We start from the raw sequence: 902,963 nt of genomic DNA, 5'->3' as shown, positions 1-902,963 counted from the left end.
TCCACGACGATATGGCCGGAGCCACTGCCGCCCTGCCCGGGAAGCGGCGACAGCGTATAGGTGTCCAGCGCCTCGGAAGCGCGTGACAGCGAAGAGAACGCGCCGCAGCCCGACAGCGGAAGCGCGGCGGCAAGGGCAGCGGTCAGGATCAGGGCGCGCATCGTCACCTCCTGTAGGACGGGGTCTGGTTGCCAAGGAAGAACCGGGCCGGATCGCGCGAGATCTGCGCGAGGAGCGAGTTGAAGTTGCCCACCATACGGCGGGTCTCGGTGGCCAGTATCTCGTATTTCGGCAGGCCGTTGTCGGCGAAATTGCGGATGCCGGCCAGCGAGCGCTCGACACTCTCGACCGCCCGGCCGATCTGGTCGACCATCGGCGGCACGTCCTCCCGCACCACGCGGTCGACGCTCTCGAAGGTGTCGCGCGCCGCACTTGCCGCGCCCTTGGCCTCGGTCAGCGTGGTCTCCAGCGTGCCAAGCGCGACCTCGGCCCGGTCGGCAATGCCGTCCAGCCGGCCGGCGAACTCGTTCAGCCGCGCGGTCGCCTCGGTCGTGTCGCGCGTGATCACGGCGAGGTTCTGCATCGAGGCATCGGCGTTGGTCAGGATGCTTGCGACCGCCTCGCGATTCGCCTCGCCGGTGAAGGTCTGGATGTCCTTCAGCAGCCGGATGGCCTCGGCCAGCAGGGTCGGCGCATCCGCTGTCAGCGCCTGCACCGCCGAGCGTTCCGACGGAATGACCGCGACACTTTCCCCCTCCTCCGGTTCGAGCGGCTCCGGTGCCGCCCCTCCCGACAGGGACACGTAGGAGACGCCCGTTACCCCCTGGGAGGCGACCTGAGCCTTGGTGTCGGTCCGCACCGGCGTGGTCGCCGACAGCTGGATGCGCACGCGCACCAGCGCCGGGTTCTCCTCATACACGCCGATGGTCAGGACCTCGCCGACGTCGACGCCGTTGTAGCGCACGGGACTGGCCCGGCCGAGGCCCTCGACGCTCTCGAACAGGATGTCATAAAGGGTATAGGTCCGGTCCAGCTGCACCTTGGCCAGCCACAGAAGGAACCCCAGCGTCGCCACCACGCTCAGAAGCGTGAAGAGGCCGATCAGCACATAGCGCGCCCGCGTCTCCATCCCTCAGCTCTCCGCCGCGAGCAGCGCGGCATGGGCACGCGGCCCGTGGAAATACTCGCGGACCCACGGGTGGTCCACCTCCATCAGTTCGCGGATCGTTCCGGTCACCAGCACTTTCCTCTCGGCCAGGACCGCGATGCGGTCACAGGTTGCATGCAGCGTATCGAGATCATGCGTCACGAGAAAGACCGTAAGCCCGAGCGACTTCTGCAGGTTGCGGATCAGCACGTCGAATTCCGAGGCACCGATCGGATCGAGCCCGGCCGTCGGTTCGTCGAGGAAGACGATGTCGGGGTCGAGCGCCAGCGCGCGGGCGAGCCCTGCCCGCTTGCGCATCCCGCCCGAGAGTTCCGACGGATAGAGCGTGCGTGCCTTGGGCGGCAGGCCCACCATCGCGATCTTCAGATCCGCCAGCGCCTCGCGCGTTGCCGCATCGAGACCCGTCCGCTCGCGCATGGGGGCCTCGACATTCTCGCGCGCGGTCAGCGACGAGAACAGTGCGCCGTCCTGGAACATCACGCCCCAGCGGTTCTCGACCTTCGCCATCTCCTGCTTGGAGGCGGTGCGCACATCGACGCCGAACACCTTGATGCTGCCCGCCTTCGGCTTCTGCAGCCCGACGATCGAGCGCAGCAGCACCGACTTCCCGGTGCCGGAGCCGCCGACGATGCCCAGCACCTCGCCGCGATAGATGTCAAGGTCGAGGTTCTCGTGAATCACGTTCGGGCCGAACTGGTTCTTCAGGCCGCGGACCTCGATCAGAACCTCGGCCATCAGAGCCCCCATACCGCAAAGAAGATCGAGAACAGCGCGTCGATGACGATCACGAGGAAGATCGCCTGCACGACCGAGCGGGAGGTGTGCTGGCCGAGCGATTCGGCATTGCCCGCGACCTGCATGCCCTGGTGGCAGCCGATCACCGCGATGATGACCGCGAAGAACGGCGCCTTCACCAGCCCGATGATGGCGTGGCTGACATCGGTATTGGCCAGAAGCTGCGTGCGGAACATGCCCGGCGTGATGCCGAGGTCGATCCAGGCCATCAGCCCGCCACCCACCAGCCCCGCCATCGAGGCGATGAAACCCAGAGCCGGCAGCAGGATCACGAGCGCCAGCACCCGCGGCAGCACCAGCCGGTCGATCGGGTCAAGGCCGAGGACGCGCATCGCATCGATCTCCTCGCGCATCTTCATCGAGCCGATCGCCGCCGTGAAGGCCGAGGCCGACCGGCCCGCCACGATGATCGCCGTCAGCAGGATGCCCAGTTCGCGCAGGATCGAGATCGCGACAAGGTCCACCACATAGACCTCGGCCCCGAAGGGCTTGAGTTGCGTGGAGCCCTGGAAGGCCAGCACGATCCCGATCAGGAACCCCATCAGCGACACGATGGGCACGGCGTTCCAGCCCGCCTCCTGCATGTGATGGACAAGCGGCGTGAGCCGCAGCCGGGTCGGGTGCAGGACCAGCGCGAAGAGATGCGCCACCACCTCGCCGAGGAACCCCAGCGCGTTCAGCGCCGTGCCCAGCCCCTGCGCCACATCGCGGCCAAGGTGGGCAAGGCCGTCGTCCGGCCGGCCCGGGATGGTGCGGCGGCGCTTCTCCGGCTCGGGCATCGCCCGGGCCACCGTCTCGATCAGCTGGCCCTGCGCCTCTGTCAGGTTGACGAGCTCGAGCCGGCGCCCGGCGGCTTGCACCCGCTTTTGCGCCTGCAGGATGGCCCATGCACCCGCAGTGTCGAACGCCGTGACGGCGGACATGTCGAGCGTTTCCCCATCCTCGAGCAGGCGCAGCCGCCGCTGGGTCTCGGCCATCGTCTCGATGGTCAGCGGACCTTCCAGCCGCTCTGGCGAGGATCTCACGCCGCGTGCCGCCAAGACGGTCCTCGCGCGATTGACCCAGACGGCATGACGATATCCCCGTTCCGCACGCCGCATCCGGCGGTTGCACTTCCGACGCCGGCAAAGGAGACACCTTGTGGTCAGCCCGGCCCGGCGGGCAAAGTCTAGTGCCGGCGGCGCCGTTCTCAAGCCGTTCCGGACGAAATCCGGCCGGCGTGGCCGATACGCCCCGGTTGTGCGCCGCCGGTCGACGGCGCAGCGGGACGGGCCGGCCCCCCGGCTGCCCGCGTAGCGGCGGACGAGCCTGCGCAGGCAGTCCACGCCCGGCCGGGTCGGGCCTCTGCGATGCGTGGACAGCGGGCCGAGAATACCGGCCGAACAGTGGGATCCGTTTCGGAGGATGGTGGGCGGTGAGGGATTCGAACCCCCGACATTCTCGGTGTAAACGAGACGCTCTACCAACTGAGCTAACCGCCCCCGGCACGCCCTCTACCGCAGCGTCACCGACCTTCGCAACCCCCCGAAAGCGAAAACGCGCCGGACCGGGGTCCGACGCGTTTCGTGTCATGGTGGGCGATAACGGATTTGAACCGCTGACATCTTCGATGTGAACGAAGCGCTCTACCGCTGAGCTAATCGCCCGATGGCGCGGGTATTATCGTCACTCGCCGGCGTCTGCAAGAGCCTGCGTGGAATCTTTTTCGCCATCCTTCACGGCAGTGCGCCGCAGCCGCACCATCATGCGGATGCCCGCGCCGATATCGTTCCGGCGCTGAACCTTGAGATGGCCAAGCGGCGGCAGGTTCAACTCGTCCCCACGCTCCAGCGCCTCGCCGAGGGCGACAAGCGTTGCCTCGACCGCCTCGCGCACCTCCTTGCGCTTGACGCCGGTGGCGCCGGCCACCTGCTCGATCAGGTCCTTCTTGCGCAGGACCGCGGCACCGCGCGTCTCGGCCGCATCCGCGGTCTGTCCGGGTTGGATGGGTTCATTCATGGCTCGGGGCCCCCTTGTTGTCTGGATTCATGAAAACTAAGCCGGCCGCGGCCGAACGGGAACCATCCGCGCAGGCGGATGGTCGCGGCGGGCATCATGGGGGAAGGCGCGGCCATGGCCGCGCCTTCCCTCCGTCACCCGTTCCGCCCGTCAGTGTGCGGTCGCGCTCGGTGCGTTCTCACGCTCGAGCCGGCGGGCTGCGGCGGCGGCTTCCTCCGCCTCCTCGTCCCATTCGACCGGCTCGGGCATCCGCACCAGCGCCTCGCGCAGGACTTCCCGGACATGGGCCACCGGGATGATCCGCAGGCCCTCCTTCACGTTGTCCGGGATCTCCGCCAGATCCTTGGCGTTCTCCTCGGGGATCAGCACGGTCTTGATGCCGCCCCTCAGCGCCGCGAGCAGTTTCTCCTTCAGCCCGCCGATCGGCAGCACGTTGCCGCGCAGCGTCACCTCGCCGGTCATCGCCACATCCTTGCGGACCGGAATCCCGGTCAGGACCGACACGATCGAGGTCACCATCGCCACACCGGCCGAAGGCCCGTCCTTGGGCGTCGCACCTTCCGGGACGTGGACGTGGATGTCGACAGCCTCGAACTTCGGCGGCTTCACCCCCAGTTCCGGCGAGATCGACCGCACGAAGCTCGAGGCCGCGTCGATCGATTCCTTCATCACGTCGCCAAGCTTGCCGGTGGTCTTCATCCGGCCCTTGCCCGGCAGGCGCAGCGCCTCGATCGAGAGCAACTCGCCGCCGACCGAAGTCCAGGCCAGACCCGTGACCACGCCGACCTGATCCTCCTTCTCGGCCAGGCCGTAGCGGAAGCGCTTCACGCCGAGGTAGGCTTCTAGCTTCTCGGGCGTGATCTCGACCGCCTTGGTCGTGCCCTTCACGATCTCGGTCACGGCCTTCCGCGCCAGTTTCGCGATCTCGCGTTCGAGGTTCCGCACCCCCGCCTCGCGGGTGTAGGTGCGGATGATCTCGGTCAGCGCCTCGTCGGTGACGCGGAACTCGCCCTTCTTCAGCGCGTGGTTCGTGATCTGCTTCGGGATCAGGTGCTGCTTGGCGATCTCGCGCTTCTCGTCCTCGGTGTAGCCGGCAAGCGGGATGATCTCCATCCGGTCCAGAAGCGGCGACGGCATGTTGTAGCTGTTGGCCGTGGTCAGGAACATCACGTTCGACAGGTCGTATTCCACTTCAAGATAGTGGTCCACGAAGGTCGAGTTCTGTTCCGGATCGAGCACCTCGAGCATCGCCGAGGCCGGGTCGCCGCGGAAGTCCTGCCCCATCTTGTCGATCTCGTCGAGCAGGATGAGCGGGTTCGTCGTCTTGGCCTTCTTCAGCGCCTGGATGATCTTGCCGGGCATCGAGCCGATATAGGTCCGACGATGGCCGCGGATCTCGGATTCGTCGCGCACGCCGCCCAGCGAGATGCGGATGAACTCGCGCCCCGTGGCCTTCGCCACCGACCGCCCCAGCGAGGTCTTGCCGACGCCCGGAGGTCCGACGAGGCAGAGGATCGGCCCCTTGAGTTTCGCCGAGCGCGCCTGCACGGCGAGATATTCGACGATGCGCTCCTTGACCTTCTCGAGCCCGTGGTGGTCGGCGTCGAGAACTTCCTGCGCCTTGCTCAGGTCCTTCTTGGTGCGCGACTTCACGCCCCACGGCACGCCCAGCAGCCAGTCGAGGTAGTTGCGCACCACCGTGGCCTCGGCCGACATGGGCGACATCGACTTCAGCTTCTTGACCTCGGCCTCGGCCTTGTCGCGAGCCTCCTTGGACAGCTCGGTCTTGGCGATCCGCTCTTCGAGTTCCGCGATCTCGTTCTGGCCGTCCTCGCCGTCGCCGAGTTCCTTCTGAATGGCCTTCATCTGCTCATTCAGATAATACTCGCGCTGCGTGCGCTCCATCTGCGACTTGACGCGGGTCTTGATCTTCTTCTCGACCTGCAGGACCGACATCTCGCCCTGCATGTGGCCATAGACCTTCTCCAGCCGCTCGGCCACGTCGAGCGTCTCGAGCAGGGCCTGCTTCTGCGCAACCTCGACGCCGAGGTGACCGGCCACGAGGTCGGCGAGACGCGCGGCGTCCCGGGTTTCCGAGACGGCGGCCAGCGCCTCCTCGGGGATGTTCTTCTTGATCTTGGCGTAGCGCTCGAATTCCTCGGCCACGGCACGCAGCAGCGCCTCGACCGTGGCCTGATCGCCCGGTTCCTCGCTCAGGCGCTCGGCCCGGGCTTCGAAGAACGAGTCGTTGGTCAGGAACTCGGTGATGCGCACGCGGCTCTTGCCCTCGACGAGCACCTTCACCGTGCCGTCGGGCAGCTTGAGGAGTTGCAGCACGTTGGCAAGCACGCCCGCGCGATAGATGCCCTCGGTGGTCGGGTCATCCACGGACGGGTCGATCTGCGAGGACAGCAGGATCTGCCGGTCGTCCGCCATCACCTCTTCGAGTGCCCGGACCGATTTCTCCCGGCCGACGAACAGCGGAACGATCATGTGGGGGAAGACCACGATGTCGCGCAGCGGAAGCACCGGGAAGCTGTTGGGGAGCTGTTCAGTCATGTTCATTCCTTCGATGCAGGAAGGCTCCGGCCCCGGCCATTCGGCAGCACTCGGCCTTCCCCGGACGTTCATCACGATATCTGGTGACAGGGGATCGCGCTGTCAACCTGACCCTCTTGCGGCTTGCCGCAAGTCTGGACCGGCCGGCTTCGGCCAACAAGCGGTCTTTCGGTGCAATCTTGTGCAAGTCGCGGGCCAGCCGCCGCGCCCGGGGCCAGTGCGGCCCGGGACGGGCTGTCGGGGCAGCCGGCCCATCCTGGGCGGGCCGGCTGCCGGAAATGTCACAAGTCGGCAGGTTCGAGCGCCGGATAGTCGGTATAACCTTCGGCACCGCCGCCATAGAGCCCCTCGGTCGGCAGCGGGTTGAGCGGCGCATCGACCGCCAGCCGCTCGGCCAGGTCTGGGTTCGAGATGTAGAGCTTGCCGAAGGCCACGGCCTCGGCCGCGCCGCTCTCGACCGCCTCCACCGCCATCGCGCGGGTGTAGCCGTTGTTGGCGATATAGGCCCCGTCGAAGCGGTCGCGCAGCGTCTCGAGCGCGCCGGCGGGCCAGTCGCGCGGACCGCCTGTCTGGCCCTCGACCATGTGCAGGAAGGCGAGCCTGTGCCGGTTCAGCACATCGACGGCCTTGGAGAAGAGGCCCACGGTGTCGCTGTCGATGCCCACGTCATTGGCGTTCGAGAACGGGCTGAGCCGGATGCCGGTGCGCCCTGCCCCCATTTCCGACACGACGGCGCCGACCACCTCGTCAAGGAAGCGCACGCGGTTCTCCTGGCTGCCGCCATAGCCGTCGGTGCGCCGGTTGGTGGTGTCGCGCAGGAACTGGTCGATCAGGTAGCCGTTCGCGCCGTGAATCTCGACGGCGTCGAAGCCTGCCCGCCGGGCGTTGGCCGCAGCCTTGCGGTAGTCCTCGACGATGCGGGCGATCTCGGCGGTTTCCAGCGCGCGGGGTTCCGAGGTCGCGACGAAGGCGCTGCCGTCGAAGGTGCGCGAGGCCGCCGTCAGCGCCGAGGGCGCAACCGGTGCCTGGCCGTCCAGCAGGCTCGTGTGGCTGATCCGGCCGACGTGCCAGAGCTGGATCGCGATCTTGCCGCCCTTGGCGTGGACGGCATCGGTCACGGCCTTCCATGCCGCGACTTGCGCTTCCGAGTAGATCCCCGGCGTCCAGGCATAGCCCTTGCCCTCGGGCGAGATCTGCGAGCCTTCGGTGACGATCAGCCCCGCACCGGCGCGCTGGCTGTAGTATTCGACGGTCAGCGAGGTCACCGCATGGTCCGCCGGATTGGCGCGGTTCCGCGTCAGCGGCGCCATCACGACGCGGTTCTTCAGGTGAAGGTCGCCGAACGTGGCCGGCGTGAAAAGCTTGGTCATCGGGATATCCCTTGCCTCAGACTGTCGGTCCGAGATATGCGCCCCACGCCGCTCCGCAAGCCTCTGGCCATGCGGCGGGCGCATGGCCGCCATGTCAGAGCGGATCGATGTCCCCCTGTGCGCGGCCGGCATGGAACCCGGCGACGAAGCCGGACAGGCGCCCTTCTTCAATGGCTTCGCGCAGGCCTGCCATCAGTTCCTGATAGTAATGCAGGTTGTGCCAGGTCAGCAGCATCGAGGCGATGATCTCCTGCGCACGGAAGACGTGATGCAGATAGGCGCGCGAGTAGTTGCGGCAGCACGGGCAGGTGCAGGCCTCGTCCAGCGGCCGCGGATCGTCCATGTGGCGCGCGTTCTTGATGTTGACCTGCCCCCTCCGGGTCCAGGCCTGCCCCGTCCGCCCCGAACGCGAGGGCAGCACGCAATCCATCATGTCCACCCCGCGCTCGACCGCGCCCACGATGTCGTCGGGCTTGCCCACGCCCATCAGGTAGCGCGGCCGGTCCTCGGGCAGGAAGCCGGGCGCATAGTCGAGGACGCCGAACATCGCCTCCTGCCCCTCGCCCACGGCAAGCCCGCCTATGGCATAGCCTTCGAAGCCGATCGCCTTCAGCGCCTCGGCGCTTTCCTCGCGCAACTCGCGCGTGACGCCGCCCTGCATGATCCCGAAGAGCGCATGGCCGGGACGGTCACCGAAGGCGTCGCGCGAGCGCTGCGCCCACCGCATCGAGAGGCGCATCGACTTCGCCACCGCCTCATCGGTCGCGGGCAGCGCCGGGCATTCATCGAAGGCCATGACGATGTCGGAGCCCAGAAGCCGCTGGATCTCCATGCTGCGCTCGGGCGAAAGGTGGTGCCTTGATCCGTCGATGTGAGAGCGGAAGGTCACGCCCTCCTCGGTCAGCTTCCTGAGGTCGGCAAGGCTCATCACCTGGAAACCGCCCGAGTCGGTCAGGATCGGCCGCTCCCAGTTCATGAAGCGGTGCAGGCCGCCCAGCCGCGCGATGCGCTCGGCCGTGGGGCGCAGCATCAGGTGGTAGGTGTTGCCCAGCAGGATGTCCGCGCCCGTGGCGCGCACGCTTTCCGGCAACATCGCCTTGACGGTGCCGGCGGTGCCCACCGGCATGAAGGCGGGCGTGCGGATCTCGCCCCGCGGGGTCGAGATCACCCCGGTCCGGGCGCGGCCGTCGGTGGCCTTCAGTTCGAACGAAAATCGCTGGGCCATCGAAGTCTCCCGCCTGCCGCGGGGCCCTTCTGCGCGAAAGGCCCGGAAATGCCAAGGGCGGGCCCGGAGACCCGCCCTGTCCCTGCCGTCTGCCGGCTCAGGCCGAGGCGTCGCGCATGGCCACCATCTCGCGGTGCTCCTTCCACTCGCGGTCGGGCTTGGAGATGAAGGTGTAGAACATCGGCACGACGAACAGCGTGAAGCAGGTGCCGATCAGCAGGCCCGTGAAGATCACGATCCCCATCGCCTGCCGCGCTTCGGCGCCGGCTCCTTTCGCTATGATCAGCGGCACCACCGCCAGCGCCATCGCGGCGGTCGTCATCAGGATCGGCCGCAGCCGCACCTTCGCCGCCGCCACGATCGCCTCGCGCCGCGAGAGCCCGTGGTCCTCGCGCTGCTGGTTGGCGAACTCGACCATCAGGATGCCGTGCTTGGTGATCAGGCCGATCAGCGTGATCAGCCCGACCTGCGTGTAGATGTTCAGCGTCCCGAGCCCGAGGTTCAGCGGCAGGATCGCCCCGAAGATCGAAAGCGGCACCGACATCATGATGATGAAGGGATCGCGGAAGCTTTCGAACTGCGCCGCGAGCACGAGGTAGATCACCAGCACGGCCGCCGCGAAGGCCAGAAGGATGGTGTTGCCCTGCTCGACCTCCAGCCGCGACTGGCCGGAGTAGTCGATGAAGAAGCCCTCGGGGAGTACCTCGTTGGCGATGGCGACAAGCTCCGCAAGCCCGTCCCCGGTCGAAACCCCGATGGAAGGCAGCGCCGAGATCGTGGCCGAGTTGAGCTGGTTGAACTGCTCGATCGAGGCCGCCGAGGCTCCGGTCTCGAGGTTCACCACCGACAGCAGCGGCACCATCTCGCCCGAGGAGGCGCGGACGAAGAACTGTTCCAGCTTCTCGGGGTTGTTGCGCCACTCGCGCGGAACCTGCGGGATGATGTCGTAGCTGTTCGACTCGCGGTCGAACTGCGAGACCGAGGCCCCGCCCACCAGCAGGCCCAGCGTGTTGCCGATGTCGGAGATCGGCACGTTGAGCGAGGCGGCGCGGTCGCGGTCGATGGTAGCGGTGACCTCGGGTGCGTCGAAGGCGAGCGAGTTCTGCACCGCGATGAACCGGCCCGAGGCCTCGGCCCGTTTCCGGATCTCCTCCGAGATCTCGTAGACCCGGTCGGGCGACTGGATCGACTGGATCACCATCGAGATCGGCAGGCCCCCGCCCGTGCCCGGCAGCGTCGGCGGCGAGAACACGAAGCCCTGCACGCCCGGCACCGGGTCGAGACGGGCCTGCACCTCCTGCTGCACCTCGGCCTGGCTGCGGTCGCGTTCGGCCCATTCGTCCAGAACCCAGATGTAGATGCCCTGGTTGTCCTGCCCGCCGAAGCCCGAGATGGAGAACTCCGTGTTCACCTCGGGAATGTCCTTCGTCACCTCCGAGATCCGGTCGGTGTAGAGCTTGGTGTATTCCTTCGTCGCGTAGCGCGGCCCATCCAGGATCGCGAACATCGCACCCTGATCCTCTTCCGGGGCAAGCTCGCTTGTCGTGTTGAGGAACATGAAGCCGGTGACCGAGACCAGCGCCGCCACCATGATCAGCGTGACGGGGCGATAGTCGAGCGAGGAGGACACCCGCCGCTCGTACCAGTTCGCGACCCGTTCCAGCGTGTGGTCGACGATCCGCTGGAACCGGCTGCCCGAGCCCTCCTTCAGCAGGCGCGCCGACATCATCGGCGTGATGGTCAGCGCCACCACCCCGGACAGGATCACCGAGCCTGCCAGCGCGAAGGCGAATTCGGCAAAGAGCGACCCCGTGAGGCCGCCCGAGAACCCCAGCGGCGCGAGCACCGCGGCCAGCGTGATGGTCATGGCGATCACCGGCCCGGTGATCTCGCGCATCCCCTTGATGGCCGCGGCATAGGGTGTCATGCCCTCGTCGATGTGGCGGTGGATGTTCTCGACCACCACGATGGCGTCATCGACCACAAGGCCGATGGCCAGCACCATGGCCAGCAGCGACAGCAGGTTGATCGAATACCCCAGCGCCAGCAGCACCGCGCAGACCCCGATCAGCGACAGCGGGATCGTGACGATGGGCATCAGCACCGACCGGAACGAGCCCAGGAACAGCAGGATCACCACCACCACGATGGCGACGGCCTCGGCCAGCGTCTTGAACACCTCCTCGATCGAGGCGGTGATCGTCTCGGTCGAGTCGTAGACCAGCCGGATCTCCATCCCCTCGGGCAGCGTCTCGTTGATCGCCGGCAGTTCCTCGAGCACCGCCGAGGCCGTGGTCAGCGGGTTTGCGGCGGGCGTCGGGTAGATGCCGATGAAGGTGCCCGCCTCGCCGTTGAAGGTCACGATGCTGTCCGGCTCGGCCGAGGACAGCTCCACATCGGCCACGTCGCGCAGCCGGATCACCTGGTTGCCGTCGGAACGTATCGGCAGCGCGCCGAAGGCCTCGGGCGTCTGCAGCGTGGATTCCAGCGTGATGGAGCGGGCGAAATACTCGCCCTCGGTCTTGCCGGGGGCCGAGAGGAAGTTCGCCGCCTGGATCGCCGTCAGCACCTCGGAGGCGGTGACGTTGCGGGCGGCCAGCTTCATGGGATCGACCCAGACCCGCATGGCATATTCCGCAGCACCGATGATCTCGATCTCGGCCACGCCCTCGATGGTCGACACTCGGGGCCGGATCACCCGCTCGAGATATTCGGTCATCTGCTCGGCGGACATGTTCGGGTTGATCGCCGCGAGATACATCAGCGCGAAGCTGTCGCCGGTGCCCTTGACGATCACCGGATCCTCGGCGTCCTCGGGCAGCTCGCCGCGCACCTGCTGCACCTTGGCCAGCACCTCGGTCAGCGCCACGTCCGAGTTCGCGCCAAGCTTCATCTGCACCGAGACGACGGAGGCGGAAGGTCGGCTCTGGCTGCTGACGTAGTCGATGTTCTCGGTTGTGGCGACCGCGCGGGCGATGGGCGCGGTGATGAAGCCCTGGATCAGTTCGGGCGCGGCGCCGGGATAGGTCGTCGTGATGGTGACGACGGTCTCCTCGACCTCCGGATACTGGCGGACCGGCAGGTTGAAGATCGAGTAGAAGCCGATCAGCAGGATGAAGCTTGCCAGCACCGTCGAGGCGACGGGCCGGCGGATGAAGACCTCTGAAATGCTCATGCGGGCCTCACTGCGCGGCTGACTGGCTGAAGGGCTGGAGCGTGTTGTCCACCGCCACGAGCGAGCCGCCCGACAGGCGGTTCTGGCCGGCGTTCACCACCTCATCTCCCGCCTTCAGGCCCTTGACGATCTCGATCATCTCGCCGTTGCGGCGGCCGATGGTGACGAAGACCTGCTCGACCTTCTTCTGGCCCTCCTCCTCGGCCGGGCGCACGACATAGACCGAGTCGCCGTAGAGGCTGGTCATCAGCGCGGTCTGCGGCAGCGCGATCACGCCCTCCTCTGGCGGAAGCTCCACCCGGACGCGCAGGAACTGGCCCGGGTAGATCTTGCCGGTCTCGTTGCCGACCTCGGCCCGCACCGTCACGAGGCGCGAGTTCGGGTCGACCTTCGGCTCGATGCCGATGATGCGGCCCTTGGCGTTGTAGCTGCCGATCTCGGAAGAGACGGTGACCGGCAGGCCGGGCTTCACCACCGAGATCTGCTGCTCGGGCAGGGCGAAGTCCACCCGCATCGCATCAAGGTCCTGCAGCGTCGCATAGACCTGCCCCACGGTGACGTATTCGCCCACATCGACCTGCGGGATTCCGATCACGCCCGAGAAGGGCGCCACCAGCTCCTTCTGCTGCAGGACCGCCTGGATCTTGGCAACTTGCGCCCGCGCCGAATCCGCCTGGGCCTTCGCCGTGTCGAGGATGTTGACCGCCGAGACCCCGCGCTCCTGCAGGGTGCGGGCGCGGGCAAGCTCGCTCTCGGCCAGTTCCAGCGCGGCCTCTGCCGCGGCAAGATCGGCGCGTTCCTCGCGTTCCGAGATCTGCAGCAGCTTCTGCCCCTTCTCGATCTCGGCATTGGCCGTGAACAGGATCTCGCGGACCGTGCCGCCGGACTCCACCGACAGGTCCACGCCTTGCGCCGCCACGGCCGTGCCGATCGCCTCGACCCCCGGCATCCAGGGGCCCGGCTCCGCGATCGAGGTCGAGACCGTGACCGGCTTGGGCTGCATGGTGGAGAAGAATTCCGCGATCTTGGCGTCGCGGAAGCGGTTGAACCCGACGATGCCGCCGACGATCAGGGCAAGCAGGATCACGGCAATGACAAGACGCTTGACCATCCGTTCCCTCCGGTTTCGCGCGCCGCCTGACGCCGCACCGCGCCGGCAGGGGTTTTCCTTCTTGCAGATTTACTGTACCGTCCGGACGGTAAAGTCAACCCGCGCGGGAGGTAGCGTGGCAGAGTTAGCGCCACAAACGCGGAAGAAAACCGCCAGCGACACGCGAAAGCGCCTTCTGGAGGCGGCCGGGATCCTGAGTCGCAAGATCGGGGCCTCCGGCATGTCGCTCGATGCCGTGGCGGCCACGGCGGGCGTGTCGAAGGGCGGGCTGCTCTACCACTTCCCCAGCAAGCACGCGCTGCTGCGCGCGCTGGTCGAGGATCACGTGGGCGCCTTCGGCGAGGAGATGGCGCATCGCGCGCCGGGCTGGTCGAGCGCCTCGGGGGCGGCGGCGATCGAGGCGGCCCGCGCCTACGTTGCGGTGGTGCGCGATCTGCTGCGCCATACCGAGGGCGCCGCCTCGGGCATCTTCGCCGCCCTGACGGAGGACCCGCTGTTCATGGCGCCGCTCCTTGACCTGCGCTGCGAGGTGCGGGCGCTGTTCGCCCGCTGCCCGCCCGAGGCGATGCTGGTCTTTCACGCCTGCGAGGGGCTTATCCACGACCGCCTGATCGATCCCGATCACTGGGACGCGCCGCGCGTCGAGGCGCAGCTCGACCTGATGGACCGGATGCTCGTGGCCATCGAACGCGGCACGGTCCGGTTTGCGGACTGACCGGCAGGACAGCGGGCCCTTTGACGGCAGCGCGGGCATCTGCGCCCTGCCCGCCCCGGACGGGCTCGCAACCGGCACCGGGTTTCCCGGGCGCGGCGTCCAACCTTCACTTCCCCTGGATTCCGCCGGCCGGTCGAGCTGCCTTGAAAGGCGCGCGACAGGAGCAGTCGTCTCAGCCGCGTCCGGGACGCCGGGTTGGTCCGGCCCGGTGGGCGCCGAAGTGACGGCCTTTAAATCCGCGTCCCTTCCGCACGGACACCGACGCTGACGCTGCCGGCCAGAATTTGAACGGCCTCGCGCGCGCACCGCATTCGGACAGGGACTGCCGGCCGGCCCCGGCATCCGGCTTTGTCCGGCTGCGGTATGGCCATCGGGGGCGCCACTGCCGTGCCAAGGGACCGGCATCCGGGCCTGCGCCCTTGCGGGGTCACGCCGCGTCCTGATTGGCGCAGCGGCTGCGGCCCGCGGCGCCGATCGGGTTGCGGATGCCCCCCATCCTCGTCGTGTCCGGTCATTTGATCAGCCGGCAGCGGATGGTGCTTGACTTCGAGCCGGGTGGCATTGTCGTGATGTTCATTGCGGTGGCCACGGCGTCACTGGTGACGGGTTCCGGGCGGTCTGCCTGCTTCGTGGGGTGCTCATGCTGATGGTGGTCGCGACCTGTTCGCTCACCCTGTTCCTGCTGCCCGCTCCGGGCGGCGGTGCCCCGTGACGGCCCGCCCCCTTGCCGACGGCCGCTTCCCGCGCGGAACGGGCCGCCGCGCTGCGGCGCGCAGCCCTGTCCCGGCAGCCTGTCCGGCGCGGGCCGCATTCGCGCGGCGCGCTGCCCGACGCGGCGGCCCGTGCCGTCCCGAACGATCCGGCGGGAAGGCCGGCAGCGCCGGATGCCGCGCCGGGCACCGACCGGGCTTCCGTTCCCGAACCCCATCGCTTCCCGATGGCGACATCTTCCGAAAGGTCTCACGATGAGCGACGCGATCCATCCCATGGCACCGCACCATCTGCCCTTCTTCATCACCGCGCCCGGCGAGAGCGACATGCTCATGATGGGCATGGTCGTCTTCCTGCTTCTGACGGTGGTGGGCATCGGGCTGGCCTATTTCACGCTGCACGCCATCCCCGAGCAGATGGCGCACCGGCGCAACAAGGCCCAGTTCGAGATCGTCGCCGTTCTGGGGCTGCTCGCGCTCTTCACCCACAATCACCTGTTCTGGATCGCGGCGCTCCTGCTGGCGATGGTGACCCTCCCGGATTTCCAGAGCCCCATGGACCGCGCCGCCGCCGCGCTCGAGCGGCTTGCCGGCACTCGCAACCCGCTTGCGGGACCCGCCCCCGGCACTCCCCTCCCCGTGGCCGAGGACATGCGGCCCGAGACACCACCGCGCGTCGCGGACATGCCGCGCAAGGAGGCCTGATCCGTGCTTGAACTTCTCCTCTGCTCATCGCTGACGCTGCTGCCCGACTTCCTCTACCGGCGCTTCGTGCAGGGCAAGCGCCTCGGGCGCGAGATCACGCTCTACTCCGTCTGGTATGAACTGCGCTACGGCATCGTGGGCTGCCTTCTGCTCACCGTGCTGCTGATCACGACGATCTTCTACTTCCACCCCTCGACCCGCAACGCGATCTCGTACTTCCGGACCATCCCGATCCTTCCCGAGAAGATGGGCCGGGTCGAGGAGGTCTTCGTGGGCCTGAACGAGCGCGTGACGACCGGCCAGAAGCTCTTCACCCTCGACGCCTCGGACGAGGAGGCGGAACTCGAGACCGCGAAGAAGCGCGTGGCCGAGGTCGACGCCGCCATCGTCCTGGCCGGCAAGCAGCTGAAGGTCGCCGAGGCGCAGGTGATCGAGGCCCGCAGCGCCTACCAGCAGGCGGTGGACGAACTTGCGACGCGGACCGAGATCCGGGCCCGCAACGCCGACACTGTCTCGCAGCGCGAGATCGAGCGCCTGCAGAACATCGTCGATGGCCGGCTGGGCGGGGTGGCTGCGGCGGAAGCGTCGGTCGAGGCCGCGCGAGCGCAGATCGACGTGTCCCTGCCCGCGCAGAAGGAGACGGCGCTGGCCTCGCTGAAGCTGGCCGAGGTGGAGCTTCAGAAGATGACGATCAGCGCCAGCATGGACGGCTCGATGGAGCAGTTCACGCTTCGACCCGGCGATTTCGTCAACCCGATGATCCGGCCGGCGGGGCTCCTGATCCCCTCCTCGGCCGGAACGCTGGCGATCCATGCGGGTTTCGGCCAGATCGAATCGCAGGTGATCCGTCCGGGTATGGCGGCCGAGGTCGTCTGCCAGTCGAAGCCCTTCCAGGTCATACCCATGGTCGTGACCGACGTGCAGCACTTCATCGCCAGCGGACAGCTGCGGCCGACCGAGCTTCTGGTCGATCCCTCGCAGAACGTGCCTCCCGGCACGCTGATCGTGATGCTCGAGCCGATGTTCGAGGGCGGCATGGAGGGCATCACGCCCGGCTCGAACTGCATCGCCAACGCCTATACCAGCAACCACGAGCGGCTGCAGGATCCGTCCCTCGGGTCGCTGCAACGCTTCGGACTGCACGCGATCGACACCGTGGGCATGGTCCATGCCATCCTGCTGCGTATCCAGGCGCTTGTCATGCCGATCCAGACGCTTGTGCTGAAGGGTCATTGAGATCCCTGCCGGCCCGGGGTGGGCCGGCGTCCGCCCTCGCCGTGCGGGAGGCCCGGCTTCGCCCTCGGCCCACACCCGGCGCGGCTCAGGCCGGCATCGGGCATCGGCTCCAGCCGATCCACATGGCGGATGGGCCGGCGCGTCACTATCGTCAAGCCGCAAGAAACCGATGCCCGCGCCGTGGTCCGGCGCGGGCATCCTCGTTGGCAGGCAGCCGTCGCGGTCGGACCGCGCTCAGCCGAGCCGGTAGTTCGGGCTCTCGCGCGTGATCTGAACGTCGTGTACGTGGCTTTCCTTCAGCCCCGCGCCGGTGATCCGGACGAACTGGCAGTTCGAGCGCATCGCGGCCACGGTGCGGTTGCCTGTATAGCCCATTGCCGCGCGCAGGCCGCCGACCATCTGGTGGATCACCGCCGAAACCGACCCCTTGTAGGGCACCTGCCCCTCGATGCCCTCGGGAACCAGCTTGTCCGAGGCCGCGTCCTTCTGGAAGTAGCGGTCGGCCGAACCGCGTGCCATCGCGCCCAGCGAGCCCATCCCGCGGTAGCTCTTGAAGCTGCGGCCCTGGTAGAGGATCACCTCGCCCGGGGATTCATCGGTGCCGGCGATGGCCGAGCCCACCATGGCGCAGGAGGCGCCCGCCGCGATCGCCTTGGCGAAGTCGCCGGAATACTTGATCCCGCCGTCGGCGATCACCGGCACGTCGCCGGCCGCCCGGGCCGAATCCATGATCGCCGTCAGCTGCGGCACGCCCACGCCGGCGACGATCCGCGTGGTGCAGATCGAGCCCGGGCCGATGCCCACCTTGACCGCATCCGCCCCGGCCTCGATCAGGGCGCGGGTGGCCTCGGCGGTGGCGACGTTGCCCGCCACCACCTGCACCGAGTTCGAGAACGACTTGATCCGCTCCACCGCCTTCGACACGCCTTCGGAATGGCCGTGTGCGGTGTCGATCACCACCATGTCCACCCCGGCCTCGATCAGCGCCTTCGAGCGCTCGAACCCCGCGTCCCCGACGGTCGAGGCTGCCGCCACCCGCAGCCGGCCCAGCTCGTCCTTGCAGGCATGCGGGTTCAGCACCGACTTCTCGGTGTCCTTGAGCGTCAGGAGACCGGTCAGCTTGCCCTGCCCGTCGGTCACCAGAAGCTTCTCGATCCGGCGCGCCTTCATCAGGCTGATCGCTGTGTCGCGATCGGCCGGCTCCTGCAGGATCGCGAGGTTCTCCGAGGTCATCATCACGCGCACCGGCGTCTTGTCGTCGGTGGCAAAGCGCATGTCGCGGTTGGTCACGATGCCCACCACGCGACCGGTGTCGTCCACCACCGGGAAGCCGGTCACGTTGTAGCGGTCCTGCAGCGCCTTGGCGTCGCCCAGCGTCTGGTCGGCCCGCAGCGTGATCGGGGCATAGACGATGCCGCTCTCGAAGCGCTTCACGCGGCTCACCTCGCGCGCCTGCTCCTCGATCCCGAGGTTGCGGTGCACGACGCCGATGCCGCCAGCCTGCGCCATGGCGATCGCCATGCGGCCCTCGGTCACCGTATCCATGGCCGAGGAGAGCAGCGGGATGTTCATGCGGATCGCCTTCGTGACGAAGGTCGAGGTGTCCGCGTCCGACGGCAGCACGCTGCTGGCCGCGGGAACGAGAAGGACGTCGTCGAAGGTGAGCGCCTCGCGAATCTCCATGGGGATTTCCTTGGATGGGATCGTTTGGCGGTTCCCTGTTTCACGGGCGTCGGCCGAAGGCAAGGGGAAACCCGCGGCCTGCTGGGTCAGTCTGCCGGTGTTCCTCCGCCCGGGCGATCCTGCCGGCCACAGGGCGGCGGTGGCGGGGCGGAGCGCGCGCCGCACGCAGGGTGCCCCAGCCCCGCGAACCGGCGTCGTTCCTCAAGGCATCTCGTCTGCGCCTGGGTCCGGGAACAGGGCCGCCCCGCAGATCCCCTTGACGTCCGCAACTTGCGCCGCACCTCGAAAGCAGCCTATCACGCCTTGCCCGCGCGCTTTCGCGCTTGCCTGCCGGAGGACGCCATGGCCGACGCCCCGCTTTCCCTCGTTGCCGACATCGGCGGAACGAACACCCGGGTGGCGCTGGCCCGCGGCGCCGTGCTGATGCCCGAGACGACGCGGCGCTTCCGCAATGCCGATCACGCAGGTCTCGCCTCGGTTCTGCGCGACTTCCTCGCCGCGTCCGGCAGCCCCGAGATCGACGGCGCCTGCGTGGCCGCGGCGGGGCCGGTGCGGGATGGCGTGGCGACGCTGACCAACCTCGACTGGACGGTGGACGGGGCCGAGTTGCAGGGCGCGACGGGCGCCGCTCGCGTGGCGGTGCTGAACGACCTGCAGGCCCAGGGTCATGCCCTGGGCCGCATCGCGCCCGAAAACCTGCGCGTGCTGGTCGAGGGACCGGCCGTGCGACGGACCGGCCCCATGCTGGTGATCGGGGTGGGCACCGGGTTCAATGCGGCGCCCGTGCACGAGGTCGCCGGGATGCGCCTCGTGGTGGCCTCGGAATGCGGCCATGCCGGGATGCCGGTGCGGAGCGAGCGTGACCTGCGCCTCGCCAGGTTCGTCGAGACCGCGCATGGCTTCGCGGGGGTCGAGGACGTGCTGTCGGGGCGGGGCCTTGAACGGCTCTATGCCTTTGTCGCCAGCGAGGACGGGCGCGAGGATCGCAAGTCCGCCGCCGAGATCATGGCGGCCATCGCCGAGCCCGGCCCCGCGCGCGAGGCGGCGACGCTGTTCGCGCAGATCCTCGGGGCCGAAGCCGGCAATCTTGCCCTGATCCACCTGCCCTTCTCGGGCATCTTCCTGTGTGGCGGCGTCGCGCGCGCCTTTGCCGACCACCTCGGCCCGATGGGCTTTGCCGGACGCTTCCGCGACAAGGGCCGGTTCTCGGCCTTCATGGACGATTTCCCTGTCGCCATCGTCGAGGACGACTATGCCGCGCTGACCGGCTGCGCGAGCTTCCTCGCCTCGGTCCCGGCTGGCTGAACGTTGACGGCCCGTCCGGCCCCGGGCAACCACGCCGGCGGCCCCCCGGAGCGCAGATCTGACCGATCTTCCGGCGGGGCCGGATGAATGTCGCGCCGGAGGACGGGCAGCCCTCCGGCGCAGCGCGGTCGGTCTCAGGCCGTCGCGACGGCGCGCTTCGTCAGCACCTTGATCAGGTTCGCCCGGTAGGCGGGCGTTCCGTGCAGGTCGCCGATCAGGCCCTCGCTGTCCACCGTCAGCCCCTCGACGGCCTCGGGACGGAAATCGGCCGACAGGGCATCCTCGGCTTCGGTCCACCGGAACACGCCATCCTCGCCTGCGCCCGTCACGGCGACGCGCACCCCATCTGCGAACTTCGCCACGAACACCCCCACCAGCGCAAAGCGCGAGGCGGGCTGGGCGAACTTCATGTAGGCGGCCTTCTCCGGGATCGGGAAATTGATCGAGGTGATGATCTCGCCTTCCTCCAGCGCCGTGGTGAACAGGCCCTGGAAGAAGTCGTCGGCCGCGATTTCGCGCCGGTCGGTGACGATGGTCGCGTTCGAGGCGAGCACCGCTGCCGGGTAGCAGGCGGCCGGGTCGTCGTTCGCGACGCTGCCGCCGATGGTGCCGCGCGCCCGCACCGCCGGATCGCCGATCTCACCCGCCAGCCAGGCGAGCGCCGGATAGTGGGCCTTGGCCTCCTTCGCGACGGCCGCATGCGAGGTTGCGCCGCCGATGGCGAGGCCCTGGTCGCCCCGGCATACGCCCTTCATCTCGGCGATGTCGATCAGGCTGACCAGCGTGTCGGGCGCCGCCAGCCGCTGCTTCATTGACGGCAGCAGGGTCTGGCCGCCCGAAAGCGCCTGCGCGCCCTCGGACGCCAGCGCCGCGACGGCCTCGGCGACGGAGGAGGGTTTCACCAGTTCGAAGTCGTGCATGGCTCCCTCCTCAGCCGTTGATCGCCGACCAGACGCGCGAGGGCGTCAGGGGCATGTCGATATGGGTGATGTGGCTATGCCCCGCGCGGTGGAGCGCGTCGATCACCGCATTGACCACCGCGGGCGGCGTGCCGATGGCCCCGGCCTCGCCGCAGCCCTTGGCGCCCAACGGGTTGTGCGTGCAGGGCGTGACGCAGGAATGGTCCACGTCGATGTTCGGCAGATCGTCCGCGCGCGGCATGGCATAGTCCATGTAGGAGCCGGTCAGAAGCTGGCCGTCCTCGTTGTAGACGACCCCTTCGAGCAGCGCCTGCCCGATGCCCTGCGCCACCCCGCCATGCACCTGCCCGGCCACGATCATCGGGTTGATGACGTTGCCGAAATCGTCGGCGCAGGTGAAGCGCACGATGTCCACGCCGCCCGTCTCGGGGTCCACCTCGACCTCGCAGCCATAGGCGCCCGCCGGATAGGTGAAGTTCGCGGGGTCGTAGAAGGCGGTCTCCTCCAGCCCCGGCTCCAGCGTCTCGAGCGGGTAGTTGTGCGGGACGTAGGCGGAAAACGCGATCTCGGCGAAGCTCTTCTGCCGGTCCGTTCCTGCGACCGAGAAGCTGCCGTCGTTGAACTCGATATCGCCTTCCGCCGCCTCCAGCATGTGGGCCGCGATCTTCTTGCCCTTGTCGATGATCTTGTCGGCGGCCTTCATCATCGCCGAGCCGCAGACGGCAAGGGAGCGCGAGCCATAGGTGCCCATCCCGAACGGAATCTTGGACGTATCGCCGTGAACGATCTCCACCGACTTGGCATCGACGCCCAGCTTTTCGGCAATGAGCTGGGCAAAGACCGTCTCGTGCCCCTGCCCGTGGCTGTGCGCCCCGACGAGAACCGAGATGTTGCCGGTGGCGTTCACCCGGATGGTCGCGGCGTCATAGAGGCCGACGCGGCAGCCGAGCACGCCCACGAGATTCGAGGGCGCGATCCCGCAAGCCTCGATCCAGGTGGAAAGCCCGAAGCCGCGCAGCTTGCCGCGCTTGCGGCTCTCCTCGGCCCGCGCCTCGAAGCCCGCCACGTCCGACATCTCGCGCAGCTTGTCCATCGTGGCATGGTAGTTGCCGGTGTCGTAGACGAGGCCGACCGGCGTCGTATAGGGGAAGGCCCCCGGGTCGATGAAGTTCTTGCGCCGGATCTCCCACGGGTCGATGCCGAGCTCGTCCGCGGCCTTGTCGATGACCCGCTCCAGCGAATAAGTCGCCTCGGGCCGCCCTGCGCCGCGGTAGGCATCGACCGGCACGGTGTTCGTAATCACCGCCTTCACGTTCACGTAGACATGCGGCGTCTTGTAGGGGCCGGCCATCAGCGTGCCGTGCAGGAAGGTCGGCGTGCAGGTGGCGAAGTTCGACAGATACGCCCCCATGTTCGCCAGCGTCTCGGTGCGGACGGCGAGGAAGTTCCCCTCCTTGTCCGTCGCGAGTTCGATCTTCGTCACGTGGTCGCGGCCGTGCGCATCGGACAGGAACGCCTCGGAGCGGTCGCAGACCCATTTGACCGGGCGGTTGATCTTCTTCGAGGCAGCGAGCACCGCCGCTTCCTCGCCATAGTGGTAGATCTTCGAGCCGAAGCCGCCGCCCACGTCGGGCGCGATCACGGTCAGCTTGTTCTCGGGGATGCCCATGACGAAGGCCGAGATCAGAAGCCGCGTCAGGTGCGGGTTCTGCGAGGTGGTGTAGAGCTTGTAATCGCCCGTCCCGCTGTCGAAATCGCCGATCGAGGCGCGCGGCTCCATCGCGTTGGGCGACAGACGGTTGTTCACCAGTTCCAGCGTCGTGACATGCGGGGCCGAGGCGAAGGCCGCGTCGACGGCGGCCCGGTTCTCCTCGATCCAGCCCCAGTCGAAGACCACGTTGTTGTCGAATTCCTCGTGCACGCGGTTGGCCGTATCCGCGGCCGCGGCCGCCAGATCCACCAGCGCGGGCAGTTCGGTGATATCGGCCACGATGGCCTCGCAGGCGTCTTTGGCCTGTTCGTAGGTCTCGGCCACGACCATCGCATAGGCGTCGCCCACGTGGCGCACCTTGCCATGCGCCAGCACCGGCCGCTTCGGCTCCTTCATCGTGGCGCCGTCGCGGCTCTGGACCAGCCAGCCGGTCGGGTTGCCGCCCACCTCGGTAAAATCGGCGCCGGTCAGCACGCAGAGAACGCCCGGCATCTCTTCAGCCGCGCTGGTGTCGATGCCGTTGATCCGGCCATGCGCCACTTCCGAGCGCAGGAAGCAGGCGTGCGCCTGCCCGCGCAGGCTGATGTCGGCCGTGTAGCGGCCCTTTCCGGTGAGGAACCGGATATCCTCGCGGCGGAGCGTGCTCTCGCCGATGCCCCCATCCTTAGGCATGTAAAACCTCCCTTCCTGTGTCTGGCCCGCTTATTCGGCGGCGAGCTTCTGGCTGTCGGCGCCCGAGGCGGCCAGGACCGCCTTGACGATGTTGTGATAGCCCGTGCAGCGGCAGATGTTGCCCTTGAGGTAGTGGCGAACCTCCTCCTCGGTCGGATGCGGGTTCTCGTTCAGAAGCGCGGCCGAGGCCATCACCATGCCGGGCGTGCAGAAGCCGCACTGAAGCCCGTGGTGGGTCTGGAACGCCTGCTGAAGGACCGACAGCGAGCCGTCCTTGTTCGCCATGCCCTCGATCGTGGTGACGGACTTGCCGGCCACGTCCTGCGCGAGCACGGTGCAGCTTTTCACCGGCTCTCCGTCGACATGCACCGTGCAGGCCCCGCACTGGGTGGTGTCGCAGCCGACATGCGTGCCGGTCAGCCCGAGTCCCTCGCGCAGGAAGCTGGACAGCAGCGTCCGGCCCTCCGTCTCGGCGGACATGGACTTGCCGTTCACGGTCATCGTGACTTTCATGAAATTCCTCCCTGATACGCTCGTGGGCTCAGCGCTTCATCATGCGCTTGAACCAGCCCTTCTTCGCGGGCGCCTCTCCCTCGGCGCCGACCGCCACGGCCTCGGCTTCGGGGGCGTCATCGTCGGCCGGGCCTTCGACGGCGGACTGGAAACGCTCGAAGAACTGGTCGGCGGTCTTGCGGGCGAAGCCGTCGATGATCCGGCTGCCGAGCTGGGCGAGCTTGCCGCCCACATGCACGTCCACATCCGATGACAGTGCGGTGCCGCCATCGGCAGGCGTCAGCGTCACCTTGGCCGAGCCGCGCGCGAAGCCCGCGGCGCCGCCCTTGCCCTCGCCGGTGATGGTCAGCGACTGGCCGGGCACGATGTCCGAGAGCGTCACATGGCCGGTGAAGCGGGCCTTCACGGGGCCGACCTTCTGCACCACGATGGCCTCGTATCCGGCCTCGGGACTGCCCGAGAGGCTCTCGCATCCCGGGATGCAGACCCGGAGCACCTCCGGGTCCAGGATCGCCGCCCAGACGGTATCCGGATCGGCGCTGATGTTTCTCTGATCGGTAAGCTGCATGGCATTCCCCCTCGTTGGCAGAAGCTTAGGGCGAATTGCGGCGGTGCGGCTATGTGACCTTGGTCGTAGTGTCGCAGAAGCACGGGGAGAGGCCTTGCGCGGCGACCGGCCTCAGCCCCGGCAGGGATCACAGCGCGCCGAGGAATTCCTCGAGCACGCGTGCGTCGATCGGCTTCTGGATCAGGCGGATATCGGCCTCGGCGCAGATCGTCGCGATCTCGGGGCGGCGGGCCGCGGTGACGATGCAGGCCGGCACCCTGCCGTGCCGCGAGCGCATCGTGCGGATGAAGTCCACCCCGGTCATTCCGGCACCGAGCTGCTGATCCACGAGGAAGAAGTCGGGCAGGATACCGATCTCGTCGATCAGCTCCAGCGCCTCCTCGCCGGACGGCGCGTCCAGAACGCTGACGCCCCATTTCTCGAGCAGAAGGCCCATCGCCTGACGCAGGTCGTCGTCGTTCTCGACAAGGAAGGCGATCTTGTCCTGCGCCGCGACCTTGGCATGGGCGCGGATCTCGGATGCGCCCGGCGCCGCCGCCAGCGGCGCGTTCCCGGCCGGCGGCACCTGCACCATGAAGCAGGTGCCGCGCCCGATCTCGGACCGTAGGCCCAGCGGATGGCCCAGAAGCCCGCAGGCGCGCTCCACGATGGCAAGGCCGAGGCCCATGCCTTCCGAGGCCGAGGCCGGCGCGTTCAGGCGGTGGAACTCCTTGAAGATCGCCTCCTGATCGGCCTCGGCAATGCCTGGCCCGGTGTCCCACACCTCGAGCCGGACCATGCCCTGCCGTCGCCGCGCGCCCACCAGCACCCGCCCCTTTGCAGTGTAGCGGATCGCATTGCCGATCAGGTTCTGCAGGATGCGCCGCAGGTAGGTCGGGTCCGAGGCCACCATGGCACTCGACGGCACGACCGAGAGCCGCAGGCCCTTCGCCTGCGCCATGGGCGCGAATTCGTCGCGCAGTTGCGCGATCAGCCGGTCGAGCCGCACCGGCTGCACGCTGACCGCCGCGCGGCCCGACTCGAGCTTCGAGATGTCGAGCAGCGCGCCGAGGATCCCCTGCACCGAGTCGAGCGCGTTCTGCGCCTTCGACAGCGCCTCGCGCGAGGCCGGTTCCACCGCCTCGTCCCCGATGCTCGCGATGAAGAGCTTGGCCGCCGAGAGCGGTTGCAGAAGGTCGTGGCTCGCCGCCGCCACGAAGCGCGAGCGCGAGGCGTTGGCGCGCTCGGCATTCGCCAGTGCGTCCTCCAGCTCCAGTGTGCGCTCCATCACGCGGGCCTCGAGCGTCTCGTTGGCGCGGGACAGCGCCTCGATGGCCGCGCGCTCGGCGGTGACGTCGGTGAAGCTCATCACGAAGCCGCGGTCGGGCATCTCCTGCGCGAAGACGTCGAGGATCAGCTCGTCCCCCCGGCGCAGCTCGAACGACAAGGGCGGGCGGTCGTGGCGGGCCTGCACCCAGGCCTCCAGCGCCGCGGCACTCATGCCGTCGCCGAAGCTGATCTCCTGCGCGAAGCGTTCCAGCAGGTAGCCGAAGCTGACCCCCAGCCGGAAGCGGTTCATCGGGATGGCCAGAAGCGAACCAAGCCGCTGGTTCCAGCCTACCAGCCGCCCCTCGGGGTCGAAGATGCAGACGCCCTGGTTGATGTGGTCGAGCGTGGCGCGGATGACGCGGGCCTGATCGTCCAGCATCTTGCCGCGCTCCAGCCGCTCCAGCCGGATCAGGTCGGTGACGTCGGTCTGCAGGATCACCGTGCCGCCGTCGGCCGTGCGATGCTCGGATACCTGCAGCCAGCGGTCCCAGATCAGCCGCACGTTGAAGATCACGTGCCGGTCGTAGTGGCGGCGCTTGCGGCGGATCGCCCAGTCCTCGGGCGTCTCGGCATCGGGAAGTGCCAGATAGCGCGAGCGGCTGACCCGGTCGATGTAGCCGCCGAAGGTAAGGCCCGGTTTCAGATGCTCCTGCACGTCGAGCATGTGCATCCCGAAGCGCGAGTTGCACAGCACCAGCACGTCGTCGGCATCGAAAAGCGCGAAGCCCTCCTGCACCGTCTCGATGGCATTGGCGAGGTTCTGCCGTGCCTCCTCGGCGGCGCGCGTGGCCTCGGCCAGCCGCTCGTTCGACAGGTTCAGAAGCTTCAGCGTACGTTCCAGATCGGCCGTCCGCTCGCGGACCTGATCCTCGAGCATGGCCGCGCGCTGGAACTGGGCATAGGCCGCCCCGCCGTCGTCGGTCGTGCGCTCCACACGGGCCATCAGGGCGCGCACGATTTCCAGCAGCTTGTCGCGCTGGCGTTCGGGCGGATCGCCGGGGTCGATCAGCGCGAAGGTCATGGCGCCTCCGGCGGGTAGATCGCCACGCCCGTCATCGTCTGGTTGACATGCATGCCGTTGAGCTGCTCGCCATAGGTCGAGAAGCCGACGACCCGGTGCTCGCGCAGGAGCCGCGACACCGCCCCGATGCTCTGCTTGTCGAGCGCCTCCATCCGGCGCAGCACGCAGTCGCAGGCAAGGATCGCCGAGGGCGTCCGCTCGCGGCCGAGCCCCGCCAGTTCCTGCCGCAGGTGGGCCACCAGATCCTGCGGCTCTGCCAGCGTCAGCACCAGCCCCTCGTCGATCGCCGAGAAGAAGATCAGGTCGCCGTTCGGCGCGACTTCCCGGATGGCGCGGACATGGTGCTTGCCGCCGATCCGCACCACGACGGGATGCGCCGCGAAGGTGAAGCTGTCGAGCTGGCCGGGGTCCTTGCCCAGAAGGCGGGCGTATTCCTGCGCCGCGGGCTCGGCGTTGATGCGGCGCACGATGCGGCGGCCGGGATCGGCCTCGGTCACCACCATGCGCCGATCGGTGGGAAGGAAATGGTCGAGGTTGAACACCTGCACCCGGCAGTCGGTGCGGACCAGCGCCAGGACGGCGGCATCGTGCAGCACCTCGGCGCCGTTGAGTACGAAGGTCTCGCGGAAGCGCACGCCATCGGCGGCCGATCCGCCGAACAGAGGCACCGGCCCCAGCCCCGCGGCCAGCGCCGAGGCCAGTTCGTCCTCGCGGATCGACAGGCCGTCGACCATCAGGAAGGCGAATTCGTGGCGCCAGTCGGGGCAGTCGCGGGCCAGCGCGGCACGCTCGCGGATCAGCCGGCCGATCAGCGCCTCGCGGTCGAGCTGGCCCAGATCGCGGACGAGGATCGGACTGACGCGGAACCAGCCCGCCGGCAGGGCCACGGCGACGATCTCGCCCTCTGTGTAGCCATCGGGGCTGATCTCGCCCGCGGTGGTGCAGCCGATGACGGGAAGGCCCGGAAAGGCGGCCTCGGCCGCGCGGGCAAGCGCCACGACATCGGCCTCGGGCGTCACGAACAGGATGACGAGGGCGAAGGGCCCCTCTCCCAGCGCCGCGGCAAGGTGCTTCGCCGGATCGGGCGTGCCTGCAAGGACATGCGCCACGGCGACGAGGGGCGTCGAGGGGCACATGCCCTCTGCCACGGCCGCCTTGCGCAGTTCCGTCATCGCCGTCCTCCCCGGCAAAGCCTATGCGAGCCCGAAGGCGGCTGGCAAGCGCGTCAGCCGTTCTCGGGCATCAGGCTGGCGAAGCTGGCCTCCTGCACCATCAGGACCGCCTGGGTCCGGCTCTGCACGCCCAGCTTGCGCATGATGGCCGTGACATGGGCCTTCACCGTGGTTTCGGCAATGGTCAGGTCATAGGCGATCTGCTTGTTCAGACGTCCCTCGCAGATCAGCTGCAGGATCTTCGCCTGCTGCCGGGTCAGCAGCGCGAGACGGGCGATCGCTTCCTCGCGCTGGCTGGCGGGGGCCGCGGGGTCGGACTGGGGGGTGAAGCCCTCGGGCTGGTAGGTGCGCCCCTCGCGGATCGCGTCGAAGGCGGCGCGGAAGACCTCGCGCCGCGAATGCTTCGGAACGAAGCCCGCGGCCCCCGCCTTCAGCGCGGCCCCGATCACCCGGTTGTCCGCCAGCGACGAGACCACCACCACCGGCACCGTCCCCGCGCTGGCCTTCAGCCGGATCAACCCGTCCAGCCCGTTCACGTCGGGCAGGTTGAGGTCGAGCACCACCACGTCGAAGGGCGGCGCCAGATCAAGCCGCGCCAGCGCCGTTTCCAGCCGGTCCGCGGTCTCGATATGCGCGAGGCCCGCCACCGCCTTCAGCGTCATCGACAACGCATCGCAGAACAGCGGATGGTCGTCGATGATCAGCGCGGACTGCAGCGGGCGGAGGGGTTCGGTCATGGCGAGCCTTCACGTCTTTTCATGAGCCTACCACCGCCTTTTTTGCCCTGTAACCCGGCCAAAGGTCGGATCAGGTGATCACGTCCGGCTCGCGGCGCCCGGTATGGCGTGCGATGCCCGCGATCTCGTGCGCGGCGGCGATCACCGGGGCCAGCGCCTCCTGCGGATCGAGGTCCAGCCCTTCGGGCCCCGGCGCGAAGCGTTCGAGATAGAGCCGGAGTGTCGCCCCCTCGGTTCCCGTTCCCGACAGGCGCAGCACGATCCGGCTGCCGTCCTGGAACAGGATCCTTATGCCCTGCCTGCGGCTGACCGAGCCGTCGACCGGGTCGGTATAGGCGAAGTCGTCCGCTTCGGCGATCCGGAGATGGCCGTTGAAGGCGATGCCGGAAAGGCCCGCCAGCTTCTCGCGCAGCTCGGCCATCATCCGGTCGGCCGCAGCCGTCTCGATCGCCTCGAAGTCGTGCCGCGAATAGTAGTTGCGGCCGAACTGGCGCCAGTGCGCCTCGAGGATCTCGCGCACGCTCTCCTTGCGGACGGCGAGGATGTTCAGCCAGAGCAGCACGGCCCAGAGCCCGTCCTTCTCGCGCACGTGGTCCGACCCGGTGCCGAAGCTTTCCTCGCCGCAGATCGTGGCGCGGCCCGCGTCGAGCAGGTTGCCGAAGAACTTCCAGCCGGTGGGCGTCTCGAACTCCTCGATGCCGAGGAACTCGGCCACCCGGTCGGCCGCGGCCGAGGTCGGCATCGAGCGCGCGACGCCCTTCAGGCCCGCCTTGTAGCCCGGCGCCAGATGCGCGTTCGCCGCCAGCACCGCAAGGCTGTCAGAGGGCGAGACATAGATCCCGCGTCCCACCACCATGTTGCGGTCGCCGTCGCCATCCGAGGCCGCGCCGAAATCCGGCGCACCGGGGCCGAACATCTCGTCCATCAACGCCTTGGCCCAGGTCGGGTTGGGGTCGGGGTGCATGCCGCCGAAGTCCGGCAGGGGCGTGCCGTTCACGACCGTCCCCTTCGCCGCGCCAAGCCGGTTCTCGAGGATCTCGGTCGCATAGGGGCCCGTCACGGCGCACATCGCATCAAACCGCATCCGGAAGCCCGCGGCGAACATCGACCGGATCGCGCCGAAGTCGAAAAGCCTTTCCATCAGCGCGGCATAGTCGGCAACCGGGTCGACCACCTCGACCTGCATGTCGCCCAGCCGCGTCGGGCCGACGGTGGACAGGTCGACGTCCTGCGTCTCGTATATGCGATACTCGGAGATGTTTTTCGTCGCGGCAAAGATCGCCTCGGTCACCGCTTCCGGCGCGGGGCCGCCGTTCGGCGTGTTGAACTTCACCCCGAAGTCCTCGTCGGGGCCGCCGGGGTTGTGGCTGGCCGACATGATGATGCCGCCATCGGTGCCGTTGATCCGGATCAGGTGCGAGGCGGCCGGCGTGGACAGGATGGCGCCCTGCCCGACGATGACCTTCGCCGCGCCGTTGGCGGCGGCCATGCGCAGGATCACCTGTGCCGCCCGGTCGTTGAAATAGCGCCCGTCGCCCCCCAGCACGAAGGTCTTGCCCTGCGCCCCGCCGATGGCGTCGAAGATCGCCTGCACGAAGTTTTCAAGGTAGTGCCGCTGCATGAAGACGGGCGTCTTCTTGCGCAGCCCCGAGGTGCCCGGCTTCTGGTCGGGAAAGGGCGTGGTCGAAACGGTCTTGACGGTCATCCAGGTTCTCCAGTTGGCGCCGGCACGAAGACCAGCACGGATCGCGCAGGGGCTTCAAGCCCCCCGCGGACAGGTTCGTCTCCGGCCTCGGGCCGGGTGGTGTCCAGCACCATTTGCCAGGCCGTCGCGGTGTCGGGCAGCGTGACCGCCACCGCCTCGCCGGCGTTGAACACGGCAAAGACCGGCGACTCGCCCGGATCGAGGCGGTCGGCGTCCAGCCGAAGCTCGACACAGAGGCAGCGGAACTGCGTCGAATGCCAGTCGTGCGGCCCGGGAGGGCTGCCGTCGGGCCGGCGCCAGATCACGTCGGGCAGCCCGTCCCGCGCGCGCGCGCGGCCATGCAGGAAGCCCTTCTGCCGCAGCACCGGCAGGCTTCGGCGCAGCGCCGATAGCCGCGCCACGAAGGCGGCGAGCGCCTCGTCCGCCCCCTCCCAGGTCACCCAGCCGATCGGGCTGTCCTGGCAATAGGCGTTGTTGTTGCCGCCCTGCCCGTTGCCGATCTCGTCGCCGGCCAGCAGCATCGGCGTCCCCTGGCTGAGAAACAGCGTCGCCAGCATGTTCCGCCGCCGGAGCGCGCGCGCGGCCAGGATCGTCGGGTCCGACGTCCGCCCCTCGAGCCCGAGATTGTCCGAGTGGTTGTCGTTGTGGCCGTCGCGATTGTCCTCGCCATTGGCCTCGTTGTGCTTGCGGGCGTGGCTGACCACGTCCAGCAGGGTAAAGCCGTCATGCGCCGTCAGGAAGTTCACCGAGCTGGTCGCAGCGCGCGAGTTGTGGTCGAAGCGTTCGGCCGAGCCGAGCAGGCGGCGCGCCAGATCCCCGGTCATCCCCGCATCGCCGCGCCAGAACCGCCGCACGTCGTCGCGGAACTTGTCGTTCCATTCCAGGAACGGATGCGGGAAGTTGCCCAGCCGGTAACCGCCCGGCCCCAGATCCCAGGGTTCGGCGATCAGCTTCACCCGCGTCAGCACCGGATCCTGCCGGATCGCGTCGAAGAAGGCGCCCGAGCCGTCGAAGCCGTCCTCCTCGCGCCCCAGTGTCGAGGCGAGGTCGAAGCGGAAGCCGTCGACATGCATGACCTCGACCCAGTAGCGCAAGCTGTCCATCACCATGCGCAGCACCATCGGGTGGCTCAGGTCCAGCGTGTTCCCGGTGCCAGTGTGGTTGGCGTAGCGCCGCCCGCCCTCGGTCAGGCGGTAGTAACTGCGGTTGTCGATGCCGCGGAACGAGAGCGTCGGCCCCAGCTCGTCACTTTCGCCCGAGTGGTTGTAGACCACGTCGAGGATCACCTCGATCCCCGCGGCATGGAAGCGGCGCACCATCGCCGCGAACTCCCAGAGCGCCCCCTTGGCCAGATAGCGCGGCTCGGGCGCGAAGAAGCCGATGGTCTGGTAGCCCCAGTAGTTCGACAGCCCCTTCTGGACGAGGAAGCGGTCATCGAGGAAGGCCTGCACCGGCAGCAACTCCACCGCCGTCACGTTGAGGCGCAGCAGATGCTCGATCACCGCATCCGAGGCGAGGCCCAGGAAGGTGCCGCGAAGGCCGGGCTCGACCGCCGGGTGCTGCATCGTCAGGCCGCGGACATGCGCCTCGTAGATCAGCGTCTCGGTCAGCGGCCGCTCGGGCGGGGCATCCGGTCCCCAGTTGAAGCTGTGCCCCACCACGACGGACTTGGGCACCGCGAAGGCGCTGTCGCGGGTGTCGAACGACAGGTCGGCGCGCGGGCTGCCGACCTTGTATCCCATGACCGCATCCGACCAGCGCAGCCTTCCCTCGATCTTGCGGGCATAGGGATCGATCAGCAGCTTGTGCGGGTTGAAGCGATGGCCCTGTTCGGGCTGGTAGGGGCCATGCACGCGGTATCCGTAAAGCTGCCCGGGGAGGAGGCCGTTCACCTTCAGGTGCCAGATGTCGCCGTCGCGCTCGGTCAGGGCGAGACGGGTGATCTCGTGCCGCCCGTCGGCCGAGAACAGGCACAGTTCCACCTGCTCGGCATGAGCCGAGAACAGGGCGAAGTTGACCCCCTCCCCGTCGAAGCTCGCCCCCAGCGGCCAGGGCCGGCCGGGGGCGGTCGCGATCCCCGGCAGCCCGCAGGGCTGCAGCGCGGCTGTCACGCGAGCAGCTCCCGATACAGCGCGGCATAGGCCGCGGCCGAGGTCTCCCAGCCGACGGGATGCTTCATCGCGTTCTTCTGCACCTTTTCCCAGGCATGGTGATCGGCGTGCAGGTGAAGAAGCCGGCGCAGCGCCTCGGCAAGGGCCGGCGGCTCGGTGGGGTAGAAGGTAAGGCCGGTGGCGCAGCCTGCGGCCATCGCCGCCGGATTGGCGTTGATGATCGTGTCGGCAAGGCCCCCGGTCAGCGCCACCACCGGCACGCAGCCATAGCGCAGGCCATACATCTGCGTCAGCCCGCAGGGCTCGAACCGCGAGGGCACCAGCACCGCGTCGCCGCCGGCGAACATCAGATGCGACAGCCCCTCGTCATAGCCGATCCGCACCCCGACCCGTCCGGGGAAGCGCACCTCGAGTTCGCGCATCGCGGTCTCGAGCGGCTCATCGCCGGTGCCGAGGATCGCAAGCCCCCCGCCTGCCGCGATGAAGTCGGGCAGCACCTGCGGGATCAGGTCGATGCCCTTCTGGAAGGTCAGCCGGCTGACGAGGATGGCGAGCGGCCCCGGCACGTCCAGCTTGAAGGCGCCCGAAAGCACGGCACGGTTTTCGGCCTTGGCCTTCAGGTGGCGCGCGTCATAGGGGCGCTCCTCGGCCTCGGGCGACCAGATGTCGGTGTCGACGCCGTTCAGGATGCCGGTCACGCTGCCGGCCCGCGCGGCGATCACCCCCTGCAGGCCCATGCCGAATTCGGGGCGCATCAGCTCGCAGGCATAGGTCGGCGAGACGGTGGTGATATGGTCCGCCGTCACCAGCCCGGCCTTCAGCGACGACAGGCCCCCGTAGTATTCCAGCGCGGCCGGGTGGAATTCATGCGCGGGCAGCCGCAGCTCGCCCAGCAGCGCCGCCGGAGCCCAGCCCTGGAAGGCGATGTTGTGCACCGTCAGGACCGACCGCACGCCGGCATTGCCCCAATAGGCCAGATAGGCCGGGGCAAAGCCCGCCTGCCAGTCATGCGCATGCAGGACGTCGGGCCGCCAGCCGTCGGACAGGCCCTCGCGCGCGATCCGTGCCGCGATCCAGGAGAGGGCTGCGAACCGCTGCGCGTTGTCGCCCCAGTCGCCGAAGGGGCCGGAATAGGGTCCGCCCTCGCGGTCGAAGAGATGCGGCGCATCGAGCAGCAGCATCCGCCGCCCCGCCACCTCGCCCGCCATCACGCGGCCGGGGCCGCCGAACAGGTCGTGCTCGGCGAACACCTCCTCCATCCCATCGAGCCGCCACTTCAGCGGGCGATAGCAGGGCATCAGAACCCGCATCTCCCAGCCCTGCGCGGCCAGCGCCCCCGGAAGCGCGCCCACCACATCGGCAAGGCCGCCCGTCTTGAGCAGCGGCACGCATTCGGACGCTACCGACAACACCCTTCCGCGCGCCGTCTCCATCTGTCGCCTGTCCTTCACGTTGCTTCCATCCATCCGCCGACACGGGGCGCGCGAGGGCCCGCGATCCGCGTCAGCCGAGCGTCCTCGCCCGGGCGTCGAGCATGTCCTGCGTCACCAGCACGACGCCGCCCTCGGACCGGCGGAACCAGCGGGCATCCTCGTCCGGGTCGCGGCCGATCACCAGCCCGTCGGGGATCATCACCCCGCGGTCCAGCACGCAGTTGCGCAGATCCGCATGGCGCCCCACCGTCACCTGCGGCAGCGCCACGACGTGATGCAGGCTGGAATAGCTGTGCGTGCGGCAGCCGGTGAACAGCAGCGAGTTGCGGATCTCGCTGCCCGAGACGATGCAGTCGCCCGAGACCAGCGACGAGATCGCGCTGCCGCGCCGCCCGTCGAGGTCATGCACGAACTTCGCCGGCGGCACGATCTGCGAATAGGTCCAGATCGGCCATTCGCGGTCGTAGAGGTCCAGCTTCGGCACGAAATCGGTCAGGTCGATGTTGGCCTGCCAGAAGGCGTCGATCGTGCCCACGTCGCGCCAGTAGGGCTCGCGCTCCAGCCCGCTCATCACGCAGCTGTCGCTGAAGCGATGCGCCATGGCCTTGCCGTTCTTCACGATGGCCGGGATGATGTCATGGCCGAAGTCGTGGCTGGAATTCGGGTCTTCGGCGTCGCGCACCAGCAGGTCGCGCAGGAAGGCCCAGTCGAAGACATAGATCCCCATCGAGGCGAGTGCGTTGCCCTCGTCGCCCGGAATGCCCGGCGGGTCGGCGGGCTTTTCCAGGAAGTCGGTGATGCGCAGGTTCGCATCGACATGCATCACGCCGAAGGCCGTGGCCTCCATGCGCGGGACCGTCAGGCAGCCGATGGTCACGTCGGCACCGGTCTCGCAATGCTGGCGCAGCATGATCTCGTAATCCATCTTGTAGACGTGATCGCCCGCAAGGATGATCACGTACTTGATGTCGTAGCTGTCCACGATGTCGATGTTCTGCGTCACGGCATCCGCGGTGCCGAGATACCACTTGTGCTCGTCCACCCGCTGGCTGGCCGGCAGGATGTCGAGATATTCGTTGCGCTCCTCGCGGAAGAAGTTCCAGCCGCGCTGGATGTGGCGGATCAGCGAATGCGCCTTGTATTGCGTGGCGATCGCCATCTTGCGGATGCCCGAGTTCAGGGCGTTCGACAGGGCGAAGTCGATGATCCGGCTCTTGCCGCCGAAATAGACGGCGGGCTTGGCGCGGGTGTTGGTCAGCTCCTTCAGGCGGCTGCCGCGCCCGCCGGCCAGCACGAAGGCCATGGCCTGATTGGTCAGCCTCAATGGGGGTTTCGCCGTCATTCCGTCCTCCCGTGTCGCGGGTTGGCCCCGCCTCTGTCACCGCTCCGGCCGCGGGGCGGACTCGGCATCCGAGAGTCAGCCCTGCCTGAAGATCACCGTAGACAGCGGCGGCAGCGTGACAAGGGCCGATTGTTCCTGCCCGTGCCAGCCGATCGCTTCGGTGATGACGCCGCCCATGTTGCCGCGGTTCCCGCCGCCATAGGCCTCCGCGTCGGTATTGAGAACTTCCTGCCACGCGCCCGCCGCGGGGAACCCCAGCCGGATGCGCCGCTCGACCGGGGTCATGTTCAGCGCGGCCACCACCATCGGCTCGTCCACCCGGCCGCGGCGGGCATAGGCGAAGATCGAATGATCGGCGTCATTGGCCTCCAGCCACAGGAAACCCTCCGGCCGCGTGTCGTTGCGATGCAGCGCCGGCGTCTCGCGGTAGAGGCGGTTCAGGTCGCGCACCAGCGCCTGCACGCCCGAATGCAACGGATGGTCGAGCAGGTGCCAGTCTAGCGAGACGTCGTGGTTCCATTCGCGCCCTTGCGCGAACTCGCAGCCCATGAACAAGAGCTTCTTGCCCGGATGCGTCCACATGTAGCCGTAAAAGGCGCGCAGGTTGGCGAACTTGTCCGCCCCCTCGCCCGGCATCTTGCCCAGCATCGAACCCTTGCCGTGCACGACCTCGTCATGGCTGATCGGCAGGATGTAGTTCTCGGACCAGGCGTAGTGGAGTGAGAACGTCATCTGGTGGTGATGGTGCCGCCGGTGCACCGGGTCCTTCGCCATGTAGTCGAGGCTGTCGTTCATCCAGCCCATGTTCCACTTGAAGCCGAAGCCCAGGCCTCCCTGATGCACGGGACGCGAGACGCCCGGAAAGGCCGTGCTCTCCTCGGCCACGGTCATCACGCCCGCATCCTCGGCGTAGACGGTGGAGTTGACGCGGCGCAGCAACTCGATCGCCTCGTAGTTCTCGCGCCCGCCGTCCTTGTTGGGCACCCATTCGCCGGCCTTGCGCGAATAGTCGCGGTAGAGCATCGAGGCCACCGCATCCACCCGCAGCCCGTCGAGGTGGTATTCCTCCAGCCAGTAGAGCGCGTTCGAGGTCAGCCAGTTCGCGACCTCGGTGCGGCCGTAGTTGTAGATCAGGGTGTTCCAGTCCTGATGGAACCCCTCGCGCGGGTCGGCATGTTCGTAAAGCGGCGTGCCGTCGAACTGGCCCAGCCCGTGCGGATCGGTCGGGAAATGCCCCGGCACCCAGTCGATCAGCACGCCGAGGCCCTTGCGATGCGCGGCCTCGACCAGCGCGCGGAACTCGGGCGGCGTGCCGTGGCGGATGGTGGGCGCGAACATGCCCACCGGCTGATAGCCCCACGATCCGTCGAAGGGAAACTCGCTGACCGGCATCAGCTCGATATGGGTGAAGCCCATGTCGGCGGCATAATCGACCAGCTGCCCCGCGGCCTCGAGATAGGACAGCATCCGCCCGCCCTCGGCCCGGCGCCAGCTGCCCAGATGCACCTCATAGATCGAGATCGGCGCGTCCACCGACTGCCGCGCCGCCCGTTCGGCCATCCAGTCGGCATCGCCCCAGTTGGCGCCGCGGATGTCGCGCACCACCGAGGCCGTGCGCGGCGGATGTTCCGAGCCGAAGCCCACCGGGTCGGCCTTCAGCGGCAGGATCTGCCCGCCGGGCGCGCGGATCTCGTATTTGTAGGCCGTGCCCTCGCCCACACCCGGCAGGAAGATCTCCCACACGCCGGTCAGGCCGCGGCGGCGCATCGGGTGGCGCCGGCCGTCCCAGATGTTGAAGTCGCCCACGACCGAGACGCGCTCGGCATTCGGCGCCCAGACGGCAAAGCGCGTGCCGCTGACGCCCTCGTGCTCGACGATATGGGCGCCCAGCGCCTGCCAGAGCCGGCGGTGCGTGCCCTCGCCCAGCAGGTATTCGTCCAGCTCGCCCAGCACCGGGCCGAAGCGATAGGGATCCTCGAATTCCCAGACCGTGCCATGACCTTCGGCGCGCAGCCGGTAGGGCTCGCGCGCCGGCATCTCCGCCGCGAAGAGGCCCGGGAAGCCCTCCTGCGGCACCGCTGCGATCTCGGACGGGCCGAGCACGGTCAGCCGCTCCGCACCCGGAACGAAGGCGGTCAGCACGAAGCCCTGCCCCCGCCTGTGGATCCCGAGGACCGAGAAGGGATCGCCATGCGCCCCTGAGACAATGGCCTGTGCGACGTCCGCGTCGACAAGCTTTTCCGGGGCCTTGGCCATGATTCCTCGTGTTACTGCTGCAGGGCCGACTCGACGCCCCAGATCTCCTTCATGTAACCACGGATCGTCCGGTCGGACGAGAAGAAGCCCGACCTCGCGGTGTTCAGCGCGGCCATCTTCAGCCAGCGTCCGCGGTCGCGATAGGCCGCGTCCACCTCGGCCTGCGCGCGCAGATAGGCGTCGAAATCCGAGGCGACGAGGAAATAGTCGTGGTGCCAGACCCGGTGCACGAGGCCGTGGTAGCGGTCGGGCTGAGAACGGCTGAACACCCCCTCGGCGATGTTCTGCAGCACGTTCTGCAGCGTCTGGCTGGCCTCGATCGCCTTGCGGGCGTGGTCGGGATCCTCGCGGCGCTTCATCACCTGCTCGGCGGTCAGGCCGAACAGGAAGAAGTTGTCCTCGCCCACCTCCTGCAGGATCTCGACGTTGGCGCCGTCGAGCGTGCCGATGGTCGGCGCGCCGTTCATCATGAACTTCATGTTGCCGGTGCCCGAGGCTTCCTTGCCCGCGGTCGAGATCTGTTCGGAAAGGTCCGCCGCCGGCACAAGCCGCTCGGCCATCGAGACGTTGTAGTTGGCGGGATAGATCACCTTCAGCAGGTCGCCCACCGCAGGGTCGTTGTTGATGACCTGGCCGACGTCATTGATCAGGTGGATGATCTCCTTGGCCACCGCATAGCCGGGCGCCGACTTGCCGCCGAAGATCTTCACCCGAGGCACCCAGCCAGCCGAGGGATTGGCCCGGATCGCCTGCCAGCGCGCGATGGTTTCCAGGATGTTCAGCAGCTGCCGCTTGTATTCGTGGATGCGCTTGACCTGCACGTCGAACAGCGCGTCGGGGCTGACCTTCACGCCGCAGTCGTTCGCGATCCAGCCGGCCAGCGCCACCTTGTTCTGCCGCTTGGCGGCGTCGAAGGCCGTCAGGAATCCCGTGTCCGCGACATGCGGCTCAAGCCCCTTCAGCCGGTCGAGGTCGTCTTCCCAGCCCTCGCCGATCGTCTCGGTGACCAGCCGCGACAGCGGCGCATTCGCCATCTTCAGCCAGCGGCGCGGCGTGACGCCATTGGTCTGGTTGATGATGCGGTCGGAATGCAGCCGGTTCAGCTCGGGGAACAGGTTGGCCCTGACGAGGTCGGTGTGCAGCGCCGAAACGCCGTTCACCTTGTGCGCCATGATGAAGGCAAGCTCGCCCATGCGCACCTCGTGGTGCTTGACGATGCCGACGTAATGCGGCCGCGCCGGATAGCTGCGGCGGTGCCAGCCGTCGATGCGCTCCACGATCTGCATGTGGCGCGGCAGCACGTTGCCGAAGGTGAAGGTCGCCCACCGCTCCAGCGCCTCGGGCAGCAGCGTGTGGTTGGTATAGCCGAGGCAGGCCTGCGCTATCTGCAGCGCCTCGTCGAAAGGCATGCCGTGATCGTCCGTCAGAAGCCGGATCAGTTCCGGCCCGGCGATCGCGGGATGGGTGTCGTTCATCTGGATCGCGACATGCTTCGGCAGCGCGCGCAGGTCATGGTTGCCGCCCTTGAAGCGGCGCAGGATGTCCTGCAGCGCGGCCGAGGTCAGGAAGAACTCCTGCTTCAGGCGCAGCTCCTTGCCCTGGTAGGTCGTGTCGTCCGGGTAGAGCACGCGGCTCAGCGTGCGCGCCAGCGTCTCGGGCTCGGCCGCGGCGGTATAGTCGCCGCGGTTGAACCGTTCGAGGTCGAACATCGTCGTGGGCTTGGAGCCCCAGAGCCGCAGCGTGTTGGCCCAGCGGCCGCGCCAGCCCACCACCGGCGTGTCGTGCGCGGTGGCCAGCACCGTCTCGCCCGGCACCCAGACATCCCTGCCGTCGCGGGTCTCGACATGGCCCTTGAAGCCGATGGTGTAGGTCGCCTCGGGCCGGTCGAATTCCCACGGAATGCGCTGGTTCAGCCAGTCCTCGGGCGTCTCGACCTGCTGGCCACCCTCGAAGCGCTGGCGGAACAGGCCGTGCTCGTAGCGGATGCCATAGCCGTAGGCCGGGCAGCCGAGCGTCGCCATCGACTCCATGAAGCAGGCCGCAAGCCGCCCGAGGCCGCCGTTGCCCAGTGCCGCGTCCGGCTCGTCGGCGATGATCGCCTTGAAGTCCTGCCCCAGCTCGGACATCGTCCGCTCGGCCATCTCGTGCAGCCCGAGGTTGATCGTCGCATCCTCCAGGATGCGCCCGATCAGGAACTCCATCGACAGGTAATAGACCCGCTTGCGATCCTGTTCCCAGGTCCTGCGCGTCGAGGCGAACCATGGTTCCATGATCCGGTCGCGGATCGCGTAGGACAGCGCCATGCGCCAGTCGTAAAGGCTTGCATGGGGCGCATCCTTGCCGAGCGTGAACGTCAGGTGACGCAGGACATCTGTTTTCAGGACGTTGGGGGTCAGGCTCTGGTCGTTCACGGGCATGGTCCGTCGCAAGGGGGTGCAGGGATCTTGAGCGCAGCGGCGATCCGGCGTGGTTTGCCGTGTGCTCTCGCATCGGTCAAGCGCGGTGGCAGGCCGGCAGTGACGCATCGGCGCCTTCGCCGTGGCCCGCCCGCACGGGTTCCGGCCCCCGGATCAACAGCCAGGCGCGGGGATTCCTCCGCTTTTCCGCAGCCCGCCCAAAGATTTCGACAAGGTGGCGCTTATTCGCCCGATGGGCAAGTGCTCACACAAATTGGTGCAACTTCGCATAACTTTTTGCGGGGACCCGCCGACCCGGATCCGCCATCGGGCGAAGTTTCTCCGATCGCGAGCTTAAAAATCAGGCAAAACCGGCACCGCGGGGGCCTTGCGGCGGGTTCTCAGGGGCCTGCGACAAATTGCTTGCGCCGAATATCACTTTTCCTCTCCCCTCGGGCTGCCGGGTTCTGGATCATGTGGCAGCCGGGGACCTGATGGGGACCACGGGGATTCGCGGCATTCAAACTGGCAGAAGGCAGCGTCATGCGATTGACCACCCGGACCAACCTGGCCATGCGAACGCTCATGTTCTGCGCGATCAACGAAGGCCGCGTGGTGAGGAAGGCGGAAGTCGCCGCCGCCTGCAACGCCTCGGAGAACCATCTGGCGCAGGTGATCCACGGGCTTGCGCAGAAGGGCTTCCTGCGCACCGTGCGCGGCCGCTGCGGCGGCCTCGCCCTTGGCCGGCCGGCCGAGAAGATCGTGGTGGGCGACGTGTTCCGCACCTTCGAGTCGAACCTGCCCTTCACCGAATGCTTCTCGAAGGTCGAGAACAAGTGCCCGCTCACGCCGTCCTGCCGGCTGAAATGCGCGCTGAACGATGCGCTGGCGGCGTTCTACGGCTCGCTCGACAAGCTCTCGCTGCGCGACATGGTGCAGGAGAACACCGAGCTCGAGGATCTGCTGAAGGTCGCCTGACCTCAGCCGCAGCAGCCCGGCCCCGCCGACAGCCCGGCAAGGATCGGGCAGTCCGGCCGGTCGTCGCCCGCGCAGGCGGTGACCAGATGCGAGAGCGTCGCGCGCATCGCCTGCAGTTCGGCGATCTTCTCCTCGATCCGGTGCAGGTGTTCCTCGGCCAGCTGCTTCACGTCGGCGCTGGCCCGGCCGCGGTCCTCCCACAGCGCGAGCAGCGTCCGGCAATCCTCGATGGAAAAGCCCAGCGACCGTGCCCGTCCGAGGAAGCCCAGCTTGTGCAGGTCGCTGTCGCGGAAGCGGCGATAGCCGTTCGGCCCGCGCAGCGGCCGGACGAGGCCGATCTCCTCGTAATAGCGGATGGTCTTGGCCGGCAGGCCCGACCGCGCGGAGGCATCCTTGATGTTCATGTGCGGGCTCCAGCCGGGGCGGTGCGGCGCAGCCGCAGCGCGTTGGTGAGGACGAAGACGGAGGAAAAGGCCATGGCTCCCGCCGCCAGCATCGGCGAGAGTTGCGGTCCCCCGAAGGGCACCAGCACCCCCGCCGCAACCGGAATGAGCGCCACGTTGTAGCCGAAAGCCCAGGCGAGGTTCTGGCGGATGTTGGCCATGGTGCGCCGGCTGAGCGTCACCGCCGTCGCCACGCCCAGCGGGTCGCCCGACATCAGCACCACATCCGCCGCCTCGATTGCCACGTCGGTGCCGGTGCCGATCGCCACGCCGACCTCGGCCGCCGCGAGTGCCGGCGCATCGTTGATGCCGTCGCCCACGAAGGCCACGCGGCCCATGCGCGCGACCTCGTCGACCTTGCCGCCGGGCAGGATGCCGGCATGGACGTCCGAGATCCCCAGTTCCCGCCCGATCGCCCGCGCCACGCCAGGCGCGTCCCCGGTCACCATGGCCGAGGGCAGCCCGAGGCCCGCCAGACGCTCCACCGCCGCGCGGGCCGTGGGCTTCACCCGGTCGGCCACCGCCAGAAGCCCGGCGATCCGGCCGTCGACGGCCACCCAGACCGGCGTGCGGCCCTGCGCCTCGAATTTCGTCGCGACCTCGGCCAGCGCGCCGGGATCGAGACCCTCCATCATCCGCGCATTGCCGACCCGGACGGCCCGACCCTCCACCCTCGCCTCGGCGCCGTGACCGGGGGTCGAGGCAAAGCCCTCGGCCTCGGGCAGTGCGATCTGGCGTTCTTCGGCCGCGCGCAGGATGGCACCGGCCAGCGGATGCTCTGACCGCGCCTCGACCGCCGCGGCAAGGCGCAGCAGGTCGGCCTCGGACAGATCCGCCACGGGATGCAGGTCGGTGACCTGCGGGCGCCCCTCGGTCAGGGTGCCGGTCTTGTCGAAGGCCACGCCCGCGACCTCGGACAGGCGTTGCAGCGCGTCGCCCTTGCGGAAGAGCACTCCAAGTTCGGCGGCGCGCCCCGTCCCCACCATGATCGAGACCGGCGTGGCCAGCCCCATGGCGCAGGGGCAGGCGATGATGAGGACCGAGACGCCCGCCACAAGCGCCTCGCCCAGCCCCGGGCCGAAGACCAGCCAGACGAGCACCGTCAGCGCCGCCACGCCCATCACCACGGGCACGAACCAGAGCGTGATGCGGTCCACCAGCGCCTGCACCGGCAGCTTGGCGCCCTGCGCCTCCTCGACCATCGCGATGATGCGCGACAGCACCGTGTCCGCGCCGACCCGCGTCGCGCGGATCACCAGCGCGCCGGTCCCGTTCACCGTGCCGCCCACCACCTCGGCGCCTTCGGCCTTGGCGACAGGCAGCGACTCGCCCGTCAGCATGCTCTCGTCCACCGCGCTCTCGCCCGAGATCACCGTGCCGTCGAGCGGGATGCGCTCGCCCGGGCGGATGTGCAGCAGCGTCCCGGGCGTGATGGTCTCGATCGGCACCTCGACCGTCGCGCCGTCGCGCTCGACCCGCGCGGTGCGGGGCTGCAGGCGGATCAGGCTGGCGATGGCGGCCCCTGCCTGCCCGCGCGCCCGCGCCTCCAGCACCCGGCCGATCAGGATCAGGACGACGATGACCGCCGCAGCCTCGAAATAGACCGCGCGCGCCGAGGCGGGCAGCAGCGCCGGCGCGAAGGTCGCGACGCTCGAATAGGCCCAGGCGGCCAGCGTGCCCACTGCGACGAGGCTGTTCATGTCGGGCGCCCCGCGGCGCAGCGCCGGCAGGCCCTTCAGGAAGAAGCGCCGCCCGGGGCCGATGAGGACCAGCGTGGTCAGCACGAACTGGATCATCCACGAGGTCTGGGTGCCGATGGTCCCGGCGATCCAGTGATGCAGCGCCGGCACCAGATGCCCGCCCATCTCGACCAGCACCACCGGAAGCGTCAGAAGCCCCGCGACCCAGGCGTCGCGGCGCAGCCGGCGCGTCTCCTCGGCCCGCCGGTCGGGGGCGTGGTCGTCGAGCGGTGCGGCGGCGAAGCCCGCCTTCGTCACCGCCAGCGCCAGCGCCTGAGCCGTATTCGCCCCCTCCCAAAGCACCACCTGCGCCCGGCGGCTCGCCAAATTCGCGACCGCCGAGACGATGCCCGGCTGCGCCTTCAGCACGCGCTCGACCCGCCCGGTGCAGGAGGCGCAGGTCATCCCCTCGACCGAAAGCGTCAGCCGCTCCTGCCGCGGCGGATAGCCGGCCCGCCCCAGCGCCTCGGCCAGCGCCTCGGCCGTGGCGGGGGCGGCATAGCGGATCTCGGCGCTTTCTTCGGCAAGGCTCACCCGCGCCTCGGTCACGCCGGGCACGGCGGTCAGAACCCGCTCGGCCCGCGCGACGCAGGAGGCGCAGCTCATCCCGTCGAGATGCAGGCGCAGGGGCTTCGGATCGGCGGTCACGGGCTGGTGGACGGTCATGTCGATCTCCTTCCGGATGTGAGGCGCGGCCTTCACCTTCAGCAAGATGGGGCTTCCCACGACTGGAAGGTCAAGGGGCTTCGCCATATTTCGCGCGCCTCGGGCGGGGGCTTGACCTTCCCCTGCTGGAATCCCCTCATCTGGCCGGGAAAGGAGATCCAGATGACCAAGCTTTCCATTCCCGACATGTCCTGCGGCCACTGCCGCGCCTCGATCGAGGGGGCGCTGGCACCGCTGCCCGGCTTCGACTCCATCCGCTTCGACCCCGAAACGCGCACCGCGACCGTCGAGGGCCCGATTTCCGAATCGACCCTGCTCTCGGCGCTGGACGCGATCGGCTTTCCCGCTCAGGTCGTGCGCTGACGCCTGCGGTTGCGGCGCGGCTGCAGGATCGGGCGCGATGTGACAAATGTGACGCAACTTCCGGCAGATCCGGTATTCGGCTGCATACAATGCCCTTGTCCGACTCGGTTGCGAGGCATAGGTAGAGGTGAATGTGTCATCTTGCCGCCATCGCCTCACCGCGACGCGCATGCCGACACAGGACGCTGTCGTAACCCGTAACCTGAACGAGAACCGGAGCAGTCACATGGCCCATCAAGCCCCCGCCCAGCAGCCGCAACAAGGCGTCGTTCCCGCTTCCCCCCAAATGGGCGGCGCCGAGACGGTGACGCAACCGCAGCCCGCCCGTCCCGTCTACAACGACTGGGCCGCGATCTGATCGCAAGGATCGGGTCCGAACTGAAAAAGGCCGGCGGTGACGCCGGCCTTTTCCGTTGGAGTATCGTGCTTCCGGCGAACGCAACGCTGGCCGAGCGCGCGAGGGCGCACCCGGCCGAAGGCTCGCGGCGCTCAGCCGACCAGTTCGAGGCCCGAGAAGAAGAAGGCGATCTCTTCCGCCGCGGTTTCCGGCGCGTCCGAGCCATGGACCGAGTTCTCGCCGACCGACAGGGCGAATTCCTTGCGGATGGTGCCCGCATCGGCGTTGGCGGGGTTGGTCGCGCCCATCACTTCTCGGTTCTTCGCGATGGCGCCCTCGCCTTCCAGCACCTGCACGACCACCGGCTCGGACGCCATGAACTCGGTCAGTTCGCCGAAGAACGGACGGTCCTTGTGGACGCCGTAGAACTTCTGCGCCTGGGCGAGCGACAGGTGGATGCGCTTCTGCGCGACGATGCGCAGGCCCGCTTCCTCGAACTTGGCGTTGATCTTGCCGGTCAGGTTGCGGCGCGTGGCGTCGGGCTTGATGATCGAGAGCGTGCGTTCGATGGCCATGGGGCATCTCCTCGGAGGGTGTAACTTTCGGGGCGCGCTCTAGCACGCGGTCCCCCGCGACAAAAGGGGGCACGAGCCGGGCTGCCGGCGTTGACAGCCGCAACCCGGCGGTCCATCACCCGGCCATGCTGCGCATCTCGGACATCTCCTATTCGGTCGAAGGCCGGCCGCTCTTCCAGGGCGCCTCGGCCACGATTCCCACCGGCCACAAGGTCGGCCTCGTGGGCCGCAACGGCACCGGCAAGACCACGCTGTTCCGGCTGATCCGGGGCGAACTGGCACTGGAAGGCGGCGAGATCGCGCTCCCTGCCCGATCGCGCATCGGCGGCGTGGCGCAGGAGGTGCCCTCGTCCTCGACCTCGCTGCTCGACACCGTCCTCGCGGCCGACACCGAACGCGCCGAGCTTCTCGCCGAGGCCGAGCATGCCCACGATCCGCACCGGATCGCCGAGATCCAGCATCGGCTTGCCGACATCGACGCCTGGTCGGCGGAGGGCCGCGCCTCGGCCATCCTCAAGGGCCTCGGCTTCGACGCCGAAGCGCAGCTTCGCCCCTGCTCGGACTTCTCCGGCGGCTGGCGGATGCGGGTGGCGCTGGCGGGCGTGCTGTTCGCGCAGCCCGACCTGCTGCTGCTGGACGAGCCGACGAACTACCTCGACCTCGAGGGCGCGCTCTGGCTGGAAAGCTACCTGCAGAAGTATCCGCACACCGTGCTCATCATCTCGCACGACCGCGGGCTTCTGAACCGCGCCGTGCAGGGCATCCTGCATCTCGACCAGAAGAAGCTGACCTACTGGACCGGCCCCTACGACCAGTTCGCCCGGCAGATGGCCGAGAAGCGCGCGGTGCAGGCCGCCGAGGCCAAGAAGCAGGAGGCGCGGCGCGCCCATCTGCAAAGCTTCGTGGACCGCTTCAAGGCCAAGGCCTCCAAGGCCGTGCAGGCCCAGAGCCGGGTGAAGATGCTCGAGAAGATGACGCCGATCACGCCCCCCGAAGAGGCGAAGCGGCAGGTCTTCACCTTCCCCAAGCCCGAGGAACTGTCGCCCCCGATCATCACGATGGAGGGCGTCTCGGTCGGCTATGACGGCCCGCCGGTGCTGAAGCGCCTCTCCCTCCGGATCGACCAGGACGACCGGATCGCGCTTCTGGGCCGCAACGGCGAGGGGAAATCGACGCTCTCGAAGCTGCTGGCGGGCAAGCTCGCCGCGCAGGACGGCCGGATGGTCCGGTCCTCGAAGCTGCGCATCGGCTATTTCGCCCAGCATCAGGTCGATGAGCTGCACGTGGAGGAGACGCCGCTGCAGCACGTCATGCGCCTGCGCCCGGACGAGGGCCAGCCGCGGCTCCGCGCGCGTCTTGCCGGCTTCGGTCTGATGGCCGATCAGGCGGAGACGGCGGTCGGCCGGCTCTCGGGCGGGCAGAAGGCCCGGCTTTCGCTGCTGCTGGCCACCATCGACGCGCCGCACCTGCTGATCCTGGACGAGCCCACCAACCACCTCGACATGGAAAGCCGCGAGGCGCTGGTCGAGGCGCTGACGGAATATCCCGGCGCGGTGGTCCTCGTCAGCCACGACATGCACCTTCTCGGGCTGGTTGCCGACCGGCTCTGGCTGGTCAAGGGCGGCGCCGTCGCCCCCTTCACCGAGGACCTCGAGGCCTATCGCCGCCAGCTTCTGGCCGGCGACGAGCCGCCCGAGAAGAAGGAGGCGAAGCCCGCGCCGAAGAAGGCCGGGCGCGACGAGATCCTCGCGCTGCGCGCCGAGGTGCGCAAATGCGAGGAACGGCTCGACAAGCTGAACGAGATGCGCGACCGTCTGGCCACCAAGCTCGCCGATCCCGCGCTCTATGAACCCGAGCGGCTGGGCGAGATGGAGACCTGGCAGAAGAAATACGCCGAGGTGATGGAGGGTCTCGACCGGGCCGAGGCGCTCTGGCTCGCGGCGCAGGAGAAGCTGGAGGCGGCGGGCTGAGGCGATGATGGTCGAGACAGGCTTCCTGATCACGGCCTTCGCCACGCTCTTCGTGGTGGTGGACCCGCCGGGGCTGATCCCCCTCTTCATCGCCCTGACCCCCGGCATGCCGCGCGAGCAGCGCAATGCCATCGGCCTGCGCGCCTGCCTCGTCGCCATCGGCATCCTCACCACCTTCGGCCTTCTGGGCGAGGCGGTGCTGGAGTTCATCGGCATCTCGATGCCCGCCTTCCGTATCGCCGGCGGGATCCTGCTGTTCCTGACCGCGCTCGACATGCTGTTCGAACGCCGCACCCAGCGGCGCGAGGGCCAGACCGCGGCCGAGCCGCACGATCACGACCCCTCGGTCTTTCCGCTCGGCATCCCGCTGATTGCGGGGCCCGGCGCCATCGCCTCGATGATCCTGCTCGTCGGCTCGGCGGACAGCTGGCAGGGCGTTCTGGCGGTGCACCTCGTGATGGTGGTCACGGTCACGGCGGCGTTCCTGCTGTTTCTGGTCGCGAGCCCGCTGGAGCGCATGCTGGGCCGCACCGGCACCATCGTGATCACGCGCCTTCTGGGGATGCTGCTCGCCGCGCTGTCGGTGCAGTTCGTCATCGACGGCATTCGCGGGTCGGGCCTTCTGGACTGACGCCCGGGCGGCCCGCGACCCCTGCCCGCCCCTCCCTCGACCGCCCTTGCCTGCCACGCCCGAGCGGCGCCGATCGGGCCGGTGCAAGGCTGGATTCCCCGCGCATCGCGCCCATATCCGAAGGACAGGACGGGGAGCGGCATGAGCGAGGACCTGATTGCACGGCTGGCCTATCTGGGCCTTCTCCTCATCGCGCTGGGGGCCTGGGTGCTGGTCGAATACCGGGGCCGGCTGGGCGCCGCGCTGCGCGCCGGCATGGCCTGGGCGCTGATCTTCGTGGCGCTGCTGGCCGGCTACGGTCTGTGGCAGGATGTCCGTCAGGAACTGGCGCCGGCGCAGGCGGTCGTGCAGGACGGCCGGATCGAGGTGCCGCGCGCGCGGGACGGCCATTTCTACCTGACGCTCGAGATCGACGGCACGCCGGTGCGCTTCCTTGCGGACACCGGCGCGACCTCGGTCGTGTTGTCGCAGGCCGATGCCCGCAGGCTCGGGATCGAGCCGGAGACCCTGGCCTTCCATGGCGAGGCGATCACGGCGAACGGTCCGGTGCGGACGGCACGGGTCCGGCTGGGTCAGGTCACGCTTGGCCCCTTCACCGAGCCCGGACTGCGCGCGTGGGTCAACGAGGGACCGATGGAGACCTCGTTGCTTGGCATGGATTTTCTGCGCCGGTTCCGCATCGCCATCGCCGACGACCGGATGCTGCTGTCGCGCTGACGCGGTCCCCGGGCGCGACCGCGGGCGGCGCCCCTGCCGTATGCCCGGGGCGCAGGTCTCCGGCACTCGGGTCCTGTGTCCGCGGCGCAACGGCCGAAGAGTCCGCGCCGGCCCCGCCCGTTGCCGCCCGTCCTTGCCGGATGGTAATGAATTCAGACGAAAGAATGGATCAGCCGGCCATGACAGACCGTCCCCCGGGCAAGAGGTCCCGCAGTCTCGCCGCGCGCCTGCGCCGCCTCGTCAGCCAGCCCTTCCGCTCGATGCGATACAAGGCGCTCTTTGCCCTCGAGTCCGGGCGGTTCCTGATGGACCCGGCCGACTTCGCGGACAAGCGGGTGCTGATCATCGGGGCGGCCTCCTGCGTCAGCGAGGAGCTCGACCGCCTCGACCCGGCGGACTGGGACGTCATTGTCCGCATGAACAAGGCCATCGACGTCCCGGTGATCTGGCACGGCAAGCCCTTCGCCCGCTGCGACGTGCTGTTCCACAGCTTCGGCACCGAGGGGATCCGCGCGGCTGGCGAAGTCACCGCCGCCAAGCTGCGCCACACCGGCACGCACACGCTCGTGCACCGCACGACCGGCAAGAGCCTGTTCCTGCGCACGCTCGAGGAGGACCGCCGCCTGCGCGAGGAAGGCTCGCCGGCGCGGATGCGCATCGTTGCACCCGAATTCTACAAGGGGCTGATGCGGGAACTGGGCGGCCACTCGCCGACGACGGGGGCGACCGCGATCTGCTGGTTCCTTGGCTGCAACACGCGCCGGCTGGGCATCGTGGGCTTCACCTTCTACACCACCCGCTACTTCCCGGGCTATCAGGACCATGTGCAAAGCGACGCCGACGCCCCGGCCTACGGCCTGCACAAGGGCATCCACGACCCCGAGGCCGAGCGGAAGATGATCGCGCGCAAGGTCGAGCATGCCCGCGCCGCCGGCAAGTCGGTCGTGCTGGGCCACGAGGTCGAGCGCGTTCTGGCGGCGGGCTGAACGGGTCGCGGCCCCCCCGGCCCGCTGCGCCCGACTGCGGCGTTGCTCAGCCGACCTCGGCCTTCTTCTCCCAGCGGCCGGAGTCCTCGGACCAGTATTGCGCGGGCAGCCCCGCGGCGGTCAGCGCCTTCCACTGGCCGCGCGCCCGCAAGAGCTGCGCCTCGTCCAGCGCGTCGAACAGGATCCACACCCGCTCCAGCGGCCGGGCTTCCTCGGGCGTGGTGTCGGCCCCGTCGAGCAGCATCAGCGCCTGCGCGCCGTTGCCGATGCCGCCGGTGCCCAGAAGGACCGGCTGCACGGCGTCATGCGGGCCACCTTCAAGCCCGTGCGGCAGGAACCCGTCCTCGGGCTCGCGCCAGAGCGCGAGGTCCAGCGCCTCCAGCCGCAGCCGGTCGGTGCCGCGCAGCATCACCCGCCAGCCCTGCGAGAGCGCGCGCGGCAGAAGCAGCCGCAGCGTCTCCTCGGCCGGCGACCGGGTGAGGTGGTAGAACATCACGACGCCCATCGCGTCCCGCCCCTTCGACCTGTCCTCGCCTGCGGCGCGCGCCGGGCCGTCGCGCCGCGGGGCCGGTGGCGGCCGCCGATGGTGGCAGCGGCCGTGGCCGGCATCACTTCTCCAGCATCTCGCGGATCATCCGGTCGAGCGAGAGCACCCCCCAGCCGGTCGCCCCCTTCGGCGCAAGCGGCGTGTCGGACTTGAGCAGCGCCGTCCCCGCGATGTCGAGGTGGATCCACGGCATGTCCGCCTTCACGAACCGCCTGAGGAAATGCGCCGCGGTGATGGACCCAGCCTCGCGCCCGCAGGAGTTGCGCATGTCCGCGATGCGCGACTTCAGCTTCTCGTCATAGGCCTCGCCCATCGGCATCCGCCACGCGCCCTCGCCCTCGGCCTGGGCGGCCTTCAGGAAGGCGTTGCAGAAGCCGTCGTTGTTCGAGAAGACGCCGGTGTTCTCGTGCCCGAGCGCCACGATGATCGCACCCGTCAGCGTGGCGAGGTCGATCATGCCGCGCGGCTGGAACCGCTCCTGCGCATACCAGAGGACGTCGGCCAGCACGAGGCGGCCCTCGGCGTCGGTGTTGATGACCTCGATCGTGTCGCCCTTCATCGAGCGCACCACGTCGCCCGGCCGCTGCGCCTTGCCGTCGGGCATGTTCTCGACGATGCCGACGAGGCCCACGACATTGGCCTTCGCCTTGCGCATGGCGAGCGTGCGCATCACGCCCGCCACCACCGCGGCACCGCCCATGTCCATCGTCATCTCCTCCATGCCGGCCGCCGGCTTGATCGAGATGCCCCCGGTGTCGAACACCACGCCCTTGCCGATCAGCGCGAGCGGCGCCTGATCCGCCGCGCCGCCCTTCCACTGCATCACCACGAGCTTCGAGGGATGCTCGGACCCCTGCCCGACGCCCAGAAGCGCCCGCATCCCGAGCTTTTCCATGTCCTCTTCCTCGAGGATCTCGACCTCGAGGCCAAGTTCGTGCATCGCGGCGAGCCGCGCGGCGAAGTCGAAGGTCGAGAGTACGTTGGCCGGCTCGTTCACCAGATCGCGGGTGAAGAAGATGCCTTCGGCCAGGGCCGCCATCGGCCCGGCTTCGGCGGCCACGGCCTCGGGGTTGGTCACCATCATCGTCACCGGGCCCGGCGCCGGCGCCTCGGCGGTCTTGTGCGCGGTGAAGTCATAGGCCCGGAGCGCCACGCCGAACGAGACCTCGGCCGCGCGCTGGATGCCGTCGGCCAGCACCAGCGTTCCGGCCTTCGACAGCGCCCGCCCGATGGCGCCGCCCGCCTTGCGCGCCGTGGCCACATCCGCGCGGCGGTCGAGCTTCACCAGCTGGATCGCATCCGCAGCCATTCCGGCGGGAAAGGCCAGCTCCATCGCGTCGCCCTGCTTCAGCTTGCCGAAGGCTTCGGAGGCCGCGCAGCGCTCCAGCGCGCCGCGGGTCAGCCGGTTCACGCGCTTCGCAGCCGGTCCCATCGCACCCGCGTCGCCCGCGAAGACGACGATGCGGCCGGGCGTGGTGGCCAGCGTGTCGAGGTCGAGGGCCTGGAACTGGATCGGAACGGGATGGGTCATGGCGAAACTCCGCTGCAACATCGGGCGCCGGGGCGCCGCTTTCGGCGCGAGGCTAGCCCCTGACCCGGGCGAAGGCCAGATACCAGTTTTCCCCGCCTGCGATTTCCGGTAGCGTCCCGCCACCCCGGGGCAGAGGATGGGCGGAGACCGCGTGTCTAAATTCGACAGATACCTGCTGTCGCAACTGGTTGCGCTGTTCGGCTTCTTCTCGCTGGTGCTGGTGCTGGTCTACTGGATCAACCGCGCCGTGGGGCTGTTCGACGACCTGATCTCGGACGGCCAGTCGGCGCTGGTCTTCCTCGAATTCTCGCTGCTGGCGCTGCCGAACGTGATCCGGCTGGTGCTGCCGCTGTCGGCCTTCGCCGCCACCATCTATGTCGTGAACCGCCTGAGCCAGGAGTCGGAACTGGTGGTCATGCAGGCGACCGGCTTCTCGGCCTTCCGTCTCGCCCGACCGGTCGTCTCGTTCGGGCTGATCGTCGCGCTGATGATGCTGGTGCTGATGAACGTCCTCGTCCCCGCCAGCCGCGCCATCCTTGCCGCGCGCTCGGCCGAGATTTCCGAGAACGCCACCGCCCGCTTCCTGCGCGACGGCGAGTTCCTGCACCCTGCGGACGGCGTCACGCTCTACATCCGCGAGATCTCGGACACGGGCGAGTTGATGGACCTGTTCCTTGCCGACGACCGCCATCCGCTGCGCTCGACCGTCTACACCGCGCGGCGTGCCCTGCTGGTGCGGACCGAGACGACCCCGAAGCTGCTGATGCTCGACGGAAGCGCGCAGACCCTCACCCGCGAGGGGCGCAGGCTGGACCTCACGCGGTTCGACGACGTGACCTACGACCTCGGCTCCTTCGTGACGCCCTCGGGCACCGACCGGCGCGGCATCGAGGAACTGTCCACGCGCGAGCTGTTCTCGCCCACCGAGGCGCTGCTGGAGGAGACGCGGTCCACGCGCGCGGCCTTCCTCTATGAGGCGCACAGCCGGATCGCGCAGCCCTTCCTCGGGCTTGCCTCGTCTCTGATCGGCTTCGCGGCGCTGCTTCTGGGCAGCTTCAGCCGCTTCGGCCTGTGGTGGCAGATCCTGTTCGCGGTGGTGCTGCTGATCCTCGTGCAGACCATCAACGTGGCTGCCTCGGGCGCGGGCATCGCGCAGGACGCGCTCTGGCCGCTCGCCTATGCGGCGCCGCTGACCGGCCTTGCCATCGGCATGCTGCTGCTCTGGAACGCGCAGCGTCCGCGGCGGCTCCGGCGCGCCATGCGCGGGATCTTCGCGTCATGATCCTGTCGCGCTACATCGCCCGCCGCTTCGCCCGCATCGTGCTGATCGTCTTCCTGATCTTCTTCTTCCTGATGATGCTGATCGACGTGCTCGACCAGATGCGCCGGTTCGCGGATGCGGGGATCTCGCTGGCACAGGCCGGGCTTCTGTCGCTTCTGCGCGTTCCCGAGACGATCTACACCATCCTGCCGCTGATCGTCATCCTTGCCGCCGTGGCGCTGTTCCTGGGCCTTGCCCGGACGAGCGAGCTGGTCGTGGTGCGCGCCGCGGGCCGGTCGGGCCTGCGCTTCCTCGTCGCGCCGATGGTCGTCGCCCTGCTGATCGGCGCCTTTGCGGTCGCGGTGCTGAACCCCATCGTGGCCGGCACCCAGCGCCAGTACGAGGAGATGGCCGGGCGGCTGGCGCGGGGGGGCGAGCGGGTCCTGTCCGTCTCGAAGGAGGGGCTCTGGCTGCGTCAGGGTGCGGCTTCGGGGCAGACGGTGATCCATGCCGCGCGCTCGAACGCCGACGGCACGCGGCTCTACGCGGTGACCTTCCTGACCTTCGACGCCGAGGGCCTGCCCGCAAGCCGGCTGGAGGCCGAGCAGGCGACGCTGGAGACCGGCTACTGGCAGCTTTCCAACGCCAAGCGCTGGAACCTGACGGTGCCCAACCCCGAGGCCGCCGCCCTTGCCGAGGGCCACGTCCGGGTGCCCTCGGACCTCACGCGAGAGGGGATCCGCGACAGCTTCGGCGATCCCTCGGCCATTCCGATCTGGGAACTGCCCGCCTATGTCGCGGGGCTGGAGCGCGCCGGCTTCTCGGCCCGGCAGCACCGGGTCTGGATGCAGATGGAATTCGCCCTGCCCTTCACGCTGGCCGCCATGGTTCTGGTGGCCGCGGGCTTCACCATGCGCCACGCCCGCTTCGGGGGCACCGGACGGATGGTGCTTTTCGCCCTGATCGCCGGGTTCGGCCTGTTCTTCCTGCGCAGCTTCGCGCAGGTGATGGGCGAGAACGGCCAGATCCCGATCCTTCTCGCCGCCTGGAGCCCGCCGCTGATCGGCGTCATGGGCTCTCTCGGTCTTCTCCTGCATCTCGAGGACGGCTGATGCGCTTGATCCGGAGGCTTCTGCTCTGTGCCAGCTTCCTCGTCCCGCTTCCGGCGGTGGCGCAGGAAAAGGCGACGCTCGTGGCGGACAGCGTGTCCATCGTCAACGAGACGACGCTGGTCGCCGAAGGCCATGTCGAGGTGCTCTACAAGGGCGTGCGGCTGACGGCCTCGCGCGTGCTCTACGACCAGCCGGCGGACCGGCTGACCATCGAGGGGCCGATCGTGCTCGACGACGGCGCGGGGCGGCTGGTGCTGGCCGATCAGGCGGCGCTGTCGGGCGACATGGCCGAGGGCATGCTGACCAGCGCCCGGCTGGTGCTGGACCAGCAGCTGCAGCTGTCCGCCTCGACGCTGGCCCGCGTCGGCGACCGCTACACGGCGCTCGGCAGCACGGTCGCCTCGTCGTGCCAGATCTGCGCCGACAGCCCGACCCCGCTCTGGGAGGTGCGCGCCCGGCGGGTCGTCCATGACGAGCTGGAACGGCAGATCTACTTCGACCATGCCTCGCTTCGCGTGGCGGGCGTGCCGGTGGCCTACATCCCGCGGCTGCGCGTCCCCGATCCGACGCTCGACCGCGCCACGGGCTTCCTGCGCCCCGAGCTGCGCACCACGAGCGACCTCGGCACCGGGCTGAAGCTGCCGTATTTCGTGGCCCTCGGCGACAGCCGCGACGTGACGCTGACGCCCTACGTCACCACCAAGGGCGGCCGCACGCTGGAAATGCGCTACCGCGAGGCGCTGAGCTTCGGCACGATCGAGGCCGAGGGCGCGGTCTCGCGCGACGAGATCCTGCCCGACGAACAGCGCGGCTACCTGTTCGCGCGTGGCACGTTCGATCTGCCGCGCGACTTCGAACTGGCGTTCCAGATCGAGGAGGTGAGCGACCGCGCCTACTATCTGGACTACGGCCTTGGCGACAAGGACCGGCTGGCCAGCGGGTTCGAGATCACCCGGGCGCGCCGCAACGAATACATCTCGGGCCGGCTGCTGAAGTTCCGCTCGCTGCGCGAGGACGAGGACAACGACACGCTGCCCTCGGTCGTGGCCGACGCGGCCTTCCATCGCCGCTTCGGCTTCGGCCCGCTGGGCGGCGAAGGCGGGCTTCGGCTCGAGACCCACAGCCACCGGCGCGATTCCAACGACCCCGAGGACAGCGACCGCGACGGCGATGACATCGCCGACGGGCGCGACATGTCGCGCGCCTCGGTCCGGCTCGACTGGCGGCGCAACTGGACGCTGGGCGGCGGCGTGCTGGGTTCGGCGCTGGCCGAGATCGGCGCGGATGCCTATGACGTCAGCGAGGATGCCGCCTGGGAAGGCTCGGACACCCGCACGAACGGCGCGGCCGCGGTCGAGCTGCGCTGGCCCTGGGTCCGCGCCTCGGCCAGCGGCGCCAGCGACGTGATCCAGCCGGTGCTGCAACTGGTCTGGGCCGATGCCGCCGACAGCGAGGTTCCGAACGAGGATTCGGTTCTGGTCGAGTTCGACGAGGGCAACCTCTTTGCGCTGGACCGCTTCCCCGGCGCGGACGGGGTCGAGGATGGCCGGCGCGCGGCCTTCGGTGTCAACTGGACGCGCTTCGACCCCGCAGGCTGGTCGCTCGGCGCCACCCTCGGCCGGGTCGTCTGGCAGGAGGAGAACCCCGGCTTCTCGGCGGCTTCCGGCCTTGACGAAACACAGTCGGACTGGCTGGCGGCCCTGCAGCTTGCGATGCAGAACGGGCTCACGCTGACGCAGCGCACCATCGTGGACAGCGACTTCGGCGTGACCAAGGCGGAATGGCAGATCGACCTGGAGCGCGACCGCTACGGCTTCAGCTCGCGCTACGTCCGCGTGCGCGAGAGCCTCTACGAGAACCGCCCCGACCCGGTGGCCGAGATCACGCTGGACACGCGCTACCGGCTGACCGACGCCTGGACCGCCAGCGCCGACGGCCGCTACGACTTCGAGGAGGGGCGGACGGCCGAGGCGGGCGTCGGATTCGAGTTCCGCAACGAGTGCCTGTCGGTGGATCTTTCCCTCTCGCGTCGGTTCACGTCCTCGACTAGTGTGTCGCCGAGCACGGATTTCGGCCTGTCGGTCGATCTCATCGGCTTCGGCAGCGGTGCGGCACCCGGCCCGTCGCGCGTGTGCCGCAGGTAGAGGCGGGCGGACCGGGAATGTCGCTGAAACGGCCGGCCACGGGCCGGACCATCGGGACCAAGAGCAGAAAACGGCTGACGGACAGATGAAGACCATCGCTTCCCATTGCCTCGCCCTCGCTGTGGCGACGGCCCTTTCGGTCGCCAGCGTGACGGGAGCGCCGGCGCAAAGCCTGTTCTCGCCGCATCTCGTCGTGAACGACAAGGTCATCACCAATTTCGAGCTGGAGCAGCGCATCCGCTTCCTCACCCTGCTGGGTGCGCCGGGCGATGTGGAAAAGCAGGCGGTCGACGCGCTGATCGACGACAAGCTTCGAATGGACGCGGCCGAAGCCGCGGGCATCGAGGCGACCGAGGAGCAGATCCGCGAAGGCATGGACGAATTTGCCGGCCGGGCCAACCTGACCGGCGAGCAGTTCGTGACCGAGCTGGGCAAGGCGGGCGTCTCGGCCGAGACCTTCCGCGACTTCGTCCACGCCGGCCTCGTCTGGCGCGAGTTGGTGCGGGCGAAGTTCGGCCCCCTCGCGCGGCCGAGCGAGCTGGCCATCGACCGGGCGATCACCAACCAGACCCGGCGCGCCGCGGTGCGGCTGCTTCTGTCCGAGATCATCATCCCCGCCCCGCCCGGCGAAGAGGCCGAAGTCCTTGCGCTGGCGCGCGAGATCAGCGCCGGGGCCCGGGGCGAGGCCGCCTTCGCCGAGGCCGCGCGCGAGTATTCCGCAGCGCCCTCGGCCGAACGCGGCGGGCGCATCGACTGGGTGCCGCTGCAGAACCTGCCGCCGACCCTTGGGCCGGTGCTTCTGACGCTTCAGCCGGGCGAGGTGACCGAGCCGCTGAAGATCCCGAATGCCGTGGCCCTGTTCCAGCTGCGCGGCATCGCGGAGTCCGACGAGCCGGCGCCGGAGGGCATCGAGGTCGAATATTCCGAGCTGTTCCTGCCCGACGACGAGGCCTTGCCGGAACAGCTTGGCCGGATCGCGTCGCGCACTGACAACTGCGACGATCTCTACACGGTGATGAAGGGTGCCCCGCCCGAGCAGCTGCGCCGGCAGAAGAGCGCGCTGGCCGCGGTGCCGCAGGACGTGGCGCTGGAACTCGCGCGGCTCGACGCCGGAGAGATCTCGAGCGGACTGCGCAGCGGCGCCACGCGGCGGGTGCTGATGCTCTGTGCGCGCCGTCCGCTGTCGGAAGAACCGCTCGACCGCGGCCGCATCGGGCAGATGCTGGTGAACCAGACGATGGGGGCCATGGCCGATGGCTACCTCGCTGACCTGCGTGCCAAAGCCATCATCCGCGAGCCGTGATCGCCCCCATAGCCCTCACCTGCGGCGAGCCCGCGGGCATCGGTCCCGAGATCGCCGTCAAGGCGCGCGGCATGCTGGGCGACCGGCTGCCGTTCTTCTGGATCGGTGATCCCGCGCATCTGCCCGAGGGCAGCGCGTGGCAGGGCATCGCCGAGCCTTCCGAGGCGGCGGCCGTGCCGGCCGGCGTGCTGCCCGTTCTGCCCCATGCCTTCCCCGATCCCGCCACGCCGGGGGTTCCCAGCCCTGGCAATGCCGCCGAAGTGGTGGCGGTGATCGCGCGCGCGGTCTCGCTCGTGCAGTCGGGCGCGGCCTCGGCGGTCTGCACTGCGCCGATCCACAAGAAGGCGCTGAAGGATGGCGCGGGCTTCGCCTTCCCGGGCCACACCGAATATCTCGCGGCCCTCGCCGGGGTCGGGCATGTCGTGATGATGCTGGCCTGCCCCGGCCTTCGCGTCGTGCCGGCGACGATCCACATTCCGCTGGCCGAGGTGCCGAAGGCCCTCACCGCAGAGTTGCTGGAGTCGGTCCTGCGCATCACCCATGCGGGGCTGGCCCGCGACTTCGGCCTGCCCGATCCGCGGATCTGGGTCACCGGCCTCAACCCGCATGCCGGCGAAGGCGGGGCAATGGGGCACGAGGATCAGGAGGTGATCGCCCCGCTCCTCGCCCGGCTCCGGGCCGAGGGGATGCGGCTGCAAGGTCCGCTTCCGGCCGACACCATGTTCCATGCGGCAGCGCGGGCGCAGTATGACTGCGCGGTCGCGATGTATCACGATCAGGGGCTGATCCCGATCAAGACCATCGATTTCGCGGGCGGGGTGAACGTGACGCTCGGCCTGCCGTTCATCCGCACCTCGCCGGACCACGGCACCGCATTCGACATCGCGGGGCGCGGCATCGCCGACCCCTCCAGCCTCGTCGCGGCGCTGGAGATGGCGGCGGAGATGGCCGCGGCCCGGCAGTGACCAGCCAGACAGGATGACGAGGATGCGAAACAAGGGGTTGGTCCTTGGCCACGATTGATGGTTTGCCGCCGCTGCGCGAGGTGATCCGCGCGCATGGCCTTACGGCGAAGAAGCAGCTCGGGCAGAACTTCCTGCTGGATCTGAACCTGACGGCGAAGATCGCGCGGCTGGCCGGCGACCTGACGCAGTCGGACGTGCTGGAGATCGGCCCCGGCCCCGGCGGCCTCACGCGCGGGCTGCTGGCGGAGGGCGCGCGGCGGGTGCTGGCGGTCGAGAAGGACGCCCGCTGCCTGCCCGCCTTGGCCGAAATCGCGGCGGCCCATCCGGGCCGGCTCGAGGTGCTGAACGCCGATGCGCTGGAGGTGGATGTCGCCGCGCGTCTGACGCCGCCGATCAGGATCGTGGCGAACCTGCCCTACAACGTCGGGACCGAGCTTCTGACGCGCTGGCTGTCCTCGGACTGGCCGCCGTTCTGGGCCAGCCTCACGCTGATGTTCCAGAAGGAGGTGGCCGAGCGGATCGTGGCAAGGCCGGGCTCGAAGGCTTACGGACGCCTCGCGCTCTTGGCGCAGTGGCGGACCGATCCGAAGATCGTCCTGACGCTGCCGCCCGAGGCCTTCACGCCGCCGCCCTCCATCCATTCCGCCGTGGTGCATTTCACGCGGCTCGACGGTCCACGCTATCCGGCCGATGCGGCCGTGCTGTCCCGCGTGACGGCGGCCGCCTTCAACCAGCGGCGCAAGATGCTTCGGTCGAGCCTCAAGGGGATCGCGCCGGACATCGAGACCGTGCTGCGGGACGCGGGGATCGAGCCCACGATGCGCGCCGAGGAAGTCTCGCTGGAAGGGTTCTGCGCGCTGGCCCGGCGGCTCGCGCGCTGAGGACGGCGGGGCCCTGACGGCCCCGCGTCGGATCACTCGGCCGCTTCGCGCGGGCCGCTGTCATCGGGCGAGCCATCGTCATCGCGCGGCTTCGGCTTGCGCGGGCCGCGCGGACGGCGGGGCCGGTCGGGCTTGGCCTGCTCGGAGGCGGCCTCGGCCGAGGCGCCTTCGGCCGGCGCTGCTTCCTGCGACGTCGCGGCCGGGGCATCGCCCGCGGGCTGCGCATCGGACTGCGGCGCGGCGGTGGTATCGTGGCGGCGGCGCGGCGCAGGGCGGTGCCGGTGGCGCGCCTCCGGCGTCTCGACCAGCCCGGTTTCCTCGTCCGCAGCATCCGACAGGTCGATCACCTCGTGCGAGCTGGCGGGCGCTTCCTGCACAGGCTGGGGCTGCGGCTGCGGCTGGGCCTCGGGACGCGGCTCACGCTCGGCGCGGGGCTGGTCCTGCCGCTCGTCGCGGCGGTCCTCGCGCGGGCGGTCGTTGCGGTGGTTGCCCTGCTGCTGGGGCTGCCCGCCCTGACCCGGCTGATGCTCGGAGCGGCGGTTCTCCTGCTCCAGCGCCATCTCGCGCTGCGCTTCGCCCAGGAGGCGGGTGTAATGCTCGGCATGCTGAAGGAAGTTCTCGGCGGCCACGCGGTCGTTCGACAGCTGGGCGTCACGCGCGAGGAACAGGTATTTCTCTATGATCTGCGCGGGAGTGCCGCGCACCTTGCCTTCGGGGCCGGAGCTGTCGAAGACGCGGTTGACGATATTGCCGAGGCTGCGCGGGCGGTTCGATTTCGAACGCGAGCGGGACTTGGAGGATCTCATCTTGTCCTTGTATCCAGATGAACTGGCCCTGCCGGTATGCCAGCAGCTCCTGCGGAACCGCTCCCGGCGACTGGTCGTCCGCACCGGGGCATATCGTGCATTTCAGGCTTGGCCGCGCGGAGAACGATCCCGATCGTGCGGACCATCCCCTCGGCGCATGTCCGAGTAATCACGGCGTCGCGTGGCTGGCAAGGGAAAAATGGGGCGAAACCCGCGTTTCGGCAAGGGCCGCGACCAATTGACCGCGCATGCCCATGCGTCAGGCAGCCCGCGCCGCCACGACGCGGTCGCGCCCGTCGAAGTCGCGCAGCACCGTCGCCCCGACCAGCCCCGCCTGCCGGAAAAGGTCGCTCACCGCCTCGCCCTGCGTGGGGCCGATCTCCACCAGCAGGCGCCCCTGCGGCGCCAGATGGGCCGGCGCGCCGGCTGCAATCGCACGATAGGCGTCAAGCCCGTCGCCGCCCGGGCTGAGCGCCATGTGCGGCTCCCAGTCGTGCACCTCGGGCGAGAGGCCGGCCATCTCGTCCGCGGCGATGTAGGGCGGGTTCGAGACGATCAGGTCGAACCGGCCGCTGACCTCGGCAAACCAGTCCGACAGGCGGAAGGCCACCCGATGATCGAGGCCGAGCGCCAGCGCATTGCCCCGCGCGACCTCGAGCGCGGCGGGCGACAGGTCGGTCGCGAGGCCCCGCGTGCCCGGCCGCTCGGCCAGCAGCGTGAGCGCGATGCAGCCGCTGCCGGTGCCCAGGTCGAGAAGCGTGGCGAAGGGCTCGGCCAGCGCGGCCGCGATCAGGCATTCCGTCTCGGGGCGAGGATCGAGCACGTCCGGCGTGACGCGGAACGGCCGGCCCCAGAACAGCCGCTCGCCCACGATCTGCGACACCGGCTGGCGCGCCTCGCGCGCGGCGATCGCACGATCCAGCCGCGCCTCGTCCTCGGCCGAGACCGCATCGCCCAGATGCAGCGTCAGCCGCTCGGGCGGGATCTGCATGGCGTGGGCGAGCAGCCGGCGGGCGTCGCGGGCGGCGTCCTCGATCCCGGCGGCGGCGAGGCGCAGGATGGCGGCCCTCAGCGCGGCCTGCGCGGTCATGCCTCCATCTCGGCCAGCCGCGCCGCCTGGTCATGGGCGGTCAGCGCGCCGATCACCTCGCCCAGATCGCCCGCCATGATTTGCGGCAGCGCATAGAGCGTGAGGTTGATGCGGTGGTCGGTCATCCGGCCCTGCGGGAAGTTGTAGGTGCGGATCCGCTCGGACCGGTCACCCGATCCGACCTGCGACTTGCGGTCGGCCGAGCGCGCGTCGGCCAGCCGCTGGCGTTCGAGGTCGAAGAGACGCGCGCGCAGCACCTCCATCGCGATCTCGCGGTTCCGGTGCTGGGATTTCTGCGACGAGGTGACGATGATGCCGGTCGGCAGGTGGGTGATGCGCACCGCCGAGTCGGTGGTGTTGACGTGCTGGCCGCCCGCGCCGGACGAGCGCATCGTGTCGATGCGGATGTCGGCGGCGGGGATGTCGATGTCGACCTCCTCGGCCTCGGGCAGCACCGCGACGGTCGCGGCCGAGGTATGGATGCGGCCCTGCGCCTCGGTCTCGGGCACCCGCTGCACGCGATGCACGCCGGATTCGTATTTCAGCCGGGCGAAGGCGCCCTCGCCCTCGACCCGGGCGGTGACCTCGCGGATGCCGCCAAGCTCGGAGGCGGCAAGGTCGAGGATCTCGAACCGCCAGCCCTGCGTCTCGGCATAGCGCTGATACATGCGCAGGAGGTCGCCGGCGAAGAGTGCCGCCTCCTCGCCGCCGGCGCCGGGGCGGATCTCGAGGATCGCGGGCCGCGCGTCGGCGGCATCCTTCGGCAGGAGGGCTATGCGCAGCGCCTGTTCCATCTCGGGGATGCGGGCGCGCAGCGCGGGGATCTCGTCCTCGGCCAGCGAACGCATCTCGGGATCGGCCAGCATCGCCTCGGCCTCGGCCAGATCGTCCAGCGCGGTGCGATAGGCCACGATCTCGGCCACCACCGGCTTCAGTTCCGAATACTCGCGGCTGAGGGCGGCGATCTCGGCCGGCGCCGCACCCGCAGAGAGCCGCGCCTCGAGGAACTCGAAGCGGCGGACGATCTGAAGGAGGCGATCCATGGGCACCATGCGCGGGATTTGTCCTATGGGCGGGATGGGGTCAAGGGCCGGCCGAGGCAGCCGGCCCGCCGGGCAGACCGAAGGGGATCGGGTCGCCGGGATCAGCGTTGCAGTTGCGCCAGCCAGTCCAGCGCCCGGGCGCGGTTCACGCCAAGGTCGCTTTTCCCGAAGCGCGAGCGGGCGAAAAGCGCGACATCGGTGCCGCCATCCTCGGCCGCGATCAGCCTGACCGAGGTGAAATCGGGGAAGCCCCACCACTTCGTCCGGGTAATCCAGGTCTTGTGAAAGCCCTCGCCCGCCAGCAGTTCCGTGCGCGGCGTGGCCGAGGCGATGGCGTCGAGCCGGGCTGCGACCTGATCGGGCGGCAGCGTCAGGTGCAGGGCCGGCGCATCCCCGCCGGGGGCGGCAAGAAAGCTGTTGTCGGCGCCCCGCTCGGTCACCGTCAGGGGATCGTCATGCCAGTCGCCGGGCAGGTTCGGCGCGAAGCGCACATAGGCCATAAGGCCCCCCACCAGCACGACGAGAACCAGAAGAACATAGGTCATCCGCTTCATTCCTTGCGCCTTCCCCAACCGTAGAGACAGATCAACTCATACGCCACATGCGCCGCCGCGACGGCGGTGATCCCCGCGCTGTCGTAGGGCGGCGAGACCTCGACCACGTCGCCGCCGACGAGGTTCACCCCCGCCAGATCGCGCAGGATCGCCGCCGCCTGCCACGAGGCCAGCCCGCCCCATACCGGCGTTCCGGTGCCGGGGGCGAAGGCGGGATCCAGCGCATCGATGTCGAAGGTGATGTAGGTCGGCCGGTCACCGACGATGCCGCGGACGCGGGTGGCGACGGCTGCCGGTCCCTGTTCGTGCACCGTCCGCGCGTCCAGCACGTTCATGCCCAGCCAGTCGGGCGTCTCGGTGCGGATGCCGACCTGAACCGAACGGACGGGATCGACGAGACCTGCCCTTACCGCCTTGTACATGAAGGTGCCGTGGTCGATCCGGCCCGAGTCGTCATCGGCCCAGAGGTCGGAATGCGCGTCGAACTGGATCACCGACAGCGGCCCGAACCGGTCGGCATAGGCGCGCAGGATCGGCAGGGTGATGAAATGGTCGCCTCCCAGCGTCACCGTCCCCGCCCCGGCGGACAGGATGCCGCCGATATGGTCGCTCAGCCGGGCGGGGAAGTCCGCGACCTTGGCATAGTCGAAGGCAAGATCGCCATAATCCACCACGTTCAGGCTCTCGAGGGGATCGAAACCCCAGCCGAAGGGGCGGTCGTAGGGCTGGAGCGTCGAGGCCTCGCGGATCGCGCGCGGTCCGAAGCGGGCGCCGGCGCGATTGGTCACGGCCTGATCGAAGGGCACGCCGGTCACGGCGAGATCCACCCCCGCCAGATCCTTGGTGTAGCACCGACGCAGGAAGCTCGTGGCGCCGCCGAAGGCGTTCTCGTAGGCGTAGCCGCGCGGATCATGCCGGGTGAAGGCAAGGTCCACCTCGGTCTTCGCATCTTCCAGTGCCATACTGGCTCCCTCGTCCGGTCGTTCCGCGCAGTCTAGCCAAGCCCGCCGCGGGCGCCAGTCCCGTTCACGGGGCTGCGGCGCCGACCGGCCGACGCCCCGGCGGGCTCAGGCCAGCGGCAGGGCGCGCTCCACCAGCCGGGCGAAGAAGCTCGCCCCGATGGGCGCGGCCTCGTCGTTGAAGTCATAGGCCGGATGGTGCAGCCCCGCCCCCGGCCCGGTGCCAAGGAAGAGATAGGCCCCCGGCCGCGCCTCGAGCATGTAGGCGAAGTCCTCGGAGCCCATCTCGCGGTTGGAATTGGCGTCCACGCCGGCCTCGCCCGCGATCTCGGCCGCGACCCCGGCGGCGAAGGCGGCCTTTTCGGGATCGTTCACGGTCGGCGGATAGCCCATCTCGTAGTCGATCTCGACATCGCAGCCATAGGCCGCGGCATGGCCCTGCACGATCTCGTGGAAGCGGCGCTTGACCATGTCGCGCACCTCGGGCGTGAAGGTGCGGATCGTGGCGCAGAACCAGCCGTCCTCGGGGATGATGTTCGAGGCGGTGCCGGTGTGGATCTGCGTGACCGACAGCACCAGATCGTCCAGCGTGTAGAGGTTGCGGCTGATGATGGTCTGCAGCGCCGAGACCATGCCGACGATGGCCACCACCGGGTCCACCGTCTCGTGCGGAGTGGCCCCGTGGCCGCCCCGCCCGATCACCCGGACGGTCGCGGTGTCCACGGCCGCCATCAGCGGCCCCGGCGCCGTCACGAAACGCCCCAGCGGCACGTTCGGCGCGTTGTGGATGCCATAGACCTCGCGGATGCCGAAGCGCTCCATCACGCCTTCCTGCACCATGACCTCGCCGCCGCCGCCATCCTCCTCGGCCGGCTGGAACATCAGCGCCACCCGCCCCGCGAAGCGCCGCGTCTCGGCGAGGTAGCGCGCGGCGCCCAGCAGCATCGTCACGTGGCCGTCATGGCCGCAGGCATGCATCCGACCCGGCACGGTCGAGGCATAGTCGGCCCCGGTCAGCTCCTCGATCGGCAGGGCGTCCATGTCGGCGCGCAGGCCGATGGTCGGTCCGTCCCCATGGCCGCCGATGATCGCGACGAGGCCGGACTGCGCGATGCCCTCGTGGATCTCGTCCACGCCGAACTCGCGCAGGCGGTCGGCGACGTAGGCGGCGGTGTTGTGGCAGTCGAAGCGAAGTTCCGGGTGGCGGTGCAGGTGGCGGCGCCAGCCCCTCATCTCGGCCGCGTAGTCGGCGATGCGGTTGACGACGGGCATGGGGTTCTCCTGCGGGTTCCGGTGGCGACTGCGCACAGAACCGCAAATCCGGCCCGCCCGCAAGGCACCCGGAAGGGCGAACGTCGCGTCAGGGCATGGACCGCGCCAGCCGGGACGGCTATCCCCAAGGCGTCATCCGATGCGGAGGGATCATGTCCGACAGCGCCTTCACCACCGGCCCCGGCCTTTCGCGCCTTCTGGCCATCATGGCGCGGCTGCGCGACCCCGCGCGCGGCTGTCCCTGGGACATCGAGCAAACCTTCGCCACCATCGCGCCCTACACCCTCGAGGAGGCGCACGAGGTCGCCGACGCCATCGAGCGCGAGGACTGGGACGACCTGAAGGGCGAACTGGGCGACCTGCTGCTGCAGACGGTGTTCCACGCCCGCATGGCCGAGGAACTGGGCCTGTTCGACTTCGAGGCGGTGGCCGCCGGCATCGCCGACAAGATGATCGCGCGCCACCCGCACGTGTTCGGCACGGACTCGCGCGACAAGTCGGCCGAGCAGCAGACCGCCGACTGGGAGAAGATCAAGGCGGCCGAACGCGCCGGCCGTGCTCAGGCGGGTGTGCTCGATGGGGTGGCGCTGGGGCTGCCGGCGCTGACGCGGGCGGTCAAGCTGCAGAAGCGCGCCGCGCGCGTGGGCTTCGACTGGCCCTCGACAGCGCAGGTCGTCGACAAGATCGTCGAGGAGGCGCACGAGCTGGTCGAGGCGCGCGACACCCTGACCGAGGCCGAGACCTTCGAGGAGTTCGGCGATCTGCTCTTCGTGATCGCCAACCTCGCCCGGCACCTCAAGGTGGACCCCGAGGCCGCCCTGCGCGCCGCCAACGCCAAGTTCACCCGCCGCTTTGCCCGGATCGAGGCGCTTCTGGCCGAGGAGGGCCGCCGCCCCGAGGACAGCGACCTCGCCGAGATGGACGCGCTCTGGGATCGGGCCAAGGCCGAGGAGCGCGGCCTCGCCGATACCTGAGCATTAAACTCAGCGATTGACGGAATGGTATACCTCACCTACACCTTGGGAAATTCCCGACAAAAGAGGTTAACTATGCGCTCCTCCCTTCCGCTTCTGGCCGCGATGATCGGCTCGACCGCGTTTCCCGCGCTGGCCGCCGAGGTGAATGTCTATTCCCACCGCCAGCCCGAGCTGATCCAGCCGCTGGTGGATGCCTTCACAGCCGAAACCGGGATCGAGGTGAACGTGGCCTTCGTGGACAAGGGCATGGCCGAGCGTCTGGTGGCCGAGGGCGACCGCTCGCCCGCCGATCTGGTGCTGACGGTGGACATCGCGCGGCTGATGCAGGTGGTCGAGGCAGGCGTGACGCAGCCAGTCACGTCCGAGGTGCTGGCCGCCAACATCCCGGCCGAGTTCCGCGACTCCGACGGCCAGTGGTTTGGCCTGACCACCCGCGCCCGCATTGTCTATGCCTCGAAGGAGCGGGTGGCCGATGGCGAGGTCACGACCTACGAGGACCTCGCGTCGGAGAAATGGAAGGGCCGGATCTGCACCCGGTCCGGGACGAACGACTACAACGTGGCGCTGGTGGGCGCGGTGATCGCGCATCACGGCGAGGACGGCGCGAAAGCGTGGCTCGAAGGGCTGAAGGCCAACCTTGCCAAGAAGCCCGAGGGCAACGACCGCGACCAGGTGAAGTCGATCTGGGCCGGCGAATGCGACATCAGCCTCGGCAACACCTATTACATGGGCCAGATGCTTGCGGATGCCGAGCAGAAGGAGTGGGCGGATTCGGTCCGCATCGTCTTTCCGGCCTTCGAGGGCGGCGGCACGCACATGAACATCTCGGGCGTCGCGATGACGAAGGCCGCGCCGAACCGCGAGGCGGCGCTGCAGCTGATGGAATGGCTGTCCTCGGACGAGGCGCAGCGGATCTATGCCGAGACCAACCACGAGTTTCCGGTGAAGCCGGGCGTGGCGCGCTCGGCGCTGGTGCAGGGCTGGGGCGAGTTCACGCCCGACAGCCTGAACCTCGGCGAGGTCGCGGCGCAGCGCGCGGCCGCGCTGAAGCTGGTCGAGACGGTCGATTTCGACGGCTGAGCCGGGAACGCCCGGCCTCCGCCGCGCGGTGCGGGAAAGGCGGGCGGTCGCTGACCGGCTCCCGCGCTCCGCGGCGGATGGACAAGACGGCGAGGCTGGGCTTTCCTCTGGCTCCCAGCAACAGGAGACACGATGACCCCGCCTCGCCGCATCATCATCGACACCGACCCCGGACAGGACGACGCGGTGGCGATCCTGCTCGCCCTCGCCAGCCCGGAACTCGAGGTTCTGGGCATCACGGCGGTGGCCGGGAACGTGCCGCTTCCGCTGACGCAGAAGAACGCGCGGATCGTCTGCGAACTTGCCGGGCGCAGCGACATCCCGGTCTTCGCCGGCTGCGATGCGCCGCTTTCGCGCAAGCTGGTCACGGCCGAGCATGTGCACGGCAAGACCGGCCTTGACGGCCCCGCCCTGCCCGATCCGACAATGCCGCTGCGGGACCAGCACGCGGTCGACTTCCTGATCGAGACGCTCCGGCGAGAGCCGGAGGGCTCGGTCACGCTCTGCCCGCTGGGGCCGCTGACCAACATCGCCACCGCCTTCCGGCACGCGCCCGACATCGTGCCGCGCATCCGCGAGGTGGTGCTGATGGGCGGCGCCTATTTCGAGGTCGGCAACATCACCCCCTCGGCCGAGTTCAACATCTTCGTCGATCCCGAGGCGGCGGCGATCGTCTTCGGCTCGGGCGTGCCGCTGGTGGTGATGCCGCTCGACGTGACGCACAAGGCGCTGACCTCGGCCGAGCGGGTCGGCCGCTTCCGCGCCATGGGGACCCGCGTCGGCACCATGGTCGCCGAATGGACCGACTTCTTCGAGCGCCACGACCGGCAGAAATACGGCTCGGAGGGGGCGCCGCTGCATGATCCCTGCGTCATCGCCTGGCTCCTGAAGCCCGACCTGTTCCTTGGCCGGCACATCAATGTCGAGATCGAGACCGAGGGCCGCTTCACCACCGGCATGACGGTGGCCGATTGGTGGGGCGTCAGCGACCGCGCGCCGAACGCGCTCTTCATGCGCGACGTGGATGCAGCCGGGTTCTTCGATCTTCTGGCCGAACGGATCGGGCGCCTTTGACCCGGCTGCGGCCCCGCAGCCCCGACGCCAGAGCAGGCGCTGGCAGCGGGCGGACAGGCAGGCGCGACAGAGAAGACGGGTTCCGGGGCGGCACCCGCGGCATAACCCTAGTAAGGGACCCGGACCGGGGCGCCCCGCCCGGTCAGCCCGCCGGCAGGGTCACGATGAACCGACTGCCCTTGCCGCGCTCGCTTTCGATGCGGAACCGGCCGCGGTGGCGGTTCACGATGTGCTTCACGATGGCAAGCCCCAGCCCGGTGCCGCCCTTCTCGCGCGAGCGGTGGGTGTCCACCCGGTAGAAGCGCTCGGTCAGCCGCGGCAGGTGAATGGCGTCGATCCCCTCGCCGCGGTCGATCACCTCGATCCGGACCGCCGGACCCAGCCGCGCCAGCCCCTCGGAATCGAGCGCCACATGCACGGTGACGGCCTTGCCCGCCCCGCCGTATTTCACCGCATTCTCGATCAGGTTGTGGAATACCTGCGTCAGCTGGTCGGGATCGCCCGGCAGGACCAGCGTGCCGGTCTCGCCCGTGCGGAGGATCTCGACGCCCGCCGCCTCGGCCATCGGCTTCAGCGCGGCGATGGCCTGACCGATCACTGCACCCACGTCGATCGAGGATGTCGGGCGCACGCGTTCCTCTGCCTCGACCCGGCTCAGCGACAGCAGGTCCTGCACGAGGCGGTTCATCCGGCCCGCCTCGCGCGCCATGATGGTCAGGAAGCGCTCCCTCGCGGCGGGATCGTCCCTGGCCGCCCCCTGCAGCGTCTCGATGAACCCGAGCAGCGCGGTCAGCGGCGTGCGCAACTCGTGGCTGACGTTGGCCACAAAGTCGCGGCGGATCGCGCCCATCTGCTCCTGCTCGGTGATGTCCTCGAAGGCGCAGAGCGCGAAGCGGTTTCCGTCCCAGTCCACCGGGGTGACGGTGACGCGATAGGTGACCTCGCGCGAGGGGCCGGTGATGATGTGGCGCGCCCGGCCGGGACGGCTCAGCCGCAGCGCCCCCTCGACCGCATCGAGCAGCGCCGGCTGTCGCATCGCCATGACGAAATGGCGCGCGACGATGCCCTGGCCGAACAGCCGCAGCGCTGGGGGATTGGCCGCGCGGATGCGCTCGTCCGCGCCGATCAGCACGATCGGCAGGGGAATCCCCTCCATCAGCGATCCGATGGCCTGAGCGTCCATCCCGGTCTCCCCTGCTGTGTTCGACGCCCTTCCTGCCATGCGATGCGGCGCCGCGCCATCCTGCCGGCTGGGATGCGGCCGCAAGGCCCGCGTGGTGCGGCTTGTGCGGCAGGCCCTGCCCGCGTCGCAGGCCGAAATGCCGGGCATCACCGCGTCTGACGCGGAGAACGGCCGCGTGCCGTCCGATTCAGCCGTCAGATGGCAGCCAGCCCCGCCCGGAAGCGCCGTGCATTGGCCTGATACCCCGCGGCCGAGGCCAGCAGGCGCTCGCGCTCCTCCTCGGTCAGTTCGCGCACCACCTTGCCGGGGGCGCCCTTGACCAGCGAGAAGTCCGGGATCTCCTTGCCCTCGGTGATCAGGGCGCAGGCGCCGATCAGGCAGAAGCGGCCGATCTTCGCGCCGTTGAGGATGGTGGCGCCCATGCCGATCAGCGAGGCCTCGCCGATGGTGCAGCCGTGCAGCATGGCCTTGTGGCCGATGGTGCAGTTCGGCCCCACGGTCAGCGGATAGCCCCAGTCGGTGTGCAGGACCGCATTCTCCTGCACGTTGGTGCCGGCGCCGATCACGATCTCTTCGTTGTCGCCGCGCAGCGTGGCGTTGAACCAGACCGAGCTGCCGGCCTCCAACACCACCTTGCCGATCACGTTCGCATCGGGCGCGACCCAGGCATGGGCATCGATATTCGGCGCTATGCCGTCCAGTGCATAGATCATCTCTGCTCGAACTCCCCGTTGAGGCCGCGCACGAAATCCGGCAGGTCGGGCTGGCGATCGCGGCGCAGGCGTTCCGCCGAGAGGATCATCTTCAGCTGTTCCTCGGCAAGCTCCAGTTCGCGGTTCACCAGCACATAGTCGTATTCGGCCCAGTGGCTGATCTCGTCGCGGCTTTTCGCCATTCGGCCGGCGATCACCTCCTCGCTGTCCTGCGCCCGTTCGCGCAGGCGGCGGTCAAGCTCGGCGATCGAGGGCGGCAGCACGAAGACCGACACCACGTCGCGCCCGAGCGAGGAGTTGCGGATCTGCTGTCCGCCCTGCCAGTCGATGTCGAAGAGCGTGTCGCGCCCCTCGCGCATCGCCTGTTCGACCGGCGCCTTGGGCGAGCCGTAGAAGTTGCCGAAGACCTCGGCATGTTCCAGCATCTCGCCCGCCTTCACGGCTTCCAGAAACTCGTTCCGGCTGCGGAAGTAGTAGTCGCGCCCGTCGACCTCTCCCGGGCGCGGCGCGCGGGTGGTGGCCGAGACCGAGAAGCGGATCGTCGGATCCCAGGCCATCAGCCGCTTCGAGAGCGTCGACTTCCCGGCCCCCGAGGGCGAGGAGAGGATGAGGAGAAGTCCGCGCCGCGCCATCGTCTATTCCACGTTCTGGATCTGCTCGCGCATCTGATCGATGACGGTCTTGAGGTCAAGGCCGACCCGCGTCAGCGCCATCGACTGCGCCTTGGAGCAGAGCGTGTTGGCCTCGCGCATGAATTCCTGCACGAGGAAGTCGAGCCGCCGCCCGACCGGCGCCGTCTCGTCGAGCAGCGCGCGGGCGGCGGCGACATGGGCGCCGAGGCGGTCCAGTTCCTCGGTCACATCCTGCTTCACCGCGAGCAGCGCCAGTTCCTGCGCGATCCGCGTCTCGTCCAGCCCCTCGGAGGCCGCCAGAAGCCGGGCCAGATTTTCACGAAGCGCGAGTGGCGCGGCCGTCCGGCGCGCCTCGGCCTCGGTGGCGGCCTCGGCGGTCAGCGCCTCGATCCGGTCCAGCTGCACGCGGATCAGCCGGTCAAGGGCTGCTCCCTCGGATCGGCGCATGGTGTGGAAGTCGGCCAGCAGGCCCGGCAGGTCCGCCAGCAGCGCGGCCCGCAGCGGCGCCGTATCCTCGAGCCCGGCCCCCTGCTCCAGCACCCCGCGCTGCGCCAGCACCTCGGCTGCGGTGGGCGGGGCGAGCGTGAGGCCCGTTCCGCGCGCCGCCGCCTCGACCTCGGACAGGCCGCGCAGCACCGCCTGCAGCGTCGCGATGTTGATCCTCAGTCCTTCCGCACCGCCCTCGGCCGCCACCTTCAGCGACAGGCTCACGCTGCCGCGCTGCAGCGCCTTGCCCAGATCCGAGCGCAGCGCCGGCTCCAGACCCTCGATCCAGTCGGGCACGCGAAGCCGCAGGTCCAGCCCCTTGCCGTTGACCGAGCGGATCTCCCACACCCAGGCATGGCCCTGCGCCTGCCCCTTCCGGGTCGCGAACCCGGTCATCGAACTGATCATGCCTGTCGCTCCCAGCGCCCCATCCGGTCGTTTACCAACCTGTCAGAATTTTCACCCGAAACGACGAAAGGAGGGGTAGATTAACTTTCGAATAACCACGACGGCCCGGCCCCGGGCCGCCGCGGCGCATAACAGAGCGGCGTGCGCGCGGCAACCCGCGCCTCCCGCCAGCATCGGGAGAAGCGGCATGGGCATCGGCATGGGACACCCGGGCGGCGGGCATCCGGGCGGCGGTCGTCCGGGGGTGGGACCGGCGGCGCTGGCGCAGATCCGCAGCTACTGGCACGCGCTGCGGCGGCAGGGCGGGCAGACCCTGCCCCGCCGCTCGGACATCGACCCGCGCGCCATCGAGGACGCGCTGACCTGCGCCTTCCTGGCCGAGCGCATCGCCCCCGGCATGGCGCGGTTCCGGCTGGCGGGGATGCATCTCGCCGACCTCATGGGCGTGGACGTGCGGGGCATGCCGGTCTCGGCGCTGTTCGACCTCGACTCGCGGCCGAGGCTCTCGCTCGTGCTGAACCAGGTCTTCACCGTGCCGGGCATCGGCGAGCTGTGGCTCGAGGCGCCGAAGGGCCTCGGCCGGCCGGCGCTGACCGGGCGCATGATGCTGCTGCCGCTGCGCGGCGAGGACGACGTGCCGCTCACCTTCGGATGCCTTATCACAGACGGCCCGCTGGGCCGTGCGCCGCGCCGGCTGGCGATCAGCCGCGCGGTGGTCGAGACGCTGGACATGGTGCCGGCGGAACGGCCCGCCGCGCACAGGATCCGTCTGCCCGAGTTCGCCGAGGCCCAGACGCCCTTCGTGCCGCCACCGCGGGCCGAACCGGGCCGCGCGCATCTGCGCCTCGTCAAGTCGGACCGGCCGCACGCCTGAATGCAGGAAGCCGCCCCTCGGGGGGCGGCTCCTCGGGTCGCTTCGGACGATGCGTCAGAGCGCCATGCGCCGCGCCGCTTCGCGCATCGAGGTCAGTTCCTCGGCCACCAGGAACGCCAGTTCCAGCGACTGCGAGGCATTGAGGCGCGGGTCGCAGGCGGTGTGGTACCGGCTGGACAGATCCTCGTCCGTCACGGCGCGCAGGCCGCCGGTGCATTCGGTCACGTCCTGCCCGGTCATCTCGAAATGCACGCCGCCGGGAATCGTGCCCTCGGCCTTGTGGATCGCGAAGAACTCCCGCACCTCGCGCAGCACCGAGTCGAACGGCCGGGTCTTGTAGCCCGAGGCCGCCTTGATCGTGTTGCCGTGCATCGGGTCGCAGCACCAGAGGACGCTCGCCCCCTCCTCGCGCACCGCCTTGATGAGGCGCGGCAGATGCTCGCCCACCTTGCCGGCGCCGAAGCGCGCGATCAGCGTGAGCCGGCCCGGTTCGTTCTGAGGGTTCAGCTTGGCCATCAGGATCTTCAGATCCTCGGCCGTGGTGGTCGGCCCGCACTTGAGGCCGATCGGGTTCAGCACGCCGCGGCAGAACTCGACATGCGCGCCATCCACCTGCCGCGTGCGGTCGCCGATCCAGAGCATGTGCCCCGAGCCCGCCACCGGCTGGCCGGTGATCGAATCGATCCGGCACAGCGCCTCTTCGTATTCCAGCAGCAGCGCCTCGTGCGAGGTGTAGAAGTCCACGGTCGCCAGGTTGTGCGAGGTCGAGCCGTTCACCCCCGCCGCCGACATGAAGTCGAGCGCGTCCGAGATCCGGTTCGAGACCTCGCGGTAGCGCTCGGCCTTGTCCTGCTCGGAAAAGCCCAGCGTCCAGGAGTGGACGCGGTGGATGTCGGCATAGCCGCCCGTCGAGAAGGCCCGGAGCAGATTGAGCGAGGCCGCGGCCTGGGTATAGGCCTGCAGCATCCGGCTCGGATCGGCGATGCGCGACTCGGGCGTCGGGTCGAAGCCGTTGATGATGTCGCCGCGGTAGGAGGGCAACTCGATCCCGTTGATAACTTCCGTCGGCGCCGAGCGCGGCTTGGCGAACTGCCCGGCCATGCGGCCGACCTTCACCACAGGCACCTTCGCGCCGTAGGTCAGCACAATGGCCATCTGCAAAAGCACGCGGAACGTGTCGCGGATGTTGTCGGCCGAGAACTCCGAGAAGCTCTCGGCGCAGTCGCCGCCCTGCAGCAGGAAGGCGCGCCCCTCGGCGGCCTGCGCCAGCGCCGACTTCAGCTTCCGCGCCTCGCCGGCGAAGACCAGCGGGGGATATTTGGCAAGCTGCGCCTCGACCGCCTTCACGGCGGCCGCGTCCGGATAGTCGGGCATCTGGATGCGCGGCTTTGCGCGCCAGTCGGATTTTGTCCAGCCCCTGGTCATGGCACTTCCTCCGGGCAGTTTGCGTGTCGCCGGCGGTATACGGAAACCGGCGGCCGATGCAAAGAAGAATTGGTCCAAGTAGCACCTTGAACGCGTCTTCAAATCCTGTTTCACAGGACCATTCACGACGCACAAGGTCGCAACATGACCATTTCTCCCACCAGGGCCGCCCAGCCGGACAAGGCCCTGCGGCCCCGCCGCTTCGTCTTCCTGCTGCTCGACCGCTTCACGATGATCTCCTTCGCCGGTGCGATCGAGCCCTTGCGCATCGCGAACCGCGTGGCGGGCCGCACGCTCTACACCTGGGCGCTGGCCGGCGAGAGCGGGACCGAGGCGGTCTGCTCGAACGGGGCGGCCTTCCGGCTCGACATGGGCCTCGAGGAGATCGAGCGCGAGGACACGCTTCTGGTCTGCGGCGGCATCGACGTGCAGAAGGCGACGACGCGGGGCGTGGTGAACTGGCTCCGGCGCGAGGCGCGGCGGGGGGTGACGATCGGCGGGCTCTGCACCGGCGCCTATGCGCTGGCCAAGGCGGGACTGCTGGACGGCAAGAAGGCCACGATCCACTGGGAGAACCAGGACGGCTTCACCGAGGAGTTCGAGGAGGTGCGCCTGACCAAGTCGGTCTTCGTGATGGATGGCAACCGGCTGACCACCGCGGGCGGCACCGCCTCGATCGACATGATGCTGAAGATCATCGCCAAGGACCTCGGCGACGACATCGCGAACACGGTGGCGGACCAGCTGATCTATTCCTCGATCCGGACCGACCGCGACACGCAGCGCCTGTCGATCCCCACCCGGATCGGCGTCCGGCACCCGAAGCTGTCCGAGGTCATCCGCATGATGGAGGCCAACATCGAGGACCCGATCAGCCCGGCCGATCTGGCCGAGGACGTGGGAATGTCCACCCGCCAGCTCGAGCGGCTGTTCCGGCGCTACCTGAACCGCTCGCCCAAGCGCTACTACATGGAGCTTCGGCTGCAGAAGGCGCGCAACCTGCTGATGCAGACCGACATGAGCGTGATCAACGTGGCGCTGGCCTGCGGCTTTGCCAGCCCGTCGCATTTCTCGAAATGCTACCGCGCGCACTACAACACCACCCCCTACCGCGAGCGCGGGACCCAAGGGGCGCCGACCGCGGCCGCGAGAGTGTCGGAGTGAGAAGGCCGTCAGCCGGTCCAGGGCGCACCGCTGCGCCGCGGACCGGCCCCTGATCCGCCCGGACGCGGGCGAAGGCCCGCACTGCATGACCGGAAAATGCCCGCCGCGCCTGCGGTTCGCGCGCCCTCGGCGGGCATGGGCGGGGCTGTCCGGCGCAGCGCGGACACGCGGCTCGCACGCCTGTGCCGGGGCGATGCGACGACCTGCACCCTTTGGTCCCTTTTCTTTTGATCCGAGGCAAAATAGGGTCTCGGGCAGGATTTCGATCCAACATGGGAGTTTCCAATGAAAAAGCTGCTACTGGCCAGCGTGGCCACGCTGGCCCTTGGCGGGGCCGCGGGTGCCGAAGACATCAAGATCGGCATCATCCTGGGCTTCACCGGCCCGCTCGAATCGATCACCCCGAACATGGCCTCGGGCGCCGAACTGGCCATCAACGAGGTGAACGCCGCGGGCACGCTGCTCGACGGCTCGAAGGTCACCGTGGTGCGGGGCGACTCGACCTGCGTCGATGCCGCCGCCGCGACCGCCGCGGCCGAGCGTCTGGTCACCTCGGACAAGGTCAATGCGATCATGGGCGCCGACTGCTCGGGCGTGACCGGCGCGGTGCTGCAGAACGTGGCGCGCCCGAACGGCGTCGTGATGATCTCGCCCTCGGCCACCTCGCCCGCCCTGTCGGAAGCCGAGGACGACGGCCTGTTCTTCCGGACCGCGCCCTCCGACGCCCGCCAGGGCGAGGTGATCGGCGAGATCCTGAAGGAGCGCGGCATGTCCTCGGTCGCGATCACCTACACCAACAACGACTACGGCAAGGGTCTGGCCGATTCCATCCAGGCCGCCGTCGAGAAGTCGGGCGGCAAGGTGACGATCTCGGCCGCGCATGAGGACGGCAAGGCCGACTACTCGGCCGAGGTGGCGGCGCTGGCCGCGGCCGGCGGCGACATGCTCGTGGTCGCGGGCTACGTGGACCAGGGCGGCAAGGGCGTGATCCAGGGTGCGCTCGACACCGGCGCGTTCGACACCTTCTTCCTGCCCGACGGGATGTATGGCGAGGCGCTGATCGCGGCGATCGGCGACTCGCTCAACGGCTCGTTCGGCACGGTGCCGGGCACCGACAGCGAGGGTGCGACGAAGATTCTCGACATGGCCAAGGCCGCGGGCTTCGACGGCACCTCGTCCTATGTCGGCGAAAGCTATGACGCGGCATCGCTGCTGATGCTGGCGATGCAGGCGGCGGGCTCGGCAGCCCCGGCCGACTACAAGAGCAAGATCGAGGAAGTGGCGAACGCACCGGGAGAAAAGGTCTATCCCGGTGACCTGGCCAAGGCGATCGAGCTGATCAAGGCCGGCACCGACATCGACTATGTCGGCGCCACCAACGTCGAGCTGATCGGACCCGGCGAAAGCGCCGGCAGCTTCCGCGAATATACCGTCAAGGACGGCAAGTTCGTCACAGACCGCTTCCGCTGAGCCAGCGAAGCGGATAAGGGACCGGCGCGGCCCGGGGCGAAAAGGTGCCCCGGGCCGTTGCCTATTAAAAAAGGACCCGGCGACGGCGTGAGGGAGGCGCGGTGCGGCGGGCGAAGGGGAAACCATGATTGCAGTCGAAAACCTGCACAGGCACTTCGGCGGGTTCCGCGCCGTGGATGGCGCGTCGCTGAAGATCGCCACCGGCTCGATCACCGGGCTGATCGGGCCGAACGGGGCGGGCAAGACCACCTTGTTCAACGTGATCGCCGGCCGGCTGAAGCCGACTTCGGGGCGCGTGACGATGGACGGCGAGGACATCACCGGCCTGCCGCCGCACGAGTTGTTCCACAAGGGGTTGCTGCGCACCTTCCAGATCGCCCATGAATTCGGCTCGATGACGGTGCGCGAGAACCTGATGATGGTCCCGGCGCACCAGTCGGGCGAGACGCTGTGGAGCGCCTGGTTCCGCCGCGGCGCGGTGGCGGCCGAGGAACGCCGGCTGCGCGACAAGGCCGACGAGGTGCTGGAGTTCCTGACGATCTCGCACCTCGCCGACGAGAAGGCCGCGAACATCTCGGGCGGACAGAAGAAACTGCTGGAGCTTGGCCGCACCATGATGGTGGACGCCAAGATCGTGTTCCTCGACGAGGTGGGCGCGGGCGTGAACCGGACGCTGCTGAACACCATCGGCGACGCCATCGTGCGGCTGAACGGGGAACGCGGCTACACCTTCTGCGTGATCGAGCACGACATGGATTTCATCGCCCGCCTGTGCAACCCGGTCATCTGCATGGCCGAGGGCAAGGTTCTGGCGGAAGGGACGGTCGAGGAAGTGAAGAACGACGAGCGCGTGATCGAGGCCTACCTCGGCACCGGACTGAAGAACAAGGTGGTGGGCCATGCGTGAAGATCGACGCGCAACCCCTTGCCATGCGGAGGTTCGGCGTGGCTGAGCCCTTCCTCATCGGCGAGAACATGACGGGCGGCTACGGCGCCGCCGACATCCTGCACGGCTGCACGCTGGCGGTGGAACGCGGCCAGATCGCGGTTATCGTCGGCCCCAACGGCGCCGGCAAGTCCACCGCCATGAAGGCGGTGTTCGGCATGCTGCGTCTGCGCGCGGGCCATGTGCGGCTGGAGGGCGAGGACATCACCGCCCTCACCCCGCAGGCCCGTGTGGCCAAGGGCATGGCCTTCGTGCCGCAGACCCACAACATCTTCACCTCGATGACGGTCGAGGAGAACCTGGAGATGGGCGCCTTCCTGCGCCGCGACGACATCCGCGACACGATGGAGCAGGTCTACGGCCTGTTCCCGATCCTGAAGCAGAAGCGCCGCCAGCCGGCGGGCGAGCTTTCGGGCGGCCAGCGCCAGCAGGTCGCCGTGGGCCGCGCGCTGATGACCCAGCCCAAGGTGCTGATGCTGGACGAGCCCACCGCGGGCGTTTCGCCCATCGTGATGGACGAGCTGTTCGACCGGATCATCGAGGTCGCGCGCACCGGCATCTCGATCCTCATGGTCGAGCAGAACGCACGGCAGGCGCTGGAAATCGCCGACCGCGGCTATGTCCTCGTGCAGGGCGCCAACCGCTTCACCGACACGGGGCCCGCGCTGATGGCCGACCCCGAGGTGCGCCGTTCCTTCCTTGGGGGCTGACAGATGGACATCCTGAACGCCCTCGTGGCCTTCCTCAACTTCGTCTTCGTCCCGGGTCTCGCCTATGGTGCGCAGCTCGCGCTCGGCGCGCTTGGCGTCACGCTGATCTACGGGATTCTCAGGTTCTCGAACTTCGCCCACGGCGACACGATGGCCTTCGGGACCATGGTGACGATCCTCGCCACCTGGGCGCTGCAGGCGGCCGGCGTCAGCGCAGGGCCGCTGCCCACCGCGCTCATCGCCCTGCCGCTCGGCATCGTGGTCACCGCGGCGCTGGTGCTGGCGACGGACCGCGCGGTCTACCGCTTCTACCGCAAGCAGAAGGCCGCGCCGACCATCCTCGTCATCGTCTCGCTCGGCGTGATGTTCGTGATGAACGGCATCGTGCGCTTCATCATCGGGGTCGAGGAGATCGGCTTTGCCGATGGCGAGCGCTTCCTGATCACCGCGGGCGATTTCCGCAAGATGACCGGCCTTGACGAAGGTCTGGCGATCAAGACGACGCAGGCGATCACCGTGGTCACCGCGATGATCGTGGTGGTCGCGCTGTTCTGGTTCCTGAACCGCACCCGCACCGGCAAGTCGATGCGCGCCTTCTCGGACAACGAGGATCTGGCGCTGCTCTCGGGCATCAACCCCGAGCGTGTGGTGGCGGTGACCTGGATCCTTGCCGCGGCGCTGGCGACGACGGCGGGCGTGCTCTACGGCCTCGACAAGAGCTTCAAGGCCTTCACCTACTTTCAGCTGCTGCTGCCGATCTTCGCGGCGGCGATCGTCGGCGGCCTCGGCAGCCCGATCGGTGCCATCGCGGGCGGCTTCGTCATCGCCTTCTCCGAGGTCACGGTGACCTATGCCTGGAAGAAGGTCGCGACCTACCTGCTGCCCGAGTCCATGGCACCTGACGGGCTCGTGCAGCTGATGTCCACCGACTACAAGTTCGCGGTCAGCTTCGCGATCCTGATCATCGTCCTGCTGTTCATGCCCACCGGGCTCTTCAAGGGGAAATCGGTATGAACCGCAACCTCCTTCTCTTCGCTCTGGTGGCGGTGCTCTTTGCCGCGACGGGCATGCTGCAAAGCTGGAACTCGGCGCTCGGCATCCTCAACATGGCGCTGATTTCCGCGATCATGGCGCTCGGCGTGAACATCCAGTGGGGCTATGCCGGCCTGTTCAATGTGGGTGTCGTGGGCTTCGTGGCACTCGGCGGGCTTGCCGTGGTCATCACCTCGGCCCAGCCGGTGCCGGGGGCATGGGCCGCGGGCGGCTTCGGCGTGCTGGCGGCGCTGGCGCTGGGGGCGGCCACCATCGCCGCCGCCATCGCGGTCTGGCGGCGCCTGCCGAAGGGCAAGCTGCGCGCGCTGGCCCTGATCGCGGTGCTGGTGGCGGGCTTCTTCGCCTTCCGCGCCCTCTTCGATCCCGCCACCGTGGCGATCGAGGCGATCAACCCGGCGCTCTATGGCAGCATCGGCGGCCTTGGCCTGCCCGTCCTGCTCGCCTGGCCGGCGGGCGGCCTGCTGGCCGCCGGTGCCGCCTGGGCCATCGGCAAGACCGCGCTCGGCCTGCGCTCGGACTACCTGGCCATCGCGACGCTCGGCATTGCCGAGATCATCATCGCCGTGATGAAGAACGAGGACTGGCTGGCGCGCGGGGTGAAGAACACCATCTCGCTGCCGCGCCCGGTGCCCTATGAGGTCGACCTGCAGCAGAGCGCCTCGTTCGTCGCCTGGGCACAGGGCTGGGGCTTCGACCCGATGACCGCCTCGGCCATCGTGGTGAAGCTCTGCTATGCCGGGCTGTTCGTCGCGGTGCTGGTGGCCATCGTCACCCTGTCGGAACTGGCGCTGAAATCGCCCTGGGGCCGGATGATGCGCGCGATCCGCGACAACGAGGTCGCGGCCGAGGCGATGGGCAAGGACGTCACGCGCCGGCACCTGCAGATCTTCGTGCTTGGTGCGGCGGTGATCGGCGTCGCGGGCGCCATGATGACGACGCTCGACAGCCAGCTGACGCCGGGCACCTACAACCCGCTGCGCTTCACCTTCCTCGTCTGGGTGATGGTGATCGTGGGCGGCTCGGGCTCCAACTGGGGCGCGGTGCTGGGCGGCTTCCTGATCTGGTGGCTCTGGGTCATGGTGGAGCCGATCGGGCTTTCGCTGATGGGCGCGGTGACCGCGGGCATGGCCGACGGGTCCTGGCTGAAGGCGCATCTGCAGGACTCTGCGGCCCACATGCGGCTGCTGACCATGGGCCTGATCCTGCTGCTGGTGCTGCGCTTCTCGCCCCGGGGCCTGATCCCCGGACGCTGAGATGGCGGTGCCCGCCCCCGTCGTGATCCTGCTCGCGGCGGGGGCCTCCTCGCGGATGCGGGGGGCGGACAAGCTGCTGGAGCCGGTCGCCGGCGGGCCGCTGATCGCGGTTCAGGCCGGCAAGGCGCTTCGGGCCGGGCTGGAGGTCATCGTGACCCTTGCGCCCGACCGCCCCGCGCGCGAGGCCGCCCTGCGCGGCCTGCCGGTGCGGATCGTGCATGTCGAACGGGCGGCCGAGGGCATCGCGGCCTCGATCCGCGCCGGTGTGGCGGCGGCACCTGAGGGGGCGGCGGTGATGATCCTGCTCGCCGACCTGCCGGACATCGAGGCCTCGGATCTGCGCCATCTCGCGGACCTTCATCGCGCCGATCCCGCGGCGATCCTGCGCGCGACCGCCGAGGGTGGCCGGCCCGGTCATCCCATCCTGTTTCCTGCCGATCTGCGCGGCGACCTCTGCCGGCTTCAGGGGGATGTGGGCGCGCGGGACCTCCTGCGCCGCGAGGGCGGCCGGCTGCGGCTGGTGCCGCTGGCCGGCAGCCGCGCGGTGACCGACCTCGACACCCCCGAGGACTGGGCCCACTGGCGCCGGGACGGAGACAAATAGAAGGGGCTCCCGGCCCGGGAGCCCCTTCGCGCATCGGCATGCCTTGGGGGGGTCGCCGATGTCGTTCCTGTCAGCGGACGAGTTCCTCCGCCTGCGGCCGCGGGACGGGCCGTGCCGGCGCGTAGCCCGCCAGTCCCTCTGGGCTGCGCAGGCCCGGGAACAGCTCGAACAGTTCATTGCGCTGCGCGTTGCCCATGCCCTGCACGATCCGGGCGGTGGGCTGGAAGCTCTCGGTCCAGGCGCCGTTGGCCAGCACGACCTCGTGACGATCGAACATGAAATGGATGTAGGTGACGCCGCCGCTCTCCAGCTCGCGGATGCCGCGGGGGCCCACCAGATGCTTGGCGGCCACCAGCGCCTCGGGCTCGTCGAAATGCAGTTGCGTCCGATCGCGTCCCACCAGCATCCGGTGGTTCGGGCTGACGATCAGGTCACGCTCCGGCAGGCCGCCCCCAAGGCTGCCCTGCCCGATCAGGATCGGCTTGAGGTGCGGGTTCGCGACGAGGATGCCGTGATCGACCTTGCGGCTGCTCGTCCAGCGGATCTGCTGGATGCCGTTGTCGCGGGTGATCACCCGGTCGCCGGCGACAAGCTGCTCGACCGGCACTTCTCCCTTCGGCGTCGCGATCAGCGCGCCCGGCGTGAAACAGGCGACGACGACGCGGTTGCAGGAGTGAAGACGCTCAGGATGCTCCATGGTCGCTCCCCTGCCTCTTGCGGCCCTGCGTCGGCGGGACCTTGAAATGAAAACCCAGGGAGCGCGGATCGATGATGGAGGGCTGACGCTCCGGACGAGATGGCCGGACGGCAGCGAAACAAATGATGAAATACGATCCAGTCAAAACAAACTCCGGCGTGATGCCGCACCTGTAAAATTCCGATCCGCGCCCCCTGGGTCGACGGACATGGCGCCCGCCGCAAGGTCTGTCCCGCCAATGCGGGATAACCAAAAGTTAACGTCACTTCCTTCTTCCGCAAAGGAAAAAAGGCAAAGGTATGGCGGCACTTGCCTTTGGAACGCCCCAATTTGGACAGGTGGGCAAGGCGGGGCTGCAACTTGAGGGCGAAGCCTCGGCTCTGCCTTCGGTGGAGTGTCCACTCTCGTTACGCGCGATGCGGCCTTGCCACGAAAGACTTGGCGACAGGCGATGCAAGGCGATGCCATGGCGGGGGCTGGCATGGCCGAAGGGGGCACAATCGACGATTGAAATATCAAGCCCTGCCCGGATGGGGTGCCCGAACCGGCCAAAAAGGGCCTTCAAGGGCATCCTTGGGGGGTGCAGGGGGCGAATCGCCGTCAGGCCGGGATCTGGTGCGGCTGGTCGGACTCGAACCGACACTCCGTGAGGAAAGGGTTTTTGAGACCCCCGCGTCTACCATTCCGCCACAACCGCATGCGGGAACCCGTTTATCCCGCCCGTCTGCAGCCGTCAATCGGCGCGACGGTCACGCGCCTCGGGCCTTGGCCTCGCGCGGCCGCAGAGCCCGCCTTCAGCCCGGGCGTTCAGAGGTCGCGTGCCGCGAAGCTGTCACAATCTGCGAGGTCGCCCGAGGCATAGCCCCGCTCGAACCAGCGCACCCGCTGCTCGGAGGTGCCGTGGGTGAATGTATGCGGCATGGGCCGCTGCCCGGCGTTGCGCTGCAGCGTGTCGTCGCCGATCTGCCGGGCGGCGTTCATCGCCTCTTCCACGTCGCCCGGCTCGAGGCTGCCGAAGCGCTGTTCGGCTCGGCGCGCCCAGATGCCCGACAGGCAGTCCGCCTGAAGCTCGATCCGGACCGAGACCGCGTTGCTGTCGGCCTCGGACATCCCGGCGCGGAGCGTGTTCGCCTCCTCGAGGATGCCCAGCTCGTTCTGGACATGGTGCCCGATCTCGTGCGCCACGACATAGGCGGCCGCGAAGTCGCCGCTGGCGCCAAGCTGCCGCTCCATCGTCGCGAAGAAGGCGGTGTCGAGATAGGCCTTGCGGTCGAGCGGGCAGTAGAACGGCCCGGTCGCCCCGCTGGCCCCGCCGCAGGGGGAACGGGTCGCCTCGCTGAACAGCACCAGGACCGGCGGCTGGTATTCCGCACCCAGTTGCTCGCGGAAGACCTGGGTCCAGACCTCCTCGGTATCGGCGAGCGTGACCGAGACGAATTCCGCGGCGGCCTGATCCTCGGCCGTCATCTCGCGCGGCTCGGGGCTTCCGCCGCCCTCTTCCAGCAGGGGCGTCACGTCCACCCCGAGGAACCAGCCGATGAGCAGCACGGCCAGAACGCCCGCACCGCCAAGCCCGCCGATGCTGCCGACGCGCGCGCCCCTCCGATCCTCGATGTTGCGGCTGCCCCGCCGTCCGCGCCAGTCCATCCGCCCCTCCCACGCTCTTGCCGTAAACCAAGAGTTTATGCGCTGGCGGGTTCCGCGCCATTCCCCCTTTCGGCTTGACCCGCGTCGTCCCGCGTGGTGCAACCCGCCGGACGGACGAGAGGCGGAGGCTTTCCGATGACGCGCAGGTTCCTGATGCTCGTGGCCGCGGCGGGCTCCGCCGGCCTGCTGATCGGTGCCCTGGGCTTCCAGTATCTGGCCGGCCTGCCACCCTGCCCGCTCTGCATCTGGCAGCGCTGGCCGCATCTTGTGGCGGCGCTGGCAGGGGCCGTGGCGCTGGCCTGGCCGTCGCGGATCGTGGCGCTGGTCGGTGCGGCGGGTGCCGCCACCTCCTCGGCTATCGGCGTCTTCCATGCCGGGGTCGAGCTGAAGTGGTGGGAAGGCCTCGCCTCCTGCTCCACCGGATCGATCGAGGGCATCTCGGCCGGAGACCTTCTGAACCCGGCGGTGGATGTGGGCCGCGTGGTGCGCTGCGACGACATCGCCTGGCAGATGTTCGGCATCTCGATGGCGGGCTGGAACGCGCTGCTGTCCGCCGCGCTGGCCGCTCTGTGGCTTGCCGCGGCGCTGCGGCGCGACTGATCCGCCTCAGATCGCCGTCTGCAGACGGTAGCCGGGCGCGTGGGCCAGCCGGACCGAGGTGACCGGCCGCCCCTCCGCCCGTGTCGTCCGCTCGGTCACGAAGAGGGCCGCGCCGCGCTCGCAGCCGAGGATCGCGGCCTCCTCGGCCGTGGCGTTGACCGCCGAGAAGGCGATGTCGCCGGTCGTCCAGGGGACATGGCCCACCAGCCATTCGTTCGGGCTGATGCGCCGGAAGTCGGGCCGCGGCTCCGGCAGGACGGCCGGATCGAGCCAGCGGTCCTCGTAGAGGAAGGGCCGCCCGTCGGCGAGGTGCAGCCCCCGGAGGCGCAGCAGGACCGCTCCGGCCTCCAGCCCGAAGGCTGAGGCGACCGGCGGCGGCGCCGGCATCTCGCGCTGGTCGAGCAGATGGAAGCCATGGGTCTGGCCGCGCGCCTCCACCTCCAGCCGCGTCACGGGAATGTCGAACCGCGCCTGCCGCGCCGGATGCAGCGCCACGCGCGTCCCGGCCTTGCGCCGGCGTTCCAGCAGCCCCGCCTGCGCCAGATCGCGCAGCGCGCGGTGGACCGTTGCGCGGGCGCAGCCGAACTCCTGCGCCAGCGCTTCCTCGGTCGGGATCAGCGCCCCCGGCGTCCAGTCCCGGGCCTCGATGCGGCGGACGACTTCGGCGCGGATCTCCTCCCAGCCCTGCAGCATCACAGAAGCCCCCGCAGCCGCGCCATGACCTTGCGGTAGCGCCGTTCCACCGGATCGCGCGCGATGTGGCGGCCGCCGGTCACGACGTGACGCCCGGCCGACCAGACCTCCGCGACCATCCGGCTGTCGCCCGCGAAGATCCAGCTGTCGAGCAGCGCGTCACCAGTCCGCCCCTCCAGATCGACATGGGACGTGTCGAGCGCCAGCAGATCGGCCCAGAGGCCGGTCGCGATGGCGCCCGAGGGCCGGCCGGCCGCCTGCGCCCCGCCGCGCGCGGCCTCTTCCAGCAGCACGCGCCCCGTGGAGCGCCTGGGCTCGGCCAGCATGGCCCGGCCCCGATCCCGCAGCCGTTGGGAATATTCGAACTGGCGCAGCTCCTCGGCCAGCGAGATCCGGATCGCGCTGTCCGAACCCACGCCGAACCGCCCGCCCTCGGCGCGAAATCGCAGGCCGTCGAAGATGCCGTCGCCGAGATTGGCCTCGGTCACCGGGCAAAGGCCCGCGATGGCGCCGCTGCGCGCCAGGCGGCGGGTTTCGTCGGGCGTCATCTGGGTGCAGTGGATCAGGCACCAGCGCCCGTCGACCGGATGATGATCCAGAAGCCAGTCCACCGGACGCGCGCCAAGCGCCGCCTCGACCTCCTCGACCTCGGCCACCTGCTCGGCCAGGTGCATGTGGATCGGCCCGGTCGGGTCCAGTGCCCGGACCGCAGCCAACCCCTCGGGGCTGACCGCGCGCACGGAATGGGGAGCCACGCCCAGCCGGGCATCCGGCGGCAAGGCGGTGACGGCCTCGCCCGCCTCCTGCCAGAGCCGGACAAAGCGGTCGGGTGCGTTGCCGAACCGCACCTGACCGGGAGCGAGCGGGCGCCCGTCGCAGCCGCCGTGGCTGTAGAGCACCGGGAGGAGGGTCAGTCCGCAGCCGGTCGTATCGGCCGCGGCGCAGATCCGGCCGGACATCTCGGCCAGATCGTCGTAGGGCGTGCCGTCAGGCTGGTGGTGCAGATAGTGGAACTCGGCCACGGCCGCGAAGCCGGCCTCGAGCGCCTCGACCTGCGCGAAGGCGGCGATCGCCTCGACCTCCTCGGGCGTCAGGCTGTCGAGGAAGCGGAACATGAGCTGCCGCCATGTCCAGAAGCTGTCCCGCCCCGCAGGGTTCCGCCGCTCGGTCAGCCCCGCCATGGCGCGCTGGAAGCTGTGCAGATGCAGGTTCACCGGCGCGGGGATCAGGCATCCGACGCGCAAGCCCTCTCCGCCTTGGCCGACCGAGACGATCCGGCCACTCTCGACCCGCACCGTCACATCCGCTGCCCAGCCGTCGGGCAGAAGGGCCTCGTCCGCATGGATCACCTGCATGCCCAAGTCTCTTGACAGCCTGTCCTTATGTGCAGACAAAATTGTCTCACGCACGGACAAAAGGCAAGCTCGATGATGATTCTGGGCAACCTTCAGGTCGCGACCATGAGCGGCGGCTACGGTCTGGTTCCCCACGCGGCGGTGATGGTGGAACATGGCCGGATCGCCTGGGTCGGACCCGAGGACGACCTGCCCGAGACGGCCTGGCCGCGGCACGACATGGGCGGTCGGCTCTGCACCCCGGCACTGATCGACTGCCACACCCATGCGGTCTTTGCCGGCACCCGAGCGGCCGAGTTCGAGATGCGCCTGCAAGGCGCGACCTATGCCGAGATCGCGGCAATGGGCGGCGGCATCGCCTCGACCGTGGCGGCCACCCGCGCGGCTACCGATCAGGCGTTGCTGGCGGCCACCCTTCCCCGGATCGACGAGATGCTGGCGCAGGGCGTGGGCACGGTGGAGATCAAGTCGGGCTACGGGCTCGATATCGAGACCGAGCTTCGCATGCTGCGCGTCGCCCGCCGGATCGGCGAGCTGCGCAAGGTCCGGGTGCGGACGACCTACCTCGGCGCCCATGCCGTGCCCCCCGAATACCGCGGCCGGCCCGACGCCTATATCGCCGAGGTGGCGCTGCCCGCACTGAAGGTTGCGCAGACCGAGGGGCTGGTCGATGCGGTGGATGGCTTCTGCGAGGGCATCGCCTTTTCACCCGCGCAGATCGCCCATGTCTTCGCGCAGGCCCACAAGCTGCGCCTGCCGGTGAAGCTGCATGCCGAACAGCTGTCAAACTCGGGCGGGGCCGCGCTGGCCGCGCGCCACGACGCGCTGTCGGCCGATCACCTCGAATATCTCGACGCCGAGGGGGTCGCGGCGCTTGCCGCTTCCGGCACAGTGGCGGTGCTGCTGCCGGGCGCGTATTTCACGCTTCGCGAAACGCAGGCCCCGCCCGTCGCGGCACTGCGGGCGGCCGGGGTGCCGATGGCGGTGGCGACCGACCTCAATCCCGGCACCTCGCCGATGGGCTCGATCTGCCTTGCCATGTCGATGGCCTGCACCCTGTTCGGCCTGACGCCCGAGGAGGCGCTGCTTGGCACCACCGCGCACGCCGCCCGCGCGCTGGGGCTGGCCGACCTCGGCCGGATCGCCTCCGGCTTCCGTGCCGACCTTGCGATCTGGGACGCCGAACACCCGGCCGAGCTTGCCTGGCGGCTCGGCCCGACGCCGCTCCACGCCCGGCTTCACGACGGGGAGTTCGTCTGATGGAGGTGCTCGCCCCCGGCCACGCCACGCTCGCCCAACTCGAGGCGATCTGGCGCGAGGGCCGGGCGGCGCGGCTCGACCCCGGCGCCCGTCCCACCGTGGAGGCGGCGGCCGCGCGGATTGCCGAGGCCGCGGCGGGCGAGGCTCCGGTCTATGGCGTCAACACCGGCTTCGGCAAGCTCGCAAGCCTGAAGATCGCCGCCTCCGACACGGCCCGTCTGCAGCGGAACCTGATCCTGTCGCATTGCTGCGGCGTCGGCGAGCCGATGCCCACGGCCACCGCCCGGTTGATGATGGCGCTGAAGCTCCTGTCGCTCGGCCGCGGCGCCTCGGGCGTGCGGTGGGAGATCGTGGCGCTGCTCGAGGCGATGCTGGAGCGCGGCGTGACGCCTGTTGTGCCCGCTCAGGGTTCCGTCGGCGCCAGCGGCGATCTGGCGCCGCTTGCGCATATGGCCGCAGCGATGATCGGCGAAGGCGAGGCCGAGATGGGCGGCCGCGTCCTGCCGGCCTCTGCGGCCCTGGCCGAGGCGGGCCTGACCCCCGTCACCCTCGGCCCGAAGGAGGGGCTGGCGCTGATCAACGGCACCCAGTTCTCGACCGCCTATGCCCTCGCCGGCATCTTCGACGGCTGGCGCGCGGCGCAGGCGGCGCTGGTGATCTCGGCCATGTCCACCGACGCGATCATGGGCTCCACCGCCCCGCTGCGCGCCGAGATCCACGCGCTGCGCGGCCACGCCGGGCAGATCGAGGCAGCCGCCTTCATGCGCGCCCTGCTCGACGGCTCGGAGATCCGCGAGAGTCACCGGCAGGGCGACGTGCGGGTGCAGGACCCCTATTGCATCCGCTGCCAGCCGCAGGTTACGGGCGCCGCGATGGACGTGCTGCGCATGGCGGCTCGCACGCTGAAGATCGAGGCCAATGCCGCGACCGACAATCCGCTGGTGCTGTCGGACGGCATCGTCTCGGGCGGCAACTTCCACGCCGAGCCCGTGGGCTTCGCCGCCGACATGATCGCGCTCGCGCTGTCCGAGATCGGCGCCATCGCGCAGCGGCGGGTGGCGCTGATGGTCGATCCGACGCTCTCCTGCGACCTGCCGCCGTTCCTGACGCCCGAGCCGGGGCTCAACTCCGGCCTGATGATCGCCGAGGTGACGACGGCGGCGCTGATGAGCGAGAACAAGCACATGGCCGCGCCGACGGTCACCGACAGCACGCCGACCTCGGCCAACCAGGAGGACCATGTCAGCATGGCCGCCCACGGCGCGCGGCGGCTCGGCCGGATGACGGAGAACCTCGCCGTGATCCTGGGGGTGGAGGCGGTCTGTGCCGCGCAAGGCATCGACTTCCGGGCGCCGCTGCGAACCTCCGCCCCGCTTCGGCAGGTGCTCGCCACGCTCCGCGCGGAGGTTCCGCGCATCGAGGCCGACCGCATCCTCGCCCCTGACCTTGCCACCGCTGCCCGCCTCGTCGCCTCGGGCGGGCTGGCAGCCGCTGCGGAGCTTGCCCTTCCCACCCTCTGAGGAGCCGCCGATGTCCAGCCGCCACAACCTGCGCGACGTCTTTCCGCCGACCGGCCCCGAGATCAGCGCGAAAAGCTGGCAGACCGAAGCGGCGCTTAGGATGCTGATGAACAACCTGCATCCCGACGTGGCCGAGAATCCGCATGAACTGGTGGTCTACGGGGGCATCGGCCGCGCCGCCCGGACCTGGGAGGATTTCGACCGGATCGTGGCGACGTTGCGGGACCTCGAGGCGGACGAGACGCTGCTGGTGCAGTCGGGGCGCCCTGTGGGCGTGTTCCGCACCCACCCGGACGCGCCGCGGGTGCTGATCGCGAACTCCAACCTCGTGCCGCACTGGGCGACCTGGGAGCATTTCAACGAACTCGATCGCAAGGGGCTGATGATGTACGGCCAGATGACGGCCGGAAGCTGGATCTACATCGGCACGCAAGGCATCGTTCAGGGCACCTACGAGACCTTCGCCGAGGTCGGGCGCCAGCATTACGGCGGGGATCTCGCGGGACGCTGGATCCTGACGGCGGGCCTCGGAGGCATGGGCGGGGCGCAGCCCCTGGCGGCCGTCATGGCAGGCGCCTGCTGCCTTGCGGTGGAGTGCGACGAGAGTCGGATAGATTTCCGCCTTCGGACCAGATACCTGGACGAGAAGGCTCATACGCTGGATGAAGCGCTCGACCTCATCCGTCGCTGGACTTCGGCCGGTGAGGCGAAGTCGGTTGGTCTTCTCGGCAATGCGGCCGAGGTGGTGCCGGACCTTCTCGCCCGGATGATGGCCGGCGGTCCGCGCCCTGATCTGGTGACCGACCAGACCTCGGCGCACGATCCCCTGCACGGCTACCTGCCGCTCGGCTGGACCCTCGCCGAGTGGCGCAGCCGGCAGGAGACCGACCCCGATCAAGTTATCCGCGCCGCCCGGGCCTCGATGCGGCGGCATGTGGAGGCGATGGTGGGTTTTCACAACGCCGGCATCCCGACGCTGGATTACGGCAACAACATCCGGCAAGTCGCAAAGGAAGAAGGACTTTCCACCGCCTTCTCCTTCCCGGGCTTCGTGCCGGCCTGCATTCGGCCGCTGTTCTGCCGCGGCATCGGGCCGTTCCGCTGGGTGGCGCTGTCGGGCGATCCCGAGGACATCCGCAAGACCGATGCGAAGATGAAGGAACTGTTTCCGGACAATCCGCATCTGCACCGCTGGCTGGACATGGCGGCCGAACGCATCTCCTTTCAGGGCCTCCCGGCCCGGATCTGCTGGATCGGGCTGGGCGACCGGCACCGCGCGGGCCTCGCCTTCAACGAGATGGTGCACCGCGGAGAACTGGCGGCGCCCGTCGTCATCGGCCGCGACCACCTCGACAGCGGCTCCGTCGCCTCGCCCAACCGCGAGACCGAGGCGATGCGGGATGGCTCGGATGCGGTCTCGGACTGGCCCTTGCTCAACGCGCTGCTGAATACGGCCTCGGGCGCCACCTGGGTCTCGCTGCACCATGGCGGCGGGGTGGGCATGGGATTCTCGCAGCACGCCGGCATGGTGATCTGCTGCGACGGAAGCGAGGAGGCCGACCGCCGCCTTGCCCGCGTGCTGTGGAACGATCCGGCCACCGGCGTGATGCGCCATGCCGATGCCGGCTATCCCGAGGCGCTGGCCTGCGCACGCGAGCATGACCTGCGGCTGCCCGGCATCCTCGGCAACTGAGCCGGGATCAGAGGTGGATCGGGTTCGACCAGGCCCGGCGACCGGCCGCATCCCGGATCGTGACCCGGACAAAGGGGCTTGCACGGAAGCGGTCGAGCGGGATCCGCGCCCGCGTCATCGACAGGCCATGGACCGCCGTGGCCGCAGTGCCCGCGCCCTGCACCGTCGCGGCCGTCACGGCCGAGCACTCGATCTCGAGCGCCTCGCCGTCGCAGTCGATCCGCCGCAACTCCGGGCCCTGGCTAGAATAGAAGTCGCCCCGCTTCAGCGCCGAAAGCAGCGCCTCGGGGTCGTTCTCCTCGGCCTTGACCATCACCCAGCCGCCGAAATGGTCGGGCTCGGTGAAATGCGCGTCATCAGTGGCGATCAGCGTCAGGCGGCGGCCCTCGGTCAGCAGCAGGTCGGCGATGGCGCTGCCGTCCGGACGCTCGCAGCCCATGGCGCAGCCGTGGTTGTAGATCTCGACCGCATGGGCGGCGCTGATGCTTCGGGCATCGGCCAGCGTCAGCCCGGACCATTGCGGATGGGCGATCGCCACGAAGGCGCCCGCGGCCACCGCGCGCTCGGCGATGGCCGGGCCGGTTTCCTGGGCTGCATCAGCGCGGAAGTCGGGCACAGCGGGAGGCGCGAAGTCTTCCGGCAGACCGACGGCAAGGATATGCCACAGCTCGCCATTCGCCATCGGGCCGGAGTGAAGCTCGGCGCCGAGGATCGTCGTGAAGCTGTTGCTGCGGAAGGGCCGCGTGTCCACGATGGGATAGCCATAGCGGCCGACGAAGTGATCGGTCAGCGCGAGGAAGTCATAGCCCTCGTCGCGATAGCGCCGGCAGACCTCGGCCGGAGCGAGCGCGCCGTCGGACAGGTTCGAATGCGTGTGCAGGTTGCCGCGCCAGAAGCGGCCGCGGGCGGTGAAGGCAGAGGGCGTCATCGACTGGCTCCATGCGGGTTCGCCCGACCCTAGCGCGGTTCCCGGGCGGGGGAAATGACCGGATGGCGGCCTTTCTTCGCAGGCGCAGCGCGCTATGGTGGAAGGGGCTGAGCGAGGAGAAGGCGGCGATGGAAGGCTTTTCGCGATATGCGGTCTACTGGACGCCCGAGCCCGGGCCGCTGGCCGAGTTCGGCGCCGCGTGGCTCGGATGGGATCCCGTTGCCGCCGAGCCTGTGCCGCATCCGCCGATCGGTGGCCTTCCGCGCGACATCGCCCTGATCACCCAGGCGCCCCGCAAGTACGGGCTGCACGGCACGTTCAAATCGCCGTTCCGGCTGGCCGATGGCGTGGATGTGGTGGATCTCCACGCGGCGATGGTGGCGCTCTGCCCCTATCTGGAGCCGGTGACGCTGGCGGGGCTGACCATCTCGCGGATCGGTGGCTTCCTGGCGCTGGTCCCGCGCGCCGAGGACGGCGCGGTGTCCGACCTGGCGGCCCAGGTGGTGCGGGCCTTCGACGGCTTCCGAGCTCCGCTGACCGAGGCCGAGATCGCCCGGCGGCGGCCGGAGCGGCTGACGCCGCGCCAGCGGGGCTACCTCGCCGATTGGGGCTATCCTTACGTGTTCGACGATTTCCGCTTCCATCTGACGCTGACGGGGGAGTTGCCCGAGCCCGAACTGGACGCGGTGGAGGCCGTCCTGGATCGCGTGCTGGAGCCGGTGCTGGCCGGGCCTGTACGGATCGGCAGCCTCTGCCTGTTCGCCGAGGCTACCGACGGTCGTTTCCGGATGCTGGAGCGGCTGCCCCTCGTGCACTCCTAGGTCCAGGCGAGGTGCCGGCCGAGGGGGCGCCAGCGGTCGGCGGCCACGTGGAACAGGAAGGCATAGACCGTGTAGAACACCGCCAGCGCGAGGCTGGTCGCCAGCGCCTCGCGCGGGCTGTGGCCGCCAAGCCAGATCAGCATCGGCAGCGTGATCGACAGGCTGGTGACCTCCTGCGAGACCGCCTGGATCACCCGCAAGCCGATGGGCCGGTGGCCGTCCAGCCGCCGCGTCAGGTGCCAGTCGAACCAGTCGAACAGCACGTGATGCAGCGCGGTCCAGATCATTGCGGTCACCGACACGGCAAGCATGATGGCAAGCGCCTCGCGGCCGGCAAGTCCGAAGGCGAGGCTATAGACCGGAACGACCAGGGCGAGGCCCAGAGCCTCGAAGAACAGCGTCTGGAACAGACGACCGGTGAGCGAGCGAAAATGCATCGAGGAACTCCGAATGGATCATGAAATGGGTTCGGGCAGTAGGACGTAAATGACGCCCTGCCGGCCCCGGAACGGGTCGGCCCGGCCCCCATATCATGTCAGGCGGAAAAAGGATACCGGGCAGGTCCGGTATCGGCGGAAATCAGCGCCCGCCGCGCCGCGTGGCCTGCGCCGCCTTGCGCGCGCGCTTTGCGGCGGCGCGGTCGGCCTTCGCCTGCTGGATCGCGCGGCTCTCGCCCGTGGGCTTCGGGCGCGGCGCGGCCGTGCCGGAGGTGGTCCCGCTGCGCAGGAAGAGGCGCTTCAGCCTCGCGAAGAAGCCGGTCGTCGTCATGATCAATCCTCGAAAAGTTCGCTTTGTCCGGTCACCGGCTCGTCCTCGTCCGGCTGGCGGGCACTGCCCGGCGGCGGGCGGTTGTCCAGCAGGCCCGCGGCGCGCAGTTCCTTGATCCCCGGCAGGTCGCGCGCCGATTCCAGCCCGAAATGGTCCAGGAACTGCTCGGTCACCACGAAGGTCACCGGGCGGCCCGGCGTCATGCGGCGGCGGCCGAAGCGGATCCATTCCAGCTCGATCAGCTGGTCGATAGTGCCCCGGCTGACGGCCACGCCGCGGATCTCCTCGATCTCGGCGCGGGTGACGGGCTGGTGATAGGCGACGATGGCCAGAGTCTCGATCGCGGCGCGCGAGAGCTTCTTCTGCTCCACCGTCTCCTTGCGCATCAGGAACCCGAGGTCGGGCGCGGTGCGGAAGGCCCAGGCGTCGCCCACGCGCACGAGGGTCACCCCGCGCCCCTCGTAGCGGCTGCGCAGATGCATCAGCGCCTCGGCCGGGTCGCAGCCATGAGGCAGGCGGGCGGACAGTTCGGCCACCGTCACCGGATCGGCGGAGGCAAACAGGATCGCCTCGACCATGCGCTCCTGCTCGGCCATCACGGGGGCCGCGAACAGGCTCTTCTCCGGGTGCTCGGTCATCAGCCGTCTCTCCTGCGGATCAGGATGGGCGCGAAGGTGTCGCCCTGCCGCACCTCGATCTGGCCGCGCTTGGTCATCTCGAGGATGGCCGCGAAATGCGCCGCGGTGGCCGAGCGGCGGCGCATCGGGTGGCCGTCCCAGCCCTCGGGCAGGTAGCTCGTCAGTTCGGCCCAGTCGCCGAACCAGTTGAGCATGCCGCGCATGCGCTCGAGCGCCTGCTCCATGGTGAAGACATGGTGGCGGTCCATCACGAAGGGGCGGAACTCGTCCTTGGTGCGGATGCGGGCATAGGCGCGCATCAGGTCGATCAGCGTGGCGGTCCAGGTCACCTTGCGGTGGCGGGTGACATCCTCGGGCAGGCCGCGGGGGAAGAAGTCGCGGCCCTTCTGGTCGCGCGCCATCAGCCGGGCGGCGGCATCGCGCATCGCCTCGAGCCGTTCGAGCTGAAAGGCGAGATGCGCCGCCAGCTCCTCGGCCGAGGGGCCTTCCTCGGACGGGTCGGGGGGCAGCAGCAGGCGGCTCTTCAGATAGGCGAGCCAGGCCGCCATCACCAGATAATCCGCGGCAAGTTCGATGCGCAACTGCTTGGCGCGGTTGACGAAGATCAGGTATTGCTCGGCCAGCTTCAGCACCGAGATCCGCCGCAGGTCCACCTTCTGCGTCCGCGAGAGCGTCAGCAGCAGGTCCAGCGGCCCCTCGTAGCCCTCGACATCGACGATCAGCGCCTCGGCCGCCAGGCGGTCCGCGACGCTGAGGACAGCGGAGGGCTCTTCCCAATCGTCAGCCATGAACGTGCCCGCCCGAGAGGGCGTCATGTTCGGCCTCGAGCGCCGCCCTGTCAATCGGCAGGGGAGTGCGCCGCAGGGCGAGCGCCCTGCGGGCGCGCTCCAGCGTCTTCGGACCCATGTCGCCCGCGGTGGCGGCAACGGCCTCCATCTCGGCCAGGTCGCCGTTGCAGTGCAGGGCGATGTCGCATCCTGCCGCGATGGCCGCGCCCGCGCGCGTGCCGATTCTTCCCGACAGCGCCTGCATCGACAGGTCGTCGCTCATCAGGAGGCCGCCGAAGCCGATATCGGACCGGATCACCTCGATCATCGCGGGCGAGCAGGTGGCCGGGCGCTCGTCCCAGGCCGCGAAGACCACATGCGCCGTCATGGCCAGCGGAAGATCGGCCAGCGGCCGAAATGCCGCGAAATCGCTGGCGGACAGCGTCTCGCGGTCGGCGCTGACCGTGGGAAGGTCGTGGTGGGTGTCGGCCGCGGCGCGTCCGTGGCCGGGAAGGTGCTTGATCACCGGAAGCACGCCGCCCGCCAGATGCGCCTCGGCCACCACCCGGCCAAGCTCGGCCACCGTCGCCGCATCGCCCGACAGGCAGCGGTTGGCAAGGAAGGGATGCGTGGCCGCCGTCAGCACATCAGCCACCGGGGCGCAGTTGCCGTCGATGCCCACGGCGCGCAACTCGGCGGCGATCAGGCGATAGCGCAGCCAGAGCATCCGCGGCGCAAGGTCGCCGGCTGCCTCGACAGCCTGAAGCGGCGGCATCCACTCGCGCCAGTGCGGCGCGCGCAGGCGCTGCACGCGGCCGCCTTCCTGATCGACGAAGATCGGGGCGTCGCGACCGACTGAATCGCGAAGTTCTGCTGCCAAGGCAGAGACTTGCGCCGGATCATGGATGTTCCGCGCGAACAGGATGAAGCCGAAGGGATCGGCCTCGCGGAAGAAGCGACGCTCGGCCTCGGTGGGGCGGGGGCCGGAACAGCCGAAGATGCAGGCCGACCGGCCGGCCTCGCTCATCGAACGGCGACCGGGATGCAGGCGGTATCCTCGGCCAGAAGCGCCGAGCAGAAGCGGCGTGCGTCGGCCTCGTCCGCAAAGCCCGAGGCGCGCAAGCGGTAGAAGGTGCGCCCGCCGCTCTGTGCGCTCTGCACCACGCGGCCCTTGTCGGCGATCAGGCCGCCGAAGCGCGAGACGAGCTTGTCCCATTCCCTCTTCGCGGAGTCGGCATCGTCGAAGGCGCCAAGCTGGACAAGCCGCGTGCCGGAGGCGAGCGTGCCGGGATCGACCTCCTTGACCGGCCCGGTCGCGGCACCGGCGGGGGCCGCGGTTGCCGCAGCGGCCGGCGTCGCCCGCGCGAGGCGGGCCGGACGCGGCGGCGGCACCGGCGAGCGTGTCACCGCACCGGGCGGTGCGGGTTCGGGCAGCGCCTCTTCCGGCTCGGTCGCGACGGGTTCGACCGTGTCGGCAATGGCCTCGGCCAGCGCGAGCCTGGTCGCGTCGGCGTCGATCGCGGGAAGCTCCTCCTCGGCCAGCGCCCCGGACGTTGCGTCATCGGCAGCGGGGGCGGCGGCGGCAACCTCCTCGACGGGCGTGTCCATGCGATCGGGGGTGAGCGTCGGCGCCTCTGTCCCGCCCTCTTGGGCCGCGGCAGGTGCTGCGCCCGGAACCTCGAGGCCCGGCCCGTCATCCAGGGCCAGTTCCACCGGCTTCGGCGCCAGCACCAACCGGTCCGGCGGCGGCGAGGCGGTGCCCACGGCCGCCACGTCATTCACGGCAAGACCCTGATGCGCGGCGATTTCGCCACCCGGGTTCTCGGGGGCGATGCGCATCGGCCCCTCGATCGCCCGGACCACGGGGATGCCGTGCACGTCGCGCACCGCGAGCTTGTAGCCCCAGATCGCCAGCCCCAGGATCAGCGCGATGGACGACACCCCGCCCGCGATGTTGAGGGCGCGCTGCATCTTCGCAGGGCGCTGCGGGGCGTAATAGCCCTCGTAGTCGTCGAAATCCACGTCCGCCATGCTCTGCCCCACTGCGCGCGGGGCACGCCCCGGCGCTGCTTGCCTGTTACGCCCCGGCGGATGCATGTTTTCAGCGCATTTCTTCGACCGGAGTGACGCCCAAGATACTCAAACCGGCGCAAATCACAACGCCCACCGCCCGCGCGAGGGCGATTTTTGCCTGTGAAACCGCCGGATCGTCCTGAAGGAAGCGCAATCCGGGTTCATCGTTGCCGCGGTTCCACAGGCCGTGGAGGTCCGAGGCGAGTTCGTGCAGGTAGAAGGCCACGCGGTGCGGCTCGTTCGTGCGGGCCGCGATCTCGACCAGACGCGGCCATTCCGCGACTTTCGCGATCAGCGCAAGCTCGGCCGGATGGTCGAGCCGGCCCAGATCCGCCGCCGCAAGGCTGGCGTCCGCGACGTCGATCCCCGCCTCGCGCGCCTTGCGCAGGACCGAGTTGATCCGCGCATTGGCATATTGAACGTAGAAGACCGGGTTCTCCTTCGACTGCTCCAGCACCTTGTCGAAGTCGAAGTCGAGCGCCGCGTCGTTCTTGCGCGTCAGCATCACGAAGCGGGTGACGTCGGCACCCACCTGCTCCACCACGTCGCGCAGCGTCACGTAGGTTCCGGCGCGCTTCGACATCTTGAAGGGTTCGCCGTTCTTCCACAGCTTCACCAGCTGGATCAGCTTGATGTCGAGCGGCACGCGCCCCTCGGACAGCGCCGCCACCGCCGCCTTCATCCGCTTGACGTAGCCGCCGTGGTCGGCGCCGAAGATGTCGATCAGCTGGTCAAAGCCGCGGCTGACCTTGTCGTAGTGGTAGGCGATGTCGGGGGCGAAATAGGTCCAGCTGCCGTCCGACTTCTTCACCGGCCGGTCCACGTCGTCGCCATGCGCCGTCGAGCGGAACAGCGTCTGCTCGCGCGGCTCCCAATCCTCGGGCAGCTTGCCCTTCGGCGGCTCCAGCACGCCCTCGTAGATCAGGCCCATGCCCTCCAGCCGGGCCAGCGCCGCCTCGATCTTGCCGGTGCCGTAAAGCGCCTTTTCCGAGGAATAGACGTCCATCTGGACGCCGAGCGCCGCCAGATCCTCGCGGATCATCTGCATCATCATGCCGGTGGCGAAGTCGCGCACGTCGGCGAGCCAGACGCTTTCCGGCTGGTCGAGCAGGCTGGTGCCGTATTTCGCCTTGAGCGCCTCACCCACCGGGATCAGGTAGTCGCCGGGATAGAGGCCCTCGCGGATCTCGGGCTCGAGCCCGTTCGCCTCGCGGTAGCGCTCGAAGGCCGAACGCGCGAGCACGTCGACCTGCGCACCGCCGTCATTGATGTAGTATTCCCGCGTCACGTCCCAGCCCGCGAAGGCCAGAAGCCGGGCGAGCGCATCGCCCACCACCGCGCCGCGGACATGGCCGACATGCATCGGCCCCGTGGGGTTGGCCGAGACGAATTCCACGTTCACCCGCTGGCCCGCACCGATGGAGGAGCGGCCATAGTCCGCACCCTGCCCCAGGACCGAGGCCACCAGCCCCTGCCAGACCCCCGGCTTCAGCCGCAGGTTCAGGAAGCCCGGCCCCGCCACTTCGGCCATCGCGATCCGCGGATCGGCCGCAAGCCGCGCGGCCAGCGTCTCGGCAATGGTGCGCGGCGGCTTGCCGGCGGGCTTGGCCAGCACCATCGCCGCATTGGTCGCCATGTCGCCATGCGCCGGATCGCGCGGCGGCTCCACCGCGACGGCGGCGAAGTCGAGGCCGGCGGGAAGATCCCCCGCCTCGGCCATGGCGCCGAGTTCGGCCGTCACGAGATTGCGGATTTCGGTGAAGAGGTTCATTCGGGGCGTATCCTGACTGTCGCCCCGGCTTTGCCAGAGGCGGGCGCACAGGTCAATGCCGCCCGCCCCGCCGGAGGCTGCGCCTCAGGATCGCTCCTCGCGCCACTCGTCAAGGGCGGGGTTCACGTCGCCCCCCGACTGCGCAGGCCCCGCCGTCACGGGCGGCTGGCGTGCGCGGAAATAGTGTGCCTCGCGTGAGCCGAAGTAGAAGCCGACGATGGCGGCCAGCAGCCACCAGAGCGGATCGGGCACGAGCGCAAGGCCCGACATGCGCCGCCCGAAGCTTTCGGGATCGACCATGGCGAAGACGAAAAGCGCCAGCGTGCCGAAGGCGAGCATCGGACGCGGCAGCCGGTTCAGGCCGTTCACCAGCCGGTCGAACCAGTTCGCGCCGGCGGTGGCATATTCCTCGGAATACTGCCGGAGCGCCTCGCTCTGCGCCAAGGCCGAAAGCTCCATCTCGCGCGTGGCGTTCGGGCGGAAGGCCTCGACCACATCCCGGGCCGCCGCCCCCAGCGCCGCCACGCTGTCGGTGCCCGCGATGAACCGTCCCATCAGGCCCATGATGCAACCCTTTCCCGGTGCTGCGCCTCGGTCAGGCGGTATCGGTCCGACATGAACTCCTCGGCGCGGGTGATCCAGCCGCCCTTGCCGCCATCACGGCGCCGGGCATACTTGCGCGAGGCAGGCCGGCCGTCGGCGAGCGCGTAATACCAGTTGCGCCGCGCGATGGCATAGGCATCGCCCAGATGGCCGGGCGCCGCCTCCCAGGCCGACTGGACCTGCCGGATGGTCTGCGGCCCGATCACCCCGTCGGCCGTGCAGGGAAATCCCATGTCGCTGACAAGGCGCTGCAGGATCTTCACCGCATTGGTGCCCGCGTTGACATACATGTCGAAGACGCTGGCCTGGATGGCCTCGGGCAGGTTGCCGATGCCGGGGCGGCGGAAGTAGTGCTCGACGAAGATGGCCTCGGCCTGGGTCCGGGTCAGGCAGCGCACGTCGTCGATGCCCACCTTCCCGTCTCCCGTGGTATCGAAGCCCAGCCGGCGCAACGTGCCGATGGTGACACCGTATTTCGTGGCGCACCCCGGATCGGAGGGATCGTCCACGAAGCCGCCCTCGCGGGCGACGATCTCTTTCGCAATGTCCTGAACGCTGTGCATCTGACCCCCGCGCAAGTTCGCGGGCCAGACTGCCGAAGACGGCTCAAGGCGTGGTTAATCAGCCGCTCGGTTCCTGATAGACGCCCTGTTCCTTGAGGGTGTCGACCACTTCCTTCGGCATGTAGGTCTCGTCGTGCTTGGCAAGGATCTCGGTCGCGACGAAGGTCCCGTTCACCAGGCGCCCCGTGCCTACCATGCCCGCGTTCTCGGCAAAGAGGTCGGGCAACACGCCCTTGTAGGTGACCGGCACGGTGGCATTGGTGTCGGTGACGCGGAAGGTCACCGTCTCGCCCTGCCCGCGGATCAGACTGCCTTCCTCGACCAGGCCGCCGATGCGGAACACCTCGGTCTCGGGCGGCGGCGCCTCGACCACCTGCGTGGGCGAGCGGAAGAAGTTGATCCCGTCGCGCATGGCATAGCCGATCAGCGCGGTGGATCCGGCCAGTGCCACGAAGGCCAGCGCGATGATCTGGATGCGGCGTTTCTTCTTCAGGCCCTTCATGTGCGTCCTCGCGGCAAACGGCTCTCAGGGGAAGACGGGCGCGAGCATCAGCCCTGCGGCCTCGTCCAGTCCCAGCATCAGGTTCGCATTCTGGATCGCCTGCCCCGACGAGCCCTTGCACAGGTTGTCCAGCACCGCCACCACCATGGCGCGGCCGGGAATGCGGTCCCCGATCACGCCGATATGGACGAAGTTGGAGCCTCGGATGTCGCGTGTCGAGGGGAGCGCGCCAAAAGGCAGCACCTCGATGAACGTTTCCTTCAGATAGCGGTCGAAGAGCGCCTGATGGACCGCCCGCGGATCGCCCTTGACATAGACACTGGCAAGGATGCCGCGGTTCATCGGCGTCAGGTGAGGCGTGAACTGCACCATCACGGGCCTGCCGGCGACCTTCGAGAACTCCTGGTCGAATTCGCCGAGGTGCCGGTGCTTGCCGCCCGCCGAATATGCATGCGTGCCCTCGGAGAGTTCGGCGTGCAGCAGGTTCTCCTTCAGGCTGCGGCCCGCTCCCGAGACGCCGGCCTTGAGGTCGATCAGGATGTCGTCGAGGTCGATCACCCCGGCCTCTATCAGCGGCCGGATGGCATATTGCCCGGTCGCCGCGTTGCAGCCCGTGCCCGCCACCAGGCGGGCCCCGCGGATCTCGTCGCGGTAGAACTCGGTCAGGCCATAGACCGCTTCCTTCTGCAGCCCGGGCGCGGCATGGGGCTTGCCATACCACTTCTCGTATGCGGCCGGATCGCGCAGGCGGAAGTCGGCAGACAGGTCCACGACCTTCAGATCGGCCGGAAGATCGGCGATCACCGCCTGAGACGTCGCATGAGGAAGCGCGCAGAACGCCAGGTCCACGCGCGAGAAATCGATCTCCTCGATCTTCTGCAGCCGCGGCAGGTCAAGGTGGCGCAGGAAGGGGAACACCTCGGCCATTTCCATCCCGGCCTTGCGGTCGCCGGACAGCGCCACGATCCGCATGGCGGGATGCGTGGCGATCAGCCGGACCAGTTCGGCCCCGGTGTAGCCCGAGGCACCGAGAATGGCGATCCTGTATTCCATATCAGTGTCTTCCGTTGGTTTCCTGTCACACGGACTCGAAGCTGATCCGCCGTCTGAGGAACTGCGTCGCCTTGTTCGAGACCGACTTCGGATCGCCCGTGGTCAGGAACTTCGACTCCTGTCCCGAGCCTGCGAACTCCGGCCTGCGTGCCAGATAATCCGCAAGGCTCTCGGCCACAAGATTGGCCTGAGAATAGACGGTGACTTCCGGACCCAGCGCGTCCTGGAACACCTTCTCCATCAGCGGATAGTGGGTGCAGCCAAGGATGGCGGCTTGTGGATGCGGCATCCGCCGCTTCAGCGCCTCGACATGGCTACGCACCAGCGCCTCGGCGAGGATCTCGTCGCCCTGCTCGATCGCGTCGACGACCCCGCCGCAGGGCTGGGCCTCTACGTCCACGCCGATGGCGCGATAGGCCAGTTCGCGCTGGAAGGCGCGGCTGGCCACCGTGGCGGGCGTGGCGAACAGCGCGACATGCTTCACCGCCACCTCGCGCGGGGGGCTGTTGTCGCCCCACTGCCGCTCGGTCAGGGCCTCGATCAGCGGCACGAAGACCCCCAGCACGCGCTTGTCCTTCGGCACCCAGCTTTCCTGCATCCGCTTCAGCGCCGCCGCCGAAGCGGTGTTGCAGGCGAGGATCACAAGATCGCAGCCCTCCGCCCACAGCCGCTCGGTCGCGGCACAGGTCAACTGGAAGATGTCCTCGGCGTCGCGCACGCCATAGGGGGCGTGGGCATTGTCGCCGAAATAGACGAACGGAACCTCCGGCAGCCGCCGCTGCACCGCATCCAGCACCGTGAGGCCACCAAGCCCCGAATCGAACACACCAACCGCCATGCCTGCCCCCGCCCCTCAGGACTTGTCACTGCCGGCAGCATAGGGTCATGCCGCCGGAGACGGAAGCGCATTGGTGGCGCTTGCGACCTATTCCGCAGCCATCGGCAAGGGCGCCCCGCCGGCCCGGATCGCGGCCAGCAACTCCTCGCGGCGTCCTGCGGCCTTTGTGGCATTCGCCTCCTTCACCGGGCCATAGCCCCGGATCGACAGCGGCAGCCGTGCAAGCTCGCGCCCGAGGTCCATGGTCTCCGGCCGCAGCTTCGGCAGGATCTCGGCCATGTCGGCCTCGAACTCGGCGATCAGGCGGCGTTCGAGCCGCCGTTCCGGGTTGCGGCCGAACGGATCGAGGGGCGTGCCGCGCAGCACCTTCATGGTCGCGAGCAGCCGGAAGGCCGGGATCATCCACGCCCCGAACTGGCGCTTCTTCGGGCGCTCGTCGCCTTTCCCGGCAAGGAACGGAGGCGCGAGGTGGAAGGTCGGGTGGAAGTCGCCGTCGAATTCGGCCCGCGCGCGGTCCATCGTGTCGAGGTGAAGCCGCGCCACCTCGTATTCGTCCTTGTAGGCGAGAAGCTGGTAGTAGCCGCGGGCGACGTCCTCGCGGATCTCGGCAGGCGCGCTGTCCACGAGGGCGCGGAACCGCCGCGCCAGCCGGCGCGACTGGTAGCCGGCCAGCCGCTCGGCGCGATAGGCCACCGGGTCCACGGGTTTCGGCGGTTCGGGCTGCAGGATGCGCCCGGCTTCGGCGGGATGCAGCACCGCCCAGCGGCCGAGCGCGAAGGCGCGGGCGTTCTGCTCGACCGCGGCGCCGTTCAGCTCGATCGCGCGGTGGATCGCCTCCTCGCTGAGCGGGATCAGCCCCTTCTGCCAGGCCGCGCCAAAGACCAGCATGTTCGAATAGATCGAGTCGCCCATCAGTACACGCGCCAGTTCCGTGGCGTCGAGGAACGCCACACGATCCTGAAGCCGCGCCTGAAGAGAGACCTGCAACCGGTCGGAAGGAACACGGAAATCCGTGTTGCGCGTGAACTCTCCGGTGACGATGTCGTGGCTGTTCACCACCGCCCCGGTGCGCCCCTTGGCCATCAGGCCCATGGTCTTCGCCCCGGCCGTCACCACGAGATCGCCGCCAATCACCGCATCGGCCTCGCCTACGGCCACGCGGATCGCGCTGATGTCGGATGGCTTCTCGGCGATGCGGCAGTGGATGTGGACGGCGCCGCCCTTCTGGGCGAGGCCCGCCATCTCCATCATGCCCGCGCCCTTGCCATCGACATGCGCGGCCATGGAGAGGATCGCGCCGACGGTGACCACGCCGGTCCCGCCCACGCCGGTCACAAGGATGTTGTGCGTGCCGCGGATCTCAGGAAGCACGGGTGCGGGCAGGTGCGGCAGGTCGATCTCGGCCGTGGCGGCCTTCTTCGGTTTTGCCCCCTCAAGCGTGACGAAGGACGGACAGAATCCGTTGAGGCACGAGAAATCCTTGTTGCAGGACGACTGGTCAATCGCGCGCTTGCGCCCGAGTTCCGTCTCGACCGGCACGATCGACACGCAGTTCGACTGCACGCCGCAGTCGCCGCAGCCCTCGCAGACGTCCGTGTTGATGAAGACCCGGCGGTCGATGTCCGGGAAGGTGCCGCGCTTGCGGCGACGGCGCTTCTCGGCGGCGCAGGTCTGGATGTAGACGATGGCCGAAACGCCCGGAATATCACGGTATTTCCGCTGGACCTCCATCAGCTCGGCGCGCTCGTGGATCTCGATGCCCTTCGGGAAGCGCGTGAGGTCAACCTCCTCCTTCGCGTCATGCACCACGGCGATGTGGCCCACGCCCATCGCCTGGATCTCGCGCACGATGCGATCGGCCGAAAGGTCGCCCTCGTTGTGCTGGCCGCCGGTCATGGCCACGGCATCGTTGAACAGGATCTTGTAGGTGATGTTCGTGCCCGCCGCGAGCGCCGCCCGGATCGCCTGCACGCCCGAGTGGTTGTAGGTGCCGTCGCCCAGATTCTGGAACACGTGCGGGCGCTTCGAGAACGGAGCTTCACCGATCCAGTTTGCTCCCTCGCCGCCCATCTGGGTGAAGCCGACCGTGTCACGGTCCATCCACTGCACCATGTAGTGGCAGCCGATCCCCGCATAGGCGCGGCTGCCCTCGGGAAGCCGGGTCGAGGTGTTGTGCGGGCAGCCCGAGCAGAAATAGGGCAGCCGCGCCGCAAGATCCTGCGCATTGTCGGCCCGGCGTGCCTCGGCCAGCCGCGCGAGACCGGCCTTGACGGCTTCGGTGGCGCGGCCCTCCTCGATCAGGATCTTGCCGATCTTTTCCGCAATTCCAACGGGATCCAGCGCGAACCTCGTGGGGAACAGCTCCTCGCCGCGGTCGTTCTGCCAGCCGAAGATGCGGCGGCCCCGGCGGTCGTTGAAGATCGCCTCCTTGGCCTGCACCTCGATCAGCTTGCGCTTCTCCTCGACGCAGACGATCAGGTCCACGCCCTCGGCCCACTCCTGGAAACCGCGGAAATCGAGCGGCCAGACCTGCCCGACCTTGTAGGTGGTGATCCCCAGCCGTTCGGCCTCGTGCTCGCCGATGCCCAGCAGCGACAGGGCATGCACGAGGTCGAGCCAGCTTTTCCCGGCCGAGACGAAGCCGATCTTTGCGCCCGGCTTGCCCCAGATCCGGCGGTCCATGCGGTTGGCGTGGCTGAAGGCCTCGGCGGCGAAGCGCTTGTAGTCGATCATCCGCGCTTCCTGCGACACCGGAGTATCGGCCAGCCGGATGTTGAGCCCGCCCTGCGGCATCGCGAAATCGGGCAGGACGAGGCGCATCCGGTCGGGGCGACCGTCCACCACCGCCGTGGCCTCCACCGTGTCCTTCATGGTCTTGAGGCCGACCCAGACGCCGGCGAAACGCGACAGCGCCCAGCCGTAAAGCCCGTAGTCCAGGATCTCCTGCACCCCGGCCGGCGACAGGACCGGGATATAGGCATCGACCAGCGCCCAGTCCGACTGGTGCAGCGTGGTCGAGCTTTCGCCGGTGTGGTCGTCGCCCATCGCCATCAGCACGCCGCCGTGCCGCGAGGTGCCGGCCATGTTGGCATGCCGCATCACGTCGCCGGTACGGTCCACCCCCGGCCCCTTGCCATACCAGAGCGCGAAGACGCCGTCGAAGCGCCCTTCGCCTCGCAGCTCGGCCTGCTGCGTGCCCCAGATCGCCGTCGCCGCGAGGTCCTCGTTCAGGCCCGGCTGGAACAGCACGTCGGCCGCGTCCAGATCCTTCTTCGCTCGGCCCATCATCAGGTCCACCGACGACAGCGGCGAGCCGCGGTAGCCCGTGACATAGCCCGCCGTGTTCAGCCCCGCCGCCCGGTCGCGCGCCTTCTGCATCAGCATCAGCCGCACCAGCGCCTGCGTGCCGTTCAACAGCACCGGCGACTTGCCGAGGTCATAGCGGTCGGACAGCTTCACATCCTGCCTGCTCATCGGTCTCCTCCCACAGCCTTTGAACATGAATCCAGTTTAGGTCAAAAAGGTTGACCTACAAAGCGGTTTCGGAGCCATGTTTCCGTTGCAACACGGATATGCGATCCGTTAGGGATCATTGCGCAGAAGCCGCCACCCGCGGCGGGAGAGTTGCGAGATGGATTGGGACAAGCTCAGAATCTTCCACGCGGTGGCCGATGCGGGCAGCCTGACCCACGCCGGCGACACGCTGCACCTGTCCCAGTCGGCGGTCAGCCGGCAGATCCGGGCCCTCGAGGAGAGCCTGAATGTCACGCTTTTCCACCGCCACGCCCGGGGACTGATTCTCACCGAGCAGGGTGAGCTTCTCTTCGAGGCCACGAGCGCGATGGTCAAGCGACTGGACGCCGCAGCCGCCCGCATCCGCGACAGCGAGGACGAGGTCTTCGGCGAGTTGCGCGTCACGACGACGACCGGCTTCGGCACCCTCTGGCTCGCCCCGCGGCTGGGCGGGCTCTACAAGAAGTATCCGGCGCTGAAGATCGACCTGATGCTGGAAGAGCGCGTGCTCGACCTGCCGATGCGCGAGGCCGACGTGGCGATCCGCATGAAGGAGCCGTCGCAGGCCGACCTGATCCGCAAGCGGCTGATGACGATCCGGATGCGGCTCTACGCCTCGGCGCAGTATCTTGCCGAGAATGGCACGCCCGAGAAGACCGAGGACTTCTCGCGCCACCGGTTGATCTGCCAGTTGCCGGGCGCGCCGCAGGTGGCCGCGGGCGCCCTGCTCGTGCAGGAGTTGATGTCGCACGACATTCCGTCGATGCTGACGGTGAACAACTACTTCGGCGTGCTGCAGGCCGTGCTGAACAACCTCGGCATCGGGGTGATGCCGGATTACCTCGCGGTCGCCTTCCCCGACCTCGTGCGGGTGCTGCCCGATGTGGAGTCCGGCGATGTCCCGGTCTTCCTCGCCTACCCCGAGGAGCTGCGCCATTCCAAGCGGGTGGCGGCCTTCCGCGAGTTCGTGATGGAAGAGATTGCGATCTACAGGAAGGCCCAGCAGCTCTGACCGGCCGCGCAACTTAAGTATGAGGCGGGCCGCCCCGGCACCGGTGCGTGTGTGCCATCCGCGTAAATCCCTGATCTGCAAGAAAAAGATGGGTGCGCCGCTAAGGTATGCGCGCAATGCATGGCGGACATGCTGCAGGTGCAGCATGATGGCGCTTGATCGGCGCGAGTCGCGGCCCTAAATCCCCTCTCGAAGCGGGTGATCGAGAGGTTTCTCTTGTCCGCTTCATACCTCCCTGTTGGACTTGGGCCGAGCTTCTGCTCGGCCTTTTTTTTGCTTTCCGGTCAGGATTTCCCGCCTGCCCGCGGGATGGGCCGGAAAATGCCGCAGGTGGCGCGTTTGCGGGCGGATCGCGAACCGTGGGGCGAAATTTCTTGCGACGCTGCCGCTTCCCCCACCTTCCCCTGATGGCCGTTCCGTCCTATGAGGCGGCCAAAGCCATGCCCCGTGGAGAGATGCGCCATGACCGAGCCCGAAATCACCCCCGAGCTGATCGCGGCCCACGGCCTCAAGCCCGACGAATACCAGCGCATCCTGCAGATCATCGGGCGCGAGCCGACCTTCACCGAGCTTGGCATCTTCTCGGCGATGTGGAACGAGCACTGCTCCTACAAGTCGTCGAAGAAGTGGCTGCGCACGCTGCCTACCACCGGCCCGCAGGTGATCTGCGGCCCCGGCGAGAACGCGGGCGTGGTGGATATCGGCGACGGTCAGGCCGTGATCTTCAAGATGGAGAGCCACAACCACCCGTCCTACATCGAGCCCTATCAGGGCGCGGCGACGGGCGTCGGCGGCATCCTGCGCGACGTCTTCACCATGGGGGCGCGCCCCATCGCGGCGATGAACGCGCTTTCGTTCGGCGAGCCGAGCCACCCGAAGACCGCCCACATCGTCAAGGGCGTGGTCGAGGGCATCGGCGGCTATGGCAATGCCTTCGGCGTGCCTACGGTGGGCGGCGAGGTCCGCTTCCACCGCGCCTACAACGGCAACTGCCTCGTGAACGCCTTCGCGGCGGGTCTCGCGGGTGCGGACAAGATCTTCTACTCGGCCGCCTCGGGCGTGGGGATGCCGGTGGTCTATCTCGGTGCCAAGACCGGCCGCGACGGCGTGGGCGGCGCGACCATGGCCTCGGCCGAGTTCGACGACACGATCGAGGAAAAGCGCCCGACCGTGCAGGTCGGCGACCCCTTCACCGAGAAGCGGCTGCTCGAAGCCTGTCTTGAACTCATGGCCTCGGACTCGGTGATCTCGATCCAGGACATGGGTGCTGCGGGCCTCACCTGCTCGGCGGTCGAGATGGGCGACAAGGGCGACCTCGGCATCAAGCTGCAACTCGACGCCGTGCCGCAGCGCGAGGCACACATGACGGCCTACGAGATGATGCTTTCGGAAAGCCAGGAGCGGATGCTCATGGTGCTGAAGCCCGAGAAGGAGGCCGTGGCCCGCGCGATCTTCGAGAAATGGGACCTCGACTTCGCCATCGTCGGCGAGACCATACCCGAGGACCGCTTCCTGATCCTGCACGGCAACGAGGTGAAGGCCGACCTGCCGCTGAAGGCGCTGTCGGGCACCGCGCCGGAATACGACCGGCCGTGGGTGGAGACGCCCGCCGCCGCGCCGATGGCCCCCGTGCCCGAGGTCGATCCGATCGAGGGGCTCAAGGCGCTCATCGGCTCGCCCTCCTACGCGCACAAGGCCTGGGTATGGGAGCAGTATGACAGCCAGGTGATGGCGGATACCGTCCGCGCGCCGGGTCTGGGCGCGGGCGTGGTGCGGGTGCATGGCACGCCGAAGGCGCTGGCCTTCACCTCGGACGTGACGCCGCGCTACGTCAAGGCCAACCCGTTCGAGGGCGGCAAGCAGGCGGTGGCCGAAGCCTATCGCAACCTGACCGCGGTGGGCGCGAAGCCGCTCGCCACCACCGACAACATGAACTTCGGCAACCCGGAAAAGCCCGAGATCATGGGCCAGTTCGTCGGCGCGATCAAGGGCATCGGCGCGGCTGTGGCGGCGCTCGACATGCCGATCGTCTCGGGCAACGTCTCGCTCTACAACGAGACGGACGGCGTGGCGATCCTGCCCACCCCCACCATCGGCGCGGTCGGCATCCTTGCCTCGCTCGACGAGCTGATCGCGGGCCAACCCGCGGAAGGCGACGTGGCGCTGGTGATCGGCGAGACGAAGGGCCATCTGGGCCAGTCCGCCCTTCTGGCCGAACTGCTCGGCCGCGAGGACGGCGACGCGCCGCATGTCGACCTTGCGGCCGAGAAGCGCCATGGCGAGTTCCTGCGCGCGAACCGCAAGCTGGTCTCGGCAGCGACCGACCTGTCCGACGGCGGGCTCGCGCTTGCGGCCTTCGAGATGGCAGAGGGCGCGGGCCTCGGCCTGACGCTGACGGTGCAGGGCACGGGCGCCCTCTTCGGCGAGGATCAGGCGCGCTATCTGGTGGCCTGCCACCCCGACCAGACCAAGGCGCTTCAGGCCGCGGCCGAAGCGGCGGGCGTGACGCTGGCGCAGGTCGGCCAGTTCGGCGGCGAGGAGGTCACGCTCGGCACCGCCTCGGCCCCGCTCGTGGACCTGTCGCGCCTCTACCGCTCGGCCTTCGCCGCGGCCATCGGCTGAGGCGGCGCCCGGCTCGGCCAGTTTCCGACATGGCACCGCAGGTGCCGCGCCCGGAACGCGGGCATCAGGCCGCGCCAATGCGCGCGGAGCAGGCGGAGCGGCAGGCGGCTGCACAAGTCGCGCAGCCGCCGCTTGCGCGCATCCGGCGCGAAGCATACATCTTTCAGACGTAAGATTGCACAGGACGCCTGCAGCATGGCCATGGAAGCCCAGGACATCGAGAACCTCATCCGCGCCAGTTTCCCCAAGGCGAAGATCACCATCACCGACCTTGCCGGCGACGGAAACCACTGGGCCGCCGAGGTGGTCGACGAAAGCTTCCGTGGCCTGAACCGCGTCCAGCAGCAGCGCGCCGTCTATGCCTCGCTCAAGGGCAAGATGGACGGCGCGCATGGCGAGCTTCATGCGCTGGCCCTGACCACCAAGGCGCCCGACTGAGCGCTTCTCCCCTTCCCACGCGCGATGCCGCGGCCAACCACGAGGACGATCCGACATGACCACCACCGTCGAAGAGCAGCTCCGTGACCTTGTCACCACGAACGACGTGGTGCTGTTCATGAAGGGCACCGCATCCATGCCGCAGTGCGGTTTCTCGAGCCGCGTCGCGGGCGTGCTGAACTACATGCAGGTCAGCTACAAGGACGTGAACGTTCTCGAGGACGCGGACATCCGTCAGGGGATCAAGGATTTCTCGGACTGGCCGACCATCCCGCAGCTCTACGTCAAGGGCGAGTTCATCGGCGGCTGCGACATCGTCACCGAGATGACCCTGTCGGGCGAGCTTGACCAGCTGTTCGACGCGAAGGGCGTGGCCTACGACAAGGCGGCGGCGGACAAGATCCGCGAAGCCAACGCCTGAGGCTTGGCGGGCGCGCCATCAGGCGCGCCCCTGTCCCGTCGTGACACTGCAGGTCCGGACGCGACACCTTTTCCTCCTGCAAGCTTTAAGAACGCCGCCCGATGCCCGCGCCTGCATTGGCAGCGCTGCGGGATCGGTCGTTTCAGGAACGGTCGGCTAGCCGAGAGCCGGGGCAGATAGCCCTCCCCGGCAGCCGTGATTCAGGCGCGGGCGCGCTCCTCCACGCGGTCGGCGACGGATTCGGCACGGGCAGCCAGTTCGGCCAGCGCCTCCTTCACCCCCGCCGGGATGACCGGCACCTCGACCCGCTCCGGCTCGGGCGCGGGGCGCGCCTCCAGTTCGGAGACCTGCTCGCGCAGGCGGCGGATTTCCTCGTCCACGCCCACCATGCGGTCCGCGAGCATCAGCCCCGCCATCAACAGCATGCGCGAATCCGTCATGCGGCCCATCTGCTCCACGACGGGGGCCGCCTCGGCGTCCAGAGTGGCGGCCGCGGCGCGCAGGAAATCCTCCTCGCCGGGCTGGCAGGCGACTTCGAAGGTCTTGCCCCCGATGGTAATGGCCAGTTCAGGCATCCGAGCGACCCTCCGAGATCAGCGGTTCCAGCGCGGCAAGGACTTCCTCGACCTCGGCGGCCTCGGTGGCGCGCGCCGCCCGCAGCGCCTCGAGTTCCACCACCATCGAGCGGTTGACCAGATGCGGATCGGCCACGCCGTCGGCGGTGGCCTCGCGCAGCGCGCGCAGCGCCTCGCGCAGCTGGCCGGTGGTCTTCTTCATCCGCTGAAGCTCCAGCCCCTGCACGTCGAGCTGCCGGGTCAGGGCGTCGACCTGCTCCTCGAGCTGGCCGATCTTGGCGCCCTCGCGCTCCTTCACCGCCTTCAGGCGCTCGGCGAGCTGGGCATTGACCATGCGCTCCTCGTCCAGTTCGGCCTGCAAGGGATTTTCCGCGGGCATCACCGGGATCGCGTCGATACCGGCGCCGATCCGTTCCAGCGCCGCCGTAAGCCGGCGCTCGAGTTCCTCCAGTTCCTGCATGTGGTCTGCCTTTCCGTTCCGTTCCTGCCGGGCCGTCCGCATCTGCCCTGCGGCGGCACATTGTCGCGCGAATCGTGTCCGCCCGGCCATTTCCGGGATCTTACCGCAAGGTTCGCCCCCGATGCGCCCCCCTTTGGCATCATATCGGGACCGGCGCGCTTGATCTTGCCGGTCGGGCTGATATGCAGCCCTGAAGCGGTGCGTGCAAGACGCCGCACCGGGAGGACCTCAGTCGGAGAATTGCCGTGGATATATCCAGCCTGCGCGAGCAGCATCCCGATCACTGGAAGAAGGCCTGCGCCATTCGCGCGCTGACGCTCGACGCGGTCGCCGCGGCGAATTCGGGCCACTCCGGCATGCCGATGGGCATGGCCGACGTGGCGACCGTCCTCTACGAGAAGCACATGGTGTTCGATGCGCAGGCGCCGGACTGGCCGAACCGCGACCGCTTCGTCCTCTCGGCGGGCCACGGCTCGATGCTGGTCTATTCGCTGCTGCACCTGACCGGCGACCCGGAATTCCCGATCGAGCAGCTGAAGAACTTCCGCCAGTGGGGCGCGAAGACGGCGGGTCACCCCGAGAACTTCCTCGCCAAGGGGATCGAGACCACGACCGGCCCGCTCGGCCAGGGTCTCGCGATGGCGGTCGGCCTCGCCATGGCGGAAGAGTCGCTCCGCGCCCGCTGGGGGTCGAAGATCATCGACCACTACACCTACTGCATCGCCGGTGACGGCTGCCTGATGGAAGGCGTGAGCCAGGAAGCGATCGGCCTCGCCGGCCGGCACGAACTGTCGCGCCTGATCGTGATGTGGGACAACAACGGCATCACCATCGACGGCAAGGTGTCGCTGTCGGACCGCACCGACCAGAAGGCCCGCTTCGCGGCCGCCGGCTGGGACGTGTTCGAATGCGATGGCCACGATCCGGTCGACATCGACCGCGCGCTGACCGAGGCCAAGGCCTCGAAGGGTCCGGCCTTCATCGCCTGCACCACGCATATCGCGCTCGGCTCCTCGGCTCAGGACACCTCGAAGGGTCACGGCGCGCTGACGGATGCCAAGCTGATTGCCGACACCAAGGCTGTCTATGGCTGGACCGGCGGCGCCTTCGAGATCCCCGCCGACGTGAAGAAGGCTTGGGAGGCCATCGGCTCGCGCGGCGCGGAAGCCCGCAAGGCGTGGGAGGAGCGCATGGCGGCGCTCTCGGACTCCAAGCGCGCGCTCTTCGAGCAGCAGTTCTCCTGCGAGCCGCCGAAGAAGCTGGCGGCCACCATCCGCAACGTGAAGAAGGCCGCGGTCGAGACCCCGCAGAAGGTCGCCACCCGCCGCGCCTCGGAAATCGTGCTTGAATCGGTCAACCCGATCATGACCGAGACCCTCGGCGGCTCGGCCGACCTGACCGGCTCGAACAACACCAAGACCGCCGATCTGGGCGTCTTCGACCCGATCAACCGCAAGGGCCGCTACGTCTATTACGGCATCCGCGAGCACGGCATGGCCGCCGCGATGAACGGCATGGCGCTGCACGGCGGCCTGCGACCCTATGGCGGCACCTTCATGTGCTTTGCCGACTACTGCCGCCCCGCGGTGCGCCTCTCGGCGCTGATGCACATGCCGGTGGTCTATGTCTTCACCCATGACTCGATCGGTCTGGGCGAGGACGGGCCGACCCACCAGCCGGTCGAGCATCTGGCGATGCTGCGCGCGACGCCGAACATGCTGGTGTTCCGGCCCGCCGATCTCGTCGAGACCGCCGAGGCCTGGGAGATCGCGCTGTCCGAGAAGGCCACGCCCTCGGTGCTGGCGCTGTCTCGGCAGAACCTGCCGGCGGTGCGCAAGACCCACACCAACAAGAACCTCGTGGCGCAGGGCGCCTATGTGCTGGAAGAGGCGACCGGCAAGCGTCAGGTCATCCTGATCGCCTCGGGTTCCGAGGTCGAGATCGCGCTGAAGGCCCGCGAGGCGCTCGAGGCCGAAGGCATCGGCACCCGCGTCGTCTCGATGCCCTGCATGGAACTGTTCGCGCAGCAGGACGAGGCCTACCGCCGCAAGGTCCTTCCGCCGGGCGCCGTCCGCATCGCCATCGAGGCGGGCGTGCGCATGGGCTGGGACCGCTGGCTGCTGGGCGAGCGCGGCCGCGAGGGCAAGGACGGCTTCATCGGCATGTCGACCTTCGGCGCCTCGGCCCCGGCCGAGCGGCTCTACAAGGAGTTCGGCATCACCCCGGAAGCGACCGTCGCCAAGGCGAAGGCCCTGCTCGGCTGATCCGGGTCGCAAGGAACAGGAAAGGCCGCGCTTCGGCGCGGCCTTTTGCTTGAACCCTTCAGGTCTGGGACCGCTGCGCGCGCGGCCTCGTCCGGCGTCGACCTCTCAGGGCTGGGACCGCTGCTGGCAGGGCTCGCCCGGCGTCGACCTCTTTCCGTCACTCCGGTCGGGTTTGCCGGCCGCCCGGCGATCGCGCCAGAACCCTCGAGGGCGGCGGGATCGAGGGTCCCCTTCCGGTCGGGTTCGCCGGCTCGCCGCGGATTGCGCCACAGCGGTCGGGGACCGCAGGTCCGAGGGATCACTTCCAGTCGGGTTCGCCGGCCCGCTGGGGGTAGGTGCGCTCCTCGCCCTGATCGGTCAGGGTCGGGAACTCGCCCTGGTTCTCCACCGCCTCGATCGGTTCGCCGTCGGGATCGGTCTCGTCCAGCGGCCGGGTTGTGGCATGCGGGTTCTCCTCGATCGCGAGCAGCTCGCGCGCGCGATCCATGAAGGGAGCCGCACCGCCCTCGGGGCGTCCCGCCCCGTCCCACAGCCGCTCGGCGCGATCGGCGACGCGGCGTTCCCATGCTTCGAATTCCTGGCGGTCCATCGGCAGCTCCCTGATTGCTGCCGGCAGAACCCTCAGCCGCGGGCCGAGGTTCCGGGCTTCAGCCGGGACACCAGCCCCCAGACCGGCGCGACGATCCATTTCGCGACCGGAATGAGCGCGATGCCGAGCAGCAGACCGAAGAGCCCGTCGAGCGCCGCGGTCACCGCCCAGTCGACAAGGCCGGGGGCCTGCGGCACCGCCGCCGCGGCCGCCACGGCGATCTCGTGGATGTGGTGGTAGAGCCAGCCCCAGCCCAGCTGTTCGAGGCCGTGGATCACGATGGCGCCGCCCACCCAGATCATCGCCGCCGTGCCGACCGCCGCCAGCGCCTTGAGGAAGGTCGGCATCCCGTGCACGATCCCGCGGCCGAGCGCGCGCGTCGGTGCGAACCGGCCCCTGAGGCTCATGAACACACCCACGTCGTCGGCCTTCACGATGGCCGCCACGCCGCCATAGACCAGCACCGTGATGCCCACGCCCGCCGCCGCAAGGGCCGCCGCCTTCATGCCGATATGGCCGTCCGGCAGGGCCGCAAGCGCGATGGTCATGATCTCGGCCGACAGGATGAAGTCGGTCTTGATGGCGCCCGCGACCTTCTCCTCCTCGAGATGGGCGGGGTCGCCTTCGGTCGCCTTGTCCTCGTGATGGTGTGGCGCGAAGATGTGATAGACCTTCTCGGCCCCCTCGAAGCAGAGATAGGCGCCTCCCAGCATCAGAAGCGGCGCCACGGCCCAAGGCGCGAAGGCCGACAGCAGCAGCGCCGCCGGCAGCAGGATCACCAGCTTGTTGAACAGCGACCCCTTGGCGATGCGCCACACGATCGGCAACTCGCGCGAGGCGTCGAAGCCGTGGACGTATTTCGGCGTCACCGCCGCATCGTCGATCACCGCCCCCGCGGCCTTGGCCCCGGCCTTCGTCGCCTGGCCGATCACGTCGTCCACCGACGCCGCCGCCACCTTGGCGATCGAGGCCACATCGTCGAGAAGCGCCAGCAAGCCGCTCATGTCCTGATCCCTGCATCTGTTCCTGCCGTCAACCTTCTGGCAGATGGGGCGTTCCCTCGGCAAGCCCATGGGTCGCACCGCAACTTTGCCCGACCCTTGTGCATCGCAGCCGGCCCGGCCGCGCCGCGCCGGAGCGTCCTGCCGGGCGCGCGTCCGACCGGGCTGCCGAAAGCCTCGCCGCGCCTGCGCATGACCGATCGCAGGGCCTTTGGTCCCGACGCCGCGGTCCTTGCGCCGGATCCCTGCCTCGTCGGGGCCACGGGCACGCCGTTACTACTGCGCAAACTGTCGCAGCCTGTGCGATATCCGAGCTTATGGTGCCGAATTCCTCCTTTCTTTGGTTGAATTGCGCGCCGTTCTGGGGTCGTTAGCCTACAGACCGTCCGGGAGCGCGCGACTCGCGCGGCGCCCCCGCCAATCTTGGGAGAGCTCTATGACCGTGAAAGTGGCTATCAACGGCTTCGGCCGGATCGGGCGCAACGTGCTTCGCGCCATCGTCGAATCGGGCCGGACCGATATCGAGGTGGTGGCGATCAACGACCTCGGCCCGGTCGAGACCAACGCGCACCTGCTGCGCTTCGATTCGGTTCACGGCCGCTTCCCCGCCACGGTGACCACCACCGAGAAGACCATCGACGTCGGCCGCGGCCCGATCGAAGTCTCGGCGATCCGCAACCCGGCCGAGCTTCCCTGGGGCCACATCGACATCGTGATGGAATGCACCGGCATCTTCACGGACAAGGACAAGGCCAAGATCCACCTCGAGAACGGTGCCAAGCGCGTGCTGGTCTCGGCGCCCTCGACCGGCGCGGACAAGACCATCGTCTACGGCGTGAACCATGACACGCTGACCGCCGAGGATCTGGTGGTGTCGAACGCCTCCTGCACCACGAACTGCCTGTCGCCGGTGGCGCAGGTGCTGCATCAGGCCGTGGGCATCACCAAGGGCTTCATGACCACGATCCACAGCTACACCGGCGACCAACCGACGCTGGACACGATGCACAAGGATCTCTACCGCGCGCGCGCCGCGGCGCTGAGCATGATCCCGACCTCGACCGGCGCCGCCAAGGCCGTGGGCCTCGTGCTGCCGGAACTGAAGGGCAAGCTGGACGGCGTGGCGATCCGCGTTCCGACGCCGAACGTCTCGGTGGTGGACCTCGTGTTCGAAGCGAGCCGCGCGACCACGGTGGAAGAAGTCAACGCCGCGATCCGCGAGGCCGCCGACGGCCGCCTGAAGGGCATCCTCGGCTATACGGACGCGCCGAACGTCTCGTCGGACTTCAACCACGATCCGCACTCGTCGATCTTCCACATGGACCAGACCAAGGTCATGGAAGGCAACATGGTCCGCATCCTGACCTGGTACGACAACGAGTGGGGCTTCTCGAACCGGATGGCGGATACCGCCGTCGCGATGGGCAAGCTCATCTGAGTTCGGACCCAGCCGGGGATCGAAGGGGCGGCCTGCGGGCCGCCCCTTTCCTTTGCGGCCCTTGCGCATGCTGCATGGCAGCAGGGCGGGCTTGGCGGTTGTTGGCGCCGTCCTCAGGGTGCAATTAGAGCCCGAGGAGGAAAGCGACCAACCAAAGGACCCAAATCATGAAGACCCTGTTCCAGCCGATCCTGACGGCCGCCCGCAATCAGGCGCGCTATCGCACCACCCGGGCCGCGCTTGCCCGCCTGCCGGCCAGCACGCTGGTCGATCTCGACATCCACGACGTCGACGCCACCGCGCGCCGGGCGATCTGGGGCTGATCCTGTCCTCGCGTCTTTGGCCCTGACCAGTTCCGGACAGACAACCCAGGAGTGGTGCCGCCTGCGGTCAGCCCTTCTCTGCAGGGCCTGCGCCGGCCGGGCGCGACCGGTGGCCCCTGCCGGCCGAAGCTAGCGATACTTGGCGATCAATGCGGCGCCGACCTCGGGCGTGACAAAGCTCGAGACGTCGCCGCCGAGCCGGGCGATCTCCTTCACCAGCTTGGAGGCAATGGCCTGACGGCGGGCATCCGCCATCAGGAAGACCGTCTCGATCCCGGCGTCGAGCGCGCGGTTCATGCCAACCATCTGGAACTCGTATTCGAAATCCGCCACCGCCCGCAGGCCGCGCAGGATCACCGTGGCGCCTACGTCGCGCGCGCAGTCGATCAGCAGGTTCTCGAATGGATGCACCACGATCTCGCCCCCGTTGGCGGCGACGATGGCCCGGCATTCGGTCTCGACCATGCGCACACGTTCCTCGAGCGTGAACAGCGGCCCCTTGTCCCGGTTGATCGCGACGCCGATCACCAGACGGTCGACCAGCGCCATGGCGCGCTGGATGATGTCCAGATGCCCGAGGGTCAGCGGATCGAAGGTGCCGGGATAAAGTCCGATGCGCATGATGCCTCCCCCAATTGGTCGAGGGAACGCAAACGCATCGCGTCCCGGGATGCAAGCCCCAAAAAGCGCGTCAGAATCCCTTGATCATGCCTTCCAGCGCGTCCTTCTCCATCGACAGTTCCGACAGCCGCGCCTTCACCACGTCGCCGATCGAGATGAGGCCCACCATCTCGTCCTCGGCCATCACCGGAAGGTGCCGGAACCGGCCCTCGGTCATCATCTGCATCACCGCCTCGGCGTCGTCGGCGCAGGTGCAGGTGACGATCTTCGCCGTCATGATCGTCTCGACCCGGTCCGCGAGGATCGTCAGCCCGCGGCGCCCGAGTTCCCGGACGATGTCGCGTTCCGACACCATCCCCTCGGGCCGCTTGCCATCCCGCGAGACCACGACCGCGCCGATCCGGCGCGCGCCGAGCAGTTCGACCATCTTGCCGACGCTCATGTCCGGTGGAACCGTCACCACACCGTCATCCGACTTCGTCTTCAGGATCTGTTGAACGAGCATTGGCGGGCCTCCTCCCGAATTCTCCATCCGAGAGTCAGTCTAACGCAATTTGCGGGCGAGTCATGCCCTCCAGACGTAGGACCTCGCGGCGAATGCCCTGTGCAAGGGCCTCGGCGAACCGGTTCAGCCGTTCCATCCGCGCATCGTCCTGATGCCGGATCAGCCAGAAGGTCCGCGTCAGACTGAGACTTTCCGTCAGGACCTTCACCAGTTCCGGCGCCGAGGGCATGGCGAAATCGTGCACGATGCCGACGCCCGCCCCGGCGCGCAGCCAATTGAGCTGCACCGACACCGAATTCGAGGCGAAGGGCACCGAGCCGGAGCCGAGGCCGGTCAGGTAGTCGAGTTCCTTGTCGAAGATCATGTCGGGGATGTAGCCGACCAGACGGTGCTGCCGGAGATCGTCGAGCGACCGGATCGGCGGGTGGCGCGCCAGATAGTCCCGGCTGGCGGCCAGATGCAGATGATAGGTAGCCAGCTTCTGCACGCGAAGCCGCCCGGCCTCGGGACGGCTGACCCCGATCGCCATGTCGGCCTCGCGCTTGGACAGGTTGAACACCCGCGGCAGCGCGACGATCTGCATCTCCAGCCCCGGGTTCTCCTCGCAGATCCGGGCCAGCACCTGCGGCAGCAGGTAGTTCGCGCAGCCGTCCGGCGCGCCGATGCGGATCTGGCCGGTGAGGCCGGCCGCGCCCTGCACCTCCTCGGCCGCCGCCACCATCGCGCCTTCCGCCCGTTCCGCATGGGCAAGCACGCGCTGCCCCGCTTCGGTCAGCGCATAGCCCTGCGGGCTCTTGGCAAACAGCCGCGCCCCCAGCGCCTCCTCGAGCCGCGCCACCCGTCGCCCGACCGTCGCCGGGTCGAGCTTCAGCACCTTGCCCGCCCCCGACAGGCTCTCGGCCCGCGCCACTGCAAGGAACACCCGCAGATCATCCCAGTCCATGCCTGCATTTCCGCAAAACGCTTTTGGAGACTTGCCGCTTTATCCGGCAAAAACGCAAGCCTATCCTGCCGCCACACCAAGGGAGGATTCCATGCAAGAGCTGACCCACTGGATCGACGGCAAGCACGTCAAGGGCTCCTCGGGCCGCTTCGCCGAGGTCTTCAACCCGGCCACCGGCGAGGTGCAGGCCCGGGTGCCGCTGGCCTCGAAGGGCGAACTCGACGCCGCCGTGGCCTCGGCCGCCGAGGCGCAGGTGAAATGGGGCGCCACGAACCCGCAGCGCCGCGCCCGCGTGATGATGGAGGTGGTCCGCCTTCTGAACCGTGACATGGACAAGCTGGCCGAGGCGCTGAGCCGCGAGCACGGCAAGACCCTGCCCGACGCCAAGGGGGACGTGCAGCGCGGCCTCGAGGTGATCGAGTTCTGCATCGGCGCGCCGCACCTGCTGAAGGGCGAGTTCACCGACAGCGCAGGCCCCGGCATCGACATGTATTCCATGCGCCAGCCGCTGGGCGTGGCCGCGGGCATCACTCCGTTCAACTTCCCGGCGATGATCCCGCTGTGGAAGATGGGCCCGGCGCTGGCCGCGGGCAACGCCTTCATCCTGAAGCCCTCCGAGCGCGACCCCTCGGTGCCGCTGATGCTGGCCGAGATCTTCCAGGAGGCCGGCCTGCCCGATGGCGTCCTGCAGGTCGTGAACGGCGACAAGGAGGCGGTGGACGCCATCCTCGACAACCACACGATCCAGGCGGTCGGCTTCGTCGGATCCACCCCGATCGCGGAATACATCTATTCCCGCGGCTGTGCGAACGGCAAGCGCGTGCAGTGCTTCGGCGGCGCCAAGAACCACATGATCATCATGCCCGACGCCGATCTGGATCAGGCGGCGGATGCGCTGGTGGGTGCCGGCTACGGCGCTGCGGGCGAACGCTGCATGGCGATCTCGGTCGCGGTGCCGGTGGGTGACGAGACCGCCGACGCGCTGATCGAGCGGCTGATCCCGCGGATCGAGAAGCTGAAGGTCGGGCCCTATACCGGCGGCAACGACGTGGATTACGGCCCGGTGGTGACCGCGGCGGCCAAGGAAAACATCCTGCGCCTGGTCAATTCGGGAATTGAACAGGGTGCGAAGCTGGTGGTCGACGGGCGCAACTTCGCGCTGCAGGGCTACGAGACCGGCTTCTTCGTCGGCCCCCACCTCTTCGACCATGTCCGCCCCGAGATGGACATCTACCGCAAGGAGATCTTCGGCCCGGTGCTCTCGACCGTCCGAGCAGCCTCTTACGAAGAGGCGCTGGGCCTTGCGATGCATCACGAATATGGCAACGGCACGGCAATCTTCACCCGCGACGGCGATGCGGCGCGCGACTTCGCCAACCGGGTGAACGTGGGCATGATCGGGATCAACGTGCCGATCCCGGTGCCGCTTGCCTACCATACCTTCGGCGGCTGGAAGAAATCGGCCTTCGGCGACCTGAACCAGCACGGGCCGGATGCCTTCCGCTTCTACACGCGGACCAAGACCATCACCTCGCGCTGGCCGAGCGGGATCAAGGAAGGCTCGGCCTTCAACTTCAAGGCAATGGACTGAGACAGAGCGGCGGCCGGGGTGCACCCGGCCGCCCTTGCGCCCGAAGGTCGCGGCGCCCGCGGTCTTGACCTCGTGCCGCGCCTGCCAGACATGGAGGTGACCGTTGCAGGAGCCGCCATGACCTGGACCGACGCCCCCGGACTGTCCGACCTCTCCCCCGACGCCCGCAGCCGCCTCGAGGCGCTGCGGCCTGTCGCGGTTCCCCGTGGCACGCTGATGTTCCGCCCCGGCGACGCGGCGCAGGGCTTCGTCGTGGTGCTGCAGGGACGGGTCGAGGTCTTCCTCACCGGCCCCACGGGGCGCGAGATCCTGCTCTATGCCGTCGAACCGGGGCAGAGCTGCGTGCAGACCACGCTGGGCCTGATGGGCGGCGAGCACTACACGGGCGAGGCGATCGCCGCGACCGATGTGACGGCGGTGGTGATCCCCAAGCCGCTGTTCCTGCGGCTGATGGACGACAGCGCCGCCTTCCGCAGCTTCGTCTTCACCGCCTTCGCCATGCGGATGCAGACCATGATGCACGTGCTGGAACGGGTGGCCTTCCAGCGCGTCGAGAGCCGGCTGGCCAGCACGCTCCTGTCCATGGCCGAGGCGGGCGAGGTCACCGCCACTCAGGCCGATCTCGCCACCCGCATCGGCTCGGCGCGCGAGGTCGTGTCCCGACGACTCGACCAGTTCGCGCGCCGCGGCTGGGTCCGGACCGACCGCGGCCGCGTGCGCCTGCTGGACACCGGCGCCTTGCGGCGCATCGCTGCAGCCGACGGCGCCGAGTGACAAGGGTGACGAGGTCACAGACGGCGCCCGGCGCATCCGGTTAACCTCGTGCCATGCCCCGCGCGCCGGGGTGGTTCCAAGGGAAAAGGGTTACGCCATGTTCAAGACCAACGTCGGCGGCATCGACCGCATCCTCCGCATCGTGGTGGGCCTCGCACTGCTTGCGGGCTTCTTCCTGCTGCCCGAGGCCAGCTATCGCATGTTCCTGCTGATCGGCATCGTCCCGCTTCTGACCGGGCTGTTCTCGACCTGCCCGCTCTATTCCATCGTCGGCATCAACACCTGCCCGACGAAGGGCTGACCCCGCCAGAGGCGGACGGACCGGCTCCGGTTCCGTCCGCGGCAGCGCGGCGCGAGGGGGCTCGATGCCCCCGAGCGTCGCACCCTCGGAGCAGGGCCTATTCGGCGGCCAGACGCTTCGGCTTCAGCATGTCGCGCAGATAGCGCCCGGTGTGCGAGGCCTCGACCTTCGCCACCTCCTCCGGCGTGCCTTCGGCCACCACCGCTCCGCCGCCGTCGCCACCCTCCGGCCCGATATCGATGATCCAGTCGGCGGTCTTCACCACGTCGAGGTTGTGCTCGATCACCACCACCGTGTTGCCCTGATCGACAAGCTCGTGCAGCACTTCCAGCAGCTTCTTCACATCCTCGAAATGCAGCCCCGTCGTCGGCTCGTCCAGGATGTAGAGCGTCCGCCCCGTCGCACGGCGGCTCAGCTCCTTCGAGAGCTTCACCCGTTGCGCCTCGCCGCCCGACAGCGTCGTCGCCTGCTGGCCCACCTTGATGTAGCCAAGGCCCACCCGCATCAGCGCGTCCATCTTCTCGCGGATCGAGGGCACCGCCTGGAAGAACTCCTGCGCATCCTCGACCGTCATCTCAAGAACGTCCGCTATGCTCTTGCCCTTGAACCTGATTTCCAAGGTCTCTCGGTTGTAGCGATGGCCCTTGCAGGTCTCGCAGGTCACATAGACGTCGGGCAGGAAGTGCATCTCGATCTTGATGACGCCGTCGCCCTGGCAGGCCTCGCAGCGTCCGCCCTTCACGTTGAACGAGAAGCGCCCCGGCTGGTAGCCGCGCGCCTTGGCCTCGGGCAGGCCCGCGAACCAGTCGCGGATCGGGGTGAAGGCGCCGGTATAGGTGGCCGGGTTCGACCGCGGCGTCCGCCCGATCGGCCGCTGGTCGATGTCGATCACCTTGTCGAGATGCTCGAACCCCTTGATCGTCTCGCAGGGCGCCGGCGTCTCGCGCGCGCCGTTCAGCCGCATCGCGGCAGTCTTGTAGAGCGTCTCGATGGTCAGCGTCGATTTCCCGCCGCCCGAGACACCCGTCACGCAGACGAACCTGCCCAGCGGAAACTCCACCGTCACGTCCCTCAGGTTGTTGCCCGAGGCCTTGACGACGGTCAGCGTCTTGCCGTTGCCCGCCCGCCGCTCGGCCGGGACCGGAATCTCGCGCGTGCCCGACAGATACTGCCCTGTCAGGCTTGCAGGATCGGCCGCGATCTCGGCCGGCGTGCCCTTCGCCACCACCTGCCCGCCGTGCACCCCGGCGCCGGGACCGATGTCGAAGACATAGTCCGCCTCGCGGATCGCATCCTCGTCATGTTCCACCACCAGGACCGAGTTGCCCTGGTCGCGCAGGTTCTTCAGCGTCGTGAGCAATCGGTCGTTGTCGCGCTGGTGCAGCCCGATCGAGGGCTCGTCCAGCACATAGAGCACGCCCGTCAGCCCCGAGCCGATCTGGCTCGCCAGCCGGATCCGCTGGCTCTCGCCGCCCGAAAGCGTGCCCGCCGCGCGGCTCATCGACAGGTAGTCGAGGCCCACATTGACAAGGAATCCAAGCCGCTCGCGGATCTCCTTCAGGATCGCGCGGGCGATCTCGTTCTTCTGCACGGTGAGGGTGCCCGGCACCGTCTCGACCCAGGCGAAGGCCTCCTTGATCGACATCTGCACCACCTGACCGATGTGCAGGCCGCCGATCTTGACCGCCAGCGCCTCGGGCTTCAGCCGGTAGCCGCCGCAGGTGTGGCAGGGCCGGCTGTTCTGGTAGCGCTCGAACTCCTCGCGCACCCAGGCCGAGTCGGTCTCGCGGTAGCGGCGCTCCATGTTCGGGATAACGCCCTCGAAGGTGCGGCTGACGGTATAGATCCGCGCGCCTTCGTCATAGCGGAACGAGATCTCCTCGTCGCCCGAGCCGCGCAGGAACACCTCGCGCACGGTCTCGGGCAGGTCCTTCCACTTCTTCTTCCGGTCGAAGCCGTAGTGCTTGGCCAGCGCCTCGATGGTCTGGCTGTAATAGGGCGACTTCGACTTCGCCCACGGGGCAATGGCGCCCTGTGCCAGTGTCAGCCCCTGATCCGGCACCACCAGACGCTCGTCGAAGAACAGCTCTCCCCCCAGCCCGTCGCAGTCCGGGCAGGCGCCGAACGGCGCGTTGAACGAGAACAGCCGGGGCTCGATCTCGGGGATGGTGAAGCCCGAGACCGGGCAGGCGAACTTTTCCGAGAAGGTGGTGCGCACCGGCTCGCCCTCGCCCTCCGCCGGCGCGGTCTCGAAGATTGCGATGCCGTCGGCGAGGTTCAGCGCCGTGCGGAAGCTGTCGGCAAGGCGGGTCTCGATGCCCCCGCGCACGATGATCCGGTCCACCACCACGTCGATGTCGTGGCGGAACTTCTTGTCCAGCACTGGCGGATCGTCCAGCTCATGGAAGGCGCCGTTCACCTTCACCCGCTGGAAGCCCTGCTTGCGCAGCTCCAGGAATTCCTTGCGATATTCGCCCTTGCGGTCGCGGACGATGGGGGCCAGCAGGTAGCCGCGCGTGCCCTCGGGCATCGCCATGACCGCATCCACCATGTCCTGCACCTGCTGCGCCGCGATGGGCAGCCCGGTCGCCGGCGAATATGGCGTGCCGACCCGGGCCCAGAGCAGGCGCATGTAGTCGTAGATCTCGGTCACCGTGCCCACGGTCGAGCGCGGGTTCTTCGAGGTCGTCTTCTGCTCGATCGAGATGGCCGGCGAGAGGCCCGAGATATGGTCCACGTCCGGCTTGCCCATCATGTCGAGGAACTGCCGGGCATAGGCGCTCAGGCTTTCCACGTAGCGGCGCTGTCCCTCGGCATAGATCGTGTCAAAGGCAAGGCTGGACTTGCCCGACCCCGAGAGGCCCGTGATCACCACCAGCCGGTCGCGGGGGATGTCGATGTCGACGCCCTTGAGATTGTGCTCGCGCGCGCCCCGCACCGAGATGAACTTCTGTTCGGCCATCGCCCATGCCTCTGATTGTCCGGAGGGCAGAGATAGTGGAAGGCGGCCGAGTCTCCAACCGCCGATAGTGAACATAGGATGAACTTCCGCGCGATGGCAGGGAATTTTTCAGGCGTTGGCCCTGCGGCGGGCGGAAAGCCACTGATGCAGCCCGATCCCTGCGGCGGCGGGCAGGATGATGAACAGCACCAGCCCCGGCAGACCCTGCGCGGCGAGAAGCGCCGCCAGCAGCGGTGTCCCGCTGGTGGTGCCGAGGTTTCCCAGCTGCGCCACCGCACCCGCCGCGCGGGTCCGGCCCTCGCGGTCGGGGTTAAGTTGCGGGATCGCCGCAAACGAGGCGCCCTGCACCAGCCCGAGCGCCCCGGCCAGAAGCAGCGCCGCCGCCAGCATGGCCGGCTGGTGCCCCCAGACCGTCCAGAGCAGCAGCATCGCGACAATGGCCCCCGCGAAGCCGCCCTGCACCATCGACACGGCCGTCACCCGCCCCAGCAGCCAGACCCCCAGCGTCATCGACACGGCAATCGAGGTGAGCGGCATTGCCGAGGCGAGGAGGCCCGCATGGTCCGTCATCGGCGGCAGCAGCGTGAGCAGCGCGACGTAGACCAGCGTATAGCAGAAGAAGCCGATGGCGGGGGCCGCGACCCGGGCCGAGGCGTAGATCTCGCCGTGCTGGCGGACGAGCGTGCCGAGCGCCAGTCTCGACGGCCGCTCCGGCGTATCCGCCGGCAGAAGGGCGCGCAGCAGAAGCGCGCAGCCCGCCATGTAGAGCGCATGGATCAGGAACAGCGGCGGAATGCCGAAGGCCGCGACCAGCGGCCGGCCGATCCAGGCGGTGAAGGCGAAGGAGACGGCAAAGAAGCTCGACCACAGCGTCATGGCCAGCCCCTGCCGGGCCGCCGGCGCGGTCTGGGCGATCATCACCGGCGCCGCAACCACGATGGCCAGGTGCGCCACGCCCTCGATGGCCCGCAGCGCCAGCATCACCGGCAGCGGCGGCAGCAGCGCCTGCAGGCAGGACAGGATGGTGCCCGCTGCCATCGCCGTCACCAGCACCCGACGGTATCCCAGGCGCTGCACCAGAAGCCCGGCGGTCGTGCCGAACAGCAGCCCGGCAAAGCCCACGATGGACACGACGAGGCCGAGTGCGACCTCGCCCGCGGCAGGATAGACCCGGGCGATGTGCTCGAAGATCACGCCGACCTTCGAGAACTGCGCGGCGGCGCCCAGGCCCGCCAGCCAGAGCACCACCACCTGCAGCATGGGCGAAGCGCGCATCACGCGCAGCCCGTCCTCAGAAATGCAGCGCCCGTCCGTAGGCGTCGAGGACGGATTCGTGCATCATCTCGGACAGGGTCGGGTGCGGGAAGACCGCCTCCATCAGCTCCGCCTCGGTGGTTTCCAGCGCGCGGCCGACGACATAGCCCTGGATCAGTTCGGTCACCTCGGCGCCGATCATGTGGGCACCCAGCAGTTCGCCGGTCTTCGCGTCGAAGACGGTCTTGACGAAGCCCTCGGCCTCGCCGAGCGCAATGGCCTTGCCGTTGCCGATGAAGGGGAAGCGGCCCACCCTGACCTCGTAGCCCTTTTCCTTCGCCTTCGCCTCGGTCAGGCCGACGCTGGCCACCTGCGGCTGGCAATAGGTGCAGCCGGCGATGGAGCCCGGCTTGATCGGATGCGGATGGCCGCCCGCGATCAGCTCGGCCACCATCACGCCCTCGTGGCTGGCCTTGTGCGCCAGCCAAGGCGCGCCTGCGATGTCGCCGATGGCGAAAAGGCCCTCGACCCCCGTCCGGCAGAACTCGTCGGTCACGACATGGGTGCGGTCCACGGTGACGCCCAGTGCCTCGAGCCCCAGCCCCTCGGTGTTGCCGACGATGCCCACGGCCGAGATCACAGTGTCGAATTCCATCGTCTCGGTCTTGCCGGCCGACTCGACATGGGCCGTGACCTTGCCGGGGGCGCGATCCAGTTTCCGGACAGTGGCTTGCTCGAGGATCTTCATCCCCTGCTTGAGGAAGGCCTTCTTCGCGAAGGCCGAGACCTCGGCATCTTCCACCGGCAGGATGCGCTCCATCACCTCGACCACGGTGGTGTCGGCGCCCAGCGTGTTGAAGAAGCTCGCGAATTCGATCCCGATGGCGCCCGAGCCGATCACCAGCAGCTTCTTCGGCATCCGCTTCGGCTCCAGCGCGTGACGGTAGGTCCAGACGAGGTCGCCGTCGGCCTCCAGCCCCGGCAGTTCGCGGGCCCGCGCGCCGGTCGCGATGACGATGGAGGCAGCCTCCAGATCCTCGGCGCCCTTGTCGGTCTTCACGCTCACGCGGCCGGCGGCGGGGATCGTGGCCTCGCCCATCACCACCGTCACCTTGTTCTTCTTCATCAGGTGCGCCACGCCCGAGGACAGCTGCTTCGCCACCCCGCGCGAGCGTTTGACCACCGCGTCGAGATCGTAGCCCAGGTTCTCCGCCCTCAGCCCGAACTCCTTCGCGCGGTGCATCAGGTGGAACACCTCGGCCGAGCGCAGCATGGCCTTCGTGGGGATGCAGCCCCAGTTCAGGCAGATCCCGCCGAGGCTCTCCCGCTCGACGATGGCGACGTTCAGGCCCAGCTGCGCCGCGCGGATCGCACAGACATAGCCCCCCGGGCCGGCACCGATCACGATCAGATCGAAAGTTCTCGCGGGCATCCTCGCCTCCCTGGAAAATTAGTTTGGCCTTAAACCATCTTTTCCCACCATGCAACGACACCTCATCCGCGCAGCCGGCGCACCTCGGCTGCATAGGCGCCGGCCGACAGGAAATCCTCTTCCTCGGGCGTGGAAGCCCGGCCCAGGGCGGCGTTGCGGAACGGAAAGCGGCCGAAGCGGGCGATGATCGCGGCATGGGCATGGGCATGCAGCAGCCCCTCGGCGCCGGTCTCGGGCATCCGCTCCTCGAACATCCGCACGGCGGTCGCCTGATCCTCGGGGGCTTCCGAATGTTCAAGCGGCAGGTAGAAGAACTGCCGCTCGGGTTCCGGCGCGCCGAGATCCCAGCCGGCCGCGATCGCCTTCCGCGCGGCCTCGCGCGCCAGAGGATCGGTCGCGAAGGCCAGGGCCTCGCCGCGGAACATGTTGCGCGGGAACTGGTCGGTCAGGATCAGGAAGGCGAGGCTTCCGACCGTGCCCTCGCACCAGTGTTCGAGACCGCCATCGCGGGCCGCCTGCCAGAGGTCGCCGAACCTGTCCCGGATCTCCTGATCGACGGCGGCATCGACGGCATACCAGCCCTCGGGGCCGATCTCGCCCAGCCAGAAGTCGAGCACCGCCACCGGATCGTCCGCCATGTCCCGCCTCCTGCTGTCAGGGCTCCCAGCCTGACAGGTCAGGGCAACAGCGGCAAGCCGGTCAGTCGGCGGTCTCCTGTCCCCGCTCCATCACCATGCCCACCGCGATCGACGAGGCGGTGGGCGCGACGCTGGCGAAGGCGCCGGTGTCGGCCACGGCCGGCGCCGCGCGCTGCGTCATGCGCCACCCGGCATAGAGCGCAAGCCCGCCGTAGAGCAGCCCGATGAAGACGAAGAACCCGCCGGGGCCGGCGCGCTCCATGATCCAGCCGGTCACCAGCGGACCACAGATCGCGCCCAGCCCGTTCATGAACAGCATCCCCGCCGAGGCCGCCGCCATGTCCTCCTTGCCGAGGAAGTCGTTGGTATAGGCGATCAGCAGGGAATAGACCGGGTTGGTGATCCCGCCCAGCAGCAGCGCCACGCCTATCAGCCCCCAGAACGGCGGCTGAAGTGCCACGGTCGCCGCCATCAGCAGCCCCGCCACCACGGCCAGCCCGAGGATCAGCTGCCGCCGGTCCATCCGGTCGGAGGCCCAGCCGATCGGATATTGCAGCAGCAGGCCGCCCACGTAGATCGCGCCGATGAAGATCGAGATCTCGCGCACCGAAAGCTCGGCCAGCGTGCCCCAGACCGAGGCCATGCCGAACATCGCCGAGAAGATCGCCCCGGTCAGCAGCATCCCGATGACGCCGAGCGGCGAGATCCGGAACAGTTCCCGGAACGACAGCCGGCGGGTCGTCTCGAAGGTGGGCGTCGGCGTGGCGGTCAGCAGGATCGGCATGAAGGCGAGCGACACGAGGACCGAGGGGATCACGAACAGCGTGAAGCCCGAGGGATCGGCCGCGTTCAGGAGCGCCTGGCTTGCGATGATGCCCAGCATCTGCACCATCATGTAGGCCGACATCGCCTGCCCCCGGGTCTGGTTGGTCGCGGTGTTGTTCAGCCAACTTTCCGCGGTGATGTAGACGCCCGAAAAGCTGAAGCCGATCAGCACCCGAAGCGCGGTCCAGACCATCCAGTCCGGCAGCACGGGATAGACCACGAGAACCGCCGAGATCATCGAGCCGAGCGCAGCAAAGACCCGGACATGGCCGACGCGCCGGATCATGCCCGGCACGATCTGCGAGCCGATCAGGAAGCCCGCGAAATAGGCCGAGGTCACCACCGCAAGCTGCGTGGTGCTGAACCCCTCGATCGCGCCGCGGATGCCCAGCAGCGAGGCCTGCACCCCGTTGCCCACCATCAGCAGCATGACGCCCAGCAGCAGCGGCCAGGTGGAGGCGAGGACCTTGAACATGGGATGGCTCCGTAACTCGGCGGACAGGCTAGCACGCGGTGCCGGTGGGCACCGCCGGAAGGCGACGTTGGCGGTGCCGTTTCAGCCGTCGGGGATCAGCAGGGACGCGTCGCCATAGGAGAAGAAGCGGTAGCCCTCGCGCACGGCGTGGTCGTAGATCCGCCGGATCCGCTCATGGCCCATCAGCGCCGAGACGAGCATCAGCAGCGTGGACTTCGGCAGGTGGAAATTGGTCATCAGCGCATCCGCGACGCGGAATCGGTAGCCCGGATAGATGAAGATGTCGGTCGTGCCGCGCCACGGCCGGATGGTGCCGCCCTGGGCCGCGCTCTCGATCAGCCGCAGCGCCGTGGTGCCGATGGGGATGACGCGGCCGCCCGCGGCCTTCGTCGCGGCGATCTCGGCAGCGGCCGCTTCGGTCACCTCGCCCCATTCGGCATGCATCCGGTGAGTCGTCACATCCTCGACCTTCACCGGCAGGAAGGTGCCGGCGCCGACATGCAGCGTCACTTCGGTGAAGGCCACGCCACGTGCGGCCAGCGCGGCCAGAAGCCCGGCGTCGAAATGCAACGATGCCGTGGGCGCCGCGACCGCGCCGGCGTGACGGGCGAAGACGGTCTGGTAATCCTCGCGGTCCTGCGCGTCGGGTGCGCGCTTCGCCGCGATGTAGGGCGGCAGCGGCATGGCCCCCGCCTCGGCCAGCGCCGCGTCGAACGCATCGCCGTCGAGGTTGAAGACGAGCCGCAGGTCGGTCTCGCCCTTCTCGGCCACCTCGGCCGACAGCGTGTCGGTGAAGCGGATCACCTCGCCTTCCCGCAGCTTGCGCAGCGGCTTGGCCAGTGCGCGCCAGCCGGTCGCGGCGGGTTCCATCAGGGTGATCTCGATGCGTGCCACCGCCTCGCCGCGCGTGCGGCTGCCGGTCAGCCGCGCCGGGATCACCTTCGTGTTGTTCAGCACCAGCCGGTCACCCGGGCGGAAGATCTCCACCAGGTCGCGCACGTGCAGATCGCGGATGCGGTCGCCCTCGGCCAGCAGCAGGCGGGCCGAGGTGCGTGGCTTCGCCGGCCGCGTGGCGATCAGCCCCTCGGGCAGGTCGAAGTCGAAGTCGGAGAGTTTCATGGACGGACTCAGCGGATGACGGGGGCCGGGCGGCGGAAGATCTCGCGGAACATGCCGGGCGTGAGGATCGAGAGCGGGTTGACCGAGACGGCGGGGCGATCCGCGGAGCCGGTGACGGTGTAGTTGAAGCCGAACAGCCCCTCGCCCCTGCGGGTCAGGAAGGCGCCGATGCCGTTCAGCAGATAGATCGGCGAGATCACCCCCTGCAAGTCCAGCCTGCGGTCGCTGGCGCGATAGACACCCGCAAGCGACACCCCCATCGAGGCGCCCACGGCGGCGGCCTGCGTGATCTCGACGGCGCCCGAGCCTATGCGGAAATCGACGTCGCCTTCCCCGAACAGCAGCCCCTCGCCGTTCAGCTGTTCCAGCAGGCCCACCACCGAGATCGCGTTCAGAAGCGCCGCCAGCACCGGCGCATTGGTGACGCGGAAGTTCGACACCTCGGCGCGGCCGCGATACCCTGCCTTGCCCTCGGGCGTCAGGCGCAGGTCCAGCCGCCCGCCCCGCCCGTCGGGAAAGATCCCGGCCGAGGCGATGACCCCGCCGGCATCCTCGGACCGCACGCGCACCGCGCTGCGGCCATTCATCGGCACCACGGTGCCCTCGACCAGCGCCCTGCCGTTGACCCGGCCGCGGAACGTGCCGTTGAAGCCGCCCTGCGTGCCGAAGCGGCCCTCGAACCCGGTCAGGGCGATGGCCTGCGTGACCTGCAGCCGGTCCAGCGCGACCGAGATAGGCATGGGCGCGCCGCCGCCCCGGTCGCCCGAGGTCTGGATCCGCGTCAGATCCACCGTGCCGCCCCGCAGCTGAACCTCGGGCGCACGGCCGGCGCCGCGGCCCGCCAGCGTGACGGGCGCATCGAGCCAGCCGCTCAGCCGCACCCGGTCGAACCGCACCGCCTCGAGCGCGCCATCGGCCCGCAGCGCGACCCGGCCCGAGGCGGAAAGCCCGCCGCCCTCGATCGCCAGCCGCTCGACCGAGACCGGCTTGCCCAGCGTCGCCTCGACGGACAGCTTCCCGGCGCGGCCGGCAGGCTTCTGCCAGCCGATCCCGGGCAGCCCCAGCCCCAGCCCGACGAGGTCCGACTCGAGCGTCAGCTTCGGCACCATGTCCCGGGCCATCTCGACCCTGAACCGTCCCTCGGCCCGGCCGCTGACCGACCCCTTCGGCAGGCCGAGCCGGAATTCCTCGACGGCCGCGGGCGACAGGGTCGCTGTGCCGTCCACGCTCGCGCGGCCCTTCGCCTCGGGGCCGAAGGCCAGCCGATAGACGGCGTCGAAGGGCACTTGGCCGAACGTCCCCGCCCCGGCCAGCGTCAGCCCCTGCGGCACGGCCTCAAGCCGCAGCTTCGGCGCGGCGATGGTGCGGCCCTGCACCAGAACATCCGACCGGAAGTCGCTGATCGTGCCGCGGACGCTGAAATCGACCTCCTTCGGCGTCACATTCCCCTTCAGCGGCAGCGCGAGCACGGTTTCCAGCACCGCGCGGCCCTCGCCCAGTTCGACCGAACGGCCCGCCTTCTGCAGGAAACGGAACGGCGGCTGGTCAAGCAGCGACAGCGCGGCCGTCACGCCGCTGTCGCTGTTGATCGTGATGCGCGCCTGCGCCGGGCGCTGCGTCACGTCGGGCACCTCGAAGACGGATCGCGTGACGCGGATCGGCCCGCCCGCGGGCGGGTTCAGCTGCCCCTCCTCCAGCACCATCAGATAGCGGCGGTCCTCGATCGAGGCATAGCCGGAGCTGTTCTGGATCGGCGGCAGGGTCTTCAGGAAGCGCACGTCGCCATCGCGGAACTCGTAGCCGAGCGACAGGCGCGGCTCGGTGCCCGGCGCCATCCGCAGCCCGGCCTTGACCTCGAACAGCCGCCCTTCCTGCACGTTCTCGGCCAGCCACTTGCGCGTCTTGGGCACCAGCGACAGCGGCCAGAGCGCCAGCAGGTCGGTGTGCGAAATCTCGTTCAGCCCGAGGTCGAAGGCAACGCGCCAGCCGTCGGCCTCGGTCGAGACCCGCCCCCGGCCGAGCAGGCGCCGTCCGCGCTCGACCAGCGCCAGCTGGCCGATCTCGACCCGGAACGGATCGAGCCGCATCCGCAGGTCAAGCGCGCCTTCCGAGAAGTGGATCGGCGTCTCGAACAGGCCCTCGGGGTCGGCGCTGGCATCCTCGAAGCGGATCTGCGCCAGCATCTCCTTCGGCAGACCCTCGGTCGCGCCGGGCAGATAGGCCTGCCCGGTGGCCGAGATCCGGAGCGAGCGCCCCTGCACCGAGAGCCGCGTGAGCTCGATCCGCTCGCGGGCGGGATCGTAGCGGAAGGCAAGGCCCGCGCGGTCGAAGGACAGGGGGCGGGTTGCGGGCGTGGGGCGCAGCGCGCCCTCCTCGCTGTCCAGCTCGGCCTCGAGCCGGGTCAGTCGGCCCTCGCCGTCCAGCGCCGCCGCGAACCGCCCCGAGAGCGCCGCATCCAGCACCCCCAGCCATGCCGCCGGCGCCGTCTGCGCCGCGATATCGGCCGCGGCCACGTGATCGACGGTCGCCGAGATGCGCGCCTCGGGGCTGCCCGGCGTGGTGACGAAGGTCAGGAGCGCCTGCGCCGGCGGCCGGTCGGGCCCGCCATGCAGCGACAGCCCGAGTTCCAGCGCCCGCCGCTCCGGCCCGTTTTCCAGCGACAGCCGCCCGTCGCCCACCTGCCAGATCCGTCCAACGCGACGGTCGTCGAGCGTCAGGGTCATGCCCTCTGCCTCGATCCGGCGCAGGTCGGCCAGCACCGGCAGCGCGAAGATGCGGTCGATGGCGGCGCGCAGTTCCGCATGGCCCGCCACCGGAAGCGAGCCGCCCTGCCCGCCCAGCGAGAAGTCGAACCGGCCATCCGGCAGCCGCCGCAGCGCGAAACGCGCGCCCGACAGCACGATGGTCCGCGGCCGCAGGTCCGCGCGCAGCATCGCGCTGCGGTCGAACGAGATCCGCGCCTCGGGCAGGGTCAGGAAGGCGCGCCCGTCCCGCTGCAGAAGCCGCACGTCGTCGAGCCGCAGGCGCGGCACCCAGTCCGACCCCACGGTGAGCACGGCGCCGCCCAGCGACACGGAGGCCGCCGGATCCAGCGCCCGGTTGATGCGCTGCTCGGCCCCGGTCACGGCCCAGGCCGGCAGCGGGAGCGGCCGCCCCGTCAGCGCCAGCGTCCCGAAGCCCGCCACGACAGCAAGCAGCGCAAGGCTCAGCAGCAGCCAGAGCGAGGCCCGGCCTCGTTTCGGCCGCCCCGCCTGCCCCGGTGTCGCCTGTCCCGGTGTCTCGCGCGCGTCGCCTTCGACCATCGTCTCCGCTTTCTCAAGCCGGGCTTGCCTTTATCGGCTGCCGAAGGCAACTAAAACACGTGTGACCCGTCCCTCAGCAAGGAGCCGCCCATGATCGACGCCGGCCAGACCGCCCCGGAGTTCACCCTGCCGCGCGACGGCGGAGCCACCGTGTCGCTTGCCGCGCTGCGACCGGGCAAGGTGGTGGTCTATTTCTATCCGAAGGACGACACGTCGGGCTGCACGCTCGAGGCGCAGGAATTCACGGCCCTCGCCGATCGCTTCGCCGAGGCCGGCACCACCGTCATCGGCATCTCGAAGGACAGCGTGAAGTCGCACGACCGGTTCTGCGCCAAGCACGGTCTGGGCATCATCCTCGCATCGGACGAGGGGGCGACCACCGCCGAGGACTACGGCGTGTGGAAGGAGAAGAGCATGTATGGCAAGACCTACATGGGAATCGAACGCTCCACCTTCCTGATCGACGGGGAAGGCCGGGTGGCGCGCGTCTGGCGCAAGGTCACGGCCCGCGGCCACGCGGCCGAGGTGCTGTCGGCGGCGCAGGCGCTCTGAGACGACACCGCGCCGGCGGGAATTCGCCGAGATTTCCCGCCCCGCGAGGGAACCGCTGCGCTCTAGGCGAGTTTTCGCCCATTCGGGCAAGGTTTCGCCACCGACATCCTCCGATTGGTCAAATCGGTTGCACGGCTGACGGCCGCTGGCTAGTCAGTTGCCGGGGACAGGAAGGCCGGCCCCGCGCCGGCAAGGGTTCGTCACCGCGCAACAACAGACGGGACCGACCGGTGCTGACGCGACTTCATTATCGGATCAATGCCAGCCTCGAACGCATCCTGCCCGAGCGGCGGCTGTTCCTGAAATCCGATAACGACACGCGATTCATCCGACTCCGACCGATGACGCAGGCTGCGGCGCTGGCCGGCGGCACGCTGCTGGTCAGCTGGACCATCATGGCCACGTCGATCGTCCTGATGGATTCGATCTCGGCCGGGACCGCGCGCGACCAGACCCAGCGCCAGCAGGCGCTCTATGAATCCCGGTTGAACGCGCTTTCGGCCGACCGGGACCGCCGCGCGGACGAGGCGGTGCGGGCGCAGGAACGCTTCAACCTCGCGCTGGCCGAGGTGTCGAAGATGCAGACCGCACTTCTGGCCACCGAGGACCGCCGCAAGGAACTCGAGAAGGGCATCGACGTCATCCAGGACACCCTGCTGCGCACGATCAGGGAGCGCGACACGGCCCGCGCCGAGGCCGAGCGCGTCACCCTCGCGCTGGCCGAGCAGACCGGCTCGGCGCGCACTGATGGCTCACGCACCGCTGATGCCGTGACGACGCTGGAGGAGCTGTCCGCCACCCTCGCCGCCACCGCCCGGCAGCGCGACGACATGGCCCTCGCCGTGCTGGCCGCGAAGGAGGAAACCGAGACGGTGCTTCAGGAGAAGGCCGAGCTGGAAGCGCGCAACGACGCGATCTTCGCCCGGCTCGAGGAGGCCGTCACCGTCTCGATGGAGCCGCTGGACAAGATGTTCCGCGCCGCGGGCCTCTCGACCGACTCGCTGCTGAAGAGGGTGCGCAGCGGCTATTCCGGCCAGGGCGGCCCGCTGACCCTCTCGACCAAGGGCGGCCCGCTGTCCCCCGAGGAAGCGCGCGCGAACGAGATCCTGAACGGCCTCGACCGGATGAACCTCTACCGGCTGGCCGCGACCAAGGCGCCCTTCGCCATGCCGGTGAAAAGCGCGTTCCGCTACACCTCGGGCTTCGGCGGGCGCAGCGATCCGTTCGGCCGGGGCAATCGCCGTCACGAGGGGATCGACATGGCCGGCGCCACCGGCACGCCGATCTATGCCACCGCGGACGGCACGGTGATCGAGGCCGGCTGGGCCAATGGCTACGGGCGGGTGATCAAGATCCGGCACGAGTTCGGGATCCAGACGGTCTATGGCCATCTGTCCCGAATCCGGGTTGATGAAGGACAAAGGGTATCGCGCGGCGACCGGATCGGTGATATGGGCAACACAGGCCGGTCGACCGGCACCCATCTTCACTACGAGGTCCGCGTGGACGGCTCGCCCGTCAACCCGATGACCTTCATCAAGGCGGCGAAAGATGTTTTCTAAGAGCAGAATCAACGAGCCCGGTCCGAAGCAGGGCGAGGGCGACAGGCCGAAGAATCAGGAAGCTCCCGTGCAGAAACCCTCCCCCGACTTCGCGCCCGGCGCGCCGAAACCCAAGCCGTCCGCCTCGGTCCTGTCGTCGGACCTGACGGTGGTCGGCAACCTGCGCACCACGGGCGACATCCAGGTCGAAGGCACGGTCGAGGGCGACATCCGCGCCCATCTGCTGACGGTCGGCGAAAGCGCGACCATCCGCGGCGAGATCGTGGCCGACGACATCGTGGTCAACGGCCGGGTGATCGGTCGCGTCCGCGGCCTGAAGGTGCGGCTGACCTCGACCGCCCGGGTCGAGGGCGACATCATCCACAAGACCATCGCCATCGAATCCGGCGCACATTTCGAGGGTTCGGTGCAGCGTCAGGAAGATCCGCTGCAGAACGGCGTGAAGCCCGCCGCACCGGCGGCTGCCGCGGCCCCGGGGCCGCAGGCCACGAAGCCTGCCGATCTCTGATCCGTCTTCGCCGTCGGACGGCAAGGGGCGCCCCTCGGGGCGCCCTCTTCCGTTTCGTCCGCCGCTGATCTTCGTCGGGCCGGGGCGCCATGACCGGCCGTGCTTTCCGCAAGGGCCGGGCGGGACGACCACGCCCGGCCGCGGCCTTCGCAGCGCCGCGCTCAGTCAAGCGCCAGGCGATAGAGGTGCCACGTCGCGTGGCCAAGCACCGGCAGCGCGATGAACAGCCCCAGGAAGCCCGGCAGCATGGCGAAGAACAGTATGCCGCCGATGGTGATGCCCCAAGACAGCATAAGCACCGGATTAGCCTGAACCACCTGCACGCTGGTGATCATCGCCGTCACGAAGTCGATCTCGCGATCCAGCAGCAACGGCAGGCTGACCACGGTGATCGAGAACAGGATGCTCGCGAAGACGGCGCCCACCAGCATCTCGACCGCCAGCAGGGTCAGCCCGTGCGCCGTCTTGAACATCTCGAACGAGGACGAGATGTTCACGATCGGCTGCGTGCCCATGAACAGCGCGAAGACCATGTGGGACAGGAAGTTCCAGAACAGGAAGAAGATCACCACCACCGCCGCCATCGAAGGGATCTGGCGATCCTTCTGGCGGAAGATCACGCCCAGCACTCCGCCCCAGTCCAAAGGTTCGCCAACCTCCAGCCGGCGGCTGACCTCATAGAGGCCGCAGGCGATGAAGGGGCCGAGGATGGGGAAGCCCGCCGCCGCGGGCAGGATCCACCACCAGTTGCCGCTCGTGGCGAAGGCGGCCAGGATGATCCAGCCGCAGGCCACATAGACGGCGGAAAAGAACAGTCCGAAGGCCGGCGCGCGTCGGAAATCGCGCATTCCGGCAAAAAGCACGTTCCGCAGGTCGTCCGGGGTGAGTATTCGCACCTCCGGAACCACCGCGGCGGGTTCCATGAAACTTTGCGACATGCCGAGACTCCTCCTTCTCGAAGGAGGAAGGGTAAGCGCAGGTGCCCCGCGCCTCCAAGATGATTCTGCACCTCAGCTTTTGGTCTCGGCGGCCTCACCCTTGGTAGGGGTGCCCTCAGTCCTCGGCGTTGGCCTCGGCCCGGCTCTTGCCGGCCACGTCCTGCGCCAGCGTGGCCGCCATGAACTTGTCCAGATCACCGTCCAGAACGCCCTGCGTGTCCGAGGTCTCGACCCCGGTGCGCAGGTCCTTCACCATCTGGTAGGGCTGCAGCACGTAGGAACGGATCTGGTTGCCCCAGCCCGCCTCGCCCTTCGCGGCATGCTGGGCGTTGATCTCGGCGTTCCGCTTGTCCAGTTCCAGCTGGTAGAGCCGCGCCTTCAGCGCGTTCATCGCAGCCTCGCGGTTCTGGTGCTGCGACTTCATCGACGAGGTCACGACGATGTTGGTCGGCAGGTGGGTGATCCGCACCGCCGAGTCGGTGGTGTTCACGTGCTGCCCGCCCGCACCCGAGGAACGGTAGGTGTCGATCCGGATCTCGTTCGCGGGGATCTCGATCTCGATGTTGTCGTCCACCACGGGATAGACCCAGATCGACGAGAACGAGGTGTGCCGTCGCGCCGCCGAATCGTAGGGCGAAATCCGCACCAGCCGGTGCACGCCGCTTTCCGACTTCAGCCAGCCATAGGCGTTGGGCCCGCTGATCTTGTAGGAGGCGGACTTGATCCCGGCCTCCTCGCCCGGGCTTTCGGACTGAAGCTCGACCTTGTAGCCCTTCTTCTCGGCCCAGCGGACATACATCCGCGCCAGCATCGAGGCCCAGTCGCAGCTTTCCGTGCCACCGGCGCCCGCGTTGATCTCGAGGAAGGTGTCGTTGCGGTCGGCCTCGCCGTCCAGCAGCGCCTCGAGTTCCTTGGCGCGCGCGGTTTCCAGCAGGTCGCGGATCGCGGCCTCGGCTTCGGTGACGATCTCCTCGTCGCCCTCGGCCTCGCCCAGCTCGATCAGCTCGACGTTGTCGCGCAGCCCGCTGTCGATCAGCCTGTAGGTGGACAGCTGGTCCATCAGCGCCTGCCGCTCGCGCATCAGCTTCTGCGCGCGCGCCGGATCGTTCCACAGGTTGCCGTCCTCGATCATCGCGTCGAACTCTTCCAGGCGATGCGGCGCGGTCTCCAGATCCATGCGCTGCGCAAGCAGCCCGAGCGTGCGCTTGATGGCGTCGACGTGATACTGGATCTCGGTGCGCATGGTCGGGACGTCCTCGGAACGGTTCAGGCGGGGGTGATAGCGCGAAGGCGCCGGACGGGCAAGGCCACGCCCTGCCCTGCGGCCAAAGCTCAGTAGAGCCCGCCGGAACTCAGCGTGCCGAAATCCGCCTTCTTCGGGATCACCTTGCGCTCGCCGGTCGCCGTTGTGACGGTGGAGCCTCCCGCGCTCTCGTCCTCGCCATAGGCGAAGAGCGGCAGGTTCGACCCCATCGCGAAGCCCCCGTCGACCATCGCGCCCATGCCGAAGACCGTGTCGGACCCCTCGCGGAAGTATTCGGCGACGACGTTCGGGCCGCTGGCATCGTCGGGCAGCCGGGCCCCGGTGAAGCGGTCGATCTTGATGAAATAGCCGCCCGGCGGAACGCGGAACTCGGACCCCCCGTATTTCTTCACCGCCTTCGACATGAAGCTCTGGAACACCGGGCCGCAGAAGCCGCCGCCCGAAACGGTGCCCATGCTGCGCGGCTGGTCATGGCCGATGTAGCAGCCCGCGACCATGTTCGAGGTATAGCCGATGAACCAAACGTCCTTGGCGTCGTTGGTCGTGCCGGTCTTGCCCGCCACCGGCACGGGCAGGTTGATGCCCTTGCCCGTGCCGCGCTGGATCACGCCCTGCATCATCGAGGTCAGCTGATAGGCGGTGATCGCGTCCATCACCCGTTCGCGCTGCGAGGTGATGTGGGGCGAGCGCCCCTCGGGCAGCAGTGGCTGGGCGCATTCCTCGCAGTTGCGCTGGTCGTGGCGATAGACGGTGCGGCCGAAGCGGTCCTGCACCCGGTCCACCAGCGTCGGCTGCACCCGCTCGCCGCCGTTGGCGAACATGGCGTAGGCCGCGACCATCTTGAACAGCGTCGTCTCCTCCGATCCCAGCGCGTTGGCGAGGAACTGGCCCATCCGGTCGTAGACGCCGAACTTCTCGGCATAGGCGGAAACCGTCTCCATGCCGATCTCCTGCGCGATCCGCACGGTCATCAGGTTCCGCGACTGCTCGATCCCGGTCCTGAGCGGCGTCGGGCCGTAGAACTTGCCCGAGGCGTTCTTCGGCGTCCACAGCCCCTGCGCCGTCTGCACCTCGATCGGCGCGTCGATGACGATGGTGGCCGGCGTGAAGCCCGAATCCAGCGCTGCCGCATAGACGAAGGGCTTGAAGCTCGACCCAGGCTGGCGCGTGGCCTGCGTCGCCCGGTTGAAGACGGAATACTGGTAGCTGAACCCGCCCTGCATCGCGAGCACGCGGCCCGAGTTCACGTCCATGGCCATGAAGGCGCCCTGAACCTCGGGCACCTGCCTCAGCGACCAGCGGCGGAAGCTGCCATCCTCGGCCTTAACCTCGCGCACGAGGACGACGTCGCCCTTCGACACCAGATCGCCCACCACCTTCGCCTTGCGGCCGAGCTTGCCGTCGGCCTGCCGCTTCCGCGCCCAGGTCACGTCCTCGGCGGGGATGAAATGGCCGTCCTCGTCCTCCTCGACGCCCTCGATGCCGATGCGCGCTGCGCTCTCGCCGACCTCCAGCACCACCGCCGGGTGCCAGCCCGGCACGTCGCGCGGCACGGGCGTGGCGGCCAGCGCCGCGCGCCAGTCCTTCTCGGTGCCGAGCTTCTCGGCCGGGATCGTCTGCCGCGTGCCGCGCCAGACGCCCTGGCTGCGGTCGAACTTCTCCAGCCCGTCGCGCAGCGCCGCCGCGGCCTCGGTCTGCAACTCGCGGTCGATGGTGGCGCGAATGGTCAGGCCGCCGCCGAAGAATTCCTGCTCGCCGAATTCCGAAGAGAGCTGCCGGCGGATCTCGTCGGTGAAATAGTCGCGCGGTGGCAGCGCCTCGCGGAAGGCGGGGTAGTCGCCGTTCTGCACCGACCGAAGCGGCTCGTTCAGCGAGGCAACCAGCGTCGGCTCGTCGATGTAGCCGTTCTCGAACATCTCGCGCAGGACGTAATTGCGCCGCTCGGTCACCCGCTCCTTCGCGCGCACCGGGTGATACTGGCTCGGCGCCTGGGGCATGGCGGCCAGCGTCGCGGCCTCGGCCGGGGTCAGCTGCGCCAGCGTCTTGTTGAAATAGGTCTGCGCCGCCGCGGCGACGCCATAGCTGTTCTGGCCAAGGAAGATCTCGTTCAGGTAAAGTTCGAGGATCCTTTCCTTCGACAGCGTCTCCTCGATCCGGGTGGCGAGGATGATTTCCTTGATCTTGCGCTCGCCGGTGCGGTCGCCCGACAGCAGGAAGTTCTTCATCACCTGCTGGGTGATGGTGGACGCGCCGCGCACGGTCTTGCCGCGGGTGCGTATTGCCTCGAAGGCCGCCGCGGCGATGCCGCGCGCGTCATAGCCGTGGTGGGTATAGAAGTTCTTGTCCTCGGCCGAGATGAAGGCGTTCTTCACGAGGTCGGGGATCTCCTCGATCGGGGCGAAGATCCGGCGCTCCTGCGCGAATTCGTCGATGATCCGGCCCTCGCCGGAATAGATCCGGCTGATCGTCGGCGGCGTGTATTGCGCAAGGCTTTCGTGGCTCGGCAGGTCGCGCGAATACATCCAGAACACCGCGCCGATGGTCAGGGCCAGCGCCAGCAACCCGAGCGTGAGCGCCGTGAAGATCGCCCCGAAGAATGACCCGATGAACCTCAACAATGGCGATGCCCCCTATGGTTGGGCGTCCTTATACACGCGCGGGCCGGGAAGGGCAAAACCTGCCCGTCCGGCCCTGCTTCGCGTTTTCGCGATCAGCGGCGCAGAAGATCCTTCAACGCCGCATCCTCCCGGGCCCAGGCCTTCAGCCCTTCGACCAGCGCACGCGCCATGCGCGCGCGCCACGCCGGATCGCGCAGGCGGGCAAGGTCCGCGTCGCTCGACATGAAGCCGGTCTCGACCAGGATCGACGGCAGGTCCGGCGACTTCAGCACCGAGAAACCGGCCGCCTGCCGCGGATGGCGGTGCATCGCCAGCCCCTCGGCCTTGATCGCGGCCTCCAGCGCCAGCGCGAGCCGTTCGTTCCGCGGCCCGGTCTCGGCGCGAGCCATGTCCATCAGCACCGTCGCCACCAGATCGTCGTGCCCGGTCAGGTCCACCCCCGACAGAAGATCGTCGCGGTCGTGCCGCTCGGCCAGCGCCCTTGCCGCAGCGTCCGAGGCTTCATCGGCCAGCGTGTAGAGGGTCGCCCCCACCGCCTCGCCCTCGGCGATGGCATCGGCATGCAGCGAGACGAAGACCTGCCCGCCGGCCGCGCGCGCCAGCGTGATGCGGGTCTCGAGTGGGACGAAGACGTCCTCCTCGCGGGTCATCGCCACGCGGAAGGTGCCGTCGCGCAGCAGCGCCTCCTTCACCTCGCGCGCGAAGGTCAGCATCAGGCTGGCCTCGGTGACCGGCGGGCGTTCGGCGCCGGGATCGATCCCGCCATGGCCGGGGTCGAGCACGACCGTCAGCGGGCCCTGGCCCTGCGCCCTCTGCTCGGGCAGGGTCGCCTTCGGCAGCGCCCAGCCCGGCGGCTCGGGGATCGCGGCCCGGGCGGCGAAATCCTCGGGGTCGGCCGCGTCAAGCTCCACGCGGATGCGGGCGCCGTCGCCGGTCTGCATGCCGGCCTCGGCCACCGTGAAGGGACCGTCGAGTTCCAGCACCAGCCGCGACCAGCCGGTGCGGAAGCCGCCGGCGCGCAGCGCGCTTACGTGGTCGCTGGTCTCGGGCATGGAGGAGACCTGGCCGAAATCCACCTCGCGGAAGTCCATGACCAGCCGCGGCGGAGCGTCGAGCACCCGGACGCGCCACGGCACCGGCTGCGACAGCTGCAACTCGACCCCGATCCCGCTCCAGCCGCTGTCCGTGACCGAGGACCGCGCCGGGTCGAGCCGCGCGAGCCCGGTCAACTCCTGCCCGAGCGCCGCCTGGGCCAGACCCAGCCCCGCCAGCGCCACGACCGCCATCGCGCACCCCCGCATCGGCCGGGACCTAGCGCCGGGCCCGGCGCGCCATGAAGGCTTCGAGCCGCCGCAGCCCCTCGACGATATCCGCCGTCGCCCGCGCATAGGAGAAGCGCAGCGTCCGCGCACCGCGGACAGGGTCGAAATCCAGACCCGGCGTCACCGCCACCCCGGCCTCGCGCAGGATCCCGGCCGCGAAGGACAGGCTGTCGTCGGTCAGGTCCGACACGTCGGCATAGACGTAGAACGCGCCGTCAGGGGGGGCGAAGCGGGTGAATCCGGCCTTCGGCAGCCCCTCCAGCATCAGCCGGCGGTTCTCGGCATAGACGGCGCGGTTGGCCTCAAGCTCCTGATGGCAGTCCAGCGCGGCCAGCGCGGCCACCTGGCTGGCGTGGGGCGGGCAGATGAACATGTTCTGCGCCAGCCGCTCGATCAGGCGCACATGCGGCTCGGGCACCACCAGCCAGCCAAGGCGCCAACCGGTCATGCTGAAATACTTCGAGAACGAGTTGATCACATAGACGTCGTCGGAAATCTCCAGCGCCGAGACCGCGCGGGTGCCGTAGTCGAGGCCATGGTAGATCTCGTCCGAAATGAAGGCGATGCCGCGGCTCTGGGCATGGGCGATCAGCGCGGCCAGCGCCTCCTTCGACAGCATCGTGCCCGAGGGGTTGCCGGGCGAGGCGACGATCAGCCCGGCCAGATCTGGTACGCCCTCCAGATCCGCGGGCACCGGCTGCAGGCGGTTCTCAGGGCTGGTCTGGATGCCGACCGGCTCCAGCGACAGGGCGCGGAGGATCTGGCGATAGCTGGGATAGCCCGGCTCTCCCAACGCGACCCGGTCGCCCGCATCGAACAGCGCCGAGAAGGCCAGCAGGAAGCCGGACGAGGACCCGGCCGTCACCACGACCCGCGCCGGATCGAGATCCACGCCATACCAGCGCCGGTAGAGGTCGGCGATGCCCTGCCGCAGCTCCGGCAGGCCGAGCGCGACGGTGTAGCCCAGCGGCCCTTCCTCCATCGCCCGGGCCAGCGCCGCGCGCGCCCCTGCCGGCGCCGGCGTACCCGGCTGGCCCACTTCCATGTGGATGATGGACCGGCCCGCGGCCTCGGCCGCCCGCGCCTGTTCCATCACATCCATCACGATGAAGGGATCGACCGCCCCGCGCCTTGAAACCCGCATCTTCCGCCTCTTAAGCTTCCCGTGCCGTTCCTGAGACACCGGGGCCGGAAGGTCAATGGCGGGACTCGTGTCCGAAGGCTTGCCAAACCGGGCGGAACGGTGTTCCTGAAGCGCAGCCGCGACCCGCGACAACCGGAGCCACTGATGAAACTGATCCCCCTCGGCGCCGCGGCGCTGACCAGCGCCCTGGCCCTTGCCCCTGCCGCGCAGGCCGAGATGACCGCCGCCGAACGCGAGGCCTTCCGTGCCGAGGTGCGCGCCTACCTGCTGGAGAATCCCGAGGTGCTGATGGAGGCGTTCAACGCGCTGGAAGCGCGCCAGCAGGCCGAGCAGGTCAACGCCGACCTTGCCCGGCTCGAGGAACATGCCGACGCGATCTTTTCCGATCCGGCCAGCTGGGTCGGGGGCAATCCCGAAGGCGACATCACGGTGGTCGAGTTCATCGACTATCGCTGCGGCTATTGCCGCAAGGCCAATGCCGAGGTCGAGGAACTGGTGAAGTCCGACGGCAACATCCGCTTCGTGCTGAAGGAATACCCGATCCTCGGCGAGGAGTCGGTGGTGGCCTCGCGCTTCGCCATCGCTGTGCTGCAGACCGCCGGGGCAGAGGCCTACAAGCAGGCGCATGACCGGCTGATCAGCTTCCGCGGCGACATGACCCCCGAGGCGCTGGGCCGGCTGGCGGACGAGATGAAGCTTGACCGCGCCGCGATCCTTGCGCGGATGGACGCCGACGAGGTGACGGCGGTGATCGAGGCCAACCACCAACTGGCCCAGACGCTGGAGATCTCGGGCACGCCGACCTTTGTAATCGACCGCACGATGGTGCGCGGCTATGTCCCGCTCGACGGCATGCGGCAGATCGTGGACGGGCAGCGCAAGGGCTGACCACGCGGTCATTCACGAAGCGCGAAATGCAGAAGGCGCCTCGCGGGGCGCCTTTCGCTTTCCCGGCCGGGCCGGATCACTCGGCCGCTTCGGCCGCCGCAGCCTTTTCGGCCTCGAGTTCGGCGGCCTTGCGCTCGACCATCGCGACGATCTCCTCGACCATCCGCTCGTTGCCCAGCTTGTGGATCTGCTTGCCAGCCGCATAGACCATGCCCGAGCCGTTGCCGCCGCCGGTGAAGCCGATGTCGGTCATCAGCGCCTCGCCGGGGCCGTTCACCACGCAGCCGATGATCGACAGGCTCATCGAGGTGGTGACATGGGCCAGCCGATCCTCGAGCGTCGCCACGGTCTTGATCACGTCGAAGCCCTGCCGCGCGCAGGACGGGCAGGAGATGATGGTGACCCCGCGGTGACGCAGGCCGAGCGACTTCAGGATCTCGTAGCCGACCTTCACTTCCTCGACCGGATCGGCCGAGAGCGAGACGCGCAGCGTGTCGCCGATCCCCGACCAGAGCAGGTTGCCAAGGCCCACGGCCGATTTCACCGTGCCGGCCGTCAACCCGCCCGCCTCGGTGATCCCGAGATGGATCGGCGCATCCGTCGCCTCGGCCAGTGCCTGATAGGCGGCGGCGGCCAGAAAGACGTCCGACGCCTTCACCGAGATCTTGAACTCGTGATAATCGTTGTCCTGCAGGATCTTGATGTGATCCATGCCGGATTCCACCATCGCATCCGGGCAGGGCTCGCCATACTTGTCGAGCAGGTGCTTCTCCAGCGAACCGGCGTTCACCCCGATCCGCATCGAGCAACCGTGATCCTTGGCCGCCCTGATCACCTCGCGCACGCGGCTCGCGTCGCCGATGTTGCCCGGGTTGATCCGAAGGCAGGCGGCGCCGGCCTCGGCGGCTTCGATGGCGCGCTTGTAGTGGAAGTGGATGTCGGCAACGATCGGCACCGGGCTGGCGGCCACGATCTCCTTCAGCGCCGCGGTCGAGGCCTCGTCCGGCACCGACACCCGCACGATGTCGGCCCCGGCCGCGGCGCAGCGCAGCACCTGATCGATGGTGGCGGCCGCGTCGGCGGTGATCGTGTTGGTCATCGTCTGCACCGAGATCGGCGCGTCGCCGCCCACGGCGACCGGCCCCACCATGATCTGCCGCGACTTGCGGCGGTGGATGTTGCGCCAGGGGCGGACGTGATTCAGCGACATGGGGCAAACCTCGGGTGATGGTCGCGCACAACTTAAACCCGGGGCGGCGGGGGCACAACCGCCTGCGCCCAAATGCCCTGCCCCTGCGCTGCGGTCAGTTGGTCTCGTTCTGCGCGACGGTGACGAAACGGGCGAGATCGGCGTCCCCCGTCAGGTCGGCCACGGCATATTTGCCGGTCAGCGCCTCGGGCGACAGCGCCACGTTCTTGACCACCTGCGCGCCTGGAGCCGAGGGGCCATAGGTCTGGCCGTTCACCGCGAAATAGACCGAGCCCGAGTTCCCGGCGCGCAGCACCGGCGGCTGCTCCATCTGCGGAACGGTATAGCGCTCGCCGGAATCGAGGATCTTCTCGAACAGCACCGTGCCGTCGGCCGCCTGCACCCGGACCCAGGACGGGCGGACGGCGAGAAGCTCCACCGTCGGGGGGGCGGCCTCGGCCACCTGCACCGCCGCCTCCTCGACCGCGGCCGGAGCCTCGGTCGCGGGCATGGCCGCGAGGCTGGCCTGCTGCACGACCTCGCTGGCGCGGGGATTGATCGAGGCGATGGGGCCATCGCGCGACACCAGAACCGGCACGTCCAGCGCCTGCGCCCTCGGACGATAGAGCCGGCCCATCAGGTCGGGCTGCTGCGCCGGATCGGCCTCGGCCACGTCGACCGCGGCGGGTTCGGGCGCGCTGCGCACCAGCGGCGCCATGCCGCTGACGTTGCCAAGCGGATCGACCTCGGCCACCACGCGCGGCGCCTGGTCCACGGGGGCGACCTGAACGCGCTGCACCTGCTGCAGGACCGACCAGCCGCCATAGCCGATGCCGCCGATCAGCGCGAGCAGCACCACCACCGAGCCGACGGCGCCGGGTTCGATGTTGGACAGAAGGCTCTCGCCCCGCGGCACGAAAAGCGCATTCGGGTCGGCCAGCGGATCGCGAACCGTGCCCGCGCCCCGCGCCCCCGGCTCGCGCCGGACCGAGGAGACGGCGACGGCCATCCCGTGCATGGTGGTGAAATTGGCTTCCGCGCAGAAGCGCTGGAAGGCCCAGTCCGGATCCATGCCCAGGTAGCGGGCATAGGACCGGACATAGCCCGCGATGAAGCCCTGCGTCTCGAAGGCCGACACATCGGCATTCTCGATGGCGGCGATGTAGGTCGCCTTGATCTTCAGCTCGCGCTGCACGTCGAGCAGCGACTTGCCGAGAGTCGCACGCTCGCCGCGCATGAGGTCGCCCAGCCGCAACTCGAAATCATCGAACCCTTTGGGTTTATCGACTTCGGCCGTCGAAGGTTGAGTCCTCCGCCAGATCATGCCTTTTGCCCGTCCCTGCCCCGATTTTCACCCGGTCGGTTCCTCGCCGACTCACGGGTGCCCTGTCCCGAAAGAAGTAGCACAGGGCAGAGACCTTTGCATCCGCAGAAGCGGTCAGGCAACCACCTCGGCGCGATTCAGCGCACAGTGCTGCCAGAGCACGTCCATCGCCTTCACAAGATCGTCAATCATCGCCGAATCATGCACAGGCGACGGCGTGAAGCGCAGACGCTCGGTCCCGCGCGGCACGGTCGGGAAGTTGATCGGCTGGACATAGATCCCGAAATGCTCGAGCAGCATGTCCGAGATCATCTTGCAGTGCACGGGGTCGCCGACGTGGACCGGCACGATGTGCGAGCCGTGGTCGATGATCGGCAGGCCGAGGCCCTTGAGCCGCATCTTCAGGATCTTGGCCGAGGTCTGGTGCTTCTCGCGCAGTTCCACGTCGCCCTTGAGGTGGCGGACCGAGGCCGCGGCACCGGCCGCCACGACCGGCGGCAGCGAGGTCGAGAAGATGAAGCCCGGCGCATAAGACCGCACGGCGTCACACATTTTCGCGGAAGCTGCGATATAGCCGCCGAACACGCCATAGGCCTTGCCCAGCGTGCCGTTGATGATGTCGATGCGGTCCATCAGGTTGTCGCGCTCGGCCACGCCGGCACCGCGCGGGCCGTACATGCCCACCGCATGGACCTCGTCGATGTATTTCAGCGCGCCGAACTCGTCGGCGATGTCGCAGATTTCCTTGATGCGGCCGAAGTCGCCGTCCATCGAATAGACCGACTCGAAGGCCACCAGCACCGGGCGACCCTTCAGCGAGGTCAGGATGCGGCGCAGGTCATCCAGGTCGTTGTGCTTGAAGATGTGCTTCTCGGTGCCCGAGCGGCGGATGCCCTCGATCATGGAGGCGTGGTTCAGCTTGTCCGAGACGATCACCAGCCCGGGGATCAGCGTCGGCAGCGTCGAAAGCGTGGCATCGTTGGCGATGTAGGCCGAGGAGAAGACCAGCGCGGCTTCCTTGCCGTGCAGATCGGCAAGCTCCGCCTCGAGCCGCTTGTGATAGACCGTGGTGCCCGAGATGTTGCGCGTGCCGCCCGAGCCCGCCCCGGTGGCGTCCAGCGCCTCGTGCATCGCGGCGAGCACCACCGGATGCTGGCCCATGCCGAGATAGTCGTTGCCGCACCAGACGACGATTTCCTTCTCGCTGCCGTCGGGCTTGCGCCACGTGGCTTTCGGGAAGGCACCCTTGCGCCGCTCGATGTCGATGAAGGTCCGATACCGCCCCTCGGTGTGGAGCCGGTTCAGCGCAGTGTCGAGTGCCTGGTTGTAGTCCATCTGTGTCTCCCTGACGCCCGGCTGACGGGCAAGCTGGGTGGTGATGTTGAGGTTTTGGCGGGCCGCGGCCTTGATGCGGATCAAATCCTGTAGGTCAAATCCTAAATCTGGAACCGGCCAATTTGAAACCCGTTCCTTCGTCCCTGCGTCAATCGGCCACCGCGATCGCGCAGTCTTGCGCGCCTTTCCCGGCGGCACAGGCCGCGATGGCGGTCTCGGCAGCCCCCTCGCCCGCGCCGAGGCCCCACCGGCCGGTCGAGGCCGAGATGGCCAGCGCCCGCGCGCCGCGCGTGCCATAGTCCTCGCGCAGGCCCCGGGTCGCATCCGACGACAGGCTCAGTTCGCGGGACGACCAGCCTGCCGGCCGGATCAGGCCCACGATCTCGCACCGCCGCCCGCCCTTCCGCTTCGCATCGCAGGCGGCGAGCGCGGCGGCCGAGGCGGCCTCGGTAGTGTGGTGGTTCGCCGCCGCGACCGTGGCCTCGGAGGCAAGACCCTCGTCGGGTGCGACGGCGATGGCCCCGTAATAGGGCTGTTCGGACACCACCATCCGCAGGATCTTCGCATCGTTGTCGGTCAGGAAGTTTGCGGGCAGGATCTCGACCTCGGCCTTGCCGGGCGCGAAGAGCATCCGCTTCGCCTCCCTGACCGGCACGGGATCGGCCGAGACCATGCCCGCCGCAAGAAGGCCCGCCACGGTCATCATCGCCAGACGCATCGTCGACTCCGGAAGGTTCGGTATTCGCCGGCGTCATAGCGCAGACCGGAGGCTCTGGACAGTCCCCGCATGGCTGCTAGGTTCCGCCTGCCATCACGAGAAGGACAGGACAATGACGCTCGACTCCGTGCTCGACCGGATCGATTCAACCTTGCCCGAGGCGCTGGACCGCCTGATGGCGCTGTTGCGCATCCCCTCCATCTCGACCGATCCGGCGTTCAAGTCCCATTGCGACAGCGCGGCGGACTGCCTCGTGTCGGACCTGACCGGGCTTGGCTTCGAGGCGTCGAAGCGTCCCACGCCCGGGCATCCCATGGTGGTGGCCCATGCGCCCGGCGATGGCCCGCACCTGCTGTTCTACGGGCACTATGACGTGCAGCCGGTCGATCCGCTGGCGCTGTGGGACCGCGACCCCTTTGACCCCGCCATCGAGGACACCGACCGCGGCCGGGTGATCCGCGGCCGTGGCGCCTCCGACGACAAGGGGCAGCTGATGACCTTCCTCGAGGCCTGCCGCGCCTGGAAGGCCGAACATGGCCGCCTGCCCTGCCGGCTGACGATCTTCCTCGAGGGAGAGGAGGAGTCGGGCTCGCCCTCGCTCGTCCCGTTCATGCAACAGAACGCGGCCGAACTGACCGCCGATCTCGCGCTGATCTGCGACACCGGCCTCTTCGAGTCGCGGACGCCCGCCATCGTGACCATGCTGCGCGGCCTGCTGGGCGAGGAGCTGACCATCCGCGGCCCGTCGAAGGACCTGCACTCCGGCATGTATGGCGGGATCGCGATCAACCCGATCCGGGTGCTGTCGAAGGCGCTGGCAGGGCTGCATGATGCCTCGGGCCGCGTCACCCTGCCCGGCTTCTACGACGGCGTGACGGAACTGCCCGAGGCGATCCGTGCCCAGTGGCAGGGACTGGCCTTCGACCATGCCCGCTTCCTTGGCGACGTGGGGCTGTCGCAGCCCGCGGGCGAGCAGGACCGGACGCCGCTGGAGATGATCTGGTCGCGCCCCACGGCCGAGATCAACGGGATCTGGGGCGGCTACACCGGCGAAGGCTTCAAGACGGTGCTGCCGGCCGAGGCGCATGCCAAGGTCAGCTTCCGCCTCGTGGGCGAGCAGGACCCGCATGCCATCCGCGAGGCGTTCCGCGCCCATGTCCGCGCGAATCTGCCCCCGGATTGCACGGTCGAGTTCCACGCCCACGGCAACTCGAAGGCCGGGCACATGCGCATCGACCATCCGGCCTTCGAGCAGGCCCGCGCGGCGCTGACCGAGGAATGGGGCCGGTCGGCGGCTTATGTCGGCTGCGGCGGCTCGATCCCGATCGCGGGCTATTTCCAGACCATCCTCGGGATGGACGCGATGCTGGTGGGCTTCGGCAAGGACGACGACCAGATCCATTCGCCGAACGAGAAATACGACCTCGAAAGCTTCCACAAGGGCATCCGCTCCTGGGCGCGCCTGCTTGCGAAGCTCGCCGCATGATGGCCGGGATCCGGACTGCGGAGGCAGCGGACGAGGCCGCCTTTCGCGCGCTCTGGCAGGATTACCTCGCCTTCTACCGCGTGACGGTCGCGCCCGAGGTGACCGACACGACCTGGGCGCGCATCCTCGACCCCGACTCGCCGCTGACGGCGCGGCTCGTCCTGACCGAGGGGCGCGTGCGGGGCTTTGCGATCCACCACACCCACCTGTCCACCTGGGGCACCCGGCCGGATGTCTATCTCGAGGATCTCTATCTGGAGCCGGCGGCCCGCGGGCTGGGGCTGGGGCGGGCGCTGATCGCGGATCTGATCGCGCTGGGCAAGGCGAAGGGCTGGGGGCGGCTCTACTGGCACACCGACGAGGGCAACGCCACGGCGCGGCGGCTCTATGACGGCTTCACCCGGAGCGACGGCCACGTGAGGTACCGCCTGGCGCTCTGAGCCCGGCGCCAGGTCGGATATCACTGGCCTCCCGGGGCGGACAACCACGGGCAGCAGCCGAAAGTGGTCGGGCCGGCCCGATGGCCTTAGCGATGCGAGGGGAAGGGAGAAGTGGCGCGGTTGACGGGGCTCGAACCCGCGACCCCCGGCGTGACAGGCCGGTACTCTAACCGACTGAGCTACAACCGCGCGATCTTCTTCACGTTCGGGCGGCGGCGGACGGTGGCGCGGTTGACGGGGCTCGAACCCGCGACCCCCGGCGTGACAGGCCGGTACTCTAACCGACTGAGCTACAACCGCGTGCGCCGTCCGGTCGCCGCCGAACGTGGGGGCGTATTACGCAGCCTCTCGGGCGGCGTCAAGCGTCCGCGAGAGGATTTCCGCGAAGTTTGTGACGAAGCGGGTGACGGGGCCGCCGCCACCCCGGAACGGCGGCAGCCCTCCGCCGTCAGTCCGGCGCCGGGATGAACTCGGCGTCATCGCCCGGCGGCAGGCGGAAGCGGCCATGCGCCCAGTCGCCGGCGCGCCAGGCCTCACGGGCGGCGTCGATCCGCTCCTTCGAGGAGGCGACGAAGTTCCACCAGATCCAGCGCGGCCCGTCGGCCACCGCGCCGCCGAGCACCATCACCCGTGCCCCGCGCGGCCCCGCCGTCAGCGTCAGCCGGTCACCCGGCCGCATCACCAGCATCCGCCCGGCCTCGAACTCCTGTCCGCCGACACTGACCGCGCCTTCCACGATATAGGCGCCCAGATCCTCGTGATCCTCGGGCATTGGCAGCCGGCTGCCGGGCGCGAGCACCGCATCGGCATAGACGGCCTCGACCGGCAGATCGAGCGGCGCCCGCTCACCCCAGGCCTGGCCCAGGATCAGCCGCACGCGCTTGCCCTCGCCCTCCAGTTCCGGCAGCGCGCCCGCCCCCGCATGCAGGAACGCGGCCGGATCGTCCTCGCGCGCCTTCGGCAGCGCGAGCCAGGTCTGAAGGCCGAAGAGGCTCTTCGGCGCCTCGGGCTGGTCCGTCCGCTCGGAATGGGTGATCCCCTGCCCGGCCAGCATCCAGTTCACCGCCCCCGGCTCGATCCACTGGTCGGTGCCGAGGCTGTCGCGATGATGCAGCCGGCCGCGCATCAGGTAGGTGACGGTGCCGAGCCCGATATGCGGGTGCGGGCGCACGTCGATGCCGCGCCCGGTCAGGAATTCGGCCGGCCCCATCTGGTCGAAGAAGATGAAGGGACCGACCATCTGCCGCGCCGCCGAGGGCAGCGCGCGGCGCACCTCGAATCCGCCGAGATCGCGGGCGCGGGGCACGATCACCGTCTCGATCGCGTCGACGGCGTCGCCGGTGGGGATGTCGGGGTCGAGGGCGGGGTTCCAGCTCATGGGTGTCTCCTTTCCGCTTGTGCGGGAGACAGGGCCGGGCGCGCCGGCGTCTCCTTCCGCTGTTGCCGAAGATAGGGCCGGTCCGGGCTGGCGGCATCACCTCTCCCCGCGCGTGCCCTGTGCGGCGGCACACAGGTCAGGCGTCGCGCGCGAATCCGGCCCGGCCCCTCTTGCGCTGTGCGGTGCCGCCGCCTATGGGACGCCATGACCCAGCACGATCGCCTCCTCATCATCGATTTCGGGTCGCAGGTGACCCAGCTCATCGCGCGCCGCCTGCGCGAGCTGAACGTCTACTGCGAGATCCACCCCTATCAGAACGTGACCGAAGCCTTCCTGCAGGGCTTCGCACCCAAGGCCGTCATCCTGTCCGGCGGCCCCTCCTCGGTCTTTGCCGAGGGCGCGCCGATGCCGCCCGCCGGTGTCTTCGACCTGGGCGTGCCGATCCTCGGGATCTGCTACGGCCAGCAGGTGATGATGCACTGCCTTGGCGGCAAGGTGGAGCGCGGCCACGGCACCGCGGAATTTGGCCGGGCCTATGTCACGCCGACCGAAAGCCGCCTCGCCATCCTCGACGGCTGGTTCGAGGACGGACGCGAGCAGGTCTGGATGAGCCACGGCGACCACGTCTCGCGGATCGCGCCCGGGTTCCAGGTCTTCGGCACCTCGCCCAACGCGCCCTTCGCCGTCACGGCCGATCCTGCGCGCCAATTCTACGCGGTCCAGTTCCACCCTGAAGTTCACCACACGCCGAAGGGCGCGAAGCTCTACGAGAACTTCGTGAAGCTCGCGGGCTTCAAGGGCGACTGGACCATGGGGGCCTATCGCGAGGAAGCCATTGCGAAGATCCGCGCGCAGGTGGGCGATGCCAAGGTGATCTGCGGCCTGTCGGGCGGGGTCGATTCCTCGGTCGCGGCGGTGCTGATCCATGAGGCGATCGGCGACCAGCTCACTTGCGTCTTCGTGGACCACGGCCTCCTGCGGCAGGGCGAGGCCGAGCAGGTCGTGTCGATGTTCCGCGACCACTACAACATGCCGCTGATCCACGCCGACGAGAGCGAGCTGTTCCTCGGCGCGCTCGAGGGCGTCAGCGACCCCGAGGTCAAGCGCAAGACCATCGGACGGCTCTTCATCGACGTGTTCCAGAAGCACGCGGCGGAAGTGGGCGGCGCCACCTTCCTCGCGCAGGGCACGCTTTATCCCGACGTCATCGAATCGGTCAGCTTCTCGGGCGGGCCGTCGGTCACGATCAAGTCGCACCACAACGTCGGCGGCCTGCCCGAAAAGATGGGCCTGAAGCTGGTGGAACCGCTGCGCGAACTGTTCAAGGACGAGGTCCGCGCGCTGGGCCGCGAGCTTGGCCTGCCCGAGAGCTTCATCGGCCGCCACCCCTTCCCCGGCCCCGGCCTCGCCATCCGCTGCCCGGGCGAGATCACCCGCGAGAAGCTGGAGATCCTTCGCCGCGCCGATGCCGTCTATATCGACCAGATCCGCAAGCACGGGCTTTATGACGAAATCTGGCAGGCCTTCGTGGCGCTGCTGCCGGTCCGCACCGTCGGCGTGATGGGGGATGGCCGCACCTACGACTATGCCTGCGCGCTGCGTGCGGTGACGAGCGTGGACGGCATGACGGCCGACTACTATCCCTTCAGCCACGAGTTCCTGGGCGAGACCGCGACGCGGATCATCAACGAGGTGCAGGGCATCAACCGGGTCACCTACGACATCACCTCGAAGCCGCCGGGCACCATCGAGTGGGAATGACCGGGACGGCCCGCAAGGGCCGCCCCCTTCGCGCAACCGGATGATGCGGGCCCGGCCCGCGTCATCTTCAGCTCCGCAGGTGACGTGCGGCGGCATCGCCCCGCAGGTTGCCCCCTCCCCGACCCGGTTGCGGCACCGCTTCCGCCTTTGGTTGCGGCAGGCTGGACAATCCCCGCCGCGCGGGCAATGGTGACCGGCCCGGACAGCGGACTGCCATGCCCCCCAACCAGCACCCGATCGCCGCCACCCTCTGGATGGCCGGAGCCATCGCCTCCTTCTCGGCCATGGCGGTGGCCGGCCGCATGGTGTCGGGGGTCCACGACACCTTCGAGATCATGGCCTGGCGGTCGCTGGTGGGCCTCGGGATCGTGGGGGTCTGGGCCGTCTTGGCCGGGCGGCTGGCCGAGATCCGCGGCGACCGGCTGGGCCGGCACATGGTGCGCAACCTTTGCCATTTCATCGGGCAGAACCTCTGGTTCTGGGCGCTGGCGGTTATCCCGCTGGCGCAGGTCATCGCGCTGGAGTTCACCTCGCCGATCTGGGTGATCCTGCTCTCGCCGCTTCTGCTTGGCGAACGGATCACGGCGGCGCGAGCGGTCTCGACCGTGCTGGGCTTCGCCGGCATCCTGATCGTCGCCCGGCCCGATTTCGCGCAGGTGGACATGGGCGTGCTGGCGGCCGCGGGTTCGGCGATCTTCTTCGCCGCCTCCATCATCCTGACCAAGACGCTGACGCGGCACGAAAGCGTGGTGTCGATCATGTTCTGGCTCACGCTGATGCAGGCGATCCTCGGGCTGGCCTGCACCTTCGCCGATGGCCGGGCGGTCTGGCCCACGCCCGTCTCGGGTTTCTGGCTGGCGCTGATCGGCCTTTCGGGCCTTGGCGCGCATCTCTGCCTGACGCAGGCGCTCTCGCTTGCCTCGGCCGGATTCGTGGTGACGGTCGACTTCCTGCGCCTGCCGGTCTTCGTCCTTCTCGGGATGATCCTGTTCTCGGAACCGCTCGATGCGCTGGTGATCGTCGGCGGCGGCGTGATCCTGCTGGCGAACTGGATCAGCATCCGCGCGGCAGGTCGGGCATCGCGGCCACAGGACGCAAGGTGAGATTCCGGTTCCCCCGCGTCAGCGATTGACCGCCAGCCTGCCGGTGCCGAATGATGACGCATCATCCGGCAGGGGGAGGTCATGCCAATGAAACTACTCACTTTGGCGCTGGGAGGACTGGCGGTCGGCGCCGGGGCGGCAACGGCCGGCGACATCGAACGCTCGCAGCAGAGCGTCGCGATCCTGTTCGAGCAGGGCCGCTATGCCGAGTTCAGCTTCGGCTACGTGAAGCCGGACGTCAGCGGCAGGGTCGGCCCGGGGATACCCGGCTCCGGCAACATGGCAGGGTCCTTCAACACCTGGTCCTTCGGCTACAAGCAGCCGCTGGGCTCGAACATGGACTTCGCGCTGATCCTCGACCAGCCGATCGGCGCCGATATCGATTACCCGGGCAATACCGGCTATCCGCTCGACGGCACGACCGCAGAGCTGCGGTCCAGCGCCATCACGGCGCTTCTGCGCTACAAGCTGGAAAACAACTTCTCGCTCTATGGCGGCTTGCGGGCGCAGTCGGTGGAAGGCCAGGCGCATATCCTGTCGACATTCCCCAGCCCGATCGACGGCAGCCTGATCACCACCGACTACAATCTGGATACGAACAAGGACTACTCCTTCGGCTATGTCGTGGGCGTCGCCTGGGAAAAGCCCGAGATCGCCGCAAGGGTTGCGCTGACCTACAACTCCGCGATCGACCACACGCTTGAAGCCGACGAGACCGCGACCAACCCGGTTTTCGGCGACGCCGCGGGAGAGAGCGAGTTCGACACCACGGTGCCGCAGTCGGTCAACCTGGAACTCCAGACCGGCGTGGCGCCGGACACCCTGCTGTTCGGCTCGATCCGCTGGGTGGAGTGGAGCGAGTTCCTCATCGATCCGGCGATCTACCAGCGCTATTTCCCCGGCCTGCCGCTGGTGGCCTACGACTCGGATCGCTTCACCTACACGATCGGCCTCGGACGGAAGTTCACCGAGAACTGGTCCGGTGCCATGACGATCGCCTATGAGCCGCAGACCAACGACATCACCGGCAACCTCGGCCCCAATGACGGCTATGCCTCCATCGGGCTCGGCGCGACCTACACGCACGACAACATGAAGATCACCGGCGGCGTACGCTACATCAAGCTCGGCGATGCGATCACGCGCGGCCTGTCGGCCAGGTTCGAGGACAACGACGCCATCGCCGTCGGCATGCGGGTCGGCTTCACCTTCTGAGCGATGGATGATCGCCGCGGAAGGGCTCCTGCCCGGAGCCCTTTCCGCAACTTCCGGGTCGAGGCGGTCCGGCCCTTGTGACAGAACCGCCGCATGACCCGCACATCCCTCTCCCCGCGCTCCTCGGCCGAACTGCTGCTGCTTGGCACGATCTGGGGCGGCTCCTTCCTTGCCAATGGCATCGCCCTCCCCGAGGCGGGCGTTGCCGGCATCGTCGCCTTCCGCGTTGGCGGTGCCGCGCTCTTTCTCTGGATCGCGGTCCGCGCAATGGGCCTTCGGGTGCCGCGCGAGCCGCAGATCTGGGGCGCCTTCCTGATCATGGGGATGCTGAACAACGTCATCCCCTTCACGCTGATCACCTGGGGGCAGCAGTCGATCGCCTCGGGGCTGGCCTCGATCCTGAATGCCGCCACCGCGATCTTCGGCGTCCTCGTGGCGGCTCTGGTGCTGCCGGACGAGCGGCTGACCGCGCGCCGCATGGCGGGCGTGCTGCTCGGCTTCGGCGGCGTCGTCACGGTGATTGGCCCGGATGCGCTGGCGGGGTTCGATCTTCGCTCGGCGGGCCAACTCGCACTGCTGGGTGCCGCGCTTTCCTATGCCTGCGCCGGCGCCTTCGGGCGGCGGGCTCTCGCCGGCCTTGATCCGCGCATGGCAGCGGCGGGCATGCTCACGGCCTCGAGCCTCGTCGTGCTGCCCGCGGCGCTTGCGCTGGGCGGGATGCCGCGGCTCGACCTGTCGCTTCCAACCTGGGGCGCGCTGCTCTACCTGTCCGGCATCGCCTCGGCCTTCGCCTATCTGCTGTTCTACCGCATCCTTGCCGCCGCCGGGGCCGGCAACCTCAGCCTCGTCACGCTGATCATTCCGCCGGTCGCGATCCTGCTCGGCGCGCTGGTGCTGGACGAGCGCCTGCCGCCGCACGCCTTCGCGGGGTTTGCGCTGCTCGGGCTGGGGCTGCTGGTGCTCGACGGTCGCATCCTCCAGATTCCGCGTGAACTGGGTCGTCGCGCGCGCTAACAGGAGCGCGATCCGAGGCAGGGGACACGAGTTATGATCTACGGGAGCGGGGCAGAGTGGCGCGAAGCCACCGCGAAACGGGTGCTGCTGTTCGGCATGTCGGGGCTGGGCAAGACCCATGTCTCCAACCTCCTGCGCGACAGCGGCGACTGGTTCCACTACTCGGTCGATTACCGGATCGGCACCCGCTACATGGGCGAGCACATCGCCGACAACTTCAAGCGCGAGGCGATGAAGGTGCCCTTCCTGCGCGAGCTGCTGCGCACGGACTCGGTCTATATTGCCTCGAACATCACCTTCAACAATCTTGCGCCGCTCTCGACCTATCTCGGCAAGCCGGGCAACCCGGAAAAGGGCGGCCTGCGCTTTGCCGACTATCTGGAACGGCAGGCCCAGCACCGCGAGGCCGAGGTGGCGGCGCTGCACGACACCCAGCGCTTCGTCCGCCGCGCAAGCGAGATCTACGGCTACCAGAACTTCGTCTGCGACTCGGGCGGCTCGATCTGCGAGGTGGTGGACCCGGACAATCCCGACGATCCGGTGATGTCGGATCTGGCCGGCAACCTGCTGATGGTCTGGATCAAGGGATCGGACGCCCACACGGACGAGCTGATCCGCCGCTTCGACAAGGCGCCGAAGCCGATGTATTACCAGCCCGGCTTCCTGCATTCCGCCTGGGCCGAGTATCGCGCCTTGAAGGGCGTGACCGAAGCCGAGGTAGATCCCGACGACTTCGTGCGCTGGACCTACGCCCGGGCGCTGGCCCATCGCCAGCCGCGCTATGCGGCGATGGCGCGCTGGGGCGTCACCGTGACGGCCGAGGAGGTCGCCGCCGTCCGCAGCGCCGCCGAGTTCGTCGAGCTGATCGCGCACACGCTGGACAGCCGCGCCGCCGCTGCCTAACCCTGCTCTCCCGCCAAGGAAGAACCATGCCCATCACCCTGCCCCAGTCCCTGCCCGCCTTCGACGTCCTCACGCACGAGGGCGTCATGGTGATGACGCCGGAACGGGCGGCGCGGCAGGACATCAGGCCGCTGCGGATCGGGCTGCTGAACCTGATGCCGAAGAAGATCCAGACCGAGAACCAGTTCGCCCGGCTGATCGGTGCGACGCCGCTGCAGATCGACTTCCACCTGATCCGGATGACCGAGCATCAGACGAAGAACACCGCGGCCGAGCACATGGCCGCCTTCTACCGCCCCTTCCAGGAGGTGAAGGCCGAGAAGTTCGACGGGCTGATCATCACCGGCGCGCCGATCGAGCATCTGGATTTCACCGAGGTCACCTATTGGGACGAGCTGTGCGAGGTGATGGACTGGACGCAGACCAACGTGCAGTCGACCTTCGGCGTCTGCTGGGGCGGCATGGCGATGATCTACCACTTCCACGGCGTCGGAAAGCACATGCTGCCGGCCAAGGCCTTCGGCTGCTTCCGCCACCGCAACGTGGCGCCGACCTCGCCCTACCTGCGCGGGTTCTCTGACGATTTCGTGATCCCCGTCAGCCGCTGGACCGAGATGCGGCAGGACGAGATCGACACCGCGCCGGGGCTGCGGACGCTGCTTGCCTCGGACGAGGTGGGACCCTGCCTCGTCGAGGATGCAAGCCACCGCGCGCTCTACATCTTCAACCACTTCGAATACGACAGCGACACGCTGAAGCAGGAATACGACCGCGACATCGGCAACGGCAAGCCGATCAACGTGCCGCGCAACTACTATCCCGACGACGATCCGTCAAAACCGCCGCTGAACAGGTGGAGAAGCCACGCGCATCTCCTATATGGAAACTGGATCAACGAGATCTATCAATCCACCCCATATGACATTCAGCAGATTGGCCGTTAGTCTCCTCATCGCCGGATCCCTTGCCCTCGGAGGCTGCGGCGCCGCCGTCTCGCAGCGCGCGGCCGACCGCGAGGCGGTGGCCGAGGCCTCCTATCCGCCGACGGGTCAGCTTCTCGAGGTGGACGGCCATACGGTCCACGCCCATGTCGAGGGGCGCGGGCCGGATCTGGTGCTGATCCATGGCGCCTCGGGCTCGACGCGCGACTTCACCTTCTCGTTCGTGGACCGGGTGAAGGACCGTTATCGGGTCATCGTCTTCGACCGGCCCGGCCTCGGCTGGTCGGATGACATCGGCCCGGCGGGCAACAGCCCGCTGGTGCAGGCGGACCTGCTGCGCAAGGCGGCGGGCCAGCTTGGGGTGCGGCGCCCGATCGTGCTGGGCCATTCCTACGGCGCCGCCGTGGCGCTGGCCTGGGGGCTGCGCGATCCGGGCAACACGGCCGGCATCGTCACCGTCTCGGGTGCGGTCATGCCGTGGCCGGGCGATCTCGGCCCGATCTATGCCCTGACCTCCAGCAGCTTCGGCTCGGCCGCCGTGGTGCCGCTGATCGCCGCCTTCGTCTCGGACCAGCGCGCCGACCGGGTGGTGGAGCAGATCTTCGCCCCGCAGGTGGTGCCCGCCGGCTATCCGGAATATTTCGGCGTCGGCCTTTCGCTGCGCCGCGAGAGCTTCCGGGTCAATGCGCGGCAGGTCACCAACCTGAAGCCCTATCTGAAGCTGATGCAGCCGAACTATCCGAAGCTGCCGGTGCCGGTCGAGATCCTGCACGGCGACGCCGACCGGGTGGTGCCGGCGGAGATCCATGCCGAGCCGCTTGGCAAGCTGATCCCGGGGTCTCGCGTGACCATCCTGAAGGGCATCGGGCACATGCCCCACCATGTCGCCGCCGACGAGGTCGGGGCGGCCATCGACCGCGTCGCCGTCCGCGCCGGATTGCGCTGACCGCGGCCTTGGCCATACTGGCGCCAGACATGGAGGAGCCGATGGACCTGCCGTTCGATGGCGCGATCAGCCGTTTCTTCCGCAAGGAGGCGCCGGAGCAGATCCGCAAGGCCATCGAGGATGCCTCGGAGGAGGAGATCCTCGACCCCGCCTACCCCTACCGCGAGGAGATGAAGAAGAAGGCCTATGCCGAGCGGATGGAGGCGCTGCAGCGCCAGCTTGTCCGGATGCAGGCCGATGTGAAATCCACCGGAAAGCGGATCGTGGTGGTGTTCGAGGGGCGCGACGCCTCGGGCAAGGGCGGCACGATCAAGGCCTTCACCGAAAACCTCAATCCGCGCGTCGCCAATGTCGTGGCGCTTCCCGCGCCCTCCGACCGCGAGGCGGGACAGTGGTATTTCCAGCGCTATGTCGACTGGCTGCCGGCGGCGGGCGAGATCGCGCTGTTCGACCGCAGCTGGTACAACCGGGCCGTGGTCGAGAAGGTCTTCGGCTTCTGCACCGAGCAACAGCGGCAGCACTTCTTCTGCCAGCTGCCGGGCTTCGAGCAGATGCTGGTCGAGGACGGCATCACGCTGGTCAAGTTCTGGCTCGACGTCAGCCAGGCCGAGCAGCTGCGCCGCTTCCTCGCCCGCGAGCAGGACCCGCTGAAGCAGTGGAAGCTCAGCTGGATCGACATCGAGGGGCTGAAGAAGTGGGATGACTACTCCGCTGCCATCCGCGAGACGCTGGACCGCAGCCACCTTCCCGCGGCGCCGTGGACGGTGCTCCGGTCGGACGACAAGCGGCGGGCGCGGATCGCGGCCATCCAGACCGTGCTGCGTGCCGTCGAGTTCGACGGCCGCGACGACGACAGGATCGGCACGCCCGATCCCGCGATCTGCGGCACCCCCGGACCGGCAGGCAACGGTCGCAGCGGGGAATGAGCAAGCGCGGCTACCATCACGGCAACCTCCGCCAGGCGCTGGTCGAGGCGGCGCTGGCACTGATCACCGAGAAGGGGCCGCAGGGCTTCACCCTCTCGGAGACTGCCAAGGCCGCCGAAGTGACGCCGGCTGCGGTTTATCGGCATTTCGCGGGACGGGACGAGCTGATCGCCGAAGCCGCCCGGCAGGGCTACGAGATCTTTGCCGCGCTGATGGACTATGCCTTTGACGAGGGGCGCCCCTCGGCGCTGGCGGCCTTCGAGGCGACGGGACGCGCCTACCTGGCCTTCGCCCGGAAGTATCCCGGTCACTACATGGCGATGTTCGAGAGCGGGATCTCGCTGCAGGCCAATCCCGAACTGGCGGCCGCGGCTCAGAAGGCGCGCGACGTGCTGGAACGCGCCGCCGCCAAGCTGTCGGAGCACATCCCGCCGGAAAAGCGTCCGCCGGCCGCCATGTTCTCGGCCCATGTCTGGGCGCTGAGCCACGGGGTCGTGGAACTTTTCACGCGCGGCGCGCCGGGCTCCAAGTCGCCCTTCCCGCCCGAGGACCTGCTGGAAGCCGGGATCGGCATCTACCTGCGCGGACTGGGCCTGCTGCCGCCGGATGCCTGAACCCCAGGCCCGGGCAGGGTCGCGAGCCCGGGGAGCGACGGTCACCGCCTGCGCCGCGTCGTCGCCGGGGCGGCGCTGCATCCTCCTTCAGGCACTCATGCTGCGCTGCCTGTGCGGGCGTGCATTGCTTTCGGACGCCCGAACGCGCCCGAGGCGGGCGCGGTCAGCGGAACAGCACGATCGCGCCGGGGCTCCACGCGACGCGGGTCCGCGCGCCGATCTCCAGCACCTCGCGGCCGAAGACGTTGCGCATGGAGAGCCGGATCGGCGCCTCGGTGCCGTCCAGACGGATGTCGTAATAGGTCATGTCGCCGTAATAGACGACCTCCTCGATCGTGCCCATGGCCTCGCGTTCGGCCTTCTGGCCCTCGAACAGGATGGTCGCCGTCTCGGGGCGGAAGCCGATCGAGGCGCCCGTGCCCGAGGCCACACCCGGCGCCTGCGAGGCATCGAGCAGCATCCGGCCCAGACCCTGGGCCTCGACCTCGATGCCCTGTGCGGTCTCGGACAGGATGCGCGCCGGCAGGAAGTTCATCGTGCCGATGAAATCCGCCACCTTGCGGGAATTCGGCCGCCGGTAGAGCGTCTCGGGATCGGCCAGCTGCGCGATTTCGCCCTCGAACATCACGGCGATCCGATCCGACATGACCAGCGCCTCCTCCTGGTCGTGGGTGACCAGAATGAAGGTGATGCCCACCTGCCGCTGAAGCTTGATCAGCTCCACCTGCATCTGCTCGCGCATCTTCTTGTCGAGCGCCGACAGAGGCTCGTCCAGCAGCAGCACCTTGGGCTTCAGGATCAGCGCCCGCGCCAGCGCCACCCGCTGCCGCTGGCCGCCCGACAGAGCATGCGCCGCCCGCGCGCCCAGTCCCCGCAGCCCCACCATCTCCAGCGCCTCGGCGACCCGGCGGTTCAGCTCGTCCTTGGGGAGACGCGCCCGGCGCAGCCCGAAGCCCACGTTCTCGGCCACCGTCAGATGCGGAAAGATCGCATAGCTCTGGAACACCATGTTGGTCGGCCGCTTGTTCGCGGGGACCCCCTCGGTATCCTTGCCGTCGATCAGCACCACCCCGGAGGAGATCTCCTCGAACCCGGCGATGGTCCTGAGCAGCGTGGTCTTGCCGCAACCCGACGGCCCGAGCAGCGAGAAGAACTCGCCCGCCCGGATCGTCGCGGTGATGCCGCGCAGGGCGTGGTAGTCGCCGTAGTATTTGTGGACGTCGCGGAACTCGATCATCGTGGGTTTCGCGGCAGCGGTCACAGGAAGCCTCCGGTATCCTTGGCGCCGGAACGGGCAAGGCCACGGCGGCGGAAATATTCGGCACAGGTGAGAAGGACGATCGAACAGGCCACGAGCACCGTGCCGAGCGCCATGATGACGGGCACCGCCTGCGGGAAGCGGAACTGCGAGAAGATGTAGATCGGCAGCGTGGGTTCCGTCCCGGCGAGGAAGAAGGCGATGATGAACTCGTCGAGGCTGATGGTGAAGCTGATCAGCAGCGCGGAGATGATCCCCGGCATGACCAGCGGCAGGATGATCAGCCGGAAGGTCGAGACCGCCGTCTCGCCCAGGTCATAGGCCGCCTCTTCCAGCGAGCGGTCGAGGCTCTGGAAGGCCGAGGTCAGGATCGCGATGGTGAAGGGCGTGCAGATCAGCACATGCCCGAGGATCACCGTCAGGATGGAAAGCTGCACGCCAAGCCCCAGCAGCACCACCAGCAGCGAGACCGCCACGATGATTTCGGGCAGCACCAGCGGCAGCATGATCAGCCCCATGATGCCGCCCTTCGCCGGAAACTCGTACCGGGTCGAGGCGCGCGCCGCGAAGATGCCGAGCGCGGTCGAGATGACCGCGGCCGATCCCGCGATGATCAGGCTGTTCTTCACCGCCTGCAGCAGCGTGGGCTGGGTCGCGGCCTCCAGGAACCACTTCGTCGTGAAGCCTGTCAGCGGAAAGGCGATCACCGTGCCGTCGTTGAATGCGAACAGCGGCAGCAGGAGGATCGGCGCATAGAGGAACAGAAGATACGCCAGCGTGTAGATGCGGAATCCGCCGCCCTTCATTTCGGCCCTCTCAGGAAACGGCGGTTCAGGAACAGGAAGATCAGGCTGACCACGGTGACGATGCTCATGGCCGACACCGCGATGGCCGACCCCAGCGGGTAGTTGTCGAGCTTGAGGTATTGCAGCTGGATCAGGTTGGCCACCATCCGCCCCTCGGGTCCGCCCACCAGTTGCGGCGTGACGTAGTCGCCGATGGTCGGGATGAAGACGATCAGCACCGAGGCGATCACGCCCGGCATCGCCAGCGGCAGCGTGACCCGCCAGAAGGTCATCAGCTTGGATTCCCCCAGATCCTGCCCCGCTTCCAGCAGCGACCGGTCGATCTTCTCGAGCGCGACGAAGATCGGCAGGATCGCGAAGGGCGCATAGGCATGGGCCAGCGTGATGACCACCGCGTTCACGTTGTAGAGGATGAAGGTCAGCGGCTCGTCGATGATCCCGAGGTTGATGAGCCCCGAGTTGATCACCCCGTTGAAGCCGAGGATGACCTTCCACAGGAACACCCGGATCAGGTAGCTGGTCCAGAACGGGATGGTGATCAGGAACAGCCACAGCGACTTGCGCTCGGGCGCCACATGGAACGAGACGAAATAGGCCACCGGGAAGGCGAGCAGCACCGTCACCAGCGTTACTGCCATGGCCACGCCCAGCGAGCGCAGCATGACCGTGCGGTAAAGCTCGTTGGTCCAGGCCTCGTGGTAGTTCGACAGTGTGAAGTCCCGGATGATCTCCAGGTAGCCGTCGGTCAGGAAGCTGTAGATCGTGATGGTGCCGAGCGGCGCCGCCAGCAGCAGGATGGCATAGAGAGCGGGCGGACCCACGAGAAGATAGCCATGAGCCGCTTCAGACCGCCTCAAGCGACTCCAGCGCGTGTCCTGCTCCATTGCGCCCCCATTACGCCAATGCCTCGAACTTCTGGCACAGGTGCGGGCGCAAGGGAAGGCTTTCGGCGCGAAACGCCCTCTGCCTTGCCCTGCGGTTGAGCATTTCCACGGGCACCGTGCCCGAACGCGAGGCCTTGGTGTCAGATCCGGAAAGTCTTTGCGATGCCGTGCCTTGCCCTCTGATCTTGATGAAGCGGATGAGAAACCTGCACGCCGGCCTTGTTTGCAAGTGCCACAACCTCGACCGTCGCCGCCGTTTCGTTGGGCAGCACGCAAAGCCTGCCGCCCTGCGCGCGTCCGCAGCACAGCAACGCGCGCCTTCCCGACCGCGCCGCGGCTTCGTTCAGGGGTTCCGGTCACGGCCCCGTGGCGCGCAATGCCCTGCGGCACGTCCCGGAAACTCGCCTTAGCCGTCGGGCCGTGATCCGATTCGACAGGTCCTCCGGGGCGATCTTCTCACACCGGCAGTTCGGACGGCGGAGAGGCCAGCAGCCGCGACAGCCGGTCCACCGCCGCCTCGAGCCTCGACCGCGCGGCATGGCCCGCGATGGCCAGCCGCACCGCATTGGGCGAGCGGCCATGCACCAGCGCATATTCATCGGCCGAGCGCAGCAGCACGCCCTCGGCCTCGGCCATGCGGGCAAAGGTCGAGGCGCGCCAACCCGATGGCAACCTCAGCCAGACGAAGGGCAGCCCCGCCTGCCAGACCAGATCATGGGCGCCCAGCCCGTTCACGATGGTCTGCAGCCGATCCGCAAAGGCCGCCTGCACTCGGCGGCGCACCTCGGCGGCCTCGCCACTGCCGAACAGTTCGAGGCACAGGTCCGAGACCGGCCGGCCGAGCGCGAAGAAGGCATGCTGCGCGGTCAGGCGCCCCGCCTCGCCCCGCCCCGTCGGACACAGGATGTAGCCGAAGCGCAGGGCCGCCGAGACGGTCTTGGACAGGCTGCCGACATACCATGTCCGCTCGGGCGCCAGCGCGCGCATCGCAGGCAGGGTGCTTTCGGCGACAGTATAGCAGTCGTCCTCTATGATCTGCAGCTCGTAGCGGCGCGCGATGGCGACGATCTCGGCCCGGCGCGCCTCGGGCATCCGGGCGGCGGTCGGATTCTGCGCCTCGGTGGTGACGCAGAGCACCTGCGGGCCGTGGCGCCGGCAGCAGAACTCCAGCGCGTCCGGGCGCAGTCCGTGCTGGTCGAGTTCCACCCCCACCACTTCGGCCCGCGCCAGCCGGGCGGCGTGGCGGAAGCCGGGATAGGCCAGTTCCTCGGTCAGCACCACTGGACGGTCGCCGCGCAGGCAGCAGAGCATGACGAGGCCGATGGCGCTTTGTCCGCCGTGGGTGAGCGCGATGTCCTCGGGCGCGATCGGGCCCAGCACCCGGTCGGCCAGCCACTGGCGCACGGCGTGGCGCAGCGCGGACTCCTCGCGCTGCGTGGGATAGTCGCGCCAGTCCGGCCCGATCCGCCCTGCCACGCGCCGCATCGCCTCGGCGAACAGCGCGGTCTGCCCGACATCCGGAAGCTGCGGCGAGCGCAGGTCCAGAACGCCGTCGTCCTCCTGCGGATCGCGCTCGACGAACAGGGCCTGAGTGGGCCCGAGGCGCGGTTCCGCGGCAGCGACGAAGGTGCCCCGTCCGACGGTCGCGGCAAGCAGCCCCTCCTGCGTGGCCATCTGATAGGCGCGCGAGACCGTCCCCGGCGTCACGCCCAGCCTCCAGGCCAGATCCCGCACCGTGGGAAGCTGCTCACCCGGCGTCAGCGCCCCCTCGCGGATCGCCTCGCGCAGCGCCCGGGTCAGCCCGAGATACTTCGGACCGGGGAACTGCGTCAGGTCGGGATGCCATATTGTGTCAGTCACAATGTTCCTCTGGAGCCGGTTGTTCCCACATTGTATAGTCACATTACTTGATACGGCTGATTGTATCAATACAAAAGGTGCTCCGATGACGCGCGCAATCCCGCAAACTCCGCCTGCCGTCCTCAATCTGAACCGCCCGATGCCGCCGCTGGCGCGTGTGCTGTTCGACCTCGGACTTGTGGTGCTGCGGTGGGAAGAGCGACGCCTGACGCGCCTCGGCCTCTCCCGGCTGGATCCGCATCTGCTGCGCGACATCGGGCTGACCCGCCGCGCGGCCGAGATCGAGGCCTCGAAACCCTTCTGGCGACCCTGATACCGCCACCCTTTCCCCATGACTCGGCCGGGCCCTGCCCGGCCGTTTTTTTATGTCCGGCACAGGGCGCCGGGGCAGTCGGCCAAAATAGCAAAAGGCCCGCTCGGAGAGCGGGCCTTTCCGGCGATCGAACGATCGGATCAGCGCTTCGAGAACTGGAAGCTGCGGCGGGCCTTCGCCTTGCCGTACTTCTTCCGCTCGACCACGCGGCTGTCGCGGGTCAGGAAGCCCGCGGCCTTCAGCGCACCGCGCAGCGAGGGTTCGTAAAGCTGCAGCGCCTTCGAGATGCCGTGCTTCACGGCACCGGCCTGGCCCGAGAGGCCGCCGCCGGCGACGGTCGCCATCACGTCGAACTGGCCTTCGACATTGGCGACCTTGAACGGCTGGCGCAGGATCATCTGCAGCACCGGACGGGCGAAGTATTCGCTCATCGGCTTGCCGTTGACGGTGACCTTGCCCGAGCCCGGCTTGATCCAGACGCGGGCGACCGCGTCCTTGCGCTTGCCGGTCGCATAGGAGCGGCCGAGCGCATCACGCACCGGCTCGCGCGCGATGGTGGCTTCGGCGACCGGGGCGTCGGCCACGACCGATTTCAGATCGTCGAGGGATTTGATGTCGGCCATGACTTACGCGCTCCGGGTGTTCTTCGGGTTCAGCGACTTGATGTCGAGAACGGTGGGCTGCTGCGCTTCGTGCGGATGCTCGGCGCCGGCATAGACGCGGAGGTTGGTCATCTGCTGGCGGCCAAGGCTGTTGCGCGAGATCATGCGCTCGACGGCCTTGATCACCACGCGCTCCGGATGGGCGCCATCGAGCACCTGGGCAGCGGTGCGGAACTTGATGCCGCCCGGATGGCCCGTGTACCAGTAGTAGCGCTTGTCGGCGCGCTTGTTGCCGGTCATCTGCACCTTGTCGGCGTTGATGATGATGACGTTGTCACCCATGTCCATGTGGGGGGTGAAGGTCGGCTTGTTCTTGCCGCGCAGGATGTTGGCGACGATCGTGGCGAGACGGCCCAGAACGACGCCCTCGGCGTCGATGAGGATCCATTTCTTCTCGATATCCGCCGGCGTAGCGGTGAAGGTTTTCATCGGGAATCCCTGGAATGGAGCGGAGGCGCAGCCCCCGCGAATTCGGATGCGGCTGTGTCTTGCATTTTCCGCCACGGGTCAAGGGCCTGACGCAGCAAATAATCCTTGCTCCTCAGCCACTTGCAAAAACGGTATCTTGGTACCCCATCGGCAACCCGCTGCGCAGGGCGGAAAACACCGCCCGACCGAGTCTGCGGCGGCCGGCCTAGCGCAGGATCGGCGGATTGTCCGGGTCCATTCCCGGCGGAACCGGGACATGTTCCTCGCGCAGTTCCGGCGCCGGGGGCGCAGGAAGATCGAACCGCAGTCCCACGCGGGCAATCGCGACGGCCGCGGGCGCGTCCTCGTCAAGGAAAGCCACGTCGAGCGCCCCGGCCTCAACGCCCGAGAAGGTCAGCGCCTCCGACACCGCCCGGGCAAGTGCCGGACGGGCGCCCTCGACTGCGGCGATGAAGGCGAGCATGTGCCCCTCGCGGTCGTCGGCATAGCGCACGGCGGCGAGAAGCGCGTGACCCGCCAGCCCACCTGCCCGCGCCAGCTTGGCGTCAAGCGCCTCGACCAGCGCCTCGGACAGCTGCGGAGGCTGGAAGCTCACCGGGCGGGCTTCCGCCTCGGACGGGGCATGGCCGATCGTCTCGGCCAGCCAGTCCACTGCCTCGGGCGGTAGAAGCATCGCCGAGGGCGCATCGCCGAGATTGACCCCCAGGCCGATCCCCTGCCCGGCCAGAAGACCGGCAATGACCCGCCCCGGCAGCGCCGCATAGGGCGCGGGCATCCCGGTGAAGGCCGACAGCCGCTCCTCGAGGTCGAAGACCAGAACCACCGGGCCATCCTCGAGGTCGAAGACCTGCGGCGTCAGGGTCTCGTCCTCGGGCTCGCGTTCCAGCAGCAGGAACAGCTCGCCATCCGCCAGTCGGCCGTAGAACCGCAGCCGGGCGGCATCGTCGCCGGGCGCGGCATCCATGGCGGCATGCGCCTGATCGAGCGGGGTCATGAGGTTGTCCTTCACACCTGAACGCGGGATGCACCCTCCCTAGTGCCTCGACCCGCAGCGGGCAAGCGCGGCAGGTCGTCGTCATCGCGTGGAGGGGGTGAAGGGGGCGTCCGCAAAGGGGAAGTCGAAGAAGCGAAGGGGCGGCTCGCTCCCGCCGCCCCTTCGACTTCTTGTCATAATGGAATTGGTAAGCGAATGGATACGTTCAAAAGTCTGGGCACTACTCTTAGTGATAATGTGTTTTAACTTCTGTATCCGCCGGGCCGCTGCGTCAATGTTTCCTTCACCCTTTAGCCAAAAGTGCAACCGAGAGCCGGTTGCCGCACAACCACAGCGATACCTGACGCCTCAATCGCACTCGTCGGCGGATTGTCGCGCGTGAAATGGGGGCAAGGCGCCGGGTGCTGTCCCCGAGGCCGCCCGGGCAGCGATTCGACCGGAAACTCGGCGCCGTTTCGCCGATATGAGACAGTCTCGATTGCGCTTGCCCGCCGATGCGATCTTGGACACAGTCTCTGGGCGCCGACTTTAGTCGCATAGCCATGCCGGCACCGGAGCCGGGCGCCCCTTTCGATGGAGAGACTTGACGAATGCGTTTCATTCCCACGACCCTCAAGGACGCCGTCCTGATCGAAGCCGAACCGCGTGACGACCACCGCGGCTGGTTCGAGCGGACCTTCTGCGAGGAGGAGATGGCGAAGGCGGGTCTGGCAACCCGGTTCGTGCAGCACAACAGCTCGTTCAACCATGCAGCCGGAACCCTGCGCGGCATGCATTACCAACGCCATCCGCATGCCGAGGTGAAGGTGATCACCTGCACACGCGGCCGCATCCAGGATGTCATCATCGACCTGCGGCCGGACTCGCCGACCTACATGAAATGGGAAGGCTTCGACCTCAGCGCCGGCGACCATCGCCAGCTCTACATCCCCGAGGGCTTCGCCCACGGCTACCTGACGCTCGAGGCCGGCACGGCCGTGTCCTACCTCGTCTCCACCGCCTACACGCCCGGCGCCGAAGGCGGCGTCCGCTGGGACGATCCCGCCTTCGGCATCCGCTGGGACGGCGAGATCTCGGTGATATCCGAGAAGGACGCCGCCTGGCCCGACTATACCAGGGCGTGATCCTCGACGGGGCGCGAGAGACCGAACTCGCGCTCCATCTCCTCGTAGAGCGCGTCGATCCGGCGGCCTTCCGGCAGGCGCACGTCCCGGAAGGTCAGCGCCCGGTCCTTCGGCACGTCGTGAAGCAGCACGCCACCCTCGGCAAGGCCCATGGGCAGAAGGCGTTCGGCCACGACCGCATCCATGTTGTCGGCCTGGCCGTAGATCGTGAAGCCGCCGATGCCGTCCAGCACCTCGCCCGCCTTCAGGTCGCGCTTGGCCACCGCGACCACCCCCACCTGCGGCGCACCGACCGGCGCAAGTGCTGCGTCGCCGAACAGCACGGCCCGCGCGATGGTCATCGGCACCTCGAAATGGCAGAGGTGATAGGGGGTGTAGAACAGATAATACGGCCCCTCGCCCAGCTTGTAGAGGTTCAGGTAGTGCTTCTGCCGCGGATCGTCATGCGTGCCGATCACGAAGACGCCCGGCCCGGGCCGCGCGCCGACAATGTAATCGACGATGCCCGGCCCCTCGGGATCGAGATGGGGCGCGAACATCTGGACGTACTCCTCCAGCGGCCTGAGCGGCAGCGTCGGGTTCTTGCCGGTCGGGTCGATGCCGATCATCCCGCGCTTCGCCACCCGCATGCCGGTGCCGTTGGCCACGATCGCCTGCTCGTAGGAGATCTTGGTGCCGTCCGCGAAGGAGGTCACCATGTGGACGTTCTGGCCCCATTTCTCGGCAAAGCCGCGCTGCGTCTCGGGCGTGCGGTATTCGTCCTGCAGCGCCTTGATATTGCCGGAAAGGACGGGTTTGACCCCGATCCCCTTCACGAAGCGGATCAGGTTCATCTGCACGCCAGGCTGGTCGCCGTCGCAATTGGTGATCACCACCCCGGCCGCATCGGCCTTCCGCTTCAGCAGCGGCCCGACGGTTCCGTCAAGCTCGGCATTCATCAGGATGACATGCTTGCCCGTGGCGATGGCCGCCTCGACTGCGAGCAGCGCATAGTCCATCGAGCCCGTGACCTCGACGATGGCCTCGATCCCACGGGCCACACCGATCAGGGCGGGATCGTCGGTCACCACCGGCTCGCCCGCCACGATGGCGGCCTCGATCTCGGCCTGGGTGGTGGCGATGCGGACCGCCTCGCCGGTGCGGCTGGCCTCGAAGGCGGCGACCGCCTGCGAGGTGCGCCGGGCGGCAATCGCCACCAGCTGCATCCCCGGCACCGACTTCGCGATCTGGAGCGCGATCCCCGAGCCCATGAAGCCCGCGCCGACCATGCCCACGCGGATCGGGCGCCCCTCGGCCGCCCGCTTCGCGAGCGCGGTGTCGACGATGATCATGCGACCTCCTCGACCACCGGGTTGGCCCAGTAGAGCTTGTCGTCCAGAAGCTTCGAGGCACGCAGGCGCATCAGCATCTTCAGCCGGGTATAGGGCTCCGAGCGGAACTCCTCGGGCGTCATGTCGATGCGCTCGAAAACCTGCCGCATCTGCCGCGCCCCGCGCTCGGCGGTCCATTCGCAGCGGAACTCGGGCAGGACGCGCTGGATCTTGTCGAAGTTGACACGATACGAGCGGTTGTCGGCCGAGGCCTTGCCCACCTCCAGCTCGCAGCCCGGGAAGGTGTCGGCCACGATGCGCGCGATCTCGATGACGCGGTAGTTCTGGTCGTTCGAGCCCACGTTGTAGCACTGGCCGCGGATGGCATCCGCCGGCGCGGTCAGCGAGCGCCACACCGCCTGGCACATGTCGAGCGCGTGGACGAGCGGCCGCCACGGCGAGCCGTCCGACTGCAGGGTGATCTTCTTCGTCGTCCAGGCCAGCCCGCAAAGATCGTTCAGCACGATGTCGAAGCGCTGGCGCGGGCTTGCGCCGTAGGCGGTCGAGTTGCGCAGGAAGCAGGGCTCGAAATCGTCGCCCGCCATCTTCGTCAGGTCCTGCTCGACCTTCACCTTGCACTCGGCATAGGCGGTCTGCGGATTGACCGGGCTCGTCTCGTCAAGGATCTGGTCGGGCTGGCCCACGCCATAGACCGAACAGGACGACATGTAGACGAAGCGCTTCACGCCGGCCTTGCGTGCCGCCTCGGCCAGCTGGACCGAGCCGCCGTGGTTGATCTCGTGCGTGAGGCCCGGCGACTGCTGGCCCAGCGGATCGTTCGAAAGCTCCGCCAGATGCGCCACCGCGTCGAAGCCCTGCAGATCCTCGGCGGTGATCTGGCGAATGTCCTTGGTGATCACCGCCGGCCGCGGCGCCGAGGTCGGATAAAGCCAGCCCTTCCTGTAGAAGCCGGTGTCGAGCCCCACCGCGTCGATGCCCTTTTCCAGCAGATAGGGTCCGAGCAACGCGCCGACATAACCGTCGGCCCCGGTGTAAAGCACTTTCAGAGGCATCAAATTCTCCAATCAATCCGAGCCGGCAGCCGGCTTCTTCTTCAAACGAACCCCGACGGCCCCACTGAGGCGGCAACCGCCATCGGCATCGGGACCGCAGGCCTGCTCCCGCTTATGCCCAGCCGAAATTGCCGGGCACCTCGCCAAGGAGGAGCCGATCCACTCCCGCCCCCGGATAATCGGGAAGCGTCCGCCTCAAGTCAAGCGCAGAGCCCGGAGCGCGGGAGCCGTCCGCCGCCATGGATGGGCACCGCCCGGACGAGCGCCGCGCGGCGCAGGCGTTCCTCGGCGATCAGCCGGTCGAGCAGCGCCTCCTCGCGGGCCAGTTCCTCGCACCCGAGGCTGCGCGCCGAGGGTTTGATCCCCAGCCGCGCCCGGTCCGGAAGGACCGTTGCGGCCACCGGCCGCCCGGGCCGCTTCGAAGCGCCCTGACGGCGCAGAAAGCGCGTCACGGCCCGGGCGTGCAGCCGCGCGCGCCAGTTCAACGCGCGGTCCGGCAGCCGCTCGCTTTCCCGCTCGGCCGGCGCAGCCAGGGGATCGATCAGGTCCTCAAGCTCGCGCATCTTCGCCAGATAGCGCCGCGCCGAGACGCTGGCCGCAGGCTCCGCCGCCGTCAGTGCCGCGGCGGGCGCGAGCCGCCGGGCCAGCGCCTGCAGGCGGCCGATCCAGTCGAGGCCGGTCCGCGCCTCGATCCGCAGCACGAGGCCGGGAAGACCATGCCTCTCCAGTGCCGCCGCCGCGGCATCGGCGTGGCCCCTGCCCTCGGCCGCGATCAGCAACGCCACCTCCTCGCCGCCGTCCGACAGCTCCGCCAGATCGGCGTGGAGGTCGGGCGCCGAGGCATCGTCCAGCGCCATGGCGACCACCCGGGCGGCGCGCGGGATCCGGCGGCAGTTCACCGGGCGGATGCCGAGCAGGCTCACGCCCGGCGGAAGCAGATCGTCGATCAGGAACGGAGCGGCTCGGCTCATGCAGGGTCTCCGGGCGGGAAGGTTGGACTGCGGCGCCAGTGGCTGCAGGGCGCCGGTGACGGTAGGCTCGTCGTCTCCTCCCGTCCCCTGCAGAACGCCCGCCGCAGGACGCGGTTCCGCAGCCGACCGCCGCAGGCCCGGCGAAGCCCTGCCGGGCGCCTCAAGGTCGGGATGCAGCAGGCCGCCCGCGCGGGGCCGGCTGCGCCGTTCACGAGCCATGCGCGCACCATCGGCTCTGCCCTCTCGCGCGTGGTCCTGCGCCAAGGAGATGCGCCGCGACGGCACCGCCTTCGCTCCGCCCCCCGCGCGGGTCCCGCGGCCTCCGATCCGGGCGCCCCGGGGCAACAGACCCGCTGCTTCCTGTCCAAAGGGCAACAGCAGGCTTGCCCCTGTCGCACAGGCTCTTGCCATACGGCGCAGGGTCATGTCTCCTTGAAGCGAAGGCCGCGCCCGGTCGGGCGAGGCACCGCGTCATCCTTTGGTTACGGGGGAAGCAGGGCCCGACGATGCTTGCGACCTTCCCGGCGGGAGCCGGGTGCGGAAGATCCCGGCGCCTGCCAGTCCACGTGCACGCGGCCCTCGCAACCGCACGGCGCAGGGCTGGCTGCGCATCGCATGGGAGGCCGGATGAACATCGTCGACGAGGCCCGCCCCAGGACCATCGCGCGCGAGCGGTTCGACACGATCTACCTGACCCTGCGCGACCGGATCTGCCTGCTCGACTACGAACCGGGAACACGCCTCGGCGAGGAGGAACTGGCGCGCGAGTTCGGCGTCTCGCGCACCCCGCTGCGCCGCGTCCTGTCCCGTCTCGAGGCCGAGGGGCTGGTCGAAAGTCGGCACGGGGTGGGCACCTTCGTCACCACGGTCGACCTCGAGGGCCTGATCGAAACCTACAAGCTCCGCATGGAACTGGCGGAGCTGATCGGCCGGCTCGATCCCCTGCCGCGGTCCGAGGACGACCTTGCTCGGATCCGCGCCCTTGTCGCCCAGTGCGAAGCCCTGCGCCTCTATCCCGACCCGCGGCGCTACGCCCGGCTCAACATGCTGTTCTTCCAGCAGGTCGCGCAGATGATCGGCAACCAGCCGCTGCGCGAGATCACCGAGCGGCTCTATTACCTCACGCACCGGATCTGGCTCACCTCGGTCCCGCACCTGAACCTGTCCGACGAGATCGAGGTCTTCCACCGCGAGATCGTCGACACGCTGGCCGCGCTCGAGCTCGGCGACTTCGAGGCCGTGGGCTACATCCGTCGCAGCCACATCTCGATGAGTGTCCACCGGATGGGCAGGTTCGCGTCGAAATGCTGAGCCTCGGCGCGCTCAGTGTCTTGGCGCTTTGGTTTTGCCGGATGCCGGAGCCACGGAAATTAACCAACCTCGAGGCGCGATGCCTGCCCTCCCGCGCGGACCGGCTTCCGCCATCGGCGGCGCCAGCCATGCCATTGGCGCAGAAGCCATGCATTTCCTGCATGGCCGCCTTTCCCGTCCACAGCCGAACCTCAGATTGTGAAAGCTTCGGGAGCCGTCTACGAAAGTTTCTTGCCGGACCATTCCCTCGGGAGGATTCCGTTCGGCGGAAGCCTTTTTCAGGGAGGGGAGCCCGATGCTCGACGGCGTTCAGAACGACAGGATCCGCCACGGCCGTCTGCGCGAGCGGATCGTCAGCGCCGAGGAAGCGGCGGCGCTCATCGAGGACGGCATGACCGTCGGCATGTCGGGCTTCACCCGCGCGGGCGAGGCGAAGGCCGTGCCGATGGCGCTTGCCGCGCGGGCGCGTCAGCATCCGCTGAAGATCACGCTGATGACCGGCGCCTCGCTCGGCAACGACCTGGACAAGACCCTGGCCGAAGCGCACGTGCTGTCGCGCCGGATCCCGTTCCAGTCCGACCCCGCGCTGCGCAAGGCGATCAACCGCGGCGAGGTGATGTTCATCGACCAGCACCTGTCCGAAACCGTCGAGATGTTGCGCACCCGGCAGTTGCCGCGTGTCGACGTCGCGGTGATCGAGGCGGTGGCGATCACCGAGAATGGCGGCATCGTCCCCACCACCTCGGTCGGCAATTCGGCCTCCTTCGCCATCCTTGCCGAGAAGGTGATCGTCGAGATCAACCTGAACCAGCCCGCCGAGCTGGAGGGATTGCACGACATCTACATCCCGACCTACCGGCCCAACAGGATGCCCATTCCGGTCGTGACGCCCGAAAGCCGCGTGGGTCTGCCCTTCATTCCCATCCCGCCCGAGAAGATCGCCGCCATCGTCGTGACCGAGAAGCTCGACAGTTCCGCCTCGATCCTCGATCCCGATGAAGACACCCGGGCCATCGCCGGCCACCTGACCGATTTCCTCAAGCACGAGGTCCGCGCGGGCCGGCTCGACAATACGCTCCAGCCCCTGCAGGCGGGCATCGGCACCATCGCGAACGCCGTGCTGCACGGCTTCATCGAGACGCCGTTCCACGACCTGAAAATGTATTCCGAAGTTCTGCAGGATTCGACCTTCGACCTGTTCGACGCGGGCAAGCTGCGCTTTGCCTCGGGCTCCTCGATCACGCTGTCGGCGGACAAGTACCAGCAGGTCCTGCCCCGGCTGGCCGAGTACAAGCCGCGGCTGATCCTGCGCCCGCAGGAGATCTCGAACCACCCCGAGGTGGTGCGCCGCCTCGGCCTGATCTGCATCAACACCGCGCTGGAATTCGACATCTACGGCAACGTGAACTCCACCCATGTCATGGGCACGCAGATGATGAACGGCATCGGCGGCTCGGGCGACTTTGCGCGCAATGCCTATCTTTCGGTCTTCGTGACGAAGTCCGTCGCGAAGCATGGCGCGATCTCGTCGGTCGTGCCGATGGTGAGCCACGTCGATCATACCGAGCACGACGTCGACATCCTCGTGACCGAGGTCGGCCTTGCGGATCTGCGGGGGCTGGCCCCGCGCGAACGGGCGGCGACGATCATCGCCAACTGCGTCCATGCCGACTACCAGCCGCTGCTGCGGGATTACTACGCGCGGGCGGCGGCACGCGGCGGCCACACCCCGCATGTGCTGGAGGAGGCGCTGTCCTGGCATGGCCGGCTGGCCGAGACCGGGCGGATGGCCTGAGCCACCGTTGCGACGGGCCGGAGTGTCGGCCCGTTCGGCGCGCCCTGCGCCAGCCGGACGCGCCAGCCCGTCTATGAGGTCGTGATTGGCGGGCTGGAGCTAGACGGGCCGCGTCGGCCCCTCAGCCTTCCTTGCGCCGCGGCGGCCGGCCGGGGGCGCTGCAGTCGTTCAGGCGTGCGGCGATGAAGGTCTCGATCGCCGGCGCCGGAAGCGGACGCGAGAAGAAATAGCCCTGCGCCTCGTCCACGCCCTCGGCGCGGGCACAATCGAGTTGTTCCTGCGTCTCGACGCCTTCGACCGTGGTCCGCATGTTCAGGCTGCGGCCCAGGCCTGCCACGGCCTTGAGGATGGCGAGCGCCTCGCGGGCGTGCGGCAGGTCGCGGATGAACGAGCGATCCACCTTGATCTTGTCGAACGGAAAGCTGCGCAGATAGCCGAGCGAGGAATAGCCGGTGCCGAAATCGTCCATGACGATCTTCACCCCCACCCCACGCAGCTCCTGCAGGATGCCGATATTGCGGTCGGTGGGATCGAGCAGCACGGATTCGGTGATCTCGAGCTGCAGCCGTTCCGGCGGAAGACCCGAGGCGCGCAGCGCCGAGACGACGCTGTCCACCAGTGCGCCGCCATGGAACTGCAGCGGCGAGAGGTTCACTGCGACCGAGACATGCCCGGGCCAGCGCGTGGCCTGTGCGCAGGCCTCGTGCAGCACCCATTCGCCCATCGCGCCGATCAGGCCCGCCTCCTCGGCCACCGGGATGAACTGGTCAGGCGTGACCCAGCCCGCGCCCTTGCGGTGCCAGCGCATCAGCGCCTCGCAGGCGGTGACCTCGCCGTCGCCCAGACCGACGAGCGGCTGGAAGAACACCGAAAGCTCGCCCTTCCCCAGCGCCGTGCGCAGCGCCGCCTTCATCTTCTGCCGGGTCTGGAGGTGGATGTCGGTGGCCTCGTCGAACACCCGGCAGGTGCCGCGGCCGGCCTGCTTGGCGGCATAGAGCGCGACATCGGCCGAGCGCATCACCTCCTCGGCGGTGTCACCCTCGCTGCGGGCGAAGGCGATGCCCACGCTGGCGCCGACTTCCGGCACCGTGCCGTCGAGATCGTAGGGCTTCGAGACCGCCGCGATCAGCCGCCGCGCGAGATCGCAGGCCTCCTTTTCCGAGCGGACCGGGGTCTGGATCACCGCGAACTCGTCGCCGCCCAGCCGGGCCACCGTGTCGGTGCTGCGGACCGAGGTGCGCAGCCGGTCCGCCACCTGGCGCAGCACCTGGTCGCCGACCGGATGGCCGCGCGTGTCGTTCACCGCCTTGAACCCGTCGAGGTCCAGCATCAGCACGGCCACCGACCGTCCCGGCATCAGGTCGGCAACGGCCTCCTGATAGCACTCGCCGAAGTAGTGGCGGTTCGGCAGCCCGGTCAGCATGTCGTGCCGCGACATGTGGAAGACCTGAAGCTGCGCCAGCACGCGGTCATCCTCGGCCTGCCGGCGGGCGCTGATGTCCACGCAGCAGCCGATGTAGCCGATGAAGGTGCCGTCGGCCAGGAAGCGCGGCTGCCCGACGTCGATCACCCAGGACCAGGCGCCGTTGGTCCGGCGCAGCCGGTATTCGTTGGTATAGGACCGCCGCCGTGCCAGCGCGTCGGCGAAGATCGCGCAGGACGGCTCCACGTCGTCGGGATGCACGCAGGCCAGCCAGCCCTCGCCGAGCGCCTCGTCCAGGGTCTGGCCGGTGGCGGTCAGCCAGCCGCGGCTGACGAAGGTGTTCATCCCCTCGACATCGGTCACCCAGATCATCACCGGCGCATCGTCGGCAAAGGCGCGGAACCGCGCCTCGCTCTCGCGCAGGTGGGCGATGGACATGTGACGCTCGTGCACGTCCTCGAGCAGGCCATACCAGCGTTCGATCCGCCCGTCGGCATCCCGCCTCGCGGCGACACGGACCCGGAACCACCGCCACGCGCCGCTCGGCATGCGCAGGCGATGCTCGGCATCGAAGGGGCCGCCGCGACTGGCGGCCTCGGCCCAGAGCGCCATCAGCTCCACCCGGTCGTCGGGGTGCATCACCCCCCACCAGCTGTCGACGTGCCGGGTGTCGGCGGGCAGCCCGGTCAACTCGGCCAGCCGGTCCGAGACATCCGAGAGCGTGCCGTCGGGGCTGAAGCTGAAGGGTATGACCGGATGCAAATCCATGAGCCCGCGCAGATGCGCCTCGCGCTCGCGCAGGACCCGCTCGGTCTGGCGCAGATCGGTGACGTCCACGAAAGTCACGACCAGGAAGTCGCCCGCCGGTCGACGCGAGACGAGAAAGCGCCGGGGTCCGCCCGGCGCCGGCAGTTCCTGCTCGGATGTGCTGGTGCCCTCGTCGCGCGCGGCCCGGTCGAGCGCGTCGATGTCCCCCGGTCGCGCGGAGGGGATCAGCGCGTGTTCCGGCAGCCCCACCAGTTCCGTCCGGCTCTGGCCGAAGACCTCGCAGGCGGCGCGGTTCACGAAGACCAGCCGGGACTGGCGGTCCTTGACCAGCACAGGATGCACCATCCCGTCGAAGAAGCCGACCCAGCACTCTTCGGCCACGGCATCGGGGCGTGCGGCAAGACCTGTGCGAAGCATCGGCATGTCGGTCATGGCTGCGACAGGATCGCGCTCTCGATGTGGCGGGCGGTCCGGCACCTGTCCGGTCCGCCGGTTGCGGATCAGAACAGCATGAATCCCAGGGCGACCCAGAAGCCGCAGCCGCCGATCACGCTTGGCAGGAGCCACCAGCCCGACGGCAGACGACCCTCGGCATCAGGCAGTTCCTCCGCCTCGGCCGGGGCCGGCGCGGCGATGACAAGGCGCGGGGCGCCGATGCTCAGGCTCTCGCTCATTCGGGATCTCTCGGTTTCGGTGACGGCGGGCTTCTTCCACGCCTTGCAGAGTTTAGAACAACCTCGCCTTGTGGCGGTCACGACAGGGGGATGCTGCCTACGACAATTAGTATGGCATTCCCCTTCCAAGGTCTTAACGCGGTCCGGGATGAGCCGGGAAAATTGCACAGCCGTTTCGTCCGGGACGCCGCGGCGGCTAAATCCTGCCGGGCGCCGACCGTTACCAAGCTGACGCAGACCAGCCGGAGGAACCGCCGTGACCGAGAGATTCGCCCCTGCCCGCAGCCCCCTCGAGACGGCGCTTCCCAAGGCGGTGGCACAGCGGATGCTGGCGCTGATCGAGGCGGTCGGCGAATATGACGGACGCGCCGCGGCGCACAGCCTGACCGGCCTGCTTCGGCTGGCGGCGGGCGAGCCGCCGACCCTGGCCGAGAGCACGAGCCTGCAGATCGCGGGCCTCGCGACCATCGAGGACGGCCATCTGGCGCTGACGCCCGAGGGGGGCGAAGTGCTGGCGCGGGAGACAACGCACCGGTCGCAGCCCTCCCTGCCGCCAGCCGTCCCCGAGCCTGTCGTGACCGCCGGCGACGAAAGCCCTGCCCCGCTTGCCCGGCTCAGGATCGGCCCCGCGAGCTACGAGATCGCCAGCTATCCCGGCAGCGATGTGCTGGCCTTCCGCACCGATGCCGACATGGCGTGGCGCGACCTCGAGGCCGACCTCTCGCTCGGCTGGTTCGAGATCGCGGCCGAGATCCTGCAGCGCACGCGCAACGCGCTGGAGGAATATGTCCGGATGCACATGATCCGCCGGCGCGAGGATCCCTGCACCGACGGGCAGAACGGCTTCGACCTCTACGGCCTCGGCTGGGAGGTGCGCGAGACGGGAACCGCGCTTCTGCTGCGGCTCGACGGCGATGCGGACTGGCGCGAGGTCCGGCCCTCGGCGCTCGCCCATGTGACGGGGATGCGCGAGCGCGCCGCCGCCGCCCTCGTCGCCGAGGTCCGCGACCTGCGGGACCGCATCGGGGAGGATGTCCACGCCTGGGCGCGGCGGCTGGCCGCCGGTGCCATGGTCGAGCCGCTCTGATCCTGCGGGAGGTGGCACGGCCGCCTTCGGCTCAGGTTCGGCCATGCGCCCCGCCCTGCCTGCCCCGGACGGGGTGCGGGCGGGCGGGGCGTCGCGGGACCCCGCGCCTTCCGGCGCCGACTCAGTCCTCGCCCTGCATCTCGCCGATGAAGCCGCGCAGCCGCTCGATGGCCGCCTTCTTGATCTGGGACACCCGGCCCGTGGTGACGCCGAGGATCTCTGCCACCTCGTAGACGTTCAGTTCCTCGACGAAGATGAGTTGCAGAAGCAGCGCCTCGCGTTCCGGCATCCGGCCGAGCGCGCGGCGCAACAGGCCGCGCATCTGCGTCAGCTGCAACTGGTCTTCGGCCGAGGGGTCGCTGCCCTGGAAGAGCGTGGACTGGTCGTCATAGACCTCGTCCAGCGAGGCCGTGTGGCTCGAGGCGAATTCCGCCAGCCAGTCCTGGTAGTCCGAGACCGGCATCCCGAGTTCCTCGGCGATCTCGGGCGTCTCGGGCGCGCGCATCAGCCGCCCCTCCAGCCGCTGCACCGCGGCCTTCACCTTCTGCTGCATCACGATGGTCGTTCGGCAGAGCGTCGAGTTCGATCGCAGGAAATCCATGATCGAGCCGCGGATGCGGATCGCGGCATAGGCCGCGAAGCTCACTCCGTCGCGCGGCTCGTAGCGGTGGCTCGCATCGACGAGGCCCATGTAGCCGATCTGGATCATGTCGTCGATCTCGACCTTTCGGCCGATCCGGGCGTGCAGGCTCCAGGCGATGCGGCGCACGAGGTCCATGTGGCCGCGCACCAGACGCTCGGGCGTCTGCGCCTGCTCGGCATAGCCGCGCGAATGGATCATGCCCGGTCCTCCCTCTCATCCGACCCGCGTGCCCAGCCCGCGGCCCAGGCCGCGAGGCGGTCGCGATCCATGCGGCGCAGTGCATCCACCACGCCGGTGCCGCCGCTCTCCCAGCCAAGGCGCAGGCCGGACCGGGCGAGCGCGGCCAGTTCTGCCTCCTCGGGCGTCCAGAGATCCGTCCGCGTCAGGCAGAGCGTCACCCCCGCCGGGGCCGCGGCCAGCCGCAGCGCAAGGCGCGGCGCAAGACCCGCAGGCAGGGCCAGCACCACCTCGGCGCCTGCCTCCATCATCGCCTCGATCCGCTCGGGCGAGGCATCGGGCAGGCAGGACAGGTCCACGATCTCCGGCCGCAGCGGATCGGGTTCCGGCGCAAGGAAGGCGTCGAGATCGGCCAGCCGGGGCCGCTCGACCGGCAGGTCAAGGAGCCGCGCCCAGTGGCGCAGGCGGGCGTCCGGCCCCTCGTGGCCCACGCGCGGGGCCAGGATCACCGGCTCGGCCCCGGGCCGCTCCTCGATCATCAGCGCGGCGAAGCGCAACGCGAGCAGGGTCTTGCCTGCGCCCGGTGGCCCCACGACGACCAGCCGCGCCGGCAGGCGCGGCGGCGTCGCGGGCAGCAGCGTGTCGGCGAGTGTTCCGGACCCGGGTGACAGCGGCCGCGGCGCGGGCGGCACCCAGCCGCGCTCCGCCACGAGGGCGGGGCGCGCGGTTTCGGCCCGGCGCTCTTCCAGAAGCTCGCCGAAGGTGCGGGGGGTGCCGGGCACGGGCGGCAGTTCGCGCGCCGCGCGGATCTCGATCTGCCCGTCCCGCTGGGCAGTGGACAGGATGTAGGCATCCGGCCCGAGGCGGCGGAGGACCTCCTCCATCGCCTGCTGGCTGTCGGGGGCGCGGACGGTGAGGACGCCCATGGCTTACCTCCCCGCCGCCTGCGGCAGCGACGGCGCGCCGCCCACGGTGCCCACGACCTCGACCCGGCGCGCCTCGGGCAGTTCGCCCATGCCGATCACCACCGCGTCGGGCAGATGCGGCCGCACGAAACCCGCGAAGGCCCGGCGCAGCGGCTGCGCCACGATCACCACCGCCTGCTTGCCCTGCCCCGAGGCCAGTTCCAGCCGCTCGGCCAGCGCGCTCAGCAGCGACTGCGCGAGACCGTTGTCCACCAGCAGCATCTCGTCCCCCTGTCGGCGCGAGCGAAGCAGGAGCTGCTCCAGATCCGGCTCCAGCGTGACCAGCGGCAGGGGCTGGCTCACCGGTCCCAGCTGCTGCAGCAGAAGCGGCACCAGCGACGGGCGCAGCGCCTCGGCGAGGTCTGCGGGTCCGAGGTTGCGCCCCGAAAGCTCGGCCAGCCCCTCGAGGATGCGCCGCATGTCCGAAACCGGGATGCGGTCGGCCAGCAGCGCCCGCAGCACTGCCGTCAGCACATGCAGCGGCACGAGCTTTGGCACCACCGACTGCACCAGCGTCGGCGCCGACCGCGCCAGCGTGTCGATCAGCCCCTGCACGTCGTCCTGCCCGATCAAGGCCGAGGCGTGCTTCACGAGGATCTGGCTCAGGTGCGTCGCGATCACCGACTCGGGCTCGACCACCACATGGTCGTCGGCCTCGGCCTCGGCGACCTGATGCGGCAGGATCCAGGCGGCATCGAGGCCGAAGCTCGGGTCCTTCACCGCGATGCCGTTCAGCTTGCGGCGCGAGGCGCCGCCGGGCAGCGCAAGCTTGCGGTCGGGATAGACCACGTCCTCGGCCAGGATCGCCTGCCCCACGCGGATGCGGTACTGGTTCGGCGCGAGGCCGAGGTCGTCGCGGATCCGCACGCCCGGCACCACAAAGCCGAGCGCCTTCGACACGTCGCGCCGGATCGCGGTGATCCGCGCCACCAGCGCGCCCCCGCCATCCCCGGCCAGCGGGATCAGCCCGTAGCCGATCTGCAGCGAGATGGGCGCATAATCGGTGATCTCCTCGGTGGTGATCGCTTCCGGCCCGGGCTTTGCCTCGGCCTCGGCCGCCGCGGCGCCAGCTGCTGCGCCGGGTGCCGCCGCCTTGCCCGGCTCGCGGCCAAGCGTGACCCAGGCCACCGCGGCGGCCGCGCCGCCTCCGATCAGGAACAGCAGGTTCGGCATTCCAGGGATCAGCCCCATGATCAGCATGACGGCCGCCACCGGCACCCACGCCCGGCCGATCCCCATCTGCGCGCCGATCAGCACGCTCATGTCCGTGTTCGACGAGACGCGCGTGACGATGATCGCGGTCGCGATCGACAGCAGAAGCGAAGGTATCTGCGCCACGAGGCCGTCGCCGATCGACAGAAGCACGTAGGTCTCGGCCGCCTGCATCACGCTCAGGCCGTGCTGCGCCACGCCGATGATGATGCCGCCGACGATGTTGATGACAAGGATCAGGATCCCCGCCATCGCGTCGCCCTTCACGAATTTCGACGCGCCGTCCATCGCACCGTAGAAGTCGGCCTCGGCCGCCACGTCCGCCCGGCGCTCGCGCGCCTCGTCGGGGGACAGGAGGCCCGCGTTCAGGTCGGCGTCGATCGCCATCTGCTTGCCGGGCATCGCGTCGAGCGTGAAGCGGGCCGAGACTTCGGACACCCGCCCCGCGCCCTTGGTGATCACCACGAGGTTGATGATGACGAGGATCGCGAAGACGAAGGCGCCAACGACGAAGTTGCCGCCGATCACGAACGAGCCGAAGGCCTCGATCACCTTGCCCGCCGCATCCGCGCCGGTGTGACCGTGGCTGAGCACGATCCGGGTGGAGGCCACGTTCAGCGCGAGGCGCAGCACCGTGGCCACCAGCAGGATGCTGGGAAAGCTCGAGAAATCCAGCGGGCGGTAGGTGTGCAGCGCCACCATCAGGATCAGCAGCGACAGCAGGATGTTGCCGACGAAGAAGATGTCGAGCAGCGCGACCGGCAGCGGCAGCACCATCATCGCGACGATGACGAGGATGCCGACCGGCAGGGTCATCCCGCCCAGCCGCGCTCCCCAGCCTTGCGGGGCGGCGACGGCGCTCATGCACGGGGCTCCGGGAGGCGGCTGGGGGACATGTCGGTCACTCGTTGGGTCGGCGTCGCGGCGGGTGCTGCAAGCCCCGTGCCAGCGGACGGGCGCGGTCTGGCATGGCGCTTGCAGCCCACAGACCGACCGCCCCGCCCAGCCAAGGACGCCGCCCATGCCCCTCCGCCCGCGCCTCGGACGCCTTGCAGTCCTGGCCCTGCCGCTTCTGGCCGCCTGCGCGCCGCCCCCGCCGCGGGCGACGCAGGCCCTGCCCGCGGATGCCGGGCCACGCACCACCCAGCTCGCCCAGCTGAAGGATGCCTACGACCGGCTCGACCCGCCGGCCTCGCGCCGCGGCGCCGCGCCCGCCTCGCTCGGCGCAAGGCCGCTCGTCACCGGCCTCGGCTTCGCGCAGGTTTCCGGCCAGCCCGGCCGCACGCTGAACGAGCGCCGCCTGATGGCGCTGCGGGCGGCGCGGCTCGAGGCGATGCGCGATCTTGCCGAGCAGGTGCACGGGCTGCGGCTCGATTCCCGAACCACCGTTCAGGATGCTGTGGCGGTGAACGACCGGATCGACGCGGCCGTCAGCGGCACGCTGCGCGGCGCCCGGCTGGTGCGGATCACGCCCAAGGGCGAGGACACCTACGAGGTGGAACTCGCGCTCGATGCCGATGCCGTGGCCTATATCGTGAAGGCGGCGCGGCAGCGATGAGGTGGCTTGCCCTTCTCCTTGCGCTGGCGCTGGGGGCACCCGCCACGGCAGAGCAGCCGATCCGGGTCGAGGCGGTGGGCTTCGGCACGCTTACCTCGACTGCCGACCGCGATGCGGCGCGGCGCCGCGCGGTGGCCGACGCGCTGCTGGCGGCGGCGCTTGCCGGCGGGGCCGAGGTCTCGGGCCATACCGCCACGAACCGCGGGATCGTGACCTCGGACGTGGCCGTGGTCCGCACCGTGGGCCGCATCCTCGAGCACCAGATCCTTGCCGAGGACCTGTCGGGGTCGGTCTGGCGGGTGCGGATCAGTGCCGTGGTGGGCGAGGGAACGGGGCCGCTCTGCCCGATCCGCACGCTGATCGTCACGGCCTATGCCCCCGAGGTCCAGGTCGATCCCCATGCACCGGAGTGGTCGGGCGAACTGGCCGGCACCATCGCCCGGCGTCTGGTCGAGGGGCTGGCGCGCCATCCGGCCGTGTCGCTGGCCCGCGTGACCGACCGTGACATGCCCCGCCGGTCGCGCGCGGGCGACGCCTTCGACTATCAGGTGCTGACGCAGGGCACCCTGCGCCTGCCGGGCAACGGCCACGGCTTCACGCCGGTGATCCGCCTCCGCCGCATCGCCGGCCCGAAACTGGAACTGGATCTGGAGCTTCGGCTGGCCGCCAGCGACGGAACGGTGGCGGTCCAGCGTTTCGTCCGCCGGATCCGCCTGCCCGCGCCATCGCTGCTCGGCGGTCTCGCGGTGCTCGCGCAGCCGCAGCGCGAGGCGATGGCGGCGGCGCTGCTCGACGGGGCGGACCGGGCGCTCGCGGAGCTTCTGGACCGAGAGGGCTGCGAGCCGGTCTCGGCCCGCCTCGCGGCGGCGGGTGGCCTGCTGGAGGTGCCGGTGGGGCGCGCGAACGGCCTGACGCCCGGAAGCCTCGCCTTCACCTCCGACAGGCTCGGGTCGACCCGGATCCTCGAGGTGGCGGACCTGCGCAGCGCCTCGGCCCGGCTGCGTCCGCTGGACCCGACCGTCGGCATCGCGCAGCTTGCCGGCCGGCGCGTGCAATTCGTGGAGACCGGAAGGTGAAGGCACTGGTCCTCGCCGGCCTTCTGGCGCTTCCCGCCGCCGCCGCAGAGCACGGGCTGAGCGGGGCCGAGGCCGCCGGGCTGATCGCCTCGGCCATGGCCCGGGCGGGCGTTCCGGGCGAGCCGCCCGCGCCGCTTCGCCCGCTGCCGCCCTGCAGCCACGAGCCGCATGTCGGGCCGCTGAATGGCAGCTGGTCCACCGCCGAGCTGCGCTGCGAGGCACCGGAATGGAAGCGTGCGCTGCGCACGAAGGCGCCGGCGCGGCACGATCCCCGCAAGCACCGCGCCGTCCCCGACGAAGCGACGGCCGTCGTTCTGGCCCGCCCGGTGCCCCGGGGCGCGGCGCTGGCGCCCGCGGATCTTGCGCCGGCCGAGGGCGCGATGCAGGCGCGGACGGAGGCGCTGGTCGGCCGCCGGCTGCGCGTGGCCCTTGCCCCGGGCCAGCCGGTCCTGCCGCGGCATCTGGAGCCCGACCGCCTGGTGACCCGGGGCGAGCCCATGGCCCTGCGCGTCGTGATGGGCGGGATCGAGGTCCTCGCGCCCGGCGAGGCGCTTTCCGACGCGGGCTTCGGAGACCTCGTCGAGGTGCGCAACCTGTCCAGCGGCATCACCGTGAAAGCCACCGTCACCGCGCGAAATATGGCCGAGGTCCGGCCTAACATGCGCTGAAATCCAGTCGTTACGAGGGGCATGAAGGAGGGTAAAATGGTCGAATCCGTCGTCCCCACCCCCGGCCCGAGCCGTCTCGAACGCCTGAAGGACACCCCTGCGCGGGTGGACCGATCCCATGCGGGGGCCATGCCGGGCCTCGCACGGGCCACAGGAGACACGGTCGAACTGAGCGCGACCGCTCTGGCCATGCCGGAGGAGTTGCGTTCGGGCCCGCCCGTGGACCTGCAACTGGTGCAGAAGATCAAGGACGCCATCGCCGACGGGAAATATCCCATCGACCTGGAGCGCATCACCGACGCGCTGTTCTCGGACTACCTGGATCTGAAGCCCTGAGACCTGGAAAACCGGAGCACCGTCTGGAATGAGCCCCCTTCTCGTCCTGTCCCTTGCCCTGTCCGTCGCGGCGGGCGGCGCGCTGTCGCTTGTGCTGCTGCGGCGCCGACGTGCCGCAATGGCCCTTTCGGCAGTCGCCCCATTGCCGCTGGAGGCGCAGCTCGCGGCGCTGGAGCAGCGCCTGTCCGACCGGCTGCATGACATGGACTGGCGGCACGCGACGGCGCTCGACCGCATCAGCGCCACCACCGACAGCCTGCAGGCCGATCTGGACTGGCTGACCGGCGAGCGGATGATCGACCAGGCCATCGCGCTCGCCCGCCGGGGCGAGGAACCGGAGACCATCGCCGCCGAGGTCGGACTGGATCTCGATGAGGCGAAGGCCGTCGCGCGCCTGCGCCGCCACTGACCGGAAGCTGAGCCGCAACGCCCGCCGTGCCTTCACGGCGGGCGTCCGCGCAGGCGCGCAGACCGTCCGCATCCTTCGAAGGTTCCTGCCCCGGGGTGCCGTTGGCGGCAAGGCTCCGCGCGGGACCTTTGGGCAGTCCTTCAGCCCTCTTCGCCGCGGCCGCGCCCCCACCTGCGGCCGACCGGCCCGAACGGCTATCCGTCAGGACGCGCTCGCCTTTCCTGCCGCGACCTCAGCCGGTGGCGGCGCAGGCATCGGCGGGGCGGGTGGCGGTCCTGCACCAGGCCGCAAAGGCCGCAAGGGCCCCGTCCTGCACGCTGAAGCGGTCCCTTTCGGGCACCTGCGCCAGTGCTGCATCGCGCGCGCCTGCGGCCTCCGGCCGACCCAGCGCCGCCGCGATCGAGAGCCATTCATAGGCCCGCCGGGCATCCGGCTCGGGCCGAAGCTGCAGAAGGACGCGCGCAAGGCCGAACATCGCCGCGCTGTCGCCCTCGGCCACGCGGGGCAGAAGCGCGGCCTCGATGCGGGCTGACAATGCCTCCAGTGCCTCAGCGGGCAGGTGCCCCTGAAGCCGCGCCGAGAGCGCCTCGGCAGGCTCCACCCCCTCGAGCTTGGCAAGCCACGCCCAGTAGAGCGCCTCGCGCGGGTTCTGCGGCAGCCCGGCGCCTTCGGCGTAAAGTAGGGCGAGGTTGAACCGCGCCTCGGCATCACCCGCCTCGGCCAGTTGCCGGAACAGGACGGCCGCCCGTCCGGCCTCGCCCTTGCGGAAGGCCGCGACCGCCTCGGCAAAGGGATCGGCCGCCGCGGGGGCCGCCAGCGCGAGACAGAGCAGGACCGCGATCCTCATTTTCCGGCCATCATCACCAGTTGCAGGTAAAGCATGCGCTGGCGCGGGCGCAGTGGCCCCTTCTGCTCGTAGACCACCACGCGGGGCCGCGCGCTGCCCTCGGTCTCGAACACGATGCTGATGGTTTCGGGAAGGAAGACCCCGTGACGCGCCAGAAGGCTGACGGGATCGGCGGCAAACTCGTCGCGGAACAGCGGGTCGATCCAGATCCGCGCCAGCGCCCGGCCGAGGATGTCGGGCAGATAGCGCTCGACCTGCGCCCGGTTCCTCAGGTGTGTCTCGGTCCGCACGAGGTCGAAGGCGTCGGCGGGGCGGTCCTCGCGCGCAGGCCGCGCCGGGACCGGAAGCCGTTCGGCCAGCGGGGCGAGCACCTGCGGCAGGTTCAGTCTCATGCGTCTTTCCTTCCCGTTTCGCCGGCCCGCACCGCGGCGCAACCAGGCTCACGCTTCCTGCAACGGCGGCGGGCCGAGGTTTCTTAGCCGCCGCGCCCCGACTTCCGCATGGCCTCCCCTCCCATCGGGCGGGATGATCGCGAGGGTGGATCGTCTATGATGCGCCCTCAACTCGAGCGAGCCGCATGTCCGCCCCTTCGTCGCTTATCCCCTTCGGCCTGGGCCTGTGCGGCACGCTCGTGCTGTTCGGGCTGGGCCTCGGCCTCGCGCTGCAGGCCCCGTCGCCGCCACCGGAGCCCGCGCCCGAACCCGGCGAGGCCGCGGGTCCGGCCGGACCGCTCACCTACATGCCCCTGCCCGAGCCCATCCTGGCCAGCGTCCGGGACAACCGCCGCCAGCTGACCCTGCGCGTGGTCTTTGCCGTGGACGGGACCGGCCTCGACCTTCCGGCGATGGCGGGGAAGCTTCGCGCGGACATCCCGCTGCTGGTCGCCGAACTGGCCGAGGCGGTGCGCCTGTGCGACGAGACCCAGCCCACCATCGAGGCGTTCCGGCGCGCCCTGCCCGCCGCCCTGCGCGAGGTGGTCAATGCCCGCTACGGCACCGAGGCCGCCCCCGCCCCGGTCTATGAGGCGCTGCTGACCGAGTTCATCGTGCGCTGAACGGCACGGCTCTTGCAGGACCGGCAGGACGTTCGACTGCAGGGAGACCGCCATGCCGACCGATACCGCCGCCATGCCCGACGAGATGCCGCGCGATGCGCTCGACGGCCTCGTCATCGAGACGGTCTTCTTCGACGACCGTGGCGCCGAGGCCCGCCGCCGCACGCGGCCGCTTCGCACGCTGCTGGCGAGAAAGCCGCTGTTTCCCGCGGATTGTGGTCCGGCGGCCCTCTGATCCGCAACCCGTCCACGCCGGTGATCGCGCGGCACCCTGACGGGGCCTTCCGCGCGGCTGCGGGATCGCGGCGCTACGGCCGGGCGCCTTCGCCATAGGCCAGTTGCAGCCTGCGCTTGCGCATCCCCTCGGCGGCCTGGCGGGTGCGTGCGGCCTCGAGCGCCTCCTGCGCCTCGCGCACCGCATCGCGCGCCGCCACCAGCGCCAGAAGCACCTGCCCCCGCGACACGCCGCGCGTCCCCGGCTGCGCCAGGGACTCGGCAAGGCGGCGCAGATCCGCCTCGTGCTCCAGCATCGCCTCGGCATCGCCGCGGGCAATCGCCGCCCGCAGGGCATCCGTGGCCGCAGCAAGCCCCAGGCAAAGCGGCATGCCGCCCGGACCGGTCACGACCGGTCGTCCCGCCGCGGGCCGATCTGCTCCCAGGCGGCAAGGATGGTGCCGATGTGGCCGGCGGCATCGGCCAGCTGCGGCGCAGGCTCTCGCCGGAAGGCGGCGGCAACCTGGGTTCGGCAGTATTCATAGACGGCGAACAGGTTGTCCGCGATCTCGCCGCCCTTCTCGAAGTCGAGGCTGCCCTGCAGGATGTAGATCGCCGTGAAGGCGCGGTTCAGGTGCTGGTCGGGATAGACGGGGCCAGGTGCTGCCGCGGCAAGCGCCTTCAGTGACCGTTCCAGCTCGCGCAGCGTGACGAGGATGATCTGGTGCGGGTCCTCGACCGACTGGAAATCCACGGTCTCGGCACGCCGGTAGCGCGTCCTCGCATCTGCGAAAGTCATCCTCTGTCTCCTTCCGGAAGCGGCTGGGTTACAGAGGATTAAACGGCCGATCCGAAAGAACTTTTAGCGATTTTCGCGGCAGGGGGGACGAAGGGGCGGCGGCGGGGCCGCCCGGTCTCAGGCGGCCTTCGCGCAAGGATAGGAGGGCACGGAGACGACGGCCGCCGCCCGGGCGCGACGGAACAGCGGGCGGACGGTGGCCGAGGCGTCGGTTTCGGCCGCAAGCGCCTGTTCCCGGCGCAGCAGGCGCAGCTCGGACAGGATCGAGCGGATCGTGGCGCGCGTGGCGCGGCGGGGGATGCGCAGGTCGTGGCAGGGCACGAACATTCCGCCCTTCGACCAGTCGAGCAGGATCACCACCAGACGCGGATTGTCGAGCCGCATCAGCGCCACCTGCTGCCACTCGGCCGTCTCGTTCCCGGTGGTCGAGGGCCAGGAGACGACGACGGCATCGGGACGGCGGTGCGCCGGCAGCCGGCGCCCGTCAAGAACGGCAGTCTCGGCCCGGCCGCCCATGGCATGCACGAGGCCGACCAGACCGGGGATGGCGGCATCGCCGATGAAGCCCACGCGCAGGCCGGCAAGCGTGGCCTCGGGAACGGCGACGGCCCTCGTCAGGGGCTTCAGCACCGCCTCGGCATGGTCGAGCGCGCGGCGGTGCGCCTGCGTCAGCGAGGGAATGCGGCCGGTGACCTCGACGGGAAAGAACATGGCGGAACCCCTTGATGTGGCTGACGTTGAACGGAATGTGCCCTTGCCCTGCCCGGCGATCAATCGTCGCGCGGCATTGCGATACGGATGCCCCCAGCCGGCTTTCTTTGGGCAGGGGAGGCTACATCCGAAGGAGTGGGTCAGACGGCCTCCGCCTGGGCGGGCTCGCAGATCCGGTTGGCGGACAGCACCATCCCGACGTCGCCGCCGGCCAGCAATGCCAGCCCCGTGAGATGCGTCAGGCGCGAAAGAACCCCGCGCAGCGGCCTGAGCAGCACCAGTTGCTGCCCCACGAGTTCGTCCACCGGCACCGCGACCGAGCGACCGCCGGTGCAGAGGATGACGAACACCCGGCGCGCCGCGGGCCGGGGCCGGTCGCGGCGACCCTCGGGGGGGTGGCCGCGCAGGCCGTGCACCGCCACGATCTCGTTCTCGCCGATCCGCAGCACACGCTGGCCTCCGGCGGCCGAGATGGTCATCGCGGCCGAGGCTTCGACCTGAAGGATGGTGCGGATCGAATCAACCGGCACGACGTAGCGCACGCCATCGACACCCACGACCATGCCTTCCAGCACCACCATCGACAGCGGAAGCCCGATGTGGAACCGCATCCCCCCGCCCGGCAGCGGCACGGCGCGGAAGCTGCCGTTCATCCGCTTCAACCCCGCGACGAGTTCGGCCAGCGCCGGCGTCTCGGGCTGCGGCGCGCCATCGTCCTGCAGCATCACCATCACGCGCTCCTCGTCGCGGCGCAGCGTGACGTGCAGCGCGGTGGGCGCGGTCTCGGGCCGTTCCAGCCGGATCGCGCAGAGGCCGCGCAGGAGGCCGCGCAACCGCTCGAGCAGCGACAGGTCGAGCGGGAGTTCGTCCCCCGCCGAGGTCAGCCGCGCCTCGCGGCGACTGCGGCGCGCCAGCGTCTCGACGAAGGTCTGCAGCGGGCGCAGCACCGTGCTGGCAGGGCGGGCGCGCAATGTCACCGTTTCTTCCTGAAGGGCGGCGAGTTGCGCGGTCAGCGCGGTCTCGGCCTGCACGATCTCCTGCAGCCGCTCGGCGTGGCGGTCGAGCAGGGCGCGCACCGCGGGCCGTGCCGCCATCCAGTCGCCCCCGGACTGGCGCATCAGCGCGTCGATTTCGTCGGCGAGATCGCTGTCGGCGAGACCCGCCAGCAGGTGATGCACCATCGCCTGGCTTGCCGAGATCTCGCCGATGGTCTCGAGCATCTCGGGCGTGATCGCGGCGCCCTGCGAGAGCGGCGCGTCGCCGGGCACCTCGACCGGCTCCGGCTCGGCCGCCGAGGGGCGCAGCGCCTGCGTCAGCTTCAGCCGCCGCCCCGAGGGGTCCATGCGGACCAGCGCCTCGATGATGTCCGCCTCGTCCAGACGCGACGAGATCAGGAAGTCGAACAGCGTGTCGGTGCCGCGGAACACCGTGACGTTGGTGATCGAGCGAGCCTGATCGCCGCTCAGCCAGTCCAGCAGCGCCTCGGCCGTGCGCTCGTCGCTGTTGATGTCGGTGCGGATGATGTAGAAGCGCTTGCCCTTTTCCAGTTCCTCGGCCGCGGCGCGCACGCTTTCGGGCGAAAGCACGCGGTGGAAGTCCGAGGGCAGGCCCAGCCGGCGTTCGATCGCGCCCGCGGTCATCAGCCCGTCCGAGACGAAGCAGACGTTCGCCGCCTCCTCGAACAGCCGGTCGAGGATCTCCATCGCCGGCGTCTCGCCCTGCTCCAGCGCGTCGAAGGCGACCTCGATGGTCTCGATGAAGCCACGCGCGATATGTACGAGCATCGCATCCGGGGTGGCGCCGTTGGCATGCACCCGGCTGAACAGGTCCACGAGCGACATGGCGAGCTGCGCGGCGGTGTCCAGCGCGTGATGCTCGCAGGCATGGTGGGCCAGCCGCATCAGCCGGTCGAAGCGGCCGAAGTCGGCGTCGCTGCGCGAGGTCCGCAGGGTGTTCAGCACGCCCTCGAGCGTCGAGAGCGTCTCGAAGACATGGTCGGCACACCATGCCCGCAGCATCCGCCGCGGGCTGATCCCGGCCGCGGCGGCGGCCTCCGGCATCACCGCCTCGACCGCGCTCAACTCCTCGTAAAGCTTCAGCTGCGCCTGGCGGAACGCCTCGGCACCGCTGGCCAGAAGAAGCTGGTCGAGCGCCTCGACCACCCGGACGTAGCCCTGCGCGGCGGCGGCGGCGCGGGCCGGGTCAAGCGCGGTCGGAAGTTCGTCGGGCGCGGGGCTTTCGCCGGTGGCAATCCGCACGCCGATGCCGGCAACACGGGTCAGCGGCTCGGCGATCACGTCGAAGAAGGGCCGGTCGCCCGCCGGCCGCGGCGGGGCCGCCGGGGGCGCGTCCATCAGGTCATCCAGGCGCAGGACAAGGGCCGACAGCGTTTCAGGGTCCGCCGTGCCGGACAGGAAGGCCGACAGCGCTTCCTCCCAGTCGTCCAGCCCCATCTGGCGCGCCGCATGGCGAAGACCTTCCGCCTCGTTGCGCGCGGCGGTCGCGGCCGGCTGCGGCTCGGCCCCGAAGCGCGGGATCTGGCTGCGGAACCGGTCCAGCGCACCCTGCGCCATGTCGCGAAAGATCGCCCGGTAGGCCGGATCGTCGGCAAGGCGGGCAATCTGCCGGGCCGGTTGCGGCGCGGCCGGCGCCGCGGCGGCTTCGGCGGAGGGAACGGGCGCTGCGGAGGATGCCGGCGGTTCGACTGCCGCCGGCACCGCAGCAGGGCGCGGTTCCGGTTCGGGCTCGGGAGCGGCCGCCGCGGGCGCGGCAGGCTCGGCCGGGGCGGGTGCGGGTTCCGGTTCAGGGACGGCCGCCGGCGCCACGGACGCCGCACCTCCCCCTGCCCTGCACCGCGCGATCTTGTCGGCCAGCTGGACCATCAGGTCCTCGGAGCCGCCCGGGTCCACGTCGGCCCGCGTCGCCGCGGTTTCTTCCAGCATCGCCCGCAGCACGTCCGAGGCGAAGAGCAGGATCGCGACGATCTCGCCATCCATCGGAACGCCCTCGTCCCGGACCAGACCGATCAGGTCCTCGGACAGGTGCGCCCGGCTTTCGACCGTCGCAAGGCCCAGCACGCGCGAGTTGCCCTTGAAGGTGTGAACCGCGCGGAACAGCGCGCCCACATGGGCGGCGGGATCCTCGCCCGCCTTGATCGCCAGGAGGGAGGCCTCCATCGCGTCGAGCGCCTGCGCGCCGTCATCCGCATAGAGTGCCCAGATCTCGTCCATTTCGTCCGACATGGCGTCACCTCCCTCCGCAGGTCCGCCTCAGGCGGCCATCAGCGTCCGCATGGTGCGGGCCAGCTCGTCACCGGTCTTCTCCTCGAGGTCGTGCGAGACGGTCCCCGAGGGCTTGGCGACGACCCCGTCCGCGCCCAGCTCGCGCGCCCGCGCGGCATGGGGCGAGCCCGAGACCGCCACCGAGGACAGCATGCAGATCTTGGCCCGGGTCTTGAGCTTGGCGTGGCGCAGGAACTCCATCCCGTCCATGACCGGCATCTCGATGTCGAGCAGGATCAGGTCCACGTTCGGCTGGGCGGCAAGCTTGTCCAGCGCCTCCTGCCCGTTGGCGGCCTGGGCCACGACCTTGAAATCCGGCAGGGTCTTGATGAAGCTGGCAATGTAGAGCCGCATCATGGCGGCATCGTCCACGATCATGACGTTGTAGGGCATGGTTTACTCCCGATAGGTTGCGGCGCGCCGGACGGCCCCGGCGCGTCTCGGTCAGAAATCTGCGAAGCCGCGCTCGTCGCGGTCGGCACTGTGGGGCGCGTGGCCATTCGATCCCGCCCGCCCCGGACCGGCGGGTGGAGCGGTGATCGGACGAGCCCCAAGGCCCATCTGTGCGGCCACCATCTGCTGCAGTTGCGCGAGCATCTCGGGCGGCAGCGCCTCAAGGGCGGGCAAGGCGGCCGGTGCCTGAGCCTTGACCTTGCGCAGCTTGAAGCGGCCGATCTCGGTGCGCATCGCCTCGGCGGCCGATTGCATCTGCGTCGCCGACGAGGCGAGTTCGTCCGCCTGCTGGCTGTTCGACAGCGCCGACTTTGCCACATCGCCGATGGCCGAGGAGATCTGCGCCACGCCACGGGTCTGCTCGTCCGAGGCCCGCGCGATGTCGTGCACCAGCATCTTCACCTTCTCGATGTCGTCCACGATCGAGACGAACGAGCGCGAGGTCTCGGTCGCGATGCGCACCCCGGCATGCACCCGGTTGCCCGCATCCTCGATCAGCTCGGACGTCTCGCGGGCGGCCTTGGCGGATCGGCCGGCAAGGTTGCGCACCTCATGCGCCACCACCGCAAAGCCGCGGCCATGCTGGCCCGCGCGGGCCGCCTCGACGGCTGCGTTGAGCGCGAGCAGGTTGGTCTGGAAGGCGATCTCGTCGATCACCTTGATGATCTTCGCGATGCCCTGCGACGAGAGGCGGATGCCCTCCATCGCCTGCACCATCTCGGTCACCTTCTCGCGGCCTTCGGCGGCGACGTTGGCGGCGCCCTCGACCAGCAGGCTCGCCGACCGTGCGGCGGCGGCATTGGCCTTCACCTGGCTGTCGGTCTCCTCGGCCGAGGCCGAGACCTCGTCGACCGACGAAGACTGCATGGCCGAGTTCGAAGCCAGCGACTGCGAGGCCTGGCTGACCTGCATCACCGTCTGCGCCGTCTGCTCCAGCTGCACCGACAGCGAATGGAACACGCCGTTCAGGCTGCCGTAGGTCCGCTCGAAGGACCGCACGATCTCGACGAAGTCGCCCGAGAACTTGGACAGGTCCACCTCGCGGTCCAGCCGGCCCTCGACGATGCTGTCGGACAGCATCGCGACCTCGGCGGTGACCGCCTTCATGTTGGCGCGGAAGCGGTCGATGACGCGGTTCACCATGACCTTCTTGCCCGGCCACTGGCGCATCGGCGCGTCGAAGTTGCCCTCGCCGATCGCCTCGAAGCAGCGAATGGCCTCCTCGATGGACTGGACCTGGCTCTCGACCATCTCGTTCAGCGCCGCCGCGACTTGGCCCAGGTCCTGCGGATAGGCGGCGACGTTCATGCGCACGTCGACATCGCCCGCGACATGGGCCGCCGACATCGCCTTCACCTCGGCCAGAAGCCGATGGATCTGCGCGTCCGCCTCCTCGGCCGACTGGCGTGCCCCGCGCAGGTTCGCACGGACCGCCTCGATCGCGTCATTCGCGGCCGACTTGGCACCGGGGAAGCGGGACACGGGCGCATCGAGATCGCCCGCGCCCATCCTGCGCACGCAGTCGAGCGCCTCGGAGATGGTGGAGATGTGGCTTTGCACCATCTCGTTGACCATGCGCGCGGCGGCGCCAAGCCCCTCGGGATAGGCCGCCGGATCAAGGAAATGCGCGATATCCCCCTTCACATGGGCATTGGCCATGGCGGTCATGTCGGCGACCAGCCGCTCGATGTCGCTCGGGCCGGCGTGGGCGGGCGCTGCAATCGCCGCCGCGGCCTCGCCGGCCGCGGCAGGGGCGGCCTTCCGGGCGGCGCGCGGCTTGGCTGTCGGCCGCGCCGCCTCGGGCTCCGCTGCCGGAGCAGCTTCCGCCGCCGCTGCGGCTTCCGCCGGCGCCTCCAGCCAGTCGAGCGGATCGTTGGTCAGGCGCGGCGCAGAGGCGGCGGCCGGCGCCGCGGCGGCCTTGTTCGGACGGCGAGTCATGCCTTGGTTCCCTTTCGTCTGGCGCGGCGCCCGTCCTGCATCAGCAGGCGGGCAAGCTCCGCATGGTCGGCCGCGCCGGTGCTGCCCGGCGCATGGGTGAAGATCGTCCGGCCGCGTCCCGGCGCCTCGGCCAGCTTGACCGAGGTGCGGATCGCGACGGGCAGGAAGCTCTCGCCGAAACGCTCGGCGAGGCGGGCGCGCACCTCGCGGTGCACGGCAAGGCGGTCGGAAACCCGCGTGGCCAGCAGGCGCAGGCGGCTCCAGTCGAGGCCCGCCGCCTGCATGGTGCGCAACAGACGGTTCAGGCCCTGAAGCCCGAGGAAATCCGGCTCCAGCGGGCAGAGCACCAGATCGGCGCCCTGCATCAGCCGCGCGATGGCGCCCGACCAGTTCGGCGGCGCGTCGATGACCAGCCAGTCGGCGCCGCACATCGCCGGATCGGCACTGCCCTCGGGCATGTCGACCGGCTCGGGGGCGCCGGGCACCAGCCACAGGTCCGCCTCGCCGGGCACGGACGCGGGCCGGCCCGGACGCCCGGCAAGCCAGTCGGCGACGGTCCAGCCACCCTCTGTGCCGGAAAGTCCCAGGCTCGCGGTCAGGTGCATCTGCGGATCGAGGTCCACCAGAAGCACACGGCCCCCGCCGGCGCGGGCCAGCGCCGCCCCGAGATTGGCCGCGGTCGTCGTCTTGCCGACCCCGCCCTTCTGGTTGCAGATCATCACGCGCATGTCTCAGGCCACCATGTCGGCCGGGATCGCCAGATCGTCGTCGCCCACCAGCACCTCGGCATCGAGCAGGATCGTCACCCGCTCGCCCACCCGCGCGAGGCCCATCACCGGGCTTTTCGATCCACGGCCGAACTGTCCCGGCCGGTCGATCTGCGACGGCAGGATGTCGAGAACCTCGCTCACCCCGTCCACGATCAGGCCGACCGGCGCATCCGCCACGTCTAGCACGATGATCACCGTGCGCTCGTCATACAGGCGCTCGGGCATGCCGAAGCGCAGCCGCACGTCGAGCAGCGGGATCACCTTGCCGCGCAGGTTGATCACGCCCTTGATCCAGGCGGGCACGTCCGGCACGCCCATGATGCGCTGCATGCCCACGATCTCGGTGACGCGGCCAATGCCCACGCCGTATTCCTCGGGCCCCAGCGCGAAGGTCAGATACATGTCGTCCACGTTGTCCGTGTCCGAAAGCGGCTGGGCCTCGGCGCGGGCGGTGCTGGTCAGGTCTTCGGCCATGTCGCTGTCTCCTCTCGTGTCACTCATGGGCCGCAGCCCGGCGCGCCGGACTGGCGGCCGCTGCGGCCTGGGCCATGCGGCCCGGGATGTCGTCGAGCGTCAGGATCTCCTCGGCGGCGCCAAGGTCGCGTGCTGCAAGGGGCATGCCGTAGACGACCGAGCTGGCCTCGTCCTGCGCGAAGGTGCGCCCGCCGGCGCGCCGGATCGCCAGCAGCCCCGCCGCGCCGTCGCGGCCCATCCCCGTCAGCAGGGCGGCCGAGCACAGCGGACCCGCGAGCCGCGCCACCGAGTTGAACAGCACATCGACCGAGGGGCGCGAGTAGCAGACCGGCTCGCCCGGCACGAGGCGCACCCGGTATCCGCGGGCCGCGGCCTGAAGCTCCATGTGGCGCGTGCCGCCGGGCGCGATCAGCACGAGGCCGGGCAGCACGAAGTCGCCGTCCACCGCCTCGCGCACCCGCATCTGGCAGATCGCGTCCAGCCGTTGCGCGAAAGGCGCGGTGAAACCCATCGGCATGTGCTGCACGATGACGATGCCGGGCGTCTGCGGCGGGAAGAGCGGCAGGATGCGGCTGAGCGCCTGCACGCCGCCGGTCGAGGCGCCGACCGCGTGGACCCAGCCCTCGGGCGCCACGGGCGAGTGCAGCACCGGCGCGGCTCCGCCGGGCAGGCCCGGCCGCGCCTGCGCGGCGGCCCAGACCCGGGCACAGACGTCGGACATGATCGCGGGCAGCCCCTCGCCCACGCCGAGCGAGGGCTTGGAGACGATATCCACCGCCCCCGCCTCCATCGCGCGCATCACCAGCGCGCCGCTCTCGCGCGTCAGCGACGAGATCACCACCGTGGGGACGGGCGCGGTCGCCATGTAGCTGCGCAGGAAGGTCAGCCCGTCCATGTGCGGCATCTCGAGGTCGAGCGTCACCACGTCGGGGCGAAGCTCCGCCATGCAGTCCCGCGCCGCGGCGGCATGCGAGGCCGTGCCGACCACCTCGAGCCGGGGATCGGCCGACAGCCCGAGCGACAGCACCTTCCGCACCATGGCGGAATCATCGACGATCAGCACGCGGACGCGCGGCTCGCGTCCCTGTGCAGGCTGCGCGAGGGCCCCCGGGACCGGCTGCGCGATCCTCATGGCGCCACCTTCCGGTTCAGCCCGCCGGACAGCGTCCGCCAGCCCACGGCGTGGTCGCGCACGTTCTCGCTGACGCTGGTGACCAGCCAGCCGCCCGGCTCGGTCGCCTGCCACATCGCCTCGAGCGTGGCGGCCTGGTCCTCGCGGTCGAAATAATACAGCACGTTGCGGCAGAAGATGACCTGGAACGGCTTGCGGAACGGATAGGGCCGGGTCTTGAGGTTCATGCGGCGGAAGGTGCAGGCCGCGCCGATCTCGGGCGCGACGCGAAAGGCGCCACCGCCCAGCGGCACGAACCAGCGCCGCAGCATCGCGTCGGGCACGAACTCCAGGTGCCTGCGGCTGTAGACGCCCTTCTCGGCCTGCTCGACCATGGGCGCGCTGATGTCGGTCCCGAGGATCTGGGTCCGCGCCAGCGCCTCGGACCCCAGCGTCTCGGCGATCAGCATGGCGATCGTATAGGCCTCGTCGCCGCTGGAACAGGCCGCGCTCCAGATCCGGATCTCGTCGCGGCCCTCCAGCGCCGGCAGCACCAGCGAGCGGAAGGCGTCGAGCACGTCCGGCTCGCGGCAGAAATAGGTGTGGTTGGTCGAGGCCGCGTGCATCACCGCAAGCTCGAGCTCATGCGCCCCGCTGGCGTTCAGCCGGATCGCGATGTCGGCAAGGCTGGGCAGGTCATAGGCCCGCTTGACCCGCGACAGGCGCTGGCGCAGCAACTCGCCCTTGTGCTCGGGGAAGGTGATCCCGCAGCGCCGGCTCAGCCAGACGCGGATCGCCTCGTATCCCGCTTCCTCGCGCCCGCTCATGCCGCGGCCCCGCCGTGCAAGCGGTTGCAGTCGAGGACCAGCGCCACCTCGCCGGTGCCGAGCAGCGCGCAGCCCCAGCTGGCCCGCACCCGCGCCAGACGGCCGGCGAGCGGCTTCATCACGACCTGCTGGCGGTCGATCACCTCGTCCACCGGCAGGGCGATGGGTCCGTCGGCGGTCGCCACCACGGCCAGCACCATCGCGGGCAGCGGGCGCAGATCGGCCCCGGCCTCGTCGTAGAACCGCTCCAGCCGGCAGACCGGGATCCAGCGGCCGCGCAGGCGCAGCATCTCGGTCCCGCCCGCGGCGCCGATGCCCATGATGTCCGGCGCGGACGGCTGGACGATCTCGGACACGACGTCGATGGGCAGGGCATAGAGGCGTGCGCCCAGGCGCAGGATGATGCAGTCGAGGAAGGCAAGCGAGACCGGGATGTGCAGCGAAACCTCGCTGCCCTGCCCCGCGCGGCTGTCCACGCCGATCCGGCCGCGCAGTGCCGTCATCGTGGCGTTCAACACGTCCATGCCGACGCCACGCCCCGACAGGTTCGTCACCGTCTCGGCCGTCGAGAAACCGGGCTGGAAGATCACCTTCCAGAGCGTCGCGGGGTCGGGTTCCTCGTCGGGGCCGAACAGGCCGCGCTCGCGCGCCCGCTTCAGGATCTTGTCGCGCGAGAGACCCCGGCCGTCATCGGCCACGGTGATGCGCACCTCGCTGCCGATCTGGGCGGCGGAAAGCGTGATCCGCCCGGTTTCGGGCTTGCCGGCGGCGCGCCGCTCGTCGGGCGTCTCGAGCCCGTGGTCGGCCGAGTTCCGCACCACATGCAGGAGCGGGTCGTAGAGCTGATCGGCCACCAGCTTGTCGATGGCGGTATCCTCGCCCTCGAGCACCATCTCGATCGACTTGCCGGTCTGGCGTTCCAGCTCGCGCACCATGCGGCGCAGGCGCTTGAAGACCTCGTCGACCGGCACCAGACGCAGCTCGGTCGCCGCATCCTGCACCTCGCGCACGATCATCGTCAGGCGGTGCACGGCGGCGTCGAAGGCGGCCAACTCCAGCCCTTCCAGATCGGGCGAATGGACGGTCTCGGAGACCGACAGCGACAGTTCCCCCACCAGATCCATCAGGCGACTGATCTTCTGGGACGAAACGCGCATCAGCCCGCCGTCGGGCCCGGTATCGGTCGCCGCGCTCATGGCCCATCACCCCGTGGGGCGCCGGGGTGCGGGGCCTGGGCCCTGCTGCACGGAAGGATGACGGAGACCGGATGGATCATGGCGAATGCCTGTCGCGGGACGCGCGCTCAGGCGGCCTCCTCGTTCCGGTCGAAGTTGAAGATGCAGACGCCGTCAAATCCGGTGGACTTGAACAGGAAGGTCTTCTTCATCGTGTCGAGGAAGCCGCCGTGCTTCTTCTCGAAGTTCTTCAGCTCGCCGATCGCCGGGAAGAAGACGTTGATCGACACGTCGCCTTCCTTGGAGATCAGCACGTTCAGGCCGCTCAGGTTGCAGGTTGGGATGGCGTTCCCGAGCGCCTCGATCACGAACGGGACCGCGATCTGGGCCGCGTCGAGACTCGGGAATTTGAGATGGTACGTTTTTGACAGCATGACGCTCTGGCCCCGCATTCTTCTGTTCCGTCCGACGCAGAACGACCCGAACGGCAGGAATGTGAGCCGTCTGACGGATGGAACCGCCCCAACCTTTCGTATGGGCGCACCCGCAGCGACACAGCCTTCGGCAGGTATCGCCGCGGCGAAAGTCGGGCCGGCGTCCGGGCGGTCATCCACCCCGAGCCGAAAGTGCTGTCGGAAAGCCGTGCAGCCCTCGTGTCCGGGCGGGCCCCGACGGATCTTCGACGCGCATGGGCGGGTGGAGGGCCGCGAGACCCGGTCTGGGATGCTCTATCGACCCGCCCGCGGGCCGTTTTAGCAGGCCCGCAAAATTTTTCGCGGGCACCTGCGCGATCTGGCACGACTCCTGCCTCCTGTCCGGCAAGAGGCAAGAAACGTCGAGGGGCAGCCATGGCCGACATCCAGATCATCGAGACCGAGTTTGCCGCCGCAGCCGCCGTCGCGGGGCTTCTCGCGCGGCGCCGCGTGCGGCTTCAGCCTGTCGGCGCGTCCGCGGCGGGCGTGGCGGTCTTTGTATGCTCGGCCCGGCACGAGGCCGCGCTGGGGGGCACCCCGGCCGTCACCTCGGCGGCCCGTGCCGCGGGCGCGCGCTCGGTCGTGATCGTCGAGGAAGGCGCCGCCACGCTGGCGATCGCGGCCGAGATGGGCGGACGGCTGCTGCGCGTGGCCCTGCCGCCCGCTGCCGGCCAGCCCGCCCATCGCGACGCGGCCCTGCTGACGCTGGCGGACCTTCTGGCTTCGCAGGTCTCGGCGATGGTGGCGGCCGATGCGGCCACCGGCGCGCTGATCGACCTCGCCGCCCGCGTGGCCCGCACCGACGTCACCGTCTTCGTGAACGGCCCGACCGGCTCGGGCAAGGAGGTGCTGGCGCGCAAGGTCCACGAGGCGAGCCGCCGCGCCGGAGCGCCCTTCATCGCGATCAACTGCGCCGCCATCCCCGAGAACATGCTGGAAGCCATGCTGTTCGGCCACGAGAAGGGCGCCTTCACCGGCGCCTCGGGCGCCAACAAGGGCATCATCCGCGCGGCCGAAGGCGGCACGCTGCTGCTGGACGAGGTGTCGGAAATGCCGATGGGCCTGCAGTCGAAGCTCCTGCGCGTGCTGCAGGAGCGTCGCGTGACGCCGCTCGGCAGCCAGACCGAGGTGCCGGTGGACGTGCGCATCATCGCCACCTCGAACCGCCACATGCCCGACGAGGTCCGTGCCCGCCGCTTCCGCGAGGATCTGTGGTATCGCCTGAACGTTTTCCCGCTGGCGACCAAGCCGCTCTGCGAACGCGAGGACGACATCCCGGCGCTGGCCGTGGCGCTTCTGCGCCGGCACTGCCCGGCCGACATCGCCCTGCCCACCATCACCCCCGAGGCCTTCGACACGCTTCTGGCGCATGACTGGCCCGGCAACGTCCGCGAACTGGAGAACGTGATCCAGCGCGCGCTGGTGCTGCACGAGGGCGGCCGCATCACCCCGGCGGACATCGTGATCGACGCGGTCCCGGTGCTGCCGGTGCGCCCGCTGCACCTCGCCGCCGTCTGACGAGGTCCGACCCATGAGCATCAACGGCATCTCCGGCGCCTCGCCGCTGGTGGCGCTGTACGGGCCCACCGCTACCCAGCGCCCCGAGCCCGTCACTTCGACCGAGAAGACACAGGCCCCCGCCTTCAGCGAACGCCTTGGCGGCGCGATCCAGGATCTGGCCAAGGCGCAGGCCGAAGCGGGCGACAAGGCCGCGGCCTTCGAGACCGGCCAGAGCTCGAACCTCGCCGAGGTGATGATCAGCCAGCAGGTCTCGTCGCTCGGGTTCCAGCTGGCGCTGAACGTGCGGAACAAGGCGCTCGGCGCCTACCGCGACATCATGAACATGCCGGTCTGAGCACCGGGGAGACCGACAGATGGCCCTCTCTCCCACCCCTCCGGCGGTTCGCGGCCCGGAAAACGCGCTGGTGGCGCAGGTCCGCGGTGCGCTGACCCAGGTGCAGCGCTTTGCCGACCAGCCGGGCCTGCGCCGCGCCCTGCCCGCCATCGTGATCCTGTCGATCACCGCCATGGCGCTCGCCGGCTGGTTCCTGATGCGCGAGCCCGCCCGGATGACGCTTTATCCCGGCCTGCCCGAGGCCGAGAAGGCGCGCGTGATCGACACGCTGACCGGCGGCGGGATCGACGCGGTGGTCGATGCCCGCACCGGCGACATCGCGGTGCCCAAGGCCGACTATCACCGCGCGCGGATGCTGCTGGCGTCGCAGGGCCTGCCGCAGGGCCTGCCCGATGGCGGGGTCATGCTGGACAACCTGCCGATGGGCACCTCGAAATCGGTCGAGACCGCGCGGCTCCGGCAGGCGCAGGAGCTGGACCTTGCCCGCTCGATCACCGAGATCGCGGCGGTTTCGGCAGCGCGGGTGCATCTGGCGCTGCCGGAGCGGTCGGCCTTCCTGCGCGACAGCCAACCGCCGCGGGCCAGCGTCTTCCTGCAGGTGGCGCCCGGGCGCGCGCTTGACGGCGCGCAGGTCGAGGCGATCGTGAACCTCGTCTCCTCCTCGGTGCCGGGCATGGCGCGGCAGGACGTGACGGTGGTGGACCAGATGGGGCGCCTTCTGTCGCGCGGATCCGACGATCCCGGCGCGCTGGTCAACGACCGCCAGCTCCAGCACCGCGTCCAGATGGAGACGCTCTACCGCAACCGCATCGAAAGCCTGCTGACGCCGATCGCGGGGCCCGGCAACCTCGCCGTGCAGGTGACGATCGACATGGACTTCACCCGGCAGGAGATCCGCGAGGAACAGGTCGACCCCGAGCGTTCGGCGCTGCTGTCGGAACAGAGCCAGGTCGAGGAAAGCGCCGACCCGCAGGCCAAGGGCATCCCCGGCGCGGTGTCGAACACGCCGCCGGCCGAGGCGCAGCTGTCGCCCGAGGCTCCGGCGAAGGCGCCTGAGGCGGCGCAGCCCGCGCTTCGCAGCCGCTCCACCGGATCGACCCGCAACTTCGAGATCAGCCGCAAGGTCGAGACCACCCAGCCCGCCACCGCCCGCATCATGCGCATCAGCGCGGCGGTCCTGGTGCGCGCACAGCCGCAGCCCGCGGCCGAGGACCCTGAGGCCCCGCCGCCCCCGCTTCTGCCCGATGCGCTGAAGGCGGACCTGGAACGGCTGACCCGCTCGGCCATCGGCTTCGACGAGGGCCGCGGCGATGCGGTGACGATCACCGCCCAGCCCTTCCTCGACACGATCGCGACCGAGCCCGCGGGCTGGACCTCGCAGCCCTGGGTCGCGGATGTCGCGCGGCAGGTGTTCCTGCTGGCGGCGCTGGCCGTGGTCGCCCTTGGCGTCGTGCGCCCGATCCTGAACCGCGTGCTGCTGCCGGCGCCGGCCGCCGCCGGCACCCAAGGCCTCACGCCCGACGAAGCCGCGGTCGAGGTTGGCGAAGGCGAAAGCCTCGATGACGTGCGCGCCCGGCTCAAGGCCCGGCAGGGCGCGCTGACCAAGAACATGCTCGACGCCGCCAAAAGCCACGAGGAGCAGATCCTGGTGATCCGCAAGCTGGTCGAGGAGGACGCGGGCCGGATTGCCACGACGTTCCGCCAGATGATCGCCTCGGAACTCGACACCGTGAACTGAGATGAGCAAAGCCGCCGCCTCCAACTTCAAGACGCTGTCGGGCACGCAGAAGGCCGCGATCCTGCTGATGCTGTTCGGCGAGGCCACCGCTGCGCAGATCATGCGCAACCTTTCCCCGCGCGAGGTGCAGCATCTGGGCGCCGCGATGTATACGGTGCGGGGCGTCGATCAGGACACGCTTTCGCTTGTGCTCGAGGATTTCCTCGAAACGCTGCGCCGGCAGACCGGCCTTGGGTTCGGCGCGGCGGGCTATATCCGCAACGTGCTCTCGGCCGCCTTCGGCGAGGACAAGGCCGAGACGGTGATCTCGCGCATCGGCCAGTCATCCAGCGAGCGGCCGCTGGAAATCCTCGATTGGATGGATGCGCCTTCGATCGCCGAGCTTCTGGTGGACGAGCATCCCCAGATCATGGCGCTGACCATCGCCTGCCTCGACCATGCGCTGGCGGCGCAGGTGCTGACGCTTCTGCCCGAGGAGGTGCAGCCCGAGGTAATCCAGCGCATCGCCTCGCTGAACACCGTTCAGCCCGAGGCGCTGGCCGATCTGGAACAGGTCATGCAGCGCAAGTTCAAGGCCTCGACCACCATGCGCGCGAGCCAGATCGGCGGCGTGAAGGCGGCGGCGAAGATCATGAACTTCACCCGCACCGCGACCGAGGCGCGGATCCTGCGCGACATCCGCAAGGACGACAAGGACCTGATGCAGTCGATCCAGGACAACATGTTCGTGTTCGACAACCTCATCAAGTCCGACGACCGCTCGCTTCAGACGCTGCTGCGCTCGGTCGAGAACGACGTGCTGGTGCTGGCGCTGAAGGGCGCGGACGAGTTGCTGCGGGCGAAGATCCTGGGCTGCATGTCCACCCGCGCGGCCGCCAACCTCCGCGACGAGATGGATGCGATGGGTCCGGTGCGGCTGACCGACGTGCAGGCGGCCCAGAAGCAGATCATCGCGGTGGCCCGGCAGCTGTCGGACGAGGGCACGATCGTCCTCGCCGGCCGCGGCGGCGAACAGATGGTGTAAGGCATGAACGCACAAAGCCCCATCGGTCCCGAGGACGTGCTGGCGATGATCCGCGACTCTGCCGCGCGCGGATTCGGCCGCACGCCGCTTTCACTGCCCGACCCGGCCACGCCGTTCCGCGCGACCCCGCTTGCCGGTCTCGTCCGGGGCATCGCATCCGAGGCGGATGCCATCCTGCTGCCGGAGCCGGACCCGGCCGAGGTGCAGGCGCTGCCTCAGGCGCCGGACCCGCAGGCCCTGGAGGCTGCGCGGGCCGAGGGGCACGCGGCGGGCCATGCCGAAGGCTGGCGCGAGGGGCATGCCGCGGGCCTTGCCGAAGGCAACCTGGCCGGACGGGCCGAGGCGCAGGCGGCGCTCGCCACGGCGCGTGCCGCCTTCGAGGCCGCGGTGGCGCGGCTCGCCTCGCCCGCGGCCGCGGACACCGCCCGGCTTGCCGAGGCGATCGACCAGGCGGTGCGCGCGCTTGCCGCCCAGCGGGCGGGGCTTGCCATCGACGACCACCCCGAGACCTTCGTGGCGCGGATCGAGGCGCTGGCCGACCGCGTGTCGCAGGGCCTGCGCCAGGTCGCCCTTCGGCTGAACCCCGACGATCTGGCCGCGATGACGCCGCATCTCGGCACGTCGGAGCTGCTGGCCGCGGCGCGGCTGCAGCCCGATCCGCGCCTCGCCCGCGGGGATGTCGAGATCCGCGCCGAGGGGATCGTTCTCGCCGATCTGCTGGGCGGGTCACGATGAACGCGGTGATCGAGAGCATTGAGCACCATCTTGGCCAGATGCCGCACCGGCAGGCGCCGCAGGTCACCGGCCGCGTCAGCCGCTACGACGGGCTGATCCTTGAATGCGCCGGATTTCCGGCCAGTCCCGGCGCCCTTTGCCGGGTCGAGACCGAGACCGGCCCGGAGGTTCAGGGCGAGGTGATCGGTTTCGCCAAGGGGCGCAACCTGCTGTTCCTCGACCAGATGCGCGCCCCGGTGATCGCGGGGGCCCGCGTGCGCCTGATCCCCGGCGGGCAGATGGCGGCCGTGGGCCCCGCGCTGCTCGGCCGGGTGATCGACGCCGAGGGCGCGCCGCTCGACGGCCTCGCCCCGCCCGACTGCCCCGAGGAATGGCCGCTGGCGGGGCGTCCGATGAACCCGCTCGCCCGTACGCCGGTCAGCCGCCCGCTGGACGTGGGCGTTCGGGCGATCAATGCGGCGCTGACGGTGGGACAGGGCCAGCGGATCGGCATCGTCGCCGGATCGGGCGTCGGCAAGTCGGTGCTGATCGAGATGATGACGCGCTATACCGCCGCCGACGTGATCGTGGTGGGACTGATCGGCGAACGCGCGCGCGAGGTCGGCGCCTTCGCGGCCTCGGTGATGAAGGGCGAAGCGGCCTGCAAGCTCTGCATGGTCGCGGTGCCCGCCGACCGATCGCCGCTGCTGCGCCTGCGCGCCGCCCGCCGCGCAACGGCCATCGCGGAATACTACCGCGCGCAGGGGCGGCAGGTGCTGCTGATCATGGACAGCCTGACGCGCGTCGCGCACGCGCAGCGCGAGGTGGGCCTGGCCCTCGGCGAGCAGCCGACCGCCAAGGGCTATCCGCCCTCGGTCGTCTCGATGATCCCCGGCCTGATCGAGCGCACGGGCCCGGGCCTGCCCGGCGAGGGCGCGATCACCGCGATCTACACCGTCCTTGCCGACGGCGACGACACCACGAACGACCCGGTGGTCGATACCGCGCGGGCGATCCTTGACGGGCATTTCGTGCTTTCACGGCGACAGACCCAGATGGGCCTCTATCCCGCCATCGACATCCCGCATTCGGTCAGCCGCACCATGAACGACGTGGTGGACGAGCGCCACCGCAAGGCCGCGGCCCGGCTGCGCCAGCTGATCTCGCTTTATACCGAGAACCGCGACCTGATGCTGATGGGCGGCTATGCGGCCGGGCAGGACGCCGATCTCGACCAGGCGGTGCAACTCTGGCCGCGGATCCGCGAGCTGATCGGACAGGGACCGCACGAGCCTGCGGATTTCGACGCAAGCCGCGCCGCGCTGCTCGCGCTGACGGGGATGTAGCATGCGGGGTAAATCCCATCTTCTCGGCCTGATGGCCCGGCGCGAGACGGTGCGCCTGATGCAGGCCCAGGGCGCGCTGCGCGAGGCGCGCGACCGCCATGCCGAAGCTGCAGCCCTGGCCGAGCGGCTGACGCAGATGCTGGAGGGGCGCCGGACCGATGGCGGCGGCCCGGTCGCTGCGGCCGATCTGTTCCGCGCCCACCGGCTGAACCTGCAGATCGCCGAGCAGGCCCGGATCAGCGCCGCACGCGCCGCGGATCTGGAACTGGCGCTCGCACAGGCGCAGGCCGAGATGGCGCGACAGGATCATCGCACGCGCCACTTGCAGGACGCCGCCACCACCACCCGCGCCGCCGAGGCCGAGGAGAGGCTGGCGAAGGCCGATGCCCTGCGCCCCGCCCCACGCCGCGGCTGAGACCGGGGCCGGGGCGGCACTGGCACCGAACTTGCAGGATCGGAGGCAGTCAGGAGGCAGGCATGAAGATCTCGGAGGCGCAGGGACAGGACTGGATCGCGGCACCGGGCAGTGCGCCCGCGGTGCCGGCGACGCCTGATCTTTTCGCGATGCTGCTTGCCGCGACCGTCGTGGCCTCGCCGGCGCGCACCTCCACCATGGCGGCCGGGGGCGAGGCGGCTCCGGTGCCCGCTCCCTCCTCGGTCGAGGTTCCGGCGACCGACATGGCCGCTGATGGGCCGCGGCTCGCGGACCCGACGCGGTCGCCGCATGAGGCTCTGCCGGGGCAGCCTGCGCCGCCGTCCGACATGATCCCGACGGGCAGCCTCCGCCTGAGGTCCGCGGGGAACCCGCCGACCGGCGTCCCGACCGCCCTGCGCAGCACCGCCAGATCGGAAGACCTGGTGCCCGCACCGTCCGCGGATCACCCCGCCATGGCTGCGGAACAGGGCGAGTGGGCCGGGGCACGGGGGGAACCGCCTGGCGGCCTCCACCCGAATGCAGCGGAAGGACGCGCCCCTTCATCGCTGCACCCGCGCAAGGCGAGCGAGACCCCGCACGGCCACTCGCCCGCAAAGCCGGAACCGTCGGGCGAGACGCTGCCCGCGGAGGCGCTGCAGGTCGATCTCGCCCCCGGCCTGTCCGTCCCCGCAGCGGACACGGGTGCGGCTGCCCTCGCCGCGCCTGCCGTTGCGGAAGGACCGGCCTCCGCCGCTGCACGGGCGGGGGGTCACCTGCCGGGGCCGTCTGCATCGACAACGCCCCGCTCTGGGCCCGCCATCGGGCCGCAGACGCAGGGCACCGCCCTGCCGCAAGGCGCAGCGCAGGTGCGGGACGACGGCAGTTCCGCCTACCGGGCGGCCGGCCGATCCCCGGCGGCGATGCCGGGGCCGGTTGCGGCAGCCGGCCCGGCAGAGGCGGAGGCCGGTCAGCCCCTCGCGGAACCGCCGGGACCTGAACGTCCCGTCGGGGCGCCCCGGGGAACCCCGCAGGAAGGGCACCCTCCCGCGCCCCGATCCGACCGAGGTGCGACCGCACTGGAAGGCCTGCGGCCGATGTCCTCCGCAATGGACGCGCCCCGCCCGCTGCCGCCACAGGACCCCGCGCCGGTCCGGCAAAGCGCGCTCGACCCCGCCGCCGGCACGCCCGGCCCTGCGGAGCCTTCGGCAGACCGGCCAAACGCAGCCCCGCGGCGAAGCGGCCCCGTCGCAGCCGCGCATGTGCAGGAGACTCCCGTCTCCCCACCGGCGCGCCCCGGACCGGGCGAGACCGGACCCGCCGCGACCGCTGCGGGTGCACCGAGCCCCATCCTGCCGCCGGACCTGCCCTTGGCGGACCGCGCCACCTCCCTACCGGAAACCCGGGACGCGGGATCGGCCGCCGGCGCGGGCAGCGCGGAACCGCTGTCGACCTTCTCACCGGACTGGCCGGCGGCGATCGACGACCGCCTTGCCGCGGCACTCGATGCGGGACTGTCGGAGCTGGAGATCGTCCTCTCGCCCGAGTCGCTGGGACGGCTGAAGATCCGCGTCGAGATGCGCGACGGCGCCGCCTCCGTCAGCTTCACCACCGAGACGCCCGAGGCCGCGCGGCTGCTGGCGGGCCAAGAGGGCCGCCTGTCGGACCTGCTGGAGAAGGGCGGCCTGTCCCTCGCCCGGCACGAGGCGGGCCAGGGCGACACTGGCGCCCGGCAGGACCAGCCCGAACGCGGCCCGCGCCGCGCGGCCTTCCGGCCCGCGCCCCCCGCCCCCGATACCGACGCCCGCGCCGCGGGCCTTGTCAACCTGATCGCCTGAGGACCCGACCCGTGACCGATGCAACCGCCATCATCGACCGCAAACCCCGCCGTGGGCGGGGCCTGCTGAAGGCGCTGGGACTGCTTTTGCTGGGCGCGCTGCTGCTGGGCGCAGGTTTCGGCGCGGGCTTCTTCTACTTCGCCAATCCGCTGTCGCCCAACAAGGACGTGATGCGGCTGATCGAGCATGCCGCGCCCGAGGCGCAGGAACAGCAGGCCGAGACCCCGGACGAGAATGCGCCGCAGAAGGTGCCGCGGCCGACGCCCGATCAGGAGACCTTCGTCACCAGCTATTACGAGTTCAAGGAGCCGCTGACCACCAACCTGCGCGCCTCGCGTCGCTTCCTGCAGGTGGGCATCGGACTTTCGACGCAATACGACCAGAAGGTGATGGACAACGTCGCGCGCAACGAGATCGCGCTGCGCTCGGACGTGCTCGCCGTCGTCGGCTCCTTCTCCGAGGAGGAACTGCAGGACAAGGCGGGCCGCGACCGGCTGGCCATCGCCGTGCGCGATGCGGTGAATGCCCGCCTCGTGACGCTCGAAGGCTTCGGCGGGATCGAAGCCGTCTTCTTCCCCTCGTTCATCCTGCAGTAGATCATGGCCGCCACGCCCCGCAAGCTGTCATCCAAGGAGGTCGCGGCCCTCGTCGGCAACCTCATGGAGGCCAGCGACAGCCTGAGCATGGAGAACGGACTCGAGGTCCGGCCCTATGCCTTCGGCGAGAACGACCTCAACCTGCTCGGCGACTATCACGCGCTGCGCATGATCAACGAACGCTTCTGCCGCACGGCGCGCGACGTGTTCCTGCCCATGCTGCGGCTGCAGCCGCGGATCTCGTCCTTTCCGCCCGAGGTGCGCAGCTTCGACGACTACCGCTCGAGCCAGGACAACTTCGTCTCGATCACCGCCAGCCGCATCGAGGAGTTGCGCGGCAACCAGATGATCGTCATCCCGCCGCCCTTCATCTCGCTTCTGACCGACAGCTACTACGGCGGCCAGATCCGCCACATCAAGAGCGCGCGCACGGAGTTCACCGCGACCGAGCAGCGGGTGATCGAACTGGTGACCGACCGGCTGAACATCGCGCTGCAACTGGCGTGGCGAGACCTGATGGCACTGACCTTCGCCGTCGCCAGCCGCGAGGAGTCCATGCAGTTCGCCTCGTTCGTCGATGGCGACGACATGATCGTGAACTGCTCGTTCATGGTTCAGCTGCCGGGAACCGAGCCGGCGAGCTTCGACGTGCTCTATCCGTTGCAGACGCTGAAGCCGATCTCGTCGCAGCTGCGCTCGCGGATGCAGTCGGATTTCGTGGACGACGACCGGACATGGCGCGAGAAGCTGCAGCGGGCGATCCTCGAGGTCCCGCTGACGCTTTCGGCGCGGCTCTGCGAGCCCGAGGTGCCGCTGCGCCAGCTGATGCAGATCCAGCCGGGCGACGTGCTGCCGGTGCAGCTGTCGGACACGGTGTCGCTGCTGGTCGAGGGCCAGCCGATCTTCGACGCCACCCCCGGCGAGCGTGGCGGACAGACCGCGCTGAACCTGACCCGCCGGCGGACCCGCAGCTGATGCGCCCCGCCGGCTGAAGACGACGCGCGCGGGGCACCCCCCGCCGCAAGGCGAAACGAACCCGGTGCCCCGTGGCCCGGATGAACCGGAACCGAGAATGACCGACACGCCCCGCCCCTCCTCCGACCGCCTCGGCGCCGAGAACCTGCGCCTTCTGGAAAACATCGGCGTTCGCCTGACCGTCGAGGTCGGCCGCACCGAGATGACGATCCGCGACCTCCTGCGGCTGTCGGAAGGCTCGGTGGTCGAACTCGACCGGCTCGCCGGCGACCCGCTCGACGTTCTGGTGAACGGCACCCCCATCGCGAAGGGCGAGGTGGTGATGGTGGGCGAGCGCTTCGGCATCCGTTTCGGCCAGATCATCGAGCCGGAGAAGCGCGCCGAAAGCCTCTGACGCGGCACGGATGTTGCACCCCTTCGGCAACTGCCAGAGGAGTGGCTTCGCTTGGACATCCTGCGCCCCGACCAGATCCTGACACTCGGGCTATTCCTCGGGCTTCTCGGCCTTCTGTGGCTGGTGGTGAAGCTGAAGGCACCCGGTATCCTGAAGACGCCCGGCATTTCGCGCTTCGCGAATGGCGGGCGGATCCGCGTGACCGAGGCCGCTGCTCTGGGTCCCCAGGACCGCGCGCTGATCCTGGCCGTGGACGGGCGCGAGTTCCTCGTGCTGCGCTCGCGCGGGGCGGCGCCGGTGGTGCTGCCGCTGGAGGCCCGCCCGTGATCCCCCTGGCGCTCCTCCTTTCGCTGCTGTCCGGCCCTGCCGCCGCTGCCGGCCTGCCCGCGGTCACCATCACCGAAGGCACCGGCGGCACGAGCTATTCGCTGTCGCTGCAGATCCTCGTGCTGATGACCGCGCTGACGGTGCTGCCCTCGCTGGTGCTGGGCATGTCGGCCTTCACCCGCATCATCATCGTGCTCTCGATCCTGCGGCAGGCGCTCGGAACGCAGCAGACGCCGCCCAACCAGGTGCTGATCGCGCTCGCGCTGTTCCTGACCTTCTTCGTCATGCAACCGACGCTGACCACGGTCTATTCCGAGGCGCTCTCGCCCTTCCTCGACGGCCAGATCGAGGCCGAACCCGCGATCGCGAAGGGCGGCGCGATCATGAAGGAGTTCCTCGTGGCCAACACCCGGGCGAACGACCTGCTGATGTTCTCGGACCTGTCCGGGGCGGGGCCTTACGCCGATCCGAAGGACGTGCCCTTCGCCACGCTCCTGCCGGCCTTCATGACCTCGGAGCTGAAGACGGCCTTCCAGATCGGGTTCCTTCTGTTCCTGCCCTTCCTCGTGATCGACATGGTGATCGCCTCGATCCTGATGGCGCTCGGCATGATGATGCTGTCGCCGATGCTGGTCTCGCTGCCGTTCAAGCTGCTGCTCTTCGTGCTGGTGGACGGCTGGGCGCTGACGGTCGGCTCGCTCGCCGCGACCTATGGGGGACAGTAATGGAATTCGACAGCGGCATCGAGCATCTGCGCATCGCCTACTGGAACATCCTGCTGACAGCCGGTCCCGTGCTCGTCGTGGCGCTGGTGGTGGGCCTGATCATCGGCGTGCTGCAGGCCGCCACCTCGATCAACGAATCCACGCTCAGCTTCGTGCCCAAGCTCGCCATCGTCATGCTGACCATGGCGCTCGCCTCGGGGTTCATGCTGACCCGGATGACCGACTACTTCGCCTTCGTCTTCGAGACGATCGCCTCGATCCACTGATGGATACCCTGCCCGGCCTCGACCTCGTCCGGCTGTCCGACTGGGCGGTGCGATTCCTGTTCGCCATGCTGCGGATCGGCGCCTTCCTGATCGCCTCGCCCGCCTTCGGGGGCCGCTTCGTGTCGCTACCCGTGCGGATCGTGGCCACGGTCGTGCTGACCCTGCCGGTGGTGGACCGCGTGGCGCTGCCGCCGACCGAGGTGCTCGCCTCGCTTCAGGCATTGCCGATGATGGCGCAGGAGATGGCGATCGGCCTCTCGGCGGGCCTCGTGCTGACCATCCTCTTTGCCGGAGCGGCGCTGGCCGGCGACCGCATCGCCTCGACCGCGGGCCTCGGCTTCGCCGCGCAGGTCGATCCCTCGGCGGGCGGGCAGACGCCTGTGGTGGCGCAGATCTTCGGCCTGTCGCTGACCATGGTGTTCCTTGCCCTCGACGGCCACCTTGCGGCGCTGCGGATCGTGCTGGAAAGCTACGAGACCCTGCCGCCGGGCGCGCCGTTCGACGCAGCAGGCTTCGTCGGCGCGGGTGTCGCGGCCGGCGGTCGGATGTTCCTGCTGGGCCTGCGGATCATGATGCCGGTGGTCAGCGCGCTCATCCTGATCAACGTGGCGATCGGCGTCATCACCCGCTCGGCGCCGCAACTCAACGTGTTCTCGTTCGGCTTTCCCGTCACCATGACGGCGACGCTGGTCCTGCTGTTCCTGACCGCGCCCGGCACGATGGGCGCGTTCGAGACGCTGGTCGGCGAAAGCCTCACGCTGCTCTCGGATCTTCTGGCGGGCGCCGATGGCCGAGGGTGACGACGGGCAGGAAAAGACCGAGGAGCCGACCGCGAAGCGCCGCGAGCAGGCGCGCGAGGACGGCTCCATCGTCACCTCGAAGGAGGTCTTCGTCTTCGCCACGCTGGCGGGCGGCACGGGCCTTCTGGTGCTGGCCCAAGGCGCGCTGCCGGGGCTGGTGCGCGGCTGGTCGGGATATTTCGTGCTGAACCCCGGCACGGACCTTGATGCGGCGATGCTTCTCCGGCTCGGGCAGGCCTGGCGCGAGGTGCTGGTCGCGGGTCTGATCGTCGCGGCGCCGCTGCTTGCGCTGGTGCTTCTGGTGCAGTTCGGCATGGGCGGCATCAACGTCTCGACCAAGGCGATGTCGCCGCGCTTCGACCGGGTGAATCCGGCGGCCGGGCTGAAACGCATGGTCTCGACCAAGGCGCTGGTGGAACTGGCGAAGGCGGTGGCCAAGGTCACGCTGCTGATCGGCGTGGCGGTGATGGTGCTGCGCGACGAGCTGGCGCCGCTCGACCGGCTGTGGACGGCCGAGGCGGGCGATGCGGCGCAGGTGATGGGCGCGGGCCTGCTGCATCTGCTGTCGGCGCTGCTGGTCGTGCTTGCGGTGATCGGCGGGCTCGACCTCGCGTGGCAGGCCTGGAGCCTGACGAACTCGATGAAGATGTCGCGGCAGGAGCTGAAGGAGGAATCCAAGGAGTCGAACGGCTCGCCGGAGGTGAAGGGCCGGATGCGCCGGATGCAGATGGAGGCCTCGCGCAACGGCGCGCGGCGCCGGGCCGCGCTTGACGACGTGCCGAGGGCCACCGCCATCGTGACCAACCCGACCCACTTCGCGGTGGCGCTGCGCTACGTGCCGGGCGAGACGCCGGCGCCGGTGATCCTCGCGCTCGGCAAGGGGCCGATGGCGCTCGACATCATCGAGCGCGGAAGGCGGGCGGGTATCGGGACCTTGCGCCTGCCGCTTCTGGCCCGCGCGCTCTACTTCACCGGCGACATCGGGCAGGAGATCCCGGACCCGCTCTACGGCGCTGTGGCGACGGTTCTCGCCCACGTCTACCGCCTCGACCGCGGCGAGGCCGCCGACCTGCCCGAGGTCGAGGTTCCGGTGTCCCTAGCCTTCGACGAATTCGGCCGGCCGCTGGGTGACGGGCCGGATGCCGGCCCCCGTCCGGCGTGACGGGTGGCTGGCATGGATCTTGCCCCATGGATCGCAGTGCAGGAGATGGCGCGATGACCGAAGAGACCGATCCCCTCAGCGACGGCATCGCCCGCGCGCTCAGCGCCGCGAGCGCGGCCAACGACGCCGCGCAGGATCTCGACCAGTTGCAGGCCGAGCACCGGGCTTTCGTCGAGCGGATCACCCTCGGCCAGAGGCGGATGCAGGCGATGTCGCTTGGCATCCTTGCCGGGGCCGGCGTGGCGGTCCTGCTGGGCGGCCTTGTCTATTTCCGCTCGGTCGCGGATCTGCGCGAGGCGGCCGAAGTGCAGGCCGCCGCGGGAGAGCTGATGATCAGCCGCCTGACCGAGCTGGGCGAGGTGATCGGGAAGGTCGAGGCGCTGTCGGGCAAGCTCGAGACGCTGGAGGCAGACCTCAAGGGCAGCATCGACGGCGTGGGCGAACGGATTGCCGGCGATCTGGAGGGTTTCGCACAGCAGGCCGCCGCGGTCGAGCCGCAGTTCGCCAGCGCGATCCAGAACCATGTCGACCAGAGCCTCGCCGGCACGCGCGACGCGCTGCTTGCCGCGCTGGGAGAGGTCGATGGCTCGCTGCGCAAGGCCATCGAGGCCGGCGCGGGGTCAAGCCCCGAACTGCGCTCCCTGATGGAGGAGCTGAAGGCCGGACGCCGGGTCGCCGCCCCCGCCCCGGCCCCGGCGCGGGCCGTCGCACAGCCCGCCCGGCCCGCCCGGAAGCCGGTGGCCCAGCCGGCGCCGAAGCCCGCGGACAACCCGATCCGGTTTCCCTGAACCGCCATGACCGACGCACTCTGCCTAGAACTTGCCTCGCCTTCCCCAGCCGGGGCCGCCCTGCACCTGCGGCCGGGCGACCGGCTTTGCCGCGTCAACGGCCTGCCCTTCACGGGCGCACCGGAGGATTTCGCCGCACGCTTCGCGGCAGCGCCCCGGCTTGCGCTCGGCTTCCGGCGCGGCGAGGCGGACTTCGTCGTGCTGGCCGAAACCGCGGCCCTCGGCGACTGGATTGCCGTTCCCGCCACGGCACTGCCGGACGGCGCAAGGTTGCACCCGGAGGCGCTTTGCAACTGGGAGGTGATGGCGGCACGCGACGGCTGCTATGACATCCAGCCCCTGCCCGCCTCGCGCGCCGCGCTGCTGGCTGCGCCCCTGTGGCTGTTGCAGATGCGGCTCTGGGGGCTGGCGGCGGCGCTGATGGCGGCGGTGGCCCTTGCCTTCGCCGTGGTGCCGTGGCTGGCCGTGCCGGTCTACCTGCTGGCGGCGATCCATGTCGGAAGTGCGGGCCCCGCCTATGTCCGGGCCGACCGCCGCCTGCGCGGGATGCAGCCGGTGGCGGTGCTGGCGGCGCGCAACGAGGCCGGGGCGCATGCGGCGTGGAGGGGACTTGATGGCCGCGCACGGTTCCTGTTCGCCCGCGCCCCGGCGGCCGCTGCCCCGGTGTCGGCCTGAACGGCGCGCGCCGCCGAACGGCCAGAGAGGGGCTCCCGTGGAAGCGGGTCAGAGTGCGCCGGTCACCAGCGCCTGCCTGCGGCGCTGGACCGAGGACGGGATGTTCAGCTGCTCGCGATACTTGGCAACCGTTCGACGGGCCAGCGTCACCCCCTCGTCCGAGATGATCCGGGCGATGGCATCATCGCTCAGCGGGTCGTCGGGGGACTCGGCCTGAACCAGCTTCTGGATGCGGTGCCGGACTGCCGCGGCCGAGCCGGAGGTGTCCCCCTCGCGGCTGGCCAGCGCAGCCGTGAAAAACGACTTCAGGGGAAAGGTGCCCTGCGGCGTGGCGATCATCAGCCCCGAGGTGACGCGGCTCACCGTGCTTTCGTGCACGCCGATGGCATCGGCCACCTCGCGCAGCGTCATCGGCTGCATCTTCGACAGGCCCTCGTCGAGGAAACCCTTCTGGCGCCGCACCACCTCGGCGCCGACCTTCAGCGTGGTCTGGTTGCGGTGCTCGACCGCGCGGGCCAGCCAGCGAGCCACCGAAAGCCGCTCGCCGACATAGGGCGCGGCGCGGCGCGCGAAGCCCTCGGCGGCATCGTCACGCACCACCACGGACGGAAGGGTGGACCGGTTCAGGTCGACGCGCCAGCCCTCGGCGCTGCGGCTGACCACCAGGTCCGGCGGCCGCTGCGGCGACGGCGCGGCATCGAACAGCGCGCCGGGCTTCGGGTTCAGCCCGCGCAGCTGGCGCAGGACGAGCTTCAGTTCCTCCATCCCGCAGCCGCAGGCACGGCAGATGCCGCGCAGATCCGCGGCAGCGAGCAGCGGCAGATGCCCGAGCACGGCCGAGAAGAGCGGCGTGAGCAGCCCCTGATCCTCGGCCTGCAGCCGCAGGCACTCGGCCAGAGACCGCGCGAACAGGCCGCGGGGCTCGATCCCCTGCAGCCGTGCCAGCAGCGCCTCGGCCTCGGCCTCCGACAGCCCCGCGCGCAGTGCCAGCACGTCCAGCGGCTGGCCGAGCCATCCCCAGGGTTCGAGCGCGTCGAGAAAGACCCCGGCGGACGCGGCTTCGGCCGGCGTCAGGCCAAGGCGCGCGATCTCGGCGCCGACATGGACATAGAGCGACGGCCCCGGATCGGCCGCGAGGCCCGCGATCCGGTCCCAGTCGTCGCCCACCGCCGCGGCCGTGCGGGGCAAGGCCACGGACGGCGCGGGCGCCGGAGGCAGGCGCAGCTCGACGAACGGGTTTTCCTCGGCCTGGGCCTCGATGAAGGACGAGAGTTCCGCATTGGGCATCTGAAGCAGGCAGATCGCCTGTTGCAACTGCGCCGTCACCACGAGCGACTGGCGCTGTGCGAAGCTCTGGGCGGTGTAAAGCTGCATCGTCAACGCCTTCCTGCTGTCCTTGCCCCCAAACTGGCCAAAAATTGCCGATCAGGCAAAATTTCCGTTTGACAGGGGTAAAACGACGGAAGCCTGACACGTCTGCGGCGGGCGCGCCGCGCAAGTGCCTGATGCGAAAGCCCTCCGCCCGATGCCGGGCGGAGGGCGCTTGGCCTGCTGTCGGTTTTCCGTCAGCCGCGGAGCAGACTCAGCACGTTCTGCTTGGACGAGTTCGCCTGCGCAAGCATCGCGGTCGCCGCCTGGCTGAGGATCTGGCCGCGGGCGAGCGCCGTCGATTCCGCGGCGAAGTCGGCATCCATCACCTGCGACTTCGCGGCCTGCACGCTGGTCGAGATGTTCGTCAGGTTCGAGATCGTCGAGTCGAGGCGGTTGGAGACGGCACCGAGGTCGGCCCGCGATTCCGAGATCTTCGACAGCGCCACGTCGATCACCTTGATCGCTTCGGCAGCGCCCTCGGAGGTCGTCAGGTCGATCTGCGAGACCGCGCTGAGCTTCGAGCCGAAGTGCTGGGAAGTGGTCATGGTTTCCGAACCACCTTCCGCTGCCGCAGCGGTTCCAAGAAGGGCGCGCGCCTCAAGGCTTCCGTCCGTGTCGAACATCGAGGTGTCGCCGGTGCCGGCCGTCACCGTGTCATAGAGCGTGTCTTCCGTCGGCGTGTCGGTCGAGTCCTCGACCTCGGCCCCGGCGGTGGCAGCCTTGTCGGTCGCGACCGAGAAGGAGTTGGTGGAAGTGAACTCCACGGTGCCCTTGATGTCGACGCTCGTGGTGCCGGAAGAGAGGGTCGCGCTCGCCGCCCCGTCACCGGTCGAGATCTTCATCGAGGACCCGGTGGTCGAGCTGGTGAAATCGTCGATCTCGATGTCGCGGCCGTCATTGGCGGTCAGCGAGATCTCGCCGTCCTTGATGCTCGCGCTCACGCCGGTCTGGCTGGTCTTCTGGTTGATCGCGTCGCGCAGCCCCTCGAGGCGGGTGCTGGCGTTCTCGGTCGTCTCGGCGGCGACGGACACCGCGTCGATCGCGACGCCGTTGATGGTCATCGAGACGGTCGAGGCGACGCCGGTGCCGCCGGCGTTCTTCGGGCCTTCCAGCGTCGCATTGGTCTGCGCCGTCGCGCTGACGCCGGTCGATGCGGTCTTGGCGTTGATCAGGGCTGCGATCTCCTTGGCGGATTCGCCGCCCTTCGTGGTCACCTGCTCCGAGCCGCGGTTGCCCGAGATCGTCAGCGTTTCGGCCGCGAAGTCCGAGGTCGAGGCTTCGGACGTCACCTTGTGCGCCCCGATGTCGCTGGCCTTGGCGCTTTCGACGTCGATGTTCATCGTGGTGCCCGAGTCGGCGCCGATCTGCATCTGCTTGCCCTTGAACGAGCCGTCGAGGATCTTCATGCCGTTGAAGGTGGTCGTTTCGGCGACGCGGTTGATTTCCGAGACAAGCTGGCTGGCTTCCGACATCAGCGAACCGCGGTCCGAGGCGGTGTTGGTGTCGTTCGAGGATTGCACCGCCAGTTCGCGCAGGCGCTGGAGCATCGACGAGACCTCGACGTGCGCGCCTTCGGTGGTGTCCACCAGGTTCTTGCCGTCCTGGGCGTTGCGGATCGCCTGGTTCAGGCCCATGACCTGCGCGGTCATCTTCTCGCCGATCGCCATGCCGGCGGCGTCGTCCTTGGCGGCGTTGATCCGCAGGCCGGTCGAAAGCCGCGTCATCGCGGTGTTGAAGTCGTCGTTCACGCGGGTCATGTTGGCCTGAGCCGCGATGGCACCGATGTTCGTGTTGATCGTCGTCATGGGATGAACCTCCTGATCTCGCCTCGCGCTCGGTGGCGCTCTGCCTCCTAAACGACCCGTTCCGAAAACTTTTAGCCGGCCGTCCCGAAAAGCCCGAAAGGCGGGATGCGGCACGCCTTCAGCCCGCACACCGCGCGCTGCCCGGGGCGGCGTGCCGGTGGTGCAGGATCCGGTCCCGCCGCCCGCGTGGCCGCGCGGCCCCATCGCGCGCGGGCGCTAAACCCGGCGGCCCCCGAGCCGTTACTGACGAAGGAGCGGAAGGAACATCGCCATGGCCGTGGACTATCTGAACGCACTCGGCGCATCCGGGTCAGGGCTGAACATCAGGCAGCTGACGACGAGCCTCGTCGAGGCCGACACCGCCCCGCGGCGCGCGGCGGCCGAGAAGCGGATCGAGGCGGCCGATGTCTCGATCTCGGCGCTCGGCAAGGTGCGGGCGCAGTTCGAGACGCTGTCGGGCGCCATCGGGGTGGTCACGCAATCCTCGGTGCTGAAGGCCACGAGTTCCAGTTCCGCGCTGGCGGTCACCGTCACCGACAAGGCGCTTGTCAGCGACTCCGCGACCTCGATCGAGGTGCTGCAGATGGCGCAGCGTCAGGTGATCGAGTTCTCGGGCTTCACCGCGGCGGATGCGCCCTTGGCCGCCGGACGGATCACGGTCGACTTCGGCGTCTGGTATGCGCCCGAAGGCGAGGAGGTCGCGACGAATTTCGCGGCCAATCCGGACCTTCCGGCCTCCTCCATCGACGTGGGCGACGGGGCGACGCTGCAGGACCTCGCGACCGCGCTTTCCTCGATCCCGGGCGTGACGGCGCGGGTGCTCGACAAGGGCGACGGCACTTTCTCGCTCGGCGTGATTTCAGAGCCCGGCGCCGGCAGCGCCCTGCGCTTCGGCGTGACCGAGACGGTGTCCGGCAGCGGCCTTGCCCGCTTCGACACCACGGCCAGCAATGCCGATGTCGAGATCCAGGCGGCCACCGACGCCGTGCTGACCGTGGACGGGATCACCGTCTCGCGCGGGTCGAACGAGATCGACGACCTGCTGCCGGGTGCCAGCCTGACGATTTCCGGCACCACCTCGGACGCGGCCACGGTCCGCTTCAGCCGCGACACCGAAACCGCCGAGGCCGCGATGACCTATCTGGTCGAGGAACTGAACGCGACCCTGTCGCTTCTGGGACAGCTGACGCTGCGCGCGACCGACGGCAGCGACTCGGGCGATCTTGCCGGTGACAGGATGGTCGAGGGGATGCGGCGGGAACTTGCCGCGCTGATCTCGCGACCGCTGAACGGGCATGGCGAGAAGCCGGTCTATCTCTCGCAACTGGGCGTCTCGACCAACCGCGACGGCTCGTTGCGCTTCGATGCGGATGCGTTCCAGACCGCCTTCGCCGAGCAGCCGGCGCTCTTCGACGCCATCTTCGCCAACAGCTTCACCTCGCCGCAGGCGGGCGTGTCCGTGACGGGCGTCCTGTCGGGCAGCGCGCCCTCGGGCGAGTTCGCTTTCCGGCGCGATGCGGTGACCGGCGAGGCGACGGTGGACGGAGCGGCCACGCTCGCCCTGCCCGCCGAGGACGGCCGGAGCCGCTATCTCGTCCTGTCCGGCCGGCTTTCGGGGCTGCTGGTGACGGTCGAGCCCGAGGTGACCGATGCCACCGTGCGCTTCGGCCGCAGCCTCGCCTCGTCGCTGCAGGGGCTGCTCGAGGGGGCGCTGGCCACCAACGGCGCCATTTCCGAGCGCGAGACGCAGATCAAGGCGGGCGTCGAGGCGCAGAACGCGATCCTCGAGAGCCTCGACACGCGCGAGGGCAAGCTGGAACAGCGCTACCTCGCCCAGTTCACCGCGATGGAACAGGCGGTGAGCCGGATGAAGAGCACCGGCACCTATCTCGAGAACCTGATCGCAGCCTGGCACGCGGACGACTGAGGCGGGCGATTTCCGGGCGCGCGGCGGACCGGGCGCAGGGCCGACGCCGGACGGCCAACCTCTGGCCGTCGCCCGAATGCCGGGTGCCCGCCTGGCGCGGGTCTCGCGGGAAGGCCGCCGTGGGGTGACCTCAGGCCTCGGCGCCGCGCAGGATGCCGAACTTCTTCATCTTCTCGATCAGGGTGGTGCGCCGCAGCCTCAGGGCATCGGCTGCGCGGGTCACGCAACCATCGCGCTGCGCAAGCGCGGCCTCGATCAGCGCCACCTCGATGTCGCGCAGGTAGCCGCGCAGGTCGAGGTCGGACCGGCTGGACAGCGCCTGCTGGAAGTGCTGCGGCTCGGGCAGGCCCTGTGTTGCGGGCGATGGCGGCGGCGGCAGGTTGCCCTCGCCCTCCGGGTCGGGCATGGCCAGTTGCAGAAGGTTCTCGCGCACGTGGCGTGCGGTGACCATCCGGCCGGGAAACAGCACGAAGGCGCGGGCCAGCACGTTGCGCAGCTCGCGCACGTTACCGGGCCAATCATGCGCCGACAGCGCCCGCAGCGCGCCGGCGTCGAAATGCGGCACGTCCGAGGCCGGGTTGCGCGCCTGATGATCGTCGATCATGCGGGCAAGGATCAGCGGAATGTCCGAGGTCCGCTCGCGCAGGTCGGGCAGGGTCAGCGGGAAGACGTTGATCCGGTAGAAGAGGTCGGTGCGGAAGCCGCCGGCGGCCACCTGCCGCGCAAGGTCGCGGTGCGTCGCGGTGACGAGGCGGAAGTCCACCTCGATCTCGGCGCTGCCCCCCACGCGCGAGATGCGCCGGCTTTCCAGAACGCGCAGAAGCTTCGCCTGCAGGGCAAGCGGCATGTCGCCGATCTCGTCGAGGAACAGCGTACCGCCGCTGGCCATCTCGATCCGGCCGATCCGCTGGCGGTCCGCGCCGGTGAAGGCGCCTTTCTCGTGACCGAACAGTTCCGACTCGAGAAGTTCCGCCGGAATCGCCGCGCAGTTGACCGCCACCAGCGGCCCCTGACGCCCCGAGGCGCGATGCAGCGCCTCGGCCGCCAGTTCCTTGCCGGTTCCCGTGGACCCGTGGACGAGGACCGGCGCGTCGCTGACGGCGACCGCCGCGATCAGGGCCTTCACCCGCCGGATCGGCAGGGACTCGCCCGGGATGACACGGTCGATCAGGCCGGCCGGCGGGGGCAACGGGCGGGAAACTGCGCCCTCGGGCGAGAAGTGACTGGTCATCTTGCGCGATCGCCATCCTTCGGAAAACAAGGTTAAAATCGCGTATATGTCGACGTCGCGTAAACAGAGCCATTGGCGCTTTCACCCGACCAAAAAGTCAGTCTTACACAATAGGGAGGCCCGTCCCATCCATTAGGAGAGGTTTCGTTCTCAGGGCTGTTCGGCAAGCACTGCGCGGAAGGACTCGATGCTCGTCCACCGCGCCCGCAGCCGGGGCGGCAGGTCGGCCTCGGCCAGAAGGCCCGTCGCGCCCTGCGGCAGGCGGGCGGGCAGGCGGGACGGGATGGCCGCGGCGGCCTCGGGCAGGCCGAAGGCCGCCATGCCATCCCCCAGCGCCACCATCGGCTGCGGCGCAAGGACCAGAAGCCCCTGCACCCGCGCGGCGGCCATGGTCGCCTCGTCGGGCAGCGGCCCGCCGGCATCGGCCAGCTGGACACCGCCGCGGGCCGCCTCGACCTTGGCAAGATAGGCCGTGCCGCGGCTCCGGTCGGACGAGTGATAGGCCGCGGTCGCCGCCTCCCACGAGCCGAGGCGCTGGCGCAGTTCCACGAGGAAACGCGCGGCATGGCGCGTGTTGCGCAAGGGGTCGATCATCTCTTCGGCCGAGCCGAAGGCTGGCGAATGCCAGCGCCAGTTCAGCTGCATGCAGCCGACATCGATGTTGGTGACGCCCGAAGCCACGACCGAGCGCAGCATCGCCAGCGCCTCGTCCCGGGTCTCGAAATACATCCCCTTTCCGCCCTGGTTCAGCGTCCAGGGCCAGGCGCCGCCGCTGCGGCCCGATTCCACGCGCGCGATCGCGGGCATGAGGCCCTCGGGGATGCCCGCCTCGGCCCCAGCAGCGGCGGCGAGCTGCTCACAGCTTTCCGCGGCGCGCAGCGCGGGCGTGCCCAGCAGGAGAAGGAGAAAAAGCGACAGCACCAGCCTCATGCCCTCCTCCGGGCAAGGCCCGTGCCAGTCGGGTCAGCGCAGGTAGTCGAACAGGCTGCGGTTCGCGATCTTCACATAGGTCTGCTGCGCCGCCTCCTGCGTCAGAAGCAGCGATTGCAGCCGGGTGACCGCCGCGGCCACATCCAGATCCTCGAGCCCGGCCACCGCCTGCGCCATCCGCGTCTGGCGCGCGGTGATGGTTTCCTTCTGCCGGTCCACGGTCGCGGCGAGCGAGCCTGCGCGGGCGCGCTGCTCGGCCATGTGGCTGACGGCATCGTCCAGCGCCACCGTCAGCTTCGAGGCGTGGAACCGCTCGGCCGCCAGCGGCTTCACCGTGCCCGCCGCATCGGTGAACGAGGCCAGCACCGCCGGCGTCTCGTCGCTGCGGCTGAACCCCGAAACCTCGATCCCGCCCCGCGCCGTCAGGAGCAGCGCACCCGTCCCGTCGGCACTGGCGCTGATGCCGGTCAGGCTGGACGCGGCGTTGATCGCATCCTCGACGGAGCCGGGCAGGACCTGCTCGATCCCGGCCGATCCCAGCGGGCCCGACAGCGTGAAGCGCAGCGTGGCCTCGCCCCGCACCGCCGCGATGGACAATGTGGCGCTGTCGTTCGCGCTGGCCGAGACGCTGGCCCGGCTGATCGGCGGCGTCAGGGCCGCGACCAGATCGTCGGCGATGTCGAACAGGCTGCGCACGCCGCCTGCCGTCCTCACCGACATGAAGACCTCGGATCCGCCGAGGCCGGTGGGCAGCCGCATGCTCTCGGACAGCTGCGCGACGGTCTGGCCGTCATTGCCGGCAAAGACGACCTTGCCCCCCTTCTCGACGAAGGCCGCCTCGGTCCCATAGCCCGAGAACAGGCCCTGCCCGAGGCCATCCGTGCGGTTCGCCGCCGACAGCAGCGCGTCGCGCAGCGCCTCGGCCTCGATCCGCAGGCCGGCGCGACCCTCGTCGGTCAGGCTGGCATTGCCCATCTGCAGCACGATGTCCTTCAACTCGCGCGTGTAGGTCGACACGTCCGACAGCGTCAGGTCGGCATGGGCCAGCCGGTCCGCCGCGGTGGTGGCATTGGCCGCGAACCGGTCGAGTGCCGCGCGCTGTTCCACCGCGGCCGACAGGCGGATCGACCGCGCGAGGTCGGTGGACGGCCGCGGGTCCTGCGTGCCGGCCGAAATCCGTTCCTGAAGGCTGCCGATGTCCGACTGCAGCCGGCTGAAGCTGCGGCTGGCGAGTGCGGCGAACAGGGTGTTACCGATGGTCATGGTCGCCTCACAATGCGTTCAGAAGGGTTTCGAACAGGGTCTGCGCCACCGAGAGCACCTGCGAGGACGCCTGGTAGGCCTGCTGCTGCTCGACCAGCCTTGCGGCTTCGGCATCGAGATCCACCGCGCCCGCCTCGGCCGCTGCGCGCTCGGCCACCTCGAGGGCTGCCCCCGTGGCGGAGACGCGGCCGCTCGCGGCACTGGCCTGGCTACCGAGGCGCGCCTGCAGATGCGCATAGTCCGATCCATAGCCGCCCTGCCCCGTGGCCCGGTCGCCCGTGCTGAGGTCGAGCAGCCGCCCGAGGATATCGGCCCCGCCCGCCGTGGTGGAGTTCTGCGTCAGGAAGAACCGGTCGCCGGTGGCGGCCTGACCTTCGAGGCTGATGCGCAGCCCGGCAACGGTGGCCGATCCGTCCGCGCCCAGCGTCCGGGTGCCGATGGAATGGCCGGTGGCCTGGTCGAACACCTCGATCCGGCCGGTCGCGGCATCGGTCACCCGCACCTCGACCGCCGGCGGAATGGCGGACGGGGTGCCGGCCTCGACCGCGCCCGCCAGCCGCAGCGATCCGCCGCCGGTCATCACGACGATCAGATCCTCGTCGGGCAGGTCGGTGAGGCGGAGGCGCTGGCTTGCCAGAGCCTCGGCCCCGGCCGTGAGCGGAAGCGGCGCGCCGTCGGTCGCGGTCAGCACCAGCCCGCCGCCCGTCACCGCCACATGCGCACCCTCGGTCGCCAGACCGGCCGCCCGCGCGCCGGCCTGCGGTGCCACGCGCAGCGCACCGGCAGTGGCCGGGATCTCCAGCACCAGCCGGCCCTCCGCATCCCATGCGGCGCTGCCCGGAAAGCCTGCGGGCAGCGTGATGCCCCCGGCATCGGCGGCAAGGGTCCAGTTCGTGCCGCCGACCGTCACGTCGAACGAGGACGGCAGCCCCGCGGGATCGGCCGGTTCGCCCTGCAGCCGCAGGACGGCGCCATCCGCCGCCGCGATGCCGAAGGCCGCCGCGGCGCCCGACTCGACCACAATGCCCGCCCCGTCGAGCGACCCTGCGGCGCGGACCTGCAACCGGTTCGAGGCGTCGAATCCCGCCGTCAGCAGGCCCGACTCGCCGCCCTCGACGACGAGGCTGCCGCCCGACATGCGCAGGGTGTAGCTCTGCCCCTCGTAGGACAGGGTGACCGAGCGTCCATCCGGCGGCGGGGCGGTCAGGGCCCGCCCGGTGAGGCTGGCCGTCGGCGCGCCCTCGCGCAGAAGCGCCGCCAGTTCCGCGGCGACGCCCGCCCCGTCCGTCACGCCGGCGGCACCCGCATCGAGCGTGACCGAGCGGCTGCCGAGCGTGACCGAGTAGCGCGCCGATGCCGACTGCGCAGCCAGCCCGTCCGCCGAGACGCCCGCGCCGTCGACCGCGGCATCGAACCGGAAGTCGAGCCGCTGGACAGCGCCCGCCCCGCTCTGCGTGCGGGTGATCAGGCCGCCCAGCAGGGGATCGACCTCGGATTCCGTCCGCGTGCCGTCCAGATCGGCGGAAAAGCCCGAGGCCGAGGACAGCCGGACCTGCCCGGTGAAGCGCACGCTGTCGGCGCTGCCCGAAAGCGTGACGGGGCCCCCGACCGCCCGGTGATCGGCATCCACCGCTTGCAGCGTGACCGGAGCGCCCGCCTGATGGGCCACGGAGGTCAGCGAGATGTTCTCGCCCTCGTCCTGCACGAGCAGCAGCCGCATACCGTCCGGCGACAGTTCGGCCCGGATGCCGGTCGCCGCGCTTACCGCATTGACCGCCTGGGCCACGCCATCCATCCGCCCGCCCGCCACCGCCCCGCTGATCGTCAGCGGCGTGGGGTTGCTGCCCGTCAGCCGGAAGGACAGGGCGCCGTCGGCGGGCGCGGCCACAAGGACGGCGGTCCGCGCCGAGGCCTCGACCCCGTCGAGCGCCGCACCGATCGCCGCCGCGGCGCGCCGGGCCGAGGTGCCCCCGGCGATGTCCACGGCAACCGGCAGGCCGGTGCCGGTGTCGAACGACAGACGGCTCGCCTCCGTCCCGATGGGCAGGCTGCCCGAGGTGCCGGTCGCAGGCAGCGCGATCCCCAGCGACAGCGCCTGCCGGCCGGGAACGAGCGCACTGTCCAGCCCCAGCCCGCGGTAGGCGGTGCCGCCGGCCGCGTCGAGAGGGTCGGCGGCGTAGGTATAGACGGCACCTGGCAGGAAGCCGTTCTCTTCGGTCAGGAGCAGCGCGGCCTCGGCGGCCGAGAGCGGGGTGCCGGCGATGTGGCGCCCTTCCCGCGTGATGATCTGGATCGTGCCGCCGGCCGGCTCGGACGCGGTGCGGCTGCCCGCCACGGCCAGCCCCGGCCCGGTGATCTGGGCGCCCGCGTCGAAATCGCCGCTGCCGAGCGTCAGTGTCAGCCGCCCTCCGGTGCCGCTGGCTGTCACGCCAAGGGCGGCCAGCGTCTCGCCCGCGGCGCTGGCCGCCCCTGCATTGAGGGACGCGACAAGGCCTTCCACCGATGTCGCGGCAAGGGGCGCAAGGTCGAACTCGTGAAGCGTCCCCCCCAGCGAGAACGACAGCCGCGTGGCCTGCCCCGCCTCGGCATCGCTCAGCAGGAAATCCTGCGCCGACTGCGTCCCGAGGCTTGCCAGTTCCAGCGACTTCGTGCCCGCGGGGACGTAGCCCACCACGCCGGCGCGGATCAGCGAGACCGCCTCGGCGCCCCCGCCGCCCGCGAGAAGCCCGGCCACCGTTCCCAGCGCCGGCGGCTCCACCGTCACCGGAGTCAATGTGGCCGTCGCGCTGCCCCCGTTCCCGGCCGAGGCCGAGACCAGCGTCGCGGCGGCTGCTGCGATCTGGCGGGTCGTGGTCGGCACGAAGCGCATGTCGATGGCGCGCCCCGTGCGCGGCGTCACGAGCAGCCGGTCGCCGTCCTGCGCAACCCCGGTCATCCGAAGCGTCAACCCGGGCAGCGCCACCGTCTCGGTGCCGCTGCCGATCTCGGTTCCCGCGGCATCGAAGGCGCGCCACAGGGCGGCCGCGCCGTCGCGAACCAGCGTCACCTCCCCGGGCGCCTCGTCCATCACGAAGCTCTCGATGCTGGCCCCCGCGCCGCCGCGGTTGGTGGCCGGCGCCGCGACCTTCCACCCCTCCAGCGCGAAGAGATCGCCGCCCGGCTGCCCGGTCTGGTCCAGACCCTGCCGGTGCACGGCGTTCATCTCGGCGGCGATCTGCTGCGCCAGCGCGTCAAGCTCCGCCGCGGCATTGTCCACCGCCCCCAGCGAGGCCGCCAGCCCCTGCAGGCTGCCCCCCGAGATCTGGCGGCTCTGGCTGGTCGCGCCATTCCGCGTCAGGCTGAGCACCAGGCCGCCGGCCTCGGCCACCCCGACCTCGGTCGCCACGTCGCCCTCGACCAGCAGCGGCCCCCCCGGTGCCGCACCCAGTGTCACGCGCACCCGCCCGATCTGGTCGAAGCTGGCCGAGATGCCCACCGATTGCGACAGGTCCCGAAGCAGCCGGTCACGCTCGTCCAGCAACGGGTTGAGCGCGCCCTGCGACGAGCCCACCATCCGGCCGTTGAGCTGCGCCAGCTGCTCAAGCTGGCTGGACGCCAGCCCGGCCGCCTGCCGGGACAGATCGAGCACCTCGGTCCGAAGGCCGGCGAGGCCGCCGGCCACCTGGTTGAACGCACTCGACAGATCCTCGCCGGCGGCCATCATCACCTGCCGCAGCGCCCCGTCGGAGGGGCTGGCGGATAGCGCGTTCACCGCATCGAAGAAGCCCGACAGCGCCTCGGGCACGCTGCCCGCGCCCGAAAGGAACAGCGTCTCGAGCGCGGCGGCCGTGCTTTCAAGGCTGGTCGCCGAGGCCGAGGCGGATTCGGCGCCGCGCAGGCGGTTGGCCACCAGCCCGTCGAAGGCGCGTCGGACATCCTCGACCCGCACCCCCTGCCCCGAGGTGCCGCCGCTTGTCGCCGTCGTCTGTCCGCCCGGCGCCTGCTGCAGCGAGATCTCGCGCCGCACGTAGCCTTCGGTGTTCACGTTGGCGATGTTCTCGGCCGTAACGGACAGCGCCGAGCGATAGGACAGGATGCCCGAACGCGCGATGTCGAGGATGGACATGTCTTCAGCTTCCCTTCACGAAGGGCGCGAACTGGCGCTCGATGGCATCGGCGATCCCGAAGCCGGTGCGTCCGGCGGAACTGCGGGCAAGCTCCATGTCCAGCATGTCCCGCGCCGTATCGACGCCAGCCGAACCCAGCAGGTCGTCGCCCGGCAGGCCCGCCCGGCCCGCCTTCAGAAGCTCGGTGACGAAGAGCGACTCGAAGCCCTGCGCCGCCTGCCGCAGATCCTCGCGGCCCTGTGGTTCCGGCCGGCTTCCGGCCAGCGACAGCGGCGACAGCGGGTGAAGCTTCACGTCCATCGGGTCCGTCTCCTCACAGGGGCCGGGCGCTGTGCCGGCCCGGCATGACCGGCGATGCAGGTCCCGCGCCGCCGCCGCCTTCCCGCGCCCGGCCATCCGAAAGGGTCGGCCGAACGCGCGCCATCAGATCACCACCAGTTCCGCGCGCAGGGCGCCCGCCTCGCGCAGCGCCTCGAGGATCGCGACGAGATCCGAGGGGCTGGCACCGACGGCATTGATCGCGTCCACCAGCGAACTCAGCGAGACGCCGGGATCGAAGACGAAGGCCTTGGCCGGGTCCTCGGCAACCTGAAGGGTGCTGTCGGGGGTCACGACCGGCTCGCCCGGGGCGACCACCGTCGCATTGTTGCCCACCACCACGCTGGCGCCCTGTGTCACGCGCTGGTCCTCGGTGACGCGGACGGTCAGCGAGCCATGCGTGACGGCTGCCGGCGTCACCTTGACCTGTCCGCCGATCACCACGGTTCCGGTGCGCGAATTCACCACGACCTTCGCCACCGGCGGCGCGGGGTCCACCTCGATGTTTTCCAGCAGGCTCATGAAGCTGACGCGCTGGGCAGGGTCGCTGGGCGCGCGAACGCGGATCGAGGTGCCGTCGAGCGCCACCGCCACCTCGGGGCCGAAGGTCCGGTTCACGCCCTCGGCGACGGCCGCGGCGGTCGAGAAGTCGCCCCGGTTCAGGTTCAGCATCAGGTGGTCGGTCTCGAGGAACGGGGTCTCGACCATCTTCTCGACCGAACCGCCGCGCGGCACACGCCCCACCGTCGGGATGTTGACGGTCAGCGACGAGCCGTCCTGCCCCTCGACCCCCAGCCCGCCCACGATCAGGTTGCCCTGCGCGATGGCGTAGACCTCGCCATCCGCGCCCATCAACGGCGTCATCAGAAGCGTGCCGCCCTTCAGCGACTTGGCCTGCCCGACGGTCGAGACCGTCACGTCGAGGGTCTGGCCGATCTTCAGGAAGGGCGCGAGATCGGCCGTCACCATCACGGCGGCGGCGTTCTTCGCCTTCAGGTCCGAGGCATCGACCGACAGCCCCAGCCGCGAGATCAGCGACTGCATCGACTGCTGCGTCAGCTGCGAGTTGCCGTCGCCGGTGCCGGACAGGCCGACCACGATGCCATAGCCCACCAGCGGGTTCGACCGCACCCCCGCCACCGTCGCCAGATCCTTCAGCCGGTCGGCGAAGGCCGGCGGCGCCAGCGCAAGCAGCAGGCCGAGGAGAAGCCCCACCCTCACAGCGGCGAGACCACGGAAAGGCCGCGGCGCAGCCAGCCGGGCCTGGCTGTATCGGCCGTGTCGCCCGCCCCGATGTACTTGATCTCGGCATGGGCGATCCGGTCCGAGGTCACCACGTTGTCCGGGCCGATGTCCTCGGGGCGCACCACGCCCTTCAGCCGGACGTATTCATTGCCGTTGTTCAGCGTCAGCAGCTTCTGGCCCATGATCTCGAGATTGCCGCCCGGCAGGATGCGCGTGACCGAGACCGACATCCGCCCGCGCAGCGAGTTCGATTGCGAGGCCGCGCCCTTGCCGGCAAAGCTCTGGTCGGTGCTGTTGGTCAGCGCCCCGTCATCAAGGCCCAGCGTGATCGCGTCGGGCAGGTCGATGTCATAGTCGTTCGTCCGCGCCCCCGAGGCCGACTGCGACTTCGAGGCCGAGAACTTCTCGTCGAAATCGACCGTCACGATGTCGCCGACGCGCGCCGCCCGGCGATCCGAGACGAAGAGGCCGCGCGAGGTCTCGGTGTAGATCCCGCCGGTGGGCAGGCTGTCGAGCCGCGCGGGCTCCTCCACCGGATAGACCGGCGCCCAGGCTTCCGAGGCGCGGTCCTCGACATAGGTCGAACAGGCCGAGAGCAGGACGAGGGCGAGGCCGCCGGCCCCGGCGGCGCGGCGGGCGGCGCGTCCCGGCATTGCAGCCGACAAGGGCGCCCCGGCGGACGGAAGGCCCGGAGGGGGCGGAACGCGGAAGTGGGTCGGCGGGGCGCGGCGGGGCATCGGGATCTCAGAGCTTGTTGGCAAGGAACTGCATCATCTCGTCCGAGGCCGAGATGGACTTGGAATTCACCTCGTAGGCGCGCTGGGTCTCGATCATGTCCACGAGTTCCTGCACCACGTTGACGTTCGAGGATTCGAGCGAGCCCTGCACCAGCTTGCCGAAGCCCGGCTCCACCGGGTTGCCGATCACCGCCTCGCCCGAGGCCGCGGTCTCGACCGCGAAGGTCTCGCCCACGGGCTGCAGGCCGCGCGGGTTGGCGAAGGTGGCGATGGTGATCTGGCCCACCTCCTGCGCCTCGGTCTCGTCGGGCATCAGCACCGAGACGATCCCGTCGGCCGAGATGGTCACCGAGACGGCGCCCTCGGGGATCTGGATCTCGGGCTGGACGACATAGCCCGAGGGCGTGGTGATCGTGCCTTCGGCATTCTGCGAGAAGGTGCCGTTGCGGGTATAACCCATGCGGCCGTCGGGCATCAGCACCTCGAAGAAGCCGGGGCCGTCGATGGCGAGGTCGAGCGCGTTATTCGTGTTGGTGAGCGAGCCCTGCGTATAGAGCTTCTCGGTCGAGACCACGCGCACCCCGGTACCGACCGCCGAGGGCGAGGTCATCGCCGTGCCTTCGGACGTCTGCGCGCCGGCCGGTTTCCAGGTCTGGTAGAGCAGGCTCTCGAAATTCGCGCGGTCGCGCTTGAAGCCCGTGGTGTTGACGTTGGCAAGGTTGTTCGAGATCACCTGCATCCGGGTCTGCTGGGCGTTCAGACCGGTCTGGGCGACATGCATCGCGTTGGTGGACATCGGGTGGCTCCTTCAGGCGCTTCGCGCTTCCGGTTGCAAGGCCCGTGCCACCCGGCCCTTACTCCGGCGGGCGCAGAAGCCGCGAACCGCTTTCGTCCAACTCCTTCGCGGTCGAGATCATGCGCAGGTTCAGCTCGAAGGTGCGCTGCAACTCGATCGAGGAGACAAGCTCCTCCATCGTGTTGACGTTCGAAGCCTCCAGCACGCCCTGAAGCACCTTTGCGCCCTGGTTGGGCGGCGGCAGCGGCTTGTCGCCCGCCCGCACCTGGCCGTCGGGCGACTTGCGCAGCGCCAGCCCCGCATCGGGGATGACGGTGGCCAGCACCGGGCCTTCGGTCACCTGCCCCTCGGGCGCGTCCTGCGCCTCGAAGGTGATGCGGCCGACCTCGTCGATGGTGATCGAGCGCACCGGCGGCAGGTCGATGGGTTGCAGCGCCTGATCCAGCATCGCCTCGCCCGCGCCGTTCACCAGCCGGCCCTGGGCGGTCAGCCGCAGGTCGCCGCGCCGCGACAGCGCCGGATCGCCGCCGCCGTCGGGCTGGATGAAGAACCAGCCCTCCTCGGCGATGGCGATATCCATCGGCTCGCCGGTCTGGTTCAGCATTCCGGGCGCGGAGGAGAATTCGTGCGGCCCGCGCTCGGTCTGGAAGGCGCGGCCCGAGGCCGCATCCATCGCCTGCAGGAAGCGCGGGTCGCCCTCGTTCACCAGATCGCGCCGGAAGCCCGGCACGGTCTGGCTGGCAAGGTTCTGCGCCTGGATCACCCGCGTGTCGCGCAGGTTCGCCAGCGAGTTCAGCGCGGTGTGGATCAGGCGGTCCATCGGTCAGCCTCAGCTGCGGATGTTCATGATGGTCTGCATCAGCGAGTTCGAGGTCTCCATCGCCTTGGCCGAGGCCTGGTAGTTGCGCTGCGCGGTGATGAGGTGGACGAGTTCCTCGGTCAGGTCGACGTTCGCGTGTTCCAGCGCCCCCGCCCGGATGATGCCGAAGCCCGAATCCCCGGCCGTGCCCGCGACCGGCTGGCCCGAATCCGCCGTGGCGGCAAAGCCCGAGGCGCCCAGCTGGCGCAGGGCCTGCGGGTTGGCGAAGGTCACCAGCACCACCTGCCCCATGGCGACCGGCGTGCCCGCGCCATAGGCCGCCCAGACCGTGCCGCTCGCGTCCACCTCGAGGCTGGTCAGCGCGGCCGCGCTTTTGCCGTCCTGGTTCACGGTGTTGACCTCGAAGCTGCGGTCGGCCAGCTGCGTGCCGGTCAGGTCGAGCCCATAGGACTTGCCCGTGCCGGCGGTGAAGCTGAGGCTGCCCGATCCCGCGGCGAGCGCGCCGGTGGCATCGAAGGACAGATCCCCCTCGGCCGGGGTCAGCGGCTCGCCTCCCACCACGAGGCGCACCGCCCAGCCGGTCTCGGGCGCGCCGACCGTGGGGTTCGACGTCTTGATGAAATAGGCCGCCGCCTCGACCGCATTGCCGTTCTGGTCGAAGACCGGGATGGCGGTCACCGAGGCATAGGTCGCAGGATCGGCCGGGTCGAAGGCCGCGGCGGGCGGCACGGCCGTCTGCTGGCCCAGCATGGCGTCGTCGGTCGGCAGGTCCACCGACAGCGCCACGCTGCCCGTCGCCACTGGCGAACCCATCGTCAGCGGGATGGTCAGCGGCACCGCCGTTCCCGGCACCTGGCTCAGCGCGTCGCCCTCGACACTGACCGGCCAGGCGAGCAGCTTCTGCCCCGAGGCGTTCACCGCCACGCCGTCGGCGTTGAGGCCGAAGGCACCGGCGCGGGTATAGACCGGCTCGGGCTTGGCCGAGTTCGGCCCCACCGCCGGCTCGCAGGCGAAGAAGCCCTGCCCCTCGATGGCAAGGTCGAGCGTGTTGCCGGTGGCCACCACCGACCCCTGCCCGAACTGCATCGCGGTCCGCAGGGTCTGCACGCCGGAACCCACCGCCGTGCGGGCGATGCTGTAGGGCGAGGCGTTGAACACGTCGGCGAATTCCGCCCGGCTGCCGCGGAAGCCGATGGTGCCGACGTTGGCGATGTTGTGCGACGTGGCAGCGATGTCGTGCTGGGCCGCGGCAAGCCCCGAGAGGGCGGTGTTGATCGACATGGGAAGAAGGCTCCGTGGGGCTTGGTTCAGCGGAAGGAGGTGATGGTCTCGGCAGAAACGGTGCCCTTGTCCTCGACCTCGAGCACGACGCTGCCGTCAGCGGCCGTGCCGACCGAAAGGACGCGGGAATAGACCGAAGGCGCGAGCGGCTGCGAACCCTCCGCCGTCGCGGCGGTCACGCTGACCCGCAAGGGCACGCGCGAACTGACGAGCGAGGCGGGCAGCTCGTCCCAGCCGAAGGCGACCGGGCCGGCCTGCTGCGGCCCGAGCGTCTGGCTGTGCAGCAGCTCTCCGGTCACGCTGTTCGAATAGGTCACGACCACGGCCTCGGCCGGATCGGTCAGGCTTGCCGAGCCACGCGCGGCGCCGTCCGCGTCGGGGCGGACCAGCGTGCCCTCGACCAGCACGCTGCGCCCGATCAGCGAGGCGGCATTGGCCGCCCGGAACTGGCCGAGGCTGGCGCCGATCCCGCTGAGCGTTCCGTTCAGCTGCTCGATCCCCGAGACGGTCGAGAACTGGGCCATCTGCGCGAGGAACTCGCCGTTCTCCATCGGCTGGAACGGGTCCTGGTTCTGCAACTGCGTGGTGAGCAGCTTCAGGAAATCCTCCTGCCCGAGGTTCGAGGTGCCGGTGGATCGCGTCGTGGTCCGAAGGGCCAGCCCGGCAGAGGTGGCGGGGTCGATGGCGGTCATGTCACTGTCCCATGCTGGCGGTGCGCGCCATCAGCGACCGGAGGGTCGAGACGGCCTCGAGCGTGTTCTGATACTGCCGGCTCGCCTCCATCATCTCGACCATCTCCTCGTCGACCGAGACGGCGGCCTCGAAGACATAGCCCTCGGCGTCGGCCTGCGGATGGTCGGGGCGAAAGACCCGCGCCGGTTCGCGGTCAAGGCTCACGACGCCGGCGACGTCGGTGGTGGACAGGCCGGTCTGCCCGGCCGCCTCGGCAAAGGCCGTCTCGAACACCGGGCGCAGCGGGCGATAGGCCGCCTCGGCGCTGCCCGCCACGGTGCCCGCGTTGGCAAGGTTGCTGGCGACGGTGTTCATCCGCACCATCTGCGCCGAGAGCGCCCTTGCGCCTACGTCGAAGACGTTGTCGATCCCGCTCATCATTCCCCCTTGATCGCCGTCATCAGCCCCGAGATGCGGCGGTTCAGCAGCGCGAGGCTGGTCTGGTAGCGCAGCGTGTTCTCGGAGAATTCCATCTGTTCCACGGCCATCTCGACCGTGTTGCCGTCAAGCGAAGGCGTCACCGGATCGCGATAGAGCGCCTCGCCGGACGCAGCTGGCCCGCCCATCGCCAGATGGCGCGAGTCGCTGGTGCGCAGGCTGGCGTTGCCGGCCGCCCGCGCCATCTCGGCCTCGAAATCGAGGTCGCGCGCCTTGTAGTGCGGCGTCGCCGCATTGGCGATGTTCGAGGTCAGCAGGTTGCCCCGCGTCTCGCGCAGGATGAGCGCATCCGCGTGCAGCCCCAGCTGGTCGCGCAAGCCCGAAACCGTCACCTTGCCCTCCGTTCCCCGCCACCCGCGGCGGCATCTGGACCGGGACTTGCAAGGAGGATGCCAAATGCCGGCCTTGCGAGGAGAAACCCATGACCGTCCCGCCGGAGCTTGCCCGCGATCCCCGCATCGACGCGGCCGCCCGCGCCGTTCTCGAGGCCCTTGCTGCAGTCGACCTGCCAACCGCCCTTGCCTGTCTGGAGCGGATGCATTCCGAGGCTGCCGCGGGTGCCGCCCGGCGCGCGATCCTGGCGGCGCGGGTGGCGCTCCTGCGCGGGGCGAAGGTCCTGCCGCCCCTGCCCATCGCGCCGCCCGTGGTCGAGGCCGCGCCAGAGCCGCCGCCGCCCCCGCCTCCTCCGCCGCCGAAGCCGCTGGTGATCCCGACGCTGGATCTTTCCGCGATGATGTCGCTGCTCGATGAGTTCGATGTCCCCGAGGCACCGGCGCCCACGCCCGCCCCCGCCCCTTCGCCCGAACCGGAGCCGGCGGTTCCCGCGGAGGGTGGCTGGACCCGCGTCAGGCTGACCGAGGACGGCCCCCGCGGGCCCGGCCACTTCCCGAAGGGCGCGGCGCTCTCGGTCACGCTCGAGGATGCGGCGCGGCTGCTGATGGCGGGCATCGCCGAGGAACTGGAGCCGGGCGCCGACGGGACCCCGGGGGCCGAAGACGGGCTCGACGCGGGTGATGACGAGGCGCCGCGGCTCCGCGCCAATGGGACATCGCCCGACTTCGGCGTCCCGGATGCGACGGCGGCGGCTGCGAAAGCCCCCTTCGTCGTGACCTTCCCGGACGAGGGCGAGGAGGCCGACGACTGGTTCGCGCAGTCCAGGCCCCCGGCCCCGTCATTCCGGGTGGACTTTCCGCAGGACGATGCGGGACCCTCCGCCGACCCCGCGGGTCCGGCTTCTGCCCGGTCCTTCAAGGTGGTGTTTCCGGATGACGGCGCGGAGCCCGCCGCTGAACCCGCTGCTCCGGCGTCCGCCAAGCCTTTCCGGGTGGTCTTTCCCGAAGGCTTCGGCGAGCCGGCACAGGAAGCCGAAACGGAGGCTGCGGAACCCGTCACCCCCGCGCCGAAGACGCGCAAGCCCCGGACTCGCCGCCCGAAGAAGCCTGCGACGCCCGACGGATCGGGGGTGTGAGGCGGGAACGGCCGGGTGTGGCGGCTCAGGCCGCGTCGGCCTGCAGCGCGGCGGCGGTGCGTTCGAGCGTCTCCGGCAGGCTTTCCAGCGCCGCCCCGGCGGCTTCCGTATCGGCGCTGTCAGTCGCCGTCTCGTAGCCCGACAGGGTGCGGTGCAGCGCGACGAGCCCCACCGCGGCCGCGGCACCCGCCGTCCGATGCGCAACCTTGGCGGCCGCGCCATGCTCGCCCGCCGCGTGCAGCCGGCGCATCTCGGCCAGCGCCGCTCCCGCCTCGTTCATCACGCGGTCGATCATGCCGGCGATGTAGTCATGCCCCAGGTTGCCGATCAGGTCGGCGCGCAGGTCGTGGTCGATCAGCGGCAGACCCTCCGCTGTCGTATCGTCTTCCGCCAGCATTCCGGCCTCCTCGATGTCACCCGTGTGCATCTGGATCGCGCGGAACAGCGCGACCCGGGTAATCGGCTTGACCAGCACATCGTTCATGCCGGCGGCGAGAAACTCCGGCACGCGGTCCGGATCGGCATGGGCGGTCGCGCCGACGATCGGCGTCTGCGCCGACGCCCCGCCCTGCCGGATCATCCGCGTCGCCTCGAGCCCGTCGACGCGCGGCATGCTCACGTCCATCAGGATCAGGTCGAACCGCCGTGCGGTGGCAGCCTCCGCCGCTTCGGCCCCGTCCTCGGCCAGCGTGACCTCGTGGCCCGCCATGGTCAGGATCTCGGCAAGAAGCTGGCGGTTGATGGCATTGTCCTCGGCCACGAGGATCGACCGGGCCTGCGCATTGACCAGCAGGCCGTCCTCGTCCGGCTCGTCCTCGCTGGCCTCCGCGTCATCGGCGACCGGCATGGACACGTGCAGCGTGAAGACCGAGCCGAGGCCGAGCTTGCTCTGCACGGTGATGCGCCCGCCCATCGTCTCGGCCGCGAGCTTCGCGATGCCAAGGCCGAGGCCCGTGCCCTCGCGGATCCGGCCATAGGATGAGTCGAGCGTCTCGAAGTTCCGGAAGATCGTCTCCAGATGCTCTTCGGCGATGCCGATGCCGGTGTCATTCACATGGATGCACAGATCGAGCGTGCCCGGCGCGTCGCCCGGCCGCGACAGCATCTCCACCGAGATCTTGCCGTTGTCGGTGAACTTGATCGCATTGCCGATCAGGTTGTACATGACGCGCAGGAACAGGTGGCGTTGCGCGATCACCCGCGGCAGCGGCTCCTTCGGGGGTGCGAACCAGAGCCGGTTCCCGCGCTTGGCCGCCTGCGGCTGGTTCTGCCGGATCAGCCCCTCGATCACCTCGACCGGCGAGAAGACCGAACGGGAATAGCTCGCCCCGTCGCGGTCCGACAGCCGGGTGAGCTCGAGCACGTTGTTCACCTGATCGAGCGCCGCCGAGCCGCATCCGACCACGATGTCGGTCAGCCAGCGCTGCCGCTCGGTCAGCTCGGTCGAGGTCTGCAGCAGGTCCGAGGCCGCCATCAGCCCGTTCAGAGGGGTGCGCATCTCGTGGCTCATCACGGCAAGGAAGCGCGACTTGGCCTCTTCGCCCTTCAGCGCGTCGTTGCGCGCCTTCTTCAGGCTCTCCTCGCGCTCCAGCCGTTCCGAGATGTCGCGGATGAAGGCGATGAAGAACGGATCCTTCGAGGCGCCCTGCGCCTCGGCGACGCTGACTTCGACCGGAAAGGTCGAGCCGTCGGTGCGCTGCGCCATCATGGTGATGCGCCCATCCGTGCCCGAGGGCACGCTGTCGCCGTCGTCGTCGCGCCGCTGCGGCCGCAGCAGGCCGTCGGCGTCGTCGGTCCGGATGTAGTCCACGAAATTCGCGCCCCGCGCGGCATCGTCCTGCCAGCGGAACATGTCCAGCGCCGACTTGTTGCATTCGACCACGCGACCCATGTGGTCGAGCACCACCACCGCATCGAGCGAGGACTCGATGGTCGCGCGCAGGTTGTGCACGGAGCGTTCCAGCAGCACGCCGCGCCTGCGCCGCGCATTGCTCTGGACGATCACGATGACGATCAGGATCGCCATCAGCGCCAGCAGGCCGAGCGAGGCAAGCGCGAAGGTCTGCAACGAGTTGCGAAGGTTTGCCCGGTGCGAATCCGACATCGTCATGATGTCGCTCAGCGTCTCGACCACGCCGGCCCGCACGACGGCGGTCTCGACGTCCAGCTCGGCGATCAGGCGCGGCAGGGCGGCGCGAAGCTGGTCGTCCGGGCCGTCCATCAGCGGGATCCACCGGTCGAAGAACCCGCGCTTGCGGTCGAATCGCGGCAGCACTTCGGAAGCGAGCTTGGCGATCGTGTCGGGCTCGGAATCGCGGACGATGTCCACCCGGCTGTAGAGGATGTCGAACTTCTGGCGCAGGGCATCGAGTCGCGACGGATCGTCGCCGTGCAGCTGCGCCATCTGCACCGCCGAGGCGAAGTTCAGCACGTCCACCTCGAGCTGGGCGAGCACCCAGGTCCGGTTGTCGAGATGGGCGACCCGGTTCGCCTCGAGCTGGTGGTCGATGTCGGAGAAGATGAAGAAGGCGCCGATCAGCGCCGAGACACCAACCGCCAGGACGAGGATCAGCCGGGTCCAGCGTTCGAATATCCCGCCGGGCGCGTGGTCGCGCGCTTCGGAGAACATGGCCTTGACTTCGGTTTCCCGCTCGGCCTGTCCCGGTTGTCGGGACCCCCTGTTCATTGCGAGACGGTCAGCCTGTCGAGTTGCCAGATGCTTCGCCCGTAGGTGACCTCGGTGCGATACTTCTCGTCCGCATCATAGGGGAAGAGGACCCACAGCGGACCCTTCTCGCGACGGGAAAACTCCTCTCCTTCAATGTGATAGGCGATGATCGGCGCCTCGTCGGTGATCGCGTCGGCCGGGATCTCCACGGCATAGTCGTTGATCGCCTTCGCCGAGACCGACACCCCTTCGGCCGCGCCGAGCCGGTCCAGCAGCGCCTTGAGCGGCACGCCCGTGAACTCCAGCACGCCGTCCGTCCAGACCGTGCTGGTGCGGTAGCTCATCTTCGGCATGTCCTGCAGCATCCGCATGTCGAAGACCGCCTTGCCCGCCACATTCGTCACCTGGATCGGGCCATCCACGGTCAGGACGGGCTGGCCCGAGGGCGGGGAAAGGTCCTGCGCCAGGGCCGGCAGTGCCAGCGCGACCACAAGGCCCGCCGCGGCACCGACGCGACGCCCGACGGTCACGAAACCCTTCGCAATGCCGGACATGTCTGGACTCCCTTCCGACGAACGTCTCGGCTGGAACGAATAGCAGAGCTTCCTGAACGAGACATCAGGGCTTAAGCATGCGCTTACATACTTTCGGATATATCCTCGCCAGACCATCGTCAGGATGGGAGCGCGGGAGGCTGCATCGCTGCTATTCCACTTGTCTCTTCCCAAATTTTTCGGATGTGTGCAACCTAGAGATGCTGGTTCCTCACTTTGGAGGACCTTCCTTCGAATGAATGAACCGCCCCGCAAGCCTGCGAGGAAGCCAGAAGCGAGCCGACCATGACCCAGATGCCTCAGAAGCTCAGCGTTCTCATCGCGGACGATCACGAGATGGTCGTCGAGATGTTCTCGCTCTTTCTGACCGCCTCGTCCGAGATGACCGTCAAGACCGCCAAGAGCCTCGATGAGGCGCTGGAGCGCATCCGGGAGCACGGCCCGTTCGACGTCACCCTGCTCGACCTGAACATGCCGGGCATGAACGGCGTGGCCGGGTTGACACGGGCGATCAAGCTCAGCGCCGGCAAGCCGGTGGCGATCCTGACCTCGAATCCGACCCCGCGCATGGTGGACGAGATCCTTGCCGCCGGCGCCTCGGGCATCGTGCTGAAGACCACGCCGGTGCGCAGCCTCGGCAACGCCATCCGCTTCATGTACGCGGGCGAGCACTACCTGCCGCTCGAACTGGCGCGCGACCGGCGGCAGACCGGCGACACCTCGGGCGGACGCCTGACCGAGAAGGAGATGCTGGTGATGTCCTATCTGGCGGAAGGCCGCCAGAACAAGGAGATCGCGCACGGCCTCAACCTTGCCGAGCCCACGATAAAGATGCACGTCAAGTCGATCTGCAAGAAGCTCGGCGCGACGAACCGCACGCAGGCGGTGGTGACGGCGCGCAATCTCGGCATCATCTGACGGCTCTGGCCCGCTTCTTGCAAGGCTCGCCGCAACGGCGGAGGGAGCGGTGATGGGCTACAGCGCGGTGGAACTCGACAACGGCGCGGCGTGTCTTGCGGGAATGGCGGGCGAAGCGCGCAGGCGCGCGGGAAGCAACTACCTGCTCGACAATCGCTGGTTCCCCCCCACCGCCTATGTGCGCGAGGAGGCGGGCTCGCTCGAGGAAGGCCGCATCCGCGCGGTGATCCTGATGCCGGCCGGAAAGGGCTGGATCGTGGACATCCTGCTCGACGGGGTGGAGACCGAGGCGGTGTTTCCCTCGCTGCCCGCCTTCGTCCGGGACGAGGCCGAGGCGCGCGACAAGGCCTTCATCTGCCTCTGCGCGCTCTACCAGACCATCTTTGCCCGGCGCGTGGCCGAGCACGGCGACGGCGGCCTGCCGACCCGGCCTTTCGACCTGATGGGACACACGCTGCGCGTCACCGGCGGCATGCAGGTGCGGGCGGGCCTTCTGGTGGAGTATTTTGGCGCCACCGACGACGCGACGGCGCCCGCCGCGCTTCTGCGCTCGGCTGCGGAGCCCTTCGTGATCGAGGGCCGCTTCTCCACCGAGCGCTGGCTGGCGGCGAAGTCGGGCGAGCGGGCGCTGGTCTATTTCCACGCCGCGGCCCTTCTGCGCGAGGGGGTGGACGCGATGCCCCTGCCCGACCGCGATCCGATGCCGCGACAGCGCGAGGCACCGGCCTCGCGCGCGTAAAGGCCCGAGCGCTTCTGGCCCACCGCGGGAGCGCCGGGCCGGCCTCGCGTTTAGGGGCCCGCCGACGGCATGCTCCTGTTCAACATGCGGAAAAGCGGCCTCGTGCGCGCAGGGAGCCGCGACACGGCGGCCGCCCGGAACGGCTCCGCCGGTCCGTGCGGCCGGAACGCCTCCGATGCGACTTGCGGCCGCCGTAGGGAAAAGGGCGACCACCCGCAGGCGGCCGCCCTTTTCCAGATCCTGATGAGCCGCCGGCCCGGCCCGGGACTTGCCCGTTTCGGGTCCTTCCGGTTCAGCCCACCCGGTTTTTCGCCGATGTCAGGCGGCCCGGTTCAGCCGGGCTTCCGCCAGTTGCGTCAGCTTCATGTCGGCGGCCTTTTCCTCGGTCAGCGTCTGATCAAGGATCTGCGCCACGTCACTGCGCCCCAGTTCCTTCGACCAGGCGATGAGCGTGCCGTAGCGCGTCATCTCGTAATGCTCCACCGCCTGCGCCGCCGCAGCGAGCGCGGCATCGAGCACATTGGCATCGGCGATGTCGCCAGCCACGTCATTGGCTTCCTGGATGATGCCGTCGATCGCCGGGCAGGTCGCGCCCTTCGGCGTCTGGCCGAGCAGCGAGAACACCTGCTCCAGCCGCTCCACATGGCCGCGGGTCTCGACCAGATGGCTTTCGAACCCCTGCCGGAGCGCGGCATCGCTCGCCTTCGCGATCATCTTCGGCAGAGCCTTCTCGATCTGCATCTCGGCGTAGTAGATGTCCTGCAGCATGTGGGTGTAAAGATCGTCCATCGACTGGATGTCTTTCGAGAACAAGGCCATAGACTGTCTCCTTCATGTTGGCGCGATGTTCGGCCGCTTGCCTGCGACCAAGCCGGGTCCCGAACAGGCACCGCCGGGATTTGTTCCCGCACCGCACGGCCGCGCCCGCAGATCGCGCCTTTCGGAGGGGCCGGATCCGCCGATCTTGCCGCTTTACTCCGCAAGCCGCGCTCGCCTAGGGTCGGCGCATGGATATCGGGCTTGTCATCTTCGACTGCGACGGGGTTCTGGTCGATTCGGAGGTCCTCGCCGTGAGGACGCTGATCGAGGAGCTTCGCCGCGTCGGCGTGGAGGTCGACGAGGACTTCGTCCATGACAGGTTCCTCGGCCGCAGCTTCTCGGTCGTGCAGCAGGTGGTCGAACGCCAGTTCGGCGTGATCCTCCCGGCCGCCTTCGAGGCCGAGGCCCGGACGCGGCTGGTCGAGGTCTTCGACCGCGACCTTCGCGCGATGCCCGGCGCGGCCGAGGCGGTGCGCGGGCTTGGCGTGCCCTGCTGCCTCGCCACCTCCAGCGCGCCCGAGCGCCTTGCCCGGTCCCTCGAGATCACCGGGCTTGCGGGGCTGTTTGCCGGCCGGTGCTTCACCGCGGCCGAGGTGGCGCGCGGCAAGCCCGAGCCCGACCTGTTCCTGCTGGCGGCGAGCACCATGGGCGTCAGACCCGAGCGCTGCCTGGTGATCGAGGACACCGAGGCCGGCGTGATCGCCGCCCGGCGCGCGGGCATGCAGGTCTGGCGCTTCACCGGCGGCAGCCATTTCCGGGGCGCCTTAAGCGCCGAGCCGCCCGAGGCCCGGCCACACCGTCACTTCGACTCCTTTGCCCGGTTCTACGACGGCGCACCCGGATTGCGCCGCACCTGTTGCGGGGTCCAGCCATGATCGACCGTCCGGATTCCGAGCCCACACCGCTCGATGACGCCGCGCGGGCGGGCTGGCTCTATTACGTGGCGGGGCTGACGCAGGACCAGATCGCGCGCGAGCTGGGAACCTCGCGCCAGCGGGCGCAGCGGCTGGTCAGCCGCGCGATATCAGAGCGGCTGATCCATGTGCGACTCGAACACCGGGTGTCGGCCTGCCTTGATCTCGAGGCGGCGCTGATCCGCCGCTTCGGCCTGAAGCTCGCCCGCGTCGCGCCAAGCCTTGGGGCAGAGGTCGATCCCCTGCCATCGATCGCGCCGACCGCCGCCGCCGAGATCGAGCGGGTGCTGCGCTCGGAAAAGCCCACCGTGGTGGCCTTCGGCACCGGCCGCAGCCTGCGCGCCACCGTCGAGGAGATGACCTCGATGGTCTGCGAGCATCACAAGATCGTCTCGCTGAACGGCAACATCTCGGCCGACGGCTCGGCGAGCTATTACGACGTGATCTTCCGGATCGCCGACCGCATCCGCGCGCCGCATTATCCCATGCCTATGCCGGTGATCGCCCAGACCGCCGAGGAGCGCGAGCTGTTCCACTCGCTCAAGCCCGTGCAGTCGGTGCTGCGGCTGGCGCGGAACGCGGGCGTGACCTTCGTGGGCGTGGGCCAGATGGGCGAGGACGCCCCCCTGCTGAAGGACGGGTTCATCACCGAGGCCGAGCTGCGCGAGATGCAGGACCTGGGCGCGGTGGGGGAAGTGGCGGGCTGGGTCTACGACTCGGCCGGGCGCTATCTCGAGACCAGCATCAACCAGCGCGTGGCGGGCGTGCGCGTGAATGTGGCCGACGACCGGGCCGTGATCGCCATTGCCGGCGGGCGCCGCAAGCTGGCCGCCCTTGCCGCCGGGCTGAAGGGCAACCTTTTCAACGGCCTGATTACCGATGAGCTTACGGCGCGGGCACTTCTGGCCTGACCTCGCACAGAACCGCGGCAGAAAATCATTGACACATTGCCGCGCCTCGGTGAGTAATTATTCGCCGCACGAACTATTGCTCACGCGCGCGGCCAGGGAGGACACCGATGACCGACAGATTTCGCGCCCTGATGGGCGCGTGCGCCGTGGCTGCGATCTCGACGGCTGCAGGCGCCGAAACCATCACCGTCGCAACCGTGAACAACGGCGACATGATCCGCATGCAGGGCCTGATGGCCGAGTTCAACGCCAAGAACCCGGACATCCAGGTCGAGTGGGTCACGCTGGAAGAGAACGTGCTGCGCCAGAAGGTGACGACCGACATCGCCACCAAGGGTGGGCAGTTCGACGTGCTGACCATCGGCACCTACGAGGTTCCGATCTGGGGCAAGCAGGGCTGGCTCGTCAGCCTCAACGACCTGCCGGCGGAATATGACGTCGACGACATTCTGCCGGCGATCCGCAACGGTCTGACCGTGGATGGCGAACTTTATGCCGCGCCCTTCTACGGCGAAAGCTCGATGATCATGTATCGCACGGACCTGATGGAGAAGGCCGGGCTGACCATGCCCGACGCCCCCACCTGGGAGTTCGTGAAGGAAGCCGCGGCCAAGATGACCGACAAGGATGCCGAGATCTACGGCATCTGCCTGCGCGGCAAGGCTGGCTGGGGCGAGAATATGGCGTTCCTCTCGGCCATGGCCAACAGCTACGGCGCGAAGTGGTTCGACATGGACTGGAAACCCCAGTTCGACAGCGAGGCCTGGAAGGCCACGCTGACCGACTACCTTGAGATGATGACGAACTACGGCCCGCCCGGCGCGTCGAACAACGGCTTCAACGAGAACCTCGCGCTCTTCCAGCAGGGCAAGTGCGGCATGTGGATCGACGCCACGGTGGCTGCGTCCTTCGTGACCGATCCCAAGGCCTCGACCGTGGCCGACAAGGTGGGCTTCGCGCTTGCCCCGGACACCGGCAAGGGCAAGCGGGCCAACTGGCTCTGGGCCTGGAACCTTGCGGTGCCGGCAGGCTCGCAGAAGATCGAGGCGGCCAAGACCTTCATCGCCTGGGCGACCTCGAAGGAATATGCCGAGCTTGTGGCCTCCAAGGAGGGCTGGGCGAACGTGCCTCCGGGCACCCGCACCTCGCTCTACGAGAACCCGGAATACGCCAAGGTGCCCTTCGCCAAGATGACGCTGGAAAGCATCAACGCCGCCGATCCGACCCGGCCCACGGTGGACGAGGTGCCCTATGTCGGCGTGCAGTTCGTGGCGATCCCCGAATTCCAGGGCATCGGCACGGCCGTCGGCCAGCAGTTCTCGGCCGCTCTTGCGGGTTCCATGTCGGCAGACCAGGCCCTTGCGGCCGCCCAGCAGTTCACGACGCGCGAGATGACGCGCGCCGGCTACATCAAGTGAGCTGACTGCTCACGCGGGCCGGAACCGAACTCCGGCCCGCGTTCTTTTCCTTCCGAACAGCTCCAGCCCCCGAGGCTTCCATGGCGACCGAGCATTCCAGGACTGCGGCGCGTCTGATGATATCCCCGGCGGTCATCCTTCTCTTCCTGTGGATGATCGTCCCGCTGTCGATGACGCTCTATTTCAGCTTCCTTCGCTACAATCTCCTCATGCCGGGGATGGAAAGCTTCGCCGGCTGGGACAATTACTATTACTTCCTGACCGATCCCGCCTTCTTCGCGGCGCTGACCAACACGATCCTGCTGGTCGGGGGGGTGCTGGTGATCACCGTGGTCGGCGGCATCCTTCTGGCGCTGCTGCTGGACCAGCCGATGTGGGGCCAGGGGATCGTGCGGATCCTGGTGATCGCGCCGTTCTTCGTGATGCCGACCGTCTCGGCGCTGGTCTGGAAGAACATGTTCATGAACCCGGTGAACGGCATGTTCGCCCATGTCGCCAAGTCGATGGGACTGCAGCCCTTCGACTTCCTCGCCCATGCGCCTCTGGCGTCGATCATCGGCATCGTGGCCTGGCAGTGGCTGCCCTTCGCGACGCTCATCCTGCTGACCGCGCTGCAGTCGCTGGACCGCGAGCAGATGGAGGCCGCCGAAATGGACGGAGCCTCGGCCTGGTCGCGCTTCGTCTACATCACCCTGCCGCACCTGACGCGGGCGATCACCGTCGTGGTGCTGATCCAGACCATCTTCCTGCTGGGCGTCTTCGCCGAGATCCTCGTGACGACGAACGGCGGGCCCGGCACGGCCTCCACCAACATCACCTATCTCGTCTATGCGCAGTCGCTGCTGAACTACGACGTGGGCGGCGGCTCGGCAGGCGGGATCATCGCGGTCATCCTCGCCAACATCGTTGCCATCTTCCTGATGCGCATGATCGGCAAGAACCTGGACGCCTGACATGTCACGCCGCATCACCACCGGGCGCACCGCCCTCGTCACTGCCGCCGCCTGGACCGTCGGGTTCCTGATCTTCTTCCCGATCCTCTGGACCGTGCTGATGAGCTTCAAGACCGAGGGCGACGCCATCAAGGCGCCGTTCTCCATGCTCGCCTCCGACTGGACCTTCGCGAGTTATCACGAGGTGCAAGAGCGGTCGAACTACGCGCGCCACTTCATGAACTCGGTCATCATCTCGCTGGGCTCGACCCTTGTGGCGCTGCTCATCGCGATCCCGGCCGCCTGGGCCATGGCCTTCGTGCCGGGCAAGCGGACCAAGGACGTGCTGATGTGGATGCTCTCCACCAAGATGATGCCCGCGGTGGGCGTGCTCGTCCCGATGTATCTGCTGTTCCGGGATACCGGGCTGCTCGACACCCGCGTGGGCCTCGTGGGCATCCTCACGCTCATCAACCTGCCGATCGTGATCTGGATGCTCTACACCTACTTCAAGGAGATCCCGGGCGAGATCCTGGAGGCGGCGCGCATGGACGGCGCGACGCTTCGTTCCGAGATCCTCTACATCCTGACGCCCATGGCCGTGCCGGGTATCGCTTCCACGCTGCTTCTGAACGTCATCCTCGCCTGGAACGAGGCGTTCTGGACGCTGCAGCTGACGACGTCGAAGGCCGCCCCCCTCACCCAGTTCATCGCGAGCTATTCGAGTCCGGAGGGCCTGTTCTACGCCAAGCTATCGGCCGCCTCGACCATGGCCATCGCGCCGATCCTGATCCTCGGCTGGTTCAGCCAGAAGCAACTCGTCCGCGGCCTGACCTTCGGTGCAGTGAAGTGAGGGGGCGGCGCGGCAAAATGAGGCTCCCATGGGCAAGATAACCCTGCGCAACGTCCAGAAGCGGTTCGGCGAGGCAATCGTCATCCCCTCGCTCGATCTCGACATCGAGGATGGCGAATTCGTGGTCTTCGTCGGTCCCTCGGGCTGCGGCAAGTCCACGCTACTGCGGCTGATCGCGGGGCTCGAGGATGTCTCGGGCGGCGATATCCTGATCGACGGACGCAACGCGACCGAGATGCCGCCAGCAAGGCGCGGCCTCGCCATGGTGTTCCAGAGCTATGCGCTCTATCCGCACATGACGGTCAGGAAGAACATCGCCTTCCCGCTCAAGATGGCGAAGATGGAGCAGGCCGAGATCGACCGCCGCGTCGACAACGCGGCAAAGATCCTGAACCTGACGAGCTATCTCGACCGGCGACCGGGCCAGCTGTCAGGCGGCCAGCGCCAGCGCGTCGCCATCGGGCGGGCCATCGTGCGCGAACCGGCGGCGTTCCTGTTCGACGAGCCGCTGTCGAACCTCGATGCGGCGCTGCGCGTGAACATGCGGCTCGAGATCACCGAGCTTCACCAGACGCTGAAGACCACGATGATCTACGTGACCCACGACCAGGTCGAGGCCATGACCATGGCCGACAAGATCGTGGTGCTGAATGCGGGCAGGATCGAGCAGGTGGGCAGCCCCCTCACCCTCTACCGCGATCCGGCGAACCTCTTCGTCGCGGGCTTCATCGGCAGCCCGAAGATGAACCTGATCGAGGGGCCGGAGGCGGCGAAGCGCAACGCCACCACCATCGGCGTGCGCCCCGAGCACATCAGCATCTCGCGCGAGGGCGGCGACTGGCCGGGCGAGGTCGGCGTGTCGGAGCATCTGGGCTCGGACACCTTCCTGCATGTCCATGTCGCAGGGATGCCCACGATCACCGTCAGGGCCGGCGGCGAGTTCGGCGTGCACCACGGCGACCGGATCTTCCTGACGCCGCAGCCCGACAAGATCCATCGTTTCGGCCCGGACGGCAGGGCGCTCTGACATGCGCCGGCCCCCCGGGATCGCCCCGTCCCGGGCGCCGCGCGCCGCATTCCTGCCGCCCGGGCACCCATTGCTTCCGACGGACATCGGGCAAGCCGAGGCCCCGCGCCTCGCCAGGTTCCGCATCCGCCCCGCCACTCCCGCCGCACCGGACTGTCCGGTCGGCCCTTCTGCCTGACCGAGGTAATCCATGACCCGCACCGTCGCCCGCCCGGCCTATGACCGCAGCACCCTCGCCCCCGGCATCGTCCACATCGGCGTGGGCAACTTCCACCGCGCGCATCAGGCCGTCTATCTCGACGATCTCTTTGCGCTGGGCCAGTGCCACGACTGGGCCATCCTCGGCGCGGGCGTGCGCCCGACCGATGCCCGGATGCGCGAGGCGCTGGCGGAGCAGGACAACCTGTCCACCGTGATCGAGCTGGACCCCGCCGGCCACCGCGCGCGCCAGATCGGCGCGATGATCGGCTTCCTGCCGGTCGAGCCGGACAATGCCGCGCTGATCGAGGCCATGTCCCATCCCCGCATCCGCATCGTGTCGCTGACGGTGACCGAGGGCGGCTATTACGTCGATGCCACCGGAGAGTTCGACCCGACCCACCCGGACATCGTGGCGGACGCTGCGCATCCCTCGGCTCCGGCGACGGCCTTCGGCGCCATCCTCGCCGCACTGAAGAACCGCCGCGCCGCGGGTGTCGCGCCCTTCACCGTCATGTCCTGCGACAACCTTCCCGGCAACGGCCACGTCACGCGCAACGCAGTCGTGGGGCTGGCCGAACTGTTCGACGCCGATCTTGCCGGCTGGGTGAAGACCCATGTCGCCTTCCCCAACGGCATGGTGGACCGCATCACCCCCGCCACCGGCCCGCACGAGCGCGAGCTGGCGCAGGGCTTCGGCCTGAACGATCCCGTGCCCGTAACCTGCGAGCCGTTCCGGCAGTGGGTGATCGAGGACAACTTCCCCGCCGGGCGCCCCCTGCTCGAGAAGGTGGGCGTGACCTTCACCCCGCATGTCCACGCCTACGAGGCGATGAAGATCCGCATCCTGAACGGCGGCCATGCCGTCATCGCCTATCCCTCGGCGCTGATGGACATCCTGCTGGTGCACGAGGCCATGGCGCATCCGCTGATCGCGGCCTTCCTGCACAAGGTCGAGGTCGAGGAGATCCTGCCCCACGTGCCGCCGGTGCCGGACACCAGCATCCCGGACTACCTCAAGCTGATCGAAAGCCGCTTCTCGAACCCCGAGATCGCCGACACGACGCGCAGGCTCTGCCTCGACGGGTCGAACCGGCAGCCGAAGTTCATCGTGCCCTCGCTGCGGGACAACCTTGCGAAGGGCACGATGCCGAAGGGTCTGGTGCTGCTCTCGGCGCTCTGGTGCCGCTACTGCTATGGCACCACGGATTCGGGCCTCGTGGTCGAGCCCAACGACCCGAACTGGGCCGCCCTGCAGGAGCGTGCACACCGCGCCCGGACCGATCCTGCCGAGTGGCTGGCAATGGCCGAGGTCTATGGCGACCTTGCCGGGAACGAGGCGCTCGTGGCCGAATTCGCCACCGCCCTGCGCGCCGTCTGGGAGGATGGCGCCGAGGCTGTCCTGCGCCGGTTCCTCGCCGCCTGACGCCCTGCCGGCTGCCGCGGGCCTTCCCGGCAGCCGCGCCCGCGGCTTGGGCAACTGCCTTCGCCGCATGCATCGGCCCTCCTCAGGAAAGCGGGCAAAGCCCTTGATCCTTCGCGACTTCCGCGAAATGCAGGGGTCGCTCCGCGCGGGGCCTCCTCAGTTCTGGACAGCGGCGGTTGGCGGTGTAAGCTGCCCGCAGCGCGCGTTCCGCCGGGGGGCGGAAACGCGCCACGTCCATCAAGGGAGGATCAATCAATGGATCGACGTTCATTCATCACCACGGCCGCGGTGGGAGGTGCCGCTGCGGGTGCACTCGCGGCGCCCGCCCTCGCCCAGACCGCGCCGAAGGTGACGTGGCGGCTCACCTCGTCCTTCCCGAAATCGCTCGACACGATCTTCGGCGGCGCGGAAGTGCTGTCGAAGATGGTCTCCGAAGCCTCGGACGGCAACTTCCAGATCCAGGTCTTCTCGGCCGGCGAACTGGTGCCGGGCCTGCAGGCGGCCGACGCCGTGACAGAGGGCACCGTCGAGGCCTGCCACACGGTCGGCTACTACTACTGGGGCAAGGATCCGACCTTCGCGGTGGCGGCGGCGGTGCCCTTCTCGCTTTCGGCGCGCGGGATCAACGCCTGGCACTACCATGGCGGCGGGATCGACCTCTACAACGAGTTCCTCGCGCAGCACAACATCGTGGCTTTCCCCGGCGGCAACACCGGCGTGCAGATGGGCGGCTGGTTCCGGCGCGAGATCAACACCGTGGCCGACATGCAGGGCCTGAAGATGCGGGTCGGCGGCTTTGCCGGCAAGGTGATGGAGCGTCTGGGCGTCGTGCCGCAGCAGATCGCCGGCGGCGACATCTACCCCGCGCTGGAGAAGGGCACCATCGACGCGACCGAGTGGGTCGGCCCCTATGACGACGAGAAGCTCGGCTTCTTCAAGGTCGCGCCCTACTACTACTATCCCGGCTGGTGGGAAGGCGGCCCGACAGTCCACTTCATGTTCAACAAGGCGGCCTACGAGGGCCTGCCCGCCTCGTATCAGGCGCTGCTGCGCACGGCGAGCCAGGCCGCCGATGCCAACATGCTGCAGATGTACGACTGGAAGAACCCGACCGCCATCAAGGCGCTTGTCGCGCAGGGCACCCAGCTTCGGCCGTTCAGCGCCGAGATCCTGAACGCCTGCTTTGACGCGGCCAATGCGGTCTATGCCGAGATGGAAGCCACGAACCCGGCCTTCAAGAAGATCTGGGACTCGATCAAGGCGTTCCGCTCGGACCACTACACCTGGGCGCAGATCGCCGAGTACAACTACGACACCTTCATGATGGTCCAGCAGAACGCCCAGAAGCTCTGAGCCCTGCGCCGATCACGAAAGGAAAGACCCCGGAGCGATGGCTCCGGGGTCTTTTCGTTCCGGGTTCGGGCGAAAGGCGCGCAGAAGCCGCGGGGGCATAGTGGAACGGCGGCACCCGCAGGCGCCGCCGCTGCCTCAGTTCGCAGCTGGCGGGGCCAGGCCCGGCGGCACTCCACCTGGCGCAAGCCCCTGCGGAGCCCCCTCTGGTGCCGGCGCGGGCGCGGCCGGGGTGCCGGGCGCGGTTCCTGCCCCTCCGGGCGCCGGAGGCGCAAGACCGGGCGGGGTGCCGAGGCCACCGGGCGCCGGAGGCGCCAAGCCCGGAGGCGTGCCGGGACCACCGGGAGCCGGAGGCGCAAGGCCCGGAGGCGTGCCCAGCCCGCCCGGAGCGGGAGGCGCGAGGCCCGGAGGCGTGCCGAGACCACCGGGAGCCGGAGGCGCAAGGCCCGGCGGCGTCCCCAGCCCGCCCGCGCCCGGAGCCGGCAGGGCACCCGGACCGCCCAGGCCGCCCCCCAGTCCGCCGCCGAGACCGCCGCCCAGTCCCGGCATCTGCGGCAGGGTGATGGTCACGTTCTTCGTGTCCACCGGCGCGCCCTTGTAGTGCATGACCATCTGCGGGAACAGGATCACCAGCGCCACCATCACGATCTGGATGCAGACGAAGGGAACGGCCCCCCAGTAGATCTGCCCCGTCGTCACCGGCGCCATGCGTGCCTTGGTCACCGGATCGACATAGGAGGACCGCGGCGCCACCGAACGCAGGTAGAACAGCGCGAAGCCGAATGGCGGGTGCATGAACGAGGTCTGCATGTTCACCCCGAGGATGATCCCGAACCAGATCAGGTCGATCCCCAGCGCCTCGGCCGCCGGCGCCAGCAGCGGCACGATGATGAAGGCCAGCTCGAAGAAGTCGAGGAAGAAGGCCAGCAGGAAAACGAGGAGCGAGACCGCGATCAGGAAGCCGTATTCGCCCCCCGGCAGCGAGGTCAGCAGATGCTCGACCCAGATGTGCCCGTTCACGCCGTAGAAGGTCAGCGAGAACACCCGTGCGCCAAGCAGGATGAACATCACGAAGGCCGAGAGCCGCGTGGTCGAGGCCAGCGCCTGCGTGACGACCCCCATGTTCAGCCGGCCCTTCACCGCCGCCAGCAGCAGCGCGCCAACCGCGCCCATCGCGCCGCCCTCGGTCGGGGTGGCGATGCCGAGGAAGATGGTGCCGAGCACGAGGAAGATCAGCGCAAGCGGCGGGATCAGCACGATGATCACCTGCTGCGCCAGCCGCGACATCAGATGGCTGCCGGTGGCCCGGTCGATGATGGCGGCGATGTAGATCGTCACGATCCCCGCCGTCGCCCCCAGCACGTCGGCGTTCTGCGACCCCTGGCTTTCGGACAGCCAGACATGCGCGCCGTAGGCGATGCCCGCAGCGACTGCCAAAGCGACGAAAAGCGACGTGACACCCGAGCCCAGCGTGCGCGCCTCGAGCGGCAGCGCCGGCATCGACTGCGGACGCAGGATCGACATCACCAGCACATAGCCCATGTAGATGCCGGTCAGCACCAGCCCCGGGATCAGCGCCGCCTTGTACATGTCGCCCACCGACCGGCCGAGCTGGTCGGCCAGCACGATCAGCACGAGGCTGGGCGGGATGATCTGCGCCAGCGTCCCCGAGGCCGCGATCACGCCCGAGGCGAGCCTGCGGTCATAGCCGTAGCGCAGCATGATCGGCAGCGAGATCAGCCCCATCGCGATCACCGAGGCCGCGACAACACCCGTGGTGGCCGCGAGCAGCGCGCCCACGATGATCACCGCATATGCCAGGCCGCCCCGGATCGGCCCGAACAGCTGTCCGATCGTGTCGAGAAGATCCTCGGCCATGCCGGATCGCTCCAGCACGATGCCCATGAAGGTGAAGAAGGGGATGGCCAGCAATGTCTCGTTGGACAGCACCCCCCAGAACCGGTCCGGCATGGTGCCAAGCAGGTTCCAGCCCAGCGTGATCGTGCCTTCCGACAGCGGCGCGAGTTCCACGCCGATGAAGAAGAAGAGCAGCCCGTTCGCCGCCAGTGCGAAGGCCACGGGATAGCCCAGCAGCAGGAACACGACGAGCGAGGCGAACATGATCGGCGCCATGTTCACCGCGATGAATTCCATCATTTCTTCACCTCGCCGGCAAGAAGCTCGCCTTCCCGCTCGGCTGCCTCATGGGCCGAGACGAAGGGGGTCGGATCGGGAATGACGCCCCGCATCACCGCGATCTTCTTGATGATTTCGGAAATGCCCTGCAGTGCGAGCAAAAGGAAGCCGATCAGCAGCAGCGCCTTGGCCGGCCAGATCACCAGCCCGCCGGCGTTGGTGGAGACCTCGCCGTTCATGAAGGACCGCCGGACATAGGGGCCGAGGTAGACGATCATCAGCACCACGAAGGGCATCAGGAAGAAGACATGCCCGAACAGGTCGATCCAGTGCTGGACGCGACGCGGGAACAGCCCGTAGACGATGTCGATGCGAATATGCTCGTTCTGCTTCAGCGTGTAGGCGGCGGCGAACAGGAAGGCCGCGCCGAACAGATACCACTGAAGCTCGAGCCACGAGTTCGACGAGGTGTTGAGCACCTTTCTCACCGTGGCATTGCCCGCGCTGATGAAGATGGCGATCAGGATGAGCCACGCCACCCCCCGTCCGATGAACTCGTTCATGCGGTCGATCAACCGCGACAGGCCGAGTAGCCCTCCCATAGTCTTCCCCTCCCGGTATCGTTCTTGGAAAAGTGCCGGCTCCTGCGGGTTACCTATGTCCGAGCGTCCTGCATGCGTCAATGAGCCGACCGGGCCCCGAGGGGCAAAGCGCCCTTCGGAAAGCCGCAATTTCCGCAGGACCCGGCTGCCAGCCGCCGCGACGCCCAGCGGATGGGCAGGCCGCCCGCAGCAGGGCATCCGATTCGCGGCCTGCCGACCCGCGGCACTTTGGCGCAGGGCGTGCGGCGTCCGAACGCGTCATCCTGCACTTGGCGAGAATTTCTGATGCAGATCAAGGCGCCGGCCTGGAACGAATGGTTAATCAGCGGCTGATACAGACGGATGAGACGGCGCCGGGGGCCAAGCCCGGCAGGTTTCTCTCCGCCCGGAAGGAAGCAGACACATGTTCGACCTGATGAACAGCCTCGATCCGCGGGCCTCGCTTGCGCTGCATCTGGGCATCGTCGCCGTCACCGTGGCCGCCATCCTTCTGGTCGCGGGTGTGCTGCGGGAACCCTCCCGGGATGGCGCCGGCACCTACGAGAGCGGGGCCCCCGCTTCTCCGCCACTGCGCGGCAAGGTCGCGACGCAGTATTTCCTGATCGCCGTCTTCTTCATGATCTTCGACGTCGAGGTGGCGGTGCTGTTCGCCTGGGCAGTCTCGGCGCTGGAACTCGGGATGCCCGGGCTGATCGCCGCCACCGTGTTCATCCTTGTCCTGCTCGCGGCCCTCGCGTGGCTGTGGATGGACGGCGCACTGGAAACCGGGCCGGGGAAGGACCGGGCATGAGCTGGAGCCTCGAGCGGCCCGGCGCGGAGGCGCCGGAAGAGCGCATGGCCGCATCGCATCTGTTCACCCGGCTGGACGATCTCGTCGCCTGGTCGCGCAAGCACAGCCTCTGGCCGTTCAACTTCGGCCTCAGCTGCTGCTATGTCGAGATGGCGACGGCGCTGACCCCGGTCTACGACCAGGCCCGCTTCGGCGCCGAGGTGATCCGCTCCACCCCCCGTCAGGCCGACCTGCTGATCGTCTCGGGCACGGTGTTCCGCAAGATGGCGGTGCCGCTCTACCGTCTCTACCAGCAGATGCGCGAGCCGCGCTGGGTGATCTCGATGGGCGCCTGCGCCAATTCCGGCGGAATGTATGACATCTATTCCGTGGTGCAGGGCGTGGACAGCTTCCTGCCCGTCGACGTCTATGTCCCCGGCTGCCCGCCACGCCCCGAGGCGCTTATGGAGGCGCTGGTGCTGCTGCAGGGCAAGATCGCGGCCGAGGCCCGCCCGCTGCAGATCCGGTTGGGCGAGACCCCGCCGGCCCGCCCCTTCGATCCGGTGCCGCGGCGCGATGCGCTGCGCGAGGCCCGCTCCGCCGTTACCCGTCTGGCAGAACCGGGGGCGGAATGAGCCTCGACATCCCCGTTTCCGACGCGCTTCAGGCGCTGCGATCGCGCTTCGGCGCGGGCATCCTTGCCGAACAACCGACGGGAGAGTCCTTCCCCGTCCTCTGGCTTGCGCCGGATGTCTGGCAGGACGCCCACCGCTTCCTGCGACAGGAGATTGCCCGGCCCTTCCCGCTTCTGGCCGATCTCTGGGCCATAGACGAGACCCGTCGCCGCCACCGCGAGGGGCAGCCGGCCTCCGGCGTCACGATCTGCACGCATCTGGTTTCGCTCGAACGCAATGCCGACATCCGGCTGAAGCTCGCCTGCGACGGCGACCGTCCGCAGGCGCCGAGCCTCGCCGCCATATACGCCAACGCCGACTGGTATGAGCGCGAAGCCTTCGACATGTTCGGCCTGGACTTCGGGCGCGAGATGCGGCGGATCCTGATGCCGCCGACATGGGACGGCCATCCGCTGCGCAAGGCGCACTACGCCCGCGCTACCGAAAAGCCGCCCTTCGTGATGACCGACCGGCTGTTTGCGGCCGAGGAACGCGCGACGGTGACCGATCCCGCCCTGCTCGGTCTGCCCGCCTCACGGGACGGCGAAGAGCTGATGGTCCTGAACTTCGGCCCGCATCACCCTTCCACGCATGGCGTTTTCCGGCTGCTGCTCGGGCTTGACGGCGAAGAGGTGGTCTGGGCCTGGCCCGACATCGGCTATCACCACCGCGGCGTCGAGAAGATGGCCGAGCGGCAGACCTGGCACGGCTTCATCCCCTACACCGACCGCGTGGACTACCTCGGCGGCGTGATCTCGGAACTGCCCTATCTTCTGGCGGTGGAACGTCTCTGCGGCATCACCGTGCCGGAAAAGGCGCAGGTGATCCGGGTCATGCTCTGCGAATTCTACCGCATCATGAACCACCTGCTGTTCTACGGCACGATGGCGCAGGACGTGGGCGCCATGTCGCCGGTCTTCTACATGTTCACCGACCGCGAGAAGGGCCACGAGGTTCTGAACGCCATCACCGGCGCGCGGATGCACCCGGCCTTCTTCCGCATCGGCGGCGTGGCGATGGACCTGCCGCCGGGCTGGGACAGCCTCGTGCGCGACTTCCTCGACTGGATGCCCGCCCGGCTCGATGACTACGAGCGCATGGTGCTGCGCTCCGAGCTTTTCCGCGCCCGGACCGTGGGCATCGGCGCCTATGACACCGCGACCGCGCTGACATGGGGCACCACCGGGCCGGGCCTGCGCGCCACCGGCTGCGACTGGGACCTGCGCAAGCGGCGGCCCTATTCCGGCTATCAGAACTTCGCCTTCGACGTGCCGACCGGCCAGCGCGGCGACTGCTTCGACCGCACCCGCGTGCGCGCCGACGAGATGAGGGAGTCGTTGAAGATCATCCGCCAATGCCTTGAGAACATGCCGGAAGGTCCCGTGAAGGCGGATCATCCGCTGACCACGCCGCCCCCCCGCGGTGCGATGCAGAAGGACATCGAGACGCTGATCGCCCATTTCCTGCAATCCAGCTGGGGCACCGTCGTTCCGCGCGGCGAAGCCACGGGCCAGATCGAGGGCCACCGCGGGCTCACGCAATACGCGCTGGTTTCGGACGGCGACACGCAAAGCTACCGGACGCGGATCCGCACCCCATCCTTCGCGCATCTGCAGATGATCCCCGAGATCGTGCCGGGCATGACCGTGGCCGACCTCGTCGCCCACATCGCCAGCATCGATTTCGTCATGTCGGACGTGGACCGATGAGCCTCTCCGCCGATCTCCTCGCCCGCATTCGCGCGGCTTCCGACGACCACGGCGGCCCGCGCCCCGCCATGCTGGAGGCCCTGCGGATGATCCAGCACGAGCACGGCTGGGTCTCGGACGCCCATCTGGCGGAGGCCGCCGCCACGCTCGGCGTGCATCGCGCGGAAATGGAAGCGCTGGCGAGCTTTTACAGCCTGATCTTCCGTCATCCGGTGGGCGAGACGGTGATCCTGCTCTGCGACGGCGCCTCGTGCTGGTTGAACGGCGCCGATGCGGTGCGCGAAGAATTGAAGGCCCGCCTCGGCATCGGCTTCGGCCAGACCACGGCGGACGGCCGCTACACGCTGCTGAACGTGGCCTGCCTCGGCGGCTGCGACCGCGCGCCGGCTGCCGTCGTGGGCCGCGACCGCCGGCTGATCGGCCCGCTCTCGCCCGAGGGCGTCGCGGAACTGCTGGAGGGAGGGCTGTGACCGAACTGCCGCTCACCTCGCGCGCCCGGCCCGACCGGCGACCGCATGCGCTGGGAGAATGGCGCGCACTTGGCGGCTATGCGGCGGTGGAACGCGCACGGGCGATGCCCCCTGCCGAGGTCATCGACATGGTGGAGGCCGCCCATCTGAACGGCCGCGGCGGCGCGGGCTTTCCGGCGGGGCGCAAGTGGCGCTTCATGCCGGAACGCGGCACCTCGCCCGGCGAGGGACCGAACTACCTGATCGTCAACGGCGACGAGATGGAGCCCGGCGCCTTCAAGGACCGCTACCTGCTCGAGGCGCTGCCGCATCAGGTGCTGGAAGGCGCGATCATCACCGCCCATGCCACGCATTGCGACGAAGCGATCATCCTGATCCGCGACGAATACCGCCCCGGCATCGCCGCGGTCGAGCATGCCATTCACGAAGCGCGGGATGCGGGGCTGCTCGGCGGCCTGCATGTCCGGGTGCACCCCTCGGCCGGCCGCTATATCGTCGGCGAGGAGACCGCGCTGATCACCGCGCTCGAAGGCCACCGCGCCGTGCCACGCAAGCGCCCGCCGTTCCCGGCGCAATCGGGCCTCTGGGGGCGGCCGACCACGGTGAACAATGTCGAGACGATCTCGCTCGTGCCGCACATCCTCGACCTCGGCGCCCAGCGGTTCCGCGCGCTGTCGCGGACCGAGGAAGGCGGAACCAAGCTTTACGGAGTCTCGGGCCGGGTGAAACGACCGCAGCTGATCGAGGCGCCCATGGGCACCACCGCGCGCGAGCTGATCGAGCGCGCCGGCGGCATATCGGGCGACGGGAGGCTCCGCGCCTTCCAGCCCGGCGGCGGGGCGAGCGGCTTTCTCGGCCCCGAACATCTCGACCTGCCGCTGGATTTCGGCCATGTCGCGGTCGCCGGCTCGATGTTCGGCACCGGAATGCTGATCGTGCTCGACGGCAGCGCCTGCCCGATCGGGCTTCTGGCGCGGCACATGCGCTTCTATGCCCGCGAAAGCTGCGGCTGGTGCACCCCCTGTCGCGAGGGGCTGCCGCTGGTCTCGAAGATCCTCGACCGCTTCGAGGCCGGTCAGGGGCGGCGCGCGGACCTCGACCTGCTGCACATGACGGCCGACGAGGCCTCGCCCCGTGGCCGCAGCTTCTGCGACCTGATGGGGGGCGCGATGGCGCCGCTCTCCTCCGGCCTGCGGATGTTCGCGGCCGAGTTCGAGGCCCGCCTGGCCGAGGGAGAGCGGCCATGAAGATCACCGTGAACGGCCGGGATCTCGAGGTCGAGGGGGGGCACGACCTGCTGACCACCTGCCTGTCGCAGGGCATCGAGGTGCCGCATTTCTGCTGGCACGGCGATCTTGGCTCCGTCGGGGCCTGCCGGCTTTGCGCGGTCAAGGTCTTTGATGGACCCGAGGACGAGACAGGCCGGCTGGAAATGGCCTGCATGATCCCGGCGAAGGACGGCCAGCGCGTCGAGGTCCACGACCCCGAGGCCGAGCGTTTCCGCGCCCGGATCATCGAATGGCTGATGGTGAACCACCCGCACGATTGTGCCGTCTGCGAGGAAGGCGGCGCCTGCCATCTGCAGGATATGGTGGTGGCCTCGGGCCATACCCGCCGCCGGGCCGAAGTGGCCAAGCGGGTGCATCGCAACACCGACCACGGGCCGCTGCTGACGCAGGAGATGAACCGCTGCATCGGCTGCTACCGCTGCCTGCGCTTCTACCGCGACTACGCTGGCGGCAAGGATTTCGAGGTTCTGGGCGCGCATGACCGGGTGTGGTTCGGCCGCACCGAGGCCGGGCCGCTCGACAGCCCCTTCGCCGGCAACCTTGCCGAGGTTTGTCCCACCGGCGTCTTCGACGACCGCTGGTGGTCGCGCCACTATGCCCGGCCATGGGACATGGCGGCCACGCCCTCGATCTGCGCCAACTGCTCGGTCGGCTGCAACATCACGCTGTTCGAGCTCGCGGGAACCCTGCGCAAGGTGCAGAACCGGACGCATGGCGCGATCAACGGCTCGTTCCTCTGCGACCGCGGCCGGTTCGGCGCGCTTGCGGCCGAGGCGCCCCGGCCGCGCCATCCCCGGCGCAAGGGCCGCGAGATCCTGTGGGACGAGGCGGTGGCCGAGGCGCGGGCGCTGGTCGCGCGGGGGGCGGTGGGGATCGGCTCGCCCCGCGCCTGTCTTGAATCGAATTTCGCGCTGCGCCGGCTGGTGGGCGAGGACCGCTTCTTTGCGGGCGTCCCGGATCCCGAGGCGGCGCTGGTGCGGCGGATGGCCGAAATCCTGCCCGCCGGCCCGGCCGGGATCGCGACGATCCGCGACATCGAGCGCGCCGATGCCGTGCTGGTCCTTGGCGAGGATCTGACCGGCACCGCCCCGCGCGCGGCGCTGGCGCTGCGGCAGGCGGCGCGCGGAGCCGAGCGCAGGCTCGCCGCCGAAAAGGGCGTGCCGGAGTGGATGGATGCCGCCGTGCGGGTCGCGGGCGAGGGCCGCCGCTCGCCGGTGGCGCTGGTGACCGCCCTACCCGATCCGCTCGACGAGGTGGCGCTCTGGCCGGTCCGCCGCGCGCCCTCGGAGGTGGCGGAGTTCGGGTTTGCCGTGGCGGCAGCGGTGGGTGGCGCGACGACCGATCCGCTGGCCATGGCGATCGCCGCAGCCCTCGCGGCGGCCGAGGCGCCGGTGGTGATCGCGGGCGCGGGCCTCGGCCTTGCCGGTCCGGCCGAGGCGGCGGCCGCGGTTGCCGCGGCACTGGGATCCAGGGCGCGGATCGCGCTGTTCCCGCCCGAGGCGGGCAGCATGGGCCTTGCGCTGCTGGGCGGCGCGCGGCTTGACCGCGCGGTCGCGGAACTGGAGGCCGAGCCACGCCCGGTCATCCTGCTGGATGCGACCCTTTCCGACCGGGCACCGGCCGAGACCGTCGAGCGCCTGATGGCCGCCGCGACCGAGGTCATGGTTCTCGACTGGCTGCACGGGCCGCTCTCGGACCGAGCCGAGCTGATGCTGCCGGTCACCGCGCCAGCCGAAAGCGCGGGCACCTTCGTCAACCACGAAGGCCGGGCGCAGCGCTTCTTCGCCGGGCGGCCCTCCGACCTTGTTCCGGCCTGGCGTCTGCTCGGCCCGCTCTGCGGCGCCACCGAGACCCGGCTTGACGAGATGCTCGCGGCGCTGGCGCATGACTGCCCCGATCTTGCGGCGGTCGTCGCGGCCGCCCCGGGTGCCGAGGCGGCGCCCGTCGCGCGCCTTCCTGCCCGCGCCTCCGGCCGGACGGCCTTCGATCTCGCCGGAAGGGTTGCCGAGGGCCAGCCCGCCGCGGATCCCCATTCGGCGCTGGTCTGGTCGATGGAGGGCGCGCAGGGTCTCGACGCGCCGCCCGCGCTGCGCGCCGCCGCCGCGGCGCCCGGCCTGCATTCCGCCAGCAGCGGATGGCTCGGCACCGAAGGCGTCGGCGGCCCGGTGCGCGGCGGCGATCCGGGCGTGGCGCTGATCCGTCCCGGCAGCGGACCCGCCGGCGCCCCGCTTGCGGACGCAACGGGCGAGGGCCTTCGCGTCCTGCCGCTGCACGAACCCTTCGCGGCAAGTTCCGCCGACCGCGCAAGCCCGCCGCTGGCCGAGCGTGCACCGCCGCCGCGGGTGCTGCTCCACCCCGAGGATGCCGCGGCGCTGGGTCTGGCCGAGGGCGCACGGCTGCGCATCGACGGCATCCCCGCGCCCGCACCACTCGCGCTCGACCCGGCGCTTCCGCGCGGCCACCTTGGCCTGAGCGGCGCGCGCGGCCATGCCCGCTTCGTCACGGTGGAGGCGGAGGCATGAACCTGATCCTCGTCGCGATCTTCTCCGTCCTGCTGCTTGTCGCGCTCCTCGCCGCGGCGGGCATCTTCACCTGGGTCGAGCGGCGGCTGCTCGGCTTCCTGCAGGAGCGGCTCGGCCCCAACCGCGTCGGCCCCTTCGGCTTCCTGCAATGGGTGGCCGACACGGTGAAGCTGATCACCAAGGAGGACGCGCCGCCCGCCGGGGCGGATGTCGCCGCCTACCGCCTCGCCCCCGCGCTTGCCGCCGCGCCGATGCTGGCGGGCTTCGGCGTCGTGGCCTTCGGTCCGGGCCTTGCGGTGTCGGATCTCGACATGGGCGTGCTCTTCGTGATGGGGATGCTGGCACTGACGGTCTGGGCGCTGGTGCTGGGCGCCTGGGGCTCGCGCAACCGCTATGCCATGCTGGGCGGCCTGCGCGCCGCGGCGCAGATGCTGGCCTATGAAAGCTTCCTTGGCCTCTCGCTGATGGGCTGCGTGCTGCTCGCCGGCTCGTTCCGCATGGGCGACATCGTGGCCGCGCAGGAGGAGGCGTGGTTCATCCTGCTGCAACCGCTTGGCGCGGCTCTTTTTTTCCTTGCCGGCATTGCCGCGGCGCACCGCCTGCCCTTCGACCTTCAGGAATCCGAACAGGACCTCGTGGCCGGCTTCATGACCGAATACTCCGGCATGAGCTTCGCGCTGTTCTTCCTTGGCGAATACATCGCGGTTCTGCTGGTCGCCTCGCTGTTCACGACGCTGTTCCTCGGCGGCTGGGCGGGTCCGCTGCTGCCCGGGCCGGTCTGGTTCGGTGTGAAGGTCGGAGTGATCTCGGTCGTCTTCATCTGGCTGCGCGCGGCGCTGCCCCGGCCGCGCTACGACCAGCTGATCGGCTTCGCGTGGAAGGTGGCGCTGCCGCTCGCGCTCCTGAACCTTCTTCTGACGGCATGGATCGCGGTGGGGAGGGCGGCGTGAAAGGCATCCTCGACAGTCTCTTCCGCGTTGGCCGGATGGCCTTCGCCCCGACCCGGACGGTCGAATATCCCGAGGTGAAGCAGGTGCTGCCGCCGCGCACCCGCGGCCGGATCGTGCTGACGCGCGACCCCGACGGGCAGGAGCGTTGCGTCGCCTGCAACCTCTGCTCGGCCGTCTGCCCCGTGGACTGCATCGACGTGACCAAGGCCGAGACCGAGGACGGCCGCTGGTATCCCGAGACCTTCCGCATCAACTTCGCCCGCTGCATCTTCTGCGGCTTCTGCGAGGAAGCCTGCCCGACCTCGGCGATCCAGCTGACGCCCGACGTGGAACTGGCCGACTACGCCCGCGGCTCGCTGCAATACGAGAAGCAGGACCTGCTGATCGCAGGCGAGGGCAAGCGCCCCGGCTACCGCTACTGGGACGTGGCCGGCAAGGCCATAGCCGGAAAGGACCAGCAGCCGGTCGATCCGAAGGATCTCTGCCCATGAGCCAGTTCGTCGCCCTCTGGTGCGCCGCCGTGGCGCTCGCCTGCGCGATCCTCGCCGTGACGCGGCCGGCGATCGTCCATGCGCTGATCTGGCTGGTCGCGGCGCTGCTGTCGCTGGCGGCCTGCTTCTTCGCGCTGGGCGCAAGCTTTGCCGGCGCCGTGCAGGTGCTGATCTATGCCGGGGCGATCGTCGCAGTCTTCGTCTTCGTGGTGATGACCGTTGACGCCTCACCCGAGGCGCTGGCGCGCGAGCGTGCGCGGCTGGCCGAGGGGTGGAAACGGCCAGCGGCGGCGGTGGCGATGGTGGCCATGCCGCTGGCGCTGGGGCTGGCGTCCGGCGCGGCTCAGCCCGTGGCGGGGCCGGAGCAGAGCCTCGGCGCCCTGCTCTTCGGTCCCTGGGCGCTGGCGGTCGAGGCGGCCTCGGGCCTGCTGCTCGCAGCCCTGATGGGCGCGCGCCACCTCGGCCGGCGGAGGCGCGACGGATGAGCGCGACCACGCTGAGCCTGCTGCTGATCCTTGCCGGCGGCCTCTTCGTCACGGGCTTCTTCGGGCTGCTCGCGCGGCGGGCGATCCTGTTCCAGCTGATCTCGCTCGAGCTGATGCTGGCCGGGCCGGCACTTGCCTTCCTTGCCGGGGGTGCCTTCCACGGCAGCCAGCAGGGACAGGGGATGTTCGTGCTGATCGTCATCCTCGCGGCGGCCGAGGTCGCGCTGGGGCTTGCGCTCTATCTCGCGCTGGGGCGGGTGGCGGATGTCGAGGACAGCGACACGATCACGAGGCTGAGGCACTGAGATGCTGAGCCCCTATCTCCTGCTGCTGCTCGTGCCGTCGCCGCCGCTGGCGGTCTTCCTGATCCTCGGGCTCGATCCGTTCTTCCTGCGCCGCAAGGCGGTGCAGGCGCTGGCGCTGCTGGGCGGCATCGCGCCGCTTCTGGTCATGCTGCCGCTGCTCGGCATCTGCCTCGGAAGCGAATGCCACGGCGTCGTGCCGATCTTCACGCTGGTCTTCGGACAGGCCGAGGTGGCGCTTGCGCTGCTCCTCGACCCGATGAGCGCGCTTGTGGGCGTGACGGTCGCCGGAGTGGGCGCGATGGTGATGGTCTATGCCATCGACTACATGTCGGATGCCCGCATCGCGGACCTGCGCCGCTTCTTCGCCCTGATGAACCTGTTCCTCGCCGCCATGCTGACGATGGTGCTGGCTGGCGACACCATCACCTTCTTCTTCGGGTGGGAGCTGATGGGGCTCTGCTCGTTCTTCCTGATCGCCTACAACACCAGCCTGCCGCAGGCGGTGGCGGCGGGGCGCAAGGCCTTCATCATCACGCGCTTCGCGGATGCCTTCCTGCTCGCGGGCCTGCTGCTCTTGTTCCTCGAGGCGAACTCGGTCCGGCTCGACGTGCTGATCCCGGCCGGCGCCACGATGACCGAGGAGCGGCATGTGGTGATCGCGCTGCTGATCCTTGGGGGCGCGCTGGGCAAGTCGGCGCAGGTGCCCTTCCACACCTGGCTCCCCTCGGCCATGGCCGGGCCCACGCCGGTCTCGGCGCTGCTGCATTCGGCCACGATGGTGGCGGCGGGCGCCTTCATGCTGGCGCGCTTCTCGCCCATCGTCATGTCCGAACCCGCGGTGCAGATGATCGCCGCGCTGTTCGGGGTGGGCACGGCGGCCTTCGGAGCGCTGTCCGCGGTGTTCCAGTCCGACGTGAAGCGGCTTCTCGCCTATTCCTCGATCAGCCAGATCGGATTCATGGTGCTGGCGGTCGGCGTGGGTGCGCCGGCGGTCGCCATCGGCCATTTCGTCGTCCATGCCATGTTCAAGTCGCTGCTGTTCCTTGCCGCGGGCGACATTACCCACGGCTCGGATCTTGGGACCAGCATGGCGGCGATGCGCGGTGCGGTGCGCCGTCGCCCGGTGGCCTATACCGCCTATGTCGCCGGGGCGGCCTCGCTGGCGGGGGTGCCCTTCATCACCGCCGGCTGGTGGTCGAAGGAGGCGGTGCTGTCCGCCGCCTGGAACAGCGGCGCCTTCGGGATCGCGGTCTGGACGCTGGCGCTGCTGACTGCGGTCTGCACCGCCGTCTATGCCTTCCGCCCGGTGTTCGAGGCCCTGCTGCCCGAGCCCGAGCACGTCAGCCGCGCCCGGCATGGCCATCCGGTCATGCTCGACCTGCATTTCCGCAGCCGCGTGGGCAGCGGCTTCATCGTGATCCCGCTGGTGGTGCTGGCCACCGGCTCGATCCTCGGCGGGGTGCTGGTCGCCCCCATCATCCGCTTCCTGGGCGGAGAGTTTCCCCATGCCGCCCCGCTGCCGGCGCTGCTGGCCGGTCTCGCGCCCTTCGTCGGCCTCGTCGGGGCGGCGCTTCTGACCTTCGTGCCGTCGCTCGCCGCGGCCGTCGCGGGGGCGAGGGACATGCGGCGGCCGACGCGGCTTGACCGCAAGTTCCAGCGCTGGGTGATCGAGCCCTACGTGCGGCTCGTCCGCTGGCTGAGCCGCGACCGCCGCAGCCCCCTGACCGAGGACGAGCGAGACGAGCGCCAGGTGCAGCTGGTTCGCTGGCTCAGCCGGGGCGCACGGATGGACGGGATCTATCAGGCGCTGTTCGTGCGGCCCTTCGTGAACCTCGTGCGCTGGCTGAACGGCCATCGCGGCGGAACGGTGGACCCGGTGGGCAACCTGCCCGTCACCTTCGTCCTGCAGACCGTGCAGGCGATCGTGACGCCACTCGCGCATGACCGGTTCGACCGGTTCTGGATGAGGTTCGCGAACCGGCTCGTTCGGCTGTGGGTGCTCGCGCGCGCGATCCAGACCGGGCGGAGCCGGGATTACGCGCTGGGCGCGGCCTTCGGGACCGCCGCGCTTCTTGTGATTGCATGGGGTACGACATGGAACTGACCGCGCTCATCCTGCTGCCGTTCTTCGGCGGGATCGCCGCGCTTTTCGCGCCGCGCTGGGGCCGGGATGCCGAACGCTGGGTCGCCGTAGCGGCGCTGGCCCTTGCGCTGGTCATCCTGATCCTCGCCTGTCTCACCCCCGAGGAGGGCCGCTGGATCGCCTTCGAGCGCTTCGCCTGGGCGCCATCGATGGGGCTGCAGGTCATCCTGGCGATGGACGGGCTGTCGGCCGCGCTGCTGGTCGTGTCGCTGGCGCTGGGGATCGTGTCGGTCGTCGTGTCCTGGAAGATCACCGAGCATTCCGGACTGCTGAACGCGGCCCTTCTGTGGACGGTCGCGGCGTCGAACGGGGTCTTCCTGTCCTTCGACCTTCTGGTCTTCGCCTTCTTCTGGGAGCTGATGCTGGTCCCCGCCTTCCTGCTGATCTCGGTCTGGGGCCACGGCGACCGCGAGGCAGCGGCGCTGAAGTTCCTGGTGTTCAACGCGGTGGCGGGCCTCGGGCTGCTGGCGGCGGTGTTCTACCTCGGCGCCAGCGGCGAGGTCGTGACCTTCGACGCCTTCGAGATCGCCGGGCGCCAGATCCCGCACGGCGTGCAGGTGATCCTGCTGCTGGGGTTCGCTGGCGCCTTCCTGGTCAAGCTGCCGGTGCCGCCGCTGCATGCCTGGCTGCCCGACGCGCATACCCAGGCGCCGACCGCGGGCTCGATCCTGCTGGCGGGCCTGCTGCTGAAGACCGGGGCCTACGGCCTGTTCCGCTTCCCGCCGATGCTGTTCCCGGAAGGCTTCGCCACGCTGGCGCCCTGGGGCCTTGCCCTCGGCGCCTTCGGCTCGATCTATGGCGCGCTGCTGGCCTGCGGACAGACCGACGCCAAGCGGCTGGTGGCCTATACCTCGGTCGCGCACATGAGCATCGTGCTGATGGGCCTGTGCGGCGGGGTGTATTTCTCGCTGATGGGCGCGGGCGTCGAGATGGTGGCGCATGCCTTCTCGGCCTCGGCGCTGTTCCTGCTGATTGGCGCGCTCTATGACCGCACCGGCACGCGCGACCTGCGCGAGCTGGGCGGGCTGCAGCAGAACGCGCCCCGCTTCGCCGCGGCCTTCGCGGTGTTCTTTTCGGCTGCGCTGGCCATGCCGGGCACGGCGAACTTCCTGGGAGAGGCGCTGGTCATCACCGGCATGTTCCAGGTGAACTGGATCTTCGCCTCGATCACGCTGATCTCGCTGGTCGTTTCGGTCGTCTATGCCACGCGGCTGTTCAAGCGGGTGGTGTTCGGCAAGTCGCGCCGCACCGAGACGCTCGAGGACCTGACCCTGCGCGAGATGGGTCCGATCGTGCTGCTCGCCGTGGCGACGCTGCTGTTCGGGATGCTGCCGCAGCTGCTGATGGGCGCGCTGGAAGGCGCGGTGGGGGCGGCACTCGCACCGGTGGCGATTCCCTGATGCCCGGCCTTCTCCCTCTCCTGCCGCTGATCCTGCTGGGCGGCGGTGCCGTCGCCGCGATGCTGGCCGCACCGCGCGCGCCGGCCCTGTCGCGCGCGCTTGCGGCCCTTGCGCTGGCGGCGGCGGCCGTGGCGTTCGGGCTGCGGCTTCCCGCGCCCGACGCGACCTTCGCCCTGATCGTCGACGACCGGCTGGCGCGGCTGGCGGGGCTCGTGGTCTGCCTGAGCGGGCTTGGCAGTCTCGCCTTCCTGCGGCCCGGGGGCCCCTCGCGCGAGGGGCCGGCGCTTCTGCTGCTTGCGACGATGGGCGGCGCGCTGCTGTCGGGGGCCACCCATGCGGCAAGCCTTCTTCTCGGGCTGGAGCTGGTCACGCTGGCCCTGGTCGCGCTCTTCGTGCTGCCGCTGTCGGCCGTCGCGCTGGAGGCCGGATACAAGTTCCTCATCCTCGGCGCGGCGGGGGCGGCGACGCTGCTGATGGGCCTCGCCCTCGCCCATGCCGCCACCGGCTCGCTCGAGTTCGCGGCACTGTCGCACCGCGGCGCGCTTGTCGCCGCCGCCGCGGCGCTGCTGCTGGCGGGCCTTGCCTTCAAGATGGCGCTGGTGCCGTTCCACATGTGGACGCCGGACGCCTTCACGGGCGCGCCCGGGGCCGCTGCGGCCTTCGCGGGCGCCGCATCGAAGGTCGCGGTCGTCGCGGCAATCGTCCGGCTCGACACGGTCGGGCCGCCCGCCGGCTGGGGGATCGGCCTTGCGCTGTTCGGCGGCGCATCGATCCTGCTCGGCAACCTCGTCGCGCTCAGGCAGGACGGGATGGCGCGGATGCTAGGCTATTCCTCGATCGGCCATGCGGGATATGTGGCGGCGGTGCTCGGTGCCGGCGCAGCGGGGGCGCATGACGCCGCGCTCTTCTACATCGTTGTCTATGCCCCGGCGCTTCTGGCCGCGCTCTGCGTCTCGACCCTCGTCGGGCCGGAGGCGCGGATCGGCGACCTGCGCGGCCTCGTCTGGCAAAGGCCGCTGGCCGGATGGGCGCTGGCGCTGGCGCTGATCTCGCTGGCCGGCCTGCCGGTCTCGGCCGGCTTCTTCGGCAAGTATGTCATCTTCACCGCCCTGATCGAGGCCCGCGCCTGGGTCCTGCTCGGCCTCGCGCTCACCGGCGCCGCGCTGGGGGCCTATTACTACCTGCGCTTCGTGGCCGTGATCTTCCGCCGCCTGCCCGATCCGGCAAGCCCGGCGCTTCCCGGCGCCGAGCGGGTTCTGCTGCTTCTGGCGACGGGTGCCACCCTGCTTCTCGGCATCCGGCCGGACCTGCTTCTCGACGCCCTGCCCTGAGCCCGAGGAACCACGCCCGGTCGGCGGTCATTGGTGCGGCAAGAGCCCGAAGATCGCCGGAGCCATGACCCCACAGCGACCCATCCTTCGCCCCCAGGAAACCTGCTGGCGCCTCGAGCGGGCGGAGCGCATGGCGGTCATCATCGATGCGGCCGACTATTTCGCGCTGGTCAAGCAGGCGATCCTCGGCGCCCGGCACAGCGTCATGCTGATCGCCTGGGATTTCGACGCGCGCATCCGCCTCGACCCGCGCGCGCCCCGCGGCAAGGCGCCCGACCGGCTGGGGCGGTTCCTCAACTGGGTGGTGAGCAGCCGGCCGGACCTCGAGATCCGGGTGCTGAAATGGGACCTTGGCGCGGTGAAGGCGCTCGGGCGCGGGATGACGCCGCTCTTCGTGCTCGACTGGATCACCGACGCCCGGATGCATTTCCGCCTCGACGGGGCGCATCCCATGGCCTCGGTCCACCACCAGAAGGTCGTGGTGATCGACGACGCGCTGGCCTTCTGCGGCGGGATCGACATGACCGCCGACCGCTGGGACACGCGCGACCATCTGGACGAGGACCCGCGCCGGCGCCGGCCGACCACGCGGCGCTCCTATGGCCCGTGGCACGACGTGACGACCGCCGTCAACGGCCCGGCCGCCCGTGCCCTGGGCGACCTCGCGCGCGAGCGTTGGGAGCAGGCCACGGGCGAGCGGCTGGACCCGCCGCCGGCCTGCACCTCGCGCTGGCTCGACGGGCTGGAACCGCTGGTCGAGGATGTCGAGGTCGGCATTTCCCGCACCGTCCCCGACTATGGCGACCGCCCGGGCGTGCACGAGATCGAGGCGCTCTACCTCGAGGCCATCGCCCGGACCGAGCGCTGCCTTTACATCGAAAGCCAGTATTTCGCCTCGCGTCGGCTGGCCGAGGCGATGGCGGACCGCCTGCGCGAGCCGGACGGACCCGAGATCGTGGTGGTGAACCCGCTCACGGCGAACGGCTGGCTGGAGGAGAGCGTGATGGGCGCCTCGCGCGCGAGGCTGCTGGGAATGCTGGCCGAGGCCGACCGCTTCGACCGCTTCCGCATCTACTATCCCGTGACGCTGAAGGGAGAGGCGATCTATGTCCATGCCAAGGTGCTGACCATGGACGACCGGCTGCTGAAGGTGGGCTCGTCGAACCTGAACAACCGCTCGATGGGCTTCGACACCGAATGCGACCTGTCGGTCGAGGCGGGACCGGATGAGACCGGCCTGCAGGAGCGCATCCTTGCGCTGCGCGACGACCTGATCTCCGAGCATCTGGGCGTGCAGCGGTCCGGCTTCCAGCAGACGCTGGCCGCCAAGGGATCGCTGATCGCGGCGATCGAGGCGATGCGCTCGCCCGGCCGGTCGCTGCGCCCGTTCGAGCCGCCCGAACTGGGTGTCGTCGGCGAGAAGATCATCGCCGACAACGACCTTCTAGACCCCGAGCGCGTCTCGAGCATCTGGAGCAGCCGCCGCGCGCCACGGCTGAAGCGGGCGCCATGACGCCCGAGCAGGCAGAGGACGAGATCCGGAGGCTCGACAGGCTGGCACGGCTGCTCGACGCCCGCTTCAGCCTGTTCGGCATCCGGTTCGGCTGGGACGGGATCGCAAGCCTCATCCCCGGCGTCGGCGATGCGGCGACACTCGCGCCGGGCGCCTGGCTCATCTGGCGGGCGCATCGCCTTGGGGTGCCCGGCAGCGTCATCCTGCGCATGGCGGCGAATTCCGGGGTGGATTTCGTCTTTGGCAGCATCCCGGTCCTCGGCACGATCTTCGACGTAGCCTTCAGGTCGAACCTGCGCAACATGGCGCTGCTGCGCCGGCATCTCGACCTGAACCGGCCGCGGGGCGGCAGGGCCGGAGGCGCGCCGCGCACCACAGGAAGGTGAGCCATGGCACGGAGCGGAATGCTGACGGAAGCGCCCGCTCAGGATCGCACCCGACCTGACGCGGCGGACGACGAGGGCCGGGCCGGTCGGACCAGAGCGGCCCGCCGGCTTGATCATCCGCCGTTCCGGTCACCGGCTCCAGGTTCGATGATCCGCCGCCGGCGCAACCATCGCGCCACGAGCAGGCAGCCAAGCGCCCACGCCGACCCCGCCGTCCAGCCGGCCAGAACGTCCGTGGGCCAGTGCACGCCGAGATAGACCCGGCTCACGCCGACCATCACCGTGACGATCACCGCCAGGACGAGCAGGAACAGCTTGACGCGGAACAGCGGCTGGCTGCGCGCCAGAAGCGCCGCGAGCGTCAGGTAGGTCACGGCGGCCATCATGGCATGCCCCGAGGGGAAGCTCGCCGTATAGACGAAGGACTCGTGCGGGACGAGATCGGGCCGCGGCCGGTCGAAGAAGCGCTTGGCGAAGGAGCTGCAGAGCTGGCCGCTGCCGGTTGCCACCAGCACGAACCACATCGTCCGCCAGCGCCCCGTCAGGCCGAGGAAGACCGCCACGGCGAAGGTGAGGAACGCGAGCAGGCCGATGCCGCCCAGAGCGGTGGCGTCCCGCGCGAATTCCTCGAACCACGGCGGGCCAAGCGGATCCGAGGGATCGGCCGGATTGCGCATCCAGAGCAGCACGCGCTCGTCGAAGGCATGGGCTCCGCCCTCGGCCATCGCCTCGGCAAGTTCGGCGAAGGCCCAGCCCGCGGCCGAGATCGCGAGGATGAGCGCCACGGTGCGGCGTTCCACCCATGAGCCGAGCCGCGCAAGGCGGAGGCGCCGGGATTGTCGAATGATTTCCCTCATGCCGCCTCAAGACTTCCGGCGGGTTTCGGTTCCCGCGAGGACCCGCGCCCGGCTTCGGGACGGAGAGCCCGGCCCCGGGCACGCGGCTCCGGCACGGGTCCCCCGGTCCCGATCAGGCGACATCCTCGATCCGCACCAGAGCCCGCTCGCCGCCGAGGGCTTCGAAGGCGCGCTGGCGGCAGGTCAGGACCAGGATCTGCTGGTCGCGCGCGATCCGGTGCAGCGCGGTGAACATCGCCTCGATCCGCGCATCGTCGGTATGGACCAGCGCGTCGTCAAGGATCACCGGGACGGGCTGGCCGCGCCGGGCGAGCAGTCGCGCGAAGGCGAGACGGGTCAGGATGGCGATCTGCTCGCGCGTGCCGCCGGACAGGATCTCCAGCTCCTCGTCGACGCCGGACCGGGCGAGCGCCGCGGGCAGCAGGGTGCGGTCGTCCAGACGCAGTTCCGCGCCCTCGTGCAGCAGCGCGAGCAGCGGGCGCAGTTCGGCCGTCACCGGGCCGAAATAGGCGTCGCGGGCGGCGGTGCGGGCGTCCTCCAGCGCGCGGCGCAGGCGGACGAGCGCGCGCACCTCGGCCTCGCAGTGCCGGGCGCGGTCACGGGCGGCGGAAAGGCGTCCACGGACCTCCTCGAGTTCCTCCTCGATGCCGAGGCTCGCCTCGGACCGGATGAAACCGTCGAGTTCGGCCACACGTCGCACCAGTTCGGCCCGCTCCCGCGCGGTGCGGTCGATCACGCTCTGTGCCCGGTCGAGACGCGCCTGCGCCGTATCGAGGTCCGGCGCCGATGCCTCGAGCGCGCCGAGGCGATCCTGCGCGGCGGCGAGCCGGCCGGCCGTGTCGGCCACGGCATGGCGCGCGGCCTCGGCGCGGGCCGCGTGCTCCGCCGCATCGCCCGCCTCGGCCCGGGCAGCGTCAAGCGCGGCGCGGCAGGCGGCCTCGGACGCCTCCGACCGGGCAAGCCGCTGGCCCGGCTTCGGCCGCCGCGCGGCGGGCAGCCTCTGCCGCGGCCGCCGCTGCGGTCTCGGCGAGTTCGGCCGCATCGAGCAGCGCCGCGACCGCGTCCGGGTCCTCGGCAGGGTCCTGTGGCGCGCCCGCAGCCTCGGCGGCCGTGCGGGCGAGATCCTGCCGCAGGCGGGCCATCCCCTCGGGCGCGACCGAGGCCAGAAGCTCGGCGGCGCGCGAGCATTCGTCACGATCTGCCGCAGCCTCGGCAAGGTTGCGGCGCGCCTCGGCCAGCGTGGTTGCCGCGCAGGCCTCGAGCGCCGCAGCAAGCGCCACCTCGGCCGCGGCGGTCTGGCGGGGAAGGTCGTCCTCGGCCCGCTCGCCCGGATCGAGCCGCATCCGTCCCAGCCCCGGCAGATCGACCTCGACCGGGCGATCGATGCGAAGAGGCACCTCGATCGCCCTGCCCCCGACGGTCGCTCGGACCCCCGTGTAATAGTCGAAACTCAGCGTCACCGCCCGCGCCTCGGCCCGGGCACGCAGCCGGTCGAGCGTCAGGGCGGCTTCCTCGGCCGCGGCGAGCGCCTCGGGCCGGAAGGGACGGGCCGCGAGCCGGGCGCGCGCCTCCTCCTCGCGCTGGCGGAAGGTCTCGGCCTTGTGAAGGCGCGCCGCGAGATCGGCATGGTCGCGCGCGGCCTTGCCGGACAGCACGGCGCGCTGCGCGGCGGTCAGCCGGAGGCGCAGCGCCGCCGTGGCCGCTCGCGCCCCCTCCAGAACCGCGGCGGCGGTCTCATCGTCGGCGCGCGCGCAGGTCGCGACCCCGAGGGCGCGCTGCGTCTCCTCGACCGCCGCGGGCGTGACTTGCGGCGGCCTCGCCCAGCCGCTGCGCCTGCGTCTCGAGGGCCGCGAGGTCGCGCGCGGCGGCAGTGGCGGCGAGTTCGGCCAGCCGCACCTCCTGCCGTGCCTGGGCCACGCGGCCGGCATGGGCGGCAGCCGCGGCATGTGCGGCGCGCGCCTCGGCAAGGGCGGTCTGACGCGCCGCCTCGGCGTCGGGGTCCTCCAGCGCCTGACGTTGCCGCTCGGCATCGCGACGGGACGACAGGGCGCCCGACAGCGCCGAGGCACGGGCCGCAAGGTCGGCCTCGCGCGTCTCGAGGCTTTCGGCCTCCTCGATCGCGGCGGCCCACTGCCCCTTCGCCTTCGGGCGCAAACGGTCGGTCGCAAGGCAGGACAGCCCCTCGGCCACCCGCGCCAGCACGGCATCCATCCGCCGACCGCCGGTCAGCATGTCGATCTCGCCCGCGACCGAGGACATGAGGTCGCGCCGCGTCGCCAGCAGACGCTCGCGCTCGGACTTCTCTGCCGCGCTGCTGCCCTCGGGCTCCAGCCCGAGCAGCCCCTGCCGCACCCAGAGCAGGCCCGAGGGGCCGGCGAGACCGCCCGAGACCGCGCGGTCGATCCAGGCCTCGGCCTCGTCCTCCTGCGCGATCAGCCGGCCGGTGGCGTCCATGACCCGGGCAGCGGGGCGGCCGAGCCAGCGTTTCTCGATGCGGAACCGCCCCTCGGGCAGGTCGATCTCGGCCGCGACCTCGGGGGCGGCGCCGGTATGCGGCTGCAGCGATGCGGCCCCGCGGGCGCGGGAGCGGTGGCGCTCGAAGAACAGCGCGTGGAGCGCGTCGAAGAAGGTGGACTTGCCGAACTCGTTCGGCTCGGCCAGCACCGTGATGCCGTCGCCGATGCCGTCCAGCGTGGCACGGCGGCCGGCAAAGCGGCGCACGTTGGTCAGCGCGATCGAGCGGAGCTTCACGCCTGAACCTCCTGCGCGAGACGGAAGAGATGCGCCAGCGCGGTCTCGGCGGCGGCGCGGTCCTCGGGCGACAGCGCCGGATCGCCCGCGTCGGTCAGGAGCGCCTCGGCCGCGGTGCGCAGCGCGCCGCCGCGGTCGATCAGGTCGAGATCGTCGGGCCGGGCCTCCACGGTCAGTCGGGCGGCGTCGCAGTCGAACCAGCCGAAGTCGGGCCCGGCCTCCTCGGCCGCCCGAAGCAGCGCCGCGCGCGCGGGCAGCGGCAGCCGACCGGTGAGTGTCAGGCGCAACAGCGTGTCACGCCGCTCGCCCGGCGGCGGCAGCGCGGCCGCGAGCCGGGCCGGGGCATCCTCGGTCGGCAGCAGCGCAAGCCCGGTCGCGCACCAGCGGAAGCAGCCGGTTTCCACCCGCTCCACCTTCGGCGCGGCGCCCGGCGCTTCCAGCGCCACCAGAAGCGCGCCTCCGGCCGCGTCATGCTTGAAGCTGTCGGGTTCCGGGGTGCCGGAATACCAGCAGCGATCCGTGATCCGCAGCGTGCCGTGCCAGTCGCCAAGCGCCAGCCAGTCGAGCCGCGCGCTCGTGGCGCGGTCGGGCGGGATGATGCCGGGGGCGCCCTCCTCTCCGTCGAAGCTCGTCACCGCGCCATGGGCAAGGCCGATGCGCAGGCCGTTGCCGCCTGTTTCCGCCATCCACTCGGTCAGGTCCCGGCCCGGGCGTCGGCGCGTGCAGGGCGCGGGCAGCACCGTCACGCCGGGCGCGAGCGCAACCGGCGCCGGTTCCAGCGCGAGTCGGAGGTTCGGCGCGGCATCCGAGGCGATACGGCGCCAGAGTTCGGTAGCGCCGAGGCTGTCGTGATTGCCCGGCAGCAGGACCCAGGTGACGTCGACTTCCGCCGCCATCGCGCGAAGTGCCTGTCGAAGCGTGTCGGGGGCCGGCGTCTCGGCGTCGAACGTGTCCCCGGCCAGCAGGATCGTCGCCGCCCCACCGGTTCGCGCCGCCGCGGCAAGGCGGGCAATGGCACCATGGCGCGCCTCGCGCAGGCGGTAGCGGATCGCCTCGGGGAAGGTGCCGAAGGCGCGCCCGAGGTGCAGGTCGGAGGCGTGCAGGAAGCGGAAGCTCATGGATCCCTCGGGAATCGGGCGGGTGGCGTGCATCCTGACCGATAGCGCGGGAGGGTGTAAGAAGCTGTCGCGTCAGTCGAGCGTCTGGCGGTAGCGGCGCAGGGCGAGCGTGACGATGACCACCATGATCGCCAGCAGTCCGGCCATGTCGGGCAGGATCTCGGTCAGGCCCGCGCCCTTCAGCAGCACCTTGCGCGTGACGCGCAGGAAATGGGTGGCTGGAATCGCCGAGCCAAGGGCCTGTGCCCAGCCCGGCATTCCGGCGAACGGGAACATGAACCCCGACAGCAGGACCGACGGCAGGATGGTGAAGAACGAGATCTGCATCGCCTGCATCTGGTTCCGCGCCACCGTCGAGACGAGGAAGCCGAGCGCGAGGTTGACCACCACGTAGAGGTTGAAGCCGAGGAAGAACGCGAAGGGTGAGCCGAGGAAGGGCACGTCGAAGATCAGCCGCGCCGCCAGAAGGAAGACCAGCGTCTGCACATAGCCCACGAGGATGTAGGGCGCGATCTTGCCCACCATGACCTCGAGCGGGCGGACGGGAGTGGCCAGCAGCGTCTCCATCGTGCCCTTCTCGCTTTCGCGCACGATGGCGACGGCGGTGATCATCACCATGGTCATCGACAGGATGATGCCCAGAAGGCCCGGAACGATGTTGGTCGCGGTGCGCGCCTCGGGGTTGAACTGCCGGTGCACGGTGATGGTGAAGGGCGGCGGTGCGGCGGCCTCGGGTGCGAGCGTGCCGGTCAGGGTCTGCGAGACGGCGGTGTCGATGATCCCCGACAGCGCCGAGACCGCCCCGCCCGAGGCCGTCGGATCCGAGGCATCGGCGGCCAGCAGGATCTCGGGCGAGACGCCGCGCACCACGTCGCGCTCGAACCCCGGCGGGATCACCACGACGAAATTCGCACTGCCGTCCCGGAGCGCGCGGTCGCCCTCCTCGCGGCTGGTCACGGTGCCCTGGAAGTCGAAATAATCCGAGGTGTGCATCGCGACGAGCAGCGCCCGCGTGACGGGGCCGGTGTCCGACATCTCGACCAGCGTCGGCAGGTGGCGCGGGTCCGAGTTGATCGCGAAGCCGAACAGGAAGAGCTGCATGATCGGGATCCCGATCATCATGGCGAAGGTGACGCGGTCGCGCCGCATCTGGATGAACTCCTTCGACAGCACCGCAAGGAAGCGCGACAGCGAGAAGTTCATGGCGCCGCCCCTGCGAAATTGTCCCGCGCCGAGGCCATGAGCCAGATGAAGGCCTCCTCCAGCCCGCCCTCCTGCTTCTGCCAGCGGTGCGTGCCGCGCGCGGCGAAGGTGGCGGCGAGGCGGTCGAGCGCCCCGGCGTCGGTGCCGGAGACATGCAGCACCGAGCCGAACCGCGCGACCTGCTGCACGTCCGGCTGCCCGCGCAGCTCGGCCTCGAGCGCCGCGATGTCGGGGCCGTCCACCCGCCATGTCTCGAGGCCCAGCCGCTTCGGGATCTCGGGCGCCGGCGCGTCGATCAGCTTCCGGCCATAGGCGATGTAGGCGATGAAGTCGCACTGCACCGCCTCGTCCATGTAATGCGTCGAGACGAGGACCGTGACGCCCTGCCCCGAAAGCCTGCGGATCTCGTCCCAGAAGTCGCGCCTCGCCTTGGGATCGACGCCCGCGGTCGGCTCGTCAAGCAGCAGCAGGCGCGGGTCGTGGATCATGCAGGCCGCCAGCGCCAGCCTCTGCTTCCAGCCGCCCGAGAGCGTCCCGGCCAGCTGCCCCGCCCGATCGGCAAGGCCGAGGTCCTCCAGCGCCTTGCCGACCCGTGCTGGCCGGTCGGCGATGCGATACATGCGGGCGATGAAATCGAGGTTCTCGCGGATCGTCAGATCCTCGTAGAGCGAGAAGCGCTGGGTCATGTAGCCCACGGCCTCCTTGATCCGCTGGCTTTCGCGGCGGATGTCGAAGCCGAGGCAGCTGCCCTCGCCCGCGTCGGGGGTGAGGAGGCCACACATCATGCGGATCGTCGTGGTCTTGCCCGAGCCGTTCGGCCCAAGGAAGCCGTAGATCGCGCCCTTCGGCACGTCCATGTCGAAGCCGTCCACCACCTTGCGGCCGTTGAAGACCTTGGTCAGGCCCCGGACCGAGATGGCGGGCGCGGTCATGGCAGCGGTTCCAGCGTCACCGGCTGCCCCGGCATCAGGCGCGACTCGGCGTCCAGTTCGGCCTCGGCGCGGAAGACGAGGCGGGCGCGCTCCTCGCGACTGTAGATGATCGGGGGCGTGTATTGCGGATCGGTGGCCAGTTCGGTGACGGTGGCGGTCAGCCCCTCCGGGCAGCCGGTGCAGGTCAGCGCCAGCCGCGTGCCGGGCGCTATGCGCAGGCGGTCGGCCTCGGGCAGGAAGAAGACGGCATGAAGCCGTGCCGGATCGTAGAGCGACAGGATCGGCGCGCCGGCCGCCACCACCTCGCCCGGATCGTGGAACCGGGTTTCCACCCGGCCGCCGATCGGCGCGATGAGCCTGCGGTTGTCGAGCGCCACCTGTGCGGCATCGGCCTCGGCACGGGCCTGCCGCAGCGCGGCCTCGGCGGCCAGCCGCTCGCCTTCCCGCGCCGGCAGATGCGCCACGGCGAGTTCCGCGCGCAACTGCTCCACCTGCGCCTCGGCCGCCGTCAACGCAGCGCGGTCCTGATCCACCGTGGCCTGCGGCACCCGGCCCTGCGCCAGCAACTGTTCCGAACGGTCGAGCGTGATCGAGGCAAGACCCAGATCCGCCTCGGCCCGGTGCAGCGAGGCGGCGATCACCGCGATCTCCTCGTCCCGGCCTCCGGTGCGCAGGTTGCCCAGATTGGCCTCGGCCACCGCGACCGCCGCGTGCGTGGCCGCGAGCGCGGCCTTCTCGGCGTCGCCTTCCAGTTCCACCAGCGGGTCGCCAGCGGTCACGAGATCGCCCTCGCCGGCGGCGACGGTGACGATCCGCCCCGGGCTGACCGGCGCGACGAGGATCGTGTCCGCCTCGGCATAGCCGTTCCAGACCTGCGGCTCCCCCGCCCCGAGGAGGGCCGCGAACAGGCCGAGGATCGTGTCGGGAAAGGTCATGGCGCGCGCTCCGGCTCCAGCCCCGCGCAGAGGATGGCAAGATGCGTCTCGAGCAGGGCATCAAGCCGGGGCTCGCCGATGCCGAAGACATGGGACAGCAGAAGGTGGACGAAGATCGGCCCGACGATGCTGCGGACGGCAAGGTCGGGATCCACCGGGCGGACATGGCCGCCCTTGACCCCCTGCGCGATCAGGCCGCGCAGGGCCGGCAGCACCTTTTCAAGCACTTCCGCGCGATACATGGCGGCGACCTCCGGGGCCGAGGCGGCCTCGCGCAGCACAAGGCTTGGCACGGCGAAGACCTTCGGATCGGCCAGACGCTCGGCAAGCAGGCCCGCCAGTTGCCGGATCACCGGCCGAGGATCCCCGCGATGGCAGGAGATACGCGCCAGCGCCTCGTCGGCCAGCGGCACGATCGCCCTCCGCACGAGGCCGGTCAGCAGCGCCTGTTTCGAGGGAAAGTAGAGATAGACCGCAGCCTTCGAGAGGCCGGCGTGACGCGCGATCTGCTCGACGGTCGTGCCGGCAAAGCCCTTGCGCGAGAACAGGTCCAGCGCCGCGTCGAGCACCTCATCCGGCCGAGCCTCTGCCCGCCTCCGGAACCGGGGGGTCTGGTCGGGCCGTGTCGCGGGAGCCGCTCGTTCCACCATGCACCATTACTAACCGACCGGTCAGTTAGTTGCAATGCGGACCTGCGCAGGTCACCGCCGTGGTCTGCAGCGGCAGCGCTTGGTTGGATCGGGGCGCGGCGTCGGGGCGCCGCGCCGGCCGCGCAGCCTGAAGCGCGTCGAATCCCCAAAGGTCCGCGCCACAAGAGAAGCGTTGACGCTACGTCAGAAGAGGCGATCCAGCTGCGACATGCCGTCGCGGGCACGCCCCGGTCTAGTGCCGCAACCCCGCTCCCAGATTGCGCAGCTCGGCCAGTTGCGTCTCGCTCAGCTGGCCAATGCCGCTGGTCTCGTCGTGCAGGACCTGAACCGTTTCCAGCGCGAAGCTGGCCTCCTCATCGGTCAGTTCCCGCTCCGGCCGGCAGAAGAAACCCAGCGTGCGAGCCGAGGCCTCGCCCACCGAGACCACGATGCCGTAGCGCAGCCCGAAATCGGCTGCCTTTGCCATGACTCCGGCCTCGTCCTGGTCACTCAACTCGCTCCACCGGCAGATGCCCGGGTGCTCCATCCCCCACCGCACAGTCGGATCCACGAAGATCAGCGCCTGCTCGGCGTAGGTGTTCACCCACGCCTCGGGGTAGGTCTGGTAGAGCAGCGTCGGATTTGCGAAGCGGATGCGGACGCCGATGGCGAAGTGCCAGTCGGAGCGGGCGGCCACAGCCGAAAGAAGCTCACGCACGCGCAGAACGTTTACCATGCTTTGTATCGGCCCGGAGGTTGTGTATCAAAAAGAGGCACGGCATCATGCCCTGCGACTACCAGTTTACGGCTTGCCGGATAACAATGGAACAGCACAAGCTTATGCATCTGTCGGACATGAAGGGAGCGTTCCTGCAGATAGCACAGGCCGGCTTCTACGTCGCCCTCCGCCTCGGGTTCTACTCGCCGGAGGATGAACTGAATACCTTTCCGGAACCATTTGTCGAACTCTATACCGCACGAGGACTTGCGCTGCAGGACCCGCTGATGCGGTGGACCTTTACCAACCAGGGCTCGCTGCGCTGGAGTTCCATCGACCTTGCCGATCCGCTGGGCGTCATGGCCCGCTACAGACAGTATGGCATGCGCTTCGGCGCGACGATCTGTCTCGCTGGACGCGGGACCGTCCCGAAGAAGAGCTTCGGCATCTTCGCACGTTCCGACCGCGAATTCACTGATTCCGAGATCCAGGACCTGCGCGAGATGCTGACCGCGCTGCATGTGAACGAACCGCAGTCCCTGACCGAGAGCCAGGTCGAGGTGCTGCGGATGCTCTCCACCGGGATGCGCTACAAGCAGATGGCCTATGCGCTTGGAATTTCGGAGAGCGCGGTCAAGGCCCGCCTCAAGGGCGCGGCCCAGCGGATGAATGCCAAGACCGCCGCCCAGGCGGCGTCGGTGGCCGCCAGCCGCGGGATTCTGTGACCGAAAGGCGTCCGCGGCGCCTCCCTTCGGCCAGGAAAACATGGTAAGAAAGGCTTGCCGGCACGCAGCACGGCCGGAGCGGAGCCGGCAGAATGGACATCATCGACCTCAGCACGGTCACTTCGAGTGACGAGAACTTTCTCGAATATCTCGATCAGCTTTGCGCGACCCTGGGGTTCGACTATGCGTCCTACGCCACGACGAGCCCGGTCACCGGCGCGGTGCAGGGCTATGCCAACTACCCCGACGCCTGGAAGATGCACTACATGCGACGCAACCTGCACCGCGTGGACCCGACCATCCACAAGTCGGCGCAAAGCATCGCCCCCGTCGACTGGAGCCGGTTCGAGCGGGACGAGCGCTTCCATGCCGTCTTCTTCGCGGCAGAGGATTTCGGCATCTCCGCCCAGGGCATGACGGTGCCCGTCCGCGGCCCCTACGGTGACCGTGGGCTTCTGTCAGTCACCCGCGCCTGCCCGCGTCCGGAATGGGACAAGCTGCGTCGCGCCGTCATCGGCCAGCTTCAGGTGGCGGCGGTGCACCTGCACGACGCCGTGATGCGCTCGGACGTGATCTCGCGCGCGCTGCGCCAGCCGAGGCTCTCCCAGCGCGAAATCGAGGTGCTTCAGTGGGTCGCAGCAGGCAAGTCGCAGATGGACATCGGCGACATCCTCGGCATATCGCACCGCACCGTCGAGGTTCACCTGCGCTCGGCACGCGAGAAGCTCGGCACGCTTTCCACCGTTCAGGCAGTGGGTCGCGCCATCGGGCTGGGGCTGGTCTACCCCAGATGACCTAGCCCATCCCCCTGAAGAGAAAGCACGCCGAAAGGGCCCGCGATACGGGATTCCCCTGATAGCCGAAAAAGCAGGGATTGCGCAACTATAGCCGTATGTTACGCAACCTTGGGGACTCAACCAATGATTTTCATCATCGACTCGCTCAACTTACACGAGCATGCATCCCTCGTGAAGGACATGTATAGGTTGCGCAAGCGGGTCTTTGCCGATCGTCTTGGCTGGGACGTGAAGGTGTCCCAGGGAATGGAGCGCGACAATTTCGACGAGCTTGACCCGGCCCATGTCGTGAGCGTGGACGACGACGGCCAAGTGGTGGGCTGCATGCGGCTGCTGCAGACGACCGGCCCGCACATGCTCTCGGACGTGTTCAGTTCGATCCTCGACGGCGAGCCCCCGCTCCGCAGTGCAACCTGCTGGGAAGCCACGCGTTTCTGCGTCGATACCGAGCGGCTTTCCGGTGGCCGGTCGCGCAACTCGATCGCCTATGTCACCAGCGAGGTGATGATCGGCGCGTTCGAATTCGCGATGTCCGCCGGTGTCACCGATGCGGTCGCGGTGATCGACCCGGTGATGGATCGGGTGCTGAAGCGTTCGGGCAATGCCCCGCACGGCTATCTTGGCACGCCGAAGCCGATGGGAAAGGTCACGGCGCTGGCGGCGCTGATGGACTGTTCGGAAGAGCGTGTGGCAAGGATTCGCGACTTCTCCGGTATCCGTCACGACGTGATGCAACCCCAGACTGTATTTGCCTGACGGGCCGGCGGCTTCCCGCCGGTCGGAACGACAGGAATGTTGCACGAGGCAACGTGCAGGGGCACTTCGGAGGCGTCGGCAGAACGGAGCGCCGCCCCGAAATCGGAAGGACAAAGCATGGCGAAGCCGGAGCATGACCTGACGAACGTGACGCAGCTTGCTGCCCGGCGGCCCAGAAGGCCGCAGGGCGAGCATGCCTGGCTCGTGCCGCACCTGATCTCGTTGATCGGCTATGCCGAGCGCCACAAGCTGCACGAGGTCGAGCACGCCCTGTCTCAGGCCGCCGAGCGCGTCGCGCCGGCCGTCCGCCGCCCGTCCGACCCGGAGCATGACGCCGGCGCCGAGCGTCTCGTCCTGCTGCACGGCCCGCGCCCCGAGCGCCGCGACTGAGTCCGTCCCCGGCCGTCGCCGCGCTGCCCGATCACCCCGCGCCACCACCCGACTCACCCGACGGAAAGCCGCACATTCCGCCCTGCGGCATTTTCTCTCCGCTGCCTGTCTGCACCGCAGCATCCGGGCGATTTTGCACCGCGCGGGGCATTTCGCGCATGCAGCGCCATGGCGCCCCGGGGGACCTGCGCCGATTTGCACACAAGTTCGGCGAAAGCACGCTTACCAGCCGCCTGCGGCACCACCCGACCTTGCAAGTGCCTAGCACACAACCATATTGCTGGTCGGTGCGAATCTCGCAGTTGCACCGCCCAACTCATTGGAATCCGGACGTCGCCGCATCATATGTCGTTGAACGCCACACCCTCCGCCCGGCTGAACCGCCGCGTGCTTCTTTCGGCGGCAAGTTCGTCGCTTGCCCTCGCCGCCGGCGGCCTTTTCGGGCTGCCTTTGCGCGCGCAGGAAGCACCTGCCCCCCAGCCGGCAGCGCCCGTGGTCCCGGAAGCGCAGCCGGAGGCGCCGGTTGCCGCACCGCAGCAGTTCAGCTTCGACTGGCTGACCGAGGAGATGCGGCTCGCCGCCACCAAGCCGCATGTCGAGCCCGAGAACCTCACCGGTTTCCTGGGCGAACTGAAGTATGACGACTACCGCTCGATCAACTTCCTCGCCGAGCGGTCGCGCTGGGCCGACACCGACAGCATGTTCCGCGTGCAGGCCTTCCACCTCGGCTGGCTGTTCGGTGCGCCGGTCAGGCTGTTCGACATCACCGACGGCACCGTGCAGGAGATGAAGTTCTCCACCGACGACTTCGAATACCGCAACGGCCTTGCGGAACGCGTGGCGCAGCATGTCGACCTGCCGGGCGTCGCGGGCTTCCGGATGAACTTCCCGCTGAACCGGCCGGACGTGTCGGACGAACTGGTGGCCTTCCTCGGCGCCAGCTACTTCCGGGCGCTCGGCCGCGGCAACGGCTACGGCATCTCGGCCCGCGGCCTTGCGATCAACACGGCGACCGCCTCGCCCGAGGAATTCCCGCGCTTCTCGCGCTTCTACTTCCAGCGTCCGGGGGCCGGCGACCTGTCGGCCGAGTTGTTCGCCGCCATGGAAAGCCCCAGCGTGACCGGCGCCTACCGGATCGTCATCACCCCCGGCATCGAGACCGTGATGGAGGTGACCGCCCGCCTGTTCTTCCGCAGCCCTGTCGCGCAGCTCGGCGTGGCGCCGCTGACCTCGATGTTCCTGTTCGGCGAGAAGAACCGTGCGAGCTTCGACGATTTCCGGCCGAACGTGCACGACAGCGACGGGCTGGCAATCCGCCGGGCTGATGGCGACACGCTCTGGCGGCCGCTGAACAACCCGCCGCGCCTTGCGAGCAGCTATTTCGGCGAGGAGAACATCGCCTCCTTCGGCCTGCTCCAGCGCAAGCGCGCCTTCGAGGACTATCAGGACGCCGAGGCGCATTACGAGCGCCGCCCTTCGGTCGCGGTGGAACCGATCGGCCAGTGGGGCAAGGGCGTCGTGCGGCTGGTCGAGATCCCGACGAAATACGAGACGAACGACAACATCGTTGCCTTCTGGGTCCCGGAAGGGCAGATTGCCGCCGGCGATGCGCGCGAATTCGCCTATCGGCTGCGCTGGGGCGCCCTGCCGGTCGAAGAACCGTCCGACCTTGCCCATATCCATGAGACGCGGGCCGGTCACGGCGGCGTCTCGGGCACGGAGAATGACGGGGAAACACGCAAGTTCGTCATAGACTTCAAGGGCGGCCTGCTGGGCAGCCTGCCCCCCGATGCCGAGATCGAAGCCGTCGCCTCGGTCCAGCATGGACAAATTGTTACGCAGACCCTTGAACGACTCGACGACATGGACATATGGCGTCTCGTTCTCGACGTGGCCGCACCCGAGGGGGCCACGGTGGAACTGGCAGCTCACATTGCCGGTTATGGACGCAAGCTCTCGGAAACCTGGCTCTATCAGTGGAACAAAGCCTGATGCTGCACCCTGCCGACACGTTCCGGACCGAAGCCCACGAGGCCGCCACGGTCGAGGATATCGCGGCCCTCGTAGACAGTCTCGGCGCGCCTCCGGCCGCGCCCTGTGCCATGCCCAAGCAGCAGCTCGAGCCGACCCCGAGCGGTCTGTTCTCGGTGCTGCGGCTCTTCGGGGTCCGTGCCCCGAGGCCGGGGCTCTGAGCCATGCCCGCGGTGCGGCGCCTGCGCGCCGTCACGTTGGCCTCGCGCCTTCTCGCAGCGGCGATCAGCCTGCTCGCGTCGGCCGGGGCCTTCTTTCTTTTTCTGCAGTTCGGCTCGACCGACGGACTCGACTCGATGGACATCACGCGCAGCGTGCTGATCCTCGTCTCGACCTCGTGGCTGGCCTGGGGTGCCGCGCATGCGGTGCTCGGCCTGTTCACGCGCGCGCGGCGGCCGGCGAATGTCCGTCCCAATGCGCCCATCGCGGCGAAGACGGTGATCCTCGTCCCGGTCTACAACGAGGATCCGGTGGCGACCTTCTCGCGCATCGCGGCCATGGATGCCTCGCTGGCGGCGACGCCCTGGCATGACCTGTTCCATTTCGCGATCCTGTCGGACACGCGGGACGAGACCATCGCGGCGCGCGAGCGGTTCTGGTTCCTGCGGCTGCTTCGCGAGCGCGAGGCCGAGGGCCGGATCTTCTACCGCCGCCGCCCGGTGAACAAGGGCCGCAAGGCCGGCAACATCGAGGATTTCATCCAGAAGTCCGGCGCCGCCTACGAGCTGGCGGTCATTCTTGACGCCGACAGCCTGATGGAGGGCGAGACCCTCGTCGAGATGGTCCGCCGCATGGAGGCGGAGCCGCGGCTCGGCCTGCTGCAGACGCTGCCCGCCGTCACCAAGGCGAAGGCCCGCTTCGGCCGGTCGATGCAGTTCTCGGCTGCGCTGCATGCGCCGATCTTCGCGCGGGGCCTTGCCATGATGCAGGGCGAGACCGGGCCGTTCTGGGGACACAACGCCATCGTCCGCGTCCGCGCCTTTGCGGAAAGCTGCGGCCTGCCCGAACTGAGCGGCCCGCCGCCCTTCGGCGGCCCCGTGATGAGCCACGACTATGTCGAGGCCGCCCTGCTGGCGCGGTCGGGCTGGACGGTGCGGTTCGACGACGACATCGGCGGCTCCTACGAGGAAGGCCCCGAGAACCTCGTGGATCACGCCAAGCGAGACCGGCGCTGGTGCCAGGGCAACCTGCAGCACGGGCGGATCCTGTTCGCGCCCGGGCTGCGGGCCTGGAACCGCTTCGTCTTCGTCCAGGGCATCATGGCCTATATCGCGCCGCTGTTCTGGCTGGGATTCATCCTCGCCTCGATCGCGGCGCCGTTCTTCGCGCCCCCGCTCGACTATTTCCCGGTGCCCTACTGGCCGTTCCCGGTCTTCCCCTCGGACGAGACCTGGAAGGCCATCGGTCTGGCGGTCGGCATCTTCGGCCTGCTGCTGCTGCCGAAGCTGCTCATCGCCTTCGAGGCGATCCTGACCGGCCGTGCCGCGGGCTTTGGCGGCGCCTTCCGCGTCCTCGTCTCCACCCTGGCGGAGCTTGCCTTCTCCAGCATCATCGCGCCGATCCTGATGGCGTTCCAGACCCGCTCCGTCCTGCAGGTCGTGCTGGGACGTGACGGCGGCTGGCCCACGAACAACCGCGGCGACGGCAGCCTGACGCTGGCCGAGGCCTGGATGGCCAGCCACTGGATCGTCACCTGGGGCCTCGTCGGCATCGGCGCCACCTACTATTTCGCGCCGGGCCTCGTGCCCTGGCTTCTTCCGGTGGCCATTCCGATGATCCTTTCCCCGCTCGTCATCATGAGCACCTCGAAGCGCAGCTGTTCCGCGCTTTTCACCACCCCGCTGGATATGGCCCCTACCCCGGTGCTCCTCGCTCATGAAGCGATCCTGGCCGACTGGCAGAACAGCCAGGCCCCCGAGGAAGGGATGGCGCTGGCGGTGCAACATGCCTGACGGGGGATCGATACAGGCGGGACGCGACAAGCGACTCGACATGTTCCGCGGCCTCGCGCTGGTGATGATCTTCGTCAACCATGTGCCCGGCACGGTATGGGAGAACTTCACCAGCCGGAACTTCGGCTTTTCGGACGCGGCCGAGGCCTTCGTGCTGATGTCCGGGATCGCCGCCGGCCTCGCCTACTCCAAGGGCTTCTGGCAGCCTTCCTGGGCAGCGGCCCGCAAGGTCTGGCGGCGGGCGTGGACGCTCTACCTCGTCCACATGCTGACGACGGTCTGGGCCATCGCCATCTCGGCGGCCTTCGCGCTCTGGTTCGCGGCCCCGCAACTCCTGCACGAGAATCAGGTCTGGGTGCTGTTTGAGAAGCCGCTCGGCTTCATGATCGGCGTGCCGGCGCTGACGCATCAGCTGGGATACACCAACATCCTGCCGCTCTATGCCACGCTGCTCCTGGTGACGCCGCTTCTGCTCATCGCGGCGCTGCGCTGGCCGCGCACGCTTCTGGCGGCCTCGGTGCTGCTGTGGGCCGCCGCGGGTCAGTTCCGGCTGAACCTGCCGAACTTCCCCAACGCAGGCGGCTGGTTCTTCAACCCCCTGTCCTGGCAGATCATCTTCGTCTGCGGCCTGCTGACCGGGGTGGCGCTGAAGCGCGGACAGCGATTCGTGCCGGTGCTGCCGTGGCTGCAACTCCTCTCGGCGGCCTATCTGCTGCTGTCGCTTCTCTGGCTGAAGGTCCCGGCCGTGAACGAGGCGATGAACCACTTCATGTGGATCCTGAACACCGAGCTGGGCCTGCCCTTCTACGTCACCGCCTTCGACAAGACCTTCGCCACCGTGCCGCGCCTGCTGCACGTTCTGTCGCTGGTCTATCTGCTGACGACGGTGGGCTGGGTGCGCAGCCTTGCGGCCTCTCCGGTGACGGAGCCTCTTGCGCTGCTCGGGCGCCATGCCCTGCAGGTCTTCGCCACGGGCACGGTGCTGTGCTTCGTGATGCAGGGCATCAAGGACGTGACGGGCGACCACTTCCTGTTCGACACCCTGCTGCTGGCCACGGGCCTGTCGGTGCAGTTCCTCGTGGCCTGGCTCGCCGACCGCTGGAAGCACCATGGCGCGGCGCGCGCGTCGGCGAAGGTGGCGCCCGCGACCTTCGCGGCGGTTCCGGCGGTCGAGGCTCGGGGAATTGCATGAGGTGCAAGAAGGCTCTTGCAGCCGCCGAACGCCTCGGCTAATACCCGGCCCACGGAGCGCGGGCGTAGCTCAGGGGTAGAGCATTACCTTGCCAAGGTAAGGGTCGTGAGTTCGAATCTCATCGCCCGCTCCAGACGACAGAAGGGCACCCTTGCGGGTGCCCTTCGTCATTTCCGGCCTTGCGACGGCCGGCCCCTCCCGAAAGTGCGGATGTCGGACGGGCTCCGGCCCGCCGCTGCAACACGCCCCGCGCGGGCCAGGCGTTGCCATTCCGGGTCGTGCCGGGTGGGGCATATGCCGGCGGGACAGCCGGGTTCTTCCGCTGCCGGATGCCCGCCTGCCTTTTCCGGCGCATGGCTCGACTCGTTGCCGCAACAGCCACCGTCAGGCTGCCCGCAATTCCGGCACCGCCACCTCGCCCACCAGCCGCATGAGGTCGCCGAAATAGCCCCCGCTGCGGGCGGGCTGCGTCGGGTCCGAGGTGATGACGACCGTCGCCTCGAGGTCCGGCAGCAGGCAGACGATCTGCCCGCCATAGCCGCGCGCGAGCGCCAGCCTCTCTCCCGCAGAGGCGCCGAGGAACCAGCCATAGCCGTAGTCCAGCCCTGAGAATGGCGACCGCGTGCGGGGGGTGAGCGAGCGGTCGACCCAGTCGCGCGACAGCACCTGCCGGCCACCCCACGTCCCGCCCGTGCGCACCATCTCGCCGAAGCGCAGCAGGGCGAGCGGCGACAGCGCCATCTCGTTGCCGCCGAGATAGAAGCCCTGCGGGTCGCGCGTCCACGACGGGATCGCGATGTCGAGCGGCCCGCCCAGCCAGTCGCGGGCGAGCGCAAGCAGGCTGCGGCCCGAAACCTCTGCCAGTGCCGCGCCGAGGATGTGGAAGCTGCCGGTGGAATAGAGCATCGCCCCGCCCGGTTCGGCGACGAAGGGACGCGACAGGGCGAAGGCGACCCAGTTCCCGCTCGATACCCAGGCGCCGTAATTCGGGCCCGAGGTGCGCTCCAGCCCCGACCGCAGGCTCACCAGATCCTCGAGCGTCAGGGCGCGGACACGGGGATCAGCCCCGTCCGGGATCAGCCCCGGCGCAAGCTCTCCCAGCGTCGCCCGGACGCCGGGCACCACGCCGCGGTCGATGGCCGCCCCGAGGAGTGCCGCGACCAGGGTCTTGGACACCGACTTCACGTTGACGGGCCGGTCCGGCGACGGCCCGCGCAGCGCCTCGGATACCAGGATCTCCCCGCCCCGCGCGACCACCAGCGCATTGAGCTGGCGCAGCGACCGCGCGGCCTCCAGCGTGCCGGCGAGGCGCGGACGGCGTGGCGCCTGCGCGACCGCCGGCAGGGCAAGGCCGAGCGCGGTGGCGGCTCCGGCAAGAAACTGGCGACGATCGATCGGCATGGCGGCGTCCTCCGTCTCCGCGAGGTGGACCGCGACCCTTCCGCGTCAAGCGCCGATGGGCTTCACGTTTGCGCGCAGGCGCAGGGCGCCTCAGCGCATCGCCTGCTCGGCGACGCGGGCGGAGACTTCCTGCAGGCCATGAACCAGGAAGACGCCCATGAAGCCGTGATACACGATCGACGCGCCAAGCACGTGGAGCAGGTAGATCCAGCCCCCGGCGAAGGCCGCCGCCACCGTGACCGCGAGCGAGGCCACCGCCGAGATGAACAGCGCCGCAAGGATGGCGCGGCCGTTGGGGCCCAGCCTGCGGGCCACGATGGCCCGCCGCTCGATCTCGGTCGCGCCCAGAAGCAGAACCAGCGAAAGTCCCAGGGACAGAGCGAGGAACTGGAACACCTTACTACATCCTTCTCCCCTCGATCGGCGCCGTGCGCCGAACCTGCCTATCCGATAGCTTCCCCGCGGGCGTTCGACAATGGGACCGAATGCCCGATGACGCCCGCCCCGCCGAGAGCCCCGGCGCCAGGGCGCAGCGGCCCGGCGCCGGGCCGCCTCCCCCCCCACCCGCCCTCGCCGCGAGCGCGGCGGCAAGGCGCGCGCGGAGGCCGCACCGATGGATAAGGGCCCATGCGATGGGGGGACTCGCCAAATCCCGACGGGCGTGGTTGATGGCGCGCATGGCAGCGGGAACAGACATCGGAATCTATCGCGAGGCGCTGGTGTTCCTGGGCACCGCCGGGGTCATGATCCCCCTCATGGCGCGGCTTCGGGTCAGCCCTGTGGTGGGCTTTCTGGTGGCGGGCCTGCTGCTCGGGCCGAACAGCATCGGCCGGCTCGAGGGCGCGCTCCCCTGGCTTGGCTGGATCACCATCACCTCGCAGGAGGCGGTGGACCGGCTGGCCGAACTGGGCGTGGCGTTCCTTCTGTTCACCATCGGGCTGGAGCTGTCCTTCGACCGGCTCTGGACCATGCGCCGGCTGGTGTTCGGCCTCGGGATGGCGCAGGTGGTGCTGACCACGGCGGCCATCTGCGCCACCGCGCTCGCCTTCGGCAACCCGCTCGACGCGAGCCTGGTGATCGGCGCCTGCCTTGCGCTGTCCTCCACGGCGATCGTCCTGCAACTGCTGGCCGAGCAGCACCGGCTGACCTCGGTCGCCGGTCGCAGCATCTTCGCCGTCCTGCTGGCGCAGGATCTGGCGGTGGTGCCGATCCTGTTCCTGATCGTGGTGTTCGGCGGGACTGTCGGCGACGGCGCGGCGACCTCGGTCTGGGCGGGGCTCGGGCTTGCGCTGGCACAGGCGGCGGCGGCGATCCTGCTGATCGTCGGCTTCGGCCGGCTGATCCTGCGGCGCCTGTTCCGGCTGGTGGCGCGCACGCACAACCGCGAACTCTTCATGGCGACGATCCTGTTCGTGGTGGTCGGGACCTCGCTCCTGACCCAGTTTGCGGGCCTCTCGATGGCGCTGGGGGCCTTCCTCGCCGGGCTCCTGCTGGCCGAGACCGAGTTCCGCCGTCAGGTCGAGGTGGACATCGAGCCGTTCAAGGGCATGCTGCTCGGGCTGTTCTTCATCTCGGTCGGCATGCGGATCGACCTTGCCGAGGTGACGCAGGAGCCGGTGATGCTCGTGGCCTCGGTGATCGGCATGGTCGCGATCAAGGCGGCGGTCGTGGCGGTGCTGGCGCGCCTCTTCGGCCTGGCCTGGCCGCTGGCGGCCGAGGCGAGCCTCCTGCTGGCGGGCGGCGGGGAATTCGCCTTCCTCGTCCTCGGCCTTGGCAGTTCGAGCGGGCTGATCAGTCCTGATGTCGAGCAGTTCATGCTGCTCGTCTCCTCGGGAACCATGCTGCTCACCCCGCTCCTCGCCAAGGTGGGAAGCCGGGCGGGACTGCGCGCCACCCGCGCCCGCGCGCTGGACGAGGGCCATGCCGATCCGGGACCGGTGGAGGCGGGACGGGTCGTCGTCGTGGGCTATGGCCGGGTCGGGCGCCTGATCTGCGAGGTGCTGGCCGCCGAGGGCCGGCCCTTCATCGCAATCGCGCGCGACACCGAGGCCGTCAGGCAGGGGCGCGCGGCAGGCCATGATGTCGTCTATGGCAATGCCGTGCAGCGCGAGTTCCTGCGCAGATGCGGGCTGGATCAGGCCGCCGCCGTCGTCCTGACCATGCATGACCCCGTCGCGGCCGAACGCATCGCAGCGGCGATCCACGCCGAGCGCGCGGGCATTCCCATCGTGGTGCGCGCCCGCGACGCCGAGCATGCGATCCGGCTGTTCAAGCTGGGAGCGACCGAGGTGGTGCCGGAAGTGCTGGAGACGGGTCTGGAACTGGCCGGCACGGCGCTGGAAACGCTGGGCATGCCCGCGGCGCGGATCGATGCGGTCATCCGCGGCAAGCGCGAGGCGATCAAGCGGCCGCTGCGCGACGCGATCGCGGCCGAGTGAGCGGCCTTTCAGCGCCGGCTTTGCCCCGTCCGGGCCCGCCCCGGCGATCCGACGCCCCTTCCCGGCACCCGGGCAAGCCCCCATGTCCGGCAGATCCGATCTTCAGCCCGGAGCCGCCTCCGTGACACGCCTGATACTGGTGCTCGGCGACCAGCTGAGCGACACGCTCGCCTCGCTCCGGGCCGCCGATCCGGCCCGCGACCTCGTCGTGATGGCCGAGGTGATGGAGGAAGGCACCTACGTGCCGCATCACCCGCAGAAGATCGCGCTGGTGCTGGCCGCGATACGCAAATTCGCGGATCACCTGCGCGGGCGGGGCTTCCGGCTGGCCTACTCGCGGCTCGACGATCCCGCGACGGGGCCTTCCATCGGGGCCGAGCTTCTGCGCCGGGCCGCGGAGTCGGGAGCGGCGGAGGTGCTCGTGACCGCTCCGGGCGACTGGCGGCTGACCGCCGCGCTCGAAGCGCTGCCGCTGCGCATGCACCTGCTGGCCGATGACCGCTTCATCTGCCCGCCCGCGGTCTTTGCCGACTGGGCCCGCGGTCGCCGCCAGCTTCGGATGGAGTGGTTCTACCGCGAGATGCGCCGTCGCACCGGGCTTCTGATGGAGGGCGACGCGCCGGTGGGCGGGCGGTGGAACTTCGACGCCGAGAACCGCAAGCCGGCCCGGCCGGACCTGCTCCGCCCGCGTCCGCCGCGCTTTCCACCGGATGCCGAAACGGAAGCCGTGCTCGATCTGGTCGAAAGCCGCTTTTCCGCGCATTTCGGCCGGCTGCGCCCGTTCCTGTGGCCGACCGACCGGGTGCAGGCGCTTCAGGCGCTTGACCACTTCATCGCCGAAAGCCTGCCGCGCTTCGGCGACGAACAGGATGCGATGCTGTCGGGCGAGCCGTTCCTGTCGCACTCCCTGCTGTCGTCATCGCTGAACCTCGGCCTGCTCGATCCGTTGGAGGTCTGCCGCCGGGCCGAAGCCGCCTTCCAGGGCGGCGGGGCCCCGCTCAACGCGGTCGAGGGCTTCATCCGGCAGATCCTCGGCTGGCGCGAATATGTCCGGGGCCTGTGGGCGCTGAACGGCCCGGGCTACACCGCGCTCAACGCGCTCGGCCACGACGCCCCGCTGCCGGCCGCCTACTGGGGCGGCCCGACCCGCATGGCCTGCCTGGCCGATGCTGTCGCGCAGACGCGGGACCTTGCCTACGCCCACCACATCCAGCGCCTGATGGTGACGGGAAATTTCGGGCTGCTCGCGGGGGTCGATCCGGCGGAGGTGCACGAGTGGTATCTGTCGGTCTACATCGACGCCTTCGAATGGGTCGAGGCGCCGAACACGCTGGGCATGAGCCAGTTCGCCGATGCCGGGCAGATGGCCTCGAAACCCTATGTAGCGTCGGGGGCCTACATCGACCGGATGTCGGATTACTGCGGGCGCTGCCATTACCGCGTGAAGGAGCGCACCGGCGATCGTGCCTGCCCCTTCAACCTGCTCTACTGGCACTTCCTGGACCGCCACCGCGACCGCTTCGAGCGGAACCCCCGGATGGTGCAGATGTATCGCACGTGGGACCGGATGGAGCCGCGCCACCGCGAGCGGGTTCTGGCAGAAGCACGGAACCTGCTCGCGGCCCTGAAGGCAGGCGAGGCGGTCTGAGGACACGGACGGGCGGGCGCCGGCAGTCCCGGCAGCTGGAGCAAGACCCTGCAGCGCCGCGTGCCTTTGCGAAGGGCAAGGACCCGTGCCCGCCTCGAGCTGATGGCTTGGCGCCTGCCGCACCGCGCGTCCTCGCGAAAGGCAAGGGCCCAGCGCCAGCCTCGGCGCCTGCCGCATCGCGTGCCCGCGCCAAGGACAAGGGCGCTTTCTCCGGTCGGATCGGCCCCTGCCGGCGGCACCGGGGCCGCCCCCTCGCCCATTGCAGGCAAGGGATACGGGTCACGGGCCGGGGTAGCGGCGCAAATATTCCTGTGGCCGAACGGCTGCGTCTTCCGTATGAAGCCGGCCGCGACCCTGTGTCGGGAAAGGCGATCCGTCACGGCAGTTCCGCGCCGGACCGTCGGGCCGAACCAGCCATCACGAACCGCCGCCGGGCCCGGCGCGGCTCTCGAAGAGGAACAGTATGGAAATTCTCACTCCCGAGGGCTTCGCCGCCCTGCTTCAGGTCATCGCCATCGATCTCGCGCTTGCGGGGGACAACGCCATCGTCATCGGGCTCGCGGCCGCCGGCCTTCCCGCCGACAAGCGGCCGCGCGCGATCCTTCTCGGCATCATCGCGGCCACGGTGCTGCGGATCCTGTTCGCGGGGGTGACCACGCAGCTTCTCGCGCTGACCGGCCTGCTTCTTGCGGGCGGCATCCTGCTGCTCTGGGTGTGCTGGAAGATGTGGCGCGAGCTGCGCGCCGGCCACGAGGTCGAGGAACAGGCCGCCGAGGAAGCGCTTGCGGGCGCCGACCTCAACGCGGACGGCACCATCGCGGCTGGCATTCCGCAGAAGACGATGATGCAGGCCGCTGTCCAGATCATCGTGGCGGACGTCTCGATGTCGCTCGACAACGTGCTCGCCGTGGCGGGCGCGGCGCGCGAGCACCTGACCGTCATGATCGTGGGCCTCGCCCTTTCCATTGCGCTGATGGGCCTTGCCTCGGCCTACATCGCCCGGCTGATCGGCCGCTATCGCTGGATCGCCTATGTCGGCCTGCTCATCATCCTCTATGTCGCCCTGCAGATGATCTGGGAAGGCTGGCACGAGGTGGAACCGCTGGTCGTGAGCGCGATCAGCTGACCGGACCGAGGGCCGGCCGCCCCGGGCCGGCCCCACTGCCCGCGCCATCCACGCCGCGGCTCGCGCTGGACGGCATTGGCTCCACAAATACAGGGGCGGGCGGCATCCCTTGCGACGGCAGGTCGCTTGAACCCTGCGCCCGGACAAGGTCGGATGCCGGGAAATGTGCTTCCTGCGGAAGACCATTCGAAAGGACGAGCATGAGAACCTGCATCACCACCGTGATCGCCGTCTGCCTAGCCGGCATGGCGCAGGCCGGGGGCGAGCACACCGGGGGCCACATGGCGCATGACACCAAAGCCGGGGGGCACGCGTCGCATGACACCGCAGCCGGGGGCCACGCATCGCATGACGTCGCAGCCGGAGGCCACGCGTCGCACGAGGACGCGGCCGGAGGCCATGTGACGCCGCTCGGCACGCCGGCCTCTGCCGGGTCGGCGACGCGCAGCGTGACTGTCAGCATGGCCGAGACGGCGGACGGCCGCATGATCTTCCGCCCGGCACGCCTGTCCGTCGCGGCCGGCGAGACGGTCCGGCTGCTCATCCGCAACGACGGCCAGCAGGAGCACGAGTTCATGATGGGCTCGGCCCCGGAGATCGCCGCGCACAAGCGGCTCATGGAAGAGACGCCGGACATGCCGCACACCGAGGCCAACGCCGTTCGGCTCGACCCCGGCGCGAGCGGCGAGATCGTCTGGAGCTTCGGACAGCCCGGGCGCTACGAGTTCGCCTGCCTCATCCTCGGCCATTATGAGGCGGGGATGCACGGCCCGCTGGTCGTCGAATGAGGTGCCGCGGCCCGCGGCGTAACAGGGCGTCTGCAGCGCCCGGACCGGGCATCCCGCCGGGGCTCGCGTGAAGCGCCCTCCCGTCTCGGGCGGGCCGCAGCGCGCGCCGGCCCAGCCTTCCCGATCGCCGTCATCGCCGGGCGTTCCCGGCCGGCCGACCTGGGGGCAGGTCTTCCATGTCATGGCCAAGCCCATCGGCCCGCGCTGCAATCTCGACTGCGGCTACTGCTATTACCTCGAGAAGCAGGCGCTTTATCCCGAGCGGCACCGCTTCCGGATGGAGGAGGCCGTGCTGTCCCGCTTCATCCGGGACTACATCGCAAGCCAGAGCGCGGCGGGCCAGCGGGAGATCACCTTTGCCTGGCAGGGCGGAGAGCCGATGCTCATGGGCCTCGACTACTTCCGCCGCGTTGTCGAGATCCAGGCGCGTCACTGCCCCCCCGGCCACCGGATCGGCAATGCCCTGCAGACCAACGGCACGCTTGTGACGGAGGACTGGGCGCGGTTCCTGCGCGAGAACGGCTTTCTCGTCGGCGTCAGCCTCGACGGGCCGCCGGCGATGCACGACCAGGCCCGGCCCGACCGCCGCGGACGGCCCAGCTCGGCCGCCGTCCTGCGCGGGCTGGAGCGGCTCCAGCGGCACGGGGTCGACGTGAACATCCTGACCGTGATCTCGCGCGCCAATGTCGGGGCGCCGCTCGAGGTCTATCGCTACCTGCGCGGGCTGGGCGCCGAGGTGATCCAGTTCATTCCCGCGCTGGAGCGTCTGATGCCCGACGGGCGGCTCGCCGGGCCGCCGGGCCGGGGCGACCGCGGTGCCGTGGTGGCGCCATTCTGCGCAAGCGGCGAGGAACTCGGCCGCTTCCTCTGCGCGGTCTTCGACGAATGGGTGCGCCACGACGTGGGGCGGGTCTTCGTGCAGCATTTCGACGTGATGCTGGGGCTCTGGATGGGAGAACCCGCGTCGCTCTGCATCTTCGCCGAGACCTGCGGGACTGCGCTCGCGCTCGAGCATGACGGCGGCCTCTATGCCTGCGACCACTATGTCTATCCCGAGCATCGGCTGGGCAGCCTTCTCGCGCGGCCGGTGGCGGAGCTGGCCGCGCTGCCCCGACAGCGCCGCTTCGGCAAGGACAAGGCGGCGACGCTGCCGCCCGGGTGCCGGACCTGCCGCTGGCGCTTCGCCTGCAACGGCGGCTGCCCCAAGCACAGGATCCTGCCGGACCCGACCGGCGGCCCCGGCCGGATCAACCATTTCTGCGACGGCTACCGGATGTTCCTCGACCATGCCGCGCCCGCGTTCGACCGGATGGCCGAACTGCTGCGGGCGGGCCTTCCGGCCTCGGCCATCATAGCGACCGGCGCGCGCCCGGCGTAAGTCGCCGGTCCGGTCAGTTCGAATAGCAGCGCGAGCCGCGGCCGAAGCCCGCCGGCGAGCAGATCCAGGACCCGCGTCCGATCTGGCGCTGGAGGCGGGCCTTGGCGGGGGTGAGGGCCGCCGGGGCGACGGCCGGCCGGGCCAGCCAGCTGAAGGCTCCCGCCGAGTGGGTGATGACCACGCCCCGTCCCGTGGGATGGTTGCGGGCGGAGTCGTTGGAGGCATCGGCGAGGTGCGGAAGCGCGGCCACGATCGCCACCCCGAGGCCGGCGACAAGCTTGCGGACAGTTTGCACAGTCGGATCTCCTTCGCTCGACACGAAGGCCCAGGCCTGGCGATGCCGAATGCAACCGCCGGACGTCATGGACTACGTGACGATATAGAAACTACCGACATGTCTGGTAGGCGATCACGCCATCAGATTGGCCCGAACATGGCCTCTTTCGGGCAGTCACCGCCCAAAGAATGTATCTTGAAGCTGCCTTTGACCGGGTCCGCGGGTGGTCAGTCCGGGGAGTCCGTCACCCGGTAGTCGAGCCGCCAGTCCGGCAGGCCGAAGCCGTCCGGCCAGGCATAGACCTCCTTCTGGTTGAAGTGGACCGCGCCGACGAGGTTGGGAAACTGCGCCCCCACCTGGCGCACCGCGCCGTCCCACGCGTCGACATAGTCCCGGCTGCCCGAGACGCCGTATTCGGCCACGACGACGGGCTTGCCGAAGCCCGCCACCCGCTGGTAACGCGGTCCCAGGATGTCGACGAAGCTGCGGTCGCGCCCGACCTTGAACCGGTCCTGGGCCTGCAGGCCGAAGACCGAGATGCCGATCAGGTCCACGACGTCGTCACCCGGATAATAGGCCTCCAGTCCCTCCTCTCCGCCCGGCGACCACATGACCCGGATGGCGGGCGCGATCGAGCGGCAGAGCGAGGTCATGTGCCGGAACGCCTCGACGTAGTCGGCGGGGTTCCAGCCCGACCAGATGAACTGGCCGTCCTTCACCTCCATCTCGTGCGCCCACCGCAGCGTCACCGGGCTGCGGAGAGCGGCGAGCACGTTGCAGACCGCTGCCATGTTGGCGTCATAGGCGCCGCTGCGGATACCCTCGCGCAACGCCTCGGGCGTGTTGCGCTCGTCGCGGGTCCAGGTCCAGGGCTCCAGCGTCACCAGCAGCGCGCGGTTGCGCTCGCGGGCGTAGGTATCGGCGTCGAGCAGCGAGGGCAGGTAGACGTCTTCCCAGGGCAGGAACAGGTGCTCGATCACCAGGTCCTCGTCGTCGCGATAGTCGCCCGCCGGGTCATAGGCCCCGAAGGGAAGGCTTCCGGGAGGCGCGGCCACGGCCACGCCCGCGCAGGCAAGGCCGACCGCTGCGGCGATTGCCGCTGCCGCGACCCGTGTCTTCCGCATTTCATGCCGGCACATCATCCATCTCCTTCCTGTCAGCCACCGATCAGGGGGCTGGAGTTCCATGCGGGTGCGAAGCGGAAGTGCACCCGCGGCTCTTCTCCGCTTGCGGCGCCGGACACGACGTATTCGGCGCGGGTCAGCTGCAGCGGCTCCAGCCCGAAGGCGAGCGCGGCCAGGCTTTCGGGCCCTCGCATCATCGCGCCGGCCACCACGAGGCCGATCACGGCGGCCACGGCCAGTCCCTGCACGGCAAGATCGGCCATCTGCTCGCGCCAGACCGCGCCCAGACCGCGCAGGTGGTGCCAGACCATCACGGCGACGAGACAGCCGTAGAGCGCGGCGTTCAGCATCGACAGAAGCAGGAAGCCGCGCGCCTCGGACACGTCCTGCGCCAGGAACACCGGCACCACGCAGCCGGCCGCCAGCACCACGTAGATCGCCGTCATCCGGGGCGGGATGCGCCGGTTCGCCGCCTCGCCCTTGGGCGTGATGCGGAAGTCGACGAACCGCCCGGTCACGCGGTCCCGCACCGCCATCGCGCAACCCCAGAGCACCCAGGGCCATTTCATCGCGAGAAACAGCGCCTTCTCCCAGCTGACGATCGGCGCGTCGACCGGCCGGCAGAATCCGTCGCGCTTCAGGCGCCACGCCATCCAGGTCAGGATCGCCACCGCCGGCAGCGAATGGCCGATGAAGGCCGGGAAGGTCACGTCCGCAAAGCGCATGTCGAGCAGCAGCGCCAGCATCGGCGCGACATACATCATCACCATGACGACCGCGAACATCGGATACCAGAGCTGGCAGGCCACGAAGAGGAACTTCAGCCGTGCCGGAAGCCGGCCCAGGTAGCGCGGCGTATGGCTCAGCAGCAGCGACAGCAGGCTGCGCGACCACTGGAACTCCTGCGTGGCGAGGTCCGCGACATTGGCGGGCCCGTCGCCGAAGGCGATGGCGTCGATGGCATGGACGCCGCGCCAGCCGCCCGCGTTCATCAGCATCGAGGTCGAGTGATCCTCGGCCAGTTCCGGCCCGAGGCCACCGACCTCCTTCAGCGCCCGCGTCCGCACCGCGTAATGCGAGCCGATGCACATCGGGGCCAGCAACCCGGCGTAGCCGGTCTGGAACACGCCATGGAACGTGGCTTCGGTGTGAAGCCGCGTGCGCGCGGCCCAGCTTTCGCCGGCGTTGGCCGAGCAGATGCTGGGCGCGCTGACATAGCCCACGCCCGGATCGGCGAAGGGCCGCAGGATCTCGCGCAGGTAGCCTGGCTGGGGCACATGATCGGCATCGAGCTGCGCCACGATGTCATAGTCGCGATAGCCCCAGTGGTCATAGAAGAAGGCAAGGTTGCCCTCCTTGCAGCGCGTGCGGCGCGGCCAGACCGCGCGGTGATAGTCCGCGCGCCCCTTCCGGCACGAGATCTTGACCCCATGCGCCGCGCACCAAGCCGCGGTTTCGGGCGTCACATCCTCGTCGGCAAGCCAGGTGTCGTGCGGATAGTCCTGCGCCAGCATCGCCTCGAGCGTGCGGCGCACGACCGGGAACGGCTCGGACGGGGTCTTGGTCACGATCATCGCCACGCGCCAGCGACCGGGCACCGGATCGGGCGCCGAGGAGCGGTGGGCGTAGAACAGGACGATGACGAAATAGAGCTGCAGCGCACTCAGCCAGACGAGCGGAAGGGTCACGAACAGGAACCCCGGCCAGCCGATGACATGCACGGGCTTCAGCCACCAGACCCAGAACCAGACCAGCGAGACCAGCCAGAGCAGCGCTAGGACGCCATAATGCCTGCGCTGCACACGGCTCATGATCGGCTCGAGGTAGCGCGCCCCGGTTCCGGCCCGGCTGCGAAGGCGCTCCTGCCGCTTCAGCCTTGCCCTTGCGCGCTTGCGGTCACTGCGCTGCGACATCGGCCGTCTCCAGCCCGAACCACGGCGCGGCGTGGCGCACGATGGTGGCGATGTCCGAGCATTCGGTGCGGAAGCCAAGCTCGGCCGCGGCCCGCGCCGGATCCGCCGTCAGCTCGGGCGGATCGCCCGGACGGCGCGGCTCCATCCGCAGGGGCACCTGCCGGCCGGTGGCGGTCTCGATCGCCCGGACGATCTCGCGCACCGACAGCCCCCGCCCCGTGCCGAGGTTCAGCGCGACGCTCTCGCCCCCGCTCAGCAGACGGCCAAGCGCCAGCACATGCGCCCGGGCCAGATCGGCCACGTGGATGTAGTCGCGGATGCAGGTGCCGTCGGGGGTCGGGTAGTCGGTGCCGAAGATCGCAAGCGGACCGCCCTGCCCCGACGCCGCCCGCAGCGCCAGCGGCAGCAGATGGGTCTCGGGGTCGTGACGCTCGCCCAGCTCGCCCTCGGGGTCGGCGCCGGCGGCGTTGAAATAGCGCAGCGCGACATGGGCGAAGCCCTCGACCCCCATGTCGCGCAGCATCTGCTCGCAGATCAGCTTCGTCCGGCCATAGGGGTTGATCGGCCGCTGCTCCAGCGTCTCGCGGATCGGAAGGCTGGCGGGCACGCCATAGGTGGCGCAGCTTGACGAGAAGACGATGCGCCGGACGCCTGCGGCCCGGCAGCCCTGGATCAGCCCGATCATCCCGCCCAGGTTGTTGTCGTAGTATTTCGCGGGATCGCTGGCCGATTCGCCGACGTAGGCCGAGGCCGCGAAATGCATGACAGCCACCGCCCCGTGGCCACGAAGCGCGGCCTCGACCGCCGCGGCGTCGCGGACGTCGCCGCGCACGAGCGGTCCGAAGCGGACCGCATCCGCATGGCCCGTGCTCAGGTTGTCGAAGCTCACCGGCCGGTAGCCGGCCCTCCGCAACGCCTTGCAGGCGTGCGAGCCGATGAAGCCCGCACCGCCCGTCACCAGAACGACGTCAGACATGATGCAGTTCGGCCTCGCGCAACGGGAGGGTCTTCAGCTCGTCCGCAAAATGGCGGATCGTGAGGGCGAGACCCTGTTCCAGCGGCACCGTCGGAGCCCAGCCCAGAACCGACGTCGCAAAGCCGATGTCCGGCCGGCGCTGGCGCGGATCGTCTACCGGCAGCGGATGGTGCACGATCCTCGAGCGCGAACCCGTCAGGCGAAGCACCCGGTCCGCCAGCTCGCGCATGGTGAACTCGCCCGGATTGCCGAGGTTGACCGGCATGCTGCACTCCGCCGCCATCAGGCGCCGCAGGCCCGCCACCATGTCGTCGACATAGCAGAAGGAGCGCGTCTGCATCCCGTCGCCGTAGAGCGTCAGGTCCGCTCCGGTAAGCGCCTGCACGACGAAGTTCGACACGACGCGACCGTCGTCCGGGCTCATCCGCGGGCCATAGGTGTTGAAGATGCGCGCGATGCGCACCTCGACACCCTGATGGGCGCCGAATTCCCAGAACAGCGTCTCGGCGGCGCGCTTGCCCTCGTCGTAGCAGGCCCGCGGCCCGACGGTGTTCACCGCGCCGCGGTAGCCCTCGCGCTGCGGGGTGACCTCGGGGTCGCCATAGACCTCGGAGGTCGAGGATTGCAGGATCCGCGCGCCGGTGCGCCGGGCCAGCCCGAGCAGGTTCAGCACGCCCTCGGTGCAGGTGCGGAAGGTGTGGATCGGATCCTTCTGGTAAAGCGGCGGCGAGGCCGCGCAGGCGAGGTTGTAGATCTCGTCCAGCGGCCCGTCCCATGGCAAGGCATTGGTGATGTCATGCCGGACGAAGTGGAACCGGTCATTCTTGAGAAGGCCGGCGATGTTCTCCATGCGGCCGGTCTGCAGATTGTCGAGGCAGACGACGGAATGGCCGTCGGCGATCAGGTTGTCGCAAAGGTGGGATCCCAGGAAGCCGGCGCCGCCTGCGACCAGAACGATCTTTCGCCGACTGAACTGTGGCGAAAAAAAGTCACTGCCGGTCGAGACGACCGGAATCGGGCTTCCGTCCATTTTCCATTGCTCCGCTAGAGCGGCAGGAAACTGCTGTCCGTCATGCACGGCGCAGTCGGTTTGCCGGTCTTGTTCAATAGCCTGGGGCCTGCCGGGGCGGCCCGAAGGTTAGTCGTGGCGTGATCCGTTCGGGCTCCGACAGATTACTAAAGTTATAGATACTACTCTTAAGAATACGTCCATCTGGTGTCAACAAGATGGCAAAGTCCAATTGGGCAAGTCGATCCGGCTGTCCTTCATGAATACGGGTCGGATTTTATATCTCAGGTTGAGATGTGGTATTAGGAAGACACTCAGGCGGGAATTACCCGATCATTCCGATAATATACGCCGCGAGTCGCCGACACGAAGATCCTTGGCGGGAAACAGGTTTCACCCGAACGGGAAACACGTGATGAGAATATCCGGGCACGGCGCGGCGGTGAGGTCACGCCTCGCGCGGCAGGGCGTGACGCTGCGCCACCGGAAGGATGCCTGCCAGCGCCCGATGCTTCGCGACCGTTCGTCGCGCCACCCGGATGCCGGCGCGTCCCAGCTCCGCGGCCAGCGCCTCGTCGTCCAACGGGCGACGCCCGTCCTCGGCCGAGACGAGGGCGCGGATGCGCTGTTGCAGGACGGCCGCGGTCACGCCGCCGCCCTCGCCTGCCGCCAGCGCGCTTCGGAACAGCAGCCGCACCGGCACGATGCCGTGCGGGGTCTGCAACAGAAGCCCGCTGACCACCCGGCTCACCGTGCTGGGATGCAGGCCGAGCGGTCGCGCCACGTCGGCCAGTCGCAGGGGCTGCAGGGCGTCCGGGCCATGATCGAGGAACGCCTGCTGGCGCCGCGCGACCTCGGCGCCGACCAGTAGCACCGTCTCGCCCCGCCGCGACAGCGCGCGCTGCAACTCGCGCGCCTCGCGCCTGAGGCGTGCGACCTCGTCCCCCGGCCGTCCGGCGGGAAGATCCGCCACCCGGACGGCAGGCAGGAGCGAGCGGTTCAGCTCCACCGTCCATCCCCCGGCAGAGCGTCGCGCCAGCAGGTCGGGCTCGCGCAGCGGCGGCGCGTGCGCGGCATCGTCGAACCGGGCGCCGGGCTTGGGATCCATGCGGCGGATCGCGCCAAGGCAGCAGCCGACTTCCGCCGGATCAAGGCCGGCATCGACGGCGACCGCGGCGGGCCCCTTGGCCGCCAGAAGGTCGAGCCGGTCGAGCACCCGCTCCATCGCCGGCGTCAACTGGCCACGGTCGGCCGCCTGCAGGCGCAGGCATTCGCGCAGGCTGCGCGCGAACAGGCCGGCCGGCTCGATCTGCTGCAGCATCTCGAGCAGGGCAAGGGCATGGGCCACCGGGACGCGCGCCGCGGCCGCGATCGCCTCCACCGGCTGCTCCAGCCACCCCGAGGGCGCCAGCGCCTCGATGAACCGCTCCGCAAGATGCAGGTCCGCCGGCCTCGTGAGGCGCAGGCCGATCTCGGCGCGCACATGGTCGTGCAGGCCGGGTGCGGCGGCCAACGGCTCCGTTCCGGACAGGGGAGCGCCGAGCGCCGGAGAGCGAAGCCGAAGGAAGGGATTGCGCCGGGCCTCGGCCAAAAGATGGGCCGAAAGCTCGGCGGCATCCATCCTGAGCAGCGAGAGCGCCGCCAGCTGGCTGACGGTCTGGACCTGCCGCTGCCCGAGACGCAGGCCGAGCCGGCTCATCCCGCGCAACCCGGCGCGGGGGGGCGGGGACCGGTCATCGCGGGTTCCTTCAGTGGCGGTTCAGCGCGTCCGGTGTCCGGTCGCAGATGAAGCGCGCGGCAAGCACCAGGGCGCCCACGGCGAAGTCGCGGCCATGCGCGGCGATCATCTCGTCGGAAAGCTCGGCGATGCGGGCGAAGAACGCGTCCTTGCTCGGCTCGTCAAGGTGATTGCGGGTGGTCATGGCAGCCTCCTGTGGCTCATTTGAAGATCTGTGCGGGAAAATCGACGAGGGCAGCCAGACCGCCGCGCGTGCCGATGGCCAGGTGCCGGCCATCCGCCGACCAGACGAGGACCCCGATCGCGTCGCCGTCCCCGGGCCGCAGCACCATCTCGTCCGGCTGGCCCAGCCGGGCGAGCGCGAGTTCCCCGTTGGCCCGCCCGACCGCCACGACATCGCGCCGGGGATGGGGTGCCGCCGCCGTCACCGCCACCAGCCCCGGCCGCCCGGTCCGGAGCGCTCCTGCCATCCCATCCTCGAACGGCGGCCGGTCGAGGCTCCAGGCGGTAAGCCGATAGGCGCCCGAGGTCACGAGCCGCCCGGCGGTGTCGAAGCCGACCGACGCAGGCGGCAGCGGAAAGTCCGCCAGATGCGCGATCCGGCCCGTGGCGATCTCGGCCAGCCACAGACCGCCCGCGGCCGTCCGCCCCGCCGCCCAGCTCCCCGAGGGGTCGAGCGCCGGCGCGCCTTCGGGCTCCGGAATGGCGAGGTGGCGGCAGGAGGTCGCGTCGCGAAGCGTCAGGCCGCCGGCATGGGCCACGGCGATGCGGCCGTCGCGGACGGCGATCCCGCGGGGCCGGTCGGTCTCCACGTGGCCGAGCCGGCGAAGATCGGCGTCGAGGATCTCCACCCCCGCCTCGCGGGCAATGACCAGGCTGAAATGCACGGGGTCACAGGCGAGTGCCTTGACCGGCCCGGCGGCCGGGGCAAGCGCTGTCACCTGTCCCCTCGGCGTCACGCGGTGCAGCGCGCCCGCGGCATCGGCGGCAAGCACCCCGGGCCCGGGAAACGGCGCGATCGCGGCAGTGACGAGCGCCGCCTCGGCAAGCGGCGCGGGTTCGTGCTGGCGCGGACGGATCACGGCACGCCCCGTTTCGAGTTCCAGCCTCAGGCGGGCCGGCGTATCCTCGGCATCGGCCACAGGCGCCAGCGCCAGCCGGCCCTCGACATCGCGAAAGACCACGGCCTTGCCGCTGGCCTCGAAGATCGCCCCGCACACTTCCGCCGGTCGCAGCCACCGCCGGGAGAGGAGATCGAAGGGTGTCAGTGCGAGCGTCTGGTTCATGGCTTTCTCTCCTCTCCCGGCGACGCCTCTGCCGCCAGATCCCGGTCCAGTTGCGCAAGACGCGCCTCGAGCGTCGTCATGCGCAGGTCGCAGGCGGCTAGCGCCTCCTCGGCCGCGGCGCGCCCCGCATCCACGGCTGCACCGCCGGCGGCCTCGATCTCGAGGCCCGAAAGCGTGCGGACGAGACGCTGGCGGTCCGATTCCAGCCGCGCGATCTCGCCCACGGCGGCAATCCGTGCGAAAAGCAGCGCGCTCATTCCGGCCTCCGCGCGGCGTGCAGATCGGCCTCCTGCCGACGCAGCCGCTCGACCACCGCGCCGATCCCGTCCGCGAACCGCGCCTCGGCCAGTTCGATATGGCTTGCGATGGCGTCCCAGACGTCGATGCGCATGGTGGCCTCGGCATCCCCCGTCAGCTCCTCGATCTCGCGCAGGCGGAACTGGCGGGCAAGCGACACGCCGGTGAAGACGAAGTCGCGCAACTCCGAGGCATGGCTGTCGATGAAGAACGGAAGCAGCGGATGCTCGTCCGCCGTGGCCCCCGCCTCGGCCAGACGGCGGGTCAGGAACAGGCGGAAGTGGGCCTGCAGGATGTCCTGGCTCTCGCCAAGGAAGCGCATCACGAAGACCAGATCCTGCGGGGCGCGCGCAAGGACGCGCTCGGCCACCAGACGCGATGGCACGGGCCTGCCGATGGGAAGATCCTCGGAACCGGACATTCCTCGCCTCCGTTGCTGGAACACGGGACAAGCGTAGCACCCATGGGCCGCCTGCCGAGCGGGTCCGGTGCCGAAAAGCGCATCCTGCACACATATTTTTCGGCGGCGTCCGGGCCGATCGTGACAGGGCGTTACGCCGGGACTTTACAGCCGTTTCAGCCTGTTACGGTCGCAGGTGCAGAACGCGGGCGCCGCGGCGCGGCACCCCTGGCGAGGCCGCGAATCGCCCGAGCTGTCCGCGTGCTGTAACGCCGGATCACCCGGCGCGTTACACCTGTAACGAAAGCTGCCTGCGCCCTGGACAGGCCGCGCACCGGCTGCGGCCGACGAGGCGAAATTGCTGATTCCCTCCTGAATTTTTTTTCCCGGCCACTTTCCGGATGTTAGTCGCGCCGCCCGGTGCATCGGGCGCCGGAGCGGCGCGTTTTCCCGGTCTCTGGCACCGGACGTGCTTCCATTCCGGCATAACCGTCCGTCATCGCCGAAAGGCCGACGGCAGAAGAACGAAGGATGGGAGGAGGCCGCCGTCCGCCGGTCCGGCGCTGCGGCGGAGGTGCAGAGCCCCGAACCTTTGCCGTGATCCGCAGACCGCCGGCCCCTTCCGGGCCGCACCCCCGCGGGCCGCTGCCCGCGCCATACATGGAGGCTCATGGCATGACGTCTTTGACGCTGAACAAGATCACCTCGCAACGCGGGATCTCCGTCGGCGAGGCAACGAAAAGGATTTCCGACCTCGGCTGGAACCCGACCTACGTCCAGGAGGCGGCGACCTTCCCGACCGACTACAAGATCGCCAAGGCGCCGCGCGATCCGATGAAGCAGGTGCTGCGCTCGTATTTCCCGATGCAGGAGGAAAAGGACAACCGCGTCTATGGCGCGCTGGATGCGGCGCTGCGCGGCGACATGTTCCGCAATGTCGAGCCGCGCTGGGTCGAGTGGATGAAGCTGTTCCTGGCGATCATCCCCTTCCCCGAGATCTCGGCCGCGCGGTCGATGGCCATGGTCGCCCGCCTCGCGCCCGGCGAGGACCTGCGCACCGGCTTTACCATGCAGATGGTCGATGAGTTCCGCCATTCCACGATCCAGATGAACCTGAAGAAGTGGTATATGGAGAACTACATCGACCCGGCTGGCTTCGACATTACCGAAGAGGCGTTCGGGAAGTGCTACGCCACCACCATCGGGCGGCAGTTCGGCGAGGGCTTCATCACCGGCGACACGATGACCGCGGCCTGCATGTATCTGACGGTCGTGGCCGAGACCGCCTTCACAAACACGCTGTTCGTCGCCATGCCCTCGGAAGCCGCGCGCAACGGCGACTATGCGCTGCCGACGGTTTTCCTGTCCGTTCAATCGGACGAGAGCCGCCACATCGGCAACGGCCACTCGCTGCTGATGGCCGCGTTGAAGGAGCCCGAGAACCACCTGCTGCTGGAACGCGACCTGCGCTACGCCTTCTGGCAGAACCACGCGATCGTCGATGCGGCCATCGGCACCTTCATCGAATACGGCACCACCAACCGCGACAAGGACAAGGAGTCCTACGCGGAGATGTGGCACCGCTGGATCTTCGAGGACTACTACCGCACCTACATGCTGCCGCTCGAGAAATACGGCATCAAGGTGCACCACGACGACGTGCAGGAGGCGTGGAACCGGATCACCAAGAAGCACTACGTCCACAAGGTCGCGCAGTTCTTCGCGGTGGGGTGGCCGGTGAACTTCTGGCGGATCGAGGCCCAGACCGACAAGGACTTCGAGTGGTTCGAGCACAAGTATCCGGGCTGGTATGCCGAGTTCGGCGAGTTCTGGCGCTGGTATGCGAAGCTCTCGAAGCCCGGGCAGAAGATCATCACCTTCAACGAGGAAGTGGGCTACGTCTATCCGCACCGCTGCTGGTCCTGCCTCGTGCCCTGCCTGATCCGCGAGGACATGGTGGTGGACGAGATCGACGGACAGTTGCACACCTTCGCGCATGAGCTGGACCGCTGGACCGCCGTCGAGGCCTTCGCCGACGAATACCAGGGCCGGCCGACCCCCGCGATGGGCCGCTTCTCGGGCAAGCGCGAGTGGGAGACGCTCTATCACGGCTGGGATCTCGCCGATGCGATCAAGGACCTGAACTTCGTCCGCGACGATGGCAAGACGCTGACGCCGCAGCCGCACCTGCGCTTCGACGACAAGGACATGTGGACGCTCGACGACGTGCGCGGCCACACGCTGCTCTCGCCGCTCACCCTCCTGCGCGAGATGAGCCCCGAGGCGCGCGAGAAGCACCTCGCCGACTACCGCGCGGGCTTCACCATCAATCCCTGCCACTGACCGCGATCCCGGGGGGCCGGCGACGGCCCCCTTCCTCAGACGACACGAACGGACGGCAGGGAGGCCGAACCGAATGGGCGTTCATACCGCAGCGAAGCGACCCGAGACCGCGGTCGAGACCCACACCGTGCGGCTCGAACCGGTGGGCGTGGAATTCGAGGTGCGCGAGGACGAGACCGTGCTCGATGCCGCCTTCCGGCAGGGCATCGCGCTGCCGCATGGCTGCAAGGAGGGCCAGTGCTCGGCCTGCAAATGCGTGCTGGTCGAGGGCGAGGTGGACATGCTGAAGTATTCCACCTTCGCGCTCAACGACGGCGAGCGCGACAGCGGCCACATCCTGATGTGCCGCGCGAGGCCCTTCGACGACCTGACGATCGACCTGCTGAACTATGACGAGGAGGTCCTGTCCAAGTCGATCCCGGTGAGAACCTTCGCCGGCCGCATCACCGGCTTCGGCGCCCTCACCCACGACATCCGCGGGGTCGAGATCGAGATCGACGCCCCCCTGAAATTCTGGGCCGGACAGTATGTCGACATCACCGTCACCACCGAAGAAGGGGAGACGATTACGCGGTCGTTCTCCATGGCAAATCCGCCGGGCGAAACCCAGAAACTGCGCTTCATCATCAAGAAATACCCCGACGGGAAGTTCTCGAACCAGCTCGACAGCGGGGGAATCCGGCTCGGGGCCTCCGTCTCCGTCACCGGACCCTACGGGATGTGCTTCCGGCGCGAAGGGCGCGAAGGACCGGTGATCCTTGTCGGCGCGGGCTCGGGCATGTCGCCGGTCTGGTCGATCCTGCAGGATCACGTGGAAAGCGGCGAGGATCGCGAGGTGCTGTTCTTCTACGGAGCCCGCACGCCCGAGGATCTTTTCCATCTCGAGGAGATCGGGGCCCTGACGGCGGCGCACCCCTCCGTCCGCTTCATCCCGGTCCTGTCGCATGCCGCCGTGGATTGCGGCTGGGAGGGCGAGCGCGGCTTCGTCCACGAGGCGGTCTCTCGCATCCTGCGCGAGGAAGGGATCGAGGGCCAGGGCGACGTCTATGCCTGCGGGCCGCCGCCGATGATCGACGCGCTGCAGCCCGTGCTCTTCATGCTCGATTTCGACAGCGATCGCATCTTCTTCGACCGCTTCACCACAACCTCCGGCGCATCGGGACACTGACGCCGGCCATTTCACCAGGGAGGAAGACCAATGCCAGCACTTTCGAGTTCGGTGGGCTCGGGCGCCGCGGGAGCGGCGATCTTCGCGGGCTCCGCCAGCCGGCGCTACAACTACTTCGAGCCGCGCGGCAAGCGGGCCACCCACTACGAGGACGTGACCTGCGACGTCCAGCCCGATCCCGAACGCTACCTGATCCAGGACTGGATCATCAGCTTCTCGAACGGCAAGGGCGCCTATACCAAGGACAACACCCATGCCCGCAGCTCGAACTGGCACGCCTTCCGCGCGCCGGACCAGGAGTGGGAGCGCACGCATTACCAGCGCCAGTCGAAGATCGAGACCATGGTGCAGTCGGTGATTGCGAATGCCCGCAAGGCCGGCGCGCCCCGCGCCTTCGACCGCGCCTGGGTCAAGATCCTCCAGACCCATCTGGGCGCCTGGAAGCACGCGGAGTTCGGGCTCGGCACCTCGCTGATGCAGGCGCAGCGCTACGGCTACACGCAGATGATCAACAACGCGACGCTGACCAACGCCTCCTACAAGATGCGGCTCGCGCAGGACATCACGCTGTATCTGGCCGAGATCGGCATGGACATCGAGGGCTGGGACGACGAGGCCGGCAAGCGCGCCTGGCTTGACGATCCGGTCTGGCAGCCCTGCCGCGAGGCGGTCGAGACCATCATGGGGACCGAGGATTACCTGGAGCAGTATTTCGCGATCAACCTGATCTTCGAGCCGCTGGTGGGCGAGCTGTTCCGCTCGGGCTTCCTGATGCAGGCGGCGGCGGCCAACAACGACTTCATCACCCCCCCGGTGATCTCGGCGGCCGAGGCGGATTACGAGCGCAACCTCGCGAACACCATCGACCTGATGTATCTGCTGGCCAATGACGAGCAGCACGGCGAGGCGAACCGGGCGCTGTTCCAGGCCTGGATCGGCAGGCATGCCGCGCTGGCCGACCGCGCGGCGGCGGCGCTTCAGCCGATCTGGTCGCAGCCCCACTCCAAACCCGTGAGCTTCGAGGATGTCCGGGCCGTCTCGCACGAGCGGCTGGAGCGGATTCTCGGCGAACTCGGCCTTTCCCGCTAAGGAGACGTGACATGTCCGTTGCAGCCCGCGACAGCACCAAGTCCAACATCTTCAAGTCGATGAAAGACATCACCTTCGAGCAGACGATCTCGCACCAGTGCGGCGTCACCATGAATGACTCGGTCGAGGCGCGCGCCATCGCCGAGTTCATGGACCAGGATCCGAAGGTGACCGTCACCTACAACCCGGCGCTGATCCGCATCGACGGCGAGGGCAAGCTGATCTTCAAGATGGACGAGATCAGCGAGTTCCTCGGCAAGGAGATGACGGCCGAGATGTTCGAGGTGAACACCTCGACCCACTACGGCCGCATGGTCCGGGTGGACGACAATACCGTGATCCTGTTCGGAAACATGGACGAGGTGTTCGAATACATCTGACCGATCCGGGCGGGCCGCCCGGCCCGCCCTGCCCCATCGAGTTGACAGGGAGGAAGACATGTACCGCACCGCTGACGGCCGCGAGATCTTCGTCGTGGATGCCCACACCCATTTCTGGGACGGCAGCCCCGAGAACCAGGCCAACATCCACGGCAAGCAGTTCATCGACTGCTTCTATGCCTATCATTCCGCGCTGAGCCCGAAGGACGAACAGTGGGACAAGTCCCGCTTCGAAAAATGTTCCGAGGATGACATCTACCGCGACCTGTTCGTGGACGGCCCCGACGACATGGCGATCATCCAGACGACCGTGCTCGGCGATTTCTACAAGACCGGCTTCGGCTGCATCGAGCGCTCTGCCAGGATGGCCGCGCGCAATCCCGGCCGCTTCATCGTCAATGGCGCCTTCGATCCGCGCGACGGCGAGAAGGCGCTGGAATACATCCACTACATGAAGGAGACGCACGACATCCAGGGCGTCAAGCTCTACACCGCCGAATGGCACGGCGACAGCCGCGGCTGGAAGCTGACCGACCCCGCCGCCTACAAGTGCTTCGAGTTGTGCGAAAAGCTCGGCATCCGCAACATGCATGTCCACAAGGGCCCGACGATCATTCCCCTGTCCAAGGACAGCTTCTCGGTGGGCGACGTGGACGATGCGGCGACCGACTTCCAGGGGCTGAACTGGATCGTGGAGCACTGCGGCCTGCCGCGGCTGGACGACTTCTGCTGGATCGCGGTGCAGGAGACCAATGTCTACGGCGGCCTTGCCGTGGCGCTCCCGTTCATCCACACCCGCCCGCGCTACTTCGCCGAGGTGATGGCCGAGCTTCTGTTCTGGCTCGGGCCGGACAAGCTGCTCTTCGGGTCGGATTATGCGATCTGGACGCCGAAATGGCTGGTCGAGCGGTTCTGGAACTTCCAGATCCCCGAGGACATCGCCGCCGATCGCGGGGTGCAGCTGACCGACGAGATCAAGGAAAAGATCCTCGGGCTCAATGCGGCGCGGCTCTACGGCATCGACATCGAGGCCAAGCGGCGCGACTTCGCGGACCATCCGGTCCTGGCTGCGGCGGAGTAGGCCGATGCAGGCGCCGACAACCGGAAAGGGGGCCCAGCTCTGGGCCCGCCTTGCCCGCGTCTCCGACCCCGAGCTTGACGAGCCGGTGACGGATCTGGGCTTCATCGAGCGCATTGCGGTTCTGCGCGACCGGGTCGAGGTGGACTTCCGCCTGCCGACCTACTGGTGCTCGCCCAACTTCGCCTTCCTGATGGCGGAGGGCATCCGGCGCGAGATCCTCGCGCTGCCATGGGTCGCGCAGGTGCGCGTGCGGCTGGTCGATCACCTCTTCGCCGACAAGGTGAACCGCGGCGTGAACGAGGGCCTGCCCTTCGCCTGCGTCTTCGCCGAGGAGGAGGGCGGCGACCTCGACGAGCTGCGCGCGAAGTTCGAGGAAAAGGCGTTCCAGCGCCGGCAGGAGGCCGTGCTGCTCGCGCTGCGCGAGCGGCAGGTCCCGGACGAGGCGATCTGCGCCATGACGCTGGCCGATCTGGACCGGCTGCGCTTCACCTCGGGTCCGGCCGCGGCCGAGCTTCCGCGCTACCGGGCGATCCTGCGGGACTCGCTCCGCGCCGCCGCCCCGGGCGATCCGGCCTTCGTGACTTGGGCGGGCGATCCCCTCTCGCCCGCCACGCTTCCGGCGCACATGGCCCGCCTTCGCTCCGTCCGGATCAACATGGAGTTCAACGGCGCGCTCTGCAGGGGGCTTCAGGCCGCACGATACCGGGACAGCCCGGAGGAGCCGGAACTGATCGACTTCATCCTGAACCGGGTTCCGCCGCGCGAACCCCTTGCCGGCCGCGCCTGAGCGGCCCGCCCGATCATCAAAGGAGGCGCGCCCCGCGCAGGCGGCGGCGCAGGGAGGACAACCATGCCGAAGAAGATGCTGCACAATCACGAGGCGCGGAAGGCGCTGGCCCGCGGGGTTGCCCGCCTCGCCGCGGCGGTCGAGCCGACGCTGGGCCCGAAGGGCATGAACGCCATGATCGACCGGCCGGTGGGCACGCCCCTCGTCACCCGCGACGGGGTCTCGATCGCCTCGGAGATCGAACTGCCCGACCGCTTCGAGAACATGGGCGCGCAGGTCGTGCGCGAGGTCTCGATGCAGACGAACGAGGTGGCCGGCGACGGCACCACGACCGCCATCGTGCTGGCCAACGCCATGATCCAGCAGGGGGTGATCCTGGCCGAGAAGGGCGCGAAGCCGGTGGACCTGTGCCGCGGTATCGAGCTTGCCGTGGGTCGGGTGGTGGCCGCGCTGAAGGAAACCGCCCGCCCTGCCGCCGATGACGAGGCGATCCTGTCCGCCGTCGCCCGGATCGCGGCCACCGACGAGGCGCTCGGCGCGCTGGTGGCCGAGGCGCATGCGCGCGTCGGCACCAGCGGCGTCATCACCACCGAATACGGCGTGACGGTCGAGACGGTGCTGGAGGTGATCGAGGGCATGTCCTTCGACCGCGGCTATCTCTCGCACCACATGGTCACCGACACCGAGAGCATGGAGGCCCATCTCGACCGGCCGCTGATCCTGATGACCGACCAGAAGATCCGCGACCCCGAGGACCTGCACCCCGCCCGTACCATCGCGCGCGAGGAAGGCCGCCCGCTTCTCGTCATCGCCGAGGAGGTCTCGCCCGAGGTGGTGATCTCGCTGCTCGAGGCGCCGGCGCCCGAGAGGTATCTGGTGGTTCACCCGCCGGAATACGGCCACTGGCGGCGCGCGATGATGGACGACCTCGCGATCCTGACCGGCGGCTCGGTGCTGGCGCGCGACCTGGGCCAGAAGGTCGGGGCGGTCACGCGGGCGCAGCTGGGCGGCGCGGCACGGGTGGTGACCAGCGCGAGCCACACCACCATCCTGCGCGGCGAGGGCTGCGCGGCCACCATCGCCGCCCGCCGGGCGCAGGTCCAGCGCCAGTATGAGGCCGCCCCCCCGAACATCGAGCAGGACAAGCTGCGCGAACGGGTGGCCAAGCTTTCGGGCGGAACGGCGATCATCCATGCCGGCGGCGTGACGCCGGTGGAGCAGAAGCGCACGATCCAGCTGGTCGAGGATGCGCTGAACGCGGTGCGCGCCGCCGCCGAGGATGGCGTGGTGCCGGGCGGCGGAACGGCGCTTGCGCAGGTGGCGCCGGTGCTCGACACGCTGACCGGGCTGTCCGGCGACGTGGCCGAAGGGGTGCGGCTGGTCCGCTCGGTGCTGACGCGGCCGCTGGCGCGGATCGCGCTGAACCGCGGCAGCGACCCGAATGCCGTGGTGAAGGCCGTGACCGAGGCCGAGTCCGGCACCGGCTTCGACGCGGCCTCGGGCCAGTATCGCGAGATGATCGCGGCCGGGATCATCGACCCGGTGCGGGTCACCTGCGCGGCGCTGCAGAATGCCGCCTCGGTCGCCGCGCTGATCCTGACCACCGAGACCCTCGTCGGCCACTTCGAGCAGGTCGAGGATCCGACCGAGGGTCCCGCCCTCGGCGGCGGTGCCGAGCGGCTCGGGCGGCCGTGAGGCAAGCGCCCGCCGGCGTCTCCCCCGGCGGGCGCCCTCGATCCCGACACCCGCTCGCCGGAAGGGCGAGCCGATTTCCAGGAGGAACCCGATGAAGGCTGCAAGGCTCTATGAATACGACCCCGCGATGAACGTCCGGCTGAAGATCGAGGACGTCCCCGCCCCCACCATCGAGCGTCCAGACGAGGTGATCGTCAAGGTGGGCGCGGCCGGGCTCTGCCGCACCGACCTTCACATCATCGAGGGGGTGTGGAAGGACTTCATGGACACGGGCGGGACCCTCCTGCCCTACATCATGGGCCACGAGAACGCGGGCTGGGTCGAGGACGTGGGCTCGGCCGTGACCTCGGTCAAGCCCGGCGACGCGGTGATCTGCCATCCGCTCAGGACCTGCGGCATCTGCCTGAACTGCCGGCATGGCCACGACATGCACTGCCAGCACAGTCTCTTTCCCGGTCTCGGACTAGACGGCGGTTTTGCCGAGTATTTCAAGACCTCCGAACGCTCGCTGATCAAGCTGAACACCGGGATCACGCCCTTGTCGGTCGCGCCGATGGCCGATGCCGGCATCACCGCCTATCGGGCGGCGAAGCGGGCGGCGAAGCTGCTGAACCCCGGCGAATGGGCGCTGATCCTCGGCGTGGGGGGCCTCGGGCATATCGCGCTGCAGGTCCTGAACGAGATGGCCGGCTGCCGGACGATCGCAGTGGACCGCGAGCCCGGCGCGCAGGTCCTGGCCAAGGAACTGGGGGCGGACAAGGTGCTCTCGGGCGGGCCGGACATCATCGAGGAGGTGCGCCAGATCACCGGCGGCGGCGCGAAGGTGGTGATCGACTTCGTGGGCGAACTGGGCGTCGAGAACCTGTGCTGGAAGCTGCTGAAGAACGGCGGCGACCTGATCATGGTGGGCTATGGCGGCACCATCGAGATCCCGACGCTGGAACTGGTCGCGCGCGAGATCCGCATCGGCGGCAGTCTGGTCGGCGACTACACCGAACTGGTGGAACTGATGGAGCTGAATGCGGACGGCAAGGTGAGGATGCACCAGACCGAATTCGCGCTCGACGACATCAACACGGCGATCGACGACTTCAAGAACCGCCGCTTCACCGGCCGCGGCGTGATCGTGCCGGGCGCGCCGCCGAAGAAGGTCGCGGCGTCGGAGCGGGTGGCCGAAGCGGTGAAGTGACTTCGATTCAGCCGGGCGCCCGACAAAGGGCGCCCGGACGTGGCCATTGCGACGGCACGCCCCTCGCCTCACCCGGCGCTCGTGGGCCCGCGGCGCCCTTCCGCCGGGCCGAAGCCCTCCCGGAAAATGGCGCTTCGGCCCGTCACTCGTAGGTCCGGCGGATGCCGTAATGGCGCATCTTGCGGTAGAGCGTCGGCCGCGAGATCCCGAGCATGGCCGCCACGCGCGTCACGTTGCCCTCGGCGGCGGCGAAGGCCCGGCGGATTGCGGCCTCCTCCACCTCGTCAAGGCTCAGATCCTCGGACCGCGGGCCGGGCCGTGCGGGACCGCGGCGGATCGACTCCGGCAGGTCCGTCGCGCGCACATCCTCGCCGCGCAGGAAGACATGCAGCCGGTCGCAGAGGTTGCGCAACTCCCGCACGTTGCCCGGCCAGTCCCAGCCATCCAGAAGGGCCATCGCCTCGTCCGAGAACCGCAGCGGCGCCCGGCCCATCCGCCGCGCGGCGGCCTCGTTGAAATGCGCGATCAGCAGCGGCACGTCGCCCCGACGCGCGCGCAGCGGCGGCACCTCGATTGTCACGGTGCTGATCCGGTAATAGAGGTCGCGGCGGAAGGTGCCGGCCGAGACATCGTCCATCAGGTCGCGGTTGGTCATCGCGACCACCTGCACGTCCACCGGCCGCCGCCGGCTGTCGCCGACACGGTAGATCGCCCGCTGCTCCAGCACGCGCAGCAGATAGGGCTGGATGTCCAGCGGCATCTCGCCGATCTCGTCGAGGCAGAGCACCCCGCCATGCGCCAGCTCGAACTTGCCGGGCCGCCCGTCGCGCATCGCTCCGGTGAAGGCGCCCGCGACATGGCCGAACAGCTCGGACGCCACCAGTTCGACCGAGATCGCGCCGCAGTTCATCGTGATGAACGGCGCATCCGCCTTGCGCGCCACGAAGGAGGCGTGGACGAGGCGTGCGAAAAGCTCCTTGCCGGTTCCCGTCTCGCCCTGGATCAGGATCGAGGCGCCCGCCTCCGCCGCCCGCCGGGCAAGGTCGAGCGCGTTCAGGAACTCGCCGCTCTGGCCGATGATGGGCAGCGGGGCCTCGCCGGTGCCGGCGCGCGGCGGGATCAGGCTCGCCACCGCCGCGACCGGACGCGGCGCGGAGACGACGCGGGGCCGCGGCAGATGCAGCACCGTGCCGCGCTGCTCGCCATCTAGGATCAGCCGGCTGATCCCGCTGGGCCGCAGCATCGGCGGCAGGGCAGCCGCGATCTGGCTGTCGCTTGACAGCCGCTTCAGGTCGACGAGCATGTGACCGAGGCGGAGCGGACCTGTGGCATCCTGCGCCTCGGGCGCGATGTTGCGGCTGAAGGCGACCCGCCCCATGCGGTCGAGGATCACGACGCCGTCTTCGGGACCGCGTCCGGCGCTCGTGTCGATGAAGGCCTCCAGCAGGCGCTCGCGCTCCTGCCGGCGGCGCTCGGCCAGGCGCGCCTCGATGTCACGCGCCGCCGCCGCCACCAGCGCCAGGTTGTGCGGCCGGAAGATCGAGGGGCCGCCCGAAAGGTCGATCGCCCCCACCGTGCCGAAGCCGAACGGATCGCGGATCGGAGCGGCGGCGCAGCTCCAGCCCTTGATGCCGGCGCAGAAATGCTCGGAGGCATGCACGAAGGTGGGCCGCTCCTCGCGGATCGCGGTGCCGATGCCGTTGGTGCCGATCACCGCCTCGTCCCAGGTCCCGCCGACCTCGAGGTTGATCTCGCGGCCCTGGTCGCGCGTGCGCGCATCGCCGATGGCGCGGATCACCATGCTGGAGGCGTCGCAGAGCAGCAGCATCGCCCCCGCCCCCTCCAGCAGGCGGCCCAGCTGGTCGAGCGTGTCGGTCGCGGCCTCCAGCAGTTCCTGCGCGCCCTGCAACCGTTCGCGCAGCGTCTCCTCGCAGGAGTGCAGCGGCGCCTCGCAGGCCCGCGCGTCGGTTCCGACCTTGCGGCAGCGCTGCCACGAGGCGAGGATCTCCGGCCGGACGCCGGCGGCCGGCCCCTCGGCCGCGACGCCGCTGAGCAGGTTTTCCCAGGCGCGCATCGTGGCGCCGTGGTCATAATCGGCCGACGGCGCCGCCGGGCGGTCGCTTCGGGCGTCAGTCATCCCGCGTCTCCCTGCTGTCCCTTCCGGGATTGGCTGGACATGCCGCTCAGGCCGTCAGGCCGAGCCGCCCGGACAGTTCGCGTGCAAGCCGCTCCTCGGTCAGCTCGGGCCCGATCTCGCATCCGTCGAGATCGCCGAGCACCTCGGCCATCCCCTCCGCCACCGGCGAGAGGAAGCCGTTGCCGGCGGTGGCCAGCGCGAAGCGCGTGCGCCCGTCGCGGCGGCGCAATTCGCCCAGCAGATGAAGCTGCCGGCCCGAGGAGGCGCAGGCGATCACGACCCGCCCGTTGCGGCTGATGCGAAGATAGGGCGCCTGCTCGGCCGGCGCCGCGGGACCGCCCCAGGCATGGATGCGGCGGGCCGGGGGCTCGGGGGCGGATGGCGCCGGGGTGGCGGCGGCCCGCGATGCGGAATAGCCGCCGCCGGTCAGCTGATCGGCCAGCCGCGTGATGCTCTGGCGGTTCTGATCGATGAGATGGCGTGCGGCGGCGTCTTCGCGGCGGGGACCGTCCCGCCTCGAGATGATGTCGACCATGTGTCCTCCCCTGGACCGGCAGGCGGCCCTCCCCGGCAGCCGGACGGTCGTTACTTCGGGACCCGCGGCAACCGCCACCCCATGTCGATCCGCTGATTTTGTCTGGAGGGGTGGCCAACGGGCCTGCAATCGGAATGCGGGAAGTCTAGCGGCCAATGGCACGGATAGGTGGTAACGGGCTACTACGCGGCCTTCGGCTTCCTCCCTTCGGCGCATGCCGGTCGCGTCTTCGCGGATGCCCCCGCCGCGCGCATGATCTGCCCAAGCTGCAGGCAAGCGCGCCCGGCCGAAGGCGGCCAGCCGAACCGCGGCCGGCCGCGCACAACCTTGCCGGGGGTGCGGGACGCTCCGCCGTCATGCGCCCGCCTGAAACATTGACTTCCGCGAACCCTTGTCCGTAGCCTCGGACCTGCCCCGCCCGCCCGGGTCGGGCCATTCGCGGGCCTGACCCGCAAGACGTTCAACACGGGAGAGAATCTAGTGAGGCGCTTTATCCTTCTGTCCACCGCTCTGGCAGGCTTCGCCCTGCCTGCCGCGGCCGACGAGATTGCGGTCCTCGGCTGGGGCGGAGCCTATACCGTCAGCCAGGTGGAGGCCTATCACAAGCCCTTCACGGCCAAGACCGGCACCACGGTCGTCTCGGTGGATACCGACAACCCGGCCACGCCGATCAAGGCGCAGGTGGAGTCGGGCAACGTGACGACCGATGTCGCCAGCGTGGAATATGCCGATGCCGTGCGGCTCTGCGACGAGGGCCTGCTCGAGCAGATCGACCCGGCCATGCTGGCGCCCGCGCCGGACGGCTCGCCCGCGACCGACGACTTCCTGCCGGGCTCCATAGCCGACTGCTTCGTGGCGACGGACGTGTTCTCGACCGTGATGGCCTACGACAAGAGCAAGTTCGCCGAGGGCGCGGCCCCCGCGAAACTGGCCGACTTCTTCGATCTCGAGAAGTTCCCCGGCAAGCGCGGCATGCGCAAGTCGGCCAAGGTCAACCTCGAGATGGCGCTGCTGGCCGATGGCGTCCCCGCCGCCGAGGTCTATGACCTGCTCGGCACGCCCGAGGGCATCGACCGCGCGTTCAAGAAGCTCGATACGATCAAGGACCAGATCGTGTGGTGGGAAGCCGGCGCCCAGCCGCCGCAGCTTCTGGCCGATGGCGAGGTCGCGATGACCATCGCCTACAACGGCCGGATCTTCAACGCCGCGATCTCCGAGAACAAGCCGTTCGAGATCGTCTGGGACGGACAGGTCTACGAGTTCGAGGGCTGGGTGATCCCGAAGGGCGCCCCCAACCTGGACAAGGCCAAGGAGTTCGTGACCTTCTCGACCGGATCCGAGCCACTGGCCAATGCCGCCGAATGGATCAGCTACGGGCCGCCGCGAAAATCCTCGGCGCCGCTCGTGGGCATGTATCAGGACGGCAAGACCGAGATGGGCCCGCACCTGCCGACGAGCCCCGAGAACATGTCCAACGCGCTGGCGTCGGACTACGAGTTCTGGGTGGATCGCGACACGGAACTCAACGAGCGGTTCAACGCCTGGCTCGCAAGCTGATCCCGCTCTTGCCGCCCGGCACGGTCCGGGCGGCAGGTTCTCCCGGAGGCGGCCTGCCGGCTCCGGGCCCTCGCCTTGAATGAACGGGGGGCGCTGACACCACCCCTTCCGGCCGGCTCCGGGCCCTCGCCTTGCCTGAACGAGCGGCTGACGCCACTCCCTTCCGCCCGGTCGCAAACGTCGCACCCCGGGCGACCGGCTTGACCGATGCGCCGCGCGGCGCTCGAATGGCCGGGGGAGGATCGGATGATGGGACAGGACTCCACCGAGACGAAATACGTGCTCGCCTGGGTCGACAGCCGGGACCGGCTGGAATTCGACCGGCACTATTCCGACGGCAGCCCGATCGAGTTCGACAGCGAGGCCGAGGCCGTGAAGGCCATTCCGCCCGAGGCGACCCGTCTGGTGCTGAAATCGGTAACGCGGCACCGCGCCGAATAGCCTGCGCCCGGCCGCGGCCGCCATCGTTTCGCGGCGCGCGGCCTGATCCGCTGTCACACCGCCGGCGAGGGATGCGCCTCGGGTTTGACGCCCGCAGGCCGTGCCGTCTTGCCTGACCGGCCGCCGCCGTGACCGGGGCGCGGATCCGGTCCGCCTCTGCCCGCTCCCGTCGTCGTCCGACGACTGCCGCAATCATGGGCAGGCCCCCTTCCGGTGCCGTCGCACCCGGCAAGATGCCCGCCAAGGAAGAGTTGCCTCGACGTCAGGTATTCCTCTTGATCGCAAAGGGCGAATCGCTGATCCTGAATTTGCTTGAACGTCCGAATTCTGAAGATCCGCTTCACGACCGATATCCCTGCCCGGAGGGTCGCATGACAGTCCGCATCTCTCGGAACCCGCCCCGCCTCCGGCCTTCATCGCCCGCCACCGCGCGCCCTGCGCGTTGACGCCGCCAGCGCGGCGCGCTGGCCTCCGACAGCACAGCCTCTGAAACCCCGCCGGTCCCGGACGGCCCTTGCCGCATGTCCGGCCGCCATGTCACCCGTCACGGGAGAGCGCCCGCCATGTATCAGCACCCCGGCGTCTATATCGAGCACGTCACCTCGAACGCCCTCGCCATCGAGGCGGCCTCGACCTCGGTGACCGCCTTCGTCGGCCGCACGCGGCGCGGCGCGCGGGTGACCGCCTCGGGCGGCGATCCGGTCTTCGTGACCTCGCTCGACCAGTATGCCCGGGCCTTCGGCCCGGCCGGAGGCGGCCTCGGCGGCATCCGCAACGACGACCAGAGCGCGGATGCCATGGGCCATGCCGTGAACCTGTACTTCGCCAATGGCGGGACCAAGGCCTATATCGTGCCGGTCGGCGAGGATGCGGGGACCGCCGCCACCGCCTCGATCGCATTCAAGGACGGCTCGGCCAACCGCAAGCTGACGCTGACGGCCAACTCCCCCGGCGTCTGGGCCAACAAGCTGCTCGCGCGCCTCGAGGTCGGCGATCTGGCGGGAGAGTATCGCCTGCGGATCGGCCTGCAGACCTCAGCGAGCCTCGCCGAGACCGATCTGGCGAAGAAGGCGATCGGCACCGAACTCGAGGTGATCCCGGGCCTGACCACGAAGACAGGCACCACCGGCTTCTTCGATCAGCGCGTGGCGCTGCTCTCGGGTCTGGTGACGGCCAGGCTCGAGGACGGCACGGCCGGGACCGATCCGCCACTGAATGCCGTGCTCGACACCGGCACCGACCCGAAGGCGCCGAAGACCACCGACTACACGGCGGCCTTCGAGCGGCTGCGCGATTACCGCGACATCTCGATCGTGCTGCTGCCGGGGCAGGTCTACAAGACCGGCACCGATGGGGCGACGGCCTATGACGCGGCGCTGACCCATGCCGAATACATGCAGAACCGGCTGGTGATCATCGATGCCGACGCGAAGGGCAGCCTGAAGACCCCGAAGGACGTCGCGGATGCGAAGCTGCCCACCTCGCCCTATGCGGTGCTCTATCACCCCCACCTGCTGGTCGCGAACCCCTACCACGACCCCGACACCGCCGCGAACCTGCCCCGGACCTTCGAGATCGGCCCCTCGGCCGCGGCGGCCGGGATCTGGGCGCGCATCGACGCCACGCGCGGGGTGTGGAAGGCGCCGGCGGGGCTTGAGGCGACGGTGCGCGGCACGCTCGGGCCGACGATCCTGATCGGTAACGAGGTGCAGGACAACCTCAACGAATGGGGGGTGAACTGCCTGCGCGCCATCATCGGGCCGACCGTGATCTGGGGTGCGCGGACGCTGGCCACCAAGGCGCGGCCGCAGTTCCGCTATGTCCCGGTGCGCCGCACCCAGAGCATGATCGGCGAAAGCCTCTACCGCGCGCTGCAGGCCGTGGTGTTCGAGCCGAACGACCACAAGCTCTGGGGCGCGCTGCGTGCGAGCGTGGGCGACTTCATGGACGGGCTGCACCGCTCGGGCGCCTTCCAGGGCGAAAAGTCCTCGGATGCGTGGTTCGTGCGCTGCGGGCTGGGCAGCACCATGACGCAGGGCGACGTCGATGCCGGCATCGTCCGGGTGGTGGTGGGCTTCGCGCCGCTGAAGCCGGCCGAGTTCGTCGTGGTCGAGATCCAGCAGAAGGTCGGCCAGTCGAACTGACCTTCCGTTCCCGCCGTTCAGGAGGCTTCCGCCATGCCCGCTCCGATGTTTCCCGCCAACGCCCACCGCTACGATCCCTACCGCACCTTCAAGTTCCAGGTGGTGATCGCGGGCCGCTCCGTCGCCGGCCTGTCCAAGATGGGCGCGCTGAAGAAGACGACCGAGGTCGTGAACTGGCGCTCGGCCGGCGATCCCTCGCACCAGCGCGCGATCCCCGGCGGCACCAAGTTCGAGAACGTGACGCTGGAGCAGGGCCTGAGCCACGACGAGGTGTTCGAGGAATGGGCCAATTCCGTGAACAACGTGGCCGAGGGCGACGCCGGCATGAGCCTGGTGAAATACCGCCGCGACGTGGTGATCAACGTGCTGAACCTGCAGGGGGTGCCCGCGATCTCCTACAAGCTGCGCCGTGCCTGGGTCAGCGAGTTCCAGGCCCTGCCGGAGTTCGACGCCAACAACATGAACACGGTCGGCATCCAGTCGATCACGATCGCCTACGAAGGCTTCGTGCGCGACCGCGCCGTGGCCGAGCCCGCGGAGAGTTGACGATGGGCTGGCGCGCGCCGGAGACGCTGGCGCTCGCCTTTCCGGAGGCGGTGCCCCGGCCGATGACGGGCGCGGTCGAGCTTCGTCTGGCCGAGGCCGCCATCGCGCCCGTCTCCCGCCCCGAGCGGGCGAGCGAGGTGCTCGTCGCACTCTACGAGACGCTCGGCGGCGAGCGGGTCACCGCACCGCTGGTGCGCCGGCTGCCGTCAGGTGCGCGGGCCTGGCTGCTCTGCCGGGCGGCCGCCCTGCTCGGGCGCGAGAGCGGCTGGTTCCAGGCCGACTGCTCGGCCTGCGGCGCGCCCTACGACCTGCGCCTGCACCTTGCCGAGGTGCCGAAGGGCCCGCCCGGCCCGGGCTTTCCCATGACCGAGGTCGAGACCAGCCTTGGCCCGCGCCGCTTCGAAGTGCCGAACGGAAGGCACGAGGAAGTGCTTGCCCGCGGCACCACGGCCGATCCCCGCCGCGATCTTGTGGCCCTGCTCGGGCTGGCCGGGACCGCGGTCGAGGATGCCTGCCGCTTCACGGAAGCCGATCTAGACCGGATCGAGGCCGCGCTCGATGCCGTCGCGCCCGACATCGGGGACGAGATCGCCACGACCTGTCCCGCCTGCGGGGCCGCCACCCGGGCGGTGATCGACCCGCTTGCCTTCGCGCTGCCCCGCCCAGACGAGATCCTGCGCGAGACGCATCTGATCGCCCGCGCCTATCACTGGGACGAGGGCGCGATCCATGCCCTGCCCGTGAGCCGCCGCCGGGCCTATGCGCAGCTCATCGCCGCCGAGATGCGCGGCACGGGGGGGGCGCGATGAGCCTCTTTGCCCGCATCCTGTCGCGCGCGGCCGTATCCGGGCTTCCCGCGGTGCCGCTGGCCCACCCGAAGGGCCGGCTCGGCACGCTGTCGCGCCTCGAGGAGCCCGAGCGCGAGGCCGGGGAGACGCCGCTCTCGCCGCTCTACCGCGCCATGCAGGAGGAGGAGGAGGCGCAGCCCCTGCGCCGCGCCGCCCCCCGTGCGGAAGAGGAGGAGGAGGAGGAGCCGGTCCGGCGCACCGCCGAAGGGGAGGAAGAGGAGCCGATCCAGGCGCAGCGTGATCTTCCGCCGGACGAGGAGGAGGCGCTGCAACCCCTCCGCCGCGCCGCCGCCCCTCCGGAGGAGGACGAGGAGGAGCCGGTGGCGCGCAGCCTTGCCCCCGACGACGAGGAGGAGGAGGCGCGGCCCCTTCGGCCGCTTCTGCGCCGTGCCCCGCCCGGGCCGGAGGAGGATGAGGAAGAACCCGTCGCGCGCCTCGCCCCGGACGCCGATGAACTTGAACCCCGCACCAGTCCGAAGCCCGCCTGGCTTTCGGCAGAGCCGGAGCCCGAGCCGCTGCTGACGCTGCGCCGCGAGGCGGCCTCGCCCGTGCCGGCCGTCGCCGGCCCTTCCGGCGGCCCCGCCGTCGATGCCGACATGGCCGCCTTGCCGCCTGCCGAGCCGCTCTGGTCGCCGGCCGCGCCATTCCAGCCCCCGACGCCGCTCACCGGCCCCGCATCGGTCGCCGAGCGCCCCCGCGTCGTGATCGAACAGATCGACGTGACGATCCATGAACCGTCTGCACCGGCCACGGGGATGGATGCCTCGGCCCTCTCCCGCGCGCTCCGCAGCCGCTATCTCGGGGGGATGTAAGCCATGGCGCTGCCGGTCTCCTCGCTGTCGGTCGCGATCCAGGGCTTCGCGGATTTCCTCGACACCCGCTTCGGCGAGGAGGTGGTGATCTCGCTCGACGCGCCGCAACGCGCGCAGGAGACGGCGAAGGGCGGCGAGAAAAGCCTGCTCAACATCTTCGTCTATCGGCTTGCGCCCTCGGGCTTCCATGCCGCCGCGGGCTCGGGCGATCCGTTGTTCGTGCGGGCGCATGTGCTGCTGACCTGCTTCCCCGCCGGTCAGGGCGATCCGCCGGCCGATACCGATCTGCGCGTCCTGGGTCACGCCATGTCGGTGCTGCAGAGCTTCCCGGTGATCCCGGTCGTCCTGCCCGGCGCTGTGCCCGCGGGCACGCCCGCCGATGACTTCCGCCGGCGCGAGCATGTCCTCTACCGGATCGAGGCGACGCTGCAGCCGGTGACGATGGAAGAGATGAACCACATCTGGACCACGCAGGGCGGCGAACTGGCCTATCGCCTCTCCTGCGGCTACGAGCTGGCGCTGATCCCGGTGGAGCCGCTCAGCCCGCGCGAAGCCGCTCCGCCGGCTCGGGCGGCGGTCCTCGACATCTCGCCCTCTCCGGTGCCGGTGCTGGCGGCGGACGGAACGCTGGCCTATGGGGCGGAGGCGCGGGCCTTCCCGCTGGCGGGCGCCACGGCGCCGCCGGCCGACTGGCTGCCGGTCCAGCTGTTCCGCAGTGGCGAAGGCCTCGGCTCGACGACGACGGTGCCGGCCGGGACGGCCACGGTCGAGGTGGCGCTGGCCGGTCCGCTGGGCGGGCGGGCCGCGCTGACCGTCGCGTGGCTCCGGGCCGGCGGCGCATCGGAGACGCAGGCGCCGCAGGCATTCACTATCGCCGCGCAGCGCATCGACGATCCGGCCGCGGCGGTGACGCTTGCGCTTCAGGGTGCCGCGGGCGGGGACCGGGCAACCATCACCGCCGAGCCCGCGGCCAACGACGGCACCCCTCTGCCCGGCTCTGCCACGGGCAACGTGCTGACCCTGACGGTGGGGTCGTGACATGACCCTGCGCCCCGCCGGACTGGATGCCTTCCTTGATGCCGAGTTCGACCGGGTGGCGGCGATGATCGCGCTGGCCGAGGCGGTGCGGACCGGCAGCGCCCTGCCCGACGAAACCGCCGAGCGGTTCCAGAGCCTGTCGGCGGCGGTCGAGGCGGCACGGACCTCGGGCGCCTGGGCCGGGCTGCTGGCGCTTGCCCCGCGTGAGGATCTGGCGGCGCTGACCCGTCTCGACGTCGATCTGATGGCGCTGGCACTGGCGCCGGTGGCGCGGCCGGCACTGGGGCCGCGGCTGTGGTCGCTGCAGCCGCAGGCGGGCAGCTGCTGGCCCTCGCTGCCGCTGATCGAGGACCTGTTGATGCTGGACGGCGGAGGTCAGATCGCGCTGCTGGTCGACCGCCTGCGCCCGACCGCGCCGCTCTCGGCGCTCGGGCTGATCCGGGTGGAGGGCGCGACGCCCGCCCAGACCGTCCGGCCCGCGCCGCGGCTGATCCAGACCATGCTGGGCCGCGATGCCGAACTGGCGCCACCGCCCGGTGCCACGCTCTCGGATCGCCGCGGCCGGTGGGAGGAACTGGTGCTGCCCGAGCCGACGCTGGCGCAGCTGCGCGACCTGACCGCCTGGATCGCCCGCGGCCGGATGCTGACCGAGGACTGGGGCGCGGCGCCGGCGCGCGGTCCGCTCGCGCTGTTCTCGGGGCCGTCCGGCACGGGAAAATCCTTCGCCGCCAGCGTGATCGCCTCGGCCCTTCATGCGCGGACGGAAGAGCCTTGGGCGCTCTACACGCTCGACCTCGGCCGGATCATGTCGAAATACGTGGGCGAGACCGAGGCCAACATGAATGCGCTGCTGTCGGCTCTGGAGGGGCGCAACGCGCTCCTGCAGATCGACGAGGCGGACGGGCTGCTGGGCAAGCGCGGCGAGGTGACGGATGCGCGCGACCGCTACGCCAACCTCGAGGTCAGCCACCTGCTCGCCCGCCTGGAAGACCATACCGGCCCGGTGATCCTGACCACCAATCTGCGCGCGAACGTGGATACCGCCTTCCTGCGCCGCTTCCAGATGGTGGTGGACTTCCCCGCCCCTGACGCGGCCGCCCGCGCGCGGCTGTGGCAGGTGCTGCTGCCGCCGCGCGCGCCCCGTGCCGCGGATCTGGACCTGTCCCGCATCGGCGAGGCGGCGCGACTTTCGGGCGGCGCGATCCGCAACGCCGCCACCTATGCCGCCGTGCTTGCGGCCGAGCGGGACGAACCCCTGGGCCTTCCCCACATCGCCCGCGCGGTCTGGGCCGAACTGAACAAGGACGCCCGCCAGATCCGCCGCACCGAGATCGGCTTTCTGGCCGAGCATCTGGAGGAGCCATGCTGATCCGCCGCCTGAGCCTGACCCTGCCCGCCCGGCTGCGTCCCACCGCCGAGCACGACGCCCGCGCCATCGCCGAGGCGCTGGCGCTCGAACTGTCGCGGGGCACGGCGCAGGGTTCGCTGGCGCTCTCGCTGCCCGGCAATGGCCTGAGCGGCCCGGTGCTGGCCGCGGCGCTGGCGGCGCAGGCACCGAAAGGGGGCCGCCATGGCCGTTGAGACCCGCGGCGTGCTGTTCGAATACGGCCTGACGATCCCGCCCTTGGCGCTGGTCTTCGACTTCAACCCGCAGGAGATCAGCCGCAGCCGCACCGTGACGGTCAAGACCGGCAACGCCCCGGGCGCGCGGGGCGGCTATGACTTCCTGACCCCGCTCGAGACCGCCCGCGTGGCGCAGGGCGTCGAGATGCAGGCCGAGAGCTTCTCGATCACCATCCTGCTCGATGCGACCGACCGGCTGAACGAGGGCGACGCCATCGCCCGCACCCATGGCGTGCAGCCCCAGATCGACACGCTGCGCGCCATGGCCGAGCCGAAGGCGCAGGGGCCGGCCGGGCTGAAGGTGCTCTCGTCGCTCTCCTTGGGCGGCGCGCGGGCCTTCGAGCGGCAGGAGGTGGCGAGCGTCCTGGTCTTCGCCTGGGGGATGCAGCTTCTGCCGGTCTTCCTGACCTCGGTCACGCAGAAGGAAACGCTGCACCTGCCGAACCTGATGCCCTACCGCGCCGAGATGGGCCTGACCATGCAGGTCATCGAAAGCGCCAACCCGTTCTTCCTTGCCGACAAGGTGCGCCAGACCATGGGCACGGCGCTGAACCTCGCCTCCGGCTTCCACACGGGATGATGCCATGGCGCTCTTCAAGGGATCCTATTACGAGGGCCTGAAACCGTTCGATCCGCCCGAGGACGGATCGGCCCCGTTCCGCGGCCTGCGTCCCCGCCCCATAGCCGCGCCGGAGCCGATCCTGGAACACACGGTCGCGGTCGGCGACCGGCTGGATGCGCTGGGCCAGCACTATTACGCCAGCCCGCGCGACTGGCGCCGGATCGCCGATTCCAACCCGCAGGAGATCTTCCCCGAGGATCTGGTCTATGCGCCCGAACCTCCGCCCCCCGGCGAGGTGCAGCGCGAGGCGGTGGGCGAGGTCGTGCTGATCCCCCGCCAACGGGAGGTGCGCTGAATGTCGCTGCTCGCCACCCTTCTCGATCCCGGCTTCCGGCAGGCGGCCTCCGTTCTGGTCACGGTTGGCACGGACGGGCGCGACCTCGGGCCGCTGGCCGATCTGGTCAGCCTGATCGAGATCCGCACCGCCCGAACCGAGGCCGCGACCGGCACCATCACAATCGACGATCGCCGACAGGAGGACGGGCGCTGGATGGCGGCCGACGCAGGCCTGTTCGCGCGATGGGAGCCGGTGACGGTCACCGCCGACTTCGGCACCCATTCCGAGGAGGTGTTCCGCGGCCACATCGTCGAGCTGAAGCCGCAGATGCCGCAGAACGGCGGCGAGGCGAAGCTGGTGCTGGAGTTGCAGGACGAGGGCGCGGCGCTGAACCGCGAGCACATGCGCAGGCTCTGGGGCGAGGATGCGCCGGTGTCGGACGGCGACATCCTGTCGGAGCTGATCGCGCCGCTGAACCTGTCCGTGGCAAGCGGATCGGGCGAGGGCCAGTCCTCGCGGACGCTGGCGATGGACGCCACCCCCACCGCCTTCCTGCGCGAACGTGCCCGCGCCAACGGCTACGAGATCATCTTTTCGCGTGGCGAGGTCTGGTTCGGGCCGATGCGGCTCGACGCCACGCCGCAGGCCACGATCATGATCTACGCTGGCACGGCGACCAACTGCCTCTCGTTCACCGTCTCGGACGAGGCGCAGAAGCCCGATGCCGTGACCTTCGAGACCGCCCCGCGCGAGGAAGGCGCGGACCCGGTGGTCGAGACCGTGACGCCGGACCTGCCGCTGCTGGGCACGACCGCTGTGGCCGACGAGGGCGCGGGGCTGGGCACGCCCGCCATCGCCCGCCTCTCTCGCGAGGGGGACGAGACCGAGGAGGAGACCCGGGCCCGCGCGCAGGCGCTGGTGAACGAGGCCAGCTTCCGCATCCGCGCCACCGGCGAGCTTGACGGCACGCTTTACGGTCACGTCCTGCAGGTCGGCCTGCCGGTGCGCGTGGATGGCGCGGGCGAGCGCAACGGCGGGCTCTACTACGTCGACAAGGTCAGCCACGCCTTCACCCCCGACGGCTACCGCCAGCGGTTCGAGCTGATCCGCAACGCCACCGGCGACAGCGACTCGCTGGGGGGCGCGCCGCTGTCCAAGGCGCTTTCCGCCATCGCCGGCCTGTTCTGAGGGGAGGAGAGAATGGACGAATTCGTCAATGCCCTCGACCGCACCGTCCGCCAGCAGCGCACGAAATACTGGGGCAAGTACCGCGCCTTCGTGCAGGACAATGCCGACCCGGAGGCGCTGGGCCGCATCCGGCTGACCATCCCTTCCGTGCTGGGCGAGGCGGCCAGCGCCTGGGCGCTGCCTTGCGTGCCCTATGGCGGCGGACAGGATTTCGGAATGCTGGCAATCCCCCCGGTCGGCGCGCAGGTGCTGGCCGAATTCCTGGAAGGCGACATCTCCTCGCCGGTCTGGGTCGGCACCTTCTGGCGGCAGGCGAGCGAACTGCCCGCCGAAAGCGCCGGCAAGCCCGAGGTCAAGATCCTCAAGACCGAGACCGGCCACCGCATCGTGCTGGACGACACCGAAGGCTCCGAGACCGTGACGATCCATTCGAAGGCCGAGGCCGAGATCGTCATGGACAAGGACGGCGCCATCCTGCTCACCGACAGTTCCGGCGGCAAGGTCACGCTGGATGCCCAGGGCTCGACGCTCACGGTCGAGGATGCGAACGGCAATTCGATCACGCTGTCCTCGACCGGGATCGCCTGCAAGGATGCCAACGGCAACGAGATCACGACCAGCGGATCGGGCGTCACGATCAAGTCCTCGGCCACGATCAACATCGAGGGCTCGCAGGTGACGGTGGCGGGCGCCGGCGGCGAGCCGCTGATCAAGGGCACCACGTTCCTGTCGATGTTCAACACCCATGTCCACAACGCCACCTCGATCGGCGCGCCCACCAGCCCGCCGATCGTGCCGCTGACGCCCTCCGTCCTCACCACGAAATCGACCGCGCAATGACCGACCGTCCCGCCACAGCCCTGCCCCGGGTGCGCTACATGGCCTTTCCGTTCCGGATGGAGCGGACGGGGGCGGCCACCGCCACCCGCTTCGACCACATCCGCCAGCAGGTCGAGCAGGTGCTGTTCACCTCGCCGGGAGAGCGGGTGTTCCGCCCGGAATTCGGCTTCGGCGCCCGGCGGCACGTCTTCGAGCCGAATGCCGCGGCGCTGTGGGATTACGCGCAGAACCGGCTTTACGGCGCGCTGGCCGAGGCGCTGGCGGGCGAGGTCGACCCCAGGACCATCCGCGTCGAGATCGGCGCCCCGGCCGACCGGCCCGAGGTGCTGCTGGTGCGGATCGCCTATATCGTCGCCGCCCTGCAGAAGGAGGAGGTGCATGACTTCGCCCTCTGACCGCCATGGCTGATCTTGCCCCGCCCCTGCTGACCTTCGACGGCTCCTGCCCCGATTGCGGCGAGCGGACGGCCGTCCTGCCCCTGCCGCTGCCGGGGGTCGAGGACGACTTCGACTGGCAGACCCGCGACTACGACAGCTTCCGGCTGTTCATGATGCAGGAACTGGCCTCGCGCTTCCGCGAGCGGCGGCGCTGGACCGCCGCCGACATGGAGGTGGTGATCGTCGAACTGCTGGCCGCGGCGCTCGACCGGGCGAGCCATGCGCTCGACCGGGTGCAGGCGGAACGGTTCCTCGACAGCGCCCGGCGGCCGGAAAGCGTGCGGCGCCTGCTGGCCCTGATCGGCTGGCAACCGGATGCCGGCCTGATGGCGGACCTGCGCGCGGCCGAGACCGCGCGCGGCGGATCGCGGCCCGATGGCGTGCTGCTGGAAGATCACTGGCGCCGCGTGCCCTCGGCGATGGAGTTGGCCCGCGCCGAGGGCCCGCGCCGGATCGGCGAGCAGCGCCGGATGGTGACGCTGGACGATCACGCGACGGTGCTCGCCTCGCATCCGCTGGTGGCGCTGGCCCGGGCGCGGCTGGTCTGGACCGGGGCGTGGCATTCCATCCTGATCGCCGTGCTGCTGGAAGACGACATCGACCTCGACGGCGCGCTGCACGAGGCCGGCGAGCCGTCCGAGGCGGGCGTTCCCAACCGCATCCGCCGCGCGCTCTGGGACGAGGTGACGGCCTTCCACCGCAGCCTCGGCCTGCCGCTGCCGCCGGTGGACGGGCAGCTCTGCGGCCGCAGCATCCTGCGCCCGCTGATCGAGCAGTATCGCATGATCGGCACCGAGGTCTTCCTGGAAGGCGCCCGCGCGGCCTCGGTCATCGTGACGCTCTCGGTGCGCGCGAAGCCCGGCTATTTCCGATCCGAGCTGCGGCAGGCGCTGGCGCAGGTCTTCACCGCCGATCAGGGCGGCTTCTTCGAGCCGGGGCGGCTGGGCTTCGGCGTGCCGCTCTATGCCTCGGATGTCATCGAGGCTGCGATGCAGGTCGAGGGCGTCGCCGTGGCGTGCCTCAACCTCTTCCGCCGGGTCGGTCGCGGCTTCGAGGACCAGTCGGCCGATGGGGTCATCACCGTGGACCCGGACGAGTTCATCCGCTGCATGAACGACCGCGCCCGCCCCGACCGCGGCACGATCCGCATCACCGTGAACGGAGGAGAGGCCGCATGAGCGCCCCGAACCCGGACCGCCCCGACATGACGCGCGACCTGACGCGCTGGAACCGCGCGGGCCTCACCCGCTTCCGCTATGTGGACGGCGATGCGGCGGTCTGGCTCGAGGAGCTGCGGCTGGCGCTCTTCGGCCTCTACCTGCGCGGCGAGCCCGCCGCCGACCGCCTGCCCGAAGGCTGGCGCGACCTGTTCCTGAAGCCCGTCGAGGAGTGGCCCACCGCCGCGCGGATGGAGGAGATCGCGGCGCGGGTGGACTGGGCGCGCCTCGCACCCTCGCGCCCGCCGCGGGCCGAAAGCCGCGGGCAGCGCAACCGGCGGCTCCTGGACCAATACGAGGCCCCGCCCGACGGCGATCACGCCTGGGAGATCCTGCGCGCCTTCGCTCGCGCCGCCGATGTGCTGCTCGGCCATCTCGATGCCTATGCCAACGAGGGCTACCTGCGGACGGCGACGCAATGGGACAACCTGCGCCGGCTGGCGGCGATGGTGAACTACCAGCCCGGGCCTCCGGCCTCGGCCACGACCACCGTCGCGCTGACGCTGAAGCCCGATGCTGGAACCGTGAGGATCGGGCGGGGACTGGCGATGAAGGCGGCCCCCGCAGGTGGCGGCGCGCCGCTGGTCTTCGAGACCCTCGCCGTGCTGGACGCCCATCCCGACCTGAACGCGGTGCGGGTGGAAGACTGGGACGTGAACGCCACGCCCCTGCCGCTGGGCACGACGACGGCCCTGCCGGTCGACTGGCTGAAGGGTCCGAAGACGGCACTGGACCCGGGCGATCTCGTGGTGGTCGCGCGCGGCGAGGCCGGGGATGCGCGCGCGGTCGCCGCCACAAGCGTGGGCGAGATCGCCCTGACCGTCACGCTCGACCGCGGCCTGAACGGCGCGGTCCATTCCGGGACGATGCTCTGGATCGCCGCCGATGACGTGCGCGTGGCCGAGCCGCAAGGCCGCGAGGGCCGCCTCGTGATCGAGACCGTGGCCCCGATGGCCGTCGGGCCGGGCGACATCCTGTGGATCCGCGACGGCAGCCGCCATGCGAGCCATGTCGAAGTGGTGGAGGTGCGCGGCGATGCGGTCGTGGTCTCGACCGACCGTGCCTTCGCCGGCGGACTCGAGATCCTGCCGCTGGTGCCGCTGGCGGCCGACGACGAGGGCTTCGTCCGCGTGCCGGTTTCGGTGTCGCGGGTCTGGTTCTCCGGACCCGGCGGCCCCGTCTCGACGGCCTGGGGCGACGAGGGCGAAACCCGGCCCGAACTGGCACCGGACGGCCGCACCGAGGTCAACCGCCTGTTCGCCGCCAAGGGCTTCACCGCGACGCGCGGGTTCCGCCACGACGCGGCGATGACGGCGGTAGAGGGCAAGGTCAGGCCCTCCGCTGCGCCGGTGCTGCCGGACCGCCCGGCCGACGCCACCCGCACCGCAAGTTTCGCCGGCAAGCCTCCGAAATCGCTGGCGGTCGGCAGCTGGTTCGCGCTTCGCCCGATCGAGGGCGGCACGCCCAGGGCGCTCCGCGTGGTGGGCCTGTCGGCGGGGCCCGGGCGCTATCATGTGCTGTTCCACGACACGATCGACATTCCCCCCGAGCGCGCCGAATTCCACGGCCCGATGACCGAGGCGCTGCGCCCTGTCGGCTGGAACCGCAATCCCCTGCCGGGCGCGCCGGGCAAGGTGGCACGCCTGACCGGACTCTCGCCGGAAGCGCGGCTGCTGTTGAAGCCGGGCCGCAGCCTGATCGTCAGCCGCGGCCCCGATGACGCGCTGGCGACGATTGCGACCGTCAGCACCGGCGACGCGGTGGAGATCACGCTGGCGACCTCGGCCGACCTCTCGGACTGGGCGGCGGGGGACATGCTGCTCAGGCTGAATGCGGTGCTTGCGGGCCATGGCGAGACGAAGCCGCCGCGCCTTCTCGGGTCGGGCGATGCCGAGCAGCCGCTGCAGAGCTTCCGCCTGCCGGTGAAGGAGGTCAGCCACATCCCCTCGACCATCGCGGAGGCGGGCGTGGTGCCCGACATGGACGTGGCGGTGGATGGTGTCGTCTGGCCGTGGCGCGACCTCGTCGACGTGACGGCCGAGGGCGCGAAGGCCTGGTCCTCGAGCCTGACGGAAGACGGCGAGATCCTCGTGCGCTTCCGCCGCCGCCTGCCGACCGGGACGAACAATGTCACCGTCCTGCGCCACCGCGTCGGCACCGGCGGCAGGGGTTCGGGGCTTGCCGCCTTCTCTTTCACGAAGCCGATGAAGAAGCATCCGCAAGTCGATGCCATTCATCAGCCTTTCGTCACGGCAGGCGGCGCCGACCGCGAGCCGGTGGCCAGCCTTCGCCTGTCGGCGCCGTCGCGGCTGGCGGCCAACGGCCGCGCCGTCTCGGCCCGCGACTTCGAGCGGCTGGCCATGCGGGTGCCTTCGGTCTGGCGCGCGCGGGCGGAGGAACGACCGGGCGGCGGCGCGATGCGCGAATTGCGCCTGACACTCGTCACCGCGGATGGCCAGCCGCTCTCGCCGGACCTGACCGAGAGCCTGCGGGTGAAGATCCTGAAGGACGCGATCCCGGGCGTGCGGCTCTCGTTCGCGCTGTTCGAGACGCTGCCGCTGCGCCTCGAGGCGGTGGTGCGCGCCGACCTCGTCTCGTTCGACGCGGCCGATGTGAAGGCTGCGGCAGAGGCCGCGCTGTGGCGGGCGTTCGGGCTGCAGGCGCGGGATTTCGGCCAGCCCGTGCACCGCGCCGAGATCCTTGCTGCGCTCGAGGCCGTGCCGCAGGTCGAGACGGCGGTGGTCACGCGCTTCGACCTTGCGCCACCCTATGACCTGAGCCAGCCGAGGCCGGAGGGATCAGCCCTGCCGTGGCCTGCGAACGTGGCGCTGCTCGACGGCGCGGTGGCCGCGATCTACCCGGCCGGGCATCAGGTGGCGCATCTGCCCGGGCCGCTCCAGCCCGAGCCGCGCGGCATGGTCTCGGTCACCGTGGAGGGCCTGACATGAGCCTCGGCATCGACGATCTGCTGACGCGGGCCGGTCACATCCTCTGGCGCGAACTGCCCGAAGAATACCGCTATCGCGACGTCCCGCCCGAGCCGGACGAGCCCGGCGACCTGCAGGCCTTCCTGCACGGCATGGGCCACCTGCTGGACCTGATCCGCGGCACGACGGAACAGCTTCACGCCGACAGCTTCGCCGAGGCGCCCACGGGTGGTCGGCAGATCCAGTCATGGATCCTGCCCTATCTGGCCGAGATCGTCGGGGCCGACCTTGCCGCCCCCGATCCGGCACAGCGGGTGGCCGAGCTGAACGCCTCGGTCCGCTGGTTCAAGTCGAAGGGCACGCTCGCCTCGATCGACGAGGTGGGCGACGTGGTCGTGGGCGCCGAGACGGTCGCGCGAGAGGGCTGGCGCCGGGTGCTGACCTGTCCGCGGCCGGGGTTGCCGCCCTTCACGCTGCCTCCGGAAGGCGCGGCGGACGAGCTTGCACCCGACGGGCGCCGGCGGGTGCCCCATGCCGCCGACCCCGGCGCCCATGCCACGATCCCGCTCGGCTGCCCGGATTTCCGGCGGGAAGACCGGGCGGTGCGCGACCCGTCGGGCGCCAATCCGCTCTATCGCGTCAGCCAGCCGCGGCGGGACGCGAACGGGGTCGAGACGGCGGCCGAGGCGATCTTCTGGCGGCCGGCGGCCCCCGGCGGCGTGCCCTGCTTCCCGGGCGCCTATGACGACGGCGCGGCGCGCTGCCCGGACCTGCGCGACCCCGATCGGGTGGCGGTGCCCGGGCCGCATCCCCGACGGACCCTGATCCATGTCCGCCCGCCCGACGGGCTGTTCGCCGAAGGGCTGAAGGTGCTGACGCTCGACGCCGCGCAGCTCGAACCCGGCCCCGAGGGTCTGGAGGTCGACCCGCGGGCGGCCTTCGCGCTGGCCGGCACGCCGCTGCCCGAAACGGCGCCCGCGCCGGACCGCGTGGTGGTGCGCCTCGCCGCCGATGTGCGGGTGGCGGCAGGGCGCGAGTTGCGGCTGACCGGCATCCTGATCACCGGACAGGCGGGCGCCAACCCGGTCCGGCTGATCGCCGCCCCCGGCGCCCGGATCCTTGCCGAGCGTTCCGCGGCCGAGCGTGTGGTGCTGGAGGGCTTCGGCCCTGACGGCGAAACGGGCCTGCCCCGACCGACGCTCGAGGCGCGGGATTCGATCTTCGGCGAGATCGCCGGCGGCACGGGCTTCGCGCGTGTGGAATACTGCACGGTGACGGGCGAGACCGACGTGACGCTGCTGCAGGCCTCGGACTGCATCCTCGGCGCCCTGTCCAGCAATCTCGCCTGCACCGAAAGCGCGGAGGCCGGAACCCCCGCCTCCTGCATCCGCTTCTCGCGTGCCGAAGCAGTCGGGGAGTGCGCCGGAAGCCCCAGCAACACCGCCGCCCTGCCGCGCTTCGCCAGCCGCTGGATCTGCGGCACTGTGCCCGAGTTCCGCCCCGCCCGCTACGGCGAGCCGGGCTATGGCGTGCTCTCGACGCTCTGCCCTGCCGCCATCCGCAGCGGAGCCGAGGACGAGGGCGAGATGGGTGCCCATCACCACCAGTTCCTCGCAGCCGAACTCGAGGCGCTGCGGCTGAAGCTGCTGACCTTCCTGCCTTTGGGGCAGGAGATCGCGATCTTCCACGACCCCCTGCTCGCGCTCCGGCCTCCGGAGGCCCTGGCCTGAGCCGGCACCCGTTGAATGAAGGACAGTGACGATGAAAGGTTCGAATTCCCGGTTCAGCCACCGCGCCTCGCAGCGTTATTCGAACCTCGCGCAGGTGCAGGGCGGCATGGTCACGGATGCCGACCTGACCGAGGCCGGCCAGCTCCATCAGGCGCGCGACGAGGTGCTGGGCGGCCTTGCCTTCCGCTCGGGCGTTCCGGCGCGGGACGGGATGGTGGGGTTCGACGGCGCGGGGCTGCCATTCCTGCAGGAGGGGCAGGTCGTCGCGCGCGGCAAGCCGGGCCGCTTCACGCTGACCGGCTCGCCCTCGGGCACCGCGGCGCGCTTTGCGGCGCAGGCCGATCTGCCGGATGGCCCGCCCCTCGGCACCGGCCGCGTCCTGCTTTACGCCGATCTGTGGGAGCGCCCCGTCTTCGCGATCGAGGACGGCTATCTGGCCGATCCGGGCCTGCACGGGGCCGAGACCAGCTATCGCACCCGGACGATGGTGCAACTGAAGGCGATGCCGGTTGCCGACGCCGCCGCGACCGCCGCCGCACTGGCCGCGCTCGAGGCGGGCGCGTTCCCCTTCCTGCGCCGGGGCACGGCGCTCGCCTCGGTCGCGCCGAAGCAGACCGAGATCGCCATCGACCGCTGCGACCCCTGCGCCGACCGGATCGACATCGGCCAGACCCTGCCCAACGCGCTGTTCCGCATCGAGGCCATTGCGGTGGCGCGCGATGACGCGGGCGCGGTCTCGGCCGTCACGCTGGCCTGGTCGCTGGAGAACGGCGAGGCGCTGGAACTGGCCGCGAACCTCTCCGACGCCACGACGCGAGAGGCCTTCGCGCGGCCACCGGCGGTATATGAATTCTGCTCGCAGGCGACCGAGGCGCAGGTCGGCAGCTTCCCTGCGGGGATCGCCGCCCGGCGGCCGACGCTGTCGGAGACGCTGTTCCCGGTGCCCGCGGGCACGCCCCCCTTCACCTTCGTGCGGCGCTGGGACGGCGCGGCGACAGCCAGCCTGAGCGGCGCGGTGTCCGAGGAACTCGGCACCGGAACGCTCACGGTTTCTGGCCAGACCATCGGCCTCGCGCACGAGTTCTTCTCGCTGACGGTCGACCTTGCCGGGCGCGAAGTGCAGCCCGGAGACTACTGGCTGGTCGAGCTGCGCCGCCATGCGGCCGAGGCCGACCGCCTGCGCCTCGTCGGCGCCGATGCCGCGGGCAAGGCGCCACCGGCGGGGATCGAGCACCACTATTGCCCGCTGTTCGTCACCACCGGCGACACGGCCGAGGCGCCCGACGACGCCACGCGCCGCGGCCTGTCGATGCCCGCCCTGTCGGACCTGCCCGCCACCCATGTGGGCTTTGTTCCGGCCTGCCCGGACTGGTATGGCGAGGTGGAGACCGTCCAGCAGGCGCTCGATGCGCTTTGCAACCTTCCTGCGGACAAGGTCAGCTTCACCCCCGACCCGGACTGCGAGCGGTTCGAGGGCACGACGACCGTCGCCGAGGCGCTCGCGCGGCTCTGCACGGTCGAGGACAATGCGGGCCTCGGCCTCATGCTGCGCACCATGATGGACTGGGGCGTGGTCTGCGGCCTGAGGCTCTCGATCTCCTCGGCAGAGCGTGGCGAGATCCAGCTGTCCGACGGCGTGGCGCTCGACGCGGCCGGGCGGCTGGTGCAGGTCAAGGGCCGCAAGCTCGACCTGCGCGAGGTGAAGGGCGCCGAGGACGTGCCCGAGATTCAGCGCAAGTTCGGCGAGGTCTGCCTCGCGCTCGCGATCGGGCGCAACGACGGGGTGACGCTGCACCTGATCGATCCCGACCGCGCGAAGGGTGCGGCCGATCCGACCATGGCCGAGGCGATCCGGGCCTGCAAGACCGGCAAGAAGGGCGGCCTGCTGGGCGGCAAGGCGCTCAAGGCCCTGACCCGGCCCGAGCGCGAGGTGCTGCGGAAGGTCAACATGGTCTGGTCCGAGCGCAAGGCGCTCGACGGCAAGCTGGGCCTTTCGGTGGCCGAGGCGCAGACGCTCGACCGCGTCTCCGAGGCATTGCTGGCCGATTATGCCGAAGCGATCTCGGCCGAGGAGGCTGACGAGATCCGCGAGATCTGGAAGCTCGCCGACACCGAGTTCGACCCCGGCCGGCGGGCCGGCGGCGCTGCGGATGTGCGGCGGATGCAGCGGGCCGTGGCGCGCATCGCGACGCTGGGCGAGTTCGAACGTCGCTTCCTCGAGGATTGCGAGTGCCGCCACGCGCTCACCCCCTGCCCGCCCGATGCGCCCGAGCCCGCCTATGTGCCGCTCGGCTGCATCGTTTTCGCCGATCCCGAACCCGGCGTGCTTCGGATCGGGCGGATCTGCCACTTCTGCTGCCGCCGCCAGGCGATGAGCTGGCGGGCCTGGCGCTACCACCGTGGCAGCTTCACCCAGGACCTGTTCGCCAAGCTCGAGAAGGTCTGCTGCGTGGCCGAAGTGAAGCCGAAGCCCGGCGGCTTCGACGACGACCTGGACACCTGGCCTCCGGGGCGCCGGCCGGACTTTCCGGATCTGGAGCCCGAGGTCGATCTGCTCTGGCCGCCGAAGATCGGGCCGGACGACCTGCTGCCCGGCGGAGGCTTCACCGATCCCGTGCCCGACGACATCCGGGTCCGGCCCGACATCCTGAAGCTGGGGCTGAAGGATGCGGTGGACGTGCTGACCGGCAACGGGCTCGAGATCGCGGAGGTGATCGACCTCGACCGCGACCCCGCCGGCTTCGGCAAGGTCTTCGAACTGGCGGAGGCGGCCGGAACCTCGGTCCGGCTCGATGCGGTGCCGAAGGCCGGCGACCGGGTGGCGGTGCTGGTCCGCGGCGGCGAGGCGCTGGGCTTCGCCACCATCGGCGCGGGAAGCGGGCGCTTCCGCTTCCGCACCCGGTCCGAGGACGAGGCGGTGCAGGCCGAGATCGCTAAGGCGGTCGAGGCGGCGACGAAGACGCCGACGACGATCGACACCTCGGTGATCGAGGCGAAGCTGCGCGATCTGGCCATCGACCGGGACCGGCTGAACCAGGACCTCGTCGGCCTGCAGTCCTCGCGCGCGGCGCTGGCCGAGGGCCTTGCCGCCCTCGGGCCGCAGCGGGCCGCCGCCGAGGCGGGACTGGCGGGGCTGAGGGCGGGGCTGGCCGAATTCGAGCCGCAACGGGCCGCCGCCGAGGCAGGGCTTGCGGGGCTGAAGGCCGGGCTGGCCGAGCTGGACCCGCAGCGGGCGGCGGCCGAGGCGGGGCTGGCCGTCGTCAGGACGGGGCTCGCCGAACTGGAGCCGCAGCGCACGGCGATCGAAAGCGCGCTTGCATCCGCACGGACGGAGCTTGCCGCGATCGAGACGCAGCGTCGGGCCGCGGAGGCGGGTCTGGAAACGGTGAAGGCGGATCTTGCGACGCTCGAGACCCGCCGGCAGTCAGCGGAACAGGGGCTGGCCACCGCGAGGACCGAACTCTCCGCCCTCGAGGCACAGCGCGCCGACGCGATGCGCGGGATTGACGAGGGAAAGGCCGCGCTGGCCGACCTGCGCACGGCGCAGGAGAAGCTGCTGCTCGACCTGCGCGGCGCGCAGCCGGTGGACAGCCTGAACCTCGATCCCGAGGCGGTGACGCGGCTGCGCAGCAACGGGATCCTGACGGTGAGGGATCTCGATGCCGCCAGCGCACCGCAACTTCGCCGCATGCTGTCGGGCACGGCCGCGGATCCCGCCGCGCTGAAGTCCGCCGCATCGGCCTTCCTGAGGAGGTGAGGATGGCGGGCAAGCGCAGGTTGCGCCGGGCAAGGGCACTGCAGGCGCCGAAGATCCGGCGGGCTGGCGACGCTCGGGCCGCGGCGCAGCGCGACGAGGCTCGGGCCGCGATCCTGCTGGGCGGGGCGCGCGATCCGGCCGAGACCGCGGCCGAGCGGCTCGGGGCGCGGGCGTGGGACTTGCGCCCGGGCCGGTGGCCGCGACCGGGGGCCCGCGCCGGTGCACGGCCCGCCCCGCTGCCCGCACCGGCTTCCCGCGCGCTGGCCGCCCTGGGTCCGGGCCGGCCGCTGGACAGCCCGGCGCGGGCGTTCTTCGAGCCGCGCTTCGGGCGCACCCTCGGCCATGTGCGCCTGCATGACGGCGCTTCCGCCGATCGTGCCGCCCGCGCGCTCGGTGCGGCAGCCTTCACGCGCGGACCGGACATCGGCCTTGCCGCCGGCGAGAACCGGCCCGCGACCGTGGCGCATGAACTGGCGCATGTCGCGGCGGGACCGTCGCCGCTGGTGCGGCGGAAGATCAAGGTGAAGGACGACCCGAAGATCGACCTGATCCCGTCGCTCCGCGCGAAGGGCGCCGGTCAGGGCAAGGCCGGCCTCACCGCCGCGGCCGGGCTTCTCTCCGCGCCCGCCTTCCTGAACAAGGGTCCGGTCGAGGCGCAGATCGCGCAGAACCTTGCCGCGTCCGAGCGGATCTTTCCGCTGGCGGGGGGCACGCAGAAGGAGGTGGCCGCCAGCCTTGATGCGCAGATCGGCGCGCGGCGCGAGATCGTGGATTTTGCCAGGGGCCTGCGGGTGGGCTTCACCGCCCGCGGCCCGAACATCGACCCGGCCTACGCCGACCTGACCTTCGGCGAGGTCAGGCGCCGCCTGACCACCGCCGAGGCGCAGCTGCGCGCGCAAGGCCGCAGGGACGACGAGATCCGGGCGATCCTGAAGGCCAATGCCTTCCCCACCCTCGTCCGGGTGTTCGAGGACATCGCCGGGACGGCCGGCTTCACCACCGCCATCGCCGACATCAGGTCGAAAAGCCGCGACTTCGACCGGAAGGCCGCGCAGCAGAAGACGGCAAGCCCGGCCTACGATTACGCGATGGCCTGCCAGTTCGCGACCATGACGGTAATGTATGGCGGGGCGCAGGCACCCCTGAAGTCCGCGGACGTCAGCGGCACCGCGGTAACCTCGGCCGCAGGAAAGGAGATCGGCAAGTCCGACCGGACCTCGGCGGTCTGGACCGACTGGGTGCCGGGCGACTGGGGCTATGTGAAGAACACCGGGACGCAGACGCCCGCGCCCGGGCAGGAGGGTGAGAACATGATCTCGGTCGGGAACGAGCGGTTCTGGGCGCATGACGACCCGAAGAAGGCGATCCTGTCGCTGCCCGAGGTGATGGACAAGGTGCGGCGCTGGAACAAGTCGGCGAGCCTGCAGCCGCTGCGGCGCTATCCCTCGAACGGGTTGACGTGAGGGTGGCATGGCGCGCGGCAGATCCCCGAGGGCCGCCGCCCCGCCGCGCCCCTGCAAGGGACGGGGGTGGCGATGTCCGGCGTGAAGACAAGGGCGCCTCAGCCGGTCCGGCGGCCGGCGCCGGTGCGTCGTGCCGGCCCCGCGCCGCGGACCGCCACGCCAGAGGCGGGGCGGCTGGTGCAGCCCGCCCTTCGCGTCGGCGCCGTCAACGATCCCGCCGAGCGCGAGGCCGAGGCGATGGCGGCGCGCGTCGTGGCGAGCGGCGCCACGAGCCTGCCGCCGGATGCCCCGCCGCGCGCGCAGCCCGGGCCTTTGGCCGCCCCCCTGCGGCGGGCGGAGGAGCAGCCGAACACCGACAGCCTGACCGTCCCGCCCCTGCCGGCCGAACAGCAGGATTTCGAGCTTCCGGCGGCGCAGGACGTGCCCACCGGCGCGCTTGAACCCGGCGATCTGGACGAGCTGGAAAGCGGCGATGTGTCGGAGACCGGCGCCGCGGCGGGCGAGCCGCAGCCGGCCCCGCCCGAGGAAGCCCCCCTCGCCCCGGCGCGCCCCGCAGGAGCGGTGGTCGGGCGCGAGGGCGGTCCCGCCCCGGCCGATGTGGCCGCCCGCGTTGCGGCGCCGGGGGCCGGGCGACCCTTGCCCCCCGCCCTCCGCGCGCGGGTCGAGCCGGCCTTCGGCGCCTCGTTCGAGGCGGTCCGGCTGCACGACGGCGCGCCCGACCGTCAGGCGGCCGCGCGGATCGGCGCCCGGGCCTTCACGCACGGCTCCCACATCTGGCTCGGGCCGCGGGAAAGCGCGCTGGACCTGCGGCTCATGGCGCACGAGTTGACCCATGTGGTGCAGCAGACCGGCGGCACCCTGCCGCGGGAGGCCGCGATCCGGCGCGACGGCTGGATCGAGGAGAAGGGCGAGGCGCTCGCCCGCCATGTGCCGGGCTATACGCTGATCACCGTGATCGTCGGCCGCAAGCTCCTGTCCGGCGACCCCGTCGCGCGCACCGCCGCGAACCTCGTCGGCGGGCTCTTCGGCCTCGTTCCCGGCGGCACCGCGATCTTCGACCGGCTGAACGAGACCAACGCGCTCCACGACGCCTTCCTCTGGATCGAGGAGCGGCTGAAGGCGCTGAACCTGACGTGGACGCGGGTCTCGGCGCTGCTCGACCGGGTGCTGGATGCGGTCGTCTCGCTCTCGCCCATCGACAACCTGACCGCGCTCTTCGCGCCACTGGTCCGCGACATCGTCACCTTCGTCGGCGAGATCGCCGGCAAGGTGCTGGAATTCATCATCCGCGGCGCGCTGAAACTGGCCGGCCCCCATGCCGACCGGGTCTGGGAGGTGATCCGCGGCGCCCGCGAGTCGCTTGGGCTGATCCTGGAAAACCCGCTGGCCTTTGCGAAGAACCTCGTGGGCGCCGTCGTTGGCGGCTTCCGGCAGTTCGGCACCAACATCCTCGACCACCTGAAGCGCGGCCTTCTGGGATGGCTGTTCGGCGCCTTGTCCGGCGCTGGGATCGAACTGCCCGAGCGGCTGGACTTCCGCGGGCTGATGAGCCTGCTGCTCCAGATCCTCGGCCTGAGCTACGCCGCCTTCCGCAAGATGCTGGTGAAGAAGCTCGGTCCTCGCGGCGAGCGCATGGTGGCCTTCATCGAACGCTCGGTCGATGCGGTGAAGACGCTGGTCGCCGAGGGCTTCCTGGGCCTCTGGCAGAAGATCCTCGGCCTGATCGACGGCTTCCGCGAGACGCTGATCGGCGGCATGACCGAGATGGTCACCACCGCCATCGTCAAGGCCGGGATCGGCTGGCTTGCCGGGCTGTCGAACCCGGTCGGTGCGGTGGTCAAGGTGGTGCTGGCGATCTACGACCTGATCGTGGCCTTCATCGAGCGGATCGGCCAGATCATGGAGGTCGCGCAGTCGATCTTCGCCTCGATCGGCGCCATCGCGCGCGGACAGGTCAAGGCGGCGGCGGATTTCGTCGAGCAGACCATCGGGCGGACGGTGCCGGTGGTGCTTGCCTTTCTTGCCGCTCTGCTGGGCCTTGGCGGGATCTCGACCAAGGTGAAGGCGGTGTTCAAACGGCTGCAGGCGCCGGTTGCCAAAGCGTTGGCCAAGCTGGTGGAGTTCGTGGTCAGGAAGGCGAAGAAGCTCTTTTCCGGGCTGATCCGCCGGCTGAACGGCAAGCGCAAGCTGCCGGGCCACGCCTTCCGGATCGGCGAGACCGACCATTCCATCTATGCGAAGAAGAAGGGCCGGCGCGTCGAGTTCCTGATCGCCTCGGAAAAAGGCACGGCGGTCGAGACGGTGGTGGAGGCGACGCGCGCCGAGCTGCCGAAGATCCGGGACGAACGCTCGCGCGCCGATGCGCAGAAGGTGGCGGACGAAGTCTCGACCACGGAACGCAAGCTCGATCCGCTGGAGAGGACCGATCTGGAGAACGAGACCCGTCCGCAGCGGGCCGAAGTGGCGAGGATCGACACCGCGCAGGCGGCCGGCGCGCGCGAGATCACCGCAGATGGCCGCCCCATCGACCGGAACGTGGCCACCACCTCGAAATCCGACACTGCCGCGCTGCTGCGAGCGCGCGAGCCGCGACTGGAAGGGTTCGAGGGCAGCGCCGCGCGCAGCTATGCCGAGCTGAAGCAGAAGGGCGAGGCCTATGCCGCCAAGCGGCAGCTGAGCTTCCCGGTCTCGACCTATTGCGAGCTGGATCACACGATCGAGAAGCAGTTCCCCAAGGCGCTGCTGGAAAACCTGCACCTGCTGGCGGTCAAGCCCACCGACGAGGCGCAGTCGGACCTGCTGCGCGGGGGCGCCGAGCGCGAGGCGCGCAACACCGCCGCGGGCCGGTCGAACCGGACGGCAGCCTATGGCGATGCCGGCGCGCGCCCCTTCGGCAAGCTGGGCAGCGAGGGGTTCGAGAAGATCGACGAGAACGCGCTGCAGTTCCCGGCCATCGCCGTCTATCACCGCAACCACGTGCTGCAGAAGGGCAAGGGCCTGCCCGATCCTGTCGAACTGGTGAAACAGGCCCGCGCCGAGGGCGGCAAGTCGCCCGCGGCCCTGGCCAAGAAGCTGCTGAAGCGCCAGCTTCAGGGCGAGATGGCCGAGATCCGGACGGTGATGGCGAAGGACCCGACCGCCACCGAGGCGATGCGGGCGGATGTCGAGGCGGGCGTTGCGGACCTCGAAAGCTTCAACAACGGGCTCTACGCGATGAACGCCACGGTGGCCGCGGCGGCCCGGGTCCCCACCCCTCCCGAGGCGCTGAATGCAGGCGGCGGGTCCGACATGCCGTTCCAGTCGCCCGGCGGCCCGGACTTCGCCCGCGAGGAGGGGGTCGGCACGCCCTATTCCGGTCGCAAGGTGGGCACCGGCGATTTCTTCGAATACGACCACATCATCGACAAGGCCTATCCGAAGCGCGCGCAGGCGCTGATGACGCTCGGCCCCGAGGATGCGGCCGAGGTGGCTCGCCGCGTCGCGCCCGACGGGGTGCCTTCCGAGGCGCAGGCCCGCCGGCTGAAGCTTCTGCAGGGTCGGCCGCTGTTCGGCGACCGGCCGATGCAGGCCTATCAGGACGAGACCGGCTGGTCCGTGCCGCTCTACCGCCCGATCGCCAAGCGCGTGACCAGCGAGGTCGGCGCGGTCGAGGATCTGGCGCCCGTCGCGGCCGCCGGGCGCACGGCCGCGCTGCCCCTGTTCGTCGCGCATGTCCGCGACAACGACCTCGGCGCCAAGCAGCGCGCCTCCGAGGCGCTGGCGGCGCCGGTGCGGACGGCCTTCCTCGCCCGGACCGAGGCGCATTCCGCCAGCGTGCGCACCCTTTATCGCGCGCAGCTGCAGGAGGTCCGGGCAATCAACCCGCCCGAGCGCACGGCAGAGGTGAACGAGCTGATGGGCCGCATCCTCACCAATGTCAGCCACTCGCTGAGAGAGGCGCGCAGCCGGACCGAGGCGCTGTTCTGACGACCGCTACCCAAAGCCCCCGGGTGTGTTCTCAGGCGCACATCGGCTGTTGGCTACTGTGCAATTGCTACGGCGGCCGCGGCGGGACAACTTTCGCAGGGCAACTCACAGCAATCGGAGACCCCATGAGATCCCTCGTCCTCGCCACTGCCCTCGCCCTCGCCGCCCCGGCCGCCTTCGCGGCGCCCGAAACCTATGTCCTCGACCCCAGCCACAGCCAGATCGTCTTCACCTACAACCACCTCGGCTTCTCGACGGGTTCGGGCATGTTCTCGGGCTTCGAGGGCGAGATCGCCCTTGACGAGGCCGATCCGACGGCGTCCTCGGTCAAGGTCTCGTTCCCGGTGACGACGATGCTGACCGGCTGGGAGGCGCGGTTCGAGCATTTCATGTCGCCCGACTTCTTCGGCGCCGCGGGCGACAAGACGGTCAGCTTCACCTCGACCAGCGTCGAGATGACCGGCGAGAAGACCGCGAAGATCACCGGCGATCTCACGCTGAACGGGGTGACGAAGCCGGTCGTGCTGGACGCCACGCTCAACCAGCTCGGGATGCATCCGATGGAGAACAAGCCCTGGGCCGGCTTCGACGCGACGACCACCGTCAAGCGGTCGGACTTCAACCTCGGGCTCTACGCGCCCTATGTCTCGGACGAGGTGGCCGTGCGCATCTCGGTCGAGGCGACGAAGGTGGAATGAACCATCCGGCCGCCATGCGTGCGGCCGGAACCCCATGACAGCGAACGGGCCGCCGGATCTCCGGCGGCCCGTTTCCGTTTGACCCGCGCGGATGCCGCGCCCCTCAGCCCCCGCGGCGGGCGGTCAGCGCGACATCGACCCGGACGCCGAAACCCACGGCGGCCTCGTCCACGTGGCTCTTGCCGATACCGAAGTCGCGCCGGTCGAGCGTGGTTGAGCCTTCCATCCGCGCAAGGTCGCCCTCGATCTCGAGCCGGAAGGGCAGCGTCACCGGCACCTTCACCCCGCGCAGATCCAGCGTTCCCCGCGCGATGTATCCCTGATCGGCCGGCAGGATCTCCGCCCGGAACACGGCCCGCGGATGGGCGGCCACGTCGAGGAACTCGGCCGAGCGCGCCTGCTCCGTCACCGCGCCGAGCGTGAGGCTGTCCGCCGCGATGGTGACCGTGACCTCGCCGTGGCGCCCCTCCACCGGCGTCTCGTCGAAGCGGATGGCGGCGGTCCAGTCCGGAAAGCTGCCGCCGACCTCGCTGCCCATCTGCCGGACGGTGAAGCCCAGCGACCCCTCCTCCACCACCCAGTCCGAGGCGACCGGCGCCAGTGCGGTCGCGGTCTCGGGGCGGGACGCGGACATCAGCGCCAGCGCGCCGCCCGCGGCGGCGGCATAGAGGGCAAGCGCCGCCAGCGCCGGCCCGGCGGACCGCGCTGCCCGGCCCGGTCCTGCGGCCCGGCCCCAGGCCATGCGTGCAAGCGTCTCGTCCCGGTCCGCCAGCTGGTGCTTCAGCGCCCCCGCCACATGCAGGCCGATCGCCAGGATCATGGACCAGCCAAAGGCCACATGCAGCGCGCCTGCGACCTCGGCCACCGCGGCCGACTTCGGCACCAGCGGCAGGGACTGCCCGAGCGGCCAGAGGATCGGCGCGAACCCGTCGCTTGCCGCATGTTCGACCCATCCCGCCAGCGGCACGCCCAGAAGCGACAGATAGAGCAGCCCGTGCACCGCACCGGCAAGGGCGGTCTCGATCCGCCGCTCGGGATGGAGCGGGGCGGGCCGCGGCTGCACCAGCACCCAGAGCACGCGCAAGAGCGCCATGCCGAAGATCGCGACGCCCAGCGTCTTGTGCAGCGAGAAGACCTCGACCTTGCGGGCAAGGGCCTCGGGCGTGTCGTGCGGCAGCCGGTTCGCGATCAGGCCAAGAGGCGCCGCCGCGAGGATCATGACGGCCATCAGCCAGTGGAAGCTGCGCTCGACCGCCCCATAGCTGCGGGTTGTATTCGTGAGGGCCATGGACTGTCTCCTTTCGCGCGAAAGGCTAGTCGGTCGGGCATCCGACCGGAATGCGAGGCGCCGCACAGCCGATGTGCACGATCGCAGCGCGGACGCAGCCGATCCCCTTCACTGAGGCCGGCGTGCCTGTTGCCCAGCACCGGACGCGGCGGCCCGCCTTGGTGTATCTGGTGCGACCTGCCGGAGCCCCGGATGCTGAAAATGGGGTCGTCCTTCAATGCCGTGGGGGAGAATCTCCTCGACAGGCCGCAGCTCCGTCAATAGGCTGGCAGGGTGTCATTTCCTGTCAGGTGCCGCATGTCCTTCGCCAAGGCCACCGATCTGCTCCGGCTTGCGGAGATGGCGGCGTCGCGCCACTTCGGGGTGGGCCTTCAGGAGATCGAAGCCGAGTTCGAGGTGGACCGCCGCACCGCGCAGCGCATGACGCGGGCGCTCGAGGACTGCTTCCCGAACGTCGAGACCCGGACCGACGACCAGCGCCGGAAGTTCTGGAAGCTGAAGGGCGAGGACGCGCGGCTGATGCTGGCCCGCGGCATCCGTGACAGCGAGCTGGCCGCGGTCGAGATGGCGATCCGCCGCGCCGAGCGCGAGGGCGAGGTGCTGGAGGCGGCGGCCCTGCGCTCGCTCCGCGACCGGCTGCTGTCGGGGATGCCGGGGCCGCACGCCCGCCGGGCCGAGGCCGATGCCGAGGCGGTGCTTGAGGCGCATGGCTTCGCCTCGCGGCCGGGTCCGCGGGTTCGAAGCGACCCGCATGTCCTGTCGATCATCGCCGAGGCGCTGAAGGGGCCGCATCTCGTGACGATCACCTATGCCGGCGGCCGCGACGAGGCCCCGCGCGAGCGCAGGCTGGAACCGTATGGCCTGCTGCTCGGCATCCGGCGCTATCTCGTGGCGCGGGAACAGGGGGGCGACGGCCGCTTCCGGCATTTCCGGATGGACCGCGTGCTGGGCGCGCGGCTCGAGGCGCCGTCCTTCATGCGCGACCCCGGCTTCAACCTCGACGACCATGCCGCGCGGGCCTTCGGCTCGTATCACGCCGATGCGGAATTCGAGGAGGTCGTCTGGCGCTTCTCGCCCGAGGCCGCTCCGGTCGCACGGGAATTCGTCTTCCACCCGCGGCAGGAATTGACGGACGAGCCGGACGGCGCGCTGACCGTCCGGTTCCGCGCCTCGGGCTGGCTCGAGATGGCGTGGCACCTCTACCAGTGGGGAGACGCCGTCGAGGTGCTGGAGCCCGAGGGCCTCAGGAGCCTGTGCGCCGGCCACCGGCGCGCCGATTTCGACGCGCTGCCCTGATCCCATCCGGGTTGCCGCAGACCCCGGCTTGCAGATCCCGCTCCTCCGGTTAGCCGGCGTGCGGCCGTCGCGCCCTGCCCCGCAAGGATCAGGCCGCGGGTCAGGTCCGGCGCGCAGGCCGTTCTAGGCACGAGGAAAGTCCGAGCCCCGCCTTGGACTACCCGCGCGCGGCGCTACCTTTGGCCGGCTCGGATTTGCCCGCGCGCTGGCGTATCGCTGCCTTCGTGACGGAACGTGGATTGCACGGCTGGCCTTTAACCGAGCTGGAACCCGCCGTTCATGCCCGGTTCACCATGTCTCTGCTAAGGCAAAGCCCATGATCAGGATCCTCGCCGTCATCTGTCTCTGCCTCGGGACCGTCGGGCCGACGGCGGCATCCGCCTGGGACGAGTTGAGCCAGGCCGAATTGCGCGACAAGGTCCGCAAGGGCGAGAGCATCAGCCTGTCGCGCATCCTGCGCAAGCTGAAGGCTTCGGTCGAGGGCGAACCGGTCGATGTCCGCGCCTACAGGGCGGACCGGGTGGTCTATCGCGTCGTCGTCCTGCAGCCGACCGGTCGGCTTGTCAGCGTGGTGGTGGATGGCGCCAGCGGCGACTTCGTCCCCAGCAACAGCGCGACCGCGAAGCAGATCCGCGAAACCGCCCGGCGCAATGCATCGGCGGCCGGCACTGCCTCGCCCCGCGGCACGGCCAGCACCTCCGCCGGGCCGGGACCCGGCACCAGCGCGTCCGGCAGCACGAAGGGAACCAGCGGAACCCCGGGAAGCGGCAGCGCTGCCGGAGGCAAGGGGAACAGTGGCGGGAGCGGCAACAGCGGCGGAAGTGGTGGCGGCAACGGGAATGGCGGCGGCAACGGGAATGGTGGCGACAACGGGAACGGTGGCGACAACGGGAACGGCGGCGACAACGGGAATGGTGGCGACAACGGGAACGGTGGCGACAACGGGAACGGTGGCGACAACGGGAACGGCGGCGGCAACGGGAACGGTGGCGACAACGGGAACGGCGGCGACAACGGGAATGGCGGCGGCAACGGGAATGGCGGCGGCAACGGGAACGGTGGCGACAACGGGAATGGAGGCGGCAACGGGAACGGTGGCGGCAATGGGGGCGGGAACGGGAATGGTGGCGGTGGCGGGAACGGAAGGAAGTAGATATGGTTTTCCTTCCACCACACAGGAGCCCGGATGCGGATACTGCTTGCCGAAGACGAGGTGGCGCTCTGCGACCAGATCCGGCGCGTCCTTGCCGCCGAAGGCCGCGCCGTGGATGTCGCGCATGACGGCGACGAGGCGGCGTTCCTCGGCGCGACCGAGCCCTATGACGCAATCATCCTCGACCTCGGGCTTCCGCGGCGCGACGGCCTCTCGATCCTGAAGGACTGGCGCAGCCAGGGCATCGACATCCCGGTGCTGATCCTCACCGCCCGCGACGGCTGGTCCCAGCGGGTGGACGGGCTGGACGCCGGCGCCGACGACTATCTCACCAAGCCCTTCCACATGTCCGAACTCGCGGCCCGCATCCGCGCCATCCTGCGCCGCCGGATGCCCTCTGCCGATCCGGTGTTCCGCAAGGGCTCGCTGGAGTTCGACACGCGCACGGGCCGAGCCACGGTCGAGGGGGTGCCGGTGGACCTGACCCAGCAGGAGGTCGCGGTCATGACCTACCTCGTGCACAACATCGGCCGCATGGTGCCCCGGACGGAGCTGTCCGAGCATATCTACAGCTATGACGGCGACCGCGACTCGAACACCATCGCCGTCTTCGTCGCCCGCCTGCGCCGCAAGCTGGGGCCGGACCTGATCCGGACCGTGCGCGGCCGCGGCTACAGCATCGACGCGGACTGATGCGCTCGCTGCGCAGGCGGGCGATCCTTTCGGGGATCGCACTGGCGGCGCTGTCGGTCGGGCTTGGCGGCGTCACCCTGTTCCTGTTCCTCGACGCCCTCGCGCTGCGCCAGTTCGACGAGGCCCTCGCTGACCGTCACCTGCAGGTCGTCGCGGCCTTCGACGCCGTGGGCCCCGATGCCGAGGCGATGAGCGGGCTTCTGGGCGTCCCCTCCTACGAGTTGCCGCATTCGGGCCGCTACTGGCAGGTGGTGGGCGAGACGGGGACCATCACCGCCTCGACCTCGCTGCTCGACAGCGTGCTGCCGGTGCCGGAACGGGTGACGAGCCGGCTCGGCGTGACCGAGGCCGAGGGACCCGGCGGGCAGGTGCGCATCGGCCACCGCCGCATCGACCTCGAGGACGGCTCGGAAGCCACGGTCATGGTCGCCGAGGCGACGGAGCGGCTGGAGGAAGAGCGGCGGCTGGTGCGCAACGGCCTTGCCGCCGCCTTCGGTCTGGTGGCGCTGTTCGGCCTGCTGAGCGCGATGCTGCAGACCTCGGCCGTGCTGCGGCCGCTGTCGACCCTGCGGCAGGACATCGCCCGGCGCTGGCAGCGAGAGGAGGCGCTGGACCCCGCCGACTATCCCTCGGAGGTCGCCCCGGTCGTGGCCGATATCAACCTGCTGATCGCGCGCAACCGCGATCTGCTCGGGCGCACCCGGCGGCAAGCCGCCGATCTCGCCCATGCGCTGCGCACCCCTTCCGCCATCCTGCGCAACGAACTCGACAGCCTGCAACAGGCCGGCGCCCCGGTCGAACGTGCCGCCGAGGCGCTGGACCGGATCGACGCGCAGATCCTGCGCTCGCTGGCGCGCATCCGCGCGGCGAACGTGCCCGTCGGAGGAACACGGGCGGACGTCCGGCAGTCGGCCGAGCGGCTCGCGCGCCTGTTCCGCTCCATGCCGCTGAGCCTCGGCAAGACGCTGGAGATCGAGGTAGAGCCCGACCTGCGCATCGCGATGGATGCGCAGGACCTTGAGGAGGCGCTGGGCAACCTCATTGAAAACGCGATGAAATGGGGGCGCAGCCGCGTCGTCGTGCGCGCCGCCTCGGACGAGGGCCGGGTCTCCGTCTCGGTCGAGGATGACGGGCCGGGCCTGCCCGAAAGCGCGGTGGCCGAAGCCCTGCGCGCCGGTGGACGGCTCGACACGAGCGCGGCGGGCTCGGGCCTCGGCCTGCCCATCGCGCACGACCTTGCCGAAGCCTATGGCGGCAGGATCGAGCTGCAGCCTTCGGATCTGGGAGGGCTGCGCGCCACGCTCTCGCTGCCGCGCGGCGGGCCACCCGGACTGCCTGCGCTGGGCGGGCAGCCCTGACCGATCGACCCGATCCGCACAACTTTAACGGCAGATGAACAGCTCGTTCGCCGCCTGTTCAACTCTTCTGTGCTTGGCTGTCGTTCCGCATCCGCTGCGCTTGCCGCGTGGATCGGCGGAAGCCGATGACGACAGGAGACTCCATGCCACTGCCTAAGACCCCGACCCATCCGCAGGTTGTCATCCGCCGCCGTCCCCCCGCGGTTGCGGCCCCCGGTCGGTCAGAGCGCGTCCTTTCGGGCGAACTGGCCGACCGGGTTGCGCGGCTGCGCCCGCTTGCACGGGTGGAAGGCGTGGCACTTGATGTCCGCGCCGACGACCGGGCCGAAGAGGCGCGGCTGGGCGACGCCGAGCGCCTCCTCGACCTGACGACGGCGCTGGTGCGCAGCGCGATCCGCTTCACCCGACGCGGCACGGTGTCCGTCCGCATCGGCGGCGAGCCGGACGGGCCGGTGACGCTGTCGGTGCGCTTCGGCGACATCCGCGAGGCGGCACGCGACGACGGGCTGATCTGGGCCCGCGCCACGCCCGTGGCCGGGCCGTCGATCCAGACCCTCGTGCGGAAGTTCGTCAGCGAACTGGGCGCCAGCGTCGGCCTTGCCGCCGGACCGGGCGAGGACAGCGAGCTGGTGATCGTCCTGCCCGCTGGCCGGGAAGAGCCGGGCCGGGACGCTGCGGCGGCGGATCTCGAGGGGCTCGATATCCTCGTGGTGGAGCAGCAGCGCTCGCTCGACGGGGTGGCCTCGGCTCTCGAAATGCAGGGCGCGCGGGTGGTGCGGCGGTCCGACGCCGGCCCGGCCGCAAGCCTGCGGTTCGATCTGGTGCTGATCGACCTCGACGGTCCGGTCGATGGCCTCGAGTTGCTGGGCGCGCTCCGGCGCCGCGAGGCTGCGGCGGGTCGCTCTCCGGTGCCGGTGGCGGGATTGGCCTGTGAGGCGCCGCGCGAGGAGGCGGAGCGCCTCTTCTGCGGCGGCTTCGACGCGGTGAAGCTGAAGAGCGCGCCGTCCGAGGACCTCTGCGCCACGATCCGGCGCCTGACCCGCAGCCATCGCCCGATCCTGTCCCTGCCGCGGATTGCCCTTGCCTCGATGGTGCAGCGTCCCGAGGGCGGCGGCTGCGCCGGAGTGCCCGGATTTCCGGCGATCGGCCCGATCGGCCGGCTACGCTGAGCCGCAGCGCCCGCCGCGGTCCGGGACTGGCGGGGCGAGATCGCCGCGCCTCGGGTCCGGGTTCAGCCCGGCAGGCGCGAAACCATCGCAAGCATCAACATACCCATCCTCGCGGTAAAACTCCTGGCGGATCAGTCCGGCAGGTGCGGAAGGCCCATGGCAAGGGCCTCCCATTCGGGACCAGATCCGTCGATGAGCGCGATGCGCGAGCCGTCGGGATGGATGGCCTCGACAGACAGCCCGCCATCCTGCGCGCGAAGCAACCGGACCTCGGCCAGATGATCGGTCCGCAGGTGCAGGTTGAAGCGGGGGTCCATCACGTTGATCCAGTAGCCCGCCGGCAGGATCCGCTCGACCGTGCCGCGGAAGACCTGCAGGCAGCCGGCGTTTCCGACCCGGATCCCGAGCGGCACCTGCCCCGCTGCGGCACGTTCCAGAAGCTGGGTCACAGCCTCCGGAGCAAGCCCGAGGCAGCCAGCCGTGCCCGTCCCCGCCGCCGGCGCCGCGGCCGGGGCAAACGGCAGTGCATCCGCCTGGTCGGGCAGGCGCAGCGCCTCGACCAGACGGTCGAAGGCGGCAAGGTCGCTTTCGGGCGTCAGGTGGATCTTGTGCACCGCCTCGCCGGCGGCATCGAAGATCTGGATCGATCGCTTGGCCGCCTTGGCCGTCTCTTCGGTGACGGCGAAGGCATGGACCCAGTGCTCGGGGAAGATGTGCAGTTCGATCTCGGGGCCTGCGACCCTCGCCTCGCAGGGGTCGTAGCGCTCGTAACTGCCCTGCCGCTCCTGCACCGCCGAAGCGTTTCGGGTCAGCGCCAGCGCCTCTCCCAAAGCGGCGGCGAGCGGCATCAGCCGGTCGGGCGCGGCCTCGATGGCGACGGCGCCGGGGCCCACGAAGGCGGCGACCAGCGCGGCCTCGGGGATGCCATGCGCCTCGGCAAAGTCGCGGGCGCGGGCGCGATGGGCGGCGGCACGGGCGGTTCTGATCTCAGCAGGCGTCATCGGGGCGGTCCTTCCGGGTGGGCAGCAGGCGCCGGCGACGCGCGCCGGGCGTCCGCAATCGTTGGCACAGCAGCCGCCGGCTGCGGAAGGCGCAAATTGACGCCGGGATCGGGCGGGACGATGGCGGGGCCGGCCTGCATCCGCATGGCGGCCCCTTCCCGGGCGCCGACGTCGCGGAGCGTGCCCGGCGCGCCGCGACCCTCCGGGGCGGGGCCGGGCAGGCGTGACAGGGGTCAATGCCGCGCGGGATGACTGGCTTATCCTTCGGGCCGGCAGAGGAGAGAGGGATGACCATCATGGACAGCAAGCTCTGGGCGCTGGTGCTCGATTCCAGCCATGCGCGGATCCTGAAGGGACTGGAGGAGGACCGGCCCCCGCCCGAGATCGAGATGCACATCGAGGCGCACAAGCTGCGGGACATCATGTCGGACAAGCCCGGCCGCAGCTTCAGTTCCACCGGCGAAGGCCGACGCTCGGCGATCGAATACGGCTCCGATCCGCTGCGCGAGGAAGAGAAGGACTTCCTGCGCAAGATCATCGCGGAACTCGAGGATCATCACGAGGCCGGCGAGATCGAGCGGCTCGCGATCTTCGCCGAGCCGCGGATGCTCGGGCTGCTGCGGACCTTGCTGCCGGCATCCCTGGGACGGCTGGTGGTCCACGAGAAGGCCATCAACCTCGTGCATGTGGCGCCGCACGACCTGCCGAAGGTGCTGCGGCGCCACCTGGAGACGTCGGAGTAGCCGGCGGCGTTCCGGCGCCGGGGAGGGTGCCGGAGCGCTTGGGGCCGGCACCCTGCCTTGTCAGCCGATGAGGAAATCGCCACCCGTCAGGTTCAGGCCGGGCGAGACCACCGCGAAGCGCACCGCGGCAGACCCGCCCAGTCCATCGCGATCATACCAGAGGGTGCCGGTATCGGTCTCGTAGATGATCCGGTCGGACGCATCCGCCGCGCGCCCGGCCGCGTTGCGCGCGAAGGCGCCGGCTGCAAGCGACCCCTCGGACAGCGCGGAAAAGATGCGGTTCTCGAGCCGGATGGTGTCGTCCACGGCGCGAAAATCCACGATGCGGTCGACGTTGCTGCCGCCGAGCGTGGTGGAGAAGACGAAGACGTCCTCGCCCGCCCCGCCCATCATGCCGTTGGCCGCCGAATTGCCGGTGATGCGGTCGTCCCCGCTGCCCCCCAGCGCAACCTCGATCATGGTGCCGAGGGCGATGGAAAGGTTGCCGACCGCGCCATAGACGTTGGAGACCGAACCGGGGCGAAGGTCGATCTGCTGCCCCTCCGACGCGGAGCGCAGGTCGAGCACGTCGCGCCCGCCCTGGTCGAAGATCGTCCAGGCGACTTCCTCGTCCGGAAGGCCCGCGATGCGGTTGTAGATCCCGCCTGCGGTCGCGTTGTCGCCATAGACGGTATCGCCGCCGCGGATGTTCCGCGTCGGGCCGTAGAGCGTCTGGATCGCCAGGATGTCCGCGATCATCGGCGTGACCACGAAGGCGTAGTCGGCGTCGATGAAGGTATTGTCGGTCTGGCTGAAGTAGGACATCACCGTCGCCTGCCAGCTGTCGTTGGCATAGTGGTTGTCGGTGCCATACTCGGCATAGCCGTTGTAGTTGCCCGCATGCCCCAGCCCGAGCGCGTGGCCGATCTCGTGGATGTAGGTCTGCAGCGAATAGCTGTTCAGCCCCGTCCCGTCGTTCTCAAGCCAGTTGCGGCTCACGTTCACCTCGGATGAATGGATCGTCCCGCCGGAGTAGACGGAGGTGCTGTAGGCATCGTCGCCGAGATCGTCGAAGTGGATGTGGACGGGCGCGCCGGCGTTCGGCGTGGTGTCGAAGCGGATGCCCGTGACGGCCGACCAGGTCTGCAGCGCCACCGTGGCGAGCCGCTGGCCGGCGGCGGTCAGGTCCGACAGATCGACGTTGAGCGTATCGCCCTGCCCGACGTCGAAGCTGCGCGACGACGTGCCCGTCGACTGCCAGTAGCCGTTGACCAGCTGGTCCGCGATCTGGTGATGCGTGAAGACGGGCGACCCCTCGCCGCGGGTGACGGAAAGGGTGTATCGGCCGGTGTACTCGCCACCGAAGGACCCGGCCGAGATGTAGAAGGTGCCGGTCGTCGTCGCGGTGAAGGTGAGAAACGAGTTCATGTCCGTTCCGCCGTCATCGTCACTGGCCAGCCAGCTCCCGTTTGGGCCGCGGATCTCCAGATAGGTGTCCTCGACCGGCGAGGCGCCGCTTCCCGCGAGGCTGATCGAATAGGTTTCGCCGGCGACCAGCCTGATGCCGATGAAGTCCTCGTCGCCCACCCTGCCGAGGGTTCCGGTGAACTGCCCGCCGGGGCTGATCCGGTAGGGCGTGGCCGTGGTGGCCGGGGCATCCACGCCTTCGGTCACGACCGTGCGGGCAAGGAACGACTCGAGCGGTGATGGCAGGCTCATGGGCAGGAATCCTCTGGTTCGGACGCAGGTCAGCGCGACGGGACGGCGTCAGGCAGGTCTGGCCCGACACGGGAAAGCAGGGTCTCGGCGAAGCGCGCGATGGCGCCCTCGGGGAGCGTCTCGCGATCGACGACGGAAAGCTCGAGGATCGGCGTGGTGCGCTCGCCCTCCGGCAGGCGCCAGCCGAGACGCGCGGCAAGGCGCGTCGGCCCGGCTTCCACCACCTCGAGCCGGAAAAGCGCCGGCTCTCCGGCGGGGATGCGCGGCAGGGCGCGGCCGTGCATGGTCATGAACGCCTGCTGCACCGCGATGCACAGGCGCTCGGCCGGCTCGGACGCGGCAGCGGCGCCCCCGCAGGACAACCCTGCCTCGCCGGCCTCCGCGACGGCGGCCGAGAGACAGAGGGCCAGGGCAACCCTGAAGAAACCGATGGGCAAGATGCGGGCACGTCAAAAATGGGAGAAAAACCAGTCAGACAAATTGGTAGTCCGGGGCAGGCCCATCCACAAGCCGGAGTTGGGCGACAACGCCGGGCCGCAGGGGCCGGAATGGAAACAACGCGCGGCGCCGCGCCGCGGGACCGGGGCCGGACACCGCGCGCGACGCCACTGGCATCTTCCGGCGCAGACCCGAGCGGGCTACGGTCTGGTCCTGTCCGCCGGAGATCCCTGCCCGAATGGCCTTCACCCTGCGCCAGCTTCGCTTCTTCCTCGCCGCAGCCGAGGCCGGCAGCGTGTCCAGCGCGGCGCGGGCGCTCTCGATCTCGCAATCCTCGGTGACCGAGGCGATCCGCTCGCTGGAGGACGACCTGGGCGTCATCCTGTTCGAGCGGCGCGCCCGCGGCCTCGAGCTGACCCACAAGGGCGCGCTCTTCCTGCGCCATGCGAGCCAGATCCTCGACGATGTCTCATCGGCCCGACAGGCCTTCCGGGACGAGACCGGCAGCCTCGGCGGGCAGCTCTCGCTTGGCGTGTCCTCGCTGGTGGCGGGCTATGTGCTGTCGGACCTGCTGACGCGGTTCCGCCGCGGCTGGCCAGCGGTGGAGATCAGCGCGCTGGAAGAGACGGGCGACTATCTCCAGCACCTGCTGATCGGCGGCGAACTGGACGTGGCGGTGCTCTTCACATCGGCGATCCGGGACCGCGCCGCGCTCAACGTCGAGACGCTGCTGGTCTCGCCCTACCGGCTCTGGCTGCCGCAGGGGCACCGGCTGGCCGCGGCCGAGGCCATCGCGCCGGAGGATCTGGTGCAGGAGCCCTTCATCAGCCTGATGGTCGACGAGATCGAGGAAAGCACCCGCCGCCTGATGGCGGGCCTGTCGGTCCGGCCGCGCGTGGCCTTCCGCACCCGCTCGGTCGAGGCGGTGCGCAGCCTGGTGGCCACGGGCGCGGGCGTCGCGGTGATGCCGGGCCTCGTCTACCGGCCGTGGTCGCTGGAGGGCGACCGGATCGAGATCCGCGACGTCTCGGGCGACCTTCCGACGGTCTCGGTGGGGCTTGCATGGCGGAAGGGCGCGCCGCTCTCGGGTCCGGCGCGCAACTTCATCCGCTCGGCGCAGGGCGCCCTCCCCTTCAAGGCAAGCCCGTGACCCATCGGTTTTGCCGATAGGACAGTTCTGGCTTTTGCATTTGCGACATCCCGCCGCGCGGCATTACCGTCGCTTCAGTGCCGGGCAAACCGGACGGCCGAGGGATCGGCGTCACCACAGGGATTTTGCCATGAAAACCATTTGCCTTTCGGGCGCGACCGCCCTTTCGCTTCTCTACCCGCTTCACCCGGCGCTGGCACAGCTTGCCGCCCTCGGCACGCCCGAAGGCCAGGTCGATATCGTGGCCTGGCCGGGCTATGTCGAGCGCGGCGAGACCGATGCCAAGTTCGACTGGGTCACGAAGTTCGAGCAAAGCTCGGGCTGCAAGGTCAACGTCAAGACCGCCAACACATCGGACGAGATGGTGGCGCTGATGAACGAGGGCGGCTTCGACCTCGTCACCGCCTCGGGCGATGCCTCGCTGCGGCTGGTGGCGGGCAAGCGCATCCAGCCGGTGAACACCGATCTCGTCCCCTCGTGGTCGAAGATCGACGACCGGCTGAAGGACTCGCCCTGGCATACGGTGGGCGGCGTGCACTACGGCGTGCCCTACCAGTGGGGCCCGAACGTGCTGATGTACAACACCGAGGTCTTCAAGGACGGCCCGCCGAAGTCCTGGAACGTGGTGTTCGAGGAGATGACGCTGCCCGACGGCAAGTCGAACAAGGGCCGCGTGCAGGCCTATGACGGGCCGATCCACATTGCCGATGCCGCGCAATACCTGATGGCGCACAAGCCCGAGCTCGGCATCACCTCGCCCTATGCCCTGACCGAGGACCAGTACAAGGCGGCGCTCGACCTGCTGCGCCAGCAGCGCGAACTGGTCAGCCGCTACTGGCACGACGCCTTCATCCAGATCGACGATTTCAAGAACGAGGGCGTGGTGGCCTCGGGTTCCTGGCCGTTCCAGGTCAACCTGCTGAAGTCCGAGGGCCAGCCCGTAGCCTCGACCATCCCCGAGGAAGGCGCGACCGGCTGGGCCGACACGCTGATGCTGCATGCCGAGGCGCCGCACCCGACCTGCGCCTACCTGTGGATGGAGCATGCGCTGAGTTCGAACCTGCAATCGGACCTTTCGGTCTGGTTCGGCTCGAACCCGGTGGTGCCAGCCGCTTGCACAGATGGCAGCGGCATGCAGACCAAGGAGGGCTGCTCGGCCAACGGCTTCGACGACTTCGACCGGATCCGGTTCTGGACCACGCCGGTCGCGAATTGCGAGGCAGGCAACTGCGTGCCCTATTACCGCTGGGTGTCCGACTACATCGGCGTGATCGGCGGCCGCTGAGCCCCGGTTCCGGCTCCGGACGCCGGGCCGCCCATTTCGCTGGTCCGCGGCCTGTTCCGCCGCCCTTCTCCAATGTGTGACCCATGACCCCCGCCGTCGAGTTCCTGAATGTCCAGCGCCACTACGGCGCCGGAGCCTATGCCGTGAAGGCGGTCGACGGGGTGGATCTCGCCATTCCCGAAGGCGAGTTCTTCGCCATGCTGGGGCCGTCGGGCTCGGGCAAGACCACCTGCCTGCGGCTGATCTCGGGTTTCGAGACGCCCACGGCCGGGGCGATCCGCATCTTCGGCGAGGATGTGGGAGGCGTGCCGCCCAACCTGCGCAACGTGAACACGGTGTTCCAGGACTATGCGCTGTTCCCGCACATGAGCGTGCGGGACAATGTGGCCTACGGGCTGATGGTGAAGGGCGTGAACCGCCGCACCCGCCACGCGAAGGCCGAGGAGATGCTGGCCCTCGTCCACCTGCCCGACTACGGCAGCCGCAAGCCCGGGCAACTGTCCGGCGGCCAGCGTCAGCGCGTGGCGCTGGCCCGCGCGCTGATCAACGAGCCGCGGGTGCTGCTCCTCGACGAGCCGCTGGGCGCGCTCGACCTGAAGCTGCGCGAGGCGATGCAGGACGAGTTGAAGAACCTCCAGCGTCGCCTCGGCATCACCTTCGTCTTCGTCACCCACGATCAGGGCGAGGCGCTGAGCATGGCCGACCGCGTCGCCGTCTTCTCGCACGGGCGCATCGTGCAGGTCGGCACGCCGGCCGAGATCTACGACCGCCCGGCCACCCGCTTCGTCGCGGATTTCGTGGGGTCGTCGAACGTGCTGCCCCCTGCCCTCGCCGCCCGCCTCGGCGGCCCGGCGGCCTGGACCAGCCTGCGCCCCGAGGCGGTCCGACTGACCGCCACCGCGCCCCGCGCCCGGGGCCGCGTCACCGGGCTGCGCTATCTCGGCCTCGGCACCCGCGTCTCGGTCGAGGTCGAGGGCGTCGAACTCGTGGCGCTGCTGCCCGCAGGCCAGCCGGTTCCCGCCACCGGGGCCGAGGTGGGCCTGACATGGTCCGAGGATGCCGCCCATGTCATGGCGGGCGAGCAGCCGGCGGAACCCGCGCGCAAGCCGCGGATGACCAGCGCATGAGCGAGGCCTTCCACCCGAGCCGCGGCCTCGGCGACCGGCTGACCGGCCTCTTCTGGCGCCGCCCCGCGATCCTGCTTGCGCTGCTGATCGCCCCGCCGCTGGTCTGGCTGGGCGTGGTCTACCTCGGCTCGCTCGCGGCCCTTCTGTGGCAGAGCTTCTATTCGATCGACGAATTCTCCGGAATGGTCGTGCCGGAGTTGACGCTGAAGACCTATGCCGAGCTGCTGCGCCCGGCGAACGCCGACGTGATCCTCCGGACGCTGGCAATGGCCTCGGCTGTCACCGCGGCCTCGGTGGTCCTCGCCTTCCCGATCGCCTATTACGCCGCGCGCTACGCCCGCGGCCGGATGAAGGCGGCCTTCTACCTCGGCGTCATGCTGCCGCTCTGGTCGTCCTATCTCGTCAAGGTCTATGCGTGGAAGCTGATCCTGGCGCGCGAGGGGATCGTGACCTGGGCCGCGGAGGGCATCGGCGCGGGCAACCTGCTGAACGCGGTGCTGGCGCTGCCGGTGATCGGGGGCACCTCGCTTTCCACCAGTTACATCGGCACCTTCGTGGTCTTCGTCTATGTCTGGCTGCCGTTCATGATCCTGCCGATGCAGGCCTCGCTGGAGCGGGTGCCAGAGGCTACGCTGGAAGCCTCGGCCGACCTCGGCGCCACGTCGTTCCAGACCTTCCGCCACGTGATCCTGCCGCTCGCCCTGCCCGGGGTGATCGCGGGCACGATCTTCACCTTCTCGCTGACGCTCGGCGACTACATCATTCCCCAGATCATCGGCAGTTCGCGCCTCTTCATCGGGCAGGCGGTCTACATGCTGCAGGGCACCGCCGGAAACCTGCCGCTCGCCGCGGCCTTCGCGGTGATGCCCATCGCGATCATGCTGGTCTACCTCGCCTTCGCCCGCCGGATCGGAGCCTTCGATGCCCTCTGACCGCCGCGCACCCCTTGCCCTGAAACTCGCAGCGCTCGGCGGACTGCTGTTCCTGCACGTGCCGATCCTGCTGATCTTCCTCTACGCCTTCACCACCGAAGAGCGCAGCTACCAGTTCCCGCCGCCCGGCCTGACGCTGAAATGGTTCGCCATGGCCTGGAACCGGCCGGACATCTGGGGGCCGCTCTGGCTCTCGCTGAAGGTCGCGGCGATCTCGACGGCGCTGGCGCTGGTGCTGGGAACGCTCTGTGCCGCGGCGATGGCGCGGGCGCGATTCTTCGGCCGCGACGCGATCTCGCTGCTGGTGATCCTGCCCATCGCGCTGCCGGGCATCATCACGGGCATGTCGCTCCGCTCGGCCTTCTCGATCATGGACATCCCGTTCTCGACGCTGACCATCGTGCTGGGCCACGCCACCTTCTGCGTCGTCATCGTCTACAACAACGCCGTGGCGCGGTTCCGAAGGCTCTCGGGCTCGATCCTCGAAGCCTCGGCCGATCTTGGCGCCAATTCGTTCCAGACCTTCCGGCACGTGATCCTGCCGAACCTCGGCTCGGCGCTGCTCGCGGGCGGGATGCTCGCCTTCGCGCTCAGCTTCGACGAGGTGATCGTGACGACCTTCACCGCCGGACAGCAGGCCACGCTGCCGATCTGGATGCTGAACGAACTGGTCCGCCCGCGCCAGCGCCCGGTGACGAACGTCGTCGCCATGATCGTCTTCGCGGCCACCTTCGTGCCGATCCTGATCGCCTATTACCTGACCCGCGGCGGTTCCGAGACCGCCGGCGGGGGAAAATGATCCCGGGGAGAGAGACATGACCCAGACCTTCGACACCGACCTGCTGATCGACGGCCGCTTCGAAGCCGGCGCGGAGCCGGGAGAGCCGGTGCTGAATCCCCGCACGGGCGCGCTGATCCTCGAGCTGGCCGAGGCGTCCTCGGATCAGGTGGCGCGCGCCGTGGCGGCCGCCCGCCGCGCCTTCGACGGCTGGTCGCGGACCACGCCCGCCGAACGCTCGGCCGCGCTGCACCGGATCGCGAACCGGATCGAGACCGAGGCCGAGGGCTTTGCCGCGCTCGAGGCGTTGAACTGCGGCAAGCCGATCAACGCGGCCACGAACGACGAGATGCCGGCCATCGTCGACTGCTTCCGCTTCTTCGCGGGGGCCGTGCGCTGCCAGCAGGGGACGGTCGCCGGCGAATATCTGGCCGGCCATACCAGCATGATCCGGCGCGACCCGATCGGCGTCGTGGCCTCGATCGCGCCCTGGAACTATCCGCTGATGATGATGGCCTGGAAGCTCGCGCCCGCCATCGGCGGCGGCAACACGGTGGTGTTCAAGCCGTCCGAGCAGACGCCGCTGACCGCGTTGAAACTGGCCCGGATCCTCGCCGAGGAGCTGCCGCCGGGCGTCGTCAACGTGCTGCCCGGGCGCGGGCAGACCGTGGGCAACGAACTCATCCATCACCCCGGCGTCGACATGATCAGCCTGACCGGCGATGTCGCCACGGGGCGCAAGATGCTCGATGCCGCCGCGAAGACGGTGAAGCGCACGCATCTGGAACTGGGCGGCAAGGCGCCGGTGGTGGTCTTCGACGATGCCGATGTCGCCGAGGTCGTCGAGGGGCTGCGCGCCTTCGGCTATTACAACGCGGGCCAGGACTGCACCGCCGCCTGCCGGGTCTATGCCGGGCGGAAGGTCTATGACACCCTTGTTGCGGAGTTGAGCGCCGCGGCCTCGTCCATCGTGCTGGGCGCCGAAGACGACACCACGAACGAGATCGGCCCGCTGATCTCGCTGCGCCAGCGCGACCGCGTGGCCTCCTTCGTCGAGCGTGCGCGCGAGCAGCCGCATGTCGAGATCACCGCGGGCGGCGAGGCGATGGGATCGGGGGGCTTCTTCTACCGCCCCACCGTCGTCGCCGGTGCGCGCCAGACCGACGAGATCGTCCGGCGCGAGGTGTTCGGGCCCGTCGTCTCGGTCACGCCCTTCTCGGATGTCGAGGAGGCGCTGACATGGGCCAACGACAGCGACTATGGCCTTGCCTCGTCGGTCTGGACGAAGGACGTCGGGCGCGGCATGGCGGCCGCGGCGCGGCTGCGCTACGGCTGCACCTGGGTCAACACGCATTTCATGCTGGTTTCCGAGATGCCGCACGGCGGGCTGAAGCAGTCGGGCTACGGCAAGGATCTGTCCGCCTATGCGCTGGAGGATTACACCGTCGTCCGCCATGTCATGGTGAAGCACGGATAAGGAAGAACCGCGGCCCCGCGACGCCGGGAAGGCGGCCGGACCGGCAGCCTTCCCGGGCGGTGCGCCCGGTCGTGGCGTGATCGCCCCCCCGCACCGTTTCGCGCGGGGGCCGCCTCATCCGTTCCGCACGGCCGCCCCGTCCCGATGGTCGTCCGCCGCGACCCTTCGGCGGAGCGGCCCATGATCGCGGCCGGAGCGCGCCGTTACAGATCCGGCGAGACCTTCCAGTCGCGCAGCTTGTAGACCGTGCCGGGCCGCGGACGCGGCTTGTCCTCGCTCTCGCGCATGCGTCGCTTGAACGAGTGGATCGGCGTCGCGCGGTCGTCGATGCGAACTTCGACCACCGAGGGTCCGTCATGGGCGAAGGCTTCGTCCAGCGCGGCGCCGATATCGGCGGGATTTGAAACGTAGATCCCCTTCAGCCCCAGCCCGCTGGCGGCGGCGGCATAGCCGGGCACCACGCTCTGGGTTTCCAGCTCTGCCGACTGGACGTTCTTGAAAAAGATTTCCTGCCAAAGCTGGATCCACCCCAGCTTGCCGTTGTTGATCACGATGTTGACGATCTTCTGCCCATACTGCGCCTGCGTGGCGAGTTCGCCGATGGTGTAGGAAAAGGCGCCGTCGCCCGCCAGCGTCACCACCCGCGCACCTTTCGGCGCCACGGCGGCGGCCCCGATGGCGCCCGGCACCGAATAGCCCAGCCCCCCCTGCCCGCGCGCGAACAGGAACTGGCGCCCCGGCCGCTTCGCCGGCAGGTAGCCCGCGATCCAGCCCGCCGCGAACGAGGCATCGGACACGACGATGTCATCCTCGCCCAGCCGCCGGCCCAGCTCGGCCATGACGCGCGGCGGGATGACCGGGATCTGGTCCGAGGCCATCTCCTCGGCCTTCACCGCATCACAGCGCGCCTTCACCTCGGCGATACGCGTCATCCAGTCGGGGTTGTGGCCGTTCCTTTCGCCCAGCACCGCATCGAGCGCCGCGACCGTCTCGCGCACGTCGCCCAGCAGCGCCACGGTGGGGCGGAAGGTGCGGCCATGCTCCAGCGGGTCGAAGTCGATGGTGATGGTGGATTGCTCGGGCGTGGGCAGCGTCCAGTTCATGCCGGTGTTCTGGCTGACCTTCGAGCCGCACCAGATGATCAGGTCGGCCTCCTGGATCAGCTCGATCGCCGCGGCCGAGCCGAGCGGATTGAGCACGCCCGCCGCATAGGCGCGCGTCTCGGGCACCGCGCCCTTGCCGGAAAGGCTGGTGCAGACGAGGCCGCCCAGCCGGTCCGCGAAGGCGGTCACGATATCGGCCGCATCGGAGCCGTGGACGCCGCCGCCGCAGACCAGCGCCGGGCGCCTCGCCTTGCGGATCAGGTCGGCGGCGGCCGCGATCTCGGCGGCCGGCGCCACGCTGCGCAGGTAGGGGATGCGGCGGCTCCGGTCATCGACCTTCACGGGAAGGATCTTCGGGTCCCAGTCCGCGTCGAAGATGTCGTGCGGGATGATGAGCGCCACGGGACCGGGGCGCGGGGCGGTGGCGATGCGGAAGGCGGTGCGGATCAGCTCGGGCAGCGCCCAGATCGAGGGCACCAGGAACGCCTCCTTCGAGCAGGTCTTGAAGAAGGAAAGCTGGTCGAAGCCCTGGCTCGCGATGCCCTTCTCCTTCAGCGGCAGCCAGTCGAGCGGCAGTTCCCCGATGATGCCCACCATCGGGATCGAGGCGTTCAACGCCTCGAGAAAGCCCGCCGGCAGCAGGTTCGCGCCAGGCCCCACCGTCACGTCGCAGACGCCGGGCTTGCCGGTCAGCCGGGCATAAGCGTCGGCGGCATAGGCTGCGTTCCTTTCGTCGCGCATCAGGATGTGACGGATGCGGTCCGTGCGGCGCGAGATCCCGTCATGCAGCGCCGTGGTCTGCCCGCCCGGCATCCCGAAAACATATTCCACACCCGACTGGGCGAGCATCTCTGCCACGAGATCCCCGACATGGGGCTTCGCGTCCATCATCTGTCTACTCCTGAGGCAATCGGCGGGCGGGCGCGCCCGCGAGGGAATGCCGGGGGCGGTCGCCCGCCCCCGATCGGTCAGCCCTGTTGCCAGGACTTGATGAGTTCGTCGTAGGAGATGGTCTCACCTGCGGGCTTCTCGTTCTCGAGCTTGCCCACCGGCGCGCCGGGGGCATCGAGCCATTCCTGCGGGTCCTTCTCCTCGTTCAGCTTCGGACCGAGGTCGCCCTGAACGCCCGCGCGTTCCAGCCGGGCCAGCACCTTCTCCTGCTCGGCGCAAAGCGCATCCAGCGCCTCCTGCGGGGTCTTGGAGCCGGACATGGCATCGCCGACGTTCTGCCACCAGAGCTGCGCGAGCTTCGGATAGTCTGGCACGTTGGTCCCGGTGGGCGACCACTGCACGCGGGCGGGCGAGCGGTAGAACTCGACGAGGCCGCCGAGCTTTGGCGCGCGGTCGGTGAAGCTCTGGTGCTGGATGGTCGATTCGCGCACGAAGGTCAGGCCGGTGTGGCTTTTCTTCACGTCCACGGTCTTCGACGAGACGAACTGGGCGTAAAGCCACGCCGCCTTCGCCCGATCGTCCGGGGTGGACTTGAGCAGCGTCCAGGACCCCACGTCCTGATAGCCGACCTTGGTGCCCTCCGACCAGTAGGCGCCGTGCGGCGAGGGCGCCATGCGCCACTTGGGCGTGCCGTCCTCGTTCATCACCGGCAGGCCTTCCTTGACCATGTCGGCGGTGAAGGCGGTGTACCAGAACATCTGCTGCGCGACGTCCCCCTGCGCGGGCACCGGGCCGGATTCCGAGAAGGTCATGCCGGCAGCCTGCGGAGGCGCGTATTTCTGCAGCCACTCGATCGACTTGGTGATCGCATAGACCGCCGCCGCATCGTTGGTCGCCCCCCCGCGCGCCACGCAGGAGCCGACGGGACGCGAATTCTCGTCCACCCGGATGCCCCATTCGTCCACGGGAAGCCCGTTCGGGTCGCCCTTGTCGCCCATCCCCGCCATCGACATCCAGGCGTCGGTATAGCGCCAGCCGAGGCTCGGATCCTTCTTGCCGTAGTCCATGCTGCCATAGGCGCTTTTCGGGCCGCCCATGTAGCTCATGTCGCGGCCGGTGAAGAATTCGGCAATGTCCTCATAGGCCGACCAGTTCAGCGGAACGCCGAGGTCGTAGCCGTACTTCGCCTTGAAGTCCTCCCGGGTCCGCGCATCCTCGAACCAGTCGGCGCGGAACCAGTAGAGGTTGGCGAACTGCTGGTCGGGCAGCTGGTAAAGCTCGCCATCCGGCGCGGTGGTGAACTTCAGCCCGATGTAGTCGTCCAGGTCAAGGTTCGGGTTCGTGACGTCCTTGCCCTCGTTCGCCATCCAGTCGGTCAGGCTGCGGGCCTGCTGATAGCGCCAGTGCGTGCCGATCAGGTCGCTGTCGTTGATGTAGGCGTCATAGATGTTCTCGCCCGACTGCATCTGCGTCTGAAGCTTTTCCACCACGTCGCCTTCGCCGATCAGGTCGTGGCTGATCCTGATGCCGGTGATCGCGGTGAAGGCCGGGGCGAGCACCTTCGATTCGTATTCGTGGGTGGTGATCGTCTCGGACACCACCTTGACTTCCATCCCCGCGAAGGGCTTGGCGGCGTCGATGAACCACTGCATCTCGGCCTCCTGCTCGGCGCGCGAGAGCGACGACAGGTCGCCGATCTCGGCATCGAGGAACTGCTTGGCCGCCTCGATGTCGGCAAAGGCCGGGGCGCCCAGCGCCATCAGCGCAAGCGCCATCGCGGTTCCCGTCGTTCCGTATCTCATTCCGTCTCCTCCCAGAGTTGGATGGTTGGCCGGGACGTCCCCCCGGCGTGGGGTCACACCCAGCGGAAGACCGCCGCAGCGTAGATCAGGCAAAGCGCCAGCGCGCCCCAGAGCGGCGTGCCCATCAGGCCGAGCCAGATCAGCGCGATGAAGGCCGAGCCCAGCAGCGAGATGAACAGCCGGTCGCCACGGGTCGTCTCGATCCGCAACACGCCGACGCGCGGCGTCTCGGGGTATTTCACGGCAAGCACCGTCATCAGGATCAGCAGGCTTCCGATCAACCAGAAGAAGAAGGCGACGGGGAAGCTCCAGGCCATCCAGCCGCCCTCGACCATCTGGCCGAACCAGTCGAACCCGTCCCCCGTCCGCGGCACGGCGGCGACAAGGGCCGCCAGCGATCCGCCCATGAGGGCCAGAAGGCCAAGGGGAACCAGCGCGCGCATCACACCCTCCCCAGGGCGAAGCCCTTCGCGATGTAGTTGCGGACGAACCAGATCACGAGCGCGCCGGGGATGATGGTCAGCACGCCCGCCGCCGCCAGCGTCCCGTAATCGAGCCCGGTGGCCGAGGAGGTTCGCGTCATCGCCACCCCGATGGTCTTGACGTTGACCGAGGTCAGCGTGCGGCTGATCAGCAGGTCCACCCAGCTGAACATGAAACAGAAGAAGGCCGCCACCCCCACGCCCGAGCCGATCAGCGGCAGGAAGATGGTCAGGAAGAAGCGCGGGAAGGAATAGCCGTCGATATAGGCGGTCTCGTCGATCTCCTTCGGGACGCCACGCATGAAGCCCTCGAGGATCCAGACCGCCAAAGGCACGTTGAACAGGCAATGCGCCAGCGCCACCGCGATATGGGTGTCGAAGAGGCCAACCGAGGAATAGAGCTGGAAGAAGGGCAGCGCGAAGACGGCGGGGGGCGCCATGCGGTTGGTCAAGAGCCAGAAGAACAGGTGCTTGTCGCCGGTGAAGCTGTAGCGGCTGAAGGCATAGGCCGCCGGCAGCGCCACGGTGATCGAGATGGCCGTGTTCATCACCACGTAGATCAGGCTGTGGACATAGCCCATGTACCAGGTCGAGTCGCCGAAGATGCGGGCATAGTTCGCCAGCGTCGGCGTCTCGGGGATCAGGTTCACGCTGCTCATGATCTCGGAATTCGGCTTCAGGCTCATGTTCACGAGCCAGTAGATCGGGATCAGCAGGAACAGCAGGTAGGCGATCAGGAAGGCGCCGGCGATCAGGCTCCGGGTGCGGGCGGCATCGCGGGGCCGGGCGCGGGTGCCGGAGGCGGCGAGGGGCATGGAGACGGCGGTCATTCGCGGGGCTCCCGGGGTTCCTTGTCGAGGGTGGTCATCACCGTGTAGAAGACCCAGCTCACCAGCAGGATCACGAGGAAATACATCAGCGAGAAGGCTGCGGCCGGGCCGAGGTCGAACTGGCCGATCGCCATCTTCACGAGGTCGATCGACAGGAAGCTGGTCGCCGATCCCGGACCGCCGCCGGTCACCACGAAGGGCTCGGTGTAGATCATGAAGCTGTCCATGAAGCGCAGCAGGACGGCGATCAGCAGCACGCCCTTCATCTTCGGCAGCTCGATGTAGCGGAACACGGCCCAGCGGCTCGCCTGATCGATGCGGCCGGCCTGGTAATAGGCCTCGGGGATGGATTGCAGCCCGGCATAGGCCAGCAGCGTCACCAGCGAGGTCCAGTGCCAGACGTCCATCACGATCAGCACCGCCCAGGCGTCCAGCGCGTTCTGGCCGATGTTGAAATCGATCCCCATCCCGTGCAGCGTCGAGCCGAGCAGGCCGATGTCGATGCGCGCGAAGACCTGCCAGATCGTGCCCACGACGTTCCACGGGATCAGCAGCGGCAGCGCGAGCAGCACGAGGCAGAGGCTGGCGCGCAGCCCGCGCTTCGGCAGCGTCAGCGCCACGGCGATCCCCAGCGGGATCTCGATGGCAAGGATCAGCGCCGAGAACAGCAACTGCCGCCACAGCGCCTCGTGCATCCGGTCCGAGGTCAGCACCTCCTCGAACCACTCGAAGCCGACCCAGAAGAACTCGTTGCTCCCGAAGGTGTCGTTGAAGGCGTAGTTGACCACCGTCATCAGCGGCAGGATGGCCGAGAAGGCCACGAGCGCGAGGACGGGCAGCACGAGGAACCACGCGCGGTTGTCCTGGGTCTTTTCCATCAGGCAATCCTTTGCAGGGCGCGGGGGGCAAGCCGCCAGTCGTCGGCAAAGACCCCGATGCGGTCGGGCAGGAAGGTGACGCGCGCGTCGCCGGCCGGCAGCGGCACCCCCTCGGGCAGGACGGCGGACAGTTCGGTCGCGCCCAGCCGGGCGCGGACGATGCGGTGCCGGCCCACGTCCTCGATGCGCGTGACGGTGACGGGAAGGCCCGGGCCGTCGATGAACTGCACGAATTCGGGGCGGATGCCGATCTGGATGCGCCCCTCGGGTCGGCCGTAGTCCGCGCCAAGGGGAATGACGTGGGCGCCGATCCGGGCGAGCGGCCCCGAAACCTCGGCGTCGAACAGGTTCATTCCGGGCGAGCCGATGAAATAGCCGACGAAGGTGTGGGCCGGGCGCTCGAACAGTTCCTCGGGCGTGCCCATCTGCACCACGCGGCCGTCATACATGACCACGACCTTGTCGGCGAAGGTCAGCGCCTCGGTCTGGTCGTGGGTGACGTAGATCATCGTATGGCCGAATTCGCGGTGCAGCTGCTTCAGCTGGGTCCGCAGCTCCCATTTCATGTGCGGGTCGATGACGGTCAGCGGCTCGTCGAACAGGATCGCATTCACGTCCTCGCGGACCATGCCGCGGCCGAGGCTGATCTTCTGCTTGGCGTCGGCGGTCAGGCCCCGGGCCTTGCGGTCGAGCATCGCCTCCATGCCGGTCATGGCGGCGATCTGGTTCACGCGGGCCTTGATGTAGGCCGCGGACATGCCGCGGTTCCGCAGCGGGAAGGCGAGGTTCTCGCGCACCGTCATCGTGTCGTAGACCACCGGGAACTGGAACACCTGCGCGATGTTGCGCTGGGCCGTGGGGGCGTCGGTCACGTCCGTTTCGCCGAACAGCACCCTGCCCTGCGACGGCCGCCGCAGCCCCGAGATGATGTTCAGAAGCGTTGTCTTGCCGCAGCCCGACGAGCCCAGCAGCGCATAGGCGCCGCCGTCCTCCCAGACATGGTCCATGGTCTTGAGTGCGAAGTCCTGCTCGCCCCGCGGATGGGGAAAGTAGCTGTGGGCGAGGTTGGAAAGCGTGATGCGGGCCATCGGTGCTCCTCAGGCGGCAAGCGCATAGGCGGCGGGGGCGACAAGATCGCCACTCGCGCCGAACAGGTAGACATGGGCGCAATCGAGCCACAGGCTCACCTCGCCGCCCGGTGGCAGGTCGTGGACTCCGTGCACCAGCGCCACCCAGCGGTCGGGGCCGTGGGTCAGGTGCAGGAACGTCTCCGACCCGGTGATCTCGGACACGCCGAGCGTGCAGCGGAATTCCAGCGCCGCGCCGGAATGGACGTTCATGTGCAGGTGGTTGGCGCGGAACCCCGCCAAATAGTCGCCGTCGGGGAGGCGGGCGAAGGGGCCGTCCGCCGGGGCCTGCACGCCGTGGCCGAAGCGCAGGCGGGGACCCTCCTTCCGGCAGGGGGTGAAGTTCATCGGCGGATCGCTGAAGACGCGCGCCGTCACCGCATCCGCGGGCTGGCGATAGACGCGGGTGGAGGGGCCGAACTGCGTCACCCGCCCCTGCCAGAGCGTCGCGGTGTTGCCGCCCAGCAGCAGCGCCTCCTCGGGCTCGGTCGTGGCATAGACGAAGATCGCGCCCGAAGCCTCGAAGATCCGGGGGATTTCCAGCCGCAACTCCTCGCGCAGCTTGTAGTCGAGGTTGGCCAGCGGCTCGTCCAGAAGCACCAGCCCGGCGCCCTTGACCAGCGCGCGGGCCAGCGCGCAGCGCTGCTGCTGGCCACCCGACAGCTCCAGCGGCTTGCGGCCGAGAAGCGGGGTCAGCTTCAGCATGCCGGCGGTCTCGTTCACCGCCCGGTCGATCTCGGACCGGGACCGGCCCATCAGCCGCAAGGGCGAGGCGATGTTGTCGAAGACGCTCATCGATGGGTAGTTGATGAACTGCTGGTAGACCATCGCCACGCGGCGGTCCTGCACCCGGACGCCGGTCACGTCCTGCCCGTCCCAGAACACCCGCCCCGCCGACGGCGCATCGAGCCCCGCCATCAGCCGCATCAGCGAGGTCTTGCCCGCCAGCGTCGGCCCCAGCAGGACGTTCATCGTGCCCTTCCGCAGCACGAGATCGGTGGGGTGGATGTGGGTCTGCCCGCCCGAGACGCGGCTCACGCCCTTCAGCTCAAGCATGGCAGGTCTCCGACATCCGCGAGGGGCTGCGCCAGGCCTGCGCCATCGCCTCGGTCATGGCGCGGTAGCGGGGATACTTGGCGCGATGGGCGGCGCCGCGGTGGCGCTCCACCTCGTGCCGGCGCGAGGTGCGGGCCATCGCGGAGACAGCCTCGTTCAGAGAGCCATGCGCGCCGACCGCGGCGGCGGCACAGATCGCCACGCCGAGCGCGCCGAGTTCCGATCCCTCCGGCACCTCGACCGGCAGGTCGAGGATGTCGGCGAACATCTCGGACCAGATCGCGCTGCGCGAGGCGCCGCCGGCAAGGCGGATCACCGCGGGGCGGGCGGCGTCATTGCCCGACAGCAGCCGGTCGATATCGACCTTGTGGGCGAAGACGATCCCCTCGAACACCGCCAGCATGATGTCGTCGAAGCTGTAGTCGGCAGTCATCCCGAGCAGCCCCGCCGGCGCGCCGTCCGGCCCGCCGAACAGGAACGGGAAGAACAGCGCGTCCCGCGGCTGCCCCCGCCGGCGAAGGACCGCATCGTTGACCACGTCGTAAAGGCCGCCCGCCAGATCCCCCGGCAGCGCGCCGCCATGGCCAAGCATGGTCTTGACCAGCCATTCGAGGTTCGAGGCCGAGGTGGCGGCGCCTTCGGTCGCGAGATACCCGCCCAGCGGGTAGGCGCTCTGCAGGAAGGGCGAGATGCTCTGCCGCGGGCTGGCGCGCAGGGTGGAGTTGATGCTGAAGGTTCCCGCCACCACGCTCATCTGGTCCTCGCGCATCACGCCCGAGGCCATGGCGGCGGCCGTCACGTCCACCGCGCCCCGCACCACCGGCGTGCCCGCCAGCAGGCCGGTCAGCGCCGCGGCCTCGTCGGAGACATGGCCCACCACCTCGTCCGGGGGGCCGATCTCGGGCAGCTTCTCCAGCCAGCCCTCGAGGCCGAGCAGCCGGAAGGCATCCCGCGCATAGCGCCCCGTGGTCACGTCGATCAGCCCCGCGATCCCGGCATCGGTCGGATCGGTGGACATGTCGCCGCAAAGCCGGGTGCGCAGGAAATCCTTGCAGAACGAGATCCGGTGCGTCCGCGCCATCGACTGCGGCTCGTGCCGCTGCAGCCAGGCCAGCAGGACGAGGCTCTGGCCGGGCCAGAGGCGCTGCTGGATCAGCGGCTCGACCAGCTGGCCGAGGCCCGAGGCCGTCCATTCGGCCACGATGCCCGCCGCGCGGCTGTCGGTCGAGACGATGCCGGGGCGCACCACCTGCCCCTCCCCGCCCAGCAGATAGAGTCCGCTGCCATAGCCCGCCACGCTGACGGCGGCGATCCGGCCCGGCCCGGTGCCGGAGATCTCCAGCACCTCGCGCACCGCGCCCGCAGCGGCCGCCCACATGGCGTCCGCATCGCGCTCGGTCCAGCCGGGCATGGGAAAGGCCATGACGTTCTTGCGCCGCGCGCAGGCCAGTTCGCGGCCCGAAAGATCGAACAGCGCGGCCTTCGTCATGGTGCCACCGGCATCGATGCCGATCACACGGTCCTGCATGAGTCACCTCCCTGCTGCTGGCGCGGGCCTCCCATCCCGTGGCTCGCCAACTTGTAGTGATGAGTTGAGGCTACACGCGTTCCGGAGCCTGTCAAGAAAGATGAGTTCAATGTCTCCGGTTTGGTAAACCCCTGCCCTGCAATCGTTTAGTGATCCAGACCGCCATAATCCCGCGCGGGACTCCGACGAAAGTATCATGACTTGTCATTACCAGTTGCGACCGCCGCACCGCTGCGCCAGTGTGATCCGCGGCCACCGTGGGAGGACGCCCGATGCGCATGCGCGACGAGATGCTGGCCCGGCTGCGCGCCGGGGACGTGCCCGACATCCTGATCGTCGGAGGGGGGATCAACGGCGTCGGCGTCTTCCGCGATCTTGCGGCGCAGGGCGTGCCCGCGCTGCTGGTCGAGGCGGGCGATTTCTCCTCGGGCACGAGCGCCGCGCCCTCGCGGCTGATCCACGGCGGGCTGCGCTATCTGGAAACCGGCGAGGCCGCGCTGGTGCGGGAGTCGCTGACCGAGCGCAACCTGCTGCTCAGGAACGCCTGCCATGTCGTGCATCCGCTGGCCTGCTGGGTGCCGCTGCGCAGCTGGCTTGCGGGAACGCTCGGTGCGGGGGCGCGGCTTCTTCGGCTGACCCGCACGCCCGGGCGCAAGGGTGCGGTGGCGGTGAAGCTGGGGCTGATGCTCTACGATGCCTTCGGCCGGACGCATCAGACGATGCCGGATCACCGGCTGCTGACGGCCGGACAGGCCCGGCGCGAACTGGGCGGGCTGGCCCCCGACATCCGGGCGGTCGCGGAATACTACGACGCGCGCATCTCGCATCCCGAGCGGCTGGTGATGGAACTGGTGGCCGATGCCGAGGAGGACTGCGAACCGGCCCTCGCGCTCAACCACGTCAGTGCGGGGCGGCAGACGCAGGGCCGGGTAACCCTGACCGACCAGCTGACCGGCGAGACCTTCACGGTCACGCCGAAGATCCTGATCAACGCGGCGGGCGCATGGGTGGACGAGGTGCAGGCCGGCCTCGGCTTCAACGAGCGGCTGATCGGCGGGACGCGCGGCTCGCATCTCGTGCTGCGCCACGCGCAACTGGCCGAGGATCTGGGCAACCGGATGCTCTATTTCGAGACCGACGATCACCGCGCCTGCCTGATCTATCGCCTGTCCGGCGACCGGGTGCTGCTCGGCACCACCGACATCCGCAGCGACGATCCCGGCGACAAGCTCTGCACCGAGGCCGAGATCGACTATCTCTTCGCGGTGCTCCGCCCGATCCTGCCCGGCGTCCGCCTCTCGCGATCGGACATCGTCTTCGCCTTTGCCGGCGTCCGCCCCCTGCCCCGCATGAAGGCCGGCGCGACCGGCGCGATCAGCCGCGACCACCGCATCGACGAATTCGCGCCCACCGCCGACCGGCCCTTCGTGACGCTGGCCCTTGTCGGGGGCAAGTGGACCACCTATCGCGCCTTTGCCGAAAAGGTCAGCGGGCGCGTGCTGGCACGGCTCGGACTCGGCCGGCGGCAGAGCACGGCCGGCATCGCCATCGGCGGCGCCCGCGGCCTGCCCTTCGATGCAGCCGGGCGCGCGGCCTGGGCGCGCAATCTGGCGCAGGAGACGGGCCTTCAGCCCGCCCGCTGCGCCACGCTCGTGGACCGCTACGGAAGCCGCGCCCGCGCCGTGGCCGAAGCCGAGGCGGCCGACCCTGCGCGATTCGACGCGCTGCCGGACTACAGCCCGGCCGAGATCGGCCTGATCTGCGCGACCGAACGGGTGGCGCGGCTGGATGACATCCTCCTGCGCCGGACCCTGATGGGGTTCGAGGGCCATGCAAGCCGCGCGATCCTTCGCGAGGTGGGCACGGTCGCCGCCCGCAGCCTCGGCTGGGACGCGGCACGGCTTGCCGCGGAGATCGAGCGCACCGCGACGCTGTTGCGCGAACGCCACCGCATGAGTATCGCCTGAAGCATGTCGATGTTCCGCGCACGGGGAGAGGACAGCTTGCCGGTCGGCTCGAGCCGCAGCTTCGGGAAACGCCTTCGCCCCACCAACCGCGAGGCGGATGCGCCGCTGTGGGCGCAGGTCAAGGCCTCGCTCACCGCGCTCATCCTCGAGGACGGGCTGCAGGAACATGCCCGCCTGCCCTCGGAGGCGGAACTCTGCGCCCGCTTCGGCGTGTCGCGCACCGTCGTGCGCGAGGCAATGTCGCAAATGGTGAACGAGGGGCTGATCTACCGCCTGCAGGGCAAGGGGGCCTTCGTGGCCGGGCGGCGGGACGAGCAGGACTTCGTCGGCACCACCGTGGGCTTCTCGGGCGAGCTGGCCGACAAGCGCAAGCAGGTCACCCGGCGCATCCTGCGGCAAGAGACCGGCCTTCCGCCGCCGCGCATCCGCAAGCTTCTGCGGATCGAGGAGACCACGCGGCTGGTCTTCGTCGATCGCGCCATGGCGGTCGAGGGCAGCCCGCGGATGATCGTGCGCTGGGCGATGCTGGAAAGCGTGGTGCCGGGCCTTGACGCGATGCCGCTGGAGAACCGGTCGCTCTACGACACCATCGGCCGGCAGTATGGCGTGCGTCTCGCGCGGGCCGAGCGCTGGATCGAGGCCGTCCCGGCGCTGGGCGAGGATGCCGCCCTGCTCGGCGTGGCCGAAGGCACGCCCGTCCTCGGCATCGAATCGGTGGCCTTCAACCCGGCGGCACAGGCGATCGAGTATTACACCGCCCTCTATCTCACCGACCGGTCGCGGCTGCACTTCACGGTCTCCTCGCCGAATTTCTAGCCCGGGGCGGCTGTCGGCCGGACCTGCAGTAGGCCAGTTCTCGCCCCCGCGGAGGCATGCATCCCATGGCGGCGCCGGGCGGAGCCCGACCGGCCATCGGCTGCCTGTCGCGCGGCCGGCCCGATCGGCACCCTGTCACGGAAAGCGCCGGGCTGGCATGATGGTGCCCCGTGAGCTAAAGGCTCAAGGCACTTCCACATTATTGCCCGGGAGGCGGCACATGAGCAGCGACGTCCATATCCTGAACGCCTTCGACCGTGACCTCGACGCGATCCGGGCCATGATTTTGCAGATGGGAAAGCTGGTGCTGGCCGGCCTGCGCGATGCGACGCTCGCGCTCGAGGCGCGGGACGAGGCCATGGCGGCCGGCGTGGTCAAGGCCGACGCCGCCATCGACGCGATCGAGCTTCAGGTGCAGGAGGCCGCCGCACGCCTGATCGCGCTGCGCGCGCCCACGGCGGGGGATCTGCGCACCGTGCTTGCCGTGATGAAGATAGCCTCGTCGCTGGAGCGTTGCGGCGACTATGTGAAGAACCTCGGCAAACGGTCGGGCGCCCTCGCCCACCTGTCGCCGGTGGAAGGCTCGACCGGCTCGATCCTGCGCATGGCGAAGCTCGTCGGCGACCTGCTGACCGATGTTCTGGCAGCCTGCGAACGGCGCGATGCCGAGCTTGCGGAAAGCGTGCGCCAGCGCGACCGCGAGGTGGACCAGATGTACAATTCGATGTTCCGCGAGTTCCTCTCGCACATGATCGAGGATCCGGGCAGCATCAACGCCTTCATGCACCTGCATTTCATCGCCAAGAACATCGAGCGGATGGGCGATCATGCGACCGGCATGGCCGAGCAGGTGATCTATCTCGTCACCGGCAGCCTGCCCGAGGATCCGCGACCGAAGGACGACGTCACCGCCTCGGCGATGGACAGCGGCTCCGGCCACTGACCCGGCGCCGGTCGCCGCGCGGGCCGTCTCCGCCCTGCGGCCCGCGGCCAAGCCGGGACCCGGTGGCGGCCGGGTTGGCCGCCGCCGCATCACGCGCCGCTCAGCCGCCCGAGGTGTCGCCCGGTTCCTGCTGGGCGAAGGGATCGCCTTCGGGAACCTGTCCGGGCGCGGCACGCACCGTGCCCGGCACCAGCGCGAAGTCGGGCGTGAACTGCACGAGGATCCCGCGCATCCTGTCGAACACCGTCCTGTCGCCGTCCAGGGTCGCCTTGCCGGCCTTCACCAGATCGTCGAGCGTCGCCGTCCCCGCCATCACGGTCTCGAGGTCGGTCCGGTTCACCGTGATGGTGAGATCGGGATTGGCCGCCTGCCGGCCCTTGATGTTGGTCAGGGTCGAGTTGCTCAGCTCCACCACGAATTTCTCGCCGTTGTCCGGTGTCACGAGGTTGATCACCGTCCGCAGGCCAGCCGCCTCGGCCGCATCCAGCCGCACCCCGAGGAAGTCGAGCCAGAGGTCGGTGCTCATGGCGCGGATCGTGTCCGGGCCGCTCGTCTTGACCTGCAGGCCCGCTGGCATGCCGTTGCGCAGCTCGTAGGCCGCGGCGAGAAAGCTGTTGCGCAGGCTGGGGCTTTCCTTCTGGTAGCCGATCTGTTCGAACGTGTCGGCCAGCAGGTTCTTGGCAACCTCGTTGCCGGGCTGGGCATAGACCAGCTTGTTCAGGATCTCGACGGCGTGGAGATACCGGCCCGTGTCGAAGAGTTCCTGGCCCTTCTTCAGGATGGGACCGGCGCCCCCCATCATCTCGACATAGAGCGGCGCCGAGTCGCGCGGCGACAGCGGGATCAGCGTCGCCGGATTGCCGTCCCAGTAGCCGAGGTAGCGGTTGAGCACCGCACGGCTGTTGTGCTCCTCCGAGCCGTGATAGCTGTGCGCCGCCCACTGGGTCCTCAGGCTGTCGGGAAGCCGGTAGACGTTCTGGATCTCGTTGATCGTGACGCCCCTGTTCGCCAGGTGCAGCACCTGGTTGTTGAGGTTGGCATAGGTGTCGCGCTGGGTGCGCATCACCTCCTGGATGCGCTCGTTGCCGAAGCGCGGCCAGCTGTGCGAGGCGAACATCACCTCGGCCTCCTGGCCGAACTCGTAGAGGGCGACGTTGATCTGCTTGGACCATTCGAGCGCATCGCGCACCAGCGCGCCGCGCAGCGTGTAGATGTTGTGGATCGTGCCGGTGATGTTCTCGGCCGCCCAGAACGCCTTGAACTGCGGGAAATAGGTGTTCATCTCGGCCGGCGCCTCGGTGCCGGGGGTGTTCTGGAACACCATCGTCACGCCGTCGACGGTGATCGTCTCGAACGGCTTCTCGACCAGCCGGGTCGGCGCGATCAGGCCGGTATTGCCGGCGGCGGTGTTCTTGCCGATCGACTGGTCGACATGGCCGAAGGGGCTGCGCGGCAGCAGAAGCCCGTACTGGAACATCGCGCGCCGGTTCATCGCGTTGCCGGCATAGACATTCTCGGCCACCGCATGGCGCATGAAGCCCACGGGCGCGATCACCGGCACCTTGCCGCTGGCGACGTCGGCCTCGTCCACCACGCCGCGCACGCCGCCATAGTGGTCGGTGTGCGAGTGCGAATAGACCACGGCGACCACGGGACGCTCGCCCAGCTTCTCGTTGACGAACTGAAGCGCGGCGCGGGCGGTCTCCTTCGCGGTGAGCGGGTCGAAGACGATCCAGCCGGTGTCGCTGCGGATGAAGCTGATGTTGGCGAGGTCGAAGCCGCGCACCTGGTAGATCTTGCCGGGAACCACCTCGTAGAGGCCGTAGGCCATGTTCAGGATGGCCTGGCGCTGCAGCGAGGGGTTGATGCTGTCGAAGTCCTTGCCCATCAGCAGGAAGTCGTAACTGCCCATGTCCCAGGCGACCGTTCCGGCGTCCGACATGATCTGCGTGTAGTCGGGCGCCGCGATGAAGCCGTGCTTCGCTTCCTCGAAGTCGCGCCGGTCCTCGAACGGCAGGGACTTGCGCAGGCCGTTCTGCAACTCGATGGTGAATTTCGAGGGCATCTTGCCCTTGGCATCGAAATGCCGGCCCTCCTTCGCCCCGGGATCCGAGAGAACCGCCCCGCCACCGGCGGCCGCGACCTGGCCAACAGAGGCAATGGCAAACACCAGGGTCAGCGCTGTCGTCACTGCAAGCTTGGACATCACGTTCAATCCTTGGACTGTGGGTTTGCGTTCGTGTCGGGTCGTGAACTTCGAGATGATGAAGAGGAACGTCCGTGGGTGCTCCGGTCGATGATCGACCCCGACCGGCGCCGGGCAGACCGGCCTTTTCCGTTCCGCAGGCGGGATATCCTACGGGGACCCTTCCGGTCCCCGCCGGATGCCTATTGTGCCAGCATGGGGGTGCCGGTTGCCTTCTCGACCGGCGGCGGCGCCCACCGGCCGGTCAGCACGTCCATCCGGGGCGCATAGAGGCGCATCGTCAGCGTGAAGGGACGCTGCGGCGCGGGCAGCCAGTTGGCTTCCAGCGCCTTGCCCGGGCTCTCGTTCTGGATGAAGAGGTCGAGCGAGCCGTCGGCGTTGTATTCCAGCGGCATCCAGCTGCTCAGCGCGAAGCGGTTGATGGCGTTCGGCACCTGGAAGCCGTCGGTATCATAGAGGGTCACCGACCAGAACGCCTCGGCCGGGGGCAGATTGCCGGGCGGGAAATGCATCGTGTAGCGGTGGCTGCCGTCCAGCGGCTGCCCGGCCGCGTCCTCGACGCCGAGCGGATAGACCGCGTCCTCGGGCAGGTTGGCGCCGAGGCCCACCTGCGCGACGATGGCCCGCTTCAGGTAGTAGTTGCCATAGACGCCCATCGTGTCGGTGTTCATCTGCCAGCCGTTCTCGGACCGCGCGAGCGTGCGGGCCTTCGCGGCCATCAGGCGCTGCCCTTCCGAAGCGGCCCGGGCGATGGCCTGCCGCACCGGGGCGTCAAGGCTCTCCGGGTCGAAGCTCTTGCCGGGTTCAAGGCCGATCCGCTTCATCCGCGCGATGACCGGCTGGTCGGTCGGATGCGGCGGATGCAGTTTCAGGAGCTCCGCGCCCAGGGCGAAGAACGCCTCGGACGTCATCGTGTCCACCTGCACCTTCGGCGGCGTCTTCATGTCGACCGCGGGATCGGGCGTCATGGCGACCGGTTCCGGCGTCCTGCCCCATTGCGAGAGCGGGGTCAGGGCATAACCGTCCTGGATCGCATGCACCGCCGCATAATCGGCGGGACCATCGGTCTTGGTCCGCCCGACGATCCAGACGAAGGACGTCGGCGCCTCGATCACCTGCGTCTCCGCCGGCAGGCCATGGTCCTCGATCAGGCTGGCCCGCCTGTCGGGCTGCCAGCCCTTCGCGACCACCACGAAGTGACCGGCCTCGGTGCCGGTCGTGCGCCAGCCGGGCGAGGCGAACACGTCCGACCACATGTCGAGCATCGGCAAAAGGTAGTAGCGCCCGGCCGTGTCCGGCACCGAGACCACGACGGGCTCGCTCCGCAGGTCGAGGAACGCGCTGGAATAGAGGGTGTCGAAGTTCGGACGCACCACCGCCCGGTCGGTGGCTTCGGGATAGGCGCGGATGTTGGCGAAGGTGTTCATCGGACCACCGAACCCCTTGCCCGGTTCGACATTGGTCAGCTGTCGCCGCGTCACCTCCATCGTGACGAGGGGATAGAGATAGACATAGGCTTCGAGGGCGATGTCGCTCGCCTCCCGATCGGCGATGGCAGCAGCGGGGGCAACCGCGGTATCGCTGCGGACGGGACCTGCCGCGGCAAAGGCTGCGAGGGCGGCGATGAGGCTGGTCTGCACGGCTTGCGCGGAAAGACCGCGCGCTGGATGTTGCATGGCACTCTCCGGAAGAGCGGAAACTCGGACAGGCACGGCCGGACTGCGCCCTCGCACCACCGCAAGGCGCGCATCCGACGAGAGCGTAGGGACGATCTGCGGCCGATGGATTGATCTTCGTCAACGGAGCCGGTCGATAGATCGCGGCGACCGGACCGGACACCGGAGCCGGACGCTTCCGCCCCCGGGGGCCGCCGCTGGCCTTTCGACGGCGGCGCGGCCGGCTGGCGAGTTTGCCCGGCCGTTCCGTCACCGCGCCGGCCCGGTTCCCGGGGGCTGCCGCCGTGCCCTTGGCCCTGTCGCGGCGCGGCGGCGCGCGGGCCGCATGCCCATGCCGCCGACCGGGCGGAGAGTTCACAACCTGCGACGCGCCGGCAGGCGGCCGGCGCGCTCGGGTCGCCCGATCGCCTAGCAGCCGGGCGGCGCGGCCGTGGGCCGGGCAGCCGCGACGGCGGCGGGCGTGCGGTCCAGCCATCCGGCTGCCACCTGCCGCCTGTGCGCCACCAGCGCGTTGCGCATCAGCATCGCCACCGTGACCGGCCCCACACCGCCGGGAACCGGCGTGATCCAGCCCGCGACCTCGGCCACGGCCTCTGTATCGACGTCGCCGAGGATCCTCACCCTGCCCTCCGCATCGGACACCTGATTGATCCCGATGTCGATCACCGCGGCGCCCGGCCTGACCATGTCGGGCCCGACGAGATGCGGCCTGCCCACGGCCACGACGACAACGTCGGCGCGGCGCGAGTGCATGGCGACCGACCGCGTCATGTGGTGGCAGACCGTGACCGTGGCGCCTTCCGCCATCAGCATGAAGGCGACGGGCTTTCCCACGATCTCGGAATGGCCGATCATCACGACCTCCAGCCCCTTCATCGGCAGGCCGGTCTCGCGGATCAGCTCGACGGCGGCGGCGGCCGTGCAGGGCGCCAGCGCCACGTCGTTATAGACGATGTTGCCGATCGAGGCCGGGTTCATGCCCTCCACGTCCTTCAGCGGATGGATCGCCGACTGAAGCGACCGCACGTGGATGTGCGGAGGCACCGGACGCTGCAGGATGATGCCGAGCACCCCGGGATCGTCGTTCAGCGCCACGATCCGGCGCTTGCAGTCCTCCTGCCCGAGGGCGGCGGGCCAGACCTGCTGATCGAAGGGGAGCCCCGCCTCGGCGGCGCCGCGCGCCTGGTTTCGCACGTAGACATCGACCTCGGGCGAGGGACCGATGGAAATGGAGACGAGCCTGCCGACCGGATGGCTCGCGGCCGCGAGGTCCAGGTCGTGCCGGACCTCGGCCAGGATGCGCCGCCGCACGGCCTTTCCATCGATTTGTCGGTGATCGCGTCGTTCGGCCATGGTGTGACTATCCCGCAGTGATGAGGACCCGACGTGGCCGGGGGTGTTCCGCCCGCGGCCGCGTTGCCAGGCGAGAATGGCACGGCCGACCGGGCGCACCCGGAGCCGGGCCGACATGTTTCGCAAGGAATCCGTCTCGTGCCGCGTTTCGGAAGGGCGACGCGCGCGCCATGTCGGGCGGGCGCGGCGGGCCCTTCCCGGCTCGTCCTGCGAGATGGAAGAGGCCCCTGAACGGGCCCCATCCGGGTGGGTGACGGCAGCCGATCGGCGCCCCTCGGATCGGCGCGGCGGGGTGCCCGGCCGCGGCCCGCCCCCGCCTGCCCGACCTGCCCAACGCCTAAAAGTGCGATGTGACCACTTGACGCAGGCCCCTCACCTTCTACGTGGCGGCGGAAAGCGACCGGGGAGGAGACAGCCGATGATCAGCCTGGGCATCAACGGACGCGAGATGACGCTCGACGTCGATCCCGATACACCCCTGCTCTGGGTCCTGCGCGACGAGCTGCGCCTGACCGGAACGAAATTCGGCTGCGGGGTGGCGCAGTGCGGGGCCTGCACGGTCATGCTCGACGGGATGCCGCGGCGGTCCTGCGTGACGCCGATCGGCTCCGTCGCGGGCGCGCAAGTCACCACGATCGAGGGCATGCAGGGCCGCGAGATCGAGGCGGTGCAGGCAGCATGGGCGGCCATCGATGTGCCGCAATGCGGCTGGTGCCAGTCGGGACAGGTGATGTCGGCCACTGCGCTCCTGCGCGAGATCCCGAAGCCCTCGGACGAGGACATCGACCACGCCATGGCGGGCAACCTCTGCCGCTGCGCCGCCTACGTCCGCATCCGGCAGGCGATCCACGATGCAGCCAGAACGCTGGAGGGCTGAGCCATGACGAAGATCTCGCGCCGCGGCTTCATCGCCGCAACCGCCGGCTTCACGCTGTCGCTGGTCCTGCCCGCGCCGTTCGCCCGGGCGCAGGGCGCCCCCGCCGCGGGCCCCCCGACCCCCAATGCCTTCATCCGTGTCGCCGCCGATGACACGGTGACGGTCATCATCAAGCATCTCGAGATGGGCCAGGGCCCCTATACCGGCCTGGCCACGCTGGTTGCCGAGGAGATGGACGCAGACTGGAGCCAGATCCGCGCCGAGGCGGCCCATGCCGACGACAGGCTCTATGCGAACCTCGCCTTCGGCGCGCAGGGCACCGGCGGCTCGACCGCCATCGCCAACAGCTACATCCAGATGCGCAGGGCGGGGGCGGCCGCACGCGCCATGCTGGTCGCCGCCGCCGCCGCGGAATGGGGGGTGTCGGCCGCCGAGATCACCGTGAAGGCCGGACGGCTGTCGCACCCGAGCGGCAAGGAGGCGGGCTTTGGCGCCTTCGCCGCCGCCGCCGCCGGCATGGAGGTGCCGCAGGACCCGCCGCTGAAGGACCCGAAGGACTTCGTGCTGATCGGGACCGACGTGCCGCGGCTCGACTCGGTGGCCAAGTCGAACGGGACCGCGCAGTTCACGCTCGATGTCTACCGCGAAGGCATGCTGACCGTCGTGGTGGCGCATCCTCCGGCCTTCGGCGCGAAGGTCGCCTCGTTTGACGACGCGGCGGCGATGAAGGTGGCGGGGGTCGAGATGGTCCGGCAGATCCCCGAGGGGATCGCGGTCTATGCCCGAAACACCTTCGCCGCGCTGAAGGGCCGCGAGGCGCTCGAGATCCGCTGGGACGAGGCGGCCGCCGAACGGCGCGGCACGGCGCGGATGCTCGAGGAGATGGCCGCGGCGCTGCCGCAGGCGCGCACCGTGGAGGAAGCGGGCGACACGGCTGCCATCGACGGCGCCGCCGAGGTGCTGGAGGCGGACTATCGCTTCCCCTATCTCGCCCATGCGCCGATGGAGCCGCTGGATGCGGTGATCGAGGTGACGGGCGGCAAGGCGGAACTCTGGTATGGCTGCCAGTTCCCCTCGATCGACCGGCCGACCGTGGCGCAGACGCTTGGCCTGTCGGTCGAGGACGTGCGGATCAACGTCCTCTTCGCCGGCGGCTCGTTCGGACGCCGCGCGCAGGGCTCGGCCCATCTGGCCGCCGAGGCCGCAAATGTCGCGAAGGCCGCCGGGCGCGACGGCAGCTTCAAGCTGGTCTGGACGCGCGAGGACGACCTGCATGGCGGCTACTACCGGCCGCTCACCCTGCACCGGCTGCGGGCGGGTCTCGATGCCGAAGGGCGCATCATCGGCTGGGAGAACACGGTCGCCAACCAGTCGATCATGGCGGGCACCGCGCTCGAGATGTTCATGCAGGACGGTCTTGACCCGAGTTCCTACGAAGGCTCGAACGACCTGCCCTATGACGTGGGGGCGCGGCGCATCGCATGGGCGCGGGTGGAAAGCGCGGTTCCGGTGCTGTGGTGGCGCTCGGTCGGGCATACGCACACGGCCTTTGCGGTCGAGGTCTTCCTCGACGAGGTGCTGGAACGCGCGGGCAAGGACCCGGTGCAGGGCCGGCTGGAGTTGCTCCTGCCCGAGGCCACGCGCCACCGGGCCGTGCTGGAGAAGGTCGCCGAGATCGCGAACTGGCAGGGCCGGACGCGCGAGGGCCGCGGCTATGGCGTGGCCGTGGTCAAGAGCTTCGGCAGCTACGTCGCCCAGATCGTCGAGGTGGAGAATGCCGGCCGCATGCCGAAGGTCACGCAGGTCTGGTGTGCGGTCGATTGCGGGGTGGCGGTCAACCCCAACGTGATCCGGGCGCAGATGGAGGGCGGCATCGGCTATGCCCTCTCGGCCGCGCTCTACAGCGCGATCACGCTGGGCGACGACGGGCAGGTGCAGCAGTCGAACTTCGATGACTACCGCGTGCTTCGGATCAACGAGATGCCGAAGGTCCATGTCGCGATCATCCCCTCGACCGAGCCCCCGACCGGGGTGGGAGAGCCGGGCGTTCCGCCCCTCGCCCCCGCCGTCGCCAATGCCTGGCGCGCGCTGACGGGCCAGCCGGTCCGCCAGCTTCCCTTCTCGCAACTTCTGGCCTGAGGTGCCCATGCGCTTGCTGTTCCCTGCCGCGGCCGTGCTGGCCGCGGCGCCCGCCCTCGGCCTCGCGCAGGACTTGCGTGGACCCGAAGCCTTCGCCAGCCTCGCCGATCCGGCCGAGCGGTCGGCCGCGATCTTCACCGAGATGGGAAAGGTGCTGACCCATCCGCGCTGCCTGAACTGCCATCCGGTGGAGGGCGGCCCGACCCAGGGCGAGGCGATGGAGGCCCACAACCCGCCGGTTGTGCGCGGGCCCGCCGATCTCGGGGCGGTCGGCATGGCCTGCACCACCTGCCACGGCGGCGACAACGTGGCCTTCACCGGCAGCCCCGGCAGCATCCCCGGCCATCAGCCATGGGCGCTGGCACCCGTGAGCATGGGCTGGGTCGGGCTCGGCCTTGGCGAGATCTGCGCGCAGTTGAAGGACCCCGCAAGGAACGGCGGCAAGGATCTCGAGGCGCTGCACGAGCACAACGCGCGCGACGGCCTCGTCGGCTGGGGCTGGCATCCGGGCGAGGGTCGCGAGCCGGCACCGGGCAGCCAGGAGATCTTTGGCGCCCTGACCCGCGCCTGGATCGACAGCGGCGCGGAGTGTCCCGCCTGACGGCCTGGCCGGGACGGATCGGAGATGCTTGACCCGGCCGTTCCGCCATTGCGGTGGACGCACTTCCGGCGGCCGTTCCAGCTTGTCGGACATTATCCCTCGCCTGCCGGCCGCCCGGCCGAGGGCGGATAAGTTCCGCAAGGCCCCTCGCCGCCGGGCGGCCTTGCCGGGCCGCCGTCCCCGTCAGGCGGCGCAGCGTGTCTGTATGCGCCAGCATACTGATATTGAAGGCATTTTGCAGGGCAGCCATGCAGGAACGGCATTTCATCCCTGCTCGGGATCATCTATAGGAGTGCGGAGTTCCCGGAGAAGAACCATGTCACCCGTATCGATTTCGTCCGGCCTGCATCAGGCCGGCCAGGAGAGTCTTTCGCCCTGCCATCGGCTTGCGGCCATCCCGAACGCGGCGGGCATCCTGCTGCACGGGCCATGGCTGCGGCCGGCAGCCTCCTTCCTGAAGGAGATCCCCGGCATCGAGGCCATCGGCCTCGCAACCCCGGCCATCCTGGTCCCGAAGGCATCGGCCCCGCAGCTTCAGGCCGTGCTGAGCGGCATCGACGCCTGGCGCTCGCGCGAGGCCGCAAGGCTGGAACGCACGCTCTGGCTTGCCGGTCTCATCGCTTGCGTCGAGCGCTACAATGCCAAGGCGTCGCCGGGGGCCATGGTCGAGATCGACCTTCCGATCCTGACCGTGCCCGCTCCCACCGCCGGCCTGCGCGCGATCCTGCTGCGCTGTGGCTTCGCGGAGGGTGACGGCGGCGCGCTCTGGATCGACCTGAGCAGCGGGGCTGCGGGCTCGACGGACGAGTTCCGCCGGGCGCAGGCAATCGCCGACGGGCTGGACGAGGCATTGCAGGGCGCAAGCGCGGTGGCCGGCGCCGCGTGACAACCACGCACGGCATGACGATCAAGGGCAACGGATCCACCCGGAGGGTGCGGACTCCGCCGCGGTGACGCGCGGAACGGGTGCAGGCGCAACGGGAGCTGATCCGAGGGCCCACAGGGGCCGCCCTTGTGCTTGCGGCGCCCCGCGGTCGTCAGACTGACGGCCGGCGGACCCTGGCGGTTGCGATCCGCAGGCCCGATCCGGCGCGACCGTCACTTGTCGCGGCCGCCCCCGCCCTTGCCGCCACCGTTCCCTCCGCCCTTGCCTCCGCCATTCCCGCCGCCCTTGCCGCCTCCGTGGCCGTTGCCACCGCCCTTTCCGTGGCCATTGCCTCCGCCGTCCCCGGATTTTCCGGCACCGCCACGCCCGCCACTGTTCCCGCGCCCGGCAGACCCTTCCCGGCCCGCGCCGCGCCCCGGATTGCCGGTCGCTCCGGAAGCGCCTCGGCCGGAACGCTGCGCCTTCGCGCCGCGGCCGGTGGCGGTGCCCGCGACGGCCGAGCCGCCGCGGCCATCGAGCGAGGCAATGGCTTCGCCCGAAGTGGGGAAGGCACCTCCGCGGCGTGCCGACCCCGTCGCCTTCGAAGCGGCCGGCGCGCTTGCGACACCCAGCGCGAGGGGGATGGCGGACAGGCAGGCGGAGGGCTTGCACCCCTCGGCCCGATCGCCTTCGCCGGGCCAGAGGATCAGGACTTCGCTGCCCGACACCATCCGGCGCGCCCAGGCCCCTGCAGGGACCGGTGGCCGGGCAGAACGGCCCGCTTCCGGAAAGACCAGTGCGGCCCGGTATTGCACCCTGCCCACCGATGCGGCCGGGAACAGGGCGAGGATCGGCGCCTGTGTCGCCCGCGCAATCCGGAGGGGCCAGGCGAACCCGGGGGCGGAGGAGGACGGCGCAATCTCCCAGGGTGGCGCCTCGGAGAGCGTGGGCGGTGCGAGAAGACCCGGCGAGACCGCACGCGCGACGCCGTCAAGGACCCCCGGAAGGCGAAGCGAGGCGCCCTCGGCTCCTGCACCGGCGGGCAACGCGACCCTCTGCAGCGCGGCCGGCCGCGGCGGGGGCACGGCATCCACCGCCGGCTCGGCTCGCGCCGCCGCGCCCTGCAACAGGGGAACAGGCGGGAACGCCGGCGATACCGCAAAGATGCGCCGCGGCGCCTCAAGGGCCGCCTCCCGATCCGGATCGGCCATCAGGAAGCGCATGTCGTGGGCGACCGCCACCTGCTCGACGGCCAGCGGGTCCGGCTCTCCGCGGGGATCCGCCTCCGGCGCTTCGGCGCGCAACGGGGTCCGCCCCGGAAATGCCAGCAGCCCGCCGGGCGACAGATCCACGGTCAGGATCACGCCGAGGGCGAGATAGGCCCCCGCCGCGCCGGCAAACAGGTGCAGCTTGCGTGGACGCCAGCGCAGCACAGGGGATGAGGTCGCGGGCCGGGGCTGCTCGTGACGACACGACGCCGGCACGGCGGGTGTCCATTGAAACGGAAGATGGCTCTGCTTCTGCAAGCCCATGAAACCCTCTCGCGGCTCCCGCGCGCTCCGGTCCGCCGACTGCAACGCTGTCCAACCTTCGGTGCGTCGTCCTGTTCCGCCCCCGACGCGCATCCGCGGAAGATCCCTCCCGTTGGACGCGGCCATGCCGAGGGGCAGCGACCGTTGCAGCCGGACCCGGTGTCCCGGAAGGATAGCAGATGCCGGAGGCGCTGTGGCACCGGCTGCGACACGGCTCCGCCGGGCCGCGCCCGACACGGCGGAGTTCCGCCGGCCCGCCCCGGCTGGCGTCCGACGGAGGCTTGCCCGCACCGCCGCGCATCCGGGGTTCAGGCGCGCGGGACGCAGCCCCGTGCGACCGAGGCGATCCCTGCCCCACCGGCGCCCTGCCCCAACGTAGGGAGCGGCCGGAAGCCGGCGTGGCAGATCCCACCGGCAACTGTCCGCCTGTGCCCTGCGCCGGCGGTGGAACAGAGGGCCCCGACCCGGACTTGATGCGATAGAAGAAGCGCAGGCGCTGCCGCGACGGCTTTCGCCCGTGGTGCGCCCTCGCTGGTCCCATGGTTGCACGAGAGAGAACCCACATGGCGCATATCGATGGAAACACGTTCGCCAACGAACTGTTCGGAACCTCCAATTCCGACACGATCCACCCCGGCCGCGGCAACGACACCGTCTATGGCTATGGTGGCAACGACACGATCGACGACTCGGGGCATGGCTCGACCGGCAGCGGCGGCAACGACTCCTTCTACGGCGACGGAGGAAACGACACGCTCCTTGGCTGGACCGGCCATGACACCCTGGACGGCGGCAGCGGCAGCGACCGCCTCTACGGCGAGGACGGCGACGACGACCTCGACGGCTGGACGGGCGATGACTACCTGAGCGGCGGGTCCGGGATCGACTACCTGTTCGGCTATACCGGCGACGACACGCTCTATGGGGGGATAGATGCGGATCGCCTCTACGGCGAGGCGGACGAGGACATCCTGCATGGCGGCTCGGGCCACGACGACCTCTTCGGCGGAGCCGACGAAGACACCCTCTATGGCGAGGACGGCAATGACCTGCTTGTCGGCGGTGCGGGCGAGGACCGGCTGGTGGGCGGCGCCGGCGCCGACATCTTCAAGTTCGGCCGGGCGAACCATTCGAGAACCGGAGACGCGGATCTCATCGACGGCTTCTCGTTCGGCAATGACGTGATCGATGTCGCGGGCATCGACGCCAACTTGACCTACCAGGGCAACCAGACCTTCCGCTGGTCGAATGCGACGCAGGGTTCGCCGGCCAAGGGCTATCTGATGGCGGTGGAGGGGGATGGCGACGCGACCTACATCCTCGGGAACATCGACAACGATTCCTCGCCCGAGATCACCATCGTCGTCGACGACGGATCGCGCAGCGCCGCCTATTGGGTGGCCGACGACTTCGTGCTCTGAGACGGGCGCAGCGCGTGCCAAGGCAGGCCGGTCGCTGATGACCGGCCTGCAATCCGGTCGGGCGCCGGGACGCGGCTGCCGTTCGCCCGTACTGGCGGGCGGGCGCAGATGATCCCACCGACCCGCCACCCTGCCTGACCTGGCGCCTGGTCCTCGACCCCGCTGGAAACCTCGCGGACGTCGGGTCATCATCCGGCCGAACCGGGCTCTCTCTGTCACCCGGACCATCAGGAGGCCCGCCATGAACCACGACGTGCCTGCAAGGCTGCTGCGCCGCATGTTCGAGGCCGCGGTGGCGGCGGCGCTGCCCGCGCGCGTCGTCCCTCCGCATCTGCCCGCGCCGCCGAAGGGCCGCACCATCGTCCTCGGGGCGGGCAAGGCATCTGCCGCCATGGCGCGCGCGGTCGAGGAGCACTGGACCGGCCCGCTGGAAGGTCTGGTGGTGACCCGCTACGGACATGGGGTGCCCTGCGACCGGATCGAGATCGTCGAGGCCGCCCATCCGGTCCCGGACGAGGCCGGACGGATGGCCGCCGCACGGATGCTCGCCATGGCCGAAGCGGCGGGACCGGACGATCTGGTGATCTGCCTGATCTCGGGCGGCGGCTCGGCGTTGCTGGCGCTGCCGGCGGAGGACGGGCTGTCGCTCGGCGACAAGCAGGCCATCAATGCCGCGCTGTTGCGCAGCGGCGCCGACATCGGCCAGATGAACACCGTCCGGCGGCACATCTCGGCGATCAAGGGCGGGCGGCTTGCGGTGGCCGCCCACCCTGCCCGCGTGGTCAGCCTGCTGATCTCCGACGTGCCGGGCGACGATCCTGCCGCCATCGCCTCCGGTCCAACGGTGGCCGATCCCACCACCAGTGCCGAGGCGGCCGCCATCCTTGCCCGCTACGGCGTGGAGGTTCCGGACTCCGTGCGACGCCATCTCGCGTCGCCGGCCTCCGAAACCCCGAAGCCCGGTGATCCCCGGCTTGCCCAGGCCACGGCCACACTGGTCGCCACGCCGCAGAAGTCGCTTCTGGCCGCAGCCGAGGTTGCGCGGGCGGCCGGATACACCCCGCTGATCCTCGGCGACGCGCTGGAAGGCGAGGCGGCCGAGATGGGCAAGGTGCTCGCCGGGATGGCCCGCGCGGCCGCAGGCACAGGCCATCCCGTCGACGCGCCCTGCGTGCTGATCTCGGGCGGAGAGACCACCGTGACGCTCCGCGGCACCGGGCGCGGCGGGCGCAACGTGGAGTTCCTGCTGTCGCTTGGCCTCGCGCTGAACGGCCATCCGCAGGTCTGGGCCCTGGCCTGCGACACCGACGGCATCGACGGCACGGAACCCGCCGCCGGTGCGCTTCTTGCCCCGGACAGCCTCGCCCGGGCTCGCGCGCTCGGCTGGGACTTGCGCAAGGTGCTGGAGCGCAACGACGCCCACAGCCTGTTCTCCGCCCTGGGCGACCAGGTCGTGACCGGTCCGACCCTGACCAACGTGAACGACTTCCGCGCCATCCTGATCGCCCGGGCAGACCGCGGGTAGCTTGCCTGCCCCCGCAGGGTCCCCCCTCCACAGTCCGGCCGTCGAGCCCGTTCAGGACCGCGCGCAGCCCGCCACGCGAAGGAACCTCATGTTGTCGCTGACAGGGATCCCGGGCATGGGTCACGCAAGCATTGCCAATCCTCAGGCCCGCCGGGCAAGGCAGCAGACCCGCCGGAAACGGCACCCCGAGCGACGCGACGGCGGCTCGTCAACGATCAGCCCGTGGAGCCTATCGGTGTCGGGCTGACTGCCTGCTCAGCCGTGGGCCCGACTGAAGCGGGCGCACCCCGGCAATCGTCAAAACGGCAGAAGATGTGGCGATTCCGTCGGAATCGAACAGCCCGCGATCGGGCGCAGCCTCAATTAGGCGCATGGGAGCCGACAAGACACCACCATTTTAACGCCATCTACTGCGGCCGACTTAGTTCACACGCCAATATGGGTAGGATGCGAGAGTGAGGATTTCAATCTACCTCGTTCGACCGCTCCATAAAGCCTGTGAGGGCTATAGTCAAACCCCACGAAACATGCGCAACTGTCGCACCTGAGACTTTCTCGCGTCCGGCGCTGCCAGGTCGCCAAGCATCTGCAATCGCAATTCAATTTTCTCGCGACTGCATATTGCAGATTTGGTCATGTTGACAGGACGGCAGGCAGGGTTATCGTCTCGACAGGTTTTTAGGTTCATCCTCTTCGATTCATCAGCGAAGGAGGAGATCACTTCGTCGTATTGGAAGGTCAGCATCATGATGAAAACGCGGACCGACGCGGCAGTTTTAATGCTGGATCAGACTCCCGAGGCGTCGGAAGACGGCATGTCCATTTTTACCACCAGGATCGCGCTGGATTTGCCGATCGACGTGGCACCGGACAAGGCTGCAGGTGAATTGGCTCCCCAAGGCGATCAGGCCGGGTTTCACATCGTGTCGGCCCGGGCCAGGCGGCGGTTGCCGCGGCAGATCGGTTTCAAGCCGACGCACCCGCGGGCCTACCGGGCCTATAATGTCCTGTCCGCAGTTCTGATCCTTGTCTGTGCGCTGCCGATCCTGATCGTGATCTCGGTCGCCCTGCTGCTGACGCAGGGGCGAGAGATCTTCTATCGCGGCCCGCGGCTCGGGAGGGATCTGAAGATCTTTCAGATCTACAAGTTCCGCACGCTGAACACCGCCGCGGCGGCGCGCCTTACCGGAGACCGGACCCTGCCGAGCAACTCGGGCCTGGAGACACCTCTCGGCAAGTTCCTGCGGGACACGCGGCTGGATGAGCTGCCGCAGATCCTCAACGTGCTGCGCGGGGACATGAACCTTTGCGGGCCGCGTCCGGTCCGCCCGGAGATCGCGGCCATCGAGCGCGCGCGCATCCCCGGCTATGACATCCGCTTTACCGTCAAGCCGGGCCTTGTCGGGCCGGCTCAGGCGCTGATGAGCCACGGAACCTCGAAAAGGATCCGCGCGCTGTTCAACAACACGGCCTGCCGGCGCCCGGTGTCCATGAAGGCCGAACTGACGCTTCTGACCGCGATCGGTCTTGCCGTGCTCCGCCGCAGCGTCGTGGAGCTTCACTCGAAGATCCTTCGCAAGGCCAGGCGGGCGTGGTTGCGGTTCAGGTCCTTCGTCGCGCGGATCCTGGAGACATTCTCCGGCATCGAAAGCTACCAATCCGTCAGCGTGGCAATTCCCGGCATTCCCGCCCCGCAAAGGGTCAAGCTGCATCCCGGTCAGGTGCTGGAGATCCTGTCACTCGCCGCCGTGCCGGCCATCGCCGGGGACGGAGCAGGGTCTCGGGTGACGCTGATCGTGCAATTGCCGACGGGTGGCACGCGCCGCGCGCGCGTCACGCTGCAGCCCGCGGGAGAACCGGGCCTCTATGTCTATGCCGCGACGACGGCAGCATCGGGATACATCATCGAGCGCTACCTGCTGGGCCTGACCGTCCTGGGGCCGACCCGTCGGCGTCAGGTCGCACGGCCGCAGAACGTCCGGTTCGGCTGAAGGATCGACGTTCGTGCAGGCCAGCAATACCGCAATGACCGCCCCGGCCAATGCTGCAACGCCGGGAAAGTCCAGACTGCGGGTTTCCTCGCTTCTGTCGGCGGTCCTGCACTTCGGCGGGCAGCTGGTCGGGATCCTGCTGGCGCTGCTGGTTTCGCACCTGATCGCGCGCCGGCTGGGCATCAGCCCGGAAGCCGATGCCTTCTTCTTCGGGCGCCGGATCGCCACCAGTGTGATCGAGACGCTCAGCCAGGTGATGGCGGTCTTCTACATTCCGCTGGTGGCAGCCCATGCCATAGGGTCCGGGCGCGGGTTCATGAAGGCGACGCTGCGCCATGCCGGAATCGCCGCCGTCGCGGGCGTGGGCCTGAGCCTGCTGATCGGCTTCGGCGCGGGCGCGGCGACCCGGCTTCTCGCCCCCGGCCTCGAGGCGGAGGCTGCCGTTCTGGCCCGACAGACCCTGATGATCTTTGCCGCGGTCCTGCCGGCGACGATGGCCTGCATCGTCTTTGCCGCGGCGCTGAACGTGGCGGGGCATTTCGGCATGCCCTCGATGATCCGGCAACTGCCGCGCGCCGCGATCGCGGCGACCTTGGCGGTCGCGGGCGCCAATCTCGTACTGATGGCCGCTGGCGCCTTCGCCGTGGCATGGCTCGTGGTGGCGGCGATCATGCTGGTGCAATGCCTGCGCATGACCCGCACGTGGGAGCCCGAGCCGGGGATCGCCGCGCAGCCGGCCCGTCCGCTGGCCGTGGGCATCGCAGCGGTGCTGCTCGTGGTGGCGGCCCTGGCGAGCACCTGGCTCGAGACCGCCTTCGCCGCACAGGTCGGCACGGGCGGGATCACGCGACTGGAGCTGACACAGCGCCTCGGCACGCTGCTCGGCAACGCCCTTGCGACCGCCCTGTCGCTCGTGGTCTTCACCGCATGGTCAAGGCGCGCGGCGGCAGGTGGCCGGATTCTGGCCTCCGACCTCTGGCGGAACGTCTTCATCGGACTGGCGCTCCTGCTGCCGGTTCAGGTCTACGTCGCCCTGCACAGTCCGACCCTGGTCTCGTTCCTGCTGGGACATGGACGCTTCGGCGACAAGGACGTGCAGGACGTGGCCGAAAGCCTGAGGTGGATGACGCTGGCCCCGCTGAGCGCCTTCGTGCTGCGCATGGTGCTGGTGCGCATCCTCGTCGACCGGGCGCTGCCGGTGGTCCGCCTCGTCGCCATCGGCGTGTCGGTCGACACGGGCATGAAGTTCCTGCTGTTCCTGTGGCTGACCCCGGCGCTCGGCGTGAACGGGATCGTCCTGGGACAGGCTATCTCGCCGCTCGTGACGCTTGCCCTGCTTGCGGGCCTGCTCCGGGGTCGCGGAGTGCTGGTCGGACCGGTGCGGCTGGGGCGCGAATCTGGCCTCGCAGTGGCGGCGATGGCGGCGATTGCCGGCATCATCCTGGCTTCGGTGTCCATGTTCGCTTTCTCCGGCGTTTTCGGCCCGGAGCCCTCCGCGGCTTCGGATTTCGCGACGCTCGCGCTCTCCGGCCTTCTCGGGCTTGGCCTGTTTTTCCTTTCGATAAAGGTGCTTCGTGTCTCCGTTGCGCTGGACTGATGCTCCGGCATCCATACGTTCGTATGGGCGCGGTGACATTTCGTATCAGCGCGAGAAGTTGCCGACTTCACCCCTCCGTCGGCGGAATGCAGACCATCTACGCCGAACGGTCAGACGTAACCGATTTTCAACGCCAACCATCCACATTATGCCCGCCCGCGCAAAAATGTGGAAAGGTAGCCAATTGGCGTATACTAGAATTGTGGAGAACCTTGTTCTCACCTCGACCCTGCGGCTCGAAGGCGCGGAGTGGAACAACACCCTTGTGCGCAACGTGACGATCCGGGATGTCAACGGCGACGGCCTGATGCTGCGCAACGTCAGCAACGTTCGGATCGAGAATGTCACGATCGAGGACGTCAGCGGCACCGGGATCAAGCTGAGCAAGACCGGCTCGACCAGCAACGTCGAGATCGTGAACAGCAGGATCGACGGCACCGGCCGCGACGGCATCAACTCCGGCGAGGCCGCGGGCGTCGACCATGTCGGCCTGAAGATCATCGGCAACACGATCGCGAACACCGGGCTGGATGGCGGCTCGAGCGGGCTTCTGCACGGCATCTACCTGCAGGGCTCGGAGTTCCTGGTCGAGGACAACACCCTCATCAACAGCCACGACGGCAACGGCATCTCGGTCCGCAGCTCGGGCATCGTGCGCGGCAACCACATCGACGGCGCCTTCAAGAGCGGCATCGCCTATTACGCCGACCATCCGGCCGGCACGAGCAACAGGCTGGTGATCGAGGACAACATCGTGGTCGATGCCGGCCTGGGCGGGGCCCGCGGCGACATCAACCTGCTGAACCTGCCCAGCGGAAGCGACCCGGTGGACAGCATCATCGTGCGCAACAACACGCTGTCCGGTGAAAAAGGCGTCATCATCGACTCGGGCTACGCCGCGAGGAACATCGCGACCACCTCCTCGGGCAACATCGTCGTCAGCGAGGCCGAGGCGCGTCGCCTGATGGACCAGGACGAGAACGGGCCGGTCGGTCCGTCCCCGGTCGAGACGCCCCTGCCCGTCGAGGCGCAGGAGGGCAGCGTGGGCCTCGAGCTGAACGCCGCCGGCACGCGCACCAACGTCGAGATGCTTCGCGACGATGCCGTCGTCCAGACGGCATCGGCGGCGAGGCAGAAGCTCGCGGCGGTGAACCTGGACGACATCGACCTCCGGATCACCGCGACGAAGAACGGGGCGGCCGCCTCGGTCGGGATCGACAGCGGGCACCTCGGCGTCGCGAGCAGCGGCGAAACGACGGCCAACTCCAGCCTGATCATCGGAAGCGAGACGATGGTCTTCGACTTCTCGAAGCAGCCCGGCGATGTGGTCGACGTGACGCTCGACCTGCTCGCGCAGGGGACGGCGGTGCTGACCGGATATCGGGATGGCGTCGCGATCGGAAGCCAGACGGTCCGGGGCACGAGCGTGTCGTTCAGCGATGCCGACGGCTTCGACAGGCTGGTCCTGTCGGCGGGATCGGGCAGCACCGGTATTTCGGTCACCGGCCTCGACGCCGAGTATAGATATGACGACAGCTATCTGATCTGATCCCGTCAGGGACAGGGCGGAGTCGACCACCAGGCGCAAGGCGCAGCGAAAGAGGACGGACATGAAGGACAAGATCTTCCGGCACGTCTTTCGCAGCGCTTCCTGCCTTGCAATCGCTCTGGCTCTCGCAACAACGGTGGCTCTGGCGGAGGACCTGCCAGAGCCGCAATTCCGGCTCGCGCCGGGCGACGTGATCGCGATTTCCATCTTCGCGAACAACGATCTGTCCGGCAGCTATCCGCTGCGCGAGGACGGATCGATCGCCCTGCATCTGATCGGGTCGCTGCCGGTTGGCGGCAGAACGCCCGCCGAGGTCGAGCAGATGCTGCGCGACCGCCTGAAGACGATCATCCCCGAGCCGATCTCGACCACCGTTTCCGTCTCGCGCTGGCGTCCCGTCGCGCTTCTCGGCGCCGTCGCGCAACCCGGGATGTACGAATTCAGCAGCGGGCTTGACGTGATGCGCGCGGTGGCGCTGGCGGGTGGCTCGCTGCGGCTGGCCGCGGATGCTCCGGTATCGCAGGCGATGCGGGTGACCGAAGAGGCTGGCCGCTATCTGGGCATGAAGGCGCGACTCGCCGCGCTTCTGCTCGAGGAGTCGCGGCTGCTGCAGGAGCGTGCGGGCGCCACCGACCTGCCCGTTCCCCCGGAGGTCGAGCGGCTGGTCGGCGCCGAAACCGCCGCGCAACTGGCCGAGGAGCAGGTCCGCCTGATGGATCTGCGTCGGCAACTCCACGAGATCCGAACCCAGGGAGAGGAGGAACGCGCCGGCCTGTCCCTGATCGAGGCGCAGTCCTTCGCGGATCGGCGCAGCCTGTCGAAGCGGCAGATCGAGGAGATCGAGCGCGACCTGGAAAAGCAGCGCTCGCTTCGGGAACAGGGTCTCACCGTGGCCGCGCGCTATCTCGAGGTGACGCTGGCCGCGGATCAGTACCGCAGCAACGAACTGGAAGCCGCCGCCTTCGAGGCCGCGGCCCGGCAAAGCGCCAGCGCCGCGACCAGCGCCGCCCGTGGCCTCGTCAGCCAGCGCGAGGAGGAAATCACCCAGCGCCTGACCGAGGTCCGCCAGGAAATCGCCGAAGCCCGCGCCACGATGGCGGCAAGCCGCAATCTGCTGGCCGAATTCGGCGGTGGCGCGGGCCTTGCCGATCCGACGAGCGAACCACGCTATCTCGTGACGCGCCGGGCCGGGACCCAGACGCACACCTATACGGCCGGGCCGGTGTCGCTGCTGCAGCCCGGCGACACGCTCGAGGTGATCGTCGACCCGCCGGCGCTTCCGGAAGGACCGCAATGAGGGCGTCGGCGCAGCGGGTCGGGGTGCTTTTTGCCGTGCTTCTGACCTGCCTTGCCTCGACGGGCTGCCGCGCGGCCGCGCAGACCATCGACCTCAGCCGGCTCGTCGTCGAGCCCAATCCCCGGATCGGCCTCTCCTTCCCCGGCTCGCAGGTCCGCTATTATCACTACATGGCGGGGGCCGGTGTCGGCGTCGCGCGGATCGCCGTCACCTGGCAGCTGATCGAGCCGGAGCGCGGCCGCTACAACTGGCGCGGCCTTGACGAGCGCGTGGGCGCCTTGCTCGCGCTGGGGATCCGGCCGTTCCTGACCTTCGAATCCAAGTCGGACTGGGGCACCCGCCCCGAAACGTCGAAGGTCAAGAACGGCGACCCGACCGACCTTGGTCTCTGGACAGGCTTCGTCGGCCGGGTGACAGAGCGCTATGATGGCGACGGCCGGGACGACATGCCCGGCCTGAAGGGGCGCGTCGTCCATTACCAGGCCGCGAACGAATGGGAGAGCCCGACGAACCCGTCGGGTGGCTGGATCGGCTCCGGCGCCGCGCTGATCGCCTACATCAACGCGACCCATGACGCGGTGAAGGCCGCCGATACGCAGGCGGTCTTCGTTCTCGGAGGGATCGCGTCCTTCAACCTCGACGTCCTGCTCGTCGCGCTCGACCGCGCGGATTTCCGGGTGCAGCAGCGCTGGAGCGAGGCGTCCACGACGGTCTTCGATCGCGATCGGATCAAGAGCCCGGACATCGCCGCCCTGATCGACGAGCGGGTGATGCCGGTGCTGCGCGAGGCCCGCTATGACATCGCGGACGCCCATCTCTATGGCCCCGAGGAGCGCGACGCCGCCCGCCTTGCACTTCTGGCCGAGTTGAGCGGGCGGCCGGTGCTGTCGGCGGAATGCGGTGGCCCCTCGCGCGATTACGGCGACGACTATACGCCCGAAGGGCATTTCCTCGCAGCCGTCCACCGGCACCTGAACGTGCTCGCCTCGGGCGGCGCCTTCTGCCTCTGGTTCCGGCTGGGCGAGGACGACAAGACCACCTGGGGCAACCGCTTCACCGCGCTTTATACGAATGACGCGCGGCCCAAGCCCGGCGTCTGGGCGTTCCGGATGCTGGCGCGGCTGCTGGGCCCGGATGTCCTGCCGCATCCGCTGCCCTCGGGGGGATTCGAGCTGCGCGGAAGCGGCGATCCCGTGCGTCTTGCCTGGGGCGAGGGCGCAGCCGACGTTCTGGACTGGGCCGCAAGGGGCTCCACGCCCGCCTGGTGCCTGATCGATCCCGTCCAGGGGACGCTCGCGCCGGTCGGCGCGGACTGTGCGCCTGGAGCCTTCATTGTTGCAGGGTCGGACGTGGCCCGGCTGCTTTCCCTTGATCCATGATCGGCCATTACAGATGTTGACACATTTTCGGGATCTCATTCGCGCCAGCTACCGCATGATCCTTGCCTGCGCGCTTGGGGCGGGGCTCGTCGCGCTCGTCCTCAGCGCCATCCTGCTGAAGGCCAGGCCGCTCTACGAAGCGACGGTCACCGTGACAATGGAGCCTTCGGAGGAGGAGTTGCGCTTCAACCGCAGCTTCATGGGGGTCAGCCAGTTCAACCCGGCCACGATCATCGCGCAGTCCCACATCGAGCGCCTGCTGAGCCGCCCCGTCGCGGAGCGCGCGCTCGACCTGCTGATCGAGGAACTCGGCGGACAGATCCCGGCGAAGGAGCCGACCGTGCTTTCCGCCATCACGACGGGGATCTGGCGGGTCTGGAACACGCTCAACTACGGCTACTTCGTGCCGCTCAGCGAACGCGAGCAGATGGTGGCGGATCTGCAGAACGCCCTTGAGGTCGAGATCGTCGAAGGGTCCTACATCCTGAGCATCAGCATCACCTACGACATTCCCGAGATCGCATCGGCCGCGGCCAATGTCCTCGCCCGCGCCTATGTCAAGGTCGCGCAGGATTCGTTCCGCCGCGATGCCGAAGTGATCGCCGCAACGCTTGCCGAGGCCGAGAAGGCGGCGCGGGTCCGGCTGGCCGAGAAGCGGAACGAACGGCAGGCGCTGGCCGAGAAGCTCGGCGTGACCGATCCGGTTACCGAACGCGCGGTGATGCTGCAGGCGCGCCAGGATGCGCGTGACGCCCTGCGCTCGACGGAGGCCGACCTGAGCGGCGAGGCGCGCCGGCTCGAGGTGCTGCGGCAATCGCTCGCGACGCAGACCGACGTGACCATCGCGCGCGGAATTCGCGAAGTGCTCGCCACGGGCGAGGCGGAATTGCAGCGGCTGATAGAACTCCGCCGCCAGCGGCAGCACAGCCTTGCCGATCAGGAGGCGGCTCTGGCGGCGCTTGACAGGGCACAGGCGCTGCTGCGCATCCCCGATGACCAGCTGGCGGCGATCGACGCCGATCTTCTGCAGTTGCAGGAACGGCGCGTCGCGCTCGATCTCTCGACGCGGGCCGAGCTGTCGCAGGTGATGATCATCAATCCGGCGACCACGCCGCTCTATCCGAAGTTCCCCAAGCTGGCGGTGAACACCATCATCGCCGCGATCGTCGGGGCGATCTGTGCCCTCGTTCCCGTCATCGCGCGCGATGCGCTGGGCTCTCAGGTGCGCACGAACCTTGATGTCGGGCAGATCCCCGGAACGCGGCCGCTGCCGCCGCTGACGCGCGGGCGGATAGCCCGTGGCCGGAAGCTGGACGTGCCCTATGTGGAGCGGCTGGTTCGGCGCGTCTCGGCGGACCGGGGCGGCTGGCCCGGACGCGCGCTGAAGGTGACGGGCTTCCTGCCCGAGGCTCAGCTGCAGCAACTGGCACGCATGTTCGATGGCGCGAAAGGCAGCGATGACAAGCCGATCAGCGCGGTGCCCATGCCGCCGCTGACGGCGGCGTCCGACTGGTCCTCGCTCGCCGGCCAGGTGGTGATCGTCGCGCTGCGGTCCGGCGATCTCGACCGGGGCGAGCTTGAAACGCTGCAAGCCCGTGCCGAGGCCCTGCAGATGCATGCCTATTATCTGGTGGTGCTGTGAGGCAGCGGTCCGACCGGCGGACCACGCGGCGGCTGATCCTGCTGCGCTTTGCGGCCAGCGTCTCCCTGGCCCTGCTGCTGCCCCTGGCCGCTGCCGGTCAGGGGCATGCGCTGGCCGTCCTGCCCGGCTCGGCACTGCTCGTCTGGCTGGGGAGCCGCGGGATGCGGCGCCCGGGCGGCGTGCCGGTGATCGTCTATCACAGCATCGCGCCCGAGGCCGGCTGGCTGCCGTGGAGCGACAGCATCACCGTCCGGCCCGAGGTGTTCCGCCGCCACATGCAGGTGTTGCGGAACCTCGGACGGATCGTCGTCTCCAGCTCCTGCCTGAGGGAGAGGCGGGAGTCAGGTGCCTCCGTCGATCCGCGCTGGGTCGTGCTGCATTTCGATGACGGGTATCTGGACAACATGCTGCATGCCGCGCCGATCCTGCGCGAGTTCGGCCATCCCGCGACCATCTTCGTCTCTGCCGACTTCATCGATCCCGGCAGGGGGCTGCGCAGCCAGGGCATCGGCTACATGAATGCCGACGAATTGCGCGCCATGGATGCCGACCCGCTGATCGAGATCGCGTCGCATGGCCTCGACCACGGCCGCATCGCCGTCTCGGACCGGATTGCGGGCCACCTCGATGCCGGGAACTGGCGCCGGTATGCGCCGCATGTCTGGGCGCTGTCGCCCGGCCCGAAGGCCCGGTGGTTCGAGGCCGACGGCCCGGCGCCGCTGCGCCTCGGCGATCCGATCCGCCAGAGCGACTCGAAGCTTTGCGGGCGCTGGTGGCGCGATGGCGCGCAGGAGGACGAGGCGGCCCGCGACCGGCGGGTGGAGGCGGAACTGCGCGAGGCGCGCGCGCGCCTCGAAGGCATCCTGGGGCGCGAGGTGCGCTTCCTCTGCTGGCCCTTCGACCGCTGGACGCCCGCCGCGCGCCGCGCGGCCGAGGCCGCGGGATTCCGAAGCTTCACCGGCGGGCGCGGCGAGAACCGCCCGGACGAGGATCCCGCGGTGCTCAGCCGGGTCCATGTGCACGATCATGCCTTCGGCGGCGGGCCTCTCTGGCTTGAAGACCTGGCGTTCCGGGCAAAGCTCGGCTTGATGAGCGGGACCCTCTACTGGGCGCCGCTGGTCATGGCCGCCTCGCTGATCCGGCGCCGCCGCTTCGCAAGGCCGGGGGTGCATGCATGACGAACCTGCGGCGCATCGGCGAAGGCCTGGCAGTCGTCGGCACGTCGGTATTTGCGGGGCTCGCGACGCTTGTGATGGCGGTGCTCGCATCGCCGGTGCTGGCGATCGGGGTTCCGGTCGCGCTGGTCGGCGGGGTCGTGCTGCTGAGCTATCCGTTCTCGGGCATCGCCGTTCTGGTGTTCTTCAGTCACCTGGACAGTATCGAGAAGCTGATCTTCGGCTTTCTGCCGCTGTCCGCCTTCAAGGCGCTGACCGCCGCCACGCTGGTCGTGACGGTCCTGACCGCGGCGCAGCGTCGTGCTTGGGTGGCCACCGCCTTGCGGGATCCGGTCGTCGTCGCGGCGCTGATCTTCGGCGCGCTCGGCATCGTGTCGTTCCTGCTCTCGGCCGAGCGGGCGGTCGCCCTGACCGAGATGCGCAAGCTTGCAAGCCTTCAGGTTCTGCTGCTGCTGATCGTCGTGCTGGTCGACACGCCGCGCAAGGCGGGCGTGATCGTCTGGATCCTCATCGTCAGTTCGCTGGTCTCGGCCCTGATCCTGATCGCCGACACCGTGCTGGGCACCCATCTGGTCGCGGCCTCCGAGGCTGCGACCACGGCCCAGTCCTCGGAGGGGTTCGTGCGATCCTCGGGTGCGTCGGACCAGAACCCGACCACGGCCGCCTCGCTCCTGCTCGTGGGGGTTGTCGTGGCCCTGGTCCATGCGATGGAGTCGCCAAGGTTCCGGCTGCTGCTGCTGGGCGTGGTGGGCCTCGGGACGATCGCGCTGATCTTCTCGTTCGCGCGGTCGGCGGCGGTTGCCTACGGCATCGTGGGGCTCTGCCTTGCCTGGCGCTACCGTCGCTCGCGGTTCGCGCCGCTGGCGCTGTTCGGGGTGGTGGTGGCGGGCCTGGCCGCCCTGCCCTTCATTCCCGCGGAATACTGGGAGCGGATGGGCACGATCTTCGGCGGCGGCGGCGACTGGACGCTGGGGCGCCGGCTCAGCTACAACCTGATCGGCATCCAGCTGTTCGCCGAAAGCCCCGTCTTCGGCATCGGGCCGGGCAATTTCGCCGAGCGGTTCAACGACCCCGAGTTCCGCTACTATCCCGGGCGGACGCTCCTGGGGCGCGAGTTGCACAACATGTATCTGTCGGTGCTGACGCAATACGGCGTCCTGGGGGCCGCTGCATTCTTCGGGATGCTGGGCGGCGCGTTCGCAGCCCTGCGACGGGTGCTGCGCAGCCCGGCCAGCGAAACCCTGCGGATCTGGGCCCTGTCGCTGGCGTTCGGGTTCTTGGCCTATCTCATCGCCAGCCTGTTCCTGCCGAACGAATACACGAAATACACCTGGATCCTCTGCGGCCTCTGCGCGGCGCTCTACCGGGTGAACGAGAAGGAGCGGGCGGCATGAGGATCCTCGTGGTGGTCAGCGAATTTCCCAAGCTGACCGAGACCTTCGTCTACCGCAACATCGCCGAGTATCGCCGGGCGGGGCATGAGGTCTGGCTGTTCTACGCCAAGAAGCATTTCCCGCAGGAGCTGGTCCACGCCTTCGCCCGCGACACGGCGGACAGCGCCTTCACCTTCGGCTTCCTCGCGCCGCGCAGCCTTCTGGCGCTGGGGCGCGAGGCGCTGCGCCACCCGATCCGGCAGATGGGGCTCTGGGCGACCCTCGCCCGCAGCCACCGCAGCGAGGTCGGCCGGGGGCTGCGCAGCCTTGCGGTGCTGCCGAAGTCGGTGGCGCTTGGCCACTGGTGCCGGTCGCAGGGGATCGACCACATCCATGCCGAGTTTGCGGGCTTCCCCGCGACGGTCGCGATGATCGCCTCGCGCGTGTCGGGGGTGCCCTACAGCTTCTCGGCCCATGCCAACGACATCTTCGTGTCGCAGGCGCTCCTGCCCGAAAAGGCGGCCGGGGCGCGCTTCGTGCGCTCGATCAGCCGCTACAACATCGACTGGCTGGGCCGCGTCCCGGGCTTTCCCGCCGAGCGGCTGCGGCTGATCCATTGCGGTGTGCCGCGTGCCCTGCTGGAGGCGCCGGAACCGGAGGCTCCGGGGGAGGGTCCGCTGAACGTGCTCTACGTCGGCTCGCTGATCGAGAAGAAGGGCGTCATCCATCTTCTCGAGGCGCTCGCGCGTCTGCGGGACCGGATGCCGCTGCGCTGCCGGATCATCGGTCGCGGCGATCTGGAAGCCACATTGCGCGAGGCGGTGGCGCGGCTCGGTCTGCAGGGGATCGTCACCTTCGACGGCCCGAAGGATGCCGAGGCCGTGCGCGCCGCCTACCGCTGGGCGCATGCGGTGGTGGTGCCCTCCGTCGTCGGCAGCAAGGGTCGGGTCGAGGGCATCCCCGTCGTCGCGATGGAGGCGCTGGCCCATGCCCGGCCGCTCGTCGCCTCGCGGCTGTCCGGGATCCCGGAACTGGTCGAGGACCGGGTGACCGGCTGGCTGACCGAGCCGGGCGATGCCGCCGGGATTGCGGAAGCGCTGGCGGCGATCCGCGAGGACTGGCCTCGGGCCATGGCGATCGCGCGGGCCGGGCGGGAGCGCGTGCGTGCCGAATATCTGATCGAGGACAATGCCGCAGAGCTTCTGCGGGCCATGAGGGAGGCCGCATGACCTGGATCTTCTGGCTGTGCGCGGTGGCGCTCGTCTACAGCATCGCGGGCTATGGCCTGCTGGTGGCGGCTCTGTCGCGTCTGGCCCCCCGGCGCGAACCCGTGCCTCCGACATCGCCGATGACCTTCAGCTTCCTGATCGCCGCCCATAACGAGGCGGCCCATATCGAGGCCAAGATCCGCAACACGCTGACACAGGATGCGGGGGGCCACTCGGTCGAGGTGATCGTCGTCTCGGACGGATCGACCGACCGGACGGTGGAGCTGGCACGGGAGGTCGCGGATCCGCGCGTGACGGTGCTCGAGTTGAGCCAGCATCAGGGCAAGGCGGATGCGATCAACATGGGGCTTGCCGCTTGTCGGGGCGACGTGGTCGTGTTCACCGATGCGAACAGCCTGCTGGAACCGGGCTCGCTTCTCGCCATCGCTCGGCATTTCGGCGATCCGCAGGTGGGCGGCGTCTGTGGCCGGATCACGGTCCCGTCGGGAAAGAGCGGGCCGACGGGCCGGGCCGAGGGCCTCTACTGGCGCTACGATCAGGCGATCAAGACGGCGGAATCCCGGCTGGGCGGCACGGTCTCGGCACAGGGGTCGATCTATGCCATCCGGCGCGAGCTGACGAAGCCGCTGATCATGGGATGCGCGGACGATTTCCTGATGTCGGTCAATGCCGTCGCCGCCGGCCGGCGGCTGGTGTTCGAGCCGGGCGCCGCGACCTCGGAACCCGTCAGCGAGAAGCTCGGCCGCGAGATGGGGCGTCGCACCCGCTCGACCGAACGCGGCTGGCGCGCGCTGATGGTGCACCGGGCGCTGATGAACCCGCTCAGGACCGGCTGGTATGGCTGGCAGCTGTTCTCGCACAAGCTGGTGCGGCGGCTCAATCCGCTGTTCCTGATCGGGCTGTTCGTCTCGAACCTGGCCCTGATGGGCCAGCACTGGCTCTATTCCGTGACCGCGGCCGCGCAGCTGATCTTCTATGCCGCGGGCCTTGCCGCGATGGCCTTTCCGGCGTTCCGCCGCTTTCGGCCCGCGGCGCTTGCGGCCTTCTTCCTCTTCACGCATGTCGCCATGCTGCGCGGGATCCTGCGCTACTACAGCGGGCACAAGAGCGTGACATGGCGTCCGGTGCGCGAATGACCGGGCCGATCCGCATCGGCTTCTTCCTGCCGCATCTGCGTCACGGTGGGGCGGAACGGGTCGTGCTCCTGCTGCTTCGGCACCTCGACCGCGGGCGGTTCCGACCTGTGCTGATCCTGCAGCGGCGCGAGGGCGAGTATCTGAAGCTGCTGCCGCCGGATGTCGAGGTGATCGTCCTGCGCCGACCCCGCCCGCCCGCCTGCGTGCCGGAACTGGCCCGCCTCCTTCGCGACGCGCGGATCGACGTTCTCTACAGCGCCACCAACGCGACGAACATCTATGCGGCCACCGCGGCGCGTCTGGGCGGCGGCCGGACGCGCGTCGTCATCAGCGAGCATACCCCCCTCGACTATAGTCTCTCGACGGCGAAGCTGCTGGCGGTGCGCCGCTTCGGCATCCGCCGCGCCTATCCGCTTGCCGATCTGATGGTCGCCCCGCTGGACCGGATCGGGGACGAGATGAGGGACTACCTCGGCGCCGCGGCGCCGCCGTTCCGTTGCCTGCCGAACCCGGTCGTCGACAGCGTTGCCCCACCCCGCGATCAGCCCGTCACCGCCCTGCGGATCGTGAGCGTCGGTCGGCTGGCGGCCGTCAAGCGCTTCGACCTGCTGATCGAGGCCTTCGCCGCCTTCCACAGCCGGCAGCCGGCGGCAAGCCTGACGATCTTCGGCGACGGGCCGGAACGGGCCGCGCTGGACCGTCTTGTCGCACGCCTCGGGCTGGGATCCGCCGTGGTCTTCGGGGGCTACGTCGAGGACGTGCAGTCGCGGCTCGCGGCCTTCGATCTGTTCGTCTGCACGTCGGAGCGCGAGGGCTTCGGCAATGCCATCGTCGAGGCGATGGCCGCGGGTGTCCCGGTCCTGAGCGTCGACTGCCCCTTCGGGCCGCGCCTTCTGCTGCAGGACGGCCGGACGGGGCATCTGGTGGCGGTGGCGGACACGCCCTCGGTCGCGCGTGCCATGACGGAGATCGCCGAGGACCAGCCCGCGCGCCAGCGGTATGCCCGGGCGGCGCGCGACGTGGCTGCATCCTTCAGCGTGGCCCGGGCTGTCGCGGCCCATGAACAGGTCTTCGCCGCGGTTGCGGCCAAGGCATCGGCATCGTCGAGACAGGAAGGAGAGACCGATGGCAGTCACGATCGAAACGCGAGGGTCTGAGATCCGCGACACGTTTCTGGCGAAGATGGCCGAGACGTTCGATGCCCAGGCGGTCGAGCGCAAGGCCCGGGCCTGGGACTGGATCTTCAGTCCGCCGCTGGGTCCCGACGCGCCGGCGGTCCGCGTGCTGACGGCATGGCGGGACGGCCGGTTCGTCGGCGGCAGCATCACGGGCGTCTCGGCCTACATGCTGCATGGCGAGCGGCGCTATTTTCTCTCTCCCTTCGGCACGAACATCGACCCGAAGGAGCGCGGCCTGGGGATCAACCTGATCAAGGCGTTCTATGCCGGTCCCGCTCGTCGCATCGGCATCCCGATCGACGAGCGTTTTGCCCGGGTAAACGAGAAATATGGCGCGCACAGCAGGGCGCGCGTTCAGATGTTCGCACCGCTGCGCGCGGGCAGCGCCCTGGCGCGGCGCAAGCCGGCTGCCGCGCCCGTGGCAGGGCTGGTCAACGCCGTCTGGTCCGCCTGGCGCGCGCTCTCGGGACTTGGCGGCTCGCGGCTCAGGCGAGGCGAGACCATCACGGTTGCGCAGGAGTTCGGGGCCGAGCATGACGCCTTCTGGCAGAAGGCCGTGACCCACCACCCCTTCATCCAGGTGCGGGATTCGGCCTTCATGGTCTGGCGCTTCCGCGACATGCCGCTGCAGAAATACGATGTCCTGCAGTTGCGCCGCGATGGCGAATTGCGCGGCTACGTCGCCATCGGCCACGACACGGATCCGAAGCGCGGCACCGCTCAGGTCACCGACATCCTGACGATCGACGACGATCCGCGCGACCTCGCCCTGCTGTTTCGCGCGGCCTCCCGGCGCCTCGAGAACCTTGGCGCCGAGGTCGCCGTCTTTGGCTGCGTGGTGAATGAGGCCCTGATGCAGGCGGCAAGGATGGCCGGCTTTTCCCGCAGCAAGCCGACGCGCCCTGCCCAGATCTACTACGGCGCCGCCGAGGACGCGGTCTCGCTGGACGAGGATCTGGGCCTTCTCTACCTGACCCGCGCGGATCAGGACGAGGACTACTGAAGGCGCCCTTTTTTCGGAATGAAGGCGTGCTGCCTTGCCCGGATGCCGCGGGATGGCGGCGTCCGGGCGTTCCCCATCCCTGCGTGCAAGGGCGGGCGCCTGACAAGGCTGCCGGGATCGAAGCTGCGCCGTCTTCGGTCTTACGAAGGTGTCGCCCATACCGGGATCCGCGCAGCCTTCTTGGTCGCCAACCGCGAGCGATACCTGCGGCGCGCCCGCTTCCGGTCATGGTAGGGTCTCGCCGTAGGCCGGACAGTCGGGGCACTTCCGGGAAGGGGGCCGGCCGCTCCCAGCGGCCAGTCATGGCGTGCGTGAGCCGTCAGGGTTTCGGGCGCGGCGTGTCTGCGGTGCTGGGCGGCAGGACCGGATAGACAACCGTCGGCGCCTCGCCGGTGAGGCTGACGAGGAAGGCCACCATCTCGTCCACCTGCGCCTCGTTCACGTTCGCACCGAGTTGCGCGGTCGCCATCACCTGCACCGCCGTCCGCAGGTCCCAGACCGCGCCGGAGTGGAAGTAGGGCGGCGTCAGGGCCACGTTGCGCAGCGGCGCCACCCGGAAGGTATACTCGTCGCTGGCGGTCTTAGTCACGGCGAAGCGGCCCTTGTCGTCCGGCGGGCGGACGGCGGCGTCCGGCGTCTCGACGAGGCCGAAGGGCTGGTAGCCGTTGCCGCCGATGTTGCGGCCGTTGTGGCAGGAGGCGCAGCCTTCCGAGATGAAGAGTTGAAGCCCCTGCTTCTCCTTCTCGCCAAGTGCGGTGTCGTCACCCCGCAGCCAGCGGTCAAAGGGGGCATCGGGCGTGATCAGCGTCTCTTCGAAGGCCGCGATGGCCGCGGTCGCGTTGGCGAAGCTGACGGGGTCGGCCTCGCCCGGGAACGCCCTTGCGAAGAGCGGCGCGTAGCCGTGGATGCCGCTGAGCATCTCGGTCACGTGGTCCGGGTTCGACGCCATCTCGACCGGGTTCTGCATCGGGCCGCCCGCCTGCTCGGCGAGGTTGGCGGCGCGGCCGTCCCAGAACTGCGCGGTGTTGTAGACGGCATTGAGCACGGTGGGCGAGTTTCGTCCGCCCTTCTGCCAGCGGTGGCCGAGCGACACGCTGGCAAGGTCGGCACCTCCGGTGCCGAGATTGTGGCAGGTGTTGCAGCTGATGTTGTGGCCTTCGGACAGGCGCGGCTCGAAGAAGAGCGCGCGGCCCAGCTCGACCCTGGCCGGATCGGGCACCGGCTCAGGCTTTGGCGGTATCGGTTCGAAGAGGCCGAGGGCCTCCTTCCGCAAGGCCGCGTCGTCAGGCGCCTCGGCCGCAGCGGGAAGAACCAGACCTTGCGTGAGAAGGAGCACGAGAAGGGGAACGGTACGTGGCATCGCAAATCCTCGGGATGTCGTGATCGCACGATCGGGGAAGCGACATGGGCCGGCTGATACCGCAGCCGCTATCGCCGCTCCGGCCGGGCCCACTGGACGCTCCCGCGAAGGACTCGGCCAAGGCCGATCATGCACACCAACCTTACAGGACCCTGACACTCGGCCTTGGCATGAAAAAGCCCCGCCGGCGGGGACACCGGCGGGGCAGGAACGGGCCGAAGGGACAGATGGCCCGGAACAGGTCTGGCGGATCAGGCGACGTCGCCGGGTTCGGCGGGGCGCTTCAGGCCAGTCACCATCGACCGCGCGAGGTTTTCGCGGTGGCGCATCGAGGCCAGCGCCACGCCGCCGAGATGCAGCACGACGAGAACCAGCATCAGGTTGGCCAGCGCCTCGTGGACTTCCTCGACCGCGCCGTCCCCCCGACCTTTGCCATGCTCGCCCTCGCCGTCCTCGTCCGCGAAGGCGGGCGCCACGATCGCCGGCAGCAGGACCTGGCGCTCGGGTTCGGCCATGAGCCAGCCCGTCCAGGCGGTGCCCGCCATCGACAGCAGCAGCGCCACGATCATGGCCGCCCCGGCCGGGTTGTGGCCGACGTAGCGCCGCTCGCGCCCCGTCGCCATGTCGCGCAGGTAGGCGGCGACAGCGCCCGGCCCACGCACGAACTGCGCGAACCGCGCATAGTGCGAGCCCGTGAGGCCCCAGACCACGCGCAACGCCACCAGCGCAGCCGCGGCATACCCCAGCCATTCGTGCGCGCCCTGCACCTCCTCGGCCGTCAGCCAGGCCAGCGCGAAGCAGGCGGCAAGGCCCCAGTGGAAGAAGCGCACGACGGGATCCCAGACGCGGATCATACTCTGTTACTCCTTTCGGTTTTCCGGGCGGCGCTTGTCCCGCCTCCCGTCTTCCTGGTCGATCTCGATCTCCACCACCGCGAGCGTGGCCGGATCGAGTGTCACCTCGACCTCCACCCCGTCGCGGTCCCAGCCGTCGATCTCGTAGCAGCCGTCATCGACATGCAGCCGCCGGATCGTCCATCCTTCGGACAGGGCCAGCGCCTCGACCGCGGCGCGGGGCTGCCAGTCGGCCATCGGCACGCTGCAGTCGTCGTCGGCCCATGCGGCCCCCGCCACCACCGTCGCGAGTGCAGCCATCGTCAGCATTCCCGGCCTCATCCTGATCGCCTCCATGGGATCGTTCCCCCTTCTCGCCGGCGCGCCTTACGGCCACCTGACAGGCGGAAGGAAAATCTGTCAGCATGCCGTCAGGCAAGGGGCCGAAAGTGACGGGAAGCGGCAACAGAGAGTGACATGCGCATCCTGCTGGTTGAGGACGACGAGGTTCTGGGCAACGCGGTGGCGGACCACGTCGCCGACGAGGGGCACACGATCGACCGCGCGCGGCGGCTGGCCGAGGCCGCCGACGCGCTGGCCGTCGCGGCCTACGACCTGATCCTGCTGGATCTCATGCTGCCCGACGGGCTGGGCATCCCCTTCCTGCGGGGGCGGCGCGCGCGGGGCGACGCGACGCCGGTCATCATCCTGACCGCGCTCGACCAGATCACCGAGCGGATCGACGGGCTGAACGCGGGCGCCGACGATTACCTCGTGAAGCCCTTCGACCTGGCCGAACTTTCCGCCCGCATCGGTTCCGTCGCCCGGCGCTACTCCGGCAATCCCAACCCCTTGGTGCGGGTGGGCCCGTTCGAGGTGGACCTCGCCGCCCGCAGCATTCGCCGCGACGGCAAGCCGATCCCGCTCACCGCCCGCGAATGGGTGCTGTTCGAGGCGTTCCTGTCCCGACCCAACCAGGTCCTGTCGAAGGCGCAGCTGGAAGAGCGGCTCTGGTCCTTCGACGCCGAGGTCGAGAGCAACGCCATCGAGGTCTATGTCAGTCGCCTGCGCCGCAAGCTCGACCATTCCGTGATCGAGACGGTGCGGGGCCTCGGCTACAAGCTGGGCTGCCCGTGAGGGTGCGCTCGCTGCAGGCGCGGCTCGCGCTGATCCTCGGCGCGGGGGTGACGGTGCTCTGGGTCGGCAGCGCCACGGTCACCTCGCGCATCCTGCACGCCGAGCTGGACGAGGTGTTCGACTCGACGCTGGAGGAGACGGCGCAGCGCATCCTGCCGCTCGCGGTGATGGAGATCGTGGGCCGCGAGGAGCCGGCCACCGGGCAGCGGATCGCCGCGCTGCGCGCCCACGAGGAGTTCTACACCTACCTCGTGCGCGACGCGGGCGGGGCGGTGCTGATCGCCTCGCACCGCGCCGAGCCGGCAGACTTCCCGCCCTGCACGGCGCCCGGCTTCACGCAGACAGCGACGCACCGGCTTTACTGCGACCTGGCACTTCGCGGGACGGTGACGATCGCGGTGGCCGAACCGCTTTCGCATCGCGCCCAGGTCGCGCGCGAGCTGGGCATGGCGCTGGGGTTGCCGCTGGTCGTCATCATTCCGCTGGCGCTGGCCGGGATCGTGGCGGTCGTGCGCTGGAGCTTCCGGCCGGTGCGGGCCCTGCGCGACGCCCTCGCCCGTCGCGGCGCCGGCGACCTGGCTCCTGTGGGCGAGGCCGAGCTTCCGACCGAGATCGCGCCGGTGGCGGCGGCGGTGAACCAGCTTCTGGAGCGGCTTCGCGCGGCCTTCGAGGCCGAGCGCTCCTTTGCCGTCCATGCCGCGCACGAGCTGCGCACGCCGGTGGCCGGCGCTACCGCGCAGGCGCAGCGCATCCGCATCGAGACGTCGGACCCCAGGGCTGCCGGGCGGGCCGCCGACATCGAGGCCACGCTGAAACGCCTCACGCGCCTGTCCGACAAGCTGATGCAACTGGCGCGTGCCGAAGGGGGGCGCGGGCTGGCCGACCGGCCGGCTGACCTGCGACCGATCCTGTCGCTGGTGGTCCAGGATTTCACGCGCGCGGGTGCCGGCGACCGGCTGGTGCTGGCGCTGCCCGAGGCGGCGGTGCCGAGCCGGATCGACCCGGACGCCTTCGCGATCCTCTGCCGCAACCTGATCGAGAACGCGCTGCGCCACGGGGCACCCGGCGAACCGGTCGAGGTCACGCTGACGCCCGGCCGCGACCTTTCGGTCCGCAACGGCGGCACGCCGGTTCCGCCCGATGCGCTCGCCCGCCTGACCCGCCGCTTCGAGCGCGCGCCCGGCGCGGGCGAGGGCTCGGGCCTTGGCCTCTCCATCGTTCGCACCATTGCCGAGCGGGCCGGCGGCACGCTCGGCCTGCGCTCTCCGATCCCCGGCCGGGCCGATGGCTTCGAGGCGACGATCGGGCTGCCTGCCTGAAAGGCCCGCTCAGGCGGCCACGCCGAACACGAGGCCAACGGCAGCGGTCACCGCCATGGCCATGGCGCCCCAGAAGCCCACCCGCAGCGCGCCGCGGCCCCTCGGCGCCCCGCCGACATGGGCGCCGAGGGCACCGAGGCCGACCAGCGCCAGCAACGTCGCCAAAGCGACGGCGACCGCGACCATTCCTTCCGGCGCGGCCAGCGCCACCGCCAGCGGCAGCGCCGCCCCCGCCGCGAAGGTAAGCGCCGAGACCACGGCCGCCTGCACCGGATGCGCCGGCCCCATCCCCGAGATCCCGAGTTCATCGCGCAGGTGTGCGCCCAGCCCGTCCCGCTTCGTCAACTGAAGCGCCACCTCGCGCGCCAGCCCCGGCTCAAGCCCACGCCCGACATAGATCCGTGTCAGCTCTTCCAGTTCCTTCGCGGGAATGTCGCGCAACTCCTGCCGCTCGCGTTCGGTGTCGGCCCGCTCGGCATCGGTCTGGGAGCTGACCGAGACATATTCGCCCGCGGCCATCGACATGGCACCGGCAGCAAGGCCCGCGACGCCCGCCACGAGGATCTCCGGCCGGCCCGAGCCCGCGGCGGCCACGCCCACCAGAAGGCTCGCGGTTGATACCATCCCGTCGTTGGCGCCCAGAACCGCGGCCCGCAGCCAGCCGATCCGGTGGACGGTGTGGATGTCGACGTGGGAAACACTGGTCATGGCTCTACTCCCTGAAGACGATACGCGACGCGCGCCGGATCGGGTCCGAAAGCCGGCGAAGGCCATTCAGGAGCACCGGCAGGATGCCGCCTTCGCGGCACGGCCGGGGTCGAAAACAGGCCCCTGACCACCAAGGTTACCGCGTCGCTTCCTTTCGATCATTCGGTCTCGTCAACGTGGCGCGCATCCTCCGACGAGGAGCGGAAAAAGGCCGAGGCTCCCGGCGACGCGCTGGACGCCGCCGGGAGCCTTCAGCCGAAAGGCGGGGCCTCAGTCGTCGTCGAAGACACCGCGCTCGGCGCCGGTGTGGCAGGAGGCGCAGTTCGCCATGCTCTTGGCTTTCTCCAGCATCCGTGGCGTCACCTCGTCCGAGTGTTCCCGCTTGAACCAGGGCAGCTCCGAAATCCTGAGCGGCGTGTCGGTCGCGGCCACCCCGCGCAGCGAGCGGCCCCCGCCCGCGCTGTCGGCGGCATTCGCGACCAGATAGGCCTCGATGTCGGCGCGGGTCTTGTCGTCGAGCGAGGCATCCTCGCCGAAGTGGTTCGGCAGGTCGGCCATCATCGCACGCCACGACCGCGCCGGCAGGAAGGCCGCCGGATAGGCCATGTGGCAGGCCGAGCATTCGGTCCGGGTGGTGGCGTCGGTCACCACCATGGCGGCGCGGCGTCCCTCGTGCCCGCCCTCCTCGCCATCGTCATCGGCGATCGTGGCAGTCAGGGTGAACGGCAGGACGCAGAGCGCCAGCGCCAGGCTGCGGATGGTCATGGTCGGTCCTCCGGTCATTGGGTCGCAAGCCAGGCCATCAGGTCGGCCTTCTCGGCGGGGGTGCAGTCGCGGCCGAGCACGCTGTTGCAGTTGCGGCCGAACCACTTCTCGACCTTGGCCGTGTCGGTGAAGCGGTCGGGCGTGACCGAAAGGGCGAGCGGGGCGATCTCCTTGCCGGTGCGGGTCTGGCCGGCCTTCGTCACGTCCGCGCCGTGGCAGGTGGTGCAGGAGGGCGTGTCGGGTTTGCCACCGGTCTGGGTCCACAGGAACAGCTCCTTGCCCCGGGCGGCGTCGGCCTTGGCGCCGGCGGCGGCCTCGTAGCCCGCGATCAGCTGCGCGGGGGTCGTATCGCCCGCCAGCGCCGGACCGGCGACCAGGACGGAGAGGATGAGAAGACGTTTCACGGAGTCACTCCTTGGGAACATGGATGGAGAAGGGAGAGAAGAGGCCGCTCTCGGCGTCGGCATGGCAGGCGGCGCAGTTCGATCGGCTCTTGATCGAAGCGCGCCGGAAGAGCGCGTCGGGCAGGTCGCCATGCAGGCGGTTCCAGAACGGGGTCTCGCTGATGGTGAAGGGTGCCTCGGGGGCGACACGCGCGAAGACATGTGCCGGCAGCGTGTCGGCACCTTCGGCGGCGTTCGCGACAAGCCAGCCTTCGATTTCGGCGGCGGTGGCGGTGTCGAGGCTCGCATCCTCGCCGAAATGGTCCGGCAGCCCGGCCATCAGCGCGCGCCACGAGTCGGCGGGCAAGAGGCTCGGGTGATAGGCCATGTGGCAGGCCGAGCATTCGGCCCGGGTCGTCGCATCGAAGGCCACCGGCATGCCCCGTGGTGCACGCGCGGCGAGCGAGGCGTTCGCGGCCCAGAGGCCCGAGCCCGCGAGCAGCAGGAAGAAGACGGCCAGCGGCACCCGTGCCGGGATCTCGCGCACCGGATGGTCGCCGGGGCGGGCCTCCTTCACGCCGGTCAGCATGGCGCGCGCGAGGTTCTCGCGGCTGCGCAGGCTTTCGAAGACCACCCCGCCCAGATGCAACGCCACCAGCCCGAGCACCGCCCAGGCGGCGAATTCATGGATCTCGCGCCCCGAACGTCCCGCCTCGAAGGACCAGAAGGCGAACGGGCCGGTCTTGAACATCCCCCCCAGCATCGCGAGGCCCGACACACCGATCACCAGCATCACCGCGATCAGCCCGAAAACCATCAGCGCGCCCAGCGGGTTGTGCCCCAGATGGCGCGGGCTGTCGGAGCGGACGTGTTCCACCACATCGGCCGCCGACGGCGCGAAATCCCGGAACCGCGCGTGGGTGGGGCCGGTGAAGCCCCAGACGATGCGCGCAAGCACGAGCCCCACGGCAACGAGGCCCGCGCCCACGTGCCAGCGGATCGCCTCCGCCCCGCCGAGGAAGCCGGTGGCGGCGGAAATGGCGACGCTCGCGGCAAGAGACCAGTGGAAGAGGCGGATCGGAAGATCCCAGACGCGAACAAGGACAGGACGACTCATGACAGGCTCCGGTGGTGGCGAGGCCCTTCTTCACGTCCAAGGTGACGCTTGCCTGACGCGCCCAGTCAGCTTCCTGTAAGCTTCGCGGCGCGGGCGGCCTTCCGCATCAACCTGACGATCCCCTGACCGGCGCTGTCAGGCGACGCTCAGCGTGGGATGCGACATCGGGTCCATCGAGACCGAATCATCCTCACAAGCCCGATGGAGACCGCCATGCACCTTTCCGCCCCCACCGCGCCCCGGATCGCGTCCGCCCCCCTTTCGCTGCCGGCCGCGGCGCAGCTTGCGACCTCCGTTCCCGAAAACCGCGCGAGCCGCACCGAAAGCCCCTGCGGTGCCTGCACACTCAGCTGGTGCGACGCCCCCTGGTCCTCCGGCCGAACCGCCTGCCCCGCCTGCCCCGGACGGGGGAATTGATCGGGACGGGTGTCGAAGATCCTGTTTCGCAAACGTTTCCGGGCGCCCGGCCGACGACCGTCGCTGGCCGCGTCGCCGCGCCGATCCAGCCGCGGGATCAAGGAGCCGCCGTCGCAGGACCGGCCGCCGGCGTGGTTCAGACCGGGACCGACCGCGCGCCCGCCTTCCTGTCGGTTGCCCACCGTTACCCTCTGCCCTTTCGCGCGCGCCCGTTAGCGCACGATGGCGAGCCCGGCCCCGGCCGGCTGCCGAGGCCGGGGGCCGCCGCAGAGCGGCGCGCGCGTTCGGTCGAGAGGGAGAGACGCTCGGTTCCAATCTGGATCCAATGGCGGCAGTTCCCCGAGGTCGCCACGGGCTGCGTCAGGCAGCTTCATCACGGGCTTGCCTCGGGCTGTCCGGCTCGGATATCAGTCCGGCATGGGCGGGAACGGGCAGAGCGATGAAGCGGCGCGCGGCGGTTTCCTTGCCCGCCTGCTCTTCCTGCTGTTCCTCGTCCTCGCGGTTGCCCTTGCGCAGGGACCACGGAGCTTCGGCTGGCAGCCGGTGCTTTCGCTGCATGCCGGCGAGCCCGGCAGCATCCTGGCGCGCGGTGACCGCGACGGCGCGACGATCATGCCGCTCCGGGCTCTCGGGAAGCCGCTGCCTGCCGACCACGATCCCGCCGCCCCTCAGGCACGGCTGGCGCCCAGGGCGCCCGGGCAGGTCGGCGGCCTCGCCTGGCGGCTTCATCATGACGTGGCGCTGCCACGCGCCCCGCCCCGGGCCTTTTCGGCCCGCGCGCCTCCCGTCGATCTCCTGACACGCAGCCCCTCGCGGGGGTAGCGACGCCGGCATCCGCCGGTCGCTCATACGTATTCTTCAGGAGAAAGACATGATCAACAATATCGGCCTTCCGGGCCTTCTGGTCATTGCCGTGGCGGTTCTCGTCCTGTTCGGCAAGGGCAAGGTTTCCAGCATGATGGGTGAAGTCGGCAAGGGCGTCGCCGCCTTCCGAAAGGGTCTGGACGCAGAGACGGACGCGGAGCTGGCCGAGCGTTCCGCCGAGCCGCCGCGCCGTATCGAGCGCGGCTGACACCCTTCCCGCCCAACCTTTCCCGACCGGAGGCCGGAGAGCCCGGTGGCGACGCGCCACCGGGACGTGCGTGATGGCGGCGATGCGCCGTCACGCACCGGTCGGGATTTCGAATTCATGGAGACCGCATGTCCCGGACACCGCACGAGACCACCAACGGCGCCGATGGCACCCCCCGAAAACCCGAGACCGAGATCTGGCCCGAACCGACTAAGGCCGACCGAAGGGAGCGACTCGAGGTGCTCCTGTCCTGGCTTCTTCTCATAGGAGGGTTCGGCGCGCTGGTCGCCCTCGGACCTCTGCTCTGACAAGGCCTGCGCCGGAAGCCGGACAGCCTTCGGCGCAGATGACACCCTGCCGGTGCCCGCCCTGAGTCGTGCCTTCGGCGTAAGGCCCCTCGCCCCTTTCTGCCCGGCGCTCGCGGACAGGTCGCTGCGTTTGGTCGACCCTCCCGGTGGCGGGCGGCAAGACCTGCCGCCTTCGGCGCCCGCGCGGAACCCGCGAAACGTCTCCGGGACAGCTGCAGCGGAGCCGAGGCGACCGGCTCCGACGAGGCTCGCGGATCGGCGCGGGCGGGGCGCCGTCGGGTGGACCCGGAACACCGACAGCCGCAACCCGAGAGGCTGCGACCAGCGGCAGGCCCCGGGCTTCGGTGCGGAAGCCGAAGACGGCGGCCGTCGCGGACAGGTCAGCGCTACCGGGCAACAGCGTCCCCTCGTTGCCCCCGCCCCGGCCGAGGCCGGGGATCACACGTTGACCTGCGTCCCCAGTTCCACCACGCGCGAGGCGGGGATGCGGAAATAGTCCGAGGCGCTGGTGGCGTTGCGGGCAAGGTAGAAGTAGAGCAGGCTCTGCCAGTGCGGCATCTTGCGACGGGTCGCCAGCCTGAAGCTGCGCCTCGACAGGATGAAGGAGGTCGACATGATGTCGAACTTCCAGCCCAATTTCCGGCAGAGCAGCAGCGCCTGCGGCACGTCCGGCTCCTCGGCATAGCCGAAGGTCATCTTCACCCGCCGGAAGCGCTCGTCGACGACCTCCATCGTCACGCGCTCGTCAAGCGGCACGCGCGGAATGTCCGCCGTGTGCATGGTCAGGATCACGTTCTGCTCGTGGATCGCCTTGAAGTGCTTGAGGGTGTGCATCAGGGCGACCGGCGTGATGTCGGGCGTGCTGGTCAGGTAGACCGCCGTGCCCGGCACCCGGGCGATCGACTTCGACTCGAGCTGGCGGACCAGGCTTCCCAGCGGGACGTCGCTGTCGCGCTCCTGCGCCATCGCGATGGCGGTGCCGCGCTGCCAGGTCCACATCACCAGAAGAAGGAAGGCCGCAATGGCCAGCGGCACATAGCCGCCGGCAAGGATCTTCATCATGTTCGAGCCGAAGAACACGAGGTCGAGCGCAAGGAAGGGCAGCATCATTCCCACCGCAAGCCAGAGCGGCAGCCGCCAGTGGCAGTGCGCCACGATCATGGTCAGAAGCGTGGTGATCACCATGTCGCCCGTCACGCTGATGCCATAGGCCGAGGCCAGCGCCGAGGACGAGCCGAAGAGCAGCACCAGCAGCACCACGCCCACCATCAGCCAGAAGTTCACCTCGGGCATGTAGATCTGGCCCTGTGTCACCTCGGATGTCACGCGGATGCGCAGGCGCGGCATCAGCCTCAGCTGGATCCCCTGCTGGGTCAGTGAATAGGCGCCCGAGATCACCGCCTGGCTGGCGATGACGGTGGCACAGGCGGCCAGCACCACCAGCGGCAGCACCGCCCATTCGGGATAAAGCAGGTAGAAGGGATGTTCGGCCGCGCCTTCATCCGTCAGGACGAGGGCGCCCTGGCCGTAGTAGTTCACCAGAAGCGCCGGAAAGACGAGGAAGATCCACGAGGCACGGATCGGCCGCTTGCCGAAATGCCCCATGTCGGCATAGAGCGCCTCGGCCCCCGTGACGGCCAGGAACGCCGCGCCAAGCACGATCAGGCCGAGCGTGCCGTTGTGGACGATGAAATCCAGCGCGTGGAACGGGTTCAGAGCCACCAGAACGGTGGGATGTCTCACCAGGCTCGCCGCCCCGCCGGCGAGGAGCACCAGGAACCAGACCAGCATGACGGGGCCGAAAAGCCCCGCCACGGCCGCCGTTCCCCGGCTCTGGACCAGAAAGAGCACGAGGATGATCGCGATGGCGATCGGCACGATGAAGGGCGTGAAGGCGGGCGTGACGAGCGACAGGCCCTCGATGGCCGAGAGCACCGAGATGGCGGGCGTGATCGCGGCATCGCCATAGAAAAGCCCCGCGCCGATCATGCCGAGCAGCAGCACGCCCTTGTGCCGATGCCCCATCGCGCGCTGGACCAGCGCCAGCAGCGAGAAGGTTCCGCCCTCGCCGTCATTGTCCGCCCGCATCACGATGACGACGTATTTCAGCGTCACCACGATGATCAGGGCCCAGGTGATCATCGACAGCACGCCCAGAACATCGGGACCCGTTATCCCGCCATGCCTGGCGCCGGTGGCGGCAAGCGCCTCGCGGAAGGCGTAGAGCGGCGAGGTGCCGATGTCGCCATACACCACGCCGATGGCGCTGAGCGCCCCGGCCAGAAGGCCGGCCTGACGGTGCGCCGGAAGGGTGGGAAGCGAGGTTGCCTCAGCGGTCATGCGTGCCTCAACAGTTGCGGTTCAGCAGAGCTTCGGCCCGGCCCGTGGTGGATGACAAGAATTCCGAACGGTTACGGCGACGCATCTCCCGAAGCGCGACCGCCAGCGACATGAGTGCCGAAAACGGATGCCGTGCGGAAGGTCCGGGGGCACTCTGGTCGGCGAGGCATTGCTGTCGCGCGCCCACGGCGGCACGGCTGATGACGAGCATGGGTATTGAGGGCATTTCGGGAGCAAGCCGCACGAGGCGACCATCCCGGACAGATCGGCGCCCTCGCCGGGCGCGATGAGCCGGCAGCCCCTGGTGCCCGCGCCGAACATGCGCCGGGGCAGCGGCTCCGCTTGCGTCGCGACCCGGACGGGCCTTCGTCCATGTCCCCGTTGTCATCGATGCCTGTGCCCGAACGCTCGACGGCTGGCGCGTCAGCGCCTCGCATGCCGACCGTGTCATGGATGCCGGGAGCAGGCAGTCATGAATGTCGCCAGGCCACGGGCATGGGCTTGGTCCACCACAGCAACCGCGAGGCACTCCTGCAATCCGGCATAGCGAGCCCCTCGCCGAAGCGGATCGACCCCTCCATCCGACGCCACGCCTCCGGCAAGCGCGGCGTGGTTCGATGCCCGCGACGGACGTCCGCTTCAGCGCTTCCAGGGCGGCGGCAGGATGTGACCACGCCGAACGGCAATCATCAGCAGGATCACGCCGGCGGTGGTGCAGAGCACCAGCGCGATCACCGAGGATTCCAGCCCGAAGCTGCCGCCTGTCAGCAGGTCCGGGCCCTCGATCACGTCCCGGATCAGGCCGGGAAGGGTGACGCCACCGGAAACGACGCCCGAGAAGATGGCCGACTGGGTATAGTTCCATGCCATGTGGAAGCCGATGCTCATCCAGAGCCGGCGCGTCAACAGATAGGCGGCCGCCAACAAGAGGCCGGCTTCGATGCTGATGTAGATCGCACCCTCGATCGTGCCGCCCGGATTGAGCAGGTGAATGAAGCCGAACACGAGAGAGGACACGACCAGCGAGATCCAGCTGCCGAACAGGTCCTCGACGGACCGGAAGACGACGCCGCGGAAGAAAAGCTCCTCGAAGATCCCCGAACTGAGCGCCATTGCCACGGCCGGGATCAGGAAGGACAAGGGGTTCAGCCCCTCGATGCGATACATGCCAAGCATCATCAGGATCAATGCGCAGCTGGCAAAGAGCCCGGCGCCAATCAGCGCTCCGGTGGCCCATTCCCGCCCCATGCCCGGCAGGGACAGTTCCGTCACCTCGCGCCGTTCGATGAACCTGCCCCAGCCCGCATAGATGGCCATGGCCAGCCCGCCCATGCCGATCGTGATGGCGATCGCCACGGCGGGAGTGGCCTTGAAGTCCTCCATGAAGCCGTTGTTCACGGCCATCATGTAGAAGATGATCCCACCCAGCAGAACAATGCGGGTCGGCGGGAACTGCAGGACACGCAACCAGAGCGGCCTGATGGCAATCGTCGAAACGGTCACGTCAGAACATCCTTTCAGCTCGTGTGGTGCGTCGTCGGACCACCCGCGACGGTGCTTCCTCCAGTGGTCTTCGGGACGGCTTCGCTCTGCCTCACCGAGACTGGTAGCGTCCTCCGGCTCCGGTCGTCCGTCCACGTCACGGCCGTCCCGGTCGTGCGCGGGATCCGACCGCATTGCCCGACCCCGCGCCGATGAAGGCGTTTGATCCCGATTGCCCCGAGCGTACGAGCCGTAAAATGGCCAGACTATCCATTTTGCGAAATCCGCCGTGTCTGCCCAATCGCTTCGTCCGGAGACGCTGCGGGCACCGCAACCGCACTTCCCCCGGTCCTGCACCCCCCATTTCCCATGCGGAGCGGGCAGCGATGCAATCAGGTTCCCCTGCGCTTCCGCCCCCGCCTGCCGGTCGGTCAGGGTGACCGCCGCTCCGAGCATCCGTTTCGGCGGTTCCAGGTCCGTCGAGGGGACAGGGATCTGCGAAGTCCCGGGCCGTCGGAACGGGTGCACGGGGACATGGACGACGTCGGAATGATCCGGCCGAAGACATGCCCGTTGGGCATGCCGAGAAGCGCCGCGCCACCCCGGGGGAACCGTCTGCATGACCCTTGGGAAGGCGGGAACGACCCTTCCCCGGAGGCTGGCATGGCGGCAGCCGGCAGAGTGCATCCCGGCAATGCAAATTCGGCAGGTGTCGTGGGGCCGGCGGGAGATTATCTCGGTGTTGCGGGCGAAGGCGCCCGTAAAAGGATGAAAACCATGAAATTCAAGGTCCCCGCGCTCCTGAACTTGGCTCTGGGTGCGGCTGATGTCTTCTTCGCGGCGGTGCGCGCCTCTGCCTGTGCCGAGCGACACGTGATGCCCGCCGCGCATGACCTCGCAATCCTCGGGATCGACCCGGCCGCGTTCCGCAGGATCGGTCGCGGCTGATCGGTTCCGCGGCCCTGAAGACAAGCAGAAGATCCGGCGCACGACCGTGGCGCCGGATCTTCTGTCTCGCGTGCAGCTGACCCCCTCTCAGGCCTCCTCTTCCTGGAAGGCCTCCTCGCGACTGCGGCGGAAGGAGGGGAGGATCATCAGCGCGAGCAGGATCACCGTCGCCACGAGCATGACCAGGCTGATCGGGCGCTCGACGAAGATGCCGGGGTCGCCTTGCGTGATCAGCATGGCGCGCCGGAGGTTCGCCTCGAGCAGCGGGCCGAGCACGAAGCCCAGAAGCAGCGGTCCCGGCTCGCAGCGCGCCTTGCGGAAGGCGTAGCCGAGAAGCCCGAACCCCGCGGCGAGCACCACGTCGAAGATCCGGTTGTTCATGCTGTAGACACCGATGCAGCAGAACAGCAGGATCGCCGGGTAGAGCAGGCGGTAGGGCACCGTCAGCAGCTTCACCCAGATCCCGATCATCGGCAGGTTGATGATCACGAGCAGCAGGTTGCCGATCCACATGCTGGCGACGAGGCCCCAGAAGATCTCGGGCTGATTGGTCAACACGGTCGGACCGGGCGTGATGCCGTGGATCATGAAGGCGCTGAGCATCATCGCCATCATGTTGTTCGAGGGGATGCCAAGGGTCAGAAGCGGGATGAAGGAGGACTGCGCCGCGGCGTTGTTGGCGGCCTCGGGTGCAGCGACCCCTTCGACGACGCCGGTTCCGAACGCTTCGGGATGGCGCGAGACCTTCTTTTCCAGCGAGTAGGCGCTGAACGAGGCGAGCGTCGCCCCACCGCCCGGAAGAAGCCCAAGCAGCGTTCCTAGCCCGGTGCCGCGCAGCACGGCCGGCCACGAGCGGCGGAAGTCCTCGCGCGTGGGCCAGAGCCGTGTCAGCGGCGCGAGCGTCACACCTGCGGAGCCGCTGCGCTCGAGGTTGGCGATGATCTCGGAGAATCCGAAGAGGCCGATGGCGATCACGATGAAGTCGATGCCGTCGAACAGCTCGATCGCGCCGAAGGTCAGTCGTTCGGCGCCGGTCTCGGCATCGGTGCCGACCATGCCGAGCAGGAGCCCCACGAGGATCATGCCGACCGCCTTCAGCACCGGACCGCTCGCAAGGATGGTCGCGGCCAGCAGGCCGAACACCATGAGCGAGACATATTCCGCCGGTCCGAACGACAGCGCGAAGCGCGACAGCGACGGGCCGGCAAGCGCGATGGCAAAGGTCGCCACCGTTCCGGCGAAGAACGAACCAAGCGCGGCCACGGCCAGTGCCGCACCCGCGCGGCCCTGCTGCGCCATCTGGTAGCCGTCCAGTGTGGTGACGACGGCCGAGGCTTCGCCAGGCAGGTTCACCAGCACGGCCGTGGTCGAGCCGCCGTATTGCGCGCCGTAATAGATCCCGGCCAGCATGATGATGCCGGCGAGCGGCGGCAGGTAGAAGGTGATCGGCAGGAGCACGGCGATGGTGGCGGTCGGCCCGATGCCGGGCAGCACGCCGATCAGCGTGCCGAGCAAGGCACCCAGCAGGCAGAAGCTCAGGTTGGCGGGCGTGAGCGCCTCACCCAGACCGAGCATGAGCAGGTCGATGAATGTCATGGTCTCCTCCCCGGGACGCTGACGGTCAGAACGGCCAGAGCGGGATCTGCACGCCGAGGCCGTAGACGAAGAGCAGGGCACTGGCTGCGGTCAGCCCCACCGCGAGCGGAAGGATCTGCCGCCAACGCCCGCCCGGATCTGCGAGGGACCCGGCCAGGATCAGCCAGAGCGAGGCCAGCACGAAGCCGAGATGCGTCGCCACATAGGCGAAGACGACGATCGAAAGCGTGATCACCGCGACCGGCCGCAGCCGGACCTGATCGATCGCCTGCGCCGGCCGGCGGAGCGCCGGCAGACCGACAGCCAGCCCCACGCCGATCAGCAGGACCGAGACGACGCGCGGAAGGAAGCCCGGACCCATCTGCGCCAGATGGCCGGCCTCCAGCCCCCGGCCGAGGATCAGGCCGAGCGTCCCCAGCCCTGCGAACAGCAGGGCCGAGAACAGGTCGGGACGGTTGCCCCTCGCGATGCCAGGCGCCGGCATCACTCGCCCTCGATCAGCTTGAAGATCTCGGTGTAGCGGGCGAGCCGCGCCGGCATGTCGGCCTGCCAGTCCGCGCCGGACTTGTAGGAGAGCGGCAGCGCCTGCTGCTTCGCCTTCTCGAGGAAGGCCGGATCGGCCAGCGCCACGTTCACCGCGTCAGAGATCTTCTGGCGCACGTCCTCCGGAACGTCGCAGCGCGCGGCAAGGCCCCGCTCGGAGGACATGATGACGTCGAAGCCCTGTTCCTTCGCGGTCGGCAGGTCCTCGGCCAGCACCGAGCGCGCTTCCGAGAACTGCGCGAGCGCGCGGAAGCTCGACTTCTCGCTGGTGGCGTACTCCCCGACGTTCAGGCCGATGACCTGCACATGCCCGCCAAGGAGCGCGGTCTTCGCCTCGTTTGCGCCGCCGAACGGCACCGCCGTCAGGTCGATGCCCGCCGCCTGCTCAAGCTGGAGCATGGCGAGATGCTCGTCGGTGCCCTTGCCGGTCGTGGCGACCGAGACGGCGCCCGGATGCTCCTTGGCGTAAGCGACGAGATCGCCGAGCGTCTGGAACTCCGAATCCGGCTGCACGATGAAGGTGCCCGGATCCTCGACAATGCGCGCGATGGGGCAGATCGCGGCCGGATCGTAGCGCAGCTTGCGATCGATCTGCATCGTAAGGAACCCCGGCGTGTTGAGCGACGAGACGGTGTAGCCGTCTGCCCGCGCCTGCGAGAGTGCCGTATAGGCGATCTCGCCCGAGGCGCCGGGCCGGTTCAGCACCGGGATCTGGGTGGCGAGCTCGGCCTCGAGGAACGGCGCGAGCGTGCGCAGCATGATGTCGGTGCCGCCGCCGGGGGCGAAGGCGACGATCATCTCGATCGGCCGGTCGGTCGGCCAGTCGGCCAAAGCAGCCCCCGTGGCGGCGATCGAAACGGTTGCGGCCAGGGCCGCGATCCTGGTGATGGACATGTGGTCTCCTCCCTTGTCCGCCCCTGCACCGTGCAGGGGCCTCCTGTCTCAGGCGTCTTCCGGCATCTCGCAGCCCAGCTTCCGCAGCGCCGCATCCACCCAGCTCCGGTCGTTCGTGCCGGCGGCAATGGCCGCCATCAGCTTCGCCTCGGCTTCCTGCTTGGCGACCGTTCGCGCGAAGACCTCTTCGGCCACGGCGAAGGGCACCGACAGCACGCCATCGCTGTCGCCCAGCACGAGGTCGCCCGGCTCGATAACCATGCCGTCGATGGCGACGGGCACATTGATTTCGCCCGGACCATCCTTGTAGGGGCCGCGGTGGGTGACTCCCGCAGCATAGACCGGCAGGTTCGTGGTCAGGAACGCATCCGCGTCGCGGATGGCGCCGTTCAGAACGAATCCCGCCACGCCGCGCCGGACGGCGTGCGCCAGCATCAACTCGCCCATCAGCGAGTTCGTGAGATCGCCGCCGGCATCGACCACGATCACGTCACCGGGGGCCGCGAGGTCGATGGCCTTGTGCAGCATCAGGTTGTCGCCCGGGCGCGTCTTCACGGTGAGCGCGGGTCCGGCGAGCGTGCCGTCGCGGTGCATCTTCTGCAGGCGGGGGCCGGCGGCCGTCATCCGGTGCATGCTGTCGCTGACATTGGCCACGGGAAGCGCGGCAAACCGGGCCACCAGGTTGGCGGACACCGCCTGCCCGCGTGTCAGAATGCGAAAGCCGATGGTCATGGGGTTCTCCTTCTCAGGGGCTGACGGGGTGGGCAGCCAATGCGGCGCGGTTGACGATCCGGGCCGACGGAACCGGGCGCCCAGACAGCAGATCGACGATGCCCTGCGCCGCCTCGATGCCGACGCGGGCGTTGGCGGCCTCGGTCACGCCGCCGATATGCGGGGTCATGACCAGCCGCGGCTCGCGCCAGAACGGATGATCGGCGGCGGGCGGTTCCTGGGCGAAGGTGTCAAGCCCGGCGCCGGCGATCCGGCCCTCGGCCAGGGCCGCCGCGAGGGCCCCCTCGTCGATCAGCCCGCCCCGCGCGGTGTTGATCAGGATCGCGTCCGGCTTCATCAGCGAAAGCCGCCGCGCGTCGATCATGTTCCGGGTTTCGGGCGTCAGCGGCGAATGCAGGCTGAGGATGTCGCAGCGCGCCACCAGATCGTCGAGATCCTTGACCGCCGTAACCCCTGCCGCGGCGACGGTCTCCGACGGGCAGAAGGGATCGTAGGCCATCACGTCCATGCCGAACGCCCGGGCATAGACCGCCGTCTGCCGGGCGATGGCGCCGAAGGCGACGAGCCCGAGACTCGATCCCGCCAGTTCGCGGCCGCGGAAGCCCGGCTTCTCCCACCGGCCGGCGCGCAGGCCGCCGTCGAGCGCGACGATGCGCTTCGCGACCGCAAAGAGCAGCGCCATGGCATGTTCCGCCACCGAGACGGCGTTGGCGCCCGTCGCGACCAGCACCGGCACGCCATGGGCGCTTGCCTGCTGCAGGTCGATGTTGTCCACGCCGACGCCGTGCTTCGCTATCACCCGCAGGCGCGGGGCGGCCTCGAACACCGCTGCGTCGATCCGGCCCATGCGCGAGATGATCCCGACCGGAGAGGCCGCGCGCACGGCATCGACAAGACCATCCCCGGCCGAATAGGGCGGCACATAGGCCGGGGCAAGACCTGCGGCCTCCAGCACGGCCACCGCGGCCGGGGCAAGGCTTGGCCCGGTGATCAGAACCTTGTCCGACATGCATCTCCCCGTTTCGGCATCGAGGCCCTTTGCCTCTGAACCCGGATAGCATTGAAATCTCTGGAGCAAAGACCGTATATCTGAACGTGATATTAAGGTTTTCTGAAACAATGGACACGCGGCAGCTGAAGACCCTTCTGGCGATCGTGGAGCATGGGAGTTTTTCCCGCGCCGCCGTGGCCGTTAACCTGAGCGTCTCCGCCGTGAGCCAGCAGATCCAGGCGCTCGAGGCCGAGGTTGGCGCGCAGTTCTTCGACCGGACCTCACGTCCGCCGAAGCTGACGGCGGCGGGGTTGCAGATGGTCGAGGCGGCGCAGGAGCTGACGCGGGCGGCCGACAACGCGATCGATGCAATCTCGGGGCGCCGAATCGTGGGGATCCTGTCGCTGGGCTCGGTGCGGACCAGCGCCCTGTCGCTGTTGCCGCGTGCGATCGTGCGGTTGAGCGCGGTCCATCCCGACCTGAGGATCAAGCTGCGCGTCTCGCTGTCCGAGATCCTGCTGCAGGATGTGGTCGCGGGACGGGTCGACGCGGCCATGGTGGCCGAGCACGGCAACTTTCCCCCGTCGCTGCGATGGCGTCCCTTCCTGCGAGAGCCCCTTTTCCTTGTCGCTCCGCCCGGATCGCCGATCCTCCCGGTCGAGGAATATCTTGCGCGTTACCCGTTCGTCCGGTTCCGGGCCAATGTCCCGCTCGCCCACCTGATCGACCTGGAGCTTGGCCGGCTGAACCTGCCGCTCACCGAAGTGGCCGAGATCGATACCGTCAGCGCCATCACGGCCTGCGTGGCGAACGGTCTGGGCGTGTCGGTCGTGCCGCATGTCGCGATCGCGGACTGCGCCGCTCCGCTGGTCCAGGTGCCTTTCGGTTCACCGCAGTTGCATCGGCAGATCGGCCTCGTCGAGCGGACGAAGGCGCCACGTGCCAAGCTCATCGACGAGTTGCACGGGCTGCTGGTTCGGGAGAGCAGCCCCTATGGTGTGGAGCCGACCGACCAGGAACGAGCCGCCGTGGCTTTGCCGCGCGGACGGCGTCTTGAGTGACGTTGAGTCAGGGCGGTTCGGCGCCTGCACCCGCAACCCCGCCGCTAGGTGCCGCCCCTGCCGCAGTCGGGCGTCTGTCAGGGAGACGAAGTTCGCCGGGGCGGGGAGGAGAGCCGCGTTCGGGATGGCGGGCCTTCTCGCGGGCGAAGGCGACCTCTACGCGCCTTGAGAGGCGGGAACATCCTCGTGCAGGCAAAGGATGTTTCCCTCGGGGTCGGTGAACCAGGCGGCTTTCTCCGACCCCAGCACGCACACGTGCCCGACCGTCTTGAATCCCGGCATGTCATAGTCCGAGAACACCACGCCGCGGCTTTCGAGCAGGTCGATGGAAGCGCGGATATCGTGCACCCGGAAGCTCAGCGCGGTATGCTCGGCCTTGGTCCCCTCGGGCCTGGGGAACAGCGCGATCTCGGTGCCGCCGCAGCGATAGACCACCTTTCCGTCGAGCCGTTCCTCACCGGCCGGCAGGGCCAGCGCCCGCTCGTAGAACTCGCGCGCCCGTGCAAGATCGCGAACCGGCAACATCACAGTGACCTGGCTGGCATCGAGATGCATGGCCCCCTCCTCGCCCGAGGGATGCAGTCTACTCCCGCATCGGTTCCAAGGCCAGCACCCTCAGGATCTGCCTTGCCAGGATGGCGGGCTTGGGATGCCGGAGAAGATACGAAGGACCGCTGCGGGAAGAGCGCGACACCGGCCTCGCCGGCACGTAATGCGCCTGTCACCTGTGCTGGCACGGGTTGTGTCGTCAGATGGTTCGGGCGCTTCGGCCGTCCTCCCGGAAGGGGGAGAATGTCCCCTTGCAGGCGCAGCCACCACCGGAAAGCGGGGCGCCCGCCGCTGCGCATTGACCTGCGGCCGGGGGCTGCGCCATGCTGAACCGTCCGAGGGAGCATGCATGAAGCCCGACCATCCGCACCACCCCGCCCCGGCCGACGCCGGTGCCCGCCGCGCCGTCCCGCCCGTCATCTGCTACCCGGTGGACACCCTGCCCCAACCCGATCTGGCGGGGCTTCGGGAGGCGCGCGTGGGCTGGCGTCTGACCGGCACGGTCCTGGTGCCGCCGCGCGAGGCGCGCTGCTTCGAGGTTCCGGCGGCGCATTTCTTCCGCATCGCCTCGGTCGAGGGGCCGCAGGTGGGTGACCTGAACCTGTGGAACGCGGGCGACCTCCGGGAACGGTTCTACTCGGGCAAGACCCGCGCGCTGCACGGCACGCATCTGTCGACGGGGGACCGGCTGTGGTCGGGCTTCCCGCATCTGCGCCCGATGGCCACGATCACCGAGGACACGCTCGACTGGTATGGCTTCGACGCCGACGGCGGCTCGGTGCATGACGTGATCGGCACGCGCTGCGATCCCTACACGCACCACCTGCTCTCGGGTGGGCAGTATCACCATTGCTGCCATTCGAACCTGACGCGAGCGCTGTCCGCGCACATGGGCCTGCCGCTCGCCGAAGCCGAGCGCCATATCCACGACGTGCTCAACGTCTTCATGTGCACGGGCTTCACCCGCGACACCGGGCAGTATTTCATGAAGGCCAGCCCGGTCCGACCCGGCGATCACCTGGAGTTCTTCGCCGAAATCGACCTGCTGGGCGGCCTCTCCGCCTGCCCCGGCGGCGACTGTTCGGCCGAACACTCCTCGGACGCGGCCGCCTGCTTTCCGCTGCAGGTCGAGATCTATGCGCCCGCAGCACCGCCCACGGGCTGGGTGCCGCCGGCCGGGAACGGCTATGACCGGAGCCATGGCGCCGTCTGAGGACCCGCCTCACTCGCCGACCGCAATCCCCTCGCGGCGGGGGTCGGCGCCGCCGCGGAGGCGGTCGCCGAACAAGATCGCGTACAGGCCCGAGGTCAGCGCGACCGGGATCACCTCGTGGCCGAGGAGCGGCTGGCGCAGCTCCTTGGCCGCCGTTCCGGCCTTGATCTGATGGGCCGCGATCCCCCTCAAGTCCTGCGCCTCGATCGGACGGCCCCGCCTCCTTCGCCGCCATGGCGGCCTGCGCCGCGGGCGAGAGGCTGTGGAAGGCGGCGGGGCGCGGTCGCGGCCTCAGACGCGACGTATCGCTCGCCTGCTGCGCAAGGGCCGGCGGGGCAAGCGGACTGGCGACGAGCAGAGACAGGGGGCGCAGCATCCTCCCGGTGGTGAGGCTCGATCTGGGCCCCCGCTCCGGCCGTCAAGGACGAGGCCCCGGAACCGCCGCAGCGATGTCGCGTTGGGACGGTTCCCATGTCATGAAAGGACGAGTGAATGACCGACCAGTCCCACCCCCAGGAGAAGGCCACCGACGCGCTGGGCGCGCTGCACGACCGCACCATCGATGTGCTCGCCGGGTTCGAGACCATGGTCGACAAGGCCGAGCCCGACTTCCGCCCCCTCGCCGAGCGCTTCCGAGGCCTGCACCAGCGCCACGCCGGGCAGATCGCGGCACTTCTGGCGGCGGCGGGCCGCGAGGCGGATGCGGATGGAACCTTCATGTCCACCGTGAACCGCGCCGTCGTCTCGATGCGGTCTCTCGTGGACGACATCGACGAAGACATCCTGAAGCAGGTCGAGAGCGGCGAGCAGCATGTGGTGGACGCTTTCGATGAGGCGCTCGCGCAGCCGCAATCCGCAGAGGCCAAGGGCCGGCTGACCGAGATGCGGCAGGAACTGGTCAGCCTGCTGGGCGAGGCGCGGGCCTGGCGCAGCTGACGCGCGGGCGGCCCGTCACGGCTGGATCCGCCAGCCGCAACGGAGATCCACCAGATGACGCCGAGGCAGAGGCCGGTGAAGGCGGTGGTCGCGACAAGGCTCACCCCCACCGGCACGCCCGCAGTGTCGAAGAACGACCAGCGGAACACCGACATGAGATAGCCCGCCGGATTGAACAGCGCGACTGTCTGCCAGGGCCTTGGCAGCATGTCCACGCGGTAGAAGCTGCCGCCGAGGAACGATGAAGGCGAGCTACTCTTTCATGGTTGCGCCGCCCACTGAGCGAAAACAGCCGAAGCTCCGCACCACCTCCACCTCTTCCTTCAGGCGACGGTTCCCGCGACGCAGTTCGGTCAACCCTGCCGCCTCGGCTTGTGGTCCGCGGATCGACTCAGCCGAACCCGCGGCTTCAAGTTCGAGCCGCCAGGCCTTCAGTTGGAATGACGTCACGCCGAGATCCCGTGCCACGCCTGCCCGAGTGGCGCCACGCTGGACCAGGCGCGCAACCACCTGCTCCTTGAACTCCGCCGTGAAGTGGCGGCGCGGTGTCTGCTCATCTCCGATTCCTTTCCCTGAAAGTCCTTCAACTCCCAGTCCGGGATCAGGGGGCAGGCTCAGTCCTGAGCCGGCACCGAGGCACGTTCCGCCGCGGACGCCCTCCCCGGTCGGGATCGGACGTGGGGACCGCGTCGACCCTTCCGTCGAATGATCAGGACGCAGGCCCATGCCCCGCGCCCGGCGGCTCCGTCAGAGTGTGGGCGCGTCCACAGGGGTCTCCGGGTTGACAACGGCGCGCAAGGGGGTGAGCATGATCCTTTTGGATTCCTGTGCGCGTGGTAAAAAATGGCCGTCATCACAGATCATTCCAGAACCCTGCTTTGCAATTCTAGCGGCGAAATCCACCAGTATGACATCAGTTCGGGAGCAACGCGCCTGGTCGCGGATACCGGGCTCGCCCTCACGGATATGGCGATGTCTCCCGATGGAACGCTGTATGCGATCACGGCGCACGATCTGTTCAGGATTGACCTGATATCGGGGCAGGCGCATCGCATTGCATCGCTGGATGCCGTTCTTTATGCCGGCGATGACGGCATATCATCGGCGAGCGGCTTTGACATCAGCCCTGATGGAGTTGCAAGAATTTCGTTCTCGGATAGCGCCGTGATCGTCGATGTGAACCTCGGAACCGGCGACATGACCCGGGTCAACAATCCATCCCACCTTTACAATGGAAGTCCCGGCGACATCTTCTTCGACTACACCCGGGATATGCCCGTATATTACGTGAGCACAGAGTCCTATACACTGGTGGAGTACCGACGGGTATTGGCCAATGGCGTCCCAAACGGCCATGAGATGGCCTATACCAGCACTTTCGTATCATCACAGATTGACGCGCTGATCGGGAAGATCAGCGGCGTCGACTCCGCCGGATTGCTCGGGGTGGTTGGTAGTCAGATCATCGACTTTGGCGTGCCCGGCGCTCCCTATTCCCTGAATTCGGTCGTAGCGACCCTCAATGGCCTGGGGCAGATCACCGGAGCGACGCTCGCTTCATCCTCACTTGATCTCTACCATTTCGGCAATGACTTCTCAAACCTTCTGGCGGGGGGTGCGACTTCCGAAATCCTGCTGGGACGAGGCGGCAACGATTCCATTCATGGCGGCGCCGGACAGGATGACCTTTACGGTGGCACAGGACACGACCTGTTGAACGGCGGCGCGGGAAATGATCGGATCGATGGCGGGACAGGTAATGACCGGATCGACGGTGGCGACGGCATCGACCAGATAGTCTTCAGTGGAGCCGTTTCGGTGACCGTCAACCTGGGTCGAACAACGGCGCAAGGTACGGGCCAAGGTATCGATGCCATTGCCAACGTTGAACGAGTAACCTCCGCCAGCGGCGCCGACCGACTCATTGGAAGTGCGGGCGACAACGTTCTGCGCTCCGGCTCCGGGAACGACACCCTGAACGGCGGGGCCGGGAACGATGCCTTGTTTGGCGGCACTGGCAACGACATCTTGGCCGGCTCTGCCGGCGCCGACGCGATCACGGGAAATGCCGGGCGCGACGTGATGACGGGAGGAGCCGAGGCCGACCGCTTCATCTTTGTGGCGCGGCTCGACACCGGTTCTACTGCCGCCACGGCCGACCGTATCACGGACTTCGTGCGTGGCAGCGACCGCATCGACTTGTCCGCGATCGACGCGGCGATCGGGCTTGCGGGCAACAACGCATTCGTGTTTCGCGGGACGGGAAGCTCGGGCACGGCCTCGTCGGGGGCGATCACCTACGAGCTGTACGACAATCCGGGTACAGGGAACGACCATACGCTGATTTTCCTCGACGTCGATGTGGACGTCGCGGCCGATGCGATTATTCGGCTTGACGGGATTCACAAGATCCTGGCCTCGGACTTCCTGCTGTGACCGCAGGTCATTGATCAGGATTTGGGGAGGCCGCCCGGCACGGTGTTCACCGCCTCGAACGACTGCAGCATGCGTCCATGGCCGAGGCGGTGTGGAAACTCTCGGACAGGCGACCCTGCGGGTAGTTCGTGCGTCCCGCGGGGCCGACGATCGGTCAGGAGCCGTCAGGGACGTCCAACCGTTTTGGCGGGCGGCCAATTGCGTTTCCGGCGCTTGTTTCCGCCGATCAGCCGGGAATCGCCTCCATCAGGCGTCGGACGCCGATCAGCGCGGCCATCCGCTTCATGTTGTAGACCGGCACGTTCGGCGCCATCTCGGTCCGGACGTTCTTCAGACGCCTCGTCAGGAAATGGGTCGTGCCCATCCAAGCCTTGAGGGAGCCGAAGACGTGCCCGACCGTGCAGCGCCAGAGCGTCATCGGGGGTCGGGGTCGGGATCGCGGCCGAGGCGTTCCCGCATCGCGTCGATCAGGTGCTCGTGCTCCCAACGGGTGATCCGCCGCTCCGTGCCGCTCGTGCAGCGGCGCTGGATGGGACAGGTCTGGCAGTCGTTGACCCGGTATCGGCGGACCTGCAGGCCGCCTTCCTCGCGGTTGCTGCGGTAGGTCAACTCGTTGCCAGCCGGGCAGGTGTAGATGTCGCGCGCCGGGTCGTAGAGAAAGTCCGTCTTCACGAACATGCCCTTCGCCTCGCTGCCGGAGGTCAGGGGTCGCGGCACGGTGGTGGTGACCCCGGCTTCGTGGCAGGCGAGGATCTCGGTGCCGCTGAAGTAGCCTTGTCGGCGATCGCGTGCAGGTCGTCACGGCCAAGTGCCTCCTTGGCCGCCGTCGCCATCGGGCTCAGCTGGTCGCGGTCCAAACCCTGGTTGGTGACATCATGGGTGACGATGATATGGTTTCGGCATCGACCGCGCACTGCGCGTGATAGCCGACCAGCTAGTTGTGCCGCGCGCTGGTCGCCATGGCGCGGGATCGCGCGACCCTGGGCAACCGGGTCGGTCGCGCCTGCTTCCACCTCCGGCCGATCGACGAGCACCTGCGCTGGCATCTGAAGGCCGCCGACCGCCTGTTCATGGATGAAACGACGGCGCCGGTGCTCGATCCCGGCCGACGAAGGACCAGGACCGGCTTCTTCTGGGCCATCGTGTCCGACGACCACCATGCGCCCGGTCGCGGTGCCGTTCACGCCCTGCGGTTCCTCGAGGGCTATCGCGGGCAGTTCCTGCAGTGCGACGGCTTCGATGCCTATGGGAAGCTGACGGAAGTCGTTCGTCCCGAGGGCTCCTGGCTTCTCGTCCATTGCTGGACCCATGTCCGCCGCCGCTTCGTGAAGCGGCTGCAGAGCGACGGCTCCCCCATCGCCGAGGAAGCCCTGCGCCAGATCGCCCAGCTCTACGCGATCGAGGCCTCCGTCCGCGGCCAGGCGCCCGAGATCCGGCGGGCCACCCGCCAGGAATTGTTGGCACCGATCGGCATTGCGTTCCGTCGCTGGCTCGAGGCGCAGCTCTCCCGCATCCTACGGTCCTCAAAGCTGGCGGAGGACATCCGCTACACCCTCGGCGTCTGGCCGGGCCTGGTCCGGTTCCTCGACGACGGACGGCTGGAGATGGACACCAACCCGGTCAAGAACCAGATCCGCAGGTGGACCTCACGCGGAAAAATGCGCTGTTCGCCGGTCACGAGGTCGGCGCCGAGAACCGGGCAATGCTCGCCTCGCGCGTGGCCCCCTGCAAGATGAGCGACGTGAACCCGGTGAGCTATATCGCCGAAACCCTGCGCGCGATCCTCGACGGTCACCCGGCAAGCCGGATCGAAGACCTAGGCTCCAGACCCATTGATTTTGGGCGGATCGCGTGATTCAGGCCTCGCAAGGAGACCTGACCGATGAGCAACCTCTACTGGCTGTCCGAGGCGCAAATGGAGCGCCTGAAGCCGTTCCTTCCCAGGAGCCATGGCAAGCCCTGTGTCGACGACCGGCGTGTGTTGAGCGGCATGATCTTCATCAATCGCAGTGGCTTGCGGTGGTGCGACGCGCCCAGGGAGTATGGGCCGGCGAAGACCCTCTACAATCGCTGGAAGCGTTGGAGCGAGAACGGAGTCTTCGCCCGGATCATGATGGGCCTGGCGGCCGAGAGAGCCGAGCACAAGACGATCATGATCGACGCGACCTGCCTGAAGGCGCATCGCACGGCCTCCAGCCTGCCGCTGCCAACGTATGGCCCGCCCCGGTGCAAGCGCCGATTGGGTGACAGCGTGATCAGTCTGCACAAACGTATCCGGCATGTCGGCGCCAGTGCCGCTGCCAAGATGGAGATCCGCGCGTCCCGATCCTCATAAAGGGGCCGGCCTCGGAGACCAATTTTGACCGGAGGCTTTCGAGACGCCGTTCAACTGTCAGGCCATCTTCCTCTCACCACTCGCAGCTTGTCGTGTCCGTCCGAGGACTGGACGGACACGTGTTTCGTCAGCCCACCGCCAACGGCACAGGTGTATCGACCCAGTGAAAATCTGCTCATGCTACAAGGAGTAAGGTAGCGATGAGTGTGACGATGGACGACCCGATCAAACGCTGGACGGCGAAGCGCAAGACGGCGCTCGTGGTGGAGATCATCCAAGGCACTTGTGAGGGACCGTGGCGCCAGTGGCGCCGCGTAAGCCCGAACAAGGACGGTGGCCGAGGCCAGCCGGTCCTATGATCTCTCGCCTTCCGAGATCGAGGGTTGGGTCGAGGATGCCAAGCGGGGGATGGATATCGAAGGGGACCGTGGCCGCAGTGCGGCCGCGTAAGCCCTGGAGATGGCGCTCCGCGCCAACCCGCTCGACATCCGCGAGCAGTACGAGAAGCAGCTGAAGGACCTTCAGGAAGCCTATGGCGAGGCGATGCTGGAGCTGCGGGCGAGAAAAAAGCTCCAGGCCCTGCTGGATGCGGCGGATCGAGCCATGGAGCCGCCACTGGTCCGAGGCCCATGGCGAGGAAATGATCCAGAGCATCCAGCAGGGCCTTCTGGCCGATGGGATCACGGTGCCGCTGACCAAGCTGTGTGCGTGGTTCGGCGTGCCGCGGCGGACCGTGTACTACAAGCCGACGAAAGCTGCGCCGAAGGTTGATCCACGATTTGCCGAGCCGATCAAGGCCATGATCGAGCAGGAGCCGTCCTTCGGCTACCGCACGGTCGCCTGGCTTCTGGGCTTTCAACAAGAACACGGTGCAGCGGGTCTTCCAGATCAAGGGCTGGCAGGTCCGCAAGCGCCCGATCGGAATGCGACCCAGGATAGAAGCGGTGCCCTCGGTGGCCCAGGCCCCCAACGAGCGCTGGTCCACGGATCTCTGCCGGGTCTGGGCCGGGCGCGACGGCTGGGCCACGCTCGCCCTGGTGATCGACTGCCATACCCGCGAGCTTCTGGGCTGGCACCTGTCGCGCTCGGGCAAGGCCTCCACGGCCGCGAGCGCGTTGGAACACGCGCTGATCAACCGGTTCGGCACACTCGGCCGGGTGACGAAGGAGTTCCTGCTGAGGTCCGACAACGGCGTTCGCCATGGGCCTCGGACCAGTGGCGGCACCATGGCTCACTCTTCACCAGTCGCAAATACACGGCCCTCGTCCGCAGCTACGGCCTGAAGCAGGAGTTCATCACCCCGCATTGCCCGCAGCAGAACGGCATGGTCGAGCGCGTGATCCGGACCCTGAAGGAGCAGTGCGTTCACCGCCAGCGCTTCGACAGCCTCCAGCACGCGGCACGCGCCATCGGCGACTGGATCGCTTTCTACAACCATCGCCGCCCGCATCAGGAGCTGGACATGAAAACCCCCGCCGAGGCATTCGCCTTGGCGGCTTAACCTGTGCAGATTCCGCTGGGTCGATACAGCCGCGGCGTCTCGACACGCCCCTGGCACTTGCGGCCCTGCACTCAGCCGTGGCCAACCGAAACCCTCCCGAAGGCTGTCTCCACCCTACGGACAGGGGCTGCCAATACGCATCTCAAACCTACCGTGATGCCCTTCAGGCCGCGGGTCTGCGTGGTTCCATGAGCAGCGTCGGAAACCCCTATCACAACGCGCAGGCGGAAAGCTTCATGAAGACACTGAAGGTCGAGGAGGTCTATCGGGCCGGATACGAGACCTTCGCTGATGTGGCTGCCCGCTTGCCCGTGTTCATCGAGCAGGTCTACAATTCGAAACGACTGCACTCCGCCCTCGGCTACCGAACCCCCGAGGAATTCGAAACCCTATTCGCCCGCAAGGCGGCTTAGCTTGGACGGCCCCCGTGGTCCAGCCCGCGGGGTTCACTCCATGCCCGGGTCAGTTCTGCGTGGAAATCAACAGTCGAGATGCTCTTCGCGCATCTAAAACGTATTCTGGGACTCAGCCGGCTGCGACTGAGGGGGCCATTGGGAGCGAAGGACGATACTCGCCGCCACCGCCCAGAACCTCCGGAAATTGGCCAAGCTCTGCCTGACAAACGCCCCCGCGATGCAGATCGGCTGAGAAAGTCGACCATACACGCGACAGGCGTGGAAGCGGCGGGCCGAAAGAACGCGCGCAATTGCTCCCGGTCAAAACCAACTGAGAGTTTTTCAACAGCATCGGCTGCTCGGTTCCTCGCTGCAGCGCGCTCGACTGGCCGCTTCGGAAGCCTGCGCCGGGAGGGTCGACCGGCGGCTCAGCGTCGGTCGGTTCTATTCGAGGGCGCTGTCCCGCAGCGGTCGCTTTTGCCCTTCGCCCACGGTCCGGCTTGGAACATGGGGTCTCACCAGCTTCGCCAGCCTGTGATACCTTCGATCGGCTCTGGCGGCACGGGCTGTGTCACGAGGTAGTTCTTGCGCTTCTCGTAGAAGGCGTTCCCGCCCGTCACGAGGACATAGTGCATGTTGTCGTAGGGGAACCGGTGGCCGGCGGTGTGGAAGAACATCGCGTTGCCGATCATCGGGTGGCGTTCGTGTAGAGCGTCAACCTCCTTGGCCGTGACCGACAACCAGGATGGCCGGTTTTGACCGCTGCGGTCGTTGGTGTTAGTCGGCGCTGATCTCCCTCTGCTTGTCGTTGATGTTGTCGGTGGCTTCGACGCCGATGTTGTCGCTGGAGGTTGTCGGCGCAGCGACAGGCTCCGTGGATCGGCGTCGTGCGGCGGCGCGTCGGCGGAAGCTCTCGCCGTTCATCTCGAGGATGGTCGCGTGGTGAACCAGCCGGTCGATGGCGGCGACGGTCATGGCCTGATCGGGGAAGACGCGGTTCCAGGCGCTGAAGGGCTGGTTGGCGGCGATGGCGAGGCTTCTGGTCTCGTAGCGCCGGGCGATGAGCTCGAAGAGCACCGAGCTCTCGGCCTGGTCCTTCTGGGCGTAGGTGATGTCGTCGAGGATAATCAGGTCGAATTTGTCGAGCTTCGCGAGGGCGGCCTCAAGGACGAGGTCGCGGCGCGCGGCCTGCAGCCTCTGCACGATGTCGGTGGTGGGGGTGTAGAGGACGCGCTTGCCGGCCTCGACGAGGGCATGGCCGATGGCACAGAGAACGTGGCTCTTGCCGGCGCCCGAGTTGCCGATGGCGATGAGATTGGCGCCGGTCTCAACCCAATCCCCGGCGGCCAACGCCTCGATGCGGGCCCGGGTCACGCCGGACAGCGCCTTGAAGTCAAGCGTTGCCAGCGTCTTGCCGCCGGGAAGTTCGGACTGCTGCAGATGGCGCTGGATGCGGCGGGCATCGCGATCGGCGAGCTCGACCTCGGCCAGGGCTGCGAGGAAGCGCGAGGCGGGCCAGCCCTCGGCGTCGGCACGCTCGGCGAGCATCGGCCAGTGGCGCTGGATGCTGGGCAGGCGCAGAGCCGTGAGCATGGCGGGCAACGCATGCACATCGACGGGGTGCGGGGCAGCGGCGGTCATGCGCGCGCCTCCAGCAGCTCGTCGAAGCGGGCCAGATCGGTGAGGTTGACGGGCGTGTCGTCGGGCAGCTCGCGCCGACGCGGCTCCAGCTTGCTCCTTAGCGCATGGGCTTCGGGCAATTCGCCATGACCGAGGGTGTGGGCAATCAGCGCGGCCAGTTCAGCCTCGCAGCCCTCCGCATGGGCAAGCCACAGCAGATCGACCATGCGACGGCAGGCGTCGCGGCGCGGCAAGGCGGCGGACAACGCAACCCAGGCCTCGGCGTATTCCGATCGCGGGAACAGGCCGTCGCGGTAAACGGAACCGGCCAGCGCCTGCGGCTTGCGGCGCAGGGCGTGGATGACAGGGCGATAGTTGACGCAGTGGACGCGGGCGCCGTCATCGCGGCCGCGACGGCGGGGGTGCGTGACGACAGGGGTCGCTCCGAGAAAGGCCTCGATCCGGTCGTCGTAGACATGGACCCGCAGGCGCTTGCCGATCAGCTGCGAGGGTGCCGAGTAGAAGACCTGGTGGACCAGAAAGCCCCCGGTCTTCGTGACCCGCGCGACCACTTCGGTGAAGTCTGTGGTGCGCCGGGCCGGCAGCGGCCTGAGCGCCGCCATCTCGATGCGCACCGCGGACTCGCGCCGGCGGTTGCGTCGGGCGACCAGTTCATCGACGAAGCGGCGCCAGCTGGCGAGATCGGCGAAGTCGCGGGAGCCACGCAGGATCAGGGCCTGGTCGAGGGCGACCTTCAGGTGGTTGTTGTGGGCCTCGACCGATCCGTTCTCGTGCGCCTCGCCCGGGTTGTTGCGGCTGGCGAGCATGCCGTAGTGGGCGCAGAACGCCTGATAGCGGCTGGTGACATCGGCCGCCGCTTCGGTGTCGAGGTTCCGGTAAGCTGCGGACAGGCTGTCGGTTCGGTGCTCGTGCGGGACGCCGCCAAGGGTCCAGAGTGCGTTCTGGAGGTTCTCGGCCAGCGCCGGGAAGCTCTCGCCGCCCAGCACCACGGCGGCATGTTCCCAGCCGCTGTAGGCCAGGACGAAGTGGTAGAGGCGCTGCTCCAGCGGCTGCCCCGCGATCGTCACGCAGAGTTCGTTCGCATCGGTGAAGTCCGACAGGGCCATCCGGCCGGGCTCGGGCGTCTGACGGAAGATCACGTCGCGCTCGGGGCCGTTCAGGGCACGCCAGTCGCGGACGCGCCGCTCGAGCGTCCGGCGCACGCGGTCGTCCGGGAAAGCCTCCGGGTCGCTCATCTGAAGGTGCCGCAGCAGGGTCACGGCCTGAACGGCCGGATCACGCGCGAGGATCGGCAGCAGCACCGGCTCCCACACCGCCTCGAGCGGGTCGGGCACGGTGCGGCCCCGGGGGGCCGGACGTTGCGAGGGAAGGCGCGGATCGGCATCGATGCGGCGGGCGGTGCGCTCGCTGAAGCCGGCGCGGGCGGCGGCGACACGCTGGCTGTGCTGGAGACGGTCGGTCATGTAGACTCTCAATTGCTGGTCGGTGACGGGTTTGCCCGGCACGGTCGGATCTCCGTTTGGACGCAGAGATCCCGATCCTACCGGCCCGCAGCGGCCAGCACCCACCCTTCTCCCCCGAAACGAGGGCCAGCCGCTGGGTTCAGCCTCCGGGACGGGCTACGCCCGTCCTCCGGCTCAACCCAGCGGCCAACTTGCCTGACGGTGTCGGACAACTTGGTTGTCGCTCGTCACGTTCGCCCTGCAGGACGGACTGAGCGGTCTCGCGCACCAGCGGCAAGGACCTCGAGTCCATCCGGCGGGACATGATGCCGGGGGCGAACTGGCCGCGCTGGCCGACGACGCCGCAGACCGACCTCGGATACTGGCCGGACTCGACGCGGTTCATGACCACGCTGCCCACGGCGACCATCCCGTCGCGGCTGGAGCGGTTGGATTCGAAATACATCGCCCGCTCCATGCACTCCTGCGGGCTGCGCCCGCAGGCACCGAGCAGCGCTGTCAGGGCGAGGCACAGGGCGATGGGCGATGTTGCTCGGGGAAATCTCATCGTTGGTTCATCCGCGAAGCTTGAAGCGGGTCTGTGTCGCCAGCGCCGCCTTTTCGGTTCAGGGAGCGGCCGAGGTCCTTGGTTACTCTCATGCGCGCTGGCTCTGATGCAGACGATCCGGTCACACCAGAACCTCCGTTTCCAAGGGCCCATGTTGCCGGATCGTTGCCGCAAGTTTCCGTGCAACAGGCACCAGGTCAGGGCCGATGTGCTGGCTTGGGGGCCGGCTGGGTGGAGCGGAAGATGCCGCCGCTCCACCTGAAACATTTCAACAGCTTATCGGCAGAGGGCGCCATACCCTCGAAAAAAAGGGCGCCGAAATGACGGGAAAAGGGCGTTTATTCCTACCCCGTTCAACAACCGCTGTTGGAGGTAGGGAATAACGCCCTCCGGCAAACACTAACTACTTGCTTTTATTGAGGTGCGCCTGCCATTCGGCCGTTAATTCCCCCTCTTTGTCACGCGTTTGTCGCCCTCGTGCCCGAGCGAGAAAGGATGCGCCTGAAAGCAAAACGGCCGCCCCAAGGGGCGGCCGCGTCGAAGGTCAAGTCTGCAGGTTCAGAGGTCCGCTCGTCGATAGACAAGCTTGTTCAGGGATGACTTCGGCAGGATCGCGTGGATCCCCAGTCTCAACAATTCGGCTTGGAGGACCTTGGTAGAGATGCCGCGCTCCGCCGCAAGTGCCCTGAGTTCGACATGGGCGTCCGCAAAGGCCTCCACATCGCAGGGGTCGAAACAGAGTCGGACTTGGCCCGCGGCGTTGCGGCTCTTGGTGAAAGGAAGCAGAGCCCTGCCCTTGCTGTCGGTCCCGGACGTCAAGTTCTGGACCGCCCAGGGTTCGAGCTGTAGCCTCTCCGCCGCTTCGACCACGGATAGCCGGCCTTCACCGTCCCCTTCACGGAGGCGCTCCCGCACCTCTTCGGTATCCACGAGAACGGACTTGAGCTTCAGGTCAGCCGACAGGAGCGCGACGCGTTCCAACCGCCCGCCGAGCACGAGCTTGATGATGTCGATCGCCGGCCAGCGGAGGATCCTGGACGCCTCGACCACATCGGCCATGCCGGCGGTCAAAGCCGATGCTCCGGTACCGGCCGACCGGAAGCGGGCAAGGAACTCGTCGAGATCCTCGACGGCCACCATGTTCAGGCCGAATTGCCCGTTATTCCGGTCTTCGCCGATCCGGGTCACCACCCCGTGCCTAACAAGAGCCTCGGCCTGCAGACGACAGCAGTTCAGGTACGCGGGCATCGCGGTCACGGAGAGCGACCGGCGCATGCGTTCGGCGAGGCGCTCGCCGTCCGAGGCGTCGACCGTCAGCAACCGGTCGAGTACATCCGCGTTTCCCTCCGGCATCAGGCCCGTCAGGACGACGGCCCGGTTCAGCGTTCGGTAGTGCAGGCCGAACTGCCGCGCCAGGCTGGCGACGGAGTGGCGGCGGCGCGATGGCACCGCGTCGCCGAACAGCATGGTGCCCGGCTCGATCGCCATCGTTTCGAGAAGATATTCGCGGACCACCTCGCGGATCGGGCCGCGGTCCTTGGCGCTCTTGTTGTACTGAAGCCACTGGTAGAGACGGCCGAAGATCGCCTGGGGACCGCCGCGCTTGCGGGTGACGCAGGGCGGCGAGCGGATCTCGTCGAGAGCCTCGCGGATCCCTTCGGTCCCGCGCGACGTGAAGCGGTAGCCGACTGCTCCCGCCTCGTCCCAATCGGTCTCGGTCTGCGCCGGAAGTTCGACGTGGGGATGGCGAAGAACGCACATCCCCAGGATCTCGGTGGCCCGGACAGCCAGATCGATCTGCTGCCCGTCGAGCCACGCCGGACCCTCCTGCCCTTCGAGGCGCCCCTCGACGTAGGTCTGCAGGGGTGACACCCGCCGGATGGAGGTGCGCCCCAGAAGAACCTGAAGTTCCTCATCCGCAGGCGCCACGATCTCCATGTCCTGGAACCGGTCCGACCAGGTCCGGTTGGGCTTCCGGACGAGCGGAAGATCGTGGATCGGGCAGGTGCGAACCGGCGCAAACAACCAGTTCACGCGGCCGACGCGCTGCCCGCCGGAGAGACCCTCACGCTCGCGATCCGCGAGCAGGCATGCGGGACAGTAGGTTGTGCGGTCCCTTCCCCCAAACTCGGCGTGGAAGCGCTGCCCCTGGTGGTCGTAGAGCCGATCGTCGATCCGGACGTAGGTGCCGCGCAGGAAATCCGCGGGAGCGACACCGGTCACTTCTTTTAGCCGGGCGATCCCCGCGGGTGTGGCATCGATGATGTCCCTCCCGCTCAGGGTCATGAAGCGCAGGAAGTCGGCAGGCTCCATGCCGACCTCCTCGCGACCTATGCGGGCCACCCAGGACATGATGCTCTCGCCGGCGAGCAGCGGAGTGTCCTTCCCGAGGTTCAAGGTCACGACCTCTCGCGCTGCTTCTTCTGGCGCGCGCTGCGGTCCGCCTCGAATTCCTCGGCGGCCTGATCGAGCCGGATGGCGCTCCAGCTGTCCGCCACGAAGACGTTTTCCTCCCAGCGGCAGCCCTCCTGCATCCCCCATGCTTCGGCGAAATGCTCGCGCGTGAGGGCGCCGGAGCTTTCCGCGAGCGCCCGTTCGATGGCGTTGATCGTCGTCTCGACGGCCCGCCCGAACCGTCCGCGGCTACCATGGATGAGGCGTCCGGCGATCTCGCCGCCGGGCTGAAACTGCAGGCCGGCCTTGGCCGCGTACTTGCCCACGATGCCGAGCATGTTGCCGCCGTCGAGCGGGTCGAGGTCGCGGGGCAGGATCTTGGTGAACCGGCGGTTGACCTGCGGATCGTAGGCGGTGATCTCGGATAGCCGTTCCGTGCCGCTGAGGACGACGACCACCGCCGACTCCCCCTGCATCAGCGCCTTCAGCATCTTCAGCATGTCGTCGATCTCGCGCGACGAGCGCGAGAGGAAGAGGTCGTGGGCCTCGTCGATCCAGAGCAGCACGAAGCCCTTCTTGCCGAGGCGGTGGCGCACGGCATCCCAGATCTGCCAGACCTTGGCACGCTCCTGGATACCGCTGATACCTGCCGCACGCAGGATTTCGAGTCCGAGGCTCTTGAGGGTGGCCGGGCTCGGGACCTGAATGCTGAGGTAGCGCGGCGCGCCGTCGGCGGGGTTGAGAGCGGGCGTCGATGCGAGGACGTGCCGGATTGCAGTGGTCTTGCCGCCTCCCGCACCCTCGATCAGGGCGATCCCCCGCGTCTCCATGTTGGCCGTGAAGCGGATGGGCTCGGCGGTCTGATGGCCATTTTCGTCGACCTTGAACAGCCGGTCGAGGTGAAGGCGCACTTCTTTGTCGCGCCAGTTGGATATGTGGATGTTCCGCAGCTGGGTCAGCCGAGCGGCGGCTTGGGGGAAGATGAGGGTCAAGGTTGGTCTCGTTCTTCACGATGTCGCTGCCCGTGATCGAGCACTCGCAGCGAGGTTGATCGAGCGGCGCCGGATTTCCCATCGCGGGCCCTTCAGCCGGCGCCATAGGTGAGATTGGTCGCCTTTCAAAATCCGGAAACGAAAATTTCACATCCGGTGAGGGTTCGGGCGACCATGCCTGGTGACAGGATGTGATCGGGCCTTCCGCACCTGCGCCCGATGGCCACGATCAACGCGGACACGCTCGACTGGTATGGCTTCGACGCCAATTCAGGTTCGCTGCACGGAGTGCTGAACGTCTTCATTTCAAGGGCTGCACGTGGGACAGCGGACAGTCGTTCATGAAGGCGAGCCCCGTCCGCCCGGCGACGACCTCGGGTGCTTTGCCGAGATCGACCTGCCGGTCGGTCTGTCGGCTGCCGCTGCGGCAATTGTTCCGTTTAACGCTCCTCGGATGCAGCTGCCAGCTTCCCTCTGCAGATGGAATGTGTGCGCCCGCGGCCGCACCCCGGCGGGGCGCCGCTCCGGGATCGGCTGTGACTGGAGCCAGGGGGCGGCAGCCTGAAGCTTGGGGACCCTGCACAAGCGAGAGGCAGAGCAAGAGGTACAGCATCGCCTCATCCCCTGCCCCCGATGAGGTTCGGATTGCACCAGCCGCGGCGCGCGTGACGTCGAGGTGGGGGTCCGGGAGCCTGCTCCACAACAAGGTGAGCGCAGCGGAACGACAGGGATGGTGCAGGACGCGGAAGCTGCTGCGTCGACGTGGCCGCGCGGCTTCACGGCTCGCCTCCGCACCCCGTCACGAGCGACATCACTAGCGGAGGCGCGTGCCCAGGTTTGCCCCCAAGCATGCAGAAGCCCCGGCAGGTCTGGCCTGCCGGGGCTCCGCATCGTGTGTGTGGTGGCTCCGATCCTACTCGGGGAACTCCCAGTCATCGTCCGAGCGGCGTCCATGCTGTGCGGTACGAGATGCTGCCGCGATGCCGTCCTCGCCGGCATTCGCATCCAGGTCTTCCTCGATGATGACGCGGCCCCCTCCGTCCGGCGCAGGCACGACCTGCGGCTTCGCATCGGTGATCCGGAACGACGTGAAGAGGGACTCCTCGAGGTGCTTGAGGTGCTTGTCGCTGTAGGGCTTGTCGATGAGCTTGAACTGCAGCGCGCGGTGCTGGTTCAGCGCCTCGATGTCCCGGACGGCTTCACGAACCACATCCGCCGTCCAGGCTTCCCGCGTCGCCGACCGGCTGCGCAAGGCACGGCGGGCGGCGATCCAGACCTGAAGGTGCAGGCCGTCGAGGAAGTCGTGAACGGCGGGCACCTCGTACCACTGCCCATCGAGTTCCACCTCGATCGCGCCAAGGTTTTCCGGATCCCAACGAACCTGCAAGAAGCGCGGTCCGCGCAGAACGATGAACCGTGCCAACTCCTCGCTCTGGTAGCGGGCGCCGAAGATGGTGATCCCGGCCTTCGTGCCCTTCACCGTGCGCGCCTTTCCGAAGGCCAGCCGCTTCGCCCGCCGGTCGGGCGCCGCTCTGAGGGGATAATTGCCGTCCCTATGATCGGCCTCCCACTGCTCTCGCGGCGTCCGGCCACCAAGGCCGCCGTGCGGGGTGTTGTGGTAGATGTCAACGATCCAGCGCACGAGCACGGTGCAGATGTCCTCGGGATCAAGGCACGCGCGCTTCTCGGCCGGATGATCCCCCTTCTCGACCACGTCGGAGAAGGTCCGCCCGTTCAGACGCGGAAGCAGCCCCATGCCGCAGGTACGGAACAGGCGCTCGATGGTGCCGCGCATGGTCGGCATGCCGGCGATGGTCCGCTCGATCGTGATCCCGAGGTCGTTGCAGGCGTCGGTGAACACCGTAGACTTGAACGACGGTCCGTTGTCGGTAACCAGAACCTCCGGCGCGCCCGCTTCCGTCCAGCGGCAGGCCGCGCCGACGGCATCCGAAATGGCGCCCTTGTCGCTGACGACCATGCGGAGGCAGCTCATCGAGGAACTCTCCTTCGGATCTTTGGTGAGCATCGCGCCGAGGAGCACCCTGGTGCGGCAGTCGATCGCCGCGACCATCCACCAACGTGACTTCTTGTCGTTGAGACCGAGAACCTCGAGTTCCTCGGCGCTGAAAAGCTTCAGCAATCCGGCTTGCGACATCAGCGTGATGAGGTCGATCCGCCATTCATCCATCTCCACCCGCTCGAGCGGGCGTGTCACCTCGAGACCTGTCGTTACCGGCCGGTGCTTCGCCATGGCCTTCTCGATGCCCTCCCGCGCGAGGGTGACCGAAAAGGCCTCGAGGCTGGCAAGGTACTGGCGGACCGCGCGGCGTCCGGGCACCTTAAGCAGCGGTCGGCCGTCGGCAGCGCGCAGCTTGTTCTCGTCGTGGAAGGCATCCCGGACGGCGTCCTCGGTCTGCTTCTTGGTCTTCCGGTTCAGGTTTAGGTAGGTTCGTTCGACGGTCTCCGCGAGAAGCGCGTTTACCTCCACTTCATATCCGTTGCCGCGCGCCCCGCGCTCGTGGTGACGATCCACCAGGCCGATCTTGCCGAACTTGTCCACATTCCTGACCCACTCCAGCAAGGTTCGTGGATGCGGCGGCGATACGGACAGCACGGCCTTGCCCCCGTGAGCAGCAGCGCTCTTGTTGTCCCCCGCTTCCTGCGCCTCCTTCTTCCGCTCCTCCTCGAAACGGTCGATCGCCTTCACGGGCACCGTCGTCTGGAGATACGGAAGCGCCGCCTCCACGATCTCCTTGCGGGATGCCTTGATGGATTCCTTTGTCTTCTTCACCCTCCCTGCACGGTAGAGGTCGTTGAAACCCTGGACGAGGGCGAAGTGCCGGTCGACGCGGTCCTTCTGTTTCGGCGTCAGCTGCGCAAGCCATTGTTCGGCAGGACCTGCCGCCCGACGCAGGGCGATCATCGGGTTGAAGTAGTCGACTTCATGCTTGATCCGCCCGTCGGCGTTCAGCGTGTTCAGGTGCTTGAAGGCGAAGGTCTGGACCAGGCCGTTGCCGTCCACCGGCACCAGAACGAAGGCCTCGGACAGCTGCTGGAGCAGACGGAACCGCATGCCGTCGATCGTCACCCGATCAAGCGGGCCGATGTGGAAGCGGGGAAAGCGGGAGTCGAAGTCGAGGCTCACTGGAGCAGTTCCTTGTGCACGAGGGAGGTGGGTGAAATCCGCTCGCGGCGTGCAAGGCGCAGTTCGCCCGAGCGGAGGAGACGAAGAAGAGCGCGGTGACCGCGGGCTTCGAGGCCGATAAGCCGCGCCAGTTCGAAGAGCGGAAGCGCGCCGATCAGCCCTGAGATGCAAGCCCGAGCCGCGGCATCAGCCTCGGGGTCGGCATCGCGAAGCGCGGCGAGAACCTTTGCGTTGTGCAGATCGACGGGATCGAGATCGGCCTCCGTTAGCAGGCGCACCTCGGATGCGAAGCCCTTCACGCGAACGTGCCGGGCGACGACCGCCATGTGCGAAAGAAAATCATGCGAGCGGAGCTCCACCTCGGGCTTCACTGTGTAAGCGATCCGGGCACCAGAGGTCATCGTCGCGATCATGTCGAAGAAGTGTTTGTCCTCCTCCCCTGCGCCGAACCGGAAGAGAACCTGCTCCTGCAGGTGGAGGACGCCAGGGGCGACGCTGAGACGGAGAAGATGGCAGAATTCGATGTGGGACTCCGCCTCGAAGCGGACGCCCGGCCCCTGCCCCAGCACCGCATAAACCGTGCAATGCCCGGTCGACGCATTTGCAACCTTGCGATCGCCCTGTCGCGTCGCCGGCAGGAGCCGGCCGTCCGAGGCCGGCCGAGCCGGGCCAACTTCCCGACTCTTCGGTGCGTTTGGAGGCTGAAGCCCCTGATTCATGACGTGTGAACCGGGAGGCTCCGCGTCGATGGAAGCGTTGTACATGCGCTTGAATCCTCTGCTTGGTGTCAGGTGCGCGGGAAGTGGACGCACTCGGGCAAAGACGGACGAAGATTTGCGGGTGGTTTTCTTGACAGACGGATTCAGGATTTTCGTGGGGTGCCACGTCTCCGACGAAGGTCGGGCTCATCCCCTCCAAGGCCTCGGAGGGCAGGCACGGCACAGCCCTCCGGGCGCCGCAGAGCGGCAGGGCTCGACGGCCTTGCCGCTCTGCGGGAGTTCATGACAGAAGATCCGTCAGCCGAGCGCCATGCCAACGGGCCGCGGACACCAGATCGGGTCCTGCGAATTTCCCGGCATGCCGCTGCAGCCTCTCGAAGGGCACGCACTCAAGCGCCTCGAGCACGACCTGCAGCCGCGCCTCGATCGGCTCGGCATAGTCAGCGGGCGCCTCGGCCGCCAGCACGCCGGCCGTCTCCAGCGCGTGAGAGACGAAGACGTCGTCGATCGCGGCGACGACGTCGGCCAGCGAGGCTCCGTGGCGGTCGAGATGCGCCCGGATGCGGGTCGCGCGCTCATGCCGTTCGGGGGCCGGGAAGTCGGGTTGCAACACTGTCATCGAGGATTGCTCCTGCGCCAGCGCGCGGCGACGGCCGTGACGGACAAACTGGCGCGTTCAAGCAGCCGCTCCGCCTGGGGCGGCTGGTCTCCGGTGAAGCGCTCAGGCCGCGACGGGCTGTGCCGGCGCGATCTCCGAAAGGAGGCTGGAGAGGTTGTCGGCGAGGAGGCAGATCTCCAGCACCCGCGGATCGGCAGGATGCAGGGGGAGCATCGACGGGAACGGATCCCGGTCGGCGTCCTCGAGGCTCAGAAGGCGATGCAGGGCCTCGAGCCTTGTGCGCATGAGCCGCGAGAACCGCTCAGCGTGTCGCACGTCATGGATGAGGCGGAACACACCATCGGCCGCCGCAGCGCCACGGAGAAGGCGCGCGGCATTGGCCGCCGCTGTTCCATGTTCATCCAGCCAGGCCTGGACGGCGAAGAGGTTGGCATGGGATTGGTGATCGAAAGGCATTGGATGGAGCCCGTTGAAAGCGGCGATCTGTCGTGATCGTCAAGAGGGTCGGACACGGGGTCTCCCACCCCTGCTACCCTGTCGCGGAGCCGCCTCCTGCCCCGCCAAGCCTGTCGCCTGAACCCCTCCTGCTGACCTTTCCTGCAGGTGATATTGGCCGTTCCTCGGAATTCGGAAGAACAAAATCGAGGGGGCGGCCGATTTGAGCTGCCGTAGGATCCCGCCGCCTGCTGCCATGACAGCGCGGTGGGCGGACGCGCCGCGCGCCTATTCTTTTGATGATGGCACTACGCGGCTTCAACGCGCTGTGGCCACGTGATCAGCCTCGCCCAGATGAAGCTCGGCGCCTGTACCATGGAGCCATGCCTCGATGCGCTCCCGAGCGGCCGCCACACCTGCCCCGGTGCGCAGGGCGCACTCCCAAACCGTGGCCACCCGCCATCCCGCCTCGAGGAGAGCCGCACGGACTACCTCATCCCGAGCAACGTTTGCCTTGAACTTTGCCATCCAGAACTCCGGGCGCGTCGAGGGAAGGGTCGAATACCGGCACCCCTCGTGGCGATGCCAGAAGCAGCCATGCACCAGGATGACGGCCCGGTACTTCGGCATCACGATATCCGGCTTTCCAGGCACCCCCTTTGCATGAAGTCGAAACCGGTACCCCGCCGCGTGCAGTGAGCGGCGCAGGACGAGTTCAGGTTTCGTGTTCTTTCCGCGGATCCCGGACATCATGCGGGATCGGGTCCGGCTGTCGACGATGTCTGTCATCTGCCTCCTGGTCTCGGCCTATGGAACCAGTATACAACCATCAACCGAATCCGAGAGGACCATGAATTGCCAGCCACTTTCGGCGTCGTCGATCTGTTTGCAGGCCCGGGCGGCCTCGGCGAGGGGTTTGCCTCGCTCAACGTAGATGCGCACTCACCGTTCCACATCGGCATCTCGGTCGAGAAGGAGGCGTCGGCTCATCGGACACTTACTCTTCGCGCCTTCCTTCGCGCGTTCGGTTTGCAGCATGGTGCCCTGCCGGAAGCTTTCGTGAAGTTCCATGCCGGACGGACGGACGAACCGGACTGGGCAGAGGTCGACGCCGGCTCATGGGCCGCAGCCACCAGCGAGGCGCGCTGCCTCGAACTGGGCGCTGATCCGGGCGCCGTGGCCATCGACGAGACCATCGGCAAGCTGAGAAAGACCTTTGACGACACGATCCTGATCGGCGGTCCGCCCTGTCAGGCCTACTCGCTGGTCGGTCGGGCGCGGTCGCGGGGAAAGGCCGACTACGTCCCCGAGGAGGACCACCGCCACTACCTGTTCCGGGAGTACATCCGGGTGCTGGATCGCCTGCGGCCGGCCGCCTTTGTCATGGAGAACGTCAAGGGCATGCTGTCCTCGACCGTCGAAAGCCGGTTGGTCTTCGAAATGCTGATGGAAGACCTGGCCTCCCTGGGCGCGGGTCACGGCCATCAATACGAACTGCGAGCTATCCGCGTCTCCGATGGAAAGGCAACCTTGCAGGAGGCGACGAGGCCATCCGACTTCATCGTGCGCTCCGAAGAGTTCGGTGTCGCGCAGCGCCGCCATCGCGTCATCATCGTCGGCCTCCGGTCGGATCTGGCAGCCCGGGCGGCAGGAGCAAGCATTCCGGTTCTGGGCACGCTCCGAACGGTCGCCGAGACCATAGGCAACTTGCCGCCGCTGCGCAGCGGCATCAGTCGAGCGACCGACAGTGCGATAGCGTGGCAATGGGAAGTGGTCGGCTTCGCGGAACGTCTCGCGAATATCCTGAAGGGCGAGAATGACGGTGCCCTGCACTCCGACTTCCGCGAGGTCGCGGAACTCCTGAAGCACGGCGCCGAGACCCGACGCTCTTCAGCCGTGCTTCCTGCAGGCTACGGAACGTCGAATGACGACCTGGTGCGCTGGCTGGAGCGTCCGGACCTGCGGGCGCTGGCCCAACACACCACCAGGGGCCACATGGCTCCGGACCTTGGCCGCTACCTGTTTGCTGCCGTCTTCGGCAAGGCACGTGGCTACAGCCCGAAGGCCGCGGATTTCCCCCTGGTTCTCAGCCCGGATCACAGGAACTGGCACAGCGGTGTGTTCAGCGACCGCTTCCGCGTCCAGCTTGCCCACGAGCCGTCAACGACGGTGACCAGTCACATCTCCAAGGACGGCCATTATTTCATCCATCCCGATCCCTTGCAGTGCCGCAGCCTGACGGTGCGGGAAGCCGCTCGCCTGCAGACCTTTCCCGACGACTATCTATTTCTCGGAAACCGGACCCAGCAATATGTTCAGGTCGGCAATGCGGTTCCCCCGTTTCTTGCGAGGCAGATCGCAGGCCTCGTGTACGCCGCCCTGACAAAAACTGACACCTGAGCTTCCTCGAGAGTCCGATTGGCCTTGATTGTGCCATCTTAATCGAGCCTGATGGGAGACGAAGACTACCGGGCAAGTTGCAGAGAAATGATTGCTTACAGACGGCCAGATGCTACTCATCACGCTGCCGCATCAATCGAGGGTCTCAGGGATATCGCCTATGCACGGCGACTTGGTGACGAGACCGTGACGGCGGCTGCAGCGCTCAATCATGTCGGTTAACATTGAAGAGTATGATCTCGCCAGTCCGGGTGCAGCCGAGCTCTTCGAGTCCCTGCGCGCTTTCGGCTATGATCTTCCTACTGCGCTCGCCGACATCATCGACAACAGTATATCGGCGAACGCCCGGAACATCTGGATCGACATGATCTGGGCCGGCAGCGAATCACGCATCGCGATCCGCGATGACGGGACCGGCATGACAGAGGATGCGCTGCGCCAAGCAATGCGGCCCGGCAGTCTCAGCCCGCTCGAGGTTCGCGGCGAAAAGGATCTCGGCCGCTTTGGGCTCGGCATGAAAACAGCATCCATCTCCCAGTGCCGCTGTCTCACCGTGATGTCGAAGACGTGTGGCGGTGAGATCAGCATTCGGCGCTGGGACCTCGACTACATCGCCTCGACCGGAACCGGCGAATGGCGGCTCCTCAAGGGGAGAGATCTGCTGAGCGAAGAGGACCGGGTGCTGCTCGATTGTCAGGAGCAGGGAACTATCCTCTTCTGGGACCGTCTCGACCAGCTTGTTGGCCATGCCACCGCCGACGACGAGACAGCACAGAAGCACTTCCGCGAGCGCGCCGATGCCGTGAAGGCCCATCTCGCCATGGTGTTCCACCGATTTCTGCGGGGAAGGAATGCGGTCAGACTTCACCTCAACGGACGCCAGATCGACCCTTGGGATCCATTTCTCGAGGACACCGACAAGGTCGACCCTCTGCCAACCGAGGCGCTCGTTGCCAATGGCGAGGCAATCAAGGTTAAGGCGTTCATCCTGCCGCATCATTCGCGGATCTCGCCCGAGCAGCATGCAAAGGCGGCCGGCCCTCGGGGATGGAATGCTCATCAGGGCTTCTACATCTACCGCAACAAGCGCCTGCTGGTCGCAGGCGACTGGCTGGGCCTTGGCATGCAGAAGGAAGAGCACTTCAAGCTCGCCCGCATCCGCATCGATCTCGCCAACTCCGCCGATCTTCTCTGGCAAATCGACGTCAAGAAGTCCCGGGCGCGACCGCCGGCCGCGCTTCGCCGCGATCTCCTGCGGATCGCCCGCACTGCCCGGGGTCAGGCTGCGAGCATCTATCGACATCGCGGGAAGGTCGTGCAGCGCAAGTTCGGCAGCAACGACGTGTTCCTCTGGAACCAAGTCGAGAAGCGCGGAAAGACCTACTACAAGATCAACCGCGATCATCCGCTAGTGCGCAAGGTGCTCGACACGGCCGACGACAGAGCTCCGGTCCGTGCCCTTCTCGCGCTCGTCGAACAAACGATTCCGACCCCGCTGGTCGTCATCAACAACGCAGAGGCACCCGACGGTTTCGGACAGCCGTTCGAGGACTCCGCGACCGATCTCAAAACGGCCATGGCCGAGACGTTCCAAGCCCTGCTAGAGGACGGCCGCGGCCGCCCCAACGCGGCGCGCGCGCTCCTGACTATGGATCCGTTCAACCAGTATCCCGAACTGGTGGCCGCCTTCCTCGATGAAGCGGCGACCGGACAGTAGCAGGAGTGGATTTTATGGCGGGAGGCCCGGGGGAGCCGATGTTCGATGCTGCCTATGCCGTCGCAAGCGGCTTGCTGATGATGGAGACGCGCGTTACGCCCGAGGCGCTCGACCGGGCCGTGGCGACCGTGGCCGGAATGCCCAACTTTGACGGCATCAACGCCGATCGCCTTCGCCGCGAGTTGGAGACCAACAATAATGTTTATGTCGGCGGCTATTCAGTCATCGACGACCGCGACTTCAAGGCGTGGATCAAGGCGGCTCGCGAGAACCGGAGGTTCCATTTCTGGTCCCGCTACCGTAAGTATCTCGAGCTCCGGAAGCGAATGGCGCACGACGTGGTCGAACAGCTTGACGGCTTGACCGACGACATTCTCGACCGACTGCGCGATCCGCTGACCGACGGGGAATGGGATCGTCGCGGTCTCGTCGTTGGTGATGTGCAATCCGGCAAGACCTCTAACTACACCGGCCTGATCTGCAAGGCCGTCGACGCCGGATATCCCCTCGTCATCGTGATGGCTGGCGTGCACAACAGCCTGCGCAGTCAGACACAGATCCGTCTCGACGAGGGCTTCTTCGGATTCGATACCCGTCTCAATCTGCGGGCCGACCAGCAGAACCAGCGCATCGGCGCAGGAGCCTTGCCGGGCGCGCCTTTTCTCGTCGCCCATTCGCTGACGAGCAGCATGGAGAGCGGCGACTTCAAGCTGTCTACCGCGCAGGGAACGAAGATCATTCCGGGCGGGAAGGATCCGGTGCTGCTGGTAGTCAAGAAGCGGGTCAGCATTCTCGAGAACCTGCACAAATGGCTGAAGGTTCGGGCAGAGAAGGACGAGGGCGTGCCCGGCGGTGAAATCGTTCGGGGCGTGCCGCTGCTGATCATCGACGACGAAGCCGACTATGCCTCCGCAAACACGAACGAGTATCGCGACGAGAACGGCAACATCGACCAAGATGCCGATCCGACCAATACCAACAAGCACATCCGCCGGCTGCTGACGCTCTTCGAGAAGAGCGCGTATGTCGGCTACACGGCCACGCCGTTCGCGAACGTCTTCATCCACCACGAAGGATGGAGCAAGAATTACGGCGAGGACCTCTTTCCTCGGAGCTTCATCATCAACTTACCGGCGCCCTCCAATTACGTTGGCGCGACGAAGGTCTTCGGTCTAGCTCGTCCGGGTCCCGACGGCGAGAGCCGGGGACTACCCATCATCCGGGAAGTCGACGATGCAGAGACTATCTTCCCCACCAAGCACAATAAGGAGCATCCGGTCGCCGAGCTGCCCGAAACACTACACGAGGCCATCCTCGCCTTCATCCTCGCCTGCGCTGCCCGTCGGGTGCGAGGCGATGTGTCGGTCGACAACTCGATGCTCGTCCATGTCACACGGTTCACGCTTGTCCAGCAGCAGGTCGCGCGCCTAATCGAGGAGGAGCTGACCGACATTCGCCGTCAGCTCGAATATCCCGGTACCGGCGGCGATGCGCTTGATCGTCTGGAAGCACTCTGGCGCAGCGACTTCGCGGCGAGCTTTCCGGCGCTGCACGAAATGCTTGCCGATCATCAACTCGCGCCGGTGGAATGGGATCAGGTGCAAGAGCAACTGTTCGACGCCGCACGCCGCATCGAGGTGCGGGAGATTAACGGTTCGGCCAAGGATGCGCTGGACTACGCCGAGCATCCTAATGGCCTTTCGGTGATCGCTGTCGGAGGTGACAAGCTGTCGCGCGGCCTTACTCTTGAGGGCCTTTCGGTCAGCTACTTTGTCCGCACCTCGAAAATGTACGACACGCTCATGCAGATGGGACGGTGGTTCGGCTATCGTCCTGGTTATGCCGACCTCTGCCGTCTGTACACGTCGTCCGATCTCGTGACCTGGTATCGTCACATTGCCGTTGCAACCGCCGAGTTGCGCGAGGAATTTGACCTCATGTACGCGACCGGTCAGACCCCCGACCAGTTTGGCAACCGCGTCCGTGCGCATCCAAATGGCATGCTGATCACAGCGGCGAACAAAATGCGCGCCGTGAGCAAGGTGCGCGCCGGCTTTTCCGGCACGATCTCCGAGACAGTCTCTTTCGACACCGCCAGCGCGGATCGCAACTTCGAGACCTTTTCCAGTTTCATCACTGGGCTGCCAGTGATCCAGCCTAAAAGCGACCGCTATATCTGGACCGACATCGGTGGCGGGGATGTCGCGGCTCTGATGGCGCGAGTTGAGACTGCGAGAGAATCCTGGAAGGCGAATTCGCGCGCGATCGCTGACTACATATTCGATCGGGTGTCGGATGGGCGCCTTGACGAATGGACCGTCGGCCTGCTTGCCGGCGGGCGCGGCGGCGGACGGCATGACATCGGCGGCTACAAAGACATCCCCCTCACGCGCCGCGAAAACAAGTCGCCTACTCAAGTAGGGAAATACACGATCGGCCGCCTCGTCAGCCCTTCCGACGAGGTGCTCGACCTCGATCGAGTCCAGATTGATAGAGCATATGATGCCACGCTGGCAGCGTGGGATATTAAGAAGCCGCCGAAGCGCGACCGGCCGAGTAGTGCCAGTGGACCCTTCATCCGCCGCCAGCGCGATCCATCGCGTGGCCTGCTGCTGATCTATCCAATCGACACTGGGGCGGGATCGACGCCGCTGATGGGCTTTGCAGTCAGCTTCCCCTGGGACGAGAATGCCCGCGAGATCGAATATGCCGAGAACAGCGTGAAGCAGCTCGAGGACCTCTTCGATTGACACCGGCTGACCTCATCGAGCGCTGGGCGAATCTTGCGGCTGCGCGGCACAGCATGTCTGGGATGGAACGACGGCGGCTCGACCCACAGGCTGCGGTCGATGTCTTTGCCTGCATTTTCTGGCCTCGGGGACGCAGCGGTCTTCTGGTGGAAGGCGATGGACATGTCACCGACCTGGCGGAGCGCGTTCCGCGCTGCAGGGGCGTCCGCGTGACCCACGAGGAACATGGCGGCGGCGGTCACCCCGAACGCACGCGGCTGAAGATAGTCCTTGAGGAGGAACGGCTGCGCGAGATATTCGCAGTCCTCTCGGCCGATCTTGTCAACGCCATCGTCGCCAAGCACAGCTCGGACTCAGCGCTGCGGGTCTGCATTGACCGGCTCTGCATGTGGCAGGGCCTGTTTGATCGGATCGCGCCGGACGGCCTGTCCGAAGAACGACAGCGTGGACTGTTTGGTGAACTCGTCGTTTTGGATCGGCTGTTTCTCGAGAGCGGAACCCTGCTCGATGGCGTTACGGCTTGGGTCGGCTCCGACAGCGCCCACCAAGATTTTCGCCGAGGAGGGCTTGCGATCGAGGTCAAGGCCTCACTCGCCAAGCGTCACGCAAAGATCATGATCTCGAACGAGAAGCAGCTCGACGAAAAACCGCACGACACGCTCGTCCTTGCGAGCGTGCGGCTCGACGAAAGCGAGGCCCATGGCCAGTCGCTGCCCGACCTGGTCGCGCAGCTACGGCTGCGGTTGGCCGGTGACGAGCCTGCGGCCCGACTGTTCGACGAGCGCCTGCTGCTCGCCGACTATCTCGACGTCCACGCGCCGCTGTATGAGGCGCGGCGCTATCGCGTCGCGTTGACCCGGTGGTTCCGCGTCGCAGGAATGTTTCCGAGGCTGACCGCGACAAACCTGCCGGCCGGGGTGGGCGACATCCACTATTCGATCATCGCCGACGACCTTGGCGCATGGGAAATGGATGAAGAGACCGTGCGTAACATGACCGGGTGCGGAGCGTGACCGAAACTGAGGAACTGGGCCAGTTTGCGCGAGACCTCCAGCAGGACGTCTTTGCGAGGGCGGACGCGGCAGAGGACGGGGCGCTGCGCGCGAGCGCCTTCACTGAGCTCATGATCGAATATCTGGTCGATGCGTCAGAAATTGATGACGGTATGGCTTGCGACTTCGAAGGCCGCGGCATGCGCTGCAGCGGTTGGTACTTGTCGGAAGACGGCGATCGGCTCGACCTCTACCTGTCGCTACCCCGGCTGGATGGCGAGGCGGGAACAGTGCCCAAGGCGGATGTCGACGCCGCCTTTCGACGCCTGTCCACTTTCCTGTCGCGGTCGCTCCACGGACAGCATCGCTCGATGGAGGCGGCGCTCGATCGCTATGACATGTGCCGCGCGATCCACGACGCGCGTAACGATCTCAGTCACGTCCGCCTCTTCGTGCTGACGGACGGCATCGCCACCATCGACCGCATCGAGAACGAGATGATCGGGCGGATCGAGGTTTCCAGTCATCTCTGGGATCTGCGCCGCCTGATGCGCGCGCGCTCCTCGGGTGTCGATCGCGAACCGATAGAAGTCGATTTCGGCCGGATGGGGAAGTCGGTCCGGTGTATCGTCGCCACCCCTCCCGACGCCGGCTATCGCTGCCTGATGACGATGCTAACCGGCGACATCCTCGTCGAGATGTATCGTCAGCACGGGCCTCGGCTGCTGGAGCGCAACGTTCGCAGCTTCCTCCAGTTGAAGGGGAAGGTTAACCAGGGAATACGAAAGACCATCATCGAAGAGCCGGAGATGTTCCTAGCCTTCAACAATGGACTGTCGGTCACCGCTTCCGGTATAAAACTAGTGGATCATGGTGACGGGACTGCCGACCTACTCTCTGCGAGCGACTTCCAGATCGTCAACGGCGGACAGACCACCGGTTCGATCTTCCGGGCATGGCGGAAGGACAACGCCGACCCTGCAAGGCTGCAGGTGCCAGTGAAGATCACCGAAATCCTGTCGGACGGAGACATCGACGACATCGCGCCGCGCATCTCACAGTCCGCCAACAACCAGAACAAGGTAAACATGGCAGACTTTTCGTCCAGTCATGTGTTTCACCGTCGGATGGAAGAACTGTCGCGCTCGATATGGGCGCCGCCGGCGGGCGGGTTCCAGCGGCAGACACGCTGGTTTTATGAGCGTGCCCGCGGCCAGTATCATGACGCGCTGGCGCAGAACCGTACCGAAGCCGAACGCCGGAAATGGGAGCTAATCCATCCGCGCAATCAGCTAATCACCAAGACGGATTTGGCAAAGTACGAGCACAGCTGGTCGCAGCTGCCGCACATTGTCAGCCGGGGCGGGCAAAAGTGCTATCTTGATTACATGGACATGCTGCAGCAGCGCGGAGATTTCGAGCCTGACGAGCGATGGTTCGAACGTGCGGTGGCCCGGGCGATCCTGTTCCGTCAGTCAGAGAAGATCGTCTCGCGTCAAAAGTTCGGCGGCTACCGCGCGAACATCGTCACCTACAGCATCGCCTGGCTCTCCCATCACACCGAACGCCGGATCAACCTCGATGGCATTTGGGCAACCCAAGAATTGACCCCGGCGCTGGCCGGATTTGTCGAGACGCTCAGTCATCACGCCCATGAACACATAACCAATCCGCCCGGCGGTCAGAACGTGACCGAATGGGCGAAGAAGCTCCCCTGCTGGGAAGGCTTCTGTCACCTCGCCATCGAGATTCCGCCGGTCCTAAAGGCAGAACTCGTGACGCGCGACGGCGCGCGGACGGCGGAAGGCGCGCACGTCTTCGAAGAGCAAGTCAGCGCCGCGGAAAGCGAACAACTCGCGCGGGTGTCGGCCGTGCCGTCGCAGACTTGGTTCGACCTTGCCGCTTGGGCGAAGGACACCCAGAGCCTCCAGCCATGGCAGCGGTCGCTGTCGTTCAGCCTCGGCAAGGCTGCTGGCAATGGCAAGCCGCCTACCCGCAAGCAGGCGGTGCATGGTGAGAAGCTTCTGACAGAGGCTCGATTGCTAGGTTTCAAGGGCTGAGCGTCGTCGTATCTGGAGCTATGGCTGGATCTGGGCGACGCCGCGCGTTTCAATGCGCCCGCGGAACTCTGCGACAGCAGACGTTCGCCGCCTCAGGCCGAAGGGCTGCGATGCGCAGGAAGCGACCGAGGCACGTTGCCGCTGCCGAGCCGACTGGGGGGGTAGGGTCGGCCCAAAGTCGCCGGTCGCAATTCCTGGCGCAGGCCTCCAAAGCGGCCTTTCGAGCGTGCTGCACCGAGGGACCGACAGCCCGCAGCCGTCGCTCGACGTCGGCTGGAACCCGCGACCGTGTCTTAAAGATCCCGGCGCCCACCCCATCCGCCGGACAGCGCGGTTTCGGTGAATAGGCCGAACTCAAGGGTGAACCGCCTGTTGCGATCACCGAAACTGTCCGTATCGTGAAGGTGCGGCGATCGAGCAACTCGCGAGGAAACCGGTGCATCCAATTTTAAGCCTGGCCCTCCTGTTTCTGACAGGACATGCAGCCCACTCTTTCGAAATCAAGGAAGTGACTGTTCCCATACACGGAAGTGGTGACCACACAACACTGTTCCTCAGTGGCCCGATAGCTCCTGGCGACTCGGCTAAGTTCAGTCACATCGCGGACAGGTATTCCAGAGCCACCGTCACTCTGGACAGCCCGGGAGGAAACGTGACGGAAGCGCTCTCGATTGGCGCAGAAATCCGTAGCCGGAACTTCGCGACCATGGTCCTGCCGCAGGCGGAATGTCATTCGGCCTGTGCCCTGCTCTGGCTGTCAGGCGCAAGGCGATACATGAGCGAAGACTCCGTGATAGGGTTTCACGCCGCGTACATCCGTGACGCCAATGGCGAGGCCCGCGAAACCGGCATGATGAATGCGGAGATCGGGTCCTTTCTCACTCACCTCGGATACAACAAGCATGTCATTCGCTTTGCGACCGTAGCCGGACCGGAATCCACACTGCGACTGAGTCCGGGAACAGCGCGCGCCCTGGGTATCGACATATTTCTCCAAGATGGAGTCAAAGTGACGACACCCGACCAGATCCCGACGGCCCCGACACTCGCCGCTCGTTTCGTAGAGCTCGTATATCTTCAGAACATCTGCGCGGACTTGATGGATCTCAATGTCGCGCACGTAGAGGTCGAGGCGCGGGTTGCGCATGCAAAAGGCAACGCTCTGGCCGGCGAAGACTTGTGGATAGATTTCTTCACGACAGAAGTCGAAATTCAGAAGGGGCGCAGCCGAACCATGACACCTCCCGAGCTCTGTGTGCATTTTACAGATGAACTGCGTTCTGCTTCGATCGACTTGGGTATCTCCGGCCCGAGCTTCGACTGTTCGAGGGCGCGCAGCAATGCTGAACACGGAATCTGCGATCATGAGAGCCTTTGGGTTCGAGATCAGGTGTCGAGCAAACTCTATGTCTTTATCCGGCAAGGAAGCCCGGATGGCCGCATCCTCGACAATCAGCGGGAGTGGCTCAAGGGGCGCGATAGTTGTGGTTACAATGCCGATTGCCTGGCCCGCATCTACGATAGCCGCATCCGGCAGTTTGGTGCTGCAATCTTTGCAGAATAGGTGCGCCCTGCAGATTGCGATGAAATGAATGGTGTCCCTGTGGTTCGACAAGTTGCAGTGGTAATGGAATCCGAGAATGAATGGGGCTGAAATCTGGTCGGTTATCAAGACGGTGGGATCATTGGGGGGATTGATCTCCGCGGCATTTCTGATTTGGGATCGCGCGACTAAGTCTCGACCTTATGCTCGCTTCCTTCAGGATGACGACCATGACATCCCTGAAAGAAACCGCGTTATCCTGCGGGTGCATAATCCGAGCGATCGCCTTGTTCTAGCTCAGGCAGGAAACTCAAGCAGCCCTCAAGACCTTTTTCTCAGTGCTGACGATGAGACATTCATGCGCGCAGATATCTACGGAATAATGGCGATTAAGCCAGGGGAATTTGTTGATATGCATGTGATGAGGCAGGATGGTTGGGAGGGCCTGCCAGACAATGGGATGGTGCGAGCTGTCTTCAGATGGAAGTATGCTCAACCAATGGTTTTTCGAAGCTGGCGAACCGAGCGATTGATGATCGAAAAGCAGGACTATGACGCCATTTCGCCCTGTCCAAGGGCGAGTTGAAAGATTAAGCGCAACGATTGAACTGGAGGCCGCTACTCCTTAGGCCAGCGCTTCCTCGGGGGAGACTCCATCCGAGGGTTTTTTTGGTTGGCTGGTTCATCAGTCGCGTCACGTCGTTGAGCCAGGGTCTGGCTGACGTCGCCGGGTTGGTGCCCTTCGGCATGAACTGGCGCAGCAGGCCGTTGGTATTCTCGTTGCTGCCGCGCTGCCACGTTGCGCAGGAAGGGGCCGTCGCGCTCGGGTGGACGCGCCTTACCCGACCGGTGCAGCCGGCCCATAGCCGCCATTAGGCTAGGCGTCATGATGCTGCATCCGCAACCCACATAGCTGCCGCTCACCTCGCCTCAGCTCGCAGTTCCAATTGACACGAAAGAACTTCTTCCAGTTCGAATCTGCTAAGTTAGCGCCTTCGATGAAGGCTGCGGCGCAACGCGCGGTTGCCCTCGTCTGGGTCATCCTCCCCGGGGTGTTTTCCCCCGCCCTTCCAGTCGTCCGACACGAGCCATTCCTCGAAATAGATCAGCCAGAGGTGGGTCCAGGGGATTATGGTGAGGTCCAGACGCTTGCTGGCGTCCCATTGTCCGGTCCCGGGCAGATAGAGACAGAGCCGATCCGGGTCATGGTAGATATGCGGCAGGTCGCGTCCACCGGCGAGGAACCTCAAGTCAGGATCTACGACCCGAACATCCGGCGTCCCGTCCTTCTCCAGGGCAAGGGTGACCTGATACGACCGGGAAAGCGGCGTGGGTTGTGCGCGAAAGTGCCATTCCAACTGGCGCGGACCAAGCGCCCCCTTGCCGACTATTGTCTTGGACTTCTGCAGGAACAGGTACTGCTGGGGCAGTGTCAGCCGGTTTCTCGTGGTCGATCCCGCCATCGCGCCTAGTCCCCGAAAAACTCGTTCTTGGGAACGGGCGTCGAAGCAACCGATTTTTGGGTGGTAAGGCCAACACCCGCACCAAGTACGAGTGCCCCCGTCTTCCGCCCCTCGTTCAGCGCATCCATCCGCCGGTTCATGGTCCGGGAAACAAGTTTGTCACCCAGGCTGTCCTTCATCGAGCCGACAATCGCGTCGAGACCGACCAAGTCCCGCAGCGCTTCAAAGTCGGCAAGCGCCTTGCCGTGCCATTTGTAGAAGGCCTCGACCCGCGCCGGTTCTTCATTCCAACGCTCGGCAAAATTTTCGCCTTCGGTGGTCTCGTTCCAGACCGCGTAGATCTGGCGGCCGTTGACGAGGGGACGCTCGATGAAGATCGGCATCAGGCGGATCGTGTCGATCAGCACCTGGAGTTCGTCTGCAAAAACGTGACGCCTGACGCACATCTCATAGGATCGCATGGCCAGGGTCGTGATGATGATCGAGATCGGCGCAATTTCCTCCTGAACATGCAGGAATTCCAGATCCCGGTGACGCTTCAGGAGCTGCACGGCCCGCGGCAGAATGCCTTTGACCGACTGGCGAACCGGGAAGGGCTCGATCGTGGCCGCATCGCGCTGCGCCGCGATGATCGACTGGGTCATCCTCGGAACCAGGGCCGCCCGATCGTCGAAGAGGGCCCGATAGGCCCGAGGATTTGTCGCATGCCAGTCCCGTAGCTTGCGATCAGGCACCAGTTCACCGCCGTTCATGCAGTTCGGATTGGCAATGGTCGGTGAGATGTCGAGGTGAAAGTCGCCGGCGTAGTTCAGGCGCCAGCAGCGCTTCTTTTCTTCCAGAATCGACGTGTAGTAGGCGTGTTCGCGCAAGCGCTTGCCGATTGCAGCCTTCAGGCGCGCCGGTGCGATTTCCGGGCCGAGACCGAGAATGAAGCTGATCAGATCGACGTCGAACTCGTCGCGCCCGATCGGCTTGATGGAAGTTCCGAGCGCGCCGGATCCGTGCAGGTAGACATGGAGGGAGCCAAGCATCGGATCGCTCGATCCGGCCAACCAGTCCGCGACGGCTTCGTAGCTGGTACGGGCCTTCTCGAACTGGGTCTGGGTCCATTCCAGCTCCTGGCAGATTTCTTCGAGGATCGTGAAGACCTGCGCCCGCCGCTGAATGGCGGTATCGGTAAGGGGGTGCGAGAAGATCTGGTTCATGCCGCGTTCCGTTTGAGTTGATGCACAGGCACGAACTGCGCGGCAGGTTGCTGGAAGAAGATGGGGGTCAGGGTGGGGCTGGCGTGCCGGGCGCTGGAGGCACCAAGCCCCTTGAGCCTCTGGATCTTGTGGTGCCGTCGAGGGAAAAGAACCCGTCCGGCACGCTCGGCGAATACCGGTGAACAGCCGTCCGGTCATGCGGATCGCCTGTCAAATGACGGGCAATGCCGAGCGCACCGCGAGACTGGCCGTCCATGAGAAGGCTGAGCGCCTTCAACCCAAGACCGGCCTTGCCGGGAGATTCAGGCAGCATGTAGACCTCGTCGACACAGCCGAGGCTCAGGATGTGCAGGACCTGCGGAGACCAGCCAAGCATCGAGATCGCTTCTACGGTCGCGACGCCCACTGGATTATTGCACCAGGTGCCGCCATCGAGGAGCCCGACATCATCCACCGTCTTGTGGCGCGCGAAATAGGTCGGGGCGGCCGACGTCGCCATCGCGGCGTCTAGCGCGGGCTTCCGGTAATCCTTGGTGAGCCGCGGATGATGTGACGTCTTGTAGATGTAGACGCTTCGCTGATCGGCATCCCAGGCCGGGATCAGCAACCGGGTCTTCGCCTCGCCGATGAGCTTGTCGCCAAGGACGGCGTGGAGCTCGTCCCGAAGCGTCGATGCCTCGTGCTTCGGCTTGACCAGGTGACGCAAGGCGGCACGCGCATCTCGGACCTTTCGCCCGAGCCAGTTGTTGTCCCCCGCTGGCCCGAAGATCGTCGGCCCGCGATTTTCGTAGAGTTCCAGAAGGGTCTTGGCCCGGATGCCGAGGGCAAGACCGATCGCGAGAATCCCCCCGGTTGACGTTCCCGCAATCAGATCGAAGTAGCGGCCAATCGGTTCATCAAGGTCTTCTTCCAAGCCCGCCAGAAAGGCTGCGGGTTGGGTGCCTTTGATGCCACCGCCATCGATGCACAGGATACGTCTCATGATTCACTTAGCCTTCCGGGGGATAGGGGTCTTTGCCGTAGGTGTTGCGCTCGCGGATGCGACCGTGTGGAGCGACCGCGGTGGCTTTCTGCGCCCTTCTGCCAGTCGCGCCGATCTGGCGACGGGAGTTCATCGCTAGATGCGCGTGCCTCGGGAGGGAGCGCGGCAAGGGGAGCGTGACGGGGCGCCGTTATCAGCCGCCGTACCAGCCCGTCAGACCCTCGACCGGCTCCGGCGGCACAGGCTGTGTCACCAGGTAGTTCGGCCGCTTCTCGTAGAAGGCATTGCCGCCCGTCACGACGACGTAGTGCATGTTGTCGTACGGGAAGCGATGTCCGGCCGTGTGAAAGAAGGTCGCCGTGCCGACCAGAGGATGGCGCTCGCCCTGCAGGACGGAGGTCGCGGCCTCGCGGACGAGCGGCATCGACTGCGGGTTCATCCGCCGCTTCATGACGCCCGGCGCGAACTGGCCGCGCTGTCCCACGACGCCGCAGACGGTGTCGGGGAACTGCGGAGACTCGACGCGGTTCATCACCACCGTGCCGACGGCGATCATGCCGTCGCGGCTGGATCGATTGGATTCGAAGTGCATCACGCGCTCCATGCACTCCTGCGGGCTGTGGCCGCAGGCTGCGAGAAGCACGGCTGCCGACAGGCAGGAGCCGGTGACGAGGGTCTTGCGGGAAAGCTTCATCGTTCGTTCGTCCTTCCGTCTTCGGTCCCGGTCGGCGGCGGCATCCTGGGCCGGGCGCGGCGTCACTTCCACAGATCGCTGATTTGGTTCCCGCACATCGATGCCGCAGCTCCCTCGCGTCCTGCGAGCATCAGATCGGTTGGCGGACCCGGGATGACGCAAGACGAGCGCAGGGCGGGTCGACCGCCTCGAAGGATTAAGCCCCGGAGCATGAAGCCTTGACCTCACCGCAACGAGCCACCAGGGCGGCGAAGGTCTCGTATCCGCAGTCGGAGCAGCGTCTTCTGGGTTGGAGCCCGTCGCAGCGCGGCGAATGCTGCAGCGCAACGAGCCAGATTGTTCCGGACACCGGAAGATGATGTGCCCGCACCAGGAGGAGACCTCGCGAAGACGCTCGTGCCGCACCGAAGCCACTCTCAAAATCAACGGAACCGCCGAATTCGAGGATGTCCTGGCGGGGCGACGAGAGCCGCCGCCCCACCTGAGGAAATTCAGGGCGTTACCGGCGAAAGGTGCCATACCCGTGACAAGGGGTGGCCGAAATCACCGGAAGAGGGCGTTTAACCCTGACCTGAACAACCGTGTCGCTGCGGCGAAAGTTGCTCCCGCGGCCCATTAATTTCCCTTTAGAATCAATGGGCGATTGAGGCTCTGCAGGTAAAGTTTGTCCCGTTTCCGGGAAAAGTCTGTCCCGACAGACCCTTCACACGAACGTGAGCCCTGAATAAGCGAAAGGGCCCGCCGCAGCGAGCCCTTTTCGTTGCAGAAATTCTTTTTCGCGTTTTTGGCGTCAGGTGGAGATTGCGGCTCCAACGAGGACCTTCAAGGGTTCGAGATCCCTCGACCGGATCCGGATCTGCGCAAGGCCGACATCGCCCCGCCGCCTTACCGCAGGCAACGTCCCGGCCAGCACGCGAGCGACGAGATCACCGGTGGTCCGGCCCGTCCGCTTGGCTGCATTGACCAAGTCGACGACGCCGTCGGCTCCTTCGACTTCCAGTGGCAACCCCGACAGCGTCATGAGGAAACCTTCGAGGTCACGTCGTGCGAAAGCGATCTTGCCGATGCCGGACCCGAGGTCGCGATCGACGACGGGGCGCAGGATACCTTCCCGGTGGAGGCTCTCCGCCTGCGTGCGGGAACAGCCGATGACCTCGGGAACGAGATGCAGCGAAACCGCATCGACGATATCGCGGCACATGTCCTCGGCAAGCTGCGCCGGAAAGACCAGCCGGTTCGCTGCCATGTCCCAGCTGGCCTCGGACACCAGCCCGGTTCGCACGAGGATCTTCCGGAGCCTCTTCCGATGCAGGCCGGTCCGTTCGGAGAGACTATGGACCGAATGCAGCCGGCGGATTTCCACCCTCTCGCCCAGCAGGAGTTCCCCCGGCTCAATGGCCAGCGTGTCGAGAATGTGCTCGCGCAGCACCTCCCGTATCGGCCCCTGGTCCACGACCGGACTGCCATAGGCCAGCCATTCGTAAAGCCGGCCATAGATCGCCTTCGGCCCGGCCTTGCCGGACGACGTGGTGGACAGCGATGCTATGCCGTCCAGTGCCTCGCGCACGGCACCTTCGCCGCGGGACGCGATCGCGAAACCCGCCGCCCCTGCCCTTCGCCAATCCTCGGGCGTGAAGCTTCCATGATCGAACGCGGGGCCCTGCCCGACCGTCGCCCCGACCATCTCGCAGACCTGGACCGCCTGCTCGAGGGTCTGCAGCCCGAGCCATGATCCACCGGCACTCCGGGATCCGGCGAGGCGGTCCAGGATCATCGTTTCCAGCGGCGTCGGCACCTGCACCTGCGTCTCGACCGCCATCTCGCGGAGTTCGGCGGCGCTGGGAAAGCGGTAGTCGAGATCGTCACTGGCCTCCGCACCCGGCAGGGTGATCAGCGACCGGTGATGGCGGTGGCAGGTCAGGACGGGTCGAAGACGCCAGGCGATGCGGCCGATCCCGCGCCACTCGGCCCCGGCAACGCCATCCTCCAGCAGGCAGTCCGGGCAGAAGCGAGCCCCTTCCGGCAGGACGAAGCCGCGCGTCCAGCGCTCGCCGCGAAACTCGCGGCAGCGGTCGAGGCGCCGGATCATGCTGTCGGCGAGCGCCTCGGGCTCCACGGCCGCGGCCGCCGCAAGAATTGCAACGGCGTCCGGTGCGCCGGCAAGGAAGGCGCGCAGGTCGATGCCAAGGTCCTCCAGCAGCCGGCGGGCGCCGCCACGCCCGGTGTGGAACTGGCCAAGGCGGCGCGCGAAGGAGATTGCGGTTTCAGATCGGTCATGGGCGAGATGAGGACGGAGGATCATGGCGCCCATCCCGTTTCTTTCAGATGGGCCTCGAGCGACGGCCAGTCCTCGGGGCCGAAGGGGCCCACCCCCGGCGCGCCCCGTTCGAGATCGAAGGACTGGCGGAAGTCGTCGAGCGTCAGCCGACCATTGCCCCGACGCAGCGCTCGGTAGATCGCGCCGTGCATCAGGTCGATCGACCGCCCGAAGCTGCCGTGGGTCGCCGCCGCAAGCCGCTCCACGAGATGGGGATCGTCAGGCAGCGCCAGCTTCGCGAGCGCGCAGCACCGCGCAATAAAGTCTTTCAGCCGGCCCCTTTCCTCGTGGGTCCGAATAGGTTGAAGCGCGATGCGCACCGCGAAACGACGACTGGTTTCCCGATCCTGCCGGATCGCGGCATCGAGCGACGGAACCCCCGAGACCACCAGAGCCAGTGCGTTCTCTCCTTGCATCAGCGATTTCAGCCGCTGCAGCACGTCCTCCAGTTCATTCTTAGCCTTCAGAAGGTGATGCGTCTCATCGAGGCAGAGGATCGTGATCCCGAGTTTGCCGAGTCGGTGGGTGGCGATCTCCCATGCTTCGGGCGTGCGCAGCTTGGGCGAGATCGGGTATCCCGTCTTCTCACCGATGACGCGGGCCACGCCCTTCAACGTGGCTTCGGGAGGCACGCGGACGTACAGCGCCTTCCCCGGCCCCGGTCCGTCGGAGAGGCCGATCGCGGACGCCCGCATCAGGTTTCTCTTGATCAGGGAAGTCTTGCCGCTGCCTGACTCGGCGAAGACGAGCAGCCCGCGGGTTTCGTCGACGAGGCCGAACCGCATCGGCGCCGCCGTCAGGTCACCCGCAGGCGTGGTCTCGAGGATCTCCTTGAGCCCCGCCACGAACACATCGTCGCGGGCATTCGGCATATAGCGGTCGCGCAGCCAGTTGCAGAACTTCGCCGGGTCGGAGGGATCCGGAGCATTCGCCATGTAGGCCGGGGTGGTGGTAGAGGAAGCGGTCATTCCATGATGTCTCCTGTGTCAGTGGATGCCGGGTCGTGCGAGGCATGCGGCGTCGGCACCGGCGCCGAAGCAGGTTGGTCGGGGATGAAGGGCGGCACCTCGTTGTCGAAGACATCGCCATATACGTCGGGGGTACGGTCGGGGCTGGCCATGTACCGGCTGAATTCCCGCGTGCGTTTCTCGAGTTCCTCCGCCGACGGCGGAACCGGAATGAGCCCACGAAGGGCCGCCTTCTTGTTCATCTCAATATCGAGATCGACGATGGCGCGATCCCGGTCCGCCTGACCGAAGAGCGCGGCCTCCTTGTCGGCGAGGCGTTGCCGAATGAGGTCGTCGTAGGAGGCGTCCGCCCACTTCGGGTCGACGCATTCGGCGGTGACCCAGCGCCCGTCCGGCAACCCTACCTCGATGGCACCAATCTTCTTGTCCCACCAGACGACCTCGAGGTCGCGTTCCGTCTCGCTCAGAAACCAGCGAGCGATCTCTTCGTGATAGTATCTCAGCCCCTCGACCGTCACGCCGTCCCGGCACACCTTGCGGCTGTGCAGGCTTCCAAACGCCTTCCGCAGCATCTTCTGGTCGGTGCGCACAAGCGGCGGGCTCGAAGCAACCGCCTCGGTCCAGGTCTGGAGCGGAGACTTCCGGCCGATGGTGTCGGGCTTGCGGGTGTGATAGGTGTCGACGATCCAGCGGGTGAGCCATTTCAGGAACTCGTCGAGGGTCACCGTTGCGCGTGCCGCCGGATCGTTCTCACCGCGACGAACCACGTCCGAGAAGGTCCGGCCGCTGAAATGGGTGAGGAACAGGCTCCCGACCGTCCGGAAGAACTGCTCGATCCAGGGTTTCAGGAAGGGCTTTCCGGCGGGAACCGCCAGGTTCGTGATGCCGGCATGGCTGAGGCGAAGATAGACGATGTCGCTCATGTTGATGTTGGACCGGTCGAGGGCGAGCGTCTGCGGTTGCCCATGCATCGGCCATTCGCGCCGCGCGCCGACGGCATCGGCGATCGGCTGCTTGTCGAGGTAGATCATCTCGATCGTGCGCAACGTCACCTCGACCGATCCGGCCCGCGCGATCTGCAGCCCGACGATCGCGCCGCTGAAGACGTCGATGGCCGCCGAAAGGATCAGTCGCTGCGGCGTGCCGTCGAGCCCGAGAGCCCGCCTCTCTTCCGGTGTGAGCTTGGTGTCGATCTCGAGCATCCGCATGAAGACCATGAGGTCGACGGTGTACTCGTCGAGTTCCACGCGCTCGAGGACGCGGGTCACCTGCAACCCCAGACCGAGCGTATGTAGATCCCGGTAGGCAACTGCCATGCCGCGGGTCCGGACCTTGTGATCCACCGGAGCAAGACGCGCGATCATCATCCAGATCCAGTCATAGCCCGGGACTTGCATGACCGTTTCGGGGATCGGCAAAGCCGATCGCCGCAAGTTCTCCTCGCGAACTGCCGCCTGCACACTCTCGACGATGCTGGAAATCGGCGGTCGCTCCTCGTGCAGGCGCATACGGATGACATTGCCGTAGAACTCGTCCTCTTCGTCGGTGTAGCGATCGCCCACCTTCCGCCCGCAGTTCCGGAACCCGTCCATCTGCAGGATCCTGGACCCCGCAGCCCACTTGCTCCACCAGCGGAAGATCGTTTCGCCGCATTCAGGAGGACGACGATTCTGAACTGTCGTGCCACATTTGGAGCCTCCGGACGTGCGGTCGGCCCGCTTGTTCGCCAGCTTGGTTCCCAGCCCGAGGATCACTAGGTAATGTCGGACGAAATCCACGCGACGCGCCTGCAACTTTTCGTCGTCGATCAACTGCTGCGCCGCGAGGATGTAGCATTCCCGATGGCTGGCCCTCTCGAGTTCCACCTGGGTCGGCACCGACTTGCCCGGCACCTGCCCGCCGTGGACCATGGTTTCCGGAAGCTTGAGGATCCGTAGATGTCCCCTCGAAACCTCACGGCCGATCACCTCGGCCGGGATGAAGTCCGCAATGGCGCGCACGACCTCGCCGGTTTCGAGATTTAACCACTCGTGCCAGAGCACCTCGCAGCCGTTGGGCGCAACGCGGTACACCTTTCCGGTCCGGACGCCCCGGGCGAACTCGGTGCCCTCCGCGAGAACCATCGGTGCAGAGGCAGGCTGGTTCATCATGCTGCGATCACTCCCCGGCGGACGACGCTGCCGAGGTTGAGGGGCCACTCGACGTCGGTCCTCAGGATGCCCTTGCGGATCAGGCGGATCGCTCCGTGATAGCCTTCATCTCCGATGCCCGCCGCACGGCAGAAGTCCCGGACGGTAGCGGGTCCTTCGAAGTCGTTGGCGGCGCAGGCCAGAACCTTGTCGTGCTCGGGCTGAGCGAACCGGCAATAGTGAAACAGGGACGCACGGGCCAGCTTGTGGGGATGGATTTGCCGCTCGGTCACGACCACGACGCGATCGACAACCGTCGGCACAGCAGCAGCGCGCACCCGCGCGGCCTCATCCTGGAATTCGGCCTTCTCCGCACGCCACTCGGGCTTCACCATGACCCCGGTCCGGCGACCGGCGGCTTCATAGGTGATGAAGTCGAAGTAGTGCTTGCCAGCTTTGCCGTTCGCCTTGGTGAACATCACCGGACCTACCTGTTCGCGGACGTCCACGATCCCGGGCCGATAGATCAGCAGCAGCGCCGTCTTGTACTCGAGCAGGCTTTCGAACTGGAGACACTGTCCTTGCCCGGCCTCCTCGCCGAAGGTCAGTTGGCCGAGAAAGTGGTCCGAGGACTTGCGCGGGATCTTCCGCTGGGCGCGGCTCGGCTTCGGCGGGCGCCAGAGCAGCTGGAGTTCAGTCAACATGGTATCGTTCCCCGTCAATCGAGGTTGGCGGCTGCGCCGCCGGGTTTCTGTGGATTGGCCGGGAGATCCGCTTGCGTTCTCGTTGGAACCGCGTAGGCTTGTGCCTCAGGATAGTGTCGGGTTCGCCCGGCCGACTTCAGAGACCCGTTCCCTCAGGACCGGGTCTTTCTTTTTTGGGATCAGGGTATTTGCTGCTGCGATAGCGCCTCCGTTGCTCGTCTGGTTCATTGTGATCAGCTCTCAGGAGGATTCCGAGTCGAAACGATCGGTTGTCCACACCCTTGACGAGGTGCGGCCGCGCAGGTGCGCACTGCGACCATGCCAGCCAAACTTGCGTTCCCGAGCACGACGTGCAGGTTGTGTGTCGCCACCCAGTCTCAGCTGGTTTTCGGGCGTCGTGTCCGTTGTCCTGACCGGCGGCACTTTCATCACTGCAGCGGCGGCCGCCGCTCCATCCTCTCGGCGTGGTCGAGCATGCGCAGAACGGTTCTGAGATCCGGCACGTAGCCGCGGGCCACCGCCCGGTCCAGCGCTTCGCAGATCGCCTCGATCGAGGCCTCTGACAGCCCCCGCCGGGCGCCCTGGTGCCGGGCGAACCCCTTGAGATGCTGCAGCGTCGGCCGCTCCAGCCGGATTGGCGGGCAGCGGCTGAGCAAGGGCTGCGGCAGGGATCGCCAATCGTTGGACGCGAGGATCCAGCTGATCCAGCGCATGTCGAAGCCGATCTCGAAGTACGGGCAGCTCCAGGCGGCCGCGGAGGTCGGTTCGAGCAGCGGCAACAGCGCGTCGGTCAAGGAAAAGCACTGCCCCTTGGTCGAGTCAGCCCGTCCCGCCTTCTCGATCTCGTCGACGAAGATCACCGGATTGCCAACGAGTTCGGCGAGGATCAGGTTGATCATCCTGCCCGGCGCGGCGTTTCCCCAGCCGCGTTGCGAGCCGACCAGGCCGAAAGACGCATTCTCCACGGTGGCTTCAAGGGTGAGACCCGGCACGCCGATCAGCTTCGCGAGCAGACGGGCGAGATAGCTCTTGCCGATCCCCGGCGGGCCGTCGAGCAGTTGAGGCAGAATGTGGGTACCGGGTTCGCCACGCTGCACCGATTGCTGCAGATCTTGCCATATCCGGTTCGTGGCCGGCGCCATCCACGGCATTTCCGCGTGCAACGCGGCCCCGATTTCGTCCGCTCGATGTTCCGAGGGCAAATCGACTAGGTCCACGCCGTTGCGCAATACGTCGAGCCGCTTCCGGTCCTCCGGCTTCAGCCGGCTCAGCGGCGATTTCCGGCTGGCACAGGTGCTGATCGCTTCCGCCCGGCGGGAGATGCGCTGTCCCGACCGCCAGGGAATGTCGATCCGCTCGGTGATCCCCTCCTTCATGGCCCGATCGCCGGCGTCATCGTCCGGGAGTGGATCTTCCAGCCCGGCTTTCCGGGCAGCGAAATGTCGAAAATGACGCTTCAGGCGCTTCTCGATTGCGGGCTTGCTTAGGGCCGGATCGGGAAAGGCCGCGTGGATGAACGGGATACGTGACATGTTGATGGTCCTATGGGCATGAGAGATCTGACGGACAGCGGGCGTCCGTGCGGCGACGACAAGGTGACAGAGGGTGGGATCAGGCGGTCAGTGCCGCTTTCGAGAGGCGGCGGATGCTCTGGATCCTCAGAGCGAGCCAGAGCGCCAGCAGTTCGGGATCGTCGACAAGAACAAGGCCGCGCGCTCCGCGATCGAGAGTCCTCCCGTTGCCCGGGTTTGGAGCGGCGTCATGGGCAGTGGCCTGCCCGGCAGCGTTGGATGGCGCGAAAGGCTGGTGCCCCCGGCTGACCGTCAGTTCCCAACTGGCGTGGACGTCGAGCGCAATCCGCGGCGAGCCCGCAATGGTCGCGTCACCGAGGCGCGGGCGGGGCATGACCCTGCCCCAGAGAAGCGGCACCTCTCCGAGTGTCAAAATCGGCTGCCAGTCCCTGGGATCGGGCGCGTCGGCGAGATCGGCGTCCGAGGGTGGTTCCTCGGCGGCGGCGAAGGCGGCGTCGTCTTGATCGAGCAAAAGGTGGTTGTCGGAAGGCATGAGGCTGGATCCTGTGCATGAGGCATGAGCGATCGTCCCGCGGCGGGGCCGCGGATCGCTGTAGAGGGCGAAGTGAGAGTGTTCAGCCGAGGGCCGAGGGCCAGCGTTCAGCCATCCGGCGACCTGCGCGCGGAGGTGAATGCAACCTGCCGCGACCTGTCAGGCAGGCGGACAGGGCCGGCAGATCCACAGCGAGTCGGCAGGTGCCGAACGAGGCCCGCCGCTGCTGGAAAAGCTGCCGGGCGCTGAACGAGGCCGCAGACGCCAGGTGCCCGGTCGCGGTGGGCGGGGACAACGGGTCAGCCCGGTATCTTGCGTCTGTCGCCCGCTGAACGAGCTTCGGTCACGATCATCGCCCTCGTGACACTTAAGGCGATCTCCAACTGGCAACATCTGGTCGTTCCTGCATTGTCCCGCGGTGGCGCTCCCTGCCGAAGGCTGTTCCTCAGCGCCCGGTCGGGAGGCATCGATTCTGTGGAGGCGACAAGGACCAGAAGGCCAGAATGGAGTCAAATCCATGATTTTGCGAAAAAATTACGGTCTCCAGACCCGCTCGCGCACCTCGGTCCCGCGCGTGTGCCGCGGTCCTGACATCCGGCGTCGGCAGCTTCCCCGGTGGTCAACGGTCGGTCGCGCCGCCGGTGCCCGCGATCCGCAGGTGCCACAGACAGGTCAGCGCCAACCCCGCAAAGGGGCCGGCGACATCCCGAACCGAGGCGACCGCAGGCGAACCTTGCCCGAACTGATCGGAGGGATGCAGGGCACCTTCCGCGAAAAAAGCCGCGGCGGCTTTGCTCTCGCCGTGCCGACCCCCTTCCACCCCGCAGCGCCCCCGATGCGGCGAGTTGCCGCAGCACTGTCCGATCGACCCGCCGCCGCTCGGAAAGCTCTTCACCCAGCGGCTTGCCGACGGCCAACGGGGGCACGGCCGCGGCCGTGAAACGCGGCGCAAACGAAGCCCCGCCCGGAGGAAACCTGACACGGTCCAGGCAGCAAAGGTCAGATCCGCGTCGAACGACGTCGCTTCCTGAGTGCCGCTCCCACGCGGTGAAGAAGCGGAGGCATATCCTGCGTCGACGCCGACCACGACGTCAGGCCGATGTCTTCTGACAGACGCCCGCCCTATGCTGCGGGGCATTCAACCTTCGGCTGCGAGGAGTGCTCCCGGATGTGCAATCTCTACAGCCAGACCCGCGCGCAGGATGCGATGCGGCGGCTCTTCTCGGGCCAGGAGATCCTCGACAGTCTCGGCAACCTGCCGCCGCAGCCCGAGATCTATCCCGACCAGCAGGCGCCGATCGTCCGGGTGGGCTCCTCCGGCGGCCTCGAGTTCGCGATGGCGCGCTAGGGTCTGCCAACGCCTCCGCAGTATTTCGTCAGCAAGAAGGTCGACCGCGGCGTCACCAACGTGCGCAACGTCGGCTCGCCGCACTGGCGGCGCTGGCTCGGCCGCGAGAACCGTTGCCTGGTCCCGCTCACGCGCTTCGCCGAGCCGCGCGGTGCAGGGCTTGGCAACGCCTGGTTCGAGCACGCGCAGGGGGCGCCGATGTTCTTCGCCGGCATCCATGTCCCCGGCTGGACCTCGGTCCGTAAGCTGAAGGACGGCGAGACCACCGACGATCTTTTCGCCTTCCTGACCACGGTGCCGAACGCCGATGTCGCCGCCGTGCATCCGAAGGCGATGCCCGTGATCGTCACCCACCCCTCGGAGTGGAAGATCTGGCTCGAGGCGGAGTGGAGCGAGGCGCGGCTTCTGCAGCGGCCGTTGCCCGACGGGTCGCTGCTGGTGGGGGATGGGGCGGCCCCGGCTCGGGTCGGCGGGTGATCGTTACCTGCCTTGCGGCTTTGCCGTTGCGACGCCCCGCGCCAGGCTTCCGACCAGAACAAGAAACGGGGAGACCGCCACGCCGGAAGGTAAGATCGACCCCACCGCCGCCCGCCGCAGCCTCAAAGGGCTTCAGCGCCGGGTGCTTGACCCGGCCGCGCCGTTGCGGGGACTGGCGGCACAGGCCGCGCCTATCGATGTCTTCGCATGCACCAGCCCGACCACAAGCGACGGCTCGTACCGGCGCGCCAGGGGACGCTGTCCTGGGCGATCAGTCTCAGGAACCTTGCTGGCCTGTTCCCGCCGCGGCAAGAACCACCAGGTCAACGGACCCGGCATGCAGCAGGTCGATGGGACGTCTCCCGTCCAACGCATAGTAAGTGCCGAGCAAGAAGTTTGCGATCGACCCGGGATGGCGCGTTCCGAGGGCGGAGATGACCTCCTTCAGGCCGGGGAGCAGTCCTTCTGGCCCGAACTGGAACTCTGGTTAGGCCTCACCTGTCTGGAATGGTCCGAACGGTCGTCGATAATCACCTTGTCGAGGGCATGGCGCAGGCCTTGTGTTGCCATTGATGCGTATCCACTAAAGGTAAGGCGCTCTCGCAAGGCTCTGGACTTTCTGCCAGCCACTGATTCACCCTCTGTCTTCAGGCGAATCAACATTTACCTTGGTGCTGTTATGGCTGATTTTCTCGAACAGATCGCAACGCTCTCAACCCGCTCCAAGGTCGCTGAGCGTCAGGCTTTAACTGAAGAGGCCACCAAAACCGCGGTTGTCCTCCCGTTCCTCCAAGCCCTCGGGTTTGACGTGTTCAACCTTGAAGAGGTCATGCCCGAGTTTATCGCCGACGTCGGGATGAAGAAAGGCGAGAAGGTCGACTTCGCGATTAAGATTGACGGCAAGATCGCGATGCTTGTGGAGGCAAAGCCAATTAACAGCAAGCTGGGGGACACGCAGTTCAGCCAGTTGTTCCGCTATTTCCACGTCACAGAATCCCGCCTTGCCGTCCTTACTAATGGGAGGGAGGCATGGTTCTTCTCGGACACTGATGAGCCAAACAAGATGGACAAGCGGCCCTTCTTCAAGTTTAATTTCCAGAACTACGACAATCTGCAAGTGCAGGAATTGGCGCGATTCCAGAAGGGCTGCTTCGCCATCGAGTCGATCATCGAGGCAGCATCGAATCTCAAGTACACGCGAGCAGCTGCCAGCTATCTCAAGGGTCAGCTTGATGAGCCAGACGATGATTTCATTCGCCTGATTGGGCGTCAGATCCATGATGGCTCGATCACCAAGGCAGTCGCAGAACAATTAAAGCCCGCCATTCAGGCTGCTCTAGACGAGATCATCCGCGACCGAATTCAAGACAAGCTTAGTATCACTCTCCGAGGTGATCCGCCCTCAGCCAAGAACGAGGCTGCGCAGGAAGTCGAGGAGCCGGAAGTGGAGACGACCGATGAGGAACGCGAGGGGTTCATGATCGTCCGCGCGATTGCGGCGAAGATTGCTCCCATCGAGCGGATCACCATGAGGGACGCGAAGAGTTACTGTGCCATCCTGATGGACGACAACAACAGGCGTCCGGTCTGCCGTCTGTACTTCAATTCTCCGACGACCAAGAACATCGGCCTGTTCAACGCAGACAAGGTCGAGACCAAGATCCGGGTTGATAAGCCGTCAGACCTGTACAAGCACACGGGGGCGATCGAGGCGGCGATCCAGTCCTATCTCGGTTCTTGAGGCCCCCTTGGTCCGCCACCTTCATTTTATGTGGATGACCCGGTGGTTCCGTGGAGCCGCCATCAAAGCCGGTCGGAGAGGACCTGGCAGCTCCTGCAAGGTCGTTCTTATCCCTGTGGCCGAACCGTAGCGCCGACGCAGAGGGCTGGGAACTGCCTGTGAGGTCGCGGCACTTCATCTGTGGCAGATGGCGGAAGCGGTCGTCCGCGACCCGCGTGGAGAGCGACGCAGTGCGCAGGAAGCAGACCTCCGCTGCTGCGTGGCCGAGCGCGGCAAGATAGCGCGCCCGGCCCAGAGCAGCCGTTCGCTTCAAGGCCGAGCGCTGCGGCGCAGCTTCTGGGAACCGGTCATCCAAGGCGTCGTGCAGCGTGGTCTGGCAGGCCGAGGTCAGCGACCCGAGACAATCCTGCCGTTCACGGACCCCGCAGTCTACAACGCGCAGCGTAACGGCTCTGCGCAGCTCTCCAACGCGTTGAGAGGTTGCCGTCAAGCAGGCAGAATTTAACGACCAGATTGATATTCCGTCAGTCGGTGACGTGAGTGGAAATGCTACGCACTGCTGAGCTCATAACCTTTCTGCTCAAAAAAAGCCTTCAAAGCCGAACCAAATTTTTCAACTTCCGTATCCGCTATTGAGTGCATAGTTCTTATTTCGCCGAAGGAGAACCTTCCACCGACCTGAACCGAAGACTCGCGGCCGTGAGACACCGCATTTCGTCGCTCACGAAGATTATTCAAACGGCCCCTCTCCATTACGCCGATGCTGAAGTTGGGCACACCCAGAAACTGGCAGCACTGCTCCATCGTTGAACCGTCAACATTCTGCAGGCGCACGGAAAGTGGGTTGTTTGCTACACTGAACTCAACATCCTGCGTGAGCATAGAAAATAGCTCAATTGACTTACTGAGTGAATTATCATCGGAGCAGTCGCGAAGCGACTGTATTCGCGGGTAGTGAAAAATTGCCTGCACCTCCGGGATGCAGTGCTTGACTAGTGAGGCATGCGACGTGGCCACCGCTAATGCCTCTTCAACGTAAGCGTTTACTCCCCGCTCCATCGCAGAATATATTGCTACAAGTAGTAGGCCACGTAACGCCTTGTCCGGGTCCGTGGATGGGATGAGGTTGGGTGGCGCGCCGGGGTCCAGCCGATTTATTACTTGGAGAGCTTCCGTGAATCTGCCGCGCACCTCTAGCTGGGCGTCGGCAAAGCTCATCCAGAAACGGCCTCTCTAACGATTTGAAGTCTCCGCAACAATTTGGGGTTACTATTCGTGCCGACCGAGGTTGCCTTCTTGAGCTCTTGGTCGTTAAGAACGGCTCGAAGGGCATCTTTATTGATTTGATTCCCCGCGCTGATTACATCAGCGACTCCAACAGATACGGCTTCAAACAATAGAAGCGGCGTCGTGTTCTTTCGTTCGCTCCGAACTATGCCATCCGGGAGCGCACTCGACAAAACGTCCATTGTCTTGTCGAACAGTTCAGACAGTGTCTTCTTGTTCTTGAACGCCTTCGTCTTGTCTTCCATATAGGCGTTCAGAAATTCTTTTACGGAGTGTTTGAAGTCGTCCCTGCACTCGAAATAAGCGAAGAACTTGAGTACTACCTCCTCCATGTTGCCGCGGCCTTCACGATTCGATTTTTTGAACACTTTTTCTAAGCGCTCATCGGCGGCGCACGATTTAATGAATTCGTTAAACTCCCCCTGAAACACGCAATTTCGGATTTCCTGCTGATGCAGGATTATGCCTCCGGTGTTCAGCCTCTCAAATAGGTCGAACCTGACTTGGTAATCACTCAGATCATTGAGAACCGTTATCCTCACGGGTCTCGTTAGGAAGTTGAGCTTTAGCGTCTCGGGAAGATCAGAGAATTTTATTCCATTTAGGCTTGGAACCTTTTCGAGGCCGTCAATCTTCAGTTCGTGTGTCGAAATATCCTTGACCCCTGAACGAAATTGCGGCCTCACGAAGTTCACAAGGGTAGTGATCCTCTGCAGCCCGTCGATGCACTCCCAGCTTGAGTCCTCATTTGTCGCCATAAATAGACTGGGAACGGGAATTCCTAGAAACACCGACTCAATCAACGCCGACTCTCTATCCGACTTCCAAACGAAATGCCGCTGGTAGTCGGGTGCCACCTTTATCTGCCCTTCAGCAACCATATCCAGTAGTTGCTTCGCGGTGATGTCGTAGGTATCAAACCCAACTGTTCTTCGCTGCTGTTTTAGCTCGGAAGATATTTTCGTTACGTCCATTGGGCACCTGAGTGAGCGAAGAAAGTTGCTGATATCTCGGTCACACTAGTGCCATTCGTGCTGAGCAGCAAGTTCGCGAAAAGCCAAGAGCGCCTCCGGGGAGGCGCTTGATTGCATGACGGAGTGTGTCGCGGCGGTTGGGTGCTGTCAGTCGATCAGGACGTCTTCGACGGTCATCTTCTTCGGCAAGGTGACGAAGTAGCGGTCGCCGTCGATCCGCGCCCCGTAGCCCATCCGCGAGCGCCAGAACACGCCGTGTGCCACGGCGGTGGTGCCTTTCCACGCATTGGCGCCGTTCATGTTAGACGCAGCGAATGACCGCTCCCCGCCCCCTGCGACGTCGGGCCGCGGAAGGCATGCTCGGCCCCATGGCCGCCGGTCGGACGCATCGGATGCTGCGTCGCCATATCTTCCAAAGCGGCCGTTCGTGGCGCGAGGCGGAAAACCCGATAGCTGCTGTGGCCTGAACTGCGCGGGCGAACTGTCACCTCAAGCCTGCCCATGTTGACGGCCATGCCGTCTTGGGGTCTGCTTCGGCTTCAACGGCAGGTGACGACATGGTCCACGAACTGAAGCTCTTCTTCACGGATTACCCTCGGCAGGTTTGCGAGATGCAGGGGTTCCAGCAATCCGAGCTACCCGCGGGCCTGATGGATCAGCTTCTGGACTATCGGGCGCGATCCCTCGCCATCCTTGAGGACGCCCAGATATTCCGGATCGATGCCGATGCCTACTGGATGATGAGCGAATTGGTCAACGAGATGAAGCGAGATGGGCTGGACGAGCTCTACTCCCAAGTTCAGCTACCGTTTCCGACGATGGTCATCATGCCCCCTCTCACAGGGGAGGATGGAATCCAGCGGCAGAATGATGGTTCCGTGATCGGCTTGGTCACACAGGTCGAGGGGGATATTTTCACTCAGCGCTTCGCCATCCGCCAGAACACCGTCGGCCCAAGCACCTGCTGCATGGTCACGAGGGGAATGAAGGCCGAGGTAGTCCCGACGCCCACTCGCGGCCTTTTCGAGGCTGTCGGCATGCCGGTTCCGGATGGCATGATTGAGGACGAACTCGCCATGAACCGGAACTTCCTCGGCGCTGCCGTCGCGATCGCCACCCTGCTGCGTCACGATGGTATGCTGGAGGTGCAGCAGGTCTCGCTCCACCCTAGGCACGAAAGACGTCAGGCCGAGCGGTCCGGCAAAGTGCTTCCTGCCACGCTCATCACGAAGATCGCCTTGGGCAAGTCGGGCCGCGGTCAGGTCGAGGCGATGAAGGCCGATATGTCGACTGGCACCCGAGAAGGGATCCCGCGAAGGACCCATTGGGTAAGGGGGCACCATATGAAAAGCAGATCGGGCAAGCTCGTCTGGCGTATGCCCCATCGTCGCGGAGCCGGCCCGCTGGTCCCCCAGCTGCGACACGTGACCGGCTCTGCCTCGGCCAGAAGCGCAGCGACAACTCCGCAGATCAATGATTCCTAGACTGTCGCACGGGCAACACCTAGTGCATTCAGAGCTCGGCCCAAAGCCGATAGTCATCCTCATTCGCTTCTGCGCGGCCGCATTTCCCAAGGCAGCCGTCCGATTGACTCGCAACAAAGCTCTCATCATCATGGAAGCGATATGCCCAATAGCTAAGCGCAGGCGGGTCCAATGACAAGCTAGCGCCAGACGCAACGAGCTCCACGGATTAGATGACCTACGACTTCCATCAATTGTCGCCGCACGATTTGGAACTACTGGTTCAAGACCTGTTGCAGGCCGAGTGGGACTTGGTCCTCGAAGGCTTCAAAAGCGGCCGGGACGGCGGCATAGACCTGCGATACGCCCGCTATGGCCAGAACATGGTGGTGCAGGTCAAGCACTACCTTAAGACCGGCTTCGCTGGCCTTTTGCGTGATCTGACTGCCGAGGCGATTAAGGTCCATGCGATCAGACCAAGCCGCTATGTGCTGGCGACTTCCGTACCTCTCTCGCCAGCCAACAAGCAGGCAATCAGCTCGCTGTTCGGCAGTGCCCTGCCCGTCGCCGACATCTTGGGCCAAGAGGACTTGAACAACCTTCTGGGCCGCCACCCGGCGGTTCTGCATAAGCACTACAAGCTCTGGTTGGCCAGCCGCGCCGTACTAGACCGCGTCCTGCACAGCGATCTCGTTACCCAGTCCGAGTTCCAAGTGGAAAAAATTTGCGCAACTATCCGCCGCAACGTGCGCAGCGACGCCTATCACCAGGCTTTGGAAATCCTTGATCGCGATCGGGTACTGATCATTTCTGGCGCGCCTGGTGTGGGCAAGACGACCCTGGCCAATATGCTGCTCTACGCCCACCTCGAGAAGAACTGGCAGCCGGTCGTCATTCGCCGGGACATCGCCGAAGGCCAGCGGTTCTTCCAGCGGGGCGCATCGCAGATCTACTATTACGACGACTTCATGGGCGCTACGTTCTTGGGCGAGCGGGCCACCGGCCTTCTGCGCAACGATGACCGAGCAATCACTGACTTCATCGAGATGGTGCGGGCCTCATCCAGGGCTCGCCTCATTCTCACCACCCGTGAACACATCTTCGGCCAGGCCATGGCCGCATCCGAGCGCCTGCGGCAGGCTGGCCTGACCGGCCATAAGATGATCTTGCATATCGGAGGATACGATTTCGGCCACAAGGCCAAAATCCTATACAATCACCTCTATTTCAGCGATCTGCCGGACGCCTACTGCGACGCCCTACTGGCGTCGGACTTTTATCTGGAAATCGTTCGCCACCCAAAGTTCAACCCGCGCCTGATCGAGTGGCTGTCGAGCTTCAATCGCGTACACACCGTCCCACCGGCGGAATACCGCGCCTTTGTCCGCAACCTGATGCGCGACCCATCCGAGGTCTGGCTACACGCCTACGAGCAACAGCTCAGCGATGCCGGTCGCTCCCTGTTGCTTGCGCTCTACAGCCTTGGGGGAAAAACGGAAGGAAGGATCTTGGAGGTGGCCTTCAAGGCCCTACACGAGGTACGCGCCGCGCGCTGGGGGCTGGCGCGCCGTCCGGACGACTGGGCAACGGCAATGGCGGAACTGCTCAACGCCTTCATCCGGCCCAGCGGCGCTATGTCATTTGAAGTGTTGGACCCCTCGGTCATTGACCTGCTTAACGCCGTCGTTCGAAAGGCCCCGGAGAATGCTGTAGACCTAGTGGTGGGATCCGCTGACTTCAGCCAAATTGAGAGGGTAATGTCGTTGGCGGCCGGGGGGCTCTCCGACATTTGGCACTCCCTGCGCCAGAGCGGCCCCGCCGTTGCGGACGCCATCAAGAGACTCCTCAACCGAAATGGGCGCCTTCGAACCTTCTCTAACGGCACTTTCCTGTGGTCTTGGACCCCGGGATCGCGGCTCGCAGCCGTACTACCCCTCGCGGATCGCCTCCGGACGATGCCGATGCTAGGGCTAGTCAGGGAAACCGAAGCGGCTATGCGCGCTAGCTGGGAAACGCAGGACCTGCACGTCAATGACACGGTCGAGGCGCTGAGAGCCTTGGAGCGGACCACCTGGTCGCCGCTCAGGTCGTCGCCGCTTGAGGTTGAGATCACGGCCAGACTAATCGAGGCCGCAGGGGAGGGCGTTCGGTCGGACGAATTGCGCGAGATCATCAGCGCCCTCGATCTTGAAGGTCCCGAGAACACTGCAGCTCTTGAAGCCTTGCGCGCAGCTTTTGAGAGATCCCGACGGTCTATCGCCGCCGAGATCGGCGAAGCCAGTACGGAGAACGATTTTAACGGCCTCCGTGAAGACTATGAGCTCTTTGCCTCTAGCCTCGGCGTGGATGTGGCCCAGGAACTCGAGCAGATTGAAGAAGCCTACGGCGAGTACAGCGGCGATGAAGAGCGGCGAGCCGAGGAGATGCAGGATGGTTACCGTGACCGCCAGCGCACGGACCGCGCCACGGAGGACAGCGTCCGCGACATGTTCGCTTCACTGCGAGGTGACCGCGGAGCCTAAAAATGCAGAAGACTCAGCGGTGTCAGCGGAAATCTGGACCGGTGAACCGAGTGTGATCGGCGGCATATCGGCCATTCTCGGAACCGCACCTAAACGCGGGTCCAGCTGTGTCTCGCTGCGGTTTGCCCGAATAGCTGATCCCATCACTTGCTGCGTCCGCAATGCCGCAGTGCTATCAGACCGCTTTCCGCCCTCGTGTCGGCGCTTGGCGTCATGCTGCGCGGGGCACGAGGGGCACCAAAGGGCTGTTCGGACCCGTCGCTGCGGCTCGTCTTAGCGGCAGCTTCTGGGGGCGGCACCGAGCGAGGTGACCGGCGGGAGAGGGCCGAGCGCGTCGGCTAAGACCAGGTGCCGCGGGAAGCGGTGAGATGCCCGACGACGGTGCGGCCTGACCCGATGGAACATGCGTTGACAGCCCACACTTCCACCCCCGTCTCCCACGAACCCGATTCTGGGTGGCGCTTGGACCGCAGGCGGAGAGATTGTGACTTGGCGGTGCGGGATGTCACATGCCTGGAAGCCACTTCCCTCAGGGAGGGTCAGAACTGCTGCCCTAAAGGAAAGAAAGTGGCCTCTTGAGGAAGAATTCTGTGGCAATCCACACCATGAAAACTCCCAGAGAGTTTTGCCTTTCGTGCCGGAAGGCTGCCTTTCGGCTTCGGCCGTTTTATTCGGTCTCCCCCGCCTCACGGACTCTGCACCCACCGCGGCGCCCGGCCCCTGAGCGGCCGCTCGGGCTCTGCCGCCCCCGCCTTTCCGCTCTCGCCCATCTGGCTCCAGAAGCCCGTCTTACGCCCGTGGTCGCGCTTCAGCGCCGCCCGCCAGGCGGCGTGGGCCTCCATCCCCTGCGGCCACGCAGCGTCCGCCTCCGCTGCCCCGGCCAGCTGGTCGAGCCGCCGCAGATACTCCACCCCGTGCCCGTAGGCCTTCGACCGCGCCCGCGCGAGGATGTCGGCCAGCAGCGAGCGATAGAGAATTGTCGCCGCCACCGGATGCTCGTGCTGCAAGAGGTCCGCGACCTTCGGCAGCACGTACCAGTCCGCCCCGCTCCAACTCTCCGCCCGCGCGATCACCAGCCGCGCCGCAAGGTCGCGCCGGTTCCAGTCGAGCAGGAAGCCAAGCGCCACCAGCCCCTCGGGATGGTCAAGTGCGAGGCTCAGCGCGTTCTCCTCGGCCTCGAGATCGTCGAAATCCGGCAGCGATTTAAGATGCTCGCGCAGAAGCTTGGCCGAAAGCGTCGCGGCGAAGCCCTCCCAGCGCAGCGCCCGCGCCTCGTCGCGGCGCCCGAGCGCGTCGAGGATCCGGGCCTCGAGGCTCACCCGCTGCACCGCGGGCGCCTCGGGGTCGTCCTCGGGGTCGAAGCTGTCGTCGTCGAGGATCGTCACGCGTCCCCGCTGCGGGCTCGGCTCCTTGCGCACCCAGTCGAGCGCCTCGGCCGCCCGACCGGCCTCCAGCAGCTGCGCGGCCATCGCCAGCGGGCGCTGGACGTGATCCGGCTTGGCCGCCTCGATCGCCAGCAACCCGTCGAGATCGCCGCGCGCGACCGCGATCGCCTGCCGGATCTCGGCCCATTCCGCGGCCGCCGAGCGGAACCAGCGGTCGCACCCAGGCGCGCCGACCGCGGCGCTGCGGGCCGCCAGATCGGCGTCCCAGGCCGCCAGAACCGCGGGCGGCAGGTGGGGAATGATCGCCCGCGCGACCGGCGTCAGATAGCCATAGGCGCTCGCGCCAAGCGCCTCCGTCACCCGCTCGGGCAGGACCGAGGCCGCCGCGCCCAGTTGCCCCACCAGCGGCCTCAGTGCCTCGATGGCCCGCGCATAGGTGTCGGCCACGCGGCCCGAGGAATCGTCGACGCGCTCGAAGACCGTGCCGTGGGTGACGAGGAAGCGGAGCAGCCGGTCGACCGCTAGCGCCGGATCGGCGGGGCCGAGTTCCTCGGCGATGACGGCGACCAGGCTGCGGAGGTCGTCGGCGAAGGCGCGGGCCTTGTCCCAGTCGACGAAGCCGCGGGCGCGTTCGAGGCCCGCAAGCCTGCGGTCGACGATCTTCGCGATGGCGTCCGGCCCCGCGGTCCCGGCGACCGCGGCCGCCACGCGGCGCTTGAAGCCCGGATTGTCCTGCGTCTCGTCGAGCACCAGCCGCGCGAGCTTTTCGGGGCCAAGCTTGAGGAGGGTCGCGATGTCGAGGGCGGGCTTGCGGGCCATGGGGCGGATCCGTGATCGTGGCGTCAGACCGTCATGCCTGACGGAAGACCGCGCGGCAACGCTGGAGGGGATCAGTCGGTGAGGCTCGCCCTGAGCATCGCGAAACGCAAATTGCGGCCGCCGCCGACCCGCGCGCTGGAGCGCGGAAGAACGGCACGGTCGGCCCTAACCGGCCGGTCGTTCATCCCGACGCGGCCTTCCGAAGCTGCCGTTCGAGCATGCCGCGGCGAGAGGACCGAGCAGCCCTTCGCCGCCATTCGTGTCTGGCGCGGCATGACACCCGGCGTCTACGCAGGGGTCGGAAAGCGATCGCTCGCTGCACGTGTTATGGAGGGCCGCTTCCGGTCTTAGACCCGAGTTTATGGGAGGCAGCGCAGCACTTTACAGACTGAGTCGTTCTGTTAGGCGGGCGGTTGCCAGCGTTTGTGGCGCTATTCCGAAAGGCTATTGTCCTCCACCCAGAACGTGACGGAAGCACTTGACCCTGACGGCAGGAGAGTGCCGTTCCAACGTCGGCGGTGAAACTTAGCCCCGCTTCCCTCATGCGGATATGTGCTGCGCTCGCCGATCCCGATCCAAATTTGGTCGAGCTCCTCGCTCGCGAGAAGGGCCTCGATCTCCTCGCGGCGAACGGCGCAGAGGCTGCTGCCTTTGCCACGCTCGCAGACGATTACCGCTCGACCGTCGCTATTCTCGAATACGCCTGGCCGAGAGGGGTTCGGACTGAGATGCAGCGCCCCGACGAGCCATGCGGACGGCACTTGAAGTTCGAAGCCCACGGGCATGCTTCGGTCGAGGTGGCTCTCCCAGTGGTATCCTACAGTAAACTGCCGGAACGCATCGGGACCGTCGAAACGACCCCGTTCCGGCCCCTGCCGTCCATCGTCCCATGTGCCCCTCCGGCCGAGTTCGTAGAGGTAGCCGCGATCCGTCCTATTCTCGGGCAGCCAATCGTGGAAGTCGATCTTCCGTCGCTTCCATGCCGCGGTCGCCGCAGCAGCCTGTCCCGCTGGCAGGCCGATCATCATCTCGAACCAGAATTCCTCTTGCCTAGTCGTAATGCCGTGCTTGGCCCGCTGCCCAACAGGCCAGGAGATGCTTGCAGAGGCCCAGCGGTACAGGATGCACCAATCGTTTGATCCTACGCCCGTCACAGACCCTTGCCGCATGCGAGCAACTGGAACTCCATCGTCGAATGCCCATTCGGCCCAAGCGTCTTCGGGCACCTCATGCACCTCCAAAGGCTCCACGAGAATCTCGGCCGTTGGAGGCAGGCTTCTCTCCTCCAGCGGAGGAGTAGAGATCTCAATGTCCCGAACGTAAGGTACGTCGTTCGGCGTGTCGTAGCGGTGGAAGGTTGGGCTTCGGTACTCGTCGATGATCCAGAAGTTGTCTGCCAAGCGCGCAAGCAACTCGTGAAGAGCGATCCACTGATATTTCTTGCCAATCCGCTCGATGCGTCCGCCGTGATGACGATCGTCGGAGATCGTGGCGTCCTTGGGAAAGAGGTCCGAATTCCAGCCTAGCGACAGCGCGCGGTCGGCCACCCAGAGGCATGCGTGTTTGGCATTCTGGCGCGATCGCTGCTTTAGATCGTAGCGCTCCGACCAGTCTGCCTCGGCTGGCAGGGAGGGCGGCACGGATTCTAGTGGAATGGTGGAGAACTCCTCCACGCGCCCCTCAATCACATAGCGCCCAAAGTCCCCGCCCCATCCGGCAGAGGACAGGATTGCCCGGGCCCCAACCGCCTCGACCCGCGCCTCGATCTCCTCCTTGCACGCAGGCCAACCCGGCGCTTCGGCCCCGTAGGGCGGGCGACAGCGCTCAATCTCGATCTGAAGGGCCGCCCGGTCGTGAGCGAGTTCGACGATCAGGCGGGCATAGTCGCGAGTCAGCAGATGAACGGGCGGCGTGTCCTTAAAGAACGCGTCGTAGATCGCTTCGCCCGCGGAAGCGAGACGTTGAGAAGTGGGGTCGCGCAGGCACGCGCCGGCGCATGCTGCAGCGACGCGCTCTAGAACATAGGGATCATCCGCACCCGAGAAACGGCGGATGAAAGCAGGCAGCAGGGCACTGCGACTTAGCAGAATGTGGGTAGCGCCCTTGGTCGCCATGTCCCTCAACGCCCGGTCGGTCGTGGTGAAGAACCAGCCGAGCATGACGAGCGCCCGCGCGAGGACGTCGTCGCTAGCACGCTCGACCGCCGGCCCGTTGCACCAGCGCGCAAGGCCGTGCGCTTCACTGTGCTCGGCGGCGTATCGGCCGAGTTGGCCGAGGGGGAAGGTCCAGAACGCGTCGCGCTCGGGCATCGGGCGGTCGCGCAGATTGCGGTCGAGAAACTCTGCGTTCCAAGGATGATCGCGGAGGCTGAGACGCAGAAGCACCTGGAGGTGCCTGGCGGGTATGTAATCTTCGTCCCGAAACACCCAGTGGTTGAAGAGATCAAGCGTGCGGTCAGTGAAGGCCTTAGGGGAGCGCCAGTAGATGGTCTCGATGAACTCGTCTACAGAAAGACCTTCGATCTCCTTCGGCAGCGCGTCGATCAACTCGCCGCCGTTCCGCTCGGCATGGGCAATCCAGAGCGCCTGGAAGACGCCGGACCACTCCCAGGACAACCAAGCGCGACTTTCATGCCGCTCGATTAGGAAAGCCAGAGCGCCTCCCTCCCCAAAGGCGGGCGCACAAGGGGTCACCTGGTCAAGGAGTGCCTCCGCGACGAGGTAGTCCCCGAAGCGCTGGAAAGCGAACCGGACGACATCCTCCAGCACGTCAAGCGGGTCCGCTTCCAGGACCTGCGCCGGCGGATCGAGGCGCAGGATGCCACGGCGGTGCAGTACGTCGAACCAAGACATTCCCATAGGAGCTTGGTGAGAGGCAAATGCTGCATCGGCGAGGCGCCGAGCCTCACTTAGGAGCAAATGATCCACGCGCGTTTTCGCCATCTCCTTGGCGATGGACGTAACCGCGCGTACTGTCGGGCGGACCAACGCCTGCGAGCCATCCTGCTCCGTCCCCAGATGACGACCCGCGACGTCGAGGTAGAAGCGCAGGACTTCCTTTATGCCGTGCAGGCCAGTCGGATACTCGCTCCGACCCGACTCCCGCAGTGCATTCGCGGTGGTTCGCAGGAACAAGGGGTTGACGAACTCTGGGGGCAGCCATGGGGTTGCCGGCCGGAGGATGCCCCGACCGTCGAGATAAACCTGCGCGGCGCGCTCTTGCTCCTCCTCGGTTGCGAACCCCTCGATGACGACTTGGGCCGCACGTTCCCTCGCCCCGTCCATGACCAGGAACGGCTCATACTCCGTCCGGCACGAGACCGCGAAGGCGAGCCAAGGACGGCGCGCGACGTCGAGCGCGAGCGCACCGAGTTCGTGCCGCCAGCGGCGCCCTCCCCCTTCGTTGATCGCGTCGATCGCAATGAGGCCTCGTGCGCCCACAGCCTCTGCCGCGGCATTCATCGCATCAAGGAACTCGTCCCAGGTTGCATTCAGGCCAAGCACGTTGGGGATCTGCCCCGCGAGTGGGGATCCATCCGAAAACCACGTTCCCAATAACAGGATCGCCGGCGCGCCGCCCTTGGTCAGTCGGTCCACCTCCGCGGCCAGGATGTGCGACTTCCCCGTCCCCGCCCGTCCCGTCGCCAGGACGTAACGCGCCGCGTCCGCGAGGACGGCGCTCGAAGAGAGGAAGGCCTCGACCTCTTGAGCCTCATCTATGACAGACCGGAGGCCGCCATACGCCTTGTCATAGCTGTGGCGCGTCGCGTCCATACCCGGATCCCGCCCGTCACCCACCTTGGGGTAGTGCGCAGTGATGGCGTCGAGGGCCGCGCGACCGGCCGTCTGCAGCGCGTCCAAGCATTCTCGAAGCGGCGCCAGGGCCATCGGCATGGTCGGAGCGTTCGGGATGACAATGATCGGGTCCAAGGTCCGGATCGCGTTGATCGTTCCGCGCACATGATCAATGGCGCTGAGAACCCCGAGAGGCGCCTCACGAGGCGTTTCCAGCACGTTCGCATGAAGCGCCTCAAGGGCTGCACGAAGACGCCTGTGAAGGCGCTCGTCGCGGAGGAGGCCCCCGAATGTGTCCTCGGCTGCCACCTCAACGTGGTCGTCGGGCTGGTAGCGCTCGTCAAGAGCGGCGGCGGTCCGTTCGAATGCGTCGCAGAACCACTGCTTGGTCAACTCCAGGTCGCCTAGCCAATATGTCCGCAACCCTTGCGCGCAAGACTGCGTCAGCCGATCCTCGATCTCAGACAAGTCCCAAAGCTCGAACGCCACCGACATATTCCGAGCGGACGCGTCGGCCTCCCACTGCGCTTTGTGGTCTCTCCAGTGGGCGCGACCAGACTTGCCGCGCCGTCCAGGCACCTCGTCCGTGAGATCGCAGGCAAGCGCCACCACGTAGCATATGAGCCTTGGATGGGAGGTCAGGGCGGCAGATACAGAGGCGTCTATCTTGCTCCAGTCCACTTCTGCCGACCTGCGATGGAATTTGGCTTGGTAGCCAACTTCATCCCCAGCCGGGGTCGTCCAATAGGCCTCCAGCCCACCGTCGCCGCCAGACCCTGCGATCCAGCTGAACGTCGCCCCTTTGTCAGGCGGGAAGCGTCGGGCGAGGCCACAGATCAAGCCTTCGAACGGCGTCCGAAGCGCGGCCGGGTCAGGCCGAAGGTTCGATAGGTCAAGCATAGTTACTGAGGGATACTTCTAGAAACGTTCTGCCCGCAGTTAAATGCGCAATCATACGATCTCCAAGCCCATAAAATTTTGGTCTGTCATGGATCCCGGCTTATTCATGGAACTGGGCGGGAGGCGGTTGCGTGCGCCTGAAAGCGCTGTAGATTCAAGCTGCTAGACACAAACCTCGAGCAGCTTCCGACGCACGCATGGGTGAAACGCTACCGCCGGTCACGACCGGGTTCAACCGCTCTCTGCGCGTCGTCTGTCGTCCTGACCGGTTGACCGGGGATCCCGGCGCGGTCCTGCTTCGTGAGGTGCTGGAGCGCAGCGGCATCATCTCCTGGATGACCGCGCGCCTGAGGGACACGCGCCGTCAGGTCGATGTGACCCACGATCTGGCCTCGCTGATCCGGACCGTGGTGCTGCTGGCAGCACAGGGCTGGCGCGACCATGACGATGCCGATGCACTCCGTCACGATCCGGCCTTCCGGCTGGCCGCCAGTTCGGCGGCGGGGCCCTGTCGCGGTTCACCGCGCTGATGGCCGAGCCCGGCAATCTGAAAATCCTGCGCGAGGCAGTGCTGGAACTGGCCGGACGCGGGATCCGGTCCGAGCGGAAGGGCGAGCGGATGCGGTCGGTCACGCTCGACGTCGACAGCGCACCGATCGAAGTTCACGGGCACCAGCCGAAGGCCGAGTGGAATGGCCACTACGCGGCGCGCATCTATCACCCGCTGATCACGTCCATCGCCGAGACCGGCGACATGCTCGACGCGCGACTCCGCCCCGGAAATGTCGGCACCGCGGACGGTGCGCTGGATGTCATCCTTGATGTCGTCGATCGCGCCCGGAAGAGCTTCTGCGACGTGGCCATGGTCCGGGTCGACGCGGGCTTTCCCTCGGCCGCGCTGCTCGCCGGGCTCGAGGTCCGCGGGATCGACTACGTCTCGCGCCTTCCCGCCAATCGGGTGCTGAACCGGCTGGCCGAGCCGCATATGGTCCGCCCCGTCGGTCGGAGGCCGGCCAAGCCGCGGATGTGGCTGCGGGAACTGCGCTACCAGGCCGAGACCTGGGACAAGCCGCGGCGCGTGATCCTCGTCGTTAAGGAGCGCGAGGGCGACCTGCTGCTCGACCGCTTCTTCCTGGTGACCTCGTTGCCTTGGACCCGGAAGCTGCGCCACGAGGTGCTGGCGCATTACCCGGTGTTCGTCAGCATAATTTTCCTGGGCGCTCGTTTTTGAGTGCTGCTCGGACCTCTTGCCGCGACATGCTTGAACGACAGCTTCGGCGAGCCTCGCTCGGACGCTCGACCGGCGGCAGAGGGCCGGCTGTATCGGCAGCGTAAGGTGCGCCTTCCCAAGCGGCATGTCCGCAACCTGCGCTTCGCTGCCACACGCGGCGTGAGGGCGAGTGTCCGGTATCGCGGATTTCTGCAACCGCCGGCCGCGCTACCGTCAGTCCGTTCTCCGCCCTCCTGGGCCACGGCTTCAATTGCGCTGCGCCTCGCACGACCGTCGGCGAAGGGCTGCTCCGTCCCCTCGCTGCAGCGCGCTCGACTGGCCGCTTCGGAGGCCTGCGCCGGGAGGCTCGACCGGCGGCTCAGGGCGGAACTGACGCGCGCGGCATCCGCTACGGCCGAGTCTCCACCTGGTGGCTTCCTGTGCATCCTCACCGTTTCGTCCATGGTTCGCATCAGCGGCTGGCGCATGATTATGCAGGTTCAGCTCGGAAGCGCTGCCACGTCTGGCGTGTGAAAGATGGTTCGCGGTTGAACTGCCATTTAACGCCTTCGCACGAGCCGAACGGTAGCCCCTCAGAAACAATCACCAGCCTCGCCAACCCGTGATGCCTTCGATTGGCTCTGGTGGCACGGGCTGTGTCACGAGGTAGTTCTTGCGCTTCTCGTAGAAGGCGTTCCCGCCCGCCACGAGGACGTAGTGCATGTTGTCGTAGGGAAACCGGTGGCCGGCGGTATGGAAGAACATCGCGTTGCCGATCATCGGATGGCGCTCGCCCTGCAGGACGGACCGGGCCGTCTCACGAACCAGCGGCAAGGACCGCGAGTCCATACGGCGGGACATGATGCGGGGAGCGAACTGGCCCCGCTGGGCGACGACGCCGCAGACCGACCTCGGATACTGGCCTGACTCGACGCGGTTCATGACCACGCTGCCCACCGCGACCATCCCGTCGCGGCTGGAGCGGTTGGATTCGAAATACATCGCCCGCTCCATGCACTCCTGCGGGGAGCGGCCGCAGGCCCCGAGCAGCAGGCCCGCCACGAGACCGGCGAGGAGCGTGGTCCGGGAGAGGTTCATCGCGAAATCCTCATCGAGTGATCCGTCCCTGCGGCGCCACCGGCAGGGCAAGCGGAAGCGCCTTGAGCCACCTCGCGTCCTCGCCAACCGCCGGATCCCGACTCGCCGCTCGCGAGGATCAGTGCGGGGCCGATCACGTCTCTCGGGTTCAAGCGCATCCTTCCGCCTCTGAACATCCGGGGGCACAGGTCGCACCCGGAGTTTCGTCAGTTTTATCTGATGCTTGCAAGAAATCGCTCCGACGGCAAGGACCAGAAGTCGGGGCTGCAAAAACCGCGCGGGACAGACTTTACCCCCCAAACCGGGACAAACTTGCCCGATTTGGGAGGAACTTTCGCCGCAGCGACAAACCGCCCTTCCCTCAGCTGCAACCGCTTGTCGAGCCGCAGGTGTTGCACTTCATGCAGGTGCCGTTCCGCACCAGCGTGTAGTTGCCGCACTCGCCGCAGGGGTCGCCCTCGTAGCCCTGCATCTTGGCCTTCGCGCGTGCGTCCATCGCCACCGTTCCCGAGGCGAGCGCCGTCGCGCTGCGGGTCTCGGCGAAGCCCATGAGCGAGCTGGACTCGAAGCCCACCGCCATACCGCCCTGAAGCACCGTCAGCTCCTGCGGCAGACGCTTGCGCAGGTAGCCGGTGGAGCTGATCTGCTTCAGCACCTCGAGGCTGCGCGAGGCGGCGGCCTCGGAGACCTCGGTGACATTGGACCGCTTGCCCTCGTCGGTGCCGCCACCCAGATCGTCGAAGCTCGCGCCCTGCGGCTTCACGTGGGCTAGGTCGGTCCGGTCGAGGTAGGAAATCGCAAGCTCCCGGAAGATGTAGTCGAGGATCGAGGTCGCGTTCTTGATCGAGTCGTTGCCCTGCACCATGCCCGCGGGCTCGAATTTGGTGAAGGTGAAGGCGTCGACGAACTCTTCCAGCGGCACGCCGTACTGCAGGCCCACCGAGACCGCGATGGCGAAGTTGTTCATCATCGCCCGGAAGCCCGCGCCTTCCTTGTGCATGTCGATGAAGATCTCGCCAAGCGAGCCGTCCTTGTATTCGCCCGTGCGGAGGTAGACCTTGTGGCCGCCCACGATGGCCTTCTGGGTATAGCCCTTGCGGCGCTCGGGCAGCTTCTCGCGGTTGGAGCGGACGATCTCCTTGACGATCACCTTCTCGACGATCTTCTCGGCCAGCACGATGGCCTTTTCCTGGACCGATCCGGTGGCGAGGATCTCCTCGGCCTCCTCGTCATCCTCGACCAGCGCCGATGCCAGCGGCTGGCTGAGCTTCGAGCCGTCGCGGTAGAGCGCGTTCGCCTTGATCCCCAGCGAATGGGAAAGCTCATAGGCAGCCAGAACCTCGGCGATGGTGGCCGAGTTCGGCATGTTGATCGTCTTGGAGATCGCGCCGGAGATGAAGCTCTGCGCGGCCGCCATCATGTGGATGTGGCTTTCGACCGAGAGGTAGCGCGTGCCCTTCTTGCCGCAGGGATTGGCGCAATCGAAGACCGGAAGATGCTCGGCCTTCAGGTGCGGCGCGCCTTCCAGCGTCATCGTTCCGCAGACATGGTCGTTCGCGGCGTCGATCTGGGCCTTGGTGAAGCCGAGGTGACGCAGCAGGTCGAAGGTCGGGTCCGCGAGCTTGTCCGCCGGGATGCCGAGCGCGCGCTTGCAGAAATCCTCGCCCAGCGTCCACTGGTTGAAGACGAAGCGGATGTCGAAGGCGGAGGGAAGTGCTGCCTCGACCTTCTCCAGCTCGGCGGCGCCGAAGCCGTGGCCGACCAGCGCCGAATGGCTGATCGAGGAACAGTTGGCCAGCGTGCCATGCCCCACCGCATAGGCCACGATCTGCGAGATCTGCGCCGAGCTGTAGCCGAGGGTTTCCAGCGCCGCCGGAACCGACTGGTTGATGATCTTGAAATAGCCGCCGCCCGCAAGCTTCTTGAACTTCACCAGCGCGAAGTCGGGCTCGATGCCGGTCGTGTCGCAGTCCATCACGAGGCCGATGGTGCCCGTGGGCGCGATCACCGTCACCTGCGCGTTGCGGAAGCCGTGCGCCTCACCCAGCCGCAGCGCCTCGTCCCAGGCGGATTTCGCAAGGCTCACCAGACGCGTATCCGGGCAGTTGGCGGCGTCGAGCGGCACGGGGGCCACGTTCACCGCCTCGTAGCCCGAGGTCGCTCCATGCGCCGCGGCGCGGTGATTGCGGATGACGCGGAGCATGTGCTGGGCGTTCCGCTGGTAGCCTGCGAAGGCGCCAAGCTCGGCCGCCATCTCGGCCGAGGTGGCATAGGCCACGCCCGTCATGATTGCCGACAGCGCGCCACAGAGCGCCCTGCCCTCCTTCGAGTCGTAGCCCAGCCCCATGTTCATCAGCAGGCCGCCGATGTTGGCATAGCCAAGGCCCAGCGTGCGGAAGTCAAAGGAAAGCTGCGCGATCTCCTTCGAGGGGAACTGCGCCATCATCACCGACACTTCCAGCGTCACGGTCCAGAGCCGCGTGGCATGGATGTAGGCATCGGCGTCGAAGCGGCCGCCCTCGAAGAACGTCAGCAGGTTCATCGACGCCAGGTTGCAGGCCGTGTCGTCGAGGAACATGTATTCCGAACAGGGGTTCGATCCGCGGATCGGCCCGTCCTCGGGGCAGGTGTGCCAGGCGTTGACAGTGTCGTGGAACTGGATGCCCGGGTCGGCGCAGGCCCAGGCGGCATGGCCCACCTGATCCCACAGGTCGCGGGCCTTGACCGTCTTGGCGACCTTGCCGTCGGTTCGGCGCAGCAGCGCCCAGTCGGCATCGTCCTTCACCGCCTTCAGGAAGGCGTCGGTCACCCGCACCGAGTTGTTCGAGTTCTGGCCCGAGACCGTGATGTAGGCCTCGGAGTCCCAGTCCGTGTCATAGGTCGGGAATTCGATCGACGAGAAGCCCTGCCGCGCATATTGCAGGACGCGGTTGATGTAGGTCTCGGGGATCATGGCCTTTTTCGCGGCACGGATCGCAGTCTTGAGCGCTGCGTTTCCGGCCGGGTCGGTTGCGCCCTCGATCGAGCCGTCGAAGCTGCGAATGGCGGCGAAGATGTCGTTCAGCTTCGCTTCATGCTGCTTAGATCCGGCGACGAGAGAGGCAACCTTCTGCTCTTCGATGACCTTCCAGTTGATGAACTGCTCGATGTCGGGGTGATCCATGTCGCAGATCACCATCTTGGCCGCGCGCCGGGTCGTGCCGCCCGACTTGATCGCGCCGGCTGCACGGTCGCCGATCTTCAGGAAGCCCATGAGGCCCGAAGACTTGCCGCCGCCCGACAGTTTCTCGCCCTCGCCGCGGAGCGAGGAGAAGTTGGTTCCGGTGCCCGAGCCGTATTTGAACAGCCGCGCCTCGCGGACCCAGAGGTCCATGATGCCGCCCTCGTTCACCAGGTCGTCCGCGACCGACTGGATGAAACAGGCGTGCGGCTGGGGATGCTCATAGGCGCTGTCGGACTTCACCAACTTGCCCGTCGCGTGATCGACGTAGAAATGCCCCTGCGACGGACCGTCGATGCCATAGGCCCAGTGCAGGCCGGTGTTGAACCATTGCGGGCTGTTCGGTGCGGCCATCTGGCGGGCCAGCATGCAGCGCATCTCGTCGTAATAGGCGCGGGCGTCGGCCTCGGTGGTGAAATAGCCGCCCTTCCAGCCCCAGTAGGCCCAGGCGCCGGCCAGCCGGTCGAAGACCTGCCGGGCCGAGGTCTCGCCCACGAAGCGCTCGCCCTCGGGCAGGGCCGCCAGCGCCGCCTCGTCGGGCACCGAGCGCCACAGGAAGTCCGGAACCCCCTTCTCCTTCACACGGCGAAGGCGCGCGGGCACGCCTGCCTTGCGGAAGTATTTCTGGGCGAGCACGTCCGAGGCGACCTGGCTCCAGCCCTCGGGCACCTCGACCTGATCGTTGCGGAAGACCACGGTGCCGTCCGGGTTGCGGATCTCCGAAACCGTGGTGGTGAAGCCGATACCGCCATAGGCGCCGCCTTCGACCGTGGTGAACTTCCGCTCGATCTTCATCTCGCCCTCTCCGTTCTCGTCCCTCGCGGGGATCTCGCCCCGTCGTTGATCTCGCAGCCCGCCACGCAGCGGCCGCCCCCCGCACAAGCAGGCAGGAGAGGCGCGTCCCATGGGGCGGTCTGTCGGTGGTTCCCGATGGGCAGCCGCTACATCTGGTGGCTGGCCGCCCTGTTCTCTGAAGTTGTCGCAAAGCCGACACCGAGGCAACGGGATTCTTGACGCGTGCCCCCAGATAATGTGCTTGACGCGCCGCCGGGCGCCAGCAGTGGTATCAGCCGAAAGGCTGTGGGCAGCCATGTGGATAATTCCGGGGCGAGGCGCGGAGAAGGCCGCAAAGACGTGGAGCTGCGGGCGGTTGCGGCCGCGGCCTCGCGCTGGGGATGAACCGCCCTGCCCCGAGTCGCCCCCTCAAGCCCCGGAAAACGTGGCCCTTTGGCGTGGCCCCGGCGCCACATGCGCCACACCGGCCCGTGCCTGGAGCCGGGTGGCGATTCCCTACTTCTGGCCGGCAGGAAAGCGCTGGCAGAGCCGCCGGGGATCGCTTAGACCTTCGGCAGGAACCGGGTGCGCATGACCGGAGCATCACATGCAGGATTCGATCATCTCCCGCTGCGAGGCCAAGGGCCTGCGCATGACCGAGCAGCGCCGCACCATCGCGCGGGTGATCGGCGAGGCCGAGGATCATCCTGATGTCGAGGCGCTGCATGCCCGCGCGGCGGCGGTCGATCCGCGGATCTCGATCGCCACGGTCTACCGCACGGTGAAGCTCTTCGAAGAGGCGGGCATCCTCGAGCGGCTGGAATTCGGTGACGGCCGCTCGCGCTACGAGGATGCCGAGCGCGACCATCACGACCACCTGATCGACGTGAACACCGGCGAGGTGATCGAGTTCGTCGACCCCGAGATCGAGGCGCTTCAGGAAAGGATCGCCGAAAAGCTCGGCTATCGCCTGATCGGGCACCGGCTGGAACTGTTCGGGGCGCCGCTGAAGAAGGGCTGAGGGCCCTCAGAGGGATATCATGGAAAACGTGCGCGGCATCGTCATGATGGTCGTGTCCATGGCGGGCTTTGCCATGGAGGACATGTTCGTGAAGCTGGCGGCGGCCGACATGCCGACCGGCCAGATCCTGCTGTTCCTCGGCCTGTTCGGCGCGCCGCTGTTCTGGGCGCTGGCCCGGCGCGAGGGCAAGCGGATCCTGTCGCGCGAGGCGCTGGCCGGCCCGATCCTGTGGCGAAACGCGGGCGAGATGGTGGGCACGGCGGGCTTTGTCACCGCGCTGGCGCTGACGCCCCTTTCCAGCGCCTCGGCCATCCTTCAGGCGACGCCGCTGGCGGTTACCTGCGGTGCTGCGCTGTTTCTGGGCGAGAAGGTCGGCTGGCGACGCTGGACGGCCATCGTCGTGGGTTTCCTCGGCGTGATCGTGGTGATCCGGCCGGGGCTCGAGGGCTTCCAGCTTGCCTCGCTCTGGGGCGTGGTGGGCGTGATGGGCCTTGCCGCGCGCGACCTTGCGACGCGGAAGGTGGCAAGTTCGACCTCGACAATGCAGGTCGGCGCCTGGGCCTTCCTGACGGTCGCGCTTCTCGGTGCGATCATGCTGGCGGTGCGGGGCGGTGCGGTATGGCCCACGGCCGGGCAGTTCGCGCTGCTTCTGGGCGCGCTCTGCTTCGGCTTCGGCGCCTATTGGGCGGTCATCCTTGCCACGCGGGTGGGCGAGGTTTCGGCCATCGTGCCCTTCCGCTACACGCGCCTTGTCTTTGCCATGCTGATCGGTCTCGCCGTCTTCGGCGAGCGGCCCGATGCCTGGATGCTCGGCGGCGCGTCGCTCATCATCGGCTCGGGGCTCTACAGCTTCATGCGCGAGCAACGCCTTCGCCGTCTTTCCTTGCGGCAAGCCGCAGAGTAAGAAGCCGCAAACCCACGGCAACCCAAGGGACAGATTATGAGCACGATCATCGACATCCACGCCCGCGAGATCCTCGACAGCCGCGGCAATCCCACCGTCGAGGTGGACGTGACGCTGGAAAGCGGCGCCTTCGGCCGGGCCGCCGTGCCCTCGGGCGCCTCGACCGGTGCGCATGAGGCGGTGGAGAAGCGCGACGGCGACAAGTCGCGCTACATGGGCAAGGGCGTTCTGGAAGCGGTCGCGGCCGTCAACGGCGAGATCGCCGAGATGCTGGTGGGCTTCGATGCGACCGATCAGGTGGGCATCGACCGCACGATGATCGAGATGGACGGCACGCCCAACAAGGGCCGTCTGGGCGCCAACGCCATCCTCGGTGTCTCGCTTGCCGTGGCCAAGGCCGCGGCCGAGTTCACCAACCAGCCGCTGTTCCGCTATGTCGGCGGCGCCTCGGCGCGCGTGCTGCCGGTGCCGATGATGAACATCATCAACGGCGGCGAGCATGCCGACAACCCGATCGACATCCAGGAATTCATGATCATGCCCGTCGCCGCCAAGACCGTGCGCGACGCGATCCGCATGGGCTCGGAAGTGTTCCACACGCTGAAGAAGGAGCTTTCGGCGGGCGGCTTCAACACCGGGATCGGCGACGAGGGCGGCTTTGCGCCGAACATCTCCTCGACCCGCGAGGCGCTGGACTACATCCTGAAGGCCATCGAGAAGGCCGGCTACAAGCCGGGCGAGGACATCTACCTTGCCCTCGACTGCGCCTCGACCGAATACTTCAAGGGCGGCAAGTACGAGATGAAGGGCGAGGGCAAGAGCTTCACCTCGGCCGAGAACGTCGACTACCTCGCCGCGCTCTGCGCCGACTATCCGATCATCTCGATCGAGGACGGCTGCGCCGAGGACGACTGGGAGGGCTGGAAGCTGCTGACCGACCGTCTGGGCGCCCGGGTGCAGCTGGTGGGCGACGACCTGTTCGTGACCAACCCGAAGCGTCTGGCGGAAGGGATCAAGGCCGGCGTCGGCAACTCGATGCTGGTGAAGGTCAACCAGATCGGCTCGCTGACCGAGACGCTGATGGCCGTCGATATGGCGCATCGCGCCCGCTACACCAACGTCATGTCGCACCGCTCGGGCGAAACCGAGGATGCGACCATCGCCGATCTCGCGGTGGCGACGAACTGCGGCCAGATCAAGACCGGCTCGCTCAGCCGCTCGGATCGTCTGGCGAAATACAACCAGCTGATCCGCATCGAGGAAATGCTGGGCGAAGTGGCCGAATATGCCGGCCGCTCGATCCTGAAGGGCTGAGGCGCCGGGGGCGCCCGCGGGCGCTCCGTCGCCGCCGACTGACATGAGAAGACCCGGCTGCCCCTGCGGGCAGCCGGGCCGCGGGCACCGGTGCGACCGTCAGGAGAAGGTGTAGTCGCAGGGATCGTCCCGACGGTGCGGCCAGCCATGGCCATGACCGCGACCGCGACCGCCGTGGGTCATCTCTTCCAGCGTGCCGTGGACGCGCAGCAGGGGCGCCTCGTAGACCGGCACGGTTTCGTCAATGTCCTTCCTCACCATGTCCTCCTGAAAATCCAGCCTTCAAATCCGCTGTGATCACATGCTTCGACGGCCACCCCGAGCTTGTCAAACGCCCAGAGCGGTCGCCCGCGAAAGCGATCGGAAATACAATTTCCGGCGGCGCGTCGTTCAACCCGCGCGACAGTTCGGCCGATGAGCGGGCGGAAATCCTGCACATGGCAGGCGGAAGGATGGCATCCTCGCCACCGGGCGCCCGTGGACGGAGACGTCGACTGGCGCATCCCTCGAATTGATCGGACGGAGCATCGGCATGGACCCTGACCACATCATCGCCCGGCTGGAGCTGCAGCCCCATCCCGAAGGCGGCTGGTATCGCGAGACATGGCGCGCGGAGGGTCCGGGCCGGCCCTGCGGAACGGCGATCCTGTTCCTGCTGAAGGACGGCGAGCGGTCGCACTGGCACCGGGTGGACGCCACCGAGATCTGGCACTTCCACGCCGGCGCCCCGCTCGTCCTGTCGATCGCCGAAGCTGCGGAGGGCCCTGCGCGAGAGGTGCTGCTGGGCCCGGATCTGGCGGCCGGGCAGTCGGTGCAGGGCGTCGTGCCGCCGCATTACTGGCAGGCGGCGCGTTCCACGGGCGCCTTCAGCCTTGTCGGCTGCACGGTCAGCCCGGGCTTTCGCTTCGAGGGCTTCGAACTGGCCCCGCCCGGCTTCGCCATCCCCCTCGGCTAGAAACGGCCCACGTCTCAGGCCCCGACGGCCAGCTCCTCCGGACGGCTGATGCGCCCGCCGCTGACGCAGGCCGCGACGCCCGTGGTGGAGGGTCCAGAAGTCGGCAGGCCGCGGGCGACGCGGACGGCGAGGAAGGCGAAGGCCTGCGCCTCGAGCATGTCGCCATCGAGGCCGACCTGCTCGACCGGCACGACCTCGGATCCGGTCCGCGCCTCGAGCATCGCCATCAGTGTCGCGTTGCGTCGACCGCCTCCGGTCACCAGAAGCCGCGCCACGGGGGTCGGGAAGTGGCCGGCACCGCGCGCCACCGCCGCCGCTGCCGCCGCAGTGAGGGTCGCCGCCGCATCCGCATCCGCCAGCCCCGCGACCGCCTCGACGAGATCCGCGAAAGCGTTGCGGTCCAGTGACTTGGGCGGCATCCGGTAGAAGAAGGCGTTTTCGAGGAACCGCCCGACCACCGCCTCGTCGACGCGGCCGCGGGCGGCCAGCCGGCCGCCCTCGTCCTGCGTGCGGCCGAAGCGGGCCTGCATCAGGTCGTTCAGCGGGGCGTTCGCGGGGCCGGTGTCGAAGGCGAGGCAGGCGCCCGGCGCCTCGGGCGAGGACTGGCGCGGATCGACCCAGGTCAGGTTGCCCACCCCCCCGAGGTTGAGGAAGGCGAGCGGCCGGTCCGCCCCCAGATGGCGCGCGCAGGCGAAGTGGTAGAATGGCGCCAGCGGCGCCCCCTGCCCGCCCAGCTTCACGTCGGCCGAGCGGAAGTCCCAGACCACCGGCACCCCCAGCGCCCGCGCGAGACGCTCGCCCGAGCCCGCCTGATGCGTGCCGCGCCCGCCCGGCTCATGGGCGAGGGTCTGGCCGTGGAAGCCCACAAGCTCGGCCCCGCGGAACCGGCCGAGCAGTTCGGCATGGGCGGCCTCGACCACCTCGGCCGCGGCCTCCACCTCGGCGGCCCCGGGCCAGTGGCCGAGGGCTGCGCGCAGCGTCGCGCGCTCGGCCGGGGTATATGCCCGATAGGCCGTCTCGCCGAATTCGAGGATCCGCTCGCCGTCAGTCAGCACCATCGCCGCATCCACACCGTCGAGCGAGGTTCCCGACATCGTGCCGAGGGCCCAGACCGCACCGCCCTTCAACATGGCTTTCCCTCTCTGCAAGCCGCCGCTATACGCGGCCATCATAGCAGACGATGACCGATCAAGGCACGAGGGTCCGATGACATACCATCCGAAATCCGACTTCCTGCGCGTGATGCAGGAACGCGGCTACCTCGCCGACTGCACCGACATGCAGGCGCTGGACGAGGCCATGGTGAAGGGGATCGTGCCCGCCTATATCGGCTATGACGCGACGGCGGCCTCGCTGCACGTCGGGCATCTGCTGAACATCATGATGCTGCGCTGGCTGCAGAAGACCGGCCACAAGCCGATCACCCTGATGGGGGGCGGCACGACCAAGGTGGGCGACCCCTCGTTCCGGTCGGAGGAGCGTCCGCTGCTGACGCCCGAGAAGATCGACGCCAACATCGCCGGCATGAAGCAGGTCTTCGCGCGCTACCTGTCCTATGGCGAGGGCGCGGGCGACGCGCTGATGCTGAACAACGCGGAATGGCTCGACAGCCTGAACTACCTCGATTTCCTGCGTGACATCGGCCGGCATTTCTCGGTCAACCGGATGCTTTCGTTCGAAAGCGTGAAAAGCCGGCTCGACCGCGAGCAGTCGCTGTCGTTCCTCGAATTCAACTACATGATCCTGCAGGCCTACGACTTCCTCGAGCTGTTCCGCCGCTATGGCTGCCGGCTGCAGATGGGCGGGTCGGACCAGTGGGGCAACATCGTCAACGGCATCGACCTGACGCGGCGGGTGCTGGAGGGCGAGATCTTCGGGCTGACCTCGCCGCTCCTGACCACCTCGGACGGGCGCAAGATGGGCAAGTCGGCCAGCGGGGCGGTCTGGCTCAATGCCGAGATGCTCTCGCCTTACGACTTCTGGCAGTTCTGGCGCAACACCACGGATGCCGATGTCGGGCGGTTCCTGAAGCTCTACACCGATCTGCCGGTGGAGGAATGCGACCGGCTGGGCGCGCTGCAGGGGTCGGAGATCAACGCGGCCAAGATCCTGCTGGCAAACGAGGTGACGGCGCTGCTGCACGGAAGCGAGGCGGCGACGGCGGCCGAGGCCACCGCCCGCGCGGTCTTCGAGCAGGGCGGCGTCGGCGGCGAGCTGGAAGTGGTGGAACTCGCGTCCGACAAGCTGGGCGACGGGCTGTCGGTCACGCATTTCCTCGTGGCGGCGGGCCTCGTCGCCTCGGGGAAGGAGGCGAAGCGGCTGGTGTCCGAGCATGGCCTTCGCTTCAACAACGAACTGGTGACAGACGCGAATGCCACCGTGACCTCCGGCACCGTGGGGGACGAGCTGAAGGTCTCGATCGGGAAGAAGAAGCACAAGCTGGTGCGTCTGGGATGAGACAGCAGAAAGGGCGCCCTCGGGCGCCCTTTCGCTGATCCGCGCGTCACTTCGCGACGCTGACCTTCTGCATGACATCCGGCGAGCGCGGCGGCTCGCCCCGGGTGATTTCGTCCACCACATCCATGCCCTGCACCACGCGCCCGACGACCGTATACTGGCCGTTCAGGAACTCGCCCGGGGCAAACATGATGAAGAACTGCGAGTTGGCTGAATCCGGGCTGGCCGAGCGCGCCATCCCCACGACCCCGCGGTCGAAGGAGATGTCGGAGAACTCGGCCGGCAGGTCCGGCAGGTCCGACCCGCCCATGCCGGCCTGACCAAGCGACGGGCCCTTGCCGAACTGGACGTCGCCGGTCTGGGCCATGAAGCCCTCGATCACCCGGTGGAACACCACGCCGTCATAGGCGCCCTGCCCCGCAAGCGTCACCATCCGCTCGACATGCTGCGGCGCGACATCGGGCAGAAGGTCGATCACCACCTCGCCCTGCGCCTTGCCGGCCACCTCGATCACCAGGTTCGGCCCCGGGCCATCGACGGCATCCTGCGCCAGCACCGCGGATTGCGACAGCGCATAGCCGCCGATCACCGCCACGCCCAGCGACATCAGCCCCGCGAAAAGGACGCGATCAGACGACATCGGCCGCCACCCGCACCGTGAGCATCTTGTCCGGGTTCGCCGGCGGCTCGCCGCGGACGATCTTGTCCACGTGCTCCATCCCCGAGATCACCCGGCCATAGACGGTATACTGGCCGTTCAGGAAATCGTTGTCGCGGAAGTTGATGAAGAACTGGCTGTTGGCCGAGTTCGGGTTCTGCGACCGGGCCGCGCCCAGCGTGCCGCGGGCATGCGGGACCTTCGAGAACTCGGCCGGAAGATCCGGCAGGTCCGAGCCGCCGGTGCCGGCGCGGCGAAGGTTGAAATTGTTTTCCGTGTTGCCGTTCGACACATCGCCGGATTGCGCCATGAAGCCTTCGATCACGCGATGGAACACGACGTTGTCATAGGCCTTGGCGCGGGCGAGCGTCTTCATCCGCTCGGCGTGCTTCGGGGCGACGTCCGGGAGAAGCTCGATCACCACTTCGCCGTCCTTCAGCGTCATGATGATGGTGTTCTCGGGATCCTTGATCTCGGCCATGGGGCCCTCCTCTTGCATTTGGCGGCAAACCTAGTGGCCCGGGGGCGTCAGGAAAAGGTCTGATTTCGCCGTGGTGCGGCCGAACGCCGGTTGACGGCCGCCTGCCGATCGGTTTGGAAGCGGGAAACTTCGCAGCAGGAGGGACCGGACATGGGCTGGAAGACACTCGACGACATGGATCTCGCCGGCAAGGTGGTGCTGGTGCGCGTGGACGTGAACGTGCCGATGGAAAACGGCGAGGTCACCGACGCCACCCGGATCGAGAAGATCGTGCCGACGGTCGAGGACATCCTGAAGAAGGGCGGCAAGCCGGTGCTGCTCGCGCATTTCGGCCGGCCGAAGGGCAAGGTCGTGGAGGACATGAGCCTGCGCCTCGTGTTGCCCGCGCTGCAGAAGGCGCTGCCGGGCACCAAGGTGAGCTTTGCCGCCGATTGCGTGGGCGAGGAGGCCGAGAAGGCCGTCGAGGCGATGCTGGAAGGCGAGGTCCTGCTGCTGGAGAACACCCGTTTCCACGCCGGCGAAGAAAAGAACGACCCCGAGCTGGCGAGGGCCATGGCGAAGTTGGGCCAGGTCTATGTGAACGACGCCTTCTCGGCCGCCCATCGCGCGCATTCCTCGACCGAGGGCATCGCGCGGCTGCTCCCTTCGGCGGCCGGCCGTCTGATGGCGGCGGAACTCAAGGCGCTCGAGGCGGCGCTGGGCAAGCCCGAGCGTCCGGTGGTGGCGGTGGTAGGCGGGGCGAAGGTCTCGACCAAGCTCGACCTGCTGGGCAACCTCGTCGGCAAGGTCGACCATCTGGTGATCGGCGGCGGCATGGCAAACACCTTCCTCGTGGCGCAGGGCATCGAGGTCGGCAAGTCGCTGGCCGAGCGCGACATGGCCGATACCGCCCGCGAGATCCTTGGCAAGGCGAAGGCCGCGGGCTGCACCATCCACCTGCCGATCGATGTCGTGGTGGCGCGCGAGTTCAAGGCGAATGCCGCGAACGAGACGGTGGACGCGGCCGCCTGCCCGGCCGATGCGATGATCCTCGATGCCGGCCCGAAGACCGTGACGGCCCTTTCCGAAGTCTTCGCAGCGGCCCGCACGCTGATCTGGAACGGCCCGCTCGGCGCCTTCGAGATCGAGCCGTTCGATGCGGCGACCAATGCGGCTGCGCTGCAGGTGGCGCAACTGACCAAGGCGGGGCAGCTGACCTCGGTCGCGGGCGGGGGTGACACGGTGGCCGCGCTGAACAAGGCGGGCGCCGCCGAGGGCTTCTCCTACATCTCGACGGCCGGCGGCGCCTTCCTCGAATGGATGGAGGGCAAGGAGCTTCCCGGCGTCGCCGCCCTGGGCTGAAGCGGGAATTTCCGCGCCGCGGCGCGCTGTTAGCGCCACCAAGATTGCGAAGCGCATTCCGGCGGTCTAGATCCCTTTCGACCCAATCGAAAGGACCCCGGAATGCGCGCTAGCAGAGCAGTTCAGAAGATCCTCGCCAATTACGAGGGCGAAACGCCCGGCGTGAAGGCCAATCTGTGCCGGATGCTGATGGAGGGGAAGCTGGGCGGCACGGGCAAGATGATCATCCTGCCGGTCGACCAGGGCTTCGAACACGGGCCGGCCCGCACCTTCGCGCCGAACCCGGCCGGCTATGATCCCCACTACCACTACCAGCTGGCGATCGATGCCGGGCTCAACGCCTATGCCGCGCCGCTCGGGATGATCGAGGCGGGCGCCGACACCTTCGCCGGCCAGATCCCGACGATCCTCAAGGTGAACTCGGCCAACTCGCTGATGTCCGACACTGCCGGCAAGAACCAGGCGGTGACGGCTTCGGTCGACGATGCGCTGCGCCTCGGCTGCGCGGCCATCGGCTTCACGATCTATCCCGGCTCGGACGCGCAGCTCGACATGTATGAAGAGATCGTCGAGATGCGGAAGGAGGCGGCTGCCAAGGGCATTGCCACCGTGATCTGGTCCTATCCGCGCGGCGAGGCGATCACCAAGGACGGCGAGACCGCGATCGACGTGGCCGCCTATGCCGCCCAGATCGCCGCGCTGATCGGTGCGCACATCATCAAGATCAAGCTCTCGACCGACCACCTGATGCTGGGCGAGGCGAAGAAGGTCTACGAGGCTCAGGGCATCGACATCGCGACCCAGGCCGCGCGGGTGAAGCACTGCATGGATGCCGCCTTCGCCGGGCGGCGGATCGTGGTCTTCTCGGGCGGCGCCAAGAAGGGCGAGGATTCGGTCTACGACGACGCCCGCGCAATCCGCGACGGCGGCGGCAACGGCTCGATCATCGGCCGCAACAGCTTCCAGCGCTCGCGCGAGGACGCGCTGGCGATGCTGGGCAAGCTCGTCGACATCTACAAGGGCCGCGCCTGAGGCCCGAAGGCCCTCCCCCGCGCGGGGGAGGGTCACATTCCGATTTGCAAATGGCTCGGCTTCTGGCATCCTTGCGCCAGCGCCTCCACCTGAACGAGGGGCGCCCTGAGAGGCAGAGCATGAATATCCCGACTTCCCGCCCGGCGATCGGCGCCAGCCTCTATTTCGCGCTGGCCTTCACGCTGGGCGCCTATTTCACCTTTGCGGCGGTGCAGGGTGACTACGGCGTGTTCCGCCAGGTGCAGATCCAGGCCGAGGCCGAGGCGCTGCAGGCCGAGCGGGACCGGCTGATGACCGAGCTGGCGGACATGCGCAACCGGACCCGCCGCCTGTCGGACGACTATCTCGACCTCGACCTGCTCGACGAACAGGCCCGCTCCGTTCTGGGCTACGTCCGGGCGGACGAGATGGTCATTCGCTGAACCGACAGCGTCGACTGCAGATCCCTCGCGAATGCATCCTCCTGCCGGCCCGGGCCGCGCTGGCCCGCATTGCGCGCCCGCCGCCATCTTCCGCGGCAGCGGCGGGCGATGACGGCCCCGGAGGGGCCCGAAGAGCCCGCCTCCTCCCTGCGCAGATTCACTCTCGCTCCTGCCGTGACGATGCGATAAAGGTAGTTTAGCCTTGAACTACTTATCGCGACGGGAGGAGCCACGATGGCCGCCAGAAAATCGCCGGAACAATCCAACGCATCGAAGGACGAACTTCTCGGATATTACCGGGAAATGCTCCTGATCCGACGCTTCGAGGAGAAGGCCGGCCAGCTCTACGGCATGGGCCTGATCGGCGGCTTCTGCCACCTCTACATCGGACAGGAAGCCGTCGTCGTCGGCCTCGAGGCCGCCGCGAAAGAGGGCGACAAGCGCATCACCTCCTACCGCGACCACGGCCACATGCTTGCCTGCGGCATGGACCCGAAGGGCGTGATGGCCGAGCTCACGGGCCGCGAGGGCGGCTACTCCAAGGGCAAGGGCGGCTCGATGCACATGTTCTCGAAGGAGAAGCATTTCTACGGCGGACACGGCATCGTCGGCGCTCAGGTTCCGCTCGGCGCGGGCCTCTCCTTCGCCGACCGTTACCTCGGCAACGACAACGTCACCTTCACCTATTTCGGCGACGGCGCGGCCAACCAGGGTCAGGTCTACGAGGCCTACAACATGGCCAAGCTCTGGAGCCTGCCCTGCATCTTCGTCATCGAGAACAACCAGTATGCGATGGGCACCAGCGTGAAGCGCTCCACCCGCTCGCCCTCGCTGTGGGAGCGCGGCGCGGCCTATGGCATCAAGGGCGAATCCGTGGACGGCATGGATGTGCTTGCCGTGAAGGCGGCGGGCGAGAAGGCGGTCGCCGCCTGCCGTGCGGGCCAGGGGCCCTATATCCTCGAGATGATGACCTATCGCTACCGCGGCCACTCCATGTCCGACCCCGCGAAGTACCGCACGCGCGAGGAGGTGCAGCGGATGCGCGACGAGAAGGACGCGATCGAGCATGTCCGCGACCTGCTGATCCAGGGCAACCTCGCCACCGACGACGATCTCAAGGCGATCGACAAGGAGATCAAGGCCGTCGTCAGCGAAGCCGCCGACTTTGCCAGGGAGAGCCCCGAGCCCGCGCTCGAGGAACTCTGGACCGATATCTACGCCTGAGGAGAAAGACGCATGGCAACCCAGGTCCTGATGCCCGCCCTGTCCCCGACGATGGAGGAGGGCACGCTCGCCAAGTGGCTGGTCAAGGAAGGCGACGCGGTGAAGTCCGGCCAGATCATCGCCGAGATCGAAACCGACAAGGCGACGATGGAATTCGAGGCGGTCGACGAGGGCACCGTCGGCAAGATCCTGATCGCCGAGGGCACCGCCGGCGTGAAGGTGAACACGCCCATCGCCGTGCTGGTCGAGGAAGGCGAAAGCGCCGAAGCCGCGGCCGAGGCACCGGCCCAACCCGAGAAGAAGCCGGTTCCGGCCGAAGCCGCCGAAGCCAAGGCCGTGGACGAACCGCTCGCCTCCTCTCCCGGCGCCGCGGTTCCGGGCAAGCGCGACCGCTCGCCCGACTGGCCCGAAGGCACCCAGATGAAGACCATGACCGTACGCGAGGCGCTGCGCGAGGCCATGGCCGAGGAGATGCGCCGCGACGCGACCGTTTTCCTCATGGGCGAGGAAGTCGGCGAATACCAGGGCGCCTACAAGATCAGCCAGGGCCTGCTGGACGAGTTCGGCGCAAAGCGCGTGGTCGATACGCCGATCACCGAGCACGGCTTTGCCGGCATCGCAGTCGGCGCGGCCTTCGGCGGCCTGCGCCCGATCGTCGAGTTCATGACCTTCAACTTCGCCATGCAGGCGATCGACCAGATCATCAACTCGGCGGCCAAGACGCTCTACATGTCCGGCGGCCAGATGGGATGCCCGATCGTGTTCCGCGGCCCGAATGGCGCGGCGGCTCGCGTCGGCGCCCAGCACAGCCAGGACTACGCCGCCTGGTATGCGCAGATCCCGGGCCTGAAGGTCGTCATGCCCTATTCCGCTTCCGACGCGAAGGGGCTTCTGAAGACCGCGATCCGCGATCCGAACCCGGTGATCTTCCTCGAGAACGAGATCCTCTATGGCCGCTCGTTCGAGGTTCCGGTGATGGACGACTTCACCATCCCCTTCGGCAAGGCACGCGTCTGGCGCGAAGGCACCGACCTCACCATCGTCAGCTTCGGCATCGGCATGACCTACGCGCTCGAAGCCGCCGACAAGCTTGCGAAGGAAGGTATCAGCGCCGAGGTCATCGACCTGCGCACCCTGCGCCCCATCGACTACGACACGGTGATCGAGTCTGTGAAGAAGACCAACCGCTGCATCACGGTCGAGGAAGGCTGGCCGGTGGCCTCGATGGGCAACCACCTCGCCGCGACCATCATGCAGCGGGCCTTCGACTGGCTGGATGCGCCGGTCCTGAACCTGACCGGCAAGGACGTGCCGATGCCCTATGCGGCGAACCTGGAAAAGCACGCGCTGGTCACCACCGCCGAGGTCGTCGAGGCCGCGAAATCCGTCTGCTACCGCTGAGGAGGCAAGCCCATGGCAACCGAGATCCTGATGCCCGCGCTGTCTCCGACGATGGAGGAGGGGACGCTTGCGAAATGGCTGAAGAAGGAAGGCGACGAGATCCGCTCGGGCGACATCATTGCCGAGATCGAGACCGACAAGGCGACGATGGAATTCGAGGCCGTCGATGAGGGCATCCTCGGCAAGATCCTGATCGCCGAGGGCACCGCGGGGGTGAAGGTGAACACCCCCATCGCCGTGCTCGTGGAGGAGGGCGAGAGCGCGGAAGCCGCCCCGGCCGAAAAGGCGCCCGCGCCGCAGCAGCCCGCTGACCGGGCGGCCCCCGCACAGGAGGCGCCGGCAGCCGCCGCCGAGGCCCCGGCCGCCAAGCCGCAGGGAGAGCGCGTCTTCGCCTCGCCCCTCGCCCGCCGGATCGCCAAGGAGAAGGGGATCGACCTCCAATCGGTCAAGGGGTCCGGCCCCCGCGGCCGGATCGTGAAGGCCGATGTCGAGGGCGCCCCGGCGACGGCCACGGCTCCGAAGCCGGAAGCTGTGGCGGAGAAGGCCGAAGCTCCGGCGGCAGCCCCTGCCCCTGCCCCGGTCGCCCCGCCCGCCGCCTCGGCTGCCACGGTGGCGAAGCTCTTTGCGGACCGGGAATACGAGGAGATCACCCTCGACGGGATGCGCAAGACCATCGCAGCGCGTCTTTCCGAAGCCAAGCAGACCATCCCGCATTTCTACCTTCGGCGCGAGGTGCGACTGGACGCGCTGATGGCCTTCCGGTCCGAACTGAATGCAAAGCTGGAGAGCCGCGGGGTGAAGCTGTCGGTCAACGACTTCATCATCAAGGCCTGCGCGCTGGCCCTGCAACAGGTGCCGAACGCCAACGCCGTCTGGGCGGGCGACCGGATCCTGAAGCTGAAGCCGTCGGATGTGGCGGTGGCGGTCGCGGTGGAGGGCGGGCTCTTCACGCCCGTCCTGCGCGACGCGCATCTCAAGACGCTGTCGGCGCTCTCGGCCGAGATGAAGGACCTTGCAACACGGGCACGAACGCGGAAGCTTGCGCCGCACGAATATCAGGGCGGGAGCTTCGCGATCTCGAACCTCGGGATGTTCGGGGTCGAGAACTTCGATGCCGTGATCAACCCGCCGCACGGCTCGATCCTTGCGGTCGGGGCGGGCGTGAAGAAGCCGGTTGTCGGCAAGGACGGCGAGATCACGGTGGCGACGATGATGTCGATGACGCTCTCGGTCGATCACCGGGTCATCGATGGCGCCCTCGGGGCGGAGTTCCTGAAGGCGATCGTGGAGAACCTCGAGAACCCGATGGCGATGCTCGCGTGAACAGGCGGGGCGGCATGCGCCGCCCCTTCCGAACCCTCAGCCGTCGGTAAGAAGCTGGTCCATGGTGACTGCGGGCTGCGCGCAGCCGGCCTCGCCCACGACCCGGGCGGGCACGCCGGCCACCGTCGTGCAGGGCGGCACGTCATGCAGCACGACCGAGCCCGCGGCAATCCGGCTGCAATGGCCCACATGGATGTTGCCGAGCACCTTCGCCCCCGCCCCGATCATCACGCCGTTGCCGATCTTGGGATGGCGGTCGCCATCCTCCTTGCCGGTGCCGCCCAGCGTCACGGAATGCAGCATCGAGACGTTGTCGCCTACCACCGCCGTCTCGCCGATGACAATGGAATGGGCATGGTCGATCATGATGCCGCGGCCGAGCCGGGCGGCGGGGTGGATGTCCACGCCGAACGCCTCGGAGACGCGCATCTGCACGAAATAGGCAAGGTCCTGACGGCCGGTCGTCCAGAGCCAGTGCCCGACCCGGTAGGCCTGCACCGCCTGATAGCCCTTGAAGAACAGGATCGGCTGAATGAACCGGTGGCAGGCCGGATCGCGCTCGTAGACCGCCACCATGTCGGCGCGGGCCATCTGGCCAAGCTCGGGGTCGCTGGCATAGGCCTCGTCGGCGATCTCGCGCAGGATCTGCTCGCTCATCTCGCCGGAGGCCAGCTTCAGCGAAAAGCGGTAGGCAAGCGCCCGCTCCATCGACGGATGGTGCAGCAGGCTGGAATGGACCAGCCCGCCCAGCAGGGGCTCGGCAAGGATGGCGGCATGTCCCTCCTCGGTGATGCGCTGCCAGACCGGATCGATGGTCGCAACGCGCGGTTTTGCCTCTGCCATGGCAGGCTCCTCTTTCCGTGCGGCTTCACGGTAGCACATAGTCAATGCCGGCAACAGGAAAAGGGTCTTTCCGTCTCGCCCGGCGTGCCCGCCGGGCAATTTCCAGCGCGACCAACGCGAGCGCCTCGAGATGGTCGGGATCCGGGCCGACTGGCTCGCGCATGCGCGGCAGCCCGGATGCGGCAGAGCCGAGCCCGCCGTTTCCCCACAGCGGATGCGGATGGCCCAGCCGCCTGGAGACCTTGTGGGCGCAATGCGCCATGTCGATGAGCCGCGCGAGCAACGCGGGACGCTCGCTGGCGGGCAGAAGCGCCAGGACCCCCGCCACATCAAGCAGATCGGCCAGCAGGACGGTCCGCATAGTTCAACCCGACACGAGCAGCCTGCGATAGGGACCGGATCCGTAGCTGTCCGAGACCTGCGCGACCTCGATGGCATAGGCGCCCGCGACGCCATCCGCCGCCCGCGCGGTCGCGGTGTAGGTCCAGGCGGGCTGCGAGACCTCGACCCGGCGCACCACGACGCCCCCGCTCACCACGCGCACCGAGTAGAGTTCGGCCGCCTCGCCCAGGGGCACCTCCCGCCCTTCCCAGCTGTCGCCGTCGATCCGCGTGCGACGGATCCAGCTGATCCGAAGGTCGCCGCCGTCGACGACGGCCCGCAGATGGACCGGCGCGTAGGGCCGCAGTCCCGCCGCCGAAAAGGCCTCGACCCTGTGTATCACATCGCCGTCGTCATAGCCGCGGCTCGCGACGCCGATCCTGAAGTGGCGGGCAAGGCCGCGGTCGGCCAGCGGCATGTCCACCTGAGGGAGCGCTGCGTTGACCAGCACGACAAGGCTGCCCGCCGGCCATTCGAGGGGCATCAGCGCATCGGTTCCCGCCTGCCCCCGCAGCCGCCGCGAAATCTCCCACAGCCGGGGCGAGACAAGCGTGGCCCGTGCGAACTGGAGCAACTCCCAGCCATCGGGGGAACCGTCGCCGATCGCCATGACATTCGCCCCGTTCAGCACGGCGGCATCGGAAGCCGACGACAGCGGCGGACCCTGCAGCTTCACCCGCAGCGGCGCGCCCATGTCCCACCGCCCGGCCGGCGCCGCAGGCAGCGGTGTCTGCGTCACGCCCAGCGTCGCCCCCGCCGAGACCAGCCGGTTCAACCGGTAGCCGGCATCCTCGTTCGCCTTCCAGACCGCAACCCGCCCCGGCCACGGCGAGGCGGCGACCGCGACATGGGGCGCATGCGGCACCTCGTTCCCGCTCAGCAGCGGCAGGTCGAGAAACACCGGATAGACCGGCGCCGGCATCGCGATCCGACGGGCCGGTGGGCGCTCCTCGGTCACATCACTCGGCCGGTATACGCCCGGCTCGACCCGCACCGCCTCGGCAAGCTGCGCCTCGGCCTGCTCCAGCCGATCAATGCGATAGCGCCGCCCCTCGAGCAGGACGACATCGCCGGTGCCCAGCGACAGCGCCGATCTTGGCAGGGCAAAGCGCGCCGTGTCCCGCGCCACGCGCGATTCCGCCAGCCACCGCTCGACCGTGCCACGCGCCTCGCCGCCCGTCAGGACCAGAGGCACCTCGGATTGCGACACCGAGAAGGTCGCCTCGTCCGGGAAGGCCGCCTCGACCTGACGGGCGGCATAATCTCCTTCCGCCTCGAGATAGCCTAGGCGCACCCGCCCCGCCGTCTCGGCCTCGGCCGCCCGCACCACCTCGACCGGGCCATCCAGCTCATCGGACTGCACCAGCCCCTCGCGGTGAAGCTCGGCCGCGGCGCGCCCGTCCCGCATGCGGAACACCAGCGTCCCGTCGCGCTCCAGCGCCTCGAAGCCGTAGGCCAGCATCAGCGGCTGAAGCGCGGCACGGGCCGAGTCGACCTCGGCAAGGCCATAACCCCGCACTACGCCGTGCAGGCCCGCGACATCGATCGCCCTGACGCCCGACCGCTCGCAGATCTCCGCCACCACCGCCGCAAGCGGCTGCGAGGCAGCACGACCGTTCAGCCAGTGGCCATGCGCATAGTTGTCGCCGTCACTCCAGACATCGGAGAGCGCCGGGAATGCCGGAAAGGGGCGTGCGTCCCAAGCCCAGACATGGGCACGGGACATGTCGACCATGGTGCCGCCGTAGAGGGGCGAGACCGGGTTGTTCGCAGCGTCGTCCCAGAACTCCGCCATCGCCCGCAGGTAGTCCATGGCAATCGCATCGTCCCTGCGACCCGACGACCCGCGCGGCAGCGAGGACTCCGAGCTCTTGGGGTCGAGGAACAGGTTCGGCTGGTTCGTACCGTTGTCGAGCGCCGGACAGCCATATTCCGTGAACCAGATCGGCTTGGACCTCGGCACCCAGGCTGTCGGCTGCGCCTGCCTCACCCCGCCGATCCGCTCGTGATGCGGCTGGGACCACCAGCTCTTCAGGTCCTTGCAGCGGAACACCCATGGCTCGCCATGCGCGCCATCGGTGATTGGCAGCCGCTGCTGTGCCTCGGCACCCGCCTCGCTGCCGTAGTACCAGTCGAACCCTTCGCCGCCCGCGATGTTGGCCTTGAGGTAGTCCAGATTGTTCGGCGCGCCCCAGGCGGCATCGGCATGTTCCTCGCCGTCGCGCCAGTCCGACAGCGGCATGTAGTTGTCGATCCCGATGAAATCGATGTTCTCGTCCGCCCAGAGCGGATCGAGGTGGAAATAGACATCGCCCCCGGTGTGGTGGCCGAACCACTCCGACCAGTCGGCCGCATAGCCGATCTTCACGCCGGGCCCGAGGATGCCCCGCACATCCGCCGCAAGCCGGCGCAGCGCCGCGACCGCGGGAAACCCGCCGGCGGCATTGCGGATCTGCGTCAGGCCGCGCATCTCCGAACCGATGCAGAAGGCCTCCACCCCGCCGGCAAGCCGGCAAAGCCACGCGGCGTGCAGGATGAACCGGCGATATCGCCAGTCCTGCGCGCCGTCATAGACCACCTTTCCATCCTCGAGGCGGAAATGGCCGGGCTCCGCAGTTCCGAAGAAGGCTGCGACCTGATCCCCCGCGGCCGTGGTGCCGTCGGGGCTGCCGGGACATCCTGGCGCCGACGACAGCGTGATCCGGCCGCGCCATGGCAGCACCGGCTGGTCCTGCGCCCCCGTCCAGGGATCGGTGAGGCCATTCCCCGGAAGCTGCTCCATCAGGATGAAGGGATAGTAGAGCACCGACTGCCCCGCCGCGTGCAGCGCCGCGATCGCCTCGACCACCGAGGCGTCGGCAGGTGTTCCGCCATAGACCGGCCGATCGTCGATGCGGCCGATCACCCCGGCATCCTCGCGCGCAAGGCCCGAGACCCGCCAAGGCATATTCGCGCCGTCGAACTCGCCCTGCTCCACCTTCGGCCGGATCTCGCAGGCACCGCATCGCAAGTCGCTGCCGAACCACGACACCACCAGCGAAACCGACCGACAGGCCGGAAGCTCCCCCGTCAACTGATCGAGCGACGTCAGCAGGTCGCTTTCACCGGAAGGCGAATGCACATTGGCCAGCGAGCCTTCGCCCGGCCCGTAGCTGTAGCTGACACGGCTCGACGCCAGCGAGTACTCGCCCGAACCCGGGATCATCGCCACGCCCCTGACCGCACGCTGAAGGTTGGTGATCCGCCCGGCCAGCGCGCCCTGGGCCGCGCGCATCACCTCGAAGGAGAATTGCGGCACGCGGTTGCCATAGGGCTCGAGTTCCAGATCCTCGATCACCACATAGGCGATCCCGCGATAGGCGGGCGCCCGCCCCGCACCCTCCACCGCCTCGATCTTCGGATCGGCAAGCTGGTCCTTGGTGCCCCGATAGACCCGGAAATTCAAAGAGGCGGGCGAGATCTCGGCCCCGTCTGCCCAGATCCGTCCCACGCGCAGGATCTCGCCCTCGCAGAGCGCGACGGCGAGGCTGACCGAATAGGAATAGCTGATGACGGTGCTCTTCGGCCCGCCGCCCTTGCCGCCGCTGGAGCTTTCCGACTGGCTTTCCAGGAACCGCGAGGCCCAGATCACCTGCCCGGCCACGCGGTTTCGGCCGAAGACCTGCGCCACTGCCGCACCCTCGCCCGCGCCCATCAGGCGGAAGCGCTCGATCCGGCCGGTGCGCACGGTCTGCGACCCGGTGCCCAACAAGCGCTGGTCGATCATCTGGCCGACCGTTGCGCCGATCGCGCGGCCGATGACCGCGCCGGTCAGCCCGAGGACGGTTCCGCCAAAGCCCGCACCGATCGCCGAGCCGGCCGCCGCCAACAAGAGTGTCGCCATCAGACGGTCCTTTCCGGAAAAGCGAAGCGCGCCGCGATCCGCCGCGCCCAGGGTTCCGAGAGCGGGCTTTCGACGACGCCGTGGCCAGAGTAGGCATGGATGAAAGAAGCGTCCCCGCCGGCGCGGACGAGGATGCCCAGATGCTTGGCCACCGACCCCGGTCGCATCCGGAACAGCAGCACGGTGCCCTCGGCGCCGTCTCCCGCCGGCAGGCGGACCAGCCAGCGGTCGCAGGCAGCCATCAGGACCTCGTCTCCGGAGGGCTCCGACCAGTCGGGCGTATAGGCGGGAACAGGGGCCGGCTCCGCCCCCAGCACCGCGCGCCAGATGCCCCGCAGAAGCCCGAGGCAATCCGTTCCGGCGCCGCAGGCCGACGCCTGATGCACATAGGGCGTGCCGATCCAGCGGCGGGCCTCGGCCACGATGGCAGCGCCGCTCATTCCCATAGGCTCCCGCCGTCATTGACCTTCGCCGACGCGGGATAGGCGCTCAGCCAGTCTTCGCCCGGCAGATGAGGGAAGCCGCGGAAGTTCATGAGGTTCCTGAACTTTGCCCGGCATGTCTCCGCCCTTCGGTCACAACCGGCCTCCAGACGGACGAGATCCCCGGGCAGGATCGCGGGTCCCATGGCCTCCCACAACTCCACCGTCCGCACGCCCCCGGCCAGCCGGTCGTTCTTCACCACGCCGACGACGCCCACGGCCGCCCCGGACAGGACAACCAGCCGGCCCTGCTCGAACCAGCGATCCGCGAAGGCGCCGAGTCCGCTGAAGCGGAACCTCTGCCGCTCCTCCGCCGCACCCACCGCGGCCTCCGCCGAGTATCCGCCCTGCATCAGGTCGAACCGGCACTTCCCGTCGCCCAGAACGGCCTGGCAGTCCCGCTGGTAGACGCGGCCCTGCGGCTGGTTCAGCGCCTCGGTCAGGCCGCGCAGCTCGGCCCGGAAGCGGCCACCCGCATGGGTCGTCTCTCCCAGCGTGCCGCGGAACTGCAGCAACCTGTCCTCCACATGCGCCCAGTTCACCAGCCAGGCCCTGACCTCCGCCCCGTCGAAGCGACCGGCCAGCAGATCCTCCTCGGTCACCGAGGCATGCGAGAGCGCGCCCACCGTCTCGGCATTGTCGACGGCAAGGCCCGTCGTCTGCTGCAGCGCCGAGGATGTCAGGCCCGTCTCGGCCCGGAAGGTGATCCCCCCGAAGACCAGGTCGCGGTCGTGGTCGGTGAAGCCGAAGACGCGCCCGTCCCGCCGCGTCACGGCCCAGCAGCGGCAGACGGTCGTCGCGCCGCTCTGCAGATGCGCATGAAGCTCGCTCGCGCCCATCAGACCCGCACCTCCATCACCGGAACGCTCGGCACCTCGCCGGAGTGGAACGAGGCCATGGAGATCTGAATGCTGTCGGTGTCGAAGCGCACCGGCACGTCGAATTCGAAGCCGGCCGAGATCTCGACCCCAGCCGCCGGCGCCGTGGCAAATGTCACGAGGCCCGTGGTCGTATCGACGGAAAACTGCACCGCTTCCTGCTGCGCCACACCCGCGAGGGCCACTTTCACCGTTCCAGCAACCGGCTTGACCACCGGCCTCACATAGCTTTGACCGCCCGAGCGATAGGTCTTCGACAGGGCGAAGACCCGCGTGGTGCCGTCCCCCGTGCCAATGATCTGATCCCGGGCGCCCGGAAGACCCGCCGGGGCGCAGGACCGGAAGTCGGCCCAGTCCTTCCAGCGAAAGCCGAACAGCTGGCCCCGTCGCGCCTCGAAGAACGCCAGCAGCGCCTCGACGTCGTCCAGTGACCGCAGCGCCACCCCCGCGTCATAGCGCCGGCGCGAATGCGCCCACAGACTGTTGCGCTCCTCGAATCCGTTGACCAACGTGACGATCTCCGTCCGCCGCTCGGGACCGCCGACCGACCCGAAGCTGAGGTTGGTCGGAAACCGGACCTCGTGAAAGCCCATGATGCGCTCCTCAGCCGTTGCGCTGCCCGCGCGAGAGTGCGCGGCTGACCTGCGCGGCGATCTGGCCGCGGCTGCGTTCGAAACCCCGCACATCGGGCGAGGAGACGTTCATCACGACATTGACCGACCGGCCGCCGCCCGCCTGCACACCCAGCCGCCCGTCGGCACCGCGCGCCAGCGGCAGGATCGCCTCCGGACCCGCTTCACCCATCAGTCCGGTGGCGCCGCGCATGGGAAACGAGGTCGCCCCCGCCACCACGCCCCCCTTGGCAAAGGGCATGACGCGGCCCTGCGAGAAGGCCGCCCCGCGGGCAAACGGCATGAGCCCGCCGAGCACGGAACCCAACCCATCCGCGATGAACCCGGACACCGCATCCTGGACCGGCTTCATCGCCACCGAATAGACGGTGCGCGAGATCGACCCCGCCAGCCCCTCCAGCGCGTCCGACAGCTTCATGCCGTCGAACATCACGCCATCGAAGGCCCGCCGGAGCCCGGTGCCCACGCCGCTCGACAGCCGGTCCACCTCGCGGCTCGTGAAAACCATCGAGTCGCGCATCCGTGCCAGTTCGCCCTCGAAGGCCGCGGCCACTCCGGCCGCGCTGCCCAGCGTGGTCTCCAGCGCGGCCACCTGCTCCTCCAGAGCCTCGATGTCAGCCATGGTCCTGCCCTTTCCCATGATCCGGATAGGCGCGCACCAACTCGTCCAGACGCGCCCGCGTCAGGGGCGGCGCCGCGCCGTCCCCCAGCATGATCCTCAGTTCCACCGGCGTGAGGCGCCAGAACTCGTCTGGCGACAGCCCGAGCCCGGTCAGACCCGCCCGCATCAGGGCGGGCCAGTCGAAGCCTGCCATGTCACTCCTCCGGCAGGGCGAAGGCCCGGGCGAGCAGTTCTGCCGCCGCGCGCGCCGCGCCCATCGGGCCGCCGCCCACCTCGACCGTGCGCAGGTCCTCTGCCGTGCCCTGCCAACCGCCGCCGCGCAGGCCCGCCACGAGGATCGCCAGCACATCGCGCGCCGAGAACCGCCGGCTTTCGAAGCGCTCGGCCATCCCGATCAGGCTTCCCTCGCCAAGCGTCGCCTCCAGCTCCGCCAGCGCGCCCAGCGTCAGCTTTCCCACGTGGCGCCGGCCATCTAGCCAGATGGCCACCTCTCCTGCCCAGGGGTTCGCCATCAGAGCGCCGTGAAGATCAGCTTGCCCGCCGAGGCGAGCGTCATCTCGTAGGTCGCTTCCCCGTTGTAGCTTCCGGAATACTCGATCGCCGAGATCAGGAACGGTCCCTCAACGATGCCGAAACTCGGGATCACGACCTGAAACCTCGGCGCCTCGCCCGCGAAGAACACCGCGCGCGCCCGCTCGTCGGTGGTCGCATCGCGGAACACGCCCGAGCCCGAGATCGACGCCGACTTGACCCCCGCCCCGGCCAGAAGCTCGCGCCAGCCTCCCTGGCTTTCCAGCGAGGTCACGTCGACCGTTTCGGCGTTGAAGCTGATCCGCGTCGCCCGAAGTCCCGCCATCGTCTCGAACTGCCCGCTGCCGTTCAGGTCCACCTTGATCAGCAGGTCCTTGCCGTTCTGCACAGCCATCCGTTCTCTCCATCTTGTGCCGGCCGCAGCCGCTTTCAGTCCTCGATGCGTGCCCGGAAGGTGAGGTCGATCCGCCGGGCCCCGCCCGATGCAAGGCGCCGCGCCACGGCCCTGAGGAACCCCAGGCTCACCAGCCGTCCGCGGCCCAGCGTCAGCGGGGCATCCACCAGCGCATCCGACACCGCCACGGCCACGCGCTTCGCCGCGAGAAAGCCCGCCGCGTCGGAGATCACGCTGACGGTGAAGCGATGCTCCGCCCCGTCGCCCGATGCGTCGGAGGCGTCCCGCACCTCCTCGGGGCCGATCAGCACCCAGGTGCCCCGTCCCCCGCCGTGCGGAACCGCGTCATGGACCGGAACCTCCGCGAGCGCGGGCGACGCCCTCAGCTTCTGGAACACCGCCGCCTGCAGGGCGGCCGCCGCGCCATAGCTCATGCCGGTGCCTCCTCTCGCGCGAAGCAGGTGAGGTAGCGCCCCGCCTGGTCCTTCTCCGTCACGGCAAGGATCGCATAGCAGCGCGTGCCCTCGCGCAGCCGCTGGCCCGGCTCGGGCCGCGACATGGCCCCCATCGGCGCCGCCCGGACCGTGATCCGCAGCGGCACCTGTCCAAGCGGAAACTCCTCGCCCGCCGCCTCGCGGCCGGTGCCGGGCTCGATCTTCGCCCACAGCGTCCCCAGCGCGGTCCAGACCCTGTCCGCGCCGCCGAAGCCATCGTCCTCCGCCAGCGGCGCCTCGAGCACCAGCCGGCGGTTCAGCATCTCGCGCATCAGGCCGCCCCCCCGCCCAGCACACGCACCGTGCGCCAGCGCTCGATCAGCCCCACGACCGGCCAGGGCAGACCCGCCCCCGACAGCCCCGGCTCGTAGCGGTTCTCGTAATAGTCCGAGGCCAGCAGCATCACCGCCTGCGCAAGATCCGCGGGAATGTCGGCCCAGGCGGCACCAAAACCCGCCTCGAAGACGATCTCGATCCGCCCGTCATCGGGAACCGACGGCAGGGTGGTGCCGCGCGGCAGCAGCCGCGGACGATGATGGTCGCGAACCAGCCGCCAGGCAGCGGTCGGCACGACCGTGGCGCGCTCGGCGCCATCATAGAGCGTGACCGACAGCACGCTTCCAACCGGTGCGACCGGCAGCGCCTGCCCCTCCTCGGTCCGCCAATCATCAAGCACCAGCAGGAAACGCCGTGCCAGAAGCACCTTGCCCGTGCGGCCCTCGATCGTCGTCATCGCGGCGCGAAGGAAGGTGGCCAGCAGCCCGTCCTGCAGCCCGTCGTCGGCAAATCCGCTGCCGAGCCGCAGATGCTGCTTCAAGGCCGCAACAGGCAGAGCCTCCGCCGGAACCGCGGTCTGCTCGATCAACATCATGGGAATAACTCCGAAAACGCCGCAGCAAGACGCGCGCCGGGAGTTTGGCGCGCGTCCGCCGCCCCTGTGCCGGGGCGGCTTCTCACGGGGCCGGTCAGGACGCCGCGATCTTCAGCAGCTTGATCGCCGCATAGTCGGTCACGTCGCCGCCCACGCGCTTGGTCGCGTAGAACAGCACGTGCGGCTTGGCCGAGAACGGGTCGCGCAGCACGCGAACCTCGGGACGCTCGGCGATGGTGTAGCCGGCCGTGAAGTCGCCGAAGGCGATCGCATAGGCGTTGGCCGCGATGTCCGGCATGTCCTCGCAGAGCAGGACCGGATAACCCATCAGGCGTGCGGGCTCGGCCGCCGCCAGACCGTCCGACCACAGGAACCGGCCGTCCGAGTCCTTCATCTTCCGCACCGCGCCCGCCGTCTTCGAGTTCATCACGAAGGTCGCGTTCGCCCGGTAGTCGGCCCCCAGCGAGTAGATCAGGCTGATGATGCAGTCCGCCGGATTGGTGGCGGCAAAATCGCTCGCCGCGCCGGTCGGGACATAGCCGATGCTGCCCCAGGTCCAGGAGGCGTTCGCCACCTTCGCGGGCGTCAGGAACCCGCGCGGCTTGTCGATCCCATCGCCACTGACGAAGGCCGCGCTCTCCGCCCGGATGAAGCGGGTGGCGATCTTGCCGGCCAGCCAGCCCTCGACGTCGAAGGCCGAGTCGTCCAGCAGCCGCTGGCTCGCCTTCGGCATCGCCGACAGCTCGTGCAGCTTGATCGAGATGCGCTCGATGGTGGGCGAGGCCGTCTCGGTCAGCGTGCTCGCCTCGGTCGCCCAGCCGGATCCCACCTCGGTGCGGTCGATCAGCACGTCGAAGCTCGTGGCCTCCACGTTGACAAGGCTCGCGACCTGCCGGATCGACGCGGTCGAGAGCAGCATCGAGCGGATCGCGTCCGAGGTCTGGGAATCCACCAGATAGCCGCCATCCGAGGCGACGGCGGTGCTCATCGCCTTGCCCTCGAGCACCAGCCCCCGCAGCCCGTCGTCATCGCCCGAGCGCAGATAGGCGGCAAACGCCTTGCGGTGCGGGGCCTCAAGCTCGGCCACCGCCGAAAGCGCCGGGCGCCCGTAGATCATGGTTTTGCGGTCCAGCATGGTCAAACGCTCTTCCTGTTGTTGCAACACGGTCTTCACTTCATCCTGAAAGAGCTTGATCTCCTTCAGAAACCCGGCCATGGCGGCTTTCGCCTCCCCGGCAGGGTCGGGGGCCCCGGACATGCCTGTCCCGGCCCGAGCCCTCGTCTCGGTCATCCTCGTCTTCCTCTGGGTTGAAGGTGGTCCCGGTCAGGTCCGGGCGAGGCTCTGGCGCGCGTCCTCGAAGATCTCGGCAACCGAGCGCCAGTCCAGGTCGTCGTGGTCCTCGCCTTTCGAGGCGACCCGCGCCTCGGGCAGCATCGGGAAGGTGACAAGCGACACCTCCCACAACTCGATCTCGCTCAGAACGCGATGCCCCTTGGCGTCACGCTCCGCGCGAATTGTGCGATAGCCGATGGACAGGCCGTCGATCGCGCCGGCCGCGATCAGCGCGGCGGCCTCGCGTCCCCGGCCGATCTCGGTCAGGATCCGGCCCTTCACCCAAAGGCCGGTCTCGTCCTCGTGCACGTCGTCCCAGACGCCGATCACCTCGGCCGGATCGTGCTGCCACAGCATCTTGACCCGCCGCCCCTGCGCCCGCATCGCCTCGAGCGAGGCCGCATAGGCACCCCGCGCCACGACGTCGCCGCCATTGTCGGGCTTGCCGAAGATCGAGGCATAGCCCTCGATCACCGATCCCTCCGACAGCACGAGGCCGGTTTCAGGCCGGTGGAACTTGCGCTCGGGCGCGCCGAATTCGTCTCTCATCCTCATCCGCTCACTCCAAAAGGGCCCGCACCACCGCCTCCGCCCCCTGCATCAGCAGGAAGGCGGCAACGCCGTAGAGCCACAGCCACATGCGCTGCTCGACCCGCTCCAGCCCGTTCTCGATCCGGCCCAGCCGGAAATCGAGCGCGGTCCACCGCTCGCCCGCAACGCGCTCGTTCGCGTCGATCCGGGCATGGGCCGCGTCGAAGCTCTGGTAGAGGAAGCGGGAACCGCCCTGGTCCATCTCAGCCGTCCTCCGCGATCCGCGGCAGGCCGAGAAGCGCGCGCTTTTCCGCGTCGGTCAGGAAGTCCGCAGCCGCGACCCGCGCCCATTGCTGGTCACGCTCAAGCGCCAGCGCCGGCACCTGGTCGAGATCGGGGCGCAACTCCACCCCGTCGCCGGTAAAGCCCGCCAGCCAGTGCGAGATCGCCGCCGTGACCTTCGCGGCCAGCGGCAGCACCGTCAGCCGGTAGAAGGCGCGGTTGGCTTCCTGATAGTTGGCATAGGTCGCCTCGCCCGGGATGCCGAGCAGCATCGGCGGCACGCCGAAGGCGATGGCGATCTCGCGCGCGGCTGCCTCCTTGGTCTGCTGGAACTCCATGTCGGAGGGCGAGAAGCCCATCGGCTTCCAGTCGAGCCCCCCTTCCAGCAGCATCGGCCGCCCTGCGTTGCGCGCGCCCTGATGGTTCGCCTCGATCTCGCCCACCAGCCGGTCATATTGCTCGGCCGTCAACGAGGACTGCCCGTCCGCGCCGCGATAGACGATGGCGCCCGAAGGCCGGGCGGCATTGTCGAGCAGCGCTTTCGACCAGGCCGAGGCCGCCACATGCACGTCAAGTGCCACCGCGGCCGCCTGAAGCGGCGAAAAGCCATAGTGATCGTCCTGCGGATGAAAGCTCCGGATATGGCAGATCGGCGATCCGGCCGTCATGTCGAACCGGACCTTCCGCGCGCCGACGGTGTATTCATAGGCCACGGGCCAGCCATCCGGCCCCGGCAGGATCGCCATCCGGTCCGAGCGCAGAAGATGCAACTCGCCCGGCAGCCGGTCGAGACCGGCGACCGCTTCTAGATAGGCATTCCCGGTCAGCAGCAGCTGGGCATAGACCGCCTCGAGCAGTTCGGCCCGCCCCTGCAAGGGGTTCGGCCGGGCGATCAGGTCCAGCAGCGGATGGCTCTCGTAGCGCCGCCCCGCATCCTGCAGCACCAGCGGCAATGCCGCCGCGGCCTCCGCAATCAGCCTAACCGAACGGAAGGCGATCGGATTGCCGAGAAAGCCGTTGCGTGTCAGCGAGGTGGTGTCCCGCGGACTCCAGGCCACCCGGCCGGTGTTCCAGCCAACCAACGGCCCGGTGGCGGAGGCTTTCCGCTCGGGCACCCTGGCCGGTTTCCTCAGGAAGTCGAACAGCATCTCGAAGAACTCCTCTGTCGCGCGGGCATGCCGCCTCCGCGCCGCGGCCCGGCGGGCCGAGGTCTCGTCCACCCGAAGCAGGCGGAAGTCAGAGCATGCGCAGCCTGGGGTTCACCCAGGCCCGTGCCGGCTCGATCATCAGATCCGTCAGCGCCCAGACCAGCGCATCCAGCCGGTCGGGCGAACCCCGGCCATCGTAGCCGCGCAGCGTCATCCGGCACATCTGGTCCTCGAGCTCGCCGAGTCCCCTCAGGTGACGCACCCGTCCCTGCTCGTAAAGCGCCGCCACCGGCTCGGCCCGGGCGGCCTTCCCGCGCGAGGCATGGACCCCGCGATAGGGCACCAGCGGATCGATCTGCCGGATCAGAGTCTCGACCAGATCGCCGCCCTGGTTCACCTCTGCCACCAGCCGGTCCGCCCCGTGCCGGCGCATGGTCTCCAGCGCCACCCGGGCCCAGCGGTCGGGCGAGGCCGCCGTGACCGAGGCATCCTCCAGCACCACCGCCTGCCAGTCCTGCGGCGGCCCCTCGGTCAGGGCGCCCACCACCACGATGCCGCATTCGTCGGATCCGTCGTGCCCGGTAACCGGCGGATCGACCGCGACCACGATCCGGGTCAGTCGCCCCGGCTCCTCGGTCCGGATTGCTTCCAGGGCCGCCGTGGTCCACATCGCCCCCTCGGCATCCTCCAGCAGCAGCCCTTCCAGCTCCTGCCGGCCCAGACGCGTGCCGTCGTAACGCGCGTGCACTTCCTCAAGGAAGGACCTGGCAAGATAGGCCCGGTTCGCCTCGGTCGGCGCGTGGGTCACCACGGTCGAGGGGTTGTCCAGGATGTGCCGCAGCACCGGCACGTTGCGCGGCGTCGTCGTCACCACCTGCCGCGGCTGCTCGCCCGACCGGAGCGAGAACTGCAGCATGTCCCAGGCCTCCTCGGCATGGCTCCACTTCGCCAGCTCGTCGGCCCAGGCGGCATCGAACTGCGGCCCGCGAAGACTCTCGGGATCATGCGCCGAGAACACCTGTGCCACCGCCCCGTTCGGCCAGACGAGGCGCCGTCGCCCCGCCTCCCATTCCGGCCGGCGGTCCGGCGGCGAACAGGCCAGGATCCCGCTCTCGCCGAAGACCATCACCTCGCGCGCCTGGTCGATGGTCTCGGCCACCAGCGCCACATGGCGCGACCGCCCCGGATCGCCGGGGCGCGAACCCTCAACCTCCGACCGCACCCATTCGGCACCGGCCCGTGTCTTGCCCGCGCCGCGGCCGCCCATCACCACCCAGGTCTTCCACGCCCCTTCGGGCGCCAACTGGTGCGGCAGCGCCCAGAATTCGAACAGCCACGGCAGGGCAAGCAGCGCCGGTCCGCTCAAGCCCTCCAGGAACTCATCCACCGCTTCCGGCGCTGCGGAGGCGAGCCAGGCGGCGCCCGATCTCAACGCGGGCTGCATCGAAGTCGAGCGCGTAGTCGTGGACGATTCCACCCGCGGTTCTGCGTAGCTTTTCAATCCTCGCCCTCTCATCCATCACGAGTTGAAGCGCGGCCTTGAGGTCCTTGACCGCCTGCACGGCCGCCTTGACCTCTTCCGTCCGGCCCTCCGACAGCTTCCTGCGCGCGCGGACAAGGTCCTCGGCCGCCTCGCGGTAAAGCTCCTCCGTCTCCGCCAGCAGATCCACTGGCGGGGGTTTGTTGACCATCGACATGCGCTGCTGCTTCCGCCTTTCCCCGGCCCGGCCGGAGAATGAAAAAGCGGCCCCGGGTTGCCCCGTGCCGCTTGCCCACCTCTTCCAGCTTGTCACAAGTCCTACATCGGACCGTCCGCAAAGTCAAGCGGAAAACCCAGCAACATCAGTCGCTTGGCGGACTCACGCTTAACCCTTCGTCAAGACTTCAGTCACCCTGGATGCCGACCGGCGGCGGACGGCCCCGCTCGGCCTCGATCTTGCGCCAGGCCGCGACGTTGCGGTTGTGCTCTTCCAGGGTGGCGGCGAAGGCGTGCCCGCCGCTGCCATCCGCCACGAAATAAAGGTAATCCGTCTTGGCCGGATTCAGCGCCGCCTCGATCGACAGCCGACCCGGGTTGGCGATCGGCGTCGGAGGAAGGCCCGCGATCACATAGGTGTTGTAATCCGTGCGCCGGCGCAACTCGCTCTGCCTGAGGCCGCGGCCGAGGATCCCCCTGCCTTCCGTCACGCCATAGATCACCGTCGGGTCGGTCTGAAGCCGCATGCCCTTCGCCAGCCGGTTGACGAAGACGCTTGCCACCTGCGGCCGCTCCTCCGGCACGCCGGTCTCCTTCTCGACGATGCTCGCCATGATCAGCGCCTCCTGCGGCGTCGCATAGGGCACATCGGCAGCGCGCGCCTCCCAGAGATCGGCGATGATCAGGCTCTGACGCTCCTGCATCTGGGCCAGCAGGGCGCCCCGGTCGTCGCCGCGCTCCACCTCGTAGCTGTCCGGTGCAAGCGTGCCCTCGGGCGGGACCTCATTGATCTCGCCCTTCAGGAAGTCGGCCTTGCGCAGGCTGTCCACGACCTGCCAGCTCGTCACCCCCTCGGCGAGGGTCACGCGCCAGCGCAGGTCCTCGGCCTCGGCGGCTTCGGCATAGGTCGGCGGGGTCTCGCCCTCGCCCGGAACGAACTTCGCCACCTCGACATAACGGCTCTCGGCGGCGTCAAATTCGCGCAGGATGATCTCGGCCGCGACCACGCCGATGCGGAAGTTGACCTCCCGCCCGCAGGTGGATTGCCCGCCCGCGGTGAGAATCTCGAGGACCTGCGCCATCGACGCCCCGGCCGGCACGAGGTAGCTGCCGAACTTCAGCCCGCCGGCCTTGTCGGAATACTCGGCGCCGATCCGGAAAATCCGCGCGTCGCTCACCGCGCCCTGCGTCTCGAGGCGCTGGCTGACAGCCGAGAGGGAATCCCCGCGCTCGATCCGGATGCAGACCGCCTCGGCCAGCGGGCCGGGACCGGTGAACTCCTGCCGGCCCCAGGCCAGCAGACCGGCCACCGCCACCAGCACGACAATGAACAGCGTCAGCGCATTGGAGGCGATGGCGCGCCACATCAGTCGGACACCCGCCCCAGCAGCAGCGAGGCGTTCGTCCCGCCGAAGCCGAACGAGTTGGACAGCGCCACGTCGATCCGGCGCTTGCGAGCCGCATTGGCCGCAAGGTCGATCCGGGCCGGCACGGCCGGCGTGTCGAGGTTGATCGTCGGCGGCGCGACCTGGTCACGGATCGCCAGCGTGCAGAAGATCGCCTCGACGGCACCGGCCGCGCCGAGCAGGTGGCCGATGCTCGACTTGGTCGAGGACATCGTGGCCTTCTCCGCCGCGTCGCCCAGCAGACGCTCCACCGCGCCCAGTTCGATCACGTCGGCCATCGTCGACGTGCCGTGGGCATTGATGTAATCGATGGCCGAAGCCTCCAGCCCCGCCCGTTTCAGCGCCATCGACATGGAGCGGAAGCCGCCGTCCCCATCCTCGGCGGGCGCCGTGATGTGATAGGCATCGCCCGAAAGGCCATAGCCCAGCACCTCGGCATAGATCTTCGCGCCCCGCGCCTTGGCATGCTCGTATTCCTCGAGCACCACGACCCCGGCACCCTCGCCCATCACGAAGCCGTCGCGATCCGCGTCCCACGGCCGCGACGCCGCCGTCGGGTCGTCATGACGCTTGGTGGACAGGGCCTTGCAGGCATTGAAGCCGGCAATGCCGATCTCCGAGATCGGGCTTTCCGCCCCGCCCGCGAGCATCACGTCGGCGTCGCCCCACTGGATCAGCCGCGCCGCGTCGCCGATGGCATGGGCACCGGTCGAGCAGGCGGTCACGACCGCATGGTTCGGCCCCTTGTAACCGAAGCGGATCGAGACCTGCCCCGAGACGAGGTTGATGAGCGCGGAAGGGATGAAGAAGGGCGAGACCCGCTTCGGCCCCTTCTCCTTGATCAGGACGGCCGTGTCGGCGATGGCCGAGAGCCCTCCGATGCCCGAGCCGATCATCACGCCCGTGCGGCAGCGCTCCTCCTCGGTCGCCGGCACCCAGCCGGAATCCGCTACGGCCTGCGCCGCGGCCGTCATGCCGTAGAGAATGAAATCGTCGACCTTGCGGCGATCCTTCGGCTCCATCCAGTCGTCGGGGTTGAAGGTCGCGTCGGACCCGTCGCCGAACGGGATCTCGCAGGCGTATCTTGTGGTGACATTGGCCGTGTCGAACCGGGTGATGGCCCCCGCGCCCGACTGGCCGGAGAGAAGCCGCTTCCAGGTCTCCTCGACGCCGCACGCCAGCGGCGTGACCATGCCCAGACCCGTGACAACCACTCGACGCATGCCATGACTCCCTTGCCAGCCCGGTCCGGGCCCTTGTCGCAAGGCCTCTTACACGCGCGAACGCCCCTTCGCAACAAGCGGGGACGCGGCTTTGCGACCCTTCGCCAACCGGGGAAGGTGCCGCCCGAGGGGGCATCGAACCCCCTCGGGCGGCGTTGCCACGGAAGAGGGAACGGGCAGCCTCAAGCAGGCAAGGGCTCGCCCTGCGGCTCCGGCTGGACTTTGGCAAGCGACCCCGCGTGCCGACCGAATGACTTGCGTTGCGGCTCTGGGTGGAGGGCTCGCCCTGACCCTGTCCGGCGCCGTCCCATGCCGGCCGAGGCCTGCCCTTCCTTCAGGGGCCCAACGACACGCCAGCCGCAAGAAGAACATGTCATTCCTGTCCCCGGCAGGGCCGTCCGCGGGGGCTCGATGCCGCCGCGGACGGCACCTCCCCCGGACGCATTGCAATAGCCCCCGAGTGCAGGTGCGAGGCCACTCCCGGTTTGCCGATCACAGCATCACGAATGGAGAAACCCCCGCCGAGCGAAGCTCGACGGGGGTCTGTCTCGAGAGGACGCCCGGAAGCGCCCGTCAGGAAGCTCAGGCGGCTTCCGAGATGAACTTAACCGCGTCGCCGAAGGTCTGGATGGTCTCGGCCGCGTCGTCCGGGATCTCGATGCCGAACTCTTCCTCGAAGGCCATCACGAGCTCGACCGTGTCGAGGCTGTCCGCGCCGAGATCGTCGATGAACGAGGCATTCTCGGTCACCTTCTCCTCCTCGACGCCCAGATGCTCGACGACGATCTTCTTCACGCGATCAGCGATGTCGCTCATGTCACTTCCTCATTCGTTGCGGGAGGGTTCCCGGCTCGTTGTCCCTTGCCCTACTGGCAACTGGTGCAGTTGCGCCGGTGGCGGGCGCCCCGGCAACTTCTGTCGGGCCTATAGCAAGGCTCTTCCGCCAAGGCAAACGCTTTCCCGCGCCGAAAGTGCCGCATGCCCGGAGGCTTTTTCACAGCATCGCCATACCGCCGTTCACGTGCAGCGTGGCCCCCGTGACATAGCCCGCCTCGGGGCTGGCAAGGTAGAGAACGGCGGCCGCGATGTCGCCCGGCTCGCCCATGCGGCCCATCGGAACCTGGACCATGATCCGCGCCTTCTGCTCGTCATTCAGCTTGTCGGTCATCGCCGTCGCGATGAAGCCCGGCGCCACAGCATTGACCGTGATCCCCCGGCTCGCCACTTCCGCGGCGAAGCTCTTGGACATGGCGACGACACCCGCCTTCGAGGCGGCATAGTTCGCCTGCCCCGGATTGCCCGTCGCCCCCACGACCGAGGTGATGTTGATGATCCGGCCCCAGCGCGCCTTCATCATGCCGCGCAGCACGCCGCGGCAAAGCCGGAAGGTCGAGGTCAGGTTCACGTCGATCACCTGCGCCCAGTCCTCGTCCGACATGCGCATCGCCAGCTGGTCGCGCGTGATCCCCGCGTTGTTGACAAGGATGTCCACGGCCCCCATCGCCTCGGCCGCCTGCTTCGGCAGGGCCTCGACCGCTGCCGGGTCCGAAAGGTTGCAGGCCAGAACATGGGCACGGCTGCCCAGTTCGGCTGCCAGTTCCTCGAGCGGGGCCGTCCGGGTGCCCGAAAGCGCCACCGTCGCCCCCGCCGAATGGAGCGCACGGGCGATTCCGCCCCCGATCCCGCCCGAGGCGCCCGTGATCAGCGCCGCCTTTCCCGTCAGATCGAACATGTCCGTCTCCTCGTCCTGCCTTTCGCCGCCCTTTACCAGCCACGGCGGCACCGCGCCACCCGCCACCACTGCCCGCCTCCGCGACAGGATCGCCCGGGCCGCAAAGCGCGCGGAAGCCTACACAATCGCTTCGGGATCCGCCGATCCCGCAGGCGGCGGGGATCGCCACCGCCAGCCTTTCCCCCCTTGACCTCGGAGACGCGCCGGTGAAAACACCGCCATGGCAACCGCGATCCTCACCATCGACCTCGACGCCATCGCCGCCAACTGGCGTGCGCTGGACCAGATGACCGCCTCCGACTGCCAGACCGGCGCCGTCGTGAAGGCCGACTCCTACGGGCTTGGCGCCGCCAAGGTCGCCCATGCGCTGGCCCGCGCCGGCGCCCGCCGCTTCTTCGTCGCCGCCGCCGAGGAAGGCGCCGAGGTCCGCCGCGCGCTCGGCTCCGGCCCGCAGATCTGCGTCTTTTCCGGCCACATGGAAGGCGACACGCGGCTGATCGCCGACTTCGACCTGACGCCGATGCTGAACTCCATCGACCAGCTGACGCGCCATTTCGAGTCGCTCGGCGGCCATCCGTTCGGCATCCAGCTCGACACCGGCATGAACCGCCTCGGCCTCGAGCCGGTCGAATGGGAGGCCGTGGCCCCGACCGCGATCGCAGCAGGCCCCGAACTCCTGATGAGCCACCTCGCCTGCGCAGACGAGCCCGAGCACCCGATGAACGCGGCACAGCTTCGGGCCTTCCGCGCCATGACCGACGGCACGGGCCTGCCGCGATCGCTCTCGGCGACCGGCGGCCTGCTGCTCGGAGCCGATTACCACTTCGAACTGACGCGTCCCGGCATCGGCCTCTATGGCGGGCGGCCGTACGAGAACGCCCGCCCGGTCGTGCGGCTCTCGCTGCCCGTGGTGCAGGTGCGCGAGGTCGAGATCGGCGAAACCGTGGGCTACTCCAACACATGGACGGCGCAGCACACCTCGACCATCGCCACCGTGGCGGCGGGCTATGCCGACGGGCTGCCGCGCACGCTTTCCGGCAAGGCCACGCTCTACGCCGGCCGCGTGCCCTGCCCGCTCGTGGGCCGCGTCTCGATGGACCTCATCACCGTCGACGTGAGCCACCTGCCCGAAGTGCCCGAGACGCTCGACATCCTCGGCATTCACCAGACCCCGGACGACCTGGCCGACATCGGCGGCACCATCGGCTACGAGATCCTGACAAGCCTCGGCACCCGCTACCAGCGCCGCTACGGCGGGCTTTCGGCGTGAGCCTCGCCACGCCCATCGCAGCACTCGGCCGGGCGACGCTGGGCGCACTGGCCGCCATCGGCCGGATCGCGCTGTTCGCGGCCTCGGTGGTGGGCCACCTGTTCCGCCCGCCATTCTACCCGCGCGAGTTCCTGCACGCGCTCGTCCAGATCGGCTGGCTGTCGCTGCCCGTGGTCGGCCTGACGGCGCTCTTCACGGGAGGCGCGCTGGCACTCCAGATCTATTCGGGCGGTGCGCGCTTCTCCGCCGAGGCCGTGGTGCCCTCCATCGTCGCCATCGGCATGACGCGCGAACTTGGCCCGGTGCTCGGCGGCCTGATGGTGGCCGCCCGCGTCGCCTCCTCCATTGCGGCCGAGATCGGCACCATGAAGGTGACCGAGCAGATCGACGCGCTGGTGACGCTCTCCACCCATCCGCTGAAGTATCTCGCCGTCCCGCGCGTGCTGGCGGCAACGCTGGCCGTTCCGGTGCTGGTGGCGGTCGGCGACTCCATCGGTATCGCGGGCGGCTGGCTCGTCGGCGTGAACCGCCTCGACTTCAACTCGGCCACCTACCTCAAGAATACCGTGGACTTCCTCGAAGTCTGGGACGTGGGCTCTGGCCTCGTCAAGGGCGCGGCCTTCGGCTTCATCGTGGCCCTCATGGGCTGCTACCACGGCATGAACTCGGGCCGCGGCGCGCAAGGGGTAGGCCGTGCGACCAAATCCGCGGTGGTCGCGGCGTCGGTGCTGATCCTCGCCGCCAACTACCTGCTGACGGAGGTGTTCTTCACCTCATGATCGAGCTTTCCGGCGTCACCAAGTCCTTCGGGCCGAACCACGTCCTGCGGGGCATCGACCTCAAGGTCGAAAGCAACACCTCGATGGTGATCATCGGCGGCTCGGGCACGGGCAAGTCGGTGCTGCTGAAATGCATCCTCGGGCTCGTGCACATCGACAGGGGCCGCATCCTGCTCGACGGCGACGACGTGAGCCACGCCGAGCGCGACGCCTTCCTCGCGCGGTTCGGCATGCTGTTCCAGGGCGGCGCGCTCTTCGACTCGCTGCACGTCTGGGAGAATGTGGCCTTCCGCCTGCTCCGCGGCGCGCAGAAGCGCCCGAAGGCGGAGGCGCGCGAGATCGCCATCGAGAAACTGCGCCGCGTGGGCCTCGGGCCGCAGGTCGCCGACCTCTTCCCGGCCGAGCTTTCGGGCGGCATGCAGAAGCGCGTGGGCCTCGCCCGCGCCATCGCCGCCGAGCCCGAGATCATCTTCTTCGACGAGCCGACCACCGGCCTCGACCCGATCATGGCCGGCGTCATCAACGACCTGATCCGCGAGATCGTGACCGAGATGGGCGCGACGGCGATCACGATCACGCACGACATGACCTCGGTCCGCGCCATCGCGGACCACGTGGCCATGCTCCACCGCGGCAAGATCCGCTGGACCGGCCCCGTCTCGGATCTCGACACGACGCCGGACCCCTACGTGCAGCAGTTCATCCATGGCCGCGCCGAGGGACCGATCGAGGCGCTGCGCTAGGATGCTGCGCGCGGCCAACCTCGCGCTGCTCGTCCTCTTCCCCGTAGCCTGGTTCGCGCCGCTGATGCGGGCCGGCATGCTGCCCCTCTTCGGCCTGTCCGAGATCTCGGTGATCTCCGGCCTGCAATCGCTCTGGGGCACCGACGTCTACCTGGCGCTCCTGGTGACGGTCTTCGCGATCTTCGCGCCCTACCTCAAGACCATCGGTCTCGCGCTTCTGCACGCGGGGCTTCTCTCGGCCCGGGTGCTGCCGGCCCTGCACCTGCTCGGCCGCCTCGCGATGGCCGACATCTTCCTGATCGCGCTCTACATCGTGGTCATCAAGGGCGTGGGCCTCGCCACGGTCGAAACCGCCTGGGGCCTCTGGCTCTTCACCGGCTGCATCCTCGGCTCGCTCGCCATCTCGATGCTGTCGCCACGGCACTGAGTCGCCCGCTTGCGCCACCCGCCCCGAGCGGGCAAAAGGCGGCATGGCGAAATCCCAACCCAGCTTCACCTGTGCGGCCTGCGGCGCCGTCCATCGCAAATGGGCCGGCCGATGCGAGGCCTGCGGCGCCTGGAACTCGATCTCCGAGGAAGCGCCGCTGTCCACCGGGCCGCGCGCGCTCGGCGCGAAGGGCCGCGCCATCGCGCTCAGCGACCTCGCGACCGAGGAAGCCCCGCCGCCCCGCATCTCCTCGGGCCTCGACGAGCTTGACCGCGTGCTCGGCGGCGGCCTCGTCGCGGGCTCCGCCATCCTGGTCGGCGGCGATCCCGGCATCGGCAAGTCCACCCTGCTTCTGCAGGCCACCGCGAGCTTCGCGAGCCGCGGGGTGAAATGCCTCTACATCTCGGGCGAGGAAGCCTCGGCGCAGGTCCGCATGCGCGCGCAACGCCTCGGCCTCGGCACGGCCCCGGTGGCGCTCGGCGCCGAGACCAACCTTCGCGATATCCTGACCACGCTCGATGCCGAGCGTCCGGCGCTGGCCGTGATCGACTCGATCCAGACCATGTGGCTCGACAACGTCGAATCCGCCCCCGGCTCGGTCGCGCAGGTCCGCGCCTCGGCACATGAGCTGGTGACCTTCGCCAAGCGCCGCGGCGTGGCCGTCATCCTCGTGGGCCACGTCACGAAGGAGGGCCAGATCGCTGGCCCCCGCGTGGTCGAACACATGGTCGACACCGTCCTTTATTTCGAGGGCGAGCGCGGCCATCAGTTCCGCATCCTGCGCGCGGTCAAGAACCGCTTCGGCCCGGCCGACGAGATCGGCGTGTTCGAGATGACCGGCGGGGGGCTGGCGCAGGTCGCCAACCCCTCCGCGCTCTTCCTCTCCGACCGCGACCAGCCCGCCCCCGGCTCCGCCGTCTTCGCGGGAATCGAAGGCACGCGCCCCGTCCTGACCGAGATTCAGGCCCTCGTTGCGCCCTCGCCGCTCGGCACGCCGCGCCGCACCGTCGTCGGCCTCGACAGCGGCAGGCTCTCGACCATCCTTGCCGTGCTCGAGGCGCGCTGCGGCATTCCCTTCGCCGGGCTCGACGTGTTCCTGAATGTCGCCGGCGGGATGCGCGTCAACGAGCCCGCCGCCGACCTCGCCGTCGCGGCGGCCCTCGTCTCGGCACGGGAGGATGTGGCAATTCCGCCCGACATGGTGCTTTTCGGCGAGATCAGCCTTTCCGGCGCCCTCCGTCCCGTCGCGCAGACGGAAAGCCGCTTGAAAGAGGCCTCGAAACTTGGTTTCTCGCAGGCAGTCGCGCCGACCCGCTCGAAAATCGGGCGGGACGAGGGAATGCGGGTGCGTCAGATGCCCGACCTCACGGCATTCGTGGGCGAGTTGTTCGGGGCAGGCTAAGGGCCGAAGGAGCGGGCACATGGAAGGCTTCACCATCATCGACGCCGTGGTCGCGGCCGTCATCGTGCTGTCGGCGATCCTCGCCTATTCGCGCGGCGTCGTGCGCGAGTTCATGGCCATCGCGGGCTGGATCGGGGCGGCCGTCCTCGCCTTCGTCTTCGCGCCGCAGGCGCAGCCGCTGATCAAGGAGGTGCCGGTTCTCGGCGACTTCCTCGGTGACAGCTGTGAACTGGCGATCATCGCCTCCTTCGCGGCGGTCTTCGCGCTCGGCCTCGTGCTCATGTCGCTCTTCACGCCGCTGTTTTCCTCGGCGATCCGCAATTCCGCCCTCGGCGGCCTCGACCAGAGCCTCGGCTTTCTCTTCGGCGTCCTTCGCGGCGTGGTTCTCGTCGCGGTGGCGCTGATCGTCTACGACCGCGCGGTCGCCTCGGACACCATCCCCATGGTGGACAATTCGCGCTCGGCCAAGATCTTCGCCAGCTTCCAGCAGAACATCGACCGGTCCATCCCGACGGACGCGCCGGGCTGGATCGTCGCGCGCTACGAACAGCTGGTGGGAAGCTGCGCCGCGCCGCAGGGCGAAACACCCGCCCCCGCCGCTCCGGCCGCGCCCGCCCCGGCGCCCGCCAACTGATTTCTGCGCCGTTGTGAGGGTGACAGCGGCGTGACAAGCCACTACATGAGGGGCCAAACTCTCCCGGATTCGGAGCCCCCCATGCGCCCCTTCCCCAGCCACCCCTTCGACGATGACAAGTTGAAGGAAGAATGCGGCGTTTTCGGCGTGATCGGCGTGGCTGACGCGGCCAACTTCGTGGCGCTCGGCATGCACGCCCTCCAGCATCGCGGTCAGGAGGCGGGAGGGATCGTCTCCTATGACCCGCAGAACGGCTTCAACTCTGCCCGCCGCTTCGGCTACGTGCGCGACAACTTCACCGACGCCTCGGTGATGGCCACGCTGCCCGGCTCCATCGCCATCGGTCATGTCCGCTATTCGACCGCCGGTTCCAAGGGCGCCACCGCCATCCGCGACGTGCAGCCCTTCTTCGGCGAATTCGCCATGGGCGGCGCCGCCATCGCCCACAACGGCAACCTGACCAACGCCTCGGCGCTGCGCCGCGAACTGATCGAGCGCGGCTCGATCTTCCAGTCCTCGTCGGACAGCGAATGCATCATCCATCTCATGGCGCGCTCGATCCAGAAGAACATCCCCGAGCGGATGAAGGACGCGCTGCGCCGGGTCGAGGGTGCGTTCTCGGTGGTGGCCATGACCCGCACCAAGCTGATCGGCGTGCGGGACCCGCTGGGCGTGCGCCCGCTGGTGATCGGCAAGATCGGCGACGGCTGGGCGCTGTCGTCCGAGACCTGCGGCCTCGACATCATCGGCGCCGAATTCGTCCGCGAGGTCGAGCCCGGCGAGATGGTGGTGATCGACGAGAAAGGCATCGAGAGCTTCCAGCCCTTCGAGCGCCGCGCCTCGCGCTTCTGCATCTTCGAGCACGTCTATTTCTCGCGGCCCGATTCGATCCTCGGCGGCCGCTCGGTCTATGAAACCCGCCGCCAGATCGGCGTGGAACTTGCCAAGGAAGCCCCGGTCGATGCCGATCTGGTCTGCCCGGTGCCGGACTCGGGGACTCCGGCCGCCATCGGCTACAGCCAGCAGTCCGGCATCCCCTATGCCATGGGCATCATCCGCAACCAGTACATGGGCCGGACCTTCATCGAGCCGACCGAGCAGATCCGCAACATGGGCGTGCGGCTGAAGCTGAACGTCAACCGTGCGCTGATCAAGGGCAAGCGGGTGATCCTCGTGGACGACTCGGTCGTCCGCGGCACGACCTCCCGCAAGATCAAGGACATGATCCTCGACGCGGGTGCGGCCGAGGTCCACTTCCGCATCGCCTCTCCGCCGACCGCCTGGCCCTGCTTCTACGGCGTCGATACGCCCGAGCGCGCCAAGCTCCTTGCCGCCAACATGTCCGAGGACGAGATGCGCGACTGGATCGGCGTCGACTCGCTGCGCTTCATCTCGCTCGACGGCCTCTACCGCGCCGTGGGCGAGGCTGCCGGCCGCGATCCCAAGGCGCCGCGCTACTGCGATGCCTGCTTCTCGGGCGACTACCCCGTCGCGCCCTCCGACAAGATCGAGCAGGGCTTCGAGATGAAGGCGGCGCAGTAACCGCCCGCGGTCCTTGCACCCTTCCGCGTTTCCGGCCATAGGCTGAACGCGCCGCCCGCATCGCCGGCGGCGCGTTTTCACTTCGGAAGGCCGCCCAGATGAGCACCCTGCCCTCGCCCCGCATCGCCCTCGTCACCGGAGCCTCGCGCGGGCTCGGCACAGCGATCGCCGAAGAACTGGCGGTGGCGGGCTGGCATGTCGTCGCCGTCGCCCGCACCACCGGCGGGCTCGAGGATCTCGACGACCGCATCAAGGGCCGCCGTCCGGGGGCCGAGCCCGCGACGCTCGCGCCGATGGACGTGACGAATGACGATGCGATGCGCCACCTCTGCCGGTCGATCTTCGACCGCTGGGGCGCCGTGCATCTCTGGGTCCATGCCGCGATCCATGCAGCCCCCCTCTGCCCCGCCGGTCATCTCGAACCGAAGGACTGGGACAAGTCGATCGCGACGAACGTGCGCGCCACGGGCATCCTGATCCCGATGGTGGAGCCGCTTTTGCGCGCGGGTCAGGGGACTGCGCTGTTCTTCGACGATCCCCGCGGCGGCGAGCCCTTCTTCAGCGCCTATGGCGCCACCAAGGCCGCGCAGATCGCCCTCGCCCGCAGCTGGCAGGCCGAGACGAAGAAGATCGGCCCGCGCGTGGTCATCGAGACGCCGAAGCCGCTGCCGACCGCGACCCGCGGCCGCTTCTTCCCCGGCGAGGACCGCGACAAGCTGGCCGATCCCCGCTCCGAGGCCGAACGCATCCTCGCGCTGCTCTGAGCGACGCCTTCCGCTGAAGCGCCCCGCGCGGCCGGTCTTTCGCTTGCGTGTCCGCGCGTGGAGGTGCCTTCGGGACGGTTCCCGCGCGCTCAGCACCCGCCGGACAGCCGGGGCGCACTTCTCCAGACGTCAGGAAGCCCGCGCTCAGGACGCGCGGGCTTGCGGCCCTGCCTCAAGCGGCTGGTTCTCTTCGCGCGCGACCAGCACCGCAACCGGCTGGCCTCGGAACTCCACCGCCTCCGCCACGGCCTCTCCCGTCACCACATCGATCCAGTCGCCAGCCTCGGGCAGCGCGAGGCGCCGGTCCCTCCCCTGCGCCGGGTGCAGCACGCAAGCCACGAGCATGCGCATACCCCCGGCGCGGCGCAGAAAGGCGCAGAGACCCGGCCCCGCCTCCAGCGCCTCGTAGCTGCCGGCGCAGAACAGGTCGGGGTGGTCCCGTCGCAGCCGCAGCAGCGCCGCCGTCAGCGCGAGCTTCCGGGCACCATCCCCGGGAGCGGCCGCGGCAGGCAGACCCTCCAGCACCTGATCCAGCAACCGCTCGCGTAGCGCGAAATCCACCGCCCGCCGGTTGTCGGGATCGACGAGGCTCTGCTCCCACAACTCCGCGCCCTGATAGGTGTCCGGCACGCCCGGAACCGTCAGCTTCAGCACCGTCTGCACCAGCGTGTTGTGCAGGGCGTCGGGCGCCACCAGCCGGTTGAACTCCAGGAACGAGCGCAGGAAGGCGCTGCCCGGATCGCCCAGCGCCCGGCCGACGAAGGCGCAGACCGCGGCCTCGTAGTCCTCGTTTCCGAACACCCAGCGGGTATGGACGGAAGCCTCGCGCACCGACTTCAGGGCTGCCGCCTCGACCCGCGCCCGCAGGTCGGCCAGATCCTCCGCCGAGGGCGCCTCCTGCCAGTCGGCCGGCCAGACTCCGAAGAGCAACTGGAACAGGAAATAGGCATCGTTCCGGTCCACCGGCTGGGCCTCGTCGGCCAGCAGGCCGTGCCATTCGTCCACGGCGGCCGCCCAGCGGTCGGCGTGTCCGCTGATCGCCGCGATCCGCATCCGCGCATCCTCGCCGCGCTTGGTGTCATGCGTCGAGGTCGAGAGCATCGCCGCCGGCTCGCGCGCAAGCCGCGCCCGATTGGCCGCGTGGAACTCGTCCAGCGTCACTCCGAAGCGGCCCGGCTCGCTGCCGACCTCGTTCAGCGCGATCAGCCGCGCGTAGCGGTAGAGCGCGCGGTCCTCGAGCCCCTTTGCCGTCACTGGCCCGGTGAACTGCTGCAGGCGCATGGTGAAGGCCAGGATCTCGTCGCGCCTGTCCGGCAGCTCTTCCGCCAGATCGAGCGTCATGGCCGCCGCGATCAGGTCGAAGATCCCCGGGTCGATCTCCGGGGCATGCAGCCGCGCACGCTCCACCGCGGCCTCCACCCGCTTCCGGTCGGAAGACGATATTCCCGACACATCCACATAGGTCCGGTAGACGTCGAGCGATGCCACCACCTGCGACAGGCCGCCGCGCACCGCAGCGCGGCCGAAGTCGCGGCGGCGCGGATCCTCGGCCACCAGCGCCAGAAGGCGTTCTGTCAGGCTCTCCAGTTCCGCGGCCATGGGCTGCGCCATGATCTCGAGCTTGGCCTGATGCACCACTTCCGCCGGCGGCATGGTCTGCCCGGTGAATTCGGCGTGGATGCGTGTCAGGGCCTCCTCGCCCACGGGGTCGACGAGCAGCCCGACGGCGAGGTTGGCGAATTCGTATCCCGTGGTCCCGTCCGTCTGCCAGTCCTCGGGCAGGGACTCGTCCGGAGCGAGGATCTTCTCGACATAGAGCGGGAAGCGGCGGTCGAGCGAACCGCGCAGCCGCAGGCAATAGCCCTTGGGATCGACCAGCCCGTCGATATGGTCGATCCGGATGCCGTCGACCACGCCCTCCTCCATCAGCCGCAGGATCAGCCGGTGCACGCCCGCGAAGACCTCGGGCTTTTCGACACGGATGCCGGCAAGGTCGCTCATGGTGAAGAAGCGCCGGTAGTTGATCGCGTCGCTGTCGATCGAGAACTTCGCAGCGCGCCAGTTCTGCGCCTCGGCCAGCGCATCGAGCGCGGCCCAGCTGTCCAGATCGCCCTCCACGCCCCTGAAGGCCGCCAGGGCCGGCGTCGGATCCGCCTCGCGCAGCCGCTGCCGCAACTCGCTCCAGACCGGATCGGCGGGGCCCGCCTGCCCGGCTGCCTCGAAGTCGGCAGCCAGATCCTCGAACCCCGGCGCGGCGCGCAGGATCATCGCGTAGGTCCGGGGACAGACCGGCAGCTTGTGGGTGTCATGCGCCCAGACCGCGAAGGTGCCGCGCTCGGCATCATAGCGCAGCTCCAGCCCGCCCTGCGCCAGCACCTCGCCATAATGGTCCCCCAGGAAGGGCATCAGCACCTTGCCTGCAAGCCCCGGCGTCGCGCTCTCCCAGTCGATGTCGAACCAGCCCGCCACCGGGCTCTGCCGCCCCCATTCCAGCACGGAAAGCCAGAACACGTTGTCCGCGCCGCCCACCCCCATGTGGTTCGGCACGAAATCGACGATCAACCCGATCCCGTGATGACGCAACGTCGCCGCCATGGCCCGGAACTCCTCCTCCGATCCGAGGTCGGGGCTGATCAGGCTGTAGTGCACCCCATCGTAACCATGCGTGCTGCCCTCGCGCGCGGCAAGGATCGGCGAGGCGTAGAGATGGCTGATGCCGAGCCTGGCAAGATAGGGCGCGAGGCGCTGGGCATCCACGAAGCGGAAGGCCTGGGTGAACTGGATGCGGTAGGTGGCGCGAACGGTCATGTGGGCTCCCTTGGCCGCTCTGCGGCGAGCGCGCCAGCGATGTCGCGGAACAGCGGCGTGTCGGCGAGTTGCTCCAGCGGGACGCCAAGCTTGCGCCGCCAGTTCGGATATTCCGAGACGGTGGAAGGCACGTTCACCGGCGCCACCTCTCCTGCCATATCCTCGATGCGGACCGCGAAGAGCCGCGAGGGCGCGCGCGCAAGGTGGCGATGCACGGCCACGATCAACGCCTCCGGCGGGTTCTCGGGTCCGATCCGGTCGATCTCGTCCCAGGGCAGCAGCCCGGCATGGCCGAGATCCTCCAGCAACTGCCGCCGCTCGATCCGGCGGAAGTCGGCCTGATGCCGCGCCGCCTCGTCCGAGATCAGGTGGAAGCGCGCCCGGATCTCGACGTCGTCGCCGCGCCACCAGCCCCGGAAGGTCGGCAGGTCATGGGTGGACAGGCAGACCAGCGCCTCGCGCGGATAGTGCTGCGGGGCGATGTAGCCATGGTCGTGCCGCTCGAACAGCAGGATGCGGTAGGACAGGATGTTCATCTGCTGCATCACGCCGCGGAAGCCGTCCGGCACGTTGCCCAGATCCTCGCCGATGATGATCGTCCGGTTCCTGCGCGAGGCCCGCGCCAGCGCGCGCAGCATGTCCTCGACCGGGTAACGGGCATAGGTGCCCTGCGGCGCCGTCATCCCGTCCGGGATCAGGAACAGCTGCCAGACCCCCATGGCATGGTCGATGCGCAGGGCACCGGCCCGGCGCGTCGCATCCTCCATCAGTGCGGCGAAAGGCTCCGCGCGGCATTCGGCAAGCTTCACCGGCGAGAGCGGCGCCAGCCCCCAGTCCTGCCCCTGCGCGTTGAACCAGTCGGGCGAGGCGCCGATCCGCACCCCCGGCACTGCAAGGCTCGGGTCCGACCATGTGCTCGATCCGTCCGCAACCTCGCCCACCGCGAAATCGAGGTAGAGCCCGATCCGCATGCCCGCCGCGCGGCAGGCGTCGCGCGCCTCGCCCAGCTGGCGGTCGGCCAGCCATTGCAGCCAGACGTGGAAGTCAACCTCCTCCGCATGCTGCTCGGCAAAGGCACGAGCCGCGGGACCGCCCGAGTCGTGGAACGCCTCGGGCCAGCCGCGCCAGCCCGCGCCATGCCCTTCCGCCGCCATGCGGGCCGAGATCGCCTCGAACAGGGCGTGGCGGTGCAGAAGGTCTCCCCCATCTTCGCGGAACCGCGCGAAGTCCGCCGGATCGTGCGGCCTCGCCTGCCAGAGCACCCGCAGCGCGGCAAGCTTTGCCTCGGCCACCGCGGGGTAATCGACCAGCTCCGGCGCCCGCAGCGCGGCAAGGCTCTCCGGCGCCATCTCGGGCCGATAGCCCGGCACCCGGTCCACCGCGATGTAGAGCGGGTTCAGGAAGCGCCGGTTCGACGGCGAGAACGGGCTGGTATGTGCCGGGTTCGCAAGGAACAGCGCGTGCAGCGGGTTCAGCCCGATGAAATCAGCCCCCACCGCCCCGGCGATCCGCGCCAGCTCGCACAGGTCGGCGAAGTCGCCGATCCCCCAGTTGCGGCCCGAACGGATCTGGTAAAGCTGCGCGGCGATCCCCCAGAGCCGCATCTCGCCCTCGGGCATGAAGCAGGCCTCGCCCTCGGGTCCGCGCAGCACCGGCATCTGCCCCTCGGGCATCGGCCCCTCGGGCGGAATGCCGAAGGCCTCGAGCAGCCGGCGCAGCGTCTCGACCGGCGGCCGGATGAACTCGCCCCCGAGGGCGTGATAGCTGGGCTGGATGGCGACCCGGGCGGCCCGTTCTTCGATCGTTTCCGTCATGCTGGCTCCTGAAGCGTCACCAGCACCGAGCAGGGCGGCAGAACGCCGCCGGGTCCGGCACCGGGTGAGGCATGGATCACACGGCCCTCCGCCTCGGGCAAGCGCTGCTCGCGGTCGTCGAGGTTGGCGCGAAGCCGCAGCACCGCACCGGCGAGTTGCCAGTCGATGGCCACCAGATCGTCCGAGACATGCACGATCCGCCCGCCGTTCCCCGGCGCCCGTTCCAGATGCGGCACGATCTCGCGCTGCCGCGTGGCGATCAGGTCCCGCACGAACGAAAGCCACGACTGGCCACGCGCCGAGTCGCGATGCTCCCAGTCGATCCTCGAGGCCTGGAAGGTGCCGAGGGCATTCGGATCGGGCACAGTCCGGTCGAGGTCGAGGCCCTGGAAGGCGGAAAAATGCGCGAACTCGTGGCGCCGCCCGTTGCGCACCGCATCCGCCAGTTCGCCGGTAAAATCGGTGAAGAAGGTGAAGGGTCGCGTCTCGCCCCATTCCTCGCCCATGAACAGCAGCGGCACATGCGGCGATAGAAGCAGGATCGCCATCATGGCGCGCAGCTTGCCCTCGATCGCCAGCGTGGTCAGCCGCTCGCCGAAGGCACGGTTGCCGATCTGGTCGTGGTTCTGCAGGAAATCCACGAAGCAGAGCGGCGGCAGGTGACCCGACGGGCAACCCCGCGGCTCGCCCTCATGCTCGGAATGCTCGCCCTGATAGGCAAAGCCCTCCGCCAGCGCGCGGGCGTATTTCCTCCAGTGATCCTGGACGAAATCGCGGTAGTAGCCCTCCGTCTCGCCGGTCAGCAGCACATGGGCCACGTTGTGCAGGTCGTCGTTCCATTCGGCGGTGTGAAGCACGACCTCGCCGCCTGGCCCCCGCTCGTGCAGGCGGGTGATGTTGCGATTGTCCTCGGTCGTGAGGTGGATTGGCCGGTCAGGGATGGCGGCCCGAAGGGTGCGCGCCAGATCGACCAGCACCTCGGGATCGGACTCGGGATCGCGGATGTGGTCGGCGGCGTCGATGCGCAGGCCGTCGAAGCGGAATTCCGTCAGCCAGTAGAGCGCATTGTCGATGAAAAATCGCCGCACCGCCGGCAAGTGGTAGGCGATGGCGTCGCCCCAGGGCGTGTGCCGGTCGGGGTCGAAGAACGGCGGCGCATAGGCTCCCAGATAGTTACCCTCCGGGCCGAAGTGGTTGTAGACCACGTCCAGAACCACCGAGATCCCGAGGCGGTGCGCCGCGTCGATCAGCGCCTTCAGATCCTCGGGGCTGCCATAGTCCGGGTGCGGTGCATAGAGCAGCACCCCGTCATAGCCCCAGCCGCGGCGGCCCGCGAACTGCGCCACTGGCATGAGCTCGATCATCGTGATCCCGGTCTCGGCCAGATGCGGCAGCCGTTCCATGGCGGCGCGGAAGGTGCCCTCCGGGGTGAAGGTGCCGACATGGATCTCCATCAGGACCGTCTCGGCCCATGGGCGCCCCGCCCAGTCGGCAGTCCAGTCGAAACCCGGATCGATCAGACGCGACAGGCCATGGACATCGCCCGCCTGACGGCGGGCGGCCGGATCGGGCACCACCAGTCCGCTCTCCAGCACGAAGCCGTAGTCCATCCCCGGTTGCGCCGGCAGCGTCAGCTCGAACCAGCCGTCCTCCCCGGCCTGCATCGGATGATCCCGGCCGTCGAGGCGCAGGCGCAGGCTGCGCTGCCCCGGCGCCCAGAGCCGGAAGCACGCTTCCCCTGCCTCGAGCCGCGGTCCCCACGCCCAGTCGCTCATGCACCTTCCTCCAGAACCAGAAGCCCGCGTGGCGGCACCGGCAGCAGCGTCTCCGTCACCGGCACGGGCACGTCCGGCACATCGCCGCCCACCGTGTCGACGATCAGCCGCCAGGGACCCAGGGCCTCGGGCAGCGCGAACAGGACTTCCTCGAAATGGCTGTTCAGAAGCACGAGCGCCGACGGGCGCACCGCGATCAGCAGGCCCAGCGCGCGGGCGGAGGGATTGTGCCAGTCCTCGGGGGCCATGTCCCCGCCGTCCGGCCTCAGCCAGCGCACCTCGACCGGCCGCCGCCCCTCGGACGCCTTGTGCAGGAACGAGGCGTGCCGGAACGCGGGGCGACTCTTTCTCAGCGCGATCAGCTTGCGGGTGAAGTCGAAGAAGGCCGCGTCGCGCTCGGACGGATCGTCGAGCTTCAGCCAGTTCATCGCGTTGTCCTGGCAATAGGCGTTGTTGTTGCCGTCCTGGCTGCGCCCCACCTCGTCGCCCATCAGGATCATCGGCGTGCCCTGCGACAGAAGCAGCGTGGCCATCATCGCCCGCCGCATCCGGTCGCGCAGGTCCAGGATCTCCTCGTCGTCGGTAGGCCCCTCGGCGCCGCAGTTCCAGCTGCGATTGTCGGAATGGCCATCGCGGTTGCCCTCCTCGTTGGCCTCGTTGTGCTTGTGGTTGTAGGAGACGGTGTCGGCCAGCGTGAAGCCGTCGTGCGCCGTGATGAAGTTCACGCTTGCCCAGGGCCGCCGGCCGCGCCGGTCGAAGAGATAGGCGGTGCCCAGAAGATGCGAGGCGAGCCCCGGAAGTTCTCCGGCATCGCCCTTCCAGTAGGAGCGGACGGTGTCGCGATACTGGTCGTTCCACTCCGCCCAACCGGGAGGGAAATTGCCGAGCTGATAGCCGGAATGTCCGGTATCCCACGGCTCCGCGATCAGCTTCACGCGCCCCAGCACGGGGTCCTGCCGGATCGCATCGAGAAAGACCGCGTTCGGGTTGAAGCCCTGCCGGTCGCGTCCCAGCGAGGTCGCGAGATCGAAGCGGAACCCGTCGACGTGGCAGGCCTCGACCCAGTAGCGCAAGCTGTCCATCACCATCTGCAGCACCCTCTGGTGCCCGAGGTTCACCGTGTTGCCGCAACCCGTGGTGTCGTAGTAGTAGCGCCGGTCGTCACCGAGCATGTAGTAGCTGGCATTGTCGATCCCCTTGAAGGACAGCGTGGGCCCCAGATGGTTGCCCTCGGCGGTGTGGTTGTAGACCACGTCGAGGATCACCTCGATCCCCGCCTCGTGCAGCCGGCGCACCATGAGCTTGAACTCGTGCACGCCCCCGCCCGGCGAGATGTAGCGGGTGGCCGGGGCGAAGAAGCCGATGGTGTTGTAGCCCCAGTAGTTCCTGAGGCCCTTCTCGATCAGGTAGCGATCGTCGAAGAAGGCCTGCGTGGGCATCAGCTCGATCGCGGTCACGCCCAGCTTCACCAGATGGTCGATCGCGGCCGGATCGGCGAGCGCCGCGAAGCTGCCGCGCACGCGGTCCGCGATGCGGGGGTTGAGCGCGGTCATCCCCTTCACATGCGCCTCGTAGATGATGGTCTCGGGCCAGGGCGTGCGCGGGGCGATGTCGGGCCCCCATGTCACCGCCGGGTCCACCACCACGCATTTCGGCATGACGAAGGCCGAGTCCCGCCGGTCGAACGACAGGTCGCCGCGCGAGTTGCCCATGCGGTAGCCGAAGACCGCGTCGTGCCAGACGATCTCACCCTGCAGCATCAGCGCATAGGGGTCGATCAGCAGCTTGTTCGGATTGAAGCGCAGGCCATTGTGCGGCTCGTAGGGTCCATGCACGCGGTAGCCGTAAAGCTGGCCCGGCCGGACCTCGGGCAGGTAGCCGTGCCAGACCTCGTGCGTCTGTTCGGGCAGGGCCACGCGCGCGATCTCGCGCCGTCCGCGTGCGTCGAACAGGCAAAGCTCGACCTTGCTCGCATTGGCGGAAAAGATGGCGAAGTTCGTCCCCGACCCGTCCCATGTCGCCCCCAGGGGAAAGGGGCTGCCCTCGCGGAGCGCAAAGTTCATGCAGGCATCACCATGATCGTCGCCAGGGGTGGAAGGGTCAGTCGCAGCGAGAACGGCCGGCCATGCCACGAGGTTTCCTCGGCGCGCAGCGTTCCCGGATTTCCGACGTCCGAGCCGCCATAGATCCCGGCATCGCTGTTCAGGATCTCGCGCCAGTCGCCGCCCTGCGGCACGCCGATGCGGTAGTCGTGCCGGACCACGGGCGTCAGGTTGCAGACAGCAAGTACCGGCGGCTCGCCCGGCGCCTTGCGCAGGAAACTCAGCACGCTGTTCTCGGCGTCGCCCGCATCGACCCACTCGAACCCCTCGGGATCGCAGTCCAGCCGGTGCAGCGCGGGATGACGGCGGTACTCGCGGTTCAGGTCCGCGACCAGCTTCCGGACGCCGGCATGCAGCGGATCGTCGAGAAGGTGCCAATCGAGCGAGGCGTCGTGGTTCCACTCGCGCTCCTGCGCGAACTCGCAGCCCATGAACAGGAGCTTCTTGCCGGGATGGGCCCACATGAAGCCGAAATAGGCCCGCAGGTTCGCGAACTTCTGCCAGCGGTCGCCTGCCATCTGGCCGATCAGCGAGCCCTTGCCGTGCACCACCTCGTCATGACTCAAGGGCAGCACGAAGTCCTCCGAGAAGGCATAGACGAGGCCGAAGGTCAGGTCGTTCTGGTGGAACTTCCGGTAGATCGGATCGCGCCGGAAGTAGCCCAGCGTGTCGTGCATCCAGCCCATGTTCCACTTGAACGCGAAACCGAGGCCGCCCTCCTCGACGGGACGGCTCACCTGCGGGAAAGCCGTGGACTCCTCGGCAATGGTCACGCAGCCGGGATGGTCCTGCCGGACCCGCTCGTTCACGTCGCGCAGGAACTGGATCGCCTCGAGGTTCTCGCGCCCGCCGAGGCGGTTCGGCACCCACTCCCCCTCGCGGCGCGAATAGTCGAGGTAGAGCATCGAGGCCACCGCATCGACCCTGAGCGCATCGATGTGGAAGCGGTCGAGCCAGAAGATCGCGGAGCTCTGCAGGAAATTCGACACCTCCTGCCGGCCGAAATTGTAGATCTGGGTGTTCCAGTCGCGATGGAAGCCCTGCCGAGGGTCGGCGTGGTCGTAGAGATGCGTGCCGTCGAAATTTGCCAGACCATGCGCGTCCGAGGGGAAATGCGCCGGCACCCAGTCGAGGATCACCCCGATCCCGTCGCGGTGCAGCCGGTCCACCAGCCGCCCGAACGCCTCGGGCGTGCCGAACCGCGCGGTCGGCGCGAAGAGCCCGATCGGCTGGTAACCCCATGATCCGGTGAAGGGATGCTCGCTGATCGGCAGGAACTCGACATGGGTGAAGCCCATCTCGCGGACGTAGCCGGACAGCTGATCGGCCAGCGCGTCATAGTCCAGACCCTGACGCCACGACCCGGCATGAACCTCGTAGATCGAGATCGGCGCGTCTCGCCGCTGTCGGCGGTCGCGCTCCTGCAGCCAGCCGGCATCGTGCCAGTCGATCGCGGGCAGGCCGTGGATGATCGAGGCGGTGGCCGGCGGCAGTTCCTGCGAGAAGGACAGGGGGTCGGTCTTCAGCGGCAACCTCTCGCCCGAGGGGCCGAGGATCTCGTATTTGTAAAGCTCGCCCGTCTTCAGCCCCGGAATGAACAGATCCCACACCCCCACCCCGATCCGGCGGCGCATCGTATGGCGGCGCCCGTCCCAGGCGTTGAAGGCGCCCACGACCGAAACACGGCGCGCGTTGGGGGCCCAGACCGCGAAAGCCACGCCCTCGACGCCCTCGACCGTGGCCGGATGCGCGCCGAGGCGGGTGTAAAGCTTGTGATGGCGCCCCTCGCCCAGCAGATGTTCGTCAAGCTCGCCCAGCAGCGGCGGGAAGCGATAGGGGTCGTCCGCCTCCCAGACATGCGGGCCGGAGCAGAGCCGGAGCCGGTAGGGAAACCTCTCCTGCCCCGGCACGATGCCGGCGAAGAACCCCTCGGCACCGATCCGGGCCAGTTCGGCCACTGCTGCGCCCGACGCGTCGAGGACCGTGGCCTCCGCCGCCTGCGGCGCGAAGATCCGCACCGTCAGCGGATCGCCGCCGCCGCCATGCATCCCGAGGACGGAGAACGGGTCGCCATGCGTCCCGCGCATGATCGCCGCCACGTCGCTTTCGGGGACGAGGTCCACGGGCTTTCGGGTCACGTTCATGCCGCCTCGCTGTCCAGGATCTCGATCAGGCCGCGCAGCGGGATGCCCACCCAGGCCGGCCGGCTGCCCAGCTCATAGGAGGTCTCGTAGACCGCCTTCTGCACGAGGAAGAGGTCGAGCAGCGCCGCCCTGTGCTTCGGGTCGGCGGGCAGGCTGGGCAGGTCGACGGTTCCCGCCTCGTAAGCGGCAAGGAACTCGGCCCGCGCCATGCGCCGCCAGTCCTCGGCCCGCTGCAAGGCAAGCTCCGCCGCCGGCCCGAAGCTTTCCGAATGCCGCAGCAGCGCGCCCGCCGCCGCATAGTCGAACGATCGCAGCATCCCCGCCACATCGCGCAGCGGCGAGGATTTCCGGCGCCGCTCGTCCAGGCTGCGGCGCGGCTCGCCCTCGAAATCGATGATCGCCACATCGTCCTGCGCCAGCAGGACCTGGCCCAGGTGATAGTCGCCGTGGATGCGCGAGAGCGCGCCCGAAGGTGTCCCGTCCTCGATCCGCCGCAGGCGTTCCAGCAGAACCTCGCGCCGGGACAGGACGGCCTCGGCCAGCGGCCGGGTCTCGTCGGCAAGCGTGCCAAGCTGGCGTTCCAGCACCCGCAGCATCGCGCGCGCCTCATCCGCCGCCCCGCGGGCCCAGCCGCCCTGGATCTCGGGCGTCAGCGGCTCGAGTTGGAAGGCCGGATCCTCGGTCGGCGTTGCGAAGGCGCGGTGCAGTTCGGCCGTCCGCTGGCCCAGAAGCCCCGCGATGGTCAGCGGGAACGAGAACACATCCGAGGCCGCGGCCGGCGTCTCCGTCGTGCTCCAGGCGCCGTGCTCGGACAGGTCGCGCACCAGCGCATCCAGCACCGCCCGCCAGGCATCGCCCATGTTGGCGACATAGGCAAAGGCCGAGGCCAGCACCGTCGGCGGCCCGTCCTGCGGACGCAGGCACGCGACGCCGAGGAACCGCGGGGTATGCGTGAACCCGGCCTCCTCGGTCAGGAACCGGGCCACCTCGACATCCGGCTGCTCGCCCGGTTGCAGGCGGCGGTAGAGCTTTAGGATCAGCCGGTCCGAGAAGGCGATCGAGATGTTCGACTGCTCGGCGCCCAGATAGCGCGGCTCACCCGGCTCCGCGATCTGGCCCAGCGCCTCGCCCGAGTCGAACACCACCTCGCCCGCGGGACCCGCCACCCGCCGGCCCTGCCGCAGTGCGTCGAGCAGCGCGACCGCCATCCGGTCGTCCAGCGCGCCATCGATCAGCGCGCCGACCTGCGCCCCCCGCCGCACCTTGGCAAGCGTATAGCTCAGCTTGGGCGCCCCCGCCCGAAGCTGCTCCTCGCCCCAGATGGTGGAGAGCGGCAGGAAATACTGCTGGCTTTCGCCGCCGACCTGCGCCTCGAGCCGCACGAGCGCGTGGCCGTCCGAAAGCGAGCCCAGCGCGGCGAGCGAGACCTTGCCGATCCGCTCCTCCTTAGCCGCGAACCACCGCTGCAACGGCAGCCAGCTCGGCAGGACGTCGGTCTCGAGCTGGCCCTTCTCGCGCCCCGTCACCGCGGTCTCGGCCCGCCCGTCCCGCGTGGTCAGCGTGATGAACTCGGGCAGCGTCTCGGGCATCGGCTGGTGCCAACTCGGCAGCGCCTGCTGGTCGCTCAGGACGAACCAGTAGAAGCCATAGGGCGGCAGCGTCAGCATGTAGGGCAGCTCGCCCACCGGCGGGAAGGCCGAACGCCCGGTCAGTTCCACGGGCACGGCGCCGCGGAACCGCGACAGGTCCAGCTCGACCGCCTGCGCGGTATCGGCAAGATTGGCCACGCAGAGGATGTCGGTCCCCTCGTGGCTGCGCACATAGGCCAGCACCTTGCGGTTGCGCGGGTAGAGCAAGGCCATCGTGCCGCGTCCGAAGGCGGAATGCTGCTTTCTCACGGTGATCAGCCGCCGCATCCAGTTCAGGAGCGATGACGGATCGGCCGCCTGCGCCTCGACGTTGATCGCCTGATGGCCGTAGACCGGGTCCAGGATTACCGGCAGGTAAAGCTGCTGCGGATTGCAGCGCGAGAAGCCGCCGTTCCGGTCGGCCGACCACTGCATTGGCGTGCGCACCCCGTCGCGGTCGCCGAGATAGTAGTTGTCGCCCATGCCGATCTCGTCGCCGTAATAGATGATCGGCGTGCCGGGCATGGTCATCAGCATCTGGTTCAGAAGCTCGATCTTGCGCCGGTCGTTCTTCATCAGCGGCGCAAGCCGGCGCCGGATGCCGAGGTTGATCCGCGCGCGGGCATCCTCGGCATAGAAGCGCCACATGTAGTCGCGCTCCTCGGCCGTCACCATTTCCAGTGTCAGCTCGTCATGGTTGCGCAGGAAGATCCCCCACTGGCACGGTTCGGGGATCTCGGGCGTCTGGCGGATGATGTCGGTGATCGGGTGCCGGTCGGCCTGCGCGAGCGCCATGTACATCCGCGGCATCAGCGGGAAGTGAAAGCCCATGTGGCACTCGTCGCCCTCGCCGAAATAGGGGCGCGTGTCCTCGGGCCACTGGTTCGCCTCGGCCAGAAGCATCCGGTCGGGGAAATGCGCGTCGAGGTCGGCGCGGATCCGCTTCAGCACGTCATGCGTCTCGGGCAGGTTCTCGTTGTTGGTGCCCTCGCGCTCGACCAGATAGGGAATGGCATCGAGCCGGAGGCCATCCACCCCCATCTCCAGCCACATCCGCATGACCTTCAGCACTTCCTCGAGCACCCTCGGGTTGTCGAAGTTCAGGTCGGGCTGGTGCGAATAGAAGCGGTGCCAGTAATAGGCGCCCGCCACCGGGTCCCATGTCCAGTTCGACTTTTCCGTGTCGAGAAAGATGATCCGCGTCTCGGGGAATTTCTGGTCGGTGTCGCTCCAGACATACCAGTCGCGCGCGACCGAGCCCGGACGCGCCCGCCGCGCCCGCTGGAACCAGGGATGCTGGTCCGAGGTGTGGTTGATCACCAGTTCCGTGATGACCCGCAGACCACGCCTGTGCGCCTCCTGCACGAACAGCTTGAAGTCGCGCATCGCGCCATAGGACGGGTTGATCGAGCGGTAGTCCGAGATGTCATAGCCGTCGTCCCTCAGCGGCGAGGGGTAGAACGGCAAGAGCCAGATCGCCGTCACGCCCAGCGCCTGCACATAGTCCAGCCGCTGCATCAGCCCGGCGAAATCGCCGATCCCGTCGCCGTTGGCGTCCTGGAAGGCCTTGATATGCAACTGGTAAATGATCGCATCCTTGTACCAGTCGCTTTGACTGCGATCGATGCCGTCGGTCCTGCGGACCGCGACCGTGGCGGGCGGCACCGGCTGGTTCATCGCGGCATCCCCGGGGCGATGAGGCGCCAGATCGCATAGGGCCGGGTCTGCGGCTCAAGCTCCAGCCACTGCCACTTGCCGTGCCAGGTAAACCGGTTGCCGTTCAGCAGGTCCTCGACTTCCACCGACGCCTCGTCAGGCAGGCCGAACTCCCACAGCGGCACCTCGAAGCGGAAGCCCTGGGTGTGATGCGGGTCGAGGTTGACGTGGAACAGCAGGAAGTCGCGCTTGTCCTCGGTGCTCTTGCCATAGGCGAGCACCGCGTCGTTCTGCGCCTCGTAGAACCGCAGCCGCGTGAAGTCGCGCATCGCGGGATGGGTGCGGCGGATGTGGTTCATCAGCCGGATATCGTCCTGGATGTGCCCGGGCCGGTCGAAGTCCCAGACGCGCAGCTGATACTTCTCGGAGTTGAAATATTCCTCCTTGCCCGGCACCGGCGTCGCCTCGCAGATCTCGTAGCCGTTGTAGATGCCGTAGTTGCCCCCCAGCGTCGCGGCGAGCGCGAGACGCACGCGGAAACCGGGGCGGCCCGAGTGCTGCAGATAGACCGGGTTGATGTCCGGGGTATTGGCGAAGAAGTTCGGCCGCATGTAGTGGCGGCAATCCTCGGTCGTCAGCTCCGTCAGGTAATCCGTCAGCTCCTGCTTCGCATTGCGCCAGGTGAAGTAGGAATAGCTCTGCGAATAGCCAACCTTGGCCAGCCGCTTCATCACCTTCGGCCGCGTGAAGGCCTCGGCCAGGAAGATCACATCGGGGTGTTTCGCCCGCACCTCCTCGATCATCCATTCCCAGAACGGGAAGGGCTTGGTGTGCGGATTGTCCACCCGGAAGATCTTCACGCCCTTGCCCACCCAGAACAGCACGATGTCGCGCAGCGCGAGCCACAGGTCCGGGATCGCCCCGCGGTAGAAATGGACGTTGACGATGTCCTCGTATTTCTTCGGCGGATTCTCCGCGAACTTGATCGTCCCGTCCGGGCGCCAGTCGAACCATTCCGGATGCTCCCTGATCCAGGGATGGTCCGGCGCGCATTGGATGGCGAAGTCCAGCGCGATTTCCAGCTCATGCGTCCGGGCGGCCTCGACCAGCCGTGCGAAATCGTCGAAATCGCCCAGTTCGGGGTGGATCGCATCATGCCCGCCCTCGTCCGAGCCGATGGCATAGGGCGAGCCCGGATCGTCCGGCTCGGGCGTCAGCGAGTTGTTGCGCCCCTTCCGGTTCACCCGCCCGATCGGATGGATCGGGGTGAAATAAAGCACGTCGAAGCCCAGGTCGCGGACATAGGGCAGCTTGCGGATCACATCGTCGAAAGTGCCATGACGAGAAGGATCACCCGATTGCGAGCGCGGCATCATCTCGTACCACGCCGAGAAGGCGGCGGCCTCGCGATCGGCGAACAGCGGCAGCACCTTGTAGCAGGTCAGGTTGGTGCGCGGAGCCGAGCGCCGCATGGCCTCGGACACCTCGGGCGCGGTCAGGCACGCAAGCCGCTCGCCCTCGTCGGCCAGATCGGCATCCTCGGCCAGAAGGCGGTCGAACAGCGCGCGATCCTCGGGTTCGGCATCCTCGACGGCCTCGATCAGGCGCCGCCCCTCCTCCAGCTCCAGCGCGATCTTCTGGCCTGCGGCGTGCTTCTTCGCCACCTCCTTCCGCCACGTCGCGAACAGGTCGCGCCAGGCGAGGAAGGTCACCTCGTGCGCGTCGTTCTCGGCAAAGGTCACCCGCGCGCGCCAGCGATCGTTGACGAGAAACTCCATGCGGACCTCGGTCCAGCCCTCGGTGCCCCTCCGCCGGTGCAGGACCACCGCATCCACGCTGTCATGTCCGTCGCAGAAGATGTCGGCCTCGATGGTGACCGGGCGGCCCGCCACCGCCTTGGCCGCAAAGCGCCCGCCGTCGATCTCGATGTTCACGCCCTCGATCGCGAGCCGGCTGCCGGCAAGCATCATAAGCCGCTCGTCTGGCGCCGCGCGCAGCGGTGCAGGCGCGCCGCGCGTGGCCGAGGCACGCCTTGGAGGCTTGATCGTCGTCTCTGGTGTCAGACCCTTCCGGGCCACCTCGGCTTCATGGACCTTCGGACCGCGCATCGCCCGTGCGGCCTTGCGGCCGCTCTCGCCATCCCGTTCCGCCACGCCGCATTCCCCATCTTGCTCGCTTTGGGAAACTCAACCGGCGCGAGCAGGATTGGTTCCCTCTCGCGCAGGCAGCGGGGGGCGGCTCGTGGGCATTTTAGACATTCACGGATCGCTATTAGCGAGTCCTTAGCGATTGCGGCGTCACATACGGCCAAAACGGATCAACCATTCGAGGCCCATCCATGCCCGCTGAACCCGTCCTCGTCACACTTCCGGAACGGGCCGGTCTTCCCGAGGCGCCCTCCCTCGCCAGGGATCTTGCAAGCGCCCTTGCCACATCGCAGCCGGTCAGGGTCGAGACGGCTCCCGCGAGCGAGATCGGCCTGCCCATCCTGCAGCTTCTCCTGGCCGCACACCGGCAGGCCGCCCGCGAGGGCCTCCGGTTCGACGTGACCGTTCCACCCGGCGGGGCGCTGGCGGAAACGATGGCCGCCCACGGGCTCGCGGCGCAGGCGTCGCCGGTGACCATCGCCGCGGGCCTCTGGACCGGCCTCGAGCCCGCGGGGGCCGGGATATGAGCAAGACAATCCTCGCAGTGGACGATTCCCCCTCTGTCCGGCAGATGGTGCGCCTCACGCTCGCGGGCGCGGGATATACCGTCGTCGAGGCCGTCGACGGACAGGACGCACTGGACAAGGCAACCGCCCAGCGCTTCGACGCAATCCTGACCGACCAGAACATGCCGCGCCTAGACGGCATCGGCTTCATCCGCGCGTTCCGCACCCGGCCCGAGGGCAAGGGCGTGCCCATCGTCTTCCTCTCCACCGAGTCCCAGGACACGCTGAAGGCCCAGGCGAAGGAGGCCGGCGCCATCGGCTGGATGATCAAGCCGTTCGACCAGGCGCAACTGCTTGCCGTCGTCAGGAAGGTGGCAGGCGCCTGAGCCCCGTTCATCGCGCACCACAGGAAAACGGACCGGCTGCGCCAGGGCAGGCTCAGCCGGCCTGATGTGATCAGACAAGGACCTTGATCCGATGAGACTGTCCATCAAGCTGAAACTGGCCGCCGCCTTCCTCGCCGTCCTGCTGATATCCAGTGCCGGCCAGCTCTTCGCACTGTTTGACCTCGGCCGCATCCGCGACTCGCTCGACGACATCGTGCAGAACAAGACCACCCAGCTCAATCTCGTGCACGAAATGACCGAGCATCAGCTCAAGGTGCAGCGCGAGGTCCGGAACTTCCTTCTTTCCCGCACCGAGGAAGAGCGCTCCCTGATCGAGGAACGCCTGAAACATTCCGAGGCGGAGACAGAGAGAGCCTACAATGACCTCTACGCGATCTCGTCCGCAGCGGGCCGGGCCCCGCTGGAGGAGTTCGCGACGGCGAAGAAGGGACTCGACAAGGTCGCGCACAAGGCGCTCGACATGGCCCGGATGGGACTGGGCTACGAGGCTTTCAAGATCGTCGTGACGGACGGCCGCAACGACTGGCTCGAGATGGAGAAGCGTCTGACCTTCCTCATCAAGTCCCGGGGCGACGATCTCGCCGCCGCGTCCGAGGCCGCCCGGCAGGAACAGGCGCGCGGTCGGACGACCGTGATCGCCACGTTCGCGGCCAACCTCGTCCTGGTCCTGGCCGCCGCAAGCTGGATCCTGATCACCCTGTCCCGAGGGCTGAAGCGCGCCCTGATCCTTTCGGAACGCGTCGCCGCAGGCGATCTGTCCCACACCGAGGAATTGCGCGGCAATGACGAGATCACCGATCTGCTGGGCGCGCTGAACCGCATGGTCGACAAGCTGCGCACCGTGGTCGCGGACGTGGCGACCTCTTCCCGCAGCGTGGCCGAGGGCGCCGAGGAGATGTCGACCACGGCCGAACAGTTGAGCCAGGGCGCCTCCGAACAGGCCAGCTCGACCCTCCAGGCCTCGTCCTCTATGGAAGAGATGACCTCGAGCATCAAGCAGGCGGCGCAGAATGCCGTCGATACGGAGGCCAAGGCCCGCAGCGCGGCGCGCGACGCCCGCGAAAGCGGCGCCACCGTGCTCGAAGCGGTCGAGGCGGTGCGGACCATCTCGGAAAAGATCGGGGTAGTTCAGGAAATTGCCCGGCAGACCGATCTTCTGGCCCTCAACGCCGCAGTGGAAGCGGCCCGCGCGGGCGAGCATGGTCGCGGCTTCGCGGTCGTGGCCTCCGAAGTCCGCAAACTGGCCGAGCGCAGCCAGGCCGCCGCCAGCGAGATCTCGGTCCTGTCCGGCACCACCGTCGATGCCGCCCGCGCGGCCGGGGACCGGCTGAGCCGGCTCGTGCCGGATATCGAGGAAACCGCGCGACTGGTTCTGGAGATCTCGACCTCGTCGCAGGAACAGTCGGCGGGCGCAAGTCAGGTGAACTCGGCAATCCAGCAGCTCGACAAGGTCACGCAGGTCAACAGCACCGCATCGGAACAGCTTTCCGCGACGGCCGGGCACCTCGCAGAGCAGGCCGAACAGTTGCAGAAGGCCATCAGCTTCTTCCAGGTCGCCGAAACCGCCGCACACCGGCCGCTTGCCGATCCGGCACCCGCGGCGGCCGCGGCTCCGGCGAAGACCCAACCCCGGCTTCGGCCGAAATCCGCCCCTGCCGCGGGACGTCTGCCGAAAGGCGGCTTCGCCTTCGACATGGGCTCGGGAAGCGACGATCTCGATGCCGCCTTCCAGCGCCGCGCCCTGCCCGAGCACGCCGCCTGATCCGACCCGTGGCAGAAGGGCGGCCTCGGATCGTCGCTTCGGTTCTGCGGTCCGAAGCGACGATCCCGCCAGCCGCCCACCCTGCCGGCGGACTCCCCTACCGCGACACCAGCGCCAGACCTTTCGGCATTCAAGCACAGGAACTGAAATGGCACTTCCGAATCCGATCGGCGGTCCGGCAACGCAGGAGGCGGCATCGAGCGAAGCCTCCTTCGCTCCTGCCCGGGCCAGCACCCCTGTGGTCCCGTCCCGCGATGAGGCAAGCAGCAGGGCACCCGGGGCCGGCCGTGTCTCCGCAAGCGCCCTGCGCCGCGTCGCGAGCCGCATCTCTGCGCTTGCGTGCGCGACCGAACGGGCATTCCTCCGCGCCGGCTCGAGCCTCGAGCAGGCGATCGACCGGTTCGACCGCCTGTCGGCCCCGCTTTCGGAACTCTCCGCGCTGGCGGAGGCCGGCGAGTTCGCCGCAGCCGCAGCGGAGGCGGCCGAACTGGAGGGCAAGGCCACGGCCTTCGCGGCAAAGGGCCACCCCCTCTTCGACCGGATCATGGCCTTGGCCGCAAGCTCCGACACGCTGCAGGCAGATCTCGGCGCCATGCGCCAGGTCATCCGCACCATGTCGATCGTGGCACTCAATGCGCGGGTGACCGTTGCCTCTCTCACCGAACAGAATGCCGGACTCGATGTCTTCACCAGCGCCGCCACCTCGCAGGTGATGGAGGCGAGCAACATCATCGGGCAGATCACCGATGCGGTCGAGGGCATGGGTCGCGGCCTGCAGGTGGCAGCCGTGGAAGCCGAAGCGCTGTCGCATCTTCTGAGCCGCCATCTGGGTCCGGCCCTGTCCGGCCTGCGCCTCGACATGGCCGCCTTCGAGGTCGAACTGACCCGCGCCACGGCCGAGGGCAGCGCCCTCGTCAGGCACGGGCAGGACTTCCGCCAGGCGATCACCACGGCGGTCCTCTCACTGCAGATCGGCGACACGACCCGCCAGCGACTGGAACACGTGGCGGCCTTTCTCTGTGTGGCCAACACGCCCGATGCGGACGACGCGATGATCGCTCACCTGGCGCTGGCCCTTGCCGCAGGCCAACTCCGGGACGCACATGAACGACATGCCGCAGCCATCTTCACCGCCCGCTCGGCACTTCGGGATTCCGGTCAGGAGACTGCCGAGATCGGCCGGATCAGCGCCAGAATCGCGTCGGCGCCCCGGCACAACCTGAAGCATCACCTTCAGAGGCTACAGGATATCCTTTCAGAATGCCGCCGGGCCCAGGCTCGCCTTGTCGTCGTCGCCGAGGGCCTGTCGGAGGGCCTCGCCAACCTGCTTCAGGTCCTCGACCGCATGTCTGGCGTCGAGGAGCGCATGGGAATGATCGGCCTGAATGCCGTCATCGCCTGTGTGCAGCTGGGCGACGAAGCACTCGCCCTTCGCGAGATTTCCATGCAGCTGCGTGAACTTGCGGCCACGTCGGCCGAGCGGTTGGGCCAGATCACAGCGGCTCTCTCGACCATGGGAGAGGAGGCCGGCGCCACCGCGCGCGAGCTTTCGGGCGCCTTCCGGACGGACCTTGACGAGCTGACACTCGCGGGAGAGCGCGTCTTCCAGGTGCTATCCCGCATCGAGACCAGCGTGCTGACCGTCGGCACGACGGTGGAACGTGAGCGCCGGATGGCGGAACGCGACGTTGCCGCGGGAATTGCCGCGCTCGACGGTCACTCCGCTGCATTCGTGGACCTTCTGTCCATCGCGCCCGCTCTCGACCGCTGGTCGGGCCGACTTGGAAGCGGCGAAGCCGGCCCTGGTGCCGCACAGGTCATGGCTGCCATCCGATCACAATACACCATGGCCGCGGAGCGCCTCGTCCATGACGCGATCATGCGGGACATCTGCCCGGAAGCCGCAACAGAAGAGGGCGGAGACACCACAGCGCAGACAGCCGAAGACATCTGCGACTTCCTGTTCTGAAAGCAGGGCAGCTTTCACGTTTGCTAAACCCCACCACCCTAGAGTCGACAGGCGCGGCTTGCGTGCCGCACGACAAGCCCCCGGTCGCTTCTTCCGGCTCGGCACTGACATGGAACGCCAAGATGATCCCGATCGAAAAGCCGCCGCTCGTTCAGCGTCATGCGAGCAGGTTGTTGCTCATCGTCATCCCCTGCCTGCTGCTGATGACACTGGCCGGCGGCGTGGCGACCCTGCTTGCCGCACGTGAGACAGCCGCAGTGCTGGCCGAACAGCATGCGGATGCGATGTCAAATGTCGTGGCCCGCCAAGGCCGAGCCGCCCTCGCCTTCCGCGACAGTCGCCGGCTCGAGGATTTCTTCTCCTCTATAGCCGAGACATCTTCCGAGGGTGCCGTTTCGGCCCTCGCCCTCGATGCTACAGGTCGCCCCGTCGCTTCGCTCGGCGCGCCTGACCGGCTGGCAGGACCTCTCCTGGACCTTGCCCGCCAAGCCTTGGCCCTGCAGACCGTAACGCGCGGAGCTGACCGCACCGCCGTGGCGATCCCGATCAGCCGGGATGACGACCACGGACCGGCCGGGGTCATAGCGCTGGACTTCTCGTCGGTGCCGATGCCATGGATCTTGTCCCCGAAAGCCATGGCCGGGCTTGCAGGCGCAGCCCTCTTCACCATGGCTATCGCCATCTTCCTTGTTCGCCGGCTCGCGCGACCGATTATCGAGACAGCAGTGGCAATCCGCAGACTTCGATCGGACGGTCCGTTCGAGGGACTTCCCCTTGCGAGCCGAAGAGGCGAGTTCGGGTTGATCGCCCGTGATCTTGAGGCCGTGCATACAAGGCTCCTTGAAATGCGGACGAGGTGCCGGGATGCAGCGAGCCTCACGCAGCTGTTCGGCCGATCGAGTCTGGCCTTCATCCTCCTGCGGCCCGATGGGCGTATCGCTGCTGCGAACTCCGCTGCCAGAACCCTTCTGTCCGAGGCTGGTGCTGATGAACCGGAGGGCCGAGATGTGGCGATGATCCAGCCTGCATTGCGCAAGCTGTGCGACGATCACCGTGGCGGACCTCTGGCACTCACGCTCGGCAGCCGACACATCGAGGCACATGCCCTCCAGCTCGATCCGGCCTCCGAGGGCACTTTCCTCATCCTGACCGACCGAACGCTGGCACAGCAGGATCATGACCTTCTGGAAGCCATGGTTTCGACGAAAGGCTGCGCAGAACTGGACGAAAGCGGCGCTCTGGAACAGGCTGCCCAAGGGTCCGTCTTCGACATCGGTCGCGGCTCCTTCCCGCTCACCGCGCTGATCGGCGACACGGCCCAGGTGTCCGCGTTCCTGAACGAGGCAAGAAACAAGGGCGCAGCCTATCGTTGGTGCGGACCCGAGGGCGAGGCCGAACAGGGCCGGATCTGGCTGCACCTCATCCCCAGACCCCTCGGCGGGTTCATCCTGTTCGCGAGCGACCCGGCGCCGCAGGTCAAGCGCGAGCCGCTGCATGACGTCCATGGGAACGCCGAGCAGGACGAGGCCATCAATACGATCCGGACCGCGCTGCAGCAGGTGGGCAACGGCAACCTCTCCCACCGCATCGCGAAACCACTGACAGGCTCCTTCGAGAACTTGCGGATCGAGTTGAACCGAACATTCGAGAATCTGGCCGGCATCGTGCACGAGATCTCCTCGGCAGCGGAGAGCATCCGAAACGAAGCTCATGACATCAGCTCAACGGCACAATCGCTCGCCGAGAGGACGGAAAGCACTGCCGCAACACTTGAAGAGACCGCCGCGGCGCTTGATGGGCTGACGGTTTCGGTTCGCGCAGCGGCCGAAGGCGCGGCCGAGGCAGATCGCGTGGTGGCCGATGCAAAGGCAAACGCCGAGCAGAGTGGCCACGTGGTCGTCGAAACCGTTGCCGCCATGGACATGATCGCCGCCTCTTCCGAGAAGATCACGTCCATCGTGAAGGTCATCGACGACATCGCCTTCCAGACCAACCTTCTCGCCCTCAATGCAGGTGTGGAAGCGGCCCGCGCCGGAGACGCAGGACGAGGTTTTGCGGTCGTTGCATCCGAAGTCCGTGCCCTTGCCCAGCGCTCGTCCGAAGCGGCGCGGGAAATCACCGACCTCATCCTGAAGAGCGGAAACCAGGTGCGGCGTGGCGTCGACCTGGTCGGAAAGACGGGCGAGGCGCTCAAGCAGATCGTGAGTTCGGTGTCCGAGATCTCCACCCTCGTCTCCGCCATCGCCGTTTCCTCCCGTCAACAGTCCGCGGGGCTGGCGGAGATCAACTGTGCCGTCAACAACCTCGACCAGTCCACGCAGCAGAATGCGGCACGTCTCGAGGAGGCCACGGCGGCCAGCGAGGCGCTTACGCAGGACGCGACATCGCTCTTCGAGACGGTCCAGCACTTCCGGATTGAGCCGGCGGCACCAGAGCGGGACCGCGTCGTCAGCTTCCGGGCGCGACAGCACGCCTCCTCCGCCCCCGGAAGCGCCCGCACCGCGGCATCGCCAGCAGCCGAAACCGGCTGGGAGGACTTCTGACATGTCCACGAACCGCTGTGACATTCGCTCGGGGCCGCCGATCTGGTGCCTGTCATGAGCTCCGTAACCATCCGTGAGGTCGGCGCATCGGTGCGGACGCTTCACGTGCTTCAGGGCGCTTGCGAGGCATCCGCCTCGTCGGACCAGATGCTGACGACGATCCTCGGATCATGCGTCTGCACCTGCCTATGCGATCCGGTTGCCGCCGTCGGCGGAATGAACCACTTCCTGCTTCCCTATGCGGGCTTCGAGAACAGCCACCAACTCCGCTACGGGCTTCACGCGATGGAGTTGCTGATCAACGCCGTTCTCAAGCTTGGCGCGAGCCGCAACCGCCTTGAGGCAAAGATCTTCGGCGGCGCGATGATGAGCGACCGGCTCGGCTCCATCGGACAGGCAAATGCCGAGTTCGCACTGCAGTACCTCGCGAAGGAGGCGATCCTCTGCACGGGACAAAGCCTCGGTGGCACGCGGGCCCGGCGCATCCGCTTCTGGCCCACGACGGGACGAGCCCAGCAGATGTTTCTGGCCGCCCACGAGAACCTGCCCGTGGAGAGCCCGCAGATCCGCATCCAGGGAGGTGCCGGCGATGTCACCTTCTTCTGAGACCGCCATGCCTCCAACCAGTCTGAGAGGGACAAGATGAGCCACCTCGTCGAGCTACCTGCGCGTCTCGATCATCAGGCGGCGCGCAATCTGTATGCCGCACTCAAGGGCGCCCCCGCCGGCGACATCCGCCTCGACGCCGGAAAGGTCACCTTCGTGGGGGGACTGGCGCTGCAGATACTGCTGGCCGCCGCGGCCAGATGGCGCTCTGCCGGCCACCGTTTCGCCTGCGAGCCACGCTCGCCCGCCTTCGCCGACGACATCATCCGACTGGGTGCAGACCCGGCCGAGCTTCACGAGGATCAAGAGCCATGCCGCTGACCGTTCTGGCAATAGACGACTCCCGCACCATCCGGGAACTTCTCCGGGAGGCCCTCGTCCAGGCAGGCTTCGACGTGCATCTGGCGATCGACGGCCTCGATGGGCTCGAGAAGCTCGCGGATCGCGTGCCGGATGCGGTCATTACCGACATCAACATGCCGCGCCTAGACGGCTTCGGCTTCATCAAGGCGGTGCGGGACATGCCGGAGCATTCGGCCCTTCCCATCATCGTCCTGACGACCGAGAGCGCCGCCGAACTCAAGGCCCGCGCTAGGGAGGCGGGCGCAACAGCCTGGATCGTCAAGCCGTTCGACGAGGCGAAGCTCGTCTCGGCCCTTCGCCGTGTCACCGCCGCCTGAGGCCGCCGATGGATCAGAGCGACATCAGGGGCGCCTTCTTCGTCGAGTGCGAAGACCTGGTCGAGGCGCTGAACGACGGGCTGGACCGGATCGACGAGAGCCTCGACGCCGGCCCCGATCCGGAGACCGTGAACGCGGTCTTCCGCGCCGTGCACTCGATCAAGGGGGGGGCCGGCGCCTTCAAGCTGGACGCGCTGGTCCGCTTCGCGCACCAGTTCGAGACCACGCTCGACGCGTTGCGCAGTGGCCGGATCCAGACGGATCCGCCGCTAATGGCCTTGCTGCATCGCTCGGCGGACCAGCTCTCGGATCTGCTGCAGGCCGCACGCATGGGCGACGCATCCGGTTCCGAGAATGCGACGATCCTCGCAGGTCAGCTCGCCGCCGCCGCGGGGGAAGTGGAGGAGACCAATGATGCGGACGCCGAGGACTTCGGCTTCGTGCCGATGGCTCTGGACTTCGATCCCGTCCCGGCGGACGGGGTACCCGCCGCGGCGACGGGCGGAGTGTTCGCGATCGAGTTCAGCCCGTCCCGGGCGCTCTATGCCTGCGGGAATGATCCAAGCGTTCTTTTCCGCGTTCTGGCGGATCTCGGGCAACTCGAGGTGCAGCTTGATCGTTCGCGCCTGCCCGATTTCGACGTGCTCGACTGGCAGGACAGCTGGCTGGACTGGCGCCTGACGCTGATCACCGACGAACCCGAGCATCAGATCGACGAGGTCTTCGAGTTCGTCGAGGATCTTTGCCGGCTGGATGTCCGCCCCGTGGTTGCGCCCCTCCCCTTGCCCGAACCGGAACCAGGGCCAGCCGAGGCGGCGGTGGCCGCCGAACCCGTTCGGCCGGTCGAACAGCGGCCAGGCTCGATCGACGAGAACCGGGCATCGGCACCCCGCGCGACCGTTCGGGTGGAACTCGAACGGGTCGATCGGCTGATCAACATCGTCGGCGAACTCGTCATCAACCAGGCGATGCTGTCCCAGTGCGTGCAGGACGAAGGCGTTGCGCCGAGATCACCGGTTCGAAGCCGCCTTGACGATTTCAAGAGCCTCGCGCGCGAGATCCAGGAAAGCGTGATGGCCATCCGTGCGCAGGCGATCAAGCCGCTCTTCCAGCGCATGTCCCGCATCGCGCGGGAGGCGGGGGACATCGCCGGGAAGCAGGTGCGTCTCGTCACCGAGGGCGACGGCACCGAGGTCGACAAGACCGTCATCGAACGGCTCGCCGATCCTCTGACCCACATGATCCGCAACGCGGTGGATCACGGCATCGAGCCGGCCGAAAGGCGGCGGGCGACCGGCAAGCCCGATGCCGGGGTCATCACGCTCTCGGCAGCCCATCGCTCGGGTCGGGTGATCATCGAAGTCCGGGACGATGGCGGCGGCATCAACCGGCCGCGGGTTCTCGAGATCGCGCGGTCCAAGGGTCTGGTGCCGGAGGATGCGCAACTGGTCGAGGAGGAGATCGATGCGCTCCTATTCCTGCCCGGCTTCTCGACATCGGCGGTCGTGTCCGACCTGTCGGGTCGCGGGGTCGGCATGGACGTGGTGAAGAGTGCGATCCAGGCGCTCGGCGGACGCGTGACCATCTCCTCGCACCCCGGCCGGGGGACCACCTTCACGATCAGCCTGCCGCTCACCCTCGCCGTACTCGACGGGATGGTCGTCGATGTCGCCGGACAGACCATGGTGGTTCCGGTGGCGGCCATCGTCGAGACGTTGCGACCGCGGCCCGCGGATGTTCATTCCCTCGGATCGGGCGATCAGGTGGTGGCGATCCGCGGAAGCTTCGTTCCCATCATCGATTGCGGCGCCATCTTCGGCTACCGCGAGGCCGTGCGATCCTACCACGACAGCGTGCTGCTCCTGGTCGAGACCGGCCGGCAGAAACTGTGCGCGCTGGTGGTGGACACGATCCACGACCAGCGGCAAGTGGTGATCAAGGGCCTGGAGAACGGCTATGGCAAGATGCCGGGCATCGCCGCCGCCACCATCCTCGGCGATGGGCGCATCGCCCTCATCATCGACCCCGAAGAGGTGGTGGACCTCGGGTCCGCCGATCCCTTCGCCTTGCCGGAGGCATGACGAATGGCCGCACCACGAGCCGCATCCGACCTGCGCGAGGTCGTCGCCTTCCGCATCGGATCGCAGGAGTTCTGCCTCGACATCCGTGCGGTGCGCGAGATCCGCAGCTGGTCGCCCACGACGGTGCTGCCCCATGCGCCGTCCTATGTGATGGGCGTGATCAACCTCCGCGGCGCGGTCGTGCCGATCATCAACCTCGCGGAACGGCTGGCACTCGGCCCGCTCCAGCCAGAGGCGAGACACGTCATCATCATCACGGTGGTCGACACGCAGGTCCTGGGCCTTCTGGTCGATGCCGTCTCTGACATCCTGACCGTGCCGCCCTCTGCCGTCCAGGCGACGCCGCGGGTAGGATCGGAGGCCACCCAGACCTTCGTGCGCGGCGTGATCGCGATCGAGCAGCGAATGCTGCGCCTCATCGACATGGAGGCCGTCCTGCCAACGGGTGGGAGGGCGTCATGAGCCAGGGCGCACCCCGTTCCCTCACCGCAGAGCGCGATCTGCACCTGTCGCCCGACGACTTCCACCGGCTTGCGCAGCTGGCGCATGCCGAGGCAGGCCTCGCGATGCCCGACGCCAAGGAACCCCTTGTCTATGCAAGGCTCGTGAAGCGGCTGCGCCAGCTGTCGATCGACAGCTTCGGGGCCTACATCGACCTGCTCTCGCAGCCGGACGCCGGCGAGGAGCGCTCGATGTTCGTCTCGAGCATGACGACGAACACGACGCGCTTCTTCCGCGAGGAGCATCACTTCGACCTGCTGGCGGACTCGGTGCTGCCCCCGATCCTCGCTGCCGCCCGGCGCGGCGCGCGCGTGCGCCTGTGGTCGGCCGGCTGTTCGTCCGGCGAGGAGCCCTACAGCATGGCGATCACCATCCTGCGGCTCTGTCCGCAGGCGGCGTCGTACGACCTCAAGATCCTTGCCACCGACATCGACGTCCAGATCCTCGCCATGGCGCGCGAGGGCCGGTTCACCGAGGCGGTGCTGTCCGGGCTGCCGGAAGAGGCGCGCGAGACCTTCTTCGGCGCGCCGGATGCACAGGGCAGCCGCGAGGTCGGCCCGTCGCTCCGCTCGCTCGTCACATTCAAGCCGATGAATCTGGTGAAGCCCTGGCCGGTCAACGGGCCATTCGACGTCATCTTCTGCCGCAACGTGGCGATCTATTTCGACGCGGCCACCCAGGACAGGATCTGGCGCGGCTTCGCCGGCACGCTCTCACCGGGCGGATATCTCTTCATCGGCCACTCCGAGCGGCTCTCGCCCTCGGTCAGACACCAATTCGAAACCGTTGGCATGACATCATTCCGCCTGCGCGGTTCGCGGGACCCCGGCGGACAGGGGAAAGGAGAAACTTGATGGCACTGAGGGACAGCATACGGATCATGGTGGTGGACGACATGTCCACCAGCCGCGGGCTGATCATCCAGGCGCTGGAGGAACTGGGTATCAAGAAGATCGACTTCTGCAAGGACGGCGCGAGCGCGCTGCGCCAGCTGGCGGCGAACCCGGTCCATCTGGTGATTTCGGACTATAACATGCCCGGCCTCGACGGGCTGGGGCTGCTCAAGGGCATCCGCGAGAACAAGACGACCCAGCGCATGGGATTCATCCTCGTCAGCGGCACCGCCAGCCGCGACATCATCGAGAAGGGGCAGGCGCTCGGGATGAACAACTTCCTCAAGAAGCCGTTCACCACCGACGGGATGCGCCGCGCCATCCAGGCCGTGGTGGGTGCGCTGTGACGGTGCCGGCGACCGTTCCGCTCCGCTCGGTGCTGGAGGGACTTGCCGCCCAGTTGCACCGGATGTCGGCAATGGGCGACGAGATCGAGGATGCCGTGGGCCGCTCCATCAGCCGGTCCGCACCCGGCCCCGGGGAGGGCGGCACGTTGCAGAAGCTGGACAATCTTGTTCAGTCGCTGGCCGGGGTTGCAGCCTATGTCGACGGGCTCGCGCTGGCCGTTGACGGAGACTGCCGCATCGATCCGGGCGAAGCCGTGGCCGGCGTCAACCAGAAGAGCCTCGCCGGCGCGCTGAGGGGACTGATGCCCGTAGAAGTGGATGCTGGCAGCGCGGACTTCTTCTGATCCGTCGGGCCGGCCGCGGTCAGGGGAGGCGCCTGACCTTCATGACCGCTTCGCCCGTCCCCATGCCCGCGCCAGCAGCCGCGATGCCGCTACAGGTGTCACCGACATGCCTCTGGATGACGGACGCGCTTCGACCTAAGGTCGCGACACTTCAGTCCGGATCATCCATGGCCTCCGCCGGTCCTTCGCGCTTCAATATCCTCGCCATCGCGCAGAAAGGGCGGCTGCAGTACGAGACCGTCCTGCTCGCGGCCTCGCTGCGCGCCTGCGACCCAGGCTTCGCTGGCACGCTCTTCATCGCCGAGCCGCAGTTCGGGCCGCTCTGGTCGGGCGATCCCGGGATCGATGACCCGGCGGTGCGGGATCTGCTCGAAAGCCTTGGAGCGCAATTCCTGCCCTTCACGAACACCACCTTCGGCGAGAGCTATCCGAACGGCAACAAGATCGAGGCGCTTCTCGCGCTGCCGGACGAGCCCTTCCTGTTCCTCGACAGCGACACGCTGGTCACGGGGCCGCTTTCGGCTGTGCCCTTCGATTTCTCGCGGCCATCCGCATCCCTGCGCTGCGAGGGCACCTGGCCGCAGCCCGAGATTTACGGCCCGGACCGGACGGGGCTGTGGAAGGCCCTCTATGACCGGTTCGGCCTCGACTTCCCCTCGAGCCTCGACCTGTCCCAGCCTGACGACTACTGGCGCCGCTACCTTTACTTCAACGCGGGCTGGTTCTTCCATGAAAGCCCCCACCGCTTCGGCCGGCGGTTCCTCGAGATCGCCCGGGCGATCCGCGACGATCCGCCGGAGGCGCTTGTCTGCCAGCCGCTCTACCCCTGGCTCGACCAGATCGCCCTGCCCCTCGTCATCCACGGACTGGGCGGCGGCCGCCCGGGGCCGGAGCTTGCCGGCCTCGACGGCGACCTCACCTGCCACTGGCGCCTGATGCCCCTGCTTTACGCCCGCGAAAGAGACCGGGTGGTCGAGACGCTCCATCGCGTCGCGGCCCCGAACCGGGTGAAGAAGGTGCTGAAGGCGCACGAGCCCTTCCGCCACTTCATCTACCAGGGAAAGGGCCGGAAGGCCCGCGCGCTGTTCGACCGCGACGACCTGCCGAGGCGCGAGCAGGCGATCCGCCACATCCTGCGGCGCGAAGGGCTCTGGACACGATGAGCGCGAACCACAGATGACCCTTGCCCCCACCGGAGGACCGCCATGCCCCGCCTCGCCCTTCTCCTGCTGCTCGCCGCCTGCACCCCCGCCCCGCGCGGCACCGAAATCGGCAGCCTGACCGAAGCCGGCCGGTCCTATCCGATCCTTCAGACCGACCAGGGCTGGCAGGTCCGCGCCGGCGACTTTCTGGTGCGCTGCCGCGCCGATACCGAGCAGGACTGCTACTGGTCGCTCCGCCACCATCAGGCGACCATCCGGCGACTGGACAATATCGAGACGCCGCTGGGCGGCTGACGCTTCAGCCCGTTGTGCCGCAACCGCCTTTCCCCTAGCTTCGCGGCCATCCGACAACAGGGGGACCTGATGACCGAACCACGCAAGCTCGGCTTCGACACGCTGCAGATCCATGCCGGGGCGAAGCCCGACCCGGCGACGGGGGCGCGGCAGGTGCCGATCTACCAGACCACGGCCTATGTCTTCCGCGACGCCGACCACGCCGCCCGCCTCTTCAACCTCGAGGAGGTCGGCTACATCTACTCGCGCCTGACCAACCCCACCGTTCAGGCGCTGGCCGAGCGTGTCGCGGCGCTGGAGGGCGGCGCGGGCGCGGTCTGCTGCTCGTCGGGCCATGCGGCGCAGATCATGGCGCTGTTCCCGCTGATGGCGCCGGGGCGCAACATCGTCGCCTCGACGCGGCTCTATGGCGGGACCATCACCCAGTTCAGCCAGACCATCCGCCGCTTCGGCTGGTCGGCGAAGTTCGTCGATTTCGACGATCTGGAGGCGCTCGAGGCCGCGGTGGACGAGGACACGCGGGCGATCTTCTGCGAGACCATCGCCAACCCGGGCGGCGTGATCACCGATCTGGATGCCGTGGCCGAGGTCGCTAACCGCGTGGGCCTGCCGCTCATCGTGGACAATACCACGGCGACGCCCTGGCTCTGCCGCCCGATCGAGCATGGTGCGACGCTGGTCGTCCATTCGGCCACCAAGTACCTGACCGGCAACGGCACCGTCACCGGCGGCGTCATCGTCGATTCCGGCAAGTTCGACTGGTCGGCCTCGGACAAGTTCCCCAGCCTGTCCCAACCCGAGCCTGCCTATCATGGCCTCGTCTTCCACAAGGCGCTGGGGCCGATGGCCTATACCTTCCATTCCATCGCCGTGGGCCTGCGCGATCTCGGCATGACCATGAACCCGCAGGGCGCGCATTACACGCTGATGGGGATCGAGACCCTCAGCCTGCGCATGGCGCGCCATGTCGAGAATGCGAAGAAGATTGCCTCCTGGCTTGAGGCCGATCCGCGGGTGGATCACGTCACCTATGCCGGGCTGCCGTCCTCGCCCTGGCACGGCCGGGTGGCACGGATCTGCCCGAAGGGTGCAGGCGCGCTTTTCACCTTCGCGGTGAAGGGCGGATATGACGCCTGCGTCCGGCTGGTGGATTCGCTCCAGCTGTTCAGCCACGTGGCGAACCTGGGCGACACGCGCTCGCTGGTGATCCACTCGGCCTCGACCACCCACCGCCAGCTGACGCCCGAGCAGCAGGTGGCCGCGGGGGCCGCGCCGAACGTGGTGCGGCTGTCGATCGGGATCGAGGACGCCGACGACCTGATCGCCGATCTGGATCAGGCGCTCGCCAAGGCGACCGCCCGATCCTGAGACGCGGCGCGAAGAGCGCCGCTCAACTCATTGCTTCAACTCGTAGACCAGCGTGACCTGCGCGCTGGTCTCGATCTCGCCCTCGGCCATCGGCACGGGGGCGGCCATCGCCGCCTCGCGATACATCGGCATCGGCGGCGGGAAGGCGCCGCCGCCCTCGCTGATCTCGACCAGCGGACCAAGCGTCACCCCGGCGGCCTCTGTCAGCAGGCGGGCCCGCGCCTGCGCCCGGGCCACGGCCCGCTTGCGCGCCTCGTCCAGCGCGGGCTCGGGATCGGCCAGCCCGAAGCTCACCCCGTTCAGGGTGTTGGCGCCGTCCTGCACCGCCTGGTCCAGCACCGCCCCCAACCGGTCGAGCGCGCGCACCCGCACCGTCAGCATGTTCGAGGCTATGTAGCCGGTGATCCGCGGGGCCGCGCCGTCCTCGGACTGGGTCCAGTTCGGGTTGAGCGACAGGCCCGAGGTCTGCAGGTCGCGGTCCTCGATCCCGGCCCCGCGCAGCCGGTCCAGCACGCGGCGGAGGTTCTCGGTGTTGCGCGCCATCGCCTCGGCGGCGGTCGCCGCGTCGCTGGTGACGCCGAGCGAGATGGTGGCCATGTCGGGCCGCGCCGCGACCGTGCCCTCGCCGGTGACGGTGATGCGGGGCGCCTCGGCCATCGCCGCCGCAGGTAGCACGAGGCCCGTGCACAGCATCGCAATCTTGACAATCCGCATTATGGACATCCCTCCTGAGTTCGCAGCGAACGTTCCCCTCTCCGACGCTCGGGACAAGCCGATCCTTGGGTGTTTTTCTTTCATTCGGCAAAATCCTGCTGTAACACCGGGGGCGCTGCGGCCCGGACTCCCCGGCGTAACGCGAAATGTGCTAGATCCGCGAAATGAAACCGAGATTTGCCCTCAACCTGTCGACTGAGGCCGCGAGTCTGCTCCGGCGCGTGCCGGACGGATGGCAAGAAGTGGGGTCGGTGCGCTTCGACGCGCCGGACCTGCCCGAGGCCATGTCCCGGCTGCGTGCCGAGGCAGGCGACCTGTCGGGGGGCGAGGTCGCGACCAAGGTCGTGATCCCGAACAGCCAGATCCTTTTCACCGTGGTGCAGGCTCCGGGGCCGGACCGCACCAGCCGGCGCAACCAGATCCGCGAGGCTCTGGACGGCCTGACGCCCTATGCGGTCAAGGATCTGGTCTATGACTTCGAGACCGCCGGCGACAGCGTGAGCCTTGCCGTGGTCGCGCGCGAGACGCTTGAGGAGGCCGAGGGCTTCGCCGATCAATACGGCTTCAACCCGGTGTGTTTCGTCGCGATCCCCGAGGCGGGGCAGTTCCCGCGCGAGCCGTGGTTCGGCATCATTTCCGCGGCCCAGCGGCGGCTGCCGAAGGGCTCCAAGGTGGAACGCGACGACGAGCCGATCCGGATCCTGATGCCGGAGGCCGCGGCCGTCCCCGCTGCGGCCGTTGCGGAAGCCGAGGACGATATCGCGCCTGCCGAGGCCGAAGCCCCGCACGACCCGGCGCCCGACGCCGACGCCGAGGCACTGCACGACCCGATGCCCGAGGCTCCGCACGACCCGATGCCCGACGCGGAAGCCGAGGCGCTGCATGACGCCTCGCTCGACGCGGATGGGGCCTTGCCGGACCTGCCGGCGGAAGAGGAGCCTGAGGAACCGGCCGGCGCGGAACCGCACCCTCTGCCCGACGAGCCCGAGGAAGCGCCCCCCGCGCAGCCAGAGCCTTTGACGGACTGGGCCGGCCCGACCGACTGGCCGGACGAGGCCGAGCCTGACGTCATTGCGGTGATGCGCGAGCAGGAGGCGGGCCTCTCGGGCCTGACGCCGGAGGAATCCGCACTCGCGCTGCCGGAGCCTGAGCCGGTCGCCCCGGCCGATCCCGTCGTGGACCTGCCGCCACCCGACGAGGCGCCGGCCGCGCCGCCGCTGCCCGAGCCGGAGGAGTCCTTCGTTCCGCCGCCCCTCGTGCGCGCGCCGGAACGTCCCGTGCCCCATGCCCGGGACCTGCCGCCGTTCACCCCGCCCGCTCCGCCCGAGGCCGCGGTCGCGCGTTCCGACATCCCCGAGGCTCCCTATGTCGAGCTCGAGGATGACGAGGTTCCCGACATGCCACCGGGCGCCTTCGCCAGCCGCCGCCTTGCGGCCGAGGCGACGCAGGCTCGGCCCGCGGCCCGACTGACCGCCGATCCCAAGCCGGGACGCCCCGCCGGCCGGCCGGCCGAGCCCGCAGCCACCCGCCTGCCGGGCGGCCGTTCCGCCCTGCCGCGCCCGCCCGCGCCGGTGGCCGCCGAGCCACGCCCGGCGCCGGTCGTCACCGCCCCGGGCATTGCCGGACTGCGCGCGCGCAAGACGGCGGCCCCGCCCCGCGCCACGCCGGTCGCGGCCGAGCAGCCTTCGGGCCGTCCCGCCCCGGCTGCCCCCTTCGGCGGCCTCGGCGGCACGCGGCCGGCGCGTGGAAAGCCGCGCTTCCTCGGCCTGATCCTTACGCTGATCCTGCTGCTCGCGCTGGCCGGAATTGCCGCCTGGTCCTCGTTCTACCTCGCCTCGGGCGATCCGGAGCCCGAGGCCGCGCTGGCCGTGGCGGATGGTTCGGCCGAAGTGCAGGACGAACCGGCGATCGAGGACGAGATGCTCGCCGACCTGCAGGACCCGGCCGACGCCGAGCCGGAGCCTGCCGCGACGGACGAGCCGCCGGACAGCAGCGAACCGGCGGCCGAGGCCGTCCCGGCCGATGCGGCACCGGAGGCCGAAGCCGCGGCCGCGCCCGCCCCGGCAGCCGCGCCGCCAGCGGTGGCCTCGGGCCAGACCGGCCGGGACGCCCCGGCCGAGACCCCGCAGGACGAGATCTTCCTGACCGCGATGGATCAGGCGCCGCCCTCGCTCGACGCGGTGGCGCTTCCGCCACCACCGGTCGCGCCCGATGCCGCGCCGGGGCTGCCGCTGCCGCCCCCGCCGTTCGGCGTCAAATACGAGTTCGGCGAGGATGGGATGATCCGGCCCAGCCCCGAGGGCGTGCTCGCGCCCGGGGAATTCCTGCTGATCGCCGGCAAGCCGCCGATCCTGCCGCCGCGCCGCCCGGGCGCTGAAGCGCCGGCGGCCGCGGCCGCACCCGCGGCTGCCCCGGCGCCGCCGGATCGGCCGGCCCCCGCGCCGGGCTCGATCTTCCCCGGCAGTGCTGCAGCCACGGCGGCGGTGCCGCCCTCGCCCCCGCCAGCCGAGGCCGCCCAACCGCCTGCCCCCGTCGCAGACCCCGCACTGGCCGGCCAACGCCCGAGGGCCCGGCCCGCGCTGCCAGAACAACCGGAGGCGGCCCAGCAGGACGCCGCGGTGCAGGAAGACGGCACGCCGCTCCGGGTGAGCAGCCTGCGCCCGCGGGCACGGCCGAGCGACCCGGAAGCCGAGGCCGCCGTCGCGGACGCGCAGGCTGCGACCCTGATGATGGCCACCGGTCCCGCCCCGCGACCGGACGGGGCGCCTGCCGCCGTCGCGACCTCGAACGGGGCGATCAGCCCGCTGGCGATCTCGGTTTCGCGCAAGCCCGAGGCGCGCCCCAACGATTTCTCGCAGGCGATCGAGGCCGCGGTGGCCGCCGTGGTGCAGACACCCAAGACGCCGGCCGTGGTCGCCGCCATCGCACCGGTTCCGAAGGCGCCCGCCGCCGCCGCGGCGCGGGTCGAACCCGACGAGGAGGACGAGCCCGAGGTTACCGCCGCGCCGCGCATCCCGACGAAGGCCAACGTCGCGCAGAAGGCGACCTATGCCAATGCGATCAACCTGTCGAAGACGAACCTCATCGGGGTCTACGGAACCCCCTCCAGCCGCTACGCGCTGGTGCGCCAGTCGAACGGACGCTATGTGAAGGTTCGGGTCGGCGACCGGATCGACGGCGGCGTGGTGGCCGCCATCTCCTCCAACGAACTGCGCTATCGCAAGGGCAGCAGGATCCTGTCGCTGTCGATGCCGAAGGGCTGACCGCCGCGCCGTCCACCTCCCGGTGGTGAACCGCTGGCGCGACAGCGTGAACCCGCCTGCGGGATGGACAGGCGCCGCCTCCGGACGCTAGCGTGTCACCCCCAGCGCAGGCGAGCCCCGAGCCATGGAAAGCCTTCTTCTGCAGGCCAGCATCTACCTCGGCGCCGCGCTGCTGATCGTGCCGATCGCGGTCAGGGCCGGGCTGGGTTCGGTGCTGGGCTATCTGGCGGCCGGCATCGTCATGGGTCCGGTTCTGGGCCTCGCCGGCGCCGAGACCGAGGACCTGCGCCACTACGCCGAATACGGCGTCGTTCTGATGCTCTTCCTTGTCGGGCTGGAGCTGGAGCCCGCGTCGCTCTGGGCCATGCGCCGCTCGCTGCTGGGGCTTGGCGGGTTGCAGATCGTGCTCACGACGCTGGTCGCGATGCTGGCGCTCGGTGTGCTGGGCCTGTCATGGCCGGAGGCCGCGGTCCTCGGGATGGTGGCGGCGCTGTCCTCGACGGCGATCGTGCTCCAGACCCTGACCGAGCAGCGCATGCTGCGCACGCCCGGCGGCCGCAATGCCTTCGCGGTGCTTCTGGCGCAGGACATCGCCGTGGTGCCGATGCTCGCCCTCGTGCCGCTGCTGCGCCAGTCCCCGGCGGGGGGCGAGGAGTTCCACCCTCCGCCCGGCGGCGCGGCCGAGCCGATCATGGGCTTCCTGCAGTCGCTGCCCGGCTGGGCGGGCGCGCTGGTGACGCTCGCCGTCGTGGCGGGCATCGTGCTGGGCGGGCATTTCCTGACCCGGCCGGTGTTCCGCTATGTCCACGCCTCGCGACTGCCCGAAATGGGCAGCTTCATCGCGCTCTTCACCGTTGTCGGCACCTCGTTCCTGACGATGATGGTGGGCCTTTCGCCCGCGCTCGGCACCTTCCTCGCCGGGGTGGTGCTGGCCAACTCCGAGTTCCGCCATCAGCTCGAGGCGGACATCCGGCCCTACAAGGGCATCCTGCTCGGGCTGTTCTTCATGGCCGTCGGCATGGGCATCGACTTCCGCCTGCTGGCCGAGGATCCCTGGCGCCTGATCGGGCTGACGCTGGGGCTGGTGGCGATCAAGGCGCTGGTTCTGGCCGCGCTTGCGGAAAGCTTCGGGCTTGAGGGGCGCGACCGCTGGCTGCTGACCTTCGGCCTCGCGCAGGCAGGGGAGTTCGGCTTCGTCCTCGTGGCCTATGCCGCGCAGGATTCGATCCTGCCCCGGACCGTCGCACAGGAGGCGCTGATCATCATCAGCCTGTCGATGCTGGTGACGCCGGTGCTGTTCCTGATCGCCAGCTGGCTGACAAGGCTCGGGTCGGAGCCCGCGGCGGCCCATCGCCCCGACGCGATCGACGACAAGGGGCCGGTGATCATCGCGGGCATCGGCCGCTTCGGGCAGGTGGTGAACCGGCTGGTGCGGATGAGCGGCATCCAGACCGTGATCCTCGACCACGACATGACGGCGGTGCAGATCATGCGGCGCTTCGGCGTCAAGGGCTTCTTCGGCGACCCGACGCGGCCCGAACTGCTGCAGGCCGCGGGCCTGTCCGAGGCCGCGGTGCTGGTCGTCGCCGTGGACGACCGCGAGAACGCCATCAGGATCGTCCGCTATGCGCGCCACGTCCGCCCCGACCTGCACATCGTCGCCCGCGCGCGTGACCGGGTGCATGTCTACGAACTGTTCCAGGCAGGGGCGGACGACATCGTGCGCGAGACCTTCGACAGCTCGGTGCGGGCCGGCCGCTATGTGCTGGAGAACATGGGCTTCAGCGAATACGAGGCCGCGCAGCGCTCGCGCACCTATTATCGCGTGGATCGCGCGGCGATGCGGGACCTTGCGGAACTGTGGGTGCCCGGGCAACCGGCCCATCTGAACGAGGCCTATGTTGCCCGGGCGCGCCAGCTCGATACCGACCTCGAGATGGCGCTGATGGAGGAGGCCGCGGAGAGCCGACCGGACCCCGAGGCCGCGGAGTAGCCGCGCGCGCGTCAGCCGGCCGAGACGCCGGCCTCGGCGAAGGTCGCCATGCCCGACAGGCAGGCGACGGCGCCGCGCAGCACGCCGATGGCCAGCACCGCACCGCTCGCCTCGCCCAGCCGCAGGCCGAGCGTCAGCAGCGGTTCCTTGCCCAGCCTCGCCAGCAGCGCCGAATGCGCGCCCTCGGCGCTCGAATGGCCGGCCACGGCATGATCGAGCGCCGAGGGCGAGATCGCGTGCAGAACCGCGGCCGAGGCGGTGCAGATAAAGCCGTCGAGGATCACAGGAATGCGGCCGACGCGCGCGCGGGCGATGGCGCCCGCCATCGCGGCCAGTTCTCGGCCGCCAAGCCGGCGCAGCACCTCGAGCGGATCACCGAGGTGATCGGCGTGCAGCTCCAGCCCCTGCGCCACCACGAGCGTCTTGCCCTCGAGCGCGGCGCCCTCGACGCCGGAGCCCCGGCCGGTCCATTCGCCCGCCGAGCCGCCGAAAAGGCCGGCCGCCACCGCCGCCGCCGCGGTCGTGTTGCCGATCCCCATCTCGCCCACCACGAGCAGGTCGGCCGCGTCGTCCACGGCCTCCCATCCCGCGGCAAGGGCCGCCACCAGTTCCTCCTCGGTCATCGCGGGGGCCTGCGTGAAGTCCTGCGTGGGCCGGTCGAGATCCAGCGCGACCACCGACATCTCGGCGCCCGCCGCCCGGCAAAGCTGGTTGATCGCCGCCCCGCCGGCGCGGAAATTCGCCACCATCTGCACGGTGACATCCGGCGGGAAGGCCGAGACGCCGCGCGCGGCGATGCCGTGGTTGCCGGCGAAGATCACGACCTGCGGCCGTTCCAGCGCCGGGCGGCCGCTGCCCACCCAGCCGGCATACCAGATCGCCAGATCCTCCAGCCGGCCCAGCGATCCCTTCGGTTTGGTGAGCTGGCCGTTCCGCTCGATGGCGGCTGCTTCGGCGGCGGCATCGCGCTGCGGCAGGGCATCGAAGACGGCGCGGAATCCGGCGAGGGTCGTGAACGGGGCCAGCATCGTGGGTCCTTCTGGTTGCCTGGGTAATCCCGCTTCGCTATCGGGAACGCGCGGAAGAGACCAGCGGCAAGGAGCGGACGAGTGAAAGACAGGCTGTCGCATTGGCTGGCGGACGTGCAACTGGCCCTTGCGCTGCTGACGCGGCTGCCGCTGCCTGCCCGGTCCCTGCCCGATCGCGGCGCACGGGCCGCCTGGGCCTGGCCGCTGTCGGGCGTGGCGGTGGGGGGGCTGGCCGCCGCGGTGGCCGTCCTCGCGCTGGGGGTGGGCCTGCCGGCCACGGTGGCCGCGGCCCTCGCCCTCGGGATGCAGGCGCTTGCCACGGGGGCCATGCACGAGGATGGCCTGGCCGACACGGCCGACGGCCTCTGGGGCGGCTGGACGCGCGAGCGGCGGCTGGAGATCATGAAGGACAGCCGTTCGGGCAGCTACGGCGTGGCGGCGCTGGTGCTGGTCGGGCTGGTGCGCTGGTCGGCCCTCGCGGCCGTGCTGGAAGCGGGCAGCTGGGGGGCGGTCGTCGCCGCGGCGGTGCTGTCGCGGGTGCCAATGGTGGTGCTGATGGCGTGGCTGCCCAACGCGCGGGGGGCCGGGCTCTCGCAGTCGCTCGGCCGGCCCGACCGGCGGCAGGCCCTTGTCGCCGCGGGCGTAGGGCTGGGCGTCGCGCTGGCCTTCGGAGGGCCGGAGGCTCTTGTCATGGCTGCAGCCGGCGCCGCGGCGGCGGGCATCCTGGGGCTGGTGGCACAGGCGAAGATCGGCGGGCAGACCGGCGACATCCTCGGCGCCTCGCAGCAGCTGTCGGAAGCGGCCGCGCTGGTCGCAGCGGCAGCCTGACCCGGACATGAAGAAACCGCGGCCGGGGCCGCGGTTTCCTGCCGTTCCAAAAAGGATCAGGCCGCGCGCGACACGAGGACCGCGTCCACCGCCTTCTGCGCCCCCGCCTCGTCCACGCCCGAGACGGCCGCCACTTCGCGGGTCAGGCGCTCGAGCGCGGCTTCATACAGCTGACGCTCGGAATAGGACTGCTCGCGCTGGTCGTCGGTGCGGTGCAGGTCGCGCACCACCTCGGCAATCGACATCAGATCGCCCGAGTTGATCTTCTGCTCGTATTCCTGAGCGCGGCGCGACCACATGGCGCGCTTCACCCGGGCCTTGCCCTTGAGCGTGTCCAGCGCCTTCGTCACCACGTCCGGCGTGGACAGCGAGCGCATGCCCACCTCGGTCGCCTTGTGGGTCGGCACGCGCAGCGTCATCTTGTCCTTCTCGAACGAGATCACGAAGAGTTCGAGGCGGATCCCGGCGATCTCCTGCTCCTCGATCGAGATGATACGGCCGACGCCGTGCGCCGGGTAGACGACGAACTCGTTGGGACGAAACTCGGGCTTCTTCGTTTTGGTCATCCAGTCGCTTCCTCGATGCGGCCGATCGCGCTCCTGCAGACAGACACTTCAACGCCCGGACCATTCCAATCCGGGCGAAGTGAGCGTGCATGTCGTTAGAAATCCCACCTCAGGCGAGCAGCACTGAGGTGGTTGCGTGCGTCCGTGCTTGTTTATGGAAATCTTGTACCACAAAACGCGGCCGATTCCAACTGCGGCGCGCCCTGTCGGTTCCACGAAACCGTTATCAATTTCTTGAAGATGCGGAGGGCGCCGCAGCCGAGGCAAAGCGCCGCAGGGTCAGCCGCCCTCGCCCGGCGCTTCCGAGAAGTGGGTGGCAAGCTTGCCGGGCTGGCCATCGAGCGCGGCGGCGTCGGGCAGCGCGTCCTTCTTGGTCACGATGACCGGCCAGATCTCGGCATACTTGCGGTTCAGCTCCACCCAGGATTCCATGTCCGGCTCGGTATCCGGGCGGATCGCATCGGCCGGGCACTCGGGTTCGCACACGCCGCAGTCGATGCACTCGTCCGGGTGGATGACCAGCATGTTCTCGCCTTCGTAGAAGCAGTCCACCGGGCAGACTTCCACGCAGTCGGTGTATTTGCAGGCGATGCAGTTGTCGGTCACCACGTAGGTCATGGAAGGAACCTTGCTCTCTTGTCTTTGCGGGGTCTGTTAATGCAGCAGGGCGGATCATTCAAGCGGCGAAGCGGCCGCAGGGGGGGCGTCGAGATCGATGTAGAGCCCCGCCGCCTCCTGTGCCGGGCCGCGGCGGGTGCCGAGTGCCGCGACGCGGATCACCCGGATCCGGCCGCCCTGCGGAAAGGTCAGCGTGTCGCCCTCTCCCACGGTCTGGGCGGGCTTGGCAACCCGCTGGCCGTTCAGCCGGACGCGGCCCGCCTCGATCAGCGCCGTGGCAAGGGCGCGCGTCTTGAGGAAGCGCGCCTGCACCAGCCACTTGTCGAGCCGCATCGTCGGGCGGGCAGCCTCTGGCAACCGCCTCAGGTCCGGTCGCGCAGCGCCGCGAGGACGGCGAACGGATTGTCCGGGTCGATCTTCTCGGAGCGCGGCGGGCGCGACTCGAAGGACTTGGGCTGGTTGCGCTCGCCGCCGCGGTCCTTGCTGCGGTCGGGCTTGCCGCCCTTGCCCTTCGGCTTGCCGCCGTGCGGACGCTCGCCCCGGTCGGGGCGGTCGCCCCGCGGCGGACGTGCCTCGGCACCTTCGGCCGGCGCCGCCTCGGTGCGCGGCGCCCGGTCGCTCCGGCCGCGGCCGTCGCCCTGCGGACGCTCGTGCCGGCGCGGACCGCGATCGGCGCGGCGCGGCGCCCAGGTGAAGGTGTAGAAGCTTTCCATCTCCACCGCCACGGGCTCGGCCGCAGCGGAGTCCTCGGCAGGCGCCTCCTCGGCAGCGTTCTCGGCCGCAGCCTCCACCGCGGCTTCGGCCGGAGCCTCGGCCGCCGGGGCCGCCTTGACCTTGGGACGCTCGCCGGGCTCCGCGCGGTAGCCCAGCCCCTGCATCAGCCCGGCGAACTGCTCGAGCGTCATGCCGGTGATCGACAGCATGTCCGGCGTCGCCTCGAACCCCGTCCGGCTGTCCTTGGCGCGCAGCAGGTCCGCCAGACGCTCCAGCATGTCGATGCGGATCGCGCGCTGGCCTGCCGGGTGGTAACCCGCAAGCGTGTAGTGCATCTTCGGCACTTCCGCGATGTGCGGGATGGTGACGAGGCCGGGCGGCGGGCTTTCGGGGAATTCCTGCAGCCCGTTGGCAAGCGACCAGAGCACCAGCCGCAGCCGCGTCGGCGCGGGCTTCAGCAGCAGCGGCAGGAAGATCGTGAACTGCCCGAACCGCACGCCATGCTTGCGCAAGGCGGAGCGCGCCTCCTGGTCGAGCGCCTTCACGTCCTCGGCCACCAGCTCGCGCGGGATCAGGCCAAGGTTCTCGACCAGCCGGAAGGCGAAGCCGCGGGCAAGCCCGGTCAGCGTCTCGTCACGCCCCATCGCCAGCAGGGGCTCGAACTGCGCGGCGACCTTGCGGTCGATGAAGTGCTGCAGCCTGCGGCGCACCTTCTCGGCGACCTCGGGGCCGGCATCCTCGTCCACGAAGGGCTCGACCTGCGGACGCAGCGGCTCGGGTCCGGCCACCAGCTTGCCCACCGCCTGCTCGCCCCACATGAGGCCGCCCTGCTCGGTGAAGTCCATCTCGGTATCGGGCGAGTTGTAGAACCGGTCCGCCCGGAGGTGGAATTCGGGCCGCAGCGCCTGGACGGCCGCCTGCCGCAGCGTGCGCGCCTCATCGGGCGAGTTCGACGCATCCTGACGGAAGCGGAACCCTTCGAGACGGCCGACGAACTCGCCTTCCACCGTCACTTCACCCTTGTCATTGACCTCGGCCACAAGGCTCTCCTTCTGTTTCAACCGGCGCATGAGCACAGAAGTGCGCCGATCGACAAATCTCTGCGTCAGCACGCCATGCAGCGCGTCCGACAGGCGGTCTTCTACCGCGCGAGTCTCCTCGCGCCAATGACTTTCGTCCTCCACCCAGCCGCGTCTCTGCGCCACATAGGTCCAGGTGCGTATGTAGGCGAGCCGCTTGGAGAGGGTGTCGATGTCGCCGGACGGCCGGTCGATCCTTTCGATGGCCCGCGCCAGCCAGTCGTTCGGCACCTTCCCCTCGCAGAGAAAGCCGAAGATCCGCGTCAGAAGCGAGGTATGCTCGGCCGCCGAGATGCTGCGGAAGTCCGGGATCCGGCACACGTCCCACAGCAGCCTGACCTGATGAGGCGAGCGCAGGCGGTCGCGAACCTCGGGCTGGCCTGACAGCGTCTTGAGCGCGTGCAGGTCGTCGGCCTCGCGTGCCCGCATCAACCATTCGTGGCTGGTCGGCTCTTCGAGCGACGCGATCAGCCGTTCGACCGTGCCGAACTCCAGTCGGTCGTTGCGCCATTGCAGGCGCTGGATCGGCGCGAAGCGGTGGTTCTCGATGGCATCCACCACGCCCTCGTCCAGCGGCTCGGCCTCGCCCGTGACGCCGAATGTGCCGGGTTCGGTATGCCGCCCCGCCCTGCCGGCGATCTGTCCCAGCTCGTGCGGGAAAAGATGCCGCATTCGCCGCCCGTCGAATTTCACCGTCGAGGAAAACGCGACATGCTTGATGTCGAGGTTCAAGCCCATGCCGATGGCATCGGTCGCCACGAGGTAATCCACGTCGCCGTTCTGGTAGAGCGCGACCTGGGCATTCCGCGTGCGGGGGCTGAGCGCGCCCATCACCACCGCGCAACCGCCCTTCTGGCGGCGGATGAGTTCCGCGATGGCATAGACGTTGTCGACCGAGAAGCCGACGATGGCGCTGCGCGGCGGCATCCGGCTGATCTTCTTCGACCCCGCCCAGGTCAGGGTGGAGAATCGTTCGCGCCGGAGGAAGGTCACATGCGGCACCAGCGCGGCAATCGCGCCCCGCATCACGTCGGACCCGAGGAACATCGTTTCGACCAGCCCGCGCGCCCTCAGCAGCCGGTCGGTGAAGACATGGCCGCGCTCGGGGTCGCCGCACAGCTGGATCTCGTCCACCGCTACGAAATCGGCGCCGATCTCCTGCGGCATCGCCTCGACGGTGCAGACCCAGTATTGCGTGCGGTCGGGGACGATCCGCTCCTCGCCCGTGACCAGCGCCACGACGGACGGCCCGCGCTGCGCGACGATCCGGTCGTAGATCTCGCGCGCCAGCAGCCGCAGCGGCAGGCCGATCACCCCCGTCCGGTGGCCAAGCATCCGTTCTATGGCGTAATGGGTCTTGCCGGTGTTGGTCGGCCCCAGGACCGCCGTCACCCTTGCGGTCGCGCGCATGAGCCTGCCTTCAGAGTTCCTGTCCGGCCGCCTTGGCTTCCAGCCGTTCCACCGCCTGCTCTACCGCGTCGAGATGCGGATGTATAGCAAGCGCGGCCCGGTAGGCCGCCAGCGCCTGATCCCGGCGCTCCATCTCCTCGAGCATGGTGCCGAGGCCGGTGAGTGCCCCGAAGTGCCGGGGATTGAGCGTCAGGACGCGCGCGATGTCGGCCATCGAGGGGCCGAACTCCCCCGCGCGGAAGAAGGCGGTCGCGCGGGCGTTCCAGCCCTCGGCGAAGTCCGGGGCATGGTCGACCAGCGCGGTCAGATGATCGATGGCAAGCGTGATGTCGCCGGCCTCCATGGCCTTGCGACCCCGCTCCAGCAGCAGGTCGGCCGAGGGCGAGCCGGATTTCGACCATTCCGTCCAGATCTGGCGTTCGATTCGCTTGGCACCCGCGGCATCGGCGTCCTTCAGCCGCGCGAAAAGGTCGTCAAGGCTCGCGCTCTGCGCCAATGCCGCACCGGAACCGAGGACAATCGGAAGAATTGCCCCCACGATAGCGTTGTGAAACGGTCGCCTCGCTTTCATAGTCCGAGTGTAGCGTGGCCATGGCGGAACGCCAGTGTGCCCCGGTCAAGAAAACGGGAACGGAGACAGCCTGGAATGAGCAATGTGATCGACGCCGCGGTGGAGGCTCTGAGCCGCAAGGTCTCGAGCTTTGACGGCAGCGCCAAGTTCATCATCACCGACGAAGGCACGATCATGATGGACACAGAGGGCGTGCGCGCGGGCGACGGCGAGGCCGACGTCGTCATGACCGCCTCGGCCGAGGTGTTCCGGGCGATCCTCGAGGGGGACCTGAACCCGACGATGGCCTTCATGTCCGGGCGTCTCGCGGTCGAAGGCTCGATTCCGATGGCGATGAAGGTGGGCGCTGCTCTGAGTTGACCGAGGCACCGTTTCACGCGGCCATCGCGCGCGGCCCGTCGGGCGTCCGGGCGCAGTGGTTCAGGACACGAGACGGCGTGCGGCTGCGCGCCGTGCTCTGGCCGGGCGGCACGGCGGGAACGGTCCTGCTGTTCTCCGGCCGCACCGAATACGCCGAGAAATATGGACCTGCCGCTGCCGAACTGCACCGGCGCGGATATGCTGCCGCCACGCTGGACTGGCGCGGCCAGGGGCTGTCGGATCGGTCGCTCGATGACCCGCTGGTCGGCCATGTGCTCGACTTCGCCGATTACCAGCACGACGTCGATGCCTTCGTCGCCCTGCTGCGCGCGCAGGGCCTGCCCGAGCCGTTCCATCTGCTTGCCCATTCCATGGGCGGCTGCATCGGGCTGCGCTCGCTGCACGAGGGGCTGCCGGTGCGCTCGGCCTGCTTCTCGGCGCCGATGTGGGGCATCCGGGTGCATTCCGCCCTGCGCCACGTGGCTGGCACCCTCGGCGCGATGGCACGGTTCCTGCGACAGGACCATCGCTACGTGCCGGGCACCGGCACCCGCAGCTATGTGCTGGCCACCGCGTTCGAGACGAACGTCCTGACGCGGGATCGCGAGATGTTCGACTGGATGCAGAACCAGCTGGCGGAAGTTCCGGAACTCGGGCTGGCCGGGCCCAGCCTGCGCTGGCTGGAAGCCGCCTTCGCCGAGACGAGGCGCCTCGCCGCCCTTCCCTCGCCCGATGTTCCCGCGCTCTGCGTGGCGGGTTCGGCCGAGAAGGTGGTGGACCTGATCGCGATGGAGCGGCGGATGCTGGCTTGGCCGCGCGGCACGCTGCAGATCGTGCCCGGCGCCGAGCACGAGGTGATGATGGACCGGCCCGAGGTGCGCCGCGGCTTCTTCGATGCCGCCGCCGATCTGTTCGACGCAAATCGGCAGGCCGGTCCCCGCCCGCCCGGGCGGCTCGCCTCCGTCTGAGGCGTTCCGCGACGGGCACCCCGTCCGCGCAGCGATCCGGAGCGCCGCCGCATGACGGTGGCCGGCAGTTCGGCGACGGCATCGGTCGGCATGCCCCGCCCCGACACGGCAGGGACGCCCAGCGCCGGCGGTGCGGCTTGGCCCGCGCGTCAGATCTGGATCCGGCCGAAGCCCTCGCGCAGGGCGCGCGACCAGGCATCCGACATGGCGCGGAAATTCGCGTCCCCCGCCTCGATCCGCCTGCGAGAGGCGACGCGGCAGGCATCGCGCTCGATCACCGCCAGATCCAGCGGCATGCCCACCGACAGGTTCGAGCGCAGCGTCGAATCCATCGACAGGAGCACCGCCTTCTGCGCGTCCGCCAGCGAGGTCGCGGGCTTCACCACCCGGTCGAGAATCGGCTTGCCATACTTGTGCTCGCCGATCTGCAGGAAGGGCGTGTCCTCGGTCGCCTCGATGAAGTTGCCCTCGGGATAGATCAGGAACATCCGCATCTCGCCGCCGCGCCGCTGGCCGGCGACGATCAGGCTGGCCGAGGCGCCCTGCCGCTGGGCCGAGAGCTTCTCGTCGATGTCGGCGCGCACCTCGCCCAGCATGTTGCCGATGATCTCGGCGACCTTGAGCATGGTCGGCGCCTTCATGATCGAGGTTTCCTCGTCCGCTTCGGGCGAGTTCATGACCTCCTTCAGCCGCGCGATCGTGGTCTGTGTCACCGACAGCGAGCCGGCGGTCAGGATCATGATCACCCGCTCGCCCGGCTCCTCGAAGGTGAACATCTTCTTGTAGACGGCGATGTTGTCGAACCCCGCATTGGTGCGGGTGTCGGACAGGAGCACCATCCCCTCGTTGAGCAGCAGGCCGACGCAGTAGGTCATCTTCTTGTTCCGTATAAGTTCCGCGCGAGCCTATTGCTGCACGGCCTGCACTGCAACCCGCACTTCCAGACGCTCGACGCCGGGGCCGCGGGCGATGCCGCGGATCGGCGCCGCGTCCTGCGCATCGAGACCCGAGCCGAGGCGGATGTAGCGGTCATCCGGACAGCAGCGGTTGGCCGGATCGAACCCGACCCAGCCGAGGCCGCGCACCCAGATCTCGGCCCAGGCGTGGGCCGCCTCGTGCTCGCCTTCCTTGACCGTGAAGAGGTAGCCCGAGACGTAGCGGGCAGGCAGGCCCACCCCCCGCGCGACGGCGATCAGGGCATGCGCCTGATCCTGGCAGACGCCCTTGCCCAGCGCCAGCGCCTCGGCGGCCGTGGTATGGGCTTCCGTCGCACCGGGAACATAGGCGATGGCGTCGGCGACGAGATCGGACAGCCGGTGCGCCAGGTCCAGCGGCTCGGCGATCCCCGCAGCCGAGGCACCCAGAGCCGCCAGCGCCGAATCGGCCTTGGTCGCCGGCGTGCACTGCAGGTAGCACTCGGGCGGGGTGACCTCGCGATGACCGCGCAGCACGCCGGCCTGATCCGAGGTCTCGACCGTGCCGCGGACGGAAACGGCGACCTCGCTCACCGGGCCCGGCACCGTCCAGCCCTGGATCCAGTCGCCCGCGCCGTCGCGGAACGCGCCGCCCGCGATGCCGTCGGTGACCGTGACCGTCCAGTTCACCACGCGCTGTCCGGCGCAGTTCGACGGCATCAGCCGGTGGCTCTGCACCAGCGCACGCGCCGGGCGGTTGTAGCGGTAGCAGGTCACATGATCGACCGTCAGGATCATCGCACGTCTCCGCTGAGGTAGGTCTCGAAGATCACCCCCGACAGGTTCGCGGCCTCGAGGATGAACCGGGTCAGGAACTCGTGCAGGCCCTCCTCGATGATCTGCTCGACGCTCAGGGCCTGAAGCTCGGCCGCCAGCTTCGCCGCCACCTCCTGCGGGCGCGAGCAGCGGCCATAGGCCCGTTCGAGCCGGTTGAGATGGTTGTTGACCCCGTCCATGCATGTGATGAGCGAGCGCGGGCACTGGGCGTTCAGGATCAGGAAGTCGGCGATCTTGCGCGCCGTCACCTCGCCACCATAGGCCCAGTGGAAGGCCCGGTGCGCCGAGGTCGCGCGCAGAAGCGTCGCCCACTGGTAGTTGTCCATGCCCGAGCCCACGAACTCCACCCGCGGCAGCAGGACGTAATACTTCACGTCCATCAGCCGCGCGGTATTGTCCGACCGTTCCAGGTAGTAGCCGAGGTTCAGGAAGTCCCAGCCGTCGTTGCGAAGCTGCGTGGTGTCGATCGAGCCGCGGATGATGGCGGCCTGCTTCATCGCCCAGTCGATCAGCCGCGCGAGGTCAAGCCGGTCGCGCGGGGTCTTCTCCAGCGCGCGCAGTTCCTGATAGGCCGAGTTGATCGCGTCCCAGACCTGCGCGGTCAGCGCCGTGCGCACGATCCGCGCGTTCTCGCGCGCCTTGCCGATGCAGGAGGCGACCGAGGACGGATTGTCCGGGTCGAAGAACAGATAGCTCTCGATGTCGCGCTGATGCGCCTGCCCGTATTTCTGCGCATAGCCCCCGGCCGTGCCCGAGGCCTGCAGCAGGCTGTCCCATTCGTTCCTGTAGCCATGGGCGGAGGGCAGCAGCGACATGCGCGCCCCCACCTCCAGCAGGCGCGCCATCGTCTCGGCGCGCTCCATGTAGCGCGCGATCCAGTACAGGTTGTCGGCGGTCCGGCTCAGCATGTCACGATCACTCCGCCAAAACCCACGTGTCCTTGACGCCCCCGCCCTGCGACGAGTTCACCACCAGCGAGCCCTCGGTCAGCGCCACGCGCGTAAGGCCCCCCGGCACCAGTTCGATCCGCTCGCCCACGAGGCAATAGGGCCGCAGGTCCACGTGGCGCGGAGCGATTCCCTCGTTGACGAAGGTGGGCGAGGTCGAGAGCGCCAGCGTCGGCTGCGCGATGTAGTTGCCGGGATCGGCCTCGATCCGGGCGCGGAAGGCCTCGATCTCCTCGGTCGTGCACTTCGGCCCCACCAGCATGCCGTAGCCGCCCGAGCCGTGGACTTCCTTCACCACCAGCTCCGGCAGGTTCGACAGGACATGCTTCAGGTCGTCCTCGCGCCCGCATTGCCAGGTGGGCACGTTGTTCAGAAGCGGCTCCTCGCCGAGGTAGAAGCGGATCATCTCGGGCACGTAGGTATAGACCGCCTTGTCGTCGGCCACCCCCGCCCCCGGCGCCGAGCAGATCGACACGCCACCCGAGCGGTAGACGTCCATCAGCCCCGGCACGCCCAGCATCGAGTCGGGGCGGAAGCACAGCGGGTCAATGAAGGCATCGTCGATCCGGCGATAGATCACGTCCACCCGCTTCGGACCTTCGGTCGTGCGCATGTAGACGAATTCGCCCTCGACAAAGAGATCCGCCCCCTCGACCAGTTCCACCCCCATCAGGTCCGCAAGGAAGCTGTGCTCGTAATAGGCCGAGTTGAAATGGCCCGGCGTCAGCAGCACCACGGTCGGATCGCCCGCGCATTTGGTCGGCGCGACCGAGGCGAGCGTGCGACGCAGCTTCTCGGGGTAGCTGTCCACCGGCTCGATGCGGTTCTCGCGGAACAGCTCGGGGAACATCCGCATCATGATCTCGCGGTTTTCCAGCATGTAGGACACTCCCGAGGGCGTGCGGCAGTTGTCCTCGAGCACGAAGAATTCCTCGGGCCCCGTTCGCACGAGGTCGATGCCGACCACATGGGAATAGACCCCCTTCGGCGGCACGAAGCCCACCACCGCCTTCTCGTAGGCTGCGTTGCGATAGACGAGGCGCCCCGGGACGCGACCCGCCCGCACGATCTCGCCGCGCCCGTAGACATCGACGAGGAAGGCGTTCAGCGCCCGCGCCCGCTGCTTGATGCCCTTCTCCAGCCGCGCCCATTCGCGCGCCGTGAAGACGCGGGGAAACATGTCGAAGGGGATCAGCCGGTCCGGGTCGCCACCCTCGCCATAGACCGCGAAGGTGATGCCGATGCGGCGGAACAGCGCCTCGGCCTCGGCCTGCTTCATCTCGCGCAGCTCGGCCGGCATGGCGCGAGTCCAGTCCTCGAGCTGCCGGTATGGCGGGCGGACCCTTCCTTTCTCGTACATCTCGTTGAAATAGGTGATCACGCCTCGCCCCCGACCGTTCTTGCGCCGTCCTGCCTCGACTTTAATCAGCCGGATTCGCGTGCGGAAAGGGCGCAGTCCCTGATTGCCGCGGGATCGGACGGCTCTGCCCAAAGAATAGGCGTCGTGTCCGGCTGGCAGGCGTTCCGCGCTGCGCTATTCTCCGCAGCATGTCGCGCGAGCCCCTTCTGACCTTCACCGACCGCGGGATCTGCTGCCCCGAGGGCGGTTTCCACATCGATCCGTGGCGCCCGGTGGAGCGGGCGCTGATCACCCATGGCCATTCCGATCACGCTCGCTTCGGCCACGGCTCCTACCTCGCGACCGAGGGTTCGGCGCCGGTGATCCGCTACCGGCTGGGAGAGATAGACCTTTCCACCATCCGCTACGGCGAGCGCCGCCAGATCGGCGGTGTCACGGTCTCGTTCCACCCTGCAGGCCATGTGCCGGGCTCGGCCCAGATCCGCATCGAGCGCGCGGGCGAGGTCTGGGTGGTCTCGGGCGATTACAAGACGGACGCCGACGGGCTGTCGGAGCCCTTCGAGCCGGTCGCCTGCCATGCCTTCATCTCGGAATGTACCTTCGGCCTGCCGGTGTTCCGATGGAAGCCGCAGGCCGAGATCGCGGGCGACCTCAACACGTGGTGGAGCGAGAACGCCGCTGCGGGCCGGGCCTCGATCATCGGCGCTTACACGCTTGGCAAGGCGCAGCGGATCATGGCCTCGGTCGATCCCTCGATCGGGCCAATCCTGACCCACGGCGCGGTGGAGGCCACGACGGCCGTCCTGCGCGAGCAGGGGCTGCCGCTGCCGCCGACGCTGCACGCAGGCTCCGGCATCGACGGCAAGAGCCACCCCGGCGCGCTGGTGATCGCGCCTCCGTCGGCGCTGGGGACCACCTGGGCCAACCGCTTCGGCCCGGCGGCCGAGGCCTTCGCCTCGGGCTGGATGGCGCTGCGAGGGGTGCGCCGCCGCCGCGGCCTCGCCCGCGGCTTCGTGATGTCCGACCACGCCGACTGGCCGGGTCTGAACGCCGCGATCCGCGCCACCGGGGCCGAGCGCGTCTTCGTCACCCACGGCTACACCGCCATCTTCCGCCGCTGGCTGGAGGAACAGGGCTACGACGCGGGCATCGTCGCGACCGAATACGAGGGCGAAGCCTCGGACGCTGCCGAGGCCGTGGTGGAATGAAGCGCTTCGCCGCCTTGTTCGAGGCACTCGATCGCACCACCAAGACCGGCGAGAAGGTCGCGGCGCTTGCCGCCTATTTCCGCGAGGCGCCGGAGGAGGACCGGGTCTGGACCATCGCGCTGCTCTCCGGCCGGAGGCCGAAGCGGGCGGTAAATGCGACCGAGCTGCGCACATGGGCGGCGGAGGTCGCCGGCCTGCCGGTCTGGCTCACCGAGGAATGCCACCCGATCGTCGGCGACCTCGCCGAGACGATCTCCCTCGTCCTGCCCGAGCCGCGCCATGCGAGCGACCGCACGCTCGACGGCTGGATGCGCGAGTTGCTGGCCCTCACCGGCCGGCCCGCCCCGGTGCGGAGGCAGGCGATCCTCGATGCCTGGGACCAGCTGACCACGCCCGAGCGGTTCCTGTTCAACAAGCTGATCACCGGCGGCTTCCGCATGGGGGTGAGCCAGGGCTTGATGACGCGCGCGCTCGCACAGGCGACGGGTGTCGAGGAAGCCGTGCTCGCCCACCGTCTCATGGGCGACTGGAAGCCCGCCACCACGAGCTTCGAGAGCCTGACCGGTGCGCATGACCCCGAGGCCGACGCCTCGAAACCCTACCCCTTTGCCCTCGCCTCGCCGCTGGAGGCCGAGGCCGACAGCCTCGGCTTACCCGAAGACTGGTTCGCGGAATGGAAGTGGGACGGCATCCGCGGCCAGGTCGTGAACCGCGCCGGGGCCTTCGCGCTCTGGTCGCGCGGCGAGGAGCTGATCACCGACCGCTTCCCCGACCTTGCACCGCTGCGCGACTTCCTGCCCCTGGGCCTCGTAATCGACGCCGAGGTGCTGGCCTGGACCGGCAGCGGCCCGATGCCCTTCGCGGCGCTGCAGAAGCGGATCGGGCGGCTCAACGTGCCGAAGAAGATCCTGGCCGAGGCGCCCGCGCATCTTCTGGCCTACGACCTGCTCGAGGAGGCGGGCGAGGATCTGCGCCCCTCCCCCCTCTCGCACCGCCGCGCGCGGCTCGAGGCAATCCTCGCGGCGCTTCCGGCGGGCGTGCCGATCTCGCCCTCGCCACTGGTCACCTTCGACGCATGGGAGGCACTGGGCGAGGTCCGCCTGACGGCGCGGGAGCGCAACGCCGAAGGGCTGATGCTGAAGCGCCGCGTCTCGCCCTATTTCGTCGGCCGCAAGCGCGGCGACTGGTGGAAGTGGAAGCTCGACCCCTACACGGTCGATGCGGTGATGCTCTACGCCCAGCAGGGCGCGGGACGGCGGGCGACGCTCTTTACCGACTTCACCTTCGCCGTGCGCGACGGCGACGACCTCGTGCCCTTCACCAAAGCCTATTCGGGCCTGACCGACGCCGAGTTCCGCCAGATCACCGACTGGGTGCGCCGGAACACGCTGGAACGTTTCGGCCCCGTCCGGCGCGTCCCGCCGCAGCTGGTGTTCGAACTCGCCTTCGAAGGCATACAGGCCAGCCCGCGCCACAAGTCCGGCATCGCGTTGCGCTTTCCCCGCATGGTGCGCTGGCGGCAGGACAAGCCGGTGGCGGAAATCGACACGCTCGACTCGCTGCGCGAGTTGCTCGCGATCAGCGAGACCCAGTCGCGGGGTTGAAGTCCCGCCCCCGGCGCGCCACCTTGCCACCCGAACAGAGTAAGGAGTTCCCATGACGCTGCCCCTGCCCCGCCCGGTCTTCGACGCCAACGCCAGCGCCGGGGCGCTCGGCAACCTGCCCGAATGGGACCTGAGCGACCTCTATCCCGCCGCCGACTCTCCGCAATTCGCACAGGACATGGCCTGGCTGAAGGACGCCTGCACCGACTTCGCCGCGAACTACGAAGGCAAGCTTGCCTCGCTCGATGCCGAGGGGCTGCTCGCCTGCGTGGAGGCCTACGAGAAGATCGACATCACCGCGGGCCGCCTGATGTCCTTCGCAGGCCTGCGCTACTATCAGAACACCATGGACAGCGAGCGCGCCAAGTTCATGGCCGATGCGCAGGACAAGGTGACCGACTACACCACCTCGCTCGTGTTCTTCAGCCTGGAGTTCAACCGGCTCGAGGACGCGCATCTCGAGACGCTGCTGGCCGAGAACGCAGGCCTCGCCCGCTACAAGCCGGTGTTCGACCGGATGCGCGCGATGCGGCCGCACCAGCTTTCGGACGAGCTGGAACGCTTCCTCCACGACGAGTCGACCGTGGGCGCGGCCGCGTGGAACCGGCTCTTCGACGAGACGATGGCGGGGCTGACCTTCACGCTCGACGGCGAGGAACTGAACCTCGAGTCGACGCTGAACCTGCTGACCGATACGGACCGCTCGAAGCGCGAGGCCGCGGCCCGCGCACTCGCCGAAGTGTTCGGCAAGAACATCAAGCTCTTCGCGCGCGTCCACAACACGCTGGCGAAGGAGAAGGAGATCCACGACCGCTGGCGCAAGATGCCCTCGCCGCAATACGGCCGGCACCTGTCGAACCAGGTCGAGCCCGAAGTGGTCGAGGCGCTGCGCAATGCCGTGGTGGCGGCCTACCCGAAGCTTTCGCATCGCTACTACCGGCTGAAGGCGAAGTGGATGGGGCTGGACAGGCTGCAGGTCTGGGACCGCAACGCTCCCTTGCCCATCGAGACGCCGAAGCTGGTAGGCTGGGACGAGGCGAAGGAAACGGTGCTTTCGGCCTATTCCGCCTTCGCGCCGCGGATGGCCGAGATCGCGCAGCCCTTCTTCGAGAAGGGCTGGATCGACGCAGGCGTGAAGCCCGGCAAGGCCCCGGGCGCCTTCGCGCATCCCACCGTGACAACCGTCCACCCCTACGTGATGCTCAACTACCTCGGCAAGCCGCGGGACGTGATGACGCTGGCGCATGAACTCGGCCACGGCGTCCATCAGGTGCTGGCCGCGGGTCAGGGGGAACTCCTGTCCTCCACCCCGCTCACGCTGGCCGAGACCGCCAGCGTCTTCGGCGAGATGCTGACCTTCCGCAAGCTGCTGGATGCGGCAAGGACACCGGCCGAGAGGAAGACCCTGCTCGCCGGCAAGGTCGAGGACATGATCAACACGGTCGTGCGCCAGATTGCCTTCTACGATTTCGAGTGCAAGCTGCACGATGCCCGCCGGCAGGGCGAACTCACGCCCGAGGACATCAACGCGCTCTGGATGAGCGTGCAGGCCGAGTCCCTCGGCGATGCCTTCGAGTTCATGGAGGGCTACGAGACCTTCTGGTCCTACATCCCGCATTTCGTCCACTCGCCGTTCTACGTCTATGCCTATGCTTTCGGCGACGGACTGGTGAACGCGCTCTACGCGGTCTATGCCGAGGGCACGCCGGGCTTTCAGGAAAAGTATTTCGAGATGCTGTCCGCCGGCGGATCGAAGCACCACAAGGAGTTGCTGGCGCCGTTCGGGCTCGACGCCTCGGATCCGAAGTTCTGGGACAAGGGCCTCAGCATGATCGCGGGCTTCATCGACGAGCTTGAAGCGATGGGCGATTGACGCCGCAGGACACCCTTTCTACCATCCCGTGCGGGGTTCCGGGCCCCGCACGATTGTCTCCGGAGTTCTTTTGATGGGTAATTACGCCATGCCGCAGAAGTTGCGCGACGCCCTGAAGCAGAAAGGGGAGGTTGGCGGCAGGATCGGCAACGCGCTGGACACCGCCGCGCGACTTGCCTCGGACCTCTGGAAGGGCATGCGGACACGCGCCCTGTCCGCCGCCTCGCCCGAGGCCAACGACAGGCTTTACGACGTCCACAAGGAATGGCTGGGCGACCTTTCGGGCAAGAAGGTGCTCGAACTGGGGGGCGGTTCGCCGCTGAGCGGCTGGCTCGCAGCCACGGCCCGCACCTACCATGTCGTCGATGCCGACCCCGCCCGGCTCGAGGCGTTGAAGCCCGTTCTGGGCGAAGGCCGCAACGCCCGCCTGATCGAGGCCGACGTGATGTCGGGCAGCTTCCGCGAGGGCGGCTATGACGTGATCTACCTGCATTCGGTGCTGCATCGTCTGGCCGATCGCGGCCCGCTCCTCGACCGGCTGCTGAAGAAGCTGGCCATCGAGGGCCGCATCGTGACCACCGACCCGGCCGAGGGCGGTCCGCTGACTCGCCTGCTGCGCCGGATCGACCGGCCGTTCCGCGCCGATGCAACCCCGGATTTCCCCGTGACGGAGGAGGTGAAGCGCGAGCTGTCGGAACGCTTCTACCTGATCGGCTGCGTGACGCCGTTCCGCCGTGCCAAGGCGGCCATGGCTCTGGGAGTGATCCACCCCGACCTCGGCCGCTCCCTCGCCGAGCGGCTGATGGAGGCCGACCTGAAGGATCGGGCCGCTTTCGGCCGGCTGCGCTCGGCGCTGCAGGTCAGCTTCCTGCTCGGCGCGCCCGACTGACGCGGGCCGCCGTCAGATCTCGCGGGCGACGGACAGGATGCGGTCGAGCATCGCCTGCGTGCCGCGGCTGAATTCCAGCGGACAGGCATAGGGCGCGCCGTCGCGAACGGTGCGGGTGAAGGCCTCGACCTGCAGGCGGTAGTGGCGCGCCGTGGGGAACCGCTCCACCGTCGCGATGAACCCGGGCTGGTGCAGTTCGACCCGCACCTCGCCGAAGATCTCGGCATTGAAGGGCGCCGGCACGCGGATCAGGCCGCCGTCGCCCTGCAGCACCACCTCCTGCCGCGGAAAGAGCCGCATCGAGGTCATCGCCGAGAAGGTGAAGCCGCCCTCGGGCCCCTGCATCCGGCCCACCACCTGCGACCAGGTGTCCACGCCGTTCTCGCGCTGGATGCGGGCCTCGACTTCCACCGGCTCGGCGCCGGTTGCAAAGCGCAGGCAGCCGCAGGCATAGACCCCGATGTCGCGCAGCCCGCCGCCGCCGGTCTCGGCCCGGTTGCGGATGTTGGCCGGGTCGCTGCGGTTGTCGTAGGAGAAGGCCACGTCGACATGGCGAACCGGCCCGATCGCGCCGCCCGCGACCAGTTCCCGCACGCGTTGCCGCTGCGGATGATGCAGGATCATGAAGGCCTCGGCCGCATGCAGCCCCGTCCGGTCGCGCAAGGCGATGATCCGGTCGATCTCGTCGGCGCGCATGGCGATCGGCTTCTCGGTCAGCACATGCTTGCCGGCCTCCAGCGCCTTCAGCGTCCATTCGACGTGCAGATGGTTCGGCAAGGGGATGTAGACCGCCTCGACCTCGGGATCGGACAGCAGCGCCTCGTAGCTGTCATGCAGGCGGATCGGACCGGCGAAGGCGGCAAACGGCGCGGCCTTGGCCGGGTCCGAGGTGGCGAGCGCCACCAGACGCGCGCCGCTGGCCGCGGCAAACGCCGGTCCCATGTGTTCGCGGGCGAACTTGCCGGCGCCCATCACGCCCCATCGCAACGGTTCCAATTTCTTCCCCCTCTGGCGGCCCCGTTCGCCGGTCAGCCGCCGGACTGCCAGACCCGGACGGCCTCGACCGGCCAGAGCAGCATCAGCACGTTGAGCGCCAGACCGTCCCGGATGGTCCAGGCCGTCAGAAGCTCGAACCCCAGCACCAGCGCGACGCTGACCCGGACCGGCAGGACCCGCGCCGCGAAGAATCCCGCCATCATCACAAGGATGTCCGACACCGAGTTGAGGACCGAATCGCCGTAATAGTCGAGCGAGATCGTCACGGCGCGGTAGCGCTCGATCACGGCGTCGGAGTTCTCCACCACCTCCCAGACCGCCTCGACCAGCGTCGCCACGGCAAGGCGCCAGCTGAACGAGAGCCGGCCGGCAAGCGGCACGAGGGCCGCGTAGAACAGCAGGCCATGCAGCAGATGCGAGGGCGTGTACCAGTCCGACAGGTGCTGGGAGTTGCCGGAACTCATCGTCTCGCCATGCCAGAGCTTGACGTAGCCGCAGGTGCAGATCGGCTCGCGTCCCATCGCGAGGAGGATCAGGGCCGCACCGAGAACGGTGGCGGAGGTGACGATAACGGGAAGGCGGTTCTTCATCCCGCCAGAATGCATGACGGCCGGGAGTTGTCCACCGGGCCGCAGGCAGCGCCATGCCGGGCGCTCAGGCCCGGTATCTTACGCGGCATTGTCCACTGGCCCACGGGTCGGGTCGTTCGCGGCACGCAGGCCGGGCACACGATCCGTTTTGTCCACCGGCCTGCTCTGGCCAGTTCCCACGGCCCGGCTTTGTCCGCCGGGCCGCAAGCCTCGTCCTGTGCGGCGTTCAGGCCGGGATCACCATGCCCTTCGTCCGCGCGAGTTCGCGCATGCGCGCCTGCAGCTTCTCGAAGGCGCGGACCTCGATCTGGCGGATGCGCTCGCGGCTGACGCCGTAGCCTTCCGACAGTTCCTCGAGCGTCACCGGATCGTCGGAAAGCCGCCGCTGCACGAGGATGTCCTTCTCACGCTCGTTCAGCACCGACATCGCCTGCGCCAGCAGTTCGCGCCGGATCTCCAGCTCGTCCCGCTCGGCATAGTCGGAGGCCTGGTCGCTGTCCTCGTCCTCGAGCCAGTCCTGCCACTGGGTCGCCCCGTCGCCATCCGAGCCGATGGTCGCGTTGAGCGAGGCATCCGAGCCCGACAGGCGGCGGTTCATGTCGATCACCTCGGACTCGCTGACGCTGAGGTCCTTGGCGATCTGGGCCACGTTCTCGGGGCGCAGGTCGCCCTCTTCCAGCGCGCCGACCTTGGCCTTCGCCTTGCGCAGGTTGAAGAACAGCTTCTTCTGCGCCGAGGTTGTGCCGAGCTTCACGAGGCTCCACGACCGCAGGATGTATTCCTGGATCGAGGCGCGGATCCACCACATGGCATAGGTCGCGAGCCGGAAGCCCTTGTCGGGATCGAAGCGCTTGACCGCCTGCATCAGGCCCACGTTCGCTTCCGAGATCACCTCGGCCTGCGGCAGGCCGTAGCCGCGGTAGCCCATGGCGATCTTGGCGGCCAGCCGCAGGTGCGAGGTCACCAGCTTGTGTGCGGCCGAGGAATCCTGATGGTCCACCCAGCGCTTCGCCAGCATGAATTCCTCTTCCGGTTCCAGAAGCGGGAACTTCCGGATCTCCTGCATGTAGCGGTTGAGACCCTGTTCGGGACTCGGCGCGGGAAGACTGGTGTATGTACTCATTCCTTGACCCCCTCTGGCGCTTGCTCCGCGGGACGGGCAAGGCACATTCCATGCCGTCCAGGACGCGAGACCTGCGCTATCATGGACGTTTTAACGAGAGATGTTGACGAAACCGTCGCGGCGCCAAGATTGTTGCGGCTTTTCACGCAAATGTAATCCCGCTTTACCCTTGATGGGCGCGCAGAAGCGCCACAAGAGCCTCAAGATCCGGCGGAAACGGGCTTTCGAAGGACAGGTGCTCGCCGCTGACGGGATGCAGGAAGCCGAGACTTGCCGCATGCAGCGCCTGCCGCGGGAAGGCCTGCGCGGCGGCGGCGGCCGCTTCGCCCACCGCGCGCGGCGACAGCTTGCGCTTGCCGCCATAGGTCTGGTCGCCGATCAGCCCGTGCCCGGCATGGGCCATGTGCACGCGGATCTGGTGCGTCCTCCCGGTTTCCAGCCGGCATTCCACCAGCGCGCAGGCGGGGGGCGTGCCGAACCGCTCCAGCACCCGGACGCGCGTGACGGCATGCCGCCCGCCCGCAGCGCAGACCGCCTGCCGCTGCCGGTCGGTGCGGTGGCGCGCGATCTGCGTGGCGATCTTCAGCACGCCGCCGGCCTCGAAGCTCACCCCGCCGATGCCGCGCAGCCGCGGATCGGAGGCCTCGGGCACGCCATGCACCAGCGCAAGATAGCGCCGCTCGACCGTATGAGCCTCGAACTGGGCCGCAAGGCCCTGATGCGCGCGGTCGGTCTTGGCCACCACCAGAAGGCCCGAGGTGTCCTTGTCGATCCGGTGCACGATCCCCGGCCGCTTCTCGCCGCCGATCCCCGAGAGGCTTTCGCCGCAATGGTGCAGGAGCGCGTTGACCAGCGTGCCCGTCCACTGCCCGGGCGCCGGATGGACCACCATCCCCACCGGCTTGTCGATCACGATCAGGTCGGCATCCTCCCACACCACGGACAGCGGGATGTCCTCGGCCACCGCCTCGACCTCGGCCGCCTCGCCCAGGGTGACCTCGTAGACCTGTCCCTCGGCCACGCGGGCCTTCGGATCGGTCACCGGCACGCCGCCAAGGCTGACCGCCCCCTCGGCAATCAGCTTCATCAGCCGCGAGCGCGACAGTGCCGCTTCCTCTGGCACCTCGCGCGCGAGCGCCTTATCAAGGCGGTCCGGGGGATCCTCCCCGATCGTCACCAGAAGGATGCCCTCGGGGGCACGCGGAGGTTGGACCATGCAGCAGGCTCCGGACAGGGATGGGCAGCTTCCGCCCAGCCTCAGGTGGCTCAAGGCGCTCGTCTTCATCCTGACGCTCACCACGATCGGGGGCGTCATAACGGTGGTGGCGGTGATTGTCACCCGGATGCCTGCGGCCTTGACCGCGCCCGTCACGGTGCCCGAGGCGCTGGCCCTGCCCGAAGGCACCCGCGCCGCGGCCTTCACGCAGGCGAAGGACTGGCTGGCGGTGGTGACCGAGGACGGCCGCCTGCTGATCTTCGACCGTGACGGCAGCTTCCGGCAGGAAGTGCGGATTTCCGCGCCCAAGCCCTGATTTCTGCGCTAGGAAGGGCCGTCGCGTCCTGCCGGAGTTCCGCATGCGCCTGTCCTGGCTGCAAGGCCCGCCCCGAATCGATCTCGAGCAGGAGATCGCACGGCAGGCCGCCCTGCTGCGCCGCGAGGCCCCGGTGCGCTTCCCCGCCATGGCGCTGGCCTTCGCGGTGTCGCTTCTCTTCCTGCCGGTGGGGATCGTGGCCAGCTGCATCGCGCTGGTGATCCTCTGCGAGGTCGTGCTCAACCGGCTCGACGCCGAGCCCGCCCGCATGGCCGAGGGATGGCGCCACCCCGTCTACATCGGCACGGCCTTCGTGCTGGAGGTCGCCTTCATCGCGCCGCCGGTGATGATGTGGCACATCGAGAACCCGTTCGTGAAGGCCTTCGCGATCGGCCTCGTGGTCTGCTCGATGCTGCACATCGCCACCGTGCGGTCGATCCACCTGCCGATGGGGCTGGCGGGCGCCGCGGCCGTGGCGATCCTCTCGCTCGGCTCGAACACGCTTTACTGGGTGCCGCGCCACGACCTGCTGGCGCTGCTGGTGACGACGGCCTGCGCGCTGGTGGCGCTGTTCTATTCCTTCGGGGCGATCATCCTGACCAACCGCCTGCACCGCGAGACCGCCGCGGGCCGGGCCGAGGCCATCGCGGCCAACGCCACCAAGGACCGGTTCCTCGCGCAGATGAGCCACGAGTTGCGCACGCCGCTGAACGCGATCCTCGGCATGGGCCATGCCGAGCTTCGGCGCACCGCGGACCCCATCAGCCGCGACCGGCTGGGCATCCTGATCCGCTCGGCCGAGGGCCTCTCGACCATCCTTGACGACATCCTCGACATGTCCGCCGTGCAGCAGGGCCGGATGCCGATCCGGCCGCAGACGGTGAACCCGCGCGACGAGATCTCGACCAGCGTCGAGCTGTTCCGCCCGCTGATCGAGGAGGCCGGCGTCGCCTTGCAGGTGCAACTGGGCAATCTCTCGCCCCGGGTGCGGCTTGATCCGCAGCGCCTGCGGCAATGCCTGTCGAACCTGCTGTCGAATGCGCTGAAGTTCACCCGCAGCGGCCGCATCCGCGTCGAGGCGACGATGGAGGACGGCGGGCCGCGGCCGATCCTGCGCATCGAGGTCTCGGACACCGGCGAGGGCATCCCGCCCGAGGAAGCCGAGGCGATCTTCGAGCCCTTCACCCGCACCGCCGGTTCCGGCCGCGCCTCGAACCGGATGCCGGGCAACGGCCTCGGTCTGTCCATCAGCCGGGCACTCGCCCGGCAGATGGGGGGCGACCTGACTGTGCTGCCGCCTCACGGCCGCGGCGCGCGCTTCGGGCTGACGCTTGCGGTGGAGCCGGTTGCCGAGACTACCGCGCCGCCGCCCCGCAGGGGCGCCGAGGGCTGGCTTGCCGGGCATCTGGTGCTGGTGGTGGACGACATCGCGACGAACCGGCTGGTGGCGGCGGCCTACCTCAAGCTCTTCGGGATCCGCACCATCGAGGTCCCGAGCGGCAGCGCCGCGCTGGAGGCGCTGATGCGCGAGCCGGTGGACCTCGTGCTGCTCGACATGAACATGCCCGACATGGACGGTCTCGAGACCTTCCGGCGCATCCGCGCCCTGCCGGAACCGGCGTGCCGCGTGCCAGTCGTCGCCATGACGGCGGATGCCATGGAGGATCAGCGCGACGGCTATCTGGCCGCGGGGCTGGACGGCTACATTGCCAAGCCCGTCACGCCCGACAGGATCGCGGCAGAACTGTTGCGCGCGCTGCGCGCGCCGCGAGGGGCGGCCATGCCGCAATGAGCGGCCGCATGAGGGCCGCCACCCGCCGATGGCAGGCTTCCGTCCGCAAGTCCTGATCCCTGATCCCTGATCCCTGATCCCTGATCCCTGATCCCTGATCCCTGATCCCTGATCCCTGATCCCTGATCCCTGATCCCTGATCCCTGATCCCTGATCCCTGATCCCTGATCCTGATCCCTGATCCCTGATCCCTGATCCCTGATCCCTGATCCCTGATCCCTGATCCCTGATCCCTGATCCCTGATCCCTGATCCCTGATCCCTGATCCCTGATCCCTGATCCCTGATCCCTGATCCCTGATCCCTGATCCCTGATCCCTGATCCCTGAGGCTGTCCTGCGCAGCATCCGATGGCAAGCCGGAACTGCCCCCGGCTCATGGCGCGCCTCACGTCCGGACAGGCGTTCCCGCCGCGTCGCCCCTCGCCCGGCACCAGTCCCTTGCGCCGTCCAGCACCGCCGTCCGGACAGCCGCCCCGATGGCCTCGCCCACGGCGGTGTGCAGCCCCGCGTAGCGCATCGGCCCCGGCCGGCAGGCCAGCGCGATGCAGTCCGTCCCGGTGCCGGTCGCCGGCCCCGTCGGCAGCACGAGGCCCGCCTCCATCACCGCGGCGGTCCGCGCCTCGGCAGCGATCGACAGCGCCTCGAGTTGGGCGGCCTCGGTCAGCCCCGCCTCCGCAACCACCAGCAGGTTGATCGTTCCGGCCACCCGCGCGCTGGAGATCCGCCGCCCGACGCTCTCGGCATTGCCGAGCCCGACAGTTGCAAGGCAGGACGCGCGCACGCCCTCCGCCTCGGCGGCGGAGAGCCGATAGGCGGACAGGTCGCGCGAGGTCAGAAGCCCGACCGCGTCGGCAAGGCCGCAGCGGGCAAGCTGCGCGGCCAGCCAGTCCTCGGCATCAAACTCCGGCCCCAGATCCGCGTCGCGCACCTCGCGCCAGACGATCCGGTCCGCCATGATCAGGCCTGGGCGGTGCGGCGCCCAGCTCAGCACCCGCATGGGTCCCGGCAGCTGCGCCAGAAGCCAGGGCCTGCGAAGCGAGACCTCGATCACCGCGTCACGCCGAGCGGCTGGAACACCGGCCCGTCCGGCGTCTGGGCGAAGAAGGCACGCACGCCGAACACCTCGGACAGAAGCTCGGCGGTCAGCACCTCCGAGGGCGCGCCCTGCGCCACCAGACGCCCCCGTGCCATCAGCGCGAGCCGGGTGCAGTGGCGGGCCGCAAGCCCCAGATCGTGGATCGAGGCGACCACCGCGCGCCCCTCGGCCGCAAGGTCGGCGAAGACCTGCATGGCGCGGATCTGGCTTTCCGGGTCCAGCCCCGCCACCGGCTCGTCGGCCAGAAGCAGCGGCGTCTCCTGCGCCAGCGCCCGGGCAATCAGCACCCGCGCCTGCTCGCCTCCAGACAGGGCGGTGGCGATGCGGGCGCGATAGCCGGCAAGGCCCATCCGCGCCAGCGCATGGGCCACCGCCTCGTGATCGCGCGGCCCGGGTCGGCGGCCGAGATGCGGCACCCGGCCGAGGGTCACCAGCGTCTCGACATCCACCGGCCAGGCGATCTCGCGCGCCTGCGGCAGGAAGGCCGCGGCCCGTGCCCGGTCACGCGGCGGCAGCGCGGCAAGACTGCTCTGCCCGGAATGCGGCAGCAGCCCAATCGCCGCCCGCAGAAGCGTGGTCTTGCCGGCACCGTTCGGCCCGATCAGGCCGACGAACTCGCCCGGCTCCACCCGGAGCGTCACATGATCGACCACCGGGCATTCGCCCCGCAGCACGGTCAGGTCGGTCAGCGCAAGCAGGCTCATGCCTCGAGCCTCCGCATCCGCCAGATCAGGTGCAGGAAGAAGGGAGAGCCGACGATCGCCGTCAGCACCCCGAGCTTCAGGTCGCGGTCCGGCGCGATCACCCGCACCGCGATGTCGGCGGCCAGCAGCATCGCGGCCCCCCCCAGCGCCGAAGCGAGCAACAGGCGCGAGGGCCGCGCGCCGACCAGCGGCCGCAGGATGTGCGGCACCACGAGGCCCACGAAGCCGACGGTTCCCGCCACGGCGACGGCCGCGCCCACCGACATCGCCGTGCCGAGGATCAGCACCAGCCGGAGACGGCTCATCCGAACGCCCAGCGCCTCGGCCGCATCCTCGCCCAGCGTCAGCGCGTCAAGGCCGCGGCCCAGCGTCAGCAGAAGCGCCATGCCGGCGATGACGAAGGGCGCGGCCAGCGCGACATGGGTCATCGACCGGTCGGCCAGAGAGCCCATCATCCAGAACACGATCTCCATCGCGGCGAAGGGGTTGGGCGACAGGTTCAGGACCAGCGCCACCCCCGCCGCCGCCAGCGCCGAGATCGCGACGCCGGCAAGGATCAGCGCCAGCGCCCCGCCGCGGGGCCCCGCAAGCCCGAGGATCAGCAGCACCGAAAGCCCCGCCCCCGCCAGCGCGGCCACCGGCAGCGCCAGCGTGAACGCAGCAGCAAGCCCGGTCTGCAACGCGATCACCGCCCCGAGTGCTGCCGATGAAGAAACGCCGACAAGTCCCGGCTCCGCCAGCGGATTTCGCAGATAGCCCTGCATCGCGGCGCCCGACAGCCCGAGGACCGCGCCAACCATCAGCCCCAGCAGCGCCCGCGGCAGACGGATCTCGCGCATCACCAGAACCACCGCCTCGCCCTGCCCGGTGACAAGCGCCGAGAGCGAATCCGCAAGGCCGAGCGCCGCCGGCCCCACCAGCAGCGATGCCGCGAAGAGCAGCACCACGAGCCCTGAAAGGGCTACGAGAAGCACGGGATATCTCACCGTGCGCCATCCAGCATGGTCAGGCGCAGGGCCGCCAGCGCCTCGCGCGCCTCGGCCATGCCGCGCACCGCGCGCAGCACATGGGGCGTGCCGCAGATCCAGTCTGCATCCGTCACCTCGGCAGAGCCGGCCCGGTCCTGGACGGCCTTCAGCGCCGGATGGACAAGGATCTCCTCGGCCCGCGAGGCGCCGGGATAGGGCGTCGAGGTCACGATCACCTCAGGCTGCGCCATCACCAGCCGCTCGAGCGGCAGGTTGCCGCCGCCATCCAGGCCAAGCTCGGCCGCGATGTTGGAGAACCCCGTGTGCCGCAGGACCGAGTCGGCCAGCGTGCCCGAGCCGGTGGTGTAGCCCGAAGGATAATACATCGCGGCGCGCGCCGGCGGCGCCTCGATCCTCAGCCGGTCGAGGCCGGCCTCGAACTCGGCGGCCAGTTCCTCGGCCTCGGCCTCGCGGCCGAGCGCCCGGCCCACTATGCGCAGGTGGCCCGCCACGTCGTCGAGCGTCGTCGCCGGCGGCAGCTCGATTACCTCGACGCCGAGCCGGCGCAGCAGATCGACACTGGCCCGCGCGGTGAAGGTGCCGGCCAGCACGAGATCCGGCCGCATCAGGAACACCTGCTCGGCCTGACCCATGTTGGCGGGATAGGCCCGGGCCTCCTCGACCATGGCCGAGGTCTGCGGCTCTGAGGCGAGATGCGAGACCGAGACCAGCTGGCCGGGCGCCGCCAGCATCATCGCCAGCTGGTCGGTGCAGAGGTTGACGGACACGACCCGCCGCGGCGCCTCGGCCACGGCGGCTGAGGCAACCATCGACAGGGCCGAGACTACCGCGAGAACGGCCTTAAAAGCTCTTTCGCAAGCCGACATAGAACGCCCTGCCCGATGTGCCGAAGCCCTTGACTACCTGATAGTCCTCGTCGAGCAGGTTGTCAGCCCGCAGGTAGACCTGCGCGTCCTGCCCGAGATCAAACTCGACCGTCGCCTCGACGGTCTCGTAGTCGGGCATGGCGATCAGGCTGTTCGCGCGCTCATCGTATAGATTGCGAACGGCGTGGAGCGCAATGCCGGCATCAAGCCGGTCCGTCAAGTCAGCATCCAGACCAAGCCGCAGATCGGTTTCCGGAACGCGCGGAAGTGCCTCGCCGTCCGGATCGCTGGTACGGGTATAGGTCACTACCCCACTCAGTTGCAGACGATCATTCAGCGGAACCGAACCCGACAGCGCAATCCCTGAGGAGCGCGAGGTGCCGTCGGCGGTTTGATATTCGCCGGTATAGGCTGGAAAGGTGGTGAGCGTAACGAACTTGATCAGATCCTCGACTTGCTGGTGGAACAGCGTAGCCTTGACCTCGGCGCCGTTGCCGAAGGTCTTCTCCAGACCGAGATCCACAGACCTGCTACGCTCTGGTCCGAGGTCCTCGTTTCCATATTGCGTGGAGTAGAGCTGATAGAGCGAGGGCGCCACGAAGCCGGACCCGGCCGAGGCGCGCAGCAGCAACGTATCATCCAGGCGCCAGGCAGCGGCGAGGCGGGCGGTGGTGTGGCCGCCAAAGTCGGAATAGTCGTCGTGGCGCGCGGCCAGCGTGACATCCAGTGCCGGCGTCAGTGCCAGCGTCGCCTCTCCGAACAGGCCGTCTATCTCACGTTCCCCGCTGTCCGTGCCTGGCAGGGTCCACTGGTCTGAGGTGGCACTGAAGAGATCCTCGCGCGCATGTGTGGCGCCGAACCCCAGCGTCAAACTGTCGGTCGGCAGATAGCTCGCGCGGTAGTCCATCACCGTACGCGTCCCGTCATAGGACCATTCGTAGGGGGAGGGATCGGGACCGAAGAAGTTGCGTTCCGTGCCTTCCGTCGTCCGTTCGTTCTCGAACCGGTAGATCGAGAGGGTTTGTGTCAGCTGGTCACCGGTCAGTGTGGCGAAGATCCGCCCACCGCGGGTGTGCAGCAGGGAATGATCGTCGTCGGGGGTGACGCCATCATGGAAATCGCCATCGACTTCGCAACACTCATCGATCTGCGAGTCGGCGTGCTGATAGAAGCCCGAAGCCCCGACGCTCAACACGTCGGTTACGTCATACGAAGCGGAAAAGGACAGCCGCTCGGAATCGAACCCGTCGTCTTCGCGGTTTCCGGCGCTGTCGTCACCGGCCGAAAAGCCTTCGCTATGTACGCGTGAAGCGGTGACCGAGACTTCATGCCGGTCGCCCCGCGACGAAAGGGTGTAGGACCCGGACAGGGTCTCATAGCTGCCCGCCTCCAGGGCGACCGATTGGGAGATGCCTTCCTGTTCAGGTCGTTTGGTCGTGACGCTGATGACACCCGCAACCGCCGTGCTGCCATACTGGGCCGATTGTGACCCACCCAGCACCTCGACCCGCGACACGTCCGCCGTGCCGAGCGTGCCGAAATCGAACTGGCTCTGTGTCTGAGCCGGGTCCGAGACGTCGATGCCATCGACGAGCACCTTGATGTAGGCGCCGGGCAGGCCGCGCAAGCGAAGCGACGCAGAAGATCCGATTGGCCCGGTGTCCGAATAAGACAGCGTAGGAAGCGTCGCAAGCGCCCGGCCCAGGGGCATCGCGCCGCTCTGCTTCAGGTCCTCGGCCGAAAGTGTCTCGACCGAGGCGCCCGTCCGCGAGGCCTCGATCGGCGCGATGTTGGCCGAGACCACGATCTCGTCCAGTGCGATGTCCTGTGCCTGCAGCGGCATGGCGGCCAGCAGCGCCAGAAGGGATACGGCTGTGGTCTTCATCTTTCCCTCTCCGTCCGGGTGGCGACCCGGAGTTCGTCCCTGGATGTCCTTGGAAAGGGATCGCCCCTCCGCCGACGGTGAAAGCGTCACCTGAAGCGGATGGCCCGCCTCCCTCGGCGCGCCCCGCGCCACGGGATGGGTGAACTCTTCGGCAGGTCTCCTGACTCACGGGTCACCGCTCGGACCGGCCTTCCCGGGATGACCCAGTGGCATGATCGGCCGTCGCTCGCCGCCTACAGTTGCGGGGGCAGCCGCGGACTTGGCCGTGTGGCCGGACCGCGTTCCCTTTTCATCCGGTCATTGCGCCGGAACCGAAGCGCCTTCTCAATAGGACAAGCATCGCCCCTGTCAAGTGGCCGCTGCAAGCTGGCTTGCCACGCGTCAATCGGCGCAGGGGCGAGAGGTCCGCGACCCGTCGCGACAACCGGAGGCCCAAAGCCGCCCCATGCGCGGCGCCCGGCGCCTGGCGGAGCAGCCGGCCACCTCGGTCGGCACGGCCGAGGGCGGGCGGCAGAGGCCGCGGGCCAAGGCGGGCGACTCGACCGTGGGTTTAGGCCCCTGGCGTGGACTGTCGCGCGAGGCGCCGCGCGCCGGGCGCGCGCCGCAACCACCCCCGGTTGCGCTGCTCAACCCAAGGTTTCGGGTATGCCGTCAAAGCCGGCCTTTTACAGTGATTTGAGGGGCAGTTCCTGTTGTCGGGCGTTTCGCTGTTATGGTATTCGATGCACAGGCACTTTCATTGAAGTATTTGGTCGGGAACGGTACATGGATCTCAGCGTCCTGAAGTCACGCAACGCCAGACTTGTAACCAGTGCAGCCCTCTCTTCCGACGATCCGGCTTCGGCACCCCCGTCGCGGTGCAGTGAGCCCGGAACGAACCTCCTCAATCCGACAATCTTTCACGAATCCTGGTGGCTTGATGCCGCGGTGCCGGGACAGTGGAGCGAGGCGACCGTCAGCGCGGGCGGCAAGCTTTTGGGACGCTTCCCTTACCTGATCTCGAAGCGCGCCTTCGGCCTGACCACCTGCGAGATGCCGGACTTCGTGCATTTCCTGGGGCCGGCGGTCGACGAGGGCAGCGGCGCCCCCTGCAACCGGGCGCTGAAGCACGCGCAGATCGTGCGCGAGCTTTACGAACAGATCCCGAGTGTCGACAACTTCTACCAGCGGATGCACCGGGGCATCACCGACGTGATGGTCTTCGCCGAGGCGGGGCTGCACACCCTGGTGAACTTCACCTTCGAGATCGCCCCCGCCCCGGAACAGCGGATCTGGAGCGAGATGCGCGACAAGACGCGCAACATCATCCGGCGCGCGCAGGAGCGCTATACTGCCTCGGACCGGATCAGCCCCGCGGAATTCGCGGCCTTCTACGAGGCCAACATCGAGAAGGCCGGTCACGACTCCTACTACGACGCCGAGGGCATCACGAGGATCTGCACCGCGGCGGTGGATCGGGGGCGTGGACGGATCCTCTGCGCCCGGGCCGCGGACGGGTCGATCTCGGCCGCGATCTTCTGTGCCTGGGATGCGACGACCTGCTACTACCTGCTCAGCACGCGCGACAGGGGGCAGGATCATGGGGCAACCGCCCTGCTGATCTGGGAGGCGATCCGTCATGCCTCCGGCATGGGGCTCATCTTCGACTTCGACGGGCTCTACACCCGCGGGAACCGGGTGTTCTTCACCGGCTTCGGCGGCGTCACCCGGCCGCGCTACGTGGTGTGCCGCAATACGCTGCCTTACCGGCTGGTGGACCGGCTCGGACGGACGCTCGGCAGATTCCGCCGCTGACCGGCCCGCAAGGGGAAGGGGGCGGCCCTTGCGGCCGCCCCGATCGCCCAGATCATTGCACCTTCACCTCGGCCGTCGGACGCGGCGTGGTTTCGGTTTCCGGCGGCAGGGCCGGGATGGTCACGGCCGGCAGCGTGCCGGTCAGGGTTTCGAGGAAGGCCACCACCTGCCCCACTTCCTGGTCTGTCATCTGCTGGCCAAGCTGGCTTTCCGCCATGACCTCGACGGCCGTCCGCAGGTCCCAGACCTTGCCGGAGTGGAAATAGGGCGCGGTCAGCGCCACGTTGCGCAGCGGCGCGGCACGGAAGACATATTCGTCATCGGCCGTTTCGGTGACCGAGAAGCGGCCCTTGTCGCCCGCCGGCAGGATGTCCGCGCCGGGTTTCTCGATCAGGCCGAACGGATAGTAGCCGTGGCCGCCCACGTTCACGCCCGAGTGGCAGGACGAGCAGCCCTTGTCGATGAAGAGCGCGAGCCCGGCCTTCGCATCCTCTTCCAATGCCGCGTCGTCGCCGTTCAGGAAGGCATCGAAGGGCGAGGGCGTGATCAGGGTGGCCTCGAAGGCCTCGATCGCCTTGGCCATGTTGTCGAAGGTCGCGGGAGCCGCCTCGTCGGGGAAGGCCGCCTTGAACCACTCGACATAGGCCGGCATCGACGCCAGCGTCAGTTCGACCTGCGCGGGGGTGTTCGCCATCTCGACCCCCGCCTGCACCGGACCCTTGGCCTGCGCCTTCAGGTCGTCCGCCCGGCCGTCCCAGAACTGCGCCTCGTTCAGCACCGCGTTGAGCACCGTGGGCGCGTTGCGCGGCCCCTTCTGCCAGCCGTGGCCGACCGAGGTCTCCATGTTGTCGTCGCCGCCGGTCGCGAGGTTGTGGCACGAGGCGCAGGAGAACACGCCCGACGCCGACAGCCGGGGATCGAAGAACAGCGCCCGGCCGAGGTCGATCTTCTCGGGCGTGATGCGGTTGTCCTTCACCGCCGGGACAGTCGAGGGCAGCGGCGCGAAGAATTCCAGCGCCTTGTCCCGAAGGGCATCGGCCTGCGCCGCGCCGGCCAGGGCCGTGCTCGCGATCAGGGCTGTGAGGGTGAGGCGCATGGTACTTCTCCTGTGCAAACGATTACGCGCATCAGGACGCTAGCCCGCGACTGCCCGAGAACCTTTGACTTAGATCAATTCTAATCTGGTAGCCGAATGCCATGTCGCCGCGGCTTGCTTGCGTCGCGCCGCGATCCCCGCCAGAAAGCCGGGAAAGGAGATCCGGGTGACGATCTACCGCCTCATCATGGCCCTGCTGCTGCCCGCGCTGGTGGCAGGCGCGCTCTGGCGCCGGCTGAGGGGGCACGGCGCCAGCCATGAGCTGGCCGAGCGGCTGGCGCTTCGCGGACGCGGCACCGCGCCCGTGATCTGGATGCACGGCGCGAGCAACGGCGAGATCGCCTCGGCCCGCTGGCTGATCGAGGAGATCCTGGCCCGCGACGATCGGCTCGAGGTCCTCGTCAGCTGCAACAATCCCACGGCGCGGGCGATGGTTGCAGCGTGGGCCCTGCCCCGGGTCCGGTCGGTCCTTGCGCCCTGGGACACGCGCGGTGCGGTCCGCCGCTTCCTGCGCCGCTGGCGGCCGCGGGCGCTTCTCGTGCTGGAAAACGAACTCTGGCCCGAGCGGATCGCCGGCTGCTCAGCCGAGGGCGTGCCGGTGCTGGCCATCGCGGCCCGGCTGTCGGAGAGGTCCGCGCGCAGCTGGGCCCGGCTGGCGCCGGGACTGCTGCGCCGGACGCTCGACCGGCTTGCGTGGCTTTCGGCGCAGGACGCGGCCTCGGAGCGGCGCCTTGTCGCGGCTGGCCTGCCACAGGACCGGCTGGGACCGCGCCTCGTGCTGAAGGCCGGCGTGACGGGCGCATCGCCGGCGGAGCCGCCGTTTCCCGCGCCGCCGCGCGCCCGCTGCCTGCTGGCCGCCTCGACCCACGAAGGCGAGGACGCCGAGGTGCTGGACGCCTTCCTTGCGGCGCGGGCGCAGTTCGACCTGCTGGTGATCGCCCCGCGCCATCCGCAGCGCGGCCCCGCCATCGCCGCCCTTGCCAAGGCGCGCGGGCTGGCCGCCGGCCTGCGCTCGCGCGGCGAAGGGGCAACCGGACCCGTCTATGTCGCGGACACGCTGGGCGAGATGGGGTTGTGGTATGCCCTTTGCGGCACGACCTTCATCGGCGGCACGCTAGTCGCGAAGGGCGGGCACACCCCCTTCGAGCCGATCGTCGCGGGCTCCGCCCTCGTGCACGGCCCCTCGGTCCACAACTTCGCCGAGATCTTTGCCGCACTGGATGCAAGCGGCGGGGCGGTGCCGGTGACCGGAGAGGCCGACCTCGCGCCGGCGCTGAACGGGCTTTCGCCCGAGCGGCAGGCCCGGCTTGCCGCCGTCGCCGCCCGGTTGCCGCAGCGCGCGGATCCGCGTCCGATCCTCGACGCGCTCGACCGCCTCGCCCGCCGCCCCGGCTGAGCCCGCTTTCCCCTGGCTGGTTGCACGTCCGGCGCAAGGGGCCGCGGAGGATGTCCTCGGGGAGCGCGTCCCTTGAGGCGCCTCCGCCACCCGGGACGGAGCGGCGGCGATGGCATACCGGTGCCGGGTGCCTGCGAGAGATGCCCGCAGCGCCGCGCCCCGGCGCATCCGGAAGAGCCGCAACCCGGGGAAATCGCCCTCTGGCTTCAATGAAATTTGACCCCACGGCAGTCCGCCGCGCCGGGAACTTTTGCCACATTTCCTGCATCCTCCGTGCATCTTGTCAGTCCGCCGGAGTGCCGTGTCATGCTCTCGCTCACATTGGGGATCTTCCTCTGGGTCGGAGGCCATCTGTTCAAGCGGATCTGGCCCGATCTCCGGGCGCGGATGGGCGACCCGGGCAAGGGGCTCATCACCGTCGCCATCACGATCGGGCTCGCGCTGATGATCTATGGCTATCGCACCGCCGAGTTCGTCCCGGTCTACACGCCGCTTCCCGAGATCGGCTATCTCAACAACCTGCTGATGCTGATCGCCATCGTGCTGCTCGGGGCGGGCGTGCTGAAGGGCGTAATCTGGACGCGCATCCGCCATCCGCAATTCCTTGCCACGATCATCTGGGCCAGCGCGCATCTTCTGGTGAACGGCGACCTTGCCTCGGTGGTGCTGTTCGGCAGCATGTGGCTCTGGGCCGCGGGATCGATCCTGCTCATCAACTCGCAGGAGGGAGACTGGGTGCGTCCGCCGCCCGGCCCGCTGCGGCGCGACGCGGTTCTGGTCGGCATCGGCCTTGCGCTCTATGGCGCCATCACCTCGACCCACATCTATCTCAACCACAACCCGTTTGTCGGAAGCTACTACTGAACGCGGACGGGCGGGGGCCGCCGACCTGCCGGCGGCAATCCCGATCGCCCGGAACAATGCAACAAGGGCTCCGCACGGATGGCCCGGGCAGAGGCTGTGTCAGCGCCGCAGCGGATAGCGGGCAAGCTCCTCGTAGCGCGCCCCCTTCGCGCCGAGGCGGGAGCGATAGAGCGCGTAGCTTTCAACCTCGAAGTCGCCGGCCCGGAACGCCCCGCGTTCGGCCACCGTGCGTTCGAGCCGCATCCGCTCCTCCGGCCCCGGCGGGGTGAAGCGGCCCAGCGTGACATGGGGCAGGAAGCGGCGGCTGTCCGGCTCGGCCCCGGCGACCCGCGCCGCGCGATCGATCTTGGACTGGAGCCGGGCCAGTTCGTCGCCCGCCTCGACCCCGGCCCAGACCACCCGCGGCCGCGACCCTCCGAACAGGCCAAGCCCGGCGATCGCGATCCGGAACGGCGGAACGGTGATCCCGGCGAAGCCTTCGTGAGCGGCCTCCAGAACCTCGTCCGACACCTCGCCGAGGAAGACCAGTGTCAGGTGCAGGTTCTCGGGCTCGATCTTGCGCGGCATCGGCAGCAGGAACTGCTCGAGCGTCAGGGCCGAGCGGATCTCGTCCGGCAGGTCGATGGCGACGAAGGCGCGGATCATCGTGCGGCGAGACGGCGAAGCCGCTCCCTCACCTCGGGGCGCACCTGCCCCTCGCGCGGTGGATCGCGCAGCGTGTCGAGCATCCCGGGCGCCGGCGGCGGCCGCCCACCGCCGCCCCACTGCAAGCCCGAGAGCACCGCGCGCGCCGCCTCGGGCAGACGGTCGGGGATCTCGTGGCCGGCGAGAACCGCCCAGACCCCCGTCCAGCACCGGCCGACCGACCACGGGTTGTAGCCGCCGCCGCCAAGCACGAGGAGCCTCGGCGCGATGCCCTTCAGCGCGGCCACCACCTCGAAATGCGCGTTGTTGGACAGCGACAGGCGCGACAGCGGATCCTCCTCCAGCGCGTCGGCGCCACATTGCAGGATCAGCGCCTCGGGACGGAACGCGTCCAGCCGCGGCAGGATGAGGTCGCAGAGCGCGGCCCGCATCTCGCTGTCGTTGAAGCCGCGCGGCACCGGCAGGTTGAAGCAGTTGCCGCCGCCATCGTCCTCGAGCGCCCCGGTGAAGGGCCAGCGGCCCTGCTCATGCACCGAGATGAGCAACGCGTCGGGATCGCCGGCGAAGGCATGTTCCACGCCATCGGGATGATGGGCGTCGATGTCGACATAGGCGATGCGCCGCACCCCGGCCCGTCGCAGCACCAGCATCCCCAGCACGGGATCGTTGAGGTAGCAGAAGCCATTGGCGCGCCCAGGCATGCCGTGGTGCGTCCCGCCGCCCGGAACATGGATGCAGCCGCCGTCGCGCAGCAGGTCCGCGGCCAGCATGACCCCGCCCGCGCCGGTGGCGGGTCGGCGGAACATCTCGGGGAAGACCGGGTTCGCCAGCGTTCCGAGTCCGAAGGACAGAAGCGTGTCGGATGCGGCATGTCCCGCCTCGGCCGCCTGCAGCGCCTCGATATAGGACGGATCGTGCCAGAGCGTCAGCGCGGCGGGCTTTGCGCGGGGTGCCGTGCGATAGCGCGCCTGCGGCAGCCATCCCAGGCTGCGTGCCAGATCCATCACCGTCGAGACGCGCGGAACCCGCAGCGGGTGGCGCAGGCCATAGCTCGATCCGCGATAGATCTCGGACCCGATGAATACTGGCCCTCCGGCCTCGCTCACGGCAGCAGGGCCTCGATCCGGTCGGTGATCGTGCGCGAGGTCGGCCGCACCGGCGAGGCCCACGAGGCCACGACATCCCCCTCGCGGTCGAGCAGGACCTTGTGGAAGTTCCAGCCCGGCACCACGCCATGCTCGTCGGCCAGCCAGCGATAGAATGGATGCGCGGCCTCGCCCTTCACGCGGGTGATCGTCGTCATCGGGATCGTAAGGTCGAAGTTCGTTGCGCAGAAATCGCGCACCTCGCCCTCGGTGCCCAGCTCCTGCTCGAAGTCGTCGGAGGGGACGGCCAGCACCGTCAGCCCGCGCGGGCCGTAGCGGTCCCACAGCGCCTGCAGGTCGTCGTATTGCGGCGTGAAGCCGCAAAGCGAGGCGGTGTTGACCACCAGCACCGGCCCGCGTTCGCGAAGCTGGTCCAGCCGGATCTCGCCTCCGTCGATCGAGGCGAAGCGGGCCGGCGGCGGACCGGCGGCAAGGGCAAGCGTCGGCACGAGGGCGGCGCAAAGCGCAAGGGCGGTTCGGACAGTCATGGCGGTGTTCCGGCACGAAAGCGCCTCATCCGGAGGCGCGCGGAGCGGCAGGAGATGCGCCGCCTGCCCCGAGAGCATAGATGGAACCGGCGTTTCGTCAAATCTGCGACATTCGGTCGTCTTTCCTGGTGGGTTTTTCCGGTGCTGCGTGCCAGACTTCCCGAACTTCCGGAACGCTCCCGCGTTGGGTCCGGCCACGGGTCGAGGGTTCCGGCGCGCATGGCCGGAGCGGCGGGACAACATTAGAACCGGGACGCGGCTCCCGGCGGGAGAGGCTGATGGACGACGGGCAGTTCGGAATGGCGCAGGATACATCGACCGGAACGGCAGCCGCCCCCGCGGCGACGCGCGCGCAATGCGGCGCGGTCTGCTGGCGGGCCGAGGGCGGGAAGGTGCTGGTCCTTCTCATCACCAGCCGCGACACCGGGCGCTGGGTCATCCCGAAGGGCGGCCGGATCGAGGGCCTGGATGATGCCGAATCGGCAGCGCAGGAAGCCTGGGAGGAAGCCGGCATCCGCGGCGAGGTCGATCATCGCCCGCTGGGCCGCTTCAGCTACCGCAAGCTGCTCAAGACCTCGGCCGACGTGCTGTGCGACGTGGCGGTCTTTCCCCTCCGGGTCAGCGAGATGCTTGATGCCTTCCCCGAGCGCGGGCAACGCAAGCGCAAGTGGTTCAGCCCCGACAAGGCCGCCCGGAAGGTGGCCGAGCCGGAGCTGCGCGAGATCCTGCTGCACTTCGCGCCCGAGGGGGCCGGCACGCCGGACAGTTTGCCGCTGCGATCCCATTGAAGCTCGTCCGCGGGACGTTTACCTGCAAGGATGGGTGGCCGACCTTCCGCCACCTTCACCGGGTGCCGACATGATCCGCTACTCACTGCGATGCGCCGCCGGACACGGCTTCGAAAGCTGGTTCCAGTCGGCCGATGCCTATGACAGCCTGACCGGCGCGGGTCGGGTGTCCTGCCCGGTCTGCGGCTCGACGGACGTGAGCAAGGTCCTGATGGCTCCCGCGGTCCGTCCGGCGCGCAAGGCCGCCCCGGAACCCCGGCCGCTTTCCACCCCGACCTCCGGCATCGAGCAGGCGTTCCAGGCGCTGCGCCGCCAGATCGAGGAGAATTCCGAATATGTCGGGATGAACTTCGCCTCGGAAGCACGGAAGATCCACACGGGAGACGCCCCGGAGCGCTCGATCTACGGTGAGGCGAAGCTGGAGGAGGCGCGACGGCTGCTCGAGGATGGCGTGCCGGTCGCCCCCCTGCCTTTCGTCGCGCAGCGCAAGGTGAACTGACCGGGCGTCCTGCCGCGGTCTGACGGCAACTCGGGTCCTGCGACAGCCGCGCGGATCGTCGCGCCCGGGCCGCGCCGCCTTGACCTCGGCCATGGCGCGGGGCCATCTGGCGCGGCATGCCATTCCCGCTTCGCGACTGACCGGAGGCCCCCCTTGAAGATCAACGGCACCCCATTCCGCTCGATCTGGTTCGAAGAGGGCCAGGTCCGCATCATCGACCAGCGCTGGCTGCCGCATGAGTTGCGCATCGTCGCGCTGGAGACGCGGGCCGATTTCGCCGCGGCGATCCGCGACATGTGGGTGCGCGGCGCGCCGCTGATCGGGGCCACCGCGGCCTGGGGCATGGCAGTGCAGATGGCCGCGGACCCTTCGGATGCCTCGCTCGCCGAGACCTGGGACGTGCTGCACGAGACGCGCCCCACGGCGATCAACCTGCGCTGGGCACTGAACGAGATGAAGCGTCTGCTTGCCCCGCTGCCCGTGGGGCAGCGTGCGGCTGCGGCGGCGAAGCGTGCCGCCGAGATCTGCGACGAGGATGTGGAGATCAACCGCCGCATCGGCGAGCACGGCCTGTCGATCATCCGCGAGATCGCGGCGCGCAAGCAGGGCCGGGTGAACATCCTGACGCATTGCAACGCGGGATGGCTCGCCACGGTGGACTGGGGCACCGCGACCTCGCCGATCTATCACGCGCTCGAGGCCGGGATCGATGTGCATGTGTTCGTGGACGAGACGCGGCCGCGCAACCAGGGGGCCCTGCTGACCGCGTGGGAGATGAACTCGCACGGGGTGAGCCACGACCTGATCGTGGACAATGCCGGCGGTCACCTGATGCAGCACGGCGAGGTGGACATGGTGATCGTCGGCACCGACCGCACGACCGCCAACGGCGATGTCTGCAACAAGATCGGCACCTATCTGAAGGCCCTTGCGGCCCGGGCGAACGGCGTGCCGTTCTATGTAGCCCTGCCCTCGCCAACCATTGACTGGACGGTGCGCGACGGCGTGAAGGAGATCCCGATCGAGGAGCGCGCGGCGTCGGAAGTCACACATGTGCAGGGCAAGGGACCGGACGGCAGCATCCTCTCGGTGCAGATCTCGCCCGACGGGACCGGGGCACGCAACCCGGCCTTCGACGTGACGCCGGCGGGTCTCGTGACCGGCCTGATCACCGAGCGCGGGATCTGTGCCGCAAACCCCGCGGCAATGGCCGCCATGTTCCCCGACTTCGCCCGCGGCGCGGCCTGATCCGCCGCCGCCTCACCGTGCCGGATGGCCCCGGCCCGGGTCACCGGCGGGCGAGGCGAAGCAGCACCACTGCGGCGACCGACAGCAAGAGGATTGCCGAAGCCTCGAGCACGATGTTCTGCGGGTCCATGTCCTTGCCCTGCAGCACGATCAGCCGCGCGAGCGCCGTGATGGCGATGAAGATCGGATAGACGAAGGGCAGACCCTTGCCGGTGTAGAACACCGCGACCATGGCGATGACCTCGGTATAGAGGAACATCAGCAGGATGTCGCCCAGGTTCACGCTCCATCGCATGGCAATGGACCAGATCTCGATGGCGGTTGCGGCAAGCGTCAGCAGCGCGACCATCACCAGCAACCCGCGCTCGATGGCACCCAGAGCTGCGACCAGCAGCGCCTCCTCGGCCTTGCCGGCACCGGGCGCCGGATCCTGTGCGACCTCTTCCGGCAGGGGCATCGGACCTCCTCGACTCGTGACACCCGGATGCTAGGGCGCGCGGCCGCCGGGGCAATGGCGAGAGGCAAGGTCCGGCAAGGACAGGGAGCTTCCGGACGGAATGGGCAGGCTTGGAAAAAAGTTGGAGCGCATCCTCCGGGGGAAGGCTGCGCTCCGGGACCCGGATGTGGGGCAGACGTCCGGGTCCTAGACCCTCAGACGCCCTCGGTCGGGGTCGTGCCAGTGGTCCCGGGTGCAGCCGGCGGCGGGGAGGCCGCCGACGGTCGGTTCGTTGTCGGGGGCTCGGCCGCGGGGTTGCGAGCGTGAACATGCCGGGACTGACGTTCGGCAGACATGAAGCCGAACCAGCAGACGGCAAGCAGACCCAGAAAGACGAGAACTCCAAGAGAATATGCCATTGTCACCCTCCTTCTCCGCCGCCCAACGCGGCGGGTTCCGGGCCGGTTCCGCGGCCCCCGCGCAAATTCGTCAGACGAATTCCACGATGTTGTGCACGCCGACGTCGGGCATGTCGTCAGTCAGGTTCGCCTTGGCGATCTCGTAGGCAAAACGCGCCGTCGAGTCGGTCGAGGCCCAGATCGCCGCACTCTTCAGGGTCAGCGCCAGCATGGCCAGATCCGGATCGTCCTTGCCCTCGAACCAGGCGGCATTGACCGCGTTCCACATCTCGTCGAGCCTCGCGCGGTCCATCTCGGCGGTCAGCGGCCCGGACATGCAGGCATGGAAATCCTGATCCTTCGAGATCACGCAGAAATGCGCCGTGCTGCCGGGCCCGACCGCCCGGAACAGATCGGTGCTGCGCTTGGTCAGGAACCAGATCCGGCCGCCCTCCTCGTCGGCATGATGCGCCATCGGCTGCATGTGCTGGCCGGACCCGACCAAGCCGAGCATTCCGGCACGCACCGACCCGAGCTCCTTCCAGAGCAGGGCCTTCGGATCGGTCCGGGCAAGTTTCCTGTCGGCCATGCGGCCCTCCTTCATCCATCGGAAATCGCGATCCAACCGTCACGGCTCCGGTTGGTTCCCGCACCCGATGCGCCGAGGCGGGTTGCGGAGGAGGCCCGGCCTGCGACGGAACAAATGCCGCGCGGGGCATGTTTCTTGGCGACAGGTCCGGCACCGACCGGCCCGCATCCAGCAATCGCGAGGAGATCAAGATGCAGACCGAGAACACGACGACCGGCCCGGGGAGCACCTCGGCACAGTCGGGCCGTCCGGGCATCGTCGACAGCGCGCGAGAGGCCGCCCGTCGCGAGATGGACGATGCACGCGAGCGCGTCTCCGGCGCTGCCGACCGGGCGCGCTCCGAGGCGCGGCATGCACGCAGCAGCGTCTCGCGCATCGTGATGGACGAGATGGACAAGAGGAAGGACGAACTCTGCGACAACCTGCACGGCCTCGCGCAGTCGATGCGCAAGGGGGCCGAGGAAGCCGAGCGGCGCGACGATGCGCCGACACCGCCGCGGCTGATCCATCAGGCGATCGACACGCTTGACGATCTTGCCGACCGGATGCGCCATCGCTCGACCGAGGACCTCACCGGCGCGGTCTCGCGCTTCGGCCGCGAGAATCCGGCGCTTTTCGTCGCCGGCGCGCTGTTCGCGGGCCTCGCGCTCGGCCGGTTCCTCGTGTCGTCCTCGTCGCCGCGGCATCAGAGCGACGAGTGGGACGAAGACCGGCGCAGGATGGGCTCGGGCTCCGGCACCCGTGGCGACTTCGGCCGCACGGGGTCAGGCCATGCTGCGTCGAACTACGGTGGGCAGGGCTTCGGCACCGGCTCGGCCCGTGGCGGGCAGGACTTCGGCGACCGGAGCAGGTTCGGCCAGGGTGCGCAGGGCCAGGCCGGCATGGGCCGGACCGGTTCGGGCTACCGCGGGGCGGACGAGTTGCCCTCGGGCACGGGCGTGGCCGGCACGGCGGCAGGTGCGGGCAATCCCTCGGGCCAGGGCACCGGCACGCGCGGTTCGGGAACCGGGGCCTTCGCCGCGTCCGACGGCTCGTCCATGGCCTCCGCCGGCACGGGTTCGGCGGCGGGCCGGATGGGCGAGGGAGAGGCGCGCAACCTCGGCTCGGGCAGCACGTCCGCGACGGGCGGCTCCTCCTCGCCCGACTTCGACAAGATGAAGCGGGGCGTGGGCCAGGCGGGCACGACGGAGGACAAAGATGGAAGCGCCTAAGCGACCGTATGCGGATGACCGGTCCTTCGCCGACCTGCTCGGCGACCTTGTCCGCGATGTCTCGGGCCTCGTGCGCAGCGAGGGCCGGCTTGTCCGGGCCGAGATCGCCGAGGCGGGCCGCAGCGTGGCCGTTGGCGCCGAACTGATCGCCGCCGGCGCCATCCTTCTTCTTGTAGCGCTGATCGTGCTGGTCCAGGCGCTGGTGGTCCTGCTGGCCGAATGGGTCGGGCCCGCCTGGGCCTCGCTGATCGTCGGCGTCGGCCTTGCGGCGATCGGCGGACTGCTGATCGCCCGCGGCCGCAAGGACATGACCGCCGCGCGCCTGGTGCCCGAGCGCACCATCGAACAGACCAGCCGCGACGCGCGGCTTGCACGGGAGCAGATCTGATGACCGACACCCCTGATCACATCGAACGCGAAGTGGAAGAAAACCGCGCCCGGGTCGAAAGCACGCTCGACGCGCTGAAGGAGCGCATGTCGGTCAACCAGCTTGTCGACGACCTTGCGCATTTCGTGGGCGTCGAGGACGTCCGCGGCATCATGCACACCGCCGGGCGGCAGGTGCGCGACAATCCCGTTGCCCTGGGCATGATCGGCCTCGGCCTTGCCTGGCTTGCTTTCGGGGGCGGTTCGTCCTCGGGTCGCCGCAGCGCCCATGACGATGATTGGGACGACCGGCGGCCGGACTGGTCGGGCTCGTCCACCTATGATCCCTATGGCGGCAGCGACTACCGGGACGACCGGCGCGAGGGCGTGTTCTCGAAGGTCAAGCACGCTGTCGGCGACGCCGCGGAGAGCGTGGGCCAGGCGGTGCACTCCGCAGGCGAGAAGGTGTCGGATACCTTCTCCGGCACACGCGAGCGTGCCTCGCACATGCGCGAGGACCTCCACGACCGGGCGGGCCGCCTGCGGGAGGACACCTACCACCGTGCCGGCCAGTGGCGCGACGAGTTGTCCTCGCGCTCCGGCCGCATCGGTGAGCGCGCCGGGGAATGGGCGCACCGCGCCTCGAGCGGGGCCCATCAGGTGCGCGACAGCATGGCCTACCGGATGGAGCAGCAGCCGCTGCTCGTCGGCGCGGCGGCGGTGGCGCTTGGGGCGGTGATCGGCGCCGCGATGCCCCGCACCCGGACCGAGGACCGCTGGATGGGCCGCACCCGCGACCAGCTCTGGGACGAGGCGCGGGCAAGCTCGGCCGAGTTGCGCGAGCGGGCGATGCAGGCCGCGCGGCACACTTATGACGCCGCCGTCGATGCCGCCCGCGACGAGGGTCTGGTTCCCGAGAAGGGCGAGACCATCAGCTCGAAGCTGGGCCGTGTCGCGGAGGCCGCTGCCGCCGAGGCGAAGGCACAGGTCGAGCCGGTGCTGCACCCGTCAGAAGGGAAGTCGCCGGAACAGGTGTCCGGCATGTCGGGGAAAACGGGCGCAGGCAGCAGCAGCACGGGCACCGGCAGCACTGGCTCGGCCAGCACCGGCAGCACGGGGACGAGTGCCGGAACCTTCGGCACGGGCAGCACGGGGACCGGCGTATCGTCCGGAACCGGAGCTTCGGGGTCGGGCAGCAGCAGCGACCCGACGCGCCCGAGCAAGGTGCTGTGATGCGGAACGGGGCGGACCATCGGTCCGCCCCGCTTCCTTGCGACCGCAGGGTATGCCGCGCGATCAGGAATAGATCGGCGGCGTCTGCTCGCCCGGGTCCGGGATGTCCGGATCGCCGGGCTGGATCGGATCGGGATCCGGCATCGGATCCGGATAGGGATTGGGCTCCGGCATCGGATCGGGGTCCGGAGGATCGTTCGGGCCGGCGGCGATCTCGTCTCTCATCTCTGGTCTCCTCTCCCTGGGACGCGGCTGCGTCCCTTCCTTCGTCAAGGCGGCGGGGCGCGGAAATGTTCCGGCTCAGAACCGGCGGCTCAGGCAGGGCGACCCGCCTAGGCCGAACCTCCAGGGCACCTCCGTCGCCCGGCTGAGGCCGATGCGCGGCCCGCAGCGGATCTCATGATGGCCCGCCGGCGGTCCGGGGCGCAACAGGAAGCCCCGGCTGCCGAAGGGCGTCCCGTCATCGGCCAGCGTCAGGCCGAGCGCCTGTCCGATCCGGCCCGGCCCCGAGCAGAGCCGGCGCGGATCGTCGATCCCGCGTCGGGCCGCCATCTGGGGCAGGCCCTCGCTCGGCTCCAGTGCCCGGACCAGCACGGCATGGCCGGGTGCGCAGACCACGTTGAGGCAGAGATGCACGCCATAGGACAGGTAGACATAGGCGCAGCCCGGCGGGCCGAACATCGACGCGTTGCGCGCCGTTGGACCCCGGTAGCTGTGCGAGGCCGGATCGTCCGGGGCATAGGCCTCGGTCTCGACGATGCGCCCGCCGGCCCCCCGCACCTCGAGATGCGCCCCGATCAGGTCCGCCGCGACCGAGGCCGCGTCGCGCGCGAAGAAGGCGGCATCGAACTGCATCAGGGTCCTCCGGTGGCCGACGGAAGGATAACCCGGGATGCGAGGCAGGAAAGGCCCGGAACATTCGCCCCGCGCCTCCGTTCAGTGGCGCCGGCGCCCCTGCGGGCGCCATCCCTTTCACCCATTGACCGAAGGAAGAGTGAAGCATGATGAAATTTCTCGCCGCTGCCGGCCTTCTTGCCTGTGCCGCCCTGCCTGCCCTTGCCCAGAGCGGCGCGGACGGCATGGACCCCAACCGCCCCGTGGCCACCGACACCGGCTCGGGCGCGATGACCGACATCAGCGCGCAGACATGGGCGCCGGCCGTCCGCGAGGTGTTCTTCGCCGACGAGGCGATGACCTCGCTGCGACCCACCGACGAGATGGCGGACCGCTGGGCCGAGCTGGACCCCGAGTCGAAGGCGCAGGCCAAGCGCGACTGCCAGGCCTATCTGATGGACGCAGGCTCGATGGGCGGGGCTTCGTCGGGCGGGCTGGGGGGTGCGGTGACGCCCGATCCGGATGTCGCCACCAATGAGGAACCGGCGGCGCCGGACAATCCTGCTCCGGTCGCGTCGGACACCACGAATTCGTCGAATGCCCCGGCGTCGCCCGGCGATGCGAGCGTCTGGACGCAGGCCTGTTCCTTCGTGACCTCCTTCCAGTCGCAGTGACCCGTCGGCGCGTGCCCGCGGCACGCGCCTGCAGCTTTGCCATCCGGCAGGGCGGGCGCCCGACCCCTCGCGCCGCGGGGCCCGACCCCCGAGCCTGACAAGCGGCCGTCCCGTCCCGGGGCCGTCCCCCTTCCCGTTCAAGGAGATCCCGATGGCTGATGCCAAACCCACCCAACCCGGCAGCTTCGAAGCCCTCGTCTCGGACTACGGTGCAGGTGGAGAATTCCACCAGCATGCCGGAGACGGCGATCCGCGCCTGACGACCGCCCAGGGCGTGACCATCGCCGACAACCAGAACTCGCTGCGGGTCGGCGCGCCCGGCCCCACTGCGCTGGAGGACTTCATCCTTCGGGAAAAGATTTTCCACTTTGACCACGAACGGATTCCGGAGCGCGTCGTGCATGCGCGCGGCTTCGGCGCGCATGGCCTGTTCGAGTGCACCAAGGCGATCCCCGAGATCACCCGCGCGGCGCCCTTCCAGCAGGAGGGCAAGATCACCGAGACCTTCGTCCGCTTCTCGACGGTGGCCGGGTCGAAGGGCTCGGCGGACCTTGCGCGCGATGTCCGGGGCTTCGCGGTCAAGTTCTACACCGATCAGGGCAACTGGGATCTGGTCGGCAACAACATCCCGGTGTTCTTCATCCAGGACGCCATCAAGTTTCCCGACCTCGTGCATGCGGTGAAGCCGGCGCCCGACCGGAACTTCCCGCAAGCCCAGTCGGCGCATGACAATTTCTGGGATTTCATCTCGCTGACGCCTGAAAGCATGCACATGGTCATGTGGCAGATGTCGGATCGCACCATCCCGCGCAGCTTCCGCTTCATGCAGGGCTTCGGCGTCCACACCTTCCGGATGATCAATGCCGAGGGCAGGTCCACCTTCGTCAAGTTCCACTGGAAGCCGAAGCTCGGCCTGCAATCCGTGCTGTGGGACGAGGCGGTGAAGATCAACGGCGCCGACCCCGACCGCCACCGCCGCGACCTGTGGGAGGCGATCTCGGCCGGGGAGTTTCCGGAATGGGAACTCGGGCTTCAGCTGTTCGACGAGGAATTCGCCGACCGCTTCGACTTCGACGTTCAGGACCCGACGAAAATCATCCCCGAGGAACTGGTGCCGCTGACGGTGGTCGGCACGCTGACGCTGGACCGCGTGGTGGACAACTTTTTCGCCGAGACCGAGCAGGTCGCCTTCTGCACCCAGAACGTCATCCCCGGCATCGATTTCACCAATGATCCGCTGCTGCAGGGGCGCAACTTCTCGTATCTCGACACCCAGTTGAAGCGGCTCGGAAGCCCGAACTTCACCAAGCTTCCGGTGAACGCGCCGCGCGGCTGCCCGGTGAACAACTACCAGCAGGACGGCCACATGCAGACCTCGAACCGCAAGGGCCGGGTCAACTACGAGCCGAACGGGTGGGGCCAGGGTCCGCGCGCCCATCCGCTGGAAGGCTACGTGAGCTATGTCGTGCGCGAGGAGGGCGAGAAGCGTCGCCTGCGTCCCGAAAGCTTTGCCGACCACTACAGCCAGGCGCGCCAGTTCTTCCTGAGCCAGACCCCGGTCGAGCAGGGCCACATCCGCGACGCGCTGGTGTTCGAGCTGTCCAAGTGCCAGGAGGTCGACATCCGCGCGCGCGTCGTGGCCCATCTGCGCAACATCGACGAGGGGCTGGCGGAGGCGGTGGCCATGGGTCTCGGCCTGCCGGACCTTCCGCCGCCCGCCCCGGCCGCACGCCCGACCCGGATGGACCTGCCGCCGTCGGATGCGCTGAGCATCCTGAAGAACCCGCCAACCAGCTTCGCGGGCCGGACGGTCGGGGTTCTCGCCGGCGACGGGGTGGAGGCGGGCCTGCTTACCGGGCTCGATGCCGTCCTGGACGCTGAAGGCGCCCAGATGAAGCTGGTCGCACCGCGCATCGGCGGCATCACCGACAGTGCGGGGATGCTGCATCCGGCGGACGAGAGGCTGGGCGGCGGCCCGTCGGTCCTGTTCGACGCGGTGGTCGTTCTGCCGGGACGGGACGCGGCCTTCCTCGCGGCCAATCCCGCCGCGCAGGATTTCCTGACGGACGCCCATGTGCACTGCAAGTTCATCGGCCACAGCGGGGCCGCAGCGCTGATCGAGGCCTGCGCGCTCGGGCCGAAGATGGACGAGGGCTGGATCGAGATCGCGGAAAGCGCCGATCTCGACCGCTTCCTCGAGGCGTGCCGCAGCCTTCGGCACTGGCCGCGCGAGCTGACGCTGGCGGGGAACCCCGAAGCAGACCGGACGTTCAAATCCTGACGCCTTCGGGCAGGAAAGAAAGGGAACGGCAATGGTTCATGCAACGGAAAGCCGGTCATCGACGCTCATGATCGCATCGGCGGTGGTGCTGGGCGCCTTCGGGGCGCTTGCGGTGCGGCACCTGATGCACGGCCGCCGCCCGGACGGATATTCCGACGTCCGCGCGGCTGGTCCCGACGCGATGCGCGATCCGCCCCGCGACTGGGACGAGGTGGACGAGCGGCTCGACGAGTCCTTCCCGGCCAGCGACGCGCCGGGCAATTACTGACGCCCGAGCCCTGCCCGAAGGATGCATTGCCTTCGTCCGATCCGTCTTCCGGGTCGGACGATGCACGCCCGCAGGTGTAGGGCGCGGGGAACAACCCCCTGAGCGGTGCGTTGCACTGCGGGCAAGAAGGGGGGACACATGACCGCATCGGAGCGCGACATGCGCGGGGGCGCAGCCCCTGCATGGGCCGGGGAGAGCAGGATACCGCGCGACCCGCGGCTGGACGGTTCGGTAGGACTGCTGCGCGAGGGATACCGCTTCATCTCGGACCTTTGCGACAGCGCGGGCAGTGACATCGCCAGCACCCGCATCCGCCTGCGCGACGTGATCTGCCTGCGGGGCGGCAGCGCCGTCGGCCTGTTCTACGGCGCCGAGGGGCTGACGCGGGTGGGTGCGATGCCCGGTTCGGTGCTCCACCTGCTGCAGGACCGCGGATCCGTCCAGCAACTCGAGGGGCCGGAGCATCGGCACCGCAAGGCGCTGTTCCTGTCGATCGCCATGGATCGCGCGCGCGTGGCGACACTCATCGAGATCTTCCGGGACGAGTGGCGGGCAGCCCTGCCCGACTGGGAGCGGCAGGAGAGTATCGTCCTCCAGCAGGAGGCGGCCCGCGTCCTGACCCGCGCCGCCTGCCGCTGGACAGGGGTGGAGAACCAGCCGGAAGACCGGCTGGCCGACGAGATCTTCGACATGATCGACAAGGCGGGCAGCTTCGGCCCGCGCAACTGGCTTGCGCAGCTGCGCCGCGTGGGCACCGAACGCCGCCTGTCGCGGCTGGTCGAGAAGGTGCGCGCCGGCGAGGTGGTGCCCGATGCAGCGACCGCGCTGCACGTCATCGCGTTCCACCGCGATGCCGCGGGCGGGATGCTGCCGCCGGAGATCGCCGCGGTAGAGCTTCTGAACATCCTGCGCCCCACCGTGGCCGTCGGCCGCTACATCACCTTCCTCGCGCTCGCCCTGCACCGCGAGGCAACGTGGCGGGAACTCTTCCGCTCCGGCAACCTCGAACTCGCCGGGGATTTCGCCGAGGAGGTGCGCCGGATCTCGCCCTTCTTCCCCTTCACGGCCGCCGTGACGACCCGCCCCCTGCGGTGGGAAGGTCACGACTTGCCGGCGGACCAGTGGCTGATGCTGGACCTTTACGGCACCACCCACGACGCGCGGAACTTCCCCGACCCCCACCGCTTCCGGGCCGAGCGGATGCTGTCCTGGGCCGGGCAGGACGACTGCTTCGTGCCGCAGGGCGGCGGCGACGTGGCCACGACGCACCGCTGCCCCGGCGAGATGATCACGGTCGAACTGATGAAGGAGGCGATCCGCCTGCTTTGCCGGGACATGGACTACGAAGTGCCCGAGCAGGATCTGGGCGTGCGGCTGAACCGCATCCCGGCCCAGCCGCGCAGCGGAATGATCCTCGGCCGGATCCGCTCCCGCACGGGAACAGAGCCTTCCGCCGCCGGTTGACCCTGCAACGGAAGGAGTATCCCATGCTGAAATTCATCGGAGGCACCATCGGCCTCATCTTCATCATCGGCTTGCTGGTGGTCGTCGGACTGCTTGCGCTGATCTTCTGACGACACGCCGGACCGGGCACGTGGCCCGCCCGGACCGCACAAAAGGGCCGCGCCGGGCGCTTGACCGGCCAGCCCTGTTCTTCTGACGGCGGGGTCGCAACGGGCGCCTGATGGTTCCCGGTCTACCGACAGCAGGTATCGCGCCGCGCGACTGACCCTTCCGGCGGCAGGGTCGCGCCGGGCGCTCGACGTTCCCCAAGGGTCCGGCTGCAGGGTCGCGCCGGGAGAGTCCGTCCCGATCCTCCGACCGCAGGGCCGCGCGGCATCAGCCCCAGTCGAGGACGACCTTGCCGCTCGACCCCTCGCGCATCGCGGCGAAGCCTTCGGCGAAGCGCTCGACCGGGAAGCGGTGGGTGATCACCTTGCGGATGTCGAGGCCGTTTTCCAGCATTGCGATCATCTTGTACCAGGTCTCGAAGATCTCGCGGCCATAGACGCCCTTGATGGTCAGCGCCTTGAAGACGATGCGGCTCCAGTCCACCGGGCTGCGGCCGGGCGGGATGCCGAGCATGGCGATCCGGCCGCCCATCACCATGGCCTCGACCATCTGGTCGAAGCCGGCGGGCGCCCCCGACATCTCCATGCCGACGTCGAAGCCCTGCACGATCTTCAGCCCCTGCATGACCTCGCGCAGGTCGTCCTGCGCCACGTTCACCGGCACCACGTCCGCCACCTCGGCCGCCAGCCGCAGCCGCGCGGGGTTCACGTCGGTGATCACCACATGTCGCGCCCCCACATGACGCGCGACCGCCGCCGCCATGATGCCGATGGGGCCCGCGCCCGTGATCAGCACATCCTCGCCCACCAGATCGAAGCTGAGCGCGGTGTGCACGGCATTGCCGAGCGGATCGAGGATGGCGCCGATCTCGTCATCGATGCTGTCGGGCAGCGGCACCACGTTGAAGGCGGGCAGCCGCAGGTAGTCGGCGAAGGCGCCGGGCACATTCACCCCTATCCCCCGCGTCTCGGGATCTAGATGGAAGCGCCCCGCCCGGACCTGACGCGAGTGGTGGCCGATCAGGTGCCCCTCGCCCGAGCAGCGCTGCCCGACCTTCAGGTCGTCCACGTCGCGGCCGACCTCGACGATCTCGCCCGCGAATTCGTGCCCCGTCACCAGTGGCACCGGCACCGTCCGCGCCGCCCATTCGTCCCAGTTCCAGATGTGGACGTCCGTGCCGCAGATCCCGGTCTTGCGGACCCGGATCAGCACCTCGTCGTGACCGATCTCGGGCGTCGGGCGCTCCTCCATCCACAGGCCCGGCTCGGGCTTCGACTTCACCAGCGCACGCATTAGATCACCCCCACCGCCGTGCCCGCCTCGCGGAACGCCGCGAGCGCGAATTCCAGATCCTCGCGCGTCAGCGCCGCGTTCATCTGCGTGCGGATCCTCGCCTGCCCCTTCGGAACCACGGGGAAGAAGAAGCCCGAGACATAGACCCCGCGGTCGTAAAGCGCCGCCGCCATGTCCTGCGCCAGTTGCGCCTCGCCCAGCATCACCGGGATGATCGGATGCTCGCCCGGCAGAAGGCGGAAGCCTGCCTCGGTCAGGCCCGCCCGCCAGAAGGAAGCATTGTCGAAGAGCCGCGCGCGCAGATTGTCCGCCGCCTCGACCAGATCGAGCGCGGCGATGCCCGCCACCACCACGGCGGGCGGCAGCGCGTTCGAGAAGAGGTAGGGTCGCGCCCGCTGCCGGAGCAGGTCGATCACCGGCTGCGGCCCCGCCACATAGCCGCCGATCGCGCCGCCAAGCGCCTTGCCGAGCGTCCCGGTCAGGATATCGACGCGCACCCCGTGGTGGGCGGGCGTGCCGCGGCCCTGTGGCCCCATGAAGCCGGTGGCATGGCAGTCGTCAACCATCACCATCGCGCCGAACCGCTGGGCCAGATCCACGATCTCGGGCAGCTTCGCCAGATAGCCGTCCATCGAGAACACGCCATCGGTGGCGATCAGGATGTGCCGCGCCCCGTCGTCGCGCGCCTGCCGCAGTTGCGCCTCGAGATCGGCCATGTCGGAGTTGGCGTAGCGGTAGCGCCGCGCCTTGCAGAGCCTGATGCCGTCGATAATGCTCGCATGGTTCAGCGCGTCCGACACCACCGCATCCTCGGGGCCGAGCAGCGGCTCGAAGAGGCCGCCGTTCGCGTCGAAGCAGGCGGCGAAAAGGATCGCGTCGTCCATGTCCAGGAACCGCGCAAGGCGCGCCTCCAGCTCGCGATGGATGTCCTGCGTGCCGCAGATGAAGCGCACCGAGGCCATGCCGTAGCCGTGCTCGTCCATGCCCCGCTTCGCGGCCGCGATCAGCGCGGGATGGTCGGCGAGCCCGAGGTAGTTGTTGGCGCATAGGTTGACGAGTTCGCGACCCGCGACCCGCACCCGCGCCCCCTGTGGCGACAGGATCGGCCGCTCCCGCTTCGTCAGCCCCTCGGCCTCGATGCCGGCCAGCACCTCCTTCAGATGTCCGAGGAAGTCCGCTCGTCCCGTCATGTTCCCACCCCTCCTGCCGCGCCGGATCGCGGCTCAGGTTCCGCAGAAGGTGCGATAGCGCGAGCCGAAATCTGCGGGCGCCGGCAGCGCATGGGCCTCGAGCCCCGGCCGCTCGGTGAAGGGATCGGCCAGCACCTCCAGCAGGGTGTCGAACGGCCCCATGTCGCCTGCAAGCGCCGCGGCCAGCGCCTGCTCGACCTTGTGGTTGCGCGGGATGTAGAGCGGGTTCGCCGCCGCCATCCGCTCCGCGGCATCCGGCGCCAGCCGCGCGCGCCACCTTGGCAGCCACGCATCGAGCGCCGAGGCGTCACGGAACAGCGGGCGAAGCATCCCCGCATCGGCCACCGCATCCGACAGCCGCCGGAAGGTCAGCGTCCAGTCGGCGCCCTGCGCCTGCATCGCCGCCAGCAGATCCTCGGCCAGCGTCCCGTCGCCCGGCTCCTCGCCCGCCAGCCCCAGCTTGGCCCGCATGCCCGCCAGCCAGTGCCGGCGATACCGCGCGCCCACCGTCTCCAGCACCTCGGTCGCCTTCGTCACCGCACGCTGCGGATCGGGGTCGAGCAGCGGCAGCAGCGCCTCGGCCAGCCGCGCGAGGTTCCAGCCCAGGACCAGCGGCTGGTTGCCATAGGCATACCGGCCCTGCAGGTCGATCGAGGAATAGACCGTGGCGGGGTCATAGGCCTCCATGAAGGCGCAGGGGCCATAGTCGATGGTCTCGCCCGAGATCGCCATGTTGTCGGTGTTCATCACGCCGTGGATGAAGCCCACCAGCATCCAGCGCGCAACCAGTGCCGCCTGCGCCTCGACCACCGCTTCGAAGAAGGCGAGCGGCTGCTCGGGCGCCGCGGCCAGTTCGGGATAATGCCGCGCGATGGCATAGGCGGTCAGCTGGCGGACCTTGGCCTCGTCGCCGCGGGCGGCGAAGAACTGAAACGTGCCCACGCGGATGTGGCTGGCGGCCACGCGCGTCAGGACCGCGCCGGGCAGCTCCCCCTCCTGCCGCAGGATGGTCTCGCCCGTGGTCACCGCGGCCAGCGCCCGGGTGGTCGGGATGCCCAGCGCGTGCATCGCCTCGCCAATCAGATATTCCCGCAGCACCGGGCCCAGTGCCGCCTTGCCGTCAGCCCCGCGCGAGAACGGCGTCCGGCCCGACCCCTTCAGCTGGATGTCGCGCCGCCGCCCGTTCCGGTCGGTCACCTCGCCGATCAGCAGCGCCCGCCCGTCGCCCAGTTGCGGAGAGAAGCCGCCGAACTGGTGCCCGGCATAGGCCTGCGCCAGCGGATGCGCCCCCTCGGGCAGGGCGTTGCCGGAAAAGATCCCTGCGCCCTCGCGGGCCAACAGATCGGGATCAAGGCCAAGCTCCTCCGCCAGCCCGCGGTTCAGGCGCAACAGGCGCGGCGCCGGCGCTGCCGAGGCGCGCCAGTCCACGTAGAAGCCCGGAAGGTCCCGCGCATAGCTGTTGTCGAAGATGAAGGTCATAAGTTCCCGCCGAAGATCCCTTTTTCAGGATATGGCTGTCCGGCAGGCGAGAGCAAGCACCACATCAGCCGGACCGTCGCTTTGCGATTGTCATTGCGAGATCGTGACGCCCTTGCGCTGTGGCAGCCGGACATTGCCGGATCGCGGTGCATGAGGAGCTTCGGGCGCCGGGAACAGACTGCCGGCACCTGGCCGAGTTGTTGGGGCAACCCGAGAGGGCATTCTGCGGACGCTCCGGCCATGGCAGATGCGGCCCGCAGGAGATCGCGGAGACGGTGCGGGATCCGTGTTCGCGCACGGCCGCCCGTCCCGGCGGCCGGTCCACCACCACGCGACCGAGGAAGGCCCCCGGACCCGCCCTCCTGCCGGGACGGCGTGACCGTCAGCGGACGAGGCGAAGCACGCGGGCCGCCGGCCGCCCAGCGGCATGCACCGGAAGCTCGTCGAGCAGGCGCTTCTGCACATCGGCCACCGCGCATTCGCGCCGCAGGACGTCCGGCAGGCAGGCGCCGCACAGGCCAAGCAACGCGCCCACCGCGGCCGGCACCAGCTTTTCCTCGCGCGGGGAGAGCACGCCGTCCATCAGCCCACCCGTCCCAATCGCCAGAACTGCCGACAGCACCACGAAACTGCCCGACAGGATGATCACGGCGCGCCGATAGGCCAGGGCGCGTTCGACCAGACGGCGGGTGAAGCGGTGGCGCCGGATCGGGTCGATCCGTTCCCACCCCCGCTCGGGAACCGGCGCGCCCGCCCTCAGCACCAGGGCAGCCGCCATCATCGGCAGGACGAGGATCAGCGGCGGGATGAGTTCGTCCAGCGTATGCGCCGGCACCAGCGCACCGAAGAGCAGTGCGAGCCCGACGACGGTTGCGGTGGGAAGCAGGCGATGCATCGGTACTCCTTGGGCTGGTGGAAGTTCGAAACCTGCGATCGGAGGAGACCTGAGTCAAATGACGGAGGTGTGTTTCGGCACGATCCTGCCGGAGCGGAGCCGAAAGGTCGGAGCGGGCCGGCCGCAACAGCCGAAGCCGAGGGGGCCGGAGTGGACCTGCTGGTCTCAGCGGACGTGCCGGAGCGGATGGACGGGCCGGAACGGACTGGTCGGAGTGGAGGGATTCGAACCCCCGACATCCTGCTCCCAAAGCAGGCGCGCTACCAGACTGCGCTACACTCCGCCGAGGTCTTCCTATCGCGTCGGCTGCCGGATGGGAAGGGTCAGTCGCAGGGCCAGGCCGCGGTGGATGGGTCCAGTGCCGGATGCCGCAACACGCTGCCCGGCACGATCCCGAGCCGACCGGCCAGCCCGCCGTTGATCTCGAGCACGCTCTGGATGCCCTCGCCGCCCCGGATCGGCGTCAGGTCACGGGGGACGGCGTTCGCATGCACCGACTTCACCGTGCCATCGGGGCTCGCGAAGATCATGTCGAGCGGGATCAGCGTGTTGCGCATCCAGAAGCTGGCCACCTGGGGCGCGTCGAACAGGAAGAGCATTCCCGCCGAGCGCGGCAGACTTTCGCGGAACATCAGCCCCCTGGCGCGTTCGGCGGGTGTGTCGGCCAGTTCCACGCTGAAGCGCACTGCCGTGCCGCCCGGCGTCCTGACCTCGACCGCGTCGGCCCGGCAGTCCGCCGAGGCCATCGCGGGCAGAAGGGCCAGCACAATGCCGAATGCCGCCCTCAGCCCTCCAGCTGATGCTGCCGCGCCGCTGCTTCCCACGAGACCACCTGCACCGCCATGCGCCCGCGCCGCCCCTCGATGATGCGCAGCGCCACCGCCTCGCCCGCCGCAAGGTCGGCAAAGCCCGACATGCGAAGGACCTCGACATGGATGAAGACATCCTCGGGCCGGCCGAAGACGTTGGCAAAGCCGAAGCCCTTGCCCTTGTCGAACCACTTGACGCGACCGGGCTCGAGCGGGCGCGAGGCGATCTCCTCGGGGCTCGTGGCTTCGCTGTCCTCGCTCAGATGGAAGGCCGTGCCGGCGGGGGGCTCGATCTGCATGACCTCGACGGCCTGCACGCCGCGCTGGGTGCTCTGGACCTTGACCGTGATCCCGGCCCCGTCGGCGACCGAGCTCTGGCCGTAGTTCCGCAGGACGTTGGCGTGAAGCAGGATATCGGCTCCATTGTCCTCGGTCACGATGAACCCGAAGCCTTTTGCCGGATCGAACCATTTCACACGGCCATGCACGACCTGCAGAGCCTTTTCGTCTTCAACCATTCCAGAGCTGTCCCCAGATGAGCCCGTCGACTGAAAGTAGTGCCGTCAATCCTCCGGCGGATTCAAGTGGAAATTATCACTGGCATCTGAACCTTTCATTCGCGAAGCGCGAAACTTCACGGATGCAGACGGTCGATGCTCCAGTCCTCCGAGGGGCTTGCCCGACGCCACCGGAAGCGGTCGTGCAGGCGGAAGGCCCCGTCGGCCCAGAACTCGATCTCCAGCGGCAATATCCTGAAACCACCCCAGAACGCGGGACGCGGCGGGTTTGTTCCGAACCGCGCGGTGACCTTGCCGACCTCGGCCATCAGGCTGGCGCGCGAGGCCAGCGGCCGGCTCTGCTGCGAGGCCCAGGCGCCCAGCCGGCTCTTGAGCGAGCGCGAGGCGTAGTAGGCGTCGGCCTGCGACCCCTCCTCGCGCTCGACCAGCCCGCGGACCCGGATCTGGCGGCGCAGCGACTTCCAGTGCAGCACGAACGCGGCCTTGCCCGCGGTGGCGATCTCCTCGGCCTTGGCCGAGCCGTAGTTGGTGTAGAAGACGAAGCCCGCCTCCTCGATCTCCTTCAGCAGCACCATGCGCACGTTGGGCAGTCCCGCGGCATCCACCGTCGCCAGTGCGATCGCGTTGGCGTCGTTCGGCTCGACCGGCTCGGCCTCGGCGAGCCAGGCCCGCGCGATGGCGAAGGGGTCGTCCCCCGCGAAGATGCCAGACCTGTCCATGCCGCCTCCCCCGGGCTTGCGTGGCCGCTCCGCCACCTGCGTCGGCCGACCCTAGTGCCGTGCGCCGGGGTCGGCAATATCCGCCGCATCCTGCCGCACTTGATGCATGCCCGCCGATGCCCTAAACCTCGCGCACACCACGGAGACAATAACGAGGGACAGCCGATGGCGAACGGACTGCTGGCAGGCAAGCGCGGCCTCATCATGGGACTCGCGAATGACAAGTCCATCGCCTGGGGCATCGCGAAATGCTGCGCCGACCACGGCGCGACGCTGGCCTTCTCCTACCAGGGCGAGGCGCTGAAGAAGCGGGTCGAACCGCTCGCGGCCTCGATCGGGGCGACCGAGATGGTGGAGTGCGACGTCGCCGACGAAGGCTCGCTCGACCGGCTGTTCGACCGGCTGAAGGAGGTCTGGGGCACGCTGGACTTCGTGGTCCATGCCATCGGCTTCTCGGACAAGACCGAGCTGCGCGGCCGCTACGTCGACACCTCGGCTGCGAACTTCCGCATGACGATGGACATCTCGGTCTATTCCTTCACCGCGGTCTGCCAGCGCGCCGCGGCCATGATGCCGGAGGGCGGCAGCCTGCTCACGCTGTCCTACTACGGCGCCGAGAAGGTGATGCCGCACTACAACGTCATGGGCCTCGCCAAGGCGGCGCTGGAAACCTCGGTCCAGTATATCGCCGAGGACCTGGGCAAGGACGGCATCCGCGTGAACGCGATCTCGGCCGGTCCGATCAAGACGCTGGCGGCCTCGGGCATCGGCGATTTCCGCTACATCATGAAGTGGAACGAGCTGAACTCGCCGCTGCGCCGGAACGTGACGCAGGAGGAGGTGGGCAAGGCCGCGCTCTACCTGCTGTCGGATCTGGGCTCGGGCACCACCGGCGAGGTGCTGCATGTCGATGCCGGCTATCACGTCGTGGGCATGAAGGCGGTGGACGCGCCCGACATCGACGCCGTGACCGGCCGCAAGGACGGCTGAGGTGCTCGCCGCCTTCGCGGCCGCCTGGTTCATCCACCTGCTTGCCGCCATGAGCCCCGGCCCCGCGACGCTCATGACCGCGCGCGTGGGCATGACCGAGGGGCTGCGGGCCGGAGTGCCCCTGTCGGTCGGGATCGCCGCAGGCGCGCTCACCTGGGCGGCAGCGGCCCTCTCGGGGCTGGCGCTCCTGTTCGAACTGGCCCCGGCGCTTCTCGCGACGCTCAAGATCGTCGGCGCGCTCTACCTGATCTGGGTGGCGATCCACATGTGGCGCGATGCGGACCGGCCGTTCGACCTCGGGACCGGGCCGCAGGCGCCGCGCAGCGCGGCCTCTGCCTTCCTGCGCGGCCTGCTGGTGCAATACGCCAATCCCAAGGCCGCCCTCTTCTTCTCGGCGGTCTTCGTCGGTACCATCCCGCCCGAAGCGCCGGGCTGGGCCGTCGCGCTGATGCTTGTCGCGATCTTCGTCAACGAGCTGGCCTGGAACCTGATCGTCGCCCGCGTTTTCTCCTTTGAGCGGGCGCGCAGCGGATATATCAGCCTCAAATCCGTCATCGACCGCAGCTTCGGCGGGCTGCTGGGTGCCTTGGGGCTGAAGCTCGCCGCGTTCTAGGAGACCACCATGAGAGAGCGCCTTCCGCACGAGAAAGGCTTCCACGTCAGCTGGGACCAGATCCACCGCGATGGGCGGGCGCTGGCGTGGCGGCTGGACGGCCGTGGCCCCGACAACGGCTCGTGGCGCGCGGTGGTGGGAATCACCCGTGGGGGGCTGGTGCCGGCGATGATCGTCAGCCGCGAGCTCGACATCCGCGTGGTCGATACGATCAGCGTGAAAAGCTACAACCACCAGTCGCAGACCCAGCCGCAGGTCATCAAGGCGCCGCAGGCCGATCTGATGGGCGACGGCACCGGGATTCTTGTCGTCGATGACCTCGTCGACAGCGGCAAGACTCTGGAGCTGGTGCGCAGGCTTTACCCCAAGGCGCATTTCGCCACCGTCTATGCCAAGCCCTCGGGCAAGCCGATGGTGGACACCTACATCACCGAGGTGAGCCAGGACACCTGGATCTTCTTCCCCTGGGACATGGCGCTGCAATACGTCGAGCCGTATCGCGGCCGCGACTGATCCCGCCTGCAAGGGCCCGCGCCCGGACGGAGTTGCCGATGACCCTGCCGCTGAACCCCGCGATGGCCGCCACCTTCCCGCCCCCCGTGATGGAGGCGCGGCGCTGGATCGAGGGCGTGACCTTCCCGCACGACCGCCCGCTGATCAACGTGAGCCAGGCCGCGCCGGTCGATCCGCCGCCGCGGGCCCTGCGCGAGGCGCTGGCCGAGGCCGCGCTGAACGATCCGCAGGCGCATCGCTACGGGGCGGTGCTGGGGCTGCCCGCGCTGCGCGAGGAGATTGCGGGGCAATGGTCGCAGGCCTATGCCGGCAGGATCGAGCCGTCGCAGGTCGCCATCACCCAGGGCTGCAACCAGGCGTTCTGCGCGATCATGGCGACCATCGCCGGACCGGGCGACGAGGTGATCCTGCCCACGCCGTGGTATTTCAACCACAAGATGTGGCTCGACATGCAAGGGGTGGCCGCCGTTCCGCTGCCGACGGGTCCGATGCTCATCCCGGACGCCGAACGCGCCGCGGCTCTCGTGACGCCGCGCACCCGCGCCATCGTCCTCGTGACGCCGAACAACCCTGGGGGCGTCGAATATCCGGCGGCGACGCTGGCAGCGTTCCGCGACCTCTGCCGCGAGCGCGGCCTCGCGCTGATCGTGGACGAGACCTACCGCGACTTCGACAGCCGCAGCGGCGCACCGCACGAGCTGTTCGCCGACCCGGAGTGGAGCGAGGTGCTCGTGCATCTCTACTCCTTCTCCAAGGCCTATCGGCTGACCGGACACCGCGTCGGCGCCATCGTCGCAGCAGCGCCACGGCTGGCGGAGGTCGAGAAGTTCCTCGACACGGTGGCGATCTGCCCGAGCCAGCTTGGCCAGATCGGCGCGCTCTGGGGCATGCGGAACCTTGCGCAATGGGTGGCGGGCGAACGGGCCGAGGTCCTGGCGCGGCGCACCGCGGTGACGGGCGGCTTCTCGGCGCTGCAGGGCTGGCAGCTGCTCGGCTGCGGCGCCTATTTCGCTTATGTGGAGCATCCCTTTGCGACCCCCTCCGACGCGCTTGCGAAACGTCTGGTGCATGAGGCGGGCGTGCTGATGCTGCCGGGCACGATGTTCCAGCCCGAAGGCTCCGAGGAGGGCCGGCGCCAGCTGCGCATCGCCTTCGCCAACATCGACACCGCCGGCATCGCGGAGCTCTTCGCCCGTCTGGCCGCGCTGGCGCGCTGACCGCGCCTGCCCCTGCTTCTGCCATTTACCGCCCCGGCGGATGCGGGGCCTTTTCCCACGCCCGTCCGTTCGCTATATCGGCGCGATGTCGCAGAACCCGCCCAACCTCCGCCCCGACCTCGCGCCCCGCCTGGTGATCGACAGCCCGCGCCGCGAGGGTCAGCCGACCATCGGCATGGTCTCGCTCGGCTGCCCCAAGGCGCTGGTGGACAGCGAGCGCATCCTGACCCGGCTCCGCGCCGAGGGCTATGCGATCTCGCCGGACTATTCCGGCGCGGATGCGGTGATCGTGAACACCTGCGGGTTCCTCGACAGCGCGAAGGCCGAAAGCCTCGACGCGATCGGCGAGGCTTTGCGCGAGAACGGTCGCGTGATCGTGACCGGCTGCCTCGGGGTCGAGCCCGACTATATCACAGGGGCGCATCCGAAGGTGCTGGCTGTGACCGGCCCGCATCAGTACGAGCAGGTTCTGGACGCGGTGCACGCGGCGGTGCCGCCCTCGCCCGATCCGTTCGTGGACCTGCTGCCGGCCACCGGCGTTCGCCTCACGCCGCGCCATTTCAGCTATCTCAAGATCTCCGAGGGCTGCAACCACGCCTGCCGGTTCTGCATCATCCCCGACATGCGCGGAAAGCTTGTCAGCCGCCCGGAACGCGCGGTCCTGCGCGAGGCCGAGAAGCTGGTCGAGGCCGGGGTGCGCGAGCTTCTGGTCATCAGCCAGGACACCAGCGCCTATGGCACCGACTGGAAGGGCGAGACGCGGTTTCCGATCCTGCCTCTGGCGCGCGAACTGGGGCAGCTCGGCGCCTGGGTCCGGATGCACTATGTCTATCCCTACCCCCATGTGCGCGAGCTGATCCCGCTGATGGCCGAGGGGCTGATCCTGCCCTACCTCGACATCCCGTTCCAGCACGCCCACCCGGACGTGCTGAAACGCATGGCGCGCCCGGCCGCGGCAGCCCGCACGCTGGACGAGATCGCCGCGTGGCGGCGCGACTGCCCCGACATCACGCTGCGCTCGACTTTCATCGTAGGCTATCCCGGCGAGACCGAGGCCGAGTTCCAGACCCTGCTCGACTGGCTCGACGAGGCGCAGCTCGACCGCGTGGGTTGCTTCCAGTATGAGAATGTCGCGGGTGCGCGCTCCAACGCGCTGCCCGACCACCTGCCCGACGAGGTGAAGCAGGACCGTTGGGACCGCTTCATGCAGAAGGCGCAGGCGATTTCCGAGGCGAAGCTGGCGGCCAAGGTGGGCCACCGGCTCGAGGTCATCGTGGACGAGGTGGACGCCGAGGGCGCCACCTGCCGCACGAAGGCGGACGCCCCCGAGATCGACGGCAACCTGTTCATCGACAACGGTTTCGAAGGCCTCGCCCCCGGTGACATCCTGACGGTCGAGGTCGAGGAAGCGGGCGAATACGACCTGTGGGGCAGGCCCGTCTGAGGGCTGGCCGCCTCAGATCCAGTAGGGCGGGATGCCGTAATAGTTGTAGGTCGCCGCGCTCCACGCCCGGTCGTCGCGCCAGTCGTCGCCGCGGGGCGGTGCGCCTTCCAGTTGCTCGCGCGTGATGTCGGTCACGAATCCGCCCAGGGCTGGATCGTAGCTGAGCTTCTTCCACGGAATCGGATGGTGATCCTCACCCATGCCGAGGAACCCTCCGAATCCCATCACGGCATAGGCGATCAGGCCGGACTGCTTGTCGATCATCAGGTGGTCGATGTGTCCCAGATGATCGCCCGCCGGGCTGTAGACGGCGGTGCCGTTGACATCGGAACTCGAGACCATGCTGCTCGAGACGGTGGCTGTGTGCGGGGTCATGTCGATGCCTCCTGCTGAACCGCGCCAAGACGGCGCGTCCGCAGGAAAACGATCCGCACCGCGGCGTTGTTCCCCGCCACCGGGCCGGCCGGGGTCAGGACGCCAGCGCTTCGATCTCGGCCTTGTTGCGGCAGAACGCCGGCAGCGTGGCCGAGCGTGCGCAGTGCGACAGCCAGCCGGTGCAGGCATCCGAAGCCGTGCAGGTCTGGCAGCGGTCCACCATCTCGGCCAGTTCCGCCCGGCTGAGCCAGCCCTCGATCACCGCGCCGGTCAGGTTCACACCCGCCACCCGCGCCATGCCGCGGGTCAGCGACCAAGCCCTCGGCGCCTCGACATAACCGATCATGCGATCCTCCTCAGGAACGTCCCGGGGCGACCATCCTGCGCGGCAGGCCCGGGAGCCATGATGCAGATCAAGCCTACCAGCGGCTGACGTAGCCAAAGCCTTCGGCCGCCCGCCGCACCACCTCGATGCGCTGAGCATTGGGCGGGTGGCTGCCGAGGAAGGTGTCGCCCGGGTCGGGCAGACGCGTGAAGAACATCGCGCCATGCACCGGGTCATAGCCCGCCAGGATCGCGATCTCGGTGCCGAGCCCATCGGCCTCGAGTTCGAAGTTCTTCGAGAAGCTGCGCGCCCCGACGGTTGCGCCCATCTGCTGGACAGAGCGGATCGTGTCGACGCTTGCACCGCCCATCTGCGCGATCACCCCGGCCAGCACGGCGCCGGTCATCGCCGTCTCGCGCTGGCGGGGGATGTGGCCAAGGATGTGGTGCGCCGTCTCGTGCCCGACCACGAAGGCCAGCTCGTCCACGTTGCGCGCATCGGCCAGCAGAGCCAGCGTCAGGCCGATAACCGGCCTACCCTGATCGTCCAGCGTCTGGAAGGCGTTGGGATCCTCGCCGGGCCGCGTGTCCACGACGATCTGGAAATCGCAGGGCACGCCGCGCGTGCGCTCGCGGCAGATGCCCTCGGCCACCGGCTCGACACGGGCGACGACGCCGGCAAAGGCCCATTGCGCCTCTGCCGCGTTCCGGATCGGGCCGGGGTCCGGCGCGGGCGCGATCACGGGCACGCCTGCGCCCGGATATCCCGCCACCGGCTCCATCGGTGGGGCGGCGCAGCCCGCCAGCAGAAGAAGGATGGCGGCACTGCCGATCCGGCTCATTCCTCACCTCGTCCTGAACCCGGGCGAACCTTAGCAGAACGGATGGCAGGCGGAAGAGGCTGTCACGGAAAGGTGCAGCCCTTGAGGTTGCGCCCCGCCTGCCCTAGCATCGCCCCATGTTCACCATCGAGCACGACTTCGACGCGACCGTCATCACCCTCATCGACGAGGGCGCCGCGCATCTGCAGGAAGACGTCACGATCTGCGCCTTCGAGGATGCGGTCACCCTGGAACAGCTCGACCCGCGGCGGGACGAGGTGATCCGGCTCACGCTCTCGATGGCGCAGCTGCGCGACCTTGCTGCCGCGCTGAACCTGCCGGAAGGCAGCTACCGGCTGGCAGGCAAGGACGACTAGGCGGACAGTCGGCCGGCCATCGCGACCAGCCGCGCGGCCTGATGCGAGATCGAGGCCCGGGCGGCCTCGTCGAATTCGGCGCCCTGCGTGTGGCTGTAGCCGTAGGGGTTGCCGCCCGTCCTGTAGATCGCGGGGTCCGTGTAGCCCGGGGCCACGATCACCGCCCCCCAATGCAGGAAGGTGGTGTAAAGGCCGAGGATCGTCGCCTCCTGCCCGCCATGCGCGTTCTGCGCCGAGGTCATGGCGCTCGCCGCCTTGTCGGCCAGCTTGCCCTGCGACCAGAGCCCGCCCAGCGTGTCGATGAAGGCGCGGACCTGGCTGGGCGCCTGCCCGAAGCGCGTGGGAGCCGAGAACAGGTAGGCGTTGGCCCATTCCATGTCAGCCGGTGTCGCAGCAGGGATCTGCCCGGCCCGTTCGACCTGCGCCTTCCACGCCTCCTGCCCGGCGATCACCGACTCGGGTGCGGTTTCGGCGATCCTCAGCAGTCGAACCTCGGCGCCGGCCTCGCGCCCGGCCTCGGCGGCGATTTCGGCCATGCGGTGATTGGTGCCGTAGGTCGAGTAGAACAGGACGGCAAGCTTGACGGTCATGGGGGCCTCCTCGGATGGGTGGGGATCAGGATAGCGCGGGGGCGGCCGCCGCCCATCCCCTGCCCGCGCGCCGGCGCTGTGCATCGCTGCACGAAACCGGCCGCGCGGTGCATTGTGCCGTGCCGCCGCCTCTGGCACTCTCGCCCGAAAACGGGAACCCGGCACATGATCCCCATTCTGACGTTGACGCTGAACCCGGCGATCGACCTTGCGGCGGATGTCCCCGAGGTTCGCCCGGGCATCAAGCTGCGCTGCACCGAGCCGCGGGTCGATCCCGGCGGCGGCGGGCTGAACGTCAGCCGCGCGATCCGCATTCTCGGCGGGCAGAGCACCGCCTTCGTGGCGCTGGGCGGCAACCTCGGCGGGCGGCTCGCGGCGCTGGTGGCGGCGGCGGGGATCGAGATGGTGGCCTTCGCAGGCCCCGGCGAGACGCGCGAAAGTCTCACGGTGACGGAAACCTCGACCGGGCAGCAGTTCCGCTTCATGCTGCCCGGCGCACCCTGGAGCCGCACCCGGGTCGAGGCGGCGCTGGCGCGGATCGACAGGGCGGTGCCCGAGGGCGGGATGGTCGTGCTGTCGGGTTCGCTGCCGCCGGGCGTGCCGGCGGATTTTCCCGCCATGGTCTCGAACCTCCTTGGCCAGCGCGCGAAGCTTCTGGTGGATACCTCGGGCGCCCCGCTCGCGCATCTTGCGGCCGGAGGCGTTCCCGATCTCGACATCCTGCGCATGGACGATACCGAGGCGGCAAGCCTTGCCGGTCACCCGCTCGAGGGGCTGACCGAAACGGCCGACTTTGCCTCGCATCTCGTGTCGCGCGGGGTGGCGGAATGCGTGATCATCGCCCGCGGCCCGGACGGCTCGGTTCTGGCCGATGCGCGCGGCCGCTGGCATTCGCGCTCAGCCCCGGTGGCGCTGGTCAGCGCCGTAGGGGCTGGCGACACCTTCGTGGGCGCCTTCGTGCTGGCGATGGCGCGCGGAGAGCCGCCGGAGGTCGCGCTTGCCCATGGCGTGGCCGGGGCGGCGGCCGCGGTGATGACCGAAGCCACGGAACTCTGCCATCGCAACGATTTCGAGTCCCTCCTGCCCTCCTGCACGGCCGTGCCGATCTGAACCGGCCCGCCGGTGCCATTCACGAAGCGCGAATGGCACGGGCGGGAAAGGCCGGGCGGCACGTCCGGCGCTGCGTCACGCCCGGCTCACACAGTCAAGTGCCGCTTCGGCGCGATCACGCGAAGGGCCAGAGGGGTCGCGCCCTCAGCCGCCGTCGCGCCAGCGGTTCACGATCGGGTAGCGCCGGTCGAGCCAGAATGCCCGCCGAGTGAGCCGCGTGCCCGGCGCCGACTGGAATCGCTTGTATTCGCTGAGGAAGATCAGCCGCTCCACCTTCCGGACGGTGTCCGCATCGAAGCCCATGGCCACCAGATCGGCCAGGCTGTCCTCGCGGTCGACCAACCCTTCAAGGATAGCGTCGAGCGTGCCGTAGGGCGGCAGGCTGTCCTCGTCCTTCTGGTCCGGCCGCAGCTCGGCCGAGGGCGGCTTGTCGATCACCCGCGGCGGGATCACCTCGCCCGCCGGCCCCAGCATCCACGGCCGGTGGTGGGTGTTGCGCCAGCGGCAGGTCTGGAACACCCGCGTCTTGTAGAGATCCTTGATCGGATTGTAGCCGCCGTTCATGTCGCCGTAGATCGTGCAGTAGCCCACCGCGACCTCGGACTTGTTGCCGGTCGTCAGCAGCATCTCGCCGAACTTGTTCGACAGCGCCATGAGCAGAAGGCCGCGCAGCCGGCTCTGGATGTTCTCCTCGGTGATGCCCGGTGCCGTGCCCGCGAACAGCGGCGCCAGCGCCTCGCCCACCGCCTCCTGCGGGCCGGTGATCGGCACCTCGTCCAGCCGGCAGCCAAGGGCGCGTGCCACCGCCGCCGCATCCTCGAGCGAGGCGCGCGAGGTGTAGCGCGAGGGCAGCATCACGCAACGCACCGCCTCCGGCCCCAGCGCATCCACCGCGATGGCCGCCACCAGCGCGGAATCCACGCCGCCCGAGAGGCCCAGCACCACGCGCGAGAAGCCGCTTTTCCGCAGGTAGTCGCGCATGGACAGAACCATCGCGTGATAGTCGGCCTCCCACAGGTCGGGCTGCGCCACGATCGCCTGCTGGCCTGCGCGCCAGCCCTCGGGCGTTTCGGTGAAGTCGATGTGGACCAGCGCCTCCTCGAAGGCGGGAAGTTGCGCCATCAGGCGGCCGCCGGGGTTCAGCACGAAGGAGGCGCCGTCGAACACCTGATCGTCCTGCCCGCCCACCATGTTCAGGTAGACGAGCGGCAGGCCGGTCTCGATCACCCGGCTGACCATCAGGTTCACCCGCACGTCGAGTTTCTCGCGGTGATAGGGCGAGCCGTTCGGCACCAGCAGGATCTCCGCACCGGTCTCGGCCAGCGTCTCGCAGACGTCGGGGTGCCAGCTGTCCTCGCAGATCGGGATGCCGATGCGCAGCGGCCCGACCCGGCAGGGGCCGTGCACCTCGCCCGAGGAGAACAGGCGCTTCTCGTCGAAGACCTCGGCATTCGGCAGGTGATGCTTGAAGACGGTCGCGGTCACGCGCCCGCCGTCGAGCACGTAATAGGCGTTCATCAGCCGCCCCTCCCGCAGGCAGGGGCCGCCGATGCCGATGGCGGGACCGTCGGCGCAGTCGGCCGCAAGCCGCTCGATGGTCGCCATCGTGTCGCGCAGGAAGGCCGGGTGCATGACCAGATCCTGCGTCTGGTAGCCGGTCAGGAACATCTCGGTCAGCGCCACCATCCGCGAGCCGGCCTCGCGCGCCGCCTGCCACGCCCCCCGCGCCAGCGCCGCGTTGCCCGCAAGGTCTCCGACCGTGGGGTTCAACTGCGCGAGGGTGAGGCGGAAGCGTTCTGTCATCATCCTGATCCGTCTGCGGGCGCGGCTCACGCGGGTTTGGGTTGTCTTCTACCAGACTGCGAGGCAAGGAAAAGGCGATAGCGGCCGAGGCGCTTGTCAGCCGGAGGAGCAGCCTCTACGCTTTGCCCCCGGCCGGCCAGATGCCATGGCACGGGGCAGTCGGCGAACGGGGCGGGTACGGATGCGAATGAAGAACGGACAGATCGGGCGGGCCATGCGGGTCGGCCTGATCGGGATGGCACTGGGCACTGCGGTCGGGACGGGTGCGGCAGGTGCGCAGGACCTCGGGCCGGTCGCGACCAAGCAATATGACGACGGCTCGGTCTACGAGGGCACCTTCCGCAACGGACTGCAGCACGGCACCGGCACTTACCGGTTGCCGAACGGTTACGAATACACCGGCGAATGGGTCGACGGCGAGATCCGCGGCCAGGGCACCGCACGCTTCCCCAACGGCTCGGTCTACGAGGGCAGCTTCGTCGCCGGCAAGCCCGAGGGCAAGGGGCGCATCACCTTCTCGGACGGCGGCACCTACGAAGGCGACTGGGCGGGCGGCCAGATGACGGGCCAGGGCAAGGCGCGCTATGCCAACGGCTCGGTCTACGAGGGCGGCTTCAGGAACGCGGTGCACCACGGTCGCGGCACGATGCAGAACCCCGGCGGCTACCGCTACGAGGGCGACTGGGTCGAGGGCGTCAAGGAAGGCCGCGGCAAGATCACCTATCCCGATGGCGCGGTCTACGAGGGCGACCTGGTGAAGGGCCAGCGGCAGGGCAAGGGCACGCTGACCATGCCGGACGGGCTGGTCTATGTCGGCGACTGGCAGAACGGCCAGATCAACGGCACCGGCAAGCTTACGCAGCCCAATGGCGACATTTACGAGGGTCCGCTGAAGGACGGCCAGCGCGAGGGGCGCGGCAAGGTCACCCACAAGAATGGCGACATCTACGAGGGCGACTTCAAGGCCGACCGGCGCCACGGCAAGGGCACCTTCCGCGGCGCGGATGGCTACATCTACGAAGGCGACTGGGTTGACGGCCGGATCGAGGGCAAGGGGAAGGTCACCTATCCCGACGGCTCGGTCTATGTCGGGCAGTTCATGGCCGACCAGCCCGAGGGGCGCGGCAAGATCACCTATCCCGACGGCTCGACCTATGACGGCGAGTGGAAGGCCGGCGTGATCGAGGGCAAGGGCCGCGCGACCTATGCCAATGGTCTGGTCTACGAAGGCGAGTTCAAGGCCGCGAAGAACCACGGCCAGGGCGTCATGACCTATCCCGACGGCTACCGCTACGAGGGCGCCTGGCAGGACAGCGAGCGTCACGGCCAGGGCAAGGCCACCTATGCCGACGGCACCGTATATGTCGGCGGCTTCGTCAGGGGCCAGCGCGAGGGCGAGGGCGAGATCGTGATGGCCGACGGCTTCCGCTACAAGGGCAGCTGGAAGGCCGGCGAGATCGACGGCAAGGGCGTCGCGACATATGCCAACGGCGATGTCTACGAGGGCACCTTCACCGCCGGCAAGCGTCAGGGCCAGGGCGTGATGCGCTACGCCACCGGGCAGGAGAGCGCGGGGGAATGGAGGGACGGGATCCTCGCCCGTCCGGCCGAGGCGCCCGGCACGCCCGCTCCGGCCGAAGAGCCGGGCAGTCCCCCGGCGGATGTCGCGCCGCCGGCCGAAGCCGCGCCCACGACCGACTGAACGCCTGCCCGCCGGCAGCCGGTGCGCGTCCCGCGACAGCCGCCGGCCAACCGCGGCCCGAGGGGAACCTGCCGACGGTGGCCGGCCGGTCGCCTCCGACGCAGCTGTCTCCGGCCGTGCAGCCGCGGGACGCGTGTTCAACCGCAGGGGTGCGACATTTGTGACCGGCCCGCGCCGGCCTGCCGGCCTCGTTGCGCAATCGCAAACTCGGGACTCACGAGTGGATCTACCGATGGCGTCATAGACACGATCCATCGAAGGAGAGATCAGATGTTCACCCGCCGAGCCGCCCTGATGGGAGCCGCCGCAATAGCCACAGCGCCCCTCGTCCTGCGGACGGCAGCGGCCGAGGAAGCCGTCCTGACCGCTGGCGCGGCGCCGGTGGATCTCAGCGCCCTGCCGCGGGTGAAGCACAAGCTGGTCAAGCCGCCGTTCGTGCACGAGCATTCGCAGGTCGCGACCTCGGGCCCGGTCATCAACGAGTTCGAGATGACGATCATCGAGCAGGAAGTCCAGCTCGACGAAGATGCCCACATGCAGGCGATGACCTTCGACGGCTCGATCCCCGGTCCGCTGATGGTGGTGCACGAGGGCGACTATGTCGAACTCACGCTGATCAACCGCGCCGAGAACACGATGCCGCACAACATCGACTTCCACGCGGCGACCGGCGCGCTCGGCGGCGGCGGGCTGACGCTGATCAACCCCGGCGAGAAGGTGGTGCTGCGCTTCAAGGCGACGCGCGCCGGCACCTTCGTCTATCACTGCGCCCCCGGCGGCCCGATGATCCCCTGGCACGTCGTCTCGGGCATGGCGGGCTGCATCATGGTGCTGCCGCGCGACGGCCTGAAGGACGCCGACGGCAAGCCGGTCCAGTATGACCGCCTCTACTACATCGGCGAAAGCGACCACTACATCCCGAAGGACGAGAACGGCGCCTACAAGCGCTACTCGGACCCCTCCGAGGGCTATGACGACATGGTGGAGGTGATGAACACGCTGACGCCCTCGCATGTCGTCTTCAACGGCGCGGTGGGCGCGCTGACCGGCGACAACGCGATGAAGTCCAGGGTGGGAGAGCGCGTTCTGTTCGTGCACAGCCAGCCCAACCGCGACAGCCGCCCGCACCTGATCGGCGGCCACGGCGACCTGGTCTGGGAAACCGGCAAGTTCCACAACACGCCCGAGCGCGACCTCGAAACCTGGTTCATCCGCGGCGGCTCGGCGGGGGCGGCGCTCTACCAGTTCCTGCAGCCGGGCGTCTATGCCTATGTGAACCACAACCTGATCGAGGCGGTCCATAAGGGCGCCACCGCGCATGTGCTGGTCGAAGGCGAGTGGGACAACGACCTGATGGAGCAGGTGGTGGCGCCTGTCGGCCTGACCGGCTGAGGCCCGGCCCCGGTGCCGCCCCGGCGGCACCCTCCTTGCGCCTTCCTCAGGCGCGGCCTTCGGGCTGCGCCTGAAGCCACGGCAGGCTCCCCGACCGGTCGGGATCGCGGGGGCGGCCGGTCCACCCCAGCGAAGGAATACCCGTCATGCTGCGCCTCGCCCTTCCGGTCGGCATCCTGGCCCTTGCCGCCGCGGCCGGCATCGGCCTGCAGCCCGCAGAGGCGCCGGACCTTCCCGCATTGGTGACGGTGCCCGGCGGCAGTCATGCCTACCGCCCCTCGGGCGAGTTCCGGATCGGCACCCGTCGCGTTGACGCCCCGCTCGAGAGGCGCGAGGCGGCAGCCTTCCAGATCATGCAGTATCAGGTGACGCGTCAGGACTACGCCCGCTGCGTCGCCGACGGCGCCTGCCCGCCGGCAGAGGCGACGGGCGAAGGCGGTGCCGCGTCGGACGCCGACCGCAACGGCGACCTGCCCCGGACCGGGGTGAACTGGTCGGATGCCACCGCCTATGCCGCATGGCTGTCGCGCCGCACGGGCGGAAGCTGGCGGCTGCCGACGGACGAGGAGTGGCTGCGCGCCGCGGCCGAGCGCGGCTTCGACGGCGCGCTTGGCGCCGAGGGGCTCGATCCCTCGGAGCGTTGGCTGGCAAGCTACCGCGCCGAGGTGGAGCGCCGCGGCGAGGCCGATCTGGTGCCGCATCCGCGCGGACATTTCGGCACGAACAGCCTGGGGCTGGCGGATGCGGCCGGAAACGTCTGGGAATGGACCGACAGCTGCGACGAGAAGAGCCAGCTGTCCGAGGACGGCCGCATACTCGCGACCGAGCGGTTCTGCGGAGTGCGCGTGGCGCAGGGCAAGCACCGCGCGTTCATCGTGGATTTCGTCCGCGACGCCCGCTCGGGCGGTTGCGCGGCGGGCGTGCCGCCGGATTTTCTGGGCTTCCGGCTGGTGCGCGACGCCGGCTGATCCCTGATGCGCCGAGCCGGCCGCCAATGTGCGGCGTCGGGCAAGGCGAATGCCCGGCCGATGGCCGGGCATTTTCCATTCCTCGGGCTCGACGAAAGGGCCCCTGCCCCCGCGTCAGTTCGCCTCGTAGTTCTGCATCACCTGCGCGAACATCGGCTCCAGCCGGGCCTGCGCCCGGGCGGGTTGCGGCACCGACAGCGCATCCTCGAGGTTCACCGGCGCGCCGACCTGGATCAGCGCCACCATGCCCATGCCATAGTAGGGCATGCTCTTGACCCCCCAGACGCCTTCCTGGGTCAGGGTGATGGTGACGGGCTTGTTCATCTCGCCCCTGAAGCCAAGGGCGCCAAGCGGCAGCATGCCGGGGATGATCTCGGCGTTGAAGCCCCTGTCGACGGGCACGAAGGTCACGGTATCTCCGACCTCGGCCTGGATGTAGCTCGGCTCGAAGGCCTTGGCGCCGGTCGAACCGATGTTGACCATGGCGATCTCGTGGTGGGCTGCAAGGGCCGCGGGCGCGGCAAGGGCCGCGGCGAACCCGGCGGCGATGCCGATCATCGGGAATTTCGCGAGCATGTGAGTCGTCCTTTGTGCGGTTTCATTCCGAAGAGAGATGTTCACCGGCATTGATCTACTCCTGCTTGCGCCCGCGGGGCTTGCGCTGCATCAATTCGGGAAGTTTGGGCGGCGCGTCCTCTGCGCGCAGGCAATTTCCGCATGGCAGCATTGCGGGAAATGCAAGGGCGCCGAAGCCCGGCGCGACGCGGTGCGCGATCCGCAAAATGCCGCTTCCCTTTTGCCGCGCGCTCCGTAATATCCGGCGCCATGACACGGGACCGTTCCATTGCGATCCATCCGGCCGCGCCTCGCGCGCAGGCTGCCCGTGCGCTTCTTCTCCTTAGCTGCCTCTGAGCGTGCCCTTGGGCGCGACCGCTCGGAGGTGACCAGCGCCCGGGAATGAAGCTGAGGAACAAGAGAGATTTCAGATGACCGACACGACCAAGACCGCCTCCGAGCAGGACCGCGTCCTGATTTTCGATACCACGCTGCGCGATGGCGAGCAGTCGCCCGGCGCGACCATGACCCATGACGAGAAGCTCGAGATCGCCGCCCTGCTGGACGAGATGGGCGTGGACATCATCGAGGCCGGCTTCCCCATCGCCTCCGAGGGCGATTTCGAGGCCGTCGCGGCCATCGCGCGGCAGTCGAGGAACGCCACGATCTGCGGCCTCGCCCGCGCGAACTACAAGGACATCGACCGCTGCTGGGAGGCGGTGAAACACGCGAAATCCCCGCGCATCCACACCTTCATCGGCACCTCGCCGCTGCACCGCGCGATCCCGAACCTCGACATGGACCAGATGGCCGAGCGGATTCACGACACGGTGAGCCACGCACGCAACCTCTGCGACAACATCCAGTGGTCGCCGATGGACGCGACGCGGACCGAGCATGACTATCTGTGCCGGGTGGTCGAGATCGCGATCAAGGCGGGCGCCACCACGATCAACATCCCCGACACCGTGGGCTACACCGCGCCGCGCGAAAGCGCCGAGCTGATCCGCATGCTGCTGGAGCGGGTGCCGGGCGCCGATACCGTGGTCTTCGCCACGCATTGCCACAACGATCTGGGCATGGCGACCGCGAACGCTCTGGCGGCCGTGGAAGCCGGGGCGCGGCAGATCGAATGCACTATCAACGGCCTCGGCGAACGGGCGGGCAACACCGCGCTGGAAGAGGTCGTGATGGCGCTGAAGGTCCGCAACGACATCATGCCCTATCGCACCGGCATCGACACGACGCGGATCATGAACATCAGCCGCAAGGTTGCCGCCGTCTCGGGCTTCCCGGTGCAGTTCAACAAGGCCATCGTCGGCAAGAACGCCTTCGCGCATGAAAGCGGCATCCATCAGGACGGGATGCTGAAGAACGCCCAGACCTTCGAGATCATGCGCCCCGCGGATGTGGGCCTCGCCGATACCTCGCTGGTCATGGGCAAGCATTCGGGCCGCGCGGCGCTGCGCGCGAAGCTCAAGGACCTGGGTTACGATCTGGCCGACAACCAGCTGAACGACGTCTTCGTGCGGTTCAAGGCACTCGCCGACCGCAAGAAGGAGGTCTATGACGACGACATCGTGGCGCTGATCCAGGATCAGGTCACCTCGGCCGAGCATGACATCCTGCAACTGAAGCGCCTGCGCGTCGTCTGCGGCACCGAAGGCCCGCAGGAGGCCGAGATGACGTTGAGCATCGAGGGCGAGGACCACTCGATCGACGCCACCGGCGACGGCCCGGTGGATGCGGCCTTCAACGCGGTGAAGATGCTCTATCCGCACCACGCGAAGCTGCATCTCTATCAGGTCCATGCGGTGACCGAGGGCACGGATGCGCAGGCGACCGTTTCGGTGCGGCTGGAGGAGGACGGCAAGATCTCGACCGGTCAGGCCGCCGACACCGATACGGTCGTGGCCAGCGTGAAGGCCTATGTCAACGCGCTGAACCGGCTGATCCACCGCCGGCAGAAATCGGCCCCCGGCGCCGACGTGAAGGACATCCACTACACGTCCCACGCCTGAGATCCTGCCCGGGTCCGCCTGCCGAGGCGGACCCGGCCATCCCGGAAGGGAGGCCTGTCCCGCTACAGCAGTGGCAGCCGCCGGTTCGCAAGGATCACCAGCGGCGCCAGCGCCAGCGACACCCCCAGCCCGATCAGCGTCCGCAGCGTGTCGCCCATCTCGACGTCGTATGTGAAGTGCAGGACGGCAATGTGGATGAGGTAGAGCGCCGTGGCCAGCAGCCCGAGGTTCCGGCTGCTTCCCATCAGGCGCCCGCCCTTCGCGGTCAGGAACAGGATTGGGCAGAGCACGGCGAGCGACAAATAGATCTCGAACACCGGGTCCTTCGGGTTCCAGATCATGTTGGCCGCCCATTCCGCCGTCAGCAGCGCCAGCGCCCCGGCCAGCAGCTTCCACGAACCGAAGCGGGCAAGCTTCTGCTCGTGCCGGGCGATCAGCACGCCGCAGACGAGGAACGGATACCCCACCAGCAGGAAGTTCCGGTAGGTCTGCACCCGGTTCAGCAGCGGATCGAGAGGCTCGGGCGCGAGGTGGAAGTTGCCGGCATACTGGATGCCGATCCCGGCAAGGAACGTCGCCGCACCGGTCAGGACCAGCACGCCCGTCCGCGCGCGCAGGGCGGCGACCATCAGCCCCGCCAGCAGCAGGGCGAGCAGATACCACAGGTGATAGTAGCCGAAGAACAGCACCTCCCGGCCATAGGCAGGAATGCGGATCGCGCCCGGCAGCCAGAGCGGTGCGTAAAGCGCCATCCAGATCGCATAGAGCAGCGCCAGCCGCCCGGCCCAGCGCCACACCCCGCGGTCCAGCTGCCGCTCGAGGTAATAGCCGTTGATGACCAGGAAGGTCGGGACGGCGATGCGGAACAGGCAGTTGGTGAAGTAGTCGGAGGCAAGCTGGTTCACGTCGCGCAGGAAGCCCGCATGGAGCCCGACGACCATCACGGCCATCACGATCTTGAGAGCGTCGAGCGACAGGTTGCGGAGCGGTGCAGGGGCGGCAGGGGGTATGGTCAAGGCTACCTCGGGACGGCGGAACTGCGGCACGCTAGCCGCCCGGGCCCCGCAGGTAAACGCGACGAAGCCGTCCGCAGGCGGATTGTTCAGGAAAATCCGTCTTGACAGGATCAGACATCCGCGGCGACGCTTCGCACCCCGGCAGCTTCCACCCTTGTCGTCCTTCGACATCCGACGGTCTTGCTGCAACCTTGGGTTGCGCCGCGCGGACCCGTGGCGCGCGGAATGGCGCCGGCCCCTTCTGCCAAGGGCCTTTCCCTCTGATCGCCCGCTTCCTATAAGCAGGGCGCCTGCCTCAACCAGAGTCGTGGGCGGTTTCCTACTTTGCAGGACAGGATCAGCGCAGCATGTGGTTTCTCACCGGCCTCTTCTCGTCGGACATGGCCATCGACCTCGGCACCGCGAACACTCTGGTCTATGTCCGTGGCAAGGGGATCGTGCTCAGCGAGCCCTCGGTGGTGGCCTATCACGTCAAGGACGGCAAGAAGCAGGTCCTCGCCGTAGGCGAGGACGCCAAGCTGATGCTGGGCCGCACCCCCGGCTCCATCGAGGCCATCCGGCCGATGCGCGAGGGGGTGATTGCCGACTTCGACACCGCCGAGGAAATGATCAAGCATTTCATCCGCAAGGTGCACAAGCGGACGACCTTCTCGAAGCCGAAGATCATCGTCTGCGTGCCGCACGGCGCGACCCCGGTCGAGAAGCGCGCGATCCGCCAGTCGGTCCTGTCGGCGGGCGCCCGGCGCGCCGGCCTGATCGCGGAGCCCATCGCGGCGGCCATCGGTGCCGGCATGCCGATCACCGATCCCACCGGCAACATGGTGGTGGATGTGGGCGGCGGCACGACCGAGGTCGCGGTGCTCTCGCTCGGCGACATCGTCTATGCCCGCTCGGTGCGGGTGGGCGGCGACCGGATGGACGAGGCGATCGTGGCCTACCTCCGCCGTCACCAGAACCTGCTGATCGGCGAATCGACGGCCGAGCGGATCAAGACCTCGATCGGCACGGCGCGGATGCCCGACGACGGGCGCGGCCAGTCGATGACCATCCGCGGCCGCGACCTGCTGAACGGCGTGCCGAAGGAGACCGAGATCAACCAGGCGCAGGTCGCCGAGGCGCTGGCGGAACCGGTGCAGCAGATCTGCGACGCGGTCATGCAGGCGCTGGAAGCCACGCCCCCGGATCTCGCCGCTGACATCGTTGACCGCGGCGTGATGCTGACGGGCGGCGGCGCGCTCTTGGGCGATCTGGACCTTGCGCTGCGCGAGCAGACCGGCCTCTCCATCTCGGTGGCCAACGAGTCACTGAATTGTGTGGCGCTCGGCACCGGCAAGGCGCTGGAATACGAGAAGCAGCTTCGGCATGTGATCGACTACGAAAGCTGACGGCGCGTCGGCTTCTGACGAGGAACGACCGTGGCCCGCGACCGGACCAGACCGGAGGATTTCACCCGTCCGCTCCGCCGCATCCTCGTCGGCGGGCTGGTGCTGCTGCTGCTCGGGATCTTCCTGATCTGGCGCATCGACAGCCCGCGTGTCGAACAGTTCCGCGCGGCATTGATCGACCGTGTCGTGCCCTCGTTTGAATGGCTGATGCGGCCGATGACCAAGGTCGCGGGCATGGTCGAGAACTTCCAGTCCTATACGCGGATCTACGAGCAGAACCAGGAGCTGCGCCGAGAACTTCAGCAGATGAAGGCGTGGAAGGAAGCGGCCCTCCAGCTCGAGCAGAAGAACGCGCGGCTTCTGGATCTCAATCAGGTGCGGCTTGATCCGAAGCTGACCCATGTGACCGGCGTGGTGCTGGCCGACTCGGGCTCGCCCTTCCGGCAGTCGGTCCTGCTGAACGTGGGCGCGCGGGACGGCATCCGCGACGGCTGGGCCACGATGGACGGGATCGGCCTCGTCGGACGGATCTCGGGCGTCGGGCAGACCACCAGCCGGGTCATCCTGCTGACCGATTCCAACAGCCGCATCCCGGTGACGGTGCAGCCCTCGGGCCAGGTCGCGCTGCTGACCGGCGACAACTCGCCCTCGCCGCCGCTCGAGTTCCTCGACAAGCCCGATCTGGTCCGCCCGGGCGACCGGGTGGTGACCTCGGGCGATGGCGGGGTGTTTCCGGCCGACCTTCTGGTCGGGCAGGTCGCCCAGGGTCCCGACCGGCGCCTGCGCGTCCGCCTCGCCGCGGATTACGGGCGGCTCGAATTCCTGCGCGTGCTGCGCAGCCACGACCTCGAGCCGATCACCGATCCCGGCAGTCTGGTCGCGCCGCCCCCTGCCCCGCCCCTGACCGCCGAGGCCACGGCGGAGGGCGCCGATGGCTGAGGGCGTGCGCCGCCGGGCATGGCTCTACCCGACCGTCTTCACGGCCATCGCCGCGCTGGTCTTCATGATCCGCATGCTGCCGCTCGGCACCGAGGCGGGAAGCTGGCCGGGGCCGGACCTGCTGCTCTGCCTCATCCTCGCCTGGGTGATGCGGCGTCCCGATTACCTGCCGGCGCCGCTGCTGGCGCTGGTGCTGCTGGCCGAGGACCTGCTGCTGATGCGCCCGCCGGGGCTGTGGGCCGCGCTGGTGCTGATCGCTTCGGAATTCCTGCGCTCGCGCGCGGCGCTGACCCGGGAACTGACCTTCCCCTTCGAGTGGCTGCTGATCTCGGGCCTGATGCTGGCGTTGCGCTTTGCCGAGCGGACGATCGCCGCGCTGGCCTTCCTGCCGCAGCCTGCGCTGGCCGAGCAGATGCTGCAGACGGCGATGTCGATCCTGTTCTACCCGCTGGCGGTGGGCTTCTGCTGGCTGGTGCTGGACCTGCGCAAGCCCGCGCCCGGTGAACTCGATGCCTTCGGGAGGCGGATGTGAGACGCTCGGCCCGCGATACCGAGGACAGCGCCCGCAAGGTGAACCGCCGCGCCCTTCTGCTGGGCGGCGGGATGGCGGCGATGTTCGCCGTGCTGGGCGCGCGGATGCGCTACCTGCAGGTGGATCAGGCCGACCAGTTCCGGCTGCTGGCCGAGGAGAACCGGATCAACATCCGCCTGATCCCGCCGAACCGGGGCCAGATCTTCGACCGCAACGGCCGGCTGATCGCCGGAAACGAGCAGAACTACCGCGTCGTCATCACGCGCGAGGATGCGGGCGACGTCGAGGCGGTGCTGAAGCGGCTGGCCGAGGTCATCCCGCTCTCGCCTACCGACATCGAGCGGACCCTGGCCGAGGTGCGCCGCCACAGCCCCTTCGTGCCGGTGATTGTCGCCGACCGCATGGCCTGGGAGGATCTCTCGAAGGTCGCGATCAACGCGCCCTCGCTGCCTGGTGTGACGCCCGAGGTCGGCCTGTCGCGCGCCTATCCGCTGGACACCGACTTTGCCCATGTGGTGGGCTATGTGGGTCCGGTCTCCGAGCGGGACCTGGCGAAGATGGAGGACCCCGACCCGCTGCTGAAGATCCCCGAGTTCCAGATCGGCAAGATCGGCGTCGAAACCTGGATGGAGGACACGCTGCGCGGCAAGGCCGGCACCAAGCGGATCGAGGTCAACGCCTATGGCCGGATGATGCGCGAGATCGACCGTGTCGAGGGCGAGGCCGGCGACGACATCCGCCTGACCATCGACGCCGAGGTGCAGGATTTCGTGCAGGCCCGGCTGGGCGCGGAAAGCGCCGCGGCGGTGGCCATCGACGTGACCAACGGCGACATCCTTGCGATCTGCTCCTCGCCCTCGTTCGACCCGAACCTTTTCGTGCGCGGCATCTCGTTCAAGGACTACGCGATGCTGACCGAGAACGACCACCGGCCGCTGGCCAACAAGGCGGTGCAGGGCGCCTATCCGCCCGGCTCGACCTTCAAGATGGTCACGGCACTGGCCGCGCTGGAGGCAGGCGTGATCAACGCCGACACCTCGGTCTACTGTCCCGGACACTACGAGACCGGTGGGCGGCGCTTCCACTGCTGGAAGCGCGGCGGGCACGGCATGGTGGCGCTGGACCGGTCGCTGTCGGAAAGCTGCGACGTCTATTACTACGACATCGCGCAACGCGTGGGCATCGACAGGATCGCCGAGATGGGCAAGCGCCTCGGGCTGGGCATGCGGCACGACCTGCCGATGTCGGCGATCACCGAAGGGATCATGCCCAACAAGGCCTGGAAATTCCAGCGCTACGAGCAGGAGTGGCGGATCGGCGACACGATCAACGCCTCGATCGGCCAGGGCTATGTGCTGGCCTCGCCGCTGCAACTGGCGGTGATGACGGCCCGGATCGCCAGCGGCCGGGCGATCCAGCCGCGCCTCGTGCGCTCCATCGGCGATGCCGAGGTGCCGGTGCCCGAGGCGCCGCCGCTGGGCGTGGAGGGCCGGCTGCTGCGCGCGGTGCGCAACGGGATGCACTCCGTCGTCAACGCCAAGCGCGGCACCGGCTATTCCAACCGCATTGCCGATCCTGCGCTGGTGATGGCGGGCAAGTCCGGCACCAGCCAGGTGCGCAACATCTCGGCCGCCGAGCGGGCGCGGGGCGTGATCTCGAACGAGCAGCTGCCATGGGAGCGGCGCGACCACGCGCTGTTCGTGGGCTTTGCCCCGTTCGATGCGCCGAGGGTGGCGGTGGCGGCGGTGGTGGAACATGGCGGCGGCGGCTCTTCGGTCGCCGGTCCCATCGTGCGCGACGTGATCCTGCGCTGCCTGACGCCGGGGCCCCTGCCGCCGCTGGACGCCTATCCCTCCAGCCAGCGCGGACGGATGGAGACGCTGCTGAACGGCCTTCCGCTGCGCAAGATCGAACCTGAAGTCACCGCCCGCTCTCGGGCCTGAGGCGTGCCATGAGTTTCCTGGAATATCGCGTCAAGACAGCACCTTCCGGCCTTTCCAAGGTGCTGCACGTGAACTGGGCGCTGGTGCTTCTGGTGACGGCCACCGCCTCGGTGGGCTGGCTCATGCTCTATTCCGTGGCGGGGGGCGACCTCGACACCTGGGCCGGGCCGCAGATGAAGCGCTTTGCGGTCGGCCTCGTGCTGATGTTCGCCATCGCCTTCGTGCCGATCTGGTTCTGGCGCAACATGGCGGGCCTCGCCTATCTGGTGTCGCTGGCGCTTCTGGTGGTGGTGGAGCTGTTCGGCACCGTGGGCATGGGCGCGCAGCGCTGGATCTCGGTCGGCCCGCTGGTGCTGCAGCCGTCGGAGCTGGCCAAGGTCACGCTGGTCATGATGCTGGCGGCCTATTACGACTGGCTCGACCCGAGGAAGGTCTCGCGCCCGCTCTGGGTGCTGATCCCCGTCGTGATGATCCTCGTGCCGACCGCGCTGGTCATCATCCAGCCGAACCTCGGGACGGCGCTGCTGCTGCTGATGGTCGGCGCCTCGGTCATGTTCCTTGCCGGCGTGAGCTTCTGGTATTTCGGCATCGTCGCGGCGATGGGCGTGGGCGCGATCTTTTCCGTATTCACGCTGCGCGGCACGCCCTGGCAGTTCCTGCACGACTACCAGTATCGCCGGATCGACACCTTCTTCGACCCGGCCGCCGATCCGCTGGGGGCGGGCTACAACATCATCCAGGCCAAGATCGCGCTGGGGTCCGGCGGCTGGACCGGCAAGGGCTTCATGCAGGGCACGCAGAGCCGGCTGAACTTCCTGCCCGAGAAGCACACCGACTTCATCTTCAACACGTTGGCCGAGGAGTTCGGCTTCGTCGGCGCCGCCTCGCTTCTGGTGCTCTATGCGCTTGTCATCGCCTTCTGCGTGGCATCGGCGCTGCAGAACCGGGACCGCTTCTCGTCGCTGCTGATCCTGGGGATCGCGGCCAACTTCTTCTTCTACCTCGCGGTGAACCTGTCGATGGTCATGGGCATGGCGCCGGTCGTGGGCGTGCCCCTGCCGCTGGTCAGCTATGGCGGCTCGGCCATGCTGGTGCTGATGGCGGCCTTCGGCCTGGTTCAGAGCGCCCATGTCCACAGGTTGCGATGACCCTTGTCCTCTTCGCCGCCGGCGCCCGGCGCTGGCCCCTCTACCGTGACCATCTGACGGCCGCCCTGGCCGAGGCCGGCGTGACGGCGCGTCTGGTCGCTGACGCGCCCGATCCCGAGGCGGTCGATTACATCGTCTTCGCGCCCGGCGGCGATGTCTCGGACTTCACGCCCTACCGCAACGCCAAGGCGGTGCTGGGCCTCTGGGCCGGGGTCGAGCGGATCGTCGGCAACGCGAGCCTGACCCAGCCGCTCTGCCGCATGGTCGATCCTGCGATGACCGAGGGCATGGTGGAATGGGTCACGGGCCACGTGCTGCGCCATCACCTCGGGCTCGACCGCTGGATCAGGGGCGAGCCGGGCTGGCAGCAGGTCGCCCCGCCGCTCGCGCGCGAGCGCACCGTGGCGATGCTAGGCTTGGGAGAACTGGGCGCGGCCGCGGCCCGGGCGCTGGCCGGGCTGAACTTCCGCGTGCTGGGCTGGAGCCGCAGCGAGAAGCGCCTTGCCGATCTGGAGACGCATCACGGCGAGGCCGGGCTGGAGCGCGTGCTGCGCGAGGCGGGGATCGTCGTGACGCTGCTGCCCGCCACGCCCGAGACCGAGAACCTGCTTGATGCGCGGCGGCTGGCGTGGCTGCCGCCGGGCGCGGTGGTTCTGAACCCCGGCCGCGGCACGCTGATCGACGACGAGGCGCTGATCGCCGCGCTGGATGCCGGGCATCTGGGCCATGCCACGCTCGACGTGTTCCGCATCGAGCCGCTGCCCGACGACCATCCCTTCCGTCACCACCCGAAGGTGACGGTCACGCCGCATATCGCGGCCGAGACCCGTCCCGCCAGCGCAAGCCGGGTGATCGCCGAGAACATCCGCCGCGGCGAGGCGGGCGAGCCCTTCCTGCATCTGGTGGACCGCAGCCGCGGCTACTGAGGTTCCGCGTCACCGGTGCCGGCGGAAGAACCGCGAGCGGGCATAGAGATCCTCGAGCCGCTTCATGCGCTCTTCCGTCCGGTCCCAGGTCAGGCCCTGCACCGCCGAAAGCAGCGTCTCGACCAGCACCAGCACGGTCACCGTGGAATCCCAGGCGGAGGGCGCCTCGACCTGACACGAGAAGGTGTGCCGGGCATGGGCGGCCGCCGGCGAGATCCACCGGTCGGTGATCAGGACCACCTCGACCCCCTGCTCCACCGCCAGTTCCACCACCTGCAGCACCATGTTCTCGTAGCGGCGGATGTCGAACACCAGCAGCACGTCGCCCCGTCCCATGTCGAGCAGCGCCGGGGGCCAGGTGCTCGACATGTCCGACAGCAGCGTGACCTCGGGGCGCACCACCTTCATCAGCGTGACGAAATAGTCGGCAAGAGCATGGGTGATCCGCCCGCCCAGCGCGAAGATCCGCCGCTCCGGGTCCGCGAGCAGCCGTGCCGCCGCATCGAAGTCGGCATGGTCGATCTGGGCCAGCGTCGCCTGAAGGTTCGCCACCACCGCATCCGCGAACCGGTTGAGGATATGCGTGTCGGGCACACCCTCCGCCCAGCGGTCGTGCTTGGCCAGCGGCGACAGCAGCATCGCCTCGACCTCTCCGCGCAGGCCCGACTGGAAGTCGGGATAGCCCTTGAAGCCCAGCTTCTGCACCAGCCGCACCACCGTCGGCGTCGAGACGTCCGCCGCCTTCGCCAGCGCCGTGATCGAGCCCAGCGCGGCAACGGGATACTGCCGCAGGATGTGGGTCGCCAGCTGACGCTCTGCCCGCGTCAGGTCCGGCAGCGCGGACCGCAGCAGTTCCTCGATCGCCGAAAGGCTCATGGCGGTTCCTCGTCTGGCCGCATTCCCGCCATCTGTCCCGGACGGAGGCGGGATGTCTTGGTAAATATCTTAACAGGAAGCGTAACGGGGAAAAATTCTTGACACAACAGCCGGTGGCGTTGGAGCCTTCCCCGGACAGGGAAGTGAATCGGGATAATAATAATGACCCGAGGCGGCGAAACACCGGAAATCTTTCCGGCACTTGTGGAGAACCCTGCTGGGCAGGGCCGCTTCGTTCTGGTCTGCGAGCATGCCTCGAACGACATGCCACCGCGGTGGGGAAGCCTCGGCCTGACTGCCGACCAGCGCCGCGGGCACATCGCCTGGGATATCGGCGCCCTGGGCCTCTCGAGGGGACTCGCGCGGCGGCTGGATGCGGTGCTGGTCCATGCGCCGGTGTCGAGGCTCGTCTATGACTGCAACCGGGCGCCCGACCAGCCTGGGGCGATGGCCGAACGGTCTGAGATGCACGCCATCCCCGGCAATGCCGGCCTCGACGCACAGGAGAAGGCGCTGCGGACGACGGCGGTCTATGCCCCCTTCCATGCCGGCCTGCGCGCCGAGATCGTGCGCCGCATCGCGCTTGGGCTGGAGCCGGTGCTGGTGACGGTGCATTCCTTCACGCCGGTCTGGCACGGTGTGCCGCGCGCGGTGGAGTTCGGCATCATCCACGACGAGGACGACCGGCTCGCACGGGCGGTTCTGGAGGCGGCGGGCGGCTGCGGCCTCGTCCCGGGCCTGAACGAGCCCTATTCCGCGGCCGACGACGTGACCCACACGCTTCGGCTTCAGGCGCTTCCCTATGGGCTTTTGAACGTCATGCTGGAAATCCGCAACGATCTCATCGACCGGCCCGAGGCGCAGGAGGCGATGGCCGAGCGCCTCGCCCCGGTGCTGGAGCGCGCCCTTGCCGCCGTCGCGCGGCCCGCGATGGCAGGGTGACGATGCCCCGGATACTCGTCGCCTTCGTCCGTCTGGTGGACCGCCTGAACTACGGGGTCGGCCGCTTCGCCATGTATCTGCTGTTCGTCCTGATGGGCGTGCTGCTCTGGTCGTCGATCTCCAAGACCTTCTTCAATCCCTCGCTCTGGACGCTCGAGACGGCGCAGTTCGTCATGGTGGCCTATTTCATCCTCGGCGGGCCCTATTCGATGCAGATGGGCAGCCACGTCCGGATGGACCTGCTTTATGCCGACTGGCCGCTCCGCAAGAAAAGCTGGTGGGACGCGCTGACCATCTTCGCGGTGATCTTCTACCTCTGCGTGATGCTCTGGGGGGCGATCGACTCCACCATCTACTCCCTGCAATACGGCGAGCGCAGCCCGACCGCGTGGAGGCCCTACCTCTGGCCGATCAAGGTCGTGATGTGCCTGGGCTTCACGCTGATGATCCTGCAGTCCGTCGCGTTCCTGATCCGCGACATCGCGACCCTGCGCGGGAAGACGATCTGATGTCCTACGAGATGATCGCCCTCCTGATGTTCTCGTCGATGCTGCTGCTGATGCTGACCGGCCAGCGGGTGTTCGGCGTGATCGGCGCCGTGGCGCTGGTCGCCTCGCTCGCGCTGTGGGGCACCGGCGGGCAGAGCATGGGCTTCTCGGCGGCGATGAAGCTGATGAAGTGGTATCCGCTGCTGACGCTGCCCATGTTCATCTTCATGGGCTACGTCATGAGCGAGACGCGGCTGGCCGACGACCTTTACCGGATGTTCCACGTCTGGTTCGGCCCGGTGCCGGGCGGGCTTGCCATCGGCACGATCCTCCTGATGGTGCTGATCTCGGCGATGAACGGGCTTTCGGTCGCGGGCATGGCGATCGGCTCGACCATCGCGCTGCCCGAGCTGCTGCGGCGGCGCTACGACAAGGTGATGGTAACGGGCGCGATCCAGGCCGGGTCGAGCCTCGGCATCCTGATCCCGCCCTCGGTCGTGCTGGTGCTTTACGCGATGATCGCGCGGCAGCCGGTGGGGCAGCTCTGGCTGGCGGGGGTGCTGCCGGGGCTGATGATGGCAGGCCTTTTCATCGCCTACATCTGGATCCGTTGCCATCTGAACCCGACCTACGGGCCGCCGCTGGCCGCGGAGGAGCGCGCGACGATCACGCGGGGCGAGAAGTTCCGCCTGCTCGGCGCGGGCCTTCTGCCGCTGTTCATCTTCTTCGCCATGATGGTGCCCTTCGTGAAGGGCTGGACCAGCCTCGTCGAAAGCTCGGTGATCGGGGCACTGGTCACGACGGGGGCGGCCGTGGCCAAGGGCCGCTTCACCCGCGAGGTGTTCGAAACCTCGACCCGGGCGACGCTGGCGATCTCGTGCATGTTCATGTGGATCATCCTGGCCGCGCTGTCCTTCGGCGCGGTGTTCGACGGCCTCGGCGCGGTGCGGGCGATCGAAGGGCTCTTCGTCGAGCAACTGGGCCTCTCGCCCTGGACCATCCTGATCCTGATGCAGCTGACCTACCTGATCATGGGGATGTTCCTCGACGACACGGCGATGCTGGTGATCGTGGCGCCGCTTTTCGTGCCGCTCGTCGGGGCGCTCGGCTTCGACCTGATCTGGTATGGCGTTCTTTACACCATCACCTGCCAGGTCGCCTATCTGACGCCGCCCTTCGGTTACAACCTGTTCCTGATGCGCGCCATGGCGCCGCCCGAGATCACGATTCAGGACATCTATCGGTCGATCGCACCCTTCGTCGGGCTCATGATCGTCGCGCTCGCGCTGGTCATGACCTTCCCGCAGATCGCGCTTTGGCTGCCCCAGACGCTTTACGTGAAGTGACAGTGAATGAGGGGCGGCCTGAACCGTCCCCGCCCCAACATTGGAGGTCTCTGATGACGACAAGACGGAAGTTCCTGACCACCGGCGCCATTGCCGGCGCCGCAAGCCTTGCAGCCCCTGCCGTGACGCGCGCGCAGGCGCCGATCAAGTGGCGGATGCAAACCTATGCCGGCGCGGCACTCGGCGAGCATGTCGTGAAACCTGCGGTGGAGTCCTTCAACACCATCGCGCAGGGCCAGATGGAGATCGAGCTGTTCTATTCGGACCAGCTGGTGCCGACGGCCGAGCTTTTCCAGGCCATGCAGCGCGGCACCATCGACTGCGTGCAGTCCGACGACGACTCGATGGCCTCGCCGACCGAGGTGACGGTGTTCGGCGGCTACTTCCCGCTGGCGCTGCGCTACTCGCTCGACGTGCCGGCGCTGTTCAACAAATACGGCCTCGGCGCGATCTGGGCCGAGGAATACGCCAAGGTGGGCGTCAAGCACATCTCGGCGGGCTCGTGGGACCCGTGCAACTTCTCGACCAAGAAGCCGATCAACGCGCTGAAGGACCTCGAGGGCCTGCGCATCTTCACCTTCCCGACCGCGGGCCGGTTCCTCACCCGCTTCGGCGTGGTGCCGGTGACCCTGCCCTGGGAGGATGTCGAGGTCGCGCTGCAGACCGGCGAGCTTGACGGCCTCGCCTGGTCCGGCATCACCGAGGTCTATACGGTTGGCTGGGCCAATGCGACCGACTACTTCCTGACCAACAACATCTCGGGCGCCTGGATCGGGCATTTCTTCGCCAACATGGACCGCTGGAACGAGGTCCCGCCGCATCTGCAGGAACTGCTGCGGGTCTGCTTCGAGCAGTCGCACTACTACCGCCAGCACTGGTACTGGGCCGGCGAGGCGCATCTGCGCGTCAACGAGACCAAGCTGAAGCTGACCACCATCCCGGATGCGGAGTGGGCGCAGGTCGAGAATGCCGCGGTCGAGTTCTGGGACGAGATCGCGCAGGAATCCGAGACCAAGGCCAAGGTGGTCAAGATCATCAAGGACTACAACGAGGCGATGAAGAAGGCCGGTCCCCCCTACCGCTTCTCCTGACGCCCTGCGGGGCGGCCCCTTCCCCGGCCGCCCCGACGTCTTCCGCCCTGCCCGTGACTGAACGAGGACCCCATGCCCGGCAACATGACATTCGACGCGCTGAAAGAGGCCGTGGAGCGCGGCGAGATCGACACGGTTCTCGTGGCCTGCGTGGACATGCAGGGCCGCCTGATGGGCAAGCGCTTCCACGCGCGCCACTTCATCGAGAGCGCCCACCACGAGACGCACTGCTGCGACTACCTGCTGGCCATCGACATGGAGATGACCACCGTTCCCGGCTACAAGACCTCGGGCTGGGAAAAGGGCTATGGCGATTACGTCATGAAGCCCGACATGGGCACGCTGCGGGTGCTGCCCTGGCAGGAGGGGACGGCGCTGGTGCTCTGCGACCTGCTCGACCATCACCATCACGAGGTGCCCCAATCCCCCCGCGCGATCCTGAAGCGGCAGGTGGCGCGGGCGGAAGCGATGGGCTTCAAGGTGATGATGGCCACGGAACTGGAATTCTTCCTGTTCGAGACATCGTTCGATGCAGTGCGCGACTCGATGCAGGGAAGCGGCCAGATCCGCGACCTGAAGCCGATCAGCGCCTACAACGAGGACTACCACATCTTCCAGACCTCGAAGGAAGAGGCCGTGATGCGCACGCTGCGCAACGGTCTCTTCGGTGCGGGCATCCCCGTCGAATGCTCGAAGGGCGAGGCCGAGGCCGGGCAGGAAGAGATCAACGTGAAATACTCGGACGCGCTCGACACGGCCGACAGCCACGCGATCACCAAGATGGCGGTGAAGGACATCGCCCATGCCGCCGGCAAGTCCGTGACCTTCATGGCGAAGTACGACCACCGCCGCGCGGGCTCTTCGAGCCACATCCACCAGTCGCTCTGGACGCTGGACGGCAAGCCCGCCTTCTTCGACCGGGACGACCCGCACGGCATGTCGGCCACGATGAAGCACTTCCTTGCCGGGCAACTCGCCCATGCGCAGGAGATCACGGCTTTCCTTGCGCCCTACATCAACAGCTACAAGCGCTTCTGCATCGGCATGTTCGCCCCCACCAAGGCGGTCTGGAGCCGGGACAACCGCACCGCGGGCTTCCGCGTCTGCGGCGAGGGCACCAAGGCCGTCCGCATCGAATGCCGGATCGGCGGGGCCGACCTGAACCCCTATCTCGCCTGTGCGGCGCTGCTTGCGGCGGGGCTTGACGGCATCGAGCAGAAGATGGATCTGGAAGTCGAAATGCGCGGCGACATGTATTCGACCGCCGGCATCCGCGAGATCCCGAAGACGCTGCGCGAGGCGGCGGAACTTCTCAAGGGCTCGGCGATGCTGCGCGCGGCGATGGGCGACGAGGTCGTCGAGCACTACCACCATGCGGCCGAATGGGAGATCCAGGAGCAGGACCGCGTGGTCACCGATTTCGAACTGGCCCGCCTTTTCGAGCGCGCCTGAACGGGGAACAACATGACGAAACCGATCCAGCTGATCTCGCCCGTGGACGGGCGGGTCTATGCCGAGCGGATGCCGCTCTCGATGGAGGAGGCGAAAGCCGTGGCCGCCCGCGCGAAGGCCGCGCAACCGGCCTGGGCCGCTCGCCCGCTTCAGGAGCGCATCGCGCTGGTCAAGGCCGGAGTGGCCATGCTCAACGAGATGAAGGAGCAGATCGTCGAGGAACTGGCCTGGCAGATGGGCCGCCCCACCCGCTTCGGCGGCGAGTTCGGCGGCGTGAACGACCGCACCGCCTACATGTCCGAGATCGCGGAAAGCGCGCTGGCCCCGATGGTGGCCGAAGCCTCCGACCGGTTCGAACGCCGCATCCTGCGCGAACCGGTGGGCGTGGTCTTCATCATCGCCCCCTGGAACTACCCCTACCTGACGACGATCAACACGCTGGTCCCCGCGCTGATCGCCGGCAATGCGGTGGTGCTCAAGCACGCCAGCCAGACCCTGCTGGTGGGCGAGCGTCTGGCCGAGGCCTTCCACGCCGCCGGCGTGCCGGAGGACGTGTTCCAGAACGTCGTCCTCGACCACGCCACGACCGAGGCGCTGATCGGGGCGCGGGCCTTCGGCTTCGTGAACTTCACCGGCTCGGTCGGGGGCGGCGCGGCCATCGAGCGCGCGGCGGCGGGCACCTTCACCGCGCTGGGGCTGGAACTGGGCGGCAAGGATCCGGGCTATGTCCGCGCGGATGCCGATCTGGACGCCGCGGTGGACAGCCTGATGGACGGCGCGATGTTCAACGCCGGCCAGTGCTGCTGCGGGATCGAGCGGATCTATGTCCACGAAAGCCTGTATGACGCCTTCGTGGAAAAGGCGGTGGCCTGGGTCAAGGCGCTGAAGCTCGGCAACCCGTTCGAGCCCGAAACCACGCTCGGGCCGATGGCGAACGTCCGCTTCGCCCGCGTGGTGCGCGAGCAGGTGGCGGAGGCCATCGCCGCCGGTGCCACGCCGCTGATCGACCCCACCGATTTCCCGGCTGACGACGGCGGCGCCTATCTCGCGCCGCAGATCCTGACCAACGTCACCCACGACATGCGGGTGATGAAGGAGGAATCGTTCGGCCCCGTGGTCGGCATCATGAAGGTCTCGGGCGACGAGGAAGCCATCGGCCTGATGAACGACAGCCCCTACGGCCTGACCTGCTCGATCTGGACCGCCGACGCCGAGGCCGCGGCCGAAATCGGCGCGCGGATCGAGACCGGGACGGTCTTCATGAACCGCTGCGACTACCTTGACCCCGCGCTGTGCTGGACGGGCTGCAAGGACACCGGCCGGGGCGCGGCGCTCTCGGCCTTGGGCTACATGTCGGTCACCCGGCCGAAATCCTACCATCTGAAGAAGGTGACGAAATGACCCTCCGGGCGAACTGGTCCTATCCCACCGCCGTCAAGTTCGGCGCGGGCCGCATCGCGGAACTGGCCGAACAGTGCAAGGCCATCGGGCTGAAGAAGCCGCTTCTGGTCACCGACAAGGCGCTGGCATCGCTGCCGATCACGCTGGCCGCGCTCGATCAACTGGAAGCGGCCGGCCTCGGCCGTGCCTGCTTCTCGGAGGTCGATCCGAACCCGAACGAGAAGAACATGGAGGCCGGCATCGCCGCCTACAAGGCGGGCGGCCATGATGGGGTGATCTGCTTCGGCGGTGGCTCGGCGCTCGACCTTGGCAAGATGATCGCGCTGATGCACGACCAGAGCGTGAGCGTCTGGGATCTGGAGGACATCGGCGACTGGTGGACGCGGGCGGATGCGTCGAAGATCGCGCCCATCGTGGCGGTGCCGACGACCGCCGGGACCGGCTCCGAGGTGGGGCGTGCGGGGGTGCTGACGAACTCCGAGACCCACAAGAAGAAGATCATCTTCCACCCGAAGCTGCTGCCGGCCGTCACGATCTGCGATCCGGAACTGACGGTGGGGATGCCGAAGTTCATTACCGCAGGAACGGGGATGGACGCGCTGGCGCATTGCCTCGAAGCCTATTGCTCGCCCTTCTACCATCCGATGAGCCAGGGCATCGCGCTGGAAGGCATGCGGCTGGTGTTCGAGAACCTGCCGAAGGTTTACGCCAATCCGAACGACCTCGAGGCCCGCGCCCACATGATGGCTGCGGCGGCGATGGGGGCGGTGGCGTTCCAGAAGGGCCTCGGCGCGATCCATTCGCTGAGCCATCCGGTCGGCGCGGTCTACAACACCCACCACGGCACGACGAACGCCGTGGTGATGCCGATGGTGCTGGACTTCAACCGCCCGGCCATCGAAGAGCGCATCGAGCGCGCCGCGGCCTATCTCGGCATTTCGGGTGGCTTTGACGGCTTCCGCGGAAAGATCATGGCGTTGCGTGCCGAACTTGCGATCCCCGAGACCCTGTCGGCGATGGGTGTCGAGGCCGCGCGGCTGGACGAGTTGACCGAGATGGCGCTGGAGGACCCGTCCTGCGGCGGCAATCCGATCGAGATGACGCGCGAGAACACCCGCGCGCTGTTCGAAGCCTGCCTGTGACGGAGGCGCGGCCCGAACCCGCTTCGGGCCGCGTTCGGAGACCCGGATGATCCAGCACCTCTCCTCGGACACGGTCGTCATCGGTGGCGGCGTCGTAGGCCTTGCCATCGCGCTGACCGTGGCCGGGCGCGGCCGCTCGGTGATCCTGATCGAACCCGAGGAGCCGGGCGCGGGGGCATCGCATGGCAATGCGGGAACCATTGCCGATTATGCCGTGCTGCCCGTGGGCACGCCGGATGTCCTTAAGTCGTTGCCGTCGCTGCTGTTCGACCGGAACTCGCCGCTCGCGATCCGGCATGCCGCGCTGCCCACGCTCGCGCCGTGGCTGCTGCGTTTTGCGGCGCAATCGCTGCCCGTTGCGGCGCGCCGCAACGCGACGGCCATCGCCGCCCTGCTCGCCTCGGCCACGCGAAGCTGGGAGGCGATGGCGGCCGAGGTCGGGGGCACCGCGCTTCTGAACCACCGCGGCTGCCTTTACGCCTACGAAACCGCAGCCGCCTTCCGCGCGGCCGAACGGGACATGGCCTTCCGGCGCACGCTCGGCGTCTCGGTCGAGTTGCTGCCTGCCCCGGCACTGGCCGCGATGGAGCCGTCGCTGCCGCCGATGGCGGGGGCCGCCTTCTTTCCCGGCGCGGTCTTCCTGTCGGATCCGGGCAGGATGGTGGCCCTGATCGCTGCCGCCGCACGGCGGGCGGGGGTCCAGATCGTGAAGTCCCGCGCCGAGGGGCTGGAGCGGCGCGTGGACGGGGTGATCGTCAGCGGCAAGGGCCTTGCGGTTCACGGGCGGCGCGCGGTGATTGCCGCCGGCGCACATTCGCGGGGATTGGCGGCCCGGGCGGGTGACCGCGTCCCCCTCGATACCGAGCGCGGCTATCATGTCGAATGGGACATGAGCACGCCGAGGCTCACGCGGCCGACCTGCCCCACCGCGCGCGGCTTCTACCTGTGCCCGATGACCGGGCGGCTGCGGGTGGCGGGAACGGTCGAGCTGGGTGGCCTCACGGCCCCGCCCTCGCCGCACCGGATCGCGCGGCTGGTGTCGGGCGCCCGGGCGATCTTTCCCGATCTGGGAGAGCCGTCGCGCAGCTGGATGGGCTTCCGCCCCTCGATGCCGGACAGCCTGCCGGTCATCGGCCCGTCGCGGGCGGGGCCCGAGATCCTGCACGCCTATGGACACGGCCACATCGGCCTGACGCTGGCGCCGGTCACTGCGCGCATCGTGGCGGACCTGCTCGACGCGAAACAGCCCGAACTGGACATCACGCCTTACCTGCCCTCGCGGTTCTGACCCACGACGCGCTGGCCCGGACGCGGGAGGCCCGATCAGCTTCCGAACTGCGGGACGAACAGGCAGATGGTCTTGCCCTCGGGCTTGCCGTCGGCACTGCAGCGGTGGAAGCTGTTGCCGGCCTGTCGCGGGGTCAGCATCAGGCGCTCGTCGTCATAGCCGATGACCTCGCCGGTGGAGCGGATGACCCAGCCCTTCGGACCGGCCGTCACCTCGCTTTCGCTGACCGGCCCGCAGTCGCGGTCCGAGCAGCAGGTGAAGGGATACCAGTCATGCGCAGCCGCCGTCTGCGGCAGCGCCGCGATGAACGCAAGGATCACGAGTCTGAGGGGCGGATGAGCCATCGGAAGGGTTCCTCGGTCAAGCTCCGGCGGCGAGGTCCGGCGCCTGCCGTCATGCAGCCAACATCAGCGGTTGAATCCGGTTCCACGACGCAGCCCGCAGCTGCAGAAGGGACGGGCCGCAGTCCGGAACGGCCCGTGTCGGCAACCGGCGTCAGCCAGAGAGCGCCGCGTCCGGGCGCCTTGCACGCACCGAAGACGCACCGCGGAATGCGGCTGCCGCCGAGAGAGTGAGGAGCGGGCGTCACGGGATCACTCCATCTGGTCGCCGGACCTGCCGGCGAAGAAGAAGGTGAAGCGCGCCAAGCCGCCGTCAAGCCGGATCATCGGGGCGACGCCCGGCCCCTCCGGCACTGCCGGAGCTTCGACGCAGGCGGGGCCGCCCCGGCCACGGGGCAGAGGACGCGGGCGCCCCCCTGCGCGGTCAGAGCATCGAGGGCAGCACCTGATCCGGCGGACGGTGGCCGTCGGCGAAGGTCTTGATGTTCAGGATCACCTTCTCGCCCATCTCGATCCGCCCCTCCACCGTGGCCGAGCCCATGTGCGGCAGCAGGACCACGTTGGGAAGCTCGCGCAGGCGCGGGTTGATCTCGTGGCCGTGCTCGAAGACGTCGAGGCCGGCGCCCGCGATCTCGCCGGCCCGCAGGCCGCGCGTCAGGGCGTTCTCGTCGATCACCTCGCCGCGCGAGGTGTTCACGATGACGGCGGTGGGCTTCAACAGCTTCAGCCGCCGCGCGTTCATCAGATGGAAGGTCGAGGGCGTATGCGGACAGTTGATCGAGATGATGTCCATCCGGGTCACCATCTGGTCGAGGCTTTCCCACCAGGTCGCCTCAAGCTCCTCCTCGATCTCGGAACGGACGCGCTTGCGGTTGTGGTAATGCACCTGCATGCCGAAGGCCTTCGCGCGCCGCGCCACCGCCTGCCCGATCCGCCCCATGCCGAGGATGCCCAGACGCCGCCCGCGCAGCCGGCCGCCCAGATGCGCCATCGGCGCCCAGCCGGCCCAGTTGCCCGACTGCATCTCGGCCAGGCCCTCGGGAATGCGCCGGGTAACGGCGAGGATCAGCGCCATGGTCATGTCGGCGGTATCCTCGGTCACCACGTCGGGCGTGTTCGAGACGAGGATGCCGCGCTGCCGCGCCGTCGCCACGTCGATATGGTCCACGCCCGCGCCGTAGTTCGCGATCAGCTTCAGCTTCGGCCCGGCCTGCGCCAGCATGGTGGCGTCGATGTCGTCGGTCAGGCAGGGAACCAGCACGTCGGCCCGGCCCATCGCCTCGACCAGCTCGTCGCGCGTCATCTTCACGTCGGGGTCACGAAGCTCGACGTTGAACAGCTCCTTCAGGCGGGTTTCGACCACGTCCGGCAGGCGTCGCGTGACGACAACACTGAGGCGTTCCACGGGCATTCTGTCTCTCCCTGCACTTCCAAATCCGGCCATGTGGTGGCAAGGTGCCGCCAAGCGGGGCGCGGCACAAGCCCCGGAAGAGGCAGGACGGCGCGGCATGACGGCATGGGCGCCCGAAAGGCGGAAACGGGTATGGGACGGACGATCACGGCACTTGCGGTGACGCTGGTGCTGGCCGCCTGCGGAGCGGCCGCAGCGCAGGAGACTGCCCCGCCTCCCGACGAGATGGCGGGCGCTGCCGAAGCCGCACCGGCGCCCGAGCGCGTGCCCGGCGTCGGCCCGGTCACGAACCTGCCGCTGCCGCGCTACGTCTCGCTCAAGACCTCCGAAGGCAACGCGCGCCGCGGCCCCGGCCTCACGCATCGCATCGACTGGGTCTTCACGCGCGCCGGGATGCCGCTGAGGGTCACCGCGGAATACGAGCACTGGCGCCGGGTCGAGGATTTCGAGGGCGCCGGCGGCTGGGTGCACTATTCGCTGCTGTCGGGCGTGCGCTCGGCCATGGTGGTGGCCGAGATGGCCGACCTGCACGAGGACCCGGCCAGCGGCTCGCCGGTGACGCTCCATGCCGAGCGCGGCGTGATCGTGCGGCTGCTCGAATGCCAGACGGACTGGTGCCGGATCGCTGCCGAGGGCAACAAGGGCTGGGTGATCAAGACCGCCCTCTGGGGCGTCGATCCCGGCGAGATCCTGGAGTGAGCGAGCCTGCGCCGCCGGGCCGGCCGGGTGCCCGGGCGGCTCAGGCTGCGCGACTGCGCCCGGCGTGCATCGGGCATCCGCCGCGCGTCCCCGGCGCGGCATGCGGCTGCGGGCGGCCGGACCGGCGCTGGATCGCGGACTCCGCCGCATCGAGCTTCCGGCCGAGTTCGTTCATCCGCAGGATCGCCTGATTGACCTGATCGACGCCGATGGTCTGCTCCTTGCAGGCGGTCGAGATCTCGGCGACCAGCTGGGTCGTTCGGTCGATGTCGGGCAGCAGGCGGTGCAGGCTCTGCTCGGCCCGCGACGAGGCGGCCAGCGTCGATGCGGCCAGCGCGCCGATCTCGGCCGAGGCCTGCTCGACCCGTTCGGCCAGCCGGCGCACCTCGCCCGCGACGACCGCGAAGCCCGCGCCCTGCGATCCGGCCCGCGCCGCCTCGACCGCCGCGTTCAGTGCCAGAAGGTTGGTCTGGCGCGCGATCTCCTGCACGATGCCGACCTTGCCCGCGATCTCGCGCATGGCGGTCGCGGCTCCGGTAACGGCCTCGCTGCCGGCCGTGGCCAGTTCGCTGACCTGCGTCGCCGAAGAGCGGGTCTGGTCGGCGTTGTCGGCGGTCTGGCGGACCGTCGCCGCGATCTCTTCCATCGCCGAGGAGGCATCGGCCAGCGACCGGGCAAGCTGCGTGGCCACCTCGCGCTCCTTCTCGATCTCGCGGCGCTCTTCCTCCAGCGCCTCGAAATAGGTCGAGACGCCGTAATCCATGTCGAGGATCGCGGCCTTCAGCATCAGGCCGATCGACTCTGCCGTGCGCTCCACCCGCTTGCGCGAATGAAAGCCCCGGCCGAGCATCCGGGGCAGCATGATCGACACCATCCGCTCGAGGATCAGCGCGTAGCCGCCGAGATACCAGCGCGGCTCCAGCCCGATCCTTGCATGAGTGCGCCCGACCCGGGTCGCCTCGCTGACATAGTCCTCGTCGATCTCACCCGAGGCGATGCGCGACCAGTGGGTCTTCTGCTTGCCCGCCGCATGGGTCATGCGCGACTCGTCGCGGAAGAAGGCGGCCGCCTCGGGCGTCCCGCCCACCCTGTCGTAGAAGTCGCGAAGCGCCTCGTCGACCGCTTCGAGGAAGATGTCACGGTTCTCCGGCAAGCGCGCGAGCGCGGCCGCATCAAGCTTCAGGAAATCCAGGCGCTCCTGAAGATCGGTCTTCTTACTCATACGGCACCCCGGTCAAAATCATCTCGCTCAAGAATGAGCATTTCACAGCACGCGCACCGCGGGAAAGCAATCACCGGAAAGGCTAAAACACCCAGCAATTACAGGAGTTCTGCATCCGCACGGGTCGAACGGATACATCCCTTCGAATGGAAAAAGGGGGCCCCGAGGGCCCCCTTTCCGTCGCAACCTGAAGGTCAGGCTGCGATCACATCATGCCGTCCATGCCGCCCATGCCGCCCATGCCGCCGGCCGGAGCCGACTTCGGCTCGGGCTTGTCGGCGATCATGGCTTCGGTGGTGATCAGCAGCGAGGCGACCGAGGCCGCGTCTTCCAGAGCGGTGCGGACAACCTTCGCCGGGTCGATGACGCCGAACTTGAACATGTCGCCATATTCTTCGGTCTGGGCGTTGAAGCCGAAGGTCTTGTCGTTCGACTCGCGGACCTTGCCAGCCACGACCGAACCGTCCACGCCCGCGTTCTGGGCGATCTGGCGCAGCGGAGCTTCCAGCGCGCGACGCACGATGGTGATGCCCGCGTTCTGGTCGGGGTTCTCGCCGGTCAGGCCGTCGAGCGCCTTGCCGCCCTGGATCAGCGCCACGCCGCCACCGACGACGATGCCTTCCTGCACGGCCGCACGGGTCGCGTTCAGGGCGTCATCGACGCGGTCCTTGCGCTCTTTCACTTCGACTTCGGTCATGCCGCCGACGCGGATGACGGCCACGCCGCCCGCCAGCTTCGCGACACGCTCCTGCAGCTTCTCGCGGTCGTAGTCGGACGAGGTTTCCTCGATCTGGTTGCGGATCTGCGCCACGCGGGCGTCGATCTCGGCCTTGTCACCGGCGCCGTCGACGATCGTGGTGTTGTCCTTGTTGATCGAGATCTTCTTGGCGCGGCCCAGCATGTCCACGGTGACGTTCTCGAGCTTCATGCCGAGGTCGTCCGAGATCACCTGGCCGCCGGTCAGGATCGCGATGTCCTGCAGCATGGCCTTGCGGCGGTCGCCGAAGCCCGGAGCCTTGACGGCGGCGATCTTCAGGCCACCACGCAGCTTGTTCACGACGAGAGTCGCGAGGGCTTCGCCTTCGACGTCCTCGGCCACGATCAGCAGCGGCTTCTGGGCCTGGATCACCGACTCGAGCAGCGGGACCATCGGCTGCAGCGACGAGAGCTTCTTCTCGTGCAGCAGGATGAACACGTCTTCGAGTTCGGCGGTCATCTTGTCGGCGTTGGTGACGAAGTAGGGCGAGAGGTAGCCGCGGTCGAACTGCATGCCCTCGACGACTTCGACTTCGGTCTCGAGGCCCTTGTTCTCCTCGACGGTGATCACGCCCTCGTTGCCGACCTTCTGCATCGCATCGGCGATGAAGCGGCCGATCTGGGCCTCGCCGTTGGCCGAGATGGTGCCGACCTGGGCGACTTCATGCGAGTCCGAGACCGGACGCGAGGCAGCCTTGATCGCTTCCACGACTTTCGTGGTGGCGAGGTCGATGCCGCGCTTCAGGTCCATCGGGTTCATGCCGGCGGCGACGGCCTTGAGGCCTTCCTTGATGATGGCCTGGGCCAGCACGGTGGCGGTGGTGGTGCCGTCACCCGCCTCGTCGTTGGTGCGGGAAGCGACTTCCTTCACCATCTGCGCGCCCATGTTCTCGAACTTGTCGGCGAGTTCGATTTCCTTGGCGACCGTCACACCGTCCTTGGTGATGCGCGGCGCGCCGAACGACTTGTCGATCACGACGTTGCGGCCTTTCGGGCCCAGCGTGACCTTCACCGCGTCGGCGAGGATGTTCACGCCGCGCAGCATGCGGTCGCGGGCATCGGTATCGAACTTGACGTCCTTGGCAGCCATGTGAATGCTCCTGATTGTCTGGTTTCTGCGATCTTCTCGGATGCGGCTCAAAGTGCCCCGATCCGTCGGGGACCAAGCCTGCGGTCAGCCCGGCCTCAGCCGAGGATGCCGAGAATGTCGCTTTCCTTCATGATGAGCAGCTCGTCACCGTCGATGGTGACCTCGGTGCCCGACCACTTGCCGAACAGCACGCGGTCGCCGGCCTTCACCGACATCGCGATCAGCTCGCCCGAATCCTTGCGCGCACCTTCACCGGTGGCGACGACTTCGCCCTCGGCCGGCTTTTCCTTCGCGGTGTCGGGGATGATCAGACCGCCCTTGGTCTTTTCGTCGCTCTGGACGCGGCGGACCAGCACGCGGTCATGCAGCGGTTTGAATGCCATCTGAGAACACTCCCTAGGTTCCAGGTTGAATAGGATTGGCACTCGCAGTCGGTGAGTGCCAACGACGCGACAGATAGGAAAGCCTCACGCGGCTGTCAACGGGGAGGATGCGTCAAAATGGACCGGACCGCTTGGCGCGGGCGGCGAGGCATGCAACCTTTGCAGCGCCCTTACAAGGACATGGTGCATGGCCCGACTGATCCCGACCCTTTGCTTGTTCCTCGTGATCTCGGCCGGTGCGGCGCGGGCCGCCTGCGTCGGAACCGACCTGATCGACACCTTGCCGCCGGCCGAGCGGGCGCTGGTCGAATCCGAGACCGCCCTGCAACCCTTCGCCGAAGGCAACTTCTGGCGCGCCACCCGGGGCGAGCAGCGGGTGATCGTGGCGGGAACCTATCATCTGGAGGATCCGCGCCATGCGGCGAACCTCGACCGGCTGCGCCCCTTCATCGAGGAGGCCGGCGTGCTTCTGGTGGAAGCCGGCCCCGAGGAGGAGGCGAAGCTGAAGGAGGCGATGGCGAAGGACCCGTCGCTGATGCTGTCCGACGGCCCCACCCTGCCCGAAGTGCTGAGCGAGGGGGAATGGAAGACCCTGTCGGGCGCCCTTCGCGCGCGCGGCATCCCGCCGGTGCTCGCCTCGAAGTTCGAGCCCTGGTATGTGTCGATGACGCTCGCGCTGCCGCCCTGTGCCATCGACGCCGCGAAGCAGCCGGACGGCCTCGACAAGATGGCGATGGCGGCGGCAAGGGACGCGGGCGTGCCGGTGCGCTCGCTGGAGCCCTGGAATACCGTGTTCAGGCTGTTCGCCGAGCTTACCCCGCAGGAGCAGCTGGCGATGATCCGCACCGCCCTGCCGCTGGAGGACCGGGTCGAGGATCTGGCCGTGACGCTGGGCGACCGCTACTTCGCAGGCGAGTCGCGGAAGGTGTGGGAATACATGCGCCTGCAGACCCATGCGATGCCGGGCTACACGCCCGAGGCGGCGGATGCCGAATTCGCCCGGATGGAGGAGACGCTGGTCACGCGCCGCAACCGGGCATGGATGCCGGTCATCGAGGCGGCGGCCGCCGAGGGTCCGACGGTCGTCGCCGTGGGCGCGCTGCACCTGCCGGGAAAGGGAGGGGTGCTCGCCCTGCTGGACGAGGCGGGCTTCCGCCTCGAGAAGCTCGGGTTCTAGCGGTCAGCGGGTCTCGGGCGTGCCGAACAGGCTGGTGACCACCGCAGCCGGACGCAGCGACCGGCTGAGTTCGGCAAGGACGAGTTCAAAGGGCAGATGGGACCGCGGGTCGCGCATGGCCGTTTCCTTGGCTGGCTGTGAGTCTGTGGCGGAACATGCGCCCGGCGCCGCGCTTGCACAATTTCCGCATCGTCGCACCCGCCATGCCGCTGCCGCAACAGTCCGGCCGGCTGTGGCGGGGATGCTGCAGCGCGGCAAGCGTGGCGGCGCGGGCGTGACAAGCCGCGCCCTGCCGCCTATAAGGCCGGCAAATCCATCCGCAGCGGGAAGCATCCATGATCAAGGTTTTCGGCCACAAGTCCCCCGACACCGACTCCACCGGCTCGCCCATCATCTGGGCCTGGTATCTGACCGAGGTGGCCGGCACTCCGGCGAAACCGGTTCTCCTCGGCGAGCCGAACACGGAAGCCGCCTTCGTCCTGAAGCACTGGGGCCTCGACAAGCCGGAGATCATCTCGGACGTGACCGCCGATGATACCTGCGTGATCGTGGACACCAACAACCCTGCCGAGCTGCCGCCCTCGATCAACGAGGCGAAGGTCGTGGGCATCATCGACCACCACCTTCTCGTCGGCGGCATCAAGACCAAGGCCCCGATCGAGATCACGGTGCGTCCGCTCGCCTGCACTGCCACCATCATGCACGACCTGATGGGCGATGCGCTGGCCCGCGCGCCGCGCGAGATCAAGGGCGCGATGCTGTCCTGCATCCTCTCGGACACGCTGGAATTCCGCTCGCCCACCACCACGCCGCATGACCGCGCGGTGGCCGAGAAGCTGGCCGCCGATCTGGGCGTGGACATCCCGGCCTTTGCGGGCGAGCTGTTCGCGGCGAAGTCCGACGTCTCGGCCTTCTCGGACGCGGAACTGCTGCGCATGGACTCGAAGGAATACGAGATCGAGGGCAAGCAGTTCCGCATCTCGGTGCTGGAAACCACCGCGCCGAAGGTGCTTCTCGACCGCAAGGACAGCCTGATGGCCGCCATGCCGGCCGTCGCGACCGAGGACGGCGCGGATCAGGTGGTGCTGTTCATCGTGGACATCCTGCGCGAAGAGGCGACCCTGCTGGTGCCGAACGATCTGGTCAAGCAGCTGGCCGAAAAGAGCTTCGGAGCGACCGTCTCGGGCGATACGGTGGTGCTGCCGGGCATCATGAGCCGCAAGAAGCAGATCATCCCGGTGCTCAAGCTCTGACCCTTGCCGGGCCGGTCACCCGGCCCTTCCGGCGCCTCCGGCCGGGCGGATCGCGCCCGGCCTTTACATGAAAGGCTTCCCCATGACCCAGATCGTCGCCTCGCTTGCCGAAGTCTCCGGCGTGTACCGCGCGCTCTATTGCGATCTCTGGGGATGCCTGCACGATGGCAAGCGCGCCTTCCCCGAGGCGGTGGAGGCGCTGCGCGCCTTCCGCGCCAGGGGCGGCACGGTGATGCTGCTGACCAACTCCCCGCGGCCGAAGCCCTCGGTCCTGCGCCAGTTGCAGAACCTGAACGTCCCCGAGGACTGCTACGACGAGATCGCCTCGTCGGGCGACGCGGCGCAACATGCGCTGATCACCGGGGCGGTCGGGCGGAAGGTCTATCACCTCGGGCCGGAGAAGGACGATGCGTTCTTCACCGATTTCGCCGAGGACCTGCGCCCTCTCGCGGAAAGCGCGGCCCCGATCGTCAAGGTGCCGCTGGCCGAAGCCGAGGGCATCGTCTGCACCGGCCTCTTCGACGACCTGACCGAGACGCCCGAGGACTACCGCGCGACGCTGCTGTTCGCGCGCGAGAAGGGGCTGAAGCTGCTCTGCGCCAACCCCGACATCATGGTGGACTACGGCCACAAGCGCATCTACTGCGCCGGCGCCCTCGCGCAGGCCTATGACGAGATGGGCGGCCAGAGCTTCTATTTCGGCAAGCCTCACCCGCCGATCTACGACCTCGCCCGCCGGCGGCTGGAGGCCATCCGCCCCGGAATCGCCGCCGAGGACATCCTTTGCGTCGGCGACGGCATCGGCACCGACATCCAGGGCGGCATGTCCGAGGGCCTCGACACGCTGTTCATCACCGGCGGCCTCGCCTCGGACACGTTCGGGGCGAACGGCGAGCATCTCGAGCCCGCGCGGCTGGCGGACTGGCTGGCCCAGTCTCAACTGAGTCCTACCTTTGCAATCTCCCGCCTGCGTTAAGCGCACGGCAAGATTATTGCGCCTTTAGTCGCAGTCGGGAACATATATTGCCCAACCATCTTGTGCTGCATTGCAGCGCAAACTATCGTGTGCGGCACCAGCAAAGGGATTCGCAGGATGCTCGACAACATGCCCCGCGGGACGATCTGCATCGAAGACCTCGAGATCGGCATGAGCCGCTCTCTCCGCAAGGAAGTGACCGACCGCGACATCGAGCTGTTCGCCGAGGTCTCGACCGACCGCAATCCGGTGCATCTCGACGACGACTATGCCCGCGACACGATCTTCGAGGGCCGCATCGCCCACGGCATGCTGACCGCGGGCCTGATCTCGGCGGTGATCGGCGAGCAGCTGCCCGGCCACGGCACCGTCTATCTTGGCCAGTCGCTGAAGTTCCTCGCTCCTGTGCGTCCGGGCGATACGGTGCTTGCAGAAGTGACAGTGACCGCCATCGACCACGGCAAGCGGCGCGTGACCCTTGAAACCCGCTGTCTGGTGGGCAATACCACCGTCCTGAAGGGCGAGGCGCTGGTTCTGGCGCCAAGCCGCAAATTCGACTGACGGCGGGGTCCCCGCCCGCGGGGACCGATGCGCATCTACCACCACTGGCAAGGGCTTGAGGCTTCGGATCGTGGCGCCTCGGTCGCTATGGGCAATTTCGACGGCGTCCACCGCGGCCACCAGCATGTCATCGACCTTGCCCGCGGCCGCGGCCCGCTGGGGGTGATCACCTTCGAACCGCACCCGCGCGAGGTCTTCGCGCCCGAGGCGCCGCCCTTCCGGCTGATGAACGCCGAGGCCCGCGCGAACCGGCTGGCGAAGCTGGGCGTGGAAAGGCTCTACGAGTTGCCATTTGACCTGAACCTCGCGGCCCTGTCACCCGAGGACTACGCGCGCGACGTGCTGGCCGAGGGCCTTGGCGTGAGTCACGTGGTCGTCGGATCCGACTTCTGCTTCGGCAAGGGGCGCAAGGGCACCGTCGCGGACCTGACCGCGCTGGGGCGGCGCTACGGCTTCGACGTGACCGTCGCCGACCTGCTGACGGCGCAGGGGCTGGAGATCTCCTCGACCGCGATCCGCGCCGCGCTCAGCGAGGGGCGGCCGCAGGATGCGGCCACGATGCTCGGGCACTGGCACCGGATCGACGGCGAGGTGCTGCACGGCGAGAAGCGCGGCCGCGAGCTGGGCTATCCCACCGCCAACATGTCGGTGAACGGGCTCCACCTGCCCCGGCTGGGCGTCTATGCCGTCAAGGTGGACGTGCTGACCGGGCCGCAGAAGGGCAGCTACTCCGGCGCGGCCAGCCTTGGCGTGCGGCCGATGTTCGGGGTCAACCGGCCGAATCTGGAAAGCTACCTGTTCGATTTCTCGGGCGACCTCTATGGCCAGCACCTCTCGGTCGGCTTCGTGGCCTTCCTGCGCCCCGAGCTGGTGTTCGACGGCCTGCCGGCCCTGATCGCCCAGATGGAGCGTGACTGTGCCCGGGCGCGTGAAATCCTTGCCGCCTGACCGCTCTGCCCCCTTTCCTTTTTGCCGCTTCGGGCTCATGTAGCCGCGATGACCAAGCCCCCTGCCCCACGACCGAAGTTCTGGGAGCGCGTGCCGCTCGACAAGATGACGCCCGCCGAATGGGAGGCGCTCTGCGACGGCTGCGGCAAGTGCTGCCTGAACAAGATCGAGTTCGAGGACACCGGCGAGGTCGCCTTCACCCGCATCGCCTGCCGGTTGCTGGACGGCGACACCTGCCGCTGCACCAATTACGCGATCCGCCGCCAGTTCGTGCCGGACTGCGTGCAGCTTTCGCCCGCGACGCTGCCGAAGATCGCCTACTGGATGCCGCAGACCTGCGCCTACCGGCTGCTCTACGAGGGCAAGCGCCTGCCGTCCTGGCATCACCTGCTGACCGGTGACCGCAACTCGGTTCACGCGGCCGGCGCCTCGGTGCAGGGCTGGACGGTTCCCGAGTTCGAGGTCGCGGAAGAGGACTGGGAAGACCACATCATCGAGGAAACCCCCTGATGTTCTTCGCCTCGGACAATGCCTCGGGCGTCGCGCCCGAAGTCATGGCCGCGCTCTGCGCCGAAGGCGGTTCTGCCCTGCCCTATGGCGGCGATCCGGTGACGGCCGAGGTCACCGCGCTTGTCCGCGAGATCTTCGCGGCACCGGAGGCCGAGGTGGCCCTTGTGGCCAGCGGCACGGCCGCCAATGCGCTGGCGCTGGCGACCCTGACACCGCCTTGGGGCGCGGTGTTCTGCCGGGAGGGCGCGCATGTCGAGGCGGACGAATGCGGCGCGGCCGAGTTCTTCTCGGCCGGCGCGAAGCTCGTCACCCTGCCGGGCGAGGGCGGAAAGCTCGCCCCCGAAACGCTCGAGGCGGCGCTGGCTCGCTTCACCCCTGGCGACCTCCATGCCGTCCGGCCGGCGGCCCTGTCGCTGACCAACGTGACGGAGCTGGGCACGGTCTATCAGACCTCCGAGGTCGCGGCGCTGTCGGCGGTGGCGCGGACGCGGGGTCTCCTCTGCCATCTGGACGGTGCGCGGTTCGCGAATGCGCTCGTCGCGACCGGCGCCACGCCCGCCGCGATGACCTGGCGGTCGGGCATCGACGCGCTCTCGCTCGGCGGCACGAAGAACGGCCTGCTGGGCGCCGAGGCGGTGGTGCTGTTCGACCCCGCACGCGCCGAGGAGCTGCGTATCCGCCGGAAGCGGAGCGGGCATCTCCTGTCGAAGCACCGCTATCTCGCGGCGCAGATGCGCGCCTATCTGGCGGACGGCCTCTGGCTGCGCCTCGCGCGACAGGCGAACGAGGCCGCGGCGCGGCTTGCCAGCGGGCTGTCGGGGCTGCCTGACGTGCAACTGCAGCACCCGGTCGAGGCGAACCTTCTGTTCGTCGATCTTCCCGCGACGCTCTGCCGTCGGGCGCGCGACGCGGGAGCCGTCTTCTACGACTACGGAGCCACCGGCGATCACATGACGGTCCGGCTGGTCTGCTCCTGGAACACGACCGACGCCGACATCGCGGAGTTCCTCGCGATCCTGCGCTGAGGGGCGTGAACGTGCCCCTTCCCCGGCTGACAGTCGGGCGCCGGGGCCCCCGCACGCTCCGAAGGGCAGCCGCCGCTGCCCGATCCTGCCGCACAGGGGCCTTTATCGGGTCACGGGCGCCGCTTCCGGACGTTCCCGTGGCGACATTCCGGCCCGGGTCCTTTGGTGCGGTTTCCAAGACCCTGACCCGGTGCTAGAGGGTGTCCAACGTCAAGAATCGGCCCCTTCGGGCCTGTCGAGGAACATCCCGATGCCTGCCATGAACGAGCCGAAGCTGATCTCCGGCAACGCCAACCTCACGCTCGCCAAGTCGATCGCGCGGCGGATGTCGGTCCATCGGGGCATGGCGGTGTCGCTGGTGGATGCTCGGGTCGAGCGGTTCAACGATCAGGAGATCTTCGTCGAGGTCTACGAGAACGTCCGCGGCGAGGACATGTATATCATCCAACCGACCTCGAACCCGGCCAACGACAACCTGATGGAGTTGCTGATCATCGCCGACGCGCTGCGGCGGTCCTCGGCCGACCGGATCACCGCGGTGATCCCCTACTTCGGCTATGCCCGGCAGGATCGCCGCGCCAAGGCGCGCACGCCGATCAGCGCGAAGCTGGTGGCGAACCTGATCGTCGAGGCGGGTATCGACCGCGTCCTGACGCTTGACCTGCATGCGGCGCAGATCCAGGGCTTCTTCGACATTCCGGTGGACAACCTCTACTCCGCGCCGGTCTTTGCGCTGGACATCGAGCATCACTTCAAGGGCCAGATGCAGGACCTGATGGTGGTCTCGCCCGACGTGGGCGGGGTGGCCCGCGCGCGCGAGATCGCCAAGCGCATCAACGCGCCGCTCGCCATCGTCGACAAGCGCCGCGAGAAGCCGGGCGAGATCGCCGAAATGACGGTGATCGGCAATGTCAGCGGCAAGAAATGCATCATCGTCGATGACATCTGCGACACGGCCGGCACGCTCTGCAAGGCGGCGGAGGTGCTGGTCGCCAATGGCGCGGTCGAGGTCCATTCCTACATCACCCACGGCGTGCTGTCGGGTCCGGCGGTCGAACGCGTGGCGAATTCGGTGATGAAAAGCCTCGTCATCACGGATTCGATCGAACCCAGCGCCCATGTCCGCTCGGCCCCGAACATCCGCATCGTGCCCACCGCGCCGATGTTCGCGCAGGCGATCCTGAACATCTGGAGCGGCACGAGCGTGTCCTCGCTGTTCGAGACCGACACGCTGGTGCCAATCTACGAAGGCATGTACCAGCGCGGCTGAGGCATCAGCCGAGGTCCCAGGCGTGCCTCGTCCCGCACCGGGCCGAGGGCCGTCCAGTCGGCGCGGATGCGCGCGACGCGGGTGTCGCCCCAGGTCCTGAACACGAGGTCGAACCCGTCCGCCGTGACGTTCTCGGCCGAGTTGTCGGCCCGCGTGTTGCTGCGCCGGTCCAGATCCCACATCGAGATCGACACCATGACGGCGGGCGGTTGGAGGTAGCGGTCGGCGAAGCTGACCGCCTGCCTTGCCTCGCGCGGGCCCTGCCCGGTCCACAACGGGCCACCGTCCTAGAAATCCGAGAACAGGATGCGGGAGCCCCGCTGGATCCCGAGGGAATGGACTGACATGGGTTTCATGGCGGCCCGCCCCGACAGCTTGGCGCAAAGAAAAAGGCCCCGGCAATCCGGGGCCTTACGTAGCGATCCAGACGCGGATCAGTGGCCGGCGGCCACCTTCAGCGCGATCATGTCGTTCACCATGCGCTCTGCCATGTCCTTGTCTTCCGGCAAGGCAACCGAGGCCAGCTCACGCGCCTCGGCGATGAACTCGTCGATGACGGTGCCGGTCAGTTCCTCGACCGGAACCGCCTTCTCGGCCAGAACCGAAACCGAGGTGCCGTTGATCTCGGCGAACCCGCCGGTCACGGCGAAGGACTGCATGCCGGTGGTGGCATGGGCCCGCAGGATGCCGGGACGCAGGCTGGTGATGGTGGGGGCATGCCCCTCCATCGCCGTCAGGTCACCCTCGGATCCCGGGATCTGCACGTCGGTCGCCGCAAAGGAAGCGAGCCTCCGTTCCGGCGAGACGAGGTCGAATTGCAGCGTTCCCGCCATGATGCCCCCTTACGCCGCCTGCGCCGCGAGACGCTGCGCCTTGGCGATCACTTCCTCGATGTCGCCGACCATGTAGAAGGCGGCTTCCGGCAGGTGGTCGTACTCGCCCGCAACCACGGCCTTGAACGAGGCGATGGTCTTCTCCAGCGGAACCTGCACGCCGTCCGAGCCGGTGAACACCTTCGCCACGTCGAACGGCTGGCTGAGGAAGCGCTGGATCTTCCGGGCGCGGGCCACGGTCAGCTTGTCCTCTTCCGACAGTTCGTCCATGCCGAGGATGGCGATGATGTCCTGCAGCGACTTGTAGCGCTGAAGGATCCCTTGCACGGCGCGGGCGGTCTCGTAGTGCTCCTGGCCCACCACCTGCGGGTCGAGGATCCGCGAGGTCGAGTCGAGCGGGTCCACCGCCGGGTAGATGCCGAGTTCCGAGATCGCGCGGCTAAGCACGGTCGTGGCGTCGAGGTGGGCGAACGAGGTCGCCGGAGCCGGGTCGGTGAGGTCGTCGGCCGGCACGTAGATCGCCTGCACCGAAGTGATCGAGCCGGCTTTCGTCGAGGTGATCCGCTCCTGCAGCGCGCCCATGTCGGTGGCGAGCGTCGGCTGGTAGCCCACGGCCGAAGGGATACGGCCGAGAAGCGCCGACACTTCCGAACCCGCCTGGGTGAAGCGGAAGATGTTGTCCACGAAGAACAGCACGTCCGTCCCCGACTGGTCGCGGAACTGCTCGGCCAGTGTCAGGCCGGTCAGCGCGACGCGGGCGCGCGCCCCCGGAGGCTCGTTCATCTGGCCGTAGACCAGCGCCACCTTCGACTCCGACAGGTTGTCGATCTTGATGACGCCGGATTCGATCATTTCATGGTAGAGGTCGTTCCCTTCACGGGTCCGCTCGCCCACGCCGGCGAACACGGAGTAGCCCGAGTGCACCTTGGCGATGTTGTTGATCAGTTCCATGATCAGAACGGTCTTGCCCACGCCGGCGCCGCCGAACAGGCCGATCTTGCCGCCCTTCGAGTAGGGGGCGAGGAGGTCGATCACCTTGATGCCGGTGACGAGGATTTCCGAGGTCGTGGACTGCTCGGCGAATTCCGGCGCCGGCTGGTGGATCGCGCGGGTCTGGGTCGCGGCGACCGGGCCCTTCTCGTCCACCGGCTCGCCGATGACGTTCAGGATGCGGCCGAGGGTGGCGTCACCCACCGGCACCGAGATCGGCGCGCCGAGGTCGGACACCGGGGCGCCGCGAACGAGCCCCTCGGTCGCGTCCATGGCGATGGTCCGCACGGTGTTCTCGCCGAGGTGCTGGGCCACTTCCAGCACCAGCCGCTTGCCGTTGTTCTCGGTTTCGAGCGCGTTCAGGATGGCCGGAAGGCTGCCGTCGAACTGCACGTCCACGACGGCGCCGATGACCTGCGTCACCTTGCCTTGGGATGCTGTTGCCATGTCGTATCTCCGTCGGATCAGAGCGCCTCGGCGCCCGAGATGATTTCAATGAGCTCTTTGGTGATCGCGGCCTGACGCGACCGGTTGTACTGGATGGTCAACCGGTTGATCATGTCGCCCGCGTTGCGCGTCGCGTTGTCCATCGCCGACATCCGGGCGCCTTGCTCGGACGCACCGTTCTCGAGCAGCGCCGTGAAGATCTGCGTCGCGACACCGCGCGGCAGGAGGTCGGCCAGGATGCCTTCCTCGGACGGCTCGTATTCGTAGAACGACGAGATCCCGCCCTCGCCCTCGAACACGGCAGGGATCACCTGCTGCGCCGTCGGCACCTGCGCGATCACGGACTGGAAGCGGGCGAAGAAGATCGTCGCCACGTCGAACTCGTCGTTCTCGAACCGGTCGAGCACGTCGCGCGCGATGCCCTGCGCCACCGAGTAGCCCATGCGCTTGACCTCCGAGAGGTCCACATGGCCGATGAAGTGCTGGCCGAGGTCGCGGCGAAGCTGCTCGCGGCCCTTCTTGCCGACGGTGAGGATCTTTACCGTCTTGCCATCCGCAAGCAGCCGGTTCGCCGTCGCCCGGGCAAGCCGGACGATCGACGAGTTGAAGCCGCCGCAGAGGCCACGCTCGGCGGTCATCACCACCAGCAGGTGCACCTTGTCGCTGCCGGTCCCCGCAAGGAGACGCGGCGCGCTGTCGGAAGAGCCGGCGGAGCCCGCGAGCGCCGTCATGACGGCGGTCATCCGCTCGGCATAAGGACGGGCGGCCTCGGCAGCCTCCTGGGCGCGGCGGAGCTTGGCCGCCGCGACCATCTGCATGGCCTTGGTGATCTTCCGCGTGTTCTTGACGCTTCCGATCCTGTTCTTCAGGTCCTTGAGGCTGGGCATCCGTTATCTCCCCTGCCCCGCCCTCAGGCGAAGTCTTTGGCGTAGGCGTCGAGAGCCGCGCGGATCTTGTCTTCCAGCTCACCCTTGACCTTGCGGTCGTTGTTGGTGATGTCGGCCAGCAGGTCCTTGGCGTTGGTGCGCAGGTACTTCAGCAGGCCCTGCTCCCAGCGGCCGACTTCCTTCACCGGAACCTTGTCGAGATAGCCCTTGGTGCCGGCGAAGATCACGCAGACGATCTCGGCGTTGGTCAGCGGCGCGTATTGCGGCTGCTTCATCAGCTCCGTCAGGCGGGCGCCGCGGTTCAAGAGCGCCTGGGTCGAGGCGTCGAGGTCCGAGCCGAACTGCGCGAAGGCCGCCATCTCGCGATACTGCGCCAGTTCCAGCTTCACCGGGCCGGCGACCGACTTCATCGCGTCGGTCTGGGCCGAGGAGCCCACGCGCGACACCGAGAGACCGGTGTTCACGGCCGGACGGATGCCTTGGTAGAACAGTTCGGTCTCAAGGAAGATCTGGCCGTCGGTGATCGAGATCACGTTCGTCGGGATGAAGGCCGACACGTCGCCGCCCTGGGTCTCGATGATCGGCAGCGCGGTCAGCGAGCCCGAGCCATGCTCCTTGTTCAGCTTGGCCGAACGCTCCAGCAGGCGCGAGTGGAGGTAGAACACGTCGCCCGGGTAGGCTTCACGCCCCGGCGGACGGCGGAGCAGCAGCGACATCTGGCGGTAGGCCACGGCCTGCTTCGAGAGGTCATCGTAGATGATCAGCGCGTGGCGGCCGTTGTCGCGGAAGTATTCCGCAATGGCGGTGGCCGAATAGGGCGCGAGGAACTGCATCGGCGCCGGGTCCGAGGCGGTCGCGGCCACGACGATGGTGTAGGCGATGGCGCCGGTTTCTTCCAGCTTCTTCACCAGCTGCGCCACGGTCGAGCGCTTCTGGCCGATCGCGACGTAGATGCAGTAGAGCTTCTTGCTCTCGTCCGAACCGGCGGCCTCGTTGTAGGACTTCTGGTTCAGGATCGTGTCGAGCGCGATCGCGGTCTTGCCGGTCTGGCGGTCGCCGATGATCAGCTCGCGCTGGCCGCGGCCGATCGGGATCATGGCGTCCACCGACTTGAGGCCGGTCGCCATCGGCTCGTGCACGCCCTTGCGCGGGATGATGCCCGGGGCCTTCACGTCGGCCACGCGACGCTCGGTCGCCGCGATCGGGCCCTTGCCGTCGATCGGGTTGCCAAGGCCGTCAACCACGCGGCCGAGCAGCGCGTCACCGGCCGGCACGTCCACGATGGACTTGGTGCGCTTGACGGTGTCGCCTTCCTTGATCGAGCGGTCGTCGCCGAAGATCACGACGCCGACGTTGTCGACTTCGAGGTTGAGCGCCATGCCGCGGATGCCACCGGGGAACTCGACCATCTCGCCGGCCTGGACGTTGTCGAGGCCATGAACGCGGGCAATCCCGTCGCCCACCGAGAGAACGCGCCCCACTTCGGCGACTTCGGCAGCCTGGCCGAAGTTCTTGATCTGCTCCTTGAGGATCGCAGAGATCTCAGCAGCTTGGATACCCATTTATCCGACCTCTTTCATTGCATTCTGGAGAGCTGCGAGCCGTGCCTTGACCGAGGTGTCGATCATGGAGGAGCCCAGCTTGACGACGAGGCCGCCGATGAGGCTTTCATCGACGGTGGTTTTCAGTTTCACGTCCTTGCCGGCGCGCGCCTTCAGCGTGGCGGCGAGGCGGGCGGCCTGCTCGGCCGAAAGCGGCGCGGCGGCGGTGACTTCGGCGGTGATCTCGCCCTTCTCGGCGGCGATGCGCGCGCGGATGTCCGAGATGAGCTGCGGCAGCACGAACAGGCGACGGTTCGACGCCATGAGCGCCAGCAGGTTGGCAGTCAGGGCCGAGATGCCCATCTTCCCGGCGACCGCGGCGATGGCGGCCTCCTGCTCGGCGCGGCTGTAGACCGGCGAGGTGGCGAGATCGCGCAGGTCCGCGCTTTCACCCCAGGCGGCCGCAATGGCCTCGATGTCGCTTTCCAGCGCGGGAAGGGCGCCTTCGTCCTTCGCCAGTTCGAAGATGGCGGCGGCGTAGCGCGCGGCGATGCCAGAGGAAATCGAAGCCGGTTCGGACACGTCAACCCTTTCGATATCATGGCCTCCGACGCTGACGTGAATTCCGCAGGCCAGAGGCATTTCGTGGCGCACGAGGCACATCCCGCGCGTCTTAACTTTCGCGGCGGGTGTAGCAGAGGAATTGCAGCCCCGCAACCAAGAAGGTCGGCCGCTTCGAAACGCGAGAAGCCCTTGTTTCCTTGGCGATCCCACCCGTGCTGCCGCTGTTTTGGGCACCCGTGAAACGGGCCGCCAAGAGCACTCGGCGTCCTGCGGCGACATGACCGGTGGCGGCGGCCGTACTGACGGAATCGTGGTGCCGCTAACGGTCGGGCCGCGGTTCGCGCCGGGGTCAGTCGAGGCTGCGGTTGGTGGGCGCCGGCATGTGCTGCGGCAGGCCCTCGAGCACACGCAGCGGCCTCGACACGACCGCCTTCAGGCCGGACCGGGTCGGCGCATAGACCTGCTTGGAGGCTTCGACCATCAGCACGCCCCCTACCAGCCAGGGCGCGAAGCGGCGTCCGCCGGCCTCCCAGAAGTCCGCCGTCTTCAGCCAGAACCGCTGATGCAGCGGCGGCGCGAACAGCGCGGCCAGCGAGCGTTCGGGGGTGAAGTCGTGCCGCTTCAACTGGGCCTCGAGCTGGGCCAGCGAATAGGGCCGGCCGAAGCCGAAGGGGGTTCCGTCCCGGCGCGCCCAGAGACCCGAGCGCGACGGCACGATGAAGAGCGCCCTGCCCCCCGGCCCCAGCACCCGCCAGGCCTCGGCCAGCACCTCGGACGGATGCTCCGACGTTTCCAGCCCGTGCATCAGCACCAGCCTGTCCACCATCCCGGTCGAAAGCGGCCAGGCGCCCTCGTCGCACAGCACCGAGACGTTCTCCATTCCCGCGGGCCAGGGCATGACGCCCTGCGGCCCCGGCATCAGCGCGATCACCCGCCGCGCCTGGGACAGGTAGGGCCGCAACAGCGGCACCGAGAAACCGAAGCCGGCCACGGTCTGGCCCTTGGCGTCGGGCCAGAGCGTCGTCATCTGGTCGCGCACGGCACGCTGCGCCACCCGCCCGAGCGGGGTCCTGTAGTAGAAGTTGCGCAGGTCGAGCACGTCGAGATGCATTGCGGGCCAGCCTTGTCCGGGCACTATCGAGCGCCACACTACAAAGGAAAGGGAGAAGAAACCATGCCGCTCGAACTCGTCACCGTGCCCTGTCTCGGCGACAACTACGCCTACCTGGTCCACGACGCCGCGACCGGGGCGACGGCCGTCGTGGACGTGCCCGATGCCGCGCCGATCCGCGCGGCGCTGGCCGGGCACGGCTGGGCCCTGTCCGGGATTCTCCTGACCCACCATCACGTAGACCATGTTGCCGGGGTCGACGAACTGCGCGCCGAGACGGGCGCCCGGGTCCTCGGCGCGGCCGCGGATGCGCACCGCCTGCCGCGTCTCGACGCGGCGCTTGGCGAGGGCGACAGCATCACAATCGGCAGCGAGGAAGGACGGGTGATCGAGGTGCCCGGCCACACGGTCGGCCACATCGCCTTCCACTTTCCGGCCTCCGCCCTTGTCTTCACGGGCGACAGCCTGATGGCGCTCGGCTGCGGCCGGCTCTTCGAGGGCACCCCAGCGATGATGTGGCAGTCCCTGCGCAAACTTTCCGCGCTGCCGCCGGACACGCTGGTCTGTTCGGGCCACGAATACGCCGAGGCGAATGCACGCTTCGCCCGCACCCTTGAACCCGAAAATCCCGCGCTTATCTTGCGCTCCGGCTCGATCGCCGCGGCCCGGAGGGAGGGCCGGCCGACCGTTCCCTCGCAACTTTCGGATGAAATGGCGACCAATCCCTTCCTTCGCGCGAATGTTGCGGCGCTGAAGGCGGCGGTTGGCATGCCGGATGCACCGGATGCCGAGGTTTTCGCCGAAATCCGCGCACGGAAGGACAAATTCTGACGCGCGTGCGGACGGCCGATCACTTTTTGCGAAGAGGATGTCGGAAAGCGAAAGAAGCCGGAAATAACACTTGAAGGGCGGCACAGAAAACCGAACTTTAATTCTTACGAGGCCAAGGTTGGAGGAGCCTTCCGCCCCTCCGGCCCGCAGGACAGGAGCACCCGATCGTGCCATCTTTTTCGACCACTCTCGAGCAAGCCATCCACGGCGCTCTGGCGCTTGCGAATGCCCGCCGTCATGAACTCGCCACGCTGGAGCATCTGCTTCTGGCGCTGATCGACGAGCCCGACGCCTCGCGCGTGATGAAGGCCTGCTCGGTCGACCTGGACGAGTTGCGCAAGACGCTCGTGGACTTCATCGACGACGACCTGTCCACCCTCGTCACCTCCGTCGAAGGCTCCGAGGCCGTTCCGACGGCCGCCTTCCAGCGCGTGATCCAGCGCGCCGCCATCCATGTGCAGTCCTCCGGCCGGACCGAGGTCACGGGCGCCAACGTGCTCGTCGCCATCTTCGCGGAACGGGAGTCGAATGCCGCCTATTTCCTGCAGGAGCAGGACATGACCCGGTATGACGCGGTCAACTTCATCGCGCATGGCGTGGCGAAGGACCCGTCCTATGGCGAGCCCCGCCCCGTCACGGGCGCGGAGGAGCATCATGAGACCCCGAAGGCTGAAGCTGGCGAAGCGAAGGAGTCTGCGTTGTCCAAGTATTGCGTCGACCTCAACGTGAAGGCCCGCAAGGGCGACGTGGACCCGCTGATCGGCCGGGAGCAGGAGGTCGAGCGCTGCATCCAGGTGCTCTGCCGCCGTCGCAAGAACAACCCGCTGCTGGTGGGCGATCCGGGCGTGGGCAAGACCGCCATCGCGGAGGGCCTTGCCCGGAAGATCGTCAACGGCGAGACGCCCGAGATCCTGTCGCGCGCGACGATCTTCTCGCTCGACATGGGCGCGCTGCTCGCCGGCACCCGCTACCGCGGCGATTTCGAGGAGCGGCTGAAGGCCGTCGTGAAGGAGATGGAGGATCATCCCGACGCGATCCTCTTCATCGACGAGATCCATACCGTGATCGGCGCCGGTGCCACTTCGGGCGGAGCGATGGATGCCTCGAACCTGCTGAAGCCCGCGCTTCAGGGCGGCAAGCTCCGCTGCATGGGCTCCACCACCTACAAGGAGTATCGCCAGCACTTCGAGAAGGACCGCGCGCTCAGCCGCCGGTTCCAGAAGATCGACGTGAACGAGCCGTCGGTCGAGGATACCGTGAAGATCCTGATGGGGCTGAAACCCTATTTCGAGGAACATCACGACCTGCGCTACACGCAGGAAGCGATCCGTTCGGCGGTGGAACTGTCGGCGCGCTACATCCATGACCGCAAGCTGCCGGACAAGGCGATCGACGTGATCGACGAGGCCGGCGCGGCCCAACACCTGCTGGCCGAGAGCAAGCGGCGCAAGACCATCGGCCCGCGCGAGATCGAGGCGGTGGTGGCAAAGATCGCCCGCATCCCCCCGAAGAGCGTTTCGAAGGACGACGCCGAAGTGCTGCGGGATCTGGAGAAGACCCTCAAGCGGGTGGTGTTCGGTCAGGACAAGGCCATCGAGGCGCTGTCCTCTGCCATCAAGCTGGCCCGGGCCGGCCTGCGCGAGCCGGAGAAGCCGATCGGCAACTACCTCTTCGCGGGTCCGACCGGCGTGGGCAAGACCGAGGTCGCCAAGCAACTCGCATCGATCCTCGGCGTGGAACTGCTTCGCTTCGACATGTCGGAATACATGGAGAAGCATGCCGTCTCGCGCCTGATCGGTGCGCCTCCGGGCTATGTCGGCTTCGATCAAGGCGGGATGTTGACGGACGGTGTGGACCAGCACCCGCATTGCGTGCTGCTGCTCGACGAGATCGAGAAGGCCCACCCGGATGTCTACAACATCCTGCTGCAGGTGATGGACCACGGCAAGCTGACCGACCACAACGGCCGATCGGTGGACTTCCGCAACGTGATCCTGATCATGACGTCGAACGCAGGCGCGGCGGAACTGGCGAAATCGGCGATCGGCTTCGGCCGCGACCGCCGCTCGGGCGAGGATACCGCCGCGATCGAGCGGACCTTCACGCCGGAGTTCCGCAACCGTCTGGACGCGGTGATTTCCTTCGCGCCGCTCGGCAAGGAGATCATCCTTCAGGTGGTCGAGAAGTTCGTGCTGCAACTCGAGGCCCAGCTCATGGACCGCGGCGTGCATATCGAACTTTCGCCCGAAGCCGCCGCCTGGCTGGGTGAAAAGGGCTATGACGACAAGATGGGCGCGCGCCCCCTGGGCCGCGTGATCCAGGAAAACATCAAGAAGCCGCTGGCCGAGGAACTTCTCTTTGGCCGGCTGGTGAAGGGTGGCCTCGTCAAGGTGGGCGTGAAGGACGATGCGATCGACCTGCAGATCGAGGAGCCGAAGCCGAGATTGACCGGCTCCAAGCCGCCGCTGCTGACTGCGGACTGATCGGATAATAGGGCGGGGGAAACCCCGCCCTTCTTCAGTCTGCATTCTCGAAGGCCTTGCCTCGCGTCACGCTTCAACGCCCTGCGAAAGCGACGGTAGCGCAATGCGGGAATGGGGGGTCAATCCGTCCGTCATCGGGCGGCCCGCTGGCGGCAGGACGCGGATCGGCCCGATCCGCGGCAGGCCTCATGCGCGCACACCGAGGCTTGCACGGCGACGGTTGCCGCAGGCGCTTCCCTGTCAGATCGCCGTGGCCAGTGTCCGGTCGGCCCGCGGAGGGTGCGGCCTGTCCATCACACTCTTGGCGCCGGCTAGCGTTCCGTCAGCTTCAGCTCGATGCGCCGGTTCTGGGCGCGGGCTTCGGGAGTTCCGCCCAATGCGACAGGGCGATATTCGCCGAAGCCGGTTGCGGCCAGCCGCGACGGTGGAAAGCCCAGCGTCTGCTGCATGTAGCGCACGACCGAAAGCGCACGGGCGGAACTCAGCTCCCAGTTGTCGCGGAACTCGCCGAAGCCGGAAAGCGGCACGTCATCGGTGTGCCCGTCAACCCGGATGATCCAGTCGATCCCCTCGGGGATCTGATCGCGGATCTCGTTCAGCGTGCGCGCCACCCCGGAGATCTGCGCGCGTCCCTCGGGCACGAGATTTGCGGAGCCCGCCTGGAACAGCACCTCGGACGAGAAGACGAACCGGTCGCCGACCACCCGCACGCCCTCGCGCCCGGCCAGCACCTGGCTGAGCTGGCCGAAGAACTCGGACCGGAAGCGTTCGAGGTCCTTCGTCTGCGCCTCCAGCCGCTTGCGTTCGGCCTCTTCCAGCTCGGCCCGCCGCTTCTGCTCGGCCGCAACCTTTGCCAACGCCGCGTTGAGCTGCGTCCCGAGGCTCTCGAGCTGCACCTTCGCCGCCTTGTCCTGCGCGGCTGCCGCATCCAGCAGGCCCTGCAGCGAGCCGAGCTGCGCCCGAAGCGCGGCGACCTGCTCGTTCAGCAGCGCGACGCGGCGCGCGGCCTCGGCGCCCTTCGTCTCCTCGCGGGCCAGCGCATCCCGCGCCGCCGCCAGCGCCGCCGCCCGGCTGTCGCCCTCGCCCGCCGCGCGGGCCGCCTCGGTGCGCGCCGCCGCCAGCAGGGTCAGCGTCTCCTCGGCCTTCCGGCGCTGTTCCTCCAGCGCCAGCGTCATCGCGGTCAGCTCGGTCTCGGAGGACTTCAGCCGCTCGCGCAGCGCCTCGGCCGCCATTGCATCGGCCAGACGCTCGGCCTCCTGCTCGGAGAGCTTCCGCTCGGTCTCGGCCGCCTTGCCGCGAAGCTCGGCCACCAGCGCCTCCAACGCCTCGCGCCGGGCCGCGGCCAGCCGCGCCGCCTCGGCCTGCGCGTCGACCTCGGATCGCGCCGAGGCGAGGGCCAGCTGCATCGCCTCCTGCTCGGTGAGAAGCTTCGCCTGTGCAGCCTGCAGATCCTCGAGCCGGGCGGTCAGGCTCGTGGCCTCGCCCCGCGCGCGATCGCGCTCAGCCAGAAGCGTCGCCACCTGCTCCTCGAAGGTAGCGATCCGGCCTTGGGCGGCGGCCAGATCGCCTTCCCGCGCCGCAAGCGTGGCAGTCAGCGTGGCAATGGTTGCGGCCTGTCGCTCGCCCTCGGCCCGCGCGGCATCCACCGCCGAAGTCAGCTGAGCCGTCTTCTGCCGTTCCAGCCCCAGCGCATCGGCAAAGTCGGAAAGCTGGCCGGTCAGGCTGTCCAACTCGGTGTCCTGCGTGGTGATCGTCTCGCGCAGCACGGACTGGATCACCATGAAGATGGTGAGCACGAACATCAGCACCAGCAGAAGCGCCGTCAACGCATCGACGAAGCCGGGCCAGATGTTGGACTCCCGCCGTCCGTTGCGCCGCACGAGGGCCATGACCTAGCTCCGCGCCACGGCGCTGCGCGACAACTGGCGCACCGCCGCGGTCAGGGCCGCCAGATCGCTGCGCAGGTCCGAGACGCTTTCCTGCCGGCCGGCGGCGATTTCCTCCAGGATCCGCAGCAGTTGCACGTCGATCGACCGCAACCGCATCCGGGCCTCGGCGTCGGCGAAGGCCGAGGCTTCGGCCCCGCCGAGCGCCGCGACCAGACGTTCCTGCCCCCCCGCCACGCGTTCGAGCAGCGCCGCCTGCCCGTTCGACTGCGCGTCGATCCGGTCGGCAAGCCGCGCCACGGCGGTGGCAAGATCGGCCATCCGCGCGTTCACCAGATCGCGGCTCACGTCGGCCTGGGCATGCAGCTCCTGCATGCGGTCCATCTGCTGGATCATCTGCTCGAGCACGCCCGCGACCATCGAGGTCTCGCCGCCCTCGCCCTCGACCCCGGCCGGGGTGAGGCGGGTGAAGGAGGACAACCATTCCTCGAGCTGGCCATAGAAGCGGTTCTGGCCGTGGCTCGTGAACAGCACGAGAAGCCCGACAACGAGCGACCCGGCAAGGCCGAGAAGCGACGAGGAAAACGCCGTTCCCATGCCGCCAAGCTGGCCCTCGAAGCCCTCCATCAGCTCGCCGAAGAGCTCCACGCCGCTCTGCCCCTCGTCCGGGGCGAGCGAGCGGATCGTCTGCACCAGCGCGGGCACCGTGGTGGCCAGGCCATAGAAGGTGCCGAGCAGGCCAAGGAAGATCAGCAGGCTGGCGAGGTAGTGGGTGATGTCGCGGGACTCGTCGAGCCGGGTGCCGACCGAGTCGAGGATGGTGCGCGAGCTGGTGGACGAGATCTGCATCCGCTTCCCGCGCGAGCGCAGGAGTGCCGCCAGAGGCGCCAGCAGCCGCGGCGCGCGGACATATTCGAAGCCGGGGCGATCCTTCACGAAATTCTCGATCCAGGTCACCGACTGGACGAGTTGCACCATCTGCATGAAGCAGGTGGCGACGCCCAGCAGGAAGACGAAGCCGATGCCGGCGTTCAGATAGGGGTTTGACAGGAAGATCGACCGGAGCGTGGCGAAGGCCACCGCGCCGCCCACCGCCACCAGCGCGAGGACGACGAGCATCATCACGATCTGCCGGACCGGTTGAGTGAAATGCGGCGCGGCCTCGACGGCGGTTCTCGGCATTCGGCTGTCGGCCCCCTGTTTCTGCACCGGAACAATAGGCAGAGGCTTGACGGCTGCCAACGGGGGAATGCCGTCAGCCCTCGGAACCGTTGCTCAATGCGCGCACCCTCGCCGCCAGCCACGCGAGATCCGCATCCCGGATCCCGAGGCAGTCCAGATGGTCCGCCGTGTTGAACAGGTAGTCGCGGTTCGGACCACGGTCACCGCACGCCGCCGCGATGATCCGGGCCTGCGCCTCGAGGTCCAGCCCGCCGCAATACTGCACGTGGTCGCGATCGATCACATAGACCAGCGCCTCCACCTCGTCCGCGGTGGTCAGCCGGACCGGCAACCGGCATTCGAGATAGGCGCGCGAGATCAGCTCGCGCTCGCGCAGGACGGCGAGGGTCTCGGCCTCGGCTCCGGGCGCGACCTCGAAGGCGACGCCTTCGCAATGCGCCCCCTCGGCCCGGTCGAGGGCGAGGACGAGGCCGGGCAGATCCACGGTGCCGCGGTAGTGGATCGAGGTCATGCAGAAACTGCGGCGCCAGCCGTCAAGGCGCGCCGTCAGCGTCCGGGCCACGGGGAAGCCCGGGTCCCAGATCAGCGAGCCGTATCCGAAGACCCAGAGCGGTCCGTCCATGCCGATCCTCCTGCCCTGTCGTGTAGACAACAGCGGAGCGGGGTTTGGAAGGTCCCATCGTGCGGGGGTGGCCGGACTGCCGCCGCAAGCTGCGGCATCGCGGCCGTCCGCGGCTACCGAAGGGTCAGCGGCAATAGGGACTGCGCCGGCTGACGGTATCGAAATGCAGATGATCCTCATGATAGCCGTCGGAGCCCGGGCCGAGCGTGGTGCCGAAGATCCCGCAGGCGGCCCGGTGCGCAGCCCGCATCGGCTTGTCCCGCCGCCAGTCGCGGGCCACGCTCACCGACTTGCCGTTGGCGAGGGTGAAGCCCGAGATGTCCACCGCCTTGCCACGGCCATGCTCGCTGACCGGCGCGCCGCGCACGTTGTTGCGGCTACGGCAGGTGTAGGCGCCGGCGATCTCCAGCCGCACCACGTCCGAGGCGAGGTTCGGGCGCAGGCCGCGGTTGATCCAGGATTTCAGCGCGCGGGCCGTGGTGCAGTCCATGGTCGCGCTCATGCTCAGCTGCACGCCGTCGATCGACGTCACCTTGACGGGATCGGCGATGCCGCAGCCGCGGATCCGCCCCGCGATGGGGGCGATCGCCTCGCCGCGGATCGTGGGATCGCCGCAGACCGAGCCGCGGCGGCCCTGCACCATGGCGCTGCCCGGACGCGTGCGGACGGCCGCCGCCTGCGTCACTTCCTCCTTCGGGCGCGCCTTGGGGCGGAACAAGGCGCCAAGGATGCCGGCACGCTTGCGGCTGGGCTCGGGCTGGGCGAGGAAGCTCATGGCCGGCGCCTGCTCGGCGGCGGGAGCCGGAGTGGACACCGGCGCCGAGGCCACCTTCAGCGCGGGCCGCGCGCGGGGACGAAGGACCTGTTCGGGCGTGGTCTCGCTGCCGGTCGCGGCGGCGATGCGCTGCATGGCGGGGTTGGCCGAGGGCCGGAGCGATACCGAGGGGGCATCTGCGACAGCGGTTCCGGCCAGTAATCCCGTCAGCAGAACCGCCACCCCGAATGCCCGCATCGTTCCCTAGCCTTTCCCCGTTGTCGGACCTCCGCCCGTCCGGCCGAAGTCAGGTGCCGCCGTGTCCTGCCCGGCCTCGATGATGCCCCGCCGGATCGCGCGCGTACGGGTAAAGTATTCGTGCAGGTGATCCCCATCACCCAGACGAATGGCCCTCTGCAGCGCGAAAAGTTCTTCGGTGAAACGTCCGAGAATGTCCAGCGTGGCCTCCTTGTTTGTCAAGAAGACATCCCTCCACATCGTCGGGTCCGAGGCCGCGATGCGCGTAAAGTCGCGGAAACCCGCCGCCGAGTAGCGGATAACCTCCGATTGGGTGACGCGGCGAAGATGATCCGCGACTCCGACCATCGTATAGGCTATGAGGTGAGGCGTATGACTCGTGACCGCCAGCACCAGATCGTGATGGGCGGCATCCATCGTGTCGACATTGGCCCCCATCCCCTCGCAAAGCGACCGCAGGCGCGCGAGCGCCTCGGGATCGGTGCGGTCGTTGGGCGTCAGCAGCCACCAGCGGTTGCGGAACAGCGTGGCAAAGCCCGAGCGCGGCCCTGAATGCTCGGTGCCGGCCAGCGGGTGGCCGGGGATGAAGTGCACGCCCTCGGGGATGTGCGGCTCCACCGCGGCGATCACCGCCTGCTTGACCGAACCCACGTCGGTCACCGTCGCGCCCGGCTTCAGGTGCGGCGCGATCTCGGCCGCCACCGCCTCCATCGCGCCGACCGGCACGGCCAGCACGACGAGATCCGCCCCTTTGACCGCCTCGGCCGCCGTCTCGAACACCCGGTCGCAGAGGCCGATCTCGGCCGCGGTCGCGCGCGTTTCAGCGCTGCGGGCGTGCCCGGTGATCTCGGAGCAGAGCCCGCCTTGGCGCATCGCATGAGCCATGGACGAGGCGATGAGCCCGAGCCCGATCAGCGCCACGCGCTCGTAGATTGCCATCAGCGCGTCCTCTTGAACTGGGCGATGGCATGGGCCACGCGGCGGCACGACGCCTCGTCGCCGATGGTGATGCGCAGGCAATGCGGCAGCTTGTAGCCGGCGACGCGGCGAACGATCAGGCCCTGGCTTTGCAGGTAGAGGTCGCAGGCCTCGGCCTCTTCGGTGTCGGCAAAGCGCGCGAGGATGAAGTTCGCCATGGAAGTATCGGACGGCACGCCGATTTCCGCCAGAGCCTCGGCCAGCCACACCCGCCAGCGGGCATTGTCGGCGCGGCAGCGGGCCACGTGGTCCTGGTCGCGCACCGCGGCCTCGGCCGTCTCGAGCTGGGTGGTCGAAAGGTTGAACGGCCCCCGGATCCGGTTCAGCACGTCGATGATCGCCTTCGGACCATAGCCCCAGCCGATCCGGAGCCCGCCGAGTCCGTAGATCTTGGAAAAGGTCCGCGTCATGACGACGTTCGAGCGTTCCTCGATCAGCCGAAGGCCCGCGTCATAACCCGGCACGTATTCGGCATAGGCGCCATCCAGTACGAGGATCGCCTGCGGCGGCAGCCCCGCTGCCAGCCGCGCCAGATCGGCCTGTCCGATCATCGTGCCGGTCGGGTTGTTCGGGTTGGCAAGGAACACCAGCCGCGTCCGCGGCGTGCAGGCGGCAAGGATCGCATCGACATCCGTCGTCCGCTCCCGCTCGGCCACCTCGACCGGGGTCGCCCCGACGGCAAGCGCCGAGATGCGGTACATCAGGAAGCCGTGCTCGGTGAACACCACATCGGTGTGCGGGCCGGCATAGGCCTGGCACAGGAAGGTGATGATCTCGTCCGAGCCGCAGCCGCAGATCACGCGGTCGGCGTCGAGGCCATGGACCTCGGCGATGGCGTGACGCAGGCCCGCGTGGTCGGTCGAGGGATAGCGGTGCAGCATATGGACCGAGCGCAGGAAGGCTTCCTTCGCCTTCGGCGAGGGGCCGAAGGGGTTCTCGTTGGACGAGAGTTTCAGCGCGTTCTGGATCCCCGCCACATGGCTCTTTCCGCCCTCGTACAGGGCGATGTCGAGAATGCCGGGCTGGGGGCGTATGGCGTCGCTCATGGGTCACCTTCCTCTGCCAGCGGGTTCTAGCCCTGCCGAGGCAGCGAGACCAGCGCGAACTGAACGGGAACGTGTCGCGCCTATGGCAATGCGTCCCTGTGGCCACAAGCCATGGCATGGGGCCCTGCATCTTGGGGACGAAAAAGGCCGCCACGCAACAGCGGGCGGCCGAGGCGTCGGCGCCCGATCCGAAGACCGGGCCGCCGTGCGGACCGGGGCGCGCGGCCCCGCCCCGTCAGTTCTTCGCGTAGAATTCGACGACGAGGTTCGGCTCCATCTGCACCGGATAGGGCACGTCGCCCAGACCCGGGGTGCGGACGAAGGTCGCCGTCATCTTCGAGTAGTCCACCTCGATGTAGTCGGGCACGTCACGCTCGGCCAGCTGGGTGGCTTCGAGCACCGAGGCCAGTTGACGCGACTTCTCGCGCACCTGGATCACGTCGCCTTCCTTGCAGCGGTAGGAGCCGATGTTCACGCGCTGGCCGTTCACGGTCACGTGGCCGTGGTTCACGAACTGGCGGGCGGCGAAGATGGTCGGAACGAACTTGGCGCGATAGACGATGGCATCCAGACGACGCTCGAGCAGGCCGATCAGCATCTCGCCGGTGTCGCCCTTGACGCGCTCGGCCTCGGTGTAGATCTTGCGGAACTGCTTTTCGGTCAGGTCGCCGTAGTAGCCCTTCAGCTTCTGCTTGGCGCGCAGCTGCGTGCCGAAGTCCGAGAGCTTGTTCTTGCGGCGCTGACCGTGCTGGCCGGGGCCGTATTCGCGCTTGTTCACCGGGGACTTCGGACGGCCCCAGATGTTTTCGCCCATGCGGCGGTCGATCTTGTACTTGGCAGAGGTGCGTTTGGTCACCGCTGATCTCCTTCGAATTGTGAAGGGCGTTGTCCTTTCCCGGTCTCCCGGGCGACAGGTCATCCCCTTGCGGGGGCCACCAACACCAATGGAAAACCCCGGGCGATCCCCGGGGATGCGCGCTTATACAAGTCCCGCGCGGGGTGTCAACAGCCGGCGCACGGGCGGTGCCCCTCGGGCTGCTAGCGCCACTCGACCTCGCCGAGGAAGATGTAGCCCGCGCCGTAGATCGTCTTGATCAGCGTGGGGTTCCTCGGATCCTCGCCCAGCTTCGTGCGCAGCCGCGAGATCCGCACGTCCATGGCCCGGTCGAAGCTTTCGCCCGCCGCCCCGCCGAGGCTTTCCTGCATCTGCGCCCGCGAGATCAGCCGGCGCGGCGCCTCGAGGAACAGCCGCAGCACCTCCCCTTCGGCATGGCTGAAGGTGACCTCCGTCCCGTCCTCGGCCACCAGCAGGTAGCGGTCGAAATGCGCGGTCCAGCCCGAGAAGCGCGCGGTCTGCGCCACAGGAGCCGTCTCGGCGCGCCCCTTTCGCAGGCGGGCGCGCACGCGGGCCACGACCTCGGCCGGATCGAACGGCTTGATGATGTAGTCGTCGGCGCCGAGTTCCAGCCCCGTCACGCGGTCCTGCACCTGTGCACGGCCCGAGACGATGATGATGGCCGCACCCGATTCCAGCGCCAGCCGATGGACGAGCGCCAGCCCGTCCCGGTCGGGCAGGCCCAGATCGACAAGGCAGACATCGGGCGTGCGCCGCTTCAGCGCGGCCTCGAACTCGGTCGCGCGCCCGTAGGCGGTGGTCTGGAAACCGGCATCCTCCAGCGCATCGGCGAGCATGCGGCGGATCTCCGGCTCGTCGTCGAGGATGGCAACATGGGGGGCACGGCTCATGCGGCGGCTCCGAGAAGGGCGGCGAGGGCGGCGGCGTCGAAGGGTTTGGACAGGACCTCGGCCGCAGCCTCGGCGCGACGGCGGCGCGGGTCGCCGGCGGGAAGCGAGGTCATCAGCACGACCCGCGCCGGATGGCCGCGCGCCGCAAGCCGTTCCGCCAGATCGACGCCGGAGAGCCGGCCGGGCAGGTTCACGTCGGACAGCACGAGGCCGAGGCCGGGGATGTCGGTCAGCGTCAGCGCCTCGTCGGCGCTGGCGGCCTCGATCACCGCGTGACCTCTGGCGCGCAGCATCTCGCGCACGGTCTCGCGGATGTCGGGATTGTCCTCGACCAGCAGCACGAGGGTCGGCGCGGCCGGCTTGTCGGCGGGCTTCAGTGGCAGGCGGAGCTGGACCGCGGCCCCCCCTCCCGGACGGTTGCCGAGGCGGACCGTCCCGCCCGCCAGCTTGATCTGGTCATAGACCATCGAGAGGCCGAGGCCCGAGCCCACCCCGCCCTTCGTGGTGAAGAACGGGTCGAGCGCATGTTCCAGCGCGGCTTCGGTGAAGCCCGGGCCGTCATCCTCGACAAGGATCTCGATCCAGGTGTCGCGCACCGCGCGGGCCGTCAGGCGGATCGTGCCGCCATTGGGGCCGATCGCATCGCGCGCGTTCAGGATCAGGTTCAGCGCGGCATCCTGCAGCGCGCCCGCGTCCAGCATCACCGGAGGGATCGTCCCCGCCACCTCGATCTCCAGCCGGACGGTCTCGGGCAGCGTCGGCGTCGCGATCAGCTGCAGGTCGGAGAGGAAGCGTTGCAGCACCGTCGCCTTCGGCTGCAGTTCGCGCTTGCCCGAGATCGAGGCGATCTGGTCGAGCAGCACCCCACCACGCCGCGCCGCCGCCACCGTGGCCGAGACGAGCTGCCGCCCCTCCTCGGGCAGCCCGAGCCGTTCGAGCCTGCCCTGCAACCCCAGGATCACCGTCAGGAGGTTGGCGAAATCATGCGCGAGCCCGCTGGTCAGCTGCGCTGTCAGCTCGCGCTTGCGGGTCTGGATCAGCGCCTCGCGCGCCTGCGTCTCGGCGGTCACATCCATCGAGAGGATATAGACGCCGTTGATCGGCCCGTTGCCGATCCGGTCGGGCGTGAAGGCCGAGCGGATCCGCGTGCCGCTGTCCTCGGCGGTGAATTCCAGCACCGAGGGCTCGCCCTCCAGCGCGCGAAGCAGGCAGGGGCGGATCTTGCCAAAGACATCCTCGCCCAGTGCCTCGCGCCCGGTGAGGCCAAGGATGTCCGACGGTCGCCCCGGGATCACCTGCGACAGGCGGCGGTTCGAGTAGGTATAGCGCAGGTCGCGGCCGACATGGGCGATGTGGGCCGGCATCATCTCGGTGGTCAGCCGGGTGCGCGCCTCCATCTCGGTCAGTTCGCGCTGCGCCTCTTCCAGCGCGGTGTTGGTGGCGGCCAGCGCGCGGTTCGCCTGCGCCAGCCGCTCGGCATTGGCCAGAACCTCGCCCGACAGCACCTCGGAGCGCGCGCGCAGCAGGCTCTCCTGCAGTTTGATCTCGGTGATGTCGGTATAGACCGTGACCCAGCCGCCCTGCGGCAGCGGCGCGCCCTCGACCGAAATCCAGCGGCCCGAGGGGCGCTCGCGCTCCATGTAATGCGGCTGGAAGGTCTGGGCGGCCGCCACGCGGCTGCGGACGGCCGTCTCGGGATCGTCCACCGGCCCGTATTCGCCGCGCTCGACCAGATAGCGGATCGTCTCGGCGAAATCCGCCCCCTCCGAGGCCAGCCGCTCCGGCAGGTCGAACATCTCGCGGAAGCGGCGGTTCCAGACCGCCAGCTTCAGGCTGCTGTCATAGATCGACAGCCCCTGCTGGATCAGGTTCAGCCCCGCCCGTGTCAGCGCCACGCGCGCCTCGTCCTTGTCCGCCATCGGTCTCCTCCCCTGCCCTTGGCTAGCACCCCGGCCGGGCCGCGCGGAAGGGGGATCGGCACCTGTTACAATTCGCAAGGTTTGCGAAAAAGTCGCGCAACCTTTGCGGGCGAGCGTCGGTGTCGCAGCGGGAGAGGGTCGCAGAATCCTCGCCGCAGGCGCCTCCGGGCGTCGCCGGAGGAAGGCCGCAAGGCTTCAGGGAGGAGAGGAATGGCAGGACCGAGAGATCTCGTGTCGATTCCGGCGCTGCTTCAGCGCAATGCGGCACTGTTCGACAACGCGCCGGCCTATCGCGAGAAGGAATTCGGCATCTGGCAGGTCTGGAGCTGGGCCGAAGCGGCCGAGGAAATCCGGGCCACCGCGCTCGGCTTCCTCGCGCTGGGGTTGAAGCGCGGCGACTATGTCGCCGTGGTGGGGCGGAACCGCCCCGCGCTCTACTGGTCGATGGTGGCGGCGCAGATGTGCGGCGCGATCCCGGTGCCGCTCTATCAGGACGCGGTGGCCGACGAGATGGCCTATGTGCTCGATCACTGCGGCGCGACCTTCGTGGTCTGCGGCGATCAGGAGCAGGTCGACAAGATCATCGAGGTGCAGGACCGCATCCACCACATCGAGCAGGTGATCTACGTCGACAAGCGCGGAATGCGGAAATACGACCATTCCCGCATGAACTGGCTGCACGACGTGGTGGCCGAGGGCCGCGCCGCCCATCTACGCTTCGATGCGGAGCTGGATCACCGCATTGCCGAGCTCACCTACGACTCGACCTGCGTGATGCTCTACACCTCGGGCACGACCGGCAAGCCCAAGGGCGTGGTCCTGTCGAACCGCAATATCATCGAGACCTCGAAGAACTCGGCCGAGTTCGACAACCTGCGCCCCGGCGACGAGGTGCTGGCCTACCTGCCGATGGCCTGGGTGGGCGACTTCATCTTCTCGGTCGGGCAGGCGATGTGGACGGGCTTCTGCGTGAACTGCCCGGAAAGCGCCACGACCATGATGAACGACCTGCGCGAGATCGGGCCGACCTATTTCTTCGCCCCGCCCCGCGTGTTCGAGGGCCAGCTGACCAACGTCATGATCCGCATGGAGGATGCCGGCCGAATCAAGAAGGCGCTGTTCCACCACTACATGAAGGTTGCGCGCAAGGTGGGCCCCGCAATCCTCGACGGCAAGCCGGTGAGCGTCAATGACCGGCTGGCCTATTTCATCGGCGACAAGTTGATCTACGGGCCGCTGAAGAACACGCTGGGGTTTTCCCGCATCCGCGTGGGCTACACCGCCGGCGAGGCGATCGGGCCGGAGATCTTCGACTTCTACCGCTCGCTCGGGATCAACCTGAAGCAGCTCTACGGCCAGACCGAGGCCTCGGTCTTCATCACCCAGCAGCCCGACGGTCAGGTGCGCTCGGACACCGTGGGCGTGCCCTCGCCGGGGGTGGAAGTCCGCATTGCCGAGAATGGCGAAGTGTTCTACCGCAGCCCTGGAACCTTCGTGGAATACTACAAGAACGCCGAAAGCACCGCCTCGACCAAGGATGCCGAGGGCTGGGTGGCGACAGGCGACGCGGGCTTCTTCGAGGAAGCCACCGGCCACCTGCGCATCATCGACCGGGCGAAGGACGTGGGCCGCATGGCGGACGGGCACCTCTTCGCGCCGAAATACGTCGAGAACAAGCTGAAGTTCTTCCCCTCGATCCTCGAGGCGGTGGTGTTCGGCAACGGCCGGCAGATGTGCACCGCCTTCGTCAACATCGACCTGAACGCGGTGGGGAACTGGGCCGAGCGGAACAACATCGCCTATTCCTCGTATCAGGAACTGGCCGCCCATCCGGCCGTCTACGAGATGATCCGCGGCCACGTCGAGGAGGTTAATGCCTCCGTCGCCGCCGACCCGATGCTCTCGGGCTGCCAGATCCACCGCTTCCTGATCCTGCACAAGGAACTCGACGCCGACGACGGCGAGATGACCCGCACCCGCAAGGTCCGCCGCAAGGTGATCGAGGAGAAGTACCACGACCTGATCGCCGCGCTCTACGACGGGCGCACCAGCATCGCCACCGAGACCGAGGTCACCTACGAGGACGGCCGCAAGGGCGCGATCCGCGCCACGCTCCGGATCGAGGACGCCGCGGTCGCCAGCGGCACGGGCCAGAGGATGGCTGCGGAATGAACGCAATGGATGCCCTGCGCATGGACAAGCCCGAGCCCGAAGAGCCGCGCATCGGCGGCGTGCTGATGGAGATGAAGAACATCACGCTGCGCTTCGGGGGCGTGAAGGCGATCACCGACATCAGCTTCGACATCCGCGAGGGCGAGATCCGCGCGATCATCGGCCCGAACGGCGCGGGCAAGTCCTCGATGCTCAACGTCATGTCGGGCTTCTACGTCCCGCAGGAGGGCGAGGTCTGGTTCAAGGGCCGCCGCCGCCCGCCGATGAAGCCCTATGAGGTCGCCCAGCAGGGCATCGCCCGCACCTTCCAGAACATCGCGCTGTTCGAAGGCATGAGCGTTCTGGACAACATCATGACCGGGCGGCTCACGCTGATGAAGACGGGGCTCTGGAGCCAGGCGCTCTGGTGGGGCCGCGCGCAGGCCGAGGAGGTCGAGCACCGCGCCAAGGTCGAGAAGATCATCGACTTCCTCGAGATCCAGCACATCCGCAAGACGCCGGTGGGCCGCCTGCCCTACGGCCTGAAGAAACGGGTGGAGCTCGCGCGGGCGCTGGCGACCGAGCCGAAGCTTCTGCTGCTCGACGAGCCGATGGCCGGCATGAACGTCGAGGAGAAGGAGGACATGAGCCGCTTCATCCTCGACACCAACGACGAGTTCGGCACCACCATCGCGCTGATCGAGCACGACATGGGCGTGGTCATGGATCTCTCCGACCGGGTGGTCGTGATGGACTACGGCAAGAAGATCGGCGACGGCACGCCCGACGAGGTGCGCAACAACCAGGCGGTGATCGACGCCTATCTGGGGGTGCAGCATGACTAGGCCGCCCTCCAGCTGCCCCCCTCCGCAGGCCGACGGTTCCACCCCGGCCGCTCCCTGCCCGGACCTGCCGGACTGCGAGATCGCGCGCACGCCCGCGGCTCCGCCCGATTGCCGGGCAAGACGTGACGAACTCATGTCGATGCCGCGGCCGGTTCTGCTGAACGACGGCCTCGGCCCCCGGACCCCGCCGGGACAGTCCACCGACACCAAGGGTCGCCCGCGCGGCCGCAGCACCCGTCCCGAGGAGGCGCTTCACCATGTTGCCTGACCAGCTCGTCTTCGCGATGGAGGTTACGCTGAACGGCCTGATGGCGGGCGTGATGTATGCGCTTGTCGCCCTGGGCTTCGTGCTGATCTTCAAGGCCTCGGGGATCTTCAACTATGCGCAAGGGGTGCTCGCGCTCTTTGCCGCGCTGACGCTGGTGGGGCTGCAGAACGGGCAGATCCCCTTCGCCCACCTCATCAACGCGGCCTTCGGCACCAACCTGCACGGCTTCGGCTGGACGCTTCCGGCGGTGGTGGCCATCGCGCTGACCGCGCTGGTCATGGTCGGCCTCGCCTATCTGATCGAGCGGCTGGTGCTGAAGCATCTGGTGAACCAGGAGCCGATCATCCTCTTCATGGCGACCATCGGGCTCGCCTACTTCCTCGAAGGCCTGGGCGACGTGATGTGGGGCGCCGACATCAAGACGCTCGACGTCGGGCTTCCGCAGGGGATCTCGGACGGGATCGAGGCGGTCACGGCCAACTGGTTCGGCTACGGCTTCTTCATCGACAAGCTCGACGTGGTGGCGGCGCTGGTCGCGGCGGCGCTGGTCGCGGCGCTGACGCTCTTCTCGCAATACACCAAGTATGGCCGCGCGCTCCGCGCCGTGGCCGACGACCACCAGGCCGCGCTGTCGGTCGGCATCTCGCTGCGCTTCGTCTGGGTGCTGGTCTGGTCGATCGCGGGCTTCGTGGCGCTGATCGCCGGCATCATGTGGGGCGCGAAGTCGGGCGTGCAGTTCTCGCTCAGCCTGATCGCGCTGAAGGCGCTGCCGGTGCTGATGCTGGGCGGCTTCACCTCGATCCCCGGCGCCATCGTCGGCGGCCTGATCATCGGCATGGGCGAGAAGCTGTTCGAGTTCTTCGTGGGCCCGATGATCGGCGGCGCGACCGAGAACTGGTTCGCCTATGTGCTCGCACTCCTGTTCCTCGTCTTCCGGCCGCAGGGCCTGTTCGGCGAACGCATCATCGAGAGGGTCTGATCCATGCTTTACCGTGAGGCAGGCGAGTTCAAGACGAGCTACGCGCAGGACAGCCAGACCTTCCCGATCTGGTGGGACAGGCTCTGGTATCAGGTGGCGCTGGTCGCGGGGTTCGCGGTGCTGCCCTTCGTCATCAACGACTACTGGGCGAATGCGGTCGTCGTGCCCTTCGTGATCTACGCCATCGCCGCCATCGGGCTCAACATCCTGACCGGCTACTGCGGGCAGGTGAGCCTCGGGACCGGGGGCTTCATGGCGGTGGGGGCCTATGCGGTCTACAAGCTGATGACCTCGTTCCCCGATGTGCCGATCATGATCCACGTGATCCTGGCCGGAGGGATCACGGCCGCCGTCGGCGTGCTGTTCGGCCTGCCCTCGCTGCGGATCAAGGGGTTCTACCTCGCGGTCGCCACGCTTGCCGCGCAGTTCTTCCTGGTCTGGCTCTTCAACAAGGTGCCGTGGTTCTACAACTACTCGGCGTCCGGCCAGATCACCGCGCCCGAGCGCACGATGTTCGGCATTGCCGTCACCGGCGCCAACACCCCGGCCTGGGCCAAATACCTGTTCTGCGCGGCGTTCCTCTTCGTCCTCGCCTGGATCGCGCGGAACCTGACGCGCGGCACCATCGGGCGGAAGTGGATGGCGATCCGCGACATGGACATCGCGGCCGAGATCATCGGCGTGAACCCGCTGACCACCAAGCTTTCGGCCTTCGCCGTCTCGTCCTTCTTCATCGGCATCGCGGGGGCGCTGTTCTTCGCGGTCTACCTCGGCGCGGCGGAAGTGGGCGAGGCCTTCGGGATCCAGAAGTCCTTCCTCATCCTTTTCATGATCATCATCGGGGGCCTCGGCAGCATCTTCGGCAGCTTTGCGGGCGCGGCCTTCATGGTGCTGCTGCCGGTGTTCCTGAAGAACGTGCTGGTCGGCGGGCTCGGCTGGCCCTCGGACCTCGCGGCCCACATCGAGCTGATGATCGTGGGCGCGCTCATCATCGGCTTCCTCATCGTCGAACCGCATGGGCTCGCGCAGCTCTGGCGGGTGCTGAAGGAGAAGCTGCGACTGTGGCCCTTCCCGCACTGACGCGGGGCGTGCCGGAACCACGCCGGGCCAACCGGCAGATCCATCAACGGGAGGAGTATCCATGAGAAAGAGTTTCACCCTGCTCGCCGCGGCGGCCATCGCGGCCGGCGTTGCGGGTGCGGCGCAGGCGGATCTCGTCGTGCCGAACCTCAGCTACCGCACAGGCCCCTTCGCTGCCGGCGGCATCCCCTATGCCGACGGTTTCCAGGACTACTTCACCCTGCTCAACGAGCGTGACGGCGGCATCGGCGGCCAGACCGTCCAGACGCCCGAATGCGAGACCGCCTACAACACCGAGAAGGGCGTGGAGTGCTACGAGGCGACCAAGGGTTCGGGCGCGCTGGTCTACAACCCGCTGTCCACGGGCATCACCTACCAGCTGATCCCGAAGATGCAGGCCGACGGCATCACGCTCTACACGCCGGGCTACGGGCGGACCTCGGCCGCCAATGGCAAGGTCTTCGAATGGGTGTTCAACTATCCCGCGAACTACTGGGACGGCGCCTCGGTCGCGGTGAAATACCTGCTCGACCAGAACGGCGGCAGTCTCGAGGGCAAGAAGATCGCGCTGCTCTACCACAACTCGGCCTATGGCAAGGAGCCGATCCGCACGCTGGAGGAGCTGTCGAAGAAGCACGGCTTCACCCTCTCGACCATGCCCATCGACACGCCCGGACAGGAGCAGAAGAGCCAGTGGCTGCAGGTGCGCCGCGAGAAGCCGGACTTCGTGCTGTTCTGGGGCTGGGGCGTGATGAACTCGGTCGCGATCCAGGAAGCCGCGAACATCCGCTTCCCGATGGAGAACTTCATCGGCATCTGGTGGTCGGGGTCGGAGAATGACGTGCAGGCGGCCGGCGCGGGCGCCAACGGCTACAAGTCGCTGACCATGCATGGCGTGGGCGCCGACTATCCGGTCTATGCCGACCTGAAGCAGTATGTGCATGACGCGGGCAAGGCCGCGGGCGACGGGTCGAACGCGGGCACCGTGCTCTATTCGCGCGGCATGTATGCGGCGATGGTGATCTCGGAGGCGATCCGCAAGGCGCAGGAACTGGCCGGCACGCCCGAGGTGAACGCGGCACAGGTGCGCGATGGCTTCGAGGCGCTGGAGATCACCGAGGCGCGGATGGCCGAGCTGGGCCTGCCCGACTTCGGCCAGCCCTTCGCCGCCTCCTGCGAGGATCACGGCGGTCCGGGCATGGCGCGCATCCAGCAGTGGGATGCCACCGCGAAGAAGTGGACGCTGATCTCGGACTGGATCGCCCCGGATGACGAGGTTCTCGGGCCGCTCGTGGCCGAGGATTCCGCGGCCTATGCCAAGGAAGCCGGCCTGACCGAGCGCTGCAACTGACGATGGCGGGGCCGCAGCGCCCCGCCCCCAGCCAGACGGGAGGCCCTGCGGGGGCCTCCCCTTTCCCGCCGAGGCAACGCCCATGTTCGACGAACGCCCCCGAGCCGAGACCGAGACCCTTCTCGAGGTCAACAACATCGAGGTGATCTACAACCACGTCATCCTCGTCCTGAAGGGGGTGAGCCTGCACGTGCCCAAGGGCGGCATAACCGCGCTTCTGGGCGGCAACGGCGCGGGCAAGACGACGACGCTGAAGGCGATCTCGAACCTGCTGCATTCCGAGCGCGGCGAGGTCACCAAGGGCTCGATCCTCTACCGCGGCGAGCGGGTGCAGGACCTCGACCCGGCGGCGCTGGTGCGACGCGGCGTGATCCAGGTGATGGAGGGCCGCCACTGCTTCGAGCACCTGACGGTCGAGGAGAACCTGCTGACCGGCGCCTACACCCGCAAGGACGGGCGGGCCGCGATCCAGGACGACCTCGAGATGGTCTACAATTACTTCCCGCGCCTGCGCGAAAGGCGGAAGAGCCAGGCGGGCTACACCTCGGGCGGTGAGCAGCAGATGGTGGCGATGGGCCGCGCGCTGATGAGCCGGCCCGAGATGATCCTGCTCGACGAACCCTCGATGGGCCTCGCGCCGCAGCTGGTCGAACAGATATTCGAGATCGTGAAGGCGGTGAACGAGGGCGAGGGCGTGACCTTCCTTCTGGCCGAGCAGAACACCAATGTGGCGCTGCGCTATGCCCACACCGGCTACATCCTCGAAAGCGGCCGGGTGGTGATGGAGGGCACCGCGCAGGAGCTGCGTGAAAACCCGGACGTCAAGGAATTCTACCTCGGCATGTCGGACAAGGGTCGCAAGTCGTTCCGCGACGTGCGCTCCTACCGCCGCCGGAAGCGGTGGCTGGCGTGAGGGGAGAGGCGCCGATGACCCATTACGACGATCTCGAAACCCGTTCGGCCGATGAGCGCGCGGCCTCGGTCGCGCGCAACCTGCCGCGGCTGATCGCCCATGCCATGACGACGCCCGCGATGGGGGCCAGCCTTGCGGGAGTGGACGCGGAGGCCATCACCTCGGTCGAGGCGCTGGCGACCTTGCCGGTGATCCGCAAGGCCGACCTGACAGCGGCGCAGAAGACGCATCCGCCGCTCGGCGGCTTCACCCCGGAGGGCGGCGCCTTCGAGCACATCTTCCAGTCCCCGGGCCCGATCTACGAGATCGGCCGCACCACGCCCGATTGGTGGCGGATGGGGCGGTTCCTCCATGCATGCGGCGTGGGCCCGGCGGACATCGTGCAGAACTGCTTCGGCTATCACCTGACGCCGGCGGGCATGATCTTCGAATCCGGGGCCCGCGCCGTCGGCGCCCGCGTGCTGCCGGCCGGCACCGGCCAGACCGACCTTCAGGTGCGCGCTGCGGCCGACGTGGGCACCACCGCCTATGCCGGCACGCCGGACTACCTCAAGGTCATCCTCGACCGCGCGGAGGAGTTGGGCGAGCGGCTGAAGATCACCCGCGCCGCAGTCGGCGGGGGTGCGCTCTTCCCCAGCCTGCGCAAGGAATACGCCGACCGCGGCATCCTCACCCTGCAATGCTACGCCACCGCCGACCTTGGCAACATCGCCTACGAGAGCGAGGCGATGGAGGGGATGATCCTCGACGAGGGCGTGCTGGTCGAGATCGTCCGACCCGGCACAGGCGATCCGGTGCCCGAGGGCGAGGTGGGCGAGGTCGTGGTGACGACGCTGAACCGCGACTACCCGCTGGTGCGCTTCGCGACCGGCGACCTGTCCGCGATCATGCCGGGCGCCAGCCCCTGCGGCCGGACCAACCGGCGCATCCGCGGCTGGATGGGACGCGCGGACCAGACCACAAAGATCAAGGGCATGTTCGTCCGCCCGGAACAGGTGGCCGACCTCGTCGCCCGCCATTCCGAGGTCAGCCGCGCCCGCGTGATCGCCACCCGCGAGGGCGAGATGGACGCGATGACGGTGCAGATCGAGAGCCGCGCCACCAATCCGGCGGTCTACGAAGCCTCGGTGCTCGAGGCGCTGAAGCTGCGCGGGCGGATCGAGATCGTGACGCCGGGCACGCTGCCCAATGACGGCAAGGTGATCGAGGACCGCCGCACCTACGGTTGAGGCTCGGGTTGGAAAGACGTCGAGGCACTGCTTGGGGGGTTCCTGTGCCTCGATCCCCTGCCCGGCCGGTGGCCGGGCCTTTTTCTCGAACGTGCGGACGGCCTGTAAGCCGGATTCTGTTCCGGGGTTGCCCCCTTCGATGACCATTCCTCTGGCCCCGCCGTTGCCGACGGGATCGAGCTGCCAACCCGGGTTCCTCGGGCTGAGACTTCCCTGCGGCGATATCCCGAAGGATCAGCCCGCGCGGAACCCCTATTCGGCATTGCTCCGGGTGGGGCTTGCCGTGCCGGTCCTGTTGCCAGTCCCGCGGTGGGCTCTTGCCCCACCGTTTCACCCTTGCCCCGGGCCCGAAGGCCGGTGGGGCGGTCTGTTCTCTGTGGCGCTTTCCCTCGGGTTGCCCCGGCCGGGCGTTACCCGGCACCCTTGTCTCATGGAGTCCGGACTTTCCTCGCGCCCCAAGGGGCTCGCGGTCATCCGGCCATCCGCACGGAAGCGGGATTACGCCGCTGCCCCCGGCGCGTCAACCGGGAAGCGCTTGGCGAGATCGGCGGCCAAGGCTGCATCGGTCGCATCCTGCGGCCCCCTCGCCCAGGGGCGGAAGCGCAGCCGGAATGCCCGCAGCAGCGCATCGGGCGCGGCCTGCGGGTAGCCGAAGGCGCGGAGCGAGGCATGGAAGTCGGCCGGCTCGCGCTCCGACGGCCAGACCGCAAGACCCGACAGCGCCAGACGCCGCCAGTCGAAGCGGGGGCCGGGATCGCACTTGCGCTCGGGCGCCATGTCGGAATGGGCGATGACACGCTCCGGTGCGATCTGCCAGCGCACGAGGATGCCTTCCAGCAGCCGCTCCAGCGCCGCCATCTGCGGCTCGGCGAACGGCCGGTCGCCGAGGTTCGCGAGTTCGATCCCGATGGAGCGCGAGTTGACATCCGTCACCGCACCCCAGGCCCCTGCGCCGGCATGCCAGGCGCGCAGATCCTCGGGAACCAGCGCCAGCACCTCGCCCCGTTCCGAGATCAGCCAATGCGCCGAGACCTCGGCCGCGGGATCGCAGAGCCGCTCGCGCGCGGCCTCGGCGCTGGCCATCGCGGTGTAATGGATCACCACCATGTCGGGCCTGGCGCCTCCGCGCCGCGGCCCGCAGTTCGGCGACAGGCTCACCCGTCAGCGGACGGCGCGGAACGGCCGGGGATCCCAGCCGCAGGCGAAGCCGTCGCCATCCGGATCGAGCCCCTTGCGGTCGCGGTCCGGGCCGCCCGCCGACAGGAACGCCTGCTGGGCGAGGTCCGGCGAGGCGAACTTGGCGCAGGCCGAGGCCGGGTCCTTCAGCTGCAGCGCCGAGCGCTTGTACATCTTCGTGCCCGGCATGTGACTGGTCGACAGCGCGAAGCCGACGATGTTCGGCCCGTCGCCGCCCGCGCGCTGCGGCACCGGCTGCGGCGCGATCACCGTATAGTTCGCCCGGTTCTGCGCCATGAGCTCGGCGTCGCTCTGGATGGTGCGGCGGGCCGAGACGGCGTTGAAGTCGTTCTCGTCCGAGATGCCGGTATGGGCACCGGCCATCTCGCCCGTCTCCTCGCGAATGCCCATCGGCGCGTTGCCGCGCGGGCGGCTGCCGGCAAGGGCGGGATCGGCCGGAGGCAGGGCACCCGGCGCGCCATAGCCCGGGGCGGCGGCGGAGCCGAAGGTTGCCCCGGCGCCCGGCAGAGGCGTCGCCGCCGTGCCGGCATCCGCCGCATCGATCGCCGAACCGATCACCTCGGTGGAGAACTGCGGCTGCGTCGGCACCACGGGCGCGGACGCCATCGGCGTGACACCACCGCCGGTCCCGGCAAGCTCCGCCTCGCGGCGGTGCAGGTAGGTCGAGTAGTCCTCGAAGCCCACGCCCGACGCCGGCACGGCCGGCTGGCAGGCGGCAGTGGCAAGAACGAGCAGCAGACCGGCGGACGCACGCATGACTTCAATTCCACGAGGCATGATCGTCGGCGCCCTTACCACCATTTCGCGGGCTTGGCCACAAAGCCCGCGGCCCGTTCGAGCACATGGGCGTGATTGAGCAGCCCCGCCTCGTCCCAAGGCCTCCCGATCAGTTGCAGCCCGAGCGGCAGGCCCTTGGAGTCGAGCCCGACCGGCACCGAGATCCCCGGCAGCCCGGCAAGGTTCACCGTCACGGTGAAGACGTCGTTGAGATACATCTCGACCGGGTCCGCATTGGCCATCTCGCCCAGACCGAAGGCCGAGGACGGCGTGGCCGGCGTCAGGATCGCGTCGATCCCCTCGGCGAAGACGCGGTCGAAGTCGCGCTTGATCAGCGCGCGCACCTTGCGCGCCCGGTTGTAGTAGGCGTCGTAGAAGCCGGCCGAGAGCACGTAGGTGCCGATCATCACCCGGCGCTGGACCTCCTTGCCGAAGCCCTCGGCGCGGGTCTTCTCATACATGTCGACGATGCCGTCGCCCTGCCCCAGCTTCGCCCGGTGACCGTAGCGCACGCCATCATAGCGCGCGAGGTTCGAGGACGCCTCGGCCGGGGCGATCACGTAATACGCCGGCAGCGCGTATTTCGTGTGCGGAAGCGAGATGTCCACGATCTCGGCCCCGGCATCGGCCAGCATCTCGCGGCCCTTCTGCCAGAGCGCCTCGATCTCGGCGGGCATCCCGTCCATGCGGTATTCACGCGGGATGCCGATCTTCTTGCCGCGGATGTCGCCGGTCAGCGCGGCCTCGAAGTCCGGCACCGGAATGTCGGCGGAGGTCGAATCCTTCGGGTCGTGCCCGGCCATCGCGCCCAGAAGGATCGCCGAATCGCGCACCGTCTTGGTCATCGGCCCGGCCTGGTCGAGCGACGAGGCGAAAGCCACGATCCCCCAGCGCGAGACGCGGCCATAGGTCGGCTTGATCCCCACGATGCCGGTGAAGGCCGCCGGTTGCCGGATCGAGCCGCCGGTGTCGGTTCCCGTGGCGCCGAGGCAGAGGTCTGCGGCCACCGCCGCGGCCGAGCCGCCCGACGATCCGCCCGGCGTCAGCTTCCGGTCATCGACCTTCCACGGGTTCACCGCATCGCCATAGCACGAGGTCTCGTTCGACGAGCCCATGGCGAACTCGTCCATGTTCAGCTTACCGAGCATCACCGCGCCCGCCTCGAAGAGCTTCGAGGTGACGGTCGACTCGTATTCCGGCCTGAAGCCCTTCAGGATGTTCGAGGCCGCCTGCGACGCGACGCCCTTCGTGCAGAACAGATCCTTGATCCCCAGCGGAATGCCGTTGAGCGCCCCTGCTCCCTCGCCGCGGCGGGCGTCGGCGGCGCGCGCCTGATCCAGCGCGATCTCGGGCGTCAGGTGGACGAAGGCGTTGAGCGGCGTGCCTGCGTCGATGGCGGTCAGGCAGGCCATGGTCAGGTCCACCGCCGAAAGCTCGCCCCTGGCCAGCGCGTCGCGGGCATCGGCGATCGTCAGTTCGTTCGCGTTCATTCCACCACCTTCGGCACGGCGAAGAAGCCCTCGCGGGCGTCGGGCGCGTTCGACAGCACCTTCTCCTGCATGTTGCCATCCGTCACCACGTCGGCGCGGCGCTTGAGCCGCATCGGCGTGACCGAGGTCATCGGCTCGATGCCCTCGACATTCACCTCGTTCAGCTGCTCCATGAAGGTCAGGATGCCCGAAAGCTCGCCGGCCAGTGCCGGCAGATCCGCCTCGTCCACGCGGATCCGCGCGAGATGCGCCACCCGCCGCGCGGTCTCGATGTCGATCGACATGGTCTTCTCCGCTTTGTGTTCGGGCTCCGTTTAGCGACGCGCACCCGCCGCTGCAAGCATGTGCCCGCGCCCTGCGCACGGGCCCGAGACGGAACGAACGGTGCGAGGACGCGAGCGGGAGACCGCCAGCACGCCCAAGGACCGCCTGGGTGCGCCAAGCCATCCGTTTCCTCGGCACGGCTTTGTTCTAGACTGCGGTCAGCCTGCCCCCTCACAAGGAGTTCGCATGAAGATCACCTGGCTTGGCCATTCCGGCTTCCGCATCGAGATCGAACAGGCCGTGCTGCTCGTCGATCCCTGGCTCACCGGCAACCCGCTCTTTCCGGCCGAACGGCGCGACGAGGCGCTGCAGGGCGCCACGCACCTGCTCCTGACCCACGGTCACGGCGACCATTCGGGCGATACCGTGCAGATCGCGAAGAAGCTCGCCATTCCCGTCGTCGGCATCTACGACCTCGTGACCTGGTGGCAGGAGAAGGAGGGCATCGACGGCATCGGCTTCAACAAGGGCGGAACGGTGACGCTCGGCGGCGCGAAGGTCACGATGGTGGCCGCGACGCATTCCTCGTCGGTCTCCGGCGAGGCGGGGCCGATCTACACGGGGACCGAATCGGGCTACATGATCTCGGGCGAGGGCCACACGATCTATGTCTCGGGCGATACCGACATCATGGCCGACATGGGCTGGATGGGCGAGTACCACAAGCCCGACATCGGCATCCTCGCCGCAGGTGGCCATTTCACGATGGACATGAAGCGCGCGGCCTTCGCGGCGCGGAAATACTTCGACTTCCGCAAGGTCATTCCCTGCCACTACCGCACCTTCCCGCTACTCGAGCAGGACGCCTCAAGCTTGCGCGAGGGCCTTCCGGGCGTCGAGGTGATCGAGCCCGAGGTGCTGGAGCCGATCGTGGTCTGACCCGATCGCAGGAGCGACCCGCGCTTCCGGGGCGGGTCGCCATGCGGCGGAGGACGCTAGCGCCGCGCGGCGAAGAAGGCGCGCAGCAGCGCCCCGGCCTCCGCCTCGCCGATCCCGTCATAGACCTCGGGGACATGGTGGCACTGGGGATGCGTGAAGACCCGCGCCCCCTGCGCCACCCCGCCCGACTTGGGGTCCGAGGCGCCGTAATAGAGCCGCGCGATCCGGGCAGCCGAGATGGCGGCCGCGCACATGGCGCAAGGCTCCAGCGTCACGTAGAGGTCGCAGCCCGTCAGCCGCTCCCCCAGTTGCGCGCAGGCCGCGCGGATGGCGAGCATCTCGGCATGGGCCGTGGGATCGGCCAGTTCGCGGCAGCGGTTGCCGGCGCGGGCAAGCACGCGCCCGTCGGGCGCCACGATCACGGCGCCGACCGGCACCTCGCCGCGCGCGCCGGCCGCCCGCGCCTCGGCGAGCGCGTCCTTCATGTGACTGCGGAAGCGGCTCATGCCCCCTCTTGCCGTGCCGTGCCGCGGCGCGCAAGCGCCGGGCATCCCGCGGGGATCACAGGCGCGCGTCATCGGAAGCCCAAGGTCGCGGGTGGTTGCCCTTTCGACGCCCGGCAAATATCCTCGTCGTCACCGGGGGCGGACGTCTCCCGGGGGTTCCGGCTGCGGAACGCCTTCAATCCGGGACCTCCCCATGACCGACAGCAAAGACGGCGAGCGCATCGCCAAGGTCCTCTCCCGCGCCGGGGTCGCCTCGCGCCGCGATGCCGAGAGGATGATCGAACTCGGCCGCGTCGCGGTGAACGGGCGCGTGATTGACAGCCCCGCGCTGAACGTGACGCCGAAGGACCGGATCACCGTGGACGGCCAGCCGCTTGCGGCCGCCGAGCCCGCGCGGCTCTGGCTCTACTACAAGCCCGAGGGGCTGGTGACCTCGGCCTCGGACGAAAAGGGCCGCGAGACGGTCTTCGACCACCTGCCCGAGGATCTGCCGCGCGTGATGTCGGTCGGCCGGCTCGACCTCAACTCCGAGGGCCTCCTGCTGCTGACCAACGACGGCGAGCTGAAGCGGCGGCTCGAGCTGCCCTCGACCGGCTGGCTGCGGAAATACCGGGTCCGCGTGAAGGGCAATCCCGCGGACACGGATCTGGAGCCCCTGCGAAAGGGCATCACCGTCGAGGGCGAGGGCTTCCAGCCGATGACGGTCACGCTCGACCGACTGCAGGGCGCGAATGCCTGGCTGACGGTGGGCCTGCGCGAAGGCAAGAACCGCGAGATCCGCCGCGCGATGACCGCCATCGGGCTGACGGTGAACCGGCTGATCCGCATCAGCTATGGCCCGTTCCGGCTGGGAGAACTGCAGCCGGGTGACGTCGAGGAGGTCCGCCCCCGCGTGCTGCGCGACCAGTTGGGGCTGGAGGGTGCCGAACCCTCCGCCGACCCCAGGGCAGCCCGCCCCGCAGCTAAGGCCTCGCCGCGAGGAGCAAAGGCCACGGCCGCCGGTCTCGGCGGGAAGCCGCCGGGCGTGAAACGGAGCGCCGGCCCGGCCATGGGCGGGAAGGGCGCGCCGGGAGCGGGGGCGGCCAGCGGAGCGACCGGCCGGTCGCGTCCGGGCGCGGGTGCCTCCAGGGCGACCACCTCCTTCTCGCCGCCAGAGGCCACGAAGGATGCTCGGCCCGGGCGTGGACCGAAGCCCGCTCGGCCCACGGGGACTTCGGCGGCCCGCCCGCCTCGGCCCGACGCGCCCGCCAAAAGTTCCCCTACCGGATCCGCCCGGCAGGGCGAGGCTGCTGCGAAGCCGGCCAGGGGCGCGGCGCCCGGCGGCAAGCCGGTCGGCCGCGCCGCAAAGCCTGCCGGCCGCTCGCGGCGCGAGGCGCTGCCCGATGCGCCGATCGACGCGGGGCCGCGTGGTCCCAAGGGACGGCCGGCACGCGGCGGGCCGAAGGGACGTCCGGGCAACCGCTGACCTCGGCATTGGCACCGGCGGCCCCCCGCCCCTATATTGGTTCCGGACCGACACCGGAAAGGGACCGCCGATGAGTGCAAAGAGCCTGCGTACGCTCGCCTTCCTGCTGCTCGTGGGGCTGACCCTCTACGTCGCCGCGCAGGGGGGCGCCTGATGGCCGAGCGATTTGGCGGCCGCTTCAGCCCGCCCAACGCCCGACCGGCGGGCGAGCGTCCGGCCGGAGAACCGCCGCAGTCGGGCAGCCGCTGGGACCGCAAGCGCCGCAGCCGCGCCGGCGGGCGGTCCAACATCCTGTTCTTCCTGCCCTTCCTTTTCCTGATCGACGGCTTCCTTGGCCCGCCCGAGGGGCTGATCCTCGGATTCGCGGCCTTCGGGGCGCTGTTCCTTGCAGCCTTCCTCACCCGTCAGGGAATCCTCGCCGAAGAGGCCTATGACGCCCGCCCCGTCGCCCGGCGCCCCGCGTTTCCACGCAAGATCTTCGCCTCGATCCTGACCGGGGCCGGCCTGCTTGCGGGCGGGCTGATGGGCGAGGCCGGGCTGATCCTCTCGGCCGGCTGGGGCGTGCTGGGCGCGGGGCTTCACCTTCTGGCCTTCGGCCCCGATCCGCTGAAGGACAAGCTGCCGGACGGCGTGGACGGCTTCCAGAGCGACCGTGTCGCCCGCGCGGTGGCCGAGGCCGAGACGCATCTGGCGGCGATGCGCGAGGCGGTGGCGCGGCTGCGCGATCCGGCGCTGTCCCGCCGGGTCGAGGATTTCGCCGCGACCGCGCGGGACCTTTTCCGCAACGTCGAGGCCGATCCCGGCGACCTGACGGCGGCCCGGCGCTACCTTGGCGTCTATCTCATGGGGGCGCGCGACGCGACGCTGAAGTTCGCCGACCTCTACGACCGCGCCCGCGATCCGCAGGTGCGGGCCGATTACGAGCGTCTGCTGGACGATCTCGGCACCAGCTTTGCCGACCGCACGAGGAAGCTCCTGTCGAACGACCGCAGTTCGCTCGACATCGAGATCGAGGTGCTGCGCGACCGGCTGGCGCGCGAAGCCTAGGCAGGGCGCCGCCTGCTGCGGCAGCATTGCATCGCCGGGCGCGGGGAAGCGCCGGCCACCCCGGCGGACGATTGAGAAGGCCCGGGGGCTTGCTATACAGAAGGCCCGCGCCGGATGCGGCCGGGCTTGTGACGTGCATGCATAGAGCGAGGTATTACCGATGAGCGACAGCATCCGCCGCGAGGCCACGCAGACCGTTTCCGAAGTCGAGGAGGTGACACGACCGCTGCCCGAGCCGGCGGCGCAGGTCACGCCGCTCGCCTCGGCGCCGCCCGCCAAGGCCGAGGAGATCCGCAAGCGCCTATCGGAACTCGACATCGGCGACACCCGCTCGATCATCGCCTTCGGCTCGAAGGCGCAGGCCGAGCTGCAGACCATCAGCCAGAAGATGCTGGCCGACGTGAAGAACAAGGACGTGGGCCCGGCGGGCGATTCGCTGCGCGAGGTGGTCTCGACCATCCGCGGCTTCTCGGTCTCGGAGCTTGACGTGCGCCGCAAGCCCAGCTGGTGGGAGCGTCTGCTGGGCCGCGCCGCGCCCTTCGCGAAGTTCGTCGCGAAGTTCGAGGAGGTGCAGGGCCAGATCGACCGCATCACCGAGTCGCTCCTCGGCCACGAGCACAAGCTGCTGAAGGACATCAAGTCGCTCGACCTGCTCTACGCCCGCACGCTCGACTTCTACGACGAACTCGCGCTCTACATCGCGGCGGGCGACGAGATGATGGCAGAGCTGGACGGAAGCGTGATCCCGGCCAAGGAGGCCGAGGTTGCGGCCACGCCCGAGGGCGACCGGATGATCAAGGCGCAGGAACTGCGCGACCTGCGTGCGGCGCGCGACGATCTGGAACGCCGGGTGCACGACCTGAAGCTCACGCGGCAGGTCACGATGCAGTCGCTGCCCTCGATCCGGCTGGTGCAGGAGAACGACAAGGCGCTGGTGACGCGGATCAACTCGACCCTCGTCAACACCGTCCCGCTGTGGGAGACGCAGCTGGCGCAGGCAGTGACGATCCAGCGCTCGCGCGAGGCGGCCGAAGCGGTGCGCGGAGCTTCCGACCTGACGAACGACCTGCTGACGGCCAATGCCGAGAACCTCCAGCAGGCCAACAAGGTCGTCCGGCAGGAGATGGAACGCGGGGTCTTCGACATCGAGGCGGTGAAGAAGGCCAACGCGACGCTGATCGCCACGATCAACGAGAGCCTCGCCATTGCCGACGAAGGCCGCGCGCGGCGCGCCGCCGCCGAGGCGGACCTGAAGCGGATGGAGGCCGAGTTGCGCGAGACGCTCGCTTCGGCCCGCGCCCGCCGAACCGGAACCGGCGACACGGCCGGAACCGCCGTCCGTCCCTGAAGGAAGCCATGATGCTTTGCGGCCCGCGCCGATCCATCCTGCCGCCGCGCGCCCTGGCCCTTGCCGCCTGCGCCCTGCTGGCGGCCTGCAACCCGCCGGCGCCCCCGCCGACGGGTCATGGCACCATGCCGCACCCGCGCCCGGCCTCGTTGCGGGTGCCGGTGCCGGAAAGCCCCGAGGCGCAGGCGATGCGGGCCTATTACGCCCGGATCCAGACCGACCTGCTGGCGCAGGGCCTGTTGCGGACGGACGGCGGAGGACGCGACACGCCCTACACCGACCGGATGCTGGCCGAGAACTTCATCCGCATCGCGCTCTATGACGAGTACGAGCGGGCGGACTCGGGCTTTGCGCAGCGCGAGACCGAAAGCCGGCTGCGCCGTTGGGAGGCGCCGGTGAAGGTGGGCCTCAGCTTCGGCGCCTCGGTGCCGGAGGAGCGCCGCGCCACCGACCGGGCGCGCATCGCCTCGTATCTGGCGCGGCTGGCCAGGATCACCGGCCATCCGATCGGGCTTTCGGACAGCGGCGCCAACTTCTTCCTGCACATCGTGGCCGAGGACGAGCGGCGGGAGTTGGGACCGGCGATATCCTCGGCGCTGCCGGGCCTGTCCGCCACCGAGGTCGCCGGAATCACCGAGATGCCGACCTCGACCTACTGCCTCGTCTATGCCCTGTCGGATGATGAGACGAGCGTCTACACCCGCGCCTTCGCGGTGATCCGGGCCGAGCACCCGGACCTTCTGCGCCTGTCCTGCCTGCACGAGGAGATCGCGCAAGGCCTGGGCCTTGCCAACGACAGCCCTGCCGCGCGCCCCTCGATCTTCAACGACGACGAGGAATTCGCCCTGCTGACCACGCAGGACGAGCTGCTGCTCAGGATGCTCTACGATCCCCGCCTGCGCCCCGGCATGACCGTGCGCGAGGCGCAGCCGATCGTCGAGGCCATCGCCTACGAGTTGCTCGGCGGCGAAAGCTGAGGCGATGAACAGCCTGATAACGCCGGACAACTTCGAGTTCTTCGCGCGTTATCTGCTCGCCGGGCTGATCGTGATTTCGGTCCGGTCGCGCTTCGTGGTGGGCGAGCGGCCCAAGCTGACCGAACAGCTGGTCGAGGCGGTGGTCCTGTCGCTGATCAACCAGCTGGCCTTCAAGCTGCTGGCCTGGACCGTCTCGTTCCTGCCCGGCCTGCCGCGGCTGCCGCCCGAGGGCGCTTTTTTCGCCGAGGTGCTGCTGCTGCCGATCGTGCTGGGCGCGCTCTTCGGCTGGAACCTGTCGCTTGGCTGGAACCGCTCGCTGCTGCGCCGGCTGTCGATGCCGGTGCAGAACCCGGTGCGCCGCGCGTATGATTACGCCTTCGGCAAGCCCCGCCGCCCAGGCTGGGTGATCGTCACCTTCAGCGACGGGACCGTGGTGCATGGGCTGTTCGGCGAGGAGTCTCTGGCGGCGAACGATGGAAACCGTAGCGACATCTATCTCGAACGCCTATATCATGTGGCAGACGACGGCCAGTGGACGGAAGTGCGGCCCCGGCGGGCCATGCTGCTGTCGCTGGAGGGGATGCGCTCCATCGAGTTCCTCGATCTGGAGGGCGAGCGGGAAAGGACCGACGATGCGGGATGACAGGCGGACCTTGCTGATCGACGGCTACCAGCCGAGCCGCCCGCGCACGGACAAGGGCTGGTTCGCGCGCGAGCCGGAGAAGGCGGCCAACGGACAGGTGCCTGCGCCGCCCAAGGCGGTCTCGGCCATCGTCATCCCGGGCCGCGGTGGCGCGGCAGCGGCTGCGCCCAAGAAATAGATGCCGATCTTCGATTTCCTTGGCGGAGAGTTCATCGACGTCATCCATTGGGTCGATGACACGCGCGACACGATGGTCTGGCGCTTCGAGCGGCAGGGCCATGCGATCAAGTATGGCGCGAAGCTGACGGTCCGCGAGGGGCAGGCCGCCGTCTTCATCCACGAGGGTCAGCTTGCGGACGTGTTCGGCCCCGGTCTCTACATGCTCGAGACCAACAACCTGCCGATCCTGACGACGCTCCAGCACTGGGACCACGGCTTCCGCTCGCCCTTCAAGTCCGAGGTCTATTTCGTCAACACCACCCGCTTCAACGACCTTAAGTGGGGCACGAAGAACCCGATCATCTGCCGCGATCCCGAATTCGGCCCGGTGCGGCTGCGCGCCTTCGGCACCTATTCGCTGCGCGTGACCGATCCCGGCCGCTTCATGACCGAGATCGTCGGCACGGATGGCGAGTTCACCTCGGACGAGATCAGCTTCCAGATCCGCAACGTGATCGTGCAGGAAATGGCGCGGGCGCTGGCCTCGTCGAACATCCCCGTGCTCGACATGGCCGCCAACACCGCCGATCTGGGCAGGCTGGTGGCCGAGGCAATCGCGCCGACGGTTGCGAACTACGGCCTCAGCATTCCCGAGCTCTACATCGAGAACATCTCGCTGCCCGAGGAGGTCGAGAAGGTTCTGGACAAGCGCACCTCGACGGGAATCGTGGGCGATCTGCACAAATACACCCAGTTCAGCGCGGCCGAGGCGATGGGCGGGCCCGAGTCGGCCGCGGGTGCCGCGATGGCCAGCGGCATGGGCGCGGCGATGGGTCTGGGCATGGCGCAACGGATGGGGCCCTGGGGGGCTCCGCCTGCCGCCGCCGGGCCTTCAAGCCCCCCGCCCCCGCCCCTGCCCGAGGCGCAGTGGCACATTGCCGCGAACGGCGCGTCAGAGGGTCCGCTGACGCAGGCGGCGCTTGCGCAGCGCGTGGCCGCGGGGCAGCTGACGCGCGCGACGCTGGTCTGGACGCAGGGCCAGGACGTCTGGCTGCCCGCGGGCGAGGTCGCGGCCCTTGCGCCGCTCTTCGCGCAGGTTCCGCCACCGCTGCCTCCCGGCGCGTGAGGCTCAGCGGGCCAGGGTGTTCGGGGGATCGAGTTGACCGACGTGACGGATGTGCGCCACTGGCCCTGCGATGCCTGCGGGGCTGACCTCCGCTTCGCCCCGGGCCAGACCCAACTGGTTTGCGACCACTGCGGCCATGTGCAGAAGATCCCGGAAGCCGCTCCGTGGGAGACGGCACGCCTGCGCGAATTGCCGCTCGCCGATGCCCTCGCCGATCGCCTGCCCGCCTCCGACAGCGAGCTGCGGCGCACGACGCCCTGCCCCTCCTGCGGCGCGCTGGTGGAGTTCGAGGGCGCGACCCATGCCACCCGCTGCCCGTTCTGCGCGACCCCGGTCGTGGTGGGCACCGGAGAGACGCGGCTGATCAAGCCGCAGGCGCTGATCCCCTTCCAGTTGACCGAACGCGAGGCGCGCGAGGCGATGGTGGGTTGGCTCGGCCGGCTCTGGTTCGCGCCGAACGGCCTGCAGCAATACGCCCGCAAGGGGCGCGCCCTGTCGGGCATCTACGTCCCCTACTGGACCTTCGACGCCGCCACCCGAAGCCGCTATACCGGCCAACGCGGCGATGCCTACTACACCACCCGCACCGTCACGGTGAAGGTCGACGGCCGCCCGCAGCAGCGCACGGTGACCGAGCGCCACATTCGCTGGACGCCGGTGTCGGGCCACGTGGCACGCGACTTCGACGACGTGCTGGTGATGGCCTCGCACAGCCTGCCGCGCAGCTATACCGAGGGGCTGGCGCCCTGGGATCTGTCCGCCCTGACCCCCTACCGCGCCGACTGGCTGGCCGGATTCACCGCCGAAGGCTACACGGTCGGCCTCGCCGAGGGTTGGGAGCACGGCAAGGAGATCATGGCGCAGGTGATCCGGGGCGACGTGCTGCGCGACATCGGCGGCGATGAGCAACAGGTCCACGGCGTCCAGACCTCCTATGCCCAGGAAACCTTCAAGCATGTCCTGCTGCCGGTGTGGATGGCCGCTTACCGCTACAACGGGAAAAGCTATCGCTTCGTGGTGAACGGCCAGACCGGCCGCGTGCAGGGCGAGCGGCCGTGGTCGGTGTGGAAGATCGCCTTTGCCGTGCTTCTTGCGCTGATCGCGGCGGGCATCGCAGCCTACATCGCCCAGCACCGCTGACGTGGAGGACGCCACCCCCCTCGCCCTGCTGGCGCTGAGCGCCTTCGGCTCGGCCACGTTGTTGCCCGGCTCGTCCGAGGCGGCGCTGCTGGCGCTGCTTGCGGCGGGTCATCCCGCGGGGCCGCTGGTTCTCGTGGCGACGGTTGGCAATGTCGCCGGCTCGCTGGTGAATTGGGGCCTCGGCCGCTACCTCATGCGGTTCCGCGACCGGTGGTGGTTTCCGGTGTCCGGGGCGACGCTGGCCCGCGCCGAGCGCGGCTACTGCCGCTACGGCCTGTGGTCGCTGCTCTTCGCCTGGGTGCCGGTGGTCGGCGATCCGCTGACGGTAGCGGCCGGGGCGCTGCGCGTCGGCTTCCTGCCCTTCCTGCTGCTGGTTGGCGCGGGCAAGGCGGGGCGCTATCTGGTGCTCGCGGCGGGCTTTCAGGCGGTGGCCGGTTGACAGGAACCGCACCCGGCCCGATAGAGCCGGCACCAGCCACCGGAGGCCCCGATGCCCGACCTCTCCCGCGTCCTGCCCGAGGCGCATATCCCCGAGCTTCCGAACCCCTATTACGGCAAGGTTCGCGACTGCTACGACCTGCCCGACGGGCGGCGCATCCTGATCTCGTCCGACCGGATCTCGGCCTTCGACCGCATCCTCGCCGCGATCCCGTGGAAGGGTCAGGTGCTGACCCAGACCGCGCGCTACTGGTTCGATGCGACGGCGGACATTTGCCCGAACCACGTCCTCGCCTATCCCGATCCGAACGTGGTGATCGGCAAGCGCCTGACTATCCTGCCGGTCGAGGTCGTGGTGCGCGGCTATCTGGCGGGCACCACCGGCACCTCGATCCTGACGCTCTACAAGCAGGGCCAGCGCGAGATGTATGGCCACCGCCTGCCCGACGGGTTGAAGGACAATCAGGCGCTGCCGCAGCCGATCATCACCCCGACCTCGAAGGCGTTCGACGGTGGCCATGACGAACCGCTGACGGCCGCCGAGATCGTGGGCCAGGGGCTGCTGACGCAGGCGCAATGGGACGAGGTGTCGGAAAAGGCGCTCGCGCTCTTTGCCCGCGGGCAGAAGATGGCGGCCGAGCGCGGGCTGATCCTCGTCGACACCAAGTACGAATTTGGCACCGACGAGGCGGGCAACATCCTGATCGCGGACGAGATCCACACGCCGGACTCGAGCCGCTACTGGATCGCCGAGGGCTATGAGCAGGCGTTCCGCGACGGCTCCCGCCCGCCGTCGTTCGACAAGGACGTGATCCGCGCCTGGGTCGCCGCGCGCTGCGACCCCTACGCCGACGAGATCCCCGAGATCCCGGCCGAGATGATCGCGAAGACCTCGGCGGTCTATATCGAGGCCTACGAGACCATCACCGGCCGCCGGTTCGAGCCCGACATGTCGGGCGAGACCCCGCTGGCGCGTATCCGGGCCAACCTCGGCCCCTATTTCACGACCTGACCGGAGGTCCCATGATCCTGTGCTGCGGAGAAGCCCTGATCGACATGCTGCCGCGCGAGACCGCGGCGGGTGAGGCCGCCTTCGCCCCCCATGCGGGCGGCGCGGTGTTCAACACGGCCATTGCACTCGGCCGGTTAGGCGCGCCGGCGGGGTTCTTCTCGGGCCTCTCGAACGACCTCTTCGGGATGCAGCTTGCCGACACGCTGGCGGCAAGCCAGGTCGATACCTCGCTCTGCGCGCGGTCGGACCGGCCCACCACGCTCGCCTTCGTGCGGCTGACGGGCGGCCAGGCAACCTACACCTTCTACGACGAGAACACCGCCGGCCGCATGCTCGCCCCCGCCGATCTCCCGGCGCTGCCCGAGACGGTCAGCACGCTGTTCCTCGGCGGCATCTCTCTGGTCAACGAGCCTGCGGCCGCCACCTACGAGGCGCTGATGGCGCGCGAGGCGGCGACGCGGGTCACGATGCTCGATCCGAACATCCGTCCCGGCTTCATCACGGATGCCGCCAGCTACCGCGCCCGGATCGGGCGGATGATCGCGCTTGCCGACATCGTGAAGCTCTCCGACGAGGATCTGCACTGGCTGGAGGGCGAAGGCGACCTCGTGACGCTGGCCCGCGGGATCCTGGCGCGCGGCCCGCACCTCGTGCTGATCACCGAAGGCGCGAAGGGCGCGCGGGCCGTCACCGCCACGCAGGACCGCTTCTCCGCGGCCACGCCCGTGAGGGTGGCCGATACCGTGGGTGCGGGCGACACGTTCAACGCAGGCGCCCTTGCCGCGCTGCACGAGGCCGGCGCGCTGAGCAAGGCGACGCTTGCCGCCTTGCCGGATGACGTTCTGGACGCGGCGCTGTCGCTCGGCACCCGCGCGGCCGCCGTCACCGTCTCGCGGCCGGGCGCCAACCCGCCCTGGGCGGACGAGCTCTGATGCGGGCGCTTGTCCAGCGGGTCGCCCATGCCTCGGTCGTGGTCGAGAGCGAGACGGTGGGCGAGATCGGCCCGGGACTGCTGATCCTTGTCTGCGCCATGCAGGGCGACGGCGAAGCCGAGGCCGACACCCTTGCCGCCAAGATCGCCAAGCTGCGGATCTTCAAGGACGAAGGTGGAAAGATGAACCGCTCGGTCCGGGACACCGGCGGCTCGGCCCTCGTCGTCAGCCAGTTCACGCTGGCCGCCGACACGAGCCGCGGAAACCGGCCCGGCTTCTCGACCGCCGCCGCGCCGGACGAGGGCGAGCGGCTTTACGAGTATTTCGCCACCCGCATGCAGGCGGAGGGCGTGCCCACTGCCAAGGGTCGGTTCGGCGCGGACATGAAGGTGAGCCTGCTGAACGACGGCCCGGTGACGATCTGGCTGGAAAGCTGATCGCACGATGCATAGGGCCGGGCGACGCCGGCTCCCTCGGACCGGATTCAGGCTCCGTTGAAATACCGCCTCAGGCCCATTCCCAGGGCCGCGTGAACTCGCCCAGCACGCGGGCGAGCTTGTCCTCGTCCACCTCGCCCGTCCGCTCCAGCCGGGCGACGAGGCCGCGCTTGCGGTCCTCGACCACCTCGGCCACCCGCGCCTCGATCCCGGCCGTCTCCATCGCCGCGTCATAGACCCGGGCGATGGCGCGACGGCGCAGGTCCGGCTTGAAGATCTTGCCCACGGCGGTCTTGGGCAGTTCCGGCAGGATCTCCACGTATTTCGGCACTGCCGCACGCTCGTGGATGCGGTCGCGGGCGTGATCGAGCAGTTCCGCCTCGGTCACCTCGGCGCCCGCGACCAGTTCGACATAGGCGCAGGGCAGTTCGCCCGCGAAGGCGTCGGGCTGGCCGATCGCGCCGACGAAGCTGACCGCCGGATGGCTGATCAGCGCGTCCTCGATCTCGGCCGGATCGATGTTGTGACCGCCCCGGATGATCAGGTCCTTCGCCCGCCCGGTGATGAACAGGTAGCCATCCGCGTCGATCCGGCCGAGATCGCCGGTGCGCAGGAACCGGTCTTCGGCAAAAAGGCCGTGATTCTTGTCCTCCTCGGTATAGGTCGAGCCTTCGAAGACGCCGGGATTGGCGACGCAGATCTCGCCCACCTCATCCACCCCGCATTCCTTCAGCACATGGCCGTTGCCGTTGGAATGCAGGATGCGGATGTGGGTGTGCGGAAACGGCAGGCCGACCGAACCGATCTTCTTCGCGCCTTCCGGCGGGTTGACCGAGACGAGGCAGGTGCATTCGGTCAGGCCGTAGCCCTCGACGATCTGCACTCCCGTCGCCTTCTCGAAGCGGTTGAAGAGTTCGACCGGCAGCGGAGCCGAACCCGAGAAGGCCCCACGCAGCGAGCTGACGTCGGCGTCGATCGGCCGCTGCATCAGGGCGGCCAGCGCGGTGGGCACGGTCACGAGATAGGTGCAGCGCCAGCGCTCGATCAGTTTCCAGAGGTTGTCGAACACCCCCTCGCCGCGGTAGCCGGCGGGCGTGGGAAACACCACATGCGAGCCGCTTGCGATCATCGACATCAGGATCGGATAGGCCGCGAAGACATGGAACAGCGGCAGCGGGCACATCACCGTGTCCGAGGGGCGGAACAGCAGCCGCTGCCCGCACCAGCCATTGTAGATCATGCCCGAGACCTTGTGCTGCGCCACCTTCGGCATGCCGGTCGTGCCGCCGGTGTGGAAATAGGCAGCGACCCGGTCCTCCTCGGGGTCGGCGAAGCTCAGTGTCCCGGGCTGCCGCGCCACCTCGGCCGCGAAGGACAGGACGCGCGCACTGTGGCGGACGGGGTTCTTCGGCCGGATCAGTGGCACGATCAGGCTTTTCGGCGGCCCGAGGTAGCGCAGCAGGTCGACCTCGAGCACGGTATCGACCTGCGGCGCGTGGCGCACCGCCTCGGCGACCTTCTGCGCCACATCGGTCTTCGGGAAGGCGCGCAGCGTCACCACCACCTTCGCCTTGGTCTCGCGCAGGATCGCGGCGATCTGGTCCGCCTCGAGCAAGGGGTTGATCGGGTTGACGATCCCGGCCACGGCCCCGGCAAGCAGCGTCACCACCGTCTCGGTCGCATTCGGCAGAACGAAGGCCACCACGTCCTTCGGCCCGACGCCGAGGCTGCGGAACAGGTTGGCGGCCTGCGTCACCCGGCGGTGCAGCTCGCCCCAGGTCAGGGTCTCGGCCCGGCTGCGGGGGCCGGACAGCAACTGGAAGCTGATCGCGGGCCGGTCGGCATGGTAGACCGCCGCCCGGCCAAGGAAGCGATGCATGGTCCGCGGGTTGGCGAGATCCGCCCATGCCCCTTCGGCCTCGATCGCCTTCAGATCGGCGGCGCAGGCGAAACTCCCCATTCTTTCCTCCTCCCGGTCTCCCGTTGCTCCGGGGACCCTCTTGTTCTTGAGAAGAACGATGGGGTGTTTCGTCGCGGACGGCAAGGCGCCGGCCCGCGACAAACGCAACGTCAGACGAGGCCGTCGGTGAACTGGAGCCGGGCAAGCCGGGCGTAAAGCCCATCCTCGGCCACCAGCTGGTCATGCGTGCCGGTGGCGACGATGCGGCCCTGATCGAAGACCACGATGCGGTCGGCGCGCTTCACGGTCGCCAGCCGGTGCGCGACGACCAGCGTCGTGCGGTCATGCGCCATGGCCTCGACGGCCGTCTGCACCGCGCGCTCGCTTTCGGCATCCAGCGCCGAGGTCGCCTCGTCCAGCAGCAGGATCTTCGCGCCCCGCAGGATCGCGCGGGCCAGCGCCACGCGCTGCTTCTGCCCGCCCGAGAGCATGACGCCACGCTCGCCCACATAGGTCTCGTAGCCCTGCGGCAGGATCGACAGGAAGTCATGCGCCGCGGCGGCGCGGGCGGCGTCCTCGACCTCGGCATCCGTGGCGTCGGGGCGGCCGAAGCGGATGTTCTCGCGCGCGGAGGTGGCGAAGATCACCGGGTCCTGCGGCACCAGCGCGATGGCGCGGCGGAAGTCGTCGCGGGCCATGTCGCGCAGGTCGATGCCGTCGATCTTCACCGAGCCGTGCTGGGGATCGTAGAAGCGCTGGAGGAGTTGCAGGATCGTGGTCTTGCCCGCGCCCGATGGGCCGACCAGCGCCACCGTCTCGCCCGGATTGACCACCAGATCGACTCCGGCCAGCGCCGAGACCTCGGGCCGCGCGGGATAGCGGAAGCGCACGTCCTCGAACCGGATTTCGCCGCGCACCGGGCGCGGCAGCGGCACCGGCCGGGCCGGGTCCCGCACCGGGTCGTCGGCATTGAGCAGCTCGTTCAGCCGCTCGGTCGCGCCGGCGGCGCGCTGAAGCTCGCTCCAGATTTCCGAGAGCGCGCCGACCGATCCCGCCACCATCACGGCATAGATCAGGAACTGCACCATCTCGCCCGGCGTCATGTCGCCCGAGCGCACGTCCCGCGCGCCCACCCACAGCACGCCCACGATGCCGGTGAAGACGAGGAAGATCACGATCACCGTCATGATCGCCCGCGTGCCGATGCGCTCCTTCGCCGACAGGAACGACTTCTCGGTCACCTCGCCGAAGCGGTCGCGCGACTGGCGCTCGTGGGTGAAGGCCTGCACCGTCTGCACCGACAGCAGCGCCTCGGAGGCGTCGCCCGAGGATTGCGCGATCCAGTCCTGGTTCTCGCGCGAGAGGCGCCGCAGCTTGCGGCCGAGGATCACGATCGGCACCACCACCAGCGGCACGATCAGCAGCACGAGGCCGGTGAGCTTGGTCGAGGTGAACAGCAGCAGCACCAGCCCGCCCAGCAGGATCAGGAGGTTGCGCAGCGCCACCGAGACCGAGGATCCGATCACCGACAGGATCAGCGTGGTGTCCGTGGTCAGGCGCGACAACACCTCGCCGGTCATGATGCGCTCGAAGAAGGCGGGGCTCATGCCCATCATCCGGTCGAAAAGCGCGCGGCGGATGTCGGCCACCACGCGCTCGCCGAGCCGCGTGACGAGGTAGTAGCGCAGCCCCGTCCCAAGCGCGAGGGCGGCAGCGATGAACAGGGCGGCGGCGAAATATTCGTCCAGCAGCGCCGCGTTGTTCTCCATGAACCCGTCGACGATGCGGCGCACGGTGACCGGCAGGATCAGGCTGATCACGGCGGTCAGCACCAGCGCGCCGAGCGCGCCGAAGGTCAGCTTGCGGTAGGGCGCGAGGAAGGGGACAAGGCCGCGCAGCGCGCCCATGCGTTTCGACGTCGGACGATCCTCGAGCTGGGTCGTGGGTTTCCGTGCCATGCGTCCCGTCCTCCTGTTGTCGGGCCGTGGTTTAGGGCGCAAAGCGCCTCGCGGCAAGCGCGGGCTTTAACCTCTCGCAAAGCTGTGCAAGGCTCTCGCCCGACCAGACGCGACGGAAGCGAGACATGCCGCAGTTCTTCACCGCCAGCGACGGCGCCCGCCTCGCCTTCACCGACGAGGGCGAAGGGCTGCCGCTGCTCTGCCTCGCGGGCCTGACCCGGACGGGGGCGGACTTCGACTATCTCAGGCCGCACCTGCCCGCGGGCATCCGCCTGATCCGCCCGGACTACCGCGGCCGGGGCGCCTCGCCCTGGACCGGCAGCGCGACCTATACGGTCCCGCAGGAGGCGCGCGACGCGCTGGACCTGCTTGACCACCTTGGCGTTGACCGCGCGGCGATCCTTGGCACCTCGCGCGGGGGGATGATCGGAATGCTTCTCGCGGCGACGGCGAAGGACCGGCTGCGCGGCCTTTGCCTGAACGACGTGGGCCCGGTGATCGAGCGCTCGGGGCTGGAGCGGATCTTCAACTACGTCGGACGCAACCCCGCCCTCGGCAGCCATGCCGAGCTGGCGGCTGCCCTGCCCTGGCTGATGACCGGATTCGCCGGCGTGCCCGACGACCGCTGGATGGCCGAGGCGCGGCTGCACTACGCCGAGACGCCCGACGGGCTGCGGATCACCTATGACCCCGAACTGCGCGAGGCCTTCATCGCGGCCATGGGGGGCGAGCCGCCGGATCTCTGGCCGCTGTTCGACGCCTGCTCGGGGCTGCCGCTGGCGCTGATCCGGGGGGCGAACTCGGACCTGCTGTCGCCCGCCACCGTGGCCGAGATGCGGCGCCGCCGGCCCGACATGATCCTGACCGAGGTGCCGGGGCGCGCGCATATCCCCTTCCTCGACGAGCCGGAGAGCCTGCAGGCGATCCGCGCCTTCCTTTCGGCCGCCCAATGACGGACATCGCGATGATCGAGGCCGCGGCGGCGCGGCTTCAGGGCCATGCACGGCGGACACCGCTCCTGTCCTCGCCCTTCCTTGACGAGATCGCGGGCCGGCGCGTGCTGGTCAAGGCCGAGTGCCTGCAGCACACCGGATCGTTCAAGTTCCGCGGCGCCTGGTCGGCGCTCTCGGCGCTGGAGCCTGCCGCACGGGCGCGCGGCGTGATCGCGTTTTCCTCGGGAAATCATGCGCAGGGCGTGGCTTACGCGGCGAAGCTGCATGGCGTGCCGTCAGTCATCATCATGCCCGAGGACGCGCCGAAGCTGAAGATCGACAACACCCGGGCGCTGGGGGCCGAGGTGATCCTCTATGACCGGGTGACCGGCGACCGTGACGCGATCGGGGCGCGGCTGGCGGAGGAGCGCGGGCTGACGCTGATCCGACCCTTCGACGAGCCGCTGGTGATCGCGGGACAGGGCAGCGTCGGCCTCGAGATCGCCGAGCAGGCGGCCGAGGCAGGCATCACGCAGGCCGACGTGCTGACCTGTTGCGGCGGCGGGGGCCTGACCGCAGGCATCGCGCTGGCGCTCGAGTCGCGGGCGCCGGGCCTTCGGGTGCGCCCGGCCGAGCCTGCGGGCTTCGACGACACCGCCCGCAGCCTCGCCGCCGGCCGGATCCTGCGCAACGAGGCGCTTTCGGGGTCGATCTGCGACGCCATCGTCACCCCGGAACCGGGGCGGATCACCTTCCCGATCCTCGCCCGTCTCTGCGGCCCGGGCCTTGCCGTCACCGACGACGAGGCGCTGAGGGCCATCGCCCTGGCCTTCCTGCGGCTGAAGATCGTGCTGGAGCCGGGGGGTGCGGTGGCCCTTGCCGCGGCGCTGTTCCGGCCCGAGGCCATTGCGGGAGACGCCGTGATCTGCACCGCCTCGGGCGGGAACGTCGATCCGGCGCTTTTCGCCCATGCGCTGTCGCGCCTTGCCGACTGACCCCGCCATTCGCGCTTCGCGAACGGCAAGCCCTTGGGAAACCATGCAATGCCAGAGATCGAGTTCGCCGACCTCCGCCTGCACTACCGCGACGAGGGCACCGCCACGGGCGCGCCGGTCGTCTTCGCCCATGCGCTCGGCTCGGACCTGAGGATCTGGGACAACCTCATCCCGCTCTTGCCGCAGGAGCTTCGCCTCGTGCGCTACGACCTGCGCGGGCACGGGCTGTCGGAAGTGCCCGAGCCGCCCTATGCCATGGGCGCACTGATCCGCGACGCCGAGCGGCTGATGGATGCGCTGTCGCTGCGGGATGCGGTCTTCGTCGGTTGCTCGATCGGCGGCATGATCGCGCAAGGCATCGCGGTGAAACGCCTCGACCTGATCCGGGCGCTGGTGCTGTGCGACACGGCGGCGAAGATCGGCACGGCGGAACTCTGGCAGGACCGCATCGACCAGGCGCGCAGCTACGGCCTCGAATCGCTCGCCGATCCGACGATGAAGCGCTGGTTCCCGCCGGCGTTCCGCGCCAGCCCCGAGGGCCAGATCTGGCGCGAGCGGTTCATCGAGGGCAACCCGGACGGCTATGCCGGGGGCGCGGCGGCGATTGCGGGCACCGACTTCTATTCGACGACAGCGCGGCTGACGCTGCCGACGCTGGCGATCGTGGGTTCCGAGGACGGCTCCACCCCGCCCGATCTGGTGCGCGAGACGGCCGAGCTGATCAAGGGCAGCCGGTTCGAGATCATCCGCGGCGCGGGCCACGTCCCCTCGATCGACAAGCCGGCCGAGACGGCGGCGCTGATCACCGCGTTCCTCAAGTCCATCGGCCATGTCTGACTTCCTGCTGATCCACGGCTCGTGCCACGGTGCGTGGTGCTGGCGCGACGTGATCGCGGCCCTTCAGGCTGCAGGCCACCATGCCCGGGCCATCGACCTGCCCTCGCACGGCGCGGACCCGACGCCGATCGCCCAGGTCACGCTGGACCGCTATGCCGAGGCGATCCTTGCAGCCATCGAAGCGCCCGTGACGCTGGTCGGGCATTCCATGGCGGGCCTGCCGATCTCGGCCGCGGCCGAGAAGGCGCCGGAGAAGATCGCCCGGCTGATCTACCTCTGCGCATATGCGCCGCGCAGCGGCATGTCGGTCGCCTCGATGCGCCGCGCCGGGCCGCGCCAGCCCTTGCGCGACGCCATCGTGATCGCGCCGGACCGGCAGAGCTTCACCTTCGATCCCGCGCTGACCGCCGACCGGCTGTATCACGACTGCACCGAGGCGGCGCGCGCCTTTGCGGCCTCCCGCCTCGGCCCGCAGCCGATCCTGCCGCAGGAACAGCCCGTGACGCTGACCGCGCGCTACCATTCGGTGCCGAAGCACTACATCCGCTGCCTGCAGGACCGTGCGATCCCGCCGGAATATCAGGCAGCCATGACCGAGGGCTGGCCGGACGGCACCGTCTCGACCCTCGACGCTTCGCACTCGCCCTTCCTGAGCTGCCCGGAAGCCCTTGCGCGGCGGCTGATCGAGGTGGCGGCCTGACGCCCGGACCTCTGGCAAAAGGTCTCATCGACGTGGCCGCAAAACCGCTTTCCCGTGCACCGGGCCGCGGATAGGGTCGCGCGACCCCGACGCGGACCCATGATGCAAAGCCCCCGGCTCGCCCTCGCCTTCATCCTCATCACCGTCACGCTGGACGCCATCGGCATCGGCCTGATCTTCCCCGTCATGCCGGAGCTGATCCTCGAGGTGACGGGGCGGACGCTGTCCGAGGCGGCCGTCTGGGGCGGGCTCCTGTCCGCCTCGTTCGCGGTGATGCAGTTCCTGTTCGGGCCGACCATCGGCAGCCTGTCCGACCGGTTCGGGCGGCGGCCGATCCTGCTCGGCTCGCTGGTCATCATGTCCGCGACCTATCTGGCGATGGCGCTGGCGCCGACCATCACGATCCTGCTGGCGGCGCGGATCGTGGCGGGGATCGTCTCGGCGACCTATGCCACGGCATCGGCCTTCATCGCCGACGTGACCCCGCCCGAGGACCGCGGCAAGCGCTTCGCCCTGATCGGGGCAGGGTTCGGCATCGGCTTTGTTCTCGGGCCTGCGATGGGCGGGCTTCTGGCAGGGCTCGACATCCGTGCGCCCTTCTATGGCGCAGCGCTGATGGCGGTGCTGAACCTATGCCTCGGCAGCCTGATCCTGCCCGAGACCGTGACCGACGCGACCCGCCGCCCGTTCTCGCTGGCGCGGGCCAATCCGCTCGGCGCCTTCCGGGCGGTGGCGCATCTGCCGGGGCTGCGGCGGCCGCTGCTGGTCTTCCTGATCCTCGGCATCGCGATGAACGTCTATCCGGCGGTCTGGGCGTTCTACGGCCATGCGCAGTTCGGCTGGGGCGCGGGCATGGTCGGGGCCTCGCTCGCGCTTTACGGCATCAGCTTCGCGGTGGGTCAGGTGGCACTGGTGGGGCCTGCGATCCGCAAGCTGGGCGAGCATCGCACCGCGTTCTGGGGCATCTGGGTCGATATCGTGACGCTGGCGGTCTTCGGCTTCCTGACCTCGCCGCTCGGCGCGCTCGTCGTGATCCCGATCACCGCGCTCGGGGGCGTGGTGACGCCGGCGCTGCAGTCGATCCTGTCGCGCGGAACGCCCGCGGATGCGCAGGGAGAGCTGCAGGGCCTGCTCGCCTCGCTCAATGCCATCGCGATGATCGTCTCGCCGCTGGTGATGACGGCCGCCTTCCGGGCCTTCACCCACGAGGGCGCCCTGCTGCACCTGCCGGGGGCGCCCTTCCTGCTGGCCTCCGCGCTGATGGTTGCAGCCCTGCTGCTGCATGTCGGCAGACGCCGCGCCGCCTGACGTCCGGCGGAGGGTGGAGGGCGGAGGGCGTGACGCCCCCCGCCAGCGGTTCCTCAGGCGCTCTGGGTGGCCAGAACGCGCTCGGCCTCGCGGCCGTGCAGTTCCTGCAGGTGGTCAAACCGGCAGGTGTAGGTGCCGACGCCAAGGCTCTGCGAGCGGATCTCGACGATCAGGCCATGGGTCTCGCCCTGCGGCATCAACGCCTGCACGTCGTCCCAGCCTGGCCAGCCGGGCTTCGCGTCAAAGCCCAGAAGCTGCCCGCGCCGCCCCGTCACGATGCGCTGCACCTTCGGCGTGAACTCGGACGGGACCGAGATCGTCACGGCGAGCACAGGCTCGAGCAGGACCGGGCCGCAGCCGGGCATCGCCTCGGACATGCCCTTCTGCGCGGCCTTCTGGAACGCCATGTCCGAGCTGTCGACCGTGTGATAGCTGCCGTCGGTCAGGGTGACCGCGACATCGACCACCACATGACCCAGCGGCCCCTTGGCGAGATACCCCTGCACGCCCTTCTCGACCGCCGGGATGTAGTTCTTCGGCACCACGCCGCCGGTGATGCGCTCGTCGAAGACGAAGCCCTCGCCGCGCGGCAACGGCCTGATCTCCAGATGGACATCGGCGAACTCGCCATGCCCGCCGGACTGCTTCTTGTGCCGGGCGTGGATGGTCGCAGGCTTGGTGATCGTCTCGCGATAGGGGATCGCGGGCTTCGTCGCGGCGACGCCGAGGCCATATTCGTTCTTCATTCGCGACAGCGCGATCTGCAGCTGCACCTCGCCCTGCCCGCTCAGGACCATCTCGCCCGTCTCGGCCAGATGGCCCGAGGTGATCGAGGGATCCTCCTCCGCCAGCCGCGTCAGCGCGGCGGCGAGCTTCACGTCGTCCGCCTGCTTCTCGGCGCGGATCGCCACCGCATGAAGCGGCGCGGGGGGCACCGGCCAGTCGGCCTCGGCGACGCCCTGTTCGGTGAGGAGATCCCCGGTCGCCGCCCCCGCCATCCGGCCAAGCGAGACGACCTCGCCCGCCACGGCCGATCCCTTGGCCGTGGTCTTGCGGCCCATCAGCGCGCTCACCGAGCCGACGCGGTCCTGACCGAGCGTCATCCCGTCCCTCACCTCGCCCGACCAGACGCGGACCCAGGACATCTTGCCCGACTGGCCGGCGTAGACCGTCTTGAACACCTGTGCCATCGTGCCCTTCGCCTCGATCCCGAGCCGATCTGCGGTGGCCGCGGCGTCGGGCGCCTCGTGGCGCAGCGCCTTCAGGAGCCGGCGGATGCCGTTCTCGTTCTCGGCCGAGCCGAAGAACACCGGCACGATCAGGTCCTTCTGCAGGTCGCGGGTCAGGTTCTCGTAGATCTCGCTGGTCGAGGGCACCACGTCGTCGAGCAGTTCCGACATCAGCGCGTCGTCGAAATCCGCCAGCGCCTCGAGCAGGCTCGCGCGGGCCTCGCCCTCGACTTCCTTCAGCGCGTCCGGCAGCGCCACCATGTCCGAGGGCTTGTGCGGGTTCCAGCGCCAGGCGCGCTCGCTCACCAGATCCACCATGCCGGTGACCTTGCCCGCCGCATCGCGGATCGGGATCTCGCGCAGCACCAGCGGCCGGCCCGAGACCGCCTGCAACGCCTCGAACGTGCCGCGGGCGGTGGCCTCGGGCAGGTCCATCTTGTTGATGTAGACGAGGTGCGGAATGTTGCGGTCGTCGAGGAAGCGAAGGAGGGGCGAGAGCGTCACGGCGCGTTCCGGCAGCGGCTCGGCCACCACCACCACGATGTCCGCGACCATCATCGCGCATTGCGCGTCATAGGTCAGTTCGACCGAGCCAGGGCAGTCGATCAGCGTCCAGGGCTCGCCGAGGTAGTCGAAGTTCGCCACCGACAGCTCGGTGCTCATCTGGCGGGCGCGCGCTTCGGGCGCCGCATCGCCCACCGTGTTGCCGTCCTTGACAGCGCCGCGCCGGTCGATGGCGCCCGCAGCGAACAGCAGATCCTCGAAGAGGGTCGTCTTGCCGCAGGTGTAGCTGCCGACCAGTGCGGCGCAGCGAGGGCCTGATGGTTGATGGCTCATGGATCGTTCTCCCATCGCACAATCCGGTGGCGGAGGGGCGCGAATGCGCCTCTCCCCGGCTCAGTGTGCTGCTTTGCCGGAAATCTGACCAGTGTTTCGTGGTCTGCCTGAGCGAATTGCTCCACCCGCCCTGCCCGGCCCGCCTTGACCTGAATCAATGGAAACCGTGCAAGCGGGTGGCCTTCCCTCGGAGGGCGGGGTTTCCTATAAGACGGCGACCGGAAAGGAGCCCTCCATGCGCAAGGCCGAGATCACCCGCAAGACCGCCGAGACCGAGATTTCGGTGGCGGTGAACCTCGACGGCACCGGGACCTACGACGTGAAGACCGGGGTGGGCTTCTTCGACCACATGGTGGACCAGTTGGCCAGGCATTCGCTGATCGACATCACCCTGCGCTGCGAGGGTGACCTGCACATCGACGACCACCACACGGTCGAGGATTGCGGCATCGCGCTCGGCCAGGCGCTGACGAAGGCCTTGGGCGACAAGCGCGGCATCCGGCGTTACGGCAGCTTCCACCTCGCGATGGACGATGCGCTGGTGCGCTCGGCGCTCGATCTCTCGGGGCGGCCCTACCTCATCTGCAATCTGCCCTTCCCGACGCAGAAGATCGGCACCTTCGACACCGAACTCGTGCGCGAGTTCTTCCAGGCGCTCTCGACGCACGGGGGGATCACGCTCCACATCGACATGATCCACGGCCTGAACAGCCACCACATCGCCGAGGCCGCCTTCAAGGCCGTGGCCCGCGCCCTGCGCGAGGCGGTGGAGCCCGACCCGCGGCGCGCCGACGCCATCCCCTCGACGAAGGGCATGCTCTGATGCTGACGGTTCTGGTCGATTACGACAGCGGCAACCTGCACTCGGCCGAGAAGGCGTTCCAGCGCATGGCGGCCGAGGTAGGCGGCGGGCAGGTGTTGGTCTCGGACAAGCCCGAGGATGTGGCGCGCGCCGACCGGATCGTGCTGCCGGGCGACGGCGCCTTCCCGGCCTGCCGCCGGGCGCTCGGCAGCTACGGCGGCCTCTTCGAGGCGATCGAGGAGTCGGTGACGCATCGCGCGCGTCCCTTCCTCGGGATCTGCATCGGGATGCAGATGCTGGCGACGAAGGGGCTGGAATACGAGGAGACGCCCGGCTTCGGCTGGATCGACGGCGAGGTGGTGCGGATCGAGCCGCAGGCGGCGCATCTCAAGGTGCCGCACATGGGCTGGAACGACCTGATCATCGATCACCCGCATCCGGTGCTGGAGGGGATCTCGACGGGCGATCACGCCTACTTCGTGCATTCCTACCATTTCCGCGTGAAGCATGACCACGACCGGCTGGCCCATGTCGACTACGGCGCGGCGATCACCGCCATCGTCGGCCGCGAGAACATGGTGGGCGCGCAGTTCCACCCGGAGAAGAGCCAGACCACGGGCCTCCGCCTGATCGCGAACTTCCTGCGCTGGAAACCCTGATTCCGGTCGCTCCGGAACGGGCGCAACAGCGCCCTGACGGCTGCTGCTCGCATCAACCCTGACGGGCGCCAAGGCCGCAGGGACTGCGCGAGGCCGGGCGCTTGGAATTTCCCGCGTCCCGTGCCAGAAGCCGCCAAAGCCAGAGACCGGAGAGCGCCATGATCCTTTATCCCGCCATCGACCTGAAGGACGGCCAGTGCGTCCGCCTGCTGCGCGGCGAGATGGAGGCCGCCACGGTCTTTGGCGACGATCCGGCGGCGCAGGCGGCCTCGTTCGAGGCGGCGGGCTGCGAATGGCTGCATCTCGTCGATCTGAACGGCGCCTTCGCCGGGCATCCGGTGAACGCGGCGGCGGTCGAGGCGATCCTTGCCCGCGTGAAGGTTCCGACGCAGCTCGGCGGCGGCATCCGCGACATGGCGACCATCGAGGGCTGGCTGGCCAAGGGCCTTTCCCGCGTGATCCTCGGGACCGTTGCGGTCGAGAACCCGGCCCTCGTACGCGAGGCGGCGCGGGCCTTCCCCGGAAAGGTTGCCGTCGGCATCGACGCTCGCAAGGGCCGCGTCGCGACGAAGGGCTGGGCCACGGAAACCGACGTGATGGCGACCGATCTTGCGCAGTCCTTCGAGGATGCGGGCGTGGCCGCGATCATCTACACCGACATCGACCGTGACGGCGCCATGGCGGGGCCGAACATCGACGCCACCGACGCCCTCGCCCGCGCCGTCTCGATCCCGGTCATCGCCTCGGGCGGGGTCTCCTCGATGGCCGACCTGATTGCCCTGCGCGACACGGGCAGCATCGCGGGCGCCATCTCGGGCCGGGCGCTCTATGACGGGGCCATCGACCTCACGGCGGCGCTGGCGGCGCTGCGCGGCTGAAAGGACTTCCGTCAGGGGCCGGCCGGCGCTAGGACGTCCGCAACGTCCCGCTTCCGGACGCCCGCAGGAGAACGACCATGCTCAAGACCCGCATCATCCCCTGCCTCGACGTGGCCGACGGTCGCGTGGTCAAGGGCGTGAACTTCGTCGACCTGCGCGACGCGGGCGACCCGGTCGAGGCCGCGCGCGCCTATGACGCGGCGGGGGCGGACGAGCTGTGCTTCCTCGACATCCACGCCACGCACGAGAACCGCGGCACGATGTACGACCTCGTGACGCGCACGGCCGAGCAGTGCTTCATGCCGCTGACGGTGGGCGGCGGCGTCCGGACGCACCAGGACGTGCGGGCGCTGCTGCTGGCGGGTGCGGACAAGGTCAGCTTCAACTCGGCCGCCGTCGCCGATCCGAATGTGGTCGCCGAGGCCGCCGACCGCTTCGGCAGCCAGTGCATCGTGGTGGCGATCGACGCCAAGACCGTCGCGCCGGGCCGATGGGAGATCTTCACCCACGGTGGGCGCCGCGCCACCGGCATCGACGCGGTGGAGTTCGCGTGCGAGGTGGCGGGCAAGGGCGCGGGTGAGATCCTGCTGACCTCGATGGACCGCGACGGCACGCGCTCGGGCTTCAACCTCCCGCTGACGCGCGCGATCTCGGACGCCGTGGCGATCCCGGTGATCGCGAGCGGCGGCGTCGGCACACTCGATCATCTGGTGGAGGGCGTGACAGAGGGCGGCGCGAGTGCGGTCCTCGCCGCCTCGATCTTCCATTTCGGCGAGTTCACCATCGGCGAAGCCAAGGCCCACATGGCCGCGGCCGGCATTCCCGTGAGGCTGGCATGACCGTCCTCGACCGCCTTGCCGCCACCGTCGCGGCCCGCAAGGGCGCCGATCCCGACAGTTCCTGGACCGCGAAGCTTCTCGCCAAGGGTCCGGAGAAATGCGCCGAGAAGTTCGGCGAGGAAGCCGTCGAGGCGATCATCGAGGCCGTAAAGGGCGACCGCGTCCGCCTCGCCTCGGAAGCCGCGGACGTGCTCTATCACCTGCTGGTGATGCTGGCGGCGCGGGACGTGGCGCTGGCCGATGTCTATGCCGAACTCGAGAAGCGCGAGGGCACCTCGGGCATCGCCGAGAAGGCCGCCCGCGGCTAGAGACCGAGCCGCGGGATCTCGATCGCCGGGCAGCGGTCCTGCACCACCGCAATGCCCTTGGCTTCGGCCATCTCCGCAGCCCCGGCACTCGTCACGCCCAGCTGCATCCAGACGGTGCGAAGATCCGGCAGATGCTCGAGCGCCTGGCGCACCACCTCCGGCACATGTTCGGACCGGCGGAAGATGTCGATCATGTCCACCCCTTCGTCCGCCAGCGCGGCGAGATCGGCGCGGACGACCTCGCCCAGCGCCTCGCGGCCCGCCTGCCCCGGGTTCACCGCGATGACACGGTAGCCCGCAGCTTTCAGGAAGGCAGCCACGCCGTGACTGGGCCGCGCGGGGTTCGGTGACCAGCCGACGACGGCGATGGTTCGCGTCTCGCGCAGGATGCGGCGGATCGTCTCGTGATCCATGTGGCCTTCCCGAAAAAAAAGCGCCCTGACCAAACGGCCGGGCGCTAGTGCGGAACGAGGGACAGTGAAGGTAGAACGGGGGTTCCGGCCCCGCTCCTCCTGTAACATGGGAGCCACAAGGCGGAAGAAAAGTGGCAGTCGCGCATCCGTGAAGAATTTATCGCGTCGCGGCAGCGTAGAGCGCCACCGCAGCCGCGTTCGAGACGTTGAGCGAGCCGAATCCTCCCGCGGAGGGGATGCGCACCAGCAGGTCGCACGTCTCGCGCGTCTTCTCGCGCAAGCCCGGCCCTTCGGCGCCGAGGACGAGGGCGACCGGCCGGCTGCCCGCCTGCGCCAGCCCATCGGCCAGCGTCATCTCCGCCTCGCCCTCAAGGCCGAGCAACAGGTAGCCCATCGCCTTCAGCGCCTCCATCGTGTCGGAGAGGTTGCCGACGCGCAGGTAAGGCTGCCGCTCGAGCGCGCCGCTCGCCGTCTTGGCGAGCGCGCCGGTCTCGGGGGCAGAATGGCGCTGCGGCGCGATCACCGCACGCGCGCCGAAGACCTCGGCCGAGCGCAGCACGGCGCCCACGTTGTGCGGATCGGTCACCCGGTCGAGCAGCACGACCAGCGGCGCGCCCTCTCCCGAGACGGCCACATCCTCGAGCCGGCCCCAGTCAAGCGGCTTGGCCTCTAGCGCGGCCCCCTGGTGCACGCTGCCCTCGTCGATCGGCACGTCGAACTTGCGGGGATCGACGATCTCCGGCTCAATCCCGCCCGCCGCCACGGCCTCACCCAGACGGTCGGCGGCATTCTTGGTCAGGACCAGCCGCAGCTTCTTGCGCGCCGGGTTCATCAGCGCGTCGCGAACCGCGTGGATGCCGAACAGCCAGACGGTCTCCTGCGCGGCGGTGCGGCGGGCGCGCTCCTTGTCGATCACCCAGGCGGGCTTCACCGGTTTCGGCATCGGTCTCTCCTGAAAAACGGAGGCGACAATGATCCCGCCGCCCTCGCTGCGCAAGGCGAAAGAAATGCTGCGATTGTCCCTTGACCCTCCCCGGACCCTCGGATAATCAGCCCGCCAGTGGGCGACGTGCTGCAAGGTGCGGCAGCGGACTGTAACTCCGCCGAGGCGACTCATGCCTGGTTCGATTCCAGGGTCGCCCACCATCTTCCTGACAGATCAGAAGATTAACCCCGCCGCTCGCTGCGGCGGGCGACCGGTTCGGGATGTCAGTCCGCCGGGACTGCCGCCGGCGCCGGGGCCTGCGGACGACGCAGCAGCAGGCCAAGCGGAAGCGCCGCAAGGGTGATGAGCATCATCAGCCGGAAATCGTCCACATAGGCGATCATCGCCGCCTGCTGCGTCACCACCCGGTCGATGACCGAAAGCGGCAGCGCGGCCCCCTGCGCGGCCTCGGGCGACAGTTGCCAGAGCTGCGGGTTGCCGGCCGAGACATGGGCGCCCAACTCGGCATGGTTGATCTGCGTGTTGTGCGTGAGCATCACCGTCACCATCGAGATCCCCACCGACGAGCCGATGTTGCGCACCAGCGAAAAGAGACTTGTGGCGTCGGCCCGGAAGCGCGGGTCGATGGTGGCGAAGGCCACGGTGGAGAGCGGCACGAACACCAGCCCCAATCCCAGCCCCTGCACAACGCCCGACAGCACGATGGGCGTTCTGTCCATCTGAGGGCTGAACCCGGTCATCATGTGCAGCGAGACCGCCGTCAGCGACAGGCCCATCGTCACCAGAATGCGCGCATCGACCAGCCGCAGGAGCCTGCCCGCCAGCAGCATCGCGATCATCGTGCCGATGCCGCGCGGGGCCATTACCATGCCGGTGGTGATCACGGGATAGCCGAAGATGTGCGACAGCATCGGGGGCAGCAGCGCAAGGCTTGCCAGCAGGATGATGCCCACGACGAAGATGAAGACGAGCCCGGTGGCAAAGTTGCGGTCGGCGAACATCGCCGCATCCAGGAACGGCTTGTCGGTGCTCAGGATATGGATGACGAAGACCCAGAAGCCGGTCAGCATCAGGAACAGGTAGATCCAGGTCTCCAGCGCCGCGAACCATTCGACCTCGGCGCCGCGATCCAGCATCAGCTGCAGCGAGCCGAGCGCGATGGCGAGCATCGCAAAGCCGAAGAAGTCGAAGCGCCGGATCACCCGGCCGGCCCGCGGCAGCCAGGCCACGCAGCCGAGGAAGGCCACGATCCCCAGCGGCAGGTTGATGAAGAACACCCAGCGCCAGTTCCAGCTTTCGGTCAGCCAGCCGCCGAGCGTCGGGCCGATGATCGGCCCCACCATGATGCCCGCGCCCCAGACCGCCATCGCCTGCCCCGCCTTCTCGCGCGGGTTGATGTCGAGCAGGAAGGTCTGCGACAGCGGCACGATGGCCGCGCCGAAGATGCCCTGCAACAGGCGGAAACCCACCATCGACGGCAGGCTCCACGCCATGCCGCAGGCCATCGAGGCCAGCGTGAACCCGACGATGGAGGCCAGGAACAGCTCGCGCTTGCCGATGCGGTCGGCAAGCCAGCCGGTGACCGGTGTCATGATGGCGGCGGCCACGATGTAGGAGGTCAGCACCCAGTTGATCGTGTCGGCCGAAGCGTCGAGATCGCCGGTCATCGACGGCAGCGCCACGTTGGCGATCGTGGTGTCGAGCACCTGCATGATCGTGGCCAGCATGATCATGGCGGTGATCAGCCCGCGGTGCTCCACGGGCGGCTTCGGCGGTGGGGTCATGGCGCCCTCGGATCAGTCGGCGGTGGCGGCGAAGCTGGCCAGCCCCGGGATGTGACGGACCCGGCCCGTGTCGACCGTGACTTCGGCCGACAGGCCCGAGGCGAGGCCCGACAGGTCCGCGCCCTCCTCCAGCCGCAGGCGGACCGGCACCCGCTGCGTGACCTTCACCCAATTGCCGGTCGCGTTCTGCGCCGGCAGCAGCGAGAACTCCGACCCGGTGCCGGCGCCGATTGCCTCGACGACCGCCGCCACCGGGCGATCTGGGCGGACATCGAACCGCACCTCGGCCGCCTGACCGGCCTCGAGGCCGGCAAGTTGCGTCTCCTTGAAGTTCGCGTCGATCCAGGCGTCGCCGGTCTCGACCAGCGAGAAGAGGGGCTGTCCCGCCGTCACCAGCTCTCCCGCCTTGAACGAGGCCGCCTGATAGACCACCCCGTCCGCCGGCGCCCGCACCTCGGTCAGCGACAGCTTGTAGGCAGCTTCGTCGCGCGCGGCGAGCGCGGCCAGAACCGTCGGATGCGAGTCCACCGCGACCTCCGGATCGCCCCCAAGTGCCGCGAGCGCACTCGCAGTGGCCTGCCGCGCCACGGTCAGCAGCTCGTTGGCCCGCAGCGCCTCGTGCCGGGCATCGTCCAGCGCGGTCGTGGCGGCCACGCCCTTGCGCGACAGCGCCGCCTGCCGGGCGAGTTCGGAGGTCTGATAGGCGGCATCGTCGGCGGCCAGCTTCTCCTGCGCGACCGCCTGCGCATGGGCGACCTTCAACTGCTCGACCTGCAGCCGCGCCGAGGCGACGGCGGCCTCGGCCCGCGCAAGCGCAAGCCGCCACGGCTCGGGATCGACCTGAAACATCAGCTCTCCCCGCTTCACGGGGCGGTTGTCGGCGATCGCCACCCGCGTCACGCGGCCCGAAACCTCGGAGGAGACCGCGATCACGGCCTGATGCAGATAGGCGTTGTCGGTGGTCTCGTAGCGACCGCCGGTCACCCACCAGCCGCCCGCGCCAAGCAGCAGGCCGGCAGGAAGGGCGGCCATCAGCAGGATGCGCCGCACCCTGCGGGCCCGGGATGCCGGGCCGGATGCCGCGGCCAAGAAGGAGTCGGAAGAGGTCTGGGCGTTCATCGGCTGGCCTTGCTGGTCTGGTGGGGGCACCCGCCCCTTGCCGGGACATCGAGGTTGGTCGCGATGGTCCGAAGCATCGTGACGAGATCCGCGCGGCGCGCCGGGTCGATCCCCTGCAGCGCCTCGGCATAGACCTCGTCGGCGATGGCCGTGATGCCGGCATAGGCGTCGAGCGTCTTTTGCGTGGGCACGACAAGCCGGGCGCGCCGGTCGCAGGGGTCGGCTTCGCGTCGCACCCACCCGCCCTGCTCCATCCGGTCGATCAGGCGCGAGACGCTGATCGGCTCGATGTCCAGCAGATCCGCCAGCCGCGCCTGAGTCGCACGGGGCTCGCGGGAAAGCTGGGCCAAGAGCCGCCATTGTGCCGTCGAAAGGCCAAGATGGCTCGTCCGCGCCTCGAAGCGCTTGCGCACCGCGCGGGCGGCATCGTGCAAGAGCAGCCCCAACCTGTCCGTGTCCTGTTTCATGCGCATGACTTATTATAAGCATGCTCACCAATCAAGGCCGTCCCGGGTTCCGCGCGAGGTCGTGATCGCCTGTGCGATGGACGGGGCTGGAACAACAACCTGACGGTGCGGCTTCCACCCGGCCGGAGGTGTGGCAGGGTCCATCGAGTCACGTTTCGGTCAATCCGGACGCCACGCCTTGATCGCGGAACACGAGGAACATATTAAGAACACATGAAACGCGATCTCGCCCGCAAGCTCGCGATCCTGTCGGATGCGGCGAAATACGACGCCTCCTGCGCTTCCAGCGGGGGCGAGCGGCGCGAGTCGAGCGACGGCAAGGGCCTCGGCTCGTCCGGGGGCAGCGGGATCTGCCACGCCTATGCGCCGGACGGGCGGTGCATCAGCCTGCTCAAGATCCTGATGACCAATTTCTGCATCTACGACTGCGCCTATTGCGTGAACCGCGCCTCGTCGCAGGTCGAACGCGCGCGCTTCACCGTCGAGGAGGTCGTGACGCTGACGGTGGAGTTGTACCGCCGCAACTACATCGAGGGGCTGTTCCTGTCCTCGGGCATCATCCGCTCGCCCGATGAGACCATGGCCGCGATGGTGCGGATCGCAAAGACCCTGCGCGAGCGGGAGAATTTCCGCGGCTACATCCACCTGAAGACCATCCCCGATGCCGCGCCCGAATTGATCGAGCAGGCGGGCCTTTACGCCGACCGGCTGTCGATCAACGTCGAGCTTCCGACCGAAACGGGACTGGGGCGGCTGGCCCCCGAGAAATCGGCGACCGGCATCCGCAAGGCGATGGCCGAGGTGCGGCTGCGGCGCGAAGCCTCGCGCGAGCCGTCGCACCGCGGCAAGCGGCCGGCGCGCTTCGCGCCCGCGGGCCAGTCCACGCAGATGATCGTGGGCGCAGACGGCGCGAACGACGCGGCGATCCTCGCCAGCGCCTCGACGCTTTATGCCAATTACGGGCTGTCTCGGGTGTATTACTCGGCCTTTTCGCCGATTCCCGATGCGTCGCGGGCGTTGCCGCTGGTCCGGCCGCCGCTGCTGCGCGAACACCGGCTCTATCAAGCTGACTGGCTGCTAAGGTTCTACGGGTTCGACGCGGGCGAGATCGCGACGGGCGGAATGCTCGATCTGGAGGTCGATCCAAAGCTTGCCTGGGCGATGGCGCATCGGGGGGCCTTTCCGGTGGATGTGAACCGCGCCCCGCGCGAGATGCTTCTGCGCGTGCCGGGGTTCGGAACAAGGACCGTGGCGCGCATCCTTGAGGCGCGGGCCCATGGCGCGGTGCGCTATGAGCATCTTGCGCCGATGGGGGCGGTGATGAAGCATGCCAAGCCATTCATCATCGCGCCCGGCTGGCGGGCGGCCGGGCTTGACGATGCCGCGCTCCGGGCCCGCTTTGCGCCCCCGCCCGAGCAGTTGAGCCTGTTCTGATGCACGAGGTCGTGCTGCCCCGGATCGGCACCGTCCACGCCTGGCGCCGCGAGGCGCGCGCCCTTGCGCAGGCCGGCGTTCCTGCGGCGGAGGTGCTCTGGCGCGTCGGCGAGGCGGAGGCCGACCTCTTTGCGGAACGTGCGCCGCCTGCTGCAGCGACGCGCCAGATCCGGCTTCCTCGCGAGGCGGTGGCGAGCTTCGAGGCCGCGCTGTGCCATGCCGATCCGGAACGCTTTGCCCGCGCCTATGCGCTGCTCCTGCGGCTGGATGCAGGCGAGTTGCGCTGGGGTGACCGCACCGATCCGCCCATGCGGCGGCTGCTCGCGCAGGAAAAGACCGTCCACCGGGAGATCCACAAGATGCATGCCTTCGTGCGCTTCCGCGAGGTGCCGCCCGACGGCCCCCGCCGGGCCTTCGCGGCGTGGTTCGAGCCCGATCATCCGGTCGAGGAGGCCGCGGCACCCTTCTTCGCCCGCCGCTTCGGCGACATGGACTGGGTCATCGTGACGCCGGAGGTCACAACCCGCTTCGTGGACGGCACGCTTTCCTTCACCGAGACCGTGAGCCGCGAACGCCCGCCCCCCGATGCGACCGAAGACCTCTGGCGCACCTATTACGCCGGCATCTTCAACCCGGCGCGGCTGATGCCGAAGGCGATGCAGGCCGAGATGCCGAAGCGCTACTGGAAGAACCTGCCGGAGGCCGCGCTGATCCCCGCGCTGATCCGCGGGGCGGAACAGCGGGCGCGCGACATGCAGGCCGCCGCGCCCACCGAGCCGCCCGCGCGCCGGGCGGCGATCGAGCGGCAGCGCCAGCCGTCGGCGCCTCCGCCGCCGGGGTCGCTGGACGAGCTTCGCGCACAGGCCGCAGAGTGCCGGCGCTGCAACCTGTGGTCCGCGGCCACGCAGGTGGTGTTCGGAGAGGGCCCCGCCAGCGCGGCGCTGATGGTGGTGGGCGAGCAGCCGGGCGACCGCGAGGATCTGGTCGGTCGTCCCTTCGTCGGGCCGGCGGGTCAGGTCTTCGACGAGGAGGCCGGAAAGGCAGGTCTGGACCGCAGGACGCTCTTCGTCACCAATGCCGTGAAGCACTTCAAGTTCACCCCCCGGGGCAAGCGACGCATCCACCAGAAGCCGGACGCTGGTGAGGTGTCCGCCTGCCGCTGGTGGCTGGATCTGGAGCGGGAGCTGGTCCGGCCGAAGGTCATCGTCGCCATGGGGGCGACCGCGCTCGCCTCGCTCACCGGATCGGGTGCCGGGTTGCTGCGGCGGCGCGGTCAGGTCGAGACGCTGCCGGACGGCACGCCGGTTCTGGTGACGGTGCATCCGTCCTACATCCTGCGCCTGCCCGATGAAGCGGCGCGCGAGGCCGAACGCGCGCGCTTCCGCGACGACCTTCGCGCGGCCCGCGACCTGCTCGAGACCCATCGCTGAGCAGGCGACGTGCGGCACGCGCAGGTGCGTCGTGCGAAGCGGCGGCCTATCCGGATCAAGCAACGGCCTGCCACCAGACGCAACGGACAGCCGCAGCTGCGCCCGTTCGCGATCACGCGCCGCCAACCGGTGGCCGGCTTCGGACGCCCTCGCTCAGACCTCCGGCGCGTCGGGCTTCGGGATCGGGCTCGGGACGCGCTCGACGGCAGTCTCGTCCCATTGCGGATCCTTGCGTTTGATCCGCCGCGAGATCAGCCACGCGACCGGCCACGACAGCAGCAGGCCCGCAAGGACGGCAACGGCGATCGGCGCCCAGCCATACCAGCCGAAGGTGAAGAACAGGATCACCGAGCCGCCGGTGATCACGGCGCCGGTCATCAGCGTCAGGATGATGCTCAGGCGGTCCATTGCCGGCTCCGGCGCTGCCCGGACGGAGAGGTCGCTTCAACGGCCACAGGCGCGGGGCGTGCCCGGCGCACGAATGGCAGAAGCATCGCGAACAGCGCGGCCGCCGCGAAGGTGAGGCTCAGGGAAAGGGTCGGGCTTGACATGGCTCTGTCCTCCGGTGGGGCGGCCGGGCCGCTGTCCATGTCAACGCAGGCGTTGCCGGCTTGTTCCGCCTCAGCCCTCCGGGCGGCAGACGGCGTCGGACAGCGCCCGCTCCAGCGCGCCCGGCGTGACCGGCTTCTCGATCACCGTTGCGCGCGGATCGGCCGGCAGGCTCGAACTCGCATAGCCGGTGGCGAAGACGACCGGCACGCCCTCGCCCAGCAGGCGGCTGCCGAGGTCGAACGAGGTCCGGCCATGGCTGAGGTTCACGTCCAGCAGCGCGATGTCGGGCAGCGCCTCGGACACGAAGCGTTCGGCGGCGGGCAGCGAATAGGCCATGTCGATCAGCTCGAACCCCATGTCCCGCAAGGTCTCGACCGTCTCCATCGCGATGATCGCCTCGTCTTCAAGGTAGAGGATCCGCATGGCGGAGGGGGTCCAGGTCACTGTCGTAGTCCACTTCGGTTGCTGCATTCCAGGGCAGGGCCACAACGAGGCGCAGTCCGGAGGGTTCCCAGTGGCTCTCGATACTGCCATAGAATGAGCCCTCTACCATGGACCGCATCAGTTGGGTGCCAAAACCCTCGCGCGAGGGCGGTTTTGCCGGCGGACCGCCGCTCTCCTGCCACACCATACGGAACTCCTCGCCCTCGCCCTCGTCGACGCGCGACCAGCGCACCGCGACCCGCCCCTCGGGGCGGGAGAAGGCGCCGTATTTCGAGGCATTGGTGGCCAGTTCGTGGATCACCATCCCGAGGCTCAGCGTGGCGCGGGCATTGAGCCGCATGTCGGGACCGCGCAGCGTCACGCGCTCGTCGCCATAGACGTTCTGCAATTCGAGCGCGAGGATGTCGCGCAGCGCCGTCGAGGCCCAGTTCTCGGCGGTCAGCAGGTTGTGGGTATTGGCCAGCGCGCGGATGCGCTGCGCCAGCGTCTCGAGGATCGCCTGCGGGTCGCCCTGCTCGCGCCGCGCCCGGTTCACCAGCGCGATCACGTTCGACAGCATGTTCTTCACCCGGTGCTGCAGTTCGCGCATGATGCGGCGCAGGTCGGCCTGCAGTTCCAGCAGCCGCGTGACGTCGGTGATGTTGAAGCCCACCGCCCGCACGCCATCGCTGCGATGGACCGGATACCAGTCCACCTCCCACACCCGCTGCACCTGGGGATCGTCGCCACTGACACCGCGCAGCACCTGCCGCAGCACGGGCTGGCCGGTGTCGAACACCCTGCGGACCGAACTCACCATCCGGCCCGCAAGATCGGGATGCACCTCCGAGATCGACCGGCCGACGATGGTGTCCGGCGGCAGGCCGCTGAACTCGGCCATCTTCGGATTGGCGCGCAGGTAGCGGAAGTCGCGATCTACCAGCCCCATGGCGCCGGGACTGCCGAGATAAAGCTCCTCGATCTCCTCGGCGCTGGCGCGGGCCTCGGCGCTGGCGGCCTCGGCGGCGCGGGCATAGCGCGTGACGGCCGTGACGTCGAAGACCGAGAAGACCACGCCCCCGGCCTCGGCCGAGCCGTTGCGGTAGGGGGCGAAGCGGACGATGACCTCGGCCCTGCCATCGCTCGAAAGCAGCGCGATCTCCTGCGGCATGCCTTCGGCGGCGACCTTCCGGCTGGTCTCCGCGATGACCGCCATGTCGAGCTGCGAGCCGATGTCGGTGATCTCGCGCCCCCGGTCCTGATCGACGAAGCGGAACCATGTCGCGGCCTCCGGCGTGAAGCTGCGCAGCCGGAGATCGCGGTCAAGGAAGACCGTGGCGATCTGCGTCGAGTCCATGAAGCTCGCCAGATCGGCATTCGCCTCGGCCAGCTCCGCCAGCTTGGTCTGGAGTTCCTCGTTGGTGGTGGACAGCTCCTCGTTCGCCGACTGAAGCTCCTCGTTCATCGACATCATTTCCTCGTTGGAGCTTTTCAGCTCCTCGTTCGAGGTCTCGAGCTCCTCCACGGTGGTGCGAACCATCCGCCGCGCCTCTTCCAGCTCATCCTCGAGCTGGCTGACATAGCCCTCGTCCAGCACGATGCCGGCGTCGGCGTCCGGAAGCGCCGCCGGGGCGGAAAAGGTCACGAGACGCGCCCCATTAGTCAGGGTCTCGGCGCCGATCAGGACGCCCTGCGGAAACTCGGGTCCGAGCGCATCTGCCCGGGTCTGCCGGAAGCCGCCGCCCGCCAGCGCGCCCGCCGTCAGCAGCCGGCGCACCGCCGGCTCCAGTTCGGGCAGGATCAGGGCGCGGATCCCCAGCGAGGCGGTGCCGGAATTGAGCCGCACGAAACGCTCGGCGCCCGGGCCCACGCGCGTTACCTCGTCCTGCGGGCCGATCAGCAGGAAGGGTGGCACGTGCCGCGTCAGCAGCGCCTCGGCCGCGGCGGAGGGCAGGCCGAACACCTGCTCGGGCACGGGAACGGGCAAGGGCGGCTCGGCGCCCAGCGCCGTGCCGCGGAAGCCGCGCGGCAGGTCGAGCGGCCGCGCCGGTCCGTCGTTGCGCCGGTAGATCCGGTGCTCGGCCACCAGTTCGGCGAAGGGATCGCCCGCCGCCCTCGCCGTCTCGGACGGGCCAAGCATCAGGAATCCGCCCGGCCGCAGCGCGTAGTGGAACACCCGATGCGCCAGTTCCTGCAGCCCGTGGCCGAAGTAGATCAGCAGGTTGCGGCAGGTCACGAGGTCGAGCCGCGAGAACGGCGGATCCTTCACGAGGCTCTGCGACGAGAAGCGGACGACATCGCGAAGGTCGCCGCGCACCTCGAACCCGCTGCGCGTGGGCAGGAAATACCGGTCGAGGTATTCGGGGGGAACCTCGGCGGCGATCGCGTTCGGGTAATGCGCCCGCCGCGCCACGGCGAGGGCTTCCTCGTCGATGTCGGTGCCGAACACCGACAGCCGCGCGCGATGGTCGGTCCGCGCCATGGCATCGGCCAAAATCATCGCGACCGAATAGGCCTCCTGCCCGGTGGAGCAGCCCGGAACCCAGACCCGGATCTCGTCGCTGCGGCCCTTGCCTTCGAGGATGGCGGGCACCGCGACCTGCTTCAGCGCCTCGAAGGCGGCGGGGTCGCGGAAGAAGCTGGTGACGTTGATCAGGAGGTCGCGGAACAGCCGGTCGGCCTCGGCCCGGTTCTGCACCAGCTCGCGCAGGTAGTCGCCGGGCTGGTCGAGCCCCAGCACCGACATGCGCAGCGTGATGCGGCGCAGGAGCGTCCCGCTCTTGTAGCCCGAGAAGTCGTGGCCGGTGCGATAGCGGACGTTGCGCACCACCTTCTCGATGAACTCCGCGTCGCTCTCGATGGTGGGGGCGATGCCCGAGGCACGGTCGTGGAAGTCGCGCAGCACGCCGATCATCTCGGCCGCCGGCAGCACCAGATCCACCGCGCCTGTGGAGATCGCGGCCCGCGGCATGCCGTCATAGCGCGAGTCCTTGGGGTCCTGCGCGAAGACGAGGCCCCCGGCCTCCTTAATCGCGCGCACCCCGCTGGAGCCGTCCGAGCCGGTGCCCGACAGGATCACCCCGGCCGACTGCGCGCCGTGCTCGCGTGCCAGCGCCTGAAGGAACGAGTCGATCGGCCGGCGCAGGCCGCGCGGCGTATCGAAGGGCTGCAGCTTCAGCCGCCGGCCCTCGATGTCCAGCGCGAAGGCGGGCGGAATGAGATAGACGTTGCCGGCCTGCACCTCCATCCCGTCCTCGATGGGCTGCACCGGAAGCCGCGTGCGCTTGGACAGAAGCTCGGGCAGCAGGCTTTCGTGCTCGGGATCGAGATGCTGCACGAGGATCAGCGCGAAGGGATCGGACGGCCGCAGCGCACCCAGGAGGCTCTGGAAGGCTTCCAGCCCTCCGGCCGAAGCCCCGATCCCGAGCAGGATCGGGTCCCGCGCAGCGGCGGGCGATGGGACTGGGGCCAATTCCGTCATCGGTTCGAACTTTCGTCTGGCACTGGTGCGGGCCGGGGCATAGGCTCCGCCGTCACAGGAGTCCCCGGGCCATGCAACAGAAGCAGTTCGAGAAGATCCGCGCAGTCTTTGACCGATCGGGCGTGGCACTCACCCTTGTGGACATGTCCCTTTCCGAGCAGCCGCTGGTTCTGGCCAATCCCCCCTTCCTCAAGATGACAGGTTACACCGAGGGGCAGGTTCTGGGCCTCAACTGCCGCTTCCTGCAGCGCGACGCGCCGAACGAGGCGGCACGGGCCGAGATCCGGGATGCGCTCGCGCGCGGGGTGGAGGTGCAGGTCGTGCTGCGCAACTTCCGGGCCGACGGCACGCCGTTCGACAACCTGCTGTTCCTGCATCCCATCGGTGGCCGGCCGGATGCGCCCGGCTACTTCCTCGGGTCCCAGTTCGAGCTTGGCCGGCCGGCCGGCGACAACGCCAATGCGGCGGCGAGCCATGCCGGACTTCTGACCCGGGATCTCGAGCGGATCAGCGATGTCGCCACGCGGGTCGAGATGGACAGCCGCCGTCACCTTGCGGATGCCGCCGCAGCCATGGTGCGGGCGTGGGAAAGACGGCGCTGACGGCGACGGGAAAAAGGCGGCGCTGCGGATCGGCTCACCCATTCCCGGCAGCCCGGCTGGATGGCGTGCCGGCTCGCGCCGGACTTCGCGGGCGCTGACCGGACACCTCTCCGGCCCCTCCTCCGGACGGGTCAGGCGCGGTGCTTCCCGGTCTGACATCCGATGCGGCACACACGGACCTCTCCGCCTCGGCGGGTCGCGTCGGGCCGCCGAGCGGGGGCGGATAGGCGGCAAAGGGCATCATTTGACGGTGCGTCCGGACGTTTCGCCGCAGCAACGCGGCGACTGCCGTCCCGGTTCCGGCCACCCTGCCGCAGACCTGCAAATTACCGCAACGCCGGGGGAAGGACGCCACTGCCCCCGGCACCGGAGGGGGACTGTGCCCGCCCGTCCGTCGACCGCGGCGGGTCCGGGGCCGCGCCGCCACTGGCGCAGGCGAAGTCGCCGGTCGCGCCGCCTCACCCACACGCGGCACAACGGTCCCGCCATTATCGCTGCACCTGCGGAACCGCGCCGCGGCAAGTCCGGTTGAGCCGCGCGATGTCAGTTCAGATGATGGGAATGCGCGATGAATCACGACCGCCAAGCGAGCCTTGCTGCAACACGGACGGTTCCTCTGGCGGAAGGCCAAGGCATCCCTTGCGGACACCGGGCCGGCGCTGAACCGGGCAGACGGTCGGCGCTCCTGCACCGCAGCATCGCAAAGGTGCGCACGGGCAGCGACCCTGCCGGGGACGGTCCGCGCCACCTGCCTGCCCGTGGCCTTCCCGAGGCCGCGCTGGCGGCGCCTTCCCGCACCGGATGCCCGGCATGAGGCGCCCCGTCCGCCCGGCGGCCCCGCTCCGGTTCGATGCAGCCTCTGCCCATCCCAACCGGCTGGGGGCGGATTTTGACGGCGAGGGGACGAATTTCGCACTGTTCTCCGAGAATGCGACGCGGATCGAGTTGTGCCTCTTTGCCGAGGACGGGCAGACCGAGACCCATCGGATGGACCTGCCCGCCTACGAGGGCGGGATCTGGTATGGCTACCTGCCCGGCATCCAGCCGGGCCAAGCCTATGGCTACCGCGTTCACGGCCCCTACGAGCCGGAGGAAGGTCACCGCTTCAACCCCGCCAAGCTGCTGGTCGATCCCTATGCACGCGAACTGCGTGGCGACCTCGTCTGGGACGATGCGCTTTTCGGCTATCCGGTGGGCGGCGCGGATACCGACCGCGACGACCGCGACAGCGCGGCCTTCATGCCCAAGGCCGTGGTGGTCGATCCGGCCTTCGACTGGGAGGCCGACAATGCGCTGCGCCACCGCTGGGAGGAGACGGTGATCTACGAGGCCCATGTGAAGGGCCTGACCATGCGCCACCCCGGCGTGCCCGAGGAGGACCGCGGCACGTTCCGCGGCCTCGCCTCGCCCGCGATCATCGAGCATCTGAAGGCAATCGGCGTCACCGCGATCGAGCTTCTGCCGGTGCACGGCTTCCTGAACGACCGCCACCTGATCGAGAAGGGCCTGTCGAACTACTGGGGCTACAACACGCTGTCCTTCTTCGCGCCGCATCGGCCCTATACGAAGACGGGGTCGATGCGCGAGGTGAAGCAGGCGATCAAGCGCTTCCACGATGCCGGCATCGAGGTCATCCTCGACGTGGTCTACAACCACACCTGCGAGGGGAACGAGAAGGGCCCGACGCTCTCGTTCCGCGGCATCGACAATGCCTCCTACTACCTGCTTTCGCCCGAGGCGAAGCAGCATTCCTTCGACACCACCGGCACTGGCAACACGCTGAACGTGGCGCATCCGATGGTGCTGCGGATGGTGATGGACTCCTTGCGCTACTGGGTCGAGGTCATGCACGTCGACGGCTTCCGCTTCGACCTTGCCTCGACGCTGGGGCGCGAGCCGCAGGGCTTCGAGCGCGGCGGCTCGTTCTTCGCGGCGATCCGGCAGGACCCGGTGCTTTCCATGGTGAAGCTGATCGCCGAGCCCTGGGACATCGGCGAGGGCGGCTATCAGGTCGGCGGCTTCCCCTGGCCGTTCCGCGAATGGAACGACAAGGCGCGCGACGACCTGCGCGCGTTCTGGCGCCGAGACCCGGGGCTGATCGGCGATGTCTCGCAGCGGCTGCTGGGCTCGCCCGTGCAGTTCTCGCATTCGCACCGGCCGGCGACCTCGTCGGTCAACTTCCTTGCCGCGCATGACGGCTTCACGCTGTGGGACCTCGTGTCCTACAACGACAAGCACAACGAGGCGAATGGCGAGGACAACCGCGACGGCCATTCGCACAACATCTCGCACAACCTGGGTGCGGAGGGGCCGACCGACGATCCGGGCATCCTCGAGGCGCGGATGCGACGGGTGAAGGCGATGCTCGCCACGCTCTTCGTCTCGCAGGGGGCGCCGATGATCCTTGCGGGCGACGAGTTCGGCCAGAGCCAGCAAGGCAACAACAACGCCTATTGCCAGGACAACGAAATTGCCTGGCTCGACTGGGAGGCAGCACGGCCGGAGTTGATCGAGGCGGTGTCGGACCTTGCCACGTTCCGCCGGGCAGAGGGCGGGATCGCCCGCGCGCGCTTCGCGACGGGGGTGGATGCGGTCCAGCACGACACGCCGGCCGCCACATGGCTGCATCCCGCGGGTCGCGAGATGGAGGCGGCCGACTGGGAGGACGAGGGGCTGCGGATCTTCGGCCTGCGCCTCGACCTGCCGAAGGGCCGCGACGTGCTGATCGTGCTGAATGCCGGCGACGACGCGACCTTCGCGCTGCCCGAAGGCCCGTGGCGGCTGAGGATCGACACGACGCGCGACCGCGTGGCCTGCGATGAACAGGTGGAAGGGACGATCCCCGTCGGATGGCAGAGCGTCGCCGTCCTCGTCGCGCCGGAGTGATCGGGGAAATCGGCTGACGGGGCGGTTTCCCCGCCCTGTCCGGCATCGGGTGGGGTGCCGGGCACGAAGTCCCTGCGCGCCGCTGCCGTTCGCGTATAGGCTGAACGCGCCGCGGCGGGCTGGCGATGCACGCCCCTGCCCCGGGTCCCGACAGCGGCTATGAGGCCAGAGCCGCCAGCCGTGCATGGGCCGAGACGCCACGCATGTCGAGCGTCACGTCGCGCAGGAAGACGTTCTCGGACAGGTTGATCTTCAGCAGCCTGCGCTCGGTCAGCGGCGGGCCGAACAGGCCCTTGCGGATCAGCGCCTCCTCCTGACGGCTGAGACGGATGACCTCTGGCCCCGCCTCGGCCTGAACCGAGACGAAGGTCAGCGGAGAGATGTAGGCCATGTCCGACTGCTCTACCACCAGATGCAGCACCCCCTCGGTCATCTGGCGCCGCGCCGCAATCTTGGTCAGGATCGCCCGCCCGCGCACCTGCAGAAGATCGAGGCCCCGGTCGGCCTCGGCGCGGTCGATGATCTGCGCCCGCCGCTCCTTCGGAACGCGCAGCACGTTCGACTCGACGAAGAGGATCGCGACGATCATCAGGATGGGCGCCTGCGCGATGGCGATGGCGCTTTGCGGCCAGATCAGCATGGCCACCACGAAGGGCGCGAGCACGGCGAGAAACCGCAGGATCTGCGCCTCGAAGATCATCCGCCAGACGAGGCGGACGGGAAATCCGCGCCGCGGGATCAGCATGACCCGTCCGAAGATGCGCCGGGGCACCTGCCGCGTTTCCAGCGCGCCCTTGTTCCAGACGGTGGACGGACTGACGATGAACATGGACGGGCCTCGGACCTCCCTCCTGGCTTCTCGGTCTTGCGCAGTGAAGATGATAGGACCGCGCCGAAGGCTTCCAAGTTCCCGCGCGAACTGCCCGGACGGCGGGCAGACGCGGCCCAGTCGCGGCTCTTCACGCGATTGTGGCGCGCCGTGCGCGGGCCGCGGGCTTTTCCGTCGCGCCGGCATGGCCGACTGGGCTACAACGACGACGGAAGATGCGGACGGGAACGTATCACGGGCTCGCGGCAATTCGGGGAGGGACGATGTCACTGCTGAAGCAGAGCCTGCTTGTTCTGGCGGTCGCCGCCGCCCTGCTGGTGATCTGGGTGCTCTATGTGCCCGCGGCCCGGCCGCTGCTGGCGCGGGTGGGGCTGCTGGAGCCGATGGCCCGCATCGGCATCGTGGCCGAGGACGCCGAGGCCGAGGCCGCGCCCGGCCCGCAACGGGGCGGCCCCGGCGGTCCGGTGCGCGTGCTGGCCAGCGCCCCGGCCGAACGTCTCCTCAACGCCGTCGTGACCGCAGTGGGCACGGCCCGCGCGGTGCGCAGCGTGACCGTCTCACCCGAGGTCGAGGGCCGGGTCGCCGCGATCGGGGCCGTGTCCGGCGGGCGCGTGGCGGCCGGGGCGGTGCTCGTGGAACTCGACAGCGAGGCGGCGCGGATCGCCGTGGACCGCGCGAACCTCGTCCTGGCCGACACGCGCGAGGATCTGGAGCGCGTGCGCCGTCTCAGCGGCTCGGGCGCCACGACCGACATCGCGCGGCAGGAGGCGGAACTGGCCGAGAAGACCGCGGAGCTGGAACTCCAGCAGGCGCGGTTCGAGCTGTCGCAGCACCGCATCCTCGCCCCCTTCGACGGCTGGGTCGGCATCATCGAGATCGAGGTGGGTGACCGGGTCAACCGCGGCGATGCCATCACCCGGATCGACGACCGGTCGAGCCTTCTGGTCGATTTCCGGGTGCCCGAGCGCGTGGTGGGCCAGATCGGCCTTGGCGATGCGATCACCGCCACCGCACTTTCCGGCTCGCAGGAGCCGCTGGAAGGCGCGATCAGCGCGCTCGACAACCGCGTGGACGAGGCGAGCCGCACGCTGCGCGTGCAGGCCACCATCCGCAACGCCGACGACAGGCTGCGGGCCGGGATGGCCTTCTCGATCCGGCTTGCCCTGCCGGGAGAGCCGCGCCCCGCCGTCGATCCGCTGGCGATCCAGTGGGGATCGGAGGGCGCCTATGTCTGGGTGGTGCGCGGCGGCAAGGCCGAGCGCGTTGCGATCCAGATCCTGCAGCGCGACGAGGAGGCCGTGCTGATCCAGGCCGCGCTGCGACCCGACGATCTGGTGGTGACCGAGGGCGTCCAGTCCCTGCGCCCCGGCGCGACCGTCGAGGTGCTCGACCCCTCGGGCCTCGCCGCCGGTCCCGCCGGCTCGCGGAGCTGACGCCATGACCCTGCCCGAGCCCGACGAACGCGAACTCGCCCATTCCGCCACCGCCCTCTTCATCCGTCGGCCGATCCTCGCCTTCGTGCTGAACGCGCTGATCCTGCTGGCCGGGCTCGCCGCGCTCTATGGCGCCGACGTGCGCGAACTGCCGGACGTGGACAGCCCCGTCATCACCGTCTCGACCGATTTCGACGGCGCCTCGCCCGAGACCATCGACCAGGAGGTCACGGACGAGATCGAGGGCGCGGCCAGTCGGGTCGCGGGGGTGAAGTCCATTTCCTCGACCTCGCGCTTCGGCTCCAGCCGGGTGACGGTCGAGTTCAACGACGACGTGGACCTCGACGTGGCCGCAAGCGACATGCGCGACTCGATCTCGCGCATCCGCAACAACCTGCCCGACGACGCCGAGGAGCCGCGCATCGTCAAGGCCGACGCCAATGCCGAGGCGGTGATGCGCGTGGCCGTCACCTCCTCGCGCCGCTCGTCCCAGGATCTCACCCAGCTCGTCGAGGATCAGGTGGAAAGCCGGCTTCTGGCCGCGCCGGGCGTGGCGGACCTGCAGATCTACGGCGACCGGCAGCCGGTGTTCCGGGTGGACATCCGCCAGATGCAGCTCGCCTCGCGCGGGCTGACGCTGGCCGACCTGCGCACGGCGCTGGCGAGCGTCGCCTATGACGCGCCGGCAGGCTCGCTCAGTTCGAGCCGCCAGAGCCTCGTGGTGCGGACCACCGCCACCGTGACCACGCCCGAAGCCTTCGAGGCGCTGGAAGTGGCCCCGGACGTGCGGCTGGGCGATGTCGCCTCGGTCTCGCTGGGGCCGGAACCGGGCGCAACCTACCTCCGCGCCAACGGCGAGAACGGCGTGGGGCTTGGGGTGATCCGGCAGGCGCAGAGCAACACGCTGGAAATTTCCAAGGCCGTGCGCGCCATCGTGGCCGACCTGCAGGACGAATTGCCCGAGGACGTGCGGATCTTCGTGACCTCGGACGATGCCACCTTCATCAACGGCGCCATCCACGAGGTCGAGATCGCACTGGGCCTGTCGGTGCTGATCGTGGTGGGGATCATCTACCTCTTCCTGCGCGACGCCCGTGCCACGCTGATCCCGACGCTGGCCATTCCGGTCGCGCTGGTGGGCACGCTGGCGGCGATCTGGCTGGTCGGCTTCTCGATCAACATCCTGACGCTGCTCGCGCTGGTACTGGCGACGGGCCTTGTCGTGGACGACGCCATCGTGGTGCTGGAGAACATCGTGCGGCGGCGCTCCGAAGGCATGGGCGCGCGTGCGGCGGCGGTACTCGGCACGCAGCAGGTGTTCTTCGCGGTGATCGCGACGACGACGACGCTCGCCGCGGTCTTCGTGCCGCTCTCGTTCCTGCCGGGCCAGACCGGGGGGCTCTTCCGCGAGTTCGGCTTCACGCTGGCGATCGCGGTGCTTCTTTCGGCCGTCACCGCGCTCAGCCTCTGCCCGGTGCTGGCCAGCCGCTTCCTGCGCGCGGGCGGCGAGGTCGAGGGTCACGGGCCGGTGGTCTGGCTCGGCCGGAAGCTGGCCGGGATCTACCGCGTGACGCTTCGCTGGGCGCTGAACGCGCCGATGGTGACGCTGGCCGTGGCTCTCGGTTTCGCGCTGACAGCGACCTTCCTCTTCGGCACGCTGAAACAGGAACTGACCCCGCCCGAGGACCGCTCGGTGATCCTTCTGTCGGTGCAGGCACCGCAGGGCGTCGCCCTCGACTATACCGACGGCAAGATGCGCGAGATCGAGGACCTGCTGATCCCGTTGCGCGAGGCAGGCGAGGTGGTGAACGTCTTCGCCATCGCCGGACAGGGCGGACGCGACAACCGCGGCTTCATGGTGATCGCGCTGGCGCCGTGGGAGGCGCGCGAGCGCAGCCAGCAGGAGATTGCCGACGAGATCAACGCCGGCCTGCGCAAGGTCGTTGGCATCCGGGCCTTCGCGATCCAGCCGAACTCGCTGGGCGTTCGCGGCGCGGGCCAAGGCCTGAGCTTTGCAGTGGTCGGCGACAGCTACGCGACGCTGGCCGATAGCGCGCAGGCGCTGGTGGACCGGATGGAGGAGAACCCCGCCTTTGGCCAGGTCCGCGTGGGCTACGAGACCACCCAGCCGCAGCTGTTCATCGAGGTGGACCGCACCCGCGCCTCGGATCTTGGCATCGAGATCGCGGGGCTGGGCGAGGCGCTGCAGGCGGTGCTCGACGGGCGGACCGTGGGCACCGTGTTCCTCGACGATGCAAGCTACGACATCCAGATGCTCTCGACCGCCGAGCCGGTGAACGACCCGGCGGATCTGGAGCGGATCTTCGTGCAGACCGGCGATGGCCAGATGGTCCCGATCTCGAGCTTCGTCACGCTCACCGAACGCGCCGTCGCGCCCGAGCTTTCGCGCGAGGGGCAGATGCGCTCGGTTCCCGTCTCGGCCAGCCTCTCGCCCGCGTTGCCGCTGGGCGACGCGCTGGACGAGGTGGAGCGGCTGGCCGCCGACATCCTTCCGCCCGACAGCCGGATCGAGCCGCTGGCCGAGGCCGCCACGCTGGGCGAGACCTCCTCGGGGCTGAGCGTGACCTTCGGCTTCGCCATCGTGATCGTGCTGCTGGTGCTGGCGGCGCAGTTCGAAAGCTTCGTCTCGGCAGTGATCGTGATGGCCACCGTGCCGCTGGGCCTCGCCTGCGCCATCTTCGCGCTGGTGATGACGGGCGGCAGCCTCAACGTCTACAGCCAGATCGGGCTGGTGCTGCTCGTGGGCATCATGGCCAAGAACGGCATCCTGATCGTGGAATTCGCCAACCAGTTGCGCGACGAGGGCCATCCCGTGCGCCGCGCGATCGAGGATGCCTGCGCGATCCGCCTGCGCCCGGTGATGATGACGATGATCGCCACCGTGCTCGGCGGTCTGCCGCTGGTCTTCGCGGCCGGCGCCGGGGCCGAGGCGCGCGAGGTGCTGGGCTGGATCATCGTGGGGGGCCTCGGCCTTGCCACCGTCGCCACGCTCTACCTCACGCCGGTCGCATATCTGCTGCTGGCCGGGCTCACGACGCCCAAGGTCGAGGAACAGACCCGGCTGCTGCACGAGCTGCACGAGGCGACGCAGCCGAAGGCGCATGCGGAATAGGCCCGCACGATGCGCGGGAACAGGCTTCCGGGCGTCCTTGCCGGGACGCCGGCCGCCTGCGAAGATCCGCGCCATCCCGTGCGGCGGCGCGCCGCGCTCACATCCGTCGAAGGCCACCGCCATGATCCTCTCGCGAATGCCGCTCCTGCTGCTGCTTGCCCTTCCCGCCTGCGGGGGCGGCAGTGCCCCCCCGGCCCCGGCGCAGGGCGACCTGCACCGTCCGGGCATGGCCAACCCGGCCTCGGTCTATTGCAGCCGCCTCGGCGGCCGGCTCGAGATCCGCAGCGAAGGCGCGGGGCAGTCCGGCTATTGCAACCTGCCCGACGGCCGGACAGTCGAGGAATGGGAGCTTTACCGCGACAGCGAGCCGCTCTGACCGGCGCCGCCCGGGCCGCGGAAGCCTTGCCAGCCTGCCGCCCGGGCGCTAAGGCGACCGCGCCCGCATGAAGGAGAGGCCCGCCGATGATCCCGCGCTATTCCCGTCCCGAGATGGTGGCCATCTGGTCGCCCGAGACCAAGTTCCGCATCTGGTTCGAGATCGAGGCTCATGCCTGCGACGCGCAGGCGGCCCTTGGCGTGATCCCGAAGGCCAATGCCGAGGCCGTCTGGAAGGCCGCCGACGCGACCTTCGACGTGGCCCGCATCGACGAGATCGAGGCGGTGACGAAGCATGACGTGATCGCCTTCCTGACCCATCTGGCCGAGATCGTGGGATCGGACGAGGCGCGCTTCGTCCATCAGGGCATGACCTCGTCGGACGTGCTCGACACCACGCTGAACATCCAGCTCGTTCGCGCGGCAGACCTGCTGCTTGCCGGCCTCGACCGGGTGCTTGCCGCGCTGAAAACCCGCGCCTACGAGCACAAGGACACCGTCCGGATCGGGCGCAGCCACGGCATCCACGCCGAGCCGACGACGATGGGCCTGACCTTCGCCCGCTTCTACGCCGAGATGGCGCGCAACCGCTCGCGCCTCGTCAACGCCCGCGCCGAAGTCGCCACGGGTGCGATCTCCGGCGCCGTCGGCACCTTCGCCAACATCGATCCGGCGGTGGAAGAGCATGTCTGCGAAAAGCTCGGCCTTCTCCCCGAGCCGATCTCGACCCAGGTGATCCCGCGCGACCGGCACGCGATGTTCTTCGCCACGCTCGGCGTCATCGCCTCCTCGATCGAGAACGTCGCCATCGAGATCCGCCACATGCAGCGCACCGAAGTCCTTGAAGCGGAAGAGTTCTTCTCGCCCGGCCAGAAGGGCTCGTCGGCCATGCCGCACAAGCGCAACCCGGTGCTGACCGAGAACCTGACCGGCCTCGCCCGGCTGGTGCGCATGGCGGTGATCCCGGCGATGGAGAACGTGGCGCTCTGGCACGAGCGCGACATCTCGCATTCCTCGGTGGAGCGTGCCATCGGGCCGGACGCCACGATCACGCTCGACTTCGCGCTGCACCGGCTGGCCGGCGTGGTGGAGAAGCTCGTGGTCTACCCCGAGAACATGCTGAAGAACATGAACAAGTTCCGCGGCCTCGTGATGAGCCAGCGCGTGCTTCTGGCGCTGACGCAGGCCGGCGTGAGCCGCGAGGACAGCTATCGCCTCGTCCAGCGCAACGCGATGAAGGTCTGGGAGCAGGGCCGCGACTTCAAGGAGGAGCTGCTGGCCGATCCGGAAGTGACCGCCGCCCTGTCGCCCGCCGAGATCGAGGAAAAGTTCGACCTGGGCTATCACCTCAAGCACGTCGACACGATCTTCGCCCGCGTCTTCGGCGCCTGAGCCCGTCACGCTTGCGTGAAGCCCCGCGGTCTCTTGCCGCGGGGCGAATCGTGCTACCCTCCCGCGGGTGCGATTGCTGACCTTGCCATCCCATCCTGACAGGAGGACTGCATGACGAAGCTTACCCTCGCGGCGCTCGCGCTGATCGCGGCCCCCGCGCTCGCCTTCGCCGACTGCAATGCAAAGCACCAGACCACCGCCTCCGCCTGCGGCGAGGGCCAGATCTACGATCCGGTGGTGAAAGGCTGCATCAACGCCTCGAGCTAAGGCGCCATTAACCGCACGGACGCCATCCTGCCCCCGAAACTGCAAGCGAATCGGGGAACCATGTCACAGGCTCTGGCGCGCATCCGGCCCGCGCAGCGGGCGGTTGCCATCGACAGGGACGAGGGGGCGCCGCGCCCCCTCTCCCGCCGCGAAAAGGCGGCGATCATCGTGCGGTTGCTGCTCGCGGAAGGTACGCCGCTGCCGCTGACCGCGCTGCCCGACGACATGCAGGAAGGCCTGGCTGAGCAGATGGCGCGCATGCGCACCATCGATCGCGCCACCATGACCGCGGTGGTCGAGGAGTTCGTTTCGGAACTGGAAGCGGTGGGCCTGTCCTTCCCGGGTGGTCTCGAGGGCGCTCTGGCGGTCATGGACGGCCATATCAGCCCCGCCGCCGCGACCCGCCTGCGCCGGCAGGCCGGGGTCCAGTTCAAGGGCGACCCGTGGGAGCGGCTGGTGACCATGCCGCCCGAAAGCCTTGTGCGCGTGCTGGAGGAGGAGAGCGTGGAGGTGGCCGCCGTCATGCTTTCGAAGCTGCCGGTGGCGAAGGCCGCGGACCTGCTGAGCAAGCTGCCGGGCGAGAAGGCGCGCCGGGTGGCCTATGCCGTCTCGCAGACCGGAAGTGTCGAACCCGAGACGGTCCGCCGCATCGGGCAGTCGCTGGCGGCGCAACTGGATGCCGAACCCCCGCGCGCCTTCGCCTCCACGCCTGTCGAACGTGTGGGTGCGATCCTGAACGTCTCGGCGGCGCTGACGCGGGACGAGGTGCTGAAGGGGCTGGAAGAGGAGGATGCCGCCTTCGCCGAACAGGTGCGGAAGGCGATCTTCACCTTCGAGCATGTGCCGCAGCGGCTGCTGGGCCGGGACGTGTCGAAGGTCACCCGGGCGGTGGACCAGTCGCGTCTGGTGGCCGTCATCGCCGCCGCGCAATCGCGGCCGGAACTGGTGGAGGGTGTGGAGTTCCTCCTTGCCAACATGTCGCAGCGCATGGCGCAGGCGCTGCGGGAAGAGGCCGCCGCCCGCAGCAAGGTGAAGGACAAGGAGGCGGAAGAGGCGATGAACGCCATCGTCGCCGCCATCCGCCAACTGGAGGCGGCAGGCGAAATCGTGCTGGTCACGCAGGACGAGGAGGACTAGTGCGCGCATCCCGCGGGTAAGGCTCCAGAACCGCAGGCGGAGCTTCTGCGCTTGGCGCCCTGACCTGCGCGACCCGCGCTGGCCGGCATCCGCCGAGCCCGACCCGCTTCCGGCGGTGCCGCTTGAGGTCCACGGCTCCGCCCTCTATGTCTTCCGCCAGTCAACGAGGGCGGCGGCTGCCGCGAAGACGCATGGCATCCAGACGAACCGGCCCCGCGGCATGGGCGCAAGACCGCCTGCTGCGCACCCTGATCGGGGCCCTGCTGCTTCTGCCCTACGAGTGGCGCGTGCCGCTCTGCGGCTGGGTGATGTCACGCCTCATCGCGCCGCTTGCCGGGTGGGACCGGCGCGTCCGCGACAACCTCGCCCGGGTCATGCCCGACCTGCCGGAGGCCGAGGTCCGCCGCCTAATGCGCCGCGTGCCCGACAATGTCGGCCGCTCGGTCATCGAATCCTATTCCGGGCGCGAGTTCGTGGAACGCGCCGCGCGCCATCCCGTCGGCGGGCCGGGGCTGGCCACGCTGGAAGCGGCCCATGCCGAGGGGCGGCCGGTGGTCATCGTCACCGGCCATTTCGGCAACTACGACGCTAGCCGCGCCGCGCTGATGGCGCGCGGCTTCCGAATCGGCGGGCTTTACCGCCCGATGAACAACCGGTATTTCAACGAACACTACGTCCGCGCCATGGCCGCGATCGGCGAGCCGATCTTCCCGCGCGGCAAGCAGGGCCTTGCCGGAATGCTGCGCCACCTGCGCGGCGGCGGCATGCTGGGCCTGCTGATCGATGTCCACATGCGTGACGGCGCCGTGCTGCAGTTCTTCGGACAGCCGGCGAAGACAGCCCTTTCCGCAGCCGAGCTTGCCCTGAAATACGATGCGCCGCTGGTGCCGGTCTATGCGATCCGCGCCGCGAACGGCCTCGACTTCACCATCCGCGTCGGCGCGCCGATCCCGCGCGGTACGCCTTCCGAGATGACGCAGGCGCTGAACGACTCGCTGGAAGAAATCGTCCGGGACCACATGGACCAGTGGTTCTGGATCCACCGTCGCTGGCGCGTCCCGGCGCGCGCCTCCGCCGCCTGACCGCGGGGCAGTCGTTCAGATCAGCCGCACGGGCGTGCCGACCCGCGCGAGGGCGAAAAGCTCGGCGATGTGCTCGTTCGAAAGCCCGATGCAGCCCAGCGTCGTCTCGCGGCCGATGCGGGCGGGATCATCGGTGCCGTGGATGCGGAAGTGATCCCATTCGAGGTGCAGCGCATGGCTGCCGAACGGATTGCCCGGTCCGGGCGGCACGCTCGCCGGCAGATGCGGCTCGCGCTCGCGCATCCAGGGCGTCGGCCGCCAGGTCGGACCCTCCACCTTCCGGATCACCCGCGTTCCGCCGACCCGCGCGAATTCGCGCGCGCGGGGAACCGAGGCCGGGAAGCTGCGGTAGAGACGCTCATCTTCTGCCCAGAAATGCACGGTCCGTTCGCGCAGGTCGGCCAGGATGGCGCCGTCGCCAAGCGAGGGAAAGTGGTGGCGCCAGTCCGGTGCCCGGAGGGCGGGCTCGGCCCCGGCCCGCGCGCCGCCGGCGAGGGCCAGGCCCGTCAATGCGGCCGCCGCAGCCGACAGGAGGCCCCGCCGGCGGAGGTTGAACTTCTGCATCGAAACTTACCTGCTCGTTATCTTTTTCTTGCAGGCTGCGACTCGCGGCCGCGCCCTGCGTCGAAGGTGCGGCGGGCGTCCGATCCCGGCAAATCACGAAGTGTTGCCGCGGGGGAATTCCGCCGATCGCCCGCCCTGCCGCATGCGGAACCCGCAGCCGTGCCGCCATGCTGGGCGGGCAGCGAAGATCCGGCGCCGCCGCTCAGTGACTGTGCGCGGACGCGCCTGTCCCGCCGTCGTGCGCCACCCTATCTTGCCGGCACATCGTCAGGGAGACCACCATGCCGTCACTTCCCGCAGAAACCCGCATCGGCCATGTCCATCTGAAGGTCGCCGACCTCGATCGCGCCATCGCTTTCTATTCGGGCGTCCTCGGCTTCGAGGTGCAGCAGAGGTTCGGCACGCAGGCCGCCTTCCTCTCGGCCGGCGGCTATCACCATCACATCGGGCTCAACACCTGGGAGAGCCTGGGCGGGCGTCCCCCGGCACCGGGCACGACGGGCCTCTACCACACCGCGATCCTGTTCCCCGACCGGGCCTCGCTTGGCGCCGCGGTGCGCCGGGTGATCGAGGCCGGGCTGCCGCTCGAGGGTGCGGCCGATCACGGCGTGTCCGAGGCGGTCTATCTGCGCGATCCCGACGGCAACGGGGTGGAACTCTATCGCGACCGCGTCGCCGAAGACTGGCCGCGCGACGGCGACGGCGGCCTTGCAATGGTCACCCGCCGACTCGACCTCGATGCGCTGCTGGCCGAGGCCGCCTGACCGCGGCGACCGGGCGGCCCGCCATCTGGACCCCGCCCGCCGCCGGTGATTAAGTGGCGCCGCTAGACGCAGGAGATCACCATGGCATTCGGCAGGAACATCCGCACCTTCTTCGAGGGACGCTGGCACGACGGCGACGTCCCGGTCATGCGCGCGGCCGACCATGGCATCTGGCAGGGCTCCTCGGTCTTCGACGGGGCGCGGCATTTCGAGGGCGTGGCGCCCGACCTCGAGGCGCATTGCGCGCGCGTCAACCGCTCGGCCGAGGCGCTGATGATCACGCCGACCGTCGGCACCGACGAGATGGTCGCGATCGCGCGCGAGGGCCTCAGGGCCTACGGCAAGGATCAGGCGGTCTACATCCGGCCGATGTACTGGGCGCTCGACGGCTCGGAACTCGGGGTCGCGCCGAAGCCGGGGGCGACCGGCTTTGCGCTCTGCCTCGAGGAGGTGGCCATGCCCGCGCCGGAAGCCACCACCACCCTCACCCGCACCCGCTTCCGCCGGCCCGTGCTCGAGGACAACGTGTGCAACGCCAAGGCCGGCTGCCTTTATCCGAACAACGCGCGGATGCTGGTCGAGGCGAAATCCAAGGGCTTCGGCAACGCGCTCGTGGCCGATGCGATGGGCAACGTGGCCGAGACGGCGACCGCCAACGTCTTCATGGTCAAGGACGGCGTGGTCTTCACGCCGATCGCCAACGGCACCTTCCTGTCCGGCATCACCCGCGCGCGCCACATCGCGAACCTGCGCGCCGATGGCGTGGACGTGGTCGAGACCGTCCTGACCTTCGACGACTTCCACGGAGCGGACGAGGTCTTCCTGTCGGGCAACTTCGCCAAGGTGACGCCGGTGACCGCGTTCGACGGCACCTCCTATCAGGTCGGCCCGGTCACGAAGCTCGCCCGCCGCCTCTACTGGGACTGGGCGCACTCGGCCGGCTGAGGACTTGCGCGCCCGCAGCGGCTTCGCCATCATCCCCGCCGGTCAGGAGGACGTCATGCGCAAGTTTCTGGTCGTGCTGGACGACAGCCGCGAGTGCCTGAACGCGATGCGGTTTGCGGCCCTGCGCGCGGCCCACACCGGGGCGGGGGTGCAGATCCTGTCGATCATCCCGCCCGAGGAATACCAGCACTGGATGGGCGTGGCCGACCTGATGCGGACCGAGGCGCGCGAGCGGATCGAGGCGCATTTCGAAGTCTTCGCCAAGTGGATGCGCGACCGGCAGGGCATCGATCCGGAACTGGTGATCCGCGAGGGCGACCCGGTGCAGGAGATCCTCGCCCAGGTTAAGGAGGATCCGTCGATCGGCGTGCTCGTGCTCGGCGCCTCGACCGAAAAGTCGGGGCCGGGGCCGCTGGTGACGCAGATGAGCCGGAACTCGGGCAACCTGCCGATCCCCATCACCATCGTCCCCGGCGAGATGTCGAAGGAGCGGCTGGAGGCGATAACCTGATCGGTGCGTGGCGTGCTGCGGCGCTTCCAACCCGTGGCGTGCGGTCGTGGATCAGGGCCGGGCGCAATTCTTGACTTTAAGCGTCAGGAAGCGCATATCGAGGCCTGATCGCGGAGGCTTCCCCATGTTCATCCAGACTGAATCCACGCCGAACCCGGCGACGCTGAAGTTCCTGCCGGGCCAGACCGTGCTCGAGGCCGGCACCGCCGACTTCGCCAGCGCCGAGGCCGCGGCCCCGTCGCCGCTGGCGCGGCGCATCTTCGCCACCGGCGGCGTGTCGGGCGTGTTCTTCGGCACCGACTTCGTCACCGTGACGAAGGAGGACAGCGTGGCCTGGGATCACATCAAGCCCGCGATCCTCGGCGCGATCATGGAACACTACCAGTCCGGCGCCCCGGTGATCGAGGGCGAGCAGGCGGCCTCGGGCCATGCCTCGCACGACGGCCCCGATGCCGATGTCGTGCGCCAGATCAAGGAGTTGCTGGACACCCGCGTGCGTCCGGCAGTGGCGCAGGATGGCGGCGACATCACCTTCCACGGCTTTGACCGCGGCATCGTCTACCTCCACATGCAGGGCGCCTGCGCGGGCTGCCCCTCCTCCACGCTGACGCTGAAGATGGGGATCGAGAACCTGCTCCGGCACTACATCCCCGAAGTGCTGGAGGTCCGCCCGGTTGCGGCCTGAGCCCCGCCTTCTGGCCTTCGACACATCGGCCGCGCATTGCGCGGCCGCTTTGCTCTCGGGCGAGCGGCTTCTGGTGTTGCGCGACGAGGCGATGGACAAGGGTCAGGCGGAACGCCTGATCCCGCTGCTTGAGGAGATGCTGGCCGAGGCCGGAATGAGTTGGCGCGATCTCGACGCGCTGGCAGTGGGCACCGGCCCAGGCAATTTCACCGGCGTGCGGATCGCGGTGTCAGCCGCGCGCGGCCTTGCGCTGGCGCTGAAGCGGCCGGCGATCGGGGTGACCCGCTTCGACGCCCTGGCTTTCGGCCTTCCCGCGCCGGTTGCGGTGATCGAGGATGCCCGCCGGGGCGAGGTCTATCTGCGCGACGGCTTCGAGCCGCCGGTCATCGCGTTGCGCGACGGGCTGCAAGTGCGCGCGCCGCGGCAGGTCGGCAGCGCTGCCTTCGCCGATGTGGAGGCACCCCGGTTTCCGTTGGCCGAGGCGATCGCGCGCGTGGCGCTCTCGCGGCTGGGCGAGGATCATCCGCGGCCCGCGCCCTTCTACCTGCGCGGCGCGGATGCGGCACCGACCGCCGATCCCCCGCCGGTGATCCTGTGACGCCGGACGCCCTTGCCGCCCTGCATGGGCGGGTGTTCCTCACCCCCCGGCCATGGTCGGAGGCCGAGTTCACAGACCTTCTGGCCGATCCGACCGTCTTCCTGCTCGCCGAAGCGCAGGGTTTCCTTCTCGGTCGTGCCGTGGCAGGCGAAGCGGAGATCCTGACGCTCGCGGTGGCCCCCGAGGCGCGGCGGCAGGGTCTCGGCGCCCGGCTGGTGCAGGCCTTCCTGTCCGAGGCGGCAGCGCGCGCAGCGGACCATGCCTTTCTCGAGGTTGCGGCCGACAACGTCGCAGCCCTCGCGCTCTACCGCGGCGCGGGTTTTGCCGAGGCCGGCCGCCGGCGCGGCTATTTCGTCACGCGCGAGGGGACCCGGCTCGATGCGCTGGTCCTTGCGCGGGCCGCGGGCTGAGCCAGCGCCCCGCCTTCCGCCTGACGCCGCGGCATCCCGCCGGCGGGTGGAACCCCTCTTCCCGCCTCACAGAATCCTGTTGACCCTTCCGCGGCCTTCGGCCCTAGATTGATCCCGAACCTGCCGCGATCGGACGGGAGAACAGCCGGTCGCAGGACAACGACAACCGGGAGAACTCCATGACCCTCACCAAGACCCTTGCCGGCAACGCCGCGGCCCTTGCGCTGACCGCGGGCGCGGCACTGGCCGATCCGGCGCTGATCTTCGATCTGGGCGGCAAGTTCGACAAGTCGTTCAACGAGGCCGCCTTCAACGGCGCGCAGCGCTGGGTGCAGGAGACCGGCGGCACCTACAAGGAACTCGAGATGCAGTCCGAGGCCCAGCGCGAACAGGCGCTGCGCCGGCTGGCCGAGACCGGCTCGAACCCGATCGTGATGACCGGCTTTGCCTTCGGCGACGTGTTGAACGAGGTCGCGCCCGACTATCCGGACACCAAATTCGCGATCATCGACGCGGTGGTGGAGCAGCCGAACGTGCGCTCGGTTGTCTTTTCCGAACATCAGGGGTCATACCTCGTCGGCATGATGGCGGCGATGGCGTCGAAATCGGGCACGGTGGGCTTCGTCGGCGGCATGGACATCCCGCTGATCCGCAAGTTCGCCTGCGGCTATGCGCAAGGCTTCAAGGCCGTGAAGCCGGATGGCAAGATCATCATCAACATGACTGGAACGACCCCCGCGGCCTGGGCCGATCCGGTGAAAGGCACGGAACTCGCCCGCTCGCAGATCTCGCAGGGGGCGGATGTGATCTATGCCGCCGCGGGCTCCACCGGGCTTGGCGTGCTGCAGGCGGCGGCCGACGAGAACATCCTGTCGATCGGCGTGGACAGCAACCAGAACCACCTGCATCCCGGCAAGGTGCTGACCTCGATGATCAAGCGGGTGGACAACACGGTTTACGAGGCGTTCAAGGCGGGAACCGACCTTGAGACCGGCACGGTCGTGGCCGACCTGAAGGGCGAAGGCGTGGGCTATGCGCTGGACGAGCACAATGCCGCGCTGGTGACCGACGAGATGAAGACCGCCGTGGATGCCGCGGCCGAGAAGATCAAGGCGGGCGAGATCGCGGTCCACGACTACATGACCGACAACACCTGCCCCGCCGCGTCGTTCTGAATGGCGGCCGATCTGGCACCGGGGCGGCCGGAGGCGGCCGTCCCTCCCCCGGCGATCGAGCTTCGGGGCATTTCCAAGGCCTTCGGGCCGGTGCAGGCCAACCGCGACATCAGCATGCGCGTGGCCAGGGGCTCGATCCACGGCATCATCGGCGAGAACGGCGCGGGCAAGTCGACGCTGATGTCGATCCTCTACGGCTTCTACCGCGCCGACGCGGGCGAGATCCTGATCGGCGGCCGCCCCACGCAGATTCAGGACAGTCAGGGCGCGATCCGCGCCGGCATCGGCATGGTGTTCCAGCACTTCAAGCTGGTGCCGAACTTCACCGTGCTGGAAAACGTCATCCTCGGCGCCGAGGATGGGGCGCTGCTGAGGCCGGCACTCGCCAAGGCGCGCAAGGCGCTGACCGAGCTTGCGCATGAATATGAACTCGACGTCGATCCCGACGCGCTGGTCGAGGATCTGTCGGTCGGCCACCAGCAGCGGGTGGAGATCCTGAAGGCGCTCTACCGCCATGCCGACATCCTGATCCTCGACGAGCCGACGGGCGTGCTGACCCCGCCCGAGGCGGATCACCTGTTCCGCATCCTGCGCGGGCTGAAGGCCCAGGGGAAGACCATCGTCCTGATCACCCACAAGCTGCGCGAAATCATGGAGATCACCGACACCGTCAGCGTGATGCGCCGCGGCGAGATGACGGCCACGGTGAAGACCTCCGAGACTAGCCCCGAGCAACTGGCGGAGCTGATGGTCGGCCGCAAGGTGCTGCTGCATGTGGCGAAGGGGCCGGCGCAGCCCGGGCGCACCGTCCTCGAGATCGAGGACCTGCGCGTCCGCGACGGGCATGGCGTCGAGCGGCTGAAGGGCGTGAGCCTCTCGGTCCGGGCGGGAGAGATCCTCGGCATCGCGGGCGTGGCGGGCAACGGGCAGTCCGAACTGCTGGAGGTGCTGGGCGGCATCCAGCGCGGCACCGGCCATGTCCGGCTGAACGGGCGCGGACTGGACCTGTCGGGCAAGTCCTGCAACGGGCGCTCGCGGCGCGAGGCGGGGGTGGCGCATGTGCCCGAGGACCGGCAGAACCTCGGGATGATCATGGATTTCTCGGCCTGGGAGAACGTGGCCTTCGGCTACCAGGACGCGCCGGAGTATCAGTCCAACGCGGTCTTCATGGACAATGACGCGGTGCGCGCGGATTGCGAGGCCAAGATGGCCCGCTTCGACGTGCGCCCCCCGACCTGCACCCTGCCGGGCAAGAGCTTTTCGGGCGGCAACCAGCAGAAGCTGATCGTGGCGCGCGAGATCGAGCGCAACCCCGACCTGCTGCTGATCGGCCAGCCCACCCGCGGCGTGGACATCGGGGCGATCGAGTTCATCCACAAGCAGATCGTGGCGCTGCGCGATGCCGGAAAGGCGATCCTGCTGGTCAGCGTCGAACTGGACGAGATCATGAGCCTCTCGGACCGCATCGCTGTGATGTTCGACGGCCGGATCATGGGCATCCGCGATCCGAAAGCCACCAACGAGCGCGAGCTTGGATTGCTGATGGCCGGGGTCGGCGAAAGGGGAGCGGCCTGATGGAACGGATGCCGGGCTGGGCCGATGCGCTGCTGGTGCCGCTGATCTCGCTGGTGATCGCCTTCGCGATCTCCTCCGGGGTGATCCTCGCCATCGGCGAGAACCCGTGGGAGGCGATGAAGCTGATGGTGACGGGAGCGCTCGGCTCCAGCTACGGCTGGGGCTACACGCTTTACTACGCCACCAACTTCATCTTCACCGGCCTCGCGGTCGCGGTCGCGTTCCACGCCAGCCTCTTCAACATCGGCGGCGAGGGACAGGCGACGCTCGGCGGGCTCGGCGTGGCGCTGGCCTGCCTCTTCGTGCCCTGGCCGCACTGGTCGTTGGCGCTGATCGGTGCGGCGGCGATGGGCGCGGCGCTGGGGGCGCTCTGGGCGGCGGTTCCGGCCTGGCTTCAGGCGAGGCGCGGCAGCCACATCGTCATCACGACGATCATGTTCAACTTCATCGCGGCCTCGCTGCTGAACTACCTGCTGGTGAACGTGCTGCGCCCTACCGGCAGCATGGACCCGGCCACCGGCCGCTTTCCGGACACGACCAACCTGCCGGGACTGGGCAACGTCCTCGGCGCCGTAGGCATTCCGTTCTCGAAGAGCACGCCGGCGAACGTCAGCCTTTTCATCGCGCTGGCCGCCTGCGTCGTGGTCTGGGCGCTGATCTGGCGCACGCGGCTGGGCTACGAGATCCGGGCCTTCGGCAAGTCCGAGAAGGCCGCCGTCTATGCCGGGATCTCGCCCGTCCGCATCACCATGATCGCCATGCTGATCTCGGGCGCGCTGGCGGGGCTGATGGCGATCAACAACGTGATGGGCGAGGCCGAGCGGCTGGTGCTGAACTCGGTCGAGGGCGCGGGCTTCATCGGCATCGCCGTGGCGCTGATGGGGCGGAGCCATCCGTTCGGCGTGCTTCTCGCCGCGCTGCTGTTCGGCTTCCTCTATCAGGGCGGCGCGGAGCTTGCGCTCTGGACCTCGATCCCGAGGGAGCTGATCACCGTGATCCAGGCTCTGGTGATCCTGTTCACCGGCGCGCTCGACAACATGGTGCGCCAGCCGGTCGCGGCGCTGTTCCTGCGCGCCCGCAAGGGGGCGAAGTGATGGATCTGCCGACCGTCCTCCAGATCCTCGACTCGATGATCCGGCTGGGCACGCCGCTGCTGCTGGCCTGCCTTGCGGGGCTGTTCTCGGAACGGGCGGGCATCTTCGACATCGGGCTCGAGGGCAAGATGCTTTCGGCCGCGTTCCTGTCGGCAGCGGTGGCCTTCGTCACCGGCTCGGTCTGGATCGGCGTGCTGGCGGGGGTGTTCGCCGCGCTGCTGATGTCGGCGATCCACGGGCTTGCCTCGATCACCTTCCGCGGCAACCAGCTGATCTCGGGCGTGGCGATCAACTTCCTCGCCTCGGGGCTGACGGTGCTGCTAGGGCAATACTGGTTCGCGCTTGGCGGCCGGACCCCGGCGCTGGAAGGCAGCGCGCGCTTCGGCGCGATCACCCTGCCCTTCGCGCAGGAGCTGCGCGGCGTGCCGGTGGTGGGGCCGATCTATGCCGAGCTGGTCTCGGGCCACACGGCGCTGGTCTACATCGCCTTCCTGACCGTGCCGCTGGCCTGGTGGGTGCTCTACCGCAGCCGCTTCGGGCTGAGGCTTCGCGCGGTGGGCGAGAACCCCGCGGCGGTCGATACCGCAGGCGTCTCGGTCGTGGGCATCCGCTATGCCGCCGTGGCGATCTGCGGGCTGCTCACCGGCCTTGCGGGCGCCTACCTCGCCTGCGGTCTCTCGGCGGGCTTCGTGAAGGAGATGACGGCAGGCCGCGGCTACATCGCGCTGGCCGCGCTGATCTTTGCCAAGTGGCGGCCCTGGCAGGCGCTGGGGGCCACGATGCTTTTCGGCCTGCTCGAGGCGGTCGCCAACCGCTACCAGTCGCTGAACCTCTGGGGAGTGCCGCTTCCGGTGCAGTTCATGCAGGCATTGCCCTACATCCTGACCGTGGTGATCCTTGCCGGCTTCGTCGGCAAGGCGATCCCGCCCCGGGCCGGCGGGCAGCCCTATGTGAAGGAACGTTGAGATGCCGGCCGAGATGCTCGCAAGCCTGATCCGCGCCAAGGCGGGGCACGAGCCGGTGCGGCTGGGGCTGATCCTCGGCTCGGGCCTCGGCCATCTCGCCGAAGCGGTCGAGGGCGTGGCGCTGCCCTACGAGGACCTGCCCGGCTTCCCCGTGGCCACGGTGTCGGGCCACAACCCGAAGCTGGTGATCGGCACGCTGGAGGGCGTACGGGTCGCGGTTTTCGGGGGGCGGGCGCATTACTACGAGAGCGGGAACGCGGCGGCGATGCGGGTGCCGCTGGACGTGCTGAAGCGGCTGGGCGCCGAGGCGCTGATCGCCACCAACGCCGCCGGAAGCCTGCGGCCGGACCTGCCGCCGGGCAGCCTGATGCTGCTGTCGGACCACCTGAACCTTGCCGGAGCGAACCCGCTGATCGGCGAGCCCTCGGACGCGCGCTTCGTGCCGATGACCGAGGCCCACGACCCCGACCTTCGCGCGCGACTTCGCGAGGCGGCGGCGGCGGCGGACGTGCCGCTTGGCGAGGGCATTTATGCATGGTTCTCCGGGCCGTCCTTCGAGACGCCGGCCGAGGTGCGGATGGCGAGGATGCTCGGCGCGGATGCGGTGGGCATGTCCACCGTGCCCGAGGTGATCCTCGCCCGCTTCCTCGGGCTGAGGGTCGCGGCGATCTCGACCGTCACCAACATGGGCGCGGGCCTGTCGGACGAGGCGATCAGCCACGAGCACACCAAGGCCATGGCCCCGCTGGGGGCGGAAAAGCTGGAGCGGGTGTTGCGGGAATTCCTGCGCCGCCTGCGATGAGGCGGCCGCAGGTCACCGCCGTTTGACAAGCCATGCCGCAGCGCGCATGTCTTGAAGACTCATCCTCCTCCTCCGCAAGACCGGCCCCATGCAGCTTTATCTGCCCATCGCCGAGGTTTCCGTCGACGTTCTGCTGCTTCTTGGGCTTGGCGGGATCGTCGGCTTCATGTCCGGCATGTTCGGCGTGGGCGGAGGCTTCCTGATCACGCCGCTCTTGTTCTTCATCGGCATCCCTCCGGCGGTCGCGGTGGCAACCGGAGCGAACCAGGTCGTGGCCTCCTCCGTCTCGGGGGTGCTGGCGCAACTGAAGCGCAGGGCGGTGGATTTCCGCATGGGACTCGTGCTGCTGGCGGGGGGTGTGGCGGGCTCGGCCGTGGGGGTTGCGGTCTTCGCGCGGCTCGCGACGCTCGGGCAGGTCGACCTGTTCGTGCAGCTGGCCTATGTGCTGTTCCTGGGCCTCGTCGGCGCCACGATGTTCCAGGAAAGCGTTCGGGCGCTCCTGCGCTCCAAGCGGCAAGGCGCGACGGTCAAGCGCGCACGCCAGCACGGCTGGGCGCACAAGCTGCCGCTGAAGATGAAGTTCCGCACCTCGGGCCTCTACATCTCGGTGATCCCGCCGATGCTGGTCGGCGGCTTCGTGGGCTTTCTGGCCGCGATCATGGGCGTGGGCGGCGGGTTCATCATGGTGCCCGCGATGATCTACCTGCTGGGGATGCCGACCAAGATCGTGATCGGCACCTCGCTGTTCCAGATCATCTTCGTGACCGCCTTCACCACCGTCATGCATGCCGTGACCAGCCAGACCGTCGACATGGCGCTGGCGCTGGTGCTGATCGTGGGCGGGGTGATCGGCGCGCAGGTCGGCGCGCGGATCGGCGTGCGGCTCCGGGCCGAGCAGTTGCGGGTCCTCCTCGCGCTTCTGGTGCTCGCGGTCTCCGTCAAGATCGCCGCTGACCTGCTGATCCGCCCGAACGAGCTCTACAGCCTGACTGCCGGGGTGCTGCCATGATCCGGCTCTGCCTCCTCGTGCTGGCCCTTCTCGCCCCCGCAGCGCTGGCGCAGGACGAGCAGATCGTCCTCGGGCTGTCCGAGACCCGTGTCTCGATCACGGCGGATTTCCAGGGGTCGGAGATCATGATCTACGGCGCGGTGAAGCGTCAAAGTCCCGAGCCGGACGGGGCGCTGAACGTGATCGTCACCGTGGCGGGGCCCCCCACGCAGGTGATGGTCCGCAAGAAGGAGCGTCGCTTCGGCATCTGGATCAACCGCGAGAAGGTGCGCATCGGCCGCGCGCCGAGCTTCTATGCGGTCGCCACGAGCGGCCCGCTGGAGGCGATCCTGTCCGAGACCGACAACCTGCGCTACAAGATCTCGATCCCGCGGGCGATCCGCGCCATCGGCATCAGCGCGCAGGCCGAGAACGCCCCGAGCTTCGTCGAGGCGCTGGAGCGCATCCGCCGCGACGAAGGCCGATACGTCCTGCAGGAAGGCGCAGTCCGGCTGACCGAGGGGACGCTGTTCCGCACCGACATCCAGCTTCCGGCGAACCTGACCGAGGGGGATTATGGCGTGCGGGTCTTCCTGACCCGCGACGGCCGGGTGGTGGACGAGTTCGAGGACCGGATCGGCGTTCAGAAGGCCGGGATCGAACGCTTCGTCTTCGCCCTCGCGCATGAGCAGCCGCTGATCTACGGCCTCCTGTCGCTGGTGCTGGCGGTGGTCGCGGGCTGGGGCGCCTCGGCCGCGTTCCGCTTCATCCGCTAGGCCGCGGCCCTCGCCTCGACCCGCGGATAGAGCAGCGCCATCGTCACCCCGCGCGCGCCGTTCAGCACCATCAGCGCGGCCCAGAGCCCGTGGTTGCCGATCAGCGGCACGAAGGCGAGAAGCGCCAGCCCGTAGAGCGTGACCGAGATCAGGATCGCCTGCATCATCTCGCGCGTGCGGGTGGCGCCGATGAAGATGCCGTCGAAGATCCAGCTTGCGACGCCCACGAGGGGCGCCGCCACGAGCCACGGCAGATAGGCCCGCGCCTCGGCGCGCACCTCGGGCGCGGTGGCGATCAGGTCGATGATCGCGGGCCCGAAGGCGGCGATGGCAGCGGCGATCAGAACGGCTCCGCCTGCCCCCCACTGCCCGAGCAGGATCGACGACCGCCGCACCCGCGCGACCGAACGGGCACCGACCGCCTGCCCCACCAGCGCCTCGGCCGCGAAGGCGAAGCCGTCGAGCGCATAGGCCGAGACCGAGAGGAACTGCAGCAGCACCTGGTTCGCGGCCAACGTGACGTCTCCGAAACCGGCGCCGAGGAAGACGAAGGTGGTGAAGCTGCCCTGCAGCAGCACCGAGCGCACCATGATGTCGCGGTTGACCCCCAGCATCCGGCGGATCGCCTCGGCATCCGCCAACCGCGCCCGGGCGGCGGCCAGCACCGGACCGAAGGCCGCGCGGCAGAGCCAGAGGCCGAGTGCCAGGCCGCTCCACTCCGCGATCAGCGTGGCGACGGCCACCCCCGCCACGCCGAACCCCAGCCCGATCACGAACAGCAGGTCCAGCGCGATGTTCAACCCGTTCATCCAGAGTTGCAGCGCAAGGATGCCGCGTGTCCGCTCCAGCGCCACCAGCCAGCCGGTGACGGCATAAAGCGCGATGGTGGCCGGCGCTCCCCAGATGCGGATCTGCAGGTAGCTCCGCGTCAGGGTCTCGACCTCCGGGGACGCGGGGGCGAGACGGAAGGTGGCCCAGATCAGCGGCCCCTGCAGCAGGATGAAGCCGAGGCCTGCCGCTCCGCCGATCAGCAGCGCGCGGAGCAGGATCGCCGAGCGTTCGGCCTCGTCCCCCGCCCCATGCGCCTGCGCGGCCAGCCCCGAAGTGCCCATGCGCAGGAACGAGAACGCCCAGTAGACGGTGGCCAGCACCACCGCGCCGAGGCCCACGGCCCCGATCGGAGCCGCCTGCCCGAGTTGCCCCACCACCCCGGTATCGACCGCGCCGAGCAGCGGCACGGTCGCGTTGGACAGCACGATCGGCACCGCCATGCGCAGGATGCGGCGGTGCGTGATCTCAGTCATTCGGCCCCGGCATCAGGAAATGCCCCGTTGCCTGCGCGAAGGGACGCTGCCGGTTGTCCTGCCAGGCCTCGACATGGACGCTCGCGTAGCGCCGCCCCGAGCGGTTCACCCGCGCCCGCGCATAGGCGTCGCGCGGCAGCCCCGAACGCAGGTAGTCCACCGTGAAGTCGATGGTCTTCGGAAGCCGCGGCAGCGCGGTCTGCACCTGCACCGGATCGAGGCGGCCGTTCTCCATCTCCTGCCAGAGGACCGACCACGAGAGTTCGATGATCGAGGCGACCTCAAGGAAGGCCGCGGTCACCCCGCCGTGCAGCGCGGGCAGCATCGGGTTGCCGATGAGCTTCTCGTCGAAGGGCAGGATGGCGGTCAGCTCGTCGCCGCGCCGGTCGAACTGGATGCCGAGATAGGTGATGTAGGGCACGCCGCCGACCAGCGCGCGAAGCGCCGCATCCCGCCGCTGCTTGACCACCTGCACGGGTTCGGGCTGCGGGCGGGTCATGCGGCGCCTCCCTTGCGCTCGATGGTGAAGGCGCCAGTGGCGCTGGCGACCGGGCGGCTCGCGTCCTCATCCGTCGCCACGGCACGGACGAAGGCGACCGTGCGGGTGACGTGATAGCATTCGGCAACCGCCGTGATGCGCTGGCCCGGCGTCGCGGGCCGCATGTAGTCGATGCGCAGGTCGAGCGTGGCCGTGGAGGGCCCGGCCTCGGGATGCGACATCACCGCCGCTCCGCTCGCGGTATCCATCAGCGCCGAGACCGCGCCGCCATGGATCACGCCGGTCGCGGGATCGCCCACGAAGCGCGCGTCCCACGGCATCGAGATCACGGCGCGTCCGGCGTCGATCTCGTCCAGCCGCATGGCCAGCGCGCGGGAATGGGGAATGGCCTCGATGAACTGCCTTGCTCGCGAGATGTCGGTCATGGGTCCTCCGTCCGGGGCCTGCATAATCGCCCAACGGTCGAGCCCCGCAAGGCCAGATTGCACAGGCCCCCCGCTTGCGCTTAGCTTGCCGCAACGGAGGGAGCCCATGTCCGACACCCGTCTCAGCTTCAAGGAAATGTGCGCAAGGTTCGAGGTCACGCCGCGGACGCTGCGCTATTACGAGTATATCGAGCTACTGCAGCCCGAGAAGGAGGGCCGCGCGCGCTTCTACGGCCCGCGCGAGATTGCCCGGATGACCCTGATCCTGCGTGGCCGTCGCTTCGGCTTCGGGCTGGAGGAGATCCGGCAATGGCTGCTGATCTACCAGCAGAAGGGCACGCGGCCTCAGTTGGAAGCGTGGATCGAGATGGCCGATCGGCAGCTTGCCGAACTGACCCGCCAGCGCAAGGAACTGGACGTCACGATCGCCGACCTGCAGGCGCTGCGGGACTCGACAGCGGCCGAACTGGCGACGCCCTCAAGCTGACACGACGTCACGCGTCGCTTTGACGTCACGTCACGTTTACGTCAACGTCAAGCAATCTGGTAACGCTGAGATCGGGATCCATCTGGAAGGCATGACCCGCCTTCCGGAGCCTTGCGAGAGAGCGATGACCAGCGACGTGATGACCATCCGCGAGATGTGCGAGGCGTTCGACGTGACGCCCCGGACCCTGCGCTTTTACGAGTCGAAGGAACTGCTGTTCCCCGTGCGGGACGGCACGCGCCGCCTGTTCACCCGACGCGACCGCGCACGGCTGAAGCTGATCCTGCGCGGCAAGCGCTTCGGCTTCAGCCTCGAGGAGATCCGCCAGCTTCTCGACCTCTACGACCGCGACGGCAGCCAGGAGGTGCAGCTGATGCGCACCTATGACGTCGCGAAGCAGCGGCTGGCGCAGATGGAACGCCAGCGCGCGGAGCTCGACGAGGCGATCGCGGAACTGAAGGATCAGCTCGCCTGGGGCGAGGCGGCCTTGGCCGCCTTCCGCCGCGCGGCCGAGTGAACGGCAGAGGGAGGAGACGATGCCCATCTACACCGCACCCGTGGCCGACATGCAGTTCATCCTGCACGAGGTCCTGAAGGTCACCTCCACCGGCATCCCCGGCTATGACGAGCTGGAGCCGGACTTCACCGCGGCCGTGCTGGAGGAGGCCGGCAAGCTCGCCCGGGACGTGCTCGCGCCCCTGAATCGTGTGGGCGACGCGCAAGGCTGCCGCCTGGAGAACGGCGTGGTCCGCACGCCCGAGGGCTTCGCCGAGGCTTTCCACCAGTTGAAGGAAGGCGGCTGGACCGCGCTCGACTGCGACCCCGAATTCGGTGGCCAGGGCCTGCCCTATCTGATGCAGACCGCGGTGGGCGAGATCTTCGTCTCGGCCAACATGGCCTTCAACATGTACCAGGGCCTGACGCACGGCGCCTATTCGGCGATCCATGCCCACGGCAGCGAGGAGCAGAAGCGCATCTACCTGCCGAAGATGGTGACCTGCGACTGGACCGGCACGATGAACCTGACCGAGCCGCACGCGGGCACCGACCTTGGCATGATGCGCACGAAGGCCGAGCCTCAGGACGACGGCAGCTACCGCATCACCGGGCAGAAGATCTTCATCTCGGCTGGCGATCACGACATGGCCGAGAACATCATCCACCTGGTGCTGGCCAAGGCGCCGGGGGGCGGCGAGGGCACGAAGGGCGTCTCGCTCTTCATCGTGCCGAAGGTCCTCGTGAACGAGGATGGTTCCCTTGGCGAGCACAACGCGGTCTCGGTCGGCAAGATCGAGGAGAAGATGGGCATTCACGGCAATGCCACCTGCGTGATGAACTACGACGGCGCGAAGGGCTTCCTGCTGGGCGAGTTGCACAAGGGCATGCGCGCCATGTTCACCATGATGAACGAGGCCCGCCTCGGCGTCGGCCTGCAGGGCTATGCCGTGGCCGAGGCCGCCTATCAGAACGCGCTGGCCTATGCGAAGGACCGGCTGCAGGGCCGCTCGCTTTCGGGTCAGGGCACGACCGACGGGCCGGCCGATCCGCTGATCGTGCATCCCGACATTCGGCGCAACCTGATGGAACAGAAGAGTTTCATCGAGGGCGCCCGCGCGCTGACCTTCTGGGGCGCGCAGATGATCGACCGGGCGGCGAAGCTTGATGACGCGAAGGCCGAGGGGCTGATCTCGCTGCTGACCCCGGTCATCAAGGGTTTCCAGACTGACAAGGGGTTTGAATGCACCGTGGCCGCGCAGCAGGTCTTCGGCGGTCACGGCTACATCGAGGAATGGGGGATGAGCCAGTTCGCCCGCGACGCGCGGATCGCCATGATCTACGAGGGCGCGAACGGCATCCAGGCGCTTGACCTCGTGGGGCGCAAACTCGCGGCGGACGGCGGGAAGCATGCGCTCGCCTTCTTCCACCTGATCCGCCACTTCCTTCTGGAGAATGCCGAGAACGAACGTCTGCGCGGCTTCACCGGCCCGCTGAAGCAGGCCTCGAAGGACGTGCAGAAGGCCGCGATGTTCTTTGCCGACAAGGGGTTGAAGAACCCGGACGAGGCGCTGGCGGGCTCCTACGACTTCATGACCATGATGGGGCACCTCTGCCTCGGCTACATGTGGGCCGAGATGGCGAAGGCCGCGATGGAGGCGCTCGATGCCGGCCGCGGCGATCGCGACATGCTGGAGGCGAAGATCGCCACGGGCCGCTTCTACATGGCGCGGCAACTGCCGGCGACGGCGTTCCATCTCGCGCGGATCGAGAGCGGGGCGGAGCCGGTGATGGGCCTGCCGGCCGAAGCCTTCTGAACCGGAGGAAGCGATGCGCGACGACATGACCGAACAATCCGCGGCGCGCGGCGGCTGCCAGTGCGGCGCGGTGCGCTACGAGGTGGCGGCGGGGCCGAAAAAGGCCAGCGTCTGCCACTGCCGGATGTGCCAGCGCGCGACAGGCAACGCGTTTGCGCCGCTCCTGGAAGTGCCGACGGCCGATGTGACGTGGCACGGCACGCCGGCCACCTGGGCCTCGTCCAACATCTCGGACCGCGGCTTCTGCGCGACCTGCGGCACGCCGCTGTTCTTCCGCGACCGTGACGGGGACACGACCGAGTTCATGGCCGGATCGCTTTCGGGCTTCGACTACCGCCCGGTCTACAACTGCGGGATCGAGGCGCGGATGCCGTGGCTCGCGCAGCTCAATGACCTGCCCGAGCGCGAGACCCGGCCGGAGGCCGTGGCCAGGGTCGTCTCGCACCAGGCGCCCGAGGCCGGCTGATCTGCCGCGCGCCGTGTCAGGCGCGCCGGACCCACGACATGCCGGGACGGGGACCCGGCCGAGGAGGAGTGATGACGGAAGCCTACATCTACGACGCCGTGCGCACGCCGCGCGGCAAGGGGCGGCCGGATGGCGCGCTGCATGAGGTGACCTCGGTCGCGCTGTCGGCGAAGGTGCTGAACGAGGTGAAGGCCCGCAACAACCTTGACGGCGCGGCCGTTGAGGACGTGATCTGGGGCAATGCCACGCAGGTCGGCGAACAGGGCGGCTGCCTCGCACGCTCGGCGGTGCTGCTGTCGGATCTCGACGAGAGGATCCCGGGCCTCTCGATCAACCGCTTCTGCGCCAGCGGCATGGAGGCGGTGAACCTTGCCGCAAACCAGGTCCGCGCCGGCGCGGGCGACGGCTATATCGCCGGCGGGGTCGAGATGATGAGCCGCGTCGCCATGGGTTCGGACGGCGCGGCGATCGCGGTTGATCCCTCGCTCGCGATGAAGAGCTATTTCGTGCCGCAGGGCATCTCGGCCGACATCATCGCGACGCGCTACGGCTTCAGCCGCGACGATGCCGACGCGCTGGCGGTGGAAAGCCAGAAGCGCGCCGCCCGCGCCTGGGACGAGGGGCGCTTCGCGCGCTCGGTCATGACGGTGCGCGACCAGAACGGCCTCGCGATCCTCGACCGCGACGAACACATGCGGCCCGAGACCGATATGCAGTCGCTCGGCGCGCTGCGGCCCGCCTTCAAGGAGATGGGCGAGCAGATGCCGGGCTTCGACAAGCTGGCGATCATGAAGTATCCGCAGCTTGAACGGATCGAACATATCCACCATGCGGGCAATTCCTCGGGCATCGTGGACGGGGCAGCGGCGGTCCTGATCGGCAGCCGCGAGTTCGGCGAGAAGCATGGCCTGCAACCCCGCGCCCGCATTCGTGCGACCGCCAAGATTGGCACCGATCCGACCATCATGCTGACCGGCCCGGTGCCGGTGACCGAGAAGATCCTGCGCGACGCCGGCATGGAGATTTCGGACATCGACCTGTTCGAGGTGAACGAGGCCTTCGCCTCGGTGGTCCTCCGCTTCCAGCAGGCCTTCGACGTGGATCCCGACCGGGTGAACGTGAACGGCGGCGCCATCGCGATGGGGCACCCACTGGGCGCCACCGGCGCCATCATCATCGGCACGCTGCTCGATGAACTCGAGCGCTCGGGCAAGGGCGTGGGCTTGGCCACGCTCTGCGTCGCCTCGGGCATGGGGGCGGCCACCATCATCGAGAGGCTGTGATGGGCATCATCGACCTTGCCAACTGTCCGGTGAAGACCGGCTCGATCTATCCCGAACCCTATGCCTCGATGGTCGCCGGCCGCAGTTCGCTGCGGCTGGGCCAGGCTGGCGGGCTCACGCAGTTCGGCGCCAACCTCGTGACGCTGGAGCCGGGCGCCATGTCGTCGCTGCGCCACTGGCACGAGCAGGAGGACGAGTTCGTCATGGTGACCGAAGGCGAATGCATTCTTGTGCAGGACGCGGGCGAGACCATCATGCGCCCCGGCGACTGCGCAGCCTTCCCGGCAGGCGAGCCGGACGGGCACCACTTCCTGAACCGCACGGACCGGGTGGCGCGCTTCCTCGTGGTGGGCAGCCGCGCCCCGCGCGAGGTTGCGCATTACTCCGACCATGACTTCGTTCTGCATGTCGAGGACGGCGAGGCCCGCTTCACCTATCGCGACGGCAGCCCGTGGCAGGGGCCGCGCTGACCCCGCTCCAGTTCCCGAGAGGATTTGAGAATGACCGAGTTCACCAGTCAGACCGATGCCGACGGCGTCTGCACCGTGACCTGGGATGTGCCGGACAAGTCGATGAACGTGCTGTCGCTGACGGGTCTGGCCGAGCTTGACGCGCTGGTCACCGCCGCGCTGGCCGATCCGGGGGTCAGGGGCATCATCCTCACCTCGGCCAAGAAGGATTTCGCGGGGGGGATGGACCTCAACGTGATCGCCCGCATGAAGGAGGAGGGCGGCGCGGAGCCCGCGCGCGCCGTCTTCGAGGGCGTGATGAAGATGCACGGCGTCCTGCGCAGGATCGAGCGCGCGGGGATGGACCCGAAGACGCTGAAGGGCGGCAAGCCGATTGTCGCGGCGCTGCCGGGCACGGCACTCGGCATCGGACTGGAGCTTCCGCTCGCCTGCCACCGCATCATCGCCGCCGACAATCCGAAGGCGAAGATCGGCCTGCCCGAGATCATGGTCGGCATCTTCCCCGGCGCTGGCGGCACCACCCGACTGGTGCGCAAGATGGGCGCGATGATGGCCGCGCCGCTGCTGCTCGAAGGCAAGCTGAACGATCCCAAGGGCGCGAAGGCCGCGGGCGTGGTGGATGAGGTGGTTCCGCCCGAGACCCTGCTCGCGCGCGCGAAGGAGTGGGTGCTTGGGGCTAAGGACGCCGATCTGGTGAAGCCCTGGGACCAGAAGGGCTACAGGATGCCAGGCGGCACGCCCTACCATCCGGGCGGCTTCATGACCTTCGTCGGAGCCTCGGCGATGGTGCTGGGCAAGACGATGGGGGTCTATCCCGCGGCGAAGGCACTGCTTTCGGCGGTCTACGAAGGTGCTCTGGTGCCTTTCGACACGGCACTGAAGATCGAGGCGCGCTGGTTCACGCATGTGCTGATGAACCCGTCCTCAGGGGCGATGATCCGCTCGCTCTTCATCAACAAGGAGGCGCTGGAGAAGGGGGCCGTCCGCCCTGCCCTGCCCGACCAGTCGGTGCGGAAGCTGGGCGTGCTGGGCGCCGGGATGATGGGCGCGGGCATCGCCCATGTCGCGGCCAGTTCGGGCATTGAGGTCGTGCTGATCGACGCCACGCAGGAGGCGGCAGAGCGCGGCAAGGCCCATTCCGAAGCGCTGCTCGACAAGGCCATGAAGCGCGGCAAGATGACGGCGGAGAAGAAGGCCGAGGTTCTGGCCCGGATCTCCGCCACCACCGACCATGCGGCGCTCTCGGGATGCGACCTTATCGTCGAGGCGGTGTTCGAGGATCCCGCGGTGAAGGCGGAGGTCGCCCGCAAGGTCGAGGCCGTGGTCGGCCCCGACTGCATCTTCGCGACCAATACCTCGACCCTGCCGATCACCAGCCTCGCGAAGGCAAGCGCACGGCCGGAGAACTTCATCGGCATCCATTTCTTCTCGCCGGTCGACAAGATGATGCTGGTCGAGATCATCCGGGGGAAGGCGACCGGGGACCGTGCGGTGGCCAAGGCGCTCGACTTCGTGCGGCAGATCCGCAAGACGCCGATCGTCGTGAACGACGCCCGCTTCTTCTACGCCAATCGCTGCATCATCCCCTATATCAACGAAGGCATCCGCATGGTGGCCGAGGGGGTGGAACCGGCGCTGGTCGAGAATGCGGCGAAGCTGGTCGGCATGCCGCTGGGGCCGCTGCAACTGGTGGACGAGACCTCGATCGACCTCGGCGTGAAGATCGCCAAGGCCACTCGGGCCGCGATGGGCGAGGCCTATCCCGACGCGGCGGTGGACGAGGTGATCTTCCGGCTCGCCGACGAGGGGCGGCTGGGCAAGAAGTCCAATTGCGGCTTCTATGCTTATGACGATGCCGGCAAGCGTCTCGGCCTCTGGCCGGGCCTCGCGCAGCACTGGCCGGTGGGCGAGGCGCAGCCCGACCTCGCCGAGGTGCAGCACCGGCTGCTTTTCGCGCAGGTGCTGGAAGCGGTGCGCGCGCTGGAGGAAGGCGTGCTGACCGACATCCGCGAGGGCGACGTGGGCGCGATCCTTGGCTGGGGCTTCGCGCCGTGGTCGGGGGGGCCGTTCTCCTGGCTCGACATGATCGGCGCCGCGCGGGCGGTCGAGATCTGCGAGGCGCTGGTGGCCCGCCACGGACCCCGCTTCGCGCCGCCCCGCCTGTTGCAGGACATGGCGGCGCAGGGCGAAAGCTTCTACGGCCGGTTCGCGCCCCGCGCCCGCGCGGCCTGAAACGTCAGGCCGCGCAGGGCGGCCCCGGCTTCCTCGGCCACGAGGCAGGCGATCAGATGGGCCGCCTGCTCGAGCGAGAGGGCGGGAGAGCGCCCGCCCCGCGCCCGCGTCAGCATGGCCTGCACCGGGTTCTCGGCCGGCTCGGTCCCGCCGCAGCGCAGCAGGGTGGAGCCGGCGGCATAGACGAGTTCCTCCTGCGCGAAGCCGAGCGACACGGCCACCGTCTCGGCGGGCGGGGTCACGCGGAAGATGCCGCGGAAGCCGTCGAGCGCCGCCGCCGGAACCAGCGCGAAAGGCTCGCCGCACTGGACCTCGGCCAGGTCGCACTCCAGCAGGACATGCTGGCCCGAGAGAAGCAGCAGCGACTCGTGATTGTCGAGGGCACCGGGCGGCACCAGCAGCGGCCCCAGAGACACCGGCCAGCCGGCGGGACGGATGCGGTTGTGCCGAGCCAGCCGCAGCGGCTGCGGCGGCCCGTCCACCGTCAGGACGGTATCGCCGCGTCGAAGTTGCTCGACCGGCCGCCAGCCCTCGGGCGTGGCGATGCGTGTTCCCCCGAACACCCCCTCGACCTGCACCGCCGAGGCGGGCGGCGGATCCTGGTCGCCTGCTCCTGACATGTTCCGGCTCGTTTCGCGCTTGCCGCGACATCGGCGGCAGGAGCCACCATGCACCGGGACCGCGCCGGAACCGGCGCGGCAAGGCGCCGGTTCCGGGGCAATTCGGAACAAGTCGAACGGTCGCCTACTCCGCCGCCACGCTGTAGCTTTCGACCGGCGGGCAGATGCAGACAAGGTTCCGGTCGCCGAAGGCATTGTCCACCCGGCCCACCGGCGGCCAGTACTTGTCGACCCGGAAGGCACCCGGCGGGAAGCAGCCCTGCTCGCGCGGGTATTTGCGGTCCCAGTCCGCCACCAGATCCTCGACCGTGTGCGGTGCGTGCCGCAGCGGGCTGTGGGCCGCCGCGATCTCGCCCTTCTCGATGGCGGCGATCTCCTCGCGGATCGCGAGCAGCGCCGTCACGAAGCGGTCGATCTCGGCCTTGGTCTCGGATTCCGTCGGCTCGACCATCAGCGTGCCCGCCACCGGCCAGCTCATCGTGGGCGCGTGGAAGCCGTTGTCGATCAGGCGCTTGGCGATGTCGTCCACCGTCACGCCGGCTTCGGCGAAGGGCCGGGTGTCGAGGATGCATTCATGCGCCACCCGGCCGCGGTTCCCCATGAACAGCACCTCGTAGGCGCCGCGAAGCCGCGCCGCGACGTAGTTCGCGTTCAGGATCGCGACCCGCGTCGCCTGCGTCAGCCCCTCGCCGCCCATCATCAGGCAATAGGCCCAGGAGATCAGCAGGATCGAGGCCGACCCATAGGGCGCGGCCGAGACCGGCCCCTCGTGCCCGCCCGTCTCGGGATGGCCCGGCAGATAGGGCGCAAGATGCGCCTTCACGCCGATCGGCCCCATGCCGGGACCGCCACCGCCATGCGGAATGGCGAAGGTCTTGTGCAGGTTCAGGTGGCTCACGTCGCCGCCGATCGCGCCCGGCTGCACGAGGCCCACCATCGCGTTCATGTTGGCGCCGTCGATATAGACCTGCCCGCCATGCTCGTGGGTGATGCGGCAGACCTCGCGCACGGTTTCCTCGAAGACGCCGTGGGTCGAGGGATAGGTGATCATGCAGGCCGCAAGCCGGTCGCCGGCCGCTGCCGCCTTGTCGCGGAAGTCCTCGAGGTCCACGTCGCCGTTCGGCGCGGACTTCACCACCACGACCTTCATCCCCGCCATCTGCGCCGAGGCCGGGTTCGTCCCATGCGCAGAGACGGGGATCAGGCAGATGTTCCGCTCCCCCTCGCCGCGTGCCCGGTGATAGGCGTGGATCGTGAGCAGCCCGGCATATTCGCCCTGCGCGCCAGAGTTCGGCTGCATCGACATCGCGTCGTAGCCGGTGATCCGGCAGAGCCGTTCCGACAGGTCGTTGATCGCCTCGGTATAGCCTGCTGCCTGATCGACCGGCGCGAAGGGGTGCAGCGAGGCGAACTCGGGCCAGGTGATCGGCATCATCTCGGCCGCGGCGTTCAGCTTCATGGTGCAACTGCCCAGCGGGATCATCGCACGGTCGAGCGCAAGGTCACGGTCCGACAGGCGGCGCATGTAGCGCATCATCTCGGACTCGGCGCGGTTCATGTGGAAGACCGGATGGGTGAGGTAGTCGCTCTGCCGCAGCATCGCCTCGGGGAAGCCGAGGCCGACCTTTTCCGGTGCAGGTTCGTGGATGCCGAAGGCGTCGAGCACGCGCGCGATCACGTCGGCATTCGTGGTCTCGTCCAGCGAGATGCCCACGCGGTCGCGCCCCACCTTGCGCAGGTTGATCCCCCGATGCCGGGCGGCGGCAAGGATCCCCGCCTGCCCCACGCCGACCTCGACCGTGATCGTGTCGAAGAAGGCTTCGGGACTGACCTGCGCACCGGCAGCCTTCAGCGCCTGCGCGAGGCGGACTGTGTTCAGATGCACCCGCTCGGCGATGTGGCGCAGGCCCTTGGGCCCGTGGAAGACGGCGTAGAAGCTCGCCATCACCGCCAGCAGCGCCTGCGCCGTGCAGACGTTCGAGGTCGCCTTCTCGCGTCGGATGTGCTGCTCGCGGGTTTGCAGGGCCAGACGGTAGGCCTTGTTGCCGCGCGCATCGACCGAAACGCCCACCAGCCGGCCGGGCATCGAGCGCTTCAGCTCGTCCTTGCAGGACATGAAGGCCGCGTGCGGGCCGCCATAGCCCATTGGCACCCCGAACCGCTGGCTGGAGCCGATGGCTATGTCGGCGCCCATCGCGCCCGGTTCCTTCAGCAGGCACAGTGCCAGCAGGTCGGTCGCGACGATGGCCACGGCCTTCGCCTCGTGAAGCGCCGCAATCTCGATGCTCAGGTCGCGAACAAGCCCGTAAGTGCCGGGATACTGGAAGAGCGCGCCGAAGACCTCGCCCGGCACCAGCTGGTCCAGGGTGCCCACGATCACCTCGATGCCCAGCGGCTCGGCCCGGGTGCGGATCACCGCGATGGTCTGCGGATGGCAGTCGGCATCGACGAAGAAAGCCCGCGCCTTCGACTTCGACGCGCGCTCGGCCATGGTCATCGCCTCGGCCGCGGCCGTCGCCTCGTCCAGCAGCGAGGCATTGGCGACCGGCAGGCCCGTCAGGTCCGCCACCATCGTCTGGTAGTTCAAGAGCGCCTCGAGCCGGCCCTGCGCGATCTCGGGCTGGTAGGGGGTATAGGCGGTATACCAGGCCGGATTTTCCAGGATGTTGCGCTGGATCGCCGGCGGCGTCACCGTGCCGTAATAGCCCTGCCCGATCAGCGAGGCCATCACCCGGTTCTTCGCCGCCACCTCGCGCATCCGCGCCAGCAGCTCATGCTCGGCCAGCGGCGCCCAGTCCAGCGGCTCGTCCTGCCGGATCGAGGCCGGCACCGTCTCGTCGATCAGCTGGTCGAGCGAGGAAACCCCCACCACGCGCAGCATCTCCTCCATCTCCGCGGGCGACGGGCCGATGTGCCGGCGGTTGGCAAAATCGTAGGCGTTGTAGTCGGTGGGGGTGAAGGTCATGATTCAGCCAATCAGATCCTGATATTCGTCCTCGTCCATGAACTCGTCGAGCACCGACAGGTCATCGACGCGCATCTTGAAGAACCAGGCGGCGGTCGGGTCCTCGTTCACGAGACCGGGCTTGTCCACGAGCTTCTCGTTCACGGCGACAATTTCGCCATCCATCGGGGCCGAGATGTCCGAGGCCGCCTTGACGCTTTCGATCACCGCCACCTCGTCGCCCTCGGCCACCACGGTCTCGATCTCGGGAAGCTCGATGAACACCACGTCACCGAGTTGCGTGGCCGCATGTTCGGTGATGCCCACCACGACGAGGTCGCCCTCGACCCGCAGCCATTCATGATCCTTGGTGTATTTCATAGTCTGCCTCAGCGTTTGTAGGTGGAGGGTCGGAAAGGAAGGTCGGAGACGGTCACCGGCAGGCGCTTGCCGCGGACATCGCCCATCAGGGCGGTTCCGGGCGCGGCATGGGCGGCCGCCACATAGCCCATGGCCACGGGCGCCTCGACCGAGGGGCCGAAGCCGCCGGAGGTGACACGGCCTACGGGCGTGCCGTCGGGCGTGAACAGCTCCGTGCCCTCGCGCATCGGTGCCCGGCCCTCGGGGCGAAGGCCCACGCGAAGACGCTCCGGCGCGTCGGCAAGTTCCTCGAGGATGCGCTGCGCACCGGCGAAACCGCCCTCGCGCAGGCCACCCGGGCGGCGTGCCTTCTGGATCGCCCAGGAAAGACCCGCCTCGACCGGCGAGGTGGTGGTGTCGATGTCATGGCCGTAAAGGCAGAGCCCGGCCTCCAGACGCAGGCTGTCGCGGGCGCCAAGGCCGATGGGGGCCACCTCTTCCATCGCGAGCAGCGCCTCGGCGAAGGCGGTGATCGCCTCCTTCGGCACCGAGATCTCGAACCCGTCCTCGCCCGTATAGCCCGAGCGCGAGATCCACAGCTCCGTTCCCTGCCAGTCGGCCGCGATCAGGTCCATGAAGCGCATGCGGGCCGCGTCGGGGACCAGACGCGCGAGGGCGGCCTCGGCGGCAGGTCCCTGCAGCGCCAGCAGGCCGCGGCTGTCGACGGTCGCGACCTCGGCCACCTCGCGCAGATGCTCGCGCAGGTGGGCGGTGTCCTGCGGGGCACAGGCGGCGTTCACCACGACGAACAGGTGATCGCCCCGGTTGGCGAACATCAGGTCGTCGAGAATGCCGCCCGTCTCGTTCGTCAGCATGCCATAGCGTTGCCGGCCCTCGGCCAGCCCCAGCACATCGACCGGCATCAGCCGCTCGAAGCTCAGCGCCAGCGCCTCCATCCCCTGCTTCGGCCGCAGGAGAAGCTGGCCCATGTGACTCACGTCGAAAAGGCCGGCGGCGGCGCGGGTGTGGAGGTGCTCCTTCATCACGCCCGCCGGATACTGCACCGGCATCTCCCAGCCGGCGAAGGGCACCATCCGGGCGCCAAGGCGCACATGCAGGTCATGAAGCGGCAGCCGCCGCAGCCCCTGGGTTTCGTCGTTCACGCCGCCCTCCTCTGGCCCGATGCCGGCGGAATGCGCGGCACCACATGGACGGTTTCCCCCGTCCCGCAGTGCCCCCTCTGTCCCTTGCGCCTGAGATCGTTATCCCTTCGGCGGGCCTGTCGGCCTCTCTCCAGAGTCTGTCGTGTCAGGACGGTCCTTGAGCCTGAGAGTTTACCGGGGCGGTTGCTCCTTCGGCACCAGGGTTGCCCCCGGATTCTCCCGATCCTGATGGCATCACCTAGCCCGGTCGCAACGCGCCTGTCCAGCGGAAAAGAAAGGCGACGCTTGGGTGTGAAAAAGCGACATGCGCGGGAAGAGGGTCCGCGATGAGGCACGACAAAGCAAAAGGGGCCGGCGCAGTGCGCCGGCCCCCTGTTCATCTGCGCGCGTCTCAGGCGCGGGCCTGACGGATCAGGTCGAGGATCTGCTTCGCGGCCGAGGGGATGTTGGTCCCCGGCCCGAAGATCGCCTTCACGCCCGCGTTGTAGAGGAAGTCGTAATCCTGCTGCGGGATGACACCACCGCAGATCACGAGGATGTCGCCGGCCCCGTTCGCCTTCAGCGCCTCGATCAGCTTCGGCGCCAGCGTCTTGTGGCCGGCGGCCAGCGACGAGATGCCGACGACGTGCACGTCGTTGTCGATGGCGTCCTGCGCGGCCTCTTCCGGGGTCTGGAACAGCGTGCCCACGTCCACGTCGAAGCCGATGTCGGCAAAGGCGGTGGCGATCACCTTGGCGCCGCGGTCGTGGCCGTCCTGGCCCATCTTCACCACCAGCATCCGCGGGCGGCGGCCCTCCTCCTCTGCGAAGGCTTCCACGTCCTTCTGGATCGCGGCAAACCCATCGTCGCCCTCATAGGCGGCGCCATAGACGCCCGAGAGGGTCTTCACCTCGGCGCGGTGGCGACCGAAAATCTTTTCCATGGCCATGCTGATCTCTCCGACAGAGGCGCGGGCGCGCGAGGCGACCACGGCGGCTTCGAGAAGATTGCCGCCCTCGGCGGCGCGGCGGGTCAGTTCGTCCAGAGCCGCCTGACAGGCGGCCTCGTCGCGGGTGGCGCGCATGCCGTTCAGCCGGGCGATCTGCGACTCGCGCACGGCCACGTTGTCGATGTCGAGGATCTCGATCGGGTCCTCCTTGGCGAGACGATACTTGTTCACGCCGACGATCACATCCTCGCCGCGGTCGATGGCGGCCTGCCGGCGCGCCGCCGATTCCTCGATGCGCAGCTTCGGCATGCCCGAGGCCACGGCCTTGGTCATGCCGCCCATCGCCTCGACTTCCTCGATCAGCGCCCAGGCCTTCTCGGCGAGTTCCGCCGTCAGGCTCTCGACGTAGTAGGAGCCGGCGAGCGGATCGACCACCTTCGTCACGCCCGTCTCCTCCTGCAGGATGATCTGGGTGTTCCGCGCGATCCGGGCCGAGAACTCGGTCGGCAGCGCGATGGCCTCGTCAAGCGCGTTGGTGTGCAGCGACTGCGTGCCGCCGAGCGCCGCCGACATCGCCTCATAGGCGGTGCGGATGACGTTGTTGTAGGGGTCCTGTTCCTGCAGCGAAACGCCCGAGGTCTGGCAATGCGTGCGCAGCATCAGGCTGGAAGGTTTTTTCGGCTCGAACTCGGACATGATCCGGTGCCAGAGCAGTCGTGCCGCGCGCAGCTTGGCGGCCTCCATGAAGAAGTTCATGCCGATGGCGAAGAAGAACGACAGTCGCCCCGCGAAGTCGTCCACGTTCATGCCCCGCGCAAGCGCCGCACGCACGTATTCGCGCCCGTCGGCCAGCGTATACGCCAGCTCCTGCACCAGGTTCGCCCCGGCCTCCTGCATGTGGTAGCCGGAGATCGAGATCGAGTTGAACTTCGGCATCTCCTTCGAGGTGTATTCGATGATGTCCGCGATAATCCGCATCGAGGGCTCGGGCGGATAGATGTAGGTGTTGCGGACCATGAACTCCTTGAGGATATCGTTCTGGATCGTGCCCGAAAGCTCGGCCCGCGGAACGCCCTGCTCCTCGCCGGTCACGATGAAGTTCGCCAGCACCGGGATCACGGCGCCGTTCATCGTCATGGAAACGGAAACCTTTTCCAGCGGGATGCCGTCGAACAGGATCTTCATGTCCTCGACCGAGTCGATGGCCACGCCGGCCTTGCCGACGTCACCCACCACGCGGGGATGATCCGAGTCATAGCCGCGGTGCGTGGCGAGGTCGAAGGCGACCGACACGCCCTGCTGACCGGCGGCCAGCGCGCGGCGGTAGAAGGCGTTCGACTCCTCGGCGGTCGAGAAGCCGGCATATTGTCGGATCGTCCAGGGGCGGCCGGCATACATCGTCGCGCGCACGCCGCGGGTGAAGGGCGCAATCCCCGGCAATCCGTCGAGATGGCCGATCCCGTCAAGGTCCGCCTTGGTGTAGAGCGGCTTGACCGGGATGCCCTCCAGCGTGTTCCAGGTCAGGCTGTCGGGGCTGCGGCCCTTGAGTTCCTTCTCGGCGAGCTTGCGCCACGCGTCCAGGTTTTCGGTCATCGGTCTTCCCTTTTCTTCTCACACGGGCGCGAAGCCTCGCGCTGATCCTTGGGTTTCCGGTCCTCGGGCGCTATATCGACCCCGGAGGCCGCATGAAACTCATTCAAATTCTTGTTGTTGCCGCACTTCTGCCCTTCGCCGCCGCAGCGGAGGAGCCGGTTGGCGCGGGCCCGGTGGACGCCCGAGACCTGACGCTTGCGCAGTTCCTCTGGACGAAACGCCCGGTCGTCGTCTTCGCCGACACACCCGCCGATCCGAACTTCGTCCGGCAGATGCAGCTGATCGACGCCCGCCTCGACCAGCTGGCCGAGCGCGACGTGATCGTCATCACCGACACTGACCCGGCCGAGCCCTCCGAGATCCGCCGCGCGCTGCATCCGCGCGGCTTCTCTCTGGTGATCCTCGACAAGGACGGGCAGGTGAAGCTGCGCAAGCCCCTGCCCTGGGACGTGCGCGAGATCGGCCGGGCGATCGACAAGTTCCCGCTGAGACGCGAGGAACTGCTCGAGCGGAACCCGGCCGGCCGGTAGCTCATTCGAACTCCATGATGATGTCGTCGACGCGCAGGCTGGAACCGGCGGCGGCGGCGATGCGCTTGACCACGCCCTTGCGCTCGGCGCGCAGGATGTTCTCCATCTTCATGGCCTCGACGGTGGCGAGCGCCTGGCCTTCCTGCACCTCGTCGCCTTCCGCGACGTTGATCTTCACCACGAGGCCCGGCATCGGGCAGAGCAGGAAGCGCGAGGTGTCCGGCGGCAGCTTCTCGGGCATGAGGACCGCGAGTTCCGCCTGACGCGGGGTGCGGACATGCACCTTCAGGTCCGCTCCGCGCAGCCGCAGCCGGAAGCCCATCGGGATCTTGCCGACCTTCATCACCAGGGGCTTGCCGTCCACCATCACGCGGGCGAGCGGCTGGCCCGGGGTCCAGTCCGACGTGCAGCGCAGCGAGGAGCCGTCGCAGAAGGTGACGGTCGAGCCCTCGCGGTCGGCGGCGATGCCGACGCGGAAGTCCTCGCCCTGCAGCGAGACCACCCAGTCGTCACCCACCTTGCGCTCGTGGTTGTCCATCGTGCCCGAGATGCGGGTGCGGCGGATCTCGGCCACGCGGTTCATGGCGGCGGCGGCGGCGGCGACGCGGCGCAGCGTCGTCTCATCGAGCGTCGCCCCCTGGAAGCCGTCGGGATATTCCTCGGCGATGAACGCGGTGGTGATGTCGCCCTTCACGAAGCGCGGATGGTCCATCACCGCGCCCACGAAGGGCAGGTTGTGACCGATCCCCTCGACCTCGAACGTGTCGAGCGCGAGGCGCATCTCCTCGATCGCCGCATCCCGCGTCGGCGCCCAGGTGCAGAGCTTGGCGATCATCGGGTCGTAATACATCGAGATCTCGCCGCCCTCGAAGACGCCGGTATCGTTGCGCACGACCGAGGTGGGGGTGACGGCTTCCACCGGCGGCCGGTAGCGGGTCAGGCGACCGATCGACGGCAGGAAGTTGCGGTAAGGGTCTTCCGCATAGAGGCGGCTTTCCATCGCCCAGCCGTTGATCTTCAGGTCCGACTGCTGGAAGGGCAGCTTCTCGCCGGCCGCCACGCGGATCATCTGCTCGACAAGGTCGATGCCGGTGATCAGTTCCGTGACCGGGTGTTCCACCTGAAGCCGGGTGTTCATCTCGAGGAAGTAGAAGTTCTTCTGCCCGTCCACGATGAACTCGACCGTCCCCGCCGAGGCATAGCCCACCGCCTTGGCCAGCGCGCAGGCCTGCTCGCCCATCGCCTTGCGGGTGGCTTCATCCAGGAACGGCGAGGGCGCCTCCTCGATGACCTTCTGGTTGCGGCGCTGGATCGAGCATTCCCGCTCGTGCAGGTAGACGCAGTTGCCGTGCTTGTCGGCCAGAACCTGGATCTCGATGTGGCGCGGTTGGGTCACGAACTTCTCGATGAAGATCCGGTCGTCACCGAAGCTGTTGGCGGCCTCGTTCTTCGAGGACTCGAAGCCTTCGCGCGCTTCCTGCGCGTTCCAGGCGATCCGCATGCCCTTGCCGCCACCGCCCGCGCTGGCCTTGATCATGACGGGGTAGCCGATCTGGTCCGAGATCTTCACCGCCTCGTCCGCATCCGCGATCAGGCCCATGTAGCCCGGAACGGTCGAGACGCCGGCCTCCTTCGCCAGCTTCTTCGAGGTGATCTTGTCACCCATGGCCTCGATCGCCGGCGACGGCGGGCCGATGAAGACGACGCCAGCCTTTTCGAGCGCGGCGGCGAAGTCCATCCGTTCCGACAGGAAGCCGTAGCCGGGGTGGACGGCCTCGGCGCCGGACTGCCTGATCGCGTCCATGATCTTGTCGATCACGATATAGGACTGGTTCGCGGGCGGGGGCCCGATGTGGATCGCCTCGTCCGCCATGCTGACGTGGAGAGCGTTGCGGTCGGCGTCCGAGTAGACGGCCACCGTCTTGATGCCCATCTTGCGGGCGGTCTTGATGACGCGGCAGGCGATCTCGCCCCGGTTCGCGATCAGGATCTTCTTGAACATCATCGTCCCTTTGTCAGCAGCGCGCCCCTCGGGCGCAAATGCAAAGGACCGCCCGGGCGCGCGGCCCGGACGGTCCCTCGGTGAAGCGAACGCCGCGCAGGGCGGCGACGAACTCAGTAGTAGCGGCCGCCCGAGCGGCAGGGCGGAAGGCCCGGCACGCCGCAGCTTGCAGCGCCGGCCAGCGCGCCGAGAGCGGCGCCGGCGACCATGTTCTCGTCGGTCGCATCGGCAATGGCCGCGCCGGCAAGCGCGCCGCCACCGGCCCGGCCGGTTGCCGTGTCGCAGGCCGACAGGGTCGCGGCAACCGCGCCGAGGAGAAGGAATTTCGTGATGTTGGACATGCTCTGCCTCCGTTTCGTGTTCTGGCGGCGGCGAGGATTACCGCAACGCACGTCCGGGAAAAGGCGAAAATCCGCGCCACCGACGCCTCGGCCGAATTGCGCTTACGCCCGGAAAAAGCCGGTCCGGGTCGCGGGGATCCGGACCGGAGGATGAGGGAAGGGTCGCAACACTGCCAGAGACCAGCCGGCGCGGCGCCGGCCATCCCCGCGGGCCGAGGATGCGGCCGATGCGGCCGGCTGGCAAAGCCCATCAGGCCACGCCATTCGCGATGCGCGAAATTCGGCCGCGACGGCGGCAGGTTGCGCGGAAGCATGCCTATTCGTCCTCGTCCTCGTCCCAGTCATCCCCGTCATCCGCCAGCGGCGGCGCGTCGGGAGCGAAGATTGCGGGAAAAGCGGCCTCGGCCTTCCGGCGGTCGATGCGCAGCAGCGCCTCGTAGGACTCGGGATCGAACGGATCCTCGGCCGGCACCACCTCGCGGCCGAAGAGCCAGGACAGGCGGCCGGCGTCGAGGTTGCCGCGCTCGAACGGTTCCTCGCCGAAATGCGCCCAGAGCGCGGCGAGAAAACCCTCGTCGGCGGCGCGGTCCACCGCCTTGCGATCACGATAGCGCTCGCGCCGGATGATGCGCGTGGCGCCGTCCTTGTTGGCGCGGCGGACGGTGTATTGCAGGTCGGTGCCGGGAAGACGGCTGGGGAAGCCGCGATGCTTCAGCATGGCCGCCCCTCCCCGGACAGGAGGGCGGGAAGCGAGGCGGGCCGGAGATGCTCGACGGCCCGCCCGGGCAGGTTACTTGTACTTGCCCGTGTAGACCGGCTCGGTCGTGACGGCCGGCTGCTCAACGTAAACCGTTTCTTCTTTCTTCGCGCAGGCAGCCACAACGGCAACCAGGCACAGCGCGAAAACGACAGTGCTCTTCGACATCCTCTACTCCTTTTTTTATTGCAAGCCGGCGGGAAGGATGACTCCTCCACGTGGGCTTCCTGCGAGGCATAGACCGCTTGGGTTCGGTCGATCGCCATCGTATCTGATAGAATTGGGGAATGACACAGCGCGCCGTTCAAACCCCAAGCCTGTGACTCTTCTACATCAGCACCCGGAAGATTGCGGGCGCAAACCACCATATCTGGTGTCATCATCAGAAAGCCTCCCAGATGCAGTGGCCGTCGCGAATGGTAAAGGCCTCGAAGAACTGCGTGGCCTCGGGGTCCGCCGAGCCGAACGGCACGGGGCGGTCGGAGAACGAGATGATCACCTGGCTGGGCGCCGGCATGCTGCGGGCGACCCGCGGCAGGACGTAGCTTTCGCAAAGCGCCACCATGTCCTCGAAGACCATGTCGTGGTCGATCCCGCCCTCGGCGCCGATCCGCGGCGCAAGGAAGCGGAAGCGGTAGGTTAGCCCGGCGGGGCCGGGCTGGTTCGAGATCACCTCGAGAAGCGTGACGGGCTGGCCCGAGGGAACGGCAACGGGATCGGAGGCCGTGGTCATGCGGCCCCTCCGTCCGGCGCGGCACCGGGCGCGCCTGTCACGCCCGTTCCGGTCGGATCTCCCCTGCCGCCGCTCCTCTGCATGCCCCCTCCCCTTCCGTCGATCAGAGAGGAATGTTGTCGTGCTTCTTCCACGGATTGCTGAGCGTCTTGTTGCGCAGGCTGGCGAAGGCGCGCGCGACGCGACGGCGGGTCGAATGCGGCATGATCACCTCGTCGATGAAGCCGCGCTCGGCCGCCACGAAGGGGTTGGCGAAGCGATCCTCGTATTCCTTCGTGCGGGCGGCGATCTTCTCCTTGTCGGCCAGTTCGGCGCGATACAGGATCTCGGTCGCGCCCTTCGCACCCATCACCGCGATCTCGGCGGTGGGCCAGGCGTAGTTGAAGTCGCCGCGCAGGTGCTTCGAGGACATCACGTCATAGGCGCCGCCATAGGCCTTGCGGGTGATGACGGTGACCTTCGGCACGGTCGCCTCGCCATAGGCGAACAGGAGCTTCGCGCCGTGCTTGATGACGCCGCCGTATTCCTGGCCCGTCCCCGGCAGGAAGCCCGGCACGTCGACGAGCGTCAGGATCGGGATGTTGAAGGCATCGCAGAAGCGCACGAAGCGCGCGGCCTTGCGGGAACTGTCGATGTCGAGGCAGCCCGCCAGCACCATCGGCTGGTTCGCCACCACGCCGACCGTCTGGCCCTCCATCCGGATGAAGCCGGTGATGATGTTGGCCGCGTAGTCCTTCTGGATCTCGTAGAAGTCCGCCTCGTCGGCGATCTTCAGGATGAGTTCCTTCATGTCGTAGGGCTGGTTCGGGTTGTCCGGGATCAGCGTGTCGAGGCTGTCCTCGATCCGGGCCACGTCGTCGAAGAACGGCCGCACCGGGGCGGGCGTGCGGTTCGACAGCGGCAGGAAATCCACCAGCCGGCGGATCTCGTAGAGCGCCTCGACGTCGTTCTCGAAGGCGCCATCGGCGACCGAGGATTTCTTGGTGTGGGTCGAGGCGCCGCCGAGTTCCTCGGCCGTCACCACCTCGTTCGTCACGGTCTTCACCACGTCGGGGCCGGTGACGAACATGTAGGAAGTGTCCTTCACCATGAAGATGAAGTCGGTCATGGCCGGCGAATAGACCGCGCCGCCGGCGCAGGGCCCCATGATCACCGAGATCTGCGGGATCACGCCCGAGGCCATGATGTTGCGCTGGAACACGTCGGCGTACCCGGCGAGCGAGGCCACACCCTCCTGAATCCGCGCGCCGCCCGAGTCGTTCAGCCCGATGACCGGCGCGCCGTTCTGCATCGCCATGTCCATGATCTTGCAGATCTTCTGCGCGTGCGTTTCCGACAGCGAGCCGCCGAACACGGTGAAGTCCTGGCTGAAGACATAGACCATGCGGCCGTTGATCGTGCCCCAGCCGGTCACGACGCCGTCGCCCGCCGGGCGGTCCTCTTCCATGCCGAAGTCCGTGCAGCGGTGGCGCACGAACATGTCGAACTCCTCGAACGAGCCCTCGTCGAGCAGCAGCTCGATCCGCTCACGCGCGGTCAGTTTGCCACGCTTGTGCTGCGCCTCGACCCGGCGCTGACCGCCGCCCGCGCGCGCGATCTCGCGACGCTGCTCGAGTTCCTGGAGAATGTCCTTCATGGTCTTGCCCCCCGAATTTCGGCGCACCATAGTCAGGAGCCCTGCCAGACGAAAGAAAATTTCGGGATATTTGCAAATCTCTTTGCAAATGAAGCCTGCAAATCGCAAATCCGCTAATGGACGCCAGACATGCCCAGCCTTCCGGTGCCGCTCGTGACGATCGGCCTGCTGCTCGCCTCGAACATCTTCATGACCTTCGCCTGGTATGGCCACCTGAAATACAAGGCCGCGCCGCTTCTGGTGGTGGTTCTCGTCAGCTGGGGGATCGCCTTCTTCGAATACCTCCTGCAGGTGCCGGCGAACCGGATCGGCCACGGCCACTTCTCGGCGGCCGAGTTGAAGACGATCCAGGAGGTGATCACGCTCGCGGTCTTCGCAGCGTTCTCGGTGCTCTACCTGAAGGAGCCGTTGCAGTGGAATCACCTGATCGGATTCGCGCTGATCGGAACGGGAGCATTCTTCATCTTCCACCGCTGGTCGTGATGGACAGCGCCCCGCCCCTGCCCTAGCTCTGGCCGATGTCCGCGCATCCCCCCACCCGCTTCCTGAACCGCCAGTCGCCGCCGCATATCATGACGCTGGTCATGCTGACCGGCCTCGCGGCGCTGTCGATGAACATCTTCCTGCCGTCGCTTCCCGGCATGGCCGCGTGGTTCGAGGCGCCCTACCAGTTGATGCAGCTCTCGGTCTCGCTCTACCTCGGGCTCAGCGCGGTGCTTCAGGTGCTGGTCGGGCCCATCTCGGACCGGTTCGGGCGTCGCAGCGTGATCCTGTGGTCGCTGGTCCTGTTCCTGTTCGCCACGGTGGGGACGCTGCTGGCGCCGAACGCCACGCTGTTCCTGGTGTTCCGCATGGCGCAGGCGGTGATCGCGGCGGGGATGGTGCTCAGCCGGGCCGTCGTGCGCGACATGGTCCCGGACGAGCAGGCGGCCTCGATGATCGGCTATGTCACCATGGGGATGTCGCTGGTGCCGATGATCGGCCCGGTCATCGGCGGCTTCCTCGACGAGATGTTCGGCTGGCAGGCGAACTTCGCGCTGCTGCTGGTGCTGGGGGTCGCGGTGACCGTCCTCGTCTGGGCCGATCTCGGCGAGACCTCGACCGCGCGGCCGATCAGCTTCGCGGCGCAACTGCGCCAGTATCCCCAGCTTCTGGGTTCGCGCCGGTTCTGGGGCTACGTGCTTTGCGCGGCCTTCGCCTCGGGCTGCTTCTTCGCCTATCTCGGCGGTGCCCCCTTCGTCGGAACCGAGGTCTTCGGCCTCTCCTCGTCGCAGGTGGGCGTGTATTTCTCGGCGCCCGCGATCGGCTACGCGATCGGCAACTTTCTGTCCGGCCGGTTCTCGGTGCGGGTCGGGATGAACCGGATGGTGCTCTGGGGCTCTCTGGCGACGACCGCGGGCCTCGCGATCCTGATGGGCGGAACACTGGCGGGCCTGCATCATCCGGGCTTCTTCTTCGGCATGATGACGGCGGTGGGGCTTGGCAACGGCATGGTGCTGCCGAATGCGAACGCGGGGATGCTGTCGATCCATCCGCAACTCGCCGGCACCGCCTCGGGCCTCGGCGGCGCCATCATGATCGGCGGCGGCGCGGCGCTCGCGGCGCTCGCGGGCGCGGTGCTGACCAAAGGCAGCGGAGAGATGCCGCTGATCGTCATCATGCTGGCCTCGGGTGTGGCCTCGGTCGCCGCGATCCTCTGGGTGATCCGCCGCGCCCGGGCGCTTGGCCTGAGCGGTTGACGCGAGACCTTTGCAAAGGCAGAACGGCCTTTGCAAAGGAGGGATCCGGTGGCCCAGAAACTCTATGCCGGCGCGAAGCTGCGCGAGGTGCGGATGCGCCTCGGCCTGACCCAGAAGGTCTTTGCGGAACGGCTCGGCGCCTCGCTGCCCTATCTGAACCAGATGGAGAACAACCACCGGCCGGTCTCGGCCACGGTCGTTCTGGCGCTGGCGGCCGAGTTCGGCGTGGACGTCACCAGCCTCACCACCTCCGAGGCCGAGCGCATCGTGACCGACATGCGCGAGGCGCTGGCCGATCCCGTGTTCTCGGACAGCCCGCCGCTGGCGGACCTGCGGCTGGTGGCCTCGAACGCGCCGGCGCTGGCCCGGGCCTTCCTGGACCTGCATCGCGCCTACCGGCAGACGCACGAACGGCTCGCCTCGCTGGACGAGGCGCTGGGGCGGACCGATGCCGCCCTGCGCCCCTCACCGTGGGAGGAGGTCCGCGACTTCTTTCACTATTGCGACAACTACATCGATCCGGTGGATCGGGCCGCCGAACATTACTCGGCGCCCGGAGGTGTCCGCCGCGACGTGTTTTCCGCCGCCGTGGACACCCTGACCGCGGCAGGCATCGCCTTGCAGTTTTCGGACATGGAGCCGATCCGCAGCTTTTCAGATGGCGCGCTGAAGCTGTCGTCGCGGGCTGCAGCGCCGACCCAGCGGTTCCAGTTGCTGCATCAGGTGGCGCTGCTGACACAGCATGACCTGCTGGAGGCGACGCTGGACCTCGCGCGGTTCCAGACGCAGGAGGCGCGCGAGATCGCCAAGATCGGACTGGCGAACTACTTCGCCGGCGCGGCGCTTCTGCCCTATCGCCCTTTCCTTCAGGCGGCCGCGGAGACGCGCCACGACCTCGAGCGGCTGGCCGACATCTTTGGCGCCTCGATCGAACAGGTGGCGCACCGGCTTTCGACGCTCCAGCGTCCCGGCGCCAAGGGCGTGCCGTTCTTCTTCGTCCGGGTCGATCAGGCGGGGACGATCACCAAGCGCCATTCGGCCACGCGATTCCAGTTCGCGCGGTTCGGCGGGGCCTGCCCGCTCTGGAACGTGCACCGCGCGTTCGAGACGCCGGGGCGCTTCCTGCGCCAGCTGGCGCAGACGCCGGATGGCGTGCGCTACCTTCTGCTGGCGAGGGACGTGTCAAAATCGGGAGGATCATTCACCGCGCCCGTCCGACGCTACGCCATCGGCCTCGGCTGCGAGGTGCAGCACGCCGATGCGCTGGTCTATGCGGACGGTCTGGATCTGAAGGGGGCTTTCGAGCCCATCGGCATCTCCTGCCGGATCTGTGACCGGCAGGAGTGCCACCAGCGGTCTGTGCCGCCGCTGGAAAGGCGCCTTCGGGTGGACCCCGACCGGCGCGGGTTGTTGCCTTACGAGATAGTAGACTAGCTTGCCACCTTCAGGCAGCTGACGATTTCATCCTTCAGTTGCACGCGCTTGCGGCGAAGGTCCTGTTCCTGAAGCGACTCGAGCGGCTCGACCAAGGTCTCGGCCCGGTGAACCGCACGGTTCACCGCGTGATATTCCTCGACAAGACGCGCGAAATGCGGGTCGGCTATCCTGAGGTCACGGATACGCTCGGCATCGCCCGGAAAGTCTTCCGACAGCTCGTGCGGGGTGTGGGTCATGCCGTGCTCCCTCTTGGTTTCGTTAAATAAAGGCTACGCCGGAGATTCTTTTTGCGCCTTGATCAACGTCAATGTCAGCGTCTCGCGGGGCGGAAGCCCGCAGACTCGGCCTCGGCGACCGAGCAGAACCAGCGTTCCTCGGGGCGCGAGATCACGGTGCGGGCGTAATCCTCCTGCCCCGGCAGGTGGTAGATCCGCCCGCGCTGCGAGACGTTGCCCTTGATGGTGCAGTTTCCCGGCGCGACTGACCCGCCGGAGTGGCGGAACTCCTCGGGCCGCTCGATCCGGCCCGACCAGACCCCGGCACGAGCCAGCGAGGCGCGAGCCTCGTCCTCGACGTAGCGCGAGGAATAGCGGCGGTAGGCGAAGGCGGCCCCTGATCGCACCAGCCATGCGCCAAGGTCCTCGCCCTCGACGCTGCAGTTCGCAAGCAGGCGGCCGTAGCGGTCGCGCTCGTCGCCCTCGCAGCGGACGGGCCGGTCGCGCAGCCGCGCCCTGAGCGTTTCTGTCGCCCACCGGCCGCAGGGCCAGTCGGTTCCGGCCGCCTCGCAGGTCTGCGCCGTTTCGGGGGCGTCGATGCCGAAGAGGCGCACCCTGGCGCCTTCGATCTCGATCGTGTCGCCGTCGATCACCCGGGCCCGACCCTCGAGCGAGGTCGCGGCGGCTGGCAATGGCAGAAGCAGAAGAATGACAAGGAGAGAACGAAGCGTTAACATGCACGAGATTTCCGGCCTCGGCGGCCGGAAATCAAGCGAGAAGTTAACAAAGAGTTAAGGAAACCTTAACGCTGTGCCACGCGCCAGTTCGGGTTCAGCGCCGGCTCCAGGTTCAGCGGCGCGAGTGGTGCACGCCCGAGGATGTGATCGGCCGCCTTCTCTCCCACCATCATCGAGGGCGCGTTGAGGTTGCCGTTGGTCACCCGCGGGAAGATCGAGCTGTCGGCGACGCGCAGCCCCTCGACACCGATCACCCGGCATTCGGGATCGACCACCGCCATCGGATCGTCGCGCCGGCCGATGCGGGCGGTGCCGCAGGGGTGATAGGCGCTCTCGACATGCTCGCGGATGAAGGCGTCGATCTCCTCGTCGGTCTGGCAGGCCGGCCCCGGCTGGATCTCGCCCTTCACGAAGGGGCGGAAGGCGTCCTGCCCGAAGATCTCGCGCGTCAGACGGATGCAGCGGCGGAAGTCGTCCCAGTCCTCGGGCGTCGACATGTAGTTGAAGCGGATCACCGGCGCGGCCTCGGGATCGGCCGAGCGCAGCGTGACGGACCCGCGCGAGGGCGAGCGCATCGGACCAACATGGACCTGGAAGCCGTGCCCCTCCGCCGCCGCCTTGCCGTCGTAGCGCACCGCGATAGGCAGGAAGTGATACTGGATGTCCGGATAGTCGATGCCCGCCTTGGAGCGGATGAAGGCGCAGGCCTCGAACTGGTTCGAGGCACCGAGGCCCCGCCCGGTGAACAGCCACTGCGCGCCGACCATCACCTTGCCGCGCAGGTTCCAGTGCTTGAACAGCGTCACCGGCTGGAGGCTGGCAAACTGCATGTAGACCTCCAGATGATCCTGGAGGTTCTGCCCTACGCCCGGTCGGTCGGCCACCACAGCCACGCCATGCTCGGCCAGATGGGCGGCAGGACCGATGCCGGACAGCATCAGGAGCTTCGGCGTGTTGAGCGACGAGGCAGCAAGGATCACTTCGCGTCCCGCACGGATGATCTCGCGCTGACCGCGGCGCAGGACCTCGACACCGACCGCCCGCCCCTCCTCGATCACCACCCGCAGCGCGAGCGCCCGCATCACCTTGACGCCGAACCGCTTGCGGGCAGGCTTCAGGTAGGCATTCGCCGCCGACCAGCGCCGGCCCTGCCAGATCGTCGCCTCCATCGGGCCGAAGCCCTCCTGTGCGGCACCGTTGTAGTCGTCGGTCACCGGATAACCCGCCTGCCGGCCGGCCTCGATGAAGGCGTTGAAAAGCGGGTTGGAGCGCGGCCCGCGCGTGACGTGCACCGGGCCGTCATGGCCGCGCCAGTCCACGTCGCCCGGAACGTGCCAGGTCTCCATGCGCTTGAAATAGGGCAGCACGTCGGCGAAGCCCCAGCCGGTGGCGCCCTGCTCGGCCCAGTGGTCGAAGTCGCGCGCGTGACCACGGACATAGACCATGCCGTTGATCGAGGACGAGCCGCCGATCACCTTGCCGCGCGGCGTGGCGAGGACGCGGCCGTCCAGATGCGGCTCGGGCTCGGTCTTCAGGCCCCAGTCGTAGATCCCCATGTTCATGGGGTAGGAGAGCGCTGCGGGCATCTGGATGAAGGGCCCCGCATCGGTGCCGCCGTGCTCGATGACCAGCACCGAACGTCCCGCCTCACCAAGCCGATAGGCCATTGCGCAGCCGGCCGAGCCTGCGCCGACGATCACATAATCGAACATCCGGAGGTCCTCAGTAGGGGGCTTCAACCGCGCCCATGCCCACATAAACCGACTTTACCTGAGTATAGTGCTCGACCGCGGCGCGGCCGTTCTCGCGCCCGACGCCGGACAGCTTCACCCCGCCGAACGGCGCCTCGACCGGGGTCAGGTTGTAGGCGTTGATCCAGCAGGTTCCCGCCTGAAGCTTCGCCACCACCCGGTGCGCGCGGGTGAGGTCCGAGGTGAACACACCGGCGGCAAGGCCGAACTCGGTGGCATTCGCGCGGGCAACGGCTTCCTCCTCGGTCTCGAAGTCCAGCACGGCCATCACCGGGCCGAACACCTCCTCGCGGGCGAGGGTCATGTCGTCCGTCACATCGGCGAAGACCGTCGGCTGCACATAGCAGCCGGGCGAGACCGATGCCTCGCCGCCGCAGACCAGACGTCCGCCCTCGGCCCGCGCCTTCTCGATGTAGCTGAGCACCTTTTCCAGCTGGCCTTGCGACACCAGTGGCCCCATCTGCGTCTCGGGGTCGAGCGGATCGCCCATGCGGATGGCGTCGGCCCGCTCGGCGAGGCGCGTCAGGAACTCCTCCTTGATGCCCCGCTGCACGAAGACCCGCGTGCCGTTCGAGCAGATCTGTCCGGAGGAGTAGAAGTTCCCAAGCATCGCGGCGCCAATCGCCCCGTCGAGGTCGGCATCGTCGAAGACGATCAGCGGCGACTTGCCCCCCAGCTCCATGGTGACGTGACGCACGCCCTCGGCCGCCGCGGCATAGACCTTGCGTCCGGTCGGGACCGAGCCGGTCAGCGACACCTTCGCGACCCTCGGATCGGTGGCGAGCGCAGCACCCACCGCACCCCTGCCCTGTACCACGTTGAAGAGACCGGGAGGCAGCCCCGCCTCGGTCAGGATCGCCGCCAGCTGCAGCGCACCGAGCGGCGTGACCTCGGACGGCTTGAACACCATCGCATTGCCCAGCGCCAGCGCCGGCGCGGCCTTCCAGCAGGCGATCTGGCTCGGATAGTTCCAGGCACCGATGCCGACGCAGACGCCCAGCGGTTCGCGAATCGTATAGACGAAATCCTGACCCAGCGGGATCGTCTCCCCCGTGACGGTCGGCGCGAGGCCCGCGAAATATTCCAGCGCATCGGCCCCAGACGGCCAGTCGGCCACCCGCGTCTCCTGCAGCGGCTTACCGGTGTCCAGAGTTTCGAGAACGCTCAGTTCCTCGTTCCGCTCGCGGATCAGGTCGGCCGCGCGGCGCAGGATGCGGGCGCGCTCCACCGGGCGCATCGCGGCCCATTGGCCCTGGGCGCGGGCGGCCGAGGCCAGCGCGGCCTCGATCACCGCAGGCGTCGCCTCGTGCAGCCGCGCGATCTCTTCGCCGTTCGCCGGATGGATCACGGGAATCGGGGCACCCGACGAATCCTCCAGCGGGCGACCGTCGATGAAATGGCTGGCGGCAGGCTGGGCTCTCACGCGAGGACTTCCTTCAGATGGGATTGCAGGTAGGCGCGGGCCGAGGCCACCGCGGCCTCCCCGTCGGGAGGGCCATCCTTCAGCACCTCGCGCAGATAGACCCCGTCGATCAGCGCGCCGAGTCCGTCGGCCAGTTCCTCGGCCCGGTCCCCCGCCAGCGGTCGCAGGCAGTGCAGGAGATTCGATCTCAGGCGCCTCTGGTAGATCGCAAGCAGCCGCTTCGCCTCGGGCACGGTGGCGGCCAGCACGTAGAAGTTGAGCCAGGCGCCCACCACTTCGCGCCTGAAGTTTGCAGGCGAAAAAGAGGCGCGCAGGATCGCCATCAGCCGCGCCGACGGACCCTGTGCCGTCATCAGCGCGCCCCGCACTTCGGCACCGTAAAGCGACAGCACATGGCGCATCGCAGCCAGGAAAAGCGCTTCCTTTCCACCGAAATAGTGGTGCGCGAGCGCCGCGGACATGCCTGCGCGCTTGGCGATCTGACTGACCGTCACATCAAGGCTTCCCGTCTGCCCGATCTCGACGATCGCGGCTTTGACGAGCGCGGCCTTTCGGATAGGCTCCATACCGAGTTTCGGCATGTGCTGAATACCTGATTTAGTGGTTGCCAAGCCGAGCTATCGTGAAGTTTATTGACTCGTCAATCAACAAAAAACGGGGAGACACCATGACGCCCATCCGACAGGCCCTGCTGGCCGCGGCCTCGACCATCGCCCTTTCCGGGGCTGCGCTTGCGCAGGACCAGTGCACGGAGGTCAGCTTTTCCGATGTCGGCTGGACCGACATCACCGTGACCACCTCGGCCACGCGGCAGGTGCTCGAGGCGCTCGGCTACGAGGTCGAGGTCGACATCCTCGGCGTGCCGGTCACCTATGCTTCGATGGACAAGGGCGACGTTGACGTGTTCCTCGGGAACTGGCTGCCGGCGCAGGAGAGCGCGATCAAGCCATACCTTGACAAGGGAACGATCGAGACCCTGGCCACGAACCTCGAAGGCACCAAATACACGCTCGCCGTGCCGACCTACCTCTACGACAAGGGCCTGAAGAGCTACGCCGACATCGCCAAGTTCAAGGACGAGCTGGACGGCAAGATCTACGGCATCGAGCCCGGTAACGAAGGCAACCTGTATCTCGTCAGCCTGACCGAGGCCGGCAAGCCGCTGGAAGGCTTCGAGGTGGTCGAAAGCTCGGAGCAGGGGATGCTGGCCCAGGTCGCCCGCTACTACCCGCAGGAAAAGGGCGTGGTCTTCCTCGGCTGGGAGCCCCACCCGATGAACGCCAACTTCTCGCTGAAATACCTGACCGGCGGCGAGGATTTCTTCGGCGCCGAGGGTGTCGTGAACACGGTGACGCGCAAGGGCTTCAAGGAGGAATGCCCGAACGTCGCCAAGCTTCTCTCGCAGCAGAAGTTCACGCTGGCGATGGAGAACGAGATCATGGGCAAGATCCTCGACGACGGAATGGAGCCCGACGAGGCCGTGCTGGAATGGCTGCAGGCCCATCCGGACACCGTCGATCCGTGGCTTGCCGGCGTGACCACCACGAGCGGCGAGGAAGGCCTGCCGGCGGTCAAGAAGGCGCTCGGCCTCTGACACACCCGGACCCCGCGGCCCGGGGGTTGCGGGGTCCGGTCCCTGCCCCGTGACCCTCGGCCACGGGGCCATCGTCCGACATCTCAGAACCCGGGGTCTGCATGCTCGATTGGCTGACCGATCACAAATTGCCCGTCGGCCGCTGGTCGAAGATGATTTTCGACTGGCTCAACGCCCACGGCGGGCCATTCTTCGAGCTGATCAGCACGATGATGCAGGCCGTGATCGACGCGATGCTGACGGTGCTCGACACGCTGCATCCGCTGATCGTGATCGCCGCGCTTGCCGGCCTCGGCTGGTTCCTCCAGCGCAGCTGGCGTGTGGCCGCGCTGATCGTGGCGGGCTTTGCCTTCATCCTGAACCAGGGCTACTGGGACGAGACGATGCAGAGCCTGACGCTGATCATGCTGGCCTGCGTCACCTGCATGGCGATCGGCGTTCCCTTGGGCATCGCCGCGGCACACCGGCCACGGCTCTACCAGGCGATGAGCCCCATCCTCGACCTGATGCAGACGCTGCCGACCTTCGTCTATCTCATTCCGGCCATCGTCTTCTTCGGCCTCGGCATGGTGCCGGGCCTGATCGCGACGGTGATCTTCGTGCTGCCCGCGCCGATCAGGCTCACGCATCTCGGCATCTCCTCGACGCCGATGGCGCTGATGGAGGCTGCGACCGCCTTCGGCGCGACGCCCCGGCAGCGGCTGTGGAAGGTTGAACTCCCCTGGGCCTTCCCGCAGATCATGACCGGCCTGAACCAGACCATCATGCTGTCGCTGTCGATGGTGGTGATCGCGGCGCTGGTGGGCGCGAATGGGCTTGGCGTGCCGGTGGTGCGGGCACTCAACACCGTGAACACCTCGCTTGGCTTTGAATCGGGCTTCATCATCGTCGTCGTGGCGATCATCCTGGACCGCATGCTGAGGGTCACCCGCAAATGACCGCCGTGGAATTCGACCGCGTCTCGATCGTCTTCGGAGATCACCCCGAGCGCGCCCTGCCCCTGATGGACCGCGGCCAGAGCCGGGCCGAGGTTCAGGCCGCGACCGGCCAGGTGCTGGGTGTGCACGATTGCACCCTGACCGTCGCCGAAGGCGAGATCCTCGTCCTGATGGGCCTCTCGGGGTCGGGCAAGTCCACCCTGCTTCGCGGCGTGAACGGCCTCAACCCGGTGGTGCGCGGCGAGGTGCGGGTGTCGGACGGCGACCGCATGATCTCGGTGACGCATGCGAGCCCCGCCGACCTGCGCCGCCTGCGCCTCAGCCGGATCGCGATGGTGTTCCAGGCCTTCGGCCTGCTGCCCTGGCGCACGGTGCGCGACAACGTGGGCCTCGGCCTCGAGATGGCCGGGATGCCGCCGAAGGATCGCCGCGCGCTGGTGGACGAGCAGCTGGAACTGGTGAACCTCGCCGCCTGGGCGGACCGCCGGGTGGGCGAGTTGTCGGGCGGGATGCAGCAGCGCGTGGGCCTCGCCCGCGCCTTCGTCACCCAGGCGCCGATCCTGCTGATGGACGAGCCGTTCTCGGCGCTCGACCCGCTGATCCGCTCGCGCCTGCAGGACGAGCTTCTGGACCTTCAACGCAAGCTGAAGCGCACAATCATCTTCGTCAGCCACGACCTCGACGAGGCGTTCAAGATCGGCAACCGGATCGCGCTGATGGAGGGCGGACGGATCGTCCAGTGCGGCACGGCACGCGAGATCATCGCCAATCCGGTATCGGATTACGTGGCCGACTTCGTGGCGCACATGAACCCGCTCGGCGTGCTGACGGCGCGCGACGTGATGGTCGCGGGCCCTTCCTCGGCCGCGCGCGCCGTCGAAGCCGGCACCACCGTCCGCTCGGTGATGGAGCTGATGCGCGACGGCGCGCCGGAACTGGCGGTGACCGAGAACGGCGCGGTGATCGGCACCATCCGCCCGCAGGCGGTGATGGGCCGCCTGATCGACCCGCGCGGCACCGTCTGAGGCGGCTCAGGCGGCGTCGCTGTCCGGCGCCGCCTTCTTCTTGGCGGCCGTCTTCTTCGCCGGAGCTTTCGCGGCAGCCTCCTTCGGCGCCTTCTTCGCAGCCGGCTTCTTGGCCGTGGCCTTCGGCTCGCCCTCGGCCTTGGTCGCCTTCTTCGCTGGTGCCTTCTTCTTCGGGCTCTTGCCCGCCTTCTCGGCCACCAGCGCCAGCGCCTCGTCGAAGGTGATCGCCTCGGGCTCCATGCCCTTCGGCAGCGTGGCGTTGACCTTGCCCCATTTCACGTAAGGTCCGTAACGGCCGGGCATCACGGCAACGATGCCGCCGTCCGGATGCTCGCCCAGTTCCTTGATCGGCTGCGCCGGGGCCGAGGCGCCGCGGCGGCCGGCTGCCTTCTGCGCCAGAACCTCGACGGCCCGGTTCATGCCGATGGTGAAGACCTCCTCGGCATCCGGCAGGTTGGCATAGGTCGAGCCGTGCTTCACGTAGGGCCCATAGCGGCCGATGGCGGCCTCGACCGGCTGGCCGTCCTCGGGGTGCTGCCCTACCAGACGCGGCAGGTTCAGCAGCATCAGCGCCCGCTCGAGATCGACGCTCTCGGGAGACCAGCCCTTCGGCAGGCTGGCGCGCGGCGGCTTCGGCACTTCAGCTGTCGCCTCGCCCTTCTGCACGTAAGGCCCGAACCGTCCCGAGCGCAGCGAGATCGGCTGCCTGTCCTCGTCATGTCCGAGCAGCTTGCCGTCGGGCGAGATCGCGTTCTCCTCGTCGCCCGCCACCGAGATTGGCCGGGTATACCGACATTCCGGGTAGTTGCCGCAGCCGATGAAGGCGCCGCCGCCGCGCGCGGTCTTCAGGTGCAGCCGGCCGGTGCCGCAGGTCGGGCAGATCCGCGGATCCGACCCATCGGGCCGCGGCGGATAGAGATGGGGGCTGAGGAAGTCGTCGAGCTTCTCCAGAACCTCGCCGATGCGCAGGTCGGCCGTCTCGGCCACCGCGGCCGAGAAATCGCGCCAGAACCGCGCGAGGACGTCCTTGTAGTTCCGCTCGCCCGCGGACACGTCGTCGAGCTCACCTTCCAGATCAGCGGTGAAGTCGTACTCGACATACTTGCGGAAGAAGTTGGCGAGGAACGCCGTCACCAGCCGCCCCTTGTCCTCGGGGATCAGGCGGTTCTTGTCCTTGCGGACATACTCCCGGTCCTGGATCGTCGAGACGATGCTGGCGTAGGTCGAGGGGCGACCAATCCCCAGCTCTTCCATGCGCTTGACCAGCGTCGCCTCGGTGTAGCGCGGCGGCGGCTGGGTGTGGTGCTGCTCGGGCGTGATGGACTTCTTGTCCACCGCCTCGTTGGCCATGATCTGCGGCAGACGGCCCTCGTCGTCGTCGTCCTCGCCCTCGGCGCGGTCGTCGCGGCCCTCCTCATAGACCTTGAGGAAGCCGTCGAACAGCACGACCTGCCCCGTCGCGCGCAGACCGACCTGCCCGTCCGCGCTGGCGATATCCACCGTCGTGCGTTCCAGCCGGGCGGCGGCCATCTGGCTCGCCAGCGTCCGCTTCCAGATCAGCTCGTAAAGCTTGCGCTGGTCGGCATCGGTCAGGCCGAGCTTCTCGGGCGAGGCCGACATGTCGGTCGGCCGGATGCATTCATGCGCTTCCTGCGCGTTCTTGGCCTTGTTCTTGTACATGCGCGGGCTGTCGGGCACATACGCCGCCCCGAAGCGTCGCTTGATCTCGTCACGCGCAGCCATCACCGCCTCGGGCGCCATGTCGATGCCGTCGGTCCGCATGTAGGTGATGTGGCCGGCCTCGTAGAGACGCTGCGCTGCCGACATGCACTGCTTGGCGCCCATGCCGAACTTGCGGCTGGCCTCCTGCTGGAGGGTCGAGGTCATGAAGGGCGCCGAGGGGTTGCGGCTCGCGGGCTTCGCCTCGACCGAGGCGACCTTCAAGGGCCGCGAGGTCACGGCCTGCACCGCCAGTTCCGCGGCTTCCGCGGTCGGCAGGTCGAACTTGTCGAGCTTCCTGCCGCCCAGGATCGTCAGCCGCGCCTCGAACTCCTGCCCGCGGGGCGTCACGAGCACGGCCGAGACCGTCCAGAACTCGCGCGCCCGGAACGCCTCGATCTCCATCTCGCGCTCGACGATGAGGCGCAGGCAGACCGATTGCACGCGCCCCGCCGACTTGGCGCCCGGCAGCTTGCGCCACAGCACCGGCGACAGCGTGAAGCCCACCAGATAGTCCAGCGCGCGGCGGGCCAGATAGGCCTCGACCAGCGCGGTATCGACCTGGCGGGGGGCCTTCATCGCCTCGGTCACGGCCGACTTGGTGATCGCGTTGAAGGTCACCCGGCTGACGGTCTTGCCCTTCTTCAGGGACGAGGCCAACGCCTCCTGCAGGTGCCACGAGATCGCCTCGCCCTCGCGGTCGGGGTCGGTGGCGAGGATCAGCGTGTCATCCGTCTTCAGCGCATCGGCAATCGCGCGGACATGCTTCTTCGACTCTGCCGCGACTTCCCAGAGCATGGCGAAGTCATGCTCGGGATCGACCGATCCGTCCTTGGGCGGCAGGTCGCGGACATGGCCGTAGGAGGCCAGAACCGTGTAATCGGAGCCCAGATACTTGTTGATTGTCTTGGCCTTTGCGGGGCTTTCGACGACGACGACAGGCATGGGACCCTCTTCTGCCCTGCGACCTTCGGGATTGGCGCGGCACCATGTGGGGGATCGCAGGCCAATGTCAATGCGCGGCTCGGGCCGCCGTCAGACCGGACGCGAGACCAGCCCGCCGGGGTCGCGCTGGATCCGGCCGTCGAGTTCCAGCGTCACAAGCTCCTGCGCGACCCGCCCCGCGGGCAGCGACAGATCGCGGATCAGCTGGTCCTCGGGCACCGGAACCGGGCCCAGACGCTCGAGGATCAGGTTGTGCACGGCCGCGATCTCGTAGAGCGGGCGGCGCGGCGGATCGGGCACCGGGTCCGTCCGCGGGACCGAAGCGCCCGGGCGGACGCTGCCGATCGCCTCGATGATGTCGGCCGCATGCCGGACCAGCATCGCCCCGTCGCGGATCAGCTGGTTGCAGCCGGCGGCCCGCGGATCGAACGGATGGCCCGGCACGGCGAAGACCTCGCGTCCCTGGTCGAGCGCCTCGCGCGCGGTGATCAGACTGCCCGAGCGCGCGGCGGCCTCGACCACCACCACGGCCTTCGCCAGCCCCGAGACGATGCGGTTCCTCAGCGGAAAGTGGCGGGCCTGCGGCACCAAGCCCATCGCCTGCTCCGAGATCCGGCAGCCGACGGCCGCGATCTGCCCCGCCAGCGTGGCGTTCTCGGACGGGTAGATCACCTCGACCCCGCCGGCCTGCACCGCGACCGTGCCGCGGTCGAGTGCGGCCAGATGCGCCTCGGTGTCGATACCGCGCGCAAGGCCCGAGACGACGACATATCCCGCCTCTCCCATCGCCGTGGCAAGCTTGCGCGCCATCCGCAGCCCAAGGCTCGAGGCGTTCCGCGCGCCCACGAGCGCGACCATCGGCCGCGCGAGCAGCGCGGCGTCGCCCTGCACCCACAGCACCGGCGGCGCATCGGGGATCTCGCGCAGCGCCGGCGGATAGGCGGGATCGGACCAGCACAGCAGCGAGGCGCCCCGCGCCCTGCCCGCCGCCAGTTCCTTCAGCGCAACCGGGATCGGGCAGGCCTCGTAACCGTCGATCCCCGCCGCTCCGGCGATGGCCGGCAGCGCCTCGAGCGCGGCCGTCGCGGTGCCGTGTTCCGCCAGAAGACGGTGAAAGGTCGCCGGACCAACCCGGCGCGAGCGGATCAGCCGCAGCCAGTCCAGCCGCTCGCGCTCGGGCACGGGGGCGAGGAAGGGTATCTCGGACGCCGCCTGCTGCATGGGTGCCTCCCTGTCGGTCCGAGTCGCACCGTGCCCGCGAATGGGTTAACGAGGGATGAATCCGATGCGGGGCCGTGCCTGCGCGATAGCCTGTCGCAGATGCGATTGAAAGTCGCTTTCGGGCGGTCCAAGCAGGGAGCGAATCTTTGCGCCTGCCGGGCCTTGAAGGAGCCAGTGATGCTGAACGCCGAAGTGAGCCGCCGCCGTGACGAAGCCGTGTCCCGCGGGGTGGGCATGCAGACCCAGATCTATGCCGATCGCGCGCTGAACGCCGAGATCTGGGACATCGAGGGCCGCCGTTACATCGACTTCGCCGCGGGCATCGCCGTGGTGAACACCGGCCACTGCCATCCCAAGGTCATGGCCGCCGTGACCGAGCAGATGGGCCGCTTCACGCACACCTGCCATCAGGTGTTGCCATATGAGAACTACATCCGCCTCGCGGAGCGCCTGAACGCGGCCGCGCCGGGCGATTTCGCGAAGAAAACCATCTTCGTCACCACCGGGGCCGAATCGGTCGAGAACGCGATAAAGATCGCCCGCATCCATACGGGGCGCTCGGGCGTCATCGCCTTCGGCGGCGCCTTCCACGGCCGGACCTTCATGACCATGACGCTTACCGGCAAGGTCGAGCCCTACAAGAAGGGCTTCGGCCCGATGATGCCCGAGGTCTTCCACGTCCCCTTCCCGCAGGACGTGCACGGCATCTCGAACGCCGAGGCGCTGGCCGGGATCACCAAGCTCTTCAAGTCGGACGTGGACCCGAAGCGCGTCGCTGCGATCATCTTCGAGCCCGTGCAGGGCGAGGGCGGCTTCTACCCCGCGCCGAAGGATCTGGTGCGCGCCATCCGCGCGCTCTGCGACGAGCACGGCATCGTGATGATCGCCGACGAGGTGCAGACCGGCTTCGCGCGGACCGGCAAGCTGTTCGCGATGCACGGCTACGACGTGGCGCCGGACCTCACGACGATGGCCAAGGGCCTCGGCGGCGGCCTGCCGATCGCCGCGGTGACCGGCCGCGCCGAGATCATGGACGCGGCGCATCCGGGCGGCCTCGGCGGCACCTATGGCGGCAACCCGCTCGGGGTCGCGGCGGCCCATGCCGTGCTCGACGTGATCGAAGAAGAGGATCTCTGCGGCCGGGCGAACGAACTCGGCAGCCGGCTGAAGCAGAAGCTGGAATCGATCCGCTCCACCACTCCCGAGATCGTGGACATCCGCGGACCCGGCTTCATGGTCGCCGTCGAGTTCGCCAATCCGGGCACGAAGGAGCCGGACGCGGGCTTTACCGGCCGCGTGCGGGAAGAGGCGCTGAAGCGCGGGCTGATCCTGCTCACCTGCGGGGTCTACGGCAACGTGATCCGCTTCCTCGCCCCGATCACCATCCCCGACGCGCATTTCGCCGAGGCGATGGAGATCCTCGAGGCCGCCGTCGCCGCGGCCCGGGCCTGATTGCTCTGGTGCGGCGCCCGGCCATCGGGGCGCCGCACCCATCGACCTGAGCCGGCTGCGCGGCCGGCAGCCCCGGCCGCTTGGCAGCGCCCCCGGCCCCGTCTATGAGGCGCGGATGCGGCAGACGAACCTCCCGACCTCCGACACCGGCATCCTGCTCGACGGCGCTTCCTATGCCGTGGGCGGGCGCACGATCCTCTCGGGCCTCACGCTCCGGCTGACGGAGCGGCGGATCGGCATCCTCGGGCAGAACGGCTCGGGCAAGACGACGCTGCTGCGGTTGATGGCCGGTCTGATCGCGCCGACCGCGGGCTCCGTCGCGGTCGAGGGCACGGACCCGGCGAAGGACCGCCGCGCCATGCTCTCGGCGCTCGGCATCCTGTTCCAGAACCCGGATCACCAGATCATCTTCCCGACCGTCGAGGAGGAACTGGCCTTCGGCCTGCGCCAGATGGGACGCAGCGGGACCGAGGCGCGCAAGGCGGCGCTCGCGGTGCTGGCCGCGCACGGCCGCGCGCACTGGGCCAGGGCGCCCGTCGCGACGCTGTCGCACGGGCAGCGCCAGCTGCTCTGCCTGCTCGCGGTCCTCGCGATGGAGCCGCGGACCATCCTGCTCGACGAACCCTTCGCCGGGCTGGACCTGCCGATGCAGATCCGCCTGACGCGGCTGCTCGGCGGGCTGCCGCAGCGGCTGGTGACGATCACGCACGATCCCGCGATGGTCGAGGACTACGACCGGGTGATCTGGCTGGAGGCGGGACAGGTGCGGCGCGACGGACCCGCAGGACCGGTGGCCGGCGAATACCGCGCCGAGATGCGGCGGCTGGGGGGCTTCGATGCTGACACTCACCTCGCCGGTTGAAACCCGCCTGCATGGCCTGCCGGCGGGCCTCAAGCTCGCCGCGCTGGCCATCGCGACCGTGCTGCTGATGCCGCTCGGCTCGCCCGCATCGGCGGCCGTTGCTGCAGCGGCGACGGCCTGCCTCTACGCGGCTCAGGGCGGGCGCTTCGCCGCGCACGGGCTGCGGATGCTGCGGCCGCTCTGGCCGTTCCTGCTCGTCCTCGCGGTCTGGCATGTCTGGACCGGAGAGGTGGCGGCGGGCGCGACCATCGCGCTGAAGCTGACGACGGCGGTGGCGCTCGCGAACCTCGTGACCATGACGACGCGGCTCGACGCGATGATCGCGGTGCTGGAGCGGCTGGCCCGGCCCTTCCGCCACCTCGGCCTGCAGCCGCACGTGCTGGCCGTCAGCATCGCGCTTGTCATCCGCTTCACCCCGGTGCTACTGGCGCGTGCAGAGCGACTGGCCGAGGCATGGCGCGCGAGAAGCCCACGCCGTCCGACGTGGCGGATCGTGGTGCCGCTGGCCCTGGGCGCGCTCGACGATGCCGAGCAGGTGGCCGAGGCCATCCGCGCCCGCGGCGGCTTGTAGGGGAAGGAGACCCATGGAACGCAACGTCACCCTCATCGCACTCTTCGCGGCCCTGATCGCCGTGCTGGGGCTGGTTCCGCAGATCACGCTGATGTCCGGCGTGCCGATCACGGCGCAGTCGCTGGGCGTGATGCTCTGCGGCACCGTCCTCGGCGCCAGGCGCGGCGCGCTGGCGGTGCTCCTGTTCCTCGTCCTCGTCTTCCTCGGGCTGCCGCTGCTGTCGGGCGGCCGCGGCGGGATCGGCGTGCTGGCGGGGCCCACGGTGGGCTTCATCGTGGGCTTCCCCTTCGCCGCCTTCGTCGCCGGCCTCGTCGTCGGACAGTGGCGCTCGGCGCCGGTGGCCCTGGCCTCGTTCGTCGGCTGCATCCTGGGTGGGATCGTCGTGCTCTACGGCTTCGGCGTGGCGGGCATGGCGTGGAAGCTCGGCAAGACGCTGGAGGAGACGGTGCTTCTGCTGACGCCCTACCTCACCGGCGACCTCCTGAAATGCGCCATCGCCGCGCTGGTCACGCGCGGGATCGAGCAGGTCCGGCCCTGGACGCTGATCTCGCGCTCCTGAGTCGGCCTGCCTCTGAAACGCCAAACGCCCGGGGACTTCCCCGGGCGTTTCGTTTTCTGGTCCTTGCCGACCTCAGGCCACGTTCTGCAGCGCCACTTCCGGCAGGATGCCCAGCGCGTGGCAGACCTCGCGCGTCAGCGTCGGGCGGTTCAGCGTGTAGAAGTGCAGGTCCTCGACCCCTTCGCAGAGCAGCTTGTCGCAAAGCTCGGTGCAGAGCGCGACCGAGAACAGCTCCTCCCGGTCGTCGCGCTTGGCATGGGCAAAGGCCTCGTCGAGCCAGCCCGGCACCTGCGAGCCGCAGCGGGCGGCGAACTTCTTCACTCCGTTCCAGTTGTCGATCGGCAGGATGCCCGGGATGATCGGCGCCGTGATCCCCTCCTTCACGCAGAGGTCGCGGAAGCGCAGGAAGGTCTCGGCCTCGAAGAAGAACTGGGTGATGGCGGAGGTCGCGCCCGCCTCGATCTTGCGCTTCAGCCAGCGGACGTCGGCGAGCGTATCGGCCGAGTCGGGGTGCGGCTCGGGGTAGGCGCCGACGCGCAGCTTGAACTTGCCGGTCTCGGCCAGCGCCTCGACCAGCTCGATGGAATTCGCGAAGCCGTCGGCGTGAGGCGTGAAGCGTTCGGTGCCCTTGGGCGCGTCGCCGCGCAGCGCCACGATCTCGGTCACGCCCGCCTCGGCGTAGGAGTTCGCGATTTCCAGCGTCTCGGCCTTCGTCGCATCGACGCAGGTCAGGTGCGCGGCCACGTTCAGCTTGTAGTGGTTGTGGATCGTCTCCACCGCGTCATGGGTCAGCTTGCGGGTCGTCCCGCCCGCGCCGTAGGTGACCGACACGAAGTCGGGCTTCAGGGGCGCCAGCATCTGCGCCGTCTCCCACAGCCGGAACGACGCCTCGAGCGTCTGCGGCGGGAAGAACTCGAACGAGATGCGCGGTCTGGCCATGGGACTGTCTCCTGTTCCTTGCCTCTCTTGTGGCAGCATCGGCCATGTGAGACAAATTCATAATGCTCAAGATCAATATGAGGCCAACCGTATCATGCACCTCGAACTCCGCCACCTGCGCACGATCCGCGCGATCCATCAGGCGGGGGGCCTCGCGCGCGCGGCGGACATGCTGAACATGACGCAATCGGCGCTGTCGCATCAGGTCAAGGGGCTGGAGGATCAGGCCGGGATCGAGCTTTTCGTGCGCCGTTCCAAGCCCTTGAAGCTTTCCGCGGCCGGGGTGCGGATGCTTCGGCTGGCCGAGCGCATCCTGCCCGAGATCGATGCGCTGGAGGACGAGTTCCGCGCGCTGCGCTCCGGCCGCACCGGCCGGCTGCATATCGCCATTGAATGCCACGCATGTTTCGAGTGGCTGTTCCCGGTGCTGGAACTCTTCCGCAATGCGTGGCCCGAGATCGACGTGGACATCCGCGCGGGACTCGCCTTCGAGGCGCTGCCCGCCCTGATGCGCGAAGAGGTGGATCTGGTGATCTCCTCCGATCCGGTGACGGTCGAGGGCATGACCTTCAACCCGCTCTTCGACTATCACCCCACCTTCGTCGCCGCGGCCGCGAACCCGCTCGCCGCCAAGCCCTTCATCGAGGCCGAGGATTTCCGCGACCAGATGCTGATCACCTATCCGGTGTCGCGCGACCGCCTCGACGTCTTCACCGAGGTGCTGACGCCCGCGAAGGTCGAGCCGCGCGGCACCCGGCAGGTCGAGTTGACAGCCGTCATCCTGATGCTCGTGGCCTCGAACCGCGGCGTCGCGGTGCTGCCCGACTGGGTGCTGCGCGACGTGCGCAGCCATGCCGACTACGTGACGCGCCCGCTGGGACCGGAGACGGTGACGAAGCGCCTCTATGCCGCCACCCGCAGCGAGGATGCGACCAAGCCCTTCATGGCGCATTTCCTGCGGCTGGGGCGAAGCGAGCCGGTGAAGCTGCAGCGCATCTGACCCGCGCGGACGGAAAGCCTGCGGGGCCGCGACCTTGCGATCCTGTGCATCGGTTGCCGAATCGTTGCCGCAAGGGCCGGTTCAGGATACCCGGCCCCCGCAACAGGAAGATGACAGGACAGTCATGACGATCTCCCACGGCCCGGCCCCTGCAGCACAGGAGCGGCCCGCAGCATCCGTCAATCAGTGGAAGACCCTCGACAAGGATCTCAAGCGCGTCTCGCAACTCGAGCGGGCGACCCAGTTCGTCGGGCGTCCGCTCGTCGCGGTGGGGATCGCGCTGATCTTCATCGTGCTCTGCGGTGTCGGGGCCTCGATCCTCATGGGCGGCGCGAGCGGCACGATGATCATCGTCGCCGCCGCCGCGATCGGCGCCTACATGGCGCTGAACATCGGCGCCAACGACGTGGCGAACAACATGGGGCCGGCGGTGGGGGCGAATGCGCTCACCATGGGCGGCGCGCTCGCCATCGCGGCGGTGTTCGAGGTCGGGGGCTCGCTGATCGCCGGCGGCGACGTGGTCAGCACGATCTCGGGCGGGATCGTCGATCCCCGGATGGTGGCCGATCCCGCCACCTTCATCTGGGTGATGATGTCGGCTCTGATCGCCGCGGCGGTCTGGCTGAACGTGGCGACGGCGAGCGGCGCCCCGGTCTCGACCACGCATTCGATCGTCGGCGGAGTGATGGGATCGGGCATCGCAGCGGCCGGGACGGCGGCGGTGAACTGGCCGACCATGGGCCAGATCGCGGCAAGCTGGGTGATCTCGCCGGTCCTTGGCGCGATCTTCGCCGCGATCTTCCTCGCCTTCATCAAGGACCGCCTGATCGAGCGCGAGGACAAGATCGGAGCCGCGCGCTTCTGGGTGCCGCTGCTGATCGGGGTCATGTGCGGCACCTTCACCACCTACATCGCGATGAAGGGCCTCAGGAAGCTGGTGTCGCTGGACATGTCCACGGCCATCCTGATCGGCCTTGCGGTCGGGGTGGCTGCGACGCTGCTGGCAAAGCCATATGTGCGCCGGCAGTCCGAAGGCATGGAGAACCGCAAGAAGTCGCTGAAGAAGCTGTTCGGCCTGCCGCTGGTGATCTCGGCGGCGCTGCTGTCCTTCGCGCATGGCGCCAACGACGTGGCCAATGCCGTGGGGCCGCTGGCCGCCATCGTCCACACCGTCTCGGCGCACAGCACCGCCAACGAGGTGGCCATCCCCTTCTGGGTCATGGCGATCGGCGCGGCGGGGATCTCGTTCGGCCTCGTGCTGTTCGGGCCGAAGCTGATCCGCATGGTGGGGACAGAGATCACCAAGCTCAACCCGATGCGCGCCTATTGCGTGGCGCTTTCGGCGGCCATTACCGTGATCGTCGCCTCGGCGCTGGGGCTGCCGGTCTCCTCGACCCATATCGCCGTCGGCGGCGTGTTCGGCGTGGGCTTCTTCCGCGAATGGTATGCCGAACGGAAGGCGCGCGCGCTGAACCTGCAGAAGGGCAAGCCGCTGACGCCCGAGGAGCGCAAGCGGCGCAAGCTGGTCCGCAGGGCGCACTTCCTCAACATCGCCGCCGCCTGGGTCATCACGGTGCCGGCCACCGCGGGAATCGCCGCGCTGCTGTTCCTGGTGCTCGACCGGCTCGGCTGACGCCCGGGCCGCGCGCGCGGGCGACCCGCGTCGGTCTCCGGCACAGGCGTCTGGGCTAGAGCGCCTGGGCCGCGCGCGGGCGCCCCGCGCGTGCGCCCTTTCCTTCGCGGCCATCCGGCCTTATAGCAGCGCCCTTGAACGGATGGAGCCCGGACGGATGCAAGGCAGCGCGAACCTCAACCTGATGATCAAGGCGGCCCGCAAGGCGGGACGCTCGCTCGTGAAGGACTTCCGCGAGGTCGAGAACCTTCAGGTCTCCTCGAAAGGGCCGGGCGACTTCGTGTCGAAGGCCGACCGCGAGGCCGAGCGCATCATCCGCGAGGAGCTGATGGGCGCGCGCCCGACCTACGGCTGGGTGGGCGAGGAAACCGGCGCCACCGACGGGCAGGACCCTACGCGGCGCTGGATCGTCGATCCGCTGGACGGGACGACGAACTTCCTGCACGGCCTGCCGCACTGGGCGGTCTCGATCGCGCTGGAGCACAAGGGCGAGATCGTCTCGGGAGTGATCTTCGACGCCGCGAAGGACGAGATGTACTGGGCCGAGAAGGGCGCCGGGGCCTGGATGAACGAAAGCCGCCTGCGCGTCTCGGGTCGCCGCCACATGATCGAGGCGATCTTCGCCACCGGCGTGCCCTTCGGCGGCCGCCCCACCCTGCCTGCGACCCTGCAGGACCTCGCCCGGCTGATGCCGACCTGCGCCGGCGTGCGGCGCTGGGGCTCCGCGGCGCTGGACCTCGCCTATGTCGCGGCGGGCCGCTACGACGGCTACTGGGAGCGCGGGATCAACGCCTGGGACGTGGCCGCAGGCATCATTCTGGTGCGTGAGGCGGGTGGCTTCGTCTCGGGCCTCCGCGAGGACCAGAACCCGCTCGACGGCGCGCTGATCTGCGGCAACCAGAACCTGTTCGAGCCCTTCCGCAAGATCATCCGCGGCGAGTGAGCCCCTCCGCCCTCGGGCGGCAAGCGTCACGGGCCAACCAGTTGCTGCCAGAGGGCTCTGGCGTCGTGGACACGGGCTGGCGCGCCGCCGCATCCGCATGGACGGCGGTCGGAGGGCGCTTCAAGCCGGCCGATCCGACTCCGCACCCGCATGGTCGACAAGGCGGTCCCAGCGGTCGAAGGGGTGCTTCAGGCCGGCCGATCCGACGCCACACCCTCACCGTCGGCGCTCGGCTTCAGCGGTCGGAGGGGTGGTTCACCCCGTCCGACCACGGCACGTCGCCAAGGTCGCACGGATTGACGCCCTCGAGGATCCCCGCGTTCACGCCGTATTCCTCGGGGTTCGAGCGGCGCTGGTGGTGGGTGTGGATCCCGCAGGTGCGGCAGAACCAGTGGCGGGCGGTCTTCGTGCCCCACCGGTAGAGCGTGAGGTTGTCCTCGCCCCGCACGACGCGCAGGTCGTTCAGGCGGGCGGTGACGCCGATGGTGCCCTTGCGGCGGCAGAACGAGCAGTCGCAGCGGCTGGCGTCCGTCAGGCCGTGCAGCAGCTCGACCTCGAGTTCGACGGCGCCACAGTGGCAGGTGCCTTTCATCGTCTCCTCCGGATCAGCGGCACGTTCGACCGCGGCAGCGCGGCTGCGGGATGCGGCGGATGGCCGTGGGTGCGCCTCCAGAAGGCGGGCCCGCCGCGGACCAGCCAGACCGGCAGCGCGAGCAGCACGCCCGCCACGAAGCCCCCGGCATGGGCCCAGTAGGCGACGCCACCCGCGTCGGTGGCATAGAGAACTCCGGCACCGATCTGGAACAGGAACCAGAGTGCGAGGATCAGGAAGGCCGGCACCGGGATGATGCGGAAGAAGATCACGATGATGATCAGAACATCCACCCGCGCCCGGGGAAACAGCAGCAGGTAGCCGCCCATCACACCCGCGATGGCGCCCGAGGCGCCGACCATCGGGATCGGCGAATAGGGCTCGGACACCACCTGCGCCGCCGCGGCCGCAAGCCCCGAGGCGAGGTAGAAGGCGGTGAACCCCAGCGGCCCCATCTCGTCCTCGAGATTGTCGCCATAGATGTAGAGGAAGAGCATGTTCCCCAGCAGGTGGCCCCAGCCGCCGTGCAGGAACATCGAGGTCACGAAGCCTTCGAGACCCACGCCCTCCATGATCCTCGCCGGCACCAGGCCCCACACGAAATAGGACGCCTCAAGGGCCTGCAGGGACGAGGAACCGTAGGTCATCAGCAGGAAGATGACGACGTTCGCCACGATCAGCGCATAGGTCACATAGGGCGTGCTGCCGGACGGGTTGTGGTCGCGGATGGGGAACATGGCCCAGCGTTCCTGATCCTCCCCCGCGCGTCAAGCCGTCGGCCGGAAGATCGCCACGTCAACCGGGCCGGTCGTCCCGGGACCTGCCTGCGGGTGCCGGCCGCGGGCAGACGCCACCCCCGGCTCCGCAGGCCGTGATGCCCTTTCGGCGGCAGGTATCGCCCGGCAGAGCCCGCGGGTCCATCGCGCCCGCGTCGGCGGTCCGGACCCGCACCGCTTCCCTTCCGGTCAGGTAGTCATGTCAGGGCGGCACCGGAAGGCCCGGTGTCCCGCCGTCAGGTTCCGGAAGCCGCGGCCAGAAGCTCGGCATTGCCGCCGGAAGCCGTGGTGTCGATGCAGAGGTGACGCTCCACCGCGACATGGGCCGCGTCCGGCAGGCCGCCGATCAGCGGCAGGATCGGCCCCTCCCGCCCGGCCAGCGCCTGGGCATGGGGCCGCGCAGCCTCGGCACTGCCCCAGAACAGCGCGCCCGAGAAGCCGTGCAGCCGTCCCAGCGCCTCGGCCGGAAGGCCCGGTGCCTCGACCGCGAGCCCGCCGAGCGCACGGACAGCCTCGGCCTGTGCCCGAGCAGCGACCCGGCCGGGGCCAAGGCAGAGCAGCGGCGCACGCCGGAAGGTCGAGAGCCGGTTCGACTCACCGGTCGGTCCCGGCATCGCATGCGACACAAGGCGCTCCCCTTCTCCTCCCGCATGGGCAAGGGCGGCCTGCGCCTCCGCCTCGGTCGTGGCCGACCCGTCCGCCTCGCCCGCCATCGCCGGACGGCGGCAGAGCCGCGCGAGATAGGCCGGGCCGCCCGCCTTCGGCCCGGTGCCCGAGAGCCCCTCGCCGCCGAAGGGCTGGCTGCCCACCACGGCGCCGATCTGGTTGCGGTTGACGTAGATGTTGCCGACCTGCAGCCGCTCGACGATGCGCTGCACCCGGTCGTCGATGCGCGAATGCAGCCCGAAGGTCAGCCCGTAGCCGGTCGCGTTGATCTCCGCGATCACGCGGTCGAGATCGGCCGCACGGAAGGTCGCGACATGCAGCACCGGGCCGAAGATTTCTCGCGCCATGTCGCGGATGCTGCCGACGCGGATGACGGTCGGGCCGACGAAGGTCCCGCGCGCCGGTGCGGCGATCTCCTTCAGGATGCGGCCTTCCGACCGCGCCGCCTCGATCCAGTCCCGGATGCCGGCCTGCGCCTCGGCGTCGATCACCGGGCCGAGGTCGGTGGCCAGCTTCCACGGATCGCCCAGTTGAAGCTCGTCCATCGCGCCGAAGAGCATCCCCAGCACGGTTTCCGCCACGTCCTCCTGCAGGTAGAGGCAGCGCAGGGCCGAGCAGCGCTGACCGGCCGACTGGAAGCTCGAGGCGAGGATGTCGCGCACGGCCTGCTCGGGCAGCGCGGTCGAGTCGACGATCATGGCGTTCAGGCCGCCGGTCTCGGCAATGAGCGGCGCCGAAGGATCGAGATGCGCCGCCATCGAGCGCCGGATCGTCAGCGCCGTCGCGGTCGAGCCGGTGAAGACCACGCCCGCCACCCGCGGATCGCGGGTCAGCGCCGCGCCCACCACCCCGCCCTCGCCGGGCAGAAGCTGAAGGGCCGTCGAGGGCACGCCGGCCCGGTGCAGAAGCTCCACCGCATGGGCGGCGATCAGCGGCGTCTGCTCGGCGGGTTTTGCGATCACGGCATTGCCGGCCATCAAGGCGGCGGCGATCTGGCCGGTGAAGATCGCGAGCGGGAAGTTCCACGGGCTGATACAGACCACGGTGCCGAGCGGCCCGGCGTCGAGATGCTCGCCCTCGGCCGCGTAGTATCGCAGGAAGTCCACCGCCTCGCGCAGCTCGCCCACGGCGTCCGGAAGGGTCTTGCCCGCCTCGCGTGCCAGAAGCGCGAAGATCGGCCCGAAATCGGCCTCGTAGAGGTCGGCGGCGCGGCGCAGCACCTCGGCACGATCCCCGGGCCGCGCCTCCCACGGCACGGCATGGTGCAGCGCGGCCTCGACATCCGGCGCCGTGGCCGGGATCACGTTCCCGACCCGGCCTCCGCCGGCGGGATCGAGGACCTCGGCCCGCTGCCCGCCCGCCATCGATTCCACGAGGCTCGGGCGTGCGTCGAAGGTCGCGGCGCGATGCGGCGTGCGCGCCGCCTCGATGGCGGCGAGATCCGCCGCCTCCGTCAGGTCGAACCCGCGCGAGTTGCGCCGTCCCGGGAACAGATCCGTGCCGGAGCGCAGCACCGGGTTCGGCACCGACTCCAGCCGCTCCATAGCGGTCAGCGGGCAGGCCGCCACTGCCTCCGGGCTCACGCTCTCGTCGACGATCTGGTTCACGAAGCTGGAGTTTGCGCCGTTCTCCAGCAGCCGGCGGACGAGGTACGCCAGCAGGTCGCGATGCGCGCCGACCGGGGCATAGATCCGGCAGCGCGTGCCCTCGGCCGACAGCACGAGGTCATGCAGCCGCTCGCCCATGCCATGCAGGCGCTGGAACTCGAACGGCCGCCCCTCGGCAATGTCGAGGATCGCGGCAACCGTATGGGCGTTGTGGGTGGCGAACTGCGGATAGATCCGGTCGGTCATCCCGAACAGCTTGCGGGCGTTGGCGATGTAGCTTGCATCCGTCGCCTGCTTGCGGGTGAAGACCGGGAAATCCGCGAGCCCCAGCACCTGCGCGCGCTTCACCTCGCCGTCCCAGTAGGCGCCCTTCACCAGCCGCACCATGATGCGCCGGTCGAGCCGCGACGCCAGCGCATAGAGCCGGTCGATCACCTGCCCCGCGCGCCGGCCATAGGCCTGCACCACGATGCCAAAGCCGTCCCAGCCGGCGAGAGAGGGATCCTCCAGCGCGGCCTCGATCACCTCAAGCGACAGGTCCAGCCTCTCGGCCTCCTCGGCGTCGATGTTGAAGCCGAGGCCGGCCGCGCGGGCGAGACCCGCCAGCGCCTTCACGCGCGGCACGAGTTCCGCCATCACCCGCTCGCGCTTGGCGACCTCGTAGCGCGGATGGAGCGCCGAGAGTTTCACCGAGATGCCCGGATTGGCGCGGATGTCCGTGCTTTTCGCCGCGCCCGCGATGGCGGTGATGGCCCGCGAATAGGCGAGGTGATAGCGGCGCGCATCCGCTTCGGTGCGCGCCGCCTCGCCCAGCATGTCGTAGCTGTAGGTGTAGCCCCTCGCCTCCATTTCGGCCGCGCGGTCCATCGCAGCCTCGATGGTCTCGCCCAGCACGAACTGGCGGCCCATCTCCTTCATGGCACGGCCGACGGCGGCGCGGATCACCGGCTCGCCCAGCCGTTTCACGAGGCTGCGGAGGTGACCCGCCACGCCCGGCTCGCGGTCGTCCAGCACCTTGCCCGTCAGCATGAGCGCCCATGTCGAGGCGTTCACCAGGCTCGAGACCGACCGCCCGAGGTGCCGGTTCCAGTCCGAGGGCGCGATCTTGTCCTCGATCAGCGCGTCCATCGTCTCGGCGTCCGGCACCCGCAGCAGGGCCTCGGCGAGGCACATCAGCGCGATGCCCTCATCGGTCGACAGGCCGTATTCGGCAAGGAACCCTTCCATGAGGCCCGGACGCGAGGTCTGCCGGATGCGGCGGACGAGATCGGCCCCGCGGGCGGCGATCCGCGCCCGGGCGCCGGGATCGAGATCCGCCTCGGCGATCAGGCGCGCGACGAGTGCGGCCTCGTCCTCAGGGGTGTCGGAGGCATGAAGGGCGGGCGCTGTGGCGGGCATGGACGGCATCTCCTGTTTCGCCTAGGATACAGCTTAACCGGAAGCCAAACGTCCCGATTTTCCGCCATCAGCGGGCGGATCGGCCGAATATCGACTGAAGTGCAGGATGATTGGACATGGATCTCGACCGCTTCGATCACGCGATCCTGCGGGTGCTGGCCGCCGAGGGCCGGATCAGCGCGACGGAACTGGCGCGGCGGATCGGCCTGACGAAATCCCCGACGCAGGCGCGGATGAAACGGCTCGAGGAGGCCGGGGTGATCACCGGCTACGGCGCGCGTCTGGATCCGATCCGCATGGGTCTGGCGCATGTGGCCTTCGTCGAGGTCCGGCTGTCGGATACGCGCGAGGCGGCGTTGCAGGCATTCAACCGCGCCGTGCAGGCCGTGCCCGAGGTCGAGGAGTGCCACATGATCGCCAGCCGCTTCGACTACCTGCTGAAGGTCCGCACCGCCGACATCCAGGACTACCGCCGCGTGCTGGGCGAGAAGCTGTCGACCCTGCCGCATGTCGCCTCGACCTCGACCTACGTGGCCATGGAATCGGTGAAGGACGCGCGCCGCTGAGCGTGCAGGCCGGTCGATGGCCCCTTGGCCGTGAAATTCGCGCCATTTGTCTGGTGCCCGCGGCCGGAACGAGGTCCGAAAATCGAACCCTGAATAACTCTTATTTTCAACGCACTACAGGAAGCCACCGCCTCCGGCGTGTACCTTGCGTGGCCTCTTTGTGGACTTAGATCAGGTGGCCGTCAAGGTGCCCGAGGCAGCCGTGACGCGGTGACGCCACCTAGTGCCGGAGTATTCTAACGCACACATTCGAGGCCCCGAGATCATGTTAGCGGCTCACGCTGCACCCCCCGGTGCCCCCGGTCGATCATCCACACGGCTCACCCGATGCGGATGCGGGCGGCAGATTGCGCCTCAGCTCGACAGCGGAGGTCGTCGTCGCAACTGCATCCGCGGAAGCTGGCGGCTCCCGCGCGGTCAGACGTGCGGGTGACCGGAAAGGTATACCTCAACGGCCACCGCGAAGAGGCCCGGAAACGGTGTCCAAATGGGTTGACTTCGGCTTTCGTACATGAATCTATGTGGTCATCACCTTTCTTGACACCTTGAGGCACCATGTCCCGCACCGTCTTCTACGCCCGCGTCTCCACCGCCGAGCAGACCGTCGGCCACCAGCAGGCGCAGACCGAGGCCGCGGGCTTCACCTTCGACAAGGTGGTGGTCGATCATGGCGTCTCGGGCGTGTCCGTCCCGCTGGCCGAGCGCCCCGAGGGCAAGCGGCTCTTCGACATGCTGCACCGGGGCGACGTGCTGGTGGTGCGCTGGGTCGACCGGCTGGGGCGGAACTACCAAGACGTGACCGACACCATCCGGCACTTCATGCGCGAGGGCGTGGTGATCAGGACGATCATCAACAACCTGACTTTCGACGGCTCGACCTCCGACCCGATGCAGGCGGCCGTTCGGGATGCCCTGATCGCGTTCATGGCGGCCACTGCTCAGGCCCAGGCCGAGGCCACGAAGGAGGCCCAGAAGGCGGGCATCGCGGCGGCGAGGATCGACCGGACGAAGTACCGCGGCCGTCAGCCCAGCTACACCCGCGATCAACTGACCGTGGTGCGCGACATGCTCGCGACGGGAGCGGGGGCCTCGGCGATCTCGAAAGCCACCGGCCTCACACGGCAGACCATCCTGCGGCTGCGGGCCGACATGTCGGCGGCAGAGGCAGCGCTCGTCCGTTGGGGCGCAGAGGCGGCGTAGAGATTCCGGGAGGGGCCGCCGAGGGCCGCTGGCGATCAGGCGCAGGGGGGGTTGATGCCCCTGCCGGTTGATGCCGTCCAGCGCCTCTCCCGGGGCCTCCGGCGGGCTGCCCGATTTCCCCCCATAGAATACAACCCATATATGCCTCAAGCTGCATGTGATGGCGCATCTCGACCATGGAGGCTCCACGGCCATGCTCTTCCCGGTGCAAGGCAGAGCGGGGGCGCGGCATCCATTGACTTGGCACCCCGGCTTCAGGTCGCATGCCACGACGATGGCTCAAGACCGGCAGTTGGTCACATCATACAACTCCGCATTTGACGCGCCGATGCAGCGGCACCACACCGCCGCCACGCTCTTCCCGCGGCTCAGGACGCCGCCCGGCGCACCTTCCGACCACCCCAAGGACACCGCCATGCCCAACGCTCTCCGCAAGCCCGACCCTTCCGCAGACACCAACGCCACGACTGAAAACCGCACACAGCGCTACCTGCTTGCCCGCGAGATCGCCGCGGAGGACGCCTTCCGGTTCCGCCAGATCGGCATCCACAAGGAACACGTTCGGGGCCTCGTCCAGACGCTCCGCGCAACAGGCGATCTCGATCCGGTTCTGGTCTGGCAGGAGGTCGATGACGAAGGTCACGCCAGCGGCCGCTTCGTGCTGCTCGACGGGCACCATCGGCTGGCCGCCTACGCCACCGCGAAGGGCCTGCATGAGCGCATCCCGGCAGTTGTCCTTCAGGGCGACCGCTCGGCGGCCATGCTGGAGGCCGTGAAGGCCAACTCCCGCGACACGCTCCCGCTCACCAAGACCGAGCGCACGGATGCGGCATGGGCACTGGTGCGGCTGCCCGGCAAGCGGCTCACCGTAAAAATCATCGCAGCGGCGGCGGGCGTTGGCGCTGCCACAGTCGACCGGATGCGCAAGCGGCTGAAGGTGATGATGGCCGAGTCCAAGACGCCGAGCGGCCAGTGGTGGCGCGACAGCAAGATCGAGTTGCCCGAGATGACCGACCGGCCGGAAATGACGGACGCCGAGCGGCTGGAGCAGATCGAGCGCTATGGCAAGGCCATCCGCGAAGCTCTCGGCAGGCTGCCGTGGAAAGACGAGCATCTTGCAGCCGAGGCGCTGATGCTCGCGGTCGGCCGGCGCAAGCTGCTCACGATGGCCGAGTTCCTGTTCGGGGACGACGAGTTCGACACGGACACCCGAGGGGGCACGTTCGCGGAACCCATCCGAGCAGCCGAGACGGAAGCAGCCGACTTCTGACGCCCCTAACTCCACATCACCATAGGAACACATCAATGATGTGGTCTCGGATGTACGCCACGTAGTACCACTTCGCAGAACCACCCGCGTCAAGTCGACGCCGAGATGGAGAGACCTACGGCAGCAGCTTGGCTGGTCCAAGGAAAGCCCCGACCCGAGTTGCCTTGAAGAGCGCCAATGGCAGCCTACAAAGCCCTTCTGCTGAATAGGCTGAACCAGCTAGTCGTCAGGCTTCGTCGCGTTCTCAGTGTCGAGCGAGATCACATCCTTGTCTGTAATGTGCATCATTGCGGTGTTATACCCTGATGCCTTCGCAGCTCTGTAAAATAGATCGGCGCATCGTGCGTAGTGGCGGTGGAGAACATCGAATACGTCATGCTCGGCGCTGGCGTTCAATCTCATGGGGCGGTAATAGCGAAACAGGCCGGCATTCTCTTGCGACGGAATTGCGCAGCCCCAGCGCTCTACGAACCGTGAGCCGTAGGGGCGCCTATGTATCAACTCGTTTCGGATGTCGGTCACTTCTTTTATCCACCCTGCGGTGGAGTACTTTCCTTTCTTATGCGCGTGCGCAGCAATGTTCTCGCTTGAGAACAGGAGATTCAGCAAAGCGTCATCAGGCAATCGTTCCTGTTGAAGCTTGTCAACAAGTTTGGCCATCGAGTCAGTTTTTGCAGGATCGAGACTGACGCGGCAAGCCACAAGCGCAGCGAGGTAGTCTCTCGCAGCTCCTAGATGCAAGAAGAAGGAGTGAACATGAGCGTAGAGGGTTTTTGACAGCGTGTCCGCCGACCTCTCAGCATCCACACGTCCGGCAGCCATATGGTTCACCAGTTGTTCGTGATAGTGCTCTGCAATTTCCTCGACGCTGATGTCCATGGCGCGCAAACTGAGGCTGATATAGTCGGCGAGCGCTTCAACTGGTCCTTTTTCGTCTAATATTTCAGCAATCGCCAATTCCGCCGGACGTTCATTCGAATCGAAACGCCCTGCGATGCGGGATTGCGTGTTATTTTGAGCGATGCTTCTCCAAAGATCAGCAGGTCCCTCAAAGTGGTTCTTCTTGCCAGGTATGATGGGCCCCCAACTCGAATAGTAGACACCATCCGTCCAACCAAACCGCTGGAATGCGACTGCTTGAAATTTGTTTGCCTCGGCCACCGCTTGAAGCTGCTCCATCGACAGAGGTCCCGTAGCACATGGTCTCCCGTTGATAAGAACGGGTTCTATTCTCCACTCGCCTTTGGCGACACTTGCCGCTCGGAAGCCGCCTGTGAAGTGGAGATAGAAGCCTCCGGCATCCGATTGCCGCGGGAGTTCAAAGACTTGAGTCATGACCTGATCGCCATCTGTCAATATCATAAGAGGCTACCAAAAAACTAACGCCTGTGTGATCTTACTTTAGAGAAGCCGCTGGCAGAACCGCAATCACGAGGATGTTAGACTTCGCGCAGGCTCGAAGCTGAAGGTCCGTCAGTCCGCCGACATAGCGCTGCGTCATTGCGTTCTAGCTGATCTTCTCCGAGTGCCCGATGACCGCTACCGATGATGTCGCGCGAGACACTCGCGTGGGCCGCACTTCATTGGAACTGGCCGACACCTCCGCCGACAATTGATGGCATTGCTCCACCAATGATCAAGAGGAGGTTGGCTCAACGCTCTGGGCCACCTTCAGAAGCGCCCGATGGGCCACCTCCAGCCGCGCCGCCTCGCCCCCGTAAATCTCCCCGATTGAGGGCGAAGCGTGGCCAAGCACCAGGTCCTGAACGGTCTTCTCGACCCCGGCCAAGCGGAGGCTGTCCTTCATGTTGTGCCGCAGGGAGTGGACCGTGTGCCGAGGGTTCGTCGTCTCCTTGCGGAGATGCTTCATCAGGATGGCAGAGGCCGCGTCGGAGCCGCGTGGGCGGGCATAGCGCGGGAATAGGACGGCGGCCCCGTCGGCTGCCTTGACGGCCTCCTTGGCGGCTCCCAGAGCGTCACCAACTAGGGGCACCGAGCGGATTGAAGCGGCAGTTTTCAGCCGTCGGTCTTCGTGCCATGCGACCCGGATGTGAGGCACCGGACCCGTCAAGACCACGTCCTGCACCCGCAGCCCAGCGACCTCGGCAAGACGGCAGCCGGTTCCCGCGAGGAGACGCCAGAGGAGTACCAGTTTCCCCGTCAGCCTCTGGCCCATGGCCGTAATGACCTCCACCGGCAGAGGGTCGCGCTTGTCGGCCTCCGTGATCGCCTTGCCGCTGCTTGCGCCGGTGATCGTGAGACCTTCGAACGGGTTCGCGACCTTGCCCCGGAGGTCGAACTCCGTCAGGCCGAAGTTCACCACAGCGGAGAGGGTATTCATTTCCCGCCGCACGGATGCAGGAGAGAGCGTGCCGCCACCTTTCTTCGGGCAGGCGAGCATGTGGTCGCGCACCTTCCGGGCATCCTCGCGCACGAGGTCGGAAAGCGCGCATGTGCGGGCGCGATCACCCAAGGCTTCCCCGACCCGAGCGAAGACCCTTGCCAGACGCTCGGCAGCGTGTCGGTTCTCATCCCCTTCGCCGCCCGCCAGCTTCTCCTTCAGGTACAGCTTCCGGGCATCCTCAAGGGTGTGTGCGGGGGGAGCCTTGGCGGGGAACTTGACGGCCCGATACAGAGCAGGGTCGGCCTTCTCCTCGCCAAGGAGGTCTGCCAGCAGTTCGCGCGCCTCGTCTTCGTCGGAGACGCCATGAACGCCACGCAGCAGATCGCTGGCCCTCAGAGCGTTGACCTCGGCAGCTTCGCGAGGCGTGGGGTCTTTGGCACCGCCCATCCCGACCTTCGCCGCTTGCATCACGGCCCTGTCAAACTCGGCGGTGATGCGGGCATGTTCCTTCGCCACGGCCGCCGCGCCATTGGCCGTGAAGACCCGCTTGAACTCGCCCTTCCCCATCGCGGTCTTGGCCGATTCCGGCACCCGCCGCCGGTATGCATAGCGGCCTGGACCAAGCTGCTTCAGATGCTTGAGCGTCAACGACAACCCCATGATGTGGACCTCCCGTGTACCTGATCGTGTACCTCGGAGGCTGGTAACGTCCTGCAATCGTTGAACTACATAGGCTTGGCCGATGCCAATGGTGCCCGCGGCCGGGCTCGAACCGGCACGGCCTTCCGGCCAAGGGAGTTTAAGTCCCCAGTGTCTACCATTTCACCACGCGGGCGGCGCGGGGCGACAATAACCGACGCGGCGACGGGGGCAAGAAGCTGCTGAGGTCCCTCCTTGACGGACCGGCCGCCGGGAAGCGGCCGGATCTGACATTCGCTGCCTCCGTTACACCACGTCCGCGAGCCTGCGGGTCCGCGGCACAAGGGGAAGATCCGGGTCATCGTCCCCTTACCCCGGCTTGTCCGTGGCGGCGGCAGCACTCCCGGTCTGCGGGCAGGACGCCGCGTCCGGGCCACGCCGCAGCGCGGCACGGCGATTGACAGGCTGCAGAGGCTTCGCCACAAATTCCTGCGAGAATTTTCGGGAGGTATCGATGAAGAAGGTCTATGACAGCGCGTCCGCCGCGCTGGACGGGCTGCTGTTCGACGGAATGCTGATCGCGGCCGGCGGATTCGGCCTCTGCGGCATTCCCGAGCTTCTGATCCAGGCGATCCGCGAGGCGGGCACCAAGGACCTCACCATCGCGTCGAACAATGCCGGCGTGGACGGCTTCGGCCTCGGCGTCCTGCTCGAGACGCGGCAGGTGAAGAAGATGATCTCCTCCTATGTCGGCGAGAACGCCGAATTCATGCGCCAGTATCTGAGCGGAGAGCTGGAGCTGGAGTTCAATCCGCAAGGCACGCTCGCCGAGCGGATGCGGGCGGGCGGCGCGGGCATCCCGGGCTTCTACACCCGGACCGGCGTGGGCACGGTGATCGCCGAGGGCAAGGAGCACAAGGAGTTCGACGGCCATACCTACATCCTCGAACGCGGGATCGTCGCGGATCTCTCGATCGTGAAGGCGTGGAAGGCGGACCCGTCGGGGAACCTCGTCTTCCGCAAGACCGCCCGGAACTTCAACCCTCCGGCGGCGACCTGCGGCAAGGTCTGCGTGGTGGAGGTCGAGGAGATCGTGCCGCTTGGCAGCCTCGAACCCGACCACATCCACCTGCCGGGGATCTACGTGCACCGCCTGATCCAAGGCCAGCACGAGAAACGCATCGAACAGCGCACCGTCCGCAAGCGCGCCTGAGGGGGAGAGACGATCATGGCCTGGGACCGCAACCAGATGGCTGCCCGCGCGGCGCAAGAGCTTCAGGACGGCTGGTACGTCAACCTCGGGATCGGCATCCCGACGCTGGTGGCCAACTACATCCCCGAGGGGATCGAGGTGACCCTGCAATCCGAGAACGGCATGCTCGGCATGGGCCCCTTCCCGTATGAGGGCGAGGAGGATGCCGACCTGATCAACGCCGGCAAGCAGACGATCACCGAACTGCCCAAGACCGCCTATTTCGACAGTTCGCAGAGCTTCGCGATGATCCGCGGCGGCAAGATCGCCATGGCGATCCTCGGCGCGATGGAGGTGGCCGAGAACGGCGACCTCGCGAACTGGATGATCCCGGGGAAGCTCGTCAAGGGCATGGGCGGGGCGATGGACCTCGTGGCGGGCGTGGGGCGCGTGGTGGTGGTGATGGACCACACCTCGAAGCACGGCGAATCGAAGGTGCTGAAGCACTGCACGCTGCCGCTGACCGGACAGGGCGTGGTGAACCGCATCATCACCAACCTCGGCGTGCTCGACGTGGTGCCGGGCGGCCTCAGGATCGTGGAATGCGCGGATGGCGTGACCGAGGCCGAGATCCGCGCCGCAACCGAGGCGACGATCGTTGACTGACTTCGTCATCGAGCGCGAGAGCGGCCCGACCAAGGGCCGCTACGTCATCCGCCGGGGCGGCGAGGAGGCGGAGCTGACCTGGTCCGTCCTCTCGCCCACGCGGATCATCGCCGATCACACCGGGGTGCCCGACAGTTTCCGCGGAACGGGGGCCGGCCGCGCCCTCGTCGAGCGTCTGGTGGCGGACGCCCGGGCCGAGGGCTTCACGGTGGTGCCGCTCTGCCCCTTCGTCAACGCCCAGCGCCAGCGTCACCCGGAATGGGCCGACGTGTTCGCGTCCTGAGCGCGCATGGCCTGAGCGGCAGCTGATAGCCATGGTCGGCGCCGGCGGCGGCGCCCTCTTCCGAGGTGTCCCTTGACGGTCGATGTTGCCATTCCTTCGTTCCGCAAGCCGGAATCGCTGATCTTCACGCTCCTGACCCTGCATCGCCATTCGGCAGCGAGCATCGGCACCGTGTGGATCACGGATGACAGCTCGGACGACGGGACGCTCGACGTGCTGCGGGATCCCGCGCTGGCCGAGCGGTTGCACCCCTGGCGACTGGACCTGCACGAGACGCGGCGCCGTGGTGGATCGGGCAATACGCTGGTGACGCCCGCGATGGCGCTCCGGCTGCTCGGACCGGGGCTGGCTGCCGGCCATCGGCTTCGGTCGGCCTACTTCCTGCTGACCCGCGGACTGTTTCAACCCCAGAGCATCCGATACGAGCGGGCGCTGGCCCGATCGCGCGCGGAGTTCGTGCTGCTGCTTCACGACGATGTCGAGATCAGGGGTGACGTCGCCACGTTCATGGAACGGCGCATGGAGACGGATCCACGTCTTGCGATCGCCGGGCCGCTTGGCCAGTGCTGGAGGTGCGGCCTTGCGTCCGGCTGTGCGCCCGAATTCATTCTTGCCGGCGGTCGTCCGACACCGGACTGGCCCGTGACGCCTCCGCCGGCCAGCCTGCGCCGCAGGCGGCGCGACCGGGCCTGCCGCATCAACGAATGGTGCTGCATGATCCGCGTTGCGGCCGCCCGCGAGCTTGCGCGCGACGGCATCCACTTCGGCAACAACGAGGACGGCGGCGACATCGGCGCCTACTGGTTCGCCAGCGCCATCGCCCGGGGATGGCGCTTCACCGATCCGTTCCGCCCTGACGGATCCGATCCCTGGTTCCTGCATCCCTGGCAGGGCCACTCCGGCCGGTCGGTCTGGGCGGATCAGGGCAACGGCCGCAAGCGCTATGACGCGGCGATGATCCGGGCGCGCATCGCGGACGAGTTCGGCTTCGTCTGCCGCGAGAAGCCCGGCCCCTAGGTAAGGAAACCCTCGGCTAAAGGCCGGCCGAGACGATGCGGAACACGCAGGGGTCCGAGACCAGCTCGGGCGGTGTGAGGCACAGGCCCTGCGCCACCTGCCACGCCGCCAGCACCTTGGGCACGTAGTCGCGTGTCTCGGCATAGGGCGGAACGCCACCGTTGGCCTTCACCGCCCCCTCGCCAGCATTGTAGGCGGCCAGGACCATCAGGGGATCGCCGCCGAATTCGCCCATCAGCCAGTCCAGATAGGCCACCCCGCCCCGGATGTTCTGCACGGGATCCGTCGCATCCGCCACGCCGAACCGTTTCGCCGTCGCCGGGATGAGCTGCATCAGGCCCTGCGCGCCGGCCGAACTGACCGCATCCACCCGGCCCCCGCTCTCGATGCCGATCACGGCCAGAACGAGGGCGGGCGAAACCCGTGTTCCCAGCGTCGCCTTCAGGATCTCGACGCCGTGGCGCTCGGCGATCTGCTGCAGGTGCTGCATGCGGGGCGCGCGCACCGCCGCACCGCCCGGCCCCTGCGCCAGCGAGGCAAGCGCCAGCGGGAACCGGCCCTGCACGGCACCAATCGCCACCGGCACCTTGTCCCAGAACCAGGCGTAGGAGGTGCCCTTCGGCGAGGGACCCGGCTCGGCGGCCCCCGCGTCGGGCAGGAAGGGCTGCGCCGGCGGCTTCGGTGCCTCGGGCTTGCGCGGCTGAACCTTCGGCAGCGCCGCCAGCCGGCGGGCCTGCTCGGCCGGGTCGATCTGCACGGTGATCCGCTTCGCAGCGCCCGAGGAGGGCGGCTTCACCCTGCGGAAGGTGAAGGCGTCGGCCGGCGTCAGCTCGGCCATGGCGAGGCCGGGCATTGCGAGCGCGAAGACCGCGCCCAGAATCACCACTCCTGTCCACGTGCGCATGAAAGACTGCCTGCTCGTCCTTGTTTTCCCGCGATTCTAGAAGAAGGCCACCCTCGGGGCTACATCGCGGCGCCGGACCAGGCCGGATTTGCCAAAAATACGGCGGATTTCCCACAGTTCCCCTGCCCGGCGCGTCAAGCGAAGCGACAATTATCTTTCGGATGGGACCACTTGCGGAAGCAGGGGCTGCATTTCCTCCGAGCCCGAAAAAACCCATCGGCCACCAAAGTGCCGCCACAATCAGAGGGCTAATTGAGACCATGCCGAAGCGGGATCAAACCGGGAAACCGGCCAGAGCGGACCGAACCGGCGATGACACGGAAATGTCCTCAAGCAAGGGTTACGACCATGAAACTGCTGAACATCTTCAAGAACTTCCGCAACGACGAAGACGGCGCCGTGACGGTCGACTGGGTGGTGCTGACCGCCGCCATCGTCGGCCTCGGCCTGCTCGTGATGGGCTATGTCAAGACCTCGCTCGAAGACGCAGCCACCGCGATCTCCTCGAACATCGGCACCGCGGTCGACGGCACCTACACCACGCAGTAATCGCCTCAGGAGCTGCAGGCCTGCGCCTGCGGCTCCTCATCCATCCAGGCCGAACCCCGGGAGACGACCATGAAGAGGCTGTTTGATCTGCTTCGGTCCGAGGACGGCGCGGTGACTGTCGACTGGATGATGCTGACCGCCGCAGTCCTGCTGTTGGGCGTGGTCACGAGCATCTCGACCTTCGGCAAGGTGGTGTCGGCCACGGAAAACCTTGCCGCCTATATTTCATCCTCCGTGGCGGTCGCGGGCCAAGACTGAGCGGGACATCCGCAAGGAGGAGCGATCTCCGCCAAGAAAAGGCCCGAATCGCACCCCAGAAAGATGGCACGCCGCTTCCGTCCGGGATCGTCCGGAGCGGCACGCGACCAGGGGAATTGAACATGCGCTTCGTATTCGGACTTGTGCTGATGCTGGGCCTCGCGCTTGCGGGCTTCGCGGTCTACATGGCGCAGGGCTACATCAGCCAGACGCAGGTCGCGCTCGAGAAGGAGCGGGCCGCGCGGGCGAAGATGGGCCCGATGGTCGAGGTCTTCGTGACCAACAAGCCGCTCAACTACGGCTCTCCCCTCACCAAGGACGACGTGCAGAAGATCCTCTGGCCCGCGAGCGCCCTGCCCGAGACGATCTTCCGCGATGCCAAGGCGCTGTTCCCCGACCCGGCACAGCCGCGCTACGTGCTGCGGCAGATGGAAAAGTTCGAGCCGGTCCTTGCCGTGAAGGTGACCGATCCGGGCGTCGAGGCGGGGCTGCGACTCGCCAGCGGAATGCGCGCCTTCGCGATCAAGGTGGACGTCGCCTCGGGCGTGTCCGGCTTCCTGCAACCCGGGGACCGGGTCGACGTCTACTGGACCGGAAACAGCTCGGAGGGCGAGATCACCCGCCTGATCGAGAAGACCATTCCCATCATCGCCATCGACCAGACCGCCAATGTCGACATCGCCACCTCGGCGATCATCGCGCGGACCGTCACGGTCGAGGTCTCTCCTCAGCAGGTGGGCAGGCTGGCCCAGGCACAGGCGACGGGGCGTCTGTCGCTGTCGCTGGTCGGGCGCGACGACACGACCGAGGCCGTGGCCGCACCGGTGGATACCCGCATGCTGACCGGCGAACCGGAAAAGGTCGTGGAAGTGGAGCAGGCACCCAAGTGCACCGTCCGGACGCGGCGCGGCGCCGAGGTCATGGAGAGCATTCCCTGCACGAACTGAGCGCGGCAAAACAGGGTGCGGCGCATGATGCAAGCCGGCGGGTGCGGACCCTGCCGGCTTTCCGCTTTGGATGAAAGATCCCCACTGTTGCCCGTTATCCACATTCAGGATCGCTCGCAAGTCCATGAATGTTGCAAAAAAATAGCGACTCCTTCATCGTGCCGCCTGAGCGGGCGATGAAGACCTGCGGTCAGACGTGATCCGAAAGGCAGGTCACATGAGCATGCACTATCTCTTCAAGGCCGGTCTGGCGGCGGTCGCGCTGCTGACCTCCACGGCCCTGACGCCCGCGTTCGCACAGGCGCTGCGCGTGATGGAAGGCACCACGTCGAGCGCCCTGAACGTCCCGATGAACCGCGCCGTCGTGGTCGAGAGCGACCGGCCCTTCGCGGAACTCTCGATCGCCAACCCCGGGATCGCCGATATCTCCACGCTCTCGGACAGCTCGATCTACGTGCTGGGCAAGGCGCCGGGCCGCACGACGCTGACCCTGCTCGGGCCGGACGGCAAGCTGATCTCGAACGTGGATGTCCATGTCACGCCCGATGTCGCCGAGTTCAAGGAGCGGCTTCGCCAGATCCTTCCCGGCGAAGGCATCGAGGTGCGCACCGCCAATGACGGGATCGTGCTGTCGGGCACCGTGTCGAGCATCGAGAAGCTCGACCGTGCGCTCGACCTGGCCAATCGCTACGCGCCGGACCGGGTGTCGAACCTGATGAGCGTGGGCGGCACGCAGCAGGTCATGCTGAAGGTCCGCTTCGCCGAGATGCAGCGCTCGGTGGCCAAGAGCCTCGGCTCGTCGATCTATGCGCGCAACGGCTCGGGTTCGGTGCGCGGAGGGTCCGGCACCTATCTGCAGAACGGCCTGCCGCCCAGCTATCCGCTGACGATCGACAACACGGTGAACGGAGCGCTCGAACTCGGCTTCTCGGTGGGTGCGCTGGAGTTCTCGGTCCTGCTCGAGGCGCTCGAATCCAAAGGCGTCGTGCGCACGCTGGCGGAACCAAACCTGACTGCGCTCTCCGGGCAGGAGGCGAAGTTCCTCGCCGGGGGCGAGTATCCGATCCCGGTCGACAACGGTGAGGACGGGCTCACCGTCGAGTACAAGCCTTTCGGCGTCGAGCTCAATTTCACGCCCGTGGTGGTGGACGGCAATGCCATCAACCTCATGATCAATGCCGCGGTATCTTCAATCGACAACACGGTGGCATTCTCGGACGGGAACGTCGAAATCGCGGCCTTCAAGCGCCGCGAAACCTCGACCACGGTCGAGATGCGCGACGGGGAAAGCTTCGCGATCGCGGGCCTCTTGCAGGACGACTTCCGCGACCTGAACGGCCAGGTGCCGTGGCTGGGCGACATCCCGATCCTCGGCGCCCTGTTCCGCAGCGCGGAATACCAGCGCGCGCAGAGCGAGCTGGTGATCATCGTGACGCCACATCTGGTGACGCCCACCCGCGGCGAGGCGCTTGCGCTGCCGACGGACCGCGTCAAGATCCCGTCCGAAAGGGACCTGTTCCTGTTCGGCCGGGTGACGGGCAAGGGCGCGGCCGGCGAAGTCGCCCGGCAGGACTTCAGCGGTTCCTACGGCTACGTGATGGAGTGAGTGATGAGGAAGACCATGCGCATCTCGATCCTCGCTCCGTTCGCGCTGGCGCTCGCCGCCTGCGGCAGCCAGCCGATCTCCTCCGAGATCAATGACGGCACCTTCGGCAGTGCCACGATGAACAACTCGCTGCTGCACATGGGGGCCCTGAACGCCAGCCAGGCCCTGCGCGATCGATTCGCGGCCGAGGTGACGCCCACCATCACCTTCCCCTTCGACAGTGCCGCCCTCACCTCCGAAGCGCAGGAGGTGCTGCGCGGTCAGGCCGGATGGATCCGGCAGTTCCCCGAAGTGCGATTCCGCGTCTACGGCCACACCGACCTTGTCGGCTCCAATGCCTACAACAAGGCCCTGGGCCTGCGGCGGGCGCAGGCGGTCGTGGCCTTCTTCGCGACGCAGGGCATCAGCCCGTCGCGCCTCGAGGCGCTCGTCTCCTATGGCGAGACGCGGCCCGTGGTCGCGGTCACCACCCCCGAGGAGCGCAACCGCCGCACGGTGACCGAGGTTTCCGGCTTCGTCGGCGCGCATCCGACGGTGATGAACGGCAAATACGCCGCCGTCGTCTTCCGCGAATACACCGCCGGCGCTGTCCGTGTGCATCCGTCGAACCGCGTGATCACCACGCAGGTCAATCCGGGCGGCTGAAGGCAGGTCGTCGAAAGACCCGCCACCAAATCAAACAATAACGTTTTTTTAGCCCAAATGCTGCCACCATTGCCGCGCACCTTGTGCGCAATGGGAAACAGTCTGATGCACCGCGCCCCGGCGAGGCTCAGGCTGCAGCAAACTTTGGTGTTCAGGGCCGCTGGGGTCCGCAATCGGTTCGCATAGTTCGGCCCGTGCCGGCGCCCGCCAGTGGAAGGACGTGATTGTATGAACAGCGTGGCGACGCTTCAACCGGATCCGGCGCCGATCGTGGCCTGCACGATCTCGCGCGATGTCCAGAATTTCGAGATCCTGATCAATGACATGGAGATCGAGCTGGGCGAAAGCTGGGGCGATCTGTCGTTCGACGATGCGGACCTCTTCCTCAGGCAGCCCGAAGCGAGGACGCTGGAATTCGTCGCCCTTGCGGTCGATGGCGACGACGAGAGCGACCTGTCCCGCATCACCGAGATCATCACGACGGCAAAGGCGAAGGACATCAAGGTCATCCTGATCGCCGATCAGGTCAGCCCCATCGCGCTGCACCAGCTGCTGCGACTCGGGGCGGACGATTTCGTGCCCTACCCTCTGCCCGAAGGCGCCCTGCATGAGGCGATCCAGCGGATCCGCAAGGCGCCGGCCGCCTCGACGGCGGTGGCAATGGTTCCAGCCGGCTCCGAGGGCCTGCCGCATTCGCCGACCTTCAAGGCCAAGGGCGACCGGGACGGCATCCTGCTACCGGTGCACGGGATGGCCGGTGGCGTCGGCGCCTCGACCTTCGCCTGCAACCTGGCGTGGGAGCTTGCCTCGATCGGCAAGACCGGCCCGCGCGTCTGCCTGATCGACCTCGACTTCCAGTTCGGCGCCGTCTCGACCTACCTCGACCTGCCGCGGCGCGACGCGGTGTTCGACATCCTGTCGGACACGGAGGCCGCCGACAGCGACGGCTTCCTTCAGGCGATGCTGACCTTCAACGACAGGCTGCACGTGTTCACCGCGCCGCCGGACATGCTGCCGCTCGACATCGTAAGCTCGGACGACATCGGGCGCCTCCTCGACATGGCCCATGCCAATTTCGATTTCGTCGTGGTGGACATGCCGACCTCCGTCGTTTCCTGGACCGAAACGGTGCTGGCCCGCGCCCATGCCTATTTCGCGATGATGGAGCTTGACCTGCGCTCGGCGCAGAACGTGCTGCGGCTGGTCCGCGCGCTGAAGGCGGAAAGCCTGCCGCACGACAAGCTGCGCTTCGTGCTGAACCGCGCGCCGCGCTTCACCGACCTCTCGGGGAAAAGCCGGGTGAAGCGGATGTCGGAAAGCCTCGACATCGAGATCGAGCTGCAGCTGCCCGACGGCGGCGCGGCGGTCACGCAGGCCAACGACCACGGACTGCCGCTCTCCGAGACGGCGGCGAAGAACCCCCTCAGGCGTGAGCTGCAGAAGCTGGCCGCGTCGCTTCACGATCACAGCAAGGCCGCGCAAGCCGCGAAGGCCTGACGCTTCGGACAGGGTGTGCTGAATGTTCTCGCGATACCGGAAGTCCTCGGAAACCCAGAAGCCCGCCCCGTCGGCGGCGGTCGGTGCCGCGACGCCGACGGTGACGGCCACCGCGGCGGCCACCAAGGCGCCGACGCTGCAGGCGCGCCCGGGGGCCGTCGCCCGTCCCGGCGCCGAGGCGATCGCCGCCGACAAGGAGAAGAAGCGCAAGGAAAGGCTGATGGAGCTCAAGGTCGAGCTTCACCGCCGACTGCTCGACAACCTGAACCTTGCCGCGCTTGAACATGCCTCGGAGTCCAGTCTGCGCACCGAGATCGGCGCCATCTGCGGCGAGGCGCTGGACGAGATGAACGTCGTCCTGAACAAGGACGAGCGCACGATCCTGAACCAGGAACTCTATGACGAGGTGATGGGCCTTGGCCCGCTCGAGCCGCTGCTGAAGGACGAGACGGTCAACGACATCCTCGTGAACGGCCCGAACCGGATCTTCGTGGAACGCGACGGCAAGCTGCAACTGACCGACACGACCTTCAAGGACGAGCGGCACCTTCTGCGGATCATCGACAAGATCGTCTCGGCGGTGGGGCGGCGGGTGGATGAATCGACGCCCTATGTCGACGCGCGTCTGGCCGACGGCAGCCGCTTCAACGCGATGGTGCCGCCGATCGCGGTCGACGGCTCGCTGGTCTCGATCCGCAAGTTCAAGAAGGAAAAGCTGGGCATCGCCGACCTCGTGCGCTTCGGCGCCTTCACCGAGGAGATGGCGGCCTATCTTCAGGCCGCCGTGGCGACGCGGCTGAACATCATCGTCTCGGGCGGCACGGGCTCGGGCAAGACGACAACGCTGAACGCGCTGTCGTCCTTCATCGACAACTCCGAGCGGATCCTGACGATCGAGGACACGGCCGAGCTTCAGCTCCAGCAGGTCCACGTGGGCCGGATGGAAAGCCGGCCGCCGAACGTCGAGGGCAAGGGCGCGGTCACCCAGCGCGACTGCCTGCGCAACGCGCTGCGGATGCGCCCCGACCGCATCATCGTGGGCGAGACCCGCGGCGAGGAAGTCATCGACATGCTGCAGGCCATGAACACCGGCCACGACGGCTCGATGACCACCATCCACGCGAACTCGGCCCGCGACGGGATCAGCCGGCTCGAGAACATGGTGGCGATGGCCGGGATCGAGATGCCGATCAAGGCGGTACGCGCCCAGATCGCCTCGGCCGTCAACCTCATCGTTCAGGCGAGCCGCCTGCAGGACGGCTCGCGCCGCATGGTCTCCATCACCGAGATCACCGGGATGGAGGGCGAGGTGATCTCGATGCAGGAGATCTTCCGCTACGAGCGGCTGGGGGTCGAGCCCTCGGGCAAGATCATCGGACGCTTCAACGCGACCGGGGTGCGCTCGCATTACTCCGACCGCTTCCGCCAGTGGGGCTACGACCTGCCCTCCACCATCTACGACCCCATCGTCTGAGGGCTCCATGCAGCTGAGCGCCGCCCCCATCATCTACATCCTGATCTTCCTTGCGGTGCTCCTGCTGGTCGAAGGCATCTACCTGACCGTCTTCGGCAAGTCGATCAGCCTGAACAGCCGTGTCAGCCGCCGCCTCGCCCTGCTGGAAAAGAACCAGAACCGCGAGCAGGTGCTGGAGCAGCTCCGCAAGGAGATGAGCCAGCACATGAATGCGAAGGGCATCCCGCTCTATTCGGTTCTGGCCTCGAAGGCGCAGAAGGCCAACATCGCCTTCTCGCCGCAGGCGCTGATCCTGGTGATGGTGCTGCTGTCGGGCGTGGCCTATCTCGGCCTGACCATCGGCACCGGGGCCGCCCTTCCGGTACGGGTGGTGGTGGCGATCGCCATGGGCGTGGGCGGCGTCTATGTCTGGGTGAACAACAAGGCCAAGAAGCGCATGGCCCTGATCGAGGAGCAGCTTCCCGACGCGGTGGAACTGATGGTGCGCTCGCTTCGCGTGGGGCATCCGTTCAATTCCGCCATCGGCATCGTCGCCAGGGAGGTGCCCGACCCGCTGGGCACCGAATTCGGCATGATCGCCGACGAGGCCGCCTATGGCCGTGACATCGCCGAGTGCATCCGCGCCTTCGCCGAGCGGATGGAAAGCCAGGACCTGCGCTTCCTCGCCGTGGCCGTCAGCATCCAGCAGCAGTCGGGCGGCAACCTGGCGGAGATCCTTGAAGGTCTCGCCAAGGTGATCCGCGCCCGGTTCAAGCTGTTCCGCCGCGTGAAGGCCATCACGGCCGAGGCGAAGTGGTCCGGCACGTTCCTTTCGGCCTTCCCGGTCCTCGCCCTCGTGATGATCTCGGTCCTGAAGCCGGACTATTACGACGGGGTGAAGGAAACGCCGCTTTTCGTGCCCGCGGCGCTGGTGGTCGGGGTCTTTCTGGTCGCCAACGTGATCTTCATGAAGATCATGGTCAACATCAAGGTCTGAGCCGATGGAACTCCTCACCCGGATCGAGACGATCCTGACCGACCAACTGGGGCCGCTGGGGCCGCTCTTCGCGGTGGGCGCGGTGGGGATCATCCTGATCGCCGCAGCGCTTCCCTCCATGCTGAAGAAGCGGGTGGAGCCGTTCGACCGGATCAAACAGCAGCGAACCGCGGCGCAGGCCCCGGCGAGCCAGGCCCTCCGCCGCTCCACCGGAACCGAGAAGCTGGACCGCTTCGCGAACCTGCTGGAGCCGAAGACCGCCGAGGAACTCTCGGCCTCGCGTCTCAAGATGCTGCGGGCGGGCTACCGATCGAAGGGGGCGGTCCGCGCCTTCCATGCGTCGCAGTTCGCGCTGGGGGTGGGCTTTCTGGTGGTCGGCGTGATCTACGCCATGATCTCCTCGGCGCAGCAGCCCCTGTCGATGCAGCAGATGGTCAGCTTCACCCTGCTGCCCGGGGCGATCGGATATTACCTGCCGATCTACTGGGTGAAGCGGCGGGCGCAGGAACGCCACGACCAGATCGTGGCCGGCTTCCCCGACGCGCTCGACATGATGCTGGTCTGCGTCGAGGCGGGGCAATCGCTCGACCAGTCGATCCTGCGCGTGGCGCGCGAGATGGCAGGCGGCTATCCGGCGTTGTCGGAGGAGTTCGAGATGGTGGCGCACGAGGTGAAGGCCGGCAAGGAACGGGTGAGCGTGCTCAAGGACATGGCCGAGCGGGTGGGCATCCCCGACGTATCCTCCTTCGTCACCACCCTCATCCAGTCGGCCACTTTCGGCACCTCGATCGCCGAGGCGCTGCGCGTCTATTCGTCGGAGATGCGCGACAAACGCGTCATGCGGGCCGAGGAAAAGGCAAACACCTTGCCCACGAAGCTGACGCTGGGCACTATGATGCTTACGGTGCCGCCGCTGATGCTCATCCTTATCGGACCTTCGGTGTATGGCATCGCCACGCAGTTGGGCGGACAGTGAGACAAAGTGAGAAGAGCCGTTACCTGCGCCGTCCTCTGCGCGATCCTTGCGGCCTGCGGCGGCCCGGATGCGCTGTCGCGGCAGGCAGCGGCTCGCAACGCGCCCTTCGCGGTGGATCCGGGGCGGGATGGCGTGGATGGCCTTCTCGTGGGTCACCGGCTTCTCGCTGCGGGCGAGGACGAGCTGGCGCTGAAGGCCTATCTGCGCGCCGCCTCGGAACAGGGCATCAATGCCGATGTGCTTTCGGCGCTGGGATCGGCCAACCTTCACCTCGGACGGCTGAACCAGGCCGAACAGCTGCTGCGCAAGTCGATCGAGATGGATCCGTCGTTCGTGCCGGCGGTGAACAACCTCGGCGTGGTCCTGATGGAGCAGGGCCGCACCGCCGAGGCGAAGCTGGTCTTCCAGCAGGCCTTCGCGCTGGACAGTGGCGCCACGGAGTCCATCCGGCAAAATCTTCGCGGCGCTATCGCGAAATCAGAGGCCACGGTCTATACGGAAGAGGAAGAGCAACATGAGTTCTCCCTCGTGCGGCGTGGGCAGGGGCAGTATGTGCTGCTTTCGCAGCTCTAGGGACAAGCAGGATCGAGCAGCAAGAGGACGCAAGAAATGCGCCACCCTGTCCTGATCGCGCTCTGCCTTGTCGGCAGCGCGAGCCTGAGCGCCTGCGGCGGCCGCGATGCCGAGGTCGATCGCGCCCTGAAGAGCGTCAACGTCATCGACGAGAGCAACCTCAACGACATCATGCTGACGGTGGGGGCACCGGACGAGGCGGTGGCCTACTTCCGCGGCGCGCTGGCCAAGGATCCCACCCGGATCGACCTGAAGCGCGGACTGGCCAAGTCGCTGGTGCGCGCCCAGCGCCCGGCCGAGGCCGCCACGATCTGGAGCCAGGTGGTCAACACCCACGAGGGCACGAACGAGGATCGCGTGGCCTATGCCGATGCGCTGATCCGGGCGAACGACTGGAAGCGCGCCGAGGAGGAACTTGCCCGCATCCCGCCCACGCACGAGACCTTCCAGCGCTACAGGCTCGAGGCGATGGTCGCCGACAGCAAGAAGCAGTGGAACAAGGCCGACAGCTTCTACGAGACCGCGGTGGGGCTGACCACGCAGCCCGCAGGCGTGCTGAACAACTGGGGCTTCTCGAAGCTGACCCGCGGCGACGCGGCGGGCGCCGAAAAGCTGTTCTACGAGGCGCTGACCTACGATCCGACCGAGTTCACCACCAAGAACAACCTGATCCTCGCGCGCGGGGCGCAGCACAAGTACGACCTCCCCGTGATCCAGATGACCCAGCGGGAGCGGGCGGAGCTGACCTACACCCTTGCGCTCGCGGCGGTGAAGCAGGGCAATGTGACGGTCGGCAAGGGCCTGCTGCAGGAGGCGATCGACACCCATCCGCAGTATTTCGAGGCTGCCGTCCGCAGCCTTGCGGCGCTGGACGCGGGCTGACCCATGCAGGGCCTGATCGCGACGCCCGTCCCGGCCGCGCTGTGGTTCCTGCCCTTCGCGGTGCCGGTGGCGCTGTGGGTCGCGTGGAGCGACATGAAATTCATGAAGATCCCCAACAAGGCGGTGATGGCGCTCGTGGGGGTCTATCTCGTGGTGGGGCCGATCGCGCTTCCGCTCGAGGATTGGGCGTGGCGCTGGCTGCATCTCGCGGTGGTTCTGGTGACCGGCTTCGTGATGAACCTCGGCCGGCTGATCGGGGCCGGCGACGCGAAGTTCGCGGCCGCGATGGCGCCCTTCTTCGCGCTTGCCGACCTGAGACTGGCCCTCGCGCTGCTGGCCGCGTCGTTGATCGGCGCCTTCGCCAGCCACCGCGGCCTTGGTCTGGTCCCGCCCTTCCGCAATGCGACCGCGGATTGGGAGAGCTGGCGCCGCAGGGACTTTCCGATGGGGCTGGCCCTGAGCGGGATGCTGATCCTTTACCTTCTTTTGGCAGTCTTCGACGCCTGACCCCCTGCCCTGCGCGGTGACCCGATGAACATGCAGACTTCGAACGTGATCGCCCCCCCCTCGCCGCGCACGCTGGCCGAGACCGGATTGTCGCTGGTGATGATGCGCGACATCCTGATCAAGACGATGTTCCGGATGAACCTGGACCTCGTGACCCAGATCGCGCGGGTTGTCTGCCTGCCGGTGCCGCTGGCGCAGGAACTCGTGGATCTGGCCCGGTCGCAGCGACTGGTCGAGGCGACAGGCACGCTGCACGCCACCTCGGGCAACGAGATGGGCTATCAGCTGACCGATGCCGGCAAGGCCCGCGCGCTGGATGCGCTGAGCCAGTCGGAATACTACGGCGCGATGCCCGTCCCGCTCGAGGAGTACAAGCAGCAGGTGCAGCGCCAGTCGGTGCGCAACATCAAGCTGACGCGCGACCAGCTGACCGGGGCGATGGGCCACCTGATCCTGCCGGACGAGCTTCTGGACCACCTTGGCCCGGCGGTCAGCTCCGGCCGGTCGATCCTGATGTATGGCCCGCCCGGCAACGGCAAGTCCTCGATCTCGAACGGCATCCGCGACGCGCTGGGGGACCGGATCTACGTCCCGCGCGCGCTGGAATATTCGGGCCAGGTCATCACCGTCTATGACCCGATCGTGCATCGCGCGGCCGAGGCGGCGGTGGACGATCCGACCAGCCTGCGCCGAACCTCGAACCGCTTCGACAATCGCTATGTCTGGTGCGAACGTCCAACCGTCATCACGGGCGGCGAGCTGACGCTGGACATGCTCGACCTGACCTACAACCCGGTGGCGCGGACCTATCAGGCGCCCCTGCAGCTGAAATCGACCGGCGGGGTGTTCATCGTCGACGACCTTGGCCGTCAGGCCGAGCCGCCGCAGAAGCTGGTGAACCGCTGGATCGTCCCGCTCGAGGAAAGCCGCGACATCCTTGCCCTGCAATCGGGCGAGAAGTTCACCGTGCCCTTCGACACGCTGGTGATCTTTTCCACCAACTTCCACCCGAACGAGATCTTCGACGGCGCCGCGCTGCGCCGGATCTTCTTCAAGATCAAGATCGACGGCCCGAACCAGGAGAATTTCCTGAAGATCTTCGCGATGGTGGCGAAGAAGCGCAAGATGCCCTTGGACGAGGCGGCGCTGCTGCACCTGATGAAGGTGAAGTTCCCGACCATCGAGAACCGCTACGCCAACTACATGCCGGTCTTCCTGATCGACCAGATGATCGCGGTCTGCGAGTTCGAGGGCCTGCCCTACCAGATGACCCCGGCTCTGGTCGACCGGGCCTGGTCCAACATGTTCGTGCGCGAGGAGGTGATCGCGCGCTAGCCGCGCCGGATCGCGAAGGGCCCGTTCTCGGTCAGGATCGCGTCGAGCGGCTGGTCGGTCGGCTCGATCGGCACCTCTGGCAGTTCCTGCGCCGCGAAGGCGAAACCCACCGCGGTCACCGGGTGCCGGGCGCGCAACCGTTCCAGCGTGCGGTCGTAGAAGCCGCCGCCGTAGCCCAGCCGGAAGCCGCGGCGGTCGAAGGCCAGCAGCGGCACGATCAGGACCTCGGGCTCGAGCCAGGCGCCTTCGGCCGGGACCCTCGCTCCGAACGGACCCTCGATCATCTCGACGCCGGGGCTCCATTCGCGGAAGCGCAGCGGCTCGCCCGGCTTGACGATGACGGGAACGCAGACCGGCCCGTCATGCGAGGTCATCGCCGGCAGCGGGTTCATCTCCGAGCGGATCGGCATGTAGCCTGACAGCACGCGCCCGCGATGCGGCGCCAGCCAGTCGGCGAGCAGTTCGGCCGCCTGACCCTGCCCCTGCGCATGGGCCAGCGCCCGGGCGGCGGCGGCGGCGCGGCGCGCCTCGGCCTTTCGCGCCGCCAGCGTCACAGCAGCACCAGCGTGGCAAGGCCAAGGAAGGCGAAGAAGCCCATAACGTCGGTCAGGGTCGTGACGAAGGTGCCCGAGGCCAGCGCGGGATCGAGGCCCAGCCGGTTGAGGCCGAGCGGCACCAGCACCCCGCCAAGCGCCGCCACCATCTGATTGCAGATCATCGCCATCCCCAGCACGATCCCGAGCATGTGGTCTCCAAAGATCACGAAGCCCGCGAGCCCGAGGATCAGCGCAAGTCCCAGCCCGTTCAGCAGCCCGGCAAGCAGCTCCCGCCGCACCACCCGCGGCGCGTTGGCCGAGGTGAGGTTCCGCGTCGCCAGCGCCCGCACCGCAACGGCGAGCGACTGGGTCCCCGCGATCCCGCCAGTCGAGGCGACGATCGGCATCAGCGCGGCGAGCGTCACGAGTTGGGAGATGGTCGCCTCGAAGCCGGTGATCACCACCGCCGACAGCGAGGCGGTGAAGAGGTTCGCCACCAGCCACGGCAGGCGCTGGCGCGCGGTGGCGAAGGGGCCGTCCGACAGGCTGCTTTCGTCGCCGACGCCGGCGAGGCGCAGGATGTCCTCCTCGTGCTCCTCGTCCAGCACGTTCATCGCGTCGTCGATGGTGATTACGCCGACCAGACGGTCACCGGCGTCCACCACCGGGCAGGAAATCAGGTGATACTGGTTGAAGATATAGGCGACCTCGGCCTCCTCGACCGTGGCGCGTATGGTGCGGAAGCTGTCCTCCTCGATCTCGGTCAGCTTCACCTCGCGCCGCGACGACAGAAGCCGACCGAGCGTGACGTAGCCTTGCGGCTTCATCCGCGGATCGACGAGGATGACGTGATAGAACTGATCGGGCAGCTCCTCCGCCTCGCGCAGGAAGTCGATGGTCTCGCCCACGGTCCAGTGCACCGGAGCCACCACCACCTCGCGTTGCATGAGGCGGCCGGCGGAATATTCCGGATAGGCCATCGCCTGCTCGACCGCGACACGGTCGGCGCGGTCCAGCGCGTCGAGGATTGCCTCCTGCTGCGGTTCCTCGAGGTCCTCAAGGATGTCCACCACGTCGTCGGTGTCCAGCTCGCGCACCGCCTCGGCGATGACCTCGGGCGGCAGGGTCTCGATCACCTCCTCTCGGATCGAGTCGCTGATCTCGGACAGGATTTCGCCGTCGATGCCGTCGGGCCAGAGCGCGAGCAGCTCTCGCCGTTCGTTGGGCGCGATCTGCTCCAGCACGTCGGCCACGTCGGCGGCATGCAGCGGCTCGAGCAGGTCGGCAAGGCGCGATTCGTCGCGTTCCTCGACAGCCTCCAGCACGGAGTCCACGACGCTGTTGGCGACGCCCCGCCGCTCGTCCTCGCGCATGTCGCCCGCCTCTGCCTGCACGTCGTCGCCCCCTGCCGTCTCGCGCAGACCTTAGCGGATGGCGTCGCGCAGAAACAGGGGCACCGGGAAATTTACCACGCCGCCGAAAGGGGCTAGGTTGGGCCGCCGCAACCCGAGGAGGCCCCCGTGACCGATCTGCTGCTTGGCCAGGTGATCTCCTTCACCGGCGATCCGTTCGAACTGGGCGAGGCCGCGGCGCGGCACGAGGCCCGCGGCGCCGTTCTGGTCGAGAATGGCCGCATCGCCGCCGTCGGCCCGGCCGATGCGCTGCGCGTGGCGCATCCAAGGGCGCGGATCACCGATTACGGCGACGGGGCGCTGATCTCGGCCGGTTTCATCGACGCCCATGTCCACTATCCCCAGACCGCGATCATCGCGAGCTGGGGCAAGCGGCTGATCGACTGGCTGGAAACCTACACCTTCCCCGAGGAGATGCGGTTTTCGGACCCGGCCCATGCCGCCGAGGTGGCCGGCCGCTACCTCGACCTCGTGCTGGCGCAGGGGACCACGACGGTCTGCAGCTACTGCACCATCCATCCCGCAAGCGTCGAGGCCTTCTTCGAGGCCGCAGCCGCCCGCGGCCTGCGCGCCTATGCCGGCAAGACCTGCATGGATCGCAACGCGCCCGAGGGTCTGCGCGACACCGCGCAAAGCGCCTACGACGACAGCAAGCGCCTGCTCGGGCGCTGGCACGGCCGGGACCGACTGTCCTATGTGATCACGCCGCGCTTCTCGCCCACCTCGACGCCCGGACAGCTCGAGGCGCTCGGCGCGCTCTGGCGCGAGCATCCGGACTGCCTGATGCAGACCCATCTGTCGGAGCAGGCCGACGAGGTCGCATGGGTCCGGGACCTGCACCCGCAGGCGCGCGACTACCTCGACACATACGAGGTTCACGGTCTTCTGCGCGAGGGCGCGGTCTTCGGTCACGCGATCCATCTGACCGCGCGCGAGAAGGCGCGGCTGGCCGAGGCGGGTGCAAGCCTCGTGCATTGCCCGACCTCGAACACCTTCATCGGGTCGGGCCTGTTCGACATGGGCCTTGTCACGCGCGGCATCCGGGTCGGGCTGGCGACCGACACCGGGGGCGGGTCGTCCTTCTCGATGCTGCGCACCATGGCTGCCGCCTATGAGATCGGCCAGTTGCGCGGGCAGGCGCTGCATCCGGCGCAGCTGTGGTGGCTGGCGACGCAAGGGTCCGCTCAGGCACTGCGAGCCGAGGACCGGATCGGCAACATCGCGCCGGGGCTCGAAGCCGATCTGGTGGTGATCGACCTTGCCTCGACGCCGGCCATCGAACAGGCGACGCGCCGGGCCGGAAGCCTGTGGCAGCAGCTGTTCCCCACCATCATGATGGGCGACGACCGCGCCATCCGCGAGGTCTGGGTCGGCGGGCGACCGCTTGGCCGGCGCTGAGGTCAGCCAGCCAGCGCCGCGAGCGCTGCGGCATGGATCTCGGCATTGGCGGCGGCGATGATGCGCCCGCCCTGCGGGTTCCGCCGGCCCTGCCAGTCGGTCACAATACCGCCCGCGGCCTCGATCACCGCCATCGGCGCCTGCACGTCATAGGCCTGCAATCCCGCCTCGACCACGAGGTCGATATGGCCGGCCGCAACCAGCGCATAGGCATAGCAGTCCGTGCCGTAGCGGGTCAGCTTCACCTGACGGCTGAGGCGGCGGAAGGCGGCCTCTTCCTCGGCAGTGCCGACTTCCGGAAAGGTGGACATCAGGATCGCCTCGGCCAGCGGCCGCGGCGCGCGCGTCGCGAGCCTGCGTTCGCCCATCGGGCCGCGCAGCCGCGCCCGGCCGAAGCCTCCCTCGAAGCGCTCGCCGATATAGGGCTGGTCGATCAGGCCGTAGATCGGCCCCGTCTCATCCGCGACCGAGATCAGCACGCCCCAGGTCGGCGTGCCGGCAAGATAGGATCGCGTGCCATCAATCGGGTCGAGCACCCATGTCAGGCCGGTCTCGCCGGCGCTCGAGCCCATTTCCTCGCCAAGGATGCCGTCGCGCGGGCGGCGGCGCGCCAGAATGGCGCGCATCCGCTCCTCGCACAGCCGGTCGGCGACCGTCACCGGGTCAAACCGGTCGCTCTCCTTGGTTTCGGCCGAGAGTGCTGCGCTACGGAAATGCCGCAGCGTGGCTTCGCGTGCCGCTTCGGCCAGTTCGGCCGCAGTGTCGATCAGGTCGGCGGTCTCGCTGTCGGTGAGCATCTGCATCTCAGCCCTCCTGCGCCTCGCGGGTAACCCGCGAGACGGTCAGGGTCAAGCGCGGCGTCCCCGGCAGGGCGCCCGCTCATTCGTCCAGCTAGGCGGCTTCGGACAGCACCCGGGCCAGGTCGAACAGACGCCGGCGCTGCGCCTCGGGAATGGCGTAGTAGGAGCGGACCAGCTCCAGCGCTTCCTTGTCGGTGATGCGGTCGCCTTCCGCCTGACGGGCCTGATCGCCCGAGCCTTCCAGCCCCTCGAAGAAGAAGCTGATCGACACGCCCAGCGCCTCGGCAATGTCCCACAGGCGCGAGGCGCTGACGCGGTTCATGCCGGTTTCGTATTTCTGGATCTGCTGGAACTTGATTCCCACGCAGTCCGCCAGCTGCTGCTGCGTCATGCCCACCATCCACCGGCGGTGGCGGATGCGCTTCCCAACGTGGGCGTCGACGGGATGTTTCATAAAATGTCTCCGTAAATCTTCCAGCTGTCCCTGCCCTTCTAACAAGCAAATTCCGTGCCAAAGCGCCGTTAACATTCCTTTTCTTTCCAGAAAAACACCGCTTGAAACAAACCTGTCTTTTTGGATATGTCTATTCATACAGACCCGGCTGACTTTTTGGTGAAGGTCTGCGGATCGCCCCTCGGGCGCACGGGAATCCCCTGACTCGCCCATAGGTGATTTTGCAGATTGCATCGCATTTTGCGGCGCATCCGCCCCAAAACTTTTGCATTTCGCAAAGGATAGGGAAAACTCTGGCGCGACGGGCCTGCGAATGGTCAAGTCTGGCCTCCGTTTCCGCCCCAGAAAGCACAAGACACCGCCAGATGCGCGCCTTTCGATTGAGTGATTTCGGACATGTTCCCACGCTGGCGGAGGTTCCGCTGCCGGACCCCAGGGCGGGGGAAATCCGCCTGCGCATCACGGCCTGCGCGCTGAATTTCGCCGACCTGCTGATGATCGACGGCCGCTATCAGGAGCGTCCTCCCCTGCCGCTGACGCTCGGCATGGAGGTCGCCGGGGTGGTGGATGCCCTCGGTCCCGGCGTGGCCGGACCCGCGCCCGGCACCCGCGTGGCCGCCTTCGGGTCGAGCGGGGGGCTGGCCGACTATGGCTGCTGGCCCGCCGAGCGCTGCCTGCCGCTTCCCGAGGCCATCGGCTTCCGCGACGCGGCAGCCTTCCAGATCGCCTATGGCACCGGCCACCTCGCGCTGGACCATCGCGCCCGCCTGCAACCCGGCGAGACGCTCTTCGTGACCGGCGCGGCCGGGGGGGTGGGCTTGGCCGCGGTCGAGATCGGCCGAAGGATGGGGGCGAGGGTCATCGCCAGCGCGCGCGGTGCCGACCGCCTCGCGATCGCCCGGGCCGCCGGCGCGCACGAGACGATCGACAGCGACACGCCGGACCTGCGCGCGGCCCTGAAGGACCTTGGCGGCGTGGACGTGACCTATGACACCGTGGGCGGTCCGGGCTTCCACGCCGCGCTGCGGGCGTCGCGTCCCGAGGGGCGCCTTCTGGCCATCGGCTTCGCGGGCGGAGACGTGCCGCAGATCCCCGCCAACCTGCTCCTCGTGAAGAACCTCAGCGTGATCGGCCTCTACTTCGGCGGCTACCTGACCTTCGCGCCGGACGTGCTGACCCGCAGCCTTGCCACGCTGCTCGACTGGCTGGCCGACGGCAGCCTGAAGCCCCACGTCAGCCACGAACTGCCGCTCGACCGCGCGGCCGAAGGGCTGGACCTGCTCCGCAGCCGTCAGGCGACCGGCAAGGTGGTGATCACGCCCGGCGCCTGACCTTGAGCGGACCCTCGTCCGGTGCCCCCTCTGGTGCCGGGCGCCCCGCGGCAGGCACCGCCTGCGCCGCTGCAGCCTGCGGGCCGTAGGAGCGTCGGATCAGGTCGGCAAGAACCGCCACGGCCGGGCTGTGCGCCGGATCAGCAACGTAAAGGTTCACCTTGCTGGTCGCGAGATCCGGCAGCAGGCCGCCATGGACGATCCGCTCCATGTAGCGCGGCTCGGCGCCGGCCAGCGAGACATGCACGGCGAGATCCGCGCTCACGCTCGCCTCGATGGTGCGCGAGCTGTCGGATTCGACGGCCATCGTCCAGGGAATGCCGGCATCGTCGAGTGCCGACTGCACGCCCATGCGGAAGATGCAGTTCGGCTCGAAGGCCAGCCGGAGCGGCCGGTGCTTCCAGACCTGCCCGCCCGGCGCCCCCACCCAGACCAGCGGAAGCTCCACCAGCGTCTCGCCTCCCGGCTCGACCGTATCCTCGGTGGTCATGATCACGTCGCACTCGCCGCGGGCGAACTGCGCCTTAAGCTTCCGGGTGTAGGAGGACAGCAGCGTCACCCGCATCCGCGGAAACTCGGCCGCGAACCGCTGGAGCACCTGCGGGATCGCGGGATAGACGATGTCGTGCGGCACGCCGAGCACGATCTCGCCCTCGTAGTCGTCATGGGTCAGGCGGCCGAACACCTCGTCGTTCAGCGCCAGCATCCGCCTTGCATAGCCCAGAAGCTGCTCGCCCGCCGCCGTCAGCGTCACCTTGCGGGCCGAGCGGTCGAGCAGCGCCAGATCCAGCGTCTCCTCGAGCCGCTTGATCTGCATCGAGACCGCGGACTGCGTGAGGTTCAGAAAGCCCGCGGCGCGCGTCACGCCCCCCGCATCGGCAACAGCCACGAAGGAGCGCAGGGCGGTCAGGTCGAGGTTGCGGGGCATATCATCGTTCCTGATGGTTCAAGTCAAAAGCATTCATTTTCCAAATGTGAACGATTCTGGCATAACGATCAAGCGGCGGGAGGGACCCGCCCATCGCGGAACCGATCACGGAAAGGACAGATCATGTTTGCCTCGATTCATACCGCTCGCCTTGCGACCCGCGGCGTGCAGACGGGCGGCAGCGTTCAGCGCCTTGTCGCGACGCTCCGCCTCGGCCTGGCCGCCCGCCGCCAGCGCCAGGCGCTGGCGCAGCTCGATCCGCATCTGCTGGCCGATGTCGGCGTCACCCCGGCCGAGGCCGAGGCCGAGGCGATGCGTCCGATCTGGGACGTGCCCTCGAACTGGCGTTGCTGAGACGGAAAGCCACGGCTTTCGCCCCCGGCCACGGTCGGAAATCCTTGAACTGCGGGGGCGGCTTTCCAATATAGGCGTCAATCGGTGCCCATTCGCGGGGCACCCAGTTGAACAACATGGAGAGCATCAGATGGCTGAGTATGGCACGGTTCGTTCGGTCGGCGCAGGCGCCCGGGCGGCCAGGATCGACGAGGGCCTTCGCGCCCACATGAACAAGGTCTACGGGCTGATGTCGGTCGGGATGCTCTTGACCGGCGGTGTGGCCTGGGCCGTGGGCACCAGTGATCAGCTGTTCTCGCTTCTGCGCGACCCGGTGACGATGAGCCCGAACATCCTGGGCTGGATCGTGATGTTCGCGCCTCTCGTGATGGTCTTTGCCTTCGGCGCGGTGCTGAACCGCCTCAGCCAGGCGGCAGCGCAGCTGTTCTTCTACGCCTATGCGGCAGTGATGGGCCTGTCGCTCAGCTGGATCTTCGTGGCCTTCACCGGGGTGTCGATCGCGCAGACCTTCCTGATCACGGCGATCGCCTTCGCGAGCCTGTCGCTGTTCGGCTACACGACCAAGAAGGACCTGTCGGGCTTCGGCACCTTCCTGATCATGGGCGTGGTCGGCCTGATCGTGGCGATGATCGTGAACATCTTCCTCGCCTCGTCGGCGCTGGCCTTCGCGATCTCGGTGATCGGCGTGCTGATCTTCGCAGGCCTCACCGCCTACGACACGCAGAACATCAAGAACACCTACCTCCAGCATGCGCAGATGGCGGATTCCGAGTGGCTGGGCAAGGCGGCCATCATGGGCGCCCTGCAGCTCTACCTCGACTTCATCAACCTGTTCATGTTCCTGCTGCAGTTCATGGGCAACCGCGAGTAATCGCAGTTCCCCGCCGCAGACGAAGGGCCGGTCGATCGACCGGCCCTTTTTCATTCCGCTCCCAGAACCATGCGCACGGCCGGAAACCCGATCCCGGGGCGAAGCGGCACCTCCACCTCGCCCAGGCGCCGGAAGCCGACGCTTTCGTAGAAGGGCACCGCCGTCCGGGTCGCGAGACAGTCGAGCCTCGTGACGCCCGCCTCGCGCGCCTGGTCGATCACCCGCCGCAGGATGGCCGTGCCGATTCCCTCGCGGATGCGGGAGGCATGGGTGACGAGGTGCCGGATCTCGCCCTGCCCCGGCGCGCGCAGGCTCCACCCGCCCGCGCCGAGGATCCCGTCCTGTCCCTCGGCCAGCCAGTATCGTCCCGAGGCGAGCAGCGCCGGCTGCGCCCGCGCCAGCAGCGGAACCGCCGTTACCAGCACCGAGGGAGGATAGTCGGCCCGCAGGAGGCGCGCATAGCTGTGCGCGAACAGCGCATCGACCGCCGCGAGGTCGGCCGGGCGCGCGGGGCGCAGGCGGATGTCGGAAGCAACCATGCGGCGGCCCTCAAATGCAGAAGGCCGCGCCCTCGGGCACGGCCTCGTCCGCGGACCGGAAAGGCAGATCTTACTTGATCTTGCCTTCCTTATATTCGACATGCTCACGCTTGACGGGGTCGTATTTCTTCACGACCATCTTGTCGGTCATGGTGCGGGCGTTCTTCTTGGTCACGTAGAAGTGCCCGGTGCCCGCCGTCGAGTTCAGCCGGATCTTGATCGTCGTCGGCTTCGCCATGGTTTCTCTCCTGCAGTCGGCGGGCAGACGCCCCCCGCAAAAATCCCTGAGGCCCGCCTTTTACCGGGGATGCCGCCAGAGTCAACCGCAAAAGCCCCGATTTCACAGGCTGCGGCGCATGAAAAGGCCCGCCCTCGGCGACGCGGGCGGGCCCTCCGAAGGCGGCTTTCGCGTCGTCAGCCGGTGACGCCGCGCAGCCGTTCCGAGCGGCGGCGCAGAAGCTCGACCGTGGCGAGAAGCGCGACCGAAATGACGACGAGGATGGTCGCCACCGACAGGATCGCCGGGCTGATCTGCTCGCGGATGCCGTTCCACATCTGGCGCGGAATGGTCTGCTGGTCATGCGCGGCCACGAAGAGCACCACGACCACCTCGTCGAACGAGGTCACGAAGGCAAACAGCGCGCCCGAGATCACGCCGGGCAGGATCAGCGGCATGGTCACCTTGAAGAAGGTCGTGGTGGGGCTCGCCCCCAGCGAGGCCGCTGCACGGGTCAGCGAGCGGTCGAAGCCCACCAGCGTCGCCGTCACGGTGATGATGACGAAGGGGATGCCCAGCGTGGCATGGGCGAGCACGATGCCAACGTAGCTGCCCGCAAGGCCGGTGGAAGAGTAGAAGAAGAACAGGCCCGTCGCCGTGATGATGATCGGCACGATCATCGGCGAGATCAGGATCGCCATGATGGCGCGGCGGAACGGCATCTCGGGCCGCGAGAGTCCCAGCGCCGCGATGGTCCCGAGCACGGTCGCAACCATGGTCGAGGCCACGCCGATGATCACGGAGTTCTTTGCCGCCCGCACCCAGGCCGCGTTGTTCCAGACGTCGAGCCACCAGGAACTGTCACGCGCGGCGCCGGGATTGGACATGCCGAAGGTCAGGAGCGTCTCGTACCAGCGCAGCGAATATCCCGTCGGGTCGAGCGACAGCATCTTCTCGGTGAAGGTGAAGTAGGGCTCGACGTTGAAGCTGAGCGGAATGACGATCAGGATCGGCGCGATCAGGAACAGGAAGATCAGGCCGCAGAGGACGCGATAGGTGTAATACCAGATGCGCTCGAGCGGGCTTGCGTAGACGGGAAGAGCCATCGGGCGGGGTCTCCTGTGGCGGGGGGCGGTGCGCCCCCCGGGAAGGGCAGGGAAGCCGGGCCTCAGCCCAGCTTCAGGTTGTCGATGCCGACCAGCCGGTCGTAGAGCCAGTAGAGGATCAGCACGAGGCCGAGCAGCACCGCCGCCAGCGCCGCGGCGAGCGACCAGTTCAGGCTGTCCTGCATGTGGAAGGCGATGAGGTTCGAGATCAGCTGCCCCGAGGCGCCGCCGACCAGCGCGGGCGTGATGTAGTAGCCGACGCCAAGGATGAAGACGAGCAGCGCGCCCGCACCGATCCCCGGCAGGGTCTGCGGCAGGTAGACCCGGCGGAAGGCGGTCCAGCTAGACGCACCAAGCGATCGCGCCGCGCGGACATAGGTGGGCGGGATCGGCCGCATCACCGAGTAGAGCGGCAGGATCATGAACGGCAGCAGGATATGCGTCATCGCGATGATCGTGCCGGCCTGGTTGTAGATCATCTGGATGCGATTCTCGTCCGAGATCAGCCCGGTCGCGACAAGGGCGTTGTTGACCACCCCCTGCCCCTGCAGCAGCACGATCCACGAGGTCGTCCGCACCAGTAGCGAGGTCCAGAACGGCAGAAGCACGAAGATCATCAGCAGGTTCGACGTGCGCAGCGGCAGCGTGGCCAGAAGATGCGCGATCGGGAAGCCGAGCAGCAGGCAGAGGAAGGTGATCAGCCCGGCAATGATGAAGGTGCGCTCGAACAGCATCATGTAGACGCGCCGGTCCTCGGGCGCGCGGATGATGTTGCCCTCGTTGTCGCGCGCCAGATCGACGGCGGCGAGGAAGAAGTTCGGCGAATAGGCCCGGGAGACCTGCCGCATCGTGCCCCAGAGCGCGGGATTGGCCCATTTCGGGTCCGCATCCAGCACCGCCTGCTGGAACGGCGGCTCGAAATTCCTGGCCTTGCGGCCGGTCGAGGTGAAGAGCGAGCGGGTGCCGGGCATCTCGTAGTTCACCCGCGTGCCGACCACGCCCACCGTCTTGGCCTCGGCCGCGGCCTTGAGGTCGGCGGCCAGCGCGGCATAGGCGGCCTCGTCCGGCGGCGTGCCGGGCTCGGTCTCGGCGAACCACTGGCTGAGCAGCGGCATGTTCTTCGAGAAGCCGTCGTTGTGGATCGAGCGGTGCAGCATCTGCCCGATCGGAATGATGAACGTCACGACGACGAAGAGCAGCAGCGGCGCCACCAGAAGGAAGGCGCGCCGTCGGGCGCGGGACTGGGCACGGGCCAGTGCGCCTTTCAGCGGGCGCCCGTCCGCGGTGGTAAGGCGCGCGGCACCTCCGGCGGCAAGATCTGCGGATGCTTCGGCCATCTTAGCCCTCTCGTCAGGAAAGGCGCGCCCGAAGGCGCGCCCGGGTCCGGATCAGTTCGACGCCAGCCAGGCGTTGAAGCGCTCTTCCAGTTCCGCGTCGTGATCGACCCAGAACTCATAGGACGAGGGAAGCGCGTTCTTCAGGTTCGCCTCGGCGGTGGGCATGTGCGGCGCCATCTCGGTCTTGCCGTCCTGATAGAGGCCGACGAGCGGACCCGAGGACTTGCGCGCCGGACCGTAGCTGATCCACTTGGCCTGATCGGCCAGCGGCTGCGTGCCGGTCGCGAAGGCCACGAACTTCTTGGCGCCTTCGAGGTTCGGCGCGCCCTTCGGGATCACGAACAGGTCGTATTCATAGACCTGGCCGTCCCAGATCGTCACGAAGGGCTTGTTCTCGGACACGGCGGCCGCGAAGATCCGGCCGTTGTAGGCCGTCGTCATGGTGACTTCGCCATCCGCCAGAAGCTGCACCGGCTGGGCGCCGGCTTCCCACCAGATCAGGTCCTTCTTGATCGAATCGAGCTTGGCGAAGGCACGGTCGACGCCTTCCGGGGTCGAGAGCATGTCATAGACCTCGGCCGCCGGGACACCGTCGCCCATCAGCGCCATCTCGAGCGTGGTCTTGGCGCTCTTCCACATGGCGCGCTTGCCGGGGAACTTCGTCGTGTCGAAGAAGTCGGCGATGGTGGCCGGCTTCTCTCCCGGGAACTTCGTCTCGTCATAGGCCACGACCGTCGAATAGACGATGTTGCCCACGGCGCATTCGCTCAAGGCGCCGGGCAGGAAGTCATCGGTCGCCGGGGTGCCGTCGGGCGCCGGCGGCAGCATCGCCGGATCGATCTCCTCAAGCTGGCCCTCGTCGCAGAGCCGCACGGCATCAGACGTGTTCACGTCGACCACGTCAACGCTGACGTTCTGCGCCTCGACCATCGCCTTGAGCGGCGTGGCCGGGTTGTCCGCGTCGATCGAGACCACGGTGATCCCGGTTTCCGCGGTGAACGGCTTGTGGAACGCCTCGACCTGGCTTGTCGTGTAGGCGCCGCCCCACGACATCACCTTCACCTCTTCCGCAGCGGCGGACCATGCCACTGCCGTCAAGGCGGTGGACAGAATGAGGGCCTTCTTCATCTGACAGTCTCCCTGGTTTTGCGTCTGTGCTTTTTTCTTGGCCGCAGGCTGCGGCAGATCCGTTTACACGGAGTTAAAGCGGATCGAGCGCTCGGGCGTCCTGGGGTGCCCAGCCGATCCGGATCTTCTCGCCGGGCTGCAGCATGCGCTGCCCCAGCGTGTTGCGGCTCTTGATGACGAACTCCTCGGAGCCGGCCACCCGCAGGCGCGTGCGGAAGATGTCGCCCATGTAGATGAACTCCATCACCTCGGCATCGATGAGGTGGGCGTTCGGAGGCAGCATCTCGGGCTTGTATTCGACCCGTTCGGGGCGGATCGAAACGAGAGTCTTCTGGCCCTTGCGGGACACGTTTACGGGGGTTGCGTCGATCAGCTCGCCCGTCTCCAGCCGGACAAGGGCGCGGCCTTCGGCAATCTCCTCGACCGTGCCGGGAAGGCGGTTGTTCTCGCCGATGAAGCTGGCCACGAAGCTGTTGCGGGGTCGCTCGTAAAGTTCGTCCGGCGGGGCAAGCTGCTGGATGCGGCCGTCGTTGAACACGGCGATCCGGTCCGACATGGTCAGTGCCTCGCCCTGGTCGTGGGTGACATAAACCACCGTGATGCCGAGGCTTTCGTGAAGGTGCTTGATCTCGAACTGCATGTGCTCGCGCAGCTGCTTGTCGAGCGCGCCGAGCGGTTCGTCCATCAGCACCAGCGCCGGATCGAACACCAGCGCACGGGCAAGCGCGATGCGCTGCTGCTGGCCCCCGGACATCTGCGCGGGGCGGCGGTTGGCGAAGGCGCCCATCTGCACCATGTCGAGCGCGCGCTTGATCTTGCGTTCGCGGTCGGGCTTGGACATGCCGCGCACCTCGAGCGGGAACGAGAGATTCTCGCCCACCGTCATGTGCGGAAAGAGCGCGTAGTTCTGGAACACCATCCCGATTCCGCGCTTGTGGGGCGGAACCGTGTTGATCGGGCGACCGTCGAGCCGGATGTCGCCATGCGTGGCGGTCTCGAACCCGGCGAGCATCATCAGACAGGTGGTCTTGCCGGAGCCCGAGGGCCCGAGCATGGTCAGGAACTCGCCCTGGCCGATCGTCAGATTGAGATCCTTAACGACCAGCGTCTCGCCGTCGTAGCTTTTCTGCACGTGTTCGAAAACGACGAAACCGTCGTCCTGGGTAGAAGCCACCACCCCATTCTCCCCATCTTGATCCGGCAGGTTTCCTGCACTCGTTGAAGTCGTTTAAAGCTGAACGGTCCCCTCATTGCAATCTTGTTGTGCAATGTCCCCGCCATGGGAAGGAACTGCCGTCTGGATCGGCAGGTAGCACGCCCTTCCGCGCGTCAGAGCGACGGGATGCGAACAGGAGGCCCCGAAAAGCGACGGATTGGTGACAAAAACGCCCCGCGGCGGCGGCCACGGCGGCGGAAACGCCGAAGGCGGCCCTTTCGGGCCGCCCTCTGGCGTCTCCATCAGGAGAATGGTGCGGTCGAGAAGACTCGAACTTCCACGGGAGTTACCCCACAGCGACCTCAACGCTGCGCGTCTACCAATTCCGCCACGACCGCACTGTCTTGGCTTGGTGGCGGGTTCTTAGCCAAGCTCGCGGGCGAAGGGAAGAGGGAATTTCACGCCTCGTGAAAAATGCCGCGGAGAGGGGCGCGGGCGCGCGCCTCCCCGCCGGACAAGTCACTGTCCCAGAAGCAGGAACGGCAGGCGCGCGGCAGCCGAGACGGCCTTGGCGCCGGCCTCCGCCATCCCGGCCGAGGGCTGCGCGGCCAGCGCCATCGCCGGCTGCGACGGCTCGACCGGCGGAGGCGCCACGGCCTCTTCCACCGGCGCGGCAACAGGTGCGGCCGCCGCCTCGACCACGGCCGCATCAGGCGGCGAGGCGAAGACCGGCAACTCGGCCGGCGCCTCGGGCGCGATCAGGTCGACCCGTCCCCCGACCGTATAGGCCGCCTTCCGAATCACCTCGCTCCGTTCCGGCATCCCCTGCCCGAACGGCGCGCCGCCCGCCTGCGCTGCGTCGATCCCCATCTGGTACCAGTCGAGCGCCAGATCCGGCCGCTGGCTGGCACCGAATCCCTGCGCCAGGTGATGGCCCAACAGCTCCGCATAGCCCTTCTGGCCGAGAGCGGTCAGCAGCAGGGCCGAGCCGATCGCCACATCCATCCGGTCCTCGACGTAGCCGGTGCCGAGGCAGATCCGGGCCGACCCCGCAAGCTGCGCCGGCTGGCGGCCGCTGGCCAGCACGAAGGCCGAGACGTCCTTCAGCACGTCGTCCCGCGGCTCCAGCGACAGCGCGGCGACCTGCGCCTGCAACGCGGGACCGAGCGCGTGACACTGCTCTGCGATCTGCTGCGGCGTGAAGCCCTGGACCTGCTTCGCCATCTCCTCGCTGGCCGAGATAGCGAAGCTGCGCGCCAGGCAGAACTGCTCGCCCAGGGCAAAGGTGGCGTCCGTCATTCCGGCCGCGGTGGTGTAGCCGCCGTTGGCGCTGGTCTGCAGCCCGACCGTGTTGCAGTGCGAGGCCAGCGAGACCATCGTTCCGCCCGCCCCGAGGAACGAGGGCAGCTCGGGGGCGGCCGGCTCCGGTTCGGCCGCGGGCACAGGCAGGTCGGGAAGCATGGCGGGCGCCGCCGCTGCCGCCGTCGCGGCCGCCGCCGGGGCCATGGCTGCGGGCGCCGGCATCGTCATGCCCGCGGATTGCGCCGGCGGCAGGCCGGCCATCTCGTCGCGCTGCATCAGCAGCAGCCCACGCATGCCCTGCGGATGGCTCATCACCGCCTGCTGCACCATCGGGCCGCCGGCCACGCCGCGGTGATAGGCGGTCGACAGGATCGTCCGCTCGTATTCCGTCAGCTGCCCGGTCGGCGCATAGCCGAGCAGCACCTGATACTGCGAGATGGCCGAGCGCGACCGCGACCCCAGCACGCCATCGACCGTGCCGACCGGATAGCCGAAATAGTTCAGCGCGGTCTGCACCTCCTTGTTCCGCTCGCGCTCTGCACTCGACATCGTGGGCCGGGCGCTGCGCGTCGACTGGCGCTGCACGGGCTGGGCGGCCTGGCGCTGGCGGTTCTGGTTGTTGGCGATCGCATGGCCGATGATGCCGCCGACGAGCGCACCCGCGATGGCGTCGCCGGCATCGGCCTGCACCTGTTCTGCCGGAGCCAGTCCGATCACGGCCGCGAGGCTGGCGGTGGCGAGGGATTTCAAATACATCGGACGTCTCCAGGAACGCGAGGGACTCGTTCAAACGGTAACACGGGTTTCGGGGCATTCCGCATGTTTTTTGCGTCGAGAAGGAGGGCTGCCGCATGACGACTTCCGGTCCGGAATGGACGGTGCTGCCGGGCCTGAGCCCCTACGCCGAGACGCTGGCGGCGATGGAGGCACGCGCCGCGCGCATCCGCGCCGGCGAGGCCCCCGAGGCGGTCTGGCTGCTGGAGCATCCGCCCCTCTACACCGCCGGAACCTCGGCGCGGGCCGAGGATCTGGTCGATCCGGATCGTTTCCCGGTCCATGTCGCCGGCCGCGGCGGGCAATACACCTATCACGGGCCGGGCCAGCGCGTGGTCTACGTGATGCTCGACCTCGACCGCCGGGGCCGCGACGTGCGCCGCTTCGTCTGCGCGCTCGAGCAATGGGTGATCGACACGCTGGCCGAGTTCAACGTGAAGGGCGAGCGGCGCGCCGGCCGGGTCGGCGTCTGGGTGGTGCGGCCTGACAGGGCCCCGGGTCCCGACGGCATCCCGCGCGAGGACAAGATCGCCGCCATCGGGGTGAAGCTCCGCCGCTGGGTCAGTTTTCACGGCCTGTCGATCAATGTGGAACCGGATCTCGCGCATTTCGAGGGGATCGTGCCCTGCGGCATCCGTGAACATGGCGTGACGAGCCTTGTCGATCTCGGCCTTCCGGTCACCATGGGAGACCTCGACGCCGCCCTTGCCCGCACCTTTCCCCGGAATTTTGCCGACTGACGCTGCGTCGCCATGCCGCTCCAACCAAATGCGGACTGGCCGGTTTTCTTGATCCAGATCAAAGTGCGAAGTTGCCGGCAACCGCCCGCCGCTCTAGCTTTGGGCGGAAGGCGCCGGTGAACCGTTCCGCTGGCGCGAGCCGGAACCGAAACACTGCACGCGGGAGGCGAGCCTATGGCCGATGCAGCCATCCATGGCCACGAGCACGAGCGGAGGGGATTCTTCACCCGCTGGTTCATGTCGACCAACCACAAGGACATCGGGATCCTCTACCTCTTCACCGGCGGCCTCGTCGGGCTGATCTCGGTCGCCTTCACCGTCTACATGCGGATGGAGCTGATGGCGCCGGGCGTGCAGTTCATGTGCGCCGAGCATCTGGAGTCGGGCTTCGTCCGCGGCTTCGTGCAGTCGCTCTGGCCGTCGGCGATCGAGAACTGCACGCCGAACGGTCACGTCTGGAACGTGATGATCACCGCGCACGGCATCCTGATGATGTTCTTCGTGGTAATCCCCGCGCTCTTCGGGGGTTTCGGCAACTATTTCATGCCGCTGCACATCGGCGCGCCGGACATGGCCTTCCCGCGGATGAACAACCTGTCCTACTGGCTCTATGTGGCCGGCACGTCGCTGGCGGTGGCCTCGCTGTTTGCGCCGGGCGGCAACGGGCAACTGGGCTCGGGGATCGGCTGGGTGCTCTATCCGCCGCTCTCGACGTCCGAGTCGGGCTATTCGACCGACCTCGCGATCTTCGCGGTGCACCTCTCGGGCGCCTCGTCGATCCTTGGCGCGATCAACATGATCACCACCTTCCTCAACATGCGCGCGCCCGGCATGACGATGCACAAGGTGCCACTGTTCGCCTGGTCGATCTTCGTCACCGCCTGGCTCATCCTGCTGGCGCTTCCGGTGCTTGCCGGTGCCATCACCATGCTGCTCACGGATCGCAACTTCGGCACCACGTTCTTCCAGCCCTCGGGCGGCGGCGACCCGGTGCTCTACCAGCACATCCTGTGGTTCTTCGGCCACCCCGAGGTCTATATCATCGTCCTGCCGGCCTTCGGCATCGTCAGCCACGTGATCGCGACCTTCGCGAGAAAGCCGATCTTCGGCTATCTGCCGATGGTCTATGCGATGGTGGCGATCGGCGTCCTGGGCTTCGTGGTCTGGGCGCACCACATGTATACGGCGGGCCTGAGCCTGACGCAGCAGAGCTATTTCATGATGGCGACCATGGTGATCGCGGTGCCCACGGGCATCAAGATCTTCTCGTGGATCGCCACCATGTGGGGCGGCTCGATCGACCTGCGGACGCCGATGCTGTGGGCGCTCGGCTTCCTTTTCCTGTTCACCGTGGGCGGGGTCACGGGGATCGTCCTCAGCCAGGCGAGCGTGGACCGCTACTATCACGACACCTACTACGTGGTGGCGCATTTCCATTACGTGATGAGCCTTGGCGCGGTGTTCGGCATCTTCGCCGGGATCTATTTCTGGATCGGCAAGATGTCGGGGCGGCAGTATCCGGAATGGGCGGGCAAGCTGCATTTCTGGATGATGTTCATCGGCTCGAACCTCACCTTCTTTCCGCAGCACTTCCTGGGCCGGCAGGGCATGCCGCGGCGCTACATCGACTATCCCGAGGCATTCGCCACCTGGAACATGGTCTCGTCGCTGGGCGCCTTCCTGTCCTTCGCCTCGTTCCTGTTCTTCCTGGGCGTGGTGTTCTACACCCTGACCCGCGGCGCACGGGTGACGGTGAACAACTACTGGAACGAGCACGCCGACACGCTGGAATGGACGCTGCCCTCGCCGCCGCCCGAGCACACGTTCGAGAACCTGCCCAAGCGCAAGGACTGGGACCGGTCGCTGGCGCATTGAGCGTCTCGCGCAAGCCGCCCCCCGCGGGACCGGACGCGGAGGGTGCGGCGCTGCGGGGCCATCGAGGCCCCTTGCGCCGCGTTGCCACGGAAGGCGGAGCGGGCGACGCCCTCTCCGCGCCGTGGCGCGCAGGTCAGCCGAGCCGGTCCTTGACCATCGGCCCCACGGCGCCGAAGTCCATCTGCCCGGTGTAACGGGCCTTCAGCTCGGCCATGACCTTGCCCATGTCGCGGATCGTGGTCGCCCCGACCTCGGCGATGGCAACCGCGATGGCGGCGTCGATCTCGGCGGGATCGAGCTGCCGGGGCAGGAACTCCTCGATGACCGCGATCTCGGCGCGTTCCTTCTCGGCCAGTTCGAGACGGCCGCCCTCCTCGTAGGCGCGGGCGCTTTCGATGCGCTGGCGCACCATCCGGCCGAGGATCGCGGTGATCTCGCTGTCGGGCACCATGCCCGCCGCGCCGTCCACCCGTGCGGCGATGTCACGATCCTTGATGGCGGCGTTGATCAGGCGCAGCGTCGACAGCCGGTCGGGCTGCCTGGCGCGCATCGCCTCCTTCATGCCCTCCTGAAGGCGCTCCCGCAGAGTCATCGTCATCCATCTCCATGGCTGTGCGAAGACCGCACATTACAGCCAAGGGGGTGCCGACACAACTGCGGCACCATTGACCAAAATCCTGATTTCATTGAAGAAGTCATTTCGACCCTGGCCTTGACCGCGCCTGGCGCAGCCCTTAGTGTCCGCCAGATTTTGCCAAGGAGTCGCGCCATGGCCGCCGCCAGCCCCACCACGAAGCCCACCGCCTGCCTCGCCCTCGCCGACGGCACCGTCTTCTACGGCAAGGGCTTCGGCGCCGTGGGCGAGACGGTGGCCGAGCTTGTCTTCAACACCGCCATGACCGGCTACCAGGAGATCATGACCGATCCCTCCTATGCCGGCCAGATCGTGACCTTCACCTTCCCGCATGTCGGCAACGTCGGCGTCACACCCGAGGATGACGAGACCGCCCAGCCGGTCGCGGCCGGCATGGTGGTGAAATGGGACCCGACCGAGCCGTCGAACTGGCGCGCCACGGGCGAGCTCACGCAGTGGCTGCTGGCTCGTGGCCGGATCTGCATCGGCGGCATCGACACGCGCCGGCTGACGCGTGCGATCCGCCAGCAGGGGGCGCCGCACGTGGCGCTGGCGCACGACCCCGAGGGCAGGTTCGACATCGCGGCGCTGGTGGCCAGGGCCCGCGCCTGGCGCGGGCTGGTCGGCCTCGATCTCGCGAAGGACGTCACCTGCACGCAGAGCTATCGCTGGGACGAGATGCGGTGGGCCTGGCCCGAGGGCTATGCCAAGCGCACCGAGCCGGGGCTGAAGGTCGTGGCGATCGACTATGGCGCCAAGCGCAACATCCTGCGCTGCCTCGCCTCTGCCGGCTGCGACGTGACCGTGCTGCCGGCCACCGCCACGGCCGAGGACGTGCTGGCGCTGAACCCCGACGGGGTCTTCCTCTCGAACGGTCCCGGCGACCCGGCTGCCACCGGCGCCTATGCCGTGCCGATGATCCGGGGCGTGCTCGAAAAGGACCTGCCGGTGTTCGGCATCTGCCTCGGCCACCAGATGCTGGCCCTCGCCCTTGGCGCGCGCACCGTGAAGATGAACCACGGCCACCACGGCGCGAACCATCCGGTGAAGGACCTCGAGACCGGCAAGGTCGAGATCACCTCGATGAACCACGGCTTCACCGTCGACAGCCAGACGCTGCCGGCTGGCGTGAAGGAAACGCATGTGAGCCTGTTCGACGGCTCGAACTGCGGCATCCGCATGGAGGACCGGCCGGTCTTCTCGGTGCAGTATCACCCCGAGGCGAGCCCCGGCCCGCAGGACAGCTATTACCTGTTCGATCGCTTCGCCGCGGCGATGCGCGCCCGCCGCGCCGCCTGAGCCCGCCCCGCGAGGACGGGGCACGCGACACCCCGGCTTCGGCGCAGCGGGCAGGATGCGCCGACGGCACCCTGCCCGGCCGCAATCGGAACCAAAGGCGATCTCCTTCATTTTCCACAAGGAGCGGCTGGCCGCAGGCATCGGACGCGCAGCCCGGTGCACCGCCGGCCTCGCCCGTGGAACAAGGACAAGCCGATGACCAGCACCCTCGCCCGCCGCCTCCTGCCGGCCCTGACCGCGCTCGCCCTCGTCGCGGCCTGCGCCAGCGAGCCGCCCCCGGATCGTGCCGCGCTCGCGACCGGTACCTCGCCCGAGGCGGCAGCCATGTATGGCCCGATGGTGGATGGCGAGCGGATCATCCCCGCCATACCGCCGCAATACCTGGTCGAGCGCAACATCCGCCGCGAGGTCGATTACTGGAGCGCCGAGCCGCCCGGAACCATCGTCGTCGATCCCTTTGCCCGCTACCTCTATCTCGTCGAGCCGGGATTCCGGGCGACACGCTATGCCGTGGCGGTCGGCCGCGAGGGCCGCGGCTTCTCGGGAGATGCCGTGATCCCGATCAAGCGCGAATGGCCGCGCTGGATCCCGACCAAGGACATGATCGCCGAGGACCCCGCGCAATACGGGCCCTGGGCCGAGGGGATGGAGGGTGGCCTGTCCAATCCGCTGGGCGCGCGGGCGCTCTACCTGCACCGCAACGGCAGGGACACCTACTACCGGATCCACGGCACGAGCGAGCCGTCCTCGATCGGCAATGCCACCTCGGCTGGCTGCATCCGGCTGTTCAACCAGGACATCGTGCACCTCTACAACCGCGTGGCGCCCGGCACCCGCGTCGTCGTGCTGACGGCCGCCGAATCGGGTCTTGGCACGGTGCCTCCCGGGGGCGCGCTGCCGCCGGTCGCAACGGGTCCGGCAACCATCGCGCCGCCGGGCGAGACGGCCGCCACCATGTTCTTCGGCGCGGCCTTCTGAAGCCCGCTCGGCGGCGCTTTACGCGTTCTTAACCAGTTCCGGCGATGGTGCGGCATCCATCGAAAGGCCATGACGTGCCCGCTCCGCCCCGTCTCCTGCCCCTCGCGCGGCGATCCTCCCCGCCAGCGGCAGAGGTGGCGGCGGCCCCGCCGCCGGCCGAGGCTCTTGGCGTGATGCTCCTGCGCGAGGGGCAGGTCGCGCCACACCGCATCATGAAGGCGCTCAGCGACGGTGCCGGCCGCCAGGCGCCCCTGGCAGAGATGCTCCTGGCCGAAGGCGCGCTGGACGAGGCCGAGGTCTGCGAGATCCTGGCCCGGCGCAGCGGCATGGCGGTGCTGCATCCCGCGGTCGCGCCGCCGGATCCGCGGCTGGTCGACCGGCTTGGCGTCCGGACCTGCCTGCGCGAGGCGCTGCTGCCCAGCCAACGCATCGGCGACGCGACCCTCGTCGCAGCCTCAACGCCCGAAACGTTCCTGCGGCAGGGTCCGCGGCTGCAGGAACTGTTCGGCCGGGTGATCCCCGCCCTCGCCTCGCGCTCCGAGATCGAGGCCGCCGTGGTGGCCTGTCGCGCCCAGGTCATCGGCGCAGCGGCCGAAGCCCGCGTCGCGGCGCCTGAAAGCTGCCGCGACTGGCGGCCGGCACGGATGCGCCAGCTCACGCTCGGCGCGGTGCTGGGCCTTGCCGCGGGCCTCGCGCTGGCGCCGCAGGCGGTCCTGCTGATCCTTACGCTCTGGACTCTGATCACGCTGGTCTGCAGCACCCTTCTCCGGATTGCCGCAGCCATCGCCGCCCTGCGCCGGGCGCCGCCATTACCACCCGCGCCCACCTTGGCCCGGCTGCCGATGGTGTCGATCATCGTCGCGCTTTACCACGAGGAGGACATCGCCGGCCGCCTCGTCGCGCGGCTCGGCCGGCTCGACTATCCACGCGACCGGCTGGAGATCCTGCTGGTCGTCGAGGCCTGCGACCGACGGACCCGCGCCGCACTGGATGCGGCCCGGCTGCCGCCCTGGATGCGAATCGTCGTCTCGCCCGCAGGCCAGATCCGGACCAAGCCCCGCGCGCTGAACGTGGCGCTTGACCATTGCCGCGGCTCGATCATCGGGGTCTATGACGCCGAGGATTCCCCCGAGCCCGACCAGATCCGCCGGATCGTCGAGGGCTTCAGCCGTCGCGGCTCGCAGGTGGCCTGTCTTCAGGGCCAGCTCGACTACTACAACCCGCGCACCAACTGGCTGTCGCGCTGCTTCACCATCGAATACGCCGCCTGGTGGCGGCTGATGCTGCCCGGGGTGGACCGGCTGGGGCTCGCGGTGCCGCTGGGGGGAACGACCCTCTTTTTCCGCCGCGCCGCGCTGGAGGATCTGGGGGCGTGGGACGCGCACAACGTCACCGAGGATGCCGACCTCGGCATCCGTCTCGCGCGGCACGGCTACCGGACGGAGCTTGTCGCCACCGTGACCGAGGAAGAGGCGAACTGCCGCGCCATCCCCTGGATCAAGCAACGCTCGCGCTGGCTCAAGGGCTTCATGATGACCTGGGCCGTGCACATGCGCGATCCGGCGCTGCTCTGGCGGCAACTGGGTCCGCGGCGCTTCGCGGGGTTCCAGGTGATGTTCCTCGGCTCGCTGTCGCAGACGGTGCTGGCGCCGCTGCTGTGGTCGTTCTGGCTGCTCGCGCTCGGCCTGCCGCATCCGGTGGCGGCGACCCTGCCCGCACCGGCGATCTGGGCGATGGTCGCGCTTCTCCTGCTTGCCGAATCAGTCGCGGTGGTCACGGGCATCCTCGCCCTGCAACAGACCCGGCACCGGCTGAACCCGCTGTGGGTGCTGACGATGCACCTCTACAACCCGCTGGCGACCTTCGCGGCCTACAAGGCGCTGTGGGAGTTGCTGACCGCCCCCTTCTACTGGGACAAGACGCGCCACGGCCTCTTCGACCCGCCCGTGCGGCTCAGCGCATCCGCAGCTCGCCCGCATCGACCCTGAGCCGGGTCTCGAACGCCTTCGAGATGTGGTTGCGCAGCGCGGCATAGGCCGCATCCCCGTCGCGCGCCTCGATCGCCTGCACGATCTGGTCATGCTCGGCCATCGCCACCTCGTCGCGACCCTCGGCCGCGAAGGAGGTGGTGGCCATCAACGCCATCGACCGGTGCACGAGGTCGAGCTGCTGCACCAGGAACCGGTTGTGCGAGGCAAGGTGGATCTGCTTGTGGAACCGCTTGTTCGCCCGGCTCAGCGCGCGCGGATCGCCACCGAGCAGCGTCCGGTCGTCCTCGACCATGCCGCGCAGCACACGGATCTCCTCGTCGGTGGCGTGGCGGGCGGCAAGCCGCGCGGCCAGCCCCTCGAGTTCGGTCCGCACCGCATAGAGTTCCGCCAGCTGGTTGTGGTCCAGCGAGGCCACGATCAGGCTGCGCCCGTCGCGCGTCAACATCGACTGGGTCTCCAGCCGCTGCAGCGCCTCGCGCACCGGCGTGCGCGACACGCCCAGCCGCTCGGCCAGTTCCGATTCGACCAGCCGGTCACCGGGCTTGTAGACGCCTCCCTCGATCGCCTCGAGAATCAGCGTATAGGCATCTTTCTGCACGGCGAGGCGGCCTTTCCGAACATACGAGGAATGGCGCGACGTTATCCGCGAGCGGCCGGGCTGATCAACCTCAAAGCATTGCCGGAACGCGCCGGCACGGCTACCGTTGCCGCCATGGTGGCCGATCGCTTCACTCACGTCCGGGGCTGGGTCTTCGACCTCGACAACACGCTCTACCCGCCCTCTGCCCGGCTTTTCGACCAGATCGAGCGGCGCATGACCGACTGGGTCATGACCGAGCTTCGCGTGGTCCAGGCCGAGGCCGACCGTCTGCGGCGACACTACTGGCAGACCTACGGCACCACGCTCGCGGGCCTGATGGCCGAACATGGCGTCGATCCGGCGCCCTATCTCAGCCACGTCCACGACATCTCGCTCGACCATCTCGAACAGGACATGATCCTTGCCGCGCGCATCCGGGCGCTGCCGGGGCGGAAGATCGTCTACACCAACGGCTGCGCCCCCTATGCCGAGCGCGTTCTGGCCGCCCGCGGCCTCTCCGGCGTCTTCGATGCGGTCTATGGCGTGGAGCATGCCGGCTATCGTCCGAAGCCGGAACGCGGCGCCTTCGAGGCCGTCTTCGCGGCCGACCGTCTGGCCCCGGACACCGCCGCCATGTTCGAGGATGATTCGCGCAACCTCGTGGAGCCGCATGCGATGGGCATGCAAACCGTTCATGTGGCGCCCGAGGCCATGCCGGCCCGCCACATCCACCATCACACGCCCGACCTCTCGGACTTTCTGGCCGGGCTGCTACGCTGAGACGCAGGGCAGCGGCACATTGTCCTAGCCAGGAGGGGGAGATTCGGTCTATCTGACACCGTCGTTAACGGAGATGCCGCATGAACGCTTATTCCGAAGTCTACGAACTGCCGAACCACGTGATCCCGCCGATGGAGCGGCACACGCGGAAGACGAGCACCGCGGATCTGGCGCTCTTTGCCTTCGCGGCCATCCTCGCGACGGCCGTCGCGCTTGGCGTCTGGACCTTCGGCCTCGTGGCGCTCGGCCTGACGGCGGTGATCTTCGTGCCGATCGTGATGGCGCTGATCGTACTGATCACCATCGGCTGATCTGGACGCCCGGCCCGCCGGCCACTAGCTTCCCCAGCGATGGAAGGGGGACCCATGGCCCGGATTGGAACCGACATTCTCGTCTCCGGCGGCGGCGTCGCCGGACTGACTGCCGCGGCGGCCTTCTCGGCTGCCGGATATTCGGTGATCTGCGTCGATCCGCAGCCGCCCGTGACCTCGGCCGAGGCCGAGGGCGCCGACCTTCGGTCCACCGCGATCCTCCAGCCCTCGATCCCGCTGCTGCAGGCTGCCGGCCTCTGGCCGCGTCTGGCGCCCCATGCGGCGCCCTTGCAGGTGATGCGGATCATCGACGCGGGCGGGGTGGAGCCGGTGCCGCGGGTCGTCAAGGACTTCGACGCGGCCGACATCTCGGACCAGCCCTTCGGCTGGAACCTGCCCAACTGGCTTCTGCGGCGCGAGATGGTCGCGCATCTGCGGAGCGAGCGCCGGGTGGACTTCCGCCCCGGCGTGGCGACCGTCGGCGTGCTGACGCGCGAAAGCGAGGCGCTGGTGACGCTGTCGGACGGCACGCGCATCTCGGCCCGGCTGCTGGTGGCCGCGGACGGGCGCGGCTCTCCGGTGCGCGAGGCGTTGGGGATCGGCGTGCGGACGCGGCGCTACGGCCAGAAGGCGCTGGCCTTCACCGTGACCCATCCGGTGCCACACCAGAACGTCTCGACCGAGATTCACCGCTCGGGCGGTCCCTTCACGCTGGTGCCGCTGCCGGATTTCCAGGGCAAGCCCGCCTCGGCCATCGTCTGGATGGAGCGGGGGGAGGAGGCGCTGCGCCTGCGCGCCCTGCCCGTCCCCGAATTCGAGGCAGCAATGAACGCCCGCTCCTGCGGCATCCTCGGGCCGCTTGCGCTGAATTCGCAGGTCAACGTCTGGCCGATCATCAGCCAGGTGGCCGATCGCATGGCGGGCGAGCGGACGGCGCTGATGGCCGAGGCCGCCCATGTGATGCCGCCGATCGGTGCGCAGGGCTTGAACATGAGCCTCGCCGACCTTCGGGTGCTGCTGCAACTCGCCGCCGATCACAAGGCCGACCTCGGCAACGCCGGGATGCTCGACGCCTATCATCGGCGGCGGCACTGGGAGGTTCAGGCGCGCATTGCGGGGATCGACGTGCTGAACCGGGCCTCGATGGCCGGGGAACCGGCGTGGCGCGACCTTCGGGCCAAGCTCCTTGACGCGATGTATGGCTCGGCCCCCGTGCGCCGCACGCTGATGCGCGCGGGGCTCGGGGTCCGCTAGCCGCGGTCAGAGCACGCGGTCGAGGACGGCCTTCAGCCGCGCAACGGTGCCATCGACGTCGGTCAGCTTGTCGAGGCCGAAGAGACCCAACCGGAAGGTGCGGAACTCCGGCCCCTCGTTGCACTGAAGCGGCACGCCCGCCGCGATCTGCATTCCCTCGGCGAGGAACTTGCGCCCGGTCTGCACCTCGGGATCGTCGGTATAGCTGACCACCACGCCCGGCGCGGCGAAGCCATCCGCGGCCACCGAGGTGATCCCCTTTGCCGCCAGCATGGCGCGAACCTCGGTCCCGAGCCGCCACTGCGCCTCCTTCATCGCGGCAAAGCCCAGCGCCTTCGTCTCGGCCATCGCGTCGCGGAAGTCGAGCAGCGCATCCGTCGGCATCGTGGTGTGATAGGCGTGACCGCCACCCTCGTAAGCCGCCATGATCGCGCGCCACTTCTTCAGGTCCATGGCGAAGCTGTTCGAGGCAGTGGCCTCCAGCCTCTCGGCCGCGCGCGCGGAGAGCATCACGAGGCCCGCGGCGGGCGAGGCCGACCAGCCCTTCTGCGGCGCCGAGATCAGGACGTCGACGCCGGTCGCCTGCATGTCCACCCAGATGCAGCCCGAGGCGATGCAGTCGAGCACCATCAACGCGCCGACCTCATGCGCGGCCGCCGCCACCTTCGCGATGTAGTCGTCGGGCAGGATGATCCCGGCTGACGTCTCCACATGCGGCGCGAAGACCACATCCGGCTTCACCTCGGCAATCTTCGCCACAACCTCCTCGACCGGCGGCGGCGCAAACGGTGCCCGCGCCCCGTTGCCCGAAGGCCGCGCCATCACCACCGTCTGCTGCGCCGCGAAGCCGCCCGCGTCGAGGATCTGCGTCCAGCGGTAGGAGAACCAGCCGTTGCGGATCACCAGCGCATGCGCGCCCGTGGCAAACTGGCGCGCGACCGCCTCCATCGCGAAGGTGCCGCCTCCCGGTACGACCGCCACCGCCTCGGCGGCATAGACCTCGCGCAGCATGGCCGAGATGTCCCGCATAACGCCCTGAAACTTCGCGGACATGTGGTTCAGCGAGCGGTCGGTGAACACGACCGAAAATTCCTGAAGGCCGTCGGGATCGACGTCGGGGCGCAGGGCGGGCATGGGAGGCTCCTTCTGTTCTTTCCCAGAGATAGCGTCCGCCCCGCGCCTTTCGCCACCTGAAAAAGGTCGCAGGCGGTCTCAGCCCAACGGGCCGGGCCGCCGCTCCTCGGTGAGAAGCACGTTGGCCTCGACCTGCCCCACCCCCGGCAGGGTCATGATCCGCCGGCGCAGCACGCGCTCGAAATCGGCAATGTCTCGGGCGACGACGCGGAGGCGGTAGTCGAAGAGGCCGAGCACGTGCTGCACCACCTGCACCTCGGGGATGGCCGTCACCGCGCGCTCGAAATCCTCGAGGCTGACGCGCCCCTTGGTGGCGAGCTTCACGCCGAGGAAGACGGTAACGCCGAAGCCCAGCGCCTCGCGATCCACCACGACGCGGCGGCCGGCGATCACGCCCGCCTCCTCCAGCCGCCGGATGCGGCGCCAGGCGGCGGGCTGGGACAGGCCGAAGCGGCGGCCGAGCGCGCCCGCGCTTTGCGTGGCGTCCTCGGTCAGGGCGCGCAGCAGCGCCCGGTCGGTGTCGTCGAGGTCGATCACAGCGGCAGCGCCTCCGCCTCGCGGATGGTGGCGACCAGCATCAGGGCCTCGATGTCCGAGATGTGGGGCAGCGTGAGGATCCGGGCGCGGTAGAGCTCCTGGTAGTGCTTCATGTCGCGGGCGATCACGTTCAGCCGCACATCGACCCGGCCGAGGAAGGTCTCGATCCCGATCACCTCCGGCACCAGCCGCGCCGCGGCAAGGAATTCGTCGAAGGCGCGCGGATCGGTCTTGTCCAGCGTGAAGCGCAAGGAAACCTCCACCGAATATCCCAGCTTCCGCCAGTCGATCACCGCCTGCCGCGCGCCGATCACGCCCCTTTCGGTCAGCCGCTCCAGCCGCCGCCAGCAGGTGGCGGTGGTCAGGCCAGCGCGCTCGGCAAGATCCGCCGTGCCCAGCGACGGCTCGGCCAGCAGGTGGCGCAACAGGCGGCGGTCGGTGTCGTCGAGCATGATCTTTTCACGAAAGGCGGCTTCGGCGCATGACGTTTGCCAGATCGGGCCAGGATCGTCAAACTTTGCAGCCGCTCTCGCGTCCACGTCTCTATGGTGCGCAGCAGTTCATCAAGAAGGAGCGCCCCAATGCGCGTCTATTACGATCGCGACTGCGACATCAACCTGATCAAGGACAAGAAGGTCGCCATCCTCGGCTATGGCAGCCAAGGCCACGCCCATGCGCTGAACCTGCGCGACTCTGGCGCGAAGAACGTGGTCGTGGCGCTGCGCGAAGGCTCGCCGTCCGCGAAGAAGGCCGAAGCCGAGGGCCTGAAGGTCATGGGCATTGCCGAAGCCGCCGCCTGGTGCGACCTGATCATGTTCACCATGCCCGACGAGCTTCAGGCCGAGACCTACAAGAAATACGTCCACGACAACCTGAAGGAAGGCGCCGCGATCGCCTTCGCCCACGGCCTGAACGTGCATTTCGGCCTGATCGAGCCGAAGCCGGGCGTCGATGTCATCATGATGGCGCCGAAGGGCCCGGGCCACACCGTCCGCGGCGAATACGTCAAGGGCGGCGGCGTGCCCTGCCTCGTGGCGGTGCACAACGACGCGACCGGCAAGGCGATGGAAATCGGCCTTTCCTATTGCTCGGCCATCGGCGGCGGCCGCTCGGGCATCATCGAGACCAACTTCCGCCAGGAATGCGAAACCGACCTGTTCGGCGAGCAGGCGGTTCTCTGCGGCGGTCTCGTGGAACTCATCCGCATGGGCTTCGAGACGCTGGTGGAAGCCGGCTACGAGCCCGAGATGGCCTATTTCGAGTGCCTGCACGAGGTGAAGCTGATCGTGGACCTGATCTACGAAGGCGGCATCGCCAACATGAACTACTCGATCTCGAACACCGCCGAATACGGCGAATATGTCTCGGGCCCGCGCATCCTGCCCTACGACGAGACCAAGGCCCGGATGAAGGCAGTGCTGCGCGACATCCAGACCGGCAAGTTCGTGCGCGACTTCATGCAGGAGAACGCGGTCGGCCAGCCGTTCTTCAAGGCCACCCGCCGCATCAACGACGAACACCAGATCGAGAAGGTCGGCGAGAAGCTGCGCGCCATGATGCCCTGGATCTCGAAGGGCAAGATGGTGGACCGCGCCCGGAACTGATCCGGGTCGGCAGGTCGGAGCGGGCTGCACGGCAGGACGCTCCTTCCGATCCCTCAATGCGAAAGGCGCCCCTCGGGCCAGCCCTTTGCAGTTCGTGGTGCAGAAAAACTTCGATTGGCCAGATTTTGGCCAATCTACCCCGCGATAACCGCAACATGCGGTGATTCCGGGGAGGAAGGGGTTGAAGGCTCTGACGAAGATTTCTTCGCCGGCTCGCCGGCGAAGGCTGCCCTTTCCGAGCTTCGGAATTGACATCAACTTCTGCCGGAACCCGCAGTGCCCGCTCTTCGCGGTGCCGCCGGATCCCTATGACAATAGAGGGAAATCTCCTGGCAAAGTCAAACCGAACCTGCCGTCTGGCAGGGTGATCGGCTCGCGCGACGAGAAGACCTTCGAGTGTGGGGTCTGCAAGCAGACCTCGATCATCAAGAACAATCACGCACTCGTCGAAGAGTATCGGCGACTTCGCGGCAGATTTCGGCCGGAAGGTCCGCGCGACTGCTGCCCCAACGAGGCCTGCGCCAACCACGACAAGAGTCTTCGGGATCATCCGGATCTCTTCCGGAAAAGCGGCCGGACGGCGAAGGGCGTTCAGCGCTGGAAGTGCAAGACCTGCCTGACCTCGTTCTCGCTTGGCTCGCGCATCCGAAGGCAGCATCGGAGCAATGCCAACCGCGAGGTGTTGTGGATGATCACCAACGGGGTCCCGATCTCGAAGATCGCGGACTTCACCGGGCTCTGTCCCCGGGATGTCTATGCCAAGATCGACTTCATCTACGACCGCGTGATCGACCTCACGGCGCGCCGGGAGGCGATGTTCGAGAAGGTCGATTGGCAGAAGGCCGGGCGCCGCTTCGCAACCGACTCGCAGACGCTTCATCTCAACTGGCCAAACAGGAAGACCCGCGCCCAGATCGCGGTCCCGCACATCTGCACGGCACATGCGAACTCCGGCTACATCATGGCGGCGCACCTGGCACTGGATCCGGAGGTCGATTTGCCAGACATCGAGGCACGCATGGTGGCCGCAGGCGATTTCAATGTCCCGCGCGCGTTCCGTCGCCAAGCGCGGGTGTGGTCCGAGACCGAGTTCAAGCATCATCTCGACAAGATCACGCGGAATGTCGCTATCCACCCGATGGAGGCGCCCGAGGTCGATCTGGGCCTTCAACTGCCCCATCGAGGCGCCCTGATCCGTCAGGACATGGTGCAGCTCGCGCATGCGTTCTATCTGCGCCGCTGCCTCGGCAAAGGTGGCGAGAGGTTCGTCTTCGTGCTCGATGCCGACTCCGGCCTTGCGCTGTCCTTCGTGTCAGCCTTCGCCGCCTGGATCCAAGCCGGTCGTGCTGATGTCGTCGTCGTCCAGTTCGACAAGCACCAGACCAACGACCAGCGCAACATGCTGGTGGTTGAGGGTAAAGCGGCCCTTGAACTAGCCACGGGTGTCTCGCAGGCGGCTTGGGCGGCTCTTCCGGCGCAAGACCAGATCGACCTGACCGACGCTGCCGTTGAGGGGCTCCTTGCCGGCCACTTGCCCGGCGAGCCATTCGCCTGGCCGTTCCACACGAAGAGCGAACCGCACCGCCGGATCAGGATCATCACGGACCGGATCGGCATGGCCCAGGATCGGCGAGCCCGCCTGATGCGCCTCGCGACTCTGCGGAGCGTCGATGCCTACTTCCACAAGGTGCGCTCGAATGTGCGTTTCGCTGCCCGGCCCGGACGGACTCCCAGCAGCAACGACAGGGCTTGGGACAGGCACTACCTCTACAACCCCGAGACCATGATGAAGATCATCGAGATCTACCGGTTCGCCCACAACTGGATGGGGTCCGCGACCACGAAGGAAACGCCGGCGATGAAGCTCGGCCTCGCCCGCGGAAAGATGCGCGCGAACGAGTTCTTCGAATGATCATTCTGCTGAACTCGACAGTCCTCCACCTGCGATAAAGGCCATAATCGTGGCTCGGACCACAGAATTGACGGTCGCCAGATTGACTGACCCGTCCGGATGAACTCGAATTGCGAGGAAGCTATCCGTCATCGGGCCCGAGGAGGGAACCCGTATGCGTCCTTCCTGCATCGCGACTTGAAGGCTTCCAATCCAGCCCGAAGTTCATCTTCCGTCATCGCACCCTCATAGCTTTCAGTTATTGAGAAGATGGTGCATCTTCGCGCAGACGAAAACCGCCGGCAGAGATCGCCGGCGGCTGCATCATTTACTGCAAAGGGCTGGCCCCTCGGGGCGCCTTTCCTCATTCCAGCACCGGCTCCACGTCCGGCTTCTGCGCCGTCGGGCCATCCTTGCGCAGGAAGGCCACGCCGCCCTGCGGCCCGTCCTTGGCCAGCGTCGACTTCGGCGCGTTCGGGTCGTGGCGGCGGGCCTCGATCCGGTCCTTGCTGACCATGGCGAAGACCACGCCGGCAAGCAGCGTGAACAGGAACAGGAACGGAACGATCCAGGCAAAGTCCATCGGGGGTCTCCTTGTCCGGGGGATGCCGGACCAATGCCCCGCCCGCCGGACGGTTCCCGCCTTACGCCGCGTCGTTCACCGCGGCGACGATCTCCTCCACCACGTCTCGCAGCAGGGTCTCGTCCTCGCATTCGGCCATGACGCGGATCAGAGGCTCGGTTCCCGACTTGCGGATCAGCAGGCGACCGGCGCCGTTCAGCCGGATCTCGGCATCGCGGATCACCGCCTGGACCCGCGCGGCCTTCAGCGGCTCGTGCCCTGCGGCGTAGCGGACGTTCTTCAGCAGCTGCGGCACCGTCTCGAAGCTGCGCGCCAGTTCCGACGCCGCACGCCCGGTCTGCGCCATCGCGGCAAGGAACTGCAGGCCCGCCAGCAGGCCGTCGCCGGTGGTGGCATAGTCGGTCATCACGATATGGCCGGACTGTTCGCCGCCAAGGTTCCAGCCTCCGCGCCGCATCGCCTCCACCACGTAGCGGTCGCCCACCGGCGTCCGCTCGAGCCGCAGGCCCCGGCCCTTCAGGAACCGCTCGAGCCCGAGGTTCGACATGACGGTCGCAACCAGCGTGCCGTCGTTCAGCCGGCCCTCCTCGGCCCAGCGCGCGGCGAAGAGCGCCATGATCTGGTCGCCGTCCGCCTCGGTGCCATTCTCGTCGAGGATGATCACCCGGTCGGCATCGCCGTCGAGGCAGATCCCCACATCCGCGCCATGCGCCACCACGGCCTCGGCTGCCGTCTCGGTATGGGTGGAGCCGCAGCGCAGGTTGATGTTTGTTCCGTTCGGATGCACGCCCACCGGGATAACCTCGGCACCCAGTTCCCACAGCACCTCGGGCGCGGCGCGATAGGCGGCGCCGTTGGCGCAGTCGATCACCACCTTGAGGCCGTCGAGACGCAGTCCCGCCGGGAAGGTGGTCTTGCAATATTCCTGATAGCGGCCCCGGCCGTCCTCGATCCGCTTTGCGCGGCCAATGTTGCCGGGCTGGACGGGCTGGATCTCGCCGTCGAGGATCGCCTCGATCTCGGCCTCGGCCTCGTCCGAGAGCTTGAAGCCGTCGGGGCCGAAGAACTTGATGCCGTTGTCCTCGTGCGGGTTGTGACTGGCCGAGATCATCACGCCGAGGTCCGCCCGCATCGAACGCGTCAGGAAACCCACCGCCGGCGTCGGCACCGGGCCGAGCAGCAGCACGTTCATGCCCGTGGAGGTCAGGCCCGCGGTCAGCGCATTCTCCAGCATGTAGCCCGAGAGCCGAGTGTCCTTGCCGATCACCACGCGATGCGCGCCGCCGCGCTCGCGCCGGAAGTAACGGCCGGCCGCCGCGCCAAGGCGCAGCGCCATCTCGGCCGTCATGGGATAGGTGTTGGCCTTTCCCCGCACCCCGTCGGTGCCGAAGAGCTTCCTGGTCATGCCTGTCTCCTCTGCCCTGCGGTCTCTGCCGCCTCTGTCACTGCCCGCCACAGCGCGAGAGCCTGCCGGGTCTCGCGCACGTCATGCACCCGTAGAATCTGCGCCCCTTGCGCCGCTCCGGCAAGCGCGATCGCGAGGGAGCCCGCCATACGCCTGTCGGCCACGGGCTCGTCCGAAAGCGTGCCGATGAAGCGCTTGCGCGAGGCGCCGAGCAGGATCGGGCAGCCGAGGCCATGGAACAGCGACAGCCGGCGGATCAGGGCCAGGTTGTGCTCGACCGTCTTGCCGAAGCCGATGCCGGGATCCACCACGATCCGCCGGCGCAGGATGCCGGCGGCTTCGGCGGCGCGCAGGCGCTCGGCCAGCCAGTCGTAGACATCGAGCAGCACGTCGTCATAGCGCGGATCCTGCTGCATGGTCTGGGGCGTGCCCTGCGCATGCATCAGGCAGACCGGCGCCCGGGCCGAGGCCACCACGTCGGCCAGACCCGGATCGAAGGTCAGCGCCGCCACGTCGTTGACGAGATCCGCGCCGGCCTTCAGCGCCGCCTCGGCCACCGCGGCCTTGCGGGTGTCGATGGAAACCGGAACCTCGACCCCCTGCCCGCGCAGCATGTCGATCAGCGGCGCGGTGCGGGCGATCTCCTCGGCGGCGTCCACCTCGGCCGCGCCGGGCCGCGTGCTTTCGCCACCGATGTCGAGGATCTCGGCCCCGTCCGCCACCAGCGCCTGCGCCCGCGCCAGCGCCTCGGGCAGCGTCGCATGGCGGCCGCCGTCGGAAAAACTGTCCGGCGTCACGTTGAGAATTCCCATGACGCGGGGGGCGTCCAGTGCCAGCCCGGCGATGTCGGGCCGGGGCGCGGTCAGCGGCGCCAGATATTCGGCCGCGACCTCCGCCGCCGGCACCACGACCGGGGCGCGACCGCGTTCGAGGATCTCCACCCGGTCGAAGACCAGCGGGCCTCCGGCCAGAGGCAGCGCGCCACCGGGGCGTGCGGGATCGGTCAGGGGGATGGGGCGATGATAGATCATCCGCCGTTCATGCGTCCGCCCGGAAGGCGGCGCAAGCCCCGCGGCTCAGGCGCGTTCCAGCGGCACGCGGCTTCCCGCCGGCAGTGTTACATCGCCGTGAACGACCATCCGACCCGCGGCCAGCAGTTCCGCCAGCCACAGCGCCAGCGCCACCGGCTCGCGCGAGTTCGGGCCGTCCACGGCATCCAGCACCAGCTTCGAGGGCGCCCAGACGATGGTCTGGCCGCGCCGCATCGCCCAGTCGATCTCGGTCCGGGTCGCCACCACCACGCAGCGCGGGTCGCGCGCCGCAAGCCTCCATGCGTTCTGCTCGATGGCCAACAGGTCGATCCGGCGCTGCGTCGGGCGGTGGCCTGTCTCGGGGCGCGGCAGGTCCGGCAGGCCCACCGTCAGCACGAGGGGCAACCCGCGCGCTTCCAGCGCGTCGAGCCGCGCGGACAGGTCGGCCGAGGCAATGGTCGCGTTGTCGAGGAACACCACCAGCGGATGAACCGCCTCGCCGCCCTCGGGACTGCGCCGCAGCGGCGCCTCGGCACGCGAGCGGACGATCTCCACCCCCAGCGCGCCCGGACCCCGGTCGAGCTTCTCGATCCGGACGAAGACCCGCATGGCCTGCGGCTCGGCCAGGATGCGCTCGGCGATCCGCTCGGCGAGGGTTTCCAGAAGGTTCAGCCGCTCGGCCGAAAGCTCGGCCGCGATCGCCTCGGTGATCCGGTCATAGGACAGGATGCGGTCCACGTCGTCCTGCAGCGGGGCGGGATGCGGGCGGACCTCGACCACCACGTTGAAGCGCACGCGCTGGCGAAGCCCGCGCTCCTGCTGGAAGGCGCCGATCTCGACCTCGGTCACGTGGTCGCGCAGGGAGATGCGGTCGCGCGGGGCGGCGCCGGCCGAAGCCTCGGCCCGCTCCTCGGGATGGGCGAAGGCAAGGCGGATGTCGTTGGTCAAGGCGGTCTCCCGGCGCTGCTACCCGGCAACATAGGCCCGGCACCGGCCTCGCCTAGCCCGAAGGCGGCAGGCGAGGCAAGCCTTGCGACAGAGGCGCGATCAGGCGCCCGGCTGGCGGTAGAACAGATGCGCCCCGATCACCGCGGTGCGCGGGAAACGGTGCGCCCAGCCCGGCCGAACCGCGCGGGTGTGGAAATGCGTGGCCCCCTGCGTCAGCTTGCGGGGCGCGCCATCCAGCATCAGCGCCGCGATCTTGCCCGAGCGCTGGAAGGCTGCCCGCTCGCGGATCGTGTCCGGGCGCCCGTCGAAGGTATAGGAGAACTGGCCGCCCTGATTCACCACGCCGCAGATCGACTGCGGATATCCCGAACGGTCGACGCGGTTCAGGATGACCTCGGCCACGGCGAACTGCCCCTGGATCGACTCGCCCCTCGCCTCGAAGTAGAGCGCGGTCGCCAGGCACTTCCACTCGTCCGAGCCCTTCGCGGGGGCCGGCTGCGACGCCAGCCACGCCTCGTCATAACGCAGCGTCGCGGGCGTGGCCTTCGAGGGCTTCTCATTCTTGCCCGGCCGCTTCACGGCGCTGGCCATGGCTTCAAGCCGCTGCACGGGCAGCGTGCCCAGCGCATTCCGTTCGGCGCCCAGAAGGGCGGAAAGCTGCCCGCCAAGCTGGCCGGCAGGGTCGTTGGACTGGCTCACCGTCACATCGGCGAAGGCCGCTCCGCTCAGGAGCATCAGCGCCGCGGCGCCGCGCATCCAGATATCAAGCAAGCGCATGTACTCTGTTCCCGGTCTCTTGTCCCGTCCCGCGCCCGGAAGCCGGCTGTCCCGGATCCGGGCCGCGCGCAAAACAGCGGTGTGGCTAGCCGGATTCTGATTAACGAGTCTACCCGTGTGACAAAAATGCAACGCTCATCTGCGCGTCACATGGGCGGGTTCCTGCTCATGTTGCAGGCAGGCCACTGCGACAATCCTGCACGAGATTGTCGCCAAGTGCTTGATTCAATGGTGTCGCGCCGCGCAGCGGCTGCGGATCGCCAGATGAGCGGCCGCCAGCCGAGCCAGCGGCACGCGATAGGGCGAACAGGACACGTAGTCGAATCCGGCCTTGCGGCAGAACTCGATTGATTCGGGATCGCCGCCATGTTCGCCGCAAATCGACACCACCAGATCCGGCCGCGTGCGCCGTCCGCGCCCGGCGCCGATCAGCAGCAACTCCCCAACGCCATCGACGTCGAGGATGTGGAACGGATCCTCGGGGAAGACGCCGCTCTGGACGTAGGTGTTCATGAAGCGGCCGGCATCGTCGCGCGACAGGCCATAGGTCATCTGGGTCAGGTCGTTGGTCCCGAACGACAGGAAGGCCGCGTGCTGGGCGATCTCGCCCGCCCGCAGTGCCGCCCGCGGCGTCTCGACCATCACGCCGAGGCGATAGGTGAAGTCGCGGCCCGCCTTGGTCCGCACCGCGGCGGCCACCGCATCGATGCGGGTCTTGACCAGTTCCACCTCGCGCCGGGCCGAGACCAGCGGGATCATGATCTCGGGCACCACCGGGTCGCCGCGCGACGCGACGTCCAGCGTCGCCTCGAAGATCGCCTGCGCCTGCATGTCGTAGATCTCGGGCAGGGCCACCCCGAGGCGCACGCCGCGCATCCCGAGCATCGGGTTGAACTCGGCCATCGCCTCGACGCGCCGCATCACCTCGGAGAGCGGCCGGTCCAGCGCCTCGGCCAGCTCCAGCATGCCTTCGCGCGAATGCGGCAGGAACTCGTGCAGCGGCGGGTCCAGCAGGCGGATGCAGACCGGGTGCCCCTGCATGATCTCGAACAGCTGGACGAAATCGGCCCGCTGCATCGGCAGAAGCCGCGCCAGTGCAGCCGCCCGGTCGGTGGAACTGTCGGCGAAGATCATCTCGCGCATCACCACCAGACGGTCGTCGGTGAAGAACATGTGCTCGGTGCGGCAGAGGCCGATGCCCTGCGCCTCGAACTGGCGCGCGACCAGCGCATCGGCGGGCGTGTCGGCATTGGCCCGCACGCCGATGTCGCGCATCTCGTCGGCCCAGGACAGGAGCTTCCGGAAGCAGCCGTCGAGCGCGGGGGCGAGCGTTGCAGCCGCACCGGCCAGCGCCTCGCCCGCGGTGCCGTCCACCGTGATGACGTCGCCCTCGCGGAACACCCGGCCATCGGGCGCCGTCAGCCGCTTCTCGCGCGCGTCGAGCCGCAGGTCCGAGGCACCCACCACGCAGGGCAAGCCGAGCCCGCGCGCGATCACCGCCGCATGGCTGGTGACGCCGCCCCGTTCGGTCAGCACGCCTGCGGCGCAGTTCATGCCGCGGATGTCCTCGGGCGAGGTCTCGCGGCGGACGAGGATGCAGGGCTCTCCCCGTGCCGCCGAAGCCTGCGCCGCCTGGCTCGAGAAGACGATCCGCCCGACCGCCGCGCCGGGGCTGGCGGGGATGCCGCGCACGAAGCGGTCGCGCTGGCCGCGGGGATCGACCTGCGGGTGCAGAAGCTCCGACAGCGCCCGCGGCTCGACCCGCAGGATCGCCTCGGCCCGGCTGATCACCTGATCCTCGGCCAGCGCCACGGCGATCCGCAGGCCGGCCCGCGACGAGCGCTGCACCTTCACCGCATCCAGCACCGCAAGGCGGCTGTCCTCGATGGTGAACTCGATCTGCATCTCCTCGCGCAGACGGGCACGGCAGACCGAGCCATGCCGGCAGAGCGCGGCGAAGATCTCGGGCGCCCGTTCCTCCAGCGAAGGGCCGCGGCGGTCGCGGGTCAGGTAGAGCGTCTCGGCCTTGCGGTGCCGGCCCTTCGACTGGTTGAAGAACCGCCCCGTGACCTGCGGCGCGCCGGTGGCCGGATCGACGAACTGGATCACGCCCGAGCCCGAGATCCCCTGCCCCAGGTCCTGCGCCATCTCCTGCACCACGAGGCCCAGCCGCGCATCCGCCGGCGCCCCCTTGGCCTGCCGCAGAAGCCGCGCGGTTGTCCCCTCCCAGGCACGGGCCATCGAGCGCAGCACCTCGGACAGTTGCCGTGCCGGGTCCTGCGGGAAGGGCTCGTCCATCTCCTCCTGCCAAGCGTGCAGCGCAGCGCGCAGCGCCTCGGCCGAGGAACCGTCGGCGTCGAAGGTCTCCGGGTCCAGCCGCGCGACATGGATCGCATAGCTCTGGATGAAGCCGAGATAGATCATGTCGGCCGCCTCCTCGCCGTGACTGCGCGAAAGCGCGGCGTGGCGGGCGGCGTTCATGCCGATGTTGAGCACCGTGGCAGGCCCGCCCCAATCCGGGTTCTCGGGGCTGGGGCGGGCCGAGACGAGCGGCGTGGGGCCGAACTGCGCAAGGATCGCCTCGCAGTCCACGGGATGTCCGGTGGCGATCGACCGCACGGTAGTGGCCGGCAGCGCGACGGTTGTGGGCACCGGCAGATCCAGCCGGACGAGGCGCTGCAGGCATTTGGCGCGGAAGCCATGCGTCTTCAGCGCGATCGCCGCCGTGGGCGTGATGCGGTCGAACTCGGCGATGGGCTCGATTTTCTGCACTGCGGCGCTCCCTTGCGGGCAGGATACGCTACGCAAGCCGCTGCGCAAGCGTCGAGGTTAATGCGGAAGGGTCGGGCTTCCGCAATCCCGTGACGTCACGCTGCCGGAAAGGCGGAGGGTCACCCCTCCACCCGGGTCAGATCCGCGACCCTTGCGCAGATGGCGCGGATCGAGTGCAGCATGTTCAGCCGGTTGCGGCGCAGCACCGGATTGTCGGCATTCACCTGCACCGCGGTGAAGAAGGCGTCGATCGGGGCCCGCAGCGCAGCCATGGCGGCCATGGCGGCGGCGAAATCCTCGGCCTGCATGGCGGGGGCGATGGCGGCCTCGGCGCGCTCCAGCGCGGCGAAGAGCGCGCGTTCCTCGTCGGTCTCGGCAAATTTCGGGTCGGCGCCGAAGGAATATTCGACGCCATCCTTCTCCTCGGCCTGCGCGAGGATGTTGTTCGCCCGCTTGAAGCCCTGCAGGAGGTTGGTGCCATCGTCGGTCTTGAGGAAGGCCGACAGCGCCTCGGCCCGCTTCACCAGCAGCGTGAGGTCGTCATTCCCCGGCATGGCAAGGCAGGCGTCGATCACGTCATGCCGGATCCCCTGCTCGCGCAGGTGGACCTTGAGGCGGTCGTGGAAGAAGGAGAGGAGGTCGGCGCCCGGATGAACAAGGTTGTTAAAGCCAATGCAGACGTCGGACAGGTTGCCACCGCGCTGGCCACGTTGTCGCTGCTGTTCCTGAAGACGAGACCGAAGACGTTCGGCCTCCTCAACAGTTATTCCCAGCCAGCGTGCCGACTCTTCTTTCCAAGCATCTTCATCATGAACGAGTTCTCTAGTGAGAACCCAATTGAAGGGCTCGTATCCAACCAGGAAAAGCTCGAGAAGCGGCAAACGGGCGTTCGTCGCGAGGACCAGCCGGATCACGCCAAGCGCAGCACGGCGGAGAGCGAAGGGGTCTTTGCTGCCCGTGGGCTTCTCGTCAATCCACCAGAACCCGGTCAGCGTGTCGATCTTGTCGGCCAGCGCCACGGCGACCGCGACCGGATCGGTGGGCACCTCGTCGGAGGGTCCGAGCGGCTGGTAGTGGGCCTTGCAGGCCAGCGCCACTGCCTCGGGCAGGCCCGCTGCGCGGGCGTAGTAGGTGCCCATCGTGCCTTGCAACTCGGGGAACTCGCCCACCATCGCGGATTGCAGGTCGGCCTTGGCCACCCGCGCGGCTTCGGCGGCAAGGTCGGGGGAAGCGCCGACCAGCGGCGCGATCTCGCGCGCCAGAGCCTCGATGCGCTGGATGCGGTCCCACTGGCTGCCGAGCTTGTTGTGGAAGGTGACGTGGCGAAGACCCTCGGCCATGCCCTTCATGCCGACGGTGTCCACCGTGCGGCGGTCGTTCTCCCAGAAGAACCGCGCGTCGGACAGGCGCGCCGAGAGCACCTTGGCGTTGCCCTTCAGGATCGTGGCGCCGTGGTCGGCGGTCTCGCGGTTCGCCACGGTCACGAACTTCTCGATCCGGCCGGTGGCGGGGTTCCTGATCGAGAAGAACTTCTGATGCTCGCGCATTGAGGTCTGCAGCACCTCGGGCGGCAGGCCGAGGAATTCCTCGCCGATCGTGCCCATCAGCACCACCGGCCATTCCACCAGTCCCGCGACCTCCGAGAGCAGCCCCGGATCGGGAACGACCTCCAGCCCCTGCGCGAAGGCCCGGGTCGTGGCGTCGTGCCAGATCGCCTGCTCGCGCTCGGCGGCATCCAGCATCACGAAGGCGCGCTTCAGCTTGGCGGCATAGTCGTCGAAGCCCGTCACGGCAAAGCGGAACGGCGCCATGAAGCGGTGGCCCTCGGTCGTGTTGCCCGAGGTCAGGTGATCGACCGTCACCGGCACGACCTGCGCGCCGCCCTCGTCCGAGAGCAGGCACAGGATCGAGTGAAGCGGACGCACCCAGCGCAAGGACCCCGCGCCCCAGCGCATCGACTTGGGCCAGGGGAAGGTGCGGATCGTGCGCTCCAGCACCTCGGCGACGATCTCGGCGGCCGGGCGGCCGGGCCTTTCCACCACGGCGAAGAGCACCGCGCCCTTCTTGTCGGCGCGCTCCTCCAGCTGGTCACGGGTCAGGCCGGTCGAGCGCAGGAAGCCCTCGATGGCGGCCGCGGGCGCATCGGCCTTCGGCCCCTTGCGCTCCTCGCGCAGGGTCGGGCTTTCCGCCGTCAGCCCCTGCACCGTCAGCACCAGCCGCCGCGGGGTCGAGAAAGCCCCTGCCGAGGCATAGGTCAGGCCGGCCTCGACCAGTCCATCGGTCACGAGCTTCTTCAGGTCCTCGCGCGCGCGGGCCTGCATGCGGGCGGGGATTTCCTCCGAGAAGAGTTCGATCAGCAGGTCGGGCATTACTGTTCCTCGGCGTTCAACTGGTGCCACGCATAGGCGTGGCCGTCGGGAAAGACCGCGACGACGCGATCCACCCCGGGGGCGATGTCATGTTCCGACAGGAAGGCGATGGCCTCGCCGCGGCGCAGGGCGGTGTCGATCGCCTTCGCATCGAAGCAGTCGAACCACGGCGGCGCGGTGAGCGGCGTGGGCTTCGGATAGACGCGGTAGGTCTCGGTCAGCATCGCCTGACTGAGGGGCGTGGTGAAGCAGGCGCGGAAGCGCAGCGGAGACGATGTCGCGTCGATGCCCCTCACCTCGTCGGCGATGATGACCTCGGGCACCTTGCCGAGGATCGGGGTCAGGCGGATCTCCTCGCCGGGCTTGAAGGCTGCGTCCTCGTAGAAGGCATGGATCTGCGCCCACCAGACCGCGGCTCCGGCGATCAGGGCGGTCAGCACGATGCCACCTGCGAGAAGCTTGCCATTCACGCAGCCGCCCCCGCCTCGGTCGTCACGAAAGCGTCGGCGCAGCGCTTGGCCAGCGCGCGGACGCGGCCGATATAGGCCTGCCGCTCGGTCACCGAGATCACGCCGCGGGCGTCGAGCAGGTTGAAGAGGTGGCTGGCCTTGATGCACTGGTCGTAGGCGGGATGCGCCATGACGATCCGCCGGCCGGCCTTGTCGGCCTCGGGGGCCGACAGGATGCGCTCGCATTCGGCCTCGGCGTCCCGGAAATGCTGCAGGAGCATCTCGGTATCGGCCTGATCGAAGTTCCAGCGCGAGTATTCCTGTTCCGTCTGGCGGAACACGTCGCCGTAGGTCAGCGGCGTCGGGCTCGCGGGATCGTTGAACGGCATGTCCATGACGTGGTCGATGCCCAGCACATACATCGCCAGCCGCTCGAGCCCGTAGGTCAGCTCGCCCGAGACCGGCTTGCAGTCGTGGCCGCCGACCTGCTGGAAATAGGTGAACTGGCTGACTTCCATGCCGTCGCACCAGACCTCCCAGCCCAGGCCCCAGGCGCCGAGCGTCGGGCTTTCCCAGTCATCCTCGACGAAGCGGATGTCGTGCAGGTCCATGTCGATCCCGATCGCCTCGAGCGAGCCGAGATAGAGCTTCTGCAGGTCCGGCGGCGAGGGTTTGATCAGCACCTGATACTGGTAATAGTGCTGCAGGCGGTTCGGGTTCTCGCCATAGCGCCCGTCGGTCGGGCGGCGCGAGGGCTGGACATAGGCCGCAGCCCAGGGCCGCGAGCCCAGCGCGCGGAGCGTCGTGGCCGGGTGGAAGGTTCCCGCCCCCACTTCCATGTCGTAGGGTTGCAGCACGGCACAGCCCTTGCCGCCCCAGTAGGTCATCAGGCGGAGGACGATCTCCTGAAAGCTGCGGGGGGGAACGGGTTTGCCGGTCATGTGCTGGCCCTCTTGCAAAGCGCCCTCTCCATAGGCAAGAGGCGGGCAAGGGTCAATCGGCGGCGGCGGAGCGGACCGGATTTGACGGGCCTCCCGCGGGCGTGGCGCGGGTCTCCGCAGCCGGCAAGCGAGGCGGGAAGGCACATGATGAGGCAGATGATCTTTCTTCTCTGGCTGGGCGCGGCGCTTCCGGCGGCGGCTCCGGCCTGGCCGCAGGAACAGGCCCAGGCCGAGGTCTGGGTGCAGATCGAGGCTCGCCCCACCCAGGCCGAGGCCGCCGAGCGCGCCCGCGCCTATGCCCGCGCCTTTCCCGACGTCTCGGGCTACCGGCTCGCCTCGGGCTGGTATGGCATCGTGCTGGGGCCCTATGCCCCCGAGGCCGCCCGCCTGCGGCTCGACGACCTGCTGGGCGCGGGCCTGATCCCGTCCGACAGCTTCATCGCCGATGGGCGCAACTTCCGCGAGCCCTTCGTCGCACCGGGCGAGGCGGCGGCGGCGCTCGCGCTGCCCACGCCGGACACCGAGGCGCTGGCCGTGCCCGGCCCCGAAACGGTCACCGAGGAGCCGGCGGCGCAGACCCCACTGCCGGCCCCCGCCCCCGTCCAGCCCGCGCTGCCGGACGAAACGCCGGAGGAGGCGCGCCGGTCCGAGGCGCTGCTCGTGCTGGACGAGCGGCTGCAGATCCAGTCGGCGCTGCAGTGGTTCGGCTTCTACACCTCGGCGATCGACGGCGCCTTCGGCCCCGGCACGCGCGCCTCGATGGCGGCCTGGCAGGGGGCCCAGGGCGAGGAGCCGACCGGCATCCTGACCGCGCGCCAGCGCGAACGGCTGATCGACAGCTTCTCGAAGGCGCAGGCGGAACTGGGCCTTTCCACCGTCACCGAGGAGCAGGCCGGCATCCGCATCGCGCTGCCGACCTCGCTGGTGCAGTTCGACCGCTACGAGCCGCCCTTCGTGCATTTCACGGCGAAGGACGACTCGGGCGTGCAGGTCATCCTGATCAGCGAGCCGGGCGACCAGGGCACGCTCTTTGGCCTCTACGACATCCTGCAGACGCTCGAGATCGTCCCGCTGGAAGGCACGCGCGAGCGGCGCGACAGCTCCTTCACCATCGAGGGCCGCTCGGCCACGGTCGCCAGCTACACCCATGCCGAGCTGAAGGGCGGGCTGATCAAGGGCTACATGCTGGTCTGGAACCCCGAGGATGACGAGCGCATGGCGCGGGTGCTGACCGCGATGCAGTCGAGCTTCCGGCCCTTTGGCGAGCGTGCCCTCGATCCGGGTCTGGTGGCGCTGTCGGAAGAGCAGCGGCGGGGGATGCTGGCCGGTCTCGAGGTGCGGCGCCCTGCCCACTCGCGCTCGGGCCTGTTCATCGATGCGCGGGGCACCGTGCTGACGGTGGCCGAGGCGGTCTCGGGCTGCGGGCGGGTCACGCTTGACCGCGACATCGAGGCCGAGGTGACGCTGACCGACGCCGCACTCGGCCTTGCGGTCGTGAAACCGCGGACACCGCTCGCACCACGGGTGACGGCCGCGTTCCGGACCGAGGCGCCGCGGCCCGGCGAGCCGGTCGCCGTCGCGGGCTACCCCTACGAGGACCGGCTTCCGGCGCCGACCCTGACCTTCGGCGCGCTCGATGCGGCGACGGGGCTTGAGGGCGAGCCGGACCTGCGCCAGCTGCGGCTGGCGACGCGGCCGGGCGATGCCGGCGGCCCCGTGCTGGATGCGACGGGCGGCGTGCTCGGGATGCTGGTGCCGAAGACGGACGGAACGCGGCAGCTGCCGGCCGACGTGGCCTTCGCCGTCGGGGCCGAGGCCCTCGCCGCCCGGCTGTCGCAGGCCGGGCTTCAGCCCCGCACGGCCGAGGGCGGCGGCGCGCTCGCCCCCGAGGATCTGGTGCGGATCGGCGACGGGATGACGGCGCTCGTCTCCTGCTGGGAGTGACCGGCCGGCCCGGATCCGCGGGGTCCGGGCTACCGCGGCGGTCCCGCGGGATCACGCCCGACAGGCAACCGGGGCACGTCGGCGCGCGCCCCGCAGGAACCGGCGCCTCGGCGGGATGGCAGACGCCTCTCAGCCCCGCCAGAACCGGCGCAGCAGCAGCACATAGACCGACAGCAGCTCCAGCCGGCCGAGCAGCATGCCGAGGATCATCAGCCACTTCGCCGAATCGGAGAAGCCGTCGACCGCGCCGGTCGCGCTGACCTCGGGTCCGAAGACCGGCCCGACATTGGCGATGGCGGTCCAGGCGGCGGTGACGGCCGTCTTCGTCTGCAGCCCGGTCAGCGACAGCAGCACCGACAGAACCCCGAAGGTCAGGATGAACATGGTGAAGAACAGGATCACCGAGTTGATGACGTCCTGACTCACCCGACGGCCCTCGTAATCGACGAAGATCAGCGCGTTCGGGCTCTGCAGGCGGCGGATCTGCACCTTGATCGCCTCGATCAGGATCAGGTAGCGGAACACCTTGACCGAACAGGTGGTCGATGAGGTGCAGCCGCCGATCAGCCCGATCACGATCAGCATCACGAAGGGAAAGGTGCCCCAGACGTTCAGATCCACGCTGGTCAGCCCGGTCCCGGTGAAGGTCGAGACCACGTTGAAGGTCGTCTCGCGCAGCGTCGGCCCCAGCGGCGCCCCGCGGTGGACGATCTCGTAGGCCACGATCAGCCCGATGGCATAGGCGTTCCAGCGCAGGTAGGCGCGCACCTGCGGGTCGCGCCACAGCGGCAGGAGATCGCCCTGCGCCACCTGCACGAAGCGGACGAAGGGCAGCGCGGCCAGCACCATGAAGACGGCGCAGGCATATTCCGCCGGGCCCTGGAACAGCGCGAAGGACCGGTCGGAGCTGGAGAAACCGCCGGTCGAGACGGTGGTGAGCGCATGGACCACCGCCTCGAACACCGGCAGGCCGAGAGCGAGATAGGTGAACACGCAGGCCAGCGTGAGCACGAGGTAGATCTGGATCAGCGCCGCCGAGATGTCGAGCGCGCGCGGCAGGATCTTGCCCAGCGTGTCGAAGCCTTCGGACCGGAAGAACTGCATCCCGCCGACCTTCATCACCGGCAGGAAGATCATCGCCACGATGACGATCCCGAGGCCGCCCAGCCACTGCAGGATGCCGCGCCAGAGGTTCGTGCCCATGGGCAGCGCGTCCAGCCCGACGAAGACCGTCGTGCCGGTGGTGGTCATGCCCGACATGGCCTCGAAGACCGCGTCGGTGAAGGTCGCATCCGGCCGGCCCAGCATGAAGGGCAGCGCGCCGAAAACCGGCAGAATCAGCCAGACGCCGGTGGTCAGCAGGAAGCTCTGCTGCATCGACAGGCCCCGGCCCGTCGCATTCGCGCAGGCCAGCGCCAGCATCCCGCCCGCCACGATCGAAATCACCGCGCTTTCGGCGAAGGCCATCCAGTGCGGGTCGCCCACCGCATAGTCCAGCGTCAGCGGCACCAGCATGATGACGCCCAGCGTGGCCGCGAGAAGACCGATGATGTATCCGACGGGCCGCGGGTCGATCATGCGGCAGGCTTGGCGGGACGCCCGGGAACTGTCAAGCGCCCCTACTGTCGCCAGAACCGCGGCAGGATCAGCACCACCAGCGCCAGAAGCGCCAGCCGGCCCATGAGCATGGTCAGGATCAGGAGCCACTTCGCCGTATCAGGAAAGTCGATGAAGGTTCCGGTCGGCGCGACCAGCGGCCCGTAGCCGTAGCCGATGTTGCCGATCGAGGTCCAGACGGAGAAGAGCGCCGAGGTCGGGTCCACCCCCGTCAGCGTCACCGCGACGCTGAGCATGCCGATGGCAAGGATGTAGCCGGTGACATAGAGGATGAGGGCGTTCATCACGTCGTCCTCGACCCTCCGGCCCTCGTATCGGACGGAAACCATGCGGTCGGGCATGCCGATCCGCTCGATCTGCACCCGGATCGCGTTCAGCACGACCTGCACGCGGAACACGCTTAGCGCGCCGGAACTCGACGAGGAGCAGCCGCCGATCATGCCGACGCAGAAGGCGATGACCATGGCAAAGGCGCCCCAGTTGGCGAAGCTGCCCGAGAAGAAGCCGGTGCCGGTGAAGACCGACACGAGGTTGAAGGTGGCCTCGCGGAAGGCGGATTCGAGATCCTGGTCCGAGGTCGCCACCCGCCAGGCGGTCACGAGGCCCACCGCATAGGCCATCCAGCGCAGCATGGCGCGGATCTGGCTGTCGGCAAGAATCGGCCCCGGCGAGCCGCGCACGAGCTGCACGAACCGGATGTAGGGCATCGCGCCGAGGATCATGAAGACCGCCCCGGCATATTCGCCGGCCCCCGGATACTTGCCGAACGAGGCGTCGGCGGGCGAGAAGCCCCCGGTCGCGATGGTGGCGACGCCGTTCACGACGGCATCGAGCGGCTCCATCCCGAGGATGCCATAGGTCGCGATGCACAGGGCGGTCAGCCCCGAGTAGACGGCGAGCAGCGCCCGGGCGATGTCGCTTGCCCGCGGCAGGACCTTGCCCAGCGTGTCGAAGCCCTCGGTGCGGAAGAACTGCATGCCCCCCACCCGCATGACCGGCAGGAAGATCATGGCGATGAACGCGATGCCGAGGCCGCCGAGCCAGTTCAGCATCCCCCGCCACAGGTTTGTCCCGGCCGGCAGGTTGTCCAGTCCGACGATCACGGTGGACCCGGTGGTGGTGATGCCCGAAACGGCCTCGAACATCGCGTCGGTGAAGCTGAGGTCGGGCTCGCCCAGGATCAGTGGCAGGCTGCCGAAGGCCGGCATGGCGAACCAGATCGCCGCCGTCAGAACGAAGGCCTGCCGGATGTTCAGCTGCCGCGAGGGCGCGTTGGCGCAGGACAGCGAGACCGCGCCGCCCGCAAGCATGGACAGGAAGGCGGCCTCGAATATCGCAAGCCCGTTGCCGTCGGCCAGATACAGATCCAGCACGGCTGGCACGAGCATGGTCGCACCCAGCGCCGCGATGAGAAGGCCGATGACGAATCCGACGGGGCGCAGGTCCAGCATGATGCGCGCAGCGGTGCCCGCGCCCCGCGCCGCTGTCAAGCGCCGGCCCGTCGCCGGCCTCAGCCGGTGTGGTAGAGGCTGGCGAAAAGCCGCGGATCAAGGCTGTCGGCCGCGAAGGTCGCCCCTTCCGTCAGCACCGACACCGCATCATGCGAGTGCAGGCTTTCCTGATGGCTCGCCACCACGCGGAAGTCGCCGATGCGCGGATCGCCCTGCAACGCCTGGCAGAAGCTGCGCGCCGCATCCTCGACGAAGATCGGATTCGCGGCGTTCAACTCGGCGAAGGCCTGTTCGTCCTCGCGCTTGACCATCACCTGCGTCTCGGTCGGCACCGCCGCGCGGGCAAGCTCGATCAGATCCTCGAACCACAGGCACTTGCCCGGCAGCACCTCGACCGAGATCCGCGCCACCGACCGCTGCGAATGCGGCGTGGCCAGCTGCCCCCGCTCGCGCCGGGCATGCTCGGACAGTTCCAGCGAGCACGGGCAGGTCGAAGAATAGACGAAATCGAGATGCATGATCTTCTTGCGCACCCCGCCCTTGTCCACCAGTTCCAGCGCGATGTCGTAATACTGCCAGCCCACCAGCCCCGAGCGCAGCGACGGCACCTTCACCGGGAAGGAGAAGCGCATCTGGATGCGGGCATCGAAGCTGCCGAGGTCGCGCTTGTAATCCTCCAGCGCGTGCTCGATCACGCCGAAGCTGAAGCTGCGCTCGGCATGGGCATAGAACGAGCGCATGATGCGGCTCATGTTGATGCCCTTCTTCTCGGCCTCGAGGCTCACCGTGCCGGTGACCGAGGTCTCAAGCGTCAGGTCGCCGTTGTCGCGCGTGTGGTAGCGGATCGGCAGGCGGAAGTTCGAGATCCCGACATGCTGGATCACCGCCTTCGCGCCGACGATCAGGCTGGAGGGCCCGTTCTGCAGGTCGGGCAGCGACGCCTTGTAGGCCTCGTCCACCGTGAAGGTGCGCGGATAGCTGCGGTTCAGGTCGGGATAGACCAGCGACGGAACCTCCGGCGAGAGTTGCGTCACCTCGGCCGTCGGCGTGTGCCTGGCCCAGCGCCGCAGAACGGCAAGGGCCTCCTCGGCTTCCTCGCGGCTTGGCAGGCGCTCGGCCACGGGCGTCAGGATGTTCATCTCGCTCCCCCTCGTCACTTGCGGGTCAGGACCCGATATAGCGGCTCCCGACCCTATCCCCAACAGTCAATCCGGATACGCGAGAGGGAAGATTTCAGATCACATCCAGCGCCGCCTTCAGATCCGCGATCAGATCCTCGGCGTCTTCCAGCCCGACCGACAGCCGGATCAGCCCAGGCGTGATGCCGAGATGCGCCTTCTGCTCGTCGGTCAGCCGCTGGTGCGTGGTCGTCGCCGGATGCGTCGCGATCGACTTCGCATCGCCAAGGTTGTTCGAGATCTTCACGATCTTCAGCGCGTTGAGGAAGCGGAAGGCCGCTTCCTTCCCGCCCGCCAGATCCAGCGCCAGCATGGTGCCCGGACGCTTCAGCTGGGTCTTGGCCAGTTCGTGCTGCGGATGGCTTTCGAGCGCGGGATGGATCACGCGCAGCCGCGCGTCGCCCTCGAGCGCGCGGGCGATCCGCTCGGCGCTGTCGGCCATCGCGCGGCAGCGCAGGTCGAGCGTCGCCATGCCGTTCAGCATCAGCCAGGCGTTGAACGGGCTGATCGAGCCGCCGGTGTGCTTCATGTAGGGTTCCAGCACCTTGCGGATGAAGTGCTGCGTGCCGCAGACGACGCCCCCCAGCGCCCTGCCCTGCCCGTCGATGTGCTTGGTCGCCGAATAGATCACGACGTCCGCGCCCTGCGCCACCGCCGTCGAGAAGACGGGTGTCGCGAAGACATTGTCCACCACCACGAGCGCGCCGACCGCATGGGCGATTTCGGCGATGGCTTCGATGTCGGGGATCTCCAGCGTCGGGTTCGAGACGGATTCGAAGAACACGGCCTTGGTGCCCGGCCGCACCGCCGCGCGCCACTGGTCGAGGTCGGTGCCGTCGACGAAGGTCACCTCGACCCCGAAGCGGCCCAGAACCTCCTCGAGGATGTAGATGCAGGACCCGAAGAGCGCGCGCGCGGCGACCAGATGGTCGCCCGCCCGCACGATCGAGGTCAGCACCCCGTTGACGGCCGCCATCCCGGAGGCGGTGGCAAAGGCGTCCTCGGTGCCCTCGACGGCGGCGATGCGGTCCTCGAACATGCGCGTGGTGGGGTTGCCGTAGCGGGCATAGATGAACTCGTCGGCGCCGGTCTCGATGAAGCGCGCCTCGGCCTGCTCGGCCGAGCCATAGACGAAGCCCTGGGTCAGGAAGATCGCCTCGGCCATCTCGCCATACTGGCTTCTCCGGCTGCCCGCATGGACAAGCTGCGTCCGTGTCTTCCAGTCCTTCGTCATACCCGATGCGTCCTTCGCGACAGCAAAAAGCCCCCATGCCGAAGAGCACGGGGGCCACTGGCCCTCGCCTCTTTAGCGGTTTCTTTAACGTGGCCCGCAATCCGGCAACAAAGCACCACGAGGCCGCCCCATACTCCGGTCGTGCCCCAAGGTCAACAAGCCGATCAATCGACCTGGGTCGCCAGCCATTCGAGGATGGCGGGGCGCACCGTCTCGGCCCCCGAAAGGCGGGCCATCTCGATCACGCCGCGGGCCTCGGTCAGGTCCACGCGGCGCAGCAGCGCCTTGACCGGCCCGATCGAGGCCGGGCGCATCGACAGCGCCCGCACGCCCATGGCGGCGAAGCACAGCGCCTCGACCGGCCGGCCGGCATCCTCGCCGCAGAAGGACAGCGGCGTCCCGGTCTCGGCGCAGCGGGCGACGATGTGCTCGATGAAGCTCAGGAAGCTCACGTTCAGCACGTCGTAGCGCCGGCGCACCCGCTCGTTCTCGCGGTCGGCGGCGAAGAAGAACTGCTTGAGGTCGTTGCCGCCGATCGAGACGAAGTCGGTCGTCTCGAAGAAGGCGCGCGGCGCATAGGCGAGGCTGGGGGTTTCCAGCATCGTACCGACGGAGATGTTCACCGGCACCGGATGGCCGAGGCTGCGCTCGCGGTGCAGTTCGCGCAGCAGGTGGCTGCGCGCCATCATGAATTCGTGATGCTCGGAGACGAAGGGGAACATGATGCAGAGATCGCGCCCCGCCGCCGCCCGGATCAGCGCCTGCAACTGCATGCGCAGCACGCCCGGCTTGTCGAGGCCCACCCGGATCGCGCGCCAGCCCATCGCCGGGTTCGGCTCGTCCTGCGGCTTGAGATAGGGCAGCACCTTGTCCGAGCCGATGTCGAGCGTGCGGAACACCACCCGATGCCCGCGCGCCGCATCCATGACGCGGGCATAGAGCCGCGCGAGTTCGTCACGCTTCGGCATCTGGTTGCGGATCAGGAACTGCAACTCGGTCCGGAAGAGGCCAACCCCTTCCGCGCCCGAACTGTCAAGGCTGGGCAGGTCGGCCATCAGGCCCGCGTTCATCATCAGCCCGGTGACCGTGCCGCAGCGCGACTGCGCCGGCAGGCTCCGTAGCGAGGCATAACGCTCCTGCGCCTTGGCCTGCATCGCCATCTTGTCCCGAAAGGCCGCGGCCACCGTCGCCTCGGGGCGCAGGTGGACAATGCCGTTGTCGCCATCCACCATGATGTGATCGCCGTTCAGGGCCTCGGTCGTGATGCGGTCGGCATGGATCACCAGCGGGATCGCCAGCGCCCGCGCCACGATCGCGGCATGCGAGCCGACCGAGCCTTCCTCGAGCACGACGCCGCGCAGCTTGCGGCCGTAGTCCAGCAGCTCCGCCGGCCCGATGTTGCGCGCCACCAGAACCGGGTTCTCGGGCATCTCTGCGCCAGTGTCCTTGCCCTGCCCGGTCAGGATGCGCAGCAGCCGGTGCGACAGGTCGTCAAGGTCGTGCAGGCGGTCGCGCAGATAGGCATCGGGCACCTGCTCCAGACGGGCGCGGGCGGCCGACTGCTCCTTCTGCACCGCGGCTTCGGCCGAAAGGCCGGCCATGATGTCCTCTTCCATCCGCCGCAGCCAGCCGCGGGAATGGGCGAACAGGCGGTAGGCCTCCAGCACCTGCCGCTGCTCCTTGTCGAGCGTCGCCGCCGACAGCAGGTCGTCCACCGACACGCGGAGCTGCGCGACCGCGTTGCGGATGCGGTGCAGTTCCAGCGCCGGGTCGTCTGCGACCGGATTGGTCACCACGACGCGCGCCTCGTGCAGCCAGACATGGCCCTCGGCCGCGCCCTCCTGCGCGGTCCCGCCGCGGAACAGCACCGGCTGGGTATGCTTGGCCGACAGCGCCTCGCCCTCGCCGATGAAGACGCCGAGTTCCGCCATCTCCGCCAGAACCATGGCGACCACCTCGAGGGCATAGACCTCGTCCTCGGAATATTCCCGCGCCTCGCGCGACTGCACGACGAGGACCCCCAGCTTCTCGCCCACCCGCTGGATCGGCACGCCGAGGAACGACGAGAACACCTCCTCGCCGGTCTCGGGCATGAAGCGGAATCCGCGCTCGGACGGGGCATTGCCGGTGTTGATCGGCGTGGCGGTGCGGGCGACGCGGCCGACGAGCCCCTCGCCCAGCTTCAGCCGGGTCTTGTGCACCGCCTCGGGCTTCAGGCCCTGCGTGGCGCAGAGTTCAAGCGTCTCGGTATCGCGGAACAGGTAGATCGAGCAGACCTCGGTCCGCATCGAGTCCGCGATGAGCGAAGTGATACGGTCCAGCCGGTCCTGCCCTTTCCCGGACAGGGCCAGACTGTCGCGCAACCGCCTGAGAAGCTTGCGACTTTCGCTTTCGCTGCGTTCAGGCATGACCCCCCGGCGCCAATGCCGGCCTCAGTTGGCCGTCTCCAATGCGAAGGCATCATGGAGCGCCTGCACGGCGAGTTCCATATATTTCCGGTCGATCAGCACCGAAATCTTGATCTCGGAGGTTGCAATCACCTTGATGTTCACGTTCTCCGCCGCGAGGGCATCGAACATGGTGGCGGCGACGCCCGCATGGCTGCGCATCCCGATGCCCACGACCGAGACCTTCGCCACCTCGGTATCGACCACGAGGTCGTCATACTTGATCGTGCCGGCGGCGCGGGCATCCTCCAGCGCCTTCTTCGCGCGGGCGACCTGGTTGATCGGGCAGGAGAAGGTCATGTCGGTGACAGAGCCGACGTGCCCGCCGTAGTCCTTTTCCGAGATGTTCTGCACGATCATGTCCACGTTCACCCCGGCCTCGGCCAGCGGGCCGAAGATCGCCGCGGCCACGCCGGGGCGGTCCTCGACGGTGACGAGGGTCATTTTCGCTTCGTCGCGCGAATAGGCGACGCCAGAGACGACTTTCGATTCCATGATTTCCTCCTCGTCGCAGACCAGGGTTCCCGAGGTCTCGTCGGTGTCCTCGAAGGAGGACAGCACCCGCAGCTTCACCTTGTAGCGCATCGCCAGTTCGACCGAACGGGTCTGCAGAACCTTCGCGCCCAGCGAGGCGAGTTCCAGCATCTCCTCGTAGGCGATCTTCGGCAGTTTCCGCGCCTTCGAGGCGATGCGCGGATCGGTGGTATAGACGCCGTCCACATCGGTGTAGATGTCGCAGCGTTCCGCATCGAAGGCCGCGGCGAAGGCGACGGCCGTGGTGTCCGAGCCGCCACGGCCCAGCGTGGTGATGCGCCCCTCGGGGCTCACGCCCTGGAAGCCCGCGACCACGGCGACCTTGAAGCCCTCGGCGAATTTCGCGTCGAGATGCTCGCGCGGGATCTCGATGAAGCGCGCGGCGGAGTGCTGCGAGGTGGTCTTGATCGGCACCTGCCAGCCCTGCCAGCTGCGGGCGGGAACCTCCATCTCCTGCAGCGTCAGCGCCATCAGGCCGGCGGTGACGTTCTCGCCGGACGAGACCACCGCATCGTATTCACGCGCGTCGAACAGCGGCGAGGTCTGCTCGACCCAGCCCACGAGTTCGTTGGTCTTGCCCGACATGGCCGAGACGATGACGATGACGTCATAGCCCCGCTCCACCTCGCGCTTGACCTTCTCGGCGGCATTCCTGATGCGCGCGAGATCGGCAACCGACGTGCCGCCGAATTTCATGACAAGAAGCGGCATGGCGATAACCCCTGCTGCCAGACCCCGGAATCCGGCGCTTCTTATGCGCGGGCGCGGGGAAGGGCAAGGGCCCGCGCGGGGCTTGCGGGCTTCTTCCGGACGCAGGCGGCGCGGCGGGCGACAGATACCGGCGAGCCGCCTCAGACTTCGGAGCGCGGGCGGCGGGCTGCCCGCCGCTCAGAGCGCGCGCCAGCCGATGTCGCGCCGGCAGAACCCCTCGGGCCAGTCGATCGCGTCGACCATCGCATAGGCCGCCGCCTGCGCCTCGGCCAGCGTCGCGCCGCGGGCGGTCACGTTCAGCACCCGCCCGCCGGTGGCGAGGATCCGGCCATTGTCGGCCTGCGTGCCGGCATGGAATACCATCTGCCGGCTGGTCTCGGGCAGCGCCTGGAGTCCGCGGATCTCGGTGCCCTTGACGTAGCTGCCCGGATAGCCCTGCGCCGCCAGCACCACGGTCAGGGCATGATCCTCGGCCCAGTTCACCTGAACCTCGTCCAGCCGCCCTTCCGCGCAGGCCAGCAGCAGGTCGAGCGCCTGCGCGCCCAGCCGCAGCATCAGCACCTGGCATTCGGGATCGCCGAAGCGGACGTTGTATTCCACCAGCCGCGCCCGGCCGTCCTCGATCATCAGCCCGGCGTAGAGGACGCC

The 902,963-nt window shown here is 68.6% G+C and carries 818 protein-coding genes, 10 tRNA genes, 1 other RNA gene, 5 pseudogenes and 3 riboswitches (2 of these 837 running past the window's edge); of the genes and pseudogenes, 430 read left to right on the top strand and 404 right to left on the bottom strand.

Annotated features, from left to right (window positions below; genetic code table 11):
• The 12 genes from CK951_RS08390 to CK951_RS08335 all read right to left on the bottom strand — a co-directional run.
• A protein-coding gene (locus CK951_RS08390) for an ABC-type transport auxiliary lipoprotein family protein (protein ID WP_096785716.1) crosses the window boundary here: on the bottom strand, positions 1 to 161 show its beginning. It extends 445 nt beyond the left edge of the window; 161 of the gene's 606 nt are visible here — the first part of the coding sequence; the start codon lies at positions 159 to 161; its stop codon lies beyond the left edge, outside the window.
• Positions 162 to 163: 2 nt separating this feature from the next.
• Positions 164 to 1,129: an MlaD family protein gene (locus CK951_RS08385; RefSeq protein WP_096785715.1), complete on the bottom strand. Its 966-nt coding sequence runs from the start codon at positions 1,127 to 1,129 to the stop codon at positions 164 to 166.
• Positions 1,130 to 1,132: 3 nt separating this feature from the next.
• A complete protein-coding gene (locus tag CK951_RS08380) occupies positions 1,133 to 1,906 on the bottom strand; it encodes an ABC transporter ATP-binding protein (RefSeq protein WP_096787205.1) in 774 nt (257 codons plus the stop codon).
• The gene (locus CK951_RS08375; RefSeq protein ID WP_198402330.1) at positions 1,903 to 3,003 is read right to left on the bottom strand and encodes an MlaE family lipid ABC transporter permease subunit; all 1,101 of its coding nucleotides are present in this window, start codon (positions 3,001 to 3,003) and stop codon (positions 1,903 to 1,905) included. Before CK951_RS08375 ends, CK951_RS08380 begins: the two co-directional genes overlap by 4 nt.
• Before the next feature lie 365 nt (positions 3,004 to 3,368).
• Positions 3,369 to 3,444 (bottom strand) — tRNA-Val (locus tag CK951_RS08370).
• A gap of 90 nt (positions 3,445 to 3,534) precedes the next feature.
• Positions 3,535 to 3,609 (bottom strand) — tRNA-Val (locus tag CK951_RS08365).
• Between the two features lie 19 nt (positions 3,610 to 3,628).
• On the bottom strand, positions 3,629 to 3,961 hold the full coding sequence (locus CK951_RS08360; RefSeq protein ID WP_096785713.1) for an HU family DNA-binding protein: 333 nt from the start codon (positions 3,959 to 3,961) through the stop codon (positions 3,629 to 3,631).
• A gap of 150 nt (positions 3,962 to 4,111) precedes the next feature.
• Complete coding sequence (gene lon / locus CK951_RS08355; protein WP_096787204.1) at positions 4,112 to 6,520, bottom strand: endopeptidase La; 2,409 nt, start codon at positions 6,518 to 6,520, stop codon at positions 4,112 to 4,114.
• A 281-nt stretch (positions 6,521 to 6,801) separates the two neighbouring features.
• Complete coding sequence (locus CK951_RS08350; protein WP_096785712.1) at positions 6,802 to 7,890, bottom strand: alkene reductase; 1,089 nt, start codon at positions 7,888 to 7,890, stop codon at positions 6,802 to 6,804.
• 94 nt (positions 7,891 to 7,984) lie between these two features.
• Positions 7,985 to 9,115, bottom strand: a complete 1,131-nt coding sequence (gene tgt, locus CK951_RS08345) for a tRNA guanosine(34) transglycosylase Tgt (protein ID WP_096785711.1) — start codon at positions 9,113 to 9,115, stop codon at positions 7,985 to 7,987.
• A 97-nt stretch (positions 9,116 to 9,212) separates the two neighbouring features.
• Complete coding sequence (locus CK951_RS08340; protein ID WP_096785710.1) at positions 9,213 to 12,290, bottom strand: efflux RND transporter permease subunit; 3,078 nt, start codon at positions 12,288 to 12,290, stop codon at positions 9,213 to 9,215.
• Between the two features lie 7 nt (positions 12,291 to 12,297).
• The gene (locus CK951_RS08335; RefSeq protein ID WP_096785709.1) at positions 12,298 to 13,401 is read right to left on the bottom strand and encodes an efflux RND transporter periplasmic adaptor subunit; all 1,104 of its coding nucleotides are present in this window, start codon (positions 13,399 to 13,401) and stop codon (positions 12,298 to 12,300) included.
• 220 nt (positions 13,402 to 13,621) lie between these two features.
• On the opposite strand from CK951_RS08335, the gene CK951_RS08330 reads away from it, so the two are divergent.
• From CK951_RS08330 to CK951_RS08315, 3 genes are all read left to right on the top strand, one after another.
• Complete coding sequence (locus CK951_RS08330; protein WP_269770428.1) at positions 13,622 to 14,116, top strand: TetR/AcrR family transcriptional regulator; 495 nt, start codon at positions 13,622 to 13,624, stop codon at positions 14,114 to 14,116.
• A 965-nt stretch (positions 14,117 to 15,081) separates the two neighbouring features.
• Positions 15,082 to 15,531: a hypothetical protein gene (locus tag CK951_RS08320; RefSeq protein WP_096785707.1), complete on the top strand. Its 450-nt coding sequence runs from the start codon at positions 15,082 to 15,084 to the stop codon at positions 15,529 to 15,531.
• A 3-nt stretch (positions 15,532 to 15,534) separates the two neighbouring features.
• Entirely contained in the window at positions 15,535 to 16,767 is a 1,233-nt protein-coding gene (locus CK951_RS08315; protein WP_096785706.1) for an HlyD family secretion protein, read from the top strand.
• 234 nt (positions 16,768 to 17,001) lie between these two features.
• On the opposite strand, the gene guaB is transcribed toward CK951_RS08315, so the two are convergent.
• Entirely contained in the window at positions 17,002 to 18,450 is a 1,449-nt protein-coding gene (guaB, locus tag CK951_RS08310) for an IMP dehydrogenase (RefSeq protein WP_096785705.1), read from the bottom strand.
• 342 nt (positions 18,451 to 18,792) lie between these two features.
• Between guaB and CK951_RS08305 the strand changes: the two genes are divergently transcribed.
• The gene (locus CK951_RS08305; protein ID WP_096785704.1) at positions 18,793 to 19,755 is read left to right on the top strand and encodes a glucokinase; all 963 of its coding nucleotides are present in this window, start codon (positions 18,793 to 18,795) and stop codon (positions 19,753 to 19,755) included.
• A gap of 134 nt (positions 19,756 to 19,889) precedes the next feature.
• Here CK951_RS08305 and CK951_RS08300 read toward each other — a convergent pair whose 3' ends face one another.
• From CK951_RS08300 to CK951_RS08240, 13 genes are all read right to left on the bottom strand, one after another.
• Complete coding sequence (locus tag CK951_RS08300; RefSeq protein WP_096785703.1) at positions 19,890 to 20,675, bottom strand: xanthine dehydrogenase family protein subunit M; 786 nt, start codon at positions 20,673 to 20,675, stop codon at positions 19,890 to 19,892.
• A 10-nt stretch (positions 20,676 to 20,685) separates the two neighbouring features.
• Positions 20,686 to 23,058 (bottom strand): xanthine dehydrogenase family protein molybdopterin-binding subunit, encoded by a 2,373-nt coding sequence (locus CK951_RS08295; RefSeq protein ID WP_096785702.1) that lies wholly within the window; start codon positions 23,056 to 23,058, stop codon positions 20,686 to 20,688.
• A 30-nt stretch (positions 23,059 to 23,088) separates the two neighbouring features.
• Positions 23,089 to 23,571 (bottom strand): (2Fe-2S)-binding protein, encoded by a 483-nt coding sequence (locus CK951_RS08290; protein ID WP_096785701.1) that lies wholly within the window; start codon positions 23,569 to 23,571, stop codon positions 23,089 to 23,091.
• A gap of 28 nt (positions 23,572 to 23,599) precedes the next feature.
• On the bottom strand, positions 23,600 to 24,139 hold the full coding sequence (locus CK951_RS08285) for a CoxG family protein (protein WP_096785700.1): 540 nt from the start codon (positions 24,137 to 24,139) through the stop codon (positions 23,600 to 23,602).
• Between the two features lie 127 nt (positions 24,140 to 24,266).
• Entirely contained in the window at positions 24,267 to 26,468 is a 2,202-nt protein-coding gene (locus CK951_RS08280) for a PAS-domain containing protein (RefSeq protein WP_096785699.1), read from the bottom strand.
• Positions 26,465 to 27,640, bottom strand: coding sequence for an FIST N-terminal domain-containing protein (locus tag CK951_RS08275; protein WP_198402329.1), 1,176 nt, complete (start codon positions 27,638 to 27,640; stop codon positions 26,465 to 26,467). The genes CK951_RS08280 and CK951_RS08275 overlap by 4 nt, the downstream gene beginning before the upstream one ends.
• Before the next feature lie 53 nt (positions 27,641 to 27,693).
• Positions 27,694 to 28,377 (bottom strand): response regulator transcription factor, encoded by a 684-nt coding sequence (locus CK951_RS08270; RefSeq protein ID WP_096785698.1) that lies wholly within the window; start codon positions 28,375 to 28,377, stop codon positions 27,694 to 27,696.
• Between the two features lie 70 nt (positions 28,378 to 28,447).
• Positions 28,448 to 30,082, bottom strand: a complete 1,635-nt coding sequence (locus CK951_RS08265) for an alpha-D-glucose phosphate-specific phosphoglucomutase (protein ID WP_096785697.1) — start codon at positions 30,080 to 30,082, stop codon at positions 28,448 to 28,450.
• Positions 30,079 to 32,193, bottom strand: a complete 2,115-nt coding sequence (gene glgX / locus CK951_RS08260; protein ID WP_096785696.1) for a glycogen debranching protein GlgX — start codon at positions 32,191 to 32,193, stop codon at positions 30,079 to 30,081. Before glgX (CK951_RS08260) ends, CK951_RS08265 begins: the two co-directional genes overlap by 4 nt.
• Positions 32,190 to 33,626 (bottom strand): glycogen synthase GlgA, encoded by a 1,437-nt coding sequence (gene glgA, locus CK951_RS08255; RefSeq protein ID WP_096785695.1) that lies wholly within the window; start codon positions 33,624 to 33,626, stop codon positions 32,190 to 32,192. The genes glgX (CK951_RS08260) and glgA overlap by 4 nt, the downstream gene beginning before the upstream one ends.
• A 70-nt stretch (positions 33,627 to 33,696) precedes the next feature.
• Positions 33,697 to 34,968, bottom strand: coding sequence for a glucose-1-phosphate adenylyltransferase (gene glgC / locus CK951_RS08250; RefSeq protein WP_096785694.1), 1,272 nt, complete (start codon positions 34,966 to 34,968; stop codon positions 33,697 to 33,699).
• A 75-nt stretch (positions 34,969 to 35,043) separates the two neighbouring features.
• Positions 35,044 to 37,224, bottom strand: a complete 2,181-nt coding sequence (gene glgB / locus CK951_RS08245) for a 1,4-alpha-glucan branching protein GlgB (RefSeq protein WP_096785693.1) — start codon at positions 37,222 to 37,224, stop codon at positions 35,044 to 35,046.
• 11 nt (positions 37,225 to 37,235) lie between these two features.
• Complete coding sequence (locus tag CK951_RS08240) at positions 37,236 to 39,641, bottom strand: glycogen/starch/alpha-glucan phosphorylase (protein ID WP_096785692.1); 2,406 nt, start codon at positions 39,639 to 39,641, stop codon at positions 37,236 to 37,238.
• A gap of 522 nt (positions 39,642 to 40,163) precedes the next feature.
• Between CK951_RS08240 and CK951_RS08235 the strand changes: the two genes are divergently transcribed.
• The gene (locus CK951_RS08235) at positions 40,164 to 40,598 is read left to right on the top strand and encodes an Rrf2 family transcriptional regulator (protein ID WP_096785691.1); all 435 of its coding nucleotides are present in this window, start codon (positions 40,164 to 40,166) and stop codon (positions 40,596 to 40,598) included.
• A gap of 2 nt (positions 40,599 to 40,600) precedes the next feature.
• Here CK951_RS08235 and cueR read toward each other — a convergent pair whose 3' ends face one another.
• Both cueR and CK951_RS08225 read right to left on the bottom strand, forming a co-directional pair.
• On the bottom strand, positions 40,601 to 41,002 hold the full coding sequence (cueR, locus tag CK951_RS08230) for a Cu(I)-responsive transcriptional regulator (protein ID WP_096785690.1): 402 nt from the start codon (positions 41,000 to 41,002) through the stop codon (positions 40,601 to 40,603).
• The gene (locus tag CK951_RS08225; protein ID WP_096787201.1) at positions 40,999 to 43,446 is read right to left on the bottom strand and encodes a heavy metal translocating P-type ATPase; all 2,448 of its coding nucleotides are present in this window, start codon (positions 43,444 to 43,446) and stop codon (positions 40,999 to 41,001) included. Before CK951_RS08225 ends, cueR begins: the two co-directional genes overlap by 4 nt.
• A 162-nt stretch (positions 43,447 to 43,608) precedes the next feature.
• On the opposite strand from CK951_RS08225, the gene CK951_RS08220 reads away from it, so the two are divergent.
• The gene (locus CK951_RS08220; RefSeq protein WP_096785689.1) at positions 43,609 to 43,809 is read left to right on the top strand and encodes a heavy-metal-associated domain-containing protein; all 201 of its coding nucleotides are present in this window, start codon (positions 43,609 to 43,611) and stop codon (positions 43,807 to 43,809) included.
• 489 nt (positions 43,810 to 44,298) lie between these two features.
• On the opposite strand, the gene ndk is transcribed toward CK951_RS08220, so the two are convergent.
• Positions 44,299 to 44,721, bottom strand: a complete 423-nt coding sequence (ndk, locus tag CK951_RS08210) for a nucleoside-diphosphate kinase (protein WP_002720049.1) — start codon at positions 44,719 to 44,721, stop codon at positions 44,299 to 44,301.
• Between the two features lie 125 nt (positions 44,722 to 44,846).
• Between ndk and CK951_RS08205 the strand changes: the two genes are divergently transcribed.
• From CK951_RS08205 to CK951_RS08190, 4 genes are all read left to right on the top strand, one after another.
• A complete protein-coding gene (locus tag CK951_RS08205; RefSeq protein ID WP_096785687.1) occupies positions 44,847 to 46,691 on the top strand; it encodes an ABC-F family ATP-binding cassette domain-containing protein in 1,845 nt (614 codons plus the stop codon).
• Between the two features lie 7 nt (positions 46,692 to 46,698).
• Complete coding sequence (locus CK951_RS08200; protein WP_096787200.1) at positions 46,699 to 47,322, top strand: MarC family protein; 624 nt, start codon at positions 46,699 to 46,701, stop codon at positions 47,320 to 47,322.
• A gap of 141 nt (positions 47,323 to 47,463) precedes the next feature.
• The gene (locus tag CK951_RS08195; protein ID WP_096785686.1) at positions 47,464 to 48,039 is read left to right on the top strand and encodes a TIGR02281 family clan AA aspartic protease; all 576 of its coding nucleotides are present in this window, start codon (positions 47,464 to 47,466) and stop codon (positions 48,037 to 48,039) included.
• A gap of 179 nt (positions 48,040 to 48,218) precedes the next feature.
• Complete coding sequence (locus CK951_RS08190; protein WP_157764524.1) at positions 48,219 to 49,025, top strand: hypothetical protein; 807 nt, start codon at positions 48,219 to 48,221, stop codon at positions 49,023 to 49,025.
• Positions 49,026 to 49,071: 46 nt separating this feature from the next.
• On the opposite strand, the gene CK951_RS08185 is transcribed toward CK951_RS08190, so the two are convergent.
• Both CK951_RS08185 and CK951_RS08180 read right to left on the bottom strand, forming a co-directional pair.
• Positions 49,072 to 49,530: a DNA polymerase III subunit chi gene (locus CK951_RS08185; RefSeq protein ID WP_096785684.1), complete on the bottom strand. Its 459-nt coding sequence runs from the start codon at positions 49,528 to 49,530 to the stop codon at positions 49,072 to 49,074.
• Positions 49,531 to 49,633: 103 nt separating this feature from the next.
• Entirely contained in the window at positions 49,634 to 51,103 is a 1,470-nt protein-coding gene (locus CK951_RS08180) for a leucyl aminopeptidase (RefSeq protein WP_096785683.1), read from the bottom strand.
• A gap of 151 nt (positions 51,104 to 51,254) precedes the next feature.
• Between CK951_RS08180 and lptF the strand changes: the two genes are divergently transcribed.
• From lptF to rsmA, 6 genes are all read left to right on the top strand, one after another.
• A complete protein-coding gene (lptF, locus tag CK951_RS08175; protein WP_096785682.1) occupies positions 51,255 to 52,385 on the top strand; it encodes an LPS export ABC transporter permease LptF in 1,131 nt (376 codons plus the stop codon).
• The gene (lptG, locus tag CK951_RS08170; RefSeq protein ID WP_096785681.1) at positions 52,382 to 53,476 is read left to right on the top strand and encodes an LPS export ABC transporter permease LptG; all 1,095 of its coding nucleotides are present in this window, start codon (positions 52,382 to 52,384) and stop codon (positions 53,474 to 53,476) included. Before lptF ends, lptG begins: the two co-directional genes overlap by 4 nt.
• Complete coding sequence (locus tag CK951_RS08165) at positions 53,476 to 55,620, top strand: LPS-assembly protein LptD (RefSeq protein WP_096785680.1); 2,145 nt, start codon at positions 53,476 to 53,478, stop codon at positions 55,618 to 55,620. The genes lptG and CK951_RS08165 overlap by 1 nt, the downstream gene beginning before the upstream one ends.
• A gap of 85 nt (positions 55,621 to 55,705) precedes the next feature.
• Complete coding sequence (locus tag CK951_RS08160; protein WP_096785679.1) at positions 55,706 to 56,923, top strand: peptidylprolyl isomerase; 1,218 nt, start codon at positions 55,706 to 55,708, stop codon at positions 56,921 to 56,923.
• Positions 56,920 to 57,888 carry a 4-hydroxythreonine-4-phosphate dehydrogenase PdxA gene (gene pdxA / locus CK951_RS08155; protein WP_096785678.1) on the top strand — a complete coding sequence of 323 codons (969 nt, stop codon included), beginning with the start codon at positions 56,920 to 56,922 and terminating at the stop codon, positions 57,886 to 57,888. The genes CK951_RS08160 and pdxA overlap by 4 nt, the downstream gene beginning before the upstream one ends.
• A gap of 44 nt (positions 57,889 to 57,932) precedes the next feature.
• Complete coding sequence (gene rsmA, locus CK951_RS08150) at positions 57,933 to 58,769, top strand: 16S rRNA (adenine(1518)-N(6)/adenine(1519)-N(6))-dimethyltransferase RsmA (RefSeq protein ID WP_096785677.1); 837 nt, start codon at positions 57,933 to 57,935, stop codon at positions 58,767 to 58,769.
• Positions 58,770 to 58,801: 32 nt separating this feature from the next.
• Here the strand turns inward: rsmA and CK951_RS08145 are convergent, their stop codons facing one another.
• The 6 genes from CK951_RS08145 to CK951_RS08120 all read right to left on the bottom strand — a co-directional run bounded on the left by CK951_RS08145 (position 58,802) and on the right by CK951_RS08120 (position 64,493).
• Complete coding sequence (locus tag CK951_RS08145) at positions 58,802 to 59,575, bottom strand: DUF4167 domain-containing protein (protein WP_096785676.1); 774 nt, start codon at positions 59,573 to 59,575, stop codon at positions 58,802 to 58,804.
• 259 nt (positions 59,576 to 59,834) lie between these two features.
• On the bottom strand, positions 59,835 to 60,665 hold the full coding sequence (gene prmC, locus CK951_RS08140) for a peptide chain release factor N(5)-glutamine methyltransferase (protein ID WP_096785675.1): 831 nt from the start codon (positions 60,663 to 60,665) through the stop codon (positions 59,835 to 59,837).
• The gene (prfA, locus tag CK951_RS08135; RefSeq protein ID WP_096785674.1) at positions 60,662 to 61,717 is read right to left on the bottom strand and encodes a peptide chain release factor 1; all 1,056 of its coding nucleotides are present in this window, start codon (positions 61,715 to 61,717) and stop codon (positions 60,662 to 60,664) included. The genes prmC and prfA overlap by 4 nt, the downstream gene beginning before the upstream one ends.
• A 92-nt stretch (positions 61,718 to 61,809) precedes the next feature.
• The gene (locus CK951_RS08130; RefSeq protein WP_198402423.1) at positions 61,810 to 62,262 is read right to left on the bottom strand and encodes a DUF1499 domain-containing protein; all 453 of its coding nucleotides are present in this window, start codon (positions 62,260 to 62,262) and stop codon (positions 61,810 to 61,812) included.
• Positions 62,259 to 63,224, bottom strand: coding sequence for an agmatinase (speB, locus tag CK951_RS08125; RefSeq protein WP_096785673.1), 966 nt, complete (start codon positions 63,222 to 63,224; stop codon positions 62,259 to 62,261). Before speB ends, CK951_RS08130 begins: the two co-directional genes overlap by 4 nt.
• 105 nt (positions 63,225 to 63,329) lie before the next feature.
• Positions 63,330 to 64,493, bottom strand: coding sequence for a M20 aminoacylase family protein (locus CK951_RS08120; protein WP_096785672.1), 1,164 nt, complete (start codon positions 64,491 to 64,493; stop codon positions 63,330 to 63,332).
• 152 nt (positions 64,494 to 64,645) lie between these two features.
• Between CK951_RS08120 and mazG the strand changes: the two genes are divergently transcribed.
• The 3 genes from mazG (at position 64,646) to CK951_RS08105 (ending at position 67,624) form a co-directional block, all read left to right on the top strand.
• Positions 64,646 to 65,467: a nucleoside triphosphate pyrophosphohydrolase gene (mazG, locus tag CK951_RS08115; protein WP_096785671.1), complete on the top strand. Its 822-nt coding sequence runs from the start codon at positions 64,646 to 64,648 to the stop codon at positions 65,465 to 65,467.
• A gap of 75 nt (positions 65,468 to 65,542) precedes the next feature.
• Complete coding sequence (locus CK951_RS08110) at positions 65,543 to 66,550, top strand: Fe(3+) ABC transporter substrate-binding protein (protein WP_096785670.1); 1,008 nt, start codon at positions 65,543 to 65,545, stop codon at positions 66,548 to 66,550.
• Between the two features lie 132 nt (positions 66,551 to 66,682).
• The gene (locus CK951_RS08105; RefSeq protein WP_096785669.1) at positions 66,683 to 67,624 is read left to right on the top strand and encodes a nucleoside hydrolase; all 942 of its coding nucleotides are present in this window, start codon (positions 66,683 to 66,685) and stop codon (positions 67,622 to 67,624) included.
• Positions 67,625 to 67,766: 142 nt separating this feature from the next.
• On the opposite strand, the gene CK951_RS08100 is transcribed toward CK951_RS08105, so the two are convergent.
• The 4 genes from CK951_RS08100 to CK951_RS08085 all read right to left on the bottom strand — a co-directional run bounded on the left by CK951_RS08100 (position 67,767) and on the right by CK951_RS08085 (position 71,046).
• Entirely contained in the window at positions 67,767 to 68,807 is a 1,041-nt protein-coding gene (locus CK951_RS08100) for a cell wall metabolism sensor histidine kinase WalK (protein ID WP_096785668.1), read from the bottom strand.
• 194 nt (positions 68,808 to 69,001) lie between these two features.
• Positions 69,002 to 69,520 (bottom strand): gamma carbonic anhydrase family protein, encoded by a 519-nt coding sequence (locus CK951_RS08095; protein WP_096785667.1) that lies wholly within the window; start codon positions 69,518 to 69,520, stop codon positions 69,002 to 69,004.
• Positions 69,517 to 70,152 (bottom strand): guanylate kinase, encoded by a 636-nt coding sequence (gene gmk, locus CK951_RS08090; protein ID WP_096785666.1) that lies wholly within the window; start codon positions 70,150 to 70,152, stop codon positions 69,517 to 69,519. Before gmk ends, CK951_RS08095 begins: the two co-directional genes overlap by 4 nt.
• Before the next feature lie 3 nt (positions 70,153 to 70,155).
• Complete coding sequence (locus tag CK951_RS08085; protein ID WP_096785665.1) at positions 70,156 to 71,046, bottom strand: YicC/YloC family endoribonuclease; 891 nt, start codon at positions 71,044 to 71,046, stop codon at positions 70,156 to 70,158.
• A gap of 187 nt (positions 71,047 to 71,233) precedes the next feature.
• Between CK951_RS08085 and CK951_RS08080 the strand changes: the two genes are divergently transcribed.
• Entirely contained in the window at positions 71,234 to 71,920 is a 687-nt protein-coding gene (locus CK951_RS08080; RefSeq protein ID WP_096785664.1) for a PAS domain-containing protein, read from the top strand.
• Positions 71,921 to 71,974: 54 nt separating this feature from the next.
• Here CK951_RS08080 and CK951_RS08075 read toward each other — a convergent pair whose 3' ends face one another.
• Positions 71,975 to 73,345 carry a class II 3-deoxy-7-phosphoheptulonate synthase gene (locus CK951_RS08075; protein ID WP_096785663.1) on the bottom strand — a complete coding sequence of 457 codons (1,371 nt, stop codon included), beginning with the start codon at positions 73,343 to 73,345 and terminating at the stop codon, positions 71,975 to 71,977.
• A gap of 144 nt (positions 73,346 to 73,489) precedes the next feature.
• Between CK951_RS08075 and CK951_RS08070 the strand changes: the two genes are divergently transcribed.
• The 7 genes from CK951_RS08070 (at position 73,490) to CK951_RS08040 (ending at position 80,545) form a co-directional block, all read left to right on the top strand.
• Positions 73,490 to 74,509, top strand: a complete 1,020-nt coding sequence (locus tag CK951_RS08070) for a GlxA family transcriptional regulator (protein ID WP_096785662.1) — start codon at positions 73,490 to 73,492, stop codon at positions 74,507 to 74,509.
• 285 nt (positions 74,510 to 74,794) lie between these two features.
• The gene (locus CK951_RS08065; RefSeq protein WP_096785661.1) at positions 74,795 to 75,979 is read left to right on the top strand and encodes an ABC transporter substrate-binding protein; all 1,185 of its coding nucleotides are present in this window, start codon (positions 74,795 to 74,797) and stop codon (positions 75,977 to 75,979) included.
• A 124-nt stretch (positions 75,980 to 76,103) separates the two neighbouring features.
• Positions 76,104 to 76,886 (top strand): ABC transporter ATP-binding protein, encoded by a 783-nt coding sequence (locus CK951_RS22070; RefSeq protein WP_096785660.1) that lies wholly within the window; start codon positions 76,104 to 76,106, stop codon positions 76,884 to 76,886.
• Positions 76,887 to 76,924: 38 nt separating this feature from the next.
• Entirely contained in the window at positions 76,925 to 77,635 is a 711-nt protein-coding gene (locus tag CK951_RS08055) for an ABC transporter ATP-binding protein (protein ID WP_096787198.1), read from the top strand.
• Between the two features lie 3 nt (positions 77,636 to 77,638).
• Positions 77,639 to 78,649, top strand: coding sequence for a branched-chain amino acid ABC transporter permease (locus CK951_RS08050; RefSeq protein WP_096785659.1), 1,011 nt, complete (start codon positions 77,639 to 77,641; stop codon positions 78,647 to 78,649).
• Positions 78,646 to 79,941, top strand: coding sequence for a branched-chain amino acid ABC transporter permease (locus tag CK951_RS08045; RefSeq protein ID WP_096785658.1), 1,296 nt, complete (start codon positions 78,646 to 78,648; stop codon positions 79,939 to 79,941). Before CK951_RS08050 ends, CK951_RS08045 begins: the two co-directional genes overlap by 4 nt.
• Position 79,942: 1 nt before the next feature.
• Entirely contained in the window at positions 79,943 to 80,545 is a 603-nt protein-coding gene (locus CK951_RS08040) for an NTP transferase domain-containing protein (RefSeq protein ID WP_096785657.1), read from the top strand.
• A gap of 70 nt (positions 80,546 to 80,615) precedes the next feature.
• On the opposite strand, the gene CK951_RS08035 is transcribed toward CK951_RS08040, so the two are convergent.
• The 3 genes from CK951_RS08035 to CK951_RS08025 form a co-directional block, all read right to left on the bottom strand.
• A complete protein-coding gene (locus CK951_RS08035; protein WP_096785656.1) occupies positions 80,616 to 81,242 on the bottom strand; it encodes a Hint domain-containing protein in 627 nt (208 codons plus the stop codon).
• 613 nt (positions 81,243 to 81,855) lie between these two features.
• Positions 81,856 to 81,939 (bottom strand) — tRNA-Leu (locus tag CK951_RS08030).
• Positions 81,940 to 82,049: 110 nt separating this feature from the next.
• Positions 82,050 to 82,889 (bottom strand): neutral zinc metallopeptidase, encoded by an 840-nt coding sequence (locus CK951_RS08025; RefSeq protein ID WP_096785655.1) that lies wholly within the window; start codon positions 82,887 to 82,889, stop codon positions 82,050 to 82,052.
• Between the two features lie 135 nt (positions 82,890 to 83,024).
• Here CK951_RS08025 and CK951_RS08020 point away from each other — a divergent pair, with 135 nt between their 5' ends.
• The gene (locus CK951_RS08020; RefSeq protein WP_096785654.1) at positions 83,025 to 83,489 is read left to right on the top strand and encodes a disulfide bond formation protein B; all 465 of its coding nucleotides are present in this window, start codon (positions 83,025 to 83,027) and stop codon (positions 83,487 to 83,489) included.
• Between the two features lie 6 nt (positions 83,490 to 83,495).
• Here the strand turns inward: CK951_RS08020 and CK951_RS08015 are convergent, their stop codons facing one another.
• Positions 83,496 to 84,182 carry a GntR family transcriptional regulator gene (locus CK951_RS08015; protein WP_096785653.1) on the bottom strand — a complete coding sequence of 229 codons (687 nt, stop codon included), beginning with the start codon at positions 84,180 to 84,182 and terminating at the stop codon, positions 83,496 to 83,498.
• Positions 84,182 to 85,537 carry a formimidoylglutamate deiminase gene (locus CK951_RS08010; protein ID WP_096785652.1) on the bottom strand — a complete coding sequence of 452 codons (1,356 nt, stop codon included), beginning with the start codon at positions 85,535 to 85,537 and terminating at the stop codon, positions 84,182 to 84,184. Before CK951_RS08010 ends, CK951_RS08015 begins: the two co-directional genes overlap by 1 nt.
• A gap of 72 nt (positions 85,538 to 85,609) precedes the next feature.
• Here CK951_RS08010 and hutI point away from each other — a divergent pair, with 72 nt between their 5' ends.
• From hutI to hutU, 3 genes are read left to right on the top strand one after another with little or no spacing between them, the layout of a single operon-like run.
• Positions 85,610 to 86,797, top strand: a complete 1,188-nt coding sequence (gene hutI, locus CK951_RS08005) for an imidazolonepropionase (protein ID WP_096785651.1) — start codon at positions 85,610 to 85,612, stop codon at positions 86,795 to 86,797.
• The gene (gene hutH, locus CK951_RS08000) at positions 86,797 to 88,317 is read left to right on the top strand and encodes a histidine ammonia-lyase (RefSeq protein ID WP_096785650.1); all 1,521 of its coding nucleotides are present in this window, start codon (positions 86,797 to 86,799) and stop codon (positions 88,315 to 88,317) included. The genes hutI and hutH overlap by 1 nt, the downstream gene beginning before the upstream one ends.
• Before the next feature lie 10 nt (positions 88,318 to 88,327).
• Complete coding sequence (hutU, locus tag CK951_RS07995) at positions 88,328 to 90,010, top strand: urocanate hydratase (protein WP_096785649.1); 1,683 nt, start codon at positions 88,328 to 88,330, stop codon at positions 90,008 to 90,010.
• Positions 90,011 to 90,017: 7 nt separating this feature from the next.
• Here the strand turns inward: hutU and CK951_RS07990 are convergent, their stop codons facing one another.
• Entirely contained in the window at positions 90,018 to 90,938 is a 921-nt protein-coding gene (locus CK951_RS07990; RefSeq protein ID WP_096785648.1) for a PHP domain-containing protein, read from the bottom strand.
• 128 nt (positions 90,939 to 91,066) lie between these two features.
• On the opposite strand from CK951_RS07990, the gene CK951_RS07985 reads away from it, so the two are divergent.
• Positions 91,067 to 91,759: a DUF1045 domain-containing protein gene (locus CK951_RS07985; RefSeq protein ID WP_096787197.1), complete on the top strand. Its 693-nt coding sequence runs from the start codon at positions 91,067 to 91,069 to the stop codon at positions 91,757 to 91,759.
• Here the strand turns inward: CK951_RS07985 and CK951_RS07980 are convergent.
• The 13 genes from CK951_RS07980 to CK951_RS07920 form a co-directional block, all read right to left on the bottom strand.
• Positions 91,756 to 92,196, bottom strand: a complete 441-nt coding sequence (locus CK951_RS07980) for a chlorhexidine efflux transporter (protein ID WP_096785647.1) — start codon at positions 92,194 to 92,196, stop codon at positions 91,756 to 91,758. The genes CK951_RS07985 and CK951_RS07980 overlap by 4 nt on opposite strands.
• 142 nt (positions 92,197 to 92,338) lie before the next feature.
• The gene (locus tag CK951_RS07975; RefSeq protein ID WP_096785646.1) at positions 92,339 to 92,527 is read right to left on the bottom strand and encodes a hypothetical protein; all 189 of its coding nucleotides are present in this window, start codon (positions 92,525 to 92,527) and stop codon (positions 92,339 to 92,341) included.
• A gap of 2 nt (positions 92,528 to 92,529) precedes the next feature.
• The gene (scpB, locus tag CK951_RS07970; protein WP_096785645.1) at positions 92,530 to 93,165 is read right to left on the bottom strand and encodes an SMC-Scp complex subunit ScpB; all 636 of its coding nucleotides are present in this window, start codon (positions 93,163 to 93,165) and stop codon (positions 92,530 to 92,532) included.
• Positions 93,165 to 93,953, bottom strand: coding sequence for a ScpA family protein (locus tag CK951_RS07965; protein ID WP_096785644.1), 789 nt, complete (start codon positions 93,951 to 93,953; stop codon positions 93,165 to 93,167). Before CK951_RS07965 ends, scpB begins: the two co-directional genes overlap by 1 nt.
• Positions 93,946 to 94,959 (bottom strand): glycoside hydrolase family 3 N-terminal domain-containing protein, encoded by a 1,014-nt coding sequence (locus tag CK951_RS07960; RefSeq protein WP_096785643.1) that lies wholly within the window; start codon positions 94,957 to 94,959, stop codon positions 93,946 to 93,948. Before CK951_RS07960 ends, CK951_RS07965 begins: the two co-directional genes overlap by 8 nt.
• Positions 94,956 to 95,963 carry an SPOR domain-containing protein gene (locus tag CK951_RS07955; RefSeq protein ID WP_096785642.1) on the bottom strand — a complete coding sequence of 336 codons (1,008 nt, stop codon included), beginning with the start codon at positions 95,961 to 95,963 and terminating at the stop codon, positions 94,956 to 94,958. Before CK951_RS07955 ends, CK951_RS07960 begins: the two co-directional genes overlap by 4 nt.
• 70 nt (positions 95,964 to 96,033) lie before the next feature.
• Entirely contained in the window at positions 96,034 to 97,776 is a 1,743-nt protein-coding gene (gene argS, locus CK951_RS07950) for an arginine--tRNA ligase (RefSeq protein WP_096785641.1), read from the bottom strand.
• A gap of 84 nt (positions 97,777 to 97,860) precedes the next feature.
• A complete protein-coding gene (locus CK951_RS07945; protein ID WP_096785640.1) occupies positions 97,861 to 98,340 on the bottom strand; it encodes a holin family protein in 480 nt (159 codons plus the stop codon).
• Positions 98,331 to 98,942: a holin-associated N-acetylmuramidase gene (locus tag CK951_RS07940; RefSeq protein WP_096785639.1), complete on the bottom strand. Its 612-nt coding sequence runs from the start codon at positions 98,940 to 98,942 to the stop codon at positions 98,331 to 98,333. Before CK951_RS07940 ends, CK951_RS07945 begins: the two co-directional genes overlap by 10 nt.
• 58 nt (positions 98,943 to 99,000) lie before the next feature.
• On the bottom strand, positions 99,001 to 99,444 hold the full coding sequence (ccmE, locus tag CK951_RS07935; RefSeq protein ID WP_096785638.1) for a cytochrome c maturation protein CcmE: 444 nt from the start codon (positions 99,442 to 99,444) through the stop codon (positions 99,001 to 99,003).
• Positions 99,445 to 99,468: 24 nt separating this feature from the next.
• Complete coding sequence (gene argC, locus CK951_RS07930; RefSeq protein ID WP_096785637.1) at positions 99,469 to 100,497, bottom strand: N-acetyl-gamma-glutamyl-phosphate reductase; 1,029 nt, start codon at positions 100,495 to 100,497, stop codon at positions 99,469 to 99,471.
• Positions 100,498 to 100,522: 25 nt separating this feature from the next.
• Positions 100,523 to 101,335, bottom strand: a complete 813-nt coding sequence (gene murI / locus CK951_RS07925; RefSeq protein ID WP_096785636.1) for a glutamate racemase — start codon at positions 101,333 to 101,335, stop codon at positions 100,523 to 100,525.
• Positions 101,336 to 101,422: 87 nt separating this feature from the next.
• Complete coding sequence (locus tag CK951_RS07920; protein WP_096785635.1) at positions 101,423 to 104,809, bottom strand: indolepyruvate ferredoxin oxidoreductase family protein; 3,387 nt, start codon at positions 104,807 to 104,809, stop codon at positions 101,423 to 101,425.
• Positions 104,810 to 104,966: 157 nt separating this feature from the next.
• On the opposite strand from CK951_RS07920, the gene CK951_RS07915 reads away from it, so the two are divergent.
• The 4 genes from CK951_RS07915 (at position 104,967) to grxD (ending at position 109,341) form a co-directional block, all read left to right on the top strand.
• Positions 104,967 to 105,860, top strand: a complete 894-nt coding sequence (locus CK951_RS07915; RefSeq protein WP_096785634.1) for a LysR family transcriptional regulator — start codon at positions 104,967 to 104,969, stop codon at positions 105,858 to 105,860.
• A 462-nt stretch (positions 105,861 to 106,322) separates the two neighbouring features.
• Positions 106,323 to 108,482 carry a phosphoribosylformylglycinamidine synthase subunit PurL gene (gene purL, locus CK951_RS07905; protein WP_096785633.1) on the top strand — a complete coding sequence of 720 codons (2,160 nt, stop codon included), beginning with the start codon at positions 106,323 to 106,325 and terminating at the stop codon, positions 108,480 to 108,482.
• A gap of 195 nt (positions 108,483 to 108,677) precedes the next feature.
• Positions 108,678 to 108,920 carry a BolA/IbaG family iron-sulfur metabolism protein gene (locus CK951_RS07895; protein ID WP_096785631.1) on the top strand — a complete coding sequence of 81 codons (243 nt, stop codon included), beginning with the start codon at positions 108,678 to 108,680 and terminating at the stop codon, positions 108,918 to 108,920.
• 55 nt (positions 108,921 to 108,975) lie between these two features.
• On the top strand, positions 108,976 to 109,341 hold the full coding sequence (gene grxD / locus CK951_RS07890; protein ID WP_096785630.1) for a Grx4 family monothiol glutaredoxin: 366 nt from the start codon (positions 108,976 to 108,978) through the stop codon (positions 109,339 to 109,341).
• Positions 109,342 to 109,541: 200 nt separating this feature from the next.
• Here the strand turns inward: grxD and CK951_RS07885 are convergent, their stop codons facing one another.
• Together CK951_RS07885 and CK951_RS07880 are read right to left on the bottom strand one after the other, a co-directional pair.
• On the bottom strand, positions 109,542 to 109,916 hold the full coding sequence (locus tag CK951_RS07885) for a cell division protein ZapA (RefSeq protein WP_096785629.1): 375 nt from the start codon (positions 109,914 to 109,916) through the stop codon (positions 109,542 to 109,544).
• Complete coding sequence (locus CK951_RS07880) at positions 109,909 to 110,376, bottom strand: hypothetical protein (RefSeq protein ID WP_096785628.1); 468 nt, start codon at positions 110,374 to 110,376, stop codon at positions 109,909 to 109,911. The genes CK951_RS07885 and CK951_RS07880 overlap by 8 nt, the downstream gene beginning before the upstream one ends.
• A 245-nt stretch (positions 110,377 to 110,621) precedes the next feature.
• Between CK951_RS07880 and tkt the strand changes: the two genes are divergently transcribed.
• Positions 110,622 to 112,640, top strand: coding sequence for a transketolase (gene tkt, locus CK951_RS07875; protein WP_096785627.1), 2,019 nt, complete (start codon positions 110,622 to 110,624; stop codon positions 112,638 to 112,640).
• Positions 112,641 to 112,938: 298 nt separating this feature from the next.
• On the opposite strand, the gene CK951_RS07870 is transcribed toward tkt, so the two are convergent.
• Positions 112,939 to 113,229, bottom strand: coding sequence for a hypothetical protein (locus CK951_RS07870; RefSeq protein WP_096785626.1), 291 nt, complete (start codon positions 113,227 to 113,229; stop codon positions 112,939 to 112,941).
• A gap of 32 nt (positions 113,230 to 113,261) precedes the next feature.
• Positions 113,262 to 114,233 (bottom strand): DUF808 domain-containing protein, encoded by a 972-nt coding sequence (locus CK951_RS07865; RefSeq protein WP_096785625.1) that lies wholly within the window; start codon positions 114,231 to 114,233, stop codon positions 113,262 to 113,264.
• Between the two features lie 433 nt (positions 114,234 to 114,666).
• Between CK951_RS07865 and gap the strand changes: the two genes are divergently transcribed.
• A complete protein-coding gene (gene gap, locus CK951_RS07860) occupies positions 114,667 to 115,668 on the top strand; it encodes a type I glyceraldehyde-3-phosphate dehydrogenase (protein ID WP_096785624.1) in 1,002 nt (333 codons plus the stop codon).
• A 167-nt stretch (positions 115,669 to 115,835) separates the two neighbouring features.
• Positions 115,836 to 115,991 (top strand): DUF1127 domain-containing protein, encoded by a 156-nt coding sequence (locus tag CK951_RS07855; RefSeq protein WP_096785623.1) that lies wholly within the window; start codon positions 115,836 to 115,838, stop codon positions 115,989 to 115,991.
• 129 nt (positions 115,992 to 116,120) lie between these two features.
• Here CK951_RS07855 and coaD read toward each other — a convergent pair whose 3' ends face one another.
• From coaD to CK951_RS07840, 3 genes are all read right to left on the bottom strand, one after another.
• Positions 116,121 to 116,612: a pantetheine-phosphate adenylyltransferase gene (gene coaD, locus CK951_RS07850; protein WP_096785622.1), complete on the bottom strand. Its 492-nt coding sequence runs from the start codon at positions 116,610 to 116,612 to the stop codon at positions 116,121 to 116,123.
• 70 nt (positions 116,613 to 116,682) lie between these two features.
• A complete protein-coding gene (locus CK951_RS07845; protein ID WP_096785621.1) occupies positions 116,683 to 117,117 on the bottom strand; it encodes a CBS domain-containing protein in 435 nt (144 codons plus the stop codon).
• 34 nt (positions 117,118 to 117,151) lie between these two features.
• A complete protein-coding gene (locus CK951_RS07840; protein ID WP_096785620.1) occupies positions 117,152 to 118,060 on the bottom strand; it encodes a LysR family transcriptional regulator in 909 nt (302 codons plus the stop codon).
• Between the two features lie 91 nt (positions 118,061 to 118,151).
• Between CK951_RS07840 and CK951_RS07835 the strand changes: the two genes are divergently transcribed.
• The 3 genes from CK951_RS07835 to CK951_RS07825 all read left to right on the top strand — a co-directional run bounded on the left by CK951_RS07835 (position 118,152) and on the right by CK951_RS07825 (position 120,726).
• On the top strand, positions 118,152 to 119,651 hold the full coding sequence (locus CK951_RS07835; RefSeq protein WP_096785619.1) for a CoA-acylating methylmalonate-semialdehyde dehydrogenase: 1,500 nt from the start codon (positions 118,152 to 118,154) through the stop codon (positions 119,649 to 119,651).
• 117 nt (positions 119,652 to 119,768) lie between these two features.
• Positions 119,769 to 120,425: a Crp/Fnr family transcriptional regulator gene (locus CK951_RS07830; protein WP_096785618.1), complete on the top strand. Its 657-nt coding sequence runs from the start codon at positions 119,769 to 119,771 to the stop codon at positions 120,423 to 120,425.
• Between the two features lie 97 nt (positions 120,426 to 120,522).
• The gene (locus CK951_RS07825; RefSeq protein WP_096785617.1) at positions 120,523 to 120,726 is read left to right on the top strand and encodes a DUF2892 domain-containing protein; all 204 of its coding nucleotides are present in this window, start codon (positions 120,523 to 120,525) and stop codon (positions 120,724 to 120,726) included.
• A gap of 97 nt (positions 120,727 to 120,823) precedes the next feature.
• Here CK951_RS07825 and uvrA read toward each other — a convergent pair whose 3' ends face one another.
• The 7 genes from uvrA to CK951_RS07790 all read right to left on the bottom strand — a co-directional run bounded on the left by uvrA (position 120,824) and on the right by CK951_RS07790 (position 132,733).
• Entirely contained in the window at positions 120,824 to 123,688 is a 2,865-nt protein-coding gene (uvrA, locus tag CK951_RS07820) for an excinuclease ABC subunit UvrA (protein WP_096785616.1), read from the bottom strand.
• Between the two features lie 108 nt (positions 123,689 to 123,796).
• Positions 123,797 to 124,963, bottom strand: a complete 1,167-nt coding sequence (locus CK951_RS07815) for an MFS transporter (RefSeq protein ID WP_096785615.1) — start codon at positions 124,961 to 124,963, stop codon at positions 123,797 to 123,799.
• Between the two features lie 16 nt (positions 124,964 to 124,979).
• Positions 124,980 to 126,374, bottom strand: coding sequence for a dihydrolipoyl dehydrogenase (gene lpdA, locus CK951_RS07810; protein WP_096785614.1), 1,395 nt, complete (start codon positions 126,372 to 126,374; stop codon positions 124,980 to 124,982).
• Between the two features lie 62 nt (positions 126,375 to 126,436).
• Entirely contained in the window at positions 126,437 to 127,012 is a 576-nt protein-coding gene (locus CK951_RS07805; protein WP_096785613.1) for a DUF924 family protein, read from the bottom strand.
• A gap of 61 nt (positions 127,013 to 127,073) precedes the next feature.
• Positions 127,074 to 128,312 (bottom strand): MFS transporter, encoded by a 1,239-nt coding sequence (locus CK951_RS07800; protein WP_096785612.1) that lies wholly within the window; start codon positions 128,310 to 128,312, stop codon positions 127,074 to 127,076.
• A gap of 81 nt (positions 128,313 to 128,393) precedes the next feature.
• Complete coding sequence (queA, locus tag CK951_RS07795) at positions 128,394 to 129,431, bottom strand: tRNA preQ1(34) S-adenosylmethionine ribosyltransferase-isomerase QueA (RefSeq protein WP_096785611.1); 1,038 nt, start codon at positions 129,429 to 129,431, stop codon at positions 128,394 to 128,396.
• A gap of 8 nt (positions 129,432 to 129,439) precedes the next feature.
• On the bottom strand, positions 129,440 to 132,733 hold the full coding sequence (locus CK951_RS07790) for a DUF3971 domain-containing protein (protein WP_096785610.1): 3,294 nt from the start codon (positions 132,731 to 132,733) through the stop codon (positions 129,440 to 129,442).
• A gap of 90 nt (positions 132,734 to 132,823) precedes the next feature.
• Between CK951_RS07790 and CK951_RS07785 the strand changes: the two genes are divergently transcribed.
• The 3 genes from CK951_RS07785 (at position 132,824) to CK951_RS07775 (ending at position 135,355) form a co-directional block, all read left to right on the top strand.
• Complete coding sequence (locus tag CK951_RS07785; protein ID WP_096785609.1) at positions 132,824 to 133,285, top strand: peroxiredoxin; 462 nt, start codon at positions 132,824 to 132,826, stop codon at positions 133,283 to 133,285.
• 230 nt (positions 133,286 to 133,515) lie between these two features.
• Positions 133,516 to 134,847, top strand: coding sequence for a M23 family metallopeptidase (locus tag CK951_RS07780; RefSeq protein WP_096785608.1), 1,332 nt, complete (start codon positions 133,516 to 133,518; stop codon positions 134,845 to 134,847).
• Positions 134,837 to 135,355, top strand: coding sequence for a polymer-forming cytoskeletal protein (locus CK951_RS07775; protein ID WP_096785607.1), 519 nt, complete (start codon positions 134,837 to 134,839; stop codon positions 135,353 to 135,355). The genes CK951_RS07780 and CK951_RS07775 overlap by 11 nt, the downstream gene beginning before the upstream one ends.
• A gap of 161 nt (positions 135,356 to 135,516) precedes the next feature.
• On the opposite strand, the gene CK951_RS07770 is transcribed toward CK951_RS07775, so the two are convergent.
• From CK951_RS07770 to CK951_RS07750, 5 genes are all read right to left on the bottom strand, one after another.
• Positions 135,517 to 136,293 (bottom strand): DUF2189 domain-containing protein, encoded by a 777-nt coding sequence (locus CK951_RS07770; protein WP_096785606.1) that lies wholly within the window; start codon positions 136,291 to 136,293, stop codon positions 135,517 to 135,519.
• Positions 136,294 to 136,408: 115 nt separating this feature from the next.
• Positions 136,409 to 137,536 carry a peptide chain release factor 2 gene (prfB, locus tag CK951_RS07765; protein ID WP_096785605.1) on the bottom strand — a complete coding sequence of 376 codons (1,128 nt, stop codon included), beginning with the start codon at positions 137,534 to 137,536 and terminating at the stop codon, positions 136,409 to 136,411.
• Between the two features lie 89 nt (positions 137,537 to 137,625).
• Positions 137,626 to 140,175: a penicillin-binding protein 1A gene (locus tag CK951_RS07760; RefSeq protein ID WP_096785604.1), complete on the bottom strand. Its 2,550-nt coding sequence runs from the start codon at positions 140,173 to 140,175 to the stop codon at positions 137,626 to 137,628.
• Between the two features lie 92 nt (positions 140,176 to 140,267).
• Positions 140,268 to 141,461, bottom strand: coding sequence for an N-acetylmuramoyl-L-alanine amidase (locus tag CK951_RS07755; RefSeq protein ID WP_232520714.1), 1,194 nt, complete (start codon positions 141,459 to 141,461; stop codon positions 140,268 to 140,270).
• A 25-nt stretch (positions 141,462 to 141,486) separates the two neighbouring features.
• On the bottom strand, positions 141,487 to 142,641 hold the full coding sequence (locus CK951_RS07750) for a pyridoxal phosphate-dependent aminotransferase (protein WP_096785602.1): 1,155 nt from the start codon (positions 142,639 to 142,641) through the stop codon (positions 141,487 to 141,489).
• A 144-nt stretch (positions 142,642 to 142,785) separates the two neighbouring features.
• Here CK951_RS07750 and CK951_RS07745 point away from each other — a divergent pair, with 144 nt between their 5' ends.
• On the top strand, positions 142,786 to 143,529 hold the full coding sequence (locus CK951_RS07745) for a DsbA family protein (protein WP_096785601.1): 744 nt from the start codon (positions 142,786 to 142,788) through the stop codon (positions 143,527 to 143,529).
• Positions 143,530 to 143,605: 76 nt separating this feature from the next.
• Here CK951_RS07745 and ispG read toward each other — a convergent pair whose 3' ends face one another.
• The 4 genes from ispG to CK951_RS07725 all read right to left on the bottom strand — a co-directional run bounded on the left by ispG (position 143,606) and on the right by CK951_RS07725 (position 148,095).
• Entirely contained in the window at positions 143,606 to 144,739 is a 1,134-nt protein-coding gene (gene ispG / locus CK951_RS07740) for a flavodoxin-dependent (E)-4-hydroxy-3-methylbut-2-enyl-diphosphate synthase (protein ID WP_096785600.1), read from the bottom strand.
• 94 nt (positions 144,740 to 144,833) lie between these two features.
• The gene (locus tag CK951_RS07735) at positions 144,834 to 146,042 is read right to left on the bottom strand and encodes a helix-turn-helix domain-containing protein (RefSeq protein WP_096785599.1); all 1,209 of its coding nucleotides are present in this window, start codon (positions 146,040 to 146,042) and stop codon (positions 144,834 to 144,836) included.
• A 114-nt stretch (positions 146,043 to 146,156) separates the two neighbouring features.
• On the bottom strand, positions 146,157 to 147,377 hold the full coding sequence (gene hemA / locus CK951_RS07730; RefSeq protein ID WP_096787196.1) for a 5-aminolevulinate synthase: 1,221 nt from the start codon (positions 147,375 to 147,377) through the stop codon (positions 146,157 to 146,159).
• Positions 147,378 to 147,525: 148 nt separating this feature from the next.
• Entirely contained in the window at positions 147,526 to 148,095 is a 570-nt protein-coding gene (locus CK951_RS07725) for a 5-aminolevulic acid synthase (RefSeq protein ID WP_096785598.1), read from the bottom strand.
• A gap of 112 nt (positions 148,096 to 148,207) precedes the next feature.
• Between CK951_RS07725 and CK951_RS07720 the strand changes: the two genes are divergently transcribed.
• Together CK951_RS07720 and CK951_RS07715 are read left to right on the top strand one after the other, a co-directional pair.
• Positions 148,208 to 149,581 (top strand): M20/M25/M40 family metallo-hydrolase, encoded by a 1,374-nt coding sequence (locus CK951_RS07720; protein WP_096785597.1) that lies wholly within the window; start codon positions 148,208 to 148,210, stop codon positions 149,579 to 149,581.
• On the top strand, positions 149,578 to 150,021 hold the full coding sequence (locus tag CK951_RS07715) for a GNAT family N-acetyltransferase (protein WP_096785596.1): 444 nt from the start codon (positions 149,578 to 149,580) through the stop codon (positions 150,019 to 150,021). The genes CK951_RS07720 and CK951_RS07715 overlap by 4 nt, the downstream gene beginning before the upstream one ends.
• A gap of 112 nt (positions 150,022 to 150,133) precedes the next feature.
• Here the strand turns inward: CK951_RS07715 and CK951_RS07710 are convergent.
• From CK951_RS07710 to CK951_RS07700, 3 genes are all read right to left on the bottom strand, one after another.
• Positions 150,134 to 150,210 (bottom strand) — tRNA-Asp (locus CK951_RS07710).
• Between the two features lie 34 nt (positions 150,211 to 150,244).
• Positions 150,245 to 150,321 (bottom strand) — tRNA-Asp (locus CK951_RS07705).
• Positions 150,322 to 150,469: 148 nt separating this feature from the next.
• Positions 150,470 to 151,399: a pirin family protein gene (locus CK951_RS07700; protein ID WP_096785595.1), complete on the bottom strand. Its 930-nt coding sequence runs from the start codon at positions 151,397 to 151,399 to the stop codon at positions 150,470 to 150,472.
• Between the two features lie 204 nt (positions 151,400 to 151,603).
• Here CK951_RS07700 and guaA point away from each other — a divergent pair, with 204 nt between their 5' ends.
• From guaA to CK951_RS07655, 9 genes are all read left to right on the top strand, one after another.
• Positions 151,604 to 153,160 (top strand): glutamine-hydrolyzing GMP synthase, encoded by a 1,557-nt coding sequence (guaA, locus tag CK951_RS07695; RefSeq protein ID WP_096785594.1) that lies wholly within the window; start codon positions 151,604 to 151,606, stop codon positions 153,158 to 153,160.
• A gap of 215 nt (positions 153,161 to 153,375) precedes the next feature.
• Positions 153,376 to 154,263, top strand: coding sequence for a DMT family transporter (locus CK951_RS07690; RefSeq protein ID WP_096785593.1), 888 nt, complete (start codon positions 153,376 to 153,378; stop codon positions 154,261 to 154,263).
• 87 nt (positions 154,264 to 154,350) lie between these two features.
• Positions 154,351 to 155,478, top strand: coding sequence for an OmpP1/FadL family transporter (locus CK951_RS07685; protein WP_198402422.1), 1,128 nt, complete (start codon positions 154,351 to 154,353; stop codon positions 155,476 to 155,478).
• A 93-nt stretch (positions 155,479 to 155,571) separates the two neighbouring features.
• A complete protein-coding gene (locus tag CK951_RS07680) occupies positions 155,572 to 156,492 on the top strand; it encodes a DMT family transporter (protein ID WP_096785591.1) in 921 nt (306 codons plus the stop codon).
• Between the two features lie 33 nt (positions 156,493 to 156,525).
• The gene (locus CK951_RS07675; RefSeq protein WP_096785590.1) at positions 156,526 to 157,395 is read left to right on the top strand and encodes an ATPase; all 870 of its coding nucleotides are present in this window, start codon (positions 156,526 to 156,528) and stop codon (positions 157,393 to 157,395) included.
• 26 nt (positions 157,396 to 157,421) lie between these two features.
• Positions 157,422 to 158,339, top strand: coding sequence for a homoserine O-succinyltransferase (gene metA / locus CK951_RS07670; protein ID WP_096785589.1), 918 nt, complete (start codon positions 157,422 to 157,424; stop codon positions 158,337 to 158,339).
• A complete protein-coding gene (locus CK951_RS07665; RefSeq protein ID WP_198402421.1) occupies positions 158,329 to 159,282 on the top strand; it encodes an alpha/beta fold hydrolase in 954 nt (317 codons plus the stop codon). The genes metA and CK951_RS07665 overlap by 11 nt, the downstream gene beginning before the upstream one ends.
• 41 nt (positions 159,283 to 159,323) lie before the next feature.
• Complete coding sequence (gene ppk2 / locus CK951_RS07660; protein ID WP_096785587.1) at positions 159,324 to 160,208, top strand: polyphosphate kinase 2; 885 nt, start codon at positions 159,324 to 159,326, stop codon at positions 160,206 to 160,208.
• Positions 160,205 to 160,822, top strand: coding sequence for a TetR/AcrR family transcriptional regulator (locus CK951_RS07655; RefSeq protein WP_096785586.1), 618 nt, complete (start codon positions 160,205 to 160,207; stop codon positions 160,820 to 160,822). The genes ppk2 and CK951_RS07655 overlap by 4 nt, the downstream gene beginning before the upstream one ends.
• A gap of 163 nt (positions 160,823 to 160,985) precedes the next feature.
• Here the strand turns inward: CK951_RS07655 and CK951_RS07650 are convergent, their stop codons facing one another.
• From CK951_RS07650 to CK951_RS07635, 4 genes are all read right to left on the bottom strand, one after another.
• On the bottom strand, positions 160,986 to 162,083 hold the full coding sequence (locus tag CK951_RS07650; protein WP_096785585.1) for an ABC transporter ATP-binding protein: 1,098 nt from the start codon (positions 162,081 to 162,083) through the stop codon (positions 160,986 to 160,988).
• Positions 162,080 to 162,886 (bottom strand): ABC transporter permease, encoded by an 807-nt coding sequence (locus CK951_RS07645; protein ID WP_096785584.1) that lies wholly within the window; start codon positions 162,884 to 162,886, stop codon positions 162,080 to 162,082. Before CK951_RS07645 ends, CK951_RS07650 begins: the two co-directional genes overlap by 4 nt.
• Positions 162,883 to 163,770 (bottom strand): ABC transporter permease, encoded by an 888-nt coding sequence (locus CK951_RS07640; protein WP_096785583.1) that lies wholly within the window; start codon positions 163,768 to 163,770, stop codon positions 162,883 to 162,885. Before CK951_RS07640 ends, CK951_RS07645 begins: the two co-directional genes overlap by 4 nt.
• A gap of 456 nt (positions 163,771 to 164,226) precedes the next feature.
• Positions 164,227 to 165,630 carry a PLP-dependent aminotransferase family protein gene (locus CK951_RS07635; RefSeq protein WP_096785582.1) on the bottom strand — a complete coding sequence of 468 codons (1,404 nt, stop codon included), beginning with the start codon at positions 165,628 to 165,630 and terminating at the stop codon, positions 164,227 to 164,229.
• 85 nt (positions 165,631 to 165,715) lie between these two features.
• On the opposite strand from CK951_RS07635, the gene CK951_RS07630 reads away from it, so the two are divergent.
• Complete coding sequence (locus CK951_RS07630) at positions 165,716 to 165,943, top strand: DUF1127 domain-containing protein (RefSeq protein ID WP_096785581.1); 228 nt, start codon at positions 165,716 to 165,718, stop codon at positions 165,941 to 165,943.
• 140 nt (positions 165,944 to 166,083) lie between these two features.
• Here the strand turns inward: CK951_RS07630 and rpsI are convergent, their stop codons facing one another.
• The 3 genes from rpsI to CK951_RS07615 all read right to left on the bottom strand — a co-directional run bounded on the left by rpsI (position 166,084) and on the right by CK951_RS07615 (position 168,028).
• Positions 166,084 to 166,566, bottom strand: a complete 483-nt coding sequence (rpsI, locus tag CK951_RS07625) for a 30S ribosomal protein S9 (RefSeq protein WP_096785580.1) — start codon at positions 166,564 to 166,566, stop codon at positions 166,084 to 166,086.
• Between the two features lie 3 nt (positions 166,567 to 166,569).
• Positions 166,570 to 167,034, bottom strand: a complete 465-nt coding sequence (gene rplM / locus CK951_RS07620) for a 50S ribosomal protein L13 (RefSeq protein WP_096785579.1) — start codon at positions 167,032 to 167,034, stop codon at positions 166,570 to 166,572.
• 205 nt (positions 167,035 to 167,239) lie between these two features.
• A complete protein-coding gene (locus CK951_RS07615; RefSeq protein ID WP_096785578.1) occupies positions 167,240 to 168,028 on the bottom strand; it encodes an SseB family protein in 789 nt (262 codons plus the stop codon).
• Between the two features lie 590 nt (positions 168,029 to 168,618).
• Here CK951_RS07615 and rfbC point away from each other — a divergent pair.
• A complete protein-coding gene (gene rfbC / locus CK951_RS07610) occupies positions 168,619 to 169,152 on the top strand; it encodes a dTDP-4-dehydrorhamnose 3,5-epimerase (RefSeq protein WP_096785577.1) in 534 nt (177 codons plus the stop codon).
• Here rfbC and CK951_RS07605 read toward each other — a convergent pair.
• The 3 genes from CK951_RS07605 to CK951_RS07595 form a co-directional block, all read right to left on the bottom strand.
• Positions 169,137 to 170,483 carry an NAD(P)H-dependent oxidoreductase gene (locus CK951_RS07605; RefSeq protein WP_096785576.1) on the bottom strand — a complete coding sequence of 449 codons (1,347 nt, stop codon included), beginning with the start codon at positions 170,481 to 170,483 and terminating at the stop codon, positions 169,137 to 169,139. The genes rfbC and CK951_RS07605 overlap by 16 nt on opposite strands.
• Entirely contained in the window at positions 170,480 to 171,535 is a 1,056-nt protein-coding gene (locus CK951_RS07600; RefSeq protein ID WP_096787195.1) for an SDR family oxidoreductase, read from the bottom strand. Before CK951_RS07600 ends, CK951_RS07605 begins: the two co-directional genes overlap by 4 nt.
• Positions 171,536 to 171,735: 200 nt before the next feature.
• Positions 171,736 to 172,506: a hypothetical protein gene (locus tag CK951_RS07595; protein ID WP_096785575.1), complete on the bottom strand. Its 771-nt coding sequence runs from the start codon at positions 172,504 to 172,506 to the stop codon at positions 171,736 to 171,738.
• 627 nt (positions 172,507 to 173,133) lie between these two features.
• On the opposite strand from CK951_RS07595, the gene CK951_RS07590 reads away from it, so the two are divergent.
• Both CK951_RS07590 and CK951_RS07585 read left to right on the top strand, forming a co-directional pair.
• Positions 173,134 to 173,817 (top strand): GntR family transcriptional regulator, encoded by a 684-nt coding sequence (locus CK951_RS07590; protein WP_198402420.1) that lies wholly within the window; start codon positions 173,134 to 173,136, stop codon positions 173,815 to 173,817.
• Positions 173,818 to 174,112: 295 nt separating this feature from the next.
• Positions 174,113 to 175,612, top strand: coding sequence for an acetyl-CoA hydrolase/transferase family protein (locus CK951_RS07585; RefSeq protein WP_096785573.1), 1,500 nt, complete (start codon positions 174,113 to 174,115; stop codon positions 175,610 to 175,612).
• 121 nt (positions 175,613 to 175,733) lie between these two features.
• Here CK951_RS07585 and CK951_RS07580 read toward each other — a convergent pair whose 3' ends face one another.
• Positions 175,734 to 178,235, bottom strand: coding sequence for a bifunctional diguanylate cyclase/phosphodiesterase (locus CK951_RS07580; RefSeq protein ID WP_096785572.1), 2,502 nt, complete (start codon positions 178,233 to 178,235; stop codon positions 175,734 to 175,736).
• A gap of 68 nt (positions 178,236 to 178,303) precedes the next feature.
• The gene (locus CK951_RS21360; RefSeq protein ID WP_096785571.1) at positions 178,304 to 178,477 is read right to left on the bottom strand and encodes a hypothetical protein; all 174 of its coding nucleotides are present in this window, start codon (positions 178,475 to 178,477) and stop codon (positions 178,304 to 178,306) included.
• 256 nt (positions 178,478 to 178,733) lie between these two features.
• Between CK951_RS21360 and CK951_RS07570 the strand changes: the two genes are divergently transcribed.
• Entirely contained in the window at positions 178,734 to 179,564 is an 831-nt protein-coding gene (locus CK951_RS07570) for a hypothetical protein (RefSeq protein ID WP_096785570.1), read from the top strand.
• A gap of 121 nt (positions 179,565 to 179,685) precedes the next feature.
• Here the strand turns inward: CK951_RS07570 and CK951_RS07565 are convergent, their stop codons facing one another.
• Genes CK951_RS07565 through flhA form a run of 3 tightly spaced genes read right to left on the bottom strand, consistent with a single transcriptional unit; the run spans position 179,686 to position 183,425 of the window.
• Positions 179,686 to 180,405 (bottom strand): sigma-70 family RNA polymerase sigma factor, encoded by a 720-nt coding sequence (locus CK951_RS07565; protein WP_096785569.1) that lies wholly within the window; start codon positions 180,403 to 180,405, stop codon positions 179,686 to 179,688.
• Positions 180,402 to 181,310: a hypothetical protein gene (locus CK951_RS07560; protein WP_096785568.1), complete on the bottom strand. Its 909-nt coding sequence runs from the start codon at positions 181,308 to 181,310 to the stop codon at positions 180,402 to 180,404. The genes CK951_RS07565 and CK951_RS07560 overlap by 4 nt, the downstream gene beginning before the upstream one ends.
• Positions 181,311 to 181,313: 3 nt before the next feature.
• Positions 181,314 to 183,425: a flagellar biosynthesis protein FlhA gene (gene flhA, locus CK951_RS07555; protein WP_096785567.1), complete on the bottom strand. Its 2,112-nt coding sequence runs from the start codon at positions 183,423 to 183,425 to the stop codon at positions 181,314 to 181,316.
• A 157-nt stretch (positions 183,426 to 183,582) separates the two neighbouring features.
• Here flhA and CK951_RS07550 point away from each other — a divergent pair, with 157 nt between their 5' ends.
• From CK951_RS07550 to CK951_RS07530, 5 genes are read left to right on the top strand one after another with little or no spacing between them, the layout of a single operon-like run.
• On the top strand, positions 183,583 to 184,119 hold the full coding sequence (locus tag CK951_RS07550; RefSeq protein ID WP_096785566.1) for an LPP20 family lipoprotein: 537 nt from the start codon (positions 183,583 to 183,585) through the stop codon (positions 184,117 to 184,119).
• Complete coding sequence (locus tag CK951_RS07545; RefSeq protein WP_096785565.1) at positions 184,116 to 185,195, top strand: flagellar assembly protein T N-terminal domain-containing protein; 1,080 nt, start codon at positions 184,116 to 184,118, stop codon at positions 185,193 to 185,195. The genes CK951_RS07550 and CK951_RS07545 overlap by 4 nt, the downstream gene beginning before the upstream one ends.
• Entirely contained in the window at positions 185,192 to 185,863 is a 672-nt protein-coding gene (gene flgA / locus CK951_RS07540) for a flagellar basal body P-ring formation chaperone FlgA (protein WP_096785564.1), read from the top strand. Before CK951_RS07545 ends, flgA begins: the two co-directional genes overlap by 4 nt.
• A gap of 36 nt (positions 185,864 to 185,899) precedes the next feature.
• On the top strand, positions 185,900 to 186,199 hold the full coding sequence (gene flgM, locus CK951_RS07535) for a flagellar biosynthesis anti-sigma factor FlgM (protein WP_198402419.1): 300 nt from the start codon (positions 185,900 to 185,902) through the stop codon (positions 186,197 to 186,199).
• Positions 186,200 to 186,227: 28 nt separating this feature from the next.
• A complete protein-coding gene (locus CK951_RS07530; protein WP_096785562.1) occupies positions 186,228 to 186,608 on the top strand; it encodes a hypothetical protein in 381 nt (126 codons plus the stop codon).
• A gap of 232 nt (positions 186,609 to 186,840) precedes the next feature.
• Here CK951_RS07530 and CK951_RS07525 read toward each other — a convergent pair whose 3' ends face one another.
• Positions 186,841 to 187,455, bottom strand: a complete 615-nt coding sequence (locus CK951_RS07525; RefSeq protein ID WP_096785561.1) for an SEL1-like repeat protein — start codon at positions 187,453 to 187,455, stop codon at positions 186,841 to 186,843.
• Positions 187,452 to 187,847: a hypothetical protein gene (locus CK951_RS07520; RefSeq protein WP_096785560.1), complete on the bottom strand. Its 396-nt coding sequence runs from the start codon at positions 187,845 to 187,847 to the stop codon at positions 187,452 to 187,454. The genes CK951_RS07525 and CK951_RS07520 overlap by 4 nt, the downstream gene beginning before the upstream one ends.
• 185 nt (positions 187,848 to 188,032) lie before the next feature.
• Here CK951_RS07520 and CK951_RS07515 point away from each other — a divergent pair, with 185 nt between their 5' ends.
• On the top strand, positions 188,033 to 188,509 hold the full coding sequence (locus tag CK951_RS07515) for a hypothetical protein (protein WP_096785559.1): 477 nt from the start codon (positions 188,033 to 188,035) through the stop codon (positions 188,507 to 188,509).
• Between the two features lie 52 nt (positions 188,510 to 188,561).
• Entirely contained in the window at positions 188,562 to 188,744 is a 183-nt protein-coding gene (locus tag CK951_RS07510) for a hypothetical protein (RefSeq protein WP_096785558.1), read from the top strand.
• Positions 188,745 to 188,817: 73 nt separating this feature from the next.
• On the opposite strand, the gene CK951_RS07505 is transcribed toward CK951_RS07510, so the two are convergent.
• The 12 genes from CK951_RS07505 to CK951_RS07450 form a co-directional block, all read right to left on the bottom strand.
• Positions 188,818 to 189,132, bottom strand: a complete 315-nt coding sequence (locus tag CK951_RS07505; protein WP_096785557.1) for a hypothetical protein — start codon at positions 189,130 to 189,132, stop codon at positions 188,818 to 188,820.
• Entirely contained in the window at positions 189,129 to 189,521 is a 393-nt protein-coding gene (gene fliS, locus CK951_RS07500; protein WP_096785556.1) for a flagellar export chaperone FliS, read from the bottom strand. Before fliS ends, CK951_RS07505 begins: the two co-directional genes overlap by 4 nt.
• A gap of 117 nt (positions 189,522 to 189,638) precedes the next feature.
• Positions 189,639 to 190,232: a hypothetical protein gene (locus CK951_RS07495; protein WP_232520713.1), complete on the bottom strand. Its 594-nt coding sequence runs from the start codon at positions 190,230 to 190,232 to the stop codon at positions 189,639 to 189,641.
• Positions 190,233 to 190,372: 140 nt separating this feature from the next.
• Entirely contained in the window at positions 190,373 to 193,474 is a 3,102-nt protein-coding gene (locus CK951_RS07490; protein ID WP_096785555.1) for an Hpt domain-containing protein, read from the bottom strand.
• Positions 193,475 to 193,501: 27 nt separating this feature from the next.
• Positions 193,502 to 193,906 carry a response regulator gene (locus tag CK951_RS07485; RefSeq protein ID WP_011908653.1) on the bottom strand — a complete coding sequence of 135 codons (405 nt, stop codon included), beginning with the start codon at positions 193,904 to 193,906 and terminating at the stop codon, positions 193,502 to 193,504.
• 51 nt (positions 193,907 to 193,957) lie between these two features.
• The gene (locus tag CK951_RS07480; RefSeq protein ID WP_096785554.1) at positions 193,958 to 195,904 is read right to left on the bottom strand and encodes a methyl-accepting chemotaxis protein; all 1,947 of its coding nucleotides are present in this window, start codon (positions 195,902 to 195,904) and stop codon (positions 193,958 to 193,960) included.
• Positions 195,901 to 196,632 carry a ParA family protein gene (locus CK951_RS07475; protein WP_198402418.1) on the bottom strand — a complete coding sequence of 244 codons (732 nt, stop codon included), beginning with the start codon at positions 196,630 to 196,632 and terminating at the stop codon, positions 195,901 to 195,903. The genes CK951_RS07480 and CK951_RS07475 overlap by 4 nt, the downstream gene beginning before the upstream one ends.
• 3 nt (positions 196,633 to 196,635) lie before the next feature.
• Positions 196,636 to 197,148 (bottom strand): chemotaxis protein CheW, encoded by a 513-nt coding sequence (locus tag CK951_RS07470; RefSeq protein WP_096785553.1) that lies wholly within the window; start codon positions 197,146 to 197,148, stop codon positions 196,636 to 196,638.
• A 19-nt stretch (positions 197,149 to 197,167) separates the two neighbouring features.
• Positions 197,168 to 198,280 (bottom strand): chemotaxis response regulator protein-glutamate methylesterase, encoded by a 1,113-nt coding sequence (locus tag CK951_RS07465; protein ID WP_096785552.1) that lies wholly within the window; start codon positions 198,278 to 198,280, stop codon positions 197,168 to 197,170.
• Positions 198,277 to 199,086 (bottom strand): protein-glutamate O-methyltransferase CheR, encoded by an 810-nt coding sequence (locus CK951_RS07460; RefSeq protein ID WP_096785551.1) that lies wholly within the window; start codon positions 199,084 to 199,086, stop codon positions 198,277 to 198,279. Before CK951_RS07460 ends, CK951_RS07465 begins: the two co-directional genes overlap by 4 nt.
• Complete coding sequence (locus tag CK951_RS07455; RefSeq protein WP_096785550.1) at positions 199,083 to 200,282, bottom strand: chemotaxis protein CheA; 1,200 nt, start codon at positions 200,280 to 200,282, stop codon at positions 199,083 to 199,085. The genes CK951_RS07460 and CK951_RS07455 overlap by 4 nt, the downstream gene beginning before the upstream one ends.
• Before the next feature lie 107 nt (positions 200,283 to 200,389).
• Positions 200,390 to 200,713: a hypothetical protein gene (locus CK951_RS07450; RefSeq protein WP_232520712.1), complete on the bottom strand. Its 324-nt coding sequence runs from the start codon at positions 200,711 to 200,713 to the stop codon at positions 200,390 to 200,392.
• A gap of 396 nt (positions 200,714 to 201,109) precedes the next feature.
• Between CK951_RS07450 and CK951_RS07445 the strand changes: the two genes are divergently transcribed.
• Genes CK951_RS07445 through CK951_RS07415 form a run of 7 tightly spaced genes read left to right on the top strand, consistent with a single transcriptional unit; the run spans position 201,110 to position 207,826 of the window.
• The gene (locus CK951_RS07445) at positions 201,110 to 202,252 is read left to right on the top strand and encodes a sigma 54-interacting transcriptional regulator (RefSeq protein WP_096785549.1); all 1,143 of its coding nucleotides are present in this window, start codon (positions 201,110 to 201,112) and stop codon (positions 202,250 to 202,252) included.
• A 13-nt stretch (positions 202,253 to 202,265) separates the two neighbouring features.
• Complete coding sequence (gene fliE, locus CK951_RS07440) at positions 202,266 to 202,589, top strand: flagellar hook-basal body complex protein FliE (protein ID WP_096785548.1); 324 nt, start codon at positions 202,266 to 202,268, stop codon at positions 202,587 to 202,589.
• A 19-nt stretch (positions 202,590 to 202,608) separates the two neighbouring features.
• Positions 202,609 to 204,327 (top strand): flagellar basal-body MS-ring/collar protein FliF, encoded by a 1,719-nt coding sequence (gene fliF / locus CK951_RS07435; protein ID WP_096785547.1) that lies wholly within the window; start codon positions 202,609 to 202,611, stop codon positions 204,325 to 204,327.
• A gap of 1 nt (position 204,328) precedes the next feature.
• The gene (gene fliG, locus CK951_RS07430) at positions 204,329 to 205,351 is read left to right on the top strand and encodes a flagellar motor switch protein FliG (RefSeq protein ID WP_096785546.1); all 1,023 of its coding nucleotides are present in this window, start codon (positions 204,329 to 204,331) and stop codon (positions 205,349 to 205,351) included.
• 3 nt (positions 205,352 to 205,354) lie between these two features.
• Entirely contained in the window at positions 205,355 to 206,086 is a 732-nt protein-coding gene (locus tag CK951_RS07425; RefSeq protein ID WP_096785545.1) for a FliH/SctL family protein, read from the top strand.
• Entirely contained in the window at positions 206,083 to 207,411 is a 1,329-nt protein-coding gene (locus tag CK951_RS07420; RefSeq protein WP_096785544.1) for a FliI/YscN family ATPase, read from the top strand. Before CK951_RS07425 ends, CK951_RS07420 begins: the two co-directional genes overlap by 4 nt.
• Position 207,412: 1 nt before the next feature.
• Complete coding sequence (locus CK951_RS07415; protein ID WP_096785543.1) at positions 207,413 to 207,826, top strand: flagellar biosynthesis protein FliJ; 414 nt, start codon at positions 207,413 to 207,415, stop codon at positions 207,824 to 207,826.
• A gap of 49 nt (positions 207,827 to 207,875) precedes the next feature.
• On the opposite strand, the gene CK951_RS07410 is transcribed toward CK951_RS07415, so the two are convergent.
• Positions 207,876 to 208,091, bottom strand: a complete 216-nt coding sequence (locus CK951_RS07410; protein WP_096785542.1) for a hypothetical protein — start codon at positions 208,089 to 208,091, stop codon at positions 207,876 to 207,878.
• 1,102 nt (positions 208,092 to 209,193) lie between these two features.
• Between CK951_RS07410 and CK951_RS21635 the strand changes: the two genes are divergently transcribed.
• The 11 genes from CK951_RS21635 (at position 209,194) to CK951_RS07355 (ending at position 216,369) form a co-directional block, all read left to right on the top strand.
• Complete coding sequence (locus tag CK951_RS21635; RefSeq protein WP_232520711.1) at positions 209,194 to 209,661, top strand: flagellar hook-length control protein FliK; 468 nt, start codon at positions 209,194 to 209,196, stop codon at positions 209,659 to 209,661.
• An 11-nt stretch (positions 209,662 to 209,672) separates the two neighbouring features.
• On the top strand, positions 209,673 to 210,257 hold the full coding sequence (gene fliL / locus CK951_RS07400; protein ID WP_096785540.1) for a flagellar basal body-associated protein FliL: 585 nt from the start codon (positions 209,673 to 209,675) through the stop codon (positions 210,255 to 210,257).
• A gap of 3 nt (positions 210,258 to 210,260) precedes the next feature.
• Complete coding sequence (gene fliM / locus CK951_RS07395) at positions 210,261 to 211,232, top strand: flagellar motor switch protein FliM (RefSeq protein ID WP_096785539.1); 972 nt, start codon at positions 210,261 to 210,263, stop codon at positions 211,230 to 211,232.
• Between the two features lie 97 nt (positions 211,233 to 211,329).
• Complete coding sequence (fliN, locus tag CK951_RS07390; RefSeq protein WP_096785538.1) at positions 211,330 to 211,626, top strand: flagellar motor switch protein FliN; 297 nt, start codon at positions 211,330 to 211,332, stop codon at positions 211,624 to 211,626.
• Positions 211,627 to 211,677: 51 nt separating this feature from the next.
• Positions 211,678 to 211,953 (top strand): flagellar assembly protein FliO, encoded by a 276-nt coding sequence (locus CK951_RS07385; RefSeq protein ID WP_096785537.1) that lies wholly within the window; start codon positions 211,678 to 211,680, stop codon positions 211,951 to 211,953.
• Positions 211,950 to 212,678: a flagellar type III secretion system pore protein FliP gene (gene fliP, locus CK951_RS07380; RefSeq protein ID WP_096785536.1), complete on the top strand. Its 729-nt coding sequence runs from the start codon at positions 211,950 to 211,952 to the stop codon at positions 212,676 to 212,678. Before CK951_RS07385 ends, fliP begins: the two co-directional genes overlap by 4 nt.
• Complete coding sequence (gene fliQ / locus CK951_RS07375) at positions 212,678 to 212,944, top strand: flagellar biosynthesis protein FliQ (protein ID WP_096785535.1); 267 nt, start codon at positions 212,678 to 212,680, stop codon at positions 212,942 to 212,944. Before fliP ends, fliQ begins: the two co-directional genes overlap by 1 nt.
• On the top strand, positions 212,944 to 213,744 hold the full coding sequence (gene fliR / locus CK951_RS07370) for a flagellar biosynthetic protein FliR (RefSeq protein WP_096785534.1): 801 nt from the start codon (positions 212,944 to 212,946) through the stop codon (positions 213,742 to 213,744). Before fliQ ends, fliR begins: the two co-directional genes overlap by 1 nt.
• Positions 213,731 to 214,906: a flagellar biosynthesis protein FlhB gene (gene flhB / locus CK951_RS07365; protein WP_096785533.1), complete on the top strand. Its 1,176-nt coding sequence runs from the start codon at positions 213,731 to 213,733 to the stop codon at positions 214,904 to 214,906. The genes fliR and flhB overlap by 14 nt, the downstream gene beginning before the upstream one ends.
• 53 nt (positions 214,907 to 214,959) lie before the next feature.
• Positions 214,960 to 215,694, top strand: a complete 735-nt coding sequence (locus CK951_RS07360; RefSeq protein ID WP_096785532.1) for a DUF2252 family protein — start codon at positions 214,960 to 214,962, stop codon at positions 215,692 to 215,694.
• Between the two features lie 6 nt (positions 215,695 to 215,700).
• On the top strand, positions 215,701 to 216,369 hold the full coding sequence (locus CK951_RS07355) for a hypothetical protein (protein ID WP_096785531.1): 669 nt from the start codon (positions 215,701 to 215,703) through the stop codon (positions 216,367 to 216,369).
• A gap of 48 nt (positions 216,370 to 216,417) precedes the next feature.
• Here CK951_RS07355 and rpoN read toward each other — a convergent pair whose 3' ends face one another.
• Together rpoN and CK951_RS07345 are read right to left on the bottom strand one after the other, a co-directional pair.
• Positions 216,418 to 217,743, bottom strand: a complete 1,326-nt coding sequence (rpoN, locus tag CK951_RS07350; protein ID WP_198402417.1) for an RNA polymerase factor sigma-54 — start codon at positions 217,741 to 217,743, stop codon at positions 216,418 to 216,420.
• Between the two features lie 191 nt (positions 217,744 to 217,934).
• Positions 217,935 to 219,545, bottom strand: a complete 1,611-nt coding sequence (locus CK951_RS07345; RefSeq protein ID WP_096785529.1) for a flagellin — start codon at positions 219,543 to 219,545, stop codon at positions 217,935 to 217,937.
• Positions 219,546 to 219,816: 271 nt separating this feature from the next.
• Between CK951_RS07345 and fliD the strand changes: the two genes are divergently transcribed.
• Positions 219,817 to 221,472 carry a flagellar filament capping protein FliD gene (gene fliD / locus CK951_RS07340; protein ID WP_096785528.1) on the top strand — a complete coding sequence of 552 codons (1,656 nt, stop codon included), beginning with the start codon at positions 219,817 to 219,819 and terminating at the stop codon, positions 221,470 to 221,472.
• 130 nt (positions 221,473 to 221,602) lie between these two features.
• Here the strand turns inward: fliD and CK951_RS07335 are convergent, their stop codons facing one another.
• From CK951_RS07335 to flgB, 13 genes are all read right to left on the bottom strand, one after another.
• Positions 221,603 to 222,703: a sigma-54-dependent Fis family transcriptional regulator gene (locus CK951_RS07335; RefSeq protein ID WP_096785527.1), complete on the bottom strand. Its 1,101-nt coding sequence runs from the start codon at positions 222,701 to 222,703 to the stop codon at positions 221,603 to 221,605.
• A gap of 150 nt (positions 222,704 to 222,853) precedes the next feature.
• Positions 222,854 to 223,633 carry a transglycosylase SLT domain-containing protein gene (locus CK951_RS07330; RefSeq protein WP_096785526.1) on the bottom strand — a complete coding sequence of 260 codons (780 nt, stop codon included), beginning with the start codon at positions 223,631 to 223,633 and terminating at the stop codon, positions 222,854 to 222,856.
• A gap of 33 nt (positions 223,634 to 223,666) precedes the next feature.
• The gene (flgL, locus tag CK951_RS07325) at positions 223,667 to 224,896 is read right to left on the bottom strand and encodes a flagellar hook-associated protein FlgL (RefSeq protein ID WP_096785525.1); all 1,230 of its coding nucleotides are present in this window, start codon (positions 224,894 to 224,896) and stop codon (positions 223,667 to 223,669) included.
• Positions 224,897 to 224,903: 7 nt separating this feature from the next.
• Positions 224,904 to 229,001, bottom strand: coding sequence for a flagellar hook-associated protein FlgK (gene flgK, locus CK951_RS21900; RefSeq protein ID WP_096785524.1), 4,098 nt, complete (start codon positions 228,999 to 229,001; stop codon positions 224,904 to 224,906).
• A 4-nt stretch (positions 229,002 to 229,005) separates the two neighbouring features.
• A complete protein-coding gene (locus CK951_RS07315; protein WP_096785523.1) occupies positions 229,006 to 229,302 on the bottom strand; it encodes a rod-binding protein in 297 nt (98 codons plus the stop codon).
• A gap of 123 nt (positions 229,303 to 229,425) precedes the next feature.
• Positions 229,426 to 230,541, bottom strand: a complete 1,116-nt coding sequence (locus tag CK951_RS07310; RefSeq protein ID WP_096785522.1) for a flagellar basal body P-ring protein FlgI — start codon at positions 230,539 to 230,541, stop codon at positions 229,426 to 229,428.
• Positions 230,538 to 231,218 carry a flagellar basal body L-ring protein FlgH gene (locus tag CK951_RS07305; RefSeq protein ID WP_096785521.1) on the bottom strand — a complete coding sequence of 227 codons (681 nt, stop codon included), beginning with the start codon at positions 231,216 to 231,218 and terminating at the stop codon, positions 230,538 to 230,540. The genes CK951_RS07310 and CK951_RS07305 overlap by 4 nt, the downstream gene beginning before the upstream one ends.
• 91 nt (positions 231,219 to 231,309) lie before the next feature.
• Complete coding sequence (flgG, locus tag CK951_RS07300) at positions 231,310 to 232,098, bottom strand: flagellar basal-body rod protein FlgG (RefSeq protein WP_096785520.1); 789 nt, start codon at positions 232,096 to 232,098, stop codon at positions 231,310 to 231,312.
• Positions 232,099 to 232,156: 58 nt separating this feature from the next.
• Entirely contained in the window at positions 232,157 to 232,918 is a 762-nt protein-coding gene (locus CK951_RS07295) for a flagellar basal body rod C-terminal domain-containing protein (RefSeq protein WP_096785519.1), read from the bottom strand.
• A gap of 9 nt (positions 232,919 to 232,927) precedes the next feature.
• Positions 232,928 to 234,199, bottom strand: a complete 1,272-nt coding sequence (locus CK951_RS07290; RefSeq protein ID WP_096785518.1) for a flagellar hook protein FlgE — start codon at positions 234,197 to 234,199, stop codon at positions 232,928 to 232,930.
• Between the two features lie 26 nt (positions 234,200 to 234,225).
• Positions 234,226 to 234,891: a flagellar hook assembly protein FlgD gene (locus CK951_RS07285; protein ID WP_096785517.1), complete on the bottom strand. Its 666-nt coding sequence runs from the start codon at positions 234,889 to 234,891 to the stop codon at positions 234,226 to 234,228.
• A gap of 1 nt (position 234,892) precedes the next feature.
• Positions 234,893 to 235,309, bottom strand: a complete 417-nt coding sequence (gene flgC, locus CK951_RS07280) for a flagellar basal body rod protein FlgC (RefSeq protein WP_096785516.1) — start codon at positions 235,307 to 235,309, stop codon at positions 234,893 to 234,895.
• Positions 235,309 to 235,701: a flagellar basal body rod protein FlgB gene (gene flgB / locus CK951_RS07275; protein WP_096785515.1), complete on the bottom strand. Its 393-nt coding sequence runs from the start codon at positions 235,699 to 235,701 to the stop codon at positions 235,309 to 235,311. The genes flgC and flgB overlap by 1 nt, the downstream gene beginning before the upstream one ends.
• 89 nt (positions 235,702 to 235,790) lie before the next feature.
• On the opposite strand from flgB, the gene CK951_RS21895 reads away from it, so the two are divergent.
• A complete protein-coding gene (locus CK951_RS21895; RefSeq protein WP_096785514.1) occupies positions 235,791 to 236,837 on the top strand; it encodes a hypothetical protein in 1,047 nt (348 codons plus the stop codon).
• 25 nt (positions 236,838 to 236,862) lie between these two features.
• On the opposite strand, the gene CK951_RS07265 is transcribed toward CK951_RS21895, so the two are convergent.
• Positions 236,863 to 239,466 carry a response regulator gene (locus tag CK951_RS07265; protein ID WP_096785513.1) on the bottom strand — a complete coding sequence of 868 codons (2,604 nt, stop codon included), beginning with the start codon at positions 239,464 to 239,466 and terminating at the stop codon, positions 236,863 to 236,865.
• A 53-nt stretch (positions 239,467 to 239,519) separates the two neighbouring features.
• Entirely contained in the window at positions 239,520 to 240,059 is a 540-nt protein-coding gene (locus CK951_RS07260; RefSeq protein ID WP_096785512.1) for a molybdopterin-dependent oxidoreductase, read from the bottom strand.
• Positions 240,060 to 240,344: 285 nt separating this feature from the next.
• On the opposite strand from CK951_RS07260, the gene CK951_RS07255 reads away from it, so the two are divergent.
• Both CK951_RS07255 and CK951_RS07250 read left to right on the top strand, forming a co-directional pair.
• Positions 240,345 to 240,977: a response regulator transcription factor gene (locus CK951_RS07255; RefSeq protein WP_096785511.1), complete on the top strand. Its 633-nt coding sequence runs from the start codon at positions 240,345 to 240,347 to the stop codon at positions 240,975 to 240,977.
• A 52-nt stretch (positions 240,978 to 241,029) separates the two neighbouring features.
• A complete protein-coding gene (locus tag CK951_RS07250) occupies positions 241,030 to 241,716 on the top strand; it encodes a hypothetical protein (protein WP_096785510.1) in 687 nt (228 codons plus the stop codon).
• 318 nt (positions 241,717 to 242,034) lie between these two features.
• On the opposite strand, the gene CK951_RS07245 is transcribed toward CK951_RS07250, so the two are convergent.
• Positions 242,035 to 242,535 carry a ferritin-like domain-containing protein gene (locus CK951_RS07245; RefSeq protein WP_096785509.1) on the bottom strand — a complete coding sequence of 167 codons (501 nt, stop codon included), beginning with the start codon at positions 242,533 to 242,535 and terminating at the stop codon, positions 242,035 to 242,037.
• A gap of 188 nt (positions 242,536 to 242,723) precedes the next feature.
• Between CK951_RS07245 and CK951_RS07240 the strand changes: the two genes are divergently transcribed.
• The 8 genes from CK951_RS07240 to CK951_RS07205 all read left to right on the top strand — a co-directional run bounded on the left by CK951_RS07240 (position 242,724) and on the right by CK951_RS07205 (position 251,567).
• Positions 242,724 to 243,410, top strand: coding sequence for an HAD family phosphatase (locus CK951_RS07240; RefSeq protein WP_096785508.1), 687 nt, complete (start codon positions 242,724 to 242,726; stop codon positions 243,408 to 243,410).
• Entirely contained in the window at positions 243,407 to 244,360 is a 954-nt protein-coding gene (locus tag CK951_RS07235) for a sugar-binding transcriptional regulator (RefSeq protein ID WP_096785507.1), read from the top strand. The genes CK951_RS07240 and CK951_RS07235 overlap by 4 nt, the downstream gene beginning before the upstream one ends.
• Positions 244,361 to 244,467: 107 nt before the next feature.
• Positions 244,468 to 245,778, top strand: coding sequence for a sugar ABC transporter substrate-binding protein (locus CK951_RS07230; protein WP_096785506.1), 1,311 nt, complete (start codon positions 244,468 to 244,470; stop codon positions 245,776 to 245,778).
• Positions 245,779 to 245,858: 80 nt separating this feature from the next.
• Positions 245,859 to 246,731: a carbohydrate ABC transporter permease gene (locus tag CK951_RS07225; RefSeq protein ID WP_096785505.1), complete on the top strand. Its 873-nt coding sequence runs from the start codon at positions 245,859 to 245,861 to the stop codon at positions 246,729 to 246,731.
• A gap of 1 nt (position 246,732) precedes the next feature.
• Positions 246,733 to 247,563 carry a carbohydrate ABC transporter permease gene (locus CK951_RS07220; RefSeq protein WP_096785504.1) on the top strand — a complete coding sequence of 277 codons (831 nt, stop codon included), beginning with the start codon at positions 246,733 to 246,735 and terminating at the stop codon, positions 247,561 to 247,563.
• A gap of 28 nt (positions 247,564 to 247,591) precedes the next feature.
• Positions 247,592 to 248,590, top strand: a complete 999-nt coding sequence (locus CK951_RS07215) for an ABC transporter ATP-binding protein (RefSeq protein WP_096785503.1) — start codon at positions 247,592 to 247,594, stop codon at positions 248,588 to 248,590.
• A 190-nt stretch (positions 248,591 to 248,780) separates the two neighbouring features.
• On the top strand, positions 248,781 to 250,214 hold the full coding sequence (locus CK951_RS07210; RefSeq protein ID WP_096785502.1) for a mannitol dehydrogenase family protein: 1,434 nt from the start codon (positions 248,781 to 248,783) through the stop codon (positions 250,212 to 250,214).
• A 255-nt stretch (positions 250,215 to 250,469) separates the two neighbouring features.
• Positions 250,470 to 251,567: a TRAP transporter substrate-binding protein gene (locus tag CK951_RS07205; protein ID WP_096785501.1), complete on the top strand. Its 1,098-nt coding sequence runs from the start codon at positions 250,470 to 250,472 to the stop codon at positions 251,565 to 251,567.
• A gap of 135 nt (positions 251,568 to 251,702) precedes the next feature.
• On the opposite strand, the gene CK951_RS07200 is transcribed toward CK951_RS07205, so the two are convergent.
• Entirely contained in the window at positions 251,703 to 253,721 is a 2,019-nt protein-coding gene (locus CK951_RS07200) for a TRAP transporter large permease subunit (RefSeq protein ID WP_096785500.1), read from the bottom strand.
• Positions 253,718 to 254,302, bottom strand: a complete 585-nt coding sequence (locus tag CK951_RS07195; protein WP_096785499.1) for a TRAP transporter small permease subunit — start codon at positions 254,300 to 254,302, stop codon at positions 253,718 to 253,720. The genes CK951_RS07200 and CK951_RS07195 overlap by 4 nt, the downstream gene beginning before the upstream one ends.
• A 403-nt stretch (positions 254,303 to 254,705) precedes the next feature.
• Here CK951_RS07195 and CK951_RS07190 point away from each other — a divergent pair, with 403 nt between their 5' ends.
• From CK951_RS07190 to CK951_RS07120, 15 genes are all read left to right on the top strand, one after another.
• Positions 254,706 to 255,092 (top strand): NADH-quinone oxidoreductase subunit A, encoded by a 387-nt coding sequence (locus CK951_RS07190; RefSeq protein ID WP_096785498.1) that lies wholly within the window; start codon positions 254,706 to 254,708, stop codon positions 255,090 to 255,092.
• Positions 255,089 to 255,706: an NADH-quinone oxidoreductase subunit B gene (locus CK951_RS07185; protein WP_096785497.1), complete on the top strand. Its 618-nt coding sequence runs from the start codon at positions 255,089 to 255,091 to the stop codon at positions 255,704 to 255,706. The genes CK951_RS07190 and CK951_RS07185 overlap by 4 nt, the downstream gene beginning before the upstream one ends.
• Positions 255,703 to 257,454 carry an NADH-quinone oxidoreductase subunit C/D gene (nuoC, locus tag CK951_RS07180; RefSeq protein ID WP_096785496.1) on the top strand — a complete coding sequence of 584 codons (1,752 nt, stop codon included), beginning with the start codon at positions 255,703 to 255,705 and terminating at the stop codon, positions 257,452 to 257,454. Before CK951_RS07185 ends, nuoC begins: the two co-directional genes overlap by 4 nt.
• Positions 257,451 to 257,924, top strand: a complete 474-nt coding sequence (nuoE, locus tag CK951_RS07175; protein WP_096785495.1) for an NADH-quinone oxidoreductase subunit NuoE — start codon at positions 257,451 to 257,453, stop codon at positions 257,922 to 257,924. Before nuoC ends, nuoE begins: the two co-directional genes overlap by 4 nt.
• Positions 257,921 to 259,171, top strand: coding sequence for an NADH-quinone oxidoreductase subunit F (locus tag CK951_RS07170; RefSeq protein ID WP_096785494.1), 1,251 nt, complete (start codon positions 257,921 to 257,923; stop codon positions 259,169 to 259,171). The genes nuoE and CK951_RS07170 overlap by 4 nt, the downstream gene beginning before the upstream one ends.
• A complete protein-coding gene (gene nuoG / locus CK951_RS07165) occupies positions 259,168 to 261,735 on the top strand; it encodes an NADH-quinone oxidoreductase subunit NuoG (protein WP_096785493.1) in 2,568 nt (855 codons plus the stop codon). Before CK951_RS07170 ends, nuoG begins: the two co-directional genes overlap by 4 nt.
• On the top strand, positions 261,732 to 262,685 hold the full coding sequence (gene nuoH / locus CK951_RS07160) for an NADH-quinone oxidoreductase subunit NuoH (protein ID WP_096785492.1): 954 nt from the start codon (positions 261,732 to 261,734) through the stop codon (positions 262,683 to 262,685). Before nuoG ends, nuoH begins: the two co-directional genes overlap by 4 nt.
• The gene (nuoI, locus tag CK951_RS07155; protein WP_096787192.1) at positions 262,682 to 263,176 is read left to right on the top strand and encodes an NADH-quinone oxidoreductase subunit NuoI; all 495 of its coding nucleotides are present in this window, start codon (positions 262,682 to 262,684) and stop codon (positions 263,174 to 263,176) included. The genes nuoH and nuoI overlap by 4 nt, the downstream gene beginning before the upstream one ends.
• On the top strand, positions 263,173 to 263,661 hold the full coding sequence (locus tag CK951_RS07150; RefSeq protein WP_096785491.1) for an NADH-quinone oxidoreductase subunit J: 489 nt from the start codon (positions 263,173 to 263,175) through the stop codon (positions 263,659 to 263,661). The genes nuoI and CK951_RS07150 overlap by 4 nt, the downstream gene beginning before the upstream one ends.
• The gene (locus CK951_RS07145) at positions 263,658 to 263,966 is read left to right on the top strand and encodes an NADH-quinone oxidoreductase subunit K (protein WP_096785490.1); all 309 of its coding nucleotides are present in this window, start codon (positions 263,658 to 263,660) and stop codon (positions 263,964 to 263,966) included. The genes CK951_RS07150 and CK951_RS07145 overlap by 4 nt, the downstream gene beginning before the upstream one ends.
• Position 263,967: 1 nt before the next feature.
• Positions 263,968 to 266,070, top strand: a complete 2,103-nt coding sequence (locus tag CK951_RS07140) for an NADH-quinone oxidoreductase subunit L (protein WP_096785489.1) — start codon at positions 263,968 to 263,970, stop codon at positions 266,068 to 266,070.
• A complete protein-coding gene (locus CK951_RS07135; RefSeq protein ID WP_232520710.1) occupies positions 266,061 to 267,509 on the top strand; it encodes a NuoM family protein in 1,449 nt (482 codons plus the stop codon). Before CK951_RS07140 ends, CK951_RS07135 begins: the two co-directional genes overlap by 10 nt.
• Entirely contained in the window at positions 267,509 to 268,840 is a 1,332-nt protein-coding gene (locus CK951_RS07130; protein WP_096785487.1) for a proton-conducting transporter membrane subunit, read from the top strand. Before CK951_RS07135 ends, CK951_RS07130 begins: the two co-directional genes overlap by 1 nt.
• Positions 268,841 to 268,904: 64 nt before the next feature.
• On the top strand, positions 268,905 to 270,353 hold the full coding sequence (locus tag CK951_RS07125; RefSeq protein WP_096785486.1) for a phospholipase D-like domain-containing protein: 1,449 nt from the start codon (positions 268,905 to 268,907) through the stop codon (positions 270,351 to 270,353).
• On the top strand, positions 270,350 to 270,739 hold the full coding sequence (locus CK951_RS07120) for a DUF4112 domain-containing protein (protein ID WP_096785485.1): 390 nt from the start codon (positions 270,350 to 270,352) through the stop codon (positions 270,737 to 270,739). The genes CK951_RS07125 and CK951_RS07120 overlap by 4 nt, the downstream gene beginning before the upstream one ends.
• 113 nt (positions 270,740 to 270,852) lie before the next feature.
• On the opposite strand, the gene CK951_RS07115 is transcribed toward CK951_RS07120, so the two are convergent.
• The 9 genes from CK951_RS07115 to CK951_RS07075 form a co-directional block, all read right to left on the bottom strand.
• Entirely contained in the window at positions 270,853 to 271,596 is a 744-nt protein-coding gene (locus tag CK951_RS07115) for a phosphatase PAP2 family protein (RefSeq protein WP_096785484.1), read from the bottom strand.
• Positions 271,597 to 271,708: 112 nt separating this feature from the next.
• Complete coding sequence (locus CK951_RS07110; RefSeq protein WP_096785483.1) at positions 271,709 to 272,638, bottom strand: ATP-binding protein; 930 nt, start codon at positions 272,636 to 272,638, stop codon at positions 271,709 to 271,711.
• A 692-nt stretch (positions 272,639 to 273,330) separates the two neighbouring features.
• On the bottom strand, positions 273,331 to 274,347 hold the full coding sequence (locus CK951_RS07105; RefSeq protein WP_096785482.1) for an AAA family ATPase: 1,017 nt from the start codon (positions 274,345 to 274,347) through the stop codon (positions 273,331 to 273,333).
• On the bottom strand, positions 274,344 to 275,465 hold the full coding sequence (locus tag CK951_RS07100; RefSeq protein ID WP_096785481.1) for a metallophosphoesterase: 1,122 nt from the start codon (positions 275,463 to 275,465) through the stop codon (positions 274,344 to 274,346). The genes CK951_RS07105 and CK951_RS07100 overlap by 4 nt, the downstream gene beginning before the upstream one ends.
• 72 nt (positions 275,466 to 275,537) lie before the next feature.
• A complete protein-coding gene (locus CK951_RS07095; RefSeq protein ID WP_096785480.1) occupies positions 275,538 to 276,668 on the bottom strand; it encodes an ABC transporter permease in 1,131 nt (376 codons plus the stop codon).
• Positions 276,665 to 277,600 carry an ABC transporter ATP-binding protein gene (locus tag CK951_RS07090; protein ID WP_096785479.1) on the bottom strand — a complete coding sequence of 312 codons (936 nt, stop codon included), beginning with the start codon at positions 277,598 to 277,600 and terminating at the stop codon, positions 276,665 to 276,667. Before CK951_RS07090 ends, CK951_RS07095 begins: the two co-directional genes overlap by 4 nt.
• Positions 277,597 to 278,535: an HlyD family secretion protein gene (locus tag CK951_RS07085; RefSeq protein ID WP_096785478.1), complete on the bottom strand. Its 939-nt coding sequence runs from the start codon at positions 278,533 to 278,535 to the stop codon at positions 277,597 to 277,599. Before CK951_RS07085 ends, CK951_RS07090 begins: the two co-directional genes overlap by 4 nt.
• A complete protein-coding gene (locus tag CK951_RS07080; protein ID WP_232520709.1) occupies positions 278,532 to 279,185 on the bottom strand; it encodes a TetR/AcrR family transcriptional regulator in 654 nt (217 codons plus the stop codon). The genes CK951_RS07085 and CK951_RS07080 overlap by 4 nt, the downstream gene beginning before the upstream one ends.
• A gap of 232 nt (positions 279,186 to 279,417) precedes the next feature.
• Positions 279,418 to 279,900, bottom strand: coding sequence for an autoinducer binding domain-containing protein (locus tag CK951_RS07075; RefSeq protein WP_096785477.1), 483 nt, complete (start codon positions 279,898 to 279,900; stop codon positions 279,418 to 279,420).
• A gap of 47 nt (positions 279,901 to 279,947) precedes the next feature.
• Between CK951_RS07075 and CK951_RS07070 the strand changes: the two genes are divergently transcribed.
• The 9 genes from CK951_RS07070 to CK951_RS07030 all read left to right on the top strand — a co-directional run bounded on the left by CK951_RS07070 (position 279,948) and on the right by CK951_RS07030 (position 287,858).
• Positions 279,948 to 280,607 (top strand): LuxR family transcriptional regulator, encoded by a 660-nt coding sequence (locus tag CK951_RS07070; protein ID WP_096785476.1) that lies wholly within the window; start codon positions 279,948 to 279,950, stop codon positions 280,605 to 280,607.
• A 92-nt stretch (positions 280,608 to 280,699) separates the two neighbouring features.
• The gene (locus tag CK951_RS07065) at positions 280,700 to 281,401 is read left to right on the top strand and encodes a LuxR family transcriptional regulator (protein WP_096785475.1); all 702 of its coding nucleotides are present in this window, start codon (positions 280,700 to 280,702) and stop codon (positions 281,399 to 281,401) included.
• Positions 281,402 to 281,527: 126 nt separating this feature from the next.
• A complete protein-coding gene (locus tag CK951_RS07060; RefSeq protein ID WP_096785474.1) occupies positions 281,528 to 282,160 on the top strand; it encodes an acyl-homoserine-lactone synthase in 633 nt (210 codons plus the stop codon).
• 117 nt (positions 282,161 to 282,277) lie between these two features.
• A complete protein-coding gene (locus tag CK951_RS07055; protein ID WP_096785473.1) occupies positions 282,278 to 282,550 on the top strand; it encodes a hypothetical protein in 273 nt (90 codons plus the stop codon).
• 345 nt (positions 282,551 to 282,895) lie between these two features.
• Positions 282,896 to 284,542: a glucan biosynthesis protein gene (locus CK951_RS07050; protein WP_096785472.1), complete on the top strand. Its 1,647-nt coding sequence runs from the start codon at positions 282,896 to 282,898 to the stop codon at positions 284,540 to 284,542.
• Positions 284,542 to 284,742, top strand: coding sequence for a hypothetical protein (locus tag CK951_RS07045; protein WP_096785471.1), 201 nt, complete (start codon positions 284,542 to 284,544; stop codon positions 284,740 to 284,742). Before CK951_RS07050 ends, CK951_RS07045 begins: the two co-directional genes overlap by 1 nt.
• Before the next feature lie 3 nt (positions 284,743 to 284,745).
• Positions 284,746 to 286,533: a glucans biosynthesis glucosyltransferase MdoH gene (gene mdoH, locus CK951_RS07040; protein WP_096785470.1), complete on the top strand. Its 1,788-nt coding sequence runs from the start codon at positions 284,746 to 284,748 to the stop codon at positions 286,531 to 286,533.
• Positions 286,526 to 287,725 (top strand): OpgC family protein, encoded by a 1,200-nt coding sequence (locus tag CK951_RS07035; protein WP_096785469.1) that lies wholly within the window; start codon positions 286,526 to 286,528, stop codon positions 287,723 to 287,725. Before mdoH ends, CK951_RS07035 begins: the two co-directional genes overlap by 8 nt.
• A gap of 58 nt (positions 287,726 to 287,783) precedes the next feature.
• A tRNA-Gly gene (locus tag CK951_RS07030) sits at positions 287,784 to 287,858 on the top strand.
• Positions 287,859 to 288,109: 251 nt separating this feature from the next.
• Here the strand turns inward: CK951_RS07030 and CK951_RS07025 are convergent.
• Positions 288,110 to 289,126, bottom strand: coding sequence for a serine hydrolase (locus tag CK951_RS07025; RefSeq protein WP_096785468.1), 1,017 nt, complete (start codon positions 289,124 to 289,126; stop codon positions 288,110 to 288,112).
• A 90-nt stretch (positions 289,127 to 289,216) separates the two neighbouring features.
• Positions 289,217 to 289,522: a hypothetical protein gene (locus CK951_RS07020; RefSeq protein ID WP_096785467.1), complete on the bottom strand. Its 306-nt coding sequence runs from the start codon at positions 289,520 to 289,522 to the stop codon at positions 289,217 to 289,219.
• A 281-nt stretch (positions 289,523 to 289,803) separates the two neighbouring features.
• Here CK951_RS07020 and CK951_RS07015 point away from each other — a divergent pair, with 281 nt between their 5' ends.
• The 5 genes from CK951_RS07015 to CK951_RS06995 all read left to right on the top strand — a co-directional run bounded on the left by CK951_RS07015 (position 289,804) and on the right by CK951_RS06995 (position 296,504).
• Complete coding sequence (locus CK951_RS07015; protein ID WP_096787190.1) at positions 289,804 to 291,564, top strand: cation:proton antiporter; 1,761 nt, start codon at positions 289,804 to 289,806, stop codon at positions 291,562 to 291,564.
• Between the two features lie 121 nt (positions 291,565 to 291,685).
• Positions 291,686 to 293,212, top strand: a complete 1,527-nt coding sequence (locus tag CK951_RS07010) for a cryptochrome/photolyase family protein (protein WP_096785466.1) — start codon at positions 291,686 to 291,688, stop codon at positions 293,210 to 293,212.
• A 463-nt stretch (positions 293,213 to 293,675) separates the two neighbouring features.
• Positions 293,676 to 294,338, top strand: a complete 663-nt coding sequence (locus tag CK951_RS07005) for a YjbE family putative metal transport protein (RefSeq protein WP_096785465.1) — start codon at positions 293,676 to 293,678, stop codon at positions 294,336 to 294,338.
• Positions 294,339 to 294,538: 200 nt separating this feature from the next.
• The gene (locus tag CK951_RS07000; RefSeq protein ID WP_096785464.1) at positions 294,539 to 295,126 is read left to right on the top strand and encodes a cupredoxin domain-containing protein; all 588 of its coding nucleotides are present in this window, start codon (positions 294,539 to 294,541) and stop codon (positions 295,124 to 295,126) included.
• A 181-nt stretch (positions 295,127 to 295,307) separates the two neighbouring features.
• Positions 295,308 to 296,504: an anaerobic sulfatase maturase gene (locus tag CK951_RS06995; RefSeq protein WP_096785463.1), complete on the top strand. Its 1,197-nt coding sequence runs from the start codon at positions 295,308 to 295,310 to the stop codon at positions 296,502 to 296,504.
• A gap of 13 nt (positions 296,505 to 296,517) precedes the next feature.
• Here CK951_RS06995 and CK951_RS06990 read toward each other — a convergent pair whose 3' ends face one another.
• The 10 genes from CK951_RS06990 to CK951_RS06945 form a co-directional block, all read right to left on the bottom strand.
• Positions 296,518 to 296,799: a hypothetical protein gene (locus CK951_RS06990; protein WP_096785462.1), complete on the bottom strand. Its 282-nt coding sequence runs from the start codon at positions 296,797 to 296,799 to the stop codon at positions 296,518 to 296,520.
• A gap of 209 nt (positions 296,800 to 297,008) precedes the next feature.
• The gene (locus CK951_RS06985) at positions 297,009 to 297,920 is read right to left on the bottom strand and encodes a glycoside hydrolase family 26 protein (protein ID WP_232520708.1); all 912 of its coding nucleotides are present in this window, start codon (positions 297,918 to 297,920) and stop codon (positions 297,009 to 297,011) included.
• Between the two features lie 17 nt (positions 297,921 to 297,937).
• Positions 297,938 to 299,818 (bottom strand): glycosyltransferase family 2 protein, encoded by a 1,881-nt coding sequence (locus CK951_RS06980; protein WP_096785461.1) that lies wholly within the window; start codon positions 299,816 to 299,818, stop codon positions 297,938 to 297,940.
• Positions 299,802 to 300,794, bottom strand: coding sequence for a UDP-glucose 4-epimerase GalE (gene galE, locus CK951_RS06975; protein WP_096785460.1), 993 nt, complete (start codon positions 300,792 to 300,794; stop codon positions 299,802 to 299,804). The genes CK951_RS06980 and galE overlap by 17 nt, the downstream gene beginning before the upstream one ends.
• Positions 300,787 to 301,824 (bottom strand): UDP-glucuronic acid decarboxylase family protein, encoded by a 1,038-nt coding sequence (locus tag CK951_RS06970; protein ID WP_096785459.1) that lies wholly within the window; start codon positions 301,822 to 301,824, stop codon positions 300,787 to 300,789. The genes galE and CK951_RS06970 overlap by 8 nt, the downstream gene beginning before the upstream one ends.
• A 427-nt stretch (positions 301,825 to 302,251) precedes the next feature.
• A complete protein-coding gene (locus CK951_RS06965; protein WP_096785458.1) occupies positions 302,252 to 303,502 on the bottom strand; it encodes an RNA polymerase sigma-54 factor in 1,251 nt (416 codons plus the stop codon).
• A 49-nt stretch (positions 303,503 to 303,551) separates the two neighbouring features.
• Positions 303,552 to 303,725: a hypothetical protein gene (locus CK951_RS21355; protein WP_096785457.1), complete on the bottom strand. Its 174-nt coding sequence runs from the start codon at positions 303,723 to 303,725 to the stop codon at positions 303,552 to 303,554.
• A gap of 16 nt (positions 303,726 to 303,741) precedes the next feature.
• Positions 303,742 to 304,827: a WD40 repeat domain-containing protein gene (locus tag CK951_RS06955; protein ID WP_096785456.1), complete on the bottom strand. Its 1,086-nt coding sequence runs from the start codon at positions 304,825 to 304,827 to the stop codon at positions 303,742 to 303,744.
• A complete protein-coding gene (locus CK951_RS06950; RefSeq protein WP_096785455.1) occupies positions 304,824 to 305,084 on the bottom strand; it encodes a hypothetical protein in 261 nt (86 codons plus the stop codon). The genes CK951_RS06955 and CK951_RS06950 overlap by 4 nt, the downstream gene beginning before the upstream one ends.
• Positions 305,081 to 305,545 (bottom strand): hypothetical protein, encoded by a 465-nt coding sequence (locus CK951_RS06945; protein WP_096785454.1) that lies wholly within the window; start codon positions 305,543 to 305,545, stop codon positions 305,081 to 305,083. Before CK951_RS06945 ends, CK951_RS06950 begins: the two co-directional genes overlap by 4 nt.
• A gap of 654 nt (positions 305,546 to 306,199) precedes the next feature.
• Here CK951_RS06945 and CK951_RS06940 point away from each other — a divergent pair.
• The 8 genes from CK951_RS06940 (at position 306,200) to CK951_RS06905 (ending at position 315,256) form a co-directional block, all read left to right on the top strand.
• Entirely contained in the window at positions 306,200 to 307,867 is a 1,668-nt protein-coding gene (locus CK951_RS06940) for an aromatic/alkene/methane monooxygenase hydroxylase/oxygenase subunit alpha (protein ID WP_198402416.1), read from the top strand.
• A 73-nt stretch (positions 307,868 to 307,940) separates the two neighbouring features.
• Positions 307,941 to 309,035 carry an NADH:ubiquinone reductase (Na(+)-transporting) subunit F gene (locus CK951_RS06935; protein ID WP_096785452.1) on the top strand — a complete coding sequence of 365 codons (1,095 nt, stop codon included), beginning with the start codon at positions 307,941 to 307,943 and terminating at the stop codon, positions 309,033 to 309,035.
• 30 nt (positions 309,036 to 309,065) lie between these two features.
• Positions 309,066 to 310,124, top strand: a complete 1,059-nt coding sequence (locus CK951_RS06930; RefSeq protein ID WP_096785451.1) for an aromatic/alkene monooxygenase hydroxylase subunit beta — start codon at positions 309,066 to 309,068, stop codon at positions 310,122 to 310,124.
• 11 nt (positions 310,125 to 310,135) lie between these two features.
• Positions 310,136 to 310,504 carry an MmoB/DmpM family protein gene (locus tag CK951_RS06925; protein WP_096785450.1) on the top strand — a complete coding sequence of 123 codons (369 nt, stop codon included), beginning with the start codon at positions 310,136 to 310,138 and terminating at the stop codon, positions 310,502 to 310,504.
• Positions 310,505 to 310,562: 58 nt separating this feature from the next.
• Positions 310,563 to 311,585 (top strand): amidohydrolase family protein, encoded by a 1,023-nt coding sequence (locus CK951_RS06920; protein WP_096785449.1) that lies wholly within the window; start codon positions 310,563 to 310,565, stop codon positions 311,583 to 311,585.
• Between the two features lie 4 nt (positions 311,586 to 311,589).
• On the top strand, positions 311,590 to 312,372 hold the full coding sequence (locus CK951_RS06915; protein ID WP_096785448.1) for an iron-sulfur cluster assembly protein: 783 nt from the start codon (positions 311,590 to 311,592) through the stop codon (positions 312,370 to 312,372).
• 63 nt (positions 312,373 to 312,435) lie between these two features.
• Positions 312,436 to 314,067, top strand: coding sequence for a molecular chaperone GroEL (locus CK951_RS06910; RefSeq protein ID WP_096785447.1), 1,632 nt, complete (start codon positions 312,436 to 312,438; stop codon positions 314,065 to 314,067).
• Positions 314,068 to 314,158: 91 nt separating this feature from the next.
• Positions 314,159 to 315,256: an NAD(P)-dependent alcohol dehydrogenase gene (locus CK951_RS06905; protein ID WP_096785446.1), complete on the top strand. Its 1,098-nt coding sequence runs from the start codon at positions 314,159 to 314,161 to the stop codon at positions 315,254 to 315,256.
• A 142-nt stretch (positions 315,257 to 315,398) separates the two neighbouring features.
• Here the strand turns inward: CK951_RS06905 and CK951_RS06900 are convergent, their stop codons facing one another.
• Both CK951_RS06900 and CK951_RS06895 read right to left on the bottom strand, forming a co-directional pair.
• The gene (locus CK951_RS06900; protein ID WP_096785445.1) at positions 315,399 to 317,393 is read right to left on the bottom strand and encodes a sigma-54-dependent Fis family transcriptional regulator; all 1,995 of its coding nucleotides are present in this window, start codon (positions 317,391 to 317,393) and stop codon (positions 315,399 to 315,401) included.
• A 46-nt stretch (positions 317,394 to 317,439) separates the two neighbouring features.
• Positions 317,440 to 317,928, bottom strand: a complete 489-nt coding sequence (locus tag CK951_RS06895; protein ID WP_096785444.1) for a hypothetical protein — start codon at positions 317,926 to 317,928, stop codon at positions 317,440 to 317,442.
• 480 nt (positions 317,929 to 318,408) lie between these two features.
• On the opposite strand from CK951_RS06895, the gene CK951_RS06890 reads away from it, so the two are divergent.
• The 21 genes from CK951_RS06890 (at position 318,409) to CK951_RS06790 (ending at position 346,059) form a co-directional block, all read left to right on the top strand.
• Positions 318,409 to 319,485, top strand: coding sequence for an ABC transporter substrate-binding protein (locus CK951_RS06890; RefSeq protein WP_096785443.1), 1,077 nt, complete (start codon positions 318,409 to 318,411; stop codon positions 319,483 to 319,485).
• Between the two features lie 246 nt (positions 319,486 to 319,731).
• Complete coding sequence (locus CK951_RS06885; protein WP_232520707.1) at positions 319,732 to 319,926, top strand: hypothetical protein; 195 nt, start codon at positions 319,732 to 319,734, stop codon at positions 319,924 to 319,926.
• 563 nt (positions 319,927 to 320,489) lie between these two features.
• Positions 320,490 to 322,070 (top strand): phage tail sheath subtilisin-like domain-containing protein, encoded by a 1,581-nt coding sequence (locus CK951_RS06880; protein WP_096785442.1) that lies wholly within the window; start codon positions 320,490 to 320,492, stop codon positions 322,068 to 322,070.
• 33 nt (positions 322,071 to 322,103) lie between these two features.
• On the top strand, positions 322,104 to 322,616 hold the full coding sequence (locus CK951_RS06875) for a phage tail protein (RefSeq protein ID WP_096785441.1): 513 nt from the start codon (positions 322,104 to 322,106) through the stop codon (positions 322,614 to 322,616).
• A 2-nt stretch (positions 322,617 to 322,618) separates the two neighbouring features.
• The gene (locus CK951_RS06870) at positions 322,619 to 323,425 is read left to right on the top strand and encodes a hypothetical protein (protein WP_096785440.1); all 807 of its coding nucleotides are present in this window, start codon (positions 322,619 to 322,621) and stop codon (positions 323,423 to 323,425) included.
• Positions 323,422 to 324,276 carry a hypothetical protein gene (locus CK951_RS06865; RefSeq protein ID WP_096785439.1) on the top strand — a complete coding sequence of 285 codons (855 nt, stop codon included), beginning with the start codon at positions 323,422 to 323,424 and terminating at the stop codon, positions 324,274 to 324,276. The genes CK951_RS06870 and CK951_RS06865 overlap by 4 nt, the downstream gene beginning before the upstream one ends.
• A 3-nt stretch (positions 324,277 to 324,279) precedes the next feature.
• A complete protein-coding gene (locus CK951_RS06860) occupies positions 324,280 to 325,314 on the top strand; it encodes a Pvc16 family protein (RefSeq protein ID WP_096785438.1) in 1,035 nt (344 codons plus the stop codon).
• A 1-nt stretch (position 325,315) separates the two neighbouring features.
• Positions 325,316 to 326,683, top strand: a complete 1,368-nt coding sequence (locus CK951_RS06855) for an ATP-binding protein (RefSeq protein WP_096785437.1) — start codon at positions 325,316 to 325,318, stop codon at positions 326,681 to 326,683.
• Positions 326,677 to 326,895, top strand: coding sequence for a hypothetical protein (locus tag CK951_RS06850; protein ID WP_096785436.1), 219 nt, complete (start codon positions 326,677 to 326,679; stop codon positions 326,893 to 326,895). The genes CK951_RS06855 and CK951_RS06850 overlap by 7 nt, the downstream gene beginning before the upstream one ends.
• The gene (locus CK951_RS06845; RefSeq protein ID WP_096785435.1) at positions 326,885 to 327,517 is read left to right on the top strand and encodes a hypothetical protein; all 633 of its coding nucleotides are present in this window, start codon (positions 326,885 to 326,887) and stop codon (positions 327,515 to 327,517) included. The genes CK951_RS06850 and CK951_RS06845 overlap by 11 nt, the downstream gene beginning before the upstream one ends.
• Positions 327,518 to 327,521: 4 nt before the next feature.
• Positions 327,522 to 327,854 (top strand): hypothetical protein, encoded by a 333-nt coding sequence (locus CK951_RS06840; RefSeq protein ID WP_096785434.1) that lies wholly within the window; start codon positions 327,522 to 327,524, stop codon positions 327,852 to 327,854.
• Entirely contained in the window at positions 327,855 to 329,024 is a 1,170-nt protein-coding gene (locus CK951_RS06835; protein WP_096785433.1) for a phage late control D family protein, read from the top strand.
• Between the two features lie 12 nt (positions 329,025 to 329,036).
• Positions 329,037 to 329,864 carry a phage baseplate assembly protein V gene (locus tag CK951_RS06830; RefSeq protein ID WP_096785432.1) on the top strand — a complete coding sequence of 276 codons (828 nt, stop codon included), beginning with the start codon at positions 329,037 to 329,039 and terminating at the stop codon, positions 329,862 to 329,864.
• A complete protein-coding gene (locus CK951_RS06825; RefSeq protein WP_096785431.1) occupies positions 329,861 to 330,259 on the top strand; it encodes a GPW/gp25 family protein in 399 nt (132 codons plus the stop codon). The genes CK951_RS06830 and CK951_RS06825 overlap by 4 nt, the downstream gene beginning before the upstream one ends.
• Before the next feature lie 5 nt (positions 330,260 to 330,264).
• Entirely contained in the window at positions 330,265 to 331,479 is a 1,215-nt protein-coding gene (locus CK951_RS06820; RefSeq protein ID WP_096785430.1) for a hypothetical protein, read from the top strand.
• A complete protein-coding gene (locus CK951_RS06815) occupies positions 331,476 to 334,466 on the top strand; it encodes a hypothetical protein (protein ID WP_096785429.1) in 2,991 nt (996 codons plus the stop codon). The genes CK951_RS06820 and CK951_RS06815 overlap by 4 nt, the downstream gene beginning before the upstream one ends.
• Positions 334,463 to 336,175 (top strand): hypothetical protein, encoded by a 1,713-nt coding sequence (locus CK951_RS06810; RefSeq protein WP_096785428.1) that lies wholly within the window; start codon positions 334,463 to 334,465, stop codon positions 336,173 to 336,175. Before CK951_RS06815 ends, CK951_RS06810 begins: the two co-directional genes overlap by 4 nt.
• Positions 336,176 to 336,206: 31 nt before the next feature.
• Complete coding sequence (locus tag CK951_RS06805; RefSeq protein WP_096785427.1) at positions 336,207 to 339,932, top strand: hypothetical protein; 3,726 nt, start codon at positions 336,207 to 336,209, stop codon at positions 339,930 to 339,932.
• Between the two features lie 2 nt (positions 339,933 to 339,934).
• Positions 339,935 to 341,395 carry a DUF4157 domain-containing protein gene (locus CK951_RS06800; RefSeq protein WP_096785426.1) on the top strand — a complete coding sequence of 487 codons (1,461 nt, stop codon included), beginning with the start codon at positions 339,935 to 339,937 and terminating at the stop codon, positions 341,393 to 341,395.
• Positions 341,396 to 341,572: 177 nt separating this feature from the next.
• Entirely contained in the window at positions 341,573 to 345,361 is a 3,789-nt protein-coding gene (locus CK951_RS06795; protein ID WP_157764523.1) for a DUF4157 domain-containing protein, read from the top strand.
• A gap of 125 nt (positions 345,362 to 345,486) precedes the next feature.
• Positions 345,487 to 346,059 (top strand): YceI family protein, encoded by a 573-nt coding sequence (locus CK951_RS06790; protein WP_096785424.1) that lies wholly within the window; start codon positions 345,487 to 345,489, stop codon positions 346,057 to 346,059.
• 103 nt (positions 346,060 to 346,162) lie between these two features.
• Here CK951_RS06790 and CK951_RS06785 read toward each other — a convergent pair whose 3' ends face one another.
• Positions 346,163 to 347,347: a cytochrome b/b6 domain-containing protein gene (locus CK951_RS06785; RefSeq protein ID WP_096785423.1), complete on the bottom strand. Its 1,185-nt coding sequence runs from the start codon at positions 347,345 to 347,347 to the stop codon at positions 346,163 to 346,165.
• A gap of 297 nt (positions 347,348 to 347,644) precedes the next feature.
• Between CK951_RS06785 and CK951_RS06780 the strand changes: the two genes are divergently transcribed.
• The 5 genes from CK951_RS06780 (at position 347,645) to CK951_RS06760 (ending at position 353,016) form a co-directional block, all read left to right on the top strand.
• Positions 347,645 to 348,643, top strand: coding sequence for a YafY family protein (locus CK951_RS06780; RefSeq protein WP_096785422.1), 999 nt, complete (start codon positions 347,645 to 347,647; stop codon positions 348,641 to 348,643).
• A 391-nt stretch (positions 348,644 to 349,034) separates the two neighbouring features.
• Positions 349,035 to 349,796 carry a PepSY domain-containing protein gene (locus CK951_RS21350; protein ID WP_198402415.1) on the top strand — a complete coding sequence of 254 codons (762 nt, stop codon included), beginning with the start codon at positions 349,035 to 349,037 and terminating at the stop codon, positions 349,794 to 349,796.
• 33 nt (positions 349,797 to 349,829) lie between these two features.
• Positions 349,830 to 350,489, top strand: a complete 660-nt coding sequence (locus CK951_RS06770) for a response regulator transcription factor (protein ID WP_096785421.1) — start codon at positions 349,830 to 349,832, stop codon at positions 350,487 to 350,489.
• A complete protein-coding gene (locus CK951_RS06765; RefSeq protein ID WP_096785420.1) occupies positions 350,489 to 351,847 on the top strand; it encodes a HAMP domain-containing sensor histidine kinase in 1,359 nt (452 codons plus the stop codon). The genes CK951_RS06770 and CK951_RS06765 overlap by 1 nt, the downstream gene beginning before the upstream one ends.
• Before the next feature lie 143 nt (positions 351,848 to 351,990).
• On the top strand, positions 351,991 to 353,016 hold the full coding sequence (locus CK951_RS06760; protein WP_096785419.1) for a response regulator transcription factor: 1,026 nt from the start codon (positions 351,991 to 351,993) through the stop codon (positions 353,014 to 353,016).
• 131 nt (positions 353,017 to 353,147) lie between these two features.
• On the opposite strand, the gene CK951_RS06755 is transcribed toward CK951_RS06760, so the two are convergent.
• Positions 353,148 to 354,017 (bottom strand): ChuX/HutX family heme-like substrate-binding protein, encoded by an 870-nt coding sequence (locus CK951_RS06755; protein ID WP_096785418.1) that lies wholly within the window; start codon positions 354,015 to 354,017, stop codon positions 353,148 to 353,150.
• Positions 354,018 to 354,304: 287 nt separating this feature from the next.
• On the opposite strand from CK951_RS06755, the gene CK951_RS06750 reads away from it, so the two are divergent.
• Positions 354,305 to 354,760 carry a host attachment protein gene (locus CK951_RS06750; protein ID WP_096785417.1) on the top strand — a complete coding sequence of 152 codons (456 nt, stop codon included), beginning with the start codon at positions 354,305 to 354,307 and terminating at the stop codon, positions 354,758 to 354,760.
• 60 nt (positions 354,761 to 354,820) lie between these two features.
• On the opposite strand, the gene CK951_RS06745 is transcribed toward CK951_RS06750, so the two are convergent.
• On the bottom strand, positions 354,821 to 356,458 hold the full coding sequence (locus CK951_RS06745) for a M10 family metallopeptidase (RefSeq protein WP_157764522.1): 1,638 nt from the start codon (positions 356,456 to 356,458) through the stop codon (positions 354,821 to 354,823).
• A 29-nt stretch (positions 356,459 to 356,487) separates the two neighbouring features.
• Complete coding sequence (locus CK951_RS20990; RefSeq protein WP_157764521.1) at positions 356,488 to 356,748, bottom strand: hypothetical protein; 261 nt, start codon at positions 356,746 to 356,748, stop codon at positions 356,488 to 356,490.
• A 386-nt stretch (positions 356,749 to 357,134) separates the two neighbouring features.
• On the opposite strand from CK951_RS20990, the gene CK951_RS06735 reads away from it, so the two are divergent.
• The 6 genes from CK951_RS06735 (at position 357,135) to CK951_RS06710 (ending at position 363,645) form a co-directional block, all read left to right on the top strand.
• A complete protein-coding gene (locus tag CK951_RS06735; protein ID WP_096785415.1) occupies positions 357,135 to 358,046 on the top strand; it encodes a LysR family transcriptional regulator in 912 nt (303 codons plus the stop codon).
• A gap of 130 nt (positions 358,047 to 358,176) precedes the next feature.
• Positions 358,177 to 359,331 (top strand): ABC transporter substrate-binding protein, encoded by a 1,155-nt coding sequence (locus tag CK951_RS06730; RefSeq protein WP_096785414.1) that lies wholly within the window; start codon positions 358,177 to 358,179, stop codon positions 359,329 to 359,331.
• Positions 359,332 to 359,414: 83 nt separating this feature from the next.
• The gene (locus tag CK951_RS06725) at positions 359,415 to 360,458 is read left to right on the top strand and encodes an ABC transporter ATP-binding protein (protein ID WP_096785413.1); all 1,044 of its coding nucleotides are present in this window, start codon (positions 359,415 to 359,417) and stop codon (positions 360,456 to 360,458) included.
• Complete coding sequence (locus tag CK951_RS06720) at positions 360,455 to 361,390, top strand: ABC transporter permease (RefSeq protein ID WP_096785412.1); 936 nt, start codon at positions 360,455 to 360,457, stop codon at positions 361,388 to 361,390. Before CK951_RS06725 ends, CK951_RS06720 begins: the two co-directional genes overlap by 4 nt.
• Positions 361,380 to 362,189 (top strand): ABC transporter permease, encoded by an 810-nt coding sequence (locus CK951_RS06715; protein ID WP_096785411.1) that lies wholly within the window; start codon positions 361,380 to 361,382, stop codon positions 362,187 to 362,189. Before CK951_RS06720 ends, CK951_RS06715 begins: the two co-directional genes overlap by 11 nt.
• 16 nt (positions 362,190 to 362,205) lie before the next feature.
• Positions 362,206 to 363,645 carry a gamma-aminobutyraldehyde dehydrogenase gene (locus CK951_RS06710; RefSeq protein ID WP_096785410.1) on the top strand — a complete coding sequence of 480 codons (1,440 nt, stop codon included), beginning with the start codon at positions 362,206 to 362,208 and terminating at the stop codon, positions 363,643 to 363,645.
• 203 nt (positions 363,646 to 363,848) lie between these two features.
• On the opposite strand, the gene CK951_RS06705 is transcribed toward CK951_RS06710, so the two are convergent.
• The 8 genes from CK951_RS06705 to CK951_RS06670 all read right to left on the bottom strand — a co-directional run bounded on the left by CK951_RS06705 (position 363,849) and on the right by CK951_RS06670 (position 373,342).
• Positions 363,849 to 365,639, bottom strand: coding sequence for a thiamine pyrophosphate-binding protein (locus tag CK951_RS06705; protein ID WP_096785409.1), 1,791 nt, complete (start codon positions 365,637 to 365,639; stop codon positions 363,849 to 363,851).
• Between the two features lie 77 nt (positions 365,640 to 365,716).
• The gene (locus CK951_RS06700; RefSeq protein WP_096785408.1) at positions 365,717 to 367,441 is read right to left on the bottom strand and encodes an ABC transporter substrate-binding protein; all 1,725 of its coding nucleotides are present in this window, start codon (positions 367,439 to 367,441) and stop codon (positions 365,717 to 365,719) included.
• 53 nt (positions 367,442 to 367,494) lie between these two features.
• Entirely contained in the window at positions 367,495 to 367,884 is a 390-nt protein-coding gene (locus CK951_RS06695) for a DUF2160 domain-containing protein (RefSeq protein ID WP_232520706.1), read from the bottom strand.
• Complete coding sequence (locus tag CK951_RS06690; RefSeq protein ID WP_232520723.1) at positions 367,884 to 368,609, bottom strand: carbohydrate ABC transporter permease; 726 nt, start codon at positions 368,607 to 368,609, stop codon at positions 367,884 to 367,886. Before CK951_RS06690 ends, CK951_RS06695 begins: the two co-directional genes overlap by 1 nt.
• Before the next feature lie 140 nt (positions 368,610 to 368,749).
• Positions 368,750 to 369,631, bottom strand: a complete 882-nt coding sequence (locus CK951_RS06685) for a carbohydrate ABC transporter permease (RefSeq protein WP_096785407.1) — start codon at positions 369,629 to 369,631, stop codon at positions 368,750 to 368,752.
• Positions 369,631 to 370,719: an ABC transporter ATP-binding protein gene (locus CK951_RS06680; protein WP_096785406.1), complete on the bottom strand. Its 1,089-nt coding sequence runs from the start codon at positions 370,717 to 370,719 to the stop codon at positions 369,631 to 369,633. Before CK951_RS06680 ends, CK951_RS06685 begins: the two co-directional genes overlap by 1 nt.
• Positions 370,720 to 370,728: 9 nt before the next feature.
• The gene (locus CK951_RS06675; protein ID WP_096785405.1) at positions 370,729 to 371,814 is read right to left on the bottom strand and encodes an ABC transporter ATP-binding protein; all 1,086 of its coding nucleotides are present in this window, start codon (positions 371,812 to 371,814) and stop codon (positions 370,729 to 370,731) included.
• Positions 371,807 to 373,342 carry an FGGY-family carbohydrate kinase gene (locus CK951_RS06670; RefSeq protein ID WP_096785404.1) on the bottom strand — a complete coding sequence of 512 codons (1,536 nt, stop codon included), beginning with the start codon at positions 373,340 to 373,342 and terminating at the stop codon, positions 371,807 to 371,809. Before CK951_RS06670 ends, CK951_RS06675 begins: the two co-directional genes overlap by 8 nt.
• A gap of 272 nt (positions 373,343 to 373,614) precedes the next feature.
• Between CK951_RS06670 and CK951_RS06665 the strand changes: the two genes are divergently transcribed.
• From CK951_RS06665 to phoU, 3 genes are all read left to right on the top strand, one after another.
• Positions 373,615 to 375,309 carry a glycerol-3-phosphate dehydrogenase/oxidase gene (locus tag CK951_RS06665; RefSeq protein WP_096785403.1) on the top strand — a complete coding sequence of 565 codons (1,695 nt, stop codon included), beginning with the start codon at positions 373,615 to 373,617 and terminating at the stop codon, positions 375,307 to 375,309.
• Positions 375,310 to 375,318: 9 nt separating this feature from the next.
• Complete coding sequence (locus tag CK951_RS06660; protein ID WP_096787184.1) at positions 375,319 to 376,125, top strand: GntR family transcriptional regulator; 807 nt, start codon at positions 375,319 to 375,321, stop codon at positions 376,123 to 376,125.
• 220 nt (positions 376,126 to 376,345) lie between these two features.
• A complete protein-coding gene (gene phoU, locus CK951_RS06655; protein WP_096785402.1) occupies positions 376,346 to 377,068 on the top strand; it encodes a phosphate signaling complex protein PhoU in 723 nt (240 codons plus the stop codon).
• Positions 377,069 to 377,168: 100 nt separating this feature from the next.
• On the opposite strand, the gene CK951_RS06650 is transcribed toward phoU, so the two are convergent.
• The 3 genes from CK951_RS06650 to CK951_RS06640 form a co-directional block, all read right to left on the bottom strand.
• Complete coding sequence (locus CK951_RS06650) at positions 377,169 to 379,274, bottom strand: alkyl/aryl-sulfatase (RefSeq protein ID WP_198402414.1); 2,106 nt, start codon at positions 379,272 to 379,274, stop codon at positions 377,169 to 377,171.
• 182 nt (positions 379,275 to 379,456) lie between these two features.
• Positions 379,457 to 380,950, bottom strand: a complete 1,494-nt coding sequence (locus tag CK951_RS06645; protein WP_096785401.1) for a DUF1254 domain-containing protein — start codon at positions 380,948 to 380,950, stop codon at positions 379,457 to 379,459.
• 408 nt (positions 380,951 to 381,358) lie between these two features.
• Positions 381,359 to 382,303: a bifunctional 5,10-methylenetetrahydrofolate dehydrogenase/5,10-methenyltetrahydrofolate cyclohydrolase gene (locus tag CK951_RS06640; protein WP_096785400.1), complete on the bottom strand. Its 945-nt coding sequence runs from the start codon at positions 382,301 to 382,303 to the stop codon at positions 381,359 to 381,361.
• Positions 382,304 to 382,721: 418 nt separating this feature from the next.
• On the opposite strand from CK951_RS06640, the gene CK951_RS06635 reads away from it, so the two are divergent.
• The 4 genes from CK951_RS06635 (at position 382,722) to CK951_RS06620 (ending at position 386,806) form a co-directional block, all read left to right on the top strand.
• Positions 382,722 to 383,180 (top strand): (2Fe-2S)-binding protein, encoded by a 459-nt coding sequence (locus CK951_RS06635; RefSeq protein ID WP_096785399.1) that lies wholly within the window; start codon positions 382,722 to 382,724, stop codon positions 383,178 to 383,180.
• Positions 383,181 to 383,183: 3 nt separating this feature from the next.
• Positions 383,184 to 385,319: a xanthine dehydrogenase family protein molybdopterin-binding subunit gene (locus CK951_RS06630; protein ID WP_096785398.1), complete on the top strand. Its 2,136-nt coding sequence runs from the start codon at positions 383,184 to 383,186 to the stop codon at positions 385,317 to 385,319.
• A gap of 7 nt (positions 385,320 to 385,326) precedes the next feature.
• On the top strand, positions 385,327 to 385,920 hold the full coding sequence (locus tag CK951_RS06625; protein ID WP_096785397.1) for an Isoquinoline 1-oxidoreductase subunit: 594 nt from the start codon (positions 385,327 to 385,329) through the stop codon (positions 385,918 to 385,920).
• Positions 385,921 to 386,236: 316 nt separating this feature from the next.
• On the top strand, positions 386,237 to 386,806 hold the full coding sequence (locus CK951_RS06620) for a hypothetical protein (RefSeq protein WP_096785396.1): 570 nt from the start codon (positions 386,237 to 386,239) through the stop codon (positions 386,804 to 386,806).
• A 212-nt stretch (positions 386,807 to 387,018) separates the two neighbouring features.
• On the opposite strand, the gene CK951_RS06615 is transcribed toward CK951_RS06620, so the two are convergent.
• The gene (locus CK951_RS06615) at positions 387,019 to 388,317 is read right to left on the bottom strand and encodes a hypothetical protein (protein WP_157764520.1); all 1,299 of its coding nucleotides are present in this window, start codon (positions 388,315 to 388,317) and stop codon (positions 387,019 to 387,021) included.
• 563 nt (positions 388,318 to 388,880) lie between these two features.
• On the opposite strand from CK951_RS06615, the gene CK951_RS06610 reads away from it, so the two are divergent.
• From CK951_RS06610 to CK951_RS06545, 14 genes are all read left to right on the top strand, one after another.
• Entirely contained in the window at positions 388,881 to 389,738 is an 858-nt protein-coding gene (locus CK951_RS06610) for a calcium-binding protein (protein ID WP_198402436.1), read from the top strand.
• 241 nt (positions 389,739 to 389,979) lie between these two features.
• On the top strand, positions 389,980 to 391,263 hold the full coding sequence (locus CK951_RS06605) for a glycerate kinase (RefSeq protein WP_096785393.1): 1,284 nt from the start codon (positions 389,980 to 389,982) through the stop codon (positions 391,261 to 391,263).
• Between the two features lie 638 nt (positions 391,264 to 391,901).
• Positions 391,902 to 393,254: a sugar transferase gene (locus tag CK951_RS06600; RefSeq protein ID WP_232520705.1), complete on the top strand. Its 1,353-nt coding sequence runs from the start codon at positions 391,902 to 391,904 to the stop codon at positions 393,252 to 393,254.
• Positions 393,255 to 393,267: 13 nt separating this feature from the next.
• Entirely contained in the window at positions 393,268 to 394,851 is a 1,584-nt protein-coding gene (locus CK951_RS06595) for a lipid II flippase MurJ (RefSeq protein WP_232520704.1), read from the top strand.
• Between the two features lie 202 nt (positions 394,852 to 395,053).
• Positions 395,054 to 396,400 (top strand): right-handed parallel beta-helix repeat-containing protein, encoded by a 1,347-nt coding sequence (locus CK951_RS06590; RefSeq protein ID WP_232520703.1) that lies wholly within the window; start codon positions 395,054 to 395,056, stop codon positions 396,398 to 396,400.
• Between the two features lie 61 nt (positions 396,401 to 396,461).
• Positions 396,462 to 397,697, top strand: coding sequence for a polysaccharide biosynthesis/export family protein (locus CK951_RS06585; RefSeq protein ID WP_096785391.1), 1,236 nt, complete (start codon positions 396,462 to 396,464; stop codon positions 397,695 to 397,697).
• Positions 397,694 to 399,076 carry a beta-galactosidase gene (locus tag CK951_RS06580; RefSeq protein WP_096785390.1) on the top strand — a complete coding sequence of 461 codons (1,383 nt, stop codon included), beginning with the start codon at positions 397,694 to 397,696 and terminating at the stop codon, positions 399,074 to 399,076. Before CK951_RS06585 ends, CK951_RS06580 begins: the two co-directional genes overlap by 4 nt.
• A 13-nt stretch (positions 399,077 to 399,089) precedes the next feature.
• Entirely contained in the window at positions 399,090 to 400,718 is a 1,629-nt protein-coding gene (locus CK951_RS06575) for a hypothetical protein (protein ID WP_096785389.1), read from the top strand.
• Positions 400,715 to 401,896: a polysaccharide deacetylase family protein gene (locus CK951_RS06570; RefSeq protein WP_096785388.1), complete on the top strand. Its 1,182-nt coding sequence runs from the start codon at positions 400,715 to 400,717 to the stop codon at positions 401,894 to 401,896. Before CK951_RS06575 ends, CK951_RS06570 begins: the two co-directional genes overlap by 4 nt.
• Positions 401,893 to 403,287, top strand: a complete 1,395-nt coding sequence (locus CK951_RS06565) for an O-antigen ligase (protein WP_096785387.1) — start codon at positions 401,893 to 401,895, stop codon at positions 403,285 to 403,287. Before CK951_RS06570 ends, CK951_RS06565 begins: the two co-directional genes overlap by 4 nt.
• On the top strand, positions 403,284 to 404,495 hold the full coding sequence (locus CK951_RS06560; protein WP_096785386.1) for a glycosyltransferase: 1,212 nt from the start codon (positions 403,284 to 403,286) through the stop codon (positions 404,493 to 404,495). Before CK951_RS06565 ends, CK951_RS06560 begins: the two co-directional genes overlap by 4 nt.
• Positions 404,492 to 405,631, top strand: a complete 1,140-nt coding sequence (locus CK951_RS06555; RefSeq protein WP_096785385.1) for a glycosyltransferase family 2 protein — start codon at positions 404,492 to 404,494, stop codon at positions 405,629 to 405,631. Before CK951_RS06560 ends, CK951_RS06555 begins: the two co-directional genes overlap by 4 nt.
• Positions 405,610 to 406,788, top strand: coding sequence for a glycosyltransferase (locus CK951_RS06550; protein WP_232520702.1), 1,179 nt, complete (start codon positions 405,610 to 405,612; stop codon positions 406,786 to 406,788). Before CK951_RS06555 ends, CK951_RS06550 begins: the two co-directional genes overlap by 22 nt.
• Entirely contained in the window at positions 406,757 to 407,812 is a 1,056-nt protein-coding gene (locus tag CK951_RS06545; protein ID WP_232520701.1) for a hypothetical protein, read from the top strand. Before CK951_RS06550 ends, CK951_RS06545 begins: the two co-directional genes overlap by 32 nt.
• Before the next feature lie 319 nt (positions 407,813 to 408,131).
• Here the strand turns inward: CK951_RS06545 and CK951_RS06540 are convergent, their stop codons facing one another.
• From CK951_RS06540 to CK951_RS06530, 3 genes are all read right to left on the bottom strand, one after another.
• Positions 408,132 to 409,172: a cytochrome-c peroxidase gene (locus CK951_RS06540; protein ID WP_096785383.1), complete on the bottom strand. Its 1,041-nt coding sequence runs from the start codon at positions 409,170 to 409,172 to the stop codon at positions 408,132 to 408,134.
• Between the two features lie 251 nt (positions 409,173 to 409,423).
• A complete protein-coding gene (locus CK951_RS06535; RefSeq protein ID WP_096785382.1) occupies positions 409,424 to 410,026 on the bottom strand; it encodes a cytochrome b/b6 domain-containing protein in 603 nt (200 codons plus the stop codon).
• Between the two features lie 6 nt (positions 410,027 to 410,032).
• Positions 410,033 to 410,335: a PepSY domain-containing protein gene (locus CK951_RS06530; RefSeq protein ID WP_198402413.1), complete on the bottom strand. Its 303-nt coding sequence runs from the start codon at positions 410,333 to 410,335 to the stop codon at positions 410,033 to 410,035.
• Positions 410,336 to 410,482: 147 nt separating this feature from the next.
• On the opposite strand from CK951_RS06530, the gene CK951_RS06525 reads away from it, so the two are divergent.
• Positions 410,483 to 411,142, top strand: coding sequence for a response regulator transcription factor (locus tag CK951_RS06525; RefSeq protein ID WP_096785381.1), 660 nt, complete (start codon positions 410,483 to 410,485; stop codon positions 411,140 to 411,142).
• The gene (locus CK951_RS06520) at positions 411,139 to 412,461 is read left to right on the top strand and encodes an ATP-binding protein (protein WP_096785380.1); all 1,323 of its coding nucleotides are present in this window, start codon (positions 411,139 to 411,141) and stop codon (positions 412,459 to 412,461) included. Before CK951_RS06525 ends, CK951_RS06520 begins: the two co-directional genes overlap by 4 nt.
• 9 nt (positions 412,462 to 412,470) lie before the next feature.
• On the opposite strand, the gene CK951_RS06515 is transcribed toward CK951_RS06520, so the two are convergent.
• From CK951_RS06515 to CK951_RS20985, 5 genes are all read right to left on the bottom strand, one after another.
• Positions 412,471 to 413,169, bottom strand: coding sequence for a VIT1/CCC1 transporter family protein (locus tag CK951_RS06515; RefSeq protein ID WP_096785379.1), 699 nt, complete (start codon positions 413,167 to 413,169; stop codon positions 412,471 to 412,473).
• 270 nt (positions 413,170 to 413,439) lie between these two features.
• Entirely contained in the window at positions 413,440 to 413,934 is a 495-nt protein-coding gene (locus tag CK951_RS06510; RefSeq protein ID WP_096785378.1) for a diheme cytochrome c, read from the bottom strand.
• Between the two features lie 14 nt (positions 413,935 to 413,948).
• Complete coding sequence (locus CK951_RS06505) at positions 413,949 to 414,338, bottom strand: DUF1924 domain-containing protein (RefSeq protein WP_096785377.1); 390 nt, start codon at positions 414,336 to 414,338, stop codon at positions 413,949 to 413,951.
• A gap of 4 nt (positions 414,339 to 414,342) precedes the next feature.
• Positions 414,343 to 415,434, bottom strand: a complete 1,092-nt coding sequence (locus tag CK951_RS06500; RefSeq protein WP_096785376.1) for a cytochrome b/b6 domain-containing protein — start codon at positions 415,432 to 415,434, stop codon at positions 414,343 to 414,345.
• Between the two features lie 777 nt (positions 415,435 to 416,211).
• A complete protein-coding gene (locus CK951_RS20985) occupies positions 416,212 to 416,583 on the bottom strand; it encodes a hypothetical protein (protein ID WP_157764519.1) in 372 nt (123 codons plus the stop codon).
• A gap of 139 nt (positions 416,584 to 416,722) precedes the next feature.
• Here CK951_RS20985 and CK951_RS06485 point away from each other — a divergent pair, with 139 nt between their 5' ends.
• Positions 416,723 to 416,923, top strand: a complete 201-nt coding sequence (locus tag CK951_RS06485) for a twin-arginine translocase TatA/TatE family subunit (RefSeq protein ID WP_096785373.1) — start codon at positions 416,723 to 416,725, stop codon at positions 416,921 to 416,923.
• A 128-nt stretch (positions 416,924 to 417,051) separates the two neighbouring features.
• Positions 417,052 to 417,231: a hypothetical protein gene (locus CK951_RS20980; RefSeq protein WP_157764518.1), complete on the top strand. Its 180-nt coding sequence runs from the start codon at positions 417,052 to 417,054 to the stop codon at positions 417,229 to 417,231.
• A gap of 438 nt (positions 417,232 to 417,669) precedes the next feature.
• Here the strand turns inward: CK951_RS20980 and CK951_RS06480 are convergent, their stop codons facing one another.
• Together CK951_RS06480 and CK951_RS06475 are read right to left on the bottom strand one after the other, a co-directional pair.
• Complete coding sequence (locus CK951_RS06480; RefSeq protein WP_096785372.1) at positions 417,670 to 419,571, bottom strand: potassium transporter Kup; 1,902 nt, start codon at positions 419,569 to 419,571, stop codon at positions 417,670 to 417,672.
• A 639-nt stretch (positions 419,572 to 420,210) separates the two neighbouring features.
• Positions 420,211 to 421,074: a CPBP family intramembrane glutamic endopeptidase gene (locus CK951_RS06475; RefSeq protein WP_096785371.1), complete on the bottom strand. Its 864-nt coding sequence runs from the start codon at positions 421,072 to 421,074 to the stop codon at positions 420,211 to 420,213.
• Positions 421,075 to 421,830: 756 nt separating this feature from the next.
• Between CK951_RS06475 and CK951_RS21345 the strand changes: the two genes are divergently transcribed.
• Complete coding sequence (locus CK951_RS21345) at positions 421,831 to 422,001, top strand: hypothetical protein (protein ID WP_198402412.1); 171 nt, start codon at positions 421,831 to 421,833, stop codon at positions 421,999 to 422,001.
• Between the two features lie 87 nt (positions 422,002 to 422,088).
• On the opposite strand, the gene CK951_RS06470 is transcribed toward CK951_RS21345, so the two are convergent.
• The 5 genes from CK951_RS06470 to CK951_RS06450 are packed head-to-tail and all read right to left on the bottom strand — an operon-like array spanning position 422,089 to position 426,775.
• A complete protein-coding gene (locus CK951_RS06470; protein WP_096785370.1) occupies positions 422,089 to 423,597 on the bottom strand; it encodes a tripartite tricarboxylate transporter permease in 1,509 nt (502 codons plus the stop codon).
• A gap of 25 nt (positions 423,598 to 423,622) precedes the next feature.
• Positions 423,623 to 424,081, bottom strand: a complete 459-nt coding sequence (locus CK951_RS06465; RefSeq protein WP_096785369.1) for a tripartite tricarboxylate transporter TctB family protein — start codon at positions 424,079 to 424,081, stop codon at positions 423,623 to 423,625.
• Complete coding sequence (locus CK951_RS06460) at positions 424,081 to 425,034, bottom strand: tripartite tricarboxylate transporter substrate binding protein (protein WP_096785368.1); 954 nt, start codon at positions 425,032 to 425,034, stop codon at positions 424,081 to 424,083. The genes CK951_RS06465 and CK951_RS06460 overlap by 1 nt, the downstream gene beginning before the upstream one ends.
• Before the next feature lie 48 nt (positions 425,035 to 425,082).
• Positions 425,083 to 425,766, bottom strand: coding sequence for an RraA family protein (locus CK951_RS06455; protein WP_096785367.1), 684 nt, complete (start codon positions 425,764 to 425,766; stop codon positions 425,083 to 425,085).
• Between the two features lie 13 nt (positions 425,767 to 425,779).
• Positions 425,780 to 426,775 (bottom strand): hydroxyacid dehydrogenase, encoded by a 996-nt coding sequence (locus CK951_RS06450; protein ID WP_096785366.1) that lies wholly within the window; start codon positions 426,773 to 426,775, stop codon positions 425,780 to 425,782.
• Between the two features lie 110 nt (positions 426,776 to 426,885).
• Here CK951_RS06450 and CK951_RS06445 point away from each other — a divergent pair, with 110 nt between their 5' ends.
• Positions 426,886 to 427,818, top strand: coding sequence for a LysR family transcriptional regulator (locus tag CK951_RS06445; RefSeq protein WP_096785365.1), 933 nt, complete (start codon positions 426,886 to 426,888; stop codon positions 427,816 to 427,818).
• Between the two features lie 156 nt (positions 427,819 to 427,974).
• Here CK951_RS06445 and CK951_RS06440 read toward each other — a convergent pair whose 3' ends face one another.
• Positions 427,975 to 428,373, bottom strand: coding sequence for a VOC family protein (locus tag CK951_RS06440; RefSeq protein ID WP_096785364.1), 399 nt, complete (start codon positions 428,371 to 428,373; stop codon positions 427,975 to 427,977).
• Positions 428,374 to 428,716: 343 nt separating this feature from the next.
• Here CK951_RS06440 and CK951_RS06435 point away from each other — a divergent pair, with 343 nt between their 5' ends.
• On the top strand, positions 428,717 to 429,580 hold the full coding sequence (locus tag CK951_RS06435) for a DUF1989 domain-containing protein (RefSeq protein WP_096785363.1): 864 nt from the start codon (positions 428,717 to 428,719) through the stop codon (positions 429,578 to 429,580).
• Between the two features lie 9 nt (positions 429,581 to 429,589).
• On the opposite strand, the gene CK951_RS06430 is transcribed toward CK951_RS06435, so the two are convergent.
• Positions 429,590 to 429,772 (bottom strand): hypothetical protein, encoded by a 183-nt coding sequence (locus CK951_RS06430; RefSeq protein WP_096785362.1) that lies wholly within the window; start codon positions 429,770 to 429,772, stop codon positions 429,590 to 429,592.
• Positions 429,773 to 430,072: 300 nt separating this feature from the next.
• On the opposite strand from CK951_RS06430, the gene CK951_RS06425 reads away from it, so the two are divergent.
• The gene (locus CK951_RS06425) at positions 430,073 to 430,516 is read left to right on the top strand and encodes a PA2169 family four-helix-bundle protein (RefSeq protein ID WP_096785361.1); all 444 of its coding nucleotides are present in this window, start codon (positions 430,073 to 430,075) and stop codon (positions 430,514 to 430,516) included.
• Positions 430,517 to 430,768: 252 nt separating this feature from the next.
• On the opposite strand, the gene CK951_RS06415 is transcribed toward CK951_RS06425, so the two are convergent.
• Positions 430,769 to 431,242: a transposase gene (locus CK951_RS06415; protein WP_096785360.1), complete on the bottom strand. Its 474-nt coding sequence runs from the start codon at positions 431,240 to 431,242 to the stop codon at positions 430,769 to 430,771.
• A gap of 117 nt (positions 431,243 to 431,359) precedes the next feature.
• Here CK951_RS06415 and CK951_RS06410 point away from each other — a divergent pair, with 117 nt between their 5' ends.
• Positions 431,360 to 432,952, top strand: coding sequence for a calcium-binding protein (locus CK951_RS06410; RefSeq protein ID WP_096785359.1), 1,593 nt, complete (start codon positions 431,360 to 431,362; stop codon positions 432,950 to 432,952).
• 226 nt (positions 432,953 to 433,178) lie between these two features.
• Here CK951_RS06410 and CK951_RS06405 read toward each other — a convergent pair.
• Positions 433,179 to 434,052, bottom strand: a pseudogene (locus CK951_RS06405) (transposase); the annotation flags it as partial.
• Here CK951_RS06405 and CK951_RS06400 point away from each other — a divergent pair.
• The 9 genes and pseudogenes from CK951_RS06400 to CK951_RS06375 form a co-directional block, all read left to right on the top strand.
• Positions 433,975 to 434,688 carry an IS66 family transposase gene (locus CK951_RS06400; RefSeq protein WP_394341565.1) on the top strand — a complete coding sequence of 238 codons (714 nt, stop codon included), beginning with the start codon at positions 433,975 to 433,977 and terminating at the stop codon, positions 434,686 to 434,688. The pseudogene CK951_RS06405 and the gene CK951_RS06400 overlap by 78 nt on opposite strands.
• Positions 434,685 to 434,807 (top strand): transposase domain-containing protein, encoded by a 123-nt coding sequence (locus CK951_RS21890; protein ID WP_198402411.1) that lies wholly within the window; start codon positions 434,685 to 434,687, stop codon positions 434,805 to 434,807. The genes CK951_RS06400 and CK951_RS21890 overlap by 4 nt, the downstream gene beginning before the upstream one ends.
• A gap of 27 nt (positions 434,808 to 434,834) precedes the next feature.
• Positions 434,835 to 435,179: pseudogene (locus CK951_RS06395) on the top strand (transposase); the annotation flags it as partial.
• A gap of 320 nt (positions 435,180 to 435,499) precedes the next feature.
• The gene (locus tag CK951_RS21610; protein WP_232520597.1) at positions 435,500 to 435,646 is read left to right on the top strand and encodes a hypothetical protein; all 147 of its coding nucleotides are present in this window, start codon (positions 435,500 to 435,502) and stop codon (positions 435,644 to 435,646) included.
• 100 nt (positions 435,647 to 435,746) lie between these two features.
• Positions 435,747 to 436,058, top strand: a complete 312-nt coding sequence (locus CK951_RS21605; RefSeq protein ID WP_232520596.1) for a hypothetical protein — start codon at positions 435,747 to 435,749, stop codon at positions 436,056 to 436,058.
• A gap of 98 nt (positions 436,059 to 436,156) precedes the next feature.
• Positions 436,157 to 436,570: a DDE-type integrase/transposase/recombinase gene (locus CK951_RS21330; protein ID WP_232520595.1), complete on the top strand. Its 414-nt coding sequence runs from the start codon at positions 436,157 to 436,159 to the stop codon at positions 436,568 to 436,570.
• 41 nt (positions 436,571 to 436,611) lie between these two features.
• The gene (locus CK951_RS21600) at positions 436,612 to 436,788 is read left to right on the top strand and encodes an integrase core domain-containing protein (RefSeq protein WP_232520594.1); all 177 of its coding nucleotides are present in this window, start codon (positions 436,612 to 436,614) and stop codon (positions 436,786 to 436,788) included.
• Between the two features lie 188 nt (positions 436,789 to 436,976).
• The gene (locus CK951_RS21320; RefSeq protein WP_198402469.1) at positions 436,977 to 437,201 is read left to right on the top strand and encodes an integrase core domain-containing protein; all 225 of its coding nucleotides are present in this window, start codon (positions 436,977 to 436,979) and stop codon (positions 437,199 to 437,201) included.
• Positions 437,202 to 437,270: 69 nt separating this feature from the next.
• Positions 437,271 to 437,436 (top strand): annotated as a pseudogene (locus CK951_RS06375) (IS5/IS1182 family transposase); the annotation flags it as partial.
• Between the two features lie 262 nt (positions 437,437 to 437,698).
• Here the strand turns inward: CK951_RS06375 and CK951_RS06370 are convergent.
• The 9 genes and pseudogenes from CK951_RS06370 to CK951_RS06330 form a co-directional block, all read right to left on the bottom strand.
• A pseudogene (locus CK951_RS06370) lies at positions 437,699 to 437,887 on the bottom strand (cell wall hydrolase); the annotation flags it as partial.
• A 73-nt stretch (positions 437,888 to 437,960) separates the two neighbouring features.
• Positions 437,961 to 438,824 carry an IS21-like element helper ATPase IstB gene (gene istB / locus CK951_RS06365; protein WP_096784779.1) on the bottom strand — a complete coding sequence of 288 codons (864 nt, stop codon included), beginning with the start codon at positions 438,822 to 438,824 and terminating at the stop codon, positions 437,961 to 437,963.
• Positions 438,821 to 440,287: an IS21 family transposase gene (istA, locus tag CK951_RS06360; RefSeq protein WP_157764584.1), complete on the bottom strand. Its 1,467-nt coding sequence runs from the start codon at positions 440,285 to 440,287 to the stop codon at positions 438,821 to 438,823. Before istA ends, istB begins: the two co-directional genes overlap by 4 nt.
• Positions 440,288 to 440,426: 139 nt before the next feature.
• Positions 440,427 to 440,834, bottom strand: coding sequence for a cell wall hydrolase (locus tag CK951_RS06355; protein ID WP_232520700.1), 408 nt, complete (start codon positions 440,832 to 440,834; stop codon positions 440,427 to 440,429).
• Positions 440,835 to 441,392: 558 nt separating this feature from the next.
• Complete coding sequence (locus CK951_RS06350) at positions 441,393 to 443,237, bottom strand: TniQ family protein (protein ID WP_157764517.1); 1,845 nt, start codon at positions 443,235 to 443,237, stop codon at positions 441,393 to 441,395.
• Positions 443,234 to 444,220, bottom strand: a complete 987-nt coding sequence (locus tag CK951_RS06345; protein WP_096785355.1) for a TniB family NTP-binding protein — start codon at positions 444,218 to 444,220, stop codon at positions 443,234 to 443,236. The genes CK951_RS06350 and CK951_RS06345 overlap by 4 nt, the downstream gene beginning before the upstream one ends.
• Before the next feature lie 913 nt (positions 444,221 to 445,133).
• A complete protein-coding gene (locus tag CK951_RS06340) occupies positions 445,134 to 447,365 on the bottom strand; it encodes a Mu transposase C-terminal domain-containing protein (protein WP_096785354.1) in 2,232 nt (743 codons plus the stop codon).
• Positions 447,362 to 448,129 carry a hypothetical protein gene (locus tag CK951_RS06335; protein ID WP_157764516.1) on the bottom strand — a complete coding sequence of 256 codons (768 nt, stop codon included), beginning with the start codon at positions 448,127 to 448,129 and terminating at the stop codon, positions 447,362 to 447,364. Before CK951_RS06335 ends, CK951_RS06340 begins: the two co-directional genes overlap by 4 nt.
• A gap of 235 nt (positions 448,130 to 448,364) precedes the next feature.
• Positions 448,365 to 448,703 carry a hypothetical protein gene (locus CK951_RS06330; protein ID WP_096785352.1) on the bottom strand — a complete coding sequence of 113 codons (339 nt, stop codon included), beginning with the start codon at positions 448,701 to 448,703 and terminating at the stop codon, positions 448,365 to 448,367.
• 36 nt (positions 448,704 to 448,739) lie between these two features.
• Between CK951_RS06330 and CK951_RS20970 the strand changes: the two genes are divergently transcribed.
• Positions 448,740 to 449,195, top strand: a complete 456-nt coding sequence (locus CK951_RS20970; RefSeq protein ID WP_157764515.1) for a hypothetical protein — start codon at positions 448,740 to 448,742, stop codon at positions 449,193 to 449,195.
• 261 nt (positions 449,196 to 449,456) lie between these two features.
• Here CK951_RS20970 and CK951_RS06320 read toward each other — a convergent pair whose 3' ends face one another.
• On the bottom strand, positions 449,457 to 449,927 hold the full coding sequence (locus CK951_RS06320) for a very short patch repair endonuclease (protein WP_096785350.1): 471 nt from the start codon (positions 449,925 to 449,927) through the stop codon (positions 449,457 to 449,459).
• 66 nt (positions 449,928 to 449,993) lie between these two features.
• Here CK951_RS06320 and CK951_RS06315 point away from each other — a divergent pair, with 66 nt between their 5' ends.
• The 7 genes from CK951_RS06315 to CK951_RS20965 all read left to right on the top strand — a co-directional run bounded on the left by CK951_RS06315 (position 449,994) and on the right by CK951_RS20965 (position 461,186).
• Positions 449,994 to 451,538 (top strand): DNA cytosine methyltransferase, encoded by a 1,545-nt coding sequence (locus CK951_RS06315; RefSeq protein ID WP_096785349.1) that lies wholly within the window; start codon positions 449,994 to 449,996, stop codon positions 451,536 to 451,538.
• 211 nt (positions 451,539 to 451,749) lie between these two features.
• Positions 451,750 to 453,255, top strand: a complete 1,506-nt coding sequence (locus CK951_RS06310) for an ATP-binding protein (protein ID WP_096785348.1) — start codon at positions 451,750 to 451,752, stop codon at positions 453,253 to 453,255.
• A 38-nt stretch (positions 453,256 to 453,293) separates the two neighbouring features.
• Positions 453,294 to 456,005, top strand: coding sequence for a Z1 domain-containing protein (locus CK951_RS06305; protein WP_157764514.1), 2,712 nt, complete (start codon positions 453,294 to 453,296; stop codon positions 456,003 to 456,005).
• Complete coding sequence (locus CK951_RS06300; protein ID WP_096785346.1) at positions 456,002 to 457,018, top strand: PD-(D/E)XK motif protein; 1,017 nt, start codon at positions 456,002 to 456,004, stop codon at positions 457,016 to 457,018. Before CK951_RS06305 ends, CK951_RS06300 begins: the two co-directional genes overlap by 4 nt.
• Positions 457,015 to 459,057 (top strand): AIPR family protein, encoded by a 2,043-nt coding sequence (locus CK951_RS06295; protein ID WP_157764513.1) that lies wholly within the window; start codon positions 457,015 to 457,017, stop codon positions 459,055 to 459,057. Before CK951_RS06300 ends, CK951_RS06295 begins: the two co-directional genes overlap by 4 nt.
• A 652-nt stretch (positions 459,058 to 459,709) precedes the next feature.
• Positions 459,710 to 460,621: a hypothetical protein gene (locus CK951_RS06290; protein WP_232520699.1), complete on the top strand. Its 912-nt coding sequence runs from the start codon at positions 459,710 to 459,712 to the stop codon at positions 460,619 to 460,621.
• A gap of 76 nt (positions 460,622 to 460,697) precedes the next feature.
• Positions 460,698 to 461,186 (top strand): hypothetical protein, encoded by a 489-nt coding sequence (locus CK951_RS20965; RefSeq protein ID WP_157764512.1) that lies wholly within the window; start codon positions 460,698 to 460,700, stop codon positions 461,184 to 461,186.
• Positions 461,187 to 461,190: 4 nt separating this feature from the next.
• Here the strand turns inward: CK951_RS20965 and CK951_RS22065 are convergent.
• From CK951_RS22065 to CK951_RS06240, 11 genes and pseudogenes are all read right to left on the bottom strand, one after another.
• Positions 461,191 to 461,397 (bottom strand): annotated as a pseudogene (locus CK951_RS22065) (hypothetical protein); the annotation flags it as partial.
• A 189-nt stretch (positions 461,398 to 461,586) separates the two neighbouring features.
• The gene (locus CK951_RS06285; RefSeq protein WP_096785343.1) at positions 461,587 to 462,063 is read right to left on the bottom strand and encodes a hypothetical protein; all 477 of its coding nucleotides are present in this window, start codon (positions 462,061 to 462,063) and stop codon (positions 461,587 to 461,589) included.
• A gap of 5 nt (positions 462,064 to 462,068) precedes the next feature.
• The gene (locus tag CK951_RS06280; protein ID WP_096785342.1) at positions 462,069 to 463,268 is read right to left on the bottom strand and encodes a nucleotidyltransferase; all 1,200 of its coding nucleotides are present in this window, start codon (positions 463,266 to 463,268) and stop codon (positions 462,069 to 462,071) included.
• A 67-nt stretch (positions 463,269 to 463,335) separates the two neighbouring features.
• The gene (locus tag CK951_RS06275) at positions 463,336 to 464,250 is read right to left on the bottom strand and encodes a CBASS cGAMP-activated phospholipase (RefSeq protein ID WP_232520698.1); all 915 of its coding nucleotides are present in this window, start codon (positions 464,248 to 464,250) and stop codon (positions 463,336 to 463,338) included.
• 193 nt (positions 464,251 to 464,443) lie between these two features.
• A complete protein-coding gene (locus CK951_RS06270; RefSeq protein WP_198402410.1) occupies positions 464,444 to 464,944 on the bottom strand; it encodes a cell wall hydrolase in 501 nt (166 codons plus the stop codon).
• A gap of 790 nt (positions 464,945 to 465,734) precedes the next feature.
• Positions 465,735 to 467,246 carry a TniQ family protein gene (locus tag CK951_RS06265; protein WP_157764511.1) on the bottom strand — a complete coding sequence of 504 codons (1,512 nt, stop codon included), beginning with the start codon at positions 467,244 to 467,246 and terminating at the stop codon, positions 465,735 to 465,737.
• Complete coding sequence (locus CK951_RS06260; protein WP_096785340.1) at positions 467,243 to 468,229, bottom strand: TniB family NTP-binding protein; 987 nt, start codon at positions 468,227 to 468,229, stop codon at positions 467,243 to 467,245. Before CK951_RS06260 ends, CK951_RS06265 begins: the two co-directional genes overlap by 4 nt.
• Positions 468,226 to 470,379 (bottom strand): hypothetical protein, encoded by a 2,154-nt coding sequence (locus CK951_RS06255; RefSeq protein WP_157764510.1) that lies wholly within the window; start codon positions 470,377 to 470,379, stop codon positions 468,226 to 468,228. The genes CK951_RS06260 and CK951_RS06255 overlap by 4 nt, the downstream gene beginning before the upstream one ends.
• The gene (locus CK951_RS06250; protein WP_157764509.1) at positions 470,376 to 471,080 is read right to left on the bottom strand and encodes a hypothetical protein; all 705 of its coding nucleotides are present in this window, start codon (positions 471,078 to 471,080) and stop codon (positions 470,376 to 470,378) included. The genes CK951_RS06255 and CK951_RS06250 overlap by 4 nt, the downstream gene beginning before the upstream one ends.
• 410 nt (positions 471,081 to 471,490) lie before the next feature.
• The gene (locus CK951_RS06245; RefSeq protein WP_096785337.1) at positions 471,491 to 472,594 is read right to left on the bottom strand and encodes an AAA family ATPase; all 1,104 of its coding nucleotides are present in this window, start codon (positions 472,592 to 472,594) and stop codon (positions 471,491 to 471,493) included.
• A 79-nt stretch (positions 472,595 to 472,673) separates the two neighbouring features.
• Positions 472,674 to 473,126, bottom strand: a complete 453-nt coding sequence (locus tag CK951_RS06240) for a DUF6634 family protein (protein WP_096785336.1) — start codon at positions 473,124 to 473,126, stop codon at positions 472,674 to 472,676.
• A gap of 1,168 nt (positions 473,127 to 474,294) precedes the next feature.
• Here CK951_RS06240 and CK951_RS21590 point away from each other — a divergent pair.
• From CK951_RS21590 to CK951_RS21580, 3 genes are read left to right on the top strand one after another with little or no spacing between them, the layout of a single operon-like run.
• Positions 474,295 to 474,474 (top strand): hypothetical protein, encoded by a 180-nt coding sequence (locus CK951_RS21590; RefSeq protein WP_232520697.1) that lies wholly within the window; start codon positions 474,295 to 474,297, stop codon positions 474,472 to 474,474.
• A 60-nt stretch (positions 474,475 to 474,534) separates the two neighbouring features.
• Positions 474,535 to 474,951 carry an SOS response-associated peptidase family protein gene (locus tag CK951_RS21585; protein ID WP_232520696.1) on the top strand — a complete coding sequence of 139 codons (417 nt, stop codon included), beginning with the start codon at positions 474,535 to 474,537 and terminating at the stop codon, positions 474,949 to 474,951.
• Positions 474,920 to 476,692 (top strand): type I restriction endonuclease, encoded by a 1,773-nt coding sequence (locus CK951_RS21580; protein WP_232520695.1) that lies wholly within the window; start codon positions 474,920 to 474,922, stop codon positions 476,690 to 476,692. The genes CK951_RS21585 and CK951_RS21580 overlap by 32 nt, the downstream gene beginning before the upstream one ends.
• A 549-nt stretch (positions 476,693 to 477,241) precedes the next feature.
• On the opposite strand, the gene CK951_RS20960 is transcribed toward CK951_RS21580, so the two are convergent.
• The 3 genes from CK951_RS20960 to CK951_RS20955 form a co-directional block, all read right to left on the bottom strand.
• Positions 477,242 to 477,910, bottom strand: coding sequence for a HEPN domain-containing protein (locus CK951_RS20960; RefSeq protein ID WP_157764508.1), 669 nt, complete (start codon positions 477,908 to 477,910; stop codon positions 477,242 to 477,244).
• The gene (locus CK951_RS06225) at positions 477,907 to 478,953 is read right to left on the bottom strand and encodes a DUF262 domain-containing protein (protein ID WP_096785334.1); all 1,047 of its coding nucleotides are present in this window, start codon (positions 478,951 to 478,953) and stop codon (positions 477,907 to 477,909) included. The genes CK951_RS20960 and CK951_RS06225 overlap by 4 nt, the downstream gene beginning before the upstream one ends.
• 147 nt (positions 478,954 to 479,100) lie before the next feature.
• On the bottom strand, positions 479,101 to 479,253 hold the full coding sequence (locus CK951_RS20955) for a hypothetical protein (protein WP_157764507.1): 153 nt from the start codon (positions 479,251 to 479,253) through the stop codon (positions 479,101 to 479,103).
• Positions 479,254 to 479,510: 257 nt separating this feature from the next.
• Between CK951_RS20955 and CK951_RS06220 the strand changes: the two genes are divergently transcribed.
• Together CK951_RS06220 and CK951_RS06215 are read left to right on the top strand one after the other, a co-directional pair.
• Positions 479,511 to 480,437, top strand: coding sequence for a hypothetical protein (locus tag CK951_RS06220; protein ID WP_096785333.1), 927 nt, complete (start codon positions 479,511 to 479,513; stop codon positions 480,435 to 480,437).
• Between the two features lie 212 nt (positions 480,438 to 480,649).
• Positions 480,650 to 482,938: a restriction endonuclease gene (locus CK951_RS06215; RefSeq protein WP_096785332.1), complete on the top strand. Its 2,289-nt coding sequence runs from the start codon at positions 480,650 to 480,652 to the stop codon at positions 482,936 to 482,938.
• A 686-nt stretch (positions 482,939 to 483,624) separates the two neighbouring features.
• Here CK951_RS06215 and CK951_RS06210 read toward each other — a convergent pair.
• The gene (locus CK951_RS06210; RefSeq protein ID WP_096785331.1) at positions 483,625 to 485,142 is read right to left on the bottom strand and encodes a DUF6880 family protein; all 1,518 of its coding nucleotides are present in this window, start codon (positions 485,140 to 485,142) and stop codon (positions 483,625 to 483,627) included.
• 431 nt (positions 485,143 to 485,573) lie between these two features.
• The gene (locus CK951_RS06205) at positions 485,574 to 489,425 is read right to left on the bottom strand and encodes a hypothetical protein (RefSeq protein WP_157764506.1); all 3,852 of its coding nucleotides are present in this window, start codon (positions 489,423 to 489,425) and stop codon (positions 485,574 to 485,576) included.
• Positions 489,426 to 490,033: 608 nt separating this feature from the next.
• Between CK951_RS06205 and CK951_RS21885 the strand changes: the two genes are divergently transcribed.
• Together CK951_RS21885 and CK951_RS06195 are read left to right on the top strand one after the other, a co-directional pair.
• Positions 490,034 to 490,366, top strand: a complete 333-nt coding sequence (locus tag CK951_RS21885) for a transposase (RefSeq protein ID WP_096785329.1) — start codon at positions 490,034 to 490,036, stop codon at positions 490,364 to 490,366.
• Positions 490,366 to 491,067, top strand: coding sequence for a transposase (locus CK951_RS06195; RefSeq protein WP_096785328.1), 702 nt, complete (start codon positions 490,366 to 490,368; stop codon positions 491,065 to 491,067). Before CK951_RS21885 ends, CK951_RS06195 begins: the two co-directional genes overlap by 1 nt.
• A gap of 582 nt (positions 491,068 to 491,649) precedes the next feature.
• Here CK951_RS06195 and CK951_RS06190 read toward each other — a convergent pair.
• Positions 491,650 to 492,144 (bottom strand): cell wall hydrolase, encoded by a 495-nt coding sequence (locus CK951_RS06190; RefSeq protein ID WP_096785327.1) that lies wholly within the window; start codon positions 492,142 to 492,144, stop codon positions 491,650 to 491,652.
• Positions 492,145 to 492,505: 361 nt separating this feature from the next.
• On the bottom strand, positions 492,506 to 496,159 hold the full coding sequence (locus tag CK951_RS06185; protein WP_096785326.1) for a vitamin B12-dependent ribonucleotide reductase: 3,654 nt from the start codon (positions 496,157 to 496,159) through the stop codon (positions 492,506 to 492,508).
• A gap of 586 nt (positions 496,160 to 496,745) precedes the next feature.
• Here CK951_RS06185 and CK951_RS06180 point away from each other — a divergent pair.
• The 3 genes from CK951_RS06180 to eno are packed head-to-tail and all read left to right on the top strand — an operon-like array spanning position 496,746 to position 499,377.
• Entirely contained in the window at positions 496,746 to 497,159 is a 414-nt protein-coding gene (locus CK951_RS06180) for a Fur family transcriptional regulator (RefSeq protein WP_096785325.1), read from the top strand.
• A 19-nt stretch (positions 497,160 to 497,178) separates the two neighbouring features.
• Entirely contained in the window at positions 497,179 to 498,063 is an 885-nt protein-coding gene (locus CK951_RS06175) for a DMT family transporter (protein ID WP_096785324.1), read from the top strand.
• Between the two features lie 36 nt (positions 498,064 to 498,099).
• Positions 498,100 to 499,377 (top strand): phosphopyruvate hydratase, encoded by a 1,278-nt coding sequence (gene eno / locus CK951_RS06170; protein WP_096785323.1) that lies wholly within the window; start codon positions 498,100 to 498,102, stop codon positions 499,375 to 499,377.
• Between the two features lie 99 nt (positions 499,378 to 499,476).
• On the opposite strand, the gene CK951_RS06165 is transcribed toward eno, so the two are convergent.
• Positions 499,477 to 499,635: a putative RiPP precursor gene (locus CK951_RS06165; protein ID WP_232520694.1), complete on the bottom strand. Its 159-nt coding sequence runs from the start codon at positions 499,633 to 499,635 to the stop codon at positions 499,477 to 499,479.
• A gap of 274 nt (positions 499,636 to 499,909) precedes the next feature.
• Between CK951_RS06165 and CK951_RS06160 the strand changes: the two genes are divergently transcribed.
• Positions 499,910 to 500,332: a cupin domain-containing protein gene (locus CK951_RS06160; RefSeq protein WP_096785321.1), complete on the top strand. Its 423-nt coding sequence runs from the start codon at positions 499,910 to 499,912 to the stop codon at positions 500,330 to 500,332.
• A 14-nt stretch (positions 500,333 to 500,346) separates the two neighbouring features.
• Here the strand turns inward: CK951_RS06160 and CK951_RS06155 are convergent, their stop codons facing one another.
• Positions 500,347 to 501,462, bottom strand: coding sequence for an anhydro-N-acetylmuramic acid kinase (locus tag CK951_RS06155; protein ID WP_096785320.1), 1,116 nt, complete (start codon positions 501,460 to 501,462; stop codon positions 500,347 to 500,349).
• A 76-nt stretch (positions 501,463 to 501,538) separates the two neighbouring features.
• On the opposite strand from CK951_RS06155, the gene tyrS reads away from it, so the two are divergent.
• Positions 501,539 to 502,789, top strand: coding sequence for a tyrosine--tRNA ligase (gene tyrS / locus CK951_RS06150; RefSeq protein WP_096785319.1), 1,251 nt, complete (start codon positions 501,539 to 501,541; stop codon positions 502,787 to 502,789).
• Between the two features lie 46 nt (positions 502,790 to 502,835).
• On the opposite strand, the gene CK951_RS06145 is transcribed toward tyrS, so the two are convergent.
• Together CK951_RS06145 and CK951_RS06140 are read right to left on the bottom strand one after the other, a co-directional pair.
• Positions 502,836 to 503,429 carry a peptidylprolyl isomerase gene (locus tag CK951_RS06145; protein WP_096785318.1) on the bottom strand — a complete coding sequence of 198 codons (594 nt, stop codon included), beginning with the start codon at positions 503,427 to 503,429 and terminating at the stop codon, positions 502,836 to 502,838.
• A complete protein-coding gene (locus CK951_RS06140) occupies positions 503,419 to 503,928 on the bottom strand; it encodes a peptidylprolyl isomerase (protein WP_096785317.1) in 510 nt (169 codons plus the stop codon). The genes CK951_RS06145 and CK951_RS06140 overlap by 11 nt, the downstream gene beginning before the upstream one ends.
• 150 nt (positions 503,929 to 504,078) lie before the next feature.
• Here CK951_RS06140 and CK951_RS06135 point away from each other — a divergent pair, with 150 nt between their 5' ends.
• The 6 genes from CK951_RS06135 to CK951_RS06110 all read left to right on the top strand — a co-directional run bounded on the left by CK951_RS06135 (position 504,079) and on the right by CK951_RS06110 (position 510,671).
• Positions 504,079 to 505,269 carry a phosphoglycerate kinase gene (locus CK951_RS06135; RefSeq protein ID WP_096785316.1) on the top strand — a complete coding sequence of 397 codons (1,191 nt, stop codon included), beginning with the start codon at positions 504,079 to 504,081 and terminating at the stop codon, positions 505,267 to 505,269.
• Positions 505,270 to 505,371: 102 nt separating this feature from the next.
• Positions 505,372 to 506,301, top strand: a complete 930-nt coding sequence (locus CK951_RS06130; protein WP_096785315.1) for a class I fructose-bisphosphate aldolase — start codon at positions 505,372 to 505,374, stop codon at positions 506,299 to 506,301.
• Positions 506,302 to 506,420: 119 nt separating this feature from the next.
• Entirely contained in the window at positions 506,421 to 506,723 is a 303-nt protein-coding gene (locus CK951_RS06125; protein WP_096785314.1) for a septum formation initiator family protein, read from the top strand.
• A 234-nt stretch (positions 506,724 to 506,957) separates the two neighbouring features.
• Entirely contained in the window at positions 506,958 to 507,947 is a 990-nt protein-coding gene (pdhA, locus tag CK951_RS06120) for a pyruvate dehydrogenase (acetyl-transferring) E1 component subunit alpha (protein WP_096785313.1), read from the top strand.
• 12 nt (positions 507,948 to 507,959) lie between these two features.
• Positions 507,960 to 509,348, top strand: a complete 1,389-nt coding sequence (locus CK951_RS06115; protein ID WP_096785312.1) for a pyruvate dehydrogenase complex E1 component subunit beta — start codon at positions 507,960 to 507,962, stop codon at positions 509,346 to 509,348.
• A 12-nt stretch (positions 509,349 to 509,360) separates the two neighbouring features.
• Complete coding sequence (locus tag CK951_RS06110) at positions 509,361 to 510,671, top strand: pyruvate dehydrogenase complex dihydrolipoamide acetyltransferase (RefSeq protein WP_096785311.1); 1,311 nt, start codon at positions 509,361 to 509,363, stop codon at positions 510,669 to 510,671.
• Positions 510,672 to 510,707: 36 nt separating this feature from the next.
• On the opposite strand, the gene cysE is transcribed toward CK951_RS06110, so the two are convergent.
• From cysE to fabG, 23 genes are all read right to left on the bottom strand, one after another.
• Entirely contained in the window at positions 510,708 to 511,514 is an 807-nt protein-coding gene (cysE, locus tag CK951_RS06105; RefSeq protein WP_096785310.1) for a serine O-acetyltransferase, read from the bottom strand.
• A gap of 25 nt (positions 511,515 to 511,539) precedes the next feature.
• The gene (locus CK951_RS06100; RefSeq protein ID WP_096785309.1) at positions 511,540 to 511,875 is read right to left on the bottom strand and encodes a hypothetical protein; all 336 of its coding nucleotides are present in this window, start codon (positions 511,873 to 511,875) and stop codon (positions 511,540 to 511,542) included.
• Between the two features lie 3 nt (positions 511,876 to 511,878).
• Positions 511,879 to 515,778 (bottom strand): glycoside hydrolase TIM-barrel-like domain-containing protein, encoded by a 3,900-nt coding sequence (locus CK951_RS06095; protein WP_096785308.1) that lies wholly within the window; start codon positions 515,776 to 515,778, stop codon positions 511,879 to 511,881.
• Positions 515,778 to 516,218: an NlpC/P60 family protein gene (locus CK951_RS06090; protein WP_096785307.1), complete on the bottom strand. Its 441-nt coding sequence runs from the start codon at positions 516,216 to 516,218 to the stop codon at positions 515,778 to 515,780. The genes CK951_RS06095 and CK951_RS06090 overlap by 1 nt, the downstream gene beginning before the upstream one ends.
• Entirely contained in the window at positions 516,215 to 517,099 is an 885-nt protein-coding gene (locus tag CK951_RS06085; RefSeq protein WP_096785306.1) for a DUF2163 domain-containing protein, read from the bottom strand. Before CK951_RS06085 ends, CK951_RS06090 begins: the two co-directional genes overlap by 4 nt.
• Positions 517,099 to 517,731 (bottom strand): DUF2460 domain-containing protein, encoded by a 633-nt coding sequence (locus CK951_RS06080; RefSeq protein WP_096785305.1) that lies wholly within the window; start codon positions 517,729 to 517,731, stop codon positions 517,099 to 517,101. Before CK951_RS06080 ends, CK951_RS06085 begins: the two co-directional genes overlap by 1 nt.
• A 10-nt stretch (positions 517,732 to 517,741) precedes the next feature.
• Complete coding sequence (locus CK951_RS06075) at positions 517,742 to 518,392, bottom strand: phage tail tape measure protein (protein WP_096785304.1); 651 nt, start codon at positions 518,390 to 518,392, stop codon at positions 517,742 to 517,744.
• A complete protein-coding gene (locus tag CK951_RS06070) occupies positions 518,385 to 518,585 on the bottom strand; it encodes a rcc01693 family protein (protein WP_096785303.1) in 201 nt (66 codons plus the stop codon). The genes CK951_RS06075 and CK951_RS06070 overlap by 8 nt, the downstream gene beginning before the upstream one ends.
• Position 518,586: 1 nt before the next feature.
• A complete protein-coding gene (locus tag CK951_RS06065; protein WP_096785302.1) occupies positions 518,587 to 518,904 on the bottom strand; it encodes a gene transfer agent family protein in 318 nt (105 codons plus the stop codon).
• On the bottom strand, positions 518,904 to 519,317 hold the full coding sequence (locus CK951_RS06060; RefSeq protein WP_096785301.1) for a phage major tail protein, TP901-1 family: 414 nt from the start codon (positions 519,315 to 519,317) through the stop codon (positions 518,904 to 518,906). The genes CK951_RS06065 and CK951_RS06060 overlap by 1 nt, the downstream gene beginning before the upstream one ends.
• A 35-nt stretch (positions 519,318 to 519,352) precedes the next feature.
• Complete coding sequence (locus tag CK951_RS06055; protein ID WP_096785300.1) at positions 519,353 to 519,751, bottom strand: DUF3168 domain-containing protein; 399 nt, start codon at positions 519,749 to 519,751, stop codon at positions 519,353 to 519,355.
• Positions 519,748 to 520,083, bottom strand: coding sequence for a head-tail adaptor protein (locus tag CK951_RS06050; protein WP_096785299.1), 336 nt, complete (start codon positions 520,081 to 520,083; stop codon positions 519,748 to 519,750). The genes CK951_RS06055 and CK951_RS06050 overlap by 4 nt, the downstream gene beginning before the upstream one ends.
• Positions 520,083 to 520,682, bottom strand: a complete 600-nt coding sequence (locus tag CK951_RS06045) for a hypothetical protein (protein WP_096785298.1) — start codon at positions 520,680 to 520,682, stop codon at positions 520,083 to 520,085. The genes CK951_RS06050 and CK951_RS06045 overlap by 1 nt, the downstream gene beginning before the upstream one ends.
• A gap of 94 nt (positions 520,683 to 520,776) precedes the next feature.
• A complete protein-coding gene (locus tag CK951_RS06040) occupies positions 520,777 to 521,973 on the bottom strand; it encodes a phage major capsid protein (RefSeq protein WP_096785297.1) in 1,197 nt (398 codons plus the stop codon).
• Positions 521,974 to 522,006: 33 nt separating this feature from the next.
• Complete coding sequence (locus CK951_RS06035) at positions 522,007 to 522,570, bottom strand: HK97 family phage prohead protease (RefSeq protein ID WP_096785296.1); 564 nt, start codon at positions 522,568 to 522,570, stop codon at positions 522,007 to 522,009.
• Positions 522,571 to 522,574: 4 nt separating this feature from the next.
• Entirely contained in the window at positions 522,575 to 522,808 is a 234-nt protein-coding gene (locus CK951_RS06030) for a hypothetical protein (RefSeq protein ID WP_096785295.1), read from the bottom strand.
• Between the two features lies 1 nt (position 522,809).
• The gene (locus CK951_RS06025; protein ID WP_096787177.1) at positions 522,810 to 523,976 is read right to left on the bottom strand and encodes a phage portal protein; all 1,167 of its coding nucleotides are present in this window, start codon (positions 523,974 to 523,976) and stop codon (positions 522,810 to 522,812) included.
• An 88-nt stretch (positions 523,977 to 524,064) separates the two neighbouring features.
• The gene (locus CK951_RS06020; protein WP_096785294.1) at positions 524,065 to 525,363 is read right to left on the bottom strand and encodes a DNA-packaging protein; all 1,299 of its coding nucleotides are present in this window, start codon (positions 525,361 to 525,363) and stop codon (positions 524,065 to 524,067) included.
• Complete coding sequence (locus CK951_RS06015) at positions 525,356 to 525,673, bottom strand: hypothetical protein (protein ID WP_096785293.1); 318 nt, start codon at positions 525,671 to 525,673, stop codon at positions 525,356 to 525,358. Before CK951_RS06015 ends, CK951_RS06020 begins: the two co-directional genes overlap by 8 nt.
• 187 nt (positions 525,674 to 525,860) lie before the next feature.
• The gene (gene mltG, locus CK951_RS06010; RefSeq protein WP_096785292.1) at positions 525,861 to 527,039 is read right to left on the bottom strand and encodes an endolytic transglycosylase MltG; all 1,179 of its coding nucleotides are present in this window, start codon (positions 527,037 to 527,039) and stop codon (positions 525,861 to 525,863) included.
• Positions 527,039 to 528,301, bottom strand: a complete 1,263-nt coding sequence (fabF, locus tag CK951_RS06005; protein ID WP_096785291.1) for a beta-ketoacyl-ACP synthase II — start codon at positions 528,299 to 528,301, stop codon at positions 527,039 to 527,041. The genes mltG and fabF overlap by 1 nt, the downstream gene beginning before the upstream one ends.
• Before the next feature lie 582 nt (positions 528,302 to 528,883).
• Positions 528,884 to 529,117 carry an acyl carrier protein gene (locus CK951_RS06000; protein ID WP_002719616.1) on the bottom strand — a complete coding sequence of 78 codons (234 nt, stop codon included), beginning with the start codon at positions 529,115 to 529,117 and terminating at the stop codon, positions 528,884 to 528,886.
• 178 nt (positions 529,118 to 529,295) lie between these two features.
• Positions 529,296 to 530,033, bottom strand: coding sequence for a 3-oxoacyl-ACP reductase FabG (fabG, locus tag CK951_RS05995; protein ID WP_096787176.1), 738 nt, complete (start codon positions 530,031 to 530,033; stop codon positions 529,296 to 529,298).
• Positions 530,034 to 530,253: 220 nt separating this feature from the next.
• Between fabG and alr the strand changes: the two genes are divergently transcribed.
• The 8 genes from alr to CK951_RS05955 all read left to right on the top strand — a co-directional run bounded on the left by alr (position 530,254) and on the right by CK951_RS05955 (position 537,594).
• Complete coding sequence (alr, locus tag CK951_RS05990) at positions 530,254 to 531,303, top strand: alanine racemase (protein WP_096785290.1); 1,050 nt, start codon at positions 530,254 to 530,256, stop codon at positions 531,301 to 531,303.
• On the top strand, positions 531,300 to 532,082 hold the full coding sequence (locus CK951_RS05985; RefSeq protein WP_096785289.1) for an ABC transporter permease: 783 nt from the start codon (positions 531,300 to 531,302) through the stop codon (positions 532,080 to 532,082). The genes alr and CK951_RS05985 overlap by 4 nt, the downstream gene beginning before the upstream one ends.
• Positions 532,079 to 532,825 (top strand): ABC transporter ATP-binding protein, encoded by a 747-nt coding sequence (locus tag CK951_RS05980; RefSeq protein ID WP_096785288.1) that lies wholly within the window; start codon positions 532,079 to 532,081, stop codon positions 532,823 to 532,825. Before CK951_RS05985 ends, CK951_RS05980 begins: the two co-directional genes overlap by 4 nt.
• Position 532,826: 1 nt before the next feature.
• Positions 532,827 to 533,252, top strand: coding sequence for a paraquat-inducible protein A (locus CK951_RS05975; RefSeq protein WP_096785287.1), 426 nt, complete (start codon positions 532,827 to 532,829; stop codon positions 533,250 to 533,252).
• 43 nt (positions 533,253 to 533,295) lie between these two features.
• The gene (gene radA, locus CK951_RS05970) at positions 533,296 to 534,654 is read left to right on the top strand and encodes a DNA repair protein RadA (RefSeq protein ID WP_096785286.1); all 1,359 of its coding nucleotides are present in this window, start codon (positions 533,296 to 533,298) and stop codon (positions 534,652 to 534,654) included.
• Positions 534,655 to 534,673: 19 nt separating this feature from the next.
• A complete protein-coding gene (locus CK951_RS05965) occupies positions 534,674 to 535,288 on the top strand; it encodes a CvpA family protein (RefSeq protein WP_096785285.1) in 615 nt (204 codons plus the stop codon).
• Positions 535,289 to 535,369: 81 nt separating this feature from the next.
• Entirely contained in the window at positions 535,370 to 536,830 is a 1,461-nt protein-coding gene (gene purF / locus CK951_RS05960; RefSeq protein WP_096785284.1) for an amidophosphoribosyltransferase, read from the top strand.
• Positions 536,831 to 536,928: 98 nt separating this feature from the next.
• Complete coding sequence (locus tag CK951_RS05955; RefSeq protein ID WP_096785283.1) at positions 536,929 to 537,594, top strand: SDR family oxidoreductase; 666 nt, start codon at positions 536,929 to 536,931, stop codon at positions 537,592 to 537,594.
• Positions 537,595 to 537,738: 144 nt separating this feature from the next.
• On the opposite strand, the gene treY is transcribed toward CK951_RS05955, so the two are convergent.
• From treY to CK951_RS05920, 7 genes are read right to left on the bottom strand one after another with little or no spacing between them, the layout of a single operon-like run.
• On the bottom strand, positions 537,739 to 540,402 hold the full coding sequence (gene treY, locus CK951_RS05950; protein ID WP_096785282.1) for a malto-oligosyltrehalose synthase: 2,664 nt from the start codon (positions 540,400 to 540,402) through the stop codon (positions 537,739 to 537,741).
• Positions 540,399 to 542,216, bottom strand: a complete 1,818-nt coding sequence (gene malQ, locus CK951_RS05945; protein ID WP_096785281.1) for a 4-alpha-glucanotransferase — start codon at positions 542,214 to 542,216, stop codon at positions 540,399 to 540,401. The genes treY and malQ overlap by 4 nt, the downstream gene beginning before the upstream one ends.
• Positions 542,213 to 543,991, bottom strand: a complete 1,779-nt coding sequence (treZ, locus tag CK951_RS05940; RefSeq protein ID WP_096785280.1) for a malto-oligosyltrehalose trehalohydrolase — start codon at positions 543,989 to 543,991, stop codon at positions 542,213 to 542,215. The genes malQ and treZ overlap by 4 nt, the downstream gene beginning before the upstream one ends.
• Complete coding sequence (gene glgX, locus CK951_RS05935) at positions 543,988 to 546,054, bottom strand: glycogen debranching protein GlgX (protein WP_096785279.1); 2,067 nt, start codon at positions 546,052 to 546,054, stop codon at positions 543,988 to 543,990. The genes treZ and glgX (CK951_RS05935) overlap by 4 nt, the downstream gene beginning before the upstream one ends.
• Positions 546,051 to 548,237 (bottom strand): 1,4-alpha-glucan branching protein GlgB, encoded by a 2,187-nt coding sequence (glgB, locus tag CK951_RS05930; protein WP_096785278.1) that lies wholly within the window; start codon positions 548,235 to 548,237, stop codon positions 546,051 to 546,053. Before glgB (CK951_RS05930) ends, glgX (CK951_RS05935) begins: the two co-directional genes overlap by 4 nt.
• Positions 548,234 to 551,542 (bottom strand): maltose alpha-D-glucosyltransferase, encoded by a 3,309-nt coding sequence (treS, locus tag CK951_RS05925; RefSeq protein WP_096785277.1) that lies wholly within the window; start codon positions 551,540 to 551,542, stop codon positions 548,234 to 548,236. The genes glgB (CK951_RS05930) and treS overlap by 4 nt, the downstream gene beginning before the upstream one ends.
• On the bottom strand, positions 551,539 to 553,491 hold the full coding sequence (locus CK951_RS05920) for an alpha-1,4-glucan--maltose-1-phosphate maltosyltransferase (protein ID WP_096787175.1): 1,953 nt from the start codon (positions 553,489 to 553,491) through the stop codon (positions 551,539 to 551,541). Before CK951_RS05920 ends, treS begins: the two co-directional genes overlap by 4 nt.
• 368 nt (positions 553,492 to 553,859) lie before the next feature.
• Between CK951_RS05920 and CK951_RS05915 the strand changes: the two genes are divergently transcribed.
• The 16 genes from CK951_RS05915 (at position 553,860) to CK951_RS05840 (ending at position 569,132) form a co-directional block, all read left to right on the top strand.
• A complete protein-coding gene (locus CK951_RS05915) occupies positions 553,860 to 554,195 on the top strand; it encodes an STAS domain-containing protein (RefSeq protein WP_096785276.1) in 336 nt (111 codons plus the stop codon).
• Positions 554,192 to 554,560 (top strand): response regulator, encoded by a 369-nt coding sequence (locus CK951_RS05910; RefSeq protein WP_096785275.1) that lies wholly within the window; start codon positions 554,192 to 554,194, stop codon positions 554,558 to 554,560. The genes CK951_RS05915 and CK951_RS05910 overlap by 4 nt, the downstream gene beginning before the upstream one ends.
• A gap of 91 nt (positions 554,561 to 554,651) precedes the next feature.
• Positions 554,652 to 556,343 (top strand): methyl-accepting chemotaxis protein, encoded by a 1,692-nt coding sequence (locus tag CK951_RS05905; protein ID WP_096785274.1) that lies wholly within the window; start codon positions 554,652 to 554,654, stop codon positions 556,341 to 556,343.
• Entirely contained in the window at positions 556,300 to 558,312 is a 2,013-nt protein-coding gene (locus CK951_RS05900) for a chemotaxis protein (protein WP_232520693.1), read from the top strand. The genes CK951_RS05905 and CK951_RS05900 overlap by 44 nt, the downstream gene beginning before the upstream one ends.
• Before the next feature lie 122 nt (positions 558,313 to 558,434).
• The gene (locus tag CK951_RS05895; RefSeq protein WP_232520692.1) at positions 558,435 to 560,855 is read left to right on the top strand and encodes a methyl-accepting chemotaxis protein; all 2,421 of its coding nucleotides are present in this window, start codon (positions 558,435 to 558,437) and stop codon (positions 560,853 to 560,855) included.
• Between the two features lie 54 nt (positions 560,856 to 560,909).
• Complete coding sequence (locus CK951_RS05890; protein ID WP_096785272.1) at positions 560,910 to 561,461, top strand: chemotaxis protein CheD; 552 nt, start codon at positions 560,910 to 560,912, stop codon at positions 561,459 to 561,461.
• Positions 561,462 to 561,497: 36 nt separating this feature from the next.
• Positions 561,498 to 561,782, top strand: coding sequence for an STAS domain-containing protein (locus CK951_RS05885; RefSeq protein WP_096785271.1), 285 nt, complete (start codon positions 561,498 to 561,500; stop codon positions 561,780 to 561,782).
• Positions 561,773 to 562,141, top strand: a complete 369-nt coding sequence (locus CK951_RS05880; RefSeq protein WP_096785270.1) for a response regulator — start codon at positions 561,773 to 561,775, stop codon at positions 562,139 to 562,141. The genes CK951_RS05885 and CK951_RS05880 overlap by 10 nt, the downstream gene beginning before the upstream one ends.
• A gap of 8 nt (positions 562,142 to 562,149) precedes the next feature.
• Positions 562,150 to 564,222 carry a chemotaxis protein CheA gene (locus CK951_RS05875; RefSeq protein WP_096785269.1) on the top strand — a complete coding sequence of 691 codons (2,073 nt, stop codon included), beginning with the start codon at positions 562,150 to 562,152 and terminating at the stop codon, positions 564,220 to 564,222.
• Positions 564,223 to 564,225: 3 nt separating this feature from the next.
• Entirely contained in the window at positions 564,226 to 564,684 is a 459-nt protein-coding gene (locus tag CK951_RS05870; protein ID WP_096785268.1) for a chemotaxis protein CheW, read from the top strand.
• Positions 564,681 to 565,577, top strand: a complete 897-nt coding sequence (locus CK951_RS05865) for a protein-glutamate O-methyltransferase (protein ID WP_096785267.1) — start codon at positions 564,681 to 564,683, stop codon at positions 565,575 to 565,577. The genes CK951_RS05870 and CK951_RS05865 overlap by 4 nt, the downstream gene beginning before the upstream one ends.
• A complete protein-coding gene (locus tag CK951_RS05860; RefSeq protein WP_096785266.1) occupies positions 565,577 to 565,963 on the top strand; it encodes a response regulator in 387 nt (128 codons plus the stop codon). The genes CK951_RS05865 and CK951_RS05860 overlap by 1 nt, the downstream gene beginning before the upstream one ends.
• Before the next feature lie 71 nt (positions 565,964 to 566,034).
• On the top strand, positions 566,035 to 566,307 hold the full coding sequence (locus tag CK951_RS05855; protein ID WP_232520691.1) for a hypothetical protein: 273 nt from the start codon (positions 566,035 to 566,037) through the stop codon (positions 566,305 to 566,307).
• A gap of 167 nt (positions 566,308 to 566,474) precedes the next feature.
• On the top strand, positions 566,475 to 567,470 hold the full coding sequence (locus CK951_RS05850) for a hypothetical protein (protein ID WP_096785264.1): 996 nt from the start codon (positions 566,475 to 566,477) through the stop codon (positions 567,468 to 567,470).
• A 42-nt stretch (positions 567,471 to 567,512) separates the two neighbouring features.
• The gene (locus CK951_RS05845; RefSeq protein ID WP_096785263.1) at positions 567,513 to 567,764 is read left to right on the top strand and encodes a hypothetical protein; all 252 of its coding nucleotides are present in this window, start codon (positions 567,513 to 567,515) and stop codon (positions 567,762 to 567,764) included.
• 69 nt (positions 567,765 to 567,833) lie between these two features.
• The gene (locus CK951_RS05840; protein WP_096785262.1) at positions 567,834 to 569,132 is read left to right on the top strand and encodes an O-acetylhomoserine aminocarboxypropyltransferase/cysteine synthase family protein; all 1,299 of its coding nucleotides are present in this window, start codon (positions 567,834 to 567,836) and stop codon (positions 569,130 to 569,132) included.
• A gap of 27 nt (positions 569,133 to 569,159) precedes the next feature.
• Here the strand turns inward: CK951_RS05840 and CK951_RS05835 are convergent, their stop codons facing one another.
• Positions 569,160 to 569,846 (bottom strand): SIMPL domain-containing protein, encoded by a 687-nt coding sequence (locus CK951_RS05835; RefSeq protein ID WP_096785261.1) that lies wholly within the window; start codon positions 569,844 to 569,846, stop codon positions 569,160 to 569,162.
• A 251-nt stretch (positions 569,847 to 570,097) separates the two neighbouring features.
• On the opposite strand from CK951_RS05835, the gene CK951_RS05830 reads away from it, so the two are divergent.
• Positions 570,098 to 573,109 carry a translation initiation factor 2 gene (locus CK951_RS05830; protein ID WP_232520690.1) on the top strand — a complete coding sequence of 1,004 codons (3,012 nt, stop codon included), beginning with the start codon at positions 570,098 to 570,100 and terminating at the stop codon, positions 573,107 to 573,109.
• 124 nt (positions 573,110 to 573,233) lie between these two features.
• A complete protein-coding gene (locus CK951_RS05825; protein ID WP_096785259.1) occupies positions 573,234 to 575,102 on the top strand; it encodes a cation:proton antiporter in 1,869 nt (622 codons plus the stop codon).
• A gap of 11 nt (positions 575,103 to 575,113) precedes the next feature.
• On the opposite strand, the gene cobT is transcribed toward CK951_RS05825, so the two are convergent.
• Positions 575,114 to 576,130, bottom strand: a complete 1,017-nt coding sequence (gene cobT, locus CK951_RS05820) for a nicotinate-nucleotide--dimethylbenzimidazole phosphoribosyltransferase (RefSeq protein ID WP_096785258.1) — start codon at positions 576,128 to 576,130, stop codon at positions 575,114 to 575,116.
• Between the two features lie 81 nt (positions 576,131 to 576,211).
• On the opposite strand from cobT, the gene cobS reads away from it, so the two are divergent.
• The gene (cobS, locus tag CK951_RS05815; protein WP_096785257.1) at positions 576,212 to 576,958 is read left to right on the top strand and encodes an adenosylcobinamide-GDP ribazoletransferase; all 747 of its coding nucleotides are present in this window, start codon (positions 576,212 to 576,214) and stop codon (positions 576,956 to 576,958) included.
• A gap of 56 nt (positions 576,959 to 577,014) precedes the next feature.
• Here the strand turns inward: cobS and CK951_RS05810 are convergent, their stop codons facing one another.
• From CK951_RS05810 to CK951_RS05790, 5 genes are all read right to left on the bottom strand, one after another.
• Positions 577,015 to 577,524 (bottom strand): CarD family transcriptional regulator, encoded by a 510-nt coding sequence (locus tag CK951_RS05810; RefSeq protein WP_002719580.1) that lies wholly within the window; start codon positions 577,522 to 577,524, stop codon positions 577,015 to 577,017.
• A 279-nt stretch (positions 577,525 to 577,803) separates the two neighbouring features.
• Positions 577,804 to 578,142: a ferredoxin FdxA gene (fdxA, locus tag CK951_RS05805; protein ID WP_096785256.1), complete on the bottom strand. Its 339-nt coding sequence runs from the start codon at positions 578,140 to 578,142 to the stop codon at positions 577,804 to 577,806.
• A 54-nt stretch (positions 578,143 to 578,196) separates the two neighbouring features.
• Entirely contained in the window at positions 578,197 to 578,475 is a 279-nt protein-coding gene (locus CK951_RS05800; RefSeq protein WP_096785255.1) for an RNA-binding S4 domain-containing protein, read from the bottom strand.
• A 29-nt stretch (positions 578,476 to 578,504) separates the two neighbouring features.
• Positions 578,505 to 581,345, bottom strand: coding sequence for a helicase-related protein (locus tag CK951_RS05795; protein WP_096785254.1), 2,841 nt, complete (start codon positions 581,343 to 581,345; stop codon positions 578,505 to 578,507).
• Positions 581,346 to 581,355: 10 nt separating this feature from the next.
• Positions 581,356 to 581,916, bottom strand: coding sequence for a tetratricopeptide repeat protein (locus CK951_RS05790; protein ID WP_096785253.1), 561 nt, complete (start codon positions 581,914 to 581,916; stop codon positions 581,356 to 581,358).
• A gap of 75 nt (positions 581,917 to 581,991) precedes the next feature.
• Between CK951_RS05790 and CK951_RS05785 the strand changes: the two genes are divergently transcribed.
• Together CK951_RS05785 and CK951_RS05780 are read left to right on the top strand one after the other, a co-directional pair.
• Complete coding sequence (locus tag CK951_RS05785) at positions 581,992 to 582,276, top strand: SCP2 sterol-binding domain-containing protein (RefSeq protein WP_096785252.1); 285 nt, start codon at positions 581,992 to 581,994, stop codon at positions 582,274 to 582,276.
• Complete coding sequence (locus CK951_RS05780; protein WP_096785251.1) at positions 582,273 to 583,244, top strand: alpha/beta hydrolase; 972 nt, start codon at positions 582,273 to 582,275, stop codon at positions 583,242 to 583,244. Before CK951_RS05785 ends, CK951_RS05780 begins: the two co-directional genes overlap by 4 nt.
• A 149-nt stretch (positions 583,245 to 583,393) precedes the next feature.
• On the opposite strand, the gene CK951_RS05775 is transcribed toward CK951_RS05780, so the two are convergent.
• Genes CK951_RS05775 through CK951_RS05760 form a run of 4 tightly spaced genes read right to left on the bottom strand, consistent with a single transcriptional unit; the run spans position 583,394 to position 587,302 of the window.
• The gene (locus CK951_RS05775) at positions 583,394 to 584,119 is read right to left on the bottom strand and encodes a proteasome-type protease (protein WP_096785250.1); all 726 of its coding nucleotides are present in this window, start codon (positions 584,117 to 584,119) and stop codon (positions 583,394 to 583,396) included.
• 30 nt (positions 584,120 to 584,149) lie between these two features.
• Complete coding sequence (locus tag CK951_RS05770) at positions 584,150 to 584,956, bottom strand: transglutaminase family protein (protein WP_096785249.1); 807 nt, start codon at positions 584,954 to 584,956, stop codon at positions 584,150 to 584,152.
• Positions 584,953 to 585,903, bottom strand: a complete 951-nt coding sequence (locus tag CK951_RS05765) for an alpha-E domain-containing protein (RefSeq protein ID WP_096785248.1) — start codon at positions 585,901 to 585,903, stop codon at positions 584,953 to 584,955. The genes CK951_RS05770 and CK951_RS05765 overlap by 4 nt, the downstream gene beginning before the upstream one ends.
• A gap of 7 nt (positions 585,904 to 585,910) precedes the next feature.
• Positions 585,911 to 587,302 carry a circularly permuted type 2 ATP-grasp protein gene (locus CK951_RS05760; RefSeq protein ID WP_198402435.1) on the bottom strand — a complete coding sequence of 464 codons (1,392 nt, stop codon included), beginning with the start codon at positions 587,300 to 587,302 and terminating at the stop codon, positions 585,911 to 585,913.
• Positions 587,303 to 587,490: 188 nt separating this feature from the next.
• On the opposite strand from CK951_RS05760, the gene CK951_RS05755 reads away from it, so the two are divergent.
• The 4 genes from CK951_RS05755 to CK951_RS05740 all read left to right on the top strand — a co-directional run bounded on the left by CK951_RS05755 (position 587,491) and on the right by CK951_RS05740 (position 592,876).
• Positions 587,491 to 588,510, top strand: a complete 1,020-nt coding sequence (locus CK951_RS05755; RefSeq protein WP_096785246.1) for a ligase-associated DNA damage response exonuclease — start codon at positions 587,491 to 587,493, stop codon at positions 588,508 to 588,510.
• Positions 588,507 to 590,114 (top strand): ATP-dependent DNA ligase, encoded by a 1,608-nt coding sequence (locus tag CK951_RS05750; RefSeq protein WP_096785245.1) that lies wholly within the window; start codon positions 588,507 to 588,509, stop codon positions 590,112 to 590,114. The genes CK951_RS05755 and CK951_RS05750 overlap by 4 nt, the downstream gene beginning before the upstream one ends.
• Positions 590,115 to 590,166: 52 nt before the next feature.
• Positions 590,167 to 591,987, top strand: a complete 1,821-nt coding sequence (locus CK951_RS05745) for a M3 family oligoendopeptidase (RefSeq protein ID WP_096785244.1) — start codon at positions 590,167 to 590,169, stop codon at positions 591,985 to 591,987.
• A gap of 73 nt (positions 591,988 to 592,060) precedes the next feature.
• Complete coding sequence (locus CK951_RS05740; protein ID WP_096785243.1) at positions 592,061 to 592,876, top strand: bifunctional 2-polyprenyl-6-hydroxyphenol methylase/3-demethylubiquinol 3-O-methyltransferase UbiG; 816 nt, start codon at positions 592,061 to 592,063, stop codon at positions 592,874 to 592,876.
• A gap of 12 nt (positions 592,877 to 592,888) precedes the next feature.
• On the opposite strand, the gene CK951_RS05735 is transcribed toward CK951_RS05740, so the two are convergent.
• The 4 genes from CK951_RS05735 to CK951_RS05720 all read right to left on the bottom strand — a co-directional run bounded on the left by CK951_RS05735 (position 592,889) and on the right by CK951_RS05720 (position 596,801).
• Entirely contained in the window at positions 592,889 to 593,872 is a 984-nt protein-coding gene (locus tag CK951_RS05735; RefSeq protein WP_232520689.1) for a Gfo/Idh/MocA family protein, read from the bottom strand.
• 32 nt (positions 593,873 to 593,904) lie between these two features.
• Complete coding sequence (locus CK951_RS05730) at positions 593,905 to 594,462, bottom strand: DUF2585 domain-containing protein (protein WP_096785241.1); 558 nt, start codon at positions 594,460 to 594,462, stop codon at positions 593,905 to 593,907.
• 226 nt (positions 594,463 to 594,688) lie between these two features.
• A complete protein-coding gene (rpoH, locus tag CK951_RS05725) occupies positions 594,689 to 595,585 on the bottom strand; it encodes an RNA polymerase sigma factor RpoH (protein WP_096785240.1) in 897 nt (298 codons plus the stop codon).
• A gap of 163 nt (positions 595,586 to 595,748) precedes the next feature.
• Positions 595,749 to 596,801: an RluA family pseudouridine synthase gene (locus tag CK951_RS05720; RefSeq protein ID WP_096785239.1), complete on the bottom strand. Its 1,053-nt coding sequence runs from the start codon at positions 596,799 to 596,801 to the stop codon at positions 595,749 to 595,751.
• Here CK951_RS05720 and CK951_RS05715 point away from each other — a divergent pair.
• Together CK951_RS05715 and CK951_RS05710 are read left to right on the top strand one after the other, a co-directional pair.
• Complete coding sequence (locus tag CK951_RS05715) at positions 596,800 to 597,117, top strand: DUF6476 family protein (protein WP_096785238.1); 318 nt, start codon at positions 596,800 to 596,802, stop codon at positions 597,115 to 597,117. The genes CK951_RS05720 and CK951_RS05715 overlap by 2 nt on opposite strands.
• Before the next feature lie 43 nt (positions 597,118 to 597,160).
• A complete protein-coding gene (locus CK951_RS05710; protein ID WP_096785237.1) occupies positions 597,161 to 598,909 on the top strand; it encodes an ATP-binding protein in 1,749 nt (582 codons plus the stop codon).
• 386 nt (positions 598,910 to 599,295) lie between these two features.
• On the opposite strand, the gene CK951_RS05700 is transcribed toward CK951_RS05710, so the two are convergent.
• The 5 genes from CK951_RS05700 to CK951_RS05680 are packed head-to-tail and all read right to left on the bottom strand — an operon-like array spanning position 599,296 to position 604,450.
• Complete coding sequence (locus CK951_RS05700; protein WP_096785236.1) at positions 599,296 to 599,961, bottom strand: adenosylcobinamide amidohydrolase; 666 nt, start codon at positions 599,959 to 599,961, stop codon at positions 599,296 to 599,298.
• Positions 599,958 to 600,710 (bottom strand): ABC transporter ATP-binding protein, encoded by a 753-nt coding sequence (locus CK951_RS05695; RefSeq protein ID WP_096785235.1) that lies wholly within the window; start codon positions 600,708 to 600,710, stop codon positions 599,958 to 599,960. The genes CK951_RS05700 and CK951_RS05695 overlap by 4 nt, the downstream gene beginning before the upstream one ends.
• Positions 600,707 to 601,696, bottom strand: coding sequence for an iron ABC transporter permease (locus CK951_RS05690; protein WP_096785234.1), 990 nt, complete (start codon positions 601,694 to 601,696; stop codon positions 600,707 to 600,709). Before CK951_RS05690 ends, CK951_RS05695 begins: the two co-directional genes overlap by 4 nt.
• Entirely contained in the window at positions 601,693 to 602,508 is an 816-nt protein-coding gene (locus tag CK951_RS05685; RefSeq protein WP_232520688.1) for an ABC transporter substrate-binding protein, read from the bottom strand. Before CK951_RS05685 ends, CK951_RS05690 begins: the two co-directional genes overlap by 4 nt.
• A 31-nt stretch (positions 602,509 to 602,539) precedes the next feature.
• The gene (locus CK951_RS05680) at positions 602,540 to 604,450 is read right to left on the bottom strand and encodes a TonB-dependent siderophore receptor (RefSeq protein ID WP_096785232.1); all 1,911 of its coding nucleotides are present in this window, start codon (positions 604,448 to 604,450) and stop codon (positions 602,540 to 602,542) included.
• Positions 604,451 to 604,582: 132 nt separating this feature from the next.
• A riboswitch (cobalamin riboswitch) is annotated at positions 604,583 to 604,781 on the bottom strand.
• A gap of 596 nt (positions 604,782 to 605,377) precedes the next feature.
• Between CK951_RS05680 and CK951_RS05675 the strand changes: the two genes are divergently transcribed.
• Positions 605,378 to 606,244, top strand: coding sequence for a GNAT family N-acetyltransferase (locus CK951_RS05675; RefSeq protein WP_232520687.1), 867 nt, complete (start codon positions 605,378 to 605,380; stop codon positions 606,242 to 606,244).
• A gap of 52 nt (positions 606,245 to 606,296) precedes the next feature.
• Here the strand turns inward: CK951_RS05675 and CK951_RS05670 are convergent, their stop codons facing one another.
• A complete protein-coding gene (locus CK951_RS05670) occupies positions 606,297 to 607,340 on the bottom strand; it encodes a cytochrome-c peroxidase (RefSeq protein WP_096785230.1) in 1,044 nt (347 codons plus the stop codon).
• Between the two features lie 166 nt (positions 607,341 to 607,506).
• Between CK951_RS05670 and CK951_RS05665 the strand changes: the two genes are divergently transcribed.
• A complete protein-coding gene (locus tag CK951_RS05665; RefSeq protein WP_096785229.1) occupies positions 607,507 to 608,736 on the top strand; it encodes a 3-deoxy-D-manno-octulosonic acid transferase in 1,230 nt (409 codons plus the stop codon).
• A gap of 306 nt (positions 608,737 to 609,042) precedes the next feature.
• Positions 609,043 to 609,600 carry an NnrU family protein gene (locus CK951_RS05660; protein WP_096785228.1) on the top strand — a complete coding sequence of 186 codons (558 nt, stop codon included), beginning with the start codon at positions 609,043 to 609,045 and terminating at the stop codon, positions 609,598 to 609,600.
• Positions 609,601 to 609,699: 99 nt separating this feature from the next.
• On the opposite strand, the gene thpR is transcribed toward CK951_RS05660, so the two are convergent.
• From thpR to CK951_RS05645, 3 genes are read right to left on the bottom strand one after another with little or no spacing between them, the layout of a single operon-like run.
• The gene (gene thpR, locus CK951_RS05655) at positions 609,700 to 610,245 is read right to left on the bottom strand and encodes an RNA 2',3'-cyclic phosphodiesterase (protein ID WP_096785227.1); all 546 of its coding nucleotides are present in this window, start codon (positions 610,243 to 610,245) and stop codon (positions 609,700 to 609,702) included.
• Positions 610,242 to 611,351: an acetoin utilization protein AcuC gene (locus CK951_RS05650; protein ID WP_198402407.1), complete on the bottom strand. Its 1,110-nt coding sequence runs from the start codon at positions 611,349 to 611,351 to the stop codon at positions 610,242 to 610,244. The genes thpR and CK951_RS05650 overlap by 4 nt, the downstream gene beginning before the upstream one ends.
• Positions 611,348 to 611,878 (bottom strand): glutathione peroxidase, encoded by a 531-nt coding sequence (locus CK951_RS05645; RefSeq protein ID WP_096787173.1) that lies wholly within the window; start codon positions 611,876 to 611,878, stop codon positions 611,348 to 611,350. Before CK951_RS05645 ends, CK951_RS05650 begins: the two co-directional genes overlap by 4 nt.
• Before the next feature lie 278 nt (positions 611,879 to 612,156).
• On the opposite strand from CK951_RS05645, the gene CK951_RS05640 reads away from it, so the two are divergent.
• The 3 genes from CK951_RS05640 (at position 612,157) to mtnA (ending at position 614,413) form a co-directional block, all read left to right on the top strand.
• Positions 612,157 to 612,666 (top strand): NUDIX hydrolase, encoded by a 510-nt coding sequence (locus CK951_RS05640; protein ID WP_232520686.1) that lies wholly within the window; start codon positions 612,157 to 612,159, stop codon positions 612,664 to 612,666.
• Positions 612,667 to 612,736: 70 nt separating this feature from the next.
• Positions 612,737 to 613,165: a DUF1178 family protein gene (locus CK951_RS05635; protein WP_096785225.1), complete on the top strand. Its 429-nt coding sequence runs from the start codon at positions 612,737 to 612,739 to the stop codon at positions 613,163 to 613,165.
• 153 nt (positions 613,166 to 613,318) lie between these two features.
• The gene (mtnA, locus tag CK951_RS05630; RefSeq protein ID WP_096785224.1) at positions 613,319 to 614,413 is read left to right on the top strand and encodes an S-methyl-5-thioribose-1-phosphate isomerase; all 1,095 of its coding nucleotides are present in this window, start codon (positions 613,319 to 613,321) and stop codon (positions 614,411 to 614,413) included.
• Between the two features lie 40 nt (positions 614,414 to 614,453).
• Here mtnA and CK951_RS05625 read toward each other — a convergent pair whose 3' ends face one another.
• Both CK951_RS05625 and CK951_RS05620 read right to left on the bottom strand, forming a co-directional pair.
• Positions 614,454 to 614,870 (bottom strand): phosphate-starvation-inducible protein PsiE, encoded by a 417-nt coding sequence (locus CK951_RS05625; protein ID WP_096785223.1) that lies wholly within the window; start codon positions 614,868 to 614,870, stop codon positions 614,454 to 614,456.
• A gap of 468 nt (positions 614,871 to 615,338) precedes the next feature.
• Positions 615,339 to 615,836, bottom strand: coding sequence for a pyridoxamine 5'-phosphate oxidase family protein (locus CK951_RS05620; protein WP_096785222.1), 498 nt, complete (start codon positions 615,834 to 615,836; stop codon positions 615,339 to 615,341).
• Positions 615,837 to 616,027: 191 nt separating this feature from the next.
• Between CK951_RS05620 and CK951_RS21575 the strand changes: the two genes are divergently transcribed.
• The 3 genes from CK951_RS21575 to CK951_RS05605 are packed head-to-tail and all read left to right on the top strand — an operon-like array spanning position 616,028 to position 618,646.
• Complete coding sequence (locus tag CK951_RS21575; RefSeq protein WP_232520685.1) at positions 616,028 to 617,047, top strand: hypothetical protein; 1,020 nt, start codon at positions 616,028 to 616,030, stop codon at positions 617,045 to 617,047.
• Positions 617,034 to 617,435 (top strand): phage holin family protein, encoded by a 402-nt coding sequence (locus CK951_RS05610; RefSeq protein WP_096785221.1) that lies wholly within the window; start codon positions 617,034 to 617,036, stop codon positions 617,433 to 617,435. Before CK951_RS21575 ends, CK951_RS05610 begins: the two co-directional genes overlap by 14 nt.
• Positions 617,435 to 618,646, top strand: a complete 1,212-nt coding sequence (locus CK951_RS05605) for a DUF3618 domain-containing protein (RefSeq protein ID WP_096785220.1) — start codon at positions 617,435 to 617,437, stop codon at positions 618,644 to 618,646. Before CK951_RS05610 ends, CK951_RS05605 begins: the two co-directional genes overlap by 1 nt.
• A gap of 63 nt (positions 618,647 to 618,709) precedes the next feature.
• Here the strand turns inward: CK951_RS05605 and CK951_RS05600 are convergent, their stop codons facing one another.
• The gene (locus CK951_RS05600) at positions 618,710 to 618,871 is read right to left on the bottom strand and encodes a hypothetical protein (protein WP_096785219.1); all 162 of its coding nucleotides are present in this window, start codon (positions 618,869 to 618,871) and stop codon (positions 618,710 to 618,712) included.
• 75 nt (positions 618,872 to 618,946) lie between these two features.
• Positions 618,947 to 619,501, bottom strand: a complete 555-nt coding sequence (locus CK951_RS05595; RefSeq protein ID WP_096785218.1) for a DNA-3-methyladenine glycosylase — start codon at positions 619,499 to 619,501, stop codon at positions 618,947 to 618,949.
• A 146-nt stretch (positions 619,502 to 619,647) separates the two neighbouring features.
• Here CK951_RS05595 and CK951_RS05590 point away from each other — a divergent pair, with 146 nt between their 5' ends.
• The 4 genes from CK951_RS05590 (at position 619,648) to CK951_RS05575 (ending at position 624,167) form a co-directional block, all read left to right on the top strand.
• Positions 619,648 to 620,154 (top strand): hypothetical protein, encoded by a 507-nt coding sequence (locus tag CK951_RS05590; protein ID WP_096785217.1) that lies wholly within the window; start codon positions 619,648 to 619,650, stop codon positions 620,152 to 620,154.
• 151 nt (positions 620,155 to 620,305) lie between these two features.
• The gene (locus CK951_RS05585; RefSeq protein WP_096785216.1) at positions 620,306 to 622,435 is read left to right on the top strand and encodes a catalase; all 2,130 of its coding nucleotides are present in this window, start codon (positions 620,306 to 620,308) and stop codon (positions 622,433 to 622,435) included.
• 31 nt (positions 622,436 to 622,466) lie between these two features.
• Positions 622,467 to 622,703 carry a hypothetical protein gene (locus CK951_RS05580; protein WP_096785215.1) on the top strand — a complete coding sequence of 79 codons (237 nt, stop codon included), beginning with the start codon at positions 622,467 to 622,469 and terminating at the stop codon, positions 622,701 to 622,703.
• 138 nt (positions 622,704 to 622,841) lie between these two features.
• On the top strand, positions 622,842 to 624,167 hold the full coding sequence (locus CK951_RS05575; protein ID WP_232520684.1) for a cytochrome P450: 1,326 nt from the start codon (positions 622,842 to 622,844) through the stop codon (positions 624,165 to 624,167).
• Between the two features lie 375 nt (positions 624,168 to 624,542).
• Here the strand turns inward: CK951_RS05575 and tdh are convergent, their stop codons facing one another.
• The 8 genes from tdh to pdxH all read right to left on the bottom strand — a co-directional run bounded on the left by tdh (position 624,543) and on the right by pdxH (position 631,178).
• Entirely contained in the window at positions 624,543 to 625,568 is a 1,026-nt protein-coding gene (gene tdh / locus CK951_RS05570) for an L-threonine 3-dehydrogenase (RefSeq protein ID WP_096785214.1), read from the bottom strand.
• Positions 625,568 to 626,758, bottom strand: a complete 1,191-nt coding sequence (locus CK951_RS05565) for a glycine C-acetyltransferase (protein WP_096785213.1) — start codon at positions 626,756 to 626,758, stop codon at positions 625,568 to 625,570. The genes tdh and CK951_RS05565 overlap by 1 nt, the downstream gene beginning before the upstream one ends.
• A gap of 33 nt (positions 626,759 to 626,791) precedes the next feature.
• The gene (locus CK951_RS05560) at positions 626,792 to 628,237 is read right to left on the bottom strand and encodes a YdiU family protein (RefSeq protein WP_096785212.1); all 1,446 of its coding nucleotides are present in this window, start codon (positions 628,235 to 628,237) and stop codon (positions 626,792 to 626,794) included.
• 382 nt (positions 628,238 to 628,619) lie between these two features.
• Positions 628,620 to 629,132 (bottom strand): hypothetical protein, encoded by a 513-nt coding sequence (locus tag CK951_RS05555; RefSeq protein ID WP_096785211.1) that lies wholly within the window; start codon positions 629,130 to 629,132, stop codon positions 628,620 to 628,622.
• Between the two features lie 206 nt (positions 629,133 to 629,338).
• A tRNA-Pro gene (locus CK951_RS05550) sits at positions 629,339 to 629,415 on the bottom strand.
• Positions 629,416 to 629,455: 40 nt separating this feature from the next.
• A complete protein-coding gene (locus tag CK951_RS05545; RefSeq protein WP_096785210.1) occupies positions 629,456 to 629,899 on the bottom strand; it encodes a DUF192 domain-containing protein in 444 nt (147 codons plus the stop codon).
• Positions 629,900 to 629,916: 17 nt separating this feature from the next.
• Entirely contained in the window at positions 629,917 to 630,459 is a 543-nt protein-coding gene (locus CK951_RS05540; protein WP_096785209.1) for a cold-shock protein, read from the bottom strand.
• A 116-nt stretch (positions 630,460 to 630,575) separates the two neighbouring features.
• Positions 630,576 to 631,178, bottom strand: a complete 603-nt coding sequence (gene pdxH / locus CK951_RS05535) for a pyridoxamine 5'-phosphate oxidase (protein WP_096785208.1) — start codon at positions 631,176 to 631,178, stop codon at positions 630,576 to 630,578.
• 165 nt (positions 631,179 to 631,343) lie between these two features.
• Here pdxH and fabI point away from each other — a divergent pair, with 165 nt between their 5' ends.
• From fabI to rimO, 5 genes are all read left to right on the top strand, one after another.
• Entirely contained in the window at positions 631,344 to 632,168 is an 825-nt protein-coding gene (fabI, locus tag CK951_RS05530; RefSeq protein WP_096785207.1) for an enoyl-ACP reductase FabI, read from the top strand.
• A 49-nt stretch (positions 632,169 to 632,217) separates the two neighbouring features.
• Positions 632,218 to 632,781: a LysE family translocator gene (locus CK951_RS05525; protein WP_096787170.1), complete on the top strand. Its 564-nt coding sequence runs from the start codon at positions 632,218 to 632,220 to the stop codon at positions 632,779 to 632,781.
• Positions 632,782 to 632,790: 9 nt separating this feature from the next.
• The gene (gene gpt / locus CK951_RS05520; protein ID WP_096785206.1) at positions 632,791 to 633,294 is read left to right on the top strand and encodes a xanthine phosphoribosyltransferase; all 504 of its coding nucleotides are present in this window, start codon (positions 632,791 to 632,793) and stop codon (positions 633,292 to 633,294) included.
• A gap of 38 nt (positions 633,295 to 633,332) precedes the next feature.
• Positions 633,333 to 634,511 carry an aminotransferase gene (locus CK951_RS05515; protein ID WP_096785205.1) on the top strand — a complete coding sequence of 393 codons (1,179 nt, stop codon included), beginning with the start codon at positions 633,333 to 633,335 and terminating at the stop codon, positions 634,509 to 634,511.
• Between the two features lie 85 nt (positions 634,512 to 634,596).
• On the top strand, positions 634,597 to 635,955 hold the full coding sequence (gene rimO / locus CK951_RS05510; protein ID WP_198402406.1) for a 30S ribosomal protein S12 methylthiotransferase RimO: 1,359 nt from the start codon (positions 634,597 to 634,599) through the stop codon (positions 635,953 to 635,955).
• A 12-nt stretch (positions 635,956 to 635,967) separates the two neighbouring features.
• Here the strand turns inward: rimO and CK951_RS05505 are convergent, their stop codons facing one another.
• From CK951_RS05505 to CK951_RS05495, 3 genes are all read right to left on the bottom strand, one after another.
• A complete protein-coding gene (locus CK951_RS05505) occupies positions 635,968 to 636,330 on the bottom strand; it encodes a PRC-barrel domain-containing protein (RefSeq protein ID WP_096785204.1) in 363 nt (120 codons plus the stop codon).
• A 94-nt stretch (positions 636,331 to 636,424) separates the two neighbouring features.
• Positions 636,425 to 636,676, bottom strand: a complete 252-nt coding sequence (locus CK951_RS05500) for a DUF6455 family protein (RefSeq protein ID WP_096785203.1) — start codon at positions 636,674 to 636,676, stop codon at positions 636,425 to 636,427.
• Positions 636,677 to 636,749: 73 nt separating this feature from the next.
• A complete protein-coding gene (locus CK951_RS05495) occupies positions 636,750 to 637,496 on the bottom strand; it encodes a M48 family metallopeptidase (RefSeq protein ID WP_096785202.1) in 747 nt (248 codons plus the stop codon).
• Positions 637,497 to 637,612: 116 nt separating this feature from the next.
• On the opposite strand from CK951_RS05495, the gene CK951_RS05490 reads away from it, so the two are divergent.
• A complete protein-coding gene (locus tag CK951_RS05490; protein ID WP_096785201.1) occupies positions 637,613 to 637,852 on the top strand; it encodes a hypothetical protein in 240 nt (79 codons plus the stop codon).
• Here the strand turns inward: CK951_RS05490 and wrbA are convergent.
• Positions 637,849 to 638,442 carry an NAD(P)H:quinone oxidoreductase gene (gene wrbA, locus CK951_RS05485; protein ID WP_096785200.1) on the bottom strand — a complete coding sequence of 198 codons (594 nt, stop codon included), beginning with the start codon at positions 638,440 to 638,442 and terminating at the stop codon, positions 637,849 to 637,851. The two genes, CK951_RS05490 and wrbA, sit on opposite strands and share 4 nt — an antisense overlap.
• A 165-nt stretch (positions 638,443 to 638,607) precedes the next feature.
• Between wrbA and CK951_RS05480 the strand changes: the two genes are divergently transcribed.
• Complete coding sequence (locus tag CK951_RS05480) at positions 638,608 to 639,552, top strand: 1-phosphofructokinase family hexose kinase (RefSeq protein ID WP_096785199.1); 945 nt, start codon at positions 638,608 to 638,610, stop codon at positions 639,550 to 639,552.
• A gap of 144 nt (positions 639,553 to 639,696) precedes the next feature.
• On the opposite strand, the gene CK951_RS05475 is transcribed toward CK951_RS05480, so the two are convergent.
• The gene (locus tag CK951_RS05475) at positions 639,697 to 641,355 is read right to left on the bottom strand and encodes an NAD+ synthase (RefSeq protein WP_096787168.1); all 1,659 of its coding nucleotides are present in this window, start codon (positions 641,353 to 641,355) and stop codon (positions 639,697 to 639,699) included.
• Positions 641,356 to 641,542: 187 nt separating this feature from the next.
• Between CK951_RS05475 and CK951_RS05470 the strand changes: the two genes are divergently transcribed.
• From CK951_RS05470 to CK951_RS05460, 3 genes are all read left to right on the top strand, one after another.
• The gene (locus CK951_RS05470) at positions 641,543 to 643,057 is read left to right on the top strand and encodes a 2-isopropylmalate synthase (RefSeq protein ID WP_394341564.1); all 1,515 of its coding nucleotides are present in this window, start codon (positions 641,543 to 641,545) and stop codon (positions 643,055 to 643,057) included.
• Positions 643,058 to 643,327: 270 nt separating this feature from the next.
• Positions 643,328 to 644,449, top strand: a complete 1,122-nt coding sequence (nirK, locus tag CK951_RS05465; protein ID WP_096785197.1) for a copper-containing nitrite reductase — start codon at positions 643,328 to 643,330, stop codon at positions 644,447 to 644,449.
• 146 nt (positions 644,450 to 644,595) lie between these two features.
• Positions 644,596 to 645,417, top strand: a complete 822-nt coding sequence (locus CK951_RS05460; protein ID WP_096785196.1) for an SUMF1/EgtB/PvdO family nonheme iron enzyme — start codon at positions 644,596 to 644,598, stop codon at positions 645,415 to 645,417.
• A 114-nt stretch (positions 645,418 to 645,531) separates the two neighbouring features.
• On the opposite strand, the gene CK951_RS05455 is transcribed toward CK951_RS05460, so the two are convergent.
• Positions 645,532 to 645,993 (bottom strand): pseudoazurin, encoded by a 462-nt coding sequence (locus tag CK951_RS05455; protein WP_096785195.1) that lies wholly within the window; start codon positions 645,991 to 645,993, stop codon positions 645,532 to 645,534.
• Positions 645,994 to 646,403: 410 nt separating this feature from the next.
• On the opposite strand from CK951_RS05455, the gene CK951_RS05450 reads away from it, so the two are divergent.
• Entirely contained in the window at positions 646,404 to 647,993 is a 1,590-nt protein-coding gene (locus CK951_RS05450) for a 2-isopropylmalate synthase (protein WP_096785194.1), read from the top strand.
• Positions 647,994 to 648,055: 62 nt separating this feature from the next.
• Here CK951_RS05450 and CK951_RS05445 read toward each other — a convergent pair whose 3' ends face one another.
• A complete protein-coding gene (locus CK951_RS05445; protein ID WP_232520682.1) occupies positions 648,056 to 649,009 on the bottom strand; it encodes an acyltransferase family protein in 954 nt (317 codons plus the stop codon).
• 347 nt (positions 649,010 to 649,356) lie between these two features.
• Here CK951_RS05445 and CK951_RS05440 point away from each other — a divergent pair, with 347 nt between their 5' ends.
• Genes CK951_RS05440 through CK951_RS05415 form a run of 6 tightly spaced genes read left to right on the top strand, consistent with a single transcriptional unit; the run spans position 649,357 to position 655,882 of the window.
• On the top strand, positions 649,357 to 650,394 hold the full coding sequence (locus CK951_RS05440; RefSeq protein ID WP_096785192.1) for a rod shape-determining protein: 1,038 nt from the start codon (positions 649,357 to 649,359) through the stop codon (positions 650,392 to 650,394).
• A gap of 30 nt (positions 650,395 to 650,424) precedes the next feature.
• Positions 650,425 to 651,333 (top strand): rod shape-determining protein MreC, encoded by a 909-nt coding sequence (gene mreC / locus CK951_RS05435; RefSeq protein ID WP_096785191.1) that lies wholly within the window; start codon positions 650,425 to 650,427, stop codon positions 651,331 to 651,333.
• Positions 651,326 to 651,865 (top strand): rod shape-determining protein MreD, encoded by a 540-nt coding sequence (locus CK951_RS05430; protein ID WP_096785190.1) that lies wholly within the window; start codon positions 651,326 to 651,328, stop codon positions 651,863 to 651,865. The genes mreC and CK951_RS05430 overlap by 8 nt, the downstream gene beginning before the upstream one ends.
• The gene (gene mrdA, locus CK951_RS05425) at positions 651,862 to 653,808 is read left to right on the top strand and encodes a penicillin-binding protein 2 (protein ID WP_096785189.1); all 1,947 of its coding nucleotides are present in this window, start codon (positions 651,862 to 651,864) and stop codon (positions 653,806 to 653,808) included. The genes CK951_RS05430 and mrdA overlap by 4 nt, the downstream gene beginning before the upstream one ends.
• An 8-nt stretch (positions 653,809 to 653,816) precedes the next feature.
• Positions 653,817 to 654,956, top strand: a complete 1,140-nt coding sequence (gene rodA, locus CK951_RS05420) for a rod shape-determining protein RodA (protein WP_096785188.1) — start codon at positions 653,817 to 653,819, stop codon at positions 654,954 to 654,956.
• Positions 654,953 to 655,882, top strand: a complete 930-nt coding sequence (locus CK951_RS05415) for a glyoxylate/hydroxypyruvate reductase A (protein ID WP_096785187.1) — start codon at positions 654,953 to 654,955, stop codon at positions 655,880 to 655,882. Before rodA ends, CK951_RS05415 begins: the two co-directional genes overlap by 4 nt.
• A gap of 9 nt (positions 655,883 to 655,891) precedes the next feature.
• On the opposite strand, the gene CK951_RS05410 is transcribed toward CK951_RS05415, so the two are convergent.
• Positions 655,892 to 656,758, bottom strand: coding sequence for a MurR/RpiR family transcriptional regulator (locus CK951_RS05410; protein WP_096785186.1), 867 nt, complete (start codon positions 656,756 to 656,758; stop codon positions 655,892 to 655,894).
• A gap of 162 nt (positions 656,759 to 656,920) precedes the next feature.
• Between CK951_RS05410 and CK951_RS05405 the strand changes: the two genes are divergently transcribed.
• The 8 genes from CK951_RS05405 to CK951_RS05370 all read left to right on the top strand — a co-directional run bounded on the left by CK951_RS05405 (position 656,921) and on the right by CK951_RS05370 (position 665,908).
• Positions 656,921 to 657,700 carry an N-formylglutamate amidohydrolase gene (locus CK951_RS05405; RefSeq protein ID WP_096785185.1) on the top strand — a complete coding sequence of 260 codons (780 nt, stop codon included), beginning with the start codon at positions 656,921 to 656,923 and terminating at the stop codon, positions 657,698 to 657,700.
• Positions 657,701 to 657,702: 2 nt separating this feature from the next.
• Positions 657,703 to 658,209 carry a TRAP transporter small permease subunit gene (locus CK951_RS05400; RefSeq protein ID WP_096785184.1) on the top strand — a complete coding sequence of 169 codons (507 nt, stop codon included), beginning with the start codon at positions 657,703 to 657,705 and terminating at the stop codon, positions 658,207 to 658,209.
• The gene (locus CK951_RS05395; RefSeq protein WP_096785183.1) at positions 658,209 to 659,534 is read left to right on the top strand and encodes a TRAP transporter large permease subunit; all 1,326 of its coding nucleotides are present in this window, start codon (positions 658,209 to 658,211) and stop codon (positions 659,532 to 659,534) included. Before CK951_RS05400 ends, CK951_RS05395 begins: the two co-directional genes overlap by 1 nt.
• Positions 659,535 to 659,587: 53 nt before the next feature.
• Complete coding sequence (locus tag CK951_RS05390; RefSeq protein WP_096785182.1) at positions 659,588 to 660,625, top strand: TRAP transporter substrate-binding protein; 1,038 nt, start codon at positions 659,588 to 659,590, stop codon at positions 660,623 to 660,625.
• Between the two features lie 72 nt (positions 660,626 to 660,697).
• Complete coding sequence (locus CK951_RS05385; protein WP_096785181.1) at positions 660,698 to 662,077, top strand: glutamine synthetase family protein; 1,380 nt, start codon at positions 660,698 to 660,700, stop codon at positions 662,075 to 662,077.
• Between the two features lie 12 nt (positions 662,078 to 662,089).
• Positions 662,090 to 663,478, top strand: a complete 1,389-nt coding sequence (locus CK951_RS05380) for an aldehyde dehydrogenase family protein (protein WP_096785180.1) — start codon at positions 662,090 to 662,092, stop codon at positions 663,476 to 663,478.
• Positions 663,475 to 664,620 carry an iron-containing alcohol dehydrogenase gene (locus CK951_RS05375; RefSeq protein ID WP_096785179.1) on the top strand — a complete coding sequence of 382 codons (1,146 nt, stop codon included), beginning with the start codon at positions 663,475 to 663,477 and terminating at the stop codon, positions 664,618 to 664,620. The genes CK951_RS05380 and CK951_RS05375 overlap by 4 nt, the downstream gene beginning before the upstream one ends.
• 46 nt (positions 664,621 to 664,666) lie before the next feature.
• Positions 664,667 to 665,908: an FAD-binding oxidoreductase gene (locus CK951_RS05370; protein WP_096785178.1), complete on the top strand. Its 1,242-nt coding sequence runs from the start codon at positions 664,667 to 664,669 to the stop codon at positions 665,906 to 665,908.
• A 35-nt stretch (positions 665,909 to 665,943) separates the two neighbouring features.
• Here CK951_RS05370 and CK951_RS05365 read toward each other — a convergent pair whose 3' ends face one another.
• Positions 665,944 to 666,252: a hypothetical protein gene (locus CK951_RS05365; protein WP_096785177.1), complete on the bottom strand. Its 309-nt coding sequence runs from the start codon at positions 666,250 to 666,252 to the stop codon at positions 665,944 to 665,946.
• A gap of 421 nt (positions 666,253 to 666,673) precedes the next feature.
• The gene (locus tag CK951_RS05360) at positions 666,674 to 667,660 is read right to left on the bottom strand and encodes a D-glycerate dehydrogenase (RefSeq protein WP_096785176.1); all 987 of its coding nucleotides are present in this window, start codon (positions 667,658 to 667,660) and stop codon (positions 666,674 to 666,676) included.
• A 132-nt stretch (positions 667,661 to 667,792) separates the two neighbouring features.
• Between CK951_RS05360 and CK951_RS05355 the strand changes: the two genes are divergently transcribed.
• On the top strand, positions 667,793 to 668,359 hold the full coding sequence (locus CK951_RS05355; RefSeq protein ID WP_096785175.1) for an SH3 domain-containing protein: 567 nt from the start codon (positions 667,793 to 667,795) through the stop codon (positions 668,357 to 668,359).
• A gap of 40 nt (positions 668,360 to 668,399) precedes the next feature.
• Here CK951_RS05355 and CK951_RS05350 read toward each other — a convergent pair whose 3' ends face one another.
• From CK951_RS05350 to CK951_RS05340, 3 genes are all read right to left on the bottom strand, one after another.
• On the bottom strand, positions 668,400 to 669,581 hold the full coding sequence (locus CK951_RS05350) for a globin-coupled sensor protein (RefSeq protein ID WP_096785174.1): 1,182 nt from the start codon (positions 669,579 to 669,581) through the stop codon (positions 668,400 to 668,402).
• 205 nt (positions 669,582 to 669,786) lie between these two features.
• A complete protein-coding gene (groL, locus tag CK951_RS05345) occupies positions 669,787 to 671,427 on the bottom strand; it encodes a chaperonin GroEL (RefSeq protein ID WP_096785173.1) in 1,641 nt (546 codons plus the stop codon).
• Positions 671,428 to 671,522: 95 nt separating this feature from the next.
• Entirely contained in the window at positions 671,523 to 671,810 is a 288-nt protein-coding gene (locus CK951_RS05340) for a co-chaperone GroES (RefSeq protein WP_096785172.1), read from the bottom strand.
• 187 nt (positions 671,811 to 671,997) lie between these two features.
• Between CK951_RS05340 and CK951_RS05335 the strand changes: the two genes are divergently transcribed.
• The 8 genes from CK951_RS05335 to CK951_RS05295 all read left to right on the top strand — a co-directional run bounded on the left by CK951_RS05335 (position 671,998) and on the right by CK951_RS05295 (position 679,530).
• A complete protein-coding gene (locus tag CK951_RS05335) occupies positions 671,998 to 672,987 on the top strand; it encodes a TraB/GumN family protein (protein ID WP_096785171.1) in 990 nt (329 codons plus the stop codon).
• Positions 672,988 to 673,322: 335 nt separating this feature from the next.
• The gene (locus CK951_RS05325; protein WP_096785169.1) at positions 673,323 to 674,240 is read left to right on the top strand and encodes a manganese-dependent inorganic pyrophosphatase; all 918 of its coding nucleotides are present in this window, start codon (positions 673,323 to 673,325) and stop codon (positions 674,238 to 674,240) included.
• 82 nt (positions 674,241 to 674,322) lie between these two features.
• Positions 674,323 to 675,216 carry a TIGR01459 family HAD-type hydrolase gene (locus CK951_RS05320; RefSeq protein WP_096785168.1) on the top strand — a complete coding sequence of 298 codons (894 nt, stop codon included), beginning with the start codon at positions 674,323 to 674,325 and terminating at the stop codon, positions 675,214 to 675,216.
• 117 nt (positions 675,217 to 675,333) lie between these two features.
• On the top strand, positions 675,334 to 675,777 hold the full coding sequence (locus CK951_RS05315; RefSeq protein ID WP_096785167.1) for a MaoC family dehydratase: 444 nt from the start codon (positions 675,334 to 675,336) through the stop codon (positions 675,775 to 675,777).
• Between the two features lie 27 nt (positions 675,778 to 675,804).
• Positions 675,805 to 676,725 carry a bifunctional riboflavin kinase/FAD synthetase gene (locus tag CK951_RS05310; protein WP_096785166.1) on the top strand — a complete coding sequence of 307 codons (921 nt, stop codon included), beginning with the start codon at positions 675,805 to 675,807 and terminating at the stop codon, positions 676,723 to 676,725.
• A gap of 48 nt (positions 676,726 to 676,773) precedes the next feature.
• Positions 676,774 to 677,235 carry a YcgN family cysteine cluster protein gene (locus tag CK951_RS05305; protein WP_096785165.1) on the top strand — a complete coding sequence of 154 codons (462 nt, stop codon included), beginning with the start codon at positions 676,774 to 676,776 and terminating at the stop codon, positions 677,233 to 677,235.
• Positions 677,235 to 678,260, top strand: a complete 1,026-nt coding sequence (locus tag CK951_RS05300; RefSeq protein ID WP_096785164.1) for a low specificity L-threonine aldolase — start codon at positions 677,235 to 677,237, stop codon at positions 678,258 to 678,260. The genes CK951_RS05305 and CK951_RS05300 overlap by 1 nt, the downstream gene beginning before the upstream one ends.
• Before the next feature lie 250 nt (positions 678,261 to 678,510).
• On the top strand, positions 678,511 to 679,530 hold the full coding sequence (locus CK951_RS05295; protein ID WP_096785163.1) for a ribose-phosphate pyrophosphokinase: 1,020 nt from the start codon (positions 678,511 to 678,513) through the stop codon (positions 679,528 to 679,530).
• On the opposite strand, the gene CK951_RS05290 is transcribed toward CK951_RS05295, so the two are convergent.
• From CK951_RS05290 to CK951_RS05255, 7 genes are all read right to left on the bottom strand, one after another.
• The gene (locus CK951_RS05290; RefSeq protein WP_232520681.1) at positions 679,503 to 679,805 is read right to left on the bottom strand and encodes an H-type lectin domain-containing protein; all 303 of its coding nucleotides are present in this window, start codon (positions 679,803 to 679,805) and stop codon (positions 679,503 to 679,505) included. The two genes, CK951_RS05295 and CK951_RS05290, sit on opposite strands and share 28 nt — an antisense overlap.
• A 159-nt stretch (positions 679,806 to 679,964) precedes the next feature.
• Complete coding sequence (locus CK951_RS05285) at positions 679,965 to 680,363, bottom strand: F0F1 ATP synthase subunit epsilon (RefSeq protein WP_096785162.1); 399 nt, start codon at positions 680,361 to 680,363, stop codon at positions 679,965 to 679,967.
• Positions 680,364 to 680,372: 9 nt separating this feature from the next.
• Positions 680,373 to 681,800 carry a F0F1 ATP synthase subunit beta gene (gene atpD, locus CK951_RS05280; RefSeq protein ID WP_096785161.1) on the bottom strand — a complete coding sequence of 476 codons (1,428 nt, stop codon included), beginning with the start codon at positions 681,798 to 681,800 and terminating at the stop codon, positions 680,373 to 680,375.
• Positions 681,801 to 681,817: 17 nt separating this feature from the next.
• Positions 681,818 to 682,687: a F0F1 ATP synthase subunit gamma gene (locus CK951_RS05275; protein WP_096785160.1), complete on the bottom strand. Its 870-nt coding sequence runs from the start codon at positions 682,685 to 682,687 to the stop codon at positions 681,818 to 681,820.
• 23 nt (positions 682,688 to 682,710) lie between these two features.
• A complete protein-coding gene (gene atpA / locus CK951_RS05270; protein WP_096785159.1) occupies positions 682,711 to 684,249 on the bottom strand; it encodes a F0F1 ATP synthase subunit alpha in 1,539 nt (512 codons plus the stop codon).
• Entirely contained in the window at positions 684,250 to 684,810 is a 561-nt protein-coding gene (locus CK951_RS05265) for a F0F1 ATP synthase subunit delta (RefSeq protein ID WP_096785158.1), read from the bottom strand. It abuts the gene before it with no gap.
• A 331-nt stretch (positions 684,811 to 685,141) separates the two neighbouring features.
• Positions 685,142 to 685,903, bottom strand: coding sequence for a methyltransferase domain-containing protein (locus tag CK951_RS05255; protein WP_096785156.1), 762 nt, complete (start codon positions 685,901 to 685,903; stop codon positions 685,142 to 685,144).
• Between the two features lie 63 nt (positions 685,904 to 685,966).
• Between CK951_RS05255 and gloB the strand changes: the two genes are divergently transcribed.
• Together gloB and clpA are read left to right on the top strand one after the other, a co-directional pair.
• Entirely contained in the window at positions 685,967 to 686,734 is a 768-nt protein-coding gene (gene gloB, locus CK951_RS05250) for a hydroxyacylglutathione hydrolase (RefSeq protein ID WP_096785155.1), read from the top strand.
• 167 nt (positions 686,735 to 686,901) lie between these two features.
• Positions 686,902 to 689,217, top strand: coding sequence for an ATP-dependent Clp protease ATP-binding subunit ClpA (gene clpA / locus CK951_RS05245; RefSeq protein WP_096785154.1), 2,316 nt, complete (start codon positions 686,902 to 686,904; stop codon positions 689,215 to 689,217).
• A 311-nt stretch (positions 689,218 to 689,528) separates the two neighbouring features.
• Here the strand turns inward: clpA and CK951_RS05240 are convergent, their stop codons facing one another.
• The 9 genes from CK951_RS05240 to CK951_RS05200 all read right to left on the bottom strand — a co-directional run bounded on the left by CK951_RS05240 (position 689,529) and on the right by CK951_RS05200 (position 699,608).
• Positions 689,529 to 691,106 (bottom strand): peptidoglycan -binding protein, encoded by a 1,578-nt coding sequence (locus CK951_RS05240; protein WP_096785153.1) that lies wholly within the window; start codon positions 691,104 to 691,106, stop codon positions 689,529 to 689,531.
• 3 nt (positions 691,107 to 691,109) lie between these two features.
• Positions 691,110 to 692,285 carry a biopolymer transporter ExbB gene (locus CK951_RS05235; protein WP_096785152.1) on the bottom strand — a complete coding sequence of 392 codons (1,176 nt, stop codon included), beginning with the start codon at positions 692,283 to 692,285 and terminating at the stop codon, positions 691,110 to 691,112.
• A gap of 73 nt (positions 692,286 to 692,358) precedes the next feature.
• Positions 692,359 to 692,907, bottom strand: a complete 549-nt coding sequence (locus CK951_RS05230; protein ID WP_096785151.1) for a gamma-glutamylcyclotransferase — start codon at positions 692,905 to 692,907, stop codon at positions 692,359 to 692,361.
• A 124-nt stretch (positions 692,908 to 693,031) separates the two neighbouring features.
• On the bottom strand, positions 693,032 to 693,919 hold the full coding sequence (locus CK951_RS05225) for an extensin family protein (RefSeq protein WP_096785150.1): 888 nt from the start codon (positions 693,917 to 693,919) through the stop codon (positions 693,032 to 693,034).
• 6 nt (positions 693,920 to 693,925) lie between these two features.
• Positions 693,926 to 694,858 (bottom strand): prephenate/arogenate dehydrogenase family protein, encoded by a 933-nt coding sequence (locus CK951_RS05220; RefSeq protein WP_096785149.1) that lies wholly within the window; start codon positions 694,856 to 694,858, stop codon positions 693,926 to 693,928.
• On the bottom strand, positions 694,858 to 695,943 hold the full coding sequence (hisC, locus tag CK951_RS05215) for a histidinol-phosphate transaminase (RefSeq protein WP_096785148.1): 1,086 nt from the start codon (positions 695,941 to 695,943) through the stop codon (positions 694,858 to 694,860). Before hisC ends, CK951_RS05220 begins: the two co-directional genes overlap by 1 nt.
• Positions 695,944 to 696,178: 235 nt before the next feature.
• Positions 696,179 to 696,799 (bottom strand): 30S ribosomal protein S4, encoded by a 621-nt coding sequence (gene rpsD, locus CK951_RS05210; protein WP_096785147.1) that lies wholly within the window; start codon positions 696,797 to 696,799, stop codon positions 696,179 to 696,181.
• Positions 696,800 to 696,981: 182 nt separating this feature from the next.
• Positions 696,982 to 697,689, bottom strand: a complete 708-nt coding sequence (locus tag CK951_RS05205) for a response regulator transcription factor (RefSeq protein ID WP_096785146.1) — start codon at positions 697,687 to 697,689, stop codon at positions 696,982 to 696,984.
• Positions 697,686 to 699,608, bottom strand: a complete 1,923-nt coding sequence (locus CK951_RS05200; protein ID WP_096785145.1) for a PAS-domain containing protein — start codon at positions 699,606 to 699,608, stop codon at positions 697,686 to 697,688. Before CK951_RS05200 ends, CK951_RS05205 begins: the two co-directional genes overlap by 4 nt.
• Positions 699,609 to 699,818: 210 nt before the next feature.
• On the opposite strand from CK951_RS05200, the gene CK951_RS05195 reads away from it, so the two are divergent.
• From CK951_RS05195 to CK951_RS05165, 8 genes are all read left to right on the top strand, one after another.
• Positions 699,819 to 701,780, top strand: a complete 1,962-nt coding sequence (locus CK951_RS05195; RefSeq protein WP_096785144.1) for a long-chain fatty acid--CoA ligase — start codon at positions 699,819 to 699,821, stop codon at positions 701,778 to 701,780.
• Between the two features lie 5 nt (positions 701,781 to 701,785).
• The gene (locus tag CK951_RS05190) at positions 701,786 to 702,604 is read left to right on the top strand and encodes an ABC transporter ATP-binding protein (protein ID WP_096785143.1); all 819 of its coding nucleotides are present in this window, start codon (positions 701,786 to 701,788) and stop codon (positions 702,602 to 702,604) included.
• Positions 702,605 to 702,737: 133 nt separating this feature from the next.
• The gene (locus CK951_RS21880) at positions 702,738 to 702,872 is read left to right on the top strand and encodes a hypothetical protein (RefSeq protein WP_267930139.1); all 135 of its coding nucleotides are present in this window, start codon (positions 702,738 to 702,740) and stop codon (positions 702,870 to 702,872) included.
• Complete coding sequence (locus tag CK951_RS05185; protein WP_096785142.1) at positions 702,862 to 703,851, top strand: branched-chain amino acid ABC transporter permease; 990 nt, start codon at positions 702,862 to 702,864, stop codon at positions 703,849 to 703,851. Before CK951_RS21880 ends, CK951_RS05185 begins: the two co-directional genes overlap by 11 nt.
• 3 nt (positions 703,852 to 703,854) lie before the next feature.
• On the top strand, positions 703,855 to 704,931 hold the full coding sequence (locus CK951_RS05180) for a branched-chain amino acid ABC transporter permease (RefSeq protein WP_096785141.1): 1,077 nt from the start codon (positions 703,855 to 703,857) through the stop codon (positions 704,929 to 704,931).
• A 61-nt stretch (positions 704,932 to 704,992) separates the two neighbouring features.
• Positions 704,993 to 706,282 carry an ABC transporter substrate-binding protein gene (locus tag CK951_RS05175; protein WP_096785140.1) on the top strand — a complete coding sequence of 430 codons (1,290 nt, stop codon included), beginning with the start codon at positions 704,993 to 704,995 and terminating at the stop codon, positions 706,280 to 706,282.
• 82 nt (positions 706,283 to 706,364) lie between these two features.
• Entirely contained in the window at positions 706,365 to 707,195 is an 831-nt protein-coding gene (locus CK951_RS05170; protein ID WP_096785139.1) for an ABC transporter ATP-binding protein, read from the top strand.
• Between the two features lie 14 nt (positions 707,196 to 707,209).
• Positions 707,210 to 708,424, top strand: a complete 1,215-nt coding sequence (locus CK951_RS05165) for a phenylacetate--CoA ligase family protein (RefSeq protein WP_096785138.1) — start codon at positions 707,210 to 707,212, stop codon at positions 708,422 to 708,424.
• 89 nt (positions 708,425 to 708,513) lie between these two features.
• Here the strand turns inward: CK951_RS05165 and rnpB are convergent.
• From rnpB to gatC, 5 genes are all read right to left on the bottom strand, one after another.
• Positions 708,514 to 708,910: RNase P RNA component class A (rnpB, locus tag CK951_RS05160), an RNA gene on the bottom strand.
• A 12-nt stretch (positions 708,911 to 708,922) separates the two neighbouring features.
• Entirely contained in the window at positions 708,923 to 709,582 is a 660-nt protein-coding gene (locus CK951_RS05155) for an N-acetylmuramoyl-L-alanine amidase (protein ID WP_096785137.1), read from the bottom strand.
• A gap of 3 nt (positions 709,583 to 709,585) precedes the next feature.
• Positions 709,586 to 710,377: a hypothetical protein gene (locus tag CK951_RS05150; RefSeq protein ID WP_096785136.1), complete on the bottom strand. Its 792-nt coding sequence runs from the start codon at positions 710,375 to 710,377 to the stop codon at positions 709,586 to 709,588.
• A gap of 35 nt (positions 710,378 to 710,412) precedes the next feature.
• Positions 710,413 to 711,888, bottom strand: a complete 1,476-nt coding sequence (gene gatA / locus CK951_RS05145) for an Asp-tRNA(Asn)/Glu-tRNA(Gln) amidotransferase subunit GatA (RefSeq protein WP_096785135.1) — start codon at positions 711,886 to 711,888, stop codon at positions 710,413 to 710,415.
• A complete protein-coding gene (gene gatC, locus CK951_RS05140) occupies positions 711,885 to 712,172 on the bottom strand; it encodes an Asp-tRNA(Asn)/Glu-tRNA(Gln) amidotransferase subunit GatC (protein ID WP_096785134.1) in 288 nt (95 codons plus the stop codon). Before gatC ends, gatA begins: the two co-directional genes overlap by 4 nt.
• Before the next feature lie 226 nt (positions 712,173 to 712,398).
• Between gatC and CK951_RS05135 the strand changes: the two genes are divergently transcribed.
• Positions 712,399 to 713,091 carry a metal-dependent hydrolase gene (locus CK951_RS05135; protein ID WP_096785133.1) on the top strand — a complete coding sequence of 231 codons (693 nt, stop codon included), beginning with the start codon at positions 712,399 to 712,401 and terminating at the stop codon, positions 713,089 to 713,091.
• 56 nt (positions 713,092 to 713,147) lie between these two features.
• Here CK951_RS05135 and CK951_RS05130 read toward each other — a convergent pair whose 3' ends face one another.
• Positions 713,148 to 713,597: a nucleoside deaminase gene (locus CK951_RS05130; protein ID WP_096785132.1), complete on the bottom strand. Its 450-nt coding sequence runs from the start codon at positions 713,595 to 713,597 to the stop codon at positions 713,148 to 713,150.
• Between the two features lie 193 nt (positions 713,598 to 713,790).
• Between CK951_RS05130 and CK951_RS05125 the strand changes: the two genes are divergently transcribed.
• The 12 genes from CK951_RS05125 (at position 713,791) to dtd (ending at position 724,321) form a co-directional block, all read left to right on the top strand.
• Positions 713,791 to 715,062, top strand: coding sequence for a pseudouridine synthase (locus tag CK951_RS05125; protein WP_096785131.1), 1,272 nt, complete (start codon positions 713,791 to 713,793; stop codon positions 715,060 to 715,062).
• Positions 715,063 to 715,215: 153 nt separating this feature from the next.
• Complete coding sequence (locus CK951_RS05115) at positions 715,216 to 716,109, top strand: 5-bromo-4-chloroindolyl phosphate hydrolysis family protein (RefSeq protein WP_096785129.1); 894 nt, start codon at positions 715,216 to 715,218, stop codon at positions 716,107 to 716,109.
• A gap of 160 nt (positions 716,110 to 716,269) precedes the next feature.
• Positions 716,270 to 717,457 (top strand): toxic anion resistance protein, encoded by a 1,188-nt coding sequence (locus tag CK951_RS05110; RefSeq protein ID WP_096785128.1) that lies wholly within the window; start codon positions 716,270 to 716,272, stop codon positions 717,455 to 717,457.
• Positions 717,458 to 717,465: 8 nt separating this feature from the next.
• Positions 717,466 to 718,434: a DUF2927 domain-containing protein gene (locus CK951_RS05105; protein ID WP_394341563.1), complete on the top strand. Its 969-nt coding sequence runs from the start codon at positions 717,466 to 717,468 to the stop codon at positions 718,432 to 718,434.
• A gap of 4 nt (positions 718,435 to 718,438) precedes the next feature.
• The gene (locus CK951_RS05100; RefSeq protein WP_096785127.1) at positions 718,439 to 719,077 is read left to right on the top strand and encodes a DUF6338 family protein; all 639 of its coding nucleotides are present in this window, start codon (positions 718,439 to 718,441) and stop codon (positions 719,075 to 719,077) included.
• Positions 719,067 to 719,255 (top strand): hypothetical protein, encoded by a 189-nt coding sequence (locus CK951_RS05095; protein WP_096785126.1) that lies wholly within the window; start codon positions 719,067 to 719,069, stop codon positions 719,253 to 719,255. The genes CK951_RS05100 and CK951_RS05095 overlap by 11 nt, the downstream gene beginning before the upstream one ends.
• The gene (locus CK951_RS05090; protein ID WP_096785125.1) at positions 719,256 to 720,362 is read left to right on the top strand and encodes an SPFH domain-containing protein; all 1,107 of its coding nucleotides are present in this window, start codon (positions 719,256 to 719,258) and stop codon (positions 720,360 to 720,362) included.
• Positions 720,363 to 720,404: 42 nt separating this feature from the next.
• A complete protein-coding gene (locus CK951_RS05085; protein ID WP_096787166.1) occupies positions 720,405 to 721,502 on the top strand; it encodes a primosomal protein N' (replication factor Y) - superfamily II helicase in 1,098 nt (365 codons plus the stop codon).
• 1 nt (position 721,503) lies between these two features.
• The gene (locus CK951_RS05080) at positions 721,504 to 721,941 is read left to right on the top strand and encodes a YqaA family protein (protein ID WP_096785124.1); all 438 of its coding nucleotides are present in this window, start codon (positions 721,504 to 721,506) and stop codon (positions 721,939 to 721,941) included.
• A 51-nt stretch (positions 721,942 to 721,992) separates the two neighbouring features.
• Entirely contained in the window at positions 721,993 to 722,952 is a 960-nt protein-coding gene (locus tag CK951_RS05075) for a phosphoribosylaminoimidazolesuccinocarboxamide synthase (RefSeq protein ID WP_096785123.1), read from the top strand.
• Positions 722,953 to 722,963: 11 nt separating this feature from the next.
• Entirely contained in the window at positions 722,964 to 723,884 is a 921-nt protein-coding gene (locus CK951_RS05070; protein WP_096785122.1) for a carbohydrate kinase, read from the top strand.
• Positions 723,884 to 724,321 (top strand): D-aminoacyl-tRNA deacylase, encoded by a 438-nt coding sequence (gene dtd / locus CK951_RS05065; RefSeq protein WP_096785121.1) that lies wholly within the window; start codon positions 723,884 to 723,886, stop codon positions 724,319 to 724,321. The genes CK951_RS05070 and dtd overlap by 1 nt, the downstream gene beginning before the upstream one ends.
• A 70-nt stretch (positions 724,322 to 724,391) precedes the next feature.
• Here the strand turns inward: dtd and CK951_RS05060 are convergent, their stop codons facing one another.
• Together CK951_RS05060 and CK951_RS05055 are read right to left on the bottom strand one after the other, a co-directional pair.
• Positions 724,392 to 726,281 carry an acyl-CoA synthetase gene (locus CK951_RS05060; protein WP_096785120.1) on the bottom strand — a complete coding sequence of 630 codons (1,890 nt, stop codon included), beginning with the start codon at positions 726,279 to 726,281 and terminating at the stop codon, positions 724,392 to 724,394.
• A 110-nt stretch (positions 726,282 to 726,391) separates the two neighbouring features.
• Positions 726,392 to 728,179 carry an ABC transporter transmembrane domain-containing protein gene (locus CK951_RS05055; RefSeq protein ID WP_198402405.1) on the bottom strand — a complete coding sequence of 596 codons (1,788 nt, stop codon included), beginning with the start codon at positions 728,177 to 728,179 and terminating at the stop codon, positions 726,392 to 726,394.
• Positions 728,180 to 728,304: 125 nt separating this feature from the next.
• Between CK951_RS05055 and CK951_RS05050 the strand changes: the two genes are divergently transcribed.
• From CK951_RS05050 to CK951_RS05030, 5 genes are all read left to right on the top strand, one after another.
• Complete coding sequence (locus CK951_RS05050) at positions 728,305 to 729,132, top strand: alpha/beta fold hydrolase (RefSeq protein ID WP_096785119.1); 828 nt, start codon at positions 728,305 to 728,307, stop codon at positions 729,130 to 729,132.
• Positions 729,129 to 730,106 carry a threonine/serine dehydratase gene (locus CK951_RS05045; RefSeq protein ID WP_096785118.1) on the top strand — a complete coding sequence of 326 codons (978 nt, stop codon included), beginning with the start codon at positions 729,129 to 729,131 and terminating at the stop codon, positions 730,104 to 730,106. The genes CK951_RS05050 and CK951_RS05045 overlap by 4 nt, the downstream gene beginning before the upstream one ends.
• Before the next feature lie 48 nt (positions 730,107 to 730,154).
• A complete protein-coding gene (gene pcaD / locus CK951_RS05040) occupies positions 730,155 to 730,943 on the top strand; it encodes a 3-oxoadipate enol-lactonase (RefSeq protein WP_096785117.1) in 789 nt (262 codons plus the stop codon).
• Entirely contained in the window at positions 730,936 to 731,643 is a 708-nt protein-coding gene (locus CK951_RS05035; protein WP_096785116.1) for an alpha/beta fold hydrolase, read from the top strand. The genes pcaD and CK951_RS05035 overlap by 8 nt, the downstream gene beginning before the upstream one ends.
• A 102-nt stretch (positions 731,644 to 731,745) precedes the next feature.
• Positions 731,746 to 732,951, top strand: a complete 1,206-nt coding sequence (locus CK951_RS05030) for a TCR/Tet family MFS transporter (protein WP_096787164.1) — start codon at positions 731,746 to 731,748, stop codon at positions 732,949 to 732,951.
• Positions 732,952 to 733,004: 53 nt separating this feature from the next.
• Here CK951_RS05030 and CK951_RS05025 read toward each other — a convergent pair whose 3' ends face one another.
• Positions 733,005 to 735,017: an elongation factor G gene (locus CK951_RS05025; RefSeq protein WP_096785115.1), complete on the bottom strand. Its 2,013-nt coding sequence runs from the start codon at positions 735,015 to 735,017 to the stop codon at positions 733,005 to 733,007.
• A 235-nt stretch (positions 735,018 to 735,252) separates the two neighbouring features.
• Between CK951_RS05025 and hisB the strand changes: the two genes are divergently transcribed.
• The 5 genes from hisB (at position 735,253) to CK951_RS05000 (ending at position 738,503) form a co-directional block, all read left to right on the top strand.
• Complete coding sequence (hisB, locus tag CK951_RS05020) at positions 735,253 to 735,840, top strand: imidazoleglycerol-phosphate dehydratase HisB (protein ID WP_096785114.1); 588 nt, start codon at positions 735,253 to 735,255, stop codon at positions 735,838 to 735,840.
• Positions 735,840 to 736,478 carry an imidazole glycerol phosphate synthase subunit HisH gene (gene hisH / locus CK951_RS05015; protein ID WP_096785113.1) on the top strand — a complete coding sequence of 213 codons (639 nt, stop codon included), beginning with the start codon at positions 735,840 to 735,842 and terminating at the stop codon, positions 736,476 to 736,478. The genes hisB and hisH overlap by 1 nt, the downstream gene beginning before the upstream one ends.
• Positions 736,479 to 736,636: 158 nt before the next feature.
• Positions 736,637 to 737,356: a 1-(5-phosphoribosyl)-5-[(5-phosphoribosylamino)methylideneamino]imidazole-4-carboxamide isomerase gene (hisA, locus tag CK951_RS05010; RefSeq protein ID WP_096785112.1), complete on the top strand. Its 720-nt coding sequence runs from the start codon at positions 736,637 to 736,639 to the stop codon at positions 737,354 to 737,356.
• A 77-nt stretch (positions 737,357 to 737,433) separates the two neighbouring features.
• Entirely contained in the window at positions 737,434 to 738,195 is a 762-nt protein-coding gene (gene hisF / locus CK951_RS05005; protein ID WP_096785111.1) for an imidazole glycerol phosphate synthase subunit HisF, read from the top strand.
• On the top strand, positions 738,192 to 738,503 hold the full coding sequence (locus tag CK951_RS05000; RefSeq protein ID WP_096785110.1) for a phosphoribosyl-ATP diphosphatase: 312 nt from the start codon (positions 738,192 to 738,194) through the stop codon (positions 738,501 to 738,503). Before hisF ends, CK951_RS05000 begins: the two co-directional genes overlap by 4 nt.
• Here the strand turns inward: CK951_RS05000 and CK951_RS04995 are convergent.
• Positions 738,500 to 738,916 carry a CoA-binding protein gene (locus CK951_RS04995; protein ID WP_096785109.1) on the bottom strand — a complete coding sequence of 139 codons (417 nt, stop codon included), beginning with the start codon at positions 738,914 to 738,916 and terminating at the stop codon, positions 738,500 to 738,502. The two genes, CK951_RS05000 and CK951_RS04995, sit on opposite strands and share 4 nt — an antisense overlap.
• Before the next feature lie 157 nt (positions 738,917 to 739,073).
• Positions 739,074 to 739,859 (bottom strand): 23S rRNA (guanosine(2251)-2'-O)-methyltransferase RlmB, encoded by a 786-nt coding sequence (rlmB, locus tag CK951_RS04990; protein WP_096785108.1) that lies wholly within the window; start codon positions 739,857 to 739,859, stop codon positions 739,074 to 739,076.
• A gap of 119 nt (positions 739,860 to 739,978) precedes the next feature.
• On the opposite strand from rlmB, the gene CK951_RS04985 reads away from it, so the two are divergent.
• Positions 739,979 to 740,062: transfer RNA gene (locus CK951_RS04985), tRNA-Tyr, on the top strand.
• A 63-nt stretch (positions 740,063 to 740,125) separates the two neighbouring features.
• On the opposite strand, the gene CK951_RS04980 is transcribed toward CK951_RS04985, so the two are convergent.
• The 3 genes from CK951_RS04980 to CK951_RS04970 form a co-directional block, all read right to left on the bottom strand.
• Positions 740,126 to 741,646, bottom strand: coding sequence for a DHA2 family efflux MFS transporter permease subunit (locus tag CK951_RS04980; RefSeq protein ID WP_096785107.1), 1,521 nt, complete (start codon positions 741,644 to 741,646; stop codon positions 740,126 to 740,128).
• Positions 741,647 to 741,658: 12 nt separating this feature from the next.
• Positions 741,659 to 742,678, bottom strand: coding sequence for an HlyD family secretion protein (locus tag CK951_RS04975; RefSeq protein ID WP_232520680.1), 1,020 nt, complete (start codon positions 742,676 to 742,678; stop codon positions 741,659 to 741,661).
• 83 nt (positions 742,679 to 742,761) lie between these two features.
• Positions 742,762 to 743,232: a MarR family winged helix-turn-helix transcriptional regulator gene (locus CK951_RS04970; protein WP_096787163.1), complete on the bottom strand. Its 471-nt coding sequence runs from the start codon at positions 743,230 to 743,232 to the stop codon at positions 742,762 to 742,764.
• A gap of 213 nt (positions 743,233 to 743,445) precedes the next feature.
• Here CK951_RS04970 and CK951_RS04965 point away from each other — a divergent pair, with 213 nt between their 5' ends.
• Both CK951_RS04965 and CK951_RS04960 read left to right on the top strand, forming a co-directional pair.
• Complete coding sequence (locus tag CK951_RS04965; RefSeq protein WP_096785105.1) at positions 743,446 to 744,666, top strand: putative DNA modification/repair radical SAM protein; 1,221 nt, start codon at positions 743,446 to 743,448, stop codon at positions 744,664 to 744,666.
• Positions 744,666 to 746,096, top strand: coding sequence for a UdgX family uracil-DNA binding protein (locus tag CK951_RS04960; protein ID WP_096785104.1), 1,431 nt, complete (start codon positions 744,666 to 744,668; stop codon positions 746,094 to 746,096). Before CK951_RS04965 ends, CK951_RS04960 begins: the two co-directional genes overlap by 1 nt.
• Before the next feature lie 153 nt (positions 746,097 to 746,249).
• Here the strand turns inward: CK951_RS04960 and CK951_RS04955 are convergent, their stop codons facing one another.
• The 3 genes from CK951_RS04955 to CK951_RS04945 form a co-directional block, all read right to left on the bottom strand.
• The gene (locus tag CK951_RS04955; RefSeq protein WP_096785103.1) at positions 746,250 to 746,504 is read right to left on the bottom strand and encodes a hypothetical protein; all 255 of its coding nucleotides are present in this window, start codon (positions 746,502 to 746,504) and stop codon (positions 746,250 to 746,252) included.
• A gap of 213 nt (positions 746,505 to 746,717) precedes the next feature.
• A complete protein-coding gene (locus tag CK951_RS04950) occupies positions 746,718 to 747,071 on the bottom strand; it encodes a response regulator (RefSeq protein ID WP_096785102.1) in 354 nt (117 codons plus the stop codon).
• Positions 747,052 to 750,543, bottom strand: coding sequence for a chemotaxis protein CheB (locus tag CK951_RS04945; RefSeq protein ID WP_232520679.1), 3,492 nt, complete (start codon positions 750,541 to 750,543; stop codon positions 747,052 to 747,054). Before CK951_RS04945 ends, CK951_RS04950 begins: the two co-directional genes overlap by 20 nt.
• 80 nt (positions 750,544 to 750,623) lie before the next feature.
• Between CK951_RS04945 and CK951_RS04940 the strand changes: the two genes are divergently transcribed.
• Positions 750,624 to 751,154, top strand: a complete 531-nt coding sequence (locus CK951_RS04940) for a PAS domain-containing protein (RefSeq protein WP_096785100.1) — start codon at positions 750,624 to 750,626, stop codon at positions 751,152 to 751,154.
• Positions 751,155 to 751,964: 810 nt separating this feature from the next.
• Positions 751,965 to 754,040 carry a glycogen debranching protein GlgX gene (glgX, locus tag CK951_RS04935; protein WP_096785099.1) on the top strand — a complete coding sequence of 692 codons (2,076 nt, stop codon included), beginning with the start codon at positions 751,965 to 751,967 and terminating at the stop codon, positions 754,038 to 754,040.
• A gap of 157 nt (positions 754,041 to 754,197) precedes the next feature.
• Here glgX (CK951_RS04935) and CK951_RS04930 read toward each other — a convergent pair whose 3' ends face one another.
• Positions 754,198 to 754,869 (bottom strand): hypothetical protein, encoded by a 672-nt coding sequence (locus CK951_RS04930; RefSeq protein WP_096785098.1) that lies wholly within the window; start codon positions 754,867 to 754,869, stop codon positions 754,198 to 754,200.
• 263 nt (positions 754,870 to 755,132) lie between these two features.
• Between CK951_RS04930 and CK951_RS04925 the strand changes: the two genes are divergently transcribed.
• From CK951_RS04925 to CK951_RS04895, 7 genes are all read left to right on the top strand, one after another.
• Positions 755,133 to 756,302, top strand: a complete 1,170-nt coding sequence (locus CK951_RS04925; protein ID WP_096785097.1) for an efflux RND transporter periplasmic adaptor subunit — start codon at positions 755,133 to 755,135, stop codon at positions 756,300 to 756,302.
• Between the two features lie 4 nt (positions 756,303 to 756,306).
• Positions 756,307 to 759,435, top strand: a complete 3,129-nt coding sequence (locus tag CK951_RS04920; protein ID WP_096785096.1) for an efflux RND transporter permease subunit — start codon at positions 756,307 to 756,309, stop codon at positions 759,433 to 759,435.
• A 121-nt stretch (positions 759,436 to 759,556) separates the two neighbouring features.
• Positions 759,557 to 759,811 (top strand): DUF333 domain-containing protein, encoded by a 255-nt coding sequence (locus CK951_RS04915; RefSeq protein WP_096785095.1) that lies wholly within the window; start codon positions 759,557 to 759,559, stop codon positions 759,809 to 759,811.
• Between the two features lie 86 nt (positions 759,812 to 759,897).
• Complete coding sequence (gene purB, locus CK951_RS04910; RefSeq protein ID WP_096785094.1) at positions 759,898 to 761,202, top strand: adenylosuccinate lyase; 1,305 nt, start codon at positions 759,898 to 759,900, stop codon at positions 761,200 to 761,202.
• 111 nt (positions 761,203 to 761,313) lie between these two features.
• The gene (locus CK951_RS21315) at positions 761,314 to 761,469 is read left to right on the top strand and encodes a hypothetical protein (RefSeq protein ID WP_096785093.1); all 156 of its coding nucleotides are present in this window, start codon (positions 761,314 to 761,316) and stop codon (positions 761,467 to 761,469) included.
• A 60-nt stretch (positions 761,470 to 761,529) separates the two neighbouring features.
• Complete coding sequence (locus tag CK951_RS04900) at positions 761,530 to 762,606, top strand: flagellar motor switch protein FliG (RefSeq protein WP_096785092.1); 1,077 nt, start codon at positions 761,530 to 761,532, stop codon at positions 762,604 to 762,606.
• Positions 762,607 to 762,797: 191 nt separating this feature from the next.
• A complete protein-coding gene (locus CK951_RS04895) occupies positions 762,798 to 763,688 on the top strand; it encodes a lysophospholipid acyltransferase family protein (RefSeq protein ID WP_096785091.1) in 891 nt (296 codons plus the stop codon).
• Between the two features lie 15 nt (positions 763,689 to 763,703).
• Here the strand turns inward: CK951_RS04895 and CK951_RS04890 are convergent, their stop codons facing one another.
• Complete coding sequence (locus CK951_RS04890; protein ID WP_096785090.1) at positions 763,704 to 764,252, bottom strand: L,D-transpeptidase; 549 nt, start codon at positions 764,250 to 764,252, stop codon at positions 763,704 to 763,706.
• A gap of 281 nt (positions 764,253 to 764,533) precedes the next feature.
• Between CK951_RS04890 and CK951_RS04885 the strand changes: the two genes are divergently transcribed.
• The 13 genes from CK951_RS04885 (at position 764,534) to CK951_RS04825 (ending at position 775,540) form a co-directional block, all read left to right on the top strand.
• A complete protein-coding gene (locus tag CK951_RS04885) occupies positions 764,534 to 765,016 on the top strand; it encodes a VOC family protein (protein WP_096785089.1) in 483 nt (160 codons plus the stop codon).
• 81 nt (positions 765,017 to 765,097) lie between these two features.
• Positions 765,098 to 765,961, top strand: a complete 864-nt coding sequence (locus tag CK951_RS04880; RefSeq protein WP_096785088.1) for a branched-chain amino acid aminotransferase — start codon at positions 765,098 to 765,100, stop codon at positions 765,959 to 765,961.
• 55 nt (positions 765,962 to 766,016) lie between these two features.
• Positions 766,017 to 766,472 (top strand): universal stress protein, encoded by a 456-nt coding sequence (locus tag CK951_RS04875; RefSeq protein ID WP_096787162.1) that lies wholly within the window; start codon positions 766,017 to 766,019, stop codon positions 766,470 to 766,472.
• Positions 766,473 to 766,596: 124 nt separating this feature from the next.
• Positions 766,597 to 767,157: a NifU family protein gene (locus tag CK951_RS04870; RefSeq protein ID WP_096785087.1), complete on the top strand. Its 561-nt coding sequence runs from the start codon at positions 766,597 to 766,599 to the stop codon at positions 767,155 to 767,157.
• Positions 767,147 to 767,755 carry a tRNA (adenosine(37)-N6)-threonylcarbamoyltransferase complex dimerization subunit type 1 TsaB gene (tsaB, locus tag CK951_RS04865; protein WP_096785086.1) on the top strand — a complete coding sequence of 203 codons (609 nt, stop codon included), beginning with the start codon at positions 767,147 to 767,149 and terminating at the stop codon, positions 767,753 to 767,755. Before CK951_RS04870 ends, tsaB begins: the two co-directional genes overlap by 11 nt.
• Positions 767,752 to 768,165 (top strand): GNAT family N-acetyltransferase, encoded by a 414-nt coding sequence (locus tag CK951_RS04860; RefSeq protein ID WP_096785085.1) that lies wholly within the window; start codon positions 767,752 to 767,754, stop codon positions 768,163 to 768,165. Before tsaB ends, CK951_RS04860 begins: the two co-directional genes overlap by 4 nt.
• A 179-nt stretch (positions 768,166 to 768,344) precedes the next feature.
• The gene (locus tag CK951_RS04855; RefSeq protein ID WP_096785084.1) at positions 768,345 to 769,340 is read left to right on the top strand and encodes a BMP family protein; all 996 of its coding nucleotides are present in this window, start codon (positions 768,345 to 768,347) and stop codon (positions 769,338 to 769,340) included.
• Positions 769,341 to 770,915 carry an ABC transporter ATP-binding protein gene (locus CK951_RS04850; protein ID WP_096785083.1) on the top strand — a complete coding sequence of 525 codons (1,575 nt, stop codon included), beginning with the start codon at positions 769,341 to 769,343 and terminating at the stop codon, positions 770,913 to 770,915.
• Positions 770,915 to 772,009 (top strand): ABC transporter permease, encoded by a 1,095-nt coding sequence (locus CK951_RS04845; RefSeq protein ID WP_096785082.1) that lies wholly within the window; start codon positions 770,915 to 770,917, stop codon positions 772,007 to 772,009. The genes CK951_RS04850 and CK951_RS04845 overlap by 1 nt, the downstream gene beginning before the upstream one ends.
• Positions 772,009 to 772,974 (top strand): ABC transporter permease, encoded by a 966-nt coding sequence (locus CK951_RS04840; RefSeq protein WP_198402404.1) that lies wholly within the window; start codon positions 772,009 to 772,011, stop codon positions 772,972 to 772,974. The genes CK951_RS04845 and CK951_RS04840 overlap by 1 nt, the downstream gene beginning before the upstream one ends.
• Position 772,975: 1 nt before the next feature.
• A complete protein-coding gene (locus tag CK951_RS04835; protein WP_096785080.1) occupies positions 772,976 to 773,776 on the top strand; it encodes a purine-nucleoside phosphorylase in 801 nt (266 codons plus the stop codon).
• 88 nt (positions 773,777 to 773,864) lie between these two features.
• On the top strand, positions 773,865 to 774,785 hold the full coding sequence (locus CK951_RS04830) for a sulfite exporter TauE/SafE family protein (protein ID WP_096785079.1): 921 nt from the start codon (positions 773,865 to 773,867) through the stop codon (positions 774,783 to 774,785).
• Positions 774,782 to 775,540 carry a TIGR02186 family protein gene (locus CK951_RS04825; protein ID WP_096785078.1) on the top strand — a complete coding sequence of 253 codons (759 nt, stop codon included), beginning with the start codon at positions 774,782 to 774,784 and terminating at the stop codon, positions 775,538 to 775,540. Before CK951_RS04830 ends, CK951_RS04825 begins: the two co-directional genes overlap by 4 nt.
• Here the strand turns inward: CK951_RS04825 and CK951_RS04820 are convergent.
• The 3 genes from CK951_RS04820 to CK951_RS04810 are packed head-to-tail and all read right to left on the bottom strand — an operon-like array spanning position 775,537 to position 777,768.
• Positions 775,537 to 776,844 carry an MATE family efflux transporter gene (locus CK951_RS04820; RefSeq protein WP_096785077.1) on the bottom strand — a complete coding sequence of 436 codons (1,308 nt, stop codon included), beginning with the start codon at positions 776,842 to 776,844 and terminating at the stop codon, positions 775,537 to 775,539. The genes CK951_RS04825 and CK951_RS04820 overlap by 4 nt on opposite strands.
• Complete coding sequence (locus CK951_RS04815; RefSeq protein WP_096785076.1) at positions 776,837 to 777,343, bottom strand: PaaI family thioesterase; 507 nt, start codon at positions 777,341 to 777,343, stop codon at positions 776,837 to 776,839. The genes CK951_RS04820 and CK951_RS04815 overlap by 8 nt, the downstream gene beginning before the upstream one ends.
• On the bottom strand, positions 777,340 to 777,768 hold the full coding sequence (locus tag CK951_RS04810) for a PaaI family thioesterase (RefSeq protein ID WP_096785075.1): 429 nt from the start codon (positions 777,766 to 777,768) through the stop codon (positions 777,340 to 777,342). Before CK951_RS04810 ends, CK951_RS04815 begins: the two co-directional genes overlap by 4 nt.
• A 106-nt stretch (positions 777,769 to 777,874) precedes the next feature.
• Here CK951_RS04810 and CK951_RS04805 point away from each other — a divergent pair, with 106 nt between their 5' ends.
• The 7 genes from CK951_RS04805 to CK951_RS04775 all read left to right on the top strand — a co-directional run bounded on the left by CK951_RS04805 (position 777,875) and on the right by CK951_RS04775 (position 785,018).
• Complete coding sequence (locus CK951_RS04805; protein ID WP_096785074.1) at positions 777,875 to 778,255, top strand: MerR family DNA-binding transcriptional regulator; 381 nt, start codon at positions 777,875 to 777,877, stop codon at positions 778,253 to 778,255.
• 124 nt (positions 778,256 to 778,379) lie between these two features.
• Positions 778,380 to 778,772, top strand: coding sequence for a MerR family DNA-binding transcriptional regulator (locus CK951_RS04800; RefSeq protein WP_096785073.1), 393 nt, complete (start codon positions 778,380 to 778,382; stop codon positions 778,770 to 778,772).
• Between the two features lie 19 nt (positions 778,773 to 778,791).
• Positions 778,792 to 780,567, top strand: a complete 1,776-nt coding sequence (locus CK951_RS04795; protein WP_096785072.1) for an acyl-CoA dehydrogenase C-terminal domain-containing protein — start codon at positions 778,792 to 778,794, stop codon at positions 780,565 to 780,567.
• A 13-nt stretch (positions 780,568 to 780,580) separates the two neighbouring features.
• Positions 780,581 to 781,033, top strand: a complete 453-nt coding sequence (locus tag CK951_RS04790; protein ID WP_096785071.1) for a GFA family protein — start codon at positions 780,581 to 780,583, stop codon at positions 781,031 to 781,033.
• Positions 781,034 to 781,104: 71 nt separating this feature from the next.
• Positions 781,105 to 782,316 (top strand): acetyl-CoA C-acetyltransferase, encoded by a 1,212-nt coding sequence (locus CK951_RS04785; RefSeq protein ID WP_096785070.1) that lies wholly within the window; start codon positions 781,105 to 781,107, stop codon positions 782,314 to 782,316.
• Positions 782,316 to 782,786 (top strand): cupin domain-containing protein, encoded by a 471-nt coding sequence (locus tag CK951_RS04780; RefSeq protein ID WP_096785069.1) that lies wholly within the window; start codon positions 782,316 to 782,318, stop codon positions 782,784 to 782,786. The genes CK951_RS04785 and CK951_RS04780 overlap by 1 nt, the downstream gene beginning before the upstream one ends.
• Positions 782,787 to 782,816: 30 nt before the next feature.
• Positions 782,817 to 785,018: a 3-hydroxyacyl-CoA dehydrogenase NAD-binding domain-containing protein gene (locus CK951_RS04775; RefSeq protein WP_096785068.1), complete on the top strand. Its 2,202-nt coding sequence runs from the start codon at positions 782,817 to 782,819 to the stop codon at positions 785,016 to 785,018.
• Here CK951_RS04775 and CK951_RS04770 read toward each other — a convergent pair.
• The 5 genes from CK951_RS04770 to scpA all read right to left on the bottom strand — a co-directional run bounded on the left by CK951_RS04770 (position 784,982) and on the right by scpA (position 792,626).
• Positions 784,982 to 785,638 (bottom strand): Hint domain-containing protein, encoded by a 657-nt coding sequence (locus CK951_RS04770; protein ID WP_157764504.1) that lies wholly within the window; start codon positions 785,636 to 785,638, stop codon positions 784,982 to 784,984. The genes CK951_RS04775 and CK951_RS04770 overlap by 37 nt on opposite strands.
• A 124-nt stretch (positions 785,639 to 785,762) precedes the next feature.
• Positions 785,763 to 788,603 carry an aminomethyl-transferring glycine dehydrogenase gene (gene gcvP, locus CK951_RS04765; protein ID WP_096785066.1) on the bottom strand — a complete coding sequence of 947 codons (2,841 nt, stop codon included), beginning with the start codon at positions 788,601 to 788,603 and terminating at the stop codon, positions 785,763 to 785,765.
• 3 nt (positions 788,604 to 788,606) lie between these two features.
• Positions 788,607 to 788,963, bottom strand: coding sequence for a glycine cleavage system protein GcvH (gene gcvH, locus CK951_RS04760; RefSeq protein WP_096785065.1), 357 nt, complete (start codon positions 788,961 to 788,963; stop codon positions 788,607 to 788,609).
• Between the two features lie 8 nt (positions 788,964 to 788,971).
• A complete protein-coding gene (gene gcvT / locus CK951_RS04755) occupies positions 788,972 to 790,105 on the bottom strand; it encodes a glycine cleavage system aminomethyltransferase GcvT (protein WP_096785064.1) in 1,134 nt (377 codons plus the stop codon).
• Between the two features lie 141 nt (positions 790,106 to 790,246).
• A riboswitch (glycine riboswitch) is annotated at positions 790,247 to 790,338 on the bottom strand.
• Positions 790,339 to 790,496: 158 nt separating this feature from the next.
• Entirely contained in the window at positions 790,497 to 792,626 is a 2,130-nt protein-coding gene (scpA, locus tag CK951_RS04750) for a methylmalonyl-CoA mutase (protein ID WP_096785063.1), read from the bottom strand.
• 92 nt (positions 792,627 to 792,718) lie between these two features.
• Here scpA and CK951_RS04745 point away from each other — a divergent pair, with 92 nt between their 5' ends.
• On the top strand, positions 792,719 to 793,156 hold the full coding sequence (locus CK951_RS04745; protein WP_096785062.1) for a DUF4174 domain-containing protein: 438 nt from the start codon (positions 792,719 to 792,721) through the stop codon (positions 793,154 to 793,156).
• 1 nt (position 793,157) lies between these two features.
• Here the strand turns inward: CK951_RS04745 and CK951_RS04740 are convergent, their stop codons facing one another.
• The 6 genes from CK951_RS04740 to CK951_RS04715 all read right to left on the bottom strand — a co-directional run bounded on the left by CK951_RS04740 (position 793,158) and on the right by CK951_RS04715 (position 798,625).
• A complete protein-coding gene (locus tag CK951_RS04740; RefSeq protein ID WP_096785061.1) occupies positions 793,158 to 795,158 on the bottom strand; it encodes an acetyl/propionyl/methylcrotonyl-CoA carboxylase subunit alpha in 2,001 nt (666 codons plus the stop codon).
• A 113-nt stretch (positions 795,159 to 795,271) separates the two neighbouring features.
• On the bottom strand, positions 795,272 to 795,499 hold the full coding sequence (locus CK951_RS04735; protein ID WP_096785060.1) for a hypothetical protein: 228 nt from the start codon (positions 795,497 to 795,499) through the stop codon (positions 795,272 to 795,274).
• Between the two features lie 316 nt (positions 795,500 to 795,815).
• Entirely contained in the window at positions 795,816 to 796,217 is a 402-nt protein-coding gene (locus CK951_RS04730) for a hypothetical protein (RefSeq protein WP_096785059.1), read from the bottom strand.
• A gap of 72 nt (positions 796,218 to 796,289) precedes the next feature.
• A complete protein-coding gene (locus CK951_RS21875) occupies positions 796,290 to 796,424 on the bottom strand; it encodes a hypothetical protein (RefSeq protein ID WP_096785058.1) in 135 nt (44 codons plus the stop codon).
• Between the two features lie 214 nt (positions 796,425 to 796,638).
• Positions 796,639 to 796,989, bottom strand: coding sequence for a DUF6497 family protein (locus tag CK951_RS04720; RefSeq protein WP_096785057.1), 351 nt, complete (start codon positions 796,987 to 796,989; stop codon positions 796,639 to 796,641).
• Between the two features lie 103 nt (positions 796,990 to 797,092).
• The gene (locus CK951_RS04715) at positions 797,093 to 798,625 is read right to left on the bottom strand and encodes an acyl-CoA carboxylase subunit beta (protein ID WP_096787161.1); all 1,533 of its coding nucleotides are present in this window, start codon (positions 798,623 to 798,625) and stop codon (positions 797,093 to 797,095) included.
• A 129-nt stretch (positions 798,626 to 798,754) separates the two neighbouring features.
• Here CK951_RS04715 and CK951_RS04710 point away from each other — a divergent pair, with 129 nt between their 5' ends.
• Genes CK951_RS04710 through CK951_RS04700 form a run of 3 tightly spaced genes read left to right on the top strand, consistent with a single transcriptional unit; the run spans position 798,755 to position 801,798 of the window.
• Entirely contained in the window at positions 798,755 to 799,108 is a 354-nt protein-coding gene (locus CK951_RS04710) for a DMT family protein (protein WP_096785056.1), read from the top strand.
• Positions 799,109 to 799,143: 35 nt separating this feature from the next.
• Complete coding sequence (locus tag CK951_RS04705; protein WP_096785055.1) at positions 799,144 to 800,364, top strand: multidrug effflux MFS transporter; 1,221 nt, start codon at positions 799,144 to 799,146, stop codon at positions 800,362 to 800,364.
• A gap of 48 nt (positions 800,365 to 800,412) precedes the next feature.
• Positions 800,413 to 801,798 (top strand): short-chain fatty acyl-CoA regulator family protein, encoded by a 1,386-nt coding sequence (locus CK951_RS04700; protein ID WP_096785054.1) that lies wholly within the window; start codon positions 800,413 to 800,415, stop codon positions 801,796 to 801,798.
• Here the strand turns inward: CK951_RS04700 and CK951_RS04695 are convergent.
• The 5 genes from CK951_RS04695 to betI all read right to left on the bottom strand — a co-directional run bounded on the left by CK951_RS04695 (position 801,795) and on the right by betI (position 806,508).
• Positions 801,795 to 802,037 carry a YdcH family protein gene (locus tag CK951_RS04695; protein ID WP_096785053.1) on the bottom strand — a complete coding sequence of 81 codons (243 nt, stop codon included), beginning with the start codon at positions 802,035 to 802,037 and terminating at the stop codon, positions 801,795 to 801,797. The genes CK951_RS04700 and CK951_RS04695 overlap by 4 nt on opposite strands.
• A gap of 74 nt (positions 802,038 to 802,111) precedes the next feature.
• Positions 802,112 to 802,753 carry a thermonuclease family protein gene (locus CK951_RS04690; protein ID WP_096785052.1) on the bottom strand — a complete coding sequence of 214 codons (642 nt, stop codon included), beginning with the start codon at positions 802,751 to 802,753 and terminating at the stop codon, positions 802,112 to 802,114.
• 65 nt (positions 802,754 to 802,818) lie between these two features.
• Positions 802,819 to 804,465 (bottom strand): choline dehydrogenase, encoded by a 1,647-nt coding sequence (gene betA / locus CK951_RS04685; protein ID WP_096785051.1) that lies wholly within the window; start codon positions 804,463 to 804,465, stop codon positions 802,819 to 802,821.
• 10 nt (positions 804,466 to 804,475) lie between these two features.
• Positions 804,476 to 805,927 (bottom strand): betaine-aldehyde dehydrogenase, encoded by a 1,452-nt coding sequence (gene betB, locus CK951_RS04680; protein ID WP_096785050.1) that lies wholly within the window; start codon positions 805,925 to 805,927, stop codon positions 804,476 to 804,478.
• Complete coding sequence (gene betI, locus CK951_RS04675; protein ID WP_096785049.1) at positions 805,924 to 806,508, bottom strand: choline-responsive transcriptional repressor BetI; 585 nt, start codon at positions 806,506 to 806,508, stop codon at positions 805,924 to 805,926. Before betI ends, betB begins: the two co-directional genes overlap by 4 nt.
• 86 nt (positions 806,509 to 806,594) lie before the next feature.
• Between betI and choX the strand changes: the two genes are divergently transcribed.
• The 3 genes from choX (at position 806,595) to choV (ending at position 809,484) form a co-directional block, all read left to right on the top strand.
• Positions 806,595 to 807,521 (top strand): choline ABC transporter substrate-binding protein, encoded by a 927-nt coding sequence (gene choX, locus CK951_RS04670; RefSeq protein WP_096785048.1) that lies wholly within the window; start codon positions 806,595 to 806,597, stop codon positions 807,519 to 807,521.
• A 101-nt stretch (positions 807,522 to 807,622) separates the two neighbouring features.
• Complete coding sequence (gene choW / locus CK951_RS04665) at positions 807,623 to 808,459, top strand: choline ABC transporter permease subunit (RefSeq protein WP_096785047.1); 837 nt, start codon at positions 807,623 to 807,625, stop codon at positions 808,457 to 808,459.
• On the top strand, positions 808,456 to 809,484 hold the full coding sequence (choV, locus tag CK951_RS04660) for a choline ABC transporter ATP-binding protein (RefSeq protein ID WP_096785046.1): 1,029 nt from the start codon (positions 808,456 to 808,458) through the stop codon (positions 809,482 to 809,484). Before choW ends, choV begins: the two co-directional genes overlap by 4 nt.
• A gap of 6 nt (positions 809,485 to 809,490) precedes the next feature.
• Here the strand turns inward: choV and topA are convergent, their stop codons facing one another.
• Positions 809,491 to 812,148: a type I DNA topoisomerase gene (gene topA / locus CK951_RS04655; protein WP_096785045.1), complete on the bottom strand. Its 2,658-nt coding sequence runs from the start codon at positions 812,146 to 812,148 to the stop codon at positions 809,491 to 809,493.
• 90 nt (positions 812,149 to 812,238) lie between these two features.
• A complete protein-coding gene (dprA, locus tag CK951_RS04650) occupies positions 812,239 to 813,369 on the bottom strand; it encodes a DNA-processing protein DprA (protein ID WP_096785044.1) in 1,131 nt (376 codons plus the stop codon).
• 177 nt (positions 813,370 to 813,546) lie between these two features.
• On the opposite strand from dprA, the gene CK951_RS04645 reads away from it, so the two are divergent.
• The 4 genes from CK951_RS04645 to CK951_RS04630 all read left to right on the top strand — a co-directional run bounded on the left by CK951_RS04645 (position 813,547) and on the right by CK951_RS04630 (position 816,813).
• Positions 813,547 to 814,821: a 4-aminobutyrate--2-oxoglutarate transaminase gene (locus tag CK951_RS04645; protein WP_096785043.1), complete on the top strand. Its 1,275-nt coding sequence runs from the start codon at positions 813,547 to 813,549 to the stop codon at positions 814,819 to 814,821.
• 115 nt (positions 814,822 to 814,936) lie between these two features.
• A complete protein-coding gene (locus tag CK951_RS04640) occupies positions 814,937 to 815,683 on the top strand; it encodes an energy-coupling factor ABC transporter ATP-binding protein (protein ID WP_096785042.1) in 747 nt (248 codons plus the stop codon).
• On the top strand, positions 815,658 to 816,254 hold the full coding sequence (locus tag CK951_RS04635) for an energy-coupling factor transporter transmembrane protein EcfT (protein WP_096785041.1): 597 nt from the start codon (positions 815,658 to 815,660) through the stop codon (positions 816,252 to 816,254). Before CK951_RS04640 ends, CK951_RS04635 begins: the two co-directional genes overlap by 26 nt.
• A 13-nt stretch (positions 816,255 to 816,267) precedes the next feature.
• Positions 816,268 to 816,813 carry a biotin transporter BioY gene (locus tag CK951_RS04630; RefSeq protein WP_096785040.1) on the top strand — a complete coding sequence of 182 codons (546 nt, stop codon included), beginning with the start codon at positions 816,268 to 816,270 and terminating at the stop codon, positions 816,811 to 816,813.
• Positions 816,814 to 816,885: 72 nt separating this feature from the next.
• Here CK951_RS04630 and metF read toward each other — a convergent pair whose 3' ends face one another.
• Positions 816,886 to 817,752, bottom strand: a complete 867-nt coding sequence (gene metF, locus CK951_RS04625) for a methylenetetrahydrofolate reductase [NAD(P)H] (protein ID WP_096785039.1) — start codon at positions 817,750 to 817,752, stop codon at positions 816,886 to 816,888.
• Positions 817,753 to 817,846: 94 nt separating this feature from the next.
• Here metF and CK951_RS04620 point away from each other — a divergent pair, with 94 nt between their 5' ends.
• The 3 genes from CK951_RS04620 (at position 817,847) to CK951_RS04610 (ending at position 821,328) form a co-directional block, all read left to right on the top strand.
• Positions 817,847 to 818,752, top strand: coding sequence for a LysR family transcriptional regulator (locus CK951_RS04620; protein ID WP_096785038.1), 906 nt, complete (start codon positions 817,847 to 817,849; stop codon positions 818,750 to 818,752).
• 124 nt (positions 818,753 to 818,876) lie between these two features.
• On the top strand, positions 818,877 to 820,385 hold the full coding sequence (locus tag CK951_RS04615; RefSeq protein WP_096785037.1) for an inorganic phosphate transporter: 1,509 nt from the start codon (positions 818,877 to 818,879) through the stop codon (positions 820,383 to 820,385).
• Between the two features lie 157 nt (positions 820,386 to 820,542).
• Positions 820,543 to 821,328 carry an inositol monophosphatase family protein gene (locus CK951_RS04610; protein WP_096785036.1) on the top strand — a complete coding sequence of 262 codons (786 nt, stop codon included), beginning with the start codon at positions 820,543 to 820,545 and terminating at the stop codon, positions 821,326 to 821,328.
• A gap of 235 nt (positions 821,329 to 821,563) precedes the next feature.
• On the opposite strand, the gene CK951_RS04605 is transcribed toward CK951_RS04610, so the two are convergent.
• From CK951_RS04605 to putA, 3 genes are all read right to left on the bottom strand, one after another.
• The gene (locus CK951_RS04605; protein WP_096785035.1) at positions 821,564 to 821,920 is read right to left on the bottom strand and encodes a GFA family protein; all 357 of its coding nucleotides are present in this window, start codon (positions 821,918 to 821,920) and stop codon (positions 821,564 to 821,566) included.
• On the bottom strand, positions 821,917 to 822,657 hold the full coding sequence (locus tag CK951_RS04600) for a rhomboid family intramembrane serine protease (RefSeq protein ID WP_096785034.1): 741 nt from the start codon (positions 822,655 to 822,657) through the stop codon (positions 821,917 to 821,919). The genes CK951_RS04605 and CK951_RS04600 overlap by 4 nt, the downstream gene beginning before the upstream one ends.
• 275 nt (positions 822,658 to 822,932) lie before the next feature.
• Complete coding sequence (gene putA, locus CK951_RS04595) at positions 822,933 to 826,367, bottom strand: bifunctional proline dehydrogenase/L-glutamate gamma-semialdehyde dehydrogenase PutA (RefSeq protein ID WP_157764503.1); 3,435 nt, start codon at positions 826,365 to 826,367, stop codon at positions 822,933 to 822,935.
• 116 nt (positions 826,368 to 826,483) lie between these two features.
• Here putA and CK951_RS04590 point away from each other — a divergent pair, with 116 nt between their 5' ends.
• From CK951_RS04590 to CK951_RS04580, 3 genes are all read left to right on the top strand, one after another.
• Positions 826,484 to 826,933, top strand: coding sequence for an Lrp/AsnC family transcriptional regulator (locus tag CK951_RS04590; protein WP_198402403.1), 450 nt, complete (start codon positions 826,484 to 826,486; stop codon positions 826,931 to 826,933).
• A gap of 555 nt (positions 826,934 to 827,488) precedes the next feature.
• Positions 827,489 to 828,133 carry a recombinase family protein gene (locus CK951_RS04585; RefSeq protein WP_096785032.1) on the top strand — a complete coding sequence of 215 codons (645 nt, stop codon included), beginning with the start codon at positions 827,489 to 827,491 and terminating at the stop codon, positions 828,131 to 828,133.
• A gap of 160 nt (positions 828,134 to 828,293) precedes the next feature.
• Positions 828,294 to 829,403: a ParB N-terminal domain-containing protein gene (locus CK951_RS04580; protein ID WP_096785031.1), complete on the top strand. Its 1,110-nt coding sequence runs from the start codon at positions 828,294 to 828,296 to the stop codon at positions 829,401 to 829,403.
• A 219-nt stretch (positions 829,404 to 829,622) separates the two neighbouring features.
• Here the strand turns inward: CK951_RS04580 and CK951_RS20940 are convergent, their stop codons facing one another.
• The 3 genes from CK951_RS20940 to CK951_RS04570 all read right to left on the bottom strand — a co-directional run bounded on the left by CK951_RS20940 (position 829,623) and on the right by CK951_RS04570 (position 832,582).
• On the bottom strand, positions 829,623 to 830,582 hold the full coding sequence (locus CK951_RS20940) for a hypothetical protein (RefSeq protein WP_157764502.1): 960 nt from the start codon (positions 830,580 to 830,582) through the stop codon (positions 829,623 to 829,625).
• 457 nt (positions 830,583 to 831,039) lie between these two features.
• Positions 831,040 to 832,407: a tyrosine-type recombinase/integrase gene (locus CK951_RS04575; protein WP_096785030.1), complete on the bottom strand. Its 1,368-nt coding sequence runs from the start codon at positions 832,405 to 832,407 to the stop codon at positions 831,040 to 831,042.
• 89 nt (positions 832,408 to 832,496) lie between these two features.
• Positions 832,497 to 832,582 (bottom strand) — tRNA-Leu (locus tag CK951_RS04570).
• Between the two features lie 318 nt (positions 832,583 to 832,900).
• Between CK951_RS04570 and CK951_RS04565 the strand changes: the two genes are divergently transcribed.
• The 4 genes from CK951_RS04565 (at position 832,901) to CK951_RS04550 (ending at position 835,544) form a co-directional block, all read left to right on the top strand.
• Positions 832,901 to 833,599, top strand: coding sequence for a CoA transferase subunit A (locus CK951_RS04565; RefSeq protein WP_096785029.1), 699 nt, complete (start codon positions 832,901 to 832,903; stop codon positions 833,597 to 833,599).
• A gap of 15 nt (positions 833,600 to 833,614) precedes the next feature.
• Positions 833,615 to 834,244 carry a 3-oxoacid CoA-transferase subunit B gene (locus CK951_RS04560; RefSeq protein WP_096785028.1) on the top strand — a complete coding sequence of 210 codons (630 nt, stop codon included), beginning with the start codon at positions 833,615 to 833,617 and terminating at the stop codon, positions 834,242 to 834,244.
• Positions 834,237 to 834,527 (top strand): GNAT family N-acetyltransferase, encoded by a 291-nt coding sequence (locus CK951_RS04555; RefSeq protein WP_096785027.1) that lies wholly within the window; start codon positions 834,237 to 834,239, stop codon positions 834,525 to 834,527. Before CK951_RS04560 ends, CK951_RS04555 begins: the two co-directional genes overlap by 8 nt.
• A gap of 72 nt (positions 834,528 to 834,599) precedes the next feature.
• Positions 834,600 to 835,544 (top strand): glycosyltransferase family 2 protein, encoded by a 945-nt coding sequence (locus CK951_RS04550; protein WP_096785026.1) that lies wholly within the window; start codon positions 834,600 to 834,602, stop codon positions 835,542 to 835,544.
• A 16-nt stretch (positions 835,545 to 835,560) separates the two neighbouring features.
• Here the strand turns inward: CK951_RS04550 and CK951_RS04545 are convergent, their stop codons facing one another.
• A complete protein-coding gene (locus CK951_RS04545) occupies positions 835,561 to 836,448 on the bottom strand; it encodes a lytic transglycosylase domain-containing protein (RefSeq protein WP_096785025.1) in 888 nt (295 codons plus the stop codon).
• 348 nt (positions 836,449 to 836,796) lie between these two features.
• Between CK951_RS04545 and CK951_RS04540 the strand changes: the two genes are divergently transcribed.
• The 13 genes from CK951_RS04540 (at position 836,797) to CK951_RS04480 (ending at position 848,673) form a co-directional block, all read left to right on the top strand.
• Positions 836,797 to 836,997, top strand: coding sequence for a Flp family type IVb pilin (locus CK951_RS04540; RefSeq protein WP_096785024.1), 201 nt, complete (start codon positions 836,797 to 836,799; stop codon positions 836,995 to 836,997).
• A gap of 69 nt (positions 836,998 to 837,066) precedes the next feature.
• Positions 837,067 to 837,255 (top strand): hypothetical protein, encoded by a 189-nt coding sequence (locus CK951_RS04535; RefSeq protein WP_096785023.1) that lies wholly within the window; start codon positions 837,067 to 837,069, stop codon positions 837,253 to 837,255.
• Positions 837,256 to 837,377: 122 nt separating this feature from the next.
• Positions 837,378 to 838,202: a Flp pilus assembly protein CpaB gene (gene cpaB / locus CK951_RS04530; RefSeq protein WP_096785022.1), complete on the top strand. Its 825-nt coding sequence runs from the start codon at positions 837,378 to 837,380 to the stop codon at positions 838,200 to 838,202.
• Positions 838,203 to 838,419: 217 nt separating this feature from the next.
• Complete coding sequence (locus CK951_RS04525; RefSeq protein WP_096785021.1) at positions 838,420 to 839,808, top strand: type II and III secretion system protein family protein; 1,389 nt, start codon at positions 838,420 to 838,422, stop codon at positions 839,806 to 839,808.
• A gap of 3 nt (positions 839,809 to 839,811) precedes the next feature.
• Positions 839,812 to 840,453, top strand: coding sequence for an OmpA family protein (locus CK951_RS04520; protein WP_096787160.1), 642 nt, complete (start codon positions 839,812 to 839,814; stop codon positions 840,451 to 840,453).
• A gap of 228 nt (positions 840,454 to 840,681) precedes the next feature.
• Positions 840,682 to 841,950 carry an AAA family ATPase gene (locus CK951_RS04515; protein ID WP_096785020.1) on the top strand — a complete coding sequence of 423 codons (1,269 nt, stop codon included), beginning with the start codon at positions 840,682 to 840,684 and terminating at the stop codon, positions 841,948 to 841,950.
• A 22-nt stretch (positions 841,951 to 841,972) separates the two neighbouring features.
• On the top strand, positions 841,973 to 843,424 hold the full coding sequence (locus tag CK951_RS04510; RefSeq protein ID WP_096785019.1) for a CpaF family protein: 1,452 nt from the start codon (positions 841,973 to 841,975) through the stop codon (positions 843,422 to 843,424).
• Positions 843,425 to 843,431: 7 nt separating this feature from the next.
• Positions 843,432 to 844,400 carry a type II secretion system F family protein gene (locus tag CK951_RS04505; protein WP_096785018.1) on the top strand — a complete coding sequence of 323 codons (969 nt, stop codon included), beginning with the start codon at positions 843,432 to 843,434 and terminating at the stop codon, positions 844,398 to 844,400.
• A gap of 4 nt (positions 844,401 to 844,404) precedes the next feature.
• A complete protein-coding gene (locus CK951_RS04500) occupies positions 844,405 to 845,376 on the top strand; it encodes a type II secretion system F family protein (protein WP_096785017.1) in 972 nt (323 codons plus the stop codon).
• Between the two features lie 6 nt (positions 845,377 to 845,382).
• Entirely contained in the window at positions 845,383 to 845,949 is a 567-nt protein-coding gene (locus CK951_RS04495; protein ID WP_096785016.1) for a tetratricopeptide repeat protein, read from the top strand.
• 36 nt (positions 845,950 to 845,985) lie between these two features.
• Positions 845,986 to 846,831, top strand: a complete 846-nt coding sequence (locus CK951_RS04490; RefSeq protein ID WP_096785015.1) for a lipopolysaccharide assembly protein LapB — start codon at positions 845,986 to 845,988, stop codon at positions 846,829 to 846,831.
• 3 nt (positions 846,832 to 846,834) lie between these two features.
• On the top strand, positions 846,835 to 847,338 hold the full coding sequence (locus CK951_RS04485; RefSeq protein WP_096785014.1) for a prepilin peptidase: 504 nt from the start codon (positions 846,835 to 846,837) through the stop codon (positions 847,336 to 847,338).
• Positions 847,339 to 847,362: 24 nt separating this feature from the next.
• On the top strand, positions 847,363 to 848,673 hold the full coding sequence (locus CK951_RS04480) for an ATPase (RefSeq protein WP_096785013.1): 1,311 nt from the start codon (positions 847,363 to 847,365) through the stop codon (positions 848,671 to 848,673).
• Here CK951_RS04480 and CK951_RS04475 read toward each other — a convergent pair.
• Together CK951_RS04475 and mgtE are read right to left on the bottom strand one after the other, a co-directional pair.
• On the bottom strand, positions 848,670 to 849,227 hold the full coding sequence (locus tag CK951_RS04475; RefSeq protein ID WP_096785012.1) for a 5-formyltetrahydrofolate cyclo-ligase: 558 nt from the start codon (positions 849,225 to 849,227) through the stop codon (positions 848,670 to 848,672). The genes CK951_RS04480 and CK951_RS04475 overlap by 4 nt on opposite strands.
• On the bottom strand, positions 849,224 to 850,603 hold the full coding sequence (gene mgtE / locus CK951_RS04470; protein ID WP_096785011.1) for a magnesium transporter: 1,380 nt from the start codon (positions 850,601 to 850,603) through the stop codon (positions 849,224 to 849,226). Before mgtE ends, CK951_RS04475 begins: the two co-directional genes overlap by 4 nt.
• Positions 850,604 to 850,729: 126 nt before the next feature.
• Here mgtE and guaD point away from each other — a divergent pair, with 126 nt between their 5' ends.
• Positions 850,730 to 852,019, top strand: coding sequence for a guanine deaminase (guaD, locus tag CK951_RS04465; protein ID WP_096785010.1), 1,290 nt, complete (start codon positions 850,730 to 850,732; stop codon positions 852,017 to 852,019).
• A gap of 2 nt (positions 852,020 to 852,021) precedes the next feature.
• Here guaD and hisN read toward each other — a convergent pair whose 3' ends face one another.
• Positions 852,022 to 852,822, bottom strand: a complete 801-nt coding sequence (hisN, locus tag CK951_RS04460; RefSeq protein WP_096785009.1) for a histidinol-phosphatase — start codon at positions 852,820 to 852,822, stop codon at positions 852,022 to 852,024.
• Positions 852,823 to 852,910: 88 nt separating this feature from the next.
• The gene (locus CK951_RS04455; RefSeq protein ID WP_096785008.1) at positions 852,911 to 853,273 is read right to left on the bottom strand and encodes a helix-turn-helix domain-containing protein; all 363 of its coding nucleotides are present in this window, start codon (positions 853,271 to 853,273) and stop codon (positions 852,911 to 852,913) included.
• A gap of 365 nt (positions 853,274 to 853,638) precedes the next feature.
• Between CK951_RS04455 and CK951_RS04450 the strand changes: the two genes are divergently transcribed.
• Positions 853,639 to 854,604, top strand: a complete 966-nt coding sequence (locus CK951_RS04450) for an NADPH:quinone oxidoreductase family protein (RefSeq protein WP_096785007.1) — start codon at positions 853,639 to 853,641, stop codon at positions 854,602 to 854,604.
• Here the strand turns inward: CK951_RS04450 and CK951_RS04445 are convergent.
• Positions 854,588 to 855,532 carry a LysR family transcriptional regulator gene (locus CK951_RS04445; RefSeq protein ID WP_096785006.1) on the bottom strand — a complete coding sequence of 315 codons (945 nt, stop codon included), beginning with the start codon at positions 855,530 to 855,532 and terminating at the stop codon, positions 854,588 to 854,590. The genes CK951_RS04450 and CK951_RS04445 overlap by 17 nt on opposite strands.
• A gap of 123 nt (positions 855,533 to 855,655) precedes the next feature.
• On the opposite strand from CK951_RS04445, the gene CK951_RS04440 reads away from it, so the two are divergent.
• Complete coding sequence (locus CK951_RS04440; protein WP_096785005.1) at positions 855,656 to 855,886, top strand: DUF1127 domain-containing protein; 231 nt, start codon at positions 855,656 to 855,658, stop codon at positions 855,884 to 855,886.
• A 130-nt stretch (positions 855,887 to 856,016) separates the two neighbouring features.
• Positions 856,017 to 856,757, top strand: coding sequence for a Bax inhibitor-1/YccA family protein (locus CK951_RS04435; RefSeq protein WP_096785004.1), 741 nt, complete (start codon positions 856,017 to 856,019; stop codon positions 856,755 to 856,757).
• A 50-nt stretch (positions 856,758 to 856,807) separates the two neighbouring features.
• Here CK951_RS04435 and CK951_RS04430 read toward each other — a convergent pair whose 3' ends face one another.
• From CK951_RS04430 to CK951_RS04395, 8 genes are all read right to left on the bottom strand, one after another.
• Positions 856,808 to 857,296 carry a GNAT family N-acetyltransferase gene (locus tag CK951_RS04430; RefSeq protein WP_096785003.1) on the bottom strand — a complete coding sequence of 163 codons (489 nt, stop codon included), beginning with the start codon at positions 857,294 to 857,296 and terminating at the stop codon, positions 856,808 to 856,810.
• A 70-nt stretch (positions 857,297 to 857,366) separates the two neighbouring features.
• Positions 857,367 to 857,534 carry a 50S ribosomal protein L33 gene (rpmG, locus tag CK951_RS04425; protein ID WP_096785002.1) on the bottom strand — a complete coding sequence of 56 codons (168 nt, stop codon included), beginning with the start codon at positions 857,532 to 857,534 and terminating at the stop codon, positions 857,367 to 857,369.
• Positions 857,535 to 857,710: 176 nt separating this feature from the next.
• On the bottom strand, positions 857,711 to 858,619 hold the full coding sequence (locus tag CK951_RS04420) for an ABC transporter permease (RefSeq protein ID WP_096785001.1): 909 nt from the start codon (positions 858,617 to 858,619) through the stop codon (positions 857,711 to 857,713).
• 62 nt (positions 858,620 to 858,681) lie between these two features.
• The gene (locus CK951_RS04415) at positions 858,682 to 859,956 is read right to left on the bottom strand and encodes an ABC transporter permease (RefSeq protein ID WP_096785000.1); all 1,275 of its coding nucleotides are present in this window, start codon (positions 859,954 to 859,956) and stop codon (positions 858,682 to 858,684) included.
• A gap of 51 nt (positions 859,957 to 860,007) precedes the next feature.
• Entirely contained in the window at positions 860,008 to 861,084 is a 1,077-nt protein-coding gene (locus tag CK951_RS04410; protein WP_096784999.1) for an ABC transporter substrate-binding protein, read from the bottom strand.
• Between the two features lie 73 nt (positions 861,085 to 861,157).
• On the bottom strand, positions 861,158 to 862,261 hold the full coding sequence (locus CK951_RS04405; protein ID WP_096784998.1) for an ABC transporter ATP-binding protein: 1,104 nt from the start codon (positions 862,259 to 862,261) through the stop codon (positions 861,158 to 861,160).
• A gap of 290 nt (positions 862,262 to 862,551) precedes the next feature.
• Positions 862,552 to 862,638, bottom strand: a tRNA-Leu gene (locus CK951_RS04400).
• A 121-nt stretch (positions 862,639 to 862,759) separates the two neighbouring features.
• Entirely contained in the window at positions 862,760 to 864,298 is a 1,539-nt protein-coding gene (locus CK951_RS04395; protein WP_096784997.1) for a peptidoglycan-binding domain-containing protein, read from the bottom strand.
• A gap of 95 nt (positions 864,299 to 864,393) precedes the next feature.
• Between CK951_RS04395 and lipB the strand changes: the two genes are divergently transcribed.
• Complete coding sequence (gene lipB / locus CK951_RS04390; RefSeq protein ID WP_096784996.1) at positions 864,394 to 865,056, top strand: lipoyl(octanoyl) transferase LipB; 663 nt, start codon at positions 864,394 to 864,396, stop codon at positions 865,054 to 865,056.
• Positions 865,057 to 865,230: 174 nt separating this feature from the next.
• On the top strand, positions 865,231 to 866,931 hold the full coding sequence (gene ctaD, locus CK951_RS04385) for a cytochrome c oxidase subunit I (RefSeq protein WP_096784995.1): 1,701 nt from the start codon (positions 865,231 to 865,233) through the stop codon (positions 866,929 to 866,931).
• Between the two features lie 133 nt (positions 866,932 to 867,064).
• Here ctaD and CK951_RS04380 read toward each other — a convergent pair whose 3' ends face one another.
• Positions 867,065 to 867,523, bottom strand: a complete 459-nt coding sequence (locus tag CK951_RS04380) for a GatB/YqeY domain-containing protein (protein WP_096784994.1) — start codon at positions 867,521 to 867,523, stop codon at positions 867,065 to 867,067.
• 177 nt (positions 867,524 to 867,700) lie between these two features.
• Between CK951_RS04380 and carA the strand changes: the two genes are divergently transcribed.
• The 3 genes from carA to CK951_RS04365 all read left to right on the top strand — a co-directional run bounded on the left by carA (position 867,701) and on the right by CK951_RS04365 (position 871,830).
• Positions 867,701 to 868,864, top strand: a complete 1,164-nt coding sequence (gene carA / locus CK951_RS04375; RefSeq protein WP_096784993.1) for a glutamine-hydrolyzing carbamoyl-phosphate synthase small subunit — start codon at positions 867,701 to 867,703, stop codon at positions 868,862 to 868,864.
• 195 nt (positions 868,865 to 869,059) lie between these two features.
• Positions 869,060 to 869,842 carry a L,D-transpeptidase gene (locus CK951_RS04370; RefSeq protein WP_096784992.1) on the top strand — a complete coding sequence of 261 codons (783 nt, stop codon included), beginning with the start codon at positions 869,060 to 869,062 and terminating at the stop codon, positions 869,840 to 869,842.
• Between the two features lie 74 nt (positions 869,843 to 869,916).
• On the top strand, positions 869,917 to 871,830 hold the full coding sequence (locus CK951_RS04365) for a glycosyltransferase (protein ID WP_394341562.1): 1,914 nt from the start codon (positions 869,917 to 869,919) through the stop codon (positions 871,828 to 871,830).
• Here CK951_RS04365 and CK951_RS04360 read toward each other — a convergent pair.
• On the bottom strand, positions 871,796 to 872,431 hold the full coding sequence (locus CK951_RS04360; protein ID WP_096784991.1) for a GntR family transcriptional regulator: 636 nt from the start codon (positions 872,429 to 872,431) through the stop codon (positions 871,796 to 871,798). The two genes, CK951_RS04365 and CK951_RS04360, sit on opposite strands and share 35 nt — an antisense overlap.
• A 114-nt stretch (positions 872,432 to 872,545) precedes the next feature.
• On the opposite strand from CK951_RS04360, the gene CK951_RS04355 reads away from it, so the two are divergent.
• The 3 genes from CK951_RS04355 (at position 872,546) to CK951_RS04345 (ending at position 874,758) form a co-directional block, all read left to right on the top strand.
• Complete coding sequence (locus tag CK951_RS04355) at positions 872,546 to 873,193, top strand: pyrimidine 5'-nucleotidase (protein ID WP_096784990.1); 648 nt, start codon at positions 872,546 to 872,548, stop codon at positions 873,191 to 873,193.
• Positions 873,194 to 873,273: 80 nt separating this feature from the next.
• On the top strand, positions 873,274 to 873,504 hold the full coding sequence (locus CK951_RS04350; RefSeq protein WP_096784989.1) for a hypothetical protein: 231 nt from the start codon (positions 873,274 to 873,276) through the stop codon (positions 873,502 to 873,504).
• A gap of 54 nt (positions 873,505 to 873,558) precedes the next feature.
• On the top strand, positions 873,559 to 874,758 hold the full coding sequence (locus tag CK951_RS04345; RefSeq protein ID WP_096784988.1) for a UbiH/UbiF family hydroxylase: 1,200 nt from the start codon (positions 873,559 to 873,561) through the stop codon (positions 874,756 to 874,758).
• A 6-nt stretch (positions 874,759 to 874,764) separates the two neighbouring features.
• Here the strand turns inward: CK951_RS04345 and CK951_RS04340 are convergent, their stop codons facing one another.
• The 3 genes from CK951_RS04340 to CK951_RS04330 all read right to left on the bottom strand — a co-directional run bounded on the left by CK951_RS04340 (position 874,765) and on the right by CK951_RS04330 (position 876,881).
• A complete protein-coding gene (locus tag CK951_RS04340; protein ID WP_096784987.1) occupies positions 874,765 to 875,892 on the bottom strand; it encodes an aminotransferase class V-fold PLP-dependent enzyme in 1,128 nt (375 codons plus the stop codon).
• A 78-nt stretch (positions 875,893 to 875,970) separates the two neighbouring features.
• On the bottom strand, positions 875,971 to 876,429 hold the full coding sequence (locus CK951_RS04335; protein WP_096784986.1) for an Lrp/AsnC family transcriptional regulator: 459 nt from the start codon (positions 876,427 to 876,429) through the stop codon (positions 875,971 to 875,973).
• A complete protein-coding gene (locus tag CK951_RS04330; RefSeq protein ID WP_096784985.1) occupies positions 876,426 to 876,881 on the bottom strand; it encodes an Lrp/AsnC family transcriptional regulator in 456 nt (151 codons plus the stop codon). Before CK951_RS04330 ends, CK951_RS04335 begins: the two co-directional genes overlap by 4 nt.
• Positions 876,882 to 877,010: 129 nt before the next feature.
• Between CK951_RS04330 and ilvC the strand changes: the two genes are divergently transcribed.
• Both ilvC and CK951_RS04320 read left to right on the top strand, forming a co-directional pair.
• Positions 877,011 to 878,033, top strand: a complete 1,023-nt coding sequence (ilvC, locus tag CK951_RS04325) for a ketol-acid reductoisomerase (protein WP_096784984.1) — start codon at positions 877,011 to 877,013, stop codon at positions 878,031 to 878,033.
• A gap of 181 nt (positions 878,034 to 878,214) precedes the next feature.
• Complete coding sequence (locus CK951_RS04320) at positions 878,215 to 879,945, top strand: hypothetical protein (protein WP_157764501.1); 1,731 nt, start codon at positions 878,215 to 878,217, stop codon at positions 879,943 to 879,945.
• Positions 879,946 to 880,288: 343 nt separating this feature from the next.
• On the opposite strand, the gene CK951_RS04315 is transcribed toward CK951_RS04320, so the two are convergent.
• The 9 genes from CK951_RS04315 to CK951_RS04275 form a co-directional block, all read right to left on the bottom strand.
• Positions 880,289 to 880,507, bottom strand: a complete 219-nt coding sequence (locus tag CK951_RS04315) for a hypothetical protein (protein ID WP_096784982.1) — start codon at positions 880,505 to 880,507, stop codon at positions 880,289 to 880,291.
• Between the two features lie 61 nt (positions 880,508 to 880,568).
• A complete protein-coding gene (glmM, locus tag CK951_RS04310) occupies positions 880,569 to 881,912 on the bottom strand; it encodes a phosphoglucosamine mutase (RefSeq protein ID WP_096784981.1) in 1,344 nt (447 codons plus the stop codon).
• Positions 881,909 to 882,943: a dihydropteroate synthase gene (gene folP, locus CK951_RS04305; RefSeq protein WP_096784980.1), complete on the bottom strand. Its 1,035-nt coding sequence runs from the start codon at positions 882,941 to 882,943 to the stop codon at positions 881,909 to 881,911. The genes glmM and folP overlap by 4 nt, the downstream gene beginning before the upstream one ends.
• Positions 882,944 to 882,988: 45 nt before the next feature.
• On the bottom strand, positions 882,989 to 883,891 hold the full coding sequence (locus CK951_RS04300) for a dihydroneopterin aldolase (protein WP_096784979.1): 903 nt from the start codon (positions 883,889 to 883,891) through the stop codon (positions 882,989 to 882,991).
• Positions 883,892 to 883,990: 99 nt separating this feature from the next.
• Entirely contained in the window at positions 883,991 to 884,668 is a 678-nt protein-coding gene (locus CK951_RS04295; RefSeq protein ID WP_096784978.1) for a cell wall hydrolase, read from the bottom strand.
• Between the two features lie 225 nt (positions 884,669 to 884,893).
• Positions 884,894 to 887,440, bottom strand: a complete 2,547-nt coding sequence (locus CK951_RS04290; RefSeq protein ID WP_096784977.1) for a putative PEP-binding protein — start codon at positions 887,438 to 887,440, stop codon at positions 884,894 to 884,896.
• A gap of 119 nt (positions 887,441 to 887,559) precedes the next feature.
• Complete coding sequence (gene glyS, locus CK951_RS04285) at positions 887,560 to 889,809, bottom strand: glycine--tRNA ligase subunit beta (protein ID WP_096784976.1); 2,250 nt, start codon at positions 889,807 to 889,809, stop codon at positions 887,560 to 887,562.
• Entirely contained in the window at positions 889,809 to 890,279 is a 471-nt protein-coding gene (locus CK951_RS04280; RefSeq protein WP_096784975.1) for a DUF6446 family protein, read from the bottom strand. Before CK951_RS04280 ends, glyS begins: the two co-directional genes overlap by 1 nt.
• A complete protein-coding gene (locus CK951_RS04275) occupies positions 890,276 to 891,199 on the bottom strand; it encodes a glycine--tRNA ligase subunit alpha (RefSeq protein ID WP_096784974.1) in 924 nt (307 codons plus the stop codon). Before CK951_RS04275 ends, CK951_RS04280 begins: the two co-directional genes overlap by 4 nt.
• A gap of 156 nt (positions 891,200 to 891,355) precedes the next feature.
• On the opposite strand from CK951_RS04275, the gene CK951_RS04270 reads away from it, so the two are divergent.
• Positions 891,356 to 893,143, top strand: a complete 1,788-nt coding sequence (locus CK951_RS04270) for a serine protease (RefSeq protein WP_232520677.1) — start codon at positions 891,356 to 891,358, stop codon at positions 893,141 to 893,143.
• 129 nt (positions 893,144 to 893,272) lie between these two features.
• On the opposite strand, the gene CK951_RS04265 is transcribed toward CK951_RS04270, so the two are convergent.
• The 7 genes from CK951_RS04265 to purD all read right to left on the bottom strand — a co-directional run.
• Positions 893,273 to 894,721 (bottom strand): TrkH family potassium uptake protein, encoded by a 1,449-nt coding sequence (locus CK951_RS04265; RefSeq protein WP_096784972.1) that lies wholly within the window; start codon positions 894,719 to 894,721, stop codon positions 893,273 to 893,275.
• A gap of 41 nt (positions 894,722 to 894,762) precedes the next feature.
• Positions 894,763 to 896,211, bottom strand: coding sequence for a TrkH family potassium uptake protein (locus tag CK951_RS04260; RefSeq protein ID WP_096787158.1), 1,449 nt, complete (start codon positions 896,209 to 896,211; stop codon positions 894,763 to 894,765).
• Between the two features lie 59 nt (positions 896,212 to 896,270).
• On the bottom strand, positions 896,271 to 897,350 hold the full coding sequence (gene folE2 / locus CK951_RS04255) for a GTP cyclohydrolase FolE2 (protein ID WP_096784971.1): 1,080 nt from the start codon (positions 897,348 to 897,350) through the stop codon (positions 896,271 to 896,273).
• A gap of 94 nt (positions 897,351 to 897,444) precedes the next feature.
• On the bottom strand, positions 897,445 to 898,623 hold the full coding sequence (gene metZ / locus CK951_RS04250; RefSeq protein ID WP_096784970.1) for an O-succinylhomoserine sulfhydrylase: 1,179 nt from the start codon (positions 898,621 to 898,623) through the stop codon (positions 897,445 to 897,447).
• Between the two features lie 51 nt (positions 898,624 to 898,674).
• Positions 898,675 to 898,752, bottom strand: a riboswitch (SAM riboswitch).
• 35 nt (positions 898,753 to 898,787) lie between these two features.
• Entirely contained in the window at positions 898,788 to 901,031 is a 2,244-nt protein-coding gene (gene ptsP / locus CK951_RS04245; protein WP_096784969.1) for a phosphoenolpyruvate--protein phosphotransferase, read from the bottom strand.
• A 24-nt stretch (positions 901,032 to 901,055) separates the two neighbouring features.
• A complete protein-coding gene (locus CK951_RS04240) occupies positions 901,056 to 902,315 on the bottom strand; it encodes an aspartate kinase (protein WP_096784968.1) in 1,260 nt (419 codons plus the stop codon).
• A 177-nt stretch (positions 902,316 to 902,492) separates the two neighbouring features.
• Positions 902,493 to 902,963 carry the end of a phosphoribosylamine--glycine ligase gene (gene purD, locus CK951_RS04235; RefSeq protein ID WP_096784967.1) on the bottom strand. 792 nt of this gene lie beyond the right edge of the window, so only the last 471 of its 1,263 coding nucleotides appear in the window; its start codon lies beyond the right edge, outside the window; it ends in the stop codon at positions 902,493 to 902,495.

This window comes from Rhodobacter sp. CZR27 (genome assembly GCF_002407205.1).
GTDB lineage: Bacteria > Pseudomonadota > Alphaproteobacteria > Rhodobacterales > Rhodobacteraceae > Cereibacter_A.
The sequence above is the reverse complement of the archived record's forward strand: the minus strand, read 5'-3'. Positions and strand labels throughout refer to the sequence as shown.

Bases quoted from the DNA above. Each gene is read 5' to 3' on its own strand.
- CK951_RS08385 (WP_096785715.1), bottom strand. From the start codon at position 1,129: ATGGAGACGCGGGCGCGCTATGTGCTGATCGGCCTCTTCACGCTTCTG.
- CK951_RS08360 (WP_096785713.1), bottom strand. From the start codon at position 3,961: ATGAATGAACCCATCCAACCCGGACAGACCGCGGATGCGGCCGAGACG.
- lon (WP_096787204.1), bottom strand. From the start codon at position 6,520: ATGACTGAACAGCTCCCCAACAGCTTCCCGGTGCTTCCGCTGCGCGAC.
- CK951_RS08350 (WP_096785712.1), bottom strand. From the start codon at position 7,890: ATGACCAAGCTTTTCACGCCGGCCACGTTCGGCGACCTTCACCTGAAG.
- tgt (WP_096785711.1), bottom strand. From the start codon at position 9,115: ATGGCCCAGCGATTTTCGTTCGAACTGAAGGCCACCGACGGCCGCGCC.
- CK951_RS08340 (WP_096785710.1), bottom strand. From the start codon at position 12,290: ATGAGCATTTCAGAGGTCTTCATCCGCCGGCCCGTCGCCTCGACGGTG.
- CK951_RS08335 (WP_096785709.1), bottom strand. From the start codon at position 13,401: ATGGTCAAGCGTCTTGTCATTGCCGTGATCCTGCTTGCCCTGATCGTC.
- CK951_RS08330 (WP_269770428.1), top strand. From the start codon at position 13,622: ATGTCGCTCGATGCCGTGGCGGCCACGGCGGGCGTGTCGAAGGGCGGG.
- CK951_RS08320 (WP_096785707.1), top strand. From the start codon at position 15,082: ATGAGCGACGCGATCCATCCCATGGCACCGCACCATCTGCCCTTCTTC.
- guaB (WP_096785705.1), bottom strand. From the start codon at position 18,450: ATGGAGATTCGCGAGGCGCTCACCTTCGACGACGTCCTTCTCGTTCCC.
- CK951_RS08305 (WP_096785704.1), top strand. From the start codon at position 18,793: ATGGCCGACGCCCCGCTTTCCCTCGTTGCCGACATCGGCGGAACGAAC.
- CK951_RS08300 (WP_096785703.1), bottom strand. From the start codon at position 20,675: ATGCACGACTTCGAACTGGTGAAACCCTCCTCCGTCGCCGAGGCCGTC.
- CK951_RS08295 (WP_096785702.1), bottom strand. From the start codon at position 23,058: ATGCCTAAGGATGGGGGCATCGGCGAGAGCACGCTCCGCCGCGAGGAT.
- CK951_RS08290 (WP_096785701.1), bottom strand. From the start codon at position 23,571: ATGAAAGTCACGATGACCGTGAACGGCAAGTCCATGTCCGCCGAGACG.
- CK951_RS08285 (WP_096785700.1), bottom strand. From the start codon at position 24,139: ATGCAGCTTACCGATCAGAGAAACATCAGCGCCGATCCGGATACCGTC.
- CK951_RS08280 (WP_096785699.1), bottom strand. From the start codon at position 26,468: ATGACCTTCGCGCTGATCGACCCCGGCGATCCGCCCGAACGCCAGCGC.
- CK951_RS08275 (WP_198402329.1), bottom strand. From the start codon at position 27,640: ATGACGGAACTGCGCAAGGCGGCCGTGGCAGAGGGCATGTGCCCCTCG.
- CK951_RS08270 (WP_096785698.1), bottom strand. From the start codon at position 28,377: ATGACCGAACCCCTCCGCCCGCTGCAGTCCGCGCTGATCATCGACGAC.
- CK951_RS08265 (WP_096785697.1), bottom strand. From the start codon at position 30,082: ATGACCGTCAAGACCGTTTCGACCACGCCCTTTCCCGACCAGAAGCCG.
- glgA (WP_096785695.1), bottom strand. From the start codon at position 33,626: ATGGAGACGGCGCGCGGAAGGGTGTTGTCGGTAGCGTCCGAATGCGTG.
- glgC (WP_096785694.1), bottom strand. From the start codon at position 34,968: ATGACGGCGAAACCCCCATTGAGGCTGACCAATCAGGCCATGGCCTTC.
- glgB (WP_096785693.1), bottom strand. From the start codon at position 37,224: ATGGCCAAGGCCCCGGAAAAGCTTGTCGACGCGGACGTCGCACAGGCC.
- CK951_RS08240 (WP_096785692.1), bottom strand. From the start codon at position 39,641: ATGCCCGTGAACGACCAGAGCCTGACCCCCAACGTCCTGAAAACAGAT.
- CK951_RS08235 (WP_096785691.1), top strand. From the start codon at position 40,164: ATGCGATTGACCACCCGGACCAACCTGGCCATGCGAACGCTCATGTTC.
- cueR (WP_096785690.1), bottom strand. From the start codon at position 41,002: ATGAACATCAAGGATGCCTCCGCGCGGTCGGGCCTGCCGGCCAAGACC.
- CK951_RS08225 (WP_096787201.1), bottom strand. From the start codon at position 43,446: ATGACCGTCCACCAGCCCGTGACCGCCGATCCGAAGCCCCTGCGCCTG.
- CK951_RS08220 (WP_096785689.1), top strand. From the start codon at position 43,609: ATGACCAAGCTTTCCATTCCCGACATGTCCTGCGGCCACTGCCGCGCC.
- ndk (WP_002720049.1), bottom strand. From the start codon at position 44,721: ATGGCCATCGAACGCACGCTCTCGATCATCAAGCCCGACGCCACGCGC.
- CK951_RS08205 (WP_096785687.1), top strand. From the start codon at position 44,847: ATGCTGCGCATCTCGGACATCTCCTATTCGGTCGAAGGCCGGCCGCTC.
- CK951_RS08200 (WP_096787200.1), top strand. From the start codon at position 46,699: ATGGTCGAGACAGGCTTCCTGATCACGGCCTTCGCCACGCTCTTCGTG.
- CK951_RS08195 (WP_096785686.1), top strand. From the start codon at position 47,464: ATGAGCGAGGACCTGATTGCACGGCTGGCCTATCTGGGCCTTCTCCTC.
- CK951_RS08190 (WP_157764524.1), top strand. From the start codon at position 48,219: ATGACAGACCGTCCCCCGGGCAAGAGGTCCCGCAGTCTCGCCGCGCGC.
- CK951_RS08185 (WP_096785684.1), bottom strand. From the start codon at position 49,530: ATGGGCGTCGTGATGTTCTACCACCTCACCCGGTCGCCGGCCGAGGAG.
- CK951_RS08180 (WP_096785683.1), bottom strand. From the start codon at position 51,103: ATGACCCATCCCGTTCCGATCCAGTTCCAGGCCCTCGACCTCGACACG.
- lptG (WP_096785681.1), top strand. From the start codon at position 52,382: ATGATCCTGTCGCGCTACATCGCCCGCCGCTTCGCCCGCATCGTGCTG.
- CK951_RS08165 (WP_096785680.1), top strand. From the start codon at position 53,476: ATGCGCTTGATCCGGAGGCTTCTGCTCTGTGCCAGCTTCCTCGTCCCG.
- CK951_RS08160 (WP_096785679.1), top strand. From the start codon at position 55,706: ATGAAGACCATCGCTTCCCATTGCCTCGCCCTCGCTGTGGCGACGGCC.
- CK951_RS08145 (WP_096785676.1), bottom strand. From the start codon at position 59,575: ATGAGATCCTCCAAGTCCCGCTCGCGTTCGAAATCGAACCGCCCGCGC.
- prmC (WP_096785675.1), bottom strand. From the start codon at position 60,665: ATGACCGCGCAGGCCGCGCTGAGGGCCGCCATCCTGCGCCTCGCCGCC.
- prfA (WP_096785674.1), bottom strand. From the start codon at position 61,717: ATGGTGCCCATGGATCGCCTCCTTCAGATCGTCCGCCGCTTCGAGTTC.
- CK951_RS08130 (WP_198402423.1), bottom strand. From the start codon at position 62,262: ATGAAGCGGATGACCTATGTTCTTCTGGTTCTCGTCGTGCTGGTGGGG.
- speB (WP_096785673.1), bottom strand. From the start codon at position 63,224: ATGGCACTGGAAGATGCGAAGACCGAGGTGGACCTTGCCTTCACCCGG.
- CK951_RS08120 (WP_096785672.1), bottom strand. From the start codon at position 64,493: ATGCCCGTCGTCAACCGCATCGCCGACTACGCGGCCGAGATGAGGGGC.
- mazG (WP_096785671.1), top strand. From the start codon at position 64,646: ATGTCCGACAGCGCCTTCACCACCGGCCCCGGCCTTTCGCGCCTTCTG.
- CK951_RS08110 (WP_096785670.1), top strand. From the start codon at position 65,543: ATGCGCTCCTCCCTTCCGCTTCTGGCCGCGATGATCGGCTCGACCGCG.
- CK951_RS08105 (WP_096785669.1), top strand. From the start codon at position 66,683: ATGACCCCGCCTCGCCGCATCATCATCGACACCGACCCCGGACAGGAC.
- CK951_RS08100 (WP_096785668.1), bottom strand. From the start codon at position 68,807: ATGGACGCTCAGGCCATCGGATCGCTGATGGAGGGGATTCCCCTGCCG.
- CK951_RS08095 (WP_096785667.1), bottom strand. From the start codon at position 69,520: ATGATCTATGCACTGGACGGCATAGCGCCGAATATCGATGCCCATGCC.
- gmk (WP_096785666.1), bottom strand. From the start codon at position 70,152: ATGGCGCGGCGCGGACTTCTCCTCATCCTCTCCTCGCCCTCGGGGGCC.
- CK951_RS08085 (WP_096785665.1), bottom strand. From the start codon at position 71,046: ATGATCAGTTCGATGACCGGGTTCGCGACCCGGAAGGGGCAGGCGCAG.
- CK951_RS08080 (WP_096785664.1), top strand. From the start codon at position 71,234: ATGGGCATCGGCATGGGACACCCGGGCGGCGGGCATCCGGGCGGCGGT.
- CK951_RS08075 (WP_096785663.1), bottom strand. From the start codon at position 73,345: ATGACCAGGGGCTGGACAAAATCCGACTGGCGCGCAAAGCCGCGCATC.
- CK951_RS08070 (WP_096785662.1), top strand. From the start codon at position 73,490: ATGACCATTTCTCCCACCAGGGCCGCCCAGCCGGACAAGGCCCTGCGG.
- CK951_RS08065 (WP_096785661.1), top strand. From the start codon at position 74,795: ATGAAAAAGCTGCTACTGGCCAGCGTGGCCACGCTGGCCCTTGGCGGG.
- CK951_RS22070 (WP_096785660.1), top strand. From the start codon at position 76,104: ATGATTGCAGTCGAAAACCTGCACAGGCACTTCGGCGGGTTCCGCGCC.
- CK951_RS08050 (WP_096785659.1), top strand. From the start codon at position 77,639: ATGGACATCCTGAACGCCCTCGTGGCCTTCCTCAACTTCGTCTTCGTC.
- CK951_RS08045 (WP_096785658.1), top strand. From the start codon at position 78,646: ATGAACCGCAACCTCCTTCTCTTCGCTCTGGTGGCGGTGCTCTTTGCC.
- CK951_RS08040 (WP_096785657.1), top strand. From the start codon at position 79,943: ATGGCGGTGCCCGCCCCCGTCGTGATCCTGCTCGCGGCGGGGGCCTCC.
- CK951_RS08035 (WP_096785656.1), bottom strand. From the start codon at position 81,242: ATGGAGCATCCTGAGCGTCTTCACTCCTGCAACCGCGTCGTCGTCGCC.
- CK951_RS08025 (WP_096785655.1), bottom strand. From the start codon at position 82,889: ATGGACTGGCGCGGACGGCGGGGCAGCCGCAACATCGAGGATCGGAGG.
- CK951_RS08020 (WP_096785654.1), top strand. From the start codon at position 83,025: ATGACGCGCAGGTTCCTGATGCTCGTGGCCGCGGCGGGCTCCGCCGGC.
- CK951_RS08015 (WP_096785653.1), bottom strand. From the start codon at position 84,182: ATGCTGCAGGGCTGGGAGGAGATCCGCGCCGAAGTCGTCCGCCGCATC.
- CK951_RS08010 (WP_096785652.1), bottom strand. From the start codon at position 85,537: ATGCAGGTGATCCATGCGGACGAGGCCCTTCTGCCCGACGGCTGGGCA.
- hutI (WP_096785651.1), top strand. From the start codon at position 85,610: ATGATGATTCTGGGCAACCTTCAGGTCGCGACCATGAGCGGCGGCTAC.
- hutH (WP_096785650.1), top strand. From the start codon at position 86,797: ATGGAGGTGCTCGCCCCCGGCCACGCCACGCTCGCCCAACTCGAGGCG.
- hutU (WP_096785649.1), top strand. From the start codon at position 88,328: ATGTCCAGCCGCCACAACCTGCGCGACGTCTTTCCGCCGACCGGCCCC.
- CK951_RS07990 (WP_096785648.1), bottom strand. From the start codon at position 90,938: ATGACGCCCTCTGCCTTCACCGCCCGCGGCCGCTTCTGGCGCGGCAAC.
- CK951_RS07985 (WP_096787197.1), top strand. From the start codon at position 91,067: ATGGAAGGCTTTTCGCGATATGCGGTCTACTGGACGCCCGAGCCCGGG.
- CK951_RS07980 (WP_096785647.1), bottom strand. From the start codon at position 92,196: ATGCATTTTCGCTCGCTCACCGGTCGTCTGTTCCAGACGCTGTTCTTC.
- CK951_RS07975 (WP_096785646.1), bottom strand. From the start codon at position 92,527: ATGACGACGACCGGCTTCTTCGCGAGGCTGAAGCGCCTCTTCCTGCGC.
- scpB (WP_096785645.1), bottom strand. From the start codon at position 93,165: ATGACCGAGCACCCGGAGAAGAGCCTGTTCGCGGCCCCCGTGATGGCC.
- CK951_RS07965 (WP_096785644.1), bottom strand. From the start codon at position 93,953: ATGGCTGACGATTGGGAAGAGCCCTCCGCTGTCCTCAGCGTCGCGGAC.
- CK951_RS07960 (WP_096785643.1), bottom strand. From the start codon at position 94,959: ATGAGCGAGGCCGGCCGGTCGGCCTGCATCTTCGGCTGTTCCGGCCCC.
- CK951_RS07955 (WP_096785642.1), bottom strand. From the start codon at position 95,963: ATGGCGGACGTGGATTTCGACGACTACGAGGGCTATTACGCCCCGCAG.
- argS (WP_096785641.1), bottom strand. From the start codon at position 97,776: ATGAACCTCTTCACCGAAATCCGCAATCTCGTGACGGCCGAACTCGGC.
- CK951_RS07945 (WP_096785640.1), bottom strand. From the start codon at position 98,340: ATGGGCCTGATGGGACGGTTCATCGCGGGCACCGACAGCGTGGCGGCG.
- CK951_RS07940 (WP_096785639.1), bottom strand. From the start codon at position 98,942: ATGCACAGCGTTCAGGACATTGCGAAAGAGATCGTCGCCCGCGAGGGC.
- ccmE (WP_096785638.1), bottom strand. From the start codon at position 99,444: ATGAAGGGCCTGAAGAAGAAACGCCGCATCCAGATCATCGCGCTGGCC.
- argC (WP_096785637.1), bottom strand. From the start codon at position 100,497: ATGGAATACAGGATCGCCATTCTCGGTGCCTCGGGCTACACCGGGGCC.
- murI (WP_096785636.1), bottom strand. From the start codon at position 101,335: ATGGCGGTTGGTGTGTTCGATTCGGGGCTTGGTGGCCTCACGGTGCTG.
- CK951_RS07920 (WP_096785635.1), bottom strand. From the start codon at position 104,809: ATGAGCAGGCAGGATGTGAAGCTGTCCGACCGCTATGACCTCGGCAAG.
- CK951_RS07915 (WP_096785634.1), top strand. From the start codon at position 104,967: ATGGATTGGGACAAGCTCAGAATCTTCCACGCGGTGGCCGATGCGGGC.
- purL (WP_096785633.1), top strand. From the start codon at position 106,323: ATGACCGAGCCCGAAATCACCCCCGAGCTGATCGCGGCCCACGGCCTC.
- CK951_RS07895 (WP_096785631.1), top strand. From the start codon at position 108,678: ATGGCCATGGAAGCCCAGGACATCGAGAACCTCATCCGCGCCAGTTTC.
- grxD (WP_096785630.1), top strand. From the start codon at position 108,976: ATGACCACCACCGTCGAAGAGCAGCTCCGTGACCTTGTCACCACGAAC.
- CK951_RS07885 (WP_096785629.1), bottom strand. From the start codon at position 109,916: ATGCCTGAACTGGCCATTACCATCGGGGGCAAGACCTTCGAAGTCGCC.
- CK951_RS07880 (WP_096785628.1), bottom strand. From the start codon at position 110,376: ATGCAGGAACTGGAGGAACTCGAGCGCCGGCTTACGGCGGCGCTGGAA.
- CK951_RS07870 (WP_096785626.1), bottom strand. From the start codon at position 113,229: ATGGACCGCCAGGAATTCGAAGCATGGGAACGCCGCGTCGCCGATCGC.
- CK951_RS07865 (WP_096785625.1), bottom strand. From the start codon at position 114,233: ATGAGCGGCTTGCTGGCGCTTCTCGACGATGTGGCCTCGATCGCCAAG.
- gap (WP_096785624.1), top strand. From the start codon at position 114,667: ATGACCGTGAAAGTGGCTATCAACGGCTTCGGCCGGATCGGGCGCAAC.
- CK951_RS07855 (WP_096785623.1), top strand. From the start codon at position 115,836: ATGAAGACCCTGTTCCAGCCGATCCTGACGGCCGCCCGCAATCAGGCG.
- coaD (WP_096785622.1), bottom strand. From the start codon at position 116,612: ATGCGCATCGGACTTTATCCCGGCACCTTCGATCCGCTGACCCTCGGG.
- CK951_RS07845 (WP_096785621.1), bottom strand. From the start codon at position 117,117: ATGCTCGTTCAACAGATCCTGAAGACGAAGTCGGATGACGGTGTGGTG.
- CK951_RS07840 (WP_096785620.1), bottom strand. From the start codon at position 118,060: ATGGACTGGGATGATCTGCGGGTGTTCCTTGCAGTGGCGCGGGCCGAG.
- CK951_RS07835 (WP_096785619.1), top strand. From the start codon at position 118,152: ATGCAAGAGCTGACCCACTGGATCGACGGCAAGCACGTCAAGGGCTCC.
- CK951_RS07830 (WP_096785618.1), top strand. From the start codon at position 119,769: ATGACCTGGACCGACGCCCCCGGACTGTCCGACCTCTCCCCCGACGCC.
- CK951_RS07825 (WP_096785617.1), top strand. From the start codon at position 120,523: ATGTTCAAGACCAACGTCGGCGGCATCGACCGCATCCTCCGCATCGTG.
- uvrA (WP_096785616.1), bottom strand. From the start codon at position 123,688: ATGGCCGAACAGAAGTTCATCTCGGTGCGGGGCGCGCGCGAGCACAAT.
- CK951_RS07815 (WP_096785615.1), bottom strand. From the start codon at position 124,963: ATGCGCGCTTCGCCCATGCTGCAGGTGGTGGTGCTCTGGCTGGCGGGC.
- lpdA (WP_096785614.1), bottom strand. From the start codon at position 126,374: ATGCCCGCGAGAACTTTCGATCTGATCGTGATCGGTGCCGGCCCGGGG.
- CK951_RS07805 (WP_096785613.1), bottom strand. From the start codon at position 127,012: ATGGCGGACGATCCGGTGGCGGTGCTCGACTTCTGGCTGGGCGAGATC.
- CK951_RS07800 (WP_096785612.1), bottom strand. From the start codon at position 128,312: ATGTTCAAGGTCCTCGCCTCCACCTGGCCGCTGCTGCTGGGCGTCATG.
- queA (WP_096785611.1), bottom strand. From the start codon at position 129,431: ATGAAACTCTCCGACTTCGACTTCGACCTGCCCGAGGGGCTGATCGCC.
- CK951_RS07790 (WP_096785610.1), bottom strand. From the start codon at position 132,733: ATGGTCGAAGGCGACGCGCGCGAGACACCGGGACAGGCGACACCGGGG.
- CK951_RS07785 (WP_096785609.1), top strand. From the start codon at position 132,824: ATGATCGACGCCGGCCAGACCGCCCCGGAGTTCACCCTGCCGCGCGAC.
- CK951_RS07775 (WP_096785607.1), top strand. From the start codon at position 134,837: ATGTTTTCTAAGAGCAGAATCAACGAGCCCGGTCCGAAGCAGGGCGAG.
- CK951_RS07770 (WP_096785606.1), bottom strand. From the start codon at position 136,293: ATGTCGCAAAGTTTCATGGAACCCGCCGCGGTGGTTCCGGAGGTGCGA.
- prfB (WP_096785605.1), bottom strand. From the start codon at position 137,536: ATGCGCACCGAGATCCAGTATCACGTCGACGCCATCAAGCGCACGCTC.
- CK951_RS07755 (WP_232520714.1), bottom strand. From the start codon at position 141,461: ATGGCGGTCGTGGCGCTGGCGGGGCTGGGTCTGGCCCAGGCGGCGCTC.
- CK951_RS07750 (WP_096785602.1), bottom strand. From the start codon at position 142,641: ATGCGGGTTTCAAGGCGCGGGGCGGTCGATCCCTTCATCGTGATGGAT.
- CK951_RS07745 (WP_096785601.1), top strand. From the start codon at position 142,786: ATGAAACTGATCCCCCTCGGCGCCGCGGCGCTGACCAGCGCCCTGGCC.
- ispG (WP_096785600.1), bottom strand. From the start codon at position 144,739: ATGTCGCTGAATCACGTCCGCCCCTGGCGCAACATCCACCGCCGCAAG.
- CK951_RS07735 (WP_096785599.1), bottom strand. From the start codon at position 146,042: ATGATCTGGCGGAGGACTCAACCTTCGACGGCCGAAGTCGATAAACCC.
- hemA (WP_096787196.1), bottom strand. From the start codon at position 147,377: ATGGACTACAACCAGGCACTCGACACTGCGCTGAACCGGCTCCACACC.
- CK951_RS07725 (WP_096785598.1), bottom strand. From the start codon at position 148,095: ATGCGTCTGGCGATGATGACCGTGGCGGGCCTTCTTGCGGCGGGCATG.
- CK951_RS07720 (WP_096785597.1), top strand. From the start codon at position 148,208: ATGACGCTCGACTCCGTGCTCGACCGGATCGATTCAACCTTGCCCGAG.
- CK951_RS07715 (WP_096785596.1), top strand. From the start codon at position 149,578: ATGATGGCCGGGATCCGGACTGCGGAGGCAGCGGACGAGGCCGCCTTT.
- CK951_RS07700 (WP_096785595.1), bottom strand. From the start codon at position 151,399: ATGAGCTGGAACCCCGCCCTCGACCCCGACATCCCCACCGGCGACGCC.
- guaA (WP_096785594.1), top strand. From the start codon at position 151,604: ATGACCCAGCACGATCGCCTCCTCATCATCGATTTCGGGTCGCAGGTG.
- CK951_RS07690 (WP_096785593.1), top strand. From the start codon at position 153,376: ATGCCCCCCAACCAGCACCCGATCGCCGCCACCCTCTGGATGGCCGGA.
- CK951_RS07685 (WP_198402422.1), top strand. From the start codon at position 154,351: ATGAAACTACTCACTTTGGCGCTGGGAGGACTGGCGGTCGGCGCCGGG.
- CK951_RS07680 (WP_096785591.1), top strand. From the start codon at position 155,572: ATGACCCGCACATCCCTCTCCCCGCGCTCCTCGGCCGAACTGCTGCTG.
- CK951_RS07675 (WP_096785590.1), top strand. From the start codon at position 156,526: ATGATCTACGGGAGCGGGGCAGAGTGGCGCGAAGCCACCGCGAAACGG.
- metA (WP_096785589.1), top strand. From the start codon at position 157,422: ATGCCCATCACCCTGCCCCAGTCCCTGCCCGCCTTCGACGTCCTCACG.
- ppk2 (WP_096785587.1), top strand. From the start codon at position 159,324: ATGGACCTGCCGTTCGATGGCGCGATCAGCCGTTTCTTCCGCAAGGAG.
- CK951_RS07655 (WP_096785586.1), top strand. From the start codon at position 160,205: ATGAGCAAGCGCGGCTACCATCACGGCAACCTCCGCCAGGCGCTGGTC.
- CK951_RS07645 (WP_096785584.1), bottom strand. From the start codon at position 162,886: ATGAAGGGCGGCGGATTCCGCATCTACACGCTGGCGTATCTTCTGTTC.
- CK951_RS07640 (WP_096785583.1), bottom strand. From the start codon at position 163,770: ATGGAGCAGGACACGCGCTGGAGTCGCTTGAGGCGGTCTGAAGCGGCT.
- CK951_RS07630 (WP_096785581.1), top strand. From the start codon at position 165,716: ATGACGCGCGCAATCCCGCAAACTCCGCCTGCCGTCCTCAATCTGAAC.
- rpsI (WP_096785580.1), bottom strand. From the start codon at position 166,566: ATGGCCGACATCAAATCCCTCGACGATCTGAAATCGGTCGTGGCCGAC.
- rplM (WP_096785579.1), bottom strand. From the start codon at position 167,034: ATGAAAACCTTCACCGCTACGCCGGCGGATATCGAGAAGAAATGGATC.
- CK951_RS07615 (WP_096785578.1), bottom strand. From the start codon at position 168,028: ATGACCCCGCTCGATCAGGCGCATGCCGCCATGGATGCCGCGCCCGGC.
- rfbC (WP_096785577.1), top strand. From the start codon at position 168,619: ATGCGTTTCATTCCCACGACCCTCAAGGACGCCGTCCTGATCGAAGCC.
- CK951_RS07605 (WP_096785576.1), bottom strand. From the start codon at position 170,483: ATGATCATCGTCGACACCGCGCTCGCGAAGCGGGCGGCCGAGGGGCGC.
- CK951_RS07600 (WP_096787195.1), bottom strand. From the start codon at position 171,535: ATGCCTCTGAAAGTGCTTTACACCGGGGCCGACGGTTATGTCGGCGCG.
- CK951_RS07595 (WP_096785575.1), bottom strand. From the start codon at position 172,506: ATGAGCCGAGCCGCTCCGTTCCTGATCGACGATCTGCTTCCGCCGGGC.
- CK951_RS07590 (WP_198402420.1), top strand. From the start codon at position 173,134: ATGAACATCGTCGACGAGGCCCGCCCCAGGACCATCGCGCGCGAGCGG.
- CK951_RS07585 (WP_096785573.1), top strand. From the start codon at position 174,113: ATGCTCGACGGCGTTCAGAACGACAGGATCCGCCACGGCCGTCTGCGC.
- CK951_RS07580 (WP_096785572.1), bottom strand. From the start codon at position 178,235: ATGACCGACATGCCGATGCTTCGCACAGGTCTTGCCGCACGCCCCGAT.
- CK951_RS21360 (WP_096785571.1), bottom strand. From the start codon at position 178,477: ATGAGCGAGAGCCTGAGCATCGGCGCCCCGCGCCTTGTCATCGCCGCG.
- CK951_RS07565 (WP_096785569.1), bottom strand. From the start codon at position 180,405: ATGATCCATTCGCGCGGCTATGCCGAGCAGGCGCAGACGCCCGAGCGT.
- CK951_RS07560 (WP_096785568.1), bottom strand. From the start codon at position 181,310: ATGGGCGTCCTCACCGTCCGCGCCCCCGACAGCCAGCAGGCGATGGAG.
- flhA (WP_096785567.1), bottom strand. From the start codon at position 183,425: ATGAGCGCCGTCGCCGCCCCGCAAGGCTGGGGAGCGCGGCTGGGCGGG.
- CK951_RS07550 (WP_096785566.1), top strand. From the start codon at position 183,583: ATGCCCCTCCGCCCGCGCCTCGGACGCCTTGCAGTCCTGGCCCTGCCG.
- CK951_RS07545 (WP_096785565.1), top strand. From the start codon at position 184,116: ATGAGGTGGCTTGCCCTTCTCCTTGCGCTGGCGCTGGGGGCACCCGCC.
- flgM (WP_198402419.1), top strand. From the start codon at position 185,900: ATGGTCGAATCCGTCGTCCCCACCCCCGGCCCGAGCCGTCTCGAACGC.
- CK951_RS07530 (WP_096785562.1), top strand. From the start codon at position 186,228: ATGAGCCCCCTTCTCGTCCTGTCCCTTGCCCTGTCCGTCGCGGCGGGC.
- CK951_RS07525 (WP_096785561.1), bottom strand. From the start codon at position 187,455: ATGAGGATCGCGGTCCTGCTCTGTCTCGCGCTGGCGGCCCCCGCGGCG.
- CK951_RS07520 (WP_096785560.1), bottom strand. From the start codon at position 187,847: ATGAGACTGAACCTGCCGCAGGTGCTCGCCCCGCTGGCCGAACGGCTT.
- CK951_RS07515 (WP_096785559.1), top strand. From the start codon at position 188,033: ATGTCCGCCCCTTCGTCGCTTATCCCCTTCGGCCTGGGCCTGTGCGGC.
- CK951_RS07510 (WP_096785558.1), top strand. From the start codon at position 188,562: ATGCCGACCGATACCGCCGCCATGCCCGACGAGATGCCGCGCGATGCG.
- fliS (WP_096785556.1), bottom strand. From the start codon at position 189,521: ATGACTTTCGCAGATGCGAGGACGCGCTACCGGCGTGCCGAGACCGTG.
- CK951_RS07495 (WP_232520713.1), bottom strand. From the start codon at position 190,232: ATGTTCTTTCCCGTCGAGGTCACCGGCCGCATTCCCTCGCTGACGCAG.
- CK951_RS07490 (WP_096785555.1), bottom strand. From the start codon at position 193,474: ATGTCGGACGAAATGGACGAGATCTGGGCACTCTATGCGGATGACGGC.
- CK951_RS07485 (WP_011908653.1), bottom strand. From the start codon at position 193,906: ATGCCCTACAACGTCATGATCGTGGACGATGCCGCCATGATGCGGCTC.
- CK951_RS07480 (WP_096785554.1), bottom strand. From the start codon at position 195,904: ATGACTCGCCGTCCGAACAAGGCCGCCGCGGCGCCGGCCGCCGCCTCT.
- CK951_RS07475 (WP_198402418.1), bottom strand. From the start codon at position 196,632: ATGCGCGTGATGATCTGCAACCAGAAGGGCGGGGTCGGCAAGACGACG.
- CK951_RS07470 (WP_096785553.1), bottom strand. From the start codon at position 197,148: ATGGCCGAAGACCTGACCAGCACCGCCCGCGCCGAGGCCCAGCCGCTT.
- CK951_RS07465 (WP_096785552.1), bottom strand. From the start codon at position 198,280: ATGAGGATCGCGCAGCCGGTCCCGGGGGCCCTCGCGCAGCCTGCACAG.
- CK951_RS07460 (WP_096785551.1), bottom strand. From the start codon at position 199,086: ATGAGCGGGCGCGAGGAAGCGGGATACGAGGCGATCCGCGTCTGGCTG.
- CK951_RS07455 (WP_096785550.1), bottom strand. From the start codon at position 200,282: ATGAGCGCGGCGACCGATACCGGGCCCGACGGCGGGCTGATGCGCGTT.
- CK951_RS07450 (WP_232520712.1), bottom strand. From the start codon at position 200,713: ATGCGGGGCCAGAGCGTCATGCTGTCAAAAACGTACCATCTCAAATTC.
- CK951_RS07445 (WP_096785549.1), top strand. From the start codon at position 201,110: ATGGCCGACATCCAGATCATCGAGACCGAGTTTGCCGCCGCAGCCGCC.
- fliE (WP_096785548.1), top strand. From the start codon at position 202,266: ATGAGCATCAACGGCATCTCCGGCGCCTCGCCGCTGGTGGCGCTGTAC.
- fliF (WP_096785547.1), top strand. From the start codon at position 202,609: ATGGCCCTCTCTCCCACCCCTCCGGCGGTTCGCGGCCCGGAAAACGCG.
- fliG (WP_096785546.1), top strand. From the start codon at position 204,329: ATGAGCAAAGCCGCCGCCTCCAACTTCAAGACGCTGTCGGGCACGCAG.
- CK951_RS07425 (WP_096785545.1), top strand. From the start codon at position 205,355: ATGAACGCACAAAGCCCCATCGGTCCCGAGGACGTGCTGGCGATGATC.
- CK951_RS07420 (WP_096785544.1), top strand. From the start codon at position 206,083: ATGAACGCGGTGATCGAGAGCATTGAGCACCATCTTGGCCAGATGCCG.
- CK951_RS07415 (WP_096785543.1), top strand. From the start codon at position 207,413: ATGCGGGGTAAATCCCATCTTCTCGGCCTGATGGCCCGGCGCGAGACG.
- CK951_RS07410 (WP_096785542.1), bottom strand. From the start codon at position 208,091: ATGTCGGTCGCCGGAACCTCGACCGAGGAGGGAGCGGGCACCGGAGCC.
- fliM (WP_096785539.1), top strand. From the start codon at position 210,261: ATGGCCGCCACGCCCCGCAAGCTGTCATCCAAGGAGGTCGCGGCCCTC.
- fliN (WP_096785538.1), top strand. From the start codon at position 211,330: ATGACCGACACGCCCCGCCCCTCCTCCGACCGCCTCGGCGCCGAGAAC.
- fliQ (WP_096785535.1), top strand. From the start codon at position 212,678: ATGGAATTCGACAGCGGCATCGAGCATCTGCGCATCGCCTACTGGAAC.
- fliR (WP_096785534.1), top strand. From the start codon at position 212,944: ATGGATACCCTGCCCGGCCTCGACCTCGTCCGGCTGTCCGACTGGGCG.
- flhB (WP_096785533.1), top strand. From the start codon at position 213,731: ATGGCCGAGGGTGACGACGGGCAGGAAAAGACCGAGGAGCCGACCGCG.
- CK951_RS07360 (WP_096785532.1), top strand. From the start codon at position 214,960: ATGACCGAAGAGACCGATCCCCTCAGCGACGGCATCGCCCGCGCGCTC.
- CK951_RS07355 (WP_096785531.1), top strand. From the start codon at position 215,701: ATGACCGACGCACTCTGCCTAGAACTTGCCTCGCCTTCCCCAGCCGGG.
- rpoN (WP_198402417.1), bottom strand. From the start codon at position 217,743: ATGCAGCTTTACACCGCCCAGAGCTTCGCACAGCGCCAGTCGCTCGTG.
- CK951_RS07345 (WP_096785529.1), bottom strand. From the start codon at position 219,545: ATGACGACGATCAACACGAACATCGGTGCCATCGCGGCTCAGGCCAAC.
- fliD (WP_096785528.1), top strand. From the start codon at position 219,817: ATGGCCGTGGACTATCTGAACGCACTCGGCGCATCCGGGTCAGGGCTG.
- CK951_RS07335 (WP_096785527.1), bottom strand. From the start codon at position 222,703: ATGACCAGTCACTTCTCGCCCGAGGGCGCAGTTTCCCGCCCGTTGCCC.
- CK951_RS07330 (WP_096785526.1), bottom strand. From the start codon at position 223,633: ATGAGGCTGGTGCTGTCGCTTTTTCTCCTTCTCCTGCTGGGCACGCCC.
- flgL (WP_096785525.1), bottom strand. From the start codon at position 224,896: ATGACCATCGGTAACACCCTGTTCGCCGCACTCGCCAGCCGCAGCTTC.
- flgK (WP_096785524.1), bottom strand. From the start codon at position 229,001: ATGTCCATCCTCGACATCGCGCGTTCGGGCATCCTGTCCTATCGCTCG.
- CK951_RS07315 (WP_096785523.1), bottom strand. From the start codon at position 229,302: ATGGACGTGAAGCTTCACCCGCTGTCGCCGCTGTCGCTGGCCGGAAGC.
- CK951_RS07305 (WP_096785521.1), bottom strand. From the start codon at position 231,218: ATGCCGGGACGCGCCGCCCGCCGCGCCGCCGGGGCCGGCGGCCTCGCC.
- flgG (WP_096785520.1), bottom strand. From the start codon at position 232,098: ATGTCCACCAACGCGATGCATGTCGCCCAGACCGGTCTGAACGCCCAG.
- CK951_RS07295 (WP_096785519.1), bottom strand. From the start codon at position 232,918: ATGGACCGCCTGATCCACACCGCGCTGAACTCGCTGGCGAACCTGCGC.
- CK951_RS07290 (WP_096785518.1), bottom strand. From the start codon at position 234,199: ATGTCGATCAACACCGCCCTCTCGGGGCTTGCCGCGGCCCAGCACGAC.
- CK951_RS07285 (WP_096785517.1), bottom strand. From the start codon at position 234,891: ATGACCGCCATCGACCCCGCCACCTCTGCCGGGCTGGCCCTTCGGACC.
- flgC (WP_096785516.1), bottom strand. From the start codon at position 235,309: ATGAGCGGGATCGACAACGTCTTCGACGTAGGCGCAAGGGCGCTCTCG.
- CK951_RS21895 (WP_096785514.1), top strand. From the start codon at position 235,791: ATGACCGTCCCGCCGGAGCTTGCCCGCGATCCCCGCATCGACGCGGCC.
- CK951_RS07265 (WP_096785513.1), bottom strand. From the start codon at position 239,466: ATGTTCTCCGAAGCGCGCGACCACGCGCCCGGCGGGATATTCGAACGC.
- CK951_RS07260 (WP_096785512.1), bottom strand. From the start codon at position 240,059: ATGTCCGGCATTGCGAAGGGTTTCGTGACCGTCGGGCGTCGCGTCGGT.
- CK951_RS07255 (WP_096785511.1), top strand. From the start codon at position 240,345: ATGACCCAGATGCCTCAGAAGCTCAGCGTTCTCATCGCGGACGATCAC.
- CK951_RS07250 (WP_096785510.1), top strand. From the start codon at position 241,030: ATGGGCTACAGCGCGGTGGAACTCGACAACGGCGCGGCGTGTCTTGCG.
- CK951_RS07245 (WP_096785509.1), bottom strand. From the start codon at position 242,535: ATGGCCTTGTTCTCGAAAGACATCCAGTCGATGGACGATCTTTACACC.
- CK951_RS07240 (WP_096785508.1), top strand. From the start codon at position 242,724: ATGGATATCGGGCTTGTCATCTTCGACTGCGACGGGGTTCTGGTCGAT.
- CK951_RS07235 (WP_096785507.1), top strand. From the start codon at position 243,407: ATGATCGACCGTCCGGATTCCGAGCCCACACCGCTCGATGACGCCGCG.
- CK951_RS07230 (WP_096785506.1), top strand. From the start codon at position 244,468: ATGACCGACAGATTTCGCGCCCTGATGGGCGCGTGCGCCGTGGCTGCG.
- CK951_RS07225 (WP_096785505.1), top strand. From the start codon at position 245,859: ATGGCGACCGAGCATTCCAGGACTGCGGCGCGTCTGATGATATCCCCG.
- CK951_RS07220 (WP_096785504.1), top strand. From the start codon at position 246,733: ATGTCACGCCGCATCACCACCGGGCGCACCGCCCTCGTCACTGCCGCC.
- CK951_RS07215 (WP_096785503.1), top strand. From the start codon at position 247,592: ATGGGCAAGATAACCCTGCGCAACGTCCAGAAGCGGTTCGGCGAGGCA.
- CK951_RS07210 (WP_096785502.1), top strand. From the start codon at position 248,781: ATGACCCGCACCGTCGCCCGCCCGGCCTATGACCGCAGCACCCTCGCC.
- CK951_RS07205 (WP_096785501.1), top strand. From the start codon at position 250,470: ATGGATCGACGTTCATTCATCACCACGGCCGCGGTGGGAGGTGCCGCT.
- CK951_RS07200 (WP_096785500.1), bottom strand. From the start codon at position 253,721: ATGATGGAATTCATCGCGGTGAACATGGCGCCGATCATGTTCGCCTCG.
- CK951_RS07195 (WP_096785499.1), bottom strand. From the start codon at position 254,302: ATGGGAGGGCTACTCGGCCTGTCGCGGTTGATCGACCGCATGAACGAG.
- CK951_RS07190 (WP_096785498.1), top strand. From the start codon at position 254,706: ATGTTCGACCTGATGAACAGCCTCGATCCGCGGGCCTCGCTTGCGCTG.
- CK951_RS07185 (WP_096785497.1), top strand. From the start codon at position 255,089: ATGAGCTGGAGCCTCGAGCGGCCCGGCGCGGAGGCGCCGGAAGAGCGC.
- nuoC (WP_096785496.1), top strand. From the start codon at position 255,703: ATGAGCCTCGACATCCCCGTTTCCGACGCGCTTCAGGCGCTGCGATCG.
- nuoE (WP_096785495.1), top strand. From the start codon at position 257,451: ATGAGCCTCTCCGCCGATCTCCTCGCCCGCATTCGCGCGGCTTCCGAC.
- nuoG (WP_096785493.1), top strand. From the start codon at position 259,168: ATGAAGATCACCGTGAACGGCCGGGATCTCGAGGTCGAGGGGGGGCAC.
- nuoH (WP_096785492.1), top strand. From the start codon at position 261,732: ATGAACCTGATCCTCGTCGCGATCTTCTCCGTCCTGCTGCTTGTCGCG.
- CK951_RS07150 (WP_096785491.1), top strand. From the start codon at position 263,173: ATGAGCCAGTTCGTCGCCCTCTGGTGCGCCGCCGTGGCGCTCGCCTGC.
- CK951_RS07145 (WP_096785490.1), top strand. From the start codon at position 263,658: ATGAGCGCGACCACGCTGAGCCTGCTGCTGATCCTTGCCGGCGGCCTC.
- CK951_RS07140 (WP_096785489.1), top strand. From the start codon at position 263,968: ATGCTGAGCCCCTATCTCCTGCTGCTGCTCGTGCCGTCGCCGCCGCTG.
- CK951_RS07135 (WP_232520710.1), top strand. From the start codon at position 266,061: ATGGAACTGACCGCGCTCATCCTGCTGCCGTTCTTCGGCGGGATCGCC.
- CK951_RS07130 (WP_096785487.1), top strand. From the start codon at position 267,509: ATGCCCGGCCTTCTCCCTCTCCTGCCGCTGATCCTGCTGGGCGGCGGT.
- CK951_RS07125 (WP_096785486.1), top strand. From the start codon at position 268,905: ATGACCCCACAGCGACCCATCCTTCGCCCCCAGGAAACCTGCTGGCGC.
- CK951_RS07120 (WP_096785485.1), top strand. From the start codon at position 270,350: ATGACGCCCGAGCAGGCAGAGGACGAGATCCGGAGGCTCGACAGGCTG.
- CK951_RS07115 (WP_096785484.1), bottom strand. From the start codon at position 271,596: ATGAGGGAAATCATTCGACAATCCCGGCGCCTCCGCCTTGCGCGGCTC.
- CK951_RS07110 (WP_096785483.1), bottom strand. From the start codon at position 272,638: ATGCGGCCGAACTCGCCGAGACCGCAGCGGCGGCCGCGGCAGAGGCTG.
- CK951_RS07100 (WP_096785481.1), bottom strand. From the start codon at position 275,465: ATGAGCTTCCGCTTCCTGCACGCCTCCGACCTGCACCTCGGGCGCGCC.
- CK951_RS07095 (WP_096785480.1), bottom strand. From the start codon at position 276,668: ATGAACTTCTCGCTGTCGCGCTTCCTTGCGGTGCTGTCGAAGGAGTTC.
- CK951_RS07090 (WP_096785479.1), bottom strand. From the start codon at position 277,600: ATGACCGCGCCCGCCATCTCGGTCCGGGGCCTGACCAAGGTCTTCAAC.
- CK951_RS07085 (WP_096785478.1), bottom strand. From the start codon at position 278,535: ATGACCTTTCCCGACACGATCCTCGGCCTGTTCGCGGCCCTCCTCGGG.
- CK951_RS07080 (WP_232520709.1), bottom strand. From the start codon at position 279,185: ATGGTGGAACGAGCGGCTCCCGCGACACGGCCCGACCAGACCCCCCGG.
- CK951_RS07075 (WP_096785477.1), bottom strand. From the start codon at position 279,900: ATGGTAAACGTTCTGCGCGTGCGTGAGCTTCTTTCGGCTGTGGCCGCC.
- CK951_RS07070 (WP_096785476.1), top strand. From the start codon at position 279,948: ATGCCCTGCGACTACCAGTTTACGGCTTGCCGGATAACAATGGAACAG.
- CK951_RS07065 (WP_096785475.1), top strand. From the start codon at position 280,700: ATGGACATCATCGACCTCAGCACGGTCACTTCGAGTGACGAGAACTTT.
- CK951_RS07060 (WP_096785474.1), top strand. From the start codon at position 281,528: ATGATTTTCATCATCGACTCGCTCAACTTACACGAGCATGCATCCCTC.
- CK951_RS07055 (WP_096785473.1), top strand. From the start codon at position 282,278: ATGGCGAAGCCGGAGCATGACCTGACGAACGTGACGCAGCTTGCTGCC.
- CK951_RS07050 (WP_096785472.1), top strand. From the start codon at position 282,896: ATGTCGTTGAACGCCACACCCTCCGCCCGGCTGAACCGCCGCGTGCTT.
- CK951_RS07045 (WP_096785471.1), top strand. From the start codon at position 284,542: ATGCTGCACCCTGCCGACACGTTCCGGACCGAAGCCCACGAGGCCGCC.
- mdoH (WP_096785470.1), top strand. From the start codon at position 284,746: ATGCCCGCGGTGCGGCGCCTGCGCGCCGTCACGTTGGCCTCGCGCCTT.
- CK951_RS07035 (WP_096785469.1), top strand. From the start codon at position 286,526: ATGCCTGACGGGGGATCGATACAGGCGGGACGCGACAAGCGACTCGAC.
- CK951_RS07025 (WP_096785468.1), bottom strand. From the start codon at position 289,126: ATGCCGATCGATCGTCGCCAGTTTCTTGCCGGAGCCGCCACCGCGCTC.
- CK951_RS07015 (WP_096787190.1), top strand. From the start codon at position 289,804: ATGGCAGCGGGAACAGACATCGGAATCTATCGCGAGGCGCTGGTGTTC.
- CK951_RS07005 (WP_096785465.1), top strand. From the start codon at position 293,676: ATGGAAATTCTCACTCCCGAGGGCTTCGCCGCCCTGCTTCAGGTCATC.
- CK951_RS07000 (WP_096785464.1), top strand. From the start codon at position 294,539: ATGAGAACCTGCATCACCACCGTGATCGCCGTCTGCCTAGCCGGCATG.
- CK951_RS06995 (WP_096785463.1), top strand. From the start codon at position 295,308: ATGGCCAAGCCCATCGGCCCGCGCTGCAATCTCGACTGCGGCTACTGC.
- CK951_RS06985 (WP_232520708.1), bottom strand. From the start codon at position 297,920: ATGTGCCGGCATGAAATGCGGAAGACACGGGTCGCGGCAGCGGCAATC.
- CK951_RS06980 (WP_096785461.1), bottom strand. From the start codon at position 299,818: ATGTCGCAGCGCAGTGACCGCAAGCGCGCAAGGGCAAGGCTGAAGCGG.
- galE (WP_096785460.1), bottom strand. From the start codon at position 300,794: ATGTCTGACGTCGTTCTGGTGACGGGCGGTGCGGGCTTCATCGGCTCG.
- CK951_RS06970 (WP_096785459.1), bottom strand. From the start codon at position 301,824: ATGGACGGAAGCCCGATTCCGGTCGTCTCGACCGGCAGTGACTTTTTT.
- CK951_RS06965 (WP_096785458.1), bottom strand. From the start codon at position 303,502: ATGAGCCGGCTCGGCCTGCGTCTCGGGCAGCGGCAGGTCCAGACCGTC.
- CK951_RS21355 (WP_096785457.1), bottom strand. From the start codon at position 303,725: ATGACCACCCGCAATCACCTTGACGAGCCGAGCAAGGACGCGTTCTTC.
- CK951_RS06955 (WP_096785456.1), bottom strand. From the start codon at position 304,827: ATGAACCAGACGCTCGCACTGACACCCTTCGATCTCCTCTCCCGGCGG.
- CK951_RS06950 (WP_096785455.1), bottom strand. From the start codon at position 305,084: ATGAGCGCGCTGCTTTTCGCACGGATTGCCGCCGTGGGCGAGATCGCG.
- CK951_RS06945 (WP_096785454.1), bottom strand. From the start codon at position 305,545: ATGTCCGGTTCCGAGGATCTTCCCATCGGCAGGCCCGTGCCATCGCGT.
- CK951_RS06940 (WP_198402416.1), top strand. From the start codon at position 306,200: ATGACGTCTTTGACGCTGAACAAGATCACCTCGCAACGCGGGATCTCC.
- CK951_RS06935 (WP_096785452.1), top strand. From the start codon at position 307,941: ATGGGCGTTCATACCGCAGCGAAGCGACCCGAGACCGCGGTCGAGACC.
- CK951_RS06930 (WP_096785451.1), top strand. From the start codon at position 309,066: ATGCCAGCACTTTCGAGTTCGGTGGGCTCGGGCGCCGCGGGAGCGGCG.
- CK951_RS06925 (WP_096785450.1), top strand. From the start codon at position 310,136: ATGTCCGTTGCAGCCCGCGACAGCACCAAGTCCAACATCTTCAAGTCG.
- CK951_RS06920 (WP_096785449.1), top strand. From the start codon at position 310,563: ATGTACCGCACCGCTGACGGCCGCGAGATCTTCGTCGTGGATGCCCAC.
- CK951_RS06915 (WP_096785448.1), top strand. From the start codon at position 311,590: ATGCAGGCGCCGACAACCGGAAAGGGGGCCCAGCTCTGGGCCCGCCTT.
- CK951_RS06910 (WP_096785447.1), top strand. From the start codon at position 312,436: ATGCCGAAGAAGATGCTGCACAATCACGAGGCGCGGAAGGCGCTGGCC.
- CK951_RS06905 (WP_096785446.1), top strand. From the start codon at position 314,159: ATGAAGGCTGCAAGGCTCTATGAATACGACCCCGCGATGAACGTCCGG.
- CK951_RS06900 (WP_096785445.1), bottom strand. From the start codon at position 317,393: ATGACTGACGCCCGAAGCGACCGCCCGGCGGCGCCGTCGGCCGATTAT.
- CK951_RS06895 (WP_096785444.1), bottom strand. From the start codon at position 317,928: ATGGTCGACATCATCTCGAGGCGGGACGGTCCCCGCCGCGAAGACGCC.
- CK951_RS06885 (WP_232520707.1), top strand. From the start codon at position 319,732: ATGATGGGACAGGACTCCACCGAGACGAAATACGTGCTCGCCTGGGTC.
- CK951_RS06880 (WP_096785442.1), top strand. From the start codon at position 320,490: ATGTATCAGCACCCCGGCGTCTATATCGAGCACGTCACCTCGAACGCC.
- CK951_RS06875 (WP_096785441.1), top strand. From the start codon at position 322,104: ATGCCCGCTCCGATGTTTCCCGCCAACGCCCACCGCTACGATCCCTAC.
- CK951_RS06870 (WP_096785440.1), top strand. From the start codon at position 322,619: ATGGGCTGGCGCGCGCCGGAGACGCTGGCGCTCGCCTTTCCGGAGGCG.
- CK951_RS06865 (WP_096785439.1), top strand. From the start codon at position 323,422: ATGAGCCTCTTTGCCCGCATCCTGTCGCGCGCGGCCGTATCCGGGCTT.
- CK951_RS06860 (WP_096785438.1), top strand. From the start codon at position 324,280: ATGGCGCTGCCGGTCTCCTCGCTGTCGGTCGCGATCCAGGGCTTCGCG.
- CK951_RS06855 (WP_096785437.1), top strand. From the start codon at position 325,316: ATGACCCTGCGCCCCGCCGGACTGGATGCCTTCCTTGATGCCGAGTTC.
- CK951_RS06850 (WP_096785436.1), top strand. From the start codon at position 326,677: ATGCTGATCCGCCGCCTGAGCCTGACCCTGCCCGCCCGGCTGCGTCCC.
- CK951_RS06845 (WP_096785435.1), top strand. From the start codon at position 326,885: ATGGCCGTTGAGACCCGCGGCGTGCTGTTCGAATACGGCCTGACGATC.
- CK951_RS06840 (WP_096785434.1), top strand. From the start codon at position 327,522: ATGGCGCTCTTCAAGGGATCCTATTACGAGGGCCTGAAACCGTTCGAT.
- CK951_RS06835 (WP_096785433.1), top strand. From the start codon at position 327,855: ATGTCGCTGCTCGCCACCCTTCTCGATCCCGGCTTCCGGCAGGCGGCC.
- CK951_RS06830 (WP_096785432.1), top strand. From the start codon at position 329,037: ATGGACGAATTCGTCAATGCCCTCGACCGCACCGTCCGCCAGCAGCGC.
- CK951_RS06825 (WP_096785431.1), top strand. From the start codon at position 329,861: ATGACCGACCGTCCCGCCACAGCCCTGCCCCGGGTGCGCTACATGGCC.
- CK951_RS06820 (WP_096785430.1), top strand. From the start codon at position 330,265: ATGGCTGATCTTGCCCCGCCCCTGCTGACCTTCGACGGCTCCTGCCCC.
- CK951_RS06815 (WP_096785429.1), top strand. From the start codon at position 331,476: ATGAGCGCCCCGAACCCGGACCGCCCCGACATGACGCGCGACCTGACG.
- CK951_RS06810 (WP_096785428.1), top strand. From the start codon at position 334,463: ATGAGCCTCGGCATCGACGATCTGCTGACGCGGGCCGGTCACATCCTC.
- CK951_RS06805 (WP_096785427.1), top strand. From the start codon at position 336,207: ATGAAAGGTTCGAATTCCCGGTTCAGCCACCGCGCCTCGCAGCGTTAT.
- CK951_RS06800 (WP_096785426.1), top strand. From the start codon at position 339,935: ATGGCGGGCAAGCGCAGGTTGCGCCGGGCAAGGGCACTGCAGGCGCCG.
- CK951_RS06790 (WP_096785424.1), top strand. From the start codon at position 345,487: ATGAGATCCCTCGTCCTCGCCACTGCCCTCGCCCTCGCCGCCCCGGCC.
- CK951_RS06785 (WP_096785423.1), bottom strand. From the start codon at position 347,347: ATGGCCCTCACGAATACAACCCGCAGCTATGGGGCGGTCGAGCGCAGC.
- CK951_RS06780 (WP_096785422.1), top strand. From the start codon at position 347,645: ATGTCCTTCGCCAAGGCCACCGATCTGCTCCGGCTTGCGGAGATGGCG.
- CK951_RS06770 (WP_096785421.1), top strand. From the start codon at position 349,830: ATGCGGATACTGCTTGCCGAAGACGAGGTGGCGCTCTGCGACCAGATC.
- CK951_RS06765 (WP_096785420.1), top strand. From the start codon at position 350,489: ATGCGCTCGCTGCGCAGGCGGGCGATCCTTTCGGGGATCGCACTGGCG.
- CK951_RS06760 (WP_096785419.1), top strand. From the start codon at position 351,991: ATGCCACTGCCTAAGACCCCGACCCATCCGCAGGTTGTCATCCGCCGC.
- CK951_RS06755 (WP_096785418.1), bottom strand. From the start codon at position 354,017: ATGACGCCTGCTGAGATCAGAACCGCCCGTGCCGCCGCCCATCGCGCC.
- CK951_RS06750 (WP_096785417.1), top strand. From the start codon at position 354,305: ATGACCATCATGGACAGCAAGCTCTGGGCGCTGGTGCTCGATTCCAGC.
- CK951_RS06745 (WP_157764522.1), bottom strand. From the start codon at position 356,458: ATGAGCCTGCCATCACCGCTCGAGTCGTTCCTTGCCCGCACGGTCGTG.
- CK951_RS20990 (WP_157764521.1), bottom strand. From the start codon at position 356,748: ATGACCATGCACGGCCGCGCCCTGCCGCGCATCCCCGCCGGAGAGCCG.
- CK951_RS06735 (WP_096785415.1), top strand. From the start codon at position 357,135: ATGGCCTTCACCCTGCGCCAGCTTCGCTTCTTCCTCGCCGCAGCCGAG.
- CK951_RS06730 (WP_096785414.1), top strand. From the start codon at position 358,177: ATGAAAACCATTTGCCTTTCGGGCGCGACCGCCCTTTCGCTTCTCTAC.
- CK951_RS06725 (WP_096785413.1), top strand. From the start codon at position 359,415: ATGACCCCCGCCGTCGAGTTCCTGAATGTCCAGCGCCACTACGGCGCC.
- CK951_RS06720 (WP_096785412.1), top strand. From the start codon at position 360,455: ATGAGCGAGGCCTTCCACCCGAGCCGCGGCCTCGGCGACCGGCTGACC.
- CK951_RS06715 (WP_096785411.1), top strand. From the start codon at position 361,380: ATGCCCTCTGACCGCCGCGCACCCCTTGCCCTGAAACTCGCAGCGCTC.
- CK951_RS06710 (WP_096785410.1), top strand. From the start codon at position 362,206: ATGACCCAGACCTTCGACACCGACCTGCTGATCGACGGCCGCTTCGAA.
- CK951_RS06705 (WP_096785409.1), bottom strand. From the start codon at position 365,639: ATGATGGACGCGAAGCCCCATGTCGGGGATCTCGTGGCAGAGATGCTC.
- CK951_RS06700 (WP_096785408.1), bottom strand. From the start codon at position 367,441: ATGAGATACGGAACGACGGGAACCGCGATGGCGCTTGCGCTGATGGCG.
- CK951_RS06695 (WP_232520706.1), bottom strand. From the start codon at position 367,884: ATGCGCGCGCTGGTTCCCCTTGGCCTTCTGGCCCTCATGGGCGGATCG.
- CK951_RS06690 (WP_232520723.1), bottom strand. From the start codon at position 368,609: ATGAGCCTGAAGCCGAATTCCGAGATCATGAGCAGCGTGAACCTGATC.
- CK951_RS06685 (WP_096785407.1), bottom strand. From the start codon at position 369,631: ATGGAAAAGACCCAGGACAACCGCGCGTGGTTCCTCGTGCTGCCCGTC.
- CK951_RS06680 (WP_096785406.1), bottom strand. From the start codon at position 370,719: ATGGCCCGCATCACGCTTTCCAACCTCGCCCACAGCTACTTTCCCCAT.
- CK951_RS06675 (WP_096785405.1), bottom strand. From the start codon at position 371,814: ATGCTTGAGCTGAAGGGCGTGAGCCGCGTCTCGGGCGGGCAGACCCAC.
- CK951_RS06670 (WP_096785404.1), bottom strand. From the start codon at position 373,342: ATGCAGGACCGTGTGATCGGCATCGATGCCGGTGGCACCATGACGAAG.
- CK951_RS06665 (WP_096785403.1), top strand. From the start codon at position 373,615: ATGCGCATGCGCGACGAGATGCTGGCCCGGCTGCGCGCCGGGGACGTG.
- CK951_RS06660 (WP_096787184.1), top strand. From the start codon at position 375,319: ATGTTCCGCGCACGGGGAGAGGACAGCTTGCCGGTCGGCTCGAGCCGC.
- phoU (WP_096785402.1), top strand. From the start codon at position 376,346: ATGAGCAGCGACGTCCATATCCTGAACGCCTTCGACCGTGACCTCGAC.
- CK951_RS06650 (WP_198402414.1), bottom strand. From the start codon at position 379,274: ATGTCCAAGCTTGCAGTGACGACAGCGCTGACCCTGGTGTTTGCCATT.
- CK951_RS06645 (WP_096785401.1), bottom strand. From the start codon at position 380,950: ATGCAACATCCAGCGCGCGGTCTTTCCGCGCAAGCCGTGCAGACCAGC.
- CK951_RS06640 (WP_096785400.1), bottom strand. From the start codon at position 382,303: ATGGCCGAACGACGCGATCACCGACAAATCGATGGAAAGGCCGTGCGG.
- CK951_RS06635 (WP_096785399.1), top strand. From the start codon at position 382,722: ATGATCAGCCTGGGCATCAACGGACGCGAGATGACGCTCGACGTCGAT.
- CK951_RS06630 (WP_096785398.1), top strand. From the start codon at position 383,184: ATGACGAAGATCTCGCGCCGCGGCTTCATCGCCGCAACCGCCGGCTTC.
- CK951_RS06625 (WP_096785397.1), top strand. From the start codon at position 385,327: ATGCGCTTGCTGTTCCCTGCCGCGGCCGTGCTGGCCGCGGCGCCCGCC.
- CK951_RS06620 (WP_096785396.1), top strand. From the start codon at position 386,237: ATGTCACCCGTATCGATTTCGTCCGGCCTGCATCAGGCCGGCCAGGAG.
- CK951_RS06615 (WP_157764520.1), bottom strand. From the start codon at position 388,317: ATGGGCTTGCAGAAGCAGAGCCATCTTCCGTTTCAATGGACACCCGCC.
- CK951_RS06610 (WP_198402436.1), top strand. From the start codon at position 388,881: ATGGCGCATATCGATGGAAACACGTTCGCCAACGAACTGTTCGGAACC.
- CK951_RS06605 (WP_096785393.1), top strand. From the start codon at position 389,980: ATGAACCACGACGTGCCTGCAAGGCTGCTGCGCCGCATGTTCGAGGCC.
- CK951_RS06585 (WP_096785391.1), top strand. From the start codon at position 396,462: ATGAAGGACAAGATCTTCCGGCACGTCTTTCGCAGCGCTTCCTGCCTT.
- CK951_RS06580 (WP_096785390.1), top strand. From the start codon at position 397,694: ATGAGGGCGTCGGCGCAGCGGGTCGGGGTGCTTTTTGCCGTGCTTCTG.
- CK951_RS06575 (WP_096785389.1), top strand. From the start codon at position 399,090: ATGTTGACACATTTTCGGGATCTCATTCGCGCCAGCTACCGCATGATC.
- CK951_RS06565 (WP_096785387.1), top strand. From the start codon at position 401,893: ATGACGAACCTGCGGCGCATCGGCGAAGGCCTGGCAGTCGTCGGCACG.
- CK951_RS06560 (WP_096785386.1), top strand. From the start codon at position 403,284: ATGAGGATCCTCGTGGTGGTCAGCGAATTTCCCAAGCTGACCGAGACC.
- CK951_RS06555 (WP_096785385.1), top strand. From the start codon at position 404,492: ATGACCTGGATCTTCTGGCTGTGCGCGGTGGCGCTCGTCTACAGCATC.
- CK951_RS06550 (WP_232520702.1), top strand. From the start codon at position 405,610: ATGGCGTCCGGTGCGCGAATGACCGGGCCGATCCGCATCGGCTTCTTC.
- CK951_RS06545 (WP_232520701.1), top strand. From the start codon at position 406,757: ATGGCAGTCACGATCGAAACGCGAGGGTCTGAGATCCGCGACACGTTT.
- CK951_RS06540 (WP_096785383.1), bottom strand. From the start codon at position 409,172: ATGCCACGTACCGTTCCCCTTCTCGTGCTCCTTCTCACGCAAGGTCTG.
- CK951_RS06535 (WP_096785382.1), bottom strand. From the start codon at position 410,026: ATGATCCGCGTCTGGGATCCCGTCGTGCGCTTCTTCCACTGGGGCCTT.
- CK951_RS06530 (WP_198402413.1), bottom strand. From the start codon at position 410,335: ATGCTGACGATGGCTGCACTCGCGACGGTGGTGGCGGGGGCCGCATGG.
- CK951_RS06525 (WP_096785381.1), top strand. From the start codon at position 410,483: ATGCGCATCCTGCTGGTTGAGGACGACGAGGTTCTGGGCAACGCGGTG.
- CK951_RS06515 (WP_096785379.1), bottom strand. From the start codon at position 413,169: ATGACCAGTGTTTCCCACGTCGACATCCACACCGTCCACCGGATCGGC.
- CK951_RS06510 (WP_096785378.1), bottom strand. From the start codon at position 413,934: ATGACCATCCGCAGCCTGGCGCTGGCGCTCTGCGTCCTGCCGTTCACC.
- CK951_RS06500 (WP_096785376.1), bottom strand. From the start codon at position 415,434: ATGAGTCGTCCTGTCCTTGTTCGCGTCTGGGATCTTCCGATCCGCCTC.
- CK951_RS20985 (WP_157764519.1), bottom strand. From the start codon at position 416,583: ATGATGAAGCCGCCAGGCGAGGCCGCCGACCTGCCCGGGCGCCCTGGG.
- CK951_RS06485 (WP_096785373.1), top strand. From the start codon at position 416,723: ATGATCAACAATATCGGCCTTCCGGGCCTTCTGGTCATTGCCGTGGCG.
- CK951_RS20980 (WP_157764518.1), top strand. From the start codon at position 417,052: ATGTCCCGGACACCGCACGAGACCACCAACGGCGCCGATGGCACCCCC.
- CK951_RS06480 (WP_096785372.1), bottom strand. From the start codon at position 419,571: ATGACCGCTGAGGCAACCTCGCTTCCCACCCTTCCGGCGCACCGTCAG.
- CK951_RS21345 (WP_198402412.1), top strand. From the start codon at position 421,831: ATGAAATTCAAGGTCCCCGCGCTCCTGAACTTGGCTCTGGGTGCGGCT.
- CK951_RS06470 (WP_096785370.1), bottom strand. From the start codon at position 423,597: ATGACATTCATCGACCTGCTCATGCTCGGTCTGGGTGAGGCGCTCACG.
- CK951_RS06465 (WP_096785369.1), bottom strand. From the start codon at position 424,081: ATGCCGGCGCCTGGCATCGCGAGGGGCAACCGTCCCGACCTGTTCTCG.
- CK951_RS06460 (WP_096785368.1), bottom strand. From the start codon at position 425,034: ATGTCCATCACCAGGATCGCGGCCCTGGCCGCAACCGTTTCGATCGCC.
- CK951_RS06455 (WP_096785367.1), bottom strand. From the start codon at position 425,766: ATGACCATCGGCTTTCGCATTCTGACACGCGGGCAGGCGGTGTCCGCC.
- CK951_RS06450 (WP_096785366.1), bottom strand. From the start codon at position 426,775: ATGTCGGACAAGGTTCTGATCACCGGGCCAAGCCTTGCCCCGGCCGCG.
- CK951_RS06445 (WP_096785365.1), top strand. From the start codon at position 426,886: ATGGACACGCGGCAGCTGAAGACCCTTCTGGCGATCGTGGAGCATGGG.
- CK951_RS06440 (WP_096785364.1), bottom strand. From the start codon at position 428,373: ATGCATCTCGATGCCAGCCAGGTCACTGTGATGTTGCCGGTTCGCGAT.
- CK951_RS06435 (WP_096785363.1), top strand. From the start codon at position 428,717: ATGAAGCCCGACCATCCGCACCACCCCGCCCCGGCCGACGCCGGTGCC.
- CK951_RS06425 (WP_096785361.1), top strand. From the start codon at position 430,073: ATGACCGACCAGTCCCACCCCCAGGAGAAGGCCACCGACGCGCTGGGC.
- CK951_RS06415 (WP_096785360.1), bottom strand. From the start codon at position 431,242: ATGGGCCTGCGTCCTGATCATTCGACGGAAGGGTCGACGCGGTCCCCA.
- CK951_RS06410 (WP_096785359.1), top strand. From the start codon at position 431,360: ATGGCCGTCATCACAGATCATTCCAGAACCCTGCTTTGCAATTCTAGC.
- CK951_RS21890 (WP_198402411.1), top strand. From the start codon at position 434,685: ATGAGCGACGTGAACCCGGTGAGCTATATCGCCGAAACCCTGCGCGCG.
- CK951_RS21610 (WP_232520597.1), top strand. From the start codon at position 435,500: ATGGACGACCCGATCAAACGCTGGACGGCGAAGCGCAAGACGGCGCTC.
- CK951_RS21605 (WP_232520596.1), top strand. From the start codon at position 435,747: ATGGCGCTCCGCGCCAACCCGCTCGACATCCGCGAGCAGTACGAGAAG.
- CK951_RS21600 (WP_232520594.1), top strand. From the start codon at position 436,612: ATGGTCGAGCGCGTGATCCGGACCCTGAAGGAGCAGTGCGTTCACCGC.
- CK951_RS21320 (WP_198402469.1), top strand. From the start codon at position 436,977: ATGAGCAGCGTCGGAAACCCCTATCACAACGCGCAGGCGGAAAGCTTC.
- istB (WP_096784779.1), bottom strand. From the start codon at position 438,824: ATGACCGCCGCTGCCCCGCACCCCGTCGATGTGCATGCGTTGCCCGCC.
- istA (WP_157764584.1), bottom strand. From the start codon at position 440,287: ATGACCGACCGTCTCCAGCACAGCCAGCGTGTCGCCGCCGCCCGCGCC.
- CK951_RS06355 (WP_232520700.1), bottom strand. From the start codon at position 440,834: ATGAGATTTCCCCGAGCAACATCGCCCATCGCCCTGTGCCTCGCCCTG.
- CK951_RS06335 (WP_157764516.1), bottom strand. From the start codon at position 448,129: ATGTACAACGCTTCCATCGACGCGGAGCCTCCCGGTTCACACGTCATG.
- CK951_RS06330 (WP_096785352.1), bottom strand. From the start codon at position 448,703: ATGACAGTGTTGCAACCCGACTTCCCGGCCCCCGAACGGCATGAGCGC.
- CK951_RS06320 (WP_096785350.1), bottom strand. From the start codon at position 449,927: ATGACAGACATCGTCGACAGCCGGACCCGATCCCGCATGATGTCCGGG.
- CK951_RS06310 (WP_096785348.1), top strand. From the start codon at position 451,750: ATGTCGGTTAACATTGAAGAGTATGATCTCGCCAGTCCGGGTGCAGCC.
- CK951_RS06305 (WP_157764514.1), top strand. From the start codon at position 453,294: ATGTTCGATGCTGCCTATGCCGTCGCAAGCGGCTTGCTGATGATGGAG.
- CK951_RS20965 (WP_157764512.1), top strand. From the start codon at position 460,698: ATGAATGGGGCTGAAATCTGGTCGGTTATCAAGACGGTGGGATCATTG.
- CK951_RS06285 (WP_096785343.1), bottom strand. From the start codon at position 462,063: ATGGCGGGATCGACCACGAGAAACCGGCTGACACTGCCCCAGCAGTAC.
- CK951_RS06280 (WP_096785342.1), bottom strand. From the start codon at position 463,268: ATGAACCAGATCTTCTCGCACCCCCTTACCGATACCGCCATTCAGCGG.
- CK951_RS06275 (WP_232520698.1), bottom strand. From the start codon at position 464,250: ATGAGACGTATCCTGTGCATCGATGGCGGTGGCATCAAAGGCACCCAA.
- CK951_RS06270 (WP_198402410.1), bottom strand. From the start codon at position 464,944: ATGAAGCTTTCCCGCAAGACCCTCGTCACCGGCTCCTGCCTGTCGGCA.
- CK951_RS06265 (WP_157764511.1), bottom strand. From the start codon at position 467,246: ATGATCCTCCGTCCTCATCTCGCCCATGACCGATCTGAAACCGCAATC.
- CK951_RS06260 (WP_096785340.1), bottom strand. From the start codon at position 468,229: ATGACCGCTTCCTCTACCACCACCCCGGCCTACATGGCGAATGCTCCG.
- CK951_RS06255 (WP_157764510.1), bottom strand. From the start codon at position 470,379: ATGATGAACCAGCCTGCCTCTGCACCGATGGTTCTCGCGGAGGGCACC.
- CK951_RS06245 (WP_096785337.1), bottom strand. From the start codon at position 472,594: ATGTCACGTATCCCGTTCATCCACGCGGCCTTTCCCGATCCGGCCCTA.
- CK951_RS06240 (WP_096785336.1), bottom strand. From the start codon at position 473,126: ATGCCTTCCGACAACCACCTTTTGCTCGATCAAGACGACGCCGCCTTC.
- CK951_RS21590 (WP_232520697.1), top strand. From the start codon at position 474,295: ATGTGCAATCTCTACAGCCAGACCCGCGCGCAGGATGCGATGCGGCGG.
- CK951_RS21580 (WP_232520695.1), top strand. From the start codon at position 474,920: ATGGGGCGGCCCCGGCTCGGGTCGGCGGGTGATCGTTACCTGCCTTGC.
- CK951_RS20960 (WP_157764508.1), bottom strand. From the start codon at position 477,910: ATGAGCTTTGCCGACGCCCAGCTAGAGGTGCGCGGCAGATTCACGGAA.
- CK951_RS06225 (WP_096785334.1), bottom strand. From the start codon at position 478,953: ATGGACGTAACGAAAATATCTTCCGAGCTAAAACAGCAGCGAAGAACA.
- CK951_RS20955 (WP_157764507.1), bottom strand. From the start codon at position 479,253: ATGAACGGCGCCAATGCGTGGAAAGGCACCACCGCCGTGGCACACGGC.
- CK951_RS06220 (WP_096785333.1), top strand. From the start codon at position 479,511: ATGGTCCACGAACTGAAGCTCTTCTTCACGGATTACCCTCGGCAGGTT.
- CK951_RS06215 (WP_096785332.1), top strand. From the start codon at position 480,650: ATGACCTACGACTTCCATCAATTGTCGCCGCACGATTTGGAACTACTG.
- CK951_RS06210 (WP_096785331.1), bottom strand. From the start codon at position 485,142: ATGGCCCGCAAGCCCGCCCTCGACATCGCGACCCTCCTCAAGCTTGGC.
- CK951_RS21885 (WP_096785329.1), top strand. From the start codon at position 490,034: ATGGGTGAAACGCTACCGCCGGTCACGACCGGGTTCAACCGCTCTCTG.
- CK951_RS06195 (WP_096785328.1), top strand. From the start codon at position 490,366: ATGGCCGAGCCCGGCAATCTGAAAATCCTGCGCGAGGCAGTGCTGGAA.
- CK951_RS06190 (WP_096785327.1), bottom strand. From the start codon at position 492,144: ATGAACCTCTCCCGGACCACGCTCCTCGCCGGTCTCGTGGCGGGCCTG.
- CK951_RS06185 (WP_096785326.1), bottom strand. From the start codon at position 496,159: ATGAAGATCGAGCGGAAGTTCACCACGGTCGAAGGCGGCGCCTATGGC.
- CK951_RS06180 (WP_096785325.1), top strand. From the start codon at position 496,746: ATGCAGGATTCGATCATCTCCCGCTGCGAGGCCAAGGGCCTGCGCATG.
- CK951_RS06175 (WP_096785324.1), top strand. From the start codon at position 497,179: ATGGAAAACGTGCGCGGCATCGTCATGATGGTCGTGTCCATGGCGGGC.
- eno (WP_096785323.1), top strand. From the start codon at position 498,100: ATGAGCACGATCATCGACATCCACGCCCGCGAGATCCTCGACAGCCGC.
- CK951_RS06160 (WP_096785321.1), top strand. From the start codon at position 499,910: ATGGACCCTGACCACATCATCGCCCGGCTGGAGCTGCAGCCCCATCCC.
- CK951_RS06155 (WP_096785320.1), bottom strand. From the start codon at position 501,462: ATGTTGAAGGGCGGTGCGGTCTGGGCCCTCGGCACGATGTCGGGAACC.
- tyrS (WP_096785319.1), top strand. From the start codon at position 501,539: ATGACATACCATCCGAAATCCGACTTCCTGCGCGTGATGCAGGAACGC.
- CK951_RS06145 (WP_096785318.1), bottom strand. From the start codon at position 503,429: ATGTCGTCTGATCGCGTCCTTTTCGCGGGGCTGATGTCGCTGGGCGTG.
- CK951_RS06140 (WP_096785317.1), bottom strand. From the start codon at position 503,928: ATGGCCGAGATCAAGGATCCCGAGAACACCATCATCATGACGCTGAAG.
- CK951_RS06135 (WP_096785316.1), top strand. From the start codon at position 504,079: ATGGGCTGGAAGACACTCGACGACATGGATCTCGCCGGCAAGGTGGTG.
- CK951_RS06130 (WP_096785315.1), top strand. From the start codon at position 505,372: ATGCGCGCTAGCAGAGCAGTTCAGAAGATCCTCGCCAATTACGAGGGC.
- CK951_RS06125 (WP_096785314.1), top strand. From the start codon at position 506,421: ATGAATATCCCGACTTCCCGCCCGGCGATCGGCGCCAGCCTCTATTTC.
- pdhA (WP_096785313.1), top strand. From the start codon at position 506,958: ATGGCCGCCAGAAAATCGCCGGAACAATCCAACGCATCGAAGGACGAA.
- CK951_RS06115 (WP_096785312.1), top strand. From the start codon at position 507,960: ATGGCAACCCAGGTCCTGATGCCCGCCCTGTCCCCGACGATGGAGGAG.
- CK951_RS06110 (WP_096785311.1), top strand. From the start codon at position 509,361: ATGGCAACCGAGATCCTGATGCCCGCGCTGTCTCCGACGATGGAGGAG.
- cysE (WP_096785310.1), bottom strand. From the start codon at position 511,514: ATGGCAGAGGCAAAACCGCGCGTTGCGACCATCGATCCGGTCTGGCAG.
- CK951_RS06100 (WP_096785309.1), bottom strand. From the start codon at position 511,875: ATGCGGACCGTCCTGCTGGCCGATCTGCTTGATGTGGCGGGGGTCCTG.
- CK951_RS06095 (WP_096785308.1), bottom strand. From the start codon at position 515,778: ATGGCGACACTCTTGTTGGCGGCGGCCGGCTCGGCGATCGGTGCGGGC.
- CK951_RS06090 (WP_096785307.1), bottom strand. From the start codon at position 516,218: ATGAGCGGCGCTGCCATCGTGGCCGAGGCCCGCCGCTGGATCGGCACG.
- CK951_RS06085 (WP_096785306.1), bottom strand. From the start codon at position 517,099: ATGGGCGCGAGCGAGCTTCATGCGCATCTGCAGAGCGGCGCGACGACC.
- CK951_RS06080 (WP_096785305.1), bottom strand. From the start codon at position 517,731: ATGGGCTTTCACGAGGTCCGGTTTCCGACCAACCTCAGCTTCGGGTCG.
- CK951_RS06075 (WP_096785304.1), bottom strand. From the start codon at position 518,392: ATGGCTGACATCGAGGCTCTGGAGGAGCAGGTGGCCGCGCTGGAGACC.
- CK951_RS06070 (WP_096785303.1), bottom strand. From the start codon at position 518,585: ATGGCAGGCTTCGACTGGCCCGCCCTGATGCGGGCGGGTCTGACCGGG.
- CK951_RS06065 (WP_096785302.1), bottom strand. From the start codon at position 518,904: ATGGCGAACCCCTGGGCAGGAGAGGTGGCCATCTGGCTAGATGGCCGG.
- CK951_RS06060 (WP_096785301.1), bottom strand. From the start codon at position 519,317: ATGGCTGTGCAGAACGGCAAGGACCTGCTGATCAAGGTGGACCTGAAC.
- CK951_RS06055 (WP_096785300.1), bottom strand. From the start codon at position 519,751: ATGAGCTATGGCGCGGCGGCCGCCCTGCAGGCGGCGGTGTTCCAGAAG.
- CK951_RS06050 (WP_096785299.1), bottom strand. From the start codon at position 520,083: ATGCGCGAGATGCTGAACCGCCGGCTGGTGCTCGAGGCGCCGCTGGCG.
- CK951_RS06045 (WP_096785298.1), bottom strand. From the start codon at position 520,682: ATGATGTTGATCGAGCAGACCGCGGTTCCGGCGGAGGCTCTGCCTGTT.
- CK951_RS06040 (WP_096785297.1), bottom strand. From the start codon at position 521,973: ATGACCGAGACGAGGGCTCGGGCCGGGACAGGCATGTCCGGGGCCCCC.
- CK951_RS06035 (WP_096785296.1), bottom strand. From the start codon at position 522,570: ATGAGGATGAGAGACGAATTCGGCGCGCCCGAGCGCAAGTTCCACCGG.
- CK951_RS06030 (WP_096785295.1), bottom strand. From the start codon at position 522,808: ATGGACCAGGGCGGTTCCCGCTTCCTCTACCAGAGCTTCGACGCGGCC.
- CK951_RS06025 (WP_096787177.1), bottom strand. From the start codon at position 523,976: ATGCTGTTCGACTTCCTGAGGAAACCGGCCAGGGTGCCCGAGCGGAAA.
- CK951_RS06015 (WP_096785293.1), bottom strand. From the start codon at position 525,673: ATGTCGATGGTCAACAAACCCCCGCCAGTGGATCTGCTGGCGGAGACG.
- mltG (WP_096785292.1), bottom strand. From the start codon at position 527,039: ATGTGGCGCGCCATCGCCTCCAATGCGCTGACGCTGTTCATTGTCGTG.
- fabF (WP_096785291.1), bottom strand. From the start codon at position 528,301: ATGCGTCGAGTGGTTGTCACGGGTCTGGGCATGGTCACGCCGCTGGCG.
- CK951_RS06000 (WP_002719616.1), bottom strand. From the start codon at position 529,117: ATGAGCGACATCGCTGATCGCGTGAAGAAGATCGTCGTCGAGCATCTG.
- fabG (WP_096787176.1), bottom strand. From the start codon at position 530,033: ATGTTCGATCTGACGGGAAAGGCGGCGCTGATCACGGGCGCCTCGGGC.
- alr (WP_096785290.1), top strand. From the start codon at position 530,254: ATGGCAACCGCGATCCTCACCATCGACCTCGACGCCATCGCCGCCAAC.
- CK951_RS05980 (WP_096785288.1), top strand. From the start codon at position 532,079: ATGATCGAGCTTTCCGGCGTCACCAAGTCCTTCGGGCCGAACCACGTC.
- CK951_RS05975 (WP_096785287.1), top strand. From the start codon at position 532,827: ATGCTGCGCGCGGCCAACCTCGCGCTGCTCGTCCTCTTCCCCGTAGCC.
- radA (WP_096785286.1), top strand. From the start codon at position 533,296: ATGGCGAAATCCCAACCCAGCTTCACCTGTGCGGCCTGCGGCGCCGTC.
- CK951_RS05965 (WP_096785285.1), top strand. From the start codon at position 534,674: ATGGAAGGCTTCACCATCATCGACGCCGTGGTCGCGGCCGTCATCGTG.
- purF (WP_096785284.1), top strand. From the start codon at position 535,370: ATGCGCCCCTTCCCCAGCCACCCCTTCGACGATGACAAGTTGAAGGAA.
- CK951_RS05955 (WP_096785283.1), top strand. From the start codon at position 536,929: ATGAGCACCCTGCCCTCGCCCCGCATCGCCCTCGTCACCGGAGCCTCG.
- treY (WP_096785282.1), bottom strand. From the start codon at position 540,402: ATGACCGTTCGCGCCACCTACCGCATCCAGTTCACCCAGGCCTTCCGC.
- malQ (WP_096785281.1), bottom strand. From the start codon at position 542,216: ATGACGGAAACGATCGAAGAACGGGCCGCCCGGGTCGCCATCCAGCCC.
- treZ (WP_096785280.1), bottom strand. From the start codon at position 543,991: ATGAGCGACTGGGCGTGGGGACCGCGGCTCGAGGCAGGGGAAGCGTGC.
- glgX (WP_096785279.1), bottom strand. From the start codon at position 546,054: ATGAACTTTGCGCTCCGCGAGGGCAGCCCCTTTCCCCTGGGGGCGACA.
- glgB (WP_096785278.1), bottom strand. From the start codon at position 548,237: ATGAACGTGACCCGAAAGCCCGTGGACCTCGTCCCCGAAAGCGACGTG.
- treS (WP_096785277.1), bottom strand. From the start codon at position 551,542: ATGAACCAGCCGGTGCCGCCCGCCACGGTCGCGGTCCGCAGGACCGAC.
- CK951_RS05920 (WP_096787175.1), bottom strand. From the start codon at position 553,491: ATGATGCTTGCCGGCAGCCGGCTCGCGATCGAGGGCGTGAACATCGAG.
- CK951_RS05915 (WP_096785276.1), top strand. From the start codon at position 553,860: ATGCCCGCTGAACCCGTCCTCGTCACACTTCCGGAACGGGCCGGTCTT.
- CK951_RS05910 (WP_096785275.1), top strand. From the start codon at position 554,192: ATGAGCAAGACAATCCTCGCAGTGGACGATTCCCCCTCTGTCCGGCAG.
- CK951_RS05905 (WP_096785274.1), top strand. From the start codon at position 554,652: ATGAGACTGTCCATCAAGCTGAAACTGGCCGCCGCCTTCCTCGCCGTC.
- CK951_RS05900 (WP_232520693.1), top strand. From the start codon at position 556,300: ATGCCGCCTTCCAGCGCCGCGCCCTGCCCGAGCACGCCGCCTGATCCG.
- CK951_RS05895 (WP_232520692.1), top strand. From the start codon at position 558,435: ATGATCCCGATCGAAAAGCCGCCGCTCGTTCAGCGTCATGCGAGCAGG.
- CK951_RS05890 (WP_096785272.1), top strand. From the start codon at position 560,910: ATGAGCTCCGTAACCATCCGTGAGGTCGGCGCATCGGTGCGGACGCTT.
- CK951_RS05885 (WP_096785271.1), top strand. From the start codon at position 561,498: ATGAGCCACCTCGTCGAGCTACCTGCGCGTCTCGATCATCAGGCGGCG.
- CK951_RS05880 (WP_096785270.1), top strand. From the start codon at position 561,773: ATGCCGCTGACCGTTCTGGCAATAGACGACTCCCGCACCATCCGGGAA.
- CK951_RS05875 (WP_096785269.1), top strand. From the start codon at position 562,150: ATGGATCAGAGCGACATCAGGGGCGCCTTCTTCGTCGAGTGCGAAGAC.
- CK951_RS05870 (WP_096785268.1), top strand. From the start codon at position 564,226: ATGGCCGCACCACGAGCCGCATCCGACCTGCGCGAGGTCGTCGCCTTC.
- CK951_RS05865 (WP_096785267.1), top strand. From the start codon at position 564,681: ATGAGCCAGGGCGCACCCCGTTCCCTCACCGCAGAGCGCGATCTGCAC.
- CK951_RS05860 (WP_096785266.1), top strand. From the start codon at position 565,577: ATGGCACTGAGGGACAGCATACGGATCATGGTGGTGGACGACATGTCC.
- CK951_RS05855 (WP_232520691.1), top strand. From the start codon at position 566,035: ATGGGCGACGAGATCGAGGATGCCGTGGGCCGCTCCATCAGCCGGTCC.
- CK951_RS05850 (WP_096785264.1), top strand. From the start codon at position 566,475: ATGGCCTCCGCCGGTCCTTCGCGCTTCAATATCCTCGCCATCGCGCAG.
- CK951_RS05845 (WP_096785263.1), top strand. From the start codon at position 567,513: ATGCCCCGCCTCGCCCTTCTCCTGCTGCTCGCCGCCTGCACCCCCGCC.
- CK951_RS05840 (WP_096785262.1), top strand. From the start codon at position 567,834: ATGACCGAACCACGCAAGCTCGGCTTCGACACGCTGCAGATCCATGCC.
- CK951_RS05835 (WP_096785261.1), bottom strand. From the start codon at position 569,846: ATGCGGATTGTCAAGATTGCGATGCTGTGCACGGGCCTCGTGCTACCT.
- CK951_RS05825 (WP_096785259.1), top strand. From the start codon at position 573,234: ATGGAAAGCCTTCTTCTGCAGGCCAGCATCTACCTCGGCGCCGCGCTG.
- cobT (WP_096785258.1), bottom strand. From the start codon at position 576,130: ATGCTGGCCCCGTTCACGACCCTCGCCGGATTCCGCGCCGTCTTCGAT.
- CK951_RS05810 (WP_002719580.1), bottom strand. From the start codon at position 577,524: ATGACCAAAACGAAGAAGCCCGAGTTTCGTCCCAACGAGTTCGTCGTC.
- fdxA (WP_096785256.1), bottom strand. From the start codon at position 578,142: ATGACCTACGTGGTGACCGACAACTGCATCGCCTGCAAATACACCGAC.
- CK951_RS05800 (WP_096785255.1), bottom strand. From the start codon at position 578,475: ATGCGGCTCGACAAGTGGCTGGTGCAGGCGCGCTTCCTCAAGACGCGC.
- CK951_RS05795 (WP_096785254.1), bottom strand. From the start codon at position 581,345: ATGCGCGCGACCGCAAGGGTGACGGCGGTCCTGGGGCCGACCAACACC.
- CK951_RS05790 (WP_096785253.1), bottom strand. From the start codon at position 581,916: ATGAAAGCGAGGCGACCGTTTCACAACGCTATCGTGGGGGCAATTCTT.
- CK951_RS05785 (WP_096785252.1), top strand. From the start codon at position 581,992: ATGAGCAATGTGATCGACGCCGCGGTGGAGGCTCTGAGCCGCAAGGTC.
- CK951_RS05775 (WP_096785250.1), bottom strand. From the start codon at position 584,119: ATGACCTACTGCGTCGGCCTGCTGCTCAACGAGGGGATGGTGCTCCTG.
- CK951_RS05770 (WP_096785249.1), bottom strand. From the start codon at position 584,956: ATGATCCTGACGGTCGATCATGTGACCTGCTACCGCTACAACCGCCCG.
- CK951_RS05765 (WP_096785248.1), bottom strand. From the start codon at position 585,903: ATGCTGAGCCGGACCGCCGACAACCTGTACTGGATCGCGCGCTACATG.
- CK951_RS05760 (WP_198402435.1), bottom strand. From the start codon at position 587,302: ATGTACGAGAAAGGAAGGGTCCGCCCGCCATACCGGCAGCTCGAGGAC.
- CK951_RS05755 (WP_096785246.1), top strand. From the start codon at position 587,491: ATGTCGCGCGAGCCCCTTCTGACCTTCACCGACCGCGGGATCTGCTGC.
- CK951_RS05750 (WP_096785245.1), top strand. From the start codon at position 588,507: ATGAAGCGCTTCGCCGCCTTGTTCGAGGCACTCGATCGCACCACCAAG.
- CK951_RS05745 (WP_096785244.1), top strand. From the start codon at position 590,167: ATGACGCTGCCCCTGCCCCGCCCGGTCTTCGACGCCAACGCCAGCGCC.
- CK951_RS05740 (WP_096785243.1), top strand. From the start codon at position 592,061: ATGGGTAATTACGCCATGCCGCAGAAGTTGCGCGACGCCCTGAAGCAG.
- CK951_RS05730 (WP_096785241.1), bottom strand. From the start codon at position 594,462: ATGAAGAACCGCCTTCCCGTTATCGTCACCTCCGCCACCGTTCTCGGT.
- rpoH (WP_096785240.1), bottom strand. From the start codon at position 595,585: ATGAGTACATACACCAGTCTTCCCGCGCCGAGTCCCGAACAGGGTCTC.
- CK951_RS05715 (WP_096785238.1), top strand. From the start codon at position 596,800: ATGCAGCAGGCTCCGGACAGGGATGGGCAGCTTCCGCCCAGCCTCAGG.
- CK951_RS05720 (WP_096785239.1), bottom strand. From the start codon at position 596,801: ATGGTCCAACCTCCGCGTGCCCCCGAGGGCATCCTTCTGGTGACGATC.
- CK951_RS05710 (WP_096785237.1), top strand. From the start codon at position 597,161: ATGCGCCTGTCCTGGCTGCAAGGCCCGCCCCGAATCGATCTCGAGCAG.
- CK951_RS05695 (WP_096785235.1), bottom strand. From the start codon at position 600,710: ATGAGCCTGCTTGCGCTGACCGACCTGACCGTGCTGCGGGGCGAATGC.
- CK951_RS05685 (WP_232520688.1), bottom strand. From the start codon at position 602,508: ATGGTTGCCTCAGCCGCCGTGGCCGAGGCGCCGCGGCGGGTCGTGTCC.
- CK951_RS05680 (WP_096785232.1), bottom strand. From the start codon at position 604,450: ATGAAGACCACAGCCGTATCCCTTCTGGCGCTGCTGGCCGCCATGCCG.
- CK951_RS05670 (WP_096785230.1), bottom strand. From the start codon at position 607,340: ATGCGCCTCACCCTCACAGCCCTGATCGCGAGCACGGCCCTGGCCGGC.
- CK951_RS05660 (WP_096785228.1), top strand. From the start codon at position 609,043: ATGCTCTCGCTCACATTGGGGATCTTCCTCTGGGTCGGAGGCCATCTG.
- thpR (WP_096785227.1), bottom strand. From the start codon at position 610,245: ATGATCCGCGCCTTCGTCGCCATCGACCTGCCGGACGAGATCCGCTCG.
- CK951_RS05645 (WP_096787173.1), bottom strand. From the start codon at position 611,878: ATGACTGTCCGAACCGCCCTTGCGCTTTGCGCCGCCCTCGTGCCGACG.
- CK951_RS05640 (WP_232520686.1), top strand. From the start codon at position 612,157: ATGGACGACGGGCAGTTCGGAATGGCGCAGGATACATCGACCGGAACG.
- CK951_RS05635 (WP_096785225.1), top strand. From the start codon at position 612,737: ATGATCCGCTACTCACTGCGATGCGCCGCCGGACACGGCTTCGAAAGC.
- CK951_RS05625 (WP_096785223.1), bottom strand. From the start codon at position 614,870: ATGCCCCTGCCGGAAGAGGTCGCACAGGATCCGGCGCCCGGTGCCGGC.
- CK951_RS05620 (WP_096785222.1), bottom strand. From the start codon at position 615,836: ATGGCCGACAGGAAACTTGCCCGGACCGATCCGAAGGCCCTGCTCTGG.
- CK951_RS21575 (WP_232520685.1), top strand. From the start codon at position 616,028: ATGCAGACCGAGAACACGACGACCGGCCCGGGGAGCACCTCGGCACAG.
- CK951_RS05610 (WP_096785221.1), top strand. From the start codon at position 617,034: ATGGAAGCGCCTAAGCGACCGTATGCGGATGACCGGTCCTTCGCCGAC.
- CK951_RS05605 (WP_096785220.1), top strand. From the start codon at position 617,435: ATGACCGACACCCCTGATCACATCGAACGCGAAGTGGAAGAAAACCGC.
- CK951_RS05600 (WP_096785219.1), bottom strand. From the start codon at position 618,871: ATGAGAGACGAGATCGCCGCCGGCCCGAACGATCCTCCGGACCCCGAT.
- CK951_RS05595 (WP_096785218.1), bottom strand. From the start codon at position 619,501: ATGCAGTTCGATGCCGCCTTCTTCGCGCGCGACGCGGCCTCGGTCGCG.
- CK951_RS05590 (WP_096785217.1), top strand. From the start codon at position 619,648: ATGATGAAATTTCTCGCCGCTGCCGGCCTTCTTGCCTGTGCCGCCCTG.
- CK951_RS05585 (WP_096785216.1), top strand. From the start codon at position 620,306: ATGGCTGATGCCAAACCCACCCAACCCGGCAGCTTCGAAGCCCTCGTC.
- CK951_RS05580 (WP_096785215.1), top strand. From the start codon at position 622,467: ATGGTTCATGCAACGGAAAGCCGGTCATCGACGCTCATGATCGCATCG.
- CK951_RS05575 (WP_232520684.1), top strand. From the start codon at position 622,842: ATGACCGCATCGGAGCGCGACATGCGCGGGGGCGCAGCCCCTGCATGG.
- tdh (WP_096785214.1), bottom strand. From the start codon at position 625,568: ATGCGTGCGCTGGTGAAGTCGAAGCCCGAGCCGGGCCTGTGGATGGAG.
- CK951_RS05565 (WP_096785213.1), bottom strand. From the start codon at position 626,758: ATGACGGGACGAGCGGACTTCCTCGGACATCTGAAGGAGGTGCTGGCC.
- CK951_RS05560 (WP_096785212.1), bottom strand. From the start codon at position 628,237: ATGACCTTCATCTTCGACAACAGCTATGCGCGGGACCTTCCGGGCTTC.
- CK951_RS05555 (WP_096785211.1), bottom strand. From the start codon at position 629,132: ATGCATCGCCTGCTTCCCACCGCAACCGTCGTCGGGCTCGCACTGCTC.
- CK951_RS05540 (WP_096785209.1), bottom strand. From the start codon at position 630,459: ATGGTTGAAGACGAAAAGGCTCTGCAGGTCGTGCATGGCCGTGTGAAA.
- pdxH (WP_096785208.1), bottom strand. From the start codon at position 631,178: ATGGACAGGTCTGGCATCTTCGCGGGGGACGACCCCTTCGCCATCGCG.
- fabI (WP_096785207.1), top strand. From the start codon at position 631,344: ATGGCGAACGGACTGCTGGCAGGCAAGCGCGGCCTCATCATGGGACTC.
- CK951_RS05525 (WP_096787170.1), top strand. From the start codon at position 632,218: ATGAGCCCCGGCCCCGCGACGCTCATGACCGCGCGCGTGGGCATGACC.
- gpt (WP_096785206.1), top strand. From the start codon at position 632,791: ATGAGAGAGCGCCTTCCGCACGAGAAAGGCTTCCACGTCAGCTGGGAC.
- CK951_RS05515 (WP_096785205.1), top strand. From the start codon at position 633,333: ATGACCCTGCCGCTGAACCCCGCGATGGCCGCCACCTTCCCGCCCCCC.
- rimO (WP_198402406.1), top strand. From the start codon at position 634,597: ATGTCGCAGAACCCGCCCAACCTCCGCCCCGACCTCGCGCCCCGCCTG.
- CK951_RS05505 (WP_096785204.1), bottom strand. From the start codon at position 636,330: ATGACCCCGCACACAGCCACCGTCTCGAGCAGCATGGTCTCGAGTTCC.
- CK951_RS05500 (WP_096785203.1), bottom strand. From the start codon at position 636,676: ATGATCGGTTATGTCGAGGCGCCGAGGGCTTGGTCGCTGACCCGCGGC.
- CK951_RS05495 (WP_096785202.1), bottom strand. From the start codon at position 637,496: ATGAGCCGGATCGGCAGTGCCGCCATCCTTCTTCTGCTGGCGGGCTGC.
- CK951_RS05490 (WP_096785201.1), top strand. From the start codon at position 637,613: ATGTTCACCATCGAGCACGACTTCGACGCGACCGTCATCACCCTCATC.
- wrbA (WP_096785200.1), bottom strand. From the start codon at position 638,442: ATGACCGTCAAGCTTGCCGTCCTGTTCTACTCGACCTACGGCACCAAT.
- CK951_RS05480 (WP_096785199.1), top strand. From the start codon at position 638,608: ATGATCCCCATTCTGACGTTGACGCTGAACCCGGCGATCGACCTTGCG.
- CK951_RS05475 (WP_096787168.1), bottom strand. From the start codon at position 641,355: ATGACAGAACGCTTCCGCCTCACCCTCGCGCAGTTGAACCCCACGGTC.
- CK951_RS05470 (WP_394341564.1), top strand. From the start codon at position 641,543: ATGAAGAACGGACAGATCGGGCGGGCCATGCGGGTCGGCCTGATCGGG.
- nirK (WP_096785197.1), top strand. From the start codon at position 643,328: ATGTTCACCCGCCGAGCCGCCCTGATGGGAGCCGCCGCAATAGCCACA.
- CK951_RS05460 (WP_096785196.1), top strand. From the start codon at position 644,596: ATGCTGCGCCTCGCCCTTCCGGTCGGCATCCTGGCCCTTGCCGCCGCG.
- CK951_RS05455 (WP_096785195.1), bottom strand. From the start codon at position 645,993: ATGCTCGCGAAATTCCCGATGATCGGCATCGCCGCCGGGTTCGCCGCG.
- CK951_RS05450 (WP_096785194.1), top strand. From the start codon at position 646,404: ATGACCGACACGACCAAGACCGCCTCCGAGCAGGACCGCGTCCTGATT.
- CK951_RS05440 (WP_096785192.1), top strand. From the start codon at position 649,357: ATGTGGTTTCTCACCGGCCTCTTCTCGTCGGACATGGCCATCGACCTC.
- CK951_RS05430 (WP_096785190.1), top strand. From the start codon at position 651,326: ATGGCTGAGGGCGTGCGCCGCCGGGCATGGCTCTACCCGACCGTCTTC.
- rodA (WP_096785188.1), top strand. From the start codon at position 653,817: ATGAGTTTCCTGGAATATCGCGTCAAGACAGCACCTTCCGGCCTTTCC.
- CK951_RS05415 (WP_096785187.1), top strand. From the start codon at position 654,953: ATGACCCTTGTCCTCTTCGCCGCCGGCGCCCGGCGCTGGCCCCTCTAC.
- CK951_RS05410 (WP_096785186.1), bottom strand. From the start codon at position 656,758: ATGAGCCTTTCGGCGATCGAGGAACTGCTGCGGTCCGCGCTGCCGGAC.
- CK951_RS05405 (WP_096785185.1), top strand. From the start codon at position 656,921: ATGACCCGAGGCGGCGAAACACCGGAAATCTTTCCGGCACTTGTGGAG.
- CK951_RS05400 (WP_096785184.1), top strand. From the start codon at position 657,703: ATGCCCCGGATACTCGTCGCCTTCGTCCGTCTGGTGGACCGCCTGAAC.
- CK951_RS05395 (WP_096785183.1), top strand. From the start codon at position 658,209: ATGTCCTACGAGATGATCGCCCTCCTGATGTTCTCGTCGATGCTGCTG.
- CK951_RS05390 (WP_096785182.1), top strand. From the start codon at position 659,588: ATGACGACAAGACGGAAGTTCCTGACCACCGGCGCCATTGCCGGCGCC.
- CK951_RS05385 (WP_096785181.1), top strand. From the start codon at position 660,698: ATGCCCGGCAACATGACATTCGACGCGCTGAAAGAGGCCGTGGAGCGC.
- CK951_RS05380 (WP_096785180.1), top strand. From the start codon at position 662,090: ATGACGAAACCGATCCAGCTGATCTCGCCCGTGGACGGGCGGGTCTAT.
- CK951_RS05375 (WP_096785179.1), top strand. From the start codon at position 663,475: ATGACCCTCCGGGCGAACTGGTCCTATCCCACCGCCGTCAAGTTCGGC.
- CK951_RS05370 (WP_096785178.1), top strand. From the start codon at position 664,667: ATGATCCAGCACCTCTCCTCGGACACGGTCGTCATCGGTGGCGGCGTC.
- CK951_RS05365 (WP_096785177.1), bottom strand. From the start codon at position 666,252: ATGGCTCATCCGCCCCTCAGACTCGTGATCCTTGCGTTCATCGCGGCG.
- CK951_RS05360 (WP_096785176.1), bottom strand. From the start codon at position 667,660: ATGCCCGTGGAACGCCTCAGTGTTGTCGTCACGCGACGCCTGCCGGAC.
- CK951_RS05355 (WP_096785175.1), top strand. From the start codon at position 667,793: ATGGGACGGACGATCACGGCACTTGCGGTGACGCTGGTGCTGGCCGCC.
- CK951_RS05350 (WP_096785174.1), bottom strand. From the start codon at position 669,581: ATGAGTAAGAAGACCGATCTTCAGGAGCGCCTGGATTTCCTGAAGCTT.
- groL (WP_096785173.1), bottom strand. From the start codon at position 671,427: ATGGCTGCCAAGGACGTCAAGTTCGATACCGATGCCCGCGACCGCATG.
- CK951_RS05340 (WP_096785172.1), bottom strand. From the start codon at position 671,810: ATGGCATTCAAACCGCTGCATGACCGCGTGCTGGTCCGCCGCGTCCAG.
- CK951_RS05335 (WP_096785171.1), top strand. From the start codon at position 671,998: ATGGCCCGACTGATCCCGACCCTTTGCTTGTTCCTCGTGATCTCGGCC.
- CK951_RS05325 (WP_096785169.1), top strand. From the start codon at position 673,323: ATGATCAAGGTTTTCGGCCACAAGTCCCCCGACACCGACTCCACCGGC.
- CK951_RS05320 (WP_096785168.1), top strand. From the start codon at position 674,323: ATGACCCAGATCGTCGCCTCGCTTGCCGAAGTCTCCGGCGTGTACCGC.
- CK951_RS05315 (WP_096785167.1), top strand. From the start codon at position 675,334: ATGCTCGACAACATGCCCCGCGGGACGATCTGCATCGAAGACCTCGAG.
- CK951_RS05310 (WP_096785166.1), top strand. From the start codon at position 675,805: ATGCGCATCTACCACCACTGGCAAGGGCTTGAGGCTTCGGATCGTGGC.
- CK951_RS05305 (WP_096785165.1), top strand. From the start codon at position 676,774: ATGACCAAGCCCCCTGCCCCACGACCGAAGTTCTGGGAGCGCGTGCCG.
- CK951_RS05300 (WP_096785164.1), top strand. From the start codon at position 677,235: ATGTTCTTCGCCTCGGACAATGCCTCGGGCGTCGCGCCCGAAGTCATG.
- CK951_RS05295 (WP_096785163.1), top strand. From the start codon at position 678,511: ATGCCTGCCATGAACGAGCCGAAGCTGATCTCCGGCAACGCCAACCTC.
- CK951_RS05285 (WP_096785162.1), bottom strand. From the start codon at position 680,363: ATGGCGGGAACGCTGCAATTCGACCTCGTCTCGCCGGAACGGAGGCTC.
- atpD (WP_096785161.1), bottom strand. From the start codon at position 681,800: ATGGCAACAGCATCCCAAGGCAAGGTGACGCAGGTCATCGGCGCCGTC.
- CK951_RS05275 (WP_096785160.1), bottom strand. From the start codon at position 682,687: ATGCCCAGCCTCAAGGACCTGAAGAACAGGATCGGAAGCGTCAAGAAC.
- atpA (WP_096785159.1), bottom strand. From the start codon at position 684,249: ATGGGTATCCAAGCTGCTGAGATCTCTGCGATCCTCAAGGAGCAGATC.
- CK951_RS05255 (WP_096785156.1), bottom strand. From the start codon at position 685,903: ATGCATCTCGACGTGCTCGACCTGCGCAACTTCTACTACAGGACCCCG.
- gloB (WP_096785155.1), top strand. From the start codon at position 685,967: ATGCCGCTCGAACTCGTCACCGTGCCCTGTCTCGGCGACAACTACGCC.
- CK951_RS05240 (WP_096785153.1), bottom strand. From the start codon at position 691,106: ATGGCCCTCGTGCGGCGCAACGGACGGCGGGAGTCCAACATCTGGCCC.
- CK951_RS05235 (WP_096785152.1), bottom strand. From the start codon at position 692,285: ATGCCGAGAACCGCCGTCGAGGCCGCGCCGCATTTCACTCAACCGGTC.
- CK951_RS05230 (WP_096785151.1), bottom strand. From the start codon at position 692,907: ATGGACGGACCGCTCTGGGTCTTCGGATACGGCTCGCTGATCTGGGAC.
- CK951_RS05225 (WP_096785150.1), bottom strand. From the start codon at position 693,919: ATGCGGGCATTCGGGGTGGCGGTTCTGCTGACGGGATTACTGGCCGGA.
- CK951_RS05220 (WP_096785149.1), bottom strand. From the start codon at position 694,858: ATGGCAATCTACGAGCGCGTGGCGCTGATCGGGCTCGGGCTCATCGCC.
- hisC (WP_096785148.1), bottom strand. From the start codon at position 695,943: ATGAGCGACGCCATACGCCCCCAGCCCGGCATTCTCGACATCGCCCTG.
- CK951_RS05205 (WP_096785146.1), bottom strand. From the start codon at position 697,689: ATGAGCCGTGCCCCCCATGTTGCCATCCTCGACGACGAGCCGGAGATC.
- CK951_RS05200 (WP_096785145.1), bottom strand. From the start codon at position 699,608: ATGGCGGACAAGGACGAGGCGCGCGTGGCGCTGACACGGGCGGGGCTG.
- CK951_RS05195 (WP_096785144.1), top strand. From the start codon at position 699,819: ATGGCAGGACCGAGAGATCTCGTGTCGATTCCGGCGCTGCTTCAGCGC.
- CK951_RS05190 (WP_096785143.1), top strand. From the start codon at position 701,786: ATGGATGCCCTGCGCATGGACAAGCCCGAGCCCGAAGAGCCGCGCATC.
- CK951_RS21880 (WP_267930139.1), top strand. From the start codon at position 702,738: ATGTCGATGCCGCGGCCGGTTCTGCTGAACGACGGCCTCGGCCCCCGG.
- CK951_RS05185 (WP_096785142.1), top strand. From the start codon at position 702,862: ATGTTGCCTGACCAGCTCGTCTTCGCGATGGAGGTTACGCTGAACGGC.
- CK951_RS05180 (WP_096785141.1), top strand. From the start codon at position 703,855: ATGCTTTACCGTGAGGCAGGCGAGTTCAAGACGAGCTACGCGCAGGAC.
- CK951_RS05175 (WP_096785140.1), top strand. From the start codon at position 704,993: ATGAGAAAGAGTTTCACCCTGCTCGCCGCGGCGGCCATCGCGGCCGGC.
- CK951_RS05170 (WP_096785139.1), top strand. From the start codon at position 706,365: ATGTTCGACGAACGCCCCCGAGCCGAGACCGAGACCCTTCTCGAGGTC.
- CK951_RS05165 (WP_096785138.1), top strand. From the start codon at position 707,210: ATGACCCATTACGACGATCTCGAAACCCGTTCGGCCGATGAGCGCGCG.
- CK951_RS05150 (WP_096785136.1), bottom strand. From the start codon at position 710,377: ATGCGTGCGTCCGCCGGTCTGCTGCTCGTTCTTGCCACTGCCGCCTGC.
- gatA (WP_096785135.1), bottom strand. From the start codon at position 711,888: ATGAACGCGAACGAACTGACGATCGCCGATGCCCGCGACGCGCTGGCC.
- gatC (WP_096785134.1), bottom strand. From the start codon at position 712,172: ATGTCGATCGACATCGAGACCGCGCGGCGGGTGGCGCATCTCGCGCGG.
- CK951_RS05135 (WP_096785133.1), top strand. From the start codon at position 712,399: ATGAAGATCACCTGGCTTGGCCATTCCGGCTTCCGCATCGAGATCGAA.
- CK951_RS05130 (WP_096785132.1), bottom strand. From the start codon at position 713,597: ATGAGCCGCTTCCGCAGTCACATGAAGGACGCGCTCGCCGAGGCGCGG.
- CK951_RS05125 (WP_096785131.1), top strand. From the start codon at position 713,791: ATGACCGACAGCAAAGACGGCGAGCGCATCGCCAAGGTCCTCTCCCGC.
- CK951_RS05115 (WP_096785129.1), top strand. From the start codon at position 715,216: ATGGCCGAGCGATTTGGCGGCCGCTTCAGCCCGCCCAACGCCCGACCG.
- CK951_RS05110 (WP_096785128.1), top strand. From the start codon at position 716,270: ATGAGCGACAGCATCCGCCGCGAGGCCACGCAGACCGTTTCCGAAGTC.
- CK951_RS05105 (WP_394341563.1), top strand. From the start codon at position 717,466: ATGATGCTTTGCGGCCCGCGCCGATCCATCCTGCCGCCGCGCGCCCTG.
- CK951_RS05100 (WP_096785127.1), top strand. From the start codon at position 718,439: ATGAACAGCCTGATAACGCCGGACAACTTCGAGTTCTTCGCGCGTTAT.
- CK951_RS05095 (WP_096785126.1), top strand. From the start codon at position 719,067: ATGCGGGATGACAGGCGGACCTTGCTGATCGACGGCTACCAGCCGAGC.
- CK951_RS05090 (WP_096785125.1), top strand. From the start codon at position 719,256: ATGCCGATCTTCGATTTCCTTGGCGGAGAGTTCATCGACGTCATCCAT.
- CK951_RS05075 (WP_096785123.1), top strand. From the start codon at position 721,993: ATGCCCGACCTCTCCCGCGTCCTGCCCGAGGCGCATATCCCCGAGCTT.
- CK951_RS05070 (WP_096785122.1), top strand. From the start codon at position 722,964: ATGATCCTGTGCTGCGGAGAAGCCCTGATCGACATGCTGCCGCGCGAG.
- dtd (WP_096785121.1), top strand. From the start codon at position 723,884: ATGCGGGCGCTTGTCCAGCGGGTCGCCCATGCCTCGGTCGTGGTCGAG.
- CK951_RS05060 (WP_096785120.1), bottom strand. From the start codon at position 726,281: ATGGGGAGTTTCGCCTGCGCCGCCGATCTGAAGGCGATCGAGGCCGAA.
- CK951_RS05055 (WP_198402405.1), bottom strand. From the start codon at position 728,179: ATGGCACGGAAACCCACGACCCAGCTCGAGGATCGTCCGACGTCGAAA.
- CK951_RS05050 (WP_096785119.1), top strand. From the start codon at position 728,305: ATGCCGCAGTTCTTCACCGCCAGCGACGGCGCCCGCCTCGCCTTCACC.
- CK951_RS05045 (WP_096785118.1), top strand. From the start codon at position 729,129: ATGACGGACATCGCGATGATCGAGGCCGCGGCGGCGCGGCTTCAGGGC.
- pcaD (WP_096785117.1), top strand. From the start codon at position 730,155: ATGCCAGAGATCGAGTTCGCCGACCTCCGCCTGCACTACCGCGACGAG.
- CK951_RS05035 (WP_096785116.1), top strand. From the start codon at position 730,936: ATGTCTGACTTCCTGCTGATCCACGGCTCGTGCCACGGTGCGTGGTGC.
- CK951_RS05030 (WP_096787164.1), top strand. From the start codon at position 731,746: ATGCAAAGCCCCCGGCTCGCCCTCGCCTTCATCCTCATCACCGTCACG.
- CK951_RS05025 (WP_096785115.1), bottom strand. From the start codon at position 735,017: ATGAGCCATCAACCATCAGGCCCTCGCTGCGCCGCACTGGTCGGCAGC.
- hisB (WP_096785114.1), top strand. From the start codon at position 735,253: ATGCGCAAGGCCGAGATCACCCGCAAGACCGCCGAGACCGAGATTTCG.
- hisH (WP_096785113.1), top strand. From the start codon at position 735,840: ATGCTGACGGTTCTGGTCGATTACGACAGCGGCAACCTGCACTCGGCC.
- hisA (WP_096785112.1), top strand. From the start codon at position 736,637: ATGATCCTTTATCCCGCCATCGACCTGAAGGACGGCCAGTGCGTCCGC.
- hisF (WP_096785111.1), top strand. From the start codon at position 737,434: ATGCTCAAGACCCGCATCATCCCCTGCCTCGACGTGGCCGACGGTCGC.
- CK951_RS05000 (WP_096785110.1), top strand. From the start codon at position 738,192: ATGACCGTCCTCGACCGCCTTGCCGCCACCGTCGCGGCCCGCAAGGGC.
- CK951_RS04995 (WP_096785109.1), bottom strand. From the start codon at position 738,916: ATGGATCACGAGACGATCCGCCGCATCCTGCGCGAGACGCGAACCATC.
- rlmB (WP_096785108.1), bottom strand. From the start codon at position 739,859: ATGCCGAAACCGGTGAAGCCCGCCTGGGTGATCGACAAGGAGCGCGCC.
- CK951_RS04980 (WP_096785107.1), bottom strand. From the start codon at position 741,646: ATGACCCCACCGCCGAAGCCGCCCGTGGAGCACCGCGGGCTGATCACC.
- CK951_RS04975 (WP_232520680.1), bottom strand. From the start codon at position 742,678: ATGGCCGCCCTTCCTGCCGGCCTGCTGCTTGGCGCGGGCGGCTGGTGG.
- CK951_RS04970 (WP_096787163.1), bottom strand. From the start codon at position 743,232: ATGAAACAGGACACGGACAGGTTGGGGCTGCTCTTGCACGATGCCGCC.
- CK951_RS04965 (WP_096785105.1), top strand. From the start codon at position 743,446: ATGAAACGCGATCTCGCCCGCAAGCTCGCGATCCTGTCGGATGCGGCG.
- CK951_RS04960 (WP_096785104.1), top strand. From the start codon at position 744,666: ATGCACGAGGTCGTGCTGCCCCGGATCGGCACCGTCCACGCCTGGCGC.
- CK951_RS04955 (WP_096785103.1), bottom strand. From the start codon at position 746,504: ATGGACCGCCTGAGCATCATCCTGACGCTGATGACCGGCGCCGTGATC.
- CK951_RS04950 (WP_096785102.1), bottom strand. From the start codon at position 747,071: ATGCGGATCCTCTACCTTGAAGACGAGGCGATCATCGCGATGGAGACG.
- CK951_RS04940 (WP_096785100.1), top strand. From the start codon at position 750,624: ATGCAACAGAAGCAGTTCGAGAAGATCCGCGCAGTCTTTGACCGATCG.
- glgX (WP_096785099.1), top strand. From the start codon at position 751,965: ATGAGGCGCCCCGTCCGCCCGGCGGCCCCGCTCCGGTTCGATGCAGCC.
- CK951_RS04930 (WP_096785098.1), bottom strand. From the start codon at position 754,869: ATGTTCATCGTCAGTCCGTCCACCGTCTGGAACAAGGGCGCGCTGGAA.
- CK951_RS04925 (WP_096785097.1), top strand. From the start codon at position 755,133: ATGTCACTGCTGAAGCAGAGCCTGCTTGTTCTGGCGGTCGCCGCCGCC.
- CK951_RS04920 (WP_096785096.1), top strand. From the start codon at position 756,307: ATGACCCTGCCCGAGCCCGACGAACGCGAACTCGCCCATTCCGCCACC.
- CK951_RS04915 (WP_096785095.1), top strand. From the start codon at position 759,557: ATGATCCTCTCGCGAATGCCGCTCCTGCTGCTGCTTGCCCTTCCCGCC.
- purB (WP_096785094.1), top strand. From the start codon at position 759,898: ATGATCCCGCGCTATTCCCGTCCCGAGATGGTGGCCATCTGGTCGCCC.
- CK951_RS21315 (WP_096785093.1), top strand. From the start codon at position 761,314: ATGACGAAGCTTACCCTCGCGGCGCTCGCGCTGATCGCGGCCCCCGCG.
- CK951_RS04900 (WP_096785092.1), top strand. From the start codon at position 761,530: ATGTCACAGGCTCTGGCGCGCATCCGGCCCGCGCAGCGGGCGGTTGCC.
- CK951_RS04895 (WP_096785091.1), top strand. From the start codon at position 762,798: ATGGCATCCAGACGAACCGGCCCCGCGGCATGGGCGCAAGACCGCCTG.
- CK951_RS04890 (WP_096785090.1), bottom strand. From the start codon at position 764,252: ATGCAGAAGTTCAACCTCCGCCGGCGGGGCCTCCTGTCGGCTGCGGCG.
- CK951_RS04885 (WP_096785089.1), top strand. From the start codon at position 764,534: ATGCCGTCACTTCCCGCAGAAACCCGCATCGGCCATGTCCATCTGAAG.
- CK951_RS04880 (WP_096785088.1), top strand. From the start codon at position 765,098: ATGGCATTCGGCAGGAACATCCGCACCTTCTTCGAGGGACGCTGGCAC.
- CK951_RS04875 (WP_096787162.1), top strand. From the start codon at position 766,017: ATGCGCAAGTTTCTGGTCGTGCTGGACGACAGCCGCGAGTGCCTGAAC.
- CK951_RS04870 (WP_096785087.1), top strand. From the start codon at position 766,597: ATGTTCATCCAGACTGAATCCACGCCGAACCCGGCGACGCTGAAGTTC.
- CK951_RS04855 (WP_096785084.1), top strand. From the start codon at position 768,345: ATGACCCTCACCAAGACCCTTGCCGGCAACGCCGCGGCCCTTGCGCTG.
- CK951_RS04850 (WP_096785083.1), top strand. From the start codon at position 769,341: ATGGCGGCCGATCTGGCACCGGGGCGGCCGGAGGCGGCCGTCCCTCCC.
- CK951_RS04845 (WP_096785082.1), top strand. From the start codon at position 770,915: ATGGAACGGATGCCGGGCTGGGCCGATGCGCTGCTGGTGCCGCTGATC.
- CK951_RS04840 (WP_198402404.1), top strand. From the start codon at position 772,009: ATGGATCTGCCGACCGTCCTCCAGATCCTCGACTCGATGATCCGGCTG.
- CK951_RS04835 (WP_096785080.1), top strand. From the start codon at position 772,976: ATGCCGGCCGAGATGCTCGCAAGCCTGATCCGCGCCAAGGCGGGGCAC.
- CK951_RS04830 (WP_096785079.1), top strand. From the start codon at position 773,865: ATGCAGCTTTATCTGCCCATCGCCGAGGTTTCCGTCGACGTTCTGCTG.
- CK951_RS04825 (WP_096785078.1), top strand. From the start codon at position 774,782: ATGATCCGGCTCTGCCTCCTCGTGCTGGCCCTTCTCGCCCCCGCAGCG.
- CK951_RS04820 (WP_096785077.1), bottom strand. From the start codon at position 776,844: ATGACTGAGATCACGCACCGCCGCATCCTGCGCATGGCGGTGCCGATC.
- CK951_RS04815 (WP_096785076.1), bottom strand. From the start codon at position 777,343: ATGACCCGCCCGCAGCCCGAACCCGTGCAGGTGGTCAAGCAGCGGCGG.
- CK951_RS04810 (WP_096785075.1), bottom strand. From the start codon at position 777,768: ATGACCGACATCTCGCGAGCAAGGCAGTTCATCGAGGCCATTCCCCAT.
- CK951_RS04805 (WP_096785074.1), top strand. From the start codon at position 777,875: ATGTCCGACACCCGTCTCAGCTTCAAGGAAATGTGCGCAAGGTTCGAG.
- CK951_RS04800 (WP_096785073.1), top strand. From the start codon at position 778,380: ATGACCAGCGACGTGATGACCATCCGCGAGATGTGCGAGGCGTTCGAC.
- CK951_RS04795 (WP_096785072.1), top strand. From the start codon at position 778,792: ATGCCCATCTACACCGCACCCGTGGCCGACATGCAGTTCATCCTGCAC.
- CK951_RS04790 (WP_096785071.1), top strand. From the start codon at position 780,581: ATGCGCGACGACATGACCGAACAATCCGCGGCGCGCGGCGGCTGCCAG.
- CK951_RS04785 (WP_096785070.1), top strand. From the start codon at position 781,105: ATGACGGAAGCCTACATCTACGACGCCGTGCGCACGCCGCGCGGCAAG.
- CK951_RS04780 (WP_096785069.1), top strand. From the start codon at position 782,316: ATGGGCATCATCGACCTTGCCAACTGTCCGGTGAAGACCGGCTCGATC.
- CK951_RS04775 (WP_096785068.1), top strand. From the start codon at position 782,817: ATGACCGAGTTCACCAGTCAGACCGATGCCGACGGCGTCTGCACCGTG.
- CK951_RS04770 (WP_157764504.1), bottom strand. From the start codon at position 785,638: ATGTCAGGAGCAGGCGACCAGGATCCGCCGCCCGCCTCGGCGGTGCAG.
- gcvP (WP_096785066.1), bottom strand. From the start codon at position 788,603: ATGACCTTCACCCCCACCGACTACAACGCCTACGATTTTGCCAACCGC.
- gcvH (WP_096785065.1), bottom strand. From the start codon at position 788,963: ATGAAATACACCAAGGATCATGAATGGCTGCGGGTCGAGGGCGACCTC.
- scpA (WP_096785063.1), bottom strand. From the start codon at position 792,626: ATGACCGAAAACCTGGACGCGTGGCGCAAGCTCGCCGAGAAGGAACTC.
- CK951_RS04745 (WP_096785062.1), top strand. From the start codon at position 792,719: ATGAAACTCATTCAAATTCTTGTTGTTGCCGCACTTCTGCCCTTCGCC.
- CK951_RS04740 (WP_096785061.1), bottom strand. From the start codon at position 795,158: ATGTTCAAGAAGATCCTGATCGCGAACCGGGGCGAGATCGCCTGCCGC.
- CK951_RS04735 (WP_096785060.1), bottom strand. From the start codon at position 795,499: ATGTCCAACATCACGAAATTCCTTCTCCTCGGCGCGGTTGCCGCGACC.
- CK951_RS04730 (WP_096785059.1), bottom strand. From the start codon at position 796,217: ATGCTGAAGCATCGCGGCTTCCCCAGCCGTCTTCCCGGCACCGACCTG.
- CK951_RS21875 (WP_096785058.1), bottom strand. From the start codon at position 796,424: ATGTCGAAGAGCACTGTCGTTTTCGCGCTGTGCCTGGTTGCCGTTGTG.
- CK951_RS04720 (WP_096785057.1), bottom strand. From the start codon at position 796,989: ATGACCACGGCCTCCGATCCCGTTGCCGTTCCCTCGGGCCAGCCCGTC.
- CK951_RS04715 (WP_096787161.1), bottom strand. From the start codon at position 798,625: ATGAAGGACATTCTCCAGGAACTCGAGCAGCGTCGCGAGATCGCGCGC.
- CK951_RS04710 (WP_096785056.1), top strand. From the start codon at position 798,755: ATGCCCAGCCTTCCGGTGCCGCTCGTGACGATCGGCCTGCTGCTCGCC.
- CK951_RS04705 (WP_096785055.1), top strand. From the start codon at position 799,144: ATGTCCGCGCATCCCCCCACCCGCTTCCTGAACCGCCAGTCGCCGCCG.
- CK951_RS04695 (WP_096785053.1), bottom strand. From the start codon at position 802,037: ATGACCCACACCCCGCACGAGCTGTCGGAAGACTTTCCGGGCGATGCC.
- CK951_RS04690 (WP_096785052.1), bottom strand. From the start codon at position 802,753: ATGTTAACGCTTCGTTCTCTCCTTGTCATTCTTCTGCTTCTGCCATTG.
- betA (WP_096785051.1), bottom strand. From the start codon at position 804,465: ATGTTCGATTATGTGATCGTCGGCGCAGGCTCGGCCGGCTGCGCAATG.
- betI (WP_096785049.1), bottom strand. From the start codon at position 806,508: ATGCCGAAACTCGGTATGGAGCCTATCCGAAAGGCCGCGCTCGTCAAA.
- choX (WP_096785048.1), top strand. From the start codon at position 806,595: ATGACGCCCATCCGACAGGCCCTGCTGGCCGCGGCCTCGACCATCGCC.
- choW (WP_096785047.1), top strand. From the start codon at position 807,623: ATGCTCGATTGGCTGACCGATCACAAATTGCCCGTCGGCCGCTGGTCG.
- choV (WP_096785046.1), top strand. From the start codon at position 808,456: ATGACCGCCGTGGAATTCGACCGCGTCTCGATCGTCTTCGGAGATCAC.
- topA (WP_096785045.1), bottom strand. From the start codon at position 812,148: ATGCCTGTCGTCGTCGTCGAAAGCCCCGCAAAGGCCAAGACAATCAAC.
- dprA (WP_096785044.1), bottom strand. From the start codon at position 813,369: ATGCAGCAGGCGGCGTCCGAGATACCCTTCCTCGCCCCCGTGCCCGAG.
- CK951_RS04645 (WP_096785043.1), top strand. From the start codon at position 813,547: ATGCTGAACGCCGAAGTGAGCCGCCGCCGTGACGAAGCCGTGTCCCGC.
- CK951_RS04640 (WP_096785042.1), top strand. From the start codon at position 814,937: ATGCGGCAGACGAACCTCCCGACCTCCGACACCGGCATCCTGCTCGAC.
- CK951_RS04635 (WP_096785041.1), top strand. From the start codon at position 815,658: ATGCTGACACTCACCTCGCCGGTTGAAACCCGCCTGCATGGCCTGCCG.
- CK951_RS04630 (WP_096785040.1), top strand. From the start codon at position 816,268: ATGGAACGCAACGTCACCCTCATCGCACTCTTCGCGGCCCTGATCGCC.
- metF (WP_096785039.1), bottom strand. From the start codon at position 817,752: ATGGCCAGACCGCGCATCTCGTTCGAGTTCTTCCCGCCGCAGACGCTC.
- CK951_RS04620 (WP_096785038.1), top strand. From the start codon at position 817,847: ATGCACCTCGAACTCCGCCACCTGCGCACGATCCGCGCGATCCATCAG.
- CK951_RS04615 (WP_096785037.1), top strand. From the start codon at position 818,877: ATGACGATCTCCCACGGCCCGGCCCCTGCAGCACAGGAGCGGCCCGCA.
- CK951_RS04610 (WP_096785036.1), top strand. From the start codon at position 820,543: ATGCAAGGCAGCGCGAACCTCAACCTGATGATCAAGGCGGCCCGCAAG.
- CK951_RS04605 (WP_096785035.1), bottom strand. From the start codon at position 821,920: ATGAAAGGCACCTGCCACTGTGGCGCCGTCGAACTCGAGGTCGAGCTG.
- CK951_RS04600 (WP_096785034.1), bottom strand. From the start codon at position 822,657: ATGTTCCCCATCCGCGACCACAACCCGTCCGGCAGCACGCCCTATGTG.
- putA (WP_157764503.1), bottom strand. From the start codon at position 826,367: ATGCCCGCCACAGCGCCCGCCCTTCATGCCTCCGACACCCCTGAGGAC.
- CK951_RS04590 (WP_198402403.1), top strand. From the start codon at position 826,484: ATGGATCTCGACCGCTTCGATCACGCGATCCTGCGGGTGCTGGCCGCC.
- CK951_RS04585 (WP_096785032.1), top strand. From the start codon at position 827,489: ATGTCCCGCACCGTCTTCTACGCCCGCGTCTCCACCGCCGAGCAGACC.
- CK951_RS04580 (WP_096785031.1), top strand. From the start codon at position 828,294: ATGGCGCATCTCGACCATGGAGGCTCCACGGCCATGCTCTTCCCGGTG.
- CK951_RS20940 (WP_157764502.1), bottom strand. From the start codon at position 830,582: ATGGAGCAGCTTCAAGCGGTGGCCGAGGCAAACAAATTTCAAGCAGTC.
- CK951_RS04575 (WP_096785030.1), bottom strand. From the start codon at position 832,407: ATGGGGTTGTCGTTGACGCTCAAGCATCTGAAGCAGCTTGGTCCAGGC.
- CK951_RS04565 (WP_096785029.1), top strand. From the start codon at position 832,901: ATGAAGAAGGTCTATGACAGCGCGTCCGCCGCGCTGGACGGGCTGCTG.
- CK951_RS04560 (WP_096785028.1), top strand. From the start codon at position 833,615: ATGGCCTGGGACCGCAACCAGATGGCTGCCCGCGCGGCGCAAGAGCTT.
- CK951_RS04545 (WP_096785025.1), bottom strand. From the start codon at position 836,448: ATGCGCACGTGGACAGGAGTGGTGATTCTGGGCGCGGTCTTCGCGCTC.
- CK951_RS04540 (WP_096785024.1), top strand. From the start codon at position 836,797: ATGAAACTGCTGAACATCTTCAAGAACTTCCGCAACGACGAAGACGGC.
- CK951_RS04535 (WP_096785023.1), top strand. From the start codon at position 837,067: ATGAAGAGGCTGTTTGATCTGCTTCGGTCCGAGGACGGCGCGGTGACT.
- cpaB (WP_096785022.1), top strand. From the start codon at position 837,378: ATGCGCTTCGTATTCGGACTTGTGCTGATGCTGGGCCTCGCGCTTGCG.
- CK951_RS04525 (WP_096785021.1), top strand. From the start codon at position 838,420: ATGAGCATGCACTATCTCTTCAAGGCCGGTCTGGCGGCGGTCGCGCTG.
- CK951_RS04520 (WP_096787160.1), top strand. From the start codon at position 839,812: ATGAGGAAGACCATGCGCATCTCGATCCTCGCTCCGTTCGCGCTGGCG.
- CK951_RS04515 (WP_096785020.1), top strand. From the start codon at position 840,682: ATGAACAGCGTGGCGACGCTTCAACCGGATCCGGCGCCGATCGTGGCC.
- CK951_RS04510 (WP_096785019.1), top strand. From the start codon at position 841,973: ATGTTCTCGCGATACCGGAAGTCCTCGGAAACCCAGAAGCCCGCCCCG.
- CK951_RS04505 (WP_096785018.1), top strand. From the start codon at position 843,432: ATGCAGCTGAGCGCCGCCCCCATCATCTACATCCTGATCTTCCTTGCG.
- CK951_RS04500 (WP_096785017.1), top strand. From the start codon at position 844,405: ATGGAACTCCTCACCCGGATCGAGACGATCCTGACCGACCAACTGGGG.
- CK951_RS04490 (WP_096785015.1), top strand. From the start codon at position 845,986: ATGCGCCACCCTGTCCTGATCGCGCTCTGCCTTGTCGGCAGCGCGAGC.
- CK951_RS04485 (WP_096785014.1), top strand. From the start codon at position 846,835: ATGCAGGGCCTGATCGCGACGCCCGTCCCGGCCGCGCTGTGGTTCCTG.
- CK951_RS04480 (WP_096785013.1), top strand. From the start codon at position 847,363: ATGAACATGCAGACTTCGAACGTGATCGCCCCCCCCTCGCCGCGCACG.
- hisN (WP_096785009.1), bottom strand. From the start codon at position 852,822: ATGCAGATGCTCACCGACAGCGAGACCGCCGACCTGATCGACACTGCG.
- CK951_RS04455 (WP_096785008.1), bottom strand. From the start codon at position 853,273: ATGAAACATCCCGTCGACGCCCACGTTGGGAAGCGCATCCGCCACCGC.
- CK951_RS04450 (WP_096785007.1), top strand. From the start codon at position 853,639: ATGCGCGCCTTTCGATTGAGTGATTTCGGACATGTTCCCACGCTGGCG.
- CK951_RS04445 (WP_096785006.1), bottom strand. From the start codon at position 855,532: ATGCCCCGCAACCTCGACCTGACCGCCCTGCGCTCCTTCGTGGCTGTT.
- CK951_RS04440 (WP_096785005.1), top strand. From the start codon at position 855,656: ATGTTTGCCTCGATTCATACCGCTCGCCTTGCGACCCGCGGCGTGCAG.
- CK951_RS04435 (WP_096785004.1), top strand. From the start codon at position 856,017: ATGGCTGAGTATGGCACGGTTCGTTCGGTCGGCGCAGGCGCCCGGGCG.
- CK951_RS04430 (WP_096785003.1), bottom strand. From the start codon at position 857,296: ATGGTTGCTTCCGACATCCGCCTGCGCCCCGCGCGCCCGGCCGACCTC.
- rpmG (WP_096785002.1), bottom strand. From the start codon at position 857,534: ATGGCGAAGCCGACGACGATCAAGATCCGGCTGAACTCGACGGCGGGC.
- CK951_RS04420 (WP_096785001.1), bottom strand. From the start codon at position 858,619: ATGGCTCTTCCCGTCTACGCAAGCCCGCTCGAGCGCATCTGGTATTAC.
- CK951_RS04415 (WP_096785000.1), bottom strand. From the start codon at position 859,956: ATGGCCGAAGCATCCGCAGATCTTGCCGCCGGAGGTGCCGCGCGCCTT.
- CK951_RS04410 (WP_096784999.1), bottom strand. From the start codon at position 861,084: ATGAAGAAGGCCCTCATTCTGTCCACCGCCTTGACGGCAGTGGCATGG.
- CK951_RS04395 (WP_096784997.1), bottom strand. From the start codon at position 864,298: ATGTATTTGAAATCCCTCGCCACCGCCAGCCTCGCGGCCGTGATCGGA.
- lipB (WP_096784996.1), top strand. From the start codon at position 864,394: ATGACGACTTCCGGTCCGGAATGGACGGTGCTGCCGGGCCTGAGCCCC.
- ctaD (WP_096784995.1), top strand. From the start codon at position 865,231: ATGGCCGATGCAGCCATCCATGGCCACGAGCACGAGCGGAGGGGATTC.
- CK951_RS04380 (WP_096784994.1), bottom strand. From the start codon at position 867,523: ATGACTCTGCGGGAGCGCCTTCAGGAGGGCATGAAGGAGGCGATGCGC.
- carA (WP_096784993.1), top strand. From the start codon at position 867,701: ATGGCCGCCGCCAGCCCCACCACGAAGCCCACCGCCTGCCTCGCCCTC.
- CK951_RS04370 (WP_096784992.1), top strand. From the start codon at position 869,060: ATGACCAGCACCCTCGCCCGCCGCCTCCTGCCGGCCCTGACCGCGCTC.
- CK951_RS04355 (WP_096784990.1), top strand. From the start codon at position 872,546: ATGGTGGCCGATCGCTTCACTCACGTCCGGGGCTGGGTCTTCGACCTC.
- CK951_RS04350 (WP_096784989.1), top strand. From the start codon at position 873,274: ATGAACGCTTATTCCGAAGTCTACGAACTGCCGAACCACGTGATCCCG.
- CK951_RS04345 (WP_096784988.1), top strand. From the start codon at position 873,559: ATGGCCCGGATTGGAACCGACATTCTCGTCTCCGGCGGCGGCGTCGCC.
- CK951_RS04340 (WP_096784987.1), bottom strand. From the start codon at position 875,892: ATGCCCGCCCTGCGCCCCGACGTCGATCCCGACGGCCTTCAGGAATTT.
- CK951_RS04330 (WP_096784985.1), bottom strand. From the start codon at position 876,881: ATGCTCGACGACACCGACCGCCGCCTGTTGCGCCACCTGCTGGCCGAG.
- ilvC (WP_096784984.1), top strand. From the start codon at position 877,011: ATGCGCGTCTATTACGATCGCGACTGCGACATCAACCTGATCAAGGAC.
- CK951_RS04315 (WP_096784982.1), bottom strand. From the start codon at position 880,507: ATGGACTTTGCCTGGATCGTTCCGTTCCTGTTCCTGTTCACGCTGCTT.
- glmM (WP_096784981.1), bottom strand. From the start codon at position 881,912: ATGACCAGGAAGCTCTTCGGCACCGACGGGGTGCGGGGAAAGGCCAAC.
- folP (WP_096784980.1), bottom strand. From the start codon at position 882,943: ATGATCTATCATCGCCCCATCCCCCTGACCGATCCCGCACGCCCCGGT.
- CK951_RS04295 (WP_096784978.1), bottom strand. From the start codon at position 884,668: ATGCGCTTGCTTGATATCTGGATGCGCGGCGCCGCGGCGCTGATGCTC.
- glyS (WP_096784976.1), bottom strand. From the start codon at position 889,809: ATGCCCGACCTGCTGATCGAACTCTTCTCGGAGGAAATCCCCGCCCGC.
- CK951_RS04275 (WP_096784974.1), bottom strand. From the start codon at position 891,199: ATGACCGGCAAACCCGTTCCCCCCCGCAGCTTTCAGGAGATCGTCCTC.
- CK951_RS04270 (WP_232520677.1), top strand. From the start codon at position 891,356: ATGATCTTTCTTCTCTGGCTGGGCGCGGCGCTTCCGGCGGCGGCTCCG.
- CK951_RS04265 (WP_096784972.1), bottom strand. From the start codon at position 894,721: ATGATCGACCCGCGGCCCGTCGGATACATCATCGGTCTTCTCGCGGCC.
- CK951_RS04260 (WP_096787158.1), bottom strand. From the start codon at position 896,211: ATGCTGGACCTGCGCCCCGTCGGATTCGTCATCGGCCTTCTCATCGCG.
- folE2 (WP_096784971.1), bottom strand. From the start codon at position 897,350: ATGAACATCCTGACGCCCGTGGCCGAGCGCCTGCCAAGCCGCGAGGAA.
- metZ (WP_096784970.1), bottom strand. From the start codon at position 898,623: ATGACGAAGGACTGGAAGACACGGACGCAGCTTGTCCATGCGGGCAGC.
- ptsP (WP_096784969.1), bottom strand. From the start codon at position 901,031: ATGCCTGAACGCAGCGAAAGCGAAAGTCGCAAGCTTCTCAGGCGGTTG.
- CK951_RS04240 (WP_096784968.1), bottom strand. From the start codon at position 902,315: ATGCCGCTTCTTGTCATGAAATTCGGCGGCACGTCGGTTGCCGATCTC.